At 67.3% G+C, this 908,588-nt stretch carries 841 protein-coding genes, 25 tRNA genes, 3 rRNA genes, 1 other RNA gene, 19 pseudogenes, 2 riboswitches and 2 other annotated features (1 of these 893 running past the window's edge); of the genes and pseudogenes, 533 read left to right on the plus strand and 356 right to left on the minus strand.

Going from position 1 to position 908,588, the window contains the following annotated elements; all coding sequences use genetic code 11:
- The first annotated feature begins 107 nt into the window (after positions 1-107).
- From BLT81_RS13305 to BLT81_RS00015, 5 genes and pseudogenes are all read left to right on the plus strand, one after another.
- Positions 108-494: a transposase gene (locus BLT81_RS13305; protein ID WP_414835979.1), complete on the plus strand. Its 387-nt coding sequence runs from the start codon at positions 108-110 to the stop codon at positions 492-494.
- A 34-nt stretch (positions 495-528) separates the two neighbouring features.
- Positions 529-1,184: pseudogene (locus BLT81_RS13310) on the plus strand (IS256 family transposase).
- On the plus strand, positions 1,165-1,425 hold the full coding sequence (locus BLT81_RS13315) for a transposase (RefSeq protein WP_414835980.1): 261 nt from the start codon (positions 1,165-1,167) through the stop codon (positions 1,423-1,425). Before BLT81_RS13310 ends, BLT81_RS13315 begins: the two are co-directional and overlap by 20 nt.
- A 62-nt stretch (positions 1,426-1,487) precedes the next feature.
- A pseudogene (locus tag BLT81_RS00010) lies at positions 1,488-2,225 on the plus strand (IS3 family transposase); the annotation flags it as partial.
- Between the two features lie 179 nt (positions 2,226-2,404).
- Positions 2,405-3,202: a hypothetical protein gene (locus tag BLT81_RS00015; RefSeq protein ID WP_019195193.1), complete on the plus strand. Its 798-nt coding sequence runs from the start codon at positions 2,405-2,407 to the stop codon at positions 3,200-3,202.
- Here the strand turns inward: BLT81_RS00015 and BLT81_RS00020 are convergent.
- The 3 genes from BLT81_RS00020 to BLT81_RS00030 are packed head-to-tail and all read right to left on the minus strand — an operon-like array spanning position 3,151 to position 8,064.
- Positions 3,151-5,565: a serine/threonine protein kinase gene (locus BLT81_RS00020; RefSeq protein ID WP_019195192.1), complete on the minus strand. Its 2,415-nt coding sequence runs from the start codon at positions 5,563-5,565 to the stop codon at positions 3,151-3,153. The genes BLT81_RS00015 and BLT81_RS00020 overlap by 52 nt on opposite strands.
- Entirely contained in the window at positions 5,558-6,556 is a 999-nt protein-coding gene (locus tag BLT81_RS00025) for a transporter substrate-binding domain-containing protein (protein ID WP_019195191.1), read from the minus strand. The genes BLT81_RS00020 and BLT81_RS00025 overlap by 8 nt, the downstream gene beginning before the upstream one ends.
- On the minus strand, positions 6,556-8,064 hold the full coding sequence (locus BLT81_RS00030; protein WP_019195190.1) for a hypothetical protein: 1,509 nt from the start codon (positions 8,062-8,064) through the stop codon (positions 6,556-6,558). Before BLT81_RS00030 ends, BLT81_RS00025 begins: the two co-directional genes overlap by 1 nt.
- Positions 8,065-8,123: 59 nt before the next feature.
- On the opposite strand from BLT81_RS00030, the gene BLT81_RS00035 reads away from it, so the two are divergent.
- The 5 genes and pseudogenes from BLT81_RS00035 (at position 8,124) to BLT81_RS00060 (ending at position 13,766) form a co-directional block, all read left to right on the plus strand.
- Entirely contained in the window at positions 8,124-8,591 is a 468-nt protein-coding gene (locus BLT81_RS00035) for an NUDIX domain-containing protein (protein ID WP_040421940.1), read from the plus strand.
- Complete coding sequence (locus tag BLT81_RS00040; protein ID WP_019195188.1) at positions 8,584-9,513, plus strand: ABC transporter ATP-binding protein; 930 nt, start codon at positions 8,584-8,586, stop codon at positions 9,511-9,513. Before BLT81_RS00035 ends, BLT81_RS00040 begins: the two co-directional genes overlap by 8 nt.
- The gene (locus BLT81_RS00045) at positions 9,506-10,237 is read left to right on the plus strand and encodes an ABC transporter permease (protein WP_019195187.1); all 732 of its coding nucleotides are present in this window, start codon (positions 9,506-9,508) and stop codon (positions 10,235-10,237) included. The genes BLT81_RS00040 and BLT81_RS00045 overlap by 8 nt, the downstream gene beginning before the upstream one ends.
- 782 nt (positions 10,238-11,019) lie before the next feature.
- Positions 11,020-12,307, plus strand: a pseudogene (locus BLT81_RS00055) (IS3 family transposase).
- Positions 12,308-12,359: 52 nt separating this feature from the next.
- A complete protein-coding gene (locus BLT81_RS00060) occupies positions 12,360-13,766 on the plus strand; it encodes an MCP four helix bundle domain-containing protein (protein WP_019195186.1) in 1,407 nt (468 codons plus the stop codon).
- A gap of 137 nt (positions 13,767-13,903) precedes the next feature.
- On the opposite strand, the gene cls is transcribed toward BLT81_RS00060, so the two are convergent.
- Genes cls through BLT81_RS00080 form a run of 4 tightly spaced genes read right to left on the minus strand, consistent with a single transcriptional unit; the run spans position 13,904 to position 17,713 of the window.
- Positions 13,904-15,379, minus strand: coding sequence for a cardiolipin synthase (gene cls, locus BLT81_RS00065; RefSeq protein ID WP_019195185.1), 1,476 nt, complete (start codon positions 15,377-15,379; stop codon positions 13,904-13,906).
- Positions 15,376-16,167 carry an exodeoxyribonuclease III gene (locus BLT81_RS00070; RefSeq protein ID WP_019195184.1) on the minus strand — a complete coding sequence of 264 codons (792 nt, stop codon included), beginning with the start codon at positions 16,165-16,167 and terminating at the stop codon, positions 15,376-15,378. The genes cls and BLT81_RS00070 overlap by 4 nt, the downstream gene beginning before the upstream one ends.
- A gap of 10 nt (positions 16,168-16,177) precedes the next feature.
- Complete coding sequence (locus tag BLT81_RS00075; protein WP_019195183.1) at positions 16,178-17,140, minus strand: N-acetylglutamate synthase, CG3035 family; 963 nt, start codon at positions 17,138-17,140, stop codon at positions 16,178-16,180.
- Positions 17,141-17,713 carry a peptide deformylase gene (locus BLT81_RS00080; protein ID WP_019195182.1) on the minus strand — a complete coding sequence of 191 codons (573 nt, stop codon included), beginning with the start codon at positions 17,711-17,713 and terminating at the stop codon, positions 17,141-17,143. It abuts the gene before it with no gap.
- A gap of 16 nt (positions 17,714-17,729) precedes the next feature.
- Here BLT81_RS00080 and BLT81_RS00085 point away from each other — a divergent pair, with 16 nt between their 5' ends.
- On the plus strand, positions 17,730-17,945 hold the full coding sequence (locus BLT81_RS00085; RefSeq protein WP_019195181.1) for a DUF3263 domain-containing protein: 216 nt from the start codon (positions 17,730-17,732) through the stop codon (positions 17,943-17,945).
- 213 nt (positions 17,946-18,158) lie between these two features.
- Here BLT81_RS00085 and BLT81_RS00090 read toward each other — a convergent pair whose 3' ends face one another.
- Positions 18,159-18,443 (minus strand): hypothetical protein, encoded by a 285-nt coding sequence (locus BLT81_RS00090; RefSeq protein WP_156784079.1) that lies wholly within the window; start codon positions 18,441-18,443, stop codon positions 18,159-18,161.
- On the opposite strand from BLT81_RS00090, the gene BLT81_RS00095 reads away from it, so the two are divergent.
- Positions 18,436-18,744, plus strand: a complete 309-nt coding sequence (locus BLT81_RS00095) for a hypothetical protein (protein ID WP_019195180.1) — start codon at positions 18,436-18,438, stop codon at positions 18,742-18,744. The genes BLT81_RS00090 and BLT81_RS00095 overlap by 8 nt on opposite strands.
- 841 nt (positions 18,745-19,585) lie before the next feature.
- Complete coding sequence (locus tag BLT81_RS00100; RefSeq protein ID WP_019195179.1) at positions 19,586-20,719, plus strand: glutamate--cysteine ligase; 1,134 nt, start codon at positions 19,586-19,588, stop codon at positions 20,717-20,719.
- A 27-nt stretch (positions 20,720-20,746) separates the two neighbouring features.
- On the opposite strand, the gene BLT81_RS00105 is transcribed toward BLT81_RS00100, so the two are convergent.
- The 8 genes from BLT81_RS00105 to BLT81_RS00145 all read right to left on the minus strand — a co-directional run bounded on the left by BLT81_RS00105 (position 20,747) and on the right by BLT81_RS00145 (position 30,249).
- Positions 20,747-21,124, minus strand: a complete 378-nt coding sequence (locus tag BLT81_RS00105) for a monovalent cation/H(+) antiporter subunit G (protein ID WP_019195178.1) — start codon at positions 21,122-21,124, stop codon at positions 20,747-20,749.
- Positions 21,121-21,399 (minus strand): monovalent cation/H+ antiporter complex subunit F, encoded by a 279-nt coding sequence (locus BLT81_RS00110; RefSeq protein WP_019195177.1) that lies wholly within the window; start codon positions 21,397-21,399, stop codon positions 21,121-21,123. The genes BLT81_RS00105 and BLT81_RS00110 overlap by 4 nt, the downstream gene beginning before the upstream one ends.
- A 4-nt stretch (positions 21,400-21,403) precedes the next feature.
- Positions 21,404-21,913 (minus strand): Na+/H+ antiporter subunit E, encoded by a 510-nt coding sequence (locus BLT81_RS00115; protein ID WP_019195176.1) that lies wholly within the window; start codon positions 21,911-21,913, stop codon positions 21,404-21,406.
- 2 nt (positions 21,914-21,915) lie between these two features.
- Positions 21,916-23,700: a Na+/H+ antiporter subunit D gene (locus BLT81_RS00120; RefSeq protein WP_019195175.1), complete on the minus strand. Its 1,785-nt coding sequence runs from the start codon at positions 23,698-23,700 to the stop codon at positions 21,916-21,918.
- Positions 23,693-24,184, minus strand: a complete 492-nt coding sequence (locus BLT81_RS00125) for a Na(+)/H(+) antiporter subunit C (RefSeq protein WP_019195174.1) — start codon at positions 24,182-24,184, stop codon at positions 23,693-23,695. Before BLT81_RS00125 ends, BLT81_RS00120 begins: the two co-directional genes overlap by 8 nt.
- Entirely contained in the window at positions 24,185-27,175 is a 2,991-nt protein-coding gene (locus BLT81_RS00130; protein ID WP_019195173.1) for a Na+/H+ antiporter subunit A, read from the minus strand. It lies immediately after the preceding gene.
- A gap of 206 nt (positions 27,176-27,381) precedes the next feature.
- Positions 27,382-27,936, minus strand: a complete 555-nt coding sequence (locus BLT81_RS00135) for a hypothetical protein (RefSeq protein WP_019195172.1) — start codon at positions 27,934-27,936, stop codon at positions 27,382-27,384.
- 975 nt (positions 27,937-28,911) lie between these two features.
- Entirely contained in the window at positions 28,912-30,249 is a 1,338-nt protein-coding gene (locus BLT81_RS00145) for a dipeptidase (protein ID WP_019195170.1), read from the minus strand.
- 124 nt (positions 30,250-30,373) lie between these two features.
- Here BLT81_RS00145 and BLT81_RS00150 point away from each other — a divergent pair, with 124 nt between their 5' ends.
- Positions 30,374-32,329, plus strand: coding sequence for an OPT family oligopeptide transporter (locus BLT81_RS00150; RefSeq protein WP_019195169.1), 1,956 nt, complete (start codon positions 30,374-30,376; stop codon positions 32,327-32,329).
- 246 nt (positions 32,330-32,575) lie between these two features.
- The gene (gene groL / locus BLT81_RS00155) at positions 32,576-34,213 is read left to right on the plus strand and encodes a chaperonin GroEL (protein WP_019195168.1); all 1,638 of its coding nucleotides are present in this window, start codon (positions 32,576-32,578) and stop codon (positions 34,211-34,213) included.
- A 73-nt stretch (positions 34,214-34,286) separates the two neighbouring features.
- On the opposite strand, the gene BLT81_RS00160 is transcribed toward groL, so the two are convergent.
- A complete protein-coding gene (locus tag BLT81_RS00160) occupies positions 34,287-35,327 on the minus strand; it encodes an alpha/beta hydrolase family protein (protein WP_019195167.1) in 1,041 nt (346 codons plus the stop codon).
- 455 nt (positions 35,328-35,782) lie between these two features.
- Between BLT81_RS00160 and BLT81_RS00165 the strand changes: the two genes are divergently transcribed.
- The 8 genes from BLT81_RS00165 to BLT81_RS00205 all read left to right on the plus strand — a co-directional run bounded on the left by BLT81_RS00165 (position 35,783) and on the right by BLT81_RS00205 (position 47,885).
- Positions 35,783-35,983: a hypothetical protein gene (locus BLT81_RS00165; protein WP_019195166.1), complete on the plus strand. Its 201-nt coding sequence runs from the start codon at positions 35,783-35,785 to the stop codon at positions 35,981-35,983.
- A 37-nt stretch (positions 35,984-36,020) separates the two neighbouring features.
- Complete coding sequence (locus tag BLT81_RS00170) at positions 36,021-36,221, plus strand: hypothetical protein (RefSeq protein WP_019195165.1); 201 nt, start codon at positions 36,021-36,023, stop codon at positions 36,219-36,221.
- Positions 36,222-36,364: 143 nt separating this feature from the next.
- Positions 36,365-37,264 (plus strand): polyphosphate kinase 2, encoded by a 900-nt coding sequence (gene ppk2, locus BLT81_RS00175; protein WP_019195164.1) that lies wholly within the window; start codon positions 36,365-36,367, stop codon positions 37,262-37,264.
- Positions 37,265-37,987: an enoyl-CoA hydratase-related protein gene (locus BLT81_RS00180; protein ID WP_019195163.1), complete on the plus strand. Its 723-nt coding sequence runs from the start codon at positions 37,265-37,267 to the stop codon at positions 37,985-37,987.
- A 768-nt stretch (positions 37,988-38,755) separates the two neighbouring features.
- Positions 38,756-43,999: a DUF5979 domain-containing protein gene (locus BLT81_RS00190; protein WP_083337230.1), complete on the plus strand. Its 5,244-nt coding sequence runs from the start codon at positions 38,756-38,758 to the stop codon at positions 43,997-43,999.
- 129 nt (positions 44,000-44,128) lie between these two features.
- Entirely contained in the window at positions 44,129-45,631 is a 1,503-nt protein-coding gene (locus BLT81_RS00195; protein WP_019195161.1) for a SpaH/EbpB family LPXTG-anchored major pilin, read from the plus strand.
- A gap of 26 nt (positions 45,632-45,657) precedes the next feature.
- Positions 45,658-47,040 carry an isopeptide-forming domain-containing protein gene (locus tag BLT81_RS00200; protein WP_083337231.1) on the plus strand — a complete coding sequence of 461 codons (1,383 nt, stop codon included), beginning with the start codon at positions 45,658-45,660 and terminating at the stop codon, positions 47,038-47,040.
- Positions 47,037-47,885 (plus strand): class C sortase, encoded by an 849-nt coding sequence (locus BLT81_RS00205; protein WP_019195159.1) that lies wholly within the window; start codon positions 47,037-47,039, stop codon positions 47,883-47,885. The genes BLT81_RS00200 and BLT81_RS00205 overlap by 4 nt, the downstream gene beginning before the upstream one ends.
- Here BLT81_RS00205 and BLT81_RS00210 read toward each other — a convergent pair.
- The 5 genes from BLT81_RS00210 to BLT81_RS00230 form a co-directional block, all read right to left on the minus strand.
- Complete coding sequence (locus BLT81_RS00210) at positions 47,882-48,574, minus strand: potassium channel family protein (RefSeq protein WP_019195158.1); 693 nt, start codon at positions 48,572-48,574, stop codon at positions 47,882-47,884. The genes BLT81_RS00205 and BLT81_RS00210 overlap by 4 nt on opposite strands.
- On the minus strand, positions 48,567-49,910 hold the full coding sequence (locus BLT81_RS00215; RefSeq protein WP_040421881.1) for a TrkH family potassium uptake protein: 1,344 nt from the start codon (positions 49,908-49,910) through the stop codon (positions 48,567-48,569). The genes BLT81_RS00210 and BLT81_RS00215 overlap by 8 nt, the downstream gene beginning before the upstream one ends.
- A gap of 52 nt (positions 49,911-49,962) precedes the next feature.
- A complete protein-coding gene (locus BLT81_RS00220; RefSeq protein ID WP_019195156.1) occupies positions 49,963-53,739 on the minus strand; it encodes a Pls/PosA family non-ribosomal peptide synthetase in 3,777 nt (1,258 codons plus the stop codon).
- Positions 53,740-53,799: 60 nt separating this feature from the next.
- On the minus strand, positions 53,800-54,246 hold the full coding sequence (locus BLT81_RS00225; RefSeq protein ID WP_019195155.1) for a MarR family winged helix-turn-helix transcriptional regulator: 447 nt from the start codon (positions 54,244-54,246) through the stop codon (positions 53,800-53,802).
- A 67-nt stretch (positions 54,247-54,313) separates the two neighbouring features.
- On the minus strand, positions 54,314-54,607 hold the full coding sequence (locus tag BLT81_RS00230) for a rhodanese-like domain-containing protein (protein ID WP_083337232.1): 294 nt from the start codon (positions 54,605-54,607) through the stop codon (positions 54,314-54,316).
- A 142-nt stretch (positions 54,608-54,749) separates the two neighbouring features.
- On the opposite strand from BLT81_RS00230, the gene BLT81_RS00235 reads away from it, so the two are divergent.
- From BLT81_RS00235 to BLT81_RS12885, 4 genes and pseudogenes are all read left to right on the plus strand, one after another.
- The gene (locus tag BLT81_RS00235; RefSeq protein WP_019195153.1) at positions 54,750-55,457 is read left to right on the plus strand and encodes a hypothetical protein; all 708 of its coding nucleotides are present in this window, start codon (positions 54,750-54,752) and stop codon (positions 55,455-55,457) included.
- A 4-nt stretch (positions 55,458-55,461) separates the two neighbouring features.
- On the plus strand, positions 55,462-56,223 hold the full coding sequence (locus BLT81_RS00240) for a sortase family protein (protein WP_019195152.1): 762 nt from the start codon (positions 55,462-55,464) through the stop codon (positions 56,221-56,223).
- A gap of 144 nt (positions 56,224-56,367) precedes the next feature.
- A pseudogene (locus tag BLT81_RS00245) lies at positions 56,368-57,151 on the plus strand (integrase core domain-containing protein); the annotation flags it as partial.
- 22 nt (positions 57,152-57,173) lie between these two features.
- A complete protein-coding gene (locus BLT81_RS12885) occupies positions 57,174-57,365 on the plus strand; it encodes a hypothetical protein (RefSeq protein ID WP_019195151.1) in 192 nt (63 codons plus the stop codon).
- Here the strand turns inward: BLT81_RS12885 and BLT81_RS00255 are convergent.
- Complete coding sequence (locus BLT81_RS00255) at positions 57,362-58,606, minus strand: HNH endonuclease signature motif containing protein (RefSeq protein WP_040421880.1); 1,245 nt, start codon at positions 58,604-58,606, stop codon at positions 57,362-57,364. The genes BLT81_RS12885 and BLT81_RS00255 overlap by 4 nt on opposite strands.
- Before the next feature lie 1,533 nt (positions 58,607-60,139).
- On the opposite strand from BLT81_RS00255, the gene BLT81_RS00260 reads away from it, so the two are divergent.
- A complete protein-coding gene (locus BLT81_RS00260) occupies positions 60,140-61,240 on the plus strand; it encodes a hypothetical protein (protein WP_019195150.1) in 1,101 nt (366 codons plus the stop codon).
- Between the two features lie 10 nt (positions 61,241-61,250).
- Here BLT81_RS00260 and BLT81_RS00265 read toward each other — a convergent pair whose 3' ends face one another.
- On the minus strand, positions 61,251-61,736 hold the full coding sequence (locus BLT81_RS00265; protein WP_019195149.1) for an inorganic diphosphatase: 486 nt from the start codon (positions 61,734-61,736) through the stop codon (positions 61,251-61,253).
- A 71-nt stretch (positions 61,737-61,807) separates the two neighbouring features.
- On the opposite strand from BLT81_RS00265, the gene dacB reads away from it, so the two are divergent.
- The 16 genes from dacB to BLT81_RS00350 all read left to right on the plus strand — a co-directional run bounded on the left by dacB (position 61,808) and on the right by BLT81_RS00350 (position 77,083).
- Positions 61,808-63,058 (plus strand): D-alanyl-D-alanine carboxypeptidase/D-alanyl-D-alanine endopeptidase, encoded by a 1,251-nt coding sequence (gene dacB / locus BLT81_RS00270; RefSeq protein ID WP_040421879.1) that lies wholly within the window; start codon positions 61,808-61,810, stop codon positions 63,056-63,058.
- Positions 63,059-63,943 carry a tRNA lysidine(34) synthetase TilS gene (gene tilS / locus BLT81_RS00275; RefSeq protein WP_019195147.1) on the plus strand — a complete coding sequence of 295 codons (885 nt, stop codon included), beginning with the start codon at positions 63,059-63,061 and terminating at the stop codon, positions 63,941-63,943.
- A 114-nt stretch (positions 63,944-64,057) separates the two neighbouring features.
- Positions 64,058-64,687: a hypoxanthine phosphoribosyltransferase gene (gene hpt / locus BLT81_RS00280; RefSeq protein WP_051011603.1), complete on the plus strand. Its 630-nt coding sequence runs from the start codon at positions 64,058-64,060 to the stop codon at positions 64,685-64,687.
- Positions 64,688-64,714: 27 nt separating this feature from the next.
- Entirely contained in the window at positions 64,715-67,162 is a 2,448-nt protein-coding gene (ftsH, locus tag BLT81_RS00285; protein WP_019195145.1) for an ATP-dependent zinc metalloprotease FtsH, read from the plus strand.
- Positions 67,159-67,734, plus strand: a complete 576-nt coding sequence (gene folE / locus BLT81_RS00290; RefSeq protein WP_019195144.1) for a GTP cyclohydrolase I FolE — start codon at positions 67,159-67,161, stop codon at positions 67,732-67,734. Before ftsH ends, folE begins: the two co-directional genes overlap by 4 nt.
- A gap of 47 nt (positions 67,735-67,781) precedes the next feature.
- On the plus strand, positions 67,782-68,585 hold the full coding sequence (gene folP / locus BLT81_RS00295) for a dihydropteroate synthase (RefSeq protein ID WP_051011601.1): 804 nt from the start codon (positions 67,782-67,784) through the stop codon (positions 68,583-68,585).
- On the plus strand, positions 68,586-68,963 hold the full coding sequence (gene folB / locus BLT81_RS00300; protein WP_019195142.1) for a dihydroneopterin aldolase: 378 nt from the start codon (positions 68,586-68,588) through the stop codon (positions 68,961-68,963).
- Positions 68,960-69,418, plus strand: coding sequence for a 2-amino-4-hydroxy-6-hydroxymethyldihydropteridine diphosphokinase (folK, locus tag BLT81_RS00305; RefSeq protein WP_019195141.1), 459 nt, complete (start codon positions 68,960-68,962; stop codon positions 69,416-69,418). The genes folB and folK overlap by 4 nt, the downstream gene beginning before the upstream one ends.
- On the plus strand, positions 69,415-69,882 hold the full coding sequence (locus tag BLT81_RS00310; protein ID WP_019195140.1) for a DUF3180 domain-containing protein: 468 nt from the start codon (positions 69,415-69,417) through the stop codon (positions 69,880-69,882). The genes folK and BLT81_RS00310 overlap by 4 nt, the downstream gene beginning before the upstream one ends.
- A 10-nt stretch (positions 69,883-69,892) precedes the next feature.
- Entirely contained in the window at positions 69,893-70,843 is a 951-nt protein-coding gene (locus tag BLT81_RS00315) for a DUF6779 domain-containing protein (RefSeq protein WP_019195139.1), read from the plus strand.
- A complete protein-coding gene (locus BLT81_RS00320) occupies positions 70,844-71,488 on the plus strand; it encodes a hypothetical protein (RefSeq protein WP_019195138.1) in 645 nt (214 codons plus the stop codon).
- Positions 71,481-72,269, plus strand: a complete 789-nt coding sequence (locus BLT81_RS00325; RefSeq protein ID WP_019195137.1) for a pantoate--beta-alanine ligase — start codon at positions 71,481-71,483, stop codon at positions 72,267-72,269. Before BLT81_RS00320 ends, BLT81_RS00325 begins: the two co-directional genes overlap by 8 nt.
- 858 nt (positions 72,270-73,127) lie before the next feature.
- On the plus strand, positions 73,128-74,444 hold the full coding sequence (locus tag BLT81_RS00335; protein WP_040421878.1) for a Na/Pi symporter: 1,317 nt from the start codon (positions 73,128-73,130) through the stop codon (positions 74,442-74,444).
- Positions 74,445-74,454: 10 nt separating this feature from the next.
- Positions 74,455-74,826 carry a hypothetical protein gene (locus BLT81_RS00340; RefSeq protein ID WP_019195134.1) on the plus strand — a complete coding sequence of 124 codons (372 nt, stop codon included), beginning with the start codon at positions 74,455-74,457 and terminating at the stop codon, positions 74,824-74,826.
- Positions 74,819-75,763, plus strand: coding sequence for a substrate-binding domain-containing protein (locus BLT81_RS00345; protein WP_019195133.1), 945 nt, complete (start codon positions 74,819-74,821; stop codon positions 75,761-75,763). The genes BLT81_RS00340 and BLT81_RS00345 overlap by 8 nt, the downstream gene beginning before the upstream one ends.
- Before the next feature lie 147 nt (positions 75,764-75,910).
- Entirely contained in the window at positions 75,911-77,083 is a 1,173-nt protein-coding gene (locus tag BLT81_RS00350) for a hypothetical protein (RefSeq protein ID WP_019195132.1), read from the plus strand.
- On the opposite strand, the gene BLT81_RS00355 is transcribed toward BLT81_RS00350, so the two are convergent.
- Entirely contained in the window at positions 77,080-77,616 is a 537-nt protein-coding gene (locus BLT81_RS00355) for a CAP domain-containing protein (RefSeq protein WP_019195131.1), read from the minus strand. The genes BLT81_RS00350 and BLT81_RS00355 overlap by 4 nt on opposite strands.
- A 94-nt stretch (positions 77,617-77,710) precedes the next feature.
- Here BLT81_RS00355 and lysS point away from each other — a divergent pair, with 94 nt between their 5' ends.
- Together lysS and BLT81_RS13185 are read left to right on the plus strand one after the other, a co-directional pair.
- Complete coding sequence (lysS, locus tag BLT81_RS00360; RefSeq protein ID WP_040421924.1) at positions 77,711-79,261, plus strand: lysine--tRNA ligase; 1,551 nt, start codon at positions 77,711-77,713, stop codon at positions 79,259-79,261.
- A gap of 97 nt (positions 79,262-79,358) precedes the next feature.
- Positions 79,359-79,889, plus strand: coding sequence for an NINE protein (locus tag BLT81_RS13185; RefSeq protein WP_051011594.1), 531 nt, complete (start codon positions 79,359-79,361; stop codon positions 79,887-79,889).
- A gap of 184 nt (positions 79,890-80,073) precedes the next feature.
- Here the strand turns inward: BLT81_RS13185 and BLT81_RS00370 are convergent, their stop codons facing one another.
- The 3 genes from BLT81_RS00370 to BLT81_RS00380 are packed head-to-tail and all read right to left on the minus strand — an operon-like array spanning position 80,074 to position 82,467.
- The gene (locus tag BLT81_RS00370) at positions 80,074-80,922 is read right to left on the minus strand and encodes an NAD(P)/FAD-dependent oxidoreductase (protein WP_019195128.1); all 849 of its coding nucleotides are present in this window, start codon (positions 80,920-80,922) and stop codon (positions 80,074-80,076) included.
- An 18-nt stretch (positions 80,923-80,940) separates the two neighbouring features.
- Positions 80,941-81,609, minus strand: coding sequence for a flavin-containing monooxygenase (locus BLT81_RS00375; protein WP_019195127.1), 669 nt, complete (start codon positions 81,607-81,609; stop codon positions 80,941-80,943).
- 9 nt (positions 81,610-81,618) lie between these two features.
- Positions 81,619-82,467, minus strand: coding sequence for an alpha/beta fold hydrolase (locus BLT81_RS00380; protein WP_019195126.1), 849 nt, complete (start codon positions 82,465-82,467; stop codon positions 81,619-81,621).
- A 195-nt stretch (positions 82,468-82,662) separates the two neighbouring features.
- Here BLT81_RS00380 and BLT81_RS00385 point away from each other — a divergent pair, with 195 nt between their 5' ends.
- The 3 genes from BLT81_RS00385 (at position 82,663) to BLT81_RS00395 (ending at position 87,619) form a co-directional block, all read left to right on the plus strand.
- A complete protein-coding gene (locus BLT81_RS00385) occupies positions 82,663-83,424 on the plus strand; it encodes a helix-turn-helix domain-containing protein (RefSeq protein ID WP_019195125.1) in 762 nt (253 codons plus the stop codon).
- 10 nt (positions 83,425-83,434) lie between these two features.
- On the plus strand, positions 83,435-84,703 hold the full coding sequence (locus tag BLT81_RS00390; RefSeq protein ID WP_081583016.1) for a glycosyltransferase family 87 protein: 1,269 nt from the start codon (positions 83,435-83,437) through the stop codon (positions 84,701-84,703).
- A 135-nt stretch (positions 84,704-84,838) separates the two neighbouring features.
- Positions 84,839-87,619: an ATP-dependent Clp protease ATP-binding subunit gene (locus tag BLT81_RS00395; protein ID WP_019195123.1), complete on the plus strand. Its 2,781-nt coding sequence runs from the start codon at positions 84,839-84,841 to the stop codon at positions 87,617-87,619.
- A 66-nt stretch (positions 87,620-87,685) separates the two neighbouring features.
- On the opposite strand, the gene BLT81_RS00400 is transcribed toward BLT81_RS00395, so the two are convergent.
- The gene (locus BLT81_RS00400; protein ID WP_019195122.1) at positions 87,686-89,008 is read right to left on the minus strand and encodes a lipase family protein; all 1,323 of its coding nucleotides are present in this window, start codon (positions 89,006-89,008) and stop codon (positions 87,686-87,688) included.
- A gap of 48 nt (positions 89,009-89,056) precedes the next feature.
- On the minus strand, positions 89,057-89,836 hold the full coding sequence (gene zupT / locus BLT81_RS00405; protein WP_019195121.1) for a zinc transporter ZupT: 780 nt from the start codon (positions 89,834-89,836) through the stop codon (positions 89,057-89,059).
- 45 nt (positions 89,837-89,881) lie between these two features.
- Here zupT and BLT81_RS00410 point away from each other — a divergent pair, with 45 nt between their 5' ends.
- The gene (locus BLT81_RS00410) at positions 89,882-90,052 is read left to right on the plus strand and encodes a DUF4236 domain-containing protein (protein WP_019195120.1); all 171 of its coding nucleotides are present in this window, start codon (positions 89,882-89,884) and stop codon (positions 90,050-90,052) included.
- On the opposite strand, the gene BLT81_RS00415 is transcribed toward BLT81_RS00410, so the two are convergent.
- Positions 90,031-90,918, minus strand: coding sequence for an HhH-GPD family protein (locus BLT81_RS00415; protein ID WP_019195119.1), 888 nt, complete (start codon positions 90,916-90,918; stop codon positions 90,031-90,033). The genes BLT81_RS00410 and BLT81_RS00415 overlap by 22 nt on opposite strands.
- On the opposite strand from BLT81_RS00415, the gene BLT81_RS00420 reads away from it, so the two are divergent.
- Together BLT81_RS00420 and BLT81_RS00425 are read left to right on the plus strand one after the other, a co-directional pair.
- The gene (locus BLT81_RS00420; protein WP_019195118.1) at positions 90,917-91,525 is read left to right on the plus strand and encodes a carbonic anhydrase; all 609 of its coding nucleotides are present in this window, start codon (positions 90,917-90,919) and stop codon (positions 91,523-91,525) included. The two genes, BLT81_RS00415 and BLT81_RS00420, sit on opposite strands and share 2 nt — an antisense overlap.
- Before the next feature lie 17 nt (positions 91,526-91,542).
- The gene (locus tag BLT81_RS00425) at positions 91,543-92,262 is read left to right on the plus strand and encodes a hypothetical protein (protein WP_019195117.1); all 720 of its coding nucleotides are present in this window, start codon (positions 91,543-91,545) and stop codon (positions 92,260-92,262) included.
- Between the two features lie 10 nt (positions 92,263-92,272).
- On the opposite strand, the gene disA is transcribed toward BLT81_RS00425, so the two are convergent.
- From disA to BLT81_RS00440, 3 genes are read right to left on the minus strand one after another with little or no spacing between them, the layout of a single operon-like run.
- Positions 92,273-93,334: a DNA integrity scanning diadenylate cyclase DisA gene (gene disA, locus BLT81_RS00430; RefSeq protein WP_019195116.1), complete on the minus strand. Its 1,062-nt coding sequence runs from the start codon at positions 93,332-93,334 to the stop codon at positions 92,273-92,275.
- An 11-nt stretch (positions 93,335-93,345) separates the two neighbouring features.
- The gene (gene radA, locus BLT81_RS00435) at positions 93,346-94,722 is read right to left on the minus strand and encodes a DNA repair protein RadA (RefSeq protein WP_019195115.1); all 1,377 of its coding nucleotides are present in this window, start codon (positions 94,720-94,722) and stop codon (positions 93,346-93,348) included.
- A gap of 37 nt (positions 94,723-94,759) precedes the next feature.
- Positions 94,760-95,320 carry a hypothetical protein gene (locus BLT81_RS00440; protein ID WP_019195114.1) on the minus strand — a complete coding sequence of 187 codons (561 nt, stop codon included), beginning with the start codon at positions 95,318-95,320 and terminating at the stop codon, positions 94,760-94,762.
- Between the two features lie 202 nt (positions 95,321-95,522).
- Between BLT81_RS00440 and BLT81_RS00445 the strand changes: the two genes are divergently transcribed.
- The 5 genes from BLT81_RS00445 to rlmB are packed head-to-tail and all read left to right on the plus strand — an operon-like array spanning position 95,523 to position 99,680.
- On the plus strand, positions 95,523-96,140 hold the full coding sequence (locus BLT81_RS00445) for a CarD family transcriptional regulator (RefSeq protein WP_019195113.1): 618 nt from the start codon (positions 95,523-95,525) through the stop codon (positions 96,138-96,140).
- A gap of 8 nt (positions 96,141-96,148) precedes the next feature.
- The gene (gene ispD / locus BLT81_RS00450) at positions 96,149-96,835 is read left to right on the plus strand and encodes a 2-C-methyl-D-erythritol 4-phosphate cytidylyltransferase (protein ID WP_019195112.1); all 687 of its coding nucleotides are present in this window, start codon (positions 96,149-96,151) and stop codon (positions 96,833-96,835) included.
- 5 nt (positions 96,836-96,840) lie between these two features.
- On the plus strand, positions 96,841-97,314 hold the full coding sequence (gene ispF, locus BLT81_RS00455) for a 2-C-methyl-D-erythritol 2,4-cyclodiphosphate synthase (RefSeq protein ID WP_019195111.1): 474 nt from the start codon (positions 96,841-96,843) through the stop codon (positions 97,312-97,314).
- Positions 97,314-98,738 (plus strand): cysteine--tRNA ligase, encoded by a 1,425-nt coding sequence (gene cysS, locus BLT81_RS00460; RefSeq protein ID WP_019195110.1) that lies wholly within the window; start codon positions 97,314-97,316, stop codon positions 98,736-98,738. The genes ispF and cysS overlap by 1 nt, the downstream gene beginning before the upstream one ends.
- A 3-nt stretch (positions 98,739-98,741) precedes the next feature.
- Positions 98,742-99,680 (plus strand): 23S rRNA (guanosine(2251)-2'-O)-methyltransferase RlmB, encoded by a 939-nt coding sequence (rlmB, locus tag BLT81_RS00465; protein WP_019195109.1) that lies wholly within the window; start codon positions 98,742-98,744, stop codon positions 99,678-99,680.
- Here the strand turns inward: rlmB and BLT81_RS00470 are convergent.
- From BLT81_RS00470 to BLT81_RS00490, 5 genes are read right to left on the minus strand one after another with little or no spacing between them, the layout of a single operon-like run.
- On the minus strand, positions 99,646-100,518 hold the full coding sequence (locus tag BLT81_RS00470) for a 3-hydroxyacyl-CoA dehydrogenase NAD-binding domain-containing protein (RefSeq protein ID WP_019195108.1): 873 nt from the start codon (positions 100,516-100,518) through the stop codon (positions 99,646-99,648). The genes rlmB and BLT81_RS00470 overlap by 35 nt on opposite strands.
- A 10-nt stretch (positions 100,519-100,528) precedes the next feature.
- The gene (locus BLT81_RS00475; RefSeq protein WP_019195107.1) at positions 100,529-101,332 is read right to left on the minus strand and encodes a CE1 family esterase; all 804 of its coding nucleotides are present in this window, start codon (positions 101,330-101,332) and stop codon (positions 100,529-100,531) included.
- 18 nt (positions 101,333-101,350) lie between these two features.
- Positions 101,351-102,202, minus strand: a complete 852-nt coding sequence (locus BLT81_RS00480) for a metal ABC transporter permease (protein ID WP_019195106.1) — start codon at positions 102,200-102,202, stop codon at positions 101,351-101,353.
- Positions 102,199-102,888 carry a metal ABC transporter ATP-binding protein gene (locus BLT81_RS00485; RefSeq protein ID WP_019195105.1) on the minus strand — a complete coding sequence of 230 codons (690 nt, stop codon included), beginning with the start codon at positions 102,886-102,888 and terminating at the stop codon, positions 102,199-102,201. The genes BLT81_RS00480 and BLT81_RS00485 overlap by 4 nt, the downstream gene beginning before the upstream one ends.
- On the minus strand, positions 102,885-103,844 hold the full coding sequence (locus BLT81_RS00490; protein WP_051011592.1) for a metal ABC transporter solute-binding protein, Zn/Mn family: 960 nt from the start codon (positions 103,842-103,844) through the stop codon (positions 102,885-102,887). The genes BLT81_RS00485 and BLT81_RS00490 overlap by 4 nt, the downstream gene beginning before the upstream one ends.
- 77 nt (positions 103,845-103,921) lie before the next feature.
- Between BLT81_RS00490 and BLT81_RS00495 the strand changes: the two genes are divergently transcribed.
- Entirely contained in the window at positions 103,922-105,052 is a 1,131-nt protein-coding gene (locus BLT81_RS00495) for a LacI family DNA-binding transcriptional regulator (RefSeq protein WP_019195103.1), read from the plus strand.
- Here BLT81_RS00495 and BLT81_RS00500 read toward each other — a convergent pair.
- The 5 genes and pseudogenes from BLT81_RS00500 to thrE all read right to left on the minus strand — a co-directional run bounded on the left by BLT81_RS00500 (position 105,018) and on the right by thrE (position 109,517).
- The gene (locus BLT81_RS00500) at positions 105,018-105,758 is read right to left on the minus strand and encodes a trehalose-phosphatase (protein WP_019195102.1); all 741 of its coding nucleotides are present in this window, start codon (positions 105,756-105,758) and stop codon (positions 105,018-105,020) included. The two genes, BLT81_RS00495 and BLT81_RS00500, sit on opposite strands and share 35 nt — an antisense overlap.
- A complete protein-coding gene (locus tag BLT81_RS00505; RefSeq protein WP_019195101.1) occupies positions 105,755-106,225 on the minus strand; it encodes a hypothetical protein in 471 nt (156 codons plus the stop codon). Before BLT81_RS00505 ends, BLT81_RS00500 begins: the two co-directional genes overlap by 4 nt.
- Positions 106,222-107,514, minus strand: coding sequence for an alpha,alpha-trehalose-phosphate synthase (UDP-forming) (locus BLT81_RS00510; RefSeq protein ID WP_019195100.1), 1,293 nt, complete (start codon positions 107,512-107,514; stop codon positions 106,222-106,224). Before BLT81_RS00510 ends, BLT81_RS00505 begins: the two co-directional genes overlap by 4 nt.
- A gap of 6 nt (positions 107,515-107,520) precedes the next feature.
- Positions 107,521-107,922: a hypothetical protein gene (locus BLT81_RS00515; protein WP_019195099.1), complete on the minus strand. Its 402-nt coding sequence runs from the start codon at positions 107,920-107,922 to the stop codon at positions 107,521-107,523.
- A gap of 60 nt (positions 107,923-107,982) precedes the next feature.
- Positions 107,983-109,517: pseudogene (gene thrE / locus BLT81_RS00520) on the minus strand (threonine/serine exporter ThrE).
- 140 nt (positions 109,518-109,657) lie between these two features.
- On the opposite strand from thrE, the gene BLT81_RS00525 reads away from it, so the two are divergent.
- The 6 genes and pseudogenes from BLT81_RS00525 to BLT81_RS13025 form a co-directional block, all read left to right on the plus strand.
- A tRNA-Thr gene (locus tag BLT81_RS00525) sits at positions 109,658-109,733 on the plus strand.
- A 160-nt stretch (positions 109,734-109,893) separates the two neighbouring features.
- Positions 109,894-110,601 (plus strand): response regulator transcription factor, encoded by a 708-nt coding sequence (locus tag BLT81_RS00530; protein WP_019195097.1) that lies wholly within the window; start codon positions 109,894-109,896, stop codon positions 110,599-110,601.
- Positions 110,601-112,001 (plus strand): sensor histidine kinase, encoded by a 1,401-nt coding sequence (locus BLT81_RS00535; protein ID WP_019195096.1) that lies wholly within the window; start codon positions 110,601-110,603, stop codon positions 111,999-112,001. Before BLT81_RS00530 ends, BLT81_RS00535 begins: the two co-directional genes overlap by 1 nt.
- Positions 112,002-112,035: 34 nt before the next feature.
- Complete coding sequence (locus tag BLT81_RS00540) at positions 112,036-112,779, plus strand: MerR family transcriptional regulator (protein WP_019195095.1); 744 nt, start codon at positions 112,036-112,038, stop codon at positions 112,777-112,779.
- Positions 112,780-113,246: 467 nt separating this feature from the next.
- Positions 113,247-114,453, plus strand: a pseudogene (locus tag BLT81_RS00550) (IS3 family transposase).
- 39 nt (positions 114,454-114,492) lie between these two features.
- Positions 114,493-114,689: pseudogene (locus BLT81_RS13025) on the plus strand (IS256 family transposase); the annotation flags it as partial.
- Between the two features lie 113 nt (positions 114,690-114,802).
- Here BLT81_RS13025 and BLT81_RS12455 read toward each other — a convergent pair.
- From BLT81_RS12455 to BLT81_RS00560, 3 genes and pseudogenes are all read right to left on the minus strand, one after another.
- Positions 114,803-115,183 carry a hypothetical protein gene (locus BLT81_RS12455; protein WP_155860898.1) on the minus strand — a complete coding sequence of 127 codons (381 nt, stop codon included), beginning with the start codon at positions 115,181-115,183 and terminating at the stop codon, positions 114,803-114,805.
- Positions 115,184-115,374: 191 nt separating this feature from the next.
- Positions 115,375-115,920, minus strand: a pseudogene (locus BLT81_RS00555) (recombinase family protein); the annotation flags it as partial.
- 529 nt (positions 115,921-116,449) lie between these two features.
- Positions 116,450-116,872, minus strand: coding sequence for an HIT family protein (locus BLT81_RS00560; protein WP_040421901.1), 423 nt, complete (start codon positions 116,870-116,872; stop codon positions 116,450-116,452).
- Between the two features lie 31 nt (positions 116,873-116,903).
- On the opposite strand from BLT81_RS00560, the gene purD reads away from it, so the two are divergent.
- Together purD and purB are read left to right on the plus strand one after the other, a co-directional pair.
- Complete coding sequence (purD, locus tag BLT81_RS00565; protein ID WP_040421871.1) at positions 116,904-118,157, plus strand: phosphoribosylamine--glycine ligase; 1,254 nt, start codon at positions 116,904-116,906, stop codon at positions 118,155-118,157.
- Between the two features lie 52 nt (positions 118,158-118,209).
- Positions 118,210-119,625 carry an adenylosuccinate lyase gene (gene purB, locus BLT81_RS00570; RefSeq protein WP_019195089.1) on the plus strand — a complete coding sequence of 472 codons (1,416 nt, stop codon included), beginning with the start codon at positions 118,210-118,212 and terminating at the stop codon, positions 119,623-119,625.
- Here purB and BLT81_RS00575 read toward each other — a convergent pair.
- Positions 119,622-120,308: a hypothetical protein gene (locus tag BLT81_RS00575; RefSeq protein WP_019195088.1), complete on the minus strand. Its 687-nt coding sequence runs from the start codon at positions 120,306-120,308 to the stop codon at positions 119,622-119,624. The genes purB and BLT81_RS00575 overlap by 4 nt on opposite strands.
- Before the next feature lie 65 nt (positions 120,309-120,373).
- Here BLT81_RS00575 and BLT81_RS00580 point away from each other — a divergent pair, with 65 nt between their 5' ends.
- Together BLT81_RS00580 and BLT81_RS00585 are read left to right on the plus strand one after the other, a co-directional pair.
- On the plus strand, positions 120,374-121,270 hold the full coding sequence (locus tag BLT81_RS00580; RefSeq protein ID WP_019195087.1) for a phosphoribosylaminoimidazolesuccinocarboxamide synthase: 897 nt from the start codon (positions 120,374-120,376) through the stop codon (positions 121,268-121,270).
- Between the two features lie 70 nt (positions 121,271-121,340).
- A complete protein-coding gene (locus BLT81_RS00585) occupies positions 121,341-123,488 on the plus strand; it encodes a S9 family peptidase (RefSeq protein ID WP_019195086.1) in 2,148 nt (715 codons plus the stop codon).
- Between the two features lie 75 nt (positions 123,489-123,563).
- On the opposite strand, the gene BLT81_RS00590 is transcribed toward BLT81_RS00585, so the two are convergent.
- Both BLT81_RS00590 and BLT81_RS00595 read right to left on the minus strand, forming a co-directional pair.
- Positions 123,564-123,833, minus strand: a complete 270-nt coding sequence (locus BLT81_RS00590) for a hypothetical protein (protein ID WP_019195085.1) — start codon at positions 123,831-123,833, stop codon at positions 123,564-123,566.
- A gap of 17 nt (positions 123,834-123,850) precedes the next feature.
- Positions 123,851-124,195 (minus strand): helix-turn-helix transcriptional regulator, encoded by a 345-nt coding sequence (locus BLT81_RS00595; protein WP_019195084.1) that lies wholly within the window; start codon positions 124,193-124,195, stop codon positions 123,851-123,853.
- Positions 124,196-124,710: 515 nt separating this feature from the next.
- Here BLT81_RS00595 and BLT81_RS00600 point away from each other — a divergent pair.
- On the plus strand, positions 124,711-125,397 hold the full coding sequence (locus tag BLT81_RS00600) for a DUF2334 domain-containing protein (RefSeq protein ID WP_019195083.1): 687 nt from the start codon (positions 124,711-124,713) through the stop codon (positions 125,395-125,397).
- A 14-nt stretch (positions 125,398-125,411) separates the two neighbouring features.
- Positions 125,412-125,909, plus strand: a complete 498-nt coding sequence (locus BLT81_RS00605; protein WP_019195082.1) for a glutathione peroxidase — start codon at positions 125,412-125,414, stop codon at positions 125,907-125,909.
- Positions 125,910-125,912: 3 nt separating this feature from the next.
- Here BLT81_RS00605 and BLT81_RS00610 read toward each other — a convergent pair whose 3' ends face one another.
- Positions 125,913-128,483, minus strand: a complete 2,571-nt coding sequence (locus tag BLT81_RS00610; RefSeq protein WP_019195081.1) for an ExeM/NucH family extracellular endonuclease — start codon at positions 128,481-128,483, stop codon at positions 125,913-125,915.
- Positions 128,484-128,672: 189 nt separating this feature from the next.
- Here BLT81_RS00610 and purS point away from each other — a divergent pair, with 189 nt between their 5' ends.
- From purS to purL, 3 genes are read left to right on the plus strand one after another with little or no spacing between them, the layout of a single operon-like run.
- Positions 128,673-128,915 (plus strand): phosphoribosylformylglycinamidine synthase subunit PurS, encoded by a 243-nt coding sequence (purS, locus tag BLT81_RS00615; protein WP_019195080.1) that lies wholly within the window; start codon positions 128,673-128,675, stop codon positions 128,913-128,915.
- Complete coding sequence (gene purQ / locus BLT81_RS00620; protein ID WP_019195079.1) at positions 128,912-129,583, plus strand: phosphoribosylformylglycinamidine synthase subunit PurQ; 672 nt, start codon at positions 128,912-128,914, stop codon at positions 129,581-129,583. The genes purS and purQ overlap by 4 nt, the downstream gene beginning before the upstream one ends.
- 16 nt (positions 129,584-129,599) lie before the next feature.
- Entirely contained in the window at positions 129,600-131,873 is a 2,274-nt protein-coding gene (gene purL, locus BLT81_RS00625; RefSeq protein ID WP_040421897.1) for a phosphoribosylformylglycinamidine synthase subunit PurL, read from the plus strand.
- 21 nt (positions 131,874-131,894) lie between these two features.
- Here purL and BLT81_RS00630 read toward each other — a convergent pair whose 3' ends face one another.
- Entirely contained in the window at positions 131,895-132,911 is a 1,017-nt protein-coding gene (locus tag BLT81_RS00630) for an acyl-CoA thioesterase (RefSeq protein ID WP_083337234.1), read from the minus strand.
- A 38-nt stretch (positions 132,912-132,949) separates the two neighbouring features.
- Between BLT81_RS00630 and BLT81_RS00635 the strand changes: the two genes are divergently transcribed.
- From BLT81_RS00635 to purM, 3 genes are read left to right on the plus strand one after another with little or no spacing between them, the layout of a single operon-like run.
- Positions 132,950-133,339 (plus strand): sterol carrier family protein, encoded by a 390-nt coding sequence (locus BLT81_RS00635; protein ID WP_019195076.1) that lies wholly within the window; start codon positions 132,950-132,952, stop codon positions 133,337-133,339.
- 24 nt (positions 133,340-133,363) lie between these two features.
- The gene (purF, locus tag BLT81_RS00640) at positions 133,364-134,890 is read left to right on the plus strand and encodes an amidophosphoribosyltransferase (protein ID WP_040421895.1); all 1,527 of its coding nucleotides are present in this window, start codon (positions 133,364-133,366) and stop codon (positions 134,888-134,890) included.
- Between the two features lie 3 nt (positions 134,891-134,893).
- Positions 134,894-135,970: a phosphoribosylformylglycinamidine cyclo-ligase gene (purM, locus tag BLT81_RS00645; protein WP_019195074.1), complete on the plus strand. Its 1,077-nt coding sequence runs from the start codon at positions 134,894-134,896 to the stop codon at positions 135,968-135,970.
- Positions 135,971-136,037: 67 nt separating this feature from the next.
- On the opposite strand, the gene BLT81_RS00650 is transcribed toward purM, so the two are convergent.
- Both BLT81_RS00650 and ygfZ read right to left on the minus strand, forming a co-directional pair.
- Positions 136,038-136,223, minus strand: a complete 186-nt coding sequence (locus BLT81_RS00650; RefSeq protein WP_019195073.1) for a DUF3073 domain-containing protein — start codon at positions 136,221-136,223, stop codon at positions 136,038-136,040.
- Between the two features lie 164 nt (positions 136,224-136,387).
- Entirely contained in the window at positions 136,388-137,509 is a 1,122-nt protein-coding gene (gene ygfZ, locus BLT81_RS00655) for a CAF17-like 4Fe-4S cluster assembly/insertion protein YgfZ (RefSeq protein WP_019195072.1), read from the minus strand.
- 31 nt (positions 137,510-137,540) lie between these two features.
- On the opposite strand from ygfZ, the gene BLT81_RS00660 reads away from it, so the two are divergent.
- Positions 137,541-138,476, plus strand: coding sequence for an aminodeoxychorismate lyase (locus tag BLT81_RS00660; RefSeq protein WP_019195071.1), 936 nt, complete (start codon positions 137,541-137,543; stop codon positions 138,474-138,476).
- Here the strand turns inward: BLT81_RS00660 and BLT81_RS00665 are convergent.
- From BLT81_RS00665 to BLT81_RS12465, 3 genes are read right to left on the minus strand one after another with little or no spacing between them, the layout of a single operon-like run.
- Positions 138,473-139,141, minus strand: coding sequence for a heme-binding beta-barrel domain-containing protein (locus tag BLT81_RS00665; RefSeq protein WP_019195070.1), 669 nt, complete (start codon positions 139,139-139,141; stop codon positions 138,473-138,475). The genes BLT81_RS00660 and BLT81_RS00665 overlap by 4 nt on opposite strands.
- 10 nt (positions 139,142-139,151) lie before the next feature.
- Positions 139,152-139,433 carry a hypothetical protein gene (locus tag BLT81_RS12460; RefSeq protein WP_172812356.1) on the minus strand — a complete coding sequence of 94 codons (282 nt, stop codon included), beginning with the start codon at positions 139,431-139,433 and terminating at the stop codon, positions 139,152-139,154.
- Between the two features lie 17 nt (positions 139,434-139,450).
- The gene (locus BLT81_RS12465) at positions 139,451-139,909 is read right to left on the minus strand and encodes an LmeA family phospholipid-binding protein (protein ID WP_172812357.1); all 459 of its coding nucleotides are present in this window, start codon (positions 139,907-139,909) and stop codon (positions 139,451-139,453) included.
- A gap of 29 nt (positions 139,910-139,938) precedes the next feature.
- On the opposite strand from BLT81_RS12465, the gene mshD reads away from it, so the two are divergent.
- The 5 genes from mshD to pstB all read left to right on the plus strand — a co-directional run bounded on the left by mshD (position 139,939) and on the right by pstB (position 145,254).
- Entirely contained in the window at positions 139,939-140,874 is a 936-nt protein-coding gene (mshD, locus tag BLT81_RS00675) for a mycothiol synthase (RefSeq protein WP_019195068.1), read from the plus strand.
- Positions 140,875-141,084: 210 nt separating this feature from the next.
- Positions 141,085-142,218 (plus strand): phosphate ABC transporter substrate-binding protein PstS, encoded by a 1,134-nt coding sequence (gene pstS, locus BLT81_RS00680; protein WP_019195067.1) that lies wholly within the window; start codon positions 141,085-141,087, stop codon positions 142,216-142,218.
- A 169-nt stretch (positions 142,219-142,387) separates the two neighbouring features.
- Entirely contained in the window at positions 142,388-143,467 is a 1,080-nt protein-coding gene (gene pstC / locus BLT81_RS00685; protein WP_019195066.1) for a phosphate ABC transporter permease subunit PstC, read from the plus strand.
- 16 nt (positions 143,468-143,483) lie between these two features.
- The gene (gene pstA / locus BLT81_RS00690; RefSeq protein WP_019195065.1) at positions 143,484-144,437 is read left to right on the plus strand and encodes a phosphate ABC transporter permease PstA; all 954 of its coding nucleotides are present in this window, start codon (positions 143,484-143,486) and stop codon (positions 144,435-144,437) included.
- A 43-nt stretch (positions 144,438-144,480) separates the two neighbouring features.
- A complete protein-coding gene (gene pstB, locus BLT81_RS00695) occupies positions 144,481-145,254 on the plus strand; it encodes a phosphate ABC transporter ATP-binding protein PstB (protein WP_019195064.1) in 774 nt (257 codons plus the stop codon).
- Between the two features lie 28 nt (positions 145,255-145,282).
- Here the strand turns inward: pstB and BLT81_RS00700 are convergent, their stop codons facing one another.
- A complete protein-coding gene (locus BLT81_RS00700; RefSeq protein ID WP_040421889.1) occupies positions 145,283-146,032 on the minus strand; it encodes a phosphate signaling complex PhoU family protein in 750 nt (249 codons plus the stop codon).
- A gap of 29 nt (positions 146,033-146,061) precedes the next feature.
- Positions 146,062-147,243 carry a tRNA dihydrouridine synthase DusB gene (gene dusB, locus BLT81_RS00705; protein WP_019195062.1) on the minus strand — a complete coding sequence of 394 codons (1,182 nt, stop codon included), beginning with the start codon at positions 147,241-147,243 and terminating at the stop codon, positions 146,062-146,064.
- Positions 147,244-147,433: 190 nt separating this feature from the next.
- Here dusB and BLT81_RS00710 point away from each other — a divergent pair, with 190 nt between their 5' ends.
- A complete protein-coding gene (locus BLT81_RS00710) occupies positions 147,434-148,936 on the plus strand; it encodes an acetyl-CoA hydrolase/transferase family protein (RefSeq protein WP_019195061.1) in 1,503 nt (500 codons plus the stop codon).
- Positions 148,937-148,987: 51 nt separating this feature from the next.
- Here the strand turns inward: BLT81_RS00710 and BLT81_RS00715 are convergent, their stop codons facing one another.
- From BLT81_RS00715 to BLT81_RS00725, 3 genes are read right to left on the minus strand one after another with little or no spacing between them, the layout of a single operon-like run.
- Positions 148,988-149,941, minus strand: a complete 954-nt coding sequence (locus tag BLT81_RS00715) for an ABC transporter substrate-binding protein (protein WP_019195060.1) — start codon at positions 149,939-149,941, stop codon at positions 148,988-148,990.
- Between the two features lie 15 nt (positions 149,942-149,956).
- Positions 149,957-150,715, minus strand: a complete 759-nt coding sequence (locus BLT81_RS00720) for an ABC transporter ATP-binding protein (protein ID WP_040421866.1) — start codon at positions 150,713-150,715, stop codon at positions 149,957-149,959.
- Positions 150,712-151,761, minus strand: a complete 1,050-nt coding sequence (locus BLT81_RS00725) for a FecCD family ABC transporter permease (RefSeq protein WP_040421864.1) — start codon at positions 151,759-151,761, stop codon at positions 150,712-150,714. The genes BLT81_RS00720 and BLT81_RS00725 overlap by 4 nt, the downstream gene beginning before the upstream one ends.
- Positions 151,762-151,878: 117 nt before the next feature.
- On the opposite strand from BLT81_RS00725, the gene BLT81_RS00730 reads away from it, so the two are divergent.
- Positions 151,879-151,951, plus strand: a tRNA-Lys gene (locus BLT81_RS00730).
- Positions 151,952-152,000: 49 nt separating this feature from the next.
- Here the strand turns inward: BLT81_RS00730 and BLT81_RS00735 are convergent.
- Both BLT81_RS00735 and BLT81_RS00740 read right to left on the minus strand, forming a co-directional pair.
- Positions 152,001-152,582, minus strand: coding sequence for a CG0192 family protein (locus BLT81_RS00735; RefSeq protein WP_019195057.1), 582 nt, complete (start codon positions 152,580-152,582; stop codon positions 152,001-152,003).
- Positions 152,582-152,887, minus strand: coding sequence for a metal-sensitive transcriptional regulator (locus tag BLT81_RS00740; RefSeq protein ID WP_019195056.1), 306 nt, complete (start codon positions 152,885-152,887; stop codon positions 152,582-152,584). The genes BLT81_RS00735 and BLT81_RS00740 overlap by 1 nt, the downstream gene beginning before the upstream one ends.
- A 156-nt stretch (positions 152,888-153,043) precedes the next feature.
- On the opposite strand from BLT81_RS00740, the gene BLT81_RS00745 reads away from it, so the two are divergent.
- The 5 genes from BLT81_RS00745 to BLT81_RS00765 all read left to right on the plus strand — a co-directional run bounded on the left by BLT81_RS00745 (position 153,044) and on the right by BLT81_RS00765 (position 154,011).
- Positions 153,044-153,116, plus strand: a tRNA-Glu gene (locus BLT81_RS00745).
- A gap of 42 nt (positions 153,117-153,158) precedes the next feature.
- A tRNA-Asp gene (locus tag BLT81_RS00750) sits at positions 153,159-153,232 on the plus strand.
- A 194-nt stretch (positions 153,233-153,426) separates the two neighbouring features.
- Positions 153,427-153,500 (plus strand) — tRNA-Asp (locus tag BLT81_RS00755).
- Positions 153,501-153,525: 25 nt separating this feature from the next.
- Positions 153,526-153,598: transfer RNA gene (locus BLT81_RS00760), tRNA-Phe, on the plus strand.
- 92 nt (positions 153,599-153,690) lie between these two features.
- The gene (locus BLT81_RS00765) at positions 153,691-154,011 is read left to right on the plus strand and encodes a GNAT family N-acetyltransferase (protein ID WP_019195055.1); all 321 of its coding nucleotides are present in this window, start codon (positions 153,691-153,693) and stop codon (positions 154,009-154,011) included.
- Here the strand turns inward: BLT81_RS00765 and epsC are convergent.
- Together epsC and cysK are read right to left on the minus strand one after the other, a co-directional pair.
- Positions 154,008-154,595, minus strand: coding sequence for a serine O-acetyltransferase EpsC (gene epsC, locus BLT81_RS00770; protein ID WP_019195054.1), 588 nt, complete (start codon positions 154,593-154,595; stop codon positions 154,008-154,010). The genes BLT81_RS00765 and epsC overlap by 4 nt on opposite strands.
- A 52-nt stretch (positions 154,596-154,647) precedes the next feature.
- The gene (gene cysK / locus BLT81_RS00775; protein WP_019195053.1) at positions 154,648-155,595 is read right to left on the minus strand and encodes a cysteine synthase A; all 948 of its coding nucleotides are present in this window, start codon (positions 155,593-155,595) and stop codon (positions 154,648-154,650) included.
- 298 nt (positions 155,596-155,893) lie between these two features.
- Here cysK and ramA point away from each other — a divergent pair, with 298 nt between their 5' ends.
- From ramA to BLT81_RS00825, 10 genes are all read left to right on the plus strand, one after another.
- Positions 155,894-156,733 carry an acetate metabolism transcriptional regulator RamA gene (gene ramA / locus BLT81_RS00780; protein WP_019195052.1) on the plus strand — a complete coding sequence of 280 codons (840 nt, stop codon included), beginning with the start codon at positions 155,894-155,896 and terminating at the stop codon, positions 156,731-156,733.
- A 26-nt stretch (positions 156,734-156,759) separates the two neighbouring features.
- Positions 156,760-158,010: a UDP-N-acetylglucosamine 1-carboxyvinyltransferase gene (murA, locus tag BLT81_RS00785; RefSeq protein ID WP_019195051.1), complete on the plus strand. Its 1,251-nt coding sequence runs from the start codon at positions 156,760-156,762 to the stop codon at positions 158,008-158,010.
- 565 nt (positions 158,011-158,575) lie between these two features.
- Positions 158,576-160,088: ribosomal RNA gene (locus BLT81_RS00790) — 16S ribosomal RNA — on the plus strand.
- 336 nt (positions 160,089-160,424) lie between these two features.
- A 23S ribosomal RNA gene (locus BLT81_RS00795) occupies positions 160,425-163,513 on the plus strand.
- Between the two features lie 153 nt (positions 163,514-163,666).
- Positions 163,667-163,784, plus strand: a 5S ribosomal RNA gene (rrf, locus tag BLT81_RS00800).
- The 16S, 23S and 5S rRNA genes sit together here, the layout of an rRNA operon.
- A 698-nt stretch (positions 163,785-164,482) precedes the next feature.
- A complete protein-coding gene (locus BLT81_RS00805) occupies positions 164,483-165,247 on the plus strand; it encodes an ABC transporter ATP-binding protein (protein ID WP_019193464.1) in 765 nt (254 codons plus the stop codon).
- 13 nt (positions 165,248-165,260) lie between these two features.
- The gene (locus BLT81_RS00810) at positions 165,261-167,795 is read left to right on the plus strand and encodes an ABC transporter permease (RefSeq protein WP_019193463.1); all 2,535 of its coding nucleotides are present in this window, start codon (positions 165,261-165,263) and stop codon (positions 167,793-167,795) included.
- Positions 167,796-167,937: 142 nt separating this feature from the next.
- Positions 167,938-168,684 (plus strand): ABC transporter ATP-binding protein, encoded by a 747-nt coding sequence (locus BLT81_RS00815; RefSeq protein WP_040420714.1) that lies wholly within the window; start codon positions 167,938-167,940, stop codon positions 168,682-168,684.
- Between the two features lie 2 nt (positions 168,685-168,686).
- Entirely contained in the window at positions 168,687-171,218 is a 2,532-nt protein-coding gene (locus BLT81_RS00820; protein WP_019193461.1) for an ABC transporter permease, read from the plus strand.
- Between the two features lie 136 nt (positions 171,219-171,354).
- Positions 171,355-172,911, plus strand: a complete 1,557-nt coding sequence (locus BLT81_RS00825) for an MFS transporter (RefSeq protein ID WP_019193460.1) — start codon at positions 171,355-171,357, stop codon at positions 172,909-172,911.
- A gap of 42 nt (positions 172,912-172,953) precedes the next feature.
- On the opposite strand, the gene BLT81_RS00830 is transcribed toward BLT81_RS00825, so the two are convergent.
- Positions 172,954-173,355: a FluC/FEX family fluoride channel gene (locus BLT81_RS00830; RefSeq protein ID WP_083337235.1), complete on the minus strand. Its 402-nt coding sequence runs from the start codon at positions 173,353-173,355 to the stop codon at positions 172,954-172,956.
- Complete coding sequence (locus tag BLT81_RS00835) at positions 173,310-173,636, minus strand: CrcB family protein (protein ID WP_019193458.1); 327 nt, start codon at positions 173,634-173,636, stop codon at positions 173,310-173,312. The genes BLT81_RS00830 and BLT81_RS00835 overlap by 46 nt, the downstream gene beginning before the upstream one ends.
- A gap of 96 nt (positions 173,637-173,732) precedes the next feature.
- Between BLT81_RS00835 and pgm the strand changes: the two genes are divergently transcribed.
- From pgm to BLT81_RS00860, 5 genes are all read left to right on the plus strand, one after another.
- Positions 173,733-175,373 carry a phosphoglucomutase (alpha-D-glucose-1,6-bisphosphate-dependent) gene (gene pgm / locus BLT81_RS00840; RefSeq protein WP_019193457.1) on the plus strand — a complete coding sequence of 547 codons (1,641 nt, stop codon included), beginning with the start codon at positions 173,733-173,735 and terminating at the stop codon, positions 175,371-175,373.
- A 91-nt stretch (positions 175,374-175,464) separates the two neighbouring features.
- A complete protein-coding gene (locus BLT81_RS00845; protein WP_051011413.1) occupies positions 175,465-175,938 on the plus strand; it encodes a MauE/DoxX family redox-associated membrane protein in 474 nt (157 codons plus the stop codon).
- 45 nt (positions 175,939-175,983) lie between these two features.
- Positions 175,984-176,730, plus strand: coding sequence for a thioredoxin domain-containing protein (locus tag BLT81_RS00850; protein ID WP_019193455.1), 747 nt, complete (start codon positions 175,984-175,986; stop codon positions 176,728-176,730).
- Positions 176,731-176,805: 75 nt separating this feature from the next.
- Positions 176,806-176,878: transfer RNA gene (locus tag BLT81_RS00855), tRNA-Ala, on the plus strand.
- 28 nt (positions 176,879-176,906) lie between these two features.
- Positions 176,907-176,979 (plus strand) — tRNA-Ala (locus BLT81_RS00860).
- A 272-nt stretch (positions 176,980-177,251) separates the two neighbouring features.
- Here the strand turns inward: BLT81_RS00860 and BLT81_RS13320 are convergent.
- The 4 genes from BLT81_RS13320 to BLT81_RS00885 form a co-directional block, all read right to left on the minus strand.
- Positions 177,252-177,464: an integrase core domain-containing protein gene (locus tag BLT81_RS13320; protein WP_081582834.1), complete on the minus strand. Its 213-nt coding sequence runs from the start codon at positions 177,462-177,464 to the stop codon at positions 177,252-177,254.
- Between the two features lie 125 nt (positions 177,465-177,589).
- Entirely contained in the window at positions 177,590-177,928 is a 339-nt protein-coding gene (locus BLT81_RS00875; protein WP_019193454.1) for a DDE-type integrase/transposase/recombinase, read from the minus strand.
- A gap of 6 nt (positions 177,929-177,934) precedes the next feature.
- Positions 177,935-178,225 (minus strand): IS3 family transposase, encoded by a 291-nt coding sequence (locus BLT81_RS00880; protein WP_172812358.1) that lies wholly within the window; start codon positions 178,223-178,225, stop codon positions 177,935-177,937.
- Positions 178,115-178,243: a sequence feature (AL1L pseudoknot), on the minus strand. Its footprint overlaps the gene before it by 111 nt.
- A gap of 358 nt (positions 178,244-178,601) precedes the next feature.
- Positions 178,602-179,681, minus strand: coding sequence for a GNAT family N-acetyltransferase (locus BLT81_RS00885; RefSeq protein ID WP_019193453.1), 1,080 nt, complete (start codon positions 179,679-179,681; stop codon positions 178,602-178,604).
- Positions 179,682-179,767: 86 nt separating this feature from the next.
- Between BLT81_RS00885 and BLT81_RS00890 the strand changes: the two genes are divergently transcribed.
- The gene (locus BLT81_RS00890) at positions 179,768-180,337 is read left to right on the plus strand and encodes a TetR/AcrR family transcriptional regulator (protein ID WP_019193452.1); all 570 of its coding nucleotides are present in this window, start codon (positions 179,768-179,770) and stop codon (positions 180,335-180,337) included.
- A 7-nt stretch (positions 180,338-180,344) separates the two neighbouring features.
- On the opposite strand, the gene BLT81_RS13325 is transcribed toward BLT81_RS00890, so the two are convergent.
- The 3 genes from BLT81_RS13325 to BLT81_RS00905 form a co-directional block, all read right to left on the minus strand.
- Positions 180,345-180,692, minus strand: a complete 348-nt coding sequence (locus BLT81_RS13325; protein ID WP_081582832.1) for a helix-turn-helix domain-containing protein — start codon at positions 180,690-180,692, stop codon at positions 180,345-180,347.
- A gap of 193 nt (positions 180,693-180,885) precedes the next feature.
- A complete protein-coding gene (locus BLT81_RS00900) occupies positions 180,886-182,217 on the minus strand; it encodes an MFS transporter (protein ID WP_172812360.1) in 1,332 nt (443 codons plus the stop codon).
- A gap of 41 nt (positions 182,218-182,258) precedes the next feature.
- On the minus strand, positions 182,259-183,152 hold the full coding sequence (locus BLT81_RS00905; protein ID WP_019193450.1) for an EamA family transporter: 894 nt from the start codon (positions 183,150-183,152) through the stop codon (positions 182,259-182,261).
- 40 nt (positions 183,153-183,192) lie between these two features.
- Here BLT81_RS00905 and BLT81_RS00910 point away from each other — a divergent pair, with 40 nt between their 5' ends.
- Positions 183,193-184,143, plus strand: a complete 951-nt coding sequence (locus tag BLT81_RS00910) for a LysR substrate-binding domain-containing protein (RefSeq protein WP_231286563.1) — start codon at positions 183,193-183,195, stop codon at positions 184,141-184,143.
- Here BLT81_RS00910 and BLT81_RS00915 read toward each other — a convergent pair.
- Together BLT81_RS00915 and BLT81_RS00920 are read right to left on the minus strand one after the other, a co-directional pair.
- Positions 184,098-185,306 carry an MFS transporter gene (locus BLT81_RS00915; protein WP_019193448.1) on the minus strand — a complete coding sequence of 403 codons (1,209 nt, stop codon included), beginning with the start codon at positions 185,304-185,306 and terminating at the stop codon, positions 184,098-184,100. The two genes, BLT81_RS00910 and BLT81_RS00915, sit on opposite strands and share 46 nt — an antisense overlap.
- Entirely contained in the window at positions 185,303-186,187 is an 885-nt protein-coding gene (locus BLT81_RS00920; RefSeq protein WP_019193447.1) for an NAD(P)-dependent oxidoreductase, read from the minus strand. The genes BLT81_RS00915 and BLT81_RS00920 overlap by 4 nt, the downstream gene beginning before the upstream one ends.
- A gap of 198 nt (positions 186,188-186,385) precedes the next feature.
- Between BLT81_RS00920 and BLT81_RS13030 the strand changes: the two genes are divergently transcribed.
- Complete coding sequence (locus BLT81_RS13030) at positions 186,386-186,571, plus strand: WYL domain-containing protein (protein WP_019193446.1); 186 nt, start codon at positions 186,386-186,388, stop codon at positions 186,569-186,571.
- 279 nt (positions 186,572-186,850) lie between these two features.
- Here the strand turns inward: BLT81_RS13030 and BLT81_RS13330 are convergent, their stop codons facing one another.
- The 8 genes from BLT81_RS13330 to BLT81_RS12470 all read right to left on the minus strand — a co-directional run bounded on the left by BLT81_RS13330 (position 186,851) and on the right by BLT81_RS12470 (position 191,648).
- Complete coding sequence (locus tag BLT81_RS13330; protein WP_083337236.1) at positions 186,851-187,132, minus strand: helix-turn-helix transcriptional regulator; 282 nt, start codon at positions 187,130-187,132, stop codon at positions 186,851-186,853.
- Positions 187,133-187,407: 275 nt separating this feature from the next.
- Positions 187,408-188,463, minus strand: coding sequence for an MFS transporter (locus tag BLT81_RS00935; RefSeq protein ID WP_081582829.1), 1,056 nt, complete (start codon positions 188,461-188,463; stop codon positions 187,408-187,410).
- On the minus strand, positions 188,460-188,858 hold the full coding sequence (locus BLT81_RS00940; RefSeq protein WP_019193444.1) for a DMT family transporter: 399 nt from the start codon (positions 188,856-188,858) through the stop codon (positions 188,460-188,462). Before BLT81_RS00940 ends, BLT81_RS00935 begins: the two co-directional genes overlap by 4 nt.
- Positions 188,859-188,888: 30 nt before the next feature.
- Positions 188,889-189,209: a DMT family transporter gene (locus BLT81_RS00945; protein WP_019193443.1), complete on the minus strand. Its 321-nt coding sequence runs from the start codon at positions 189,207-189,209 to the stop codon at positions 188,889-188,891.
- Positions 189,210-189,231: 22 nt separating this feature from the next.
- Positions 189,232-189,699 carry a nucleoside deaminase gene (locus BLT81_RS00950; RefSeq protein ID WP_019193442.1) on the minus strand — a complete coding sequence of 156 codons (468 nt, stop codon included), beginning with the start codon at positions 189,697-189,699 and terminating at the stop codon, positions 189,232-189,234.
- 18 nt (positions 189,700-189,717) lie between these two features.
- Complete coding sequence (locus BLT81_RS00955) at positions 189,718-190,305, minus strand: DsbA family oxidoreductase (protein WP_019193441.1); 588 nt, start codon at positions 190,303-190,305, stop codon at positions 189,718-189,720.
- A 71-nt stretch (positions 190,306-190,376) separates the two neighbouring features.
- On the minus strand, positions 190,377-190,802 hold the full coding sequence (locus BLT81_RS00960; protein ID WP_019193440.1) for a MarR family winged helix-turn-helix transcriptional regulator: 426 nt from the start codon (positions 190,800-190,802) through the stop codon (positions 190,377-190,379).
- 600 nt (positions 190,803-191,402) lie between these two features.
- Entirely contained in the window at positions 191,403-191,648 is a 246-nt protein-coding gene (locus tag BLT81_RS12470; protein WP_155860778.1) for a hypothetical protein, read from the minus strand.
- A gap of 334 nt (positions 191,649-191,982) precedes the next feature.
- Between BLT81_RS12470 and BLT81_RS00965 the strand changes: the two genes are divergently transcribed.
- The 3 genes from BLT81_RS00965 to BLT81_RS13190 all read left to right on the plus strand — a co-directional run bounded on the left by BLT81_RS00965 (position 191,983) and on the right by BLT81_RS13190 (position 199,371).
- Positions 191,983-193,077: a helicase C-terminal domain-containing protein gene (locus BLT81_RS00965; RefSeq protein WP_196794456.1), complete on the plus strand. Its 1,095-nt coding sequence runs from the start codon at positions 191,983-191,985 to the stop codon at positions 193,075-193,077.
- Between the two features lie 248 nt (positions 193,078-193,325).
- Complete coding sequence (locus tag BLT81_RS00970) at positions 193,326-198,374, plus strand: ATP-binding protein (protein WP_019193438.1); 5,049 nt, start codon at positions 193,326-193,328, stop codon at positions 198,372-198,374.
- Between the two features lie 868 nt (positions 198,375-199,242).
- Positions 199,243-199,371, plus strand: coding sequence for a hypothetical protein (locus tag BLT81_RS13190; protein ID WP_269457057.1), 129 nt, complete (start codon positions 199,243-199,245; stop codon positions 199,369-199,371).
- Between the two features lie 7 nt (positions 199,372-199,378).
- On the opposite strand, the gene BLT81_RS13335 is transcribed toward BLT81_RS13190, so the two are convergent.
- The 3 genes from BLT81_RS13335 to BLT81_RS00995 form a co-directional block, all read right to left on the minus strand.
- Positions 199,379-199,918: a helix-turn-helix transcriptional regulator gene (locus BLT81_RS13335; RefSeq protein WP_081582828.1), complete on the minus strand. Its 540-nt coding sequence runs from the start codon at positions 199,916-199,918 to the stop codon at positions 199,379-199,381.
- Complete coding sequence (erm, locus tag BLT81_RS00990; RefSeq protein WP_019193435.1) at positions 199,828-200,655, minus strand: 23S ribosomal RNA methyltransferase Erm; 828 nt, start codon at positions 200,653-200,655, stop codon at positions 199,828-199,830. The genes BLT81_RS13335 and erm overlap by 91 nt, the downstream gene beginning before the upstream one ends.
- A gap of 244 nt (positions 200,656-200,899) precedes the next feature.
- On the minus strand, positions 200,900-201,472 hold the full coding sequence (locus tag BLT81_RS00995) for a hypothetical protein (RefSeq protein ID WP_019193434.1): 573 nt from the start codon (positions 201,470-201,472) through the stop codon (positions 200,900-200,902).
- A gap of 609 nt (positions 201,473-202,081) precedes the next feature.
- On the opposite strand from BLT81_RS00995, the gene BLT81_RS01000 reads away from it, so the two are divergent.
- From BLT81_RS01000 to BLT81_RS01020, 5 genes are read left to right on the plus strand one after another with little or no spacing between them, the layout of a single operon-like run.
- The gene (locus tag BLT81_RS01000) at positions 202,082-203,374 is read left to right on the plus strand and encodes an adenosylmethionine--8-amino-7-oxononanoate transaminase (RefSeq protein WP_040420710.1); all 1,293 of its coding nucleotides are present in this window, start codon (positions 202,082-202,084) and stop codon (positions 203,372-203,374) included.
- Between the two features lie 4 nt (positions 203,375-203,378).
- Complete coding sequence (locus tag BLT81_RS01005) at positions 203,379-204,536, plus strand: 8-amino-7-oxononanoate synthase (protein ID WP_019193432.1); 1,158 nt, start codon at positions 203,379-203,381, stop codon at positions 204,534-204,536.
- A gap of 9 nt (positions 204,537-204,545) precedes the next feature.
- The gene (gene bioD, locus BLT81_RS01010) at positions 204,546-205,265 is read left to right on the plus strand and encodes a dethiobiotin synthase (RefSeq protein WP_019193431.1); all 720 of its coding nucleotides are present in this window, start codon (positions 204,546-204,548) and stop codon (positions 205,263-205,265) included.
- A gap of 42 nt (positions 205,266-205,307) precedes the next feature.
- Positions 205,308-205,796, plus strand: coding sequence for a methylated-DNA--[protein]-cysteine S-methyltransferase (locus tag BLT81_RS01015; RefSeq protein WP_040420708.1), 489 nt, complete (start codon positions 205,308-205,310; stop codon positions 205,794-205,796).
- Between the two features lie 6 nt (positions 205,797-205,802).
- Entirely contained in the window at positions 205,803-206,552 is a 750-nt protein-coding gene (locus tag BLT81_RS01020) for a fructosamine kinase family protein (protein ID WP_040420706.1), read from the plus strand.
- A gap of 7 nt (positions 206,553-206,559) precedes the next feature.
- Here the strand turns inward: BLT81_RS01020 and nadE are convergent, their stop codons facing one another.
- Positions 206,560-207,396 (minus strand): ammonia-dependent NAD(+) synthetase, encoded by an 837-nt coding sequence (nadE, locus tag BLT81_RS01025; protein WP_019193428.1) that lies wholly within the window; start codon positions 207,394-207,396, stop codon positions 206,560-206,562.
- A 149-nt stretch (positions 207,397-207,545) separates the two neighbouring features.
- Here nadE and ykgO point away from each other — a divergent pair, with 149 nt between their 5' ends.
- The 4 genes from ykgO to nrdE all read left to right on the plus strand — a co-directional run bounded on the left by ykgO (position 207,546) and on the right by nrdE (position 210,995).
- Entirely contained in the window at positions 207,546-207,668 is a 123-nt protein-coding gene (ykgO, locus tag BLT81_RS01030; protein WP_012732041.1) for a type B 50S ribosomal protein L36, read from the plus strand.
- Positions 207,669-207,986: 318 nt separating this feature from the next.
- Positions 207,987-208,217, plus strand: coding sequence for a glutaredoxin-like protein NrdH (gene nrdH / locus BLT81_RS01035; protein ID WP_019193427.1), 231 nt, complete (start codon positions 207,987-207,989; stop codon positions 208,215-208,217).
- Positions 208,218-208,279: 62 nt separating this feature from the next.
- Positions 208,280-208,816 carry a class Ib ribonucleoside-diphosphate reductase assembly flavoprotein NrdI gene (gene nrdI / locus BLT81_RS01040; RefSeq protein WP_019193426.1) on the plus strand — a complete coding sequence of 179 codons (537 nt, stop codon included), beginning with the start codon at positions 208,280-208,282 and terminating at the stop codon, positions 208,814-208,816.
- 13 nt (positions 208,817-208,829) lie between these two features.
- Positions 208,830-210,995 carry a class 1b ribonucleoside-diphosphate reductase subunit alpha gene (nrdE, locus tag BLT81_RS01045; RefSeq protein ID WP_019193425.1) on the plus strand — a complete coding sequence of 722 codons (2,166 nt, stop codon included), beginning with the start codon at positions 208,830-208,832 and terminating at the stop codon, positions 210,993-210,995.
- A 7-nt stretch (positions 210,996-211,002) separates the two neighbouring features.
- Here the strand turns inward: nrdE and BLT81_RS01050 are convergent, their stop codons facing one another.
- A complete protein-coding gene (locus BLT81_RS01050) occupies positions 211,003-211,701 on the minus strand; it encodes a FadR/GntR family transcriptional regulator (RefSeq protein ID WP_019193424.1) in 699 nt (232 codons plus the stop codon).
- A 194-nt stretch (positions 211,702-211,895) separates the two neighbouring features.
- On the opposite strand from BLT81_RS01050, the gene nrdF reads away from it, so the two are divergent.
- The 4 genes and pseudogenes from nrdF to BLT81_RS01070 all read left to right on the plus strand — a co-directional run bounded on the left by nrdF (position 211,896) and on the right by BLT81_RS01070 (position 217,052).
- Positions 211,896-212,894 (plus strand): class 1b ribonucleoside-diphosphate reductase subunit beta, encoded by a 999-nt coding sequence (gene nrdF, locus BLT81_RS01055; RefSeq protein ID WP_407918947.1) that lies wholly within the window; start codon positions 211,896-211,898, stop codon positions 212,892-212,894.
- A gap of 275 nt (positions 212,895-213,169) precedes the next feature.
- Positions 213,170-214,960 (plus strand): aa3-type cytochrome oxidase subunit I, encoded by a 1,791-nt coding sequence (ctaD, locus tag BLT81_RS01060; protein WP_040420700.1) that lies wholly within the window; start codon positions 213,170-213,172, stop codon positions 214,958-214,960.
- Between the two features lie 83 nt (positions 214,961-215,043).
- Positions 215,044-216,297 (plus strand): annotated as a pseudogene (gene serB / locus BLT81_RS01065) (phosphoserine phosphatase SerB).
- Positions 216,297-217,052, plus strand: coding sequence for an aminoacyl-tRNA hydrolase (locus tag BLT81_RS01070; protein ID WP_019193419.1), 756 nt, complete (start codon positions 216,297-216,299; stop codon positions 217,050-217,052). The pseudogene serB and the gene BLT81_RS01070 overlap by 1 nt, the downstream one beginning before the upstream one ends.
- Here BLT81_RS01070 and BLT81_RS01075 read toward each other — a convergent pair.
- On the minus strand, positions 217,012-218,973 hold the full coding sequence (locus tag BLT81_RS01075; RefSeq protein WP_019193418.1) for an ATP-dependent DNA helicase: 1,962 nt from the start codon (positions 218,971-218,973) through the stop codon (positions 217,012-217,014). The genes BLT81_RS01070 and BLT81_RS01075 overlap by 41 nt on opposite strands.
- Before the next feature lie 18 nt (positions 218,974-218,991).
- The gene (locus BLT81_RS01080) at positions 218,992-220,329 is read right to left on the minus strand and encodes a nicotinate phosphoribosyltransferase (protein WP_019193417.1); all 1,338 of its coding nucleotides are present in this window, start codon (positions 220,327-220,329) and stop codon (positions 218,992-218,994) included.
- Positions 220,330-220,480: 151 nt separating this feature from the next.
- Between BLT81_RS01080 and clpS the strand changes: the two genes are divergently transcribed.
- The 10 genes from clpS (at position 220,481) to rdgB (ending at position 227,012) form a co-directional block, all read left to right on the plus strand.
- The gene (gene clpS / locus BLT81_RS01085; protein WP_040420898.1) at positions 220,481-220,780 is read left to right on the plus strand and encodes an ATP-dependent Clp protease adapter ClpS; all 300 of its coding nucleotides are present in this window, start codon (positions 220,481-220,483) and stop codon (positions 220,778-220,780) included.
- Positions 220,781-220,822: 42 nt separating this feature from the next.
- Positions 220,823-221,362, plus strand: coding sequence for a DUF2017 domain-containing protein (locus BLT81_RS01090; protein ID WP_040420698.1), 540 nt, complete (start codon positions 220,823-220,825; stop codon positions 221,360-221,362).
- A 235-nt stretch (positions 221,363-221,597) separates the two neighbouring features.
- On the plus strand, positions 221,598-221,876 hold the full coding sequence (locus BLT81_RS01095; RefSeq protein WP_231908958.1) for a TetR/AcrR family transcriptional regulator: 279 nt from the start codon (positions 221,598-221,600) through the stop codon (positions 221,874-221,876).
- Positions 221,873-222,235 carry a hypothetical protein gene (locus BLT81_RS01100; RefSeq protein ID WP_019193413.1) on the plus strand — a complete coding sequence of 121 codons (363 nt, stop codon included), beginning with the start codon at positions 221,873-221,875 and terminating at the stop codon, positions 222,233-222,235. Before BLT81_RS01095 ends, BLT81_RS01100 begins: the two co-directional genes overlap by 4 nt.
- Before the next feature lie 30 nt (positions 222,236-222,265).
- A complete protein-coding gene (locus tag BLT81_RS01105; RefSeq protein ID WP_019193412.1) occupies positions 222,266-223,234 on the plus strand; it encodes a P1 family peptidase in 969 nt (322 codons plus the stop codon).
- 70 nt (positions 223,235-223,304) lie between these two features.
- Positions 223,305-223,925, plus strand: coding sequence for a rhomboid family intramembrane serine protease (locus BLT81_RS01110; RefSeq protein ID WP_019193411.1), 621 nt, complete (start codon positions 223,305-223,307; stop codon positions 223,923-223,925).
- Between the two features lie 123 nt (positions 223,926-224,048).
- Complete coding sequence (gene murI, locus BLT81_RS01115; RefSeq protein ID WP_019193410.1) at positions 224,049-224,825, plus strand: glutamate racemase; 777 nt, start codon at positions 224,049-224,051, stop codon at positions 224,823-224,825.
- 52 nt (positions 224,826-224,877) lie between these two features.
- Positions 224,878-225,657, plus strand: coding sequence for an MBL fold metallo-hydrolase (locus BLT81_RS01120; protein ID WP_040420696.1), 780 nt, complete (start codon positions 224,878-224,880; stop codon positions 225,655-225,657).
- 15 nt (positions 225,658-225,672) lie between these two features.
- Complete coding sequence (rph, locus tag BLT81_RS01125; protein WP_019193408.1) at positions 225,673-226,407, plus strand: ribonuclease PH; 735 nt, start codon at positions 225,673-225,675, stop codon at positions 226,405-226,407.
- Positions 226,401-227,012: an RdgB/HAM1 family non-canonical purine NTP pyrophosphatase gene (gene rdgB, locus BLT81_RS01130; protein ID WP_019193407.1), complete on the plus strand. Its 612-nt coding sequence runs from the start codon at positions 226,401-226,403 to the stop codon at positions 227,010-227,012. The genes rph and rdgB overlap by 7 nt, the downstream gene beginning before the upstream one ends.
- Here the strand turns inward: rdgB and BLT81_RS01135 are convergent.
- Positions 227,009-227,389, minus strand: coding sequence for a DUF3817 domain-containing protein (locus tag BLT81_RS01135; RefSeq protein WP_019193406.1), 381 nt, complete (start codon positions 227,387-227,389; stop codon positions 227,009-227,011). The genes rdgB and BLT81_RS01135 overlap by 4 nt on opposite strands.
- Complete coding sequence (locus BLT81_RS01140; protein WP_331271094.1) at positions 227,386-227,865, minus strand: hypothetical protein; 480 nt, start codon at positions 227,863-227,865, stop codon at positions 227,386-227,388. The genes BLT81_RS01135 and BLT81_RS01140 overlap by 4 nt, the downstream gene beginning before the upstream one ends.
- Positions 227,866-228,001: 136 nt before the next feature.
- Between BLT81_RS01140 and BLT81_RS01145 the strand changes: the two genes are divergently transcribed.
- Positions 228,002-228,083 (plus strand) — tRNA-Leu (locus BLT81_RS01145).
- A 45-nt stretch (positions 228,084-228,128) separates the two neighbouring features.
- Here BLT81_RS01145 and bcp read toward each other — a convergent pair.
- The gene (gene bcp / locus BLT81_RS01150) at positions 228,129-228,608 is read right to left on the minus strand and encodes a thioredoxin-dependent thiol peroxidase (RefSeq protein WP_019193404.1); all 480 of its coding nucleotides are present in this window, start codon (positions 228,606-228,608) and stop codon (positions 228,129-228,131) included.
- A 69-nt stretch (positions 228,609-228,677) separates the two neighbouring features.
- On the opposite strand from bcp, the gene BLT81_RS01155 reads away from it, so the two are divergent.
- Positions 228,678-228,953 (plus strand): DUF3618 domain-containing protein, encoded by a 276-nt coding sequence (locus tag BLT81_RS01155; RefSeq protein ID WP_019193403.1) that lies wholly within the window; start codon positions 228,678-228,680, stop codon positions 228,951-228,953.
- Between the two features lie 51 nt (positions 228,954-229,004).
- Here BLT81_RS01155 and BLT81_RS01160 read toward each other — a convergent pair whose 3' ends face one another.
- Both BLT81_RS01160 and BLT81_RS01165 read right to left on the minus strand, forming a co-directional pair.
- Positions 229,005-229,568: a nicotinamidase gene (locus BLT81_RS01160; RefSeq protein WP_040420694.1), complete on the minus strand. Its 564-nt coding sequence runs from the start codon at positions 229,566-229,568 to the stop codon at positions 229,005-229,007.
- 85 nt (positions 229,569-229,653) lie between these two features.
- A tRNA-Lys gene (locus tag BLT81_RS01165) sits at positions 229,654-229,726 on the minus strand.
- Positions 229,727-229,943: 217 nt separating this feature from the next.
- Between BLT81_RS01165 and BLT81_RS01170 the strand changes: the two genes are divergently transcribed.
- From BLT81_RS01170 to BLT81_RS01195, 6 genes are all read left to right on the plus strand, one after another.
- The gene (locus BLT81_RS01170) at positions 229,944-231,149 is read left to right on the plus strand and encodes a L,D-transpeptidase (protein WP_040420692.1); all 1,206 of its coding nucleotides are present in this window, start codon (positions 229,944-229,946) and stop codon (positions 231,147-231,149) included.
- Positions 231,150-231,333: 184 nt separating this feature from the next.
- Positions 231,334-232,425 (plus strand): metal ABC transporter substrate-binding protein, encoded by a 1,092-nt coding sequence (locus BLT81_RS01175; RefSeq protein WP_040420893.1) that lies wholly within the window; start codon positions 231,334-231,336, stop codon positions 232,423-232,425.
- Between the two features lie 3 nt (positions 232,426-232,428).
- Positions 232,429-233,052, plus strand: a complete 624-nt coding sequence (locus tag BLT81_RS01180; protein WP_019193399.1) for a metal ABC transporter ATP-binding protein — start codon at positions 232,429-232,431, stop codon at positions 233,050-233,052.
- Entirely contained in the window at positions 233,049-233,897 is an 849-nt protein-coding gene (locus BLT81_RS01185) for a metal ABC transporter permease (RefSeq protein WP_019193398.1), read from the plus strand. Before BLT81_RS01180 ends, BLT81_RS01185 begins: the two co-directional genes overlap by 4 nt.
- Positions 233,861-234,712, plus strand: coding sequence for a metal ABC transporter permease (locus BLT81_RS01190; protein ID WP_019193397.1), 852 nt, complete (start codon positions 233,861-233,863; stop codon positions 234,710-234,712). The genes BLT81_RS01185 and BLT81_RS01190 overlap by 37 nt, the downstream gene beginning before the upstream one ends.
- 10 nt (positions 234,713-234,722) lie before the next feature.
- Positions 234,723-235,391, plus strand: a complete 669-nt coding sequence (locus BLT81_RS01195; RefSeq protein ID WP_019193396.1) for a metal-dependent transcriptional regulator — start codon at positions 234,723-234,725, stop codon at positions 235,389-235,391.
- A 1,030-nt stretch (positions 235,392-236,421) separates the two neighbouring features.
- Here BLT81_RS01195 and BLT81_RS01200 read toward each other — a convergent pair.
- The 10 genes from BLT81_RS01200 to BLT81_RS01235 form a co-directional block, all read right to left on the minus strand.
- The gene (locus BLT81_RS01200; protein WP_019193395.1) at positions 236,422-236,868 is read right to left on the minus strand and encodes a hypothetical protein; all 447 of its coding nucleotides are present in this window, start codon (positions 236,866-236,868) and stop codon (positions 236,422-236,424) included.
- A gap of 833 nt (positions 236,869-237,701) precedes the next feature.
- A tRNA-His gene (locus BLT81_RS01205) sits at positions 237,702-237,774 on the minus strand.
- A 49-nt stretch (positions 237,775-237,823) separates the two neighbouring features.
- Entirely contained in the window at positions 237,824-238,453 is a 630-nt protein-coding gene (orn, locus tag BLT81_RS01210) for an oligoribonuclease (RefSeq protein ID WP_019193394.1), read from the minus strand.
- The gene (gene cmrA, locus BLT81_RS01215) at positions 238,454-239,260 is read right to left on the minus strand and encodes a mycolate reductase (RefSeq protein ID WP_019193393.1); all 807 of its coding nucleotides are present in this window, start codon (positions 239,258-239,260) and stop codon (positions 238,454-238,456) included.
- Positions 239,261-239,336: 76 nt separating this feature from the next.
- Positions 239,337-240,398: an alcohol dehydrogenase catalytic domain-containing protein gene (locus BLT81_RS01220; RefSeq protein WP_019193392.1), complete on the minus strand. Its 1,062-nt coding sequence runs from the start codon at positions 240,396-240,398 to the stop codon at positions 239,337-239,339.
- A gap of 194 nt (positions 240,399-240,592) precedes the next feature.
- Positions 240,593-241,999: an MFS transporter gene (locus BLT81_RS01225; RefSeq protein WP_081582827.1), complete on the minus strand. Its 1,407-nt coding sequence runs from the start codon at positions 241,997-241,999 to the stop codon at positions 240,593-240,595.
- 109 nt (positions 242,000-242,108) lie between these two features.
- Positions 242,109-242,246: a hypothetical protein gene (locus BLT81_RS12475; RefSeq protein ID WP_019193390.1), complete on the minus strand. Its 138-nt coding sequence runs from the start codon at positions 242,244-242,246 to the stop codon at positions 242,109-242,111.
- Positions 242,243-242,401: a hypothetical protein gene (locus BLT81_RS12480; protein ID WP_019193389.1), complete on the minus strand. Its 159-nt coding sequence runs from the start codon at positions 242,399-242,401 to the stop codon at positions 242,243-242,245. Before BLT81_RS12480 ends, BLT81_RS12475 begins: the two co-directional genes overlap by 4 nt.
- 85 nt (positions 242,402-242,486) lie before the next feature.
- Positions 242,487-242,963 (minus strand): hypothetical protein, encoded by a 477-nt coding sequence (locus BLT81_RS01230; protein ID WP_019193388.1) that lies wholly within the window; start codon positions 242,961-242,963, stop codon positions 242,487-242,489.
- A 147-nt stretch (positions 242,964-243,110) separates the two neighbouring features.
- Positions 243,111-243,184, minus strand: a tRNA-Arg gene (locus tag BLT81_RS01235).
- 111 nt (positions 243,185-243,295) lie between these two features.
- Here BLT81_RS01235 and BLT81_RS01240 point away from each other — a divergent pair.
- The 5 genes from BLT81_RS01240 (at position 243,296) to BLT81_RS01260 (ending at position 248,931) form a co-directional block, all read left to right on the plus strand.
- Positions 243,296-245,317: a cytochrome c oxidase assembly protein gene (locus BLT81_RS01240; protein ID WP_040420690.1), complete on the plus strand. Its 2,022-nt coding sequence runs from the start codon at positions 243,296-243,298 to the stop codon at positions 245,315-245,317.
- 162 nt (positions 245,318-245,479) lie between these two features.
- Positions 245,480-246,052, plus strand: coding sequence for a single-stranded DNA-binding protein (locus tag BLT81_RS01245; protein ID WP_019193386.1), 573 nt, complete (start codon positions 245,480-245,482; stop codon positions 246,050-246,052).
- A gap of 66 nt (positions 246,053-246,118) precedes the next feature.
- Positions 246,119-247,789: an energy-dependent translational throttle protein EttA gene (ettA, locus tag BLT81_RS01250; RefSeq protein WP_019193385.1), complete on the plus strand. Its 1,671-nt coding sequence runs from the start codon at positions 246,119-246,121 to the stop codon at positions 247,787-247,789.
- An 81-nt stretch (positions 247,790-247,870) separates the two neighbouring features.
- Positions 247,871-248,302, plus strand: coding sequence for an acyl-CoA thioesterase (locus tag BLT81_RS01255; RefSeq protein WP_019193384.1), 432 nt, complete (start codon positions 247,871-247,873; stop codon positions 248,300-248,302).
- A complete protein-coding gene (locus tag BLT81_RS01260; protein WP_019193383.1) occupies positions 248,299-248,931 on the plus strand; it encodes a hypothetical protein in 633 nt (210 codons plus the stop codon). The genes BLT81_RS01255 and BLT81_RS01260 overlap by 4 nt, the downstream gene beginning before the upstream one ends.
- Here BLT81_RS01260 and BLT81_RS01265 read toward each other — a convergent pair.
- The 4 genes from BLT81_RS01265 to pepN all read right to left on the minus strand — a co-directional run bounded on the left by BLT81_RS01265 (position 248,928) and on the right by pepN (position 254,400).
- Positions 248,928-250,235 (minus strand): D-arabinono-1,4-lactone oxidase, encoded by a 1,308-nt coding sequence (locus tag BLT81_RS01265; RefSeq protein WP_019193382.1) that lies wholly within the window; start codon positions 250,233-250,235, stop codon positions 248,928-248,930. The two genes, BLT81_RS01260 and BLT81_RS01265, sit on opposite strands and share 4 nt — an antisense overlap.
- Positions 250,232-251,440, minus strand: a complete 1,209-nt coding sequence (locus BLT81_RS01270) for an alanine racemase (protein WP_040420688.1) — start codon at positions 251,438-251,440, stop codon at positions 250,232-250,234. Before BLT81_RS01270 ends, BLT81_RS01265 begins: the two co-directional genes overlap by 4 nt.
- A gap of 189 nt (positions 251,441-251,629) precedes the next feature.
- Positions 251,630-252,013: a globin gene (locus tag BLT81_RS01275; protein ID WP_019193380.1), complete on the minus strand. Its 384-nt coding sequence runs from the start codon at positions 252,011-252,013 to the stop codon at positions 251,630-251,632.
- Positions 252,010-254,400, minus strand: a complete 2,391-nt coding sequence (pepN, locus tag BLT81_RS01280) for an aminopeptidase N (protein ID WP_019193379.1) — start codon at positions 254,398-254,400, stop codon at positions 252,010-252,012. The genes BLT81_RS01275 and pepN overlap by 4 nt, the downstream gene beginning before the upstream one ends.
- Positions 254,401-254,446: 46 nt before the next feature.
- Here pepN and BLT81_RS01285 point away from each other — a divergent pair, with 46 nt between their 5' ends.
- Together BLT81_RS01285 and BLT81_RS01290 are read left to right on the plus strand one after the other, a co-directional pair.
- Complete coding sequence (locus BLT81_RS01285; RefSeq protein ID WP_040420687.1) at positions 254,447-255,061, plus strand: mycothiol-dependent nitroreductase Rv2466c family protein; 615 nt, start codon at positions 254,447-254,449, stop codon at positions 255,059-255,061.
- A 35-nt stretch (positions 255,062-255,096) separates the two neighbouring features.
- Positions 255,097-255,570, plus strand: coding sequence for a ribose-5-phosphate isomerase (locus BLT81_RS01290; RefSeq protein ID WP_019193377.1), 474 nt, complete (start codon positions 255,097-255,099; stop codon positions 255,568-255,570).
- A 21-nt stretch (positions 255,571-255,591) separates the two neighbouring features.
- Here BLT81_RS01290 and BLT81_RS01295 read toward each other — a convergent pair whose 3' ends face one another.
- Genes BLT81_RS01295 through BLT81_RS01305 form a run of 3 tightly spaced genes read right to left on the minus strand, consistent with a single transcriptional unit; the run spans position 255,592 to position 258,406 of the window.
- Entirely contained in the window at positions 255,592-256,713 is a 1,122-nt protein-coding gene (locus BLT81_RS01295; protein ID WP_231286562.1) for a glycosyltransferase, read from the minus strand.
- Positions 256,677-257,564 (minus strand): glycosyltransferase family protein, encoded by an 888-nt coding sequence (locus tag BLT81_RS01300; protein ID WP_019193375.1) that lies wholly within the window; start codon positions 257,562-257,564, stop codon positions 256,677-256,679. Before BLT81_RS01300 ends, BLT81_RS01295 begins: the two co-directional genes overlap by 37 nt.
- On the minus strand, positions 257,561-258,406 hold the full coding sequence (locus BLT81_RS01305; RefSeq protein WP_019193374.1) for a WcbI family polysaccharide biosynthesis putative acetyltransferase: 846 nt from the start codon (positions 258,404-258,406) through the stop codon (positions 257,561-257,563). The genes BLT81_RS01300 and BLT81_RS01305 overlap by 4 nt, the downstream gene beginning before the upstream one ends.
- Before the next feature lie 66 nt (positions 258,407-258,472).
- On the opposite strand from BLT81_RS01305, the gene BLT81_RS01310 reads away from it, so the two are divergent.
- The 3 genes from BLT81_RS01310 to BLT81_RS13245 are packed head-to-tail and all read left to right on the plus strand — an operon-like array spanning position 258,473 to position 262,310.
- Complete coding sequence (locus BLT81_RS01310; RefSeq protein WP_231286561.1) at positions 258,473-259,438, plus strand: glycosyltransferase; 966 nt, start codon at positions 258,473-258,475, stop codon at positions 259,436-259,438.
- A complete protein-coding gene (locus BLT81_RS01315) occupies positions 259,435-260,538 on the plus strand; it encodes a glycosyltransferase (RefSeq protein WP_019193372.1) in 1,104 nt (367 codons plus the stop codon). Before BLT81_RS01310 ends, BLT81_RS01315 begins: the two co-directional genes overlap by 4 nt.
- Entirely contained in the window at positions 260,535-262,310 is a 1,776-nt protein-coding gene (locus BLT81_RS13245) for a glycosyltransferase (protein WP_019193371.1), read from the plus strand. Before BLT81_RS01315 ends, BLT81_RS13245 begins: the two co-directional genes overlap by 4 nt.
- Here the strand turns inward: BLT81_RS13245 and BLT81_RS01325 are convergent.
- The 7 genes from BLT81_RS01325 to BLT81_RS01355 form a co-directional block, all read right to left on the minus strand.
- A complete protein-coding gene (locus tag BLT81_RS01325) occupies positions 262,295-263,125 on the minus strand; it encodes an aldo/keto reductase (protein ID WP_019193370.1) in 831 nt (276 codons plus the stop codon). The two genes, BLT81_RS13245 and BLT81_RS01325, sit on opposite strands and share 16 nt — an antisense overlap.
- A gap of 9 nt (positions 263,126-263,134) precedes the next feature.
- Positions 263,135-264,724: a cytochrome b/b6 domain-containing protein gene (locus BLT81_RS01330; RefSeq protein ID WP_083337237.1), complete on the minus strand. Its 1,590-nt coding sequence runs from the start codon at positions 264,722-264,724 to the stop codon at positions 263,135-263,137.
- A gap of 36 nt (positions 264,725-264,760) precedes the next feature.
- The gene (locus tag BLT81_RS01335; RefSeq protein ID WP_019193368.1) at positions 264,761-265,699 is read right to left on the minus strand and encodes an electron transfer flavoprotein subunit alpha/FixB family protein; all 939 of its coding nucleotides are present in this window, start codon (positions 265,697-265,699) and stop codon (positions 264,761-264,763) included.
- Between the two features lie 13 nt (positions 265,700-265,712).
- The gene (locus BLT81_RS01340; RefSeq protein WP_019193367.1) at positions 265,713-266,486 is read right to left on the minus strand and encodes an electron transfer flavoprotein subunit beta/FixA family protein; all 774 of its coding nucleotides are present in this window, start codon (positions 266,484-266,486) and stop codon (positions 265,713-265,715) included.
- Between the two features lie 104 nt (positions 266,487-266,590).
- A complete protein-coding gene (locus BLT81_RS01345; protein WP_019193366.1) occupies positions 266,591-267,388 on the minus strand; it encodes an enoyl-CoA hydratase-related protein in 798 nt (265 codons plus the stop codon).
- Between the two features lie 2 nt (positions 267,389-267,390).
- Entirely contained in the window at positions 267,391-268,371 is a 981-nt protein-coding gene (locus BLT81_RS01350) for an NAD(P)H-dependent flavin oxidoreductase (RefSeq protein WP_019193365.1), read from the minus strand.
- Positions 268,372-268,512: 141 nt separating this feature from the next.
- A complete protein-coding gene (locus tag BLT81_RS01355) occupies positions 268,513-269,298 on the minus strand; it encodes a hypothetical protein (protein ID WP_019193364.1) in 786 nt (261 codons plus the stop codon).
- Positions 269,299-269,425: 127 nt separating this feature from the next.
- Between BLT81_RS01355 and BLT81_RS01360 the strand changes: the two genes are divergently transcribed.
- Positions 269,426-269,500, plus strand: a tRNA-Gly gene (locus tag BLT81_RS01360).
- A 153-nt stretch (positions 269,501-269,653) separates the two neighbouring features.
- Positions 269,654-269,971, plus strand: a complete 318-nt coding sequence (locus tag BLT81_RS01365) for a hypothetical protein (RefSeq protein ID WP_155860776.1) — start codon at positions 269,654-269,656, stop codon at positions 269,969-269,971.
- Between the two features lie 89 nt (positions 269,972-270,060).
- Here the strand turns inward: BLT81_RS01365 and BLT81_RS01370 are convergent, their stop codons facing one another.
- From BLT81_RS01370 to BLT81_RS01385, 4 genes are read right to left on the minus strand one after another with little or no spacing between them, the layout of a single operon-like run.
- Positions 270,061-271,149, minus strand: a complete 1,089-nt coding sequence (locus tag BLT81_RS01370) for a hypothetical protein (RefSeq protein WP_040420686.1) — start codon at positions 271,147-271,149, stop codon at positions 270,061-270,063.
- Between the two features lie 8 nt (positions 271,150-271,157).
- Positions 271,158-272,636 (minus strand): hypothetical protein, encoded by a 1,479-nt coding sequence (locus BLT81_RS01375; protein WP_019193362.1) that lies wholly within the window; start codon positions 272,634-272,636, stop codon positions 271,158-271,160.
- A gap of 53 nt (positions 272,637-272,689) precedes the next feature.
- A complete protein-coding gene (locus BLT81_RS01380; RefSeq protein ID WP_019193361.1) occupies positions 272,690-273,424 on the minus strand; it encodes a hypothetical protein in 735 nt (244 codons plus the stop codon).
- A gap of 9 nt (positions 273,425-273,433) precedes the next feature.
- Complete coding sequence (locus BLT81_RS01385; protein ID WP_019193360.1) at positions 273,434-274,507, minus strand: hypothetical protein; 1,074 nt, start codon at positions 274,505-274,507, stop codon at positions 273,434-273,436.
- A 399-nt stretch (positions 274,508-274,906) separates the two neighbouring features.
- Here BLT81_RS01385 and BLT81_RS01390 point away from each other — a divergent pair, with 399 nt between their 5' ends.
- The 4 genes from BLT81_RS01390 (at position 274,907) to BLT81_RS01405 (ending at position 277,503) form a co-directional block, all read left to right on the plus strand.
- Entirely contained in the window at positions 274,907-275,290 is a 384-nt protein-coding gene (locus BLT81_RS01390; RefSeq protein WP_019193359.1) for a hypothetical protein, read from the plus strand.
- Positions 275,291-275,357: 67 nt separating this feature from the next.
- Positions 275,358-275,762 carry a hypothetical protein gene (locus BLT81_RS01395; protein ID WP_019193358.1) on the plus strand — a complete coding sequence of 135 codons (405 nt, stop codon included), beginning with the start codon at positions 275,358-275,360 and terminating at the stop codon, positions 275,760-275,762.
- Positions 275,759-276,631, plus strand: a complete 873-nt coding sequence (locus BLT81_RS01400; RefSeq protein WP_019193357.1) for a hypothetical protein — start codon at positions 275,759-275,761, stop codon at positions 276,629-276,631. The genes BLT81_RS01395 and BLT81_RS01400 overlap by 4 nt, the downstream gene beginning before the upstream one ends.
- A complete protein-coding gene (locus BLT81_RS01405; protein WP_019193356.1) occupies positions 276,619-277,503 on the plus strand; it encodes a tyrosine-type recombinase/integrase in 885 nt (294 codons plus the stop codon). The genes BLT81_RS01400 and BLT81_RS01405 overlap by 13 nt, the downstream gene beginning before the upstream one ends.
- Before the next feature lie 27 nt (positions 277,504-277,530).
- Here BLT81_RS01405 and BLT81_RS01410 read toward each other — a convergent pair whose 3' ends face one another.
- From BLT81_RS01410 to BLT81_RS01485, 16 genes are all read right to left on the minus strand, one after another.
- Positions 277,531-277,857, minus strand: a complete 327-nt coding sequence (locus BLT81_RS01410) for a hypothetical protein (RefSeq protein ID WP_019193355.1) — start codon at positions 277,855-277,857, stop codon at positions 277,531-277,533.
- On the minus strand, positions 277,838-278,305 hold the full coding sequence (locus BLT81_RS01415; protein ID WP_019193354.1) for a hypothetical protein: 468 nt from the start codon (positions 278,303-278,305) through the stop codon (positions 277,838-277,840). Before BLT81_RS01415 ends, BLT81_RS01410 begins: the two co-directional genes overlap by 20 nt.
- A gap of 9 nt (positions 278,306-278,314) precedes the next feature.
- Positions 278,315-278,671: a holin gene (locus BLT81_RS01420; protein WP_019193353.1), complete on the minus strand. Its 357-nt coding sequence runs from the start codon at positions 278,669-278,671 to the stop codon at positions 278,315-278,317.
- Positions 278,672-278,673: 2 nt separating this feature from the next.
- On the minus strand, positions 278,674-279,960 hold the full coding sequence (locus BLT81_RS13040; protein ID WP_019193352.1) for a peptidoglycan DD-metalloendopeptidase family protein: 1,287 nt from the start codon (positions 279,958-279,960) through the stop codon (positions 278,674-278,676).
- Between the two features lie 67 nt (positions 279,961-280,027).
- Positions 280,028-281,590 carry a Gp37-like protein gene (locus BLT81_RS01430; protein ID WP_019193351.1) on the minus strand — a complete coding sequence of 521 codons (1,563 nt, stop codon included), beginning with the start codon at positions 281,588-281,590 and terminating at the stop codon, positions 280,028-280,030.
- Positions 281,584-282,507: a hypothetical protein gene (locus tag BLT81_RS01435; RefSeq protein WP_231286560.1), complete on the minus strand. Its 924-nt coding sequence runs from the start codon at positions 282,505-282,507 to the stop codon at positions 281,584-281,586. Before BLT81_RS01435 ends, BLT81_RS01430 begins: the two co-directional genes overlap by 7 nt.
- Positions 282,508-282,512: 5 nt before the next feature.
- Complete coding sequence (locus tag BLT81_RS01440) at positions 282,513-288,011, minus strand: phage tail tape measure protein (protein WP_019193349.1); 5,499 nt, start codon at positions 288,009-288,011, stop codon at positions 282,513-282,515.
- Positions 288,001-288,267 carry a hypothetical protein gene (locus BLT81_RS01445; RefSeq protein WP_019193348.1) on the minus strand — a complete coding sequence of 89 codons (267 nt, stop codon included), beginning with the start codon at positions 288,265-288,267 and terminating at the stop codon, positions 288,001-288,003. The genes BLT81_RS01440 and BLT81_RS01445 overlap by 11 nt, the downstream gene beginning before the upstream one ends.
- Positions 288,268-288,353: 86 nt before the next feature.
- Positions 288,354-288,824, minus strand: a complete 471-nt coding sequence (locus BLT81_RS01450) for a DUF7426 family protein (protein ID WP_019193347.1) — start codon at positions 288,822-288,824, stop codon at positions 288,354-288,356.
- Positions 288,825-288,907: 83 nt separating this feature from the next.
- On the minus strand, positions 288,908-289,453 hold the full coding sequence (locus BLT81_RS01455) for a phage tail tube protein (RefSeq protein ID WP_019193346.1): 546 nt from the start codon (positions 289,451-289,453) through the stop codon (positions 288,908-288,910).
- A gap of 3 nt (positions 289,454-289,456) precedes the next feature.
- A complete protein-coding gene (locus tag BLT81_RS01460) occupies positions 289,457-289,897 on the minus strand; it encodes a phage tail terminator protein (RefSeq protein ID WP_019193345.1) in 441 nt (146 codons plus the stop codon).
- A complete protein-coding gene (locus BLT81_RS01465) occupies positions 289,894-290,232 on the minus strand; it encodes an HK97 gp10 family phage protein (protein ID WP_019193344.1) in 339 nt (112 codons plus the stop codon). The genes BLT81_RS01460 and BLT81_RS01465 overlap by 4 nt, the downstream gene beginning before the upstream one ends.
- Positions 290,225-290,599 (minus strand): hypothetical protein, encoded by a 375-nt coding sequence (locus tag BLT81_RS01470; RefSeq protein ID WP_019193343.1) that lies wholly within the window; start codon positions 290,597-290,599, stop codon positions 290,225-290,227. Before BLT81_RS01470 ends, BLT81_RS01465 begins: the two co-directional genes overlap by 8 nt.
- The gene (locus BLT81_RS01475; RefSeq protein WP_019193342.1) at positions 290,587-290,994 is read right to left on the minus strand and encodes a head-tail connector protein; all 408 of its coding nucleotides are present in this window, start codon (positions 290,992-290,994) and stop codon (positions 290,587-290,589) included. Before BLT81_RS01475 ends, BLT81_RS01470 begins: the two co-directional genes overlap by 13 nt.
- A 74-nt stretch (positions 290,995-291,068) precedes the next feature.
- Entirely contained in the window at positions 291,069-291,956 is an 888-nt protein-coding gene (locus BLT81_RS01480; protein WP_019193341.1) for a major capsid protein, read from the minus strand.
- Positions 291,957-291,965: 9 nt separating this feature from the next.
- Positions 291,966-292,808, minus strand: coding sequence for a hypothetical protein (locus tag BLT81_RS01485; RefSeq protein WP_019193340.1), 843 nt, complete (start codon positions 292,806-292,808; stop codon positions 291,966-291,968).
- Between the two features lie 77 nt (positions 292,809-292,885).
- On the opposite strand from BLT81_RS01485, the gene BLT81_RS01490 reads away from it, so the two are divergent.
- Complete coding sequence (locus BLT81_RS01490; protein ID WP_019193339.1) at positions 292,886-293,332, plus strand: hypothetical protein; 447 nt, start codon at positions 292,886-292,888, stop codon at positions 293,330-293,332.
- A gap of 10 nt (positions 293,333-293,342) precedes the next feature.
- Here the strand turns inward: BLT81_RS01490 and BLT81_RS01495 are convergent, their stop codons facing one another.
- The 25 genes from BLT81_RS01495 to BLT81_RS01590 form a co-directional block, all read right to left on the minus strand.
- Positions 293,343-294,509 (minus strand): phage minor capsid protein, encoded by a 1,167-nt coding sequence (locus BLT81_RS01495; protein WP_019193338.1) that lies wholly within the window; start codon positions 294,507-294,509, stop codon positions 293,343-293,345.
- Positions 294,510-294,520: 11 nt separating this feature from the next.
- Positions 294,521-295,972 (minus strand): phage portal protein, encoded by a 1,452-nt coding sequence (locus tag BLT81_RS01500; RefSeq protein ID WP_019193337.1) that lies wholly within the window; start codon positions 295,970-295,972, stop codon positions 294,521-294,523.
- A gap of 59 nt (positions 295,973-296,031) precedes the next feature.
- Positions 296,032-297,327 (minus strand): PBSX family phage terminase large subunit, encoded by a 1,296-nt coding sequence (locus tag BLT81_RS01505; protein ID WP_019193336.1) that lies wholly within the window; start codon positions 297,325-297,327, stop codon positions 296,032-296,034.
- Positions 297,327-297,734 carry an RNA polymerase sigma factor sigma-70 region 4 domain-containing protein gene (locus BLT81_RS01510; RefSeq protein WP_155860775.1) on the minus strand — a complete coding sequence of 136 codons (408 nt, stop codon included), beginning with the start codon at positions 297,732-297,734 and terminating at the stop codon, positions 297,327-297,329. Before BLT81_RS01510 ends, BLT81_RS01505 begins: the two co-directional genes overlap by 1 nt.
- 79 nt (positions 297,735-297,813) lie before the next feature.
- Positions 297,814-298,356 (minus strand): ParB N-terminal domain-containing protein, encoded by a 543-nt coding sequence (locus BLT81_RS01515; RefSeq protein ID WP_019193334.1) that lies wholly within the window; start codon positions 298,354-298,356, stop codon positions 297,814-297,816.
- Between the two features lie 139 nt (positions 298,357-298,495).
- Positions 298,496-298,576 (minus strand) — tRNA-Ser (locus BLT81_RS12490).
- A gap of 208 nt (positions 298,577-298,784) precedes the next feature.
- Entirely contained in the window at positions 298,785-299,183 is a 399-nt protein-coding gene (locus BLT81_RS01520; protein WP_051011410.1) for a hypothetical protein, read from the minus strand.
- Between the two features lie 155 nt (positions 299,184-299,338).
- The gene (locus BLT81_RS01525; RefSeq protein WP_019193331.1) at positions 299,339-299,524 is read right to left on the minus strand and encodes a hypothetical protein; all 186 of its coding nucleotides are present in this window, start codon (positions 299,522-299,524) and stop codon (positions 299,339-299,341) included.
- Between the two features lie 150 nt (positions 299,525-299,674).
- A complete protein-coding gene (locus tag BLT81_RS12495; RefSeq protein ID WP_019193330.1) occupies positions 299,675-299,833 on the minus strand; it encodes a hypothetical protein in 159 nt (52 codons plus the stop codon).
- The gene (dut, locus tag BLT81_RS01530; protein WP_019193329.1) at positions 299,830-300,261 is read right to left on the minus strand and encodes a dUTP diphosphatase; all 432 of its coding nucleotides are present in this window, start codon (positions 300,259-300,261) and stop codon (positions 299,830-299,832) included. The genes BLT81_RS12495 and dut (BLT81_RS01530) overlap by 4 nt, the downstream gene beginning before the upstream one ends.
- The gene (locus BLT81_RS12500) at positions 300,258-300,419 is read right to left on the minus strand and encodes a MerR family transcriptional regulator (RefSeq protein WP_155860774.1); all 162 of its coding nucleotides are present in this window, start codon (positions 300,417-300,419) and stop codon (positions 300,258-300,260) included. The genes dut (BLT81_RS01530) and BLT81_RS12500 overlap by 4 nt, the downstream gene beginning before the upstream one ends.
- A gap of 360 nt (positions 300,420-300,779) precedes the next feature.
- Positions 300,780-301,190, minus strand: coding sequence for a RusA family crossover junction endodeoxyribonuclease (locus BLT81_RS01535; RefSeq protein ID WP_081582824.1), 411 nt, complete (start codon positions 301,188-301,190; stop codon positions 300,780-300,782).
- The gene (locus BLT81_RS01540; protein ID WP_019193326.1) at positions 301,187-301,420 is read right to left on the minus strand and encodes a hypothetical protein; all 234 of its coding nucleotides are present in this window, start codon (positions 301,418-301,420) and stop codon (positions 301,187-301,189) included. Before BLT81_RS01540 ends, BLT81_RS01535 begins: the two co-directional genes overlap by 4 nt.
- A gap of 175 nt (positions 301,421-301,595) precedes the next feature.
- On the minus strand, positions 301,596-301,820 hold the full coding sequence (locus tag BLT81_RS12505) for a hypothetical protein (RefSeq protein WP_155860773.1): 225 nt from the start codon (positions 301,818-301,820) through the stop codon (positions 301,596-301,598).
- Positions 301,801-302,277, minus strand: coding sequence for a single-stranded DNA-binding protein (locus tag BLT81_RS01545; RefSeq protein WP_019193323.1), 477 nt, complete (start codon positions 302,275-302,277; stop codon positions 301,801-301,803). The genes BLT81_RS12505 and BLT81_RS01545 overlap by 20 nt, the downstream gene beginning before the upstream one ends.
- Positions 302,278-302,840: 563 nt before the next feature.
- A complete protein-coding gene (locus BLT81_RS01550; RefSeq protein WP_019193322.1) occupies positions 302,841-303,032 on the minus strand; it encodes a hypothetical protein in 192 nt (63 codons plus the stop codon).
- Positions 303,025-303,285 (minus strand): hypothetical protein, encoded by a 261-nt coding sequence (locus BLT81_RS01555; protein ID WP_019193321.1) that lies wholly within the window; start codon positions 303,283-303,285, stop codon positions 303,025-303,027. The genes BLT81_RS01550 and BLT81_RS01555 overlap by 8 nt, the downstream gene beginning before the upstream one ends.
- An 11-nt stretch (positions 303,286-303,296) precedes the next feature.
- On the minus strand, positions 303,297-303,680 hold the full coding sequence (locus tag BLT81_RS01560; RefSeq protein WP_019193320.1) for a hypothetical protein: 384 nt from the start codon (positions 303,678-303,680) through the stop codon (positions 303,297-303,299).
- A 130-nt stretch (positions 303,681-303,810) separates the two neighbouring features.
- On the minus strand, positions 303,811-304,899 hold the full coding sequence (locus BLT81_RS12510) for a hypothetical protein (RefSeq protein ID WP_155860772.1): 1,089 nt from the start codon (positions 304,897-304,899) through the stop codon (positions 303,811-303,813).
- A 67-nt stretch (positions 304,900-304,966) separates the two neighbouring features.
- Positions 304,967-305,305 (minus strand): hypothetical protein, encoded by a 339-nt coding sequence (locus BLT81_RS01565; RefSeq protein ID WP_019193318.1) that lies wholly within the window; start codon positions 305,303-305,305, stop codon positions 304,967-304,969.
- Complete coding sequence (locus BLT81_RS01570) at positions 305,292-305,996, minus strand: helix-turn-helix domain-containing protein (RefSeq protein ID WP_019193317.1); 705 nt, start codon at positions 305,994-305,996, stop codon at positions 305,292-305,294. The genes BLT81_RS01565 and BLT81_RS01570 overlap by 14 nt, the downstream gene beginning before the upstream one ends.
- A gap of 154 nt (positions 305,997-306,150) precedes the next feature.
- Positions 306,151-306,978: a recombination protein RecT gene (gene recT / locus BLT81_RS01575; RefSeq protein ID WP_019193316.1), complete on the minus strand. Its 828-nt coding sequence runs from the start codon at positions 306,976-306,978 to the stop codon at positions 306,151-306,153.
- A gap of 32 nt (positions 306,979-307,010) precedes the next feature.
- Positions 307,011-307,988 (minus strand): YqaJ viral recombinase family nuclease, encoded by a 978-nt coding sequence (locus BLT81_RS01580; RefSeq protein ID WP_231286559.1) that lies wholly within the window; start codon positions 307,986-307,988, stop codon positions 307,011-307,013.
- Positions 307,989-308,115: 127 nt separating this feature from the next.
- Positions 308,116-308,298 carry a helix-turn-helix domain-containing protein gene (locus BLT81_RS01585; protein ID WP_019193314.1) on the minus strand — a complete coding sequence of 61 codons (183 nt, stop codon included), beginning with the start codon at positions 308,296-308,298 and terminating at the stop codon, positions 308,116-308,118.
- Positions 308,299-308,390: 92 nt separating this feature from the next.
- Complete coding sequence (locus BLT81_RS01590) at positions 308,391-308,612, minus strand: hypothetical protein (protein ID WP_019193313.1); 222 nt, start codon at positions 308,610-308,612, stop codon at positions 308,391-308,393.
- A gap of 223 nt (positions 308,613-308,835) precedes the next feature.
- Between BLT81_RS01590 and BLT81_RS01595 the strand changes: the two genes are divergently transcribed.
- Positions 308,836-309,222 (plus strand): helix-turn-helix transcriptional regulator, encoded by a 387-nt coding sequence (locus tag BLT81_RS01595; RefSeq protein ID WP_019193312.1) that lies wholly within the window; start codon positions 308,836-308,838, stop codon positions 309,220-309,222.
- Between the two features lie 197 nt (positions 309,223-309,419).
- On the opposite strand, the gene BLT81_RS01600 is transcribed toward BLT81_RS01595, so the two are convergent.
- Positions 309,420-310,610 carry a tyrosine-type recombinase/integrase gene (locus BLT81_RS01600; protein ID WP_019193311.1) on the minus strand — a complete coding sequence of 397 codons (1,191 nt, stop codon included), beginning with the start codon at positions 310,608-310,610 and terminating at the stop codon, positions 309,420-309,422.
- A 450-nt stretch (positions 310,611-311,060) separates the two neighbouring features.
- Between BLT81_RS01600 and BLT81_RS01605 the strand changes: the two genes are divergently transcribed.
- From BLT81_RS01605 to BLT81_RS01635, 8 genes are all read left to right on the plus strand, one after another.
- Positions 311,061-311,438, plus strand: a complete 378-nt coding sequence (locus BLT81_RS01605; RefSeq protein WP_019193310.1) for an HNH endonuclease — start codon at positions 311,061-311,063, stop codon at positions 311,436-311,438.
- A gap of 98 nt (positions 311,439-311,536) precedes the next feature.
- Complete coding sequence (locus tag BLT81_RS12515) at positions 311,537-312,145, plus strand: DUF6973 domain-containing protein (protein WP_155860771.1); 609 nt, start codon at positions 311,537-311,539, stop codon at positions 312,143-312,145.
- 296 nt (positions 312,146-312,441) lie between these two features.
- Positions 312,442-313,209 carry an endonuclease/exonuclease/phosphatase family protein gene (locus tag BLT81_RS01610; protein WP_172812361.1) on the plus strand — a complete coding sequence of 256 codons (768 nt, stop codon included), beginning with the start codon at positions 312,442-312,444 and terminating at the stop codon, positions 313,207-313,209.
- A gap of 498 nt (positions 313,210-313,707) precedes the next feature.
- Positions 313,708-313,781 (plus strand) — tRNA-Pro (locus tag BLT81_RS01615).
- A 77-nt stretch (positions 313,782-313,858) separates the two neighbouring features.
- Positions 313,859-315,283, plus strand: a complete 1,425-nt coding sequence (gene tig, locus BLT81_RS01620) for a trigger factor (protein ID WP_019193309.1) — start codon at positions 313,859-313,861, stop codon at positions 315,281-315,283.
- Between the two features lie 180 nt (positions 315,284-315,463).
- Complete coding sequence (locus tag BLT81_RS01625; RefSeq protein ID WP_019193308.1) at positions 315,464-316,048, plus strand: ATP-dependent Clp protease proteolytic subunit; 585 nt, start codon at positions 315,464-315,466, stop codon at positions 316,046-316,048.
- Positions 316,049-316,075: 27 nt separating this feature from the next.
- A complete protein-coding gene (locus BLT81_RS01630; protein WP_040420683.1) occupies positions 316,076-316,696 on the plus strand; it encodes an ATP-dependent Clp protease proteolytic subunit in 621 nt (206 codons plus the stop codon).
- Between the two features lie 68 nt (positions 316,697-316,764).
- On the plus strand, positions 316,765-318,000 hold the full coding sequence (locus tag BLT81_RS01635; protein ID WP_019193306.1) for a YibE/F family protein: 1,236 nt from the start codon (positions 316,765-316,767) through the stop codon (positions 317,998-318,000).
- Between the two features lie 88 nt (positions 318,001-318,088).
- On the opposite strand, the gene BLT81_RS01640 is transcribed toward BLT81_RS01635, so the two are convergent.
- Entirely contained in the window at positions 318,089-318,868 is a 780-nt protein-coding gene (locus BLT81_RS01640) for an alpha/beta fold hydrolase (RefSeq protein ID WP_019193305.1), read from the minus strand.
- 196 nt (positions 318,869-319,064) lie between these two features.
- Between BLT81_RS01640 and clpX the strand changes: the two genes are divergently transcribed.
- Positions 319,065-320,339, plus strand: a complete 1,275-nt coding sequence (gene clpX / locus BLT81_RS01645) for an ATP-dependent Clp protease ATP-binding subunit ClpX (RefSeq protein WP_019193304.1) — start codon at positions 319,065-319,067, stop codon at positions 320,337-320,339.
- A 15-nt stretch (positions 320,340-320,354) separates the two neighbouring features.
- On the opposite strand, the gene BLT81_RS01650 is transcribed toward clpX, so the two are convergent.
- The gene (locus tag BLT81_RS01650; protein ID WP_083337238.1) at positions 320,355-321,080 is read right to left on the minus strand and encodes a TetR/AcrR family transcriptional regulator; all 726 of its coding nucleotides are present in this window, start codon (positions 321,078-321,080) and stop codon (positions 320,355-320,357) included.
- A gap of 292 nt (positions 321,081-321,372) precedes the next feature.
- On the opposite strand from BLT81_RS01650, the gene BLT81_RS01655 reads away from it, so the two are divergent.
- From BLT81_RS01655 to BLT81_RS01690, 8 genes are all read left to right on the plus strand, one after another.
- Positions 321,373-322,377, plus strand: a complete 1,005-nt coding sequence (locus tag BLT81_RS01655; protein ID WP_019193302.1) for a malate dehydrogenase — start codon at positions 321,373-321,375, stop codon at positions 322,375-322,377.
- Between the two features lie 51 nt (positions 322,378-322,428).
- A complete protein-coding gene (locus BLT81_RS01660; protein WP_040420681.1) occupies positions 322,429-325,140 on the plus strand; it encodes a valine--tRNA ligase in 2,712 nt (903 codons plus the stop codon).
- Positions 325,141-326,598, plus strand: a complete 1,458-nt coding sequence (gene folC, locus BLT81_RS01665; protein ID WP_019193300.1) for a bifunctional tetrahydrofolate synthase/dihydrofolate synthase — start codon at positions 325,141-325,143, stop codon at positions 326,596-326,598.
- The gene (locus BLT81_RS01670; RefSeq protein WP_019193299.1) at positions 326,595-327,032 is read left to right on the plus strand and encodes a DUF4233 domain-containing protein; all 438 of its coding nucleotides are present in this window, start codon (positions 326,595-326,597) and stop codon (positions 327,030-327,032) included. The genes folC and BLT81_RS01670 overlap by 4 nt, the downstream gene beginning before the upstream one ends.
- Positions 327,033-327,289: 257 nt before the next feature.
- Positions 327,290-328,441 carry an acetyl-CoA C-acyltransferase gene (locus BLT81_RS01675; RefSeq protein WP_019193298.1) on the plus strand — a complete coding sequence of 384 codons (1,152 nt, stop codon included), beginning with the start codon at positions 327,290-327,292 and terminating at the stop codon, positions 328,439-328,441.
- Positions 328,442-328,447: 6 nt separating this feature from the next.
- Positions 328,448-330,628, plus strand: a complete 2,181-nt coding sequence (locus BLT81_RS01680; RefSeq protein ID WP_019193297.1) for a 3-hydroxyacyl-CoA dehydrogenase/enoyl-CoA hydratase family protein — start codon at positions 328,448-328,450, stop codon at positions 330,626-330,628.
- 1,078 nt (positions 330,629-331,706) lie between these two features.
- A complete protein-coding gene (locus tag BLT81_RS01685) occupies positions 331,707-332,540 on the plus strand; it encodes an ATP-binding cassette domain-containing protein (protein WP_172812362.1) in 834 nt (277 codons plus the stop codon).
- 5 nt (positions 332,541-332,545) lie between these two features.
- Entirely contained in the window at positions 332,546-333,322 is a 777-nt protein-coding gene (locus tag BLT81_RS01690; RefSeq protein ID WP_019193295.1) for a hypothetical protein, read from the plus strand.
- Between the two features lie 194 nt (positions 333,323-333,516).
- Here the strand turns inward: BLT81_RS01690 and BLT81_RS01695 are convergent, their stop codons facing one another.
- The 3 genes from BLT81_RS01695 to BLT81_RS01705 form a co-directional block, all read right to left on the minus strand.
- Complete coding sequence (locus tag BLT81_RS01695) at positions 333,517-334,701, minus strand: acyl-CoA dehydrogenase family protein (protein ID WP_019193293.1); 1,185 nt, start codon at positions 334,699-334,701, stop codon at positions 333,517-333,519.
- Between the two features lie 23 nt (positions 334,702-334,724).
- Positions 334,725-335,930, minus strand: coding sequence for an acyl-CoA dehydrogenase family protein (locus BLT81_RS01700; RefSeq protein ID WP_019193292.1), 1,206 nt, complete (start codon positions 335,928-335,930; stop codon positions 334,725-334,727).
- A 95-nt stretch (positions 335,931-336,025) separates the two neighbouring features.
- Complete coding sequence (locus BLT81_RS01705) at positions 336,026-337,531, minus strand: AMP-binding protein (RefSeq protein ID WP_019193291.1); 1,506 nt, start codon at positions 337,529-337,531, stop codon at positions 336,026-336,028.
- Between the two features lie 170 nt (positions 337,532-337,701).
- Here BLT81_RS01705 and ndk point away from each other — a divergent pair, with 170 nt between their 5' ends.
- The 9 genes from ndk to proB all read left to right on the plus strand — a co-directional run bounded on the left by ndk (position 337,702) and on the right by proB (position 347,278).
- Positions 337,702-338,112, plus strand: a complete 411-nt coding sequence (gene ndk, locus BLT81_RS01710; protein WP_019193290.1) for a nucleoside-diphosphate kinase — start codon at positions 337,702-337,704, stop codon at positions 338,110-338,112.
- A 127-nt stretch (positions 338,113-338,239) separates the two neighbouring features.
- Positions 338,240-339,943, plus strand: a complete 1,704-nt coding sequence (locus BLT81_RS01715) for an alkaline phosphatase D family protein (RefSeq protein ID WP_019193289.1) — start codon at positions 338,240-338,242, stop codon at positions 339,941-339,943.
- A 112-nt stretch (positions 339,944-340,055) separates the two neighbouring features.
- On the plus strand, positions 340,056-340,640 hold the full coding sequence (locus BLT81_RS01720) for a TetR/AcrR family transcriptional regulator (protein WP_019193288.1): 585 nt from the start codon (positions 340,056-340,058) through the stop codon (positions 340,638-340,640).
- Positions 340,641-340,875: 235 nt separating this feature from the next.
- Entirely contained in the window at positions 340,876-341,430 is a 555-nt protein-coding gene (locus BLT81_RS13465; RefSeq protein WP_331712315.1) for a translation initiation factor IF-2 N-terminal domain-containing protein, read from the plus strand.
- Positions 341,427-343,619 (plus strand): Rne/Rng family ribonuclease, encoded by a 2,193-nt coding sequence (locus BLT81_RS01730; protein ID WP_331712316.1) that lies wholly within the window; start codon positions 341,427-341,429, stop codon positions 343,617-343,619. Before BLT81_RS13465 ends, BLT81_RS01730 begins: the two co-directional genes overlap by 4 nt.
- 204 nt (positions 343,620-343,823) lie before the next feature.
- Complete coding sequence (rplU, locus tag BLT81_RS01735; RefSeq protein ID WP_019193286.1) at positions 343,824-344,129, plus strand: 50S ribosomal protein L21; 306 nt, start codon at positions 343,824-343,826, stop codon at positions 344,127-344,129.
- 25 nt (positions 344,130-344,154) lie between these two features.
- Complete coding sequence (gene rpmA, locus BLT81_RS01740; RefSeq protein ID WP_019193285.1) at positions 344,155-344,478, plus strand: 50S ribosomal protein L27; 324 nt, start codon at positions 344,155-344,157, stop codon at positions 344,476-344,478.
- Positions 344,479-344,593: 115 nt separating this feature from the next.
- Positions 344,594-346,099 carry a GTPase ObgE gene (gene obgE / locus BLT81_RS01745; protein ID WP_019193284.1) on the plus strand — a complete coding sequence of 502 codons (1,506 nt, stop codon included), beginning with the start codon at positions 344,594-344,596 and terminating at the stop codon, positions 346,097-346,099.
- A gap of 45 nt (positions 346,100-346,144) precedes the next feature.
- Complete coding sequence (gene proB, locus BLT81_RS01750; RefSeq protein ID WP_019193283.1) at positions 346,145-347,278, plus strand: glutamate 5-kinase; 1,134 nt, start codon at positions 346,145-346,147, stop codon at positions 347,276-347,278.
- A gap of 18 nt (positions 347,279-347,296) precedes the next feature.
- Here proB and BLT81_RS01755 read toward each other — a convergent pair whose 3' ends face one another.
- Entirely contained in the window at positions 347,297-347,875 is a 579-nt protein-coding gene (locus BLT81_RS01755; RefSeq protein ID WP_019193282.1) for an FcoT family thioesterase, read from the minus strand.
- Between the two features lie 79 nt (positions 347,876-347,954).
- Here BLT81_RS01755 and BLT81_RS01760 point away from each other — a divergent pair, with 79 nt between their 5' ends.
- The 10 genes from BLT81_RS01760 to holA all read left to right on the plus strand — a co-directional run bounded on the left by BLT81_RS01760 (position 347,955) and on the right by holA (position 357,523).
- On the plus strand, positions 347,955-348,872 hold the full coding sequence (locus BLT81_RS01760) for a D-isomer specific 2-hydroxyacid dehydrogenase family protein (RefSeq protein WP_019193281.1): 918 nt from the start codon (positions 347,955-347,957) through the stop codon (positions 348,870-348,872).
- A 203-nt stretch (positions 348,873-349,075) separates the two neighbouring features.
- Positions 349,076-350,368, plus strand: coding sequence for a glutamate-5-semialdehyde dehydrogenase (locus tag BLT81_RS01765; RefSeq protein WP_019193280.1), 1,293 nt, complete (start codon positions 349,076-349,078; stop codon positions 350,366-350,368).
- Positions 350,369-350,455: 87 nt separating this feature from the next.
- Positions 350,456-351,409, plus strand: coding sequence for an alpha/beta hydrolase (locus BLT81_RS01770; RefSeq protein ID WP_231286557.1), 954 nt, complete (start codon positions 350,456-350,458; stop codon positions 351,407-351,409).
- A gap of 51 nt (positions 351,410-351,460) precedes the next feature.
- Entirely contained in the window at positions 351,461-352,078 is a 618-nt protein-coding gene (gene nadD, locus BLT81_RS01775; RefSeq protein WP_081582820.1) for a nicotinate-nucleotide adenylyltransferase, read from the plus strand.
- Between the two features lie 74 nt (positions 352,079-352,152).
- Positions 352,153-352,641, plus strand: coding sequence for a ribosome silencing factor (gene rsfS / locus BLT81_RS01780; RefSeq protein WP_040420680.1), 489 nt, complete (start codon positions 352,153-352,155; stop codon positions 352,639-352,641).
- A gap of 64 nt (positions 352,642-352,705) precedes the next feature.
- On the plus strand, positions 352,706-353,383 hold the full coding sequence (locus tag BLT81_RS01785; RefSeq protein WP_040420679.1) for a histidine phosphatase family protein: 678 nt from the start codon (positions 352,706-352,708) through the stop codon (positions 353,381-353,383).
- A complete protein-coding gene (locus BLT81_RS01790; RefSeq protein WP_019193275.1) occupies positions 353,380-354,231 on the plus strand; it encodes a DegV family protein in 852 nt (283 codons plus the stop codon). Before BLT81_RS01785 ends, BLT81_RS01790 begins: the two co-directional genes overlap by 4 nt.
- Before the next feature lie 123 nt (positions 354,232-354,354).
- Positions 354,355-355,029, plus strand: coding sequence for a helix-hairpin-helix domain-containing protein (locus BLT81_RS01795; RefSeq protein ID WP_040420677.1), 675 nt, complete (start codon positions 354,355-354,357; stop codon positions 355,027-355,029).
- Positions 355,030-355,051: 22 nt separating this feature from the next.
- Positions 355,052-356,575 carry a ComEC/Rec2 family competence protein gene (locus tag BLT81_RS13195; protein WP_081582819.1) on the plus strand — a complete coding sequence of 508 codons (1,524 nt, stop codon included), beginning with the start codon at positions 355,052-355,054 and terminating at the stop codon, positions 356,573-356,575.
- A gap of 18 nt (positions 356,576-356,593) precedes the next feature.
- On the plus strand, positions 356,594-357,523 hold the full coding sequence (gene holA / locus BLT81_RS01805) for a DNA polymerase III subunit delta (protein WP_019193272.1): 930 nt from the start codon (positions 356,594-356,596) through the stop codon (positions 357,521-357,523).
- On the opposite strand, the pseudogene BLT81_RS13050 reads toward holA, so the two are convergent.
- Positions 357,520-357,988 (minus strand): annotated as a pseudogene (locus tag BLT81_RS13050) (integrase core domain-containing protein); the annotation flags it as partial. The gene holA and the pseudogene BLT81_RS13050 sit on opposite strands and share 4 nt — an antisense overlap.
- Before the next feature lie 123 nt (positions 357,989-358,111).
- Here BLT81_RS13050 and BLT81_RS01820 point away from each other — a divergent pair.
- The 3 genes and pseudogenes from BLT81_RS01820 to BLT81_RS12520 all read left to right on the plus strand — a co-directional run.
- A pseudogene (locus tag BLT81_RS01820) lies at positions 358,112-358,297 on the plus strand (IS256 family transposase); the annotation flags it as partial.
- Positions 358,297-358,638 carry a hypothetical protein gene (locus BLT81_RS01825; protein WP_019193270.1) on the plus strand — a complete coding sequence of 114 codons (342 nt, stop codon included), beginning with the start codon at positions 358,297-358,299 and terminating at the stop codon, positions 358,636-358,638. The pseudogene BLT81_RS01820 and the gene BLT81_RS01825, both read left to right, overlap by 1 nt.
- Positions 358,639-359,068: 430 nt before the next feature.
- Entirely contained in the window at positions 359,069-359,266 is a 198-nt protein-coding gene (locus BLT81_RS12520; RefSeq protein WP_155860770.1) for a hypothetical protein, read from the plus strand.
- A 31-nt stretch (positions 359,267-359,297) separates the two neighbouring features.
- On the opposite strand, the pseudogene BLT81_RS01835 reads toward BLT81_RS12520, so the two are convergent.
- The 3 genes and pseudogenes from BLT81_RS01835 to BLT81_RS01845 all read right to left on the minus strand — a co-directional run bounded on the left by BLT81_RS01835 (position 359,298) and on the right by BLT81_RS01845 (position 361,073).
- Positions 359,298-359,868: pseudogene (locus BLT81_RS01835) on the minus strand (recombinase family protein).
- A gap of 10 nt (positions 359,869-359,878) precedes the next feature.
- Positions 359,879-360,682, minus strand: a complete 804-nt coding sequence (locus tag BLT81_RS01840) for a nucleotidyl transferase AbiEii/AbiGii toxin family protein (protein WP_019193266.1) — start codon at positions 360,680-360,682, stop codon at positions 359,879-359,881.
- Positions 360,675-361,073 (minus strand): transcriptional regulator, encoded by a 399-nt coding sequence (locus BLT81_RS01845; protein ID WP_155860769.1) that lies wholly within the window; start codon positions 361,071-361,073, stop codon positions 360,675-360,677. The genes BLT81_RS01840 and BLT81_RS01845 overlap by 8 nt, the downstream gene beginning before the upstream one ends.
- A 441-nt stretch (positions 361,074-361,514) precedes the next feature.
- Here BLT81_RS01845 and BLT81_RS13340 point away from each other — a divergent pair, with 441 nt between their 5' ends.
- Both BLT81_RS13340 and BLT81_RS01855 read left to right on the plus strand, forming a co-directional pair.
- Positions 361,515-361,892 carry a DUF4258 domain-containing protein gene (locus BLT81_RS13340; RefSeq protein ID WP_172812365.1) on the plus strand — a complete coding sequence of 126 codons (378 nt, stop codon included), beginning with the start codon at positions 361,515-361,517 and terminating at the stop codon, positions 361,890-361,892.
- A gap of 1 nt (position 361,893) precedes the next feature.
- Positions 361,894-362,100 (plus strand): hypothetical protein, encoded by a 207-nt coding sequence (locus BLT81_RS01855; RefSeq protein WP_083337240.1) that lies wholly within the window; start codon positions 361,894-361,896, stop codon positions 362,098-362,100.
- Between the two features lie 159 nt (positions 362,101-362,259).
- On the opposite strand, the gene BLT81_RS01860 is transcribed toward BLT81_RS01855, so the two are convergent.
- Positions 362,260-362,415, minus strand: a complete 156-nt coding sequence (locus BLT81_RS01860; RefSeq protein WP_156784082.1) for a hypothetical protein — start codon at positions 362,413-362,415, stop codon at positions 362,260-362,262.
- Positions 362,416-362,769: 354 nt separating this feature from the next.
- Between BLT81_RS01860 and BLT81_RS01865 the strand changes: the two genes are divergently transcribed.
- Together BLT81_RS01865 and BLT81_RS01870 are read left to right on the plus strand one after the other, a co-directional pair.
- A complete protein-coding gene (locus tag BLT81_RS01865) occupies positions 362,770-363,198 on the plus strand; it encodes an ankyrin repeat domain-containing protein (RefSeq protein WP_019193262.1) in 429 nt (142 codons plus the stop codon).
- Positions 363,195-363,842, plus strand: a complete 648-nt coding sequence (locus tag BLT81_RS01870) for a LysE family translocator (protein WP_019193261.1) — start codon at positions 363,195-363,197, stop codon at positions 363,840-363,842. Before BLT81_RS01865 ends, BLT81_RS01870 begins: the two co-directional genes overlap by 4 nt.
- 72 nt (positions 363,843-363,914) lie before the next feature.
- On the opposite strand, the gene rpsT is transcribed toward BLT81_RS01870, so the two are convergent.
- Both rpsT and BLT81_RS01880 read right to left on the minus strand, forming a co-directional pair.
- Positions 363,915-364,178: a 30S ribosomal protein S20 gene (gene rpsT / locus BLT81_RS01875; RefSeq protein ID WP_019193260.1), complete on the minus strand. Its 264-nt coding sequence runs from the start codon at positions 364,176-364,178 to the stop codon at positions 363,915-363,917.
- 197 nt (positions 364,179-364,375) lie between these two features.
- Entirely contained in the window at positions 364,376-364,900 is a 525-nt protein-coding gene (locus tag BLT81_RS01880) for a type II toxin-antitoxin system PemK/MazF family toxin (RefSeq protein WP_019193259.1), read from the minus strand.
- Between the two features lie 156 nt (positions 364,901-365,056).
- Here BLT81_RS01880 and lepA point away from each other — a divergent pair, with 156 nt between their 5' ends.
- The 3 genes from lepA to BLT81_RS01895 all read left to right on the plus strand — a co-directional run bounded on the left by lepA (position 365,057) and on the right by BLT81_RS01895 (position 369,592).
- A complete protein-coding gene (gene lepA, locus BLT81_RS01885) occupies positions 365,057-366,913 on the plus strand; it encodes a translation elongation factor 4 (protein ID WP_019193258.1) in 1,857 nt (618 codons plus the stop codon).
- A gap of 4 nt (positions 366,914-366,917) precedes the next feature.
- Positions 366,918-368,087 carry an alpha/beta fold hydrolase gene (locus BLT81_RS01890; RefSeq protein ID WP_019193257.1) on the plus strand — a complete coding sequence of 390 codons (1,170 nt, stop codon included), beginning with the start codon at positions 366,918-366,920 and terminating at the stop codon, positions 368,085-368,087.
- Positions 368,088-368,317: 230 nt separating this feature from the next.
- A complete protein-coding gene (locus BLT81_RS01895) occupies positions 368,318-369,592 on the plus strand; it encodes an acid phosphatase (RefSeq protein ID WP_019193255.1) in 1,275 nt (424 codons plus the stop codon).
- 13 nt (positions 369,593-369,605) lie between these two features.
- Here the strand turns inward: BLT81_RS01895 and BLT81_RS01900 are convergent, their stop codons facing one another.
- The 11 genes from BLT81_RS01900 to BLT81_RS13055 all read right to left on the minus strand — a co-directional run bounded on the left by BLT81_RS01900 (position 369,606) and on the right by BLT81_RS13055 (position 382,895).
- Positions 369,606-370,988, minus strand: a complete 1,383-nt coding sequence (locus tag BLT81_RS01900; RefSeq protein WP_019193254.1) for an ATP-binding cassette domain-containing protein — start codon at positions 370,986-370,988, stop codon at positions 369,606-369,608.
- A complete protein-coding gene (locus tag BLT81_RS01905) occupies positions 370,981-371,757 on the minus strand; it encodes an ABC transporter permease (RefSeq protein ID WP_019193253.1) in 777 nt (258 codons plus the stop codon). Before BLT81_RS01905 ends, BLT81_RS01900 begins: the two co-directional genes overlap by 8 nt.
- Positions 371,754-372,677 (minus strand): ABC transporter permease, encoded by a 924-nt coding sequence (locus tag BLT81_RS01910; protein WP_019193252.1) that lies wholly within the window; start codon positions 372,675-372,677, stop codon positions 371,754-371,756. The genes BLT81_RS01905 and BLT81_RS01910 overlap by 4 nt, the downstream gene beginning before the upstream one ends.
- Positions 372,674-374,155, minus strand: a complete 1,482-nt coding sequence (locus tag BLT81_RS01915; RefSeq protein WP_019193251.1) for an ABC transporter substrate-binding protein — start codon at positions 374,153-374,155, stop codon at positions 372,674-372,676. Before BLT81_RS01915 ends, BLT81_RS01910 begins: the two co-directional genes overlap by 4 nt.
- 29 nt (positions 374,156-374,184) lie before the next feature.
- Positions 374,185-375,171 carry an LLM class flavin-dependent oxidoreductase gene (locus BLT81_RS01920; protein WP_019193250.1) on the minus strand — a complete coding sequence of 329 codons (987 nt, stop codon included), beginning with the start codon at positions 375,169-375,171 and terminating at the stop codon, positions 374,185-374,187.
- Between the two features lie 20 nt (positions 375,172-375,191).
- Positions 375,192-376,601, minus strand: coding sequence for a branched-chain amino acid transport system II carrier protein (brnQ, locus tag BLT81_RS01925; protein ID WP_019193249.1), 1,410 nt, complete (start codon positions 376,599-376,601; stop codon positions 375,192-375,194).
- A 77-nt stretch (positions 376,602-376,678) separates the two neighbouring features.
- Entirely contained in the window at positions 376,679-377,788 is a 1,110-nt protein-coding gene (locus BLT81_RS01930; RefSeq protein WP_019193248.1) for a hypothetical protein, read from the minus strand.
- Complete coding sequence (treS, locus tag BLT81_RS01935; protein ID WP_083337241.1) at positions 377,781-379,505, minus strand: maltose alpha-D-glucosyltransferase; 1,725 nt, start codon at positions 379,503-379,505, stop codon at positions 377,781-377,783. Before treS ends, BLT81_RS01930 begins: the two co-directional genes overlap by 8 nt.
- 11 nt (positions 379,506-379,516) lie before the next feature.
- On the minus strand, positions 379,517-380,644 hold the full coding sequence (locus BLT81_RS01940; protein WP_019193246.1) for a MalY/PatB family protein: 1,128 nt from the start codon (positions 380,642-380,644) through the stop codon (positions 379,517-379,519).
- A gap of 69 nt (positions 380,645-380,713) precedes the next feature.
- Complete coding sequence (locus tag BLT81_RS01945) at positions 380,714-382,570, minus strand: ABC transporter ATP-binding protein (protein ID WP_019193245.1); 1,857 nt, start codon at positions 382,568-382,570, stop codon at positions 380,714-380,716.
- Positions 382,571-382,637: 67 nt separating this feature from the next.
- On the minus strand, positions 382,638-382,895 hold the full coding sequence (locus tag BLT81_RS13055; protein ID WP_231908960.1) for a hypothetical protein: 258 nt from the start codon (positions 382,893-382,895) through the stop codon (positions 382,638-382,640).
- A gap of 15 nt (positions 382,896-382,910) precedes the next feature.
- Between BLT81_RS13055 and BLT81_RS13060 the strand changes: the two genes are divergently transcribed.
- Entirely contained in the window at positions 382,911-383,225 is a 315-nt protein-coding gene (locus BLT81_RS13060) for a hypothetical protein (RefSeq protein ID WP_231908962.1), read from the plus strand.
- Here the strand turns inward: BLT81_RS13060 and BLT81_RS01955 are convergent.
- The 3 genes and pseudogenes from BLT81_RS01955 to BLT81_RS01965 form a co-directional block, all read right to left on the minus strand.
- Positions 383,222-384,502: a carboxylesterase family protein gene (locus BLT81_RS01955; protein ID WP_019193243.1), complete on the minus strand. Its 1,281-nt coding sequence runs from the start codon at positions 384,500-384,502 to the stop codon at positions 383,222-383,224. The two genes, BLT81_RS13060 and BLT81_RS01955, sit on opposite strands and share 4 nt — an antisense overlap.
- A gap of 27 nt (positions 384,503-384,529) precedes the next feature.
- Positions 384,530-385,487 (minus strand): annotated as a pseudogene (locus tag BLT81_RS01960) (IS481 family transposase); the annotation flags it as partial.
- 105 nt (positions 385,488-385,592) lie between these two features.
- Positions 385,593-385,934 (minus strand): hypothetical protein, encoded by a 342-nt coding sequence (locus BLT81_RS01965; RefSeq protein ID WP_155860767.1) that lies wholly within the window; start codon positions 385,932-385,934, stop codon positions 385,593-385,595.
- 108 nt (positions 385,935-386,042) lie between these two features.
- On the opposite strand from BLT81_RS01965, the gene BLT81_RS12525 reads away from it, so the two are divergent.
- The 5 genes from BLT81_RS12525 to BLT81_RS12900 all read left to right on the plus strand — a co-directional run bounded on the left by BLT81_RS12525 (position 386,043) and on the right by BLT81_RS12900 (position 390,795).
- Positions 386,043-386,375, plus strand: a complete 333-nt coding sequence (locus BLT81_RS12525) for a hypothetical protein (protein WP_155860766.1) — start codon at positions 386,043-386,045, stop codon at positions 386,373-386,375.
- Positions 386,376-388,114: 1,739 nt separating this feature from the next.
- On the plus strand, positions 388,115-388,243 hold the full coding sequence (locus BLT81_RS13200; RefSeq protein ID WP_269208312.1) for a hypothetical protein: 129 nt from the start codon (positions 388,115-388,117) through the stop codon (positions 388,241-388,243).
- A 308-nt stretch (positions 388,244-388,551) separates the two neighbouring features.
- Positions 388,552-390,507 carry a M3 family metallopeptidase gene (locus BLT81_RS01975; RefSeq protein WP_019193238.1) on the plus strand — a complete coding sequence of 652 codons (1,956 nt, stop codon included), beginning with the start codon at positions 388,552-388,554 and terminating at the stop codon, positions 390,505-390,507.
- 5 nt (positions 390,508-390,512) lie between these two features.
- Positions 390,513-390,662 carry a hypothetical protein gene (locus BLT81_RS12530; protein ID WP_019193237.1) on the plus strand — a complete coding sequence of 50 codons (150 nt, stop codon included), beginning with the start codon at positions 390,513-390,515 and terminating at the stop codon, positions 390,660-390,662.
- Positions 390,655-390,795 carry a hypothetical protein gene (locus tag BLT81_RS12900; RefSeq protein ID WP_019193236.1) on the plus strand — a complete coding sequence of 47 codons (141 nt, stop codon included), beginning with the start codon at positions 390,655-390,657 and terminating at the stop codon, positions 390,793-390,795. Before BLT81_RS12530 ends, BLT81_RS12900 begins: the two co-directional genes overlap by 8 nt.
- Before the next feature lie 767 nt (positions 390,796-391,562).
- On the opposite strand, the gene malQ is transcribed toward BLT81_RS12900, so the two are convergent.
- Positions 391,563-393,662: a 4-alpha-glucanotransferase gene (gene malQ, locus BLT81_RS01980; protein ID WP_019193235.1), complete on the minus strand. Its 2,100-nt coding sequence runs from the start codon at positions 393,660-393,662 to the stop codon at positions 391,563-391,565.
- A 70-nt stretch (positions 393,663-393,732) separates the two neighbouring features.
- Here malQ and BLT81_RS01985 point away from each other — a divergent pair, with 70 nt between their 5' ends.
- The 21 genes from BLT81_RS01985 to BLT81_RS02085 all read left to right on the plus strand — a co-directional run bounded on the left by BLT81_RS01985 (position 393,733) and on the right by BLT81_RS02085 (position 416,242).
- The gene (locus BLT81_RS01985) at positions 393,733-395,571 is read left to right on the plus strand and encodes an AMP-dependent synthetase/ligase (protein ID WP_019193234.1); all 1,839 of its coding nucleotides are present in this window, start codon (positions 393,733-393,735) and stop codon (positions 395,569-395,571) included.
- Positions 395,572-395,674: 103 nt separating this feature from the next.
- Entirely contained in the window at positions 395,675-396,343 is a 669-nt protein-coding gene (locus BLT81_RS01990; protein ID WP_019193233.1) for a hypothetical protein, read from the plus strand.
- Between the two features lie 37 nt (positions 396,344-396,380).
- Positions 396,381-397,493: a radical SAM family heme chaperone HemW gene (gene hemW, locus BLT81_RS01995; RefSeq protein WP_019193232.1), complete on the plus strand. Its 1,113-nt coding sequence runs from the start codon at positions 396,381-396,383 to the stop codon at positions 397,491-397,493.
- A 43-nt stretch (positions 397,494-397,536) separates the two neighbouring features.
- Positions 397,537-398,550 (plus strand): heat-inducible transcriptional repressor HrcA, encoded by a 1,014-nt coding sequence (gene hrcA, locus BLT81_RS02000; RefSeq protein ID WP_019193231.1) that lies wholly within the window; start codon positions 397,537-397,539, stop codon positions 398,548-398,550.
- Between the two features lie 28 nt (positions 398,551-398,578).
- Positions 398,579-399,721, plus strand: a complete 1,143-nt coding sequence (gene dnaJ, locus BLT81_RS02005; RefSeq protein ID WP_019193230.1) for a molecular chaperone DnaJ — start codon at positions 398,579-398,581, stop codon at positions 399,719-399,721.
- Positions 399,718-400,422, plus strand: coding sequence for a 16S rRNA (uracil(1498)-N(3))-methyltransferase (locus tag BLT81_RS02010; protein WP_019193229.1), 705 nt, complete (start codon positions 399,718-399,720; stop codon positions 400,420-400,422). The genes dnaJ and BLT81_RS02010 overlap by 4 nt, the downstream gene beginning before the upstream one ends.
- 11 nt (positions 400,423-400,433) lie before the next feature.
- Positions 400,434-401,444, plus strand: coding sequence for a PhoH family protein (locus tag BLT81_RS02015; protein WP_019193228.1), 1,011 nt, complete (start codon positions 400,434-400,436; stop codon positions 401,442-401,444).
- Positions 401,441-402,007: an rRNA maturation RNase YbeY gene (ybeY, locus tag BLT81_RS02020; protein ID WP_019193227.1), complete on the plus strand. Its 567-nt coding sequence runs from the start codon at positions 401,441-401,443 to the stop codon at positions 402,005-402,007. The genes BLT81_RS02015 and ybeY overlap by 4 nt, the downstream gene beginning before the upstream one ends.
- The gene (locus BLT81_RS02025; protein ID WP_019193226.1) at positions 402,008-403,327 is read left to right on the plus strand and encodes a hemolysin family protein; all 1,320 of its coding nucleotides are present in this window, start codon (positions 402,008-402,010) and stop codon (positions 403,325-403,327) included. It begins immediately after the preceding gene.
- Positions 403,328-403,390: 63 nt separating this feature from the next.
- Positions 403,391-404,242 (plus strand): pyridoxal kinase PdxY, encoded by an 852-nt coding sequence (pdxY, locus tag BLT81_RS02030; protein WP_019193225.1) that lies wholly within the window; start codon positions 403,391-403,393, stop codon positions 404,240-404,242.
- A gap of 159 nt (positions 404,243-404,401) precedes the next feature.
- Positions 404,402-405,439 carry an ABC transporter permease gene (locus BLT81_RS02035; protein ID WP_019193224.1) on the plus strand — a complete coding sequence of 346 codons (1,038 nt, stop codon included), beginning with the start codon at positions 404,402-404,404 and terminating at the stop codon, positions 405,437-405,439.
- A 90-nt stretch (positions 405,440-405,529) separates the two neighbouring features.
- Positions 405,530-406,297, plus strand: a complete 768-nt coding sequence (locus BLT81_RS02040) for an ABC transporter permease (protein ID WP_196794454.1) — start codon at positions 405,530-405,532, stop codon at positions 406,295-406,297.
- A 15-nt stretch (positions 406,298-406,312) separates the two neighbouring features.
- Positions 406,313-407,959, plus strand: a complete 1,647-nt coding sequence (locus tag BLT81_RS02045; RefSeq protein WP_040420667.1) for a dipeptide ABC transporter ATP-binding protein — start codon at positions 406,313-406,315, stop codon at positions 407,957-407,959.
- Positions 407,952-409,259 (plus strand): ABC transporter substrate-binding protein, encoded by a 1,308-nt coding sequence (locus tag BLT81_RS02050; RefSeq protein WP_083337242.1) that lies wholly within the window; start codon positions 407,952-407,954, stop codon positions 409,257-409,259. Before BLT81_RS02045 ends, BLT81_RS02050 begins: the two co-directional genes overlap by 8 nt.
- The gene (locus tag BLT81_RS02055; protein WP_083337243.1) at positions 409,256-409,579 is read left to right on the plus strand and encodes a hypothetical protein; all 324 of its coding nucleotides are present in this window, start codon (positions 409,256-409,258) and stop codon (positions 409,577-409,579) included. Before BLT81_RS02050 ends, BLT81_RS02055 begins: the two co-directional genes overlap by 4 nt.
- 48 nt (positions 409,580-409,627) lie before the next feature.
- Complete coding sequence (locus BLT81_RS02060; protein ID WP_019193220.1) at positions 409,628-410,962, plus strand: LLM class flavin-dependent oxidoreductase; 1,335 nt, start codon at positions 409,628-409,630, stop codon at positions 410,960-410,962.
- Between the two features lie 19 nt (positions 410,963-410,981).
- Positions 410,982-411,917: an LLM class flavin-dependent oxidoreductase gene (locus BLT81_RS02065; RefSeq protein ID WP_019193219.1), complete on the plus strand. Its 936-nt coding sequence runs from the start codon at positions 410,982-410,984 to the stop codon at positions 411,915-411,917.
- A gap of 12 nt (positions 411,918-411,929) precedes the next feature.
- Positions 411,930-413,825 (plus strand): FAD/NAD(P)-binding protein, encoded by a 1,896-nt coding sequence (locus BLT81_RS02070; protein ID WP_051011408.1) that lies wholly within the window; start codon positions 411,930-411,932, stop codon positions 413,823-413,825.
- Positions 413,826-413,835: 10 nt separating this feature from the next.
- Complete coding sequence (gene era / locus BLT81_RS02075; protein WP_081582816.1) at positions 413,836-414,774, plus strand: GTPase Era; 939 nt, start codon at positions 413,836-413,838, stop codon at positions 414,772-414,774.
- 9 nt (positions 414,775-414,783) lie between these two features.
- Positions 414,784-415,503 carry a DNA repair protein RecO gene (recO, locus tag BLT81_RS02080; RefSeq protein WP_019193216.1) on the plus strand — a complete coding sequence of 240 codons (720 nt, stop codon included), beginning with the start codon at positions 414,784-414,786 and terminating at the stop codon, positions 415,501-415,503.
- 7 nt (positions 415,504-415,510) lie between these two features.
- Positions 415,511-416,242: an isoprenyl transferase gene (locus BLT81_RS02085; protein WP_019193215.1), complete on the plus strand. Its 732-nt coding sequence runs from the start codon at positions 415,511-415,513 to the stop codon at positions 416,240-416,242.
- 787 nt (positions 416,243-417,029) lie between these two features.
- Here BLT81_RS02085 and BLT81_RS02090 read toward each other — a convergent pair.
- Positions 417,030-417,461, minus strand: coding sequence for a Fur family transcriptional regulator (locus tag BLT81_RS02090; protein ID WP_040420665.1), 432 nt, complete (start codon positions 417,459-417,461; stop codon positions 417,030-417,032).
- Positions 417,462-417,472: 11 nt separating this feature from the next.
- Positions 417,473-417,928: an ArsR/SmtB family transcription factor gene (locus tag BLT81_RS02095; protein WP_019193212.1), complete on the minus strand. Its 456-nt coding sequence runs from the start codon at positions 417,926-417,928 to the stop codon at positions 417,473-417,475.
- A gap of 244 nt (positions 417,929-418,172) precedes the next feature.
- On the opposite strand from BLT81_RS02095, the gene BLT81_RS02100 reads away from it, so the two are divergent.
- Genes BLT81_RS02100 through BLT81_RS02110 form a run of 3 tightly spaced genes read left to right on the plus strand, consistent with a single transcriptional unit; the run spans position 418,173 to position 420,463 of the window.
- A complete protein-coding gene (locus BLT81_RS02100; RefSeq protein ID WP_019193211.1) occupies positions 418,173-419,552 on the plus strand; it encodes a glycine--tRNA ligase in 1,380 nt (459 codons plus the stop codon).
- A gap of 3 nt (positions 419,553-419,555) precedes the next feature.
- Positions 419,556-420,065: a hypothetical protein gene (locus BLT81_RS02105; RefSeq protein WP_019193210.1), complete on the plus strand. Its 510-nt coding sequence runs from the start codon at positions 419,556-419,558 to the stop codon at positions 420,063-420,065.
- Entirely contained in the window at positions 420,062-420,463 is a 402-nt protein-coding gene (locus BLT81_RS02110; protein ID WP_019193209.1) for a hypothetical protein, read from the plus strand. Before BLT81_RS02105 ends, BLT81_RS02110 begins: the two co-directional genes overlap by 4 nt.
- Before the next feature lie 10 nt (positions 420,464-420,473).
- Here BLT81_RS02110 and BLT81_RS02115 read toward each other — a convergent pair whose 3' ends face one another.
- Positions 420,474-422,486 (minus strand): TPM domain-containing protein, encoded by a 2,013-nt coding sequence (locus tag BLT81_RS02115; protein WP_019193208.1) that lies wholly within the window; start codon positions 422,484-422,486, stop codon positions 420,474-420,476.
- A 56-nt stretch (positions 422,487-422,542) separates the two neighbouring features.
- On the opposite strand from BLT81_RS02115, the gene BLT81_RS02120 reads away from it, so the two are divergent.
- The gene (locus BLT81_RS02120) at positions 422,543-423,841 is read left to right on the plus strand and encodes a deoxyguanosinetriphosphate triphosphohydrolase (RefSeq protein ID WP_019193207.1); all 1,299 of its coding nucleotides are present in this window, start codon (positions 422,543-422,545) and stop codon (positions 423,839-423,841) included.
- 43 nt (positions 423,842-423,884) lie between these two features.
- Here the strand turns inward: BLT81_RS02120 and BLT81_RS02125 are convergent, their stop codons facing one another.
- Positions 423,885-424,277 carry a guanyl-specific ribonuclease gene (locus tag BLT81_RS02125; protein WP_081582815.1) on the minus strand — a complete coding sequence of 131 codons (393 nt, stop codon included), beginning with the start codon at positions 424,275-424,277 and terminating at the stop codon, positions 423,885-423,887.
- Between the two features lie 53 nt (positions 424,278-424,330).
- Here BLT81_RS02125 and dnaG point away from each other — a divergent pair, with 53 nt between their 5' ends.
- Entirely contained in the window at positions 424,331-426,220 is a 1,890-nt protein-coding gene (dnaG, locus tag BLT81_RS02130; RefSeq protein WP_019193205.1) for a DNA primase, read from the plus strand.
- 21 nt (positions 426,221-426,241) lie between these two features.
- On the opposite strand, the gene BLT81_RS02135 is transcribed toward dnaG, so the two are convergent.
- Positions 426,242-426,877, minus strand: a complete 636-nt coding sequence (locus tag BLT81_RS02135) for an 8-oxoguanine DNA glycosylase OGG fold protein (RefSeq protein ID WP_019193204.1) — start codon at positions 426,875-426,877, stop codon at positions 426,242-426,244.
- A gap of 46 nt (positions 426,878-426,923) precedes the next feature.
- On the opposite strand from BLT81_RS02135, the gene BLT81_RS02140 reads away from it, so the two are divergent.
- Entirely contained in the window at positions 426,924-427,535 is a 612-nt protein-coding gene (locus BLT81_RS02140; protein ID WP_019193203.1) for a MazG nucleotide pyrophosphohydrolase domain-containing protein, read from the plus strand.
- On the opposite strand, the gene BLT81_RS02145 is transcribed toward BLT81_RS02140, so the two are convergent.
- The 4 genes from BLT81_RS02145 to BLT81_RS02160 form a co-directional block, all read right to left on the minus strand.
- Complete coding sequence (locus BLT81_RS02145; RefSeq protein WP_019193202.1) at positions 427,532-427,948, minus strand: hypothetical protein; 417 nt, start codon at positions 427,946-427,948, stop codon at positions 427,532-427,534. The two genes, BLT81_RS02140 and BLT81_RS02145, sit on opposite strands and share 4 nt — an antisense overlap.
- Before the next feature lie 103 nt (positions 427,949-428,051).
- Positions 428,052-429,254 carry an acetyl-CoA C-acyltransferase gene (locus BLT81_RS02150; protein ID WP_019193201.1) on the minus strand — a complete coding sequence of 401 codons (1,203 nt, stop codon included), beginning with the start codon at positions 429,252-429,254 and terminating at the stop codon, positions 428,052-428,054.
- 12 nt (positions 429,255-429,266) lie between these two features.
- Positions 429,267-430,508: an acyl-CoA dehydrogenase family protein gene (locus tag BLT81_RS02155; protein ID WP_019193200.1), complete on the minus strand. Its 1,242-nt coding sequence runs from the start codon at positions 430,506-430,508 to the stop codon at positions 429,267-429,269.
- Between the two features lie 49 nt (positions 430,509-430,557).
- On the minus strand, positions 430,558-431,724 hold the full coding sequence (locus tag BLT81_RS02160) for a CaiB/BaiF CoA transferase family protein (RefSeq protein ID WP_019193199.1): 1,167 nt from the start codon (positions 431,722-431,724) through the stop codon (positions 430,558-430,560).
- A gap of 146 nt (positions 431,725-431,870) precedes the next feature.
- Between BLT81_RS02160 and BLT81_RS02165 the strand changes: the two genes are divergently transcribed.
- From BLT81_RS02165 to BLT81_RS02175, 3 genes are all read left to right on the plus strand, one after another.
- Complete coding sequence (locus BLT81_RS02165) at positions 431,871-432,782, plus strand: LysR family transcriptional regulator (RefSeq protein ID WP_019193198.1); 912 nt, start codon at positions 431,871-431,873, stop codon at positions 432,780-432,782.
- A 118-nt stretch (positions 432,783-432,900) separates the two neighbouring features.
- Positions 432,901-433,689 carry an enoyl-CoA hydratase/isomerase family protein gene (locus BLT81_RS02170; RefSeq protein ID WP_019193197.1) on the plus strand — a complete coding sequence of 263 codons (789 nt, stop codon included), beginning with the start codon at positions 432,901-432,903 and terminating at the stop codon, positions 433,687-433,689.
- Positions 433,690-433,719: 30 nt separating this feature from the next.
- The gene (locus BLT81_RS02175) at positions 433,720-434,616 is read left to right on the plus strand and encodes a 3-hydroxyacyl-CoA dehydrogenase family protein (protein WP_019193196.1); all 897 of its coding nucleotides are present in this window, start codon (positions 433,720-433,722) and stop codon (positions 434,614-434,616) included.
- Between the two features lie 60 nt (positions 434,617-434,676).
- On the opposite strand, the gene BLT81_RS02180 is transcribed toward BLT81_RS02175, so the two are convergent.
- Both BLT81_RS02180 and BLT81_RS02185 read right to left on the minus strand, forming a co-directional pair.
- A complete protein-coding gene (locus tag BLT81_RS02180) occupies positions 434,677-436,491 on the minus strand; it encodes a flavin-containing monooxygenase (protein WP_019193195.1) in 1,815 nt (604 codons plus the stop codon).
- A gap of 51 nt (positions 436,492-436,542) precedes the next feature.
- On the minus strand, positions 436,543-438,027 hold the full coding sequence (locus BLT81_RS02185) for a carboxylesterase/lipase family protein (protein ID WP_019193194.1): 1,485 nt from the start codon (positions 438,025-438,027) through the stop codon (positions 436,543-436,545).
- A gap of 915 nt (positions 438,028-438,942) precedes the next feature.
- Here BLT81_RS02185 and BLT81_RS02190 point away from each other — a divergent pair.
- The 3 genes from BLT81_RS02190 to BLT81_RS02200 all read left to right on the plus strand — a co-directional run bounded on the left by BLT81_RS02190 (position 438,943) and on the right by BLT81_RS02200 (position 441,766).
- Positions 438,943-439,686, plus strand: a complete 744-nt coding sequence (locus BLT81_RS02190; RefSeq protein ID WP_040420828.1) for a lytic transglycosylase domain-containing protein — start codon at positions 438,943-438,945, stop codon at positions 439,684-439,686.
- Positions 439,687-439,769: 83 nt separating this feature from the next.
- Positions 439,770-441,047, plus strand: a complete 1,278-nt coding sequence (gene eno, locus BLT81_RS02195) for a phosphopyruvate hydratase (RefSeq protein WP_019193192.1) — start codon at positions 439,770-439,772, stop codon at positions 441,045-441,047.
- Between the two features lie 227 nt (positions 441,048-441,274).
- Positions 441,275-441,766, plus strand: coding sequence for a septum formation initiator family protein (locus tag BLT81_RS02200; RefSeq protein WP_051011407.1), 492 nt, complete (start codon positions 441,275-441,277; stop codon positions 441,764-441,766).
- 23 nt (positions 441,767-441,789) lie between these two features.
- Here BLT81_RS02200 and BLT81_RS02205 read toward each other — a convergent pair whose 3' ends face one another.
- Both BLT81_RS02205 and BLT81_RS02210 read right to left on the minus strand, forming a co-directional pair.
- Entirely contained in the window at positions 441,790-442,374 is a 585-nt protein-coding gene (locus BLT81_RS02205; RefSeq protein WP_019193190.1) for a PIN domain-containing protein, read from the minus strand.
- Positions 442,367-442,891, minus strand: a complete 525-nt coding sequence (locus tag BLT81_RS02210; protein WP_019193189.1) for an excisionase family DNA-binding protein — start codon at positions 442,889-442,891, stop codon at positions 442,367-442,369. The genes BLT81_RS02205 and BLT81_RS02210 overlap by 8 nt, the downstream gene beginning before the upstream one ends.
- A 107-nt stretch (positions 442,892-442,998) precedes the next feature.
- Between BLT81_RS02210 and BLT81_RS02215 the strand changes: the two genes are divergently transcribed.
- Together BLT81_RS02215 and BLT81_RS02220 are read left to right on the plus strand one after the other, a co-directional pair.
- Positions 442,999-443,544, plus strand: a complete 546-nt coding sequence (locus BLT81_RS02215) for a DUF501 domain-containing protein (RefSeq protein WP_040420826.1) — start codon at positions 442,999-443,001, stop codon at positions 443,542-443,544.
- The gene (locus tag BLT81_RS02220; RefSeq protein WP_019193187.1) at positions 443,541-444,473 is read left to right on the plus strand and encodes a Ppx/GppA phosphatase family protein; all 933 of its coding nucleotides are present in this window, start codon (positions 443,541-443,543) and stop codon (positions 444,471-444,473) included. Before BLT81_RS02215 ends, BLT81_RS02220 begins: the two co-directional genes overlap by 4 nt.
- 10 nt (positions 444,474-444,483) lie before the next feature.
- On the opposite strand, the gene BLT81_RS02225 is transcribed toward BLT81_RS02220, so the two are convergent.
- Positions 444,484-444,729, minus strand: a complete 246-nt coding sequence (locus BLT81_RS02225) for a hypothetical protein (RefSeq protein ID WP_019193186.1) — start codon at positions 444,727-444,729, stop codon at positions 444,484-444,486.
- 52 nt (positions 444,730-444,781) lie between these two features.
- A tRNA-Ile gene (locus BLT81_RS02230) sits at positions 444,782-444,855 on the minus strand.
- Between the two features lie 173 nt (positions 444,856-445,028).
- Between BLT81_RS02230 and BLT81_RS02235 the strand changes: the two genes are divergently transcribed.
- Positions 445,029-445,101 (plus strand) — tRNA-Asn (locus BLT81_RS02235).
- 154 nt (positions 445,102-445,255) lie between these two features.
- Positions 445,256-446,032 carry an FtsX-like permease family protein gene (locus BLT81_RS02240; RefSeq protein ID WP_019193185.1) on the plus strand — a complete coding sequence of 259 codons (777 nt, stop codon included), beginning with the start codon at positions 445,256-445,258 and terminating at the stop codon, positions 446,030-446,032.
- Positions 446,033-446,069: 37 nt separating this feature from the next.
- On the opposite strand, the gene BLT81_RS02245 is transcribed toward BLT81_RS02240, so the two are convergent.
- The 3 genes from BLT81_RS02245 to BLT81_RS12535 all read right to left on the minus strand — a co-directional run bounded on the left by BLT81_RS02245 (position 446,070) and on the right by BLT81_RS12535 (position 447,474).
- Positions 446,070-446,270, minus strand: coding sequence for a hypothetical protein (locus BLT81_RS02245; protein ID WP_019193184.1), 201 nt, complete (start codon positions 446,268-446,270; stop codon positions 446,070-446,072).
- A gap of 8 nt (positions 446,271-446,278) precedes the next feature.
- On the minus strand, positions 446,279-447,109 hold the full coding sequence (locus BLT81_RS02250) for a hypothetical protein (protein ID WP_019193183.1): 831 nt from the start codon (positions 447,107-447,109) through the stop codon (positions 446,279-446,281).
- A 191-nt stretch (positions 447,110-447,300) separates the two neighbouring features.
- Complete coding sequence (locus BLT81_RS12535) at positions 447,301-447,474, minus strand: hypothetical protein (RefSeq protein ID WP_019193182.1); 174 nt, start codon at positions 447,472-447,474, stop codon at positions 447,301-447,303.
- A 313-nt stretch (positions 447,475-447,787) separates the two neighbouring features.
- On the opposite strand from BLT81_RS12535, the gene BLT81_RS02255 reads away from it, so the two are divergent.
- Together BLT81_RS02255 and BLT81_RS02260 are read left to right on the plus strand one after the other, a co-directional pair.
- Entirely contained in the window at positions 447,788-448,690 is a 903-nt protein-coding gene (locus BLT81_RS02255) for an ornithine cyclodeaminase family protein (protein ID WP_019193180.1), read from the plus strand.
- A gap of 85 nt (positions 448,691-448,775) precedes the next feature.
- Entirely contained in the window at positions 448,776-449,360 is a 585-nt protein-coding gene (locus tag BLT81_RS02260; protein ID WP_019193179.1) for a hypothetical protein, read from the plus strand.
- Positions 449,361-449,723: 363 nt separating this feature from the next.
- Here BLT81_RS02260 and BLT81_RS02265 read toward each other — a convergent pair whose 3' ends face one another.
- Positions 449,724-450,158 (minus strand): hypothetical protein, encoded by a 435-nt coding sequence (locus BLT81_RS02265; RefSeq protein ID WP_019193178.1) that lies wholly within the window; start codon positions 450,156-450,158, stop codon positions 449,724-449,726.
- Positions 450,159-450,471: 313 nt separating this feature from the next.
- Positions 450,472-452,079, minus strand: a complete 1,608-nt coding sequence (locus tag BLT81_RS02270; protein WP_019193177.1) for an AbgT family transporter — start codon at positions 452,077-452,079, stop codon at positions 450,472-450,474.
- 203 nt (positions 452,080-452,282) lie between these two features.
- Between BLT81_RS02270 and BLT81_RS02275 the strand changes: the two genes are divergently transcribed.
- The 8 genes from BLT81_RS02275 to BLT81_RS02310 all read left to right on the plus strand — a co-directional run bounded on the left by BLT81_RS02275 (position 452,283) and on the right by BLT81_RS02310 (position 459,820).
- Positions 452,283-452,915, plus strand: coding sequence for a DUF4230 domain-containing protein (locus tag BLT81_RS02275; protein ID WP_019193176.1), 633 nt, complete (start codon positions 452,283-452,285; stop codon positions 452,913-452,915).
- Positions 452,916-452,961: 46 nt separating this feature from the next.
- Positions 452,962-453,738: a TRIC cation channel family protein gene (locus BLT81_RS02280; protein WP_019193175.1), complete on the plus strand. Its 777-nt coding sequence runs from the start codon at positions 452,962-452,964 to the stop codon at positions 453,736-453,738.
- A 10-nt stretch (positions 453,739-453,748) separates the two neighbouring features.
- A complete protein-coding gene (locus tag BLT81_RS02285) occupies positions 453,749-454,567 on the plus strand; it encodes a serine hydrolase domain-containing protein (protein ID WP_019193174.1) in 819 nt (272 codons plus the stop codon).
- A 26-nt stretch (positions 454,568-454,593) separates the two neighbouring features.
- Positions 454,594-456,021, plus strand: coding sequence for a uridine transporter UriT (gene uriT, locus BLT81_RS02290; protein WP_019193173.1), 1,428 nt, complete (start codon positions 454,594-454,596; stop codon positions 456,019-456,021).
- A 4-nt stretch (positions 456,022-456,025) separates the two neighbouring features.
- Positions 456,026-456,967, plus strand: coding sequence for a uridine-preferring nucleoside hydrolase UriH (gene uriH, locus BLT81_RS02295; RefSeq protein WP_019193172.1), 942 nt, complete (start codon positions 456,026-456,028; stop codon positions 456,965-456,967).
- Between the two features lie 10 nt (positions 456,968-456,977).
- On the plus strand, positions 456,978-457,895 hold the full coding sequence (locus BLT81_RS02300; protein WP_019193171.1) for a DMT family transporter: 918 nt from the start codon (positions 456,978-456,980) through the stop codon (positions 457,893-457,895).
- A gap of 238 nt (positions 457,896-458,133) precedes the next feature.
- Complete coding sequence (locus BLT81_RS02305) at positions 458,134-458,454, plus strand: hypothetical protein (RefSeq protein ID WP_019193170.1); 321 nt, start codon at positions 458,134-458,136, stop codon at positions 458,452-458,454.
- Entirely contained in the window at positions 458,447-459,820 is a 1,374-nt protein-coding gene (locus BLT81_RS02310) for an NAD-dependent succinate-semialdehyde dehydrogenase (protein ID WP_040420815.1), read from the plus strand. The genes BLT81_RS02305 and BLT81_RS02310 overlap by 8 nt, the downstream gene beginning before the upstream one ends.
- 9 nt (positions 459,821-459,829) lie before the next feature.
- On the opposite strand, the gene BLT81_RS02315 is transcribed toward BLT81_RS02310, so the two are convergent.
- Positions 459,830-460,120, minus strand: coding sequence for an acyl carrier protein (locus BLT81_RS02315; RefSeq protein WP_019193168.1), 291 nt, complete (start codon positions 460,118-460,120; stop codon positions 459,830-459,832).
- A 25-nt stretch (positions 460,121-460,145) separates the two neighbouring features.
- On the opposite strand from BLT81_RS02315, the gene BLT81_RS02320 reads away from it, so the two are divergent.
- The 3 genes and pseudogenes from BLT81_RS02320 (at position 460,146) to BLT81_RS02330 (ending at position 463,975) form a co-directional block, all read left to right on the plus strand.
- The gene (locus BLT81_RS02320) at positions 460,146-461,075 is read left to right on the plus strand and encodes an alpha/beta fold hydrolase (protein ID WP_019193167.1); all 930 of its coding nucleotides are present in this window, start codon (positions 460,146-460,148) and stop codon (positions 461,073-461,075) included.
- Complete coding sequence (locus tag BLT81_RS02325; RefSeq protein WP_051011406.1) at positions 461,036-461,890, plus strand: hypothetical protein; 855 nt, start codon at positions 461,036-461,038, stop codon at positions 461,888-461,890. Before BLT81_RS02320 ends, BLT81_RS02325 begins: the two co-directional genes overlap by 40 nt.
- A gap of 830 nt (positions 461,891-462,720) precedes the next feature.
- Positions 462,721-463,975: pseudogene (locus BLT81_RS02330) on the plus strand (IS3 family transposase).
- 64 nt (positions 463,976-464,039) lie between these two features.
- On the opposite strand, the gene aceE reads toward BLT81_RS02330, so the two are convergent.
- Entirely contained in the window at positions 464,040-466,817 is a 2,778-nt protein-coding gene (gene aceE / locus BLT81_RS02335) for a pyruvate dehydrogenase (acetyl-transferring), homodimeric type (protein ID WP_019193165.1), read from the minus strand.
- Between the two features lie 99 nt (positions 466,818-466,916).
- Between aceE and BLT81_RS02340 the strand changes: the two genes are divergently transcribed.
- A complete protein-coding gene (locus BLT81_RS02340) occupies positions 466,917-467,351 on the plus strand; it encodes a DUF3052 domain-containing protein (protein WP_019193164.1) in 435 nt (144 codons plus the stop codon).
- Between the two features lie 47 nt (positions 467,352-467,398).
- A tRNA-Val gene (locus BLT81_RS02345) sits at positions 467,399-467,471 on the plus strand.
- On the opposite strand, the gene BLT81_RS02350 is transcribed toward BLT81_RS02345, so the two are convergent.
- The 3 genes from BLT81_RS02350 to BLT81_RS02360 are packed head-to-tail and all read right to left on the minus strand — an operon-like array spanning position 467,462 to position 469,282.
- Complete coding sequence (locus BLT81_RS02350) at positions 467,462-467,872, minus strand: hypothetical protein (RefSeq protein WP_081582813.1); 411 nt, start codon at positions 467,870-467,872, stop codon at positions 467,462-467,464. The genes BLT81_RS02345 and BLT81_RS02350 overlap by 10 nt on opposite strands.
- 21 nt (positions 467,873-467,893) lie before the next feature.
- Positions 467,894-468,793, minus strand: a complete 900-nt coding sequence (locus BLT81_RS02355; protein WP_019193163.1) for an SURF1 family cytochrome oxidase biogenesis protein — start codon at positions 468,791-468,793, stop codon at positions 467,894-467,896.
- A gap of 9 nt (positions 468,794-468,802) precedes the next feature.
- Positions 468,803-469,282, minus strand: a complete 480-nt coding sequence (locus BLT81_RS02360) for a low molecular weight protein-tyrosine-phosphatase (protein ID WP_019193162.1) — start codon at positions 469,280-469,282, stop codon at positions 468,803-468,805.
- 62 nt (positions 469,283-469,344) lie between these two features.
- Between BLT81_RS02360 and BLT81_RS02365 the strand changes: the two genes are divergently transcribed.
- The 5 genes from BLT81_RS02365 (at position 469,345) to BLT81_RS02385 (ending at position 474,236) form a co-directional block, all read left to right on the plus strand.
- A complete protein-coding gene (locus BLT81_RS02365) occupies positions 469,345-470,499 on the plus strand; it encodes a Nif3-like dinuclear metal center hexameric protein (protein WP_019193161.1) in 1,155 nt (384 codons plus the stop codon).
- Positions 470,500-470,509: 10 nt separating this feature from the next.
- The gene (locus tag BLT81_RS02370; RefSeq protein WP_019193160.1) at positions 470,510-471,196 is read left to right on the plus strand and encodes a zinc ribbon domain-containing protein; all 687 of its coding nucleotides are present in this window, start codon (positions 470,510-470,512) and stop codon (positions 471,194-471,196) included.
- Positions 471,197-471,203: 7 nt separating this feature from the next.
- The gene (locus tag BLT81_RS02375) at positions 471,204-472,346 is read left to right on the plus strand and encodes a bifunctional RNase H/acid phosphatase (RefSeq protein ID WP_019193159.1); all 1,143 of its coding nucleotides are present in this window, start codon (positions 471,204-471,206) and stop codon (positions 472,344-472,346) included.
- 42 nt (positions 472,347-472,388) lie between these two features.
- An RNA gene (rnpB, locus tag BLT81_RS02380) (RNase P RNA component class A) lies at positions 472,389-472,791 on the plus strand.
- A 53-nt stretch (positions 472,792-472,844) separates the two neighbouring features.
- Positions 472,845-474,236: an RNB domain-containing ribonuclease gene (locus BLT81_RS02385; RefSeq protein WP_019193158.1), complete on the plus strand. Its 1,392-nt coding sequence runs from the start codon at positions 472,845-472,847 to the stop codon at positions 474,234-474,236.
- Between the two features lie 78 nt (positions 474,237-474,314).
- On the opposite strand, the gene BLT81_RS02390 is transcribed toward BLT81_RS02385, so the two are convergent.
- The gene (locus BLT81_RS02390; RefSeq protein WP_040420809.1) at positions 474,315-475,526 is read right to left on the minus strand and encodes a galactokinase family protein; all 1,212 of its coding nucleotides are present in this window, start codon (positions 475,524-475,526) and stop codon (positions 474,315-474,317) included.
- Between the two features lie 142 nt (positions 475,527-475,668).
- Here BLT81_RS02390 and BLT81_RS02395 point away from each other — a divergent pair, with 142 nt between their 5' ends.
- Positions 475,669-475,881, plus strand: a complete 213-nt coding sequence (locus BLT81_RS02395) for a hypothetical protein (protein ID WP_019193156.1) — start codon at positions 475,669-475,671, stop codon at positions 475,879-475,881.
- Between the two features lie 7 nt (positions 475,882-475,888).
- On the opposite strand, the gene BLT81_RS02400 is transcribed toward BLT81_RS02395, so the two are convergent.
- Positions 475,889-477,520: a CYTH and CHAD domain-containing protein gene (locus BLT81_RS02400; protein ID WP_019193155.1), complete on the minus strand. Its 1,632-nt coding sequence runs from the start codon at positions 477,518-477,520 to the stop codon at positions 475,889-475,891.
- Positions 477,521-477,719: 199 nt separating this feature from the next.
- On the opposite strand from BLT81_RS02400, the gene BLT81_RS02405 reads away from it, so the two are divergent.
- Genes BLT81_RS02405 through BLT81_RS02415 form a run of 3 tightly spaced genes read left to right on the plus strand, consistent with a single transcriptional unit; the run spans position 477,720 to position 482,421 of the window.
- The gene (locus tag BLT81_RS02405) at positions 477,720-479,054 is read left to right on the plus strand and encodes a glutamine synthetase family protein (protein ID WP_019193154.1); all 1,335 of its coding nucleotides are present in this window, start codon (positions 477,720-477,722) and stop codon (positions 479,052-479,054) included.
- 1 nt (position 479,055) lies between these two features.
- Positions 479,056-482,109: a bifunctional [glutamine synthetase] adenylyltransferase/[glutamine synthetase]-adenylyl-L-tyrosine phosphorylase gene (locus BLT81_RS02410; protein WP_019193153.1), complete on the plus strand. Its 3,054-nt coding sequence runs from the start codon at positions 479,056-479,058 to the stop codon at positions 482,107-482,109.
- A 39-nt stretch (positions 482,110-482,148) separates the two neighbouring features.
- Positions 482,149-482,421 carry a hypothetical protein gene (locus tag BLT81_RS02415; RefSeq protein WP_040420658.1) on the plus strand — a complete coding sequence of 91 codons (273 nt, stop codon included), beginning with the start codon at positions 482,149-482,151 and terminating at the stop codon, positions 482,419-482,421.
- A 12-nt stretch (positions 482,422-482,433) separates the two neighbouring features.
- On the opposite strand, the gene BLT81_RS02420 is transcribed toward BLT81_RS02415, so the two are convergent.
- Positions 482,434-483,738, minus strand: a complete 1,305-nt coding sequence (locus BLT81_RS02420) for an MFS transporter (protein WP_019193151.1) — start codon at positions 483,736-483,738, stop codon at positions 482,434-482,436.
- A gap of 59 nt (positions 483,739-483,797) precedes the next feature.
- Here BLT81_RS02420 and thrC point away from each other — a divergent pair, with 59 nt between their 5' ends.
- From thrC to BLT81_RS02430, 3 genes are read left to right on the plus strand one after another with little or no spacing between them, the layout of a single operon-like run.
- Entirely contained in the window at positions 483,798-485,261 is a 1,464-nt protein-coding gene (gene thrC, locus BLT81_RS02425; protein ID WP_019193150.1) for a threonine synthase, read from the plus strand.
- Positions 485,262-485,267: 6 nt separating this feature from the next.
- Positions 485,268-485,423 carry a hypothetical protein gene (locus tag BLT81_RS12905; protein ID WP_019193149.1) on the plus strand — a complete coding sequence of 52 codons (156 nt, stop codon included), beginning with the start codon at positions 485,268-485,270 and terminating at the stop codon, positions 485,421-485,423.
- Positions 485,407-486,333 (plus strand): trypsin-like serine protease, encoded by a 927-nt coding sequence (locus BLT81_RS02430; RefSeq protein WP_019193148.1) that lies wholly within the window; start codon positions 485,407-485,409, stop codon positions 486,331-486,333. Before BLT81_RS12905 ends, BLT81_RS02430 begins: the two co-directional genes overlap by 17 nt.
- A 2-nt stretch (positions 486,334-486,335) precedes the next feature.
- Here the strand turns inward: BLT81_RS02430 and BLT81_RS02435 are convergent, their stop codons facing one another.
- Positions 486,336-487,136: a hypothetical protein gene (locus BLT81_RS02435; protein ID WP_019193147.1), complete on the minus strand. Its 801-nt coding sequence runs from the start codon at positions 487,134-487,136 to the stop codon at positions 486,336-486,338.
- Positions 487,137-487,216: 80 nt separating this feature from the next.
- On the opposite strand from BLT81_RS02435, the gene BLT81_RS02440 reads away from it, so the two are divergent.
- Positions 487,217-487,741, plus strand: coding sequence for an NUDIX hydrolase (locus BLT81_RS02440; protein WP_019193146.1), 525 nt, complete (start codon positions 487,217-487,219; stop codon positions 487,739-487,741).
- On the plus strand, positions 487,742-488,326 hold the full coding sequence (locus BLT81_RS02445; RefSeq protein WP_019193145.1) for a glycoside hydrolase family 25 protein: 585 nt from the start codon (positions 487,742-487,744) through the stop codon (positions 488,324-488,326). It begins immediately after the preceding gene.
- A gap of 96 nt (positions 488,327-488,422) precedes the next feature.
- Here BLT81_RS02445 and BLT81_RS02450 read toward each other — a convergent pair whose 3' ends face one another.
- Positions 488,423-489,445, minus strand: coding sequence for an ABC transporter substrate-binding protein (locus tag BLT81_RS02450; protein WP_019193144.1), 1,023 nt, complete (start codon positions 489,443-489,445; stop codon positions 488,423-488,425).
- Positions 489,446-489,493: 48 nt separating this feature from the next.
- Here BLT81_RS02450 and BLT81_RS02455 point away from each other — a divergent pair, with 48 nt between their 5' ends.
- Genes BLT81_RS02455 through BLT81_RS02465 form a run of 3 tightly spaced genes read left to right on the plus strand, consistent with a single transcriptional unit; the run spans position 489,494 to position 492,278 of the window.
- On the plus strand, positions 489,494-490,498 hold the full coding sequence (locus tag BLT81_RS02455) for an iron chelate uptake ABC transporter family permease subunit (RefSeq protein ID WP_081582844.1): 1,005 nt from the start codon (positions 489,494-489,496) through the stop codon (positions 490,496-490,498).
- Positions 490,498-491,478 (plus strand): FecCD family ABC transporter permease, encoded by a 981-nt coding sequence (locus BLT81_RS02460; RefSeq protein WP_019193142.1) that lies wholly within the window; start codon positions 490,498-490,500, stop codon positions 491,476-491,478. Before BLT81_RS02455 ends, BLT81_RS02460 begins: the two co-directional genes overlap by 1 nt.
- Positions 491,475-492,278, plus strand: a complete 804-nt coding sequence (locus BLT81_RS02465; protein WP_019193141.1) for an ABC transporter ATP-binding protein — start codon at positions 491,475-491,477, stop codon at positions 492,276-492,278. Before BLT81_RS02460 ends, BLT81_RS02465 begins: the two co-directional genes overlap by 4 nt.
- 78 nt (positions 492,279-492,356) lie before the next feature.
- On the opposite strand, the gene glnA is transcribed toward BLT81_RS02465, so the two are convergent.
- On the minus strand, positions 492,357-493,838 hold the full coding sequence (gene glnA, locus BLT81_RS02470) for a type I glutamate--ammonia ligase (RefSeq protein ID WP_196794453.1): 1,482 nt from the start codon (positions 493,836-493,838) through the stop codon (positions 492,357-492,359).
- A 145-nt stretch (positions 493,839-493,983) separates the two neighbouring features.
- Between glnA and BLT81_RS02475 the strand changes: the two genes are divergently transcribed.
- Positions 493,984-494,427, plus strand: a complete 444-nt coding sequence (locus BLT81_RS02475; RefSeq protein WP_231286569.1) for an RDD family protein — start codon at positions 493,984-493,986, stop codon at positions 494,425-494,427.
- A 16-nt stretch (positions 494,428-494,443) separates the two neighbouring features.
- Here BLT81_RS02475 and BLT81_RS02480 read toward each other — a convergent pair whose 3' ends face one another.
- Genes BLT81_RS02480 through BLT81_RS02495 form a run of 4 tightly spaced genes read right to left on the minus strand, consistent with a single transcriptional unit; the run spans position 494,444 to position 498,767 of the window.
- On the minus strand, positions 494,444-495,229 hold the full coding sequence (locus BLT81_RS02480; protein WP_083337297.1) for a DUF4191 domain-containing protein: 786 nt from the start codon (positions 495,227-495,229) through the stop codon (positions 494,444-494,446).
- Between the two features lie 10 nt (positions 495,230-495,239).
- Positions 495,240-496,439 (minus strand): alpha/beta hydrolase-fold protein, encoded by a 1,200-nt coding sequence (locus BLT81_RS02485; RefSeq protein ID WP_019193137.1) that lies wholly within the window; start codon positions 496,437-496,439, stop codon positions 495,240-495,242.
- 56 nt (positions 496,440-496,495) lie between these two features.
- Positions 496,496-497,428 (minus strand): MaoC family dehydratase, encoded by a 933-nt coding sequence (locus tag BLT81_RS02490; protein ID WP_019193136.1) that lies wholly within the window; start codon positions 497,426-497,428, stop codon positions 496,496-496,498.
- A gap of 4 nt (positions 497,429-497,432) precedes the next feature.
- Positions 497,433-498,767 carry a 3-oxoacyl-ACP reductase gene (locus tag BLT81_RS02495; protein WP_019193135.1) on the minus strand — a complete coding sequence of 445 codons (1,335 nt, stop codon included), beginning with the start codon at positions 498,765-498,767 and terminating at the stop codon, positions 497,433-497,435.
- Between the two features lie 229 nt (positions 498,768-498,996).
- On the opposite strand from BLT81_RS02495, the gene BLT81_RS02500 reads away from it, so the two are divergent.
- Both BLT81_RS02500 and BLT81_RS02505 read left to right on the plus strand, forming a co-directional pair.
- A complete protein-coding gene (locus BLT81_RS02500; RefSeq protein ID WP_019193134.1) occupies positions 498,997-500,292 on the plus strand; it encodes an acetyl-CoA C-acetyltransferase in 1,296 nt (431 codons plus the stop codon).
- A 42-nt stretch (positions 500,293-500,334) separates the two neighbouring features.
- Positions 500,335-502,431, plus strand: a complete 2,097-nt coding sequence (locus tag BLT81_RS02505) for an acyl-CoA dehydrogenase family protein (protein WP_019193133.1) — start codon at positions 500,335-500,337, stop codon at positions 502,429-502,431.
- Positions 502,432-502,507: 76 nt separating this feature from the next.
- Here BLT81_RS02505 and lipA read toward each other — a convergent pair whose 3' ends face one another.
- The 6 genes from lipA to sucB all read right to left on the minus strand — a co-directional run bounded on the left by lipA (position 502,508) and on the right by sucB (position 510,988).
- Entirely contained in the window at positions 502,508-503,551 is a 1,044-nt protein-coding gene (gene lipA, locus BLT81_RS02510; protein WP_040420654.1) for a lipoyl synthase, read from the minus strand.
- 42 nt (positions 503,552-503,593) lie between these two features.
- The gene (lipB, locus tag BLT81_RS02515; protein ID WP_019193131.1) at positions 503,594-504,373 is read right to left on the minus strand and encodes a lipoyl(octanoyl) transferase LipB; all 780 of its coding nucleotides are present in this window, start codon (positions 504,371-504,373) and stop codon (positions 503,594-503,596) included.
- Between the two features lie 22 nt (positions 504,374-504,395).
- The gene (gene gcvH, locus BLT81_RS02520; protein ID WP_019193130.1) at positions 504,396-504,782 is read right to left on the minus strand and encodes a glycine cleavage system protein GcvH; all 387 of its coding nucleotides are present in this window, start codon (positions 504,780-504,782) and stop codon (positions 504,396-504,398) included.
- A gap of 3 nt (positions 504,783-504,785) precedes the next feature.
- Positions 504,786-505,853, minus strand: coding sequence for a glycine cleavage system aminomethyltransferase GcvT (gene gcvT, locus BLT81_RS02525; RefSeq protein WP_019193129.1), 1,068 nt, complete (start codon positions 505,851-505,853; stop codon positions 504,786-504,788).
- Positions 505,854-505,863: 10 nt separating this feature from the next.
- Positions 505,864-508,743, minus strand: a complete 2,880-nt coding sequence (gcvP, locus tag BLT81_RS02530) for an aminomethyl-transferring glycine dehydrogenase (RefSeq protein WP_019193128.1) — start codon at positions 508,741-508,743, stop codon at positions 505,864-505,866.
- A gap of 127 nt (positions 508,744-508,870) precedes the next feature.
- A complete protein-coding gene (gene sucB / locus BLT81_RS02535) occupies positions 508,871-510,988 on the minus strand; it encodes a 2-oxoglutarate dehydrogenase, E2 component, dihydrolipoamide succinyltransferase (protein WP_040420651.1) in 2,118 nt (705 codons plus the stop codon).
- Positions 510,989-511,175: 187 nt separating this feature from the next.
- Between sucB and BLT81_RS02540 the strand changes: the two genes are divergently transcribed.
- Positions 511,176-511,574, plus strand: coding sequence for a hypothetical protein (locus BLT81_RS02540; protein ID WP_040420806.1), 399 nt, complete (start codon positions 511,176-511,178; stop codon positions 511,572-511,574).
- Positions 511,575-511,583: 9 nt separating this feature from the next.
- Here BLT81_RS02540 and BLT81_RS02545 read toward each other — a convergent pair whose 3' ends face one another.
- Positions 511,584-513,056, minus strand: a complete 1,473-nt coding sequence (locus tag BLT81_RS02545; RefSeq protein WP_019193125.1) for a leucyl aminopeptidase — start codon at positions 513,054-513,056, stop codon at positions 511,584-511,586.
- A 190-nt stretch (positions 513,057-513,246) separates the two neighbouring features.
- Between BLT81_RS02545 and BLT81_RS02550 the strand changes: the two genes are divergently transcribed.
- Positions 513,247-514,353: a branched-chain amino acid aminotransferase gene (locus BLT81_RS02550; RefSeq protein ID WP_019193124.1), complete on the plus strand. Its 1,107-nt coding sequence runs from the start codon at positions 513,247-513,249 to the stop codon at positions 514,351-514,353.
- Positions 514,354-514,362: 9 nt separating this feature from the next.
- On the opposite strand, the gene BLT81_RS02555 is transcribed toward BLT81_RS02550, so the two are convergent.
- Entirely contained in the window at positions 514,363-515,346 is a 984-nt protein-coding gene (locus BLT81_RS02555; protein ID WP_019193123.1) for a nicotinate-nucleotide--dimethylbenzimidazole phosphoribosyltransferase, read from the minus strand.
- Positions 515,347-515,372: 26 nt separating this feature from the next.
- Entirely contained in the window at positions 515,373-516,065 is a 693-nt protein-coding gene (locus BLT81_RS02560) for a DUF3043 domain-containing protein (RefSeq protein WP_019193122.1), read from the minus strand.
- Positions 516,066-516,277: 212 nt separating this feature from the next.
- On the opposite strand from BLT81_RS02560, the gene BLT81_RS02565 reads away from it, so the two are divergent.
- The gene (locus BLT81_RS02565; RefSeq protein ID WP_040420649.1) at positions 516,278-516,622 is read left to right on the plus strand and encodes a HesB/IscA family protein; all 345 of its coding nucleotides are present in this window, start codon (positions 516,278-516,280) and stop codon (positions 516,620-516,622) included.
- A gap of 71 nt (positions 516,623-516,693) precedes the next feature.
- Here BLT81_RS02565 and asnB read toward each other — a convergent pair whose 3' ends face one another.
- The gene (asnB, locus tag BLT81_RS02570) at positions 516,694-518,616 is read right to left on the minus strand and encodes an asparagine synthase (glutamine-hydrolyzing) (RefSeq protein WP_081582811.1); all 1,923 of its coding nucleotides are present in this window, start codon (positions 518,614-518,616) and stop codon (positions 516,694-516,696) included.
- Between the two features lie 387 nt (positions 518,617-519,003).
- Here asnB and ctaC point away from each other — a divergent pair, with 387 nt between their 5' ends.
- The 14 genes from ctaC (at position 519,004) to BLT81_RS02645 (ending at position 532,899) form a co-directional block, all read left to right on the plus strand.
- Positions 519,004-520,098 carry an aa3-type cytochrome oxidase subunit II gene (ctaC, locus tag BLT81_RS02575; RefSeq protein WP_019193119.1) on the plus strand — a complete coding sequence of 365 codons (1,095 nt, stop codon included), beginning with the start codon at positions 519,004-519,006 and terminating at the stop codon, positions 520,096-520,098.
- An 18-nt stretch (positions 520,099-520,116) separates the two neighbouring features.
- Complete coding sequence (gene ctaF, locus BLT81_RS02580) at positions 520,117-520,548, plus strand: aa3-type cytochrome oxidase subunit IV (protein WP_019193118.1); 432 nt, start codon at positions 520,117-520,119, stop codon at positions 520,546-520,548.
- Between the two features lie 494 nt (positions 520,549-521,042).
- On the plus strand, positions 521,043-521,663 hold the full coding sequence (ctaE, locus tag BLT81_RS02590; protein ID WP_172812368.1) for an aa3-type cytochrome oxidase subunit III: 621 nt from the start codon (positions 521,043-521,045) through the stop codon (positions 521,661-521,663).
- A 79-nt stretch (positions 521,664-521,742) separates the two neighbouring features.
- Complete coding sequence (gene qcrC / locus BLT81_RS02595) at positions 521,743-522,591, plus strand: cytochrome bc1 complex diheme cytochrome c subunit (protein ID WP_019193116.1); 849 nt, start codon at positions 521,743-521,745, stop codon at positions 522,589-522,591.
- Positions 522,588-523,811 carry a cytochrome bc1 complex Rieske iron-sulfur subunit gene (gene qcrA / locus BLT81_RS02600; RefSeq protein WP_019193115.1) on the plus strand — a complete coding sequence of 408 codons (1,224 nt, stop codon included), beginning with the start codon at positions 522,588-522,590 and terminating at the stop codon, positions 523,809-523,811. Before qcrC ends, qcrA begins: the two co-directional genes overlap by 4 nt.
- Positions 523,811-525,427: a cytochrome bc1 complex cytochrome b subunit gene (gene qcrB, locus BLT81_RS02605; RefSeq protein ID WP_019193114.1), complete on the plus strand. Its 1,617-nt coding sequence runs from the start codon at positions 523,811-523,813 to the stop codon at positions 525,425-525,427. Before qcrA ends, qcrB begins: the two co-directional genes overlap by 1 nt.
- Positions 525,428-525,771: 344 nt before the next feature.
- Positions 525,772-525,948: riboswitch (cyclic di-AMP (ydaO/yuaA leader) on the plus strand.
- 9 nt (positions 525,949-525,957) lie between these two features.
- Positions 525,958-526,575 carry a C40 family peptidase gene (locus tag BLT81_RS02610; RefSeq protein WP_019193113.1) on the plus strand — a complete coding sequence of 206 codons (618 nt, stop codon included), beginning with the start codon at positions 525,958-525,960 and terminating at the stop codon, positions 526,573-526,575.
- A 218-nt stretch (positions 526,576-526,793) separates the two neighbouring features.
- Positions 526,794-527,825 carry a C40 family peptidase gene (locus BLT81_RS02615; protein ID WP_019193112.1) on the plus strand — a complete coding sequence of 344 codons (1,032 nt, stop codon included), beginning with the start codon at positions 526,794-526,796 and terminating at the stop codon, positions 527,823-527,825.
- Entirely contained in the window at positions 527,825-528,976 is a 1,152-nt protein-coding gene (locus BLT81_RS02620; RefSeq protein WP_019193111.1) for a glycosyltransferase family 4 protein, read from the plus strand. Before BLT81_RS02615 ends, BLT81_RS02620 begins: the two co-directional genes overlap by 1 nt.
- 11 nt (positions 528,977-528,987) lie before the next feature.
- A complete protein-coding gene (locus BLT81_RS02625) occupies positions 528,988-529,971 on the plus strand; it encodes an ROK family protein (protein WP_019193110.1) in 984 nt (327 codons plus the stop codon).
- Positions 529,968-530,705 (plus strand): lysophospholipid acyltransferase family protein, encoded by a 738-nt coding sequence (locus tag BLT81_RS02630; protein ID WP_019193109.1) that lies wholly within the window; start codon positions 529,968-529,970, stop codon positions 530,703-530,705. Before BLT81_RS02625 ends, BLT81_RS02630 begins: the two co-directional genes overlap by 4 nt.
- Positions 530,706-530,720: 15 nt before the next feature.
- Positions 530,721-530,918 carry a hypothetical protein gene (locus BLT81_RS02635; RefSeq protein WP_019193108.1) on the plus strand — a complete coding sequence of 66 codons (198 nt, stop codon included), beginning with the start codon at positions 530,721-530,723 and terminating at the stop codon, positions 530,916-530,918.
- A 1-nt stretch (position 530,919) separates the two neighbouring features.
- A complete protein-coding gene (locus tag BLT81_RS02640) occupies positions 530,920-531,438 on the plus strand; it encodes a polyadenylate-specific 3'-exoribonuclease AS (RefSeq protein ID WP_019193107.1) in 519 nt (172 codons plus the stop codon).
- A gap of 72 nt (positions 531,439-531,510) precedes the next feature.
- Positions 531,511-532,899 carry a class II 3-deoxy-7-phosphoheptulonate synthase gene (locus tag BLT81_RS02645; RefSeq protein ID WP_019193106.1) on the plus strand — a complete coding sequence of 463 codons (1,389 nt, stop codon included), beginning with the start codon at positions 531,511-531,513 and terminating at the stop codon, positions 532,897-532,899.
- Positions 532,900-532,971: 72 nt separating this feature from the next.
- On the opposite strand, the gene BLT81_RS02650 is transcribed toward BLT81_RS02645, so the two are convergent.
- Positions 532,972-534,255: a protein kinase domain-containing protein gene (locus BLT81_RS02650; protein ID WP_019193105.1), complete on the minus strand. Its 1,284-nt coding sequence runs from the start codon at positions 534,253-534,255 to the stop codon at positions 532,972-532,974.
- Between the two features lie 56 nt (positions 534,256-534,311).
- On the opposite strand from BLT81_RS02650, the gene BLT81_RS02655 reads away from it, so the two are divergent.
- Positions 534,312-534,701, plus strand: coding sequence for an Rv2175c family DNA-binding protein (locus BLT81_RS02655; RefSeq protein WP_019193104.1), 390 nt, complete (start codon positions 534,312-534,314; stop codon positions 534,699-534,701).
- Here the strand turns inward: BLT81_RS02655 and BLT81_RS02660 are convergent.
- Genes BLT81_RS02660 through BLT81_RS02670 form a run of 3 tightly spaced genes read right to left on the minus strand, consistent with a single transcriptional unit; the run spans position 534,604 to position 537,868 of the window.
- Positions 534,604-536,139 (minus strand): alpha-(1->6)-mannopyranosyltransferase A, encoded by a 1,536-nt coding sequence (locus BLT81_RS02660; RefSeq protein WP_019193103.1) that lies wholly within the window; start codon positions 536,137-536,139, stop codon positions 534,604-534,606. The genes BLT81_RS02655 and BLT81_RS02660 overlap by 98 nt on opposite strands.
- On the minus strand, positions 536,132-537,241 hold the full coding sequence (locus BLT81_RS02665; protein WP_019193102.1) for a polyprenyl synthetase family protein: 1,110 nt from the start codon (positions 537,239-537,241) through the stop codon (positions 536,132-536,134). The genes BLT81_RS02660 and BLT81_RS02665 overlap by 8 nt, the downstream gene beginning before the upstream one ends.
- A gap of 48 nt (positions 537,242-537,289) precedes the next feature.
- On the minus strand, positions 537,290-537,868 hold the full coding sequence (locus BLT81_RS02670) for a GNAT family N-acetyltransferase (protein WP_040420798.1): 579 nt from the start codon (positions 537,866-537,868) through the stop codon (positions 537,290-537,292).
- A gap of 167 nt (positions 537,869-538,035) precedes the next feature.
- Here BLT81_RS02670 and BLT81_RS02675 point away from each other — a divergent pair, with 167 nt between their 5' ends.
- The 24 genes from BLT81_RS02675 to BLT81_RS02790 all read left to right on the plus strand — a co-directional run bounded on the left by BLT81_RS02675 (position 538,036) and on the right by BLT81_RS02790 (position 567,362).
- Complete coding sequence (locus BLT81_RS02675; RefSeq protein WP_019193100.1) at positions 538,036-538,449, plus strand: SAV_6107 family HEPN domain-containing protein; 414 nt, start codon at positions 538,036-538,038, stop codon at positions 538,447-538,449.
- Positions 538,450-538,538: 89 nt separating this feature from the next.
- Positions 538,539-538,922 (plus strand): DUF3040 domain-containing protein, encoded by a 384-nt coding sequence (locus BLT81_RS02680; RefSeq protein ID WP_019193099.1) that lies wholly within the window; start codon positions 538,539-538,541, stop codon positions 538,920-538,922.
- 495 nt (positions 538,923-539,417) lie between these two features.
- On the plus strand, positions 539,418-539,855 hold the full coding sequence (gene mraZ / locus BLT81_RS02685) for a division/cell wall cluster transcriptional repressor MraZ (RefSeq protein WP_019193098.1): 438 nt from the start codon (positions 539,418-539,420) through the stop codon (positions 539,853-539,855).
- 244 nt (positions 539,856-540,099) lie between these two features.
- A complete protein-coding gene (rsmH, locus tag BLT81_RS02690; RefSeq protein ID WP_040420797.1) occupies positions 540,100-541,101 on the plus strand; it encodes a 16S rRNA (cytosine(1402)-N(4))-methyltransferase RsmH in 1,002 nt (333 codons plus the stop codon).
- A gap of 38 nt (positions 541,102-541,139) precedes the next feature.
- A complete protein-coding gene (gene ftsL, locus BLT81_RS02695) occupies positions 541,140-541,973 on the plus strand; it encodes a cell division protein FtsL (RefSeq protein ID WP_040420647.1) in 834 nt (277 codons plus the stop codon).
- A gap of 91 nt (positions 541,974-542,064) precedes the next feature.
- Positions 542,065-544,167, plus strand: a complete 2,103-nt coding sequence (locus BLT81_RS02700) for a peptidoglycan D,D-transpeptidase FtsI family protein (RefSeq protein ID WP_081582843.1) — start codon at positions 542,065-542,067, stop codon at positions 544,165-544,167.
- Between the two features lie 21 nt (positions 544,168-544,188).
- Positions 544,189-545,772 (plus strand): UDP-N-acetylmuramoyl-L-alanyl-D-glutamate--2,6-diaminopimelate ligase, encoded by a 1,584-nt coding sequence (locus BLT81_RS02705; RefSeq protein ID WP_019193094.1) that lies wholly within the window; start codon positions 544,189-544,191, stop codon positions 545,770-545,772.
- Positions 545,769-547,316 carry a UDP-N-acetylmuramoyl-tripeptide--D-alanyl-D-alanine ligase gene (locus BLT81_RS02710; protein ID WP_019193093.1) on the plus strand — a complete coding sequence of 516 codons (1,548 nt, stop codon included), beginning with the start codon at positions 545,769-545,771 and terminating at the stop codon, positions 547,314-547,316. The genes BLT81_RS02705 and BLT81_RS02710 overlap by 4 nt, the downstream gene beginning before the upstream one ends.
- Positions 547,317-547,435: 119 nt before the next feature.
- On the plus strand, positions 547,436-548,542 hold the full coding sequence (gene mraY / locus BLT81_RS02715; protein WP_019193092.1) for a phospho-N-acetylmuramoyl-pentapeptide-transferase: 1,107 nt from the start codon (positions 547,436-547,438) through the stop codon (positions 548,540-548,542).
- The gene (murD, locus tag BLT81_RS02720; protein ID WP_019193091.1) at positions 548,542-549,963 is read left to right on the plus strand and encodes a UDP-N-acetylmuramoyl-L-alanine--D-glutamate ligase; all 1,422 of its coding nucleotides are present in this window, start codon (positions 548,542-548,544) and stop codon (positions 549,961-549,963) included. The genes mraY and murD overlap by 1 nt, the downstream gene beginning before the upstream one ends.
- 103 nt (positions 549,964-550,066) lie before the next feature.
- Positions 550,067-551,662 (plus strand): FtsW/RodA/SpoVE family cell cycle protein, encoded by a 1,596-nt coding sequence (locus tag BLT81_RS02725; protein WP_019193090.1) that lies wholly within the window; start codon positions 550,067-550,069, stop codon positions 551,660-551,662.
- Between the two features lie 27 nt (positions 551,663-551,689).
- Positions 551,690-552,796, plus strand: a complete 1,107-nt coding sequence (locus tag BLT81_RS02730) for a UDP-N-acetylglucosamine--N-acetylmuramyl-(pentapeptide) pyrophosphoryl-undecaprenol N-acetylglucosamine transferase (RefSeq protein WP_019193089.1) — start codon at positions 551,690-551,692, stop codon at positions 552,794-552,796.
- Positions 552,797-552,848: 52 nt separating this feature from the next.
- Complete coding sequence (gene murC / locus BLT81_RS02735; protein WP_019193088.1) at positions 552,849-554,324, plus strand: UDP-N-acetylmuramate--L-alanine ligase; 1,476 nt, start codon at positions 552,849-552,851, stop codon at positions 554,322-554,324.
- Positions 554,325-554,328: 4 nt separating this feature from the next.
- Entirely contained in the window at positions 554,329-555,015 is a 687-nt protein-coding gene (locus tag BLT81_RS02740; protein WP_019193087.1) for a cell division protein FtsQ/DivIB, read from the plus strand.
- Between the two features lie 168 nt (positions 555,016-555,183).
- Positions 555,184-556,401: a cell division protein FtsZ gene (gene ftsZ / locus BLT81_RS02745; RefSeq protein WP_019193086.1), complete on the plus strand. Its 1,218-nt coding sequence runs from the start codon at positions 555,184-555,186 to the stop codon at positions 556,399-556,401.
- Positions 556,402-556,438: 37 nt separating this feature from the next.
- Positions 556,439-557,215: a peptidoglycan editing factor PgeF gene (gene pgeF, locus BLT81_RS02750; RefSeq protein ID WP_019193085.1), complete on the plus strand. Its 777-nt coding sequence runs from the start codon at positions 556,439-556,441 to the stop codon at positions 557,213-557,215.
- Positions 557,208-557,924 (plus strand): YggS family pyridoxal phosphate-dependent enzyme, encoded by a 717-nt coding sequence (locus BLT81_RS02755; RefSeq protein ID WP_019193084.1) that lies wholly within the window; start codon positions 557,208-557,210, stop codon positions 557,922-557,924. Before pgeF ends, BLT81_RS02755 begins: the two co-directional genes overlap by 8 nt.
- Before the next feature lie 80 nt (positions 557,925-558,004).
- Positions 558,005-558,469, plus strand: coding sequence for a cell division protein SepF (locus BLT81_RS02760; RefSeq protein WP_019193083.1), 465 nt, complete (start codon positions 558,005-558,007; stop codon positions 558,467-558,469).
- A gap of 163 nt (positions 558,470-558,632) precedes the next feature.
- On the plus strand, positions 558,633-558,938 hold the full coding sequence (locus BLT81_RS02765; RefSeq protein ID WP_019193082.1) for a YggT family protein: 306 nt from the start codon (positions 558,633-558,635) through the stop codon (positions 558,936-558,938).
- Positions 558,939-559,154: 216 nt separating this feature from the next.
- Complete coding sequence (locus tag BLT81_RS02770) at positions 559,155-560,138, plus strand: DivIVA domain-containing protein (protein WP_019193081.1); 984 nt, start codon at positions 559,155-559,157, stop codon at positions 560,136-560,138.
- Between the two features lie 90 nt (positions 560,139-560,228).
- Positions 560,229-561,571, plus strand: a protein-coding gene (locus BLT81_RS02775; RefSeq protein WP_231908963.1) for an IS3 family transposase whose coding sequence is annotated in 2 segments (ribosomal slippage) — positions 560,229-560,679 and positions 560,679-561,571 — 1,344 coding nt in all. Because the reading frame shifts where the segments join, the coding sequence is not laid out codon by codon here.
- A 334-nt stretch (positions 561,572-561,905) separates the two neighbouring features.
- Positions 561,906-565,094: an isoleucine--tRNA ligase gene (ileS, locus tag BLT81_RS02780; protein ID WP_019193078.1), complete on the plus strand. Its 3,189-nt coding sequence runs from the start codon at positions 561,906-561,908 to the stop codon at positions 565,092-565,094.
- A 13-nt stretch (positions 565,095-565,107) separates the two neighbouring features.
- Positions 565,108-565,941: an EamA family transporter gene (locus BLT81_RS02785; protein WP_019193077.1), complete on the plus strand. Its 834-nt coding sequence runs from the start codon at positions 565,108-565,110 to the stop codon at positions 565,939-565,941.
- A gap of 29 nt (positions 565,942-565,970) precedes the next feature.
- The gene (locus tag BLT81_RS02790) at positions 565,971-567,362 is read left to right on the plus strand and encodes a DNA polymerase IV (protein ID WP_019193076.1); all 1,392 of its coding nucleotides are present in this window, start codon (positions 565,971-565,973) and stop codon (positions 567,360-567,362) included.
- On the opposite strand, the gene BLT81_RS02795 is transcribed toward BLT81_RS02790, so the two are convergent.
- Entirely contained in the window at positions 567,345-568,283 is a 939-nt protein-coding gene (locus BLT81_RS02795; protein WP_019193075.1) for an asparaginase, read from the minus strand. The genes BLT81_RS02790 and BLT81_RS02795 overlap by 18 nt on opposite strands.
- Before the next feature lie 102 nt (positions 568,284-568,385).
- Between BLT81_RS02795 and BLT81_RS02800 the strand changes: the two genes are divergently transcribed.
- Complete coding sequence (locus BLT81_RS02800) at positions 568,386-568,994, plus strand: WKL family lipoprotein (RefSeq protein ID WP_019193074.1); 609 nt, start codon at positions 568,386-568,388, stop codon at positions 568,992-568,994.
- A 246-nt stretch (positions 568,995-569,240) separates the two neighbouring features.
- Here BLT81_RS02800 and BLT81_RS02805 read toward each other — a convergent pair whose 3' ends face one another.
- Positions 569,241-570,926: an ABC-F family ATP-binding cassette domain-containing protein gene (locus BLT81_RS02805; protein WP_019193073.1), complete on the minus strand. Its 1,686-nt coding sequence runs from the start codon at positions 570,924-570,926 to the stop codon at positions 569,241-569,243.
- 9 nt (positions 570,927-570,935) lie between these two features.
- Positions 570,936-571,877 (minus strand): hypothetical protein, encoded by a 942-nt coding sequence (locus BLT81_RS02810; protein ID WP_019193072.1) that lies wholly within the window; start codon positions 571,875-571,877, stop codon positions 570,936-570,938.
- A 51-nt stretch (positions 571,878-571,928) separates the two neighbouring features.
- Between BLT81_RS02810 and lspA the strand changes: the two genes are divergently transcribed.
- From lspA to ilvA, 9 genes are all read left to right on the plus strand, one after another.
- Positions 571,929-572,441: a signal peptidase II gene (lspA, locus tag BLT81_RS02815; RefSeq protein WP_051011405.1), complete on the plus strand. Its 513-nt coding sequence runs from the start codon at positions 571,929-571,931 to the stop codon at positions 572,439-572,441.
- Positions 572,431-573,357, plus strand: a complete 927-nt coding sequence (locus BLT81_RS02820) for an RluA family pseudouridine synthase (protein ID WP_019193070.1) — start codon at positions 572,431-572,433, stop codon at positions 573,355-573,357. The genes lspA and BLT81_RS02820 overlap by 11 nt, the downstream gene beginning before the upstream one ends.
- Positions 573,354-573,878 carry a hypothetical protein gene (locus tag BLT81_RS02825; protein ID WP_019193069.1) on the plus strand — a complete coding sequence of 175 codons (525 nt, stop codon included), beginning with the start codon at positions 573,354-573,356 and terminating at the stop codon, positions 573,876-573,878. The genes BLT81_RS02820 and BLT81_RS02825 overlap by 4 nt, the downstream gene beginning before the upstream one ends.
- A 96-nt stretch (positions 573,879-573,974) precedes the next feature.
- Positions 573,975-575,507 (plus strand): efflux RND transporter periplasmic adaptor subunit, encoded by a 1,533-nt coding sequence (locus BLT81_RS02830; protein ID WP_155860764.1) that lies wholly within the window; start codon positions 573,975-573,977, stop codon positions 575,505-575,507.
- A 45-nt stretch (positions 575,508-575,552) separates the two neighbouring features.
- On the plus strand, positions 575,553-576,284 hold the full coding sequence (locus BLT81_RS02835) for an ABC transporter ATP-binding protein (RefSeq protein WP_040420785.1): 732 nt from the start codon (positions 575,553-575,555) through the stop codon (positions 576,282-576,284).
- Positions 576,281-577,549, plus strand: a complete 1,269-nt coding sequence (locus BLT81_RS02840) for an ABC transporter permease (RefSeq protein ID WP_019193066.1) — start codon at positions 576,281-576,283, stop codon at positions 577,547-577,549. The genes BLT81_RS02835 and BLT81_RS02840 overlap by 4 nt, the downstream gene beginning before the upstream one ends.
- A 45-nt stretch (positions 577,550-577,594) precedes the next feature.
- Complete coding sequence (gene dnaE, locus BLT81_RS02845; RefSeq protein ID WP_019193065.1) at positions 577,595-581,155, plus strand: DNA polymerase III subunit alpha; 3,561 nt, start codon at positions 577,595-577,597, stop codon at positions 581,153-581,155.
- A 10-nt stretch (positions 581,156-581,165) separates the two neighbouring features.
- Positions 581,166-581,888 carry a hypothetical protein gene (locus BLT81_RS02850; RefSeq protein WP_040420642.1) on the plus strand — a complete coding sequence of 241 codons (723 nt, stop codon included), beginning with the start codon at positions 581,166-581,168 and terminating at the stop codon, positions 581,886-581,888.
- A 6-nt stretch (positions 581,889-581,894) separates the two neighbouring features.
- Positions 581,895-583,211, plus strand: a complete 1,317-nt coding sequence (gene ilvA / locus BLT81_RS02855; RefSeq protein WP_019193063.1) for a threonine ammonia-lyase IlvA — start codon at positions 581,895-581,897, stop codon at positions 583,209-583,211.
- Here ilvA and treZ read toward each other — a convergent pair.
- Positions 583,208-584,962, minus strand: a complete 1,755-nt coding sequence (gene treZ, locus BLT81_RS02860; RefSeq protein ID WP_019193062.1) for a malto-oligosyltrehalose trehalohydrolase — start codon at positions 584,960-584,962, stop codon at positions 583,208-583,210. The genes ilvA and treZ overlap by 4 nt on opposite strands.
- Before the next feature lie 42 nt (positions 584,963-585,004).
- On the opposite strand from treZ, the gene BLT81_RS02865 reads away from it, so the two are divergent.
- Genes BLT81_RS02865 through BLT81_RS02875 form a run of 3 tightly spaced genes read left to right on the plus strand, consistent with a single transcriptional unit; the run spans position 585,005 to position 586,300 of the window.
- Positions 585,005-585,661 carry a YigZ family protein gene (locus BLT81_RS02865; protein WP_040420640.1) on the plus strand — a complete coding sequence of 219 codons (657 nt, stop codon included), beginning with the start codon at positions 585,005-585,007 and terminating at the stop codon, positions 585,659-585,661.
- A gap of 18 nt (positions 585,662-585,679) precedes the next feature.
- Positions 585,680-585,913 carry a hypothetical protein gene (locus BLT81_RS02870; RefSeq protein WP_040420781.1) on the plus strand — a complete coding sequence of 78 codons (234 nt, stop codon included), beginning with the start codon at positions 585,680-585,682 and terminating at the stop codon, positions 585,911-585,913.
- 6 nt (positions 585,914-585,919) lie between these two features.
- The gene (locus BLT81_RS02875) at positions 585,920-586,300 is read left to right on the plus strand and encodes an RNA-binding S4 domain-containing protein (RefSeq protein WP_019193059.1); all 381 of its coding nucleotides are present in this window, start codon (positions 585,920-585,922) and stop codon (positions 586,298-586,300) included.
- 17 nt (positions 586,301-586,317) lie between these two features.
- Here BLT81_RS02875 and BLT81_RS02880 read toward each other — a convergent pair whose 3' ends face one another.
- The 6 genes from BLT81_RS02880 to BLT81_RS02905 are packed head-to-tail and all read right to left on the minus strand — an operon-like array spanning position 586,318 to position 594,734.
- Positions 586,318-587,343: a GTP pyrophosphokinase gene (locus tag BLT81_RS02880; protein WP_019193058.1), complete on the minus strand. Its 1,026-nt coding sequence runs from the start codon at positions 587,341-587,343 to the stop codon at positions 586,318-586,320.
- Between the two features lie 12 nt (positions 587,344-587,355).
- Entirely contained in the window at positions 587,356-589,794 is a 2,439-nt protein-coding gene (gene treY / locus BLT81_RS02885) for a malto-oligosyltrehalose synthase (protein ID WP_019193057.1), read from the minus strand.
- 39 nt (positions 589,795-589,833) lie between these two features.
- A complete protein-coding gene (locus BLT81_RS02890) occupies positions 589,834-590,439 on the minus strand; it encodes a hypothetical protein (protein ID WP_019193056.1) in 606 nt (201 codons plus the stop codon).
- 50 nt (positions 590,440-590,489) lie between these two features.
- Entirely contained in the window at positions 590,490-591,884 is a 1,395-nt protein-coding gene (locus tag BLT81_RS02895) for an exonuclease domain-containing protein (protein WP_019193055.1), read from the minus strand.
- Positions 591,885-591,940: 56 nt separating this feature from the next.
- Positions 591,941-594,142, minus strand: coding sequence for a glycogen debranching protein GlgX (glgX, locus tag BLT81_RS02900; RefSeq protein ID WP_019193054.1), 2,202 nt, complete (start codon positions 594,140-594,142; stop codon positions 591,941-591,943).
- Positions 594,135-594,734 carry a TetR family transcriptional regulator gene (locus BLT81_RS02905; RefSeq protein ID WP_019193053.1) on the minus strand — a complete coding sequence of 200 codons (600 nt, stop codon included), beginning with the start codon at positions 594,732-594,734 and terminating at the stop codon, positions 594,135-594,137. Before BLT81_RS02905 ends, glgX begins: the two co-directional genes overlap by 8 nt.
- A gap of 176 nt (positions 594,735-594,910) precedes the next feature.
- Here BLT81_RS02905 and BLT81_RS02910 point away from each other — a divergent pair, with 176 nt between their 5' ends.
- Together BLT81_RS02910 and BLT81_RS02915 are read left to right on the plus strand one after the other, a co-directional pair.
- Complete coding sequence (locus tag BLT81_RS02910) at positions 594,911-595,621, plus strand: hypothetical protein (protein WP_019193052.1); 711 nt, start codon at positions 594,911-594,913, stop codon at positions 595,619-595,621.
- Positions 595,612-596,181 carry a hypothetical protein gene (locus BLT81_RS02915; RefSeq protein WP_155860763.1) on the plus strand — a complete coding sequence of 190 codons (570 nt, stop codon included), beginning with the start codon at positions 595,612-595,614 and terminating at the stop codon, positions 596,179-596,181. Before BLT81_RS02910 ends, BLT81_RS02915 begins: the two co-directional genes overlap by 10 nt.
- Before the next feature lie 43 nt (positions 596,182-596,224).
- On the opposite strand, the gene BLT81_RS02920 is transcribed toward BLT81_RS02915, so the two are convergent.
- On the minus strand, positions 596,225-597,277 hold the full coding sequence (locus BLT81_RS02920) for a YbjN domain-containing protein (protein ID WP_019193050.1): 1,053 nt from the start codon (positions 597,275-597,277) through the stop codon (positions 596,225-596,227).
- Between the two features lie 335 nt (positions 597,278-597,612).
- On the opposite strand from BLT81_RS02920, the gene hisD reads away from it, so the two are divergent.
- The 13 genes from hisD (at position 597,613) to pyk (ending at position 609,659) form a co-directional block, all read left to right on the plus strand.
- The gene (hisD, locus tag BLT81_RS02925) at positions 597,613-598,944 is read left to right on the plus strand and encodes a histidinol dehydrogenase (protein WP_019193049.1); all 1,332 of its coding nucleotides are present in this window, start codon (positions 597,613-597,615) and stop codon (positions 598,942-598,944) included.
- Positions 598,945-600,081 carry a histidinol-phosphate transaminase gene (locus BLT81_RS02930; protein WP_019193048.1) on the plus strand — a complete coding sequence of 379 codons (1,137 nt, stop codon included), beginning with the start codon at positions 598,945-598,947 and terminating at the stop codon, positions 600,079-600,081.
- Positions 600,074-600,676 (plus strand): imidazoleglycerol-phosphate dehydratase HisB, encoded by a 603-nt coding sequence (gene hisB / locus BLT81_RS02935; RefSeq protein WP_019193047.1) that lies wholly within the window; start codon positions 600,074-600,076, stop codon positions 600,674-600,676. The genes BLT81_RS02930 and hisB overlap by 8 nt, the downstream gene beginning before the upstream one ends.
- 180 nt (positions 600,677-600,856) lie before the next feature.
- Positions 600,857-602,122: an MFS transporter gene (locus BLT81_RS02940; RefSeq protein WP_231286554.1), complete on the plus strand. Its 1,266-nt coding sequence runs from the start codon at positions 600,857-600,859 to the stop codon at positions 602,120-602,122.
- A gap of 11 nt (positions 602,123-602,133) precedes the next feature.
- Positions 602,134-602,793, plus strand: coding sequence for an imidazole glycerol phosphate synthase subunit HisH (hisH, locus tag BLT81_RS02945; protein WP_019193045.1), 660 nt, complete (start codon positions 602,134-602,136; stop codon positions 602,791-602,793).
- A gap of 9 nt (positions 602,794-602,802) precedes the next feature.
- Positions 602,803-603,558, plus strand: coding sequence for a bifunctional 1-(5-phosphoribosyl)-5-((5-phosphoribosylamino)methylideneamino)imidazole-4-carboxamide isomerase/phosphoribosylanthranilate isomerase PriA (gene priA / locus BLT81_RS02950; protein ID WP_019193044.1), 756 nt, complete (start codon positions 602,803-602,805; stop codon positions 603,556-603,558).
- Between the two features lie 40 nt (positions 603,559-603,598).
- Positions 603,599-604,390, plus strand: a complete 792-nt coding sequence (locus BLT81_RS02955) for an inositol monophosphatase family protein (RefSeq protein WP_019193043.1) — start codon at positions 603,599-603,601, stop codon at positions 604,388-604,390.
- Positions 604,391-604,444: 54 nt separating this feature from the next.
- The gene (hisF, locus tag BLT81_RS02960; RefSeq protein WP_040420773.1) at positions 604,445-605,227 is read left to right on the plus strand and encodes an imidazole glycerol phosphate synthase subunit HisF; all 783 of its coding nucleotides are present in this window, start codon (positions 604,445-604,447) and stop codon (positions 605,225-605,227) included.
- Between the two features lie 8 nt (positions 605,228-605,235).
- Positions 605,236-605,610: a phosphoribosyl-AMP cyclohydrolase gene (gene hisI / locus BLT81_RS02965; RefSeq protein ID WP_040420771.1), complete on the plus strand. Its 375-nt coding sequence runs from the start codon at positions 605,236-605,238 to the stop codon at positions 605,608-605,610.
- A complete protein-coding gene (locus tag BLT81_RS02970; RefSeq protein ID WP_019193040.1) occupies positions 605,603-606,286 on the plus strand; it encodes a TIGR02234 family membrane protein in 684 nt (227 codons plus the stop codon). Before hisI ends, BLT81_RS02970 begins: the two co-directional genes overlap by 8 nt.
- Positions 606,287-606,394: 108 nt before the next feature.
- Positions 606,395-607,222, plus strand: a complete 828-nt coding sequence (locus BLT81_RS02975) for an indole-3-glycerol phosphate synthase TrpC (protein ID WP_019193039.1) — start codon at positions 606,395-606,397, stop codon at positions 607,220-607,222.
- Between the two features lie 59 nt (positions 607,223-607,281).
- Positions 607,282-608,166 carry a prolipoprotein diacylglyceryl transferase gene (gene lgt, locus BLT81_RS02980; RefSeq protein WP_040420636.1) on the plus strand — a complete coding sequence of 295 codons (885 nt, stop codon included), beginning with the start codon at positions 607,282-607,284 and terminating at the stop codon, positions 608,164-608,166.
- Positions 608,167-608,231: 65 nt separating this feature from the next.
- On the plus strand, positions 608,232-609,659 hold the full coding sequence (gene pyk / locus BLT81_RS02985; RefSeq protein WP_040420635.1) for a pyruvate kinase: 1,428 nt from the start codon (positions 608,232-608,234) through the stop codon (positions 609,657-609,659).
- On the opposite strand, the gene BLT81_RS02990 is transcribed toward pyk, so the two are convergent.
- The 5 genes from BLT81_RS02990 to BLT81_RS03010 form a co-directional block, all read right to left on the minus strand.
- Positions 609,643-610,353 (minus strand): aminotransferase class IV, encoded by a 711-nt coding sequence (locus BLT81_RS02990; RefSeq protein WP_019193036.1) that lies wholly within the window; start codon positions 610,351-610,353, stop codon positions 609,643-609,645. The two genes, pyk and BLT81_RS02990, sit on opposite strands and share 17 nt — an antisense overlap.
- Positions 610,350-612,254: an aminodeoxychorismate synthase component I gene (pabB, locus tag BLT81_RS02995; RefSeq protein ID WP_019193035.1), complete on the minus strand. Its 1,905-nt coding sequence runs from the start codon at positions 612,252-612,254 to the stop codon at positions 610,350-610,352. Before pabB (BLT81_RS02995) ends, BLT81_RS02990 begins: the two co-directional genes overlap by 4 nt.
- 37 nt (positions 612,255-612,291) lie before the next feature.
- Positions 612,292-614,688, minus strand: coding sequence for a glycogen/starch/alpha-glucan phosphorylase (locus BLT81_RS03000; protein ID WP_155860762.1), 2,397 nt, complete (start codon positions 614,686-614,688; stop codon positions 612,292-612,294).
- A gap of 120 nt (positions 614,689-614,808) precedes the next feature.
- Positions 614,809-616,083 carry an amidohydrolase gene (locus BLT81_RS03005; RefSeq protein WP_019193033.1) on the minus strand — a complete coding sequence of 425 codons (1,275 nt, stop codon included), beginning with the start codon at positions 616,081-616,083 and terminating at the stop codon, positions 614,809-614,811.
- Between the two features lie 18 nt (positions 616,084-616,101).
- Positions 616,102-617,490 carry a DUF4921 family protein gene (locus BLT81_RS03010; RefSeq protein WP_019193032.1) on the minus strand — a complete coding sequence of 463 codons (1,389 nt, stop codon included), beginning with the start codon at positions 617,488-617,490 and terminating at the stop codon, positions 616,102-616,104.
- Between the two features lie 31 nt (positions 617,491-617,521).
- Between BLT81_RS03010 and BLT81_RS03015 the strand changes: the two genes are divergently transcribed.
- Positions 617,522-617,920, plus strand: a complete 399-nt coding sequence (locus BLT81_RS03015; protein WP_019193031.1) for a hypothetical protein — start codon at positions 617,522-617,524, stop codon at positions 617,918-617,920.
- Here BLT81_RS03015 and BLT81_RS03020 read toward each other — a convergent pair.
- Entirely contained in the window at positions 617,890-619,023 is a 1,134-nt protein-coding gene (locus BLT81_RS03020) for a glycerate kinase (protein WP_019193030.1), read from the minus strand. The two genes, BLT81_RS03015 and BLT81_RS03020, sit on opposite strands and share 31 nt — an antisense overlap.
- A gap of 229 nt (positions 619,024-619,252) precedes the next feature.
- On the opposite strand from BLT81_RS03020, the gene gdhA reads away from it, so the two are divergent.
- The 13 genes and pseudogenes from gdhA (at position 619,253) to ffh (ending at position 636,537) form a co-directional block, all read left to right on the plus strand.
- Positions 619,253-620,599 carry an NADP-specific glutamate dehydrogenase gene (gene gdhA, locus BLT81_RS03025; protein ID WP_019193029.1) on the plus strand — a complete coding sequence of 449 codons (1,347 nt, stop codon included), beginning with the start codon at positions 619,253-619,255 and terminating at the stop codon, positions 620,597-620,599.
- 49 nt (positions 620,600-620,648) lie between these two features.
- On the plus strand, positions 620,649-621,419 hold the full coding sequence (locus BLT81_RS03030; RefSeq protein WP_019193028.1) for a DivIVA domain-containing protein: 771 nt from the start codon (positions 620,649-620,651) through the stop codon (positions 621,417-621,419).
- A gap of 68 nt (positions 621,420-621,487) precedes the next feature.
- Positions 621,488-622,021: a YceD family protein gene (locus BLT81_RS03035; protein WP_019193027.1), complete on the plus strand. Its 534-nt coding sequence runs from the start codon at positions 621,488-621,490 to the stop codon at positions 622,019-622,021.
- Entirely contained in the window at positions 622,018-622,791 is a 774-nt protein-coding gene (rnc, locus tag BLT81_RS03040; RefSeq protein WP_019193026.1) for a ribonuclease III, read from the plus strand. The genes BLT81_RS03035 and rnc overlap by 4 nt, the downstream gene beginning before the upstream one ends.
- 3 nt (positions 622,792-622,794) lie before the next feature.
- Positions 622,795-623,640: a bifunctional DNA-formamidopyrimidine glycosylase/DNA-(apurinic or apyrimidinic site) lyase gene (mutM, locus tag BLT81_RS03045; protein ID WP_019193025.1), complete on the plus strand. Its 846-nt coding sequence runs from the start codon at positions 622,795-622,797 to the stop codon at positions 623,638-623,640.
- A 53-nt stretch (positions 623,641-623,693) separates the two neighbouring features.
- A complete protein-coding gene (locus tag BLT81_RS03050) occupies positions 623,694-625,190 on the plus strand; it encodes an alanine/glycine:cation symporter family protein (protein ID WP_019193024.1) in 1,497 nt (498 codons plus the stop codon).
- Between the two features lie 36 nt (positions 625,191-625,226).
- Positions 625,227-625,511 (plus strand): acylphosphatase, encoded by a 285-nt coding sequence (locus BLT81_RS03055; protein ID WP_019193023.1) that lies wholly within the window; start codon positions 625,227-625,229, stop codon positions 625,509-625,511.
- Positions 625,512-625,613: 102 nt separating this feature from the next.
- Positions 625,614-627,449, plus strand: coding sequence for a hypothetical protein (locus BLT81_RS03060; RefSeq protein WP_019193022.1), 1,836 nt, complete (start codon positions 625,614-625,616; stop codon positions 627,447-627,449).
- A gap of 145 nt (positions 627,450-627,594) precedes the next feature.
- Positions 627,595-631,053 (plus strand): chromosome segregation protein SMC, encoded by a 3,459-nt coding sequence (gene smc, locus BLT81_RS03065; RefSeq protein ID WP_019193021.1) that lies wholly within the window; start codon positions 627,595-627,597, stop codon positions 631,051-631,053.
- A 36-nt stretch (positions 631,054-631,089) separates the two neighbouring features.
- Positions 631,090-632,742, plus strand: coding sequence for a signal recognition particle-docking protein FtsY (gene ftsY / locus BLT81_RS03070; protein WP_040420763.1), 1,653 nt, complete (start codon positions 631,090-631,092; stop codon positions 632,740-632,742).
- A gap of 215 nt (positions 632,743-632,957) precedes the next feature.
- Complete coding sequence (locus tag BLT81_RS03075; protein ID WP_081582807.1) at positions 632,958-634,394, plus strand: ammonium transporter; 1,437 nt, start codon at positions 632,958-632,960, stop codon at positions 634,392-634,394.
- A gap of 79 nt (positions 634,395-634,473) precedes the next feature.
- A complete protein-coding gene (locus BLT81_RS03080; protein WP_019193018.1) occupies positions 634,474-634,812 on the plus strand; it encodes a P-II family nitrogen regulator in 339 nt (112 codons plus the stop codon).
- 127 nt (positions 634,813-634,939) lie between these two features.
- A pseudogene (gene ffh, locus BLT81_RS03085) lies at positions 634,940-636,537 on the plus strand (signal recognition particle protein).
- 6 nt (positions 636,538-636,543) lie between these two features.
- Here the strand turns inward: ffh and BLT81_RS03090 are convergent.
- The gene (locus BLT81_RS03090; protein ID WP_019193016.1) at positions 636,544-638,676 is read right to left on the minus strand and encodes an acyltransferase family protein; all 2,133 of its coding nucleotides are present in this window, start codon (positions 638,674-638,676) and stop codon (positions 636,544-636,546) included.
- Positions 638,677-639,049: 373 nt separating this feature from the next.
- On the opposite strand from BLT81_RS03090, the gene rpsP reads away from it, so the two are divergent.
- The 11 genes from rpsP (at position 639,050) to BLT81_RS03150 (ending at position 650,907) form a co-directional block, all read left to right on the plus strand.
- On the plus strand, positions 639,050-639,553 hold the full coding sequence (rpsP, locus tag BLT81_RS03095; protein ID WP_019193015.1) for a 30S ribosomal protein S16: 504 nt from the start codon (positions 639,050-639,052) through the stop codon (positions 639,551-639,553).
- A 2,031-nt stretch (positions 639,554-641,584) separates the two neighbouring features.
- Entirely contained in the window at positions 641,585-642,091 is a 507-nt protein-coding gene (rimM, locus tag BLT81_RS03105) for a ribosome maturation factor RimM (RefSeq protein WP_172812369.1), read from the plus strand.
- Positions 642,084-643,172, plus strand: coding sequence for a tRNA (guanosine(37)-N1)-methyltransferase TrmD (trmD, locus tag BLT81_RS03110; RefSeq protein WP_040420632.1), 1,089 nt, complete (start codon positions 642,084-642,086; stop codon positions 643,170-643,172). The genes rimM and trmD overlap by 8 nt, the downstream gene beginning before the upstream one ends.
- A 10-nt stretch (positions 643,173-643,182) precedes the next feature.
- Positions 643,183-645,462, plus strand: a complete 2,280-nt coding sequence (locus tag BLT81_RS03115) for a Tex family protein (RefSeq protein ID WP_019193011.1) — start codon at positions 643,183-643,185, stop codon at positions 645,460-645,462.
- Between the two features lie 114 nt (positions 645,463-645,576).
- Positions 645,577-645,924 carry a 50S ribosomal protein L19 gene (gene rplS, locus BLT81_RS03120; protein ID WP_019193010.1) on the plus strand — a complete coding sequence of 116 codons (348 nt, stop codon included), beginning with the start codon at positions 645,577-645,579 and terminating at the stop codon, positions 645,922-645,924.
- Between the two features lie 146 nt (positions 645,925-646,070).
- Positions 646,071-646,805 (plus strand): signal peptidase I, encoded by a 735-nt coding sequence (gene lepB, locus BLT81_RS03125; protein WP_040420757.1) that lies wholly within the window; start codon positions 646,071-646,073, stop codon positions 646,803-646,805.
- Between the two features lie 12 nt (positions 646,806-646,817).
- A complete protein-coding gene (locus BLT81_RS03130; protein WP_040420755.1) occupies positions 646,818-647,441 on the plus strand; it encodes a ribonuclease HII in 624 nt (207 codons plus the stop codon).
- Positions 647,438-647,746 carry a DUF2469 domain-containing protein gene (locus tag BLT81_RS03135; RefSeq protein WP_019193007.1) on the plus strand — a complete coding sequence of 103 codons (309 nt, stop codon included), beginning with the start codon at positions 647,438-647,440 and terminating at the stop codon, positions 647,744-647,746. Before BLT81_RS03130 ends, BLT81_RS03135 begins: the two co-directional genes overlap by 4 nt.
- A gap of 101 nt (positions 647,747-647,847) precedes the next feature.
- Entirely contained in the window at positions 647,848-648,234 is a 387-nt protein-coding gene (locus BLT81_RS03140) for a YraN family protein (RefSeq protein WP_019193006.1), read from the plus strand.
- Positions 648,221-649,735 carry a YifB family Mg chelatase-like AAA ATPase gene (locus BLT81_RS03145; protein WP_019193005.1) on the plus strand — a complete coding sequence of 505 codons (1,515 nt, stop codon included), beginning with the start codon at positions 648,221-648,223 and terminating at the stop codon, positions 649,733-649,735. The genes BLT81_RS03140 and BLT81_RS03145 overlap by 14 nt, the downstream gene beginning before the upstream one ends.
- Positions 649,732-650,907 carry a DNA-processing protein DprA gene (locus tag BLT81_RS03150; protein WP_019193004.1) on the plus strand — a complete coding sequence of 392 codons (1,176 nt, stop codon included), beginning with the start codon at positions 649,732-649,734 and terminating at the stop codon, positions 650,905-650,907. Before BLT81_RS03145 ends, BLT81_RS03150 begins: the two co-directional genes overlap by 4 nt.
- A gap of 84 nt (positions 650,908-650,991) precedes the next feature.
- Here the strand turns inward: BLT81_RS03150 and BLT81_RS03155 are convergent, their stop codons facing one another.
- Together BLT81_RS03155 and BLT81_RS12540 are read right to left on the minus strand one after the other, a co-directional pair.
- A complete protein-coding gene (locus BLT81_RS03155) occupies positions 650,992-651,324 on the minus strand; it encodes an IS21 family transposase (protein ID WP_019193003.1) in 333 nt (110 codons plus the stop codon).
- A 15-nt stretch (positions 651,325-651,339) separates the two neighbouring features.
- Entirely contained in the window at positions 651,340-651,645 is a 306-nt protein-coding gene (locus BLT81_RS12540; RefSeq protein WP_172812370.1) for a helix-turn-helix domain-containing protein, read from the minus strand.
- 364 nt (positions 651,646-652,009) lie between these two features.
- Here BLT81_RS12540 and BLT81_RS03160 point away from each other — a divergent pair, with 364 nt between their 5' ends.
- On the plus strand, positions 652,010-652,837 hold the full coding sequence (locus BLT81_RS03160) for a CPBP family glutamic-type intramembrane protease (protein WP_019193002.1): 828 nt from the start codon (positions 652,010-652,012) through the stop codon (positions 652,835-652,837).
- 76 nt (positions 652,838-652,913) lie between these two features.
- Here the strand turns inward: BLT81_RS03160 and BLT81_RS03165 are convergent, their stop codons facing one another.
- Positions 652,914-653,999, minus strand: a complete 1,086-nt coding sequence (locus BLT81_RS03165; RefSeq protein WP_019193001.1) for a DUF1648 domain-containing protein — start codon at positions 653,997-653,999, stop codon at positions 652,914-652,916.
- A gap of 667 nt (positions 654,000-654,666) precedes the next feature.
- Between BLT81_RS03165 and BLT81_RS12545 the strand changes: the two genes are divergently transcribed.
- Positions 654,667-654,840, plus strand: a complete 174-nt coding sequence (locus tag BLT81_RS12545) for a hypothetical protein (protein ID WP_019192999.1) — start codon at positions 654,667-654,669, stop codon at positions 654,838-654,840.
- A gap of 23 nt (positions 654,841-654,863) precedes the next feature.
- Positions 654,864-655,766 carry a tyrosine recombinase XerC gene (locus BLT81_RS03170; protein WP_019192998.1) on the plus strand — a complete coding sequence of 301 codons (903 nt, stop codon included), beginning with the start codon at positions 654,864-654,866 and terminating at the stop codon, positions 655,764-655,766.
- A 6-nt stretch (positions 655,767-655,772) separates the two neighbouring features.
- Here the strand turns inward: BLT81_RS03170 and BLT81_RS03175 are convergent, their stop codons facing one another.
- Positions 655,773-656,228 (minus strand): M23 family metallopeptidase, encoded by a 456-nt coding sequence (locus tag BLT81_RS03175; protein ID WP_019192997.1) that lies wholly within the window; start codon positions 656,226-656,228, stop codon positions 655,773-655,775.
- A 312-nt stretch (positions 656,229-656,540) separates the two neighbouring features.
- On the opposite strand from BLT81_RS03175, the gene rpsB reads away from it, so the two are divergent.
- The 6 genes from rpsB to rlmN all read left to right on the plus strand — a co-directional run bounded on the left by rpsB (position 656,541) and on the right by rlmN (position 662,173).
- A complete protein-coding gene (rpsB, locus tag BLT81_RS03180; RefSeq protein WP_040420629.1) occupies positions 656,541-657,404 on the plus strand; it encodes a 30S ribosomal protein S2 in 864 nt (287 codons plus the stop codon).
- Between the two features lie 304 nt (positions 657,405-657,708).
- Positions 657,709-658,530, plus strand: a complete 822-nt coding sequence (gene tsf, locus BLT81_RS03185; protein ID WP_019192995.1) for a translation elongation factor Ts — start codon at positions 657,709-657,711, stop codon at positions 658,528-658,530.
- 213 nt (positions 658,531-658,743) lie between these two features.
- Positions 658,744-659,427 carry a UMP kinase gene (pyrH, locus tag BLT81_RS03190; protein ID WP_019192994.1) on the plus strand — a complete coding sequence of 228 codons (684 nt, stop codon included), beginning with the start codon at positions 658,744-658,746 and terminating at the stop codon, positions 659,425-659,427.
- A 104-nt stretch (positions 659,428-659,531) separates the two neighbouring features.
- Positions 659,532-660,089: a ribosome recycling factor gene (gene frr, locus BLT81_RS03195; RefSeq protein ID WP_019192993.1), complete on the plus strand. Its 558-nt coding sequence runs from the start codon at positions 659,532-659,534 to the stop codon at positions 660,087-660,089.
- Between the two features lie 23 nt (positions 660,090-660,112).
- Positions 660,113-661,015 carry a phosphatidate cytidylyltransferase gene (locus BLT81_RS03200; protein WP_040420626.1) on the plus strand — a complete coding sequence of 301 codons (903 nt, stop codon included), beginning with the start codon at positions 660,113-660,115 and terminating at the stop codon, positions 661,013-661,015.
- Between the two features lie 54 nt (positions 661,016-661,069).
- Complete coding sequence (gene rlmN, locus BLT81_RS03205; RefSeq protein WP_040420625.1) at positions 661,070-662,173, plus strand: dual-specificity RNA methyltransferase RlmN; 1,104 nt, start codon at positions 661,070-661,072, stop codon at positions 662,171-662,173.
- Positions 662,174-662,248: 75 nt separating this feature from the next.
- Here the strand turns inward: rlmN and BLT81_RS03210 are convergent, their stop codons facing one another.
- Positions 662,249-662,683, minus strand: coding sequence for a DUF2631 domain-containing protein (locus BLT81_RS03210; RefSeq protein ID WP_019192990.1), 435 nt, complete (start codon positions 662,681-662,683; stop codon positions 662,249-662,251).
- 193 nt (positions 662,684-662,876) lie between these two features.
- On the opposite strand from BLT81_RS03210, the gene dxr reads away from it, so the two are divergent.
- From dxr to map, 5 genes are all read left to right on the plus strand, one after another.
- Positions 662,877-664,031, plus strand: coding sequence for a 1-deoxy-D-xylulose-5-phosphate reductoisomerase (gene dxr / locus BLT81_RS03215; RefSeq protein WP_019192989.1), 1,155 nt, complete (start codon positions 662,877-662,879; stop codon positions 664,029-664,031).
- 12 nt (positions 664,032-664,043) lie between these two features.
- Complete coding sequence (locus BLT81_RS03220) at positions 664,044-665,255, plus strand: M50 family metallopeptidase (RefSeq protein WP_019192988.1); 1,212 nt, start codon at positions 664,044-664,046, stop codon at positions 665,253-665,255.
- Between the two features lie 20 nt (positions 665,256-665,275).
- The gene (gene ispG, locus BLT81_RS03225; protein WP_040420623.1) at positions 665,276-666,439 is read left to right on the plus strand and encodes a flavodoxin-dependent (E)-4-hydroxy-3-methylbut-2-enyl-diphosphate synthase; all 1,164 of its coding nucleotides are present in this window, start codon (positions 665,276-665,278) and stop codon (positions 666,437-666,439) included.
- A gap of 62 nt (positions 666,440-666,501) precedes the next feature.
- Positions 666,502-668,328 (plus strand): penicillin-binding transpeptidase domain-containing protein, encoded by a 1,827-nt coding sequence (locus tag BLT81_RS03230; RefSeq protein WP_019192986.1) that lies wholly within the window; start codon positions 666,502-666,504, stop codon positions 668,326-668,328.
- A gap of 33 nt (positions 668,329-668,361) precedes the next feature.
- Positions 668,362-669,264, plus strand: coding sequence for a type I methionyl aminopeptidase (gene map / locus BLT81_RS03235; protein ID WP_081582806.1), 903 nt, complete (start codon positions 668,362-668,364; stop codon positions 669,262-669,264).
- Between the two features lie 54 nt (positions 669,265-669,318).
- Here map and BLT81_RS03240 read toward each other — a convergent pair whose 3' ends face one another.
- From BLT81_RS03240 to BLT81_RS03255, 4 genes are all read right to left on the minus strand, one after another.
- Positions 669,319-669,765, minus strand: a complete 447-nt coding sequence (locus BLT81_RS03240) for a hypothetical protein (RefSeq protein WP_019192984.1) — start codon at positions 669,763-669,765, stop codon at positions 669,319-669,321.
- Between the two features lie 49 nt (positions 669,766-669,814).
- Entirely contained in the window at positions 669,815-670,147 is a 333-nt protein-coding gene (locus BLT81_RS03245) for a hypothetical protein (RefSeq protein ID WP_019192983.1), read from the minus strand.
- A gap of 220 nt (positions 670,148-670,367) precedes the next feature.
- The gene (gene mtr, locus BLT81_RS03250) at positions 670,368-671,783 is read right to left on the minus strand and encodes a mycothione reductase (protein ID WP_019192982.1); all 1,416 of its coding nucleotides are present in this window, start codon (positions 671,781-671,783) and stop codon (positions 670,368-670,370) included.
- Between the two features lie 37 nt (positions 671,784-671,820).
- Complete coding sequence (locus tag BLT81_RS03255) at positions 671,821-672,834, minus strand: alpha/beta hydrolase (RefSeq protein ID WP_019192981.1); 1,014 nt, start codon at positions 672,832-672,834, stop codon at positions 671,821-671,823.
- 225 nt (positions 672,835-673,059) lie between these two features.
- On the opposite strand from BLT81_RS03255, the gene mqo reads away from it, so the two are divergent.
- The gene (gene mqo, locus BLT81_RS03260; protein WP_019192980.1) at positions 673,060-674,589 is read left to right on the plus strand and encodes a malate dehydrogenase (quinone); all 1,530 of its coding nucleotides are present in this window, start codon (positions 673,060-673,062) and stop codon (positions 674,587-674,589) included.
- On the opposite strand, the gene BLT81_RS03265 is transcribed toward mqo, so the two are convergent.
- Entirely contained in the window at positions 674,586-675,785 is a 1,200-nt protein-coding gene (locus BLT81_RS03265) for a protein adenylyltransferase SelO family protein (RefSeq protein ID WP_019192979.1), read from the minus strand. The two genes, mqo and BLT81_RS03265, sit on opposite strands and share 4 nt — an antisense overlap.
- A gap of 24 nt (positions 675,786-675,809) precedes the next feature.
- On the opposite strand from BLT81_RS03265, the gene cobA reads away from it, so the two are divergent.
- Complete coding sequence (cobA, locus tag BLT81_RS03270; RefSeq protein WP_019192978.1) at positions 675,810-676,547, plus strand: uroporphyrinogen-III C-methyltransferase; 738 nt, start codon at positions 675,810-675,812, stop codon at positions 676,545-676,547.
- Positions 676,534-677,484 (plus strand): class I SAM-dependent methyltransferase, encoded by a 951-nt coding sequence (locus tag BLT81_RS03275; protein ID WP_019192977.1) that lies wholly within the window; start codon positions 676,534-676,536, stop codon positions 677,482-677,484. Before cobA ends, BLT81_RS03275 begins: the two co-directional genes overlap by 14 nt.
- On the opposite strand, the gene BLT81_RS03280 is transcribed toward BLT81_RS03275, so the two are convergent.
- The gene (locus tag BLT81_RS03280) at positions 677,477-678,577 is read right to left on the minus strand and encodes an ATP-binding protein (protein ID WP_019192976.1); all 1,101 of its coding nucleotides are present in this window, start codon (positions 678,575-678,577) and stop codon (positions 677,477-677,479) included. The two genes, BLT81_RS03275 and BLT81_RS03280, sit on opposite strands and share 8 nt — an antisense overlap.
- 526 nt (positions 678,578-679,103) lie before the next feature.
- Here BLT81_RS03280 and BLT81_RS03285 point away from each other — a divergent pair.
- Complete coding sequence (locus BLT81_RS03285; RefSeq protein WP_051011404.1) at positions 679,104-680,006, plus strand: endonuclease domain-containing protein; 903 nt, start codon at positions 679,104-679,106, stop codon at positions 680,004-680,006.
- Here the strand turns inward: BLT81_RS03285 and yaaA are convergent.
- The gene (yaaA, locus tag BLT81_RS03290) at positions 679,977-680,687 is read right to left on the minus strand and encodes a peroxide stress protein YaaA (RefSeq protein ID WP_040420749.1); all 711 of its coding nucleotides are present in this window, start codon (positions 680,685-680,687) and stop codon (positions 679,977-679,979) included. The two genes, BLT81_RS03285 and yaaA, sit on opposite strands and share 30 nt — an antisense overlap.
- 30 nt (positions 680,688-680,717) lie before the next feature.
- On the opposite strand from yaaA, the gene BLT81_RS03295 reads away from it, so the two are divergent.
- On the plus strand, positions 680,718-682,502 hold the full coding sequence (locus BLT81_RS03295) for a proline--tRNA ligase (RefSeq protein ID WP_040420621.1): 1,785 nt from the start codon (positions 680,718-680,720) through the stop codon (positions 682,500-682,502).
- Here the strand turns inward: BLT81_RS03295 and BLT81_RS03300 are convergent.
- A complete protein-coding gene (locus tag BLT81_RS03300; RefSeq protein ID WP_019192972.1) occupies positions 682,499-683,293 on the minus strand; it encodes a DUF4439 domain-containing protein in 795 nt (264 codons plus the stop codon). The two genes, BLT81_RS03295 and BLT81_RS03300, sit on opposite strands and share 4 nt — an antisense overlap.
- A gap of 31 nt (positions 683,294-683,324) precedes the next feature.
- On the opposite strand from BLT81_RS03300, the gene rimP reads away from it, so the two are divergent.
- The 9 genes from rimP to BLT81_RS03345 all read left to right on the plus strand — a co-directional run bounded on the left by rimP (position 683,325) and on the right by BLT81_RS03345 (position 692,673).
- Complete coding sequence (gene rimP / locus BLT81_RS03305; RefSeq protein WP_019192971.1) at positions 683,325-683,873, plus strand: ribosome maturation factor RimP; 549 nt, start codon at positions 683,325-683,327, stop codon at positions 683,871-683,873.
- Positions 683,874-684,875: a transcription termination factor NusA gene (gene nusA, locus BLT81_RS03310; protein ID WP_019192970.1), complete on the plus strand. Its 1,002-nt coding sequence runs from the start codon at positions 683,874-683,876 to the stop codon at positions 684,873-684,875.
- 175 nt (positions 684,876-685,050) lie between these two features.
- Positions 685,051-685,383 (plus strand): YlxR family protein, encoded by a 333-nt coding sequence (locus tag BLT81_RS03315; protein ID WP_019192969.1) that lies wholly within the window; start codon positions 685,051-685,053, stop codon positions 685,381-685,383.
- Positions 685,384-685,491: 108 nt separating this feature from the next.
- Positions 685,492-688,296, plus strand: a complete 2,805-nt coding sequence (gene infB / locus BLT81_RS03320; protein WP_083337244.1) for a translation initiation factor IF-2 — start codon at positions 685,492-685,494, stop codon at positions 688,294-688,296.
- Between the two features lie 146 nt (positions 688,297-688,442).
- Entirely contained in the window at positions 688,443-688,877 is a 435-nt protein-coding gene (rbfA, locus tag BLT81_RS03325) for a 30S ribosome-binding factor RbfA (protein WP_040420619.1), read from the plus strand.
- Position 688,878: 1 nt separating this feature from the next.
- Positions 688,879-689,859, plus strand: coding sequence for a DHH family phosphoesterase (locus BLT81_RS03330; protein ID WP_231286553.1), 981 nt, complete (start codon positions 688,879-688,881; stop codon positions 689,857-689,859).
- Positions 689,859-691,154, plus strand: a complete 1,296-nt coding sequence (locus BLT81_RS03335; RefSeq protein WP_019192965.1) for an MATE family efflux transporter — start codon at positions 689,859-689,861, stop codon at positions 691,152-691,154. Before BLT81_RS03330 ends, BLT81_RS03335 begins: the two co-directional genes overlap by 1 nt.
- 38 nt (positions 691,155-691,192) lie before the next feature.
- Positions 691,193-691,993, plus strand: coding sequence for a metallophosphoesterase family protein (locus tag BLT81_RS03340; protein WP_019192964.1), 801 nt, complete (start codon positions 691,193-691,195; stop codon positions 691,991-691,993).
- Positions 691,993-692,673, plus strand: a complete 681-nt coding sequence (locus BLT81_RS03345) for a 4'-phosphopantetheinyl transferase family protein (protein ID WP_019192963.1) — start codon at positions 691,993-691,995, stop codon at positions 692,671-692,673. Before BLT81_RS03340 ends, BLT81_RS03345 begins: the two co-directional genes overlap by 1 nt.
- Here the strand turns inward: BLT81_RS03345 and truB are convergent.
- A complete protein-coding gene (gene truB / locus BLT81_RS03350) occupies positions 692,670-693,563 on the minus strand; it encodes a tRNA pseudouridine(55) synthase TruB (RefSeq protein ID WP_019192962.1) in 894 nt (297 codons plus the stop codon). The genes BLT81_RS03345 and truB overlap by 4 nt on opposite strands.
- A 30-nt stretch (positions 693,564-693,593) precedes the next feature.
- Between truB and BLT81_RS03355 the strand changes: the two genes are divergently transcribed.
- From BLT81_RS03355 to rpsO, 3 genes are all read left to right on the plus strand, one after another.
- The gene (locus BLT81_RS03355; RefSeq protein WP_040420618.1) at positions 693,594-694,571 is read left to right on the plus strand and encodes a bifunctional riboflavin kinase/FAD synthetase; all 978 of its coding nucleotides are present in this window, start codon (positions 693,594-693,596) and stop codon (positions 694,569-694,571) included.
- 41 nt (positions 694,572-694,612) lie between these two features.
- A complete protein-coding gene (locus tag BLT81_RS03360; protein ID WP_019192960.1) occupies positions 694,613-695,569 on the plus strand; it encodes a nucleoside hydrolase in 957 nt (318 codons plus the stop codon).
- Between the two features lie 144 nt (positions 695,570-695,713).
- Complete coding sequence (rpsO, locus tag BLT81_RS03365; protein WP_019192959.1) at positions 695,714-695,983, plus strand: 30S ribosomal protein S15; 270 nt, start codon at positions 695,714-695,716, stop codon at positions 695,981-695,983.
- A gap of 59 nt (positions 695,984-696,042) precedes the next feature.
- Here rpsO and BLT81_RS03370 read toward each other — a convergent pair whose 3' ends face one another.
- The gene (locus BLT81_RS03370) at positions 696,043-697,308 is read right to left on the minus strand and encodes an Nramp family divalent metal transporter (protein ID WP_019192958.1); all 1,266 of its coding nucleotides are present in this window, start codon (positions 697,306-697,308) and stop codon (positions 696,043-696,045) included.
- A 231-nt stretch (positions 697,309-697,539) separates the two neighbouring features.
- On the opposite strand from BLT81_RS03370, the gene BLT81_RS03375 reads away from it, so the two are divergent.
- Complete coding sequence (locus BLT81_RS03375) at positions 697,540-699,810, plus strand: polyribonucleotide nucleotidyltransferase (RefSeq protein WP_019192957.1); 2,271 nt, start codon at positions 697,540-697,542, stop codon at positions 699,808-699,810.
- Positions 699,811-699,876: 66 nt separating this feature from the next.
- Here the strand turns inward: BLT81_RS03375 and BLT81_RS03380 are convergent, their stop codons facing one another.
- Positions 699,877-700,536: an AMIN-like domain-containing (lipo)protein gene (locus BLT81_RS03380; protein WP_019192956.1), complete on the minus strand. Its 660-nt coding sequence runs from the start codon at positions 700,534-700,536 to the stop codon at positions 699,877-699,879.
- Positions 700,537-700,731: 195 nt separating this feature from the next.
- On the opposite strand from BLT81_RS03380, the gene dapB reads away from it, so the two are divergent.
- The 11 genes from dapB to BLT81_RS03435 all read left to right on the plus strand — a co-directional run bounded on the left by dapB (position 700,732) and on the right by BLT81_RS03435 (position 712,846).
- Positions 700,732-701,478, plus strand: coding sequence for a 4-hydroxy-tetrahydrodipicolinate reductase (gene dapB / locus BLT81_RS03385; RefSeq protein WP_019192955.1), 747 nt, complete (start codon positions 700,732-700,734; stop codon positions 701,476-701,478).
- Between the two features lie 3 nt (positions 701,479-701,481).
- Positions 701,482-702,234: an FAD-dependent thymidylate synthase gene (gene thyX, locus BLT81_RS03390; protein WP_019192954.1), complete on the plus strand. Its 753-nt coding sequence runs from the start codon at positions 701,482-701,484 to the stop codon at positions 702,232-702,234.
- A gap of 57 nt (positions 702,235-702,291) precedes the next feature.
- Entirely contained in the window at positions 702,292-703,200 is a 909-nt protein-coding gene (gene dapA, locus BLT81_RS03395; RefSeq protein WP_019192953.1) for a 4-hydroxy-tetrahydrodipicolinate synthase, read from the plus strand.
- 2 nt (positions 703,201-703,202) lie between these two features.
- Positions 703,203-705,221: a ribonuclease J gene (locus tag BLT81_RS03400; protein WP_019192952.1), complete on the plus strand. Its 2,019-nt coding sequence runs from the start codon at positions 703,203-703,205 to the stop codon at positions 705,219-705,221.
- A 46-nt stretch (positions 705,222-705,267) separates the two neighbouring features.
- Positions 705,268-705,900, plus strand: coding sequence for a TIGR03085 family metal-binding protein (locus BLT81_RS03405; protein ID WP_040420742.1), 633 nt, complete (start codon positions 705,268-705,270; stop codon positions 705,898-705,900).
- A 60-nt stretch (positions 705,901-705,960) separates the two neighbouring features.
- The gene (locus BLT81_RS03410; RefSeq protein WP_081582803.1) at positions 705,961-708,939 is read left to right on the plus strand and encodes a DNA translocase FtsK; all 2,979 of its coding nucleotides are present in this window, start codon (positions 705,961-705,963) and stop codon (positions 708,937-708,939) included.
- A 229-nt stretch (positions 708,940-709,168) separates the two neighbouring features.
- Positions 709,169-710,344 carry a TerC family protein gene (locus BLT81_RS03415; protein ID WP_040420617.1) on the plus strand — a complete coding sequence of 392 codons (1,176 nt, stop codon included), beginning with the start codon at positions 709,169-709,171 and terminating at the stop codon, positions 710,342-710,344.
- 101 nt (positions 710,345-710,445) lie between these two features.
- On the plus strand, positions 710,446-711,006 hold the full coding sequence (pgsA, locus tag BLT81_RS03420; protein ID WP_040420739.1) for a CDP-diacylglycerol--glycerol-3-phosphate 3-phosphatidyltransferase: 561 nt from the start codon (positions 710,446-710,448) through the stop codon (positions 711,004-711,006).
- On the plus strand, positions 710,999-711,556 hold the full coding sequence (locus BLT81_RS03425) for a CinA family protein (protein WP_019192947.1): 558 nt from the start codon (positions 710,999-711,001) through the stop codon (positions 711,554-711,556). Before pgsA (BLT81_RS03420) ends, BLT81_RS03425 begins: the two co-directional genes overlap by 8 nt.
- Positions 711,557-711,564: 8 nt before the next feature.
- Complete coding sequence (locus BLT81_RS03430; RefSeq protein ID WP_019192946.1) at positions 711,565-711,945, plus strand: helix-turn-helix domain-containing protein; 381 nt, start codon at positions 711,565-711,567, stop codon at positions 711,943-711,945.
- A gap of 61 nt (positions 711,946-712,006) precedes the next feature.
- Positions 712,007-712,846 (plus strand): PspA/IM30 family protein, encoded by an 840-nt coding sequence (locus BLT81_RS03435; protein WP_019192945.1) that lies wholly within the window; start codon positions 712,007-712,009, stop codon positions 712,844-712,846.
- A 63-nt stretch (positions 712,847-712,909) separates the two neighbouring features.
- Here the strand turns inward: BLT81_RS03435 and BLT81_RS03440 are convergent, their stop codons facing one another.
- The 3 genes from BLT81_RS03440 to BLT81_RS03450 are packed head-to-tail and all read right to left on the minus strand — an operon-like array spanning position 712,910 to position 714,811.
- Entirely contained in the window at positions 712,910-713,524 is a 615-nt protein-coding gene (locus tag BLT81_RS03440; protein ID WP_019192944.1) for an energy-coupling factor transporter transmembrane component T family protein, read from the minus strand.
- On the minus strand, positions 713,521-714,213 hold the full coding sequence (locus BLT81_RS03445; protein ID WP_019192943.1) for an energy-coupling factor ABC transporter ATP-binding protein: 693 nt from the start codon (positions 714,211-714,213) through the stop codon (positions 713,521-713,523). Before BLT81_RS03445 ends, BLT81_RS03440 begins: the two co-directional genes overlap by 4 nt.
- 1 nt (position 714,214) lies before the next feature.
- Entirely contained in the window at positions 714,215-714,811 is a 597-nt protein-coding gene (locus tag BLT81_RS03450) for a biotin transporter BioY (protein ID WP_019192942.1), read from the minus strand.
- Between the two features lie 88 nt (positions 714,812-714,899).
- Between BLT81_RS03450 and BLT81_RS03455 the strand changes: the two genes are divergently transcribed.
- From BLT81_RS03455 to BLT81_RS03470, 4 genes are all read left to right on the plus strand, one after another.
- Positions 714,900-715,115, plus strand: coding sequence for a DUF3046 domain-containing protein (locus tag BLT81_RS03455; RefSeq protein ID WP_040420738.1), 216 nt, complete (start codon positions 714,900-714,902; stop codon positions 715,113-715,115).
- A 188-nt stretch (positions 715,116-715,303) separates the two neighbouring features.
- Positions 715,304-716,440 (plus strand): recombinase RecA, encoded by a 1,137-nt coding sequence (gene recA / locus BLT81_RS03460; protein WP_019192940.1) that lies wholly within the window; start codon positions 715,304-715,306, stop codon positions 716,438-716,440.
- A 5-nt stretch (positions 716,441-716,445) separates the two neighbouring features.
- Entirely contained in the window at positions 716,446-717,048 is a 603-nt protein-coding gene (gene recX / locus BLT81_RS03465; protein ID WP_019192939.1) for a recombination regulator RecX, read from the plus strand.
- Positions 717,049-717,464: 416 nt separating this feature from the next.
- A complete protein-coding gene (locus tag BLT81_RS03470) occupies positions 717,465-718,316 on the plus strand; it encodes a lysoplasmalogenase family protein (RefSeq protein WP_019192938.1) in 852 nt (283 codons plus the stop codon).
- On the opposite strand, the gene BLT81_RS03475 is transcribed toward BLT81_RS03470, so the two are convergent.
- The 4 genes from BLT81_RS03475 to gluA form a co-directional block, all read right to left on the minus strand.
- Entirely contained in the window at positions 718,271-719,227 is a 957-nt protein-coding gene (locus BLT81_RS03475) for an amino acid ABC transporter permease (RefSeq protein WP_019192937.1), read from the minus strand. The genes BLT81_RS03470 and BLT81_RS03475 overlap by 46 nt on opposite strands.
- Positions 719,227-719,913 (minus strand): amino acid ABC transporter permease, encoded by a 687-nt coding sequence (locus BLT81_RS03480; protein ID WP_019192936.1) that lies wholly within the window; start codon positions 719,911-719,913, stop codon positions 719,227-719,229. The genes BLT81_RS03475 and BLT81_RS03480 overlap by 1 nt, the downstream gene beginning before the upstream one ends.
- A gap of 83 nt (positions 719,914-719,996) precedes the next feature.
- On the minus strand, positions 719,997-720,866 hold the full coding sequence (locus BLT81_RS03485; protein ID WP_019192935.1) for a glutamate ABC transporter substrate-binding protein: 870 nt from the start codon (positions 720,864-720,866) through the stop codon (positions 719,997-719,999).
- A 56-nt stretch (positions 720,867-720,922) separates the two neighbouring features.
- The gene (gene gluA / locus BLT81_RS03490) at positions 720,923-721,651 is read right to left on the minus strand and encodes a glutamate ABC transporter ATP-binding protein GluA (protein WP_019192934.1); all 729 of its coding nucleotides are present in this window, start codon (positions 721,649-721,651) and stop codon (positions 720,923-720,925) included.
- Between the two features lie 201 nt (positions 721,652-721,852).
- Between gluA and miaB the strand changes: the two genes are divergently transcribed.
- From miaB to BLT81_RS03505, 3 genes are all read left to right on the plus strand, one after another.
- Complete coding sequence (miaB, locus tag BLT81_RS03495) at positions 721,853-723,397, plus strand: tRNA (N6-isopentenyl adenosine(37)-C2)-methylthiotransferase MiaB (protein WP_019192933.1); 1,545 nt, start codon at positions 721,853-721,855, stop codon at positions 723,395-723,397.
- Between the two features lie 81 nt (positions 723,398-723,478).
- Positions 723,479-724,114, plus strand: a complete 636-nt coding sequence (locus BLT81_RS03500; RefSeq protein ID WP_040420733.1) for an Rv2732c family membrane protein — start codon at positions 723,479-723,481, stop codon at positions 724,112-724,114.
- A gap of 116 nt (positions 724,115-724,230) precedes the next feature.
- Positions 724,231-725,517, plus strand: a complete 1,287-nt coding sequence (locus tag BLT81_RS03505; RefSeq protein ID WP_019192931.1) for a metallophosphoesterase family protein — start codon at positions 724,231-724,233, stop codon at positions 725,515-725,517.
- A gap of 18 nt (positions 725,518-725,535) precedes the next feature.
- On the opposite strand, the gene BLT81_RS03510 is transcribed toward BLT81_RS03505, so the two are convergent.
- Both BLT81_RS03510 and BLT81_RS03515 read right to left on the minus strand, forming a co-directional pair.
- Positions 725,536-726,564: a GNAT family N-acetyltransferase gene (locus BLT81_RS03510; RefSeq protein ID WP_019192930.1), complete on the minus strand. Its 1,029-nt coding sequence runs from the start codon at positions 726,562-726,564 to the stop codon at positions 725,536-725,538.
- Between the two features lies 1 nt (position 726,565).
- Complete coding sequence (locus BLT81_RS03515) at positions 726,566-727,924, minus strand: DUF349 domain-containing protein (protein WP_019192929.1); 1,359 nt, start codon at positions 727,922-727,924, stop codon at positions 726,566-726,568.
- Between the two features lie 170 nt (positions 727,925-728,094).
- Between BLT81_RS03515 and BLT81_RS03520 the strand changes: the two genes are divergently transcribed.
- From BLT81_RS03520 to dapF, 3 genes are read left to right on the plus strand one after another with little or no spacing between them, the layout of a single operon-like run.
- A complete protein-coding gene (locus BLT81_RS03520; RefSeq protein WP_019192928.1) occupies positions 728,095-728,703 on the plus strand; it encodes a hypothetical protein in 609 nt (202 codons plus the stop codon).
- Positions 728,700-729,602, plus strand: a complete 903-nt coding sequence (gene miaA / locus BLT81_RS03525) for a tRNA (adenosine(37)-N6)-dimethylallyltransferase MiaA (protein ID WP_019192927.1) — start codon at positions 728,700-728,702, stop codon at positions 729,600-729,602. The genes BLT81_RS03520 and miaA overlap by 4 nt, the downstream gene beginning before the upstream one ends.
- Positions 729,599-730,438 (plus strand): diaminopimelate epimerase, encoded by an 840-nt coding sequence (gene dapF / locus BLT81_RS03530; protein WP_019192926.1) that lies wholly within the window; start codon positions 729,599-729,601, stop codon positions 730,436-730,438. Before miaA ends, dapF begins: the two co-directional genes overlap by 4 nt.
- Here dapF and BLT81_RS03535 read toward each other — a convergent pair.
- Positions 730,435-730,950, minus strand: coding sequence for a hypothetical protein (locus BLT81_RS03535; protein ID WP_081582801.1), 516 nt, complete (start codon positions 730,948-730,950; stop codon positions 730,435-730,437). The genes dapF and BLT81_RS03535 overlap by 4 nt on opposite strands.
- Positions 730,951-730,973: 23 nt before the next feature.
- Positions 730,974-731,723, minus strand: a complete 750-nt coding sequence (locus BLT81_RS03540; RefSeq protein ID WP_083337245.1) for a hypothetical protein — start codon at positions 731,721-731,723, stop codon at positions 730,974-730,976.
- 147 nt (positions 731,724-731,870) lie between these two features.
- Between BLT81_RS03540 and hflX the strand changes: the two genes are divergently transcribed.
- Positions 731,871-733,424, plus strand: a complete 1,554-nt coding sequence (gene hflX, locus BLT81_RS03545) for a GTPase HflX (RefSeq protein ID WP_019192925.1) — start codon at positions 731,871-731,873, stop codon at positions 733,422-733,424.
- A gap of 5 nt (positions 733,425-733,429) precedes the next feature.
- On the opposite strand, the gene nagB is transcribed toward hflX, so the two are convergent.
- Both nagB and BLT81_RS03555 read right to left on the minus strand, forming a co-directional pair.
- A complete protein-coding gene (gene nagB, locus BLT81_RS03550; protein ID WP_019192924.1) occupies positions 733,430-734,194 on the minus strand; it encodes a glucosamine-6-phosphate deaminase in 765 nt (254 codons plus the stop codon).
- An 18-nt stretch (positions 734,195-734,212) separates the two neighbouring features.
- Positions 734,213-735,364: an N-acetylglucosamine-6-phosphate deacetylase gene (locus BLT81_RS03555; protein WP_019192923.1), complete on the minus strand. Its 1,152-nt coding sequence runs from the start codon at positions 735,362-735,364 to the stop codon at positions 734,213-734,215.
- Between the two features lie 213 nt (positions 735,365-735,577).
- Here BLT81_RS03555 and BLT81_RS03560 point away from each other — a divergent pair, with 213 nt between their 5' ends.
- Together BLT81_RS03560 and BLT81_RS03565 are read left to right on the plus strand one after the other, a co-directional pair.
- The gene (locus BLT81_RS03560; RefSeq protein WP_019192922.1) at positions 735,578-736,558 is read left to right on the plus strand and encodes an ROK family protein; all 981 of its coding nucleotides are present in this window, start codon (positions 735,578-735,580) and stop codon (positions 736,556-736,558) included.
- Positions 736,555-737,277 (plus strand): N-acetylmannosamine-6-phosphate 2-epimerase, encoded by a 723-nt coding sequence (locus BLT81_RS03565; protein ID WP_019192921.1) that lies wholly within the window; start codon positions 736,555-736,557, stop codon positions 737,275-737,277. The genes BLT81_RS03560 and BLT81_RS03565 overlap by 4 nt, the downstream gene beginning before the upstream one ends.
- Here the strand turns inward: BLT81_RS03565 and BLT81_RS03570 are convergent.
- Entirely contained in the window at positions 737,274-737,975 is a 702-nt protein-coding gene (locus BLT81_RS03570) for a FadR/GntR family transcriptional regulator (protein ID WP_019192920.1), read from the minus strand. The two genes, BLT81_RS03565 and BLT81_RS03570, sit on opposite strands and share 4 nt — an antisense overlap.
- 192 nt (positions 737,976-738,167) lie before the next feature.
- Between BLT81_RS03570 and BLT81_RS03575 the strand changes: the two genes are divergently transcribed.
- The 6 genes from BLT81_RS03575 to BLT81_RS03600 are packed head-to-tail and all read left to right on the plus strand — an operon-like array spanning position 738,168 to position 745,939.
- Entirely contained in the window at positions 738,168-739,724 is a 1,557-nt protein-coding gene (locus BLT81_RS03575) for an ABC transporter substrate-binding protein (RefSeq protein ID WP_019192919.1), read from the plus strand.
- 51 nt (positions 739,725-739,775) lie between these two features.
- Entirely contained in the window at positions 739,776-740,723 is a 948-nt protein-coding gene (locus BLT81_RS03580) for an ABC transporter permease (protein ID WP_019192918.1), read from the plus strand.
- A gap of 5 nt (positions 740,724-740,728) precedes the next feature.
- On the plus strand, positions 740,729-742,828 hold the full coding sequence (locus tag BLT81_RS03585) for a dipeptide/oligopeptide/nickel ABC transporter permease/ATP-binding protein (protein WP_051011403.1): 2,100 nt from the start codon (positions 740,729-740,731) through the stop codon (positions 742,826-742,828).
- Positions 742,825-743,634 (plus strand): ABC transporter ATP-binding protein, encoded by an 810-nt coding sequence (locus tag BLT81_RS03590; RefSeq protein ID WP_019192916.1) that lies wholly within the window; start codon positions 742,825-742,827, stop codon positions 743,632-743,634. The genes BLT81_RS03585 and BLT81_RS03590 overlap by 4 nt, the downstream gene beginning before the upstream one ends.
- A 48-nt stretch (positions 743,635-743,682) precedes the next feature.
- Positions 743,683-744,603 carry a dihydrodipicolinate synthase family protein gene (locus BLT81_RS03595; protein ID WP_196794459.1) on the plus strand — a complete coding sequence of 307 codons (921 nt, stop codon included), beginning with the start codon at positions 743,683-743,685 and terminating at the stop codon, positions 744,601-744,603.
- A gap of 28 nt (positions 744,604-744,631) precedes the next feature.
- On the plus strand, positions 744,632-745,939 hold the full coding sequence (locus tag BLT81_RS03600) for a uracil-xanthine permease family protein (protein ID WP_040420614.1): 1,308 nt from the start codon (positions 744,632-744,634) through the stop codon (positions 745,937-745,939).
- Here the strand turns inward: BLT81_RS03600 and BLT81_RS03605 are convergent.
- From BLT81_RS03605 to BLT81_RS12910, 4 genes are all read right to left on the minus strand, one after another.
- On the minus strand, positions 745,926-746,714 hold the full coding sequence (locus BLT81_RS03605) for a DeoR/GlpR family DNA-binding transcription regulator (RefSeq protein WP_019192913.1): 789 nt from the start codon (positions 746,712-746,714) through the stop codon (positions 745,926-745,928). The two genes, BLT81_RS03600 and BLT81_RS03605, sit on opposite strands and share 14 nt — an antisense overlap.
- Positions 746,715-746,843: 129 nt before the next feature.
- A complete protein-coding gene (locus tag BLT81_RS03610) occupies positions 746,844-747,110 on the minus strand; it encodes an HPr family phosphocarrier protein (protein WP_019192912.1) in 267 nt (88 codons plus the stop codon).
- A gap of 65 nt (positions 747,111-747,175) precedes the next feature.
- Positions 747,176-747,862 carry a transcriptional repressor LexA gene (lexA, locus tag BLT81_RS03615; RefSeq protein WP_019192911.1) on the minus strand — a complete coding sequence of 229 codons (687 nt, stop codon included), beginning with the start codon at positions 747,860-747,862 and terminating at the stop codon, positions 747,176-747,178.
- Between the two features lie 508 nt (positions 747,863-748,370).
- Positions 748,371-748,520, minus strand: a complete 150-nt coding sequence (locus BLT81_RS12910; protein ID WP_155860760.1) for a hypothetical protein — start codon at positions 748,518-748,520, stop codon at positions 748,371-748,373.
- 61 nt (positions 748,521-748,581) lie between these two features.
- Here BLT81_RS12910 and nrdR point away from each other — a divergent pair, with 61 nt between their 5' ends.
- Positions 748,582-749,040 (plus strand): transcriptional regulator NrdR, encoded by a 459-nt coding sequence (nrdR, locus tag BLT81_RS03625; protein WP_040420613.1) that lies wholly within the window; start codon positions 748,582-748,584, stop codon positions 749,038-749,040.
- Positions 749,041-749,048: 8 nt separating this feature from the next.
- Here nrdR and hrpA read toward each other — a convergent pair whose 3' ends face one another.
- The 5 genes from hrpA to BLT81_RS03650 all read right to left on the minus strand — a co-directional run bounded on the left by hrpA (position 749,049) and on the right by BLT81_RS03650 (position 759,341).
- On the minus strand, positions 749,049-752,951 hold the full coding sequence (gene hrpA, locus BLT81_RS03630; RefSeq protein WP_019192908.1) for an ATP-dependent RNA helicase HrpA: 3,903 nt from the start codon (positions 752,949-752,951) through the stop codon (positions 749,049-749,051).
- 15 nt (positions 752,952-752,966) lie between these two features.
- Positions 752,967-753,923, minus strand: coding sequence for a hydrogen peroxide-inducible genes activator (locus tag BLT81_RS03635; protein ID WP_019192907.1), 957 nt, complete (start codon positions 753,921-753,923; stop codon positions 752,967-752,969).
- Positions 753,924-754,007: 84 nt separating this feature from the next.
- Positions 754,008-755,237 (minus strand): NAD(P)/FAD-dependent oxidoreductase, encoded by a 1,230-nt coding sequence (locus tag BLT81_RS03640; RefSeq protein ID WP_019192906.1) that lies wholly within the window; start codon positions 755,235-755,237, stop codon positions 754,008-754,010.
- A 477-nt stretch (positions 755,238-755,714) separates the two neighbouring features.
- The gene (locus tag BLT81_RS03645) at positions 755,715-758,243 is read right to left on the minus strand and encodes a DEAD/DEAH box helicase (RefSeq protein ID WP_040420725.1); all 2,529 of its coding nucleotides are present in this window, start codon (positions 758,241-758,243) and stop codon (positions 755,715-755,717) included.
- Positions 758,244-758,294: 51 nt separating this feature from the next.
- Entirely contained in the window at positions 758,295-759,341 is a 1,047-nt protein-coding gene (locus tag BLT81_RS03650) for a PAC2 family protein (RefSeq protein ID WP_019192904.1), read from the minus strand.
- Positions 759,342-759,555: 214 nt separating this feature from the next.
- Between BLT81_RS03650 and BLT81_RS03655 the strand changes: the two genes are divergently transcribed.
- Positions 759,556-760,695, plus strand: a complete 1,140-nt coding sequence (locus BLT81_RS03655) for a DUF4192 domain-containing protein (RefSeq protein WP_019192903.1) — start codon at positions 759,556-759,558, stop codon at positions 760,693-760,695.
- A 70-nt stretch (positions 760,696-760,765) separates the two neighbouring features.
- Here BLT81_RS03655 and galE read toward each other — a convergent pair whose 3' ends face one another.
- The 6 genes from galE to BLT81_RS03685 all read right to left on the minus strand — a co-directional run bounded on the left by galE (position 760,766) and on the right by BLT81_RS03685 (position 766,275).
- On the minus strand, positions 760,766-761,767 hold the full coding sequence (galE, locus tag BLT81_RS03660; protein ID WP_019192902.1) for a UDP-glucose 4-epimerase GalE: 1,002 nt from the start codon (positions 761,765-761,767) through the stop codon (positions 760,766-760,768).
- Positions 761,768-761,791: 24 nt separating this feature from the next.
- A complete protein-coding gene (locus BLT81_RS03665) occupies positions 761,792-762,484 on the minus strand; it encodes a metal-dependent transcriptional regulator (protein WP_019192901.1) in 693 nt (230 codons plus the stop codon).
- 198 nt (positions 762,485-762,682) lie between these two features.
- Complete coding sequence (locus BLT81_RS03670; RefSeq protein ID WP_019192900.1) at positions 762,683-763,678, minus strand: sigma-70 family RNA polymerase sigma factor; 996 nt, start codon at positions 763,676-763,678, stop codon at positions 762,683-762,685.
- A gap of 87 nt (positions 763,679-763,765) precedes the next feature.
- A complete protein-coding gene (dtd, locus tag BLT81_RS03675) occupies positions 763,766-764,200 on the minus strand; it encodes a D-aminoacyl-tRNA deacylase (protein WP_019192899.1) in 435 nt (144 codons plus the stop codon).
- A 22-nt stretch (positions 764,201-764,222) separates the two neighbouring features.
- Positions 764,223-765,752 carry a DUF7782 domain-containing protein gene (locus BLT81_RS03680; RefSeq protein ID WP_019192898.1) on the minus strand — a complete coding sequence of 510 codons (1,530 nt, stop codon included), beginning with the start codon at positions 765,750-765,752 and terminating at the stop codon, positions 764,223-764,225.
- Positions 765,745-766,275 carry a DUF3099 domain-containing protein gene (locus tag BLT81_RS03685; protein WP_081582800.1) on the minus strand — a complete coding sequence of 177 codons (531 nt, stop codon included), beginning with the start codon at positions 766,273-766,275 and terminating at the stop codon, positions 765,745-765,747. The genes BLT81_RS03680 and BLT81_RS03685 overlap by 8 nt, the downstream gene beginning before the upstream one ends.
- Before the next feature lie 70 nt (positions 766,276-766,345).
- On the opposite strand from BLT81_RS03685, the gene BLT81_RS03690 reads away from it, so the two are divergent.
- Together BLT81_RS03690 and BLT81_RS03695 are read left to right on the plus strand one after the other, a co-directional pair.
- Positions 766,346-766,597, plus strand: a complete 252-nt coding sequence (locus tag BLT81_RS03690; RefSeq protein WP_019192896.1) for a DUF3039 domain-containing protein — start codon at positions 766,346-766,348, stop codon at positions 766,595-766,597.
- 59 nt (positions 766,598-766,656) lie between these two features.
- Positions 766,657-768,345 carry a DEAD/DEAH box helicase gene (locus BLT81_RS03695; RefSeq protein ID WP_019192895.1) on the plus strand — a complete coding sequence of 563 codons (1,689 nt, stop codon included), beginning with the start codon at positions 766,657-766,659 and terminating at the stop codon, positions 768,343-768,345.
- A gap of 13 nt (positions 768,346-768,358) precedes the next feature.
- On the opposite strand, the gene BLT81_RS03700 is transcribed toward BLT81_RS03695, so the two are convergent.
- Positions 768,359-769,876 (minus strand): RNA polymerase sigma factor, encoded by a 1,518-nt coding sequence (locus BLT81_RS03700; protein WP_081582838.1) that lies wholly within the window; start codon positions 769,874-769,876, stop codon positions 768,359-768,361.
- Positions 769,877-770,124: 248 nt separating this feature from the next.
- The gene (ppgK, locus tag BLT81_RS03705; RefSeq protein ID WP_040420720.1) at positions 770,125-770,886 is read right to left on the minus strand and encodes a polyphosphate--glucose phosphotransferase; all 762 of its coding nucleotides are present in this window, start codon (positions 770,884-770,886) and stop codon (positions 770,125-770,127) included.
- 66 nt (positions 770,887-770,952) lie between these two features.
- Between ppgK and BLT81_RS03710 the strand changes: the two genes are divergently transcribed.
- Both BLT81_RS03710 and BLT81_RS03715 read left to right on the plus strand, forming a co-directional pair.
- Entirely contained in the window at positions 770,953-771,801 is an 849-nt protein-coding gene (locus BLT81_RS03710) for an inositol monophosphatase family protein (protein ID WP_040420718.1), read from the plus strand.
- A gap of 236 nt (positions 771,802-772,037) precedes the next feature.
- Positions 772,038-772,331: a DUF4193 domain-containing protein gene (locus tag BLT81_RS03715; RefSeq protein ID WP_019192891.1), complete on the plus strand. Its 294-nt coding sequence runs from the start codon at positions 772,038-772,040 to the stop codon at positions 772,329-772,331.
- 42 nt (positions 772,332-772,373) lie between these two features.
- Here BLT81_RS03715 and BLT81_RS03720 read toward each other — a convergent pair whose 3' ends face one another.
- Complete coding sequence (locus tag BLT81_RS03720; RefSeq protein ID WP_040420609.1) at positions 772,374-772,901, minus strand: DUF3093 domain-containing protein; 528 nt, start codon at positions 772,899-772,901, stop codon at positions 772,374-772,376.
- A 53-nt stretch (positions 772,902-772,954) separates the two neighbouring features.
- Between BLT81_RS03720 and dut (BLT81_RS03725) the strand changes: the two genes are divergently transcribed.
- The 4 genes from dut (BLT81_RS03725) (at position 772,955) to dxs (ending at position 777,833) form a co-directional block, all read left to right on the plus strand.
- The gene (gene dut / locus BLT81_RS03725; protein WP_196794458.1) at positions 772,955-773,404 is read left to right on the plus strand and encodes a dUTP diphosphatase; all 450 of its coding nucleotides are present in this window, start codon (positions 772,955-772,957) and stop codon (positions 773,402-773,404) included.
- Between the two features lie 201 nt (positions 773,405-773,605).
- On the plus strand, positions 773,606-774,565 hold the full coding sequence (locus BLT81_RS03730; protein ID WP_019192888.1) for a DUF3710 domain-containing protein: 960 nt from the start codon (positions 773,606-773,608) through the stop codon (positions 774,563-774,565).
- A gap of 38 nt (positions 774,566-774,603) precedes the next feature.
- Positions 774,604-775,806, plus strand: coding sequence for a class I SAM-dependent RNA methyltransferase (locus BLT81_RS03735; RefSeq protein ID WP_051011414.1), 1,203 nt, complete (start codon positions 774,604-774,606; stop codon positions 775,804-775,806).
- Positions 775,807-775,895: 89 nt separating this feature from the next.
- Positions 775,896-777,833 carry a 1-deoxy-D-xylulose-5-phosphate synthase gene (gene dxs / locus BLT81_RS03740; protein ID WP_019192886.1) on the plus strand — a complete coding sequence of 646 codons (1,938 nt, stop codon included), beginning with the start codon at positions 775,896-775,898 and terminating at the stop codon, positions 777,831-777,833.
- Here the strand turns inward: dxs and BLT81_RS03745 are convergent.
- Positions 777,830-779,011 carry an HRDC domain-containing protein gene (locus BLT81_RS03745; RefSeq protein ID WP_019192885.1) on the minus strand — a complete coding sequence of 394 codons (1,182 nt, stop codon included), beginning with the start codon at positions 779,009-779,011 and terminating at the stop codon, positions 777,830-777,832. The two genes, dxs and BLT81_RS03745, sit on opposite strands and share 4 nt — an antisense overlap.
- A gap of 4 nt (positions 779,012-779,015) precedes the next feature.
- Positions 779,016-779,651: a DUF3000 domain-containing protein gene (locus BLT81_RS03750; RefSeq protein WP_172812371.1), complete on the minus strand. Its 636-nt coding sequence runs from the start codon at positions 779,649-779,651 to the stop codon at positions 779,016-779,018.
- Between the two features lie 132 nt (positions 779,652-779,783).
- On the opposite strand from BLT81_RS03750, the gene hemQ reads away from it, so the two are divergent.
- Positions 779,784-780,515 (plus strand): hydrogen peroxide-dependent heme synthase, encoded by a 732-nt coding sequence (gene hemQ, locus BLT81_RS03755; RefSeq protein WP_019192883.1) that lies wholly within the window; start codon positions 779,784-779,786, stop codon positions 780,513-780,515.
- 45 nt (positions 780,516-780,560) lie between these two features.
- Here the strand turns inward: hemQ and msrB are convergent, their stop codons facing one another.
- The 9 genes from msrB to BLT81_RS03800 all read right to left on the minus strand — a co-directional run bounded on the left by msrB (position 780,561) and on the right by BLT81_RS03800 (position 783,535).
- The gene (gene msrB / locus BLT81_RS03760) at positions 780,561-780,983 is read right to left on the minus strand and encodes a peptide-methionine (R)-S-oxide reductase MsrB (protein WP_019192882.1); all 423 of its coding nucleotides are present in this window, start codon (positions 780,981-780,983) and stop codon (positions 780,561-780,563) included.
- Entirely contained in the window at positions 780,961-782,223 is a 1,263-nt protein-coding gene (locus BLT81_RS03765) for a glycosyltransferase family 87 protein (RefSeq protein WP_019192881.1), read from the minus strand. Before BLT81_RS03765 ends, msrB begins: the two co-directional genes overlap by 23 nt.
- A gap of 4 nt (positions 782,224-782,227) precedes the next feature.
- Complete coding sequence (locus BLT81_RS03770) at positions 782,228-782,878, minus strand: dihydrofolate reductase family protein (RefSeq protein WP_019192880.1); 651 nt, start codon at positions 782,876-782,878, stop codon at positions 782,228-782,230.
- 50 nt (positions 782,879-782,928) lie between these two features.
- Positions 782,929-783,004 (minus strand) — tRNA-Gly (locus BLT81_RS03775).
- 34 nt (positions 783,005-783,038) lie between these two features.
- Positions 783,039-783,110, minus strand: a tRNA-Val gene (locus BLT81_RS03780).
- 16 nt (positions 783,111-783,126) lie between these two features.
- Positions 783,127-783,200: transfer RNA gene (locus tag BLT81_RS03785), tRNA-Cys, on the minus strand.
- 56 nt (positions 783,201-783,256) lie between these two features.
- Positions 783,257-783,332, minus strand: a tRNA-Gly gene (locus BLT81_RS03790).
- A gap of 36 nt (positions 783,333-783,368) precedes the next feature.
- Positions 783,369-783,440, minus strand: a tRNA-Val gene (locus tag BLT81_RS03795).
- 19 nt (positions 783,441-783,459) lie between these two features.
- A tRNA-Gly gene (locus tag BLT81_RS03800) sits at positions 783,460-783,535 on the minus strand.
- Positions 783,536-783,786: 251 nt separating this feature from the next.
- Between BLT81_RS03800 and BLT81_RS03805 the strand changes: the two genes are divergently transcribed.
- A tRNA-Val gene (locus BLT81_RS03805) sits at positions 783,787-783,858 on the plus strand.
- 122 nt (positions 783,859-783,980) lie between these two features.
- On the opposite strand, the pseudogene BLT81_RS03810 reads toward BLT81_RS03805, so the two are convergent.
- Positions 783,981-784,937, minus strand: a pseudogene (locus tag BLT81_RS03810) (IS1249 family transposase); the annotation flags it as partial.
- 390 nt (positions 784,938-785,327) lie between these two features.
- Between BLT81_RS03810 and BLT81_RS03815 the strand changes: the two are divergent.
- Positions 785,328-786,566: an IS256 family transposase gene (locus BLT81_RS03815; protein ID WP_083337246.1), complete on the plus strand. Its 1,239-nt coding sequence runs from the start codon at positions 785,328-785,330 to the stop codon at positions 786,564-786,566.
- 220 nt (positions 786,567-786,786) lie between these two features.
- Here the strand turns inward: BLT81_RS03815 and BLT81_RS03820 are convergent, their stop codons facing one another.
- Positions 786,787-787,713 carry an IS3 family transposase gene (locus BLT81_RS03820; RefSeq protein ID WP_040421551.1) on the minus strand — a complete coding sequence of 309 codons (927 nt, stop codon included), beginning with the start codon at positions 787,711-787,713 and terminating at the stop codon, positions 786,787-786,789.
- Positions 787,603-787,731 (minus strand) — a sequence feature (AL1L pseudoknot). (Overlaps the previous gene by 111 nt.)
- A 115-nt stretch (positions 787,732-787,846) precedes the next feature.
- Positions 787,847-788,005: a hypothetical protein gene (locus BLT81_RS12555; protein ID WP_155860854.1), complete on the minus strand. Its 159-nt coding sequence runs from the start codon at positions 788,003-788,005 to the stop codon at positions 787,847-787,849.
- 53 nt (positions 788,006-788,058) lie between these two features.
- Here BLT81_RS12555 and BLT81_RS03825 point away from each other — a divergent pair, with 53 nt between their 5' ends.
- A complete protein-coding gene (locus BLT81_RS03825; protein WP_083337247.1) occupies positions 788,059-788,622 on the plus strand; it encodes an ATP-binding protein in 564 nt (187 codons plus the stop codon).
- Between the two features lie 152 nt (positions 788,623-788,774).
- On the opposite strand, the pseudogene BLT81_RS12560 reads toward BLT81_RS03825, so the two are convergent.
- Positions 788,775-788,946 (minus strand): annotated as a pseudogene (locus BLT81_RS12560) (transposase-like zinc-binding domain-containing protein); the annotation flags it as partial.
- A 286-nt stretch (positions 788,947-789,232) separates the two neighbouring features.
- On the opposite strand from BLT81_RS12560, the gene BLT81_RS03830 reads away from it, so the two are divergent.
- The 20 genes from BLT81_RS03830 to BLT81_RS03925 all read left to right on the plus strand — a co-directional run bounded on the left by BLT81_RS03830 (position 789,233) and on the right by BLT81_RS03925 (position 809,890).
- Positions 789,233-789,883, plus strand: coding sequence for a copper resistance CopC family protein (locus BLT81_RS03830; protein ID WP_019194504.1), 651 nt, complete (start codon positions 789,233-789,235; stop codon positions 789,881-789,883).
- Positions 789,884-789,976: 93 nt separating this feature from the next.
- A complete protein-coding gene (locus BLT81_RS03835) occupies positions 789,977-790,600 on the plus strand; it encodes a copper chaperone PCu(A)C (RefSeq protein WP_172812372.1) in 624 nt (207 codons plus the stop codon).
- Between the two features lie 33 nt (positions 790,601-790,633).
- Positions 790,634-791,923: a Dyp-type peroxidase gene (locus BLT81_RS03840; RefSeq protein WP_019194506.1), complete on the plus strand. Its 1,290-nt coding sequence runs from the start codon at positions 790,634-790,636 to the stop codon at positions 791,921-791,923.
- Between the two features lie 112 nt (positions 791,924-792,035).
- Entirely contained in the window at positions 792,036-794,105 is a 2,070-nt protein-coding gene (gene thrS, locus BLT81_RS03845) for a threonine--tRNA ligase (protein ID WP_019194507.1), read from the plus strand.
- On the plus strand, positions 794,074-794,676 hold the full coding sequence (locus BLT81_RS03850; RefSeq protein ID WP_231286647.1) for an ATP adenylyltransferase: 603 nt from the start codon (positions 794,074-794,076) through the stop codon (positions 794,674-794,676). The genes thrS and BLT81_RS03850 overlap by 32 nt, the downstream gene beginning before the upstream one ends.
- Positions 794,669-795,304 carry a phosphatidylinositol phosphate synthase gene (gene pgsA / locus BLT81_RS03855; RefSeq protein ID WP_019194509.1) on the plus strand — a complete coding sequence of 212 codons (636 nt, stop codon included), beginning with the start codon at positions 794,669-794,671 and terminating at the stop codon, positions 795,302-795,304. Before BLT81_RS03850 ends, pgsA (BLT81_RS03855) begins: the two co-directional genes overlap by 8 nt.
- A 16-nt stretch (positions 795,305-795,320) precedes the next feature.
- Positions 795,321-796,235 (plus strand): phosphatidylinositol mannoside acyltransferase, encoded by a 915-nt coding sequence (locus BLT81_RS03860; RefSeq protein WP_019194510.1) that lies wholly within the window; start codon positions 795,321-795,323, stop codon positions 796,233-796,235.
- Between the two features lie 7 nt (positions 796,236-796,242).
- Positions 796,243-797,334 (plus strand): glycosyltransferase family 4 protein, encoded by a 1,092-nt coding sequence (locus BLT81_RS03865; RefSeq protein ID WP_019194511.1) that lies wholly within the window; start codon positions 796,243-796,245, stop codon positions 797,332-797,334.
- On the plus strand, positions 797,331-797,804 hold the full coding sequence (locus tag BLT81_RS03870) for a hypothetical protein (RefSeq protein WP_019194512.1): 474 nt from the start codon (positions 797,331-797,333) through the stop codon (positions 797,802-797,804). The genes BLT81_RS03865 and BLT81_RS03870 overlap by 4 nt, the downstream gene beginning before the upstream one ends.
- Before the next feature lie 81 nt (positions 797,805-797,885).
- The gene (locus BLT81_RS03875) at positions 797,886-798,752 is read left to right on the plus strand and encodes an acyl-CoA thioesterase (protein WP_019194513.1); all 867 of its coding nucleotides are present in this window, start codon (positions 797,886-797,888) and stop codon (positions 798,750-798,752) included.
- A 126-nt stretch (positions 798,753-798,878) separates the two neighbouring features.
- On the plus strand, positions 798,879-799,634 hold the full coding sequence (locus BLT81_RS03880) for a YebC/PmpR family DNA-binding transcriptional regulator (RefSeq protein ID WP_019194514.1): 756 nt from the start codon (positions 798,879-798,881) through the stop codon (positions 799,632-799,634).
- Positions 799,635-799,706: 72 nt separating this feature from the next.
- A complete protein-coding gene (ruvC, locus tag BLT81_RS03885; RefSeq protein WP_019194515.1) occupies positions 799,707-800,255 on the plus strand; it encodes a crossover junction endodeoxyribonuclease RuvC in 549 nt (182 codons plus the stop codon).
- A complete protein-coding gene (gene ruvA, locus BLT81_RS03890) occupies positions 800,252-800,857 on the plus strand; it encodes a Holliday junction branch migration protein RuvA (RefSeq protein ID WP_019194516.1) in 606 nt (201 codons plus the stop codon). The genes ruvC and ruvA overlap by 4 nt, the downstream gene beginning before the upstream one ends.
- 10 nt (positions 800,858-800,867) lie before the next feature.
- Positions 800,868-801,935 (plus strand): Holliday junction branch migration DNA helicase RuvB, encoded by a 1,068-nt coding sequence (gene ruvB, locus BLT81_RS03895; protein WP_019194517.1) that lies wholly within the window; start codon positions 800,868-800,870, stop codon positions 801,933-801,935.
- A 21-nt stretch (positions 801,936-801,956) separates the two neighbouring features.
- Positions 801,957-802,226, plus strand: coding sequence for a preprotein translocase subunit YajC (gene yajC / locus BLT81_RS03900; protein WP_019194518.1), 270 nt, complete (start codon positions 801,957-801,959; stop codon positions 802,224-802,226).
- 195 nt (positions 802,227-802,421) lie between these two features.
- Complete coding sequence (gene secD / locus BLT81_RS03905) at positions 802,422-804,176, plus strand: protein translocase subunit SecD (protein ID WP_019194519.1); 1,755 nt, start codon at positions 802,422-802,424, stop codon at positions 804,174-804,176.
- A gap of 2 nt (positions 804,177-804,178) precedes the next feature.
- Positions 804,179-805,321 (plus strand): protein translocase subunit SecF, encoded by a 1,143-nt coding sequence (secF, locus tag BLT81_RS03910; protein ID WP_019194520.1) that lies wholly within the window; start codon positions 804,179-804,181, stop codon positions 805,319-805,321.
- 63 nt (positions 805,322-805,384) lie between these two features.
- Positions 805,385-806,989 carry an ABC transporter substrate-binding protein gene (locus BLT81_RS03915; RefSeq protein ID WP_019194521.1) on the plus strand — a complete coding sequence of 535 codons (1,605 nt, stop codon included), beginning with the start codon at positions 805,385-805,387 and terminating at the stop codon, positions 806,987-806,989.
- Positions 806,990-807,014: 25 nt separating this feature from the next.
- Entirely contained in the window at positions 807,015-807,578 is a 564-nt protein-coding gene (locus tag BLT81_RS03920; protein WP_019194522.1) for an adenine phosphoribosyltransferase, read from the plus strand.
- A 35-nt stretch (positions 807,579-807,613) separates the two neighbouring features.
- Entirely contained in the window at positions 807,614-809,890 is a 2,277-nt protein-coding gene (locus BLT81_RS03925; RefSeq protein WP_040421554.1) for a RelA/SpoT family protein, read from the plus strand.
- Positions 809,891-809,945: 55 nt separating this feature from the next.
- Here BLT81_RS03925 and BLT81_RS03930 read toward each other — a convergent pair whose 3' ends face one another.
- Positions 809,946-810,275 (minus strand): hypothetical protein, encoded by a 330-nt coding sequence (locus BLT81_RS03930; RefSeq protein WP_019194524.1) that lies wholly within the window; start codon positions 810,273-810,275, stop codon positions 809,946-809,948.
- A gap of 123 nt (positions 810,276-810,398) precedes the next feature.
- Positions 810,399-811,325, minus strand: coding sequence for a peptidylprolyl isomerase (locus BLT81_RS03935; protein ID WP_040421613.1), 927 nt, complete (start codon positions 811,323-811,325; stop codon positions 810,399-810,401).
- A gap of 146 nt (positions 811,326-811,471) precedes the next feature.
- On the opposite strand from BLT81_RS03935, the gene BLT81_RS03940 reads away from it, so the two are divergent.
- Positions 811,472-812,134, plus strand: coding sequence for an MBL fold metallo-hydrolase (locus BLT81_RS03940; protein ID WP_019194526.1), 663 nt, complete (start codon positions 811,472-811,474; stop codon positions 812,132-812,134).
- 6 nt (positions 812,135-812,140) lie between these two features.
- Positions 812,141-813,430: a histidine--tRNA ligase gene (gene hisS / locus BLT81_RS03945; RefSeq protein ID WP_019194527.1), complete on the plus strand. Its 1,290-nt coding sequence runs from the start codon at positions 812,141-812,143 to the stop codon at positions 813,428-813,430.
- Here the strand turns inward: hisS and BLT81_RS03950 are convergent.
- The 5 genes and pseudogenes from BLT81_RS03950 to BLT81_RS03970 all read right to left on the minus strand — a co-directional run bounded on the left by BLT81_RS03950 (position 813,427) and on the right by BLT81_RS03970 (position 819,216).
- On the minus strand, positions 813,427-814,422 hold the full coding sequence (locus BLT81_RS03950; RefSeq protein ID WP_081582962.1) for a magnesium transporter: 996 nt from the start codon (positions 814,420-814,422) through the stop codon (positions 813,427-813,429). The genes hisS and BLT81_RS03950 overlap by 4 nt on opposite strands.
- 246 nt (positions 814,423-814,668) lie before the next feature.
- Positions 814,669-814,836, minus strand: a riboswitch (M-box (ykoK) riboswitch).
- A gap of 105 nt (positions 814,837-814,941) precedes the next feature.
- Positions 814,942-815,891, minus strand: a pseudogene (locus BLT81_RS03955) (IS481 family transposase).
- 133 nt (positions 815,892-816,024) lie between these two features.
- Entirely contained in the window at positions 816,025-817,419 is a 1,395-nt protein-coding gene (locus tag BLT81_RS03960; RefSeq protein WP_019194529.1) for an L-serine ammonia-lyase, read from the minus strand.
- 34 nt (positions 817,420-817,453) lie between these two features.
- The gene (locus tag BLT81_RS03965) at positions 817,454-818,092 is read right to left on the minus strand and encodes a CE1759 family FMN reductase (protein WP_019194530.1); all 639 of its coding nucleotides are present in this window, start codon (positions 818,090-818,092) and stop codon (positions 817,454-817,456) included.
- The gene (locus tag BLT81_RS03970) at positions 818,089-819,216 is read right to left on the minus strand and encodes an LLM class flavin-dependent oxidoreductase (RefSeq protein ID WP_019194531.1); all 1,128 of its coding nucleotides are present in this window, start codon (positions 819,214-819,216) and stop codon (positions 818,089-818,091) included. Before BLT81_RS03970 ends, BLT81_RS03965 begins: the two co-directional genes overlap by 4 nt.
- 171 nt (positions 819,217-819,387) lie before the next feature.
- Here BLT81_RS03970 and aspS point away from each other — a divergent pair, with 171 nt between their 5' ends.
- The 19 genes and pseudogenes from aspS to BLT81_RS04065 all read left to right on the plus strand — a co-directional run bounded on the left by aspS (position 819,388) and on the right by BLT81_RS04065 (position 838,920).
- Positions 819,388-821,184, plus strand: a complete 1,797-nt coding sequence (gene aspS / locus BLT81_RS03975) for an aspartate--tRNA ligase (protein ID WP_040421619.1) — start codon at positions 819,388-819,390, stop codon at positions 821,182-821,184.
- Between the two features lie 38 nt (positions 821,185-821,222).
- Positions 821,223-822,458 carry a phosphotransferase family protein gene (locus BLT81_RS03980; protein ID WP_019194533.1) on the plus strand — a complete coding sequence of 412 codons (1,236 nt, stop codon included), beginning with the start codon at positions 821,223-821,225 and terminating at the stop codon, positions 822,456-822,458.
- Between the two features lie 3 nt (positions 822,459-822,461).
- The gene (locus BLT81_RS03985) at positions 822,462-823,814 is read left to right on the plus strand and encodes a replication-associated recombination protein A (protein WP_019194534.1); all 1,353 of its coding nucleotides are present in this window, start codon (positions 822,462-822,464) and stop codon (positions 823,812-823,814) included.
- A gap of 81 nt (positions 823,815-823,895) precedes the next feature.
- On the plus strand, positions 823,896-826,565 hold the full coding sequence (gene alaS / locus BLT81_RS03990) for an alanine--tRNA ligase (RefSeq protein WP_019194535.1): 2,670 nt from the start codon (positions 823,896-823,898) through the stop codon (positions 826,563-826,565).
- A 119-nt stretch (positions 826,566-826,684) separates the two neighbouring features.
- Positions 826,685-827,173 (plus strand): Holliday junction resolvase RuvX, encoded by a 489-nt coding sequence (gene ruvX, locus BLT81_RS03995; protein WP_019194536.1) that lies wholly within the window; start codon positions 826,685-826,687, stop codon positions 827,171-827,173.
- 5 nt (positions 827,174-827,178) lie between these two features.
- Positions 827,179-828,330: an endolytic transglycosylase MltG gene (mltG, locus tag BLT81_RS04000; protein WP_040421556.1), complete on the plus strand. Its 1,152-nt coding sequence runs from the start codon at positions 827,179-827,181 to the stop codon at positions 828,328-828,330.
- Positions 828,327-829,151: a shikimate dehydrogenase gene (locus BLT81_RS04005; RefSeq protein ID WP_019194538.1), complete on the plus strand. Its 825-nt coding sequence runs from the start codon at positions 828,327-828,329 to the stop codon at positions 829,149-829,151. Before mltG ends, BLT81_RS04005 begins: the two co-directional genes overlap by 4 nt.
- A 33-nt stretch (positions 829,152-829,184) precedes the next feature.
- Positions 829,185-829,616, plus strand: coding sequence for a prepilin peptidase (locus tag BLT81_RS04010; RefSeq protein ID WP_019194539.1), 432 nt, complete (start codon positions 829,185-829,187; stop codon positions 829,614-829,616).
- Positions 829,617-829,629: 13 nt separating this feature from the next.
- Complete coding sequence (aroC, locus tag BLT81_RS04015) at positions 829,630-830,853, plus strand: chorismate synthase (protein ID WP_019194540.1); 1,224 nt, start codon at positions 829,630-829,632, stop codon at positions 830,851-830,853.
- Complete coding sequence (locus BLT81_RS04020) at positions 830,846-831,406, plus strand: shikimate kinase (protein ID WP_019194541.1); 561 nt, start codon at positions 830,846-830,848, stop codon at positions 831,404-831,406. The genes aroC and BLT81_RS04020 overlap by 8 nt, the downstream gene beginning before the upstream one ends.
- A 25-nt stretch (positions 831,407-831,431) precedes the next feature.
- Positions 831,432-832,505 (plus strand): 3-dehydroquinate synthase, encoded by a 1,074-nt coding sequence (aroB, locus tag BLT81_RS04025; protein ID WP_019194542.1) that lies wholly within the window; start codon positions 831,432-831,434, stop codon positions 832,503-832,505.
- A complete protein-coding gene (gene aroQ / locus BLT81_RS04030; protein ID WP_019194543.1) occupies positions 832,502-832,948 on the plus strand; it encodes a type II 3-dehydroquinate dehydratase in 447 nt (148 codons plus the stop codon). The genes aroB and aroQ overlap by 4 nt, the downstream gene beginning before the upstream one ends.
- Positions 832,935-834,026 (plus strand): M24 family metallopeptidase, encoded by a 1,092-nt coding sequence (locus BLT81_RS04035; RefSeq protein ID WP_040421558.1) that lies wholly within the window; start codon positions 832,935-832,937, stop codon positions 834,024-834,026. Before aroQ ends, BLT81_RS04035 begins: the two co-directional genes overlap by 14 nt.
- 51 nt (positions 834,027-834,077) lie before the next feature.
- Positions 834,078-834,641 carry an elongation factor P gene (efp, locus tag BLT81_RS04040; protein WP_019194545.1) on the plus strand — a complete coding sequence of 188 codons (564 nt, stop codon included), beginning with the start codon at positions 834,078-834,080 and terminating at the stop codon, positions 834,639-834,641.
- Positions 834,641-835,108, plus strand: coding sequence for a transcription antitermination factor NusB (nusB, locus tag BLT81_RS04045; RefSeq protein WP_019194546.1), 468 nt, complete (start codon positions 834,641-834,643; stop codon positions 835,106-835,108). The genes efp and nusB overlap by 1 nt, the downstream gene beginning before the upstream one ends.
- Before the next feature lie 63 nt (positions 835,109-835,171).
- A complete protein-coding gene (locus tag BLT81_RS04050) occupies positions 835,172-836,020 on the plus strand; it encodes a PPK2 family polyphosphate kinase (protein WP_040421559.1) in 849 nt (282 codons plus the stop codon).
- Between the two features lie 115 nt (positions 836,021-836,135).
- Positions 836,136-837,124 (plus strand): annotated as a pseudogene (locus BLT81_RS04055) (substrate-binding domain-containing protein).
- Positions 837,121-838,155 (plus strand): ABC transporter permease, encoded by a 1,035-nt coding sequence (locus BLT81_RS04060; protein ID WP_019194549.1) that lies wholly within the window; start codon positions 837,121-837,123, stop codon positions 838,153-838,155. Before BLT81_RS04055 ends, BLT81_RS04060 begins: the two are co-directional and overlap by 4 nt.
- Before the next feature lie 3 nt (positions 838,156-838,158).
- The gene (locus BLT81_RS04065) at positions 838,159-838,920 is read left to right on the plus strand and encodes an ATP-binding cassette domain-containing protein (protein WP_019194550.1); all 762 of its coding nucleotides are present in this window, start codon (positions 838,159-838,161) and stop codon (positions 838,918-838,920) included.
- Between the two features lie 408 nt (positions 838,921-839,328).
- Here the strand turns inward: BLT81_RS04065 and BLT81_RS04070 are convergent, their stop codons facing one another.
- Both BLT81_RS04070 and BLT81_RS04075 read right to left on the minus strand, forming a co-directional pair.
- Positions 839,329-839,784 (minus strand): YbjN domain-containing protein, encoded by a 456-nt coding sequence (locus BLT81_RS04070; protein WP_019194551.1) that lies wholly within the window; start codon positions 839,782-839,784, stop codon positions 839,329-839,331.
- Positions 839,774-840,244, minus strand: a complete 471-nt coding sequence (locus BLT81_RS04075; protein ID WP_019194552.1) for a type III secretion system chaperone family protein — start codon at positions 840,242-840,244, stop codon at positions 839,774-839,776. Before BLT81_RS04075 ends, BLT81_RS04070 begins: the two co-directional genes overlap by 11 nt.
- Before the next feature lie 142 nt (positions 840,245-840,386).
- On the opposite strand from BLT81_RS04075, the gene pyrR reads away from it, so the two are divergent.
- The 29 genes from pyrR (at position 840,387) to secG (ending at position 870,654) form a co-directional block, all read left to right on the plus strand.
- Positions 840,387-840,950 carry a bifunctional pyr operon transcriptional regulator/uracil phosphoribosyltransferase PyrR gene (gene pyrR / locus BLT81_RS04080; RefSeq protein WP_019194553.1) on the plus strand — a complete coding sequence of 188 codons (564 nt, stop codon included), beginning with the start codon at positions 840,387-840,389 and terminating at the stop codon, positions 840,948-840,950.
- A complete protein-coding gene (locus tag BLT81_RS04085) occupies positions 840,951-841,871 on the plus strand; it encodes an aspartate carbamoyltransferase catalytic subunit (protein ID WP_019194554.1) in 921 nt (306 codons plus the stop codon).
- The gene (locus BLT81_RS04090) at positions 841,872-843,146 is read left to right on the plus strand and encodes a dihydroorotase (RefSeq protein ID WP_019194555.1); all 1,275 of its coding nucleotides are present in this window, start codon (positions 841,872-841,874) and stop codon (positions 843,144-843,146) included.
- Positions 843,147-843,159: 13 nt separating this feature from the next.
- A complete protein-coding gene (gene carA, locus BLT81_RS04095) occupies positions 843,160-844,308 on the plus strand; it encodes a glutamine-hydrolyzing carbamoyl-phosphate synthase small subunit (RefSeq protein ID WP_019194556.1) in 1,149 nt (382 codons plus the stop codon).
- Positions 844,309-844,344: 36 nt separating this feature from the next.
- Entirely contained in the window at positions 844,345-847,683 is a 3,339-nt protein-coding gene (carB, locus tag BLT81_RS04100; RefSeq protein WP_019194557.1) for a carbamoyl-phosphate synthase large subunit, read from the plus strand.
- Positions 847,683-848,486, plus strand: coding sequence for an orotidine-5'-phosphate decarboxylase (gene pyrF / locus BLT81_RS04105; RefSeq protein ID WP_019194558.1), 804 nt, complete (start codon positions 847,683-847,685; stop codon positions 848,484-848,486). The genes carB and pyrF overlap by 1 nt, the downstream gene beginning before the upstream one ends.
- Positions 848,487-848,698: 212 nt before the next feature.
- The gene (mihF, locus tag BLT81_RS04110; RefSeq protein ID WP_040421560.1) at positions 848,699-849,019 is read left to right on the plus strand and encodes an integration host factor, actinobacterial type; all 321 of its coding nucleotides are present in this window, start codon (positions 848,699-848,701) and stop codon (positions 849,017-849,019) included.
- A gap of 4 nt (positions 849,020-849,023) precedes the next feature.
- The gene (gene gmk / locus BLT81_RS04115) at positions 849,024-849,611 is read left to right on the plus strand and encodes a guanylate kinase (protein ID WP_019194560.1); all 588 of its coding nucleotides are present in this window, start codon (positions 849,024-849,026) and stop codon (positions 849,609-849,611) included.
- Positions 849,612-849,657: 46 nt separating this feature from the next.
- Positions 849,658-849,912 carry a DNA-directed RNA polymerase subunit omega gene (gene rpoZ / locus BLT81_RS04120; protein WP_019194561.1) on the plus strand — a complete coding sequence of 85 codons (255 nt, stop codon included), beginning with the start codon at positions 849,658-849,660 and terminating at the stop codon, positions 849,910-849,912.
- Positions 849,913-850,032: 120 nt separating this feature from the next.
- Positions 850,033-851,256, plus strand: a complete 1,224-nt coding sequence (coaBC, locus tag BLT81_RS04125; protein ID WP_040421563.1) for a bifunctional phosphopantothenoylcysteine decarboxylase/phosphopantothenate--cysteine ligase CoaBC — start codon at positions 850,033-850,035, stop codon at positions 851,254-851,256.
- Between the two features lie 113 nt (positions 851,257-851,369).
- Entirely contained in the window at positions 851,370-852,566 is a 1,197-nt protein-coding gene (gene metK / locus BLT81_RS04130; RefSeq protein WP_019194563.1) for a methionine adenosyltransferase, read from the plus strand.
- 15 nt (positions 852,567-852,581) lie between these two features.
- On the plus strand, positions 852,582-854,606 hold the full coding sequence (locus BLT81_RS04135; RefSeq protein ID WP_019194564.1) for a primosomal protein N': 2,025 nt from the start codon (positions 852,582-852,584) through the stop codon (positions 854,604-854,606).
- 28 nt (positions 854,607-854,634) lie between these two features.
- The gene (gene def, locus BLT81_RS04140) at positions 854,635-855,135 is read left to right on the plus strand and encodes a peptide deformylase (RefSeq protein ID WP_040421564.1); all 501 of its coding nucleotides are present in this window, start codon (positions 854,635-854,637) and stop codon (positions 855,133-855,135) included.
- Positions 855,136-856,065, plus strand: coding sequence for a methionyl-tRNA formyltransferase (fmt, locus tag BLT81_RS04145; protein WP_019194566.1), 930 nt, complete (start codon positions 855,136-855,138; stop codon positions 856,063-856,065). It begins immediately after the preceding gene.
- Positions 856,062-857,489, plus strand: coding sequence for an RsmB/NOP family class I SAM-dependent RNA methyltransferase (locus tag BLT81_RS04150; protein WP_040421566.1), 1,428 nt, complete (start codon positions 856,062-856,064; stop codon positions 857,487-857,489). Before fmt ends, BLT81_RS04150 begins: the two co-directional genes overlap by 4 nt.
- A gap of 5 nt (positions 857,490-857,494) precedes the next feature.
- Entirely contained in the window at positions 857,495-858,178 is a 684-nt protein-coding gene (gene rpe, locus BLT81_RS04155; RefSeq protein ID WP_019194568.1) for a ribulose-phosphate 3-epimerase, read from the plus strand.
- Positions 858,178-859,146: a bifunctional diaminohydroxyphosphoribosylaminopyrimidine deaminase/5-amino-6-(5-phosphoribosylamino)uracil reductase RibD gene (ribD, locus tag BLT81_RS04160; protein WP_155860861.1), complete on the plus strand. Its 969-nt coding sequence runs from the start codon at positions 858,178-858,180 to the stop codon at positions 859,144-859,146. The genes rpe and ribD overlap by 1 nt, the downstream gene beginning before the upstream one ends.
- On the plus strand, positions 859,147-859,770 hold the full coding sequence (locus BLT81_RS04165; protein WP_019194570.1) for a riboflavin synthase: 624 nt from the start codon (positions 859,147-859,149) through the stop codon (positions 859,768-859,770). It abuts the gene before it with no gap.
- 11 nt (positions 859,771-859,781) lie between these two features.
- Positions 859,782-861,038: a bifunctional 3,4-dihydroxy-2-butanone-4-phosphate synthase/GTP cyclohydrolase II gene (locus tag BLT81_RS04170; protein WP_019194571.1), complete on the plus strand. Its 1,257-nt coding sequence runs from the start codon at positions 859,782-859,784 to the stop codon at positions 861,036-861,038.
- An 11-nt stretch (positions 861,039-861,049) separates the two neighbouring features.
- Positions 861,050-861,535, plus strand: coding sequence for a 6,7-dimethyl-8-ribityllumazine synthase (gene ribH / locus BLT81_RS04175; RefSeq protein WP_019194572.1), 486 nt, complete (start codon positions 861,050-861,052; stop codon positions 861,533-861,535).
- 76 nt (positions 861,536-861,611) lie between these two features.
- On the plus strand, positions 861,612-862,151 hold the full coding sequence (locus BLT81_RS04180) for a PH domain-containing protein (RefSeq protein ID WP_040421568.1): 540 nt from the start codon (positions 861,612-861,614) through the stop codon (positions 862,149-862,151).
- A 7-nt stretch (positions 862,152-862,158) separates the two neighbouring features.
- Positions 862,159-864,213 (plus strand): excinuclease ABC subunit UvrC, encoded by a 2,055-nt coding sequence (gene uvrC / locus BLT81_RS04185; protein WP_019194574.1) that lies wholly within the window; start codon positions 862,159-862,161, stop codon positions 864,211-864,213.
- A gap of 51 nt (positions 864,214-864,264) precedes the next feature.
- Positions 864,265-865,134, plus strand: a complete 870-nt coding sequence (gene rapZ / locus BLT81_RS04190; RefSeq protein WP_019194575.1) for an RNase adapter RapZ — start codon at positions 864,265-864,267, stop codon at positions 865,132-865,134.
- Between the two features lie 27 nt (positions 865,135-865,161).
- Entirely contained in the window at positions 865,162-866,124 is a 963-nt protein-coding gene (locus tag BLT81_RS04195; protein ID WP_019194576.1) for a gluconeogenesis factor YvcK family protein, read from the plus strand.
- A 51-nt stretch (positions 866,125-866,175) separates the two neighbouring features.
- On the plus strand, positions 866,176-867,150 hold the full coding sequence (whiA, locus tag BLT81_RS04200; protein WP_019194577.1) for a DNA-binding protein WhiA: 975 nt from the start codon (positions 866,176-866,178) through the stop codon (positions 867,148-867,150).
- A 108-nt stretch (positions 867,151-867,258) separates the two neighbouring features.
- Complete coding sequence (gene gap, locus BLT81_RS04205) at positions 867,259-868,272, plus strand: type I glyceraldehyde-3-phosphate dehydrogenase (protein WP_019194578.1); 1,014 nt, start codon at positions 867,259-867,261, stop codon at positions 868,270-868,272.
- 56 nt (positions 868,273-868,328) lie between these two features.
- A complete protein-coding gene (locus BLT81_RS04210) occupies positions 868,329-869,546 on the plus strand; it encodes a phosphoglycerate kinase (RefSeq protein ID WP_019194579.1) in 1,218 nt (405 codons plus the stop codon).
- A 17-nt stretch (positions 869,547-869,563) separates the two neighbouring features.
- Positions 869,564-870,346, plus strand: coding sequence for a triose-phosphate isomerase (tpiA, locus tag BLT81_RS04215; protein ID WP_019194580.1), 783 nt, complete (start codon positions 869,564-869,566; stop codon positions 870,344-870,346).
- 71 nt (positions 870,347-870,417) lie between these two features.
- Complete coding sequence (gene secG / locus BLT81_RS04220) at positions 870,418-870,654, plus strand: preprotein translocase subunit SecG (protein WP_019194581.1); 237 nt, start codon at positions 870,418-870,420, stop codon at positions 870,652-870,654.
- A gap of 704 nt (positions 870,655-871,358) precedes the next feature.
- Here secG and metK (BLT81_RS04225) read toward each other — a convergent pair.
- The 6 genes from metK (BLT81_RS04225) to BLT81_RS04250 all read right to left on the minus strand — a co-directional run bounded on the left by metK (BLT81_RS04225) (position 871,359) and on the right by BLT81_RS04250 (position 880,625).
- Positions 871,359-872,546 carry a methionine adenosyltransferase gene (gene metK, locus BLT81_RS04225; protein WP_019194582.1) on the minus strand — a complete coding sequence of 396 codons (1,188 nt, stop codon included), beginning with the start codon at positions 872,544-872,546 and terminating at the stop codon, positions 871,359-871,361.
- 81 nt (positions 872,547-872,627) lie between these two features.
- Positions 872,628-874,076, minus strand: a complete 1,449-nt coding sequence (locus tag BLT81_RS04230; protein ID WP_019194583.1) for an MFS transporter — start codon at positions 874,074-874,076, stop codon at positions 872,628-872,630.
- Entirely contained in the window at positions 874,073-874,636 is a 564-nt protein-coding gene (locus BLT81_RS04235; protein ID WP_019194584.1) for a GNAT family N-acetyltransferase, read from the minus strand. The genes BLT81_RS04230 and BLT81_RS04235 overlap by 4 nt, the downstream gene beginning before the upstream one ends.
- Positions 874,636-877,668: an amidohydrolase family protein gene (locus BLT81_RS04240; RefSeq protein ID WP_019194585.1), complete on the minus strand. Its 3,033-nt coding sequence runs from the start codon at positions 877,666-877,668 to the stop codon at positions 874,636-874,638. The genes BLT81_RS04235 and BLT81_RS04240 overlap by 1 nt, the downstream gene beginning before the upstream one ends.
- A complete protein-coding gene (locus BLT81_RS04245) occupies positions 877,668-879,980 on the minus strand; it encodes a HemK family protein methyltransferase (protein ID WP_019194586.1) in 2,313 nt (770 codons plus the stop codon). Before BLT81_RS04245 ends, BLT81_RS04240 begins: the two co-directional genes overlap by 1 nt.
- 18 nt (positions 879,981-879,998) lie before the next feature.
- Positions 879,999-880,625, minus strand: coding sequence for an aminotransferase class I/II-fold pyridoxal phosphate-dependent enzyme (locus BLT81_RS04250; RefSeq protein WP_051011515.1), 627 nt, complete (start codon positions 880,623-880,625; stop codon positions 879,999-880,001).
- Between the two features lie 129 nt (positions 880,626-880,754).
- Here BLT81_RS04250 and BLT81_RS04255 point away from each other — a divergent pair, with 129 nt between their 5' ends.
- Positions 880,755-881,993, plus strand: a complete 1,239-nt coding sequence (locus BLT81_RS04255; RefSeq protein WP_083337246.1) for an IS256 family transposase — start codon at positions 880,755-880,757, stop codon at positions 881,991-881,993.
- A 53-nt stretch (positions 881,994-882,046) separates the two neighbouring features.
- On the opposite strand, the gene BLT81_RS04260 is transcribed toward BLT81_RS04255, so the two are convergent.
- The 10 genes from BLT81_RS04260 to tkt form a co-directional block, all read right to left on the minus strand.
- Entirely contained in the window at positions 882,047-882,697 is a 651-nt protein-coding gene (locus tag BLT81_RS04260; RefSeq protein ID WP_083337248.1) for a PLP-dependent aminotransferase family protein, read from the minus strand.
- The gene (locus BLT81_RS04265) at positions 882,678-883,691 is read right to left on the minus strand and encodes a 2-dehydropantoate 2-reductase N-terminal domain-containing protein (RefSeq protein ID WP_019194587.1); all 1,014 of its coding nucleotides are present in this window, start codon (positions 883,689-883,691) and stop codon (positions 882,678-882,680) included. The genes BLT81_RS04260 and BLT81_RS04265 overlap by 20 nt, the downstream gene beginning before the upstream one ends.
- Positions 883,688-885,769 carry an aminodeoxychorismate synthase component I gene (pabB, locus tag BLT81_RS04270; protein WP_019194588.1) on the minus strand — a complete coding sequence of 694 codons (2,082 nt, stop codon included), beginning with the start codon at positions 885,767-885,769 and terminating at the stop codon, positions 883,688-883,690. The genes BLT81_RS04265 and pabB (BLT81_RS04270) overlap by 4 nt, the downstream gene beginning before the upstream one ends.
- Positions 885,770-885,776: 7 nt before the next feature.
- Complete coding sequence (locus BLT81_RS04275) at positions 885,777-886,109, minus strand: chorismate mutase family protein (protein ID WP_019194589.1); 333 nt, start codon at positions 886,107-886,109, stop codon at positions 885,777-885,779.
- 297 nt (positions 886,110-886,406) lie between these two features.
- Positions 886,407-887,399 carry a helix-turn-helix domain-containing protein gene (locus tag BLT81_RS04280; protein WP_019194590.1) on the minus strand — a complete coding sequence of 331 codons (993 nt, stop codon included), beginning with the start codon at positions 887,397-887,399 and terminating at the stop codon, positions 886,407-886,409.
- A 590-nt stretch (positions 887,400-887,989) separates the two neighbouring features.
- A complete protein-coding gene (gene pgl, locus BLT81_RS04285) occupies positions 887,990-888,721 on the minus strand; it encodes a 6-phosphogluconolactonase (RefSeq protein WP_019194591.1) in 732 nt (243 codons plus the stop codon).
- 10 nt (positions 888,722-888,731) lie between these two features.
- Positions 888,732-889,664: a glucose-6-phosphate dehydrogenase assembly protein OpcA gene (locus BLT81_RS04290; protein WP_019194592.1), complete on the minus strand. Its 933-nt coding sequence runs from the start codon at positions 889,662-889,664 to the stop codon at positions 888,732-888,734.
- A gap of 14 nt (positions 889,665-889,678) precedes the next feature.
- The gene (zwf, locus tag BLT81_RS04295) at positions 889,679-891,226 is read right to left on the minus strand and encodes a glucose-6-phosphate dehydrogenase (RefSeq protein ID WP_019194593.1); all 1,548 of its coding nucleotides are present in this window, start codon (positions 891,224-891,226) and stop codon (positions 889,679-889,681) included.
- Between the two features lie 25 nt (positions 891,227-891,251).
- A complete protein-coding gene (gene tal, locus BLT81_RS04300; protein WP_019194594.1) occupies positions 891,252-892,337 on the minus strand; it encodes a transaldolase in 1,086 nt (361 codons plus the stop codon).
- Between the two features lie 19 nt (positions 892,338-892,356).
- Positions 892,357-894,435, minus strand: a complete 2,079-nt coding sequence (gene tkt, locus BLT81_RS04305) for a transketolase (RefSeq protein WP_051011538.1) — start codon at positions 894,433-894,435, stop codon at positions 892,357-892,359.
- Positions 894,436-894,732: 297 nt separating this feature from the next.
- Between tkt and BLT81_RS04310 the strand changes: the two genes are divergently transcribed.
- Positions 894,733-895,662: a heme o synthase gene (locus BLT81_RS04310; protein ID WP_081582973.1), complete on the plus strand. Its 930-nt coding sequence runs from the start codon at positions 894,733-894,735 to the stop codon at positions 895,660-895,662.
- A gap of 54 nt (positions 895,663-895,716) precedes the next feature.
- On the opposite strand, the gene BLT81_RS04315 is transcribed toward BLT81_RS04310, so the two are convergent.
- The 4 genes from BLT81_RS04315 to mptB form a co-directional block, all read right to left on the minus strand.
- Positions 895,717-896,631 carry a COX15/CtaA family protein gene (locus BLT81_RS04315; RefSeq protein ID WP_040421638.1) on the minus strand — a complete coding sequence of 305 codons (915 nt, stop codon included), beginning with the start codon at positions 896,629-896,631 and terminating at the stop codon, positions 895,717-895,719.
- Positions 896,632-896,751: 120 nt separating this feature from the next.
- Positions 896,752-897,456: an ABC transporter permease gene (locus BLT81_RS04320; RefSeq protein ID WP_051011541.1), complete on the minus strand. Its 705-nt coding sequence runs from the start codon at positions 897,454-897,456 to the stop codon at positions 896,752-896,754.
- A gap of 62 nt (positions 897,457-897,518) precedes the next feature.
- Positions 897,519-898,469, minus strand: coding sequence for an ABC transporter ATP-binding protein (locus BLT81_RS04325; protein ID WP_051011517.1), 951 nt, complete (start codon positions 898,467-898,469; stop codon positions 897,519-897,521).
- 11 nt (positions 898,470-898,480) lie between these two features.
- Complete coding sequence (mptB, locus tag BLT81_RS04330) at positions 898,481-900,121, minus strand: polyprenol phosphomannose-dependent alpha 1,6 mannosyltransferase MptB (RefSeq protein WP_231286655.1); 1,641 nt, start codon at positions 900,119-900,121, stop codon at positions 898,481-898,483.
- A gap of 185 nt (positions 900,122-900,306) precedes the next feature.
- On the opposite strand from mptB, the gene BLT81_RS04335 reads away from it, so the two are divergent.
- Genes BLT81_RS04335 through BLT81_RS04365 form a run of 7 tightly spaced genes read left to right on the plus strand, consistent with a single transcriptional unit; the run spans position 900,307 to position 906,535 of the window.
- Positions 900,307-901,005 carry a helix-turn-helix transcriptional regulator gene (locus BLT81_RS04335; RefSeq protein WP_019194601.1) on the plus strand — a complete coding sequence of 233 codons (699 nt, stop codon included), beginning with the start codon at positions 900,307-900,309 and terminating at the stop codon, positions 901,003-901,005.
- 31 nt (positions 901,006-901,036) lie between these two features.
- The gene (sufB, locus tag BLT81_RS04340) at positions 901,037-902,443 is read left to right on the plus strand and encodes a Fe-S cluster assembly protein SufB (RefSeq protein ID WP_019194602.1); all 1,407 of its coding nucleotides are present in this window, start codon (positions 901,037-901,039) and stop codon (positions 902,441-902,443) included.
- 3 nt (positions 902,444-902,446) lie between these two features.
- The gene (gene sufD, locus BLT81_RS04345) at positions 902,447-903,622 is read left to right on the plus strand and encodes a Fe-S cluster assembly protein SufD (protein WP_019194603.1); all 1,176 of its coding nucleotides are present in this window, start codon (positions 902,447-902,449) and stop codon (positions 903,620-903,622) included.
- Between the two features lie 43 nt (positions 903,623-903,665).
- Positions 903,666-904,424 carry a Fe-S cluster assembly ATPase SufC gene (sufC, locus tag BLT81_RS04350; protein ID WP_019194604.1) on the plus strand — a complete coding sequence of 253 codons (759 nt, stop codon included), beginning with the start codon at positions 903,666-903,668 and terminating at the stop codon, positions 904,422-904,424.
- On the plus strand, positions 904,421-905,680 hold the full coding sequence (locus tag BLT81_RS04355; RefSeq protein ID WP_040421575.1) for a cysteine desulfurase: 1,260 nt from the start codon (positions 904,421-904,423) through the stop codon (positions 905,678-905,680). Before sufC ends, BLT81_RS04355 begins: the two co-directional genes overlap by 4 nt.
- 3 nt (positions 905,681-905,683) lie before the next feature.
- Complete coding sequence (gene sufU / locus BLT81_RS04360; protein WP_019194606.1) at positions 905,684-906,133, plus strand: Fe-S cluster assembly sulfur transfer protein SufU; 450 nt, start codon at positions 905,684-905,686, stop codon at positions 906,131-906,133.
- Between the two features lie 21 nt (positions 906,134-906,154).
- Positions 906,155-906,535, plus strand: a complete 381-nt coding sequence (locus BLT81_RS04365; protein ID WP_019194607.1) for a metal-sulfur cluster assembly factor — start codon at positions 906,155-906,157, stop codon at positions 906,533-906,535.
- A 46-nt stretch (positions 906,536-906,581) separates the two neighbouring features.
- Here the strand turns inward: BLT81_RS04365 and BLT81_RS12565 are convergent, their stop codons facing one another.
- Together BLT81_RS12565 and BLT81_RS04375 are read right to left on the minus strand one after the other, a co-directional pair.
- Positions 906,582-906,785 carry a hypothetical protein gene (locus tag BLT81_RS12565; protein ID WP_155860856.1) on the minus strand — a complete coding sequence of 68 codons (204 nt, stop codon included), beginning with the start codon at positions 906,783-906,785 and terminating at the stop codon, positions 906,582-906,584.
- Between the two features lie 1,115 nt (positions 906,786-907,900).
- Positions 907,901-908,588, minus strand: partial view of an IS481 family transposase gene (locus BLT81_RS04375; RefSeq protein ID WP_040421577.1) — the 3' portion only. The gene runs 110 nt beyond the window's last position; only the last 688 of its 798 coding nucleotides appear in the window; the start codon falls outside the window, past its right edge; the stop codon is at positions 907,901-907,903.

Raw genomic sequence — 908,588 nt, forward strand, 5'->3', positions numbered from 1 at the left:
TACCACCAGAAACGACTCACCGCACCGGATAAACATGCCGAGCTCAAACAGGTTGCGTCCGCTAGCGTGGTGTACCTGTGACTGTCGGTGAGGGACCTCATGAACGTGTGAGGCGGCCACCGCAGTACCTTTCGAATCAATTCCAACATCTCCTCGAAAGGAACCAACGCGATGACCGCTGGACCAATCATATCGACCCGACCGCCTACCTTGATGAGCTGCTCGCCCAAGCATCCCCGGATCTGATGCGTCAGATGCTGCAGGACTTCATCAACCAGATCCTCTCCACCCAAGCAGACAGCATCTGCGGGGCCGACTACGCCACAGTCAGCGACACCCGCACCAACCACCGAAACGGCTACCGCCACCGCGACCTGGACACACGCGTGGGCACCATCGACGTGAGAATCCCGAAACTTCGCCACGGATCATTCTTCCCCGACTGGTTGTTGGAGCGCGCTCACGAGCAGAACGCGCCCTGGCCACCGTCGTAGCACCTGCTACCTCAAGGGGGTCTCCACCCGCCGCATGAACGACCTTGTCGCCACCCTCGGGATCACCAACCTGTCGAAGTCACAGGTGTCTACCATGGCCAAAGAACTCGACGTGATGGTCGAAGACTTCCGCACCCGCCCGTTGGACACCGGCCCTACCTCTATGTTTCCTGCGACGCGCTGACGATGAAGGTGCGTGAAGGCGGGCGCGTCGTCAAAACCAGCGTGCTGCTGGCCACCGGGGTTAACGCCGACGGGTACCGGGAGTTGCTTGGTATGCAGGTCGCCACCGCCGAATCGGCCGCGTCGTGGACCGGGTTCTTCCGCGACCTGAAAGCCCGGGCCTGGATCAGGTGTACCTGGTCACCAGCGACGCCCACCTAGGATCCAAGCCGCTGTGGGTGACTGCCTACCAACGCATCCTGGCAGCGGTGCCGCACCCATTTCGCGAAGAATCTGTCATCGATGGTGCCGAAAACCCAGTGGCCGACATTGTCGGCGATGTTTCACACGATCTTCCAACAACCCGACGCCCAGGCCGTGTGGGACCAGGCCCGAGACGTCATTGAGTTTTGCCAGCAGAAGTTCCCCCATGTGGCGGATTACCTGGAGGAATCCTTGGACGACCTGCTGGCGTTTACGAACGCGCCGAAGCGGTGTGGACGAAGGTGTGGTCAAACAACCCACTGAAAGGCTCAACCGGGAGATCAGACGTCGCACCGACGTCGTGGGGATCTTCCCCAACCGCGACGCCGTCGTGCGTCTGGTCGGGGCGGTACTCGCCGAGCAACACGATGATTGGATCCAGCAGAAACGCTACATGTCGCTAACCAGCCTGGAACAGACCAAGACGATGATGACAGCCACCGTCATTGATGCCGGCGAATCCACTCAGGAGTTGCATGAGCCCACGCCAGCACCGAGCTCGTGACGGCCCTGACACCGTCATCCTGCTTGTTCATATCGGAAGGCAGATACACCACCACCGTGGACTTGACCCTCAAACAGGCGATCCGGGACAGTTTTAAGCGCAACAAACACCGCTACGGCTACCGGCGGGTACTGCTCGACCTTCGTAACCAAGGTTGGATAGTCAACCACAAACTTGTCTTAAAGCTCATGCGTGAGATGGGCTTGAAAGCCAAGATCCGCCAGCGCAGGCCCTACATCTCCTACACAGGCACAACCAGTCACATCGCCGAGAACACACTCGAGCGCAACTTCACCCCGGATAAACCCAACTCTGTTTTCGTCAGCGACGTCACCGAGTTCAAGGTCGCCGGCCGCAAGGTGTATCTCTCACCGGTGATGGACCTGTTCGACCGCGCAATCGTCGCCCACACAGTGGCCACATCGCCAACCACAGCCTTGACCTCGGCCTCGTTGGCGCAGGCGATCGAAGCGTGTGCTCCAAAGCCGGGCTGGATGATCCACACCGATCAAGGATTCCAATACCAGCACTCATCCTGGCGCACCCTGATTAGCCAGCACCATGGAGTCCAGTCAATGTCACGCAAAGGCAATTGCTACGACAACGCAGTCATGGAGAACTTCTTCGGCCACCTGAAAACCGAAATGTTCCACGGAGAAGTCTTCGACACCATCGAGCAATTCACCGCCGCGGTCGACGAGTACATCCAGTGGTACAACACGCAACGACTCCAACAACGACTCAAGGGCCTGACCCCGATGCAATACCGGAATCAGACCCTTGAAACCCTAACCGCCTAGAATTAAACCAGTCCAACTTTCGGGGGCCAGTTCAAACCCGCCCCACCGAAACTGTGGATAACAGCACTACGTGAACAGCGTTATCCACAGTGCAGTGAGCATTTCGCGCGCGCACCCCACGGGGGCTGCTAGACAGAGTGCATGAGAGTGAACTCGGGGAAAAAGAATTCGAGAGGATCATGTACCTCTACACCAGGTACAGGCGCAAAGCGGTGCTTACAGGGCCGGCGGCGTTGCGGTTGATGGGGGTGAAGACGTTGTCGTGGGTTGACAGCATCGACCTCGTGCTGGAGGGGACAACACGAGCGAAGTCCCGCGCGTTGTGGCCGCAGGGGGTGGTGTATCGCAGCGGTATGCTGACGCCGCAGCACGTCAGGGAGCGTGGCTCGGTGATGATGACGTCGCTGGCGATGGCGCTGTTTGATACGTACCGCTACTACGGCCGGGCGGAGGCGTTGGTGGCGGTGGAGTCGGCGCTGCAGATCAACGGGGTGGAAAAGGACGAGCTGCTGAGGTGGGTGGCTGTGTTGCCCAGGGCGAAAACAATTAAGGAGTTCCGGGAGTTGGTGGAGTACGCCAGCCCGTTGAGCGAGAGCCCGCTGGAGACGCAAGCACGCGACAACATCCTAGTGGCGGAGATCCCGGGGTTGGTGAAGCTTGAGCAGCAGGTTCCGTTCCGGTACGTCACGTCGTGGGGGGAGCCAAAGGTGGGCAGGCACGACATGGTGATCAACGATGTCATCGCGGTGGGGGCCGACGGGAAGTGCAAATGGGCCGACGACTGGAAGGGCGTGACGCGCGAGGAACGCGAGCGCGAGCGTTGGGCGATGCACGGTGACAAGGTGCTCATCCGCGCCAGCTGGGAGGATGTGAGCAACGGCGATCTGGTGCGGTGGGTGCGTGAGGCGATCGCGCTGACGCAGGGTCAGAACCAGGTGGAGGGGCGCACCTTGTTGGCCATGTCCACGAGCGCGTAGCGGTGGTGGGCGTAGGGGGCAACGCGGGCTTGTTCGCGCAGTGTGGTGGCGATGCCGCTGCGCAGCCCGTGGACGGTGAAGGGGTATTCGAAGAGGTTGTGGTCCGACGCTGCTTTTTCCACGTCGGCGTCGCGCAGGAAGGTCAGCCCGGCGCGCAGGACGTACACCTTGATCTGCAGGAAGCGCGGTTCGTTGCTCGGGATCTCTTCGAGGCGGCGGGCGGCGCGGCGGATGCGGGATTCGGTGAGGGAGGCGGAGACGAGGTCGAGGATGGTGGTCAGCCGTGCCATGCGGTGGTGGCGGGAGGACTGGGGGACGCGGTCGAGGGCGGCGACGGCGAGCTCGACTTCGGATTCGGCCATGAGCAGGCGCGCGAGCCCGAAGGCGGCGGAGACGGTGGCCGGGTTGGTTTGCCAGACGAGGGCGTAGAGGCGCAGGGAGTTGTAGCGCAGGATGGCGGGGTCGTCGGTGATGAGCAGCCACTCGGGGGTGAGCATACCGCGTTCTTCCCAGTCTTCGAAGACGCTGTTGGGCAGGTCGGCGAGGTTGGTGCGGATGCCGGTGCTGGCGCGGGCGATGTCGTCGAGAAGCAAGTCCGTGCCGCGCGGGGCGATCTGCTGGCAGATGAGCTCGTCGACGGCGGCGATGGCGAGCTTGGGGGCGGCCTCGCCGGGGACGTGGGACAAGACGGTGGTGAAGTCGCGTTGGGCCTCGGCGTAGTCGCCGAGCAGCATGTTGATCACGCCGGAGTACCAGGCGTAGCGCCAGTTGGCGGTGAGTTTGTCGCTGAGCGAGGCGAGCCAGCTGCGAGCCTGGTAGGTCAGGCCCATGTCGAGCATGGCGCGCACGACGCCGAAGGGGATCTCCGTCGACTCTTCGTACTGCGGTGTCTGCATGGCCTGGCGCAGGTTTTCCAGGGTTTCCTGGGGCTCCTGGTAGGAGGTGCCTTGGATCATGGAGGCGCCGACGTCGGCGCGGTCAATGAGCGGGGAAGGCAGCGCGGAAAAGACCTCTTGGGGGGTGATTTCGACGGTGCGGGAGATGCCGTCGATCAGCTGGTCGGTGCGAAAGACCAGGTGCTTGGTGCCAAAGGTCGTGCGCTGCGGGGAGAACAGGGAGTGCTGCGCTGGGTACGTCACGCCGTCGCGGATGGCCAGGCATTCGCGCAGCACGCCGAGGAGTTGGCCCTCGAGCTCGGTGACGTTGGCGAAGCGCTTCGCGGGGTCGGGGTGGCAGCAGCGCAGCAGCAGGCGGTACAGCGACAGGTAGCGGCGGAACGTCGGCTCGCGGGTGGGGGAGGGGATGCCGGGCGCGTAGACGCCGTCCTCGCGCGGCAGGTCGACGACGAGGGAGGCCAGCGTGCGGCCGACGGTATAGATATCGCTGCTTATCGACGGCCCCTCGGACGCCACCTCCGGTGCCTGAAAGCCCTTGGTGCCGTAGATGTAGCCGAAGGCGCCGATGCCGGAGACGGCGCCGAGGTCGATGAGCTTGACCTGGTCCTCGGTGACGATGATGTTGTCGGGCTTGAGGTCGTTGTAGACCACGCCGCGCGAGTGCAGGTAGCCCAGCGCGGGCAGGACCTCGAGGATGTAGGCGATGGCCACGTCGATGGGCAGGAGGTGTTGTGCTTCGGCGTTGCGGCGCTCGCGCAGCGAGGGGCCGCCGACGTACTCCATGACGATGAAGCCGCCGGGCACGCGCGGGTCGTCGATGAAGTTGAAGATCTTGACAATGCCGGGGTGGGTGATGTCGGCGAGGAACTCGCGCTCGGCGGCCGCGGCGGCGGTCTCGTCGGCGTTCTTGGTGGAGTGCAGGCCCTTGAGCACGACGACGCGGCCGGCCACGTGGTGGTCGTGGGCGAGGTAGATCCACCCCATGCCGCCGTGGGCGATGACGCCCATCACCTCGTACTGGCTGGCCACGATGTCGCCGGGGTGGAGCTGCGGCAGAGGCACGCCCTTGGTGGAGTGGGCGTGCAGCGGGTCGATGAGCGCGTCGCGCGGCTCGCCCGGGGCGACCCACGGCAGCTCGACCATGCCGTCGGCGACGGTGCGGGAGGCGCGCTTGGCGCCGCGCAGCTCGCGGAAGGTGTCCAGCGCCTTGCGGCGGGAGCGCTGCGAGGAGTTCTCGTTCGCGGAGCCTTCGCGCAGCTTGTCCAGGTCCTTGAGCAGGCCGGCGATGTCGCCGAGCCCGGCGTACTCCTCGCTGGGGCCGCTGTCGACGGGGTGCGCGTCGGTGTCGTCTGTGTCGTCGTCGGCGAAGGGGTCGAACTCGACGGCCTCGGTGTCGTCTGTGTCGTCGTCGGCGAAGGGGTCGAACTCGACGGCTTCGGTGGGTTCGGGGTGGTGTGCGTCAGCCATTGCTTTCCTCCACGGGGTCCTGCACGGGCTCCTCCCGGTAGCGCGCCGGGGGCGGCGCTGGGCTGGTCAGGGCGTCGGCGAGCCAGTCCGCCCGCATGCGCTGCCAGGTGCCGTCGTGTTCGATGCGTTCGATGGTCTCGTTGACCTGGCGCACGAGCCCGTCGCGGCCGCGGCGGACGCCGACGGCGTAGTTCTGCATGCCGTAGGTCTCGTCGAGCACGCGTGTATGGGGGTCTTGGGCGGTCATGCCGGCGAGGATGGCGTCGTCCGACAGCACGGCGTCAGCCTGGTACTGCTGGGTGGCCATGAGGCAGTCCGCCCAGGAGCGTGTGCGCAGGATCCCAGATTCGGGGGCGACTGTGCGGGCGAGCTCGAGGAGGTTCGAGCCGTCGACGACGCAGATGGTGTTCTCGGCGGCGTCGGCGATGGTGGTGATCTCGCTGTTGAGGGGGGTGAGCAGGCGCACGGCGCTGGCGAGGTAGGGCACGGAAAAGTCGGAGTTTTTCGCGCGCTCCGGGGTGATCGACATGGTGCGCACGATGATGTCCACGTCGCCCTCTTCGAGGGCGGCGACGCGCCGGCCCGATTCCACGAAGCGGAAGTCCACCCGGTCGGGGTCGCCGAAGATGTCGCGGGCGATTTCGTGCGCCAGGTCGATTTCGAAGCCACGCAGGTCGCCGACGGCTGTGTCGCGGTAGGACAGCAGGTACTGGGACTGGTCCACGCCGACGACGATGCGCCCGCGCTGCAGGATCTCGGGGATGCGCTCCTCGGGGGTGGCGTCGTCGGGGCGCAGCGAGCCCTCCCAGAAGGAGTCGTCGACGAAGGGGCTGGCCGGGTCGACGCCGGCCGGGTCGAGTTGCGCCCCGACGGGCAGCGGCAGGCCCGAGTACACCAGCGGCGGGTCGGCGGGCGGAATCGGCGGGGCTGTGGGAGCGCAGGCGGCGAGCGCGAGGGAGCCGGCGCACGCGAGGGCGGCGAGTCGCTTCATCACAGGTACTCCCTCAGCCGGCGGCGGATGCCCAGCCAGATGGCCAGGATGGACAGGAAGGTCAGCACGGCCACCGCGCCGGAGACGGCGCGGGTGGCGTCGAGCGAGGCGCCGATGTACTCGCGCATGTCGGCGCGCGTCTGCTGGATCAGCTCGGAAAACACCGAGTCCAGCTGCGCGTAGGCCAGCGCGGAGGAGGTGGTGTCGGCCGTGCGGGAGGTGTCGGTGAGGATGTCGATGGCGTGGTCGAAGCGGCCCTCGTTGAGGGTGTCCACGAGGTCGCGGTGGGCGTCGCGCCACGCGTCGAGCGCGTCGCGGCCGGACTGGACGAGGTAGGGGTCGGCGTTTTCGGAGGCCGCGTCGAGGGCGCTGGAGACCGAGGCGTAGGTGGCGGAGAAGGAGGTTTCGGACTCGTCGACGCTTTGGCGGCGCAGGAGCGCGAAGATTTCGTCGGTGCGGGTCTCTTGGGCGTCGATACGCGCGGCCGTGAGCTCCTGCCAGGGGTTCGAGGCCATCTCGAAGCCGACGGAGCCGGAGCGCCACGCGGCGTAGTTGGAGCCGCCGACCCACGCGATGGCGACGACCATGAGCGCGCTGGCCACGAGGAAGCCCTTGTTCAGGCGGCGGCGGAACACGCGCCACAGATAATATTGCGCGAGCACGAGGAAGATGAGGGCGGCGGCAAGCCCGGACAGCGGCACCCACTGGGGCGAGGAGAGCCGGTCCATCTGGGTGGCCACCTGCTCGCGGCTGATGCGAAAGAGCGTGGAGGCGTCGTCGAGCATGCGCTCGCGCATGAGGCCCGAGGCCTGGGACATGTAGGCCACGCCGACGGGGTTGCCCATCCGCTGGTTGGTTTTCGCGCGCTCCATGATGCCGGCGTAGAGCGGCACGTCGCGCTGTATCTGGGTGACCAAGTCGCGCACGTCGTCGCGGGTGTCGCCGGAGCTGGCGTCGACGGCGCCCTCGAGGATCTCGTTGGCGGCGACGATCGCGCGGTCGAGGGAGGCGAGGTAGAGGTGCATGTCCTGCTGGGCCACCATCCCCGGGGAGATGAACCCGGTGGTGGAGACGGTGTCCGCCTGCGACAACGAGGTGTAGAGCACGTGCGCCGAGTTGCTCATCGGCTCGGTGGCGTCGACGACGACGTTGAGAGCCTGCTGGCGCTGCGCCATGGAGTAGCTCATGGCCCAGCCGGCGGCGACGAGGGCGAGGGTGAGCACGAGCATCATCGCGATGATGCGGCCCGGGGTGGTGGCGGCGAAGTCGAGCACGCGGCGCACCCAGCGCAGCGGGCCGGTAAACGTGTCGGCGACGAAGGAGCGGGCCCCGCGGTTTTCGGGCCGCTCCTCGAAGCTGTCGAGCCACTCGTCCCCGCCCGCCGCAGAACCCGCCTCCGAAGCAAAACCCGCGGAGCCCGGAGCAGAACCCGAGGCGGAGTCCGGGGCGGGGCGCGCCGCGGATGTCGCGGTGCCGCGGCCGCGTTGGGTGGTCCTCGCCTCGCGCATAACAGCCAAGAATATCGTGGGTTCCCGGCCGCCGGAGGGTTTTGCCTATTGTGGGGGATATGGAAGGAGACGGAAACGGCTGGGTCGACGGACCGAACGGGCTGAGGCTGTGGGGGCGCTTCGGCGCCGCGGGGCTGTTTTTGCAGGCAGGCGACTCTGTCTTGCTGCAGCACCGGGCTCCGTGGACGGCGCAGGGCAATACGTGGGGTCTGCCGGGCGGCGCGCGCGATTCACACGAGACGGTTGCGGAGGCCGCGCTGCGCGAGGCGGTGGAGGAGTGCGACATTGACACCAGCCTGGTGCGGGTGCGCGACGCGCTCGTGACGGCGGGGCCGTTCGAGTCGGGGTGGACCTACACGACGGTCCTCGCCGCGACGACGACGGGGCAGCCGATCGAGGTCACTCCGAACGCCGAGAGCGAGGATTTGCGGTGGGTGCCCATTGATGATGTGCGTTCGTTGCCCCTGCACCCGGGATTCGAAGCCTCTCTGGGCAGGTTGCTCGTGCATACTAAGACGCATGATTGAAGTGCGCGACCTGACAAAAGTCTACGGTGAGGTCCGGGCAGTTGACGGCCTCACCTTTACCGTTAACCCCGGAGTGGTCACCGGATTTTTGGGCCCCAACGGCTCCGGCAAATCCACCACGATGCGCATGATGCTCGGCCTGGACAGGCCAACCTCGGGCACTGCGCTTATCGACGGCTCCCCCTACCGCGACCTCTCACAGCCCGCGCGCCGGGTCGGCGCCCTCCTCGACGCGAAGGGCGTGCACCCGAACCGCACGGCGCGCAACACGCTGCTGTGGCAGGCGCGCGCGGCGGGGCTGCCCGCCTCCCGCGTCGACGAGGTCCTCGAGCTGGTGGGCCTGAGCGATGTCGCGGGCAAGAAGGTCGGTGGGTTCTCCTTGGGCATGGGCCAGCGCCTGGGCATCGCCTCGGCGATGCTGGGCGATCCGGAGGTGCTCATCCTCGACGAGCCGATCAACGGCCTCGACCCCGAGGGCATCCGGTGGGTGCGCTCGCTGCTGCGCAGGCTGGCCGAGGAAGGCCGCACGATCCTCGTGTCCTCCCACCTGCTGGCGGAGATGGCGCAGACCGCCGATCGCCTCGTGGTCATCGGACGCGGCAAGCTCGTGGCCGATACGAGCGTCGACGAGTTCATCGCGTCGAACTCGGCGGTCGCCGCTGTCGTGCGCCCTACCTCCACGGACGCGCTCGAGGCGGCGCTGTCCGCCGAGGGCATCGCCTTTACCCGCGGCGCGGACCACGCGGGGCGCCCCAAGGTCACCATCGAGGGCCGCACGAGCGACGAGATCGGCGCCGTGGCCTACCGCCACGGTGTCCAGCTTGCCGAGCTCAGCGAGCGCCGCGGCTCCCTCGAGGACGCCTACCTGCACTCCACCGAAGGCCACGCCCAGTACTCTGCCCTGGAGGACAACAATGCTTAACCTTTTCGCCTCCGAATGGACCAAGCTGCGCACCACCGCCTCTCTGTGGTGGACAAGCGGGCTGATCATCGCCGTTCCCGCCGCGATCACCGCCATGATGGCCTCCGCCGACTCGGAATTCGGGCTGGTCTACGTGCCGCTGAGCGTTGTCATGACGGTGACGCTCATCGCCGTGGTCATCCTCACCGTCCAGGCGGCCATGACGGTGACCACCGAGTACCGCTTCGGCGTCCCCGCCACGACGTACCGCCTCACGCCCACGCGGTGGGCCGTCGGCGCGACGAAGCTCGTGCTGTATGCGCTCATCGCGGCGCTGCTGGCGGTGGTGACACTCGTGGTGTCCTTCACTATCGGCGACGCGTTGGCGTTTAACGCCGCCGACTGGACGAATAACCCCGCCACTACGCGCGCGCTGTGGGCGCTGCCGCTGACGGCCGCCGTGCTTGTCCTTATGGTCCAAGGCCTCGGCTGGATCGTGCGCAACACCGCCGGCGCCGTCACGCTCGCCTTCGGTCTGCAGTTCGTCCTCGAGGCGCTCGTCAGCCTCATCCCCCGCGTCGGAGACGCGCTGTCGCCGTACATGCCCTTTGCCAACCTCTACGCCTTTGCCTTCAACGCCCCTCACGCTGACTTCACCGTGTGGCAGTCCTTCGGAGTGTTCGCCGCCTGGGCGGCGGCGCTGTGGGTGATCGGCATCGTGCTGCTGGAAAGGCGCGACGTGTAGGGCGCCCTCCCGCCACCCTGTGTAGGCCACGCTAGCGAAACCGCTGGCGTGGCCTTTTTCTGTGGCGCGGCGGCGTCGTCGGGGCTGCGTCGGCCCGTGGGTCCGATGTGAGGCCCCCGAGCGTCCGGTTCGGGGTGGGTGTCTCCCGCCTCCACGTTGCTATGCCATCGGCCTGTACGGGTTCGGTATAACGCCGTTGGAGGGCCCGCCAGAGCAGTTATTTTCGCAGAGATCGAGGAAAATATCACGTGAACCTAATGTTACGCATGCGTAGGTATTGATACCTGGGACGCGTGTATAAGAAATGACTTAAAAATAGTTATTTATCGACGGCGAACACGCAGGTGAAAGAACCGCTGCTACAGATTGCGTGGACCGCGCCGGGTCTTTAGTGCGTACAAAACGGGCCGATCGGTCACGGACGCGACGGGGTGAACGTGTCCCGCGGGGCGGGGAATCGGTAAATGCCCAGGTTAACTAATAGTTAAGTGCTTCCATTTGGATACGAAAAGACTTGCAGCAACATTGGAGCGCTCGTAACGTACTGGCCAACGGAGCTGATAAAGAGATTGAGAACTACCAAAGAGCCAATCTCGGATCGTCGTAGTTCCGGTTAAGTTTTGGTCAAGACGACCTGTCTGGGCCAGATGCCCCCTTCTACTCTGAACTGCTCCCCATTAGTTGGACTGAGAAATCAGTTGCTAACAACTAGTGGGGAGCATGTTCTTTGAGAGCACGTAGTTCGCTGAGTGAAGTTCAGCGTGAGCAGTTAGTCGACCTTTTTGAGCAGGGAATGGGTTCCCACGCCGCTTCTCGTGTTGTCGGTGTCTCGAGGGATGCAGCGCGCTGCCTCTATCGCCGTTTCCAACTGCGTGGCAGGCTATGTCTCGTGGAGAAACCGAACAAGCAGCGCTACTCCTTCGAGACGAAGAAGGAGGTTGTGGAACGTCATCTGGCCGGTGAGTCGAAGATGGATCTTGCCCGAGAGTTCAATCTTTCATCCGATCAACTCGTCAAGGACTGGGTGATTAAGTGGCGCAAAGGCGGCGACGAGGCTCTGCGCCCGAAGCCGAAGGGCAGGCCGAAAGGTTCAGGCAAACCGAAGGTGCTTTCTGAGGAAGAAAAGCTTCGCTGCCAGGTTGAACGGCTGGAAGCGGAAATCGCCTACTTAAAAAAATTGCGGGACTTGAGGAACCAGGGACACGCCTAAAAGCCCAGGCGATCGTCATCCTCAAGTCACACCACCGCTTGGAGTACCTCCTGGATGCGGCCGGCATGGCACGCTCGACATTCTTCTACCACCAGAAACGACTCACCGCACCGGATAAACATGCCGAGCTCAAACAGGCGATCCGGGACAGTTTCGAGCGCAACAAACACCGCTACGGCTACCGGCGGGTACTGCTCGACCTTCGTAACCAGGGCTGGATAGTTAACCACAAACTTGTCTTAAAGCTCATGCGTGAGATGGGCTTGAAGGCCAAGATCCGCCAGCGCAGGCCCTACATCTCCTACACAGGCACAACCAGTCACATCGCCGAGAACACACTCGAGCGCAACTTCACCCCGGATAAGCCCAACTCTGTTTTCGTCAGCGACGTCACCGAGTTCAAGGTCGCCGGCCGCAAGGTGTATCTCTCACCGGTGATGGACCTGTTCGACCGCGCAATCGTCGCCCACACAGTGGCCACATCGCCAACCACAGCGTTGACCTCGGCCTCGTTGGCGCAGGCGATCGAAGCGTGTGCTCCAGAGCCGGGCTGGATGATCCACACCGATCAAGGATTCCAGTACCAGCACTCATCCTGGCGCACCCTGATTAGCCAGCACCATGGAGTCCAGTCAATGTCACGCAAAGGCAATTGCTACGACAACGCAGTCATGGAGAACTTCTTCGGCCACCTGAAAACCGAAATGTTCCACGGAGAAGTCTTCGACACCATTGAGCAATTCACCGCCGCGCTCGACGAGTACATCCAGTGGTACAACACGCAACGACTCCAACAACGACTCAAGGGCCTGACCCCGATGCAATACCGGAATCAGACCCTGGAAACCCTAACCGCCTAGAATTAAACCAGTCCAACTTTCGGGGGCTAGTTCACTCTCCAGGAGTGTTCACATGTTCAAGAACCGTGTTCGCACCGCCGCTCTCGCCGGTGCAATCGCAGTAGCAACCGGTGTTTCTGGTCTCGCTGTCCCGGCCTACGCTCAGCAGGGCGGCACTGGCCACAACGTCGAGGACGGCTCCAAGCCGGGTGCTGGCGAGAACCAGCAGAACCAGCCGCCGGTGGGCGAGGTCCTCGCGGCTAACAAGCTGCGCGACGACGCTAACAAGAACGAGGCCGCCATCAAGGCCCACGTGTTCCTTCCCGTCCGTCCGTTCGCAGAGAGCCTTCCGATCGAGGCCGAGACCAAGGCCAAGTTCGACGCCAAGGAGCAGCAAGCCACCGCGCTGCTCACCGCTTCCGTGAAGAACCTCAACGACATCAACGTCACGCTGAAGGACATTGAGGAGCAGATCAAGAAGGCCAACGATGCATGGAGGGCGTACGCCGATGCCACCACCCTCACCGCGGCAGAGCGCCAGGAGCTCCGCGACCTCGCCGTTCGTGTGAAGGCTCCGGCGGACATCATCGAGAAGATTGACGCCCTCGATGTCGTTACCGCGAAGCCGGGCGACGAGAACTACATCGAGCAGATCTTCGACATCTCGACCAGCCCCGACTCCCGCCAGAAGGTCTACGAACTGGTCGACACTGTGACTGGCTACCAGCGCACCGACGAGGGCACCGAGGAGGAGCTGGACCAGTCCAAGGCCGTGTCCCAGGTTGCTAAGCAGCTCTTCACCTTCCTCGACGGCTGGGATGACCGCAACAAGCTGTGGAAGCGCGCGAACGAGCTGACCGCCGATGCCAACGACCGCAACGTCGCTGTGGTCCGCGAAGCGTTTACGAATGCTCAGGAGAACGTCCGCGCCGCACGCCTCCTCGTGGCCTACTACAGCACCGCCGCTCGCTGGGTCGACCTGTACAACAAGGACACCCTGCTGAGCAACGAGGAGCGCACCCTCCGCACCGAGTACTTCAACCTGCTGTTCAACTCCAACAACGGCTCGACCGTGGGCAACCAGAACAGGTGGAACCTCGACCTCGAGGCTGCTGCGCAGGCTGCGGTCACGAACGCCGACGCCGGCCAGGAGTGGGTGAACCCCGTCGAGACCGTCCGCCTGCTGGACAAGAAGTACCGCACCGACTACCCGGATCGTTGGGGTGCTGCTAAGCCGGACTACAACGCTCCGAGCGATGCCGACCGCCTGATCGACGCTCTGGACAAGATCACCGACGACAACGGCAAGCCTGGCAACCCTCCGGCGGGCGAGAACCCGACCCCTCCCGGCAGCTCCGTTCCCGGCAGCTCCAACCCGGGCCTGGGCACCGCTGGCATCATCGTCGGTGTCCTCGCGGTCATCGGCGGCATCATCGCTGCCATCTTCCCGCACATCCAGCAGTTCCTGCCCAAGTTCTAAGGCAGTAACCGCCTAGCGGAACACAGAAAACAGCCACCCGGCAACCCCGGGTGGCTTTTTCGTGCCTCGGGCGCGGCCAGGACCCACCGCGTCGTCGCGGCCGTGTTGCGCGCCCGCTTGCTGCCGCTTGCTGCCGCTTACTGCAGCGCCGAGGTCAGCTTCATCACGTTGTCAATGTAGCGCCGGTACCAGGGCCGCTTTCCCCACCGCTCGAGCGTCAGCGGGCGGGAGACGGCCAAGTAGGCCTGGGCGAGCTCGTCGATCTGCCCCAACAGCGGCCCGTGCGCGATGAACAGGGAGCTTTCGTAGTTCAGCGTGAACGAGCGCATGTCCATGTTCGAGGACCCGATGACGCCGACGGAGGTCTCCCGGCCCGGGTCCGCGAGGACGAACTTGGTGTGCAGGATGTAGGGGGCGGGAAACTCCCAGATACGCACGCCGGCCTCGAGGAGCTGCTCGTAGTAGGAGGACTGCGCGTGGTGCACCATGAACTGGTCGGCGCGCTCGCCGACGAGGAGGTCCACGCGGACGCCTCGGTGGCAGGCGGTGCTCACGGCGTCGAGAAGCGTGTCGTCGGGGACGAAGTAGGGCGAGCACAAGATGAGGCGCTCGCGGGCGCGGTGGATGAGGGTGGTGAACATGCGCAGGTTCGGCTCGGCGTGGTAGCCGGGCCCGGACGGCACGAGCTGCACCACATGGAGCTCGGCGGCGCTCGCGCTTTTCTCGGCCGGCGGCTCGAGCGCGATGATCTCACCGGACTCGGTGTACCAGTCCACGGCGAACATGGATTCCAGCGACGTGATGATGGGCCCCTCGAGCTCGACGAAGGCGTCGATCCATTGGCGGCCGGCGCGCACGTGGTTGCGCTTGAGGTAGGAGCGGTCGATGAGGTTGAAGCTACCGATCATGCCCACGCGGCCGTCGACGACGATGATTTTGCGGTGGTTGCGCAGGTCGGGGCGGCGCCAGCGCCCGCGCAGCGGATCGAGGGGCAGCATGCGGTAATGGTCCACGCCGATCGCGTCGAGGCGGCGCATGAAGCGGCGGTAGCCGGGGTACTTGCGGGAGCCGATGTGGTCGTACAGCAGGCGCACGTGGACCCCGCGCTCGATGGCGCGCTCGATGGCCTCGAACACGCGGGTGGTGGTGTCGTCCCAGGCCACGGCGTAGATTTCGATGTTGACGTAGTGCTCGGAGGACTCGATAAGCTCGGCGATGCGCGTCATCGTCATCTCGTAGTCCGTCCACAGGCGCCGCACGTGGGCGTGGAGGGCGGGGAAGCCGGTGAGCGTGCGGTTGAGCCGCACCATCGTCTCAATCTCGTCGGCGTGCAGTGCCCCGGGAGGGAAGTCGGGCACGCGGGAATGCACGTTGTCCACCTCCGCCTTCGCCCGCTGCTGGATGCCGTGGCGGCGCCGCGACACAAAGGTCGAGCCCATGAGCAGGTACAGCGGCAGGCCCACGACGGGCAGCAGCAGGATGAGCAGCAGCCACGCGTTCGCGCTGGAGGGGCGCCGGTTGGACGGCACGACGCCGATCATGACGAACTTGATGCCGTAGTCCAGCACCATCATCGCAAGCTGCAGATAGGAAAAGTCGAGGTCGAGGCTCATCGGACGTCGTCAAGCGAAAGCGAGCGGGTGTCGTAGTCGGCGATGACGGGCGCGTGGTCGCTGGCGCCGGTGCCGCGGCGCTCCTCGACATCCACCCACGCCTTTGCTACTCGACGCCCCATCGGCGCCGTCACCAGCTGAAAATCGATCAACATGCCCTCGTTCTTCTGAAAGCGCATGGCCTTGTAGTCCCAGAACGAGTAGGGGTCCGGGTGCGTCACCTGGGTCAGCCCGGCCTCGAGCAGCATCTGGAAGGCGGCGCGCTCCGGCTCCGTGACGTGCGTCTTGCCCTCGAACCAGGAGATATCCCAGACATCGCTATCCGTCGGCGCGATGTTGTAGTCGCCGCAGTACACCGCGGGCGCCGCGGCGTCGACGGCGTCGCGCAGGCTGTAGAGAAACTCCAGCTTGTAGTCGTAGTGCGGGTCGCCGATCGCGCGGCCGTTGGGCACGTACAGGCTCCACACGTCGACGCCGCCGCACGTCGCGCCGATCGCGCGGGCCTCGACCTCCGGCCGGCCGTTCTTGGCAAAGCCGGGCTGGCGGGCGAAGGAATCACGCACGTCGTCGAGGCCCACGCGCGAGGCGATGGCCACCCCGTTCCACTGCGAGTACCCCACGTGCGCCACCTCGTAGCCCGCCGACTGGAACACCGAGGCGGGGAACTTATCGTCGACGACCTTGGTTTCCTGCATGGCCAGGACATCGACATCCTGGCGTTCGAGGAAGGCCGCGACGCGCTCGGCGCGGGTGCGTACCGAGTTGACGTTCCAGGTGGCAATATGCATGCCCTATACCCTAACCCAGCTGCGCGTACCGGTGCCGGTGGTGCTCGACGAAGCCCGTCGCGTGGTACAGGTTCACCGCCGCGACGTTGCTCGCGCGGGTCTGCAGGTAGGCGGCGTCCGCGCCCGCGGCGGCGCCCCAGCCCAGCAGGCCGGAAACCAGCTCGGTGCCCAGACCCCGGCGGCGCAGGTCGGGGGCGACCTCCACCGCCGAGTAGCCCAGCCAGCGCCGCCCGTCCGTGGACTCCGTAATGGTCGCGCGCGTCACCGCCACCGTTCGACCCTCCACGACGAGGCGGGCGAACGCCATGCGGCCCTCGATCGCCGCGTCCACCGCCCGCAGCGCCTCCGCCGGCAGAGGCTGGCCGCGGAAGTGGTAGAGCGCGAGCCAGTCCGCGTCCGGGGTGTCGTCGACGCGAAAGCGCGCGGAGGGGGCGTCGGTTCTGGTCAGCGGGTGCGTCATCACGAGGATCTCCTCACCCAGGCTCCACCCGCCCGACTCCACCAGCGTGAGCGCTGGCTTACCAATGCGCTCCGGGATGAGCAGCCGCACCGGCTGGTTGTGGCGGGCGTAGAACGCGCGCAGCTTCTCCAGCGGCACCGGGGCGAACCCCGCGCTGTGGCCCAGGGGCACCGCGGAGTTGGAGCGCTCCGCGATGTCGGCGCCGGTGCGGGCCAGCCAGCCGTCGATAAGCTCATGCTCGAGCCCCGGAAAAGCCTTCGCGTACGCCGTCTCAATCGCGCGAATGTCCGAGTTGCGCACGGTGCGCGGCGGGAGCTTCTTCACCACGTGCACGTCGTGGATTTCGATCGCGTTTTTCGACGAGGGGAAGCCCCCGACCGCCTGCGGCCGCACGCGCAGCGGGTCGAGGCCCACCACGTGCCCCACAACGTCACTGGAGTGCTCCCCGCGGCGCTGGCGCACCACCACCCGATCGCCCACCGCCACCTCGTCGGAGCGGAAAAACCTGCTCATCTAGTGCCCGAACGGGTCCTCGTCCACGCCCGGCAGCCACGTGTTGCCCGGCTCCGTCCAACCGTTCGCCTTAATCACGCGCTTCGCCTCACGCTTGTAGCGGCCCGTGAGCACGTCCGTGTACACGTACCCGTCGAGGTGGCCCACCTCGTGCTGCAGGCAACGCGCGAAAAAGCCCTCGCCCTCGACCTCGATCTCCTTGCCGTTCTCGTCCAAGCCCGTCACCTTCGCCCAGCTCGCGCGGCCCGTGGGCCAGCCCTCGCCCGGCACCGACAAACACCCCTCCTCGTCCTCGCCGTTATCCCGCGGCATCGTCTTGGGGATCTCGCTGGTTTCCAACACCGGGTTAATCACCGTGCCCCGGCGCATCGTGTCGCCGTCGGGGCAGTGGTAGACGAAGAGGCGCAGTGGCACGCCCACCTGGTTCGCGGCCAAACCGACGCCATTGGCGGCGTCCATGGTCTCGTGCATGTCCGCGATGAGCTCCGCCAGCTCCTCGACCGGTTGCTCCACCAGCTTGGTGGGGGTGTGCAGGACAGGGTCGCCATGAATGACGATGGGTCGAATTGTCATGCCTAATATATTAGGCATGCTCACCCCGGACGACGTAGCCATCCTCGACTTCGAGGCCGCCGCGCCGCGCAGCCTCGGCGCCAAGGAGGAAGCCATCCGGCGCACCCTCGGGCTCAGCCCCGTGCGTTACTACCAAAGGCTCAACGTCCTCATCGACTCCGCCGACGCCCTCGCCGCCCGGCCCCAGCTCGTGCGGCGCCTTCAACGCGTCCGCGACCAGCGCTCGCTATAGTTCACGGTGTGACTAACGAGAACCCCGGGAACAACCACCTGCCCGCCGAGCCCTCCGGCGAGTCCTTAGGCGAGGAGTACCGCGGTGCCCACCGCCGCGATGACGACGCCGCCGGCTCCACCGCGGCCGCCGCGGGTGGCCTGCCCGCCCGCGGCCTCGGCATGATCCTCATCGCCGTCGCCGCCATCCTGCTCCTGTGGGGCATCTACGCTCTCACTCAGCAGGACCCGGAAGCCTCCGAATCGGCGTCCTCTTCGTCTGCTGCTCCTTCTTCTGCTGCTCCTTCTTCTGCTGCTCCTGCTTCGTCTGCTTCTGGTGCGCCTTCTTCTTCTGGTGCGCCTGCTTCGTCTGCTTCTGCGTCTTCTTCTTCTGGTGCGCCTTCTTCTTCCGGTGCTCCTTCTGCTCCGGGCGCGGCGGGGGCCGGTTCGGGGGCTGAGGCTGGTGGCGCTGCCGGGGGCCGCAGCTGACCGCGGACAACGCCGAGGTCCTCGTGTTCAACAACTCCCCAACCCCCGACCGTGCCGCACAAACCGCAGGCCAGCTCGAGCCGGACTACACCGTGGCCAACCGCTCCGCCGACGCAGCCCAGATGAACCTGCCCGAGCAGAACTTCGGAATCTTCCCCGACACCTACGTGTTCTTCGACCCGAACGTCGCAGGTGCCGAGGGCGTGGCCGCCGACATCGCTGGCCGCGTTGGCGGCACCCCGCGCTCCGTCCGCGATCTGCCCCAGGGCACATCGCTGCCGCCGGAGGCCACGCGCAACGGCAACGCCGTTACCGTCGTGCTGGCCGGTTAGCTGCGCGTTGAGGTCGACCTCAAGGGTTTGGCGTGTGCAAAACCCCTGGTCGCGTAGCCCTGGATTGCGTTGAGGTCGACCACGGTCGACCTCAAGGGTTGTCCGGGTGTAAAACCCCAGGTCGCCGAACCCCGGATTACGCTGACGTCGACCACGGTCGACCTCAAGGGTTTAGCGGGTGTAAAACCCCAGGTCGCCGAACCCCGGATTACGCTGACGTCGACCACGGTCGACCTCAAGGGTTTAGCGGGTGTAAAACCCCTGGTCGCCAAACCCCCATAACGGCTGACGTCGACCACGGTCGACCTCAAGGATTTTCCGGGTGTAAAACCCCAGGACGCGTAACCCTGGATTGCGTTGACGTCGACCACGGTCGACCTCAAGGAAAACCCGCACATAAAACCCCAGGTCGCGTAACCCCCATAAACGCTGACGTCGACCACGGTCGACCTCAAGGGTTGTCCGGGAGTAAATTCCCTGGTCGACAAACCCCCATAAACGCTGACGTCGACCACGGTCGACCTCAAGGGTTGTCCGGGTGTAAATTCCCAGGTCGCCGAACCCCCATAAATGCTGACGTCGACCACGGTCGACCTCAAGGGTTGTCCGGGTGTAAAACCCCTGGTCGCGTAACCCCGAATCACGCTGACGTCGACCTCAAGGAGAACCCGCACATAAAACCCCAGGACGCGTAACCCCGAATCACGCTGACGTCGACCTCAAAGAAAACCCGCACACAAAACCCACACATAAAACCCGCACAGAAAACACCACATCGAACCCAACGCGCCGTGAATGCAAAAAGCGGATGTTGTGGGCGTCGACAGCTAAGCTTTTCCGCATGGATCCGTTCCGCGATTTCGCGCGCTCACCTCGCCCGACGCTCGGGGTCGAATGGGAGATTGGCCTTGTTGATCCGCAGACGCGGGACCTGATGCCCCGCGCTGCTGAGGTGATTGATGAGGTCCACGCGCGCTACCCGGGTACGCACCTGGAGAAGGAGTTCCTGCAGAACACCGTCGAGCTGGTCACCCCGGTGTGCACGAACACGCGCGAGGCGGTGGGCGCGCTGGCGGAGTCGCTGGGGCGCGTGCGCGAGGTTGCGGACGAGAAGGGCCTGAAGCTGTGGGCCGGGGGCGGGCACCCGTTCTCGAATTTTCGCACGCAGCCGCTGAGCCCGAAGATTACGTACCAGGAGATCATCAACCGCACCCGCTACTGGGGCCAGCAGATGTTGCTGTGGGGGATTCACTGCCATGTGGGCGTGCGCCACGAGGACCGGGTGTGGCCGATCATTAACGCGCTGATGACGAAGTACCCGCACTTGCTGGCCATTTCGGCGTCGAGTCCGGGGTGGGATGGTATTGATACCGGGTATGCGTCGAATAGGACGATGCTTTACCAGCAGCTTCCCACGGCGGGCATGCCGTACCAGTTTAAGAATTGGGACGAGTGGGTGCAGTTCATGTACGACCAGCAGACGTCGGGCGTGATTAACCACACGGGTTCGATGCATTTTGATATCCGCCCCGCGGCGAAGTGGGGGACGATCGAGGTGCGCATTTCGGACGCCACCTCGAACCTGCGCGAGCTCGCCGGGGTTGTCGCGCTCACGCACTGCCTGGTCGTGCACTACGACCGCATGCTCGACGAGGGCAAGGAGCTGCCCACGCTGCAGCCCTGGCACCTGGCGGAGAACAAGTGGCGCGGCGCGCGCTACGGGCTCGAGGCGCTCGTGATTACCTCGCGCGCGACGGACGAGCGGTGGGTGAGCCAGGAGCTCACCGAGCTCGTGGATGAGCTTGAACCGGTCGCCACGGAGCTCGGCTGCGTGGAGGAGCTCGCCCTCGTCCTCGAGATCCTCGAGCGCGGCGCCGGCTACCAGCGTCAGCGCCGCATTTACGAGGTCGAGCGCGATTGGAAGCCCGTCGTCGACGCGACCTGCCAGGAGATGCTCGACCTCACCTGGGGCTAGCTCGCTTATCGACGCCCCACCCGGCGCCTAGGGCTTCGGCTGGCGCTGTGCCGGACGTTCGTTGACGGACAGGGCGTCATCACCGCCGTAGAGGCCCTCGCGCCGGGCGATGCGGCCGAGGCGCTGCGCGGTGACCGGGCTGGTCATCAGGGCGTACACGATGAGAAGCGCGAGGACGGCGAGCTCGCCGCGCTCGTGGGGTCCGAAGTCCGGGTGGCCGATGACACGGATGATGGTGCCCGCGACCATGAGGACAAGGCCCGTCGTTTGAGGCTTGGAGATGGCGTGGATGCGCGCCATGGTGGAGTGGAAGCGCACGAAGCCGATGGCGGCGGAGAACACCATGAGCGCGCCGGGGAGGATGAGGAACAGCGAGACGATGTCAGCGACGAGGTGCCAGTTCACAGGGCATCATCCTTCTTGCGGAAGCGGGCCACGGCGATCGAGGAGATGAAGCCGAGGAGGGCGACGACCATCATGACGCTGACCACGGTGGTGTCCATGGTCCACGCGATGTAGACGGCGAGGGCGCACTGCAGGGAGGCGGTGACGGCGTCGTTGCCGAGCACCCGGTCCATGGAGTTGGGGCCGACGATGATGCGCCAGCACAGGACGAAAAAGCCCGCCGTGAGCAGCGCGGCCGCGATTGCCAGGAAGATGGAGTAGAGGGTGGGGTCCACGGTGCTACCTCCTGCTTTCGAAGATGTCGATCATTTGGCGTTCCAGTTGGGCCACGTTGTTGATCTCGACTTTGATGGCCTCGGGCGAGCCGGCGTCGAGCACGTGGATGGTCCACTCGCGGTTGGCGATGTCGATGTCGGTCACCGACCCGCCGGGCTGCAGGTTGTAGGCGCAGGTGGCGAGGTAGAGGACCAGCTCGTTGGAGACACGCATGGGCACGCGGAGGATCGCGTTTTGCGGCGGGGCCTCGCGGCGCAGCGCCAGCCACGCCACCTTCGCGGACGCGACGAGCAGGTCCCAGAACCAGATGATGATGAACGTCAGCAGCTTGCCCCAGTGCACCTTGTTGTGGCTGCGCGGCACGCGCGGGAGAGGCAGCACGACCACGACGAGCGTGGACAGAAGAAAACCGGCGATGACGTTGCCCCAGGTGATCTGCCCCTGGAGGAAGACCCACATGACGGTGAGGAAGGCGACGAACGTCGGGTGGAAGCGGTTACGGAATCCTTGCATGGCTACTTCCCGTCCTTGTCCGTGGCGGCAGAGTCAACCGGCGTGGGCACCGGGGAGGTGGCCACCCCGGTGGAGACGGGGCCGGGGGTCTCCTCGTTGACGTCGGCGTAGTCGTCGCGCCCGCCCGCGTTCGGCCCGGGCTCGGGCCGGTCGAGGCGGCGCGTTGGCTCGCCCAGCTCCGGCTGCAGCACAGCGTTGCGGTAAATTGTCTGGTCGGAGGCGGATTCCGCGGCGCGGTCCGTCACCGAGGAGATGGGCCCGGCCAGCACGGTGATGGACAGGGAGGCGGCGACGAGGGTCGCCGTGGACAGGAACATGCCGACGGGCAGGCGTCCGACGTCGTCACGCTCTTCGACGTGGACCGTCTCTCCGACGTCGGAAAGAGCCGACGGGCGAGCCGTGGCGACGTCGCCCTCGGGCGCGTCGGCGCGGTCGCGGAGGAAGCCCTTGGACCACACGAGGACCATGACGTAGAGGGTGAGCAGCGAGGTGACCACCGCGCCCGCGATGAGCACCCAGGCCAGCCAGGAGCCCTCCTCGGCACCCGCCTCAAGGAGCATGATCTTGCCCAAAAAGCCCGAGAACGGCGGGATGCCGCCGAGGTTAAGCGCGGGGATGAAGTAGAGCACCGCGATCACCGGCGCCGTGTACACCAGCGAGCCCATGCGGCGCAGCTGCGAGGTGCCCGCCTGGCGCTCGATGAGGCCGACGACGAGGAAGAGCGTCGTCTGCACCAGAACGTGGTGCACCGCGTAGAAGATCGCGCCCGACAGGCCCTGCAGCGTGCCCAGGGCGACGCCGAAGATCATGTAGCCGATGTGGCTGACCAGCGTAAACGACAGCAGACGTTTGATGTCGTTTTGGGCGAGCGCGCCCATGATGCCCACGATCATGGTCGCCAGCGCCACCCACATGAGCATGGCGTCCAACGAGCCGTCGACGAACACCGTCGAGCGCATGCGGATGATGGCGTAGACGCCCACCTTGGTCAGAAGGCCCGCGAACACGGCCGTGACCAGCGAGGCCGCGGTGGGGTAGGAGTCCGGCAGCCACGCGTCGAGCGGGAAGACCGCCGCCTTGATGCCGAAGGCGACGAGCAGCGTGGCAAAGATCGCGGCGCGGGTGCCCTCCGGGATCGCCTCCATGCGCAGGCCCGCATGCGCCATGTTGACCGTGCCCACCGCCGCGTACACCATCGCGATGGCGAAGAGGAAGATCATCGACGACGCCATGGACACCATGACGTAGGAGATGCCCGAGCGCACGCGCCCCGGGGACGCGCCCAGGGTGAGCAGGATGTAGGAGGCGACGAGGAAGATCTCGAAACCGACGTACAGGTTGAACAGGTCACCGGCCAAGAACGCGAGGTTCACGCCCATCGACAGCAGCATGTAGGTGGGCAGGAAGACGGCGACCGGATCGTCCTCGTCGCCGTCGCGAAGCCCCTGCGAAATGCCGTACCACATAACGGCAAAAAGCACGATGGCGGAGACGAGCAGCATCGCCGAGGACAGCCTGTCGGCGACGAGGGTGATGCCGATCGGGGCGTCCCACCCGCCCATCTGCACCGTCTGAATGCCGTAGATGTCCGAGATAACAAGCAGCGTCGCCGCCCCGACCGCCAGCGTCAGCAGGGCGAAAAACGCGATCGTGCGCTGCAAGCGCAGGTGGCGCCCCGCCACGAGGATGAGCGCGGCGGCGATCGCGGGGAGGAGCACCATCAACGGGATGATGACGTGCGTGGCCGGCAGCGCCCACTCGGCGTACGTCGCGAGAGGATTACTCATCGTCGGCCTCCTTGACGGGATCCTCGAAGGACCGCGGACCGAAGTTATCGCCGGAGGAGCGCGAGCGCCCCGTGCGCGGGTCGTCCGAGGCGTCGTGGTCGGGCGCGGCCGACGGGGTGGCAGGCCGCGCGGCGATGACCTTGTCCTCCGGGTCGCGCTCCACCACGTCGTCCGTGCGGTAGCGGTACTGGCGGTAGGCCAGGGCCAGCATAAACGCGACCATCGCCAGAGAAATCACGATGGCGGTGAGGATCATAGCCTGGGCGAGCGGGTCGGCGGTGCGCTCGCCGTAGAGCTCGCTTTCCCGGCCGATGATCGGCGGGGAGCCAGCCTGCCCGCCCGCTTGGAGGATGAGCAGGTTCGCGCCGTTGCCCAGCAGGATGACGCCCATGACCATGCGCGTCATGGCGCGGTCCAGCATGAGGTAGACCCCGCACGCGATGAGCACGCCCGAGCCGATGAGCAGGAAGAGATTCGCTTCCATTTAGCTGTCCTTCCTTTCGTCGTTGCGCACGCCCACTGAGGTAGAGCTCGAGCCGCCCTGCGAAATCGCGGCCCGCTCGGCGGCGCGTTCCTTGCGCCGTTTTTCCTGGTCCTGGCGGCGCGCCTGGTTCTTCTCCTGGAGGCTGCGGGCGCGCTCGCGGGCGCGCTCCTTGCGCACTTCCTCCTCGTAGTCGAGGTGGCCACCGACGGAGGTGAGCACGTGCATGATGAGGCCGATGACGATGGCGTACACTCCGGCGTCGAAAAGCAATGCCGAGGTGATGGTGACCTCGCCGATGAGCGGCAGCTCCACCTCGACGTAACCGCTGGTCAGCGGCGGGTAGCCGAGGAACATCGGGCCCACGGCGGCGAGGGCAGAGAAGATGAGGCCCGTGCCCAGCAGCTTGGCGGGGTCGACGGGCAGCGCCTCCTCGATCTCGCGGCGCCCGCCCGCGAGGTAACGCAGCGCGAACGCGAGCGCGGCGACAAGGCCGCCGGCGAAACCGCCGCCGGGGGCGTTGTGGCCGCCGAAGAAGAAGTACAGCGAGAGCATGATCATCGCCGGGAAGAGCAGGCGGGTGGCCACGTCGACCATGATGGAGCGGTTCTGCACCGTCTCGGAGTCGACGTTGGCGGCCAGCCAGCGGGGCTTGTTGGTCAGCAGCACGGGGCGCCGCGACGAACGCGTGAACGTCGTCGTGCCAAAGATGAGGCTAGCCACGCCCGTAGCAGCGATGACCAGCACCGTGATCTCGCCGAAGGTATCCGCCGCACGCAGGTCCACCAGCAGCACGTTGACCGTGTTGCGGCCGTGGCCAATCTCGTAGGCCAGCTCCGGCATCAGGGTGGAGATCGGCTCAGCCACACGGGCGGACATGGCGGTCATGGCCACGATGACCACGGACACGCCCGCCGCAATGGACAGCCAGGCGCGCAGGCGGACGTCGCCGTGGCGTTCGCCGACTTCCGTGGGCATCTTGCGCAGTACCAGCATGAACACGACCACAGAGATCGTCTCCACCAGCACCTGCGTCAGCGCCAGGTCGGGCGCGCCGTGCAGCGCAAAGATCAGCGCGGCGGCGAAGCCGGTCAGCCCGACGAGGATGACGCCGGACAGGCGGTTCTTCTGCATCGTCGCGGCGATGGCCACGAACACCATGAAGACGACCGTGGCGGCCTGCAGCGGGGAATCCCAGGCGATCATGCGGATCGCGTTCGAGTCCCCGAGCACGAGCGCGCCGAGCGGCACGAGCGCGAGAACGAGGAAGATCACCGCGAGGTTGATCGTCAGCGAACCGCGCTGCGTCGAGGCCGTCAGGCGCAGCGACCACACCCGCAGGCGGCCAAGGAGGGAGTCCCAGACGCGGTCGGCGTCGCCAAGCGCCGGCGGGTCGAACTGGGCCCTCTTCACGAGCTTGCGCTGCCAGAACATGAGCGAACCCGCGGCGATGATGATGACCGTGAGCAGCAGCGGCAGCGTGAAGCCGTGCCACAGCGCGAGGTCCTCGCCCGGGGTGTTCGGGAAGCGGACGTCGAGGTACTCGTTAAAGGGGTCGGACAAAAGCCTGGGGAAGAGACCGAACACAACGCTCGCCACCGCGAGGACAGCGGGGGAGACCCACAGCTTCGGGCCGATCGAGTGCATCTCCTCCACCGCCTCGGAGACGACGCCGTCGCCCTTGGTGGCGAAGGCACCGTAGAGGAAGTACAGGGAGTAGGCCATGGTCAGCGTGGAGCCGACCACGAGGCCGACGAGCATGAGGCCGCCCGGCATGCCCACCAGCAGCTCCTCGTGGAGGATGGTGTCCAGCGCCGTTTCTTTGGCCACGAAGCCGAACAGCGGCGGAAGGCCCGCCATCGAGGCGGCCGCGACGATCGCGATGCCCGCGATGAGCGGCTCCTTGCGCCCCAGGCCGGAGAGCTCCCGGATGTCGCGCGTGCCGGAGGAATGGTCGATGGCGCCGACGATCATAAACAGCGCCGCCTTAAACATGGCGTGCCCGAAGGTCAGCGCCAGCCCGGCGAGTGTGGCCTCGCGCGAACCCACGCCGATGACGGCGGTGATCATGCCCAGCTGGGAGACGGTGCCGTAGGCGAGGATGAGCTTCAGGTCGTGCTGCTTCAGGGCCAACCAGCCGCCCAGCAGCATGGTGAAGATGCCGGTGCCGACGACGATGATGTGCCAGGTGGTCACCTCGACGAAGTCGGGGGCGAGGCGGGCCACCAAGTAGATGCCCGCCTTGACCATCGCCGCCGCGTGCAGGTACGCAGAGACCGGCGTCGGCGCCGCCATCGCGCCCGGCAGCCAGAAGTGCCAGGGAGCCAACGCCGACTTGGTCAGCGCGCCGAGCATGATGAGGATAATCGCCGCGGAGATCGCCGGGGTCGTCGCAATGTTTGCAAACAGCGGCAGCTCGGACAGGCGCCAGATGCCGGTCTGGCGGCCCAGCAGGATGATGCCCACCAGCATGGCCAAGCCGCCGAAGGTTGTGACCAAGAGCGCCTGGATAGCGGCGCGTCGCGAGGAGGCGCGCTCACCGTAGTAGCCGACCAGCAGGAAGGACAGCACCGACGTGAGCTCCCAGAACACGTACATGAGCAGGAGGTTGTCGGAGATGACCAGCCCGTACATGATCGTGGCAAAGGCGGTCAGCTCGCCGCCGAAGATGGCCAGGCGGCGGGGGTTGGAATCGAAGTAGCCCCAGCAATACAGCAACACCAACGCCCCGACGCCGAGGATGATCAGGCTGAACAGCCCAGCCAGGGCGTCGAGGCGGAACTCAAGGTTGAGGTTCGTGCTGGGCATCCAGCTGTAGGTGGCCAGAATTTCGCCGCCGTCGGCGAAAACCCCACCGTGGAACAAGGACACCATCCACACGAAGCCGGCGAGCGGGACAATTGCGAGGATGGCGAAGGCGCTGCGCCCGAGCGTGCGAATGAGCAGTGGTGCGGCAATCGTTGCTATTGTGAGCGCGGCCAGCAGCGTCAGCACAGTGGTGCCCTCCTGGGATGTCGGGACTCGGGACGAGGCCAAGCGCGGTGCGACAAACTCCCGCGGTGGGGGCAAAAAACTACACCAAAATAACTTGCAAACGTATGCAACAAGATAAAAAGGCGCGTCTCGTCGTGGCGCGGCCAACGTTGCTAACTCTAGCCGCTTTCCTTGAGCACTGCCACGGCCGGCCCCGTCCCCAGCGGTTACAGGTTGCCGTAGATGCGTTGCGCGCCCGAGGACAACGCCGCGGCGACGGAGTGTGTGGGCGTCGCGCCGAAGCCGATAGCCCAGGCACGGCGATTGTGGTTGACCTGGTGGCAGACCTCGACACAGGTGACGGTGGCCGAGTACAGCTCGATCTGGTGGAACGAAAGTATTTCGACGTAGCGGTCGTGCTCCGCCAAGACCTGGCTCGCGGCCGCGGCGGGGCCGGCGGCGGTGAGCTCACTGGTGGCGGTGTGCGGGCGCTGCGTCTTGGTCGCCGCGGTGACGGTCGCGCTGTAGCGCGTCCCCGCCCACAGCGAGTGCCCGGTCGCCGTCAGCGCGACGTGCAAGGTGGCGGCGGGGGCGTAGGTGGCCATGAACAGGCCCCAGTCCATGCCAGCAGCTTCCTCGCGCAGGCGACGCGGCAGCTTCGCGTCGATGTCGTAGCGCGCCTGCAGGGGGTCGCGGGTGTCGCGGAAGGTGGTGGTGTTGGGTGCGGGGTCGGTTGCGGTCTTGGGTGCGGTCTTGGGTGCAAATGCGGGCAGGGCAGCCATGGTCAAAAAAGATCCTTCTGTGGCGAAAGGCGGGAGGTGGATGACCGGTCCTGGAGTCCTGTGTTGCTTACCGACTACTTCCCCGCGCCACACGAACCGGCTAGCTGCGGCTGGGGTGCGTAGCCCGAAGTACCTGAATTCGGCTACGCGAGCCCGCTAGTACGGCTAGCACCTGGCTCGGAGGAAGGATCGCGGATGTCATGCAGATCACACTAGCGCGCCCGTCCAAGGCCCGCAACACTTTCGCTGTGCTTATCGACGTCTCGGGTTCCGCGTTTCCGTGTGGGGTGGCGTTGAGGTCGACCGTGGTCGGCGTCAGCGCAATTCAAACAAACGCGACTTGGGGTTTTGTGCCTGGGAAACTCTTGAGGTCGACCGTGGTCGACGTCAGCGCATTTCAATCAAACGCGACTTGGGGTTTTGTGCTCGGGAAACCCTTGAGGTCGACCATGGTCGACGTCAACGTATTCGGGGGTTAGGCGACCTGGGGATTTGCATCCAGAAAACCCTTGAGGTCGACTGTGGTCGACGTCAGCGTTTCCAGGGTTAGTCGACCTGGGGTTTTGCACCCGGAAAACCCTTGAGGTCGACTGTGGTCGACGTCAGCGTTTCCAGGGTTAGTCGACCTGGGGTTTTGCACCCGGAAAACCCTTGAGGTCGACCGTGGTCGACGTCAGCGTATTCGGGGGTCACGTGAACTGGGGTTTTGTGCTCGCGAAACCCTTGAGGTCGACCGTGGTCGACGTCAGCGCATCCGGGGGTTAGGCGACCTGGGGATTTGCATTCAGAAAACCCTTGAGGTCGACCGTGGTCGACGTCAGCGGAATTCAAGCAAGCGCGTCCTGGGGTTTTGTGCCCGGGAAGCCCCTGAGGTCGACCTCAACGCACTTCAAACAAACACGACCTGGAGTTCCACCCCCAGAACACCCTTGACCTCAACGTGAGGGGCGCACCCCACGCACGACCAGCCATTGCCTACGCCCCGTAGCGCTGCAGGAACAGTGCCTCGGCGACGGCGATGCGCTCGATTTCGGCCGGGTCGACGGATTCGTCGACGCCGTGGATGCCGCACAGGGGTTCTTCGACGCCGAAGAGCGCGATTTCTGCGTCGGGGAACTGCTCCTGGAGCGTGATGGTCAGCGGGATGGAGCCGCCGGAGCCGACGTGGGCGAGGTCTGCGCCGCCGTAGGCCTCGCGCAGGCAGTCGCCGAGGAGCGAGACGGCGGGGCGGGCGGGGTCGGTGGCGAAGGGCTGGTTGATGGCGTCGACGTCGACGGAGACTTTGGCGCCCCAGGGGGTGTGGGCGAGGATGTGTTCTTTGGTCTTTTCGGCGACGAAGGCGGCGTCCATGCCGGCGGGGACGCGCAGGTTGAACTGGGCTTGGGCGTGTGCGCTGATGGCGTTGACTGCCTGGTCGACGGGGGTGGAGGTGAAGCCGATCATGGTGATGGCGGGGCGGGCCCAGACCATGTCGGCGGGCTCGTCGTCGACGGTGCCGAGCAGCTGCACGCCTTCGAGGACGCCGGCGTCGGTGCGGAAGACGTCGCGGGGGTAGGGGTCGCCGTCCCAGGTGGCCAGGCAGTCGACGCCGTCGATGGAGGTGCGGCCGTGGGCGTCGAAAAGCGAACTGGCGATGCGGACGAGGGCGTGGGAGGCGTCGGGGGCGGCGCCGCCGTAGCTGCCGGAGTGGACGGCGCCGTCGAGGGTGTCCACCGTGACGGTGATTTGCGCGCCGCCGCGCAGCGAGCTGACGAGGGTGGGCACGCCGGCGGCGACGTTGCCGGAGTCGGCGATGAGGATGGCGTCGGCGTTGAAGAGGCCGGGGTCGGCCTCGATGAGGCGCACGAGCCCGTCGAGCCCGCCGAGCTCTTCGGAGCCTTCGACGACGACCTTGATGCCGAGGTTGGTGCCGCCGTGCTCCTCGAGAAGGCGCAGCGCCTCGAGGTGCATGGCCAGGTTGCCTTTGCAGTCGGCGGCGCCGCGGCCGTACCAGCGGCCGTCGCGTTCGGTGAGCGTGAAGGGGTTGCTTGTCCAGGCGGCGGGGTCGCCTGCGGGGACGACGTCGTAGTGCGAGTAGAGCAGGACGGTCGGGGCGTCGCCCACGGGGTCCTTGACGCCGATGACGGTGTCGGCGTTGTCCACGGTGGGGTGGCGGGTGACGTTCAGGCCGCGCTCGGCAAGAGCGGCGGCGACCCAGGCGCAGGCGGCCTCGTGCTCCTCGGCGAGGGCGGGGGTGGAGTGCGGGGAGTTAAACGAGACAAGGGCGGAGAGGTCGCGGAAGATGCGCGAGCGCTGGGGGGCTAGTTCAGTCATGCGCCCGAAGGTACCACCCAGAGTGGGCGGCACATCCGCGCCGAGGGTTATGCTCTTTCAATTACTGTGCGCGGCGCTGCGCGAACTTCTGCGCGCGCTGCCAACGATGAGAAAGGCTACCGCCATGGCAGAGTCCACTGCCTTGCCGTCTCCGACCCTGCGCGAGCTGACGCTGCGCAGCGTCGCCATCGGCGGGGTGATTACCCTCGTGTTCACCGCCGCGAACGTGTACCTGGGGCTGAAGGTGGGCCTCACGTTTGCCACCTCCATCCCCGCCGCCGTGATTTCGATGGCGGTGCTGCGTCGCTTCGCCGGGCATAACGTGCGCGAGAACAATATCGTGCAGACGATCGCGTCGGCGGCGGGCACCCTGTCGGCGATCATCTTCGTCCTGCCCGGCCTGGTCATGGTGGGCTATTGGTCGGGGTTCCCGTTCTGGGTGACGTCGCTAGTGTGCGCGATTGGCGGCGTGCTCGGCGTGATGTACTCCATCCCCCTGCGCCGCGCCCTGGTCACGGGCTCGGATCTGCCCTACCCGGAGGGCGTCGCGGCTGCTGAGGTGCTGCGGGTCGGGGACACGGAAAGCGCCGCCAACTCGCAGGGGCTTCGCGTCATCGTCGCCGGCGGGCTCGCGGCGGCGGGGTACTCGCTGCTGGCGGCGATGAAAGCCGTGGCCAGCGAAGTAACCGCGTTCTTCCGCGTGGGCTCAGGCGCGACGATGCTGGGCGGTTCGCTCTCCCTGGCGCTGATCGGGGTGGGCCACCTGGTGGGTCTGACGGTGGGGATCGCCATGCTCGTCGGCGTGTTCCTCTCCTTCATCGTGTTGCTGCCGCTGCGCACGGCGGGGGACGTCGGCGCGGGCGTGGAGCTCGCGGACGTGGTCTCGACGACGTTTTCGTCGGAGATCCGCTTCATCGGCGTCGGCGCCATGGCGGTGGCGGCGCTGTGGACGCTGCTGAAAATCGCCCGCCCGGTGGTGGCCGGGGTGGCGGCCTCGCTCGCCTCGTCGCGGGCACGGAAGAAGGGCTCGCTTGTCGACGTCACAGAGCGCGACATCCCCTTCCCCATCGTCGCCGGCGTGATCGTCGCGTCGCTGCTTCCGATCGGCCTTCTGCTGTGGGACTTCCTCCGCGGCACGGACATTCAGGGGCAGGCGGGCCGACTTGTCGCGGTGTCGGTGGTCTTCATCCTCGTCGTCGGCCTCGTCATCGCGTCGGTGTGCGGCTACATGGCGGGGCTGATCGGGGCGTCGAACTCGCCGATCTCGTCCGTGGGCATCATCGCGGTCTTGGCAAGCTCCTTGCTCATCGCGGCGGTGACGGCCGGTAGTGGCGCGAATCCTGCCTCGCTCATCGCGTACACCTTATTTAGTGCCGCCATCGTGTTCGGTATTGCCACGATCTCGAACGATAACCTGCAGGACCTCAAGACGGGCCAGCTGGTGGGCGCGACGCCGTGGAAGCAGCAGGTGGCGCTCATCATCGGCGTGGCCTTCGGCTCGGTGGTGATCCCGCCGATCCTCCAGCTCATGCTCACGGCCTTCGGCTTCCAGGGGATGGAGGGCGCAGGCCCGGACGCGCTGGCGGCGCCGCAGGCGGCGCTGATGTCCTCGGTGGCCAGCGGGATTTTCTCCAATTCGTTGAACTGGAACCTGATCTTTGTGGGGGCGGGCATCGGCGCGGTGGTCATCGCCGTTGACGAGGTGCTCACCCGCACGACGGACACGTACTCCCTGCCGCCGCTGGCAGTCGGGATGGGCATGTACCTGCCCGTGGCCCTGACGGTGATTATTCCCCTCGGCGGCTTCGTCGGCTGGTGGTACAACCGGTGGGCCGCGCGCCGGGAGGACCCGGAGCGGGCGCAGCGCATGGGCACGTTGGCCGCCACGGGGCTCATCGTGGGCGAGTCACTGTTCGGCGTGCTCAACGCGGGCATCATCGCGGCGACCGGCGGGGAGAATCCGCTGGGTATCTTCGGCGGCGGGGCGTGGGCAAACGTGCTCGGCGTGGTCGTGTTCGCCGCGCTGATCGCGGCGACGTACCGCTTTACGGCGCGGCGCGCCGTGGGCGGGGAGCGCTGAGCGCCGTTGCACTCGCGGCGGGGGAGTGCTAAAAATGGGTCCTAGCACTTGCTGGCACTCGCTGCCCGAGAGTGCTAAAACCTGAATACTGTAAGCGGGTGAGGCTGACGCCACTCATCAGCCGTGCCGTCGCGGGCGCCTGCTTAGCCGCTGACGGTCGCCCCTTGTGGGCCGCAAGGCTTAGGGGCGATGGAGTGTCGTCGCTCAACGAGAACTCTCACTAGCTAAGAGGAGCAGCAAACTCACATGGCAAAGATGATCGCATTCGACGAGGAAGCACGCCGCAGCCTCGAAAACGGCCTGAACACCCTCGCGGACGCAGTGAAGGTCACCCTCGGCCCGAAGGGCCGCAACGTTGTCCTGGAGAAGTCCTGGGGTGCCCCCACCATTACTAACGACGGCGTGACCATCGCCAAGGAGATCGAACTCGAGGACCCCTACGAGAAGATCGGCGCCGAGCTGGTCAAGGAAGTAGCGAAGAAGACTGACGACGTCGCGGGCGACGGCACCACCACCGCTACCGTGCTGGCCCAGGCGCTGGTCCGCGAGGGCCTGCGCAACGTCGCCGCCGGCTCGAACCCGATGGGTATCAAGCGCGGCATCCAGGCTGCCACCGAGAAGGTCTCCGCCGCCCTGCTCGCCGCCGCCAAGGAGGTGGAGACGCAGGAGCAGATCGCCTCCACCGCCGGCATTTCCGCCTCCGACCCGGAGATTGGCAAGAAGATCGCCGAGGCGATGTACGCCGTGGGCAACGGCGCGGTGAACAAGGAGTCCGTCATCACCGTCGAGGAGTCCAACACCTTCGGCGTCGACCTCGAGGTCACCGAGGGCATGCGCTTTGACAAGGGCTTCATCTCCGCCTACTTCGCCACCGACATGGAGCGCGGCGAGGCCGTGCTGGAGGACCCGTACATCCTGCTCGTCTCCGCGAAGATCTCCAACGTCAAGGAGCTCGTGCCCGTCCTCGAGCAGGTCATGCAGTCCGGCAAGCCGCTGCTCATCATCGCCGAGGACGTCGAGGGCGAGGCCCTGTCCACCCTCGTGGTGAACAAGATCCGCGGCACCTTCAAGTCCGTCGCCGTCAAGGCCCCGGGCTTCGGCGACCGCCGCAAGGCCATGCTCCAGGACCTGGCCATCCTCACCGGCGGCCAGGTCATCTCCGAGGAGGTCGGCCTCTCGCTCGAGACCGCTGGCATCGAGCTGCTCGGCCAGGCGCGCAAGGTTGTGGTGACCAAGGACGAGACCACCATCGTCCAGGGCGCCGGCGACCAGGCGCAGATCGACGGCCGCGTCAAGCAGATCCGCGCCGAGATCGAGCACTCCGACTCCGACTACGACCGCGAGAAGCTGCAGGAGCGCCTGGCCAAGCTCGCCGGCGGCGTCGCCGTGATCAAGGTCGGCGCGGCCACCGAGGTCGAGCTCAAGGAGCAGAAGCTGCGCATCGAGGACGCCGTGCGCAACGCCAAGGCTGCCGTCGAGGAGGGCATCGTCGCCGGCGGCGGCGTGGCCCTGCTGCAGGCCGCGAAGGAGCTCGAGGGCGACCTCGGCCTGACCGGCGACGAGGCGACCGGCGTGAAGATCGTCCGCGAGTCCCTGTCCGCCCCCCTCAAGCAGATCGCGCTCAACGCCGGCTTCGAGCCCGGCGTGGTGGCCGACAAGGTGGCCAACCTCCCGGTCGGCGAGGGCCTTAACGCCGCGACCGGCGAGTACGTGGACATGATGGCCGCGGGCATCAACGACCCGGCCAAGGTCACCCGCTCCGCGCTGCAGAACGCGGCCTCCATCGCCGCGCTCTTCCTCACCACCGAGGCCGTCGTGGCGGACAAGCCCGAGCCGGCCTCCGCCGGTGCGGGCATGGACCCCGAGGCCATGGGCATGATGTAAGACGCGCCGCGTAGCGACGTTGAAAAAGGGGCGCCCCTCCACACGGGGGCGCCCCGTTTTTCTTGTGCGCGGGCTACAGCCCGGCGAGCCACTCCTTTTGCACGTCGTAGCTCAGCGGCACGGTGTCGCTGTGGGTGGCGTCCGGGATCTCCCGGTACACCGCGGTGACCCCCTTCGACTCCCAGACCTTGAGCACCGATTTCAGCGACTCGCGGTTGATGGTCACGTCGCTGTCACCGGCGACGACGAAGATGGGCCCCTGCGGGTGCATGAGCTCGAGGCGCTGCTCGTCGAGGAGGTCCTGCATGGGCTTCGTGTTCGCCTTGGAGATGAACAGCTCGCCGCCGGAGGTGTCCGCGACCTCGTCGCGCAGCTCGGGCAGCGTGAGCTTCTCGGCCTTTTCTACGAGCTCGGCGCCGCGCTCGCTGAGGAAGTCGTCGGCGCGGACGGTGTCGAAGGCGTTGAGAGCGCCGGCGATGACGATGGGGAAGAAGCGCACGGCGGTGCCCTTGAGCATCCGGGCGACGTCGACGGGCCGCACGCCCATGATGCGTAGGTTCTTGTTCACCAGCTCCGTGTCGCCGGGAGCGATGGCGATGGTGGCCGCGAGGCCGCCGGTGGGGGAGTCCGCGGCGGCGAGGGCCGCGTAGCCGCCCTGGCTGAAGCCCACGTTGAGCCAGCTCTCGCCCGCCCCGAACTTCTCCCGGGCCTCCTCAACGAGGCGGTTGATGGAGTGCGACAGTGAGGCGCGGTGCATGTAGGTCGCGCCGACCTCGTCGACGCCGAGGCCCTCGTAGTCGGGTTGGGTGACCACGTAGCCCTCGTCCACCCAGCGCTGCAGGTACGCGGTCCACGGGGTGATGTAGCGCTCGATGCGGTCGCCCGCGACGTGGCGCGAGGGCGCACTGTTGGTGGAGATACCGGTCGTGCCGTGGGCCCAGCTGAAGATCGCCCCGTCCGGGCGGCGGGTGGCGGGGACGGTCACCAGGCCCGTCATGGGCACCGGCCCGCGCGCGCCCTCGGCGATGTAGCGGACGTGGTAGGTCTCGGCGCCGCGGGGGGCGGCCGGGGTGTCCTCGGCCGCGACCGGGGTCCATTCGCTGCGTGCGGTCATAGCTCTCCTTCAACGTTGACACGCGCGCCGCGGCGCGCGGAAGTGATGTGCGTGCCACCTAATGTAAGCAGAGAGCACGCGGCCCTCGCGGCGGGGTCAGTCCCCGCGGGGGACGCCTACCCCCGGAATAGGGCAAGAAGTGCGGGCGGCAGCGCCGCTGGGCAGGCGCCTTACATCGTCCGCCATGGTGGCGGCGTTACGCGTCGCGCGGCGGTTTACGGGGAGTTCACCGCAGGTGTGAAAATAATCGCTGGTAACACGAATTTTCATGAATAAATGAACGCCACAAAAACACGGTCCGATAACGTTCTCGTCTCAACGCCTTCAAAAAACCCGTGAAGAACGTATTGACACCTTCGAGTGTTGTGGCAATATATCCCCTGTGACGCCCGCCGGGTGTCAGACACTGTCAAGGCCAGGCACATACTGGCACCTAACTTTCTAAGGGGAAAAACATGGACCTCGGTACCATTGCAACCCAGCTCGGCGACTTCAAGAAGATCGCCGCAGGCTTCGTCGACTTCGCCCAGAACCTCCCGAAGCTGTTCGAGAGGATCGGTGATTGGATCAAGCCCAACACCCTGGCCTCCGACACCTCCTCCGCACTCTTCGGCATCAACCGCTCGGAAACCCCGCTTCCCAAGCAGGACTCCTAGGATCTTCCGTCTTCCCCCATCCTGAAAGGAAATGAACATGTCTTCCCTCTCTTCGAACAACGACGCCGCACCGAAGGATGCCGAGAACATCGCAAACTTCGACAAGGCAATCCAAGACTGGACCGCTCTGTCGTCGGGCGACACGATCACCGGCGAGTTTTTCAACTTCGTCAAGTCCCTCGCTAACCTCGCGGGCAACCTCGGCGACGTCCTCTCCGTGGTGAACAAGTACCTCTAAGTACCGCGCGGGCCGACGCCTGCACACCCCGAAACCCTGCCCTGAGGGCGGGGTTTTTTCGTGCCCCGCCCCTGCACGTACGCCCGCCGGGCGATGGGTTCTTCGCCGCGCGATGGTGAGACAACCCCGGTACGATGACGCCTATGGCTGACCACACTGACGACGATATGCCGATGCTGGACCTCGCGGAGATCGAGGGTTACTGGGTGGACGACTCGGACGAGGACGACCCGGTCCTCCTCCAGCCGGACGGGACCCCGATTGAGACGTGGCGGGAGAACTACCCCTACGACGAGCGTTTGAAGCGCGACGAGTACGAGAAGATCAAGCGCGCCCTGCAGATTGAGCTGCTGAAGTGGCAGAACTGGACCAAGGACACGGGCCAGCGCCACATTATTATTTTCGAAGGCCGCGACGCCGCCGGGAAGGGCGGCACCATCAAGCGCTTCAATGAGCACCTCAATCCGCGTGGGGCGCGGACGGTGGCGCTGGAAAAGCCGTCGCCACGCGAAAGCACCTCCTGGTACTTCCAGCGCTACATCGAGCACTTCCCGGCGGGGGGAGAGATCGTCTTCTTCGACCGCTCCTGGTACAACCGCTCCGGCGTGGAGCGCGTGATGGGCTTTTGCACCGAATCGCAGCACGCGGAGTTTTTGCGCGAGGTGCCCATGCTGGAGAACATGATCCTCGGCTCCGGCATCTCGTTGACCAAGTTCTGGTTCTCGGTGACCCAGAAGGAGCAGCGCACGCGCTTTGCTATCCGCCAGGTCGACCCGGTGCGCCAGTGGAAGCTTTCCCCGATGGATCTAGCCTCCCTGGACAAGTGGGACGACTACACCCGCGCCAAGGAGGAGCAGTTCCGCTACACGGATACTGACGAATCGCCCTGGATCACCATCAAGTCCAACGACAAAAAGCGCGCCCGCATCAACGCGATGCGCTACATCTTGAGCAAGTTCGAGTACACGAACAAGGACCACGATGTTGTCGGTGAGCCCGACCCGCTGATCGTCAAGCGCGGGCGCGACCAGATCGGCGACTAAATGCTGGTCTCCGTCGAGCAGCGCGGCGCTCTCGCCGTTCTCACCCTCACCCGGCACGAAAAGCGCAACGCCATCAGCGTGAGCCTCGCGGCGGAGCTGGTCCGCGCGCTGCGGGCGCTTGGCCCCGACACCCGCGCCGTGCTGCTCACCGGCGCCGGCACCTGCTTCAGCGCCGGCGCCGACCTCAGCGAGAAGACACTCGGCGGCGGCTTCTTTGAGGCCTTCGACGAGCTCGTCACCACCTTGCGCGCCCTGTCCGTGCCCGTCGTCGCCTACGTCAACGGCCCCGCCATCGGCGCGGGCATGATGCTCACCATGGCGTGCGACCTGCGCGTCGTCTCCAGTGCGGCGTCGTTCCGCATCCCGGTCGGCGACATGGCCATCGGGGTCAACGAGTGGGTGGTCACCAGCCTCGCGGACCTCGTCGGTGGGTCGCGGGCCCGCGTGATGCTGTATACCGGCGGGGCGCTCGACGCTGCGGCGGCCGCGGACTGCGGCTACGGCATCCCCGGCGAGAGCATCGACGACGCCGTGCGCCTCGCCGAGACCGTAGCGGCGAAGGCGCCGCTGACGCAGCGCAACATCAAGATGCGCTTCGCCCCCGACCTGCACACACCCGAGGAGCTCGACGCCGCCACCGAGGCGCCGTTTCGTTCCTCCGACATCGTCGAGTCGGGGCGGGCGCGGGCGGAGAAGCGTCAGCCGCGGTTCACGGGGGCGTAGAGTTTTGTAGCACGACCTATTGCCAAATGCTGGCCTGTGTGAAAGGATACGTAAAGCCTGTACGCTCGTCTCATAGAGTCCGGGGGAAACCGGCAGCATTCAAACAGCGTACTCCACGATTTCCCTTACTGAGAGGTCCTCCGGGTCGGCCATGGTTGTACAAGCCCAGAAAGGCGCACTCACGCGTGCGCGTAAGCTGTCGGCTCTCGCCGCGGCCTTTATTGTCGCATTGGCGGTGGTCGCGCTGCCCATCCCCCCGCCGCGTGCCCAGGCGCAGACGTCGGTACCGAACGCGACGAACTGGAACTTCGGCGACTGCTCCTTCCGTCAGGCGGACCTGGCACGCGACTACGCGAACAACACGTGCTGGATCAGCTTTACGGCCTCCGAGCTGAGCGAGGACAGCAAGCGCGTCACCAAAACCATCGGGCCGTACACGCTGTCGATGCAGGTGTACCAAACCAATACAGACGACGCGGACGGCAACTTCGGCACCTCGGGAGCCCGGATGAACTCGGACTCCGCGTTCGGCGACACGACGCCGGGCCAGCGCGTCTTCGCCCCCTACGCCGGGGACCCGAAAACGCCCATCGTGCGCAAACAGCAAACGGACTACATCGAAGTTGACATCAGCAACATCAGCCTGACCCGTGGCGGGGTGCCGCAGGACTTTCGCGTGATTCTTGCGGACGCGGAGGGCACCCGACGCAACGGGACCGTCGGCGAGATGATTTCCGTGGTGGCCACAGGGGGAGCAACGGCCCCTACATGCGCATCACCCCGAACGGGTACCAGGAGGCGTGCTCCTCCAGAAATCCCCACAGCGACACGATGTTCGGGCCGGGCAATTTTAGAAGCGCCATCCAATGGTATTACGCCACCAGTAACTTCCGGGATTTCGTGTGCCGCATCCCGGGCGCGATCGTGGGCGACCCGCCGGCGCGCCCCGGTACCTGGGTGTACGAGCGGCTCAACCCCACAGGCCTCCGCATCGCCTTGGCCGGTAGCCGCGGAGAGCCGCAGGCCTTCGCCATGGGCATCAACTTGTCCCGCGCTTCTGTCCCGTCCGCGCCGGTGTCGGTGGACTCGCAGGTCTTTGAGCAGCGTCAGACCGGGCAGGTCACAGCGTTTCGGCCCAGCGACTTCCAGGTGTTCGCCAGGCAAGGAGGAACCGACACGCGCATCGACGCCGCGCCCGGCACGACCGGCGCCTACATCCGCGGCCGCAACGCCGACGGCAGTTACGCGGGGTCTGTGGTCTACCGGTCGACAGCCACCGGCCCCCAGGCGGGCCTGGCAACGCGGCGCTATGAACCCACGTGGACATGCACGCTTGCCGACGCCAACTCGACCGCCCTCACCCGCACCTTCACCGCTGGAACCGAGCCGGGCGATATGCCGGTCAAGGTAAACAACAGTGCTAACGGGACGAGCAGCGAGGTCGTGGTCACCGACCCGTCCGGACGCGTCCCCTCGTGCACGGTGCAGTGGAAAACCCGATTCCAGCCGTCCACCCTGAACCTGCGGAAAACGGTCACGGGCAACGCGGAAAACTTCAACGAGCTCCAGCGCCGCACCTTCACGCTGTCCTACGCGTGCGCCGACCTGGCCGTGAGCGGCGTTGCCGTGACCCAGGCTTACCCGGGCATTGCACTGACCGGCTCCGTTCAGGTCGAGCGGGGCACGACGAGGACGGTGATCACCCTGCCGAAGGGCGCGAACTGCACCGTGCGGGAGGACACCGCGTCGGCGCGGCCGCCGGCGGGGACGACACTCGACGTGCAGTGGAACCAACCGCCGACGGCGCCGGCGGAGGCGCCGAACGGCGGCAGCGCGACCCACCAGGTGCAGCTCCAAGACACCAACACGGCGCACGCCTACAACCAATACACCTACGGCACTGGCACGCTGGTGCTGAGCAAGGAGATCCTGGGCCAGCCCGTCGAGGACGGCTTCCAGCTCAGCTCCTACAGTTTTGAGATCATCTGCGCGGCCACCAACGCCGCGCCCTGGCGCGCCACCATCTCGATGACACGTTCCGGATCGCGCGTGTCAGGCAGCACAGAGGTGAGCGGCATCCCCGTCGGGCAAGATTGCACCGTCCGTCCGCTGACGGACCTTGAGGGCGCCCAGCGCACCCAGATCGCATTCGCGGGGCGCGAGGTTACTGTCGACGGCGCACCTGTCCCCGTCGACCCGAGTGCTAACTACTCGTACCATTTCACCCTGCCGGTCAGGGAGGCGTCGAGAAGCGAAATGCACTTCCGCACGCGCTACCAGTACGTCGTCCGCGACGTGTCCGTGACCAAAGTGATTGATGGGCCGGCCTCAGGTAGCGGCGACCTGGCCGGGAAGACGTACGCGGTGCACTACCGTTGCGAAGCGCCGACCGGCAGGATCGTCGAGGGGACGGTGCACGTCGGCGGGGAGAGCGCCGACGCGGTGATCCAAGAAGTGCCGGTGGGATCGCAGTGCGCGATGTGGGAAGACAACCCCGGCGACACCCAGAACACAGTGTTTGCGGGCGCGCAGCTGCGCGCCACCGACGCGAACGACGTGTTGACCGTCGTCGACAACGCCGACGGGCGCACGACTCCCGTGCTCACCGTGTGGCCGAGCCAGCAGGGCGAGCGCAACCTTGTCACCGTCGTGAACACCTACGACTACAAGCTCGGCACCGTCGCGGTGGCCAAGGTTGTTCGCAACAGCGCGAGCACACCCGCCCCCAATTCCTACACCATCAGGTTCAACTGCGGCGTGCGCAACATCGGTTCCCAGGTCGTTGTGCTGGAAGGCTCCGCGCAGGTGAGCGCGGGCGGACGGGTCGTTCTCTCCGCCTCGACCCCGGCGGCCAACGACCAATCCGGGGCGATGGGCGTGCCCTACGGCAACACCTGCACCTTCACCGAGGACCCGCCGCAGTACGGCGCCGCGCTGGTGATGTCGACCGACGTGGCCGAAAAGAATCTCACCGTTGCCGCCCCCGAGTCAACGGTGACGGTGACCAACGTGTTCACCCCGGCTGGCGAAGGGCTCACCGTGGTGCAAAGCCTCGGCGGCGTGGGCGCCCTCATCCCGGAAAACGGCATGTCCTACCGCCTGACGTGCCGGGCTGCCGCGACCCCCGAATCACCTCTACCGCAGAGCAAGACGTACACTTTCTCGCTGACGAACACGCAAACGTATCACGTCCCTGCGGAAGAGCTCTCCCTCGGCAGCGAATGCGTGCTCACTGAGGAGCCGGTGGACGACCTGCACCGGGTGAACTACAACGGCACCACCTACGAGATCAACCGCGAGGTCACCCTCGCGTCCGCGGACTCGGACAACATCGCGCTTGGGGTGCCGTTTACCGTGGGGGAGAGCACCGTGTTGGGCGTGTCGGCGGTATATAGCTACAAGCTCTCGACGGTGACCACCATCAAATCGGTGACCTTTGACCAGGCAACGGAGCAGTACATCTCCGAGGAACGCAAACAGGTGAAGCGGGAGCGCCAGTTTCCCATCACCCTGGCCTGCACCAACCCCGACGGCTCAGACGGGGTGAGGATTAGCACCACCATCATGAACGGCCAGCGGCTCAGCCAGGGTGGTATCCCGGAGGGCGCGGAATGCGTCGGATCCGAGGGCGCAACGACCACGGCGGTGGGCATCGAGCTGCGCACACGCATTGGTCTGAACACGGACGAGGGAGCCACCGTAAGTGAAGGCAACAGCATCACTTTCACAGCCCGGGCCGGAGACGACCTCATCCAGCTGGAAAACAACTACGCCCGCCGACTGACAGACATCACGCTGGAAAAGATCGCGGTCCTGCCCGGCGACGTGCGTGGCCACTACGCCGACTCGGGGCAGGACCTGCAGCAGCAGCTTCACGAGCATTCGTTCGACCTTGTGTGCAGGGACCCATATACGGGTGACACTGCGGACTTGCACACCGCGACCCAGCCCATCAAAGGCGAGGGCACGACGACCTTCACCGGGGTGCCCGTGGGGGCCGACTGCTTCCTCAGCGGCGACAAGTTCGGCCCTCTCCACCTCACCATGAAAGAAGGCGATCAGAACCTCGAGGCGTACCTGCGCCCCGAGGAGGTCGATTGGGTGGTTGACCGCGCCGGCGGCAATGTCACGCGCGACGTCGATCTGGATGACGGTATCACGCAGTCCCCGCTCATCCAGACCACCGACCGCGCAGCCGACAACCACGTCACACTGACCAACCGATACGGCTACGAATACTCCACGGTGCGGCTTGACAAGACGGTCAAGGCCAGCGAGGAAGACCTCGCGTTGCTGAGCCAGGACTCCCGGTTCTACTTCGCGGCGCAGTGCAGGGCGATCGGCTACCGCACGGACACCATCGGCGTCGGCGACGCCGTCATCCCCGGCTCGCTTGGCCGTGGCGACTTCGACGCCTCAGGGAGGTACTCGAGCCCGGCCGCCGAGGTTCCGGCCGGTTCGCTGTGTACGTTCCAGGAGGCCACCGTCGTGGGGCTACCGCCGGAGCTGAAACTGACGGTGACCTCGGGCTCCAACGAGGACGTCGAGCCGAAGCGCCCGAGGGTGGCCACCGGCCGCGCGCCCGCCCCAGGAGCGTCGGAGCCGACGGTCTTCACGTTCACCAACACCTTTGAGCGCCGCACGAGCCCCGTCGGCCTCATCCTGCGCCAAAGCGGATACCTCGTGGGCGCCGCGCCGGAAGGCTACACCGCCGCAGTCACCTGCGGTGCGGAGGAGACGCGCAGGACCTACCCGCTGGAATCCGTCATCGAGGGCGTGTTGCCCACCACCGACGGCACCGTCCTCGCCGACACAACCCTCGCCTTGCCCGTCGGCGTCGAATGCCACATCACCTTCGAGAACAGCCCCGCGCTCGCCGCGCGCGGCGAAGTGGAAGTGGTGCGCGGGGATCGCCGTCCGTACTTGCGATTCGCCTCGTGGAACGGCACCACGTACTCGGGCTCCTCCACGCCGCTTGTCGACGTCCCAATCGACGACGTCCCCGCCAAAACCTACGACACCACGTTCACTGTCCCCGGGGACGCCCCGAGCACAAGCACCACCTTTGTCGTGGGAGCCGAGTTCCATCACCCGCGAGCGACCTACGACGTGCGCTTTACCAAGGAGTCCGTCGGCGCGGAAGGCGAGGGCATGACATTCGCGTTCCGCCACGCCTGTGACGCCGAGGAGGAGGAGTTCACGCTCAAGGCGGGCCGCAGCTTCCTCATCAGGGATGTGCCCGTCAACCGGCCCTGCGTCGTGACGGAGGTGGACAACGGAAACCACAACGTCGACCCTGCGCTCAGCATCGACGACATGGGGGCCCGGATTGGCGGGAGTAGCGCCGACCCCGAGAACCGGCGTGTCGTGTTCACGCCGCTGGCCGCGAATGCCAACGACACGTCGCGCGCCGGCGCCGACTGGGCGGTGTCCGTGCTCAACAGCTTCCCCGGTATCGCGGTGACCAAAAAGATCCCGGGCACTCCTGTCAGCGCCGTCACAGGAGCGGTCGCTGACCGGGCGATCCTCGCCGACGACGCCACCAGCTTCACGGTGACCTACACCGTGGCCAACACGGGCGTCTTCGACGCCGAGCTGGCCGCCATCGCAGACCCCTCCCTCGCGGGCTACACCGTGGCTTCTGACACAGGGTCCGCGCTCGTCGGCGCAGAGGGCGCCATCCCGGCCGAGGTGTGCCCGTTGACGACCATCGCGCCGAACGAGACCTATACCTGCACGTTCAGCGTGGACATATCCGCCGAGCCAACAGATAGGACATTTTCCTACTACGGCGAGGTCGGCGTCGCCGCGTACTCGAACGGGCAGAAGGTCGTGGCCACCGACGGTTACGGCGCGTTGCGCTTGACGGGCATCCTCGGCGGCCTCCTCCCTGATACGGGCATGCAGACCCTCGCCTGGCTGCTGGGTATCGGCCTGCTCCTCTTTGGCTACGGCGCCTGGCGCTTCCTGCGCCGCGACGAGGTGAAAGGAGGCTCCCATGCGATGCGTTAAGCTGGCCCGCTACCTGCGCCGACTGTACGGGGTCTCGTAACACACCGCCATGACACCCCGACAGATAAACGTCCCCGCCCGCCCTCCCCGCCCCGCCGCTTTCAGCGCCTTCCAGAAAAGGAACCACACATGTCCCGCATGACCCAGAAGACCCTGGCCCTCGCGGCCGCGGCCGCCGTGGCCACTGCCGCCCCGCTCGCCATCGCCCAGGAGACCACCCCCGCCCCGTCGCAGGTCGCGCCGGGCGTGAACCCCAACGCCGATGTCAGCCTGACCATTGACAAGCGCCTCGGCGAGGTCGGCTCAACTACGCCGCTCGAAGGCTCCTCGTTCCGCGTCGAGCGCGTCCAGATGAACAACCCGCTCACCACCGCAGCAGGCTGGCAGGAAGCCTCCGAGATCGCTGCTGCTGGTGCCGCGAATGCCCCCGTCACCGGTGACGAGGTGACCAAGCAAACCGGCCAAGACGGCAGGGCCGTGTTCGACGAGCTCACCGTGGGCCTGTACCGCGTCACCGAACTACAAAACGGCAACTACACCGTCGCCGCCCCCTTCCTGGTCACCCTGCCGCTGCTGGAAAACGGCACGCTCAATTACACGCCGACGATCTCGCCGAAGAACCAGCTCCTCGAGCCCACTAAATCCGCGGAGGACACCAATGTCACCGTCGGCGAGGACATCGTCTACACCATCCACGCCCCCGTGCCCGCCGGCGACGTCCTGCGCGACGGCACCCGCACGATCAACCAGTTCCGCATCGAAGACACCCTCCAGGCGGAACTGACGTACAACGCGATCCAGCCGGCGCGCGTGACCGTCACCGGCGGCCCCGACGGCGCCACCCTGGAACCCGCGCACTACACCGTCACGTGGGATGACGCGGCCAACACGCTGACGGTTAACTTCACCGCCGAGGGGCGCCAGCAGCTCGCTACATGGCGCGCGACTCACCCAGGCCTCGCCGTGGAAGTCGAGTTCAACGCCACCGTGACCCAGATCCCCGCCAACGGCCGTGTGAGCAACACGGCGCAGGTGTACATCCCCAACGCCGAGGACCCGCTGGACACGACACCGGCGACGGAGGACGACGGCCAGGGCAGCGAGGTGATCACCCAGTACGTCAACGTCGCTGTGAGCAAGACCGTCAACGGCGAAAATGTCGATGGCGAGGCGACCGGTGCGGGCGCGGTGTTCAACGTCTACGAGTGCACCAGCCAGGACAACGGTGGTTACGTCGTTGCCGAAGGCGCGCAGCCGCTGGTGGGCACCAACCAGGAAGGCACCGCACCGGCCAGCGCGGACCTCGAGGCCGCCGGCGGCAGTGCTGCGGCGCCGGCTGTGGCCGCCGGATACGCCCTGCAGTTCGACCCGGAGAAGCAGTACTGCGCGGTCGAGACCACTCCGCCTAGCGGCTACCTGCTCAACCCGGATCCCACCCCGCTTAACCTCAACCCGGCGCCCACGCCGGAAGGTCAGCGCCCCCTGTACACCGCCACCGTCAACAACGTGCGCGACACCATCATCGGCCGCCTCCCGGCGACCGGTGAACGCACCATGATCATCCTGCTCGCCCTCGGCCTCGTGCTCTTCGTCGCCGGCGCCGCGTACCAGCTGCGCCGCAAGAACAACTAGGCCACGAACGACTGAGGACACCCCCGATGAACCCACGCGGACACCTGCTGAGCGCGGCAGCGGCGATGCTCGTCGCGCTCGCCGCGCCCGTTGCGCTGCCCGCCACGGTGCCGACCCCGGTGCCGGCCGCGTACACGCAGGAATCTGGAACGGTCGTGATCGACCTCGTGGAGTCTGTGGGGGCGGACTGGTTCGAGCGGATCGGCGACAGGGAGGTTGTCCTGCGCCGCGTCGAGGGCATCGACCCCACGACGGCCGCCGGGCAGGAGCAGCTCAGCCAGCTTGATATCCCCGCCCGTGTGCGTGCTGGTGAGACGTTCCCCGAGGTCGCGCGCGCCACCACCTCGGATGGCCGGGCCCGGTTCACTGGAGTGGGACATGGGGTGTATCTCGTCGAGGTGCGAGACAACCCCGGCACGCGCGACGCGCGGGTGTCGTACTCGCCCGCGGTCGTCGTCCTCGCCCCGGGGGCGCAATCGCGCACGGTGGTGCCGAAGGCGCAGGTTCTCGGAGCCGTGTCCACCCCGCGGACACGGTGTACGACCCCCGCGTGGTTCGACGCGGCCGCGCCGGATACCCCCGTCGAGTACACCTACGTTTTCAACGCTCCGAACCCGAGCACCGACGGCACCCTTGCGACCTACGAGGTGACCCTGGAGTTCTCCGTCGGCCACACGCTGCGGTGGTTGAACTCTACCGACCCCGACGTCTTCGCCGCCGCCTCCCAGCGCCAGGGCGCGCCGGCCGCGTTGACTCGCCCGGAGCTTCGGATGCTCGGCGCTGGCGTGGAACGGACGCTCGATGAGGGCACGGACTACACGGTCGAACGCGGCGGTGACGGCACCGTGACGTTTACTCTGACGGAGTCCGCTCGCCGCGCTCTCGCGCAGGCACGCCAGGCTGACACCGCGACACGCATTGAGGTTCGCGTGCCAACGCGCGTCAACGCGAAAGGCCCGTGGGGCACCGTGAAGCGGGGCGAGGTCCTGGGAACCCTGGAGACGACGGCGACGTTGCGTACCGACGGCATGGACGCTCTGCGCAGCCCCGTCGAGGTCGCGCACACCAGCCACGTGAACGTGGTCAGCCGCGCCGCGTGCTTTGGCCGCGACGGCGATGGCTCCACTGGCGACGGTTCCCCGGGCGCTGAGCCGGGTCAGGAGCCGGGTCAGGGGCCCGGCGCCGGTTCTGGGCCCGGTGCCGGTTCCGGGGAGGCGCCCGGGCGTGGCGCGAACGACAGCGGGGGAGCAACCGCTGGTGAGCAGCCCGGCGCGGGGCAGGGCAGGCGCGCTGGGTTGGCGTCGACAGGCGCGGGCGTGCTCGGCGTCGTCGCGCTCACCGTCGCGCTGATTGCGGCGGGCCTCGTGCTGCGCCGCCGCGGCAGCGGAAACGGGGTTGGCGAGGAGTGAAAACGTCTGAAAAGCGCGGCAATGTTGTCTCGCTCATCGTCCTGCTGCTCGGGGCGGCGCTGCTGCTGTACCCGGTGGTGTCGACGCTGGCGAACCACTACAGCATGATCCGCCAGAACGAGGCGTACTCGGGCGCTATGACCTCCCTCAGCGACGAAGCGCGCGCCGAACAGCTTCGCCGAGCGCACGAGTACAATGAGTGGCTGCTGGCCACCGGCCCCCACGCCCGCGCCCCGATCCCGGGAGACGACGGCTTTGACTACTACATGTCGCAGTTGACCCTGCCCGAGAACTTCTCCACCATCGCGCGCGTGCGCATTCCCGCGATCAACGTCGATCTGTCCGTTGTGCACACCACGGATCCGAAGGTGCTCTACGACTCGGCGGGCCACATGTACGGCTCGACCCTCCCCGTCGGTGGCGATGGCACCAACGCCGTCATCTCCGCGCACACCGGCATGGTCAACGCCGCGATGTTTGACCAGCTGCCCCTCCTCAAAGAGGGCGAGGACATCTACATTGACGTCATGGGCGAGCGTCTGCGCTACCGCATGGTGGGGCGCGAGGTGGTCAAACCGGAAAACTACGAGGCCGTCACCTACGAGCCCGGCAAAGATAAACTCACCCTCATCACGTGTACCCCCTACGGGCTCAACACCGACAGGCTCCTCGTCCACGCCGAGCGCGCCCCGCTCGACCCGGGGGCGGCCGAGCCCGCTGTAAGCGGGTGGGCGTGGTCGTGGTGGATGGTCGCCGTGTGCGTGCTGGTATTTACCGTCCTGGGGCTCATCCTGTGGCGCGAGCTGCGCAGGCGGCAGCGCGCAACGAAGGTTGCTGCGAGCTAGAGCCGCGAGAAGCGCTCCAAATCATCCGGCGCGCCCGCCAGCACCACCAGGTCCGTGGGGGTAAGGCGCGCGCCCGGGTACACCGGCTGCCACGCGCCGGCGGAGGTGCGCGCCGAGACGACCTGGATGTGGTGTGTGCGCCAGAGGGCGGTGGGGTCGAGGGGGGCGTCGAGAAGCGTGCGCGGCGGCACCATCTTGATCACGCCGTAGTTGTCCGCGAGCTCCGCGAAGTCCTGGAAGCGGCCGCCGAGCAGATGCGCGACGCGCCGGCCCGTGTCGTGCTCCGGGCGCACGACGTGGTGGACCCCGAGCTGGCGCAGGATGCGGGCGTGGGACTCCGAGTCCGCCTTCGCCCAGATGTCGGCGACGCCCAGCTCGACGAGGTTAGAGGCGGTGAGGATGGACGCCTCGAGCGCCGAGCCGATGCCCAGGACCACGCGGCCCATCTCCGGGATGCCCAGCTGGCGCAGCGCCTCGGCGTCGGTGGTGTCGGCGACGAGGGCGTCGCTTAGCCCCTGCGAGTACTCGCGCGCGACCCGCTCGTCGGCGTCGATGCCTAAGACCTCCACCCCGCAGCGGGTGAGCTCGTAGGCGAGGGAGCCGCCGAAGCGGCCGAGCCCGATGACGACAACCGGGGGAATATCAATTTTCTGCCTGCCGCGCAGGAGCGCGCCGGGGAAGTTAGCCAATGAACGGCCTTTCTTTCGGATAGTCGAACCTGCGGGCCACGTTATGCGCGGCGAGCGCCGCGACGAGCGTGAACGGCCCGACGCGCCCGAGAAACATCAACACGCACAGTACACACTGCGAGGCGGCGCTGAGCTGCGCCGTGATCCCGGTGGACAACCCCACCGTGGCAAAGGCCGACACCACCTCGAACGCGACCTGGTCGGCGGTGAACTCCGGGTCGAACACCCGCAGCGCAGCCACCCCAAGGGCCACGGCAGCTAGGCCCGCGGCGGCCACCGTCAGCGCCTGCCGCACGGCGGACGCGGGCACGCTCCGCTTAGCGACGACAGTCTCGCCCCTGCCCCGGAACTCCGCGAACATCGCCCCCAGCAGCACAATCGCTGTGGTGATCTTGATACCGCCCGCCGTGCCCGCCGACCCGCCGCCGATAAACATGTAGATGTCCGTGAGCATCAGCGTGATCGGGTGCGCCTGCCCGTAGTCCACAGAGTTGAACCCCGCGGTGCGCGGCGTGACGCCGCTGAAGAACGCGTTGAGCAGCTTCACGCCCAGCGGCATGTCGGCCAGCACCCCGCGCCACTCGCTCAGCGCCACCAGCGCCGTCGCCGACACGACGAGCACGAGGGTGCCCACGAGCGTGATCCGGGTGGTCACCGACAGCCGCCGAGGCCCGTGGACGGCGCGGGAATACAGCTCCGACAACACCGGGAAACCCAGGCCGCCGATCATGAGCGCGCCCGCCAGCGGCAGCAGCACCCAGGCGTCCGTGTTGTACGACACCAGGCTGTCGGACCGCAGGCCAAATCCCGCGTTATTGAACGCCGACACGGCGTGGAAAACGCCCTCCCACGCCGCGCGCAGGGCGGGCATGTCGTAGGTGATGGCAAAGCGCAGCCCGAGGGTCACCGCCACCACGGCTTCGCACGCGGCGGTCAGGACCAACGTGGCCACCAGCGTCGCGCGCACCCCCTCCCCGGAGATCGGCCGGCCTTCCGCCGCCGTCGAGCGCCGCGACCGCAGGCTCACCCGGCCGGTGATGAGCATGCCGGTGAGCGTGGCCACGCTCATAATGCCGAAGCCGCCCACCTGAATCAGGCACAGCACAATCAGCTGGCCCCACACACTCCAGTGGCTGCCCGTGTCCACCACGACGAGGCCGGTCAGCGTCGTCGCCGACGTCGCCGTAAACAGCGCCGGCAGCGGCGCCGTCGCCTGCCCATCCGCCGAAGAAAAGGGCAGGCACAGCAGCACCGTGCCCACCAGAATCAACGCGAGGAACCCCGCCGTCGTCAACCGCGCCGGGCCCAGCCTGCGCGGAAAGGATTTCTGTTCCACCGGCGGGATATTAGCGCAGGGGAGAGGATGTGGGGAGTGGGTGGTTCTGCGCCTACACCGGCTCGATGGGGTTGCCCTGCCACTGCGTGCCCGCGGGGACCTGGTCGCCGCGCATGAGCAGGGAGCCGGGGCGCACGGTGGCGCCGGCGCCGATCGTGGAGGCGGGCAGGGCGACGGAGTGCGCCGCGAGCGTGGCGCCCTCGGCGACGGTGACGGTGTCGAGGCTCATGACGCGGTCCTGGAACAGGTGCGTCTGCACGACGGTGCCGGGGCCGACGCTGGCGCCGGCACCGACGCTGCAGAGGTCGGTTTCCGGGAACCAGTAGGACTCGATCCACGCGCCGCGGCCGACGCGGACGCCGAGGGCGCGCAGGGCCATGTTCATCTCGCCGGTGCCGTAGGCGTGGTTGAAAAACCACGGCGCGGCGACGAGCTCAATGAACTGGTCTTGGAGCTCGTTGAGCCAGACGAACCAGCTGTAGAGGGGGTGATCGCCGGGCCGGTGCGCGCCCACGCACACCCACTTGGCCACGCACGCCATGGCGACGGCGGCGGCGCCGCACGCCATGAAGATGAGGCCGCCGAGGGCGTACGCCCAGAAACCGAGGTGGACCAGCGCGTAGTACACTCCGACGAGGAAGGCCGCGACGATCATGGCGTGGCCCATGGGGGCGAGCAGGCGCATCGTCTCCACGACGCCGCGCTTGCGTTTCACGCTCGCGCTCGGCCGGTACGTCAGCGCCTCGCCGCCGTCGGCTTCGACCTCGACGCGGCGCATCCGCTCGGGCGGAGAGCCCCACCAGTTCGAGCCGGCCTTTGACTTCTTCGGTGCCGACGACAGCACCGCCACCAGCGAGTTCTTGGCCAGTTTGCGGCCCGGGCCGGTGATGCCGGAGTTGCCCACGAAGGCGCGCTTGCCCACGGTGGTTTCGGCGGTGCGCACCCAGCCGTGGCCGAGCTCGTAGGTGCCCACGAGGGTGTCGTCGGCGAGGAAGGCGCCGTCCTTCACAGTGGTCAGGACGGGCACCATGACGGCGGTGGAGATCTCTACGTCGCGCCCGACCGTGGCGCCGAGGGAGCGCAGCCACGCGGGCGTCAGGGCGCCGGCGTAGAGGGGGAAGAGGCGCGTTCGGGCGTCGTCAAGCAAGCGCGTGATGGTCCACAGCTTCCAACCCTGGACGGAGCGCACGGGGGCGACGCCGGGGTGGATGCCGCGCGAGAGCACGCGCACGCCACACCACGTGAATACTATCGACGCCCCGAGGCAGACCACCCCTCCCACCGGCGCGAACAGGAGCGCACCGACGGCCGGGTGCCCGCCCGTGACGGCGATGAGCGCGAGCACGGCCGCGACGCCGAGGGCGCCGGCGGCGACGGGCAGCAGCGCCAAGCCGAGCGCCGTGAGGCCGTAGGCCCACACCCACCAGGGGCGCCGCGAGGGCCGGTGGTCGGGGAAGCGGTGCTTCGAGCGGCCCACCTTGCGCGCGGGCGAGCCGGCCCAACGCGCGTTCTTCTTCACCGGCTTGTCGCCGGTGACGGTCGAGGCGGCCTCGACGTGCGCGCCGACGTGGATGCGCGTGCCCGGCAGCAGCGTCGAGCGCGCCCCGACGCGCGCGTCGGCGCCGATGGAGATCGCCCCGACGCGCAGGGTGTCGCCGTCGAGCCAGTAGCCGGACAGGTCCACCTCCGGCTCGATGGCCGCCCCCGCGCCGAGGGTGAGCAGGCCGGTCGTCGGCGGCAGCGTGTGCACGTCGACGCCCCGGCCCACGGTCGCGCCGAGCAGGCGCGCCACGTACGCCACCCACGTCGAGCCCGAAATGCTGAGCGCGCCGGAGGCCTGGATCCAGCGCTCGGCGGCCCACAGGCGCATGTGCGTCACGCCGCCGCGCGGGTAGTCTCCCGGGGCGATGCGCCCGCGGATCAGCCTCGCGCCGAGCGGGCCGATGTGCAGGCGCCCCAGCGGGGTGCACAGCACGACGAAGGCCACGGCGAGGGCAACCCAATCGAGGCGGAGCCACCCCAGCGCCGTGGCCACGATCGCCCACCACGTGACGTAGGTGGCGGCCTGCAGCGTCATCACCGGCACCTGGATGAGGGTCTGCGCGAGGCGGGTGCCCGCGCCGACGGGGGCGACGCGGCGCTCCCGGGCGGTCTGCGCCGGGGCGCCGAGCGAATCGATGAAGGTGGCCAGCGCCTCGAGGCGGGGGTGGTCGTAGAGGTCGCGCACCGCGATGGTGGGTACGCGCTCGCGCAGCCGCGCCACCAGCGTGGCGGCGGCGAGCGAGGAACCGCCGAGGGCGAAGAAGTCGGCGTCGCGCGACTCCACCGGCATGCCCAGCACGTCGAGCCACACCCCGGCCAGCCAGGCCTCGGTCTCCGTCATGCCGGCGACCTCGGCGGAGGCGGGCAGCGGCCACGGCAGGGCCTTCTTGTCCACCTTGCCGGAGGTGCGGACGGGCAGCTCCTCCATCACGTGCAGGCGCGGCACGAGGGCCGCGGGCATGAGCTCGGCCAAGCGCTCGCGGGCGGCGGCGACGTCCCACGCGCGGGCGGGGTCGTCGAGGCTGACGTAGCCCACGAGGACCTTGTCGCCGGCGCCGGTGGTCTGCACCGCCACGGCGGAGTTGTACACGCCGTCGAGGGCGGCCACGTTGGCCTCCACCTCGCCGAGCTCGATGCGCCGCCCGCCGATTTTCACCTGGTCGTCGGCGCGGCCGATGAAGGCCAGGCCGGCCTCGGTGACGCGGACGTTGTCGCCGGTGCGGTAAGCGCGCTCCCAGTCGCCCAGCGGGGCGTACTTCTCGGCGTCCTTCGCCGGGTCAAGGTAGCGGGCCAGGCCGACGCCGCCGATGACCAGCTCGGTGCCGTCGACGGCGAGGTCCCAGCCGTCTAGCGCCCAGCCGATGGTGACGGGCTCGCCCGGACGCAGCCGCGCCGCCGAGGCCACGACGGTCGCCTCGGTCGGCCCGTAGGTGTTCCACATCTCGCGCTCCGGGGTGGCCAGGCGGTCCACCAGCTCCTGCGAGCAGGCCTCGCCGCCGACGATGAGCAGGCGCACGTTGTCCAGCGCCTCCGCGGGCCACAGCCCCGCGAGGGTGGGCACCGTGGACACGACGGAGATGTCGCGGCGGATCAGCCACGGGCCGAGGTCCTGCCCGGAGCGCACGAGCGAGCGCGGCGCGGGCACGAGGCAGGCGCCGTGGCCCCAGGCCAGCCACATCTCCTCGCAGTAGGCGTCGAAGGCGACGGAGAGCCCGGCGAGCACGCGGTCCTCAGGCCCGAGCGGGTCGTCCTGGCAGAACAGTCGGGCCTCGGCGTCGACGAAGGCCGCGGCGCTGCGGTGGGTCACGGCCACGCCCTTCGGGGTGCCGGTGGAGCCGGAGGTGAAGATGATCCAGCAGTCGTCGTCGATCGCGGGTGGCTCCGTGTCGCCCGCGTGCGGCGGGGTGAGCGCGCGGAAGCCCTCGTCGGTGAAGATGCCGTCGATGCCCGCCTCGCCGAAGACCATCTCGGCGCGCTCGTCGGGGTCGTCCGCGTCGACGGGCACGTACGCGCAGCCGGCCCACAGGGTGCCCAGGATGGCGAGGTAGAGGTCGGCGGTGCCGGAGGTCATGCGCACGCCGATGCGGTCCCCGCGGCGGATGCCCGCCCGGTGCAGCTGCGCCGCGACGTCGCGCACGCGCTCGACCAGCTCGGCGTAGGTGATGACCTCGCCGTCGTCGATCGCGGCGGCTTCGGGGTGGGCTGTGGCGGTGGCGACGAGGACGTCGATAAGCGTGCGCGGGGGAGGGGCGAGGTGGCTTCGAAGCAGCTTATCGACGTCAGACATGCGCCCAGAATAATATTCTATAGTGGATGGTCAAAATGATTGGTCAAAAACCAGTAATGCCTACTCGGCGTCCTGGTCCTGAAGGATCGCCTTCGACAGCTTCTTCAGGCTCTTGAGCTGCTTGTGCGTGCTCGCGTCGAGCGCGCGGTCCTCGGCGTCGGCTACCTGGGCGGCGAGCTCCGCCTGCGCCTTCGTGCCCTTTTTCGTCGGGGTGATGATCTGCCGGCGCCGGTCCTTGGGGTCCCGGTCGCGCGTGACCCAGCCGTGGCCTTCCAGCGAGTCGATGAGGCGGACCATGTCCGAGGCGTCAATGGCGAGCAGCTCCGACAGCTGCGTCTGCGAGTAGGGCTGCTCGTTGACGCAGGTGAGGATCCAGAACTCGCGCATCGTGGAGTCGTGCGCCGCCAGCGCGCGTTCCACCTCGTCCTTCGTGTGGCGGCGGACCCTCTCGATTTGGAAGGACGGGGACTTGGTCAGCGCGGAGGGGAGCTCGACAAAAGAGGCCATGGAAACAATGTAGCGCGCGGCCGTGGTGGGGTAAAACTTTTGGCTGTAACCAATATTTACGCGGTTGCTATGCCGTCGGCAGGTGTGCCTCCTGCCACGCGATCGTGCCGCCCTCGACGTTGATGGGCTCCTCCCAACCGAGCGCGCGCTCGAAGTACTCGCAGGCCTGCGCGGAGCGGCCGCCCGAGCGGCAGATGACGTAGATCTCGCGGTCCGGGTTGATCTCCTGGTAGCGGGTGGTCAGCTCGCTCAGCGGGATGTTCACCGCGTTCGCAGCGTGGACCTCGGCGTACTCTTCGGGCTCCCGGACGTCGATGAGCTGGGCGTCGGAGGGGACTTCGTTCACTGTGACGGTTCGCATGCAGGCGATGGTACAGGGGATGGTACAGGCGTGACACGTGTCGATGTAGTGGAAAAGGTGGCTATTCAAGGCTAAAGTTGCAATTGAGACTTTACTGTCGACGCTGACCGGGCTTGCCCGGCTGACCCGAGGAGACGAGACCATGAAGCGCACCCGTACGTTCATCGCCGCGGCAACCCTCGCCGGGGCGGTCGCGATCGCCCCCGGCGCGCACGCCCTTCCCGCAGAGACCACCGCCGCCACCGGCGAGACCTACTACCTCAACACGGAAGGCACGCACTACGTGCCCAGCAAGGAGGCCGCGGACACCCCCTTCGAGCAGCTCGACAAGGGCACCCGCGAGAGCTCCGTCCCCGTCGACGGCGCCGCCGATGCGGGGCTTGTCGACGCCCCCGCTCCCGCCCCGGCCGGCGCCCCCGCGGAAACTCCGCTCTCGCCGGAGGACGTCAACCCCGAGTCCGGGGCCCCCGTCGCCGCCGGCCTGATCTCGCTGCCCTCGGTCTTCACCGTCGAGGGCACGACCTACTACCTCAACCAGGACGGGAAGACCTACGTCACGGACATGGCGCGCATTGACGCCGAGCCGACGCCCGAGGAGGTCGAGGCGTCCAACGCCCTCCTGGAGCAGCACGGCGCCGAGGCTGGCCGCCAGGGCATCGCCGAGGCCCGCGCCGGTGGAGAGGCGCCCGCCGTCGAGGTCACCCGCACCGCCGCCGCTGCCGATCCTGCGCCCCGTGGCATCGGCGCCGAGACCGGCGAGAACGCCGTGGCCGCGGGCCTCGCCGCCTTCCTCGTCGCGTCCGTCATCGGCGCCGCCGTCTTCGCCTACGGTCGCCGCCGCCTGATCTAGCCAGATGGCCTCGACCGCCACCAGGGGCCCGGCCCCCTGGGTGTTCTGGGTGCGACGCGTCGGCGCCGTGGCGATCGCGGTGCTGCTGATCGCCCTCGTCGTGCGCGCCTGCTCCGGCGGCGACGACGAACCCGCGCCCAGCGCGGCGCGCACGGCCGTGGACGCCCCCGCCGACGCACCGGCTCCCACCCCGACGCGCCCGGCGCCCATCGCCGCGCCGACGCGCACGCAGATCCCGCCGAGCCGCCCCGTGGAGCTCGCCATCCCCGCCATCGGCCTGCGCGCGAGCTTCGAAAAAGACGACTGCCGCGTCGTCGACGACGTCATCGACCCCGTCACCCTCGACGAGGCGTGCGCCTACACCGCTCCCGACCGCCCTTACTCCCTGCCCGGCACCTCCGCCCCAGACGTCGTCGTCACCGCAGGGCACACGGGCGTCGGCGTCTCCGCCGTCTTTGACGCGCTTTACGACGGCAAGAACGACCGCCACAACGTCGCCGTCGGCGACGTCCTGTATATTCGCACCGAGGCCTCCGGGCCCGACTGGCTGACCTACGTCGCCAGCGACCTCCACGCCCCTAAGAAGGACGGGCTCGCCGAGGACCCCACCATCTGGGGCGACGGCGCCACGCCCGGGCGCCTGTTGACCATCAGCTGTATCCAGCCCGCCAACCCCCTCGCGCAATCCGTGCAGAACGCGGTTGTTGGCTGGCAGTACGACCGCGTCGTCAGCGAGCAGCAAGTCGCCGCGAACATGGGGGACTAGCTGTACTTCCCTGGGAGGTTGTGAACGGTGTGAGCGGATGGGGGGAAGCTTCCGGTGGTGGTGCAGGTACCGACTCGAACATCCACAACGGAGGCTTTCATGCCAGACCGTAACGCGCCTTTGATCCTGGCCGGTAGGTAGAAGATCGTGGATTTGGTTCTTGTCGACGGTTACTCCCAGCGCCGGGTGGCCAAGCGGCTGCAGAGTTCTCCGGCTACGGTCAACCGGAGGGTCACACGCGCCCGTAACGGAGAGGATCTCACCGGCCGCTCCAGTCGGCCCCACACGTGCCCGCACCAGCTGCCGGTGCGCACCCAGCGCCACCAGTGCGCTACGAGCGCAGCCAGCCTGGGGACATGTTCCGTGTCGAGATCAGAAAGCGTGGTCGTATCCCCGATGGCGGCGGCTGGCGGGTGCCCATGGGCGTGGCTTTGTACAGGATCGCCGTGCAGGGCGCCAGCGCAGCAAAGCGCACCGTTGCGGTGCGACCGCCGGACGCGGGTACTCCTATCTGCATCACGCCGTGAATGACTACTCACGGATGGTGTACTCGGAGATCCTGGCCGACGAGAAGAAGCACACCGCGGCCGGGTTTATGCAGTGTGCGAGTGCGTTCTTTTCCGCCTACGGCGCCGAGGTCACATGGGTGATGATAGATATACGGAGCCTGCTACCGTTCCACGGCGTTCAACGCTGCCCTGGGTGCGGTTAAGTATGTTGACACCAAGCCGTACCGGCCGCAGACCAACGGCACGGTCGAGCGGTTTAACCGCACCCTGATGCAGGAATGGGCCTACGCGCGCCCCGACAGCAGCGAAAGGCCCGGCAGCAGACGTACGCGGAGTTTATCCACGACTACAACGACCATCGTGCCCACACCGCTATCGGTGGCCTCACCCCCGCACAACGCGTTCACAACGTCACGGGGACGGACAGCCAGGCTTCCTGTTATGTTGCACAAGCCCTACGCCATCGCTGCCTTCGCCCTCCTCGCCCGCGCCGCTGACCAGACTGAAGAGATGCCGTTGACGTTTCTTGGTTGGCTCGAGGCGTTTGTTCCTTTCGGCGTCGGTGCTACCTCCGTCTTGTTCATGCTCGGTTGGCGTGGCATCGCGAGGCTCGTGCTGTCGAGGCGCCGCTAGACCCAGCTGAGCTCGTTGAACTCTTCCAGCGTCCGGGCGTCGTCGTTGCGCACGGGCAGCCCGCGGTCTGTGCTGACGTAGCGCACCCCACCCGGGCCCAGGAAATGAAAGTCCCCACCGTCGCGCAAAATGGTGATGTGGTTGTCGCTGACGAGGCTGTGGCACGCCGAACACAACGGCAGCAAGTTGTCCAGGTCTGTCGGCCCGCCGTCCGCCCAGTCACGGACGTGGTGCATTTCTATAAAGCGCGTGTGACTACACCCGGGCATCGCGCACTGGTGACGCCACATGAGCATCAGCGCGTTGACCTGGGCGTCGGAGGCAAGCCGAAATGCGCGCCCACTGTTGAGCACCAGCCCTGTGTCGTCGACCCTGTTGAGCCGGTAGTGGGCGTTGGCGAGGAAGTTTTTCACCGCCTTTGAGGGCGCACCAGGGTTGTAGGGCAGGTAGGCTTTGCCGTCGGTGGTCATGACGACGTTGACGTGCGCCCCCGGTGCGCGCAACGGGTTACGCGGCCGCGACAACGTCATATTCACCATGCCCATAAACGCGCTAACCAACACCTCCCCGATGGGCAGGCCGAAACCGGAACAGCCGCGTGTTTTCTTATCCTGGCGGTCTATTTCAGCGTCGATACGCTCCGGATCCACCGTCGCGTCGTTGCCCGCCAAGGATGCCCAGTTGACGTCGTGCCAGGCGAGTTCCCCGACCTTCATCGCCGCCATCACACGCGCGCCTTCCGCCGCGTTGAAGTCCGCCCACAGCTTTATACGCCCATCCGGCGCGGCTTTCAGACGCACGTAGGACGTCCTCGTCGCTTTCTGCGCCGGCTGGCGGAATTGCAGCAGCGCGATCTCCAACTCGTGGAACGTCATGGTGCAGGCCAGCTCTACCAACTCGGCCTCGTTGTCCTTGGTGAGCGGCGGCAGTATCAGTCTGACCTTGGAGTAGTTTGTTCGCCCTTCCAAGAATGCTTGTGCCATCACCTCGAAGCGCAGCATTGCGCGGGCAACCCTGACGTATTCGTGGGCGGTGGAGTTCGGTACCGCGATGCTCCGGACCAGCCACAGTGCGGTAGTTTGTGCGCCGAACTGGGGTGCGAGCCCGAGGACGTCGAAAAGTGCGATGGCGTAGAGTATCTGCGCCTTGCGGCGCGAGAATACGCCGAACCCTTTTTCGATGGTGTGCGCGATATGTGCGGGTGCGCTGTCCCTGCTGACGGTGGTCGGTGGTGTGTCCATTGCTCCCCCAAGCGTGTCGATCGTGTGTTTGATTGACAGTATAGCAACGGGTCGGACATGTGGGTTGAGCTGGCTAAAGGCAGATTTTCGACGTTTACATAGCGCGCGTGTTTGAGTGGGGTGGACTATGCAATGCATACATCCCAGCCCCGAAGCGGACGGGCCCGCAACTATGCAATGCATACCGATCAGCGCCCGACCACCAAGCGCACCGACTATGCAATGCATACCGATCAACGCCCGCGCGCCGAGCGCCGCGACTATGCAATGCATACCGATCACCCCCCCGGCCACCAAGCGCCGCGACTATGCAATGCATACCGATCACCCCCCCGGCCACCAAGCGCCGCGACTATGCAATGCATACGGATCAGCCCCCGAGCGCCAAAACTATGCAATGCATACGGATTAGCCCCCGACCGTCGAGCGCACCGACTATGCAATGCATGCACCCCAACCCCAACCGCCGAGCGCCGTGCCTATGCAACGCATACGGATCAGCCCCCGAGCGCCGCGACTATGCAATGCATACACCCCCGGCCCCGAAGCGGACGGGCCCGAAACTATGCAATGCATACGGATCAGCCCCCGACCGTCGAGCGCCGCGACTATGCACTGCATACGGACCGACCTCTGTTAGCGACGGTCGAAAAGTAGCCCACCCGGAAAAGATTGGATGGGCGATTTCATTGAAGGAATGGGCGTAGACCCGGTACCTGCCCGGGCAGGGTCTGTCATTGAGGAAGATCGCGGCCGAAGTCGGCTGTGCGAAGAAGGCGGTGGAGAAGGCTCTGGCTTCAGATTCGCCGCCTTGTTACAAGCCACGGGACGCCAAAGGCACGGGTTCCGTTCCGTTTGAGCCGCAGGTGAGGCAACTTCTTGCGGAGGCACCGCAGCTTAATGCCACGGTGTTGGCCCAGCGGGTGGGTTGGACAGGTTCGGAGTCATGGTTTCGCAACCACGTTGCCAGGATCCGGCCTGAGTATATGTGCGCCGACCCAGTCGATACCCTTACTCACGCCCCGGGGCGAACCACTTCGGTGGCGTCACCTTCGCCAGCGCCATGGTCGACCGTATAGTTCGCCATGCGAAAATCGTCCAACACCGAGGAGTAAGGCACCGCATCAAAGGGCGCAAAGTGCCCGCAACAATAACCCCCGAACCAAGGCACCGCCAGGCACAATAACAACGACCACACTGGGCTACTTTTCGAAGAGCGTCAGTGGGCTACATGTCGAGGCACGCTCACACGTCCACAACCTTGCCGAGGAAGTACAACTAGTGGCCGCCCGCGACTGCGGCGCGACCCGGAACACGCACGTGTGGCGTCGAGTAGCGCGGGCGACCTTCCTGATTCCCGAGCAGTGGCACTGGCATATCGTTTTCACCCCCAAAAAGGGGAGGCGTCAGTGATGTGACTCGTGTTGCGCATGTGACTTATGTGAAAACAGGGCTACAGTGAACTTGACCCTAAACCCTCACTTGAGACTTGAAAGACGGTGGGGGCCGCCCCACACAGCCCTGGAGGTTCCCGTGAAGAAGATTGCTTCGAGCATTCCCGCCCTGGCGCTCGCTGGCGCCCTGTCCCTGTCCCTCGTCCCCGCCGCCCACGCCGAGCCCGCCGGATCTGCCGTGGGCAGCAGCGGAAGCAGCGCGAACGCCGCGAGCAGCGGCCTAACCATTGAGGAAGGCAAGCCGCTCAACACGTGGGAAGCTGGCGGTGTCGCGGGCACCTGGGACGGCGTCGAGTGGTTCTACCACGAGGACGGGAAGCACGTCGTGGTCAATCGCGACCACGTCAAGGCGGACCTCAAGGGCCTGACCGAGGGCTACCTCACCATCGCGGAGTTCGCGCAGAAGGCCGGCTACGCACAGCCGAAGAACGGCAGCCAGGAGACGGGCAGCAGCGCGGCCTTCGAGGCCGCGAGCCAGCTGCTTCCCTTCGCCACCATCGGCGGCCTGGCCGGGGAGTGGGAGGGCCAGCAGTGGTTCTACAACCAGGACATCAACTACGTGGTGAACTCCCGCGAGCTGGTGAACAAGACGGTCGCCGAGGGGCAGGCCGGCGTGATGCTCACCCTCGACTTCGCGCGCAAGCTGCAGCGCGAGCTGCCCATCAACGTCACGCTCTTGCAGGGTTCCAGCGCGCAGGGCTCCGGTACGCAGGGCCTCAGCCTGCCTGGGTCCTCCGTGTTCGTGGAGAACACCGCCGAGCGCGAGGCGCGCACAGGCCAGCAGGCCAACGGCGGCTCGAGCTTCGAGGCTCTCAACGGCGGCGGCTTCGAGGCGAGCGTCGAGCTGCAGCGCCTCGCGCTCATCGCGCTGCCGGCGATCCTCTTCCTCGGCGGCGCCTACTACTACCTCAACGACGACGGCCGCACCTACGTCACCAGCTCGGGCCGCACCAGCTCCACGCCGACGGCGGAGGAGCGCTCCTCGTCCGAGAGCCTGCTGAGCAGCAACCGCGCCGAGGTGCAGCGCCAAGCGCTGGAGGTTACGCCGACGGCCGAGCAGGCGCGCGGCATCAGCGCCGAGACCGGCGTCAACGGCGTGTCCAAGGGCCTGATCGGCCTCGTGATCGCCTCGCTCGTCGGCGCGGCGGCATTCCTGGTGGGCCGCCGCCAGCTGGTCTAAGAGCTACGAGCTACTTCGTGTAGTTTTCCTGGGACTCGCGGAGGATGCGCTCAGCCTCCTCGCGGTTGCCCCAGCCGGAGCCGGACACCTCCTTGTTCGGCTCCAAGTCCTTGTAGTGGACGAAGAAGTGCTCGATCTCGTCCTTGGTGAAGTCGCTGATGTCGTCGATGTCCTGGATGGACTCGTAGCGCACATCGTCGAGGACGCAGAGGAGCTTGTCGTCGCCGCCGGCCTCGTCGGTCATCTTGAACACGCCGATGGGGCGCGCGATGACGGTCACGCCCGGGAAGACGGGCTCAGGCGTGATGACGAGGGCGTCGAGGGGGTCGCCGTCGTCGGCAAGCGTGTGCTCGATGAAGCCGTAGTCGGCCGGGTAGGCCATCGGGGTGAACAGGTAACGGTCGAGGTAGACGCGGCCCGTTTCGTGGTCGACCTCGTACTTGTTGCGGGAGCCCTTCGGGATCTCGATGATGACTTCGATGGCCTTGTCGCTCATGTGCGCTCCTTCATGCCGTCTGGTGGGTGGAAAGTACGCCAAATATCATACGTGGGCTACCCTTTAGCCCGATGAAGGTATGGACATGGGCAGTCGGCGCCGCCGCCGTGATCAGCGTCGGCGCGGTCGCAGGGATTGGGGTTTCCGCGCAGCAGCAGCGCGCCGAGCTCACGCACGCGCCCGCGTTCGAGCTCACGGCCCCCGCCCCCATCGTCGAGCCCGCGAGCCCGTCGCCTATCGACGCCACCACCCGCGCCGCGGAGATCGCCCGCCTCGCCGCCGACCCCGCGCTGGGCACCTTCCACGCGAGGATCTCCTCCGCGGATACCGGCGAGGTCATCTTTGACCAGCTCTCCGCCGACCCCCTGCGCCCAGCGTCGACGACGAAGGTGCTCACCGCCGCCGCCGCGCTGCTGGAGCTGGGCCCCGCCGACACCATCACCACGGACGTCGTCGCGGGTAAAACCCCCGGCCAGGTCGTGATCAAGGCGGCCGGCGACGTGTGGTTCGATGAGGAAACACTCGATCGGCTCGCCGCCGAGATCGGCAGCGCCGACGCCGTCTACGTGGACACCTCCGCCTGGCCGGGGGAGACGCTGCTGCCGGGGTGGGACCCCGTCGACATCGACGCCGGGTTCGTCGCCCCGCTCGAGCCGATCATGCTCCACGGCGGGCGCATCGGCGCCACCGAGGGAGACGTCCCGCGCTCGCACACCCCCGCCCTCGACGTCGCGCGCGCGCTCGCCGAGCGCCTCGGCGCCGACGTCGCCGACTACGGCGCCGCACCCGCGGGGGCACAGGTCCTCGCCAGCGCCGAATCGCCCGACCTGACCGCCCGCCTGAAGGCCATGATGAAAGACTCGGACAACGTCATGGCCGAGGCCATCGGCCGCGAAGTCGCCGCCCACCGCGGCGCGGCCAGCCCGCAGGCCACCCTCGACGCGCTCGCCGAGCGCGGCTACGACACCACCGCCGTCACGCTCGCCGACGGCTCCGGCCTGTCCACCTTCAACCTCATCCCGCCGCGGCTGCTCGATGAGCTGCTTGTCGACGCCGCACGGGCCGAACCCCTCCGCCCCCTGCTGTCCACCCTGCCCGTCGCCCACGGCGAAGGAACGCTCGCCGAGCGCTACGCCGACCTGCCCGGGCGCGGCTGGGTGCGCGCCAAGACGGGCACCCTCGACTCCACCTCCGCGCTGGCCGGCACCGTGACCAGCCGCGAAGGCAACGTGTACACCTTCGCCTTCATCTCCAACGGCAGCGACATCCTCGCCGCGCGCCGCGCCCTCGACGAGCTGGCCTCCGTGCTGCGGGAGTTCTAAATGCGCCCGTTCTGGCCGCGCCGCTCGCCGCACTTCGCGGCGTGCCGGCACGCCGTGCGCCCCTTCGACGGGCCCGCCGTCATCGGCCTGTCCGGCGGGCCGGACTCCCTGGCGCTCGCCGCGGCCGCCGCCGCGGAGGCGAAAGACGCCGTGGCGGTCGTCGTCGACCACGGCCTGCAGCCCGGCTCCGCCGATATCGCCCAGCGCGCCGCCGAGCAGGCCCGCGCCTGGGGGCTCGAGGCGCAGGTCGTGCGCGTCGACGTCGCGCCGGGCAACCTCGAGGCGCAGGCCCGGCGGGCCCGCTACGCCGCGCTGCGCGCCGCCGGCCGGGAGGTGTGGGTCGCCCACACCGCCGAGGACCAGGCCGAAACGCTCCTGCTCGGGGCCCTACGCGGCAACCCCTCCGGCATGGCGCCGCGCGAGGGTGGCGTCGCGCGGCCCTTCCTTACGCTGCGCCGCGCCGACACGCTCGGCGCATGCGCGGAGCTCGGGGTCGAGCCCTGGCACGACCCCATGAACGCCGACGCCTCCTTTCGCCGGGTGCGCGTGCGGCGCGAGGTGATCCCGCAGCTGTGCGAACTGATCGGCGGCGATGCGGTGCCCGCGCTGGCGACAACAGCCGCGCGGATTGCGCAGGGGCGGGAGCTTGTGGCGTCGATAAGCGAGGGTGCCCCAACCGACGACTGCGCCGAGCTCGCGCGCGACCCGGCGCCGGTGCGGCGGCGCCGCCTCGTCGCGTGGCTGGCCGGGCACGGCGTGGCTCCGGGCGGGGCGCAGCTCGAAGACATTGACGCGCTCGTCGTGCGGTGGAAGGGTCAAGGGCCGGTCACCCTGGCCGGCGGGCGCAGCGTGCGCAGGGTCGCGGGCAGGCTCGTGGTCACCTGAACCCAACCTGCAAAACCGCTGGTGGTTGTTCCCCGCGCGGGGAAGGTGGCAAGATGAGGGAGTTACGCGATGCGCTAGGGCTTGCGAGAAAGGGCACCGATGACAGGACACGAGCTGCACGATACGAAGAACTTCGACGTCCCCGCCAACCCGTACGGCGAGGACGTGGAGGCGATCCTCATCAGCGAGGAGGAGCTGCAGACACGGATCCAGCAGTTGGCGGACATGGTCTCTGAGAAGTACCGCGGCGCTGAGCAGGAACTCATCCTCGTCTGCGTGCTCAAGGGCGCTGTGTTCTTCCTGACGGATTTCGCGCGCCGCCTCGACATCCCGTGCCAGCTGGAGTTCATGGCGGTGTCCTCGTACGGCAACTCCACCACCAGCTCGGGCATCGTGCGCATCCTCAAGGACCTCGACCGGGATATCCAGGGCCGCGACGTGCTCATCGTGGAGGACATCATCGACTCTGGGTTGACGCTGTCCTGGTTGATGAAGAACCTGCGCGGGCGCCAACCCCGCTCTCTTAATGTGATCACCCTGCTGCGCAAGCCCGAGGTGCAGACAGCGCAGATTGATCTGCTGGACATCGGCTTTAACATCCCGAACGAGTTCGTCGTTGGCTACGGCCTGGACTACGCGGAGCGCTACCGCGACCTGCCGTACGTGGGCACGCTCCACCCGCGCGTCTACGGCGGGGTGGTCGAAGACGCCGTCGAGGCGGACGTGCGGGCCAGCGAGATCTAGACCTTTCCCACAACAACATAGGACTACATGGACAACAAGAAAGTACTGCGGTGGGGCCTCATCGGCGCCGTCGTTCTCATCGTTCTCTACCTGTTCACCCTGATCGGGGACGAGACTCGCGCGTACCAAAACGTCGATACCTCCGTGGCCCTGCAGCAGCTGCAGGACAACAACGCCGAGGAAGTGCAGATCGACGACCGGGAGCAGCGCATCCGCATTGACCTGCGCGAACCCATCACCGTGGACGAGCGCGAGGGCGTCGAGGCCGTCATGGCGCAGTACCCGGCCCGCACCGCGCCCGACATCTTCAACGCCGTGCGCGAATCGGGGGCGGATTCCTACAAGACGAACGTCACGCAGGATTCTTTCCTGCTGTCCATGCTCGGTTTCATGCTGCCGATGCTGCTCATCTTCGGCCTGCTGTCGTTCTTCCTCTACCGCATGCAGGCCGGCGGCGGCATGTTTGGCCTCGGCGGTTCCAAGGCCAAGCAGCTGACTAAGGACCACCCGACGAACACGTTTGCCGACGTCGCGGGTGCCGACGAGGCCGTCGACGAGCTGCAGGAGGTCGTCGACTTCCTGCAGGACCCGCAGATCTACGAGAAGCTCGGCGCGAAGATCCCGCGCGGCGTGCTGCTCTACGGCCCTCCCGGTACGGGTAAGACGCTTATCGCCCGCGCCGTCGCGGGCGAGGCCGGCGTGGCGTTTTTCACCATCTCCGGTTCCGACTTCGTCGAAATGTTCGTCGGCGTCGGCGCCTCCCGCGTGCGCGACCTGTTCAAGCAGGCCCGCGAGAACGCGCCCTGCATCATCTTCGTCGACGAGATCGACGCGGTGGGCCGCCAGCGCGGCTCCGGCACGGGTGGGGGCCACGACGAGCGCGAGCAGACGCTTAACCAGCTGCTCGTGGAGATGGACGGCTTCGGCGACCGCGAAGGCGTCATCCTCATCGCGGCGACCAACCGCCCCGACATCCTCGACCCGGCGCTGCTGCGCCCGGGCCGCTTCGACCGCCAGATCCCGGTGACTAACCCGGATTTGGCGGGCCGCCAGCAGATCCTCAAAGTCCACGCCAAGGACAAGCCGCTCGGCCCCGACGCCGACCTGGACGCCTTGGCCAAGCGCACCGCCGGTATGTCGGGCGCGGACCTGGCCAACGTGCTCAACGAGGCCGCTTTGCTCACCGCCCGCATTGGCGGCAACGTCATCACCGCCGACGCGCTGGAGGAGGCCACCGACCGCGTCATCGGCGGCCCGCGCCGCAGCTCCAAGATCATCTCCGAGAAGGAAAAGAAGGTCACCGCCTACCACGAGGGCGGGCACACGCTGTCGGCGTGGGCGCTCAAAGACATCGAGCGCGTGTACAAGGTGACCATCCTCGCCCGCGGCCGCACGGGTGGCCACGCCATGACGGCGCAGGAGGACGATAAGGGCATGTACAACCGCGACGAGCTCTTCGCCCGCCTGGTCTTCGCCATGGGCGGGCGCGCCGCCGAGGAGCTCGTCTTCGGCGAGCCCACGACCGGCGCCAGCAACGACATCGAGCAGGCGACGAAGATCGCCCGCGCGATGGTCACCGAGTACGGCATGTCCAGCGTGCTCGGCACCGTCAAGTACGGCTCCGAGGACGGCGACCCCTTCTCCGGCCGCGGCGGCGGAGGCAGCCTCGACTATTCGCCCGCGGTCGCCGAAACCATCGACCGCGAGGTGCACGAGCTTATCGACGCCGCACATGAGCGCGCTTACTCCATCCTCGCCCGCAACCGCGACTACCTGGACACCCTCGCGTCGCGCTTGCTGGAGAAGGAAACCCTGCGCCGGCCGGACCTGGAGGACATCTTCACCGGCATCGAGCCGGAGGGCTCCGGCCTGCCCGCCGTGGACGAGCGCTTCGTGGCCCAGCCCGGCCGCACCCCGGTGCTCACCCCCATCGAGGAGGCGAAGGCGCTCGGCGTGGAGCTGCCGAAGAAGGAGACGCTGCTGGACATGTCGCGCCGGGCGCGCAAGCGTCGCGTCGAGCAGCGCGCCAAGGAGCAGCCGCAGCCGACGGGCTCGACCGCGTGGCGCGGGGGCCGCTCCTCCACGCCGCGGACTGTCGAGTACCAGGGGCCGAAGCCCCCTCCGGGCTGGCACTACACCGGCGCGCCGGGTCAGGGGCCGGCTGAGGGCGAGGCTGCGACCCAAACCATCCCGCGCGAGCCCGCGAAGCACCGGCCGGGGGAGCACCCGGGGGTGCGCAACTACGGCGCGCCGGAGCCCCAGCCGCAGCAGCCCTCGACGGACCAGCCCCAGGAGCGGGAGGAACCGCTGATTGGCTTCCAGCTGCCGGAGAACGAACGGCCCACCAGGAAGGACAGGAAGGACAGCCCGTCCGACGCTCCGACGTCGGAGATCCCGAAGGTGGATGCCGGGGACGTCGCGCTGCCCGACGCCGAGGAAGAGACCCTGCCGAAGCGCGAAGGAGGACAGGAATGACGAGCTCTGGTGTTGACCGCGCCCGCGCCGAGGCGGCGGTGCGCGAGCTGCTGCTGGCGGTGGGGGAGGACCCCGACAGGCCCGGGTTGGAGGAGACGCCGGCGCGCGTCGCGCGCGCCTACGAGGAGGTCTTCGCCGGGCTGCACACGGACCCGACCGAGGTTCTGAACAAGAGCTTCGCCGAGGACCACAACGAGCTCGTGCTCGTGCGCGACATTCCCATCTACTCGATGTGCGAGCACCACCTGGTGCCCTTCTACGGCAAGGCGCACATCGGCTACATCCCAGGGGCGGAGGGCAAGGTCACCGGCCTGTCCAAGCTGGCGCGGCTGGCGGACCTCTACGCCAAGCGCCCCCAGGTGCAGGAGCGTTTGACGAGCCAGATCGCTGACGCGCTCGTCGATAAGCTTGGTGCTCAGGCCGTCATCGTCGTCATCGAGTGCGAGCACCTGTGCATGGCCATGCGCGGGATCCGCAAGCCCGGCTCCACGACGACGACGTCGGCGGTGCGCGGCGGGTTTAAGACGAACGCGGCCTCCCGCGCCGAGGTGCTCAGCCTCATTAGGAGCTAGCCGTGACCACCGTGCAGGACCTGACCGTTCCCGGGCGCACGAGCGTCATGGGCATCCTCAACGTCACCGAGGACTCCTTTTCCGACGGCGGGCGCTGGCTGCGTACCGACGACGCCCTCGCACACGCCCGCGAGCTCGTGCGCGCGGGCGCCGACATCATCGACGTCGGCGGGGAGTCGACCCGCCCCGGTGCGACCCGCGTGCCCGCCGAGGTAGAGGCCGCCCGCGTGCGCCCCGTCATCGAGGCGCTGCACGCCGAGGGCATCCGCACCTCGGTGGACACGATGCGCGCTGCGACCGCGGCCGCGGCCGTCGAGGCCGGCGTGGACCTCATCAACGACGTGTCCGGCGGGCTCGCGGACCCCGACATGTACCGCGTGATGGCGCAGGCGGGCGTGCCGGTGTGCCTCATGCACTGGCGCGCTGACTCCTACGGCGACGCCGCCGGCGCCGCCGACCACGGCGGCGACGTGGTCAGCGACGTACACGCGGTGCTGCGCGAACTCGCCGACAACGCCATCGCGGCGGGAGTCGACCCGGAGCGGATCACCGTCGACCCGGGCCTGGGCTTTGCCAAGACGGCCGCGGACAACTGGGCGCTGCTCGCCGCGCTCGAAACCTTCGTGGCCGGGCCGTTCCCGGTGCTGGTGGGGGCGTCGCGCAAGCGCTTCCTCACGAGCATCCGCAAGCAGCGCGGCCTGGAGCATACGCCCGTCGACGCGGATCCGGCCACAGCGGCGGTCTCCGCGCTGTCCGCGCGGGCCGGGGCGTGGTGCGTGCGCGTGCACGAGGTGGCCGTCACCCGCGACGCCGTCGACGTCGTCGCCGCCTGGCGGGAAGGGGGAGCGTAAGTGGCGGACCGGATCGAACTGAAGGGGCTGCGCGTCTACGCCCACCACGGCGTGCTCGCGCACGAGACGGAGCACGGCCAGGCCTTCAGCGTGGACATCACCTGTTGGCTGGATTTCACCGGCGCCGCGGCGACAGACGACCTCGACGCGACGATCAACTACGCGGAGCTGGCGCAGCTCGCATACGACATTGCGGGCGGGACGCCCCGCAAGCTCATCGAGACGGTCGCGGCGCAGATCGCGGACATCGCCATCGCGCGCTACCCGGCGCTGCACGCGGTGGAGGTCACCCTGCACAAGCCGCACGCCCCGATCCCGCTGGTCATCGACGACGTCGCCGTCGTCGCCCGCCGCAGCGCCCCGAAGGCGCGCCGATGAGGGCGGTGCTGTCCATCGGCTCCAACATGGAGGACTCGCGCGCCCACCTCGCCGCCGCCGTCGAGGAGTTCGCCCCCGACCTCGTCGCCGCGAGCTCCGTCTACGCCACCGCGCCCTGGGGCGGGGTCGAGCAGCCCGACTTCCTCAACCAAACGCTGCTTATCGACGCCCCCGAAACGCCCCACCAGCTCCTTCGCCGCTGCCAGGACCTCGAGCGCGCCGCCCGCCGCGTGCGCGACGTGCGCTGGGGACCGCGCACCCTCGACGTCGACATCGTCGACATCGAGGGCTACACCTCCTCCGACCCGGACTTGACGGTGCCGCACCCGCGCGCCGCCGAGCGCGCCTTCGTGCTCGCGCCCTGGCTGGAGGTGGATCCGGGCGCCCGGCTCGGCGGCGAGGCGGTGTCCGACCTGCTGGCTAGGCTGGGCGAGCAGGAGGTGAGAAAGCTATGACGCGGACCCCCATCGCCGGGCTCGTCGCCGTGGCGGGCTTCTGCGCAGCCGCGGCCTTCATCCTGGTGCGCCGCTTCTACGGCGCGCTGTCGGGCGTGGAGTTGCTGTGGTCCATGCCGCTGTGGATCGTGGCCGCGGTGTGCTTGTTCGCCGCGGCCATGGTGAAAAAGCGTCGCGAGGAGGGCAAGGTGGGCTTGGACCGTTCGCAGCTCAACCCGATGATGGCGGCGAACTTCATGTTGCTGGGGAAGGCGTCGGCCTGGGCCGGGGCGATTTGCGGCGGGGTGTTCGCGGGCCTGGCCGTCTACGTCCTGCCGCGGGCGGGCAGCCTCGCTGCTGCGGAGACGGACCTGCCGGGCGTGCTCTCCGGGGCGCTCGGCGGGCTGGCGCTCGCCGTGGCGGGGGTCGTGCTGGAGCGCGCCTGCGAGGTGTCGCCGCCCGGTGACGGCGAGGCCGTTCAGTAAGGTGTGGGACATGAGTGGCGAGAACTCTTTGCGTGACAGCGGGAACTTGTGGGTCGTCGTCCCCTTCGTGCTGGCGGTGGTGGGCACCGTCATCATGCTGTTCACCAACTCGGCGAACGTGCTCAAGGTCTCGCTCATTCTCGCGCTGTGGGCCGCCGCCGCTGGGATCATCGTCATCGCCAAGGCCCGCCGTGACCGCGACGAGGCGCGCCTAGCCCTGGAGGAGAGCGACAAGCGCCACGAGGCCGAGCTCGACGCCGTGCGCGCCCGCGGCGAGGCCGACCGCGCCGCGCTCGCGCTGGCGCGCAGCGACGACGACATCCCCGTCGGCGTCGACGTCGAGGTGCTGCACGAGATCCAGCAGGAGCTCAAAGCGCTGCGCGCCCAGTTGGAGCAGATGGCGGGCCGCGAGTTTGAGTACGAACCGGCCGCCCTGCGCGCCGAGGCGCGCCGCATCGCGGAGCTGGACGCGATGCCGTCTCGCGCCCCGAAGCCTGAGGCCGAGGCGGAGCCCGCCACCGTGGAGCCCGCCACCGTGGAGCCTGAGTCAGAGGCCGGCAAGCCGACGGCCCCCTCGGAGGAGGACACGGCGACACTGCGCGCGGTGCCCGACGCCCCGAAAACCTCCGGCACCAGCACCAGCACCGCCAGCACCACGAGTGCCACCGGCCGCCCGGCCGGAGCCCCGAGCTCCGAGGCGATTTCCGGGCGGCTGGGCACCCAGCCCAGCTCCCGCGCGGCGCAGCGCAACCCGCTGTCCCAGCTCATCAGCGAGCGGCAGGCGGGCTCGTCTCTGTGGGATTCGTGGGAGTCGCCCCGCGAGGACAAGCCCGCCGAGGAACCCGCCCCGCCCGCGCCCGCACAGGAACGTCGCGGCGGACGGCGCCGGCGCGACGAGCGCGGCAGCGGCGCCGTTTCCGTCGCTGAGCTGCTGGCGCGACGCGGCAAGGACGCCGAGTAGATGGGGCCGCGTCTTCGCGGCGGCGTCCTCCACGGGCCGGGGCGGCAGTCCGGCCTCGCCGAGGCGCTGCAGCGCACCGGGCACGCCATGACGAGCGTCACTGCGTTTCACGCGGGCGCGCCCTTCGACTTGGTCATCCTCGACGCGCAGGACCCCGAGTGGGTGCGCGCGCAGGCGGAGGAGCTTGCGCCGCGCGCCCGGCAGCGGCAGATGTTCCTGCACACCTGCCTCATCGAGGGCGTTCAGGCCTTCGATCCCGTGGAGCTGCGCGGGGCGGTGACGATGGCGGCCCACGAGATCCAGCCCGGCTATTGGGTTACCTCCGCCGCCGACGACGTCGGCGAGGCCGTCGTGTCGTTGCTCGTGGCGCAGGCGGGCGGGGTGAACGTGCCGATTACCGACGCGCAGCGCCCGAGGCTTGCGGCGGCGGCTCGGCTGGGGCGGCTTGGGGACGTCGCAAAGCGAGATGCCCTCGAGCTCATACGCGAAGAGTTGCCCGGCATCGCGGCGACGGTGGAGGAGCCGGAGGCCATCGCGCCCGCGCGCCAGGAGCAGTTGCGCGCCGCGCTCGGTGGGCACCCGGCCGGGGACCTGTACGAGCAGCTGGAGCGACGAGTTACGGAGAGGAACAGCACCGATGTTTGAGCCCGGGACAGCCGTCGAGGTCACCGATCCCGCGAGCCTGGCCACGTACGGGCGTGCGTTTCGCAAGGTGGGCAAGTCCGTCGTGCTCGTCCCGCTCGGGGCGGGCCTGCACGCGGGGCACATCCAGCTCATCCGCGCGGCGCGCTCTCTGCTCGGCTCGGTCGTCATGGTCACCTACACCGGTGAGGACAGCCCGGAGGTCTTCGCGCGCGAGCAGGTCGACGTGGTCTACCGTGGCCGCCTCGACGCCGACGCATGCGTATCGACGCCCCTCCACCACCTTGAAGACCCCACCGCCATCGCCCGCGGCGTGGCGCGCATCCTGGCGGCCGCCCACGCCTGCCACGCCACCGACGTGGTGCTCGGCGAAAAGGACTTCGAGTTGCTCGTCGCCGTCCAGCGGGCCGTGAGCGCGCTGCGCATGGAGGTCCGGCTGCACAGCGTGCCCACCGTGCGTACCGCGGACGGCGTGGCGATGTCGCTGCGCAACGCCGACGTGCCGGAACAGTATCGCGAGCCCGCCCTGGCGCTGCCCGCCGCCCTGACCGCCGGGGCGCACGTCGCTGAGCGTGGTGCCACGGCCGTTCTGGAGGCGGCGCGTTCCGTCCTCGACGCGGCCGGCGTCGAGCCCGCCTACCTGGAACTGCGCAGCCTGTCCTTCGGCCCTGCGCCCGAGGAGGGCGACGCACGCCTCCTCGGTGCGGTCGACCTCGGCGGCGTCCACCTCACCGACAACGTCGGCGTGCCCGTGGGCATCGGGTTCACGAACCTGCCGGTGTAGGCGCTGCGCGTGCCTGGGGGGCTCGGTGGCAATGGTGTGTGGTGGGGTCGACTGAGGCTGGGGTCTCCTGGTCGACCTCAGCGAGATCCAGGCGGTAAAACCCCAGGTCGCGTTGAGGCGGAATGTGTTGAGGTCGACTAGCTGGGGTGTTGTGGTCGACCTCAGCGAGATCCAGGCGGTAAAACCCCAGGTCGCGTTGTGGTGAAATGTGTTGAGGTCGACTAGCTGGGGTGTTGTGGTCGACCTCAGCGAAATTCAGGCAGTGAAAGCCCAGGTCGCGTCACGCTGAAATATGTTGAGGTCGACTAGCTGGGGTGTTGTGGTCGACCTCAGCGAGATCCAGGCGGTAAAACCCCAGTTCGCGTTGGGGCGAAATGTGTTGAGGTCGACTAGCCGGGGCGCCTTGGTCGACCTCAGCGAGATCCAGGCGGTAAAACCCCAGGTCGCGTTGAGGCGGAATGTGTTGAGGTCGACTAGCCGGGGCGCCCTGGTCGACCTCAGCGAAATCTAGGCTGTAAAACCCCAGTTCGCGCCACGCTGAAATGTGTCAGGGCGCCCCCGCAACCCGCGAACACACTCGGTACACGGGAAAGAGATGGTCTGTTTTTCACAGGGCCCCACCCTTTCGGGGTGCACGTCACTCTACGTCGGCGCGCAGCGCGCACGGGCTAGCGCGGAAGAATGCGCTCTGAACAGCACAAACGCGCAGAAGCGCCCCGTGCGAACTGCTCCTACTCTCGTCGGGGCGCGCACGCGAGACAGTTAAACAGGTGTTCATCTTTTGTTGCTTGCCTGTCAAGATCGTGGAATTACGCTGACATGAGCCCAATGTTTACCCCCGTATGTAAGTGAGCGCTTATGAGTAGCAAGGGACGTCCCTCTGATCCCGCCGGCGAGCACGAGCTCCTGGAGGATTCTGGCACGCGTGTCGTGTCCCGGTCTGCGACGGAAACGATGACCGCCGACGCCGAGAACATCGGTAGCGATGTTGAAGAGGAAGCGGAAGGCAAAGACCCGCTCGGCTTCCTCGGCCTCGACGGCACCGCGAAGCAGGTAGCGAACTGGATCGCCGTTGTGCTCGGCATCTGGATCCTGCTCAACGGTGTCGGAATGATCGGTGACGGCTTCAAGCTCGCCGTCGGCGACCAGGCGCAGGAGCTGTTCTCCTTCGCGGAGAACCCCTTCGTCGGCCTGGCTATCGGTATTGTCACCACGGCAATTATCCAGTCGTCGTCGTCGACCACCGCCATCGTGGTGGGCATGGTCGCCGGCGGCCTGCCGCTGACCATCGCTATCCCGATGCTCTTCGGCGCCAACATGGGCACGTCGGTGACGTCGACCCTCGTGGCCCTGGGCCTGGCCGGCAACAAGAAGCAGTTCAAGAACGGTTTCTCCATGGCGACCGTGCACGACTTCTTCAACATTATCGCCATCCTGGTCTTCTTCCCCCTCGAGCTGCTAACCGGCTTCCTCGGCAAGACCGCGACGGCGATCGCGCCCTCGCTGGCGGGCCAGGGCGACAGCATCTTCTCGCGCGCCTTCGAGGCCCTCGGCGACTTCATCGACCTGATCACCGAGCCGCTCGTCGGCCTCGCAACGAGCATGGTTGACCCGCTTGACGACGTCTGGGCTGGCGTCATCCTCGCCGTCCTCGGTATCGCTCTGATCCTGCTGTCCATCAGCTTCATCGGCAAGATCCTCAACGCGCTGCTGGTGGGCAAGGCGCAGGACATCCTCTACGCAGCGCTGGGCCGCAACTCCTTCATCGGCGTTCTCTCCGGCGCTCTGATCACCGCGCTGGTGCAGTCCTCTTCCACCACGACGGCTCTGACGGTTCCGCTGGCTGCGTCCGGCAAGTTTTCGGTGCGCACGCTGTTCCCGTTCGTGGTGGGCGCCAACATCGGTACCACGGTGACCGGCCTCATCGCCGCGTTCTCCGCGTCGGGCGCGGAGGCGGATGCCGCAATGGCCGGTGCCTTGGTGCACACGCTGTTCAACCTCTTCGCGGCGATCCTCATCCTGGGCCTGCCGTTCCTGCGCGACATCCCGCCGCGCTGCTCGGACTGGCTGGCTGGCCTGGCGGAGAAGAACAAGCTGTACGTCTTTATCTATGTTGGCGGTGTGTTCTTCGCCATCCCGCTGCTGGCCGTGTTTATTTCCAACGCCGTGATGTAAGGAGCTTTCGATGACGAACCCGAACGAGACCCCCGACCTGGGGCCCATGGCAGAAAACCTGATCCGTAACGAGGCCCCGAACGAGGCGCTGGAGGCTCTGCTCGCCGAGCTCGAGGAGACCGCGGAGGAGCTGCGCGGCGAGCTGGCGGCGCGCGGCCATAGCACCGAAGCGCTCGCTGGGTCCAACGCTGCTGCCGCCGAGCAGGACGGGGCCGGCAAGCCGAAGAAGATGGTCAACCCGAACGTCACTCCGGAGCAGCAGGCGGAGCTGGACGAGAACTTCGCCCGCTACTGGTCCAACTCGCAGGGCTCGTGGAAGAACCTCTTCCGCCTGCTGCGCGAGTTCCGCGCCGAGATGAAGGAGGGCAAGAAGGATGATTAAAGCCCGCGCTACTCTCACCGCCGCCGGCGTGGCCGCTGTCGCGCTGCTCGCCGCCGGGTGCGGCTCCGAGGCCCCGAGCGAGGGGGCCATCCAGGCGACGGGTTCCGCGACCGTGGAGCCGATCACCTCCTACATGGCCAACCGCTACGACTTCGACGTCAACGTCGAGGCGATTGGTTCGAACGACGGCTTCGAGAAGTTCTGCAACGGCGAGGCCGACATCAACAACGCGTCGATCTCTATCCCCGGCGCGGGCGACGAGGTGGACTTCCAGAAGCAGTGCGCCGACAACAACGTCGAATACATCGAGCTGCCGATTGGGCTGGACGCCATCACCATCGTGAAGCACCGCGACAACGATTGGGCGACGGACTTGAGCATTCAGCAGATCCACGACATTTGGTCGGTCGATTCCCCGGTGACGCGTTGGTCCGACATCGACCCGTCCTGGCCGGACGAGGAGATCGCGCTCTACGGCCGCCCGCAGGGCTCCGGTACTCTCGACGTGTTCAAGCAGCTTGTGCTCGATGGTGACGAGATCCGCGAGGACTACCAGGCCACCGACGACATCCAGGAGCTGTCCGAGTGGGTCGCCGACGACGTCAACGCCTTGTCCTTCATGGGTATCGGCAATTACCTCGAAACGGATGAGGAGGCGCGCGACGTCATCGACAACGTGCGCGTCGACGGCATTGAGCCCACCGCGGAGGAGACGCAGAGCGGCAACTACCCGCTGGCGCGCCCGCTGTTCATCTACGTCAACGAGGAGTCCGCGAACCGTGAGGACGTGGACGAGTTCGTGACCACCTACCTGGATAACGCCGAGGCGGTCATGCCCCGCCTGTTCTTCTACCAGCTGCCGGAAGACGAGTACGGCAGGGTGAAGGAGCGCTACGCGGAGCGCACGACCGGCCCCGATGACCAGTGGCACATCTAAAAGCGTAGGGGCTTAATCCCGCTCGCACCGCTCGCGAGCATAAGGGCCTGATTCCGGTGGTGCATCGGAGTCAGGCCCTTGAGCCATTCCGATAAGATTTCATGTAATTACGCGCCGACCGCCCGACCCCGAACTGAGGTACTACCCGTGGACAACAACTCTCTCACCGCCGCACTCGACGCCGCCGGCTACTCCGGCCTCGAGGAGACGTCCCGTACGGAGTCCTCCACGATCTACACGGCGCGGACGGCGCGGGGCACCGCAGAAGTCGAGGTGTTCAATATCCCGCTGTCGCCCGCGGCGGCACAGGACGTCACTCGCGGCGGCGCGGACCTCTCCGGCGCGGACCTGCCCGGCGTCTTCGCGCCGCGCGATATCGGGGTCACAAATGAGGGCCGCCTCTACGTGGCCCGCGACGCCGCCGAGGGCGTGCCGCTGCGCACGATGGCGCGCGAGCACTTCGCCTCTGAGGGCCACTTCAGCGTCGCCGAGGCGCGTACCCTGCTCGAGCCGGTCGCCGAGGCGATCGACGCGTACGCCGCGCACGGGCGCGCCGGGTTCGTCGCCCGCTCGATCACGCTCGATAACCTGCTGGCCCAGCCGGCGTGGGCAGCGGCGCCCGTAAAGCTGTCGCTCGTGGGCCCGACGCCGAACTCCTCGGGAGTGAGCGCCGAGCGCAACCGCGACGCCTTCATCAGCATCGTCTCGGATGTGACGGGCTCGCCTATCGACGCCTCCATGGTCAACGCCTCCCAGACCTGCGCGGGCTACCTGCGGGCGCTCGCCGGGGAGCCTGCGGCGCCGGAGCAGCCCACGGGGGCGTCGCATCGTGCAGCGAAAAGCGGGCGTTCCGCGTGGCCGTGGGTGGCCGTGGCCGTGGTGCTCGCACTGGTCGCCGCGGCGGCTGTGTGGTGGTTTTACGGGGGCCGCGGCGAGGAGTGGCAGGGCGCGGAGGCCGACATCCAGCAGGCGTACCCGGGCATCGTGTCCGAGCAGCAGGGGGGCCGTGGCTGGCAGGACCTGACGTGCGAGCCGGGCGAGCCGGATGCGGGGCAGACCGCGAAGATCCGGTGCGCCGACCGCCAGCTCGGCGTGAGCGTGGCTGTGTATCCGTCCGCGGCCGAGCGCGACGCCGCACTGCCGGCCCGCGACCAGGCGGTCACGCTCGGCGACGGCGCCTGCACGGTTGACTCCTACCAGGTGCCGGACGTCACCCCGCCGGCGTTCGTCATGGCGCCGGCGGACAAGCCGGAATACTGGGTGCTCATCAACGGCGAGGACGCGGAGGAGAAGCGGCTCGACCTGCCGCTGTGCGGTTAGAAGCGGGCGAAGTTAGCCACGGCCACCTTGGAGCCGTCCGCGCGCGGCGCGACCCCAGCGCCCGCGTGGGTGAAGGCCGGGTCGAGCACGGTCGCGCGGTGGGAGGGGGAGTCGAGCCAGCGCTGCACCAGCGCGTCGGCGGAGTCGGGCGCGGCGCCGCCCGTGATGACCTCACCGGCGCGAGTCCACCCTGCGGGGTAGCCGGCGGTGAAGTTCGGGCGGTGGCTGAGGTTCGTGCGCGAGCCGTGTGCTGCCTGCTGCTGCGCCCAGTCCTGGGCAATGGCGCCGAGCTCCGGGTGCGGGGCGACCGCGGGGAGGCTGTGGGCGGCCCGGGCGCGGTTGAGGGCGTCGATAAGCTCCTGCTGCCCGACGGCGGTGCTCGCGGTGGCGGCGGGGAGCGCGGGCAGCGGCAGGGAGGAACCGCCGATGGGGACGTTGACCAGGCTGCCGGCGAGCGCGACGGCGGCCATGAAGCCGGAGACCGCGCGGGAGATAAGGTCGGGCGGGAAAGGCAGGGGCAGGTTCGGCAGCATGGGGTTCCTTCGGAAGGGGACAATCGCGCGCTATTGTAGCGTGGCGCCGCGCCCGGTTCCTGCAACCTGGGGGTACCGACTACTCTAAGTGGGCGTGACTACCCAGGACCTTTCAGAACAGCAACAGTTCCGCCGCGCGAAGCGCCAGAAGCTCATCGACTCCGGCCGCGAGGCCTACCCGGTTGTTGTCGACCGCACGGATGCGCTCAGCGAGATCCGCTCCCGCTACGTCGTCGTCGCCGAGGGGGAGGACGCGCCGGAGGGTGTCACCGCTCTTGCGGCGGGGGAGGAGACCCAGGACGTCATCGCGGTCGCCGGGCGCGTGATGTTCAAGCGCGACACGGGCAAGCTGTGCTTCGCCACCCTGCAGGAGGGTGCGGGGGCGCAGCTGCAGGTCATGCTCTCGCTCGCCGAGGTCGGCGAGGAGGCGCTGGCCAGCTGGAAGGAGGACGTCGACCTGGGCGACATCGTCTCCGTGCGCGGTCGCGTGATTGCGTCGCGACGCGGCGAGCTCTCCGTCATGGCGCAGTCCTGGCACATGGCGTCGAAGGCGCTGCGCCCGCTGCCGGTGGCGTTCGCGGACATGAACGAGGAGCAGCGGGTGCGCCACCGCTACACGGACCTCATCATGCGCCAGGAGGCGCGCGACAACGCGATGACCCGCATCAAGGTCATCGCGGCGGTGCGCAGGTACCTCACCGGCCTGGACTTCGTCGAGGTGGAAACCCCGATGCTGCAGACGCTGCACGGCGGCGCGGCGGCGCGGCCCTTTGTCACCCACTCCAACGCCCTCGACATCGACCTTTACCTGCGCATCGCGCCGGAGCTGTACCTGAAGCGCTGCGTGGTCGGCGGCATCGAGCGCGTCTTTGAAATCAACCGCAACTTCCGCAACGAGGGCGTCGACTCCTCCCACTCGCCGGAGTTCACCATGCTGGAGACCTACCAGGCGTGGGGCACGTACAAGGACTGCGCCGAGATGATCAAGGGGCTCGTCCAGTTCGCGGCCCGCGAGGTCTTCGGCTCGACCGAGGTCACGCTTGCCGACGGCACAACGTACGACTTCGGCGGCGAGTGGCAGGTACTGGAGATGTACCCCTCCCTCAACGAGGCGCTGCAGCGCACACACCCCGGACAGCCGGAGGTGACGATCGACTCGACCGTGGAAGAGCTCACCGCCATCGCCGGGGAGATCGGCCTGAAGGTGCCCGAGAACGCGGGCTGGCTGCACGGCAAGCTCGTCGAGGAGATCTGGGAGCACCTGTGCTCCGACCAGCTTTACCGGCCCACCTTTGTCACCAACTTCCCGGTCGAGACGTCGCCGTTGACCCGCGACCACCGCGACAAGCCCGGCGTGACGGAGAAGTGGGACCTGTACGTGCGCGGTTTCGAGCTGGCCACCGGCTACTCCGAGCTGGTCGACCCGGTGATCCAGCGCGCCCGCTTCGAGGACCAGGCCCGCCTGGCCGCCCACGGCGACGACGAGGCGATGGCGCTCGACGAGGACTTCCTCGCCGCGATGGAGCAGGGGATGCCCCCGACAGCCGGCACTGGAATGGGTATCGACCGTCTGCTCATGGCGCTGACCGGCCTGGGGATCCGTGAGACGGTGCTCTTCCCGATGGTGCGCCCTGAGGCGAACTAGTTGGGTGATGATCAGCACCAAGGTGCTGTACGCGGGCCCGTGCGTCGAGTAGGATGACAAAAGCATTCCGCCCGTCCTGACAAGGAGGCAAACGCCCGTGAGCAGCATCTACCCTAGCCCTAGCTACGACGAATACGACGAAGACGGACTGCCTCTCAAGAAACCGCGCTTTCACGGTGGTCACGCCCCACGTCAGTCGTGGACCGCGCACCCGCAGCAGCAGCCGCCGTCGTCGACGAGTGGGTACCCGGCAACGTATTCACAGGCGCCATATTCTCAGTCGCCGTATTCCCAGGCGCCGTATTCCCAGTCGCCGTATTCCCAGGCGCCGTACGCCCCGGCACCGTATCCTCAGGTTGCCTACCAGCCCGCTCCGAAGAGCAAGGTCGTGGCAGCATTGTTGTTCTTCTTCTTCGGTTCGTTTGGCTTGGGCAACTTCTACCTCCACCAGAACACGCGCGGCGCTGCCAAGCTGATCATGGTGTTCGTGGGCTTTATTACGGCGATTTTCCTCGTCGGTTTCCTCCTCTTGGCGGCGGTCAGCATGTGGTCCTTCATCGAGATGATTCTCGTCCTCGTCGGCGCGGGCGGATACGACCGCGACGGCAGGGGAGTCCCAGTGGACTAAGCAGCCCTGGGGTGCGCCGTATGCACATCACCCCTCGGTGTTAACCGCAGCGGCGGCTACAACGAGACACGTGCTCGCACGGAGCGCTCAGACGCGCGCCGGGCCCGATAGATGGGGCTCGGCGCGCGTCTGTTTGTATTCGTAGCGCCGTTGCGTTCGACTTGGCCTGCGTCTAGACGTAGGTCTAGGCGTACGTCACCTCGAAGCGGTCGGGGCTAAACGGCTCCACGCGCGAGCGGAAGTCGTAGGAAAACCCAGGCCACAGCGCCGTGAGCGTGCCGGTGCGGCGGTCGAGGTACCAAGCGCCACAGCCACCGTCGGCGACCCAGACGGTGCCCTCCGTGATCTCCTTGATCTGCCGGGTCCACTCGTCCTGGGCGGCGTCGGTGACGTCGATCGTGGCGACGTTGTTGTTCACCGCCCAGGTGAGTAGCTCCGCGGCGTTCGCGCATTGGGATTCGATGACGTAGATGATCGTGTTGTGGCCCAGCCCCGTGTTGCGCGCGTTCAGCGCGATGAAGTTGGGGAAGCCCTGCTCGTGCATAGTCAGGGTGGGCACGCCGCCCTCTCCCCATACCTCGGAGAGGGTGCGCCCGTCGGTGCCGGTGACGCGGCGGGCGTACAGCGGCTCGGAGACGTCGAAGCCGGTGCAGAAGATGATGACGTCGACATCGTAGCTGCGGCCCTCCGCGCTGGTGAGCGTGCTGCCGTCCACGGAGGCGAGGGCGGAAGGCTCGAGCGTGACGTGGTCGAGGTTCATCGCCTCGTAGAAGTTGTCGCTGAAAAGGATGCGCTTGCAGCCAATGCCGTAGTCGGGGGTGAGCGCCTCCCGGGTGGTGGGGTCCTTCACGGTGCTGCGGTGTTTGTCCATCTCGGCGGCGGCGAGCGAGATCATGTCCGGGTCCTGGCGCATGATGGCGTAGCCGCGCTCGGCGTCCCAGAACAGAGAGTCGCGCTCGCGGCGCAGCGCCTCCGGGGAGCGGCGCAGGGTGCGCTTTTCCGCCTCGGTGAACTCGCGGTTGTTCTTCGGCATGATCCAGGCGGGGGTGCGCTAGAAGATGGTGACCTCGGAGGCGACCTTCGCCACCTCCGGGGCCACCTGGATGGCGGAGGCGCCGGTGCCGATCACAGCGACGCGCTTGCCCTCGAGGGCGACGGAGTCGTCCCACTTCGCGGAGTGCAGGATCTCGCCCGTGAAGGTGTCCACGCCGTCGATGTCCGGGACTTGGGGGTCGACGAGGTGGCCGGTGGCGGTGACCAGGAAGGTGCAACGGTAGGTGCCGTTGTTGGTCTCCACGGTCCATGCTGAGCCGTCGAAACGCGCGGACTCCATGTCCGTCGTGCCACGGAAGTGCTGCTGTAGGCCCTCCTGGGTGGCGGTGTCCTGCAGGTACTCGCGGATCTCCTCGCCGGGGCTGTACTCGTGGGACCAGTCCGGGTTAGGCCGGAAGCCCAGCGAGTAGATGTGGCTGGGCAGGTCGCAGGCGACGCCGGGGTAGAGGTTGGTGAGCCAGCAGCCGCCGAAGTCGGCCTCGCGGTCGATGATGAGGAAGTCGTGGAAGCCGCGGGCTTTGAGCATCGCGGCCATAGCGACGCCCGAGAAGCCGGCGCCCACGACGAGCACGGTCGCCTCGTTGCCGGTGGGCGGGGTCTGCTCCTCGCGCACGGTGTTGCGCACGAGGTAGGGGTCGGGCGTGAAGGTATCGGTAGCGGTGGTCATAGCGGGTGTTTAGCCTTTCGTCTCGGGAACGACGCTGCCGGCGGGGTAGCGCTGCGGCTCGCGGAGGAACAGGTCGATGAGCTGGACAATCTCAGCGGGGCGCTCGAGCACCACCATGTGGCCGGAGCTCACCTCGGTGTAGCGGGAATCCTCGATGAGCCCGAAGAGCTGCTGGGAGTGGTGGCGCGGGACCATGAAGTCGTCGTGGTTGGCGATGATCAGCGTGGTCGCGGCAACTTTCTCGGCCGCGTCGCGGATGTCCACGCGCGCGTTGAGGTCCATTTGCTTGGCCACGAAGTCGTCGACGGTCAGGGCCTCGACGCCGGCGGAGAAGTCGGCGGCGTCGGTCTTGGCCACGTAGACGGGGGAGAAGGCGCACAGACCCATGAAGCGGCGCACGGTGGCGGGGTTGTCCTCGTAGAGGGTCCTCCACAGGCCGTTGCGCAGGCGCTGCTGGTTGTCGGTGGCGGCCCAGCCCGCGACTGGGATGAGGTTTTTCACGCGGCCCTTCTCGGCGGCGGCGACGGCGACAGCGACGACGGCGCCGAGGGAGAAACCGGCGACGTCGAACTCGGCGTCGGGGCCGATGGCCTCGTTGGTCGTGGCGACGACCTGGCGGACCAGCTCGTCGAGCTCGAGCTGCTCGCCGGGGGTATCGGCCCAGTCGGCGGCGATGACGCGGCGCTGGCGGGCCAGGTGGGGAATGATCTGCCCGAAGTGGCTGGCGGCGGTGCCGCCCGTGCCGTGGACGAGAACGAGGGGGCGCTCGCCGTTGCGGGTCTCCACGGTGTCGTGGAGCGTGACCTGGACGCCGTCGACGTCCACGGAGCTCGTTGATGTGGTCTCGGGAAGTGCCATGGTGCCTCCTTGTGTGCACAGCACGCGTCCGCAGAATCGCCTGCGAGCTGCTGCGAAATACGCTACTGTCCGAATAGTGGAATTAGTTCCGGCATTTAAGGTGCCGCGAGTGTGACTCACGTCTCCCTTGCGGGACAAATGTAGTCAATGTGGGCCGTATGGGCCAGAAATATGTGAAACGGGGTTGACCGCATAGTGGACAAAGCAGTGGGTGTTCTTCAGCGCAGCCGCCTGATCGTGCAGGAGGTCCTCGCGTCCATGCCGGCGGGAATGAGCGTCGCGGGCTGCGCCGCGGCGACCGGCTTGCCCCGCACCACGGTGCACAGGTTGGTCACCGACCTCGAGGCGGTGGGCATCCTCGCTCGCGCGGGGGGAGCATGGGTCCTCGGCCCCGGCGCGCGCACGCTGGCCGCCCACGCCCCGATGGAGTTTCCCGCCGTCGCCCGCCTGCGCCGCCCCGCCCAGCAGCTTGCGGACCTGTCGAGCTTTTCCGTCTACGTCACCGTGATGAGCTTCGGCCGCTGCTATTACCTGCTGCGCACCGACGGGGACACGCCGATCCGCATCTTCAACGTCGAGGTCGGCGAGTACAAGCGCTTCGGCGAATCCTTCGCCGGCGTCGCCCTGCTGTCGACACTCTCGCGTGCCCGCCAGGACAACGAGATCGCCGACATGGGTGCCAGCCCGCCGCCCTTCCTCGACGCCACCCCCGAACAGCACGCCGCGAGCATCCGCGACATGCTCGCCCAGCTGGACGCGCACGGGTGGTGCGGGGGCAGCGGCTGGGTCCAGGGGGTCGCCGGCATGGCGTGCGTCGTGCCCGGCCCCGACCCGCGCTTCGCCGTCACCATCTCGGGAGGAGAGGGGCTTCTCGACGCCGCTCGCCGCCGCGCACTCGCCCCAGCGATGCTCGAGTGCGCGCAGCAGCTTGCCGACGTCATCGGGCTCGTCCGATAACCTAACGCGCATGCACAACGTACGCGCCCGATTTCTCGACGCCACCGCCGCGGCGGCTGGCGGCCTTTCACCGGTTGCGGGGGCGAGGGGGCGTCGATTAGCGATGTGCGCGCTCGTGTTCGTCGCCGTCGTCGGCGTCCTGCGGGCGTGCCTGATTGCCCCCCTGTCCAACGAGGGCACGGACTTTCGCCCGATCTGGGACGCCGTGCAGCGCTACGTCGACGGGGTGCCCGTGTACAACGAGGACTACAGCACCCACGACCCGCACTACCTGTACTCGCCGGGCGGCACCGTCGTGCTTGCCCCGCTGGCGCTGCTGGGCACCTTCGAGGTGGCGCGCGTCGCGATGATCGCCGTGAACGCGGTGGCCATCGTCGCGGCGCTGTGGATCGTCGCGCGCCTGGCCGCCGGGCCGTGGGCGGCGGCGCTCACCCTGGCCGCGGTGGGAGTGTTCTTCAACGCCGCGGAGCCCGTCGCCTCGACACTGACGTACACCAACATCAACGGCCTGCTCCTTCTGGTCATGGTGGTCGTCGTGTGGGCCTGCCTGGTGCTGGACACGCGCGCGCACAGGCACCACCGCCAGTTCCTGCGCCCCGAGACCTACCTCGCCGGGGTGCTCGTGGCGTACGCGCTGACGCTGAAGCCGCAGTTCGTGGTGCTTGCCGCCGTGCCCTTCCTCCTCGGGCAGTGGCCGGTGCTCGTCGTCGCGGCGGCGTCCTACGCGGCGGTGTTCGCCGTCGGCTGGGCGACGACGGTGAACGCGCACTGGTACGTCGAGCGGCTCCTGCCGTACCTGGCCGAGCCGCGCAGCTACGATAACGGGTCGCTGAGCCCGGTGCTCGAGCAGATCGGCCTCGGCGAGACGGCGAGAACGGTCGTGATCGTGCTCCTGCTCGCGCTCGTCGGCGCCGCGGTGGCGGCCATGTTCCCGCTGCGCAGGCGTGACCCCGTGGTCTGGTCCTTCGCCATGCTCGCCGTCCTTTTTTCCGGGGTGTTCCTCGCGGGCGGGCTGCTGCAGGGCTACTACACCATCTGGCTCATCCCGCTCGCGATGACCGTGTTGCGCCCCGCGACCCCCATGCACTCGGTGGGGATGTGGGTGGCGCTGCTCATGGCGCACGGCGGGTTGTCCCGGTTCTTCCTCGATGGGCCTCTCGGCGACTGGCCCGACAGCACCGCGCCCACCCTGGGCTGGGTCCTCGTCGCAGTCGTCGGGTTCGCGTGGGCGGTCTCGCAGGTGCGGGCGCGCCGGCAAGGGGGCGTTCGCCACGGGTGAACACGGCGGGTGAGCTGGGCAGATGACAGTGGAAGGCTGTCGTGCGAAAGAAACCGGGAAGGGATGTCGGCCCCGCGCGTTATGGTGGGTGACAACTTTTAGCGAACGGCAGTTTTTTGGAGAGAGGGTAGCCACATGTTCGAACGGTTTACCGACCGCGCCCGCCGCGTCATCGTCCTGGCACAGGAAGAGGCGCGTGCGCTCAACCACAACTACATGGGCACCGAGCACATCCTGCTCGGCCTGATTAAGGAGGGCGAGGGCGTCGCGGCGAAGGCGCTCGAGTCCATGGGCATTAACTTGGAGGACGTGCGCCGCGAGGTCGAGGAGATCATCGGCCACGGCACCCAGCCCGTCACCGGGCACATCCCCTTTACCCCGCGCGCCAAGAAGGTCCTCGAGCTCTCCCTGCGCGAGGGCCTGCAGATGGGCCACAAGTACATCGGCACGGAGTTCCTGCTGCTCGGCCTCATCCGCGAGGGCGAGGGCGTCGCGGCGCAGGTGCTGATCAAGCTCGGCGCCGACCTGCCGCGCGTGCGCCAGCAGGTGATCCAGCTGCTCTCCGGGTACGAGGGCGGCGAGGGCCAGAACCCCGAGGGTGCCCAGCAGGGCGGCGGCTTCGCCGGCGCGGGCACCGGCGGCGGCCCCATGGGCGGGGGCGGCCCCCGCGGGGGCGGCCAGCAGGGCGAGCGCTCGAACTCACTGGTGCTGGACCAGTTTGGCCGCAACCTCACCGCCGCGGCCCGCGAGGGCAAGCTCGACCCCGTCGTGGGCCGTGAGAAGGAAATCGAGCGCATCATGCAGGTGCTGTCCCGGCGCACCAAGAACAACCCGGTGCTCATCGGCGAGCCCGGCGTGGGCAAGACCGCCGTGGTCGAAGGCCTCGCGCTCGACATCGCCAACGGCAAGGTGCCTGAGACGCTGAAGGACAAGCAGGTCTACTCGCTCGACTTGGGCTCCCTGGTCGCCGGCTCGCGCTACCGCGGCGACTTTGAGGAGCGCCTGAAGAAGGTGCTCAAGGAGATCAACCAGCGCGGCGACATCATCCTGTTCATCGACGAGATCCACACTCTCGTCGGCGCGGGCGCCGCCGAGGGCGCGATCGACGCCGCCTCGCTGCTCAAGCCCAAGCTTGCCCGCGGCGAGCTGCAGACCATCGGCGCGACCACGTTGGACGAGTACCGCAAGCACATTGAGAAGGACGCCGCCCTCGAGCGCCGCTTCCAGCCCGTGCAGGTGGACGAGCCCTCGGTGGAAAACACCATCACCATCCTCAAGGGCCTGCGCGACCGATACGAGGCGCACCACCGCGTCTCCTATACCGACGACGCGCTGCGCGCGGCCGCCAACCTGTCGGACCGCTACATCAACGACCGCTTCTTGCCGGACAAGGCTGTTGACCTGCTCGACGAGGCCGGCGCGCGCATGCGCATCAAGCGCATGACCGCACCGGAGGGCCTGCGCGAGGTGGACGACCGCATCGCTGAGGTGCGCCGCGAGAAGGAAGCGGCGATCGACGCCCAGGATTTCGAGAAGGCCGCTGGCCTGCGCGACGTCGAGCGCCGCCTCGGCGAGGAGCGCTCGGAGAAGGAAAAGCAGTGGCGCGACGGCGACCTCGAGGAGATCGCTGAGGTCGGCGAGGAGCAGATCGCGGACGTGCTGGCGAACTGGACCGGTATCCCCGTGTTCAAGCTCACCGAGTCCGAGTCCTCGCGCCTGCTCAACATGGAGTCCGAGCTGCACAAGCGCATCATCGGCCAGGACGAGGCGGTGCGCGCCGTCTCGCGCTCCATCCGCCGCACCCGCGCCGGCCTGAAGGACCCGAAGCGCCCCTCCGGTTCCTTCATCTTCGCCGGCCCCTCCGGTGTGGGTAAGACGGAGCTGTCGAAGGCTCTCGCCGAGTTCCTCTTCGGCGACGACGACGCGCTGATCCAGATCGACATGGGCGAGTTCCACGACCGCTTCACCGCCTCCCGCCTGTTCGGTGCGCCTCCCGGCTACGTCGGTTACGAGGAGGGCGGCCAGCTCACCGAGAAGGTGCGCCGCAAGCCGTTCTCGGTGGTGCTTTTCGACGAGATCGAGAAGGCGCACAAGGAGATCTACAACACGCTGCTCCAGGTGCTCGAGGAGGGCCACGTCACCGACGGCCAGGGCCGCGTCGTGGACTTCAAGAACACCGTGCTCATCTTCACCTCGAACCTGGGCACCGGCGACATCTCCAAGGCCGTGGGACTCGGCTTCACCGGTAACACCGCCACGGACGCCGACGCGCAGTACGACCGCATGAAGAGCAAGGTGAACGACGAGCTGAAGAAGCACTTCCGCCCCGAGTTCCTCAACCGCATCGATGAGATCGTGGTCTTCCGCCAGCTCTCCCAGGAGGAGATCGTCCAGATGGTCGACCTGCTGATCGGCCGCGTGGACAAGAACCTTGCTGCGCAGGACATGGGCATCGAGCTGAGCGAGAAGGCGAAGAACCTCCTCGCTGTGCGCGGCTTCGACCCGGTGCTCGGCGCGCGCCCGCTGCGCCGCACCATCCAGCGCGAGATCGAGGACGTGCTGTCCGAGAAGATCCTCTTCGGCGAGATCGGCGCCGGCGAGATCATCTCGGTCGACGTGGAGAACTGGGACGGCGACGTGGAGACGGCGCGCCAGGCGCGCGGCAAGGCCGCGGAGGGCGCGCGCTTCACCTTCAGCCCGCGCACGAAGCCGCTGCCGGCGGACGCTTTCGACGACGACTTCGACGACGCCGAGGTGCGCGACTCGGACGGGAGCAACGCCCCGGCGACCGTAACCGCGGATGTCCCGGCAACGGGGTCCGGCACGGACCCGGACGCCGGGTACGGTGACGGTTCCGGCGGCGGCGAGGCCGGCGGCCCGACCCCGCCGCCGGCCGGCGCAGGCCAGCCCCTCTAACGCACGAAGGCCCGAAGGCCCCAGCCGACGAGGCTGGGGCCTTCGCGCGCTGTGCGGTCACTACACCTAGAACTGGCCGCAGTTGGAGGCCATGGGCGCGCCAGAGAAGCGCTCGGCGACCCACGTCATGGAGGGCAGCGCCTGGGTGGCGATGCCGAGGGCGTGGTTGACGCCGAGTTTCAGCCCCGGCGTCAACGGCGGGATGTCCTCGTTGAGCAGCGCCGCGGGTGCGCCGGCCGCGCAGTAATCGCGGGCCAGCTGGACGGCCTGCGGGGTGGGCACGAGATCGTCGTGGCCGCCCGTGGTCACCAGGATCGGGGTCGCCGGGGCGCGCCGGCCCAGGTTCTGGGCGGCGAAGATATCCCGCACCCGCGGCTCGCGGGCGGCGATCTCGCCGAGGGTCTCGCCGGTGGCGCTGAGCTGCCGAGTGCTCGTCATGCCCCAGCGCAGGGCGCCGTCGACGATGCAGGAGTCCGCGGTGTCGGCCAGGAAGGCGCGGCCGCGGTCGTTGAGGTACGGCCCGACGACCTCGCTCAGCACGGGGTAGCGCGACTGCCACCCGGCGAGCGCGTAGCCCAAGACGGCGACGATGGCGGAGTTGTCCACGCCCTCGATCGTGGCGATGAGATCGGCGGGCGGAGCCCCGGCGACGGTGCCGCGCAGGTTGATCTCCGGCGCGTAGGTGGGGTGCAGCTCGGCGGCGGCCCCGACGGCGCCGCCGCCCTGGGAGTAGCCGTAGAAGGCGACAGGGTCGCCGGCGGGGACGACGGCGCGCGCCGCGTCGAGGACAGCGTGGCCCTCCTCGTCGTGGAGCACGTAGGTGTGGGCGCCGGGGGTGCCCAGCCCGATGTAGTCCACGACCACCACGCGCGCGCCCATGAGCGCCGCGGCCTGGTACGCGGCGAGTTCGTAGTTTATGCCCACGGACGGGCCCGCGGGGTCCACCTGGCCGGTCAGCCACGGGCCGCGCGAGGGGGCGCAGGCGTCGCCCGAGCCGCGGGTGCCGGGGGCGAAGACGACCGTCGGGGTCGGGCCCGGCCCGCGCCACGCGGTGGCGGGCTGGATGACAAAGCCGGAGGTGGCCACCGGGTCGCCGTGGACCGTGGTGGAGGTGTAGAGGATCTTCTCTGCGTAGCCCGGGAAGTCAGGGCCGAGGATGTTGAGCAGGTGCGGCGCAGGCTGGGTGCGCAGCAGCGTGCCCAGGGCGCCGAGGTCGGCGACGGGGTCGTCGTAGAAGGGGTCGTAGCCGGCGATCGGGGAGCCTGCGGGGGTGGCCTGGGCGTGCTGGAGGCCGTCGATAAGCGGCTGTGTGTGGGCGTGGGCGGGGGCGGGGCACAGCGCGAGGGCGAGCGCCGCGGCGAGGGCGGAAAGGCGGATTCTTCTCAGCATGTCCGAAGAGTACTAAGGAAACGCGCATGTTTCAGGCGTTTCGCAGGATCAGGGCAGCAGCAGGAGGCTGACCGCCATGACCGCCATGCCGCCCACGACGCCGTAGACGCAATGGTGGTGGTGGCCGGTGTGGATCGCGCTGGGCAGCAGTTTGTCGAAGCTGATGAACACCATGATCCCGGCGACGGCCGCATACGCCAGGCCCAGGGTGGAGGGGCCGAGGAAGGGCAGCAGCAGGAGGAAACCGATGAGCGCGCCGGCGGGCTCCGCGAGGCCGGACAGGGTGGCCCAGCCTGCGGCGCGCCATTTCTTCCCCGTCGCCTCGCGCAGCGGGGCGGCCACGGCGACGCCCTCGGGGACGTTGTGGATCGCAATCGCCAGCGCAATCGGCGCCGCGAGGACCGGGTCGGCGAGCGCGGACATGAAGCTGGCGAAGCCCTCCGGGAAGTTATGCAGCGCGATAGCCAGGCCCGTCATCGTCCCGGCGCGCGCGAGGGCGGGGGAGGAGGCGGCCACGTGCTCCTCGTGCGGGTTGACCTCCTCGGGCACGAGCCGGTCAATGAGCGCGATGAGGCCCACCCCGGCGAAGAAGGCGGCGACGGCGCTCGGTCCCCCGACCTCCTCGGCGGCCTCGGGCAGCATCTCCACGAGCGAAATGTAGACCATGACGCCCGTGGAAAAGCCGAGCGCGCCCGCCAGGAACGTGTTCGAGGGCGTGGACTTGAGGGCGACGATGAGCCCGCCCACGCCGGTGGAAATGCCGGCGAGCAGCGAGATACCGAACGCCACCGCGATGGCGTCCCACCCGTATCCCGCGAGTCCCTCCATGGGATGCAACCTTAGTCGCCGTCAGCGCGGCTACTGTGGGTGCCTATGGGTATCCAGTACAGGAAGCGCAAAAAGCTGGGCAAGAACTCGTGGCTCAACCTGTCCGGGTCGGGCGGCTCCGTGTCCACGAAGATCGGGCCGGTGACCCTCAACTCGCGCGGCGGCGTGTGGGTCAACCTGCCGGGCGGGTTGAACTACCGCGGCAGGTGGAAGTAGCCGCGCTCGTCCTGCACCGCCAGGTTGTCCTCCAGCAGCGAGTACAGCGCGCGCGACAGTTGGGCCGTGTCGTCCCAGAGGGCGTCGATTGCCGATGAGTCGACCGGCGCGTCCGCCTCGCGCAGCAGCTTCATGATCTTGCCGCGCACCTGTCGGTCGGTGCCGGCGAACTTCTGCACCTTCTTTTTCTTCAGCTCCTCGGCGCTCGGCGCGGGCTTTCCCGCGGCGACCCAGGCGCAGCCAGCCTCGAGGGGGCACTGCCCACAGCGCGGGTTCGCCGCGGTGCATACGAGGGCGCCGAGTTCCATCAGCCCGGCGGAAAAGACGGGGCCGTCGGTGTCGGGGAGCAGCGCTGCGACCTCGTCGAGTTCGCGCGTGCGCGGCCGCGCTAAAAAGGTGCCGTTGACAGCTCGCGCGTAGACGCGGCGCACGTTCGTATCCACCACGGCCACGTTCCGGCCGTAGGCGAAACACGCGACCGCCCGCGCCGTGTAGTCGCCCACCCCCGGAAGCGCGAGCAGCTCCTCGACGCTATCGGGCACGGCGCCAGCATGCTTATCGACGATCACCCGGGCGCACTCCTGCAACCTCAGCGCCCTGCGCGGGTACCCGAGCGTCCCCCACGCGCGCAGCACCTCGTCCGTGCCCGCCGCGGCGAAAGCGGCCGGCGTGGGCCAGCGCTCGATCCATTCCTCCCACACGGGCGCCACCCGCGCCACCGGCGTCTGGTGGCTCATGACCTCGGACAACAGCACGCCCCACGGGCTCGTGCCGGGCGCGCGCCACGGCAGCGCGCGGGCGTTGCCGCGGTAGTAGTCGATCACTAGTTCCTGCTCAATCACGATGGGTGCAACAATAGTGCCCATGATCGCAGCAACCTCACCCGCCGCCGTGTGGCAGCAGCTTCTCGACGGCAACGCCCGCTTCGCCGACGACTCAGTCGAACGCCCCCACTCCGACCGCAACCGCCGCGAGGAGCTGCGCGGCGGCCAGGCCCCCGTCGCGGCCGTGCTCTCCTGCTCCGATTCCCGGGTGCCCGTCGAGATGCTTTTCGACGCCGGGCTCGGCGACATCTTTGTCATCCGCACCGCCGGCGGCTGCGTCGACGCCGCGGTGTCCGGCTCGCTCGACTTTGCCGTCGAGACCCTGGGCGTCAGCCTCGTGATCGTGCTCAGCCACGAGGCGTGCGGGGCGGTCGGGGCGGCCATCGATGCCGTCGATAAGGCAGACATCCCCATCGGTCTGCAGCGCGTCTTCGTGGAAAAGATCGCCCCCAGCGTCATCGCCGCGAAGGCGCGCGGCCGGGGCGCGCGCGCCGAGGTGGAAAAAGAGCACGCCGGGATCACCGCCGAGCACCTCATCGACCGCATCCCCGCGATCCAGACCGGCGTCGCCGACGGCACCCTCGGCGTCGTCGCCGCCCGCTACCGGCTCGAAGACGGCCGCGTCGAGACCGTATCCCAGCGCCTCTAGCGGTTAAGGTTGCAGGTGTGACGTACCGCCCTTCAGACCCTCGACACGACAACCGGCCCCTGCCTCCCGAGATCTACCAGCGCCGCCGCATCGCCGCGCTCGTGATTCTGCTGGTGGTCGTGGGCCTCGTTATCTGGGGACTGACGGCCTTCGCCCGCTCCGGCTCCGGGCCCGACGATTCCGAGGAAGCCCCCGCGCAGACCACCGAGAACATCACGACCGAACCGACGGTGCAGGCACCGGCTGACGCCACCGGCAACGATGAGCCCGTGCAGGACGAGCCCGCGGCCACCACCGCGGCCGAGCCTGGGGAGGAACCCGCCAACAACGCGGGGGCGAAAGACACCTGCGTGCTCGAGGACCTGCGCATCACGGCGCGCACCAACTCCCCGAGCTACGGCCCCGGCGAGCAGCCGGCCTTCTACATGACGGTGGACAACCCCACCGCCGCCGACTGCGTCATCGACCTCACCGAGGAGCAGCTGCGCTTCGAGGTCTACGACATGGCCACCAACCAGCGCATCTGGTCCGACACCGACTGTCACCCGCCGGTGGTGACGGGCGAGGAGACCTTCGCCCCGGGCGAGCCGCGCGACTTCGAAGCCGTCTGGTCGCGCAAGGACTCCCGCCCCGGAGAGTGCGCGGACCGCCAGGACGTGCCGGACGGCTCCTACTACCTGCACGCCGTCATCGGCGCCCACGCCTCCGACCCGGTGGACTTCACGCTGCGCCCGTAGGGCGGCGTTGTCAGGCGAATCGCCGCAGCCCGTCGTAGATGTGGCGGGCCCACAGGGGCGAGACGCTGTCGGCGGCGACGATGTCGTCGAGGCTAGCGGACAGGAGGGCGGGCAGCTCGCCGAAGGCGCCGACGATGCGGTCCATGAGGAACGTGGGAACCCGGGGGATGCGCGAGAGGGCGCGGTAGCCGCGCGGGGTGACGTCCTGCATGAGGTTTTCCTCCGTGGCCGGCAGCCCGAGCGCGCGGGCGAGCGTGGCGGAGTTGAGCAGCTGCGAGTCCGGTAGCTCGGACAGGGTGCGCAGGACCTGGGCGAGGTGCTCCTCGTCGGGGATCGTGGGGGCGGCGATGTAGTCGCGCACCAGCATCTCGATCTCGTTGACGGAGCCACGCAGTTCGCTGAGCTGCAGGGTGAGCTGGCGGGCGTCGACGCCGAGCTCGACGATGTGGGAGTCCATGTCGTTCGCGGCGCGCTCCAGCATGATCTGGCGCTGCAGAACGTTGAGGACGTCGCTGACGGTGGCGTAGTTGTTCATCTCGGCGACGAACAGACGCTGGTTGGCCAGGTCGAGGCGGCTGCGGTAGCGCTCGACCGTGGACAGGGCTTGGTTGGCGCGTTGGGTGAGCACCGTGGGCTCCTCCATGAGGTGGCGCTGCCCCTCGGCGTACAGGGTGAGCGTGTTCATGGACGCGGACACGGAGACGACCGGCACCCCGGTTTGCAGGGCGGTGCGCTCGGCGGCGCGGTGGCGCGTGCCGGATTCGGCGGTGGGGTAGGTGGGGGAGGGCACCAGCTGGACGTTGGCGCGCAGGATGCGGGAGGCGTCGGCGGAGAGGATGACGGCGCCGTCCATCTTGCACAGCTCGCGCAGCAAGGTGGGCTGGAAGGGGACGTCGAAGGCGATGCCGCCGTCGCAGAGCTCGACGACCTCGGGGCCGTCGCCGATGACGATGAGACCGCCGGTGTGTCCGCGCTGGATGCGCTCGAGCCCCTCGCGAAGCGGGGTGCCGGGGGCGAGGCGCTTGAGGGCGCCCAGGAGGGTGGTGCCGGGGTGAGGCGCAGACTCAGTCATAAGGCGCCAGTCTAGTGGTCGATCGCGGCGATGGCCTCGCGCAGCGTGGCGGCGGCGACGATGCGCATGCCGGGTACGCTAATCGTCTCCCCGGCGGGGATGATGGCGCCGGTGTAGCCGAGGCGGGCGGCCTCGTGGAGGCGCCGGCCGAGGTTGGGGACGCGGCGCAGCTCCCCGGCCAAGCCCACTTCGCCCACCGTCACCGTCGTCGGCGGCAGGGGGCGTTCGTGCAGGCTGGACCAGGTGGCCAGCGCGACCGCGAGGTCCGTCGCGGTTTCGGTGATGCGCATGCCGCCGACGGTGGCCACGTAGGCGTCCTTGTCGTTGGTGCGCTCCCCGCAGCGCGCCTGCAGGACCGCGAGCACCATGGGCACGCGGTTGGAGTCGAGGCCGGTGACCACGCGCTTCGGGCTCTTGTTCACGGGGTCGACAGTGAGCGCCTGCACCTCGGCGAGCATGGGGCGCACCCCGTCCATGGCCACGGTCACGGCGGAGCCGTCGGGGGTCTGCCCGCGGTGGGAGAGGAACAGGCCGGAGGGGTCGGGTACCTCGCGGATGCCGTCCGCGGTCTGCTCGAAGCACCCCACCTCGTCGGTGGCCCCGAAGCGGTTTTTCATGCCGCGAAGCATGCGCAGGCTGGACTGGCGGTCGCCCTCGAAGTTGAGCACGACGTCGACGAGGTGCTCGAGCACGCGCGGTCCGGCGACGTTGCCGTCCTTGGTCACGTGGCCGACCAAGAGGATGGTCAGGTTGGTCGTCTTCGCCAGGGTGGTCAGCGCGGCGGTGACGGCGCGGGACTGCGCCACCCCGCCCGGCACGCCTTCGACGCCGGAGGCGTGCATGGTCTGCACCGAGTCGACGATGAGCAGGGAGGGCCGGATCTGCTCGACGTGGCCGAACACGACGTCGAGGTTGGATTCGGCGGCGAGGTAGAGCGTCTCGCACAGCGCGCCGGTGCGCTCGGCGCGGGCGCGGACCTGGCCCGCGGATTCTTCGGCGGTGACGTACAGGGCGCGGCGCCCGCCCAGCTGGGCCCAGCGGGACGCGACCTCCAGCAGCAGGGTGGACTTGCCCACCCCCGGCTCGCCGGCCATGAGGACAACGGAGCCGGGGACGACGCCGGAGCCGAGCACGCGGTCGAGCTCGCCGATGCCGGAGGGGGTGGTCGCGGTGGCCGTGGCGTCGACGGCGGTGATCGGGGCGGCGGGGGAGGTCGGCGTCAGGGCCTGCACCGGGGCAGGGCCGGCGCTCGCGCGAGCCGCGGCCGCGGGCGGGGTCTGCTCCTGCAGGGTGCCCCACGAGCCGCATTCGGGGCAGCGGCCGAGCCACTTGGGGGAGGAGTAGCCGCATTCCGTGCAGGTATGCAGCGTGCGTTGTTTCTTCGCCATGAACGCGCTGACGGGGGCGTCGATACGCGAAGAACTCTTAGTGCCCGGCGTGCTGGCCCTCGTCGCGCATGGACGCGCCCGAGGGGAGGGTGGGGGCGGAGACGGTCGCGGTGACGTCGATGGTGGCGGTGTCGAACCGGAAGGTGACGTCGACGTTGCCGCCGTATGCGAAGTCGTCGTTGAACACCGAGGTGGTCACGTACTGGATGCAGTCGCTGGTGGAGCGGGGGATCGAGGCGATCGCGGGCTGGGAATCGGCCACGAGGACGCACTGGGCCGGGATCTCCGTCGGGCCGTCGAGGACAACGTCGTTGCCGTTGACGCTGGCGGACAGCAGGGTGTGCGGCTGGCGCGCGTCGTTCTGGTTAATCGCCGTGAACTTGAGGGCGGCGGTGCCGTTTTCTTCGAGCACGAGGGTGACGTCCTGGACGGCAATCTCCTGGTTCTCGCTGGTGGTGCTGGCGCCGTCGACGGCCGCGACCTGGTTGGAGGTCTGGGTGATCTGACCGGCGGAGCAGCCGGCGATCAGCAGTGCAGACGCGGCGATGGCGGAGACGGCGGCGGCCGGCTTCAGGGACTTCACGTGAGTGTCCTCCATACTTTGTTTTCCCTTTTTCTCTCCGTTTACCTTAGCCCGTCGCCGCGCCCTTTTCCCAGTTTCCGCCCAGGGGAGGGGGAGGCGCGGCCGCAGCGTGGGGTCATTCGGGGGTAAACCTTCCGGGCCCGCCGCGCGTCGGCCGCGGGTGGTAAACTAGCCGGGTTGTAAAGGTGAGTACGGCCGCAAAGAGTCTGGAGAATCCATGGAGTTTAACGTCGGAGAAGTTGTCGTCTACCCCCACCACGGCGCGGCACGCATCGCCGACATCGAGCAGCGCGAGATGGGAGGGGAGACGCTCGATTTTCTCGTGCTCAAGATTCTCCAGTCGGACCTTGAGGTCCGCGTGCCGGTGAAAAACACCGAGCTGGTCGGCGTGCGCGACGTGGTCAACGAGGAAGGCCTGCAGAAGGTCTTTTCGGTGCTGCGCGAGACGGACGTCGAGGAGGCCGGCAACTGGTCGCGGCGCTACAAGGCCAACCAGGAGCGCCTCGCCTCCGGCGATATCAACAAGGTCGCCGAGGTCGTGCGCGACCTGTGGCGCCGGGACCAGGGCAAGGGCCTGTCCGCCGGCGAGAAGCGCATGCTGGGCAAGGCGCGCCAGGTGCTCGTCGGCGAGCTCGCGCTCGCGGAGCCGGTGGACGAGAAGAAGGCGGACGAGATGGAGGCGGAGATCTCCAGGATCATCGACGCCCAGGTCAAGGCCGGCATCTCGATTGCCCCGCGCCCGGACGAGGACGACGAGGACGACGTGGACCTCGACGACCTGAGTTTCGACGACGACCACGATGAGCGCGACGACCACGACGAGGACGACGAGTAGGGCGCGCCGTGCGCGCTGTCACCGCGATCGTTGCGGCCGCTGGGCGCGGCACGCGCCTCGGCGCCGAGCTGCCCAAGGCGTTCGTCGAGCTGGGCGGGATCACGCTGCTTGAGCGTTCTGTCGCCGCGCTCGAGGCCTCCGGGGTGGTCGACGACACCATCGTCGTGGTCAGCCCCGACATGGAAGACACGGCCCGTCGGGTGCTGGCGGGCCGCGGCGTGAGCTTCGTGCACGGCGGCGCGGAGCGGGCGGATTCGATGTACAACGGCCTGCGCGCCATCGACGCCGAGGACGGCGTGGTGCTCATCCACGACGCCGCCCGCTGCCTCACGCCCCCGGGGATGATCGCGCGCGTCGCCGGGGCGGTCGTGGGCGGCGAGGTCGCCGCGGTGCCGGTCGTCGCGGTGGCGGACACGATCAAGGAGGTCGACGCGGCCGGCGCCGTGGTTGTGTCCACGCCCTCGCGTGCGCGGCTGCGCGCCGTGCAAACCCCCCAGGCATTCGACCTGCGCGAGCTGCGCCGAGCCAACGAGGCCTATTTTTCCGAGCGCCCCGAGTTCGTCGCCACCGACGACGCCAGCCTGATGGAATGGTTCGGCGCGCGCGTGGCCACGGTGGAGGGCGACGCGCTGGCTTTCAAAATCACCACCCCGCTGGACATGCGCCTGGCGCAGGCCCTGATCCACGTACGGTAAAAGCCATGAGCAACATTCGCGTGGGCACAGCCTTCGACGCACACCAGATTCAGCCCGGCAAGGACTGTTGGATCGCCGGGATCCTCCACGAGGGCGCCGACGGCTGCGAGGGCCATTCCGACGGCGACGTGGTCAGCCACGCCGTCGTCGACGCGGTCTTATCCGCCGCCGGCCTCGGCGACCTCGGCTCCTTCGTCGGAGTGGGCCGCCCGGAGTACGAGGGGGTCACCGGGGTCCGCCTGCTGGTCGAGCTCAAGGAGCTTCTCGACGCCCACGGGGTCACCGTCATCAACGTCTCCGCCCAGCTGGTGGCCCAGACGCCGCGGATGGGCCCGGTGCGCGAGGAGGCGGAGCGCGTGCTCTCGCAGGCGCTGGGCGCCCCGGTGTCCGTCGGTGCGACCACGACCGACCACATGGGCTTCACCGGCGCGGGGGAGGGCAGGGCAGCGATTGCCACCGCGCTGGTTGAACTAAGCTGATGGCCGTGACTTCCGGTACTCCTTCACAGCAGATCTTCGACACCGCGACCCGCTCGCTGCGCCCCTTCGAGCCACTGCGCGAAGGCCACGTCTCGATCTACCTGTGCGGGGCGACCCCGCAGTCCCACCCCCACATCGGGCACCTGCGCTCCGGCGTCGCCTTCGACATCGTGCGCCGCTGGTTTATCGCCCAGGGCTACGACGTCGCCTTCGTGCGCAACGTCACCGACATCGACGACAAGATTCTCACCAAGGCCGCCGAGAACAATCGGCCCTGGTGGGAGTGGGTGTCCACCCACGAGCGCGCGTTCACCCGGGCCTACGACACGCTCGGCGTGCTCCCGCCGTCGGTGGAGCCGCGGGCGACGGGGCACGTGACCCAGATGGTGGATTACATGCGGCGTCTCATCGACCGCGGTGTCGCTTACGCCGCCGAGGGCTCCGTCTACTTCGACGTCGACGCCTGGGTGCGCGCGGAGGGTTCGGACTACGGCTCGCTGTCCGGCAACCGCGTTGAGGAGATGGAGCAAGGCGAGCCCGATAACCGCGGCAAGCGCGGGGCCCACGACTTCGCCCTGTGGAAGGCGGCGAAGCCCGGCGAGCCGAGCTGGCCCACCCCGTGGGGAGACGGCCGGCCGGGCTGGCACCTCGAGTGCTCCGCGATGTCCACCTGGTACCTCGGCCCTGAGTTTGACATCCACGGCGGCGGCCTCGACCTGCAGTTCCCCCACCACGAGAACGAGCAGGCGCAGTCGCACGCCGCCGGCGACGGCTTTGCCCGCTTCTGGATGCACAACCACTGGGTCACCATGGCCGGGGCGAAGATGTCGAAGTCCCTGGGCAACGTCCTGTCCATCGACGCCATGCTCGAGGCGGTGCGCCCGGTGGAGCTGCGTTACTACCTCGGCTCCGCGCACTACCGCAGCGTCCTCGAGTACTCGCCCGAGGCGCTGAGCGAGGCCGCCGCGGGCTACCGGCGCATCGAGGACTTCGTCGCCCGCGCCGGCACGCCCGAGCCGTCGACGTGGACGGATGGCTTCGCCGCCGCGCTTTTCGACGACTTCGGGGTGCCCCGGGCCCTCGCCGAGATCCACAACGCAGTGCGGGAGGGCAACAAGGCCCTGGCGCAGGGCGACGCCGGCGCCGCCCGGGAGATCGCGGCGGGCGTGCGCGCCATGGCGGCGGTGCTCGGCGTGGATCCGGGGGAGTGGGCCGATGAGGCGTCGACACGCGGGGCGGCGGAGGCCGCCCTCGACGTGCTGGTGCGCGCCGAGCTCGAGCGCCGCGCCGAGGCGCGCGCCGCGAAGGACTGGGCCGTGGCCGACGAGGTGCGCGACCGCCTCGCCGCCGCCGGCATCGAGGTCACCGACACCCCCGACGGCCCGCAGTGGGCCCTCAACACCGCAGGCGAGAAAGGCGTTTAAGAGATGGCGAAACCGTACCAGCGCCCCGACAAGCAGAAAACCTCGAAGAAGGGCGCCTCGAAGGGCTCCGGCGGGCAGCGCCGCCGCGGGCTGAAGGGCAAGGGGGCAACCCCGAAGGCGGAGGACCGCGTCTACCACTCCGCGCACAAGCGCAAGCTCGAGCGCGAGCGGCGCAACTCCGGGCGCCACGAGCGCGAAAGCGTCGACCTCGTCGTGGGGCGCAACCCCGTCATCGAGTGCCTGCACGCGAAGGTGCCCTCCGAGGCTCTCTACGTCGCGCAGGGGACGGGCCACGACGACCGCCTCAGCGAGGCCGTCACCCTCGCGAACTCTCGTGGCCTGCCCGTGCACGAAGTGCCGCGCCGGGACCTGGACGCGATGACCGGAAACGGCCTGCACCAGGGCGTCGGCCTACGCATCCAGCCCTACAAGTACGCCGACGTCTTCGACCTCATCGCCGGGGTCGCCGAGCGCGGGGAGACCGGAATGTTCGTCGTGCTGGACAACATCACGGACCCGCGCAACCTCGGCGCCGTCATCCGCTCCACGGCTGCGTTCGGCGGCCACGGGGTGATCATCCCGGAGCGCCGCTCCGCGCAGGTCACGGGCGTGGCGTGGCGCACTTCGGCGGGCACCGCCGCGCGGCTGCCGGTGGCGAAGGCCACCAACATCACCCGCACCGTCAAGCAGTTCAAGGACAACGGCTACATGGTCGTCGGCCTCGACGCGGGCGGCGAGCACACCCTAGACACCTTCGACGGGGCGACCGACCCAGTCGTCATCGTCGTCGGCTCGGAGGGCAAGGGCATCTCGCGGCTCGTGCGCGAGAACTGCGACGTCATCATGTCCATCCCCACCGAAGGCTGGGTGGAATCCCTCAACGCCTCGGTGGCGGCGGGCGTGGTGCTTAGCGAGTGCGCCCGTCAGCGCCGCCAGAAATAACCGCGTTGAAGCCGCGCAGCTTCTCGTCGCGGGCCGCCGAGCGGCGCTTGAAGGACTCCTTGTCGTTGCCGTAGGCGTCGTCGACCTGGGAGAAGAGCTCGTCGAGGTTGTCGAGGTCCGGCTCGCCGACCGGCATGGTGTCGGCCCACTGGGAGGCGATGTTGCCGAAGATGGCCGAGACGCCCTCCGGCCCGCCGCCGAGGCGGTTGGCCTCGAAGGGCCCGACCGCCGCGTAGCGCAGCCCGAGCGAGTTGCGCACGATGGAGTCCACCTCCTCTGGGCTGACGATCCCCTCCTGCACCAGGTAGATCGCCTCCCACATGATCGCCTTCTGGATCCGGTTGCCCACAAAGCCCGCGATCTCCTTGCGCAGCGTCGTCGGCTCGAAGCCCAGCTCGGAGTACACCTCCTCCGCCCGCCGAGTCGTCTCGGGGCTCGTGTCGGGCCCCGGCACGATCTCGAGCACGGGCATGAGGTGCGCGGGCGTGAAGGGGTGGCCGACAATGATGCGCTCGGCCGCCGCGTTGTCGCGGGCGATGACCGAGGGCAGGATCGCCGAGCTTGACGACGCCAGAACGACGCCCTCCCCGGTCAGCTCCGCGAGCCGGGAGAACATGCCCTGCTTGAACTCGGGGTCCTCCGGCCCGGCCTCCTGGACAAAGTCCACGCCCTCGACGGCGTCTTCGAGCTCGCTGTAGAACGTCGCTCCCGCCTTTTCTACCTCGTCGGCGACGCCGGAGTCGATGTCGTAGACGTTGACCTCCCACCCCGCGTCGGTGAAGCGTGTGATGAAGGATTGACCGATCAGGCCGCTACCAATAATTAGTGCTCTGCTCATAGCCCCCAGGCTAGAGAGAAAAGTAGTCGCTGACCAGGTCCGCTCCCACCACCGCGTCGGTGCCCGGGCCGAGGCGCTCGTCGAGGCGCGCCGGGGAGGGGACGAGGTGGCCCACGCCGTCGAGCGACCACAGTTCCACGGGGGCGCCGCCGGACCAGGTGTCCACCGTCACCGTGGGTGTCGGGCGCGAGCGCTCGTGTTGTTCGGAGCCGTTGAGGAAGGCGAGGTAGCGCGCGGAGTCGAGGGCGGAGCGGGCGGTGCCCCGGTTGGCGGGGCCGATGCCCGCCTCGCCGCCCTCGTAGGGCACGATCGGGTCGGCCGTACCCTGCACCGCGAGGATCGGGGTGGGCACCCAGCCGGCGGGGGCGCGCAGCATGTTGTCGTCCGTGGGGGCGGGGGCGCCGAAGAGGGCGACGCCGTGGAGGGCGCCGGGGGCGTCGACAAGCATGCGAAGGAGCATCTGGCCGCCGTTGGAAAAGCCGCAGCCGATGACCCGGCGCGCGCCGTAGAGCGCGATGAGCTCGCGGAGGAAACCGACGTCGTCGACGTTGAGCGTGCGCGCGGTCTCGTTGAAGCTGCGGCGCAGGTCGTTGAAGTGGTGGTCGACGCCGTCGGGGTAGACCACCGCGCACCCGCGCGAGGCGAACGCGTCGAAGGTGCGGCCCGTGAAGGTGCGCGCGACGCTGCCCGACTGGAGGGAGCCGTGCAAAAACATAACGAGGGTGTCGGCGGTGCCGTCGGCCGCGGTGATCTCCAGCCAGGTCCTGTCCCGGCCGTCGTGGTGCAGGTGTCGTCGGGTGCGGGTGGGCGTCACCCGGCCCACTCTAGCCGCTTAGCCCGTTGCCTGGATGCGTCGTGCCCTGCGCCCGCCGACCAGGCGGCACACGAGGTAGATGGCGAAGGAGATGAAGGAGACCATGACGCTCACGGGCAGGCCCGGGGCGAGCGAGAGGAGGATGCCGCCCACGGCGGCGACCTCGGCGAACAGCACCGACCATGCCACGGCCGCGAGCGGGTTCGCGGTGATGGCCACGGCGCTCGCTCCGGGGGCGATGAGCAGGGACATCACCAAAAGCGCGCCGACGATCTGCACGGTCTCGGCCGCGGCGATTCCCAGCAGCACGGCGAAGGCCGCGGCGACGAGGCGCACGCGCACCCCGGCGGCGGCCGCGACGTCCGGGTCGGCGGAGGCGAACACGAGGGGGCGCCACATGATGGCGACCGCCACCACCACGAACACGGTCGCGATGGCCAACGAGCGCACGCCCGCCCCGGTCACGCCGACGATCTGCCCGGTGAGCAGGGACATCGCGATCGTCGAGTTGCCGGGGTAGAGGTAGAGGAAGAGCACCGAGATACCCATTCCGAAGGCCATGACCACGCCGACGGCGGCGTCGTTGCCGCCGCGCATGCCGAAGGCGACGAGAAGTAGCGCAGCGGCGACGGAGCCGGCCACGGCCCCGAGCGGCAGGCTCACGCCGAAAAACAGCGCGATGGCCGCGCCCATCAGCGCCAGCTCCGAGGTCGCGTGGACGCCGAAGGACATCTTGCGCAGGATCACGAGCGGGGCGATCACGCCGGAGAGGACGCCGAGGAGGGCGGAGGCGATCAGCGAGTCGTGGACGAAATCGAAGGTGAGCAGGTAGCGCGTCTGCTCCAGGGCGTCGGAGAGAAGCTCGGTCACACGATCACCGTCTTGCCGCGCACCGTGACCACGTCGACGGGGGCGCCGTAGAGGTCGCTGAGCACGGAGGAATCCAGCACGTCCTCGACGGGGCCGAGGACGTGGCCCTGCGGGCCGATGTACAGGATGCGGTCGACCACGTCGACGACGGGGTCAATGGAGTGCGTCACCATGAGCACCGCCGCGTCGAGCGCGCGGAAGCGCTCCACGGTCTCGCGCTGGCGGGCGACGTCGAGGGAGAGGAAGGGCTCGTCGGCGAGCAGGATCTCCGGGTTCTTCGCCAGGGCTTGCGCCTGGCGCACCAGCTGCTGCTGCCCGCCCGACAGAGCCCCCACCCGCGCGTCGGCGAGGTGGCCCGCGCCGACGGAGGCGAGAAGCTCGTCGACCGCGTCGCGGTTGACCCGCCGGTTGCGCAACACGCCGTGCCCGAGCGCGAGGGAGACGAGGTCGCCGGCGCGCAGGGGAAGGTCGCGGTCGAACATGCGTTGCTGCGGGATCAGCCCGAGGCGGCCGTTGACCTCGACGCGCCCCGATTGTAGGCGGCGGATCCCGGCGAGGCAGTTGAGCAGGGTCGACTTCCCCGAGCCGTTGGGCCCGAGGACGGCGATCATTTCCCCCGCGGCGATGTCGAGGGTGATGTTGCTCCAGAGCGGCTCGACTGTGGCGTCGATAAGCCGCGCTATCACGAAACGGCCTGCTCGATGTCGCCGACGACGGCGGCGAAGTAGTCGAGGAAGTTCTCACCGTTCGGCGGGGTCTCGTAGACCTCGACGATGGGCACGTTGTTTTCTTGGGCGGCGTCGACGATGAGCTGGGCGGAGGCGTTGACGCTCTGCGGGCTGAAGATGACGACGTCGATCTCGCCGGCCTCGATGAGGTCGATGAACTCCGCGACCGCGGCCGTCGGCGGCTCCGTGTGGTTCAGCGTGGCGCTGCGGTAGGACTCGGGCGTGACCAGCTGGAGGGAGGATTCCTCGATGAGCGCGTCGGCGATGGGGTGGACCTGGGCGACGCGGGCGTCGGGCAGGTCCTCGATGTCGCCCTTGATGGCGTCGAGCTGGGCGTCGAGCTCGGAGGTGTCGCCGCCGGCGGTCTCGGCAATCTCGTGGCCCACCGAGCGCACGGCCTCGGTGGAGTACCAGATGTGCTCGTTTTCGTCGTGCGCGTGATCGTGCCCGTGCTCGTGGCCGTGATCGTGCTCGCCCTCGGCCTCGCCCTCGTGGTCGTGCTCATGATCGTGCTCATGATCGTGGTCGTGGCCATGGCCGTCGTCCTCGACGAGCGGGAGCGCGGAGATAATGTTCGCGGGGTCGGCGGCCGTGTAGAGGCCGACATCGTAGGAGCCGCCGTTGGCGATGACCAGGTCAGCGGACTCGATGCGGGCGTGATCCGCGGCGGTCGGCTCGTAGTCGTGGGGGTCGATGGAGGGGTTGTCAATCACCGCGCCGACCTCGCGGTCGAGGACGGAGCTGGCGACGTCCGCCCACACCTGCGTGGTGGCGATTGTGTCCTCCGTCTGCTGCTCCTCGGCGGGAGCGGCGCTGTCCTGCTCGTTGTCGGGGGAGCAGGCCACGAGGGTGGCCGCTGCCGTTGCTGCTGCGAGAGCGCCCGCGAAGGGGCGCTTTAAGCTAAACTTTGTCATGGTAACCATCAAACCATTAGTGAAAACATCTTTCAATAATTAGTGGGCAGGGCACCTGCGCGCACTACGATGGCCCCATGTCACGCCGCCCCGCGCCCGGCGAGTACCCCCGGGCCACGCCGCGAGCTCCCGCGAAAACGCACCCGAGAGCAACGCTGGACTCCATCGCCCGCGAGCTCGGGGTGTCGCGCACGACGGTGTCCAACGCCTACAACCGGCCCGACCAGCTCTCGCCCGAGCTGCGCCAGCTCATCCTCGGCACGGCCCGCGAGCTGGGCTACCCGGGGCCGAACCCCACGGCGCGCTCGCTGCGGACCGCCCGCTCGGGGGCGGTCGGCGTCATCTTGACCGAGCGCCTCGCCTACGCCTTCGAGGACCACGCCTCCGTCGACTTCCTCGCCGGCCTCGCGGCGGCGAACGACGTCTCCCTCACGCTGATCCCCGTCGGCCCGGGGGAGGGGCCCTCGCCCAACCGGGACTCCGTCGCCAACGCCATCGTGGACGGCTTCGTCGTCTACTCGGTGCCCGCGGGCGACCCGCACCTGAAGGCGGCGCGGGAGCGCGGCCTCCCGGTCGTCGTCTGCGACCAGCCCGCGACTCTCAGCGGCGTGCCCTACGTGGGCATCGACGACGCGGCCGCGATCGAGCCGGCGGCGCGTTCGCTCGTGAGCGCCGGCCACCGGCGCATCGGCATCCTGACCAAGCGCCTGTTCAGCCGCCCCCGCGACGGGGCCGTCACCCGAGCGGAGCTCGAGACCTCCGACATGCACGTTCAGCGCAACCGCGTCCGCGGGGCCCTCGAGGTTTTCCGCGCCGCGGGGATCGCGGAGGTGCCCATCGTGAATAGGCACTTCAACGACGTGGCCTCCGCCGCCGACGGCGCGCGCGAGCTGATCGGCGCCCACCCGGACCTCACCGCCGTGCTGTGTACCACCGACTCGATGGCGCTCGGCGTCCTCGAGGCCTTCGGCGACCGCGTCCCCCGCGACCTGTCGGTGACCGGCTTCGACGGCATCGCCGCCGCGCGCTACCTCGGCCTGACCACCGTGGAGCAGCCCAACACGCGCAAGGGCCGCGAGGTGGGCCGCGTGCTCCGCCAGCTTATCGACGCCCCCGCCGCGCCCCCCGCCCCCCGCACGATCCTGCCCACCCAGTTCGTGCCGGGCCGCACCGTCAGCGCCCCGCGCGAGCGGCCGCGAGGTCTGTGAGAACGCCGGCCATCTCGGCCACGGTGCTCACACGCAGCGGCGCGACGGAGGGCTTCGGGCCGACTTTGATGCCCACGTCGCCCTGCCCAAGCACGGCCAGGGCCGTCTCGTCCGTGGTGTCGTCGCCGGCCATGAGGGTAGCGCTAAAGCCCTGTTTGTAGCCTGCGAGCCAGCTGCCCTTGGTGGTTTCGAGCGCGGAGAACTCCACGACGTTGCGCCCGGCGATCACCGGCCGGCCGCCCGCGTCGATAGCCAAGGCGCGGCGCAGCAAGGACTCGGCGCGCCCCGGGTCCGTCTCTGCGAGCGCGGCGACGTGGAGGACGCGCTGGTACGGCTTGACTTCCACGGAGGCGGGCGGCTCGGCGATATCGGCGAGGGTGGCTTCGATGCGGTGCAAAAAGGCCCGATCATCGGGGGTGAGCTGTGGCCCGCCCGCGGTGGTCTCGGCGCCGTGGGAGCCGACGAGGACGACCGGGTCGCCGAGCGGGAAGACGCTGCGCAGCCCGTCGAGGTGGCGCCCGCTGAGCACCGCCACCTGGGTGCGCGGCAGCGCGCTGAGGTCGCGGATCGCGGCGAGTGCCGCGGGGTGGGCGCGCGCTGCGGCGGGGTCGGGGACGATCTCCGAGATCGTGCCGTCGAAGTCGAGGCAGACGAGGAGAGATTCCGCCTCGGCGAGCGTGCGAAGGGCCAGATCGAGTGTCGTCATAGTGCCATCACCCTGATCGAGGGAGCCTCGACCCCCTCAGAGGCCTCGAGTGCGGTCAACAGCGCCTCCCTGGGGCCGAGGTGGCGCACCCGGAACGTCGCGCCCGGGGCGAGCAGACCTGTCAGCTGGTCGTGGACGTAGCGCGCCCCGCCGATGCAGTCGCCGGGGTCGGCGACCTCCACCTCGTCGAGGCGCAGTTGGTCGCCCTCGGTCGTGGTGGTGGCGCGCAGCGGGGCGCAGCCGGTGAGCCCCTTCATAGAGCTCGCGCCGAAATCGAGGGTGGCCTTTCCGGCCGCGTCCTGCGGCAGCCCGCCCGGGGTGTTCGGGTCGGTGTAGACCGCGACGATCTGCCAGTGCGGGCCCACCAGCCCCGGGGCGCCCGCTTTCTCCGGCTCGTCGGCGCCCGAGCAGCTGGCTAACCCCGCGGAGACAGCGACTAGGGCCGCGGCGCGGCGGGCCTTTGTCACAGGGCCTCCAGAAAGTCCGCTGCCCAGCGCTGGACGTCGTGCTCGGTGACCCATGCGTGCATGGCGCGCATCGCGTCCTCATCGCCCGCGGCTGCGGCGCGGATGGCATCTTCCACCGAGGTGAGGTCGAAGGGGTTGCACAAGAAGGCCTGGTGCAGCTCGACGGCGGCCCCGGCGAACTCGGAGAGCACGAGCGCGCCCGAACCGTCCGGGTGGCAGGAGACGTACTCCTTGGCCACCAGGTTCATGCCGTCCTTGTAGGGGGTGACCAGCATGATGTCGGCCGCGGCGTAGAACACGCCGAGGCGCTCCTTGGGCACGGCGCGGTGAATGTAGTGCACCACGGGCCGGCCGACGTCGCCGAAGCGCCCGTTGATCCGGCCCACGGTTTCCTCGACCTCGCGGCGCGTCTGCCGGTAGTGGTCGATCCTCTCGCGCGAGGGGGTGGCCACTTGCACCACGACGGCGTCGTCAAGCACACCCTGCTCAAGCAGGTTCTCGAAGGCAAGCAGCCGCTGCACGATCCCCTTGGTGTAGTCGAGGCGGTCCACCCCGAGAAGCAGGGTCCGCGGGTGGCCCAGGCTCGCGCGCAGCGTATCGACGTCCCCCGGACCGCCCCGGGAGACCGAGGACGGGTCGATGGAGATCGGGAACGTGCCGGTGCGCGGCGCATCCTCGCCCATGAGGGTGCGGAAGTTCTCCTCGTCTTCGGCGCGCTGGAAGCCGATAAGGTCGCAGCCGCTCAGGCCGCGGGTGATCTCCTCGCGCCACGGCAGCTGGCGGAAGATGTCGGGGCCGGGGAAAGGGATGTGCAGGAAGAACCCGATGGTGAGGTCGGGGCGCAGCGCGCGCAGCAGACCGGGCACGAGCTGGAGCTGGTAGTCCTGCACCCACACCACGGCGTCCGGCGCGGCGACGGCAGCCGCGGCCTCGGCGAAGCGGCGGTTGACGTCGCAGTATGACTCCCACCACTCGGCCTCGTAGCGCGGCGTGACAATCAGGTCGTGGTAGAGCGGCCACAAGGAGGAGTTGGAAAAGCCCTCGTAGAAGTTCTCAAAGTCGTGGGCGCTGAGGGAGACCGGGTGGAGCCGGATGCCGTCGAACTCGAAGGGCTCGACCTGCGTGTCGGCCTCCCCGGGCCAGCCGACCCAGCAGCCGTCGTGGTGGCGCAGCACGGGGGCCAGCGCAGCGACGAGCCCGCCGGGGGAGATTTCCCAGCCGGAGCCCGTGTCTGCGCGGTCGACGGGGAGCCGGTTGGCGACGATGACGAAGCTGTTGTCCCCGGTCATGGTGCGCTACTTTTCGCCGGCGGTCTTTGTGGCGGTCTTTTTCTTCGTGGCCTTCTTCGCGGTGGCCTTCTTCGCGGTGGATTTCTTGGTGGTGGTCTTCTTCTTCGTCGCCTTCTTCTTGGCGGCCTTCTTTGTGGCCTTCTTCTTCGTCGCCTTCTTTGTGGCGGTCTTCTTCGCGGTGGTGCTCGTGGCAGAGGCGTCCTCTTCCGCCAAGGCCTCCTGTTCCTCGGCGTACTTGCTGTAGACAAAGCCCTTGGGCTCCACGCCGAGCATGGACATCAAGGTGACGCCGTCGAAGAAGTCCTCAGCGTAGGTGGCCACGATCCGCCGCGCGCCGGAGGCGGTCTGCTCCTCGACCGTGTGGGCAGCGTCGGGAGCGGGGCGGGAATCGGTGATCTTGGGTGGCACTGAAGCGTCTCCTTCTACACAGCCATGGTCAATACAGCTTGAAAAGCGGGCCTACCAAGTCTACGCCAAAGGCGGGGGCGCTGCCCCAGGCGCTGGTCCAGAGCCCGGCTCGCGTCCGGGGCCCTGCCCGGCGCGGGCGGCGGGTTTGCGGCGCCGGCGGCTGCGCGCAGCCTGCTCGGCGCGGCGGATCTGCTGGAAGGTGACCCGGCCGGCGCGGCGGAACGCGGGGTAGGGGTTGAAGATGCGCGGGCGGCGGATGCGGCGCGCACCCCACTCGCCGAGCACCACGCCGCTGGCGAGCGCCATGCACGTGCCCACGGCCAGCGCGATGCTCGTCGCGCCGAGGACCATTTGCTCGTTGAGCATCGCGTACATGCCGCGGTAGATGCCGGCGCCCGGAAGGAAGGGGGTCACGCCAGCGACGGCGGTGATGACCGGGTTGATGAGGAGGCGGCGGGCGATGAGGCCGCCGCCGAGGCCGATCATGGTGGCGCACGCGAAGGTGGCCAACAGGGTGCCCGCGCCGAGCGGCAACAGGAAGATGTAGTACATCGCGGAGCCGGCGAAGGCCGCGATGGCGGAGACGAGGATCGCAGGGCGCTCGGCGAAGCAGGTGACGGTGAAGGCCGCAGCCGCCAGCGTGCCGCCGATGATGCGCGCGACGGCGGAGCCGAACGTGGGGGTGCCCAGCATGGTCTCCAAGGGCGGCAGGCCGACACCGAGCATCTCGGACACCGAGATGCCCGTGGCCACGCCGGCGACGATGCCGCCCGTGAAGAGCATCGTTTGGAAGAAGCGGGCGCTGGCGGTGACCGGGGAGCCCGTGATGCCGTCGAGAAGCGATTGCACCAGCGTGAGGCCGGCGAGCAGGACGATGATGCCCGTGGCGATGACTTGGGTGGGCACCACCGTGTAGCCGAAGGTCGCGGAGAACTGGTAGAAGATCACGGCCGGGACGGTGGCGAGGAAGCCGCCGATGGCGCAGTGGAAGAAATAGGGTAGGTCGTTGCGCGAGATGACTTTGCCGATGCCCATGATGAGGAAGGCGGTGAGGCCGCCGAACAGCGCCATGAGCAGGTCGCCGCCGAGCAGGATCGAAATCGCGCCGCCCATGACCGCCCAGCCCGCGAGGAAGCGGAGGTTGCGGTGCGGGATGTACTCGCGCTCGATGTCGTCGAGGATCTTTTCCGCCATCTCCGGCGGGGTGGCGCCCGAACGGATCGAGCGGATCAGGCGGTCGACTTCCTGCAGCTTGTGGTAGTTGTACGACGAGTCGTCGACGACGCGGAACACGTTGACCGGCTGGCGGCGCTCCACACCAATGATGGTGTGGATGTTCATGGTGTTCACCGTGATGTCCACGTGACAGTAGTGCAGGCCGTACGAGGACGTCACGGCGTGAATGTGTGCCTTGACGTCCGAGCTTGTCGTGCCGTTGGTGATCAGGATCGAGCCGATCCGCGCCGCGATGTGCATGACGGCGGCCACCTGGGCCGGGTCGGTCAGGTCCACCGGCGCGAGGACGGAGGGCGGGGCGAGGTGCGGGCTTCGTCGATCGTCGCCACCGCGCGTGACCGCGTGCGGAAAACTCCCATCAGCGCGCTGAATCCGTTGCTCAACCCGCTCTCAGACCCGCTCTCAGACCCGCTGCTCACCCTAGATTCCACACGGCACAGACTATCGCCATAGGCGGTGTCACGCAGGGCTGGGGTGCCCGTGTACACTTTTGCTCACTGCTGGAGTGGCGCAATCGGTAGCGCAACGCACTTGTAATGCGTAGGTTGCGAGTTCAAGTCTCGTCTCCAGCTCCATTTTTTCCCGCTGCAGGTTCCTTCCGCGTCGGCCACGCGGCGCCACCGCGCCGACGCGGTCGCCCGCAAAGTGGGACCCCATGCCCAGTCGGCGTTCAGTAAATGTTCAGGTTGGGGGTGTTTACTCTGCCCGAGACACTTTCGGAAAGGGAGCCAACAGATGGCAGATAACAACCAGGGCGTGAAGGTCCTCGTCGTCGACGACGAGCCCAACATCGTCGAACTTCTCACCGTGTCCCTCAAGTTCCAGGGATTCGAGGTGGAAAGCGCCGAATCCGGCCAGGAGGCGCTGAAGATCGCGCGCGAGTTCCGGCCCGACGCCTACATTCTCGACGTCATGATGCCGGGCATGGACGGCTTCGAGCTGCTGGGCAAGCTGCGCTCGGAAGGCCTCGACGGCCCCATCCTCTTCCTCACCGCGAAGGATGCGGTGGAAGACCGCATCCACGGCCTGACCATCGGCGCCGACGACTACGTGACCAAACCCTTCTCCCTCGAAGAGGTGATCACCCGCCTGCGCGTGATCCTGCGCCGCGGCAACGTCACGGCCGGCGAGGAGGAGGACGCGACGCTGCGCTACGCCGACCTGACGCTCAACGACGACACCCACGAGGTGACCAAGGGCGGCGAGATCATTGATCTGTCCCCCACGGAGTTCAACCTTCTGCGCTACCTCATGCTCAACTCCGAAGTCGTGCTGTCGAAGGCGAAGATCCTGGACAACGTGTGGCACTACGATTTCGGCGGCGACGGCAACGTGGTGGAGTCCTACATCTCCTACCTGCGCCGCAAGATCGACACCGGCGACGTGCCGTTGATCCACACGGTCCGCGGCGTGGGCTACGTCCTGCGCACCCCGCGCCAGTAATGGCCGCGCGGAACCTCACTCCCGGTCAGGGGGCCAGCCGGATCCCCCTGCAGAAGAGCCTCGTCGGGGTCGTCCTCCTGGTGTCGGTGCTGAGCATGGCGCTCAGCTTCACCGCCGTGTATTTCCTCATGCGCGGCCTGCTGTATCAGCGCGCCGACGACGCTTTGGCGACCGGCATGGACACGTGGGTGGGGCAGCCCGCTCCGTGGCCGAACCTCGGTGCGCCGAGCGAGTTCACGCAGGCGCTGTACGAGCCCGCCCTGGACACTACGTTCAACTACTCCATCAGCTCCGACCCGCCGGACTATTCGCAGATGAAGGGGGAGGGTCCGCAGACGATCACCTCGATCAAAGGGCGGGAGCCGGAGCGCTACTACCGCGCTTTGGCCAGGCGCAACGACGACGGAAGTGTGCAGTTTGTGGCCAAGTCCCTCGACTCCGAGCGACGGCTGCTCACCTCGCTGGCCATCGTGGAGCTCAGCATCGGCGGCATCGCGCTGATCTTCGCGGCCTTCGCGGGCAACTACTCCGTTCGCCGGGCTCTCGCCCCGCTTCGCGACGTCGAGAATACCGCCCTGGCCATCGCCGACGGCGACATCTCGCGCCGCGTGCCGTCGTGGCCGCGCGAGACGGAGGTGGGCAAGATCTCGTACGCGGTGAACACGATGGTGACCCAGCTGCAGGGCTCGGTGGAGGCGTCCCAGGCGAAGGAGGAGCAGATGCGCCGCTTCGTCGGCGACGCCTCCCACGAGCTGCGCACGCCGCTAACCAGCATCCGCGGGTTCGCTGAGCTCTACCACTCCGGCATGGTCACGGACGCCGACATGGTGCTCAGCAAGATCGACCAGGAATCCGGGCGGATGAAGCTGCTCGTCGAAGACCTCCTCGCGCTCACGCGCGCCGAGGGGGCGCGGTTGGACAAGCGCAGCGTGGATATGCTTGAGCTGTGCTCGTCGGCGGTCGACTCCGCGCGCGCGGCCTTCCCGGAACGGCAGGTCAGCGTGACCAACGACAGCCTGTCGTCCCCCATGGTCGAGGGGGACCCGGACCGTCTGCACCAGGTGATGCTCAACCTCATCACTAACGCCTTCAAACACGCCGGGTCCGAGGCCTCGGTGGCGATTACGCTGCGTAAGAACCTGGACAAGGTGTTCATCGATGTCGCCGACGACGGCGTCGGCATGGCACCGGAGGACGCCGACCACATCTTCGACCGCTTTTACCGTGCGGATACCTCGCGCAACCGCGCCAGCGGCGGCGGCTCCGGGCTGGGACTTGCCATCACGAAGTCGCTCGTGGAGCAGCACGGCGGTGCCATCTCCGTGCGTACCGCCCCGGGCCAGGGCTCCACCTTCACCATCTCCCTGCCGATGCTCCACGAAAACTCCCCGCGGGCTTGACCTTTCCCCCGCGGCAGGCGGTCCACTGTCCACCATGCACCTGATCAGCGAAGCAGCGGAGGCCATCGGGGTCTCGCCGAAAGCGTTGCGGCACTGGGACGCGGTGGGGCTTCTCGTCCCGCGCCGCGAGGGGGCCTACCGCGTCTATACGGACGACGACATCAAGCGCGGGGCCTCCATCGCCCTGTTCCAGACGGCGGGGCTCCCCCTCGCGGAGATCGCACCGCTTCTCGACGCCCCGCCGGCCGAGCTCCTCACCGCCGCGCTGCGGCGCCACCGCCGCGCCCTGCAAGAAAAGGCGCGGCTGCTGAAAAACCAGGTGCAGACAGTGGATCAACTCATCAAGGAGGCAAACATGGACAAGGTAAGCGAGTACCTCGGCGAGCACATGAGCGAGTACCAGCGCGAGGCCGAAGAGAGGTGGGGCGGCACGAGGGAGTGGGCCCGATCACAGAATAATCTCGCCGCGATGGGCGGCGGGGACATCCGGGCACTCCAAGAGGAACAGGAGGAGTTCGCGGCCGCGCTGACCCGCGCCCGCGAGAGCGGCGTCGCGCCCGGCTCCGAGGAGGCGGACGCCCTGGTCCTGCGCCACCGCGAGGCGCTCAGTGCCTGGTACCCCGTCACCGCGGCGCGGCAGCTCATCCTGGCCCGGATGTACGTCGCGGACGATCGCTTCCACGCCGCGTTCGCGGGGGAGCAGGACTACCTGCTGCGGCTCGTCGAAAAGCGGGCGGAGCAGGAGGGCGTTGACCTCGCCGATCCGGTCTGGGAGTGAGATCCCGCTGGCCCTATTCGGTCTTTCGGCGAGGGTGCCTGGCCTTCTCAGCTGACGGGGCGGCGACATTTCCTCCGTGTCGTGGTGTGTGGTGGGTTGTGTTTGAAGGCTGTGTGCAGCATTTTTCGCATTCGCCGCACAGTTTCCCTTCGGGACGCCAATATTGCTGTTTCGTAATAGAAATCAGAGCACGGCATGGCCATTGACTAGGTGAAGGCGTTGAGGGTCATGGGGAAGTATCGAAGGTTGTCGGCGCTTCTGTCTGCGGCGCTTGTGTGCGGCTCACTGGGCACCGCTGCGGCGGGCGGGGCCGTTTTTCACGGTTACTGGATCGGCGGGAAGATCGAACAGATCTACCATCGTCTCGGCGGGTGGGGCAGGTTCGGTAACGCGACCACGGACCTGACCCCTTGTTGGTGGACATAGGCTAGCCCCGGTTGATAGCCGGAGGAAGGTAGTCTCTGTTCATGCCTCGTAAGTCCTATTCTGAGGAGTTCAAGCGCGACGCGGTCGCGATGTATGAAGACACAGACGGTGTGTCTTGTAACTCGGTTGCTCATGATCTCGGTGTTAACCGTGGCAGTCTCGCTGCCTGGGTTACGCGCTATGGCACGGGCAAAAAAGCCCGCGCGATTGATGCTGCAGCTCGAGCGCGAAAGGCATCGGATTCAGAGCGGATCCGACAGCTCGAGAAGCACAACCGGCTTCTTCAACAAGAGCGAGATATCCTTCGCAAGGCGGCGCAGTATTTTGCGAAAGAGATGGGCTTGTGATCCGCTTCAAGTTCATCTGGGACCATCGCACCGAGTTTTCGGTCACACGGATGTGCGACGTGCTGAAGGTGCGGCGATCTTCCTATTACAAGTGGAAAAACACGCAGGCCGCGCGCCGTCAAAAGGTTGTTGACGATGCTGTTCTTGGTGCTCGTATCCGCACTGTGTTCACCGACGAACACGGACTCTACGGAGCCAAACGCATCGCCGCGGCGTTGAACGACTCTGATTCGGGGGCGCATGAAGTGGTCAATCACAAACGCGTTGCACGCATCATGAAGGCCATGGGCATCCAGGGGTTTCACGAAGAAACGCCGCGTGCGCACCACCGTGGCAGATACTGGCCGCAGTGTCTTTTTCGGATCTTGTTCGCAGGCAGTTTCATGCCCCGGCGCCGAACCGCGTGCTCGTCGGCGACATTACCTACCTGCCGGTATCCGGTGGCGGCAATATGTATCTTGCCACCGTGATCGATTGTTATTCCCGCAGGCTGGTGGGATTTTCTATTGCTGACCACATGCGCGTCGATCTGGTTATCGATGCGTTGGACTCAGCGCGGCGCGCCCGGGGCAGTCTGAAAGGAGCGATTTTTCATTCCGATCACGGCAGTGTCTATACCTCGAAGGCATTTCGCTCACGATGCACGATGCTAGGGGTGACCCAATCGATGGGGGCGGTGGGAACCAGCGCAGACAACGCGCTGGCGGAGTCGTTCAACGCGACATTGAAACGCGAGGTGCTGCACAACCGGAAATGCTTCGACTCGATGCTGCACGCCAGACGGGACGTCTTCGCCTGGTGTGTGCGCTACAACCAGAAACGCAGACACTCATGGTGCGATTATCTCTCGCCCATCGAGTACGAAAACCGCACCTGCGGTAAACTCACCCTGACCGCATAAGTTCAATTCCCTGTGTCCACTTTCCAGGGGTCGGGCCCTCGGGACGCTGTCGTGCGCCTGGTCGGAGCTGTCCTGGCGGAACAACATGCGTGAGAAGGATCCAGCAGAAGCGCTACATGTCGTTGACCAGCTTGAAACAGACCAGGGTGATGATCACGGCTAACATCGTCGATGCCGGTGAAACCAGACCTGCTATTGACCAGCAGGAGACAGCATCAATCAGCATCGGTTCCTAACACGAGATAGTCCGTAAGGTCGCTACCCTGCTAGTTTTCTCGAAAGGGCAGATACACCACTTCCGCGGACTTGACCGGCTATTACAGTATTTAATGACACTGTGCCGTCAGGATCACTCCCCGTTAGAGCATTCACTCAGCATACTGAAGTAGGCTATTTTCCTTCTACGACTAAGTTCCCTAATCGTAGAGTAGATGGCTTCACCAATGTGCTCGATTTCTTCGTGGGTAGATGCGGCCATAAAAGAGACCTTCACTCTATTTAGGTTTAGCACTTCTGGATTTACGGGAGTACCGAAATCATCGATCCATTGACGTTCTAGATCAAATTCATCTACCGCAAGTGCGGTAGACTCTACGGTCGGTTCACCCACTAAGGGGATTTTAGATCGTATCGCCTTGACGACCTGCTCTGTAACATATTCCAAATCGTGGTCTGTCGCGTAGAGGAAGACCTCTTCAGTCAGAGGCATATATGAGCGTTTAGTCACCATGGACTCATCCTAGCTGGCGCCGGATATGGAATAGCGCCTCAGATCCTCTCCAAAAATACCTACCCTAGAGGGCCTGGTACCCCTTTTATTAGGGGACGCAGGATGGGGTTTTAGACTTTCCCGGAGGAGTTGGAGCAGGTGGACCCCGGTAAGTGGGGGTGCCGTGGATATAATCAGCTAAAAGCTGTAGTTCAACAGCTCCCCTCCGTCAAGTATTTATAGAGCGTGGTCCGCCTGATCCCGAGCCGGCGGGCCACCTCCGCTTTGGGTACACTATCGGAAATCCACTGTCGAGCCTGAGCGACCTGGACATCGGTAAGCGCCTTCACCCGACCCTTGTACACCCCGCGGGCCTTCGCGTGGGCAATCCCCTCGGCCTGGCGCTCCTTAATGATGGAGCGCTCAAACTCCGCCACAGAACCCATCAAACCCAGCATGAGCTTTGCGATCGGATCAGCCTTCGCGGAATAGGTCTGCCTCTCACGCAAGAACCTCACCGACACGCCGCGCCCGACGAGGTCCTCGACGAGCGTGTGGAGGTCGACAAGTGAGCGCGCGAGCCGATCCATGTTCGTGACAATGAGCTGATCCCCTTTCCGCAGATACCTCAGCACCTCCTCCAGCTGGGGACGGTGACGAGTCGATCCACTGAGCTTCTCCTTATATATCTGCGACGCCCCAGCCGCCTGGAGCTGCTCGAGCTGACGGTCTAAATTCTGCTCCAGGGAACTCACCCGGGCGTAACCGACTTTTTATCCCACGACAACATCCTGGTGTTCGTTAATCGCTAGAGGTAGCGACGGTTCTGTTCCGTTAGACATGATCCAACCCTACCGAACAGGGAAAAGTTGTAATTCAAAACCGTTCACTTAGGGGGTGCCAGGCACACTAGTGCTGCCGGTATCAAGCGGGCGTCTGCAAGGAGCTGGACCGGCAATGCGATGTCAGAACCTACTTCGCCCTCGCTGGAAAAAACTTTTTTCACCGACGCAGGCCGAGCCAAGATGCGGCGAAAAGGGAGACGCTCGGTGGATCGAAGTTGTCTGCAACCGCAGGGGTCGGCAATCTTTGCTCGCGATGCTCAGCCTGGTCGTCGTGGAGGAGAGCCTCGTTCCAACCCCAGAAACGCCAACCATCCACAACGTTCGGACAGCCCGACAGTAAGCCAGGCGGCCAGGGTGTTGAGCGCGTCGGTTTTTGGCCGTCCGAATATTCCGAGCGTAATCGGCTAGCCGGGCGCGCTCCAACCCCGTACAACGGGTACCACTAGCGCCGCCCCGCCTCGTTGGTGCCCAGCTTCTCGCGCAGCAGCTCCGCGGCCTCGTCCATCTTCGCCTGGTCTGTCTGCTCCGGGGGAATGACGTTAGCGAGGTTGTATCCCGACATGTCGTTGGCGGGGAAGACGTGAATGTGGGCGTGCGGGACCTCGAAGCCGGCGATGAGGTAGCCGGCGCGCTCGGAGCCAAAGGCCTCGATGACAGCCTGCCCGATCTCCTTGGCAATCTCGTTCATGTGCGTCCACAGGGCGGGGGAGAGGTCGGTCCACTTGTCCACCTCCTCGACGGGGACGACGAGGGTATGGCCGTAGGCAATGGGGGCGATGGACAAAAACGCGGCGACAGTCTCGTCGCGGTAGATGAAGCGGCCGGGCAGGTCGCCGTCCAGGATCTTGGTGAATACGGTGCTCATGCCGCCCCAGGCTACCGGTAAGTTGGGGGCCATGCGCATCCTTGTTATCGGTTCGGGCGGCCGTGAACACGCCCTTCTGGCTGGGTTGAGGGGCAACGAGCTGCACGTGGCGCCGGGCAACGCCGGTATGGCCTCGCTTGCCGAGGTCCACTCGGTGGACGTGGCCTCGCCGGAGGCGATCGTGGCGCTCGCCCGCGACGTCGGCGCGGAGCTCGTGGTCATCGGCCCGGAGATCCCGCTCGTCGCCGGGGCGGCGGACGCGCTCGCCGAGGCCGGCATCGACGTCTTCGGCCCGACGAAGGCCGCTGCGCAGCTCGAGGGCTCTAAGGCCTTTGCCAAGGAGGTCATGGCCGCGGCGGGAGTGCGCACGGCGTCGGCGACGCGCGTGACGGAGCTGGCGGAGATCGACGCTGCGCTCGACGAGTACGGCCCGAACTACGTGGTCAAGGATGACGGGCTGGCCGGCGGCAAGGGCGTCGTGGTCACCCAGGACCGCGCCGCCGCCGAGGCGCACGCCCGCGCCGTGATCGAGGCCGGCAACCCGGTCCTGTTCGAGTCCTTCCTCGAAGGCCCCGAGATCTCCCTGTTCTGCCTCGTCGACGGCGACACGGTCGTGCCGCTGCTTCCCGCCCAGGATCACAAGCGCGCCCACGACAACGACGCTGGCCCCAACACCGGCGGCATGGGCGCCTACACGCCGCTGCCGTGGCTGCCCGACAACGGCGTCGAGCGCATCGTCGCCGAGATCGCCGAGCCCGTCGCCCGCGAGATGGTCGCCCGCGGTATCCCCTACCAGGGCATTCTCTACGTCGGTGCGGCCTGGGGCCCGGAGGGCCCGGCTGTGGTCGAGTTCAACGCCCGCTTCGGCGACCCCGAGACCCAGCCCGTGCTCTCGCTGCTGAAAACGCCGCTTGTCCGCGCCCTCACCGCCGTCGCCACCGGCACCCTCGCCGAGCTGGCCCCGCTCGAGTGGGAGGACGGCTACGCTGCCACCGTCGTGCTCTCCGCCGAGGACTACCCGGCCGCACCCCGCACCGGCGACGCGATCACCGGCGAGGGCCTCGACGACCCGACTACGATCCTCCACGCCGGCACCGCGCTGCAGGACGGGGTGCTCGTCTCCTCCGGCGGCCGCGTGCTCAACGCGCTGGGCAAGGGGGCCACGCTTGAGCAGGCCGTCGATAAGGCGTACGAGGCCGTGGAGAAGATCACGCTGCAGGGCTCGTTCTACCGCCGCGACATCGCGCGCAAGGCGATCGAGGGCGACATCCGCGTGGGCAGCTAAGCTCCGCTGGTCAGCGCCGCGTGCGATAATAAGCGGCGTGGCTGAAAAACCGATGAACGCGAACGTCCTGTCCCACCGCTACGCCTCGCCCGAGATGGCGACGCTGTGGAGCGCCGAGCACAAGATCATCCTGGAGCGCCAGCTCTGGGTCGCGGTGATGAAGGCGCAGCAGGGGCTGGGGGTGGACATCCCAGACGAGGCCATCGCGGCCTACGAAAGCGTCATTGAGCGGGTAGACTTGGCCTCGATCGCCGAGCGGGAGAAGGTCACCCGCCACGACGTGAAGGCGCGCATCGAGGAGTTCAACGCGCTGGCCGGCCACGAGCACATCCACAAGGGGATGACCAGCCGTGACCTCACCGAGAACGTCGAGCAGCTGCAGATCGTCCGCGCGCTTGAGCTGACGCGCGACAAGTCGGTGGCCCTGCTCAAGGCGGTGGGCAACCGCGCCGAGCAGTACACGTCCCTGGTCATGGCGGGCCGCTCTCACAACGTCGCGGCGCAGGCCACCACGCTGGGCAAGCGCTTCGCCTCGGCGGCGGACGAGATCCTCCTCGCCGTCGAGCGCATCGAACAGCTGCTGGCCGCCTACCCGCTGCGCGGCATCAAGGGGCCGATGGGCACCGCCCAGGACATGCTCGACCTCATGGGCGGCGACGAGGCGAAGCTTACGCAGCTCGAGGGCCAGATCGCCCGCCACCTCGGCTTCGCCCGCACCTTCGACTCGGTGGGCCAGGTCTACCCGCGCAGCCTCGACTTTGACGCGATTTCCGCCCTGGTGCAGCTGGGCGCCGGGCCGTCGTCGCTCGCCACCACGATCCGCCTCATGGCCGGCAACGAGACGGTCACCGAGGGCTTCAAGGAGGGCCAGGTCGGATCGTCGGCGATGCCGCACAAGATGAACGCGCGCTCCTGCGAGCGCGTCGGCGGCTTCCAGGTCATCCTGCGCGGTTACCTCACGATGGTCGCGGACCTTGCCGGCCAGCAGTGGAACGAGGGCGACGTGTTCTGCTCAGTCGTGCGCCGCGTCGCGCTGCCAGACGCCTTCTTCGCCATCGACGGCCAGCTGGAGACCTTCCTGACGGTGCTCGACGAGTTCGGAGTCTTCCCGGCCATGATCAACCGGGAGCTTGACCGCTACCTGCCGTTCTTGGCCACCACCCGGATCCTCATGGCGGCGGTGCGCGCCGGGGTCGGCCGCGAGACCGCCCACGAGGTGATCAAGGAGCACGCCGTCGCGATGGCGCTCGATATGCGCGAGAAGGGGGCGGAGCAAAACCTCGTCGAGAGGCTGGCCGAAGACGAGCGCCTGCCCCTGGACCGCGCCGCCCTCGACGCCGCGCTCGCCGACCGCCACGCCTTCATCGGCGCCGCCGAGTCCCAGGTCGACGCCGTGCTCGCGCGCATCCAGGCGCTTGTCGACGCCCACCCCGACGCCGCCGGTTACACCCCGGGCGAGATCCTCTAAGGAGCGCCCGGCCCCCACGTCAGCGCCTGGGGAGGCTGCCCCGGGTTGCGCGGGCTGACCAGTGTGTTCAGGCGCACGCCGGTGCCGACGATGCCGGGGTCGCGCTGCCCCTCCCAGGTGACCACCGCGGTGGTGTAGCTGCGCCCGGTGACCATGTCTCCCGTGTAGGAGGGAACCGTGTCGGTCTCCTCGGTGTCGAGGCCACAGTAGCTTTCGGCCCCGACCCCGACGTAATTGGCGTTGGTGCCGTAGCCGTCAACGGGGGTGAGCGACGGAAGCTCGACGGAGACGGGGGCGTCGTCGCGCCCCAGCCCCTGGCCCAGCGAGGTGAAGGTGACGGGGAAGCAGGAGAAGGTCCGCACGGCGACGGGCGGGGCGTCGCCAATGCGCTGCGGGTCCTGGCCAATGTTGTCCTTCACCTGCTGCAGCGTGAGCCGCGTCGGCGCGTGCACCGTGACCTCCCAGTAGACGGGCATCCCCGTGGAGAAGTGTGTGGTGACCACCTCGGCGGGCTCGTCGAAGCGGAGGTGGGTGCCGTCCGCGGTGGGGCGAAAGCCCTCCGGTTCGTTGACCAAACCGGTCACGGGCGCGTTGTCCTGGGGGTCCACGGACCCGCAGGCTGCGAGCGCCGCGGCGAGCGCGACGGCGGCGGGGGGTGCGGAAAGGCGGCGCAAGGCGTGCATGGCCTTTACCTTAAGCGATCGCCAGCGATTTCCCGTCCGCGGAACCCGGGCTAGACTTACGTGCCATGCGTCCAGAGCTCTCTGATTACGACCACCTTTCTGGCGGCAAGGTCCGCGAAATCTACGAGGTGGATGCCGCGACCCTGTTGATGGTGGCCACCGACAGGATCTCTGCCTTCGACTTCTCGCTTGACCCGGAGATCCCGGACAAGGGGCGAGTGCTCACAGCCACCTCGATGTTCTTCTTCGACCTGCTCGACGGGGTGCCGAATCACCTCGCCGGGCCGATTGACGACGAACGCATCCCCGAGGAAGTCCTCGGCCGCGCCCAGGTGGTCACACGCCTGCAGATGATCCCCTTCGAGTGCGTCGCCCGCGGCTACCTCACGGGTTCCGGGAAGAAGGAGTACGACGCGACGGGCACGGTGTGCGGCGTCGAGCTGCCCGAGGGCCTGACAGAGGCGTCCCGGTTGCCGGAGCCGATCTTCACCCCGGCAACGAAGGCGGAGCAGGGCGAGCATGACGAGAACGTTTCCTTCGCGTACGTCGCCAGCGCGCTCGGCGAGGACCTGGCCACCCGGCTGCGCGAGGCCACCCTGGACATTTACGCGCGCGCCGCCGCCTACGCCGAGACACGCGGCATCATCCTCGCCGACACCAAGCTCGAGTTCGGCCTCGACGAGGACGGCACGCTGGTGCTTGCGGACGAAGTGCTCACCCCCGACTCCTCCCGCTACTGGCCTGCTGACTCCTACGAGGAGGGGCGCGTGCAACCCAGCTTTGACAAGCAGTACGTGCGCAACTGGCTCACCGGCCCGAAGTCCGATTGGGACCCCGCCGACGGCACCCCGCCCCCGGAGCTGCCCGGCTCTGTCGTCGAGGCCACCCGTGACCGCTACGTGGAGGCCTACGAGCGCCTCAGCGGCACAAAGTTCGGCGACTGGCCGGGGGCGATGGCCTAGCTTTTCTGACCGGGGGCGCCGGGACGGCGGTGCGGCGGGCCGGGAATGCCGGGGCGTAGACTCGGGCGCCATGACGGACAATCCCACGACGAGCACCAGCACCAGCGGCGTCCCGGCCCCGGTGGCAACAAAGCACCCCATTACCCGCTCCTTTCACGGGCGCGATTTCGTGGACAACTACGAGTGGCTGCGCGACAAGGACAACCCCGAGACCATCGCCTACCTCGAGGCGGAAAATGCCTACACGCAGGCGCGCACGGAGGGGCTGGACGAGCTGACCGAGGCGGTCTACGGCGAGATCAAATCGCGCATCAAGGAAACGGACATGACCGTCCCGCAGCGCCGCGGCGGCTGGTGGTACTACGCGCGCACCGTCGAGGGCAAAAGCTACGGCCTGAGCTGCCGCGTCGCCGCCGACCCGGCTTCCCCCTGGACCCCGCCGACACTGCCGGAGGACGGCTCGGCCCTGCCGGGCGAGCAGGTGGTTCTGGATGTCAACGAGCTCGCCGAGGGCCACGAGTTCTTCTCGCTCGGCGCCTCAACCGTGACCACCTCGGGCCGGCTCCTGGCGTACTCCGCTGACACCTCGGGCGACGAGCGCTTCCAGCTGCGCGTCAAAGACCTCCAGACGGGCGAGCTTCTCGCCGACACGCTTGACGACGTCTTCTACGGCGCCACCTGGGCAGGGGAGGAGTACCTCTTTTACACCCGCGTCGACGAGGCGTGGCGCCCCCACCAGGTGTGGCGCCACCGGCTGGGTACCCCGGCCGAGCTGGATGTGCTGGTCTACGAGGAGCCCGACGAGCGCTTCAACGTCTCCGTCGGCATAGACCGCGCGGAGAAGTACCTCTACATCGCCTCCAGTTCCAAGCTCACCAGCGAGTGGCGGGTGTGCCCGCTCGCCGAGCCGGAGGGCGAGTTTGAGGTGCTGTGGCCGCGCGAGCAGGGCGTCGAGTACGACGTTGACTACGCCGAGGTGGCAGGGGAACCCCTGTGGGTGGTCACGCACAACGCGGCGGGACCGAATTTTGAGGTGGGCACGTGTGGCGTCGATAAGCGCGTGCCCCTGACCGAGCTTGAGGTGCGCGTGCCGCACGACGACGCGGTGCGCATTGAGGGCGTGGATGTCTACCGCGACTTCTGGTTCTGCGGGTATCGCTCGGGCGGGATCAGCCGCCTCGCCGTCGCCGAGGTCGGCGAGAGCGGGGTGGCCGCGTTCCGCGAGCTGGAGTTCGACGAGGAGCTCTACACCGCGGGCCTAGGCGGCAACCCCGAGTGGGACGCGCCGGTGGTGCGCCTGAGCTACGCCTCGTACACCCAACCCGCGCAGCTGTTCGACTACACGGTGGCCACCCGCGAGCTGAGACTGCTCAAGCAGCAGGAGGTGCTCGGCGGCTACGACCCGCACGAGTACACCGCGACCCGCATGTGGGCGAGCGCCCCCGACGGAACCCAGGTGCCCATGTCCGTGGTGCACCGCGCCGACCTCGATCTCAGCCAGCCGCGCCCCACCCTGCTGTACGGGTACGGCTCCTACGAGGCCTCCAACGACCCTGGTTTTTCCATCGCGCGCTTGTCGCTGCTAGACCGCGGCATGGTATGGGTGTGCGCCCACGTGCGCGGCGGCGGCGAGATGGGGCGCGGATGGTACGACCACGGGAAGGGGCTTGAGAAGGTCAACACGTTTACGGACTTCATCGCGTGCGCGGACGCTTTGGTGGAGCAGGGGATCACCACCCACGGCCAGCTCGTCGCCGAGGGAGGCTCCGCGGGCGGGCTCCTCATGGGCGCGGTGGCGAACATGGCGCCGGAGAAGTTCGCCGGCATCCAGGCGATCGTGCCCTTCGTCGACCCGCTGACCAGCGTCCTCATGCCGGAGCTGCCGTTGACGGTCACGGAATGGGAGGAGTGGGGTGACCCCTACCACGACCCGGAAGTCTACGACTATATGGCAGCCTACGCGCCCTACGAGAACGTGGAGGCGAAGCACTACCCGGATATCCTCGCGGTGACCAGTCTCAACGATACGCGCGTACTCTACGTCGAGCCCGCCAAGTGGGTGGCTAAGCTGCGCGAGTGCGCGACCGGTGGTGAGATTTTGTTGAAGACGGAGATGAGCGCCGGGCACGGCGGCGTGTCCGGACGCTACGAAAAGTGGAGGCAGACCGCGTTTGAGTACGCCTGGACCTTGGTGCATAGTGGGGCTGTGTCGAAGTAGCAAAGTAGCGGTGTAACAAAAAGGTGCGCCCCGCTCAGAAAAAGCGGGGCGCGCCTGCAATAGCGGAGCCGGGGATTAGGGTGTGTGAGAAGTCGTCCCGGCCTCGGCCTTTTCTTTTTCCAAGAGCTGGTCGAGCTGACGGTCGCGTATAAAAACGTAGTACGCGATGCGGAAGGCCACGTAAAAAGCGACGAATCCGATGACGGCGAAGATGATGAAGTCCACGGCCCACGCCCAGTCGGAGAACGTCTCCGCAGGCGTGCGGTCATGTGCAACCCATTCGCGAATCATTTGCAGTGCAATGCCGCAGACCGCCGCTAGTAGAGCGGTGAGAGATTTAGACATCGAGGTTCCTCCTCTCTTTAGATGTGGCCGTTGGACCGGCAGAAGTCGTCAAAAGCTCCTGAAAACCCGTTGAGGTTCTGGCATGCGGTCGCGACGCCCCAGTTTGCTACCTGGCCGATGATCTCACTGCCGAGCGCGCCGCCGACGAATCCGGCGATGGCGGCGATAACGGCTGGTATGGCCCGCTGCTGTTTGATAGCTTCAACGTCGAGCCCGATGACAGTGGCAAGCTGCCGAGATTCGTCCGGCGACAGTTCTGCGAGGTTACGCTCGAAAGCGCGGATTTGCTCGGCGCTGTATCCCAAGCTTTGTGCTGCTTCATGAAAAATTCCGAAGCGGTCCTCGCGGAGATCGTAGTACACTGCACGCGCGATAGCTGAATCCTGATCCGTGGTGGCGGAGGACTGTGCAACAGACGGTGCGTTGGGCGCTTGAGCGTGAGCCGCTTGGGCGTGAGCAGGGGCAAGCGAGCTGGCCGCTAGTGTGAGAATGGTCGTAATCGAAACTAATGTAGAGCGCATTTGTTCTCCCTTCTTTAGTAACCTGCGCTTGTGTACAACCGTACATGGGCAGCGTGGCGTCCACCCCCAGATGGGGGTAATTCGCCTCAGTTTGGTCTGACGAAACATTCGCTAAGGCGTGCGAAAATGTCTCCGTCAGCGCTGTTCACGGGCGTTTTGCCGATTATTCTGTGCGTTTCAATCTGACTGGCCCCTTGTAGCACCCGCGTGTGGAAGGCGCGCCCCTGAGTGTCCGTGGGGTAATTTCTCTCCGCTCGCGTTCTCGGTTCGCTCACCATCGCCTCAGGTTCGGTTACGGATCGCGGGCGCCGAACCCCGGCGGGCGCGGCAGGTAGCGCTGTGCGATAATGCGGCCTATGTCAGGCCGCGTCCTCGTATCGGTGTCCTCTATCTTTGACGCCACCCTCGACGGGGTCGCCCGCCTTGTAGCGGAGCTTGACCGCAACGACGTACCGATATCGCTTTTGGTTGCGCCGCACATCGATAAGACGTGGCACCTGGCCAAGGACCCGCGCACACTCGGGTGGCTCGGCGAGCAGCGCGAAGCAGGGCGCGCGCTTATCCTCAACGGCTTCGACCAGCCGGCCCAGGGCCGACGCTCCGAGTTCGCCACCCTGGGAGCCCACGAGGCGCGCCTGCGGCTCAAAGGAGCGACCCGCCAGATGATGTCGTTGGGCTACGAGTTCGATATCTTCGCCCCGCCGCGCTGGCGCCTGTCGGAGGGCACCCTCGCGGTCGTCGGCGAGTTCGGCTTCGGCCTCGTCGCCTCCACGAAGGGGCTGCACATCGTGGGCGACAACCAATTCCACCGCTGCCGCAACCTCTCCGTGGGCGAGGGTTTCGGCGCGGCGACGTGGTGGCGGCGCAACGTCATCCGCGCCGCCGAACGGGGCGCTGCCAGGGGAAACACCATCCGCCTGTCCGTCTCGGGCCGCGAGCTGGGGGACAAAAAGGTCCTGCGGGACTTCGTCGCCGCGGCGCTCGCCGCCGCAGAGGCCGGGGGCAGTCCCGCCGATTACCGCTCCTTCCTGCCCGCCGCGTAGCTACCCTGGGCCCCATGACTGAGAACCTTCGCGATATCGAGCTCACGCTTAACGACGGCACACCCACCACCCTCAACACCCTCGCCGGATCCGACGCGGTCCTGCTGGTCAACACGGCCTCCAAGTGCGGTCTGACCGTGCAGTACGAGGGCCTGCAGGCACTCGCCGACGAATACGCGGGCAAGGGCCTGACCGTCGTCGGCGCCCCCTGCAACCAGTCCAACGGGCAGGAACCCGGCACGGACGAGGAGATCAGGGACTTCGCCTGCACCCGCTACAACGTCAGCTTCCCGCTGCTGTCCAAGCTGGAGGTCAACGGGCCCGGCGCGCACCCGCTGTACAAGGAGCTGACCACCGTCCCCGACTCCGACGGCGAGGCCGGGGACGTGGCCTGGAACTTCGAGAAGTTCCTCATCACCCCCGACGGCGCAGTGGCCGCCCGGATCCGCCCCAAGACCGAGCCCCAGGACCCTGCCGTGACGGAGGCAATTGAGACCGTGCTGGCCCCGTAACTCTTAGCGGCCCCGGGAGGATGAGCTCAGCCCGGGCACGGCGCGCCAGAGGAGGGCCAGGGCACCGACGGCGGCGGCGACGAGGGCGGCGGCGATGCCCACCCGCGCCGCCGACGAGCCCTGCTCCCGTGGGCCGTCGAGGTCAAAGCCGACCTTCACCGGGTCGTGGTCGGAGGAGCGGAAGGGATTGCCGTAGCCATAGAGCGGGTCGGCCCCGTCGCCGAAGAAGTCCTGGGCGTTGTAGTTGCGGCGCGAGTACTCGAAGGCGACGGGCTCGTCGGCGTTGATGTTCCACACCGCCGCATCGCGCACGAGAGCCCGCGCGGCGCCGTTGGCGAGGACGTGGTCGAGCGAACCGAGCTCGCCGCCGAACTGGTATGAGGCCTGGTCGCTGTCCCGTTCCGGGCGGATCACCTCGAAGCCGCCACGGGCCAGCTCGGTGATGGCGTCCTCGCGGGTGTAGGCGTTGAAGTCACCGATGAGGAAGGTGGGCAGCTGCGCCCAATCGCTCTGCTCACCCAGGTGCTCGAGCAGCGCCTTCGACTGCGCCACGCGCACGTTCGCGTTGTTGCCCTGGCCATCGCCGGTGTCGGAGTCGTTGTGAGCGACGGAGCCCTTGGACTTGAAGTGGTTGACCACTGCGACGAAGCGCTGGCCGCCGGCCGCGGGCTCGAAGGCCTGGGCGAGGGGCTGGCGGGCGGTGCCGGTGAAAGCGCCGTCGTCGAAGATGCGGGACTCGCCCACGGGGCGTACCGTCGCCGGGTCGTAGAGGAAGGCCAGCCGGATGACGTCCTCGCTGCCCGGAAGGGAGGCCGGGGAGGGGGCGTAGGCCCAGCGCTCGTGGCCGGCAGCGTCGTTGAGGGCGCCGACGAGCGCGCGAAGTGCCTCGTCGCGCCTGGAAGCGTCTTTCGTGAGCGCCGCGGTGTTCTCGATCTCGGACAAGCCCAAGACGTCCGTGTCCAGGCGGTTGATGGCGGTGACGAGCTTCGCCTGCTGGTCCTCGAAGGCCTGGCGGGAGTACGCGCCGCGCACCCGGCACGAGTTGGCGCCAACCGGCGCGCCGTTTTTGTCGGTGAAGGGCTCGCAGCCCTCCTCGTCCTCGCCGAGGCTAGTGAAGTAGTTGAGCACGTTGAAAAACCCGAGGGAGAGCTCGCCTGCGACCGAGCCGGGGACGTCAAGGGTGGCGCCGCGCGAATCTGCCCACGCGATCGGCAGGTCCGCGGCCTCGCTCTTTCCGGTGATGGGCTGCAGGGGCTGGAAGCGCCAGCGGTCGAAGGAGTAGTCCACCACCACATCGTTCTGAAAGCGCACGGCGTCCCCCGTGCGCAGCGACGTGACCCCGCCGTCCGCGGTGACGAGGTAGGGCAGCGGCGTCTCCTTGTCGGTGCGGAAGTAGTCGCGGGTGCGCCCGTCGTCGAGGTAGACCACCTCGGCGTCATTCGCCACGGCCAGCGACTGCGCCTGCGCGCCGGGCTCAACCACGTCGGTGGGGGTGCGGTGGGCGCGGGGACCGGGGGCGAGGCCGACGTCGCCGGTGGTGTTTAGCGTGTAGTTGTCGGTCACGGTGTGCGCGCCCGTCGGGCGCACGAGCATGCCCTCGTAGGGCTCGCGGGCGGCGTCGCCAGCGGGAAGTGACTCGATCTCGAGGGCAACCGGCGCCTCAAGCGCGGCGGGCAAAGCTTGGACGGCCGAGGCCGCGATCTGCGTCTGGGCGTAATACTCGCCGACGGTTCCCGTGACGCGCACGGAGGCCCCGCGTCGTGGGTAATCGGTGCGCCTGCCCATGTAGACGAACACGGCCTCGGAGGCCTCGCCCGCCTGTGTGCCGGAGCCGGCGGCCTGCAGGAAGAAGCCGTTTTTGCCGCCCTCGTCGTAAACCGCCGTGACCACGCCCTCGGTGGTCACGGTGTGGTTGAGAAGCGGCGAGGAGTCGCCGGTGCCCTGGATCTCGCGGATGGGGGTGATCCCCGGCGCGGCGCCGGAATCCGTCGGGGCGGCCGAGGGCGTCGGCGCGGCGGCGAGAAAATCCGCGGCGTTGTTGTCGGTGTCTTGGGCCGAGTCGGCGCGCTGAACGGAGGTGGAATTGTCCGTCGCCGGGGCGGGCGAGCCCTCGTAGCGGGCCGCCGCACCCCAGCCGAGGAGGTCGACGCGGGCGGAGGTGGCGTCGTAAAGCTCTGCGATGGCCTCCGTGGCGGAAAAGTTGAAGCTCGCCTCGATATCCGCCGCTGGCAGCTGCCCCGACGGGTTCCTCCCCGCGGAGCCGCGGATGAGGAAGTGGGAACCGGCGGGCACGATACCGCTCAGTGCCACCGTGGCGCCGAGGCCGTCTTTCGCCGAGCGCTGCTCCAGGCGCCAGCCGGTGATGTCGATGTCGGAGGCGGTGGGGTTGTACAACTCCACGAAGTCGTGGGAGAACACGGAACCGGAGTTTCCTCCACCGCCGTAGACCTCGGAGATGACCACGTTGGAGCCGTCGGCTGCGGCGCGCGCCGGCACGGGGGAGGCGGCTACGGCGCCCGCCACGAGAGCGAAGCTCAGCGCGGCAGACCACGAGGCGCGGTAGGTGCGAAACATGGGGCGTCCTTCACAGAAAAACAATGACGGGGAATAAGCGGGCACGTGGGCCCGGCTCAACGCTACGGCAGCGCGCGGGTGCGCGCCGGTTACGGCGGCTGTGCACCCCGTCGGCGCGGTAGGGGCGGGCAAAACCCGTCCTATATAATCAGCCCTGTCTTTTGGCGTCCAAGCAGAGAAGGAACCTTCATGGCACGTGTCGTGGTAAATGTCATGCCGAAGGCGGAGATCCTTGACCCCCAGGGCCAGGCTGTGCTCCGCGCACTCGGGCGGATCGGCGTCGGCGGAGTGGGGGACGTCCGCCAGGGCAAGCGCTTCGAAATCGAGGTCGATGACTCGGTGCCCGACGCCGAGCTCGAGCGCGTGGCGGCCACCCTGCTGGCCAATACCGTGATCGAGGACTTCGAGGTCGTCCGCGAGGCCACTCGATGACGGCGACGATCGGCGTCATCACCTTCCCCGGCACGCTTGACGACGTCGACGCGTTGCGCGCCGTCCGCCTCGCCGGCGCCGAGCCGCAGCAACTGTGGCACGCCGACGAGGACCTGACCGGCGTCGACGCCGTCGTCGTCCCCGGCGGCTTCTCCTACGGCGACTACCTGCGCTCCGGCGCGATCGCGGCCCAGGCTCCCATGACGAAGGCTGTCGTCGAGGCCGCCGGGCGCGGCATGCCCGTGCTGGGCATCTGCAACGGCTTCCAGATCCTCACCGAGGCGGGCCTTCTGCCGGGCGTGCTGACGCGCAACCAGGGGCTCAACTTCCATTGCGTGGACACGTACCTCGAGGTGGCCAGGGCCGACACCGCCTGGACCAGCCAGTTCGAGCAGGGGCAGAGGATCCTCGTGCCCGCCAAGCACGGCGAAGGGCGCTTCCAGGCGTCCGCGGAAACGATCGAGGAGCTGGAGAAGGAGGGGCGCGTGGTGTTTCGCTACACCGACAACTTCAACGGCTCCCTCAACGGCATCGCCGGGGTGACCAACGCAACCGGCCGCGTCGTCGGCCTCATGCCGCACCCGGAGCACGCCGTCGATCTGCTGACCGGCCCGTCCACCGACGGGCTGGGCCTGTTCCTGTCCGCTATCTCTTCGATCGGAGCCTAACGCAGTGTCTGAAAAAGTGACTGTTGTAAACGACACCGTCGACAACGCCAAGGCCACCCCGGACCAGGCGCAGCCCTACGCCGAGCTGGGCCTCAAAGACGACGAGTACCAGCGCATCTGCAGTATCCTCGGGCGCCGCCCGACGGACGCCGAACTCACCGTCTACTCCGTGATGTGGTCGGAGCACTGCTCCTACAAGTCCTCCAAGGTGCACCTGCGCTACTTCGGCGAGACGATGACGTCGGAAATGGCCGCCAAGATCCTCGCCGGCATCGGCGAGAACGCCGGCGTGGTGGATATCGGGGGCGGAGACGCGGTGACCTTCCGCGTCGAAAGCCACAACCATCCGTCCTTCGTCGAGCCCTACCAGGGCGCGGCCACCGGGGTGGGCGGCATCGTCCGCGACATCATGGCCATGGGTGCGCGCCCGATCGCCGTCATGGACCAGCTGCGCTTCGGCCCGGCCGACGCCGAGGACACGAAGCGTGTCCTGCCGGGCGTCGTCCACGGCATCGGCGGCTACGGCAACTCCCTCGGCCTGCCCAACATCGGCGGCGAGACCGTCTTCGACGCCGCCTACGCGGGCAACCCGCTGGTCAACGCCCTGTGCGTGGGCACGCTCAAGGTCGAGGACCTCAAGCTCGCCTTCGCCTCGGGTACCGGTAACAAGGTGGTGCTCTTCGGCTCGCGGACCGGCCTCGACGGCATCGGCGGCGTCTCCGTCCTCGGCTCCGCCACCTTCGAGGAGGGCGAGGAGCGCAAGCTCCCCGCCGTGCAGGTCGGCGACCCCTTCGCCGAGAAGGTGCTCATCGAGTGCTGCCTCGAGCTCTACCAGGCCGGGGTGGTCGTGGGCATCCAGGACCTCGGCGGCGGCGGCCTTGCCTGCGCGACCTCCGAGCTCGCGGCGGCCGGCGACGGCGGGATGCGCGTCGACCTCGACGCCGTGCCCCTGCGCGCCGAAAACATGTCCGCCGCCGAGATCCTCGCCTCCGAGTCCCAGGAGCGCATGTGCGCCGTGGTCACGCCCGACAACGTCGAGCGCTTCATGGACATCTGCGCCAAGTGGGACGTCAACGCCGCCGTCATCGGCGAGGTCACCGACGAAAAGGACCGCTACCTCGTCTACCACGGCGGAGAGCTCGTGCTCGACGCACCGCCCTCCTCCATCGACGAGGGCCCCGTTTACCAGCGCCCCTTCGCCCGGCCCGCGTGGCAGGACGAGGTGCAGGCTGGCGGGGACGTCGACAAGCACGGCTCTTTGGCGCAGACCTGGCTGAAGATGGTGGCCTCCCCGGCGCTGTGCTCGCGCGACTTCATCACCGAGCAGTACGACCGCTACGTGCGCGGCAACACCGTGCAGGCCAAGCACGCCAACGCCGGCGTGCTGCGCATCAACGAGGAGACCTCCCGCGGCGTCGCCGTGTCGGCCGACGCCTCCGGGCGCTACACGTACCTCGACCCGAACATGGGCGCGCGGCTCGCGCTCGCCGAGGCCTACCGCAACGTCGCGGTCACCGGGGCCCGCCCCGTCGCGGTGACCAACTGCCTCAACTTCGGCTCCCCCGAAAACCCGGACGTCATGTGGCAGTTCCGCGAAGCCGTCCACGGCCTCGCCGACGGCGCCCGCGAGCTGGGAATCCCCGTCTCCGGCGGCAACGTGTCCTTCTACAACCAGACGGGCGAGACCCCGATCCTGCCCACCCCGGTCGTGGGCGTCCTCGGCGTCATCGAGGACGTCAGCACCACCGTGCGCAACCGCATTTTCGCCGGCGACGAGGAGTACAAGCTCGTGCTGCTCGGCGAGACGCGCGACGAGTTCGGCGGCTCCGTCTGGCAGGACATCTCCGGGGCGGGCCTTCGCGGCCTGCCCCCGCAGGTGAACCTGGCCAACGAGGCACGCCTGGCGGAGTTCTTTATCGGCCACGGCGGCATCAACGCCGCGCACGACCTATCGGAGGGCGGCCTGGCGCAGGCGCTCTTCGAGCTCATCCAGGGCTCGGGCAAGGGCGTCGAGCTCGACGTCAGCGCCGTGCACCACGACGCCTTTACCGCGCTGTTTTCCGAGTCCGCCTCGCGCGTCCTCGTCGCCGTCACCGCCGACCGCGTCGACGGCGTCCTCGAGCGCGCAGCGCAGCTGGGCGTCCCCGCCGCGCTGGTCGGCTCCACGAACGACACCGGTGAGATCGCCGTCGCGGGCGAGTCGGTTGCCGTCGCCGAGCTCGAAGCGGCGTGGGCAGGCACCCTGCCGCAGCTGTTCGGCCACTCCACCGCACCCAACGCGGCGGTCTAACGTGCCAGCCGGCGGCGCCGGCTAGAGCAGCTGGCGCGCCGGGTTCGGTGCGACCAGCGGCATCGGCTCGTACTCCGCGCGCAGGTCCTTCAGCTTCTGGGTGTGCTCCCACAGCCGCAGGTCCTCGGTGGTCCGTGGCTTGAACTGGCGGGCGGGCAGAGGCTGGCCGTCGATGTCGATGCCGATGTAGGTGAAGCTGGCGTGGATGGCTGTGCTCAGCGTGTCCTCGCCCCCGCGCGGGTCGCCCGAGCGCACGTGGACGGCCACGTGCATGGATCGGGCGTCGGTACGCGTAATGCGGGCGTCGACCTCGATGAGGTCGCCGATGGAGATGGGCGTGTAAAAGCGGATGCCGCCCGCGTAGACCGCGACGGTGCGCTCGCCCGACCACTCCATCGTGCACGCGATACCGGCCTCGTCGATCCATTCCATCGCCGTGCCGCCGTGCACCTTGCCGCCCCAGTTGATGTCGGTCGGCTTGGCCAGGAAGCGGTGCACCACGCGCGGCGCCGTCGACTCAGTGGTGTATGTCTGCTTGAGCATCTCCTGCTCGATCTGGCGGCGCAGGTCAACGCGCGAGAGCGCGGCCTGCTGCACGCGCGTCTCCTCCTCCGTGGAGGGGACGAAGCTGTCGACTGGCATCGGCTTGCCGGTGGTGGGGTCCTTGGCCACGAAGATGACGAGGCAGTCGCAGGCCCGGGTGAGCACGCCGTCGCGCGGGTCGGCGGAAAGCACCTCGGTGACGATGTGCATGGAGGAGCGCCCCGTCATGGCGATGCGGGCGCGCACCTCGACGATGTGGCCCGAGGGGATGGGGCGAGTGAAATGGATGTGGCCCACGTACGCGGTGACGCAGTACGTTCCCGACCACTGGGCGGCGCACGCGTAGGCGGCCTTGTCAATCCATTCGAGGACGCGGCCGCCGGACACACCCTGTGCGCCGGCGAGCAGGACGTCCGTGGGGGCGGCCATAAAACGGAGGGTGACGTGCGGGTCTTTAGCCGACGAGGGGGATTCGGGCGTGGCTGTGGTGGACATGGGACCTTACCTTAGCGGCACCGTCTTACCATGGGCCCATGGCACCGAAGAACGACCCCCATGAAACCCGCCGCGCCGTCGACGCCGTCGCGCCGTGGCTGCGTGGCCAGTCCGCGGCCGCGCCCGGGCGGGCAGAGCTTGCCGACGCCTGCCGCCGCACCGCCCGCGCCCTGGCGGAAGAACTGCCCGGCTCCACGGTGGAGCTGCGCGTCCCGCCCTTCGTGGCGGTCCAGTGCGTCGAGGGGCCGCGGCATACGCGCGGCACGCCTCCCAACGTGGTGGAGTGCTCCCCGCAGACGTGGCTGCGCCTGGCCACCGGCGTGCTCTCCTTCGACGACGCCCTGGAGGAGGGGCTGGTCGAGGCGAGCGGGTCGCGCGCCGGCGAGGTGGCGGCCGGGCTGCCGGTGATTGCCATCGGGCGTGCCTAATCCGTTAGAGTGGGCCACGTGCACATGGTGAACACCGGGGCCGCCGCAGAGCCTGCGGGCCCCGCGCAAGATGAGGTAACTGGCCAGCCCAGCGACGAACCCAGGGAGGAGTGCGGCGTGTTCGGCGTCTGGGCGCCGGGCGAGGATGTCGCCAAACTGTCCTACTTCGGGCTGTTCGCCCTCCAGCACCGCGGCCAGGAGGGCGCGGGCATTGCGGTGGGCGACGACGACAACATCGTGGTGTTCAAGGACACCGGCTTGGTCTCCCAGGTCTTCGACGAGTCCGTGCTCAACGCCCTGCAGGGCGACGTGGCCATCGGCCACACGCGCTACTCCACCGCGGGCGGTAACAGCTGGGACAACGTCCAGCCGATGTTTCGCACCTCGCCGAACGGCACGGACGTGGCGTTGGCCCACAACGGCAACCTGACCAACTACCAGGCGCTGCAGGAAGAGGCCATCGCCAAGCGCCTCATCCCCGCGGAGGGCGTCGAGGGGCAGGGCTCCTCCTCCGATACCGCGGTCGTCTCCGCGCTGCTCGCCGACGGGATCCGCGAGGGGGCATCGCTTATCGACGCCGCCCGTGAGCTCCTCCCCCGCATCGAGGGCGCTTTCTGCTTCATGGTCACCGACGGCCGCACCCTGTACGCGGCGCGCGACCCGCACGGCGTACGCCCCTTGGTTCTCGGGCGCCTGGAAAACGGCTGGGTTGTCGCCTCCGAGACGTGCGCCCTCGACATCGTTGGGGCCACCTTCGTGCGCGACATCGAGCCGGGCGAGCTCATCGCTATCGACGGCTCGGGCGTGCGCACCGAGCGCTTCGCCTCCACGCCCCGCGCGCACTGCGTCTTCGAGTACGTCTACGTGGCGCGTCCCGACTCGGTCATCGAGGGCCGCTCGGTGCACGCCTCCCGCATCGACATCGGCAAACGCCTCGCGAGCGTGCGACCCGTCGACGCCGACTTGGTCATGCCGGTCCCGGAGTCGGGCACGCCGGCGGCCATCGGGTACGCCGAGGAGTCCGGCATCCCCTTCAAGCAGGGGCTGATGAAGAACGCCTACGTCGGGCGCACCTTCATCCAGCCCTCGGACACGCTGCGCCAGCTAGGCCTGCGGCTCAAGCTCAACCCGGTGCGCGAGATCATCGACGGCAAGAAGCTCGTCGTTGTGGACGACTCGATCGTGCGCGGCAACACCCAGCGCAAGCTCATCACGATGCTGCGCGAGGCCGGCGCCGCCGAGGTGCACGTGCGCATCGCCTCGCCGCCGGTGAAGTGGCCGTGCTTCTACGGCATCGACTTCGCCAGCCCGGGCGAGCTGATTGCCAACAACGGCGGCGGCGGGGACGACACCGCCGTGAGCGAGTCGATCCGCACCGTCATCGGCGCCGACTCCCTGGCCTTCGTGTCCACAGACGACATGATTGCCGCCACGCGCCAGCCGGCCGACACCCTGTGCGCGGCCTGCTTCACCGGAACATACCCCCTCGGCCTCCCGGAGGGTAACCCCAACGCCGACCTCGTCCGCCGCATCCAGAAAGGTGAGTACTAGCCGATGAGCACGCTTAACGACGACCACATTCCCGTCTCCTACGAGGCCGCCGGCGTGTCCATCGAGGCCGGCGACAAGGCCGTGGAGCTGTTCGCGCCCCTGGCCAAGCGCGCCAGCCGCCCCGAAGTGCGCGGCGGGCTCGGCGGCTTCGCCGGCCTGTTCGCACTGGGCAAGTACCGTGAGCCGCTCCTCGCCGCCGGCTCCGACGGCGTGGGCACGAAGCTTGCCGTCGCGCGGGCGATGGGCAAGCACGACACGATCGGCATCGATCTCGTGGCCATGTGCGTCGACGACCTCGTCGTCTGCGGCGCCGAGCCGCTGTTCCTTCAGGACTACATCGCCATCGGCAAAGTCGTGCCGGAGAAGGTCGCGGAGATCGTCTCCGGTATCGCCGAGGGCTGCGTCCGCGCCGGCTGCGCCCTTCTGGGCGGGGAGACCGCGGAGCACCCGGGCGTGATGGGCCCGGACGACTACGACGTCTCCGCCACCGCCGTCGGCGTCGTCGAGGCGGACGAGCTGCTCGGCCCGGACCGCGTGCGCGACGGGGACGTCATTATCGGCATGGCCTCCTCCGGCCTGCACTCGAACGGCTACTCCTTGGCCCGCCACGTCCTCCTCGAGCGCGCGGGCCTGCCGCTCGACGGGCACATCGACGAGCTGGGCCGGACCCTCGGCGAGGAGCTGCTCGAGCCGACGCGCATCTACGCGCTCGACTGCCTCGAGCTGGCGAGCGAGTGCTCGGTGCGCACCTTCTGCCACGTCACCGGCGGCGGCCTGGTGGGCAACATGGAGCGCATTATCCCCGAGGGCAAGGTCGCCGAGATGCAGCGCGGCTCGTGGACGCCGGGCGAGATCTTCCGCACGATCCGCTCGATCGGGCAGGTGCCGGACGAGGAGATGGAAAAGACCTTCAACATGGGCGTCGGCATGGTCGCCATCGTCGCGCCCGAGGATCGGGACCGCGCCTTGGCTATCCTCGCAGCCCGCCACGTGGAGAGCTGGGTGCTCGGCGAGGTCCGCGCCGCGGAGGAGGGCGAGACCGCCCGCGCCGTCCTCGCGGGCACGCACCCCCACTACTAAAAGGCCCGCTCACGACCGAGATAAGCAAAAGCACCCGGGGCAACCCGGGTGCGTGAGTGCAGGACGACTAGTTGTTGTTCTTCCAGTCAGCGTAGTCGGCGTAGGGGTCGTCCTGATCGTCGTCGTCCCACTCGCGCGACTGCGTCTGCCCCGAGAGTTCGCGCTGCAGCGACTCGAGGTCCATGTCCGGCGTGTGGTACTTGAGTTGGCGAGCAACCTTGGTCTGCTTTGCTTTGGCGCGTCCGCGGCCCATGGCGTGACCCCCTTGAGGTGGTTGAAGACGGCCCATTCATTGATGGGCGGCCTCTATAAATCGTGTCTGAATTGTCCTGCCCAATATAATAGCCTGTTGCTCAAAAAAATTCCGCAACACTGTCTGACCTGCGCGAACGCCCGCTTCCGGGGGCGGCGGGTGCCCTACTGCTGCCCGCGCAGCTTTTCGACGGCCCGGCGCCCCGCTTTCTCCCCCTCGTCGGTGGGCAAGGAGTCGGGGTCGATGCTCGCGGCAACAGGAGTGTCGCCCTCGGCGGTGAGATCGCCGTGACCGATGGCCGTGCGCTTGACCAGCGCGAGGGCGATCGGCCCGTAGTCGGCGTCGTGCACCACGGTGCCGAGCCGGCCCACCGTGCGCCCGCCGAGGGTGAGCTCCGCGCCTGGGACGGGGTCGACGGGCGCGGACCCGTCGAGGTGAACAAGGACCAGTAGGCGCGGGGGGCGCCCGAGGTTTTCCACGCGCGCGACGGTCTCCTGCCCGCGGTAGCACCCCTTGGCCAGGTGGACGGCGCCGATGTGCTCGCCGCGGTTGATCAGGCGCGGCGCCTCGTGGGGGATGGACTTGTCGTCCAGGTCCACGCCCAACTCTGGCTCGCCGGCGCGGACGCGCTCGGCGGTAAACGCCATGAGCCCGGCGAGCGCGCCGCCCGCGCGGGTGAACTCTTCGACGGCGCGGGAGATGTCGCTGCGCTCGACGGCGACGTCCCACCGCTGCGGGGAGCTCCACCCCGGGACGCGGCGGGTAAACACGCTGGTGATCGCGGGGGACTCGGAAGCGCCAGCGGGGGCGAGCACGGTGAGGATGCCCAGGTCCGTCTCCTCGATGGTGACGTCGGACCAAAAGACCATGCGGCGCAGGAAGTCGACGAACGTGGAGCGCTGCCGGCTCGGCATATCGAGGTAGTAGGTGGCGCCGTCGGTGCCGGAGTCGAGGTAGACGTCGGCGTGGTGGAGGATGTGGCCGCGGATGTCCAGGTCGAGGGCGGAGCCGGAGAAGGCCGGAGGGGCGTCGTCAAGCTTTTGCGACAGGATGTTGTTCAGAAAGGCGGGCGCGTCGGGGCCGGTGACGGCGATAACGGCGCGGTGCGAGCGGTCGACGAGCACCGGTCCGGTGGACAGGACACGCTGCTCGCCCAAAGGGTCGCCGTAGTGCCAGGCGACGCCCGCGGCGTCGAGGGGCGAGGTCGCAGCGTCGGGGAGTTCCGCTGCCCCAGGGCGCGCGAGGAGCGGGGAACGGTACGGGTTGTCCTCGGTCACAGCAGTCATGCCGTCGATCGTACGTGCATAATGGGGCGGCATGGCGCAATCGTCTTCTTTCCCCCACCTTGCCCCGCAACCCGTGATCTACCTCGTGGAACCATTCGGCGGCTCGGTGCGCAGGCAAAACGCGAACATGCCGCACATCTTCTGGGACGACGCCGTGGCTACCCGCGGCGACGGCATCTTTGAGACGATCCTGGTGAACAACGCGCGCCCCGTGAACCTGGAGAGGCACCTTGAGCGCTTCCGCCGGTCGGCCGCGCAGCTCGACCTGCCCGAGCCGAACCCCGAGCAGTGGCGCGCCGCCACGCGCGAGGCCATCGCGGACTACGTGCGCGAGCGCGGGGGAGAGGACAGCGCCGAGAGCGCCGAGGCCTCGTGCGTGTGGACGATGTCGCGCGGCCGCGCCACCACGGGCGTGCCCACCGCGTGGCTAACCGTGCGCCCGACCGACCCCGAGGACGCCAGGCTGCGCGCCGAAGGAGTCAGGGTGGCCACGGCGGGCCGCGGCTACACCGTCGACAGCGACGCGTCCGCCCCGTGGCTCGCCCTCGGCGCCAAGACGCTCAACTACACCGCCACGATGGCGGCGCTGCGCTGGGCGCGCGAGCACGGCTACGACGACATCATCTACATCGACCCGCGCACCGAGCGCGTGCTCGAGGGAACGCGGTCGACGGTGCTCGTGGTCAAACGCGGCAACCGGATGCGCACGCCGAAGGCCGGCCCCGACGTCATGGCGGGCACCACCATCCAGGCTGTCTTCGAGTACGCGACCTCGCAGGGGTGGCGCTGCGCGTCGAAGAACCTCTACGCCGACGACCTCCGCTCGGCGCAGTCCGTCTGGCTGGTCAGCTCCGTGCGCGGGCCCGTGCGCGTCACGCACCTCGACGGCGCCGCGCTGCCTGAGCCCGACAACGCGTCGGAGATCGCCCAGCTTATCGACGCCTCACTCGCCGCCCAGGACACCTAACCGGCGACGCGTGCGAGCTCCGCCGACATGTAGGGCACGAGCTCGCCGTCGACGACGCGTTCGTCGACCCAGCCGAGGTTGTTGTTGGGCATGAGGCCGTACATGCGTTTGCCGGGACCGTGGTTGGCCGGCCCGGTCGCCGTGACCATCGTGGAGGCGCTCTGGACCTGCCACGCGCGGTCGTTGTATGGCTCGCCATACATGATTTCGACCAAACCGCGCGAGTTGGTCAGGGTGAGCTCGATCTCGTCAGAGGCGGAGATGCGCCAAAAGCCCACCTCGCGCTGGTCGGGGCCGGCGGCCGTGCCGTCGGCGGTGAGCCGCCACGTGCGCGACTCGAAGCGCAGGTAGTTCTCCCCGTCGTGCGAGACCACAAGCTGCTGGCCGAAGGCGTATTCGTCGCCGTTGTCGTTGGCCTGGCCCGAGCCCGACCAGACGCCGACGAGGGGGAGTAGCGCCAAAAGGCCGTCGTGAAGCGAGGGGCCCTGGCGCAAGTTCGCGGTGTCGTCCGGCAGGGGCAGGTCGTCGAAGCCAAGCCCCGGGATGTTGCGGTGGGCCGTCTTCTTCGACTGCTCCGCGGCGAGGGTGACGGCCTCGTTGCCGTCGAGGCCGCGGGGCCGGGCGGGGGAGGGGCTCTGTTCGGGCTGGTGGCTGTTGTCGCTCATGCCCGCAACACTACCCAGCCGCCCGGACACCTGGTGCGAGCGGGGAGAGGTCCTCGGGCTCAAGCGTGACGTTGATGCGGTCGCGGGAAAATTCGATGGAGCCGCCCGAGACCTGGACGAGGTCGGCGGGCCCGCCGAGAGTGAAATCCCGGGTGTCGCGGGTGAGCGTGAAGGCGCGCACGACGGCGTCCGTATCGGCGTCGCTCGGGGCGTGGTCGATGACACTCGGGCGCAGATGGAAGACGCCGTCGACGAGACGGAGCGTGGCCACGACGCTCACCTGCTCATCCATACCGGGCGGGGTTCCCGTCAGGCGTACTTCGCTGGCGGGGCCTCCCCGGGGGAGATGTCGTAGGGGTTCGCGATGTCGAGGTCGGTCATGCCGAGCAGCTCGCCGAAGGCCACGCCGTCGAGGCGGACCTGGCGGCGCAGGGTCGCGGCCTTCGCGCCCGCGAAGTCGCCGCGGATGGCCTTGGCCCCGGCAACGCTCACGTCGACGGCCTCGGAGGTGGCGTTGGCGATCCCGATGCCCTCGACGGGCGCGTCGAGCGCCGTGACGCTGACGCGGGGGATGGAACCAAGGAGGAGCGATGTGGTGAAGGGGAAGCTGGCGATGTACACCTCTGTTCCGCTGTAGCGCTGCGCGACGCGGTGTTCGGCGCGCGACGCCAGCACCGTATCCGCAGCGACCACGATCAGGGCCAGGCCAGCGGCGAGGGCCAGCGCCACCCAGTGGCGCCTGTCCAGCGTTAACCGTCGTGAGCTCACAGTATTTATTAGTACCGTAGCCTGGTCGCATGACGAACACTGAGAGGACACCGGAGAGGACACCGGAGAGGACACCGGAGCGGACCACGGCGCGGACCACGGAGCGCGCGCGGCTGATCGCCGCGGCCGACCACCACGATGGGGTGGAGCCTTTTTCGGAGGCCTTCGTCCGCGGTTTACACGAGGACCTGGGGCACCGGCACGTCGAGCGCCGCGAGGGCGACGAGCTCGTGGGTCTCGCTGCTGTCGCTCCCGACGGCAGCGCCGAGCTCGTCGTGCACCCGCGGGCGCGCCGGCGCGGGCATGGCAGGGCGCTGCTCGACGAGGTGTTCGCCCACAACGCGCAGGCGGGCGTGTGGGCCCACGGCAACCTCCCCGCGGCGCAGGAGGTAGCGCGCTCGCTGTCGTTGCAGGTCACCCGCGAGCTGCTGGTGATGGGAATCGACGGTGACGCCCTCGAGACGGCCGCGCACCCGAAGGTGCCAGCGGGGTACACGGCCCTTGCCTACCCGGAGGCGGTCGAGACGTATGGCCGTGAGCGCGTGGAGCAGCAGTGGCTCGACGTGAACAACGACGCCTTCTCGTGGCACCCGGAGCAAGGGGGCTGGGACCTGGGGAGGCTGCACCAGGGCATGGAGACGGACTGGTTCGACCCGGACGGCGTCTGGTTTCTTTTCGACGGCGAGACGATGGCTGGATTCCATTGGACGAAGGTCCACCCCGACTCAACGGGTGAGGTGTATGTGGTTGGTGTGGCTACTGAATATCGGGGGAAAGGACTGGGGGAGCCGCTGCTGTCCGTCGGGCTGGAACACCTGGTGAAGCAAGGATCGTCGCGGGTCATCCTCTATGTCGAAGCGGACAACGCGCCCGCGGTGAAGCGGTACAAGCAGATGGGTTTCGCCGTGCGGGAATCCCATGTGGTCTACGCAAACACCGCGAACACCTCGAACACCGCACAATAGGGCAGTCTACCTGCGAGATGTGCAAAGTTTACGGACTGTTAACCTAACGGGTTACTTTAGGTTTACCTGGCTTTCGTAGGTTGTCCTGTGTGAGTAATCGGAAGATTGCCCTAGTCGGGTGCGCTCGGCGTGTGGGCAATCTGGAGGGCACTGTTTCCTCTCCATTCCGATGCTCGGAGATCATCGACAAATGGACCCGAAAGGTAACCTGTGATTCGCAACTTTAAGCGCACCGCTGCTGTGGCCAGCGTGCTTGCTCTCTCCTCCGTGTCCCTCGTGGCCTGTGGCGAAGAGGAGCAGCCGGAGGACAACGCTAACAACGAAGCGGCCGAGACCGCTGAGCCCGCCGAGGAGACCAACGAGGACGCTGCGGAGGGTCTGAGCGGCCAGACCGGCCAGCTCGTCGCCGAGGGTGCTACCTCCCAGCAGAACGCGATGGACTACTTCGGCTCCCGCTACTCGGAGGAAGTGCCGGGCGCGAACCTCGCGTACAACGCCACCGGTTCCGGTAACGGCATCAAGAACTTCATCGCTGACCAGGCTGTTTTTGCCGGGTCCGACTCCGCACTGAAGGAGGACGAGGTCGAGCAGGCCGCAGAGCGTTGCGGCGGCAACGAGGCGTGGCACCTGCCGCTCGTGATCGGCCCCGTCGCTATCGCCTACAACCTCGAGGGCGTGGACGAGCTCAACCTGACCGTCGACAACATCGTCGAGATCTTCCAGGGTGTCATCACCAAGTGGAACGACCCGAAGATCGCCGAGGCTAACCCGGGCGCCGAGCTGCCGGACGAGGACATCTCCGTTATCTACCGCTCCGACGAATCCGGTACCACCGATAACTTCCAGCGCTTCCTCGCTGCCGCTTCCGACGGCAAGTGGGAGGGCTCCGGTAAGGCCTTCCCGGCCGCCGTGGGCGCTGGCGCGAACGGCTCCACCGGTGTCGCGGATCAGGTCAACTCCACCCCGGGCGCCATCACCTACGTCGAGGCCGGCTTCGCCGAGAACATCGCCAACATCGACTTCGGCAACGGCCCGGTCGAGCTCAACGAGGAGACCGTGGGTAACGCCCTCGATAACCTCACCTTCGAGACCGAGGGCCACAACATGGTCGTCGACTCCGAGGCCCTGTTTACCTCCAACGAGGCTGACAACTACCCGTTGGTTCTGACCACCTACGAGATTGTCTGCTCCGCTGGCTACGACGAGGCGACCTCCAACATGGTCAAGGACTTCCTGACCGTCGCTCTGGACTCCCAGGACGACGAGCTCGCAGCCGAAGGCTTCATTCCGGTCCAGGGTGCTCACCTCGAGCGCCTGCGTGACGCTGTCGAAGCGATCGGCTAAGCGTAACGAGCCACCCCGCCCGCCGGAAGTGCGGGCACGAGAATGCCCCCCGTCTGATTCTGTGGACCTGGGGGGCGTTCTTATGCACCGGCCCGTCGGTGACGGCGCCACGGTCCCTGTGTTTCCGCGGTTCTACCGCTCAAGCAATTCACTATAAGGATTCGAGACTATGGCTGATAACGACCTGCCTTCTTCGAACGATGGCCTCCGCGCCGGGTCGGACGCGGCTGACAACGCCGTCTTCCCGAGCTCCACCGGCGCTCCGACTCTCTCCCCCGAGGCTCCGAAAGAGAACGTGAGCGCGTCCACACCCCAGGGCGTGAAGCGCCCCGGTGACCGCGTGTTCGAGTTTTTCTCCACCGCATCGTCGGTTCTCATCACCATCATCATCGCCGCTATCGGCCTCTTCCTGCTCATCCAGGCGGTGCCCCCGCTGCTGCGCAACGAGGGCGGCCTGATCGGCTTCTTCACCTACACCGGCCAGTGGCAGACCGCGAACCTTGACCAGATGCAGTTCGGTATCCCGAACCTATTCTTCTTCACGGTCATGATCTCGCTGATCGCACTCATTCTCGCGATGCCTGTCGCGCTCGGTATCGCGCTGTTCCTGTCCAACTACGCACCGAAGCAGCTCGTCCGCCCGCTGGGAACCCTGGTGGACATGCTCGCGGCGGTTCCGTCGATTGTGTACGGCCTGTGGGGTGCTCAGGTGCTTGGCCCGGCCCTCGGTGGCTTCTACGAGTGGGTGAACTCGTGGGGCGGCGACTTCTTCCTCTTCGCGCACTACCAGAACTCCCCCTCCTTCGCCACGGGCCGCAACATCCTGACCGGTGGCATCGTCTTGGCCGTTATGATTCTTCCCGTGATCGCGGCGACGGCGCGCGAGGTCTTCGTGCAGACGCCGCCCGGCCAGATCGAGGCCGCGCTCGCCCTCGGCGCAACCCGCTGGGAAGTTATCCGGCTCACCGTCATTCCCTTCGGCCTTTCCGGCTACATCGCGGGCTCCATGCTGGGCCTCGGCCGCGCTCTCGGTGAGACCATGGCCCTCTACATGGTCGTCTCCCCGGGCCTCGAGTTCCGAGCGTCGCTTTTCGACGGCGGATCGACCTTCGCAACCCACATCGCGAACGCCTCCGCGGAGTTCAACAACCCCACGAGCGCCGGCGCGTACATCGCCGCGGGCCTCGTGCTGTTCATCCTGACCTTTATCGTCAACTCGATCGCCCGCGCGATCGTCAACAAGAAGTAAGGGGAGACGCGACACAATGAGCACCGCACTTCCGAACAACTCCGGCTCTGGCGGCGCAACTGCCACCGAGACCGCCCCAGCCGCGGCGGGGGGCAGCCCGTTCACCGACATCTCCGGCGGACGTAAGACCACCAACACGGTGATGAGCGCCCTCATGTGGGCCTGCATGATCATCGCGCTGATCCCGCTTCTGTGGCTCCTGATCACCGTGGTCGGCCGCGGCTGGTCCGCGATTGTCGACCCCGCCTGGTGGACCCAGGACATGATCGGCGTCCGCGCGCGTTCCGAGGGCGGCGGCGCCCTCCACGCCATCGCCGGTACGCTGATGCAGACCCTGGTCGCCTCCCTCATCTCTATCCCGATCGGCGTCTTCACCGCCATCTACCTCGTGGAGTACGCGAACGGTAACCGCCTCGGCCGCGTGACCACCTTCATGGTGGACATCCTCTCCGGCGTCCCCTCCATCGTCGCGGCCCTGTTCATCTACGCCCTGTGGATCACCATCCTGGGCCAGCAGCGCTCGGGCTTCGCCGTGGCCCTGTCCCTGATCCTGCTCATGGTCCCCATCGTCGTGCGCAACACCGAGGAAATGCTGCGCGTGGTGCCCATGGATCTGCGCGAGGCTTCCTACGCCCTCGGCGTGCCTAAATGGAAAACGATCGTGCGCATCGTCTTGCCCACCGCCCTGTCCGGCATCGTCACCGGCATCATGCTCGCCGTGGCGCGCGTCATGGGTGAGTCTGCGCCGGTGCTGATCTTGGTCGGCTCCACCCCGGCCCTCAACTGGTTCGGCCTCTTCAGCGAGCCGCAGTCCTCGCTGCCGCTGTTCATGCTCGACATGTGGAAGGCAGGCTCGACCGAACCCACCCTCGAGAGGCTGTGGGGCGCTGCCCTCACCCTCGTGATCATCGTCGTCGCCCTGAACCTGCTGGCCCGACTCATCGCCGCACGCTTCTCGGTGAAGAAGTAACCGCCCGCAGCTACCCCACTACCCACTCCTGAGGAGAAACTCGATGTCCAAGCTCGAACTGAACGACGTCAACATTTACTACGGCGACTTCCACGCCGTGCAGAACGTCAACATGAAGATCCCGGCTCAGGCCGTCACCGCGTTCATCGGCCCGTCCGGCTGCGGCAAGTCCACCGTGCTGCGCACCATCAACCGCATGCACGAGGTCATCCCCAACGCCTCCGTCAAGGGCGAGATCCTGCTCGACGGCAACGACATCTACGGCCCGAAGGTCGACCCGGTGGGCGTGCGCAACACCATCGGCATGGTGTTCCAGAAGGCGAACCCCTTCCCCACGATGTCCATCGAGGACAACGTCGTCGCGGGCCTCGCCCTCGCCGGTGAGAAGAACAAGAAGAAGCTCAAGGAGGTCGCGGAGGAGTCGCTGCGCGGCGCCAACCTCTGGGAAGAGGTGAAGGATCGCCTGGATAAGCCCGGCGGCGGCCTCTCCGGTGGTCAGCAGCAGCGTCTCTGCATCGCCCGCGCCATTGCGGTGCGCCCCGAGGTGCTCCTCATGGATGAGCCCTGCTCGGCGCTCGACCCGATCTCTACCCTCGCGGTCGAGGACCTGATCCACGAGCTGAAGAACGATTACACCATCGTCATCGTGACCCACAACATGCAGCAGGCGGCCCGCGTCTCCGACAAGACCGCCTTCTTCTCCCTCGAGGCCACCGGTAAGCCGGGCCACCTGGTGGAGTTCAACGACACCACCACGATCTTCGAGAACCCGGAGAAGAAGGAGACCGAGGACTACATCGCCGGCCGCTTCGGCTAAACGGCCCCTCGGCTTTCTGCCCTGACGCTTACGCCCCCGGCTGCTCACCGCGGCGGGGGCGAAAACGTTCCTCAATAGCGGCGATCTTCTCTTCCATTTCGAAGCCGTCGCGCGCGCGCTGCTGCTCAAGGTAGGCGTCGGGCTTGAGCCCCGTGATGAGGAAGACGGTGCGCGCCGCAACGTTGACGCAGTGGTCCGAATAGCGCTCGTAGTAGCGGCAGATGAGAGCGAGGTCGACGGCCTCGCGCACTGAGTGCGGCCATTCCTGCTGGGTCAGCGCGTGCAGGATGTAGTTTTCCATCACGTCGACGTCGTCGTCATCGTCGCGCAAGCCCAAGGCGACACCAGTGTCCGGGTCCTCGAGCAGCGCGTGTGTCTTGCTTCCCAGGTCTTCCGCGAGGCGGGCGAGCTCGGCGACGCACGGCTCCATCGTGTCGGGCACAACGGGGGAGGGGTGGCGCAGCCGGGCTGTGGTGGCGATGTGGGCGGCCAGCACGCCCATCCGTTGGAAGTCCTCCACGATGTATATGGAGGACAGCACTTGCCGCAGGTCGGAGGCGACCGGGTTTTCCAAGGCGAGCAGCTGCATGCTGCGCTCCTCGCAGCGCTGGGCCATCTCGGTGAGGGCGTCGGCGCTCGACAACGCCTCCTCGGCGTTCTCGAGCGATTGGTTGAGCAGGGCGGCCGAGGCGTTCGACATCACGTGCCGGACGGTGTCGCACATATCCAGCAGGTCGTTGGCGAAAGCCTCTAGGTGCTCCCGGTAGACGGTGCGCAGCGGCGCGTTCTGCGGCTCTTCCCCCATAGCTATCCTCCGTTGTTCTCCATCTCGGCCCCGACCGGTACCGTGTCGTCTTCGGGGTCGTCGAGCCAGCCCTCTGGGAGCGCGACCTTGGAGGCGGAGCCCTGCCGGCCGCGGGCGTCGTCGGCGTGTTCGGCGCGGACGGTGGAATCGGCGATGGTGTCCAGCAGTGCGCGCAGCTCGGCCAGGGATTCCACCCGCGCGAGGTCGCGGCGGAACTCGCCGCCGACGGGAAAGCCGCGCAGGTACCATCCCGTGTGTTTGCGGATGTCCCGGCACGCGTGCTCTTCGCCGTCGTGAAGCGAAAGAAGCTCTGCGTGCCGGTAGATGATGGCGGAGACCTCCCCGAGCGTGGGCTCGGGCGGGACGTCTTCGCCGCGCAGCTGCGCACCGATCTGCGCGAAAATCCAGGGCCGGCCGAGGCACCCGCGGCCGATCTCCACGCCGTGGCAGCCGGTCTCGCGCAGCATGGCCTCGGCGTCGTCGGCGGAGAAGATGTCGCCGTTGCCGATGACGGGAAGGCCGGTGCCCTCCATGTGCTCGACAAGCCGGGTGATCTCGGACCAGTCGGCGGAGCCGGAGTAGCGCTGGCTCGCGGTGCGCGCGTGCAGCGCGACGGCGGCGGCGCCCTCCTCGGCCGCGATGCGGCCTGCGTCGAGGTGGGTGTGGTGCTGCGCGTCGATGCCGATGCGGAACTTCACGGTGACGGGTATGCCGCTGCCCTCGGCAGCCTTGACGGCGGCTCCGACGATGTTGCCGTAGAGGCGGCGCTTGAAGGGGATGGCCGCGCCGCCGCCGCGGCGCGTCACCTTGGGCACGGGGCAGCCGAAGTTCATGTCGATGTGGTCGGCGATGTCTTCCTCAACGATCATGCGCACGGCGTCGTAGGTGAACTGTGGGTCGACCGTATAGAGCTGCATGGACCGGGGGCGCTCGCTCGGGGCGAAGGCCGTCATGTGCAGCGTTTTCGGGTTGCGAGCGACGAGGGCGCGGGCGGTGATCATTTCGCAGACGTACAGCCCGGAGGTGGTGCCGGTGAGCTGCTGCTCAATCTCGCGGCACAGCACGCGAAACGGCATGTTGGTCACGCCCGCCATGGGGGCGAGGAGTACCGGGGAGCTCAGGTCGTAGCCCCCGATGCGCAGCGGCGCGGCAGGGTGTGCGGAGGGAGCTAGGGTTTTCGTCATAATGAGTCCATTGTTCCTGCTGCGCGCCTTACAGTCCAATTCCTCGGGGCGCGGTCGACGGGTGTGTCCGATGGTGGGGCGTGGGTGCGGCGCAACGCCCGCGCCACAGTGGGGCGGGGTCGACGCGCGAGAATGAAACGTCTGTCACAATAGAGTGAAAGTGTTACCCACTACCGTAAGGAGGACATCCATGAGTGACCGTATTGCTCACGCGCAGCTGCGTGACAAGGTCATGACCGCCGAGGAAGCCGTCCAGTTTGTCAACCACGGCGACAAGGTCGGTATCTCCGGCTTCACCGGCGCCGGCTACCCGAAGGCCATGCCGGGCGTGATCGCTGAGAAGGCCAAGGCCGAGCACGAGAAGGGCCGCGACTTCAGCATCGACCTGTTCACCGGCGCGTCTACCGCCCCGGAGTGCGACGGCGTCCTCGCCGAGGCAAACGCCCTGCGCTACCGAATGCCCTACCAGTCCGACCCGACGATGCGCGGCAAGATCAACGCGGGCGAACTGAAGTTCCAAGACATCCACCTTTCTCACTCCGGCATGATGGTGGAGCAGGGCTTCTTCGGCGACCTCGACCTCGCGATCGTGGAGGCGGTGCGCATCACCGAAGAGGGCAACATCGTCCCGACGTCCTCGGTGGGTAACTCCGTTGAGTTCCTCAACGCGGCGAAGAAGATCATCATCGAGGTCAACGAGTGGCAGTCGCCCGAGCTCGAGGGCATGCACGACATCTGGCTCGTCCCGCCGCTGCCGAACCGCATCCCGGTCCCGATCACCAGCTGCGGCGATCGCATCGGCACGACCTACATCGAGATCGACCCGGAGAAGGTCGTCGCTGTGGTGAAGACCGATGACGCCGACCGCAACGCCGCCTTTAAGGCGCCGGACGCCATCTCCGAGCAGATCGCAGGCCACTTCCTCGACTTCCTCGAGTACGAGGTCAAGGCGGGGCGCCTCACCTACGACGGGTACATCATGCAGTCTGGCGTGGGTAACGTGCCGAACGCCGTGATGGCTGGCCTCATGGACTCCAAGTTCGAGAACATCCAGGCCTACACCGAGGTCATCCAGGACGGCATGGTCGACCTGATCGACGCCGGCAAGATGACCGTCGCCTCCGCCACCTCCTTCTCCCTGTCGCCCGAGTACGCGGAGAAGATGAACAACGAGGCCTCGCGCTACCGCGAGTCCATCGTCCTGCGCCCGCAGTCGATCTCGAACCACCCCGAGGTCATCCGCCGGATGGGCACGATCGCCTCCAACGGGATGATTGAGGCTGACATCTACGGCAACGCCAACTCCACGCACATCAACGGCTCCCGCCTGATGAACGCTCTCGGCGGCTCCGGCGACTTCACCCGCAACGCCTACATCTCCTCCTTCATCTCCCCGTCGGTGGCGAAGGACGGCGCGATTTCCGCGATCGTGCCGATGGTCTCGCACGTCGACCACACCGAGCACGACGCGATGGTGTTCATCACCGAGTACGGCGTCGCTGACCTGCGCGGCCTCGCGGCGCGCGACCGTGTGGAGAAGATGATCTCCATCGCCCACCCGAGCTACCGCCCGCTGCTGCAGGAGTACGTTGAGCTCGCGTCGAAGTCGCAGTTCCAGGCCACCCCGCACGACCTGAAGCACGCGTTCGACTTCCACAACCGCATCCTCGAGACTGGGACGATGCAGAAGTAACACCCCGCTGAGCGACTCCCCCTACGAACGCCCCCGCGCTACGCGGGGGCGTTAGCGTCGGTGGTAGATGGCGTCGACGACAGCGGCGAGCCCGTCGCCCACGTCCGCAGCCCCGGCGACGGTGACGAGATCGCTGGGCAAGAAGTGGACACGCCCAGTGGCGACGGCAGGAACGTGGCTCAGCGCCGGGTTCGACAGGATTTCTGCGAAGTCCTGCGTGCCGCGTCCTTGGAAGTCCTCGATGACAATGACGTCGGGGTTAAGTGCGGCGATGAGCTCGGGGTCTGCGGGGGCGGGACCGCGCCCTCCGGAGGTACCAGTTAGTGCTTCGGCCCCGGCTTCGGCGACGAGGCCGTGCAGGAGCGCCGACGGGGGGACCACCATACGCTGCTCGCCGCGGGCCATGAGGGGTAAAACGCGCGGCGCTTGCCCTTCCGGGATCTGCTCGTGCACGCGTGCGCGGGTCTCCTCGATGTCGCTGCGTAGCTGCGCGGCTCGTTCTTCCTCCCCGAGGAGGGACCCGAGCTCGTCGATGTTGGCCAGGATGGCATCGATGCTGGACCAGGTGTCCCCGCCGTCGAACTGGACAACGGGGATAGCGCTCTGCTCGATCAGCGCGGCGGCGTCCTGCTCCTGCCCGTGACGCGAGGTGAGCAGCACGAGGTCGGGTTCTGCGCTGAGGATCTGCTCCGGGTCGACGTTGTGGTCGCCGCGGAGCACCTGCGGCCCCTCTGGGGTCCGCTCGCCGATGTCGGCGATGAGGGCGATGTTCTCCGGCTCTGCGATCGCGGCGACGAGGGAAGCGACGTCGCTGGAGAGAGCCGCGATGCGCTGGGGCTTGTGCGTGGGTACGTCGCTGCTGGCAGTCGCCGTGCCCGACTCGGTCGCGGTAGCTGGGGGCTGCGGTGCATGCTGGGGCTCGCCCTGCGAGGAGCAGGCGGTGAGGCTGACTACGAGCGCGGCGCAGCAGACAAGGACTGCTGTGGGGGTGGAGTGCACGTTCATGGTGGGTCCTTTCTGTTAGGTCACAACAGTGACGACGGGGGAGTGCGTGAAGGGGTCCGTGTGGATGCGCACGGGCACGTCGTAGGCCTGCGCGATGAGTTCCTCGGTGATCGTCTCCTCGACGCTCCCGGCCGCGAGCACCTGTCCCCGCGCGAGCAGGGTGACGGTATCGCTCATTCGCGCGGCCAGCCCCAGATCGTGGACGACGGCGACGACGGCGCGGCCTTCACTGCGCGCCGAGCGCAGGAGCTTTTCGACGTCCGCCTGATGTTTCAGGTCGAGGGCGCTAGTGGGCTCGTCGAGAAGCATGTAGGGCGCGTTCTGCGCGAGGGCCCGGGCAATATGAACGCGCTGGCGTTCGCCGCCGGATAACGAGCTGACTGTTCGCCCAGCTAGGTGGCCAGTCGCAGTAAGCGTGAGGGCGTGGGCGATTCTGAGTCGGTCGTCGTCGGTGGCGGTGTCGAAGCGACCGATGTGCGGGTGGCGGCCGGTTTCAACGAGCTGCTCCACGCGCATGTCGGCGCCGACTGTTGTGTCCTGGGCGACGAGGGAGATGGCGCGGGCACGCTCGCGCGAGCTCAGCGCGGCAAGGGGGGAGCCGTCGAGGAGCACATCGCCGACGGTGGGGCGGGCGATGCCCGCGAGGTAGGCGAGCAGCGTGGACTTGCCCGCCCCGTTGGGGCCGATGATGGTGGTAATCTCGCCTCGGCGCGCCGCAAAGTTCACGTCGTGGAGGATGCCGTCACGGCATAACCCGACCGTTTGAAGTGTCACAGCGCGCCCCTCCCGTTGGGGCCGATGGTGCGTAACAGCAACCACAGGAACAGTGGCGAGCCGATGAAGGCGACGACGGAGCCCGTCTGCAAGACGACCGGGTCGAAGATCGTGCGGGCGAGCGTATCCGCGGCGACGACGAAGGTGGCCCCGGCCACGGCTGCGAGCGGCAGAAGCGCTCGGTGATCGGTGCCGACTGTTAGGCGCACGAGGTGGGGAACGACAAGCCCGACAAAGCCGATGATCCCGGACACCGCCACCGCGCACGCGGCGAGCAACGCGGCCAGCGAGAGTACGGCGGGGCGCATGACGGCTGTGTTGACGCCGAGGCTGCGGGCCGTCGAGTCGCCTAACGTGAGTATGTTGAGGTCGCGCCCCACCGCGATGACGGCGATCGTGCCGAAAAGGATCGGGGCCGCCGCGATGCCCACGTGGGCCCACGTGCGGGCGACGAGGTCGCCGTTGAGCCAAAACGCGATGCCGCGAATGTCGCTGTCTTGGGGCGCGTTAGCAACCGCCGCGGAGGTGACGGCGCCGAGGAACGCACTGGCGGCAATGCCCACGAGCACCAGTGTGACCGGCCCGCCGCCGCGCCACTGGGCGATGGATTGGACGACAGCCACGGTGCCCAGCGCCCCGATGAAGGCTGCCGCGGGAAGCACCCAGGCGCCGACGGCAGTGAGCCCGAACACGATGGCGAGCACGGCCGCGGTCGCCGCACCGGCAGAAACACCGATGATTCCCGGGTCTGCCAACGGATTGCGGAACACCGCCTGCATGACGGCTCCGGAGACTGCGAGCGCCGCGCCGACAAGAGCGCCGACGATGATACGGGGGAGGCGGATGTTGTACACCACGGACGCGGCGGGAGAGGAGTGGTCGTCCAGGGTGGCGTCGCGAAGCGCGGCGAATGCCTCCCCCGGATTCAGCGTGACAGGCCCGATCGCTATGGCAAGGAGCGCTACGGCGGTGAAGCCCGTGCCCGCGACAAGAAAAGCGAGCGCCAATCGGGGTCGTTTAGGTGCAGCTTCCACGGGCTTCACCATAGTAGGGAAAAGCCCGTCATGAAAATAGTTATCAATAAGGGGGCCGGTTTTTCTCAGCTGCGTCAAGGGCGCTAGACTACTCGGCAGGCTGGCGCGAACCAGCGCCCGTCTGAGGTAGGGCCTTTAGCTCAGTTGGTAGAGCTACGGACTTTTAATCCGCAGGTCCCGGGTTCGAGCCCCGGAGGGCCCACGACGAAGCCGCCCCGCAGGGGCGGCTTTTCGCGTTGGCAGGGGCGCTCCTAGTCCCAGACCTCGAGGCGGATGAGCGTGGCGTCGGCGTCGGTGACGAGGGCGAGCTCGTCGGCGGCGGCCGCTTGATCCTGGATGAAGCGCTGGATGCGGAGCTGGAATTGGCGCTGCTCGCCGTCGAAAAGCGCGGTGCCGATCGAGGTCCACCCGTTGCAGTCCTGGATCTCAACCTCGGTCACCTCCATCTCGGGGGAGTGACCGTTGCCGCGGACGGCGAAGATCGGCTCGCCGTTGTCGAAGTCCGCGCCGGGCGCGCCGCGCATGATCGTGGTGATAATCTCGCGCACGGCCACGGGGTCGTCGGTGAGGTACGCCACGGAGCGCTCGCCAAGCTCGGAGTGCTGCATGCGCAGCAGCTCGCTGTCGAGGGCCCGGTCGGCCGGGCGGTACGTCAGCGCAAGCTGGGCGAGGTTGCCGTCGGCGTCTTTGCCAACGAGGACCTCGATGCCGACGACGTCGTCGGGGTCGACAACCCGGTAGGTACCGGAAAGCTCGACGATCCGCGAGTGCTCGGCGGCTACTTCTTCCTTGGTGGGGTTGAGTTCGGCGTCATAGATCTCCGCGGTTGCCATTAGCTTTTCACCATCCGTTTGATCGCTTGCATTGCTTCCTTGATTCTAGCCTCGACGGCGTCGTGGCCGCCGTCTTCAATCGCGCCCGCGACGCAGTGCGAGAGGTGCTCGTCGAGGAGGGCCAGGCCCACGTTTTCGAGGGCGGAGGTGATGGCGGAGATCTGGGTGAGGATGTCGACGCAGTACTTGTTATCTTCGATCATGCGCTCCACGCCGCGAACCTGTCCCTCGATCCGCTTGAGGCGGGCGATGTAGCGGGCCTTGTCGGCCGAGTAGCCGTAGTTGTCTCCGGTGGCGGTATCCATGGCAGAAACCTTACTCGCGCGACGCAGCTGCGCGGCGGTGGACGTTGCCGCAGGTAAACGTAAGGAAAATCCCGGTAGCCAGCAGGTTTGGCGTGGGAAAAGGCGCTGGTTTATGATAATCGGGCTGCACGGGCCAGTCCGGCCCGGATGCGGTGGGCCCCCATCGTCTAGTGGCCTAGGACTCCGCCCTTTCACGGCGGCAACACGGGTTCGAATCCCGTTGGGGGTACTCGGGCCCGGGTGTGAGCGGGGTCCGGAGACAAAAGGATACGGCCCTGTGGCGCAGTTGGTTAGCGCGCCGCCCTGTCACGGCGGAGGTCGCGGGTTCAAGTCCCGTCAGGGTCGCAGCAGGCGGTCGGTGCTCTTCGGGGCGCCGGCCGCTTTTTTCTGTCATGCGGCGCTGGCCCTCGCCGCGGAAACGCGCGTTCACCTCGCGATTTGTAGTGTATCCGGGCCTCTGTGTAGAGTATCAACTCGTGCACGCGACAGTGTGACGCTGTGAAAAGCGGACGCTAGAGCGGGCAGAAACAACAGAATACGGCCCTGTGGCGCAGTTGGTTAGCGCGCCGCCCTGTCACGGCGGAGGTCGCGGGTTCAAGTCCCGTCAGGGTCGCAGAACAGCTCCGCGGAGCGGTTCCGGCCAGATAGCTCAGTCGGTAGAGCACACGCCTGAAAAGTGTGGGGTCGCCAGTTCGATCCTGGCTCTGGCCACACCACGCGCCCCTTCCTGCTCACGCAGGAGGGGGCATTTTTCGTTGCGCGTGGCTAGGCTGGCCACACAACGTGCACTGAAAGGAGCCATGATGCCTGAGAACACAACGCCCGAGAACACAACGCCCGAGCTGCGGGTGAACGAGCGCGAGGGGCAGTACGAGATCTACGTCGGCGACACACTCGCCGGTTACGCCACCTACGTCGACCGCGGCGCCGCACGCGTGCTCCCGCACACGGTGGTCTTCGACGCCTTCCAAGGCCAAGGCTTGTCGAAGGCGCTCATTGCATTCGCGCTTGACGACGTCGCAGCGGCCGGCCGCACCGTCGTCCCGCAGTGCTCCGCGGTCGCGCACTTCATTGAGAAGAACCCGGAGTACGCCGACCTCGTGGATACGGGTGGCGCGTCCTAAATGATGTAGCTGCCGGGGTCGAAGTACTTGTCCGGGTCGACGAGGTGCTTGGTCTCCTCCTCGCGGCGCTCGCGCACTTTGGCGGGGATGCCCACGGCGATGGAGTTCGGCGGGACCGATTTGGTCACCACGGCATTGGCGCCGATGGCGGAGTTCGCCCCGATGGTGATGGGGCCGAGCACCTTGGCACCGGCACCGATGGTGACGTTGTCGCCGATGGTGGGGTGGCGCTTCGTCTGGGTGAGCACCTGGCCGCCCAGGGTGACACCGTGGTAGAGCATGACGCCGTCACCGATCTCTGCGGTCTCACCGATGACGATGCCCATGCCGTGGTCAATAAAGAAGCGGCGCCCGATGGTGGCGCCGGGGTGGATCTCCACGCCGGTGAGGAAGCGCGCGAACTGAGCGAGGATGCGCGCCGGCCCCCGAACACCGCGCGTCCACAGTGCGTGGCTCACGCGGTGGATCCAAATGGCGTGGAGCCCGGAGTAGACAATGGCGTTTTCGATATCGCCTCGGGCGGCCGGGTCGTGAGCTCGCGCATTGCGCAGGTCTTCCCGGATCATGTTCACGGCCTTCCACATGTGTGCCGAGTGTAACACTGCCCGGGGCGTCGCCACGCGCGCCTGCGTCGAACTAGTCGCGGATGTCCTCGTAGAGGATGGTCGAAATGTAGCGCTCGCCGAAGTCGGGGATGATGACCACGATGGTCTTGCCTTCGTTCTCCGGGCGGGCGGCCACGTCGAGGGCAGCCTTCAGGTTGGCGCCGGTGGAAATACCGCCGAGGATGCCCTCCGTGCGGGCGAGCTCGCGGGAGACGGACACCGCGTCCTCGTGGGGCACGGCGATGACCTCGTCGACGAGGTCGCGGTCGAGGGTGCCCGGGATGAAGTTCGCGCCGAGGCCCTGGATCTTGTGCGGACCGGCCTCGCCCTTCGTCAACAGGGGCGAGGCGGCGGGCTCGACGGCGACGAGCTTGACGTCCGGCTTCTGCTCCTTGAGGTACTTGCCGGCGCCCGAAATGGTGCCGCCGGTGCCGACGCCCGCGACGAGGATGTCCACGTCGCCGTCGGTGTCGTTCCAGATTTCAGGGCCGGTCGTGGCGTAGTGGATCTTCGGGTTGGCCTCGTTGTCGAACTGGCGGGCCAGGATGGCGTTATCGGTGGAGCTGACGATCTCGTTGGCCTTCTCCACGGCGCCCTTCATGCCCGCGGAGCCTGGGGTGAGCACGATCTCGGCGCCCAGGGCGCGCAGGACCACGCGGCGCTCGGTGGACATGGTCTCCGGCATGGTCAATACGACGCGGTAACCCTTGGCGGCGCCGACGAGGGCGAGCGCGATGCCAGTGTTGCCGGAGGTGGCCTCCACGATGGTGCCGCCGGGTGTGAGCTCGCCGGAGGCTTCGGCGGCCTCGACGATGGCCTTGCCGATGCGGTCCTTAACGGAATTGGCGGGGTTGTAAAACTCCAGCTTCGCGAGGACGCGGGCCTTGACGTCGCCGGTGACGTCGTGAAGCTCGACGAGCGGCGTGTTGCCGATGAGTTCGAGGACGTTGTTCGCGATCTTGGGCTGAGACTGAGGCATGATGACTTCCTTTTGTGCTCGGGTTCAGTTACTACGCGCGAGTGTACACCGAAAGCCTAGACAGACACGTCCCCGCAAAATAGACTATACGGTCTATCGCGGTGTGGCAGCTGCTACCCCCGCTTCGGGCAAAGAGATTCAGGACACAATGCATGCGGGCTGGGCGGGTGCAATTTGGCTACCCCCGAAAGGCGGTTATGATGTTGCTCATTGTGGTCACAAATGTGTGAAGCACCGACCGCACGCGAACGCTGAACCGAACGCTGAAAGCTGCAGATTAGCCTCCGAAGGATCGATGATGGACGCCCAGAGAATCAGGGATGACGACGACGCCATCCGAGCAGCGCTCACCGCGCTGAAGACCGCCACGGCAATCCCGGTAGCGATGTACGGCACCCTGCTCAACGACAACCGCCTGCAGATCACCCAGTGGATCGGCCTTCGCACCCCCGCGCTGCAGAACCTCCTCATCGAACCCGGGGCCGGCGTCGGCGGTCGCGTCGTTGCCACCCGCCGCGCCGTCGGCGTCTCCGACTACGCGCGCGCGAGCGTCATTTCCCACGAGTACGACCGCCAGATCCAGGACGAGGGCCTGCACTCCGTCGTCGCGGTGCCCGTCATCGTGCAGCGCGAGATCCGCGGTGTCCTCTACGTCGGCGTCCACTCGCCGGTGCGCCTCGGCGACAAGGTCATCGAGGAAGTCACCATGACAGCGCGCACCCTCGAGCAGGACCTCGCCATCAACGCCGCTTTGCGACGTTCCGAGGGCGCCACCGGCAGCCCGAAACCCGGCCGGATCATGAACGGCGCCGAGTGGGAACAGGTCCGCTCCACCCACTCCAAGCTGCGCATGCTGGCCAACCGCGTCCAGGACGACACGCTGCGCAAAGAGCTCGAGCAACTGTGCGATCAGATGGTCTCTCCCGTGCGCGTGAAGCAGTCGACGAAGTTGTCCGCGCGCGAACTTGACGTGCTGTCCTGCGTCGCGCTTGGCCACACGAACGTCGAGGCGGCCGAGGAAATGGGCATCGGCGCGGAGACGGTGAAGTCCTATCTGCGCAGCGTGATGCGCAAGCTCGGGGCCCACACCCGCTACGAGGCCGTCAACGCAGCCCGGCGCATCGGGGCACTGCCCTAAGCCCCGGTTTCTGTAGGGTGGACCGCGTGAAAGAACGATTTCTAGTTCAGGGCGGCACCCGCCTCGAGGGTTCCGTCCGTGTCGATGGGGCCAAAAATAGCGTGCTCAAGCTCATGGCGGCCACCCTCCTCACGGAGGGGACGACCACGCTGCACAACTGCCCGCAGATTCTCGACGTCCCCCTCATGCGCGACGTCCTCGTCGGCCTCGGCTGCGAGGTGGAGATCGACGGATCAGTCGTGCGCATCACCACCCCCGCCGACGTCTCCCCGCACGCCGACTTCGACGCGGTGCGCCAGTTCCGCGCGTCGGTCGCCGTCCTCGGCCCACTCGCCGCGCGCTGTGGCGAGGCCTACGTCGCCCTTCCTGGCGGCGATGCCATCGGCTCCCGTCCGCTGGACATGCACCAGTCCGGGCTGGAAAAGCTGGGTGCGACGACCCACATCGAGCACGGTGCCGTCGTAGCCAAAGCCGGGAAGCTGACTGGCGCGGCGATCAAGCTTGATTTCCCGTCCGTCGGCGCGACGGAGAACATCGTCACGGCTGCCGTGCTCGCGGAGGGGCGGACCGTGCTGGACAACGCCGCCCGCGAACCGGAGATCGTGGACCTGTGCGACATGCTCAACGCGATGGGAGCACGGATCGCCGGTGCCGGCACCTCGATCATCACCGTCGATGGCGTAGACGCGCTGCGCCCCACCGAACACACCGTGGTTGGCGACCGTATCGTCGCCGGAACCTGGGCCTACGCGGCAGCAATGACACGCGGCGACATCACGGTCACCGGCATCGCGCCGCGCCACCTGCACCTCGCGCTGGAAAAGCTCAAAATCTCCGGAGCCACGGTGGAAAGCTACGACAGCGGGTTCCGCGTGCGCATGCAGAACCGGCCCCGGGCGGTGGACTACCAAACGCTGCCCTTCCCGGGCTTTCCCACGGACCTGCAGCCGATGGCGATCGGCATCTCCGCCATCGCTGACGGGGCGTCGGTGATCACAGAGAACGTCTTCGAGGCCCGTTTCCGCTTTGTTGACGAGATGCTCCGGCTCGGCGCCGACGCCACCGTCGACGGGCACCATGTCGTGCTGCGCGGCGTTGACAAGCTTTCCTCGACCGACGTGTGGGCCTCCGACATCCGTGCCGGCGCCGGCCTCGTGCTCGCGGGACTTGTCGCCGACGACGTGACGACGGTCCACGACGTCGCCCACATCGACCGCGGCTACCCGAACTTCGTGGAAAACCTGACGGCGTTGGGTGCGGATATTCGGCGCGTATAACGCCCCATAACGACACGCATTTTGGCGGGTTGTGCTGGGGGTTTGTGTTTGGTTGTGGGTGTGTGTAGTTTTATGTGAGTCAGCGAGACCGACAGCGCCCCGCCGCAGTGAGTGTGGTGAGTTGGCGGTGAGGAAAACGTGTGCTGGCTAGCCGCTTTGATTGCCTGGTGTTGTGCTGGGTGGTTGGGGTGTGCGTGTGTTGTGTGAGAACTCGATAGTGTGCCAATGCATTTTTTGTTTGTGGGTTGGTTGTGTGCTGCGTGTGCTGGCTGCTGCTGTTGTTTGTGATGGTGGTGGTTGGTGTGTGCCGGTGGGTGGTGTCTGAACCTTTGATGGGATGCTGCTTGTTGGTGTTTGTGGTGCGTGATTGATTCGCGGATTGTGGATGCTGTTTTTTGGTTGCCCCCCTTTTTTTGCCCTCGTCGGGTGGGGGGGTGGCTGTTTTGTAATTTGAGGATTGGCCAGTTCACCGTGTCGTGCTGCATGTTTTTGTGTGGTGTGGTGTGGTGGTTGGTTTGTTTTTGGTTGGGTTTGGGCTTTTCACGGCCTGTTTCTGCTGAAACTTTTTGTGGAGAGTTTGATCCTGGCTCAGGATGAACGCTGGCGGCGTGCTTAACACATGCAAGTCGAACGGAAAGGCTCCTGCTTGCAGGAGTACTCGAGTGGCGAACGGGTGAGTAACACGTGGGTGATCTGCCCTGTACTTCGGGATAAGCTTGGGAAACTGGGTCTAATACTGGATAGGACCATCGTTTAGTGTCGGTGGTGGAAAGCTTTTGCGGTATGGGATGAGCTCGCGGCCTATCAGCTTGTTGGTGGGGTAATGGCCTACCAAGGCGTCGACGGGTAGCCGGCCTGAGAGGGTGTACGGCCACATTGGGACTGAGATACGGCCCAGACTCCTACGGGAGGCAGCAGTGGGGAATATTGCACAATGGGCGCAAGCCTGATGCAGCGACGCCGCGTGGGGGATGAAGGCCTTCGGGTTGTAAACTCCTTTCGCCAGGGACGAAGCTTTTGTGACGGTACCTGGATAAGAAGCACCGGCTAACTACGTGCCAGCAGCCGCGGTAATACGTAGGGTGCGAGCGTTGTCCGGAATTACTGGGCGTAAAGAGCTCGTAGGTGGTTTGTCGCGTCGTTTGTGTAAGTCCATGGCTTAACTGTGGGACTGCAGGCGATACGGGCATAACTTGAGTGCTGTAGGGGAGACTGGAATTCCTGGTGTAGCGGTGAAATGCGCAGATATCAGGAGGAACACCGATGGCGAAGGCAGGTCTCTGGGCAGTAACTGACGCTGAGGAGCGAAAGCATGGGTAGCGAACAGGATTAGATACCCTGGTAGTCCATGCCGTAAACGGTGGGCGCTAGGTGTGAGTCCCTTCCACGGGGTTCGTGCCGTAGCTAACGCATTAAGCGCCCCGCCTGGGGAGTACGGCCGCAAGGCTAAAACTCAAAGGAATTGACGGGGGCCCGCACAAGCGGCGGAGCATGTGGATTAATTCGATGCAACGCGAAGAACCTTACCTGGGCTTGACATGCATCAGATCGCTGCAGAGATGTAGTTTCCCTTGTGGCTGGTGTACAGGTGGTGCATGGTTGTCGTCAGCTCGTATCGTGAGATGTTGGGTTAAGTCCCGCAACGAGCGCAACCCTTGTCTTATGTTGCCAGCATTTGGTTGGGGACTCATGAGAGACTGCCGGGGTTAACTCGGAGGAAGGTGGGGATGACGTCAAATCATCATGCCCCTTATGTCCAGGGCTTCACACATGCTACAATGGTCGGTACAGCGCGTGTGCGATACTGTGAGGTGGAGCTAATCGCTGAAAGCCGGTCGTAGTTCGGATTGGGGTCTGCAACTCGACCCCATGAAGTCGGAGTCGCTAGTAATCGCAGATCAGCAACGCTGCGGTGAATACGTTCCCGGGCCTTGTACACACCGCCCGTCACGTCATGAAAGTTGGTAACACCCGAAGCCGGTGGCCTTAAGTGGGAGCCGTCGAAGGTGGGATCGGCGATTGGGACGAAGTCGTAACAAGGTAGCCGTACCGGAAGGTGCGGCTGGATCACCTCCTTTCTAAGGAGCTTTTGTTTTGTGTGCCTGCGGTTGCAGGTGTGGTGGTTGAGTGCCCGTGTGTGGTGCTGCCACTGTGTTGTTTAAAATCCGGGTGGATGCATGCCGGCATGACGTGTGGTTGTTGTGCTTTGTGCGTGTGGTATGTGGCCTTTTTCCTGCGAGCAAATGTTGTGTTGGTGCGCTGTTGGGTGTCTGGGATGGCACATGTGTGTTGTTCTGTGGCTTGCATGCTTGCTGCTGCTGCTTTGTTGTGGTGGTGGTTGGGTGTGTGGGTGTGGTGTGTGAGAACTGTATAGTGGACGCGAGCATCTTTATTCTTGTGTGTTTTTTGTGTTGTGTTTTTTGGTCAAGGGCGTACGGTGGATGCCTTGGCATGCTGAGCCGATGAAGGACGTGTGAGGCTGCGTTAAGCCTCGGGGAGTTGCCAACTAAGCGTTGATCCGAGGATGTCCGAATGGGGAAACCTGGCACCGGTTGTGTGGTGTTACCTGCAGGTGAATTCATAGTCTGTGTGGGGGTTGACGCGGGGAAGTGAAACATCTCAGTACCCGTAGGAGAAGAAAACAAGTGTGATTCCGTGAGTAGTGGCGAGCGAAAGTGGATGAGGCTAAACCATGTGTGTGTGATACTTGGCAGAGGTTGCGCATGTGGGGTTGTGGGGATGCATTGTTCAGGCACTGTCATGTCTGTGCGTTTGTGTGTGTGTTAGCGGAAGTTGCCTGGGATGGTGCGCCGTAGTGGGTGAGAGCCCCTGTACGTGAAGGCATATGCATGAATGTTGGTGTGTTTCCCGAGTAGCAGCGGGCTCGTGGAATCTGTTGTGAATCTGCCGGGACCACCCGGTAAGCCTAAATACTCAGTGTGACCGATAGTGGATAGTACCGTGAGGGAATGGTGAAAAGTACCCCGGGAGGGGAGTGAAATAGTTCCTGAAACCGTGCGCTTACAATCCGTCAGAGCACCTTCGTGTGTGTGATGGCGTGCCTTTTGAAGAATGAGCCTGCGAGTTAGCGGCATGTCGCGAGGTTAACCCGTTGGTGGGGTAGTCGTAGCGAAAGCGAATCCTAATTGGGTGTTGTTAGTGGCATGTCCTAGACCCGAAGCGGGGTGATCTACCCATGGCCAGTGTGAAGCAGCTGTAAGAGGTTGTGGAGGCGCGAACCCACTTAGGTTGAAAACTGAGGGGATGAGTTGTGGGTAGGGGTGAAAGGCCAATCAAACTCCGTGATAGCTGGTTCTCCCCGAAATGCATTTAGGTGCAGCGTCATGTTAGCTTGCCGGAGGTAGAGCTACTGGTTGGTTGAGCGGGACTATCATCTTAGCAATGTCAGCCAAACTCCGAATGCCGGTGAAGTGGTGCATGGCAGTGAGACTGTGGGGGATAAGCTTCATAGTCGAGAGGGAAACAGCCCAGATCGCCGGTTAAGGCCCCTAAGGGTGTACTAAGTGGAAAAGGATGTGGGATCGCGAAGACAGCCAGGAGGTTGGCTTAGAAGCAGCCATCCTTGAAAGAGTGCGTAATAGCTCACTGGTCGAGTGGTTCCGCGCCGACAATTTAGTGGGGCTCAAGTACACCGCCGAAGCCGCGGCAAGCACACTGAGTGTGTGTTTGGGTAGGGGAGCGTCGTGCATGGGGTGAAGCAGTACCGTAAGGGGTTGTGGACTGTGTGCGAGTGAGAATGCAGGCATGAGTAACGAGTGGTAAGTGAGAATCTTATCCGCCGGATGACTAAGGGTTCCTGGGTCAAGTTCGTCTTCCCAGGGTGAGTCGGGTCCTAAGGCGAGGCCGACAGGCGTAGTCGATGGTTAACGGGTTGATATTCCCGTACCCGTGTACATGCGCCCAGGTGCGAGGCGGTGATACTAACCGCCCTTTATGCCGCTACTGTTGTGGTCTTTGGGCCACTGGTGGTGGTGTGTGGGGTGGGGCCTGATCCGTAGTAGTGCAGTGATGGGGTGACGCAGGAAGGTAGCCACGCCGTTTAATGGATTGCGGTGTAAGCGTGTGGCACGGGTTGGTGTGAAATGCATCGGCCCTTGTGTGTGAGGCGTGATGCGTAGCCCTTTTGTGGGTGATGGTGGTGATCCTATGCTGTCGAGAAAAGCCTCTAGCGAGTGTGTACACGGCCCGTACCCGAAACCGACACAGGTAGTCAGGTAGAGAATACTAAGGCGGTCGGGTGAACTGTGGTTAAGGAACTCGGCAAATTGCCCCCGTAACTTCGGGAGAAGGGGGACCTTACATGGTGCGCCACCCTTTTGCGGTGGTTGTTGCTGTGTGGGGTCGCAGAGAATAGAGGGGAGCGACTGTTTATCAAAAACACAGGTCCGTGCGAAGACTTTTACGTTGATGTATACGGACTGACGCCTGCCCGGTGCTGGAAGGTTAAGAGGACCTGTTAGACCCTTTGGGTCGAAGCGGAGAATTTAAGCCCCAGTAAACGGCGGTGGTAACTATAACCATCCTAAGGTAGCGAAATTCCTTGTCGGGTAAGTTCCGACCTGCACGAATGGCGTAACGACTCCCCTGCTGTCTCAACCACAGGCCCGGTGAAATTGCAGTACGAGTAAAGATGCTCGTTTCGCGCGGCAGGACGAAAAGACCCCGGGACCTTCACTATAGCTTGGTATTGGTGTTCGGTGCGGTTTGTGTAGGATAGGTGGGAGACGTTGATGCGGCCACGCTAGTGGTTGTGGAGTCGTTGTTGAAATACCACTCTGACCGTAGTGGATACCTTAACCTTGGCCCATGATCTGGGTTGGGGACAGTGCCTGGTGGGTAGTTTAACTGGGGCGGTTGCCTCCCAAAGAGTAACGGAGGCGCCCAAAGGTTCCCTCAGCCTGGTTGGCAATCAGGTGGCGAGTGTAAGTGCACAAGGGAGCTTGACTGTGAGACTTACTAGTCGAGCAGGGACGAAAGTCGGGACTAGTGATCCGGCACCTACTTGTGGATGTGGTGTCGCTCAACGGATAAAAGGTACCCCGGGGATAACAGGCTGATCTTCCCCAAGAGTCCATATCGACGGGATGGTTTGGCACCTCGATGTCGGCTCGTCGCATCCTGGGGCTGGAGTAGGTCCCAAGGGTTGGGCTGTTCGCCCATTAAAGCGGCACGCGAGCTGGGTTCAGAACGTCGTGAGACAGTTCGGTCTCTATCCGCCGCGCGCGTTGAAACTTGAAGAAGGCTGTCCCTAGTACGAGAGGACCGGGACGGACGTACCTCTGGTGTGCCAGTTGTTCCGCCAGGAGCATCGCTGGTTGGCTACGTACGGGAGGGATAACCGCTGAAAGCATCTAAGCGGGAAGCCTGTTTTAAGATGAGGTTTCATTCGAGGTTCCCTACAGACGATAGGGTTGATAGGCCGGATCTGGAAGCGTAGCAATACGTGAAGGTGACCGGTACTAATACACCAACAAAAAACAAAACAAACCAACAAGAAACACCGTAAAGACCGTGTGTTCGCGTCCACTATGCAGTATCTGACACACCACACCACCCCCCGCTTTATTCATGGTGTGTGAGCCAGTACCAGAATTGAATACAGTACACAGTTTGTGCTGCCTGTCCCGATGAATGTGTCGGTGGTTGATGGCGGCGGGGAAACGCCCGGTCCCATTCCGAACCCGGAAGCTAAGCCCGCCCGCGCTGATGGTACTGCCCCCGGGAGGGGGTGGGAGAGTAAGTTACCGCCGACCCAACAACTCAACAACAACAACAACATAAAACCCCTAAAGGGGGTGACCAGCCCCACCACCACACCCACCCCAAGCGGGCAGGGAACAAGGTGGAACGGCTGGCCACCCCCCCTTGTTTTTTGTGTGTGCCCCCGGACACTACTGTCCGGGCGCGCCCGTGTGTGCGGGTGATCACCCGCGAAAACTCCGCAACGCGGACTCGACCGCCCGGCCGCGACCCCACACACCGCGGACTTTTTCGGGGCGTGAGCGAAGCAACCACAACAAACCACGGGCCACGTTTCAACGCTGGGCCAGCCGGCCGAAAACTCCGCACTGCGGACCACTGTCCCCTAGAAAACTATGCACTGCATACCGCAATCCTCCGACCCCGGGGACACCGCACCAACCGCTTGTCGAAAACTCCGCACTGCGGACTTTCCAGCCGCAGCCCGCCTACGCAACGCGCAACCACAAGCTTGAAACCCCACACACCGCAGACGTCACGGCCCACACCGACTCCGCACTGCGGACTTTTTACACCAACGCCGATTACTCTCGCCTTATCGCGCCACGCACGGGGTGACACCGCAAGACCGCTTACGGGCGCGGGACGCCTCGGTAGCGGTCGGCGGGCTCGTCGTGGCGTGCGGGGTATCCTCGTCACGAAGACTCAACGAAGACTTCACGAGGACACACCGGCAGCGGGAAGGAAGAGTATGGGGCGGCACTCTCGTGGGGAGGCGCCGGTTGGGCGTCGAGAAGCGGCGGCGCGGGCCGTCGACCTTGTGAAGACCTACGGGGAGGGGGAGACCGAGGTCGTGGCGCTGGACGCGCTGAGCGTCGAGTTCGCGGCCGGGGAGTTTACTGCCATCATGGGGCCGTCGGGATCGGGCAAGTCAACGCTGATGCATACGATGGCGGGGCTTGACTCGTTTACCTCGGGGTCTGCTTACATCGGCGGCACGGATTTGGCGGGCTTGGGGGACAAAGAGCTGACCTCGCTGCGCCGGGACCGTCTGGGGTTTATTTTTCAGTCGTTTAATCTCGTGCCCACCCTGACCGCGGCGGAAAACATCACGCTGCCCACGGACATCGCCGGCCGGAAGGTCGACCAGGAGTGGTTCGACGAGGTGACGAATCGGCTGGGGTTGGCCCAGCGCTTGAGACACCGGCCGAGCGAGCTGTCGGGCGGGCAGCAGCAGCGCGTCGCGTGCGCGCGGGCGCTGGTGAGCCGTCCCGAGATTATTTTCGGCGACGAGCCGACCGGCAACCTCGACTCCAACGCGAGCAGGGAGGTGCTGGAGATCCTGCGGCACGCGGTGGACGGGGACGGGCAAACCGTGGTCATAGTCACGCACGACGCGCGGGCGGCGTCGTACGCGGACAGGGTGGTGTTTTTGCGGGACGGTCGTATCGTCGACGAGCTGCGTGAGCCGGGCATCGACGCCATCCTGCAGGTGATGTCGGGGATCGAGGGGTAGCGGCGTGTCCACAATGATGCGGGTGTCGGTGCGCAACGTCGCCGCTCACAAGCTTCGCTTGGCGCTGACGGTCCTCGCGGTCGTGCTGGGTACGGCCTTCATCGCGGGCTCGCTCATGTTCACCACGATGCTCGAGCGGACCTTCGACCAGGCCGTCGGCTCGCGTTACGACGGGGTCGACGCGGTCGTCCGGCCGGGGGAGGGCCAGTCCGGCGTGGAGCTTGAGTCGCTGAGTGAGGCACCGGAGGCTGACGCCGTGAACGCGAGTGGCACGACCGTGGTTGTTGCGGCGCGCGCGGACGAGACGCCGATCCAGACGGGGCAGGGCGTGTCCACGGTGCGCGTCTACTACGGGCCGGGCGAGGCGGTCGGGGCCGCCCCAGAGATCGTCGAGGGGGCCGCGCCCGCCGCCGTCGGCGAGGCCGCAGTCAACGCCAACGCCGCGGGCAGGTATGGCATCGGGATCGGGGAGGAGCTCATCGTCGTCGACCCGAACTCCCGCCGTGACTACACCATCGTCGGTTTTTACGACGACGAGCTCACCCCCTCCTCCTCGGTGGCGCTTGTGACCACGCCGGAAACCTACGGTGAGTTCTACCGCGAGGACGCGACGGTGCCCGAGGCGCTCGTCTCCGCCGCGGAGGGGGTCAGCGCCGAGTCGCTTGTCGACGCCCTGAGGGCCGCCCACCCTAGCTACGCGATCGATACCGGCGACGCCATCGCGCAGGACGCGGAGGAGGCGATTCGGGAAGGCCTGAACTTTGTCAGCTACTTCCTCGTCGCCTTCGGCCTCGTCGGCCTGCTCGTGGGCACCTTCCTCATCGCCAACACGTTCTCCATGATCGTCGCGCAGCGGACGAAGGAGTTCGCGCTGTTGCGCGCCCTCGGCGCGTCGCGCGGGCAGATTACCCGGTCTGTGTCGGCGGAGGCGCTGATCGTCGGGCTGCTCGGCTCGGCGGTCGGCGTGGTGCTCGGCACCGGCCTCGTCGCCGTGATCAAGGCCATCATGGGGGCCACCGGGATGGAGCTGCCGCCGGGCGGGCTGGGCCTGTCCGTCGACGCCGTCCTCGTCCCGCTCGTGGTGGGCACGGTCGTGACCATGCTGTCGGCGTGGGCGCCGGCGCGGCGGGCCGGGCGGGTCCTCCCCGTCGAGGCGATGCGCTCCGGGGAATCGGCGTCGCCGCAACCTCTTGCGGTGCGCACGTGGATCGGAGTCGCGCTCATCGTCGCGGGCGTGGCGGCAGCGGCCGCGGGCGTGGCGTGGGAGGATGGGACGGCGCGCAACCGCGCCATCCTCGTCGGCGTCGCGGCGGTGGGTGGCGTGGCGGGCCTGTTCCTGGCCGGCCCGGCGTTCAGCCTCCCCGTCGTTCCCCCGTTTGGGCGGGTGATCGGGGCGCCTTTTGGGAGCGTCGGAAAGCTTGCGGCGACGAACACGCGGCGCAACCCCCGCCGCACCAGCGCCACCGCATTCGCCCTCATGCTCGGCATCGCGCTCGTGGCCATCATCGGGATGCTGGGCGCATCGATGCGGGCATCTGTGGCGGAGATAACCCGCAGCGAGGTCACCGCCGACTTCGTGCTCACCGGGCCGTTGAACGCGCCGTTCCCGCTGCCCGCGCCACTGCCCGCCGAGGTGGAGGACACAGCCGGGGTCGCCGCGGTGGTTTCCTACAGCGAGGCGCCGGTGACCGTCGACGGGGAGTACAGCTACGCGTTCGGCCCTTACGGGGCAACCCCGGTGTTTTCGGCCAACCCGGCCGATATCTTCGCCCTCGACGCCGCGGAGGGGGAGATCGCGGTGGATGAGGACACCTTCATCGCGCCGCGCGACTACGCGCAGGAGCGTGGCTGGTCGGTGGGCGACACGGTGAGCGTGGCGGCGCCGGGGCTGTCCGGGGAATCCACCGAGGTGACCCTCGGCGGGACATTCGAGCCGTCCACCGTGATCCAGGGCGCGGCCATCAGCCGCGACACGGCGCTGAGGCTCGTGCCCGACACCGCGCTGACCATCCAGATGCTCGGCGTCGGTAGCGACGGCAGCCGTGACGCAGAGGAGCTGCGCGCCGCGCTCGAAGAGACGGCGCGGCCGTACATCGTGGCCCAGGTGCGCTCCCCGGAGGAGATGAGCGGGGAGATCGGCGAGCTCATCGACCACATGCTGTTCATCTTGTACGCGCTGCTCTCGCTCGCGGTCGTCATCGCGGTCCTGGGCATCGTGAACACGCTGACGCTTTCGGTCATCGAGCGCCGCCGGGAGATCGGCATGCTGCGCGCCGTGGGTACGCAGCGCGTTCAGGTGCGCACCATGGTCATCCTCGAATCCGTGCAGATGGCCGTCTTCGGAGCGCTCGCCGGAATCGTGCTCGGGCTCGGCCTCGGGTGGGCCTTCCTCACCGTGCTGCGCGAGCAAGGGCTGGAAACGCTTGTGGTGCCGTGGCCGCTGGTGGCCATCATGCTCGGCGGCTCCCTCGTCGTCGGAGTGCTCGCCGCGCTGTGGCCGGCGCAGCGGGCGGCAACGACCCCGCCGCTGGAGGCGATCGCCGACTGAGAGAAGTCGGGGACAACCCTGAGCAAAAAAATGGGGGCGAGCTTCAGGGCCTTCACCGATGTGTGGGAAGCCATGCGTGAGCGAGGCTAACAGTGCATGCGAAGAAGCAGCATGTTCCGCCTTCTCACAGAAAGGGATTCTCATGCCGTCTCCAGTGTCGGCCGCGCCGCGCTGCGCCGCCCGCGCCGTTAACCTTCAGAAAACCTACGGATCCGGCGACACCGCCGTCCGCGCGCTCGGCGGGGTCTCCGTCGAGTTCGAGGTCGGCAAGTTTACCGCGATTATGGGCCCGTCCGGCTCCGGGAAGTCCACCCTCATGCACTGCATGGCCGGGCTCGACCAGCCCAGCGGCGGCCATGCCTTCTTGGGCGAGACGGACGTGTCCACCCTCGACGACGCACAGCTCACAGCGCTGCGGCGTGACCGCGTCGGCTTCATCTTCCAGTCGTTCAACCTCGTGCCCACGCTCACCGCGGCGGAGAACATCATGCTGCCCGCGAGGATCGCAGGGCGCATGGTCGACCACGAGTGGTTCGGTGAAGTCGCACGGCGCTTCGGCATCGAGCACCGCCTGGACCACCGGCCCGCGGAGCTATCGGGCGGGCAGCAACAGCGCGTCGCGTGCGCGCGGGCCGTCGTGGGCAGGCCCGACATTATCTTCGGCGACGAGCCCACGGGCAACCTCGACTCCAACTCCTCGGCGGAGGTCCTCGGCCTGCTGCGCACAGCCGCCGACACGTACGAGCAGACGGTGGTGATTGTCACCCACGACGCACGAGCCGCAAGTTACGCCGACCGCGTCATCTTCCTCGTCGACGGTCAGCTTGTCGACGAGCTCAACGCGCCCACCGCGGAAGGCATCCTGACCATCATGGCGGGGATTGAGTAGCCATGAACTCCACACTCTTCCTCCTTAGCTGGCGCACCATCCGCGCCAACCTGACGCGTTTCATCCTTTCGCTCATCGCCGTCGTCCTCGGCACCGGCTTTGTCGCCGGCGGCTTCATACTTTCTGGGACGATGGCCTCCAGCTTCGACGACATCATCACCTCCCAGTTCCGCGGCGCCGACGTCGTCGTCCGCGCAGGGGAGGGCGCGCCCGTCGGCCGCGACGATTCTGCGTCGGTGCGCGGGCTCGCCGGAGTCAGCCGTGTCGAGGTTGTCGACGAGCAGCTCATCGCGCTGCTTGTCGACGACACCCCGGTGCGTACCGGCGGCGCCGGGGCGCACCTGTTTCCCTACACGCCCCAGGACCAGCGCGTCGTCGACAGCGGCGAAACGCTCGCCGAGGGACGCGCGCCGAGCGCGCCGGGCCACGCGGTTCTTAACTCCACGACCGCGGAGGACAACGGCGTGGAGGTCGGTGACGAGATCGTTGTCATCGATGACAACGGCCGCCACACGTTCACCATCGACGGGATCACTGACGTCGGCTTTGCTGTCGGCGGCTTCGCCGGGGTGGCCATCCCGCAGGAGCAGTATTGGGAGGAGTTTGCGACCGGCGAGAACGTCGGGATGCTCGCGGTCGACGTCGAGGACGGGGCCTCGGTTGACGACGTCATGCGGGAGATCGAGCGGGCCTTGCCCGGGGTGGAGGTCCTCACCGGGGAGCGCGCCGCCGAGAAAGACTCGAAGGATCTCCGGGAGGACCTGTCCTTTCTCACCTACGTCATCGGTGCTTTCGGCGTGATCGCGCTGCTCGTGGGCGCCTTCATCATCGCCAACACGTTCTCCATGACCGTCGCGCAGCGCATCAAGGAGCTGGCGCTACTGCGGGCGCTGGGCCTGTCGCGCCGCCAACTCACCGCGTCTGTCGTCACCGAAGCCGTTGTCATCGGCCTGGCTGGCTCCCTGCTGGGCGTCGCCTTCGGAGCGGGCCTGGTGGTGGCCGCCATGTGGGGCCTCGACGCCGCCGGGTTCGGCCTGCCCAGCGGCGGTCTGGCGGTGACGTGGCAGGCTGCCGTGGTGGCCCTGGGTGTCGGGGTGCTGGTGACGGTCCTCGCAGCGTGGGCTCCCGCCCGACGAGCAGGGGCGGTGCCGCCCGTGCAGGCGATGCGCTCGGGCGAGGCATCGTCGGACCAGCCCCTCCGCGCGCGTACCGTCATTGGCCTCGTCGCCCTAGTCACGGGTGTGGCCGCGACGGTGGCGGCCGTGGCCATCGACGCGGAGTCCTCCGTCCGGTTCGGTCTGCTGGGCGGCGGCGCCGTCGGCCTCATCCTCGGCTGGCTGCTGAGCTCGGCGTGGCTGACGCGCGCCCTGCTGAGCCGCGCCCCGAAGCGCGGCAACGTACTGGTCGCCCTGGCCGGGACGAACCTCGCGCGCAACCCGCGCCGCACCGCCTCGACGACCTTCGCCCTCACCCTGGGCGTGACCCTCGTGGCCGCGGTGAGCATCCTCGGCGCCACGATGAAGGACTCGGTGTACGGCGCGGTGGACGAAGGGCTGCGCGCCGACGCTGTGGTCAGTGCCGGGATGGTCTCCCCGTCCGGGGTCCCCGCCGCCCTCGTGGAGGAGATCGAGAGGCTCGACGTGGTCGCCGGTACCACGAGTTCGTTGTTCGCGCCCATCGGCATCGAAAACGTCGGTCCCGCCGAGGACCCGGTGACGGCCGTGGCGGCGGACGACCCATCCGTCGGGCTCAATATCGAGGTCATCGACGGCGACGTCGACCGGTTGCTGCGCGAGCCGGGTGTGGGGCTGCGCCACGGTCGGGCCGAGGACCTTAACCTGCGCGTCGGTGACATCGTTGAGGTGGCCTCGCCGCTCGCGCCGGAGCCCGTGCGCGTCCCGGTGCTCGCCACGTGGGACGACAACGAGGTCTATACCCAGGCGGCCGTCTCAGCGGTGACCGCGCGCGAGCTCGTGCCGGAATCGGAGTGGTTCCGCCAGCAGACGTGGGTGGCGTTCGAGGAAGGGGTGGACGGCCCCGAGGGCGTCGAAAAGCTGCGAGAGGTGGTCGACCCCTACGCGGTGTTTCAGGTCATGGACCGCGAAGAGTTCAAGGAAGCTAACGCAGGCGCGGTTAATCAGCTGCTCACGATCGTCTACGCGCTCCTGGCGCTGTCGGTGATCGTGGCGATCCTCGGGATCGTGAACACGCTGGCGCTGTCGATCACGGAGCGGCGCCGCGAGTTCGGCATGTTGCGCGCCGTGGGGATGCAGCGCGGGCAGGTGCGGGCGATGATCGTCCTGGAGTCGGTCGTCATCGCCCTGGCCGGGGCCCTGTCGGGCACGGTTGTGGGCGTGTGGCTGGGCTACGGTTTTTCCCAGGTCATGGCCGACGATGCCGCGCTGGACCGGTTCGTGATCCCCTACGCGCACCTCGCCGCGCTCATCGTCGGGGCGGTGCTGGTCGGGCTGGTCGCCGCGGTGATCCCGGCCCGCGCGGCGGCGCGGACGGCACCCTTACAGGCTCTCGGCTAACGGCGCAATACCAGGTGCGCATAAAAGGGGAGTTTAAAGGAATGAATAAACGGAGTGGGCCCTAGTCAGGTCCGTTACGCTCCGAATTACGACCGCCTTGGTTGCCACCAGGCCAATGCCCTGAAGGAGGCCCCCCTTGAGCACCACCAATGATAACCGCCCCCGCGCGGGCACCCACACTGGGCGCCCCGATCCAGCCACCTACCGCGGCGACGATATCCTACTCCTCGGCCTCGTGCTGAGTGTCTCGACCTTCTGGCTGTTCGCCCAGACGGCAAACATCAACGGCCCACGCATCCTCGCGGACCTCGGCCTGAACGAGACGGTCCTCAGCTCCGGTGTCGCCGCCTCCGGCGTGGTGTGTGGCATGATCATCGCCCTTGCGGGAAGCATCGCCGACCGCAACGGCCACGTGCGCATGGTCGTCGCCGGCAACATCGTCAACATCGTCGGCTCGCTCCTGGTGGCGCTGGCTCCCACCGGCGCGCTTGCCACCCCGTTCTTCCTCTCCGGACGTATTCTGCAGGGTGCCGCCGCCGCGCTCATCATGCCCGCGACTCTGACATTGGTGCGGACGTACTGGGAGGGCACGGACCGCCACCGCGCGATCTCGATGTGGTCGCTGGGCAGCTTCGGCGCCTCCGGTGTGACCAGCCTCTTCGGTGGCCTGCTGGAGCAGACCTTCGTCGGGTGGCGCGGCATCTTCCTCATCGGTGTGCTGGTCAGCGTCGCCGGCATCATCCTGGTGCGCCGCGCCCCCGAGACCCAGACCCCGCGCAGCGGCGTCCGCGGCCTCGACTGGGCGGGTGCGATTACCTTCGCGCTCGGCATCGCCGCCGTGTTCATCCTGGTAACCCAGGCCAGCAAGCTGGACTTTTCCACCGCGATTCCGTGGGTTCTCCTCGTCGGCGCCATTGTCATCTTCGTCATCTTCGGCGTCGTGGAGAAATCCAAGGGCAGCAAGGCCTTCCTCGATTTCGCGTTGTTCAAGAACCGCCAGTACAGCAGCGTGGTCACCACCAACTTCCTGCTCAACTCGATGGGTGGCTCCTTGGTCGTCTCGTTGTGGGTGCTGCAGAGCGGCTACGGCCTCGAGCCCGGTACCGTGGGCCTGCTCACCCTCGGCTTCGCGGCCGGTATCTTCACCTTCCTGCGCGTCGGCGAGAAGCTCTTGGGCGCCAAGGGGGCGAAGTTCCCGATCCTCATCGCCGCCGTCACGGTGCCGCTGTCGATGGTCTTCTTCGCCTTCACCTTCCTCCCGCGCACCGAGTACATGATCCTCAACGTCGTGGCGTCCTTCGCCATCGGCGCGGGTCTGGCGCTGTTCGCGACCCCGGGCACCGACGCCGCGCTGAGCGCGCTGCCCGCCGACAAGGTCGGCGTCGGTTCCGGCTTCTACAAGATGGCCTCCGCGCTGGGCAACGGCTTCGGTATCGCGATCTTCGCGGCGCTGTTCACCTCCCAGACCAACGGTGGCCCGCTGGCGGACTTCGTCGGGCAGCTCGTGCCGTTCGCCGCCGACGGCGAAGTGGTCGTGCGCCAGGCAGCCGCGGTCGCCCTGGGCTTTGGTGCGATCTACGGCCTCGTCGCGTTCATCTTCATCGCCCTGTGGGTGCCCGGACGGCCCGCAGCCTCCCAGGATAAAGAGGTTCCGCAGAAGGTCGAGGACGAAGTCGAGGCCAGCAACCCCTAAACGCCCGCTCATGCGGGCGCGAGCGCGGGCGGCGGCGAGACGTTAGCCGAACACCCGCTGGCCGTACACCACCCCCCAATAGGCCGCGACGACGCTGACGGCGGCGGTGAGCGCGACGGAGCGGGCGGCATCGCCCCACCGTCGCGCTTTCAGGTGCTCGCCGAGTTCCTTCGCCAACATCGGCCACGTGGACGCGGCGCCCGCGAACCCGGCGCCCGCCGCGAGCGCCCACAGCCCGGGCATGGCGCACGAAAACCCGAGTACAGCCGAGCCGATGACGTTCGAGGCCCACGTCCCAGGGTGGAAGGTATCCGCGTTGAGGTGCGACAACGCCCAGCGCGTCACCCCGCCGAGAAACCCGCCGGCCGCCACCGCGGCCAGAGACACGATAAGCGAGGTCATCGCCGCCCCCGCGCGGCCGACCGGGCGGCGTCGCCCGCGCACCACGCCGCAACGCAGGTGGAGAAGCTCAGGGCGAGCGTCAACGCTGCACCCCCGGCGCTCGACTGCGCCGCGGCGACGGAAATGGCGGAGAACGTGGAAAAACCGCCGAACACGCCCATGCCCCAGAACTTTCCAGGGGCGAGCGCGCCGAGCGCGAAGCACGCCGCGGCGTTGAGGAGGTGTGTCTCGACCCCGCCGAGCGGCGCGCCCGCGAGAAGGAGGTAGCGCACCGCCGAACCAAGGGCGGCTCCCAAGCCCACGAGCACGGCGTCTTTGAACACGCCTCCTCACCCTAGGCGCCCGCAGCGTGGCGGAAAAGCCGCGGCGCGGGGAAGATGGGGGAGGCGAGACCGTCACAACCCCCAAAGGAGTGCCCCATGGCTCACGAACGCGCAGGCAAGCCTGCCCGCCCCGAAGACCTCATCGACATCGCCGAAGTTGTCACCGCGTACTACACGCGCGAGATCGACCCCTCCGATCCCGCGCAGCAGGTGTCCTTCGGCACCTCGGGCCACCGGGGGAGCTCGCTCGACAGCGCCTTCAACGAGCAGCACATCTGGGCCACTACGCAGGCGATCGTGGACTACCGCCGCGCCAACGGAACCACCGGCCCGCTCTACCTCGGGCGCGACACCCACGCGTTGTCCGAGCCCGCGATGATCTCCGCGCTTGAGGTGCTCATTGCCAACGACGTCCCCGTGCGCGTCGACGCCGCCGGGCGCTACACCCCGACCCCCGCGGTCTCCCACGCGATCTTGGGACACAACCGCGGCGCGTCGTCGACAAGCACAGCCGACGGCATCGTGGTCACGCCGTCGCACAACCCGCCCCGCGACGGCGGCTTCAAGTACAACCCGCCGACCGGCGGACCCGCCGACGCCGAGGCGACGGACTGGATCGCCGAACGCGCCAACGCCTACATGTCCGACGGGCTGAGCGGCGTGAAGCGGGTGCCCGTTACCGGCGTCCTCGATGAGCGCGCCGAGCGCTACGAGTACCTGGCCACCTACGTGGCGGACCTGCCGAGCGTGGTCGACTTGGCGGCGGTGCGGGACGCCGGCCTGAGCATCGGCGCCGACCCGATGGGCGGGGCCAGCGTGGACTACTGGGGCGCGATCGCCGAGACCCACGGCCTGAACCTGGAGGTGGTCAACCCCGAGGTCGACGCCACCTGGCGTTTCATGACGCTCGACACCGACGGCCAGATCCGCATGGACTGCTCCTCGCCGAACTCCATGGCCTCGCTGGTGCGCAACCGCGACAAGTACGACGTGGCCACGGGCAACGACGCCGACTCCGACCGGCATGGCATTGTCACCCCCGACGCCGGCCTGATGAACCCGAACCACTACCTCGCCGTGGCCATTGACTACCTCTTCGCCCACCGCCCAGGCTGGGCGCGATCCACGGCCGTGGGCAAGACCTTGGTGTCCTCCTCGATGATTGACCGCGTCGTCGCCGACCTTGAACGCGAGCTCGTCGAGGTGCCCGTCGGGTTCAAGTGGTTCGTTCCCGGGCTTCTCGACGGCACCATCGGCTTCGGTGGGGAAGAGTCCGCGGGAGCCTCGTTCTTGCGCACCGACGGCACGGTCTGGTCCACCGACAAGGACGGCCTGATCCTGGACCTTTTGGCTGCCGAGATCACCGCGGTGACCGGTGTGACCCCCTCGCAGCGCTACGCGCAGCTGGAGGAGAAGTTCGGCGCCCCCGCTTACGCGCGCACCGACGCGCCGGCCACCCGGGAGCAGAAGGCGGTGCTGAAGAAGCTCTCGCCGGAGCAGGTGAGCGCCACCGAACTCGCCGGTGAGAAGATCACCGCGAAGCTGACGGAGGCGCCGGGCAATGGGGCGTCGATAGGCGGGCTGAAGGTGACCACTGAGAGCGCGTGGTTCGCGGCGCGCCCCTCGGGCACAGAGGATAAGTACAAGATTTACGCCGAGAGCTTCCGCGGCGCCGAGCACCTCACACAGGTTCAGGCCGAGGCGCAGGCGCTGGTCGCGGGTGTGCTGGGGGAGTAGGAGGTTACCGCCAGCAAGTGGCCACCCGATCCACAGGTGACGCAGATATGCTGCTGGTTCGTCGTGGGCTAAAGTCGCGTATGTGACAACGATGGAACGACCCGCACCGACCTCCCCGGCGACCCGGGAGGTGGTGCTCGACATACTCTCCGCGGCGGCCCGCTTTTTCATGGCCTACATTTGGCTATCCGCGGGGGTGTCGAAGATCGGCGTGCACATGGATGTCACGCAGACGATCATGGCCTACGAGATCTTCACCCCGGCGTGGTCGGACCTGCTGGCCCACCTCATCGGGCCGCTCGAGATCGGTGGGGGGCTCCTGTTGCTCCTGGGTATTAAGCTGCGGCCCGCCGGGTGGGTGTCCATCGGTGTGCTCACCCTGTTCATCATCGGGCTGGCCTCGGCGTGGTCGCGCGGCCTCGTCATCGACTGCGGCTGCTTCAGCCCGAGCCCGGAGGACACCGGCACGAACTTGCTGGTCACCATCGGCCGTGACGTGTGCTACATCCTGATCACGCTGTTTATGATCTACCGCCCCTACAAGAAGTTTGCGCTCTACCCCTAGAATCGGTACGTTCGGCTGATTCCCGAGAAGAAGAGGTACTCACACGTGACCACACGCAAGGTAACCAACCCCAACGAGAAGAAGGGCGGAGGCTTCATCTGGGCGATTGTCGCCGTAGTGGCGATCGCCGTGCTCGTCATCGGCTTGGTCGTCTACAACGGGCGCAATCAGCGCGACGAGGCGATGGCCGAGAGGATGATCCCGGTGGACGGGCTCGAGGTGGGATACACCGAGGGGGACGAAACGCTGGTGCTTTCCGGAGGCCAGAACACCGACGCCCCAGTGGTCGACCTGTTCGAGGATTTCTCCTGCCCGCACTGCGCGGACCTGGCGAAGGAGACCGACGAGGAGATGCTGGAGAAGATCCGGGCGGGCGAGCTTGAGGTCCACCTGCGCCCCATGACCTTCCTCGACGGGCAGGGGGAGAACTACCAGGTGGGCCACTCCACCCGCGCGCTCGCGGCGGAGCTCGCGCTCGCCGGGCACAACGACGTCGCGGCGATGTGGAACCTGCGCGTCTACCTCCTGGAGAACCAGCAGTCCGCGTTTAACAGCCTCGACGCCGACGGTTTCGCTGACCTGGCCCGCGACTACGGCGCCAGCGACGAGGCCGTCCAGGACATCCGCGACGAGGCGTTCCTGTCCACCGCCGAGGAGATGGGCAAGGCCAACCTGGACTACCAGAACGAGCAGACCGGAGAGGCGTACAGCCCCCGCGTGATGAAGGACGGCCAGGATCTCGAGATCCCCAGCGGCGACATCAACGACTGGGTTGACGCCGCGACCGCCTAACGAGGCGATTTGGTCGCCCCGCCGAAGCGCAGGTATATTAACCGAAGTTGCCTGGGCCTCGCCGCCCGGCGCGGCGGGGCTATGGCGCAGCTGGTAGCGCACCACACTGGCAGTGTGGGGGTCACGGGTTCGAATCCCGTTAGCTCCACTCCCACAACTTCATATCGTTTGCATACGGGGCTATGGCGCAGCTGGTAGCGCACCACACTGGCAGTGTGGGGGTCACGGGTTCGAATCCCGTTAGCTCCACCGCACGCACAAGGCTCGAACCCTTGCCATCTTCGATGGTTTCGGTTCGGGCCTTGTTGCTGTCTTGGGCCCAGGCGAGGCCGTTCGAGTTGATCTGGAGAAAAGGCATTTCGAAGGGTTTGTTGTTCTCCACGTAGAGTCGGTCGTCTTCGTCGGTGTAGATTGTTCAGAAGACCGAAATGGTAGCGGTGTGGTGAGTATCTGGTAGCGCCTGAGTGAGTACCCGGTAGCGGTATCTCACTCAGGCGCTACCGGTTGTTATGCGTTGGTTGTCAAGCCCCGGGTTTTGTAGAGGGTCCTATTGTTGTTGATGAGGCCGTTTGGGTGTTCGCGGTGGTGTATTCCTGATGGGCCTCGCAGGGTGAGCGGTACCCCAGCGCCGAGTGCACACGACGGTTGTTGTACCAGCCGACCCATGTCGACGTCGCGACGAGAACATCTCGCAGCCCCGGCCAGGGGCCGGGTCCTATGGTCGATGAGTTCAGCTTTGAACACTGAGTTCAGCGCTTCTGCCATCGCGTTGCCGTAGGAGTCTCCCCGCGAGCCAACCGAAGCGATAACCTGCGACTGAGCCAAGGTCTCTCCGTAGACAACCGACCTGTACTGCACGCTACTGTCTAAAGTGATGGATCAGACCGGAGACATCTTCACCGGCGCGCAAGCGCGCTGACAAGGCCATCTCGAGTGCGTCTTTAGCCAGTGACGTGCGCATGTGGTTGGTGATCTGCCAGCCAACAATCTCCCGGGTATACGCGTCGAGGACGAACGAGGCGTACACCCATCCGGCACGCGTGGGGATGTATGTGATATCCGCGACCCACAGCCGGTTCGGCGCATCGACACAAAAGTCGCGCTCGACCAAGTCGACTGGGCAGTTATCGGGGGCAGCGCTGCGGGTGGAGGGCTTTTTCTTCCTGCGCCGGATACCACGGATGCCTTCGAGTGCCATGAGGCGCTAGGCGGTGCACCGGGCGAGGTGACCGACATCGCCTCGGCGGTTGATCTCGGCCCATAGTTTGCGCGCTCCATAGCAGGAGTAGTTGTCGTCATAGATGGCACGCAAAGTGTTGCGTAGTTGTCGGTCGCGGATAGATCGAGATGATTCAGGCCGGGATTTGTAGGCGTAGTAGGTGCTCAGGGCGATTGTCGCGTTGGTTGCTGAAAGGGCGCGAATAATCGGTTCGACCCCGAACTCCTCCCGGTTGTCGTCGATGAACCGGACGACTACGTGTGTGGGCGCTCGCACTCCGCCGCGAAAAAAGCTGATGCTCTTTTCAAAATCTCGTTGGCGCGCTTCGCTTCAATCAGTTCAGCTCGCAGTCTGCGGTTTTCTGCTGCACAATCCACCGATTCCGCCCGGGGTTGCCGCACTGGATTGTTTATGAGCGCGGACCCAGCCGCGCAGAGTTTCCTTGACTGATTCCGAGTTCGACAGCGATGCGGGATATCGCACCACGAGACGTAGCAGGGTCAGCTTGCGCGTGCAGCACCAGTTCGATGGCGCGCTGCCTCAACTCAGGCGTGTACTTCGAGGGCATGTGTAGGGCTCCTTTTCCAAATTCCTACCCTCTATTAAACCCGGGGCGAACCACGTACAGGGAGCATGAAAGTCAGACTCCCGATCATTGGCGCATGTTCTCGGAGGCAAGTCGCGCGTAGATGAGGGTGTCGGTCCATTCGCCCTTGCTGAACCAGTCCTGGACGTGATGCGCTTCGAGCCGGAACCCGACACGACGAGCGAGTGCTGCCGAGGCGCTGTTGCGGGCATCCATCTGCGCGGTGACGCGGTGGAGCTTATAGTGGTCAAACCCGAGGGCGAGTACTGCTCGGACGGCTTCACTGGCGAAACCTTGCCCACCGTGCGCCGGGTCGAGAACCCACCCGATCTCGCCTTGACGGTGCTCCTGATCGGTGAGCCAGAGGGCGACGTCTCCGATCGCGTCGCCACCATGCTCGATGACCAGAGCAAGCGCACCAGTCTCGCCATCGAGGCTGGTCTTCGCTAGCCGCTCGGCGAGCTTTTCGCGGGTGACTTCCGCTGTCCATGGCTCGTCCAACAGGTAGCGGGCAACGTCGGGTCGCGAGTACAGCTCGTAAAGCCATTCGGCATCGTCAGCGTTATGTGGACGGAGATGGAGTCGCTCCGTCACCAACGGCCACTGGGCGCTGGGTATGAGATCGCGCCGGTAGTGGATCAACTCCTCGTGCTGTCCTGCGGGTGTGGTCCCGACGGATCGCTCGACCTCATTAAACCCTGCGGTCGTCAAGCATCGCTGGGAGGGCTTGTTCTCCGGGAGTGTGCGTGCCGTCAAGGTTCGAAGTCCACTGTTGTGCGCGAAGCGCGATGCCAGCTCCAGGCCGCGGCGAGCATGCCCCTCTCCGCGTGCATCGGGATGAATCCAGAACCCGACCTCGGCAGCCTCGGAGCTGACGTCGAAGAGTGCCAAGGTGCCCACGAACCGGTCCGTCTCGGCGTCGGCAAGGGCGAGGACTGCCAGCGTGCCTGACGACATACCCGCCGCGACCTCTTCGCGGATCATCCGTCGCACGGACTCGGGGGTGTAGTCGGGCTCGGGCAGGTGACCGAAGCGCCGCACGGCCTCATCTCTGGTGCCGGCCGCATACGCGTCTGCGTCTAGCTCGTACAGGGGACGTAGGCGAGTGTTCTCCAGCGTGATCGGAAGGGTGGTGGCATCCAGCATGCGCTAAACCTAACATAGAATGGATAGCTAACACAAGCGTGTTTGGTTAAGCTGGTGGGGTGAGCTACTGGGAACACCGCAAACCTGTGCAACGCTTCCGTGCTGTGGACATCGTGGAGGTTGCGAGGGCATCGGTGAGGCTGCTGGACGAAGGCGGGTTGAGGGCCCTCACCCTGCGGTCCGTGGCGCAACAGGTGGGTGTCGCTCCAGCCAGCCTGTACTCCCGCGTGGAATCCGTCGACGATCTGTTCGACCTCGCCCTCGACACAGCGCTTGCAGACGATCCCGTGATGTCCGAGTCGATACGCAACGCTGATCTGCCTGCCCTGATGCAAGCATTCTTCGCGCACCTCATGACCCACCGGTGGGCCGGCCAGGTCATCGGCATGCGCGCACCCAGGGGCCCCGCCTACCTGGCTCTTTCCGAGCGGATGTGCGTCTTGCTCGAACAAGCGGGTACCCCGGATCCGCTGGGGAGTGCCTACCGCTTGTCCAACCTGGTGATCGGCGCCTCCCTGACCGCTCCCATGGCGCCAGACGAGAAGCGCATCGCCATCGACCCTGAGCGAGCCCCCACTTATGCGCGACTCCACGCGACGCACCACATCAGTCCGCACGAGATCCTCGCCGACGGCATCGCGGCACTCCTGTCTTGAGGGGACCTTATGATTCGGGGCTGCCCTGTGCTGCTGATGGCCATTGGCTAGTGCCTGTGAGAGATCGCGCAATCGCAGTGCGCCGATAATTGGAAGGGCTCATCCCGACGGTGGCCTTGAACTGCCGAGTTGCGTGGCCTCGATTCTTCCACCCCACCTGCCGTCCGATGGTCTCCACTGATCCATCCGACTCCCGGAGTAGCCGCGCCATCTCAGCAGTCCGCGCTCGACCTAGCCAAGTGAACGGAGACATTCCGACATCCTGGGTGAACGCCCTATGCAATGCTGAAGGAGAGAGACTCACCATCGCTGCGAGCTCGGAGATCCTCCATCTTCGGCTCGGATCCCTACGTATCGCGCTGGTGAGCTGGGAAACCTCTCACCGAGTGGTCCGAGAGTTATCCGACGAGCCGAGGTCTGCCCCGCACGGCGCAAGCCTTGTGACGTCGTTCATGCGCTGTATTCGCTGACTATTGGATGGCAGGTGAGCCCCATGCGAGACGAAGCGCAGTCCCCTTGCGAGCCCAGCACCTGGTGCTGGAGCGAGGTCATTTGGTTGCGATGCGGCGGCTGAGGGGAATTGTCACGAGCGCAAAAGCCACTGTTGTGGCGAGAATCCAGGTGACGCCTTCTGTGAGTCCACCCTCGTGTGGCTGGGCTGTGGCGATGATGGCGGTGCCGATGCCTGCGATCAGCGCGGTGGCGAGGGTCTGGGCCATCTGGATGGTGCCGCTCATGGCTCCGGCGAGGGCTGGATTGGTCTCGGCAAAGGTCTGGGCTGTTGTGGCGTTGTAGGCCAGGCCCATTCCGAATCCGCCAATGGCCCAACCCGCTGCGGCAACGGTGATCGGAACGTCGGAGATGAGCAGGGTGGTTGTGATGGTCGCGATGCCTGCCGTCAACAGGACCAGCCCTGTTGCAGTGTCTCCTTGCCGGGCGTGAGTTCCGGCCTTCTTCTCGTGGTGGCTTTGGACCAGAGATCCTGCCGCCCATACGAGCGCACCGGCTGCCAGAGTCATGCCTACCATCGTCAGGCTTGCGTCTCGCAGCTCGGTCATGGCCAGGGGGAGGAAGACCTCGATACCGAAGAACGACAACGACAAGGTGGCGCGGGTGGCGATCCCAGCAGGGACCCCACGTCGCGCGGTCAGCGTTCCCGGCGGGGTGACCCGCTGCAGAGCAACGATCAGCCCGACGCCACCAGTGATAGTCACCAGGCTGGTCCAGAGTCGGTCGCGCATCTCCAGCCCGATAAGGAACACCCCCGACGACACAGCAAGAAGCAGGCTGAAAGCCACCTGGCGTGCAACACCTCCCGCCGGTTCATGAGTGAAAGTGGTCGCGCTGGTGGCGTGCATTCCGGCAAGGAGCATCACGATCCCGACCAAGACAAGGGGGACCAGGAGCCAGAACAACCATCGCCAATGTGCAGCCTCAGCGAGAGCGCTTGCCACTAGCGGCCCCACCAACGCTGGTACAGTCCAAGCACCTGACAGGAGCGCGAGCGCCCGTGACTTGAGCTCGTCGGGGTACGCCAGAGCGATGAGCAGGTACGCCATCGACAAGATGGCACCTACTCCAAGCCCTTGTACGATGCGGCCGACTAGAAAGAGCGTCCAGGTGGTGGCAAGCGCCGACATCACCAATCCAGCGATAAACACGGCGAAGCCAGTCAAGATCGGGATACGCGGACCGTTGGCATCTGCCAGATAGCCGGCGATCACGGTGCCAGCCACGCTCGCCAACATCAGTGCAGAAACGGCCCAGCCGTAGGTGGACATCCCGCCCAGCTCAGCAGCGATGCGCGGCAGCGCGGTGGTAACGCCAAGGCCATCGAACGCAACGACTCCCACCGACACGAGGAGTGCGGTCGTGAGCACTCGCAAAGCAGGGGAGAACACCCCCGAAGCGTGGACCGTTATCATGCAGCTTCCCTTCGGCTGGGAGCGGGCAACTGGCCTGCCACAAGTGCGGTGAGTGCGACAGCAAATCCACCCAGTTGCAGGAGGGTGAGAGACTCCCCCGCGATGAGCGCGCCCAGCAGTGCAGCCATCAGCGGCGAAAGCAGCCCCAGGAGCGCGGTGGGCGTGACGGACAGACGACGGATGCCGGCGAACCAGATCGTGTATGTGAGCAGAGCGCCGATTAGCCCGAGCCAGGCGTACCCGGCCCAGGCACCGACGTCGACCCTCTCGGGAATGCCATCTAGGACGAGCGCGGGGATCGCGAGAAGGAGGCCTGCCGAGGTGAGTTGCCAGCCGGCCAGGCCGATAGCGCTCACGTGTTCGGGGCGTCCCCACTTCTTCGTGAGGACGACGCCGGTCCCCATCGAGGCGGCGCCAGCCAGCCCGGCAAGGACACCGAGCGGGTCGAGTGCCGCGTCGGGGCCCAGCACGACCATGCCGATCCCGATCATGCCGGTGATACCCCACCCCAGGCGCCAACCAGATAGTCGCTCGTGAAGGATCACCACAGCCAGGAAAGCGATCACGATGGGCTGGACAGCTCCCAGCGTCGCGGCAACTCCTCCAGGTAGCCGCTGTGCAGCGATGAACAGCAGAGGAAAGAACGCCGCCATGTTCAACCCACCGAGTACGAGGCTCTTCCACCACCAGCATCCGCGTGGCAGTTGGCGAGACAGGGCAAACGCGATGAGTCCCGGTGGGAGAGTGCGCATGAGAGCGGCGAAGACCGGGTGCCCGTGAGGCAGGAGGTGCGTGGTGACGATGTAGGTCGTTCCCCACACCATCGGCGCCACCGCAGTCAGGGCAACCCACCCCGTCTGCTGTCTGCCGGACTGGTTGGTTGCTGTCATGCCCTCAAGTCTGCTGCTGAATCGAGTATGAGTCCAACACATGCTTGTCATTGAAGCCATGCATGGGCATCATGATTGTATGGAATTGCAGCAGATGCGGTATGCGGTCGCCGTCGCGGAAGAACGCAGTTTCACCAAGGCGGCGGAACGATGCTTCGTGGTGCAGTCGGCGCTGAGTCATCAGATCAAGGCGCTGGAACGCGAGCTTGGCGTGCAGTTGTTCGCGCGTACATCGCGTCGTGTCGAACTCACTGCGGCGGGAGAAGTCTTCGTGGCCGCTGCGCGGGACGCGTTGCAGGCGACTGAGCGGGCCATGGCGGATGCTGCGGCTGCCGACGGGCAGGTCCGTGGAACCCTCTCCATCGGCGTGATTCCGACCATCACGGCTGTTGACGTTCCGCGCGTGCTGGCGTGCTTCCACAACGCGCACCCCGCAGTCCAGGTACGCCTTCGGGGCGGGGGCAGTGAACAGTTCATCAGCGACATTCGTGCGGGGCGACTTGATGTGGCCTTCCTCGGCCTCGCCGAATGTACGCCGCCCAACGGGGTTTCCTTCCGGGAGTTGTCCCACGAGGCACTTGTTGCAGCGCTACCTGTGAGTCATTGCCTGGCGCGTCGGAAGCGCCTGAAGCTCGCCGATCTTGCCGGTGAGGTTTTTGTTGACTTCCCGAGTGGATCCGCCGGGCGTGCCCAGGGCGATCTTGCCTTCCAAGCGGCGGGGCTACACCGCGAGGTCGCCTTTGAAGCCATGACCACCGACTTGATCGTTGGTCTCATCCGCAGCGAGCTTGCAGTCGGAATGCTCTCTGCCGATGTCGTTCCGCATGACTCAGGCGTGCTCGTCGTCCCACTCGATGATGGCCCCCGGAGGATCGAGTACCTGGCCTGGAACGAGTTCAACCCCAGCCCCGCCACCCGAGCCTTCCTGGACGCCATCCCACACGATCACGCGGACGCCGCGACCGACTCCTCGGACACACCCGCTTTGTGACGGGGCCCCGACGGGAACGCACCTCGGCACAGCATCACCGCCACAAGAGCCGCAAGTGTCACAATGCCGGCTGCGACGGCGATCCCTAACGTTCCCGTTCTGGCAAGCAACACTCCGCCTGCCACTCCGCCGCCCGCGACGCCCAGATTGAACACCGTCACGAACACCGACTGAGCGGCATCGGTATGTTCCCCGGCGCGATCAGCTAGGGCTGTCTGGAGCAGGACGGGCGCTCCGCCGAAGGCAAGACCCCAGACCATTACCGCTGCCACCGGCAGCACGAGACCAGGATCGCTGACCGCCCACGCACAGCCAGAGCCGATCATCGCAACCAGGCTCAGGAGAGTGGTGGTCCGCAACGCATGATCGATCACCGTGCCCACCAGGGCAATCCCCGCCATGGAGGCGAGACCGAACAGCGCCAGGCCAATGTCCAGGCGCAGGGGGGAACCCGCCAGTAGCGGGGCCGCGTAGGTATAGGGCATGTTGTGCGCCAAGATCCATGCCGCGGTCACCCCCAGAATGATCCCGATCCCCTGGAGCCGGATCACCCGTGTCAGTGGCGTGCGCTGGCCAGATCGCAACCCGGCCACGTCGGGAACCTCTACACCGATCCACAGGGCGAGGCCGAGGGCCGCCGCAGAAATCACCACGAAGACCCAACGCCAATCCATCACCGACGCGGCGAAGGCTCCCAGCGGAACCCCACCAGCTAATGCGACCGGCTGGCCGACTCCGGTCACTGCCAGCGCGCGCCCCTGCAAGGCGGGTGCCACCAGCCCACGGGCATAGCCTGCGAGCACACCCCAGACCAGTGCCGCAGCCGCGCCAGCCACCAAGCGCGCTACCAGAATCACGGGATACCACGGGGTGATCGCCGTGATGAAGTTGAAGATTCCCAGCGTCACCACCGCCATCACCAGGACGCGCTTGCGACTCATGGACCTCGTGGCTGACACCAACGGAATCGCCGCCACGACCGATCCCAACGCGTACAACGTCACAAGCTGACCCGCGGCCGACTCCGAGACCCCCAAGCCTGCAGACAGCTCCGGCAGCAAGCCCGCCGGAATAGTCTCGGTGAAAATCGCTAAGAAGCCTGATGCCGACAATGCGAGGAGAGCACCCCACGGCAACCGATCACGTACGTCGGTCCCGCTCATGCCTGCCCCGAGAGCTTGCGGTGCCGCTGCGCCTCGGCCAGCACTGACCAGTCCTTCTCGCGCAGACCGGACTCCAACACCTCACCCAAGAGATCCGACAGCAGGTCGGCCACTGGGAGCTGGAGGCCATTGGTTCGTGCCAGTCTACGAGCCAAGTCCACATCCTTGCGGCCCAGCGCTGGCGTAAATCGGGCCGGCTCGAAACGTGACTCCGCAATCATCGCGCCATACATCGCATGCACCGGCCCCGACATGATCGTGCAGGTGTAGATCTCCATCGCACGGCGCCCATCGCCACCGGCGCGCTCCACCAAGCTGGCAGCCTCGGACAGTGACTGAATCGCCGCCGCAATCAACACCTGACCCGCAACCTTGACCACATTCGCCTGGAACGCGTCCTCACCAACCGGCCACAATCCGGCACTGATCGCGTCGAGGAACGGGGACACCCGCTCAAGATCCTCAGTCCGGCCCGCCGTGACCAGATTCAACTTCCCCGCCTCAGCCACCGGCACACCACCGAACATCGGTGCTGCCACGTAACCCACCTGACGCGCCGCGTGAGCATCAGCCGCCTCCCGAGCCAACACAGGGCTGATCGTCGCCAGATTGACGTGGACGCTCCTCGCTACTCCCATCGAGCTCAGAGTCGATTCAGCCAGGAACACCTCTCGGACCGCGTTGTCATCGGACAACACCGACAACACAACGGGAGCGCCGCAACCATCCCTTGGATCCATGGCCCGAGCCGCACCTGCGTCGAGCAACGGTTGCAGGCGCGCCGGGTTACGATTCCACACGCCCACCGTGAAACCCTGGTTCAGCAAGTTCAACGCAATCGGTGCACCCATCGACCCGGTGCCTGCAACCACTACATCCATGCCGAGTTCCCCTTCAAGATCGTCAGTGGCCCGCGACGTTCAGGCCTTTGCCTTCAAGAGTGGTGGCCAACACATCGGTGAGTCCAACACATGCTTCTCATCGCAGCTATGAACCACCGTCATGAATGCAGATGCTCCGCCCTTCGAGAGCTGAGGCAGCTACGGCCTGGCCGGAAATCTCCGCCCACAGGAACGTGTATGGATCGGCTCCGTCGAACTCCAGGGCACTACAGTGACTCCAACGGCACAACGACCAGCAGGCGCGTCAACCCGCATCACGTTGTCTCCTTCGGCCAGCGGCTCTACCTCATCGCCCACGACCTGGCCCGGGCCGACTGGCGCATCTTCCGCATCGAGGGCGCCAGCAACCCACAACGAACCTGACAAACCTTCACACCAAGGCCCTTGCCCGTGGAGGACCCGGCCGAGTATGTCCGCAGCCGACTCTACGAAGCATGGACCATCTACGAGGTCACCGCCACCGTGCAGGCATCCGCAGAACGCGTGCAAGAGAAGCTCGGTGGCTGGGGCGAGGCAACGCCGGTCAATGAGCACTCTTGCGCCGTCCGGGTTCCCGCCAGCGACAGAGACTGGACAACCTTCGCCCTCGCCACACTCCAGGGGCTGGCCGCAAAGGAGGCATATGTGTCCTCCTGTTCGGTTTTACTTCTTGCGATACTCGGAGGGCGTTATCGCTGTTCGTGCTTTGAACTGCCGAGAGGCGTGGGTTCGGTTCTTCCATCCCGCGCGCCTTCCGAACACTACTAGCGCGTCGATTGTTTCCTGTAAGAGGCGCGCCATTTTCGCTACTCGAATCTGATTTAGCCAAGCGATGGGTGTCGCTCCAACGTCATTCGCGAATGCCCAATGCAATGCTGATGGGGACAAACACAACATTTCTGCCAGCTGGGCGATTATCAACCGTTGACTCGGATCATTGGACATTGCCGTGAGTGCAGCCTCGATCTCCGGCCTCGCCCTGCGGGGGCGGCCAGGGATTTCGCGCTTTTGGAGTAGGGTCACGGCGGATTGCAGGCTTTTCGAGCGCAGCAGTGTGTATGTTTTGGATGAGAGCAATGTAGGTTCTCGATAAGGTCAGGTCCGTGAGAACCCGGCAGCTCGACATTGGTCGCGCTCGACCGATCATTGGCGAGAGCATGTATACGCACATCCAGGGCTGCATTCAATGGAGGTTGCGGAGTCCCTTGAATGCCGCCGCGCTAGGCGGAGAAATCGGTCCAGATTGTCGCAAGTGCGCCGAGCCCGAGCCCAATGTCAAAGCACATATTCCAGGCTGCGCTTGCCCTAGAGATAGCGGCCGTGGTGCCTGCCCGGTTCATCAGGATCGTGAGAGCAATGGTTTGTATGGCTCCTGAGGTGATCCCAACGACGATACTGAACGCAAGCTTCTGCCACGGCGCAGTGAAGGAGGCGAATGCGGCAGCTGCACCGACGAGCAGGGCGAGCATGGGGGCCCCTATATGAAATGGCGCCCATGTGTTCGTGGCCCATCCTCCGGTAAGGCGGCCGAATGCAAGAGAGACTTGGATTCCCAAGGTTGCGAGGACGAGTAGCCAGCTAGGTAGGCTCGTTCCGCCGGAGGATAGGCTGGTCAGCGCCGAGGCATACACCGTGACGGCAAGGAGGTTCCCACTGAGCGCGACGAGGGTCGTCCCGCTCTGGAAACCAAGTTTTGTTGACTCGGGGTCCTCGCTGAGCGTAACGCCGCCGGGGGTCTCGGGCACGGTCTGCGTCGGTGGTGCGGCAAAGACGGACCCGAACGCAAGTATGCCGCCTGCAACAGCGGTGCCCAAGACGCCGACTGACTGCGCGAGCCAGAGGCCGATGGGTGCACCAACCGCTCCGCCAATTGTCGCTCCGAAGCCGTACACACCTAGTGCCGTCCCCTGCAGTTCCGGTCTGGCGGTCTCTTTGGCCCAAGCGGTGCTCGCTACGACGAAGACGCCAAACCCAAGACCAAGCAGCGCCATTCCTAGCCAATGCCCAGCAGCGGGCAAGGCGAGGCTCCCTGCACCCATCGCTGCAAGTGCCGCTTTGACTATCCGTCCTCGCGTCGAGGCATACCGACTGAGAAGTGGCACGAACGGTTGTACGACAACGACGATAAGCATGACGATCCCTACACGCAGCTCGGCGCTGGGAGTGCTGGCTGCGAGGCTTGTAGGAGCGCTGGTGTAGAAGATATAGAAGGATGCGAACGCTCCTCCCGCCGCAGCGGCGACACGACGGGAGGAGCGCATCGGATGCGTGGTCATGGCTCGGCGTGGGTCGCTGCGTCAGTATCGGTCTTAAGCTTTGCGCTGTCGGCAAGTTTGAGCCACACGACTCCGGCGATGATGACTGCGAGCCAGATGGCCTTGGTGGTGGTGAAGGTCTCTTCGAAGAAGACGGGCCCGAGAACGGCTGATCCGACGGCTCCGATTCCGGCCCACACGGCGTAGCCGATGCCGACATCGATGCGCTTGAGTGCAACGCTGAGAAAGAACAGCGTGCACAGGAAGAAGACGAGCGCGACGAGAGACCACGTCAGGTTGGTGAAGCCCTGGCTGCCATTGACGCTGAGGGCGTAGCCGACCTCGAAGGCGCCTGCGAGCAGGAGCGCAGCCCAGGGCCCGGCGTTGCTAGTTTTGTCGGTGCTGGTGGTAGTCATGACGGATTCCCTTTCCAGTGATTGGGTGGATTAGGCGGTGCCGGCGAGGTTGAGGCCGACGACGCCGACGATGACGATCGCGATGCCGAGGAGCTTCTTCCAGGTGAGTCGCTGGTTGAGAAAGAGGGCACCGACGAGGACGATTCCGACCCCGGCGAGGGAGGTCCATAGGGCGTAGCCGACGCCGACGTCGAAGGTGAGCAGGGCGAGACTGAGGAAGAAGGTGGCGATGGCGCCGCTGATTAGGGTGGCGATCGTCCAGGGGACATTGCGGAAGCCCTGGGCCTTTCCGGCCGCGATGCCGACCGTGACTTCGAAGACGACGGCGATTGCTAGGTAGAGCCACTGCATGGCAAGGGTCCTTTCCGTTGGGTCAGATGCTGTGGAGAGTCAGGAAGCGGGTAAAAGGATCGGTGTCACCAGGAGCTCGCAGCGGGCGCATGTGGGTCTCACGGATCGTGTCGGTGATGCCGAACGCTGGATAGCTGCTGCGGTAGTCGAAGCCGAGTGCCGCGACCTCGTCGCGGGTGACGGCCACCCGAATGTCGGTGATTCCGGCGTCGAGGGCGTATCGGTAGCACATGCCGCACGGCTCACCGGTGGCCAGGAGGGTCGCCCCGCGAAGGTGGGAGCGCCCAGAAACGGTGAGGGCGTCACGGATAGCCACGATCTCGGCGTGAGCCGTTGGATCGCCCGTTTCATGGACGCGGTTGACGCCAAACTCCGAGATCACCCGGTCGCCGTCAACCACCACTCCCACGAACGGAATGCCGCCACTCTCGACATGGGCCAGCGCCGCAGCGACGGCCTGGGTCAGTACATCCTCCAGGTAGTCAGTCATCCGAGCCCCCGGATGTACTCACTGCGCAACGGCCTTCTTCAGTCGGGTTGCGCTAGGGACTCCTTGGAGGAGGGTGCCGTTGACCACGATGCCGGGCACCGCAGTTACGCCGACGGCTTTGGTGGCATGAGCTAGATCGGCGCGATGCTGTCGGAGCCGCTCCGGGCTGCTCATGGCGTTGCGGACCGAAGCGGCGTCCATGCACAGGGTTTCGGCGATGTCGACGATCACGTCCTCGTCGCCGATGTCGCGATCGTCCTGGAAGAAGGCTGCGAAAATGGCCCGCGAGTAGACCTCAGCAAGGCCTTGCTCCTGCGCGAGCTGCAGCACAAGGAACGCTTTTTCCGTACGAGGCTGCGGCGAGACACTGGGCAGTCGCACCGGGACCCCGACGCGCTCGGCCATCGGGTAGACAGCATCGCGCCACACGCGGGGTAGGTACTCATCCTCTGGGCGCAGCGTGGGGACCGGGTCCGGGCGCAGCTCGAACGGTCGCACCCGTACCTGCACATCGCGGTCACGCTTCAGTTCCTCGATGGCCGGTTCGACAAGGAAACAGAACGGGCAGACATAGTCGAGGTACACATCAATGGTGGGGGTAGACACGAATCTCTCCTTACTGTATGTGCATGCATCGAAATGGGTGGGGCCTGGGTTTGCTCGGGCAGGGGTTCGGGTCAGGAGGAGAAGTTGATGATCGCGCTGAAAGCGTGGCTTCTCGCGGTGTCGGTGGCAATTGTGCTGGCGAGCAGCGCCCCGAGGCGTTCGTTATAGGTTTCGGTAAGGTCGCGCACGAGTGCAAGGCCGGGCTCTGTGAGAACCGCATAAATGCCGCGGCCATCGTCGGGGCAGGTGTCGCGCACCACGAACCCCTTTGCTTCGAGGCGTGCTACAAGCCTGGTGGTGGAGCTCTGATTGAGCCCGACCTGTGTGGCCAGTTCGGTGATCCGCAGCTCATGATCTGGCGCCTCGCTGAGCAGCGACAGGGCGCGATAGTCGGTCAGCCCCAATCCGTGGCGCTGTGACAACCACTTGTTGAGTGTGGCCTCGATCTCGCCAACGGTGGTGACAACTGTGGCCCACGAAGCGCCTGGTTCCTGCATCGGCTCACCTCCTCCGCTGGTTTACATTCCTGCGCATGCATCTAGATTAGGCGGTTCCTCGCGCCGTGTCAACAGGCTGCGATGAATTTGGGGCGTGGTGGGGTCTAACGTGCCGCCTCGGCCTCACTGGTTCGCTCGGGACGGTCAGCCCGGAGGCATCGCGTGTCGTGGTCACCCATGCCTCATTTGGTCATGTCACCGTCACTGGTGTGTGAGGCCCGATCCGGCCTAGGGCCTTCATGTCTGTGGCAGGAGCGTGCAGGATGCGGCCGGCACCGGGTGGCTGATTAGCAACGCGATACTCCTGTTCGATAGGCAACCGTCGGCCGTAAGCTCCCGATCCAGACACATGTCGTGAGGGCGGCAGCCCCTGTGCTTGGAGTCAATCCTGCGCGCTCGCTGTCCCGCCGCGTCTCGGCTCTGGTGTATTGCGTCGAAGCCCCCGTCAGTATCAAGATCAAGCCCCTATACCACAACGACCAGAAAACCATCTTTTGTCGGCCCAGACCCAGCTCCATGAAGTCACCTCCGGGCACCAGGATCGCGTCATCTTCCGGAGCTGCCACGCCTCTTGCCGATCGAAGTCGGGAGGCTACCGACTCACCTGTGTGACGGCCAGGGGTCGGGCCCGGGGGTGTACGCGTCGAGGACGAACGAGGCGTACACCCATCCGACACGCGCGGGGATGTATGTGATATCCGCGACCTGCAGTCGGTTCGGCGCATCGACACAAAAGTCGCGCTTGACCACGTCGAATGGCCAGTTATCGGAGGCAGCGCTGCGGGTGGAAGGCTTTTTCTTCCGGCGCCGGATACCACGGATGCCGTGGATGCTGTCGAGTGCCATGAGGCGTGTTAGCGGTGCACCGGGCGAGGCGGCCCACATCGCCTCGGCGATTGACCTCGGCCCATAGTGTGCGCGCTCCAAAGCAGGAGTAGTTGTCGGTCGCGGATAGATCGAGATGATTCAGGCCAGGGGTGTGTAGGCGTAGTAGGTGCTCGGGGCGATTTTCGTGATGGGTTGCCGCCAAGGGAGCGAATAATCGGCTCGACGGGCCCGACCCCTGTCCGACGGATCGGCAGTGGGCGTGGGCGACACGATCATCACCTGTCACAATGACCGGCGGCTGCGGAACCGGCACGGTTGGGTCCGCAACGGCCAAACCTGCACCATCACCGCCGTGCGCGGCGATAGGTCGGTCACGATTCGTCCACCCGGGGCCCGGTTCGGCAACAGCATCGTCCTGCCCGCCGACTACGTGGCCGAGTACGTCGGCCTCGGCTACGCCGTCACCGCCCACCGCGCCCAAGGCATCACCACCGACACCGCCCACGTCCTCGCCGAACCCACCACCACGCGGGAGAACCTGTATGTGGCGATGACGCGCGGACGGGAATCGAACCGTGCCTACGTCATCCTTGACCGCCCTGACGATCACGCCACCGCGCATCCGGGCGACAATCCCGACGCCACCGCCCGCACGGTCCTCTACGGCGTGCTCCAGCACAGCGGTGCTGAGCTGTCGGCGCACGAGACCATCACCGCCGAGCAGGAGCGGTGGGGCTCGATCGCCCAACTTGCCGCCGAATACGAAACCATCGCCGCCGCAGCTCAACACGACCGCTGGGCTGCTCTCATCAAGAGCAGCGGCCTCACCACGGACCAGGCAGAAGCGGTCATCGACTCCGACGCCTTCGGCGCCCTCACGGCCGAGCTGCGGCGGGCCGAAGCCAACCACCACAACGTCGGGGCCCTCCTGCCACGCCTCATCCGGGCTCGCGGGTTCGCTGACGCCGACGACATCGCCTCGGTCATCCACCACCGAGTCGTTAACGCCACCGCCCGCCCTGCCACCTCTGGTCGGACGCGGCAGCGCCCTCGGCTCATCGCCGGCCTGATCCCCGAAGCCACCGGCCCCATGACCCCCGACATGCAACGGGCTCTGACCGAACGCCGACACCTCATCGAAACCCGAGCAGAAGCCGTCCTCGACACCGCCCTCCATACCCACGAACCATGGGTTACAGCACTCGGCCCGACACCCGCCAGCGGGCGGGAGCGGCAGCAATGGCGACGCCGCGCGCTCGTCGTCGCCGCCTACCGAGACCGCTACCAGATCACCGACTCGGCCCCGCTCGGCGCCCAGCCCGAAGGCACAGCGCAGAGGATCGACCGCGCCCGCGCAGAAACCGCGCTCCGAACGCTGACCCGCCCGACCTTCGACGACGAGCGCCGGCGGCCCGCCAATCAGGCGACGCAGCACCTCGACCTGTAATCACGAGGCATTTGAAGTGGGGGTCTCTCAGGCGCCAAGGCGGCGACCGTGCGTGAACGTCGAGGCTGGACAGCACGGCTTGGGATTGCTTGCGGCGGGCTCGTCAGATGGCCAGGGCCGGGCCGCCCAACGCGGCGACTGCGCTTCTCAACCGCACCTACGCCGTCACTCCAGTTCTTCCCAGAGGCCAGTCGCAGACTGCCTCGTCGGCGGCTGGCGTTTGTATCCGGCAGAAATATCCTTGAGTCATGACGACAGATCGTGCGGCGAGTTCCTACTCCACGGGTGGTGGAGGCGTCGTCCTGGAGCACCGCTACGCTGCGACGCTCCTCGCGCGATTGCTCGTCGGAGCCCCTTGCGCAGAGATCGGCGACAACATCGAACTGATCAAGGTACGCCTTCAGGCGAGTGACGTCAGCGCCGTTGACGACATCGTCCTCGATGGTAAAGCGCCCGACGGGGCGCTCCATCGAGCCTCTATCGGAGTTCGTCGTGATCCAGCCCTCAACTCCAGCGACACAGCCTCAGTTCCTCTCATTCGCGCCTTCTTGGCGGTTGTCACGGAGCACTGGGACGAAGTGTCAGCTGGGCGATGGTCGCTGGTGCTGGCGGTGGCCGGGTCGAGACAGGCGTTCGGGCAGGTAGCGGCGCTCTCGGTGATTGCCCGGTCGGTTTCCAACGCCGACGACTTCGACGCCGCCGTGAATCGCACCGGAGCCGCCAACGCTGGTACACGGCAACGCCTGGCGCACCTGAAGGAGCTGGTTGTCGCCGCCGCAGCCGAGGGCATCGACCGAGCCGACCTCGGCGCGGACGAGCTCGTTTGGAGACTGCTGTCGAGCCTGTCCGTTCGCACCTTGAGGCTTGAAGGAACCGACACATCTGACCGATCGTCTGCTGTCGCAGTCCTCCAGGGGGCCGTCCTTAATGGAACGTCGGCAACGGCGGAGGCCGTACTGCACCGGCTTGCTGAACTCGTCGACGAGTACGCCCCGTCTGGCGCGCAGGTGACGGGTGCGATGTTGCGCCGCCGCCTTACTACCTATCCGCTGAAGCAGTTCGGGCCTCACCAACGCGCCTGGGCGATCGTCGAACGACTCGATGGTCTCCTACGCCAGCAGACCCGTTCGACCATTTCTGCTGGGACCGAGTCGGTTCATCTTCAGCGCGACGAAGCTGTCGAAGCGCTCCGGCGGTCGATGGAGGCCTGCGCCGATGCAGGCGGGCTGCTCATAGTGACGGGCGAGCCAGACGTCGGCAAGTCTGCGCTCTCGGTCGCAGTCGGGGACTTGCTGCGCGCCAACGGAGCGTTCGTCGCGGGTATGAGCCTCCGAGACGTTCGCGGCAGTGTCCTTGAGTTCGAGGGTCAACTCGGCGGAGTGGCTCTGGCCGACCTTTTCGGCGGCGCGCCGACCGCCACGGCGCGGCTGCTCGTGGTCGACGGGTGCGAAGCAGTCTTGGAGGGCCACGAGTCGCTCTTCACGGAGCTGGCTGCGTCCGCAATGAAACAATCCATCGGCGTCGTGGCAGTGACGCGGTCCGACGGGGCGAAGTTCGTGGAGGCTGTATTGCAGCGGGTGGCCGATACGGTGGATCCCCTGCAGAAGGTGCAGACCCATGTGGTCCAGGAACTCACCCAGGCAGAACGCGCGCTCCTCGCCGAACGCATCCCCGGGCTAACCCGAGTCAACGAAAACGCCAAATCCAACTGGTTGCTTGGGCGCCCGGGGCTGGTTGACGCCTTACTGCGTTCCGGCCGGCCCATCGAGCCCGATCGTCTCCTCTGCGAGGCGGACGTCTACGTCGCCGTTTGGAACGGCCTCGTGCTCCGCGATGGGACGCATAGACCGGGTACTGCGCCGCCCGAGGAGCGCGAAGACGCAACCCTCACGGTCGCTCGGCGGCGTCTCGGCGCGCAGGAGGCAAATCCTACTTCCGCCGCCGTCAGGGAGCTGCGTTCCGACGGGGTCTTCCGTGCCGACGCAAACCCTGCCCTCTCTCAAGGGCCTGACTTCTCGACAGACCTGTACCGCGACTTCGCGTTATGCAGACTCTTCCTGAAAGTCGGGTGGACGCCACTCACCGAGAACGCGGCTCCCCGCTGGACCATTCGGGCAGCGAGGTTGGCGTGCGAAGCGCGCCTGGCGAACCTAGGTGATCGAACACGCCGTCAGGTCTGGGATGAGCTGGCCGAGGAGTTCAACGCCATAGCCGCTGGCGAAGGGATCCGATGGAGAGAGGTCCCCGTCGAAGCCCTCCTAACCGTCGGCGATGCACGCCAAGCGATCGGGGAGCTCTGGGACGTACTCCAACGAGGAGAGGATCTCGACGCGCTGTTGCGCCTCGCGGCTTCGCGATATGGAGGCGTGTTCGGTGACCGGTTCGCATTGGCTCCCATTGTTGAGGTTGCCTTCTGCGAAGGTAGAGACCTCGGGCGGCCGCAGGCTGGCACGCGCGACACTCAGCACAAACGTGTCCAGGAACTGGTACTCGCGTGGTTGCGCGGCATGGCTCACGCCGGCACAGGTCCTGACCCTCTCCGTCAGCGAGTGCGTGAAACGATCCTCGGACAGGACCGGCCCCTGTATGACGAGTTCGCAATCCAAGCTCTAGCCGCACTGGGTGAAGATCTCAACGATGCCGCTGCCTCGTGGCTGCGCACAGTCGCGCGCGAGCGGCCGAATTCACTTCACGAGATCCCCGAGTCACCGTCCTCGGCGCTCGCTTTGGCGTCAATCGACCCCGACCTCCTCCTTGAACTCACCGAGGCCTACTACATCGAGCAGCCCCAACCAGAAGACACTGAACTCGGGTGGGCCGGTCTGAGGGGCCGCAGCCATCTCGACGACGGGATCCGCGACTTCGGACATGGCAACAAATTCGGGTTCGGGCCGCCTAGCGCCGCCTGGTACTTCGGGCCCTTCTTCAGGCTGCTGAACCTAAGGCCGCTCAAGACCATCGCGTTCATAAACCGGATGCTCAACCAGGCGGCTTTCTATCGCGTCACAGACGAGACTCAGACTCTGACCTCCGGCGTTGACTGGAGCAGCTATCCGGGCGCGTCGCTGCATCTGACTGCCAAGAGCGGGCAGCGGCATTACGTCGGAGACTCCCACGTGTGGAGTTGGTACCGCGGCACCAGTGTCGGTCCCTACTCGTGCATGAGCGCCCTCCTTGCGCTCGAACGCTTCATCGACCACTTGCACAGCGAAGCTGAGATCCCGTTGGCCACCATCGTCGATCTCCTCCTGGAGGACTGCCACAATCTCGCGATTCCCGGGCTGCTCCACGGGTTCTTGACCCGACACCTCGACGAGGTGGGAGACCTCCTCGACCCGTTTCTCGCCGACGTGACCGTCTGGCACTTGGAGATTGGGCGCGTGACGACTGAAGGGGCGTTCACCGTGCGAGACCGTGACGCCGACATGCTGGTAGGCCAAGACAAGCGCAGATACTCGCCTCACGAAACTGTCGGCTGGATGGTCGTCAACGCACGCGCGGCCGGCAACCAGGCACGTCTCGACCAACTTCGCGCAGTCGGCTCAAGACTACTGGAGTCGGCTCAACGGAATGTTGACGCCGAACAAACAGTGGCATCGGAACCAGACCCTGCCGAGGCAGCTCTGACGAGAGAAGGACCGGAGCAGTACCTGGCAATGATCGGCAGCTGGGCTGCGGAGTTCAGCGCCGAGAACTACGAGGCATCGGTCGTCGACGGCGGCGTCGTCGTTCAGTTCGGGCGTCCGGCAGAACTCGAAGCTGCACTAGCGCCAAGCAACGCCGAGATCAAGGCTACGCAGGCGTTCTTGCGGCTGCAGGTCGCATACGCGTTGAAGAACGAGACACCTGAGGCATGGCCGGTTGACTCGATCACTGCGGACATTGCCGAGGCGAGACGTCTCATGGATGAGAGCTCGTCCGCGATGCTTAACCGGCACGAAAACCCCGTCGTGGCGGTCGCGGCCGCAGGCCTGCGCGCGCACGCTCTGGGCCTCGCGACACTAGAACTGACCGAGTTGGACTGGGCGGTCGACATAGTTCTCACTGCAGCTGAAGAGCCATGGATAGATAGTTTCAGCTCCTCCTCCAGTCTCTTCTCCATGGGAGCCGACCGTGCCGCGGCCATCGCGGTGCCGCTTCTACTCCTGCCGGTCTTCGAGCACCTGGACGTGGACGCCGGTCGCCTTCAACGAGCCTTAGTCTCGTTGGCGACAAGCGTCTACGACGAGGTTCGCACCGCCTTCGCGAAAGGGACAGCGCCTGTCTGGGCAGCAGACTGCGCCACCAGCGAGGGGACGGTTTGCACGAGACACGAGCCGCTATGGGAGGCCATCCAGGCCTGCGTTTCGACCGTTCGCCTAGGGCCGTGGGAGTACGAAACGCAACGCCGACAACCTATTCCACTTGAGGGTCCCTTTGAGCAGACACTACTGACAGTCCCCGGCGACGAACTCTTGGTTAACCGTCTCCGCATGCCAGTGGTCTGCAACCACGCCGCGCTTTCGTCCCAATGCACGGCTGCACGCGCGGAACTCCTCGCTAACCCGCTTTGGGACGCTCACCTGCGAGCCCTTGATCACGCCTGGCGCGGGAACTGCGACCACCTGGGCGAACGCCATCACGAGCTCGTCGCACGCCTGTTCATCCAGCTTGCAACCGAAGGAGACAGGGAAGCGCTGAACGCGCACCTCCGCCTTTTCGCGTCGAACGCACACGCTCTTCATCTGTTGCTTCACAGCTTCGCAACCGCGTTCAGCTACGACGACGAACTGCGCCCCCTGCTCGCCGAGTTCTGGCCGCCATTAATGGCGACGGTTCTCGACGAGATCGACTCAGACACGAGCCTGATCGACGACTCCACCTCGTGGCACGACTACGCGATCTCCGCACTACTTCCTGTACCGCAGATCAAGCCGGAAGACCTTGACCCCGATGCAACGCTGAACAGCTGCAGAGCTTCTTGGGCACCGCCCGACGCCTTCGAAGGGGTGGTCGATCGATGGCTGGCCATTGGGAAGGGCGAGCCGAAGTGCGCCGAGGCCGTGGCGCAGTTCGCCCGGACGGCCCCGACCAGTTGGCAGGCAACAACCGGACTCGTCTGGTTGGAGAGCGTGCTTCACGGAAGGTTCGGCGCGTTCGCAAACCGCATATGGTTCGTGACCAACTGGCTAGAGGAGCTACGCGCCTCCGCAGCTGTGGTGGGCCCGCCGCTCGCCCGCTACCGCCGTATCGTGGACGGACTCGCCGCGGCTGGCGATTCGGCGTCGGTAGTGCTCCAACAGCTTGAAGAGAGTTAGTCGCTTATCCGGTGGCGGCGCCTCATCCCGACTGAAAAGGCCGTGGGAGCTGAGCCATCCCGCTGCGCGTCAATGATGGCCTTGCTGGGCCTTCGAGCCTGTTCCACGGCAGTGCGTGTGGCGCATTGTGACGTCAGCGATGATCAAGTGTTTGCGGACTGTCCCCGCCGTGTAACCGAACCTGTCGCCCACGCGTTCCAGTGAAGCCCCTTGCTCATACATGGCACGCATCAGCCGAATCTTGCTGGTCGATGGTGAGTGGTTGCGGAGGATGACACCGCGTTCTCGCAGGAGGCGAGCGAGTCGCTCGTGTCCAAGGCCGACCTCTCGGGCCACGGCTTTGAGGGACCCGCCGGCAGCGTAGGCGGCTTCCGCTCGTTGAAGAAGGCCTTCGGATGCCCGCGGTGACCGCCGCGGTTGGCGTCTCCGGCGCTGCGGTCCGTGCCGTCGAGCGCGGATCGACTGGTGTACTCGCACCATCTGTATCACCGGCGGGGCAAGTTTCGACAAGCCTCCCGCCAGGTCCACGTAAGATGGGAGAAACACACCTGCCCCGCCTGATGGCGGGGCAGGTGTGTTTCTGCGGTGATTTTGGTTGGGGCGCCGATGCAGGGGTGGGCGGTGGTGGCGTTGTGTTCGTAGGTTCCGTTATGCGTGGATGTCGAGTGGGAACGTGTCGCCGTGGGGGGACCCGGACGAGTTTGAGGTGTTCGGCTTCGAACCAGCCTCGACGGCTGGTCAGGAGGTCGCGTTCGTCCTTGGTCGACCTTCTTGATGAAACGTATGGGGGAGGACCTTCGGTGCCTACTCGGCGATCGACACCTATCGGCTGTCCTACCTAGTGATCGGCGCCTCCCTGACCGCTCCGATGGCGCCTGATGAGAAGCGCGTCGCCATCGCCCCTGAGCGAGCCCTGACATATGCGCCGCTCCACGCGACGCACCGCATCATGCCGCACGAGATCCTCGCCGACGGCATCGCGGCGCTCCTGTCGTGAGGGGACCTTATGATTCGGGGCTGCCCTGTGCTGCTGATGGCCGTCGGCTTGTACGCGTGAGAGATCGCCCAATCGCAGTGCGCCGATAATTGGAAGGACTCATCCCGACGATGTTGTTGAACTGCCGTGCGGCATGACCACGGCTATGCCACCCGACGCGTGTCATGGCGACATTGACTGGGAGGTCGGTCTCGACCAAGAGCTCGGCCAGCCGGTGGGCCCGAACATGAGCGAGGTACCGCATGGGCGGCATCCCGAATCTCTGTGTGAACGCCCTGCCCAGCTGTGACACGGACAGATGGACCAGCGCGGCAAGGTCGCGGAGCATCCAATCCTGTTCTGGAGCTTCCACGAGTAGTCGTGCTGCCAGTTCTGTCGCTGTTTCACCGCAACGTTGCTTCGCGCCACGACTAACTACTGGCGTATAGGAGCAGCCACTGTGCGGCGCTGGGATGTTCATCGACTGCGCCTCCTCGACGTCGTCCGCTGCGTCTGCGCACGGCGTGGCGGCGGCGAAGAACCGGTGGTTTTGAACAAGTCCACCCATGCCTCGACGGGCATGTCCTTCGGCAGCCCGGCAGCCGACACGCCGTGGCGTGTCAGCCACGCTTGTGCGGTCGGTGGTGACCCGAGTGAGGTGGTGCGCGCGAGGATCTGGGCGAGCCCGCGGCCGGGGCCGGTGTAGACGCGGTGCACCAAGGCGCGGAACCGGCGTTGCTGTGCCGGGGACAGCAGCGGCTGTTCGCGACGGTGAATGGTGAGGATTCCGCCGTCGACCCCCGGCCGTGGGGTAAACGCACGAGCGGGAACGCGACTGTGCAAAGCAAACTCGAACCAGGGTGACCATTGCGCGGTCATCATCGTTGTGCCGCCAACGCCAGCTCTGCGCCTCGCAACCTCCCACTGCACCAGCACGATCGCATCAGTCCATGCCGGGGCGTGCAGGATGCGTCGAAGAATGGCCGTGGTCTGGTGAAATGGCAGGTTGCCGACGATCACATGGGGAGAGGAGGGGAGCCGATAGGTCAGGAAGTCGTCGGCGACGACCTCCACATGCGACGGAAGACGCTGGGCCAAGCGCCGGGCGAGCCGGGTGTCGATTTCGACGGCTGTCACCGGTCGCCCAAGCTTGACCAGCGGGGTGGTGAGTGCTCCGTCGCCAGGACCGATCTCGATGATCGGGCCATCGGTGACGGTCACGAGCCGTGTGATTGTGGCGATGGCGGATGGGTCTGTCAGGAAGTTCTGGCCGTGCTCATGACGGCCACCTCGATAGGTAGGCACTGTTTGCTCCTTAGTTGTTGCGGAGCCGGGCACGCTGAGAGGGCCGCCCGGCCGTGATTACCGGGGGCGGGAGCAACAACCTGTCGAGAGTGCTCGCCGCCGTTAGCGGCTGCGCAGACGCAGCGAAGCAGTGCCATAAAATAACATGTAGATCAGCGTAGGCGGCCCCGTTGCCGATCGGCAAGCGAACACTCGGCTACGCGTTAAGAATGCGCAGATCCGTATCATCACAGGCGCAACTGGTTTAGCGCGTAGCGGCGATCCGCTTCTCCCAGTACCTCTCCGCGTCCTCGATCTGTGCCTTCAGCTCCGGATAGTCCGGGTGCTCGGGGCGGTTCGGCAGTTGCAGGCCGAGAAACAGCCTCCGCTCGAACAGCGCGTCCGCCAGCATCAGGAACCTGGGGGACTCGTCCTCCCACAGCTCCCACACCGCGTCCTGGGCCTCCTGGCTCGCCTGAATGTTCTCCGGGGCCTTCCACCACCCGTCCGGGTCGCGCAGCGCCTGAAAGTGAGGACTGTCCTCCTCGTCCTGTTCCGCCTGCCGTGCGACGATCTCCTGCGTCAGCGGCACCAGGTACGCGCCCATGATCTGGTCAGTCGCCAGCTGTTTCGACTGGGCGATGATGCTGCCGCGCTGCGGCCCGTCCGGCCACTCTCCCGTTTTCTCCTTGTAGGCGTAGATTGCCGCCGTCTCGATCTCCGAGGCGCGGTCCTCCCACGCCTGCGTCATCTGCTCGTACAGCTGGTCGATCTGCTCCTCGGTCGTCTCCGGTTCGTAGGCCGTCAGCGTCGCTTCCACGTCCGCTCGATGAATCATCTGCTTCTCCTCGCAGGTCAAAAATGCTGAGTTGATTGGTGTCCGGTATCGGACGTTGTGGGCGATCTTCTGATTGAAGCTTAGTGCGGACTCCGGGCTTTGTGCCTGAATGCGGTTAGAGGGGTGGGATTGTTCGGAAGGCTACTTCTCTGGTTCGGGCCGCGTTACGCACGCCTGGGCCGTGAAAGGCGAGAGGTTTCCACTGATCGCCACGGGCTCGTTCGCACTCGAGACCTGACGCGCCCATGGCGTCCTCGCAATGGCGTGGGGTGTTTCCCCGTGGCGTTGCGTTTGCCCGGTGAATCAGAGAGAGACGTCGTTAACACCAGCAAAAAAGTACCCCCGGCTCCGCCGGCGAGCAGGACGGCATCTCGTCGATGTCTGGTTTCGTTCGTGGGGAGGGGTCGAGCCGGTACATCGATAGGGCGACAGCGATTGTCCTGTCGATGAGCAGGGGTTCGCCAGCGCCGCAGAGATCGTGGTGCGGGATTACCGATCTCGGCGGTCAAAGTGGGCAGAAGCACGAGTGAGAACGCCGTTTTTCGTCGGTGCCGCCGTGAGATGTCGGCCAGGCCCGGCGACCGCGCCGCGGCCGGTAGACTACACGGAATGTCCGACACCCCGATGAGCACGAACGACCTGCTCGACGCTGACGTGCGGCACGTGTGGCACCCCTACGGGGGCTTCCCGGCTTCGACGCGCCCGCTGCCCGTCGCCTCAGCCGAGGGGGTTCGCCTCACGCTCGAGACAGGGCAGGAGCTTATCGACGGCATGAGCTCGTGGTGGTCAGCCATCCACGGCTACCGCCACCCCCACCTCGACGCTGCAGCCCACGCGCAGATCGACTCCTTCAGCCATGTCATGTTCGGCGGGCTTACCCACCGCCCCGCCGTGGAGCTGGCGCAGCGGCTCGCGGCGATGGCCCCCGGCGACCTGGACAAGGTGTTCTTTGCGGACTCGGGCTCGGTCGGCGTCGAGGTGGCGATGAAGATGGCGCTTCAGTACCAGCGCTCCCGCGGGTGGACGCGGCGGACGCGGCTGGCCACGTGGCGCGGCGGCTACCACGGCGACACGCTCAACCCGATGAGCGTGTGCGACCCGGAGGGCGGCATGCACGCGATGTGGTGCGGGGTGGTCCCGGCCCAGGTGTTCGCCGGAGAGCCGCCGGCCCAGTGGGACGAGCGGTACGCGGCCGGGCTCGCCGACCTGGTGCGCAGCCGCAGCGACGACCTGGCCGCCGTGATCGTGGAGCCGGTCGTGCAGGGCGCCGGCGGGATGCGCTTCCACGATCCCGCTTACCTGCGCGTCCTGCGCCAGGTGTGCGACGAGACCGGTGTGCTGCTCATCTTCGACGAGATCGCGACGGGCTTCGGCCGGACGGGCACGCTGTTCGCCGCCGATCACGCGGGTGTTGTGCCCGACATCATGTGCGTGGGCAAGGCCCTGACCGGCGGGTACGTCACGCTCGCGGCGACGCTGACCACCGCGCACATCGCCGAGGTCATCAGCGCGGGGGAGGCCGGCGGGCTGGCGCACGGCCCGACGTTCATGGCCAACCCGCTCGCCTGCGCGATCGCCGGCGCGTCGCTGGACCTCATCGAGGAGGGGGCATGGCGCACCCAGGTCCCGCGCATCGAAAGCGCTCTGCGCCGCGGGCTCGCGCCTGCGGCGGAGCTGCCCACCGTCGCGGAGGTGCGGGTGCTGGGCGCGATAGGGGTGATTGCGCTTGAGTCGGACGTCGATATGCAAGCCGCGACGGACGCGATCACGGGGGAGGGGGTGTGGCTGCGGCCCTTCCGCAACCTCATCTACACCATGCCGCCCTACGTCTCCTCCGACGAGGACATCGCCGCGATCTGCCGCGGTGCGGTGGCGGGGGCGCGGGCTCACGTATCGTCCTAAGGCTATGGAAAACATGGAGAACACCGTGTACGCCCGCGCCGCGTCCCTCGACTGGCTCGACGCGGCGGCTGAGGCGCGCGAGCGCGCGGGCCTGACACGCACGTTGCGCCCGCGCGGTGCGCGCGGCAGCCTGCTCGACCTCGCCTCCAACGACTACCTGGGCCTGGCGGGCCACCCCGAAGTGCGGGCGGGGGCGCGTGCCGCCGTGGAGGCATGGGGCGCGGGGGCCACCGGGTCGCGCCTGGTCACGGGCACGACAGAGGAGCACGAGCTGCTGGAAACGGAGCTCGCGGGCTTCCTCGGCCACGAGTCGGCGGTGGTGTTTTCCTCCGGCTACCTGGCCAACCTGGGTGCGGTGGGCGCGCTCGGCGGGCGGGGCACGCTCATCGTCTCCGACGGTGGGGCGCACGCCTCGCTGATCGACGCCTGCCGCCTCTCCCGCTCCCGCATCGTGGTCACTCCCCGCGGCGATGTCGCCGCTGTCGAGGCCGCGCTCGCGCAACGCAGCGAGAAGAGGGCGCTCGTGCTCACGGATTCGGTCTATTCTGCTGACGGCGCGCTCGCCCCGGTTGCGCAGCTTTACGCGGTGGCGCGCGCGGCGGGGGCCGTCTTGCTTGTCGACGAGGCCCACGGCCTCGGGGTGCGCGGGGAGTCGGGCCGTGGCTGCGTGGCCGAGCTCGGCCTGGCGGGGCGCGAGGACCTCGTGGTCACAGCGACGCTGTCGAAGGCGCTGGGGGCCCAGGGCGGCGTGGTCCTGGGCTCACGCAGGCTGCGCGCACACCTCATCAACACCGCGCGTCCCTTCATCTTCGACACGGCGCTGGCCCCCGCGGCGGTGGGGGCGGCGCGGGCGGCGCTCGCGGTCGTGCGCCGCGAGCCCGAGCGGGTGGGCCGCCTCCACGAGGTGGCTGGGGCGCTCGCGCGGGCCGCCGGGGCCGAGGCTTCCGGCTCGGCCGTCGTCTCCGTCGTCTTCGGCGACCCGGAGAAGGCCACCGCGGCCCGCGACGCGGCTTTCGCACGAGGCGTGGCCGTCGGCTGCTTCAGGCCGCCCTCGGTGCCCGAGGGGACGTCCCGCCTGCGCCTGACGGCGCGCGCCGACCTGAGCGCCAAGGAGATCGCGCTGGCCAGCCGGGTGCTCCGCGAGGTCACGGCCGGGGTTTAGGCTGAGGGGATGACGCAACCGACCTACATCGTGGTGTCCGGCACGGGCACGGAGATTGGAAAGACAATGGTTACGGCCGCGCTCGCGGCGCTGGTCCGCTCTGCGGGGGCCCGCGTCGGCGTGGCCAAACCCATCCAGACCGGGCTGCTGCCGGGGGAGGAGGGCGATTGCCAGCTCGCCGCCCGCATGGCTGGTGCGGACGCGGCGTTTGAGCACCGGCGCCTTATCGAGGCGCTCGCCCCCGAGACCGCGGCGCGCCGGGCGGGCGAGGCGCAGGCCACCGTCGCGGAGCTCGCCGACGCGGTGCGCGCGTGGGCCGAGGCGCCAGGCGCCGGCCTCGACGTCGTCGTTGTCGAGGGGGCAGGTGGTATCCTGGCCCGGCTTGGCACGGACACGACCATCCTCGACGTGGCGCGTGTGCTGGCTGCCCCGGTTGTCCTCGTGACCACGCCGGACCTGGGCACGCTGTCGACGACGGAGCTGGCCACGCGGTACCTGCGTGACGCCGGGCTGGAGTGCCTCGGGCTGGTGCTGGGCACGTGGCCCGCGGCGCCCGCCGAACCCACCTTGGCGCAGCGCTGTAACCGCGAGGACCTCCCGCGCCTGACGGGCACCCCGCTCGTCGGAGCGCTGCCGGACGGAGCTGGGCGGCTCGCGCCGGACGAGTTCACTACCCGCGCGCCGGAGTGGTTCGCGCCGGGCTTTCGCGACTCGTTGGTAGCACCCTAAAGAGGTTCCCTCTGACTCTGGGCGCGCCTATACTTTTGCACCATGAAAATGCATTCATGGACGGTCGTACATACGCCCCTCGGGGACCTCATGTTGGTCCGTTCCGAGACCGGCTTGGCCCGCGTGTTTTTCGAGTCCGAGGACTTCGAGCTCCGGCGCGCCGAGCTCGGTCTCGACGGCCCGGCCACCGCGTACCCGGAGGCAGAAGAACAGCTCGGCGAGTACTTCGCGGGCGAGCGGCGCGCCTTCGACCTCCCCCTCGACTGGGGCGAGGGGGACGGGTTCCACCGCCAGGCCCAACGGGCCCTTGCGGACATCCCCTACGGCGAGACCCGCAGCTACGCGGAGTTCGCCACGTATCTGGGCAACCCGGCCGCGGTGCGCGCCGTCGGGGCCGCCTGCGCCGCCAACCCCCTGCCCGTCGTCTCGCCGTGCCACCGCGTGCTGCGCAGCGACGGGTCGCTCGGCGGCTACCGCGGCGGCCTGGAGATCAAGCGCGCGCTCCTCGACGTGGAGGCTGGCGTACGGTAGCGGGGTATGACCCGAGGATTCACCAAAACTGCAAGCGCACCAGGCGCCGCCGCAGCGGAAGCCGCCGGTTTGCGGTGGCTGCGCGAGGGCAGCGAGGCGGTCGTCGAGGTGTACGCGCTCGACGAGGACGCCAACACGCTCACCATCGAGCGGGTGGACTCCGCTCGGCCGACGCCCGAGGACGCGCGGCGCGCCGGTCGTGAGCTCGCGGCCATCCACGCGCGCGGCGCCGCCGCCTTCGGGGCGCCGCCGGAAGGCTGGGAGGGGCCGAACTTCATCGGGCGGGCCCAGCAGGAATGCACGCCGACGGCCAGGTGGGCCGAGTTCTACGTCCACCAGAGGGTGTTGCCCTTCGTGGAGAAGGCGGAGCGGACGCACGGGGCCACGTTGGACCTGGTCAAACGCGCGTGTGAGGCGCTGGAGGCGGAAGACGAGGATGCCCCGCTGGCGCGCATCCACGGCGACCTGTGGGCGGGCAACCTGCTGTTTTCGCCGAGCGGGCCGCGGTTCATCGACCCCGCGGCGCACGGCGGGCACCCGTTGACGGACATCGCGATGCTGGAGCTGTTCAGCGCCCCGTTTGTCGAGGAGATCTGCGCCGGCTACCTCGAGGTCGGCGACCTCGGGCCGCGGTGGCGCGAGCGCATCCCCATCCACCAGCTGCACCCGCTCGCGGTGCACGCGTACACCCACGGGCCGTCCTATAACGCCCCGCTCGTGGAGGCGGCGCGGCGCTGCCTCGAGATCGTGGGGTAGGCCCGCGCTAGCGCCACCAAGAGTCGCGGGGGCCGGGGGGAAGGTGGCGCTTGTGCTGGCCTGAGGCCCAGAGCTGCTCCAGGCGCTCGCGCGCCTCATCGGGGACGCGCCCGCCCTCGAGGTAGTCGTCGATGTGGGCGTACGTGACGCCGAGGGCGTCCTCGTCGGGTAGCGCGGGGCGATCCTCCTCGAGGTCGGCGGTGGGCACCTTCTCCCACAGCGCGGGGTCGGCGCCGAGGTAGGCCAGCAGCGCCGCGCCCTGGCGCTTGTTCAGCCCGGCGAGCGGGACGAGGTCGGCGGCGCCGTCGCCGAACTTGGTGAAGAACCCGGTGACGTTCTCCGCCGCGTGGTCGGTGCCCACGACGAGCAGCCCGCGCTCGCCGGCGATGGCGTACTGCGCGGCCATGCGCAGCCTCGCCTTGATGTTGCCCTTGTTAAAGTCGCCGAGTGCGCCTACCCCGAGGGCGTCCGCGACCGCTGAGGACAGGGCGGTCGTGGCGGCCTCGATGTTGACGGTGATGCGCTCGTCGGGCTGGATGAACTCCAGCGCCGCCTGCGCGTCCGCCTCGTCGGCCTGCTCCCCGTGGGGCAGTCGCACTGCGACGAACGTCGCATCCGTGCCCTGCGCGCGCCGCTTCTCGACGGCCATCTGGGCGAGCCGGCCCGCCAGCGTCGAGTCCTGGCCGCCCGAGATGCCCAGGACAAACCCCGATGCTCCGGTCGCATCCAGGTAGTCGAGGAGGAAGCCAACGCGGGCGTCGATCTCCGCTGCCGGGTCGATCGTGGGGGAGACGCCGAGGGCGTCGATGATCTGTGTCTGCAGGTTCTCGCCGTGGGAGGACATGGGGCCATCCTAGCGCGGGCGCGTGCGCGGCATTTTGAGCGTAAGGGCCCATCGGGTAATATGGCCTGCCGTGTCGCGACTCGACCCCGGCGGCGGGGTCGGGCCGCCTGCCAAGATGGAACCTGACCAAGACAAGAAAGGAGCGCCCGATGAAGGTCCGCAAGTCGCTTCGGTCGCTGAAGAACAAGCCGGGCGCCCAGGTTGTGCGCCGCCACGGCAAGGTCTTTGTGATCAACAAGAAGGATCCGCGTTTCAAGGCTCGCCAGGGCTAGTCTCGCCGGCTTCCGCGCCCCGCTTCTCCGCTGTGGAGGGGCGGGGTTTTGCGTTTCGGCGCACGCGAGAACACGAGAACACGGCGCAGAGATACTACAATTCCGGGCTCAGGAGGGTGTGCGCAGGCGGCGGTGGTTATAGCGAACTACATGTGGGTGATTCCGGGGTGCTGTCCTGGGAATATCACGGTTGTAACTACTACATATAGTGCCTGTTGCTAAGTTGGGGCACAAAGTATAGTGTCGAGGGGGTACAACGCCGACGGGTTCGGCGGGGAGAAACGACAGTCCGCTTCGCAGAGAAAGAGCCAACAGGTTATGTCCATCACCGTTTACACCAAGCCCGCATGCGTCCAGTGCACCGCTACGAAGAAGGCCTTGGACAAGGCCGGTCTCGAGTACACCCTCGTGGACCTTTCCATCGACGACGAGGCCCGCGATTACGTCATGGCCCTGGGCTACCTGCAGGCTCCGGTTGTTGAGGTGAACGGCGAGCACTGGTCGGGCTTCCGCCCGGACCGTATCCGCGGTCTCGAGGCGGCCGCCTAACCTCCCGCCACCCGCGAAGCCGTCACGCCTGGGGCGGCTTTTTTATATGAGGGAGCCCGCGCATGCTTATCGTCTACTTTTCCTCGGCCACGGAGAACACAAAGCGCTTCGTGGACAAGGTGGGCCTGCCCGCAGCGCGCATCCCGCTGCGCCGCGCCGACGACGAGCTTCGGGTCACTGAGCCCTACGTGCTCATCTGCCCGACGTACGGCGGGGGAGCGTCGATCAGCCGCGGCAACACGCGGCCCGTGCCGAAGCAGGTGATCCGGTTCCTCAACGACGAGCACAACCGCAGCCTCCTGCGCGGTGTGATCGCGGCGGGTAACTCGAACTTCGGGCCGGACTTCTGTCTGGCCGGGGATGTAATATCGGCCAAGTGTAAGGTCCCCTACCTTTTCCGTTTCGAGCTCATGGGGGCGGAGGGCGACGCGGCGCACGTGCGCGAGCAGCTCATCGCCCACACAGAGCGGTTGGGGTTGGAGCCGTTGGCCGCTGGGGACGTCGACAAGCTTCAGGCGAAAGACGACGTCGCCACTACCGAAAGCGCGCGGCGCCTCGAGCGGCTGCGCGAGAAGTACAGCACGACACGAACAGCATAGGAGCGTCACCACAGTGTCCACCCCAACCACTGAGCAGCACGGCAAGGCCGTTCCAGAGCCCGCGGACCAGCTGGACTACCACGCCCTCAACGCCCTGTTGAACCTCTACGACGAGAACGGGCAGATCCAGTTTGACAAGGACCGCGAGGCGGCGAACCAGTACTTCCTCCAGCACGTCAACCAGAACACCGTCTACTTCCACGACCTGGAAGAAAAGATGCGCTACCTGGTGGACAACAACTACTACGAGTCCCACGTCATCGAGGCCTACGAGTGGAGCTTTGTCAAGGACACGTTCAAGCGCGCCTACTCTTACAAGTTCCGCTTCCAATCCTTCCTGGGCGCGTACAAGTACTACACCTCCTACACGCTGAAGACCTTTGACGGGCGGCGCTACCTCGAGCGCTTCGAAGATCGCGTGGCCATGACCGCACTCTTCCTCGCTCGAGGCAACGAGGGCCTCGCCACCGCGCTTGTCGACGAGATCATGACCGGGCGCTTCCAGCCCGCCACCCCGACCTTCCTCAACGCGGGCAAGGCACAGCGCGGCGAGCTCGTCTCCTGCTTCCTGCTGCGCATCGAAGACAACATGGAGTCCATCGGCCGCGCCATCAACTCCTCGCTGCAGCTGTCTAAGCGCGGCGGCGGCGTGGCCCTGTTGCTGTCCAACATCCGCGAGTCGGGCGCGCCGATTAAGCACATCGAGAACCAGTCCTCCGGCGTGATCCCGGTGATGAAGCTGCTCGAGGACTCCTTCTCTTACGCCAACCAGCTCGGCGCGCGGCAGGGCGCGGGCGCGGTCTACCTCAACGCCCACCACCCGGACATCCTGAGCTTCCTAGATACCAAGCGCGAGAACGCGGATGAAAAGATCCGCATCAAGACGCTCTCGCTCGGCGTTGTCATCCCGGACATCACCTTTGAGCTGGCCAAGCGCAACGACGACATGTACCTGTTCTCGCCCTACGACGTCGAGCGGGTGTACGGCGTGCCCTTCGCGGACCTGTCCATCACCGAGAAGTACGAGGAGATGGTGGAGGACCCGCGCATCCGCAAGTCCAAGATCAACGCGCGCCAGTTCTTCCAGACCATCGCGGAGATCCAGTTCGAGTCCGGCTACCCCTACATCATGTTCGAGGACACAGCGAACCGGGCCAACCCGGTGAAAACAGGCCGCATCAACATGTCCAACCTGTGCTCGGAGATCCTGCAGGTCAACTCCCCGTCCGTGCTCAACGAGGACCTGAGCTACGCCGAGATCGGCCACGACATTTCGTGCAACCTTGGCTCGCTGAACATCGCCATGGCGATGGACTCGGACAACTTCTCCCGCACCGTCGACACCGCGATCCGCGGCCTGACGGCCGTCGCCGATTCCACCTCGATCGACTCCGTGCCGCCCGTGCGCGAGGGCAACGACGCCTCGCACGCGATCGGCCTGGGCCAGATGAACCTGCACGGCTACCTCGGCCGCGAGCACATCGAGTACGGCTCAGAGGAGGGCCTCGACTTCACCAACGCCTACTTCGCGGCCGTGATGTACGAGGCGATCAAGGCCTCCCACGCCATCGCCGTGGAAAAGGGGGAGGCCTTCGAGGACTTCGCGGCCTCTGAGTACGCCTCCGGCGAGTTCTTCGACCGCTACGACCCGGCGGACTTCCAGCCGAAGACGGAGAAGGTCAAGGCGCTGTTTGAGAAGTCTTCGGCGGCCGTGCCGACGGCGCAGGAGTGGGAGCAGCTGAAAGCCGACGTCGCCCGCGACGGCATCTACAACCGGTACCTCCAGGCCGTGCCGCCGACCGGTTCGATCTCGTACATCAACAACTCGACCTCCTCGATCCACCCGATCGCCTCAAAGATCGAGATCCGCAAGGAGGGCAAGATCGGCCGCGTCTACTACCCGGCGCCCCACATGGACAACGAGAACATCGACTACTTCAAGGACGCCTACGAGATCGGCTACGAGAAGATCATCGATACCTACGCTGTGGCCACGAAGTACGTCGACCAGGGCCTGTCGCTGACGCTGTTCTTCAAGGACACCGTGACCACCCGCGACATCAACCGGGCCCAGATCTACGCGTGGCGCAACGGCATCAAGTCGCTGTACTACATCCGCCTGCGCCAGATGGCCCTCGAGGGCACGGAGATCGAAGGCTGCGTCTCCTGCATGCTCTAGGGCATGCTTAGCGACGCCCCGCGGGCCATCCCCCGAAGATCGTGTCTTCGAAGTCGTGCATGACCGTGCGCGACGCCCGCTCCGCAGCTTCGCGGTCGCCGGCGACAATCGCGTGGGCGACCTCGGCGTGTGCCTCGCGAGAGGCGTGGGAGGGGATCACCGGTAGGTCCCCGTAGACGGTGCGCGCTTCGAGCTGGGTCAGGACCGACGCCGCCAGCGCGGCGAACATCCGGTTGCCTGAGGCCTCGAGGACGAGCGTGTGGAAGCGCTTGTCGAGGTCAAGGTACATGGAGCGGACGAGGTCGGTGTCGGAGTCCGGGCGGGCAGCCAGCTCCTCCATCTTCTCCGCAAGCTCCGTCAGCTCCCGGGACTGCTCCACCGTGGCGTTGCGGGTCGCGATGCCCGCCGCCAGCGGTTCGACTGCGTACCGTAGCTGATTGAGCTCGAACAGCTGGCGCGAACGCTGGTTGCTCGCCGACCAGCGCCATTTGATCACCGCCTGGTCGAACACAGCCCACTCGCTTTCCGGCAGCACCCGGATACCCACGCGGCGCGAGGAAGTGACGAGACCGAGCTGCTCCAGGGCCCGCATGACCTCCCGCGCCACCGTGCGGGAGATGTTAAAGCGAGTGGACAGGTCGAGGAGAGTGAACGTTTCGTCCTCCCCAATCCGGCCGGAGACAATTTCCTGCCCAAGCTGGTCCAAAACAGTATCTAGCAGGGGCGGTACGCCGCCCCGGGGAGCACGCGACAGGGCCACGGGTACACCTCGTTTCTTCTATTCAAGCGTTTGGTTGTCTTTAAGGTTAACCCGGGTTCTGTTAAAAAGTTGCGTAAGTATCCCTTTTGCTCACTTTCGAGGGAGGGCGCCTCGCGGCGCGTACTAAGATGGGCCGCGTGATTGAGCACGAAGAGCACGAATACGACCCCTTCCTCGCCTCCCACCCTGGCCCCGCCAGGGCTATCAATTGGAACGATATCCCTGATGAGAAGGACCTCGAGGTCTGGGACAGGCTGACCGGCAATTTCTGGTTGCCCGAGAAAATCCCAGTGTCGAACGACATCCCGAGCTGGAAGACGCTCACCGCGGACGAGAAGCTCTCGACCATGCGTGTCTTTGCCAACCTCACGCTCTTGGACACGATTCAGGGCACCGTGGGTGCGGTGTCGCTGCTGCCGGACGCGATGACCCTGCACGAGGAGGCCGTGTACACCAACATCGCTTTCATGGAGTCCGTGCACGCGAAGAGCTACTCCAACATCTTCATGACGCTCGCCTCGACGCCCGAGATTAACGACGCCTTCCGCTGGACCGAAGAAAACGCGGAGGTGCAGCGCAAGGCGAAGATCATCGAGAGCTACTACCGTGGCGACGACCCGCTGAAGAAGAAGGTCGCGTCCACACTGTTGGAGTCGTTCCTCTTCTACTCCGGCTTTTACTTGCCTCTGAACTGGGCCGTGCGTTCCAAGCTCACCAACACCGCCGACATTATTCGGCTGATCATCCGCGACGAGGCGGTGCACGGCTACTACATCGGGTACAAGTACCAGGTGAACCTTCGCCGCGAGACGCAGCAGCGCAAGGACGAGCTGAAGGAATACACCTTCGACCTGCTCTACGACCTGTACGAGAACGAGATTCAGTACACCGAGGACATCTACGACCCGCTCGGCTGGACGGAGGACGTGAAGCGCTTCCTGCGCTACAACGCCAACAAGGCGCTCAACAACCTCGGCTACGAAGGTCTCTTCCCGGCCGACGAGACGAGGGTGTCGCCCGCGATCCTGGCGTCCCTGTCGCCGAACGCGGACGAAAACCACGACTTCTTTTCCGGGTCGGGCTCCTCCTACGTCATCGGCAAGGCCGAGGACACCCAGGACGACGACTGGGATTTCTAGATCCCCGCTCGCGTCCGCGCCTGGCGGACGGTCGACCACGAAGGGGGTAAACCGGCGCCGCGGGCGCCGCAGCTAGCCGGGGCAGCCAGCGCGCGCGCCGGGCACGGCCCCCCGTTTGTTGCCCCCGGGGTCTACACTCATGTCTGGAGCTCGCCTGTAAAGGCTGGCAATTCAATGTGCCGATCGCTTATGATGAGTCGGTATCAGTTGGGGCGCGCCCTCCTTCGCCGCCGCTAGGTGCCGGAGGCTGACGTGCCGTTAGTCAGGAGGAACACATGACCGCTGTGGCGCCTAGGTTGGACAATTACGTCCCGCCGACACGTCCGGAGCCGACGGGCAACGCCCGCAAAGGCTCCAAACTTTACAATCTGCTGACCACGACTGACCACAAGACGCTGGGCATTTACTACATCATCATGTCCTTCGTCTGGTTCTTCGTTGGTGGCCTGATGGCCCTGCTGATCCGCGCCGAGCTGTTCAGCCCGGGCCTGCAATTTTTGTCCAACGAGCAGTTCAACCAGCTGTTCACCTTGCACGGCACCGTCATGCTGCTGGCGTTCGGCACGCCAGTGGTGTGGGGCTACGCCAACTTCGTCCTGCCGCTGCAGATCGGCGCGCCCGATGTGTCCTTCCCCCGCCTGAACGCCTTTGGCTTCTGGATCACCCAGGTGGGCGTGCTCGCGATGCTCGCCGGCTTCCTCACCCCGGGTGGTGCCGCCGACTTCGGGTGGACGATGTACATGCCGCTGGCGGACGCCACGCACACGCCGTCCGTCTCGGCGAACCTGTGGATCATCGGTGTGGGTGCGACCGGTATCGGCACCGTCGCCTCCGCGATCAACATGATCACCACCGTGCTGACGCTGCGCGCCCCAGGCATGACCATGTTCCGCATGCCGGTGTTCACGTGGACCGTCTTCGTCACGTCGATCATCGCCCTGATGATCTTCCCGCTGCTGCTCGCCGCGGCGCTCGGCGTCCTCTACGACCGCCTGCTCGGCGCCCACATCTACGACACCGCGAACGGCGGCGCGATCCTGTGGCAGCACCTGTTCTGGTTCTTTGGCCACCCTGAGGTCTACGTCCTCGCACTGCCGTTCTTTGGCATGATCTCGGAGATCATCCCGGTGTTCTCCCGCAAGCCGATCTTCGGCTACATCGGCCTCGTCTTCGCCACCCTGGCGATCGCCGGCCTGTCCATGGCGGTGTGGGCGCACCACATGTTCGCCACCGGCGCAGTCCTGCTGCCGTTCTTCTCCTTCATGACCTTCCTTATCTCCGTGCCGACCGGCGTGAAGTTCTTCAACTGGGTGGGCACGATGTGGAACGGCCACCTCACCTTCGAGACCCCGATGCTGTGGGCGATGGGCTTCCTGTTCACCTTCCTCTTCGGCGGCCTCACCGGCATCATGCTGGCCGCCCCGCCGCTGGACTTCCACCTGCACGACTCCTACTTCGTGGTCGCGCACTTCCACTACACGCTCTTCGGCACCGTGGTGTTCTCCGCAATCGCCGGCGTGTACTTCTGGTTCCCGAAGATGACGGGCCGCATGCTCGACGAGCGCCTAGGCAAGATCCACTTCTGGTTCACGTTTATCGGCTTTAACGTCACCTTCTTGGTCCAGCACTGGCTGGGCAACATGGGCATGCCGCGCCGCTACGCCGACTACCTCGACAGCGACGGCTTCACCCTGCTCAACCAGGTGTCCACCGTCGGGTCGTTCATCCTGGCCGTCGGCATGCTGCCGTTCATCTGGAACGTGTTCAAGTCCTGGCGCTACGGCGAGATCGTCACCGTCGACGACCCCTGGGGCTACGGCAACTCCCTCGAGTGGGCGACCTCCTGCCCGCCGCCGCGCCACAACTTCACGTCGCTGCCCCGCATCCGGTCCGAGCGCCCGGCCTTCGAGCTGCACTACCCGCACATGGTCGAGCGCCTGCGCCGCGAGGCGCACGCCGGTCACTCGGCGGACACCCCGGCGACGTGGAAGGGCGAGTCCCATGAGTTCGACTCCTCCGGCAACCGCACGGAGGCCGAGAGCAACGCGCAGGACCTGCGCGGCTAGCCCAGCTGTGTTTTCCTGACGCGCACGACGCCCCCCACCGCAGCGGTGGGGGGCGTCGTGCGCGTGGGGTAGGATTCCCACACATGACCGCGTTCGAAGTCGAGCTGCAGGACGGGCTGAAACATGCCGTCGTCTCCACCACGGGGCCGGACCGGCCCGGCGTCTCCGCGGCGTTTTTCCGAGTACTTGCGCGCCACGGCGTCCAACTCCTCGACGTGTCGCAGGTCGACTTCCGCGGCCGCCTCATGCTCGCCGCCTTCGTCGGTATGGACCCGCTGACGCTGACGGACGTCGAGCGTGAGCTGCGTGCCGCGCTGTGGGAGTACGGCCAGCGGGTGACCATCGAGACGGGGGCGGAGCTACGCTCCGTGTCCCGGCCCCGCTCCACCCACGTCCTCGTCGCGCTGGGCAACCCCGTCACGGCCGGGCAAGTCTCGCGCGTTGGGCAGGCACTCGCTGGCTACGGCGCGAACATCGACCGGATCCGCGGGATCTCGGACTACCCGGTGACAGGCCTGGAGTTCCGCGTCACCGTGCCCGACTACCGGCCGGGCGACGGTAAGCAGATCCGCGAGACCCTCGCCGAGCTGTCCGCCGAGGAAGGCATCGATTTGGCCATCGAGCACTCCGGTCTGCACCGCCGCGCGAAGCGCCTCGTCTGCTTCGACTGTGACTCGACGTTGATCACTGGCGAGGTCATCGAGATGCTCGCGGCGCACGCCGGCAAGGAAGCGGAGGTCGCGGCGGTGACCGAACGCGCCATGCGCGGGGAGCTCGACTTCGAGCAGTCGCTGCGCGAGCGCGTGGCCACGCTCGCGGGCCTCGACGCTTCGGTGATCAACGCGGTCGCCGCCGACATCATGCTCACCCCGGGGGCGCGCACGACGATTCGCACGCTGAACTCCCTGGGCTACCGCACGGCGGTGGTCTCCGGCGGGTTCATCCAGGTGCTCGAGGGTTTGGCCGAGGAGCTCGAGCTCGACTACGTGCAGGCCAACACGCTGGAGATCGTGGACGGTAGGCTCACGGGCCGGGTGGTCGGGGAGGTCGTCGATAGGCAGGCAAAGGCGCGGCTGTTGGAGTAATTCGCCGGAGATTCGGGGCTCACGATGGCCCAGACGGTGGCCGTCGGCGACGGCGCGAACGACATCGACATGCTGTCCGTCGCCGGGCTCGGCATCGCGTTCAACGCCAAGCCCGCGCTCAAGGAGGTGGCGGACGCCTCGGTCAACCACCCGTTCTTGGACTCGGTGCTCTACATGCTGGGCATCCCGCGCGAGGAGATCGACGAGGCTGAGGAAGCCGCCGGCCGCGCCGGCCGGGTGCCGCTGCGCTGATGGATACGCTTGCCGCGGCCCACGAGCTTCTGGTCACGCGCCTTTCCGCCGAGCGCAGCGGGCCCAGAGAAGACCCGGCGGACCCCTCGACGGTGCAGGCGATGCAGCTGGTGATCAACCTGCCCAAACAGGACCCGCCGACGCGGTCGGCGGTGCTGGGTGACGCCGCGGTGGGCGTCGTCACGCTGTGCCTCGACCCGCGGGCGGGCGAGGAGGGCTTCTGGCGCGACGCGCTCGAGCGCTGGTACTCGCACCGCATCCGCAAGGTCGCGCGGCGCGGCCGCAATAAGGCGTGGGCTGACGTGCAGTCGCTGCCCGGGGTGACCGTGGGCAGCGTGCGCGCCTTCGTGCCCTCGGCGGTGGGCGAGGTGCCGAAGGAACTGAGAAAGCTGCAGGTCAAGGGCACGGAGCTTGAGCCTTCGGGGCCGTTGCGCGTCAGCGCCGCCCTGCCCACCCTCTACATGAACGCCGACCTGCACATGAGCGCCGGCAAGGCGGCCGCGCAGGCTGGCCACGCCTCGATGCTGATGGCGGCGGCACTTCCGCTGGAGCGGGTGCGCGACTGGCAGGGGAGCGGCTACGGCGTCAACGTCGTCGAGGCGCCCGCCGCGGAGCTGGAACGCCGGAGCGAGCAGGCGGGGGCCGTGGTGGTGCGCGACGCGGGGTTTACCGAGGTCGCGCCCGGGTCGGTGACCGCGGTGGCGGTGCCGGGCGCTAGCGCGGAGCCACGAGGCGCCGCAGCGCCCCGCGGATGACTTCGGGGTCGGTGGTCTGCCAGAAGTCGGGCAGTGAGCGGCGCAGGAAGGAGCCGTAGCGCTTGGTCACCAGCCTGTTGTCGAGCACGGCGACGACGCCCTTGTCGTCGACGGAGCGCAGCAGGCGGCCGGCGCCCTGCGCCATGAGCAGGGCTGCGTGGGTGGCGGAGACCTCCATGAAGCCGCTCCGCCCAGCTGCGTCGGCGGCCGCGGCGCGCGCCTGCAAGAGCGGGTCGTCGGGGCGGGGGAACGGGATCCTGTCGATGATGACGAGCGAGAGCGAGGGCCCCGGCACGTCGACCCCTTGCCAGAGCGTGAGGGTGCCAAAAAGGCAGACGTTCTCGCTGGCGGCGAACTTATCCACGAGGGCGCCGGTGGAGTCTTCGCCCTGGACCAAGACCGTAAACGGCAGGCGCTTCTTCATCGCCTCGGCGGCCTCCTCGGCGGCGCGGCGCGAGGAAAACAGGCCGAGGGTGCGCCCGCCGGCGGCGGTGATGAGCTCGGCGATTTCGTCGAGCGTCTGCGCAGCCAGCCCGTCGCGGCCGGGGGCGGGCAGGTGGCGGGCGGTGTAGAGGATGCCGGAGCGGCGCGGGTTGAAAGGTGTGCCGGCATCAAGGGAATCCCAGGTGCCGTCGGGGAGGCCCCATGCGGCGGCCATGGCGTTGAAGTTGCCGCCGATGCTCAACGTGGCGGAGGTGAGCACGACGGTCTGCTCGGAAAAGAGGCGCTCGCGCAGCAGCGCGGCGACTGACAGAGGGGCCACGGCCACGGAGTCGCCGTGGCGCTCTGAGCGCGTCAGCCACACCACGTCGGTGTGTTTGGCGGGGTCCTCCTCGTCGAAAACCTCGAGAATGCGCACGACGGCGTCGTGCAGGTCTTCGAGGTGGTTCTTCAGGTTTTCGCGCTCGGCGAAGGCTTCTGGGTGGTCGGTGGCCTCGCCGTCGGGGCCGGTCGCGATGGCGTCGCGGGTGCGCCACAGCGCGTCGCGCACGGCGACGAATCCGGTGCGCGCGGAGTCCGAGATGTTTTCCCAGCGCCCCGGCTCTTCGAGGTCGATTGCGGCGGTGAAGTCGTCGATGACGCCCTCGAGCGCGCCCTTCGTGGCCCCGAGCTTGTCTGCGCGTCTCGACGCCAGAGTCAGCGCTCGCGCCGAAATCTCGCTGGTTGCCACCGAGGTGATGCGGCCGTCGAGCTCGTGCGCCTCGTCGATGACGGTGACGGAGTGGGAGGGAAGGACGTCGGTGTCGGACAGGGCGTCGATGGCAAGTAGCGCGTGGTTGGTCACCACGATGTCCACGCCGCGGGTGCGCTCGCGGGCGAGCTCGGCGAAGCACTCCTCGCCGTGCGGGCAGCGCGTGGCGCCGAGGCACTCGGTGGAGGTGACAGAGACCTGCCGCCAGGCCAGGTCGGGCACCCCGGGGTCGAGGTCGTCGCGGTCGCCCGTCGCGGTCTCCTGCGCCCACTCGTTGACGCGTGCGACGTGGCGGCCGAGCCACGAGATGTCGTCCTCCTCGATGAGCGCCTCCGGGGTATCCTCCGGCGCGGAGATTTTGTGCAGGCAGACGTAGTTGTTGCGTCCCTTTTGGATGGCAAACGTCGGGCGGCGCTCGAGGAGCGGCTCGAGGGCGTCGGCAAGCCGCGGCAGGTCGCGCTCGACGAGCTGGCGCTGCAGCGCGATCGTGGCCGTGGACACGACGACGGGGGAGTCGGTGGCCTGGGCGTGGCGGATGGCGGGGACGAGGTAGGCGAGGGATTTGCCGGTGCCGGTGCCCGCCTGGACCGCGAGGTGCCGCTCCGCGTCCATCGCCTCCGTGACCGCGTTGGCCATGGCCACCTGGCCCGGGCGTTCGGTGCCGCCGAGGGAGTCGACGGCGGCCGCCAAGAGGTCGGACGTGCTGATGCTGAGGGGCTGCTCACTCACAGGCCCATCCTAGAGGGCTTAGTCCTCCGGCTCCGGGAAGCCCACGAAATGGGTGGCGATGGCCGGTTCGTCGCGCGAGAGCGCCAGACCCTCCCATGGCAGCGTGGTGCGCGCCTCGGCGAGGTGCTCGCGAGCGGCGTCGAGGCCGCCGAGGCCCTCGACGACCGCGCCGTCGCGCATGAGGGGGATGTCCATTCGCCGGTACTCGAGGCCGGGCCGCTGCGTGATCTGAGAATCGAACGGGCAGACGAGCTCGCTGACGGCCACGCCCGAGCTGCGGTACGCGCGCAGCGCGCTCTTCGTGCCGCCGTAGGTGATTTTGCCGCTTGAGCGCTTAGCGACGGGGTGCCCCTCCACCTCGACGAGCTTGTACACCATCCCCGCGGTCGGCGAGCCGGAGCCGGTCACCACCGAGGTGCCGACGCCGAAGCCGTCGACGGGGTCGCCGCGCAGCCCCGCGATGGCGAACTCGTCGAGGTCGGAGGAGACGATGATCTTGGTGTTGTAGGCGCCCGCCTGGTCGAGCTGGCTGCGCACCCGTCGGGAGACGATGCCGAGGTCGCCTGAGTCGATGCGCACGGCGCCGAGCTCGGTTCCTGCGGCCTCGAGGGCGTTGGCCACCCCCTGGGTGATGTCGAAGGTGTCCACCAGCAGCGTCGTGCCCGGGCCGAGGGAGTCAACCTGGGCGCGGAAGGCGGCCTTCTCGTCGGGCGTCCCGTCCTCGTCGACGTGGAGGAGCATCCAGGCGTGCGCCGCCGTGCCGGCGGGCGGGATGCCGTAGCGCGTCGCCGCCTCCATGTTGGAGGTGGTGTCGAAGCCGGCGATGTAGGCCGCTCGGGCGGCGGAAACCGCGGCGCTTTCGTTGGTGCGGCGCGAGCCCATCTCCATGATCGGGCGCCCGTCCGCGGCGGTGACCATGCGCGAGGCGGCGGAGGCGACCGCGGAGTCGGAGTTAAGGATCGACAGGATGATCGTTTCCAGGATCACGCATTCGGCGAAGGTGCCGCGCACCGTCATGATCGGGGAGTAGGGGAAATACAGCTCGCCCTCCCGGTAGCCGTCGATGTGCCCGGAAAACGAGTAGTTGGAAAGGTAATCCTTCGCCGTGTCGGAGAGGAAGTCGGCGGCCTCGAGCTGCTCCCGGGTAAAGCGGAAGCGTGAGAGCGCCTCGAGGATGCGCGCGGTACCCGCGACAACGCCGTAGCGCCGCTCGCCGGGCAGTTTGCGCGAAAACACTTCAAAGGAGCACTGGCGCTGCGCGGTGCCGTCCTGCAACGCCGCGTCGAGCATGGTCAGCTCGTACATATCTGTGAGGAAGGCGGTGGAGGCGTGCGAGTGTGAGGTGGGATTCGTCATGGCATCCCACGTTACTCGCAGCATGGCCGGCACGGCGCCCGCCGTTATCGGTGCGTAAATCCCGTGCTGCGGCCGAAGAGTGCCTGTGGGTAGGGTGGACACCATGATTCCTTCACTCGCTTCCGGCTCCCACCCGGCGGCTGCGCGCGCCATGGGCTCCTCGACGGCGACGCCTGACCTCGACGAACAGATCGAGGTCGACGTCGCTGTCGCTGAGAACCTGCCGTGGATGTGCATCGTGTGGGACGACCCCGTCAACCTCATGAGCTACGTCGCCTACGTTTTCCAAACCGTGCTGGGCTACGACCGCAAGCGCGCCAACGAGCTCATGATGCAGGTCCACACCGAGGGCAAGGCCGTCGTCTCCTCGGGCGAGAAGGACAAGGTCGAGGGCGACGTGAAAAAGCTGCACACGGCTGGATTGTGGGCCACGATGCAGCAGGCAGGCTAAAAACCGGGGGAACCCGGGTAACGAGAGGGGACGTGGCAACACATGCAACCGTGGCGCCGTAAGAAAGGCCTCATGCGCTCGAACGCAAAGTTCTCGACGCGCTTCGACCCGCTCGAGCGGGAGGTGATTGGCAACCTCACCGCGACCGTCTCGGAGGCGCTGATCGGCCGCGCCCAGTCCGCGCCGAAAGACGAGCTCGCCGAGATGGTGGGCCTCACCTCCGGCCACTCCGAGGCGCCCGCGGATCCGAAGCTGCGCCGCCTTCTCCCCGACTTCCAACGCGAGGGCGACGAGGAGTTCGACGGTGACGCGGGCCTACTGCGCAGCCTGCACGAAAACGACATCATCAAGGCGAAGTTGATGAACCTGCAGGTGGTCAACGAGGCACTCGGCCCCACGGGCGGCGTCGACGTGACGATCGAGGAGGACGACGCGCACTGCTTCCTCGCCGCCATCAACGATATGCGCCTGTACGTCTCCGAGGACGACGAGGGCGGAGAGGCCGCGCAGCAGGACCGCGAGCAGTTGATCGAGTGGCTCGCCTTCTGCCAGGAGTCCCTACTGGAGGCGATGATGGGCTGATCGGTGAGGGTCGGCCCTGTTCGTGGACGAAAGTTCCCCAGCGGGCTTTCGTTTTTTTGTGTGCCGATTATGGACACAACGTTCCGGAACGTTTCGTATGAAACGCATGGGGAGGCCACGGACGTTCAACGAAGCAGAGGTTCTCGCGGACGCTGCCCGATTGTTCGGCCAGTGCGGGTTCGCCGGGGTGTAGGTGGACACCGTCCTGTCCCGGCTCGGGCTTAACCGGTCCAGCTTGTACACGATTTTCGGCTCGAAGCACGGGCTGCTGCGGAAAACGCTGGAGGCGGTGTGCCGCAACGCCGAGGAGGGTGCTGTCACGGAGGATGCGAAAAACCTCGTGGTGGTCGCGCTCGTCGAGGGTGCGCCGGACAGTCAGGATCTGCGCGGGCTCACCCTGCGGGCGCACGCGTTGTGTTGTGGCGGCGATGCGCACGCCCTTGGGAGGCACGTGCTTGCGCGGGCGCACGGACGTGCACCTTCGTCCGGGAGTCATAACGAGGAGGAATCATGAGCAGGAACACCATCATCTCTACGGACACCGCCCTCGTGGTAAAGCCGCGCGGGCTGGACAAGCTGTGGTCATTCAAGCGGAAAGTGGAAGTCCCGTGGGAGCACGTGCGCGGGGCGACGCACGACCCCGGCATGAAGCACGAACCGAAGGGCTGGCGCGGGCCCGGCTTGCGCGCCGGCAGCAAGCCGGCGGGCACGTTCCACCGGGGAGGCGAACACCAGTTGTGGAACGTGAGCGGTTTCGAAAACGCGGTGGTCATCGAGCTCGTCAACGAGCACTTCAGCCGGCTCATTGTCTCGTTGAGCAACCCCGCCATGTGGGCTGCGAAGATTAACGAGCGCCTCGCCGCCCACCGGTAGCGCCCTACAATCCGGGTCTACAATCCGGGTATGGCGAAAAGCGAAAAAGGGCTGGCGCGCGTCCCGGGGGTCCTCCTCGGCCACCGCAGCATGGGAGACACGGGCGTCACCGCCGTCGTCGCGAGCGACCCGGCCGGCATGCTCGCCGCCGTCGACGTTCGCGGCGGCGGGCCCGGGACGAGGGAGACGGACCTGCTCGCCCCGCATAACACGGTACAGCGCGTGCACGCCGTGCTGCTCGCCGGCGGATCGGCCTTCGGGTTGGCCGCTGCCGACGGCGCGATGCGCGAGCTCGAGCGCCTCGGGCGGGGGTTTCCCGTCTTCGGCGAGGACGCCCCGGGCCCGAGGGTGCCCATCGTCCCCGCGGCCGTCATTTTCGATCTTGTCGTCGGCTCGCCCGCGCACCGCCCCGGCGTCGAGGACGGGGCGGCCGCCGTGGCGGCGGCGTTTGCGGCGGAGGAGCACCACCACGAATCCGGAAACGTGGGAGCGGGTTGCGGGGCGACCGCGGGCGTGTTGCGCGGCGGCTACGGCGAGGCGGCGCGCGAGGTCGACGGCCACGTCGTTGCCGCGGGCGTGGTGGCGAACCCCGTGGGCAACGTCGTCGACGAGGGCACGGGCCTGCTCTACGGCGATAGCACGCGCCCGGCTGTCGACCGCGCGGAGTTCGCCCGCCTGGAGTACCTCGCGCCGCAGCTCAACACCACCATCGGGGTGATCGCTACCGACGCTGCGCTGCCGCCGGCGCAGCTGCAACGCCTCGCCGTGTCCGGCCACGACGGGATCGCGCGCGCCGTCAAGCCGGCGCACGGGCCCCTCGACGGGGACACGCTGTTCGCCGTATCGACGGCCGGTGAGGTGGGCGCTGGGGTGGGCGTCGAAAAGCTAGCTGCGCTGTGCCATGCGGCGGCTGAGGTCGTCGAGGAAGCGATCGTCGACGCGGTCGTGAGCGCCCAGTCGGGCTACGGGCTGACGACGTGGAGTGAGCTCGCCCACTAAACTGCACGATGTGTCTTACTACCAAACTCCAGCGCACTACAGCGGCCTGCAGCCCGTGTCCGCGGGACAGATGAACAAGACGCCCGCCCAGAAGCGGGCGACGGGCGTGCGCTACGCCCTCGGTTTCCTCGCGGTGATCTGGGCGGTGTTCCTCGTCAACACCATCTTCTTCGGGAGAAAGCTCAACTACTTCGGCATTCATCCGCTGGACCCGTCGGGGTTGACCGGCATCTTCTTCGCCCCGCTGCTGCACGCCGATCTCAGCCACATCATGTCCAACAGCGTGCCCGGCGCGATCTTCTGCTTCCTCATCGGCTATTCGGGTTCGAGGGTGTTCTGGGAGGTCACGGGGTTTACGTGGATCATCGCCGGCGTGGGCACGTGGATCTTCGGCGGGGTGGGCACCAACCACATCGGCGCCTCCAGCCTCGTCTACGGCTGGCTGACGTACCTGATCATCCGCGGTATCTTCAACCGGTCGATGAAACAGATCCTGCTCGGTGTCATCCTCGGCTTCTTTTACTCGGGCCTGATCTGGGGCGTGCTGCCGATCAACCCCGGGGTGAGTTGGCAGGGCCACCTCTTCGGCGCGATCGGCGGCCTCGTCGCGGGCATGGTGATCACCTCCGACGACCCGCCCGAGCTGGCGGCGCGCCGCGAGCAGCGCAAGCTGCAAGGGCGCAGGCCCTAGACCGCGCCCGACGGGTCGCGGCGGGGGAGTAGCATCAGGGCCGTGCGTATACCGAGCCTCGACCCCCGCGACAGTGATAGTGAGACCACTCAGCCCGGCGCGGGCGACCCCCGCCCGATTGGCATGTTCGACTCCGGCGTGGGCGGGCTGACGGTCGCCCGCGCGGTGATGGAGCAGCTCGGCAACGAATCCATCATCTACATCGGCGACACCGCCAACGGCCCCTACGGCCCGCAGCCCATCGCCGAGGTGCGTCGGCACGCCACGCGGATCGCCGACGACCTTGTCGAACGCGGCTGCAAGATGCTCGTCATCGCGTGCAACACCGCCTCGGCGGCGTTCCTGCACGACGCGCGCGAGCGCTACAGCATCCCCGTGGTCGAGGTGATCAAGCCGGCGGTGCGCCGCGCCATCGCGACCACCCGCAACAACCGCGTCGGGGTGATCGGCACGACAGGCACCATCACCTCCGGCGCCTACCAGGACCTGTTTAACCTTGCGCCGGGTGTCGAGGTGACGGCGGCGGCGTGCCCGGCGTTCGTGGAGTTCGTCGAGCGCGGCGTGACGTCCGGGCGCCAGATCCTCGGGGTGGCGCAGGGCTACCTCGAGCCGCTGCAGGCCGCGGGCGTGGACACCCTCGTGCTCGGGTGCACCCACTACCCGCTGCTGTCGGGCGTGCTGCAGCTGGCCATCGGCGACCACGTCACGCTCGTCTCCTCGGCGGAGGAGACCGCGAAGGACGTGCTCCGCGTGCTCACGGAGAACGACATGCTCGCTCCCGCAGGCGCAGCGCCCGCCCACGTTGTCGAATCGACGGGCAACCCGGACGCGTTCAACGCCCTTGCCGCGCGCTTCCTCGGCCCCCAAGTGACGGCCGTGGGCAGCGCGTCCGCGGGTTAGCGCCCAGGCGAGTTGGTTAGATTTCAGGCGTGTTTCATGGCACAGTTGACCCATGAGGTTGACCATTCTCGGGTGTTCCGGGAGCCTGGGCGCGCCGGGCAATCCCGGGTCTTCCTACCTGATTTCGTCCCCTGAGCGCCCCGACGCGCCCGGTGTTGTGATGGACTTCGGCCCCGGGGCGCTTGCCGCGCTGCAGTCGGTGCACGACCCGGCGAACGCGCACGTCATCTTCTCCCACCTGCACGCCGACCACTGCTCGGACCTGCCCTCGCTTTTGGTGTGGCGCCGCTTCCACCCGACGGCGCCGTCGCCGAGGCGCCACGTTTTGGCTGGCCCCTCCTACGCGGCCGAGCACTTCGGGCGCATGAGCGCGGACGGACCGGCGGATATCGACGACATCTCCGACACCTTCGATGTCCGCCCCTGGCAGTCGTGGAGCCCGCTCGAACTCGAAGGCCTCGAGATCACGCCGATCCCGGTGCTCCACCCCGCGGCCGAGTCGCACGCGCTGCGCGTCGTGTGCTCGCACACGGGCAGGGTGCTCGCGTTTTCCGGGGATTCGGGCATGACGCCCTCGCTTCTCGACGTCGCACGCGACGCCGATCTCTTTCTGTGCGAGGCCGCGTGGGGGCCGAGCTCCGAGGGCAAGGCGCCCGGGATGCACCTGTCGGGGCAGGAAGCCGGATGGCTCGCCCGCGAGGCGGGGGTGGACACCCTCGTCCTAGTCCACATCCAACCGTGGACGGACCCGGAGGAGACGGCCGCCGCCGCGCGCCGCGAGTTCGACGGGCCCGTCGTTGTCGGTCGGCCGGGGGACGTGTTCGACCTTTAAGTTACGCTGGACGGCATGACTGAAACTGCTTTCCAGCGCGCCGACGGGCGCGCCCTCGACGAGTTGCGTCCCGTCCGTATCACCCGCGGCTTCACCTCCAACCCGGCGGGCAGCGTGCTCGTCGAGTTCGGCAACACCCGCGTGATGTGCACCGCCTCGGTGGAGGTGGGGGTGCCCCGTTTTAAGAAGGACTCCGGCGAGGGGTGGCTCACCGCCGAGTACGCGATGCTACCCTCCGCCACGCACGAGCGCATGCCGCGCGAGTCGATGAAGGGCAAGGTCAAGGGCCGCACTCACGAAATCTCGCGTCTGGTGGGGCGCTCCCTGCGCGCGGCGGTGGACCTGAGGCAGCTGGGGGAGAACACGATCCAGCTCGACTGTGACGTGCTCCAGGCAGACGGCGGCACCCGCACCGCTTCCATCACGGGCGCCTACGTGGCGCTGGCCGACGCCATCGCGGTGCTGCGCGAGCGCGGCGTGGTCCCCGGCGAGCCGCTCCTGCCGCCGGTGGCCGCGGTGTCCGTCGGCCTGCTCGAGGGCAACGTCGCCCTCGACCTGCCCTACGAGGAAGACTCCCGCGCCGAGGTCGACCTGAACGTGGTGATGCAGGAGGGCGGCAAGTTCGTGGAGATCCAGGGCACCGGCGAGCACGGCCTGTTCGGGCGCACTGAGCTCGACGCGATGCTCGACGTGGCCGAGACGGGCTGCGCCCAGCTCATCGAGGCGCAGAAGGCGGCGCTGGAATGGTAAAGGTCCTCGTCGCCTCCAACAACGCGAAGAAGCAGCGCGAGCTCGAGGCCGTGCTCGCCGAGCTGGGGATTGAGGGGGTCGAGGTGGTCTCGCTCGCCGAGGTCGACTCCTACCCGGAGCCCCGCGAGGACGGCCTGACCTTCGAGGATAACGCCCTGATCAAGGCACGCGCCGGGGTGGCGGCGACGGGCCTGCCGTGCGTGGCTGACGACTCCGGGCTTTCCGTCACCGCCCTCAACGGCATGCCGGGCGTGCTCTCGGCGCGCTGGTCCGGCAGCCACGGCGACGACGAGGCGAACAATCGGCTGCTGCTTGCGCAGATGAGCGATATCGCCGTGCGCGACGCCGCGTTCGTGTCCTGCTGCGCTCTGGTGACCCCGATGGGGGACGAGTTCACGGCGACGGGGCGGTGGGAGGGTACGCTCCTGCGCGCCCCGCGCGGGAAGGGGGGCTTTGGCTACGATCCCCTCTTCGAGCCGGCCGATACCCCGGGCCGCTCCTCTGCCGAGCTGTCGCCGGAGGAGAAGAACGCGCGCTCGCACCGCGGGGCGGCGCTGCGCGAGCTAGCGCCGCTCATCGCCCAGCTGGAGGCGGGGGCCTCTTAGCCCAGCTGGAACTGCTGGGTCACCTCGCGGCGGCGCTTCGCCTCCACCCAGAAGGAGAGGAAGGGCACGACGCCGGAGATCGCGGTGACCACCCAGGTCGCCGCGGGCCAGCGGGCCTTCAGACCGAGGTTCATCGAGGTGACCAGGAACGCCATGTACGCCAGGCCGTGGACGCGGCCGACCCAGAGGAGGGCGGAGACGTCCATGTCAAAGCCGTACTGCATGATCATGCGCAGGCAGAGCAGGAGGAGCAGGACGCCGGTGACCCACGCCGCGATGGAAAACAGCGTCAGCGCCGTCTTGACGCGCCGCTGCCGTTCGGGGTGAATCTTCGGTGCGACTTGCGTGGAGGTGTTCTCGGTGGAGGGGGTGCTCATTGCCTGCTCTCTTCGGGTCCGTCGCCCTGCCCGCGGCGCTGGACGTTGAGGGCGTTGAACTCCTCGACGTCGAGCGTGGGGCGGGCGGGGAGGAAATCGTCGTCGATGGATGTGGTAGTTTCTGCGCCGCCGAAGCGGGCCTGGTCTGCCTCGTACAGCTCCTGCATGGAGGCCCCGGAGTTGTGCGCGTCGATCTTCTCGTTTTCCATCCTGATGCCCATGCGGTAGGCGTAGACGAAGAACGCGCCGAAGATGGGCCATTGCAGGGCGTATCCGAGGTTCTGGAACGTGCCGCTGCCGGACTGGAACCGGGTCCACTGCCACCAGGCGAGGAGGAAGGTACAGATGACCGCGAGGACCAGCAGCACAATATGCCACGCGCGCACGCGGATGCGCTGGCGCTGCGGCGGGTGCGTGGCGGTGCCAGCCGCAGAGCCCGGTTTGGTGCCCGGCTGGGCGTCCATCGGCTCACTCACAGTCCGGGAGTCTACCAACTCGCCCACCTCAAACAAAAGGTTGATTCGCGCGCGGGGTATGCGGTGTCGTGGTGCGCGGGGCCGCGCGTGTAAAGTGTGAACGTGCTTTGGCCTACTCTCCTGTGGCGCAAAGCGGGCGCCCGTGGCGGAATTGGCAGACGCGCTGGATTTAGGTTCCAGTGTCTACGGACGTGCGAGTTCAAGTCTCGCCGGGCGCACACCGTGTCCTCGAGGGAGACAGAGTTCTCGAGAGCCCAGAAAAGCTAGCCCCCGATAGGCCAGTCGCGGAGGATACGGCCAACGTGGCCGGAGGCACGCACGTTGTACTGCGCCTGCTCGATGATCCCGTCTGCGCCCACGAGGAAGGTCGAGCGGATGACGCCGTGGACGACCTTGCCGTAGTTCTTCTTCTCACCGAACGCGCCCCACTGCTGCATGACCTCCTTCGAGGGATCCGACAGCAGGGTGATGGCGAGGTCGTGGTCGGCGCGGAACTTCGCCAGCTTCTCGGGAGAGTCGGGGCTGATGCCGATGACGTCGATGTCGGCGTCGTTGAACTGCGAGAGGTTGTCAGAGAAGTCGCACGCCTCGGTCGTGCACCCCGGCGTGTTGGCGCGAGGGTAGAAGTACACGATGACTTTCTTTCCCGCGTAGTCCTCCAACGAGACGGTCTCGCCGGTGTCGCTGGGCAGGGTGAAGGTGGGGGCGGTATCGCCGGAATCCAAGCGAATGTTCTCAGTCATACTTGCCCGTTTTACACTACTGTTGGCAAGGACACGTTCTAGAAAAAGTCAACGTAGGAGTTCATTACCGTGGCACGAGACATCAATGACATCGAGCGCGACATCAAGCGCACCCGCGGCCAGCTGGCCAGCACGCTCGACGAGATCGCGTTTCGCACCAACCCCTCCACCCTCGCCGATAACGCGAAGGACCAGGCGACGAGCCTGATCAAGCAGGACGGTGTGCAAAAGGCCCTGATCGGCGTCGGCGTGGGTATCGCGGCGCTGGTGGCTATTAAGTTCTTCAACGGCCGCAAGCGCAAGAAGGAGCTCAAGGAGCTGCAGGACCTGCTCGCCCGCCGCTAGCTTATCGACGCCCCCATATCGCCCCCGCCCGGAGCCCTCCGGACCGGGGGCTTACGTCAATTCGGCGCCGGACTGCGCCATCTCTTCGAGGGCGCGGACTCCGTTGTGGTCGTCGACGGGCGAGCACATGTTGCGCAGCACCCGCACGTTAAAGCCCTCTTTCAGCGCGTCGAGGACGGTGGCGCGCACGCAGTGGTCGGTGGCAATACCGCAGATGTCGAGCGTATCGACGTCATGCTGGCGCAGCCATTCGGCGAGCGGGGTGCCGTCCGCGGCGCCCTCGAAGCCGGAGTACGCGGCGGAGTATTCGCCTTTGCGGAAGAAGACGTCGATAAGCGATGTGTCAATCGTCCCCTTGATCTCGGCGCCGGGCGACTCGGCGACGCAGTGGACGGGCCACGTGTCCTCGAAATCGGGGGCGTCGGAGAAGTGCGAGCCCGGGTCGATGTGCCAATCCTGGGTGGCCAGGATGTGGGAGTATTCACGCGAGCGGCTATCCGCGGTGGAGATAAGCTCGGCGATCTTGGTGGCGACCTCATCGCCGCGGTCGGTGGCGAGAGCCCCGCCGGGGCAAAAGTCGTTCTGGACGTCAACGATAAGCAATGCTGTAGTCATGACGTTCCAGTCTAATGAAACCCGCGGGGGGTATGTCGACCAGCGAAAAACCCCCGCCGAGCAAAAGCCCGACGGGGGTGAAGTGTGCGCCACCAGGGACTCGAACCCCGAACCCACTGATTAAGAGTCAGTTGCTCTACCACTTGAGCTAGTAGCGCATATGTTGTTTTTGTCGTGTCTGCCGTGCTGGCAACGAAGGAGAATATAACACCACTCTCGCCGGCCCGTGAAATCCGCTGGTTGTAGCGCGTTTTCTGAGAACGCGCCGACGGGCCGTCGGGAATGTGCCTTTAGCGCGCGGGGCGATAGAATAGGAGGGATTGGCTAGCGAGTGGCCGAACACGGTCCGGTGAGGGTGCAGTGAGGGTAGTGAAAATGAGGAAGTCGCGAGGGGTGCGCCGTTCGATGGCCGCGGTCGTTGTCGCTGCGGGTCTGGTGCTGGCGGGCTGCTCGATTGGGGCCGCGGCGGGGCTCGGCGGGGAGGGGACGCGGGCCTCGGAGACCGCAGACGAGCGCAGCCGCGAGGAGGCGGCGCGGGCGGCAGCGCCGACGGTGTCGGTCGGGGACGGCGACGCTGACGTTGCGCCGCTCGACCCAGTGGAGGTGACGGCGGAGGCGGGTCTGAGCTCGCTGATGCTGACGAACGACGCGGGAAAGCGCGTCCAGGGCGAGTTTAATGACGACATGACCGAGTGGCGTGCCACGGAGGAACTCGGCTACGGGCGCACCTACACCCTTGAGGGGATGGACCGGGCGGGTAACGCCATTGAGTCGTCGTTTAGCACGGTCGTGCCCGCGGTTCAGGCGTACGCCTCGGTCGGACCGCTGGATGGTGCCACCGTCGGGGTGGGGCAGGCGGTGACGTTCCGTTTCTCTGCGGCCCCCGAGGACCGCGACGCCGTAGAGGAACAGATTACGGTGGAGACCTCGAACGACACCGAGGGCGATTTCTACTGGCTCGACCCCTATGAGTTGCGGTGGCGCCCGAAGGACTACTGGGAGCCGGGCACCTCCGTCAGCGTGAAGGCGGACCTGTATGGCGCCGACCTCGGCGGCGGTGTCTACGGCGCCGAGGACACGGAGACGAACTTCACCATCGGCGACGAGGTGATCACGCGGGTGGATAACGCCACGAAGACCTTGACGCTCTCGCGCAACGGCGAGGTAGTCCGCTCCTTCCCGATTTCGATGGGCACCGACGGCATGTGGGACACCCCCAACGGCACCTACGTGGTCGGCGACCAGCACGAGGCGCTGGTGATGGACTCGCGAACCTTCGGACTGGGACTGGACTCCGGCGGCTACGTCACCCCGGTCGATAGTGCGACGCAGCTGTCGTACTCGGGCATCTACGTTCATTCGGCGCCGTGGGCGATGTGGGCGTTGGGCTCGACGAACCAGTCGCACGGGTGCATCAACGCGAGCCCCGCCGACGCGGCCTGGTTCCTGCAGAACGTCAAGCGCGGGGACCCTGTCGAGGTGGTGAACACCTACGGCGGCACCCTCAGCGGCTGGGACGGCCTGGGCTACTGGAACATCCCGTGGGAGACGTGGGAGGCGGGGAACCCCGAGCTGCAGTAGGACTTAACCGCGGGGCGGGCCTTCCCGCCCGCCCATAATTGTTCACTGACTTGAAGAGCGTAATTCAATCTAACCCGGCTTACATGTTAGTGTGCGTGGTACATATCCATCGGCACTATGCCCCGGCTTGACAAGGACAACCATGCGCTTGAGAACTGTGTTCACTGCTGTCGCCCTCACGGGCATGCTCGGAGCGTGCTCCGCGCCGAACGACGACGCCTCCGCCGCCAACACCCCTGCCGCCAACGCGTCTGCCGACGACGGCACGCTCAAGGTCGTGGCCACCACGACGCAGATCTGCGACTACGTCACCCGCATTGCTGAGGACGGTGGCGGCGCGCAGCTGGTGAAAACCGACGCTCAGGGCACGACGACGACCACCGGAGAAGGGGACGACACCCTCGAGCTGACGTGCCTGCTTGCCCCGAACGCCTCGGCTCACGACCACGAGATGACCAGCCGCCAGATGAACGCGCTCGGCGAGGCCGACATCCTGTTCGTCAACGGCGTCGATCTCGAGCACTTCCTGGACCAGGCAGTGGAGTCCTCCGGCTTTGCGGGCACGATGGCCGTGACCTCTGGCTTTCTCGGGGCGGGCGACGCGCCGAGCGGCACCGCCTTCACGGTGGATGAGGGCGAACACACGGCGGACGTCGCCCCGTGGCCGTTCGAGCCGGAACCCGGCGAAGAGGAAGAGTTCGCCTACGACCCCCACGTATGGACGAGCCCGCGCGGCGCGACCGTGCAGGTGCGCAACATCGCAAACAGCCTGGACACGGCCGCCGGCGGCGACGGCACGTGGGTGGAGCGCGCCGAGGCCTACCTGGAGCAGCTCAAGGACCTCGACGTCTGGGTGAGCCAAAGCATCTCCACCGTCCCGCGCGAGGACCGCGTGCTGTTTACCTCCCACGACGCCTTCGGGTACTTCGCCCGCGACTACGACGTCGACTTCATCGGCTCCGCGTTGTCGGACTTCAACGCGCAGCAGGACGCCACCGCCGAGCACATCCGCCAGGGCGTCGAGCAGGTGCGCGACTCCAACGCGAAGGTGATCTTCGCGGAGAACTCCAACAACGCAAAATCCATCGAGGCCATCGCGCGCGCGGCGGGCGTGCGCGTGATCACCGGGGAGGACGCCCTGTACGGCGACTCGCTCGGCCCCGCCGGGACGGCCGGGGAGAGCTACATCGGCTCCATCGTGCACAACGTGTCCACCCTCGTCACCGCGTGGGGCGGCGAACCCGCCCCGCTGCCGGACACACTGGAAGGCGCGTAAGCAGTGACACTGGCCTACGTGGACGCGACGGTGGGCTACGGGCGCGCGCCCGTGGTCCGCGGCGCGACGTTTGCCGTCAGCCCCGGTGAGGCCGTGGGGCTGCTCGGCAGTAACGGCGCGGGCAAGTCCACGCTGCTCAAGGCGGCTCTCGGACTGTCGGACGTGCTGAGCGGCCGGGTCAGGGTGGACGGCTCCGTGGGCTACGTCCCGCAGCACTCGGACGCCGCGCCCGAATTCCCCATCACCGCCGAGGCCGTGGTGGGCCTCGGCCTCGTGCCTCAACTTCGGCCCTTCCGGCGCATCGGCCGCGAGGGCAGGCGCCTGAGCCGAGAGGCGCTCGAGCGGGTGGGCCTCGCCGACCGCGCCCGCACGCGCTTCGGCGACATGAGCGGCGGGCAGCGCCAGCGCGTCCTGCTGGCCCGCGCCCTCGTGGCGCGCCCGCGAGCGCTGCTTCTCGACGAACCCTTCAACGGCCTCGACCGCGCCAGCCGCGACCGGCTCGTGGAGACCATCCTCGACCTCAAGGCGCAGGGGATGGCCGTGCTGCTGACCACCCACGACCTGCGCCTGTCCGAGGACACGTGCGAGCGCACCCTCACCGTTGTCGACGGAGGGGTGCGCAGGTGAGCCTCGTCGACACCCCCTACCTTCTACGCCCGCTGATCATGCTGCTCGCCCTAGGCATCAGCGCCGGCGCCGTGGGCACCCTGGTCAACTTGCGCCGCGCTGAGTTCTCGGCGGAGGCGATCTCGCACGCCGTGTTCCCCGGCATCGTCGTCGGCTTCATCGTCTCCGGCCTCGACGGCATTGTGCCCGGCGGCGCCGTCGTCGGGGCGGCGGCCGCGGCGGTGCTGACAGTCGTGGCGCGCCGGGGTGGCGAGCTCGAGGAGGCCGGCACCGCCATCGTGCTGGCCAGTTTCTACGCCGCAGGCATGGTGATCTCGCTGGCGCACTCGGATAAGTCCGGCCAGCTTGAGGCGCTCATGTTCGGCAGGCTGCTGGAGCTTACCGGCCCCCGCCTTACTCAGGGGCTCGTCGCCTGCGCGGTGGCGCTCGCTGTGGTGTGGGCGGCGTGGCCACAGCAGGTGGCGGTCGCGTTCGACCGGGCCGCCGCCCGCGCCGCCGGGATCCGGGTGGTGCGCCACGACGCGCTGCTCAACGCCGCCGTCGCTGCGACGGTGGTGGCGGGCTCTGCGGCCGTCGGCGTGCTGCTCGTGGTGGGCTTCATTGTCATCCCGGCCGCGGCCGCCCGCCTCGTGGCCGGGTCACCGGAAACGATGGCGGCGCTGGCCTGTGCCTTCGGCGTCGCTGCCGGGGCGGTTGGCATGTGCGTGGTCGCGCAGCCCATCGCCCGCCCGGTCTCGCCGCAGGCGTGCGTGGTCATGGTCCTGCTCGGCGGGTTCGTCCTCGTCGCTGCGCTGAGGGGAGGTGCGCGGTGGATCACGCGACAGCCAACGCAACCGGCGCGGTGACCTGGTGGCAGCTCAACCAGCTCGCCGTGTGGGAGGTCGTGCTCGTCGGCGCGGCGACCGGCCTGATCGGTGCCCTGGCGCTCATGCACCGGAGGATCTTTTTCGCCGAGGCCGTCTCGCACGCCGCTTTTCCGGGCGCCGTGCTGGGCGTTGTCGCGGGCGCCGCGCTCGCGCCCGGCCGCATCACCGAGCTGATCTTCGCCGGGGCGCTTATCGGCTGCCTCGTGCTGGCCGGGGTGATGGCGGTGCTCGTACGTCTGCCGGGCATTTCCAGCCAGGCGGCGGCTGGGATCGTGCTGTCCTCGGGCTTCGGGCTGGGCTACTTCGCGGCGACGTGGTTCGCGCCGCTGCCGGTGCGCGTCGAGTCGTTTCTCACCGGGTCGGTGCTGACCGCCAACGCCGTCGACGTCGCCGCCGCGGGGGTCGTCCTCGCGCTCGCCGTGGTGGCGTGGTGGGGGGTGGGCCCACGCCTGGTGTCGCTGGGGTTTTCCGAGGCGCTGTTCCGGGCGTCGATAGGCACTCACAGGCTGTACGACGCCCTCGTGCTCGTCCTCGTCTGCCTGGGCATCGTGGTGGCGATCCCCGCCGTGGGAACCATCGTCTCCATCGCTCTTATCGCCGCGCCCCCGGCGATCCTGCGGCCCTGGGTGCGCACCCCGGGCGCGCTGCTGGCGGGCTCACCCCTCGTCGGCATCGCCATCGGCCTCGTGGGGCTGGCCAGCGCCCAATGGTGGGGCCTGTCCGCCGGCGGGATGATCGCGCTGTGGTCCGGCGTTATCTACGCGGCCTCGGTGGGAGGGCGGCAGCTGACCTAGGATTTCACCTATGGATGTCTCCGCGCTGCCGTTCAAGACCCAGGACTACCTCAAGGTCGTCTTCGACCTCACCGAGCGCTCGGGCGCGCCCGCCACGATGGGCGTGATCGCGCAGCGCATGGGGCAACGCGCCTCCACGACGACCGAGGGTGTCAAGCGGCTTGCGGAAAAAGGCCTGCTCAGCCACGAACCCTACTCCGGGATCACCTTGACGCCCGACGGGCGTGAGGCGGCGCTCGTCATGGTTCGCCGGCACCGGCTCATCGAGACCTACCTGGTCGAGCAGCTCGGATACACCTGGGACGAGGTGCACGAGGAGGCGGACAACCTCGAGCATGCCGTCTCCGAAACGTTCGTCGCGCGTATCGACGCCCTCCTCGGCCACCCCGTCCGCGACCCCCACGGCGACCCCATCCCCACCGCCACGGGCGAGATTGAGGCGCTCCAGGTCCAAACCCTCGCCTCCCTCCCTGAAGGCGCCACCGGCACCGTCGAACGCATCAACGACTCCGACGCAGAGCTCCTGCGCTACCTCGCTGACGTGGGCATACGCCCCGGTATCCACGTCACCATGACGGGCACCCGCTTCGCGGGGATGAGCCTCGTGCGCGCGGGGGAGCGCGAGGTCGCGCTCGCGGACGCGGCGCTCGAGGCCGTCGACGTCAGCACAGGGGCGTAGGTTTCGGGGGCAAAGGATTCTATGGGGGTACGTCCCCAGGTTGCGCGGGCTTGATGTGCGTTGAGGTCGACTACGGGTTAAACGACAAAAACACAGAATTTGTCGTTTAACCCTAGAAATAGCCAGCGCCCGGGTTGCGTCCGTTAGCGTGGTGTATCTGTGACTGCCGGTGAGGGGCCTCATGAATGTGTGAGGCGGCCACCGCAGTACCTTTCGAATCAACTCCAACATCTCCTCGAAAGGAACCACCGCGACGGCCGTGGCTTATACACACCCATAGATGTGAGATCGCTGGCGACCACGCGGTGCTGATGCACCTGTAGGTGCCCATCATCAGCGTGCTTAGAGCTACACCCTGTTGGGCATGATGGGGCATGATGTCCCTCATCGAGACTTCAGCGCCTGTAGGGGTGGCCCAAAAAGAACGTATAGTGCATCTTTGTGCCGATAAGGGAGCGGAAGCGGCGGAGGTGGTGGGAGATCTGGCTTCTCACAGCAGCGTAGCCTGGTCACCACCCCGCAGGCCACGGCCTGCGGGGCTGGCGCTTTGACGGGAGCTCATGGCCGCCGAGCGCATCGGCGATCTACATCTCGCCGCAGAGGCGGTGGTCTCGCGCACGACCGCCGCGCGGAGATGTGGGGGATCGGGGATTTGTGGCCGGGCGGGGCGTATTTCACGGTGCGGTCACGACGCCGCAGCCGATAGTCGGACGTCCGATTCCGCTGCGCCGATCTGGGGGACGACGACTGGGTGATTCACTCCGTTTCGGGCCTGCCGGTCACGACTGCGTCCCGCACCATTGGCGATCTCACCAATGATGCATTTGCCCAGCCTAGGAGAGGCGGAAGGGGGATCGATGAGAGTCCCGTTTTTCGAGGCAGCCGCCGAGCTATTAGACGTAAACTCTATTCAGCTCGACAGCCTTGAATCGGTTGCTACCTGCACATGGCAGTGGAGCTTGTGCCAGAGCTTCCCACAGCTCCCGCAAAGCGAGACGTGTAACTAGGTTTGCGATACCGATTCGCCAGCTTAGAGGGGTGAATTCCTTCCGATGACTCTCAGATTGGCTTGAAGTATCGACTCGACGAAATCGAGATCCTCGCCATCTCTGATGTCCTTAGCTGCCTCGGCGGCGTTCCACATAGCTCCGTCCGTTTCCACGCCTATTCCAAACTGGAGATAGAGGCTGGGGGGCTCGATTGGCATGGGGACGTACGCCCAGCGCCCCTCTGAGTGATCGATATACCACGACCCAATGAGATAGCAAATAAGTTTTTGCTTCTCTGCAGAGTCTAAATCCGAATCGCGGATTGATTCTATTAGCCGTCTGGGGAACGGGGCGGAGCTTAAGTCATCAAGATCTAATGGCGCGTCGACTACTGAATCATGTTCAGATTGGAAGCTTGATATGGCGGATTTCGCCTCATTTTCCATCTCTTTGACGCGCATTCGGTAATCGCTGCTGTGCAATGTCATCTTGGGATCCTTATGTTTCTTTCGACCCTTAGTGGATGTACCACATACCGTGTTCACCGAGTTCGGGATGCCAATGGCAGTCTACATTCATCGCCCAGGGGTCGGGCCCGTTTCCTCATCCACATTCTCAAATACTTCGTGAGAGGCGTCCCGCTTTTAATCGCGATAACACAGCCAAAAGTGAGTATAAATGGGGTCTGAGGCCCCTTACGGGGTACTTACGTGAAAACAACCGATGATTGCAGCTGCGAGGACACCCCCGATCGTTGAAGTGACTTAAAGCTTTTCTTGGTCCGCTGAGTTCTTGTGCATTCTTCCGCCGACTATTCACGTTCGCATTCAGTGAGCTATGTTCGGCGCGCAACCAAATGCGTTCTTGATGCAGGGTTTCGGTTTCAACCAACCGAGCAAGGACCAATACTTTGGCTGCGGGATATCCTGACTATTCCCTGCCTATGTGTGGTTCTCGGCATCCTGCTAATGTTTCTGAGCCGTAGCGCTATGTGAAGTATGGCCAGCGTTTCTTTTGGCTACGCTGGATGAGGTGGTGCTTCTTCTTGGAAGAGAGGGCAAGGTCCCTTGCCGCAAGTAGAAGAGGTCTACAGGACAATTTTGCCCCTTAGGCCACAGCATGGCCGCTTGGCGCGCGTCTCGCGGTTATTCGTTAGATACGCAACATCGTCATTAGAGATCGCCGCCCGTAGCCTAAGGGTGATGGGGGGTAAGCGACAAAAGGTGTGTGTGGATCCGTCGTTTCATGGGCCTTGAACTGCGGTAACGCGGAAAGCGCGATGCCCCTCACCGAACGAGGTCGGTGAGGGGCGTGCCGTCGGGGTGGCTGACGGGGCTCGAACCCGCGACACCCAGGATCACAACCTGGTGCTCTACCAGCTGAACTACAGCCACCATCGCTGCTTTTTGGCAGCGGACTCTACCTTAGTACGGCGGTGTAATTTTACAAAAACCGCTGGTAGGCGTCGGTCGCCTCCGCGGCGAAACACCCGGCCTCCTCGGTGGAGGGGCCAGGCGCGGCGACAAAGACGGAACGCCGGTAGTAGTCGAGCTCGCGGATGGATTCGACGATGTCCGCCAGCGCCCGGTGGGCGAGGCCTTTCTTGGGCTGCTGGTAGTAAGCCTTGGGGAACCAGCGGCGCGCGAGCTCCTTGACGGTGGAGACGTCGATCATGCGGTAGTGCAGCGCCGCGTCGAGTGTCGGCATCTGGGCGCGGATGAAGGCGCGGTCGGTGGCGATCGAGTTGCCGGCCAGCGGCGCGGGGTGAGCGGGGTCGCAGTGCTTCTCGACGAGCCCGAGCACCGCCTCCTCCGCCTCGGCGATCGAGACGCTCGATGCCGTGATGTCGTCCAGCAGCCCGTTTTCGGAGTGCATGGCGGTGACGACTTCGTCCATCTCGGCCAGCTCCGCCTCGCTGGCGTGGACGACGAGGTCGACGCCCTCGTCGAGGATGTTCAGCTCGGCGTCGGTGACGAGCGCTGCGACCTCGACGATGACGTGGCGCGCCGGGTCGAGTCCGGTCATTTCCAGGTCGACCCAGACGATGCGGTCGTTCTTTGCGGGCACGTCCATTTATTCTTCTCCCATCTGCGCGTAGAACGTGCCCACGAGCGGGGCGATCACGCCGCGCGGGCCGTAGGTGGAGATGACATCCATGGCCTTGGACAGGGGGCCGGGGACGACGCGGCGCTTGTTGCGTCGTAAAGCAGCGAGCGTGTCGCGCGAGCAGGACTCGTAGGTGGTCCAGAGGATATCGGGGACCACCTTGTCCACGATGGTCTGATCCTCCTCGGGCACGTGCGCCTCGCGCACCGGGCCGGGCGCGAGGAGGGTGACATGCACGCCGGTGTCCTTCAGCTCGTAGTGGAGGGCTTCGGTGAAGGCGTTCACGCCCGCCTTGGTGAAGACGTAGGTGGCGTTGTTGGGGATGGGGATGTTGCCGGCGGCCGACCCGACATTGCACAGCGCCCCCTCGCCGCGCGGCACCATCTGGTCGAGTACCGCCTTGGTGATGCGGAAGACCGCGGTGGCGTTGAGGTGGTACTGGCTCGTCTCGTAGTCCCAGTCCTGCTTCATGAAGGGGCCGAAGGAGGCGATGCCCGCCGAGTTAATGCAGATGGAGATGGTGCGACGGGAGATGTGCTCGAGGAGCGCGGTGACGTCGTTCTCCTTCGACAGGTCAGCGGCGAAGACCTCGACGTCGACGCCGTGGCGGGAGCTGAGCTCCTCGGCGAGGGCCATGAGCACGCCTTCACGACGAGCGACCACGATCAGGTTATGCCCGGCGGCGGCGAGGTCACGGGCGATGGCCTCGCCGATGCCTTGCGAGGCACCCGTGACCAGCGCGAAGGAATCAATATGGGGGGAGGGAAAACTCATGGCACCAGACTACTCGGCGGCTCGGACACGCTCGACGGTGAACGGGTCGCCGGGCCGGAAGCCTGTGCCGCCCCGGCTACTCCCCGTGCGGAACGATCACGGCGCGGCCGCTGACTTTGCCGTCGAGAAGCAGCTGATAGGCCTCGAGCCCCTTCTCCAACGGGTAGGTGGTGTAGAGCGGTTCGATCTGGCCGCGGCGCAACATCTCCACCAGCTCAAAGAGCTCGTCGCGCGAGCCCCAGTACGTGCTGTACAGGCGCGCCTCGTAGGGGGAGGCGCGGAAGGACCAGTCGGCCGCGCTGCCGTCGCCCAAGCCCACGATGGCGATGTCGGCGCCGACCCCGGCGCTGCGCAGGGCGGTGGTGACGGTGGCGCCGATGCCGACGAAGTCGAACACGGCGTCGACGCCGCGCCCGCCGGTCAACTCGCGTATCTGCTCCACCTGCTTGTCGCCCACCGGCACCGTGGTGGCACCGAGGTCGGCGGCGGAGGAAAGCGCCTCCTCCTTCGCGTCGGTGGCGATGATGGTGGCCCCGGTGAGAGCCTTGAGGATCTGCACGGCGATGAGGCCCAAGCCACCAAGCCCGATGACAAGGGCGGTCTTTCCGCCGCCGTTGAGGGCGGGCAGCGCCTTCTTGATGGCGTGGTAGGGGGTCAGCCCCGCGTCGGCGAGGGCCGAAGCGGCGATCGGATCGGCGTCGCCCAGTGGGATGAGGTTTCCGGCGGGGACCACCACGTACTCGGCCATCCCGCCGTCGCGGCCGAGGCCCAGGCCGTTCGCCCCGGCCTCCTCGGGGTAGCGGCAGTAGGTTTCGGCGCCGCGGGCACACATGTCGCAGCGGCCGCACCCGGTGGGGCCGTAGACAAGGTAGGCGTCACCCTTGTCCAGACCAGCGACGCCGTCGCCGACCTCCTCGACCCAGCCGGAGATCTCGTGGCCCAGCGTGTACTCCGGGTCGAGGGCAGGAACGAGGCCCTCGTCGAACTCGTTGAAGATGGCCACGTCCGAGTGGCAGGCGCCCGATCCTGCCACCTTCAGCAGGACCTCCCCGGGGCCGGGAGAGGGTTTGGGCACATCCTTCAGCTCGGGGAAGGTGTGGTAGCCCACGTGCCTGATTGCTTTCATGGTTTCCGTCATGGTGCGCTTCCTTTCGTCGCTTCTCCAGGTGAGGCCAGGCGGGTCATGTACCCCTAGGGGGTACACCCCCGAGTGTACGGAAAAAGCGCAGCGTGCTTCGGGGCCGGAAAGAACGCGGCCCCGAGCGCCACCGGTATAGCGTCAACCTCGTGGCGTATCGGGACGCTGTCCATAGCGGGAAGCGCCCGCCCGACCTACTCCCCGTGCATCTCCGTGTGCTTCGTCTCCGGCGACCAGAGGATGGCCACCAGCGAGACCACGGTGACGGCGGCCAAGTAGGTGCCGACGGCCTGCGGGCCGTAGCTCGCGTTCAGCGCAGTAGCGATGAAGGGGGCGATGGCGGCGCCGAGGATGGAGGAGACGTTGTAGGAGACTCCCGAGCCGGTGTAGCGGACGTTCGACGGGAACAGCTCCGGCAGGATCGCCGCCATGGGGCCAAAGATGAGGCCCATGAGAACCATGCCGATGAAAAGGAACACGCCGAGCGAGACCATGGTGAAGCTCTCCGGGTTGAGCAGCCAGCGGAAGGCCACGCCGTAGACGATGATGGCGGCCGACGTCAGGGCGAGGACGGGGCGGCGGCCGTAGGCGTCGGCAAGCCTGCATGCGACAGGAATGCCAGCGATGAAGCCGAAAATGCAGACCAGCTGAAGCTTCAAAAAGTCAACGTAGGGGATACCCAGGCCGACGCCCTCCTCGGCGCTGCCGATGCCGTAGGAAAGGAACCATGTGGTCACGATGTAAAATAGCGTGTAGCAGCCGACCATGATGAAGGTGCCCTGGATGAGCGGGCGCCACGCCTTGGCGACGACCTCGGACAGCGGCAGGGACACCTGCTCGTTCTTGTCCAGCACCTCTTGAAACGCCGGGGTCTCCTCGATCTGGAGGCGCACCCACAGGCCGACGATGACCATCACGGCGGACATGAGGAAGGGGATGCGCCAGCCCCAGGACATGAACGCGCCCTCGGGGTCGCCACTGGAGTGGCCCAGCCACGTGACCAGGACGAGGAACAGGCCGTTGGCCAGCAGGAACCCGAAGGGCGCGCCGAGCTGCGGCCACATCGCGGCCCAGGCGCGGCGGCCCTTCGCCGCGGTTTCCGTGGACAACAGGGCAGCCCCGGACCACTCGCCGCCGAGGCCGAGGCCCTGGCAGAAGCGCATGAGCGCCAGCAGTGCGGGCGCCCAGATCCCGACCTGGGCGTAGGTGGGCAGGAGGCCGATGATGAAGGTCGCAATGCCCATGGTCAGCAGCGCGCCGACAAGGGTGGCCTTGCGGCCGACGCGGTCGCCGAAGTGGCCGAAGAGCACCGAGCCCAGCGGGCGGGCGACGAAGGCGAGGCCGAAGGTGGCAAACGACTGCAGCAGGGCGACGGTCGAGTTCTCCGTCTCGGGGAAGAACAGAAAGGGAAAGACCGCGACCGCCGCGGTGGCGTAGGCGTAGAAGTCGTAGAACTCGATCGTCGTGCCGATCGTCGAGGCGAAGCGCACGCGGCGCCGCTCCTCCGCGGAGGCGTACGTCCTCGCCCCGCGCTGGTCGGCGACTCGCGCCGTCACTGATGTAGACACCGTGTCAGGTCCTCTCTCCGGGAAGTGTTTCATCGTACGGGACATTATTCTTGCATAGTGGGATGCAGCGCGTGTAGGAGGGGCCCCGAAACGCCAAAAAACCCGCCGCCGACGGGTGTCGGGGCGGGCGCCGAGGCGGGAGCTACTTTCCGCCGGCCTCGGGGCTGGGGGTGTCGTCATCGTCCTCAGTCAGCGGGTTCGACTCGCCCGGCTCCTCGCCGATGCGCGTCGTGCTGGCGTCGAGAAGTTTGTCCAGCTCCCCGTTGGTCTCGTCGCTCATTCTTCGTCCTCTCCTTCGTTCTCGCTGCCCTTCTTATCGCCCTGGCCGTCGCCGGAGGCCTTGATCTGGAAATCGCCGTCGGCGTCGGGGTCGCCCAGGTTATTAATGCTGTCGTCGCGGACGGGGGAGCTGCGCTTCTTGTTCGGGTTCGTCATCGTGGATACCTCCTTGAATGTGAATATGGCCCGATTCTCCGCCCGCCAGCTTAGCGACGTTTCGCTTCCCGCCTCGGGGCCCGAATCAGCGAGGAAAATCAGCCCAGGCGAGCTGGGCCCCGGCGTGGCCGACGAGCACGACCGACACGAGCGCGGCGACCGCCGCCACGGCGACACCACCGCGTACCACCGGGACGGCGGGGGCGGGCACCCGGCCCGCGAAGCGCTCGGTCCCCGCTGCGAAGAACAGTGCGGCCGCGGCGAGCAGGCCGAGGGCGGCGACCGCGGAGAAAGTGGCGTACTGGGCGTGGCGGGCCACGACCCCCAAAGCGGACTCGCTGAGCCCCAGAGGGGCAAGAAGATCTTCGCCCGTCCACCGGGCGAGCATGATCGACACTGCGCCTACAACAGTGGTGCCCAGCGTGGCCACGCGCCACGACGGGGTCAACCGCGCCGGGAACAGCACCCAGGCGAGGCACATGAGGGCGGCGAGAGGGACGGATACGGCGGCCAGGTGGACGACGAGCGGGTGGGCGGGCACGCCGCCGATGGTCAATGTCATGCGCGCTATCGTCGCGCACGCGGCAGGCAGGATGCTGGCAGGACGCCGCGAACAATCCCCGAGTGTGGTACCGGAATGCTGCGCCAGGATAGGGTGTCCTACCTGCGCAAACGTGGTGTTCCCCCGGGTGCCGGTAAAACCGAAAAGCGCCCCCGGCAGGATTCGAACCCGCGACCAGCCGGGTAGAAACCGGATGCTCTCATCCACTGAGCTACGGAGGCACGCCGCCCGAGGCTATGCCGGGGGCAGCGGCAACAGTGTAACGCACGGACGAGGGCGCACCTGCTTCGCGCCGGTTATGCCGCCGTGGGCAGCGAAAGTAGTGTGAAGGCATGTCAGAAACGGTGACCAGTACCCGCCCGGCTCGGTCTGTCCGCACCTCGTGGCCCATCTACGTCACATCGTTTGTGATTGCCGCCGTCGTTGCGGGTTCGATTTCGGAGGTGTTCCTCTCCGAGTCGCTCGCCGCCTTAGGCATCCCGGACCCGGGTGTGGTGACCACCTTCGGGCTGCCCGCCCTCCGCGGCGTCGTGTGGGTGCTCACGGCGCTGGCCGCCGGCTCGTTTATGTTCTCGGCCTTTCTCATCCCGCCGCGCCATGACGGGGAGAACGATGGAGAGGACCTCAACGGGGCGCGCCTGACCGTCGACGGGCATATTGCGGCGCGGACGGCAGCGTGGGCGTCGATAAGCGTTGCGTGCGCTGCGCTTGTCATGATTCCGCTTGTGCTGTCCGACGTCTCCGGCACGCCCTTCAGCCAGGTCGTGCTGCAGCCGGAGTCGTGGCGCATCGCGCTGAGCCAGGTCGCCGACGCGAGAATCTGGCTCACGGTCGCCGCCTTCGCCCTGGTCGTGGGGGTCGCGGGGCTCGTGTGCCATTCCTGGTGGTCGCAGGTGGCGCTGTTCATCGGCTCCGTGATCGTGGTGCTGCCGCTGGGGTTGAGCGGGCACTCCGCGTCGGGAGGCAACCACGACCTGGGCACGAACTCCTACCTGTGGCACCTCGTGTTCATGCTCATCTGGGTCGGAGCGCTCATGGCGCTCGTCGCGCACGGGCGCAGGCTGGGGCCCGACCTGCCGCCAGCCGTGGAGCGCTACTCGCGCATCGCCCTGTTCGCCTTCATCGCCATGGCCGCCTCCGGCGTGCTCAACGGCGCGCTGCGCGTGCGCCCCGAGGACCTGACTTCCACCAGCTACGGCTGGGTGCTCGTGGCCAAGTTCGTGGGCCTCGTCGGCCTCGGCGTGTTCGGGTTTGTCCACCGCCAGCGCACCATCCCCCGCCTGCGGCGCGACCCGAAGGCCTTTACCCGCTTAGCGACGTCCGAAGTCCTGCTCATGGCAGCCATCGCCGGCCTGGCCGTCACGCTCGGGCGCACCCCGCCGCCGCCTCCGCTCGACCCGAACCTGACCCAGATGCAGGTGCAGATGGGCTACAACCTCACCGAGCCGCTCACGGTGTGGAACTGGATGGGGCAGTGGCGACTCGAACTGATCTACAGCGTCGTCGCGATCCTGCTCGCCGTCTACTACCTGCACCTGAAGCGCCGGGTGGCAGACTGGCCGCTGCGCCGCACCCTCTGGTGGCTCCTCGGCTGCGCCCTCGTGGTGGTCACGTTGTCCTCGGGGATCGGGATGCACATGCCCGCGTCCTACTCGGCGCACATGGTGGTGCACATGCTCCTGTCCATGGGCGCGCCGGTCGCGCTCGTTCTCGGAGCGCCGTTGACGCTGGTGAAAAACGCGTACCCGGCGGGCGAGTTCAACCCCCGGCTGTGGGTGGAGTCCTTCGAGCGCTCCCGCTTCCTCCGAGTGGTCACCTACCCGCCGGTCTCGCTCGCGCAGTTCGTGTTCTTCTTCTACATCATGTACATGATCATCCCGCTCTACGAGCTGCTCATCTCCGAGCACGCCGGGCACGTGATCATGAACGGGATCTTCCTCGTCTCGGGCTACTTCTACTTCTGGGAGCTCATCGGGCCCGACCATATCCCGGGGCGCGCCGAGGCGAAGATCCGCCTCGCATGGCTGTGGGTGTCCATGCCGATCCACCTGTTTATGGGCGTCTACCTCATGCAGCTCAACGTGGTGATGGGGGAGGACTTCTACCGTTCGCTGGCGCTGCCCTGGGACCCGGACCTTTTGGAGGACCAGAAGGTGGGCGGCGGCATCGCCTGGGCCGCGGGCTCGTTCCCCCTCGTGATCGTTTTCGGTTTTCTGTTCTGGGACTGGCTGGCGGAAGACCGCGAGGAGACCCGCGAGAGCGATCGCCGTGCCGAAGAAACGGACGACGAGGAGTGGCGCCGCTATAACGAGATGCTCGCCCTCTACAGCCGCGCGGGGGGCAACGACGCATAAAAAAGTTTCGCCTGTGGACAATTCTCGGGGTTGTCCACAGGCTGATCGCGCGTCCCTTCCGTTTCGCGGCGTTTCGGGCCACGCTGGTGGTGTCGCGGGAAGACACCCCGCGGCCACCGCCAACCACGCATGGAAGCTAGAGAAAAAAAGGGGGGCTTTTCCATGACCCAAATGCCGATCACTATCTGCGGCAACCTCACCACCGACCCGGAGTTTCGCCGCTTTGACAACTCCGGGGCGCAACTGTGCAAGCTCCGGGTGGCCACGTCGCGGCGCTACCCGACGGGGGAGACGGACGACAAGAACAAACCCATCTGGCAGGACACCGACAACCTCTACATCGATGTGGAATGCTGGGGCCAGCTCGCCGTCAACGCCAAGGCCTCGTTGTGCAAGGGCTTTCCCGTCGTGGTCACCGGCTACCTGGTCACCGACGTGTGGGACAGGGAGGTCGCCGACCCGACCGGGGAGGCGTCCGGAGGCACGCGCTACCACTACAAGATCAAGGCGGGCAAGGTCGCCTTCGAGCTGAGCAACTTCCAGGTGTCCTCGGTGCGCACCACCGCAGCGGGCAACACGCTCGAGGGGCAGCAGCCCGTGCGCCCCAAGACCGCGGAGGACTTCGCTGACGCGTCCGCAGAACAGCGCCTCAGCGCCGAGGACGGCGCCCTGGCGGGCAGCAACACCGCAGCTCACGGGCGTGCCGGGGCGCAGGAGGAGGCGGCGCCGTTCTAGGAATCACACCCGGGGTAGGTGATGTACCCTAAGTGGAGAATTCTTTCGACACAAAGGGGAATACACGTGGCTGAGTTCATCTACACGATGAAAAACGTACGCAGGGCCATCGGCGACAAGGTCATCTTGGACAACGTCACCATGGCCTTCTACCCCGGCGCCAAGATCGGTGTCGTGGGCCCCAACGGCGCCGGTAAGTCGTCGTTGCTCAAGATCATGGCGGGCATCGACCAGCCCAACAACGGCGAGGCCTTCCTCGACCCAGGCGCGTCCGTCGGCATCCTGCTGCAGGAGCCGCCGCTCAACGAGGACAAGACCGTCCGCCAGAACGTTGAGGAGGGCCTCGGCGACATCTTTGAGAAGAAGCAGCGCTTCGAGCAGATCGCCGAGGAGATGGCCACCAACTACTCGGACGAGCTGATGGAAGAGATGGGCAAGCTCCAGGAGGCGCTCGACGCCGCCGACGCCTGGGAGGTTGACTCCAAGATCGAGCAGGCGATGGACGCGCTGCGCTGCCCGCCCGCCGACGAGCCGGTCACCCACCTGTCCGGTGGTGAGCGGCGCCGCGTCGCGCTGGCAAAGCTGCTGCTGCAGGAGCCGGACCTGCTGCTTCTCGACGAGCCCACGAACCACCTCGACGCCGAGTCGGTCCTTTGGCTGGAACGCCACCTGCAGGACTACAAGGGCGCCGTCTTGGCCATCACCCACGACCGCTACTTCCTCGACAACGTGGCCGAGTGGATCTGCGAGGTCGACCGCGGCAAGCTCTACCCCTACGAGGGCAACTACTCCACCTACCTGGAGAAGAAGGCGGAGCGCCTCGAGGTCGCCGGCAAGAAGGACCAGAAGCTGCAGAAGCGCCTGAAGAACGAGCTCGAGTGGGTCCGCTCCTCGCCGAAGGCCCGCCAGGCGAAGAACAAGGCCCGCCTGGAGCGCTACGAGGAGATGGCCGCCGAGGCCGAGCAGTACCGCAAGCTCGACTTCGAGGAGATCCAGATCCCCACCCCGCCGCGCCTGGGCAACAAGGTCGTCGAGGTGGACAACCTGCACAAGGGCTTCGACGAGCGCGTCTTGATCAAGGACCTCTCCTTCACCCTGCCGCGCAACGGCATCGTCGGCGTCATCGGCCCGAACGGTGTGGGCAAGTCCACGCTGTTTAAGACGATCGTCGGCCTGGAGGAGCCGGACGCCGGCGACGTGACCATCGGCGAGACCGTGCAGCTGAGCTACGTGGACCAAAACCGCGAGAACATCGACCCGGAGAAGACCGTGTGGGAGGTCGTCTCCGACGGCCTGGACTACATCCACGTCGGCCAGAACGAGATGCCCTCGCGCGCCTACCTGTCCGCCTTCGGTTTCAAGGGTCCGGACCAGCAGAAGCCCTCGAAGGTGCTCTCTGGCGGTGAGCGTAACCGCCTCAACCTTGCGTTGACGCTGAAGCAGGGCGGCAACCTGATCCTGCTCGACGAGCCGACCAACGACCTTGACGTGGAGACGCTCGGCTCGCTGGAAAACGCCCTGCAGAAGTTCCCCGGCTGCGCTGTCGTGATTTCCCACGACCGCTGGTTCCTCGACCGCACCTGCACCCACATCCTCGCCTGGGAAGGCAACGTGGAAGAAGGCAAGTGGTTCTGGTTCGAGGGCAACTTCGGCGACTACGAAAAGAACAAGGTTGAGCGCCTCGGCGAGGAGGCGGCGAAGCCCTCGCGCGTCACCCACCGCAGGCTGACCCGCTAGGCTGACCCGCCCGGGCCAGCCTGCAGGTCGACACCCTGCAGGTTTACACCCTGCAGGTCTACACAAGGAGTAAGCACACCTATGAGCGATACCGCCGCTTCGGCGAACCTGACCGACGAAGTCACCATCCCGGTGCGCTGGAACGACGTCGACAGGTTCGGCCATATCAATAACATCACCTACATCGAGTACACGCAGGAAGCGCGCATCGCCTTCAGCCAGAAGAACTTCGGCGCCGGCCGGGGCCTGCCCGTGTTCGTGCGCCACATCGAGGCCGACTACCTGCGCCCAGTCATGCCCGACACCACCGAGGTGAGGGTGCGCACCGAGGTCGTCTCGGTGGGCAACACCTCCTTCACCACCCGCCAGGACATCATTGACCGCCACGGCAGCGTCTGCTGCAGCGTGACCAGTGTCCTCGTCGTGGTGGACACGGCGACGGCCACGCCGCGCGCGATCACGCAGCGCGAGCTGGGCATCCTCACTCGCTCCGGGGGTGGGGACACCGAGTGAGGAACGAAACCCTCCGCGTCTACCGCGGCGGGGCGGGGCTGACCGCGCTGGTCGGACGGGCCACGGGCCTCGACGCCGCCGCCTCAGCCCGTTTCTCAGTGCTCGACGACATGCGTGTCGACGTCTTTGTCACCACCCCTTTCGACTGCCTCGCGTCCCGGCGCGTCGAGGCGATCGCCTCCCGCGACGGCGCGGTCGTCGCTGCCACCGATCTCGTGGAGGCGCTCACCGCCAACAGCGAGAACGTGGGCGCCCCGCGCGACCCGAACTGGCCCGGCGCCCTGCCGCCGAAGGAAGGCTTCGTGGAACGCGACACCGTTCCGGTCCACGTGGTGCGCCGACTCGCCGACGAGGGCCGCGCCCTGGCGCGCCAGTTCTCCGGGCCCCTCGGCCCGCCCCCGTCGCTGCTCAACCAGATCGTGCTCACGGCGGACGCCGAGTCCGCGCAGCCCGTGGAGATCCCCATGCGCATGATCTTCACCTGCACGTCGCTCGGTCTCATCCCCGGCTTCGCCGCGCCCGTCGACGTGCCCCGCCACCTGCGCGTGGCCACGGCGGGGCGTTGGGTGCGTGTCGACGCCCCCTTCGGCAGCGTCTACCACTCCACCGGGCTATCCCTGTTCACCTAACCAAACAGGCGGTGCAGGTAGGGCGAGCCGAAGCGACGTTGCGGGTCCATCGCCTCGCGCAGGGCGCAGAACTCGTCGAAGCGCGGGTAGAGCTCGGTAAAGTCCTCCCGGCCCAGCGTGTGCATCTTGCCCCAGTGCGGCCGGCCACCCGCCGCGCGGAAGATCGGCTCGAGGGCGGGGAAGTAGTCTGCCGGGTTCATTGCCTTGGGCACGTGGAACGCGATGTACATGGACTCGCGCCCGGTGGATGTTGATAAGGCGACGTCGTCGGCGGCCGTCGAGCGCAGCTCAAGGGGGAAGGGGATGCGCCAGTCGCGGCGGTCGATCTCCTCGCGGATCTCGCGCACAACGTCGGGGCCCGCCTCGAGCGCAACGGCATACTCCATCTCGTGGAAGCGCACCCGCCGCGGAGTGGCAAAGACCTCGTGGGCAGGGGAGCGGTAGCTCGACGCGCCCATCGCGCCGACGGCGATGCCGTTGAGGACAGGCGTGGTGCGCGGGGCCACCCGCGCGATGAACAGCGACGCGGCGAACGCGGCGTTGCCCACGAGCTCCTCCTCGACGAAGCGGGTGACGCGGCCGCGGCCCTTCTGCGTCCGGTCCGGCTCGAGGCGGGTGTTCTTCTTCACCATCGCGCGGTCGGTGTGAGGGAACCAGAACGCCTCGACGTGGTCGGTCTCCCGGGCGCGCTCCTCCCACGAATCCAGCAGCTCGTCGAGGTCGGCGGTGCCCTCCACGGCGTGGAGGTCGAAGGCGTCGACGCACTGCATCTCTACCTCGACGACGATGCCCAGGGCGCCGAGGGAGACCGTCACCAGGCGCAGCGCGTCGGGGTCGGCGTCGAGGGAGTACTCCTGGAGGTCGCCGTTGGCGTCGATAAGCGAAAGAGCGGTGACGGTCCCGGCGAAGCCCGGCCACTCGACGCCCGTGCCATGGGTGGACGTGGAGATCACGCCCGCGATCGACTGCACATCGATGTCGCCCTGGTTGGCCAGCGCCAAGCCGAAGGGCGCGAGCAAGCGGGGGACGCTGCGTAGGCGCGTGCCCGCGAGGAAGCGCACGCGCTTCGTGGCGCGATCGACGCTGACCAGGCCCGAGAGCTTGTCCAGGCTGACCATGTTCTGCTCGCCGGCAGCGCAGGGGGTGAAGGAGTGGCCCCCGCCGACGGGGCGGATACTCTGCCCCGCGGGGAGGGAACGCACCAGCTCAGCGACCTCCGCGATGGTGGCGGGGCGGTGGAACGCGGTGGGGGTCGCGGACACGGAGCCCGACCAGTTGGTGAAAGTAGCGCGCGTGCGGCTCATCGCAGTGTCCATCCTTTTCCTCGGTAGGTGTCCCAGCGCTCGTGCGAGCCGTCAGCGTGGACCGCGACGAGGCTGTCGACGTGTTCAGTCATCTCCCCGGCCTTCGCGTGGCGGAACCAGACGAGGTCCTCGACCTTCAGTTGCGGCGCGCCCGACGGCAGCTTCAGCGGGGTCTGCACCTCGCCGGCGCCCTCCATCGGGGAATAGCTCAGCCCAGGCGGGTAGACGGGGGAGGGCACGCGGTCAGGGGCGGGCGGGCCGGAGGCGATCCAGCCGCCCGAGTTCACCGTCGCCCAGCCCGGCGCCGGGACGCGCGACACCTGGCAGACGAAAAACGCGGCGGGGACGTGGTCGATGTCCGTAAACTGGTCAAAAATGACGGGGGTGTAGAAGCCGGAGCCGGCGGCGAGCTCCGTGAGCGAGTCGTCGCGGGCGCTGACGTCGAGGGACCCGGTGCCGCCGCCGTTGACGAACTCCAGGTCCGCGACCTCACGGGCCGCGGCCACGCACTCCGAGCGACGCGGCGTGAGCTGCTTCATCGAACGCCGTCGGATGAGGCGCTTCGCCGCGCCCACGACGCCGGATTCGCCGTCGGCGACGGAGGCGACCTGCCCCTCGTACCCCATCACGCCCACGAGCCTGAGCTGCGGGCGCCGGGCGATCTCGAGCGCCAGCGCGCGGGTCTGCTCCGGCGTGCGGATCGGGGAGCGGCGCGACCCGATCACCGCGCCGGGCAGGTGCAGCGAGCAATCGATGTCGATGGCGACGCGCACCGGGGCGGACGCGTCCGCGACAGAACCGATCAGGTCGAGGTGGTCGGTCGAATCGACCATGAGCGTGATCTCGGTGCGCAGGCGTTCATCGCCAGCGATCCGGGCGATGGCGGGTGTGTTCACGCTCGGGTACGCGACGAGGATGTCACTGAAACCCTCGCCGACCAGCAAGATCGCCTCCGGGGCGCTGTACGACAAAACGCCCCGGTAGCCCTCGTGGCCCAGCGCACGCCGCAGCGCGTCCGTGCTCCGCAGCGATTTCGACGCCACACGAATGGGCAGCCCCAGAGTGCGCGCCCTCATCCGGCGCGCGTTGTGATCGAAGGCAGCGACGTCAAGCACTCCGCACGGTGCGGTGAGCTCCCCCGCGGCGATGAGCCGCGGGATCGTTTGCACAAGAACGTTGGATGGGGTCGTCCGAGCAGTAGACATGGGGTACAGGTTAGTAGCGATGAACTACGCTGTGGGCGTTTTCGGGATCGAGATGTGCCGCAGGAAGCGTAGGTCGTGCGTTGTCCTCGGCTAGCCCGGACCACCTGGTCGACCTCAGCGACAACCGGGGCGCACCCCTGGAACGCGTTGAGGTCGACGAGCCCCGGCTGGGGGGCGGACGTCAGGCGGCTACTGCGTGTTGATCATCATGTACGCCACGCGCTGCATGTGGTTCCACAGCTGCCCGCGCTGCGCCGGGGAGAGCTCGGACTCGTCGAACTGGTCGAGCGACCGGCTCATGAGTTCAAGCCAGCGCTCCGCCTCGGCCATCCCGATGGCGAAAGGGAAGTGCCGTTTGCGCAGCATGGGGCGCCCGCGCCGGTCCTGGAAGGTGTGCGGGCCGCCCCAGTACTGCACGAGGAACCAGCGCAGGCGGTCTTCGGCACCGTCCCAGTCGTCGTCCGGGTACATGGGCCCGATCAGGTCGTCGGTTCTGACCTGTTCGTAGAACCCGTGGACGAGGCGGCGGAAGAAGTCCTCGCCGAGCTGGTCGTAGAGGGTGGGCTCGGTCATGCCGTCTCCGCGGCGGCGTCGACGCCCCGGTTGCGCAGGGCACGCGACACGCGGTCCTGGCCTTCGGAGACGATACGCCGCAGGCCGCTGGGGATGTTGCGCGCGAGCAGGGCGTCCGCCTGGTCGAGGGCGGATTGTTGGACGTCCCACGTGGGGTAGAGGCCCTCGAGCGTGCGCTGCGCCATCTCGTTGGTGAGCTTGTCCCACAGCTCCTCGGCCACGGCGAAGTACTGCCCGGTGAACTCACGCAACCCGGCGTCCGTGAAGGTGAGCCCGTCCATGAGGTGGCGCGCCTCGAGGTTGGAGCGCTCGCCGCCCACGACTTCGTCCCACGCCCATTGCTTATCGACGCTCGCCCGCGCGCGCAGCCGGTACAACGCCGCCTCGGCGGAGGTGTCCTCGACAGCGTCGGCGGCGGCAAGCTCCTCCGCGCCCGAGGCGATGAGGCTGGTCAGTGCGAGCCAGCGCACCTCCTTGTTGTCGGTGTCCTTCACCAGCTGGCGCAGGTAGGCGGTGGTTTTTTCGTCCGGGGTGAGGCGGGCGAGCGCGCGGTCGAAGATGACGGCGGGGGCGGTGCCGCGGAAGGCCTCGTTGAGCAGCGCCATGCCCTCGGCCTGCCAGGCGGGGTCGACGTACTGCTTGACCGCCAGCGTGGCCTGGGACAGCAGGCGCTCCTGCACGGACGGCTGGTCCTCGACGGAGCCGAAGCGGGCGACGAGGCGCACGAACTCGCGGGCGGGCAGCTCGCCGGAGCGCACGGACTCCCAGATGCTGGACCAGCACAGGGTGCGGGCCAGGGGGTCCTCGATCGCGCCGAGGTTGTCCAGCACGAAGCGCTGGTGCTCGGGCGTGAGCCCCATGAGGCAGTAGGTAAGGTCCTGGTCGTTGACGAGGGCCAGGTCGTGGTCGACACCGGCGAGTTCGGGGATGTCGGTGCGCTCGCCGTCGATGTCGACCTCGACGGAGTGGGTGCGCGTGAGGGTGCCGTCGATAAGCGAGTAAAGCCCGATGCCCACGCGGTGCGTGCGCAGGACCGCGGAGTCCTGGACCACAGTGAAGCTGTCGGGGGTGATCTCCGGGTAGAGGCGCGAGACTCCCGTGGTGCGCAGCCACTGCTCGGACCAGCTGGACAGGTCGCGGCCCGAGGACGTCTCCAGGGCGGAGAGCAGGTCGTCGAACGTCGCGTTGGCGAAGGCGTGGTTGCGGAAGTGCTCGCGCACCCCTGCGAAGAACTCGTCGCGGCCCACGTAGGCCTGCAGCTGCTTGAGCACGGAGGCGCCCTTGGCGTAGGTGATGCCGTCGAAGTTCTGCTCCGCCGTCTCGATGTCCGGCGCGTCGGCCGCGATGGGGTGCGTCGAGGGCAGCTGGTCCTGGGAGTATGCCCATGCCTTCTCTACGGCCGCGAAGGTGACCCACGCGTTGGCGTACTCGCCGATTTCGGTCTGCGCGATCGCGGCGGACCAGGTGGCGAAGGACTCGTTGAGCCACAGGTCGTCCCACCACTGCATGGTCACCAGGTCGCCGAACCACATGTGGGCCATCTCGTGCAGGATGGTGTCGTTGCGGCGCTCGATGCGGTGCGGGGTGGGCTCGGACGTGAACACGTACTCGTCGCGGAAGGTCACCGCACCGGCGTTTTCCATCGCGCCCATGTTGTACTCGGGGCAGAAGATCTGGTCGTACTTGCCAAAGGGGTAGGGCAGGCCGAAGTTGGAGTGGTAGTAGGCGAAGCCCTCCTTCGTCTGGCGGAACAGGCGCTCGGCGTCGAGGTGCTCGATGAGCGAGGCGCGGGCGTACAGGCCCAGCTCGATGCGCTTCTCGTCGTCCTCATAGACGTCGGTGACGTGCTCGTACTCTCCGGCGCAGATGGCGATGAGGTACGTCGACAGGGGGTAGTCAATCTCGCACGACCACGTGGTGCCCTCGCGGGTGGCCTTCTCGTTGAGCACCACCACGTAGTTCTCCGGCGCCGTGACCGACACCGAGTACGTGGCCTTGATGTCCGGCTGGTCGAAGCAGGCGTACACCTTCATCGCCATCGCAGGCTCGAACTGGGTGTACAGGTACTCCTTGTTGTCCGCAGGGTCGACGAAGCGGTGCAGGCCCTCGCCCGTGCGGCTGTAGGTCACCGTCGCGTTGACCACCAGCTCGTGCTCGCCTTCGGCGAGGTCCAAGGTGCGGTCCGCCAGCGCCTCGCCGTCGAGGGTGGCGTCGAAGCTGTCGGCGACGAGGTCAAAGAAGGTGCGCCCCTTCTTCGATGTGAAGGTCACCGTGGTGCGGGAGGCAAAGGTCTCGGACCCGGTGACGTCCACCTCGATGGCGTAGTGGACGTTGCTGATGAGGCTCGCGCGTTCACGCGCGTCAGTGCGCTTTAAATTCGTCTTCATGCCCACCCAATCTACTCGTTTCAAAATTCGTTTAGGGTGGGGAGGCATGAGTGAAAAAGTTACTTTTTGGTTTGATGCTGCATGCCCCTTCTGCTGGCAGACGTCCCGGTGGATTAAAGAGGTAGAGAAGGTCCGTGACATCGAGGTCGAGTGGGTCCCCATGTCCCTGTCCGTCCTCAACGAGGGCGCTGACGTCCCAGAGGACTACGCCGAGGCGATGGAGGCCAACTGGGGCCCCGCCCGCGTGTTTGCCAAGGTGAAGCAGGAAAAGCCCGAGGCCGTGGACAACCTCTACACCATCATGGGCACCGCCATTCACCCTGGCCACAACGGCGCGCGCAAGGGCTACGGCGCGTACGACGACATCATCGCGGCGAGCCTCGAGGAGGCCGGCCTGCCGGCCACCTACGCTGAAGTGGCCAACAGCGAAGAGGCCGACGACCTGCTGCGCGGCTACCACGCCACGGCGATGGACGCGGTGGGCGACGACGTGGGCACCCCGGTGCTCAAGCTCGGTGACACCGCATTCTTCGGCCCCGTCATCACGCGCGTGCTCACCGGCGAGGAGGCAGGCAAGCTTTTCGACGCCTCCGTGGGCGTCGCCAGCTACCCCTACTTCTTCGAGCTGAAGCGCTCCCGCACCGAAGCCCCGCAGGTCTAGCGGGCGGCGCATGACGGGCCGCTAGAGTGGGGCGCATGCGTATTTACCTTGGAGCAGACCACGCCGGATTCGAGCGGAAAAACCAGATCGCTGACCACCTGAAGGCCCAGGGCCACGAGGTCATCGACTGCGGCGCCTTTGAGTACGACGCCGCCGACGACTATCCGGCGTTTTGCATCGCCGCGGCGGAGCGCACCGTCGCCGACCCGGGCTCGCTCGGCATCGTGCTGGGCGGATCCGGCAACGGCGAGCAGATCGCGGCGAACAAGGTCACCGGCGCTCGTTGCGCGCTGGCGTGGTCGGAAGAGACCGCGCGCCTGGCCCGCGAGCACAACAACGCCCAGCTCATCGGCATCGGCGGGCGCATGCACACCGAGGAGGAGGCGCTGCGCATCGTCGACGCCTTCGTGGCACAGCCGTGGAGCGAGGAGGAGCGCCACCAGCGCCGCATTGACATCCTGTCGCGCTACGAGGACACCGGCGTCGCGCCGGAGGTCCCCGGAGCCTAGGGGGCTCACAGCACAGCCCGGCTACCAGTCGGCGAAAAGCCGCTCGAGGCGCTGGGGGGCGTCGAGAAGCGATAGCCCCAGCTGCTCTCCGCTGGTGCGCGCGGCGGGCGCGGAGAGGGCCCTCGCCCGCGCCGTGAGCACGCGGGTGCCGTCGGCACAGACGAGGTGGCTGTCGGTCGCGCGGGCGTAGAACGTCTCCGGAGAGGCCAGCGCCCACGGCTGGCGCAGCTCGACGCACATGCGCTCCCCGCGGGGAGCGCCGACGCTGACGCGACGGTCGGCGCTGAAAAGCGGGGGGACCGACGCGGCGTACACGTGGGCGTCGATGCGCAGCCACGAGGCGATAACGGCCTCCACGACCCCCGCGCCCGCGGCGTCGGGCACGACGACGGCGACGTCGGCGGAGGCAAACGTGACGCCGGCGGGGCGGGCGATCGGGTGCGTGATGCGGTGAGCGAGGGCCACTGTCTCAGCGTTTTTGGCCGCTTCCACGTCGCCGCCGCGCTCGCCGAAGTCCGGTTCTGGGTGCACCGCGACGGCCGCGGGCTCGTGGACGAACTCCGCGCCCGCGTTCCACGCCCGCCACCCGAACTCCCAGTCCTCCCCGCCGTAGCCGACCATGCTGGCGTCGAAGCCGCCGAGCAGGCGAAAGAAATCCGCCGAGCAGGTCAGCGCCGCAGAGATGATGAAGCGCCACGACGTCGAGTCCGCGCGGGAGAGGTGCCCGGTGCGCTCCCAGGCCTGGGCAAGCCACTCTGGCTCTGTGCGCTCCGGGCCCGTAAGACGGCTGCCGACCACAACGGCGCGGCTGTTGCGCCGGATATGCGGCACCACCGCCCGCAGGTAGCCCGGCTCGGGCAGGGTGTCGCCGTCGACAAAGGCGACGACCTCGCCCGTCGCCGCGCTCGCCCCGAGGTTGCGGGCCGCGGCGGCGCGGAAACCCCGGTCCTCCTGCACAAGCACGGTGACGCCCGCGATCTCGGGCGGCGTCCGGGAGCCGTCGTCGGCGACGATGATTTCCACTTCGCCCTCGTAGTCCTGGGCGCGCACCGCGGCGACAACCCGCGCGAGCATCGCGTGGTTGTTGTAGTGCGGGATGATCACGCTCACACGAGGCCACACGCCGCCCACTCCCTCTGCCACGCCGCCGCGACCTCCGCCCACCCGTAGCGCGGCGGCTCCACGACGCGCGGCTCGAACCCGTCGATGGCCTCGCGCCAGGCGCCGTCGGGCACGAGTGTGATCCGCCCCGGCAGCCACCGGTCGATCTCGCGCGTGTACGCGGTGTCGCTGGCAAGCACGGTGCGCCCGGCGCCCAGCCACGTCATCAGCGACCCGGAGGCGGAAAAGTGCCGGTGGGCGCACACCGGCACCTGAGTGCGCCCCATCTCGCGGGCGAGGTCTGCCTCGCTGAGCCAACCGGTGATCTCGGCGTGGAGCTCCAGCTCCCGCGCCCACGCCTCGTGGCCGCTCGAGACCGAGCCCAAGAAGCGCAGCCGGTAGCCGGTGCCGCTCAGCGCGGCGACGAGGTCTTCGTGGCCCTTGCCCGGGTACAGGTAGCCGAGGATGCCGACGGTCCCCGGCTCGGGGTCGAAGGGCGAGCGGACCGTGGGGATGGGCAGGCGGATCACGGAGACGGGGGTGTCCGGGGTGTCAAAGAAGCGCGCCTCGTGCTCCGAGTTGACGGCGGCGAGGGTGGCGGCGGCCGCGAGGCGTCGATACGCGGGCGCACGCCGCGCGAAGCGAGCCGCGCCTTCCTCGGGCTGGGGGATGTCGTGCAAGCTGAGCGAAAAGTCGCGGCCGGCGAGGCACTCGAGCAGCGCGTCGGCGGCGGCGTTAGGGGTCGGGCCGAAGAGGTGGTCGGTGAAGGTGACGTGGACGGGGCCCTCCGGCAGGTCCCCGACCGAGCACGTCTCGGCACCCACAGCGCGGGCGAGGGAGAGCGCGTAGGAGGTCACCCCGTGCTCGGGCGGCCCGACGATGAGGTGCTTCATACGGCAAGCCCCAAGGTGGAGAGCCGGTCGGCGTGGCGCGCGAGCCCGTGCGCGACGAGGCGGGGGCGTGCGCGGTAGAACTCCAGCTGGCGCTGGGCGATGTCGTCCGCAGGCAACGGGTCCCACTCCGCGCGCCCGGCCACGGTCACCCCGAGCGCGGCGGCGGCGTCGGCGTCGATGGGCGCGTCGAGGCCGCCGAGCATTTCGTAACTGGGAGCCTCGACGGGCTCGCGAAGGCCGAGCTCGGCGGCGACGGCCTCGGCGGCCGCGACCAACGTGGCGTTATCCGGGTGGTTGATGGTGTGCCACACCGGGACGGCCTCGAGGTGGGAGGAGACGACGACCGTGCCGTGCCGGTGTTCGCGCGAGCGCATCTGCTCGATCGACATCGCAGCGGTCAGGCGCAGGGCGGCTGGCCCCGGGGCCGCGGCCACGGGCGCATCGAGGCCCCGCGCCGCCGCGGCGAGGACGCGCAGGTCGTGGTAGGGCACCACCGGGGGGTTCAGGGAGGGATCGTCCGGGTCGCGGATGATGGCCTGGTAGGGCATGAGGCCGTCGTAGCGCAGCACGGGCACGAGCACGAGGCGCGCGCCGCGCGGAAGGAGCGAGCGCATCTGACTCACACCCACGGGCAGGCCCCGGTAGTTGTCGCGGATCGGCTGGCTGACCAGGACGTCCGTGCGCGCGAGAAGCTCGGTGAACCAGCCCATGTCCGAGGCGGCGAGCTCGTGCACAGGCGGGATGCGGTCGGAGTCGAAGCTCCCGGTGGACATCAGCAGCTTGCGCATCGACTCGGCCTGACAGTTGCCCACGACGGTCAGTCGGGGCAGGGCGGTGGTCATGGGGACAATCTAGCAACCGCCCGCCGTCCGCGAACCATGAGATGCGTAATTGTTTATATTGGTGTGGTGCTTTCCCAGGACTCGACCTTGCGGGTGCTCTCTATCCCAGCAGAGCACCCCTACACGCGCGCGGTTCGCCCGGCCGGGGTGGCATACCTGCCGGACCCCGACATCGACGGCCACTGGTGGCCCCACCCGGCCCTCGAGGCGCGCTTCTGGGACACCCCCGTCGACGCCGACATCCTGCACATCCATTTCGGCTTCGAGCACCGCAGCCCGGAACAGATCGCCCAGCTCGTGCGCGCGCTGCCGATCCCGCTGGTCCTCACCGTCCACGACCTGGACAATCCGCACCTGACCTCCGCGCGCGAGCACGCCGAGCACCGCGAGCGCCTGAGCATTCTTATCGACGCCGCAGCTGCCGTCATCACCCTCACCGACTGCGCCGCCCAGCAGCTGCGCGAGGACTACGGCGCCGCCGCCGTGCGCGTGATCGCGCACCCGCGCCTCGTGCCCGCCTCGACCCGCGCGGCCCACGGCGGGGGAGCCGGAGTGTTTCTGAAATCCCTGCGCGCCAACGTCGTCGCGGACCCGGAGTTCTACCGCGGCATCGCGCGCCGCGTGCCGTTGACCGTCTACGCCCACAACGTCGACGGCACGCGCGCGCTTCGCGACGCCCTCTCCGGCGCCCCCGGCATCACCCTCGTCACCCACGACCGGATGGACGACGCGACCCTCCACGAGACCATCGGCCGCCTCGACGCCTGCCTGCTGCCCTACACGCGCGGGACCCATTCCGGCTGGCTGGAGATGTGCCGCGGCCTGGGCACGAGCGTCGCCGCGCCGGCGATCGGCTGCTACGCCGCGCAGGCGGACGACCCCGCGGCGGTGGAAACCTACCCGGTTGCGGACGCGGAGGCGGCGGCCGCGGCCCTCGAGGTGCTGCTCCGGCGCGGCGCGGTGCCCTACGCCGGTGCCCCAGGCGGGGTTGCCGCCGCCCACGCCGAGGTCTACCGCGAGGTGCTGCGATGACCGCGACCCTCGCCGCCGACGCCTTCACCGCACGCGGGGCGGGAATGCGCATCGCCTTCGTCGCCCCGGCCCGCTACCCCGTGCGCGAGCCCTACGCGGGCGGGCTGGAAGCGTTCTGCCACACCCTCGTCGGCGCGCTGCGCGCGGAGGGCCACCACGTGGACTTCTATGCCGCGGAAGGCTCTGACGGCAACGTCCACGACTTCCAGCTCCCGGGGGTGGACTGGGGCGAGGACGCCGACGCGGCCACGGATACGACGTACCCGCCGGGGGCGAAGGAGCGCGAGGACGCCGCGTTTGCGCGGCTGCGCGCGCACCTCGTCGAGGCAGGCTACGACGTGGTGCACAACAACAGCCTCAACCCGTTCATGTTCGCCGGCGCGCACAGCCCGGAGCCGCTGCCCATGGTGACCACGCTGCACACGCCCGCGCTGCCCGAGCTCACCGCGGCGATCCGCGGGGCTGGGGATCTCGCCGGACGGTTCGCGGCCGTCAGCCCACGCACCGCGCGGTCGTGGACGATCCCGCATCCCGTGCACGTCATCCCGAACGGCGTGGACGTCTCGGCGTGGCGCCCCGGCCCCGGCGGCGCCAGCGCGGTGTGGTTCGGGCGGCTCGTGCCCGAAAAGGGCGCGCACCTAGCCATCGACGCGTGCCGCCTCGTCGGTATTCCGCTGCTGCTCGCCGGGCGCATGGGCGACCGCGAGTACTTTCGGGGTGAGATCGAGCCGCGCCTCGACGCGACGCAGGCGCGGTGGCTCGGGGAGCTCTCCCACGCCGAGCTGCGTTCCCTCGTCGGGCACTGCGCGGTCAGCGTGGTCACGCCGCGCTGGGAGGAACCGTTCGGGCTCGTCGCTTTCGAGTCGATGGCCTGCGGCACCCCCGTCGCGGCCTTCGACAGGGGAGGCATGGGTGAGCTGCTGCGCTTCGCGCCGGCCGCTCTCGCCGAGCCTGACGACGTCGAATCGCTCGCGCGCGCGATCAGCGCCGCGCTGGGGCTGAGCCGCGGCCACGTCCGCGAGTGGGTGGCGCGCCGCTACAGCCTGGCGCGGACCGCGCGCCGCTACACCGCCCTGTACAAAGAGGTCGCGCTGAGATGACCCGCACGGTTGGCATCTACGCTCACCATCACGGCTCCGGGCACATGCTGCGCTGCCGGGAGATCAAGCGCGAGCTGGCAGGGCTGGGCTATCAGGCCGTGATCCTGTCGACCCGCCCAGACGCCGACGTCGTGCTGCCCGACGACGCCCTCCCCGACGGGGCCGTGGGAGGGGCCGACATCACGGCGGGCGGCACCCTCCACTTCGCGCCGGTGGGCGGCCGGGGGCTGCGCGAGCGCGCCGCGGCCGTCTCCCGCTGGGTGGCCGAGAGCGACCCGGTGGCTTTCTACGTCGATGTTTCGGTCGAGGTCGCGCTGCAGGTGCGGCTGGCCGGGGTGCCCGTGGTCACCCTCGCCATGCCCGGGGTGCGCGACGACGCGGCACACCAGCTCGGCTACAGCCAGGCCGCGGCCATCGTCGCCGCGTGGCCCTCGTGGGTGCCCCTCCCACCCCACCTGGAGGCCCACGCCTCGCGGGTGCACCGCGTCGGCGGCATCTCGCGGTTGCGCCCCCTGCCAGGGGTGGACAGGGACCCGCGCCACGTGGTCGTCATGGCGGGCGAGGGCGGCTCGACGTGGCAGGCCGACACGTGGCGGGCCGTGGAACGCGCCTGCCCGGAGTACCGCTTCACCTTCCTCACCGGGAAGAACCGCGTCGCCGACCCGACCGAGGCGCTGGCCGGGGCGGGCGTCGCCGTCATCGCGGGCGGGCAGAATTCCGTCGCTGACGTGGCTGCCGTGGGAACGCCCGCGGTGGTGCTGCCCCAGCCGCGCCCCTTCGCCGAGCAGGCCGCGACCGCCCGCGTGCTTAGCGACGCCGCACTCGCCGTCGTCCCCGACTCCTTCCCCGCCCCGTCGCGGTGGCCGCGTCTGCTGGAGAGCGCAGCGGCTCGCCGCCCCGACTGGGCGCGCTGGGAGACGGACGGCGCCGCGCGCCGGGCGGCGGAGGTGATCGCCGGGGTCGCCGAGGCGCGCCCACGGGGCAGGAGCGCGGTGCTCACGCTGGCTGACGCCTCCCGCGCCGGGCACCTGAACAACCAGATCAGCCTCTTCCCGCAGGGCCCCGACCACGTCACCGCCGCCCTGTCCGACCCGGTAGAACTCGCCCGGGCTGTGCCGGGGACCCACGTCGTGGACGCCCCGGCGGGCAACCTCGCCGCTGCGCGCAACCGGGCGGCGCGCGCCGCCGTCGAGCGCGACGCCGACACCTTGTTCTTCCTCGACGCCGACTGCGTCGCCTCAACCGAGTTGACCTCGTTGTACGCCGAGGCGTTGCGGCGCCACCCCGACGCCGTCGTCGCCGGGCCCGTGACCTACATGAAGCCCGGCGAGCTGCGCACCACCCGGCCGGACCCGCACCCCGCGCGCCCCGCCCCGCCGCCGGGGGAGACGACGCTCGCGCGGGACTACGACCTCTTCTGGTCCTTGTCGTTCGCCATGACGGCCGCGACGTGGCGGCGCATCGAGGCACTGTTCGGTGGCTTCGACGAGGCGTTCACCGGGTACGGCGGGGAGGACACGGACTTCGCCCGAAACCTAAAAGCCCACGGCATCGCGTTGTACTGGGTGGGAGGGGCGCACGCCTTCCACCAGTGGCACCCCGTGTCGTCGCCGCCGTGGGAGCACCTCGACGACATCCTCGCCAACGGCGCCCACTTCCGCTCCAAGTGGGGTCACTGGCCCATGGAGGGGTGGCTGCGCGCCTTCGAGCGGGCGGGTGCCGTCGAATGCGTCGACGGAGAGTGGCGGCGGACCGGTCAGTCCTCCTCGTAGTGCGCCGGGTGCGGCCCCTTGCGCCCGGCTTCTCCCTGATCGAGCGCGTCGAGGCGCGCCATCTCCTGTTCGGTGAGCTCAAAGCTGGTCGTCGCGAGGTTTTCCCGCATCCGCTGCGCTGTGGAGGTCTTGGGGAAGACAACGACGCCGTTTTGCAGGTGCCAGCGCAGCACCACCTGCGCCGGGCTCACGCCGCGCGCGCGGGCGATGTCGACGACATCCGGCAGGTCCGCGGGGCTGTAGTAGCCCCCGCCGAGCGGGCCCCAGCCCTCGATGACGATGCCGCGGGCGCGCATAGCCTCGCGTACGGGCCGGTTCTGGAACAGCGGGTGCAGCTCCACCTGGTTTACCGCCGGGGTGACGCCCGTTTCAGCGTCCAGCCTGTCTAGGTGCTCCGGGCCGAAGTTGGACACGCCGATGGAGGTGGCCAGCCCGTCGGCGCGCAGCTCGATCAGCGTTTCCCAGGCGGTGACGTACAGGTCCTGGGCGGGCCGCGGCCAGTGGATGAGGTACAGGTCCACCCTGTCCAGCTGGAGCGTGTCCAAGGAACGCGCGAGCGCGGCGCGGGCGTCGTCGTGGCTGTCGTTCCACAGCTTCGTCGTGATGTAGAGCTCCTCGCGCGGGACGCCCGTGGCGGCGAGGGCGCGGCCGACGCCCTCCTCGTTGTGGTAGATGTGCGCGGTGTCGAAGTGCCGGTAGCCGGCCTCGAGGGCGGCTTCCACGGTGCGTTGCGCCTCGGCGGGGTCGACCCGGCACAGTCCGTAGCCGAGTTGGGGGATGGATGTGGCGTCGTTAAGCGAGATGCGAGGGATCATGCGACCACGTTAGCGGTTGGAGACCGTACCCGTGAGCCGTGCGAGCGGGGCGGCGACGGCGGGCCGGGCCCCCCACAGCGCCAGACCGATCAACGCGGCGGCGAAGAGGAAGAACACCGTGCCGGTCCAGTCGGTGGCGTACACGCTCGGGTCGACGTCGCCGCGCGCGGCGAACATCGCGTTGAGGTTGCGGCGCAGGCCTGTCGACGCCACGAGCAGCACGTGGACGATGATGAAGCCCACGAAGAACAGCATGGTGGGGAAGTGCAGCGCGCGAGCGGTACGGCGCGAAAAGAACGTCCAGCCCGCGGGCCACCACGGGCTCATGCGCAGGCCCGAGACCGCCGCGATGGGGCTGGCGATGAAGATGACGGCGAAGTACGTCAGCTCCTGTAGCGCGTTGTAGTGCACCCACGCGTTGTCCGTCGGCCACTCCAGGGAGAGGAACTGTAGGCCAGCGGAGACGGCGTTGGGGATGGCCTCCCAGCTGGTGGGCACCACACGCATCCATTGGCCCGTGGTAAACAGCAGGATGTAGAACACCGCGCCGAGGGCAAGCCAGAGCAGGTCGAGCATGAGGTGCATCCACAGCGTCAGCGAGATCTTCGCGCGCGGGTTGCCCGTGGGAGCCCAGTACGCGGCGGGCCGGCGTTCGCGCCGCACCCGCAGGCCGGTGGAGATGATAAGGGCCATGAGGAACATGTTGAAAAAGTGCGCCCAGTTCAGCCACGCCGGCAGGCCCACGGGGGCGTCGTCGGGTAGGGGCTGCACCCCGTCGTAGCGCGCGATGAACTCCCCGCCCGCGTCCGAGGCAAGGAGGAACCGCGCCGCCAGCACACCCAGGCCGAGCACGAAGAGGGCGAGCGCAACGCCGCCGATCCAACGCGCGGCGCGCGAGCCGCGGCGAAAAGCAGCTCGCTGAGCGACGCCCTCAGAGCGCGCCGGGGTCGCCACCGGCTGCTCGGCGGCAGCCTCGCGCGCGGGTTCCTCGCCGCGCGCCCAGGCTGAGCCCTCGGGGGCGGCCTGCTCCTCGGCGCCCACCGGGGTGCTCTCGGCGACCGGCGCGGTCTCGGCCGGTGGTGCCTCGGCCGGTGGTGCCTCGGTCGGCGCTGCCTCGGCCGGTGCTGACTCGACCAGCGCCTCGCCCTGAGGCGGGAAGGGCTCACCGCCTGGCACGCGCGGCAAACCGCGGCGCAGGGGGACAGCGACGAGGTCCTGGGCCGCGCCGTCCGCTGTGGTATCCGGCAGCGCCGGTGCTGCCTCGACCAGCGCCTCGCCCTCCGGCGGGAAGGGCTCACCGCCTGGCACGCGCGGCAAACCGCGGCGCAGGGGGACAGCGACGAGGTCCTGGGCCGCGCCGTCCGCTGTGGTATCCGGCAGCGCCGGTGCTGCCTCGACCAGCGCCTCGCCCTCCGGCGGGAAGGGCTCACCGCCCGGCACGCGCGGCAAACCGCGGCGCAGGGGGACAGCGACCAGCTCACCGGAGTCGCGCTCGGTGGGGTGAAGCGCGGGGTCGTCGAGGTCGGCGGTTGTGCCAGCTGGGGGCCAGGCCTCCCCGCCTACGAGGCGGGGAAGGCCGCGACGGAGGGTGACCTGCACTGCGGAAAGTCCTTTACTTGACGTGCGTGATGAGCGTTACTTGCGGGAATCCAGCTCGGCAATGAGCTGGGGGACGACATCGAAGATGTCGCCGACGATGCCGAAGTCTGCGATCTCGAAGATCGGGGCGTCCGGGTCGTTGTTCACGGCCACGATCGTGTCGGAGGTCTGCATGCCCACCAGGTGCTGCACGGCCCCCGAGATGCCGAGGCCGATGTAGAGCTTGGGGCTGATCAGTACTCCGGTCTGGCCGATCTGCGCCTCGTAGGGCACCTGGTCCTCGTCCACCGCGGAGCGGGTGGCGCCGACCGCCGCGCCAAGGGCGTCGGCGAGGCCGCCGACGAGCTCTTCGAAGGTGTCCGCGTCGCCGAGGGAGACGCCGCCGGCGACGACTTTGTCGGCCGTGGCGAGGTCGGGGCGCGGGGAGGTGCGCTCGATTGGCGTCACCTTTGTCACCGTGGCGCTGCGGCGCCCGCTCGCCTGGACATCGAGGTTCTCGACGGTCAGGAGCGAGGGGTCGACGGCCTCCGAGCGCGCGTCGATCGAGCCGGGGCGGATGGTCACCACAGGCGCCGAGTGCGTCGCGGCGGCGACGCTGGTGTAGGCACCGCCGTAGTTGGAGTGGTCGGTGACCACGCCTTCGGCGTCGCGGCGCAGGCCGACGGCGTCGGTGAGCAGCGCCTTGCGGCGGCGCACCGCGAAGCGGGCGGCGGCGTCGCGGCCGGTCACCGTGTGCGACAGGACGACGGCGGCGGGAAAGGTGAGGTCGAAGGCGGCCTCGATGGCGTCGACAAGCGAGTGCTCGTGATCGACGACGAGGACGCGCGCTGCGCCGAGCTGGCCGAGCTCGGTGGCGCTGCCCGCCGAGGTGGTGAGCGCGACGGGCGTGCCGATGGTGCTGGCCGCGCCGATCAGCTCAGCGGCGGTGGCCGCCGGCTCGGCGACGACGAGGACGTACGTGCTGGGGGTGGTCATGCGCCGCTCCTTTCTAGATGAGGCCCTTGGCCTGCAGGAAGTCCGCGAGCTTAGCCGCAGCCTCGGAATTTCCGTTGATGATCTCGCCGCGCTCGCGGGCTGGGCGGCGCTCGATGCTCACCATGATGGAACGGGCCCGCGACCAGTCCTCGGCGTCGACGCCGAGGTCGGCCAGCGACAGTGTGGCCAGCTCCTTCTTCTTCGCGGCCATGAGCCCCTTGAAGTTGGGGAAGCGGGCATCGGGGAATTCGTCGGAGACGGCGACGACCGCGGGGAGCTCGGCCTCGAGCTCAACGATGGCGCCGTCTCCCGCCTGGGTGGCGCGCACCGTGGAGCCCTCGACAGTGAGGTCCGTGAGGTTGGTCAGCGCGGGGTAGTCGAGCAGCTCCCCGACAAGCGAGGCCATCACGCCCCCGCCCCCGTCGGAGGAGATGCTGCCCGCGACGACGAGGTCGTAGTCGTTCGCGCGGATCGCCGCGGCCAGGGCCTCGGCGGTCAGCGTCGCGTCGGCGCCGACGAGCGCGTCGTCGGAGATGATGTGGGCGTCCGCGGCGCCCATCGCGATGGCTTTGCGCACGCTGCCCGCCACGGACTCCGCGCCGACGCTTATGATCTCGACGCTCGAGCCTTCGTTGCTCTCTGCGATGCGCAGCGCGGCTTCGACGGCGCGCTCGCCGACCTCGTCCGCGACGACGTCCCCGGAGCGCTCGGTGAGCCCCGTCTCCAGGTTCATCTCGCGGTCGCTGTAGGTATCCGGGACTTCCTTCAGCAGCACGGCTATGCGCATCGCGGCTCCTTTCGCATTCGCTTCACGACGCCGACGAGTCTACCGCCACCCCCGGACACCTCCCTCATCCGGCTCAGCCGGGTTTAGCCGGTTCGAACCGGGATTCAGCCTGGGAAGCGCGGCGCGCGGCGCTCGCGGAACGCGGAGACCCCTTCCCGGTGCTCGGCGGTTCCCCGCAGCCGCGTCTGGATCTGCGCCTCTGTGGCCAGCGACTGCGATAACCCGGCCAGACTCGCCTGGTTAACGGCGGCTTTCGCACGCCCGAGCGCTTCGCGCGGCGAGCCGACGAGGCTGTCGGCGATCTCGCGGGCGCGGGCGAGGGCGTCTGGGGCGACCTCGGCGACAAGCCCATACTCGTGCGCCTCCGCGGCCGGGATGCGTGAATGTAAAAGCGCCATCGCCATCGCGCGGTGGCGCCCGACCGACGCCGCGAGGGTGACGGCGGCGCCGCCGTCGGGGATGAGCCCGATCTTGGTGAAGGGGATCGTAAAGAAGGCGTTCTCGCCGGCGATGATGATGTCGGCGAGGAAGGCCACCGAGGCGCCGATGCCGGCGCAGGCGCCCTCGACGGCCGCGATGACTGGCAACGGCGAGCGCGTGAGTACGCCCGCCATGTATTCGATGTCGTAGAGCGTGTCGGCGACGCCCATCTCGGGCGGCGAGTCTGCGGCCGCGCCCGCGAAGGCGTCGACGTCCATGCCGGAGCTAAATGCCGTGGAGTCGCCGGTGATGATGACGGCGCGGATGGAGGCGTCGTTGCTGGCCGAGCGGACGAGGTCCCCGATGGCGCGGTAGGAGTCGGGCTGGAGCGCGCCCCGCTTGGCGGGGTTGTCGATGGTGATGGTCAGCGTCGACCCCTCGACGGCGGCGGAGATGACGCCGCGGGCGAACGAGGTATCCATGGTTACTGCCCCACGAAGCTGGTGAGACGGTTCTGGATGATCTCTACGGCCTCGTCGACAATGCGCGGCACAAGCTCCGCGCAGGTCGGGATGTCGTTGATGAGCCCTTGGCACTGTCCGACGGTCCAAATGCCGGCCTCGACGTCGCCCGTCTCGTACACGGTGCGGCCGCGGGCGCCGGCGACAAGATCGCGGATCTCGGGGAAGGCGGCCCCCTCGTTGAGCTTGGCCACGACCTCGCGCGAGACGCCGTTGGTGGCCACGCGGGAGGTGTTGTTGAGGGTGCGCAGGATGAGTTCGGTGTCGCGCTCGGAGCGCGCCACGATCTCCTCCTTCACCTTCTGGTGCACCGGGGCTTCCTGGGTGCACAGGAAGCGGGTGCCCATGTTTACGCCCTCGGCGCCGAGGGCGAGGGCGGCAGCGAGGCCTCGGCCGTCGGCGATGCCGCCCGAGGCGACGAAGGGGACCGTCAGGTGGTCGGCCGCGGCGGGCATGAGCACGAGGCCAGGAACGTCGTCCTCGCCGGGGTGGCCCGCGCACTCGAAGCCGTCGATCGACAGGATGTCCACGCCCTTGTTCTGGGCGCTGATGGCGTGGCGCACGGAGGTGCACTTGTGGATGACGGTCACGCCCGCGTCTTTCAGCGTGGGCACGAAGTCCGCGGGGTTCGCGCCCGCGGTTTCCACGATGGTGATGCCCTTTTCAATGGCGACACGCAGGTACTCGGCGTAGGGCGGCGGGGTGATCGTCGGCAGAATGGTCAGGTTCACGCCGAAGGGCTTGTCCGTGAGCTCGCGGGTGCGGTCAATCTCCTTGCCCAAGTCTTCCGGGGTCGGCTGGGTCAGCGAGGTGAGGATGCCGAGACCGCCGGCGTTGGAGACGGCGGAGGCGAGCTCCGCCTTGCCAACCCATTGCATGCCGCCTTGGATGATGGGGTGCTCGATGCCGAGCATCTCGGTGATACGCGTCGTGAGGTGTGCCATGGGGAGCCTTTCGGGTGGGGTGCGAGGACCTAACGAAACCTCAGAGTATCCCCGTCGGTGTGACGCGCGCAACTACTGACGGACGGTGAGTTCTCCGTTACACGTAACGCATCCCGTGGTTCCCCGGCGGCAAGACGGGGATTAGAAGTCGAAGCCGCCGAAGTCGAAGCCGTCGCCGCCGAAGAAGCCGCCGTCATCTCCCATGTCGCCGCCCATGTCCCCCATGTCGCCGCCGTCCGCGTCTGCCGCGGCATCGGCGCCCGCGTCGCCCATGTCGCCGCCCGCGTCACCGGCGGCGAACTCCTCGGCCGACGGGGTCCCCGCCATGCCTGCAAACAGCGCGGAGTAAAACATCATGGAGCTAGCGGCCCACATGCCGGTCATCATGGCTGGGGCCCACCACGCGGCGGAGTACCAGCCGGCGGGCACGGGGCGGCCCGCGACGTTGCCGCCGGGGTAGTAGTGCGGGGTCTGCTCGCTGGCGTGCGGGGAGGCGGTGATCGTCGTGCCGTCCTCCTGGCGCACCGTGCGCTCCTCCGTCACGCGGCCAGCGCGGCGCTGCCCCTCGAGCTCGGGCAGGGCCGGGCCGGTGGGCATACCCATGTGCTCGCGGGCGGCGTTGACGTAGTGCAGGCCCTCCAGCGCGGCCTCGCGCGCGAGCTGGGCCTGGCGCGGGGTGCGTGCGTCGGAAAGCGCGGAGGAGGCGGCGTTGAAGCGCTCGCTCGCGTCGGCCATCGCCTGCGAGGAGACGGTGTCGTTGCCGCTGAGGGAGAGGACCTGCGAGCCGAGGCGGTCGGTCCAGTGCTTGGCCTCCGCGAGGGCGTCGTCAAGACTGCGCTGTTCGAGCTGGTTGGTGGAATTGGAGCGGTCGCGCACCAGGAACCAGATGAGAAGGGCTACGGCGATGAGCAGGAGGAGAGTGGCCACGAACGAACTACGCACCTTTCGTATCTATGGGATCTTATTGGCACAACGCGTCAGTGAGAAGCATAGTTCCAGGAGCGGAAAGGTTTTGGTCGTTGTGGGCTGGTGCGCTAAGCTCGGTTGAGCGCATGGGAACGTCGTATAGTGGCTAATACCTCAGCCTTCCAAGCTGAAGACGCGGGTTCGATTCCCGTCGTTCCCTCCAGGTAGGCCCATGTTTTCGGGTCGGGTTCCAGCGCTGGTCATGCCGTCAGTCATGACACTCTTGCAGGAGCGACAGTAACGCCCCACCCTCACCGGCAAAAGGCGGGGGTAGGGCGTGTTGTGTTTTGCTGCCCTGCCGCTTCGCCTCGCCGGTATGATCTCCATCGTGGAAGAAAAATCGATCACCGTCCGCACGGTTGACGGAGCAGTAATCACAGAGGATCTTCACGCGGCCTTGGTCGAGTTGGGCGCACCCGTCGCAGCAGCGTTCGGTAGAGCGACGCAGGAGGCCATGGACGCAGTCCCCTCCGGGACGGTGGAAGTGGGTGACGCTGTCCGCTCGTTGCTTGAAGCGCTCGGGAAGTTCCAGTGGGAGATCATCCTTGCGCTTGCAAAGCTGGAGACCCAGAGCGGGTCTGGGACCGTAGTGAAACTCATCCGTGAGGAAGTGGGTAGCGGCCACCTCGATTAGGGGGAAACTTCCTAGATGTAAGCGTGAGAAAACCCTGCCCGCGTGTGCGGTCGGGGGCTAGTTGGGTGTCTCCGTCGCCGTCGGTGGTGTTACCAGCGGCGGGCGATGATGAGGCCGCCGGGGTAGCCGCTCCAGCCGCTGTTGCCTCTGGACGTGTTGCCTTCGTCGTCTACCGAACCGGAACTGCCACCATTGCCGCCCTTCCCGGGCAAATCCAGGGGGCATGTGCTTCCCCACGCGACTGGTGTGGGGCGTGTAGTGGCCGTTGCGGTGGAAAACCCGCCAATCGTGGTCGGTTTTCCCGACCCTCCGTAGTTGTATTTCCGTCTTTCAGTGCCGCCTCCGCCATCCCCTCCCTTGCCGATGGACAGTGACGGCACCATATCAAGCGTAAATCCCGGTACCTGCGCCCCATAGCCTGCACGGCCGTAGGGACCACCGCTGTATGGCGTGCCGCCAGCGCCGCCGTCGCCGCCGGAGTATGCCCACGCGAGGGCGCTACCACCCGGAACCCGAAAAATTGTGTTGGGCGTGACGCTGCGCCACGACACCGCCCCCTCGGCAAGGTTATTTTTGATCCACCCCACCTCGGTGCTCGCGTTTCGGAGGGCGGATGATGCCCCGAACGCCCACGCCACGCAATTCGAGGCCGTTACCGTGGCGCTCCCGCTCACGAGCACGTTTTCCGACAGGGTGAACGCGCCACCATTCGTCGCGGTTTCCACTTGCTCACCATCCACCAAAAGTTTCAACCGGTAGCCGTACCAGTCGATATCGGTGGACATTGACACGATGTGTTTGCCGCCGGGCCACGGCGCGCTGAACGCAAGATTATTCTTACCCCGGTCACCGTTCGACACGACATTTATCGTCGAGCCGCTCACACTCATGTGCAACGCGGTCCGGCTGTCCTGCTTCACCGTCAGCGACCCGGGCCCTTCCACAAGCATGTGCACCTGCGTGGACCTGGTGCTCGACACCATGAAATCCTTCGACGCATCCGGCTCCGTAATGCTCATCGCATCCGCCACGGAATCAATCTGGTCAAGCGCCACCTCGAAACCAGTGATCGGGGTGCGAGCCGTATACACGAGCTTCCCCTGATGCCACACCTCTTTCACCCTCCGGCCCTGGTGCCAGACTTCCTTGACCTTGCGGCCCTGATGATAAATCGGCATACCTATTCCTATTCGTAGACGATGTGCAGGTTGCCATCAGTGGCGCTGGTGTTCCCCACCACCACCAACCCGGAGACCGCCCCATCCACATAGGATTTAGTAGTGGCGTGCGCCGCCGACGTCGGTGCGGACACCGTCAACCGGCCCGCTGAATCCCGCTGCGCCAGACTGCTGCCCGCCGCCGACTGCGACACCGTGGGCAGGTCAGTCACCTGCGACATAGTGTGCGTGTGACTGGTGGGGGCTGTTGTGTCACTCAAATGCTGCAGGATGATCGAAAACTCCTGAAACAGTTGGGTTAGTGTCCTCTGCTCGAAGCCGTCATCTGGCGGCTCCACAATCTGATCAAAAGTGTGCGTGTGCTGCTTGTCCGCTTTCGTGGCGATGGCCCGTGTCAACGCCGCTTCCGCCGTCTGGCCGCGCTCCAACTCGCGAGCAATCTCGAGCAGCGTGTCGTACGCTTCAGGCGCACCCGCGAGCAGCGTATTCACCCGGTCGTTGACGGCTTTCACAGACGACTCCGCCGCCGCCTGCGCCGCCCTATCCGCCTCCGTCTTTGACCTGTCTGCTTCCACCTTCGACCTGTCGGCCTGCGTCCTCGCCGTCGCAGCGCTCCCAGCCGCGTTCGCCTCCGACTCCTTCGCGATCGCCTCACTGGTTTTGGCGGCTGTGGCCGACTCCACCACGTGATCCACCACCATGTTCGCGTTCGTCTCGCTGATTTTCGCGGCCGCGGCCGATCCGGCTGCTTTCGACTCGCTACCCTTCGCGGCCTGCTCCGAGGTTTTCGCCGCCGCCGCAGACCCGGCCGCCTTCGCCTCCGAGTCCCTAGCCTTCTCCTCGCTGGTCTTCGCCGCAGACGCGGACGAGGCGGCAGCGTCACGAGAAGCACGAACCGCAGCATCCACACCCGCGGCAGCATCCGCCGCCGCTTTCCGAGCAGCTTCAGACGTCAGCTCCGACAATGACACCACCGACAACTTGCTGACACCTGCCTCGGACTTCCCCCACACGATGAGGTCTCCGCCTTCGACAGTGAGCTCGGCGATGGAGGTTCCCTGGGGCCCCCGCACGATCGGCTCGGGTTTGGTGGCGAGGGGGGCGACGGCGGTGAGGTCGACTTCCCCGTCGGGGATGGCGTCGAACACCACGTCGCGGAGAGTGAGGGGCACACCCTGGGCCTGGAGGTTGGAGAAGGAGGCGCGCCAGCGGATGAGCGGCGGGTTGGAGCCTTCACCGCCTGCGAACAACTGGACCCCGACGGCCCCGCGGTGCATGACCACACCGTCCGAGATTCGCACCGTGATGGGGGACAACACCACAGTTACGGGCCCGTCGGCGGTTTGGACTTGGACGCTGTCACCCTCCGCCATGACGGGGGTGAACGTGACCTGCCCCTGCACCTGACGGGTTTCCGGGGTGGCGTCGGGGTCATCCCCGTCGAGCAGCACCGCACTTATCGCCCGCTTAACCGTTGTGAATCGCACATGAACCTCCTAATCAGAGGTCACAATCACACCCCCGTGCAGTTGTCCGTCCGTCACGTCGGGGAATCCGACGGGGCATCCACCGGCTTGTCCGACGGTCCGGACCCATCACCCCACTGGCCAGAGCTTGCGCGGGAAATGTGTTGCGCCACCAAACGCGACCAAGCGGGCCCAGAATAGATACCCCGGGCTCCAGCCGATGAAGTGATAAGAACTTCCGCGTAATACCCAGGCTCCGGTATCACAACAGAGGACACGATCGAGACCGTATGTTCATCGCTGTCAGTGAACTTGGCGCGCTGCTCCGCGAACACCGCCCCGCTTGGCGTGTAAACCATCAGCGCGACCTCCCCCTTCCCCGTCGCAAACCGAATCCACGACAAGGTGGCCTGGGCCCGGATGTCCCACAAACCCTTGTCTAGCAGGCGGATGCCTTTGCGGTACGGTTCGCAACCGCGCATGGGGCCGAGCTGAGCGGTGAACGGTAGAGTGCCTTCCCCCTTGAGCTCTTTGCCTGCGGGGACGTACAGTGACCCGTAATCCTGGAGGGGGGAAAGGAGGTCTAGTCGGTTGTTTAGATTCTTTTCGGAGGCGGCGGCACCCTTAGCCAAGGCGTCGATTTCTGGGCGGGTGGGCACAGTCTCCGCTAGTTGCACAAACAGGTCCGGGCGGATGCCGAACGTGTCCGCACGGGTCATCGAGTTGTGCGGGTTCGGCTGCGTGCCGTCACCCGCGGGGGCAGGGAACCACGGCACCTGGTCCGAGGGAAGGAAATCGTCGTTAGCCATGCTCGCCCCCTAGAATCCGGTGTTGACGGGCATCGCCATGAACGTCAAACCAGCGTTGTTGCGGGAAAACTCCCACCCACCAATCGTGCCCATCACCTTCTTCAGCACCACGTAGATGGTGGTCGCGGTGTTCGCCTTCACCACTCCATAAGTGGACCCCGGGGTGACCTGCCCCGTCGACCACGGGTGCAGTGACATTGCCTCCTCCTTGCGTTGGAAAGGTTTGCCCACGCCGTGGCCCACAATGTCGCCCTTCTGGGCGTTGCCCACCCGCACCTCCGCGTTGAACGCCACGCCCAGCGGGGTCTCCACTGTGAGGTTGCCGCCCACCACCAGGGGCCGCCAGTCGAACGGTAGACCTGGCACCGTCATCGACCCGATCAGCTTCTCCTTCACCTCACCCGAGCCGATAAGGCCCTGGCTGAAAGACTGGAAATCGTTCGGGCCCATCATGAACGGGCCGATGGGGGAGAGGATGTTGCGCGGTGCCCACTTCGACCCGTTCCACGTCAGGGCCTCACCAGCCGCGGGGGTGCGGGACATGTCCACGTCGGGGGAACTCGACAAGTTCGAGGCGGTGCCGGTGTCGCCCTTGTCGCCGGGTGGGCCGACAGGCCCCTGGGGTAGGACGAAGTCGAGGACGAAGGTGTCCTCCGTGCTGGCGGCCTGGTTGACGCTCACGCTTGCGTCGCCGCCCGGGGTGACGGAGCCGATCTGCACCCGCGGGGTCACACCCGGTTCACCACGGAGCCCGATGAAGTTCGGAATCTCGAAATAGTCTTTGCCGTCCCACACCCACAAGGACTTGCTCACCGTATCGGGGTAGGCCGCGCCTCGGTCGACGTCGCGCAGGTTGGTGGGGAGTTGGCGCTTGTCGGTGATGAGGCTGCGGAACCAGAAGCCGGGGCCGGGGTCGCCCGGTTCGCCCTTCTCGCCGCGGCGGCCGCGGGGCAGTTCGAGGTAGGCGGCGTCAGGGGTGACTTCGATGGTGGCTCGCTGGGTCGCGAAATAGTCCTCCGTGTCTACCCACCGGAGGATGAGCTTCGTTTCGAGATCGCGGAGGGTGGGCACGCTATCGGCCATGAGTGCTCCTTGAGTTGGGGGTGTCTGGCCGTCATCGTGATCCGGGCGCGCCGTTGTCCCTTGTGGGGCGCGGGCACGGTATCGCATGGCCGTCTAGGTTGCGCTCGGTGAACAAATTATCAATTTACTTGTTGCTGGGGTTCCCGATCTGGGGGTTTTGTGTTTGCGCTGGTCATGGCCGTGCGCAGTGTGCGTGTTGTGCGTTGCGTGCTGCATGGCTTAGGGCTGGATCGGGATTTTTCGAGATCCGCGGTCGGCGGGGCGGGGCGGGTTATCGGTTTATCAACCCCCGCTACCCCCATCGGTTACCCCCACATGTTAGCCCTCTTGCGCGGCGGAGGTTAGGTGACTAACATGAACAGTGTCAGCGAGACAGGAACACAACCGAAAGGACCGGCCATGACCACCACCACCCAGGACTACATCACCGCCAACCTCGACGCCTTCGCGCAGATCGAGCGCGAGACCGGCCGCGAGTTCACCGACGAGCAGCGCACCGAAATCGCCCAGCTCGCCCTCGACGGCACCGATTTCTACGCCGCCTTCGACCAGGTCACCTCGCTGACAGCCGAGGTCACCCTCGCCGAGCAGGGCCACCACAGCGACCTTGTGCAGCTGCGCACCCACACCGGCGACCTGCTCGAAACGCCCGCCTCCGACGGCATCGGCACCGAGGATGGCTTCTACGTCGAGCCGTCCGAGGACAGCGCCCCCTATGAGCTGGCCGCCGAGGAGTGGCTCCGGGGTCTGCCCGGCATCTGGACCATCACCGAGTGGGCATAGCCCCCACGCACCAGCCCCGCCCGCCACGGCGGGGCTTCCCCTCATCCCCCACCCGAAAGGACCCCCCATGGCCACCCTGACTGACCTGGCCGCCCAGACCGCCGCCACCCTCGACATCGACGAGGCCGCCGCCCGCGACGCCCTCACCACCTACCTCCGCCAGGTGGAGGCGCTCGACTCTCGCACCATCGACCCCGACGACATCAACCCGGACGACGCAGCATTCCTCACCGAGTCGGTGCGGCAAGCGCAGCGCGCCGGCGACCTCGGCACCCGCGAACTCGACCACCTCGCGGACGCAGTAGAGGCTCACCACGACGCTGTCGACTCGGCGAAATTCCACGCCGACAAGCGCGACAGGCACATTATCGCCGCCCTGCGCGCCGGGGCACGCATGAAAGAAGTCACGGAGATCACCGGCCTGTCCCGCGCCCGCATCCAGCAGATCACCCGGAAGCAGGAGCAGCTGTGAGGCCCACGCCAGCTTGGAAACTTCCCGAAATCCGCGACGCTATCGTCGCCCACGAGAAATTCATCCCGGAGGAGGAGCGCGGCACTGCCATCACGCGGCGCCACATCCCAACGCTGCGCCGCGCTGAACTTTTCTGGGCGTCGTCCGACATGACCACTCTTGCTTTGCAGGCGGCGGCGACGCTGCCCGAGTGGACGCCGGAGATCGCGGCCCCGGCGACGGCCGGGTTCATGCTGTGGCAGCAGCCAATCGGACGATTCGACGGTGTCGCCCCTGGTTTCACAGATGAAGGTGTGGCGGAGCGCATCATCAGTGATTCGCAAGCTGTGGCTGCTCATTGGTCTTTTGACGCGGAATATTTGACGCTGACGCTCTACGGGCTTGTGTCGTCGGCTGCGGAGCGTGGGCGCACCGCCCCTGTGAGCGGCGACCTCTACGAAATTGGTGTGTTCACCACCCTTGGTGGGCATGCTTTCCACCCCGACAAGGTCGAGCTGCAGGACCAGACCATGCACGAGGTGTTGCATGTGATTGGGGCGTCGTGGCTTTTGATGCAGCAGCCCACCGTTTCGACGGTGCGCAGGCAAAAGCCGCAGCGCACTGGTGGGAAGCCGAAAAAGAAACCCGCCAAACGGGACATGGTGCAGATCATTGACTTGCGGCGCTTGGCGAAGAAGAACGAACCTAACGCTGCCCCTGGCACGGGGCGGCGTGAGTATTCGCGCAGGTGGTTTGTGCGGGGGCATTGGCGGCAGCAGGCTTGCGGTCCTGGCCGCACGCAGCGCAAGCCTGTGTTTGTGGCGCCGCACATTCGGGGGCCGGAGGATGCGCCGCTGAAGCAGGGGCGGGTGAACGCGTGGAGGCGCTGAATCCGGTGCCGCCGGGGCGTGAGCATTGGGTGGTGTCGCCGCAGCGGGCGGCCGCCGAGTGGGTGGGCGGCTACCGGGGTTCCACCCGCGCATCTTATGGCCGGGCGTTGCGGGCGTGGTTGTGGTGGTGCGAGGATTCCCACCTCGACCCGTGGAGTGTGTCGCGCATCCACATTGAGCGCTACTTGGCGACGATGCCTCCGAAAGCAGCGCAGGCGGCGGCGACCGCGATTTGTGGGTTTTACCGCGACGCCCACGGGCGCGGCCTCACACGCACGGACTTGGCGTGGGGGGTGCGGCGGCCGCGTGTTGGGCGTGGACCATCCGGCACGTTTGCCACCCCCGACGAGCTGCGCCGCATCCTCGCCACCGCTCGCACGGTGGAGGACGTGGATGTGCGCGCCCTGGTCTCCACTCTCATTGTGACGGGGTTTCGCCTCGGGGAAACGCTCGCCCTTGACGTCGATGATTGTGACACAACGGATGGTGTGCGCGTCACACTGCTGCGCAAGCACGGCCACACCGATATTCTGCCGCTGCCCTCCCCGGCACGCGAGGATGTCGCCGCGCTGTTGTCGCGGCGCTCCACCGGGCCTGTGTTTCGCCATCGGGGGCGGCGCATGGACTCCCAGACAGCACGCCGCTGGGTCACGGCGATTGCGGAGGAAGCGGGGTGTGAGCAGCGGATCACCCCGCACTCGCTGCGCAGGTCTTTCGTCACCCTGGCCCGCGACCTTGGCCTTGAGGATGCGGAGATCATGGCGATGACTGGGCATGTGGACGCGTCGATGATCGATTTCTATGATCGCGGGCGGCGGCAGCGCGACGGTGCCGCGGGGCGTGAGGTGGCGGCGTGGCTTGAGCAGGCATGAAAAAAGACCCCCACCTGGTGGTGGGGGCTAGTCGTCGTTTTCGGTGGGGTTTTGTAGCACCCATTCGTCGAACCCGAGGAACGGGGGCCTGGGCAAGCCGAGTGTGATAAGCCAGCGGTCGTAGGCGTCGCGGCGGGCGGCGCGCTGTTCGAGGGCGTCAATCCGCTTGTCGCGTTCCTCAAGCTGCCGATCGAAAAATTCTTTGATCTCTTGTGTCAGCAACTGCCAACCGGCGGGCGCGGCCGCTTCGCGGTCGCTTTTGGCTTTCACCCGCACACCAAAAAAGGTCAGCACAGCACCGATGACGCCGATGATTAGGGTGACGAGTTCGCCACTAGGATTTCCGAAGCTCATTGGCAACAGCTCCCTCCGGGATGACATCGCGGGACCCGCGCCACACCGCCCACACCACAAGCAGGGCAACGCTGGCGTAGCCGACGGCGGGGAGCCAGGCGCGTGGCGACTGGTCGATGATTGCGTCGGCGATGAAGCTCATCGCCCACACGGCATGCAGGCCCACTCCCAGGCCGAGGCTGATGGGGGCGAGCCTGCACACGGCCAGCGACACGAGGCATAGTGCGCCGACGGTGATCCAGATGGCTGCCCACCACCCGATGGGTAGCAAAAGTTCGGCGGGGTGTGATCCTGCCCCCGGGCCGCCGAAGTAGATCGGCAGGTAGGTCACGCCGCGCAGGAGAAGCCCCGCCCCGACGATGACTAGTGCGGGGGCGTCGGTGAGAAGCCACGCCCGCACCCGTAGTGCCGCGGGTTGGATGCGTGCTGGTAGGTGCTCGATGGGCATGACTCTCCCCTATTCGTGGTCGAGACGATGCGAACCGCCCGCCACGTCATCGAGGGGCGGATCGTGCGGGTTGGCGGTAGGGATGCCGGCGAGCTCGGCTGCGGCGGCGCCGGCGACCAGGGCATCAGTGTCACGGGGCTCGGTGGTCGTGACGAGGCTCGGGGTGCCCGGTTCTGCGGCCCCTGCGGAGGCGATGGAGGTCAGGACGGACAGGACGGTGGCGGTGGCGGCGATGCCGAGCATCTCCTCCCAGCCGAGCTCCCAGACGGGCACGGCGGTGCCGACGCCGATTGCGGCGACAAGGGACTGGGCGAAAGTCTTGACGGCGCGCTCCGCGGCGCCCTTCCAAAAGGTGGTGGCGAACATGGTTATCGTCCTTCCTTGATGTTCTTGAGTTCGGCGAGCTCGGCCTTGAGTTCGTCTTGACGGGTGAGAACGAGTGCCAGCATTTCCGGCACGGTCGCGTAGTCACCGGGTTTGGAGCTCGCGTTGTCAACGAGCTGGGAGACGGACCAACCGCCGTACTGCCCAGCGTCGCGGCCGCCGGTGAGCTGCTGGCGGATGTCCTTCGCGTCGGAGATGAGGGGGCCGATGAAGCCTTTGATGAAGTCGGTGAAGAAGTTGGGGGTGAGCACGTTGGGGGTCTCCTTAGGTGGGTTGAGGTTGTCGCGGACGTAACCGAGGTAGACGTCCCACGGGAAGCCAATGCCGGGGTCGACGTGGTCGGTGCCGCCCCACGCCTGGCCGGTTTCCAAGTGGCCGGCGAATCCTTTCTTCCCGGCGCGTAGGTCAGCGGCTGAGAGTTTGATTGGGGGGATGTTGTACTTTCGGCACCATTCGGCGTCGCGTTTCGCGGCTTCGCGCAGCATCCGGTCGTATTGGAGCCATTGGACGCGGGTTTCGGTGCCCCACAGGACGAAGGAACGGTGCAGGCCAATGTTGTTGCCGTAGTTGCCGCTGGACCAGGTGAGCCAGTCGTCGGTGTTCTCGATGAGGTGCTTGATCGTCGTGTCCGACAATTCGTGGTAGGAGCCGGACTGCGAGCGGATTTGGTAGTTGGCTACGTTCTCCGCCGGTGTGCCGGGGGCATTCACGGTGACGTGGATGATGATGTTCTTAATCTGGTGTGTGGGGCGGGGTTTGCCGAAGCTGAAGCGCGGCGACCAATCGAGGACGTTCATGGCGGGGGCTTTCCGTTGTGGTGGTGCAGGTGCCTGTGGGGCGGGGTCGCCTGGCCAGCTGGCTCCGCGGAGCATGGTCATGGGGTCGAGGCGGTTAGGCCCCGGGGGAGACCACGAGTAGCGGTGCCACTCCAGGTGGAGGTGCGGGGCGACCCCGCCGTTGGTGCGGGAGTCGGGGTTGATGCGGGCGATGCGCTGCCCCTCGCGCACCTTCTGGCCGACGCGCACCTCGGGGATGACGTGACCGTAGACGGTTTCCCCTCCCCCGTTGGCCGCTGGGTGGTCGACCGTCACCCACTGGCCGAAGCCACTGGCGGCCCCGGCCCTGGTGACGGTGCCGTCCTTCACCGCGAAAACCGGTTTCCCGCCCGACCCGCCTGTGAGCCCGAAGTCGGTACCCCAGTGGGTGGTGCCCCACCTCGGGCCGAATGGGCTTGTGACTTCGAAGCCGCGCTGAACCGGCATCGTGACCATCGCGGCCCCCCTTTTACATGGCAGTTGCTTTTACTACCGCAAATGGTGGCCCGCTAGGGGAGTTGTCCTACGTCGCCAGCCCCAGGTCGCGGATCGTGGAGAAGATGTCGTTCATCCCCTCCACCATCTTCAAGTAGGGGTTCGTGAGGTTGCGTCTCTTCCCGACCCGCGGGGTCACCCTCACCCGCGAACCCACCTCGTCGACGATCTCTACCCCCGTGATGATGTCCGTCAGCGTCGCTCCCGACAGGTGCTCGTGCAGCTGCACCCGGTCGCCCACCCGGTAGCCGTGGATCGGCTTGCCGTTGTCGGCGGTGGAATCGTCGCCGAGAATCTTGGAGCAGCCGTCTACCATCTTCATCTCGATGGTTTGCCCGCCCTGCGCCTCCAGGAGAGCTCGCTCCGCGAGGGCGGAGGTGTCGTACGTGAACACACCCGCGCTGGAGCTGGTGAAACTCTCGCGCAGGTGGAACGGTCCCTCCGCAGCGCGACGCCGCACATCCACCCGGTCGGTGAACGCAAACACCGTGTCCTCCGTCTGGTTCTTCAGCACGGAGCCGATCATCCCGCCGACGATGCCGCCGATGGCCGTTCCGCCCGGGCCCAACACAGACCCCAGAGCACCACCAATCGCGGTGATGATGCCCTGCACCGCGAAGTCGATGCCGAGGCCCATGAGCTCGTTGACCCAATCGTCGGATTTGCCGCCCACGACGGCGCGCACAGGGCCGGTGCCCTTCCCCGACAGGGTAATCGACTCGACCTCGCCCGAGCCGGTGGAGAAGCGCACATGCTCCCTCTCGCGGATGGGAGTGACCTGGATGATGATGCCGGGGCTCGTCGGTTTGAACAGGGACCCGCCGGTGGGGTTCATGGCGTTGTCGGCTTCGGCGCGCCTGGCCCGCGCTGAGTTCTCGCCCACCTCCAGTGTCTGATTGAGGACGTCGCCGACAGGGGTGAGGCGGGAGACCTCCAGCATCGACTGGCCTTGCACACCCAGCGGCACCATTTTGCCCGTCGGGAAGGGCTGCCCCGGCCACCACATACGCACCGTCAACCCGTAGTCGTGCTCGTCGAGGACGTCGCGCAGCAGATCGGGCATGTAGGTCATGCGGGCCGACACATCCACCTTCGGGGACTTATCCAGGTGGCGCGGCGGCGGCATGAACAGGTAGGTCGGCAGGTCAGTGCGCGCCAGGTTCTCCAGCAGGTAGTGGTGCACCACCTGGAGCAGCGGCCCGTTCTGGTAGTCCCGCTTTTTCTGAAGCGCGAGCGGCAGTCTCGGCGAAGACATGGCCAGCAGGTGTGCCAGCTGAATCTCGTCCGATACCAGCGTGCAGGTCACAACTTCACGGCCGGGTTTGCCGGACGCCTCGTAGGACTGGACGCGTCCTGTCCACCGCCACCCGTTGTACTCGCAGGTGATCGGCACAACATCCTTGTCGGCCTGCATGAGACGCCCCGCCAGTGGGTGCGACGCTTCCACGACTAGCTCGCCCGTTCCGGCGGTGAACCCGAATTCCTCGGTGAACTTCGCGCTGATGTAGTGGCCGATGCGGCGGGCGTCGGTGTAGTCGTTGTTGTGGACGGTGATATTCAGGGGGTTCGTGCCGAACCGTGGTTCTACCATGCCTGCTCCGTCCTCGGGGTGTACGCGACCTCAACGCGAAAATCCGGGCCGGGGTTGCGTGGGGAAATGGTGAGCTTCGTGGCACGCCCACGGTCCACACCCCGCGGCGGCAGCGGCTTCGACCACCACACCCGGGGGAACAAGGGTCGAAGGTCCTCGCCACTGGTTGACATGAGCGCCGGCCACGTCTCATCAGTGTCGACAACGTAGCCGTAGACGGGATCTTTCCCCGCAAGGAGGTCGGCTTCGGTGCGCAGGGTGCGCGGGTCGGGCAGGAAGTGCACGTCATCACCCACCCCAACCTCGACGCCGGAGTGGGTGCCGGTAATCGCCCACCGCAGCCACGCCTCCTGGTCGCCGAGGTTGCGCATCTCCGCGGCAAACCCGGTGGCGGGGGTGAAGATGCGGGTTTCCTCGAAACGAGTCCAGAACGACTTGTCCGTGGTGAACGTGACCACCTCCCCGAGCTCACCGACAAGGCCCGGGGTGGCGTCGGCCATGTAGTCCACCTCTGCAATGGACTCGGGGCGCACGTCAATCCACCAGTAGCCGGACTCCTTCGACACGGCATAGAGGCGGGAGGGGGTCTTCCCGCGGCCCAAAGACTCGCGCCACAGGGCGTGCTGGCGGCGCGCCCACGCCGAAGACCGGGGGTCAGCCACCCACACCTTCAGAGTGATGCTGCCGCGCTCATCGACCGTGCCGCGGTACAGGCCACCCTCCACCCCGACGAACTCCTGGTAGTCGTGCTTGAACGGTGCGCCCTGCAACCCCGTGGGGACAGTAGCGAGGCGGACGGGAGAGTCGGGAGCGTCAAACGCCCACCGGGTCTGGTGGTCCGCCCCGATGAGGAAGAACCGCAGGAAGTCCGCATCCTGGTAGGCGTCGCGGCGTTTCCACTCGCGCCCAGTGGTCATCAGGCTCATTTCAGCATCACACTCCCAATGGCCTGGTTTAGCTGGCGGGCCGCGTTGTCGAGCTGGCCTTTCAAATACTGGCGTGGGTCGTTGATCTGCACCGGCCCGTTGAACACCGCACCCACCGCGTTCGTCGCCGCCTGCTGGGCACCCATCTTCGTGCGGTAGGACGCGGCATCCATGTTCAACCCGAGGGAGCCGAGGGACGTGGACGCGCCGGTGGAGAAGTCCAACTTGCCCTCAATCAGGCCCGGGAGTGCCGCACCAACCAGGTTAAGCATGCTCATCACGTCCACGCCCAGCCGTTTTCCGGTCTCCGCCCAAATCTCCAGGGAGCGGGCCTTCTTGTTCGACGACAAGGGGATGTATGCCTCCGGGCCCGCCTCAGCCCAAAGCACCGCGGAACCCTCGTTGATGGATGCCTGGCGGGCGTTGCCGAGGATGCCGCCGTTCGCCATCGCCGTGACCTGCATGGGCGTGCCGGTCGAACTGTACTGCTGGAGGAGGCGTTCCGCCTCCGCCATGCGTTCGGCGTAGCGGCCGGGGAACGCGGAACGCTGCACACGCTGGGCGTGCGCGCCCGGGTCGCCGACGTTGTAGTTCTCCTTGACGAGTGCGTCGTAGAACATTCCGGCGGAACGCTCCGGGCTCATCCGGTCCGCAGTCGTGCCCCACGCACCATTCGCCCGCTGCTGGAACAGACCCACACTGTCGTGGTCGTAGCCCACAGCATCGTGCGGCATCTGCATCGACGCTGGATCAGCCGGGTTGGCGTACACCTTCAGGTCGGACTCCACCAGGGCAGTCGCCAACGCAATCTTGATGCCCCTATCGGTGATGCCTCGCCGGCGTCCCTCTTGGATGATGGCGTCGGCGTACGTGTTGCCGGTGGTGCCGGACACGCGCTCTAGCCCTTCAGTGGGGACGAGGACGTCGGCGTCGAGGGCGTTGAGTGCTGTTTCCTGCTCGGCAACTTCGCGCTCCAGTGCTTCGATTTCGCGCTGGAGTTTGGCGACCCTGTCTTCTGCTTTGGCGACACGTTGGTCGGCCGCGGCTTTCTGCGAGTCGGTGGCCTTAGAGTTGCTGCGGGTCTCGTCGCGTTTCATCTTGGCGATGCGCAGGTCCTCTTCGGCCAGGGGCAGGGTGTCGCGTTTGTCGTCGAGGGATTCGGATTTCGATGCGATGCTGCGGGCGAGCTTGTCAGCGTCCTTCCCTGTCCTCTGCCCGGATTTTTCGGACAGCTCAGAGTACAAGCCGATGGCCTGGCCCCACGAGACGATATCGTCGTCCATGACGGTGCCGGTCTGCTTGGCGTAGATCGCTGCCGCGAGCTCCAGGACGCTCCCATCCTTGATGAGGGTTCCGGCCCCGTCGTTCAGTTCGCGCTGCGGGTCTGTGTCGGGGGTGGTGGCAAGCGATGCGCCGTACGCCTCGGATCGGGTAGGTGTGGCCGGGGAGAAGGCGGCGGGGCGGGGGCCGGTTTGGCCGACAGCGCCGTCGAGGGCGTCGAAGTAGTCCAGCCCCTCCCCCGGTGCCAGCGGGTGCGCACCAGGCAAGTAGTACCAGTCGGTGAAGCCGCGGCCCTCCAACGGGCCAGCCTTCCCGCCGATGGTGAACCCGCCGCCGGTGTTGCCGCCGGACTCGATGTAGGTGCCGTTGTCGAGCTGCATAGCGGTGTGGCCACCACCAGGCCCACCGTTGAGGAACGCGACACGGGTGTCGCCGCTGGCGCCGCGCCCGCGCCGGAAGTTCTTCCGCGACAGCCACGAACCCTCGGATGCGGTGGCGGTGCGCGAATCCCACTCGTCTAGACCGAGGATCGCGTTCACGCCGAGGGAGATAGCGCCGGAGCAGTCCACCCCAGCCTTTGACCAGCCGCCGAAAATGTAGGGGGTGCCATGCATGTAGGCGAGCTTCTTCTCCACGGCCGCGCCGGGCACGATCCCGCCGTCTGCGAGGGCGATGGCCTGCCCGTCGTTGGTGACCAGGTTGTAGCCGAAGCGGGTGGCGACGGCATTGAGGATGCGGGTGGAGCGGTCACGCTTCGACTCCGCGAGCGGGATGTACGCCTCGCCGCCGGTCTCGGACTCGCCGTGGACTCGGTAGGTGCCGGAGGTGGTGATGGTGGCGCGGTGCGCCGGCTCCTTGCGCGGGCCCGCCATCGCCTGGTCCAGGGCGCGGGTTGTGCCGCCGTCCGCGAATGCCACCGCCTCCTGTCGGCCGTTGTACACGCCACCCTCGGCGTCGCCGCGGCTGAAGATGTCGGTGATCCGGCGGGTGATGTTCACGACGTGCTCGGAGAACGTGTTGACCGCCTGCGGGGCCAAAACGTTGCGGATGTGGTTCGCGGTCTCGTTCGCGTTGTCCGTGACGATGACCTGCCCGTTCGGCAAGGTTGTGGTCTTGATGCCGAGTTCCTTCAGGCGCGCCATGTTCTCCGGGGACGTGTCCGAAATCGCCACATGGCCAGGGGGGAGCGCCTGCGTGGCAACCCCAAGGCTTGCCAGGTTCGCCAGGTTCTCCCCGGTCGTGTCAGTGATAGCGACATGCCCGCCAGGCAAAGTCACGGTCTGAATGCCGAGCTGTTGCAGCGCGGAGCGCACTTTCGGTGTGTCATCGGCGATACGCACCGACCCGGACGGCAGCGTCTGGGTCTGGATGCCAAGCTCGGTTAGTGCAGTGCGCACGAAACTGACGTTGTCGTTGACGTGCAGCTGGCCAGTGATCGGGTTCTGCACCGCCGCTTTAAGGTCGAGCTGCTTGTTCAGGAGCTCGGACAGGTTGTCCTTCAATGTGACCTCACCCGTCACTGGGTTCTGGGTTGCCAACCCCAGGTCGATGAGTCGCTGCTTGACCTCCGGGGTGTTATCGGACAAGTTCACACGACCATCCGGCATCCTGGTCGCTTTCGCCCCGATTTCGTCGAGCATAGCCATGATGTTCATGCCGTCCGGGAAGGTCAGCTTCACCTGACCATTAGCGCCTTCCTCCACTTCTGCGCCGAGTTCGCGGAACTGCTCACGCACCGCCGGGGCCATGGAATCAACCATGATCGTCTTGTCGTCCGGCACGCTCTTGATGGAGTCTCCGAGCTGGTTGAACGCGACGCGGGTCTGGTCGATGACCTTGTCGATGCCAGCGAGTTGGTCGGCCCGGATTTTGCCCTGCGCGTTCTCCATCTCCCCGGCGGCACCGGCCACACCGTCTTTCAGGCCACGGGCTTTCTCCGTGGCCTTCTCCACCTTCTCCGTCCACATGTTGAGCTCACCGTCGCCGCCCATGATGTCGGACAGTTTCCGCTGCGCTTCTTGGTTGCCGTTGACAGCGTCGGTGAGCAGGTCAAGGGACACACCGGCTTCGGCGTACCGCCCGGCGTGTTTCTGCCAGGTGTCGCTGCCTTCAATCGCTGCGCGGGTCGCGGCACCAGTGGCATCGGCGACCTGTTGCATGGCTGTTTTGTTGCCGTTCATCGCGGCCACAACCGTCTCGGAGGACACTCCCAGCTGGTTGGCTGTTTCAATCCAGCCAGATTCCTCTGCTCGCTTGCGTTGCAGTTCGTTCGTCTGCGACGTGATAGCACCCGTGGTTTGGTCGAGGGAGTCCTTCAACTGTGCCTGCTGCTGTTGGTGCTGTTCCTCAGCCTGCTTTGCCTCCATGTGCTTGTTGGCGAGGAAAGACACTGCCCCAGCTGCTGCGGTGAACGCCAAGCCCCACGGCCCACCCAAAAACCCCATAAGCCCACCGGCTGCTGTTTTAATGCCGTTGAAACCGACTTCCATCATGCCGCGTGTGGTGCCTGCGAAGCCTGCGGCTGTGGCTTGCATGCCGACGAGTCTGCCCTTCCACTCGGCGTCCATGGCGCGGCTGGTGGCCATGGTGGACAGGTGGGCGGATTGTATGCTGGCGGCGTAGGCGCGTTCTGCTGCTGCGGTGGCGGCGAGGTCAGCACGTCGTTGACGCAGAAGAGATGATGCGTCAGCGCCAGATACCCTGGCTGTCGCCCACGCCGAAGCCAGTTGAGTGCGCACAGTGGTGGCGTAGTTGCGGACGCTGCCAGCCCCGGACGCCATTTTCGTGTTCAGGTCTAGGGTGTGCGTTGCCATGGCAGCCAGCCCCGCGATGAGCATGGGGGTGGGCACGGCTCGGATAGCGCCGCCGACGCCTTCAATGGCGGGGCCGAGGAGGTCAAGACCGCCGGCGACTGCACCCAACGTGGATTCGAGGGGGCCGGAAAACTGGTCGTAGAGGGTGATGGCGAGTTCTTCGGCGCTGTTTTCCACGGCTTCGATCGCGCCGGGCAGGCCGTGGGTTTTCGCCGCTGCAACGTCTGCTGCTGCGCCGGTGCGCTCCACAGCGGCGCGCATCTGGTCGAACCCGGAGGAGCCGTCTGTGGCGGCAATACCAGCAAGACGCATAGCGTCGTACCCGAAGAGGGTGGCGGTGGCGGCCTGGTACTGCGCATCCGACATGCGGCCCGCCGCGTCCCCCAGCTGCTCCATGAGAGAGTGCATGCCAACGAACTTGCCGTTAGCGTCGTAGACGGTCAGGCCCAGTTCCTGGATGGCGGCTTGGGCGGGCCCGCCCTGGTCCGTCAGGGACAGCAGCGCGGACTTCAGCAGGGTACCGGCATCCGAGCCAGTGATGCCCGCGTTCGCGAACATGCCCAAGGCGGCGGCGGTGTCCTCAAGCGATAGTCCGAATTGGTGGGCGACGGCACCGGACTGCTGTAGACCGGCCGCGATGTCGGTCATTTCCGCCGTCGACGCGTTCGCCGCGTTCGCTAGGATGTCAGCTGCCTTAGCGGCGTAGTCTGCTTGCAGCCCGAAGCTGTTGAGTGCCTGGGCCTGAATCGTCGCCGCCGTTCCAGCATCTACCTGGGCGGCGGCCGCTAGTTGCAGTGTCCCCTTCGCCGCTTGCATCGCCTGGTCAACGTCGAAACCGCCCTTCGCCAGCTCGGACATGGCCAGAGCGGCGTCGGATGCGGAGGTGGCGGCGAGGGAGTTGTCGTTACCCAGTTCGCGGGCGCGCTGGGACACCGCCGCGAGCTGGGTTTCCGTCGCCCCCGACACGGCGCGCACCGTGTTGATCTGATTCGTGAACTCGTTGCCGAGATTCATGGCCTCCTGGAAAGCGGCGGCGACTCCGGCACCAGCGGCCGCCAGGCCGACGAGCGGGGCGACGTTGCCCAAACCGGACAGCACCCCGGACAGTTTCTGCCCGCTGCCCGCGGCGTTCTCCAGCTCCTCCGCGGGCTGACCCGACACACGCAGGCCCCCACCGGCCCGGCCCGCCTCCTGCATGTCCCGCCCCAACTGCTGGGCGGACTTCGACGCGGAGCGCAACTTCTCCTCACCCTCCGGGGTGATGCTCATCTTCGTGGAGGAAACCCGGTCGGCTTCCTTCTTCACGTCGTTGAGGTCACGCTTAACCTTGTTGAGCTCGCCCGCGACACCAGCCGCGTCGACGCGAACTTTCGCGTGCAGGGTACCGACGTCAAGCGACATTCTTATCCTCCGTGGTGTAGTGGTGGATCACAGCCCTGTGCAGGCGTGACGGCTGGGTAATCAGGTCATTGATGCGGGTGCGCAGCCACCGCCACGAGCGATGCTCCAACACCCCCGACTCGACGTCGATGTTGAACTTTTCGTGGAGGTCGCACTCGATGTCGGCCCACTGGTCGAGGATGAACGTCCACTCCACCCGCACCGGCTCCTCCGCCTCGTCGGGTTTCGTGGCTGGGGCGGCGTACCAGTCGCGCACCCCTGTGTCCGGGTTGTAGGGGCCTCCGCCCGGGTCGCGGGGCCCGTACGCGCCCGGCCGCGGATCGTATGGGCCGTATGGGCCGTCTAGGAGGCCCGCTTCTTCGGCATCGCCGCCGGTGTCGGGGCCGCCTGCTGTTCCTCCTGCTCCGCCGTGTGCTGAATCCAGCCCATCGTCGCCTCCGGCACGAGGGGCTCCAGCTCTTTTCCCAGGCGGTTTTCCCACCAGTACTCGCCGAACGTCTCACCAACCGCGTAGTGGGCGATTGCGGTGTTCGCCACGTGGTACACCTCGTCGAGGGGAACCCCGTCGCCGGTGAGTTCGTCCCACAGGCCGCCCGACATGGTGTCCGTCGCCTCGTCATAGGTGGAGCCGAGGACCATCGCGATCATCTCGATGTTGGCGCGGCCCGACACGGTCATGTTCGCTGAATCGGGGGAGAGGACGTACGCCTTCAGCCGCAGGCCGTCCTTCGCGTTGGGGGCCTTGACCGTGTAGGTTTTCCCGCCGATCGGGAGGTGCAGGTGGGGGTCGTGGAACTCTCGAAGGTCTTTCACGCGGGTCTCCAGAGATGAGTGAGGGCGGGCCTTAACACCCGTGAAGGTGTCACCGCCCGCCCGTTGTCCGGCCTGCCTACTGGCTAGCCGGTGCTGATGGTGGAACCGCCCGGGGCCGCCTTCGGGACGGACGCCGCGTTCGGCGACTCCACCGGCTTGATGTCGAGCGGCTTACCGCGGGACATCAACGTAAAGGAGAACTGGTCAAGGTCCTCGTTACCGCCGTCGTTGTCCTCCCACTCGACGGAGAACGCGGACTCGTAGCCCTCGTCGACACCGTCGGTGCGCCATGCGCGGGCCTTGACCACGTTACGCAGGCCCATCTGACGGCCCACCTCGCGGAGGATTTCCTGGCCCTTGTCCTGGGTGAACTTGTCGCCGGCGAGCTCGCCCTTGCGGAATCCCTCACCCTCGAACGTGAGCTGGAGGGCGGTGGCGATCTGGGACTTGAAACCCTCCGAGTTGATGTCGGAGTCGTCCTTCATCGTGGCGGAGGTCTTGGGGGAGAACTTGGACAGGCCGCGGACGAAGACCCAGTCTTCGGAGTTGGGGGCCTGGACCTGGAGGGCCCAGTCGCGTGCGAGGGTGGATGCGAGGTCTGCGGCGGGTGCCTTGGCTACGGTTGCCATTGGTTAATCTCCTTGCGGATTGAGGGTGAAGGTGTAGGAGTCGGCCCGCGTCCAGCGGCCCTGGGTGTCCTGTTCCTCCGGTCCTCGGAGGTGACGGGTGCAGGCTAGGACCGTGGTGGAGTTGTCCAGGTCGAAATGGGTTTGGCCGTGGAAGTCCTTGTAGATGCGGTCGAGGATGCGCCCGGGAGTGTGGGGGTGCTTGTCGCCGCGGGCCCGGAATTGGACGAGGAGGGCGGGGGTTTCGGTGGTGCGGTCGAGGGTGTCGCGCTGGCCGTACTGGTTGACGGTGATGGCGTAGCCAGCTTCGTCGGGGATGAGGCCGAAGTAGATGGCGGGTGGGGTGTAGGTCTTGTAGACGCCGCGGATGTTGAACTGGCCGATGCCGAGGTTGGCGAGTTCGTTGGCGAGGTCGGGAAGGAAGTCGGGGAATGTTGGGGGTGTCACTTCATGGCCTTCCTGATTTCGTCGACGAGCACACTCCGGACTTGTGCGGCGGTGGCGTTGACGGCGTTTTCGAGGAACTTCGCCTCACCACCCCCGGGGTGCTGCCAGCCGATCTCTTCGTGTTGGCGGGCGGCGTAGGGGGTGTTGTAAGACACGGCGGCCGTGCCGCGGTTGTCGGAGGTGACCTTCATGCTTGCGCGCAGGGTGCCGGTGTCGACGGGGGTTCGCTGCACCGCTTCATCACCCAGGATTTCTGCCCCGGCGATGGCGGCGTTCGCGGCGGCGCGTTCGATACTGCGGGCGATCGCGTCACCCTTCCAGTCCAGTTCAGCCATAGGGCCCGGCACCTCCTGTCGGCGTGGTGGGGACGTCGCAGACGAAGCGTTGGTGGTTGGGTAGGTTGAGCTCCGCACCGTGGTGGACGCTTTTCGCGATGATTTGCCACGGGCCCTGTTCGAACGGTTCCGGCAGGGTGAGGGTGTCCCCGCGTTCCGCCACGACACGCAGCGGGGCGTACACCACCGTCTCCGTCGTGGTCACCTGCCCCTGCGGGGTGTCGTCGCGGCGCACGTTCTGCCGCACGTGGCACTTCACCGGCACACCCTCCCCGGCACTATCACCGTAGGGGGACGCTCCGGAGCCGACGTTGAAGACCACCTCGTGGTGGAACCACTCGTCCGCCAGGTCGTCTACAACACCCACGGTTGCCACCCCACCAGGTCGGCGCCCTCCAGGATGGTCAGCGCGGTCGGGCACAGCTCGGTCGCCGCCACAGCCCGTGACTCCACCACCGACGCCGTCTCGTAGGACACGCTCGCGTCCCCGATGGATGAGGAGGACACGGGACCGCGTGTGTCGTGCTTGCCGGGCTCCACTCCGTTCTGCACCCACACCAGCACCTGCTCACATGTGGCGTCACGCAGCGCGTCCGCAACGTCAGGGTCGGTGGGAAGGCCCGCGGGGGACACGTCGAACTGGGCGCGGCGTACCGCCTCCTTCACCCACGACGACGCCAGCATGAGAAGCCGGTCCACGTTGTCGGGGGCGGTCATGTCGGCATAACGCTCGAACTCATCCTCGGTGGCGAAAAGCAGCACTCGTTTTCTCCTGCTAGTGCGACGAAAGAGGGGCCGGGGCTGTTAAACCACCAGCCCCCTCACGTGTCATCCGACTAGGCTGCCGTGGCAGCCTTCGGGGCGGTGATCTTCACCTCTGCGGTGGCGATACCCTCCGGGCGCGTAACCGCGGCGCCGTAGACGTTCAGGCCACGCACAATGTCACCGAAGTGCGACGGGTCGCGCAGCGCCTCCGTCTCCACAAGCTGGGAAGCGAACGCGAACGCATCCGGCACACCAGCGATGGCGACCTCGCGGCCCGACACGACCGGCACGTTGTTGGACACCAGCACGTCGAAACCGACGGCGCGGCCCACGATGCCGTTGCGCAGACCCTCCGCATCACCGGACGCGTCCACACGGGTGAAGCGCGGGTCCATCAACAGCGCGGAGTAGGTGCCCGGGCCGACCACAACGTAGCGGCCGGTGGTCGGCACGGACTGGCGGTTAAGCTTCTCGGACAGCTTCACCAGCACCTTAAACGCGGAATGCTCCGCTCCAGCCTTCGCCGGGTCATCATCGATGACCTCGACGGTGCCGAGCTTGTTCGCCGCGAGCACGCCGTCCTTCAGCAGGCCAGACAGGTAGGTGTCGGCGTTGTCGCGCAGCTCGATACCGGCGGAGCGGGTCGCCGGGCCCTGGAGGTCACCCGACGCCTGCACCTTGTCGACGTCGTGGACACGGAACGCGAAGTACTTGCCCTGGTCGATGTTGAGCTTCGTGGAGGTGGTGGACAGTTCCTCCACCTCGATCGGGGTGCCCTTGGTGTAGTCACGCACGGTGGGGGCAGACAGATAGTTGATGTGGACGGTGTCACCGATGCCGGTGATCTGGCCCATCCATGCGTTGGAGGCGATGGAGGGCTGGCCGAAGATGAGGTTCTTTTCGTACGGCTCCTGGATGGCCGCGTTCCAAATCTCGGGGATGAAGGTCTTGACAGACATGGTGCTCCTTTAGCTTTGCATGAGGTGGTCGAGACGTCCCTCGCGGACGGCCTTGTTGATGTCTTCGGCGGACATCGTCTTGAGGTCGTCGCGGGTGAGGGGGTCACTGCCGTTGCGGGTTGTGTTGGAGTCGACACCGGACTTCCCGCGGGTCACCTGGACAAGCTCGGGATTAGCGTCGAGAACACGGTTGACTGCTTCGGACACCTGGTCGGTGAAGTTGTCACTGGTTACGTCTATGTCCTTGTAGCCGTTGTCCAGGTGGAGGGCGGCTTTGAGGAGGTTGTGGTTGACGCGGCGGTCCCCGATGGCGTCGGCGATGGCGGCGTCTCGCTTGTAGGAGTGGAGCTGCTCGGTGAGCTCGGTGATCTGCTTTTGCTGTTCGGTGGTCTTGTTGTTGGCGGCTTCGAGGAGTTGCTGGGGGTTGGGTTCCTCGTCGGCGAGGCCGAGGGCCTTGGCGATGTTGTGGACGAGTTCGTTGCGGGCGGCTTCGGCCTGCTGCTGTTCGCGTTGGGTTGCTTCTTCGGCGGCGGTTTTGGCTTTGTTGCGGTGCTTGGCGTTTTCGTCGCGGAGGTCGCGCACCATGTTTTGCGCCCACTCGGGGAGGGCGTCGACACTGTTCGGGGCGTCGGTGGCCTGTCCCTGGTTCTGCTGGGGGGGCATGTTGGCGGGGGTGGGGGTGGCGGTGGCTGCCTGGGTGGCGTTGACGGCCGCGTTCTGCGCGGCGTCGGCGGCGGTGGCGGCCGCGTTCTGCGCGGCGTCGGCGGCGGTGGCGGCCGCGTTCTGCGCGGCGTCGGCGGCGGTGGCGGCGGCTTGTGCTGTGTCGGTTGTCGCCTGGACGTTGTCGGACACGGGTTCTCCTTGACGTGGGGGTCGGGTTCTCCTGAACAGTCACCGACAAGGCCCGTTGTCCAGTACGATTAGCGCCCATGAAACGTGTGGCCGTCGCGCTCGCCGCCATCCTTGCCGTTCCGCTGGCTGGGTGCTCGGATGACCCGCAAGGAAAGCAGTACGTGGACGTTGACGCGCTCACGAAGGACGCTGGCAAGCAGGGGGTGGAGTGGTCGTGCGAGACCCGCGAGCACACCCTCGTTGGCGACAGCGCGGCGGATTGCACGGATGAGTCAGGGGGAAGGCACCTGGTGGCCATCTTCAAGGACACCGATGAGCGGACCAAACGACTAGAGGAGTTGCGCGGCACCTATGCCTGGCACTCGCAGGTTCCCGCGATGGTGCTGGGCAAAAACTGGCACGTGCAGTGCGCCAGCGAGGAGGCGTGCCGGGGGTTCGCCGACAAAATGGGCGGCTACTTCGTGACCGCGCCCGACTACAGGTCGGAGGAAGCGGCTAAGGAACTCCCCAACTACGGGAAGTAAACAGGGCATTCTATCGCTCGGTGATTGCGATGACCTCCGCGTTCCTCACGGGCGTGAGGTCGGCTGATACGAGCCCGCCGGGTTTTGCTACCCGTTCGCGGTTGCGTTTGCGTGGCAGGTCGTGTTCGGCGATGTGGTCGCGGAGTTTCGCCTGGTACGCCCGCGTGCGCTGGCGTGCCTCCAGCTTCGCCGGTTCCGTCAGTGCGGCTTCCTCCATGCGTTTCGACGCTCTGATTTCCCGCTCCAAGTAGCGCTGCTTCTGGGTGGCTTTGTAGCCTGCGTTGCCGGGGTCTGGTTCCGGTGGGGTCAAATCGGTGTAGCCGGGCACGTAGGCAGAATGCCTGTGTTTGCAATTGACGTGATGCAGTCCAGCGCGTTCCGCCTGCGCCATTGTTGCTTTCACACGGACGATGCTGTCCCCAATGCGGTGGGTGCCGGGCGCGTGCTTCCCGGTGAGTGACAGTACTTGGCGCTCGTATGGGGCGCACACTGGCGCGGGGCGTGGGTGGGAGGACACCACCACCAGGTCAATGCCGCGGTCGATCATGGTGTCGGTGTGCCCGGCGAGAAGTGCCCTGGTGGTGGCGGTGCGCACAGCCATGCTGGCGTAGGTGTCGAGACCCCACTTGCGGCCGCGGCTGTCGACGTAGAACCCCATGCCTTCGCGTGCCATGCGTGTGAACGCCCGCTGGGTGGCCTGCTGGATGGTCATGGCCCCTGTGGTGGTGTAGCCGGTGGCCTCGGAGACTATGCGCCGCCATGCGTCCTCCGTCCGGCGGAGAATACCAGCGTTGACCTGGCGGGTCGCGACGATGCCCTCCATCGCGAGGGCGGTGACGGCGGCGTCGTTGACGGGGGTGGTGCCAGGGGCGGACTCGAAGAACCCGGCCCGCTCAATCTCCCCGAGCTCACGCTCCGCCTGGGCGACACCTGCCAGGTAGGCGGCGTCGACCACCTCAGGCCATGCCTCCGTCACCTGCCGGTCCAGAACAGCCCGCAGCGACTGAATACGCCGCCGCTCCTGCCGGATCGCGAGAAGTTGATCCATCGCCCATTCCGGCTCGTCACCCGTGCGCAGCAGGGCATCGCGGATAACACGGATCAGGTACAGCTCGGCGCGCTCATAGATGCCGGTGATGGAGTCACCGATCTTGTCGAGTACATCCGGGTCATACATGAACGCTCATCCTACATGTCGATAGGCTCGTCAGCCTGGGCGAACAAGGCAGGGTCGACGGTGCCGGCCTGCTCCTGGAGGATGCGGGCGGTTTCCACGTCGCGGCGTTCGTCATCCCACTCCGGCCACAGCATCGCCACCTTCTGCTCGGTCGACACGGCACGCGCCGCGTCGAGGGACTGGACGGTCTGCGCCACATCGTTGCGGGTCTCCTGCACGGGGCGGGCCATCTCGACACGCACCGGCTCCACGTCTGGGTGCTTGCCGTGGAGGTCACGGTCCTTCATGAGCAGGGCGGTAGCGGCGTCCTTCAGCCCGGCCCGCCAGTAGGAGGACTTCGCGGACCAGGTTTTCAGGCTGGCATCGTAGCGGGCGTCAACTTCGCGGGCGGTCATTGCCCCACCGTCTGAGTCCATGCCGAAGGAGGCGGGGGAGTAGTTGGCGCGGCGGATGATCTGCGTCGCCCACGCCTCCGCGGCGGACAGCATCGCATCGATGCGCAACGGCGGCGAGTACGGTTCCGGGGTCATGTTGGAGTCGGGGTGGCCCTTGACTGGGGAGAACACCTCCTGGTCGTGGTCGAACGAGGCGCCCATGCCAAGGCCACGGTTCTTCAGCATCCAGTCGGGGACAATAATCTTCTTCCGCGACAGGCGCATCTCTGCCCGCACCTCCGTCCACGTCTCATCCAGGGAGTCGAACAGGGGGAACAGGTCGGGGGTGAGGTCGGGGCGACCAATGTGTCGCAGTTTACCGTCACGCCGGAACCCCACCACGGGGCGGGCGTTCGGAATATAGCCGGCCGCCATGACCGGGATGTTTGTGGTCTGGGAGGAGGACTCGTCAACCCAGTCCGCCAGGTCGACGGTGTTGGGGTGTTCGGGCAGGGGGCGCACCATGCCGACGGACTGCTCATTACCCTCCATGAGCCTGTAGGTGATGCGGCCTGCGGTGTGTTCGGAGAACAACCGCCACACGTGCTTCTCATCGATGGGGGGCAGGGTTTCGACGAACATGACGGAGGCGAGCCGACCGTAGGAAAAGGAGGGGAACACGGCGTCCGCGTCGACCCACTCGATCCATGGGTGTTCGGAGACGTCGGAGTCCCACATGATGCGCCACCCGACCGCACCGAGGGCGGCGCAGGTTTCCCCGGCGACCATGAGCTCGGCGGGGAATGCGTCTGGGTTGAGGATGTTGTCGAGGGCGCCCTTTACCTCCTGGTCTGGGTGGGTGAAAACCGGGGCCCGGTCGAAGAGGAGGGTGGCGGAGGTGGCGACGATGTCGGCGGGCAGTGGCAGGTGGACGCGCCGGTTCTGCTGGGTTTCGGGCGCTCCCCAGAACCAGCGGGAGACGCTGCCGGTGATGCCGCCGGAGAATTGGGAGGGGCGGTATTGGCCGTGGTAGCGGGAGGCGAGGGTGCTGGTGTCGCCTTCCCACCACATGGCGGCTTCGTTGACCATGTGTCGCACCTTTTCCCATTCGGGCATGGGCCACGGGGTGTGGGGTGTGGGGAACGGCATCAGGCTGGCTCCAATACGCGGTCGAGGAGGTGTGCCCACTCCCATCGGGACGAGAATACAGCGTATCTGAGACTATCGACCGCGTCGTCAAGCTCTTTCACGGGTGCTTCGACGCCACGGTTCGCGGCTTTCTCGTCCCAGCGGTAGCCGGGCAGTTCTCGGATGAGTTCTGTGCAGTCCTTGGATACGAGAAGTTGGTCATTGTCCAGGAGGGAGGCGACGGTTCTGATTCCGTCGAGGACGGCGTTGTCGGCCTTCGCGAGGTCGGGGTGATTGTCCTCCCACAACTGGATGGAGAAGGATTTCGCGGCGGGGTCGGTGTAGGTCCATTCCGGTTCAGGCCATTTCTCCCGCCATTCGTCGCGTTTGCGCTTCAGGTCGGCGGAGAGTTTCGCGTCGGTTGTGCCGGTTGGTGGGGCCCACTCGTCGAGGACGATGAGCTTGGTTTCGCCGTCGACTTCCCCTGCCCCGAGGAGCATGCCGCGGGTGGGGTGGGTCGTGCCGTAGTCGATGCCCAGTGCGATGGTGCGGGTGATCGTGGGAATGCGGTCGGGGTGGATGGTGTGGCGGTCCTCATCCCACATGGGGTAGATCGCACCCTCGGCGGACACCCACAGGCCGAGGATGAACCGCTTGTGCCACAGGCCGGTGTACTCGCGGGCGAGGGCGTCACGATACTCGTCGGTGAGGGACGGGTTGTCGTCCATCGTGAAGTGCCAGTACGACCAGTTGGTGAGCTCGTCACCGGGTGGGGTGTCCTCGTCGAAGTGCATCGACCCGGGAATCTTGTTCAAGTAGTCCGTTTTCAACCAGTGGGCGGGGCTGTCGGGGTTGGTGGTGCCCCACAGTTTCGCCCCGGCGACGGACATGCGCGCCAGCATCTGCTTGAAGAAGGACTTGTTGAGGACGGTGATTTCGTCGCCGAAGGCCCGCCCGATAGTCATACCTCGGATGCGGGATTCGGAGCCTTCGTCATTAGCGCCGATGACGTGGACTCGACTGCCGAAGATGGTGGCGGTGGCCGCACCCTGCCGGTAGCGGATGAAGGGGCGGAAGGGGGCGAACACGTCGACGTTCTCGATGGGCTCAAAGACGTTGCGGTAGATGCTGTCGCGGTTCTTGCCGAAGATGACGATGCTGCCGGAACCTGTGTAGTCGGCGCATTCACTGATGATGATCCACAGCCAGCCGAAGGTTTTGCCGGCGCGGACGGACCCATCGAAGATGTTGACGCGGCACTGGGAGTGCTTGACGGATCGGCGCTGCATGGCGGACATGCCGGGGGTGGAGGCCATTAGTCGACGCTTCCTTTGATGGCGGCCATCATTTCATTGAGGGCGTCGCGGGCTCCCTGCTCGCCGGTGTTGTCTTCGGCGGGTTGGTAGGTGCCGGTGAGTTTCATGAGCCGGTCGACGCCTTTGTACCAGAGGTCGATTGCCTTGGGTTCGCCCTTGTTGACGCGGGGTGCGAGTTTCCGCATGGCCATCTCGATCTGCTCGATCTGGTACTGGCGGTATTCTTCGGCGTGTTCGCGGGGGTAGGTGTCCATGTAGCGCTTGATGTCTTTGCGGACGGTGGCGACGGATACCCCGAGGTGGTCGCTGATTTGGTCGTAGGTGTAGCCCAGGACGCGCATGTCTTTTGCTTTGCGTGAGCGGTCGGCGATGTGGAGGGTTTGTTGGTCGCGGTGTCGACTGGGCATGGTGACCTCCCGGGTCTGTGTTTCGGGCGGTCAGGTTAGGCGCGTGGGGGTGTTGTCCTGGCTCGGTGTTTCGCCACATTTACGCTATCCCGGCTGTGTAGCCTTCGGCTGTGAGCCGTCCCTTCAACGTGCGGGCGTCGGCTTCGGTGTCGCACTCGACGAGAACGTTCCACTGGGTGGGTTCCGGGTCGTCGGGCAGGCCGGGCACGTCCGAATCGTCGTCGGTGTCGCCGATGGTTTCGAGGAGGGCGTCCACGTCGTCGCGGGTGAAGCCTGTGCCGTCGAGGTCGGGGTAGTCGGTGAGGAGGTCGACCAGGGCGTCCACATCGTAGGTGGCGGCGTCGTTGGCCTTGTTGTCGATGAGGACGATGTCGCGGGCTTGCTTCTTGTCGACGTCGATGAAGTGCACGTCGATGTTCTCCCACCCGAGTTCTTGCGCCGCCTGCCACGTGTGGTTCCCGGCGACGATCACCCCGGCGAGCTCCGGTTCCTTCTCGCCTGTGACGGCGACGATGGGCTTGTACTGGCCGTGGGTTTCGAGGGAGTGGGCGATCATTCCGACGTCACCGCGCCGGGCGTTACCGGGGTAGGGGCGCAGCTCATTGATGGGGGTGAGGGTCATGGGTTGAGAGTGCCCTGCCGCTTTCGTTGTGCATGGTGTGCTGCACCCCAACAAAGGAGTTCTCAGACTCACGGGTGGTGGCTTGTAGGCCAGTTCCGGTCGCCTTACTCCCATCCGGGAACACAGATGGGGCGCTGCGCGGAAAGCGGAGGAGTCGAACCCCACGGCTTGCGCCGCCACCGGCTTTCGAGACCAGCTCCGCACCATGCGGTCGCTTTCCTTAACAGGGCCACCGTGAGGCTCATCGTGGGGAGGCGTCGGCGGTGCTGTTGTCGCTCACCCTACCACAAGGTGTTGCCTACAGGCAGCAGTGTGTTAGCGGTGCCAGAGGATGCCTTTGTAGCGGGGTTTGCGGCGCTCCGGGCGCTTCTTCCGCCGCGGCGGGGGTGTCTCCTCGGTCGGCGGGGCGGGCTGTTTCGGACGAATGGTCATGAGTCGTTTCCTTTCCTGGTGGTGCGTTTCTCCCGCCACCCCAACGCCGCCTGATGCTTCGGGTGCAGGGTGGCCAGCTCACCCCGACGCTTCAACGCGGCGTAACAAATGCGGCAGTAACCACGGGCCGCATGGGTCAAGGTGTCGGGGGTGAGGTGCACCTTCTTGTCGCGGGGCACCATCGGTTTCTTGCAGTTCAAGCAGCACTTCGGGGTGGGTTTGCGGCGCTGCCGCTCGGCGGGTGTCATGCCGACCTGTCGGTAAAGGTCGGCGGTTTTCTCCGCGCTGCCCTTCAGCCACACACCCGCCTGGATGACGTCCAGGGCGGGGGAGGGGTGTTCACCGTCGAGGGTGTCGCCAGCGCGGATGGCTTGGCGGGCGCACCACACTTTCATGGGGCAGTGGTGGCACATCTCGATCGCTTCGGCCCGCTGCTCGGGGCTCGCGTGGGATGGGTTGGTGAAGATGGAATGTCCCTCGCATGGTGGCCGCACACGGCAAAGCCTAGCGGAGGGTGTTGCCTACAGGCAACAGATGAGCAGGGGTGTTTCTAGTCGTCGTCTTCGGAGAGTTCGTCTAGGGAGTGTTTCGCCGCCTCCAGCAGTCCGAGGGCTTGGACGTAGGGGATGTTGCCTTCCACGCCGACGTCGAACAGGATGTCCCCGTCGGCGTCAAACCCTGTAGTGATGGTGATGCGGCCAACTTCCACTTTGATCGGCGGCTCAATCAGACTCATACCGGGCAGTGTCGCGGGGCAGGCGGGTTGTCCGGGCTTTGCGGGGTGTGAGTTGGTATCGGCTTGTCCCCGGGCGCCAGCCGTAGGTGCCGCAGTCGGGACAGCGGGTTTCTACCCCTGCCTCCCCACCACACGCATGGACGAAGGTGGTCATTTGGGGTCTCCTTGTGCGTGTCGGGCGGCGTAGGTGAGGGCTTCTTTGTGGTCGGTGAACACCTGCATGGTGCGCAGCGGGTCGTGGGGGCGGTAGACGATCCAGGACCACCCGTACTGGTAGCGTCGGCCGGTGACTTTCCACCGCCGGTTCATGCCGCACCCGTACTTCCGAAACCAGCCGCACCACGGGCCGTGGCCGGGGTGGTGGCGACCGTAGTGAATGTGGGCAACTCCACCGCCTGCACGACGAGCTGGGCGATGCGATCCCCCTGGGTGATGATGACGTTCTCCCGGCCCGTGTTGTGCAGCAGCACCTTGACCTCGCCGGTGTATCCGTGGTCGATGGTGCCAGGCGAGTTCAGGACGGTCACACCGTGTTTAGCGGCCAGACCCGAGCGGGGGTGGATCAGTCCCACAAACCCGTAGGGAATGTGGATAGCCAGGCCTGTGCCGACGAGGGCGCGCTCCCCCGGGCGAATAATCGTGTCCCCCACGGCACTAAGGTCGGCCCCCGCGTCACCGTCATGCTGCCGCGCCGGGGACTTCGCATGCGGGGAAAGAAGCTGGCAATTGATGTTCATGCGTCTCCAAACTCGAAGTTGTCGGTAATCCACTTGTCGATGTCGCCCTTGAACCACTCCTTGCGGCGCGGCGGGGCGACCGGCGGAAGTTTCCCAGCCCTGTCCCAGTGGCGGATCGCCGCCGTGGTGTAGCCGGTGCGCTCCGCGATATAGTCCACGCCCACACGCTGTCGGGCCCTCCAGTTCCTGCCGCTCACTCAACGAACTCCACCGACCGCTTAACCTCGTCAGGAGTACCCGCCCATCGCCCGGAACCATCGCGGTATCGGATGCAGGAATCATCCCGGTTGCGGTGACACTTCTTGCAGTGGCGGTAGGGGGTTCCTGTTTTGGCGATCCGCTGCCGGTGTTTCGAGCAGTAGCGGCCGTTCCCGCTCGATGTGGTCCGGTCACATTCTGGGATCGCGCAGAGGGTACACTTCGGCACAGCCCTCACACTCCTTGTCAGTGTCTGGGTTAGGCCCGGGCAGTGTTGGCGCACTGGTTCCGGGCCGCTTCTTTCAATACATTTTAGCACGTCAGGCAGCATTTTTCACCGTCACGTGGGCACCTGTCATGTGACTGTCGGGCGCGTATTCCTTCCGGGCATCCCAGTGCACAATCCGCGCATCATCCTTAAGAACCACACCCGTCAACCCATCGCCCAGAGCTCGCATGTACTTGTCGAGATCGCCGGGTGTCGCGGGCCGGTCGAACTTCGGGCGCTTGGGGCGGTCCAGGTAGAACGTGACGGACACGAAGACGGGCGCGTCGATCGGCTCGCCCTTGTACTTGGTGCGGCAGATGAGCCGAATCGTTTCACGCCAGGTGGGGAGTTTCTTGTCCATCTCGACGAGCCGTCCGTTACCGACGTGGCGTTTCGACCCTTGTGTCGCGGGTACGCCGGGGATGAAGCAGTCCAGCAGTGGGGTGGTAGTTGGTGCTGTCATGGGCGGACCCGTGCGTAGAGGTAGCCGTCGTGGATTCGGCCTTCGAATCCGGTGCCGAGGAGTTCGCCGTTGTTGATGCGGTTGCGGTAGGTGCGGCGGGTGCCTGGGGTGAGGCGTTTCTGGTTGGGGAAGGGGAGCCAGGATTCGTTGGGGTCGTCGGCGGTGGTGGCGGTGGCTTGGAGTTGTTGGGCGAAGGCAGTGTATTTGGTGGTGCGGTCGGGTATTCGCATGGTGGTCTCCTAGCTGGTGAGCAGGTCGATGAGGGTGATTTCCAGCTTCGCCAGCCACTGCATCGCCGCGGCGTAATGCGATCGCTTGTACGCTGGTGGGTGGTTGTTCATAGGTCTAGTTCCTTTCAATGTCGTGGGGTGTGTGGCAGTGCGGCGTCGCGCCCAGTGCCAGGGGTTAGAGGCGGATGTTGATGTCCAAGTCCGGGGGCCAGGTGCGCCCCCCTCCAGCGGTGTACTGAATGCGCCAGCCGCCGCCGGGCAAACTGTTGATTTCGCGGATGGTGCGATCCTCACCGTGTTCGGGTGACCACATGACCATGCCGGGGGCCGCCTTGCCAGCCGGGATGCTGGCACGGAGTTTCAGGCCGGGCTGCTGGCTGTCAGAAGGGAGGGTCGTCATCGTTGGTTCCGCCGTCGAATTCGCCGCGGCTGTCTTGGGCGATCCAGCCGCTGGCCTGAGTCTGCTGAGGTGCGCCGCTATTGCTCTGGCCAGTTTGGGTGCGTGCGACCTGGGCAGTCGCATACTTCAGGGACGGGCCGACCTCGTCGACCTTGACCTCGAATACGGTGCGGTTCTCGCCCTCGCGGGTTTGGTAGGTGCGCTGCTTCAGGCGTCCGTTGACGATGACGCGCATGCCCTTCGAGAGGGATTCGGCGACGTTCTCGGCGGCTTGCTTCCAGATGTTGCACGTGAGGAAGAGGGCGTCGCCGTCTTCCCACTGTTTCGTGTCCCGGTTGAACGTCCTGGGGGTGGACGCGATGCGGAAGTTGCACACCGCGGCGCCGTTGGGGACAAAGCGCAGTTCCGGTTCGGCCACGAGGTTGCCGATAAGGGTGATGGGGGTGTCGTTAGCCATTGGTGGATCCGATCTGGTTGGTGGTTGGTGGTTGGTGGTTGTGTGGGGGTGCAGGGCGGCAGTGCCGGGCGGGTGACGGAGAAACCTGCCCGGGTGTGCCCTTGCGCCGGCGAGGGGGAAACCGGCTCACACCTCCTGGTTCCCGCACCCGGTTGTGAGCCGGCTGGTTTGGCCACCCGAGGGAGGGTGCCAATGTGCGGGATGGTGCCGACAGGCCGCGAAAAGTGGTGTCGGTGTCGGCATCCTGTTGCTCATTCCGGTGCTGCCTCCCCGCGAAGGTGGCGGGGGTTCCAACGCCCCCACGCGGCTAGCACGAGTGGGGTAAGTACATCCGGTTGAGCCTATGCCGCCGTCCGGGAGTCGAACCCGGCTGTGCCCACCCGCATGGGACGGGGCATATGCAGTTAGTCCCACCCAGCGTGCAAACGAAACGCAGTGGTCGGGTGGGGTATCTGTTTCCGCTATTGAGTTGTCAGAGATCGGGGCCACACTCTGTGGTGGGCCGTGGTGCGCTCCCCGGACTTGCACGCGGGGTGTCTGCTGGCAGCGCTAAGCAGTGGGGGTTAGCGGATGCGGCGCGAGCCGCCGAGCACGTCAACCCAAATGTCGCGGGCAACCCACGCGGCACACCCGGCGACCAGGGGGATACCGGCGGCGGCGTCGGCGTGCCACAGCAGCCAGCAGAACGCGGCGACCGCTACGAGGGCGGTCAACGCCAGGGCGACGGCGATGAGGGTGTAAATGGTGTCACGCACGGCGGATCACCTTCCTGCCGATGTAGTTCTCCACCCCGAACCGCTGCTCCATCCGTTCGCGCAGTCCGGAGCGGAACTCCCAATCACACTCGGGGGACTGAGCGATGAACCCATCGATGATGGTGTCGAACACGGCGTCGGCGTGGTCGTCGCCGAGGTAGGCCGACAGGGCGCCGTGGGCGTAGGCGAGGGCGTTGCGGGTGTCGTTCGAGTTGGAGGACACGATGCGGTTGTGCAGGTCTTTGTGGCTCATGGTGGTTTCTCCTAGAGGGTGATCGTGGCGATGAGGTCGAGGCTGTCGGAGAAGATGGACCAGGTCACGCCGAGGGCGGGGGTCACATCCTTGATCTGGTCGATGACCTGGCTGTCGTCGGCGTGGTCGTCGCCGAGGTCGACGCTGGTTTCGAGGGTGTAGGCGTAGTGGGTGCCGCTGGGGGTGCCGCTGGGGGTGGCGTCGGTGACGAGGTTGAGGGCGGTGAGGCCGTAGCGGGCGGCGAGGGTGGCGTCGCACTCGTTTTCGGTGTCGCCGGGGATGAGGAGGACGGTGGTGGCGATGATGAGGCCGGTGTGGGTGCCGTTGTCGTAGACACCGGCGTTGCGTTCCGCGGTGCGGATGCGGTCGCGGGTCATGGCGGGGGTGGTGGTCATTGTGTTCTCTTTTCGGTTGGTGGTTTCCGGTGGCAGCCGGTGTGACACTCATGATGTTATCTGGGTTGCTGCCTGTAGGCAACATATGAGGCAACATTAGTTTGCATGGGGGTAGTGAGCGGGGGTGGGGCTAGCTCGCGGCCTGGATGTGGGTTTCCCCGTCCGAATCGGGGCGCAAACCGTGACCGCAACGAGCAAACGCGCCAGAAGCCCGTTTAACGAGTCCATCCGGCCCACATAGGGTACAGGCACCAATCTCACGTTTCCGGCGCTCTACGGCCCCCTCACGCGCCGATTTCAGCCTATCCTCCGCCAACCGACGAGCAGCCCCACACGCCCCACACGCCGGCACCTCCAAACGCGGCAACCCCGCATGCTCACGACACCGCGCATCCGACGAATCCCCCACAACCCACGGATGCCCCGACCACACATCCGCGGCGGGCGCGACAGCGCCCAAGCCGCCCCCACCCCCCGAAGAATCAAAAGGGGGCTCTACGGCCTCACGCGCACGCGCCCCGTAACTATCACTGCTTACAGTTACCCCCTGATTATCTATCTTCAGATTACTTATTATGGGGCTACCCTCTCCGCTACCCTCTCGGGAACCCTTTCTGGAACCCTTCGGTAATGCCTTTCCCGAACCCTTTCCCGAACCCTTTCCCGAACCCTTTTCGGATGGGTTTGTGGAACCCTTTCCCGAACCCTTTTCGCTTGGGTTTCCGCTTGGGTTTCCTCCCCCTGTTTCGGTCGTCTCGGGGGCGGGGTGGGTGTCGATGTAGTGGCGGGCTTCTTCGACCTGGAGTCCCCCGAGGGGTGGGTTTTCGGCGTCGAGGCGGCGCACTTCGTGGCTGATCGCCTCGTGGAGGGTGGGGGAGGCGACGGCGAGGAGTGTTTTGAAGGCGTTGCGCGCCATGTTGGGTTGTTTTAGGACGAGGGTGTTGCGGAACCAGGAGCGGATGGCGGCTTCTTCGGTGTCGCGGTCGATGATGAGGAACCCTGCTTCTTCGAGCTCTTGGGCTGCGGTTTCGACGGTGTCGCGGGTGAGGGTGGGTGAGAGCGCGGCGAGGCGGTTGGGCCTGTAGTCGAGGACTCCTGCGGTGCTGGTGGTGGGGTGGGACAGTGCCAGGAGGTAGAGGTGTTGGGCGTGGTGGGAGAGGGCGGTGAAGTCGGGGTTGGACCAGATGTCGACGAAGATGGGGGCGAATTGGCGGGCCATTGTTTGTCCTCACTGGAGTTGCAGAGCGGTAATTACACGTGCGGTAGCCGCGTGTCTAGGCAGCACTTTAGGCAGCATCTTCGCCGCTGGGAATGGTGGTTTTGGGCACGCCTACCCATTCGTGGATGAGGGCCCCGCGGCGGCTGGGGGCGGTGGAGCGTCGGCTGTTTTCGGTGGTGGTGATGAGTCCTTCGGTTTTGCAGGTGCGGAAGAACGAGCCGATGGTGTTTGGGTGGTGTGGGGTGGGGGCGTCGGCCATGAGGCGGCGGAAGTCGTCGGCGGTGAAGGGGCGGCCACTGTTGGCGAGGTCGTTCATGGCTGCGCGGGCTGCGGTGTGCCAGTTGTGGTGGGCGGCGAGTTCGGTGTAGTAGGCGACGTCGCGGATGTCGATCTCAAGCTGCTGCATGGCGGCGGTTCCTTTCCTGGTCGTAGAGGCGTTTGTGGTGTTTTTTGCAGCGTCCGCGGGTGTGGACGGGTTGGTCGCATTCGATGCAGTGGGTGACGCCGGGGTGGGTGTCTGGGTCGTCAATGTCGTCCCATGCGGCTGGTGGTGCCCACCCGTTCTTGCGGGCGGTGGGGGTGGGTGGGCCGATGACGGGGGCGTCGTGTTGGTCTTCCCAGATTGTTGTGTTGATGCGGTTGGCGAGCTCGCGGGTGATGAGGGTGGGATTGCGTGTGCTGGTGCGGGAGACGGTCTGTTGTTTCGCCCCGATGTAGGCGGCGATTTGTTGTTGGCTCCACCCGGCGGCTTGGAGGGCGTGGAGGCGGCGGATGTAGGGCCAGGCGGGGATGCGTTCGGTGTTGCCGGTGGGGCGCGCCGGGTTGATGCGGGCGATGGATTTGGCGGTGGAGGTGCGAACTTTGGTGTTGCTGCCGCGGCGGAGGATGCGGATGGTGTGGGTGGACAATCCGGTTTCGTCGGCGATGGCGGCGAGGGTCCATCCGTTTTCGGTGAGGTGGCGGACTTTGTTGATGGTGGGGGCGGCGTCGACGTGGGGGTCGGTGAACCCGTGGTGCTTGGCGTGGATGTAGCAGTAGCGGTGGCGTGCTCCGCGGAGTGCGGTGCGGGTGCAGTTGGGTTTGATGCAGGTTGTCACGGGGTTGGTGGCTTTCGGTTGTTCTTGCGCGCTATCTTTGACCTGCTGTTTTACTGATGTGCTGTCGTGTTTCCGCAGGTCGCTGTTCGAGTGTGCGCGGCGGGTGAAAAGGGGGGTGTGATTGCCGGATGCCCCGCCCCGGAAGGTGGTGCGACTAGGCGCTGGCTTCCTCCGGCTGATCGTCGACGAGTTCGCCGTCGATGTGCTCCGGGGCGTCACCGTCGCCCTGCGGGTGTTCGCCGTAGTTGATCGCGTCCGGGGCCAGGTCTACGCGGACCGTTTCGTCGGCGGCGATAGCCGTCGCCAGCTCCGTGGACTTCGGCATCCACTTCGACAGCTGGCGCACACACGTCTTGTGGGCCATGGCCTCGAAGTTGTCGACCCACGGGCCGAACTTCTTCGACTTGGCGTAGCGGTCGCGGTACTCCAGCATCTCCGGGTGCGACATGACGTAGAACGCGTGCCCGCCGGTGGTGAACTTCGCCACGGCGTAGTAGGCGACCGGCCGGCCCTTATCCCCGCCCATGTAGGGCTTGTGGACGAGCTTGTCCTCCAATCCGTAGTCGACGTCGAAGACGTCGTTTTCGTGCACGGTGCGGGCGATGAGGGATTGGATTTGTCCAGAGCGGTGCGCCAGCTCGATCAGGCCCTGGTAGCCGATTACCAGCTGGGCGACGTCACCTCCGGCGCGGCGGTCGTAGAACGGAAGCAGGTAGGCGTGGCCGAGCACGCCGGGGCGCAGGCCGAGCTGCGCGCAGGTCATGAGAGAGCCGAGGACGGACTGCGGGGTGCACTGGGCCAGCTTCGGGGTCTGGCGCAGTGCGGTGAGCGCGTCGCGGACGAGCTGGGTGGCTTCCAGGCCCTTGGGTGCCGCCATTTGGAACTGCTGCTCCATCGATTTGATTTGGTCGGCGAGGGTTGCGGGGCGCTGCTGGGCGGGAGCGGTGTTTGCGGCCATGCGTGCTTCGAGGTCTTTAGCCATGAGGGTTCTTCTCCTTGAGTGGTGTTGTGTAGTTAGGCGATCTTTTGCGGGTTGACGCTGATGGTCTGGTAGGTGGCGTACACGTCTGGGTGGTCTGCTTTGAGCCGGTCGGTGTCGAGCTTCGGCACTTGGTGGGTGTAGCTGTCGAACATGTCTGGTTTCTCGGCCTGGAGTCGTTTCTCGTCGAGCCTGCCGCGCCGTGTTTTCGCCCAGATGGTGTCGCCGGTGGCGATTTGGTCGTGGCCCGCCATGAGCTTGAGCAGGTTGTTCGATGCTTCCGTTTTGCGTTTTTTCGCTGCTTGCTCATCGGCGTGTGCGGCGTGGTATTGCTCGACCCACTTGCGGGCGTCGGCTTCTGCGACTTCGTGGGTGCCCTTGTTGCGGGTCTGGCGCCATTCGGCGACCAGCGCGTCTTTGGTGCGTTGGTGCCAGTCCACGTCGGGGGCGGTGTAGGTCTCCACGAGACGCCAGAACTTCTGCTCGGCTTCCCACATCATTTCCAGGATGTTCGGGTTCAGGGTGATGTGGTGGATTGACAGGTGGTTGCCACCGACGAGGCCGGCGACGACGGCGTCTGTCCAGCCTGTGACTAGCCCGGTGTGATGCACCTGAATCTCGGCGTGGTCGGGGATTTGGTCGTCCCACTGGGCGCGGTTGAATGCGCTGGTGTTCTTGAACTCGAAGATGGTCTCTTGGCTTTCGACGATGCCGTCGAGGTTGGCGCGCAGCCATGGGTGCTCCGTGTTGGCCCATGCGTCGTCGGTTTTGACGATGTTCAGGTTGAGTTCGTCGGCGACGGCTTCGCGGATGACTGGTTCTAGGCGGTTGCCCCACTCGCGGAGCTCGGCGGTGGCGGGGTCGACGGGTAGGTCGAGGGGGGCGCGGCCGGTTTTTTGTTCCCAGAGGGTGTAGGGGGATTCCCAGGCGGATAGGCCCATGATGATGCTGGCGTCGGAGGAGCCGATGCCGTGGCGGCGTTGTTCGAGCCATTCGGCTCTGTTAGCTGTCACTGGGAGTGGGGTGACTGTGGTAGGGTGCTGCTGCATTGTGTTTCCATCTGGTTGGTGGTGCATGTGCATGGCGATCACTTGGTGCGATCGATGGGCTGGCAGGCCCACGTGCTGGTGGTCGCCTTTCCTATGCGCTCATGTCGGCGAGATTGTCCATGAAGTTGTCGACCTCGGTTCGGCGGATGCGGTAGGTGCGGCCGATTTGGAGGGCTGCGAGGTTGCCGGCGCGGATGTGGTTGTAGATGTAGCGGTCGGAGAAGCCGGTGGTGTATGCGACTTCCTCGACGGTGAGGTAGTCCTTGTCTGGCATGGCAGTGCCTTCTTTCGTGTGGTCGGTGGTCTTCGGGCTGTGTGGCCCTGGTGCCCGTGGCGGGGCTTGAACCCGCCTGCCTGCCAGTCGGGCTACTTGATTTTCAGGTAGTACCCCTGGCCGAAGTGGCGGAAGTCTGGGTTATTGCAGGCCCACACATCTACGCTGGTGGTGTCCATGCGTTTCACGGTCGCGTGGCGGTATTTCTCGCGGGCGTGGGCGAGGGTGGCTTCCACTGCTTCCGCAAGGTTGTCGTGGGGCAGTGTTTCGGTGATCGGGGTTACGCCGTCGAAGTGGGTGCGGGTGATGGTCATGGTGTTCTCGTTTTCTGGTGTTGCCCTGCCGTGGCAGCGGCGGGGTGTGGTTGGTGGGCAGGTTCCGCCGGGTTCCTGTCGGTTCCGCTCGGTTCCTGTTGGTTCCTATGCTACCTAGGGCAGCATATAAAGGCAACATAAGGCAACAAAGTGGGGTGTGTTCACCCCCGAATTACACGCTTGTAGTGCGGTTTTACTGCTGCCTGTAGGTAACATTCAGGGCATGACAGCGGAGCCCAACACTCAACTCGCGAACCTCGTCTCGATGGCCCGTCGTGGCCTGGGCATTAGCCAGGCGGACCTGGGGGAGGCAGTGGGGAAGTCTCGCCACTGGGTGACCCAGCTGGAGAAGGGGTCGTGGTACCGCACGGGGGAGCCGTTTACCCTGGAGTCGGATGGGGCGATCAAGCTGGCGGGCGTGCTGGGTCTTTCGGTGGTGGATGTGTTGCGGGCGGGGCGGGTCCCGGAGATTAAATGGCCGGATTTATCGAACTACCGTTCGAACGATGCTAATGTTGCCGTCGTAGACATCACTAAGCTCACCCCTGCACAACAAGAACTCGTCGAAGGTATCGTGAATGAATTCATCCGACACAACCACCAGGAATAGGCCACCTGACCTGCTTGTAATCCCCCAGGTCCGCGCAGTCATCCCCAATGACCAACTCACCCCGCTCGAACAAAACCTAGCCCGCGAAGCATGGGCAGCGTTCGGCAACGCGCCCGCGTGTTCGAACACTCGGGCGACGTGGACGGTGGCGATCTGCCACATCCGCCACGCCACCCCCCACATCGTCACCACACTGACTATCCCCAAGCGGTCAAAGCAGCCCGAGCCGCATCCTGCGACACATGCAGATAATGCCGCGTCGACACCAACGTCGAATGCCCCACAATCTGCCTGATGATCTCCGGGTCAACCCCAGCCTCCAGCAGGCCCGTCACCATCGTGTGACGCGCCGAATGCAGATCAACCGGCCGCACCCCAGCCCGCACACACAACTCCCTCCACGCCGCGGTGTCATCCCGCGCCAGAATCGGCTTCCCATTCACGCGGAACACCAGACCTTCGGCCCCCGACTCTTCGCGCCACACACGCAACGCCGCCGCCAAATCAGGCGTCATGGGCGCCCGCCGGATCGACGCCGCCGTCTTCGGCCGCTGAAACCACAGCCCCTTGTAGCAGGGACGAATCTCGAACCCCTCCGGGGCCGCCGGCTCCCGCTGCGGGCAGCGCGCCGGGCTGACCCCCTCCCGGCACGGGCACCCCGCCCCATGACGCCACGGCACCCGCTGAAGCTGCCACGACACATCGGCCGACTCCTGGCCGGGGGAGAGGTCGACGCGCTCCCACTCCATCCCTAGGCACTCGCCCTGGCGCGCCCCAAGGCGCAGCGCCATGAGCCATCGGGCCCGCCACATCGGCGGCTCCGCCTCGATGACGTTGACCAGGGCTCGCACCTCCGCCGCCGATAGGGCCTCACGCTCCCTGGAGGATGCCCGCGGCTTGTCCATGCGGTCGCACACGTTGAACGGCACCTTGCCCTCCCGCAGCGCGTCGGTGAGGACGCGGTGGAGGGTGTTGTGGACGGCCTGGACAGTTCGCGACGACGCCCCGCCGTCGCGCATGGTGGAGTGGAGGAACCGGACGTGGTCGACGGTGAGCGCGTCCAGCTTCTGCCGGCCGATCGCGGGGATGACGTGGACGCGCCCGTAGGAGCGGTAGTTCGCCAGGACGTTGGGTCGCACCCGCGGGGCGGCGATGGTGTCGCACCAGTGGGTCCACCAGGCGGCGACGGTGGGGGAGGTGCCGGTGATGTAGGTGCCGTCGAGGACGTCTTTCATGGCCTTGCGGCGTTTCTCGACGAGTTTGTCCTTGCGCTTGGCGGTGATTTCGCGGCGGTGGCGTTTTCCGTCGGGGGTGACGCCGAGGTCGATGGTGAAGGCCCACAGGCCGGTGGACTTTTTGCGGTAGATGTTGCCTACTGTTGCGCTCATCGGGGGTGGTTCTCCTGCTGGTTGGTGGTGGGCGGCAGGTCATGCCAAAAGTCATGCCACGCCGGTTCCTGCCCGTTCCGCTCGCTGCCTGTGGGCAACAATGGTGGCTACATTGCGACCTGCGGGTATGGGCCGGTATGTTGCCTTAGGGTAGCAGAATGGGTAGCCTTCCAAGCTGAAGACGCGGGTTCGATTCCCGTCGTTCCCTCCATAAGAACGTCACTCTGGATACAAAGAATCCTGGCCCGGCCGGGACGTATCTGGGGTGGCGTTTTCGCTGTTCTGGCGGGGTTTTTGCCGGTTCAGGATGGCCGGTGGTGGGGACCTGACCCCCTGTTGGTGGACATAGGCTAGCCCCGGTTGATAGCCGGAGGAAGGTTGTCTCAGTCCAACTAATGGGGAGCAGTTCACTGTTGAGGGCTTTGCCATGCATGCGAAGGGTGGTGAACAATGCCGAAGTGTCCAGCAAAGCCGTGCCGGTATCCCGGCTGCCCGCAGCTCACCCACGAGCGCTACTACTCGGTGCACGCGAAGGTTGAGGCTGCACGCTATCGCAAGTACCAGCGCGACCCAAAGATTAACCGCCGCTACGACAAGGTGTGGAAACAGGTACGCAAGCGGTATTTCGCGGCCCACCCGTTGTGTGAGGACTGCCAGAAAGCAGGGCGGGTCACGCCAGCGGCCGAGGTGCATCACATCCAACCACTCTCGAAGGGTGGTACGCATGATGAGAGCAACCTTAGAGCGTTGTGTACGCCCTGCCACGCTAGGCAGTCCGCGTTGGATGGTGACCGGTGGCGGCAAGCCCCACGCGTCTACACGTATTAGCAAAGTGTGGCTCGCCACACATTATCAATAGGGTTGCGATCTGACAGACACTCTCTTAATGTTTTGTCATGGTCTAACCTGAAACATAGGGGCCTACGTTGGAACGCACACTCCGAACTTCAATTGTCATCACCGCCTTGGCCCTCACGTTCGGCCTCGGCACAACACCAGCATGGGCTGAAGAAACACAAGATGCCAACACGCAACCCACTTCAGCAAGTCACTACTTGACCACAGACCAGCTTCAGAGGTTCAGCCTTGACGCTCTTGACGTCGGCGAGTCGCAACCTGCCCGACCGGATGATTTCAACACTTACGGATACTATCCTGGTGGGCTGAACCCTGCAGAAGCTAGGTTCTGCGCGCAACCCTGGAACTCGGGTAAATGCGCATCCGCTAAATCGGCAGCAGATGATGCACTTGCAAGATCCCAGGCCAAGTTCGACAGGGATTCTCTGAATCAGGGTAAGGGTGACGCTTACCGCCACTGCTATTGGAGTGCCAGAATGACCATCGACATGGGCGCGGGAGAAGCTCAGGGGTTCGGTGATCGCCATGAAGCTGAATCTTCTGGCCGTGATAAGGAGATGGATCTCGCTAACAACGCAACTGGTCGATCAGTTGGTCAAAGCTATCGCACCTATGATAGCGCCTCCAACCGTTGTGAATGGCTTGCACGCAACAACCGGTTGGTGACGTTACGGTAGCTGACCAGAGTCCCATGAGTCGTGACAATTGGGAAGCCTTGCACCAGAGTGGTTCTAAGGGATTACTCTGGCGTAAGGCTATGTTTGTTTGCGGGATTGTGTTGGGCTGCTTTTCCTGTATTGTGGGGCTATTCCCACAGTTTGGGGTTGCCAGATCGTTGAGCGTCTACCTTCCCTTCGCTCAGGTGTTAGCCTTCCCGCAAGCACTGGGGCTGGTGATACTACTCCTTGGCGGGTGTGCTACCGGTGTCGGTTGGTGGAGGCGATGGTCAAGACTTGCCCTAACTTCGTGTTTAGTGTGGATTGTCGCGGGAGCAGGATTTTTGTTCGCGCCGAATGGTATCCCACATCAGGTCAGCGGCCAACAACATTCCACCGTTACAGAGAGGAACCTGACGGTCGTTACGTTTAATACGGGATCAATGCTGACCACCAGCGATTTCCAACAACTTGTCAGTACATGGGATCCCGACATCATTGTTTTGCCCGAAACGTCCGGCTATGAGCTTCGTGAAGCGATAGAAACGTCAAACTATGACGGCCAGCTCTTTGAAACTCGTAATGATGGTCTTCCGAACACTTATACAGGGCAAATCGCCCCCACGTCAGTCGTAGTACATAAAAGGCTTGGAGCAGCGCACTTTACACGAGGCCCGGTAACATCATTCGGAACAGTTGCCATCGAGTTTGACGATGCTCGGCTTCCTGTGATTCTAGGGCTACATACAGCACCACCGTTGCCTAGACTTATGAATCAGTGGCGGGATGACATCAATCGTGTCGTTGAGTTTGGTAACTCGATACAAAAACCGCTTATAATCGGGGGCGACTTTAACGCCACTCTTCGCCACGGTCCTCTTGCCACTAGAGGCAAGCTTATTGATTCGCAAGAGCTCTGTTCAACCACCCCCACTGGTACGTGGCCAGCTGGTGCGCCCACCCTCTTAAGATCACCCATCGACCATATCTTCGTAACACAAGGAATAACAGCCCACTCCTGTCAAGTGCAGCAGATTGGTTACTCCGATCACCTCGCTTACACAACTCAAGTAGCTGTTCAATGAGTGTTTTAGCACTGCTTAGAGTTGATGCCTCTAATCATTTTCGCAGCATAAAACGCGCTGTAAGCGATTCTGAGCGCCTTATATTCTCGGTGGCGGTGTGAGTCGTTTTTCTTCCGTTCGACCGTATAAAACCCACACGCCTGGACCAGCCTCAGGAACCGCACACCTGGGGCTTTTTCTATGCTCGCATCATCGGGCACCGTCTGCACCCACCCGGGCTCTCCACTGCACCCACCATGCCCGGTGTTGTACCCACCCCAGCCTTTGTATCCACCGTGACCACCTTTGGTCCACGACCATCCTGGGCCATCCTGGATGGAAACAGGTGAATATACGGCCCCGCCAGCACAGATCGCGTTGTCCGTGCCGGCGGGGTCGTCGGCGTTGACGGGGTGAGGAAGGGCGGGGGCGGGGCAATGCGACCCCGTGAAATCGCGCGGGATTAGCCCACGCTACAATCGTTTCCCGGTACGTCACAAGGCCGTACCACCCGGTCACCGGGGCGTGGCGCAGCTTGGTAGCGCACCTGCTTTGGGAGCAGGGGGTCGCAGGTTCAAATCCTGTCGCCCCGACAAGGGGCGGGCCGCTCACGAGAGCGAGCCCGCTGCTAGGACAGACCTCAATACACCGACGACTACAGGAGCTATCTGTGAAGACTTCCGTCGATAAGCTCAGCGAAACCCGCGTGAAGCTTACCGTCAACGTTCCGTTCGACGAGCTTGGCAAGGAGATCGACCAGGCGTACGCGGCCATCGCACAGCAGGTCACCATCCCTGGTTTCCGCCGCGGCAAGGCACCTCGCCAGCTTATCGACGCCCGATTCGGCCGTGGCCCCATCCTCGAGCAGGTGGTCAACGACATGCTGCCGTCGCGCTACGAGCAGGCCGTGATCGACAACGAGCTGAACCCGATCGGCCAGCCCGAGGTCGACGTCACCACGATCGAGGACAACGACTTCGTCGAGTTCACCGCCGAGGTCGACGTGCGCCCCGAGATCGAGGTGCCCGACTTCTCCTCCATCTCCGTGACCGTCCCCGCGATCTCCGTTACCGACGAGGACGTCGACGCTGACCTCGAGGACCTGCGCTCCCGCTTCGTGGAGCTGCAGGAGACCGAGCGTGAGCTCAAGGACGACGACGTCGCCGTCATCGACGCCGCGGTTGAGGTCAACGGCGAGAAGGTCGAGGAGGCCTCCTTCGAGTCCCTGTCCTACACCGTCGGTTCCGACGACCTGATCCCGGGCCTCGACGAGGCCATCACTGGCCTGAAGGCGGGCGCCGACGCGGAGTTCACGACCACCCTTGCGCAGGGCGAGCACAAGGACGAGGAGGCCACCGTGAAGGTCCACGTCCAGCAAACCAAGGAACGCGTCCTGCCGGAGCTCGACGACGAATTCGCACAGATGGCCTCCGAGTTCGACACCATCGACGAGCTGCGCGACTCCTCCCGCGAGCAGATCGAGGAAACCAAGAAGACCCAGCAGGCCGCGGACATCCGCGACGAGGTGCTCAAGGCCGCCCTGGCCACCGCCGAGTTCGCCCTGCCGGAGTCCGTTGTGGAGGAGCAGGTGCACAACCGCCTCCACCAGCTGCTGGGCCAGCTCGCTCACGACGAGGCCACCCTGGCTCGCTTCCTGGAGATGCAGGGCACCACCCGCGAGGAGTTCGACAAGGAGTCCCGCGAGCAGGCTGAGGAGTCCGTGCGCACCCAGCTGTTCCTCGACGCCCTCGCCGAGCAGGAGAAGGTCGAGGTGTCCCAGCAGGAGCTCACCGACCACATCCTGTTCACCGCCCAGTCCTACGGCATGGACCCGAACCAGTTCGTCGCCCAGCTGCAGCAGTCCGGGCAGATCGCCAACCTCTTCGCGGACGTGCGCCGCGGCAAGGCCCTCGCCGCTGCCATCTCGCGCACCTCGGTGACGGACGACAACGGCACCGAGATCGACCCGAACGAGTACTTCGGTGAGATCGACGACGACGCGGACAACGCTGAGGCCGAAGGCGCTCAATCCGAAGGTTCTCAGTCCGAAGGTTCTCAGTCCGAAGGTTCTCAGGACGGTAACTCCGAGAGCTAACCGCCACAACGAGGCCCGCCCGGGTGTGTCCTGGGCGGGCCTTTTTGGCGTCGAAAAGCGAGTTGTCGCACCTAAGTACGCTGCTAGCGAACACGGGCCATCGTGTCGGTGGGGCCGAGTAGGGTGGTGGCATTGGCCAGAAACCGATTCACCGAAACCGATTCACCGAAGGAGCCCATTATGACTTCCCCGCAGGCCGGATTTAATCTCGGCGACTCCGTCTACGAGCGCCTCCTGCGCGAGCGCATCATCTTCTTGGGCCAGCAGGTCGACGACGAAATTGCGAACAAGCTGTGCGCCCAGATCCTGCTGCTGTCCGCGGAGGACCCGAACCGCGATATCGCCCTCTACATCAACTCGCCCGGCGGCTCCGTGACTGCGGGCATGGCGATCTACGACACGATGAAGTACTCACCGTGCGACATCGCCACCTACGGCATGGGCCTGGCCGCCTCGATGGGCCAATTCCTGCTGTCCGGCGGCACGAAGGGCAAGCGCTTCGCGCTGCCGCACGCGCGCATCATGATGCACCAGCCCTCCGCCGGTGTCGGCGGTACCGCCGCGGACATCGCCATCCAGGCCGAGCAGTTCGCGCAAACCAAGAGGGAAATGGCGGAGCTGATCGCCGAGCACACTGGCCAGAGCTTCGAGCAGATCACCAAGGACTCCGACCGCGACCGCTGGTTCACCGCCCAGGAGGCCAAGGAGTACGGCATCGTCGACCACGTCATCGAGCGCGCGCAGGGCGCGATCTCTAACCAGTAACCACCGAGAAGAGGAGAAAACCAGCACATGTCTTCTAACATGCCCACCTCCCGATACGTCCTGCCGCAGTTTCTGGAGGAGACCTCCTTCGGCACCAAGCAGATCGACCCCTACGGAAAGCTCTTTGAGGAGCGCATCGTCTTCCTCGGCACCCAGGTCGACGACACGTCGGCGAACGACGTGATGGCGCAGCTTCTCGTCCTGGAGTCGCAGGACCCGGACCGCGACATCACGATGTACATCAACTCGCCCGGCGGCTCCTTCACCGCGCTGATGGCCATCTACGACACGATGCAGTACGTCCGCCCCGACGTGCAGACCGTCTGCCTCGGCCAGGCGGCGTCGGCCGCCGCCGTCATCCTCGCCGCCGGCGCCCCCGGCAAGCGCGCCATGCTGCCGAACTCCCGCGTGCTCATCCACCAGCCCGCCACCCAGGGCACCCAGGGGCAGGTCTCCGACCTGGAGATTCAGGCCGCGGAGATCGAGCGCATGCGCCGGCTCATGGAGACCACGCTGGCGCACCACACCGGGCGCACCGCGGAGCAGATCCGCATCGACACCGACCGCGACAAGATCCTCACCGCCTCCGAGGCCGTTGACTACGGCATGGTCGACCAGGTCTTCGACTACCGCAAGCTCAACGCCTAGGGCCCTCCCCGCCTCGGCTACTATTGCACCTTGTTATCAATAGCAGGATGTAGAAGCGAGGAGTGAGGATGGGCCGCCACCATGCGAGCAGCACTCGTGAACCGGGGGACAACACCGCGGCCCGCATGACACTGGCGGGCGCGCTCGCCGCGGCGCTGATCCTCACCATCGTCGGCCTCGTTCTGTTGTGGCCGCGCGGGGAGGCGCCGGACCCCGAACCGGGTTTCCGGGAGTCCCAGGCGGTGGCGGCGACCGCGTATGAGGCCGAGGTCACGTCGGTCTTTGAGACGGGCTGCGACGCGTCGGTCGCCGGCCGTGTCTTCGGCGACACCTCCGCCCCCGGTACACCGTCGGGCACCGAGTGCACCACCTCCGTCGTGCGTATCCTCGAGGGCCCCGACGCCTCGATGAACACGATGCTGCAGACCGCGGGTCGGCCCGACGAGCCCGACCTGGAGGAGGGCCAGCGCGTTTTGCTCACCCGCGGCGAGCACGCGGACGGGGGCGCCCACTACACCTTCCTGGATATGGAGCGCACCGTCCCGCTCGCCGCCTGGCTCGCCGCGGCCGCACTGGCCGTCATCATCATCGGCGGGTGGCGCGGCGTGCGCGCGCTCGTCGGCCTGGGCTTCACGCTGCTGCTCTTGTTCGTGTTCCTCGTCCCAGCGCTGCTGCGCGGCGGCCCGCCGGTCACCCTCGCGGTGGTCTCCGGCGCGGCGATCCTTTTCCCTGTGCTCTTCCTCGTCCACGGCTGGAACTGGAAGGCCGCCTCGGCGCTCGGCGGGACGCTCGTCGCCCTCGTCGCGGCCGCGGGCTTGGCGCGCGCGGCGATCGGCACGACGCAGGTGCGCGGCCTCGGCGAGGACTCCAACTTGCTCATCCAGCTTTACCTCCCCGGCGTGAGCGTCGCCGGGCTCATGCTCGCTGGATTCATCATCGGCACGCTCGGCGCGCTTAACGACGCCACCGTGGCGCAATCCTCCACCGTCGCCGAATTGGCTGAGGCGAACCCCGCTGCGCGCCCCCTCGAGCTGTTCACCGCCGCCATGCGCGTCGGCCGCGACCACATCGCCTCGATGGTGTACACCCTCGTGCTCGCCTACATCGGCGCCGCGCTGCCTATGACGCTGCTGCTCGCCGTCGTGGACCGGCCCCTGGGGCAGATCCTCACCTCCGACGTCGTCGCCACCGAGCTGCTGCGCTCCGTCGCCGGCGCGTTGGGTCTCGCGCTGGCAGTCCCGGTGACCACGCTGTTCGCGGCGTTCACCGCGCGGGGGCGGGCAGGCGCCGCCGCTTCACCCTAAAAACAGAACTCTCACAATCCGCGAAGGGGGCTCGTTTTCGAGGTTTTTTAGGGGTGTGTTTTTAGAGTTGTGCCGGCGCGCGCCGGTCCTAGCGCGTGAGGAACGACAGCAACGCCGTGGTGACGGCCTCCGGGTTTTCCAGACCGACTTGGTGCGAGCCGGGGGTGACAACGACGGACTCGGCGGGCCCGGAGACCCCGGCGGCGATCTCGGCCAGCTGATCGGGGCCGGTCGAGGGGTCGTCGGCGCCGGCGATGGTGAGGACGGGGCAGCGGATCTCGCCGAGGCGGGAGCCGAAGTCCCAGTGCGCCAGGGCGTCGCCGTTGAGGGCGTATCCCTCGGGGTCGACGCCTTCGATGATGCTGCGCACGAAGTCGACGACGTCGGGGTGCTCGGAGTGGAAGGGTGGGGTGAACCAGTTGGTGAGCATGCCGTCGGCAAGCGCGTGCATGCCCTCCGTCCGAGCGACGCTGGTGCGTTCTGCCCACCGCTCCTCGCCGCCAAGGTAGGTGGCGGTGGAGCAGAAGACGGCGCGGTCGACGCGGCCGGAGGTGGCGGCGAGGTACTGGGCGAGCACGCCGCCGAGGGAGAGCCCGACGACGCTGAAGCGGCCGACGCCGAGCTGGTCGAGGGTGGCTAGGACGTTGGCGGCGAGGTCGGCGACCGTTGTCGTGCCCGGCTCGGCGTCGGGGCGGGGCGAGCCGCCGTGGCCGAGGTGGTCGATGGCGATGACGTGGAAGCGCTCGGCGAGGGCGGGGATCTGGTTTTTCCAGGTGGCCTGCGTGGTGGCGATGGAGCTCAGCAGCACCACGGTCTCGTCGGCGGCGGGGTCGCCGTGGTGGGTGGCGTGCAAGATGGTGGGGGTCATGTCGCTTCTCCTTCGTTGTTCCGGTTTGTTGGTCAGATGAAGTACTCTGGGCATCTATACCCGCACGCTCCATTGTGGCGCTCAAGCCGCTGGGGCGTGGGGAATGCGCGATACGGGCGCGACGTTGTGGGTGCCGGGCCCTGGGAGAATCCCGGATGAGAAGTCGAGATCGTAGAAGCGGGAGTACAACACTTTCATGGCAGTTACTCAAGACACCTCTGACCTGCTCAAGTGCTCTTTCTGCGGGAAGAGCCAGAAGCAGGTGCGCAAGCTCATCGCCGGCGGCGGTGTCTACATCTGCGACGAGTGCATTGAGCTGTGCAACGAGATCATCGAGGAGGAGCTCGCCGGTTCCGAGGGTGCGAACTCCGCCGCGGAGGACCGCCTGCCGCGCCCCTCCGAGATCACCGCGTTTTTGGACCAGTACGTCATTGGCCAGGATTCGGCGAAGCGGACGCTCGCGGTGGCTGTGTACAACCACTACAAGCGCATCAGGGCGGAGTCGCCGGCGGCGGGCCGGAAGCGCGAGGAGGAGGTCGAGATTGCGAAGTCGAACATCCTCCTGCTCGGCCCGACGGGCTCCGGCAAGACGTACCTCGCGCAGTCGCTGGCGCGCATGCTGAACGTGCCGTTCGCCATCGCCGACGCCACGAGCCTCACGGAGGCCGGCTACGTCGGCGAGGACGTGGAGAACATCCTGCTCAAGTTGCTGCAGGCGGCGGATTTTGACGTCAACCGCGCGCAGCACGGCATCATCTACGTCGACGAGGTGGACAAGATCTCCCGCAAGTCGGAGAACCCCTCGATCACCCGCGACGTCTCCGGCGAGGGCGTCCAGCAGGCGCTGTTGAAGATCGTGGAGGGCACCGTCGCCTCCGTGCCGCCGCAGGGCGGCCGCAAGCACCCCAACCAGGAGTTCATTCAGCTCGACACCACGAACATCTTGTTCATCGTCGCGGGCGCCTTCGCCGGCCTGGACAAGGTCGTCGCCGAGCGCGTGGGCAAGAAGGGCATCGGTTTCGGCGCGGAGATCGACTCCAAGGCCAAGCGCGACGAGGCCAAGTTGCTTGCCGACGTCCAACCGGGCGACCTGGTGAAGTTCGGCCTCATCCCCGAGTTCATCGGCCGCCTGCCCATCATCGCGACGGTGGAGGACCTCGACCAGGAGGCACTCGTGCGCGTGCTCAAGGAGCCGAAGAACTCCCTGCTCAAGCAGTACGGGCGTTTGTTCGCCATGGACGGGGTGCAGCTGACCATGACCGACGAGGCCCTGGGCGTCGTCGCGGACAAGGCCGCCGAGCGCAAGACGGGTGCGCGTGGCCTGCGCGCCATCATGGAGGAGCTGCTCGTTCCCATCATGTACGACCTGCCTGACCGCGAGGACGTGGCCGAAGTGGTGGTCACGGACGCCGTTGTGCGCGGCGAGGCGGAGCCGGAGTACGTGGAGAAGAAGGAGCCGAAGTCGGCGTAGCCCGCCCCGTTTCTCCTAGTAGATGCCCCCGTCGAGGTCGTAGACGTCCCCGGCGGGGTTTTCTCCGGTGTCAGGGGTGTCAGCGGGCTCGACGTAGCTGCCGTAACCGGAGTCGGGCAGGTTCGAGGTGAGGAACGCCAGGACAGTGTCGATAGCCATGCGGCGCAGGCCTTCTGTGTTGCGCTGGGTGGACAGGTCGAGGCGGAGGAGGCCGCGCATCGTGTCGCCGTTGCTTTCGCGGAACATGCTCAGCGAGCACACGAGGACGAGGACGTCGTCGGCGGAGACGCCGGGGCGGAACGCGCCCGAGTCTTGGCCGAGGAGCAGGATGCGTTCGACGTGGAGGAGGACGTCGGAAAGCTCGCGTAGCCCGGGGTCGTCGCCGTGCTCGAGCACGTGGTCGGTGTTTTCGCGCAGCACGAGGCGGACGCAGGCGGGGCTGCGTTGGAATCGGTGGAACAGGGCGTCGACGAAGCGGCGCATCCCCTCCGCTGGGATGGTGTAGGGGCGGGAGAGAATCTCCTGCGGCGGGGTGAGCTCGCCGATGGCGTGGCGGTAGGCCGCCTCGTAGAGTCCGCGTTTGTCTCCGAAGTGGTAGTGGAGCATGCGCTTCGACATCCCGGTGGCGTCGGCGAGGTCGCTGAGCGTCGCGGCGGCGAAGCCGTCGCGGGCAAAAACCTCCAGTGCGGCGGTGACGGCGGAACGATCCGCGAGCATGTCACCGGGGGGCGTGTCTGCCACGTTGGCTCCTTCGTGCAGTGTGGGGGGGCGCCACGGCGGCGCAGTACCTCACCAATGGTGCACGAAACCGAAAGCGGGCACGGATGAACAGCCCTCCTTGCCCACGATCAGGGGTGAAGAATGTCCGGGCTGGCCCGACCGCGCGTGGGCTCAGCCCTGGTTCGGGGGTGGGATGGGCACACTTGGGGTGCGATTGTGACGGACCCCACTCGTGTGGCGCGGCGAAATGTCTATACTGCGATAGAAAAGCGCTGTCGAGGCGAGAAAACACGGGAACACGGAGGTATTTGCTATGGAAAGCCTGGATGCTGCACCCACGAGGCCGGTCAAGGTCGCGGTCAGCGGAGCCGCCGGAAACATCGCGTATTCCCTGCTCTGGCGCCTCGCCGCGGGGGACGTCTTCGGCGTCGAACGCCAGATTGACCTGCGGCTTTTGGAAGTCCCGGAGCGCGTGCGCGCCGCGGAGGGCGTGGCCATGGAGCTCGCGGATTCCGCTTTCCCGCTGCTGGCCACGGTCACCGTCACCGACGAGGACACCCGCGCCTTCGACGGCGTCGACGCGGCCTTCCTCGTCGGCTCCCGCCCGCGCACGAAGGGCCAGTCGCGTGCCGATATGCTCGAGGCCAACGGCCGGATCTTCATCGGGCAGGGCCGCGCGCTCAACGACGGCGCCGCCGAGGGCGTGCGCGTGCTCGTGGTGGGCAACCCCGCCAACACCAACGCCTACATCGCGGCGAAGGCGGCGCCGGACATCCCCCGCTCCAGCTTCAACGCCCTCATGCGCCTCGACCACAACCGCGCCCTGTCCATGCTCTCGGCCAAGCTCGCCGTGCCCGCCGCGCAGATCGAGGGGCTCGTGGTGTGGGGCAACCATTCCGACACGCAGTTCCCCGACATCGAGTTCCTCACCGTCGGCGGCAAGTCGGTCGCCGGGGACATTGACCGCGACTGGTACGAAAACGAGCTCATTCCCCGCGTGGCCAAGCGCGGCGGGGAGATCATCGAGGTGCGCGGCCAGTCCTCTGCGGCCTCGGCCGCGTCGGCAGCCGTTGACCACATGCGCGACTGGGTGGCGGGCACGAACGGGCGGTGGGTGACGGTGGCCCAGCCGTCGACAGGCGAGTACGGCGTGGACGAGGGCCTGGTCTTCGGCTTTCCCACCACCGGGTTGAACGGGCGCGCCTCCATCGTCCCGGGGCTTGACCTCAACGACTTCCAGCGCGAGCGCATCGCCGCGAACGTGGAGGCGCTGCGCGAGGAGGCCGCGATCGCGGACCAGCTTTTTACCTCGATATAGCGGGCCGCTGAGCCCCGCCCGGGGCGGGGCGTGTCTGACCTCGGCGCTATGATGAGGCGAGTGACTGACCAGACCGAGGGGAAGATTGTGACAGGTACAAACCGGGCAGACGCGCTGCCGAAGTCTTGGGAGCCGCAGACCGTGGAGGCCGAGCTGTACCAGCGCTGGGTGGACGCGGGCTACTTCACGGCCGATCCCACCAGCGCAAAACCGGCGTACTCGATCGTTCTGCCGCCCCCCAACGTGACGGGCCAGCTGCACATGGGCCATGCGCTCGACCACACCCTCATGGATTCCATCGTGCGGCGCAAGCGCATGCAGGGCTACGAGGTCCTGTGGCTGCCGGGCATGGACCACGCGGGTATCGCCACACAGACCAAGGTCGAGGCGCAGCTCAAGGCTGAGGAGGGCAAAGACCGCTACGACTACGGCCGCGACGAGTTCATCGACCGGGTCTGGGAGTGGAAGGAAAACTACGGCGGCACCATCACGGGCCAGATGCGCGCCATCGGCGATTCCGTCGATTGGTCGCGCGAGCGCTTCACCCTCGACGAGGGGCTCTCGCGCGCGGTGCAGACGATCTTTAAGCAGCTTTTCGACGCCGGACTGATCTACCGCGACTACCGGCTGGTGAACTGGTCGCCCGTGCTGGAGACGGCAGTGTCCGACATCGAGGTCGTGTACAAGGACGTCGAGGGCGAATTCGTCTCCCTCCGCTACGGCTCGCTGAACGACGACGAGCCGCACCTCGTCGTCGCCACCACCCGTGTGGAGACCATGCTTGGCGACGTCGCCATTGCCGTCCACCCCGACGACGAGCGCTACGCGCACCTGGTTGGCCAGACCTTCGAGCACCCGCTGCGCCCCGACCTGACGCTTGAGGTCATCGCCGACGACTACGTCGACATGGAGCTGGGCACCGGCGCGGTGAAGATCACCCCGGCGCACGACCCCAACGACTACGAGATGGGCCTGCGCCACGACCTCGACATGCCCATCATCATGGATGAGAAGGGCCGCATCGCCGACACCGGCACCCGCTTCGACGGCATGAGCCGCGAGGATGCGCGGGTGGCCGTGCGCGAGGCGCTGGCGGAGCAGGGGCGCATTGTGAAAGAGGTGCGTCCGTACGTCCACTCGGTGGGGCACTCCGAGCGCTCGGGCGAAGCGATCGAGCCGCGCCTGTCGCTGCAGTGGTTTGTCAAGGTCGACGAGCTCGCGCGCATGTCCGCCGAGGCGGTGCGCAACGGCGACACGGTCATCCACCCGCAGTCGATGGAGAAGCGCTACTTCGATTGGGTGGACAACATGCACGACTGGACCATCTCGCGCCAGCTGTGGTGGGGCCACCGCATCCCTATTTGGTACGGCCCGAACGACGAGGTCGTCTGCGTCGGCCCCGACGACGAGCCCCCGGCCGGCTATACCCAGGACCCCGATGTGCTGGACACGTGGTTCTCCTCGGCCCTGTGGCCTTTTTCCACGATGGGCTGGCCCGAAAAAACCCCCGAGCTGGAGAAGTTCTATCCCACCTCGGTGCTGGTGACCGCCTACGACATCCTGTTCTTCTGGGTGGCGCGCATGATGATGTTTGGCACCTTCGCTGGTGCCCAGACCCCCGAGGTGCTGGGGCGCGGCAGCGGCGGCCGCCCGCAGGTCCCGTTCACGGACCTCTACCTGCACGGCCTTGTGCGCGACGAGAAGGGCCGGAAGATGTCGAAGTCGCTGGGCAACGGCATCGACCCGATGGACTGGGTGGAGCGCTTCGGCGCAGACGCGCTTCGCTTCGCGCTCGCCCGCGGCGCGAACCCGGGCGTTGACCTGCCCATCGGCGAGGACCACGCCCAGTCTGCGCGCAACTTCGCCACCAAGCTCTACAACGCGACCAAGTTCGCGCTGCTCAACGGCGCGCGCGTGGGCGAGCTGCCCGCCCGCGAGACGCTGACGGACGCGGACCGCTGGATCCTCGACCGCCTGGAAGAGGTCCGCGCCGACGTGGACGCCTTCCTGGACGACTACCAGTTTGCCAAAGCCAACGAGGAGCTCTACCACTTCGCCTGGGACGAGCTGTGCGACTGGTACCTCGAGATCGCCAAGACCCAGATCCCCGGCGAGGGCGCCGAGGCGACCCAGCTGGTGCTCGGCCGCGTCATCGACGTCGTTCTGCGACTGTTGCACCCCACCATGCCCTTCGTCACCGAGGTGCTGTGGACCGCGCTGACGGAGCAAGAAACGGTGACGCTCGCCGCATGGCCGAGCGCGGAGGACACCAACGGCGGCGCCGGGGTCGACCGCGACGCGCGTCGGCGCATCGAGGACTCCATCAAGCTCATCACCGAGCTGCGCCGCTTCCGCTCCGACCAGGGCGTCAAGCCCAGCCAGAAGGTTCCGGGCCGGCTCGACTTCGCGGCCGCCGACCTTGCTGGGCAGGAGGCACTCATTCGCTCGATCGCGCGGGTGGAGGAGCCCGGGGCGGACTTTGGGGCGTCGGCAAGCGTCGAAGTGCGCCTGTGTGCGGCGACGGTCGACGTCGCGCTGGATACCTCGGGCACCGTCGACGTCGCCGCAGAACGCAAGCGCCTGGAGAAGGAGCTCGCCGCGGCGAACAAGGAGCTGGAGACGACCGGAAAGAAGCTCGGCAACGACTCCTTCCTGGCCAAGGCGCCGGAGGCCGTCGTGGAGAAGATCCGCACCCGGCAAAGGGTCGCGCAGGAGGAGATCGAGCGCGTTACCGCCCGCCTCGAGGCCCTGCCGGAGGCGTAGATGGACAACGACAGCTACGACATTTCCCTCGAGGAGACGGGCCTGCGCCTCAACCTCGGATCCGAGGGCGGCGAGGAGGACGCACGACAGCGGCCGGTGAGCGACGCCGACCGCGCGGCCCTCGACCGCGTGGAGCGCGAGCTCAACGAGCGCTGGCCCGAGACGGACATCGACCCGACCCTGGAGCGCGTGGCCATGGTCATGGACGTGCTCGGTGAACCGCAGAAAACGTATAAGGTCATCCACGTCGCCGGCACCAACGGCAAAACCTCGGCCGTGCGCATGACCGAGTCACTCCTGCGCGCGCTCGGCCACCGCGTGGGCCGCACGACCAGCCCGCACCTGCAGACCATCACCGAGCGCATCGCGGTCGACGGCGTACCGCTGCACCCGGCTGACTTCGTGCGCATCTACAACGAAATCGCGCCCGCCATGGAGATGGTCGACGAGCGCTGCGGGCAGAAGCTGAGCTACTTCGAGGCCATCACCTGCATGGCGTTCGCGGCTTTCGCTGACGCGCCTATCGACGTCGCAGTGGTCGAAGTCGGCATGGGCGGGCGCTGGGACGCGACCAACGTCGTCGACGCCGACGTCGACGTGATTATGCCGATCGGCCTCGACCACACCGACTACCTCGGCGACACGCTCGCCGAGATCGCGGGGGAGAAAGCCGGGATTATCCGCAACGCCGACGCCGTCACCATCGTCGGCGAGCAGGAGCCGGAGGCGATGCACGTCATCCTCGAGCGCAGCGTCGAGGTCGGCAGCGCCGTAGCCCGCTACGGCTCCGAGTTCGGCGTCGACGCCGCGGGCGTGGCCGTCGGCGGACAGACGCTGACCCTGCGCGGCCTGTCCGGCGAGTACGACGAGATTTTCCTGCCCCTGTCCGGCCCACACCAGGCGCACAACGCCGCCGTCGCCCTCGCGGCCGTCGAGGCGTTTTCCGGGGCCGGGCGCGAGCGCAGCCTCGACGCCGACAGCGTGCGCCGCGGCTTCGCCGCCACCTCCTCTCCGGGACGCCTCGAACGCGTGCGCGCCACACCGACCACGTTCATCGACGCCACCCACAACCCGCACGGCGCCCGCGCGCTCGCGCGCGCACTCGACAACGACTTCAATTTCACCCGCCTCATCGGCGTGCTCGGGGTGCTGGGGGACAAGGACGCCCGCGGTATCTTCGAGGCGCTCGAACCCGCGCTCACCGAGGTCGTGATCACCCAGAACTCCTCCCCGCGCGCCCTCGACGCCTACGAGCTGGCGGAGCTCGCCCGCGAGGTGTTCGGCGACGAGCGCGTCCACGTCGTGGGCAACCTCCCCGGCGCCTACGAGCTGGCCGTCGAGCTCGCGGAGGAGGCGCTCGCCGAGGTCGGGGTGCAGTCCGGCTCCGGTATCCTCATCACAGGTTCCGTCGTCACAGCGGGTCAAGCCCGCGCGATGTTTGGAAAGGAGCCCGCGTGAGCACCAAACGCGAGCAGCCCATCAGCCCCCTTGGCATGGGCAACAAGCCCGTCAAAGACCCCATCGCCTCACTGGCCGGGGTGCTCTCCGGCACCCTGATCATGGAGGCGATCACGGTGTTCCTCATCCTCCTTGTCGTGCTCAAGGTGGACGGCGGTGAGCACTGGACCACGTTCAACTGGGTCTACATCACCGTGATCGGTTGTGCGCACGTCGCCCTGGCGTTCGTGCAGAAGAAGCCGTGGGCGTTGTGGGCTGCTGTCGCGCTGCAACTGCCGCTCATTGTCGGTTTCTTCGTCCACTGGTCCGTGACCGTCGTGGGCGTCGTGTTCGGCATCGTGTGGTTTTTCATCCTGAAGATGCGTGCGGAGATGATCGAGCGCATGCGCCACGGTTACCTGGTCACGCAGCACCTCGGCGCCGACGAAGGATAGGGCAGCGCTTGTGGTCGCGGCCCCGGGGCTGGGCGTCGGGCGGGGGTTGGGGTGCGTCGCGGCCGACGACGCCGGGCGCCCCGTAAAACACGCAACGCACAACCCCACCACGCCAGCGCCCAGCGCCCATTACCCTTGCTTAGGCGGGGTGAAGTGTTTGTCCTGTTCAGGTAATTAATTCAATCCTTCCATGCGGTATGTGATCCGCGTTATACTCGGTGGGACTTGTTGTTCTACACCACTGGCAAAGGGGTTACATGTCTGAACAGATCTACATCACGCAGGCCAAGCGCACGCCGATCGGCACGTTCGGCGGGTCGCTGTCGAAGATCTCGACGGTCGACCTCGGCGCGCACATCGCCCGGGCCGTGATCGCCGAATCCGGCGTCTCCGCGGACGAGTACGACTCATCGGTGTGGGCAAACGTGGTCACCACCGGCCCGCGTGACCTCTACACCTCGCGCGCTGTGGCGCTGGAGGCGGGGCTGCCGCAAGGCTCCCACGCCTACGGCGTCAACCGCCTGTGCGGCTCCGGCATTCAGGCAGCCGTGAGCGCTGCGCAGCAGCTCATGACGGGCGACGCGAACCTGTCGCTCGTCGGCGGTGTTGAGGTGATGAGCCAGGCCCCGTACTCGGTTGAAGGTATGCGCCAGGGCCGCAAGATGGGCGACGGCAAGCTCGTCGACTGGCTCTCGGGCGCGCTGACGGACCCGATGGGCCACGGCATCATGGGCATCACAGCAGAAAACGTCGCGGAGCGCTTCGGCATTTCGCGCGAGCGCCAAGACGAGTTCGCGCTGCAGTCGCAGGAGCGCGCGGCGGCGGCGATCGCGGGCGGGAAGTTCGACGAGCAGGTTGTTCCGGTGGGGGACTTCACCACGGATGAGCACCCGCGGCAGACGAGTCTGGAAAAGTTGGCGGGACTGCGGCCGTCGTTTAGCAAGGAAGGCTCCGTGACGCCGGGTAACGCCTCGGGCATCAACGACGCGTCGGCGGCGCTGGTGATGACGCACGAGGACGGGCTGAAGCGCTACGGGCAGGAGCCGCTGGCGAAGGTCGTGTCGTGGGGCGTGGCCGGCTGCGACCCGAAGTACATGGGACTTGGCCCGACCGTCGCGGTCCCGCGCGCGCTGGACAAGGCCGGGCTGAAGCTGGACGACATCGCGCTCATCGAGTCCAACGAGGCCTTCGCGGCCCAGGCGATCGCCGTCAGCGACGAGCTCGGCTTCGACAACGAGAAGACGAACATCCACGGCGGCGCGATCGCGCTGGGCCACCCGATTGGCGCGACCGGTGTCATCCTCATCACCAAACTCATCCACGCCCTGCGCGACGCCGGCGGCGACCTCGGCCTCGTCACCGCCTGCATCGGCGGCGGCCAGGGTATCGCTCTCGTTCTGGAGGTTTAAGCACGAATGGCTACAGAGATCACGACCGCAGCAGTCCTCGGCGCAGGCTCGATGGGCGCGGGGATCGCCGCGCTCATGGCCAACGCCGGCATCCGGGTCCACCTGCTTGACCTGCCCTCCGACGGCGAGGACCGCGACGAGCGCGCGCGCCGGGGCATCGAAACCCAGGTCAAGCGCCGCGGGTTCCAGCGCCCCGAGTACGCCGAGCGCGTCACCCCGGGTAACACGGAGGATCACCTCGACCGGCTCGCGGAGGCCGACTGGATCGTCGAGGCCGTCTTCGAGGACATCAACGTCAAGCGCGACACCTTCGCGAAGGTCGACGCCCACCGCCGGCCGGGCACCCCGGTCAGCTCGAACACCTCCACCATCCCGCTGGAGACACTCCTCGCTGAGGCCAGCGAGGACTTCCGGGGCGACTTCGCCATCACCCACTTCTTCAACCCGCCGCGCGTCATGCGCCTTGTTGAGCTGGTCCAGGGCCCGGACACCCGCCCCGAGGTGGGCAAAAAGCTGCGCCAGGTGCTCGAGCGTGACCTGGGCAAGGTCGTCGTGGACTGCCGCGACACCCCCGGCTTCATCGCCAACCGCATCGGCTCCTTCTGGATGGGCGTCGGCGCGCAGGTCGCCTTCGACCAGGGCATCGCCCCGGAGCAGGCGGACGTCGCCTTCGGCCGTCCCTTCGGCGTGCCGCGCACCGGTATCTTCGGCCTTTTCGACTACGTGGGCCTGCAGGTCGCGCCGCACATCTGGGGATCGCTCCTGGGCGCCCTGCCGGAGGACGACGCGATGCAAAACTACGGGGTGACGGAGTCCCCGCAGTTCAAGGAGCTGCTGGAGAAGGGCTTTACCGGGCGCACCGCCGAGTCCGGCTTCTACCGCGGCCGCGACGAGGTCTACGACTTCGAGGCGCACGACTACCGCCCGAAGCGCAGCTACGAGGTGCCCAAGTCCGCCCGCGAGCTCGTCGAGTCCGGCACCCCCGAGGGCAACTATGCGCGCGAGGTCTTCCGCATCACCTTGCAGTACTGCTGCGACACCGCCGCCGAGATCGCCGCGACGGTCGACCAGATCGACATCGCCATGGAGCTCGGCTACGGCTGGAAGAAGGGCCCCTTCGCGCTCGCGGACTCGCTCGGCCTCGATGTCGTCGCATCGCTGTACGACGCCCCGCCAGCCCTCCTCGACGCAGCCCGCGCCGCCGGCGGCTTCTACGCCGGGGGCAAGGTGCTAGGCACGGACGGCCAGCTCACCGACCGCCCCGCGCGCGAGGGCGTGGTCCGGGTCGCCGACCTCGTCGACAACGCCGTCATTGTGGCCGAGAACTCCGGCGCCACCGTGTACAAGCTCGCCGACGGCGTGGGCGTGTTCACGTACCGCACCCCGATGAACTCCTCGACGGACGACGTCACCGAGCTGTTCACCCACGCGGGTGAGTGGGACCTGAAGGCGCTCGTCATCGCCAACGACGAGGAACGCGCGTTCTCCGCGGGCGCGAACCTGCCGCGGCTCGCGGAGCTGTCCGGCCCCGACGGGGACGAGCAGGCGCGCAAGACCACCATCCGCCAAGGCATCGACGGGCTGCACGCCCTGCGCCGTGCCCCCTATCCGGTGGTCGGCGCCGTGCGTGGCGTGGCGCTCGGCGGTGGCCTTGAGCTGTTGCTGCACACCGACGCCTCCGTCATCCACGCCGAGACCCGCGTGGGCTTCCCGGAACGCTCGGTGGGCCTTTTCCCCGCCTGGTCGGGACCGGTGCGCCTGCTTGAGCGCCTTGTGGCGCTCGGCGTGCCCGACGCCCACAAGGTCGCCTACGACGCCCTGCTCAACGTCCGCCCCGTCCCGGCCGTCAACGTCGACTTCTGGCGTGACGGTGACCGGCTGATCATGAGCCCGGACCACGTCGTCGAGCAGGCCCTCGAGCTGGCCCGTGAGCTGGCGCCCGGCTACACCGCCCCAGAGGACGCCGAGCTGCCTTTGACCTCGCAGGCCCTGGAATACACCGAGGGCTCGGAGACGGACAAGGCGATCGGCGCGGCGCTAGCCGCCGTGCTCACCGGCGAGGGGACCGCCACGGAGGCCGAGCTGGCCGAGCGCCAGGTCAACGCCGCCTCAGACGTGCTGGCCCGCCAGGAGAACGCGGACCGCGCCGCACACATGGCGAAGACCCGCAAGCCGCTGAACAACTAGCGCGCGACGCACAAGGGCCCGGGCGGTGCTGGGTCGTCGTCGCCGCTGGCCTTGGCGGGACACCGCGCCAGGATGAGTGCACCTTGATTGCATCCGCCCGGGTTCAGGCGTGCAAGCCGCAATCGCTTTGGCCAAAGAACCGGCGGTCAACGGTCAAGACTGTCGGCGGCGATGGAGCCACGGTGCGGGCGAGGACCGAGCGGTCGAACTTACCCATCAGCACCGACCCTGAACTCGGCGGTGTCTGGCCTGTCCGGGGTGACGTTGCGCTCACACATGTGGTCCGCACCATGGCTCAGCGCTGCGGCGGATCGCGGCCCAAAGATCCGTTTTGCACACGTGGTTGAAAATGCGCCTGGGGTTGACCACTCGGCCTTGGTGCCGCAGTTCAACGCAGGATTCGCCGATAGTCGTAGGGATGCTTGTCGCGCTCGCCAAGCCGTTTCTGGTCGTAGGAGAATGTCGGCTGGGCATGCCCGCCGCGTCCACGCGGTCCTCTGGGCGGTGCTGCGACATGGGGATGGCGCTCGTCTGGCTATCTAGGCGCGTCCATGATTCTTCACGTCCCGCAACTTTCTTGGGTACGCGTTTTCCGCTTCCCGGCGGCGCAGCGTCCTCCTCCGTGAGCACCTTCGGTTTTCACGCGTCATCTACACTTCTGCGCCCCGCGCGAGAGTCCGACCCTGCTCGCACTGATGCTGATGAGAGATCCGTGCTCACCATGAAAAATGCTCCCCACTAGCCGGTAACTGATTTTTCGGCCAACTAACGGGAGCAGTTTAATCCTTTACAAGCCTATATAGGCTGGGCCGTTCTGGCCGGCCTACGGGTATGTGCCGGCTCGTTCCATGCTTTTAACGATTATTGGAAAGAGTGCACTGAGTATCTGCGTGGGCAAGGTCAAGTTGGTATCGTGACGGACCTCGTCTTTCAATCGAATCTGAAGAAGGCGACCGGTATTCTGATCGCAAACGAAGATGAACTAATGCAGCGCCTTCACTCTACAGCACGCTCAGGAAGTAGTTGTCGGAGTGGGGTAGAAAAAGAATAGGGGCGATTAGTCATGAACGGGAGAATAGTGACTTCAGATCTCAGCGTCGGGTGGTCGAGTGATTCAACGGTGTTGAGAGACATCTCGCTCGATATGGGCGTCGGGGTTCACTGCGTCGTCGGCCCAAACGGGAGTGGAAAGACGACGCTCATGCGGACACTGGCGGGGATCATTCCGGCTTTGGGCGGGGATCTTCAGGTCACGGGGACCGTCGGCTATATGTCGCATCGGCCGGGAATCTACTCCCAGCTATCCGTCGAGGAGAACCTACGTCAATGGGCGGGAATCCTGAGCCCGTCAGACCCGTCGAGTTTCGACGTTCTTATTGAGGAATTCCGTCTCGATGACATCCGTGGACGATCGGCTTCCGAGCTGTCCCAAGGGCAACGTCAGAGATTAGGGCTGGCCCGTGCATTTCTGGGCGATCCCGATGTCATTTTCATTGACGAGCCGACGGCCGGTATGGATCCGAGCATGAAGCATGTTGCCCACAATGTAATTGAGTCAGCCGGAGAGCACTCGTGCGTGGTTATGAGTTCGCACGATGTACTGGAGGTTTCGGGCATCGCGACAGATATCGTGCACATTTCCGCCTCCGCACAGGTTACGCAGGATTCCGCCGCGAACGTGGCTGCCTCGCAGCGGCGGGCCATCCGCCTCGCCGTAGACGCGTCGCAGTCGAGTACCGCAATGGATCTTCTCGCTGGCGCCAACCCGTCTCTGGGCTCGTCGGGGTGGATTACTGTCGAACTGTCACCTGAGTTTTCACTTTCTAAAATTGTCGCCCAGCTGGAGTCGAATGACGTATCGATCAAAGCTATCGATGACCTCGAAGTCCTCCGAGGATATTACAAGGAGTAAAGCGCGTGCTGACGTATTTCTACCTCGATAAGTCGTGGCGGGAGCAGAAGAAACCTTTGATTATTGTTCCGCTCATCGCCTTTTCTGTTGCGATCGCGCTGGCTGCGACTGTGTATATTTTCCCTGACGCGCTCACGGGGCCGACCCTGAGCGCAATCCGCGAGGAAGCGCAATCGGCAGGGTCTGGAGCTGACCCCGAAAGTGCGCTGATAATCGGGGCGATAGTCAGTCAGGCTCCGCTCCTGGCGGCCCTGTTCGCCGCGCTAGTGGGCGCAAACATATCGATTGGCATGACGGACATTGAAGTGCGCTCGGGTGCATTGGAGGTCGTTCTAAGCCGCGGCTACCGCATGGCGGGAATTGTCCGGTCCCTCGCGATAGTGGCGGGGTTGCTGGGGTTGTTGTCCACAGCGGTTATCGTGGTCGGACTGTTCGCAGCTTCGTGGGGGGCTCTCTCGCAGCTCGACTTTTCGGGACAGCTTCCCTGGCGCGTTCTCGTCTTGCCATGGCCCTGCCTGGCCATGGGTATCGCGTGTGGCTTGGCAATTCAGCTACTGCTTCCGAATCTGTCCCGGGTGAGGGCTGGAACGAGTGGCAACATCGCCCAGCTCCTAGCGCTGTTGCCAACGCTGATCATCTTTCTCCTGTTCACGTTTTCTGCCGAAGCGGCGTCTAATCCGGCAGTCACCTGGATAGTTTCAATCGCCTTCACCGTCATCGCATTGGTTCTCATGTTTTTCGTTGCCCGCGCAGTGGACATCGCCAAGCTTCTGAAGCAGTAGTGAGCGCGCCCGCCAGGCAGGCGTCGTCGCTCGTTGTACTGATCGGGGAAGTTGGTGAACCGGGTGATCGGCGCGGCGCTGGCCGAGCGCCAGGCCAGGGCCGCTTCCGGCGAGCTGGCCCGCCAGGAGAGCGCGGACCCCGCAGCACGCATGGATTGAGAGCCGCAAGCCGCTGAAACTACTAGCGGGCCCCTTTAGCGGTAGGCGCTGACCCCGGTGATCGTCTTGCCCACGATGAGGGACTGGATCGTGTCGGTGCCTTCGTAGGTGTGCAGGGACTCAAGGTCGACCATGTGGCGCATCACGTCGTTTTCCAGCAGGATGCCCACGCCGCCGAACATGTCGCGGGCGTTGGCGGCGACGCGGCGGGCGGCGCGGGTGGAGTACACCTTGGCCAAAGCCGCCTGCTTCTCGGACAGCTCGCCGGACTCCTCGAGCTCGAGCAGGCGCCTGCAGTGCAGGGCCACGGAGGTGACGTCCATGAGCATGTCGGCGAGGCGCTGCTGGATGATCTGGTTCTTGATCAGGGGCCGGCCGAACTGGACGCGCTCGGAGGCGTACGCCAGGGCCTTTTCGTAGCAGTCGATGGCGATGCCCAGGGCGGTCCAGGCAACGCCGATGCGGGTGCCGCCCAAGATGCGGGCGGTGTCGCGGAAGGAGTTCGCGCCGGGCAGGCGGCGGGAGTCGGGCACGCGGACGTCGCGAAGCCTGATGTGAGCCTGCGGGATGCCGCGCAGCGAGGCCTTGCCTGTGATGGTCTCGGCGTCGTAGCCGGGGGAGTCCTGATCGACGATGAAGCCGCCGACCTCGCCGTCGTCCATGCGCGCCCAGACGATCGCGATGTGGCCGACGGAGCCGTGGCCGATCCATTTCTTCTCGCCGTTGATGACCCACTCGTCGCCCTCGCGGGTAGCGGAGGTTTCCAGCCCGATGGAGTCGGAGCCATGGTCCGGTTCGGTGAGGGCGAAGGCGCCGCGGATCTCCATGCGCGACATGGGGCCGAGGAACTCCTTCTTCTGCTCCTCGGAGCCGCACAGGTTGATCGACTGCATGGCTAGGCCCGCCTGCACGATGACCGCGGTGGCGGTGGAGGCGTCGCAGCGGGCGAACTCCATGGCCATGAGGCGGTTGGCGCGGATCGACATCGCTGGCTCGCCCTCGATGTCGATGCCGTCGCGGACGAGGCCGCGGCGGGCCGCTTCCTCGACCGCCGCGATGTTGTACTCCGCCTTCTCCCAGGCGTCGTTGATGTGGGGGCGGGCCCATGCGCAGAAGTCGCGGGTCCGCGCCCACCACTCGAGGTCAGCGCCGTCAACGTCGGCGAAGACCTGGTAGTAGTCCGTCCGGGGGGCGAGGAGGTCCGAGGCGGTCTCGGTCATGGAGTTCCTTTCGGGGTGGGGTACTAGCTGGTGAAGGCGCCGACGCCGGTGATGGACTTGCCCACGATGAGGGACTGCATCGTGTCGGTGCCCTCGTAGGTGTGCAGGGTCTCGGCGTCGGCGAAGTGGCGGATGACGTCGTTTTCCAGCAGGATGCCCACGCCGCCGAACATGTCGCGGGCGTTGGCGGCGACGCGGCGGGCGGCGCGGGTGGAAAAGACCTTGGCCAGGGCGGCCTGCTGCTCGGTCACGGTTCCGGCCTCCTCCAGCTCGAGCAGGCGCTTGCAGTACAGTCCCACCGAGGTGACGTCCATGAGCATGTCGGCGAGGCGCTGCTGGATGATCTGGTTCTTGATCAACGGTCGGCCGAACTGGACGCGCTCGGAGGCGTACTTCAGGGCCTTCTCGTAGCAGTCCGCGGCAAGGCCGAAGGCGCTCCAGGCGACGCCGATGCGGGTGGACATGAGCACCTTCGCGGTGTCGCGGAAGGAGGCGCAGCCCGGCAGGCGGCGGTCCTCGCCGACGCGGACGTTGGTGAGGGTGATGTGCGCCTGCGGGATGCCGCGCAGCGCCGCCTTGCCGGTGATCGTCTCGGCGGAGTAGCCCTCCTGGTCTTGGTCGACGATGAAGGCGCCGACCTTGCCGTCGTCCATGCGGGCGTAGACCACGGCGATGTGGCCGACGGAGCCGTGGCCGATCCATTTCTTCTCGCCGTTGATGACCCACTCGTCGCCTTCGCGGGTGGCGGAGGTTTCGAGCCCGATGGAGTCGGAGCCGTGGTCCGGCTCGGTGAGGGCGAAGGCGCCGCGGATCTCCAGGGTGGACATGGGCTTGAGGTACGCCTTCTTTTGCTCCTCGGAGCCGAGCGAGGCGATGGACTGCATGGCCAGGCCGGCCTGCACGCCGAGAGCGGTGGCGGTGGAGGCGTCCAGGCGCGACAGCTCGAGCCCGATGAGGCGCTTGGCGCGGATGGACATCGCAGGCTCGCCCTCGATGTCGATGCCGTCGCGGACGAGGCCGCGGCGCGCGGCCTCCTCGATGCCGGGCAGGTTGTACTCGGCCTTCTCCCACGCGTCGTTGACCTGGGGGCGGATCCACTCGGCGAAGTCGCGGGCCTTCGTCCACCACTCGAGGTCCTCGCCGTCGACGTCGGCGAACAGGCCGTAGTAGTCGGTGCGGGGGTCGAGCGGGATGCCCTGGAATTCCTTGAACTCGGGTGTGTCGGCCATGGTGTCCCTCCAAAGGTGTTAGATGAGCCGTTTCCTACAGTTATTGTGACGCAAGCCCCATTTAAACGCAACGAATTCGTAGCGTTTGGTGGGTGCTAGGGGATCTCCCGCAGCTCGCGGCGCAGGATCTTGCCAGTCGGGTTCTTCGGAATCTCGGGCAAGAACTCCACCGCGCGGACCTTCTTGTACGGGGTGACGCGCTCGGCGACCCAGTCGATGAGGTCCTCGGCGCTGACCTCGGCGCCCTCGCGCTTGACCACGAAGGCGCGGGGGATCTCCAAGCCGTCGCGCTCTTTGCCCACGACGCCGACGTCGGCAACGTCGGGGTGGGTGAGCAGCAGCGCCTCGAGCTCCGCCGGGGCGACCTGGTAGCCCTTGTACTTGATTACTTCCTTCGCGCGGTCGATGATGCGCAGGCCGCCGTCGTCGAGGACGCGCGCGATGTCGCCGGTGCGCAGCCAGCCGCCCTCGATGAGCGTTTTCGCCGTGGCCTCCTCGTTGTTGAGGTAGCCCTTCATCACCTGCGGGCCGCGGACGAGCACTTCGCCCTCCTCGCCCTCCGGGACGTCCTCGAGGGTGTCGATGTTGACGATGCGCAGCTCGGTGTCCGATACAGGCTTGCCGACGGTCGAGTGGTCCGCATCCCCGTGGAGGTTGAGCGTGACCAGCGGGGACGCTTCGGTCATGCCCCAGCCCTGCACCATCTTGGTGCCCAGGCGGTCTTCGACGGCGCGCATGATGGGGGCGTCGATAGGCGCGGCCGCCGTGACCATGAGCTTGGAGGCGGCGAACCAGGCCGGGTCGATGGAGGGGGTCTTGGCCATGGCGATGGCCATGGGCGGGGCGATGAAGGTGAGCTCGATGTCATGCTCGCCGTGGGCGCGCAGGAAGAGCTCGAGGTCGAACTTCGGCATGGTGAACAGGTGCTGGCGGCGGCACAGTGGCGCGAGCATGAGCACGGTGAGGCCGTAGATGTGGGAAAACGGCAGGACGGAAAGCGTCGGCGCTTTCTCGGCGATGCCGCAGCGCTCGAGCATGTCGACGACCTGGACCATGTTCGACGTCAGGTTCCGGTGGGTCAGCTGCACGCCCTTGGGCAGGCCCGTGGTGCCGGAGGAAAAGGGCACGGCGGCGACCGCGTCGGGGTCGACGGTGATGTCGGGGGCGGCGAGGGCCCGCTTCTGGATGGCGTTGAGCTCCATGGAGAAGATCTGGGGGATGTCCTCCAGGTTGGTCGGGCCGATGAAAAGCTTCGAGTCGGAGGCCTCGACGATGTGCTCGACGTCCGCCTGGTTCATGAGCATGCCGACGGGGTTGACGGTCGCGCCGGCGCGCCAGATGCCGAAGAGGCCAGCGACGAAGTTGATAGAGTTGGGCACCTGCAGCGTGACCACATCGCCCGCGCCGATGCCGCGGGAGGCGAGCTCGCCGGCGATGGACTCCGCGTACTCCTTGAGCTCCCCATAGGTAGCGGTGACGCCGGTGGTCAACTCTGTGATGGCGGGCAGGGCGGCGTCGGCCTCGGAAAGGTCGCCGAACGCCAGGCTGAACACGTCGGTGCTGGGGTAGTTCAGGCCGGGGTAGGGGCTGGAATAGATCATGGTGTCCTTTCGGGTAAAGTACAAAAGTGTGGTGCGCGTCGCATATGGGTGACGTGTGTATCACACGTTACTCGCGAGGGTGGGGGCGCGTGGCCATCTCGTATTTTCTCCCGGTGTCTCCCGGTGTCTCGGTCGGCTAAGGCGGGGCCAGTCACGTACCATGGGCGACCATGACTGAACGCACTTTGATCCTCATCAAGCCGGACGGCGTGGCCAACGGGCACGTCGGCGAGATCATCTCCCGCATCGAGCGCAAGGGCCTGCGCCTCGTGGAGCTGGACCTGCGCACCGCGGACCGCGAGACCGCCGAGGCGCACTACGCCGAGCACAAGGACAAGCCCTTCTTCGGTGAGCTCGTCGAGTTCATCACCTCCGCGCCGCTCATCGCGGGCATCGTCGAGGGCGAGTCCGCCATCGCCGCGTGGCGCCAGCTCGCCGGCGGCACCCACCCGGTGGAGAAGGCCACCCCGGGCACGATCCGCGGCGACTTCGCCCTGACCGTCAACGAGAACGTCGTCCACGGCTCCGACTCGCCCGAGTCCGCCGAACGCGAGATCGGCATCTGGTTCCCGAACAAGTAGCACCGGCGCGGTCCCCGCACCGCCGCCGTGCGCCGTCTATGAACCCGGAGTGAAACTCGCGTGAATACTTGAGGCGCCGCGCGCGGAGCGGTTGCGACGGCCGGGGAAGCGCGAAGAATAAGGTTTCGTGTCGTCTTCCAATATTTCCCGGTTCTCGCTTCCTCGTCGCAATTTCCTCGTCGGCTCTGGCGTCGCCGCGGCCAGTGTGGCCGTCGGCCCGAGCGCCGCAGCCCAGTCCTCCTTGTCGTCTGCGCCGATTACGGGGGCGCGCCCGCTGCCCGGCGCCCCCGAATCCCCGTACTCCCATTTCATGCACGGCGTCGCCTCGGGCGACCCGACCCCCGAATCCGTCATTTTGTGGACCCGCGTCACCGTGGGCCCCGAGGCGATGCCGGGGTCGGGGGTTGGTGAGGACGCGCGCGTGGCCTGGGAGGTAGCCACGACCCCGAAGTTCACGGAGATCGTCCGCGCCGGCGAGGTCGTCGCGTCGGCCGGTTCGGACCATACCGTCCACGTCGACCCACATGGCCTCGCGCCCGCGACGGTGTACTACTACCGCTTTAGCTTCAACGGCGTGTACTCGCCGACGGGTCGCACGAAGACGGCCCCCGCCTACGACGCGCAGCTGGACCAGCTTTCCTTCGCTGTGGCCTCGTGCGCGAACTGGGAGTCGGGGTACTTCGCCGCCTACCGGGACATGGCCGAGCGCGGCGAGCGCGACGAGTTCGACGCGGTGGTCTTCCTCGGCGACTACATCTACGAGTATCCCGTCGGCGAGTACGCCGGCAAAAGCGGCGTGGCGCGCCCGCACTCCCCGGAGCACGAGACCATCACTCTGGCGGATTACCGCATCCGTCACGGCCGCTACCGCCAGGACCTGAACCTGCAGCGCGCCCACGCCGCGGCGCCCTGGATCGTGGTGTGGGACGACCACGAGACCGCCAACGACTCGTGGCGCGAGGGCGCCGAGAATCACACGGAGGGCGCGGAGGGGAGCTTCATCGCGCGCCGCGACGCCGGCCAGCGCGCCTACTTCGAGTGGCTGCCGGTGCGCGCGACGCTGCCCTCGGAGGGGGGCCACATCTACCGCAGCCTGCAGTTCGGCAACCTGGTCAACCTGACGATGATGGACCTGCGCACCTACCGCGATGAGCCGCCGTCACGCGTCGACGCGTACGCGGAGGGGCGCACGATGCTGGGCTCTGAGCAGTTCGAGTGGCTGACCGCCGCGGTGCGCACCTCGACGGCGAAGTGGAACGTCATGGGCAACTCGGTCATGGTCGCGCCGATGGTGCTGGGCCGGATGCCGGAGACGAGCTCGAACGCCATCATTGCCAACCAAATGCTGGGGCGCTTTTCCACGCTGGTCACCGGGGTGCCGGTCAACACCGACCAGTGGGACGGCTTCGCCTCCGCTCGGGCGCAGCTTTTCGACGTCCTCGCCGCCGACGACGCCCATGTCCTCTTCCTCACCGGCGACATCCACACCGAGTGGGCGAACTCGGTGGTCCACAACGGGCGCGAGCTGGGGTGTGAGCTGGTGACGGCGTCGATTAGCGCGCCCAACGTCGATGAGTGGGTGACGGAGACGGTGCGCGTGTACACGCCGCAGCACAGCCCGATCACGCGCCTGGCGCAGGATTTCGTGCGCGGGCAGAACCCCTGGGTCAACCACGTGGACCTCGACGCGCACGGCTACTCCGTCGCCCGGATCCGGCCGGACGAGGTGGCGATGGAGTACTACCGCGTCTCCGACGTCGAGCACCCGGAGGCCCCGGTGGGCCTCGCCGTGAGCAAGCTGTGGCGCGTGGGCGCGGGCTTCGTCTCGTAACCCCGAGCGCTCTCATCCCGACGCCGACCCCCTTGTAGGTGTGGTAGCTCACTCCGATTCGTCTATTGTGCGCAAAACGTATAAGTTTGAGCGCATAAGAAAGGGGTTGGATGTGAGCAACGAGATCCGTGGTGCGGAACAGGCGCGTGCAACGAGTAAGCGCAAGGCCATCCTTGACGCGGCCACGTCGCTGATGGTGGCTGGGGGGCTGCGTCGCGTGACGCACCGGCAGGTCGCGGCGGAAGCTGGCGTCCCCGTGGGATCCGTTGGCTACTACTACTCCAGCCGCGAACAGCTCATCGATGTCTGCTTCAGCGAGATCCACATGCGCCGTCGCGCCGTCGCGGAGACGGTGCTTGCCCAGGCGACACGCGGGCGCAGCAAGCGGGAGGTCGCCGAGGACGTCATCGCCATCGCCACGGCCGGCCACCCCGAGGGCGTGCCCGGGCTCGTGTACTCCATCGTGGACGCCAAGCGCGAGCTCGAGGACCCCATCCGGGCCCGGGTGAACGAGCAGATTTCGCAAGCATTCGAGCTTATCGACGCCCTCCTTGAACGCTCCGGCTACTCCAACCTCACTGCCCGCGGAGCCGCACATGCCCTCATCGGGGCGGGCGCTTTGGCGGACCCGCAGCACGAAAACTCCCACGATTGCGCCCGCGCCGCGCTCGTTGCGGCTCTTGAGGCCACGCGCTAGAAGCGCAGCGGCACAGGCTGTGCCACAATGAAAGTCACGTTTCGCGTGTCGGCGCCCACGGAGGGCACCCCCGCGACGCGCACAAGCTTTCATATGTACGCTCCCGCGGCGGGCGGGTACCGCGCGGCGGCGGCGAGAACGGCCACACGGCACCGAGCCACATCGCACTCGGCCACATGGCGCTCGGCCTGCGCCCGGTCCTGTCCCCCGCGGGCGATCACACAGGAGAATGTTCGTGGCATCCAAGGACAACTCACGCCCGGATCGGTCCGCCGCAGCGCGTGACTTCGACCGCACCCAGCTCGGCGAGAAGACCCGCGTGTTCCAGCTGGCCAAGCAGCTCGGCCTGCCGTCGAAAGACCTCGTCGTCGCGCTCAACGAGCTCGGCCTCGTCAAAGTCGCTCAATCCACCCTGACGAAGGCCGAAGCCGAGCAGCTTCTCGACGCCCTCGCGGCCGCCCCCGCCGATGACGGCGACGAAAAGATCCGCCGCCGCGTGCGCAAGGACGTCGAAAACGAGATCAACCAGATCGAGGAGAAGGTCGACGCCGAGCTGGCCAACGAGGAACCGCTCGCCACCGAGGAGCCGCTCACCAACGTTGAGCCCGAGGTCACGCCCGCGCCGCAGACGCGCGGGTCCTCCTCCCACGCCCCGCTGTTCAAGCCGCCGGCCCGCGCCGAGCGCCGGCGCGCGAGCCGCCCGGCGGACGGCAGCTCCCAGGAGGCGACGCGGGAGGGGGCGTCGACACGCAGGGCGAGGACACCGACGACACCGACGACATCGAGGTGATCGACGAGCCGCGCGGCATCAAGGGCTCGGCGCGCCTCGAGGCGCAGCGGCGCCGCCGCTCCGAGCGCCGCGAGGAGGGGCGCAAGCGCAGCCGCATCGTCTCGCAGGCGGAGTTCCTGGCGCGGCGCGAGTCCGTCACCCGCACGATGGTCGTGCGTGAGCGCGACCGCCACGACGGCCACGGGCGCATCACCCAGGTCGGCGTCCTCGAGGACGGGCTGCTCGTCGAGCACTTTGTCACCTCCGAGCAGCACGCCTCGCTGATCGGCAACATTTATCTCGGGCGTGTGCAGAATGTCCTGCCGAGCATGGAGGCAGCCTTCATCGACATCGGGCAGGGGCGCAACGGCGTGCTCTACGCTGGCGAGGTGGACTGGAAGGCCGCCGGCCTCGGCGGGCGCTCGCGTCGCATCGAGCAGGCGCTGAAGTCGGGCGACCAGGTCGTGGTCCAGGTGACCAAGGACCCGGTCGGGCACAAGGGCGCGCGGCTGAGCACCCAGATTTCCCTCGCCGGGCGCTACCTCGTCTACGTTCCGGGCGGGCGCAGCGCCGGCATTTCCCGCAAGCTGCCCGCGCCCGAGCGCAAGCGCCTCAAGGAAATCCTCGGCCGTGTTGTGCCGGGCAAGGGCGGGGCGATCATCCGCACCGCCGCCGAGAACGTCCCCGAAGACGCGATCGCCGCCGACGTCAACCGCTTGCACGCGCAGTGGGAGGCGATCCAGGAGAAGGCGGAGCAGGAAAAGAGCTCCAAGGGGGCTAAGCCGGTCACCCTCTACGAGGAGCCGAACCTTCTGGTCAAGGTCATCCGCGACCTGTTCAACGATGACTTCACCGAGCTGGTCGTCGACGGCAAGCGCCCCTGGAATGTCGTTCACGCCTACGTCAGCAACGTCGCCGCCGACCTGGAGGACAGGCTGGTCAAGTACGACCGCAGCGAGCACGGGGGCGCCGACGCCTTCGAGACCTACCGCATCGACGAGCAGATCCAGAAGGCCCTGTCACGCACGGTGTGGCTGCCCTCGGGCGGCACGCTTGTGATTGACAAGACCGAGGCCATGACCGTCATCGACGTCAACACCGGCAAGTTCACCGGCTCCGGCGGCTCACTCGAAGAGACCGTCACCCGCAACAACCTCGAGGCCGCCGAGGAGATCGTCCGTCAGATGCGGCTGCGCGACCTCGGCGGGATGATCATCGTCGACTTCATCGACATGATCCTGCCCGAAAACCAGGAGCTTGTGCTGCGCCGCCTGAAAGAGGCGCTGGGCCGCGACCGCACCCGCCACCAGGTCTCCGAGGTGACCTCCCTCGGCCTCGTGCAGATGACCCGCAAGCGGCTGGGCACCGGCCTGCTGGAGACGTTCTCCACCCCGTGCGAGACCTGCGGCGGCCGCGGGATCCTGCTCAGCGAGGACCCCGTCGACGACGAGCAGCAGGCGGAGGAAGTCCGAGAAAAGGCGCACGCGGGGCAGGAAGAGCCGAAGGGCACCAACGACAACGACAACGACGGTGCGAGCACCAACGCGCGCGAGCGTCGCGACATCGCCGTCGACGACGACGCCCTGCGCAAGCTCGCCGACTCCGTCGTTGGCGGGGTCGTATCGGACGACGAGGCCGAGGAAGAGTCGCCCTCCCGGGGCCGGCGCCGTGGGCGCCGGGGCGGCTCGCGCGGCCGCGGGCGCGGGCGCGGCGAGGACGCCGAACAGCCGACGAAGGGCGAGCAGGCGGACCAGAAGCCAGCGACCCCCGCGACGAAACCCGCCGCCAAGAGCTACGAGGAGGCGGTGAAGGAGTTCGAGTCCTCCCCGCGCCGCAAGCGCAGCACCCGCGGCAACTCGCGCTCGGACCATGCGCCGCGCCGCGAGGACTTCGAGGGCGACGGCGGCAGCGCAGAAGGCACAGACAGCGGGGCGAGCGGAAAGGACGCCGCACCCGCCCACGCGCGCGGCTCCGCGGAGGCGCCGCGCCGCGGCCGGCGGCGCGCCGTGCGCCGCTCGCGCAGCACCGCCACCGAGCAGCAGCCTGCCCAGCAGGAGAAGCAAGAGAAGCCCGAGGAACGCGAGCCGGCGTCCCAGGGGGCGCCGGCCGGCGGTGGGGCGGCAAAGAAGAAGCAGCAGCAGCGCGCGGGCGGCTCGTCGGGGCCCCGGGGCAGGGGCCGGAGGAGGGCGACGCGGAAGCGGACGTCGTAAAGCGAAAGCCGCAGGCGCTATTTGGAGTTCACGGCGGCGACGTAGTAGTCTTTGACAGTCGCTGTTTCGAGGTGAGGGTGCCTCGTTGCCCACGCATGCGGGCACGGTGCCGGAAGGGTGCCTCGGAACGCTTGAAATACACTGTTCCACACGCTTTCCGTAGCATGCCGGAGGCGTACGAGTAGAGATAAGGGGTAACCCTCTATGTACGCGATCGTCAAGACCGGCGGCAAGCAGTACAAGGTTGCCGAGGGCGACCTGGTCAAGGTCGAGAAGCTCGAGGGTGAAGCTGGCGCGAAGGTTGCGCTCACCCCGATCCTTCTCGTCGATGGCGCAGATGTCACCTCCGGTCAGGATGCACTGTCCAAGGTCAACGTTGAGGCTGAGATCGTCGAGCACGGCAAGGGCAAGAAGATCGACATCCTCAAGTACAAGAACAAGACCGGCTACAAGGTTCGCCAGGGCCACCGCCAGCCGCTGACCACCATCAAGATCACCGGAATCAACTAAGACGTCCCACTAAGGAGAGAAAGACATGGCACACAAGAAGGGCGCATCCAGCTCCTCCAACGGTCGTGACTCTGAGTCCAAGCGCCTCGGCGTGAAGCGCTTCGGTGGCCAGCAGGTCAAGGCCGGCGAGATCCTCGTCCGCCAGCGCGGCACCAAGTTCCACCCGGGCGAGAACGTCGGCCGCGGCGGCGACGACACCCTGTTCGCTCTCGCGGCAGGCTCCGTCCAGTTCGGCATCAAGCGCAACCGTCGCATCGTCAACATCGTCCCCGCCGACGGCGCGGGCGTGTCCTCCGAGGTCCTCGAGGCCGCTGAGGCTGCCGGTGTTGTCGAAGGGGCGACTGCCTAAGCGCACCGCCTCGCAGGCGCCGCGGACCGACGGAGGTCCCCGGCGCCTTTGTCATGTTCCCGCCCCGCCCCGGTAGGGTGGGAGGCCACGAACAAGCAAGAGAAAGGCGTGCACCATGGCCCAATTCGTCGACCGCGCCGTCCTGCACCTGCAGGCCGGCGACGGCGGGCACGGCTGCGTGTCCGTCCACAGGGAAAAGTTCAAGCCCCTCGGCGGGCCCGACGGCGGCAACGGCGGCCACGGAGGCGACATCGTCTTCGAGGTCTCGCCCCAGGTGCACACGCTGCTCGACTTCCAGTTCCACCCCCACCTCAAAGCCAAGCGCGGCAACAACGGCGAGGGCGACCACCGCAACGGCGCCCGCGGGGACGACCTCGTCCTCCAGGTGCCCGTCGGCACCGTCGTGCGCTCGGCGGACGGGGAGATCCTCGCCGACCTCACCGTGCCCGGCACCCGCTTCGTCGCCGCCGAGGGCGGCTTCGGCGGCCTAGGCAACGCGGCGCTGGCCACCGCGAAGCGCAAAGCCCCCGGCTTCGCCCTCAAGGGCGAGCCCGGCGAGGCGCACGACCTGATCCTCGAGCTGAAGTCGATGGCGGACGTCGGCCTCGTCGGCTTCCCGTCGGCGGGCAAGTCCTCGCTCATCTCGGTGCTCTCGGCGGCGAAGCCGAAGATCGCTGACTACCCCTTCACCACACTCCAGCCAAACCTGGGCGTGGTCAACGTCGAGCACGACACCTTCACCATCGCCGACGTGCCGGGCCTCATCCCCGGCGCGAGCCAGGGCAAGGGCCTCGGCCTGGACTTTTTACGCCACATCGAGCGCACCTCCGTGCTCGCCCACGTGGTGGACGTGGCCACCATGGAGCCGGGCCGCGACCCGCTGAGTGACATCGACGCCATGGAAGCCGAGCTGGGGGAGTACGCCGCCGCGCTCGACGCGGACACCGGCCTGGGTGACCTGCGAGAGCGCCCCCGCATTATCGTGCTCAACAAGATGGACGTGCCCGAGGCGCGCGAGCTGGCGGACTTCCTTGAGCAGGACATCGCCGAAAAGTACGGCTGGCCCGTCTACACCATCTCTACCGTCACCCGCGAGGGGCTCAACGAGCTGAAATGGGCCCTGTGGGAGATCGTGCGGCGCGCCCGGAGGGCGCGCCCGCGCTCCGAGGTGGCGCCGGCGCCGCAGGTCATCCGCCCGCGCGCCGTGGACGCCGGGCGCTCGGGCGGCGTCGAGGTCGCGCCCGACCCGGAGTTCGAGGGCGCGTGGCTTGTCACCGGCGAGAAGGTCGAGCGCTGGATCCGTCAGACCGACTTCGAGAACGACGAGGCCGTCGGCTACCTGTCCGACCGCCTGAACAAGGCCGGGGTGGAATATCAGCTGCGCAAGCTGGGCGCGAACGAGGGAGACACCGTCACCATCGGGGAGATCTCCTTCGACTGGGAGCCCTCGATCGGCGGCGACCCGACGCTCGCCGGGCGCGGCCAAGACGCGCGCCTGGGCGGCACGTCTCGGCCCTCCGCGGCGGAGCGCAAGCGCGCGTCCCAGGCCCGCCGCGGCCTCATCGACGAGTACGACTACGGCGACGGCCAGGAAGCGGACCGCGAGCGCTGGCAGGGCTAGCGGTGTGAGGAAGCTCGGCGGGGCTCCGGGCTAGACTTACACCCCATGACGCAGGAGATGACCCAGGAGACGCTTCGCTCGCACATCGCCACCGCCCGCCGAGTGGTGGTCAAGATCGGAACGTCCTCCCTGGTCAACCCGGATTCCTCGGTCAGCCGCGAGAAGATCGACAGCATCGTCGACGCGCTCGAGGCGCGCATGGGTGCGGGCAGCGACGTCATCGTGGTCTCCTCGGGCGCGATCGCCGCCGGTGTCGCCCCGCTCGGGCTCAAGGCGCGCCCCCGCGACCTGGCTACCAAGCAGGCGGCGGCCGCGGTGGGGCAGGTGTACCTGGCGCAGACGTGGGGGGCGTCCTTCGCCCGCTACGGCCGCACCATCGGCCAGGTGCTTCTCACCCAGGCGGACGCGGGCCGGCGTGAGCGGGCGCGCAACGCCCAGCGCACTATCGACCGGCTGCGCCAGCTGGGCACCGTGCCCATCGTCAACGAGAACGACACGGTGGCCACCTCCGAGATGCGCTTCGGCGACAACGACCGTCTGTCCGCGATCGTCTCCACCCTCGTCGGCGCGGACGCTCTCGTGCTGCTTTCCGACGTCGACGGCCTCTACGACCGCCCGCCCGCCGACCCCTCCGCGCGCTTCATCCCCGAGGTGCGCACCGGCAACGACCTCGCGGACATCGCCGCGGGCGACGGCGGCCGCTTCGGCACCGGCGGGATGGCGGCGAAGGTCTCCGCCGCGCGCCTGGCCACCCGCGGGGGAGTGCCCGTCCTGCTTACCTCGGCCGAGCGGATCTCCGAGGCGCTGACGAGCGCGGAGGTGGGCACCGTCTTTCACACCCGGCCCTCGTCGCAGCTCTCCGCCTGGAAGTTCTGGGCGCTCTACGCCGCCGACGCGGAGGGCGTGCTGCGCCTCGACGCGGGCGCCGTGCGCGCCGTGACCAGCGGGGGGACGTCGCTCCTCGCGGTCGGCATCACCGAGATCGAGGGCGACTTCCAACGCGGCGACATCGTCGAGATCCTCGGGCCCAACGGGGAGGCGGTCGGCCGCGGCGAGGTGGCCTATGACGCCACCGAGCTCCAGCGCATGCTGGGAAAGCAGACCTCGGAGCTCGACGTGAGCCAGCGCCGCGCCGTGGTCCACGCTGACTACTTGTCCAACTTCGCGTCGCGCCTGTAGCGGCGCGGCGCGCTCGCGCTACTGTGCGGCGAGGTGGTCGAGGCTGGCCTGTGGGACGTCGACAAGCGCGAGGCGGACCTCGCCGGACGCCGCGCCGCCGTTGGGGTCCTCGAAGGCGATGGCGGTGTGGAGTTTGACGATGCCCTTGTGCAGGCGCGACAGGTCGGTGCCCACGATCTCGAACACGGCGGAAAAGTCGGTGGGGTCGATGGGGCGCGAGTAGTGGCCGTTGTTGTCCTGGATGAGGATGCTGGGCAGCTGGCGCTCGAGGTAGTCCTGCATGGTCCAGCCGCGGAACAGCCCGACCTCGCCGCTGCGCACGGCTGCCGCGAGCGCCAGGTACATGAGCTGGTTGTAGCAGATCTGGAACTCGACGGCGTTGAAATGGCCCGTCGCGTCGATGTAGCAGGGCTCGGGGATGCTAAACGACGCCCGAGCGCGCACCCTCTCGCCCTCGGCGTACTCGCTGGGGACGGCGTCTCCCGTGGGCAGCTCGACGGTCGCGTCGCCGAGGTAGACGGTGTTGGTGCCCTTGTAGGGGTCCAGGATGGTGGAGTGCAGGTCGTCCCCAGCCTTGATGGTGACGGTCGTGGTCATGGTTTTAGCCTTTCTCTTATACGTCGCGTATAAGGCAATGATAGGTGTGCCCGCGCGCCCGCCGCTAGATTGGGAAAGCATGAAGTTCGCTTTCCTGCCGAAACCTTGGGACCAGCCCGTCGCCGAACTCGAGGCGGCCGGCCACACGCATGTCGCCCTCGAGGACAACCCCGACCTGCTGCTGTTCCGCGGCGGCCCCGAACATTTCCCGGAGCGTCTGCCGGAAAGCGTAAAGGTGGTGCAGGTGTGCTATGCGGGCGTCGAAGCGCTCGTCGAGGCGGGCACCCTCGCCGCCCACGACGTCCGCTGGGCCAACGCAGCCGGGCTGTACGACGACACCGTCGCGGAATCCACCCTCGCGCTGCTTTTGGCCGTCCTGCACCGGCACAAGGCGGTGAGCCGGGAGTGGAACAACCTCGAGCTGTTTACGAGCACCCGGTACCTCTTCGACTCCACCAGGCTCGCCCTCATCGGCGCCGGCGGCATCGGGGCCACGCTGATCTCGTACCTCGCGCCCTTCGGGGTCGAGGTCACGGCGGTGAACCGTTCCGGTCGCCCCGTCGAAGGCGCGGCACGCACCCTCGCCATGTCCGACCCGGAGTTTCCCGCCCTGTGGGGCGAGGCCGACGTCTTCGTCCTGCTCGCGCCGCTGACCGAGGAGACGCGCCACATCGTCGGCGCGGACGCGCTGGCCCAGATGAGGAGCAACGCCGTGGTCATCAACGTCGGGCGCGGCCCGCTCGTGGACACCGAGGCGCTCGCCGACGCGCTGGAGGAGGGAAGGATCGCCGGCGCGGGCCTCGACGTCACAGAGCCCGAGCCGTTGCCCGCCGACCACAGGCTGTGGGACCTGGACACCTGCGTGATCACCCCGCACACCGCCAACATCCCGCGCTACATGAAGGCCCGCATCGGCGGCCTCGCGCTGGAGAACTGGGAGCTCTTCGCCGCCGGCGAGCGGATGCGCACCGAGGTCGAGGTGGAGCGCGGATACTAGGCAGGGCCGGGTCGCCTTGCCCCTCACACCAGAACCCCAAAAACGGAACCCTAAAAATCCACGAAAACTGGCCCCCGGGGCGGATATTGGGTGTTCTGTTTTTAGAGTTTCGCTGCGGCGTCCGTGCTGCGGCGCCCGTACAGCGCGCGCCAGCGGAGCAAACCACGGAACATCCCCGCGCCTGCCCCGGTTAAGCTGTCACCATGACTGATGCGACTGTGACTCCGGACCGGGCCGCGGAGCGCGAGGAGGTGCTGGCCATGGCGCGCGCCGCGAAAGAGGTGGCGCCGGTGGTGGCGGCGCTTGGCGCGCCGGCGAAAAACGCTCTGCTTCTGGCGGCGGCGGGCGCTCTGGTGGAGCGCGCGGCGGAGATCCTCGCGGCGAACGCGGGTGACGTCGAGGCGGGCAGGGCCGCGGGGATGGGCGGCGCGCTCGTCGATAGGCTTCTGCTCGACGAGTCCCGCCTGGCCGGCATCGCGGGCGGCCTGCGCCTGGTGGCAGGGCTGGCGGACCCGGTGGGCCAGGTGCTGCGCGGGCACACGATGGATAACGGCATCCGGATGCGCCAGGTGCGCGTCCCGCTGGGGGTGATGGGCATGGTCTACGAGGCGCGCCCCAACGTCACCGTCGACGCCTTCGGCCTCGCGCTGAAGTCGGGCAACGTGGCGCTTTTGCGCGGCTCGAGTTCGGCGCGGCGCTCGAACGAGGCGCTGGTCACGGTGCTGCAGGACGTCGCCGAGCAGCACGGGTTGCCGCGCGAAATCGTGCAGCTGGTGCCGTCTGCCAGCCACGATTCGGTCCAGGACCTCATCACGGCACGCGGGCTTGTCGACGTCATCATCCCGCGCGGCAGCTCCCGCCTCATCGAGTCGGTGGTCACGGGCGCGACGGTGCCCGCCATCGAGACGGGAAGCGGCAACTGCCACTTCTACGTCGACGCGGCCGCCGACCTCGACAGCGCGATCGCGATGCTCATCAACGGCAAGACGCGGCGCTGCTCGGTGTGCAACGCGACGGAGACGGCGCTTCTCGACGCCGCCTTGCCCGCCCCCGACAAGCTGCGCGTGGTCCGCGCGCTGCAGGAGGCGGGGGTGACGGTGCACGGGGACGTCGATACGCTCGCTGCGTTCGGGGCTGAGGGCGTCGTGCCGGCGACGGAGGAGGATTGGGCCGAGGAGTACCTCTCGCTCGACATCGCGGTGGCGGAGGTTGACGGCGTCGAGGGCGCGATCGACCACATCGCGCGGTACTCGACGGGCCACACTGAGGCGATTGCCTCGCGCGACGCGGAGACGCTGGCGCGCTTTGCCAACGCCGTGGACTCCGCGGCGGTCATGCTGAACGCGTCCACTGCGTTTACCGACGGCGAGCAGTACGGTTTCGGCGCCGAGATCGGCATTTCGACGCAGAAGCTGCACGCGCGCGGGCCGATGGGCCTGCCCGAGCTGACGAGCACGAAGTGGATCCTGGAAGGGCAGGGGCAGACGCGGCCCTAAAACGAGCCTGGAGCCTGGCTGCGCGGAAACTGTGCATGGGCTTTATGATGTGGAGGTCACACCCGCCTAGTCATTGAGGATACGACCGTGACCTCACTTCGCCGCATGTTTTCTGTCCGCTCGTGGCGCCTGCGCGCTGCTGCCGCCGTCACCGCCGCTGCCGCCTGCGTGACCGCGACGCTTGTCCCGCTCGGCCCCGCCCCCGAGGCGCAGGCTCAGCAGCACTGCCCGGCGGCCGCCGTCATCGCCGCGCGCGGCTCGAGGCAGAACAACGCTGTTGTCCGCACAAGCTACTCCCGCCAGGCGGGCTGGGTATCCAACGGCTGGGAGGGCGAGACCATCCGGGCGTTTTTGCGCCACGCGGAGGGGCGCTACGCCGCCACGCACGGCGGCGCGTCGCTGATGCGCGACGTTGAGGTCCTTGGACTGGAGCCGAAGTACTACCCGGCGACGTTCCCGGAGTACGACACGCCAGCGGTGGCGGTTCCCGCGACGATCCTCCAGGCTCTCGGCCTGGCGGTCCAGTACGCCAACCCCGTCCTCATGACGGCGCGCCGGGCGGGCACCGAGTTCCTCGATTCCGTCAATGCGGGCCGCACGGGCGTGATGCAGCTGATCAACGACTACGAGGCCTCCACCGGCTGCCGCCCCAGCTACGTGCTGGTCGGCTTTTCCCAGGGCGCGATGATCCTGCTCGAGCACGAGCGAGAGCTCGCCCGCCGCGGCCAGCTCGCCGGCGTGGTCTACTTCGGTAACCCCAACACCGCCGCCGGCGACCCCTCCACGGTGGGAGTTCCGGGCGGCGGCGCCGGAGGAATGCTCGGCTTTCTGCCCTTCAACACCCGCACCGCGGCCGCGACGCCGAACCGCGTGAACTACTGCCTGCCGCTGGACGGCGTGTGCGATCTCTCGCCGCAGACGCTGGCGGGCTCCCGCGGCAACGGCGGAAACCACGGCCGCTACTTCCTCGCGCCCTCGCCGTGGGATAACCAGGTGTCGGACTCCTTCGGCCGCTTCATCGACCAGGTGCGCTACCACTAGACTCTGAATGTTACCTGGATTGTGGGACACGGCCCGATACACTAAAGGCCCATGACGCAGACAGGCTCCCCCCGCCGACGCCGGATTGGCGTGATGGGCGGCACCTTCGACCCGATTCACCACGGCCACCTTGTCGCGGCGAGCGAGGTCGCGGACCGTTATGGCCTCGAGGAGGTCCTCTTCGTCCCGACGGGTCAGCCGTGGCAGAAGGAGGACCGGAAGGTGAGTGATTCCGAGGACCGCTACCTTATGACGGTCATCGCGACGGCCTCGAACCCGCGTTTCAACGTCTCGCGCGTCGACATCGACAGGCAGGGGCGCACCTACACCATCGACACCCTGACCGATCTGCGCGGCCAGTACCCGGACGCCGAGCTGTTCTTCATCACGGGCGCCGACGCGCTCGGCTCGATCATGTCGTGGCACCACTGGGACAAAATGTTCGAGCTGGCCGAATTCGTCGGGGTGACCCGCCCGGGCTATGAGCTGCGCGAGGACATGCTGCCCAACGAGCACCAGGAACGGGTGCACCTCATGGAGATCCCGGCCCTGGCTATTTCCTCCACGGACTGCCGCGAGCGCGCCCGCGAGGGCCGACCGGTGTGGTACCTGGTGCCCGATGGGGTGGTGCAATATATTGCGAAAAACAACCTCTACACCGGCCCATAAGTGGCAGGGGAGGGGGCCGACATGCGAGAATGACCGCAGCGACGGACCACTTCGGAGATAAGGAACTTCTACATTTGACTGCTTTGCACACCTCCCGTGACCAGGCTGCCGTGGCCGCGCGTGCCGCTGACGAGAAGCTCGGACGCAACATCGGGGTCATCGACGTCTCCGATGTCCTGGCTATCACCGACATCTTCGTCATCGTCTCCGCGGACAACGAGCGCCAGGTTGCCGCGATCACGGAAGAGGTCGAAGATGAGATGACCGCGGCGGGCTTCGAACCGAAGCGCCGCGAGGGCAACCGCGAGATGCGGTGGGTGCTGCTGGATTACGGCTCCATCGTCGTCCACATCCAGCGCGACGCGGAGCGCGAGTTCTACGGCCTCGACCGCCTCTACGCCGATTGCCCCGTTATCGAGGTCGAGGGCGTCGAACCCTACCAGCGGCCCGATTTCTTCGACGAGGGCGCAGACGGGTCCGCCGTGCGTAGGGTCGACGACATCGACGACCTCCCGCTCGCCGGTGAGGGCCCCGGCAACGGCGACGACGAGTACCTGTACTAGGGGCTCGGAGCCAGGGCTAGGGCCAGAGCTAGGGCCAGGCAGGCCAGCGAGAAGGAGAGGGACAATGAGCAGACGACTCATCATGCTGCGTCACGGACAGACGGAGTACAACGCCGTGCGCCGGATGCAGGGGCAGCTGGACACGGTGCTCTCGGAGAGGGGCGTCGAGCAGGCCCGCGCCGCGGCACGCCAGCTCACGGGGGCGGGCGTGACCCGCATCGTCTCCTCCGACCTCGCCCGGGCGCGCCGCACCGCGGAGATCGTCGCCGAGGCGCTCGGCGTCGAGGTCACCGAGGATTCTCGTCTGCGCGAGACCCACCTGGGCGAGTGGCAGGGGCTCACCCACGAGCAGGTCGATAGCGTGCACAAAGGTGCGCGCGCCCACTGGCGCAACAACTCCTCGTGGGCGCCGCCGGGCGGGGAGAGCCGACTAGAGGTGGCGCAGCGCGCTCGTCCGGTCGTCGATGAGCTCATTGCGTCGTACCCGCAGTGGGAGGACAACGCGGTGCTGATCGTGGCCCACGGCGGCACGATTTCCGCGCTGACGTCGAACCTGCTGGGCTTCGGCGACGACCAGTACCCGCTGCTCAAGGGGCTGGATAACGTGGCCACCTCGCGGGTGCGCGCCCTGCCGCGCTACACGGGCTTTCCGGAGGGCGGCGACCCGGACTATAACCCCGCCGACCCGGCACAGGTGGCGTGGTACCTCGACGCGTGGAACCAGGGGCTCAGCGACTCATGACCGTGCGTATTGTTGTTGATTCTGCCGCGGGCATCCCCCAGCGAATCGCAGAGCAGCTGGATATCACCGTCGCGCCGCTGCACGTGACCGAGGAGGACGAGGGCGCCGTGACCAGCGCCTTGTCCGCCATCGAGCTCGCCGCGGTGTACGCGCGCCAGCTCGAGCGGGGCGGCGACGACGGGGTGGTGGCGCTGCACATCTCGAAGAACCTCTCGTCGACGTGGTCGGCGGCCGTGTCCGCCTCCGCCGTGTTCCCGGGGACGGTGCGCGTTGTGGAGACGGGCACCGCGGGAATGGCGATCGCCGCGGCGGCGATGGCCGCGGCCTCGATCGCGCGCAACGGGGCCAGCCTCGACGAGTGCGAGGAGATGGCGAAGGCGACGATCGCGCGCTCGCAGACGTGGCTGTACCTGCACCAGCTCGAGGGGCTGCGCAAGAGCGGCCGCTTGTCGACGGGCACGGCGATGCTCTCGGCAGCACTCCTGGCCACGAAGCCGATCCTGCGCGTCAATGAGGGAAAGCTGGAACTCGCTGGCAAGACTCGCACGCAGACGAAGGCCTTTTCCAAGCTCACCGAGCTGGTGCTCGAGCGGGCTGACGGTGCGCCCGTCTTCGCGGCGATCCAGCACAGCGAGGCCGAAGAGGCGGCCGAGGCGCTGGCGCACACGCTGAGCGAGGTGCTTCCCCAGGGTTCGAAGATCATGGTCGAGCCGCTCGTCGAGGTCATCGGCGTGCACACCGGCCCCGGCGCGGTGGGGCTGTCGGTGGTGTTCTCGGAGGACGACACCCCCGACGATGCTGCTGACGCCGACGACGCTTCGGGCGCCGATACCACGGACGCCTCGTAACCGTCGCCCCGCCGCGGTGCGCTGTGGATAACACCGCGCGGTCGGTGACGGGTCAACGCACGTATCCACAGGCGCAGCGCGGGCCGTCGCCCTGCGGGGCCGGGGCGCTTAACGTTCGGTGGCATGAGCGTTCCAGCTGCTTCGCGGGCCATCGCCCGCCTCACAGACCTCACCCGGCCGACGGGGGAGGAGGACGTCATGCACGTCGATTACCCCTCGCCACGCCTGGAGGTCGAGCCACGCCAGGCGCTCATCCTTATCGCCGTTGTGCTCGCCGCGGTCATCGCGTGGCTGGCGCTGCGCCCGGCCCCGCCGGAGGCCGAGGCCGCGTGGGAAGAGATCCCGGCGGCCCCGACATCCCCGACGGTCACAGCGCCGCAGCAGGTCGTGGTCTCCGTCGTCGGCGCCGTAGATACGCCCGGCCTGGTCACCCTGGAGCAGGGGGCACGCGTCGCCGACGCCCTCGCCGCAGCCTCTCCGAGGCCCGAGGCCGACCTCGTGAGCCTCAACCAGGCGCAACTGCTTGTCGACGGCCAACAGATCCACGTCCTGGCCGTCGGCGAGGCCGCGCCGGCCCCGGCGCCAGCGCCGGCCGCTGCAGCCGGCGGGCTCGTGTCGCTCAACACCGCTGCGGCGGCTGAGCTCGAGGCACTGCCCGGAATCGGCGCCGCCACCGCCGCGGCGATCATCGCCCACAGGGAGGCGAACGGCCCGTTTTCCAGCGTGGATGCGCTGCTGGACGTGAAGGGGATCGGCCCGGCGAAGTTTGAGGCGCTGAAGGACCTGGTGTCGGTGTAGAGCGCGTGGGGGAGGGACGGTCGTGCAGGAGCTGCGGTTACTCCCGGCGGCGGCGGTGGTGTGGGCGGCGGCCCTGGTGGCGTTGTGTGTTGCCGGATGGGCGGGGGCACTCGTGGCGGCGGGGGCGGCAGGCGCGGCGCTGGCGGTGCGTGCGTGGGGCCAGGCGGTGCTCGTCGGCGGGCTCGGGGCGACCTCAGCCGCGGTGGCGTGGGCGCGTGTGCACGCTGCGCGCAGCGCAGAGTTCGCCGGCGAACTCACCGGGCGCGTCGCCGAGGCCCCGCGCGGGCTGTCCACGGGCGGCTACCTCGTGCGAGTACACGTGCGCGGCTATCCCGGCCCAGTCCCGGTGTTCGCCCGCGACGTGCCGGAGGACCTCGTGGCGGGTACCACGGTGCGCGCCGTGGGCGACGTCGGCGAGAACACGTGGCCCGGCACCGTCGCCCACACCCTCAGCGGGCGCGTCGAAGTGCTCGCCCCGCCGCAGGGGATGGCGGCGCTCGCAGCGCACGTGCGCGCCACATTCGTCGAGTCCGTCGCCGCGCACGTGGTGCCCGGCGCGGACGGCGTGATCCCCGGGATGGTGCTGGGTGAGACGTCGCTGCAGACCCCGGCCGACACGCAAGCCTACATCGACAGCGGGCTGTCGCACCTGAGCGTGGTCTCCGGCAGCAACGTCGCCATCGTCACCACTGCGGCCGTCGTGTGCGCGGCGGCGCTGCGCTGCGGCCTGCGCGCCCGGATCGCGCTCGCGGGGGTGGCGCTGCTGAGCTTCGCGGCGCTCGTTGGCCCGGAACCGAGCGTGCTGAGGGCGTCGGTCACCGGCCTCGTGGGCCTCGTCGCTGTGGTGTCCTCGTCTGTCGCCGAACCGGTCCACGCGCTCAGTCTTGCGGTCGTGGGGCTCGTCCTCGTGGATTCGAACCTGGCCGTCAGCTACGGCTTCGCGCTTTCGGTGGGGGCCACCGCGGGGATTGTTGTGCTCAGCCCGTTCGTCTACCGGGCGCTGGCACCGCTCGGGTGGCCAGACATCCTGACCCGGGCGCTCGCGGTGGCGATTGCCGCGGACGCGGTGACCGCGCCGCTCGTCGCGCTCATGGCGGGGCGGGTCTCGCTTGTGGCGGTGGCGGCGAACCTCCTTGTCGCGCCCGTCGTCGCCCCGGTGACGGTGCTCGGACTCGCCGCGGCGCTGCTCAGCCTCCTTCCGGGCGGGCTGGAGGTGCCGCTGCTGCTTGCCATCGAGCCGCTCGCGTGGTGGGTGCACGCCGTGGCGACGGCGGCCGCCAGCGTGCCCGGTGCCACGGCGGTTGCCTCGCCCCTTCTCGTGCTCGTCGCCTACGGGTGGGTCGGTGCCGGCCTGTATGCGGGGCGACCCGCGGCGACCCTCGCCACCGCCGCCGCCCTGCTCGCAGCCGCCGTCCTCGGGGCCTGCGTCGCCGCCCCCGCCCCGCTCCTTTCAGACCCGGCGCGGGTGCGCCCCTACGTGGTCAGCACCGAGGACGCTGTTGAGCTGGAGACGGGCACACCGCCAGCACGGGGCGGGACGGGGTGAGCCGATATGATAGGCCGCATGCTCAACCCCGTTCACCTCGTCCTCGGCGAGGACCAGTTCCTCGCCGAGCGTGCCACCGCCGCCATCATCGATGCCGCCAACCCGGCTGCGGAACTGACCAAGCTGCGGGCCGGCGATGTCACCGAGGGCGAGCTCATCATGGCGACGAGCCCCTCGCTGTTTTCGGAGGACCGCATCGTCGTGGTGGAGCACGCGGAGCAGGCGGGCAAGGAGTCGGCGCAGCTTTTGCTGCAGGCGGCGGCGGACCCCGCGCCTGGGATTGTCCTCATCATCGAGCACACCGGCGGGGGGCGGCAGAAGGCGATGGTGCCCAAGTTCTCGAAAGTCGCCGAGGTGCACGCGGTGGACCCGCTGCGCGACAGGGAGCGCCACACGTGGGTGACCAACGAGTTCCGCCGCCACGGGGTGCGCCCCACCCCCGACGTTGTCGCTGCTCTTCTCGAATCGGTGGGCTCGGACCTGCGCGAGCTCGCCTCAGCGGTGGATCAGCTCGTCGCGGACACGGAGGGCGAGCTCACCGTGGCCAGCGTGCGTGCCTACTACACGGGGGTGGCGGAGGTCTCCGGCTTTGATATCGCGGAGCAGGCGGTGGCGGGCCGCGTGGGCAAGGCCTTGGCGTCGACGCGCCGGGCGCTGCAGATCGGGGTGAGCCCAGTGGCCATTGCGGCGGCGCTGGCGCTCAAAGTTGGCGATATCGCCCGGCTGTACAACACACGCGGCAACCCGAACGAGCTCGCGCGCACGCTGGGGATGCATCCCTTCGCGGCGAAGAAGGCGATGCAGGCGGCGCGCGGCTGGTCGGGTGAGGCGGTGTCCGAGGCGGTGATTCTCATCGCGGACCTCGACGCGGAGGTGAAAGGCCAGGGCGGTGACGAGTACTTCGCTCTCGAGAACGCGGTGCGTAGGATCGCTGAGCTTGCCCGCTAGGTGTACTTCCCCTTGAGGTTGTGAACGCGTTGTGCGGGGGTGAGGCCGTCGATGGCGGTGTGGGCTCGATGGTCGTTGTAGTCGTGGATGAATTCCGTATACGTCTGCTGCCGGGCCTTTTCGCTGGGGTATGGGCGGATGTAGGCCCATTCCTTTATGAGTGTGCGGTTAAACCGCTTGACCTTGTCGTTGGTCTGCGGCCGGTACGGCTTGGTATAGACATGCTTGATCGCACCTAGGGCAGCGTTGAACGCCGTGGAACGGTAGCAGGCTCCGCATATCTGTCATCACCCGTGTGATCTCGACGCTGTGAGCGGAAAAGAACGCGCAGGCACGCTGCATAAACCCGGCGGCGGTGTGCTTCTTTTCGTCAGGAAGGATCTCCGAGTACACCATCCGTGAGTAGTCATCCACGGCGTGATGCAGGTAGGAATATCCCCCGCCCCGCGGGCGCACCAGCCTGCCTTTGTGCGGTGTGGGCGCGACCCGCCCGGCGATGCTGTTCAGAGCCACGCCCGTGCACGCGCCAGCCGAGGGTGTCAGGAGTTTTGTGTGTGAGGCTCTGATCCAGAAGGAGTTTCACTGATAATGACTACTGTGTCACCGAAGAAAGGCTATGACCCGAGCAGGGTCAATGAGATCAGCGCGAAGCTGATGGAAAACCCGGAAATCGCCGAGCTGATCGGCGAGCTATCAACCTCCGTCGACGATGCCAGCGACCTGGTCAGCTCCGTGTGTTGTGTAAGGTTCGAGGTCGGCTTAGCGTCGAAGATATGACGGAAACTGGGAAGAAAAAACCAACACGGGCGACGATTGCCAGGCAGCGGGCGCGTGAAGCCATGCGGGTGGAGGCAGCCCGCCAGAAGCGCATGGAAGTCGCCCTCGTGTCGGCGTTTTCCGCCGTCGACGCCCACGAGGAAGCGATGATCAAGCTGGGGGAGGCGGTCGTGGAGCTGAAGGATTTGGGTGAGTCGCTTCCGTCGATCGCCGACCGGCTGCACGTCGACAGGAAGGTCGTGACGGACGCCTGGCCGTTGTGCCGACCTGAGCCGGCGGTGGATGCCGCCAACGATGACGCCGTCGATGAGTCCCCCGATGAGGCCGCGGAGAGCTAGTGGGATGAGCTGTGACGCATGAGGGCCAGGAGCGGTGCAGCGGACCCGGGTAGGGGTTGTGTTGAGGTAGTGCTTCCGGGACTGGAGGTCCATCGGACTGAGGTGCCGACCGGGCGCCACGCTGCCGTCGACTCGACCTTGCCGATTGATGACCGCGCCATTGCGGCGTTCGAGTCGAGAGTCATCCGATCACCGGGTTGCTGGATTTGGGTGGGGGCCGTATCTTCCCCCGACGGGTACGGGCGGTTCACATGGCAGCGCGCTGGACGACGACGGACCTTATCCGCTCACTGCTTTGCCTTGGAAATGAGCATCGGTCATGAAGCGATGGCATCAGTGTCGGCATGCGAGCATGTGTGCAACGAACCACTGTGTGTCCGCGTTGATACCCGTCATGTTGTCGCTGGCAACCAAGCAGACAATCTCGCCCATGCGATCGCCACCGGCCGCCGGTCAAGTCCACAATGGAGACCAGCTCACCGTTGACTCGGCGCGCCGGGTGGAACGTTCCCTGCATGTGCGCGCGGCATTGGAAGACGGGTGGGACGCCAGGGCCTACGCGGTGGTCACGTCAATGTCGGCGCCGGATCCGAACCAGCTGGATCTCTTTCTCGACGGCACCGTGTAAGAGACCAACGTCGAGAGGGGGCAGACGGGGGCTACGCTGTGTCGCACCGGTCGAGTAGTCGACCGATGGTGCGGCGTGAGACGCCGTAAAGCGCGGCGATGTCGGCGCGCGTGTGGCGGGCGTCGGCGGCGAGCTCGCGGACGTGGCGTTGTTGGGCGGCGGTGAGTTTTGGCTGCCGCCCCTTTAGCTTCCCTTGGGCACACGCAATGGCTATGCCCTCTCTTGTGCGCGCCGAAATGAGATCCGCCTCGAACTCCGCAACCATGGCAAGGGTCGTGAACATGAGCTTGCCGACAGGGCCCGGTGGGATCATAGACGGAACCGCCGAGGTTCAACGCGATTTGTTGAATGGCCAGGCCCGCTGCGATGGCGGCGGCGTCGGGCACCGAACGGGCGAGGCTGTCGAGTTTGGTGACGACGAGTGTGTCGCCGGCACGGCAGGCGGCAATGGCTTGATCCAGGCCGGAGCGGTCACGGGTGCGCCCACTGAGTCCATGGTCTGTGTAGATCCGATCCTCGGCGACGCCGAGGCGCCGTAGGTGCTCGCGCTGAGCTGTGAGGTCTTGGTCGTCCGTCGAAACTCGTGCATAACCAATGAGCATCGAAACAACCTCACTCAAGTTCGCGGGACGAGTCGACGACAGGTGGCCCGGGCTCCGCTCTGGGGGCGGCGGACGAAGAATCTTTGAAGCGCTCGGGTTGCTGTGCCAGGTGGTGCATGTCGTCGATGATCTGATGAAAGGTGGATGATTGGGAGTTCGGCTCAGGTGGTGTTTCGATGTCGTCGGCCCATTGGGTGAGGCGTTCCTGTATCAGTGCAAGGTCTGCGGCGGAAACCCTGTAGGCGGCAACCGTCTCGCTGGAGAGAACGCGAACTTGGCGCAGCTGGAGCGCGAACGTAGCTCGGTCAAAACCCGGATCAGTATTCTCCGCGATCTGAAGCAGCTCCTCGTCCGTAAAGCTGCCAGCGCGGCGGATTGCATCGACGTCGAGAAAGTCACGTGGATAGCCGCGCGAGTATAGTGCCGTGATCTTGCTTCCCATCGCGTCAGTGGGAGCTAGTACCGGCCCGACGTCGAGGAACACGGGTGACGCAGATCGCCAGTCAATCCCAAGATCAACGTCGATAACGTCGCCGTCGGCACTGGCGACCTGGATGCGTCGAAAGCCCGGATTGGAGGTCAAAACTTCGACGCTGAAGCCGCGCTCCCGAAGGTGAGCGATGGCGCTGTCGACGGACTCTTCGAACTCGTCGGCGTGTTCCATGACCGTGAACACGTCGATGTCTTCAGTCGGACGGTCAACGATTCCGTGTTCGCGGAGAGCACCGGCTCCTGCAAGCGCGAAACCAGCGTCGGCCGTGACTGACAGAAGCAGCTTGGCGATCCTGCGCTGAACCGCGGCGTGGTTACGCATGGCCGGCGGCCAGCTCGGGGAACTTGTTTTCCCAGAGGGCGCGGACGCGCGCGGGAAGAATCAGATGGGGCCAGTCGTTGATCAAGTGGTCACGGTTCAAAAGCGCGATCTGCTGCTCTACATTGCCTTCGTTGAGCACTTCCTTGTACGCCTCCCGGCGAAGGGGCGCGTTGCCCAACGGGACACGGCGCGCAGGTTCAGGCAGCCAGCGAATCGAGTGCGGCAGTGCAAGCGTGCCCGTCGCGGGGCCGCTAATGGAGTCGAACGTGTCTGGTACTGCGTAGGGCTTCAGGTCTGCGAAGCGGATACGCTGCGAAGACCCCGACGGCATTGACCGGGCCATGATGAATTTCTCCTCCCAGCGTTCAGTGGCTACTTCATTCTCACACACTGTGGGCGCATAGGGTACCTAAGCGCCCAGTCGTATCCTCAAGTCGAGTTGTCGATGACGGTGGTCGGTTGATGGGCGGTGAGGGATGGCTATCTGCCCGACTGTTCGGCGGCAGTCCGGCTCTCAATGTCAGGCGGCGGTGATTTCAGAAGGCCGATTCGTTAGGTAGGACGAAGTTGTCTCCCCCCGATCGTGTCTAGGTACTTGCGTGAGTAGCGCAATTCTGCCTCGGCGAGTCTAGGCCTTGAGGTCAGCGTTTTCCCTGGTTAAGCGATGTGGGCCTGTCTTTGGCGGGTAAGAGCTGGGCATGGGGTCATCCACGGGGGGCTGTATCACCCCCGCCAGTAAGGACATCATAGACCAGTGGAATTACTTATGACACGCTCGGTGCCAAGGTAGTGCTCATTCAAACCTATGGAGGAAGCTATGAGAATGCGCCGGATGATCTCCGCCGTGGTTTGTGCTTTCGTGATCGGATCGCTGGTCTCGCCCATTGCGAGTGCGAGACCTGTATCGGAGCTTGCAGCTGCGGCGCCTTCCGTGCAGTCGGCCCTTGGAGGGGGTGACGTTCAAGTCACTCCTTTTCATGGAGCACGGCCGCCGAACTACATTGCCGGCTACACGCCGCACGCGTTGGACCGGATGCGGAAGAGGGGCGTTTCGAAGTCGATGGTCGAGGACGCGGTCTCTAATCCGAAGCGTTATGGTTGGGACAAAAGGCACAACACGTGGCAGATCACGGATCAAAAGAGTCGAATCATTGTCTCCTTGAATGATAATGCCTGGGTTGTGACTATCCTTGTAATCAAGAGGGCGTGATATGAAGACTGAATTTCTCGCGAAGGTGGTCATGCAGGATGGCTGCGTTTCGGTGACGTTCGATGGATTGGGGGGGGACCCTGAGTTTTCCCATAATATTCAGCTATGCTGGGAGGACGGGGAAATGGCCGGCGCTATTGATGTGTCGACCGACGGTCGCCTGATGGGTATTGAACTCATTGGCCTTGATGTTGAGCTAGAGGAATAGCTCGTTTTCCGTCTCGCTCTATCTCGCCTTTTTAGGTGGAGGCAAGCCGTCGAGCGGTTATTAACCAACCTCATGTAAAGATCAGAACTCCCGGTAGAGTGATCGGAGCCCGACTGGCGATGGGCAACTAGCCTCCACGCAGTAGCCTAACAGCCGCCTTCATGCCAGCAGCGTGGCCACGGCGAAACCGATCGCTCCGACGACGAGCATGGCTACCGCCGCGGCGTGAGTGAGTTGTCGAGGCGACCCCTGGAGGAGTTTTGCGGAGTTCCACAGAAAACCGCCTCCGATGAAGACGATGGCCGAGGGGGTCATGAGCATTAGCACGATCTGACTGGTCATCCCGGCATCGTCGCATGAAGGTGTTCCCCGGCCGGTTCCGTCGTGGGATGCCCCAGTTCCGACGTGATGAACGTGTGCGATGTGAGGGCATGAAAGGAACAAGGCGGCGTAGCCGCCGCGTTAGCGCGGCCCCTCGTCTCTTCGCTTGCCCTAGATGTATTTCCCCGTGACGTTGTGAGCGCGCTGTGCGGGGGTGGGGCCCGCCGGGGGCGACCTTGCCGTGACCTTGCCGTCGGTCTGTGACCGCTGCGGTGTGGTGCGGTGCGGACATGCGTGATGGAACCATCGCACGGGAAGCCGGCGAGAGTGCGTGATAGATTGTCATGCGTGAATGAGCAGCGCGACAACCACGAGCACACCGGTGACACCTCCTCCGAGGTTCCCTCGGACGTGCAGGAGTTTGCGACGAAGCTGTTCAACCTCGCGCGCACCGGGGGCATGTCGCTTTTGGAGTACGTCGACCATGGCGTCGCCGTCGATATGGCCAACCAGGACGGCAACACGTTGCTCATGCTCGCCGCCTACGCGGGGCACGAGGAGCTCGTGCGCGGGCTGGTGGAGCGCGGGGCGAACGTCGATAAGCTCAATGGGCACGGGCTGTCGCCGCTGTCGGGGGTGATTTTCAAGAAGGAGGACGCGATCGTCGAGCTGCTGCTTGAGGCGGGCGCGGACCCGAGGGCGGGGAGCCCGGACGCGATTGCCACCGCGCGGACGTTTGGGCGCGACGACCTCGCGGAAAAGATGGAAGCGCGGTGATCGCACCCGGCGACCTCGCCGCCATCGTCGGCCTCAACCTCGTCGGGGCGGCCGCGCCGGGCCCCGACATCGTGCTGCTGACTCGGACGGCGACCCGCTCGCGCAAGCACGCGTGGGCGACGCTGGCGGGCACGCAGACCGGTGTGCTGATGTGGGTGAGCCTCACCGTGGTCGGGGCCGCCGCCGTGCTCACCGCGTTCCCGCGCGCCCTCAACGTCGTGCAGATGGTGGGCGGGGCCTTTTTGATCTTCATGGGTATCAGCAACGCCCTGCAGGGCTGGCGCGAACGCAACGACCCGCCGAAGGGACTGGAGGAGGCCGCGGGGAAGCTCGGCTCACTGCCCGGAAGCTACCTGCGGGGGCTGTCGACGAACCTGGCGAACCCGAAGATCGTTCTCGCTCTCTCCGCGATGATCGCGCCCCTTCTGCCACCGAACCCCTCCACGCTGAGCGCGGTGGTGGTTATCGCGTCGTTGTGGCTGAGCTCCATGGCCCTTATGGCCGTGGTGGCGCAGGTGGTGTCGACGGAGAAGGTGCGGCGGAAGCTGTTAGCGGCGGGCCCGCGCATCGACATGGGCGCAGGGGCGTTCTTCCTCGTCGTCGGTATCGTCTTTGCGGCGCGCGGCGCGGGCGGGATGGCCTAACGCCTAACACGGCCCGGACACGCGCATGAAAAAACCCGCCTCCCGGGAGGGAAGCGGGGATGTGCCCGGCTCTTAGGCCATCTTGTTCAGCGCGCGAGCCATGTTGGACTTCTTGTTCGCCGCGTTGTTGCGGTGGAAGACGCCCTTGCTCACGGACTTGTCCAGCTTGCGGGACGCAACGCGCAGCTGGGCCTCGGCGGCGGACTTGTCGCCGGACTCCACGGCCTCGCGGAACTTACGGATCTCCGTGCGCACGGAGGAGCGGATGGACTTGTTGCGCTGGCGGCGCTTCTCGTTGGTAAGAACGCGCTTCTTCTGCTGCTTGATATTTGCCATGTGGTACACCTCTTGGTTCGGTCGAATCTGATGTGCAGTCGACCCGGGAGGGAGTTCACGCGCCGGTCTTTGAAAACGCGGGCCCAAGGTCCTGCTCGCGTAGCTCGGCGCACCCTGAAATCCCGGATGCGGACAACCCACGCAGGATAACAGGAGCTACCGCGCGCGACCAAAACGCCGCGAGATCACAGTGAACGCTACACCCAATCGAAGCGGTCGCGCAGCCGGTTGGCAATGCGCTCGAAGCGCCGTGGCGGGATGTAGGTGCCGCGGCGCTGCACCTCCGACTCGGGCACCATGAGCGTCTTGTCCAAGCGCACCCAACAGGGCTCGCCGGTGTCTTCCCACTCGCCGGAGCCGATGCCGAGCCAGTGCTCGTCGTCGCGGTGCTGCTCCTCGGGGGAGATGAGCAGTCCGAGCACGTCGCGGTGCTCGCGGCCGATGACCACCAGGGAGCGCTCCTGCGGGGGGCTCGAGGGCACGGTCACCCAGACGATCTCTCCGGGCTCGGCCTGGCCGTCCATGTCGGGCGCGTAGTAGATACTGCGGGCGACCTTGGCGGTGGGTGTGACGAGAAGGTGCGAGGCGATCTTCCTCGCGCCTTCCCGGGGGGACGAGCCCAGCCGCTCGTTGAGCAGGGCTAACCCCTGGTCAAGGCCCTGGTCGAGCGCATTCGAGGCGGGGCGCTTCGAGGCGGCGCGCTTCGACCGGCGAAAAATCATGTGGTGTCCTTTGTCTTTGGCCTTTGCTTTTGTTCTTCGCGTCGCGGGGACGGGTATTGGGTCCACACTACGAGGTGGAACGCGTGTTCACAACCAGTTTCGCGGGCCGTCCGCGTGTTTTGTTTGCCCACGTGGGGCGGTAAAGTGGGCGGAACTATGGCTGCGCAGACGAAGAATTTCGCGGAGCAGACGTTCACGGACCCCTCGGCCATCCGGAACTTCTGCATCATCGCCCACATCGACCACGGCAAATCCACTCTCGCCGACCGCATTCTCCAGCTGTCCAACGTGGTGAACGCGCGCGATATGCGCGACCAGTACCTCGACAACATGGACATCGAGCGCGAGCGCGGCATCACCATCAAGGCGCAGAACGTGCGCCTCCCGTGGACGCCGACGAGCGGCCCCTTCGCCGGCGAGCAGACCATCCTGCAGATGATTGACACGCCTGGCCACGTCGACTTTTCCTACGAGGTCTCGCGCGCGCTCGAGGCGTGCGAGGGCGCTATCTTGCTTGTCGACGCAGCGCAGGGCATCGAGGCCCAAACCCTGGCCAACCTGTACATGGCCATGGACAAGGATCTCGAGATCATTCCGGTGCTCAACAAGATCGACCTGCCGGCTGCCGACCCCGACAAGTACGCCCTCGAGCTGGCCAACATCATCGGCGGCGAGCCGGAGGAGGTGCTGCGCGTCTCCGGCAAGACCGGCCAGGGGGTGCCGGAGCTTTTGGACAAGCTCGTCGAGCTCGTCCCGCCGCCCACGTCCGAGTTCGGGGCCGACGCCCCGGCCCGCGCACTCATTTTCGACTCGGTCTACGACACCTACCGCGGCGTGGTCACTTACGTGCGCATGATGGACGGCAAGCTCGAGCCGAACCAGCAGGTGCAGATGATGAACACGGGCGTGCGCCACGAGATCCTCGAGATCGGCGTGGTCTCGCCCACGATGAAGAAGACGAAGGGGCTGGGCCCGGGCGAGGTGGGCTACCTCATCACCGGCGTCAAAGACGTGCGAGAGACGCGAGTGGGCGACACGGTCACGTGGGCGTCGAAAGGCGCGGCGCAGCCCCTCGCGGGCTTCGAGGACGTCAAGCCGATGGTCTACTCGGGCCTGTTCCCCGTCAGCCAGGAGGACTTTCCGGCCCTGCGCGAGTCGCTGGAGAAGCTTCAGCTTAACGACGCCTCCCTGACGTGGGAGCCCGAAACCTCCGTGGCTTTGGGCTTCGGCTTCCGCTGCGGCTTCCTCGGCCTGCTCCACATGGAGATCACCCGCGACCGCCTCGAGCGAGAGTTCGGCCTCGACCTAATCTCCACCGCGCCGTCGGTGACCTACCGCGTCGTGGCGGAGGACGGCACCGAGCAGTACGTGCACAACCCCTCGGACTGGCCGGGCGGGAAGCTGCAGGCGGTCTACGAACCGGTCGTGAACATGACCATCATCGTGCCGCAGGAGTTCGTGGGCGCGACGATGGAGCTGTGCCAGTCCAAGCGCGGCGCGATGAAGAACATGGAGTACCTCTCCGAGGACCGCGTGGAGCTGCGCTACATCATGCCGCTCGGCGAGATCATCTTCGACTTCTTCGACATGCTCAAGTCCCGCACGAAAGGCTACGCCTCGCTGAACTACGAGGAGGCCGGCGAACAGGAGGCCGACCTAGTCAAGGTGGACATCCTGCTGCAGGGCGATCCCGTTGACGCGTTTTCCGCCATCGTGCACAAGGACTCGGCGCAGTGGTACGGCAACAAGATGACGAAGAAGCTCAAAGAGCTCATCCCGCGCCAGCAGTTCGAGGTGCCGGTCCAGGCGGCGATCGGCTCGAAGATCATCGCCCGCGAGAACATCCGCGCGCTGCGCAAGGACGTGCTGTCGAAGTGCTACGGCGGCGACATCTCCCGCAAGCGCAAGCTGCTGGAAAAGCAGAAAGCCGGCAAGAAGCGCATGAAGTCCATCGGCTCGGTCACCGTGCCGCAGGAGGCCTTCGTTGCCGCGCTGTCGACCGATGAGGAGTAGGGGAGTGAAGCTTCAGCGCGACGGCTTCACCGTCTTCGCCCGCGTGCTTGGCGACGCCACCAAGCCCGCCCTCCTGTTCCTCCAAGGCGGCCCCGGCAACCCCGCGCCCCGCGAGCGCTACGAGTGGATCACGCACGCGCTCACCCGCTACCGGGTCGTGCTGCTGGACCAGCGCGGCACCGGCAACTCCACCCGCATCGACCGCGCCGTGCCCTCGCTCATCAGCGCGGAGGTGCTTGCGCGCCTGCGCGCCGACTCCATCGTCGCCGACGCCGAGGCGGTGCGCGCCGAGCTGGGGATCGAGCGCTGGGACGTGCTGGGCCAGTCTTTCGGCGGGTTCTGCCTGGCGCACTACCTCGCCGCGCACCCGGACAGCGTGGGCAATGCGTTTTTCACCGGCGGGCTGCCCACCCTGACGCGCGGGGCGGATGAGGTCTACCGCGCCACCTTCGCCAAGCTCCGCGCGCGCCACGAGCAGTTCTATCGGGACGTTCCCTGGGCAGAGAAGATGGTGCGCGAGGTGTGCCGCCACCTGGACAACTCCGAGGAGTACCTGCCCACCGGCGAGCGGCTGAGCTCGCGGCGCTTCCGCACCATCGGGGTGGCGCTCGGGCAGGAGGGCGGCGCCGACGCGCTCGCCGGGCTGCTCGAGGAGCCCTTCCACCCCGGCGGCCAGCTGCGCACCGACTTTCTCGCCGAGGTGGGCCAGCGCGTCTCCTTCGAAAGCGCGCCCCTCTACGCGGCGGTCCACGAGAGCATCTACGGCGGCACCGTCCCCGGGGCGACGAGCTGGGCGGCGCAGCGCGTCTCGGAGACGCTCGAGGGTTTCGCCCCCGACGCCGGGGAGGGCGACGGCGAGCTCTTCCTCACCGGCGAGCACGTCTTTCCCTTCCAGTTCGACGAGGACCCAGCCCTGGTGCCCTTCAAAGAGGCCGCCTTCGAGCTGGCGGCGAAGGAGGACTGGCCCAACCTCTACGCGCAGGCCGGGCGCGTCGACCGGGCCTACGCGATGGTCTACACCGACGACATCTACGTCCCGCGCGAGCTGTCGATGGAGGCGGCGGAGATCCTCGGCGCGCGCGTCCACGAGACCGACGCCTGGCAGCACGACGGTCTGCGCCGCCACGGGAAAGCGGTGCTGGACATCCTCTTTAGCATGGCTGACCAGGGATGATCCCGATGAATCACATGGTTGTGACAGCGGGGTTAAGATGTCAGGCATGCAGGCACCTTTCCCTCGCGAGCAGGCCCCGCTGAGCCCCGCGGAAGTGAGCGAATTTGACCAGCTGACAAGCGTTTTCGAAAGGGACGAAGAACACCTCCTCAACCCCGCCCTGATGTTGTACGTGACCCGCTAAGCCGCTTGCGCTGCCGGATGGGTGGGGGCGCGGTACGATACCCAGCGTGAAAAAGACCGCCCCCGCCCTTGCCGCCCTGTTCACCACCGCAGCGCTGGCCGCCCCCGCCGCGGCCCAGCCCCTCGCGCACGTCAATATGCAGCTGCCGGATGGCCTGCCCATCTCTTTGCCGCAGCTGCGTAGCGAGGTCAGCGGCTCTTCCACCGGCGCAGTCCCGGTGCAGCACCCCGGCGCCCCGGTGCCCACGCCGTTCACCCCGGACTACATCGCGGGCTACATCTCCGACATCTCGCCCTACAGCCACGGCATTTACTACCAGGTCAACGGCCTGTTCCCGCACGTGCGCGACAACCAGCCGGAAACGATGGCCGCCAACCTGGAGACGGTGGTGCGGATCAACAACACCGCCACCCCGGAGCAGGTCCGCCAGGCGCAGGTCGACGCCGTCGTCTCCGAGGGCGGCCTGGTCTCCGCGCTGTCGTACGCGCTCGGTGACGAGTTCGGCTCCGCGCTGCGCACCTCGCTCGCGGAGGGGCGCTTGCCCAAGACCGCGTTCCTGCTGGACAACGGCTACCTGTCCCGCGCCGGCGGGCTGGCCTCCTCCACGCTCATTGAGAAGCAGATCTTCAACTTCCCGCGCCCCCACGTCGTCGCGCCGGAGCGCATCGTACGCTACAACACGCCGGAGACGGGCGACCTGTACCTCACCTCCAACTCCTTCCCCTCCGGGCACACCAACCAGGCGGCCTGGGTGAGCGCGCTGCTGGCCTACATGGTGCCCGAGCTCGCGCCGCAGCTGCTTTACCGCGGCGCTTCCTCCGGTCACTCCCGCATCGTGCTTGGGGTGCACTACCCGCTCGACGTCATCGGGGGCCGCATGAACGGCTACGCCGCCGCCGCTGACCGCCTCAATGACCCGAAGATGCGCGACGCGCTCAACCAAGCAGCCGCCGAGCTGCGCGCGGAGATCGAGTGGCGCACCGGAAAGCCCATCGCGGACCTCGTGGCCGCCGACGCGTCCGTCGTCAGCACCGCCCAGGCCGTCGCCAGCATGGAGGAGTGGATGGGCTACGGCCTGCCCACCGTTTACGTCCCGGACGCCCCCATGATCGTGCCGCAGGCGGCCCCCGTGCTGCTGGAGGCGCGCTTCCCGGAGCTGAGCTGGGAGCAGCGCGCGGAGGTGCTGCGCCAGACCGCCGCGCCCGCCGGCAACCCGCTCGACTGGCAGGCCGAGGGCGGCTCCTGGCAGCGCATCAACCTCGTCAAGGCGACCGCCGCGCAGGTGACCGTCCACGAGGACGGCACGCTGACGGTGCAGTAAAGAGCGGTAATCATCAGCCCCCACCGGGGCGCTCAAGGATGGCGTCGAGAAGCGAGCGCGTGTACGGGTGCTCGGGGTGCGCCCAGACCTCCTCGGTGGGGCCGTGCTCGACGATGGCGCCGCGGTGCATGACCGCGACGCTGGGGCACAGCTCGCGCACGACGGCGAGGTCGTGGGAGACGACGACGAGGGTGTTGTCGGCGACGACCTCGTCGATGAGGGCGAGCACCTGCGCGCGCAGCGTGACGTCGAGGGCGGAGACGGGCTCGTCGGCAAGCATGATGGCGGGGCGCGGCGCGGCGGCGCGGGCGATGGAGACGCGCTGGCGCTGCCCGCCGGAGAACTCGCGCGGCAGGCGCGATCCCGCGCCGTCGAGCCCGACCTGGGCGAGGACCTCCGCGGCGCGCCGGGCTCCCACCCCCGTCTCAGCGATGGAGGCCGCCACCGGCAGGCGCGGGTCGAGCGAGGAGTAGGGGTCCTGGAAGACCATCTGCAGGTCGCCGTCCACGCGCACGCTTCCGCTGTCGGGGGTGGACAGGCCGGCGATGACGCGCAGCAGCGAGGTCTTGCCGGAGCCGGAGCCTCCCACGATGGCGAGGCGCTCGCCGCGCCGCACCGACAGCGACACCCCGTCGAGCGCCTGGGTGCCGCCGCGCGCCAGGCGCACGCGGTCGAGCGTGACCACCGGCTCGCCGAGCGGGCGGGGACGGGCCGGGGAACCGGGCTCCGCGGCCGCGACGAGCGCGCGGGCGTACGGTGAGTCGGGGGAGACGATGCGCCCGTCCTTGAACACCAGGATCCGGTCGGCCATGTGGCGCACCACGGCGATGTCGTGGGAGATGAACACTAGACCCATCCCGCGCTCGCGGACGAGCCTGTCGATGAGGTCGAGGACCTGGCGCTGCACCGTGACGTCGAGCGCGGTGGTGGGCTCGTCGCAGATGAGCACATCAGGGTCGGAGGCGAGTGCCGCCGCGATGAGCACGCGCTGGCGCTGCCCGCCGGACAGCTCGTGCGGGTAGGCCTCCGGGCGGTCTATGCCCACCTCGGCGAGCAGCCGCCTGGCCTGGGCGCGGTCGCGGCTGACCTGGCGGCCCACACGGGTGAGCGGGTCGAGGGCGCTGAGCGGCTCCTGGAACACCATGGCCACGGTGCCCCCGCGCACCCGGCGGCGCACGCGGTCGGGGGTGCCCACCATCTCGGTGCCGGCGACGGTGACGGACCCCGACGGGGTGAGGGCGATGGGCAGGGAGTCGGCGAGCCCCATGATGGACAGCGCCGTGAGCGATTTGCCGGAGCCGGACTCGCCGATGATGCCCACGCGCTCGCCGGGGGCGACGTCGAAGGAGATCGAATGGAGGAGGCCGGGGATGGTCAGGCCTGTGACCTTAATCACGGCCGCCTCCGATCAGGGTGAAGCCGAGCACCGTCACGGCGATGGCCAGCCCCGGCCACAGCGCCAGGTGCGGGTCGGTGGCCAGGTAGGGCTGGCTGGCCTGCAGCATCCGCCCCCACGAGGCGTAGGGGGCGGGGGTGCCCAGGCCGAGGAAGGACAGCCCCGCCTCGGCGAGGATGGCCAGCGCCAGGGCCACGGAGACCTGCACCGCGACGAGCGGGGCGATGTTGGGCCACACGTGCCGGGCGGCGATGCGCGGCCCGGGCACCCGGGACAGGCGCGCGGCGAGGATGTAGTCCTGGCTCATCACCTGCAGCGTCGCCGCGCGCGCCACGCGCGCGAACGCGGGGATGCCGGCCAGCCCGATCGCGAGCACGACGACGCCGATGCTCGCGCCGAACACCGCGCTGAACACGACGGCGAGCAGCAGAGCGGGAAAAGCCAGGGCGAGGTCGTTGAGCCGCATGACGGCGGTGTCGACGAGGTCGCGGCGCATCCCCGCCCAGATGCCCAGCGGCACCCCGGCAACGGCGGAGGCGGCCACGGCGCCGAGCGACACCACCAGCGTCACCCGCGCGCCCGCCATGATGCGCGAGGCGAGGTCGCGGCCGAACTGGTCGGTGCCCAGCCAGTGCTCCCAGCTGGGGCCCTGCAGGCGCGCGGCCGGGGCGGCCTGGAGGGGGTCGTGGGGTGTCCACACGAGCGAGAGCAGAGCGAGCGCGGCCACGGCGGCGACGATGCAGATGCCGGCGATGCGGTAGCGGGTCATGCGGGCCTCCTCACCCGTGGGTCGATGACCGCAGACAGCAGGTCCACCAGCAGGTTCACCGCGAGGGTGAAGGCGACGAGCAGCATCATCACGGTCTGCACGGTGGTCAGGTCGCGGTTGGCCACGGCGCTGAGCAGCATCGTACCCAGCCCGGGGATGGTGAACACGCGCTCGATCACGACGGCCCCGACGATGAGGTTCGACAGCTGCACGCCGGTCACGGTGACCACGGGCAACGCCGCGTTTTTCACAGCCCTCGTCAGGAGCACGGTGCTTATCGACGCCCCCTTCGCCCGCGCCGTCCGCACATAGTCCTTGCCCATCTCGGCGCGCACGGCACTGCGCACGTACCGGGTGAGGATGGACGCCTGCACCAGCGCGAGCGCCCCCACCGGCAACACCGCGTGCGCCGGGCTGCCCCACCCGTTGGCGGGCAGCCAGCCGAGGCGCACCGACAACACCGCCACAGCGATGATGCCCACGACGAAGCTGGGGGTGACAATGCCCAGCTGCGTCAGCGCCCCGACCACCGCCCCGCCGGGCGTGTCCTGCCGTCGGGCCAAGTACACGCCCGTGGGCACGGCAAGCGTGAGGGACAGCGCCATCGCCAGCAGCGTCAGCGTGAGCGAGACGCCCGCGCGCTTAAGCACCTGGGGCGTGATGTCGGTGGCGCTGGCCATGGAGACGCCGAAGTTGCCGGTGAGTAGCCCGCCGACCCAGTCCAGGTACTGGGTGAGAAGCGGGCGGTCCGTGCCCAGCGTCTCCGACAGCTGTGCTACAGCCTCCTCCGTGGCGGAGATACCGAGCGCGATACGCGCCGGGTCGCCGGGCACCGCCCGCAGGAGCAGGAAGATGAGCACGCTGGCGACGAAGAGCAGCGCTAAAAAGCGCAGCGCGCTGCGCGCGATGCGCGACGTCATTGCCCCTCCTTGGTGATGCGCGCCAGCGGCAGCGAGTCGGTGACCACGTTCGGGTTCACCCCGCCGACCCCGGGGGCCACGAGAACGATGTTCGGGGCGTTCACGAGGGTCAGCGCCGCGGCGTCCGCCATGATCGTGTCCACGGCGGCGCGCATGTTCTCCTCCTGCGCGCCGACCTCGGCGGCGGCGAGGTGCTCGCGGGCGCGCGGCGAATCGTAGCCCAGGTAGTAGTCGGGGTTGCCAAAGAGCAGGGGAACGTCCCGCGGCTCCACGTGCGCGACGAGGGAGGCCTGGTAGTCGTGGCCTCTGAGCACCTGGTTGAGCCACACCGCCGGGAACTCCACGGTCTCGAGGGTGACGTCGAATCCGACGTCGCGAAGCTGCGAGAAGATGAGCTCGGCGGCGGACTGCGCGTAGGGCAGGTTGGGGACCGTGATGGTCACGCTCGGGGTGCGGCCGGCGAGGAGCTCGCGGGCGCGCGCCGGGTCGAAGGGGTAGTAGTCGGCGCCGGTGAACCACGGGTCCGTTGGGGGCACGGGCGCGCCGCCGGTGTCGGTGGCCATGCCGCTGTAGACCACCTCGTTGAGCGCGTCGCGGTCGATGGCGTGGGCGGCGGCGCGCCGCACCGTCGGGTCGTCGAAGGGCGCGGCGCGGTTATTCATGCTGAACAGCACCTCGCCGTTCGTCGTGCCTACCTGGACGCCGATCTCCTCCGGCAGGGCGCCCACAAACTCGGGGGCCTGCATGTTCCACACCACGTCGACGTCGCCCACGCGCAGTGCGTTGACGGCGGAGACGGAGTCGGAGAAGTAGCGGATCGCGGCGTCGCGCACTGCCGCGGCGCCCCAGTAGTCCTCGCGCGCGGCGTAGGTGATGGATTCGCCGGGGGTAAATGAGCTCACGGTGTAGGGGCCGGTGCCCAGCGGGTCGGTGGCCAGCCTGTCGATGGACGCGGGCGTCATCATTGCGCCCGTCAGGGTGCCCATGGACCACAGCCAGTTCGTCGACGGCGCGTGAAGTCGCACTTGGAGGGTGCGCTCGTCGAGGGCCTCGGCGGAGGCCACCGGGTTCATCTGCGCTTTGAGGGCGTTCGCCCAGTGCTCGCGGACGTAGTCGATGCTGAAGGCGGCGTCGGCGGCGGTGAACGGGGTGCCGTCGGAAAACGTCACGCCCTCGCGTAGGTGGAAGGTGTAGACGGTGCCCGCGTCGTCGACCTCCCAACCCGTGGCTAGGTGGGGCTGGAGTTGCCCCGCGCCGTCGACGCGCACGAGGGTCTCGTACACGTTGCCCATGAGCGCCTGCGGGGCCGCGGCCCCGGCGACAGTGGTGAAATCGAGCCCCGCCGGCGGGGCGGAAGCAGCGACGACAAGCTGCTCACGCTGCGCGGCCGGGGTGGGGGCAGCACAGGCGGCGAGCGGCGCGCACGCGGCGGCAACCGCGGCCAGCGCGGCGACTCCGCCGGCTCGGTGGGGTGTCATGGGTGACTAGGCTACACACCCCCGCGGCGCTACAGGCCCCAGGCGTCTGCCAGGATCTCCATGCCGCGCAGCGATTCGGCCGAGCTGCCCGCCTGCACCGAGATCATGAGCTCGTCGGCCTTGGCGTGGTCGGTGAACCAGGTGAGGTAGTCGCGGACCTGCTCGCCGGTGCCGGCGGCGGTGTAGCGCAGCATGCTCGTGATCTGCCGACCCTGCGGCGAGTCGACGACGGCGTCCAGTTGGTCGTCGTTAAGCACCTGCCCCCGACGCCCCATGAGGGCGCGGACGCGGTTGCGGTGCACGATGTGCGTCTGGCGCTGCGCGTCCTCCTCGCTGTCCGCGGCGGTGACGTTGACGGCCGCGATGACGTAGGGCTCCGGGTAGCGCTCGGAGGGGGTGTAGTTCTCGCGGTAGTAGGTGGTGGCCTGCTCGAGGTGCTGCGGGGCGAAGTGCGAGGCGAAGGAGTAGGGCAGGCCCATCTGGGCGGCGAGCGAGGCGCCGAACATGGAGGATCCGAGGATGTAGAGCGGGACGTTCGTGCCCACGCCGGGGAAGGCGGTCACGCCGGGGATTGGGGACTCCGACGACAGCCACGCCTGAAGCTCGGCCACGTCGGAGGGGAAGCGCTCGGCCGACAGGGGGTCGCGGCGCAGGGCGCGCCCGAGGGTCTGCTGGTCGGTGCCGGGGGCGCGGCCCAGGCCCAGGTCAATGCGGCCCGGGTAGAGCTCGGCGAGCATGCCGAACTGCTCGGCGATGATGTAGGGGGAGTGGTTGGGCAGCATGACGCCGCCGGCGCCGAGCCGGATTGTCTCCGTGCGCGCACCGATGTGGGCAATAAGCACGGCGGGCGAGGAGGAGACGATGGTGGTCATGTTGTGGTGTTCGGAGTACCACACGCGCGAAAACCCCAGCTTTTCCGCCTTTTGCGCGAAGGCCACGGAGCGTTCCATGGACTCGGCGGCGGATTCGCCGGGGTAGACAGTGCAAAAATCAAGGAGGGAAAGTGGGGTATTCATACCACCACGCTACGCCTCCCTTAGGACGCGGTGATGACCTCGCCGTCCACGGTCTCGTTCGTGCCAATTTCCATCGGCGCGCGCGGGCGGGCCAGGTCGATGATGAGGCCCACGAGGAAGGTGACGCCGACGGGCACGACCCAGCCCAGGCCCTCCTCCTGCAGCGGCGCCCACTCCACGACCGGGCTCAGCGCCTCGGCGGCCCAGCCCAGGGAGATGAAGGTCTCGATGGCGGACCAGATCACGGCGACCCAGATGGGCAGGAAGAACGCCCACGTGAAGCGGGTCCGGGCGCGGAACAGCGGCTCGACCAGCGTGGCAAAGATGAGCGTGATGGCGGGCGGGTAGAGGAACTCGATGACCGGTGCGGCGATGGAGATGACGAAGTCGAGCCCCTGGGTCGCGATGGCCATGGAGGCCACCGCGAAAATGACGGCCCAGGTGTGGTAGGAGCCCGCGAACTGCTCGGAGAAGTACTCGCCCGTGGCGGTGATCAGGCCGACGGCGGTGGTCAGGCAGGCGAGCAGCACGACGAGCGAGAACACCGCCTGGCCCGCGCCTCCCATGGTCAGGTTGGAGGCGTCGGCGAGCAGCTCCGCGCCGTTTTCGTACTGCGCGGCGTCGGGGATGACGCGGCCGATGGAGCCCAGGCCCAGGTAGATCAGGGCCAGCATGACGCCGGCGCCGACGCCGGCGAGGATGGTTCCGCCGACGACATGCTTGCCCTCGGAGAAACCGCGGTAGCGCAGGGTGGAGATGACCACGATGGAGAAGGCCAGAGCGGCGATGGAGTCCATCGTGAGGTAGCCCTCGAGCAGGCCCGAGGTGAACGCGCCGTCCGCGTAGACCTCCGCGGGCGCAGACGGCTCGGAGTCCCACTGGACCAGGGCGACCGCGATCATGACAACGAGCAGGATGATCAGCGCCGGGGTGAGGAACTTGCCCAGGGTCTGCATGATGGTGTTCGGGTTCCACGACAGCGCCAGGGCGACGCCGAAGAACGCGATGTTGAACACGGCCGAGGCGGCCAAACCCTCGAACCCGAACAGCGGGGTGACGGCCGTTTCGAAGGTCACGGCGCCGGTGCGCGGCAGCGCGTAGAAGGCGCCGATGGACAGGTACGCCAGCACCGGGAAGACGACGCCGAAGACGACGCCCGCGCGCTGCGCGAGGTCGCGGACGTTGCTGCCCGACAGGGCGATGGCGATGACGGCGAGCACGGGCAGCAGGGCGCCGGTGCCCAGGAAGCCCAGGATGGCGGGCCAGAAGTTATCGCCCGCCTGGACAGCAAGGATGGGGGGGAAGATGAGGTTACCCGCGCCGAAGAACATGGAAAACAGCGCTAACGCCGTGACGACGATGGCGGCGGGGGAGCCGCCTTTGGCGCCCGACGCGGTGTTTGCGGCGCTGGTCGCAACCGTGGAAGACATGGACAAACCCTCCTTGAGTGACGTGGAATTCACTTAGAGTAGCGTGCCACAAGGGTAAAAATCCAACTTTTTGGACACTATTGTCCCGTAGCATGGGATACGAGGGTGGCGATCGCCCCCAACGGAATGCCCACCCAGTCCGGCCGGTTGTTCGCCTCGTACACCACCTCGTACGCGGCCTTGTCCGCCACGTAGGCCTCCAGGATTGGCCCCGCCTCAACGCCGTACCCAGCCAGAAGCTTCTCGACGCCCCGCGTCTCCCACTCCGCATCGAACCCGCCCACGGCGGCGGCGTAGCCGAAGGAGCGGACCATCCCGGCGACGTCGCGCAGCGGGTGGTCCGGGGCGCGGCGCTGCTCGAGCGGGCGGGCGGGCTCGCCCTCGAAGTCGATGAGGAACCACCGCTCGTCCGTCTTCAACGTCTGCCCGAGGTGGAGGTCGCCGTGGATACGCTGGATCTGGATCCCGGTGTCCTCGTCGGGGATACGCGCGTAGAGCGCGCGCAGGCCCTGCTCGAAGCGGGCGAGCGGGGCGGCCTGCGGCAGCATCTCGTCGAGGTGCGCGTTGAGCCCCTCCCGCAGCGTGGCACCGGGGACGGTGCGGGTGCCGAAGGCCCCCGCCAGCGCCTCGTGGACGGTGCGCACGGCGGCGCCCAGCTGCGCCGGGTCGCCGAGCGCATCCGCGGTGGCCAGTTCGAAGCCGTCCGTGCCGCCGACGATGAGCTCCTGCTGCAGCGCCAGCGTCGCGCCGTCGCGCACCACGTGGCCGCGCACGCCCGCCACGTTCGGGCAGTGCGCGATGGCGGTGAGCAGCTCGACGTCGGGGTTGACTCCGCGCTCAAGGCGGCGAAACACCTTGAGCACCCACCGCTCGTCGACGACGAGCGAGGTGTTCGACTGCTCCGCCCCCAACGGGCGCGCCGTCGTGCCGCCGATGGTGCCGCGGACCTCGCCGAAGCGAGGCAGGTTGTCTAGGTACGCCTGCGCGCCGCGCTGCGTGGCCAGGGCGTCGCTATCCGCGCGGAGGAACACCTGGTAGGCGTCCGTTACTGGGCCGTGGGTGACGTCGAGGATGCGCCACTCGTACTCGCCGGCCTCCGCCCGCGCGGCCACCTCGACGGAATCGACCGGCTCGGACTTCGCGCCGTAGAAGCGCTCCCGGGCGATATCGAACACGCCATCAGACACGGTCCGCCTCCTGCGAGGAGATATCGAACCAGAAGAAACCGTGCGGGGCGAGGGTGACCAGCCAGGGCAGCTCGCCGATCGCCGGGAACTCCACGCCGCCCGACAGCTCGCGCGGCACCACCCCGTTGTAGGCGCCCAGCTGCATTTCCACCGGCTGCGGGCGCGAGCTCATGTTGTGCACGCACAGGATCCGCTCGTCGCCGTACTCGCGGATGAACGCGAGCACCTGCTCGTTGCCGTGCTCGACCTCGCTGTAGGTGCCGCGGCCGAACGCCTGGTACTGCTTGCGGATGTGCACGCGCTCGCGCACCCAATGCAACAGCGAATTGTCCCGGTTCATCTGCGACTCGACGTTGACGATGTGGAAGCCGTACTGGTCGTTGCGGATCGGGGGCAGGTAGAGCCGCTCCGGGTCGGCCTTGGAAAAGCCGCCGTTGCGGTCGTTCGACCATTGCATCGGGGTGCGCACGCCGTCGCGGTCCGACAGCCAGATGTTGTCGCCCATGCCAATCTCGTCGCCGTAGTACAAAAACGGCGAGCCCGGCAGGGAGAGCAGCAGCGCGTGCGCCAGCTCGAGGCGGTCCCGGTGCCCGCCGAGTAGCGGCGCGAGGCGGCGCCGAATGCCCACGTTGGCGCGCATGCGCGGATCGGTGGCGTAGTTTTTGTACATGTAGTCGCGCTCATCCTCGGTGACCATCTCGAGGGTGAGCTCGTCGTGATTGCGCAGGAAGATGCCCCACTGCGCCGTCGCGGGGATGTTCGGGGTGGTGCGCAAAATGTCGATGATGGGCTGCGCGTTTTCCTGGTGGATGCCCATGAAGATGCGCGGCATGACGGGGAAATGGAACGCCATCTGGCACTCGTCGCCCTCGCCCTCGCCAAAGTAAGCCACCACCTCGTTCGGCAGCTGGTTCGCCTCCGCGAGGAGGAAGCGGCCGGGGTACTCGTCGTCGAAAAGCGCGCGCACCCGTTTGATGAACTGGTGCGTTTCCGGCAGGTTCTCCGAGGTCGTGCCCTCGCGCTCGAAGAGGTAGGGGATGGCGTCGAGGCGGATGCCGTCCATGCCGAGCTCGAGCCAGAAACGGATGATGTCGAGGATTTCCTCCTGCACGGCCGGGTTGTCGTAGTTGAGGTCCGGCTGGTGGGAGAAGAAGCGGTGCCAGAAGTACTGCTTGCGCACCGGGTCGTAGGTCCAGTTGGACTCCTCGGTGTCGATGAAGATGATGCGCGAGCCTTCGTATTTTGTCGGGTCGTCCGACCACACGTAGTAGTCGCCGTAGGGGCCGTCCGGGTCCTGGCGAGACTCGCGGAACCACGCGTGCTGGTCCGAGGTGTGATTGATGGGGAAGTCCGTGATGATGCGGATGCCGCGCCTGTGGGCTGCGTCGACGAGGTTGACAAAGTCCTCGACGGTGCCGAACTCCGGTAGCACCTTGCGGAAGTCCCGGATGTCGTAGCCGCCGTCTTTCAGCGGCGAATCGTAAAACGGCGGCAGCCACAGGCAGTCCACGCCCAACCACTGCAGGTAGTCGAGCTTTTCTTCGACGCCTTTCAGGGTGCCCGAGCCGGTGCCGTTGGGGTCGTAGAAGGCGCGCACGAGGACCTCGTAAAACACGGCGTCCTTGTACCACTCGGGGTCGGGGCGCTGCCAGGGTTCTTCGACGGGGGCGGGGGGTGTGAAATCGGATGCCTGCGGTGTCTCGGTCCTCATCTCCATGCCGACTTATGTTAGTGCGAGATGGAGGCGACTGCCGTGGCGATGCGGTCGACCGCCTCGCGCAGGATCTCGAGGCTCGTGGCGAAGTTCAGCCGCGCCTTGTTCTCGCCGCCGGGGCCGAAGGACGTGCCCTCGTTGAGCGCCACCTTCGCGTGTCTGCGCAGGTAGGCGGCCGGGTGGGAGGTGTCGAGCGCCGTGCCTGAAAAATCGAGGAACATGAGATACGTCGCTGCCGGCACCTCGAAGCTAATGCCGGGGATCTTCTGCGGCAGGGTGTCTATGAGCCAGTCGCGGTTGCGCCGCAGCACTTCCACCTCCTCGTCGAGGAACTCCACGCCGTCGCGGTAGCAGGCCTCGGCTGCGAGGATGCCGAGGGTACCGGTGCCATCCTTCGCCACCCCGGTCAGCCCCGCAAACACCTCGACGTCGGCGTCGTTGGACAAGATCAGCTGCGCGCACTTCAAGCCCGCGACGTTCCACGCCTTGGAGGTGGCGGTGACGGTGATGCACACGTCCGGGTTGTTCTTCGCCGCGCACACGTGGCGGCCATCAAAGACGAGGGGCGCGTGGATTTCGTCGACAAGCACGCGGCCGCCGTAGCGACGGGCGATCGCGCAGATCTGGTCGAGTTCTTCGTCCTCGAAGATCCAGCCGCCGGGGTTGAAGGGGTTGGTGACGATGATCGAGCCGGCCCCGTTCCTGAACGCCGCCTCGACCTCCATCAGGTCAAGACCGCCGGTGCTGCCGACCTCGACGCGGCGCCGCCCCGCCGTCTCCGCGATTTCGAGGAACGGGTGGTAGGCGGGGACGGGGATGATGACATCCCCGTCGGTGAAGTACATGATGGCCAGCAGGAGGCCGCGCACAACGTCGGGGACGGGGAAGATCTTGTCCTCGTCGGGGCGCCACGCGTAGCGCTCCCCGTAGAAATCGGCAAGGGCTTTCGGCAGGCCCTGGGCGTGCGGGGGCGGGGTGTAGCCGAAGGACTCCCGTTCGACCGCGCGCTCGAGGGCGGCCTTGACGGCAGGGGCGGTGGGGAAGTCGCTTTCCGCGACCCACAGCGGAAGGACGTCCTCGTCGAACTGCGTCCATTTGCGGGTGCCGCGGGCTCTCAGTGTGCTCAGATCGGGGAACTCCATGTGCCCCCACGGTAGTCACACGCAGGCGCACGGTGGGCTCCCGCGCCCTGGGTGCGCCGATGTCGGTGGTTACTCGTTGTCCGGCCCGTCGATCCGGAAGCCAAATTCCTTGAGCCGTGCGCGGTCCGCCGCGCTTGACGACGCCGTCAGCTGAAGCAGCTCGGAGTAGATGCCGCCCGAGGCCGCGAGCTGCGCGGGCGAGCCGATCTCGTCGATGCGCCCGTCGGCAAGCGTGATGATGGTGTCCACGTCCGCGATGGTGGACAGCCGGTGGGCGATCATGATGGTGGTGCGGTCTTTCATCAGCTCGTCCAGACCCGCCTGCACGGCCCGCTCGCTCTTGGTGTCGAGTGCAGAGGTGGCCTCATCCAGGATGAGCACGGGGGCGTCTTTGAGCATGGCGCGGGCCACGGCGACACGTTGCTTCTGCCCGCCGGACAGGCGCAGGCCGCGCTCGCCGATGACGGTGTCGTAGCCGTCGGCGAAGTGAGTAATAAAGTCGTGGGCGTTCGCGCGTGTGGCAACCTCCACGATCTCCTCGAAGGTGGCGTCCGGCCTGCCGTAAGCGATGTTGTCGCGCACCGTCCCGGAGAACAGCGCGGGTTCCTGGAACACCACGCCTGTCGACGCCCGGAGGGTCTCCACGCCCAGCTCTGCGACGTCGTGCCCGCACAGGGTCATGGTGCCTTGCTGAATGGGGTAGAGGCCGAGTAGAAGATTGACCAGGGTAGACTTGCCGCCGCCGGATTCTCCGACGAGCGCGATCTTCTCGCCTTCGCGGGCGCTGAAGGTGATGTCCCGGAGCACGGGCTCACCGGGGCTGTACCCGAAGGTGACGTGGTCGAAGGCGATGACCGGTTCGCGCACAGGCAGGGAGACGGGCGCAGTGGGGGTGAGCGTCGGTGCGTCGGAGGCGGAGGCCGCGGCGACGATCTGGCGGTTCGCGGTAGGCTCGGTGGGCTCGTCCATGACGGCGAAGTAGTCCCGCGAGCCCGCGATGGCGCGCTGGGCGGAGTCGACGATCCAGCTCATCATTTGCACGGGCTGGCGGGCCATGGTGACCATCTGCAGCAGCATCACCATCTCGCCGATGGTGAAGTGGCCGGACAGGGTGCGCAGGAAAAGGATGAGGTAGATGCCGAGGAAGATCGCGGTCATGGCCACGCCGCGGATTGAGTCCATGGAGTGCCACCAGCGCGACTGGGGCCGGGTCAGGGCGACGGTGTCCGCGTAGCCGCGGCTGAAGGCGGTGAGCTCGCGCGGTTCCGCCACGAAGGATTTGGTCACCTTGACCTGGCCGACGACCTCGGCGAAGCGCCCGTTCGCCTCATCCACGCGGGCGTTTTTCTCGCTTTCGAAGCCCTGCCAGCGCCGCGAGGTCAGCGCCGTGAGCCAGGTGTAGAGGGGAAACAGGATGGCCAGCAGCACCGTCAGCGGCCAGTAGTAGTAGGCCGTGATGGCGAGGATGGCCACCACCTGCAGCAGCATGGGCAAGAAGCTGTTGGAAAAAGACTGGACGAACTGGGTGACGTTGGCGATGGAGCGGTCGAGGCGCGCGATGATCGTCCCGGTGACCTGCGAGTCAAAGTAGCGCTGCGGCAGCGCGAGGAGCTTGGCAAAGTAGCGCGTGGACAGGATCTGACGCATGCGGGCGACCATGACGTCGCCGAGGTAGCCCGAGCCGTTGCGCAGCAGGGCGGCGCCGGCTTGGGCGGCGAACAGCGCGACGGCCAGCCAGGCGATAGTGCGGGCCGAGGCGGCAGGTGGGGCGTCGGAAAGCGTTGCGACGATGATGTCCGTCGCTTCGCGGATGATGAAGGGGGAAGCCAGTTCGAGCGCGGCGACGGCGCTGGAGAGAAGGACAATAGCGAGGTAGAAGGGCCACAGCGCCGACGCGCTGCGAAGAACACGCGTGAAAGCCTGCATAATTGTCCGATGCTAGTCGGGCTGTACAGTAGAGAAGAATTGCTCGGTGCTCCACGCGCGCGAGCGGCTAGCAGGACGACAGAAATGGGGAAACCTCGGCCATGATTGCACGCCTCACCCGCCACGCCGCGGTGGCCACCGCCGCCGCGCTCGCTGCGCTGACCCTGTCCGCCTGCGGGGCAGAGGACAACACGTCGCCGGCGGCCGACGCGGAAATTGAGGTGACCACACCCACCGCGGACCCGGACAAAGAGTTCGAGGTCAATGACGCCGACCAGGTCACCACCGACGAGATCCAAGGGCAGAAGGTCGCCGATCCCGGCATGGACGTCGCCTTCGCGTGGCAGGGGACGAACGTGGCCACGAACGGCGGCACCATCGTCATCGTCGCGGTCACGAACAACTCGGAGGTGCCCATGCCCCCGAGGCCCTCGGCCAGCCGACGCTGTCCTACGCCACCGACGGGAACAACAAGCAGGAGGCCCGGCCGTTGGACCCGCAGGAATCGGGCGTCAACCAGGTCGGCCTCGACCTGCCGCTGGGCCCGGGCGCGACGACGAACCTGAAGTACCCCTTCGACGTCGCCCCCGGCAACCTCTGGGACGCCGAGTTCAGCATCGGCAACGTCACCTTCGAGGGCAACCTGAACAACTAGCCGGCGCTGAACGCGCGGCGCACGTAGCCCAGCGGGTCCTCGACCACCTCGCAGCCGGGGCCGTCGATCTCCGCGCGCAGCACCGAGCGCCCGGGGCCGTACTGCGGCCACCCCGGCCGCGCCCCGCCGCAGTAGTCCACGAGCCACGAGTTCAGGCGCGTGCCGGGAGTAAACAACGTCTCCAGCTCGCCGGAGTGGCGCAGCGGCCCGTACGCCGAGGTCAACTCCGCCTGCCACAGCGGGCCTGGGGCGCCCTCGGCGACGGCGTCGACCCAGCGGCGGATGAGGCTGTCGCTGAAAAATCGCCCGCTCACGTTGGCCGGGCTGAGCGCGCGCGCCTCGCCGATGTAGGAGCGGTAGCGCGCGAAGGGCAGCCCCATGCGTTTGCCCAACCCGCGCAGCGTCACCACGCCTAACCCCCGCGCGTCGGCGAAGGCCCCGGTCGCGTACATCTCCTCGCGCGTGGAGGTGACCACAATGTCCACCTCGGCGAGCTCCGCAGGCTCCAGCGGGGCGGGGCCGAGGGCCATGTCCGTGAAGTAGAAGGTGCGCAGGCGCCGGTAGGCGCGCTCAAGCCGGGCCGGTGCCGTGCGGGACAGTGCGTTGAGCTTCGACCTGGTCAGCGGCGCGCCGAGCGCCGAGCGCAGGACGGGTTTTCGCGCGTCGTACGACATCCGGGGAAACGCCGGGGACAGGGAGAGCACGCGGCGGAACTCGCCGCGGTAGTGGTCGCGCCGCGACAGCCACAGGGTCAGCGCCGCCCCGGCGGACTGGCCCACCACCGTGACGTTGGTCGGGTCGCCACCGAAAGCCTCGATGTTGCGCTGGATCCATTCCAGCCCGAGCTGGCAGTCGTGGACGGCGCGGAAGTGCGAGGGCGCATCGTCGGGGAAACGGGCCAACCCCGCCAGGCGCAGGCGGTACCCCAGCTGCACCTGGATCACCCCGCGGCGGCACAGGCCGACGGCCCCGGTGCGCGGGTCGGCGTGGGTGCCCTCCTCGAAGCGGCCGCCGTGGATGAAGACCATGACCGGCAGGTCCGCGCCGGGCCGCGCGGTTGCGGGGGTGGTCAGGGACAGGGCGGTGTCGTCGGGGCGGGGCGTTGTGGCGTCGATAAGCGAGCTCGGCTCGGCCGCGAGCGCGTCGTTGAAGGGGGCGGGGATGCGCGAGTACGCGATGGAATGGAAGCGGCGCACGCCCTCGTCCTCGTGCACCACGCCGCGGACGGTGCCGGCGGGGCAGTCGACGTCGACGGTTCGTGTGCTGCTTCGGCTCATGCGCGTCAAGTCTAGCGGCGGCCCCGTGACGTTGTGAACGCGTTGTGCGGAGGTAAAGCCGTCGATGGCGGTGTGGGCTCGATGGTAGCTGTAGTCGTGGATGAATCCCGTGTATGTCTGCTGACAGGGCTTTTTCGCTGCTGTATGGGCGTGTGTAGGCCCATTCCCGCAAATGAACCGTTCTACCTTGTCGTTGGTCTGCGGCCGGTGCGGCTTGGTGTAGACATGCTTAATCGTGCCCAGGGGCGGCGTTGAACGTCGTGGAACGGTAGCAGGCTCCGTTATCGGTCATCACCCGTGTGACCTCGACGCCGTGGGCGGAAAAGAACGCACAGGCACGCTGCATAAACCCGGCTCCGGTGTCTTTCTTCTCGTCGGTCAGGATCTCCGAGTACACCATCCGTGAGTAATCGTCGATGGCGTGATGCAGGTAGGAAGATCCCCGCCCCGCGGGCGCACCAGCCTGTCTTTGTGCGTTGCGGGCGCGACCCGCCCGGCGATCCTGTGCACAGCCACGCCCGTGCACGCGCCAGCCCCCGCCGCCGGGAATGCGACCGAGCTTTGTGGTGTCGATTTGGATCATGTCCCCGGGGTTGGCTGCGTTCATAGCGCGCTGGTGGTGCTGTGCGCACCGGCAAGCCCTGTGGCGTGGTCGATGCAGGCGGGTTTCGGCATGGTGTAGCGCGCGACACCGAGGTGGTAATCGATACGGTGTGGGCCCCACGGGGGGAAACCGCAGTGTGATGATGCGGCGCTGGGTGCGCACCGGCAGCTGGTGTGGGCACCTGCGGGGCCGACTGGACCGGTCGCTGAGCCCTTCGCCGCGGCGGGCCCGGCTCACCCACCTGTTGACGGTGGCTGGGGCGACTTGGAAGCGTTCAGCGGCTCGGCGCTGCGTCCATCCGTGGGGCCATCCGTGGGTGATGACCAGCTCAACCATCCTTGCTCTGCCGGTCGGGATCAAAGGTGCGTTACGGTGTGTCATGGAAGCCTCCGTGGTGGATGTTCGAATTGGTACCTACACCACTACCGGAGGCTCCCCCATCCGCTCACACCGTTCACAACCTCCCGAAGAAGTACAGCTAGCCGTTTAAGCCAGCGCCTGATTTCTCCGGTAGCGGTAAGCGAGAGCTGCTACTCCCCCCACTGTTAGCGCCAGGAAAACCGGCAGATCGGTAATGACGGTAAGAACGACACCGCTGACAATCAAAACGGCGTCCACTACCTGATTTCCCAGGCTGTACTCCTTTCGATCTGAAGTAGCACCCGTTATATTTGGCCAGAAAATAACGGCTACCAGGTCCAACGCGCCTAACGCCAGCATGAGGGCTCCCGGAGTAGTGCTACCGAGCAGGAAAAGCGCGGCACCCAGCACCACAATTAAGGCCCCAACAGCGAATACTCTTCTTTCCATAAAAACATTCTCCGTCACGTGATAGGGCTAGTAGCTCGACCTACTCTTTTCACACTACCGAAAGAATAGTAATGACCCAGAAGAAGTTCTTAGCAAGAATGCTCGCTCTGCCTCACGCTTTCGCCGTTGCCTTTTCAGGCGGAGGAGTTGCCTTGGCTCGCATTCCCGGGAGCAGCGCCCCTATCCACAAGCCAAACCAGCGGCACATCCACTGACCACATCATCACACCTGATGGCACTGCAACCGTCATTGAAGATCTCGAAAACGGAACCATCGCCGTTATTGATGAAACCGGACAAGAGGCAGTCTTTGACCGGGCCGAAATCCTGGACCTGGCCGCCCACATTCCCACGAGCAAGCAGGACGGCCGGATCGCAAAAACTGCCTCTGTAGGTGCGGGAACGCGCGCATATCTGTGCAACCTCTTTGCTGGCGTAGCTGCCGGCGCCCAGAACTGAGCTTGGCAGACCGCCCTTGCGATCGCCAAGGTTCACCCCGGGGTCCGTGCGTTAGTAGCAGGTGGACAGGTCGCGTTCTGGGCTTTCATTACCACTCAGTGCTAAACCCCAACCGAGATATCAACGCGCCCCTGAGATAGAAAACAGGGGCGCGTTTTTGTTCACTATCTATCCTCGCCGCCCGCTCTTCCGCCTTGCCCTCCGCCGCTGAGCACGGTTGGGCCTCACGGTGGGTTGTGTTTCCTGCGGTAGTTCAGTGATGTCCACGAGCTGGCGGGCAGCCCGGATGAGCTCTCCACTCTGGTCGGTCGTACGTGCACGATTGAGAAATCTGACCAGGTCGCCGAGATGATGCGGATGCTCATCGACGAATACTATGACGGTGTTATTGCCCGCTTTTTCTTACTGCTCCCCTCCGCTGCGCCGCGCGGCGTTTTTTGACTCGTCTGCGGTGAAGCGGCCGACGACGGAGGATTGGTCGGGTGCAAGCCCTGGCGCCGCGCGGAGTCCACGAGCGCCTGGGCGGCGATCGGCAAGCGCGGCAGCTGAGCGGGCAGCCCGCCCCGGTCGACGGCCACGCTGATGGCCTCGAGTGTCTTCGCAGCGTCGGCCGGGCGTTGCTCCGGGGTCGGAGTCGCCGGCTCGACTGGCAGGGTCATCTGCGCCCGCGCGGCTTCTAGCTCGTCGGCGTGCTCAGCTTTTGTGCGTGCTCGGTGGGATGCATGACGGTGAACCGGACAACAAAACCGCGACCGCTGACCACGGGAATCCGGCCGCGGCGGAATCGGCCCCCCGCACCACTCACACGTGCCTTGATCGTTCATGCGCCCTGGGCCAGCTGCCGGGCGAGCACGCGGGCATCGCGGGATTCGTGGGTCTCCAGGCCGCTCAATTTAGAGTACGCGCGCTAAAATTTCTGGGGAATCAAAGGGCCGCCACCGGCGCTGGTCACAACGTCGGAAACCGAAAGCCAGATTATCGCCAAAGGGGTAGTGCTGTTGGGCAGTGCTTGGTTGGTAGGACCGTTTATGCGCACGTGTGACGAGGCAGGTGTGAGACGAGGCGGAGCACCGAGCTAGCGCTCGAGCTAAGCACCGCTGAGGACGGCTGGGACGAGCAGTAGCCAGATGGCGCGCGGTCAGAGCACCGGTCAGGAGCAGATCGAGTCCTGAGGGGATCGCGACTAGAAGGTAAAAGCGGGGAAGCAGCGAGGAAGGGTGGCGGTGACGTTCCCGCACTCCCCACACGAACATGGCAGTGATCAACACGCCCAGGGCCCACAGGAACGGGCGTGTCGGATACGCCACCATCGAGACAGAGGCCACATCCCCCAGCGACAGGGCTGCCACGGCGCCCACAACCACCAGGTTCCAGATCGAATACTTCACCCGGCGGCCGGGTTCTCCTCCAGCCATGTCTACACCCTAGAACGCTGCGTGCTCCACGGAGCCACGGAAATCGACGTTACTCAGGACTGACCCCTTCATGCGCACGAGTCACGGAGCAAGACAGCGCGCAGCGGTGCCGCGGCTGGCCGCTCGGCGGTTCGGCGGTGCGGCCACGAGATGCTCGACGCCAGGACCCGCAGTGTGGAGCGGACGGAAGGTACCTCAGCTAGCGTCGAAGACTGGTTACCTCGTCACCAAAAGCGCGTTACCGAGCAAGGATCTGCCTCTTCCCCAGGAACAAACTTTGCTGTTTGCCGTCGTTTTCCTAGCGACCTTCCTGCCCCCGCCCTCGTGCTTCCTGCGCTCTCCGCCGCCCTGGGCGAGGCTGTGGGCATCGTGGCGTTCGTCATCACGGTTGTTGTCGCCGGCGCTCTCGGCATCTGGGTAGGCAGAAAAGCCGCGGCAGCGGCAAAGGTGTAGCGCCCCCGCCCTCAGCTTCGGGCATGTTGACCGCTCTCACGGCCACAGAGAGCCGATCGGCGTCGGCGACGAGCTCCTCCCAACCCTCACCGCTTCTGTTCATCCACCGCGATCCCTTCTCGGCTACCGCGCGAGCGCTGACGCGCTCGCTTACTCACTCAATTATCGGCGACCACCTAGCTGCTTGGCGCCGCCCCTCGCAGCAACACGCCGTTTGCAGATCATCTGACGCCGGTGGAAACCCTCGATCTCTATACTCGTTCCCGAGGAGGTACGTCTAGCGGCGGCCCCGCGTAGGATGGCGCTCCATGAGCACCAACCCCCTGCTGAGCCCGTCCCCCCTGCCGTACAACCTGCCGGATTTCCGCGCGATCCGGCTCGAGCACGTGGAGCCCGCGTTCGACGCGGCCCTTGAGCGCCACCGGGCCGAGCTCGCCGCGATCCTCGCGGAGGACACCCCCACCTGGGAAAACACGGTCGAGGCGCTCGAGCTGTCAGGGGCTGATCTGGAGCGGGTGACCGCGTGGTTTTTCAACCTGCAGGGCACCGACACGACCCCACAGTTCGACGAGGTGGCTGACCGTATCGTCCCGCGGCTGTCGGCGCACATCGACGCGATCTACCAAAGCTCCGCACTCTACGAGCGCGTCGCGGGCCTTGAGGCGCCGCAGGACACCGAGTCGCGGCGCCTGCACGATACGCTGCTGCGCACCTTCGTCCGCCGTGGCGCCGCCCTCGACGAGGAGGGCAAGCAGCGGCTCACGCAGATCAACCAGCGCCTCAGCGAGCTGTCCGAGCTCTTCGGGCGCAACCTGCTCGCCGATACGCGCGCACTCGCGGTGCGTTTCGAGCGCGAGGAGCTCGAGGGGCTCAGCGACGCCCAGCTCGAGTCGCTGCGCACCGACGACGGCTACGTCGTCCCCATCGAGCTTCCCACCACCCAATCGCTGCAAGCCGAGCTGACCAGGCCAGAGTCTCGCCGCACGCTTTTCGACGCCTCCCGCGCCCGCGGCCGGTCATCCAACCCGGCCCTGGTTACCGAGTCCGTGCGCCTGCGCCAGGAGCGCGCGAAACTCCTCGGCTTTGACACCCACGCCGACTACGTCATCGCCGAGGAGACCGCCGGGACGGCGCAGGCGGCGCGCCAGCTCATAGCCGACCTCGCCCCGGCCGCGGCGGCTAACGCGGAGGCCGAGCGCAAGCTCGCCGGCGAGCTCGCGGGCCACGATGTCGACGGCGCCGACTGGCCCTACTGGCAGGCCCGCCGCCGCGCCGACGAGCTCGGCGTCGACGAGGCCGAACTGCGCCCCTACTTCCCGCTCGAGCGCGTGCTCCGCGACGGCGTCTTCTACGCCGCCCACCTCCTCTACGGCATCACCGTGGAACGCCGCGAGGACCTGCACGGCTACCGCGACGACGTCCACGTCTGGGAGGTGCGCGAGGCCGACGGCACCGGCATCGGCCTGCTGCTCACCGACTACGCCGCCCGCCCCTCCAAACGCGGTGGGGCGTGGATGAGCTCCTTCGTCGACCAGTCCCACCTACGCGGCACGAAGCCGGTGGTGGTCAACGTCATGTCGCTGACCTCCACCTTGCTTACTATCGACGAGGTCACCACCGTCTTCCACGAATTCGGCCACGCCCTCCACGGGCTGCTGTCCAACGTGCGCTACCCCTCGCTCTCCGGCACGAACGTGCCCCGCGACTGGGTGGAGTTCCCCTCCCAGATCAACGAGAACTACGCCTTCGCCCCGGAGATCGTGCGCAACTACGCCCGCCACGTCGACACCGGGGAGGTCATCCCGGACTCCCTGCTCGCCGCCGTGCGCGAGGCCCGCCAGTTTGGCCAGGGCTTCGACACCGCCGAGTACCTGGCCGCCAGCGCCATCGACCTCGCCTGGCACAGCCTCGACGGGGAGGTACCCGACGACATCGACGCCTTCGAGGCCGCCACACTCGCCGAGTACGGCCTCGACATCGAGGGCCTCGAACCCCGCTACCGTTCGACCTGGTTCAACCACATCTTCGCCGGCGGTTATTCGGCGGGGTACTACTCCTACCTGTGGGCCGAGGCACTCGACGCCGACGGCTACGAACTCGTCGAAACCGAAGGTATCAACCGCGACACCGGGGCGTCTTTCCGCGACAACATCCTGAGCAAGGGCGCCTCCGTCGACTACGCCGAGGCCTACCGCGCCTTCCGCGGCCGCGACAAAGACACCCGCCCCCTCCTCGTCCGCCGCGGCCTCGCCGGGAGCGTGTAAATACAGTGCCGGACATCTTCTCGCTCAGCCCGTGGATCCAGCTGCCGCTAGTTCTCCTCGTCGCCCTTCCGGTAGCAGGAGTGATCGCCGCGCTGGTTCTCCGCGCGATGGACTGGATCGCCGGGCTGTGGACTAAGGTGAAAGACCATGGCTAACCCCGAGGAGCTGCGCCGGCAGGACCAGCAGTTGCCGCGCGCCAAGCGCAAGTACCCGAAGTCCCGCGTGACCCAGGTGATGTGGGTCATGGTGGCGCTGGTGCTCATCGCCGGGCTGGTCAGCGTGCTGTAGAGCGCCGCCTCCGCTGCGGAAGGCGCAGGCTGCGTTAAGGTCGACTTTTCAGGTGCCCTGGTCGACCTCAGCGAAATCCCGCGGGCAAAACCCCAGGTCGCGCGGCCCGGAAATGCGTTGAGGTCGACTAGTCCGCCTGCTCTGGTCGACGTCAGCGAAATCCCGCGCGTAAAACCCCAGGTCGCGTAACCCGGAAATGCGTTGAGGTCGACTAGCCCCCGCGCCCTGGTCGACCTCAGCGAAATCACGCGTGCAAAACCCCAGGTCGCGTAACCCGGAAATACCTTGAGGTCGACTAGTCCGCCTGCCTTGGTCGACCTCAGCGAAAACCTGCGGGCAAAACCCCAGGTCGCGTAACCCGGAAATACCTTGAGGTCGACTAGGCCTCGCGCTCTGGTCGACCTCAGCGAGAACCCGCATACAAAACCCCAGGTGGCGTGGCCCGAAATACCTTGAGGTCGACTAGCCCCGTGCCCTGGTCGACCTCAGCGAAATCACGCAGGCAAAACCCCAGGTCGCGCGGCCCGGAAATACCTTGAGGTCGACCAGCCCCCGCGCTCTGGTCGACGTCAGCGAAAACGCGCGGGCAAAACCCCAGGTCGCGAAACCCGGAAATGCGTTGAGGTCGACTAGCCCCCGCGCCCTGGTCGACGTCAGCGAAAACGCGCATGCATAACCCCAGGTCGCGTAACCCGCAACACGCTGAGGTCGACCAGCCCGCAGAAAAATGCACGAGAGCACCGCCCGGGCGTGCGCGCAGAAAACAGCTACCCCGCCGGGCGCTGAGATGCGCGCGCGACGCGGCGGAACAGCGGCAGGTCAGCGAGTTCCTCGATGAGGACGGGCGTGCCGGAGGCGTCGCATAGCGGGATTCGCCAGTTCGGGTACTGCTGGGCGTTGGTGCCGGGCTGGTTCTGGATCCGGGTGTCGCCGACCATGTCAACGAGGTTCGTGCAGGTCAGTGCCGACGGTGTGCCGGCGATGAAGCGGGTGAGCCCGACGACGCGGTCCTCGTCGGTGTCACCCTCGAGGGCGCCCGCCTCGCGCGCGGTGTCGAGCACCGCGGCGTGCCAGGCCGCGTCGGAGGCGTTGAGCTCCTCGAGGCTGTCGGCGACGAGGTCTAGCTCCACGCGCAGCTCGTTGTGGGCGCCGCGCAGGTAACCGGCCGTCGGAGGCAGGTCGTGGGTGCCCACGGAGGACAGCGCGAGGTGTCGATACTGGTTTTGTGGCAGGGGCGAATTGTCCGGGGGAGCGGACTCGAACCAGACGACGCTGGTGCCCAAGAGACCCTTGTCGCGGAGCACGTCTTGGACCCAGGGCTCGAAGGTGCCCATGTCCTCGCCGACGACGACGGCGCCAGCGCGCTCCGCTTCGAGGGCGAGGACGCCGAGCATGGCCTCGTGGTCGTAGTTCATGTAGGCGCCGTCGGCGGGTCGGCCGGTGCGGGGGATCCAGAAGAGGCGGAACATGCCCAGGATGTGGTCCACGCGCACCCCGCCGGAGTGGCGCAGGACGGTGCGCAGCAGGTCGCGCCACGGTGCGTAGCCGGCGGCGGCGAGGGCGTGCGGGTTCCACGGCGGCTGGGACCAGTCCTGGCCGGTCTGGGTGAACTGGTCGGGTGGGGCGCCGACGGAGGCGTCGGGGACGAGGACGTCGCGAAGCGTGGCGGCGTCGGCGCCGCCCGGGTGGACCCCGACGGCGAGGTCGGTGACGATGCCGATGCGCATGCCCGCGGCGGTGGCGCGCTCCTGGGCGGCGCGGCGCTGTTCGTCGGCGACGAACTGCAGCCACATGTAGAAGCGCGCGAGGTCATCGGTGTCCTCCTCGCTGGCCTGCTGGCTGTGCGTGGGGGAGCGGTCCGTGCTGGCCAGGCGCGCGCACCACAGGCCGAAGTCGCGCAGGCCCTCGCCCTCGGCGGCGATGTAGGCGTCGAAGGCGTCGCGGCGCTGCGGGTCTTCCTCGGCGCGGAAGTAGAGCTCGTGCAGCGCGGCGAGCTTGGCGGAATAGATCGGGTTGCGCTCGATGGGCTCGGGGCTGCGGTTGGTGGCCTTGAGCGGGGCGGCGAGCTGCGCGATGTCGTCGCGCGTCTCGGGGTCGAGGCCGGACCACTCGGGGACGGATTCGACCGCGATGTAGATGGGGTTGACAAAGCGGCGCGAGCTGGGCAGGTAGGGCGAGTCCTCGACGGGCGGGACGGGCTCGGCGGCGTGAACGGGGTTGATGAGCAAATAGTCGGCGCCTTCGGCGGCGACAACCTCGGAGAGGGCGGCGAGGTCGGCGAAGTCGCCGATGCCCCAGGAGCGTTCGGAGCGCACGGAATACAGCTGCGCCATCACGCCGTAGGCGGGGGTGTCCACGTACTCCTGGTTCGTGCGCAGCGCCGCGGGCACGACGATGAGCGTGCAGTCGGCGTCGAGGTCGTCCGACTCTAGGTGCAGCGTGTGCCAGCCGAGGGGAAGGTCGCCGGGCACGTGGAAGGTGGCCTCGCCCCAGGTGACGCCGTCGACGGTGGCAGGCGGGGTCCAGTTGTCGTCCTGGTAGGCCTCGCGCTGGCCGCCGTCTTCCAGGGTGATCCACACCCGCGCCGGGTGGCCGTCGTGGACGTGGACGGTGAAGCGCTGCTCGTCGCCTTCGGTCGCGACCACGCACGGCGGCAGCGGGGAGGTGGCCCGGTGTTGGTGGCGCGCGTCTATGTGGAACTGCAGCTCTTCGGCGGTGGGGTCCTCACTCAGTGACAGGCCGAGGGCGCGCAGTAGGTAGATCAGAGAGGACTGCGGCGGCTGGGTGAGCTGCCCGTTTGCGGAGCGGTAATGCAGGCCGAAGCCGTAGGAGGTAGCCAGGGTGTTCAGCAGGTCCGCGTTCGTCACAAGACGCCATTGTGCCAAAACCGGCCGCCGTGGGCTGGGCGAGTGCGGTGTGAGGGGTACCCTGTTGTGCATGGCTTCCGAGATCTACACCACACCCGCCGGTTTTACCCTCAGCCCCTCATACACGTGCGTGACCCAGCTGATCGAGCTGTGCACGAGCAGCCCGCACATTGTTCTGTTCGCTCGTCCGCAGAACTACTACTGGGTCAACGTCAGCGCAGGCGAGTTCCTCGAAGAGGTGTACGCCCTGGCGAAGGGCCTGGTGGCGAACGGTCTCGAGCCGGGCGACAGGGTCGCGTTGCTGTCCAACACGCGCTACGAGTGGCAGCTCGCCGACTTCGCCATCTGGGTTGCCGGCGGCGTCACCGTCCCCATTTACCCGTCGAGCTCCCCGCACCAGATCCAGTGGATCCTCGAGGATTCCAGCGCGGAGCTCGCGATCGTGGAAACGGTGGACAACACCAAGGACCTCGCGAATTATATGCTGCAGGAGGACGGCACGCCGCGCTTGGCGGACTCGACCTCGCGGCTGCGCAAGATCTACGAGATCAACTCGGGCGGCCTGTCCAGGCTCCGCAAGGAGGGCACGGACATTGAGCAGTCGCTTATCGACGCCCGAGCGGCCGCCCTCACCCACGACAACCTCGCCTCCATCGTCTACACCTCTGGCACCACCGGCCGCCCCAAGGGCGTCGAGCTAACCCACGGCAACTGGATCCACCAGATCACGGGGTTGGCCACGAACCCCATCGGCGAAGTGGCAAAGCCGGGCAACCGCGTGGTCACCTTCCTGCCGCTGGCGCACGTCCTGCAGCGCGCCGTCGCCGTCGCCCTGACGATCTACGGCACGACGCAGACGCACTGGGCGGACACCTCGACCATCGCCGTCGAGCTGCAGCGCGCCCGGCCGAACGTGGTGCTTGGCGTGCCGCGCGTGTTTGAGAAGGTGCGCAACGCCGCCTACAACAAGGCGGCCGACGGCTCGGCACTGGGCAAGAAGATCTTCCTCGCCGCGGAAAGCGCCGCCATCGAGTACTCGCGGGCGCTGGATACGAAGGAGGGGCCGTCGCGGCTGCAGAAGGCGAAGAACAAGGTCTTCGACCGCCTTGTGTACTCCAAGCTCAAGAAGGCGGTCGGCGGGGCCGTTGAGTACGGCATCACCGGCGGCTCGGCGATGAGCCCCGAGCTGAGCCACTTCTTCCGCGGCGCGGGCATCCCGATTTACGAGGGCTACGGGCTCACCGAGTCCACAGCGGCGGCCTGCGTGAACAACAAAGAAGCGCAGCGCATTGGCACCGTGGGGCGCCCGGTGAACTCGTATGAGGCGCGCGTTAACGACGACGGCGAGATCGAGTTCCGTGGCCCCGGCGTCTTCCGCGCCTACTGGAACAACCCGGAGGCCACCGCGGAGGCGAAGCCGGACGGCTGGTTCAACACCGGCGACTTGGGCGAGATCGACGAGGACGGCTACGTGCGCATCACGGGCCGCAAGAAGGACCTCATCGTCACCGCCGGCGGCAAGAACGTCTCCCCAGGGCCGCTGGAGGAGATCATCCGCCAGGACCCGTTGGTGTCCAACGCGCTCGTCGTCGGCGACGGGAAGCCGTTTATTGGCCTGCTGGTCACCCTCGACCCGGACGAGCTCAAGCGCTGGCTGGCCAAGCGCAACATCCCCGAGTCCACGTCGATGAAGGAGCTGTCGCAGAACGCGGAGCTGCGCGCGGAGATCCAGGACGCGATCAACGTGGCCAACGCGACGGTGAGCCACGCGGAGGCGATCAAGAAGTTCCGCATCCTCGACCGCGACCTCAGCGAGCAAGAGGACGAGATGACCCCGACGCTGAAGGTCAAGCGCAACGTGGTGTTCCAGCGCTTCGCCGACGAGATCAACGCGCTCTACGTGCGTTAGGGGGGGGCGCGCGGCGTGCCGCGCCCCCTAAGGGCTGCCCGTGGCCTAACATCTTTCCCAGTTTCTTAAAAGGCCGGGCGGATTCTCATGAAGGGGGCGTGCAGTGCACAAGACCGCAGCGATGTTGCGCCACCGTGAGTTGACCCAGGAGATCTACAACATCGGCGACGAAGTCGCCGAGTACACCGAGCACATCGCGGAGGCCATCGCCGACTACGACGGCGAGCTCACCGACGATTGCCTGGCTGAGTTCGCCGAGATTGTGGACGACGCCCGCCAGGACGCGCGCCGCATCGTCGGCGAGCTGATCGGCCTGCGCCAGGCGCTCACCACCGGGATGCGTGCCGGGGCGCTGTCCGCCAGCGCGTCCCCCGAGGAGAAGGTCCCGGAGCCGGACATGCTGGACGCGGCGGGTCTGGAGGATATTTTCCCTCTGCAGGCCCCGTTTTCGGTGCGCGCGATGCACGAGGCGCTCACGGGACGCACGGAGCTGGTGGTGCAGCACCTGACGGAGATCGTGGATTTCACCCTTGAGCAGACCGAGATGGTGGCGCGCGAGCTGGGTGCGGTCTCGCTGCCGCACCTCTACGCCCGGGTCGGCGAGCTGGTCGAGGCCGCGGTGGAGGGCTGGATGGAGACCGTGTGCGTTGACCACCCCGCCTTCACGCGGACGATGCGGGGGATGAACCCGCCGGACTTCCTCGCCGAAAGGGCGCGTATCGACGCCATCGTGGCGAAGGTGGCGGCGAAGCGGTCGCGGCGCGGCGCGTAGCGTAGCCGCGGCGGGGCGGCTACTAGGATGGGCGCCTATGGCATTCGGCGTTTACATCCATGTGCCCTTCTGCGCCACCCGCTGCGGGTACTGCGACTTCAACACCTACACCCCGTCCGAAACCTCCAGCTCGTACGCGACCTACCTGGACGCGCTGGAGCAAGAGCTCGCCCTCGCCGCGCCGCGGATGCGCCCGGCGGAGACGGTGTTCATCGGCGGCGGGACCCCCTCCCTGCTGGGCGCCGAGGGGCTGGGCCGGATCCTGGGCATGGTGCGCCGCCACGTCGGGCTGGTGTCGGGGGCGGAGGTGACCACGGAATCGAACCCGGAGTCGACCAGCCCTGCCTACTTCGACGGCCTGCTCGAAGCCGGTTTTACGCGCGTGTCGCTGGGGATGCAGTCTGCCTCCACCCCGGTGCTGCGGGTGCTCGACCGGGTGCACACCCCGGGGCGGGCGGTGGCGGCGGCGCGCGAGGCGCTTGCCGCCGGGTTTGAGCACGTCAACCTGGACATGATCTACGGCACGCCCACCGAGACCGACGACGACGTACGCGCCACCCTCGACGCCGTCCTAGGCGCCGGGGTGGACCACGTCTCGGCGTACTCGCTCATCGTGGAGGACGGAACGGCGATGTCCCGCAAGATCAGGCGGGGCGAGCTGCCGGCGCCCAGCGAGGACGCCTACGCGGACCGCTACGAGATGATCGCCGCGGCGCTCGAGGAGGCGGGTTACGGCTGGTACGAGGTGTCCAACTGGGCCAGGCCCGGCGGGGAGTGCCGCCACAACTTGATCTACTGGACGGGCGGGCAGTGGTGGGGCGCCGGCCCGGGCGCCCACGGCTTCGTCGACGGGGAGCGCTCGTACAACGTGAAGCGCCCGGAGCGCTACGCGGACATGCTGGCGGCGGGCGAGCTGCCCGTGGAGGGGAGCGAGAAGATCGGGGCGGAGGAGCAGCATGTTGAGAAGATCATGCTGGGCCTTCGGCTGCGCGAGGGGATCCCGCGCGAGTGGATTCGCCCGGGGGGCTGGGGGGCCGTCGACAAGCATGCGAAGGCCGGGCTTGTGCGCGTGGGCGAGCGGGTGGCCGTGACCGAGCGCGGCAGGCTGCTTGCGGACGGCATCATCACGGATATTCTGGCGGCGGAGTAAGCGGGGGTAGAGTCTTCTAGCAGACGAGGAAGGAGAGTGCCAGATGGGTGGTGCGGATGATCGCAGGCAGGCGGTGCTGCGCGCCATCGTTGCGGACTACGTCGCGCTGCAGGAACCCGTCGGGTCGAAAACCCTCGTGGAGCGGCACGGCATTCCCGTCAGCCCGGCCACGATCCGCAACGACATGGCGGTGCTGGAGCGGCAGGGGCTCATCGCGCAGCCGCACTCCAGCTCGGGGCGGGTGCCCACGGAAAAGGGCTACCGCGCGTTCGTCGACGCGCTTCACGACGTCAAGCCGCTGTCCACCCCCGAACGGCACGCCATCCTCGACTTTCTGGAAAACGGCGTCAACCTCGAGGACGTGCTGCGCCGCTCCGTGCAGTTGCTGGCCCGGGTGACCAACCAGGCCGCCGTCGTGCAGCTGCCCACCCTCGACGTCACGCGCGTGAAGCACTGCGAGGTCGTCGCGCTGACCCCGACGCGGCTTCTGCTCGTGGTCATCTCGGACTCGGGGCGCGTGGACCAGCGCAACGTCGAGCTGGCGGCGCCGATGGGGGAGGGCGAGGTGCACCGTCTGCGCGACACGCTCAACGGTGTGCTCGTGGGCGAGACGATGGCGGACGCTGCGTCTTCTCTGTCCACGCTGGCCGAGAGCGCGCCGGCGGACATCGCGGACGGGGTAGAGCGGGCGACCGCCGTGCTCATTGACACGCTGGTGGACTCCTCGTCGGACCGGCTACTCATCGCGGGCGCGTCGAATCTGACCCACGTCTCCGGCGACCTGCAGGGGGTGATCAGCGCGCTCGAGGAGCAGGTGGTGGTGCTCAAGCTGCTCGCCAGCGCTCAGGAGCTCGAGCGGGTCTCGGTGCGTATCGGCCGGGAGAACGAGGACGAGGAATTTTCCCGGGCCGCAATTGTTACTACAGCGTACGGCTCCGACGGCGAGGCGCTCGGCGGTCTGGGAGTGGTCGGTCCGACCCACATGGACTACCCAGGTACGATTCAGAAGGTTGCCACCGTTGCGCGCTACATCAGCCGCGTCCTGCGGGGCGAATAGTTTTTAGTGAAAGGATCTGGACTCAACAGTGGCTCGTGACTACTACGGCATTCTCGGCGTCGACCGCGAGGCAACCGAGCAGGAGATTAAGAAGGCCTACCGCAAGCTCGCTCGCAAGTACCACCCAGACGTCAATCCGTCGGAGGAGGCCGCCGAGAAGTTCGCCGAGATCTCGCTCGCCCAGGAGGTCCTCCTCGACCCGTCGAAGCGCCGCATCGTCGACCGCGGCGGCGACCCGATGGAGCAGGGCGGCGGCGCAGGGGCCCAGGGCGGCTTCGGCGGCTTTGGCGACATTTTCGAGGCCTTCTTCGGCGGGGCACCAGGCGGCGGCCGCGAGCCCCGCTCGCGCGTACAGCCGGGCAACGACGCGCTACTGCGCACCGCCATCACCCTCGAGGAGGCGTTCTCCGGGGCGCAGAAAGAGGTCACCGTCGACACCGCCGTGCTGTGCGACGCCTGCGAGGGGACCGGCTCCGAGTCCAAGTCCGCCCCCGTCACGTGCGATCACTGCCAGGGCACGGGCGTGGTGCAGGAGGTCCAGCAGTCCTTCCTGGGCAACGTGATGACCACGCGCGACTGCCCCAAGTGCCGCGGCTTCGGCGAGATCATCTCCGACCCCTGCCGCCAGTGTGCCGGTGACGGCAGGGTGCGCGCCGCGCGCGACCTCACGGTGAACATCCCGGCGGGCATCGCCTCCGGCATGCGCATCCGCATGGCGGGCCAGGGCGAGGTCGGCCACGGCGGCGGCCCCGCCGGCGACCTCTACGTGGAGGTCCAGACCACCCCGCACCCCGTCTTCGTGCGCGAGGGCGACGACCTCCACCTGCGCGTTACCGTGCCCATGTACGACGCAGCGTTGGGGACGTCCGTGGCTGTGGACAACTTGGCCGGCGGGCAGACCACCGTGGACGTTCCCGCTGGCACGCAGCCGGAGGAGCGCATCGTCCTCGACGGTGAGGGCATGCCGCGCCTGCGCGCCCAGGGCGCCGGCAACATGATCGCGCACGTGCGCGTGGCCGTGCCCACCGAGCTCAGCCAGGACGAGCGCGAGCGCCTCGAGGCGCTGCGCGATGGCCATGACGCCTCTCCGGCCGTCGCTTCGAGCTCTGCGGGCCAGGGCTCCGGCGAGGAGGGCTTCTTCTCCCGCGTCCGCGACCGCTTCCGCCGATGAGCCTGCCGTATTTTCTCGCGCCCGACCCCACCGCTGGCCGCCTCGACGGGCCGGAGGGGCGCCACGCGGTGACCGTCACGCGCATCCAGCCGGGCGAGCGCATCGTGCTTATCGACGGCCACGGTACCGCCGCCACCGTCGAGGTCACCTCGGTCAGCGGCAAGGACACGCTCGTCGGCGACGTCCTCTCGGTCGACCGGGCGGAGCCGCCCACCCCGCGCGTGACCGTCATCCAGGCCATCCCCAAGGGGGAGCGCGCCGAGATGGCCGTCGACCTCGCCGTGCAGGGCGGCGCAGACGCGATCGTGCCGTGGATCTCGCACCGCACCGTTTCGCGCTGGCCGGCCGCCAAGCAGGCGAAGCAGGTGGAGAAGTGGCGCTCGGCGGCGCTGGCGGCGGCGAAGCAGTCGCGCCGGGCGTGGGTGCCCGAGGTTGCGGAGCCCGTCACCACGAACCAGCTCGCCGGGGTGTGCGAGGGCAAGCAGGTGCTGGTGCTGCACGAATCCGCCACGACGTCGCTGCGCGACATCAGCTTTGAATCCGAGGTCGCGCTCGTGGTCGGCCCCGAGGGCGGTATCGGCGAGGACGAGCTCGCGCTCATCGGCGGCACCGCGGTCACGCTCGGCCCGGAGGTGCTGCGCACGGCGACGGCGGCGCTGTCGGCGCTGAGCGCCATCGGCGTGCTCACAGCTCGCTGGTAGGGTGAGGGGCCATGGAAGAACTGCTGACGCGCAGGGTCGACCTCGACTCCGCGTACGCTCAATCGGTCCTCGGCGTCAACGATGACAACCTGCGCGTGCTCAACCAGCAGCTCGGGGCGAGCCTGCACGCGCGCGGTTCGCGGGTGACCATCAGGGGCATGGCGTCCGACGTGGCCCACGCCACCCGCGCGCTCGAGGAGCTGGAGTCGATGGCGCGGCGCGGCGTGCCCATCGGCCCGGACACCGTGGTCCACGCCACGCGGATTATGGAGACGGAGGCGCCGGAGTCCGTCGCCGAGATGCTCGGCGCGGAGATCGTCGCCCGCCGCGGCAAGGTCATCCGCCCGAAGACGGCTGGACAGCGCCGCTACGTTGACGCGATCGACGAGAACACGATCACTTTCGGCATCGGCCCGGCCGGCTCCGGCAAGACCTACCTCGCGGTGGCGAAGGCGGTGCAGGCGCTACAGGCGAAGGAGATCAAGCGCATCATCCTCACCCGCCCGGCGGTCGAGGCGGGGGAGAAGCTGGGCTTTTTGCCCGGCACCCTGAACGACAAGATCGACCCCTATCTGCGCCCGCTCTACGACGCGCTGCGGGACATGCTGGACCCCGAGATGATCCCCAAGCTCATGGACGCCGGGATCATCGAGGTCGCCCCGCTCGCCTACATGCGCGGGCGCACGCTCAACGACGCCTTCGTCATCCTCGACGAGGCGCAAAACACCACCGGCAGCCAGATGAAGATGTTCCTCACCCGCCTCGGCTTCGGTTCGAAGATGGTGGTCACGGGCGATATTTCCCAGGTGGACCTGCCCAGCGGGACCGTCTCCGGCCTGCGCGTCGCGCGCCGCATCTTAGGGTCCATCGAGGGCATCCATTTTGAGGAGCTGCGCGCCGAGGACGTCGTGCGCCACCACCTCATCTCGGCGATCGTCGCGGCCTACGACAAGCACGACGCGCAGAACGCGGCCCGCTACGAACGAAAGCAGAAGCAACGCGAGGAAGGCGTGTACGAATGAGCATCGAGGTCTTAAACGAGTCGGGCGAGGGCGACGTCAATGAGCAGATGCTTGTCGACGTCTGCTCTTTCGCCCTCACGGCCATGGACGTCCACCCCGACACCGAGGCCACGATCACGCTCGTCGACGAGCCGACCATGGCCGACCTCCACGTGCGGTGGATGGATCTGGAGGGCCCCACCGACGTCATGAGCTTCCCCATGGACGAGCTCACCCCCGGCAGCGGCCGCCCCGACGCGGCCGCCCCAGGCGCGGCCCTGCTCGGCGACATCGTGCTGTGCCCGGCCTTCGACCGCAAGCAGGCGGAGATGGCGGGCCACGACCTCGGCCACGAGCTTGCCCTGCTGACCGTCCACGGCGTGCTGCACCTTCTGGGCTACGACCACGTCGCACCCGACGACGAGCGCGAGATGTTCGCCCTGCAGAACGAGATCCTCGCCGACTGGTACGACAACCTCGCCGCGCGCGGGGTGGAGTACCAGCCGAAGCCGACGGGTGCCCACGCTTTCCCCTCCGCGGCGGACCGCGAGGAGCTGGACAGGAAGATGAGGGAGCAGCGCTAAGTGGAAGGCACTATTGCCTATGGCGTCGTGACGGTCGTCGCGCTGCTGCTGTCCGGCCTGCTGGGTTCGATTGAGGCGGCGCTGACACCGATCTCGCGCGCTCGCGTGGAGACGATGGACAAGGAGGACGTCTCGGGCGCGAAGGCGCTGCTGCGCGTGCTCGAGCACCGCGCGAGCCACATCAACATGCTGGTGATGCTCGCGACCATCCTCGACGTCACCGCCGCGGTCTTCGCCGCGATGCTGGCGATGGACGTGATCTCCTCCGACGCGTGGGCGATCACGGCGGCCGTGCTCGCGGTGACCCTGCTGCAGTTCAGCATCATCGGCGTGTTCGCGCGCACGGCGGGCCGGCGCAACCCCTACCAGATCTCCCTGCGCTCGGCCCAGTGGCTCGTGGTGTTCAATCGGGTCTTCGGGCCGGTGGCGCGCCTGTTGATCTGGGTGGGCAACATCTTCCACCCGGGCCGGGACTTCCGCGACGGACCGTACAGCGCCGACGTGGAGCTGCGCGAAATGGTCGACATCGCCCAGGAGCAGGGCGTGGTGGAAACCACCGAGCACCGCATGATCCAGAACATCTTTGACCTCGCGGAGACCTACGCCCGCCAAGTCATGGTCCCGCGCCCCGAGATGATCTGGATCGAGGGCGAGAAGACCGTGCGCCAGACCGTGCGCCTCATGGTGCGCTCCGGCCACTCCCGCGTGCCCGTCATCGGCGAAAACGTCGACGAAATCATCGGCGTGGCCTACCTGAAGGACATGTTCGCCGAAAGCGGCGACCCCATCGACCCCACCGCCCGAGCCTCCACGGTCATGCGCGAGCCGCTGTTCATCCCCGACTCCAAGCCGCTCGACGTGTTGCTGCAGGAAATGCAGCGCATCAACACGCACATTGCGGTGCTTATCGACGAATACGGTGCCGTCGCAGGTTTGCTCACCATGGAGGACTTGCTCGAAGAGATCGTCGGAGAAATCACCGACGAGTACGACGAGGACGAGGAAGCCCCCATCGAGGCCGTGGGGCCGCGCCTCTACCGCGCCCAGGCGCGCCTGCCGCTCGACGACCTCGTCGACCACCTCGCCGACGACGTGGGCTACGACCTGGAGTTCGACGAGGAGGTCACCGACTCCGTCGACACCGTCGCCGGCCTGCTGTCCTACGAGCTCGGCCGCGTGCCGCTGCCCGGGTCCACGGTGTGGCTGTCCGACCTGCGCTTTACCGCCGAGGGCGGGAGGGACCGCCGCGGCCGCGTCAAGGTACGCACCGTGCTCGTCGAGCTGCCCGACGTCATCGATGAGTACCAGGCGGAGGACTAGGTCCCTCCGGTTGGGCCCCCTCGTGGTTGGGAAGTGTGGGGTCGAGGGGCACAATGGGTGACTATGAACATTCTCTCAATCCAGTCAGCGGTCGCCTACGGTCACGTCGGTAACTCGGCCGCGGTCTTTCCCCTCCAGCGCATCGGCCACGAGGTGTGGCCGGTGTACACCGTGAACTTTTCCAACCACACCGGCTACGGCAGGTGGAAGGGCCCGCTCATCCCGGCGGACCAGGTGGCGGCGATCATCGACGGCATGGATGACCTCGGCGTCCTCGGCCGCGTCGACGCTGTGCTGTCCGGCTACCAGGGCGGCGACGACATCGGCGACGTCATCGTCGAAACGGTGGCGCGCGTCAAAGCTGCGAACCCGGATGCGGTCTACGCCTGCGACCCGGTCATGGGGAACGCGAAGTCGCAGTGCTACGTCTCCGATAACATCCCGCCCCTGCTGCGGGACAAGGTGGTTCCGGCGGCGGACATCATCACCCCCAACCAGTTCGAGCTCGGCTACCTCACAGGGGTGGAGGCGACGGACCTCTCGTCCACGCTGAAGGCGGTGGACGCGGCGAAGGAGATGGGGCCGACGACGGTGTTGGTCACCTCGGTGGAGCGCCCGGAGGCGGATACGGAGCAAAGCATCGAGATGATCGCCTCGGATGAGAAGGGGTCGTGGATTGTGCAGACCCCGCGCCTGCCGTTGAAGTGCAACGGTTCCGGGGACGTGGCGGCCGCGCTGTTCACGGGCCACTACGTGCGCTCGGGCGACGCCAAAGACGCGCTCGAGCGCACCGCGTCGTCGGTGTTCGGCCTGCTGGATCAGACCTTCCGCGCCGATTCGCGCGAGCTGTTGGTGGTGGAAGCGCAGGAGCACTTCGCCCACCCCGCACTCGAGTTCACCGCCGAGCGGCTCTAACGCTGAACGCTGCGAATGGACAGCACTGTCTATACCGTAGCGGTACCTAGTCCACAACCAGCGTTGATTCCATTGATTCACGCCGCATAAAAGGGTAGGGAAAACAAAACCGATCTGTCTACTATCTCGTGGAAACATGACACGTAAACGAGGTAGACGATGACAACGCTGGAGTTAGGAAACGACGCGGCCCGGCAAGCGCACACAACCGGGGCGCGGCCCACCGCACAGTACTCGCCCGGCCGGCGGATCCTCAGCCGGGTCCTGCAGGCGATCTTCGTGGTGTGGGCGGCGTATACCGCGGCGTTCTTTTTGCTCAACGCGCTGCCGGGCGACCCGGTGCTGCTTATCCTGGGCCCCGACGCCACGACGCTGCCGCAGGAGGAGATTGACGCCTTCGCGGCCGAGCGCGGCCTCGACCGGCCCCTGATCGTGCAGTACGTCGTCGCCTTGGGCGGCCTGCTTACGGGGGACCTGGGGCTCTCCTACCAGATGGGCCAGGAGGTCACCACGATCATCGGCGAGGCGATCGTGCCCACCCTGCAGCTGGCCGCGGTCGCCGTCGTGTTCTCCCTCGTCGGTGGCGTCGCCTTGGCCTTTGCCGCGAGCTACTGGCGCGTCCCGTGGATCCGCCAGCCGCTTTTGGCGCTGCCCTCCCTGGCGTATTCCATCCCTTCCTTCTGGCTCGGCCTGGTGTTCATCCAGGTTTTCGCCTTCGAGCTGCAGGTCCTCCCCGCGTTTTCGGAAGGCGACCTGCGGTCCCTCATCTTGCCGGCGCTGCCGCTGGCCGTGTCCACGGGCGCGATGATCGCCCAGGTGTTCACGCTGAGCCTCGACGAGGAGCTGGCCTCCCCGTACGCGACCACCGCCCGGGCGAAGGGGGCGAGCAGGGGGAGGATCCTCTTCCTACACACGACACGCAACGCCGCCGCCCCGGTGCTGACGATGGCGGGCCTGCTTCTGGGCAACCTTGTCACCGGCGCGGTGATCACCGAGACGGTGTTCTCCCGCGCGGGATTCGGCCGCCTCATCGTCACCGCCGTGACCAATCAGGACATCCCCGTCGTGCTCGGCGCGGTGCTCGTGGTCTCCCTCGCGTACTCGGTGATCAACGCCCTCGTGGACACGGCGTACCCGCTCATCGACCCGCGGCAGCGCACTGTGCGCTCCGTCCGAACCCAGCAGGAAGGGAACTAGACAATGGCGACGAACGTGGCCTCGACAGGGGCTTCGACGGCAGCGCGGACACGGCGCGTCGTTACGCGAATTGAACTCGAACCCACGGCCGTGCTGGCCATAGTCTGGGTGGCCCTCATGGTTGCGTGGGCGATCGCCCCCGGGCTTTTTGCCACCGCCGACCCGCTGGAGGGCGACGTGTTCGAGCGCCTCCAGCCGCCGAGCGCCGAGTACTGGTTCGGCACCGACCAGCTGGGCCGGGACGTGTACTCCCGCGTCGTGCACGGCACGCAGCTCACGCTGCAGTCCGTCGGGCTCGCGCTGCTTCTGGCGCTCGTCGTGGGCGTCGCCATCGGCGCTGTCGCGGGCTACGCCGGGGGAAGGACGGACTCGGTGTTCATGCGCGTCATCGACGCCGTCTTGTCCATCCCCTCGCTGCTGCTGTCGCTCACCGTCATCGTGGCCGTCGGCTTCGGCACGGCGAACGTCGCGCTGGCTATCGGGATCGGGTGCATCGCGCCGATCGCGCGTGTGACGCGAGCGGAGGTGAAAAGCATCCGCAACCGCGCCTACATCGAAGCCGCTCGCGCGGCCGGCAACAGTGAGTTCGACATCGTCCTGCGCCACGTCGTGCCGAACGCCGTGGGGCCCGTGTTCGCGCTGGCCGTCCTCGAGTGCGGCACCGCGATCCTCATGATCAGCACCTTCAGCTTCCTCGGCTACGGCACCCCGCCCCCGGCCCCGGAGTGGGGAGCGCTGGTCGCGGAGGGGCGAGACTTTCTCGCGGGCTACCCGTGGATCTCCACCATCCCCGGCCTGATCATCGCCATCACCGTCATCGCCGTCAACCGCATTTCACAGCTACTGCGCAGCCGATAAAAGGAGCCGAACACCATGAGTACTACACCTTTGTTGCAGGTCAGCGGGTTATCCATCGCATACCTCGGCCGCAAGGAAGCGGTCAACGCCGTCAACGACGTCTCCTTCGAAATCCACGCGGGCGAGACCGTCGCGCTGGTCGGGGAGTCCGGCTCGGGAAAGTCCACCATCGCGCGGGCGCTCGTCGGGCTGCTGGAAGGGCGCGGCAGGACGCGCGTGGCAGCGTCCGGCTCCATCACCGTCGCCCGCGACGGCGCGCCGATCGACATCGCGAATGTCAGCGACAAAAAGCTGCGCGAGGTCCGCGGCCGCCACATCGGCTACGTTCCGCAGGACCCCGGCGTCTCGCTCAACCCGTCTCACCGCATTGGTGCCCAGATCGCGGAGGCGATCACCCTGCACGAGGACGCTCCGGGCAACGACGACGTTCACGCCCGCGTTCTCGAGTTGCTCGCGGCCGTCGGAATCCAGGACCCCGCCGGTGCTGCCGAGGCCTACCCGCACGAACTGTCGGGCGGGCAGCGCCAGCGCGTGCTCGTCGCCATCGGCATCGCGGCGGGCCCGCGCGTGCTCGTCGCCGACGAGCCGACCAGCGCGCTCGACGTCACTGTGCAAAAGCGCGTGTTGGACACGATGGACACACTCGCCCGCGACAACCAGCTGGGCACGCTGATGATCACCCACGACCTCGCCGTCGCCGCCGAGCGCGCCCAGCGCATCCTGGTCATGTCGGAAGGGCGCATTGTCGAGGAGGGGCCCACGTCCGAGATCATCGCCGCCCCGCGCCACCCGTACACTCAGACTCTGCTGGCAAGCGTGGTGGGCACGAGCGGCGCCCGCCGGGCGCAGGTGCGCGAGGAGCACGACGGAGGCACCGCCGCGCTGGAGCTCGACGGCATTATCAAGGCCTTCGGCTCGAACTCCGCCCCGGTGGTCACCGGCATTTCCCTGCGCATCCCGCGGGGCCAAACCTACGGCCTGATCGGGGAGTCGGGTTCGGGCAAGACCACCCTCGGCCGTATCGCTTTGCGCCTCGAGGAGCCCACCGAGGGCAGAGTCTTGCTCGGCGGTGAGGATATAACGACCCTGCGCGGTAAGGCGCTGCGGACAAAGCGTCGCCAGCTGCAGTACGTGCAGCAAAACCCCTACGGCAGCTTCAACCCCAAGCTCACCATCGCCGACGCGATCGCAGACCCACTGCGCGCCCACGGCATCGGCAGCACAAAGGAGCGCCGAGAGAAGGTGCGTCGCGCCCTCGAGCAGGTGCGGCTGCCGCAGCGCACCGCCACGGCACGCGTCACCGAGCTCAGCGGCGGCCAGCTGCAGCGCGCGGCCATCGCTCGCGCGCTCATCGTCGACCCGACCGTGATCGTCGCTGACGAGCCGGTGAGCGCCCTCGACGTGTCGGTGCAGGCGACGGTGCTTGACCTGCTGATGGAGCTGCAGGCCGAGACGGGGGTGGCCATGTTGTTCATCTCCCACGATCTGGCCGTGGTGCGCGACATCGCGCACACCGTCGGTGTCATCGACAGCGGCAGGATCGTCGAAGAGAACGAGACGACCGACCTGTTTTCCCGCCCCCAGCACGAGGTGACCCAGACGCTGCTTCACGCCACCCCCTCCCTCGCGCGCCTGGACACGGAGGTGACCGTCAATGCGTAAACGACCAGTCCTGACAACGCTCGCCGCCCTCATCGTCGGCATTGTCGCCGCCTCGAGCCTGACGGCGTGCGGCGGCAACGCGGCGTCAAGTGAACCGGACAAACCATTTGTTATTGCGTTGGGCAATGACCCAGTGAGCTTGAGCCCTGGTGGGCGCGGCGCAGGTAACGACATGTGGAACCTTACCCGCCAGATGTACGACTCGTTGGTGTACACCAACCCAGAGACCGGCGAGATCGAACCGTGGCTCGCGGAATCCTGGAGTGTGAGCGACGACGCCACTGCGTACACCTTCCATCTGCGCGACGACGTCACCTTCTCCGATGGCACGCCTCTCAACGCCGAAGTGCTCAAAGCCAACTTCGATGACATCAAGGAAGCGGGACCCGCTGCGAACGCGGTGGCGGAGATGGGCAACTACGCGGGAACCGATGTGGTTGATGAGTACACCGCCGTCGTGCGCTTCCACAATCCCCAGGTTGGTTTTCTTCCTTTCGTCTCGGGAGTCACGATGGGCTTGGTGTCGGCGGAGACCCTGAAGATCCCCTTCGAGCAGCGCTCCACGGGAGAAGGAGTCTACGGCTCGGGCGCCTGGGTCCTGGAAGAGCACAAGACGGACTCGCACGTGCTTATGCGTCGAAGGGAAGATTACAACTGGGCGCCGGAGCACCTGAAGCGAGCGGAGGTACCTGAACACCGTGCTCAGAAGCTCATGTTTGCGGTCGTGCCCGAGGCGGGAAACCGTGTTGGCGGGATTGTCAGCGGTGAGTTCAACGCGGCGTCGGTCGTGCCTCATGACGAAGTCGTGATCGAGGAAGAAGGCAATTACCTTGTCTCGCGCACGAACCCAGGGATCGCATACGGCGTGTACCCCAACAGCTACAGCGAATTCCTCCAAGACCCCGCGGTGCGCTTGGCGGTGGCGCATACTGTGGACCGCCCGCAAATCCTCGAAGGAGCATTGAGCCCGCGCTTCAATGCCGCCACGGGACCTCTGTCCGCGACGACTCCTAGCTACGTCAACGTCACAGATAGCCTTCCGTCCCACGACCCTGAAAAGGCCAAGCAGCTTCTCGACGATGCCGGATGGGTGCCCGGACCCGACGGCATCCGCGAAAAGGATGGGAAACGTCTTGTCCTCCGCATCGCGTACCCACCGATCTTCCCGCCCACACGAGCGGTGGTGACGCTGCTGCAGCAGCAGCTCGCCGAGGTGGGCATCGGCGCGGAACTCACCTCCGGGGGACGGCCGAGTTCATTGCCATCATTTCTTCGAACAGCTTTGACCTCTCGCTCGTGAACTACTCCTACATGGACGGCGGGGTCATGCGCGTCTTCTTCGGCGAGACGGGCTCGAAAGGAAATTACCCCGTCCCGGATGCCGAACTGCAAGAAAAGCTCGTTCAGCAGGGCTTTATTACTGACCCCGTCGAGCGAGACAAAGCGCTGCTCGAGTTGCAGCGCGAGCTCGTGGAAAGCGGCTGGGTTATCCCAATTTTCGAGCTCACCACGACGTTTGGCGTCCGGGACGATTCTTACGGTGTCACGATGGCCGCCGACTCGCGTCTCGACGTCTTGCTGAACGCCGGATGGGACAGCAGCTGGACCGCCGGCGGATAACCCCCCGGGGGCCACGCACCACATACAACGTTTAAGGAGAGAAACACAATGACCGAAGACACCACCCGCAGGGTTCACCTGGCGGCGCACTTCCCGGGCGTGAACAACACGACGGTGTGGGCGCACCCGGATTCGGGCAGCCACATCGAGTTCGATTCCTTCCGCCGGTTCGCCCAGACCGCGGAGCGCGGCCTGTTCGACTTCTTCTTCCTAGCCGAGGGCCTGCGCCTGCGCGAGGACAAGGGCCAGGTCGATGTTCTCGACGTCGCCGGGCGCCCCAACACGCTGACCGCGCTCGCCGCACTCGCGGCGGTGACCCGGCGCATCGGCCTCGTGGGCACGCTGAGCACCACGTTCAACGAGCCCTACGAGCTGGCGCGACAGATCGCGAGCGTGGACGTGCTCTCCGGTGGGCGCGCCGCGTGGAACGCGGTGACCACGCCCGACTCGTTCACCGGGGCGAACTTCCGCCGCGGGGGCTTCCTCGATTACGCGGACCGCTACCACCGCGCGGTCGACTTCATCGCCTCGGCGCGCGAGCTCTGGGACGCCGGCCCTCACGGCGAGGTGCGGCACAGCACGGACTTCTTCACGTTTTCCTCTCCCGGCGGGATCCCCACGCCCGTCCAGGGGCACCCGGTGGTGTTCCAGGCGGGCAACTCGCCCGCGGGGCGCGACTTCGCGGCAGGTTCCGCCGACGTCATCTTCACCCTGAACAACGGCCTGGAGGACGGGCAGAAGTTCTACGCGGACGTCCACGAGCGGCTGCGCCGCTTCGGCCGCAGCGACGATTCGCTGAAGATCTATCCGGGTATTTCTTTCTTCATCGGCGACACCCCCGAGCAGGCGCAGGAGCACCGCCTCGACATCGAGTACCAGCAGGTCAGCGGGGCCGGCGCCATCGCCTTTGTGGAAAGGGTGTGGAACCGCGACCTGAGCAGCTACGACCCGGACGGCCCGCTGCCGGAGGTCGACCCGGTGGTGGAGGACCCGAACAAGCCGGCCTCCCAGGGCCGTGAGGTGCGCTACAACCAGGACGCCCCTGCGACCGTCGCGAAGTGGCGCGCGCTCGCTGAGGCGGAGAACCTGAGTATCCGCGACCTCGTGGTGCGCGTGAGCCGACGTGCCGCGCTCGTGGGCACGCCGGCGCAGATCGCTGAGGACCTCATCCACCGCGTGCAGAACTTCGCTGCTGACGGCTACATCCTCGTTCCGCCGATCACGCCGGGCGGCCTCGACGAGTTCGTCGACCGCGTCGTGCCCGAGCTGCAGGAGCGCGGCGCCTACCCGGAGCGCTACGAGGGCACCACCCTGCGCGACCACCTTGGCCTGCCCGCCGCCCGACCCGCGGCCGACTGGGCCGCCGCACGCGCGAACGCCTAACACAGACAAGGAGCACACCATGACGCACACCACCACCGCCCGCCCCTCCGACTTCATCATCTCGGTGGGGTTGTCCGTGGGCGCCCCCGAGGACGTCGAAAAGCGAGTACGGCTTCTCGACGCCTCCGGGATCGACCTGGTCACCCTCGCCGACAGCTTCGTCAACGCCGCCCCCGACGTGCCCGTCGACGCCTCCACGCTGGCGCCTTACCTGGGCGCGCGGACCCGGCAGATCGGCATCGTGCCGGAGATCTCCACGACCCACACCGAGCCTTTCCACGTGTCCACGGCGACGGCGTCGCTGGACTACGTGGCCCGTGCCCGCGGCGAGTGGCTGGCGGCGCCCTCGCTGAGCGAGGAAGACGCGGCCGCCACCGGACGGCGCCCCGCCGCGCCGAGCGAGGCCGCCTGGGCGGAAACCGTGCAGGTCATCGACGTTGTGCGGAAGCTGTGGACCTCGTGGGACGCCGACGCCGAGATCCGCGACGCGCGCACCGGCCGCTTCCTCGACCTCGACCGGGTGAACTACGTCGACGCCACGCTGACGGACAGCGTGGGCAAGGAATACACCATCAAGGGGCCCTCGATCACCCCGCAGCCGCCGCAGGGCACCCCGCCGGTGTTCGTGCGCTCGGAGTCCGCGCAGACCCCGGCCGCTGCCGCCGCCGACGTCGTCCTGCTCACCGGCCCCGACGCCCTCGAGCGGGCGCGAGCGGAGCAGGGGGCCGTGCTGCCGGCCCTGGAGGCGCCCGCGGGCGCGGCTGAGATCGGCGCGTGGTTCGACGAGCAGCTCACCGCCGCCCGCGAGGGGGGCCTGCGCGGGGTGCACCTGGAGATCGCCGACAACGACGCCGCGGCCGTCCGGGCTCTGGCCACGCTCGTGCGCGACAGCAACGGCCGCTTTGGCCACCACGCGGGCTCGCGGTCGCTGCGCGCGCGCCTGGGGCTGGCGTAGATGGGGGACGCGATGAGAGTCGTCTTCGTCGGCGGCGGCCCGCGCACGACGGGGATCCTGCTGCGTCTCGCCGCCGCCGTGACCGAGGCCGGCGCGAACGCGCCGACGCTGGATATCCACGTCGTCGACCCGTACCCCGCCGGGGGCGGGCGCATCTGGCGCCGCGACCAGTCGCCGCTTCTGTGGATGAACTCGGAGGCCCAGGACGTGACCATCTACGCCGACGAGTCGGTGGAGATGGACGGCCCCGTGGTGCCCGGCCCCACCCTGGAGGAGTTCGTCGTCCGGGCGGGGCAGGCTGAGGACACGAAGGCCAACGGCAAGGTCTTCGCCAGCCGCCGCGTCATGTCGGCCTACCTGGAGGAGGCCTTCCACCGCGCCGAGCGCGACCTTGCGCGCGCGGGTTCGCGGGTGACGGTGCATCGCGCGGAGGCGGTCGACGCCACCGGCGCAGGCTCCGACCAGGCCGTGGAGCTTTCCGACGGCTCCCGCCTCACCGACATCGACTACCTCGTGCTTTGCCTCGGCCACGTGGACGTCGAGTCCGAGGCGGGCCCGCAGTCGCTCGCCGCCCAGGCGAGGGCGCGAGGCCTGACCTACGTCGCCCCGGGCTTTACCGCGGACATTGACCTCTCCGTCGTCGCGCCGGGCGAGCCCGCGATCGTGCGCGGATTCGGCCTGGCTTTCATCGACGCGATGGTGCTGCTCACCGAGGAGCGCGGGGGCCGCTACGTCGCGGATCCGGGCGCGCCCGGCGGTCTCGCCTACGAGCCCAGCGGACGGGAACCTATCCTGTGGGTCGGCTCGGGCCGCGGCACGACCCACCTGCCGAAGCTGACGTACTCCTACGAGGGTGAGCTCCCGAAGGCCCGCTACCTCGACGCGGAATCGCTCCACGCGGTGCGCGGGGACCGGGCGCTGGACTACCACGCCGACGTCGTGCCGCTCATCGAGTGGAACCTGCGCTACGCCTTCGACCGCCACCTGTTCGAGGCACACCCCGAGCGCGTCACGGTGCCGTGGGAGGTCCACGAGAAGCAGCTGGCCACGCTGCTGCCGCGTTCCCTCGGCGGGCAGGGCGCCGCGGAACTTGACGCCGACTACCTCGAGCGGGCCTTCCCGGACCCGGCGCACCGCTGGGACTTTGCTGGCCTCGTCGACCCGCTCGACCGGGACTTTGCGGACCGCGCGGAGGTCGAGGGGGCGGTGGAGGAGACGATCGCTAACCGCCTCGAGCGCGTCTTCGACAGCGCGAACTCCGAGGACGCGGCGGTGCTCTCCATGATCTTGCAGATCTACGTGCGCGCCTACGAGCTCGAGGCGGCCGGCGAGTTCACCTCGCCACAAAACCGGGAGAGCCTGCGCCGCCACCTGTTCCGGCTGTTTTCCTACGTCGCCAGCGGGCCGCCGCCGCAGCGCGTGGCGCAGCTGCTCGCGCTGCACCGCGCGGGCATCGTGCGCTTCCTCGGCCCCCGGCTGCGCGTCAGCGTCGGGGCCGCGGGCTTCGAGGCCTCCTCGCCGCGCGTCGGCGAGCCGCCCGTTGTCGCCAGCACGCTTGTCGACGCCTTCCTCGCCGACGCCTCCCCCCGCCGCGCCGCCGCCCCGCTCCTGCAGCGCCTGCTGAGCCGCGGCGAGCTCACGGTGACGAAGCCGCACGAGGTCTCCTTCGCCGTCGACGCCCACGGGCACCCGATCCCGGAAGCGCCCGCCGCGCCGGACCAGCAGCGCTTCCTGCTCGGCCCGCTCGTGGTCGGTGGCGGCGCGGAAACGCCGTTCGCGCGTCCGGGGGTCAACGCGCTGGGTTTCCGCAAGGCGGACGCTGTCGCCCGTGAGATTCTCGGGCGTGGTGGGGCGCTGTTGGGGGCGTCGATACGCGGCGGTGCCCGCGTGGCAGGGGGCGGCCAGTAGAATCTCCCGCATGAGTATGCTTCCCGGCCCGAGCGAGTTCACGGCGACGCCCGAGGGCTTTCGCAGCGGTTTCGTCAGCTTCGTCGGCCGGCCCAACACCGGCAAGTCCACGCTGACGAACGCGCTGGTGGGGGAGAAGATCGCGATCATGGCGGACCAGCCGGAGACGACCCGGCACCCGATCCGCGGGATCGTGAACACGCAGGAGGCGCAGCTCGTCCTCGTGGACACCCCCGGCATTCACCGGCCGCGCACGCTGCTGGGAGAGCGCCTCAACGACGTGGTCAAGGACACCTTCCAGGACGTCGACCTCATCGGCCTGACCGTGCCCGCCGACGAGAAGATCGGCCCCGGTGACCGCTTCATCCTCGAGCAGATCCGCGAGACCAAGCCGGGCACGCCCATCGTGGGCATCGTGACCAAGCTGGACAAGGCCACGAAGGACCAGGTCGGCGAGCGCCTCCTGGAGCTGCACGAGCTCCTCGGCCCCGACAGCGAGGTTGTGCCCGTCTCCGCCACCGAGCGCGTCCAGCTCGACGTGCTTATCGACGTCCTCACCAGCCTCCTCCCACCCGGCCCGCGCTTCTATCCGGTGGGGCATACCACCGACGAGGACACCGAAACCCGCATCGCCGAGCTCATCCGGGAAGAGGCCCTGCGCGGGCTGCGCGACGAGCTGCCCCACTCCGTCGCCGTCCAGATCGACGAGATGTACCCCGACCCCGAGCGCGACAACCGCACCATGATCTACGCGGTGATGTACCTCGAGCGCCCGGGCCAAAAGCGCATCATCGAGGGCCCGGGCGGGCGCCGCCTGAGCGGCATCGTGCACCGCGCGCGCCAACAGATCATCGACCTCGTCGGCCACAATGTCTTCCTCGACCTGCGCATCAAGGTGCTGAAGAACTGGCAGCAGGACCCGAAGCACCTCGGTCGGCTGGGCTTTTAGGGGGTGCCGGTGGCCCGCACGCCCAGCTTCCGCGACCGCGCCTTCGTGGTGCGGACCTACGACTTCGGCGAGGCAGACCGCGTCGTCGTGCTGCTCACCCGCGACCACGGCCTTGTGCGTTCGGTGGCGAAGGGGGTGCGCAAGACGCGGTCGCGCTTCGGCTCGCGCATCCAGCCCTTCGTCAACATCGACGTCCAGCTGTACCCGGGCCGCAACCTGGCCACGATCACGCAGGCGGACACCGTCACCTACTACGGCGCGGGCATCATCGACGACTTCGAGCGCTACACCGCCGCCTGCGCGGTCCTCGAGACGGCAGAAAAGCTCAGCTACGCCGACCTCCCCGACGCCTCGCTTTTCGACGCCACAGCCGCCGCCCTCCACACCCTCCAAGATGCCGAGTACCCCACACTCGCCCTCGACGCGTTTATCCTTCGCGCTACCGAGAACGCCGGCTGGGGCCTGTCGCTGTACAACTGCGCCAACTGTGGCGCCCCCGGCCCGCACTCCGCGTTCAGCCCGCAGCTCGGCGGGGCCGTGTGCACCGCGTGCCGCCCCCCGGGCGCGATGAACGTCGACCCCGAAGTGCTCCACACGATGTGGCTGATCCAGCACGGCCACCCCGCCAGCGCCGAGCACGCCGAAAAGGTCCACCGCGCAACCTCCGCCCACCTGCAGTGGCACCTTGAGACGGGGGTGCGCAGTTTGAAGATCATGGAGCAGGCATAATAAGGCAATGGTCGACATCAGCCCCGAGTTCATTCCCCGCCACATCGCCCTCGTGATGGACGGCAACGGACGCTGGGCCGCCGAGCGCGGCATGAAGCGCACGGAGGGCCACAAGCGGGGCGAAAAGGTCCTCATGGACTGCGTCAACGCCTGCCTCGAGCTCGGCAGCGTCGAGTGGTTGTCCGCCTACGGCTTCTCGACGGAAAACTGGCGCCGCGAGGCCGACGAAGTGCGCTTCCTCATGGGCTTTTCCCGCGACGTCATGCGCCGCCGCCGCGAAGAGCTCCACGAGAAAAACGTCCGCATCGTGTGGGCCGGCCGCCGCCCCCGCCTCTGGCGCAGCGTCATCCGCGAACTGGAGGCCGCCGAGGAGCTCACCCGCAACAACACCGGCCTGACCCTGGCCATGTGCGTCAACTACGGTGGCCGCGCCGAGATCGTCGACGGCGTCCGCCAGATCGTCGCGGCTGCCCGCGACGGCCGCCTCGACCCCCGCGACATCACCGAGGACACCCTGCCCCAGTGGCTGTACCGCCCAGACATGCCCGACGTGGACCTCTTCCTACGCCCCAGCGGCGAGCAGCGCACCTCCAACTTCCTGCTCTGGCAGTCGGCCTACGCCGAGATGGTTTACCAGGACAAACTCTTCCCCGACCTGACGCCGCAGGATCTTTTCGACGCCGTCCTCGAATACGCCAAGCGCGACCGCCGCTTCGGGGGAGCGGTGGAAAAGAACTAGGCCTGGTGCCCTGGTCGACCTCAGCGACCTGGAGGCAAAACCCCAGCTCGCGTGACCCGCAGATGCGTTGAGGTCGACTAGGCCTGGTGTGCTGGTCGACCTCAGCGACAACGCGCGCGCAAAACCTCAGGTCGCGCGACCCGGAAATGCGTTGAGGTCGACTAGCCCGGCGCTCTGGTCGACCTCAAGGAAAACTCGTGCACAAAACCCCAGGTGGCGCACACCGGAATTACGTTGAGGTCGACTAGCCCGGCGCTCTGGTCGACGTCAGCGAAAACGCGCATGCAAAACCCCAGGTCGCGCGACCCGGAAATGCGTTGAGGTCGACTAGGCCGCCTGCCCTGGTCGACCTCAAGGAAAACTCGTGCACAAAACCCCAGGTGGCGCACACCGGAATTACGTTGAGGTCGACTAGGCCGCCTGCCCTGGTCGATCTCGGCGAAAACGCGCAGACAAAACCCCTGGTCGCGGAACCCGGAAACACGTTGAGGTCGACTAGGCCGCCTGCCCTGGTCGACCTCAAGGAAAACTCGTGCACAAAACCCCAGGTCGCGCAACCCGCAGATGCGTTGAGGTCGACTAGCCCGGCGCTCTGGTCGACCTCAGCGAAAACGCGCAGACAAAACCCCAGGTCGCGCAACCCGCAGATGCGTTGAGGTCGACTAGCCCGGCGCTCTGGTCGACCTCAGCGAAAACGCGCGGGCAAAACCCCAGGTCGCGCAACCCGCACATGCGTTGAGGTCGACCAGCCCCAAAACCCGGTCGACCTCAGCGGGAACGACCCGTGTCACCTGTTCTGCTGGCAGGCGCGGCACACGCCGTACACTTCGGCGTCGTGCCCGATGAGCTCGTAGCCGAACCGGTCGGCGACGAGCTGGGCCCACTTTTCCACCGGGCCGCCCTCGATTTCCTCGCTGCGCCCGCAGATGGTGCACACGAGGTGGTGGTGATGGTCGTCGGTAAGGCAGTGGCGGTAGAGGGTTTCGCCGTCCGCGTTGTGGAGGACGTCGACGGCGCCGACGTCGTTGAGTGATTGGAGGGTGCGGTACACGGTGGTGAGGCCGACCTTGTCTCCGCGGGAGAGGAGCTCGTCGTGGATGAAGCGAGCGGAGATAAACTTGTCGACATCCTGCAGGACGCGCACCACGGCTTCACGCTGGCGCGTGTTGCGCACGCCGAGCTTGGGTTGCTTGGGCTGAGTTGCGCGTTGTGTGGGCATAGGGCCCTAGTCTAGTCGCGTTTGGGTTTCGGGGTGCTCGGTACAAGGCCGGGGTCAGCTGAGGGGCGGTTCGCCGATGGGGGTTCGATGATCGCGGCCGCGGCGGCGGCGCCCGAGGAGTCGCTGTCGGGCAGGGGCTCGCTGGAGGGGCGTCGAGAAGCAAGCTCGACGACGTCGGCCTGGGTGGCCATACGCATGAGGCAGTGGACGCCCTGTGCGACCTCGGGGTAGGCGAGGGAGTACAGGACCTCGCGGCCGCGGCGCGCTGAGGTGACCAGGTTGGCACGCTTGAGCACGCGAAGGTGCTGGCTGATGAGGGGCTGGGATTTACCGAGTTCGCTAACGAGCTCATGGACAACGTGCTCGCCGCTGGTCAACAGTAACAGGATCTGCAGGCGGAGGGGGGAGTCCATGGCGTTGGCGACCCGGGCGGCGGTTTCGACGTCGCCAAGCGAGTAGCTGTGCATGCTTGCCTACCTCCTTACAGGGGTGTTGTACGTGTGTCTGCTCGAAAACGCAGGGTTTTCTTAGGATCGGCACCCATGATACCGCGCTTCTCAGCCACATTATACGCGTGTCCTAACTTGATGACTCTTAGGTGTCCCGTACACAACATTACGGGCCCCTGCGGGCCGCCCCCGAGGCGAAACCGGCTAGACTGGGCGGGCACTGTTTCGTGTCCAGTATTCGAGCACCCAATGAGGAGTAAAAGTGGCCTCCACCATTGATACTGTCGTCAACCTGTGCAAGCGCCGTGGCTTGGTTTACCCCGCAGGCGAGATTTATGGCGGTACGCGCTCCGCGTGGGACTACGGCCCGCTCGGGGTGGAGCTGAAGGAAAACCTCAAGCGCCAGTGGTGGCGTCACATGGTGCAGATCCGCAGGGACACCGTCGGTGTGGACACGTCCATCATTCTTCCGCGCCAGGTGTGGGTCGCCTCCGGCCACGTCGAGGTCTTCACCGACCCGCTCGTTGAGTCGCTCTACACCCATAAGCGCTACCGAGCCGACCACCTCATCGAGGCGTACGAGGAAAAGCACGGCCACCCGCCGGCCAACGGCCTCGCCGATATCAACGACCCGGAAACCGGCCAGCCGGGTAAGTGGACCGAGCCGCGCGCCTTCTCCGGCCTGATGAAGACCTTCCTCGGCCCCGTCGACGACGAAGAAGGCCTGCACTACATGCGCCCGGAGACCGCGCAGGGGATCTTCGTCAACTTCAAAAACGTCATGACGTCCGCGCGGATGAAGCCGCCCTTCGGTATCGCGAACATCGGCAAGTCCTTCCGCAACGAGATCACCCCGGGCAACTTCATCTTCCGCACCCGCGAGTTCGAGCAGATGGAGATGGAGTTCTTTGTCAAGCCCGGCGAGGACGAAAAGTGGCACCAGTACTGGATTGACAACCGCTACCAGTGGTACGTGGACCTGGGCATCAACCCGGACAACCTGCGCCTCTACGAGCACCCGCAGGAGAAGCTGTCGCACTACTCCAAGCGCACCGTCGACGTCGAGTACGCGTTCAACTTCCACGGCTCGACGTGGGGCGAGCTCGAGGGCGTGGCCAACCGCACCGACTACGACCTCAAGACCCACGCGGAGGCCTCCGGCGAGGACCTGTCCTACTTTGACCAAGAGACCAACGAACGCTGGATCCCGTACTGCATCGAGCCCGCGGCAGGCCTCGGCCGCGCGATGATGGCCTTCCTCATCGACGCCTACACCGAGGAGGAGGCGCCCAACGCCAAGGGCGGCACCGACACCCGCGTTGTGCTCAAGTTGGATCGCCGCCTCGCCCCGGTGAAGGTCGCTGTCCTGCCGCTGTCGAAGAAGCCGGAACTGTCCGGCCCGGCCGAGGAGCTCGCGGCCACGCTGAGCCAGCACTGGAACACCGACTTTGACACCTCCGGCGCGATCGGCCGCCGCTACCGCCGCCAGGATGAGATCGGCACCCCGTTCTGCGTAACCTACGACTTCGACTCCCTCGCGGACGGCGCCGTCACCGTCCGCGAACGCGACACGATGGAGCAGGAGCGCGTGAAGATCGACGAGCTCGAGGCCTACCTCGCGGCCCGTCTTATTGGGGCGTAGCCGATGCACTACGTCAGCTGGGACCGCAGCGACCGCGACAACCTCAAGCTCCTCGCAGAGGAGGGCCCGGAGGTCCTCGCGGTGTTCACGGACGAGCGCGCCGCCGTCGGCGACGAGACGTGGCAGCTCGTCGCCTCCGCGGAGTCGGGGGCGGTGGCTAACCGCGAGGGCACGGACATCGTCCAGGCGAAAGGCTCACTCAAGCGCGACAAACAGATCCCCGTGAGCGTCGAGGGCCGCGGCTACACCCTCGTCGCCGAGACCTCGAAGAACTGGATCATCGACGACGCCGCGGGCGACAAGGTGGGCCAATTCACCCAGGATCACAACGGCGTGCGCAAGGCGATCTTGGAGTTCGAGGGCGAAACGACCTTGCCGCCCACGGACATCGTCGCCCTCGCGTGGCTGTCGCGCGAGGTGCTGGAGGCGCGGAAGATGATCAGCTCGAACGTGCTGATCGCCTCGCTCGTCTTCCTGTCGGTGTTCGTGGTCGTCGTCTTCCTGATGCAATGATGCGCTGGCAGGGCACGACGCTTGTCGACGCCCCCACCCCCGCCTCCGTCACCGACGGGGTGCTGGAGTTCGGGCGCCACCGGCTGCGATTCGTCTCGGAGGACCCGACCGACGTGCGCGCCGTCGACCCTGAGGGGCGCGCCTTCCGGCTGCGCGCAACCGGCCTCACCGTCGCTCGCTATGAGGCGCAGTGCGATACCCGCACCTACACCGCCCGCCGCACGTCCGGCAAGCGCCGCGAGATCGCGCGCGCGGACGGGACCATCGCCGCGACGACGCACGGGCGCCCCGACGGCTCCCTCGACGTCACGCCCCGGGGCGAGCTCACGCTCGATCTCGTGTTCATCTCTTGGGCGCTGACCTACGTGGACACCCCGACGCGGCGGATGCGCTACTAGGACGGCGCGCCTAGAACATCCCGCCGCGGGCGGAGGGGCCGCCGCCGGAAAACCCCCCGCCGCCGCCAAAGCCGCCGCCACCGCCGCCGCTATTGTTCCCGCCGCCGAAGAGGAGGGAGCCCCAGATGACGGCGCTGGCGACGTCGCCCGCCGTCGATTGGGCCCGCTGCCGGCGGTAGTGGCTGATGTCCTCGTTAGCCGCGGCGGAGGCGCGGCGCGCGGTGTCGGTGGCCTGGCGCGCCAGCCCGATCGCGGAGCGGGTGTCCTTGATACGTAGGTTGCGCGCCTCGTTGAACTGGCGTTTCGCCTCGGCCAGCAGGGTGCGGGCGTGGGGGCCGATGATCCGGCCGCGGGATTTGATGAGATCCTCCGCGCTCTGGATCTGCGCCGCAGCGGCGCGGAGCTGTTGATCCACGATCTGCAGCTGGCGCTTCTGGTCGGAGGCGGCGCCGCGGGCGCGGTCGATCTCGTCGTCGATGCGCGAGTCCAGGTCGGTCAGCTCGGTGTAGAGAGACAGCGGGTCGGTGTGGGCGCGGTCGCCGACGGCACCGAGCTGGGTGCGCGCCTCGGCGGCGATGGCATCGAGGGCGGCGACGTCGACCTTCGCGCCGTGCTGCTGGGTGCTCTTGAGCTGCTCGATCTCCCGCAGCTCCTCCTCGATCTCAGTGATGATGGCCGGGATGTTCGCCTCGGCGCTGCGGATGTTGTCCTCGGCGTGCTCGATGGCGGCGAGGTTCGTGTCGGAGACCTCGACGGCGTGGGACGCGGAGGCCAGCAGGTCCACCAGCCCGCCCTGGCGGCCGGCGGGCTGCGCGGCTGTGGCGCGGGCCTTGTTGAGCAGGCGTTCCGCCTCGTCGAGGGAGGCCGCGGCGACCTCGACGTTGTCCTCGATGGACTGCAGGACCTGCTCGGAGTGGCGCTGGCGGAGGGCGTCGAGAAGCGACTGCGCGGGCTCGAGACGGGCGCGGATGTCCACCGTGCGTTGGGTGATCTTGTCAACCTCAGCGGTGGCGTTCATGAGCACGCCGCGCATCTCGTTGAACTCCGTGCTGCGCGAGCGCAGCGCCTCCGTGGCCTGGCCGCAGGAGGAGATGATGTCGATGAGCATGGCGCGCTGCTCGGGCTCGTCCTGCGGCAGGGCGTTGTTGAGGCGCTGGTGGGTGGCGAAGGCGCGCTCGAGCGTCGACGTGGCGGTGTTCATGGCGGAGGTGAACGGGCGCACGCGCTCCGCGCCGAACTCGGCGGTGGCGATCGCGAGCTCCTCCTTGCCCTGGCGGATGGACTCGTCGGCCTGGACCAGCGCGTCGTGGGAAAGCTGCCGCAGCGTCGGCGTGGGCAGCTGGGACAGCGCGTCGGTGTCTCCGGGGTCGAGCGCCCGGGCCGACTCCAGCTGCTTCGCCTGCGTCTTCTTGGTGTTGCGCCGCGTGGCGGCCCACAGTCCGCCGCCGGCGAGGGCGGCCACGCCGACGCCGCCGACCGCCCAGCCGATGTTCGCGGCGCTGGAGGAGCCGGCCGCCGCCTCAACTGCAGCGAGCGCGGCGCCCGCCCAGTTCTCGCTGGTCAGCTCCGCGTAGGCGGCGTCGTACATGTCGTCGATGTCGCCCTGGCCCCACATGCTTCCGCCCGCGACGGCGAATCTACGTTCGGTCGGCGAGATCGCCACCACCGCGACGTTCGAGCCGGAGGCGTCGACGCTGGCCTGCGCCCATTCCTCCGCGGTCATCCCGCCGAAGGAGTCGAGGAAAGCCACGCGCACGGCCAGCTGCCTGTTCTGCGCAACCCCGTCAATGGCGCTTTCGATCTCCGCGACGTCGCCCCCGGAGAGCACGCCGGCCTCGTCGGTGACTGGCTCCGACAGCCGGCCCGGCGCGGTCGCCGTGGCCTGGGCCACCACGTGCGCCTGAGCGCGCACCTGCACGGGCGCCTGTGCTGGCGCGGCCGCGGCGGCGGCGGGGGAGGCGATCAGGGCGCAGCCCGCGACGAGCGGGGCGGCGGAGAGGATGCGAAGGGAGCGCTTTTTCATGGTGACTAGGGTAGTCGCTTCCCCGACACGGGGACTGCGCCATCTACGCTGGGTGTGTGTTCACGTATTCCACGTTCGATTCCGAGCGGCGCGCGCCGGAGGGGCCGAAGGGCTCGCAGATAGTCGAGAGCTTCGAAGAGCGTGGGGCGTTTTCCCGCGACAGGGCCCGCGTGTTGCACTCGGCCGCCCTGCGCCGACTCGCCGACAAAACTCAGGTGGTGGGCCCCCGCGACGGAGACACCCCACGCACGCGCCTGACGCACTCGCTCGAGGTCGCGCAGATTTCGCGCGGCATCGGCGAGGCCCTGGGACTCGACCCCGACCTGTGCGAGATGGCCGGGCTCACCCACGACATCGGCCACCCGCCCTACGGCCATAACGGCGAGAAAGCGCTGAACGACGTCTCCGCGAGCGGCTTCGAGGGCAACGCCCAGACGCTGCGCATCCTCGCCCGCCTCGAACCGAAGTCGCTGGTGGGGGAGACCTCCTACGGGCTGAACCTGACCCGCGCCTCCCTCGACGCGGCCTGCAAGTACCCGCTGACGCGCACCAACCCGGACGGCTCGACGAACCGCAAATACGGGGCCTACGACGAGGACGCCGACGTTCTCGAGTGGCTGCGCCAGGGCCACACGGACGCGGCCCCGCCGATGGAGGCGCAGGTGATGGACTGCTCGGACGACATCGCCTACTCGGTGCACGACGTGGAGGACGGCATCGTCTCCGGGCGCGTCACGCTCAAGGTGCTGTGGGACTTGGTCGAGCTGGCCGCGCTGGCGGAGAAGGGGGCGAAGGCCTTTGGCGGCACGGCCGACGAGCTCATCGAGGCGGCCGCCCGGCTGCGGGCGCTGCCCTCGATCGCCGCGGCCGCCGACTTCGACTACACCTTGTCCTCCTGGACCCGGCTCAAGCAGCTGACCTCCGAGCTCGTGGGCCGCTACGTCGGCGCGGTGGCCACCGCCACCCGCGGCGACGAGGCGAACCACCCCGACGCCCTGGCGTGCGAGGCGAACCCGTCGGGCGCGCTGGGCCGCCAGTACGGGCGCCTGGTCATCCCCGCGGAGGCGGAGGCGGAGGTCCGGCTGCTCAAGACCGTGGCGGTGCTCTACGTCATGGACATGCCCGCCCACGTGCGCCGCCAGGACAGGCAGCGCGACCGGATCTTTCGGGTCTACGACTACATGCTCGCCGGCGCCCCCGGCACGCTGGACACGGTGTTCCAGCAGTGGTGGGCCGCGGCCGCCACCGACGCCGAGCGCGAGCGCGTGGTGGTGGACCAGATCGCGTCCATGACGGAGTCGCGCCTGGAGCGGGCGGCGAAGAAGTCTGCGGGGGTCGCGGGCTTCATGGCCTAAAACCGCGAGCACTCTTCGCGGCATGCACTAGTGCTAGTACTTGCTAGTACTGCACCTCGCAGAAGCTTTCGTAGTGGTCGCCGGTGTAGTACCACTCGTCGACGTCGCCGTCGGCGCCGCCCCCGGTGACAATGCGGCGCTGCCCGCGGTGGTTCAGGCCGGGCGTGTCCACGGTGTATTCGCGGTAGTAGCCCAGGTCCTCGTCGGGGAGGACGTTTTCGTAGTTGCCGAAGCGACGGTCGTCGTGTTCGGGGTACGGGAAGGGCCCGCCGTCCTCGACGGCGCGGATGGTGTCCCACGCTTCGTCGGGAAGCGAGCCGCACGCAGAAACGCCGGCGGAGCCGCTGGCGGGGGCCAGCCCCTCGGGCCCGCAGGCGACGAGGCAGACGGGCACGCAGGCGAGGGCGATGAGGGCGGGAAGGCGCATGGGCAGCATCTTCCCACAGCGACTGGCGCCGGCGGAATTGACCGCGGGGCTACGATGTAGCCATGGCTAGGGGCAGAATTCCGGATAGTGACATTCAGGCTATCCGCGAGCGGGCGCCGATCGACGAGATCGTCGGCGAGTACGTGCAGCTCAAACCCGCAGGCCACGACTCGCTGAAGGGCTTGAGCCCCTTCAAGGACGAAAAGACCCCCTCGTTTCACGTCCGCCCCGCGCGCGGCTACTACCACTGCTTTTCGACGGGTAAAGGCGGCGACGTCTTCTCCTTCCTCATGGAGATGGAGCAGCTGAGTTTCCCCGAGGCGGTGGAGGCGGTCGCCGAGCAGATCGGCTACCACATCAACTATCAGGGCGGGTCGACCGGCGCGCGCGACGTCAAACCCGGTACCCGCGCCCGGCTGTTGGCGGCGAACAAGGCGGCGCACGAGTTCTACCGCGAGCAGCTGGAGACCTCGGAGGCGGAGCCGGCCCGCGCCTTCCTTCTCGGCCGCGGCTTCGACAAAGACACCATCTACCACTTCGAGTGCGGCTACGCCCCCGACGGCTGGGACACCCTGACCAAGCACCTGCTGCGTACAGGCTTTAGCGTCGAGGAGCTGCAGGACGCGGGGCTGAGCAGCATGGGCAGGCGCGGGCCCATTGACAAGTTCCGCCGCCGCCTGCTGTGGCCCATCAAGGACGTGGCGGGCAACGTCATCGGCTTCGGCGCCCGCAAGCTGTTTGAGGACGACCCGATGGGCAAGTACATGAACACCCAGGACACGATGCTCTACCACAAGAGCAAGGTCCTGTTCGGCCTGGACCTGGCGAAAAAGCACATCGCCGAGGGGCACCAGGCGGTGATCGTGGAGGGCTACACCGACGTCATGGCGATGCACGCGGCCGGGGTGAAAACGGCCGTCGCCTCGTGCGGCACCGCCTTCGGCGCGGAGCACCTGGCCATCATCCGACGCCTCATGCTCGACGACAACTTCTTCCGCGGCGAGCTCATCTACACCTTCGACGGCGACGAGGCGGGGCAGAAGGCCGCGCTGCGCGCCTTCGAGGGGGACCAGCAGTTCACGGGCCAGTCCTTCGTCGCCGTCGCCCCCGACGGCATGGACCCGTGCGACCTGCGTCTGGCCAAGGGCGACACCGCGGTGCGCGACCTCGTGGCGTCCCGGGTGCCCATGCTCGAGTTCGTCATCGAGTCCCTCCTGAGCGCCTACCCGCTCGACACGGCGGAGGGGCGCCTGCAAGCGTTGCGACGCACCGTCCCCGTCGTCGCCGGAATCTCCGACAGGGTCCTACAGACCGAGTACGCGCGCCGCCTCGCCGGCTGGGTCGGCTGGCCGAACCCGGACGAGGTCCTCGAGCAGGTGCGCGCGGAGGCGAAGCGCCCGAAGAAGCAGAAACGCGCGCTGCGCCGCGCGGCAGCGGAGGAGCCGGTCAACGCGAACGAGCCGGTGCTCATCCTGCCCGACCCGAACGACCCGCTGCTGTGGCCCCAGCGCGAGGCCCTGAAGCTCGCCCTGCAGTACCCGGACGCGGCGGGGGACTACTTCGACGGCATCAACCCGGATGCCTTCACCAACCCGGCGTACCGCCAGGTGCGCGATGCGATCACCGCCGCGGGAGGGGCGGCGGGGGCCAGCGAGGGCGCGTCGTGGCTGCCGCAGGTGGCCGGTGAGATGGCCACGGTGGCGGGGCGCAACTTCGTCTCGGAGCTGGCGCTGGAAGAAATCCACGCCGACGGCGTGGACGCCTACGCGGACTCGGTGCTCTCGCGGCTGCAGGAGACGCGGGTGGGAGATCAGATCGCGCAGCTCAAGGCGCAGCTGCAGCGCATGCGCCCGAGCGACGACGAGCAGTCCTACAACGCCCTGTTCTCCGACCTCATTGCCCTCGAGCAGGCGCGCCGCGAACTCAACGACAGGGCGTTCCGGGGGGCGTAGGCCCGCCGGGCCCCGGGCGTCCTAGTCGGCGAACTGACGCGCCGCGAACTCCACGGCGTCGACGGCGAGCCCGGAATCGTACTCGTCGCGCGCGGCGCGCAGGCGCGTGAGGTACTCGCCGTACTCCTCGCCGCTCCAGTCGTGGTCGGCGGGCAGGCCGGCAACGGCGGCGCGCTTCGAGCAGATGATCACCGGCTTGTCGTCGCCCGCCTCCTGCGGGCCGGCGAGGAAGTAGGCCACGAGCGAGGCGTACTTCGGGCGCAGGCCGGTCCCCGTGAGGGCGGCGTACTGCTCGGCGGGTTCTGCGCCCTCGAGGCCGCGGATGGCCTGGAGCAGCGCGGTGGCCTTGCCCTTGTTGCGCAGGAACTGCTGCAGGAGCAGCACGTCCGGGGACTGGCCCGCCCCATAGGCGAGGGTGGCGCCGAGGAAATCGATGATCTGCTCGCGCTGGAAGCCGGAGTCGACGACGGCGCCGGCGAAGAGGAAGACCTCGGCCCGGGTGAGTGTGGCGGTGGCGTCGTCGCGGAAGGGCGGGACGCGGCGCAGGTGGTGCGGCCAGCCGGTCTTCCAGCGGCGGGGGGAGAAGGTCACCGAGTGGTTCATGACGTCGCTGGCGGTGGGGGCGGTCGCCTTCAGGGCGTCGAGGATCTGGTTCATACGGTCCATTGTGGCAGACGGGCCCGGCCCCAATAGGATTGGGCGCATGACCATCCTTGTCCTCGATCCGCGCTGGCCCGACATGATCCCGCTGGGGGTGGCCTCACGCATCACCGGGCCGGTGGAGTACACCTCCGAGGTCCCGGTGTCTGTGCGGTGGGCGCTGGCCGATGTCACCCCGGGCGGGGCTGGGGGGTGGCTGGTGACGACGGACGCGGGCGATCCTGACGTCGTGAAGCGAGCGGAGTCCGAGGACACGATCGTGGTGCCGAGCCTTGCGGACCCGCTCGCGCAGGCGGAGGAGACGATGCGCCGCGCGCGTGAGCGGGGAGAATGGGAGCGTTCGATGACGCACGAGTCGCTGCTTGCCTACCTCGAGGAAGAGGCCCGCGAGTTCGCGGCGGCCGTGCGCGGCGGGGACGACGCGCAGATGCGCGCGGAGCTTAGCGACGTCTTCCTGCAGGTGCTTTTCCACGCCGAGCTCGCCCGGGAGCGCGGCGCCTTCGACCTCGCGGACGTCGCGGCGGCCTTCGTGGACAAGATGAAGTCCCGCGCCCCCTATCTTTTCGACGGGAGCACGGGACTCGTGGGCCTCGAGGAGCAGGACCGCCTCTGGGCCGAGGGCAAGCGCCGGGAAGGCGCGCCCGGGGCGACCTAGCGCAGGGTGGGCACGAGGTCGCGGATCTGCGGCAGCCCCGCCTGGGAGGACAGCTGCGAGCTGAGCTTGAGGGCCTGGTCGACGGGCGTCTCAGGGTCCGGCTTGACCACGCCGCACTCGAGTGCGCGGTCGCCCACGGCGCTGATGGTGCCGGAGGCGACGAGGCGCAGGGCGGCGTCGTCGCCGATGGCCTTGTTCAGGCTGGTGACCAGGCCGGAGCGGGTGGTCTGGTCGGTGACAAAGCCGGTGGCCCGAAGGGCCGTGCCCACGAGGCCACAGTCGGCGGTGGCGACGTTGCCGTTGACGATCTTCAGCAGCTCGAGGTAGTTGGGCTGGGTCTGTGCCTGAGCGGGGGCGGCGAGGGCCGCCGCGGCGATCAGGCCCGCGGTCAGGGCGGGGGCGATGCGGCGCATAGAGAGTTCCTTTTCCGAATCAAACGACTGGGTCGGATGAAACTCTAGCGCATTTGTGTGACGCATGGTGCGTATCGACGCCCATCTTCCGCGCGACCGACGTTTAGACCGCCTCCACCGCCAGCGACTGCCCCTGCCCGACGCCGATGCACAGCGTGGACAGGCCGCGTGTTGCCCCCTCCTTTTCCATCCGGTTGAGCAGGGTGATGGTAATGCGGCAGCCCGAGGAACCCAACGGGTGGCCGAGGGCGATGGCGCCGCCCCAGGCGTTGACGCGCTCCTGGTCGAGGCCGAGGTCGCGGATGCACGCCAGCGACTGCGAGGCGAAGGCCTCGTTGAGCTCGATCGCGTCGACGTCGTCGACGCTCCAGCCGATCTTGTCAAACAGCTTTTGGGTCGCCGGGACCGGTCCCAGCCCCATGATGTGGGGCGCCAGGCCCGCCGTCGCGGAGCCGACCACGCGGGCGCGCGGGGTCAGGCCGTACTTCTTCAGGGCCGCCTCAGAGCAGACGATGATGGCGGAGGCGCCGTCGTTGAGCGCGGAGGAGTTGCCGGCGGTGACCACGGTGCCGCCCTCTACGACGGGGCGCAGCGTGGCCAGCACCTCGGGGGTGGTGTTCGGGCGGATGCCCTCGTCGCGGGTGACCACGATGTCCTCGGCCTTGCGCTGCGGCACGGTGATCGGGATGATCTCCGAGGCAAACAGCCCCGCCTCGGTGGCCTCGTGCGCGCGGCGCTGGGACTGCACGGCGAAGGCGTCGGCGTCTTCGCGCGAGATGTTCTTCACGCGGGCGACCTCCTCGGCGGTCTCCGGCATGGAGTAGGTGAGCTTCTCCTGCGCGGCGAAGACCGGGTTGGTGAAGCGCCAGCCGATCGAGGTGTCGAAGATCGCGCCGGGGGAGGCGAAGGCCTTCTTCGGCTTCTCCATCACCCAGGGGGCGCGCGACATGGACTCGACGCCGCCGGCGACGATGATGTCGGCGTCGCCCGCTTTGACCAGGGACGCCGCTACCGTGATGGCGTTGAGGCCGGAGGCGCACAGGCGGTTGACGGTGAAGCCGGGGACGGTGTCGGGAAAGCCGGCGAGCAGCCAGGCCATGCGGGCGACGTTGCGGTTGTCCTCGCCGGCGCCGTTCGCGTTGCCCAGGATGACGTCGTCGACGTCGGCGGGGTCGATGCCAGCGTCCTCCACCACCGCCTTGATGGCGGTGGCAGCGAGGTCGTCGGCGCGGATGTCGGAGAGGATCCCGCCGTACTTACCCACGGGGGTGCGCAGGCCGGAGACGAGGTAGGCGTCGTTGGTCATGGTTGTTTTCCTTTACTTGTCGCTCGTGCGGGACTTCTTGGCGGTGAAGGCGGAGATGCCGGTGATTTCGCGGCCGACGATGAGCGCCTGTACGGAGTCGGTGCCCTCGTAGGTGGACACAACTTCCATGTCGGTGAGGTGGCGCGCGACGTGGTTGTCCAGCAGGAGGCCGTTGCCGCCCATCATGTCGCGGGCCTCGCGGCAGATCGCGAGCGCTTTGCGGGAGGTGGTCATCTTGATCAGGGAGGCCATCGGGCCGGTGAAGGCGCCTTCCTCCTGCAGCTGCGCCATGCGGTGCGCGAGGAGCTGCAGGTGGGTGACGTCGGAAAGCATAGTGGCGAGCTTTTCCTGGACCAGCTGGAAGGCGGCGAGGGGGGAGCCGAACTGCTCGCGCTGCAGGGCGTAGGAGCGGGCGATCTCGAAGGCCGCCATGGCGTGGCCGACCGCTTCATAGGACGCGCCGCCGCGAGTGGCGGCCAGGACCTTGTTCACGTCCTTGAAGGAGGAGCAGTTTTTCAGGCGGTTCTCCTCGGGGACGCGGACGTCGGTGATGACGATGTCGCCCTGCAGGATGGCGCGCTTGCCAATCTTGCCGGTGATCACCTCCGGCACGTAGCCCGCCGGGTACTCGCCGTCGACCTTTTCCACCACGAACGCCTTGACCTCGCCGTCGCCTTCGTCGCGGGCGTAGACCACGATGACGTCGCCCGCGTGCCCGTTGCCGATCCACCGCTTGTGCCCGTTGAGCACCCAGGTGTCGCCCTCGCGGCGGGCGGAGGTCTCCAGCGAGACGGAGTCGGAGCCGTGGTTCGGCTCGGTCAGGGCGAACGCGCCCGTCTTTTCCAGACGGGCCATCGCGGGCAGCCACCGCTCGCGCTGCTCCTCGCTGCCGAGGATGTAGATCGAGCCCATGCACAGGTTCGAGTGCACGCCGAAGAAGGTGTTCACAGAGCCGTCGATGCGCCCCATCTCCCGCGCGACCAGGCCGGCTTGGCGGCGCGTCAGGCCGGGACAGCCGTAGCCTTCGATGAAGGTGCCCACGACGCCGAGCTCCGCGAGCGCCGGAAGGATCTCCTCGGGGAACTCCGCGCGCTCCCAGTATTCGTTGATGATGGGCAGGACGTGCTTTTCGCCGAAGTCGCGGATGCGGTCGCGGATGGCCACGTCCTCGGCGGACAGGGTGGAGTCGAGGCCGAGGAAGTCGGAGCGCTCGAGGCCGGACGTGGTGTAGGCGGAGGGGTTCGTGTCGGTCATAGTGCAGGTTCCTTTCTGGGGCGTCGGTGGCGGGGGTGTGTTCATCGGTCTAGGGGGCGGCGCCGTCCAGCCACCGCCGCACGTAGTCCTCGTCGGCGTTGAGCTCCGGGGGAGCCGTCCTGCACGTGGCGGGGGTGCGGCTGAGCGTGATCGGGTTGGCCACGGTGGGGTAGCGCTCGTCGTCGGCGGCGACCCAGATGGGGTCGAGGCCGAGCTGTTCGGCGTAGCGCACGCCGCCGCCGACGGTGAGGATGGGCGCGCAGCACACTCCGGCGGCGCTGAGCACCTCGAGCCAAGCGTCGACGCCGCGCTCGGCGAGGCGGCCCTCGATGGCGGCGCGCAGCGGCGTGCGGTGCTTGTTGCGCAGCTCCATGGAGGCAAAGCGCTGGTCGGCGACGAGCTCCGGCAGGCCGATCGTTGTCATGAGCGTGGCAAACTGGTCGTCGTTACCGCAGCAGATGACCACCTGCCCGTCGCCGGCCCGGAAGGGGCCGTAGGGGAAGAGGCTGGGGTGCTCGTTGCCCATGCGGTAAGGCTCGTGGCCGCCGGCGGTGAACGCGACGGTCTGGTTCACCATCGCCGACAGCGCCGAGGACAGCAGGTTGACCTCGACGGTCTGCGCGGTGCCGGTGGCGGAGCGCTCCTGCAGCGCCGCGAGGATGCCCACGGCGGCGTGGAGGCCGGTGAAAATGTCAAAAAGCGCGAAGCCCCCGCGCTGCGGATTCCCGTCCGCGTCGCCAGTGACGTGCATGAACCCGCTGAGCGCCTGGACGAGCAGGTCGTAGCCGGGAAGGCTCGCCCCGCCCTTGGTGCCAAAGCCCGTGATGGAGGCGTGGATGAGGTCCGGCCAGCGCTCGGCCGTTTGGGAGCGGTCGAGCCCGAAGCGCAGCAGGCCACCGGGCTTAAAGTTCTCCACGAGGACGTCGGCCCGGTCGACGATGCGGTACGCGGTGCGCAGGTCGTCGTCGTTTTTCAGGTCGAGCGCGATGGAGCGCTTGTTGCGGTTGATCGAGAGGAAGTAGGTGCTGTGCCCGTCGATGGAGGGCGGCAGCCACTGGCGGGTGTCGTCGCCGCGCGGCGCTTCGATCTTGATCACGGTGGCGCCGAGGTCGGCGAGCAGCATCGTGCAATAGGGGCCGGCGAGGACCCGCGAGAAGTCGGCGACAACGACGCCGCTGAGCGGGCCGCGTGTGTCCTCGAGTTCGGTATGGTCCATGTCACTATCCTTGTGCTTGTGTTGTTTTGGTAATAAAATCACGGTTGATTCGTACAGTCCAATACTTAATTACGTGCTTATTCATGCTCGACGGTGATTAATAGGGATTACTTGCGCGGGCCAAGTGGTGAAGGGAGGCCAGTGGCATGGAGGTACAGGAGGCCAAGGCGTTCCTTGTGCTGGCAGAGGAGCTTCATTTCGGCCGCGCCGCCGATCGGCTCAACATGGCGCAACCGCCCCTGAGCAGGGCCATCCGCCAGCTGGAGCGCCGCCTGAAGGTGAAGCTGTTCGACCGCAGCACCAGGCGCGTCGAGCTCACCACCGCCGGCGCCGCGCTCGTCGAGCCGGCCCGCAAGCTCGTGGAGGCCTCCGCCGTCGCGGTGCGCACCGCCCGCGACGCGGCCTCGGGCACGACCGGCGTGGTCCGCCTCGGCTTCGCCAGCGCCTCGGTGCGCGGGGTCGTCTCCCAGCTCGTGCGCTCCACGCAGGACCGCCTGCCCAGCGTCACCCTCGAGCTGCATTCCGCGCTACTGTCGGCCAACGGCCTGGACAAGGTCCTCTCCGGTGAGATCGACTGCATGATCGGGCGCTGGAACACCCTCCCGGCGGAGGTCGAGTCCAAGGAGCTTTTCCGCGAAGAAATTGTCGCCGTGGTTTCCGAGACCCATCCCCTCGCGCGGGAGGGGAGGGCGCAGATCAGCATGGCTGACCTGGCCCACGAGGAGTGGATCATGCTGCAGGGCGGGCCGGGGGCGGCGCTGCAGACGCGCGTGTCCACCCTGGCACGCCGGGCGGGGTTTGTGCCCTCGGTGCGCTCCACCGTGCCGGACTCGTGGACCCAGCTCGTGCTCGTCGCCTCTGGCGTCGGCGTGGCGCTGACGCTCGACAGCGTGCGCGACAACACGAACCGCGAGTTTCTGCACTACATGACGCTCAAGGACGAGGACCGCCACGTCGACGTGCAGCTGGTGTGGAAGAAGCACAACGATAACCCAGCCTTCCACAACCTCATGGTCTGCCTCGAGGGCATCTTCCCGCTTACCTACAGCGCGAACTAGCGCGTATCGACGCCCCATTGATACGCACCTGGTAACAGTCGCCCGAGTTGGCGCGGCATGTGTGATATGAAACCTAGGCTGGTCACATTGCATGTCACACCACAGAAGGGGATTGCACGTGGAGTACTCAACAGTTCTGCGACACGACGACGAGGCCGTGGCCACCCTGACGGTGAACCGGCCGGAGAAGATGAACGCCGCGAGCCGGCAGGTGCTCGACGAGCTCAATAGCCACCTCGACGAGATCGAGGGCGACGCGGGGGTCGAGGTCATCATCATCACCGGCGCCGGCGAGACGTCCTTCGTCGCCGGCGCGGACATCAACGAGCTCGCCCTGCGCCGCCCGCTCGACGGCCTCGAGGCCTACATGCAGCGCACCTACGGGCGCATCGCGCACTTTCCCAAACCTGTCATCGCCGCCGTCAACGGCTATGCGCTCGGCGGCGGCTGCGAGCTCGCCCTCGCCTGCGACATCCGCGTCGCCTCCGACACCGCGGTCTTCGGCCTGCCCGAGACCGGCCTGGGCATCCTCCCCGGCGCCGGCGGCACCCAGCGCCTCGTCGAGGCGGTGGGGCGCGGCCCCGCGATCGACATGATCATCACCGGCCGGCGCATCAGCGCCGCCGAGGCGCTCCAGTGGGGGCTGGTGACCTACGTGACGGACGCCGAGTCGCTGCTCGAGCAGGCCGCCACGATCGCCACCCGGATTCGCCGCAAGGGCCCCACCGCCGTTGCGCTCGTGCGCCAGGTCGTCGCCCACAGCGCCGCCGCGAGCGAGGAGACGGGCATGTTCGTCGAGCGCCTCGCGCAGTCGCTGCTCTACGCCACGGCCGAAAAGCGCGAGGGCGTCGAGGCTTCCCTGTCCAAGCGCCACCCCGACTTCGCCGCGGTCAAGGGCGAAAGCTGACCCCACACACCACGTTTACAAGGAGCACACATGGCAGACATCTCTCACGTCACTGTTATCGGGTCCGGCACGATGGGCTCGCAGATCGGCATGGTGGCCGCCCTCTCGGGCTTTCGCACCACCGTCGTCGACCTTTCTGAGGACGCGCTCGCCGCGGCCGAGAAGCAGCTGCGTAGCCGCATGGAACGCGACGTAGAAAAAGGCCGCCGCACCCAGGGCGACGTCGACGCCGCCTTCGACCGCCTCGACTTCACCACCGACCAGGCCGCGGCCGTCGCCGAGACCGACATCGTCATCGAGGCGGCGGTGGAAAACATCGAGATCAAGCGATCCATCCTCGCCGAGCTGGACGCGCAGGCCCCCGAGGGAGCCATTCTGGCTACGAACTCCTCCAACATCGTCTCCTCCCGCCTGGCGGACGCCACCAACCGGCCCGAGAAGGTGTGCAACATGCACTTTTTCAACCCGGTGCTGGTGATGAAGGCCTGCGAGATCGTCGGGCACGAGGGCACGAGCGAGGAGACGCTGGCGGCGGTGGACACGCTCGCACGGGCGATGGGCCGCGACGTGATCCGCGTGCGCCGCGAGATCCCCGGCTTCGTTGCCAACCGCCTGCTCAACGCGCTGCGCACCGAGGCACTCAAGCTCTACGAGGAGGGCTACGCCTCGTTCGAGGACATCGACACGGCGGCGCGCTCCGCGCTGCGCCACCCGATGGGCCCCTTCGAGCTCATGGACCTCGTCGGCATCGACGTCGCCTACCTTATCCGCAAGGCCGAGTACGAGCAGACCGGCGACGAGTCCTCCCTGCCCGCCGCAGCGATGGAGCGCATGTACAACACCGGCAACTACGGCAAGAAGACCGGCAAAGGCTGGTACGAGTACGACGACCAGGGGCGCAAGGGCCGCCCGAACCCCGACTTCTAAGCAGTAACGCCCAACGCCCCGCTCCGGTGAGAACCGGGCGGGGCGTTCCGCGTGGCGTCGTTACGCGAAGTTCAGGCCGGTGAACCTGCCGTCGGCGCGCCATTGACGCACGTGGTTGAAGAAGGCCTTCTTGCCGGCGGGGAAGCCCACCGAGCGGCGCTCCGCCATGCCGATCTCCCGCTTGCCCTCGCCGTTGAGGTAGCCGGGGGTGCACTCGGGGTCGTCGGCGACCGTGCCGTTTTCCACGAGGTGGTCGACCCACGCGTCCTCCGCTTCCTGCGTCGGCTCGAAGACCTCCGCGCCGGAATCCAGCGTGTGGTCAATGACGGCGCGCAGCACGCGAGCGCCGTCCGCGAAGTTCTGCGGCACGTTGGAGACCAGGAACGCCGCCTGCACGGACTGCTGGAAGAACATGTTGGGGAAGTCGTGGGTGAAGTAGCCCATGTAGGTGAGCATCCCGTCGTTCCACTTGTCGCGCAGCTTCAGGCCGTTGCGGCCGATGACGTCGAAGAAGGCGTCCTTGGAGGCGTTGCGGTTGTAGAGGAACCCCGTGGAGTAGATGATCATGTCCACCGGGTACTCCACGCCCTGGATGACCACGCCGTTTTCGGTGATGCGCTCGACGCCCTTACCGTCGGTGTCCACGAGCTCCACGTTGTCGCGGTTGAAGGTCTGCAGGTACTCGTCGTGGAAGCCGGGGCGCTTGCACCACGCGCGGTACCAGGCCTTGAGGCCGTCCGCGGTCGCCTTGTCCTCGACCTCCACGTCCGTCCTATCACGGATGGACTGCTGCACCTCGTCGTCCCACTGGTAGAGCACCGACCGGAACTTCTCGGGGGTCATGTCGCCCTCAATGGCCTCCAGGCGGTGCGCGAGCTTGCGCCCGTTCATGGTCCAGCCGTCGCTGAGCAGGTCGACGGTGTCACTGGAGGGGTAGTTGCCCACCTTGTACTCCTCGACGAAGTCGAGGAAGTTGTCGTAGACCTTCTGCTGCCAGCCCTCCTGGGAGGTCAGCTCGTCCCACCACTCGTAGTCCGTCGGGCCGTTGCCGCGCACGTCCACCGAGGTCGGGGTACGCTGGATCACGAGCAGCTTCTTGGCGGTCTTCGCCAGCTCGGGAACAACCTGGATGGCCGTGGCGCCGGTGCCGATGATGGCCACCGTCTTGTCGCTCAGCTTGTCCATCTCGGCGCCGTCGGGGGAGCCGCCGGTGGCGTTGTAATCCCAACGCGCGGTGTGGAACCACTCGCCCTTGTAGTCCATCGTGCCCGGGAAGGAGGGCAGGCGCGGGACGTTGAGCGAGCCGATTCCGAGGCTGACAAACTGCGAGGTGAAGTTGTCGCCGCGGTTGGTGGTGATGCGCCAGCGCTTGATGTCCTCCTCCCACGACAGGCCGGTGACGCGGGTGTGGAAGTACGCGTCCTTGTACAGGTCGAAGTGGCGGCCGATGCGCTGCGCGTGGGCGTAGATCTCGGGGCCGTGGGCGTAGCGCTCAGTCGGCTTGTGGCCGGTCTCCTCCAGCAGAGGCATGTACACCACGGAGGCGGTGTCGCACATGACGCCGGGGTAGCGGTTCCAGTACCACACGCCGCCGAAGTCGCCGGCTTGGTCGAGGATGCGCAACTGGCGGTCGGATTTGCGCAGCTCAGCGGCGGTCATGAGGCCCGCCCAGCCGCCGCCGAGGAGGGTGACCTCGACGTCGTCGTGGAGCGGCTCGCGCGGGGTGACCTCCTTGTAGGGGTCCAGCTCGTCGGGGTTGATGATGGTCTCGATGCGGACGAAGTCCTCGTCCTTCGACTTGCGGGCGGCGAGGCGCTTGTCGCGCTCCTCGTCGTACTTGCGCTGCAGATCCTTGTTGGGCACGGTCGTGGTCATTGTGTTGTCCTGCTTTCTGGCTTTCTGGGTTTCTGGGTTTTAGCTGGCGTTTTAGCGCTGGTCCTGCCACGCGGTGAAGGTGGCTTCGTCGAGGTCGTTGACGATGCGGAGGCCGTCGGCGTCGAAAACGCCCGTTGTCGTCGTTCCGTCCCCGAAGTAGGGCTCCCAGCCCGGGTTCAGCGTGGTGATGAAGGACACCCACGCGCCGTGCGCGGCGTCCGCGAGCGCGCCGGGGAGGTCCTCGCCGGCGGTGGCGCGCGCCGCGTCCGTGTCCACGGTGTTGAACACGAAGGGCAGCTCGAGCATGTGGTACGAGCCCAACGCGCCGCCGAACGAAGGGGAGGGCCACACGAACTTGTAGCGGAATGTCGGGGCCGAGCTCGCTTGTCGACGCCTGACGAACTCCCGCAACGGGAGTTGGAACTTCCACAGGTCCATAAACGTGGTCAGGCTGCGTCCCGGGTGCGGGTCCGCCTCGTCGGTGACCAGGCGGATCACAGTCTCCGGGTCGCGGGCTCCGCCCGCGCGCACCGCGGCCTCGAGCTGCTCGGGGGTGGCCGAGTCGTAGAGCCCCAGGCCGGTGACGAACATGGATCCCTCGTCCTGGTTGGTGCCGATGAGCACTGGGACGTCGGCGCCCTCGCCGCGGGCGAGCACGTCGAGCGGGTGCTCCGGCAGCACGTCGCCGTCGATGCTGGGCTGCCACGCCATGCTGCTTCCCGCCAGGTCGGCGAAGGTCTGCGTGTCCGTGGATGCGGCCACCTCCGCCTCGATCGCGGCCGAGGCCTGGAGGATTGTCTCTTCCGGCAGCGCGCCGAGCGCCTCCGCGGTGGGCTCGGCGCCGACGTGCTCCGCGAAGCGCCGGCCAACGGCCAGCGCTCCCTCCTGGGCAACGACGTTGTGCGCCGCGCCCGATTCGAGGATCGCCCCGTGAAATAGGCCGCGCGCCTTCGGGGAAGCGAGCAGCGCCGCGACGCTCATCGCGCCGGCGGATTCGCCGCCGATGACGACATGGTCGGGGTTTCCGCCGAACTGCGAGATGTTGTCGCGGACCCAGGTCAGAGCCGCAATTTGGTCGCGGAGCATGTTGTTCGACGTGCCGTCGTCAAGCTGGATCCCGCCCTCGGCGCCGAGCCTGTAGTTCAGCGTCACGGCGACGATGCCGTTCGCGGCAAAGGACGCGCCGTCGAGCACTTCGGTGGCACCCGAACCGTTGCGGTAGGCCCCGCCGTGGATGAACACGTAGACCGGCGCCTGCCCCTGGGGGTCCGGCGTCCAGACGTTCAGGTTGAGCCTGTCCTCGCCCATGTACAGCGGGTTATCAATCAAAGCCAGCGCGGCCTGCGGGTACTGGTTTTGCGCCGCGGTCGGCCCGTACGTGCGGGCGTCAAACCCCTCCGGAAGCGCAACAGCCTCCGGAGGGCGGAAGCGTCGCGCGCCGACGGGCGGCTTCGCGTACGAGATTCCGTAAAAAGCAGTGACGGTCCGGCCCGACGTGCGGGGCCCGGTGACGTCAACGCCGCTGATGGTTACCATTGCTTTCTTCTCTACTTCTCCGAACGTGGTGGGTACTTCACCCCGGCGAGGCCGGTTGCCTCCGCTGTGGGTTACTCCGCACCGTAATGGTTTATGTGATGCACGTCTCTCACTGCGAGAAAATTAGTGCGATTCATTCCAAGTTCGGCACCCGCTTTTTCGTTTGGTGAATGAAACAAGAGAGTTTCGTTTGGGGCGTCCTATTGGCGCTGGATCGCGACGTTGGGCCTGCTCGTAGGGGGCGCTCGATAACGCCTGGGGTCTGTCGGGTTTCGTGGAGGCGGAATGGGTTTTGCTTGATGCCCTGGTCGTCCCCGGGGAGGCCCCGGGTCGCGTGCCTTGGAATGCGTTGAGGTCGACGTGTTGTGGTGCCCTGGTCGACGTCAGCGACAACCCGCACGCAAAACCCCTGGTCGCGTGCCTTGGAATGTGTTGAGGTTGACTAGGTCGGGCACCCTCCTCGACCTTAGCGAGGTCCCGCTCGTAAAACCCCAGGTGGCGTGAGCCTGGATTGCGTTGAGGTCGAGTGGGCCCGGCGCCCTCCTCGACCTCAGCGACATCCCGCGCGTAAAACCCAAGGTCGCGCAGCCCCTCAACACCGTGAGGTCGAGTAGGCCCGGCGCCCTGGTCGACCTCAGCGACATCCCGTACACAAAACCCCAGGTCGCGCAACCCCACAACACCTTGAGGTCGACTAGCCCCAGCGTCCTAAAGGCACAACGGCGACAACCCACACACAAAACCCCAGGTTGACCTCAGCGAAAACCAGGAGCGCAACGCCACAGGAACCTCAACCGAAACCGTTTCGTGGGCGGGCAGCGGGAACCGGTAGACTACGCCCCCATGGCTTCACCCCGACACGGACACAACTCTGTTGCCGCTGGCTGCGGTTGTGTGGGTGTGGTCGGTGTGGTGATGGCGGTTGTGCTGATTATCGCCTTGACTGGCTGGTTGTTTTCCATCTTCGATACCCCCACCCCGGGGGCGCACCGCCAGCCGATCCCTACTGATATTCCTCCGGCTGCCGCGCAGGCGCCGCCGCCTATCGACGTCCACGCGCCCGGCCGCACCGCCGACCAGCTCGCTGACTGGGCGGCGCCTATTTCCGAGGCCACCGGAGTGGACCCCCAAGCGATCCGCGCCTACGGCAATGCGGCGCTCATCGCGGCGGAGGCGTGGCCGGCGTGCAACCTGAGCTGGAACACACTGGCCGGCATCGGGTGGGTGGAAACCCGTCACGGCACGTACACGGGGCGTACCTTCGACCCGGGCCGGCTCGACGACAACGGCTACGCCACCCCACCGATCATCGGCCCTGCGTTGGACGGCTCGACTGGTTTTGCACGTATCGAGGACACCGACGGGGGAGCGCTCGACGGCGACACGGAGTTCGATCGGGCTGTCGGGCCGATGCAGTTCATCCCGGGGTCGTGGGGGATCCACGGGCGCGACGCGAACGGCGACGGCTACTCGGACCCGCAGCAGATTGACGACGCCGCACTGAGCGCGGCGAGCCTCGTTTGCGCGCATGGGCGCGACGTGTCAACGCCCGAGGGATGGCAGGAGGCGGTCCTGTCGTACAACAACTCCCATGACTACGTAAGAAAGGTGCGCGACGCCGCGGCGAACTACGCGGTGAACCAGCCGGCGACCCGTTAAGGGGCGACGCACGCGGGGTGTTTCTGGAACAATGGGGCGCTGGACAAGTCCTTTGTTACCCGAGCTCCGAAGGAGTGTGCCCAGTGGCCGACATCATTCACGTTTTCGCCCGCGAGATCATGGATTCGCGCGGCAACCCCACGGTCGAAGCGGAGGTTTTTCTTGACGACGGCTCCCACGGCCGCGCAGGCGTCCCGTCCGGCGCGTCGACGGGGCAGCACGAGGCGCACGAGCTTCGCGACGACGACGAGCGCTACAACGGCAAGGGCGTGCTCAAGGCGGTGAACAACGTCAACGAGGAGATCGCTGACGCGCTCGTCGGCATCGAGGCGGATGACCAGCGCCTCGTCGACCTGGCCCTGATCGAGCTCGACGGCACCGACAACAAGTCCCGCTTGGGCGCCAACGCCATCCTCGGCGTGTCCATGGCGGTCGCCCACGCCGCGGCCGAGGCCGCGGACCTGCCCCTCTACCGCTACATTGGCGGCCCGAACGCCCACGTGCTGCCAGTGCCAATGATGAACATCCTCAACGGCGGCGTCCACGCGGACTCGGGCGTCGACGTCCAGGAGTTCATGATCGCCCCGCTTGGCGCCGAGACCTTTGCGGAGGCCCTGCGCATGGGCGCTGAGGTGTACCACGCCCTGAAGTCCGTGATTAAGGCGAAGGGCCTGTCCACTGGGCTTGGCGACGAGGGCGGCTTCGCCCCCTCGGTCGCCTCCACCGCGGACGCTCTGGACCTCATCGTTGAGGCGGTGGAGAAGGCCGGCTATTCCCTCGGCTCCGACATCGCTCTCGCGCTCGACGTCGCCTCCTCCGAGTTCTACGACAACGGCACCTACAGCTTCGAGGGCGGCCTGCACACTTCCGAGGAGATGATCCAGGTTTATGCCGACCTGGTGGAGAAGTACCCGATCGTCTCCATCGAGGACCCGTTGGATGAGGACGACTGGGACGGCTACGTCGCCCTCACCGAGAAGCTCGGCGACAAGGTGCAGATCGTCGGCGACGACTTCTTTGTCACCAACCCGCAGCGCCTTGCACAGGGCATCGAGAAGGGCGCGGCCAACGCGCTGCTGGTCAAGGTCAACCAGATCGGCACCCTGTCCGAGACCTTCGACGCCGTCGACCTCGCGCACCGCAACGGCTACCGCACCATGATGTCCCACCGCTCCGGCGAGACCGAGGACACCACCATCGCTGATCTCGCGGTGGCGCTGGGCTGCGGCCAGATCAAGACCGGCGCGCCCGCCCGCTCGGAGCGCGTGGCCAAGTACAACCAGCTCCTGCGCATCGAGCAGCAGCTTGGTGACGCCGCCGTGTACGCCGGGCGTTCCGCCTTCCCGAGGTTTAACGGCTAAGCCCCTGGGATTCCGCGGCCCGCCGTTTTCCCGCGCTCAAGGCCGCATCCCCACCCAAACCCCGACTTCCAAACCCCGACTTATCGCCGTCGCCCCCGAGGCCCCCAAACCGGCCCGGCGAACAGTCGGGGTTTGAAAGTCGGGGTTTTCGGTGTCGGGCGAACCGCCGCATTAGCAAGAGTGGCGCCCCGCCGCGGTCTCGACACCGGCTAGACTCAACACTCACTATGACCTCACGCGCCACACAACCCCAGCCCAGCCGCCGGCCTCGTCGCAAAGCGACGGAGGTGCCGGTGGCCTCGCGTGACCGGGAGCGTGCGGAGCGGAAGAAAAAGAAGCGCACCGTGCCCTTCGAGGGGGACATCGTGAGCTTGGCTGTGATCATCGCGGTCGTGCTCCTGGTGCTCGTTGCCGTGGCCGTGCCGCTGCGCAACTACTACGAGGGGCGGAGTGAGATTGCGCGGCTTGAGGCGTCGATCCAGGAGCTGGAGCAGCGCAAGGCTGACCTGGAGGGGGACATCGCGAAGCACAGGGACGAGGAGTTCATCAAGCAGGAGGCGCGCCGGCGCCTGGGGATGATCGAGCCGGGGGAGACCGCGTGGCGGATCATTGACCCGCGGATGACGCACGGCGAGTCGATCACGACCGACGAGATCCCCGATACCCGGCCGTGGCCGCAGGTTATGCTCGACAGCCTGCGCGAAGTGCCGGAGTCCTGAGCGCTACTGCCCAATCAACGGTCCTAGCAACCGTCATGGAGGCGCCACAGCTGGCTGTGCGCAGCGCGCACAAATTGCTCCGCACCCGTCTGTTCTAATCTGCCTAGGACTTCCTTGACGGATAGGGCGGGGTTGCGCGTGGCTTCTGATTGGCGTTGGAGAGCCTGGATGACCAGGCGGGGGGCCAGGTCGAGTTGATTGGGGAGGAACTCGTCTCCGCTTTGAACGGAAAGCCCAAGTGCTGAGAGCCTGGATCGTGGAAAGTCCTTTATGTTGTCGGTCACTATGACGTCCGCGCGCCCACGAATGGCCGCGGCTACCACGTGGCGGTCGTTACCGTCGGGCAGGTCGACACACGCGATCAATTCCTGCCAGTCTGCCACCAGCGCGTCCTCGAAAGCCTCGTTCATCATGGTTGCTCTGTGCCGAGCTTTGTTATCTGCTTTCAACGACGGATGAATTTTTTCAATCGCGAAGGTAACTTCGTCGAGGATTCTGTCGCTCCAGAGCGGCCGATAGAGGCCGGCCTCAGCGAGCCGAAGTAGAGTATCGGCTTTCGTGATCGGGACAAGGACGCACGCGTCACGCAGTGCGCTGAACTTAGTCACGGTTGTTCTCGCTCAGCTGCTGGCGTGCCTCGCGTAGCGCGTCGTTGTATCTCAGCCCGTCAGTGTCGTACAGGCCGCTTTCCGAGGCTTCTGCAGTGAGGGCGTCGAGCGTCCTACGGCGCTCGTCCTGCTTTGCGGTTTGGTAGGCGACGATATCGCACAGCCGAATCCGCCGATGCCTTCCAGTCGGTGTACGCTCGAATGGGATTCTCTCACGTTCCAGCAGTTTGATTAGCGTTGGACGGCTAATCCCCAAAAAATTCGCGGCTTCTTGTGTGGTGAGGAGTTGGTCGACCGGAGCGACGGTGATCGCCTTGCCTAGACGCATCGCCTCGACTACGTCGCGGAGGACCGTGAACGCCTCTTCTGGGATTGGAACGTGCTGCCCGTCTGGGCCTAGTAAGACAGCGGGAGAGGGGTGCCGTTCAAGGAAAAGGCTGAGGTCAAGCATCGGTTCTAGGTCCGCCGAGGATAATACCGTGGTCTGCTCGAGGGGAGTGGCTTTGCGCGTCGTCATGGCATAACTATAGTCTCCAAAATCGAAAAAATCGAAAGAGAGAGAGATGTATACCACAGATTCTCGGGCAGGGTACGGGGAGCGTGTTCGCGGGTAACATCGCCACCATGACCGTCTCCCAGGAAGACCTCGACACCGTTGCGCAGCAGCTGGGCCGCGTCCCGCGCGGGGCGCTCGCCATCGCCTACCGCACGCCCGACGGGCAACCCGCGGTGGTCACGACCGCGCCCCGGCTTGACGACGGCACACCCTTTCCCACCCTCTACTACCTCACGGACCCCCGGCTGACCGCGGAGGCGAGCCGCCTGGAGGTCGCGCAGGTGATGAAATGGATGGAGTCCCGCTTGGCCACGGACGAGGCCCTGCAGGAGGATTACCGCGCAGCCCACGAGCACTACTTGGCCACGCGTAACGCGATCGGGGACTTGGGCACCGACTTCTCGGGCGGCGGCATGCCTGATCGGGTGAAGTGCCTGCACGTGCTCATCGCCTACGCGCTGGCGGAGGGGCCGCAGCGCGTTCGCCTCGGCACGGAGGCGGTGGCCTTGGCTGCCGGCCACGGCGGTCTGCGGGGCACGGCGCTGCCTCAGGACTGGCCGACACTGGACCAGCTTGGCATTACTCTCGACGAAGCAGGGGAGGGGTTGGCATGACAACGCCGTTGAGGGTCGCGGGCGTGGACTGCGGCACGAATTCCATCCGCCTGCTCATCAGCGAGGTGGCCCCGGACGGGTCGCTGCGCGAGATCACGCGCACGAACACGATCGTCCGGCTGGGGCAGGGCGTCGACGAGACCGGCAGGCTGCACCCGGACGCCATCGAGCGCACGCGCGTCGCGCTCGCCGACTACGTCCACGACATGCTCGACGCGGGGGTCACCCGGGTCCGCATGGTGGCCACCTCCGCCACGCGCGACGCTGCCAACAAAGAGGACTTCTTCGGCATGACGCGCGCCCTGCTCGGCCACGTTGAACTGGGTAAACACGCCGACGTGATCAGCGGCGAGGAGGAAGCGGCCCTGTCGTACGCGGGCGCAACGGCAGACCTCGGCGCCGACAAGGGGCCGTTCTGTGTCATCGACCTGGGAGGAGGATCCACGGAGTTTGTCACCCCCTCGGGCGCGGCGTCCACCCAGATGGGCTGCGTGCGCCTGACCGAGCGCTTCATGCGCTCCGACCCGCCCACGGCCGAGGAAACGGATCGAGCCCGCGCGTACGTCCGCGACACACTGGACGGTGTGGCCCCGCTGTTCGAGAACGTACGAACCTTCGTCGGCTGCGCCGGCACCTTCACAACGCTCTCCGCGCTCACCCAGAACCTGCCCAGCTACGACCCCGCGAGGATCCACCTGTCGCAGCTGCTTGTCGACGACCTCCTAGCCACCACCACAACCCTGCGCGCCCAGACTGCCGAGCAGCGCCGCGAAAGCCCAGTCATGCACCCCGGCCGCGCGGACGTCATCGCTGCGGGCGCCGTGGTGGTGGAGGAGGTGCTCGCGCTCGCCCGGGAACGCGCGGGGATAGACAGCATCGTTGTCAGCGAGAAGGACATCCTCGACGGGATCGTCACCAGCCTGCTGTAGGGGCCGCGGTCTAGTCTTCGTCGGGCTCTAAAATCTGATCCTGGCCCGCGCCGCGCTTGAGGTCCTTCACCTCGCGCATGCGCGGCTCGGGGTCGAGTTTGTTGGCGATGGCTTTGCGCCCGGAGCGCACAACTTGCTGGGTGACGGGGGAATTGACCACGGCGCGGGTGGCGTCGACGATCTGGTGGTAGCGCTTCCTACCCGCCTTCGTGCCGAACACGTACCCGGCGGCTGCGCCGACAACGAACTGAATCATGCGGACAATACTACCTAACGCCGCACGATACGGCCTCGCGGACAGTGTGGAGTGGGGCCAGCGGGGCTCGAACCCGCGACCAGCGGATTATGAGTCCGCGGCTCTAACCGACTGAGCTATAGCCCCCAATCAAAGCAAGCCGATTCTAGCGCGTGCGCGCGGCGGCGAGGAAACTGGGGCGGGAATCCTTCAGTCACGCGCCTAAACCACGTCAAAAATGCTGGTGAACCGACGATTTGGAGGTTGGTAGATAGCCTCGCTATAGTTACTCAACGTTGCAAGGGATTGCTTCACGACATTCCTCCATAGCTCAGTTGGCAGAGCATTCGACTGTTAATCGAAGGGTCACTGGTTCGAGCCCAGTTGGAGGAGCCGCCTGAAACCCCGCTTCGGTCAGAAGCGGGGTTTCGTGCTTGAACGGGTTTGCTTGTTTTGGTGGTCCTCTGAGGCTGATCGGGTCTTTTGAGCGCTGATTGTTAGATGTAATCGGTGACGATGGCGTTGTTTTGTTGGCGCGCCGGCTACGGTGACCGTCGCGCTCGTCGCGGCGGTTCTGACTGGGTCCGAACAGCTGCGCTCCCACTTCGTTGGCGTGGCCAGTAAGCAGGGGCTTATCGACGCCACCGTGACCTCCCTCACCGGCGCCATCGACCCCGCCCTCGCCGACGCGCTGGCCGCGGCCCCGGGCGTCGCGGTGAGCGAGTTGCCACCGCGCGTGCCGGAGGGCTTCGCCGTCGACCCCGGCTCGCCGGTGTTGCGGCGGGGCGTTCAGGCGGGCGTCGTCAGCCTGGCGAAGGGCTCCACTCTGGACACCGAGCTGCCCACGGTGAAAACCTCGAACCTGGTCAGCGTCGTCGACCCCGCGCTCGTCGCCGACGCCGTCGACGCCGCGCCGCGCCCCACGGTCATGCTGCGGATGGAGGGCGCGCCGGTGCAGGACCCGGCCGTGCTCGACGGGGTGCGAGCCGCGGCGGCCGCCGCCGACGTGCCGGTGGCGATGACCGAGCCCTTCAGCCGTCGCGCCGACACCGTGGCCATGGTGGAGCGGCTGCTCGCGAACACCCGGATGATGAGCCTCGTCGCGCTGGTCATCGCGCTGGTGGGCATCGCCAACACCGTCTTCCTGTCCTGGCGAGAGCGCCGCCGAGACCGCGCGTTGCTGAACACGCTCGGGTTGACGCCCCTGGGGAGCGCGGTTGTGATGGCAGTTGAGCTGCTGCTGCTGGCCGTGCCGGCGGCGGGCGTCGGGTGGCTCGTGGGGGAGTGGGCCGGTGGGTTTATTGTCGGGGTTGCGGTGGGGTGACGGGTTGACGGGCGTCCTGTTGTGGCGAAAAGCCTATCTACACCGCCGAGAAATAGCGCGAATGAGACTTTCGCAGGTGCCTTTCGCTCTCGCTGGCGACGGCGACGATTTCAGTGTCGGGGTCGTCATTCTCACGGTCGAGGCGGAGGCGCTCCGAAGTAGCTTTCCGGAACGAGTCGAAGGCAGTAACTTTGACGGTGCCGGTGCGACGCTGGTACTTGATCAAATAGGAGGTCATTTTATTGCCTACCTTTCCTGACTGATCCTCAAACGAGCTTGTCTTAACTCCGTATGCAGTGTACCCAGATTGTTACTCACGGTTGACTTCATTAGCTCAATTTCGTCGAAAGACGTGCCCGAAGCTAGATCGGCCGCAGTTTCGAATCGGTTGATCAGCGAAGACAGGGCGTGGAGCGATTGGATCACGTGTTCAGCCCCAGAAGGAACGGTTGCGCCCTCATGGAGGTATCGGATGTCCCTTCCGTAGATGTCCGCCGCTTCTTCGTACAGGTTGGCCCATTGTGATTGCAATGCCGTGCGAATTTGCATCTCTGCCCGCCCGGCAGCAGCCCTTATATGGAGGTGGATTGCTCGGTATCCAGAATGCGGAGAGGTGCGCAGGTCCCGGATATCAACACGACTGGCACCCGCGTTGGAAAACTCTTGGACAAATATTTCGGCGATTTTTGTTTGTTGGCTTAGGCTCACATCGCAGTCGAAGCGCAGGCCTGCGACATCTTGGATGTTAAGGAGCGGTGTGGTCTCCATCCGCACCAATTTTTGACGAAGCGTATCGGTTGTCTTGACGCGGGCGGTCAAAAGATAATTCTGAGTGTCAGGTGCAACCCCCTGCGCCGTTCCGGGAGTCAATGGAAGGATAAGGCTCTTTATCGTCTGATGCGCAAGCTGTAGTAGCTGGTCCAAGTACTCCGAATTGTACTCGAGGAACGATTCGATAAGATCGAGGTCACAATCGCCGCCGTCGCGCCAATTCTTTCCCTGCCTATTGACCGCATTTTTGGAAAATGGGGGACGCGCTTCTAGGAAGTGGCTGTTTAGCTCGGGACTGTCCATCATTTGCCTCGAAAAGTCTGCTTGTTCGGGGAGGAAGTTTTCGGAAGCGTTTTTCTGCTGTGCTTCTCACACTAATGCAAGCCGCACGGTGCCTCGTTCGATCTTCCTCGAAGAGTTGAGCGGCTGCCATACAGAGGCGGCTGCGGCTCGCGGGGCATCCTGTCGGGGCGACCACGCGCTTCGCTACCGCAGCGCTAGAACCCCGGAAAGATCACCTGATTCGTAGAACCGGCCTTGACCAGGGCGAGCTTCCTCGTGTCGAAGACGTAGACGTCGCCACCCGGCGCTGCGAAGCCGACGGCCTGCCCGTACTGGCGCCCGGTCAGCGGCGGGAGGTTTTTCCCGCGGCCGTCGGCCCCTTCCAGCACTTGATTCCCACCCAGTTTCGCTCGATGGCTACGGCTAGGGCGCTGGCTTCAGGCGGGGCGCATTCGGGCCGCGCAGCCCACGGAATTGTCATCGTTGTTGAAGGCGCTGTCGGCGTACGCGACGGGGGCGGATATCGCGGCCAATGAGACCAGGCTGGCAGAAAGTAGGGTGGTTTTTCGCATGGAGTGCTCCTGAATCATCGGTGTGAGCGTGTCTCTCCGCGATGCTAGGACAGGCCGCGCGCAGTGTCGCGCCACCTACGAGCCAGGGGAACGGCCGGGCGGCCTCGTCCACCCACGTACCCTGGCCCCCATGCGCATCCTCACCCACGACGACGTCCATGCTGCATTGACCCCGGCGGAGGCGGTCGACGCCCTCCGCCAGGCGCTGCGCGACGGCTACGACCCCGCCACCGACCAACCGCGCACGAAGGTGCCGTTGCACCGCGGCGAGATGCAGCTCCTGCCGTCGACGCTCCCGCGCGTCAGCGGCGTGAAGATCCTCGCGGTCCAACCGGAGGATCACGACCCAGCCCTGCCGCTCATCCAGGGCCAGTACCTGCTCATTGACGGCACCACGCTCACGCCGCTTTCGCTTCTTGACGGCACCGCCCTGACCACCCTGCGCACCCCCGCCGTCTCCCTCGCTGGGGTCACGGACTTCCTCCCGGGCGCCGTCTCGCCGCTCAAGGTGGTCATCATCGGCACCGGTGCGCAGGGGCGCGGGCACGCAGTGGCGGTGGAGTCTGTGGTGGGGGCTGAGGGGGCGTCGATAAGCTTTGTCAGCCGCACGGAAGCGGACCTCGGGCACCCCTGGCTGCGGGCGGGCTCGGCGGAGGCGGCTGCGGCGCTCAAGGCTGCGGACCTCGTCGTCTGCGCGACCACCGCGACCTCACTGATCCTTGCGCGTGACGACGTCCGCCCCGACGCCATCATCATCGCCGTCGGCTCCCACACCACCGACGCCCGCGAGCTCGCCTCCGACCTGATGGGCGCGGCGCACGTGATCGTCGAGGACGTGGACGCGGCGCTGCGTGAAGCGGGCGACGTCACCCTCGCCATCGGCGAGGGCGCGCTGGCTGCCTCCGACCTGATCCCCATGAAGGATGTGGTCACGGGCGCCGTTGAGCTCGGACGAGACCGGCCGATCGTGTTCAAGACCGTCGGCATGCCCTGGGAGGACCTAGTGGTGGCGGACGCGGTGTATCGCGCCTGAGAAACTTTCCGAACCCCCTTGTCGCACCCCTGGAGGGTGCGGTAAATTTCAGGGGCTACTCCCAGCCGCGCCGAGAAGAGGACCGATGACCAGCCAGCCGTTCCCGCCCGTTCCCCAGGAGTCGAACGAGCCCAACACTTTCCCGCCATCGGCGGGCGGCAGCTCGCGGGTGAACTTCGGTACGGAAAATCACTCCTACGTGGTGAACAACTACTACGCGGCTCCCCAGCCCTCCGCGATCCCGCCGCTGCAACCGCAGGTGTGGGCCGTGCCGCCGGTGGAGCGTGACTACAAAGGGCGCACGCGCGCGGCGGTGCGCAAGCGCCGGACGTGGGCTTGGGTGGGCCTGATCATCGGCGGGATGGTCATTTTCGGTTCGATCGTTGACTTTCGCGGAGTGCTGGAGACTCTCAGCGGACTCATGATCGGCGCCGCGATGGTCGTGCCGGGGGCGTGGTGGCTGCGCTGCGAGCGCCAGGATCGGCGGGCGCTCGCGGAGTGGGAGGAGCGCGTGGCGCGCAACCGGGAGCTCAAGCAGATGCTCGGCGGCGAGTATGACGCTGTCGTGCGCGGGATGGGCGAGGACCGTCGCCCGGCGCCGATGGACCGCAAGTGGCCGATCGTAGCCGCGCTCGCGGTGGCCCTGCTCATCGTCGGCGGGCTTGTGTAGGCTGCACGCAGCAGCGACGGGCAGTGTGCCGGAGCGGGACACCGGTGGGCCCCCGCTGAAAATGGAGGAGCCGCTTTCCCGGAACCGGCAACAGTGTTTGAACTCGGCGTGAGGGCGGCCGGCGGCGGCCGTCGAGGATCTCGAGGAGAGGGCGACGTCCGGCGGCCTTCGCAGTATCCTCATTCTCCTCGGCGGGGGCGCCGTGAGTGTCGAGGAGTCGGCTGGGCCCGTTAGCGTGGCGGGTGGATTACATGCAGACCGGGTTGGTATAAAACGCTTGGCCTTATACCAACCGGTTGATGCCCGCTGACCAGGAACAGGGCTGGTCATCAGGCACGTATTCTGCTACCGGGCCCTCGATTTCTAGAACAGGTTGCCCGACAGGCCCGGGAAGAGCACCTTGTTGGTGGCCCCCGCCTGGACGAGCGCGAGGCGCTTGGTGTCAAAGACGAAAATGTCACCGCCCGGGGCGGCGAAGACGACGATCTGGCCGTACTGGCGGACCGTGAACGGGCGGAGGTTCTCGGGGACGCCCTGCTGGCCCTGGTTCCAGCACTTCGCGCCGATGAAGTCGCGGGAGATGGTCACGGCGGGTTCGTTGGCGCCGGGTGGGGTGCATTCGGGCTGGGCGGCCCGTGCGCGCTCGTTGACACAGATGGTCACGCCGTCCTCGACGGTGTAGTGCTCGCAGCGCACCGAGGCGTCCTGGTTGTTGAAGGCGTGGCTGGCGTGGGCGGCAGGCGCGGCCGCCGCGGCGGCAGCGAGAAGGGTGGCGGGGATGACGGTGGATCGGCGCATGATGTCCTCCTGCGTAGACGTGGTGAGTCGGGTGCGCTGGCCAGTGTAATAAGTTGAGCGATGAATATGAGGAAACTATCAGTTAGTCGTTCCTTTTGGCGCGGCCGGTGGCGCGAACGGCCGCGAGCCGGCGCGACACGCGAGCTCGGAAACGTCAGGGGACACGTGCCGCGCTTAGGCGGAGCGAAACGGGGGCTGTGCCACCGAGTCACACAGAGGCGCACAGAGACGCGAAAAGGCGCACGGGCGAGAACGCCCGGGGCGGGGAATGCCCGGATGTTCTCGCCCGCGCGCCCTTTGGGGCGTCGCCAAGCTAGACCTCGTAATGCATGGGGGAGCCGGGCCCGAGCGGGATACCCAGGAAGTACCAGATGACAAAGAAGATGAACCAGCCGATGACCATGGTCAGCGAGTACGGCAGGGCGAGCGACATGAGGGTGCCCACGCCCGCCTTCTTGTAGTAGCGCTGCAGGAACGTCAGGGCCACAGCAAAGTAGGGCGACATCGGGGTGATGATGTTAGTGGGGGAGTCACCGATGCGGAAGAGCATCTGGGTGACCTCAGGGGCGATGCCGACGTACATCATCATGGGCACGACCACCGGCGCCATGAGCGCCCACTGGGCGGAGCCCGAGGTCAGGAACAGGTTGATCAGCGCAACCATGAGTACGAAGCCGGCGAAGAGCAGGACAACCGGCAAGTCCCAACGCTGGAGAAGCTCCGAGCCGCGGATCGCAATCCACGTGCCCAGGTTCGACCACTCGAACCAGGCAAGGAACTGGGAGACGGCGAAAAAGAGCACCAGCATGGGCAGCAGGGTCTTCAGGCCGGTCGCCATCATGTCCGGGATGTCGCCGGCGCTCGAGATCGTCTTGGTAATAAGGCCGTAGGTCAGGCCGCACAGGAAGAAGCCCAGCGCGATGGGCACAGCGATGTCCGTGATCAGCGGGGACTCCATGAAGCCCTCCTCCGGCGTCGACAGCGGCGAGGCCGGGACGAACAAGAGCAGGAAGAACACCGCGAGGAAAGCGAGGAACACCAGGCCGGTGGCTTTGAGCGCCTTGGACTCGGTGGGGGAGAGCTCGAGCTGGTCGTCGTCGGCGTCGTCTGGGCTATCGCTCTCGGTGGCGTTGGAGAAGGAGAGCTCGTCTTCGTCGATCGCGTCGTGGTCGACGATCTGGCGGGCCTTCTTATCCACGAAGAACTCGGTGATCGCGGTGATCAGCAGAGACAAAACGATCGCCGAGGGGATGACGAAGAAGATGTTCGCCAGGGGGGAGACGGTGTATTCCTCGTCGACAAGCTGGGCGGCGGAGGTGGAGATGCCGGCGAGCAGCAGGTCCGTGATGTTGAGGATCAGGGAGGCGTTGAAGCCCGCCGAGCTGGCGGCGAAGGCGACCATCGCGCCGACGATGGGGGAGCGGCCGACGGCGTAAAAGGCCATCGCACCCAGCGGGATGATGATGACGTAGATGGCGTCGGAGGCCACGGAGCCGGTCACGCCGGCCAGGGCGACCATGAAGGTGAGAATTTTCGGGCTGACCTTTGCCACCATGGCGCGGACCAGCGCCGACAGCATCCCGGTTTGCTCGGCGACTGCGACGCCGAGCATGACGGAGAGGATGACGCCGAGCGGCGGGAAGGAGATGAAGTTCTCCACCGCGTCCGTCACCATGCGGGAGATGTTGTCGGCGGTGAGCAGGGATTCGACCTCGACGGTCTCGCCCGAGCTCGGGTCTTCAGCGGACATGCCGGCGAGCGAGCCGATCCAGGAAACGACCGCGACGACGGCCGCGAGGATGACGAAGAGCCAGAACGGGTTCGGTAGTTTGTTGCCGATCTTTTCAACGGCCCCGAGGAAACCCGTGGAGTTGTTCTGCTCCTCTGTGCTGTTCTCTTTCAGGGACGTAGATTTTGCCATGGGTGTGCTTCCTGGTCGGGGTCAACGGGGCAAGCGCGGCCGCGGCGCGCGTTTGTTGCCCTCCACACTAAATGCCCGCGCGCGGAAAGTGTGACACCGGGCACCTTTTGGGGGCTGGGTAGTAAAGAAACGCTAGCGCAGCCGTAACATGTGCTGCTGAAAACCTGTAAGGCACCGTATTTCAGCGACCCCTAGGAGACCCCATGACCCTCGCCCGCCCCGGACGAATCCTCGGTTTCGCCCTCGCGCTGCTGGCCGTCGTCGCCCTCCTCTTCGCTGCGCTCTTCGTCGTCTGGCCGAAGCTGTTCGGAACGGGGGAGACCTCAATGAGCTCGGAGAGCCTCGGGGCCTCCTTCAACGACATCGCCGAGCTGAGCACCGAGGAGTACGTCTACTCCCGCGTGGGCAGCTTCGACCAGCAGGGCTTCCAGATAGCCGGGCGCACCGTCCCCTTCACGGGCCGCAACTTCCTGGTCACCTACGACGGCACCGTCAAGGCTGGCATCCGCAACGCCGAGCTCATCCAGGTCCGCGTGGATGACAACGCCCGCACCCTCAGCGTCATGACCCCGCACGCGGAGGTGCTCAGCTCGGCCATCTCCCCGGAAAGCATCGAGGTCTACGACCAGTCGATGAACCCGCTCAACCAGGTCCGCGTCCAAGACGTCTCCGCTTTCCTCGCCGAGCAGGAGCGCAACGCCGAGAACACCGCCGTCGAGCAGGGCCTTCTCGAGCGCGCCGACCGGCGCGTGGAGGAGCTGCTGCGCAGCCACGGCAAGGCGCTCACCGAGGGCACCGCGATGGCGGACTACACAGTCGAGGTGAATTGGAGGTAGGCCCGGTGGGGCGTCGATAAGCGCGGCCCTGGGTACACTCGCCGCGGTGGAGACGACCGAGATGACCTACCGCGTACTTGAGCTTATCGGTGTGTACCTGACCAGCCTTGTGGCGGGCGCCGTCGCGCGGAGGATGAATTTCGACATAGTCGGTTTCGCCCTTCTGGCCCTCATTTCTTCGCTTGCGGGAGGGGCGGTGCGCGACGTTCTCATCGATACTGGCCAGGTCGCAGCGCTGGCGAACCCCGCGTACATCTGGGTGGCGCTGGCGGGCGCCGCTACGGCCTTTGTCACCCGGTTCCACGGGCTGGCCTGGACGATGTTTCAGTACCACGCGGATATGGCCACCGTCGGCGTGTGGGCCGTGACGGGCTCCTCCAAAGCGCTGCTCGCCGGGGTCTCCCCGCTGGGATGCGTGCTCATGGGTCTGCTCACGGCGACGGGCGGGACCGTGGTTCGCGACATCATGATCGGGCGGGTCCCAGCCCTGTTGAAGAACCAGCAGGTCATGGCCATCCCCGCAGTCATCGCTTCCGTGCTAACTGTGGTCGGGTTCCGGCTCGGCCAGTACGACCTCGCGATGATCGGCAGCCCGATCGTCGCGTTCGCCATCGCCCTCGTCATCTACTGGGCGGGCTGGTACGTCCCCACTCGCCAGGACTTCGCCCCCGTCAACAATCTCGCGCGGCGCGTGCGGAGTTCGTTCAGTGGCACAGAGAACGCCGCGCACCGCGTCGCCCGTGACATCGAACCGGGCCGGGTCCGGAGGTGGCGCCACAACAAAATGCGCCAGGCCGAGGAAGACGACGACGGCGGCCGCTAGCATCGGGCGCATGGACCTGACCCCGTACCTTGAGAGCTGGCCCGCCGACAACGTCTCCGCCGCCCTCGTCGGCCGCACCGAGGCGAGCTACGGCGACGAGTCCCGCGTCTACGAACTCGCCAGCGTGACCAAGCTGCTCTCCACCTACGCCGTCCTCCTCGCCGTCGAGGAGGGGGCATTTTCGCTTGACGACGCCCTCGGCCCCCGCCCCTCCACCATCCGGCACCTGCTGGCCCACACGAGCGGCATCGGCTTTGACACCCGCGAGCCCCAGAAGCCGGTCGGGGAACGACGCATCTACTCCTCGGCGGGCTTCGAGATGCTCGCGGAGCACCTGGAGCAGGAGGCCGGCATGGCGTTCGGCGACTACGTGCGCGAGGGGGTCTTCGAGCCGCTGGGGATGGGCACCGCCGAGATCTACGGCTCGGCGGGGCACGGCGGGAGGGCGTCGCTCAGCGATATGCGCGCTTTCGCCGCAGAGCTCGTGCACCCGAGGCTGCTGGCAGAGGAGACCCTGCGCGAGGCGATGAGCCCGCAGTTCGGCGACGTGCGCGGCGTGGTCCCCGGCTACGGCATGCAGAAACCCTGCCCCTGGGGGCTCGGGTTTGAGATCAGGGGCTCGAAGGAGCCCCACTGGACGGGCGAGAACATGCCCGCCGAGACCGCCGGGCACTTCGGCATGGCCGGAGCCTTCGTCTGGGTGGTGCCGGCGTGGGTGGACGGCCCGCGCGCGGGGACTGCCATGGTCGTGCTGACCGACCGCGACTTCGGCGAGTGGGCGAAACCGCTGTGGCAGGAGACGAATACGGCACTCTTCGACGCTTTGTGAGTCAGCCCCGGGGGTACCATGACCGCATGACAACGATCCCCGCCGCCGGCGAGAAGCTCCCGCAGCGCCAGGTCTGGCCCCTCATGCTGGCCCTGCTCTCCGCAGTCTTCGCCTTCCAGCTCAATGCCTCCATGCTCGCGCCCGCCCTGGCCACTATGGAGGTGGAGCTGAACGCCACCACCGCCGAAATCGGGCTGACCCAGACGGCCTTTTTCACCTCGGCAGCCCTGTTCTCCCTGTTCATGCCGCGCTGGGGCGACCTCGTTGGCCGGCGCAAGGTGCTCGTGGGCATGATGCTGCTCACCGCCGTGGGCTCGGTCGTGGCGGCGCTGGCGCCGAACGTGACGGTGTTGTTCATCGGCCGCGTCATCCAGGGAGTGTCCGGCCCGACCGTCGCCCTGACCTCCGTCATGCTGCGCCAGGCGGTGCGCGAGGAGAAGCAGTTCGCCTTGCTCATCGGGGTGCTTACCTCGATCAACGGCGGCATCGCGGGCGTCGACGCCCTGCTCGGCGGCTGGCTCACCGACAGCTTCGGCTTCCGCGCGGTGTTCTGGTTCATCGGCGCCGTGGCCCTTCTTGCCGCGGTGTGCACGCGCTTCGGCCTGGCCGAAAACGCCGCGCTGACCACGCACCCGATGGACTGGAAGGGCGTCGTGCCGCTCGTCGTGGCCGTCGGCGTCATTCTCACGGCGCTCAACGAGGCTGGCCAGCTCGAAGCCGCCAACTGGTTCCTCGTCGCGGTGCTCATCCTCGTCGGCGTGGTGGCGCTCGTGGTGTTCTGGCGGTTCGAGGACTCTAGCGCCCACCCGCTCGTCTCCACCGACCTGTTGCGACAGCGCCGCACCTGGGGCCTGTTGGCCACCACGACGCTCACCATGACCGGCATCTTCGCCGTGATGAACGGCCTCGTGCCCAACCTCGCGCAAGACGACGTCAACGGGCCCGGACTGTCCGCCGCCGAGGTGTCCTGGTGGACGCTGACCCCGTACGCCATCGCCGGCCTGATCTTCGGCCCAATCTCCGGCTACATCGCGGGGCGCATCGGGTACAAGGCCATGCTGCAGATCGGCATCGCCGGCGCGGTCGCCTCCGTCGTGTTCGGCATTGTGGTCGTGGACAACCCGACCCCGGCGCTGCTGCTTGCGGTCTCCATCGCGGCGGGTATTACCTACGCGGGTATCGCCAACATCATGCTCGGCTCTCTCGGCGTCGTGCTTGCCCCGAAGAGCAACCAGGGTTACCTGCCCGGCATGAACGCCGGGGCGTTCAACCTGGGCGCGGGGATCTCCTTCACCGTCATCTTTGCCGCCGCGACGACCTTCCAGGCCGCCGAGGGCGGCTACAAGGCGGGCATGATCACCGGTCTCGTGCTGCTCGTGTTCGCCCTCGCGGCCTCCTTCCTCATCCCGCGCCCGGAGACCATCCCCGACACCCTCGCCGCCGAGGGGCGCTAAGCCCATGCACCACGTCATCATTGACTGCGACCCCGGCCACGACGACGCCGTCGCTCTTCTGCTCGCCGCGGGCCACCCGGCCATCGACCTGCTCGGGGTGACCACCGTCGGGGGCAACCACACCCTGGGCAACGTCACGCGCAACGCCCGCCAGGTGCTCACGCTCGCTGGGCGTAGCGACGTCCCCCTCCACGCCGGCGCCTCCCGCCCGCTGCTGCGCGCACCCGAGACCGCCGCCGCGATCCACGGTGACACCGGCATGACGTTGCACGGCTACGAGCTTCCCGAGCCCGCCGTCCCCGTACGCGAGGGGCACGCGGTGCACTACATCATCGACACAATCATGGGCCGCGAGCCGGGAACCGTCACCCTCGTAGCCATCGGCCCGCTGACGAACATCGCGCTGGCCGTGCGGCTGGAGCCGCGCATCGTCGGCCGGGTGCGCGAGATAGTCCTCATGGGCGGCGCGTACGGCACCGGCAACCGAACGGCCTCGGCTGAGTTCAACATCGCCGCCGACCCCGAGGCCGCGCAGATTGTTTTCCGCGAGCGCTGGTCAGTGACGATGGTCGGGCTCGATCTGACCCACCAGGCGCTGGCCACGCCCGAGGTGGAAAAGCGCTTCGCCGCACTCGGTACCTCCGCGGGGGACTTCCTCGTCGCGCTCATCGGGGCGTTTCGGGCCAACTACCGCGACGCGCAGGGGTTCCCCGACCCGCCGGTGCACGACCCGTGCGCGTTGGCGTACCTCATCGACCCCGCCGTCGTGGGGACGGTGCGGGTTCCTGTGGACGTCGAAACGCGCGGCGACCTCACCGCGGGCCGCACCGTCGCCGACTTCCGCGCACCCGCGCCCGCGGACTGCCACACACAGGTGGCCACGACGCTGAACCCGGAGCGCTTCTGGGACCTCGTCGTTGAGGCCGTTCGCGCGCTGGGGGAGTAACCTCCGCTGCATGCTCGCCCTGCTCGTCGCCATCACCGTCGGCGCTATCATCCCCATCCAGTCCGCCGCGAACACGCGGCTGAGGCTGAGCGTAGGCGACAAGCCGCTGGTCTCCGCGTTGATTTCCTTCAGCCTGGCGCTGGCCGTGAGCATCGTGGCCACGACGGCGCTGCAGGGCAACCCCATCCCGGATCTCGCCGCGGCCTCCGGCGCCGGCTGGTGGGTCTGGCTCGGCGGCGTGATGGGGGTGTGCTTCATCGTGGGCAACATCCTGCTCTTCCCGCGCATCGGCGCCGTGCAGACGATGGTTTTGCCCATCCTCGGCCAGCTCGTGATGGGGCTCCTCGTGGACCGGCTCGGCCTGTTCGGCGCCCCGGTGCACAGCGTCACCCCGGGCCGCCTGATCGGTGCCCTCGTCGTCCTCGGCGGTATCGCGCTCGTGCTCAACATCGGGCGCGCCGCGGGCCCCGCCCAGGCGGCGGGCCCGCAGGTGTGGGCGTGGCGCGCTCTCGGCGTGGCCATCGGGATGGGCTCGGCGACGCAGACCACGGTCAACGGAGTGCTGGGCACGATGGTCGGCTCCTCGCTGCACGCCGCGGAGGTCAACCTCTTCGTCGGCGCGGTGCTGTTGCTGGTTCTGGTGTGCGCGTCCAGCCCGCGCCAGCTCGGTCGGGCCCCGCAGCCCGGCCCGTGGTGGATGTGGCTCGGCGGCGTCGTCGGCGCGACGTTCGTCATTGCGGGGGCGACGCTCGCGCCGGTTCTGGGGACGGCGACGACCGTCATCGCCTTCAACGCGGGCACGATCCTCGGCGGGCAAGTCATGGAGTCCGTCGGGGCGTTCGGGGCGCGGAAGCGCCCGCTCGACGCGCGGCGCGTGGCGGGCCTCGTGCTCGTGTTCGCGGGCGTGCTCATGGTGCGGCTGCTGTAGCGCGAAGAGTCAATCTCAACCCCAGCTTGAGTAAATAGGGGGATCAACCAGCGCTTGAGGGTTGTCGGTGGTGCGGGAGTGAAGCAAGATCGTCTGCGAGCCAAGCAACGCTCACTGAGGTCGTAGGGGAAGACGAACCTCGTCTCGTACCGCGCTCGCCCGATCCGCTCGGCTCGTCACCGAGGCCGGGCAGGGTTGCGTGGTGCGCCGCTTACTGAACGATCAGGAAGGTCCCCGCATGACAATCACTCTGGCTGCCCCTGCCACCGTCACGGCCGTGTTCAGCATCGATGGGATGCCGAGGGGCGCGCGGTGGGACGTCGAGAAGCTCCTATGCTCCCTGCCCCCGGCCCCTGTGGTGGAACCACTCGTCGACGAATGGGACACCGCGTGGTTCACCCGCTGGCAGCGCACGCCCGAGGGCTACTCCTGCCGCGAGATCCTCCACGCGCCGCTGGCAGATGTGCGTGATTTCGAGCACGCCCTCGATGTATTAGCAGGTGAGCATGGGTTCGTGGCGAGGGTCGACATACGCTCCTACCATGGGCGACATGTCTGATGCATATCGCGTACAAAACCCGGTAAACAACAAGGTCATCGAGTCCTTCGACTTCATCACAGACGAGCAGCTAGACAAGGCCCTCGCCGACGCCGACGAGGCGTTTCGCTCCTGGCGCGAGACCAGCTACGAGCAGCGCGGTGAGCTACTGCGCACGGTCGCCTCGCTTTTCGACGCCAACCGCGACCGCCTCGCCAGCATCATCACCGAAGAGATGGGCAAGCCGCTCAACCAGAGCAACAGCGAGATCGACGACGTGGTAGACATCTTCACCTACTACGCCGACCACGGCGCCGAGCTGGGCGCCGACGAGCCCATCGAGCACGAGGGCGGCACGGCCGTCCTGCGCCGCGTGCCACTGGGCGTGCTCGTGGGCGTGATGCCGTGGAACTTCCCCTACTACCAGGTCGCACGCTTCGCCGGGCCGAACATCATGGCGGGCAATACCGTGCTGCTCAAGCACGCGGAGATCTGCCCGCGTTCCTCCCAGGCCATCCAGGACATCTTCGAGGAAGCCGGCGCGCCGACGGGCGTGTTCACCAACATTTACGCTGACCACGACCAAATTTCTACCCTCATCGCCGACAAGCGCGTGCAGGGGGTGAGCCTCACCGGATCCGAGCGCGCCGGCCGCGCCGTCGCGGCCACCGCGGGCGAGAACCTGAAGAAGGCGGTGCTCGAGCTCGGCGGCACCGACGCCTACATCGTCCTCGACGCCGAGGACATCGACGAGGCCGCTCAGACCGCCTGGAAGAAGCGCATCGCCAACACCGGCCAGGCGTGCACCTCCAACAAGCGCATCATCGTCATGGACGACATCTACGATGACTTCGTTGCCGCCATGGTGCGCATCGCCGAGTCCTTTACCGAGGGCGACCCGGCCAACCCGGGCAAGGGCGAGTACTACCCGCTGTCCTCCCGCGGCGCCGCGGAGAAGCTGCACGAGCAGGTCCAGGACGCCGTCAAGGCTGGGGCTACCCTCCACACCGGCGGGGAGCTCACCGGCGAGGGCGCCTACTTCACCCCGGCCGTGCTCACCGACGTGCCGGTCGGCTCCGAGTCCTACTACGAGGAGTTCTTCGGCCCCGTCGCCGAGATCTACAAAGTCAGCTCCGACGACGAGGCCATCGAGCTGGCGAACGACTCCAACTACGGCCTGGGCGGCGCCGTCTTCTCCTCCGACGTCGAGCGCGCCCGCCGCGTGGCCAACCGCGTCGAGACCGGCATGATCCACATCAACATCCCGCAGGCGGGCGGCGCCGAGCTGCCGTTCGGCGGCGTGAAGAACTCCGGCTTCGGCCGCGAGCTCGGCCCGCTGGGTATGGATGAGTTCGTGAACAAGCAGCGCTTCTACGTGGCGGAGTAGCCACTGCGGCTAGGCGGGTTCGTTGTCGGCGAGCCACTCCACGAGCTCGCCCACCGTCGTCCCGGGGGTGTAGGCGGATTCGTCTGCGCGTACGCCGAACTCCTCCTCGGCGCGGACGGCGAGCTCGATCCGGTCCAGCGAGGACACCCCAAGCTCGTCGAGAGTCGCGTCGGGGGTGACCTCCGCGTCGGTGAATCGCCCGATGAGCTCCGCGAGACGCCCAGCGACCGAGGTGTCCGCCGCCGGCTCCTCGTGTGTGAGGTTGAGCGCGTCAAAGTTAAGTCGTTGGGAGAGCTCCATGCGCCCACTATATACACTGGACACCATGCCTCCGCCGCGCTCGCCACTGCGCTACGACCGCACTGGCACCACGCCGCACGACGGCCTCGACATCCGCTGGTACGAGCGCGGCCCAGAAGAGGCCGAGATCACCGTGCTCTACGTTCACGGATTCAACATCTCCTCCGCCGAGTTTGTCCTGCAGGTGGAGGCGCTTTCTGCGCTGCCGGTTCGCCAGCTGCTCGTGGACCTGCGCGGACACGGCGGAACCGGCCCCGCCCCGCCGCACATGTGCCAGGTCGACGACGCCGCCGACGATATCCGGGAGGTGCTGCGCGACCGCGGCGTCGCGGGACCCCTCATCGTCGTGGGGCACTCGCTGGGCGGGCCTGTATCGCTGTCTTTGATGCGTCGCTACGCGCACGAGCTCGACCTCGCGGGCGCCGTGCTCATCTCTGCGGCCGTTGAGCCCTTCGCCGAACAGGGCATGCCCCAGGTTCTTGCGGGGTGGGTCGGCTCCCTGCTCGAGGGGCTGTACGAGGCGTCCCCCCGCCTCATGAAGCGCCTCCTCGCCCTGGGGACCCGGCTGCTCGTGCCCGTTCTCGCCTGTGGCTTCTACTTCCGGCCCGTCGGCTACGCGGTGGTGAAGTTCCACGCCGCTATGATCCAGCGAACGCCCCTGGACACCTATGCCGGCTACTTCGACGACCTCCTCGAGCACTCTGAGCTCGGTGCCGCCGACGTCCTGGCGACGATCCCCGGCTACATTCTCGTCGGCTCCCACGACGCCGTCGCCCCGATCTCGCAGTCCACGAAGCTGCACGAAATCTGGCCCCGCGCCTACCTCCAGATCCTGCCCGAAAGCGGACACATGCCGCCTTTCGACGCCCCCGGCGCCGTCTCCACCGCCATCGAACGCCTGGTAAGAATGACCGCATGCCAGAATCGGGGGAGCGAGCACTCGTCACACGCGTAGCGGCGGTGTGCCGCACCGCCGTCGTCACAGGTCCCGCAGCCGCGCTTGTGCACGGCCTGCCGACCTTGGACCGCGTCAGAAGCGTCGACCTCGTCCTCCCGGGCTCAACGCGGGCGCCCAGCGCGCGCACGTGGCCGGAGCACGTCACGTACCGCAACGGCTTGCTCCGGCCCGACGACATCACCACCGTCGACGGCATCCGCGTCACCAGCACGCTACGCTGCGCCTTTGACACCAGCAGGTACTACAGCCCCCTGTCCGCGCTTGTTGTCCTCGACGCTGCCCGCTTCCGCCGCCCCGACGTGACCACTGAGCAGCTCCTCGAGCTCACGAGCGCCCTTCCGCGCGCCCACGGCCGCGGCGCGTTCCGGCGTGTGGTTGAGCAGTCGACTGTGACGTCGCAAAGCGTGCTCGAAACCCTTGGCCGCCACGCCATCATCGAGGCGCGCCTGCCTGGCGTGCGCTCCATCGTCGGCCAAGCTCCGTTCGAGTACTACGACCTGGCGACCAGGCCGCTCATCGGCAAGGTCGACCTGCTCATCAACGGCTTCATCTGCGTCGAGCTCGACGGCCGCGCCAAATACACCAGCGACTACGTCACCGCCGAGGAGCGCTTCCGCGAGAAACAGCTTCTGAACAGGGGCTACCTCCTCCTCCGCGCCGGTTGGCGAGACGTCTGGAACGGCTTCCTCGTCCGGTGGGTCGCCAACGCCACCTCCCGGATGCGGTACCTGTGCGAGGACCCCAACGACGGCAACGTCCCGCCTCCCATCGGCGACGGCGAGATCCTCACCCGCCGCGGGTTGTACAGCTAGCTTCTCGACGCCACACTGCCCCCGCGTCTTGTCTGCTCGACTGTAAGGAATCGCGTGCTGGGGTTGTGGTGCTTGCGGTGTCGTGGCGTCGAGTAGCCCTGCTCGACCGCGGGGAATGCCGTCCTGGGGCCGTGGCGCGAGCGTCTTGTCTGCTCGACCGTAAGGAATCGCGTGCTGGGGTTGTGGCGGGGACGGCGCCGTAGCGTCGAGTAGCCCTGCTCGACCGTAAGGGATCGCGCGCTGGGGTTGTGGCGGGGACGTCTGGTCTGCTCGACCACAAGGAATCGCGTCCTGGGGCCGTTGCGCGGGCGCCTTGTCTGCTCGACCGCAAGGAATCGCGTGCTGGCGTTGTGGCGCGAGCGTCGTCGTGGCGTCGAGTAGCCCTGCTCGACCGCAAGGAATCGCGTCCTGGGGCCGTTGCGCGGGCGTCTTGTCTGCTCGACCGCAAGGAATCGCGCGCTGGCGTTGTGGCGCGAGCGTCGTCGTGGCGTCGAGTAGCCCTGCTCGACCGCAAGGAATCGCGTCCTGGGGCCGTTGCGCGGGCGTCTTGTCTGCTCGACTACAAGGAATCGCGCGCTGGGGTCGTGGCGCGAGCGTCGTCGTGGCGTCGAGTAACCCCGCTCGACCGCAAGGAATCACGTGCCGCAGGCGGGGCGCACAAAAAGCCCCCGCCGAGAGTGAACTGCTCCCCATTAGTTGGACTGAGAAATCAGTTGCTAACAACTAGTGGGGAGCATGTTCTTTGAGAGCACGTAGTTCGCTGAGTGAAGTTCAGCGTGAGCAGTTAGTCGACCTTTTCGAGCAGGGAATGGGTTCCCACGCCGCTTCTCGTGTTGTCGGTGTCTCGAGGGATGCAGCGCGCTGCCTCTATCGCCGTTTCCAACTACGTGGCAGGCTATGTCTCGTGGAGAAACCGAACAAGCAGCGCTACTCCTTCGAGACGAAGAAGGAGGTTGTGGAACGTCATCTGGCCGGTGAGTCGAAGATGGATCTTGCCCGAAAGTTCAATCTTTCATCCGACCAACTCGTCAAGGACTGGGTGATTAAGTGGCGCAAAGGCGGCGACGAGGCTCTGCGCCCGAAGCCGAAGGGCAGGCCGAAAGGTTCAGGCAAACCGAAGGTGCTTTCTGAGGAAGAAAAGCTTCGCTGCCAGGTTGAACGGCTGGAAGCGGAAATCGCCTACTTAAAAAAATTGCGGGACTTGAGGAACCAGGGACACGCCTAAAAGCCCAGGCGATCGTCATCCTCAAGTCACACCACCGCTTGGAGTACCTCCTGGATGCGGCCGGTATGGCACGCTCGACATTCTTCTACCACCAGAAACGACTCACCGCACCGGATAAACATGCCGAGCTCAAACAGGCGATCCGGGACAGTTTTAAGCGCAACAAACACCGCTACGGCTACCGGCGGGTACTGCTCGACCTTCGTAACCAAGGTTGGATAGTCAACCACAAACTTGTCTTAAAGCTCATGCGTGAGATGGGCTTGAAAGCCAAGATCCGCCAGCGCAGGCCCTACATCTCCTACACAGGCACAACCAGTCACATCGCCGAGAACACACTCGAGCGCAACTTCACCCCGGATAAACCCAACTCTGTTTTCGTCAGCGACGTCACCGAGTTCAAGGTCGCCGGCCGCAAGGTGTATCTCTCACCGGTGATGGACCTGTTCGACCGCGCAATCGTCGCCCACACAGTGGCCACATCGCCAACCACAGCCTTGACCTCGGCCTCGTTGGCGCAGGCGATCGAAGCGTGTGCTCCAAAGCCGGGCTGGATGATCCACACCGATCAAGGATTCCAATACCAGCACTCATCCTGGCGCACCCTGATTAGCCAGCACCATGGAGTCCAGTCAATGTCACGCAAAGGCAATTGCTACGACAACGCAGTCATGGAGAACTTCTTCGGCCACCTGAAAACCGAAATGTTCCACGGAGAAGTCTTCGACACCATCGAGCAATTCACCGCCGCGGTCGACGAGTACATCCAGTGGTACAACACGCAACGACTCCAACAACGACTCAAGGGCCTGACCCCGATGCAATACCGGAATCAGACCCTTGAAACCCTAACCGCCTAGAATTAAACCAGTCCAACTTTCGGGGGCCAGTTCAGAGGGGCGGGGGCACGACGGTGCGCGGGGGCTACTCGCCCGAGCCGCCGTTGGGGTTGGTGGCGGTCGGGTCGTCGATGGCGAGGTCGCGGGCGGCCTGCGCGGCGACGTCCATGTCGATCTTGCCGTCGTTGGCCAGCCCCATAAGGGCGGCGACGACCATGGATTCGGCGTCGATGTTGAAGTAGCGGCGGGCCGCCTCGCGGGTGTCGGAGAAGCCGAAGCCGTCGGCGCCGAGCACGATGTACTGGCCCGGGACGTAGGGGCGGATCTGCTCGTGCAGGTCGGTGGCGAAGTCGGAGGTGGCGACGTACGGGCCGGAGGTCTGCTTGAGCTGGGTGGTGGCGAAGGGCTCGCGGACGTCGGCGCCCGGGTTCTGCAGCTTCTCCTTGTTCAGCGCCGCCCCGTCGCGGGCGAGCTCGACCCAGGAGGTGACGGAGTAGATCGAGGCGCCGACGTTGTAGTCCTCCTCGAGGATCTCCTTGGCGCGCAGCGCGTGGCGCATGCCCGTGCCGGAGGCGAGGAGGGAGACCTGCAGGTCCTTGTCCTCGCCGCGCTGGTAGAGGTAGATGCCGCGGTGCAGGCCCTCGACGTCGAGGTCGGCGGGGCGCTCGGGCTGATGGGTGGGCTCGTTGTAGACGGTGATGTAGTACATCACGTTTTCGCCGCCGTCGGGGCCGTACATGCGCTCGATGCCCTTGGTGATCAGGTAGGGCATCTCGTAGGCGAAAGCCGGGTCGTAGGTGACCACGGCTGGGTTGGTGGAGGCGAGGATCGGCGAGTGGCCGTCCATGTGCTGGAGGCCCTCGCCGAAGAGGGTGGTGCGGCCGGCGGTCGCGCCGATGATGAAGCCTCGGGCCATCTGGTCGCCAGCGGCCCAGAAGTTGTCGCCGGTGCGCTGGAAGCCGAACATCGAGTAGAAGATGTACATCGGGATCATCGGCTCGCCGTGCGTCGCGTAGCTCGTGCCGGCGGCGATGAAGGAGGCGGACGAGCCGTCCTCGCTGATGCCCTCGTGAAGGATCTGCCCGTCGACGGCCTCGCGGTACGACAGCTGCAGGTCGTGGTCCACGGGGGTGTAGTTCTGGCCCACCGGGTTGTAGATCTTCAGGGTGGGGAACCACGAGTCGAGGCCGAAGGTGCGGGCCTCGTCGGGGATGATGGGCACGATGCGTTTGCCAATCTCCTTGTCGCGCATGAGTGCGCGGAAAGCGCGCACGAGCGCCATCGTGGTGGCTACCTCCTGCTTGCCGGAGTCTTTGAAGTTGGCCTTGAAGGTCTTTTCAAAGTCGGGCAGCTCGAGCGGGGTGAAGGACTCGCGGCGCTCGGGGAGGTACCCGCCGAGCTCCTTGCGGCGCTCCTTGAGGTACGTGATCTCCTCCGCGTCCTCGCCGGGGTGGTAGTAGGGCGGGAGGTAGGGGTCGCGCTCGAGCTCTTCGTCGGAGATCGGGATCTCCTGCTTGTCGCGGAAGAGCTTGAGGTCGTCGAGGGTGAGGTTCTTCATCTGGTGGGTCGCGTTGCGGCCCTCGAAGTTGTGGCCGAGGCCATAGCCCTTGACGGTGTGGGCGAGGATGACGGTGGGCTTGCCCTTGGTTTCCAGGGCGCGCTGGTACGCGGCGTAGACCTTGCGGTAGTCGTGGCCGCCGCGGCGCAGGGCCCAAATTTCGTCGTCGCTCATGTCCTCGACGAGCTTGAGGGTGCGCGGGTCGCGCCCGAAGAAGTGCTCGCGGACGTAGGCGCCGTCGTTGGCCTTGAAGGTCTGGTAGTCGCCGTCCTTCGTGGTGTTCATGATGTGGACGAGGGCGCCGTCTTCGTCCTTCTCCAGCAGTGCGTCCCACTCGCGGCCCCACACGACCTTGATGACGTTCCAGCCGGCGCCGATGAAGAAGGCTTCGAGCTCCTGGATGATCTGGCCGTTGCCGCGGACGGGGCCGTCGAGGCGCTGGAGGTTGCAGTTGACCACGAAGGTGAGGTTGTCCAGGCCGTAGAGGGCGGCCATGTGGAGCAGGCCGCGAGACTCCGGCTCGTCCATTTCGCCGTCGCCAAGAAACGCCCAGACGTGCTGCTTGTCCGTGTCCTTGATGCCGCGGTCCTGCAGGTATTTGTTGAAGCGCGCCTGGTAGATCGCGTTCATCGGGCCGAGGCCCATGGACACGGTGGGGAACTCCCAGAAGGCGGGCATGCCGTGCGGGTGCGGGTAGGAGGGCAGGCCACCCTGCGGGCGGGAGTGCTCCTGGCGGAAGCCGTCGAGGTCGTCCTCGCTCAGGCGGCCCTCGAGGAAGGCGCGGGCGTACATGCCGGGGGAGGCGTGGCCCTGGAAGAAGATCTGGTCTCCGCCCTGCTCGGCGTTCTTGCCGTGGAAGAAGTGGTTGAAGCCGACCTCGTAGAGGGCGGCGGCGGACGCGTAGGTGGAGATGTGGCCGCCGACCTTGACGCCGGGGCGCTGCGCGCGGTGGACCATGATGGCGGCGTTCCAGCGCATCCAGCGGCGGTAGCGCTTCTCGATCTTCTCGTCGCCCGGGAAGTCGGGCTCCATCGTCGTGGGGATGGTGTTGACGAAGTCGGTGGACGACAGCGCGGGCAGCGGGACGCGCTTCGCGGAGGCGCGTTCGATGAGGCGGAGCATGAGGTAGCGTGCGCGCTCGGGGGAGGAGGAGTCGAGCAGCCCGTCGAAGGAGTCCATCCATTCCCGGGTCTCTTCGGGGTCCTGATCGTGCAGGTAGGAGGCCACACCCTCCCGAATCGAAGGGATGTTGGATTCCCGGTCGTTGCCGTAGGGATCCTTCTCGCCGAGGTCGTAATCAGCCACGTTGAAACCTCCGTACTTAGGGCTTTTTACATGTCACTGCCGAGAATACCCGCGCGCGGCGCGCTCGGCGGGTTATCATCTTCGGGTATCAAGTACCTGATGTTCATCAAGGAGGACAAACACGTGGGCGCCGCGGGTGTCGACAGCTACGTAGACCGTCTGGGAATTCGCCGGGACAGCATCGTTCAGGAGATCGGCTGGGATGAGGATGCGGATTCCACCATTTCAGAGGCCATCGAGGACGTCATCGGGCAGCCGCTTCTCGACGAAGACACGGACGAGCTTTGCGACGTCGTCCTCCTGTGGTTCCGCACCGACGACGGCGACCTCGTGGACGCGCTGATGGACGCCGGCCGCAACCTCGGCGATGGCGGGCGCATCTGGCTGCTCACCCCCTCGGCCACCAAGCCGGACGCTGTCCACCCCGGCGACATCTCTGAGTCCGCGCAGCTAGCGGGGCTTGTCCAGACGAGGGCAGACCGCCTTGGCGAGTGGCAGGGCTCCTGCCTCACCGCGGCGGGAACCAAAAAGTAGAGGGGTGTGGTGCTACGCCCCCGCACCGTGGTAGGGTTTCGGGGCGCGCGCCGTTAGCTCAGCTGGAAGAGCAACTGGTTTACACCCAGTAGGTCGGCGGTTCGAGCCCGTCATGGCGCACAAAGTTTTTGTACACGGGCCTCGACCCCATCATTGCCGGGAGCAGCGGCGAGGTCGTAGGAGACGTCGATGACGTCCCACGGCCCGATGCGCAGCCGCGCCGAACCGGCGCGGCGCGAGCCGGGGTCGGGAAACACCACGAACTCGGTGAGCGTCGTTCCGTAGAAGGCACAGATGGCGGCGGCGAGCGCCTCGGGGGCGACGCCGACGAGGAGGGGCTCACCGTCCGGGTCGGTAGCTGCGGCTAGGGCGCTCAGTGGCGCGGCGCGGAAGGGGGCAGGGTCGTCGCTGAGCGCGTCCTCGACGTCCCCGATTTCGACGTCGGGGGCGGGGGTGATGCCGGCCCCGCGCAAAGCGGCCAGGCCGGACTCGAGAAGAGAGTGGTCGGAGGGGGAAAACATGGGCACCTCGTGGCGGGTGGGCTAGCGTTCTTCCTGCCTATCGTAGGACGCAGCCCATGGGTTGCGCTTGCCGGAGCCGTAGCGGGGCCTCGGGGCGGGGGCAACGTGCGAGGCAGGCTCCGGCGCGGGGGCGTTAGGGATCGGGGTGGCGGCGAGTGGGGCGTCGGCAAGCAATGCCTCCTGCTCCTCGCGGAAGCGGCGCCGCTCGCGGGTCTCCGCCCAGATGAAATAGATGAGCCCGCCGGGGGCGAGGATGCCGAAGGCGATCCATTGCAAGCCGTAGGACAGGTGGTTGCCCGTGTCGAGCTGGGGCAGCGGGATCGCCTGGAGTTCTCCCGGCTCCCCGGCGGCGAGTTGGACGTAAGGGGTGGCCAGGTTTAGCCCGCTGAGCTCGGAGACCTGCTCGGTGCTGATGGAATAGACCATGTCGTGGCCCTGATCGTGCATCGGCGGGGTGGGGTGGACGCCTTCGTCGGCGCGCAGGAAGCCGGTGGCGGTGACGCGGCCGGTGGGCGCGGGCTCGATCGCGGGGACCTGGGTGCCGCCGTCCTCGGCGGGGACCCACCCGCGGTTGACCAGCACGGTGTCGCCGCTGTCGAGGGCGAAGGGGGTGAGCACCTGGAAGGCCGGGGTCCGGTCCACCGGGCGCAGGCGCAGCAGGACCTCGCCGTCGGGCACGTATCGGCCGGTGAGGGAGACGCGGGACCATTCCTCGGCGCTCGGGTCGAAGGGGATCGGGTCGCTGTCGAAGGCGCGCTCGATGTGCTCGTTGCGCTCCACCAAGGCCTCGTTTTTACCCAGCTGCCAGGGCGCGAGGAAGGTGAAGGCGAAGTAGGAAAACGCCGCGATGAGCAGGGCGGCGATGACCCAGCCGGGGGTGAGGAACGTCTTCCACCAAGGTTTGTTGTTCGTCGTCGCCATCACAGGCTTCTACTCTACGCGGGAGCGCACCCACGAGATAATGCCGTCCGCGGCGGCTTCGATCTGCTCGCGCGCGGCGGAAAACCCAGCCTGGCCGCCGTAGTAGGGGTCCTCGACGCCGGCTCCGTCCGGGGCGTCGGGGTCGAAGGAGCGCAGCAGGCGGATCTTGTCCTCCGGCACGCCTCGGGCAACGAGCTCGGAGACGTGGCGCTGCTCGAGGGCAACGATGAGGTCGGCGTCTTGTTGCGTCACTCCGAACTGCTGGGCGCGATGGCGGGAGCCGTCGTAGCCGTGCTCGGCAAGCTCGTAGAGCGCCCGCTCGTCGGCCCGCTGACCCACGTGCCAGGAGCCGGTGCCGGAGGACGTCACCACGGTCTCGCTGCCCAGGCCCGCCTCCGTGAGTTTGGCGCGGATGATCACCTCCGCCATCGGCGAGCGGCAGATGTTGCCCGTACAGACAAAATCGATGTGCAGCGGGGCGGCGCCCATGAATAACCTCCTCGTGTCGTCTCCCCACAACACTAGTCGGGCGCCTTTGTAGGGTAGAAGCCATGAGCCCTCAGCCCGTCACCGTTGCCGATGTCGTCGCCGAGCTCGACATCGCCTACCCGCCCGCCCTTGCCGAAAGTTGGGACAAGGTGGGCCTGATCTGCGGCGACCCGGACGCCCCGGTGTCCACAGTCGCGTTCGCCCTCGACTGCACCATGGATGTTGCGCGCCGCGCGGTCGAGGTCGGCGCGGACATGCTGGTCGTCCACCACCCGCTGCTCCTGCGCGGGGTGTCCTCGGTCGCCGCGGACACGCCCAAAGGCCGCGTCCTGCACCACCTGATCACCAACGGCTGCGCGCTGTTTGCCGCGCACACCAACGCGGATTCGGCGCGCCCGGGGGTCTCCGACAAGCTCGCCGAGCTCGTGGGCATCACGCCGGGGCGCCCCATCAAGCCGGTCTCGCTCGGCGGGATGGACGCGTGGGGTGTCCACGTCCCGCCGGCCCACGCGCACGAGGTGAAAGACGCCCTCTTCGCGGCGGGGGCGGGGCGCATTGGCAACTACGCTGAGTGCTCCTTCGAGTGGGGCGGCACCGGCGGGTTCACCCCCCTCGAGGGCGCCGACCCCACCGACGGTACCGTCGGCGAGTACTACTCCGCGCCCGAGACCCGCGTCGAGTTCGTCGCCCCCACGCGCCTTCGCCGCGCGCTTATCGACGCCCTCCGGGCCGCCCACCCCTACGAGGAGCCCGCCTTCGACGTGGTGTCCATGGAGGACACGAGCGACCTGTCCACGGCACCGGGCCTCGGCCGCATCGGCGAGCTCCCGGAGCCGATGACGCTGCGGGAGTTCACCCAACAGGTCGCCGACGCCCTTCCCGAGACCGCGTGGGGGGTGCGCGCCGCGGGGGACCCGGAGCGCCTCGTGCAGAAGGTCGCTGTGTCCTCGGGGTCCGGGGACGGGTTCCTTGGGGACGTCGCAAAGCTCGGCGTCGATGTGTACGTGACCTCGGACCTGCGCCACCACCCGGTCGACGAGCACCTGGCCGCAGGCGGGCCCGCGGTCGTGGATACGGCCCACTGGGCCAGCGAGTTCCCGTGGACGGAGCAGGCGGAAGGTATCGTGAAACGATTGAACGTGAACACCGAAATCCTGCGCCTGCGCACGGACCCCTGGACCGTTTCCGCACATCCCCGACGCGCAACCACCAACTGAAGGAGCCAACGTGAACCTCTCTCCCGAGCTGCAGCCGGTGCTTCTTGAACTCGCCGCCGCTGAGCGCCAGGCCGCGCACCCGGCGGCGACCTCGCCGGAACAGAAGGAGCTGGACGCGCTGCTGGCGGAGCGCGAGCGCCTCGCATCCGCCGCCGCGGCCGCCCAGCTCGCCGTCGACGACATGGAGCTGGAAATCCTGCGCATCCAAGAGGATGAGCGCAAGCTGAAAAAGCGCGAGCTCGACGACAAGCGCCAGCTTGGGGCCGAGACGGACCCGTCGCGCCGCCGCGACCTCGAGCACGACCGCTACGCCGCAAAGTCGCGCATCGCCGACCTGCTGTCCGAGCTGAAGGAGGCGCACAACGAGATCGCGGCACTGCGCAACAACCGCGACAACCACGGCGCCCGCCTCGACGAGGCCGACCGCAAGGTCGCCGCCGCCCGCCGCGCCGTCGAGGCGCTGCCCGACCCGACCGTGATCGATGCCGATTCCCTGCGCGCCCAGCTCCCCGGGGACGTGCTCGCGCTCTACGACGACGTCGGGGCCGCCTCCTTCAACGGGCGCACGTGCCACTCCTGCTACCTGCAGCTGCCTCCCGCCGAGCGTAGCGAGGTCATGGCCGTTCCCGCCGACGAGCTGCCCACCTGCCCCAACTGCGGCGCCCTGCTCGTGCGCGTCGCCCCGGACGCGGGGTAGGCGCGCCATGAAAGTCACGGTCTACACCGACGGCGGCGCGCGCGGGAACCCCGGCGTCGCCGGCTCCGGGTCCGTCGTCTACGGCCCGCAGGGCGACACCCTTGCGGAGATCGCGTACGTGGTGGGACAGGAATCCACCAACAACGTCGCCGAGTACACGGGCCTCGTGCGCGGGCTGGAGGCCGCCGCCGAGGCTGGCGCCAGCGAGGTCGACGTCTACCTGGACTCCAAACTCGTCGTCGAGCAGATGAACGGGCGCTGGAAGATCAAGCACCCCGATATGAAAAAGCTTGCGCGCGAGGCGAACGCGATCGCCTCGCGCTTCGACGCCGTCACCTATACCTGGGTGCCGCGCGCGAAGAACAAGAAGGCGGACGAGCTGTCCAACGTCGCCATGGACGCCGCGGAGAAAGGGGCGCCGGTCGGCGTCGTCGGGGGGTCGCCCGAGGCGCAGTCCGCGTCCGCGCCCGCGGCCTCCCCCGGTGACGCCGATGGGCACGTCGTGGCGGGGCCCGCGCACTGGTCCGGCTGCGATCAGCCGCGCACGCGCTTCGTGCTCCTGCGCCATGGGCAAACCGAGCACTCGGCGAACCACTGCTACAGCGGGTCCTCTGACCCCCAGCTCACCGACGCGGGACGCGAGCAGGCGCGCCGGGCGGCCGCGGCCGTGGCCCGCCTCGGCGCCATCGACGTGGTCGTGTCATCGCCCTCGTCACGGGCACTCGATACCGCGCACGCCTGCGCCGAAGCCCTCGGCATCAACGACGTCGAGGTCGCCGACGGTTTCCGCGAGATGGACTTCGGCGCCTTCGAGGGGCTCACCCGCGAGCAGGCGATGCAGCGCCACGGCGAGGACTTCGCCGCGTGGGAGGCGTCGGCGACCGCCGCGCCACCGGGCGGGGAGTCCCTGGCCCAGCTCCACCGCCGCGTCACCCGAGCCCGGCTGAAGCTGCAGGAGGAGCACGCCGGAAAGACGATCCTCGTGGTCACGCACATGGCCCCGATTAAGTCGGTAGTCCGCCAGGCGATGGGCGCCGGCGTGGAGGTCTTCCGCCACGTGTTCCTGGACCTAGCCTCCATCTCTGTCGCCGAGTTCTACGGGGATTTCGGCGTGGTTCGCTGCGTCAACGACGTCTCCCATCACCGCTAATTTTCTTCCGCGGGTCGCGCGCGTAAGCTGAGTGCCAGCGAACGAGCCGGCCGGGTGACCGCGGCCTCCCGCACCGCCGCCCCGTGCGGGTCTGGCGGGGGTCGAGGAAAGTCCGGACTCCACAGGGCACGGTGGTTGCTAACAGCAACCCGGAGCGATCCGCGGGAAAGTGCAACAGAAAGTAGACCGCCAGCCCGTGCGGGTTGGTAAGGGTGAAAGGGTGCGGTAAGAGCGCACCGGCGTGCGTGGTGACACGCGCGGCCAGGTAAACCCCACCGGGAGCAAGGCAAGAGCCCCCGCCGTGTGCGCGGGGGTCGTCGGACGTGCCGAGAGGCTGCCCGCCCAGTCCGAAGGTAGCTGCTTGAGGCGCCCAGCGATGGGTGGCCCAGATGGATGGTCGCCGCCCCACGGGGTACAGAATCCGGCTTACAGGCCGGCTCGTTCGCCCTGCGCTTTTTGTGCGGCGGGGCGGGGGGAAGTCTGTCACAATGGCTGGTTATGAAGCTGTATGCCGCCCCGCTGAACTTCCGCCCCGTTGCCCGTGAGTTCGGTGTTCCCACGGAGTTCGCGCCCGAGGTCCACGCCGAGGCGGCCCGGCTCACCGACCGCTTCGCCAACCAGCGCCGGGACGCGCGAAACATCCCCCTCGTCACCATCGACCCGGCCGGGTCGAAGGACCTCGATCAGGCGGTGTGCATCGAAAGGTCGGGGTCGGGCTACACGGTGTATTACGCCATCGCGGACGTCGCCGCGTTTGTCGAGCCCTCCAGCGCGATCAAGGAGGAGTCCTTCGAGCGCGGCCAGACGGTGTACCTGCCGGACGAACCAGCGCGCCTGCATCCGGAGGAGCTCAGCGAGGATGCAGCGTCGCTGCTTCCCGACGTCGATAGGCCTGCCGCCCTATGGACCTTCCGCCTCGACGACAGGGGCGAGGTAGCCGACGCGTACGTCGAACGCGCGCTGGTCCACAGCGTGGCGCGCCTCGACTACGACGGCGTGCAGGCGGATGTCGACCGGGGCGAGCCCCACCCTTCGATTGCGCTTCTGCCGGAGGTGGGAAAACTGCGCCAGGCCAGCTCGTTGCGCCGGCAGGCGATCAACCTGCGCGTGCCCTCGGTGCGTGTGGTGGAAAACGAGGAGGGCCATTTCGAGCTCGTCATCGAGCCGCGCCACCCCGTCATGGACTACAACTCCGAGATCTCGCTGCTGACCGGCATGGCGGCGGGGCAGATGATGGTGGAGGCGGGCAAGGGCTTCCTGCGCACCCTGGGGCCCGCGCCGACCGGCGCGGAGGACGACTTCATGCAGGAGATTCGCAACCTCGGCTTCACCCCGGGCCCCGACATTGGGCAGTTCCTCGCAACTGTCGACGCCGACACGCCGCGCGGCATGGCGGCGATGCGCGAAGCGCAGAAGCTGCTGCGCGGCTCCGGCTACGTCAACCTGGAGGAAAAGCAGCCGGAAGTCCACGCCGGGATCGGCGGCTACTACAGCCACGTCACCGCGCCGCTGCGCCGACTCATCGACCGCTACGCTACCGAGGTCTGCCTGTCCATCTGCGCGGGAACGGCGGTCCCCGAGTGGGTGGAGGCGGAGAGCAACCGGGTGGTCAAAACCATGGGGCGCACCTCCCAACTGGCCAACACCGTGGACAAGGCCTGCCTGAACCTCACCGAGGCCACCGTGCTGCGCCCGTGGGTGGGTCACAACTTCGACGCCGTTGTCCTGCACTCCGACCCGGAGGCGGGCCAGGCCCGCATCTTCGTCGTGGACCCGCCCGTGCTCGCCCCGTGCCTGGGCCACCCGGAAGAGGGGAGGGAAACCGCCGTCTCGCTCATCCACGCCGACGTGGGCAACCGCCAGGTGGAGTTCGCCTGGCCCGCGGACTGAGGCCGCTACATCGGGGGAGCCCGCTTAATCGGCGGCGCCCTCTTATTCCGCGGCGCCCTCTTATTCCGCGGCGTCCTCTTATTCGGCGGCGTCTTCCAGCCGCGCAACCTCGCCGGGCAGCACCTCGACGACCTCGTAGTCGGCTGCGGCGGAGCGCAGGAAGGCCTCGGCCTCGCGCAGGGGGACGAACGCGAGCGCCGCCGGGGAGTTGCCCGCCGCGGCGGGCCGGGCGGAGCGCGCACCGCGGCTGAGCAAGTCACTCACGAGCGCGTCGGGGGTATCCAGGTCGTGTTTCTCGGACGCGGAGTTGAGCAGCGTGAACAGCTCGTTGTCGCGGCGCGAGCGCAGCGCCTTCGCTGTGGCCAGGGACCGCATCGTCTCCGTCTCGCAGAAGCGCACCCAGGAGCGGGCGGCCTCCGGGTCAGGGGCGGAATCCGGGCCGTTGACCTGGCGGCGGGCCTCCACCCACTCGACGACGCGCTCAGCGGCGTTGGGCAGCTGCCGCAGCGAATCTACGCCGAAGTTAGCGCAGGCCGCGTCGATGAACGCGCGGCGTTCGGCGATGCGCTGCGTCTGGCGGTCGTAGGGCTCGCCCCAGGACTCAGTCACGGCGAAGATGCGCACCCCCAGCTTGCCCGGGTGGGGGGCCTGGGTGACGGAGCCGTCCGCGTAGTCCACCACCGAGATCGTCCCGCTTGTGCCGCGCAGCGCCGCGGTGTGGCGGGCGCGCAGGACGGCGAGCGGGGAGTTTACGGTGACGTTGTGCGAGCAGATCTCGGCGAGCCGGGCGCGGAAAGGGGCGTCATCGACCTCTGGGTCGCCGCCCGCAAGAGCCAGCGCCAACGCCGCGTCGCCGGCGTAGAGCGAGCCCAGGCCAGCGCCGGGGAGGATGTCGGTAACGAGAGAGATGTCCAGTCCGCGGGTGTCGCGGGAAATCACCTGGCGCGACGCGAGCAGGGACACAAGGCCAACGGCGCGCCGGGTGAGCCGGTCGAGGGAGCCCTCCTCCTGCAGGTCCTCGAGCGTGCCGGTGGAGGAGATGCTGTAGCCGTCGGGCCCGCTCAGTTCGATGCTGATGGTGTCGTCCTCGCGCGGGGAGATGGCGGCGGCGGCGCGCAGCGAGGTCAAACCGAGCAGCGTCACCCCGCCGAAGTGGTCGACGTTTTCGCCGATGAGCACCCAGGTTCCCGGCGCCGAGGCGCACCGGAGCGGGGCGTGGCCGGTGACCTCGCGGTGCAGGTCGGCTGCGCGTGCGGCAGGGGAGGTCTCGTCGGCGGCCCACACGGCCATGATCACCACGTCCTTTCGAAGTGGGGGCTCGGGGAGCTATCGCGCTCTGGACCACCCAGACTACCAACGACGCGGGTAGGGTGGGCGGCACGTCGAACCCGGCTCGAGAGGAAGCTCGAGAACCGAGTACAAGGAGGTCACCATGTCTGAGTCTGACGAACAGTTTTATTTCAACCCCGTGACCGGCGAGATCACCGAGGGAAAGGTCGCGGGCTGGGGCGAGCGCATGGGCCCCTATGCGACGCGCGAGGAAGCCGCCGCTGCGCTGCAGACCGCCGCGCAGCGCAACAAGGAGGCCGACGCCCGCGAGGAGGCGGAGGACAACTGGGGCGAACCCGCCTCGTGGGAAAAGTAGCTAGCTCCTAGGGCTTAATCTTGGAGAAGGCCTTGGCCACCTCCGCGACCGACCTCTCGTAGCCCTCGAGCGCCCGCGCGCCGCGGTCCAACTCACGCTGGTACAGCAGGCCGTAGGCGAAGGTATCCTCCCCGCGTTCGCGAGCACCCGCGGCGAGGCGCTCGATGCGGTCGCGGGAGGTCACGGCGTCCTGGAAGTCGCCGAGCTGCGACTGCAGCGCCTTGCAGGCCTTGGTCAGGCGGCGCGCCTTGAGGCCCGCGCCCTCCGCCGCCACGGAGGCATAGCGCAGCTTCTTCGCGGCCTTACGCACGTCGTGCACGTAGTCCTCGCGCTCGTGGAGGTCGAGGCTGGTGTCATTGTAGTGGTCGAGGACCTTTTCGTGGCGCTTCTTAACCTTCTTAAAGCCGCGCTTGAGGTGCTCGTAGAGGATCTCGCGGGACTCGCCAGGGTCGGCCCCGTCAGCGTCAGCGTCAACGTCAACGTCAGCGCCAGGGTCAACCTCAGCAGAACGCGTTGCGACGGGCGGTTGGGCGAGCAGGGCATCGATCTCGTCGAGGAGGGCGAGGAAGCGCTCGGAGTCGAGCATCTCCACGATGACCTCGTGGGCCTCGCGGTACTCGGCCCGCATGTCGTCTTTGATGTGGGCGGCCGCGGTGGCGTCGATAAGCCCGCTTTCGTCGCTGTCGATGAGGGCGAGCAGGCGCTCCTCGACCACCTCGGCGTCGCGCGCGGTGCCCAGGACCGCGGCGGCTTCCTTCAGCTCGTCCTCGAGGTGCTCGAGCTGCTCGCCTTCGAGGATGCCCTCGAAGGTTTCCAGCAGGGAGCGCATCTCGCGGGTCGACACACGCATCTGGTGCACCGAGTCCCACTCGTCGGCGCGCACGCGCGGCTCCCAGCTCACGATCGCGTCGCGCTGGGTGCGCAGCGCCGACACGACGGCCGCGGCGGGGGAGTCGGGGTCGAGCTCGGGCGTACGCAGGTGCGGCGGCAGGGGGGCCGCATCGACGGAGGAACCGAGGGCTGTGGCCAGCTTGGAGGGGGAATCCGACTTGCGCGCGCCCGCGGCGATGAGGAAGGCCGTGGCCTGTGACAGCAGCTGCGCTCCCTCCTCGGTGCCGGCGGTGAATGCGGAAAGCTCGAGCTCCCACTCGCGCCACGTGGTGCGCTCGCCGCCGGGCAGCAGCGACCACGCGGTGACGTGGTCGTCGCAGAACTCTGCGACCTTCTCGCCGGTGGCGGAGCCGAGATCGCTGACGACGCGGTGGTTGTCCACCTGGGCGATCGGGGAGAGCTCGGCGGTGCGCACGATGGCGCGCACGTTCGATAAAAGCTCCTCGGGGATCTCGGTCGGCTCCTCTAGCGGGGCGCGCAGCTCGCGCCGGGCCGAGCCGGAGGGCAGCTTGAGGTGCCAGCCGTCGTCGGAGCCGCCCGTGCGGCGGCGCAGGGTGATCTTCGCCCGCGTCAGGCGCAGGTCCGGGGTGTCGAAATAAATGGCGGACAGGTGGTGCTCGACCGTGTCGAGGACGCTGTCGACCCCGGGCAGCTCGGTAAGGTCGGGGACAGCGGTTGCCTCGTCGACGGCCAGCTTCGCCTCGACCTCGAGGACCTCACGGGGGGTGTCGTGATTCTTGTCGGACACGTGGTGCTTGCCCTTTCTCGTTGTTCCTTCTCGTTCCGCCGCGCGCATGAGGCGTGTCCATGACGACCCGCGCGGTGGGCGCGTTCACGGTACGGGCAGGCGGCGCGCAAGGGTGCGCCGCGCGTGACCCAGTTTTGCCCGATTCTACCCCTCGTGAACCGCACGGGTGCGCGGTTCCCCGCGGGTAAGGTGTGGTGCTATGAGTAGCCAACAGGAAAACGTTCTGCGCAAGGTCAGCGAGCAGGATATCGCGTTCATCCGGCTGTGGTTTACCGACCTGTTCGGCTCGTTGAAGACAGTGATGATGTCGCCCGCCGAGCTCGAGGCGGCCTTTGCGGAGGGCGTCGGCTTCGACGGCTCCTCCATCGAGGGGTTCTCCCGGGTCTCCGAGTCGGATACGCTCCTGCGCCCCGACCCCTCGACCTACCAGGCGCTGCCCTTCGACGAGGACGAAGGCCTGCAGACCGCGCGGATGTTCTGCGACATCACGATGCCCGACGGCGACCCCTTGTATGCGGATCCACGCCAGATTTTGCGTCGTCAAGTGGAAAAGGCCAAAAACCTCGGCTTCGATTTCGTGGCCAGCCCCGAGATCGAGTTCTACCTGGTCAAAAACGGCGAGGGGATGCAGGACCCGCGGCCCGCGGACAAGGGCGGGTACTTCGACCAGGCGAAGCGCAACGAGGCGCCGAAGTTTCGCCGCCAGACCATCTCGGCGCTGGAGTACATGGGCATTGTCACCGAGTTTTCCCACCACGAGGCCAGCCCCGGCCAGCAGGAGATCGACCTGCGCCACACCAACGCGTTGACCATGGCGGATAACGTGGTCACCTTCAAATACATCGTGAAAACCATCGCGGAGTCCTCCGGCGTGCACGCGACCTTCATGCCCAAGCCCTTCCGCGACATGGACGGCTCGGCGATGCACACCCACTTTTCGCTGTTCGAGGGCGAGACCAACGCCTTCCACGACCCGGACGACGAGATCTCGCTGTCGGCGACCGGCCGGCAGTTCATCGCGGGCATCATCGAACACGCCAACGAGATCTCGGCGGTGACCAACCAGTGGGTCAACTCCTACAAGCGCCTCCAGTTCGGCTCCGAGGCCCCGACGGCCGCGACGTGGGGTATATCCAACCGCTCCGCCATGGTGAGGGTGCCCACCTACCGCCTGCACAAGGCGGATTCGCGCCGCATCGAGGTGCGCTCGCTTGATTCGGCGTGCAACCCCTACCTCGCGTTCGCCGCGGTCCTCGCCGCGGGCCTGAAAGGCATCGAGGAAGGCTACGACCTCGACGAACCCGCGCGCGACGACGTTTGGTCCCTGACCCGCCGCGAGCGCCGCGCGATGGGCTACCGCGACCTGCCAACCTCGCTCGACCAGGCGCTGCGCCACCTCGAGCGCTCCGAGTTCATGGCCGACGTCCTCGGCGAGCAGGTCTTCGATTTCTACCTACGCTCGAAGTGGGACGAGTGGCACAGCTACACCTCCCAGGTGACCGCCTGGGAGGTCGAGAACGGATTGGACTTGTGATATGAGCGCGCGCAGAACCACCCGATCGCTCGCAGCTTTGGGGTTGACGGGCTCGAGGGCGGCCGAGGACATCGCGACACTCGGCTGGGACGACGACGAGCACGCCGTGCTTGTCGACGCCCTCGGCGACGCCGCGGCCCCCACCATGGCCCTCAACAACGCGGTGCGGTTAGCAGAGGCTCTCGACGAGGACTACCCCGAGCTCCGGGACGAACTCCTGCGCGACGCCACCCTGCGTGCCCGGCTCATCGCCCTGTTTGGGGCCTCGACCGCGCTGTCGGACCACCTAGTCGCCCACCCCGACCAGTGGCGCAGCCTGGCCGGCGCCGTCCCCGCCGACGATGAGCTGCGCGCCGCCATGCTCGCCGCGGTGGACGCGCGCGAGGTGCCGGATACGCCCGGGGTCTACCGCGCGGCGGAGGAATACTCCTCGCCCGGCACCGCCCGTACCGCGCTGCGCGACACCTACCGCAGCCTCATCATGCGCATCGCGTCCGCCGACCTCGCCGGAACCTCCCCTGGCGCGGACGGCGGCGAGCACCAGCTCGGCTACGGTCGAGTGACGGCGGCGCTGACCGCCTGCGCGGACGCGGCGCTCACGGCGGCGCTGGCCGTGGCGGTGCGCCGGGTGTACGACGACGACCAGCCGGACGCGCGCGTGGCGGTGATCGCGCTGGGCAAGTGCGGCGCGCGCGAGCTCAACTACATCTCCGACGTCGACGTCATCTTCGTCGCAGAGCCCGCCGACGCCAAGGCGACGCGGCTGGCGAGCGAGCTCATGCGCATCGGCACCGAATGCTTCTTCGAGGTTGACGCGAACCTGCGCCCCGAGGGCAAGTCCGGCGCGCTCGTGCGCACGCTGGACAGCCACCTGACCTACTACAAGCGGTGGGCGGAGACGTGGGAGTTCCAGGCGCTGCTCAAGGCCCGCCCGATGACGGGCGATATGGAGCTGGGCCAGCAGTACGTGGACGCGCTCGAGCCGCTGGTGTGGCAGGCCTCGCAGCGCGAGTCCTTTGTCGAGGACGTTCAGGCGATGCGCCGCCGCGTGCTCGAGAACGTGCCCAAGGAGATGCGCGAACTGGAGCTGAAGCTTGGCCGCGGGGGCCTGCGCGACGTCGAGTTCGCCGTCCAGCTGCTCCAGCTCGTGCACGGGCGCGCCGACAAGGACCTGCGGGCGCGCAACACGGTGGCGGCCCTGGAGGCGCTGTCTGCGGGCGGCTACGTCGGACGCGAGGACGCCCGCCAGCTCATCGACGCCTACGGCTTCCTGCGCCTGCTCGAGCACCGGCTGCAGCTGCAGCGGTTCAAGCGCACCCACACCCTGCCGCCGCGGGAGGAGAAGGAGGCGTGGCGCTGGCTGGCGCGCGCCTCAGGCTTCACCGCGAACGCCCGAGCGACCGCCGCCGAACAGCTGGAAAACACGCTGCGCAAGTACCGCCGCAGCGTGTCCCAGCTGCACGAAAAGCTGTTCTACCGCCCGCTGCTCAACGCCGTCGTCAGCATGAGCGTCGGCGAAGTTGCCCTCTCTGCGGACGCGGTGAAAGACCAGCTCAAGGCGCTCGGTTACCGCCACCCAGCGCGCGCCTACGAGCACCTGGCCTTCCTAGTCAAAGGCTCGTCGCGCAAGGCGAAGCTGCAGGCGATCCTGCTGCCCAGCCTCATGCACTGGCTCGGCGACACCGCCGACCCAGGCGCCGGCCTGCTCAACTACCGCAAGCTCTCCGAGGCAGCGGAGGATAAAAGCTGGTTTTTGCGCATGCTCCGGGACGAAGGCGTGGTGGGCCAGCGCCTCATGCACATCCTGGGCAACTCCCCGTACACCTCCGACCTCATCATCTCCGCCCCCGAGGTGGTGCAGCTGCTTGGCGACGGGGCGTCCGGGCCCAAGCTTCTCGACGTCTCCCCGGACCAAGCCCACAACGCCATCATCGCCGCCACCCGCCGCTACGAGGACCCGGACCGCGCAGTGTCCGTCGCGCGCGGACTGCGCCGCGCCGACCTCGCGCGCATCGCGTCGGCCGACCTGCTCGGCTTCATGGGCGTGCGCGAGGTGTGCGACGAGCTGACGTGGGTGTGGAAGGGCGTGCTCGAGGCGGCCCTGCGCGCCGAGATCCGCGCGGACCTCGCCGCCAGCGGCGAGGAGGAGCCGCGGGCGCGGATCAGCGTCATCGGCATGGGCCGGCTCGGCGGGGCGGAGCTGGGCTACGGCTCCGACGCCGACGTCATGATCGTCGCCGAGCCCGCCGAGGGGGTCGACGAATCCGAGGCCGTCGCCTGGGCGGGCAAGATCATCGATTCCATGCGCGCCCGCCTATCCAAGCCCTCCGGGGACCCGCCGCTGGAGGTTGACCTGGGTCTGCGCCCCGAGGGGCGCTCGGGGGCGGTGGCGCGCACCGTCGCCTCCTACGAGCGCTACTACTCCGAGTGGGGCGAGGTGTGGGAGAAGCAGGCGCTGCAGCGCGCCACCGTTCTCGCCGGCGACAGCGACGTGGGAACGCGCTTCCTCCACGCGATCGACCCCTTCCGCTACCCGAAGGGCGGGGCGAGCGAGAAGGACATCCGGGAGATCCGGCGGATCAAGGCCCGCGTGGACGACGAGCGCCTGCCGCGCGGCGCGGACAAACACACCCACACCAAACTCGGACGCGGCGCGCTCGCGGACATCGAATGGACCGTCCAGCTCATCACGATGATGCACGCCCACACCCTGCCCGGGCTGCATAACACGTCCACTCTTGAGGTGCTCGACTACCTCGAGGACCTGGGGGACGCGGACGTCCTGTCGGCCACGAACGCCCGCATCCTGCGCGAGGCGTGGTTGCGCGCCACCAAGGCGCGCAACGCCCTCGTGCTCGTCACCGGCAAGCGCACGGACCAGCTGCCCGCGCCCGGCCCGCAGCTGGCGCAGGTCGCCGGGTCGGCCGGCTACGACCCGGAGGAGCAACAGGAGTTCCTCGAGGATTACCTGCGCGCCACGCGCCGGGCGCACGAGGTGGTCGAGGAGGTCTTCTGGGGCGAGGTGCCCTCCCGCGAGTACGACGGCACCTTTTAGCCGCCCCGCCCGCGCGCCCGCGCAGCTAGTGTCGGGGGCATGGCTATGACCTTAAGCATTGACCTTGCACACGCGACCTTCGCGGACCTTGAGGCGCTGGTGGAGGCGGCGCGCGTGGCGGGCGTCGATAAGCGAGCCCCCCTCGTGCTCGAGGGCGAGACCGTGCTCCTGACGTTCGCGCCCGCGGCTTCAGCCCCCGCGGCGACAGATGCCGGTTCGGCGGCGCAGCAGTTGCCGCAGCTTGGCGACGCCGCGATCCGCAGCGTCGTCGACATCCTGACGGGGAGGCAGGCACCGCCCCGGCACTCGTGAACCTGGCGCCCGTCAGCTCGCGTGCCGCGTATCCACGATGCGCACCCCTCGCGTGCGCACCCGCACCGCGGCGCGCCGGGCCGAAAGCGCCCCGACGACGAGCACCGCCCAGGCCGCGACGACCGCGAACCACGCGACGCGGAAATCGTCCCACGTGTAGTCGCCCGAGGGGGCGGAGTGGTCGAGGAGCAGGCCGACGACCTGCGACGACACCATCGCGGAGACGAAGCCGCCCATGTTGCCCAAGCCCGTGCCCGTGGCCACCATGGTGCGCGGCATTTCCTCGCGAACGGTGTCGAACCCGAAGTTCGACGTCGGCGTGGCCAGGCCCATGAGCACCATGAGCCCGCAGAGGAAGGCGTAGCTGCGCGGTTCGGGCGAGAGGAAGAACACAACCCACACCACGCAGTGGACCGCGGCGAAGGCCAGCGCCACGAGGTCGCGGCGCGCGCCCGCCCGCGCGGACAGCGGCCCGAGCAGAGGCGCCGCGGCCATGGTGGAGGCGGTGTAGACCGTCAACGCCGCGCCCGCCTGCCCGGGGGACAGGCCCATGCCGAGGGTGGCCAGCGGAACTCCCCACAGCAGCGTGAAGTTGAGCATGAAAATCATGCAAAAGCCGTGGATGCAGAAGGCTTCCCAGCACACCGGGGCGCGCAGCACGGTACGCAGGATGTCGCTGATCGGGGTGCGCGCCGTGCTCGTGCGAGGCGCGTCACGCGGCGCGGCGCTCACGGGTGCGTCGGCAACCGCGATGCCCGCGAGGATGCCCGCGAGGGCGCCGACGGCCCCGAGGGAGACAAAGGCCACGGTCCAGCCCTGCGCGTGCAGCAGCGCGAGGAAGGGCACCGCCGACAGGAATTGGCCGAGCTGGCCTAGCGACGCCGTAAGCTGTGTAAACAGGGGAGTCAGCCGGAGGGGGAACCAGAAGGGAAGGACCCTCAGGGCGGACAGGAAGGCGGTGGAGTCGCCGGCGCCGATGAGGACGCGTGCGGCGATGGCGACGCCGTAGGACTCCGTGACACCGAGCGCGACCTGGCCGGCCGCCATGACGAGCGCGCCGGCGACGAGGAGAACGCGCGGGCCGTAGCGGTCGATGAGGATGCCCACGGGGATCTGCGCCAGGGCGTACACGCCGACTTGGACGGAGGTGAACACGGCGATGCGGGAGGCGTCGACCTCGAAACGCTCGATCGCCTCGACCCCCGCGACGCCGAAGGAGGTGCGACCGAGGACGGCAACGACGTAGACGAGGACGGCTCCCGCCCACACGGTGAGCGCCTTCGCGGTGAGGCGCTCGCGGGGGTCGGGGGAGGTCATACCGTTACACGCTAAACCACGGGTGCCCCCGCCGTGACGCAGCCCGTAAACTGTGTTGGGTGGATTACATTTCGACGCGCGATACGGCCGCTCGACCGGCCACGTTCACCGATATTTTGCTCGGAGGCCTCGCCCCTGACGGGGGGCTCTACCTGCCCGCGGTGTACCCGCGTATCACGCCCGAGCTTCTCGACGCCTGGCGGGCCCTCCTTGCCGAGAAGGGCTACGCCGCCCTCGCCGCCGAGGTGATCAAGCTCTTCGTCGACGACATCCCGGCGGCGCAGATCGAGGAGATCGCCGCCCGCGCCTACCGCACCCCCGCGTTTTCCACCGAGGAGATCGTGCCGGTCGACGCCCTTGGGGACGAGCTCTACCTCGCGCACCTGTCGGAAGGGCCGACGGCGGCGTTCAAGGACATGGCGATGCAGCTGCTCGGCGAGCTCTTCGAGTACGAGCTGGGTCGCCGCGGCGAGGAGATCAACATCCTCGGCGCCACCTCCGGCGACACGGGCTCGTCGGCGGAGTACGCGATGCGCGGGCGCGACAACATCCGCGTGTTCATGCTCACCCCGGCCGGGCGCATGACCCCCTTCCAGCAGGCCCAGATGTTCGGGCTCGACGAGCCGAACGTGTTCAACATCGCCCTCGACGGGGTGTTCGACGACTGCCAGGACGTGGTCAAGGAGGTCAGCGCGGACGCGGCCTTCAAGGCGAAGCACAGCATCGGCGCGGTCAACTCGATCAACTGGGCGCGGCTTCTTGCGCAGGTGGTCTACTACATCTCGACCTACCTGAAGGTCACCGCGGGCAACTCCGAGCGCGTGTCCTTCTGCGTGCCCACAGGAAACTTCGGCGACATCTGCGCGGGCCACGTGGCCAAGCAGATGGGCCTGCCGGTGGACAAGCTCATCGTGGCCACGAACGAAAACGACGTCCTGCACGAGTTCTTCACCACCGGCACCTACCGCCCGCGCAGCGCGGCGGAGACGATGGCCACGTCGTCGCCCTCGATGGATATCTCGCGGGCCTCGAACTTCGAGCGCTTCGTCTTCGACGTGTGTGGCCGCGACGCCCGCCTGACGGCCGAGTTGTTCGCCGTGAAGGCCAAGGAGGGAGGCTTCTGCCTCGACGACGAGGCCGAGCCCGGCACCTTCGGGCGCATCCGCGAGGAGTTCGGGTTCCTGTCCGGCTCGTCCACCCACTCTGACCGCGTGGCCACGATCGCAGACGTCGAGCGCGCCTACGGCGTGGTCATCGATCCCCACACCGCCGACGGCGTGCACGTGGCCCGCTCTGTGGCCCCGCAGGTGGACAGCCCCATCGTCGTGCTGGAGACGGCCCTGCCGGTGAAGTTCGCCGAGACGATCCGCGAGGCGCTGGGGCGCGACCCCGAGGTCCCCGAGCGTTTCGCCGGGGTGCTCGACGCCGAGCGCCACGTCACCGACCTGCCCAACGACGTTGAGGCAGTGAAGGACTTCATTGCCACGACCATCCGGTCCACCACGGTCAAGCCGGGGAGGTGACATACGATGGCGCAGGAGCAGTTCGCGGGCCCCGACTATTACACCGAGTTCGACCCAGAGAAGTTCCTCCGGGACATCGCCGCGCAGAAGGCGCAGCAGGCTGAAGGCGAGCCTCAGACGGGCGCGACCGAGCAAGGCGGTGGCGGTGAGCAGGCCGAGTAGCAGGGCGTCGGGAGCGTGGTACGCCGCCATTGTCGTCGCGGCGCTGTCGGTGGCGCTCATTGTGTGGGGCGCCTTAGTGACCTCCCAGGTGCCCACCGCCACCCAGGAAGAGCGCAACGCCCGGGAGGAAGTGCAGACCCCGGCCCCGGCTGAGCCTGCGCCCCCGGAGCAGTCGGCGAACGTCGTCCGCGTGCCGCAGTTCGCCCTGTGGGCACCGGGCACGCTGATCCAGAGCACGGACCACTACCCGCAGGCGGGCGAATCGTTCACCGCGCAGACGTGCACCGTCGCGTTTAGCTTTTCAAACGCAGAAGGCCGCAACTTCGCCGTCACGGCGGGGCACTGCGGCCGCGAGGGCGACCTCGTGTGGCCGACGAACGCCACCACCGCGCTCGACTACGCCACGGAGGCGGGCCGCTTCATCTACTCGGGCCTCTACAGCCCGGGCGCGCCCAACATCGACGTCGGCATCATCGAGATCACAGACCCGGACCGCTACATGGATCTGGTGGGCGCGCCCATCGAGACCGGCATCGCGGAGGACATCCCCTCGCCGCTGAGCACGGTGTGCAAGACCGGCGGGACCACCGGCTACACGTGCGGGCCTTTCGAGGACGCCGGCCGAGTGCAGATCATCACCACCGACGCCGACGAGGAGCGTGAGACGCGTGGCGATATCGCCGCCGTCTGCGCGCAGAAGGGCGACTCCGGCGGCCCCGTTTTCCGTGACGTCAACGGCCGCGCAACCATCATCGGCGTCGTCTCGGGCACCGAGGCCGGCCGCGCTGAGGAGGAGTGCTACGAGGGCATGGAGAACCCGCGGCGGATGTCCTACTCCAGCGTGGAGCAGACGATGCAGGTCGTCGACAGCGTTGTGCCCGACGGGGCGTGGCTGCGGCAGCAGTGGTAGCTCTAGGACGGTGCGCCTAGCGCCGGGGTGGGCAGGTCATACAATTCCTTGAAGGGCTCCCCGGTCGGGGCGGAGTGCTCCCACACGCCGTTGCGGGTGCGTTCGAAAACCTGCACCGTCTCGGGGCCGTAGCCGATCAGCGTGAGCCGGTCGACGCCCTCGAGGCGTCGGGACTGGCGCCACCGAGAGGCGATGGCGTCCGCCTCTTCCTGGGATGTTTCCGACCAGGTGAACCAGACCGAGTGCTCGTACTTCCGCCCGGGGTGGAAATAGAAGGACAGGTCCTGCGCGCCGTTGCGCAGGCCGTCGTCGACGTAGCTGCGAATCGTCTGCTCGGGAAGCGAGGAGTAGCAAAAGCCCCAAAAATTGATGCGCATGTTGTCCTGGGTGCGCACCGTCATGTTGTCCACGCAGTTCTGCTGCAGCAACCGGGAGACGTGGCCGGCGAAGTCGGCGGTGTCGTCCTGCGCGTGCTCGGTCATGGTGCCGGTGAGCGTGACGCCGGTGGGGGTCCGCGCGGTGGCCGGGTCGGCGATGAGGTAGGTGCGCACGCTGGCGTCGACGTCGTCCTGGCTGGCGGGCGCCGGCAGGATGGGCCGCTGGGGCCGCTCCACCACGGCGGGCGGTTGCTCCGCCTCCGACTCGTAGCTGACCAGGAGAACCCCCATGACCACGACGCCGACGAGCAGCGCGCCGTAGCCTGCGGTAAACAGCGGCCCGGGCACGCGCGCCAGCAGCGGCCGCTGCGTAGCCGCGTCGGGGCCGGCGTTGGCGTCGGGGGAGGGGGTGTGGGCCGTGCTCATGATGCTTAGGAGTCTAGCCCACCTACACTGGGAACCCAGGTAGGCGAGACCCCGCCCGTGAGTTCACAGAAAGGTGCTTCATGCCCATCCCCGAGTTCATCGTCGAAACACGGAAGAAGATCGGAACGGACCTTATGTGGGTGCCCGCCGTCGCAGCGATTGTGCTTCGCGACGCCACCACGAAATCCGACTGGGCCGTCCCCGACGTCCTCCTGGTCAAGCGCGCCGACAATGGGACGTGGACCCCGGTCACGGGCATTGCGGACCCAGGGGAGGAGCCCCACGACGCCGCGGTGCGCGAGGTGCTCGAGGAGACGGGCCTGGCGGCCCGCGCCGCGGCGCTGCTCGGCGTCGGGGTCGTGGGGCCCGTCACCCACGCCAACGGGGACCGCGCCACGTACATGTCGGTGCAGCTGCGCCTCGAGCCGGAGGACCCGAGCGCCGAGCCGCGCGCCGCGGACGACGAAAACACGGACGCGCGCTGGTTCCCGGTCTCCCAGATGCCCGTCGAGGACCCGAAGTGGCGCTTGGCCATCGCCGACGCCGTCGCGCAGCGCCGCCACCCGGGCTCCTACCAGCCGCGCCTCGGGCTGAAGAAGCGCTAGATGCGCTTCGGCATCGACGTCTCCGAGCACCAGGACGGGCTGTCCCTGGTACGCGCGGCGCGCGAAGGCATCGAGTTTGCCATCCTCCGCACGACGGACGGCACCTACCGCGACCGCTGTTTCTCCTCCCACCTTGCCGACGCCCGCGCCGCCGGCCTGGACATCAGCGTCTACCACTACCTGCGTAACCCCTCCGAGGGCACGAGCATCGCCGAACAGGTCGAGGCCAGCCTCGAGGTTATGGGCGGCGCTGCGCTGCCCATGTGGCTCGACTGCGAAACCCCCGCTGGGCTGTCGCGTGACCACATCGCCGAGGCCCACGCCCTCTTCACGCAGCGCGGTGTCCGCGTGGCGGGGATCTATACCTACCCGCACTGGTGGCGCTGGCGCATGTTCGGCGCCGACACGCGCCCCTTCGGCCTACTGTGGCTCGCCGCGCACGGCGCGGACCCAGAGGGGCCGCCGCGCGATGTGTTCCCGGGCGGGTGGCCGCGGGGCGTCGGCAAGCAAAAGCCCGCCGTGTGGCAGTTTTCGTCGCGGGGGTGCGTGGCCGGCTTCTCGGTGGACGTCAACGCGTGGGCGTGACGGGCACTGCCGCCCAGAGCCCGACCGCGACGGCCAGGATATGGGGGCGCCTCCTGTCCCGGCCTGGGGACGTCAGCGTGTGCCCCGCCATGGCTCCTACGTGGTGGCCGGGGTGGGCAGCATCGCGCGAAGGTCGTCGAGGATGCGCATCGCGCCTGTGGGGCCGAGGCCGAGGTACCACACGCCGTCGTCGACCCGCATCGCCCGGCCCTCGGCAACCGCGGGCAGGGCCTTCCAGGCCTCGCTCTCGGTGACCGCGGTCTCGCCCGTCGCGTCCGGCGAGCCGTAGGAGGAGTAGAAGATCACGTCGCCGTCTGCCTGGTCGATGGTTTCGGGGGAGATCTCGACGGCCAGGTCGTCGACGTCCTGGACCGCGGGCCGGGCCAGCCCCACGTCGCGCAGGATCACGCCGATCAGGGACTTGTTGCCGTACAGGCGCAGCTTCTCGGGCATGAAGCGCACGAGCGAGACCGTCGTGTCCTCCGGCACGGAGGCGCGGACTTCCTCGGCCTTGGCGGCGTACGCGTTGAGCGTGGCCTCCGCCTCCTTCTCCATGCCGAGTGCCTCGCCGGCGAGGAGGAAGTTCTCCTTCCAGGGGAACCCGGGGCGGATGGAGAAGACCGTCGGGGCGATCTCGGCGAGCTGGGGGTAGAGCTTGTCGCCGCGCAGCTGGCTGCCCAGGATCAGGTCGGGCTTGAGGGCCGCGATGGCCTCGACGTTGACCTCGTTGACGGTGCCCACGGTGGGGACGTCCTTGACTTTGTCCGCCAGGTAGGACGGGACGGGGTCCTGCCCCTTGGAGGTGGTGATCCCCACCGGCGTGATCCCGAGCGCGAGGACGGAGTCGAGCTCGCCGCTCTCCAACACGACCACGCGCTGCGGCTTGGACGGGATCTCGGTGGTGCCGTTGGCGTGCGTGACGGTCCGGGGGAACTGGCCGGGTTCTGCGTCGCTGCCCAGCTTCGCCGTTTCGGCGTCGGCGGTGCTGAACTTGTTGCCGCCGACGGCAACCTCCGTGTTCACCGTGCCGCCGGAGGAGTCGTTGCTGGGGGTGGCGCAGGCGGTGAGCGTGAGCGCGGACGTGAGGGCAAGTGCTGAAAACGTTCTTGTGAATGACATGAGACGGAAGGTTAGCCTAACCTTGAGGCGGTGCGCTAGTCTGTGGCGGTGCCAAAGTTACGCCGCCGCCCGCCACTGCCCGCGGTGCTCGTTGCCGCCCTGATCGCGCTGGGCTTTGCGACGGCCCTGTCGCTCGCATTGGGAGCCAGACCCATCCCCCTCCCGGAGGTGTGGGCCGCGCTGACGGATCCCACGCCGGGCCCGGTGTCCGCGATCATCTGGGACCGGCGCATCCCCCGCACTCTGGTGGCGGTGATCTGCGGGGCCTCGCTGGGGCTGGCCGGTGCCCTCGCGCAGGCTCTGACCCGAAACCCGCTGGCGGACACCGGCGTGCTGGGGATCAACTCGGGGGCAGCCTTCGCCATCGTGGTCGGCCTGGCCGCGGGCGCGCCGGATTCCTCCTTCGCCCTGTCCGCCCTGGCGGTCGTGGGGGCGGGTGCCGCGGGCGCGGGGATCTACGCGCTGAGCCGCGGGGGAGCGGGAGGCGTGGATCCCCTGCGCCTCGTGCTCGCCGGCGTGGCGCTGAGTGCGATCGTGGGCGGCATCGGCGACGGGCTGGCGCTGGTGAACCCCCAAGCCTTCGACCGGCTGCACGCCTGGATGGTCGGCAGCGTGGACGTCGGCTCCTACAGGCCCGTCTACCTGGCGTTGTCCGGGCTGGCGCTCGGCGGCGTTGCCGCGGCGGCCTCCATTCGGGGGTTGGGCGCGCTCCAGCTGGGCGAGGAAACTGCCGCCGCCCTGGGGGCGCACCTGGCCCGGACCCGGGCGACGGCCCTGGCGGCGATCATCGTGTTGGCCGCCACCGCCACCGCGGCCGCGGGCGTCATCGTGTTCCTGGGACTGCTGGTGCCGCACGTCGCCCGGTGGCTGGTCGGCGCGTCCTTCGGCCGGATCCTGGCGCTGTCCGGCCTGTTCGGGCCGATCGTCCTGCTCAGCGCGGACGTGGTCGGCAGGGTGCTCACCCCGGGTGAGTTCCCGGCCGGGGTGGTCGTTTCCTTCATTGGCGCTCCGTTCCTCATCGCCTATGCGCAGCTGCGCCGGAAGGGGATCTGATGCGGGAGAAAGCCGTGCCGGCCGTGCTGGCCGTCATTCTGCTGGTTGTGGCCGTGGCGGCGGTGACCATGCCGGGGGCGGGGATGACCGCGTCCCAGGCGTGGGGCGCGCTGCTGGGCACGGAGACGGGCCTGGCGCGCACCGTCGTCACGCAGTGGCGCGCCCCGCGTGTCGCCGCTGCGGTGACGGTCGGTGCGGCGCTGGCGCTGAGCGGCTCGCTCTTCCAGGCGCTGACGCGCAATCCGCTCGGCTCCCCGGACATCATCGGCTTCTCCTCGGGCGCCTACACGGGGGTGATCTGCGCGATCGTGCTGGGCTACGCGGGTTTCGGCGGGCAGATCCTCGGCGCCCTCGCGGGCGGCCTGGCAACCGCGGTGATCGTCGCGGCGCTGTCGCTGCGCACGCGCGTCGAGGGCCTGCGCATCGTCCTCGTCGGCCTCGGCATCTCGGCGATGCTCTCCGCGCTCAACCGATGGCTCATCACGCGCGGCGACCTGCAGACGATGTTGTCGGCGGCGAGCTGGGGTGCGGGCAGCCTCAACGGCATCCGCTGGCCGGTGGCCCTGCCGGCCGGCGCGTTCCTGCTTGTGGCCGTGGCGGCGGCGCTGCTGCTGCGCCGCGGCCTGGACGCCCTCGCCCTCGGCGACGACACTGCCCACGGCCTAGGGCTGGGAGTCAACCGATTCAAGGCGCTCCTCCTGCTTGCCGGCGTCGTGCTCATCGCGGCGTCGACCGCCGTCGCGGGGCCGATCGCCTTCATCGCCCTCGCCGCCCCGCATATCGCCCAGGGGCTCACCCGCGCCCAACGCGTCCCGATGGTGTCGACGGCCCTGGTGGGGGCGTGCCTTCTCACCGCCTCCGACATCGTCGCCCAGCGCGCCTTCCACCCCACGGCCCTGCCCGTCGGCCTGGTCACGGTCGTGGTCGGGGGCGTTTACCTGCTGCTGTACATCGCGAGATCTGCAAGGAGATTCTCATGACCGCTTTGCGCGCCGACAACCTCACCCTGGCCTGGGACTCCACCGTCATCTCCCGGGGGCTCGACGTGGACATCCCCGCCGCACAGTTCACCGCGATCATCGGGCCGAACGGCTGCGGCAAGTCCACGCTGCTCAAGGCCTTCGCCCGGATCCTCACCCCCTCCGCCGGGGCGGTGTTCCTCGGCGGGGACGACCTGCGGGACTTCACGGGCAAGCACGCCGCCACCCGGCTGGCTTTTCTGCCCCAGAGCACCGTCACGCCGCCCGACATCACCGTCGCCGAGTTGGTCAAGCGGGGCCGCTACCCGCACCAGAGCCTGCTCAGGCCCTGGTCCAGCGAGGACCGAAGGGCGGTGGAGGACGCCATGAACGCAGCGTCAGTCGCAGAGCTTGCCGACGCCCGAGTATCCGAACTCTCCGGCGGCCAGCGCCAGCGCGCGTGGCTGGCCATGGTGCTGGCGCAGAACACCCCGGCGCTGCTCCTCGATGAGCCGACCACCTACCTTGACATCGCCCACCAGTACGCCCTGCTGGAGCTGGCCAAAGCGCTGGTCACCCAGCTGGGCCGCACGGTGGTGGCCGTGCTCCACGACCTCCAGCAGGCCGTGCGCTACGCCGACCACCTCATCGTGATGAAAGGTGGCGCGGTCGTGGCGGCGGGCGCGCCGGGGGAGATCGTCACCGCCGAGCTGATCCGCGACGTGTTCGGGATCCCCGTGGCCGTGCACAACCTCGGCGGGGAGGTCGTCATCGTGCCGGCGGGGCTGCCCGCGCCGGACGTCAGCGGGCTGAAGGGCTAACCGGGGGAGGAAACGCGAAAGCCCCCGCGGGCGCTGGGGAAAACGCGGCGGGGGCGGGCGTCGTGAAGCTCGAAGCTCCTAGCAGTCGAAGTACATTTCGAACTCAAGCGGCGTCGGGCGCAGGCGCGCCGGGGTGATCTCGTTGTCGCGCTTGAGGCGGATGTAGGTCTCGATGAGGTCGTCGGTGAACACGTCCCCCTCGGTGAGGAACTCGTGGTCGGCCTCCAGCGCCGCCAACGCGGCCTCGAGGGATGTCGGGGCCTGCGGGATGTCCTTGGCCTCCTCCGGCGGCAGCTCGTAGAGGTCCTTGTCCACTGGGGCGTGCGGCTCGATGCGGTTCTTGATGCCGTCGATGCCCGCCATCATCATGGCCGCGAAGCCGAAGTACGGGTTACCCGAGGGGTCCGGCGCGCGGAACTCGATGCGCTTGGCCTTCGGGTTCGTGCCGGTGATCGGGATGCGGATCGCGGCGGAGCGGTTGCGCTGGGAGTACACGAGGTTGATCGGGGCCTCGAAGCCCGGCACGAGGCGGTGGTAGGAGTTCAGGGTCGGGTTGGTGAACGCAAGCACGGCGCCCGCGTGCTCGAGAATGCCGCCGATGTAGTAGCGGGCGATGTCGGACAGCCCGCCGTAGCCGGACTCGTCGTAGAACAGCGGCTCGCCGTCCTTCCACAGGGACTGGTGGGCGTGCATGCCCGAGCCGTTGTCGCCGGCCAGCGGCTTGGGCATGAAGGTTGCGGTCTTGCCGAACTGGGTGGCGGTGTTCTTCACGATGTACTTGAAGTCCTGCAGGTCGTCCGCCGCGTGCAGCAGGGTGTTAAAGCGGTAGTTGATCTCCTGCTGGCCGCCGTTGCCCACCTCGCGGTGGAAACGCTCGACCTCAAAGCCAGCCTTGGCCAAGTTCAGCGCCATGGCGTCGCGCACGTCGACGGTCTTGTCGTACGGCGGGACGGGGAAGTAGCCGCCCTTGGTGCGGTTCTTGTAGCCGAGGTTGGGGGAGCCGTCGAGCTCGGTCTCTCGGCCGCGGCCCCACCAGCCTTCCTCCGCCTCGAGGTCGTAGAAGGCCTTGTGGTCGTCGACCTGGTAGCGGATCGAATCGAAGAGGTAAAACTCCGCCTCGGCGCCGAAAGAGCAGGTGTCGGCGATGCCTGTGGAGGCGAGGTACTCCTCGGCCTTGCGGGCGGTGTTGCGGGGGTCGCGCGAGAAGGGCTCACGGGTGAAGGGGTCGTTGACGAAGAACTTGATGTTCAGCGTCTTTGCCTCGCGGAACAGGTCCAGCTTCGCGGTGGCGAGGTCCGGCAAAAGCGTCATGTCGGATTCCTCGATGGTGGTGAAGCCGCGGATCGAGGAGCCGTCGAAAGCAAGACCTTCCTCCACGGCGTCCGCGTCAAACATCGAGGCCGGGATGGAGAAGTGGTGCTCGACGCCTGGGACGTCGGTGAAGCGAACGTCGACGAACTCTACGTCCTCGTCCTGGATAAATTTCTGAACCTGGTCAATATTGTCAAAGGCCACAGTGCTACTCCCTTGTGTCTGTTGAGCGCTAATGAATGTGACCATTCTACAGACGCTGAAGTGACAACGTCGGGAAAAATGACGCGGGAGGATTCTGGGAGTACGACGCGAACTTCGTGTCTCCGGCGGCAGTGAGTAGGGTAAAGCCATGGCGAACAGCGAGCGGAAGCAGCCCGACGTGACCCCCGAGATGACCGAGATGACCGAGTTGAGCGAGGAGGACTTCTACGGCCGGTACCCGGGAGAAAAGCTCGGCCTGCCCGAGGACGGCCCAGGCGCGCAGGCGTCCGTAGCGCGGCGGATGGGCGCGGTGGCCATCGATTGGGTCATCTGCTGGATCGCCGCCGGCATCATCACGGCCAACACGAGCGCACTCGGGGATATCGCGACGGTGACGCTGCTCCTCTGGGTCGCCCTAGGCATTCTCTCCGGCTGGCTCCTCGCGCGCACGCCGGGCATGGCGGTGCTGGGCATGGGTGTCGCGCGTCTCGACGACCCCACCAAGCGTGTCGGCTTCCTCCGCGCGGTCCTGCGCACGGTTTTCACGATGTTCGTGCTCCCCGCCGCGCTTGTTGACGCCAACGGCCGCGGCATGCACGACCGTGCCACCGGCACGACCGTCATCCGCGCCTAAGCGCCTGAGAGGCGGCCTATTTTCCCTTGCGCTCCTGCATGCGGCGCATGCGCCGGTTCATGCCCGCCATGGACTGCGCACCTTGCGGCAGCGGGCCGCCGGGCAGCCCGGCCGGGCGCCCGCCCGTGTGGTTTTCCATGGCTTCGAGCTTGGCGGACATGGAGTAGACCTCGTCCTTGCGGTAGTTCTTGGGCAGCTTGAGCAGCGTCTTCTGCAGGTCGCGCACCTGGGTCTCGCCCTCGCCGTCGCCGATGTAGAGCTCGTAGACGGGAACGCCGACGAGCAGGCGGTCGACGCGCTTGGACTCGCGCTCCATGAGCTTGCGCAGCCGATTCCGGTTGCCTTCACCGACGAGAACGACACCCGGGTTGCCCACGACGCGGTGCACGACGTCCATCTGCGGGGTTGCGGCGATGGACACCTTGGTCACCCACGCGATGCCGACCGTGCTGCGCAGGTTTTCCAGTGTCCACGCCGCGGCGCCGGGCTGGTTGCCCACCTCGTCGTACATGGACTTCTCCAAGCGGCGGCTGAACACCCACATTGCCACCACGGCGCCCACGAGCAGGCCGAGGACGAGCATGAACCATTGGCCGCCCCAGAGCAGGCCGATAAGGAAGAACACGAGGCCCATGCCCACGACGCTGAGCAGCATGAGGGGGATGAGCTTCTTATCGCGCTTGCGCTGCAGGGTAAACGCCTGCCAGATTTGGCTGCGGGTGTTCTTCCGCTGCGCGCGCTTTGCGGCCCGAGCTTCCTTCTTCGCTGCGCGGGTACTCCCGCTGTCCTTCGCTTTTGCCATGGCCACCACTCTAAGTGAGGGCGGAAGAAGGAACCAAGTGGGTCTGCCTGTTCGCCGAAAGGATGCGCCGCAGTTGGATGAGCAGGTCCCCGCGCCACCACGCGTAGTCGTGGCCGCCGTCCACCACAGTGAGCGAGCTCGTCGCGCCGCGGGCGCGCAGCTCGAGGTCGAGCCCGGCGACGTGGGCGACGCTCGCGGCCTCGCGCGCGCCGACGCTCAGCGCGATCGAGGTGCCAGGGTGGGGCCTGTGGACGTCGATAAGCGAGGGCAGGTAGTCGCGCGTGGTGGAGCCGAGCAGGGCGGGCGATGGTTCGACGCCGGGGGCCCACCACATCGATGGTGACTGCGCAATCACGCCCGCGAGGCGCCCGGGGTGGCGCAACGCTGCGGCCACGGCGGTCACGCCGCCGAGGCTCTGACCAGCGAGGATCGTCGGCCCGCCAAGACCAAGGGCGCGCACCGTGCCGAGCAGCGAGGAGATGAAACCAGGGTTGTCGCCCAGCGTGGTCAGGCGGTCGCGCTTGTCCAGATTTTCCACCCCGATCACCGCGAGCCCCGCGAGCACGTCGGCGGTGCCCACGCTCTCGAGCGCGCCGGGCAGGAAGATGTCACCAAACCACCGTTCGGCGTCCGTCAGCAGCAGCACGGCCCGCGCTCGGCCCGGCGGCCGGTAGACGTGGACCGGTTTGTGTCCCAGCCACTCGTGGCTCAGCGAGCCGCGCACGGCTTTACGACGCCACGCCGCTCCCTCCCACTCCGGCTGAGGCGGGGCCAGGGGGCCCGCGAGGACGGACGTGTAGGGGGTGTCGGACGGGTTGAGCGGATCCGCCGCGGTCGGCGGGACGCCGAAGTTCGGCGGCGGGGTGGTGGTCGGGGCGGGGCCCATGAACGTCGAAAAGCCGTAGCTGGCGCGCAACGTCGGCGCGAGGGTGAGCTCGGCGACGTAGAGGTCCGTGCCCGGGACGCGCCGCATAACGCCACGTGGGGCGTTGTGGTTGTCGGTCACCCGGTTGATCCGCAGGTGGACGCCCATGTGCGCGGGCGCGCCGGGGACGTGGTAGCAAAACGTCACGGCGTTCGTCTCCCGGTCCCACGCGGGCATCGCGCCGGGGGCGAGGGAGTCGAGGAACGCGTTCACGCGCTCGGGCGACGCGTCGGTGAGGTGCGCTTCGATGGAGCGCGCGGTGAGGGTGGGAATGAGGCAGGTCACACCCACAGTATACACATTAGGGCAGGGTAACCTAACCCTAATGTGCTTACCTGGCCCTACGGGCGGCGCTCCACGCGCGCGTTGAGGTGGAGCTTCTCCGGCTTCGACGCGCTCCGCAGCTGGATCGCCGTGGCGCCCTCGCCCTCGCCTATGGCCCAGGCGGCCACGCGGGCCGGAATGACCACGGGCTTGTGAAACTCCACCGCGTACGTCAGCGCGCCGCCGAGCGTGCCCTCGAGCAGCTGCAACACCGACGCGGCCGAGTACATCCCGTGCGCGATGATGGAGGGGAAGCCGAAAGCCTTCGCGCCGAGCTTCGAGGTGTGGATCGGGTTCGCGTCGCCGGACGCCGCGACGTAGGCGCGGACGTTGTCGCGCGTCCACGCCCACTGGGCGTTTGAGGCGACGTCGGGAACCTCGGGGCGGGGCAACATTCGGGCGTCGTCACGCTTGCGCGTGGACACGCTGACGGGCGCGGAACGGTCGAACTTTGCGCCCTGGGCGAGCATCGTCGCGCGCTGGCGCCAGACGGGCTTGTCCTCGTCGCTGCCGTCGACGCTGACCTCGGTCACGATGTCGATGAGGAGCCCCCGGCGGTGCGGGCGCAGGTTCTCGGCGTGGAGGCGGAAGGTGAAGGTCTCGTCGACGCGTAGGGCGCGCTCCTGTTCGATGACGTTGGCCACGTGCACCGCGCCGGTCGGGGCGAAGGGAAAGTCCGGCCGGCTCATCAGCTCCATCGTGATGGGGAAGCCGATGACGAAGGGGTAGGTCGGCGGCAGCTCGTTGCCCAAACGCAGGCCCGTCGCGCGAGTGTAGGAGGCGAGGTCGGAGCGGTCGATGCTGATCCCACGGACCTCGAGGCGCGAGGTGGGGTCGTTGGCGGCGACATGCTTTGTGCCCACGACCGGCAGCGTGCCCACAATGATTGCGCGGGTGAGCGCGCGCAGGTCGGGGATCGATTCAAGGAGCTCGTATTGGTGTGCGGTCACGGCGCTACGCCCCCAAGATGCTCTGGCCGCACACGCGCACCGTGTTGCCGTTGACGGCGGTGGAGGCGGTCGCGGCGAAAAAGGCGACGGTCTCGGCGACGTCGATGGGCAGCCCGCCCTGCTGCATCGAGTTGATGCGGCGGCCCACCTCGCGCGGGCCGGTAGGCATCGCGGCGGTCATGTCGGTCTCGATGAAGCCCGGAGCGACCGCGTTGAGGTTGCCGCCGAGCTCGGCGACGGAGCCGGAGAGCGAGTCGACGAAGCCGATGATGCCGGCCTTCGTCGTGGCGTAGTTGGTCTGGCCGCGGTTGCCAGCGATACCGGAGGTGGAGGACACGCCGATGACGGCGGGGGCGTCGCCTAGCGCGCCCAGTTCGATGAGCTTCTCAGTGATGCGCACCGGGGCGACCAGGTTGATCGACTGGACCATGTTCCAACGCTTGTCGTCCATGTTGGCCAGCAGCTTGTCGCGCGTCACCCCGGCGTTGTGGACCACCACGTCGACCTTGCGCTTGTAGCGCTCCTCGGCGTGGCGGGCAATCTGCTCCGCGGCGGTCGGGTCCGTGACGTCGAGGGGCAAAGCGGTGCCCTTGACCTTGTTCGCGGTCGCCGCGAGACCCTCGCCGGCCTGCGGGATGTCGATGCAGATGACCTTCGCGCCGTCGCGCGCGAGCACCTCAGCGATGACGGCGCCGATGCCGCGGGCCGCGCCCGTGACTACGGCGAGGCGGCCAGCGAGCGGCTGGTCCCAGTCGGCCGGCGCCTCGGCCGTGGCGGCGGTGACGCGGATGACCTGGCCGTCGACGTAGGCGGACTTGCCCGACAGGCAGAAGCGCAGCGTGGACTCAACGCCCTGGAAGTTCGAGGAATCAACGGCGGGGTCGACGTAGACGAGCTGGACGGTAGCGGCCTTGCGCATCTCCTTGGCCAGGGAGCGGGTAAAGCCCTCGAGCGCGCGGGCGGCGATGCGCGCGTCCGTGTCCTCGATGAGCTCCGGGGTGGTACCCAGCACGACGAGGCGGGCGTTGTCCGCCACCTTGCGCATCTGCGGGTGGAAGAACTCGTGCAGCTTGTTGAGCTGCTCCGGGGCGGTGATGCCGGTGGCGTCGAAGACGATGCCGGCGCGCGGGGTGTCGGCTTGCGCCTTGAGCAGCTTGTAGGGCCCCTCCAGGGTGGAGGCGAGGGCCTCGCTCAGGCGGCCGTCGCCGCCGACGACGACCGGGCCGTGCAGGAGAGGTTCGCCCTGCTTGTAGCGGCGCAGGGGGTAGCCCTGCGGGACCCCCGCCTTAGCCGCGAGGGGGGAGTTGATGAGCTTTTCCAGGAGGCCCTGTTTGGACACGTTTTTCTCCTTAGAGTGGGGTTGTGAGAGAGGTCTCGGACAACGTCCTAACGGACGAGACAAAACCCGTAGAATAGTGGCTAACACTACGAATTTGTTTCGTACGTGATGTAGCTTACGGTACAACGATAACTGTAATGTACGGTACTCCCCGTATCCGTCCGTCCCGGTTATCTATCGGTCGGCACAGACCACTCATGACCTGCCCACACAAGTAAGGAACGCGCACGTGAATCAGCCCCGTAAGGTTGCCGTCCTCGGCGGCAACCGCATCCCCTTCGCCCGCTCCAACAAGGAATACGCAGACGCCTCCAACCAGGATATGCTCACCGCCGCGCTCGACGGCCTGGTCGCGCGCTACGGCCTGCAGGACCAGCGCCTCGGCACCGTCGTCGGCGGCGCTGTGCTCAAGCACTCCCGCGACTTCAACCTCGTGCGCGAGTCCGTGCTCGGCTCCGCGCTGGACCCGTCCACGCCGGCCTTCGACCTGCAGCACGCCTGCGGCACCAGCCTGACCTCGGCGATCCAGGTCGCCGACGCCATCGCGCTCGGCCGCATCGAGTCGGGCATCGGCTGCGGCTCCGACACGACCTCGGACGCACCGCTGGCGGTCAACGACGACCTGCGCAAGACGCTCATCAAGGCCTCCCAGGCAAAGAAGCCGTTGGACCAGGTCAAGCTGCTCGGCTCCGTGCGCCCCAGCCAGCTTGCGCCCGTGCAGCCGCGCAACGGCGAGCCGCGCACCGGCCTGTCCATGGGCGAGCACGCGGCGATCACCGCGCGCGAGTTCGAGATCTCCCGCGAGGCCCAGGACGAGCTCGCGGCAGCCTCCCACCAGAATCTGGCCAAGGCCTACGAGGAGGGCTTCTTCACCGACCTGATCACCCCGTACCTCGGCGTGCAGCGCGACACCAACCTGCGCCCCGACTCCACGGTGGAGAAGCTGGCCGCGCTCAAGCCCGTCTTTGGCAAGAAGGACGCCATCCAGCACGGCGGGACCGCGACGATGACCGCGGGCAACTCCACCCCGCTGACCGACGGCGCCGCCGCCGTCCTGCTCGGCTCCGAGGACTACGCCCGTGAGCAGGGCCTGGAGCCCCAGGCGTGGATCGTCGATTCCGAGATCGCCGCCGTCGACTTTGTCAACGGGAACGACGGCCTGCTCATGGCGCCGACCTACGCTGTGCCGCGCCTGCTGGAGCGCAACGGCCTGACCCTGCAGGACTTCGACTTCTACGAGATCCACGAGGCGTTCGCGTCCCAGGTCCTTGCCACCCTCGCCGCGTGGGAGGACGGCACCTACTGCCGCGACCGCCTCGGCCTCGACGCGCCGCTCGGCCCCATCGACCGCGCCAAGCTCAACGTGAAGGGCTCCTCGCTGGCAGCGGGCCACCCCTTCGCGGCCACGGGTGCGCGCATCCTCGCCAGCGCCGCGAAGAACCTCGCGGACAACGGCGGCGGGCGCACCCTCATCTCCGTCTGCGCTGCGGGCGGCCAGGGCGTCGTCGCCATCATCGAGCGCTAAGCGTTTTTCTCAAGCCTCACCCCGAAAGGAGACACAGCCACTATGTCTACCCCCACCAAGGACACCATCCCGGCGACTGAGCCCGCAGAGACCACCGACCACGTCAACGGCGGCAAGGTCGACGACAAAAAGACGGACGCGAAGCCGGAGAAGAACCAGCCGGCAGCCCTGCCGCCCACCCCGGACCCCGCGGCCGTGGCAGACCTCGCGGATCTCCTCGACGGCAACTTCAAGGCGCGCAAGGAATCGATCCGACCGCTGCTGAACAACCCCAACCTGCTGCCAAAGATCGACGGCTCCCTCGAGGAGATCCGGGCGGAGAACCTGAAAAAGGTCCAGGCCATCGCAGACTCGGGCAACATCCAGGGCTCCTTCTCGCCGCTCAACGGTGGCGACGGCGAGGTCGCGGCGGGTGTGTCCTCGCTTGAGCTGATCGCCCAGATCAACGCCTCCGCGTGCATCAAGTCCGGTGTCCAGTTCGGCCTGTGGGGCGGCGCGGTCGACGCGCTGGGCACCGAGCGCCACATCAAGTTTGCGAAGGGCTCCATGGACCTGTCCATGCTGGGGTGCTTCGCCATGACCGAGATCGGCCACGGCTCGAACGTCCAGCACCTCGAGACCACCGCGACCTACGACCCGGAGACCAAGGAGTTCATCGTGAACTCGCCGACCCCGGGATCGAAGAAGGCGTACATCGGCAACGCCGCCCGCGACGGTCGTTGGGCGGCCGTCTTTGCGCAGCTCTACACCCCGGACTCCGAGGAATCCAAGGGCGTGCACTGCCTCATTGTGCGCATCCGGGAGGACGACGGCTCCCCGGTCGAGGGCGTCGAGTGCACCGACCACGGCCACAAGGGCGGCCTGCTCGGCGTGGACAATGGCATGATCACCTTCGATCACGTCCGCGTCCCGCGCGAACACCTCCTCAACCGCTTCGCCGACGTGGCTGAAGACGGCACCTACACCTCGCCGATTGAGTCGAAGAACCGCCGCTTCTTCACCATGCTTGGCACGCTCGTGCGCGGCCGCCTCGGCGTGGGCGCCTCCGCCGCGGGCGCGACCCGCGCGGCGCTTGCCATCGCCGTGAAGTACGCGAACATCCGCCGCCAGTTCGAGGCGGGCGACCAAGACAGCGAGTCCCGCCTCATCGACTACCGCGCGCATCGCCGCCGCCTGCTCATCCCGCTGGCGAAGTCCTACGCCCTCGCGGTGTTCCAGAACAAGCTCCTCGACCGCTACCAGGAGCAGACCGACGCCCAGATCGGCGGCGATTGGAACCCCTCCAAGCCGACCGACGAGCAGGACCGCGCGGGCCGCGAGATGGAGTCACTCGCCGCCATCTTCAAGGCGACGGCCTCCACCCACGCCAACGCGACGATCCAGGAATGCCGCGAGGCGTGCGGCGGCGCCGGCTACATGTCGGAGAACCTCCTGTCGACGTTCCGCGCCGACGTCGACATCTTCACCACCTTCGAGGGCGACGACACGATTCTGCGCCAGCTCGTGGGCAAGAACCTGCTCACCGCCTACGGCCGGGAAGTCTCCGAGCTGTCGCCGTTCGGCATGGCTCGCTTCGTCGCGGCGAACGTCGGCGACATCCTCACCCGCCGCTCCGGCATCGCCGCCAGCGTCCAGTCGCTGCAGGACCGGGTCACGGGCACGGACTCGCTTTTCGACGCCGAAACCCAGCTGCAGGTTGTCCAAACCCGCGAAGAGCAGGTGCTCAACTCCCTGGTCCGCCGCGTCCAGGTTGCCCGCAAGATGGAGCGCTCCGAGGCCGCCAAGGTCATCGACCGCGCCCAGGACCACCTGCTGGCTGCAGCGGTGGCCTACGGTGACCGCATGATGGTCCAGTCCATGATCGAGGCGGAACAGGAGCTGCCGGCCGGCTCCGCGGCCCGTGCCGTCTTCGAACAGGTCCGCCACCTGTTCGTGCTGGACACCATCACCACCTACGCCGACTGGTACCAGGAGCACAACGTCCTGCCGTCCGGGCGCCTGAAGGCCGCGAAGGCGGCGGTCAACGACCTCGTTGACTCGCTCGGCCCCTGGTCCGAGGTTCTCGTGGACGCCTTCAAGATCCCGCAGGTCGTCCTCGACCGCCCGATGATGGTCAACGGCGGCACCGACCTGAGCTAAGCGCTGGAGGCGCAGGAAAAGCGCCCCGCTTCCGGTGAACGTTTCCGGAAGCGGGGCGCTCTGTGTGTTTGAGGTTTTAGCGGGTCATCACCGGGGTGTCCTGGGACGGGCCGTACTTGCTCAGCAGGGTCGAGGCCTCCTGCGCGGTGTCGCCCTCAGACGTCTGGGCGAGGTGCTGCAGGTTCTCCGGCAGCTCGAGGCCACGGTGCTTCATCGCCTCCACGTAGAGCTTGCCGGCGCGGTACGACGAACGCACGAGCGGGCCCGACATGACGGCGCCGAAGCCCATGTCGTAGGCCGCGTCGCGGTACTCGATGAACTCCTCCGGCTTGACCCACCGCTCGATCGGGTGGAACTGCGGGCCGGGGCGCAGGTACTGGGTGATCGTGATGATGTCGGTGCCGGCCTCGACGAGATCCTGGAGCGCCTCGAGGACCTCGTCGCGGGTCTCGCCCATGCCGAGGATGAGGTTCGACTTGGTGATCAGACCGAAGTCCCGCGCCTGGCGGATGACGTCGAGCGAGCGGTCGTAGCGGAACGCCGGGCGGATCCGGCGGAAGATCCGCGGCACCGTCTCCACGTTGTGGGCAAAGACCTCGGGGCGGGCCTCGAAGACCTCCTGGAGCAGGTCCGGCTTGCCCGAGAAGTCCGGGGTGAGATTCTCCACGCCCGTGTGCGGGTTCAGCTCGTGGATCTTGCGCACAACCTCCGCGTAGAGCCACGCGCCCTCGTCCTCGAGGTCATCGCGGGTCACGCCCGTGATGGTGGAGTAGTTGAGGTTCATCTCGCGGACCGACTCGGCCACGCGCTGCGGTTCGCCGCGGTCCAGCGGCTCTGGCTTGGCGGAGTTGATCTGGCAGAAGTCACAGCGCCGAGAGCAATTCGCGCCACCGATGAGGAAGGTGGCCTCGCGGGATTCCCAGCACTCGTGGATGTTGGGGCACCCCGCCTCCTGGCACACCGTGTGGAGGGAGGCCCCCTTCACGCGGTTTTTCATGTCCTCATACTCGGGACCGGTTTTCACCGCGTTGCGGATCCAGCGCGGCTTCTGCTCGATGGGGGTCTGGGCGTTACGCATCTCCACTCGGAGGAGCTTGCGGCCTTCTGGTGCAACAGTCACACCATCCACCGTAGCTGCCATGTCATGAAGAGTCGAGCGCGCCTAGAAATCGCTGCGTCGCAGCCCCTTCGTGGGGTCGGGGGCGGACTTGAACGTGTGGTTTGCCACGGCGAGTTCGCCGGCGAGGGCGCTGTCGAGGGCGTCGATAAGCGGCTTCTTTGCCTCGGAAGTGGGCACGTCGCGGCCGAGCTCGAGGCTCAGCGTGGTCACGTCGGCGTCGTCGATGCCGCAGGCGACGATGTGGTCGTAGGCCTCGAGCGTGTTGTTGCAGTTGAGTGCCAGCCCGTGCATGGTCACGCCGCGGGTGATGCGGATGCCGAGCGCGGCGATCTTGCGGTCCCGCGTCGGGGCGGCGGGGTCCGCAGCGGGGGTCGTGGCGGGCACCCAGACGCCCGAGCGGCCGTCGATACGCCCCGCCGTGGTGACCCCCGCGGCGCGCACGGCCGCGATGATGGCTTCCTCGAGGCGGCGGACGTAGTCGACGACGTCGACGGGCTCGGCGAGCTTGATGATGGGGTAGACCACAAGTTGCCCCTCACCGTGCCAGGTGATGCGCCCGCCGCGGTCGACCTGGACGACGGGGGAGCCGTCGTCCGGCATGTCCGAGGGCAGGGTCCGCTTGCCGGCCGTGTAGGTGTAGGGGTGCTCAACGATGAGGACAGTGTCGCCGATGTCGTCGCGGTCGCGTCGTGCGGCGATGTCCGCCTGCATGTCCCAGGCCTCCTGATAGTCCACGAGCCCCACATCGCGCACGTCGAGCGGCGCCTGTGAGGCTCGGATGGACTTGTCGGCTGGGAAGAAAGGATCGCGTGGGGCAGTCATACCCCACAGCTTAGTCCCGTCCTTAGAGGCCGTTCTGCTCTGCGTACTCGGACGCGGACAGGAGGGGGCCAACCTCGCTGACCTCGACCTCGAAGAGCCAGCCTTCGCCGTAGGGGTCGTTGTTGATGATCTCGAAGTTGCCGTCGATCGCGTCGTTGACGGCGGTCACGGTACCGGAGACGGGGGCGTACAGGTCGGAGACCGACTTGGTGGACTCGATCTCGCCGCAGGTCTCACCGACGGTGATCTCGTCGCCTACCTGGGGCAGGTCAGCGAAGACGACCTCGCCGAGGCGCTCGGCGGCGACGTCGGTGATGCCGATGCGGACGGTGGAGCCCACGGCGGCGTCGGGGGTGGAGTTGATCCACTCGTGGTCCTCGGAGTAGTAGAAATCCTCGTTCAGTGCCATGGCTTAGGCATCCTTTCGGTTGTAGAAGGGGGTCTCACTGATAGTAAACGGGTAGCGGCGTCCGCGGATGTCAATTTCAACATCGGTTCCCACCTCGGCGCGCTCCGGCGCGAGGTGCGCGAGGGCGACGGGGTAACCGAGGGTGGGGGAGGGCTGGCCGGAGGTGACCACGCCGATCTTCTCGTCGCCGATGTACACCTCGGCGCCCTCGCGCGCCGCGCGGCGCTCCGAGGAGGTCAGGCCAGCGATGACCACGGAAGGCTCGCGGCCGGTGAGGGCGGACTTGCCCACAAAGTCGGCCTCCTTCTTGGCAAAGGCGCGGCCCATCCCGGCCTCGACCGGGGTGATGTCGGTGGTCAGCTCCTGGCCGTAGAGCGGCATCGCGGCTTCGAGGCGCAGGGAGTCGCGCGCGGCGAGACCGCAGGGGGTGCCGGCGCCCACGACGGCGTCCCACACAGCCGGGGTATCCGCGAAGCCGGCGTAGAGCTCAAAGCCGTCCTCGCCGGTGTAGCCGGTGCGGGCGACGATAACGTCGACGCCGTTGAGCTTCATCTCGGCGGCGGAGTAGTAGGAGAGGTCGGCGGGGGAGCCGTCGAGCAGCGGCTCGATGACCTCGAGAGCCCGCGGGCCCTGGACCGCGACCATGCCGATCTCGGTGCTGCGGTTGGCCAGCTCGACGTCGAAGTTTTCCGCGCGAGCCTGGAAGGCGAGCCACACGGTCTCGGTGTTAGCGGCGTTGGGCACGACGAGGAAGCTCTCCTCCCCGAGGCGGTAGGAGATGAGGTCGTCGAGGATGCCGCCTTCGTCGTTGACGATCATCGAGTACTTCGCCTTGCCGACCTTCAGCTTCGAGATGGAGGAGATCAGCGTGTAGTCGAGGAACGCGGCGGCATCCGGGCCGCTGACCTCGATCTCGCCCATGTGGGACAGGTCGAAGATTCCGACGTCGTTACGCACAGAGCGGTGCTCGTCGAGCTCGGAGCCGTACTTCAGCGGCATGGTCCAGCCACCGAAGTCGGTGAAGGTGGCACCGAGCTTCTCGTGTGCTTCGTGCAGGGGTGTTTCGGGCATGTGGTTTCCTTTACTTCTTGTTCTCTTCGGTGACGGTCACGTCGACTTCCTCGACCGGCTCGGGGTCGATGTCGAAGGCCTCCGGCGGCGGGCAGGAGCACACCAGGTTGCGGTCGCCGTACGCCTCGTCGATGCGGCGCACCGGCGGGAAGTACTTGCGGTGGATGAGCCCCTCGACTGGATAGGCGGCCTGCTCGCGGCTGAACTCGTACGGCCACTCCGAGCGCGTCACGCTCAGCGCGGTGTACGGCGCGTTGTGCACGACGGACTTCTCGTACTCGATCGTGCCGTCGATGATCTCCTGCGCCTCAGCGCGGATCGCGCGCATCGCCTCGACGAAGCGCTTGAGCTCCGCGAGGTCCTCGGACTCGGTCGGCTCGACCATGAGGGTCCCGGCCACAGGGAAGGCCAGAGTCGGCGCGTGGAAGCCGTAGTCAACGAGGCGCTTCGCGACGTCCGTTGCTGTCACCCCGGACTCCTTGGCAATGCCGTTCAGGTCGAGGATGCACTCGTGGCCGACGAGGCCGTTGTCCCCGGTGTAGAGGATGGGGTAGTAGTCGCGCAGCTCATGGGCCAGGTAGTTCGCGCCGAGCACCGCGTGCTCGGTGGCGCTCTTCTGGCCGGCGGCGCCGCTCATCGCGAGGTACGACCAAGAGATGGGCAGCACGCCCGCGGAGCCGTAGGTGGTTGAGGAAATGGGCACGCCCTCGCCCGTCGGAATCTCCGCGCCCGCCTGCTCGCGCGAGACCTGCGGGTCCGCGGGAAGGAAGGGCACGAGGTGCTTGGCGACGCCAATGGGGCCGACACCCGGGCCGCCGCCGCCGTGGGGGATGGTGAACGTCTTGTGCAGGTTCAGGTGGCTGACATCGCCGCCGAAGTCACCCGGGCGGGCGATGCCGGACAGGGCGTTCATGTTCGCCCCGTCGATGTAGACCTGGCCGCCAGCAGCGTGCACCTTGTCGGCCACGGTTTGGACGGTGTCCTCGTACACGCCGTGGGTTGAGGGGTAGGTGAGCATGATCGCGGCGACGTGGTCGCCGTGCTTCTCCAGCTTCGCGTCGAGGTCCTCGATGTCGATGGAGCCGTCGGAGGCGGTTTTCACCACAGCGACGCGGAGGTTGGCCAGCGTCGCGGAGGCCGCGTTCGTACCGTGGGCGGACGCGGGGATGAGGCAGATGTCGCGCTCGGTGTCGCCGTTGGCGACGTGGTAGCGGCGGATCGCCAGCAGGCCCGCGAGCTCGCCCGTCGCGCCCGAGTTGGGCTGAAGGGAGACCGCGGCATAGCCGGTGAGCTCAACGAGCCAGTCGCTCAGCTCGCCGATGAGCTCGCGCCAGCCTTCTGTGTACTCGTCCGGGGTGAACGGGTGGACGTTGGCGAAGCCCGGCCACGTGATGGCCTCGAGGCCAGCAGTGGGGTTGAGCTTCATCGTGCAGGAGCCGAGCGGGATCATGGTGCGATCCAGCGCGAGGTCCTTGTCACCCAGGTTGCGGATGTAGCGCATCATCTGGGTCTCGGAGTGGATGGTGTTGAACACCTCGTGGGTGAGAAACTCCGTCTCGCGCACCAGCGACTCGGGCAGGCGCGACGCGGCCTCGGCTGAAACTTCGCCGCCGAAAGCCCGGGCGAGCACCTCGAGGTCCTCCTCCGCCGTATCCTCGCCGAAGCTGACCACGATCCTGTCGGCGCCGATGGAGCGCACGAGGTAGCCCTGCTGGGCCAGCGAATCCTTGATCTCGGCGGCGCGGCCGGGCACCTCGACGGTGACGGTGTCGAAGAACTCGGAGTGGGCGACGGTGCCCTCGGCGACGGCGTCCGCGAAGCGGCTCGCGCGGTCGTGGATGGTGCGTGCGATCTTCTTCAGTCCCTCGGGCCCGTGGTACACGGCGTACATCGAGGCGGTGACAGCAAGAAGCGCCTGTGCGGTGCAGATGTTCGAGGTCGCGCGCTCGCGCCGAATGTGCTGTTCGCGGGTCTGCAGCGCGAGGCGGTAGGCGGGGTAGCCCTCCGCATCGACAGAGACGCCGACGAGGCGGCCCGGAAGCTGGCGCTTGAGCTTGTCAGCCACGGCCATGTAGGCGGCGTGCGGGCCACCGTAGAACAGCGGCACGCCGAAGCGCTGGGTGGTGCCCACGGCGATGTCGGCGCCGAGGGCGCCGGGCGCCTCGAGCAGCGTCAGGGCGAGGATGTCGGCGTCGACAGCGACGAGGCCGCCGCGTTCGTGGATCGCCGCGATGACCGGGCGCGGGTCCACAATGTCGCCTTCGGTGCCCGGGTAGGCAAGCACGGCGCCGACGAGGTCCTCGCCGACGACGCCCTCCCCGAGGTTGACTACCTCGACCTCGAGGTCGATGGCGCGGGCGCGCTCCGCTGCGACGGCGATGACCTGGGGGTGCAGTCGGGCGTCGAGAAGCACGCGGCGGCCCTTGCGCACGGCGCGGGACATGAGGCCGACGGCTTCGGCGGTGGCCGAAGCTTCGTCAAGAAGCGAGGCGTTTGCCACATCCAGGCCGGTCAGGTCTTGGACCATGGTCTGGAAGTTGAGCAGCGCCTCGAGGCGGCCTTGGGAGATTTCCGGCTGGTACGGGGTGTACGCCGTGTACCAGCCCGCGTCCTCGACGACGCCGCGGCGGATCACCGGCGGGGTGAGGGTGGAGGAGAAGCCCTGGCCGTAAAACGCCTTCAGAACGGTGTTCTTGCCTGCCAGCTCACGCAGTCGGTCCTGCGCTTCGGCCTCGCTGAGCGGATCAGGCAACGTGATCGGGCTCGTGGCCTTGATCCCGGGGGGCATCGCGGCATCGACCAGTGCCTCCAGACTGTCGTATCCCAGGGCCGCGAGCATCTCCTGCTGCTCGCTGGCGTCGGGCCCGATGTGTCGGGAAATGTAATCCAAGACGTACTCCTTGCGTCGCGGGGATGGATTCACATTCCAGTGTATCGAGCCGTTGGACACCACGGTGGAAAAAAGGTGACCCAGCAGCGAATGCTGCCGGGTCACTGCGGAGGTGGGGAGACGCTACCTACAGATCGAGGTCCGACTCGAAGTCGCCGGCCTCGATGCGGTCCTTGATGGTGGAGACGAAACGCCCAGCATCCGCACCGTCGACCAGCTGGTGGTCGTAGGTGAACGGCAGGTAGCACATCTGGCGGATCGCGATCGAGTCGATGCCGTCCTCGGTGACGATGACGGGGCGCTTCTCAATCGCGGCGGTGCCGAGGATGCCAGCCTGCGGCGGGGTGAGGATCGGGGTGTCCAGGAGGGCGCCCTCGGAGCCAATGTTCGTCACCGTGAAGGTTGCGCCGGTGATGTCGTCCGGGCGCAGCTTCTTGTTGCGGGCACGGTCGGCGAGGTCGGCGATGGCCGTGGCGATCTCGGCCAGGTTGAGGTCCTGGGCTTTCTTGATCACCGGCACGAGCAGGCCCTGCGGCGTATCCACGGCGATGCCGATGTTCACGTCGGAGTGGTAGGTGATCTCCTTTTCCTTCTCGTCAAAGGAGGCGTTGACGTTCGGATGGGACACGAGCGCTTCGGCCGCAGCCTTGACGAAGAACGCCAAGTAGGTGATGTTGACCCCGTGCTTCTCCTGGAAGCGCGGCTTGACCTTCTTGCGCAGTTCGGCCACGCGGGTCACGTCGACTTCCTGAACGTGGGTGAGCTGCGCGGTCGTGCGCAGCGACTCCACCATCGTGGAGGCGGTGATCTCGCGGATGCGGCTCACCTTCTTCGTGGTGCCGATGAGTTCCTCCTTGGAGGGGTCAACCGACTTGGTGGACCAGTTGGCGCGCGGGCCCTTCTTCTCCGCCTGCTCGGAGGAGGCCTGCGCCTCGGAGGACTTCTCTGCGGAGGAGCCGCCCTCTGCTGCCGCGAGAACGTCCTGCTTGCGGATGCGTCCGCCGACGCCGGTGCCCTCGATCGAGTTCAGGTCGACGCCGTGCTTCTCAGCGAGCTTGCGCACGAGCGGGGTCACGTAAGGGACTTTCTCGCTGCTGGCGCTCTTCGAAGCCTTTTTTGGCTCGGCCTTTTCTTCAGCCTTCTCCGCGTCGTTCTTCTCCGGTTCGTTCTTCTCTTCCTCGGCGTCGGTGTCAGCGTCGGAGTCGGAGTCAGTGTCAGCGTCGGTGTCGTCGGGCTCGGACTCGCTGGCTGCCGCGTCGGCATCGCCGACGCGGGCGATGACGGAGCCGACCTCGACGGTGTCGTCTTCCTCCGCGAGGATCTCAATGAGGGTGCCGGCGACGGGGGAGGGGATTTCGGTGTCGACCTTGTCGGTGGAGACCTCGAGCAGCGGCTCGTCGACCTCGACGGTGTCGCCGACGGTCTTCAGCCACGTGGTGATGGTGCCCTCGGTGACGGACTCGCCGAGCTCCGGCATCTCAACGTCGGTGGCAGAGCCGCCGGACTTCTTCTTCGGTTCGTCCTGCTTCTCCTCGGCCTTCTCCTCCTCAGCGTCGGAGTCAGCGGCGGAGTCGGAGTCGGTGTCGGAGTCGGTGTCGGTGCCGTCGGGCTCGGACTCGCTGGCTGCCGCGTCGGCATCGCCGACGCGGGCGATGACGGAGCCGACCTCGACGGTGTCGTCTTCCTCCGCGAGGATCTCAATGAGGGTGCCGGCGACGGGGGAGGGGATTTCGGTGTCGACCTTGTCGGTGGAGACCTCGAGCAGCGGCTCGTCGACCTCGACGGTGTCGCCGACGGACTTCAGCCACGTGGTAATGGTGCCCTCGGTGACGGACTCGCCGAGCTCCGGCATCTCAACGTCGGTGGCAGAGCCGCCGGACTTCTTCTTCGGCGCGGAGGAATCTTCAGAGGAGTCGGCGGACTCGGAGGTCTCGGCCGACTCGGAGGATTCGGACGATTCGGCGTTATCGTCGTCGGATCCCTTGTCGTCGGACGACGGCTCCTCGCCTTCGTCGCCGATGATCGCGATGACCTCGCCGACGTCGACAGTGTCGTCTTCCTCAGCCTTGATCTCCAGGAGAACACCCGAAACCGGGGAGGGAATCTCGGTGTCGACCTTGTCGGTGGAGACCTCGAGCAGGGGCTCGTCGGCCTCGACGGTGTCGCCGACGGACTTCAGCCACGTGGTAATGGTGCCTTCAGTGACCGATTCGCCCAGCTCGGGCATCTCTACAGAGTGAGCCATGTCTTTCTTGTCTCCTCGGTTCGTTTTCACGGGTTCGTTTCCAAGCGGAAGCTACAAAGCATTAGAGTACCCGCTATCCCCGGGCCATGTTGAGGGCGGGGCACAGACGCGTGCGCGGGGGTGAATCCCCAGGCAGACAGCCGGGTGCACCGACCTGTGGGGCACACCGTTCCGTATGATGTGGGAGGTGTTCAACCTTTTCGGCAATCGCAAGAATTCTTCCTCGCTGAAACCCCCGCGCGCCCCAGGCGACACAATCCGCCAGGAAGACGCCGCTTACCTGAAGCAGTGGGCCGCGGGCCGGGCGTTCGTCGAGGGGTTTGTGGAGCCCGAAACGGTGATCAACGAGATGTCGGTGGTCCTCGTCGACGAACACGGCGAGTTCACCCGGCGTCGGATCGGGGGGCCCAAAGGGATCGACGCGGTGGCGAAGCTGTTGGGCATTTCGCTTTACGACGTCGAAGAGACCGGCTACCCCGAGAGGATGCGCAAGCGGATGGAGCGCGACCGCATCCTTCGTCGACGCGCGGAACAAAAGGAACGCCGCGCCCGTTTTGAGCGCGGCGAGAACCCGTACGGCGAGTGATCTGCTGATCTACTCGGCGAGCGCGCTCAGCGTCTCCACGATGGTGCGCACGGGCGCGCCGGTGGCGCGCCTCGGGGTGTAGCCCCACGGCGAGCCGGAGTTCCACGCGGGGCCAGCGACGTCGATGTGGGCCCACTGCGTGTTCTCCGCCACGAAGCGCGACAGGTACAGCCCCGCGTACTGCATGCCGCCGTTGCGGGAATCACCGATGTTGCGGATGTCCGCGACGGGGGATTTCAGCTGCTCCTCGTGCTCCTCCAGCAGCTGCATGGCCCAGCTTGCTTCGCCGACCTCGCGGCCGGTCTCGGCGACGCGGTCGCGGAACTCCTCGGTTCCCATCACGCCAGCGGTGCGTGAGCCGAGCGCGACCATCTGGGCGCCGGTGAGCGTCGCGGTGTCGATGAGGTAGTCGGGGGTGTCCTCGCAGGCGCGGGCGATGGCGTCGGCAAGCACGAGGCGCCCCTCCGCGTCAGTGTTGAGCACTTCGGAGGTGATGCCGCCGTAGTGGGTGATGACGTCGCCCGGGCGGGTGGCGGAGCCGGAGGGCATGTTCTCGGCGAGCGGCAGCCAGGCGTCGATACGCAGCGGGACCTCGAGCCGAGCGGCGGCGCTGATCGCGCCGACGATGGCCGCGGAGCCGCCCATGTCGGAGATCATGTCCCACATTTTGTCGGCGGGCTTGAGCGAGATACCGCCAGTGTCGAAGGTGATGCCCTTGCCCACCAGGGCGACCGTGGTGGTGGCGTGCGCGGGGTGCCACGACAGGTGCACCAGCCGTGGGGGCCGGGCCGAGCCCTGGCCGACCGAGAGGATGCCGCCGAAGCCCTTGTCTGCCAGGTAGGCCTCGTCGAAGACCTCGACCTCAAGCCCGCTGTGGGCCGCGACCTCGGAAATGACCGTCGCGTAGCTGTCCGGGTAGAGCACGTTGGAGGGGGTGTTCACCAGGTCGCGAGTGAGCAGGGTGGACTCGGCGACGATGACGGCGCGGTCGAACGCCTCGCGTGCGGAGTCGTCGCCGACGACGTCGATCCGCGTGGTCGGCTGGTCCTTCTCGGGCCGCGCCTTCACACCAGCGAAGGTGTAGCCGCCGAGGAGGAGCCCCTCCACGATGGGGCGGACGCCGAACTCGGTCGTGATGGTGGCGCGCTCAATGCCGGTGAGGCTCCGAGCGAGCGCGCCCGTCGCGCGACGTACGGCCTCCTCATCGATGTCGTCGGAGTCGCCGAGCCCGAAGGCGACGACGAGGCGCCCGTCGCGGACAACGCGCGTCACTTCCCCCTGCTTGCCAGTGGCACCGACGGCCTCGAGGGTCTCCAGCAGCCCCGTGGCTCCGAGCGCGGTGACGGGGAGCTCCACGCCGTCGACGCCCGCGCTGACGGGGATGAGCGCGGCCCCGGGGTCAGAGGGAACGGAGGTGGCGAATTGAAGCTGCACCGTCGTGCCGCGGGCCGGCAACGACAGGTTGAAGGGGGTGGCACTCACGTTAAAACTCACGCCTTTCTGTGAGGTCTAGGTTGTGGTAAATCTTGGCAGGTCTTGTTAGGGGACCCGTAGTTCTCACCACGCTACCCTGCGTAGCGGACACGGGGGCGAGAACGGGGGAAGGCGGGGGCGAGAACGGGAGGAGTGGGAGCCGTGTCCCACAATCCGGGCACGGAGTATTGTTACCGCCATGACCTCACCACAGTTTTCCGTCACCAAGAACACCGCCCCCCGCACGCAGGAGCAGCGCGAGGAGATCCTCGCTCACCCCGCCTTCGGTCAAGAGTTCACGGACCACATGGTCTCCATCGAGTGGGACGAGGACAACGGGTGGCACAACGCCCAGGTGAGGCCGTACGAGGCCGTGACCCTCGACCCCGCCACCAACGTCTTCCACTACGGCCAAGCGATCTTCGAGGGGCTGAAGGCCTACCGCCACCCCGACGGCTCCATTTCGACGTTCCGTCCCGACAGCAACGCGCGCCGCATGCAGGACTCTGCCCGCCGGCTCGCCATGCCCGAGCTGCCCGAGGAGCTTTTTATCGAGTCGCTGCGCCAGCTCGTGAGCGTCGACCGCGAGTGGGTTCCTGCCGCCGGGGGAGAGGACTCCCTGTACTTGCGCCCCTTCATGATCGGCACCGAAAAGTCGCTCGGTGTCAAGCCGTCGAGCACGTACACCTTCTACGTCATCGCCTCCCCGGCCGGCGCCTACTTCTCGGGCGGAGTGTCCCCGGTGAGCGTCTGGATCTCCGAGGACTACGTCCGCGCGGCGCCCGGCGGCACCGGAGCCGCAAAGTTCGCCGGCAACTACGCGGGTTCCTTGCTCGCCCAGGCGAAGGCGCAGGACGAGGGGTGTGACCAGGTAGTCTGGCTCGACGCGATCGAGCGCACCTACATCGAGGAGATGGGCGGCATGAACCTCATGTTCATCCAGGGCAGCGGTTCGGACGCCACGGTGATCACCCCTTCGCTGTCCGGCTCCCTGCTACCGGGGATCACCCGCGACTCACTTTTGCAGGTCGCGCGCGACCTCGGCTACGACGCGCACGAGCGCCCCATCACCGTCAGCGAGTGGCGCGAGGGAGTCGCATCCGGCGAGATCACGGAGACGCTCGCGTGCGGCACCGCGGCCGTGGTCACCCCAGTCGGCCGTGTCCTGAGCAAGGACGGTGAGTTCACTGTGAACAACAACGAGCCCGGTGAGGTGACCATGCAGCTGCGCGAGCGTCTGCGCGCGATCCAGCAGGGCGAGGCCGAGGATACCCACGGCTGGAACACGACGCTTATCGACGCCTAAGCCCAGCGCTTAAACACTCAACCGCGACACTTCCTCGCCGACCATCTCAGCCGCGGCGTTTACCACGGGCAGCGCCAGCAGCCCGCCCGCCGCTTGGCCGGTCGCGATGTCGAGGGACAAAATCGGGTTGAGGCCGAGCGCCTTATGGCAACCCTGATGGCTGGGTTCGCCGCTGAGCTGCGCCGCGACGAGCCACTCGCGCGTGCCGGGGGCGAGGCGCTCGGCGACGTAGGCGGCCATGGTGACGTAGGGGCCGTCGAGAAGCAGCGGCGTGCGCCGCACCGCCGACTGGGCGATGAGCCCCACCAGCCCCACGAAGTCGGGCGCGGAGATGGCCGTGAGGACGGCCGCGACGTCGTGGCGGAAGCGGCGGACGCGGAACATCGCGTCGCGCACCGCCGCGGTTTTCACCTTCCACACCTCGTCGTTGATACCGCTGCCGCGGCCGACGGCGAGGACCGGCTCGGTGCGGGTGAACACGCCGTAGAGGGCCGCGCTGACGGTGGTGCTGCCCACGCCGATCTCTCCGGGAATGATGAGGTCCGCACCGGAATCGACGGCACTGTCCCCGAGCTCGCGACCGCGGGCGAGGGCGGCGGCGAAGGCCTCATCCGTCATCGCGTCTTCGACGTCGATCGATCCGCAGGGGCGGGCTGACCAGTCGCTCACTAGCGTGACGGAACAGTTCGCTGCCCGCGCGGCGACGTTCGCGGGCCCGCCCCCGGCGGAGATTTCTTCGGCCTGCGCCGCGACGGACTCCGGGGAATGCGCGGAGACGCCGCGGGCGGCGACGCCGTGGTTGCCCGCCACGATGAGCGTGTGGGGGCGGCGGAAGGGGGACGGCGCGTCGGAGCCTTGGCAGGCGGCTACCCACGCCCCGAGCTCGCCGAGCCGGCCGAGGCCACGGCCGCGTACCGTCGTACGCAGCGCGGCGGTGACGCGCGCCGAGACGGCGCCGTCGGGGGAGTCAACGGGGGAGAAGAACTCGGTCACCGGTTGGGCCTTTCCACGTGAGGGGTTTACACGGTGTCCCCGATGGACACCTGGGGCTTCGGGGAACGCCAGTTGCGCGGCTGGGTGGCACGCGAGAACGCGTAGACGCCCAAGCCGAAGCCGGTCTCGGTTGTGGAGGGGAAGCGCTCCCGGACGGCGCGGTTAGCGCGCACACCGATCGTGATGCCTTCGGCGAAGATAGCGATGATGAAGACCATGGTCACCAGAGACAGCACCGCGGAGGCGCGGGGGAAGACGGTGGAGATGAGCAGGATGAGCAACATCACCAGCGTGGCCGGCATGACGTAGTTGTTGGCAAAGCGGCGGGCGTCGACCCAGTTGCGTGCGAAGAGGCGGACCTCGCCCTTGTCGCGGTCGAGGAGGTAGCGCTCATCTCCGGCGTCGATACGCTCCTGCATGTGCTTGTTGGTGGCCCGAGCCTCTTCGCGGCGCTGGCGCTTGTAGGCCTTCCACTCCTCTTTGGGCAGGTTCTTTTTCATCTCCTTCTCGCGCTGTCGGCGCTGTGCCGGGGTGAGGGCGTCGGGGTCGCGGCGAACGCCGCGCTTGATCTCCTGCTCGTTCCTCTTCGGGGTGGGGCGGCCCTTCGGCGGGGTGTAGCCCTTGGGCAGCGCCGGAGCGGGTTCGTCGACCGGCTGCTCCAGGACGACCGGGTCGGCCGCCTCGGCGGACTCATCAGTTTTCTTCCACGGCAGTTTCACGCCCCCAAGGCTACAAGCTGGCCGGTGCCCGGCGGGAATACGGGTATCTGCGCGCGCGTTGCAGTGTGTGGCGCGGCGGGCCGTCGATCTCTTCCCGTGGGAGGAGTAGTCTCGACTTGTACGGTAACGATACGGCCGCGACGCCGCTCGCACGTCGGCCGCATATGCGCATACATATGTCGGCCCACATATTCGTAGGCAAGGAGTTTTTGATGACTGCACCGACTTCCGCAACTGGTGTGACGCTGACCGACGCAGCCGCCGCGAAGGCAAAGGCGCTGCTGGACCAGGAGGGCGCTACCGACCTGTCGCTGCGCATCGCCGTCCAGCCCGGCGGCTGCGCGGGCCTGCGCTACCAGCTCTACTTCGACGACCGTGAGCTCGACGGCGACAAGGCCGATGTCTTCGGCGACGTGCGCCTCGTGGTGGACAAGATGAGCGTGCCCTACCTCATGGGCGCGACGATCGACTTCGCCGACACCATCCAGCAGCAGGGCTTCACCATCGACAACCCGAACGCCGGCGGCTCCTGCGCATGCGGCGATTCGTTTAACTAAAGGCCCGCACTCGGACTCACCACAGAGACACCACCCCCGCGGCGCCCATGAGGCGCGGCGGGGGTGTCGTCTTAGAGCTGGACCGGGTAGTCCTTGTGCTCAATCTGCGGGTCGATGCGCTCTTCCACGAAGATGCCGTGCCAGACCATAAACGCGAGTACCGTCCACAGGCGGCGCGAGTGGTCGCTGGATCCCCGGCGGTGCTCCTGCAGCATCTTCAGCACCTCGGCCTTGTCGAAGATGTCGCCGGTCTCGGACTCATTGATCGTGTCCTGGGCCCAGCCGTGCAGTTCGTCGCCGGCAAGCCAGTGGCGCATCGGGACAGGGAAGCCGAGCTTCTTGCGGTGCAGCACGTGCGCCGGAACGATCTTCTCCATGGCTTTGCGCAGGGCGTACTTCGTCGTGCCGTGGGCGATCTTGAGCTCCGTCGGGATGGTCTGCGCCACCTCAAACACCTCCTTGTCCAGGAAGGGCACGCGCAGTTCGAGGGAGTTGGCCATGTTCATCTTGTCGGCTTTGACCAAAATGTCGCCGCGCATCCAGGTGAACAGGTCGAGGTTCTGCATCCGTGCGACGGGGTCCATGTGGGTCGAGGAGGCGTAGATCGGGGCGGTGACCTCGCGGTGGTCCCACTCTTTCTTCGCCCACGGCAGAACGCGCTGGAGCTGCTCGAAGTTAAAGGAGCGGGCGTTTCCGTAGTAGCGCTCCTCGATCGGGGTGGTGCCGCGCTCGAGGAGGCTCTTGCCCTTCATCCCCTCCGGCAGGGCGCGGCTCAGCGCGCGGAGACCCTTGAGGAGGGGAGAGGGCACCTTGTCAAAGGGTGCGAGGGACAGCGGCTCCTTATAAATGGTGTAGCCGCCAAAGAGCTCGTCCGCGCCCTCGCCGGAGAGCACCACCTTGACGTGCTTTCGCGCCTCTTGGGCGACGAAATACAGCGGGACGAGGGAGGGGTCGGCGACGGGGTCGTCGAGGTACCACATGATCTTCGGGATTGCCTCGGCGTACTCCTCCGGCGAGACAATCTTGACGATGTGCTCGACCCCGATCGCCTCCGCGGACTCCGCGGCGACGTCGACCTCGGAGTACCCCTCCCGCTCGAACCCGGTGGTGAAGGTCAGCAGGTTCGGGTTGTGGCGCTTGGCGAGGGCAGCCACGGCGGTCGAGTCGATCCCGCCCGAGAGGAAGGAGCCCACGGTGACGTCGGCACGCATGTGCTTTGCGACGGAATCCTCAAGCGCCGCGGTGATCCGCTCGTACAGCTCTTCTTCCTGCCCTTCGCGAACGGCGGCCGTGCGGAACTGGGGGGTGAAGTAGCGCTCGGACGTAACCTCGCCGCCGGGGGAGAGGGTCACGGTACTGCCGGACTCCACGCGGCGAATCTGGGAGTGAAGGCTCTCCGGTTCGGGAACGTACTGCAGGTCGGCGTAGTGCTCAATTGCGCGGTGGTCAAGGTCAAGGCCAAGACCGATGTGTGGCGCCATCGCGAGGATCGACTTCTTCTCGGACGCGAACACGGTGCCCGCGGCGGTCGTGGCGTAGTACAACGGCTTGATGCCGAAGGGGTCGCGGGCCGCGAACATGGTCCGCGTCTCCGTGTCCCAAATGACAAAACCGAACATGCCGCGCAGGTGGTTGACCACGTCGGCGCCCCAGTGGTGGTAGCCGACGAGGATCGGCTCGCCGTCGCCGCTGGTGCGGAAGTCGTAGCCCGCCGCGGCGAGCTCTTCACGCAGCTCCACGTAGTTGTAGATCTCGCCGTTGAACGTCAGGGCGTAGCGCTGCGGATTATCCGCCGGGCCCCAGCGCAGGGGTTGGTGGGAGTGCTCGAGATCGATGATCGCCAGCCGGTTAAAGCCAAAGACGGCGTCGTCGTCGTGCCACGTACCTGCGGCGTCGGGGCCGCGGTGGTACATGCAGGGCAGCGCCTGCTCAACGGCGGTGACGTACGCGGTACCGTCGCCGGAAGCGGCGAGCATAGCGAGAAGACCACACATTGCTGAAAAACCTCTCCTCATCTCAAGGGCGCGAGTGATTCCTTAACAATAAGGTTTTCGCCAGCCCGCCCGCGAACCGGGCACCGGCGTTTCCGTTCCACCTTTAGCCCGTCCTCGAAAGGGGGCAAACTTTAGAATGAAGCGCGCGGCGGCGGGGTGTGACCTACCTTACGTTGTCCCGGGCGAGGGGTTCCGAAACGCGGGGAAGACCCCGTTGAGCGCCGCGGGTCCGGGGAAACGCACCGGCGGCCGCACCGCGGGCGAGAGGCGGACGAGAGGAATTCCGACGACGTCGGGGGAATGAACTATTCTGACGGGGAAGGAATGTTCCTGCCATGAGTATGGGCATTCAATGGTTTTTAGGTGTGGACAGGAAGGCAGACACACGTGGACAAGGTGAACAACCGCAGCTTTGCCAAAAAGGCCAGCGCCGCGGGCGCGCTTCTGCTCGGGGGCCTTACCCTCTCGGGCTGTGAAGTCGCCCCGCCGGAGGGCCTGGCACGGGTGCTGGACATGGGCTGGCCGGACCCGGTCACCCCGGAGGGCACCCAGGTGTACAACTTCTGGGTGTGGGTCTGGGTCGCCGCCTGGATCGTCGGCATCATTATGTGGGCGCTGTTCCTGTTTGGCATCTTCAAGTGGAACTCCAAAACGCAGGCGAAGAAGACGAACGACGAGTTCCCGAAGCAGCTGCAATACAACGTGCCGCTCGAGCTGGTGCTCACGATCATTCCGATCGTCATCGTCTTTGTCCTCTTCTTCTTCACCGTCCAGGCGCAGACCGTGGTCACCGCCCGCGACAAGGACCCCGAAGTCACCGTCGACGTCACTGCCTTCCAGTGGAACTGGAAGTTCGGTTACGCCGAGGTTGGCCCCGAGCTCACCCCGAACGGCCAGCCCTACGTCGGTACAGACTCCGAGCGTCAGGCCGTCGCCGAAGAGACCAAGTACGACCCAGAGGGTGTGGAGAACGCCAACCCCATCCACGGTGCCTCCGCGGGTGACCTGTCGTACCTGAACTTCAACGAGATCGAGACCCTCGGTACCACCGAGGAGATCCCGGTGCTGGTTCTGCCGACCGGCACCCCGATCGAGTTCCGCCTTGCCTCCAGCGACGTGAGCCACGCGTTCTGGGTGCCGGAGTTCCTGTTCAAGCGCGACGCGTATGCTCACCCGGAGGCGAACCAGCAGGAGCGCTCGTTCCAGATCGAACAGATCGACCGCGAGGGTGCCTTCGTCGGCCGCTGCGCCGAGATGTGTGGCACCTACCACGCCATGATGAACTTCGAGGTCCGTGCCGTCTCCCAGGATGACTTCCGCGACTACCTCGAGTTCCGCCTGAACAACCCGGAGGCGACCAACGCCGAGGCCCTGCAGTCCATCGGCCAGGAGCCGTACGCAACCTCGACTCGCCCGTTCAATTCCGAGCGCACAGGTACCCGAGACGGCAACAACTTCGTCGACCCGAACGCCAACGTTTAAGAAAGAGAGAAACGGACAATGGGAACCGGATCTAAAGTCTTCTACTCCATTGGCACCTTCCTTCTCTTGATAGGTGTCTTCTACATCATGGCGACGGGGTGGGTCGGCGACGACGCCTACCTCTTCGGCGTGGAATGGGTTGGCGGCGTCGGCCTCGTGCTCGCCACGGCGCTGTCCTTCATGATGGCCGTGTACCTCGACTTCACCGAGCGCCGCATGGACATCGTGCCTGAGGATTGGGAGGAGGCTGAGATTGAGGACGGTGCTGGCGTGCTCGGCTTCTTCTCGCCTCACTCGATCTGGCCGTTTGCGATGGCCGGCGCGATCTTCTTCTTGGGCCTCGGCTTGGCGTTCTGGCAGCTGTGGCTCGCGGCCATCGGCGCAGTGCTGCTGATCTGGACCGCGACGCAGATGAACATGCAATACAGCATTCCGCGCGAGAAGCACTAGGCCGCGACTCCACACCCCGCCACCTCCTTCCGGTGGCGGGGTTTTTGGTGCCCACGCCGAGGCGTCACGCGAGGCGTGCCGACTCATCCCGCGACTACATGAACGGCGCCGGTCGGCGTTGCGGGCGGGGGTAACCGCTGGGCGTTGAGCCCATGCGGAAAGGGGGTCAACCGAAAGTTGGCTCCATGGGAAGTTAGGGCCGATATTGTTGTGACTCTTCTCACAAGAATTCCAGCACTGTAAAGAACGCTGTGAGTGCTGCAAAGCTCTGGGGAACGAGCTTGGAAAAACGCCTCTGAGAAGTTGTGCGGCGAGTATGTCGTGACCTGCACCGATAGGCGTCGTAAAGCGAGTCAAAAAAGTTCCCGGCGTTTTGGAAAAATTTTTGTTCGCTATCTGCTAGTGCCAAAACGGCTGGTTGGCGACGTGAAGCCAGTGCTGCGGCGGGGGGTCTTGAGATGACTTCCACGCAAAAAAAGGCGATACTGACATGCGTGACGACCGCAATTTCTAACCAAGGTATGGCGACACCGCACGGCCGTGTCCCAATGCTGAACCGACCCAACATGGTCAGCGTGGGCACCATCGCGTTCCTCGCCCAAGAGTTGATGTTCTTCGCCGGCTTGTTCGCGATGTACTTCACGTCGCGCGCAAACGGCATGACCGCCGGGGACTGGCAGCACCAGACCGAACACCTCAACGTGGTTTTCGGCCTGGTGATCACCATCGTCCTCATCACCTCCTCCGTGACGTCGCAGTTCGGTGTGTTCGCCGCGGAGCGCGGTGACGTCTTCGGTCTTCGCAAGTGGTTTGGGGTCACGATCCTGCTCGGCGTCGTGTTCCTCGGCCTGGTGGCGTTTGAGTGGACCGAGATGGTCCTGGCGGGGGTCACCCCGCAGGCGAGCGTGTACGGCTCGATGTTCTACATCATCACGGGCTTCCACATGGCGCACGTGACGGCCGGCATCATCGCGTTCTGCGTGGTCCTTCTGCGCATCTCGAAGTCGAAGTTCACCCCGGCGCAGGCGACCGCTGCCATGGCGACGTCCTACTACTGGCACTTTGTCGACGTCATTTGGGTGGGCGTGTTCATCACGCTCTACCTCGTTCAGTAACGGGCGGGCCTCTGACGCTTAACGTGTCACGGTTAGTCGTTGTTTCGCATATTCCTCACGAGTCGCTAAAGGGAAAAAGATGGAAAACACCCCAAAGAAGACGCGGAGCCGCCGCAAGATGCGGCGCACCGTCGCCGGTGCCGCCGCGCTGACGTTCGGCCTCACTGGCGCCGGCTTTTTGGCTACGGCGCTTGCCCCCAACGCTCAGGTGGCCACGGCACAGCGTGACGAGCAGGCACTGATCCAAGAGGGCAAAGACCTCTACGACAGCGCGTGCATCACCTGCCACGGCGCGAACCTGCAGGGCGTGAAGGACCGCGGCCCCTCCCTGATCGGTACCGGCGAAGGCGCGGTCTACTTCCAGGTCAACTCCGGTCGCATGCCGATGATGTCCAACGATGCCCAGGCCGAGCGCAAGCGCCCGCGCTACACCGAGGCGCAGGCGCTCGCCATGGCAGCCTACGTGGCTGCGAACGGCGGCGGCCCCGAGCTCGTGTACGACTCCGACGGCTCGTTGTCCATGGAGTCTCTGCGCGGGAAGAACTACGACGGGCAGATCCAAGAAGCCGACGTCGCCCGCGGCGGCGAGCTGTTCCGGCTCAACTGCGCGTCCTGCCACAACTTCACCGGCCGCGGTGGCGCTCTGTCGTCCGGCAAGTACGCGCCCACCTTGGACCCCGCCAACGAGCAGGAGATCTACCAGGCCATGCTGACTGGGCCGCAGAACATGCCGAAGTTCTCGGACCGCCAGCTCACCGCCGATGAGAAGAAGGACATCATCGCCTTCATCAAGTCGTCCAAGGAGACGCCGAGCCCGGCGGGTTACGCGCTCGGCGGTCTCGGACCGGTCTCCGAAGGCATCGCCATGTGGGTGATCGGCATCACCCTGGTCGCCGCCGCTGCTATCTGGATTGGATCGCGCTCATGAGCAATGAAGTGAAGAAGAACTACACCGACGCTGAGTTGGACAAGATGAACAACGCCGAGCTGGCGGCGCTTGGCACGGAGCTCGACGACGTCACCGTCGCGTTCCGCAAAGAGCGATACCCGGTCGAGGGCGACCCGCGCGAGAATTCGGCCGCCCGTGGCATCGCCACCTGGTTGACCGTCTCCGTCATCTCCGGGATCGCCTTCCTCGGGGTGTACCTGTTCTGGCCCTGGGAGCCGCGTTTCCACGGCGACGAGGGCTTGGCGGTCTACAACCTCTACACCCCGCTGCTCGGCCTGACCGCGATGCTGGGCCTCGGCTCGCTCGGTATCGCGACCGTCCAGTACGTCAAGAAGTTCATCCCGGAAGAGATCTCGGTGCAGCGCCGCCACGATGGGCGCTCCAGCGAGCTTGACCGCCGTACGACGACGGCATTGCTGAACGACGCTTGGCAGACCTCGACGCTGGGGCGCCGCACCGCGCTTAAGGGACTGCTGGGAACCTCGGCGATCCTGAGCGGTCTGATGATTGCGGCCCCGCTCGGCGGCCTGATCAAGGACCCGTGGCGCCCGCGCCACGAGCTCGGCTACGCCGGTGACGGCACGCTGTGGACTCACGGCTGGACCCTCGCGGAGCAGGGGCAGAAGATCTACCTCGGCCGCGACACCGGCGCGATCGCCGAACTTCACGAGGGCACCGGCGGCTCGCACTACACCACCGCCGGCGTGTCCCGCCTCGTGCGCATGCGCCCCGAGGATCTAGCGGCGGCGTCGATGGAGACGGTGTTCCCGCTCTACCCGGACGATGTCAACGACGGCGCGGACTACGACCCGGAACGCGACGTGTACGAAAACCACATGCACTCCATCCACGGCCCGCGCAACTCCGTGATGCTTATCCGCCTGCGTTCCGAAGACGCGCAGAAGGTCATCGAGCGCGAGGGCCAGGAGTCGTTCCACTACGGCGACTACTACGCCTACTCCAAGATCTGCACGCACATCGGTTGCCCCACCTCGCTCTACGAGGCCCAGACCAACCGCATCCTGTGCCCGTGCCACCAGTCGCAGTTCGACGCGCTGCACTACGGCAAGCCGGTGTTCGGCCCCGCCGCCCGCGCTCTGCCGCAGCTGCCTGTGACGATTGATGAAGACGGTTACCTCGTTGCCAACGGAAACTTCATTGAACCCGTCGGCCCGGCATTCTGGGAGCGTAAGTCCTAATGAGCACTAAACTTGCACAAGCCGCGGACAACGTTGACTCGCGGTACACGATCTCCGGGGTCCTCCGGCCCCAGCTGAACAAGGTCTTTCCGACCCACTGGTCCTTCATGCTCGGCGAAGTGGCGCTGTACAGCTTCATCGTGCTGCTGCTGACGGGCATCTACCTCGCCCTGTTCTTCGACCCGTCCATCACCAAGGTCATCTACGACGGTGACTACCTCCCGCTCAACGGCGTGGAGATGTCGCGCGCGTACGCGACCACTCTGGATATTTCCTTCGGCGTGCGCGGCGGCCTGTTTGTCCGCCAGATGCACCACTGGGCGGCGCTGATGTTCATGATGGCGATGTTCGCCCACATGATGCGCATCTTCTTCACCGGTGCCTTCCGCCGCCCCCGCGAGGCCAACTGGATCATTGGCGTCACGCTGATCCTCCTCGGCATGGCCGAGGGCTTCCTCGGCTACTCGCTGCCGGATGACCTCCTCTCCGGTGTGGGCCTGCGCATTATGTCGGCCATCATCGTCGGTCTCCCGATCGTCGGCACGTGGCTGCACTGGGCGATCTTCGGCGGCGACTTCCCGTCGGACCTCATGCTCGACCGCTTCTACATCCTTCACGTGCTGGTGCTGCCGGGCATCATTCTTGCGCTTGTCGCGGCCCACCTTCTGCTCGTGTGGTTCCAGAAGCACACGCAGTTCCCGGGCCCGGGCCGGACCGAGAACAACGTCGTCGGTGTCCGCATCCTTCCGGTGTTTGCCGTCAAGGCGATTGCCTACATGTTCATCGTTTTCGCGGTCCTCGCCGGCATGGCTGGCCTGACCACGATCAACAGCATCTGGACGATTGGCCCCTACAACCCGTCACAGGTCTCCGCCGGCTCCCAGCCTGACGTGTACATGCTGTGGACGGACGGTGCCGCGCGTGTCATGCCCGCGTGGGAGCTCTACCTGGGTAACTACACCATTCCGGGTGCCTTCTGGGTTGCTCTGATGTGTGGCATTATGGTCATCCTCCTGTTCGCTTACCCCTTCATCGAGCAGAAGGTGACCGGCGACAAAGCGCACCACAACCTGCTGCAGCGCCCGCGCGACGTTCCTACTCGCACCGGCCTGGGTGTCATGGGTATCGTCTTCTTCCTGCTGCTGACCATCTCTGGCGGCAATGACCACGTGGCGCACTTCTTCGAAATTTCGCTGAACGCCATGACGTGGTTTGGCCGTATTGGCCTCATCGTGCTGCCGCCGCTCGCGTACTTCATCACCTACCGCATTTGTGTCGGACTCCAGCGCTCCGACCGCGAGGTGCTCGAGCACGGTATCGAGACCGGAGTGATCAAGAAGCTCCCGAACGGCGCCTTTGTGGAGGTACACCAGCCGCTTGGCCCGGTGGACGAGCACGGGCACCCGATCCCGCTCGAGTACGCTGGCGCCCGAGTGCCGAAGCAGCTCAACGAGCTCGGGTACAGCGACTCGGAGACCCTGGGTACGTTCAGCTCGCGAGAGCTGGGCATCAGCGAGCGGGTCCGCGACGCGGAGGACCGCCGGCACCACGAGGAGATCGAGACCATGCGTGCCATCGAGGAGTCCAAGAACGCCTCTGACCGCGATGCCACGTAGCGCTCAGCCCTCTCGGCAGTGAGGCCCTTCCCCTCCGGAGGAGGGGCTTTTTCGTGATCTTTTCGTAATGTGAGTGGAATCACATTCATTTGTTTGGGCGAGGGGTGGCGCTTTATGTGTGACCTGTGATTGCCTTCCCGTGTGCTCTTTTTATGCTGGTAAAGCGGTGTTTGTGGCGTCGGTAAGCGACTGCGTGGTGGGGTAGCAGCCCGGCGGCAGTGGTGCGCCGACGGGATCGAGCGGAAAATAACGGCGCGATAACGGGTGTCGCGTTGGACAAGTCCTGTATCCGTTTCGTAATCTTACCGAGACATTGCGACGACATAGTCGGTCGTGATTCGCACAAGGACATATAGCCGAATCCCGCCGCCCGGCGGGAACCGGGGAACCGCACGGCCCATGTGGCCATCCCCTGGGGTGAATGGGGCACAAGGACGGCGCTGTAGCGCCGCGGAGTGCGCCAAGGCCGTCTCTCAGGCCTAACCCGACAGCTAACCCGGTAGGCGACTGAGATGATATGGAGACAGCACGTGGCAAAACACCGCCGCCCCACCACTACCGTGACCCGCAACCTCGCGACTGCGACCGCCGTCGCCGCGGGTGCGGCCCTGCTGGCACCGGCCGCGAACGCCGCCGAGGTCCGCGTTCCCAACACAAACCTCTCCGTGGACGTCCAGGGCATTGAAAATGTCCCCGGCATCGAAAACATCCCCGGCGTGACCGAGTGGATCCCCTCGCTTGCCCAGCAGGAGACGACCAACTACACCGCGCCAGCGCCGGCTGCCCCGGTGGCCGCCGTCAAGACCACGGGTGAGCGCATTGTTGAGATCGCCCGTACGAAGATCGGCTCCCCGTATGTCTACGGCGCATCTGGCCCCGACGCCTTCGACTGCTCGGGCTTCACCTCGTGGGTGTACGCGCAGGCCGGCAAGTCCATCCCGCGCACCTCGCAGGCGCAGGCCAACGGCGGCACTCCGGTGCCCCTGGACCAGCTGCAGCCGGGCGACATCGTTGCTTACTACGGCGGCGCGTCCCACGTGGCCATCTACGCCGGCAACGGCAAGATCATCGACGCGCTCAACAGCGGCACCCCGGTGGGCGAGCGCCCGCTGCACATGATGCCGGTGCACTCGGCCTTCCGTTTCTAGGGTCGAACCCCGCTGCCCGCCGCTCGTTTTCCGTGCGGCGGGTTTGTGTGTTTTCGCTGCTGGGCAGCGGTCATTCGGGCCACTTGACCCACGCCGAGAATGGACTATATTTAGGTAACGGTTTTGTAAAGATGTGGCCGCATCACCCGCCCGACCCGTAGAGCTGCTCGACACGGCGGGCTGATAACGCTCAACGAGCACAGTGGAAAGAGGATCTAGTGGGCAAGCATTCCCTCCGACCCCACCGCGGCGCGGCACGCGTGACGGTGTCCGCCTTCGCACTCAGCGCTACCGTCGCAGGCGCTCTGGCCGTCCCGGCCCACGCCGACGAGGTCGACGCCCTGATCGAGGAGATGGACACTCTTTCGCAGGAGGCGACGGGTAAGAGCGAAGAGCTCAAGGCCATTGAGGACGAGATCGCCGCTGCGGAAGGGCGCCTCGGCGAGATGCGGGAGCGGGTCGAGCACACCCGCGACGCGGCTGCTCAGGCCGTTGCGGACCGCGAGGCCCAGCGGGAGGCCTTCGACACTGTTGCTGCCTCGGCAAACCGGACGAGCACCGCGGATACCGTCATCACGAGCCTGGGGGCGGAAAACCCGCAGGCGTTGATCGACCGCGCGGCGTACCTCGGCGCCATCTCGCGCAACACCGATCGCGCCCTCGATGAGCTGCGCGCGGCGAACGAGGAGGCCGCCGAGCGCGCAAACGCAGCGAACATTGCCGTTGCGGAAGCGGAGTTCCAGCGCAACCAGCTGGACTCGAAGCGGGCGAAGCTCGAGCGCGAGCGTGGAGAGCTCGATGAAAAGGTGCGCGAGGTCGAGGAGAAGATCAATTCCCTGAGCGCTGATCAGCGCGCGCGCTGGGAGAACAAGTACAACCCGATTGCCAACCCCGTGCTGCTGCCCGGGGCCGGCGAGGGCGTTGTTGGCGCCGCCCTGGCGCAGCTGGGCAAGCCCTACGGCTGGGGTGCTGCTGGCCCCGGCGCCTTCGACTGCTCGGGGCTGATGGTGTGGGCCTACGGGCAGAACGGTAAGTCCATTCCGCGGACTTCTCAGGCGCAGCTCGCGGGGGGCACTCCGGTGCCGGTGTCGCAGCTGCAGCCGGGTGACATCGTCGGCTACTACCCGGGTGTTACGCACGTGGGCATGTACATCGGCAACGGCCAGGTTGTCCACGCCTCCGACTACGGCATCCCAGTCCAGGTTGTGCCGCTGAACTCGATGCCGGTCCAGGGCGCCGTGCGCTACTGATGCCCACCCTGCTGGTCACCAACGACTTCCCGCCCACAGTGGGCGGGATTCAGTCGTATGTGAGGGATTACGTCGCCGAGCTCGTCGACAGGACCGGGCCAGACGAGCTCGTCGTGTTCGCCTCGACCCAGGACGCGGACGCGGCTCGCGCGTGGGACGCGTCGTGCGACTACGAGGTCATCCGCTGGCCCGGCACCGTCATGGTGCCCACGCCTGGCGTGCGCGCTCAGATGCAGCGCATCATCCGTGAGCGCGGCATCAACACCGTCTGGTTCGGCGCCGCGGCGCCGCTGGCCCTGCTGGGCCCCGCGGCCCGCGAGGCGGGGGCGTCGCGGGTGGTGGCCACCACGCACGGCCACGAGGTTGGCTGGTCGATGGTGCCTGGCGCCAGGAGCGCGCTGCGCCGGATCGGTAACACCTCCGACGTCGTGACGTACATTTCCCGCTACACGCTGTCGCGCTTCGGCCGTGCCATCGGCCCGCACCCGCGGTTTGTTGCGCTGCCCTCGGCGGTGGATACCCGCTTCTTCCGCCCCCTGCCCGCCGAGCGAGTCGCCGCCGTGCGCGCTGAGCTCGGAGTGGGGGAGGCCCCGCTCGTCGTGTGCGCGTCTCGCCTGGTCGCGCGCAAGGGCCAGGACCAGCTCATAAGGGCGCTGCCGGGCATTCGCACGCGTATCGACGCCACACGGCTCGTCATCGTGGGATCGGGACCGTACGAGCGCCGGCTGCGACGCCTCGCGGAGCGGCTCAACCCGGCCGACCGGGCGGCGCTGACGTTTACGGGCGCCGTGGGAAGCGAAAAGCTGCGCGACATCATCGCGTCCGCTGACGTGTTTGCCATGCCCGCGCGCACCCGCGGCTGGGGTCTGGACACCGAGGGGCTCGGGATCGTCTACCTCGAGGCGCAAGCCTGCGGCGTGCCGGTCGTGGGCGGAACGTCTGGGGGCGCGCCGGAGGCTGTGGGCCCGGACAGCGGCGTTGTTGTCGATGGGCGTGACACCCAGGCGCTTGTGCGGGAGGTGGCCGCGCTCTTGGGGGACGACGCGCGGCGCGCGGAGATGGGGGAGGCGGGCCCTGGGTTCGTCGAGAAGCACTTCGGGCGGCGGGAGCTTGGGGACCGTCTTGTCCGGGCTCTCCACGGCGAGGGCTAAACTCGGTCCTTATGTCAGCACACCCCGAGCTGCCCGCCAGCGACGCGCCGTTGACCGTGGGCTTCGACATCGGTGGGACGAACGTCCGAGCGGGAGTCGTTGACGCGGCGGGCCGCATCGTCGCGCGGCGCGAGGCCCGGACGGCGCACACCGAGGCAGAGCTGGTGAAAACAATCGCTTGCATCGTGGAGGACCTGCAGGCGGATTACGCGATCGGCGCGGTCGGCGCGGCCGTGGCTGCTTTCCTCGACCCGGAATGCGAGGTGGTGCGCTTTGCCCCGCACCTGCCGTGGCGCGACAACCGCCCGGTCCGCGCGGAGTTGGAGGACGCGACGGGGCTTCCAGTGCGCGTGGAGCACGACGCGAATTCCGCGGCGTGGGGCGAGTACCGCTTCGGGGCGGCTCAGCAGGCGCGGACGTGGGTGTTCTTCGCCGTCGGCACCGGGATCGGCGCGACGCTCATGCACGACGGGGAGATCTACCGCGGGTCGTTCGGCACCGCCCCGGAGTTCGGGCATGTGACGGTCGTGCCCGGCGGGCGCGTGTGCTCGTGCGGCAAGCAGGGCTGCTTGGAGCGCTACGCCTCGGGCACGGCCCTCGTGGACACGGCGCTCGAGGTGGCGGGGCGCGGAGGGTTCAAAAGGAGCGCGCTGTACCGCAGGGTCGTGGACAAGCGAGCGGACGGGCGTGACGTGATGAGGTCGGCGCGCGCCGGCGATCCCCTCGGCCTGGCCGCTGTCGCTGATTTCGCGCGCTGGCTGGGGCAGGGGCTGTCTCTCGTGGCCGACGTGCTCGACCCGGAGCTCATCGTTCTGGGCGGTGGCGTCAGCCGGGACGCGGACCTCTTTTTGGATGCGGCGCGCGAGGAGTTCGAACACGGAATAGTCGGGGCGGGGTACCGCCCGGCGGCCCGTGTCATATGCGCGGACCTCGGCGCCGACGCGGGTATGATCGGGGTCGCTGATTTGGCCCGGGAAAGGGGACTGCAGGGATGACCAACAAGTGGTACGTGTTTTTCAAGGCGACACTTGGCCCGCCGCTGCTCCTGTGGAACCGCCCCACGATCACGGGCAGCGAGAATATCCCTCGTTCCGGGCCGGCGATTGTGGTGTCCAACCACCAGGCGGTCATGGACTCCTTCTACTTGCCCCTCATGGTGTGGAGGCAACTGACGTTCCCCGCTAAGAAGGAGTATTTCACCTCGCCCGGGCTGGGCGGACGCATCCAGCGCTTCTTCTTTTCTTCGGTGGGTCAGATCCCCATCGACCGCTCCGATTCCGGTGCGGGCGAGACCCTCGTGAGCGCCGCGAAGGGCGTGCTTGACGAGGGCAAGCTCTTCGGCATCTATCCCGAGGGGACGCGCTCACCCGATGGCCGCATTTATAAAGGCAAGACGGGGATGGCGCGCATCGCCATGGAAACGGGGGTGCCCGTGCTGCCGGCCGCGATGATTGGCACGCGCAACGCGAACCCGATCGGCACCCTGATCCCGCGCCCGCGCAAGGTGCGCATGGCCATCGGCGATGCTATTGACCCGCACGAGTGGGCGCGCGAGAACGGCTTCGACCCCGGCTCCCGAGACGTGATGCGGCCGTTCACCGACTACGTCATGCGCCAACTGGCGGAGCTGTCCGGCTACGAGTACGTGGACATGTACGCGGCGGATGTGAAGAGGTCTCTCGAGGCGGGGCACGGCTACCCCGCGGGTGCGGAGCCGAAGCAGCACTGATCTAGGATCGGACGTATGGATCGGGATCTCGTCACGCGCATCGCTCTGGCCGCAGCCCTTATCGTGCTGTTCCTCGTCGCATCCCAGACCGGCTTCTACGTCACGGTGGTAGGGCCCCTGACGGTGATCGGTATTGCGGCCATCATGTTCTGGCCCCGCCATGACGACGAGGAGATCGCAGAGGCGCCCGACGAGTCGGCTCGGAGCCGCTAACGTGCGTTATTTCTACGACACCGAGTTCATCGAGGACGGGCGCACCATCGACCTAGTCTCGATCGGCATCGTCGCCGAAGACGGGCGCGAGTATTACGCGGTGTCGACGGACTTCGACGCGCGCCTCGCGAACCAGTGGGTGCGCAAGAACGTCTTGGATAAGCTGCCGAACCCGCAGAGCGGCGCGTGGAAGTCGCCGCGCGCGATCCGGGACGACGTCTTGGAGTTCCTCACGGCGTCTGATTCCGCGCCGGAGCTGTGGGCGTGGGTGGGGGCCTACGACCATATTGTGTTGGCCCAGCTGTGGGGCGACATGACGGGCCTGCCGCGGCAGCTTCCGCGGTTTACGCGCGAGTTAAAGCAGTACTGGGAGATGGCGGGTTGCCCGGCGCTGCCCGCTGTCCCGGAGGGGAGGCACGATGCGCTTGTCGACGCCCGACACAACCGCGCCAAGTTCGACGCGTGCTTCCGCGTCATGCCGCTGGACCGCCGCGGGAAAGTAGCCCACAGATTGAGATAGCGGTTCCGTATTCCGGAAGTTTGCTGGCCCCTCGGGTATCCGGTGCGTTCCGAGCGTGCTAAGAATATAGGCGTGAGTTGGACTATTGATATCCCGAAGAGCGTTCTGCCCGACCTCCCCCCGCTGCCCGGAGACCTGAACGAGAAGTTTCAGGATGTGATCTCCCGCGACGCCAAGCAGCAACCCACGTGGGACGAACACGAAGCGGGTGCTGTCCGCAAGATTCTCGAGTCTGTTCCCCCCGTCGTCCTCGCCCCCGAGGTGGAGGCGATGAAGGAGCAGCTCGCCGACGTCGCGCTCGGCAAGGCTTTCCTGCTGCAGGGCGGGGACTGCGCCGAGACCTTCGAGTCCAACACGGAGCCGCACATCCGCGCTAATGTGCGCACCCTGCTGCAGATGGCGGCCGTGCTCACCTACGGCGCGTCCGTTCCCGTCATCAAGGCGGGGCGAATCGCCGGCCAGTACGCCAAGCCGCGTTCCTCGGACCTAGACGCAAACGGGCTGCCCAACTACCGCGGCGACATCGTCAACGGCGTCGAGCCGACGCCGGAGGCGCGACGCCACGACCCGGCCCGGATGGTCCGCGCCTACGCGAACTCCTCTGCGGCAATGAACCTCGTGCGTGCGCTCGCGGCCTCGGGCACTGCTGACCTGCACAACATCCACGATTGGAACCGCCAGTTCGTTGCCACATCGCCGGCGGGGGCCCGCTACGAGGCGCTGGCCAAGGAGATTTCGCGTTCGCTGGCGTTCATGAGTGCCTGCGGCGTCAACGACGGCCAGCTGCGCACCGCGGAGATCTACGCCACTCACGAGGCTCTGCTTGTCGACTACGAGCGCGCCATGCTGCGCCTCGCGGAGGACGGCAAGGGCGAGACGAAGCTTTATGACCTCTCGGCCCACCAGCTCTGGATCGGAGAGCGTACCCGCGGCCTCGAGGATTTCCACGTCAACTTCGCCGCGCTGATCAACAACCCGGTCGGGATCAAGCTCGGCCCGTCGGCGACGCCGGAGGAGGCTGTCGCGTACGCGGACAAGCTCGACCCGAACTTCGAACCGGGCCGTCTCACCATGGTGATCCGGATGGGCCACGACAACGTGCGCACCGCCCTGCCGCCGCTGATTAGCGCCGTCGAGGCGTCTGGGCACAAGGTCGTGTGGCAGTCCGACCCGATGCACGGCAACACCTTCACGGCGTCGAACGGGTACAAGACCCGGCACTTTGACAAGATCATCGACGAGGTCCAGGGCTTCTTCGAGGTGCACCGTCGCCTGGGCACCCACCCGGGGGGTATCCACATCGAGCTGACCGGCGAGAACGTCACCGAGTGCCTCGGCGGTGCCCAGGACATCACCGACGTCGATCTGCCGGGCCGCTACGAGTCTGCCTGCGACCCGCGCCTGAACACCGAACAGGCGCTCGAGCTGGCGTTCCTCGTCGCTGAGATGCTGCGCTACTAGCCCGCACACTTAACCCAAGAAGGGAGCGCCGTGTGGCGCTCCCTTCGTTGCTGTTCTGGCCGGGAGCTCTTCTTACGAGAGCCCGGCGATAAGCTGCGGAACGTAGCCGTACAGCCCGGACCCGAACCACCAGGCGCCGACGAGGACGGCGCCGATGGCGGCGGCCGAGACGAACAAGAAGGCAGCGAGGACGAACCCGGAGCGGTTGCTCACGGGTTTCGGCGGCCGCGGGGTTTCTGGCGCCGACGGGACCTGCGGCGCGCGCGCACCCGACGGGCCAGCCTGGGCCGGGGGCGTTTGCACGGCGGGGGAGTCGGGGACAGCCGGGGTGACGCGCGTGGAGGCGGCCGCGGGAGAGGCGGGGGAGGTATCCGGCGCGGCCGGCGTCTGGGCGGGGAAGAGGCGCTGCTCGTAGGTGCGGGTGGCAGGGTCCCGGTTGAGCGCGGTCAGTGACGTCGGGTGCGCCGCCGCGCGGTTCGCCGCGGAGTTCGTGGGGGCAGGCACGAGGTAGCGCGGGAGGTTCAGCTCGGTGGCGACGTCGTCGAGGGCGGCGAGGAATTCGCCGGCGTCGAGGAAGCGCTCGCGCGGGTTGCGGGCGGTGGCGGTGGCCACGAGCTCGTCGAAAAGCATGGGGACGCCCTGGATCCGTGTGGAGGGTGCGGGAACGTCGCTGTGAAGCCGCGCGTAGGCGTGCGCTAGCGGGGTGTCGCCCGAGAAGGGAGTGGTGCCGGTGAGCAGCTCGAACAGGACGACCCCCGCCGAGTACACGTCGGAGGCCTGCGTGATCGGGCTTCCGTCGACCTGCTCGGGCGACAAGTAGGAGACCGTGCCGACGATCTGGTCGGTGGAGTGGGTGGAGTCCGCGGCGGCGCGGACGAGGCCGAAGTCCGCGAGCTTCACGGCGTGGTCGTTGTTGATGAGGATGTTGTCCGGCTTGATGTCGCGGTGCACCATCCCCTTGATGTGGGCGGCGGCGAGCCCGGTCAGCATCTCGCGCATCACAGCGGCCGCGGCGTGGGGCGGCATGGGGCCGCGCTCGGCGAGGAGCTCGCGCAGCGTGCCGCCGGTGATGAGCTCCATGATGAGAAAGACCTGGCCCGCGTCGTCTCCCGAGGAGTAGTCGTAGACGGTGACGAGGTTGGGGTGGGTCAGCTGCGCCATAGCCTCGGCCTCGCGGCGGAAGCGGTCGCGAAAGACGCGGTCGCCGACGTAGCGTTCGTCCATGACCTTGGCCGCGACATCGCGGTTGAGGCGGGTGTCCACGCAGCGGTAGACGGTGGACATTCCACCGCGGGCGATCGGCCTGTCGATGGCGTAGCGGTCATCCAGGAGGTCTCCGACTCTGAGCGTGGTCATGGGGTCCAGTATGGTCGAGGCCCAGACGCGCTTGCCAACGTGGGTACGATGGCAGTGTGAGTTACGCAGATTCTTCCGCGTCCTCGGTCGGCCCCGGCCTCGACGCTTTGCTTGCCGACGAACCCCTACTGTCGCTTCCCGAGGTCGCCGACTACCTCGGCGTGCCGGTCACGCGCATCCACGACCTCGTGGGAGCCCACAAGCTGCTCATGTACCGCCGCGACGGCGTCAAGTACGTCCCCCGGATCCTGCTTGGCGAGGGCGGCGAGACGTCGAAGTTTGTCTCGGGCGCCATCACGGTGCTTCACGACGGCGGCTACGACGACGAGGAGATCCTTGCCTACCTCTTTACCGAGGACGAGTCACTTCCGGGCCGCCCGATTGACGCTCTCCACGGGCACGGGGCCCGCGAGGTGATTCGCCGGGCCCAGGCGATGGCCTTCTAACGCCGCCGCGCCGGGCCGGGTAGATCCACTCGGCTGCCAGCCAGCTGGCCACCGCCGCGAGGAGAAGGAACCACGCCTCGTACAGGCGGTGGTTGCCGTCGCCGGTAAACGCCAGCCCCACGAACACGGAGCCGGCAACCAGGACCTTTTTCACCACAACTGGGGGGTGGCATGTCCCGGCCGTGGCCAGCACGGAGGCGTAGTACCAGGGCAGGGTCACCGAGTTGGTGACAAAGGCGACCGCGTAGGCGGCGGTCGTCCCCATGATGGCGCGGCGATTCGTTCCCGCGCCGCGAGGCCGGAAGACCACCCAGGTGGCGACGAGACCGATCAGCATCAGCACCGTTGCGACGCTGCGTGTGTGGGCAAGAACGGTGTTGTAGGCGATGTTGTCGTCGAAAAGCCGGAGGAAGGGCGTGACGAGGTCGGCCACCAGGGTCGGGCCGGCGAGGGGGTTGACCACCTTGGAATTGCCGGAAATTTCCGCCAGCCACCCCCACGACGCCCCCGTGAGCACGGTGACAAGGTTCACCACGAAGCCCGAGAGCACGACCGACCACGCCCCGACGGCGACGAAGATCCCCATTTTCGCCCACGACCCGTGGTCCGGCTTACGATAGCGGTGGTACATCATCCACACGACGAAGGGCAGCGCGATCGCGGCCGTCGCCTTGAGCGAGACAGCGAGAGCGATGAGCGCGATGCCGGGGGTGAAGTAGCGGGCTCCGAGGCAGAGGGAGAGGCCCAGGCAGACTAGGCCGACCATGACGGCTTCGTTGTGCATGCCGCCGAGCATGTGCAGCAGCATGAGGGGGTTGGCCACGCCCAGCCACACGGCGAGGGCGGGGTTGCCGCCGATCCGTGACGCGATACGCGGCACCGAGTACGCAATCAGGGCGAACCCCGCGACGCTTACCAGCTTGTAGGCGACGAGGCCGGCGCTGACATTGTCGCCAACCACTGTCGTGATGAGCGTGCCAATACCCAGGTGCAGCGGCCCGTAGGGCGTGGTGGTGTTGCGCCAATCGTGGGAAACCTCGAGCAGGAGGGGGCCGGGGTTGACGGCGGCGCCTTCGGTGTACGGGTCGAAGCCGTCGCGAAGCATGGCGCCCTGCATGAGGTAGGAGTAGACGTCCCGGGAGAGGATGGGTGCGCAGAACACAAGGGGCGCCGACCATGCAAGGACGGCGCGGCGCACCACACCCATGTGTGCGCGGCCGTGCGTGAGTTCGCGGCCGAGGACAACCCACGCGGCGATGAGTAGAATGATCCCGCCCGTGAGCGCGATGTCGAAGAGAGCGCGGCCGTGCCCGAACGTCAGGTGCCCGAGGCCGAGCTCGCGCATCACCCCGCCGTGGTTGCGCGTCGCGCCCGCCCCGTAGGAGCCGAGCGCGATGAGCGCCGCGGCGGCGGTGCCAAGCAGAAGCGTTCTACGCACGACGGGAGGTGGACTTGATCGCCAGCTCGCGCAGAGTCTCGGCCACAGGGCCGTCGAGCCCCGCCTGCTCGAGGTGGGCCAGGCCCGAGGATGTGAGCTCCGCAATGCGCTTCTCGACGCCCTCCACCGCGCCACTCCTGCGAATAATGACGGCCAGGCGGTCGAGCTCCTCGGGGTCCGTGGCGCAGCCCACGCCAGCGCGCAGCTCGGCGGCGGAGGCGGGGTCAGAGCGGTCCAGCGCTTCGAGGGCGAGGGAGAGAAGGACCGTGCGCTTGCCCTCGCGCAGGTCGTCGCCGGCGGGCTTGCCGGTGACGGCGGAGTCGCCAAAGACGCCGAGGAGGTCGTCGCGAAGCTGGAAGGCGATACCGATGTCGCGGCCGTAGCCGCGGAATGCTGCGACGGTGGAGGCGGGCGCCGCTGCGATCGCCGCGCCGAGGTGGAGCGGGCGTTCGATCGTGTAGGCGGCCGTTTTGAACCGGTTGACCCTGTTCGCGAGCTCGATGGACTCGTCGCCTGTGGCTTCGAGGGAGATGTCGAGCAGCTGGCCGCCGAGGACCTCGGTGCGCATGCCCCGCCACGGGTCCTGCGCGCGGGCGAGTGCGTCTGCGCTGACGCCGGAGTCGCGCCACATGTCGTCGGCCCAGACGAGAGCCAAGTCGCCCGCGAGGATGGCGACGTTGCGGCCGAACTCCGCGGAGTCGCCTGTCATGTTGCGTGTGCGGTGCTCGGCCTCGACCGCCCGGTGGACGGTGGGTCGGCCCCGACGGGTGTCGGACGCGTCGATGATGTCGTCGTGGATGAGTGCGCACGCCTGGATGAGCTCCAGCGCACTCACTGCGCGCACAACGTGGCGCGGGTCCTCCCCGCTGCGCTCATGCCCGCCGCCGCCGACGAAGCCGGCCCAACCGTACAGCGGGCGGATGCGCTTGCCGCCTCCGAGCACGAAATCGCTCAGGTGCAGCGCCGCCTTCACTACCGGCTCACCGATCTCGTCCGCCTCCACGAGGCGGCGTTCGAAGAAAGCGCGCAGCTCCTGCTCGACCGCCCCCGGGACATCCGCGAGAGGCAGGCCGGAATCGGACGGGGTGGAGGAAGTGCTCACCGTGGCTCCTTACATGAGTCGGGGCGCGTACGCGTCACGCCTCACAGGTTACCCTGCGGGGCGGAGGGGGAGTCTGCGGCCTAGGACAGCGAAGGGGCGGGAGTCGCCCGCGTACATGAGATTGCGCACAACATCGACGAAGCCGAGCTTGCGGTAGAGGCCGAAAGCGGCGTTGCGCTCCTGCGGAACCTCGGGTGTGGACAGGAGCGCCCACGCGGAGGGCACGTCTCGGACGAGCTCGCACACGAGCCTGCTGCCGAGCCCGCGGCCTTGGTGGGCGGCCTCGACGTGCACTTCGGCCACCTCGAAGTAGTCGTCGAGCATCGCTGAGGCCTGAGAGGTCAGGGCGCCGGCTTGTTTGAGCCCGCGGATGAGTTGTTGGTCCCACCACCGCCCACGGGCCCCGGTGAAGCCGTAGGCCACCCCGACGACGCGCTCTGGCTCGGCGCTCTCGTCGATGGCGATGACGGCCGTGAACCCGGGGTAGGTGATTTCACCGCGCCACACGTCGATGCGCTGGCGGCGGATGGCAGGGGAGTAACCCATGGCTGCGATATAGATGTCCACCAGCGTGGGGGCCAGCAGTGCGAATTCGTGGCCGGCAAGCTGGCGGATGGAATAGCTCATGAACCCATCGAACCACGTCCGCTCGCGCGTTGTGAGTGTTTCCCCGAACATTTGCTCGAACAAGTGTTCGTACCCGCTGGGGCCATGTCGAACACGAGTTTTAATGTGGGCTCACCGCTTGAATTCGGCGGACGGGCAGGTAGTGGGACAAGGAAACGGAGGAGCTCATGAGTAGCATCATCTCGGCAACAACGCGGTCGAGGGCGGCCACGAGCGATCGCTTCTTCGCCGCCGCGGATGAGCTTCTTCTGCGGGCGCGGGAGGAGGAGGCGCGTGGGGCCGACGACCTCGCTCTCGAGTACAGCTACCGGGCCGCCCTGCGCGTCGCAGGTGCGGTCTGCGCCGAGTCGCCAGTGCTGCGCCGGCGCAAGCGGCTGCCCAGCAGTGCCTGGGAAAAACTCGCTCTGACCGGAGAGTTCGGAGAAGCCTGGGCGCGGCGCTTTTCGGCGTTTTCCTCCCTGCGTGCTCGGGTGGCGTCCGGGATCGCGGACGCCCCGCCATCGGACGTTGTGCGCGGGTTCATGGACGCGGTGGAAGAATTCTTCGCGGCGGCGCAGCCTGGCTCAACGCTCGTTGCGTAGCCGCGCCCGCGCGGGGAACATTCGGTGAGTCTCGGGCGTTGAAGAAGTAGTCTGGGAAGTAATCACCATTGAGAGCAGGAGAGTAAAGAATGTCTCTTTCGGAGCAGGAACAGCGCGCGTTGCAAGAGATTGAGCGTTCCCTCCTTGCCGAGGATCCCTCGTTTGCCACCAAGATGCCCGACGTTGGCTCGTCCTCCGTCGGTGGCGGCACGGGCAGGCTTACAATGCGCAGCGTCGCTATCATCGTCCTCGGGCTTGTTCTGCTCATCGGTGGTGTGGCGCTGGCGACCGTGAGCATGTGGCTGATCGCCCTTAGTGTGGTTGGCTTTATTGTCATGCTCCTCGGCGGGATTATGGCCCTGCGTGCCCCGGCGCAGGGGCTCGCGGAACGGGCGGGGGCACAGAAATCCAAGAAATCCTCCCCGCGCGTGACCTCCATGGAGGAAAACTTCCGCCGCCGCTTCGAGTCCTAACGCCGAACCGCCTGCTGCGCAGCCCGAATGGGCTGCGTTTTTTTATGCCCGCACCCTGCCCGATCTGGGGCGGCGCCTCGTCTCCCACTTTGCCCCACCCCCGCGCCCCACTGCGCCCCCCGGCGACTCCTCGCGGCGGCTTCCGGTGAGGGGAGGGGCCCTGCGGGAAGGGGGAAGAGCTTCAAGGTATCCGAAACCGCTGTTCAAGTGCGATGGGGTGGTGCGTGCTGATTCTGCTGGGGAAAGGATTCGTGAGTCTCGCTGCGGGGGGACTGCTGCCGTTCGGGAAAGTGCCCCACCTTATTTATGGCTGTGACCTGCGGCGTTTCTGGCATCTATGAGAAATAACGTGTCAGGTGTGGCCAATGTGGGGGAGAGTGGGTTAAAGTGGGGTATAGCGGCGAGCGAGGTGGCATTCTGACGACGTGTCACAGCGTTTCGGCGCCGGAAAATTGAACAACCGAAGTCGGTGAGTGGAAGGAAGGTGGGCTCCGGATGTTTCTGGGAACCTACACTCCCAAGCTCGACGACAAGGGGCGCCTGACACTGCCCGCCAAGTTCCGCGAGGAGCTGGCGGACGGGTTGATGGTGACAAAGGGGCAGGACCACTCGCTCGCGGTGTACCCGCGCGAGGAGTTCGCGGCTCGCGCCCGCAAGGCCGCAGCCGTGTCCCGAACGAACCCCAAGGCGCGCGCCTTCATCCGCAACCTGGCTGCCAGCGCGGATGAGCAAACGCTTGACGGGTCCGGCCGCATCACGTTGTCCCCGGCGCACCGCGAGTACGCGCACCTGAGCAAGGAGTGCGTAGTCATCGGTTCGGTCGATTTTCTCGAAATCTGGGACGCCGAGTCCTGGAACACATATCAGGAAGAGACGGAGGCCGCGTTCGCGGCCGCTGACGACGACGACGACATTCTCTCCGGTCTGCTCTAGGGCTGACTACCCACGGAGCGGGCGGCTGACTACTGACGGAGAGCGTGTACGGACTCTGTCCGGGGCGAGAAGCGTTCTGGTGTACTTCCCCGACATCAGAACAGCCGCTCCGGGCAGGGCTCTATGCGCTCCCCCGGCCACGCGCTGGTGATAAGGACAACGCAATTGAAACGGTGACGGACGCAAGGCGGAGGGAGTGGATGACATGACCGGACCGGACAGCAACGGCGCACAGCCCGCCGACATGGACTACGACATCGACTCCAACCGCGGCCACGTTCCCGTCATGCGCGATCGCATGGCGCACCTGCTGGAGCCGGCGGTCACGGCGTTCGGTCCTCGTGCCGTGATTGTTGACGGAACTCTTGGCGCCGGCGGGCACACCGAGCACTTTCTCACCGTCTTTCCCGACGCGCGGGTGATCGGGGTCGACCGGGACCCGGACGCCCTGCGTGAAGCGGGGGACAGACTCGCCCGGTTCGGCGAGCGCTTCGTTGCGGTCCACGCCCGCTTCGACGAGATCGGGCGCATTATCAAATCCGCGGAGGGGCCCGCCTTCGACGCCGCGCGCGAGCACGGGGTCGCGGGGGCACTCTTCGACCTTGGTGTCTCCTCGATGCAGCTAGACCGAGAGGACCGTGGCTTCGCCTACCGCGCCGACGCGCCCCTGGACATGCGCATGGACCCGACGCAGGGGCAGACCGCGGCCGACGTGCTCAACACCTACAGCCACGGCGAGCTCGCGCGGGTGCTCAAGACGTACGGCGACGAGCGTTTCGCCGGCAAGATCTCCGCGGCGGTTTTGCGGGAACGCGACAAAGAACCTTTCGAGCGCAGCGGTCGGCTCGTCGACCTGCTCTACGAGACGATCCCGGCGGCGACCCGCCGCACGGGCGGCCACCCTGCCAAGCGCACCTTCCAAGCTCTGCGCGTTGAAGTCAACCGGGAGCTCGAGGCAGTCGAGAACGTCATCCCCGTGATCGCCGAGCTGCTCGGGCCCGGCGGGCGGGCGGTGTTCATGAGCTACCAGTCGCTGGAAGACAAGCTCGTGAAATCCGCGTTCGCCCAGTTGACCACGTCCACGACCCCACCGGGCTTGCCCGTCGATTTGCCGGGCACCGAGGCGCGGTTCACCGCGATCACCCACGGCGCCGAGAAGGCCTCCGAAGCGGAGATTGCCCGGAACCCGCGGGCTGCGTCGGTGCGCGTGCGGGGCGTCGAAAAGCGTGCGGAGGCAGAGCAATGAGAACACACAACGACCATGGTGAAGAAAGAGGCACGTATATGGGAGCCAGCCGCGACTACACCGCAGGCGCACGGGCAGGCACGGCGACGCTGACGCGGCCCGCGCCGACGCGACGCAGGCCGCGTATGTACGCGCCTGCTAGCGCGCCTCACCCCACGCCAGGCCGTACTGCGAGCGCCCCACGGGTTGCGCCCCACGTCCCGCGCGGAGCGCGCGGCGGCCGGCTGGGCTCGCAGCAGGTTGTTTCCGTGCGCGGGCGGCGCGTCAGCGTTCCGGAAAACACGAAGAAGAGGTTCTCCTCGGTCACCATCGTGGCCGTGCCTCTGCTCGTCGCGGGCGTGGTGTTCGCGATGATGCTCTCGGGAATGTCGACCAACCAGTCTTTTACAATCCAGCAGTTGCAGTCGCGCGAGCGCGCGCTTAAGGCCGAGGTCGAGTCACTCAATCGCGACCTCGGCGACGTGCGGTCGACCGGGCAGATCGCCCAGCGGGCTGCCGAGGCCGGGATGGTCGTGCCCGGCCACCCCGGCATCCTTGTCGTCGACGAGGTGGGTGAGGTTCACGAGCAGCGTGCGGCCGACCCGGAGACCACCTCGACGATCATCGACGTCAACGGCGCACCCACGCGTGCCAACGGCGCGACCAGCGACCGCAACGCCACAGACGAACTCGGCGACAGCCTGACATCGGTGCCCGGCGGCAACGTGCTGGGGCGTAACGGCGCGCGGGGTACCAGCGCCCCGGAGAATACGACCCCCGAGGACGTCCCGGCGCCCGCCGAGCGGGCCCCGATCAACCCGGCGCCCGCCGAGCGGGCCCCGATCAACCTGGCGCCGTACGCGCCGAACGCACCGAGCGCGCCGAGCGAGTAGGTGTGCTGAGAACGCCCACACGAGCGCGTGGGCACGGAGATGTGCTTTTCAGCGTGTGGCGCTCACCTCGGCACGGGCGGGGCCGGGCACAATGAGGGGGCGAAAGTGGCGGAAAAAGCCTGACAATGAGAACGACCAAGAAGGTGAGAACAGGGCCGTGAGCAGCACGAGACAACCGCGCGGGCCGGTCGCGGCCGCTGCGGGGCCTGCGCCGCAGAAGAAGGTGACGCACCGTCGCGCCAGCTTCATTGCGTCAATCTTCGTCGTCGCGGCGGTCCTTCTCGTCGCTCGCCTCGCCTGGGTCCAGGTGGTGTGGGCGCCGGAGCTGCAGCAGCAAGCGCAAGCGCAGCGGGAGCGCATCTACGTCGAGCCGGCGCGCCGCGGCGAGATCCTCGACCGCTCAGGCAACGAGCTGGCCTATACCATGCAGGCCCGCTCGCTGACCGTCTCGCCGGTGCTGCTGCGCCGGGAGCTTCGCGAACAGCAGGACCTGAAAATGCGCATGGAGGGCGTGTCCCAGGAGGCGATCGACGCGCAAATTGACGCCCGCGTCGAAGACGTCCTGCGCACCATGGCCAACGAGATCCCGGTGATGATCGCCGACGCGGACACGGCGAAACACAAGGTCGGGGGGGTGACGGCCCGCACCGAGGACAGGACCGGCGGCAACGACAGTGCCAGTGCTAGTGCTGAAGCCCCGGCGGACGCGGCTCCGGCCGACAGCGGCGCCGGTGTCGTCAGTGCGAAGGACATCCTGGATAAGCTCCACGCGGACACCGAGTACGAAGTACTCGTGCGCAACGTCGACCCGGACGTCGCCGCCGACGTGGCGGAGCGCTTCCATGGGGTCGCTGCGGACCACCAGGACATCCGCCAGTACCCGAACGGGGCCATCGGCGAGAACATCGTGGGCAAGGTCTCCATGGACGGCCAGGGCCAGTTCGGGCTGGAAGCGTCGAGCGACGCTGTGCTCACGGGGATCAACGGCCGCTCCACGGAGGACGTCTCGGCCGACGGGCAATCCATCCCGGGCACGCTGCGGGATTCCGCCCCCGCCGTCGACGGCGCGACCGTCCAGCTCACCATCGACCTGGAGCTGCAGACGTACGTCCAGCAGGTCATCCAGCAGGCGAAGGAGAACTCGCTGGCGAAGAACGGGGAGGCCGTCGTCCTCGATGCCCGCACCGGTGAAGTTCTGGCGATGGCGAACACCGACACCATCGACCCCAACGGCAACGTAGATAAGCAGCTCGCGCAGGGCCGCGACTTCGAAAACGATGCCGTGTCCGCGCCCTACGAGCCGGGCTCGGTGGCCAAGGTCATCGCCGCGGCCGCCGCCATCGAGGAGGGGGTGACGGACCCGTACGAGGTGCACCAGGTACCCGGCTCCATCGACATGGCGGGCGTGACCGTGAACGACGCCTGGCAGCACGACGTGGCGCCCTACACCACCGCGGGCATCTTCGGTAAGTCCTCGAACGTGGGCACGCTGCAGATCGCGCAGCGCCTCGGGGAGGAGAAGTACTGGGATTACCTGCAGCGCTTCGGCATCGGCCAGGCAACCGGCGTGGAGCTGCCGAATGAGTCCTCCGGCCTCGTGCCCGTGCTTGAGCAATGGTCGGGTGGTACCTTCGCCAACCTGCCCATCGGGCAGGGCATGAGCTGGACGACGCTGCAGATGGCCAGCGTGTACCAGACCCTCGCCAACGGAGGCGAGCGCATCGAGCCGCGCATTATCTCGAAGGTGACTGACGCCTCCGGCCAGGACGTTCCGCAGGAGGAACCCGCGCGCACGCGCGTGGTCAGCGACGAGACGGCGCGCACCGTCGTCGACATGTTCCGCTCGACCTTCCAGGAGGACCCCGCTGGGCTGAATTCGGGCACCGCCCAGGGCAGCGACCTCGAGGGCTACCAGCTGTCGGGCAAAACTGGCACGGCCCAGAAGGTTAACCCGGAGACGGGGGCGTACTCTCAAAGCCAGTTTTGGATTACCTTTGCGGGTATCGCCCCGGCGGATGACCCGCGGTTCGTCGTCGCTGTCATGCTCGACGAACCGCAGCGCGGGCCCCTCCCCGGCGGAGGGGGCGGCCAGACCACCGCGCCGGTGTTCCGCGAGATCGCGGGATGGCTCATCAACAGGGAAAACCTGCCCCAGAGCCCGCCCGCAGAGCCCTACGTGTTGCAGGAACAATAGCCTGCGGAAAGAGAGTGGAACGTGACGTCGATTCCTAGCGCCGCACCCACGACGCTCGGCGAGCTTGCCCGAGAGGCGGGAACGACCCTGAGCGGCGCCGCCGCCGAGACGGAGGTTTCCTCGGTGAGTCTCGACTCCACCGCGGTCGCCCCGGGCGGGCTGTTCGCAGCGTTGCCGGGGACGCGGGTCCACGGCGCGACGTACGCGGCGGAGTCCGCGGCGGGCGCGATCCTGACGGACGCCGAGGGGCGCGCAATCCTCGAGCAGGCGGGCGAAACGCGCCCGGTTCTCGTTGTTGATGACGTCCGCGCGGTGCTCGGCCGGGTGTCGGCGCGCGTGTATGGTCAGCCGTCGCAAAGCATGAAGGTGCTGGGCGTCACGGGGACCTCGGGCAAGACGACGACCACCTATCTTCTGGAGCAGGGGCTGATCGCCGCTGGCTGCCAAGTCGGGCTGATTGGGACCACGGGCACCCGCATCCGCGGGCGCGACGTGCCGACGAGCCTGACCACGCCCGAGGCGCCGACCTTGCAGGCGCTGTTCGCGCAGATGCTCGCCGAGGGCGTGACGCACGTGGTCATGGAGGTCTCCTCCCACGCCTTGAGCCTCGGCCGCGTCGACGGCACGGACTTCGACGTCGCGGGTTTTACCAACCTGAGCCAGGACCACCTTGACTTCCATCCGACGATGGAGGACTACTTCGAGGCCAAGGCGCGCTTTTTCGACCCCTCCTCGCCTGTCCGCGCCGCGCGCAGCGTCGTCTGCGTCGACGACGAGTGGGGGCGACGTATGCTCGACAGGGCAGGTACGGGCTATGCCGTGGGCACGCGGGGACAGGAGGGGCTCGACTGCGCGGCCTCGCTTGTCGACGTCACGCCAGCCGGCTCCCAACACATCGGCCTGACACTCGCGGGCGAGACCTACGAGCTGACTCTGCCGCTGCCGGGAGCGTTCAACGTGGCCAACGCCGCGCTCGCCGCGGCGATGGCGCACGCGGCGGGCGTAGACGTGGCCCGCTTCGTCGCGGGGCTCGAGAACGCGGCCGTGCCCGGGCGCATGGAACGCATCGACGCCGGGCAGGACTTCGTCGCGGTGGTCGATTACGCCCACAAGCCCGCCGCTGTGGCCGCCGCGCTGGAGACGTTGCGCGGCCAGGTCGACGGGCGCGTCGGAGTGGCCATCGGCGCGGGCGGGGACCGCGATGCGTCGAAGCGCCCGCTCATGGGGAAGGAGGCGGCGCTGCGGGCCGACCTCGTGATTGTCACCGACGACAACCCGCGCACGGAGGATCCGGCGGCGATCCGTGCGGCCGTAATCGACGGCGCGGTATCGGCAGGCACCGATGCGCAGATCCGCGAGGCCGGGTCGCGCGCCGACGCGATCGGCGAGCTGGTCGCGTGGGCTCGCCCGGGCGACGCGGTGATCGTGGTGGGCAAGGGCCACGAGGTGGGCCAGATCGTGGGCACCACCACGCACCCTTTCGACGACAGGGAGGAAATGCGCCGCGCCCTGGAACGCTCCGGTTACGGTGGACATGCCGTTTCCGGCCAGCAGGGAGAGAATAGGGGACAGACACACGAGGCCAGCGAAGGACAGCGACCATGATTCCACTTCAGCTCCGTGAGATCGCGGAGGTCACCGGCGGCACGCTCAACGAGCACGCAGATCCGGGCGCCGTCGTTGGTGGCTACGTCGAGTTCGATTCGCGCAAGGTCGCCGAGGGCGGCCTCTTCGTTGCCTTAAGCGGTGCGCGAGCCGATGGCCACGACTTCGCGTCCGCCGCGGTGGACCAGGGGGCGGTCGCGGTGCTTGCCGCGCGGGACGTGGACGCGCCCGCCATCATCGCCCCGGCTGCACAGACCCGCGCCGACGACAACTCTGACCTAGCGGCCAACGACAAGGACGGCAGCGTCGCCGCCGTCGTGGGAGCGATGTCGCGCCTCGCCGCGCACGTGGCCCGCGAGCTGACGAGCCACCACGGGCTGTCCATCACGGGCGTGACCGGTTCTGCGGGAAAGACCTCGACGAAAGACCTCATCGCCGCGGTGCTGTCCACCGCCGGAGAAACGGTCGCGCCCCCGGGATCGTTCAACAACGAGATCGGCCACCCCTACACGGTGCTGCGCTGCTCGCCCTCCACGGACTTCCTCGTCGCGGAGATGTCCGCGCGCGGAATCGGCCACATCGCACACCTTGCGGAGATAGCTCCGCCGCGCATCGGCGTCGTGCTGAACGTGGGCTCGGCCCACTTGGGCGAGTTTGGCTCGCGGGAGAACATCGCGGTGGCGAAAGGGGAGCTCGTCGAGGCGCTTCCTGAGGCGGACCGCGGCGGCGTCGCCATCCTCAACGCCGACGACGACCTCGTCGCGGGGATGGCCGTGCGCACGAATGCACGGGTGGTGACCTTTTCCACCCGCTCCAAGAACGCGGACTACTACGCCACGGACGTCGAGCTTGATGACGTCGCACGGGCCAGCTTCACTCTCCATTCGCCGGGCAACCAGCCGCAGCGCGTCCGCCTGAACGTCTTTGGCGCGCACCAAGTCTCCAACGCGCTGGCCGCGGCCGCCGTCGGGGTCGAGTCGGGTGTGCCCGCCGAGACGGTGGCCTCCGCCCTCAGCGGAGCCCACGGCGTGTCGGTCAACCGCATGGACGTAAACACGCGCGCTGACGGGGTGACCGTCATCAACGACGCGTACAACGCGAACCCGGACTCGATGCGCGCCGGGATCGCCGCGCTGGGATTCACCGCGGCGGCGCGCCCGGGGGTGCGCTCGATCGCCGTGCTGGGCGAGATGAACGAGCTGGGCAGCAACACCGTCGACACCCACCGTGAACTGGGCGACGAGCTCGCGCGTTACGACGTCACGCACCTCGTCGCGGTGGGGCAGACGCCGCCTATGCGTGCGCTTGTCGGGCAGGCCCGCGCCCGCGGGATCGCCACGGTGACCGCCCACGGGGTCGACGACGCCGCGGCGGAGGTCCAGAACATCCTCTCCGCCCCACCCGCCGGGGCCGAAGGGTGGTACGAGCGCTCCGTGCGCGATGTCGTGCTCGTCAAAGCCTCGAACTCCGCCGGGCTGTGGGGCGTTGCCGAGCGGCTGCTGGCAGGACATACCCTGAAGGACGGCCGCAATGACCACGCTTGAAACGGGTATCTGCGCCGCCCGCCCGTGGCAGGCCAGCCGGGGCACGACGCACTACGGGCCGCACACACGCTAAGAACGCACGGTAATAACGCACTGTAATAACGCACGGTATAACGCATATGGTTCAAATCATCATCGCCGCGATAGTCAGCTTCCTCGTCGCTATCTTCCTCACCCCCGTCCTCATCCGGTACTTCAACCACCGCGCCCTCGGCCAGGAGATCCGCGAGGACGGCCCGGCTTCCCACGCCCGCAAGCGCGGCACACCGACGATGGGCGGCATCGCCATCCTCGCCGGCATCACCGCGGGCTACGTCGTCGCCGGGCTGTGGGCGTTGAGCTCCGGCCACGCGGCCTTTACCGCCTCGGGCTGGATCGTGCTCGGTCTCACGTTGGCGCTCGGCGCGGTGGGCTTTGCCGATGACGGCATCAAGCTGTTTATGAAGCGCAACCTCGGGCTGAACAAGACGGCGAAGCTCGTTGCGCAGCTGGCCATCGCGCTCCTCTTTGGTCTGCTCGTGCTGCAGTTTCCAAACGCACAGGGGCTGACGCCGGGTTCGACGTCGCTTAGCTTCGTGCGCGACATGGAGATCGTCGACTTCGCCGCGGTCGGTGGGGTGATTGGCACCATCGTCTTCCTCGTCTTCATCTACATCCTGCTGGCCGCCTGGTCGAACGCGGTGAACTTGACTGACGGTCTCGACGGGCTGGCCTCGGGCGCGACGGCCTTTGTCATGGCGGCCTACACGGCGATCACGTTCTGGCAGTTCCGCCAGTCCTGCTCGGCCGCGCCCGGGCCGGGCTGCTACGACGTGCGCGACCCGCTGGATCTGGCCACGCTCGCCGCCGCCGGCTTCGGCGCGACAATCGGCTTTTTGTGGTGGAACGCCTCCCCGGCCAAGATTTTTATGGGGGATACCGGTTCGCTGGCGCTCGGTGGCCTCGTGGCCGGGCTGTCCGTGACCAGCAAGACCGAGCTGCTCATGGTGATCATCGGCGCGCTGTTCGTGCTTGAGGCGGCCTCGGTGGTGATCCAGGTGGTCTCCTTCCGCGCCACCGGCAAACGCGTGTTCCGCATGGCGCCCATCCACCATCACTTTGAAAACGGCGGCTGGCCGGAGACGACAGTGGTGATCCGTTTCTGGATCCTCTCCGCCATGGCAGGCGCGCTTGGCGTCGCGGTCTTTTACGGCGAGTGGCTGTCTCTGATGGGAGCCGCGGTCTAATGGGCGCGGGTGCGAGCGTCGTGCCAGGCAACGTTCCCCCCGAGCTGCGCAATGGGGTTCTGCTCGTCGGCGCCGGGGTCTCCGGCCGGGGCGCCGCGCGCTTGTTGTCGGCGCTCGGCGTCGGGTTCACCGTCGCCGACGACAACGCCGAGAACCGGGCGGCGCTGGGGGAGGAGACCGGCGCACCCACCCTGGGAACAGCGGAGGCGGCGAGCGCGATCGGCGAGTACACCACCGTGGTGACCTCCCCGGGGTGGCGCCCCGATACGCCGCTTCTCGTCGCGGCGGCGCGGGCCGGGCTGGACGTCCTCGGCGACGTGGAGCTGTGCTTCCGTCTCGACCGCGCTGGCGTCTTCGGCGCTCCGCGGACGTGGCTGGCGGTGACGGGGACGAACGGCAAGACCACGACGACGGGGATGCTTGCCGCGATCATGGCGGAGTCGACCCACGACACCGGTCTCGAGGCGGTGGCCTGCGGCAATATCGGGCTGTCGGTCAGCGACGCGTTGCTGGCGCCGACGCGGGCGGACGTGCTCGTGGCGGAGCTGTCGAGCTTCCAGCTGCACTGGTCGAGCCAGCTGCGCCCGGCGGCCGGGGTGCTGCTCAACCTGGCCGAAGACCACATCGACTGGCACGGCTCCTTCGCCGCGTACGCGCGGGACAAGGCCGCGGTGCTGCGAGCGGAGACCGCCGTCGCGGGGGTCGACGACCCTGAGGTCGCGCGTCTCGTGCGCGACAGCGGGCGCGAGGACGTCATCGGCTTTACCCTCTCGACGCCGGACGATGGTCAGGTCGGTGTGGTCGGCGAGGCCATCGTGGCTCGGTTCGGTGGGGATGCCGTGGAGCTCGCGAGTGCGGTGGGCATCGAACCGGCCGGGGTGGCGGGCGTCTACGACGCTCTCGCGGCGGCCGCGGTGGCGGCGAGCCAGGGGGTCCGCCCGGAGCGGATCGCCGCCGGGCTGGCCGGCTACCGCGTGGCGGGCCACCGCGGGGCGGTTGTGCACGCGGCCGGCGGCGTTGAGTGGGTGGATAACTCCAAGGCCACGAACCCACACGCCGCGCACTCGGCGCTGGAGGGCGCGGGCACCGTCGTGTGGGTCGCCGGGGGGCAGCTCAAGGGCGCCGAGGTCGGCGAGCTCGTGCGCGCCCACGCCCACCAGTTCCGGGCGGTGGCCCTCCTCGGGGCGGATAGGGCGATCCTGCGCGAGGCGCTCGCACGCATCGCGCCTGAGGTGCCGGTCTGTGTGTGCGAGGAGACGGATCCCGCGCGCGCCATGGAGCAGGTCGTCGACTTTGCGGCGCGCCACGCCCGCCCGGGCGACACGGTGGTGCTGGCGCCGGCCGCCGCCAGCCTCGATATGTTTTCGGGGATGGCCCAGCGTGGCGAGCTCTTCGCGGCGGCGGCCGTGAGACACTCGTAATCGGTGCCGTGTTGGTCCGCCCGTCGCTACCGTTTCGCAGTCTATTGTGGCTACTGTGTCTCTAGTGACCACTGGGGCGAAACGACAAGAAAGGGCGGTGGCCATGACAGTGACGCGCAGCGCGCGGGAGAACGCAGCACCCCGCAGAAGCGGCACCACCGCGCCCCGTCCCGCCGGCAGCCGGCCCGGGACCTTCTCATCCTTGCGCCGCCGCTTCCACGACGGCATGGACGCGCGCCCGCTGCTGGACTACACCGTCATCCGCACCGTGGTGGTGGTGCTCGCGGGCCTCGGCCTCGTCATGGTGACGAGCTCCTCGATGGCGGCGTCCTTTGCGGCGTCGTCAAGCGTCTGGTCAACCACCCTGCGCCAAGCCCTCATGGTCAGCCTGGGCCTGGTCCTCTTCTGGGTCATGCTCCGGATCTCGCCAGAACGGGTGCGCGCCCTCGCCAACGCGGTCATGATCGTCGCGATCGCCCTCCTTATTCTCGTGCTCATTCCGGGCATCGGCACCGGCCGCGACGAGGTGGGATCGCAGTCGTGGCTCGTGGTCGGCCCGCTACGCCTGCAGCCCTCCGAGTTCGCCCGCGCGGCGATCGCCGTGTGGGGGGCGAAGCTTTTGGCAAACAAGGACTACCGCGAGCCCTCGCGGCTCGCGAACGGCTTTGTGGGCTTCACCATGGTGGCGGGGCTATGCCTGCTGCTCATCACCGCTCAGGGCGACCTCGGGATGGCAGTTAACTTCGCTATCGTCGTGGCCTTCATCCTGCTCTTCGCCGGGATTTCCACGGGATTCATCGCCTTCGCCGCCATCGCCGGTTTCATCGGCCTCATCGTGGTGTTTTTCGCCGGCGGCTACCGCTCGGACCGCTTCCACGTCTACTTCGACGCGCTCTTCGGCCATTTTGACGACACGCGCGGCATCGCGTTCCAGTCGCACCAGGGCTTCCTCTCGCTTGCCGACGGCTCCCTGTTCGGCGTCGGCCTCGGGCAGTCCCGCGCGAAGTGGTTCTACCTGCCAGAGGCGCGCAACGACTTTATCTTTGCCGTTATCGGCGAGGAGCTCGGCCTGTGGGGCGGGGCGCTCGTGATTGGGTTGTTCGCCCTGCTCGGATACTTCGGGCTGCGCGCGGCGCGTCGCGCGCAGAACCAGTTCCAGACGCTCATGGCGGCCTCGCTCGCCGCCGGGGTGGTCTCCCAGGCCTTCATCAACATCGGCTACGTCGTCGGGCTCTTGCCTGTCACCGGTATCCAGCTGCCCATGGTCTCCGCCGGCGGTACCTCCGCGGTGATCACGCTGGCCTCGATGGGCATCCTGGCCTCCATTGCGCGGCACGAGCCCGACGCGGTGTCCGCGATGCAGAACTACGGCCGCCCCGCTTTCGACCGCATGCTCGGCATCGGCGAACCCACCACCCCGGGCCAGACCCGCGCGGCGCGCAGGGAGCAGGACGCGCGCAACGCGCGCTCGCGCCGCGAAGCCCGCTTCGGCACCCCCGTCACCGCCCGTTCCGGGTCGGCGCTGCGACGCCCCGCCGGGGCCCCGCAGCGGGATATGCAAAAGGACCCGCAGCGCTACCCGCACCGCGGCGCGCCCACGCGCAGCGCCGCGCGGGCGGTCAGGGGGACGGCCGTGCCCCAGCCGCGATCCTGGGAGTCCACTGCCAGCACGACGCGTACGACCCGCCGCGCGGGATAGTAGCCAACACGAAGGAGCAATCCGACCATGGTTGAGATGGTTGAGAAGGTGCAGCGCGGCTCCGGCCCGCTCAACGTCGTCCTCGCCGGTGGAGGCACGGCTGGCCACATCGAGCCGGCCTTGGCGGTCGGCGAGGTCCTGCGCGACGAGTTCGGCGCGACGGTCACCGCGCTGGGAACCGAGAAGGGGTTGGAGACCACAATTGTCCCGGCCCGCAGCTTTACGCTTTCTTTGATTGACCCGGTGCCCATCCCGCGCAAGGCCCCGTGGAAGCTCGCCGGCGTGCCGTTCAAGGTGGCGCGCGCGGTGCGCCAGGCGCGCCGCGCGCTGCGGGAAACCGAGGCGCAGGTTGTTTTCGGCACCGGCGGCTACGTCGCCGCACCGGCGTACATTGCCGCCGCGTCGCTCAAGCTGCCGTTCTTCGTGCTGGAAACGAACGCGCTGGCGGGCATGGCGAACAAACTAGGAGTGCGCCTCGGCGGCGTGGGGCTGAACGCTGTCGCCGGGTCCGGTATGCCGGGGGAAATCGTGGGTATCCCCGTGCGCCCCGGCGTCGGCGTCGACGAGGACGGGGAAAAAGCGCGCCGCGGCTACCGCATGTGGGGGCTCGACCCGGAACGGACGACCGTGCTGGTCACCGGCGGATCCCAGGGCGCGGTGAGCATCAACAACGCCGTGGCAGGCGCGGTGGAGTCCATCACGGCGGACGGCGCGCAGGTGCTGCACGCCTACGGCCGCAAAAACGACGCCCCGGCACCGCACGAGTACTACACGGCAGTGCCCTACATCGACGATATGGAGGCGGCCTACGCCGTCGCCGACCTCGTGGTGTGCCGTTCGGGGGCGATGACGGTGGCGGAGAACTCCGCCGCCGGGGTCCCCGCGATCTACGTTCCGCTGCCGCACGGCAACGGCGAGCAGGGGCTCAACTCCGCCCACCTCGTCGACCTTGGGGCGGCGGTGCGTATCGACGACGCCGACCTGACGCCGGAATCGTTGACGCAGGCAGTCCGCGCGATCGTGGGCGAGCCCGGAAGGCTCGCGCAGATGCAGCAGGCGCTGGATAGCTCGGGCGCGGGCAGCGTCGCCCACGAGCTGGCTACCCGCGTCGTGCGGGCCGCCCGCGCTCACTAGACTTACGCTTCACACGACCCTGGCCCGCCGCGCGAAGGAGCACCCTGCAGACATGACCACCCCCGGTACCGACGTCGACCTCTCCCGCGTTCACCTCATCGGAATCGGCGGCTCCGGAATGTCCGGCGTGGCGCACATCCTGCTGGACCGCGGCGCTGTGGTGACCGGCTCGGACGTCAAGGATTCGCTGCCGGTGCGTGCGCTGCGGGCGCGCGGGGCGCAGATCGCCGTGGGGCACGCCGCCGAGAACCTCAACCTCGCGGGGGAGGCGCCGACGGCTGTGGTGACCAGCTTCGCCGCGATCCCGCAGGACAACCCCGAGCTGGCGCGCGCCCGCGCGGAGTCCATCCCCGTGTTGCGCCGCTCCGACGTGCTGGCGGAGCTCATGGAAGGCTATACGCAGGTGCTCTTCGCGGGCACCCACGGGAAGACCTCGACGACCTCGATGGCCGTGGTGGCTCTGCAAGCGGCGGGGGAGGAGCCGAGCTTCGCCATCGGCGGCCAGCTCAACCGCGCCGGTACGAACGCACACCACGGGCAGGGCCGCGTCTTCGCCGCGGAGGCCGACGAATCCGACGCGTCGCTGTTGCGCTACGCGCCGGATGTCGCCGTGGTCACGAACATCGAACCCGACCACCTGGACTACTTCGGCGACGCGGAGTCCTATTTTCAAGTTTTCGACGACTTCGCTGATCGCGTCGCGGACACGGGCACCTTCGTGGTGTGCCTCGACGACGACAACGCGGTCGAGTGCGGGCGGCGCGCGGCGCAGCGCGGAGTCGCGGTGCTTGGCTACGGCACCGCCGCCGCGGCCGCGGCCCACCCCGACGTCCCCGCGGGCGCGGTGATCGCGCAGGAGTCCCAGCGCGGAGGCCCCGCGTCGGTGCGGGTGGCGCTGGCGGTTGCTGGCGCGGAGGGCGACGTGGAGTACACGATGTCGGTGCCCGGCCACCACATGGTGCTCAACTCGGTGGCCGCGCTGCTTGCCGGCGCGCTGGCGGGTGCGGATCCGCAGCGCCTTGCGGCCGGGCTCAGCGAGTACACGGGCGTGCGGCGCCGCTTCGAGTTCACCGGCGAGGTCGCCGAGGGCGAGCGCGCGGGTGCCCGCGTCTACGACGACTACGCGCACCACCCGACCGAGGTCGCCGCCGTGCTCGGCGCGGCGCGCGAAAAGGTCGACGCCGAGGGCAACGACGCGCGGGTGATCGTGTGCTTCCAGCCGCACCTGTACTCGCGCACCCAGGAGTTCGCCGCGGAGTTCGCCGCTGCGCTCTCGCTCGCCGACGCCGCCGTGGTCCTCGACATCTTTGGCGCGCGGGAGACCCCGGTGGAGGGCGTTGATTCGCGCATCATCACCGACCGCATCGAACGGGAAACCACCGAGGTGCGCTACGAGCCGGACTTCTCCGCGGCACCGGCAACGGTGCGCGAGCTGACGCGCGCGGGCGATATCGTGCTCACGATGGGCGCTGGCACGGTCACCATGCTCGCCGGCGAGATCCTGAGCGCTCTGGCACAGGAGGGCTAGCGCAATGCCCGAGAACACGCAGGCGACGCGCCGCCGCCCGCCCGCCCGGGGTGTCGTCGCCGTCCTTGCCGTCGTTGCGCTCGTGGCCATCGCCGTCGCTGTTCCGTTCACCCCGGCGATGCCTGTGCGCACGATCGAGGTTGAGGGCGAGCGCCAGCTCAGCAGCGACGAGATTATTGCGGCGACGAGCATCGAGGAAGGCACGCCGATCGCGCGTGTCGACGTCCAGCAGGCCGCCTCCGACGTCGCCGGACTGCCCTGGGTCAAAAGCGCGACGGTGGGGCGCTCGTGGCCGTCGACGATCGCGGTGACCGTGGAGGAACACGTGGCCGTCGCCTACGCCGACACGCCCGAGGGGTCGCGGCTTATCGATACGCGCGGCGAGGAATTCGTCGTGGCCGACCCGCCGGAAGGAGCGGTTCAGCTCGCCGGTTCGGCGCTCGAAAACGAGCGCGTGAGGCGGGACGCGGTGGCGATTGTGACGTCGATAAGCGAGGAGATGCGCGGCCGCGTCGCGTCGATTGAGGCGTCGAGCCCGTCCACCTTTGTCCTTCGGCTTGACGACGACCGCAGGGTCGTCTGGGGGGCTAGCAAGGACAACGACAATAAGGCGCGCGCCCTCGAGACGGTCGTGCACCGGGAGGGCGCGGAGTTCAACATCTCGAACCCCGAGCTGGTGACCGTGCGTTAGTGAAAACCCCAGGTCACAACCCTAAAGTCAAGGTTTAGGGTTGCAACACGCCGAGGTAAAAACCGGGCTTTCGCGCTTTTGTGCCCCATGATGGGGAGCGTTCCATGCGCAGCATGACCGACCCAAAAACCCCAAAAATCTACGTATCTGAAAGGCGAGAATCATTCCATGACCTCTCCAGCCAACTACCTCGCCATGATCCGCGTTGTCGGTGTTGGCGGCGGCGGCGTCAACGCCGTCAACCGCATGATCGAAGAAGGGCTCAAAGGCGTTGAATTCGTCGCGGTTAACACCGACTCCCAGGCGCTGCTGTTTACCGACGCCGACACGAAGCTCGACATCGGACGTGAAGCCACCCGCGGCCTGGGTGCCGGCGCGAACCCGGAGGTTGGCCGCACCTCTGCGGAGGACCACAAGCAGGAGATCGAGGAGTCGCTCAAGGGCTCCGACATGGTCTTTGTCACCGCAGGCGAGGGCGGCGGCACCGGCACAGGCGCGGCGCCGGTCGTGGCGGGCATCGCGAAGAAGATGGGCGCTCTGACCATCGGCGTGGTCACCCGCCCGTTCTCCTTCGAGGGCAAGCGCCGCCTCCGCCAGGCCCTGGAGGGCATTGAGGCGCTCAAGGAGGTCTGCGACACCGTCATCGTCATCCCGAACGACCGCCTGCTGCAGCTCGGCGACTCCGACCTGTCCATGATGGAGGCCTTCCGCGCGGCGGACGAGGTGCTCTACAACGGCGTCCAGGGCATCACGAACCTCATCACCATCCCCGGCATGATCAACGTGGACTTCGCCGACGTGCGCTCCGTCATGGCGGACGCCGGCTCCGCGCTCATGGGCGTGGGTTCGGCCCGCGGCGACAACCGCGTGCTCGTGGCCACTGAGCAGGCGATCAATTCGCCGCTTTTGGAGACGACGATGGAAGGCGCCAAGGGCGTGCTCATCTCCGTCGCCGGCGGCTCCGACCTGGGCCTCCAGGAGGTTTACGAGGCGGGTTCCATTGTCGAGGAGAAGGCCGACGACGACGCCAACATCATCTTCGGCACCATCATCGACGACAACCTCGGCGACGAGGTGCGCGTGACCATCATCGCGACCGGCTTCGACGAGAAGGCCAACGCCCGCCCCGACGCCTCCGTGGAGCAGAAGGTCACTCCGGCCCCGGCGGCGGAGCCCGCGTCCGAGTCCGCCACCCCGGCGCCGGCCCGCGGCTCGCTTTTCGACGACCGCGCCGCCGCCCCGGCCGAGGAGCAGCGCCGCGAGGAGTACCAGCCGCGCCACCGCTACGAGGAGCGCGACTCCGGCCTGTTCACCCGCTCCGGGCGCGACGGTTCGAGCCGGCCCCGCGAGGACGACGACGTCGACGTCCCCGACTTCCTGCGCTAACGCTGCTGCACCGGGCGGGCTCGCTAGGGTGGAGGTCATGGCACCCGACAGCGAGCGCACCCCCGCCCACGACCGTCCCGTCCGCATGGTGTTTACCACCCGTGCGGGCGGGACGTCGTCGTCTCCCTACGACTCCTTCAACCTGGGAGCCCACGTCGGCGACGACCCGGAGGCCGTCGCGGCGAACCGCCGCCGCCTCGCCGAGGTGCTCGGCCTCGCGTCCGAGAACTTCGTGTGGATGGAGCAGTTGCACACCAACACAGTCACGCGCGTCGACGCGCCCCAGGACGGGCCTGTCCCCGCGACCGACGCGCTGGTGACCACGACCCCGGGGCTGGCCCTGTGCGTCCTCGTCGCCGACTGCACCCCGGTTCTGCTCGCGGACCACACCGCGGGTGTCGCGGCCGCCGTGCACGCCGGCAGAATGGGGGCGCGCAACGGGATCGTGGCCCGCACCGTCGAGGCGATGGTGGAGTGCGGTGCGACGCCGGGGGCGATCACGGCGCTGCTGGGGCCCGCGGCGGCGGGGAGGAGCTATGAGGTGCCCGAGGCGATGGCCCGGGACGTCGATAAGCATCTGCCTGGCTCGCTGACGCGCACGGCGGCAGGGACCTGGGGCCTTGACGTGCGGGCGGGCATCGTGCGGCAGCTGTTCGAGCGGGGCGTGACCCACGTCGACGCGGACCCGCGCGACACTATCACTGACAAGGACTTCTTCTCCCACCGGCGAGAGGGCACGACGGGGCGCCAGGCGGGTGTGATTTGGTTGACCGGAAACGCAGGAGACCACAGGAAGGGGCATGCACATGGGTAGGACCGAGGAGATCACGGCGAACCTCGCGGCGCTGCGCGAGCGGATTGCCGCAGCAGAAGAAAAGGCGGGGCGCGAGCCGGGCAGCGTCCGGCTTTTGCCCGTGAGCAAATTCCACCCGGTCGAGGACATTGAGATCCTCGCGGGTCTGGGCATCGACCTCGTCGGCGAGAACCGCGAGCAGGAAGCGCGCGCGAAAGCCGAGCACCTCGCGGAGACGGGCGCCGCGGTGGGTATCGCCATGATCGGGCAGATCCAATCGAAGAAGGCGAACTCCGTGGCGCGCTGGGCGCGGGAGGTCCACTCCGTCGACTCCGTCAAGCTCGCCCACGGGCTGGACCGGGGCATGGGGCTCGCGCTGGAGCGCGGCGACCGCGACAGCGAGTCCCTGTCGTGTCTGGTGCAGCTGTCCGCAGACGGCGACCAAGCCCGCGGCGGGGTGCCGGAAGGTGAGATCGACGAGGTCGTGGCCGCCGTCGTGGAGGCGGAGCATCTCACGTTCGCGGGCTTCATGGTCGTGCCGCCTCTCGACGCCGACCCCGAGCCCGTCTTCACCCGCGCCCGCGAACTCACCGACGCCCGCGCCGCCTCCCTCGGCTGCCGCCTGGTCCTCTCGGCCGGGATGTCCGGCGATTTCGAGCACGCCATCGCGTGCGGTTCCGATATCGTGCGTGTCGGAACCGGGGTGCTGGGCGAGCGGCCCGTAGGCTAACGGCTAACACTGACGTAATTCACCGTGGCGCTGGTGACAGCGGCCGCACCCCGACAACGACCCCCAGGAGCAGCGACAACATGTCCATCTTTGGCACCGCAAAGGAATTTTTCGGCCTCGGCCCCTACAACGAGGATGCGGCCTACTACGACGACGCTGACTACACCGACGGCGGCTCCACCGCCTACGACCGCGCTCCGGCGCGCCCCTACTCCGAGGCCGCCCCGCGCGCCGACTACCGCGGTGACTACCCGCGCACCCTCGAGCCGGCGATTGTTACCGCGACGCCGCGCAACTACAACGACGCCAAAGAGATCGGTGAGCCCTTCCGCGACGGCGACGCCGTGATCATGGACCTCAGTGACCTCGACGCCGCCGACGCGAAGCGCCTTGTCGACTTCGCCGCGGGCCTGTGCTTCGCCCTGCGCGGCCGGATGCACAACCTGACCCGCGGCATGGATACCCCGCGCCGCGTCTTCGCCATCACCCCCGAGAATGCGCCGTTCACTGCCTCCGAGCTGCAGCGCGCTGCGCGCCTGCGCTAGGGGCCCGCTCCGGTTTTCTCGTCGGGCGGCACACGCACGGCCGTGCTTCCAGGTGCGCCTGGGGGCGCGGCCGTGCGCGTTGCACAGCGTGTCGGCGCGCCCCGCGCCGCGCCGGCCAGCACGCGGTTGTTCCGCTGGGGTCGTGGGGCGGTAGGCTGGCCGCGTGGCATTGTTTGGAGCAGCTATCTGCGCACTTATCGGCTTGTACACCACGGTGGTGGTGATCCGAATTATCGTCGAGATGATCCAGTCCTTCTCGAAGCAGTTTGCGCCGCCGCGCTGGTTCATGGTGGTGGCGGAGGCGATGTTCGTGGTCACCGACCCACCGGTCATGGCGCTGCGGCGCCTCATCCCTCCGCTGCGCCTGAGCGGGGGAGTGGGCCTCGACGTCAGCGTCATCGTGCTGTTTCTTATCCTGGCTATTGCCCAAGTGTTGGCGCAGGCATTATTGGTGGTGCCCTTCCTGTAGGCGGAAGGAAAACGCCGGTTTGGTTGCGTTGGGCTCACCCTCCGGTCGATAGTGAGGGTATAAATACACATAGCGCGGGGATGACTCGGCTACACTGTCTGTTCACTACGCTCTGTTCAATAAGGAAAATACAACGAACTGTCTGGGCGCACCCCACACACTGGGTTTCGCCCGCACACCCGTGGCAACGGGTGGGACAACATGAAGGGATCGCTCATGCCGCTCACACCAGCAGACGTGCACAATGTCGCTTTTAGCAAGCCGCCCATCGGCAAGCGCGGTTACAACGAGGACGAGGTCGACCAGTTCCTCGACCTCGTTGAAGACACGCTTGCACAGCTGCAGGACGAGAACGACGAGCTGCGCGCTCGTGTAGAGGAGCTGGGGAAGGGCGGTCAACCGGCCGCGGCAGCCCCAGTGCGCGACAGCGGCGTGAACGAGGCCGCGATCCGCAAGGAGATCGAGCAGGAGCTGCGTTCCACCTACGAGCAGAAGCTACGCGCCGCGGAGGAGGCGAAAACCCGCGCGGAGAACGAGGCACGCTCTGCGAAGGACGACGCCACCCGCGCCCGCAAGGAGGCCTCGGAGGCTGCGGAGAAGGCCCGCGCACAGCAGGCCCAGCCCGCCGCCGAGGCGCAGCCCGCCACACAGAAGGCGGATGGCGACGCCACGGCCGACACCCACGTCCAGGCCGCGAAGGTCCTCGGCATGGCCCAGGAGATGGCGGACCGCCTCACCTCTGAGGCGCAGGAAGAGGCCCGCTCCATGCTCGACGAGGCTCGCGGCGCCGCCCAGCGCCAGATCCAGGACGCAGAAAACCGCTCCCGCACCCAGCTCGAGGAGGCGGACAAGAAGGCCAAGCAGACCACCGAGCAGGCGGAGTCCCGCGCCCAGCAGCTCGTCAGCGATGCCGAGCGCACGGCCACCGAGACCACGAACGAGGCCAACTCCCGCGCCGAGGCTCAGATCCGCCAGGCGGAGGAGCAGGCGGCGAAGCTGCGCAGCGACGCCGAGCGCAAGCACACCGAGATCATGAACACGGTGAAGCAGCAGCAGAGCGCGCTGGAAAACCGCATCGGCGAGCTGCGCACCTTCGAGCGCGAGTACCGCACGCGCCTGAAGACCCTCCTGCAGTCGCAGCTCGAGGAGCTGGAAACCCGCGGCACATTTGCCCCCGGCAACTCCAACGACGATAAGTAGTGCGCCGCGCCGAAACTCCCCCGGACTGAACTGCTCCCCATTAGTTGGACTGAGAAATCAGTTGCTAACAACTAGTGGGGAGCATGTTCTTTGAGAGCACGTAGTTCGCTGAGTGAAGTTCAGCGTGAGCAGTTAGTCGACCTTTTCGAGCAGGGAATGGGTTCCCACGCCGCTTCTCGTGTTGTCGGTGTCTCGAGGGATACAGCGCGGACACTCTATCGCCGTTTCCAACTGCGTGGCAGGCTATGTCTCGTGGAGAAACCGAACAAGCAGCGCTACTCCTTCGAGACGAAGAAGGAGGTTGTGGAACGTCATCTTGCCGGTGAGTCGAAGATGGATCTTGCCCGAGAGTTCAATCTTTCATCCGACCAACTCGTCAAGGACTGGGTGATTAAGTGGCGCAAAGGCGGCGACGAGGCTCTGCGCCCGAAGCCGAAGGGCAGGCCGAAAGGTTCAGGCAAACCGAAGGTGCTTTCTGAGGAAGAAAAGCTTCGCCGCCAGGTTGAACGGCTGGAAGCGGAAATCGCCTACTTAAAAAAACTGCGGGACTTGAGGAACCAGGGACACGCCTAAAAGCCCAGGCGATCGTCATCCTCAAGTCACACCACCGCTTGGAGTACCTCCTGGATGCGGCCGGCATGGCACGCTCGACATCCTTCTACCACCAGAAACGACTCACCGCACCGGATAAACATGCCGAGCTCAAACAGGCGATCCGGGACAGTTTTAAGCGCAACAAACACCGCTACGGCTACCGGCGGGTACTGCTCGACCTTCGGAACCAAGGTTGGATAGTCAACCACAAACTTGTCTTAAAGCTCATGCGTGAGATGGGCTTGAAAGCCAAGATCCGCCAGCGCAGGCCCTACGTCTCCTACACAGGCACAACCAGTCACATCGCCGAGAACACACTCGAGCGCAACTTCACCCCGGATAAACCCAACTCTGTTTTCGTCAGCGACGTCACCGAGTTCAAGGTCGCCGGCCGCAAGGTGTATCTCTCACCGGTGATGGACCTGTTCGACCGCGCAATCGTCGCCCACACAGTGGCCACATCGCCAACCACAGCGTTGACCTCGGCCTCGTTGGCGCAGGCGATCGAAGCGTGTGCTCCAGAGCCGGGCTGGATGATCCACACCGATCAAGGATTCCAATACCAGCACTCATCCTGGCGCACCCTGATTAGCCAGCACCATGGAGTCCAGTCAATGTCACGCAAAGGCAATTGCTACGACAACGCGGTCATGGAGAACTTCTTCGGCCACCTGAAAACCGAAATGTTCCACGGAGAAGTCTTCGACACCATTGAGCAATTCATCGCCGCGGTCGACGAGTACATCCAGTGGTACAACACGCAACGACTCCAACAACGACTCAAGGGCCTGACCCCGATGCAATACCGGAATCAGACCCTTGAAACCCTAACCGCCTAGAATTAAACCAGTCCAACTTTCGGGGGCCAGTTCAGACCCCCGCGGCCGGGGGAGTTTTGTATGCGCCTGTGGCCGCCCGCGCGCCCGAGTGGGCTACACTAAACACCGCATCCTTTGAGCACGCGTCGATCCGGCCATCACCGGGGAGCGTTTCCGGAAGAACAGCCGCGCTGTCGTAGGCGGCCCAGTAGAACCGGACGTCACGGGGAGACGTCACTTCCTTCACCACAAATGAAGCGGGGGCCCGGTACGGGCCCCAAGCAGGGTGGTACCGCGCGGCGCCTGCTGCGTCCCTGCACGAGTGCGGATACGTCTGTGAGTGAAGGAGAAGAATATGTCGGACGTCGGCGGCGTGTACCCCAAGGTGGATATGACGGGCGGCAGCTCGAAGTTTCCCGAGATGGAGCGCGAGGTGCTCGCGTACTGGGGAAAGGACGGGACGTTTGAGGCGTCGTTACGCAACCGCGAAGGCGGCGACGAGTACGTCTTCAACGACGGCCCGCCGTTTGCCAACGGCCTGCCGCACTACGGCCACCTGCTGACGGGCTACGTCAAGGACATTGTCCCGCGCTACCGCACGATGTCCGGCTACCACGTCCCGCGCGTGTTCGGTTGGGACTGCCACGGCCTGCCCGCCGAGCTCGAGGCGGAAAAGCAGCTGGGCATCACGGACAAGGGCGAGATCGAGTCCATGGGCTTGGACAAATTCAACGAGTACTGCGCCACTTCCGTCCTGCAGTACGCCGGTGAGTGGGAGGACTACGTCACCCGCCAGGCCCGCTGGGTCGACTTCGACAACGGCTACAAGACGATGGACCTGGACTACATGGAGTCCGTCATGTGGGCGTTCAAGGAGCTCTACGACAAGGGGCTGATCTACCAGGGCTTCCGCGTCCTGCCGTACTCCTGGGCGGAGCACACCCCGCTGTCGAACCAAGAGACGCGCCTCGACGACTCGTACCGCGACCGCCAAGACCCGACCGTCACGGTCACCCTGCCGCTAACCGGTCCGCGCGAGGGTTTCCCGGCGCACAAGACGTGGGCTGAGCACCCGGAGCTCGACGGCGCCGCCGCCATCGCCTGGACCACGACGCCGTGGACCCTCCCGTCGAACCTCGCCCTCGCCGTCGGCCCGGAGATCGAGTACTCCCTCGTCGAGGTCGGCGAGGACGGCGCGGAGGGTTTCGTCGGCGCGAAACTGTTGCTGGCCACCAACCTGCTCGGCGCCTACGCAAAGGAGCTGGGGGAGGAGCCCGCCGTGCTGGCCACCTTTACGGGCTCCGAGCTGGAGGGCCTGGAGTACACACCGGTGTTTGACTACTTCGCCGACCACGACAACGCCTTCATGGTGCTCGTTGCCGATTACGTCTCCACCGAGGACGGCACCGGCATTGTGCACCAAGCGCCCGCCTTCGGTGAGGACGATATGGCCACGACGCAGCAGTACGGCATCGACCTTGTCATCCCCGTCGACGCCGACGGAAAGTTCACTTCGCTCGTGCCCGAGTACGCCGGAAAGCTCGTCTTTGACGCCAACCGCGACATCATCCGCGACCTCAAGGCCAAAAACCGGGTCCTGCGCGACCAGACGATCGTGCACTCCTACCCGCACTCCTGGCGCTCGGGCGAACCGCTCATCTACATGGCGCTGCCCGCCTGGTTTGTCAAGGTCACCGACGTGCGCGACCGCATGGTCGAGCTGAACCAGCAGATCGAATGGATCCCTGGCCACATCCGCGACGGCCAGTTTGGCAAGTGGCTCGAGGGCGCGCGCGACTGGAACATCTCTCGCACCCGCTACTGGGGCTCGCCGGTTCCGGCCTGGGTCTCCGACAACCCGGAGTACCCGCGCGTGGACGTCTACGGCTCGCTCGACGAGCTGGAGCGGGACTTCGGCGAGCGCCCCGCCTCGCTGCACCGGCCCTACATCGACGAACTCGTGCGCCCGAACCCGGACGACCCGACCGGGCGGTCCATGATGCGGCGCGTGCCCGACGTGCTCGACTGCTGGTTCGAGTCCGGCTCCATGCCGTTCGCGCAGTACCACTACCCCTTCGACAACGCCGAGGAGCACGACGCGCGCCAGCCCGCGGACTTCATCGTCGAGTACTCGGGCCAGACCCGCGGCTGGTTCTACGTCCAACACGTGCTGGCCACGGCGTTGTTCGACCGCCCGGCGTTTAAGAAGGTCGTCGCCCACGGCATTGTGCTGGGCAACGACGGGCTGAAGATGTCGAAGTCCAAGGGCAACTACCCGGACGTCAACGAGGTGTTTGACCGCGACGGCTCGGACGCCATGCGCTGGTTTCTCATGTCCTCGCCCATCCTGCGCGGCGGCAACCTCATCGTCACCGAGCAGGGCATCCGCGAGGGTGTGCGCCAGGCGCTGCTGCCGCTGTGGAACGCCTACAGCTTCCTGCAGCTGTACTCCTCCACGGAGGCGCGCTGGTCCACCGACTCCACCCACGTGCTCGACCGCTACATCCTGGCCAAGACCCACGACCTCGTCGCAGGCGTCGACGCCGCGCTGGCGGATACCCGCATCGCCGACGCCTGCGACGAGGTGCGCCAGTTCGCCGACACCCTGACCAACTGGTACGTGCGCCGCTCCCGCGACCGCTTCTGGGAGGGCCAGGAGGCGCACCCGGAGGCCTTTGACACCCTGTACACGGTGCTCGAAATCGTCGCGCGCGTGGTGGCCCCGCTGCTGCCGTACATCTCCGAGGTGATCTGGCGCGGCCTGACCGGCGAGCGCTCCGTGCACCTCGCCGACTACCCCCAGGCCAGCGAGATCCCGGCCGACGACGACTTGGTCGCGGCCATGGACGCCACCCGTGCGGTGTGCTCCGCGGCCAGCTCGGTGCGCAAGGCGAACAAGCTGCGCAACCGCCTGCCGCTGCCGAAGCTCACGGTGGCGCTGCCGAACTCAGCGTCCCTCGCGGAGTTCGCGGCCACCATCCGCGACGAGGTCAACGTCAAGGACGTCGAGCTCACCGACGACGTGGACTCCGCGGGTTCCTTCGAGGTGGTCGTCAACGCGAAGGTCGCGGGACCGCAGCTCGGCCGCGACGTACAGCGCGCGATCAAGAACGTCAAGGCGGGCAACTACGTCCGTGAGGGCCACAACGTCGTGGTCGACGGCGACATCGTGCTCACCCCGGAGCTCTACACCGAGCGGCTGGTTGCGGAGAACCCGGAGTCTACCGCCCGCGTGAGCGGCGAGGGCGGGGTCGACGGATTGGTCGTCCTCGACACCACGGTGACCCCCGAGCTCGAGGCGGAGGGCTGGGCGGCGGACGTGATCCGTGGCCTGCAGGACGCCCGCAAGAGCGAGGATTTCGCGGTGTCCGACCGGATCTCGGTGGTGCTGAGCGTGCCGGACTCCAAACAGGAGTGGGCACGCGGGCATGCGCGGCACATCGCCGCAGAAACGCTGGCGACGTCCTTCGACGTGGTTGTCGGCGACACGCTCGAACACGAGATCGTGGAGGGCGTGACGGCCACCGTGGTGAAAAACGCGTAGCACCCGTAGCACCATGGCAGCGTGGGCGCCCGCGGGCGTGATGGTCCTTTCCGGCGCGTCGCTCTACGCCGGGGCGGCCATCGCCGTCGGGCTTTTCGACGCCTTCCCGCCCGCGCTCGTCGCATGGCTGCGCATCAGCGCCGCCGCGCTGATGCTTGTGGTGCTGCGCCGGCCCGCCCTGCGCGCGTTTATCGGGAGCGCCGGGGCGCGCGCCGCCGTGTTTGGCGCGTTCACGCTGGGCATGAACATGGCCTTCTACATGGCCATTTCGTCCATCCCGCTCGGCACCGCGGTGGCGGTGGAGTTCCTCGGTCCGGTGGCCGTGGCCGCTCTCGGGTCGCGGACGCTGCGGGACTGGTGTGCGCTCCTTGCGGCCGCGGCGGGCGTCTCCGTCATCTCCGGGGCAACGTGGACCGATCACGCTTCCGGCATCGCGTGGGCGCTCGCGGCGGGGGCGCTGTGGGCGGGATACATCGTGACGGGGACGAAGATCGCCGCGCGTGGGTCGTCGACGGACAGCATCGCCGTGGGTTTTACCTGGGCGGCTATCCTTGCCGCTCCCGCGGCCGCGCTCCTGTGGCCGGCCGGAGCCATCGGCCACGACATCGAGCCGCTGAGCTTTCTGGGGCTGTGGTTGGGGCTGGGCCTGCTGTCTGCGGCGGTGCCATACACGCTAGACCAAGTGGTGATGCGCCTGGCCGGGGCGTCGTATTTTGCGCTCCTGCAGGCGATCCTGCCGCTGGTCGCCGCGCTCATCGGCGCGGTGGCGCTGGGGCAGGTGCTCTCGCCGGGGGAGATGGTGGGCGTGGTGCTCATCGTGGCGGCGGTGGTGCTGCGGCGGCCGTGAGCCACAACTGCCGCGATATTCTCATGACTATGACTCGCTGGGTGCTGCACATCGACATGGACGCGTTCTACGCCTCCTGCGAGCAGCTCACCCGGCCGACTCTCAAGGGCCGCCCGGTGCTGGTCGCGGGCGTTTCCGGCAGGGGAGTGGTCGCCGGTGCGAGCTACGAGGCGCGCGCGTACGGGGCGCGCTCGGCCATGCCGACCCACCGCGCCGCCCGCCTCGTGGGGCCGAAGGCCGTGCTCGTGGAGCCCCGCCGCGCGGTCTACTCCACGGCCTCGCGCCGCGTGTTCGAGGTCATCGCTCGCCACGTCGACGGCGAGTCGGTGGAGCAGCTGTCCATCGACGAGGCGTACATGGAGCCGCGGGAGCTCGTCGACGCCGACCCGGAGGGGGTGCGGGCGTGGGCGAACGCCCTACGCGCAGCGATTAAGGAGGAGACGGGGCTGCCGTCGTCGATAGGCGCGGGCTCCGGGAAGCAGTACGCGAAGATCGGCTCCGGGCTGGCCAAGCCCGACGGGGTGTTTATCATCCCGCACGAGCGCCAGTTGGAGATCCTGCACCCGCTGCCCGTCGGCGAGCTGTGGGGCGCCGGCCCCGTCACGCAGGCGAAGCTGGCCACGGCGGGCGTGGAGACGATCGGGGACTTGGCGCGCCTGACGGAAAAAGAGCTCGAGATCGCGCTCGGCGGTGTCGTGGGTCGGCACCTGTGGCAGCTCGCCCGCGGCATCGACGATCGCCCCGTCGCCCCGCGCGCCGACGCGAAACAGATCTCCGCCGAGCACACCTACCCGCGCGATCTTGCTACCCCGGCCGAGGTCGACGCCGCGCTTGAGCGTGCCGCGGCCGAGGCGCATCGCCGTTTGCGTCGCGACGGCCGCGGGGCGCGCACCGTCAGCGTCAAACTGCGCATGGCAGACTTCCGCATCGAGTCCCGCTCCGCCACGCTGCCCTACGCCACCGACGACGCCGACACGCTGCGCGCCACCGCGTTCAACCTGGTGCGCTACCCGGGCGAGGTCGGCCCGATCCGCCTCGTGGGGGTGTCCTACTCCGGGCTGGAGGAGTCGCTGCAGGACGTCCTCTTCCCGGAGCTGGACAGGCAGGTCGCCGTGCGCGAGGCCGCCAACGCAGACTACGAAAGCGGCGTGAGCGACCACGCGGAGGAGACCGCCGTCGATGTCGATCCCGCCCCGTTGCGAGCGCCGGGCGTGTGGCGGCCCACCCAGGACGTGTACCACCCCGACCACGGGCACGGTTGGGTCCAGGGCTCAGGGCACGGGCGGGTGACGGTGCGTTTTGAAACGCGCGCCACCGGGCCGGGGCGCACCGTCACCCTGCCCGCGGACGACCCAGACCTCACGGCGGGCGACCCGCTCGACTCGCTGGCCTGGGACGACTGGCTACACGCCGAGGAGTAGGCGTGGGTCCGTGCCCGTCGCCAGCGCGGTGACCAGCGCGATGCGCGCCTGGCCCGCGCGCAGCCAGCCGCCCGGCAGTGCCCCGCGCGCGCCGAGGCTCGACCCGCCGCCGACGCCGCCGTAGTCGAAGGAGACTTCGCCGAAGGGCACCGACGTGGCCACGACCACGGGGATCCCGGCGTCGAGGGCGCGCCCGAGGGCCTCGCCCATCTGCTCGGACACGTTGCCCGAGCCGAGCGCCTCCACCACGATCCCGTCGGGGGTGGCCGCTACGACCCGGTCAACGAGGTCGCCCTCCGCGCCGGGCCAGGCGCGAAGGATGGGCACGTCCACCCCGGCCAGCGCGGCGGGGGAGACCGGGGCGGGGCGCGGCAGCGAGAGCGGGGCGGACAGCGCGAAGGCGCGCCGCTCGGCGGTGTCGCGCTTGATCAGGCCGCGGGCGGCGAGAGTGTCCCCGCCGAAGGCCACCATGACGCCCTGGCCGCGCGCGAGGGGGTCGGCGGCCAGCGCGATCGCCCGGTTCAAGTTGTCGGGGCCGTCCGCGTGGGGGTGGTCGGCGGGGAGCTGGGAGCCGGTGAGGACGACGGGGCGCGGGTCGTCGTGGACCAGGTCGAGCGCAAGCGCGGTCTCCGCCAGCGAGTCTGTGCCGTGGGTGATCACGATGCCGGCGACGTTGGCGTCGGAAAGCGCCCGGCGCGACAGCTCGATAAGAGTGTCGAGCTCGCCGAGGCTTATCGACGACGAATCGAGCCGCGCCGCGTCATACACCCGCACCTCCTCCGTGGTTCCGCACGCGCGGACGAGGTCTTCGGCAGACAGCGTCGGCGTGCGCGCTCCCGTGCCCGGGTCGGTGGTACAGGCGATCGTGCCACCCGTAGAGATCACGAGGACAAAGTTTCCGAGTTGCTGAGCAATAGTCATGAATACGCGAGTGTTGGTTGGGGTTTGTCTTTCTCCATCGGTAACCTTAGCCGGGGCACAAACGGGTCGCCGGTGCCGCTTCAACGAGATCAAGGAGAAACCGTGAAAAACGCGAAAGCACAGAAGCTTACTGCTGCGCTCGCCGCGCTCGGAGCCGCAGTGACGCTCGCCGCCTGCTCGAATGATGAGGGCGACGACGCCGCCGACTCCACCCCCACCACCTCCGGCTCCAGCAGCGCCGCCGAGGCGCCGGCCGCCCAGCTGCCCAGCGCCGCCGAGCTCAACGCCGTCCTCGCGCGCGCGACCGACCCCAACCTGCCCATCGAGGAGCGCGTAACCACGGTCCAGGGCGGCGAGACCGCGCCTGAGCTTTTCGACGTCATGGCCCAATCCCAGCAGGAATCCGGCGCAAACTTCCAGGTCGTCGACCCGGTCTTGCCCGGGTATTCCCCGAACACGGCGCTGGCCACTGTCAACTTCACCGCCCCCGACCAGCAAGCACAGCTTGCCGAGAACGTGGAGTTCATCTACGAAGACGGCGCCTGGAAGCTTTCCCAGTCGTGGGCCTGCACCCTGGTGACCAACACGGTCCCGGCCGAGCAGGTGCCCGAGATGTGCCGCACGCAGGCCCCCGCCGGTGAGGCGCCGGCCGAGGGCGCGCCGGCAGGGGGCGCGCCCGCGGAGGGTGCGCCCGCTGCTCCGCAGCTCTAGGTCGCGGGCGGTCGTCGCACCTTGGTCGACCTCAACGAAATCCTGCGGGTAAAACTCCTGGTCGCGTGACCCCGGTTTGCGTTGAGGTCGACTAGGCGGGGTGTGCTGGTCGACCTCAGCGAAATCTGGAGCGTAAAACCCCTGGTCGCGCGCCACGGAAATACCTTGAGGTCGACTAGGCCTGGCGCCCTGGTCGACCTCAGCGAAATCTGGAGCGTAAAACCCCCGCCCCAGCGCAGAGCGCCCTTAACTGTCGTCGCGCCAGACCTCGTCGGTCCACAGGGTGGACAGGGTGAGAATCCGGGCGCGGGAGTCGCCAGAATCGACACGCGCGCGCCATTGGCGGCGCAGCCAGCGGTCGTGGCTGGTGATGACGACGGTGCCGGGGAAGTCCACGAGCGCCGATTCGAGTTCCTCGGCGAGGGCGAGGGAGAGGTGGTTCGTGGGCTCGTCGAGAAGCAGCAGGTCTGGCGGGGAGCACAGGATGATGCCGAGGGACACGCGGCGGCGTTGGCCGAAAGACAGTGCCTCGAGCGGCCGGGCGGCCTGCTCCTCGGTCATGAGGCCGAGCTCGACGAGGTCGGGCGCGCCCTCAGGGGTGCGCTGCGCGAAGGCCTCGGCGGCGGTGAGGCGAAGGTCCTCCCACGAATCGTCCTGCTCGAGGCGGGCGACGGTCATCTCTTCCGGCATGACCAGCTCTCCCTCGTAGCCGCGAAGGGTCCCGTCGAGGATTTTCAGCAAGGTCGACTTTCCGGCCCCGTTCGGCCCTTCCACGAGCAGCTGCTGGCCGGGCTGGATCTTTATGGTGAGCGGCTCGAGCCGGCCGCCAACGGCGAGCTCGCGAGCGACGACCGCGGGGACCCCGAGGCTCGTCACGACACTCGGGGGCAGGCCCTGAAACTCGAGGCGCTTCGGCGGGGCGGGCAGCTCGCGTCGCTCCAGCTCGGCGAGGCGGTTTTCGGCGGAGCGGCGCCGGTTGCCCACGGTTTTGGCGGCGCGGTCCGCGTAGAATTTCGCCGCCTTGCGCGTTTCCGTCTTATTCTCCTGGGAGTGGAAAATATCCCCCGCGCCGACGTCGGCGGCCTTTTCTAGGCGTGCGCGCTCGTGCTCTTGGGCGGCGTAGTCGGTCTCCCACCGGCGTCGGCGGGCCTCGCGGGCGGCGAGGTAGTCCGTGAAAGAGCCGGTGAAGCGGGCGCCCTGCCGGGTGTCCTCGCCGAAGCCTCCCTCGGCCCCGAGACCCGGGTCGAGGTCGACGAGGCCGTCACAGGCGGCGTCGAGGAAAAAGCGGTCGTGGCTGGCGGCAAGCACCGAGCCGGTGAAGGCATTGAGCTCGGTGACGAGGAAGTCCACGGCGGCGTCGTCGAGGTGGTTGGTCGGCTCGTCGAGCACCATCGCGTCCACGGGGCGCAGCAGCAGGGTGGCCAGGGCGAAGCGGCGGCGCTGCCCGCCAGACATCTCGCCGAGCGGGGTGGATAGCGCGACGTTGGAGAGGCCAAGGCCCGCGAGGACGGTGGCGATGCGCGCGTCGAGTTCCCATACCCCGTTGTTTTGCGCGAGGGCGAGGGTGCGGTCGAACTCGTCGGCAGCGTCTGGGTCAGTCGCCATGCGGTCGGACAGCTCGGTGATGCGGGCTTCAATGTGCCGCAGCTGCTCCACGGCGCCTTCGATGAGCTGGGAGGCGGGGGCCGTGAAGGGCAGATCGGTCTCCTGGGGGATGAACCCGGTCACCGGAGGGGTGATGATGCTGCCGGCGTCCGGGCTCAGCGCCCCGGAAACCAGCGCGAGCAGGGTGGACTTGCCCGCGCCGTTTTCGCCGATGAGGCCGGTCACCGAGTCGGAGGGCACGGCGAAGGAGATGTCGGTGAGAACCCGCCGGCCCCCCGGGTACGAGAAGGAGACACCGTCGAGGCCGATGTGCAGCGGAGCAACCATATGGAGAGTTTACGTCCCGTACTCGATGGCGGTCGTGATGTCTTGGACAACGCGGGTGACGGGGTCGGGCCCGGCGTAGACCACGCGGGTGGTGGCCTCGACGGTCCCGGACACGGGGAGCGGGGCCGCCCGCGACACCACGATCTGGCCCTGGGAGGTGGTCTCCGAGCTGTCGACGGTCAGCGTCTGGCCGTCGAGCTCCCCGGCGATGTCGTTGTCGATGGAGACGCTGTCGCGCGCCGGGCGCTCGTGCACCTGCACGTCGAGGGTGATCCGGTCGCCCTCGATGTTGGCGACGGTGTAGATGGTGGTGCGCCGCATCGCGTCGGCGCCGGTGACGCGGGTGTCGACGCTCCACGACCCGCCCACGCCGACCGGCTGCTCGGGGACAACGACGTTGGTGGCCAGCACGGTGAGCAGCGCGCGTTCCACGGCTTGGCGGTCCTGTTCGGTCGAGTCGTCGGGGGCGAGGAGCTTGACCGTCGAGACGGCCCCGGTGGCGGAGGCGCGCCAGGCCATCTCGAAGCCTGCGGCGCTCGCGACGTCCGGGTGCTCACCCACGGTGACGTGCACGAGACGTTGCGCCGCCTCCTCGTCTGCGCCCGGGGCGGGGGCCTCGCCGGAGCTCACGCTCAGCGGCAGGGTCGTGGTGTCGGCGGGGGCGTCCTGGGGTGCGTGCGTGTCGACGGCGTCGGCGGGAACCACCTGCTGTGCAAAGCCCTGGGAGACCGCGACGGTGATGTCCCATTGCGCGGTGTCGCCGGCGTCGCCGGCGGCGAGGTCGAGCTGCTGCGGGTCGGCGCCCGCGTCGATGAGCGTGACGGAGGGGTGGTCGACGGCGAAGGCGGGCACTCCCTCGAGCGGGTCCTGCGGCCCAGCGCAGGAGGCGAGGGCACACACGGGGGCGAGCACAAGGGCGGCGCTGAGTGCGCTGAGTACACGGATAGTCACACGACGAACTTACCGTGCCCTCGTGAGGGTTGCGGCTACAGTTAACAGGCGATGGATATACAGAAAGAACGCAGCGCCACGCGCGGTGTGAAGGGACGCAGGCTTGCGGTTCTCGCGGGTGTGATGGCCGCGATCGCGGCCATTGACCAGCTTATCAAGCAGATCGCGGTGACCACGCTCGAGCCAGGCGAGCCCGTCAACGTCATCGGCGACTGGTTCCGCCTTGTGCTTCTGTTCAACCCGGGCGCGGCCTTTTCCATGGGGCAGAACTCGACCTGGTTGTTCACCACGATCCAGCTCGCCTTCGTCGTCGGTGCCCTCGTCGCGGCACCCCACGTCAGCCACCGTGTCGAGCTCGCGGGGCTTGCTCTCATCGCAGGAGGGGCGCTGGGTAACCTCATCGACAGGCTGACCCGCCCGCCGGGGTTCTGGTTCGGCCACGTGATCGACTACATCTCGGTGGGTGGATTCGCGGTGTTTAACTTCGCCGACGCCGCGATCACCGTCGGTGTGGCCGTCTTCATCATCGCCTTGTTCGTGGGGGAGCTCGACAATGGCCGGTGAGTTCCGCGCCCTTCCCGTCCCCGAGGGGCTCGACGGTATGCGTGTCGACGCCGCCGTGGCCAAGATCTTCGGCATCTCGCGCGCGCTCGCCGCCGAGATCATCGCCGACGGCGACGTGCTTGTCGACGCCACAGCGGTCCAAAAATCCGAGCGCGTGCGCGCCGGGTCGATGCTGGAGGCCACGCTGCCGGCGCCGAAAGCGCCCCCGCGCCCCAAGGCGGAGCACGTCGAGGGCATGAGCATCATTTACTCCGACGCGGATGTTATTGCCGTCGATAAGCCTGTCGGCGTGGCCGCGCACCCGACCCTGGGCTGGGAGGGGCCGACCGTCGTTGGAGGGCTGGAGGCGATGGGCTTCGAGCTTCCCGACGCCGGCCCCCCCGAGCGCAAAGGCATTGTCCAACGCCTTGATGTGGGCACCTCCGGGGTGATGATCGTGGCCGCGAGCGTGCACGGCTACTCCGTGCTCAAACGGGCGTTTCGCGAGCGCACCGTGGAAAAGACCTACCACGCCGTGGTGCAGGGGCTACCCGACCCGATCGTGGGCACGATCGACGCGCCCATCGGGCGCCACCCCTCCGCTGGCTGGAAGTTCGCCGTGACAGGCGACGGGCGCAACTCGGTGACCCACTACGAGGTGATTGAGGCGTTCCGCGAGGCCTCGTTGCTCGAGGTCCGCCTGGAAACGGGGCGCACCCACCAGATCCGCGTCCACATGTCTGCCACCGGCCACCCCTGCGTCGGCGACCCGATGTACGGCTCGGACCCGACACTGACCGCCCGCCTGGGCCTGACCCGCCAATGGCTGCATGCAACGAAGCTGGGGTTCACACACCCGCGCTCGGCGTCGTGGATGGAGGTGGAGTCGCCGTACCCGGCTGACCTCGCCCACGCCGTGGAGGTGCTGCGAGGGTGAAGGGCGCCGTGCTGGCCGCGGTCACGGCGGGTGTGATCGCCGTCGCCGGGCTCGTGGCGCTCGGGGAAAGCGTGCAGGTCGCGCCCGTCCCCGCTGGCGACCAGCTCGGCGCGGAGGCGGGGGAGAGCTGGGAGGCCTACGCGCAGCGGGCCGCCGAGTCGCTCGCGCAGGCGCCGGCTGAGGAGCCGGTCTTCGCCCTGGTCACCTTCCTGCCGGGGGCGGGGCCCGCCGAGGCCGCCGCGGAGCTGGAGGGGATCGGTCGAGTCAACGCCGCCGTCTTTGCCGGAAAGGCCGCGCAGCCCGTGCCCGAGCCCACCGGGGGTGACGGGCGCGCCGAGGTGTTCACCCGCGCCGCCGAGCGAGCCGGGGTCGACCCGGGGAGCCTGCTCGGCGTCGTGATCTATGCCCCAGGGGGCCAGTTGCGCGAGGTCGCAGGGCGCGCAGGAGTCGCCGCTGTGGAAGCGCTGCCTCCCGACGCGGTGTGGGGGGCCTTCGCCATCGTGCCCACGCCCGCCAGCTAGGCAGGGGTAAATATTCAACGGGACGGGGTATACTTCCGCCCGTTATGTCCACGCGCCGCCTGTGGGTTCGGCGCATCACTCTTGGAGGAAGAAGCGGTGCACCCTTCTGTTGAGACACTCGCCGTCACTCGCTCGCGCAGCGTGGGGGCGCAGGGCGTGAAGTTACGAGTGAAGAAGGCCTGCGCCGCGGCGGTGGCCGCGACCGCACTGTTCGTGGCCGGCTGCGGCGTCGGCGGCGGCGACGCGGCTGACGGGCTGGGAGCCGGCGACTACACAGTGGCCGAGGTCGGCAACGTGACCAACAGCATCGTGGTCAACGGCAACATCGCCCCGATCCGCTCGACCAGCATCACCTCGCCCCTGCAGTCCGAGGTGGTCCAGCTGGCCGTCGCCGCCGGTGATCGCGTTGAGCAGGGGCAGTTCCTCGCTGAGATGGACACGGAGGCGATCGAACGCCAGCTCGCGGAGCAGCGCAAGCAGGCCGAGGCCGCCCAGGCGCAGGCGGCGCAGGGCTACGAGCAGGCGCGCGCACAGCTAGCGGCGCACACACAGCAGGTGCAGAGCGGGACGCACCCCGCCATCAGCGCGGCCCGCGCCCAGGCCGCGGAGGCCGCCGAGGCGGACGCGGCGGCAGGCGCCCCGACCCAGATGATCCTCGCCGCCAACGAGCAGGGCCAGACCGTGGGCATCGCCCCGATCGAGGAAGACCAGGCGGGCCAGGCGCAGGCGGGACAGGCGCAGGCGGGCCAGGCGCAGGCCCAGGCGGCGCTCCAGGCCGCCCAGGCGCAGGTAGCCGAGGAAAGCCAGCAGCTCCAGGCGCAGGCGGAAAGCGCGCGCCAGCAGGCCCAAGCCGCCAACAACATGGGCACCGACAGCTCCCTGGAGTACCAGGTGCAGCAGAGCACCATCTACGCCCCGATGTCGGGCGTCGTCGCCACCGTCGACGTGCAGGTCGGCGACGTGCCGCAGGGCCGCATCCTCAGCATCGCCGACGACTCCCGGCTGCTGATTACCTCCGAGGTGCGTGAAGCTGACGTCGCAAACGTCAAGGTGGGTGACGCGGTGCGTTTTACCTCCACGGCGACGGGCGATAAGGAGTACCAGGGCAAAGTCCGGCGCATCGCCCCCGTCGGCTCGCAGGGCGCGGCGAACCCCGAGCAGCAGCAAAACGGGGGTGCAGGCGCTAAGGCGGGCCGCGGCGGCGTGAGCTTCCCCATCGAGATCGAGGTCGAGGGCGACAAAGAAGGCCTGCTGCTGGGTGGCTCCGTGCGCGCGGAGATTATTACGGACGAGACGCCCGAGGCGCTCATGGTGCCGCTCGACGCGATCTACGACGACAACAAGATCCTCGTCCTGGCCACGGGCTCCGGCGAGGAGGACGGCAGGCAGGGCACCGTCGAGGAGCGCACCGTGACCACGGGCACGGCCAACGAAGTCGATATCGCGGTCACCGGGGGCGACCTCGAGCCCGGCGACATCGTCATCAACTGGCCCGACCGCTTCCGCGACCGGCTGGGCGAGACTGTCGAGATCACCGACCCGAACTTTGATCCGGCCCAGGTGGACGGCGGCGGCGAGCCCGACGAGTCCGGTCAGGCAGGCGACGACAACGCCGACCAGGGCGCGTAAGGGGGCCTTGTGAAGCATTCGCTCAGCGCCTCTGCAGAGGGAAACATGGCGAACACCGGCCTGCTCATTGACATGCGCGGCATCGTCAAAACCTACAACCCAGGCGAGCCGAGCGAGGTCAAGGTCTTGCACGGCATCGACTTCCACACCGAGCAAGGCGAGTTCGTCTCTATCGTCGGCCCCTCGGGCTGCGGCAAGTCGACGCTCATGAACCTCATCGGCATGCTGGATCGCCCCACCGACGGCGCCTACGCCTTCAACGGCGAGCCCGTGTACGCCAAGGAAGACAACGAGCTCGCCTCCTACCGCAGCAACAACATCGGGTTCATCTTCCAAAACTTCAACCTCATCGGGCGTATCGACGCCCTCCAGAACGTGGCCATGCCCATGATGTACGCGGGGGTGGACAAGAAGTCCCGCGAGGCGCGCGCCGCCGAGCTGCTCGAACGCGTGGGCATGGGCGACCGCCTGCACCACAACCCCAACGAGCTCTCGGGTGGGCAGAAGCAGCGCGTCGCCATCGCGCGCAGCCTCGCCAACGATCCCGATCTTTTGCTTGCCGACGAGCCCACCGGCGCCCTGGACTCCACCACGGGCCGGCTGGTCATGGACCTGTTCCACGAGCTGAACAAGGACTTGGGCAAGGCCATCGTGTTCATCACCCACAACCCGGACCTGGCCGAGGAGACCGGCCGCGTTGTGGAGATGATGGACGGGCGCGTCAGTAACGTCCGCACCCCCGCAGCAGCCGCGGCGAAGGCGGGTGAGCGCGAGTGAACCTGCGCGAATCCATCAAGCTCGCCGCCGCAAGCCTGAACGCCAACAAGATGCGTTCCTTGCTAACACTGTTGGGCATCATCATCGGCATCATGGCGGTGATCATCATCATGACGCTCGGCTCGGGCCTGCAAAAGCAGGTTCTGAGCAGCCTCGAGGGGGTGGGCGCGATGAGCCACATCGCCACCGTCCACCCCCGCGACAACGGGTCGGAGGCCGATCCCTTCGGCGCGGTCGGCCCCGACGTTGAGCTCGAGGAACAGGACATGGTGAGCCTGGACGATCTGCAGGAGCTGCGCGACTACTTCGGCCCGCGCGTCTCCGGCGTCGATGTGCCGAACGCGCTGAGCCTCACCGCGGCGGCATTGAACGGGCAGAAGGAGACGAGCGCGACGGTTTACCCGGTCCTCGAGGACTCCTTCCGCATGCGCAACCTCCAGGTCGAGTACGGCAGGCCGATCGGCGCCGAGGACGTCACCGGTGAGCGCCCGCTGACGGTGGTTAGCCCGGCGCTTGTCGACGATCTGTTCGACGGTGACCCCCAAGGTGCGCTGGGGCAAAGGATCGACCTCAACGTGGGAAGCCAGACAGCCGTGTTCACCATCGTCGGCGTGCTCGAGGAGCGCAACGACTCCGCTCAATTCATCGGAGGGCAGCCCCTCGACGCCTACGTTCCGTTGACGGCGACGGACCGGCTCGGGGAGACGATGGAGTACGTCGACTCCTTCGCCGTCCAGTCCACAGGAGGGGAGGATCCCGCGTCCTTCCAGCAGGAGCTGCAGGCGTACCTCGACCGGTGGTACCAGCGCAACGAGAATTTCGAGATCACCGTGCTCGACCTGTCGGCCGGGCTGGAGGAGCTCACCAATGTCTTCGGCATTATCGCCCAGGTGCTCGCCTCCATCGGCGGTATCTCGCTGCTCGTCGGCGGCATCGGTGTGATGAACATCATGCTCATCACCGTCACCGAGCGCACCCGCGAGATCGGCGTGCGCAAGGCGCTCGGCGCGACAAACACGGACATCCGGACGCAGTTTATCGTCGAGGCGATGCTCGTCTGCCTCGTCGGCGGCATCATCGGCGTCGTCCTCGGTGGGGCGATCGGCATGATCGCCACCGCCTCCTTCGACGCGTTCGTCTACCCGCCGATCGGTGCGGTGCTCTTTTCGCTCGCCTTCTCGCTCATCACCGGCGTGTTCTTCGGCGCCTACCCGGCGTCGAAAGCCGCGAAGATGCAGCCTATCGACGCCCTGCGGTACGAGTAACCACAGGTCGGGGCGAGGGTTGACGGCGGCGATAAGATGAGCCGCATGGCCAAAAATTCCTCCTTCGTCCACCTCCACAACCACACAGAGTTTTCCATGCTCGACGGCATGGCAAAGGTGGATCTGCTCGCGGAGGAGGTCGTGCGCCAGGGCATGCCGGCCGTGGGCATGACCGACCACGGCAACATGTTCGGCTCCAACGCGTTCTACCGCCGGATGGTCGATGCCGGCGTCAAGCCGATCATCGGCATTGAGGCCTACATGGCGCCCGGCTCGCGCTTTAACAAAAAGCGCGTGCTCTGGGGCACACCGGACCAGAAGCCGGACGACGTCTCCGCCTCCGGCGCCTACCTGCACCAGACGATGCTCGCGGAAAACGCCACGGGCCTGCGCAACCTCTTTAAGCTGTCGTCCTTGGCGTCCTACGAGGGCCAGCTGGGCAAGTGGCCGCGCATGGACGCCGAACTCATCGCTGAGCACGCCGACGGCATCATCGCCACCACCGGCTGCCCCTCGGGCGACGTGCAGACGCGCCTGCGCCTCGGCCAGTTCGACGAGGCGCTCGAGGCCGCCGCGATGTGGCAGGACATCTACGGCAAGGACAACTACTTCCTCGAGCTCATGGACCACGGCCTGCACATCGAACGCCGCGTGCGCGACGACCTGCTGCGCATCGGCGAGGCGCTCGACCTGCCCCCGCTGGTGACCAACGACTGCCACTACGTGCTCGAGTCCCAGGCCCCGTCGCACGAGGCGATGCTGTGCGTGCAGACCGGCAAGACCCTCATGGATCCGGACCGCTTCAAATTCGACGGCACCGGCTACTACATCAAGTCCGCCGCCCAGATGCGCGAGCTGTGGGACTCGATGGTTCCCGACGGCTGCGACAACACGCTGTGGATCGCTGAGCGCGTCGGCGACTACGGGGAGCTGTGGGAGGAGCACCCGCACGACCGCATGCCCATCGCCGACGTGCCCGAGGGGGAGACCCCGACGACGTGGCTGCGCAAGGAGGTGCACGCAGGCCTGCGCGAGCGTTTCGAGGGCGGTGAGGTGCCCGCCGAGTACGCCGAGCGCGCGGACTACGAGATCGACGTCATCGATATGAAGGGCTACCCCTCCTACTTCCTCATCGTCGCCGAGCTGATCAAGCACGCCCGCGAGGTCGGCATCCGCGTCGGGCCGGGCCGTGGGTCGGCGGCAGGCTCGCTCGTGGCCTACGCCCTGACCATCACCAACATCGACCCGATGGAGCACGGGCTGCTGTTCGAGCGCTTCCTCAACCCGGAGCGCCCGTCCGCGCCCGATATCGACATCGACTTCGACGACCGCCGCCGCGGCGAGATGATCACCTACGCCGCCGAGCGCTGGGGCGAGGACAAGATCGCCCAGGTGATTACCTTCGGCACCGTGAAGACCAAGCAAGCCATCAAGGACTCGGCGCGCGTGCACTTCGGCCAGCCCGGCTTCCAGATGGCCGACCGCATCAACGGCGCGCTGCCGCCGGCCATTATGGCCAAGGACATCCCGCTGTCCGGCATCACGGACCCGGAGCACGAGCGCTACGCGGAGGCCACCGAGGTGCGCTCGCTCATTGAGACGGACCCGGACGTGGCCAAAATCTACGAAACCGCCCGTGGCCTCGAAGGCGTCGTGCGCCAGGCGGGCGTCCACGCCTGCGCGGTGATCATGGCCTCGGTGCCGCTCATGGACCACATCCCGATGTGGAAACGCTCCGCCGACGGCGCCATCATCACCGGGTGGGACTACCCGGCCTGCGAGGCTATCGGCCTGCTGAAGATGGACTTTTTGGGGCTGCGCAACCTCACGGTGCTTGGCGACGCCCTGGAGAACGTGAAGAAAAACCGCGGCGAGATCCTCGACCTGGAGGCCCTGGACACCGACGACGCCGCCGTCTACGAGCTGCTCTCGCGCGGCGACACCCTGGGGGTGTTCCAGCTGGACTCGGGCGGCATGCAGGACCTGCTCAAGCGCATGCGCCCGACGGGCTTCAACGACATCGTCGCTTCGCTGGCCCTGTACCGCCCGGGCCCGATGGGTGTGAAGGCGCACGAGGCATACGCGGACCGCAAGAACGGGCGCAAACCGATCACCCCGATCCACCCGGAGCTCGAGGAGCCGCTCGAGGAGATCCTGGACGAGACCTACGGCCTCATCGTCTACCAGGAGCAGATCATGAGGATCTCGCAGAAGGTGGCCAACTACACGGCCGGCGAGGCGGACGGCTTCCGCAAGGCGATGGGCAAGAAGAAGCCGGAGGTCCTGGCCCAGCAGTACGAGAAGTTCTCCGAGGGCATGTTCTCCAACGGTTACTCCAAAGACGCGGTCGACGCCCTGTGGGGCACGATTGAGCCTTTTGCCTCCTACGCGTTTAACAAGTCCCACGCCGCCGGCTACGCCCTCGTGTCTTACTGGACGGCCTACATGAAGGCGAACTACACCGCCGAGTACATGGCGGCGCTTCTCACCTCAGTGGGCGACAAGAAGGACAAGTCCGCCATCTACCTCGCCGACTGCCGCCACCTGGGCATTTCGGTGCTGCAGCCGGACATCAACGAATCCGAGGAGAACTTCATCGCCGTCGGCGAGGACATCCGCTACGGCCTGGCCGCGGTGCGCAACGTGGGCGCAGAGGTCGTGGAGTCCATCAAGGACACCCGCAAAGCGAAGGGCGCGTTCACCAGCTTTTCCGACTACCTCGACAAGATCGACTTGCTGCCGTGCAACAAGCGCATCACGGAGTCGCTCATCAAGGCCGGCGCCTTCGACTCGCTGGGGCACCCGCGCAAGGGCCTCATGCTCATCCAGGAAGACGCCGTGGACTCCGTGCTGACCACGAAGAAGGCGGCCGACAAGGGGCAGTTTGACCTCTTCGCCGGCCTCGGCGGCGGGGAAGGCGAGGCCTCGGCAGCGTTCGCGCTCGAGGTGCCGGAGGACGAATGGGACCGCAAACACAAGCTGGCGCTGGAGCGCGAGATGCTCGGCCTGTACGTCTCGGGCCACCCGCTCGACGGCTTCGGGGAGGCACTCGACGCGCAGACGGACACGCAGCTGACCGACATCCTGTCCGGGGAGATGCGCAACGGCGCGGAGGTGACCATCGGCGGCCTCATTTCGGGCGTCGATAGGCGATTTTCTAAGAAGGACGGCTCGCCGTGGGCCATCGTGACCATCGAGGACCATCACGGTGCGCAGGTGGAGGTCCTGCTGTTTAACAAGGTCTACGCGCTGGTCGCGCCGCAGATTGTGGAGGACAACATCATCCTGGTCAAGGCGCACGTGTCCATCCGCGACGAGCGCATGAGCCTGTTCGGCGACGACGTCAAGGTTCCCGAGCTCGGCCCGGGCAACGGCGCCGGCCTGCCGCTGCGGCTCACGCTGCGCACCGAGCAGTGCACCCTGGACAACGTGCGCAGGCTCAAGGAAGTCCTCGTGGCCAACCCGGGCGACTCGGACGTCTACCTCAACCTCGTCCACGGCGACCAGGAGCAGCTCATGGTGTTGGGCGATCACTTGCGCGTCGAGCGCTCCGCGAACCTAATGGGCGACCTCAAGGCAAACCTGGGCGCGGGGATCCTTGGGTAGGCTACTCCCCGTGGAACGAGAAACTGGTGACCTCGCGCTCACGAGGACGGCCGTAGAAGGCATCGACGACGAGCTGTTCACCCGCTACAAGGGAGGCTGGCCGCACGAAATTGGCATCGCGTTGTGGGATGCCGTCTACAGCATGAGCGCCCGGTACAGTGGGGTGAAAGCTGGCCTTGCGCGCCTGAGGGATGGGCTGCACGAACGCGGCATGAGCACAGACTCCCTCAGCGTCGTGGCGCACCTGGACGAGCGCGTCGTCATCGAGGCCATGGGCGCCGGCCGCGTCGCGCCCGGCAGACCGAGAAGCACCACCAAGGCGGCCGCGGCGCGGGAGGTCGCCCGGCGCTTCCGCGACGTGAATATTGAGACCGCGGCCGACCTTCGCTCCTTCGCCTACCCCACGGGTTCGCGTCGGCCCGACGAGGATCGGGTCGCAGCGCTCATCCGAGCGTACAGCGGCGTCTACGGATGCGGGCCGGTCACCGCCGAGTACTTCCTCATGCTCCTGGGGGTTCCCGGGCTCAAGGCAGACCGGCGCCTGGTGAGTTTCGTCTCCCGGGCCGTCGGCAGGACGGTCAGCAGCCGGGAGGCCCGCCGCCTCCTCGTCGACGTCTACGAGACGCTCGCCGAGGAGGGCGCGTGCAAGGCAACTCTCCTTGAGTTCGACCACGCGATCTGGTTGCACGAGACGTCTCGACACGAAGGGCCGCGGGCGCAGGGGCTACACTGATTCAGCATGAACGCAGCCGTGCCGACACCGCAGAACGAGCCCCACACGCCGCCGTCGACAGCAGAGGTCCACGCGGCCGATATTCAGGCAGCTCAGGCGAAGATTTCGACGGTGATCGAGCCCACTCCGCTGCAGTACTGCCCGCGCCTGTCGCAGCAGTACGGGCTCGAGGTGTACCTCAAGCGCGAGGACCTGCAGGACGTGCGCTCCTACAAGATCCGCGGCGCCTATTACAACGTCGCCTCGCTCACGGACGAGGAAAGGTCCGCGGGCGTCGTCGCGGCCTCGGCCGGCAACCACGCCCAAGGGGTGGCCTACGCCTGCCGCGCCATGGGCATCGCAGGAAAGATCTTCGTGCCCAAGCCCACCCCGAAGCAAAAGCGCGACCGCATCCTCGTCCACGGCGGGGAGAACATCGAGCTCGTCGTCACGGGTAACACCTTCGACGAGGCGGCCGAGGCCGCGCGTGTCGACGCCACCGAGCGCGGCGCCACCATCATCGAGCCGTTCGACGCCCGCGAGACCGTGATCGGTCAGGGCACCGTCGCCGCCGAGATCCTCGCGCAGCTGACCGGCCTGGGCCGCGAGCTCGACAGCGTCATCGTCCCCGTCGGTGGCGGGGGACTGGCCGCCGGCATCGTCTCCTACCTCGCTGATATGTCCCCGCGCACCTCGGTCGTCGCCGTCGAACCGGCGGGCGCGGCGTCCATGGCGGCGGCGGTGAACAACGGCGGCCCGGTCACGCTGAGCGCCATCGACCCCTTCGTCGACGGCGCCGCCGTCAAGCGCGCCGGGGCGTTTCCCTTCGAGATCATCGAGCGCAACCTCGGGCGGATCCACCTCATCGCCAGCGAAGAGGGCGCGGTGTGTACCGAGATGCTCGCGCTCTACCAGAACGAGGGGATCATCGCCGAGCCCGCCGGCGCCCTCTCCGTCGCCGGACTCAATGGGGTGAAACTCGAGCCGGGCAGCACCGTCGTGTGCGTCATCTCAGGCGGCAACAACGACGTGCTGCGCTACGCGGAAGTCATGGAGCGCTCCCTGGTGCACCGCGGCCTGAAGCACTACTTCCTGGTCAACTTCCCCCAGGAGCCGGGGCAGCTCCGCAGCTTCCTCACCGACATCTTGGGTGCGGACGACGACATCGTCCTGTTCGAGTACCTGAAGAAGAACAACCGCGAGACCGGCGTGGCGCTCGTGGGCGTGGAGCTCAGCCGCGCCAGCGACCTCGACCCGTTGCTCGCCCGGATGGAGGGTTCGCCGATCGAGTGCCGGCGCCTCATGCCGGGCACCGACGAGTACGAGTTCATCGTCGCCAGCTAGGTGCGGCGTGGGGCCTGCGGCTCGATGATCGCGAACTCCCAGGGCCCCAGGGCGGTCTCCTCGGGCCCTACCTGGGGGGCGCTGAAGGAGTACACAAGCTCTCCGCCGACGGGCACGCGCACGGGCGCGTCGCTGAAGTTGGCGGCGAGCAAGATGGTGTCGTAGCGCATGGCCAGCCACTGCTCGCCGTGCTCGACGTGCAGGTCGCGCAGGTCGTCGCGGGCCAGACGGTACTGCTCGCGCAGGCCGATGAGCGCCTGGTACGTCTCAAACATCTCGTCCTGGTCCTCGTCGACGTCCCAGACCAGCTGGGCGCTCTCGAAGGTGCGCACGTCCGCGGGGTCGGGCACGTCCTCTGGGCGCCAGCCGAGGCGCGAGAACTCCTCGAAACGCCCGTGGCGTGTCAGGCGGTTGAGCTCGTCGCTGGTGTGGGAGACGAAGAAGGGGAAGGGTGTGCGGGCGGCGAACTCCTCGCCCATGAACAGCATCGGGGTGAACGGGGAGAACAACACGACCGCGGCTTTGAGCGCGAGCTGCGTTGGCGTGAGGTTCTGGGAGGGCCGGTCGCCCTTCGCACGGTTTCCGGTCTGGTCGTGCGTCGTGGTGTAGGCAATCAGGCGCCACGGTGCGACGGCGCCCATATCGAGGGGGCGGCCGTGGTGGCGCCGCCGGTAGATGGAGTAATCGCCGCGAAAGCGGTAGCCGTGGGAGAGGGTGTCGGCGAGGATCTCGATGGTGCCGTAGTCGACGTAGTAGGCGCCGCGTTCCCCGCTGACGAGCGTGTGGATGCTGTGGTGGACGTCGTCGACCCACTGGGCGCTTAAGCCGTAGCCGCCGACGGACTCGTCGTTGATAATCCGCGGGTCGTTGAGGTCCGACTCGCCGATAATGATGCGCGGCACCCCGGTGTCGGCGGCGACGCTGTCGGCGACGGCGCGAATCTCCTCCATGATGGAGTAGGCGAGGCGGTCGTCGTAGGAGTGGATCGCGTCGAGGCGCAGGCCGTCAATGTGGAACTCGTCGAGCCACTGCCGCACGGCGTCGAGGATGTAGGCGCGCACCTCGTCCGAGCCCGGGCCGGAGATGTTGACCACGTCGCCCCAGCCGGTGTTTCCGCTGGTGGTGTACGGTCCGAACAACCCGTTGTAGTTGCCGTCCGGGCCGAAATGGTTGTACACGACGTCGAGAAAAACAGCGAGCCCCGCGTTGTGGGCGGCGTCCACGAGCTTTTTCAGCCCGGTCGGCCCGCCGTAGGAATGCTGCACGGCGAACCAATCGACGCCGTCGTACCCCCAGTTCCGGGTGCCGCCGAAGGGCTGCACCGGCATGATCTCGATGGCCGTGACGCCGAGAGAGACGAGGTAGTCCAGCTTCTCCGCCACCCCGGCGAAGCTCCCGGCTGCGGTGAATGTGCCGACGTGCAGCTCGTAGATCACCTGTCCGCGCAGCTCGCGCCCGCGCCACGCGTCGTCGCTCCATGCGAAGTCGGTCGGCACGACCTCCGAAGGGCCGTGCACACCCTCCGGCTGCGCCCGCGAACGCGGGTCGGGCAAGGGTTTGGTCCAGTTGGTGCCGTCGAAAAGGACGAAGCTGTAGCGCTGGCCGGCCGTCGGCGTGATGTCCGCGGGCTCCGCGTACCACCAACCCTCGCGCGCGTCGTCGCGCACCATGCCGAACTCCGCGCCGTCGACAGTGATGCGCGCCTGATGCGCGTAGGGGGCCCAGATCTCGAATCTCGCGGGGGTAGACATAGCCTCCACGTTACTGCCCCGCCGGTAGAGTTCTTGGACACCATGACAGACACCTTCACGCCCTACGAGCTGCCCCGCCCCGGGCAGGTGGTCGAGCACGAGATCGAGATCAAGCGCTCGCGCTTTATCACCCGCATCGCCCGCGCCCAGAACGAGGACGAGGCCCGCGCCGTCATTGCCTCAGCGCGCGAAGACTACCCCGACGCCAGACACCACTGCAGCGCCTACATCTACCGCGTCGAGGGGGCGCAGCCGGTCGAGCGCTCCTCCGACGACGGGGAGCCCGCCGGAACCGCGGGCATCCCCATGCTCGAGACCCTCCGGGGCTCGGGGCTTTTCGACGTCGCGGCGGTGGTCACCCGCTATTTCGGCGGCACGAAGCTCGGCACGGGAGGGCTGGTCAGCGCCTATTCGACGTCGGTAAGCGAGGCCCTCGACATGGTCGAGCGCGTCACCCGGAGCCCGAAACGTCTCGGGCAGGTCGCGCTGCCGCACGCGGACGCGGGGCGGGTGGAAGGCGAGCTGCGCGCCGTCGGAGTCGACGTGATCGACGTGGAATACGCGACGCTCGCGCGCTACACCCTCGCCTTCGCGCCGGAGGACATCGAGCGCGTACGAGAGAAGATCGCCGCGGCGACCCGTGGTAGCGCGGAGCTGAAAGACCCCGACGGGATCACGTACACGTGGGTGGAAGGCTGAGGGGTTAAAATCATGGCCATGACTATGCAGCCGCGCCCGAACAACCCCATCGAACGCCGTAAACAAGCCGTCCGCCGCTACTCACGCAACGCCGCCATCTGGGTCGGCGGTGGCCTCGCGGGCGGCGTCCTGCTGGGGCTGCTCGCCGGCTCGTGGTTCCTGCTGTTCCTCGGTCTCGTCGCCGCCGTCGCGGGCGGGTGGACGAACTACAGCAAGGTGCAGAAGGTCGTCAACCACCGCGACCAGTACTAAACGCCCATGAGCGACGCTGAAGGCAGCGCGGTTCGCATCGACGTCTGGCTGTGGGCCGTGCGCGTGTACAAGACCCGCTCCCAGTCCGCCGAGGCCGTGCGCGCCGGGCACGTCAAGCTCAACGGCCATCCGCCCAAGCCCGCCGCCCAGGTTGTTCCGGGAGACCAGATCCGGGTGTGGAAGGACCACCGCTACCTCGAGTTCGAGGTCACGGGCACGCCCAAAAAGCGCGTCGGGGCTCCCGTGGCGCGCACGATGTACATCGACCACTCCCCGCCGCCACCGCCGCGTGAAATCCTCGCCTCCCTGCCCACGCGCGACAGGGGTGCCGGGCGCCCGACGAAGAAGGATCGGCGCGCCATCGACCGCCTCCACGGACGCCGCTAAACGCTCCCGGCGGGCGCCTAGTCATGCCGGGACCGCAGCGCCACGAGGCGCGTGGAAAGCCGGTCGCGCCTTTGGTTCGGACGCTTCCCGGCGCTTGCCGTGCGCGCGATGTGATCCTCGCCGAAACGGTTGAGCAGCAGGTCGTCCACGATGCGCACCTGGCCGGGCGCGAACGCGTAGTTCAGGGCGGAACACACGGCGTCGATGTCGGCGTCGTTGGCCACGTCCGCTAGCTGGGCCACGTTGTCCAGGCCGTGCGCGCGCAGCAGCTCGAGAAGGAAGCGGTAGTCCTCCGGGCGGGAGAGGGGAAAACGGGCGCCGACCAGCACCGTGAGCACGCCCGGCAGCGTTTCCGGGGTGAGCTCGGCGTCGACGTCGGTGTCGATCTTGTGCTGCGGATGGGTCACCGCCGAGATCTGGTCGAACTGCTGGTCCGCCAGCTCGATGAGACCAGCGGCGAGGGTGAAGGCGCGGTCGACTTGGGGGTCCGGCGCCGTCCCGCCGGCGCGCTTGTAGCGGATGTCGTGTTCGAACTCGGCCCACGCGTGCTGCAGGACGGTGCGGACTTGCAGCTCGAAAACCGAGCCTTCGTAGGCCCCGAGCCCCTCCGACGTGGAGAGCACCCGCACGACCACATGGTGTGAGCCGTAGCCGAAGCCGCCGGCGATGCGGGTTTCTTGGGCCTTGTCCACGCTGCGCAGCACCTCGAACTGGTCGGCGACGAGGTCGAGGACGGTGGGAATCTCCGTGGAGTGCAGCACGGTGACGCGGGCGCCGATGAGGTCCCGGATGTCGTGCCACGGGTCGGGGTAGGCCGGGGCGCCATCGCGGAGAATACGCGCCTTCGCTTTCATCGAGGGCCACGACTTGATGCGCACGTCGACGCGATCGAAGTTGACCCCGGCGTCGGCGAGCAGCTCAGACAGCGCCTGCTGGAAGGCGAGATCAATCCCGGGGTGGGTGTCCAGCCAGTGAAAATAGGTCGAGCCGAGTCTCGCGATCACCGCGTCGGGGACACCCGTGGGTTTCTGTTTCGCGTTCATACCGGCGGGGCCCTACAGCGAGTTGGAGACGAGCAACGCGGCGGGCAAGGTGGCGAAGATCTCGGCGGCGCGCGCCTCTGCCTCGAAGGTGCGCCCGCTGAGCCGGTCAGTCCACTGTCCGCCCGGCAGCGTGACGGTGGTGTCGCCCCACCCGCCGCGCCGCGCGAGCTGCAGAGGGTAGCGGGTGGCCAAAGCGATGACGCTGACCTCGTCCTCCCCGCGCGCGGTGCCGACGAGGTGGGCCTCGGCGTCCCCGACGGCGAAGACGGGCTGGTGCCCGCCCGCAAGGAACGCGTCTGGGTACTCGCGGCGCAGCGTGAGGGCGTGGTGCACCACGTGTTGCTTCGCCCGGTTGATGTGCTCCGCGAGGTGCGGGTAGGTGCCGTCGCCGGCGGGTTCGCCGAGCTCGAGCGGTTGCTCGAGGCTCTGGGCTCGGTTGGTGAAGTCCACGAAGCGGCGGTTGTCCGGGTCGACGAGGGAGAGATCGAAAAACTCTTGGCCCTGGTAGGTGTCGGGGATGCCCGGGCCGATCAGCTGAAGCAGCTTCCGCCCCAGCGAGACCTGGACCGCGCCGCGGTGCAGGCTGGCAGCGAAGTCCGTGATCAGCCCCGTCGCCGGCCCGTTGAGGAGGGCGTCCACCCAGTCGGTCACGGCCTTTTCGTAGGAGGCGTCCTGGTCAAACCACGTGGTGGTAGTCCCGGCCTCGCGGCTGGCCTTCACCGCGTATCCGTGGAGCCTCTCGCGCAGGGAGGGGGTCACCTCGCCGTCGTGCGGCCACACGCCGAGGAGGTTTTGCAGCAGGAAGTGGCCGGCGCGCGTGTCGGGGGCGGGGACGATCGCCCCCACCTGGCGGACGAGCTCGGCGAACTCGTTCGGCAGCTCCGTGATTTCGATGATGCGCGCGCGTGTGTCCTCGGTGCGTTTCGTGTCGTGCGTTGTCAGCGTCGTCATCGCACGCGGCCACAGCCTCGCGCGCTCCTGTTGCAGCAGGTGGAACTCGGCCGGGGAGACCCCGAAACGTCCGGGCGCCCCGCCGACTTCCTGCAGGGCGACAAGCCGGGCCGCCCGGTAAAACAGCGTGTCCTCTACGCCCTTCGCCATCACGGCGCCGCACACCTGGGCGAAACGCGTCGCCGCCTCGCCGTTGGCGACGAGCGCGGCCGAGATCACGTCGAGGGCATCGCTTCTCGAGGGGAAACGCCGCGCCATCTCCGCCATGACCGTCGAGGTCACCCGCGACATGGACAGGTAATCGGCGCGGTACACCGGGATGGCCGCCACCAGTTCGATGACGACCCACGTGAGCTCCTCGTCGGACACCGTGGACCCGGCGGTGGAGAAGTTGTCGCGCCGGATTGCGCGCGTCAGGCGGCGAATCTCCGCGCCCAGCTCGCTGCGTGCCACGTCGCGCTTGAGCTGGTGCTCCGCCGCGTCGATGGCCCGGTCGTCCCACGTCGAGCCCGTCTGCTGCAGCGACAGCATGCTCAGCGCGTCCTCGGCGGAGCGGTCGACGAAGATGCCGTCGAGTTCGCGCAGCGCGTCGTAGCCCGTCGTTCCGTCGACGGCGAGACGAGGATCCAACGGTTCGTGCACCCCGAGGATCTTTTCCACCACGAGCCAGCGGTTCTCGCCGACGAGGTCGCGCAGGCGGGTGAGGTACGCGAAAGGCTCGGCGAGGCCATCGGGGTGGTCGACGCGGATGCCGTCGATAAGCTCCTCCGCGATGAGCTGGCGGAGCACGCGGTGGGTGTGCTCGAAGACGAGCGGGTCCTCTTGGCGCACCCCGGCGAGCCCGTTGACGGAGAAGAAGCGGCGGTAGGAGATCACGCCGTCGCGCCAGTACATCAGGCGGTAGTGCTGACGCTCGTAGACGGCGCGGGGGTCGTCGTCGAGCCCGTCGTAGGTGCCGGGGGCTAGCGGGAAGTAGTTGTCGTAGTAGGCGAGGACGTCCTCGTCGATCTCGTCGAGGTGGGCCAGCCGGATCTTATCTTCGTCGCCCTCGCTGCCCAGCACCGGCAGCCCGAGCTTGCCGCCGGCGCCGTTGTCCTCGTGCCAGTCGATGTCGAAGTACATCTCGTACTCCGACTCCCGTCCGTTTTTGAGGACGTCCCACCACCACGTGTTCAGGTGGGGGGTGTCCACGCCGAGGTGGTTCGGCACGATGTCGAGGATGATGCCCAGTCCCGCATCGTGGGCGCGCGCCGCGAGCTCGCGTAGCCCCTCGATCCCGCCGAGCTCCGGGTTGACCAGCGTCGGGTCGGTGACGTCGTAGTTGTGGTTCGACTCCTTGACCGCGGTGAAGATCGGGGAGAGGTAGAGGTGCGAGACCCCCAGGTCACCGAGGTAGTCGACGACCTGTGTGGCCTCCGCGAAGCCGAAGCGACGCCCGGCCGGGTCAGCGTGGGGTCCCCGTAGCTGCAGGCGGTAGGTTGAGGTGATCGGGCGGCGCATGGCGGACTCCTCCGTTTCCCTTCGTCGGACGTTCTATACCTATGCAACCCTAGTTAATTGCGGCGCCACCGGTGCCGCCAGCAGTGGGAAGCCCAGTGAGTAGCGGGTACACACGGCAGCCGGGGGAACGGTAGGCAGGTCGAGCAGGCGGCGCAGATCGGCGTCGGCGGCGTCAACAACGAACAGGTCCCGGCAGTCGCGGGTGAGGTACGCCAAACCGTGCTGAGGGCGCAGCACGTGCGTGAAGTGCGCGTCAAGCGGCGCGAACAGCCGGGGGTGTGCTAGCCAGCTCGCGGCGTCGCCGCGGACCTCAACGCCCGGGGGCGCGTCCGGGCCCAGGGTAGCGCGCGCGTCGCGCACCCAGAACCTCAGCGCGTTGCCGCTGATGGCGTCGGAGGTGGCGAGACGGTGCGCGGCGGCGGCGTTCCACGCCTGGTGCACCGTCAGACCCGCCGCCCCGACGTGCTGGTGTGTGGCGGGGGCGCCGGCGGGGTCCTCGCCGCGCGCGAGGACACAGATCAGGCCGGGGGAAAGGGTGATCGAGGCGGTCGACGAGGCAAAGCCCGGGTCCCCGAAGGGGGCGCCGGGGCGCGCGCGGCGCGCCAGCCGCGGGATGAAGCCGGTGGATGTTGTGCAAAGGGCCATACCCGTGTTAGACGTCGCCGCGGGGGCCCTGGTTCCCGGGGCGCGGGAACCTAGTCGAGCCCGAGGGCGTCGAAAAGCTTCGACGCGGGCCAAATGTCGATGTCCTGGCCCTTGTCCTGCAGCTCGCGGGCGCGCTTTTCTTTCGAGGTCATCGTAGTCCACTCGCCGGCGACCAGGATGGTGGTTTTCTTGGTCACGTTTTTTCCCACGCTCGCGCCCTGGGCGGCGATGGACTCCCACAAGGAGCCTTTGTCGTAGGGCTCGAACTCGCCGGTCAGGGTGACGTTGTGGCCGTACAGCGGCGAGGAGGGGTCGGCGTCGGCGTTCGGGTCGGGCACCGTGTCCGGGGTGGCCACGGACTGCCAGGGCGCCGGCTGGCGGCGCCCAGCGTCGCGGGGGCCTCCCGCGTCGGGCTCGCCGGCGTCGCTTTGGTTGCTGCCCCGCGGGCTCGCGGCAGCGGCGGCGACCGCGCTCGGGGAGTTCCCGCGGGCGGCCTCGGCCTGCAAGGAGCGGGCGGCGCCGGAGCGGTCGCGCAGCACGGGCGTGACTCGCTCGGGGGTGACGGCGCCAAGCGCGAAACCGGCATCGTGGACCAGGCTCATCAACGAGCCAGTGTGGCCTGCCTCGCGGGCAAGCTCGACCATGATGCCGGCGCACGCGGCGGCGTCGGCGCAGGCGTCGTGGTGGTCGTCGAGCCGCACCCCGAAGTGCTCCGCGAGTGTGGGCAGCTTGTGGTTGGCAACGTCGAGGCGCGCGGCGCGGCTGTGGGCGAGGGTGCAGGCGAACAGGAGGGTGGGCACCTCGCGCTCGGAGGCCAGGCACGCCTCACGCAGCGCGGTGGCGTCGAACTGCGCGTTGTGGGCGACGACGGGAAGGTCGCCGACGAAGTCAACGAGCTCGTCGACGCGTTGCGCCACCGAGGGCTGGCCGACGACGTCCTCGGCGCTAATGCCGTGGATGGAGACGTTGAAGGGGTCGAACTCGGCGTAGGACTCAGGCGGGGTGCACAGCCAGCTGGCGCGGTCGACCTCCTCGCCGTCGACGATTTTGACGAGGCCGATCTGGCAGATGGAGCCCCACCGCTGGTTCGCCGTCTCCACGTCGAAGCCGACGAAGTCAAGTCCGGGGACGCCAGCCCCGCCCGTCGGCGTTGCGTGCTCGGGGGCCTCGCCTCGGCGCGCGGCACGGAGCAAATCAAGCAGGCTGGTCGGTCCGGCCTCGTCGCCGGGGGAGAAGGCGATGCGCAACGCGCCCGTGGGCAGGGTGAGCTCGACGACGCCGCAGTCCCAGGCATCCGCGTCGCGGGCGACCCCGGCATGTGAGATGTCGCTGATAGGCACGCTGCGTTCCTCGGTGCTGCCCGTAAGCGCCGCCTCAAGCGGGGTGGGTGCGATGACGAGGGCGGAGTTTGTCACCGACAGGGTCGCGCCGTGGGCGGGTATCACGTGTGTTGCTCCTGAACGTTGGAACGGAAAATGGGGGTAATGGGGTGCCTCGTATGCTACTCCTCGGCAGCGTCCTCCCCGTCGTCGAAGATGGGGCCCTCGATCTGCTTGAGCACCACCGTCGAGCGGGCGGGCACGATCTTGCTGCCGCCAGCTGGGAGGTTTTCTTTCTCCGCGGGGTAGCCCAGCGGTTTGGTGGTGTCGATGAGCACCTCCCACATGGCTCCGAGCGTCTGGTCGGGCAGGGTGAACTCGATGTCCTCGAAGTGGGCGTTGAACATGAGGATGAAGGAGTCGTCGGAGATGCGCTGCCCGCGGCGGTCCGCTTCCGTGATGGCTTCGCCGTTGAGGTAGGTCATGAGCGCCTTGCCGAAGGCGAAGTCCCAGTCCTCTTGGGTCATCAGCTTGCCGGAGGGCACCAGCCACGCGATCTCGCGTCCGCGCACGTCGGAGCCGAGCGCGCCGCCCGCGAGGAAGCGGCGGCGGCGGAAGACAGGGTGCTGCTTGCGGATGGCGATGAGCCTGCGGGTGAAGTCGTGCAGCTCATCGGCGACGTCGAGGTGGTCCCAGTTCATCCACGCCAGCTCGTTGTCCTGGCAATAGACGTTGTTGTTGCCGTTTTGGGTACGAGCGAACTCGTCGCCGTGCGCGATCATCGGCGTGCCCTGGGACAGGAGGAGGGTGGTGAGGAAGTTGCGGCGCTGCTGAGCGCGCAGCTGCAGGATCTCCGGATCGTCGGTGGGGCCCTCGACGCCGCAGTTCCACGAGCGGTTGTGGCTCTCGCCGTCGTTGTTGTCTTCTCCGTTGGCCTCGTTGTGCTTGTCGTTGTAGGAAACGAGGTCGTTGAGCGTGAAACCGTCGTGGGCGGTGATGAAGTTGATCGAGGCGGTTGGCCGACGCCCGTTGTGCTGGTAGAGGTCGGAGGACCCGGTCAGGCGGGATGCGAATTCGCCGAGGGTGGAGGGCTCGCCACGCCAGAAGTCGCGGACGGTGTCGCGGTACTTGCCGTTCCATTCGCTCCACAGCGCCGGGAAATTGCCCACCTGGTAGCCGTTCTCGCCGACGTCCCAGGGCTCGGCGATGAGCTTGACTTGGGAGACGACGGGGTCTTGCTGGCACAGGTCGAAAAAGGTGGCGAGGCGGTCGACGTCGGAGAACTCGCGCGCGAGCGTCGAGGCGAGGTCGAAGCGGAAGCCGTCGACGTGCATCTCGGTCACCCAGTACCGTAGAGAGTCCATGATGAGCTGCAGCGAGTGCGGGTCGCGCACGTTGAGGGAGTTTCCGGTGCCGGTGTAGTCCATGTAATGGAACTTGCTGCCCTCGACCAGCCGGTAGTAGGACTCGTTGTCGATGCCGCGGAAGGCGATCGTCGGCCCGAGGTGGTTGCCCTCGGCGGTGTGGTTGTACACGACGTCCAGGATGATCTCGATGCCTGCCTCGTGGTAGGCGCGGACCATCCCCTTGAACTCGGAGACGGCGTCGCCGGGGGTGTTCGACGAGGCGTAGTTGTTCTCCGGGGCGAAGAACCCGAAGGTGTTGTAGCCCCAGTAGTTGCGCAGCCCCAAGTCGCGCAGCCGGTCGTCTTGGAGGAACTGGTGGACGGGTAGGAGCTCGACCGAGGTCACGCCGAGGTCGGTGAGGTAGTCAATCATCGCGGGGTGCGCCATGCCCGCGTAGGTGCCGCGCAGGGACTCCGGGATGTCCGGGTGCGTCTGCGTCATGCCTTTGACGTGGCATTCGTAAATGATCGTTTCCTCGTCCGGGATGTTCGGGTTGCGGTCGTCGCCCCAGTCGAAGAAGGGGTTGATGACCACAGACAGCATCGTGTGGCCGAGGGAGTCGTCCTCGTTGCGGCCGGTGCCGGGTTCGTCGGCGTGGATGTCGTAGGAGAACAGGGAGGGGTGTTGGTCGAACTCCCCGTCAAAGGCGCGCGCGTAGGGGTCGACGAGGAGCTTTGAGGGATCGCAGCGCTTCCCGTTGTGCGGGTCCCACGCGCCGTGGACGCGGTAGCCGTAGCGCTGGCCGGGGGTCACCCCCGGCAGGTAGGCGTGCCAGACGAAGTTGTCCACCTCTTCGAGAGGGACTCGGGTTTCTGCGCCATCGTCGTCGATGAGGCACAGCTCGACCTTCTCCGCGACGGAGGAAAAGAGGGCAAAGTTGGTCCCCGCGCCGTCGTAGGTCGATCCAAGGGGGTAGGAGGACCCGGGCCAGACGGTGTATGTGGACGTCGAATCCGGTGCGGCGTTGAGGTCAGTCATGGGGGTTTATCGTATCGGAAATTTGCTCGGGGGCGACTCTCATGCCGGCGAGCAGCAGCTCGACAGCTCGGTCGACGTCGGCCCCCGCATCGCGGGGCCGCGCCACCTCGGTCCCGCCGGTCGCCTGCGCCAGCTGCTCCGCTGATTGGTGCACGTAGGCAGCGCCCAGCGTCAGGTACAGCAACCCGTCGGCCGCGGCGTGGGCATCGCGTGTCGACGCCCCGCCGGCCGCCGTGTCACCCGAGCCTGCGACCGCCTCCCGTATCAGCCGCGCCAAACGACGTGCCACCGGCGAGTCGGGCTGGGAGACGGCCGTGATGACGACCTCTGCGCCGTCGCGGTGGCGCAGCAGCGCCGCGCGCAGGCGGGCGCAGGCGATGTCGGGCGCGGGTGGTGGGGCGTCGACAAGCGGCGCGATGATGAGGGCTGCGAGGTCGGAGATGAGCTCCTGCTTGTTCTCGATGTGCCAGTACAGAGCACCTGGGGCGACGCCGAGGGAGGAGGCGACGCGGCGCATCGAGACGTCGGCAAGCCCGTACTCGTCGAGGATGGAAAGGGCGGCCGCGCTGATCGCGCCCCGGGAAAGCTGCATGGTGCTCGACCTTAATGCAGCACGGCAGCCGCGGACCGAGGACGCGTCACCCCTTTCCTTACAGGGAATGTCCAGCTGATTAGTAAGCGCAGGTCACGGGCTGGCCAGTTTCGGGATGTTGACTGATCCCGTTATCAACGCCTGTTGCCGACGAAAATCTTCAAAGGAGATGTGCCGTGTTGCTTTCTGTCCCTGCCTCCCGCGCCGCCGCTGCGGTCTCGGTTGCCGCGCTTGCCGTGAGCCTAGCGGCCTGCGGCGCCGAGGAGGACGAGGCTGCGTCTGGTGGTCTGTCCACCGCGGCCGTGCCCGCGGCCGACTCCGCCGCTGAAACCGCTGCCGAGGACGGCGCTGACGCTCCCGACGAGGGGAAGGACGGCGAGAAGGAAAAGAAGGACGGCGAGGGTGCACAGCAGCCGCAGGAAGGCGGCGGGCAGAACGCCGCCGCTGGCGCGCCGCCGACGCTGGAGATCCCCTTCGGGGATGGCACCGTGTCCGTGCCGGTCCACGAACCTCTCGCAGACGGTAACCCCGGCGGTGACGCTGACCGAGAAGACATCGAGCGGACCATGTACGCGGCGTTGAACCCGGAAAGCCCCGACAAGTGGACGCGCGTGCTTTTGGAGAACTCGTGCCGCAAGGTCACCGATCAGGTCAACTCCGAGCTCAACAAGTCGGGCCTGACCCTCGACCAGGTCGAGGCGGCCGCGCGCATGCAGCAGCAGGCGGGAGAGGGCATCCAGCTGCCGAAGTCCGAGGTGTCGGTCAAGGATGTGCGCGTGAACGGGAACCGCGCGTCCGCGGAGGTCACGGCGACAAGCGCCAATGGATCCGAGACCCAGACCCAGATCTTCGAGCGCGAGGACGGGCGCTGGAAGCTGTGCAACTAGCCGCCCGCGCGGCCCGCCCCATGACCGTGGGGGCGGGCCTTCTCGTGTTCGCACTCGTCGTCGGCGCCGTGGTGGGCGCCCTCTGGGGAGTGCTGCGCCCCGCCTACGAGGTGGTGGTGCGAGACGGCGGCGCCCTCGTCGATCAGGCGCTCAGCCCCGCTAACGTCGAGTTTTCCTCATTCGGGTGGTTCGTGATCCTGAGCGCGGTCCTCGGGCTGGTGGTGGCGCTTGTCGCCTACGCCCGCCTGGGCGGAGCGGTCTCACTCGCCATGATGGCGTGGGTGGTCGTGGCGGCCGCCGCAGGAGCTTTCGCGGTGCACACCTTCGGGTCATGGTCCGCGGGACTGTTCTCCGGTATGCCCAGCCACGACGCGCTCGTTGATGGGGCCCGTTTCCAGCTCGTGCCGCCCCTGCACCCCGGGGTCGCGTGGTTGTGTGCGCCCTTCGTCGCGGCGCTGGTGTATTGGCTGCTGGCGCTGGTCACCCCGGTGCCGCGGGCGGCCGAGCCCCCCGCTCCAGCCCCGGCCGCAGAGTCCTCCCCAGCGGCGGCGGCTGGTTAAAACCTCACGCCCCGCGCGATGCCGCCGATGGCACAAGCGGTAGCTAGGGCCAGTCGACGGCGCTCGTGCCGTGGCTCTGCCTGCTGATCACATCAACCGCCCGGAGGATGGACACCAAAGAGGTGCGCACGTAGGTGTGCAGCTGGTCTGAGGTCAGGCCTGCGGTGATGAGGCATGTTGTTTCCACGTGCACGTGCAGATCCGAGCCCGACACGTGGAGGTAGGCCCGCAGCCCGGCGGATTTTTCGTTGATGCCATTGCACATCAGCCACATGGGTAAAAAGTGCATGCGCGCATCCTTGCCGCTGTCCCACATGGCGGTCAGCCGGGCGTAGCTGTTGTCGTCGATGCATGCGCCGAAGGGCACGGCGTTGATGCTGGTGGCCACGATGTCGTCGTCGAGGCGGTCGTAGGTGAAGTTGAGCGAGTCCAACGCCTTCTCGAGTTGGGCGATCCCGACCTCCTGGCAGGTGTGACCGCCGATCGCGCCGCGGGGCGGGGTGTACTCGTCGGGCGCGCTGTCGACGTCGACCTCGCCCCCGCGGGGCAGGTGTCGCGCGGAGGGGTGCTCCCCGACGAGGGCCTCGATGTCCTGGGCGCGCGCGAGCGTCGGGGGCAGCGGGTGGCGGTACTGCTCGGGGAGGAACGTCTCCCGGATGTCGGCGGAAAACGCGAGCATGTCGTCGCGGGCGGCGCAGATGTCGTGGACGAGCTGTTCGTCGCTGAGCCCGTGCTTCACGCGGATCGCTGTGCGCAGATGCGCGGCGAGGTCGCCGGCGTCGGTCAGCCGGTAGGAAGCCGTCGGCCCGAGCCGGTCGTGGTTCCAGGTGTTGATATACCGGGCGAGCGCGGCGCTATGGGCGAAGTCTACCGGAATGCGCTCCTGATAGTCGGCGACGAGCATGAGCGGGGCGGTGTGGCTGACCCAGAGGGTCGCGATGTACGAGCTGGAGGGGACCACGAGACGGTCGGGCTGCTCGAGCGGCTCGAAGCCGAGGCCGCGCAGCGCGTCGGCGACGCGCTCGAGGGTGACTTCGCGGGGGTGTTGTCCGAGGCCGGCGGTGCTGCGGTGAGGGCTGTGACGTCGCCGTGCCATCGATTGCCTCCTTGCTCCGTGCGTTGGAACTCCGTGCGTTTGAGCTCCGTGGATTGGAACTCCGTGCTTTGGAACAGGGCCGAGCCCGCGCTGCCTCCGTGCCAGGACCTGCCGGGGCCAGCCCCCTGAACACGCCCGAGTCTAAGGAAGCCCGCAATAAAGCGCCAAAATTTTCCACTCGGTGTGAGGCCGTGCGGGCCGGTGTGAGGCGCCGCTGGCCCGAACAGCCCCGTGTCGGGCCAGCGGCTTAGAATAGCGACGGGAATGAATAGCAGCCGGAAAGGAAAGCGGCGTGCCGTGACACGACACGACACGACACGCCGTAGGAGGACGCGATGCTGAAAGTGACTGACCTGCGGGGGCGCACCCCGACGACCTCCGAGCTACGCCGTGCGCTGCCGCGCGGCGGCGTCGACGTCGACGCGGTGGTGGGCGACGTCAGGCTGATCGTTGAGGAGGTGCGCCGGAGCGGGGCCGCGGCGGCGCTCGACTACGGGGAGAAGTTCGACGGCGTGCGCCCGTCCTCCGTGCGCGTCCCCGCCGAGGTGGTGGCCCGCGCTGTCGACACGCTCGACGCCGATGTGCGCGCCGCGCTTGACGAGGCGATCACGCGTATCCGCGCGGTGCACGCGGCGCAGAAGCCGCAGTCGCACACGACGACGCTTCGGCCCGGCGCCACCGTCACCGAGGTTTTCGTGCCCGTGCAGCGCGTCGGCCTCTACGTCCCGGGCGGCAAGGCCGTCTACCCCTCGAGTGTGCTCATGAACGTCATCCCGGCGCAGGAGGCGGGGGCTCGTTCGATGGTGGTGTGCTCGCCGCCGCAGGAGGAGTTCGACGGCTGGCCTCACCCCACGACGCTCGCGGCGTGCGCACTGCTGGGCATCGACGAGGTGTGGGCCGTGGGCGGCGCGCAGGCCGTGGCGCTCCTCGCCTACGGCGACGATAGCCACGACCTCGAGCCGGTGGACAAAGTCACGGGCCCGGGCAACATTTTCGTCGCGGCGGCAAAGCGCGTGGTCAACGGGGTCGTGGGCATCGACGCTGAGGCCGGCCCCAGCGAGATCGCGGTGCTTGCCGACGCCACCGCGGACCCCACCCTCATCGCCGCCGACCTCGTCTCCCAGGCCGAGCACGACGAGCAGGCTGCGTCGGTGCTCATCACGGATTCTGCAGAGCTGGCCGATGCAGTCAACGCCGAGGTGGAGCGCGCCGCGGCCGCAACCCTGAACTCGGAGCGTGCCAGCTCCGCCCTCGGCGGGGGGCAGTCGGGCATCGTGCTTGTCGACGACATCCACACCGCCATTGCCGCCGCCAACGCGTACGCCGCGGAGCACCTCGAGATCCACACCCGCAACCCGCGCGATGTGGCGGAGCGCATTACCAACGCCGGCGCCATCTTCGTCGGACCCTACTCGCCGGTGCCCCTGGGGGACTACGCGGCGGGGTCGAACCACGTTCTCCCCACGTCCGGCACGGCCCGCTTCGCGCCCGGGCTGAGCACCCACACCTTCCTCAAACCGGTGAGCGTGATCGAGTACGACCGCGACGCGCTCGAGGAGATCGGACCGCACATCATCACGCTGTCCGCGGCAGAGCAGCTGCCCGCCCACGGCGAGGCGATCAAGGCCCGCGGCATCGGTCAAGCGGCCGCGGGGGAGGAGGAGTAGATGGAATTCCAGCCGGGCACCCTTGCCCCCGACACCGGCCTGAATCAGCTGCCGCTGCGCGAGCAGCTGCGCGGCGCCTCCGCGTACGGGGCCCCGCAGCTGAGCGTCCCGGTGGCGCTGAACACCAACGAAAACCCCTACCCGCCGTCGTCGGAGCTCATCGAGGACCTCCTCAGCGAGGTCGCCGCGCACGCTCCGGGGCTCAACCGCTACCCGGACCGTGATGCCAGCGAGCTCCGCGCGGACCTCGCCGCCTACGTCACGGCGCGGACCGGGGTGGAAGTCACCCGCGACAACCTGTGGGCCGCTAACGGCTCCAACGAGGTCCTCCACCAGCTTTTGCAGGCCTTCGGCGGGCCGGGGCGCTGCGCGATGGGGTTCACCCCGAGCTACTCCATGCACCCGTTGTTGGCGGCGGGCACGCAGACAGAGTTCGTCTCTGTGACGCGGGGCGCGGACTTCCGCATCGACATCGACACGGCCGTCGCCGACATCGAGCGGCTGCGACCAGACGTCGTCTTTGTCACCACCCCCAACAACCCCACCGGGGACGTGACGCCGCTGGAGGGCATCGCACGGATCCTCGACGCCGCGCCCGGCATCGTCATCGTCGACGAGGCCTACGGGGAGTTCTCCGCGGCGCCGTCGGCGGTGACGCTGCTGGGCGAGTACCCGGCGAAGCTTGTCGTTTCGCGCACCATGTCCAAGGCCTTCGACTTCGCGGGTGGGCGGTTGGGGTACTTCGTCGCCGCCCCGGCCTTCGTCGAGGCGGTCATGCTCGTGCGCTTGCCGTACCACCTCGCCTCCCTGACCCAGGCGGCGGCGCGCGTTGCGCTGAGGCATGCGGAGGAGACGCTGGCGACCGTCGATAAGCTTGCTCGCGAGCGTGTGCGCGTTGAGCGTGCCCTGGTCACGATAGGCTACGAGGTGGTGCCGAGCGAATCGAACTTCCTGTTCTTTGGGCGTTTTGAAAGCTCGCATGACGCGTGGCAGGCTTTCTTGGATCGCGGTGTACTCATCCGTGACGTGGGTGTGCCCGGCTACCTGCGGGTGACCATCGGGCTCGACGAGGAAAACGACGCGTTCCTCGCGGCCGCGGCCGAGGTGCGGGCGAAGGAGGAGGCGACGAATGGCTAACAGGATCGGGACAGCAACCCGCACCACCACCGAGTCCGACATCGCGGTGGAGATCAACCTGGACGGCACCGGCGCTTCCGAGATCAGCACCGGGCTGCCCTTCTTCGACCACGTACTCACGGCCTTCGCCACCCACGGGGCGTTCGACCTGACGCTGCGCGCGGAGGGCGACGTCCACATCGACGCCCACCACACCATCGAGGACACCGCGATTACGCTCGGCTGGGCGCTTGCCGACGCCCTCGGGGACAAAAGGGGGATTCGCCGCTTCGGCTCCTGCCTGCTGCCCATGGACGAGGCCCTCGTCGAGGCCGTGGCGGACATCTCTGGGCGCCCCTACTTCGTGATGAACGGCGAGCCCGAGGACATGCGCTGGCAGATCATCGGCGGCCACTACGCCACGGTGATCAACCGCCATTTCTTTGAGACGCTCGCGTTTAACTCGCGGGTCACGCTGCATGTCAACGTGCGTTACGGGCGCGACCCCCACCACATCACTGAGGCCGAGTTCAAGGGCGTGGCGCGTGCGTTGCGCGCCGCCGTCGAACTCGACCCCGAGATTCGGGGTGTACCTTCGACGAAGGGCGCTTTGTAAGGTGTGAAAGAAAGCGGCGGCAGCACCGGCGCGCGACACGCGTCACGCGTCAAAGCACAGGGGTGCGGCGCCGACGCGCTGGGCGCTGCGCAACGTCGACATGTGAAAGGTGAACAACGACCGTAGAAAGGGTGGTACATGCGTCGGGGATGCGCTGCGGGTGTGCTCACTCCCGCGGAAGTGGAATCTGTAACGAGCCCCTGGGAGGCCCGGGGACTGAAACCAACGCTCGCGGCCGTCGCGGCCGCTTTCGGTGCGTGGTCTCTGCTTCTGCCCGTCGTGCCAACGGCGGTCCTTGATTCGGGCGGATCCGAAACCCTCGCGGGGGCGAGCACCGGTCTGTTCATGCTGTCCACGGTGCTCACCCAGATCGTGATGCCGCGCGTGCTGCGCGTCTTCGGATACCGCACGGTGATCGCCGTGGCCTCCGTGCTGCTCGGCCTTCCGGCCTTGGGCTTCCTCGTCGGCATGGATGCCGCCGTTGTCATCGTGGTCAGCCTCATCCGCGGCGTCGGCTTCGGCGCTCTCAGCGTGGCGGAAGCTGCCATTATTGCCCAGCTGGTTCCGCTGCGCCTGCTCGGGCGCACCACGGGGCTCTTCGGTATCTGGGTCGGCGGGTCTCAGATGGTCGCCCTGCCGCTGGGGCTAGCTTTGGCGGAGCGCATCGGTTACTCCCTTGTGTTCGTCACCGCCACTGTCATCGGCATGCTCGGCCTCGTCGTGTGCCTGCTGATCCCGACGATCGAGAACGAGCCCGAGGGCGACGCGGATTTCACAGGCGTTCACGTGCCCACGTGGCGCCTTGTGGCGGTGCCGATGCTCGCCCTCACCTTTGTCACGACAGCGTATGGCGCGGTGACGAACTTTCTGCCGGTCACAGTGCGTGAGATCGACCCCGCGGTCAGCGCAACCTTCGCGGGCGCCTTGTTGTCGGCCGTCAACCTCGCGGCGATGGGGGCGCGCTACTACGCGGGCATGACCTTCGACCGTCGCGGCACGCCCGGCACCGTGATGATCCCCTTCCAGATCATCGCCGCCATCGGAATCGCGCTGATTGCCCTCGTTGCCGTGACCGACCTGTCGGTGTGGTGGCTGGTGCCGGCGGCCCTGTTCTACGGGGCCGGCTTCGGCGCGGTGCAAAACGAGTCGCTGACCCAGCTGTTCTACCGGCTGCCCAAGTCGAAGACTTCCGAGGCCAGCGCCATGTGGAACATTGCCTACGACTCCGGCACGGGGATCGGCTCGTTGTTCTACGGCATGATCCTGGGCGCGGTGACCATGGGCGGCATGTACGCTGTCGCCACGGGCATCATCCTCATCGGCGTGATCATCACCTACTCGGACCGCGTGCTCGGGCGCCACCGCGTGGCGGAGGTGGACAACCTCGCCGTGCGGCTGCGCGCCGTGCAAGCACCGCGCCGCTACGGGCGCCGCGGCGGGCGCTAGACTAGCCAGCCATGATGACAGGCTCGCCCGCTTCCCGCCCCCACGTTGCCCTGCTCGATTACGGGGCCGGTAACCTGCGCTCGGCGCAGCGCGCCCTCGAACACGTCGGCGCCGAGGTCGCCGTCACCCGCGACCCGAAGGAGGCCGTCGAGGCCGACGGCCTCCTCGTGCCCGGGGTGGGCGCCTTCGACGCCTGCATGAGGGGGCTGCGGGCGGTAAACGGGCCGCGCATCGTCGGTCAGCGGCTTGCCGGCTCGCGGCCGGTGCTGGGCATTTGCGTAGGGCTGCAGGTGATGTTCGACCGGGGCACGGAGCACGGGCTGAACGCCGAGGGGATGGGGCAGTGGCCGGGCAGCGTCGAGAAGCTGCGCGCGAGCGTGCTGCCCCACATGGGGTGGAACACGGTCGAGGTCGCGCCGGGGTCGGCGATGTTCGCGGGCCTCGACCCCGCTGAGCGCTACTATTTTGTGCACTCCTACGGGGTGCAGGACTGGCAGATGCAGGAGGACGAGTTTATCGCGGCGCCGAAGGTGTCGTGGTCTGTCCACGGCGAGAGCCGGTTCGTTGCGGCGGTGGAGAACGGGCCGCTGTGGGCAACACAGTTTCACCCCGAGAAGTCGGGGGAGGCCGGCCTAGGGCTGCTCGAAAACTGGGTGCGCACGCTCGGATAAGGTTGGGCCATGGACTTCACTCTCCTTCCCGCGGTCGATGTTGTTGATGGTCAGGCGGTGCGCCTCAGCCAGGGCGAGGCCGGCACTGAGAAGAACTACGGCTCCCCGCTGCAGGCGGCGTTGAACTGGCAGGGGCAGGGCGCCGACTGGATCCATGTCGTGGACCTCGACGCCGCGTTCGGGCGCGGCTCGAACCACGAACTTGTGGCCGAGATCACCCGGGCGGTCGACGTCAACGTCGAGCTCTCGGGCGGCATTCGCGACGACGCCTCACTGGAGCGCGCCCTGGCGACGGGCGCGAAGCGCGTCAACGTGGGCACCGCGGCGCTGCGCAACCCGGAATGGGCCGCGCAGGTGATTCGCCGCTACGGCGAGAAGGTCGCCGTCGACCTCGCTGTGCGCGAGGAACACGGGCAGTGGCGCACGAAGGGCAACGGCTGGACCTCCGACGGCGGGGACCTGTGGGAAGTGCTCGAGTACTTCGACCAGGCGGGCTGCGCGCGGGTTGTCGTCACCGACGTTTCGCGCGACGGCACGTTGAGCGGGCCGAACGTCGAGCTCCTGCGCGAGGTGTCGGCCGCGACGGACGCTCTGGTCACGGCGTCCGGAGGTATCTCGTCGGTCGAGGACATCGCCGAGATCGCGCGCTTTGCGGACGAGGGCATCGACTCCGCCATCGTTGGCAAGGCGCTGTACGAAGAACGCTTCACCCTGCGCGAGGCCCTGCGCCACCTCGAGCAGGTGCGAGACGGCGAAACCACATAAAAGCGCCCTATAGGAAAAGCTGAAAGGGTAGGGTGTCGTTATGGATTCCACGGCCCGCTACCTCGAGATCGCGGAAGACGCCGTCGCGGAAGCGCGCCGTATTTTCGTCTCCCATCTTGGGGCCGCTCCCGCGCTGTTTAAAGGCGACGGCGACTTCGCCACGGAGGCAGATGTGGCGATCGAGACGCTGCTGCACGAGAAGCTGACCTCCGCGACCGGCATCCCCGTCTACGGCGAGGAGCTCGGCGGCGACCTCAACGAGGGCGCCTGCTGGGTGGTCGACCCTATCGACGGCACGTCGAACTACTCCTCCGGCAACCCCAACTGCTCCATCTTGGTGTCACTACTCCACCGCGGCCAGCCCATCGTCGCGGTCACGGAGGTGCCGCTTTTGGACATGCACCTCACCGCCGTCGACGGCGGCCCTGTCTACCTCAACGGCACCGCTCTGCCGAGGGTGAGCGACGACAACAAGGCCGCCGCCCAGGTCGGGGTCGGTTCGGTGCGCTCTCCGGATTCGGAAGACTACCCGGCCGAGGTACGCCTCGGCGTCATGGCCACACTGGCCGAGACGAACCTCCGCCCGCGAATCTCCGGGTCCGTGGGCGTGGACTTCGCCTTTGTGGCGCAGGGCATCTACCAGGCGGCGGTGAGCTTCTCGCCGCACTTGTGGGACAACTGCGCCGGGGTGCTCCTCGCACGCAGCGCGGGCGCTGTGGTCACGAGCCCCGACGGGGGGCCGTGGACCATGCGCTCGGAGGGGGCGATCGCTGGGACGAGGCGGGCCCATCGGATCGCGCTGAGTACGATGAAGTCCGTCGCCTCGAAGTAGCCGCGCAGAACGTGAGGAAAAGTTGGAGTTTCGGAGAAAGGGTCGGTGCCTGCCGTGGGAGTTGCCGTGCGTGTCATCGCGTGCTTGGACGTGGACGAGGGGCGCGTGGTCAAGGGCGTCAACTTCGAGAATCTGCGCGACGCCGGCGACCCCGTCGAGCTGGCCGCCCGCTACGGTGCCGAGGGCGTCGACGAGCTGACCTTCCTCGACGTCTCCGCCTCGAAGCAGGGCCGGGGCACCATGCTGGACGTGGTGCGCCGGACGGCTGACCACGTGTTCATCCCGCTGACGGTCGGTGGCGGGGTGCGCACCGCCGCCGACGTGCGGGAGCTACTACGCGCCGGGGCAGACAAGGTGAGCGTGAACACCGCCGCCATCGCGAACCCCTCCCTGCTGCGCGAGCTGTCCGAAGAGTTCGGCGCGCAGTGCATCGTGTTGTCCATCGACGCCCGCCGCGTCCGCCCTGACGAGCCGGGTGCTCATCCCCAGCCCTCCGGCTTTGAGGTGACCACCCACGGCGGGACCCGCTCGGCCGGCATCGACGCGATCGAGTGGGCCCGCACCGGCGAGGAGCTGGGTGTGGGGGAGATCCTGCTGAACTCGATGGACGGCGACGGCACCAAGGAGGGCTTCGACATCGAGCTGATCGAGGCGGTCCGCGCCGCGGTGAGTGTGCCCATCATCGCCTCGGGTGGCGCGGGCGCGGCCGAGCATTTTCCCCCGGCGGCGCGCGCCGGCGCGGACGCAGTCCTCGCCGCCTCGATTTTCCATTTCGGGGAGGTCCCGATCGCCGACGTGAAAAAGGCACTGCGCGAGGCGGGGGAGGACGTGCGATGACACGCCCGCTGAGCGACGACCCGGCCGTCTACGAGCTCGACCCGGCCATCGCGGACAGGCTCACACGCAACAACGCGGGCCTTGTGCCCGCGATCGTGCAGGAGGAGGGCACGGGCGACGTCCTCATGATGGCCTGGATGGACGACCACGCCTTGGCCTACACGCTGGCGACGCGCCGGGGCACCTATTACTCCCGCTCGCGCGGCGAGTACTGGATTAAGGGCGCGACGAGCGGGCACACCCAGGAGGTCACGGGGGTCCGCCTCGACTGCGACGGGGACACGCTCCTCGTGCGCGTGCGCCAGGTCGGCGGGGCCTGCCACACCGGCGACCACACGTGCTTCGACGCCGACGTGCTGTTCGAGGGGGAGGCGCATGACTAACGCGCATACGCGCTCCGACAAGCGCCTGTCGCGGGCGGGGGCGGCCCTGCTCGCGGTGGGCGGGCTGCTCGTCGTCGGCTTCACCCGCCTGAGCTGGATGACGGTCACGTACTTCGACGACAGGGCCGGCGGCGGCGAAGCGGACATCAGCGGCGCCGCGTGGTCGGCGGAGGCCTCCGCAGTGTCGCTGCTGCTTTTCGTCTCCGCGATCGCCGCGCTTGCTTTGCGACGCCTCGGCCGCCGCATCGTCGGAGTCGTCGCCGCTGTCGCCGCCGCCGGCGCGTCGCTGGCCCCCCTCCGCCTGCTGGTGCAGGGCCCCGACCCCGAGCGCGCGCACACGATCCTCACCGCGGGCTACGAGGACCTGCAGTCCCGCTCTGACGCGATCCCCAGCTGGGCCGAGATCACCGGCATCGACGTGCACACCGTCAGTCCCGTGCTCATGCTGCTGGGGTGCGTGCTTGCCCTCGTGGGCGCGGTGATCGTTGTGGCGCGCCCCGGGACGGACACTGCAAAGCTGAACAAGTACGAGCGCGAGACCGTACGCCGGGAGAAGATCACGCAGGATTTGTCCGCCGACCCGGATTCTGGGCGGGTCATGTGGGACGCGCTCGAGGCCGACCTTGACCCCACGGACCTCGGGGACGTGCAGGAGGGGCCGGGGAAGCGCCGCTAGGAAGCGGCGCGATTTCGCCTCCGCGCCGTCGGCAGATACGCTGGCAGTAACCCATGTGCTCGGACCCCGTCGAGCACGCGCAGGTTTTCGCTGATGGGAGGGGTACACATGCCGGCCAGCCAGGCAGTTGACAGCGTCGTCGACGCTGTACTTCGCGACGTCGCTCGCCGCGAGGCCGGCGTGTCCTTCCGCGAGATTAAGGCGCGCTCGCGGGACATGGAACCCACCCGCGACGTCCGCGCCGCGCTGCTGCGCTCCGGCTGCGGCGTGATCGTCGAGATCAAGCGCACCTCCCCGGTGCACGGCCCCACGGCCCCCTTTTCCGCCTCGGGGTTGTCGGTGGAGGACGTCGCCTGCGCGATCGAGGACGGTGGGGCCCACCTCATCGCCTGTCAGACGGAGCGCGTGCGTTTCGACGGCTCACTCGCCGACATGGCGGCCGCCCGCGAGGCGGTGAGCCTTCCCGTGGTGTGCCGCGACGTCATCGTCGACCCCTACCAGATCCACGAGGCGCGCTGCTACGGTGCCGACATGGTCCCGCTGCAGGTGGGCATCCTGGACCAGCACCGCCTCGAGGCACTCATCGACCGCGCCGAGAGCCTCGGTATGGAGGTCATGGCGGAGGTCCGCACTCCAGAGGACGCGGACCGGGCGCTGCGCGCCGGGGCGACGATCGTGGCGGTGAACTCGTGGACCTTCGACACCAACGCGCTCAACCGGCACGCCTTTGCCGACATCGCGCCTGGGCTGCCGACGGAGGTGCTCAAGATCAGCCTTGGCGGGGTGCGCAACGCGCGTGACCTTATCGACGCAGCCGCCGCGGGCGCCGACGCCGTCCTCGCCGCCGAGGCTGTCATGAGCCACGAGGACATCTGCGCGGCCACCCGGCGCCTCGCCGCCGCCGGCCAGCATCCGGCGTGCCCCTCGCGCTCGTAATCCGGGCTGTATGTGCCCCGGCTCGCCCGCAGGCGGGTCCGTGAGGCAGACTATGGGGCGTGGAAACGACGATTCTGGCAAACATTCCTTCCCCGCCACAAGGGGTGTGGTACCTCGGCCGGCTCCCCATCCGCGCCTACGCGCTGTGCATCATCGCCGGGATTATCGTGGCGCTGTGGATTACCCTGCGCCGCTACAAGGCCCGCGGCGGCAACCCCGATGTGGTGTGGGACGCCGTCATCGTCGTCATCCCGGCCGGGATTGTCGGCGGGCGCTTGTACCACGTGATCACCGACTGGGATAAGTACTTTGGGCCCGGTAGAGACCCGTGGCAGGCGTTCAACGTCACCGCCGGCGGCCTCGGCATCTGGGGCGCGGTGGCGGCGGGCGTCCTCGGCGTGTGGGCGCTGTTTCGCGTCAAGAAGCTCCCGCTGGGCCCCTTTCTCGATTCGGCCGCGCCCGGCGTCATCCTCGCGCAGGCCATTGGGCGGTTGGGCAACTGGTTCAACCAGGAGCTCTACGGCCGCCCCACGGACGTGCCGTGGGCGTTGGACATCTACTACCGCGTCGGCCCGGACGGCTCGTACGCCCCGCTGACGGGCCGCTCCACCGGCGAGGTCATCGCGAGTGTGCACCCCACATTCCTCTACGAGATGCTGTGGAACATCCTGCTCTTTTGCTTCCTGCTGTGGGCGGACCGTCGCTTCCGCCTCGGCCACGGCCGGGTGTTCGCGCTCTACGTTGCCGGGTACTCCCTGGGCCGCTCGTGCGTCGAGCTCATGCGCGCGGACGAAGCAAACATGATTCTTGGGCTGCGCGTGAACACCTGGGTGAGCGCTATTGTGCTGATCGTCGCTGTGATCGTGTTCTTCCGTCTGCGGAAGGGCCGGGAGACGCCGGAGGAGGTCGACCCGACGTACCACCGCGAGCGCGCCGAGGCGTAGCGGGGTAGCTTGGGCGGCGGAACCGTACACGCCGGCGCCGCCGGAGCTAACTAGGGTGGGAGATCGTGGATAGAAGAACAAAAATCGTGTGTACTCTCGGGCCCGCGGTGGCCAGCGAAGACGCAATTCTCGGACTGGTGCGCGAGGGCATGGACGTCGCTCGCCTGAACTTCTCGCACGGCGACCACGCGGACCACGAGCAGAACTACCGATGGGTGCGCGAGGCGACCGATACAACCGGCCACGCCGTGGGCATCCTCGCCGACCTGCAGGGCCCGAAGATTCGCCTCGGCCGCTTCGAGGAGGGCTCCACGTACTGGGAGACCGGCGAGGAGGTGCGCATCACCGTCGACGACATCCAGGGCACCCACGACCGCGTCTCCACTACCTACAAGCAGCTCGCGCAGGATGCGAAGCCGGGCGATCGCTTGCTTGTCGACGACGGAAAGGTCGCCCTCGTCGTCACCGCCGTCGAGGGCAACGACGTGGTGGCCAAGGTGACCGAGGGCGGCCCAGTGTCCAACAACAAGGGCGTTTCTCTGCCCGGGATGGACATCTCCGTGCCGGCCCTGTCCGAGAAGGACAAGGAGGACCTGCGCTTCGCGCTGCGCCTCGGCGTGGACCTCGTCGCGCTATCGTTCGTGCGCTCCCCGGCGGACATCGACCTCGTCCACGAGATCATGGACGAGGTGGGCCGCCGTGTGCCCGTCATCGCGAAGCTGGAGAAGCCCGAAGCCGTCGAGGCGCTGGAGTCGATCGTCCTCGCCTTCGACGCCGTCATGGTGGCCCGCGGCGACCTGGGCGTCGAGATCCCGCTGGAACAGGTGCCGCTCGTGCAAAAGCGCGTGATCCAGATCGCCCGCGAGAACGCGAAGCCGGTGATCGTGGCCACGCAGATGCTCGACTCGATGATCGAGAACTCCCGACCCACCCGCGCCGAGGCCTCGGACGTGGCCAACGCGGTGCTCGACGGCGCGGACGCCGTCATGCTCTCGGGCGAGACCTCGGTGGGGATCGACCCCCACAACGTGGTGCGCACCATGGCCCGCATCGTGCGCGTCGCGGAGTCGACCGGCTTCGTGCCGCCGCTCAACCACATCCCGCGCACGAAGCGCGGCGTCATCTCCTACTCGGCCAACGACATCGCCAACCGGCTCAACGCGCGCGCGATAGTCACCTTCACCACCTCGGGGGACACCGCACGCCGCGTGGCGCGCCTGCACCCGGAGCTGCCGCTGCTGGTGTTTACCCCGGTGCAGCAAGTGCGCTCCCAGCTCGCCCTGACGTGGGGCGCGGAGACCTTCTTGTGCCCGCCGGTCAGCGGCACTGACGAGATGATCAAGGTCGTCGACGACATCCTTTTGTCCATGGAACAGTACAACGCAGGCGACGCGATGGTCGTCGTGGCCGGCACCCCGCCCGGGGTGGCGGGCACGACGAACACCATTCACGTGCACCAGCTGGGCGACGACACCGCTAACCCCCGCTTCTAAACCCGGCCCACCACCACGCCGCCCAGTCGGCGGCGCCCGGCTGGGCCGGCACGGCACGCGATCCGCCCGGACCCACGATGCGGGTGACGGGGCTGATGCCGTGCAGCGAGTTCACAAACCACAGCGGCATACCTGGGCGCAGCCGTCCGGCGCGAACGCGGTGGCCGAGCTCGCGGGCGCGTTCGGCCACCTGCTCCTGGGTCACGGAGGGAAGCCGCACGCCCGCCGGCACGACGAGTACGTCGCCGTGCCAGCCGACGAGGGCGCCGGTGGTCGTCTCGTCGAAATCGCCGAGGACCACGTCGTCCGCGCCGGGCGGTGCGTAGTTGTCCCGGAAACGGGCTAGGCGGGCGAGATCGGGGCCCTTGACCAGCGGCGCGGTGCGCGGGTCCGGCGCGTCGGCGAGGCCGAGCACCGTGGTGCGCCGCGCGGGCGGGGCGGGGCGCACGTCGAGGCGCAGCTCGCCCTCCGCGAGGGCCACCCGCGGGAAAAAGTGCCCCGCTTCGCCTACGACGCGGAGGGTGGCTTCCCAGAAGCCGGGCGGAAGCGGGCCGGTACAGCGCTCGAAGCGGCGCGCGTGGGAGCCGAGACAGTGGGTGCGGCCGTCCACGTGGCGCCACGAGTCCGCGCACGCGATCTCGCCGACGGGCGCGTCGGTGGGCTGCCACCCGTCGCTCCAGAGGTAGCGCCTCATTCGAGGCCGCCGATCACGGCGCGCGCCTTGAGCAGGAGTTCCGCGTACTCGGCGTGCGCGTCCGAGGCCCACACGATGGCGCCGCCGGCGCCGACGCGCACGGTGTCGCCGTGCGCGACGGCGGTGCGGATGACCACGCTGAGGTCGGCGGAGCCGTCGAAACCGAGGTAGCCCACCACGCCCGAGTACACCCCGCGCGGCCCGGCCTCGAGCTCGTCGATGATCGCGCAGGTGCGCTCCTTCGGCGCGCCCGTCATTGAGCCGGGCGGGAACGCCGCGCGCACAAGGTCCACCAGGCTGGCCCCGGGGCGCAGCTGACCGGTCACGGTAGAGACGAGCTGGTGCACGGTGGCGTAGGTTTCCACGTGCATGAGCTTCGGCACGGAGACGCTGCCGGGGGTGCAGACGCGGGAGAGGTCGTTGCGCAGTAGGTCGACGATCATGAGGTTCTCGGCGCGCGTTTTGGCGTCGTCACGCAGGGCGCTCGGAGGCTGATCGCGCGGGATGGTGCCCTTGATGGGCTTGGCCTCGACCGCGCGGTCGCGGACGCGGAGGAAGCGTTCGGGCGAGCTGGAGAGCACTTCGACGTCGCCGAGGGCGAGGTAGGCGGCGTAGGGCGCCGGGTTGGAGCGCCGCAGCCGCGAGTAGAGGTCGAGGCCGCGGCCTGCGGCGGGTGCCTCGTAGGTGTCGGTCAGACACACCTCGTAGGAGTCCCCGCGCGCCAGCGCCGCTTTGATCGCCGCGATGCGCGCGAGGTACTCCTCCCTGCTCAGCCGCCACGATCCGGGGCCGAGGCCCGCGGGCTCGGTCGCGGCAGGCTGGGCGCGAAGAGCCGCTTTCAGCGTAGCGACGAGCCGCGTCGCCTCCGCCTCCCGTTCTGGCTGGTAGAGCGCCATGAGATGCGCGCGCCGCGCCGCGTGATCGTAGACGAGGAACGACTGCGGGCGCACAAAGCACGCGTCGGGGTAGGAGTTGGCGTGCCGGGGGACGAAGCCGGGGAGGGTCAGGGCGGCGCACTCGTAGGTGAGGTAGCCGACCCAGCCGCCAGTGAAGGGGAGAGGCGGGGCGGTGCTCGTGTCCACGTCCACGGCAAGCTCGGCCTCGAGCTCGGCGAGCACGTCCCCGCCCGAAGTGAGGCTGTAGGCCAAGGTGCGCGTCAACGACCCGGCGCCGCTGGCCATGATGCTGTAGCCCTCGCCCGTGGCGGAGTCGAGCCAGAAGGCGTTGCCTCCCGCGCCGGTGAGCGCACGGAAGGTGGCCTCGGTGTCCAGGTCCACGTCCACCGCCTCGTGCGCAAGGCCCCACCTGCGCGGCGCGTCACCGGCGGGCGCGAGCGCAAGGAAGTTACGCATGAGTGTGTCGCCGTGCTCGGTGAGTACCGACTCGGGGTGGAACTGCACGCCCCAATGCGGGGCGCCGAGCACCTCGAGGGCCTGCACAACGCCGTCCTCGCTGCGAGCGTGGACGCGCACGCCGGGAATGTCCGTGACATGCAGCGAGTGGTAGCGCACGACCCGCATGCCCTGAGGCACGCCGGCGAAGATGCCCTCGCCCGAGTGTCGGAGCGTGCTCACGTGCCCGTGGTGCGGCTCGGCGCGCTCGACGTCCGCGCCCGCTAGGTGGGCCAGGCCCTGATGGCCCAGGCACACCCCGAGCAGCGGGACGCCCGCGGCGGCCTCGATGACGGCGCGGGAGCCCCCAAAGTCCTCGTCGGCGCTCGGAGTGCCCGGCCCAGGGGAAATGACGACGTGGCTGTAGGCACCAGCGCGCACGCGCTCGCAGATGCCCAAGCGGTCGACGTCGTCGGAGCGCACGACCTCGGGTTCCTCGCCCGCCACCGCGGCAATGAGGTGGGCGAGGTTGAAGGTGTAGGAATCGCGGTTGTCGACGAGCAGGATCACGAGCGCCGCCCCGCGAAAGGGCGAGCGCTCAGGGCGGCTAGTCGCGTGCGATCGGGGTCGGCTCGATGTTCCACACCTCGGTAGCGTAGTCGCGGATGGTGCGGTCGGACGAGAAGCGCCCTGACTCACAGATGTTGATCCAGCACATGCGCGCCCAGTGCAGCGGGTCCTCGTAGTACTCGTGGGCCATGCGGTCGCGGGTGTCGCGGTAGGCGGCGAAGTCGCCCAGCACGTAGTAGACGTCCGGGGTGTCCCAGCCATTCGACTCGAGGAGCGAGGCGCGGATGTCGTGGAAGGCGCCTGTTCCAGCGTCGTCAAGCGTGCCGTCGGTGAGCGCGTCGAGCGCGCGCTTGAGGCCCGGGGTCTGCTCGAGGCAGGCCTGCGGGTTGTAGCGCTCGCGCAGCTCGTCCAGTTCGTCGACGGTGGCGCCGAAGATGTAGGCGTTGTCCGCGCCGACGGAGTCGACGATCTCGACGTTGGCACCGTCCATGGTGCCCAGGGTGAGCGCGCCGTTCATCATGAACTTCATGTTGGAGGTGCCCGAGGCCTCCTTGCCCGCGGTGGAGATCTGCTCGGAGACGTCTGTGGCGGGGATGATGTGCTCGGCGGGGGAGACGTTGTAGTTCTCCACGAAGACGACCTGCAGGTAGGTCGATACCTCGGGGTCGTTGTTGACCAGCTCGCCGATCGCGTTGATGAGTTTGATGATGCCCTTCGCGCGCGCGTAGCCCGGCGCCGCCTTCGCGCCGAAGATGAAGGTGCGCTTGGGCACGTCGCGCTCGCCGTCCTCCTTGATGCGGAAGTACAGGTCGAGGATGTAGAGCGCGTTCATGAGCTGGCGCTTGTACTCGTGCAGGCGCTTTATTTGGGTGTCAAAGACGGAGTCTGGATCGACTGTCTCGCCCTGGTGGTCGGACAGCCAGGCGGAGAAGGCCTCCTTGTTGGCCACCTTGATCTCGCGCAGTTCGCGCATGACGTCGTCGTTGTCGGCGAAGTGGCGCAGCTCGCGCAGCGCGTCGAGGTTTGTCACCCACGCGTCGGATCCGGAGAGGCGGTCCAGCAGTGCGGACAGGCGCGGGTTGCACATGCGCAGCCAGCGGCGCGGGGTGACGCCGTTGGTCTTGTTGTTGAACTTCTCCGGGTACAGCCCGTGCCAAAAGCCCAGGGTGTCGCGCTTGATGATGTCGGTGTGCAGAGCCGCCACGCCGTTGATGGAGTAGGAGGCGTAGGCCGCGATCCACGCCATGTGCACCTTGCCGTCGTGGACGGGGGAGTGGCGGTGGGCGGTGTCGGGGTCGATCCCGCGGGACTCCATGTCCAGGCGGTAGCGGCGGTCGATTTCCACGACGATCTCCCAGATACGCCAGAACAGCTGCTTGAAGATGGCCGCGTCCCAGGTCTCCAGCGCCTCCTGCAGCACAGTGTGGTTGGTGTAGGCGAAGGTGTGGGTGGTCACCTCCCAGGCCTCGTCCCAGCCGAGGCCGTGCTCGTCCATGAGCAGGCGCATCAGCTCCGGGATGGCGAGGACGGGGTGCGTGTCGTTGAGCTGAACCGAGTTGTAGTCGTGGAAGCCGCGCACGTCCTCGCCGTGGTGCTCGATGTAGGTGTCCAGCATCTCCTGCAGGGAGGCGGAGACGAAGAAGTACTGCTGGCGCACGCGCAGCACCTTTCCGGCGAAGGAGGAGTCGTTGGGGTAGAGCACGCGTGTCAGGTCGTGCACCGCCTCGCGCTCGAGGATGGCGTCGGTGAAGCGCTGGTGGTTGAACGCGTCGTAGTCAAACTCGTGGACAGGCTTGGCGTCCCACAGGCGCAGCGTGCCGACGTTGCGGGTGCCGTAGCCGGTGATCGGCATGTCGTAGGGCACCGCGCGGACGTTCATGTCGTCGAAACGCACGATGCGCTGCTGCGTGCCGCGGCGCACGATGAAGGGGTAGAAGGTCTCCTTCCAGGCGTCGGGTTGCTCCTTCTGGAAGCCGTCGACGAACTCCTGGCGGAACAGGCCGTAGCGGTAGAGCAGGCCGTAGCCGGTAACGGGGTAGTCCTGGGTCACCGCGGAGTCGAGGAAGCAGGCAGCGAGGCGGCCCAGGCCGCCGTTGCCCAGGGCGGCGTCGTGCTCGGCCTCGAGGACATCGGCCAGCTCGCGGCCGTACTCGGAGGTGACGCGCGCCGCGTCGTCGACAAGGCCCACGTTGGTGAGGTTGTTCAGAAGGGCGCGGCCCTGCAGGAACTCCGCGGAGAAGTACGCCTGGCGGCGGGTGGCGGCGTAGGCCTTGCGGGTCGCGTCCCAGTCGTCGGCCAGCTGCTCCATGACCGCTGCGGACAGGCCGGTCCAGAACTTTTTCACAGTCGAGTTTTCGGGTCGCGCGCCGGAGAAGCTGCGGATGTGCCCGCCGATGGTGGATTCGAAAGCTGGCGTGTGTGCTGGTGTGTTCATGGTCTGCTTCATCTACCTCATCTACCTGGCGAATCGCCGTTGGTGCGTGCTGGTGGGTGTGGTGTGTGCGTGCCGGGGCAGGTTTCCCCGGTGGTGCGGGGCCCGGGACGGTTCCCGAGCCTACCTGGACAGGTACGTCAGCACCGCGGTGATCGCGGCCTTGTTGGCCGACTCGATCGTCGGCTCGTACTCCGGCAGGAAGGTCGCCATGTGGTTGACGGGGACGTCCTCGTTGACGCGGTCGGCGCGCACCGCTGCGTCCCATTGCTCCCGCGGGGTGCAGCCGACTAGCCAGAAGAAGTAGGGCGCGCCGAAGGCCGTCGGAATCGTGGGGAAGTCCTCCGAGACGGTCTTGCGCGGCGCTCGCACCGAGTCGTGCCCGAAGACGGCGTCGAAGTTGGGGCGGACCTTGTTGTACACGACGGCGTCATTGCTCAGCAGCTCCCCGTGGGCGAAGTACTCGATCGCGGGGGCGTCCGTGATGCCGGAGGCGAGCACCTCGGCGTGGACGACGCGCTCGATGGAGGCGTAGACCTTGGCCTTTGTCTTGTCACTGTAGAAGCGGCAGTTGAGGGTGAGCTCCGCGGAGGCCGGGATGATGTTGTTGGCGGAGCCGGCGCGCATGCTGGCGACGGTGACCACGGCGAAGTCGCCGGGGTCGACTTCGCGGCCGACGATGCCCTGCATGCGGGTGATGATCATGGCGGCGGTAAACGTCGGGTCCACCGCGGCGTGCGGCATGGAGCCGTGGGCGCTGCGGCCCGGGATGGTGACGCGGATGGAGTCGCAGGCGGCGAACTGGGGGCCCTCCTTGCTCATCACCTGGCCTGCGCGGCCGGGCATGACGTGCATGCCAAAGCACACGTCGGGCCGGGGCACACGGCTGGTCAGGCCGTCCTCGACCATCGCGTCCGCCCCAGCGGCGATCTCCTCGCCCGGCTGGAACAGCGCGATGAAGGTGCCCGTCCAGTGCTCGCGCGTGTGGTCCATGAAGTCGCACAGGCCGAGCAGAGCCGTGGTGTGCACGTCGTGGCCGCAGGCGTGCATCGTCCCCACAGGCTTGCCGTCGGGGCCCGGCACGACCTTGTGGGAGGCGTAGGACACCCCGGTCGCCTCGGTGACGGGCAAGCCGTCGAAGTCGGCGCGGTAGAGCACGGTCGGTCCCTCGCCGTTGCGGAAGATGGCGACGATGCCGTACTGGCCCAGCGGGGCGACAACCTCGCAGTCGAAGCGGCCCAGCTCGGTGAGGATGCGCCGGTGGGTCTCCTCCTCCTGCATCGACAGCTCGGGGTTCGAGTGCAGGATCTCGTAGAGGCGTCGCTGCCACACCGAGTCGATCTCGTAGGCGGCGAAGATGTCGGCGAAGGGCGTGTCCGCGTCTGGGCCGGTACTCATGGGGTGGTCGATACTCCTTTACGGGTGGTGGTGAAGGTGCACGCGGTCTGTGACGTGCGGGTCCGCCTCCCAACTTAGCGAGGGGTTGTAGCGCAGGCAGTTGCGCACCGGCGTGCACTCGTCCGCGACGCGGATCGTGTCGCTGATACGCCCCTGCTCACGCAGCTCGACGAGGCGCCGGGTGATGCGCTCGCGGATGTTGCTCGGCGAGATGGTGTTGACGTAGATCTTGGTGCCCCCCTCGAAGCCGGCGAGGGTGGACACGCGCCACTTCAGGTTCACGCGCAGCGGCATGGCCACGTCGAGATCGATCGGCTTGTGGTGCCACTCCTCGTTGCACGGCACCTGCGGCCCGGTCGCGGCGTGCGCGGCGTGGAGCAGGTCGGAAAAGCAGCGGGCCTCGTCGGCGCGCATGAGCCACGGCTCTGCGGCGGCCGACTTGGAGTAGACCACCATCGTGGGGTAGCGGTGCCCGACGCCGGCGAGCAGGATGGCGTGTTCGTTCTCCGCAATGACGAGGTTGTGGTAGAAGGCGTGGTTGACGGCCAGCTCGTTGTACATGTTCGCGTTGTGCCGCAGCTTGGCAATTTCCCAGTCGTTGCTCGCCCCGCGCTCGTCGATAGCAACGAGCTGCTTGTGCAGGTGGTCAAAGGAGGCGCCGGCCGGGGAGAGCCAATTCTGGAACACAGCCACGTAAGGCGCGTAGCGGTTGGTGTCGTACAGGTCGCGCATCGCGTCGATGGTGAGGGTGATAAACCCGAAATGTTCGTCGGGCGTCAGCGTGCCCGACGAGGCGAGCTGGGAATCGTCCGTCGCGTCGTCGACGAAGTGGCGCCGGGCGATGATGACGTCGTGGCCGCCGCCGAAGTAGGAGGGTGCGAGCTTAAGAAGCTCCTCTTCCGAGGCGCCGTCGGCCGCCGAGCCGAGGCGGCGGCGCGCGATGTCGAGCAGGTGGGAGCGCCCGGCGGGGTCCGCGAGGTAGGTGTCCATCCACTCGCGCTGGGCGCTGGGCATCTCGTAGCCGTAGTTTTTTGCCCAGTAGTTGTACGAGACGATCTCGAAGAGGTTGGGCACGCGGCGAAACTCCGCGCGTTCCTCCCCGAGCTGGCTGGGGAGCAGGCGCTGGCGCAGGGCCCACCCGTCTCCGTCCCAGTCCCCCTCGCTCGAGCGCACAAGGCGGGACTTTTCCGGCGGCGTGCTCAGCTGGTTGTCCGAACAAAACGCGCACGAGTCGGTGAAGTCCTCCGGGCGCAGCGGCGAGGCGTTGCGCACGGGGGTGGCCAGAGGCCGGTCGCCGCGCCCGGGGACCGTCCACACCTCGGTCCCCGAAAACGGGTTCACCTGTTTGACCGTGCCGTCGGCCATGGTGACGAGGGGATCGGGGGCTGCGGGGGAGAAGAAGGTCATGCCCTCCAAGGATATTGTTTAGCCTTGGCTCATGCCGATCATCCAGTTCGATGTCCTTGTCCCCGACTTCGCCGCGCCCGAGGTGGCCGCCTCGTTTCAGAGCGCCCTCGACATCCTCGTGCGGCGCGAGATGCTCACCTCGGGCGAGGTGGAGCACGCCGAGCCGCCGCGTCTCGACGCCCCCACGACCGACCAACTGAAGGAGGTCTACCGCACCGACCGCGGCGGCGACCCGGACGCCGACGGCGCGCGCGTGCACCGCTTCCTCATCACCGCCGACGGCGCGGATAGCTACAACAAGCTGGCGATGGGGCTGTCGCGTGTGCTCACCCCGAAGGCGACGCTGCCGAAGGACCCAGCGGCGCTCATGCAGCAGGAGCGGTTCGAGGTCGCCTCGATCTACCCCTGGATGGTGGACGTGCGCAGGTAGCGCACCGCGATCTCCGCGCCGGCGCGCGTGAGCTGCTCCCGTGTGTCGTCGAGCGCCTCGAGCTCGACCCCGATCACGTCGTCGGGCAGCTCGTGGTCGATTGTGCCGGCGGCGACGGCGGCGGTGGTCCCTGCGGCCGCGGCGAGGTCCAGCACCGTGGACACCACCTTTCCCTCGGGGCTCTGGTCGTCGAAGCGCCCCTCGCCGGTGACAACGAGCGATGCGCCCGCGATGCGCTCGTCGAGCCCGTGCATCTGCGCCACGAGCCGCGCGCCGGGCACCACCCGCACGTGCCCGTCGGTGCCGTGTAGCGTGCGCGAGAGCCACGTGATACCCACCGCGACCGCGCCCGCGGCGCCGTAGCCTGGGGTGGCGGGGTCGACTCCCGTGACGTCGCAGAGGTGGGCGAGGCCGCGGTCGAGCGTCTCGACGTCCTCGGGGGTGGCGCCCTTCTGCGGTCCGAAGACGTGGGCCGCGCCGCGGCGACCGGTGGCGGGGACGAGGGCGTCGGCAAGCAACAGCCAATCGACGGAGCCCGCGGGGATGTTGACGGTGGCGGTGTCGATATCGGCGAGCCGCTCGAGGTCGCCGCCCCCGGGTTTCAGGTTGTACCCGGCCGCGTCGACAGGCTGCGCGCCGAGGGCGACAAGGATGCCAGTGCCGCCGTCGACGGTGGCGGAGCCGCCCAACCCGAGGACGATGCGCGTCGCGCCGCGGGACTGTGCGTCCGCGATGAGCACGCCGGTGCCGTAGGTGTCCCCGCTTACGGGCACGGGGGCGTCCGCGACGGCGGGGAGGCCGGAGGCCGCGGCGATGTCGATGTAGGCGGTGGTCGTGTCCTCGTCGTAGGTGTAGGTGGCCTCGGTGAGGCGGCCGGCCGCATCGGTGGTGGGGAGGGTGACACGCTCGCCGCGAAAGAGCTCGGACGTGCCCTCGCCGCCGTCGGCCATGGGGACGAGCGTGATCTCGGCGTCCTTGATGATGCTGCGGATACCCTCGCCGAGCCAGTGCGCGGCGTCGGCGGCGCGCGCCGTGCCCTTGAAGGCGTCCGGGGCGATGACGATGCGCGGGGAGGGAGCGGGAGAAGAGGTGATCTGTGTCATAAAAACTTCCGTTGTGTGGGGGAAAACTCAAGCTGAGGGTGATTTTAGTGAGGCGGGTCGGGCGCGCTTGCCACCGGGCGCGGAAGAATTGCGGCAATTTCTGTTGCGCGTTCGGTGGACAGGCGTATTGTTGGTGACGTTGTAAACCTGCCGTTCGTTAGGTATTGGGTTTACAGGCCTCCCGCCGGGAAGGTCCACGTCACGCCGACGCAGTAGAAAGGTGCCCCCTATGTCCTCCATCGAGCAGGAAGTAGCCGGTTACTACGACAAGCTTCTCAAGCGCAACGCCGGTGAGCCCGAGTTTCACCAGGCCGTCGCCGAGGTCCTCGAGTCGCTGAAGATCGTCTTGGAGAAGGATCCGCACTACGCCGATTACGGGCTCATCGAACGTCTCTGCGAACCCGAGCGCCAGATCATCTTCCGCGTGCCGTGGATCGACGACAACAACGAGGTCCGCGTCAACCGCGGCTTCCGCGTCCAGTTCAATTCCGCACTCGGCCCCTACAAGGGCGGCCTGCGCTTCCACCCCTCGGTCAACCTCGGCATCATCAAGTTCCTCGGCTTCGAGCAAATCTTCAAGAACTCCCTGACCGGCCTGCCCATCGGCGGCGGTAAGGGCGGCTCCGACTTCGACCCGAAGGGCAAGTCCAACGCCGAGATCATGCGCTTTTGCCAGTCGTTCATGACGGAACTGTGGCGCCACATCGGCGAGTACCGCGACGTCCCCGCCGGCGACATCGGCGTCGGGGGGCGCGAGGTCGGTTTCCTTTTTGGCCAGTACCGCCGCCTCGCCAACAACCACGAGTCGGGCGTGCTCACCGGCAAAGGCCTGACCTGGGGCGGCTCCCTTGTGCGCACCGAGGCCACCGGCTACGGCTGCGTCTACTTCACCGACGAGATGATGAAGGCGCGCGGCGAGTCCCTCGACGGCGCGAAGGTCATCGTCTCCGGCTCGGGCAACGTGGCCATCTACGCCATCGAGAAGGCGCAGGAGCTGGGCGCGACCGTCGTCGGTTTCTCCGACTCTTCCGGCTGGGTGGAGACCCCGAGCGGTGTCGATGTCGAGCTGCTCAAGGACGTCAAGGAGGTCCGTCGCGAGCGCGTGTCCGCCTACGTCTCCGAGGCGCCGGGGGCAACCTTCCATGAGGACGGCTCCATCTGGAACCTCGAGGCGGACGTGGCCCTGCCGTGCGCCACCCAGAACGAGCTGAGCGGAGAGAACGCCCGCGCCCTCGTGGGCAACGGCGTGAAGTACGTCGCGGAGGGGGCGAACATGCCGTCGACGCCGGAGGCCGTTGAGGTCTTCCGCGAGAACAAGATCAGTTTCGGCCCGGGCAAGGCCGCCAACGCGGGCGGTGTGGCGACCTCCGCGCTGGAGATGCAGCAGAACGCCTCCCGCGACTCCTGGACCTTCGAGTACACGGACCAGCGCCTGCACCAGATCATGTCCAACATCTTCAAGGTGTCGAGCAACACGGCCGAGGAGTACGGCCGCTCGGGCGACTACGTCGTCGGCGCGAACATCGCCGGCTTCAAGAAGGTGGCGGACGCGATGCTGGCGCAGGGCGTGATCTAACGGCCGCGCCGCCACGTTTCGGGGGCGATGAGAACTAGGCTGGAGCACCATGTACCGCGTTTTTGAAGCCCTCGATGAACTCGTCCGCACCGTGGAGCAGGCCTACGGCGTGCCAATGACCTCCAACTGTATGGTCCCGCGCAACGACGTGCTTGCTCTCCTCGACGACATCCGCAACGCCCTGCCCGTTGAGGTCGACGACGCCCAGGACGTGTTGGACCAACAGGACGAGATCCTGCGCGGTGCGCAGGAGCGCGCGGACACCCTCGTTGCTGACGCCGAGGACGAGGCCGAGCGCATTATGCGTGACGTGCACAACCAGACGGAGAGCATGTTGTCCGACGCCCAGTCGCGTGCCGCCCACCTCGTCTCCACTGCGGAGGAGGACGCCGAGCGCACCGTCGCGCGGGCCCGAGAAGAGGCAGATCAGACCGTCGCCTCCGCGCGCGGCGAGGCGGACCGCCTCATCGACAACGGCAACCAGGAGTACGAGCGTGCCGTGGATGCGGGCCTGGCAGAACAGCAGCGCTTGGTCGGCGAGTCCGAGGTCATGCGCCGCGCGGACGAGGAAGCCCGCCGCCTTGTGGAGAACGCGCACGCGGACTCGTCGCGCCTGCGCGCCGAGTGCGACGACTACGTCGACTCCAAGCTCTCGGAGTTCGAGGAGTCGCTCAGCGCCGTTCTGCGCACCGTGTCCTCGGACCGCTCCGCGCTGCGCCGCGGCGCCGGCGCCTCCGGCGAGCGCTACGAGCGCCGCGACTACGGCCGCCGCCCGCGCTCCGGGCAGCCGCAGCGCGACGACAACGATTCTGATTACTAGCCAGATACCTCGCCGTATTACTAGCCGTATTACTAGCAGGCCCGTTTCGTTGTAGGGTAGTGGCTGTTATGGCTACCAATCCCTTTGTTTTCGACGTCGCCGAGGCCTTTGGCGGCGACGGAACGCCGGTCGTTTTTACGCAGGTGGGGCCGTCGCCCTCTCGCATCGGGCCCGAGATGATCGCGATTGCGGAGGGCAGCGACGTCACCGTGGAGGCCGTCGTGGTCCCCCTGGGATCAAGCGTGATGGTGGACGCCTCCGCGTCCGGCACCCTGTCCGGGGAGTGCGCCCGCTGCCTCGCCCCTCTTCACCCCCCGTTTCAGGCGAGCGTCACCGTGGTCTTCGCCGCCGACGGTGACGCCATCACCGGCGACCCGGAGAGCGAGGAGGACAAGGGCTCCGGCGACGAGGTCCCGGTGATGGAGGGCACCACGATCGACCTCGAGCAGGCGTTTGTGGACGAGCTGGGGATGAATCTGCCCTTCAACCCGACGTGCGAGCCCGAGTGCGCCGGAACCGACGTGCCCTCCCCGGACGGGGTCTCCGGCGAGGAGAACGACCTCGTCGACCCGCGCTGGGCTGGCCTGGAGAAGTTCCTGTGAGCCGCGGAACGAAGCGCTCCCGCAAGCGCCGCCCGTCCGGACCCGAGGCGTGGGAGGCGGCGTTCGACGCGGTCGACCACGCCCCGCTGCTCGAACGTCTCGGTGTGGAGCTCGAACCGGACATCCTCAAGCTCGCGCTGACGCACCGCTCGTTCGCCAACGAGCACGACAACCTGCCGAACAACGAGCGCCTCGAGTTCGTCGGCGACGCGGTGCTCGGCCTGTCCGTGGCCAACGAGCTGTTCGAGCGTTTCCCGTCGCGCCCCGAGTCGGACCTGTCGCCCATGCGATCGCGGGTGGTGTCGCGCTACGCGCTCGCCGACGTCGCCCGCGAGATTGACCTCGGCCCGCACCTGCTGTTGGGCAAGGGCGAGGAGACGACCGGGGGGCGCGACAAGGAGTCGATCCTCGCCGACACCACCGAGGCGGTGCTCGGCGCGATCTACCGCCAGCACGGTTTCGAGACCACCCGCGGTGTCATCCTGCGCATGTTCGCCCCCAAGCTGGACGCGGCGCAGCGCAGCCAGGACTGGAAAACGGTGCTGCAAGAACGCGTCGCGGAGCTCGGCGGGGGGCAGCCCGAATATCAGGCCACAGTGGAAGGCCCGGAGCACGAGCAGGTGTTTACCGCCCACGTGCTCATCGGCGGTAGCCCGCGGGGCACCGGCCGCGGGCAGAACAAGAAGACCGCGGAGCAAAACGCCGCGCGTGAGGCCGTGTTCTACCTTCGCGACCACCCCGAGGTCGTTGCCCTGGCGCGGGGGGAGTAGCCGGTGCCGGAGCTTCCCGAGGTCGAGGTCGTTCGCCGCGGCCTCGACGAGCACCTCGTCGGCCGCACCTTCGGCGCCGTCGAGGTCCTGCACCCGCGGGCCGTACGCGGCAACGACGTCGACCTCGCCGGGGTCCTCCCCGGGCTCACGGTCACCGGCACGGGCAGGCGAGGCAAGTTCATGTGGCTTACGCTCTCCGACGGCGCGGCACTCGTTGTCCACCTGCGCATGAGCGGGCAGATGCTCGTCGGCCAGCCGGGGCAGGTGGCGGGGCCGCATGTGCGCATTCGGGCGTCGATAAGCGAGCTCGAGCTCACCTTCGTGGACCAACGCACCTTCGGCTCGTGGCAGTACGCCGAGCTTGTCGACGACCCGCTCACCGCCTCCCCGCACCGCATTCCGGCGACGGTGACGCACGTGGCCCCCGACCCGTTCGAGGACGCCTTTGACCCCGTGGAGGCCGCGCGGCGCGTGCGGCGCAAGAAGTCCGCGATTAAGACGGTGCTGCTCGACCAGTCGGTCGTCAGCGGCATCGGCTCCATCTACGCCGACGAGGCGATGTGGGCCGCCGGGGTGAAGCCGACGCGGCGGGCGGCCTCGCTGCGCCAGCGCGACGCGGTGCGGCTGCTCACGGAGTCTCGCGCAGTGATGGCGCGCGCCCTCGAGCAGGGCGGGACGAGCTTTGATTCCCTCTACGTCAACGTCAACGGGGCGAGCGGGTACTTCTCGCGCTCGCTCAACGCCTATGGGCGGGCCGGTGCACCGTGCCGCGCGTGCGGGACTGAGATGCGCCGCGTGGTGGTCAACGGGCGCTCCAGCCACTACTGCCCAGCGTGCCAAACCGCGTAAGTGGTGCCGCCGCCGGTGTGGCGTTTTTGTGATCCGGGTCTAATATAAGCTAAATGGAACAGGCTACAGAGTTCGTCGATGGAACTCTCAACGGAATCATTTGGACCATCGTGCCGTGGCTCCTCGTCGGGGCGGGCCTTTACTTCGGCCTCCGCACGCTCTTCGTGCAGGTGCGGCTGCTGCCCGACATGTTTCGGTCGGTGACGGAAAAGCCCAAGGTCGTCGACAAAAAGGGACACGAGGTCGACACCGAGCACAAGGGCCTGTCGGCCTTCCAATCCTTCACCATTTCGGCGGCCTCGCGCGTGGGCACGGGCAACATCGCGGGCGTGGCGCTCGCCATCTCCGTCGGCGGGCCGGGCGCGGTGTTCTGGATGTGGATCCTCGCGCTCGTCGGCGGTGCCACCGCGTTCGTGGAATCCACGCTCGCGCAGGTGTGGAAATCGCGCGATCCGGACGGCCACTACTTCGGCGGCCCGGCGTTCTACATGACGCGCGGGCTCGGCTGGAAGCCCTTCGCCGTGATCTTCGCCGTCGCGCTGTCGTTCACCTACGGCTTTGTCTACAACGCCATCCAGACCAACTCCATCGTCGAGGCGGTCAGCGGCTCGCTTGACGACGACTCGAATACCCTCAAGCTCATCGTCGCCGTGGTGATCGCCGGGCTGACCGCCACGATTATCTTCGGCGGCGTCACCCGCATCGCCAGCGCCACCCAGCTCATCGTGCCCTTCATGGCGGGCGCGTACATCATCATCGGCCTCATCGTCGTTGTGCTCAACATCGACGAGGTCCCCGCGATGTTCTCCCTCATCGTCGGCCACGCGCTCGGCCTCAAGGAGGTCGCTGGCGCGACGGTGGGCATGGCTTTTGTGTGGGGCATGCGCCGCGGCCTGTTTTCCAACGAGGCCGGCCAGGGCTCCGCGCCGAACGCGGCCGCGACGGCGACGGTGTCCCACCCGGTGAAGCAGGGCCTCGTGCAGGCGCTCGGCGTCTACTTTGACACCCTGCTCGTGTGCTCGATCACCGCGTTCATCGTCCTGCTTGGCCCCGCGGTTACCTACGGCCGCGAGGACATCCAGGGCGCGGCCCTGACCCAGGCGGCGTTGGCGGATTCCATCGGCTCGTGGGGGGCGCACGTGCTCACCTTCATCCTGTTCTTCCTGGCGTTTTCCTCCGTCATTGGCAACTACTACTTGGCGCAGGCGAACATCGAGTACTTCACCGAGTCGAAGACCGTGATGACGATCTTCCGCTTCGGTGTCCTCGGCTTTGTCTTCTTCGGCGCCTTCGGCTCCGTACCGCTGGTGTGGGCGCTGGGGGACACGATGGCGGGCACCATGGCCATCATCAACATCATCGCCATCGTCCCGCTCGGCGGGGTGGCCATCAAGCTGCTGAAGAACTACAACGAGCAGCGCCGCCAGGGCGTCGACCCGGTCTTTTACCGCGACATGCTGCCCGAGCTGAAGAACGTCGAGGTGTGGGACGGCTCCGACCCCGCCGCGCGCCGCACGTGGCAGGACCGCCGCTCGCTGCGCGAGTTTTAGGGGGCGCACCCGGAGCACGCGGTTAGACTGGCGCCTATGCAGAACACGCGCATGACCGCATTCGTCCACGGGCACGTCCAGGGGGTGGGGTTTCGCTGGTGGACCCGCTCGCGCGCCCTCGAGCTCGGGCTGGCAGGCTACGCCAAGAACCTTGACGACGGCCGCGTGGAGGTCGTCGCCGAGGGTGCGCGGGGCGACGTCGAGAAGCTCCTTGAGCTCCTGCGGGAAGAGCCCTCGACCGCCGAGCGCCCCGGGCGGGTCGACACCGTGATCGAGCAGTACTCGCAGCCGCGCGGCGCGGAGGGCTTTGAGGAGCGGTAGGTCGTACGGGGCCAGCCTTTCCCCGACGAATCTTTCAAGCCGTTCCCCACGTGCCGGCGGAATAATTTGTGATGGTTCTTTGGATCGGACGAGAGGAGCCGCATGGCTGAGAAACCGCACCTCATCTTTCTGCACGGGGTGGGGAAAGGCGACCCGGACGAGAAGTGGCGCCAGGGTTTGCTCCAGGGGCTCGAGGTTGCGGGGTATCCGGGCCTGGAGGGGGTGCGAGTGATCGCCCCGCGCTACGCGCTCGAGCTCAAGGGGGCGGGCCCCAATCAGAAGCTTCCGCCGGTGACCATTCGCACACCGAAGAGTGAGCGCCCACGGCTTCGCCGGGAGTTTGAGGCGCGAACGTCGGCCATGGAAGCGCGGCTGGCGCGCCACCGCGGAGGCCCCGGATTAGCTGCTGCCGAGATGGTCGTCGACTTCGCTGCAGCTTCCCCGTTTTTTCGGCAGGCCAAGAACTACGTCACCGATAGGGATGTGAGAGCCCAAGTGCTCAGCCGCATCTTGGAGCAGATGCCGCACTCGGGGCGAGCGGTTCTCGTAGCCCACAGCCTCGGAACCGTGATTGCAGCGGATCTCATCAGACGACTCCCTCTGGGGCTGGAGGTCGTTGGTGTGGTGACTGCCGGTAGCCCGCTGGCGAGTGGAAGTTTCAAGACCGACTTTCTTCGGGAGGACTTGATTGACCCGCCGCAGAACGCGGGGTGGTGGGTCAATTTATGGAGCAACCGAGATCCGGTAACCGCGTTGCGTGGAGTTTCGTCCGTGTTCCCGTGGCTCCTCGACCTCCATGTTGCAAACCCGATCAATCCTGCAGCGGCCCACGCAGCGAGCGCGTATTTGTCCTCGGAAATAGCCGGGGCGGCAATTGGCTACGGCCTTTTTGGTTCGAGGACCAAGGACATCGTTCTTGCTCAACGCGACGTTGTCGTTCCACTTGATGAGGCTGAAGAGATTGCACTCCAGGGTCTCCGGTACGCGCACCTGATCAAGAACAATTTGGCGGGCGACGTAAGCGAGAGGTTCCGGGCGGCGCTGCGCCACGTACAAGGCGACATTGTGGAGGACTTCAAGCAGCGGGCGCGGATGCAGCCGCGACCTCTGCACCCCTTGATCGCGGCCCTTGATTTCGACGCGGCCGACCCGGAGGCACAGGTTCCACAACCCGATCATGCCCACCACGTCAGTAAAGAGGCCGTTCTGGCTCGTCTTGTCGCGCTCGCACAGCGGAGCCCGATCGAGCCCTTCGAGATTGAGGTGGATCGCGACATTCGCCAGGCTGCGCTGAAAGAGCTCACCGCAGAAATGGGCCTCGGCAGTTTTCTCGGAGAGCAAGTATTCGATGCTCTGAAGACCGCAGAAAGGGCGCTCCCCGGACGGGCACGGACTAATTGGATTAAGTGGAGCGTGCTTGGAGCGGGATTCACCGTCTTCGCTATTGGCACTGCCGGACTCGCGCTTGCCCCAGCTGCCGGTGTCGCAGGCGCAGCGGCTGTGACGAGCGCCCTTGCTTCTTTCGGACCCGGTGGGATGATTGGCGGGTTGGTGAGTGCGGGTTCATTGGTCTCCGCAGGAGTTGGAGGAATCGCGGTCGGAGTGATGAGCCCCGCCAATACCTCCGGATCCGTGGAGACCCTCATCGCGAGCCAGCTGACGTTGCTGATTCTCCGGCAACGCAACGGATTGGACGTCGGCGGGGATATCTGGGCGATGTGGAAGGATTCTGAGATGGCGCTGGTCCGTGAAATCAATCGAGTATCCGAGATCTCCGACGAGAAGGCCGCGTCCGTCGTTGAATTACAGAAAAAGCTTGAGGCGGTTCAAGCGGCAATGACGTACGCGCTCGGCCACGGACTGGCTCCCACGAATCCCATCGACGAAGCGGAGGCGTCACAGCGACCCAAGCGTCGGCTAAAGGTGCTCGAGCGATAGCAAATGAAAGTCTTGGAAGCCACACTCCGGACGGACTCGACAGCCGAGGTGGGAGAACCCGTGGAGTTTTCGGGTGGAGGCACCCGTTGTCCACGCCATCGCCTCATCTCCGGCGGTGTGCGATGAACCCGCTAAAATCACCCCAATGCACCTGAAATCGTTGACGCTCAAGGGCTTCAAGTCCTTTGCCTCGGCGACGACGATGAAGTTCGAACCCGGCATCTGCGCCGTCGTCGGGCCGAACGGCTCGGGCAAATCGAATGTCGTCGACGCGCTTGCCTGGGTGATGGGGGAGCAGGGGGCGAAGAACCTGCGCGGGGGGAAGATGGAGGACGTCATCTTCGCCGGCGCCGGGGGGCGCAAACCGCTGGGGCGCGCCGAGGTGACGCTGACCTTCGACAACTCGGATCAGCACCTGCCGATCGACTACACGGAGGTGGCGATCACCCGCCGGATGTTCCGCGACGGCGCCTCCGAGTACGAGATCAACGGGGCCAAGGCCCGCCTGATGGACATCCAGGAGCTGCTCTCGGACTCCGGTATCGGCCGCGAGATGCACATTATCGTCGGCCAGGGCAAGCTCTCCGAGATCCTCGAATCCCGCCCCGAGGAGCGCCGCGCGTTCATCGAGGAGGCCGCGGGCGTGCTCAAGCATCGCCGCCGCAAGGAGAAGGCGCAGCGCAAGCTGGCGGGCATGCAAGGCAACCTGGACCGCCTCCAGGACCTCACTGAGGAGCTGGGCGCGCAGCTCACACCCCTGGCTCGCCAGGCGGAGGCCGCCACACGCGCGGCGACGGTGCAGGCCACGCTTCGCGACGCCCGCCTCGCCCTCGCCGGGGACCAGGTGGTGGCCCTTCGCGCCTTATGCGAGGACGCCACGCGTGCCGCCGACGCGCTCCAGGAGCAGGTGCGCGCGGTCACGGCCGCGCTGGAGGAGGCCACGGCGGCCCAGGATTCCGTCGAGGAGCAGCTCGGGGCCGTGCAGCCGCAGGCGGAGGAGGCGCAGCAGGTGTGGTTCGAGCTGTCGACGCTGCTCGAGCGCGCCGGCGCGACCGTGCGCGTGGCCGCCGAGCGCGCCAGCAACGCAGGGGCGGACACTGCCTACCACGGCCAGGACCCCGAGGACCTGCTGGCCCGCGCCGCCCACGCCGATGAGCAGTACGCAGCCGCCGTCGAGGAGGCGGAGGAGGCCGCCGAGCGCCTCGAGACGGCCCGCGAGGAGGTCGAGGCGCTGCAGGAGACCTTCGACGACGCGGAGCGCGAGCACATGGCGCAGGTGCGTGCCATCGCGGACCGTCGCGAGGGCGTGGTGCGCCTGCTCGCGCAGGAGGAATCGCAGCAGCGCGCCGTCGCCGCCGCGGAGGAGGAGGCCGCGCGGCTGGGCGAGGCGCTCGCCGAGACCCGCGACCGCGCCCTGACCGCCCGCCGAGAGGAGGCCGAGGTGTCCGGCACGCTCTCCGGAATCGAGGCGGAGCGCGCACCCCTGGAGGAGGAACGCCGTCGCGCCGCGGCGGAGTCCGAGGACGCCGAGACACGCCTGGAGGAGCTGCGGGCCGCCCAGCGTGAGCGCGAGCGGGCCGTGTTTACGCTGGAGTCGCGCATTTCCACCCTGCGGGAACAGGCGCCGAAGACGGCCGCCACGGAGGTCCTGGGGAATGGCTTTGGCCCGCTCGCGGACGCCCTCACCGCGCGCGACGGCACCTCGGTGGCGCTGGCCGCGGCGCTGGGGGCGCACGCCGAGGCCCTCGTCGGTGCGGGCGACGTGGTGGGCAGGCTCGCCGACGCCGAGCGCACCGTTGTTGTGGACCCCGCCGGCGGTGCCTCCTGGCGCCTGGACACTGACCAGCGCGTCGACTGGCTTCTCGACCACGTCGACATCGCGCCCGAGGTCACGGGCGCCGTGACGCGACTGCTTGTCGACGTCGCCCTCGCCGCCACCCCCGCCGACGCGCGCCGCCTCGTCGCCGCCGACCCGCGCCTGCGCGCCGTCACCCGCGAGGGCGTCCTCGTCGGCGAGGGCTGGGTCGCCGCCGGTTCCGGGAGCGCGAGCACCGTCGAGCTCAGCGCCGAGATCGGCCGCGCGGCAGAGGAGCTCGCCGCCGCCCGCGCCGCCCTCGAGGAGCTCGGCGGCACCCTCGAGGGGGCGAGCCTCGCGGCGGACGAAGCGCGCGTGGCCGCCGCGGGAGCGACGTCCGCGCTGCGCGAGCACGACGCGAACCTCGAGGCGTGGCGCCGCGACCACCGGCGCCTCACCGCGCAGGTGGAGGCCAACGAGGCCGAGTACGCCCGCGCCCGCGAGCGAGCCCACCAGGCGGAGTCCCGCCTGGTGGGCCTGCGCGAGGAGCTAGCGCAGACGAGGGACCGGGTTGCGCGCGTCGAGGACGCCGGCAGCCCCCAGGAGCCGTCCACCGCCGCGCGCGACGCAGCCGCGGAGGCGCTCAACCAGGCGAAGGCGATCCAGATGGAGGCCACGCTGGGCCTACGCTCGGCGCAGCAGGCGGCCGACGCGGTCGCCGGGCGGGGCGACGCGCTACGCCGCCAGGCCGACAACGAGCGGCAGGCGAAGGCTCGCCACGATGCCGCGGTGGCGGCCCGGCGCGCTCAGGCGGAGCTCGCCGGGGTGGTCGCCTCCCGCGCCCGCGACGTCGTCGCCCGCGCGGAGTCCGCCCTCGAGCGCGCCGCCCGTGAGCGCGACGCGCTCACCGCCGAGGTGGCCTCCCTGCGCGCGAGAGGGCAGCAGGCCCGGGCTGAGGTCACGTCCACGCGCCAGCAGCTCGAGCGGCTCACCGACCGCGCACACGCCGCCGATATCGCCCGCTCGCAGGCCCAGGTGCGCATCGACGAAGCCGAGGCGAAGATCACCGAATCCCTCGGCATCGCCATCCCCGACCTGCTGGCCGGCTATGCTCCGGCGCCCGACTTCGACCGCGAAGCGGAGACACAGCGCCTGGCCGAGGCTGAAAAGGACCTGCGCTCCTTGGGCAAGGTCAACCCGCTGGCGCTGGAGGAGTACAAGGCCCTCGAGGAGCGCTACAGCTTCCTGTCTACGCAGCTTGACGACGTCCTCCGCGCGCGCCGGGACCTCACCGGCGTGATTGAGGACATCGACGCTCAGATTCTCCAGCTGTTCACCGACGCCTGGCGTGACGTGGAGGCCGAGTTCCCCGCGGTGTTCCACACCCTCTTCCCGGGCGGCGAGGCCCGCCTCGTGCTCACCGAGCCCGACGACATGCTCGCCACGGGCATTGAGATCGAGGCGCGCCCGCCCGGCAAGCGGGTCAAGCGCCTGTCGCTACTGTCGGGCGGGGAAAAGTCGCTCACGGCGCTGGCCTTTCTCGTGGCCATTTTCCGCGCCCGCCCCAGCCCTTTCTACGTGCTCGACGAGGTCGAGGCCGCGCTTGACGACGTCAACCTCCGCCGCCTCATCGCCCTGCTCGAAGAGCTACGCCGCGACTCCCAGCTTCTGGTGATTACGCACCAGAAGCCGACGATGGACGTGGCCAACGTGCTGTACGGCGTGACCATGCGCGGCGACGGCGTCACGCGGGTCATCTCTCAGCGCATGAGTCCCGCTGGCGCGGCACCCGACAGTGCGGGGAAGTAGCCACGGGGCGCGGGCATTGCTGGCACTATGGACGCCATGGATACAACGACCATAGTGTGGATCATCATTGCGGTCGTGGCGATTGTCCTGCTCATCGCGGGACTGGTCGTCGCGGGTAACCGCCGGAAGAAGACGAAGACCGTCTCCTTTGACAAGGTGGAAGAGCCCAAGGAGCTGACCCAGCAGGAGAAGTCCGGCAACTACCAGGCCAAGGGCGGGTTTAATTTTGCTCAGGCCGATGCGCAGCCCGACCTGGTGCGCCGCGATGGCAGCTCCGCCAGCGGTTCGACCGCGGCCGCTGCGGGAGGCGCCGCCGCGGCGAGCCACAGTGACCCGGAGCCCCCGGCTCCCGACGCCCCAGTCGTCGAGGCCGCCGCGCCACCCACCCCGCCCGAGGCCGACCCCGAGACCGACCCGGTCAGCCAGCCCGAGCAGCAGGTGGAGATGACCCACGACACCGTGGATTTTGTCGAGTCGACGGACCCTGAAGCAACTGAGCCTGAAGCCGCTCAACCCGAAGCGCCGGCAGCGCCGGCGGCGGAGCCAGCGGACGAACCCGCTGAGGAGTCCGGAGAGCCGAATGAGCCGGGGGAGACGCTTGAGCAGCTCGTCGATAAGCAGCGCGACGTCGAAAAGGAAGCCGAGGAAGCGGCAGCGGCCGCGGCCGTGACCGCCGAGGTCGCTGAGGAAGCGCGACAGGACGGCGCGGTGGCGTCCGAGGACGCCATCATCACAGATCACGAGCCGAGCGATGAGCTCGACGAGATCGCCCCGGCGGCGGGGCGCATCGGCAAGCTCCGCGGGAGGCTGTCGCGCTCGCAGAACGCGATCGGGCAGGGGCTGCTCGGCATCCTCACCGCCGGTGACCTCGACGAGGACGCCTGGGAGGAGATCGAGGACACGCTCATCATGGCGGACCTTGGCGCGAACCTGACCATGAAGGTCACCGACAGCTTGCGCTCGAAGATCGCCGAGCGGGGCGTGTCCAGCGAGGCCGAAGCCCGCGCCATGCTGCGCGAAACGCTCATTGAGGCGGCGCGGCCCGAGATGGATCGCTCGCTCAAGGCTATGCCTAACGACGGCAAACCCGCCGTCATCGTCATCGTGGGCGTCAACGGCACCGGGAAGACGACCACGACCGGTAAGCTTGCGCGCGTGCTCGTGTCCCTCGGCCACTCCGTCGTTCTCGGCGCGGCCGACACCTTCCGCGCGGCGGCCGCGGACCAGCTGGAGACCTGGGGCCGCCGCGTCGGCGCGACCACGGTGCGCGGCAAGGAGGGCGCCGATCCGGCATCCGTCGCCTACGACGCCGTCGCCACGGGCGTGGACCAGGGCGCCGACGTGGTTCTCGTGGACACCGCGGGCCGCCTGCACACCTCCACTGGTCTGATGGACCAGCTGGGCAAGGTCAAGCGCGTGGTGGAGAAGAAGACTCGCGTTGACGAGGTGCTTCTCGTGCTCGACGCCACGGTCGGCCAAAACGGCATCACACAGGCGCGCGTCTTCCGCGACGTCGTGGATATCACCGGTGTCGTCCTCACGAAGCTTGACGGCACCGCGAAGGGTGGCATCGTCTTCCAGGTGCAGGAGGAACTCGGTGTTCCCGTCAAGCTCGTCGGCCTCGGCGAGGGGGCGGACGACCTCGCCCCGTTCGAGGTGGAGAGCTTCGTCGACGCCCTTTTGGGGTAGGGCGCGCAGGCGCGAAACATGCGCGGCCCCGCGAGTGCGCGGGGCCGCGTTGTCGTGGGTGGGGTCGGGTCAGGACACTGCGCCGACGGCGCGGCAGTACAAGCGGTATGTGAAACGCGTCTCAATAGCACGACAGGTATTCCGTGGGGTTTCCCGTCGCTTTACGATGTGCTTGTCATTTCAATCGAATGACAGGTAGATATCGAAAGAGGGTGATGGATGTGACTGCGGAACATGTCGCAGCGGCATCGGGAAACGCGAGCTGGGTTCTCGTGTCGGCGAGCATGGTATTGCTCATGACTCCGGCGTTGGCGCTGTTCTACGGCGGGATGTCGTCCCGGCGCAGCGTGCTCAACATGATGATGATGTCGTTTACCGCGCTGGGGGTTGTCGCGGTGGTCTACGTGCTCTGGGGGTGGTCCATGTCGTACGGCACCCACTCCTTCGGAGGCGTTGTGGCCAACCCGTTCGAGCACCTCGGGCTGCGCGGCTCCATTACAAACGCGGACGGTAGCTACGTGGAGGGTTCTCACGGTTACGCGGCCGTCATCGACATCTGCTTCCAGCTCACCTTCGCGGCGATCTCGGTGGCGATCATCTCGGGTGCACTTGCCAGCCGCGTCAAGATCGGCTCGTGGATCATCTTCGCCGCGGCGTGGTCGACGCTGGTCTACTTCCCGCTGGCCCACATGGTGTGGGGCGGGGGCCTGCTCAGCCACGCCGAGAGGTCCATCGCAGCATGGATGTACGGTACGCACGGCGGCGAGGCCCGAATCGCCCCCATCGACTTTGCGGGCGGGACCGTCGTCCACATCTCCGCGGGCGTGGCTGCGCTGGTCCTCGCGCTCGTCGTCGGGCGCCGCGAGGGATTCCCCGCATCCAACGCGCGGCCGCACAATCTTCCGCTGGTCATGCTGGGAGCCGCGTTGCTGTGGTTCGGCTGGTTCGGCTTCAATGGCGGTTCCGCCCTCGCAGCCGACGGGCTCGCCGGCCTAGCCTGGCTGAACACCACCGCCGCGGCGGCGGCCGCCATGCTCGGCTGGCTGGGCGTCGAAAAGTGGCGCGACGGCTACGCTACCTCGCTCGGGGCTTCCTCGGGCATCGTCGCAGGGCTGGTGGCTATCACGCCCGCTGCGGGGGCGTTGACCCCGGCGACCTCGCTCCTGCTCGGCGCCGTCGGCGGGGTACTCGCTTGCTGCGGGGTCGGGCTGAAATACAGGCTCAATATCGACGACTCGCTCGACGTCGTCGGAGTCCACCTCGTCGCAGGCGTGTGGGGGACCATCGGCCTGGCATTCTTCTCCCGCGGCACGGGGTTGTTCACAGGCGGGGGTGCCGACGGGTGGCGCCTGCTTGCGGTCCAGACGGTGATCGCACTGGCGGCCATGCTGTTCGCCGGTGTGCTGACCTACTTCATCGCGGTGCTTATCAAGCACACGGTCGGCTGGCGCGTGACCCGCGAGCAGGAGTTCGAAGGTATCGACTACTCCGTCCACCGTGAGACCGGTTACGACGTCGGCGGCTCGGGGATGCGCACCGGGATCGTTTTTCCGGCGGAGTTAACCCCACCAAGCACAGGCCACCCGTCACACGGCAGGGGGGAGAAACCCCGTGCCGAACAGGCCCGTGCCGACAAGGCTGTGACAGCATGAGCCGGCTCGTTGTGACACCCGGAGAACGCACGACGCGGCGTTGTCGGTCGAACACCGTACAGAAAGAAAGGAGCGGGCGATGAAACTCATCACCGCAGTGGTCAAGCCGTTCACTGTCAGCGACATCCGCGAGGCCCTCGCTGCGATCGGGGTACACGGGATCACCGTGACGGATGCCCAGGGGGCGGGGCGCCAGATCGCCGCAGTGGAGTACTACCGCGGCGCAAAATTCTCCTCGGCGTTCGTCGCCAAAGCAAAGGTCGAGGTCCTCGTCGCTGACCGTGACGTCGAAAAGGCGCTCGAGGCCGTTGTCGAAGCGGCCTACACCGGAGAGGTCGGCGACGGAAAAGTGTGGGTCAGCGAGGTCAGCAGAGTCATCCGGGTGCGCACCGGGGAGACGGGTGAGGACGCGATCTGACGGGGCGATCTGAGCGCGCTGCGTCGGGCGCGGATGTGTCTGTCTGTCCACCCACGCGCTAGGCTGTAGCGAGTTCAATAAACGCTTGTTGATCAACCTAGCAACGCAGCAAAGGGGAGTGCCCACCGTGTTCGAGTCTCTGTCCGACCGCCTACAAACAGCCTTGGGGGGCCTGCGCGGCAAGGGCAAGCTCACCGAAGCGGACATCAACGCCACGGCCCGCGAGATCCGCCTCGCGCTGCTCGAGGCCGACGTTTCCCTGCCGGTAGTGCGAGCCTTTATCAAGCGCGTCAAGGAGCGTGCACTCGGCGCCGACGTCTCCGCCGCGCTGAACCCGGCGCAGCAGGTGATCAAGATCGTCGACGAGGAACTCACCGCCATCCTTGGCGGCGAAACCCGCCGCCTCACACTGGCGAAGAACCCGCCGACTGTCATCATGCTCGCCGGCCTCCAGGGTGCGGGTAAGACCACGCTCGCCGGAAAGCTGGCGAACCACCTCTCCAAGCAGGGCCACACGCCGTTGCTCGTGGCCTGCGACCTGCAGCGCCCGGGCGCTGTGCAACAGCTCCAGATCGTGGGCGAGCGCGCCAAGGTCACCACCTTCGCCCCGGACCCCGGCACGTCGACCGACTCGTACGGGCACGAGATGGGCACCTCGCACGGCGACCCGGTGGACGTCGCGAAGCGAGGCGTCGAGTACGCACGCCAGAATAAACACGACGTGGTCATCATCGATACCGCCGGCCGTCTCGGCATTGACGAAACCCTGATGACGCAGGCGCGCAACATTCGCGACGCCGTGGACCCCGACGAGGTCCTGTTCGTCATCGACGCCATGATCGGCCAGGACGCCGTCACCACCGCCCAAGCCTTCGCCGAGGGCGTGGATTTTACGGGCGTCGCGCTGACGAAGCTCGACGGCGACGCGCGCGGCGGCGCCGCCCTGTCCATTCGTGAGGTGACCGGCACGCCAATCCTGTTCGCCTCCACCGGCGAGAAGCTCGACGACTTCGACGTCTTCCACCCCGAGCGCATGTCCAGCCGCATCCTCGGCATGGGCGACCTGCTGACCCTTATCGAGCAGGCAGAGACCGTCTTTGACGAGCAGGAAGCCGAGAAAGCCGCCCAGCGCCTCGGCTCTGGTGAGCTGACCCTCGAGGACTTCCTCAACCATTTGCTGATGATCCGGCGTATGGGCCCAATCGGCAACCTGCTCAAGATGATGCCCGGCGGCAACGCCATGAACGAGATGGCCGACATGGTCGACGAAAAGCAGCTCGACCGCATCCAGGCGATCATCCGCGGCATGACCCCCGCCGAGCGCGACGACCCGAAGATCTTGAACGCCTCGCGCCGCAAGCGCATCGCCAACGGCTCGGGAGTCACCGTCTCCGAGGTGAACCAGCTGGTGGAGCGCTTCTTCGCGGCGAAGAAGATGATGGGGCAAATGGCCAGCCAGTTCGGTATGCCGGGGATGCCCGGTGTGGGAGGCGGGCGTTCCGCAACGAAAAAGAAGCCCAAGGGGCGCAAGACAAAGAGCGGCAAGCGCAAGCCGCCGAAGCGCCGCGGCGGCATGCCGGGCGGGATGCCGGGCATGCCCGGCATGCCCGACCCCAGCGAGCTGAAGAAGCTCCAAGGACAGATGCCCCCGGGATGGAGGGCATCGACCTGAATAACCTGGACTTCGACCAGGCGATGAAGAACCTCGGCAAGAAGCGGAAGTAGCCCGCTCTACTGCGCCGAGGCGCCCTCCTCGTCGTAGTTCACCCCGAGCTCGTCGAAGACGGGCTCGATGGCCATCCACAAAAGCGGCGCCAGAGACAAGGCGTAGGCGTTAGAGATGTGGTTTTGGTCCCGGTAGACGGTGACGTTGCCGATTGCCGGCAGGCACAGGTCCTCGGGGCAGTACCAGTGAGAGGTGTCCACGCTCCACTGGTTGTCGGCGCCGTCGAGGTGCTCCGCGGCGGGGTCGACGTCCTCGTAGGCCGCCTCCCGCGGCATCGAGCACTCCTCAATGCTGCCGCCGCTGGCCAGGCACAGGTTCGGGTCCAGCCGCTCGCCGCTGGGATCGAACATCCAGGGGTTGTCACGCAGCCCCAGGAACGGGATGCCTGCATCGGCCAAGATGCCCCACACTTCGAGGTAGCTGTCGGGCACGTGGTCGACGCTCATCTCCGCGCCGCCGGCGCTACCCTCCGGGCGTGTCGACGTCGAAATGACGAGGTCCGGCTGCATGTCGACGATCTCGGCCATGACGTTTTGGGACCATTCCGTGCACTCGTCGGAGACCACCGCGTCGTCGTAGTCGACCACGATGGGGCACTCCTGCCGGATGAAGGGGACGAACTTGAAGCCATACTCCTTGCCCAAGACATCGAGGGGGATGCCGAGGGGTTCGACGTGCGAGCCGCCGGCGAGGACGATCGTCGTCTCCGCGTCCTCGTCGCCGTAGACGCAATCGGAGTGCGGCATGGCGTCGGGGGCGTCCCCGATGAACAGCATGCACCCGTCATTCGCGATGGGCGGGAAAATGCTGGAGACAATGCTCGGGTCCGGCATCGGTGGGGCCTCCGGCGCCTCCGCGCCGAGGAACACCAGGGCGCCTGGGTAGCGGATGACGTCGAGGGGCTCGTCAGCGTTGTCAATCTGGCTCGCCCAATAGGGCTGGACCGCGAGAACGCCCGCGCTGAGAGCGGCAACGACAACGCCACCGGTGGCGCGCGTCGCCCCGGGGCGTGTGCGCAGCGCCGCCCACCCGGTGCGGAGGCGGTTCTCGTCCGCCTTCGGGCGTTTGGCGTGCTGGCGCAGCGGCTTCTCCACCAGCTGGTGCGTCATGTGAGCAAGGCCCAGGGACACCGCGATGACAATGAGACCGATCCACCACGGCGGGGTGTCGTTGCCGCTGAACACGGTCAGGATGATCAGCAGCGGCCAGTGCCACAGGTACAGTGCGTAGGCGGTTTCGCCGAGCCACCGAGCGGGGCGCGAGGAGAGGACGGACGAAACCGGGTTCGAGCTGTCGCTCAGGATCACCAGGGCTGCGCCCGCCAGCGGAAGCAGTGCCAGCGGGCCCGGGAACGCGAGAGCGTCCGCGATGACCACGCCGGTGATCGCGATAGCTACGACGCCAAGACCAGCCGTGAACCCCGAGACGCGGTGCGGAATCCGCACACTCGGGGGCAGCAGTGCGAGCAACCCGCCCAGGGTGAGCTCCCAGGCGCGGGAGAAGGTGGAGTAGTAGTTGTCGCCAGTACCGAAGAAACCGTGGCGTGATGCCCACGCGAACGAGGCGACCGTAATGACCGACAGCACCGCGACCGCGAGCCAGCGGGTCGCCTCCCGGCTGAGCACGCGGCGCGAACACAGCGCGGCGAGCAGGACGCCGAAGAGGATGGCGGCCAGGTAGAACTGGCCTTGCACGCTCATCGACCACAGGTGCTGCAGCGGCGAGGTGTCTTGGCTGGCGGCGGCGTAGTCCGCTTCCTGCCACGCGAGCTCCCAGTTTTGGTAGTAGAGCAGCGAGGCGGTGAACTGTCGGGCCAGCTCGACGTCCATGAGCCCCGGGGTGAGCGTCAGCACGAGTACCGCCGTCACCGCGATGACCAGCGCCAAGGCGGGAAGGAGACGGCGGATGGTGCGCCAGATCGGCCACCACGGGTTCAGGTTCGGGTTGGGTCGCAGCGCGTAGCGCAGCTGCGAGCCCAGGAAAAAGTACCCTGATAAGAGAAGGAAGACGTCGACACCGCCGGACACGCGGCCCACAAAGATGTGGAAGAGGACAACGAGGGCAATAGCGAAGCCTCGCAGACCGTCGAGGTCGTAGCGGTAGTTCGTGGACCGCTTCTGCGGAGTTGATCCACCCATGAACAATCTCGATTCTGTCTGGTGTGCAGTGCGTGGAGCATGCGTGGGCGCGTCCCTGCAGCGGGGGCCGCAACAGGCAACCTACTGACCATACCCATGCGGCTCCGACGATAGTTAATCCAGCGGCGTGCTCACGCGCCGCGGCGCGGCGGCGATTTGGGCAAACACAGAGGTGCCCGGTACTGTGTAGGCGGTTGTAGGGTCGCGCCGCGGAGTCGGCCCAGCAGCATAAAAATCATACTGCGTCAGCGTCGGACCCGTCCTTGTCTGGTCGGCCGGCCGGTCACGCGCAGGGTAAAGAAGAAGGGTTGAACCGGCCCGTCGACAAGCGGCGGGTGTCTGAACTGCCCGGTGACTGAAAGAAGGAACTTTCATGGCTGTCAAGATCAAGCTTCAGCGTCTCGGCAAGATCCGCAACGCTCAGTACCGCGTCGTCGTCGCCGACGCCCGCACCCGCCGCGATGGCCGGGTCATCGAGAACATCGGCATCTACCACCCGAAGGAAGAGCCCTCGCTGATCCGCATCGACTCCGAGCGCGCCCAGTACTGGCTCGGCGTCGGCGCTCAGCCGACCGAGCCCGTCCTTGCCCTGCTCAAGGTGACCGGCGACTGGCAGAAGCACAAGGGCCTGGAGGGTGCCGAGGGTACCCTGAAGGTGGCCGAGGAGAAGCCGTCCAAGCTTGAGCTGTTCAACAAGGCCCTCGAGGAGGCCAACAACGGCCCGTCTGCCGAGGCCATCACCGAGAAGCGCAAGAAGGCCAAGGAGGAGGCGGAGGCCAAGGCCGCTGCCGAGGCCGAGGCTGCTGCCGCCGCTGAGGCTGCTGAGGCCGAGGCTGAGGCTGAGTCCGGCGACGCCGAGGCGTCCGAGGAGAACTAAGACAAAAGCCTCTCTCAGACGCTGCACCCGCGCACCGTATCGTGCGCGGGTTTTTCTTTGAGGTTTCAGGACGTTGGCGGAGAGTTAACCCTGTCGCTCTACGAAGATGAAAGCCATCCACTCTCTAAGCGGCAATCGTTCGATACCGTTCCCCATACGATGCGTGTGTGCTCGGCGTACACTGCGCCGCAGGTACTGCGACGGGGCCCGAGCCCCGGAAACAGACGCACCCGAGGCTGACGGGCAAGTGACCGGCGCTCGAGAACCCAGTCAACGGCCGTGACGAGTAGACGATGACCGTGGTCAGGTACTTGTTCGCCCCGTGTGCAATGTGAAAATGAGTGATGGCTCCGGCGGAGACCACAGTGGATGCTTATGCTGTGTGCTTCCGTTTCGGCAGGTCAGGGAAGTTTGAGGCCATCGCGTTCGACCATGTTGCCCGTAACCCGAGCCTCGTGGTGTCGCCGAACAAGTCCATTTGACGCATCAGACTCGCTACCCGCTAGTGGCTGACGTGCGCTCCAGAAAATGCGCGTTGGGAATCGTCATCCACAGCGTCGGTAGCGGCGGCGACACGTGTGGCACCGTAGCAGCCGTCTTTTTGTGCGACGAGGATCGTGATCCGTGCGCCGAGAACCGCGTCATCGATGGGGAGCTGCCGGTGGGCAGAAGCGACGTGGCTCCACGCGTCGTGGGAGGATCGATTGATGGTTAGGGCCTCGCACAACCGCCTCACCTCAGAGGAGTCTCGCTGCTCATCAACGCATCGGAAGCGGATCATCGAGTCGTCTCTTCCGCACAATATTCTGCCGTCAGACGCAGACTATCCCGCTGTCACGGGTTTTGACGCTCTCCCAGTCCAAGACTCGAATGCGTTCAAAACCGGTGAGTTTCTCGTGGGTGCGGCGGTGACGGATGGCCGCGAAAACAGGGTCAGCGAACTTTTCGCCGACCGCGGTGGTTTTCGTGCCAGCGCCGGACATGTTTAACCGGGGGCACAACGTGCTGCCGATTGGCCGGGAGATCTTCCGCGATCGAGAAGAGAATCACATACGGGTCGATTCGTAGACGGCCACCGTGCCACGCTTGAGTTTTTGGTGGGGAATAGGTGCTCGAGGGAATCGGTCCTCACTTTCCCTGCGGGATGCTGGTTTCAGCGCGTGTATATCTCATTCACGTGGAGAACTTCTCGAAAGACGCGCGGCCAGGAAAGCGCCGACGCTCAAAAGTGCTAAGACCACAAACCCCGTAACTCGCATTACCGAGGGCGAAACGAACAAACCTGGCACTAGGAGGATTGCCCCGGCGGCAAGGACCATTCCAAGAAAAGTTGAAAGAGCTTTCATTACAGAATCACCTCTTGCGCGAGACTACAACGTGAAGCACTCTACGATGGCACCGATGTCGGCGGACCCGACCACCGCGATTCCGCCTACACATGCGGCACAGATTGTGAAGCCAACAGACTCGGCGGTGCACGCGCCCACGCACGTAGAAGTAATCAGCCCAGCTATTGTGGCGTTAACACCAAGTATTGCCCCAATGCATGCGACTTTACTTCCCCATCCATATAACTCTGGGCTGTTGGGGGCCGCAACAGGCGCGGTCGAATGTGCTTCGAGTATCTCACCATCGACATAGTCGACCTCAGTGGTTTCGTCTTTGACCTTTTTCCCGTTCTGGAAAACCTCGACTTTGAACTTTCCGTCTCTACTCTCGGAGTGCAGCGTCTCCGAGCGCGTTACAGGAGTATCTGTATCCGAGGGTCAAACGCAGCCGTCACTAGCGTGGCTGTTGATTCAACTACACGTTTCATACAACCCTCTCCTCAAAGCTCTCGATGCAGGCTGAGTGCCTGGTAGGGACGCTACAACTCAATCGGCGTGGCCTCAATGCCATGGCCGGAAGTGTGTACGAAAGTAGATTCAACCGGCTTTGTGGGCCGGAGGTTGCACGTCCCGCCTCGCCCGGTCCCATCCATTGATAAAAAGGCGGCGGAGAACTGCGCCACGATGCGCGCCGGTAAGCTCAGTGGCCATGAAGGTGCAAGTGGGCCGTGTCATTAAGTCGCATGGGATTCGGGGCGAAGTTGTTGTGGATGTGATGACGGACGCGCCGGACGTGCGCTACGCGGATGGCGCCGAGCTCAATGGAACCCAGGCTGGCAGGGAACGAAAGCTCACAGTGGAGTCCTCCCGGCCCCACAAGGGTCGCCTTCTGGTGAAGTTCCGCGAGGTCCCTGACCGAAACGAGGCGGACAGTCTCCGCGGTATGCAGTTCTTCGCCGCCCCGCTCGAGCGCGAGGAGGACTCCGAGGAGTACTACGACCACGAGCTGATCGGACTGAAGGTGGTCCACGAGGGCACGCAGGTCGGCGAGGTTACCGGGGTGATGGACGCCCCGAACCGGAAGATCCTTGAGATCGACTACGAGGGCCGCGAGGTGCTCGTCCCCTTTGTCATGGACTTCGTTCCCGAGATCGACCTCGATGCGGGCGCCCTGACCATCACGCCGCCCGAGGGGCTGCTGGATGTCTAGCCCACGGCTGCGCTTGGACGTCATCACCATTTTCCCGGAGTACCTCGAGCCGCTGCGCCACGCGCTGCTCGGCAAGGCGATCGAGCAGGGCATCGTTGAGGTCGGGGTCCACGACTTGCGAGACTGGGCCACCGGCAACCACAAGTCCGTCGACGCGCCACCGCTCGGCGGCGGCCCCGGAATGGTGATGAAGCCCGAGGTGTGGGGGCCCGCGCTTGACGACGTCGCCGCGGGCCGCCCCGGCCGCCACCGTGATCTGGCCTCTGCCGCGCCCCACCGCAACGACCGGCCGCGCCACGACGACGTCGCCGCCGTCGTGCCCCGCCCGTACGCCGCTGCGAACGGAGAGGACCGCGCCACGCCCCTCCTCCTCGTGCCCACCCCGGCCGGCGCGCCGTTCACGCAGGCGGACGCCCGGGCGTGGTCGCGCGAGGAGCACATCGTCGTCGCCTGCGGCCGCTACGAAGGCATCGACCAGCGCGTGTTCGAGGACGCGGAGAAGCGCTATCGGGTGCGCGAGGTCTCCATCGGCGACTACGTGCTCATTGGCGGCGAGGCCGCGGCGCTCGTCATCGCCGAGGCAGTCACCCGGCTCATCCCCGGTGTCCTGGGCAACACGGAAAGCCACGAGGAGGACAGCTTCTCCGACGGGTTGTTGGAAGGCCCCTCGTACACCAGGCCGCGTTCCTGGCGCGGGCTCGACGCCCCGGCGGTTCTCTTCTCCGGAGACCACGTCAAGGTGCGGCGGTGGCGGCGCGACCAGTCGCTGCTGCGTACCCGCCGGGTGCGCCCGGAGCTTCTGGACGCCGTCGAGCTCGACGAGGACGACGTCTTCGCGCTGGACGGCAGGGCGGTGGAAACGACGGTGCGCGGCGAGGTGGCGCGCCAGGGGGGCGTCGAAAAGCGAATGCGGCGCGCGCTGCGCAACGCCGGCTACCGCGACCCCGAGGTCACCCTCGGGGAGGGCGAGGTGACGGTCCGCGGGCGCACGGCGCTCAGCCCCGAGGAGGCGACGCGCGCCGTGGCCCAGGCGGCCGGGCTGCGGGGGCAGTGGGAGGGGCAGACGCGGGAGGTCGGCTAAAGTTACGCCAATGGCATTCATCGCAGAGACCATCGCGACAGAACTTGGGGTAGCGTCGACGCAGGTAAGCGCCGCGCTCGAGCTGCTCGCCGCCGGCAACACCGTCCCCTTCGTCTCCCGCTACCGCAAGGAGGCCACCGGCGGGCTCGACGACGCGCAGTTGCGCCACATCGAGGAGCGCAACGCGTACCTCACCGAGCTCGCGGAGCGCAAGGAGGCGGTGCTCGCGGCGATCGAGGAGCAGGGCGCGCTTACCGACGCGCTGCGTCGCGAGATCACCGAGGCAGAAACGAAGGCCCGCGTCGAGGACCTCTACCTGCCCTTCAAGAAGCGCCGCACAACGAAGGCCGACATCGCGCGCGAGGCCGGGCTCGAGGAGCTCACGCAGTTGCTTGTCGACGACCCCTCCGCCGACCCGGAGGCCCTCGCCAGCCGCTTCACCACCGAGGGCTTCGCCGATGTGAAGGCCGCCCTCGACGGCGCGCGCGCCATCCTCGTCGACCGCTTCACCACGGACGCCGACCTGGTCGGCGAGGTGCGCGAGCGCTTCTACGCCACGGGCACCATGCGCTCCGCGCCGGTCGAGGGCAAGGAAACCGAGGGCGCGAAGTTCCGCGACTACTTCGACTTCTCCGAGCCGTTTGCCACCCTGCCCAGCCACCGCATCCTCGCCCTGCTGCGCGGGGAAGCCGAGGGCGTGCTCACACTGACGCTCGATCCGGGCGAGGACGCGCTCTACGAGGGGATGATTGCGCAGCGCTTCGACCTCGACGTGCACTCCAGCGCCTGGCTGGCCAAGGCGGTGCGCTGGGGCTGGCGCACGAAGCTGCAGGTCTCGTCCACCCTGGACACCCGCACCCGCCTGCGCGACAAGGCCGAGCAGGGCGCGCTCGAGGTGTTTCGCACGAACCTGCGCGACGTGCTGCTCGCGGCGCCGGCGGGGCAGCGGGCCACGCTCGCGCTCGACCCCGGCTACCGCAACGGGGTCAAATGCGCTGTTGTCGACGGCACGGGCAAAGTGCTCGCCACCACCATCGTCTACCCGCACCAGCCGCAGAACCGCTGGTCCGAGGCCGTCTCGGAGCTGTCGACGCTGGCGGCGACCCACGGCGTGGAACTGATCGCGGTGGGCAACGGCACGGCGTCTCGCGAATCCGAGAAGCTCGCGGGCGAGATCGCGGACCTCATCGCCGAGGCGGGCGGGGCTAGGCCGACGCCCGTCGTCGTGTCCGAGTCGGGGGCCTCGGTCTACTCCGCCTCCGAGATCGCGGCCGCCGAGTTTCCCGACATGGACGTCTCGCTGCGCTCCGCGGTCTCCATCGCGCGCCGCCTGCAGGACCCGCTCGCGGAGCTGGTCAAGGTTGACCCGAAGTCGATCGGGGTGGGGCAGTACCAGCACGACGTCAACCAGGCTGCCCTCGCGAGCACCCTCGACAATGTGGTCGAAGACGCCGTGAACTCCGTCGGAGTGGACCTCAACACCGCGTCCGTGCCGCTCCTCGAGCGCGTTTCCGGGGTCACGCCGACCATTGCGAAAAACATCGTGGACTACCGCGACGAGAAGGGCTCGTTCGGCTCCCGCGCGGAGCTGACCAAGGTGGCGCGCCTGGGGCCGAAGGCCTTCGAGCAGGCGGCGGGCTTTTTGCGGATCCGCGGCGGGGACAACCCGCTCGACGCCTCGGCCGTGCATCCCGAGGCCTACCCGGTGGTCGAGCGCATCGCCGCCGCCACCGGCTGCGCGACCGCCGCGCTGATTGGCAACTCCGCCGTTCTCGCGCGGCTGAACCCGCAGCAGTTCGCCGACGACACCTTCGGCGTGCCCACGGTCACCGACATCATCGCCGAGCTGGACAAACCCGGCCGCGATCCGCGCCCCGAGTTCGTGACCGCAACCTTTAAGGAGGGGGTGAACACGGTGGCGGACCTGACCCCGGGCATGATCCTCGAGGGCACCGTCACCAACGTCGCCGCCTTCGGCGCCTTCGTCGACGTGGGCGTGCATCAGGACGGCCTCGTGCACGTCTCCGCGATGAGCAAGCGCTTCGTCGCCGACCCGCACGAGGTGGTGCGCTCCGGGCAGGTGGTCACGGTGAAGGTCCTCGACGTCGACGTCGAGCGCCAGCGCATCGGCCTGAGCCTGCGGCTTGACGACGACCCCTCTGCGCCCCGCCGCTCCAGAGGCGCGGAGAAGAAGAAGCACGGGAAAAATCCGAGGAAGGCGCCCCGGGGGCGCGGTGAAGCAACCGGCTCGATGGCGGAGGCGTTGAAGAAGGCGGGATTTGGTAACTGACCGGCGCTTCTGTAACATTGCTCGGGTTGTTGTAGGAGACATGAACCAGCCGAGCGCCCCGGACGGGGAAACGCCGCTAGGGTCCTCTGTCCTTAAACGAAAAGGAATGCTGATATGAGCAACGGCATCATTGATCTTGTCGACGCAGGCCAGCTGCGCGACGACATCCCCGACTTCCGCCCCGGCGACACCCTGGGTGTCCACGTGAAGGTGATCGAGGGCTCCGTCACCCGTACCCAGCTCTTCGAGGGCTTCGTGCTGCGCCGCCAGGGCGACGGCATTCGTGAGACCTTCACCGTGCGCAAGGTGTCCTTCGGCATCGGCGTCGAGCGCACCTTCCCGGTGCACTCCCCGAACATCGAGAAGATCGAGGTTCTGCGCCGCGGCGACGTTCGCCGCGCGAAGCTGTACTACATGCGCGAGCTGCGCGGCAAGGCCGCCCGCATCAAGGAGCGCCGCTAGTACCGCTAGTATCGCCGCCGATTGCCCCGCTCGCCGCCGCACGCGGAGGGCGGGGTTTTCGCGTGCCGGGGCGAGTGGCACCGAGTGCTAGAGTATTCCGGGTGACCAATCAGAACCACTCGCCGGAGACCGAGCCCCGCGAGGACATCGCCTACTCCGTGGACGCGAGCCGCGACGTCGAAAAGAAGCCGACTCCGTGGTACATCGAGATCCCTGTGGTCATCATCCTGACCCTGTTCTTCATCTTCCTCATCCAGACGTTCATCGGGCGCGTCTACGTCATCCCCTCCGCCTCGATGGAGCCCACCCTGCACGGCTACGACGGCTCGGGGGACCGCATCGCGGTGGAGAAGGTCAGCTACTACTTCACCGACCCCGAGCCCGGCGACGTCGTCGTCTTCGAGGGCACCGACTCGTGGAACGCCCAGTACCAGTCCAACCGCTCGTCAAACCCCTTCATCGCGGGCCTGCAGCAGGTGGGCACCTGGGCGGGGCTCGTGCCGCCTGACGAGAACGACCTCGTCAAAAGGATCATCGCCACTGGGGGACAGACCGTGTCCTGCCAGGCTGGCGACCCGGCGGTCATGGTGGACGGCCAGCCCATCGACCAGTCCTACACGCTGCAGCCGAACTTCTACCCGGTCGACCCCGAAACCGGGTCGGAGGCCTGCGGCGGGGATTACTTCGGCCCCGTCACCGTGCCGGAGGGTACCTACTTCATGATGGGTGACAACCGCACGAACTCCCTTGATTCTCGCTACCACCTCGGCGACGAGTTCCAGGGGGCGATCCCGGCGGACAACATTCGCGGAAAGGTCGCCGCGATCGTCTTCCCCCTCGACCGCATCGGCGGGGTCGACGACCCCGACATCCAGGAGTAAGTGCAGGAGTACATGCGCGCCTTCGAAGAGGCCCTGCAGGGTTCAGGGCTCGGGCCCGTTGCTGGAGTCGACGAGGCCGGGCGCGGCGCCTGCTTCGGCCCCGTCACCGTCGCCGCCTGCGTGTTGCCTCCGCAGCCGGTGGACGCGCTCGCGGGCCTGCGCGATTCCAAGAAGCTCACCCCGAAGCGGCGCGCCGAGCTGTTCGAGGCGATCACGGACACGGCCCTCGCGTACTCGGTGGTGCACGTTCCCGCCGCGGTCATCGACCGCCGGGGGATCCAGGCGGCGAACTTGGACGGTGCCCGGCGGGCTGTCGCTACGCTTGCCCAGGCCCCTGGCTACGTGCTCGTCGACGCCTTCCGCGTTCCCGGGGTCACCGCGCCCCAGCTGCCGATCGTCGGCGGCGACAACGCGGCGCGCTGCGTCGCGGCGGCGAGCGTCTTGGCCAAGGTCAGCCGCGACCGGCTGGTCACGCGGATGGCTGAGCGCTACCCCGAATACGGGGTGGAAGGTCACAAGGGCTATAGCACCGCCGCCCACATGGACGCGGTGCGCCGCCACGGGGCGAGCGCGGAACACCGATATAGTTATGCCAATGTCCGTACCGCCCACGAGCATTTCGAGAGGTCACAATGAGCGCTGAAGATCTGGACAACTACGAGGCCGAGGTCGAGCTGTCGCTGTACCGCGAGTACCGCGACGTCGCGAGCCAGTTCTCCTACGTTGTCGAGACTGACCGGCGCTTCTACCTGGCCAACGCCGTCGAGCTCATCCCGCACACCGAGGGCAAGGACGTCTACTACGAGGTTCGCATGTCCGACTGCTGGGTGTGGGATATGTACCGCGCCGTGCGCTTCGTGCGCTACGTCCGCGTGATCACCTACAAAGACGTCAACATCGAAGAGCTGGATAAGCCCGACCTGACCTTCCCCGACCGTTAGGTCGATCCCCTCCGGGAACCATCGATCCCCCGGGAACCGCAGAGCCGCGGCGTGCGTCCAATAGAAGGACCACGTTTTTCACGTTCCTGGGGGGATCATTCATGGCGCACTCACCGCAGACCGCCACACATCAGCACAAGCAGAATCTCGGGCGAGCAGGCGAGGACTACGCCCGCAGGTTCTACGAGACCCACGGCTACGAGCTTATCGACGCCCGAGTGCGCACCGCGGCCGGCGAGCTCGACCTCATCATGCGCGCGCCCGAGGGCGCGATCGTCGTCGTGGAGGTGAAAACGCGCCGGGGACGAGCCTTCGGCGCGGCGGAGGCCGTCACCGCGAAAAAACTCGCGACGATGCGTCGAGGCGCCGCCGAGTGGCTGCGGGGAAGGCCGTACACGCACGTGCGTTTCGATGTCGCCGAGGTACTCATCGCCGATGGCGCGGCCACCATCCAGATTTACGAGGACGTGGACCATGGCTCTCGCTAGCACGTACTCCGCGACCCTCGAAGGGGTGAACGCCCACCTCGTCACGGTCGAGGCGAACATCGGGCCCGGCCTGCCCGGCACGTACATGGTGGGCCTGGGAGACGCCGCCGTCCGCGAATCCCGCGACCGCATTCGCACCGCGGTGGCCAACTCGCAACTGCCCTGGCCGCGCACCAAGATCATGGTCTCGCTCTCACCGGCGAACCTACCCAAGTCCGGCTCGCACTTCGACCTGCCCATCGCCCTCGCCGTCCTCGCAGCCCTCGACCCTCGAGCGGGCCGTCGCCTGGCCACCACGCTCGTGCTCGGCGAGCTCGGGCTGGGTGGGCGCCTGCGCCGCATCGAGGGGGCGCTGCCGCTGCTGCACGCCGCGCCTAGCGAGGTGACCGCGATCATCGTCCCGGAGGCCAACGCCGCGGAGGCCGCGCTCCTCGGCGACGACCGGATCCGCAGCGCGCGCACGCTCGCCGAGGTGTGGGATTGGCTTGTGAGCGCGCGCGACCTCGCCCGGCCCGAGCCGACCCTCGTGCCGCCTGTGCCGCCCGCCCCGGACTTCCGCGACATCGCGGGCCAGGCCGCTGAGCGCCACGCCCTCGAGGTCGCCGCCGCCGGCGGGCACCACGTCTTGATGATCGGCCCGCCCGGCACCGGGAAGTCGATGTTGGCGCAGCGCCTTCCGTCTATCCTGCCGCCACTGAGCGCCAGCGAGATGATCGAGGCCACCGCCATCCACTCCGTCTCCGGCGCCCCGCACCGCGGCGTGGTCGCGCACCGACCCTTCGTCGCGCCGCACCCCTCGCTCAGCCAAGCAGCCCTCATTGGCGGCGGCTCCGGCGTTGCGCGGCCCGGCGCTGTCAGCCAGGCGCACCGGGGGGTGCTCTTCCTCGACGAGGCCTCGGAGATCTCGCCTGCCGTGCTTGACGCGTTGCGCATTCCGTTGGAGACGGGCATGGTGCGCCTCACACGCGCGCGCCGGGAGGTGACCTACCCGGCCGACGTGCAGCTCGTCCTCGCCGCCAATACGTGCAAGTGCGGGGCGGCCTCGCCCGCGCAGTGCACCTGCCGCGCCCACGAGCGCGCCGCCCACTTGCGCAACATCTCCGGGCCGCTGCGCGACAGGATCGACATCACATTGCTCCTCACCCCCCACAACGCCGTGCTCAACCCCGCCGACGCGGAGCCCTCTGCGCCGATCGCCGAGCGCGTCGCCTGTGCCCGGGAGCGCGCGCAGCACCGGTGGGCCCGGGCGGAGTGCCCCGGCCACCTCAACGCCCGGATCGACCCGACCCTGCTGCGACGCCATTACCCGGCGACAGAGGACGCGATGGCGCTCGTCGCCGCGTACCTTGCCGACGGCACGCTCACCCAGCGCGGCGTCGACAGCATCCTGCGCCTGAGTTGGACACTCGCCGACCTCGGCGCGGCAGCGCGCCCCGACCTCGACCACGTCGCCCGCGCCATCGACCTCCGCCAGGCCCACGCAGCGGGGGTGTTCGTATGAGCCGCCGCGAATCTTGGGCCTACCTCAGCCGCGTCGTCGAAGGCCCCAGCCACGCGCTGCAGGAGCTTCTGCGCGCTGGGCGCGACGCGGACGAGATCACCGCCGGTGTCCGCAGCCGGGCGAGCTGGCTCGGCGGGCTCGCCGCGGAGACCGAGTCGCGCTACAGCTGGGACCGGCCTGAGCTCGACCTGGGGGAAGCGCAGGACAACGGTTTCCGGCTCCTCACGCCCGAGGACCCGGGGTGGCCCGCCCACCAGATCACCGACTCCTTCACCCACGGTGTGGCGGCGAGCACGGCCAACCAGGAACAGTTCCGGGACAGGGGGGTGGCGCCGCACGCGCTGTGGGTGCGCGGAGAGTCGGACCTGCAGACGCTGCTGGCGCGCTCGGTGGCGTTCGTGGGTACGCGTGCCTCCTCCGCCTACGGCCACCATGCGACGGTGGACTTAGTCGCGGGCCTGGCTGCACACCGCTACACGGTGGTCTCCGGTGGGGCTGTCGGCATCGACACCGTCGCCCACGAGACGGCGCTGGCGCGGGGAGTGCCGACCGTCGTCGTCGCCGCCTGCGGGCCGGGTGTGACCTACCCGCGGAAAAATGCCGAGCTTTTTGGTGCGATCGCCGACAACGGCGGCGCGGTGGTCACGGAGTACCCGCCGGGGGTGGCGCCGGACCGCCACCGCTTCCTCACCCGCAACCGGCTCGTCGCCGCGCTCACGCAGGGCACCGTCATCGTCGAGGCAGCGTTTCGCTCCGGAGCTCTAAACACACTGAACTGGGTGAACTACTACGGCCGCCGCGCCATGGCGGTTCCCGGGCCGATCCTCGGTCCGGGGTCGCTGGGCACGAACCTGGCCATCCGTGATGGCAAGGCGGCGATGGCGTTGAACGCCGCGGACGTCCACGAGATGCTTAGCCGTCTCGGCGAGGTCGACGCCGACGGGCAACGTGAGTTGGAGTTTCCGGCGGATCCGGTCCAGGCGCTAGCGCGCAACGAGCTGCGCGTCTACGACGCGTTGCCGGCCTCGCGCGCCTCCGGGGCGAAGGCGGAAGACATCGCGCGCGCGGCGGGGCTGAGCGTCGCGCTGAGCGTGCACCTGCTCGTGGAGCTCAGCCGCCGCGGTCTGGTCGTGCGCGAGGGCACCACGTGGCGGAGGGCGGGCGGCGTGTAGGAGCGCGGGTACACTGCTGGGGCATGAGTGACGTTGGAGCCGGGGGGGGGGGCAGCTCGCGGAGGCGGTCGAGGACTTCGCGGACTACGCCCGCCTTGTGATCCGGGTCCTGAGGATGCCGGCAAAAGACAGCACCGGCTGGGTGAGCGCCTTTTGCCCAATGCCGGTCTCTCGGTCCCACAACAACTGCTCAGGCACGGCCTGAAACGATGTCGACAACAATGCCCACATCCCTGCAACAAGATCTGCGGTCGTGCGTGACGGCAGCACACGCGCGGCCATGAACCTCGAATACGACGCCACCATCACCAGCACCGGAAACGCTACTTTCTTCCCGGTTCCGTCGGGAATCCCGCCGGCGGGGAAAGTCAGGTCACACTGGATTTGCTCACCAGGGCGGTGAATCAGCGTGTCCACCGGGTCCGCCTGCTGTTAGTCAGGGCGGATGCGGCGCACATTGTCGCGAAACCATGTGATCGACCCACACCACCCCACACGCTGCGCGATCACAGTGGCAGGCAACGTCGGGGTCTGTTCCAGCAGGGCACGAACCCGCGGTTCACACGGGGTGAAGCTGGTCCCGGAGCTTGCACGCTTCTTGTACACAGGTGGCGCATCTGAGGCCAACGCCGTTTCCACCGTCTTTTTCGCGCAGCCTATTTCGGCCGCGATTTTTTTGATCGATAGGCCCTGCCGACGCAGATACCTGATCTCGGCCCACTCTTCCACGGAAATCACCCATCCAATTTTGCCGGCAGGCTATCTTTAACACGCCGCTATCATCGTGGTGCGGGTCGTTCGAATGGGTGCGGCACCGGCCGTGAAGGGATGTGGTCCTGAAGGGGAACCGCAGAGAGGCGCTGGTGCGACTCAGGGAAGAGAGAGCAGGTTGGGTGTCAATTTGTGCGGCGCGTGTGTTCGCCCAAGGAACGGCGCGCGGCATGGTGCGCGGCGGGTCATTGTCCAGATTTCTCTCACTTTCTGCGCGACGAAAATTGAAATGCTTCGCGACTGCGGTGGCGCATTCTCGCGCACCGCATGGGGTTCGTTCTCGCGATCGAGAGGGGTTGGCGCGCCTTCCTAAACCATTCTCACAGGTGCCATGAAAGAGCTCGTCCACCGACGTCCTATTCTCGCTTTCGTCATGCTCGCCCACCTCGGGTCCTGGCTCGGATGGTCGTCGTGGTGGCTCTCCGAGAGCGGCATCGGTGTCCTCCCGTTCAGACCGTCGTTCGAGGGCATTACCCTCGTCAACCAGGTGGGTCTCTTCGCAGGCCCCTTCGCTGTAGTGCTCCTCGTCACTCGTGTCCTCGACGGCCGAGGAAGCCCTTGTGCCCTCCTCGCGCGGGCTTTCTCCCTCCGGGGCCGACGCGCCGTGCATCTCGTGGCGCTTCTCGTGCTACCATTCGTCCTGGCAACGCCCTACCTCGTGCTGGGCAGTGGTATTACCGCCGGAGGGCTAACGGCCTCGATGCCCGCGAGCACTCTCGTCACGTACCTCACCTACCTCGCGGGAGGCCCGCTCCAAGAGGAGCCGGGATGGAGCGGCTTCGCGCTGCCTCGAATGCAAAGATCGATGCATCCTCTTGCGGCGTCCGTGGGGCTCGGATTGGTCCACAGGTTCTGGCACGCTCCACTTTCCTTCACGCAAGAGTGGGACACCACGCGTTCGGATGTGGGCCAGCTCGCCGCATATTTGCTGCTAGTCGTGGCGCTTTCGATCGTGCCTTCCTGGGTGTTCAACACATCCGAGGGCAGTTCGATCCCAGCGATATTCGCCCACCACTCTCTCAACTGGGGGTTGCTGTTCGCGGGAAGCACGCTCGGCGTTTTGGTCGAGAACACGTGGCCCGCAACCCTGACAATGTCGGCGCTCGCGGCCGCACTACTAGGCCGCACACGCGGGCGGCTCGGTCACGGCACCCACTGAACCGCGGCGGCACCGCCGGGGGAGAGGACGCCACGCGGAGCCATGCGGGAGACACAGGTTTGTCCGTTGAGTGCGTTCAGAGGGTGAGCACCAAGACGATCGTCATCAGGGTTAACAGGGTGAGCCCACCCATGATCGCGATACCTCCGGGGCGGCCAACGTTGACGGTGAGTCCGAGGCCGTTGCGCTTTTCTACCCATATCCGCGGATCTTCCCGGTTCTCATAGAACATGCCCCACCTCCACAGATGGTCATCGTCGGGCGACTGCCGACCGGAGCCTCCTGGCGCGGCCGTCGGCGCGCGAGAGAGGCGGATGCTTTTAATGACCAGCCAGACGATGGGGAGCGAGCTTGCGGTCACTAGCCCCCAGGCGATCCAAGTGATTCCGGAGGGTACGAGCTGGACGACAGGTGCGACCGACAATATACCCAGAAAAACCGGAGACACGAGTGTGAGCGCGGCCAGCGCACGCTGCAAAGTCTTTTCCCTCCCACCTTGGAACTCTCGAGCTGCCTGGGGCTGCCCGTCCGGAAAGCGAGTGCGCTCGCGTCGGCTCAGAACGACGCACACAACGACGAGCAGCACTGTGCTCCCGAGCGAGACCAAAGGCAGGAAGAGCACGCTACCCCAGTTCTTGGACGCCCAGTCCGTCACGTTCCCCGCATCGTCGTAGCGCGTGGGAATCGGATCTGGCAGCGAGGGATAGTTGATCGCCACCACGGCGACTGTGGCAAGAGAAATCCCCACAGCGAGGACGAGCAGCGGCCACACGGGCTTGATTGGTTGCTCAGGCGTGGCCGACGCCGGTACACGAACTGGCACCGTGTCGTACCAGCCGTGCCTTGCCTTGGCGGCCATGATCGGCCTCCGGCACGCAGCGAACGCCACCACGGTCCAGCCGCTATACCCCAACAGGACCACAACACTCACCTCCGGCATGCTCGAGGCCGCCACCATGACTACCCCAGCCACGACCCCGCCGACCAGAATCCAGACCCTGTAACGCCGGATCGCGCCACGTACGGCAGGGTCACCGACGCGATCGCTGGGAACGCTCACACCGAGCGGTACCGTGGGGCGGGACATCTCCGGTATCGCCGCCGTCACAGCCGTCGTCAAACCCAACGCTGCGAGCATAATAATCATCACCGACGTATTCACTGATCCTCCTCCGGTGGGTCAAGGGATTCCATCACTCGGGTGAATATCTGCCTGAGAGCCTCGTCGGATAGACCCTCGATTTCGACCATCCTCCAACTGGCGTGCCGAGGCCAGCGCATCACCCCGTTGCAACTCGCCGTGGCCGATTGCCTGCACGACGCGATCGCGAACCTGCTGATACAGCGGCACCGTCGAAAGCGGATCCAATGTGACGCCCACTTGTATTCCCGTCTCCGCTGGCGTAGCTGATCCATGCCTAATAATATAGTGAAAAATGTTTATACTTGGTCGCATCGAACATGGCCGCTGGTTCTATTTCTATTTGTGCTATAGCCCAGCGCCACCTGCCTGGCCGTGGTGAACTCACCCTTCCGCTTGAGCATGCCGAGGTCGGCGCAATGTGGTAGGGGACTGTAGTCGCAGGGATGCAGGCGTGAATCGGGAGCGGGGGCGCCCGCACTGAGGTCGAATCGTGTTCTAGTTTGGCGGCGCACCTGGGCCGCTTCCGGCGTGCCGGCACCCGTAAGCCAGGCAGAGGTCAGAGATCGATACCCAGGCCGGCGCGTTGGGTTGAAAACGCTCGTGGGAGACGACGAGCGCTGGAGAGCGTCGGCGGTCATGAGATAGCCGGCGTTGGTGTCAGGAAAATCCGCTAGCGCGCAACGAGGTGCGCGTCTACGACGCGTTGCCGGCCTCGCGCGCCTCGGGGGCGAAGGCGGACGACATCGCACGCGCGGCGCGGCTGAGCGTCGCGCTGACCGTGCACCTGCTCGTGGAGCTCAGCCGCCGCGGTCTGGTCGTGCGCGACGGCACCACGTGGCGGAGGACGGGCGGCGTGTAGGGGCGCGGGTACACTGCTGGGGCATGAGTGACGTTGGAGCCGGGGGGCAGCTCGCGGAGGCGATCGAGGACTTCGCGGACTACGCCCGCCTTGTGCTCGGGCGCAGCGAGGCGACGGTGCGTGCCTACCGCAATGACCTGTCTACTCTCTCCGGCCACATCGCCGACTTCGCCGGGTTTAGCCTGCCCGCCCTGCGCGCGTGGCTGGCGGACGGCGTCGAACGCGGGCTGGCTCGCTCGACGATGGCGCGGCGCACCGCGGCCGTGCGCGCTTTCAGCACGTGGGCGTACAACCAGGGGCACCTCGATTCAGACGTCGCCGCCCGCCTGGCCGCCCCGACCGTCAACCGCCACCTGCCCAAAGTCCTGAGCCCGCAACGCGCCGACGAGCTCGTGGCCGCGGGAGGCCACGGCGCCGAGGACGACCCCCAGGGTCTGCGCGACCGCGCCATCCTCGAGTTGCTCTACGCCACCGGGATCCGCGTCTCCGAGCTCACCGGGCTTGATCTCGGCGACGCCGACCACGCCCGCCGCACCCTCCGCGTGACCGGTAAAGGCAACAAGCAGCGCGTCGTACCCTACGGCGACACGGCAGCGGAGGCGATCGGCGCGTGGCTGAGAGTCGGGCGACCCGAACTGGCAAGGGCCGACACGCAGGCTCTCTTCGTCGGAGCCCGCGGCTGGCGCATCGACCCGCGCCAAGTCCGCCGCATCGTCTCCGCCGCGGCAGCCCGCTCGGGAGCGAGCGATATCACCCCGCACTCGCTGCGTCACAGCGCCGCCACCCACATGCTCGAAGGGGGAGCGGACCTGCGCGTGGTCCAGGAGCTGCTTGGCCATTCCAGCCTGAGCACCACGCAGATCTACACCCACGTGTCCGCGCAGCGTCTCAAGGCGGTCTACGACCGCGCGCACCCGCGCGCCTAGGGCCCGCTAGGGTGCGGGTACAGGCTTGAGTCTGATCGTGGGGGCGCTGAGCAGCGACAGCGGGTTGATGTAGGTGTCGGGCCCGGTCAGCGCGCCCCAGTGCAGCCCCTCGTGGGCGTGCGACGCGGCGAGGGTGCCGATCACTTGGCCTTCGTCGACGGTGTCGCCGACGCGAACTCGGGCGTGGACGGGCTGGTAGGTGGTGCGGATGCCTTCCGGGTGGTCGATGGACACGGTGGGTACCCCGACGACGACGCCGACGTAGGCGACGGTCCCGGCGCCGGCCGCTCGCACCGGCTCGCCGGGGGAGAGCGCAAGGTCGACGCCGCGATGTCCCGGCAGCCAGTTCTTCTCGGGGATCTGCGCGGAGCGGGTCACCCGCGCAGCAGCAGGCGTGCCGCGCGAGGGGTCGATCCACGCGGCCGCGACGGGGGCGGTGGCGAAAAGGACGACGGCCGACATTAGGAGGGCGGAAAGACAGCGCATGGGACAGAAATAACACGGTGGGGCGCTGGTAGGGCGTCGACAAGCTTTGCCCTGTGGATAGGTTCCCGCGCTGTCCACAACTGTGCAGCTCAATTGGTATTTCTTCGCTCGAGGCGCTAATGTTGTTGCGGCAGTCTTTTTGGGCTGACGACGCGCGCCGGAAAATGCCAGCTCAGCAACGGTGCCACAGTACGAGGGTGCGGGGCTTGCACGGTGCTAGGGCGCGGGATAAAAACCCGCGCAGTACGACATCAACCGAACTACTTTTCTCCGAAGGAGACCATTCCCATGGCAGTTGTTACCATGCGCGAACTCCTCGACGCGGGTGTGCACTTTGGCCACCAGACGCGTCGCTGGAACCCGAAGATGCGTCGCTTCATCTTCACCGACCGCAACGGTATCTACATCATCGATCTGCAGCAGACGCTGACCTACATCGACGAGGCTTTCGAGTTTGTGAAGGAAACCGTCGCGCACGGCGGCACCCTCCTCTTCGTCGGCACCAAGAAGCAGGCGCAGGAGCCCATCCAGGAAGAGGCGGAGCGCGTCGGCATGCCGTACGTCACCCACCGCTGGCTCGGTGGCATGCTCACCAACTTCCAGACCGTGTCCAAGCGTATTGCCCGCATGAAGGAGCTCCAGGCGATGGACGCCGCCGAGGACGGCTACGCCGGCCGCGGCAAAAAGGAAGTCCTCATGCTCACCCGCGAGCGCATCAAGCTTGAGCGCGTTCTCGGCGGCATCGCGGACATGTCCAAGGTTCCCTCCGCACTGTGGATCGTGGATACCAACAAGGAGCACATCGCCGTCTCCGAGGCCCAGAAGCTGCGCATCCCCGTCGTGGCCGTGCTGGACACGAACTGCGACCCGGATGTCGTCGACTTCCCGATCCCGGGCAACGACGACGCGATCCGCGCCGTGAAGCTGCTCACCCGCATCGTCGGCGAGGCTGTCGTGGCCGGCAAGCAGCAGCGCGAGGAGCGCCAGCTCGCCGCAGCCCGAGAGGCCGCCGGTGACACTGAGGACAAGCGCGACGCAGACGCGGTCCAGGCCTCTCAGGCGACCGCCGAGGCTGCGGCGGCGAACACCGACGCCCCGCAGGCCGTTACCCCGGTCGAGCAGCCGCAGGACCAGCCCGCCCAGGGCGAGTAGGGCCTGTACTGCATGACCGTCCAGGCGCCGGCGCCCTAAGACCCCACCCCGCTTTCCGCCACGCCCGTCCCCCCGTCGGACGGTGCTCGGAGGCGGGGTGGCGTCGTCTGCGCCCGATACGGGCCGACAGAGGGCGCCGGACATGCCTGGCACACAGATGTCGGCTACTCTGTAAAACCGATCATTAGCTTGAGGCCCGCGCCGCGGTCTACGCGGCGTGTTCCACGCAGTTGTTCCACGCAGTGCCGTGGTCGTCGGCGCGGGTCCAATAAACGTTTTGAGAAACGAGGAGGATCGCCCCACTATGGCGAACTACACCGCTGCAGACGTCAAGAAGCTCCGCGAGACCACCGGCTCCGGCATGCTCGACTGCAAGAAGGCCCTGGAAGAGACCAACGGCGACTTCGAAAAGGCCGTTGAGGTCCTGCGCATCAAGGGCGCGAAGGACGTGGGCAAGCGCCGCGCCGAGCGCAACGCTCTCGAGGGCCTCGTGGCTGTCTCCGGCAACACCATCGTGGAGATCAACTCCGAGACCGACTTCGTGGCTAAGAACCAGGAGTTCAAGGACATCGCCGACAAGATCGCCGCGGCCGCCGCGGCAGCGAAGGCGAACTCCCCGGAGGAGCTCGCCAACGCCGACGTCGACGGCGAGCCCGCGCACGAGGTGCTTGAGCGCCTGTCCGCCAAGATCGGCGAGAAGCTCGAGCTGCGCCGCGCCGCCACCGTTGAGGGTGAGAACCTGGCCAGCTACCTGCACCAGCGCTCCGCCGACCTGCCGCCGGCCGTCGGCGTGCTCGTCGCCTACAGCGGCGATAACGCCGAGGCCGCCCACCAGGTTGCCCTGCAGATCGCAGCCATGAAGGCCCGCTTCCTCAACCAGGATGACATCCCCGCCGAGGTCATCGAGAAGGAGCGCGCCGTCCAGGAGGAGATCACCCGCAACGAGGGCAAGCCCGAGGCCGCCATCTCCAAGATCGTCGAGGGCCGCATGGGCGGATTCTTCAAGGACGTCGTCCTGCTGGACCAGCCGTCGTTGGCCGACTCCAAGAAGACCGTGAAGCAGTTCGCCGACGAGAGCGGCATCGAGATCACCGATTTCGTCCGCTTCGAGGTCGGCCAGGCTTAACGCTCAGCCGCGCCCGAGTGTGCGCCCCGCCGGTTCGCCGGCGGGGCGTTTGCCGTTCACGGGGCAGAAAAGGCGCCGCGCCCGGCCCATGATGGGGTGGCGTGGGTGCGCCCCGCTATGATCGTCGATGGCACATTCAGGGCAACCGACCACGTTTAAGGAGCCAGCCAGGTGACGGAAACACCCCAGGAACACAGCGGATACAAGCGAGTGATGCTCAAACTCGGAGGCGAGATGTTCGGAGCCGGCAAAGTCGGCATCGACCCCGACGTCGTCGAGAGCGTGGCCGCACAGATCGCCGAGGTGGCGCAGGGGGGAACCGAGGTGGCGGTGGTCATCGGCGGTGGCAACTTCTTCCGCGGCGCTCAGCTGCAGCAGCGCGGCATGGACCGGGCGCGCTCGGACTACATGGGGATGCTCGGCACGGTGATGAACTGCCTCGCCCTGCAGGACTTCCTCGAGCAGAAGGGCGTGGACTGCCGCGTGCAGACGGCCATCAACATGGCCCAGATCGCCGAGCCCTACCTGCCGCTGCGCGCGGCTCGCCACCTGGAAAAGGGCCGCGTTGTCATCTTCGGCGCCGGCATGGGCATGCCGTACTTCTCCACGGACACGACTGCCGCTCAGCGCGCTCTCGAGATCGGCTGCGAGGTCCTGCTCATGGCGAAGGCCGTCGACGGCGTCTACGACGACGACCCGCGCGAGAACCCGGATGCGCACCTGTACACCGAGGTCACCCCGCGCGAGGTGATTGAAAAGGGGCTGAAGGTCGCCGACGCCACCGCCTTTTCCCTGTGCATGGATAACGCTATGCCCATCCTTGTGTTCAACCTGCTCAAGGAGGGCAACATCGCCCGTGCTGTCGCCGGGGAGCGGATCGGCACGCTCGTTCGCTAGAGGGCGGCGTTCGGCGGCAGCGCGGCCGGACCTTGCGCTGCTGGTAAATTGTGACGCAACTGTGCGGGGATGCGCCCCGCCCGATGACAGACCGAAGGATCACCATGATTGATGACGTACTTCTCAACGCCGAAGAGCGCATGTCCAGCTCCGTCGAGCACACCCGCGACGAGCTCGCGATCATCCGCACCGGCCGCGCCAACCCCGCCATGTTCAACGGCGTGATGGCGGAGTTCTACGGCGCCCCGACCCCGATCAACCAGATGGCCACCATCTCGGTCCCAGAGCCGCGCATGCTGCTGGTGAAGCCCTACGACATGTCCACGCTCAAGGAGATCGAGGACGCGATCCGGAATTCCGACCTCGGCGTCAACCCGACCGACGACGGTCAGGTCATCCGAGTGACCATCCCGCAGCTGACCGAGGAACGCCGCCGCGAGCTGGTCAAGCAAGCCAAGCAGAAGGGCGAGGACGGCAAGATTGCCATCCGCAACGTTCGCCGCCAGGGAATGGAGGCGCTAAAGAAGATCCAGAAGGACGGCGATGCCGGCGAGGACGAGGTGGTCACCGCCGAGAAGGCCCTGGAAAAGACCACGGGCCAGTACGTCGCGCAGATTGATGAGATCGTCTCCCGCAAAGAAGCGGAGTTGATGGAGGTCTAGATCCTCCGAGAAAGCCAGGTTACGTGTCAGATTCCGGAGCGGAGCAGCGCCAGGGTGGGTCCCGCCGGGTATTTCGCGCCCCACGGCCAAAGAACAAGGCGGGGCGTAATCTCCCCGTCGCCATCGCGACGGGGGTGTTCCTCGGCGCGCTGGTTCTCGCTGCCGCGTTCATCGGCCCCGTAGCCTGGTACCCGTTGGTCGCGGTCGCGGTGGGCCTTGCCATGTGGGAAGTACTCACCCGGCTGCGGGAGGCGGGCTACTACCAGCCCCGCACCTTCCTTCTTGTGCTGGGCCAGGCCATGCTTTGGGTGTCCGCCCCCTTCGGGGTCGAAGGCCTCGTCTCCGGATTCGCGCTGAGCGTGCTGTTTCTCATGTTCTACCGGCTGTTCCACAACGGAAGACACAAGAAGCCGGAGAACTACCTGCGCGACACCGCCGTCGGGATTTTCGTTCTCGCCTGGATCCCGCTGTTCGGCTCTTTCGCCGCGCTCATCTCGCTTGTCGATGAAGGTGGGCCTTCCGGCACCCTGTTCATCCTCACCTTCATGATCGGGGTGGTGGCGTCGGACGTGGGCGGCTACTGCGCCGGAGTCATGTTCGGCTCGCACTCGATGGCGCCGGCGGTAAGCCCGAACAAGAGCTGGGAGGGGTTCGTCGGATCGATCGTCTTCGGCGTTACCGCCGGCATCCTGGTGGTCACGCTGTTGCTGGATAACCCGTGGTGGGTGGGTGTGTTGCTCGGTGTGGCCCTGGTGATCTGCGCGACGATGGGTGACTTGGTAGAAAGCCAGTTCAAGCGCGAGCTGGGTATCAAAGACATGTCGCAGGTTTTACCGGGCCACGGCGGCATTATGGACCGCCTTGACGGGATGCTGCCCGCAGCGGCGGCGACGTGGCTCGTGCTCACGCTGTTGGCGGAGCTGTAGGGCAGCGCCCGGGATTCGTCAAAAAGCCCTCCACGTGCAAAGATGGGGGGCGTTATGAGCGATTTCCCCAGAATTCAGTTGCTGACCCCGAAGCGGGGTATGCCGCCTACGCACTTCGCCGACCTGAGCGCCGAGCAGCGCGTGTCGGCGCTCAACGAGCTTGGCCTGCCAAAGTTCCGCGCGAACCAGATCGCGCGCCACTACTACGGCAAGTTCGAGGCCGATCCGCTCACGATGACCGACCTCCCCGAGGCGCAGCGCCAGCTGGTCAAGGACTCGCTGTTTCCGACGCTGCTCACGCGCGTGCGCGCCGTGGAGACGGACAACGGTGACACCACAAAGACGCTGTGGAAGCTCCACGACGGGATCCTGCTCGAGTCGGTGCTCATGCGCTACCCGGGCCGCGCCACGCTGTGCATCTCCTCGCAGGCGGGCTGCGGCATGGCCTGCCCCTTCTGCGCGACGGGCCAGGGCGGGCTGGACCGCAACCTTTCCACGGCGGAGATCGTCGACCAGGTCCGCGAGGCCGCGGCGACGATGCGCAGCGAGGGTTCGCGCCTGAGCAACATCGTCTTCATGGGCATGGGCGAGCCGCTCGCGAACTATAACCGCGTGGTCTCCGCGGTCCGCCAGATCACTAGCCCGGCACCGGACGGCTTCGGCATCTCGCAGCGCAACGTCACGGTGTCCACGGTGGGTCTCGCGCCGCAGATCCGCAAGCTCGCGGACGAGGGCCTCTCCTGCACGCTCGCCGTCTCTCTGCACACCCCCGACGACGAGTTGCGTGACGAGCTGGTGCCTATGAACAACCGCTTTTCCATCGCCGACGTGCTCGATTCCGCCCGTTACTTCGCGGATACGACGGGGCGCCGCGTGTCCATCGAGTACGCGCTCATCCGCGACATCAACGACCAGAATTTCCGCGCCGACATGCTGGGCAAGAAGCTTCACGACGCCCTCGGCTCCCGCGTCCACGTCAACCTGATCCCGCTTAACCCGACCCCCGGGTCGAAGTGGGACGCCTCCCCGAAGCCGCGCCAGGACGAGTTCGTCCGCCGCATTATCGCGCAGGGCGTCACCTGCACCGTGCGCGACACAAAGGGGCAGGAAATCGCGGCCGCGTGCGGCCAGCTGGCAGCCGACGAAAAAGCTGTCTAGAACTGGCCCGGGCCGAGACCCGTGCGGCCATGAAAAAAGGCCCGCCCGGTCCGGGCGAGCCGTGTGTGGGGCTCGTTAGCCTTCGACAGCATCCTGGCGGCGCAGGTGGGCGACGCGGGCGGGGTCGATGTTGTGGGCGCGCAGGTCGCGCTCGCTGAGCTCCGCGTAGGCGCCGGAGAGCGTGTGCTGGTCGTAGGCCCAGTCGCGTTCGACGTGGCCGAGCGGCTTGTTGTGGGCCGTCACAGTGCGCACCTGGCTCAGCTGCGGGCGAACGGCGAACAGGATGAGGCCGAGCGCGATGAGCACGGTGAGGGCGACCAACCAGACCGTCTCCACGTGGCCTTGGTGGTTACCAAAGTTGTAGGCAATGAGGAACGCGACGGAGATCCACCCCGCGATCTGGATGGCAGCGGGGGAGAACTCGCTCCAGCCGAACTTGGCGGAGGGGACGTCCGCCTCGGAAACTCCGTTGTACACCTGCGGCTCTTTGTCGTGGGAGTGGTCGGCCACTGCTTTCTCCTTGTGTGACGGGTATGACGGGTATGACGGGGTCTGTTCGGGTGCGCCCGCGGTAAGCGGGTGCCTCCATACCTGCTACATATCTTCCCACATCCTCCGGGGAAGTGGTGAGTAGATACCCCCCAATTGCCTCATACTTTCCATTGAGCGATGGTGGCAGGCGCGGGCATGCCAGAATAGCGGGGTGAAAAAGATTGTGATCCTCGGCTCGACAGGCTCGATTGGCACGCAGGCGATCGAGGTCATTGAACGCAACCGCGACGCCTTCGAGGTGGTGGGCATCGCGGCCGGAGGGCGCGATCCGGGCCGCGTTGTCGCGCAGGCGCGCGCGTGCGGCCTGGGCCCGGGGGCGGTCGCGGTGGCAGATCCGGTAGCGGCGCGTGAGGTCTCGGGGGCACTTGGTGGCCCGGTGCTGACCAGCCCGGAGGACCTCGTGCGCGCGCAGCCGGCCGACACGGTGCTCAACGCCATGGTGGGGTCGCAGGGGCTCGCCTCGACGCTGGCGGCGCTGGAGACGGGGGCGAGCCTCGCGCTGGCCAACAAGGAGTCGCTGGTGGCCGGCGGCCGCCTCGTCACCGCCGCGGCGGGCAAGGGCCAGATCATCCCCGTCGACTCCGAGCACTCCGCCATGGCGCAGTGCCTGCGCGCGGGTACGGCCGGGGAGGTCGCGCGCTACGTGCTCACCGCCTCTGGCGGGCCCTTCCGCGGGCAGACGCGCGAGCAGATGTGGGAGGCCACGCCGCAGCAGGCGGCGGCGCACCCTACGTGGTCGATGGGCCAGATGAACACCCTGAACTCCGCCACGCTGGTGAACAAGGGCCTCGAGCTCATCGAGGCCACGCTGCTTTTCGACGTCGAACCCGAGCGCATCGACGTCACCGTCCACCCGCAGTCCATCGTGCATTCGATGGTGACCTTCGTCGATGGCGCGACCATCGCCCAGGCGTCGCCCCCGTCGATGACGCTGCCGATCGCGCACGCGCTGGCCTGGCCGCACCGCGTGCCGGGCGCCCAGCCGGCCCTCGACTTCGCGGGCGCGTCCGAGTGGACCTTCGAGCCGTTGGATGACGAGGCTTTCCCGGCGGTGCGCCTGGCCCGCGAGTCCGCCGCCGCGGGGGCGGGGGCTCCCGCGGTGTACAACGCCGCGAACGAGGAGGCCGCGGCGGCGTTCCTCGCCGGAACGATTCGTTTCCCGCAGATCGTCGACGTCATCGCCGAGGTGCTCGAGAGCGCCGATGGGTTTGCGGCTGAACCCGCGACCTTCGCCGACGTCGTGGCCGTGGAGGACGAGGCTCGGGCCCGCGCCCGGGCGCGGATCCGCGCGATCGCGGGCGCGTAGGGGAGGGGCGCGATGGCTTTCCTCCTGGGCATTATCGTCTTCGCCTTCGGCATCGCCATTTCCGTCGCCTTGCACGAGGCGGGGCACATGGTCACGGCGCGCGCTTTCGGCATGCGGGTGCGCCGCTACTTCATCGGCTTCGGGCCGCCTCTGTGGCAGACGACGCGGGGCCACACCACCTACGGCGTGGCGGCGCTTCCCTTCGGTGGCTTCTGCGACATTGCGGGCCTGACCTCTCAGGATCTGCTCACCGAGGAAGAAAAGCCGTTGGCGATGTACCTGAAGCCGTGGTGGCAGCGCGTTGCGGTGATGAGTGGCGGCATCCTCATGAACCTGCTTCTGGGGCTCGTGATCACCTACCTCGTGGCGGTGTTCGCCGCGATCCCGAACCCCTACGCTGACCGCACGCCAACGGTGGGCGCGGTCAGCTGCACCGCGGACCAGACCGGCCCCGACACTCTCGCCGACTGCACAGGCCCGGGCCCAGCGGGCGAGGCGGGCGTGCACCCCGGCGACAAGGTCCTCGCCGTGGACGGGGCGAGTGTGGCCACCTTTGACGAGCTGCGCTCGTACGTGCTGGTGCGGCCCGGTCAAACCGTGACGCTGACGGTCGGGCGCGACGGGCAGGAGCTGGACATTCCCATCGTCGTCGACGAGGTGGTGCGCCTCAACGCGCAGACGGGCGAGAGTATTCGGGCGGGTGCGATCGGCGTGGCCAGCCAGCCGGTCGAAGACCCGATGGCCTCCTTCGGCCCGGTGGAGGCGGTGCCCGCGACCGTGTCGCTGACCGGCCAGATGCTGCGGGGGACAGTCGAAGGCCTCATCGCCTTCCCCGGCAAAATCCCGGGCGTGGTGGCCTCGATCTTCGGCGCGGAACGCGACGTCGCCGGCCCGGTGAGCGTCATCGGGGCCTCCCGGGCGGGAGGCGAGCTCGTCGAGCGCGACATGTGGGCGGTGTTTTGGATGCTGCTCGCCTCGCTGAACTTCTTCCTCGCCCTGTTCAACATCGTGCCGCTGCCGCCGCTGGACGGCGGGCACATCGCGGTGATCTTCTTCGAAACCCTGCGTGATGCGCTCCGGCGCCTGCGCGGTCTTCCCCCGGGCGGGCCGGTCAACTACGACAGGCTCATGCCGGTGACCTACGCGATGGCGGCGGCCCTGCTTGTCGTGGGCATGTTCGTCATGGTCGCGGACGTGGTCAACCCGGTCAGAATATTTGGGTAGCGGTGCTAGGGTTGGGGGCTATGAATCAGCCTATTGCTTTGGGTATTCCCGATGGTCCGCCCCCGACTCTCGCGCCGCGTCGGAAGACGCGCCAGCTGATGGTGGGCGGGGTCGGTGTCGGCTCGGAGCACCCGATCACGGTCCAGTCGATGACGACGACGAAGACGCACGACATCAACGCTACGCTGCAGCAGATCGCGCAGCTGACCACCGCGGGCTGCGACATCGTCCGCGTGGCGTGCCCGAAGACGGTCGACGCGGAAGCGCTGCCGGCGATCGCGGCGAAGTCGCCGATCCCGGTGATCGCGGATATCCACTTCCAGCCGAAGTACATCTTCGCCGCGATTGACGCGGGCTGCGCGGCAGTGCGCGTCAACCCCGGCAACATCAAGGAGTTCGACGGCCGCGTGAAAGAGGTCGCCAAGGCCGCCGGTGACGCGGGTATCCCGATCCGCATCGGGGTCAACGGCGGCTCCTTGGACAAGCGGCTGCTGGAAAAGTACGGCAAGGCCACCCCGGAGGCGCTGGTGGAGTCCGCGGTGTACGAGGCGGGCCTGTTTGAGGAGCACGGTTTCGGCGACATCGCGATCTCCGTGAAGCACTCGGACCCCGTGCTCATGGTCGAGGCCTACCGCCAGCTGGCGGAGGTCACGGACTACCCGCTGCACTTGGGGGTGACCGAGGCCGGCCCGAAGTTCATGGGCACGATCAAGTCCTCCGTCGCCTTCGGCGCGCTGCTGTCGCAGGGTATCGGGGACACCATCCGGGTGTCGCTGTCGGCGGACCCGGTCGAAGAGATCAAGGTGGGCGACCAGATCCTGCAGTCGCTCAACTTGCGTCCGCGCAAGCTCGAGATTGTCTCCTGCCCGTCGTGCGGCCGCGCCCAGGTGGACGTGTACAAGCTCGCTGAAGAGGTCACCGCTGGCCTCGACGGCATGGAGTTCCCGCTGCGCGTGGCCGTGATGGGCTGCGTGGTCAACGGCCCGGGCGAGGCGCGCGACGCCGACCTCGGCGTCGCCTCGGGCAACGGGAAGGGCCAGATCTTTGTCAAGGGCGAAGTCGTGGAGACGGTGCCGGAGTCGAAGATCGTGGAAACGCTCATCGCCCACGCGCATCGCATCGCGGAGGAAGAAGGTCTCGAGGAGATCGCCGGGGCCAAGGCTGAGGTCAAGGTCACACGCTAGACGTCCGGGGTGCCGCGGGGTGGCGGACACAGCCGACGGCCCCGCGGTGTTACTTTCACGGCATGAAAAAATCCGTCGCCAGCGTCGGCCTTGTGTCCGCACTCGTCGTCTCGCTGTGCGCGTGCACGCCGAAGCCGCGGGACGCGGAGCCTGCCGCGGCGGATTTTCTCACTGCCCTGACCACGCAGGACTACGAGTCCCTCGCATCGCTTGTCGACGCCCCAGCCCCCGCCACCGACATCATTCGCCGCACGTGGGACGGCCTGCAGGCCGAGGGGGCGAGCGCCGAGATCGCGGAGGTGCGCCACCACGACAACGTGGCCACCGTGCGCTACCGGCTGGACTGGGACCTTCCGCGGGGGCGCGACTACGCCTACGACGCCACGATGACGCTCACAAAGACGGGCGAGGAATGGACGGTGCGCTGGCAGCCGTCCATTGTCAACCCTCGCCTGGGGGCGAGCCAGCACCTCGAGCTGCGGGCGAAGCCTGCGGATAAGGCGAGCGTTGTCTCCTCCGACGGCGTCGAGCTGATGGCGCCGGGTGTGGCCTACCGCGTCCTTGTGGACCCTGCTCAGGTGCGCGACGCGCAGGGCACAGCCCGCCGGGTGGTGGCCGCTCTCGACCGCGCGCGAGAGGTCGACCAGTCCGTCCCGCGCCGCGACGCGGAGGATCTGGAGGGGCAGATCCGTGGGGCGTCGGGAAGCTACTCGGTGGCCGTGGTGCCGGCGGCGGCGGTGGATGCCTTCCGCGCCGAGCTGGGGGAGGTGCCCGGGGTGCGGCTCAACGAGGAGGCGGCGATGGTGACCGCCGACCCGGGGTTCGCTCCCGACATCATGGCGCGCGTCGGGGAGCTGGTGCGCGACGACCTCGAGGGCGAACCGGGGTGGAGCATCAGTGTGGTCAACGAGAACGGCGCGGCGCTCGAGGAGCTCGAAGGAGAGGCGCCGAAGCCGTCGCCCGCGATTCGCGTGAGCTTGGATCACGCGGTGCAGCGCGCGGCGGAGCGGGCCCTCGAGCCGCTCGCGGGGCAGCAGGCGATGATTGTGGCGATTCGCCCGTCGACGGGCGGCGTCCTCGCCGTCGCGCAGACCCCGGCGGCGGACAAGGACGGAAACGTGGCGACGATGGGGCAGTACCCGCCGGGATCGACGTTCAAGATCATCACGGCGGCGGCGGGGCTCCAGCTGCAGGGGGTGGGGCCCGAGACCATCGTGCCGTGCCCGGGGACGATGGACATTTACGGCCGCGTGGTCACCAATTACGGCGGCTTTAGCCTCGGCAGCGTGCCGCTCGAGCGAGCGTTCGCGGCCTCCTGCAACACCACCTTCGCCGACATGTCGACGCGGCTTGAGCCGGGGCAGCTGAAAGACGTCGGCAAGCAATTCGGCCTGGGGATCGACCTGAGTATCCCGGGGCTGGAGACGATCACGGGCTCGATCCCCGGGGGAGAGGAGGCGCTCGACCGCACGGAGGCGGGGTACGGGCAGGGCCACGACCTCGCCAGCCCCTTCGGCATGGCGCTCGTCGCCGCGACCGCCGCACACGGGTCGATGCCCGTGCCCTACCTGCTTCCGGGCCAGGAGACCGAGGTGAGCGAGTCGGTCTCCGCCCCGGGTCCGGAGGTGATCGAGCAGCTGCAGCGCATGATGGCGGCGGTGACCGCGCCCGGCGGCACCGCCCCCGGGATGAGCGCGGGCGGCGACATTCGGGGCAAGACGGGCGAGGCGGAGATCGACGGCGGTTCGCACTCCTGGTTCACGGGCTATCGGGTCGACGACGACATCGCCTTTGCCACCCTCATCGTCCTCGGCGGCGGCTCGGACGCGGCGGTGGGCGTGACGGACCGGATGTTGCTCAACCTCGATCAGGCGCGCAACCCGGGCTAAGCGGCCGGGCCCGGCGGGGCTAGCATGTCCTGTATGAGCCACAGAGGATTGCTGGAACCAGGAACACCCACCCCCATCCGCACCGTGCCGAAGGGCATCGAACGCCCCGAGTACGCCTGGAAGGACGACGTCCAGGAAAACGTCGGCGAGCCTTATGTGCAGTCGGCCGAGACGATCGAGCGGATGCGCGCGACCTCGAAGATCGCCGCGAACGCCCTCGCCGTCGCGGGCGCGGCGGTGCGCCCCGGCGTGACCACCGACGAGATCGACCGGGTCGCGCACGAGTACATGCTCGACCACGGCGCGTACCCGTCGACGCTGGGCTACCGGGGTTACCCGAAGTCGTGCTGCGTGTCGCTCAACGAGATCGTCTGCCACGGAATCCCGGATACGACGGTGATTCAGGAAGGCGACATTGTCAACATCGACGTCACCGCCTACAAGGACGGCGTCCACGGGGACACCAACGCCACCTTCTTCGCCGGTGAGGTTGAGCAGCGCCACCGCGACCTCGTCGAGCGCACCTACAAGGCAACCATGCGGGGGATCAAGGCCGCCAAGCCGGGCCGCGAGATCAACGTTATCGGCCGCGTCATTGAGGCCTACGCCAAGCGCTTCGGCTACAACGTGGTCACCGACTTCACCGGCCATGGGGTCGGCCCGACCTTCCACAACGGCCTCGTTGTGCTGCACTTCGACTCGGACACGTACCGTGACGTCCTCGAGCCCGGCATGACGCTCACCGTCGAGCCGATGATTAACCTTGGCGCCCTGCCGTACCGCATCTGGGACGACGGCTGGACCGTGCAGAACCTCGACGGCGAGTACACTGCCCAGTTCGAGCACACCATCCTCATCACCGACACCGGCAACGAGATCCTCACCATCCCCGACGCCGAGCTCGCCGAGGGCATGCTGATGCGTGGCGACGCCTAAAAAACGCCCCCGGCTCCGTCCGATGCACGGGGTCGGGGGCGCGGGTCTGGGGGCTTAGAAGTTCAGGAGCCCGTTGACGTTGGCCCAGTTCAGGCCCGCGATGGTCAGGCCGACGACCGAGCCGATGAGGGCGACGACCGTGTAATCGATCCAGTAGCGCGCCCACTGCGGGACGTTCGCGTGGTGGGTCTGCTTACCGAAGGCGTCGACGCCGTAGAAGAGCTTGTCCGTGTCGTTGAAGAACTGCGACAGGCCCTGGCCGCTGGACAGGCCCTTGAAGCCGTCCTCGACCACGGAGCTGAACGGCTTGTCCTTGGTGCCGTCGGCCTTCTCGATCTCGCCGACGAAGATGGCGGGGCGGTCGTTGATAGCCTGGCCAGGCGTGGTCTTCTCGTTCGCCTCGGTCTGGGTGGGGGTCTCTGCCGAGGCGGTGGCCACGCCGCCGAGGGCGACGGTCAGGGCGGTGGCGCCGGCGGCTGCTGCGGTGCGGACGTTACGCATGGGTTCCTACTTTCGGGAAAAGACTGGAGTGGGGGGACGGGAGGGTCGGCTACCGCGAGAACGGGCCGTGGACGACGAAGTTGTACACCGGGGCGGCGAGGAGGCCCACAACGGAGGTGATGCTGGCAAGAATCGTGGTCGCGTACAGCAGCTGGGCCCACACGGGCTGCGAGGACAGGTCTGTCGAGGAGCCGAAGATCGCACGGCCGTCGGCGCCGGTCGGATTGCCGTCGTCGTCGTAGGCGCCGAGGGCGGCGCCGATCTGGGAGGACAGGGACGGGGAGGCGTCCTGGTCCGCCTCCGCGGAGGCGGCGGGGGCGGACCCGAGTGCCAGAGCGGTTGCGGTGGCGCCAGCGAGCACAGCCTGACGGAAAGTGCGCATGAGTGCGATCCTTACTGTTGAATTCTGAAAACAAGGACCGGGAAGGAATCCGGGTAGTAGCAGGGCACCTACCGTGCAACGGGCAGCGTTGCCGCCACGTTTTTTTTGGTCTGTGAGGCCCCACTAGCTGCCGTTACTATAGCGCAGCCATATAAATCCTGCCACGCACCCTGAATGATAATAGGGATAACCTGTGCTGCAGCTTTCCGTGGGTATCGTTTTACCTTCCCGGCACCTCAACGAAATCGAGGTCGAGGCCGAGGATCGCGTTCTCGGTCACCTCCGCGAGTGCCGGGTGGATCCAGTACTGCTTGCGGGGAAACTCGCGCAGGTCCAGGTCGTAGGCGAGGACGGTGATCATCTGCTGGATCAGCGTGGAGGCCTGCGGGCCCATGTAGTGCGCGCCGAGGAGGCGGCCGGTGCTTCGGTCGGCGACGAGCTTGACAATGCCAGTCGTGTCCTCGAGCGCCCACCCGTAGGCCACGTCGCCGTAGCGCTGCACCGCGACAGTGACGTCGTGGCCGGCGTCGCGCGCCTCGGCCTCGGTCAGGCCCACGGTGGCGATCTGCGGGTGGGTAAACACCGCGTAAGGCACGTTCTCGTGCGGCATGGGCACCATGGAGTCCGGGTGGAGGATGTTGTGGCGCACGGTCCGGGTTTCCGCGTTGGCCACGTGCTTGAGCTGGTAGGGGGAGGAGACGTCGCCCAATGCCCAGACGCCCTGGGCGGTGGTCCGGCCGTAGTCGTCGACGCGGATGCGGCCGTCGTCACGCATCTCGATGCCCGCCGCCTGAAGGTTGAGCTGGTCGCCGTTGGGGCGGCGGCCCATGGCCACGAGGAGAGCCTCGGAGGTGACCTGGGTGCCGTCGTCGAGCGTGAGCGTGACGGAATCCTCGGTGTGCGTCGCGGAGGCGACCGTGCGGCCAAGGTGCAGCTCGTAGGTGGAGGCGGCGATGTCGTTGAGGTGCTCGGAAAGGTCGCGGTCCAGGTGGCGCAGCAGCGGGGAGCGGTTGACAAGGCGCACCGTCGTGCCGAGGGACTGGAAGATGTGCGCGAACTCCATGGCGATGAACCCACCGCCGACGATGGTGAGGGATTCGGGCTGGCGGTCGAGGCGCATGATGTCGTCGCTGGTGTGGAAGGGCACGGCGCGCGCCCAGTCGGGCACGACGGCGCGGGAGCCGGCGGCAATGATGATGGTCTCGCCGGTGATGGTTTTCTCCACGCCGCCCTGCGCCGTGGCCAGGGTTTTCGGGCCGACGAAGGTGGCGTGGCCGTCGTAGACCGTCACGTTGGGGGAGCCGTCGCCGCGGCGGAACTCCTCGCCGCCCTGGGCGATGAGATCGATGCGCCTGTCAAAGACGCGTGTGACGATGCCCGGCCAGTCGGCCCCTGTGTACTCGACGTCGAGGTTGAGGCGGCTGGCGTGCTGGGCCTCGAAGGCGAGGTCGGCCGCCTTGACGTACATCTTGGTCGGGATGCAGCCAACGTTCATGCAGGTGCCACCGAAGCGGTTTTCCTCGATGATCGCGATGGATGCGTCGTCGAAGTCCGGGGTGGGGATGGAGTTGCCGGAGCCGGCGCCGAGGATGATGAGGTCGTAGTGGGCGTCGGCGCGTGCGGTCGAGTCAGTCATGAAAGTCCTGTCCTCCTTAGATAAAGCGTGGGGGGGATTAGTCCTGTGCGGGCAGCTCGCCGAGCCAGGAGTCAACGGCCGCGAAGGCGGCCTCGCGGGCGTGGGGTTCGCTGAGGAAGACGTCGTGAAGCGCGCCGTCGATGGGCACCACCGTGGCGTCGTCCGAGAGCGTGGGCGCCCACCGCTTGATCTGCTCGACGTCGAGGACCGTGTCTGCGGTGTCCGCGGCGGCCGAGTAGGGCTTGCCCAGGTAGGAGTGGGAGGAGCACACCGTCAGCGTGGGCACGCCGGTGTCGACCTCGCCCTTGTGCACGTGGCGCTGGCCCTGCATGACGGCACGCACCCAGCCGAGACGGGCCAGGTGGCCGGTGACGGGCTTTTTGTCAGTGTCGAAGTGCCACTGGCCGTGTTCGGTCGCCGAGACGGATTGCCCGTACGTCCCCGTGCCCGCCTTGGGCAGCCGAAGGGTGGGAACGTGCTTGCCCAGAAACAGGACGGGTGCGCGCAAGATCTTCACCAGAACCGGCGGGAACTGAAGGTCCAGCCACGGGCTATTGAGGATGAGCCCCTGGAGCGCGGAGTGCGCCTCGGGGTCGTTGCGGCGCAGCGCGTCCATCCACAGCGGCACGATCAGCCCTCCCGTCGAGTGGGCGAGAGGAACCACGCTGCCGTGCTTGCCGGCGATCAGGCTGAGCGCGGTGGTGAGTTCGGGAAAGTACTCCGCGAGGTCGGTGGTGTAGTGCCAGTACTCGCCCGCGTGGCGCGAGCGGCCGCAACGGCGCAGGTCGATGGCGTAGAAGGCGTACCCGGCGGCCTGGTAATGCTGGGCCACGTGCTTCTGGAAGAAGTAATCCGACATGCCGTGGACCCAGAGGATCGCCGGTTGCTCCGTCGCCTCGTCCGGGAGCGCGCGCACGAGGGTGGCCCGCTCGGTGCCCGCCTCGGGGTCGTCGACAGGCAGCTCAGCGGACTCGAAGCCCTCGCCGAGGATGTCGTCGTGCCACGGGAGGTTCTCAAGAGTTAAGGACGCGGGCGTAGCATTATCTCTCATGCCGTCGATGGTAGGGCATGTTTGCGTATCGACGCCCACCTAGCGGTCTGTTGCTAGCCGCCTGACCGAGGGGCGTAGAGTGTAATGGCAAGTCGATGTGAGTGAGCGCACTAGTGGCGCCTGCCACACGGCGGGGACGCTCACGAACCGGTCGGCCCCACGAAACTGAGCACAGAGACCGCACTGACACGAATAAGCCACGAATAAGCGAAAAGGGTTGAACGGATGTCTGAAGAACAAGGCAAGAACTTGAACGGCGAGGTTGATGTCCTGCTTATCGGTGCAGGCATCATGAGCGCGACTCTCAGCGCGATGCTCCGGGAGCTGGAACCGGACTGGTCCCAGGCCATCTTCGAGCGCCTCGACAGTGCCGCCGAGGAGTCCAGCTACCCCCTGAACAACGCGGGCACCGGCCACTCCGCACTGTGCGAGCTGAATTACACGCCGGAGAAGAACGGCCGCGTTGACGTCTCCAAGGCGATGGCGATCAACGAAAAGTTCCAACTCGCCCGCCAGTTCTGGTCCCACCAGGTGGAAAGCGGCCTGCTGACGGACCCCCAGGACTTCATCAACCCCGTCCCCCACGTCTCCTTCGGGCAGGGCGACGACCAGATCGATTACCTGCGCCGCCGCTACGAGAAGCTCTCGGCGAACCACATGTTCCCGAACATGAAGTTCACCTCGGACCAGGACGAATTCGCCGAGAAGCTGCCGCTCATGGCCCGGGGCCGCGACTTCGACTCGGAGCCCGTCGCCATCTCCTGGATCGACGAGGGCACCGACATTAACTACGGCGCGCTGACGAAGAAGTTCATCGACACGGCCGAAGAAAAGGGCACCATCGTGCGCTACGGCCACGAGGTGGTCAACATCAAGCGCGACGGCACCAAGTGGAAGGTGACCGTGCGCAACGTCCACACCGGCGACAAGCAGGTTGTCCACGCCTCCTTCGTGTTCGTCGGCGCCGGCGGCTACGCGCTCGACCTGCTGCGCAAGGCGCGCGTGCCCGAGGTGCGCGGCTACGCCGGCTTCCCCATCTCCGGCCTGTGGCTGCGCACTACCAACCAGGAGCTGGTGGAGCAGCACCAGGCGAAGGTCTACGGCAAGGCCAAGGTGGGCGCGCCGCCGATGTCCGTGCCGCACTTGGACCTGCGCGTCATCGACGGTGAGCAGTCACTTCTGTTCGGCCCCTACGGCGGCTGGAGCCCGAAGTTCCTCAAGAAGGGCTCCTACCTTGACCTGTTCACCTCGATCCGCCCGGACAACATCCCCTCCTACCTCGGCGTGGCCGCCACCAACCTCGACTTGGTGAAGTACCTCGTCTCCGAGGTGTTCAAGGACTTCGACGGCCGCCTCGACGCGCTGCGCGAGTACTACCCTGAGGTCAACGGCAAGGACTGGGACACCGTCGTGGCGGGCCAGCGCGTCCAGGTGATCAAGCCGGCTGCCGTGCCTACCTTCGGCACCCTCGAGTTCGGCACCGCCCTGGTCAACGACCAAGACGGCACCATCGCCGGCATCCTCGGCGCCTCCCCGGGCGCCTCGATCACCCCGGCCGCGATGCTCGAGCTGCTCGAGCGCTGCTTCGGCGAGCACATGATTGAGTGGTCCGACAAGCTCCACGAGATGTTCCCCACGTACGGTGTCTCCCTCAAGCGCGACGCCGACGCCTTCCAGAAGCAGTGGGAGTGGACCCAGAAGACCCTCGGCCTTGAGGAGGCCTCCGAAGGTTCCGAGGCCAGCCAGGACGTTTAGGTGCCGCAGTAGGTGGCGAAGGGCTCTTCGTCACCTTCCGGCCGGGCCATCCATTCCGGCCCAGCCTGCGGGTTGAACGGGTCGGTCACCGCCGTGAGGAGTTCGGTGTACGGCCCGTAGTCGCCGTCACGCTCGACCGCCGTGAGGGCGCTGTCGAGCATCCGGTTGCGGGGGATGAAGATGGGCCCGCCGCTTTCCCGGTTGAACGTTGTGATGTCGGCGGCCTCGCCAATGCCCTCCGCACCGGCGAAGTGGCGCTCCCAATAGTGGTCCCAGCGCTGTTGAATCGTGCCCAGCACCGCCTCCGCCTCGCTGCGCTCCATGACCCCGAGCAGCGCCTCGGCGAGGCGCGCCAGGTTCCAGGCGATGATGTTCGGCTGGTTGCCGAACGCATAGCGCCCGCCGGTGTCCACGGAGGAAAAGGACGCCGACCCTGTGAATCGCTCGGTGAAGGCGCACGGGCCGTAGTCGATGGTCTCGCCCGACAGGGCGGTGTTGTCGGTGTTCATCACCCCGTGGACGAAGCCGATGCGCATCCATCGCACCACCAGCTCCAGCTGCCGGTCGAGCACGTCGCGCAGTAACTGCGCCGGGGAATCGGCGCCCGCCGCGCCGACCACTTTGTTCACTAGCTCGGTCGACTGTGTGGCGGCGAATTGCACCGTGCCCACTCGCAGGTGCGAGCGCGCCACCCGCGCCACGATGCCGCCGGGTACTGCGCCTTGGCGCCGGAGCACCGTCGCCCCCGTGTCGAGGACCGCCAGCGAACGCGTCGTCGGCACCCCAATGGCGTGCATGAACTCGCTGACGAGATACTCGCGCAGCATCGGGCCGATCGCCCCCATCCCGTCCGACCCGGGCCGCGAGAACGGGGTCGGGCCCGAGCCTTTCAGCTGGATCTCCCGGCCGGCGATGTCGCCGAGGAGCAGGGCTCGGCCGTCGCCAAGCAGGGGCACGAACTGGCCGAACTGGTGCCCGGCGTACGCAATGGCGTGGCCGCCCCCGGCGCCGGTGAGCCACGCCGTGCCGTCCGGCGTGCGCAGCCAGTCGGGGTCGAGGCCGAGCTCGCGCGCGAGCGGCTCGTTGAGCACGACGAGGCGCGGGTTGGGGAAGTCCGCGCCGCGCGCCTCGCGGACGAGCTCGGGAAGCGCCTCGGCGAAGGCGTGGCTGAGTGTGGGCCGTGCGGAGGTGTTCATGCTGCCACCCTAGACTTGATTCCTATGACTCATGGGAAGGTAACGCTCGTCGGAGGGGGCCCGGGCGACTGGGACCTGCTCACCATTCGGGGGCTGCGCGCGCTCGAGGCCGCCGACGTCATCCTCACCGACCACCTCGGCCCCGCCGCCGAGCTGGGGGAGTTCCTCGACACCTCGGGCACGGTGCTTATCGACGTCTCCAAGCTGCCCTACGGCAAACAAGTCGCGCAGGAGCGCATCAACGAGTTGATCATCGACAACGCCCTGGCTGGCCGCGCGGTCGTGCGCCTCAAGGGCGGCGACCCTTACGTCTTCGGCCGCGGCTTCGAGGAGCTGCAGGCCTGCGCCGCCGCGGGCCTGGAGTGCGAGGTCGTGCCGGGGGTGACCAGCGCCGTCTCCGTCCCGGCGGCCGCCGGGGTGCCGGTGACGCAGCGCGGGGTGACGCACTCGTTCACGGTCGTGTCGGGCCACCTGCCGCCCGGGCACGAAAAGTCGCTGGTGGACTGGACCGCCCTTGCGCGCGCCGGCGGCACGATCGTGGTCATCATGGGCGTGCGCAACGCCCGCGCCATCACCGACGCGCTCGTTGGGGGCGGGCTTGCCGGGGACACCCCGGCGGCCGTGATCCAGGACGGGCACACCCGCCGCCAACGCGCGTTCGTGGCCACGCTCGCCGGCCTCGCCGACACGATGGAGCGCGAGGCCGTGGGCTCCCCGGCCGTCTACGTCATCGGGGAGGTGGCCGGCCTTGCGAGCGCTTGACCGGCTGATTCTGGGCACCGCCGGGGAACTGGCGGGGACCGTCCTCGTGTGCGAGGACCCCACGGGCGAGCTGACCTCCTCGGCCGTCGCGTCGGGGGCGCGGGTTGTTCTGCTCGACGGCGACTACTCCCGGTGCCAGCGGGCGGCGGCGCTCGGCGCCGACGTCGCCGGGGACGCGCGCCTCGACGAGTACCTCGCGGGCTCCTCCGGTTCCGCGGTGGCGGTGGGCGAAATGCCGAAGTCGCTCGCGCGCCTGGACTACCTCGCGCGCTCGATCGCGGGCGCCGGCTTTTCGTCCGTGCGCCTGGTCCTCGGAGCGAACAACAAGCACCTGGCGCGCTCGATGAACGCCGTGCTCGCCGAATCCTTCGCCGCGGTCGCGGCGTCGCGCGGGCGGGGCAAGTTCCGTTGCCTTGTCGCCTCGGGCCCGCGGCCGGTGGCCTACGAACCGGCGCGGGGCGATGGCCTCGTCGCCGTCGGCGGCGTGTTCTCCGGCACCACCCCCGACCACGGCGGTGAACTACTGCGCTCGGCGCTGCCGAACGAGCTGGGGCGCTTCCTCGACCTCGGGTGCGGCAACGGCTCCGTCTCCCGGGGCCTGCCGGGCTCCATCATGGCCACGGACTCCTCCGCCGACGCGGTGCTCTCCGCCCGCGCCATCGGCCTCGACGCCACATGGGACGATGCTGGATCGCGGTTTGCCTCCGGTTCCTTCGACACCATCGCGCTCAACCCCCCGTTCCACGAGGGGACCACCGTCGACGCGACGCTAGCGCTGCCGCTGCTCGACGCCGCCCGCCGCCTCCTCGCCCCCGGAGGTGCGCTCTACATGGTGCACAACTCCCACCTGCGCTACCGCGGCGAGGTGGAGAAGCGTTTCGGCAGCGTCGACGAAATCGCCCGCAACCGCCGCTATACAGTGCTGCGCGCTAGCTGACGCGCCGGGGGCCGCGATGGTTCAAGATGTAGTCGCCCAGGTAGGGCTGGGCAAATGAAACCGCGCCCCAGCCGGCCGGTGTGATCAAGTCTCGTTCGATGAGTTTGGCGCGGGTATCGCTCAGGCTCGTGAGCGGCCGGCCCAGCGCCTCGGCCAGCGCGGCGCCGGCGACGTCGTGTCCGCCGAGGCGCGCCAGCGCGTCGAGGTACTCGCGTTGGCGGGGAGGGACGTCGCGAAGCGAAGGCTGATGCACCTGCGTGCCCAGGCGGTCGATGGCCTCCGGTCGCGCCGCCTCGACCACCTCCGTGGTGATGCTCTCACCCGCGTTCTCCCAGGCCAGGTAGCCGATCAGCTGCACCAGGTACGGGTAGCCGCGCGTGAAGCGAGCGGCGGCCGCGGCGGCGTCCTCGGTGAAGGGTCTCCCGGATTCGGCCGCGGTGAGGGTGAGGGTGCGGGTGGCGTCGTCAAGCGTGAGCGGTCCAAGCTCGTAATGGCGAGCCCGGCGGAGGAAGGTTGCGCCGGGCAGGTCCAGGAGGCGGTTGACGCCGCGGGTGAGGCCGGCCATGGCGAGGGCGATCTCGGCATCGTCGCGCACGAGGTCCTGGTAGGCGACGGCGATCTGGGCAAGGTCGTCCGGGTCCGCGTCCTGCACCTCGTCGAGGGTGATCAGCACCCCGGTCTGGATTTCTCGTAGCAGCTCGCGCAGCCGGGTAATCAGGCGCGGCACCGGGGAGTGATCGGTGAGTTCGGCGCGTATCGAGCCGAGCCCGGCCACCGACACCCCCGTCACCTTCCGATCCGGCTGGGGGTCAAGCCGTTCCAGCGTCTCCGGGATGGTGGAGTTCGTCAGGGTCTCCGCCATGCCCTCGCGCCCCGACGCGCGCAAGACGACCCAGCCGCGGGCGGCGGCGATGTCTTCGAGCTCCGTGAGTAGCACCGTTTTGCCGATGCCCCTGGAACCAGAAACGATGATACTGCGGTGAGGGTCACCCGGGCCGTTGTCGAGGGCGCGGCCGAACTCCACCAGGACGGCCTCGCGGCCGGCCCACACGCGGGGGCTGGCGCCGAAGGTGGGGCGGAAGGGGTTGTTCATGGGGGTAGTGTAGCGCCTTTGTAGCGATGTAGGTTGATAAATTGATAAATCGGTCGGGTTGATAAATTGATAAATCAGGCGGGTGCTGGGGTGGTGCGGTGTGGCAAACCCCGATGTTGGACGCTTCGAGGCTTAAACCCCGACTTTGGGTGCTTGATGCTTAAACCCCGATGTTGGACGCTTTGAGGCCTCAACCCCGACCTTGGGTGCTTGAGGCTTAAACCCCGACTTTGGGTGCCTGAGGGCTTAAACCCCGACTTTCAAACCCCGACCTATCGCCAAACCCTGTTGCCCCCGCGATTCCCGACGGCGATAAGTCGGGGTTTAAAAGTCGGGGTTTGCGCGCCGCTCTCCGCTGACCGCGCCGCTCTCCGCTGACCGCGCCGTACCCGGCTGGCCGCGCCGTATCCGGCTGACCGCGCCATATCCGGCTGACCGCGCCATACCCGGCTGACCGCGCGGGAACCGAACCGCCCCGGCAGCCGTCTAAACCGGTATGGGCATAGATCGGAGGAACCAGGCTGAGGTGGCCCGACAGCGGGCGAGACGGGCAGAACTTTGCGCCGGGATCATCGATACCCGGCAGCTCACCCACGACCGCGCTCGGCACGAGGGAGGGCCGTCGCGTGTCCAGCTGTCGCCACAGCTGTACTACCCGGCGGAACTGTGGGAGGCGCTGCCGGGCCACGAGCGCCGGCTGCTCCTGGCCTGCGCCGCCGGCAGGAACAACAGAAAGACGTCGCTGATCGGGCGCTCCGCTGCCCGCGTGGGGGGAATGTGGGTGGTGGCGCTGACGGAAGAGAGGGTGGAATTGGCGATGCCGGGGGCGAGCCTCGGACCGTCTGTCCGGAAGAACCCCGGGTACAAGGCGTACCACTTCAACCTTCACCAGAGTGAGACGTACGAATCGGATGGCTACCGGGCCACCCGCCTGACCCGGACCGCCATCGATATCGCCCGCCTCCACGGATTCGCCGAGGGGCTGGTCGCCTTCGACTGGCTGCTGCGCTCGGGTGGGACGAAGCGGGACGTCGAGCGCGAAGTTCGTCGGATGGGCCGGTTCAAAGGGGTGCGGACGGTCCGGCGCTGCCTCCGCCACGCCACCGCCCTGTCCGAGTCGCCCTTTGAGTCCCTCGCCCGTGCGCTGCTCATCGAGGCGGGACTGAACCCGCAGCCCCAGTACAGCATCGGCGCCTACAGGGCGGACCTGTGCATCGGTGGGTGGCTGCTGATCGAGATCGACGGCGACAGCAAGTACGAGACGGACACCGCGGAGGTCATCAAGCGCGAAAACGACAGGAAGAAGCGCATCGAGAACCAGGGCTACACAATCATGCGCTACCGGCCGAAGGAGCTGCTCGCACACCCGGCCACGTTCATCGCCGAGGTCACAGCCGCTCTACACCACCAGCGTCAGCTGGGAGCCTGACATCTCCACGGCGAACCCCGCCTCTGAGGCCACTGCAGCGACCTCAGCGGCGGAGGAACAGGACGGCCCCGAGGCCAACGCGCGCGCTAGCTCGCCTTTGTACTGCTTGTTGAAGTGGCTGACCACCTTGCGCGCCCCGCCCACCTCTGTCTCCACGCGCACGGTCGCCGCACCTGGCACGGGGCCCAGTGAGTGGTAGGCCCCGGATCGCATGTCCACGATGAAGCCCAGCTCGGAGAGTACTTCGCTTATCGACGCCCCCCAGCGCGCCTTCATCGTCGGTACCGAACCGTCCCGGGCGGGCAGCTTGGATCCGCCGGACAGGCGGTAGCGGGGAATCAGGTCGGTGGCGCGGACCACGCCGAACAGGGCGGAACCGATGGCGAGGCGGGACAGCGCCGAGGTGTCGAGGGTGGCGGGGGAAAGGGCGTCGTATAGCACGCCCGTGTAGCGATGGATGGCGGGCATCGTCGGGGCCTGACGCAGCGACGTGTTCTCGGCGGCCTCGGCGCGCTTCGACGCCGGGATGTTCAGCGTGGCCATCATGTCGTCGACGGGCAGGGCGACAAGGTCGTCCATGATCTCTTCCCTGATGGGGTTAAGAGAGGGAAACGACAGCGTCATGGGGTCGGCGTCCCCGCCGGCGGCTTTGGTCTCGGAAGGCGGGAGCAGGATGAGCATGTCGTACACCCTAGCGCTAAGATGTCCGCCATGATTACACGCCTTTCCGAGCTGTTCCTGCGCACGTTGCGCGAAGATCCGGCGGACGCCGAAGTGCCCTCCCACAAGCTTCTGGTGCGCGCCGGCTACGTGCGCCGCGCGGCCCCCGGCGTGTATTCCTGGCTGCCGCTGGGCCTGCGTACGCTGCGCAAGATCGAGGGCGTCGTGCGCGAGGAGATGGACCGGATGGGTGCCCAGGAGCTGCTGTTCCCGGCGCTGTTGCCCCGCGAGCCCTACGAAGCCACCAACCGGTGGGCGGAGTACGGCGACGACCTGTTCCGGCTCAAGGACCGCAAGGGCGCCGACATGCTGCTCGGGCCGACGCACGAGGAGATGTTCACGGCGACGGTCAAGGACCTGTACTCCTCGTACAAGGATTTCCCGGTCACGCTGTACCAGATTCAGACGAAGTACCGCGACGAGGCGCGCCCCCGCGCCGGGATCCTGCGCGGGCGTGAGTTTGTGATGAAGGATTCGTACTCTTTCGACATGTCCGACGCCGGGCTCGACGAGTCCTACGCCAAGCACCGCGCCGCCTACCAGCGCATCTTCGACCGCGTGGGTATCCACTACGAGATCTGCAAGGCGACCTCGGGGGCGATGGGCGGCTCCGCCTCCGAGGAGTTCCTCGCGTACTCTGACAACGGCGAGGACACCTTTGTCGTCTCCACCGCGGGGGACTTCGCGGCGAACGTCGAGGCCGTGGTCACGGTCGCCCCGCCGGAGCGTTCCATCGAGGGCCAGCCTGAGGCGCAGGAGTACGTCACGCCGCGCTCCGAGACTATCGAGGCGCTCGTCGAGTGGGCCAACCGCGAGGGCGTGCTTATCGACGACCGGCCTGCCGCCGCCGGAGACACCCTCAAATGCATGGTGATTAAGGTCAACGACCCCCGCGCCCTCACCGAGGACGGCGACCCCGTCGGACCCCAGCTGGCCGCCGTGCTCATCCCGGGCGACAGGGAGCTCGACGAAAAGCGCCTCGAGGCCTCCCTGGAGCCGGCCACGTTCGAGCTGGCGAGCGAGGACGATTTCGCCCGGCACGACTTCCTGGTGAAGGGCTACGTGGGCCCACGCGCGCTGGCGGCGAACGGTGTGAGGATCTACGCCGACCCGCGCGTGGTCACGGGTACCAGCTGGATTACGGGCGCTGACGCGCACGAACGCCACGTTGTGGGCCTGGTCGCCGGGCGTGATTTCGAGGTGGACGGATACATCGAGGCGGCGGAGATCCGCGAGGGTGACCCCTCTCCCAGCGGCAACGGGACCGTCAAGCTCGCGCGCGGCATCGAGCTGGGACACATTTTCCAGCTTGGGCGCAAGTACACCGAGGCGATGGACGTACAGATCCTCGACGAGAACGGCAAGCGTGCCACCCCGACGATGGGTTCCTACGGAATCGGTATCTCGCGCATGATGGCGGTTGTGGCGGAGCAGCGCCACGACGAGAAGGGCCTCGTGTGGCCGGCGGCGATTGCGCCCTTCCATGTGCACGTCGCCGTGGCCAACAAGGACGCCGCCGCGCTGGAGGCGGGCGAGCACCTTGTGGAGGAGCTCAGCGCCGCCGGCGTCGAGGTTCTCTTCGATGACCGCCCGAAGGTCTCCCCGGGCGTGAAATTCAAGGACGCGGAGCTTCTGGGGATGCCCTACATCGTGATCCTGGGTCGCGCTTTCTCCGAGGGGAAGGTGGAGCTGCGCATCCGCGGCGGCGAGACTCTCGAGGTGGCGGCCGCGGAGGTCGTCGAGAAGCTGCGCGGCCTTCTCGCCGAGGACCTCTAGACTCGTTGCGCGTGCGCCGCGAACGCGATCGCGGCCTCGCGCCACGGGGCCGACGTCGCGGCGGCCGCCGTCTCGCGCCAGTGGGAGACGAGGGCGGAGTCGAGGCTGTCGACGAGGGCCGCGGCGCTCGCCGCATCGGTCGGCTGCTCGCCCGCGGGCAGCTCGTAGCCGGGCGCGGCAGCAGGCACCTCGCCCGTCGGGTGCAGCAACCGCACGAGGGCGAAGCGGCGCTGACCGGCGGCCGCGCGCAGCTCGTCAATGCGCGCGCCGGTTGCGTCGTCGCTGAACGCGAGGGCGACGCCGAGCGCGTAATCGAGGGCGTACTCGTGGGCGAGCATGTCGCGCGCAGCGGCGAGGTCGGCCTTGTCTGTGACCTCAGGCGCGAGCAGGTCGACGGGTTCGGTGGCGGTGATGTCGATGGCCTGGGCGACGACGAGGTCGACGGATTCCGCGGGCACCGCTCCCGCCGCTTGCGCGCCCGCGGCGGGAGCGGCGTGGGCAAGGGCCGCGACGTTGGCGACGCCTGCCGCCTCGCCGGCGCCGCGTTCGACGGCGCAGGACTGCGGCGGCGCGCCCACCTCGTCCGTGCCGCACAGCCGGGTGATCTCCCCGTAGAGTTGCTCGGCCTGCTCCGCGCGCAGGCCCGCGGCGGGGGCACCGCCGAGGGCCGCCGCGTCCGCCTCGGCCTGCTGGGCGAGTGTCAGGATCTCCCCGTTCGGGCGCGGGCCCAGCAGCGAGCACGATGCGAGGACCAGGCAGGCAGGCAGCAGCGCAAGGCGGGAGAACTTCACCCGCCACACCGTACACGATAGGCTGTTGCGCATGGCATTTCCCGGAGTCGAGACCCTCACCGAGCTGATCCGCCCCGTCGCAGAGAGAAGGGGCATGGATATCGAAGACATTCGCACGGTCAAGGCCGGCAAGAAGTCCCAGGTCGTGGTCTCCCTCGACTCCGATGCGCGCCCCACGCTCGACGAACTCGAGGCGGCATCGAACGAGATCAGCGAGCTCTTCGACGCCCACGAGGCCGCCGGGGAGATCAACTTCGGCGCCGGCTACACCCTCGAGGTGACCACCCCGGGTGTGGACCTCCCGCTCACGCAGCCGCGACACTGGCGCCGCAACCGGGGACGAAAAGTCCTCGTGGGTGAGTCCGCCTACCGCATCGGTGCGCTCGACGAGGACGAGCGCACCGTGGTTCTCATTGCGTCCGGTGGGAAGGAGCCGACAGTGGAGCTGCGCGCCGTTTCCGATCTCGCGGGAGCGGTGGTAGAAGTTGAATTCAGCAATCCGCCGGCCGGGGAGACTGAGCTGGCGGGCAAGTCGTTCGACGAGGCCGCCCGCGCGGCCTCCCATGGAGAGGGAGAATAAGTGAATATCGACATGCGCGCGCTGCGCACTATCGAGCAGCAGCACGGCATCACGGTCGAGGACCTGCTGACCACGATCGCCGAGGCGCTGCTGTGGGCCTACCGCGACAACCGCGACACCCCGCCCGCGGCGAACGAAAAGGCGCGGATTGACATCGACACCGACACCGGCGACGTCGCTGTCATGCTGAGCACGGTCGATGAGGAAGGCGCCGTCGTTTCCGAGGACGACGTCACCCCCGTCAACTTCTCCCGGGTGGGCGCGCTCGCGGTGCGTGATGCGATCCTGCGTCGCATGAAGCAGGCCGAGGCGGGCCGCGCCTTCTCCGCGTACTCCGACTTTGAAGGCACGGTCGTCTCTGGGGTTGTCCAGCGCGACGTCACCGCCGAGTCGCGCGGCATCATCGTCGTGCAGCTCGGCACCGAGCAGGACCCGCAGGACGGTATTCTGCTGCCGGCCGAGCAGATCCCGGGGGAGCGCCTCCAGCACGGCGATCGCGTCAAGGCCTATGTCGTGGGAGTGAATAAGAGCGACCGGAAGGTCCAGGTCCACCTGTCGCGCACCCACCCCGAGCTCGTGCGCGGCCTGTTCGCCCTCGAGGTACCCGAGGTAGCGGACGGCACGGTCGAGATCGTCTCCATCGCGCGCGAAGCCGGCCACCGCTCGAAGATCGCGGTGCGCAGCACCGTCAAGGGCGTCAATTCGAAGGGGGCGTGCATCGGTCCGCGGGGCGCGCGCGTTTCGTCGGTGATGCGCGAGCTCGGCGGGGAGAAGATTGACATCATCGACTACTCCGACGACCCCGCCCAGTACGTCGGCAATTCTCTGGCGCCCTCGAAGGTCGTGCGCGTCGAGGTGTTGGACCGGCAGGCGCAGCAGGCAAAGGTGACGGTGCCGGACTACCAGCTCTCGCTCGCCATTGGCAGGGAGGGGCAGAACGCCCGGCTCGCAGCGCGGCTGACGGGGTGGAAGATCGACATTCACTCCGACGCGGCGGAGTAGGCGCGGGCGGGGCCCTGGGCGGGGTGCGAGGCGTCGATACGCGCGCTGAGCGGGCAAGTACAAAATCACCGGAAAGTGGCGTAGAGTTTACTATGGCTTAAAACACGCTGACCACGTTGGCGTGGGTGAGTAATCGAGCGGGGCGCTGCGAGGCGCATCCCGGGAAAGGACGCGGATGGGTTCACGCGCACGGCACGACGCGTCGCGCACGACACCTGTTCGGACCCGGACCTGCATTGCCACCCGCCGCGCGGCGCACGACTCGCAGCTTCTGCGCGTCGTCGCGGACCCCGCGGGGTCCAACCGGGTTCTGGCGGACCCGACGCGCTCCCTGCCCGGCAGGGGCGCCTGGATCACTCCGACGTGGGAGGCGTTTGAGCTGGCGGAGAACAAGCGGGCGTTTGCTCGCGCACTCCGCATGTCCACCCCGGTGGACTTAGGTCATGTACGGACGTACCTCGCGGAACACGCGGGAGACCCACACGAAGTAAGGAAGACCGAACACTGATGAGTACGCAACCATGAAGCAGCATCAGCGATGAAAGTCATTGACCATACCTAGGGGTCAGTAGCCTGGACGGGCCGCTGCCTCCTAGCACAAACCAAGAGGAGACACGTGCCCGGAAAGCTACGCGTTCACGAACTGGCAAAACAGCTCGGTGTAACAAGTAAAGAACTGCTCGCCACTCTCAAGGAGCAGGGCGAGTTTGTGAAGACGGCGTCGTCCACCATCGAACCGCCGGTGGTGAAGAAGATGAGGGAGTTCTACGGCGACACGTCGGGCCAGGGCTCCGCGGAAGGCAAGGAGCGCAAGCAGGCCCCAAAGCCCGGTGCGCCGAAACCCGGCGCCGCAGCGCCGAAGCCCGGCGCCCCCGCGCCCAGTGCCGCAGCGCCGAAGACCGGCGCCCCGAAGCCTGGCGCTCCCAAGCCTGGTGCTGCGAAGCCTGGCGCTCCCAAGCCCGGTGCTGCGAAGCCTGGCGCTCCCAAGCCCGGTGCGCCCTCCGCCGGCGCCGCCGCGCCGAAGCCCGGCGCCCCGAAGCCTGGTGTTGCGAAGCCTGGTGCTCCGAAACCCGCAGCAGCGCCGAAGTCTGGCGCCGCTAAGCCTGGCGCTCCGACGCCGGGCTCGATGCCTCGCCCGGTGCCCAAGCCCGGTGGCCGTCCCCGTGTGGCCAACAACCCCTTCTCGTCCAACACCGGTGGCCCGCGCCCCGCACCGCGCCCAGGCGGCGCTAGCGGCGGGCGTGGCCGCGGTGGCCAGGGCGGTTCCCAGGGGGGACCCCGTCCCGGCGGTCAGGGACAGCGCCCAGCGCCGCGGCCGGGTTCGGGTTCGGGCTCGGGGCGTCGCCCCACGCCGGCTGACATGGCGCCGAACCCGGCGCAGATGCCGGCGAAGGCTGCAGGCGCCGGCCGCGGCGGCCGTGGCGGCCAAGGCGGGGGCCGCGGGCGCGGCCCCGGCGGCCCCGGTGGCGGTTTCCGCGGGCGCGGCGGGCGCCGCGGCGGCACCGCTGGAGCGTTTGGTCGTCCCGGTGGCGCGCCCGGTCGCGGCCGCAAGTCGAAGCGGCAGAAGCGGCACGAGTACGAGGAGATGCACGCACCGAACGTCGTGGGCGGCGTGCGTCTTCCCGACGGCGGCGGCAAGACCGTCCGCCTGCGCCAGGGCGCGACGCTGAGCGACTTCGCGGAGAAGATCGGGACTGACGCATCGAACCTCGTCCAGGCGCTGTTCAACCTGGGCGAGATGGTCACCGCAACGCAGTCGGTGCCGGAGGAGACCCTCCAGATCCTGGGTGCGGAGATCAACTACGAAGTCAAGATCGTCTCCCCGGAGGACGAGGACCGCGAGCTGCTCGAGTCCTTCGACCTGCAGTTCGGCGAGGACGAAGGCGGCGACGAGGACCTCGAGTACCGCCCTCCGGTGGTCTCGGTCATGGGCCACGTCGACCACGGTAAGACGCGCCTGCTGGACTCGATCCGCCGCTCCAACGTCGGGTCGGGCGAGGCCGGCGGCATCACCCAGGGGATCGGTGCGTACCAGACCACCGTCGCCCTGGAGGACCAGCCGCGCCGGATTACCTTCCTGGACACCCCGGGCCACGAGGCGTTTACCGCCATGCGTGCCCGCGGTGCGAAGTCGACGGACTTGGCCATCCTCGTGGTCGCCGCCGACGACGGCGTCATGCCCCAGACCGTTGAGGCGATCAACCACGCCAAGGCGGCGGACCTGCCGATCGTGGTCGCCGTGAACAAGGTGGATAAGCCGGAGGCCCAGCCGGACAAGATCCGCGGTCAGCTGACCGAGTACGGGCTCGTGCCGGAGGAGTACGGCGGAGACACCATGTTCATCGACATCTCTGCGAAGCAGGGCACGGGTATCGACGACCTCCTCGAGGCCGTCCTGCTCACCGCGGACGCGGCCCTTGACCTGCGCGCGAACCCGGACATGGACGCCCAGGGCATTGCGATCGAGTCGAACCTCGACCGCGGCCGCGGCCCCGTCTCCACGGTCATCGTGCAGCGCGGCACGCTGCGCGTCGGCGACTCCATCGTCGTCGGCGGCAACTACGGCCGCGTGCGCCGCATGGTCGACGAGTGGGGCAACGACGTCGAGGAGGCGGGCCCGTCCCGCCCGGTCCAGGTGCAGGGCCTCAACGGCGTGCCCGGCCCCGGCGACAACCTGCTCGTCGTCGACGACGACCGCGTCGCTCGCCAGATCGCCGCGCAGCGCGACGCTCGCATGCGCTCGGCGATGCAGGCACGCACGAAGAAGCGCGTCTCCCTGGAGAACCTGGACCAGGCGCTCAAGGAGACGAGCCAGCTCAACCTCATCCTCAAGGGCGACAACGCCGGTTCGGTGGAGGCCCTCGAGGAGGCGCTGCTCAAGATCGAGGTCGACGACGAGGTCGAGGTCAACATCATCGACCGCGGCGTCGGCGCTGTGACGCAGACCAACGTCGTGCTCGCTGCCGCGTCGGATGCCGTCATCGTCGCGTTCAACGTTCGCGCCGAGGGCAAGGCAACCGAGGAAGCGAACAACGAGGGCGTGGAGATCCGCTACTACTCGGTGATCTACAAGGTCATCGAGGACGTCGAGAGCGCGCTGAAGGGCATGCTCAAGCCCATCTACGAGGAGCGCGACCTCGGCACGGCGGAGATCCGCCAGATCTTCAAGGCCTCCGCGGTCGGCCTCATCGCCGGGTGCATGGTCACCGACGGCAAGGTGCGCCGCAACGCGAAATGCCGCCTGGTGCGCGACGGCAACGTCATCACCCCCGACGCGACGATCGACTCGCTGCGGCGGGAGAAGGACGACGTCACCGAAGTGGACAAGGGCTACGAGTGCGGCATGGTGCTGTCCTACCCGGACATCCAGGTCGGCGACGAGATCCAGGTCTACGAGACCGTTGAGGTGCCGCGCACCTAGCGGGCGTCGATAAGCAAGCAGCAAGCATGGCTCCGCCCCCTCGGGAGCTGACACCGAGGGGGCGGAGCCTCGCCTGTGTCGGGGGGCGTGCGGGGTCGCTGTAGGATGACGGGGAACCGAATTCGCCCGTGCAATAAGGAGATGAGATGGCTGAGAACCCTCGTGCACAACGTTTGGCCAAGCGCATCCAGGAGATCGTCGCCCGGGCGATCGAACGCCAGGTCAAGGACCGCCGCCTCGAGCTGGTCACCATCACCGATGCGCGCCTGACGGGCGACCTCCAAGACGCCACCGTGTACTACACCGTGCGGGGCCGCGACATCAACGACGAGCCCGACTACGATCAGGCGGCTGAGGCTTTGCACCGGGCGCGCGGACAGCTGCGCAAGATCGTCGGCGACGAGCTCGGGGTGCGTTTCACTCCGACCCTCGCCTTCGAGCAAGATACGGTGCCCGAAGCCTCGGCCCGGATGGAGGAGCTGTTGAGCCGGGCCCGGGAGCGCGACGCGGAGCTGGCCAAGCTGCGCGCGAACGCCACCCCGGCCGGCGAGGGCAACCCGTACAAGACAACGGACATCTAACGTGGCAGGACATTTGCAGGGGGTGCTCTTCCCAGAGCACACGGCCGAGTTCGCCGAGGTCGCGCAGGTGCTCGGCGGCGCGCGCTCCGTCGCCGTGGTCGGCCACATCCGGCCTGACGCGGACGCGCTCGGTTCCGCGTGCGGCTTGGCCGCAGGCCTGCGCACCCTGGGCACCGACGCGAGCGTTGTCATCGGCCAGCCCTTCCCGCACCAGCCCAACCTGGACTCGGTGCCCGGTGTCGGAGAGGTCACCTACACGGACCGGTTGCCCGAGACGGACCTCGTAGTCACCGTCGACTGCGCCTCCGCCGACCGGACGGGCGCGTTCGCCCCGCAGATTATGGCGGACCCGCACCGGGTGGTTGTCGTTGACCATCACGAGACCAACCCCGGGTTTGGCGGTCACAACCTCGTCGTCATTGGGGAGTCGACGACCATGCTCGTGCGCGAGCTGTTCGTGCACCTCGGCGTCGTGGTGGACACGGCGATGGCGCATTGCCTCTACGCCGGTCTGGTCACCGACACGGGCAACTTCCGGTGGGGCACCCAGCGGATGCACGTCATGGCCGCAGAGCTTCTGGGCTTCGGGCTGGACACGCGCGAGATCGCGCTGCGGCTGATGGACGCGATGAGCGCGCGCGACATGCTGCTGCTCGGCGGTGTGCTCGCGGGAATGGAGCACCACGAGGTGCGCGGCCGCAGGGTTTGTGTGTTCACCATCGGGGTCGAGGTCCTGAGGGAGATGAGCCAGCAGGCGGTCGAAGCGGTCATCGACTACGCCCGGGCGATTGAGCTTTGCGACGTCGGGGTGGTGCTCAAGGAGCAGGCCCCCCGCTATTGGAATGTGTCCCTGCGCTCGAGCACCGTCGACGTCTCGCGGGTCGCGCAGCGCCTCGGCGGGGGAGGGCACGTCCCGGCCGCGGGGCTAAGCGCCTCGGGTGCGCGCGACGACGTGGTGAGGCGGATTCTCAAGGAGGTCTGATGAACAGCGACGTGAGCGCTCGTCGCATCCTCGCGCTCGCGCTGCCGGCGCTCGGCGTCCTCGCCGCGAACCCCCTCTACCTGCAGTTGGACACCGCGGTGGTGGGTCGGCTGGGCACGGACGAGCTGGCGGCGCTGGCCGCCGGCGCGGCGGTCCAGTCGATCGTGACCACGCAGCTGACGTTTTTGTCCTACGGCACGACGGCGCGGGCGGCGCGCCTCTACGGCTCCGGCAACCGGGCAGCAGCCGTTGCCGAAGGCGTGCAGGCCTCGTGGGTGGCCAGCGTCGTGGGCGTGGTGCTCGCGGTGCTCGTCGTCGCCCTGGCGCGCCCGCTCGCGCTGTTTCTCACCAACGACGCAGCGACGGCTGCTCAGGCGGTGCCGTGGATGCGCGTCGCCGCAGTAGGGATCCCTCTGACGCTGCTCATCATGGCAGGCAACGGGTGGCTCCGGGCTGTGCAGAACACCCGTGTGCCCCTCGTGCTCACGTTGTGTGGCGTCGTCCCGGGCGCGGTGCTGCTGCCGCTTCTTGTTGCGCGTTACGGGCTGGTCGGGTCGGCGGTGGCCAACGTGGTCGGCGTGGGCATCACGGCGAGCCTTTTCCTTGCCGCTTTGGTGCGGGAGCACGACGGGCCGTGGGGGCCGCGGTGGACCGTCATCCGCAGCCAGCTCGTGCTCGGGCGCGACCTCATCCTGCGCTCCCTGTCGTTTCAGGTGTCGCTGCTCGCGGCGGCGGTGGTGGCCGCGCGTGTCAGCGTGGCGACGCTCGCCGCGCACCAGGTGTTGCTCCAGCTGTGGAACTTCCTCACCCTCGTCCTCGATTCCCTGGCCATCGCCGCGCAGGCGCTCACGGGGGCGGCACTCGGGGAGGGGAGAGTGGAACGGGCGCGCGAGGTGGGCGCGCGGTGCATCGCTTACTCGCTGCTGTTCGCGTGCGCCCTCGCGGGGGTGTTTGCTCTCTTCGGTGGGCCCATCCGCGGCATCTTTACGCAGGACGGCGCCGTGCTCGGCGAGCTCGTTGTGCCGTGGTGGCTGCTCATCGCCATGATCATCGTTGGCGGCGTGGTGTTCGCGCTCGACGGTGTGCTTTTGGGAGCAGGAGACGCAGCGTTTTTGCGCACGCTCACCATGTCGGCGGTGCTGCTGGGCGCGTTGCCCCTCATCGGTCTGTCCTCCGTCACGGGCTGGGGCCTGGTGGGCATCTGGGTGGGCCAGCTGGCCGCGATTCTCATCCGCCTGGCCGGGGTGGTGCAGCGCTTCCGGTCGATGAAGTGGGCGCGCACCGGCGCCGCCTAAAGGTCTGCGGCGGGAGTGCTGTGGTAGGCATAGAGGGCATGACCACGACGTTGTGGGCCGTGGCGGATCTGCACGCCGCGGTGACGGCGAACGCCCCCAAGATCCGGCAGATCCAGCCGACCGACCCGTCGGACTGGCTCATCGTTGCCGGTGACGTCGCGGAGAGATTCGAGCTGATCGTCGATGTGCTGGCTGACCTCGCCGGGCGCTTCGACACCGTAATCTGGTCCCCGGGCAACCACGAGCTGTTTTCGCGCTCGGCCGACCGCTACCGGGGCCGCGAGAAGTACGCCGCCCTGGTTCAGGCCGCGCGCGAGATCGGGGTGATCACCCCGGAGGATCCGTACCCGGTGTTCCACGGGGTGACCATCGCGCCGCTGTTTACCCTGTACGACTACTCTTTTCGAGGCCCAAACCTGACGGTGCAGGAGGCGGTGTCCGCCGCGCGCGAGAAGAACATCATGATGACCGACGAGTTCGCCATCGCCCCCTTCGTGGACATCCGCGCGTGGTGCTGGGATCGCCTCGCGTACACGACGAAACGCCTGTCGCGTATCGAGGGGCCCACGGTGCTCATCAACCATTGGCCCCTTGTTCAGGAGCCCGTGATGCGCATGAAATGGTCCGAGGTGGCCCTGTGGTGCGGCACCCGCCACACCCGCACCTGGGCGCGACGCTACAATGCCCGCGCCGTGGTCTACGGGCACCTGCACATGCCCGGCGTAACCGTCGTCGACGGAATCGACCATATCGAGGTGTCGCTCGGGTACCCGCGCGAGTGGCAGCACCGTGCCCGCCGCGCCCCCTGGCCTTACCCGGTGATGGAGGTGCGCCGGTGATGCAGGACCTCGACCTTTTCCCACCGCACTCGCGGTACGTGTATATCCGCACGGGCGACGGGCGCGACCTGACGAACTACTGGGAGCTGCACCCAGAAGAGCAGCGCTTGGTCAGCCAGGCGGTGGATGCGCGCAAGGGGGAGTTCGGCGACGCGCGTTGGTGCGCCCACCAGGCGCTGCGCGAGCTGGGGGTGGACTCCGAGGAGGCGATCCTGCGCGGCGAGCGGGGGATGCCGCTGTGGCCGGACGGCTACACGGGTTCGCTGACCCACACCGAGGGCTTCCGGGCGGCGGTGGCGGCTCACACGCGCCATGTGGTCTCCATTGGCCTCGACGTTGAGCCCGCAAAGCCGCTTCCGGAGGAAGTCGTCGGGGAGATCGCCAACGGCAGGGAGCGTGTGCGCATCGACAAGCTGCGCGACTGCGGAATGGACTGGGCTGACCGGCTGACCTTCTGCGCCAAGGAGGCGACGTACAAGTGCTGGTTCCCGATGACCCGGCGCTGGCTCGGGTTTGCTGACGCGGAGATGGATATCCGCCCAGACGGCACCTTCTTGGCCTACATCCTCACTCGGCCCACGCCCGTGCCGTTTTTCGAGGGCAGGTGGGAAAAACGCGGCGGCTACATTATCGCCTCCGCCTTTGTTACGCGTTCGCTGCAGGCTAAGTTCGCCGGCTAGAGCGTCGAGGGGCGCGCGACGAAGACCGTCACCAGCCGCGCGCCTTTCTCCTTCACCAGAGCGACCGCGCGCCCGTCGGGCCCGACGGCCGCGTGGACGCCGGTGAGACCGCGCGGCTCGAGCCATTTGCCCATCGCCAGTGCCTCGTACTCGTCCTGCGTGACGGGCATGACGGGCCACGCGCGGGCGAGGGCCTCGTCGAGTGTGAGGCTGAGCGTGGGCTGCTCGTCGAGGTGGGGCAGCCCGTGGGCGTCGTCAAGCGTGAAGCTGCCGACGGCCTCGCGGCGCAGGGCGGTGAGGTGGCCGCCGACGCCGAGGTCGGCGCCGAGGTCGCGCGCGAGCGAGCGGATATAGGTGCCGGAGGAGCAGTGCACGCGCACGTCGACGTCGAGGTAGGGCGCAGCGCGGCGGATATCGCGCACGTCGAAGGAATAGATGGTGACGGGACGGGCGGGAATGTCGACCTCAAGGCCCGCCCGCGCGAGCTCGTGGGCGCGGCGCCCGCCAATCTTGATCGCGGAGACGGACGCGGGGACCTGCATGATCTCCCCGCTCAGCCGCGCGATGCCGGCGCGGACGGCGGCTTCGCTCACGTCCGCGGCGCCCGCGGTTGAGGTGACCTCGCCCTCGGCGTCGTCGGTGGTCGTGCTGGCGCCGAGGCGGATGGTCGCGGCGTAGACCTTGTCGTGGGCGACAAGGTGGGCGAGGAGCTTCGTGCCGCGCTCGATGCCGAGGACGAGCACGCCCGTGGCCATCGGGTCCAAGGTGCCGGCGTGCCCGACCTTGCGTGTGTGAAAGGAGCGTCGGAGGCGGGCGACCACATCGTGGCTTGTCATGCCGGCGGGTTTGTCGACGACGACGATGCCTGAGCTAGCAAGGGGATCGGTCATGGCACACCAGTATGCCGTAGTCTATCCCCCGTGGATATTTTGCGCGGACTGGACGAGGTACCGGAAGGATTCGGTCGCCCGGACGGCACGGTGGTCACCATCGGTGTCTTTGACGGCGTGCACAGGGGCCACCAGCTGCTCATTTCCCGGGCGGTTGAGGAGGCGCGCCGCCACGGCGTGCCCAGCGTGGTTATGACCTTCGAGCCCCACCCCGTCTCCATCTTCGCCCCCGAGCACGCCCCGGCTGCCTTGGTCAGCCTGGAGGAGCGCGCGCGCCTTATCTCGTCCCTCGGTGTCGATTACCTCCTCGTCATCGACTTCCGCAAGGAGCTGGCCGGGGACAGCCCGCGGGACTACGTCACCGAGACGCTTCTCGGGCGGCTCAACGCACGCCACGTGGTGGTGGGGGAGAACTTCACGTTCGGGCGCGACGCCGCAGGTTCCGCGGAAACCATGGCACAGCTCGGCCGGGAGCATCATTTCGACGTCACCATCGTGGGCTTGCTTGACGACGGCGGCTCCCGCATCTGCTCCACCGCCATCCGCAGCGAGCTTGCGGCGGGCAACATCGACGTTGCCCGCGACTACATGGGCCGGCCCTTCGCCGTGACGGCCACCGTCGAGCGCGGCGCGGGGCGCGGCGGCCGCGAGCTGGGCTACCCCACGACGAACCAGTACGTCGAGGACGTCACCGCGCTGCCCGCCGACGGCGTCTACGCCGGCTGGCTGACCATCCTCGGAGACGAGCCGATCGAGGGCGACATGGAACCCGGCCTGCGCTACCCGGCGGCGATCTCCGTGGGCATGAACCCCACCTTCGGCGACAACCAGCGCAGCGTCGAGTCCTTCATTCTCGACCGGGAGGCCGACCTGTACGGCCGCGTCGCCCGCGTAGAGTTTGTGGGCAAGGTCCGCGACATGCAGAAGTTCGATTCCGTCGGAGAGCTCCTCGAGAATATGGCCCGCGACGTCGCCCGCACGCGCGAGATCTTGAACCTTCAACCCTGAGTACCGCCTGAACTAACACCGCTGAGCTGGAAGGAGCCCTCGTGGCCCGCAAAATCATCCTTGACCTCGACACCGGCATCGACGACGCCCTCGCCCTCGCGTACGCCCTCGGCAGCGAAGAGTGTGAGCTCATCGGCGTGACGGGTACCTACGGCAACGTCACCGTGGAGGACGGCGTGCGCAATTCGCTTGCCATCCTTGAGCTGTTCGGGCGCACGGACGTCCCCGTCTTCGCCGGGCCCGGTCACGCGCGCGAGCGCGATTCCTTCGAGGTCCTCGAGATCTCCGCGTTTATCCACGGTGCCAACGGCGTGGGCGAGGCCACGCTTCCCGACGCTTCCCGGGCGCCCGAGGAGACCTCGGCCGTCGACTTCCTTGTCGAGTCCGTCGAGCGTTACGGCGACGACCTCGTCATCGTTCCCACGGGCCCTTCCACGACGATCGCCGCGGCCATCGACGCCTCCGAGACGTTCGCCGAGAAGGCGCACATCGTCATGATGGGCGGCGCCCTTACCGTGCCCGGCAACGTCTCACCGTGGGCGGAGGCGAACGTGAACCAGGATCCGGAGGCCACGGACCTGCTCTTCCGCCGCGCTGCCGACGTGACCATGATCGGCCTCGACGTCACCCTCCAAACCCTGCTCACCACGGCCGAGACCGCCCGCTGGGAGGCGCTGGGCACGCGGGGCGGTGACTTTTTGGCCGCGGCGACGAACTACTACATCAAGGCCTACGAGACCACCGCGCCGCACTTGGGCGGCTGCGGGCTGCACGACCCTCTGGCCGTCGCCGTCGCCGTCGACCCCTCCCTGGTGACGCTCGTGGATATCAACCTCAAGACTGACACCGCGGGGCCGACCCGCGGGCGCACGATCGGCGACGAGACCCGCCTAAACGACGCGGTCAAGACTGCACACGTGGCCGTGGCCGTGGACACGGAGCGTTTCCTGGGCGAGTTCATGCGCCGGCTCACCGCCGTCGCGGCGGCCACCGACTAACGCGAAGGCGGGATTTTGGCCACGGGTCCCGTTTTGTTACTCTGAACGCTTGGCGCCGGACACACGTACAGCGACTGCGGTTCGCAGCGGTCCCGTCCGGCCGCCGACACATGGAGTGCGAACTGAAAAACCAAGGAGTAACTCATGGCGCTGACCGCTGAGAAGAAGTCCGAGATCCTGAAGAACTACGGCCTGCACGAGACCGACACCGGCTCCCCCGAGGCCCAGGTCGCCCTGCTCACCGAGCGCATCAACGGCCTCACCGAGCACCTGAAGACCCACAAGCACGACCACCACTCCCGCCGCGGCCTGCTGCTGCTGGTCGGCCGCCGCCGTGGTCTGCTGAAGTACCTGCGCGAGAACAACGTTGAGCGTTACCGCGACCTGATCTCCCGCTTGGGCCTGCGCCGTTAGTCCGCGCAGCGCAGCGTCTCACCGCCCCGCCCTCCGGCGTCGGGCGGTTTTTCGTTTCCTTAGAAGGGCAGCATCTTCCACAGCTCGGTGGCGCAGATGTAGACGAACGCCGCCGAGATCAGCGCCATGAGGGCGTTGGCCACCCAGCCGTTGCGCCACGGCTTGGGGGTGTGGCGCGAGTTGAGCAGGAGCAGGAGCGTCAGCCCGAGGAAGGGCATGAACAACGCGCCGAGGACGCCGTAGGCGATGACGAGGGCGGTGGGCTTGCCGAGGAAGAACAGCAGCATCGGCGGGAACGTGAGCCAGAGGAGGTACCAGCGGTAGTAGCGCCCGCCGACGTGGATGTCGGGGTGGTCGGCGGGCAGGCGCTTGGCGTGGCCGACGAAATCGGCGAACATGAGGGAGACCCCGTTCCACACACCGAGGACGGAGGAGAAGGCCGCGGCCCAGAACCCGAGGAGGAAGACCTTGGCCATGGTGGGCCCGTAGCGCTGCTCGAGAACGTTGGCAAGGTCGAGCAGGCCGCGGTCGCCCTGCGAGACGGCGATGTTGGCGGAGTAGAGCAGGTCGGCCCCAATGACGAGCATGGCCGCCACGAAGATGCCGGTGACGATGTAGGCGACGGTGTTGTCCAGTCGCATCACGCGCATCCACGCGGGCCCGCGCCAGTTCTTCTCGGTGAGCCAGTAGCCGTAGGCGGCGAGCGTGATGGTGCCGCCGACGCCGCCGGCCAGCGAGAGCACGTAGACGAAGGAGCCCTCGGGGATCGTGGGCACCAGACCGCGGAGGATCTCCGGCAGGTTCGACAGCGACAGCGTGGCGATGCCGCAGACAGTGAGGAACATGACGCCGACGAGGACGGCGATGATCTTCTCGAAGGTGCGGTACTTTCCCAGCCAGGTGAAGCCGAAGCCGAGCAGGCCGGTGAGCACAGCCCACATCTCCAGGCTGGTGCCGGGGAAGAGCGCCTTCAGGGGCATGGCCGAGGCGCTCATTGCGGCAGCGCCGTAGACGAAGCCCCAGACGATGATGTACGGCACGAAGTACCAGCTGGTCCAGCGCCCGAGCTGGCGCCACCCGTGGAACATGGTGTTGCCGGTGGCCAGGGTGTAGCGCCCGACGCCCTCGACGAGCACGATCTTCATGATCGAGCCCGCGATGCACGCCCAGAGCAGGGCGTAGCCGTACTTCTGGCCGGCGATGAGCGTGGCCACGAGGTCGCCCGAGCCGACCCCGGTGGCGGCGGCGACGAGGCCGGGGCCGATGACGGACCATTTGGTGGCGGGTTCGGCAGGGGCCGGTGGGGTGGGAGCTGCGCTGCTCACGGTTCCTCCTTGCTGGGCATCGTGAATCCGGGAGCACCGGGGGCCGCCCGTGGAAACTATGGTGGGGAAAATTAGTGCTGTCTCATGCTACCGGGCGCGCGGGGTGCAGGCGGGCGAATCGGGCGAGCTGGGCGATGTGCCAAAGCGCCTGGTAAGGTTGGGTGCCGTTGCAAGGACACAGAAACGAGGGGCGGCACCGATGATCGCCCGGACACCACAGAGAGGGATCCTTTGAGCACTTTCACCCCCAAGAACACCTCGGACGTCTATGTCGACGAGGACTACGGCACCACCGAAGCGGTCGCCGTGCTGGACAACGGTGACTTCGGCTCCCGCACCATCCGTTTTGAAACCGGGCAGCTGGCCCGCCAAGCGGGCGGGTCCGTGACCACCTATCTCGACGACGACACGATGATGCTGGCCACCACGACGGCCTCCAACAACCCGCGCGAAGGCTTCGATTTCTTCCCGCTGACCGTTGACGTCGAGGAGCGCATGTACGCCGCCGGCCGCATCCCCGGCTCTTTCTTCCGCCGCGAAGGCCGCCCCTCCACCGAGGCTATTTTGGCATGCCGCCTCATCGATCGCCCGCTGCGCCCCACCTTTGTCAAGGGGTTGCGCAACGAGGTGCAGGTGATTATCACCGTGCTCTCGATGGACCCGCAGGAATACTACGACGTGGTGGCCATCAACGGTGCCTCCGCCGCCACCCAGCTCTCCGGCTTGCCGGTCTCCGGCCCGGTCGGGGGCGTGCGCATGGCGCTCGTGGCCGACGACAAGCACCCGGAGGGGCAGTGGGTGGCCTTCCCGAACCACGCTCAGCACGAGCGCTGCCTGTTTGAGATGGTTGTTGCCGGGCGCATCGTTGAGCGCAAGGGCGCGGCCGACGTGGCGATCATGATGGTTGAGGCGGGCGCCGGGGTCAACGTCGTCACGCAGATTGCACACGGTGCCCCCGCGCCGACGGAGGCGACTGTCGCCGAGGGCTTGGAGGCGGCGAAGCCATACATCCGCACCCTCTGCGAGGCCCAGGCCTCTCTGGCGGAGAAGGCAGCGAAGGAGACGCAGGAGTTCGAGCTCTTCCCGCCCTACAGCGACAAGGTCTACAAGGCCGTGGAGAAGAAGGCCGCGAAGAAGCTGGCGAAGCTGCTCACGATCAAGGGCAAGCAGGAGCGTGACGACGCCACCAATGCGTACATGGCCGACATCGAGGATGACCTGCTCGACGACTTCGACATCGACGACGATGACAAGGACGAAGAGCGCGCCGCGTCGAAGGAAATCCGTGCTGCGTACAACGCCCTGATGAAGGCGATTGTGCGCGAGAAGATTCTGACCGAGGGCTTCCGCATCGACGGACGCGGCGTCACCGACATCCGCGACCTCGAGGTCGAGGTCGAGCTCATCCCGAGGGCCCACGGCTCGGCGCTGTTCGAGCGCGGCGAGACCCAGATCCTCGGGGTGACCACCCTGGACATGCTGAAGATGGAGCAAACGGTGGACTCGTTGTCCCCGGAGACGTCCAAACACTACATCCACCACTACAACTTCCCGCCGTACTCCACCGGCGAGACCGGGCGCGTCGGCTCCCCGAAGCGTCGTGAGATCGGCCACGGAGCGCTCGCCGAGCGCGCGCTCGTGCCGGTGATCCCTTCCAAGGAGGAGTTCCCCTACACCATTCGCCAGGTCTCTGAGGCGCTGGGCTCGAACGGCTCGACGTCCATGGGGTCTGTGTGCGCCTCGACCCTGTCGCTGTACAACGCAGGCGTGCCGCTGGCGGCGCCGGTGGCAGGCATCGCGATGGGCCTCGTTTCCGGCGAGGTTGACGGCGAGACCGAGTACGTCACCCTTACCGACATCCTCGGGGCCGAGGACGCCTTCGGCGACATGGACTTCAAGGTGGCGGGCACCCGAGAGTTCATTACCGCGCTGCAGCTGGATACCAAGCTCGACGGGATCCCCTCTGGCGTCCTTGCCGCCGCGCTTGAGCAGGCGCGCGACGCGCGGGAGGCCATCCTGGACACGATGGCCGAGGTCATCGACGGCCCAGACGAGATGAGCGCCCTGGCCCCAAAGATCACCACCATCAAGGTGCCGGTGAGCAAGATCGGTGAGGTGATCGGCCCGAAGGGCAAGACCATCAACCAGATCACCGAGGAGACCGGAGCCGAGGTCTCCATCGAGGATGACGGCACGATCTACGTCTCGGCCTCCTCCGGGGAGGCTGCCGATAGCGCCATTGAGCGCATCAACGGCATCGCGAACCCGCAGATGCCGAAGGTGGGCGAGCGCTACCTCGGTACCGTTGTGAAGACCGTCGCCTTTGGCGCGTTTGTGTCCATCCTTCCGGGCACCGACGGGCTCATCCACATTTCGAAGCTCGGCGGCAACAAGCGCGTTGAGAATGTCGACGACGTGGTTACCGTGGGCGAGCGCATTGAGGTCGAGATCGCGGACATCGACAACCGCGGCAAGATCTCCCTCGTCCCCGTCGAAGACTAACCCGAGGACTCGCGCCGTCGCGGGTCCGCCCACCCGGCGGCCGGGCGGGGTGCACCCCGAGCGCTGTTAGCGTTGGATGTCCACGACCACGCGCGGCGGATTCTCGAGGGTGTAGGCGTGGAAGGGCCGCTCTTGGTCGAGGCCGATGACGTACTGCGAATCCGCCTCGAAGACCGCCCCGTGGGTGATGCCCTGCACCGTCCCCGCCGCTCGGTTCATCGGGCCGGGTTGGTTCAGCTCATCGTCCGGGCTGAACAGCCCCATCGGCGTGCCCTGGATCATGACCTCGAGGTAGGCGTTGCCGACCACCTCAAGCAGATGGCCCGATGCCTGCTGCCGGGGCTCTGGGGTGTAGCCCACGATGAAGCCGGGAAGGCCAGGGCCCGCGTACTCAAAGACGACGCGGTCGAAGCCGTCGTGGGTGGCCAGACGGATATCGTTGATGACCAGCTCGGGGCCGCCGCGCATCGGTTGTTCGGTGCGGGCAGTGGTGAACTGCTGCGCGGAGGCGGCTTCTTCGTCGGTAGCCGCGACGTGCGTCGTCGTCGCCGGGGCCGCGACGCTCGCCTCCGTGGTCGCGGTGGTGGTGGACGTCTCGGCGGTCGTCTCGGTAACGGTGGCCGCGGGCTCGGCGGAGTTGTCGGCAGGCGAGCATGCGCCGAGACCCAGCGCGGCGGTGGCGATGAGCGCGGCTAGGGGGACGGGGGAGGTGGCGATATGTCTCATAAGCCCTACCTTAATCTCGGTCGAAACCACGCCGTGTGACGTTGCATGTACCGTGAGGCAATTGTGACCGAGCGCGGCTGCGAGAGAAGGGGAATACTGCGGAACCTCGGAACTGGCTACCGTCCCAGCGGCCAACCGCGCGGAGGCCGTAAAGTGGCCGGAGAGACGACACACGAGAGTGGAAGGAGCGCCGGTATGGCTATCAAGGTAGGAGTACTCGGAGCGAAGGGCCGGGTTGGCTCGGCCGTCGTAGCGGGAGTGAAGGACGTTGAGGGGCTCGAGCTCGTAGCAGAGGTTGACCACGGCGATTCCCTCGAGCTTCTCACCGACAACGGCGTCGACGTGGTGGTGGATTTCACGACGCCGGCGGCGGTGATGGACAACCTCAAGTTCTGCATCGGCCACGGCATCCATTGCGTCGTGGGCACGACGGGGTTCGATGATGGCCGGTACGAGCAGGTGCGTGCCTGGTTGGAGGAACAACCAGAGGTCGGCGTTCTCATCGCGCCAAACTTCGCTATTTCGGCCGTGCTGACGATGGCGTTCGCGCGCCAGGCCGCCCCCTACTTTGAATCCGCCGAGGTGGTTGAGTACCACCACCCGAACAAACTGGACGCACCCTCCGGCACGGCGACGAAGACCGCACAGGGCATTGCCGAGGCCCGCCGCGAGGCTGGCCTGGGCACGATCCCGGACGCGACCGAGCAGTCCCTTGACGGGGCCCGCGGCGCCGACGTCGACGGGGTGAAGGTACACGCGGTGCGAATGACCGGCATGGTCGCCCACGAGGAGGTCATCTTTGGAACCCGCGACCAGTCCCTGACCATCCGCCAAGACTCCTACGGGCGCGAGTCCTTCGTCCCGGGAGTCGTGGAGGGCATCCAGAAGGTCGCGGACCACCCCGGCCTGACGGTGGGACTCGACGCCTACCTGGGGCTGTAGGTCATGGCGGTAGCATCGAACCTCGACGTCCAGCTTGTCGCCGCGACGCGATTTACGCCCCCGACCGGCGTCGACTGGGAGCCGGATGAGGCTGCGACGCCGGTGGAAAACGTGGTCGAGTTCGCGGGGCGCGCGTGCTACGAAACCTTCGACCGTCCCAACCCGCACACCGCGGCGAACGACGCGTATGTGCACCACATCATCGAGGTTGGCCACGACGCGCTTCTTGAGCACGCCACGGCCACCCTCTACATCCGCGGGTTGTCGCGGGCCGCGGGCAACGAACTTTTGCGGCACCGCCACCTGTCGTTTTCCCAGCTGAGCCAGCGGTACGTGCCGGCAGCAGAGAGCGAGGTTGTCGTCCCCGCCGCAATCGAGGCGGACCCGCAACTGCGTGATCTGTTCGTCCGCGCGGTCGACGAGACCCGTTTTGTCTACGACGAGCTGCTGAACGCCCTCGAGGAGGACAGCGCAGCGGAGCCAAACGCACTACTGCGCCGAAAGAAGGCCCGCCAGGCGGCGCGGGCGATTCTGCCGAACGCCACCGAGACGCGTTTTGTGGTCACGGGCAACTACCGGGCCTGGCGCGAATTCATCGCGGCTCGGGCCTCGGAGCACGCGGATGCTGAAATCCGCCGCCTCGCCGTGGCGTGCTTAGAGATTCTCCGCGAGACAGCGCCGTCGCTTTTCGACGACTTCCTTGTCAGCGAACTTGCCGACGGAACGAAAATGGCGACGAGCCCGTACGTCCAATAAGGCGCTCCGGCGCGGTAGTGACGCGACCGCGGGGGCGAGCAGGTAACCTAAGCGGTTATGGGCATTTCAACGAAAGCCAGCACCGGTGCTGATGTTTTTGGCGTCGTCTCCGTCGCCATGGTCACCCCCTTTGATCCCCAGGGCGAGCTCGACCTCGACGCGGGTCGAAAGCTGGCAGCCCACCTCGTCGACAACGGGGTTGACTCTCTGGTGCTTGCCGGCACGACCGGCGAGTCACCGACGACGACCCCGGCGGAAAAGGTCGCTCTGCTCAAGGCGGTGCGCGAAGAGGTCGGAGACCGTGCCACGTTGATTGCCGGCGCGGGCACCAACAGCACGCGCACCACGGTGGAGCTGGCTGTCGCCTCCAAGGAGGCGGGCGCCGATGCGCTCCTCGTGGTCACGCCGTATTACTCCAAGCCCTCGCAGGCGGGCCTGGTGGCCCACTACCGCGAGGTCGCGGGGGCAACAGATCTGCCGATCTGCCTCTACGACATTCCGGGGCGGACCGGCTTGGCGTTGGAAGAAGCCACGATCCGTGAACTTGCCGCGATCCCCACGATCCAAGGACTCAAGGACGCCAAGGGCAACTTCTTCCAAGCCGCACCCCTCATTCAGGAGACGGGCCTGGCCTGGTATTCTGGCGACGATCCTCTCAATCTGCCGTGGCTGTCTGTCGGCGCGACCGGTGTCATCTCCGTGATCGGTCACGCTGCCCCGCGTCAGTTGCGAGACATGATACAAAGCTTCGAGGAAGGCGACCTCGCCCGCGCGCGGGAAATCAACGCCACGACCATCGACGTGCTCGCTCGCCAGCAGGCACTCCTCGGTGGCGCAACTTTTGCAAAGGCTGCTCTGCGCTTGCAGGGCATCGACGTAGGAGACCCCCGCCTACCGGTCGCATCCGCGACACAGGAGCAGGTCGAGGGCCTCCGCTCAGACATGGAAAAGGCTGGAGTCCTCTAAGTATGAACGAACCCCGCAACCGGACCCGAAAGGTGACCCGCAAGGCTGGTCCGCCGGAACCCGCTGATCAGCAGCCGGTCTTCCAGGCCCCGGACAGCGAGCCCGCCCGCGACAACGGCAACAACGGCCACAACGGGAAAGGCGCGTCGGGCTCCGATGGAAACTCGGGCGGCAATGGCGCCAACGGCAACCGTTCCCGGAACCGCCGCGGCCGTGGCCGCGGCCGTGGCGGGAGCGGCGGCGGCCGCCGCAACCCGGTGAAGTCCCGCCAGGGTGCGGACCTGACCAAGCGCCTCCCGGCGCCGCCGAAAGCTCCGCAGAACGGCCTGCGCATCTACGCGCTGGGCGGCATCTCCGAAATCGGGCGAAACATGACCGTGTTCGAGTACAACGGGCACCTGCTCATCGTGGACTGCGGCGTGCTCTTCCCCAACTCGAACGAGCCGGGCGTCGACTTGGTGCTCCCGGACTTCGGCCCGATCGAAAACCGGCTAGACAAGGTCGAGGCCCTCGTGGTCACGCACGGCCACGAGGACCACATCGGCGCGATTCCGTGGCTGCTCAAGCTGCGCCCGGACATCCCGATCTACTCGTCCCGCTTTACCAACGCGCTGATCTCGGCGAAGACGCAGGAGCACCGCCAGAAGCCGAAACTGCACGAGGTGAACAAGGACTCCGACATCACCGTCGGCCCCTTCCACGTGCGCTTTTGGCACGTGAACCACTCCATCCCGGAGTGCCTGGGCGTGTCCATCAAGACGCCCGCCGGCCACGTTGTCATGACGGGCGACATCAAGCTCGACCAGACGCCTTTCGACGGCAAGCCGACCGACCTGCCCGCGCTGTCGCGCCTCGGTGACGAGGGCATCGACCTGTTCATGTGTGATTCCACCAACGCGACCGTGCCGGGTATCTCGGTCTCGGAGGCGGGTATCGAGCAGACGCTGACCCGCCTCGTGGCGGGGGCGAAGCAGCGCGTCATCATCGCCTCTTTCGCGTCGAACGTGTCCCGCGTGCAGATGGCCATCAATGCCGCCGTGGCCGACGGCCGCAAGGTGGCGTTCAACGGCCGTTCGATGATCCGCAACATGGAGATTGCGGAGAAGATGAGCTTGCTGAAGGCCCCGAAGGGCACGATTGTGCCCATCGAGGAGGCCGCGAAGATGGCGCCGCACAAGGTTGCGCTTATCACCACCGGCACCCAGGGCGAGCCGATGGCGGCGCTGTCGCGCATGGCGCGGCGCGAGCACCGCCAGATCACGGTGCGCGACGGCGATCTCATCATCCTGTCGTCCTCGCTTATCCCGGGCAACGAAGAGGCTGTCTTCGCCGTGACCAACAACCTGGCCCAGATCGGGGCCGAAGTGGTCACCAGCGCGGACGCGCACGTGCACGCCTCTGGCCACGGCTACGCTGGCGAGCTGCTCTTCCTGTACAACGCCGCCCGCCCGAAGAACGCTATGCCGGTGCACGGCGAGTGGCGCCACATGCGCGCGAACAAGGAGCTCGCAATCTCCACTGGTGTCAAGCCTGAGAACACGGCGCTGGCGCAGAACGGCGTCGTCGTCGACCTCGTCAACGGCAAGATCAACGTCGTCGGCCAGTACCAGGTGGGCCAGCTCTACGTGGACGGCGTGACCATGGGCGACGTCGACCCGGACGTGCTCGCCGACCGCACGAGCCTCGCCTCCGGCGGCGTTGTCTCCATCACCTGTGTCATCGACGACCGCACCGGTCGGCTGTTGGAGACCCCGCGCGTGTCCACGACCGGTTTTTCGGAGGACGACCGGGACTTCAACAAAAAGGTCGTCGAAGGCGTGGAGACGGTCATGGGCGATCTCGCCGCCGAGGGCGAGAACGATCCGTACCGCATGGTGCAGCAGCTGCGCCGCAAGGTCTCGCGCGCCATCGAGCAGAAATACAAGCGCGAGCCGGTGATTCTTCCGACCGTCGTGCCGATGGCCGCGGACAACGCGCCTGTCGACGACGACGACATCGAGGCGACCCGCGAGTCGCTGTAGACACGGGAGAAGCAGCGTGTCTGGGCCCCAGCGTATGCTGGCGCCCATGTCTTTTGCCTCCACCGAACGAGAGTGCCTCGCTGAGCTGCTTATCGACGTCGGACCCGACGCCCCAACCCTTTGCGAGGGGTGGAACACCCGCGACCTCGCCGTCCACCTCTTTATCCGGGAAAATCGGGTCGCGGCCGCACTCGGCATTTTCCTGTCGCCGTTCGCCGGCGCGTTAGAGAAGGAGACCGCGCGGCAGAAGGAGCGCGACTACGAAGAGGTCGTGCGCGAGTGGGCTGCTGGGCCGCCGACGCTGCTACGGGGCGTGGACAAGCAGCTCAATACCGCGGAGCATTTCATTCACCATGAGGATGTGCGCCGTGGGGCGGGGCTGGCCCGCCCAAGGCGGTTCGGGGAGGGCGTCGAGAAGCAACTCTTGGCCAACGCCGTCGCGATGGGAAAGATGGCGTTGAGGGGGGTCGCGGCGCCGGTGGTTTTGACCCCGCCCGCGCTGCCGCAGGAGACCATCGGGGGAAAACGAGGCGTGGCCGACCGCGGCGACGACGTCGTGCGCGTGTTCGGTGCGCCCGGCGAGCTGCTCATGTGGCTTAGCGGACGCACGAGCGTCGAGGTGCGTGTGGAGGGGCCGGAGGCGCTCGTGAACGAGGTTGTCGTCACGTTGGGTGTCTAGACACCCGAGGCCGGTGTGGCGCAGGTGGATAATGAGGCGGAAGGTACTAGAGTTACACCCATGTCTGCCAGAAACTCCACGCATCGCTCCTCGGGGCGCCCGCCGGCGGGCCCGAACAGCCGAATCCGACCTGCGAGGTCGGGTTCGGCACGCGGCGGCGTGCCGTCGTCGATGACGCACGCTCCGACGTCGACCATGGTCGCCGCGGAAACCTCGGAGGAGCGGGTGGGCTCTGCCTACCGGGCTGTGGGCAGCACCATTGGTGCGGCCGCCCGCGGCACGGCCCGCGGAGTGCGTTCGATGGCGGGGAGGTTCGGCAGTGCCCGGAGGCCCGAAGCCTCGGGTGACCACGCCGACCATGACGATTTTTTTGAGGAGGACGTGAGCACGCAGCAGGGGAGCAGCACACCGGCGACCGCCGACACCGAGGAGGACGCGCGCAAGGCGGAGTCCCGTGATGGGGAGAAAGCCGACCTGTGGGGCCTCGTCATCATCGGCCTCGCCGCCGTGATCGGCGCGTCGGTGTGGTTCGACATTGCGGGCCCGGTCGGACGCGTCATTGCCGACGGCGTCCATTGGGTGATTGGCGCCGGCGCGCTCATCCTTCCCGTCGCTCTCGTGGCGGCGGCCATCGCGCTCATGCTCGACGTGCGCCGCGACCCGTCGGTGCGGTCGCGGGTGAGCCTGGGCATTGGCATCATCACCCTGGGCATGCTGGGGCTCGTCCACGTCCTCGCGGGCACCCCGGAGGAGTGGGAGGGGCGCAAAATCGCGGGCGGTGCCCTCGGCGCCGCGCTCGGCGGTGGTCTGGCCGCGGGCTTCTCGCCCTACGTCGCCGTGCCTCTACTGGCGCTGGTGATCATTTTCGGCGCGCTCAAGACGACGGGTATCACTGTGCGCCAGGCGTACGACCACCTCGCAGTGGTGCTGCGATCGGCCTTCGGCCAAGGCGATACCCCCGACCCGGAAGGCGCGGAGGATGACCTCTACGCGGGAGTGGACCGCGACCTCGAGCGCATTGCGTCCGGCCAGCCCCGCTCGCGCCCGCGCCCAACACCGCGGGCGCAGCCGCGGCGTAGCCCCATGGAGAACTACCCGACGAACGAGGCTGCATCGACGCGCAGCCTGCGCGGGAAACGCGACCGCAGCGCCAACGTGTTTGATGACGCCGAGGAGGGCGTCGATATGCGCGATAACGCTGCCCGCGCCGAGCACACCGCGACGATAGAGCGTCGCGACCAGCCGGAGGAGACGAAGGTTGTCGAGCGGCCCACGGCGGAGAACGCATCGGTGGCGACTGCCCCCGAAGCGTCGAAGGAGGATGCCGTCTCGCAGTCCCGCGAGTCCATGAGGCAGGCGATCATCGCGCGTAGCGGCATCGACGCGTCGGCGGTTCCCGCGTCGACCCCGAAGTCCGAGCTTGACACGGCAGCGCCCGCCCCTGCCCCGCGCACCCCGGAGGAGCCCTCCGACTACGACATCCCGTCGACGGAACTCCTCGTTGCCGGCGCGGCTCCGAAGACGCGTACCGAGGCCAACGACCGGATGATCGAGGCCATCACCGATGTCTTCGAGGAGTTCAACGTCGACGCCCAGGTCACCGGGTTCTCCCGCGGGCCGACAGTGACGCGCTACGAGGTGGAGCTGGGCCCGGGCGTGAAGGTCTCTAAAATCACCAACCTCCAGTCCAATCTGGCCTACGCCGTGGCCACGGATAACGTTCGCCTGCTCACCCCGATCCCGGGCAAGTCTGCTGTGGGCATCGAGGTGCCGAACATGGACCGCGAGATGGTGCGGCTTCGCGACGTCCTCGACGCGCCCTCGGTAGCCGCCAACCACGACCCCATGCTTATCGGCCTGGGCAAGGACATCGAGGGAGAGTTCATCGCCTCCAGCGTGCAGAAGATGCCGCACCTGCTCGTTGCCGGCTCCACCGGCTCGGGTAAGTCAGCGTTCGTGAACTCCCTGCTGATCTCGCTGCTCACGCGAGCGACGCCGGAGGAGGTGCGCCTGATCCTCGTCGACCCCAAGATGGTGGAGCTGACTCCGTACGAGGGCATTCCGCACCTGATCACGCCGATCATCACCCAGCCGAAGAAGGCGGCGGCGGCGCTGCAATGGCTCGTGGAGGAGATGGAGCAGCGCTACATGGACATGAAGTCCGCCCGCGTGCGCCACATCAAAGACTTCAACCGGAAGGTCCGCAATGGGGAGCTCACCTCGCCCCCCGGCTCGGAGCGGGAGATGCGCGCCTACCCGTTTATCGTGTGCGTCGTCGACGAGCTCGCCGACCTCATGATGACGGCGCCGAAGGAGATCGAGGATTCGATCGTGCGCATCACCCAGAAGGCCCGCGCGGCCGGTATCCACCTCGTCCTGGCCACCCAGCGCCCGTCGGTCGACGTGGTCACGGGCCTGATCAAGACGAACGTGCCGTCGCGGCTGGCCTTTGCCACGTCGTCGCTGACAGACTCGCGCGTCATTCTCGATCAGGCGGGCGCGGAGAAGCTGATTGGCATGGGCGACGGTCTGTTCATCGCGCAGGGCGCGGGCAAGCCCCAGCGCCTGCAGGGCGCCTTTGTCACGGACGAGGAGATCCAGGCCGTGGTGGACGCCGCGAAGGCGCAGGACGAGCCCGACTACATCGAGGGGGTGACCGAGGAGAAGGCGTCCGAGAGCAAGGTGATCGACGACGACATCGGCAAGGACATGGACGACCTCCTCGAGGCGGTTGAGCTCGTGGTCACCTCGCAGCTCGGCTCGACGTCGATGCTGCAGCGCAAGCTGCGCATCGGTTTCGCCAAGGCCGGCCGGCTCATGGACCTCATGGAGTCGCGCGGGGTCGTCGGCCCCTCCGAGGGGTCGAAGGCGCGCGAGGTGTTGGTCAAGCCGGAGGAGCTCGACACCATCATCTGGATGATCAAGGGCGCCGACCCAGCTGAGGCTCCTAAGGACGTCGACGAGCGCGAGGGCGGCTCGGTGGGCGAGGACACTCGCGTCATCGAGGCCGGGCACAACCCGACGGGCGGGGCCTTCTAGGGCGGCGGTGGACGGGCGTCGCGACGCCCACCCGGCGAGCACAGCGGGCGCGGACGTGGGGGCATGCTGTATGCTTGCATTCGCATTGGAGGGGAGTACCCCGTAAACGTCCCGTACCGTCAACACGGCGCTTGTTCGAGCGAGCCCCGGGCGGGGCTGCCCTGCGAATGAGGGTGGGGGAGACCTCCGGTCACGCTGCTACCTTTCTTTTCCTGACCGGAGGTTTTCTATGGATGTCCCTGTGTGGATTTGGCTTGTCACGGGCGCAGTCATCCTCGGCTTCTTCGCGTTCGACTTCGCCACCCACGTGCGCCAAGCGCACGAGCCCACGATGAAAGAGGCGGGGCTGTGGACGCTGTTTTACATGGCCATGTCCGGCCTGTGCGGCGCGATGATCTGGTGGCTGTGGGACGCCGAACACGGTGTGCAGTACTACACCGGCTACATCACCGAACTCGCGTTGTCCGTCGACAACCTCTTCGTGTTCGCCCTGATCATGGGCTCGTTCCGTATTCCGCGGAAATACCAGCAGAAGGTGCTGCTGCTAGGCATCATCATCGCTCTTGTGATGCGCCTCGTCTTCATCCTCCTTGGCGCGGCAATCATCGAAGCCTGGTCCGACGTCTTCTACATCTTCGCCGCCTTCCTGCTCTACACCGCGGCGAAGCTGCTGTGGGACGAGGCGACCGACCAGCCCGAGACCGACCCGAACGACATGGCGATTGTCAAGGGTCTGCGCCGCGTGATTCCGGTGACGAAGTCCTACCACGGCGACAAGCTGTTCTCCGTCACGGAGGCCGGCAAGCGCGCCGCGACGCCACTGTTCGTGGCCCTTCTCGCGATCGGCTTCATCGACCTGATGTTTGCCTTCGACTCCATCCCGGCGATCTACGGCATCACCGCCGAGCCCTTTATCGTCTTCACGGCCAACGCCTTCGCGCTGATGGGCCTGCGCCAGATGTTTTTCCTGCTGTCCGGTCTGCTCGACCGCTTGGTGTACCTGCCGTACGGCCTCGGCGTCATCCTTGGCTTCATCGGCGTCAAGCTGCTGCTGCACGCGCTGCACGAGAACAATCTGCCCTTCATCAACGACGGCGAGAACGTTGATGTGCCGGAGATTGGCACGGTGACCTCTCTGCTGGTCATCGTCGGCGTCCTCGTGGTCACTGTGATCGCCTCCGTGATCAAGGTCCGCATCGACATCGCAGCCGGCCGCCGGAAGGAGGGCGGGCCGCGCTGGCACATCGACTACGACGACCACGGCAACCGCCGGAAGGTGGACAGCCACGGCAACCACCTCGAGTGGATCGATGACCCTGCCACCTCCGGGCGCGGCGACCACACGGCCACCGGCTCGCGCGACACCGAGCACCTCGACGTCTCGCGGGGAGGCGCGAAGAAGTAGCTACGCCCTAGGGCGTGTGCGCCACACGGGGTGAGGCCACCCGCCGCGCAGTCGGTGCCGGGTGGCTGGCTGGGTCGCGTGGCAACGGTAGTGTGGTTGTCGTGAGCACTCCGACCCCCGCAGCGACGCCATCAACACCGTCGAACTGGAACCTGCCGAATGTTCTGACGTCGCTACGCATTCTATTTGTCCCCGTCTTCGCCTGGCTTGCCCTCTCTCATCACTGGTGGTGGGCTTTTGGCCTGTTTGTTGTGCTGATGGCAACGGACAAGCTCGACGGCGACATCGCTCGGGCGCGGGGGATCGTGACGGACTTCGGCAAAATTGCCGACCCGATCGCAGACAAGGCCCTGATGATCACGGCTCTTGTCACGCTGAACATCGCCTCCACACTGCCGGTGTGGATCACGGTGGTCATCGTCGTGCGCGAGCTGGGCATCACCCTGTGGCGAATGTGGATGCTGCGCCGCGGCCATGTCGTGCCCGCGTCCAAGGGCGGCAAGCTCAAGACGGCGCTGCAGGCCCTCGGCGTCGCTCTCTACCTGTGCCCGCTGCCGGGGTGGATGGACGTGCCCACCTTCATCGTGATGTTGCTCGCGGTCGTTGTTACCGTCGTCACCGGAATCCAGTACCTCCTCGACGCAAGGAAAGCCAATGCGTGACCTCGCCGCTTCGCTTATCGACGCCCTCCGCCAGCGCAACCAGACACTCTGCTTTTGTGAGTCCCTCACGGCTGGTCTGGCCGCAGCGACGCTTGCCGACGTCCCCGGCGCCTCCGACGTCTTGCGCGGAGGGTTAATTACCTACGCGACGGATCTGAAGCAGACCCTCGCGCACGTGCCCGAGGAGGTCCTTGCGCAGCACGGCCCGGTCTCTCCCGTCACGGCCCGCGAGATGGCCCGCGGGGCGAAGCGCGTGTGCGGCGCAGATTGGGCTGTCGCGATGACCGGCGTGGCCGGCCCAGACCCGCAGGACGGGCATCAGGTCGGGGAGGTGTGGGTCGGCCTTGCAGGCCCGCACTGGACGGCGTCTTCTGCGGCCGCCGAGCTGGTCGAGGCCAGCCGCGGACGCTACGCCCTTGTCCCGGGCGCGCCGGAGCCTCTGCGCGTGCTCGCGGGTGAGCGAGCCGACATCCGCCGCGCGGCAGTGGAGGCGGCCCTGCGGGGCGCTTTGACGGCGGTGCGGGAACAAAAGGTCGATCTCGGGAGTTGAATGACGTGATGGCAACGACAACTCTTCTCCTCGACACCCCGACGCAGCAGCTCGCGCAGTCCGCCGCTCCCGAACGCGCTCCGCTTCGTGAATCCTCTCCCCAGCGGGAGCCCCTTCTGCGCGAAGCCCTCGGGATGTCGCTGCGCGCCTACCGGGCCGACAAAGGCATCTCCTTGCGGCAGCTCGCGGCCGAGGCTATGGTGTCTTCTGGGTACCTGTCCGAACTCGAGCGCGGGCGGAAGGAAGTTTCCTCCGAACTTCTGCAGTCTATTTGCGCCGCGCTGGGGGCCAGCGTCGCCGACGTTGTCTTCGATGCCGCCTCGAACCTGTCCTTGCAATCGCTCAATGACGAGCTGGAGCACGCTGCGCCTGCCGCCGCCGAGGCTTAAGATTAACTAGGATTGTCTGGCGGTTATTGGCCAATACACCACGAAAGGTTGCACACTCGACATGGCGAACCCATTTAGCAAGTTCTGGAACTACCTCATGGCGTTCTTCGATAACAAGATCGAGGAAAACGCCGACCCCAAGGTCCAGATTGAGCAGGCGATCGGAGAGGCGCAGCGCCAGCACCAGGCCCTGTCTCAGCAGGCGGCGGCCGTCATCGGCAATCAGCGCCAGCTGGAGATGCAACTGAACCGCCGCCTGGAAGAGGTGGAGAAGCTCCAGGCGAATACGCGCCAGGCCCTGCAGCTCGCCGACAAGGCCCGCAGCGATGGCGATGCGCAGAAGGCTCAGGAGTACGAGAACGCGGCCGAGGCGTTCGCCGCGCAGCTCGTCACGGCGGAGCAGTCCATCGAGGACACCAAGAGCCTGCACGACCAGGCGCTGCAGCAGGCGGCCCAGGCGAAGCAGGCCGTCGAGCGCAACGCGGCGCACTTGCAGCAGCAGGTCGCCGAGCGCTCCAAGCTTCTGTCGCAGCTCGAGCAAGCCAAGATGCAGGAAAAGGTCTCCGAGACCATGCAGTCGATGAACAGCCTGACCTCGAGCACCCCCAACCTCGACCAGGTGCGCGAGAAGATTGAGCGCCGATACGCGAACGCCCTTGGCCAGGCCGAGCTGGCACAGAACTCCGTGCAGGGGCGCATGGCGGAGGTGGAGCAGGCGGGCATCCAGATGGCCGGCCACGGCCGCCTCGAACAGATCCGCGCGGAGATGGCCGGTGAGCTGAGCTCCGGCGCGAAGCCGGCAATCGAGCAGGGCCAGTCCAGCGACGGGCAGTCGGGCGAAGCCGTGCAGGTATCGGACGACGCGGTTGCACAGCGCATGCGCGAGCTGCGTGGCGAGTAAAAACACAGACCACGAGCACAGGGCGCCCCCGTACAAGGGGCGCCTTTTGTGCACGTTGGGGGTCTAGTCGGCGGCGCCGCGCGCCATGAGCGCCTCGCCGATGTCGCGGGCGCGCTTGATGGAGCGGATGACGACGGGTGTGCCAAACGCGGCCAGAGAGAACCCCGCCCCACGCGCCTTCCGGGCGTCAAGGACCTCGCCGACGGTCGCGAACATCAAGGGGATGAGCCTGATCGTGAGGGCGATGGCGAGGCTGATCGTCTCCACGGGGACTCCCACGCGATCGAGGGGCGCGAGGGTCTTCTCCAGCGCCTCGAGAAGCTCCTCCATCCCGGTCGTGAGAGTGAACAGGTTCGCCGCCGCCAGGGTGGCCACGAGCCCCAAGGTGGTCGTCGCGGCAGAGTGCGCGCCGTTTTGCCACCACAGGTACAGGCCGAGGATGAGGAGCAACGGCAGCACGGGGGCGAATTGCCGGAGCGCGATGCGCCACGGGATCCGGGCGAGGCCGTAGAGGAACATGACCGCCGCGAGCGCCGCGGCGGTGTGCCAGGGCTGGCTCGGGAGGATCGTGACGGCGACGATGAAAACGATGAGCGCGAGGAACTTCGCCGCGGGGCTGGCCCTGTGCAGGAGGGTCGTGCCGGGAACGTAGACGCCGAGCGGTACCTCGCGGATCATGGCGTGGCCTCGTCCATGAGTTCGAGGTAGTGGGAGATTGCGGCGTCGGGCGCTCCGTCGAAGGCGAGTGAGCCCGAGTCGAGGCACAAAACGCGGTCGAAACCGCGCAGCATCTCGAGGTCGTGGGTGACCACGATCACCTGCTGGTCGAGCGAGGCCAGCTCGCGGATGATGCGGCGGCGGTTGCGCAGGTCGAGGAGTGTCGTCGGTTCGTCGGCGATGACGGTATCCGGTTCAATCACGAGCACCGCCGCCAGGGCGAGCAGCTGTTTCTCCCCGCCGGAGAGCGTGTGGGGGGAATGCTCGGCGCGGTCGCGCAGGTGAAAGCGGTTAAGCATTGCGTTGACGCGCTTTGACACCTCCGCGCGGGGAAGCTTAAAGCGGCGCAAAGAGAAAGCGATGTCGTCAGCCACCTGGGGCATGACGATCTGGGATTCGGCGTCGGAGAAGACGAACCCCACCCGCCGGCGCACCCGCTTGCCGTCCTGGGCGGGGCTCAAGCCGTCGTAAAGCACTGTGCCCGAAGTGGGCTCGATGAGGCCGTTGATGAGCCGGACAAGGGTAGATTTGCCCGAGCCGTTCGAGCCGATGATGCCGATACGCCGCTCGCTGAGCTCGAGGGTGATGGGGCGGAGGACCTCAACGCCCTCATAGCTCACGCCGGCGCTGTTGAACGTGATCGCAGGCACGCTAACGGGCTTCCGCGCGCAGGAGCTGCGGGAAGGCGGAGTGAACGCCGACGGCAATGGCGACCATGACGATCATCTCGAGGGAGTCGGTGGGGATGAAGATAAGCTGCGCCTGCGCGGCTTCACCGAACCCGAGGCCGGTCTGGACCATGAGGCCGGTTGCTCCCATGACGTACTGGATGAGGAGGCCCACGAACCCGGCGACCGCGAAGAGGGCGGTCGCGACACCCTTCGACGTGCGGGCGCCGCGGGTGGCGATGAACCCCGCGACCGGCACGGCGATGAGGTAGCTGAGGACGTAACCGACCGTCGGGCTGCCGAGGGAGAAAATGGTGGTGCGGCCGCCGGCAAGGACGGGCAGGAACATACCGATGAGCAGGAAGAGGCCGGTGACGTAAAAGCCGCGGCGCGGGCCCAAGATGAGCGCGGCGAGGATGACCGCGGTGTTCTGCAGGAGGATGGGCACGCCAGCAATACCGACGGGGATGGCGACGAAGCCGAGGACGATCACGAGGGCTGTGAAGACGGCCACGTACGCAAGGTCGGCTGTCGCGGAGGAGGCGCGAACGGTGCTGGACGGGGTGTGTTTCGTAGACATGCGGGAAAGATTACCTGAACGCTGTTCAACTGCGATCAACGAGGGAGTGGGGAATGAGTTTTCGCGCAGGCAGCGTATATTGGCGGGCATGCGTTTGACCGAATTCGAGCAACTCGTCGAGGATGAATTCGGCCCCGCGAAAGCGCGCTGGGTCACCGAGTCGCAGGTCCTACCCAAGTACAACGCGACGGCCGCCGAAATCATCGAACGGGGGATCGACCCGCGAGAAGCCTGGATTGAGCTGTGCGAGGCGTTCGATGTCCCAGCGGAGCGCAGGCTTGGGGTGGACCGCCCGGGGTGGTGAATGGACCGCAGCCCGAGCGGTATTCGAACAATTTTGCGTGTCGTGTCGCGTCCGTGTCGGGCAGGGGTATATGTTTGACACCAGTCACTGGCGGGGAACCGTACGGGCGGTGCGATCCGTCTAAGTAAGTAAGCCTGGGCCGCCTGCGATGAAAAGCGCGCCACGAAACCATGCGATAGAGGAGAACTATGGCAACGAAGAAGAAAGCGTCCGCCGCGGGCGGGGACCGCAAGAACGCGCTCGATGCTGCGCTCGCGATGATCGAGAAGGACTTCGGCAAGGGCGCCATCATGCGCCTAGGCGACGACAACCGCCCGCCAATCCAATCGATCTCCTCCGGCAACACCGCCATCGACGTCGCGCTCGGTATCGGCGGATGGCCGCGCGGACGCGTAGTGGAAATCTACGGCCCAGAGTCGTCCGGTAAGACGACCGTGGCCCTGCACGCGATCGCCTCGGCGCAGCGCAACGGAGGCATCGCCGCCTTCATTGACGCCGAGCACGCGCTCGACCCCGATTACGCCCACAAGCTCGGGGTGGACACCGACAACCTGCTCGTGGCGCAGCCGGACACGGGTGAGCAGGCCCTCGAGATCGCCGACATGCTCGTGCGCTCCGGGGCGATTGACATCATCGTCATCGACTCCGTCGCTGCTTTGACCCCGAAGGCCGAGATCGAAGGCGAGATGGGCGATTCGCACGTGGGCCTCCAAGCCCGCCTGATGTCCCAGGCGCTGCGCAAGATGACGGGCGCGCTGTACAACTCGGGAACCACTGCCATCTTCATCAACCAGCTGCGCGAGAAGATCGGCGTCATGTTCGGCTCGCCCGAGACAACCACGGGTGGTAAGGCGCTGAAGTTTTACGCCTCCGTGCGTTGCGACGTCCGCCGGATCCAGACCCTCAAGGACGGCCAGGACTCCATCGGGAACCGCACCCGCATGAAGGTGGTGAAGAACAAGGTCTCGCCCCCATTCAAGGTCGCCGAGTTCGACATCATGTACGGCGAGGGCATCTCGCGCGAGTCCTCGATCATCGACATGGGCGTGGACAACGGCATCGTGAAAAAGTCCGGCTCCTGGATCACCTACGAAGGAGACCAGTTGGGGCAGGGCAAGGAGAAGGCCCGCATCTTCCTCAAGGAAAACCCTGATATTGCGAACGAGATCGAGGACAAGATCTTCCGCAAGCTTCAGGTCGGGGCGTACGCCAGCGCCGGGAAGAACGATGAGCTAAGCGACGACCCGATTGACGTCGTCCCCAACATCGACTTCGACGACGAGGACGACGAGGAACTGGGCCTGAGCGCGGGGAGCGCTGACTAAACGCGGTGGCCCAGCCAGACCCAGACACGCTCGAGAAGCTGCGCGCCGCCGTCGCGGCTTACGAAAACGACGAAGCCTCCGGCACCCTCTTCGACGCCGCGACGGAGGAGGCGCTCGCTCCGGTGCGCAGTCGCGCGCTGCGCCTCCTCGACCAGCGCGCTCGATCCCGAGCGGAGCTGCGGAGCCGGCTTGTGCGCGCCGAGTTTGACGCCGAGGTGGTGGACGCGGTGCTTGACGACTTCGAGCGCACCGGGCTCCTCGACGACGCTGCGTTTGCCCGCGAGTGGGTGCGCCAGCGCGCGGCACGTCGGGGCAAATCCGCCCGCGCGCTGGATATGGAGCTGCGCGAGAAAGGCGTGGCCGAAGCGGTGCGACGGGATGCGCTTTCCCAGATCTCGCCGGCTGACGAGGAAGCGGCTGCCCGCGCCGTCGCGGAGAAGAAGGCGAGGGCCGTGAACACCGCCCCGGTGGATCGCGCGGAGTACGACGCGCAGCTGCGCCGCATTGTTGGCGTGATGGCGCGACGCGGCTACAGCTCGAGCATGAGCCTTTCCCTCGGGCGCGAGGTGTTGGACGCGCGGATCGCGGAGGTGACGGGGCAGGAGTAGCGGCGGGGTTCGTCTGCGCACACGGGTTGTCGCCGTGGGGCGGGAGACAATAAGCATGAGCGCTGCGGCTGGAAGGCTCGTTCACTGGTCCGGGTGACGCCGGCCGCCGCTGGTGATGCCGCAGCCGGGATTGCCCTCGGGTGAGCTCACACCACGGCGATGACGGCACACTCGTTCGCACGTCTGAGCGGCATCACACACGGCTGCCGACGATAAGGGTGGGCGTTTTCGGGTGCGCGATCGCGGAGGACGGGTGGTGTCTGTAGACAGGCGTTGGCGGGGCCCAGGCCGCCGTCGACGTCCCTAGCGCGGCGGGCCTCCCGCGCGGGACTGGAGTGGTCTGGACTGGAAGCGGGCATTGGCCAGGTAGGATGACAGGCTGTTAGAAATGAAAAAAACAGAAGGGAAAGCTGTGTATGGCCATCTCGCTGCCTCATGTGTTCGCTGGGGCGCAGCCGGGGTCGGCGCGCGAGGTCGTCGATAAGCTGAAGGCGGATCTCGTGCGACGCTCGTACGAAGGCGCCGGTGCGCTGGCGGCAATCATGTCGGAGGCGTTCTCTGCCAAGGGGCTCGCCAAGCGGCCCGAGCGCGCCGCGTATGTGTCCGCGGCGGCTGTCAATGTCGTTTCCTCTGCGTGTGGGTGGGAGAAGCCGCGTCGTGCAGCGAAGGCCGTGCTTATGCCGCTGCTTGCGGTGCACGTGCACCGCCGCCGCCATGAGACGTCCCCGCTGACGGCCGGCGCGTTGCTCGTCGGCCTGGCCGGGGGCTGGATCGGGGATGTGGTGCTGATGCCGAAAAAGCCGAACCTGAACCTCGGCGCCATCCCCTTCGCCGTGAACCATGTCGCGTACCAGGTGCTGCTCTGGCGCGCGGGCGCTCGCTTCAACACGCTGCGAAGCGCGCTGCGTTACCCCCTGTGGGCAGGATCGATAGGACTTGTCGGGCTCGTTCAGCCGCGATTCGTGCCCGCTGCCGCGGGCTACGGCCTGTTGGTGGCCACGACCTCGGTGCTGGCCGACGATTCCTCGCTTACCCACGCCTCTCAGCGCGTGACAGTCCACAGCAACGGCCTGCCTAGCGCCGACGCAACGTTCGGGCTAGGCCATGGCGGGAACCTGTTTTTGATCTCGGACGCGTTGCTTGTGCTGCGTACGCTGATCGGCGACGAGGGGCTGCTCGCCCGCGCATTGGATGCCTGCGTGATGGATACCTACACCGTAGCTCAGTTGTTGCTGGTGGAGGGCCTGTTAGCCAGCGACCCGGCCTGACGCTCCGGCTCCTGCCCCGCGGCGCTGATGCCCGGTGCTTGGACCGTCTGCGCTGGGTGCCCAACGGTGCGCCGCGAGCGGGCGCCCCGTGTCGCGCGCCCTGCACGCACGGCCCGTTCCACCCTCGTTGCGAGGGCGGTCAGAGCGTAATTGATCGCGATCATGATCAGGGCGACGACGATGAGGGAGGGAATGTAGTTCTGGTTCGCCGCGGCGGCCTGGGTGCCGGAGCGCACGACCTCGACATAGCCGATTTGGTAGCCCAGAGCCGAGTCCTTCAGTGCGATAACGAGCTGTGCGATGAGGGCCGGAAGCATTGCGGCGACCGATTGGGGTAGCAGGATCTTCCACATTGTCTGCCAGTGGCTAAGCCCCAAAGCCAGCGAGGCCTCGGTTTGGCCGCGGGGCAGGGAACGAATGCCGGCGCGCAGAATCTCGGCGATGACGGAACCGTTGTAGAGAGTCAGCGCCACGACCACAGCCCAGAACGCGAGGCCGCGCGGCGGGACGATGTTGAACACCGCGAAGAACTGGTAGAGGAAGATCATGAGCATGAGCACCGGGATGGCGCGGAAGAACTCGATGATTGCGGCACACAACCAGCGCACCACCCGTGTGTCAGCAAGCCGACCGAGCCCAAAGACCACCCCGTATACGCAGGCGAACAGGATGCTTACGACGGCGGCCTGGAGGGTGCCCGCGAGCCCGGGCAGGATGTAGGTCGTCCACGTCTGCGCCTCGAGGAAGGGAGCCCACTTTTCAGCCGCGAGCTGTCCGTTGGCGGCGAGGCGGCTCAGCACCCACCAGGCCACGAGGGCGAACACGACCACGGTGACCACCGTGTAAATAAGGTTGCGCCGCGTAGCCCTGGGGCCGGGGGCGTCGTAGAGCACTGTTGCGTTCACGGACATTATCGCTTCACCGCCAGTCGTTCAGAAAGCCACCCGAGGAAGAGTCCCATCGGGAGGGTCAGGATGAGAAAGCCCAGCGCGAAGATGCCGAAGATGAGGAAGAGGTGGTTCGCGTGGAATTCGATCGTGGACTTCATCAGCAACGAGGCCTCGGCCACGCCGATGACGGAAGCGATCGTCGTGTTCTTCGTCAGCGCGATGAGCGCGTTGCCCAAGGGCACGATCGCTGCTCGGAGAGCTTGCGGGAAGACAATCTGGGAGAAGATCTGGCCGAAGCTGAGCCCGAGAGAGCGCGCCGCTTCTGCTTGGCCGAAGTGGACGGTGTTGATGCCGCTGCGCAGAGACTCGGCGACGAAACACGAGGTGTAGAGGACGAAGCCGAGCACCGCGAGGCGGAAGTTCTGGTCCGCGATGAACGTGCTGGACTCGCGGCTAGCCAGGTGCAACCCGAGATTTTGGTACAGCCCGAAGGAACAGAAAAGGATCACAAGCGTCAGTGGGGTGTTGCGGACGGTTTCGACGTAGACCGTTGACAGCGCGCGCAAAATTCCCACGGGAGAGACCCGCATCGCGGTGAGGACGGTGCCCACGACCATGGATCCGAGCGCGGCGTAGATGGTCAGGCGGATCGTCGTCCAAAACGCTGGCCAGAGGTTGGGTAAGAGGTCGGCCCAGAGGGCGTCCATCGCGGGTTCTCCTTGTAGTGAGAGAGGAAATGTGCGCGGGGCGCGGGCGCTGGGGCGAGCGCCCAGCCCCCGCGGGGTGTGTTCTAGAGGAAGGACAGGTCACCCGGAGTGTCCTCGGACACGCCGACGCCGCCCTCGATGTTCTTGTCCACGAACTCCTGGAAGGAGCCGTCGGAGTACATGTTCTGAAGAGCCTGGTTGATTGCGTCGACCGCCTCGTTGTCGTCCTTCATCACGCCGATGCCGTAGTGCTCGTTGGTGAAGGGCTGGCCGTCCTGTTCGAGCTCGACGATCTCGAAATCCCCGGGGGACTGGGCTGCGTAGCCGCCAAGGATGGTCGCGTCCGTGGTCAGGGCATCGACGTTGCCGTTGCGCAGGGCTTCCACGCAGGAGGAATAGGTGTCGTACTCCTGCAGCTGAACGCCCGGCAGCGCGTCCTTGACCTTCTGGGCCGGCGTCGAGCCGGTGACGGAGCAGAGGATGCGGCCGTCGAGATCGTCCAGACCCGAGATGTCGGTCTCGTCCGCGCGGACGAGGAGGGCCTGGTGGGTCAGCAGGTAGGGGCCACCAAAGCTGACAGCCTCGGCGCGGGAGGCGTTGATGGAGTAGGTCGCGCCGATCGCGGCGACCTCGCCGTTCTGGATGAGTGTTTCGCGCTGAGCGGATGGGGTCTCGCGCCACGTGATCTCCGGGTGCTCCCAGCCCCTGTCGTCGGCGATGGAATTCACCACGTAGGTCAGCACGTCGACGTCGAGGCCCGTCATTGAGTCGTCGCTTTCGCGCAGGCCGAGACCGGGCTGGTCGTACTTGGTTCCCAGGGTGACCTGCCCGGATTCGATCTGGGCGAGCAGGCCGCCGGACTCGCCGCCGCCGTCGCCGCCGCAGGCGGACAAGGTGGTGGCGGTCAGCGCCGCGGCAGCGGCGGCGGCGGGGGCACGGAAGGTGCGGTTCATGGTCGTCTCCTTTGAGGTGAGAGCCCGCATGGGCTCGGTAGGTTTACTTGGTGGGATTAGTGGGGGAGGATCTTGCCCAGGAAGTCGCGGGCGCGATCCGAGGAGGGGGAGTCGAAGAAGGTTTCCGGGTCGGAGTCTTCGACGAGTTCGCCGTCCGCCATGAAGAGGATCCGGTCGGCGACCTTGCGGGCAAAGCCCATCTCGTGGGTGACCACGAGCATCGTCATGCCGGAACGGGCGAGCTCGGTCATGACGTCGAGGACCTCGCCGACCATTTCTGGGTCGAGGGCGGAGGTGGGCTCGTCGAAAAGCATGACCTTCGGGTTCATCGCCAACGCTCGCGCGATGGCGACACGTTGCTGCTGGCCGCCCGAGAGCTGGGCGGGGTACTTGTCCGCCTGGTTGGCGATGCCGACGCGCTCGAGCAGCTCGCCCGCCCGGGCCGTTGCCTCGCTCTTGCTCATTTTGCGGACTTTGATCGGGCCGAGGGTGATGTTGTCGCGGATGGTCAGGTGGGGAAACAGGTTGAACTGTTGGAACACCATGCCCACGTCGGCGCGCAGCTTCGCCAGCTCTTTGCCCTCTTCGGGGAGGCGCTTGCCGTCGATCTCGATCGTTCCAGTGTCGATGGTTTCGAGCCGGTTGATCGTGCGACACAGGGTGGACTTGCCCGAACCGGAAGGGCCGAGGACGACGACCACCTGGCCACGGGGGATGTCAAGGGAAATGTTTTTCAGCGCGTGGAACTCACCGAAGTACTTGTCCACGCCGTCAATGCGAATCATTGGTTCAGACGCCTGTGTCATAACGGTTACTTCTACACGTGTTTGTGACTCACGTCATGGGTTTTGCGGGATTATTTATAGGCCCCGCTACATGGCCAGGTCAGCTGCTTGACGACGCCAGACAGCACGCCACGGCGACAACCGAGGCGCGTGTGCGCCGCAGTTAGGCGCGCGCCGCACGCAGCGATAGACTGGCCCACCGTGACGCAGCAACTCGCCCCGCAGGAAACCGCAGCCCAACCCCGCACCTACGAGGTGCGCACCTTCGGCTGCCAGATGAACGTCCACGACTCCGAGCGCCTCTCCGGCCTGCTGGAAGAGGCGGGCTACGTCGCCGCCGCGGAGGGCGGGGACCCCGACCTCGTGGTGTTCAACACCTGCGCGGTGCGCGACAACGCCGACCAGCGCCTGTACGGTTCGCTGGGCCAGCTCAAGCACACGAAGGACCGCCACCCGGGCATGCAGATCGCCGTCGGCGGCTGCCTGGCGCAGAAGGACCGCGACAGGGTGGTGGAGAAGGCGCCGTGGGTCGACGCCGTCTTCGGTACCCACAACATCTCGGCGCTTCCCGCCCTGTTGGAGCGCGCCCGCGTCAACGATGAGGCACAGGTGGAGATCGTCGAGTCGCTCGAGGTCTTCCCCTCAGTACTGCCGGCCAAGCGCGAATCCTCCTACGCGGGGTGGGTGTCCATCTCGGTGGGCTGCAACAACACCTGCACGTTCTGCATCGTGCCCTCCCTGCGCGGCAAGGAGCAGGACCGCCGCCCCGGCGACATTCTCGCCGAGGTGAAAGCACTCGTGGACCAGGGCGTCTCGGAGGTCACCCTGCTAGGCCAGAACGTCAACGCGTACGGCGTAAACTTCGTCGACGAGGACCTGGAGCGCGACCGCTCGGCGTTTTCGAAGCTGCTGCGCGCCTGCGGCGACATCGAGGGCCTGGAGCGCGTGCGCTTCACCTCCCCGCACCCGGCGGAGTTCACCTCCGACGTCATCGACGCGATGGCGGAGACCCCGAACGTGTGCCCGCAGCTGCACATGCCGCTGCAGTCCGGTTCTGACAAGGTGCTCAAAGACATGCGCCGGTCCTACCGCTCCAAGAAGTTCCTGGGCATTTTGGAGGAGGTGCGCGAGAAGCTGCCGCACGCGGCGATCACCACCGACATCATCGTGGGCTTCCCTGGCGAGACCGAAGAGGACTTCCAGGCCACCCTCGACGTGGTGGAAAAAGCCCGTTTCACCTCGGCGTTTACTTTCCAGTACTCGCCCCGCCCGGGCACCCCGGCCGCGGAGATGGAGGAGCAGCTGCCGAAGGAGGTCGTGCAGGAGCGCTTCGAGCGTCTGCTCGCCCTGCAGGAGCGCATCAGCGCCGAGGAGAACGCGACGCTGGTGGGCACGGAGCAGGAGCTGCTCGTTCAGGCCGGCGGGGGTCGCAAGAACGACGAGACCAAGCGCATGTCGGGTCGCGCGCGTGACGGCCGCCTGGTGCATTTCCGCGCCGAGGGCGCGATCGATCGCGCGGTGCGGCCGGGCGACGTAGTGACGGTAAGGATTACGGATTCCAAACCGCACTACCTCATCGCGGACGCCGGGGTGCGCGCGCACCGCCGCACGCTCGCCGGCGACAACTCGGAGGCGGGGACGGTACCCACGACCGCGCCGATCGGGGTGGGGTTGGGCCTGCCCGGCATCGGTAAGCCGGCCGCTGCGCCCGCCGCCGATGCGGCCTGCTGCTCCACACGGGGGTAGCTGCGAAAATCTAGGCTCGGAAGGGCTGGTAGGTGGTTCGAATCCCGAGCCGCAGCGCAGCCAACAAAGGAGATGGTCGACATGGCGACGACAGCCGACAACGCGGGGGACCTGGCGACGCAGGAGAAGGATGCCTCGACGCGCCTTGACCTCGGGGCATCGCGCTGGGTCTTGCTGGCCTGCGCCGTGGTCTTTCTTATCGCGCTGTTTTTGCCCTTCGCGGGCGAGGCCAGCGGTTGGCAGTTTCTCGCGGTCACGGACGCCGCGACGCAGGTGCAGGCCACGCTCACGGAGCTGATCTTCGTCTGGCTGGGTGTCCTCGGCGTTGTCGTTCTTACCCCGTTGACGCTGCTCACGCGCCGTTTCGCTATCGCCGCGCCCGGGTGGATGGTGACCACGGTGGCGTTGTTCATCTCGCTGCTGGCGATCTGGCTGCGCCGCACGAGCGCGACCATCGCCGAGGAGTACAGCCACGGCACCGGCATCTACCTCGCCATCGTGGCGGTCGCGGTCGCCGTGTTCGCCTACATCCCAGTGGTCGTGGGCCGCAGCGCCCAGCAGGCCGAGGCCGCCGCCCGTCGCGCAGCGTCCGAGGAGCTCGACGAGGTCGCTGCGGCCCAGCGCGAGGCCGGGGTGTCCACGGGGCGAGAGAACCCGCTGCTTATCGACGACCGCCGGGCGCGCGCCGCCGAACGCCACCGCCGACTGGACGAGTAGCGTCGTCGGCGAGGTCGACCGGCGAAGTTCACGTGGGCGTCGCTTCACGGCAACGTGGGGTCGCTAGCGTCGTTGCGGTGCCGCGCAGGGCACCCTCGCACTCGGAAAGGACCCCTATGACCGCAGATCAACCACGCGACAACAACCGCCGATCCCTGTCGCGCCGCGCCGTGTTGCGCGGCGGCGGGGCGGCGGCAGCGGCCGCCGCCCTGGCGGGTTTCGCTCAGACCGCCTCGGCCCAATCGTCCCTGTCGTCCCAATCGTCGCTGTCGTCGCTGCCCGGGCTGGGCTCCCAGCGTGGGGGAGCAGCCCAGCCCGCCGGCTTCCCACTGTCGTTCAACGCCGACGGCCGGTTCCGAATCGTGCAGTTCAACGACACGCAAGACGATCACCTGACCGATCAGCGGACCATCGCGTTCATGGAAAAGGTGCTTGATCAGGAGACCCCGGATTTCGCGCTGATCAACGGTGACGTGATTACCGGCGGGCCGACGACCCCGGAGCAGGTGTACCAGGCACTCAACAACGTGGTGATGCCCATGGAGACCCGCGGCATCGCGTGGGCGATCACGTTCGGCAACCACGATGAGGACTCCGTGGAGGAGGCGGGAACGGGCGTGTACGAGCGCCACATGGCTGATTTTGTGCGCCAATACCGGCATAACCTCAACCCGCCGGCGGGCGAGCGTCCCTACGGGCACTCGGACGCGCAGCTGCTGATCGCCGGTTCGCGTGAGAAAGACGTCGCAAAGTTCGCGATCTGGCTCCTGGACTCCGGCAACTACCTGCCGGAAGCCGACCCCGTGCAGGGAAACGACGACGTGCCACACTACGACTACATCCGCCCGGCGCAGATCGAGTGGTACCTCGCGGCGTCGCGGGACGCCGAGCAGCGTTTCGGGAGGAAGATCCCGGGATTGATGTACTTCCACATCCCCACCTACGAGCACCGCGACATGTGGTACGGCGGGCCCGCCAACCACGCCGAGATCAACCACATCAAGGCGAGGGACGCTTTCCGGATTGATGGGGTGAAAAACGAGGACGTCTATTACGGCGCGTTCAACTCCGGTATCTACGCGGCCGTGCGCGACCGGGGTGACGTGCTGGGAATCTACTGCGGCCACGACCACATCAACACCTATGCGGGCGACTACTTCGGGGTTGAGCTGGGGTACTGCCCGGGGACGGGGTTCGCCCCGTACGGCCTTGCCGACGGCACCCGGTTGCAGCACACCCTCCGCGGCGCGCGCGTGTTCGACCTGAACGAGGCCTCCGACCGCGTCTATGAGTCGACGCGCCTCGTCTTCGCCAAAGACTTCGGGCTGGACATGCGCCCCGCCAAGATGCCTATCGACGCCCCCGCGGCGCTGCCGGAGTACGTCACGCTACCCCGCGCGTAGGCGTCTCGCCTCGCTGCCTTACTCGAGGCGCTGCCACGCGGTCGTCGAGGACACTTCGCGCGCGCCCAGCGCGCCCGCGAGGGCCTCGGCCGCCGGGTCGTTAGCAGGGTAGGACACGTAGGCCGTGTCCACCGCGGGCCAGCGTTCGCGGGCGGCGGCGAAAGCCGAGCGCAGCATCCGCGCCGCGTGGCCTGTGCGCCGGTGCCCGGGCAGGACGTAGACGAGCCCCAGCTCGCACAGGTGCTCTGAGTCGGAGGAGTAGTGCACGATTTCGGCCATGCCCACGACCTGCCCCTGCGCGTCCCTCGCGAGCGCCGTCACTTGGGCGCCGCCGCGGTCGAGCAGGCGCGCGGCGGCGGAGCCCAGCCGCGCGTCATCCCACGCGACGGTGTCCATGACGAGGCCGCCGCGTGGGTAATCGCGCGACGAGGAGGTGAGTACGTGCTGAAGGCCGTGGCGGTCGGCGGGGGAGACGTCCATGTCGTGGACGACATCGGTCGGGCCCGAGCACGCGGGGACGGCGAGGACCGCTTGGGTTTCTGTGAAGGCGGCGGCGTAACCGCGCTCGGGCAGCGCTGCGGGGGCGGCGCCGGTGACCCACACGTGACGGGTGGGTCGGGACAGGGCGGTCGACAGGGCGTCGACAAGCGAAAGGGCGGAGTGCCACGGCTGGGCCGGGATGGGCTCGCCAGGCAGAGGTGCGATGGAGGCGTCGAGGGTAACGTGCGCTTCGATGATGGAGAGATCTTCGAGCAGCGGCAGCGAGACGAAGACCCAGGCCTCGACATCAAGGGCGTCGTCGGGGCCGACGACGGGGTAGCCGAGCTCGCCGAGCGGGCGCGGGGCGGGGCGCGAACTGAGCGCAAAGAGCATGGACTGCGACTCGGCGGAGCCTTCGAGCCGCTTGGAGACGTGCGGGGCGCTCACCCCGGAGGCGGCGAGCCCCGTGATGTCCTGGATAGCGAGCGTTGCGGAGAAGACGTAGGACGCGATGGCCGCCTCGGCGTCGGGGGTGCCGGGGCGGCCGACGATCAGCGGGTGCAGCACGCTAGCTGTTGACCGCCTTTGCAGCCACGTCCGCGAACTCCTGCCACTGCGCGGCGCTGGCGCGCAGCTCCGCTGCCTTCGCGCTCGCCCCCTGTGCTTCGGCGGCCTCGGCCTGGCGCGTCAGGTCGTCGGCCTTTACCTGGAACTGGTTGACCTTGTCCTGTGCCGCCGGGTCGGAGGCGCGCCACCGAGACTCTTCGGCGTCGGCGACACGCTTTTCCAACGCCCCGATCTTGTCCTCGTACTCGCGTACTTTAGAGCGGGGGACGAAGCCGATCTCGTCCCACTTGTCTTGCAGCTCGCGCAGCTTCGACTTCGCCGCGCCCAGGCCCTTGTCGGGGGTGATCAGGCCGTCGTACTCCGCGATGAGCGCGTCCTTCGCCGCGGCGTTGGCCTCGAACTCGCGGTCGCGCTCGGCGTTGACGGCGTTGCGCGCGGCGAAGAAGTGGTCTTGGGCGGCGCGGAACTGCTCCCACAGCTTGTCGTCCACCTCGCGCGGGGCGCGGCCGGCGGCCTTCCACTCCTTCATCAGGTCGCGGAAGGCGCGGGCGGTGTCGTTCCAGTTGGTGGAATCCTGCAGCGCCTCGGCGCGCGCGACAAGCTCTTCCTTTGTCTTGCGGGCCGCGGCGCGGTTGCGGTCCAGCTCGGCAAAGTGGGAGCCGCGGCGGCGGTTGAAGGCGTCGCGGGCACGGGAGTAGCGCTTCCACAGGACGTCGTCAGTCGCGCGGTCGATGCCACGGATGGTGCGCCATTCGTCAAGGATCGCACGGATGCGGTCGCCCGCCTTCTTCCATTCCGTGGAGTTTTCCGCGAGGTCTTCCGCCTCCGCCGCGAGCTCTTCCTTGCGGGCGATCGCCCGGGCGCGGCGCTGCGCCTTAGCCTCTTTCGCGTGCTCGGCTGCTTCGACAGAATGGTCGATGACCCCGTTCAGGCGCTGCTCGAGCGCGTCGAGGTCCCCGATGACGGCCTGGGTGTCCAGCGAGTCCTTGAGGCCCTGCGCTTGTTCGCGCAACTGGGCGGCGTCCTCCGGGTGCGCCGCCAGACGGGACTCGAGGAGACCGACCTCCGTGGCGAGGTCGTCGAAGCGCTGGGCGTAGTGCGCCACGCCCTCTTCCGGGGTACCCGCTTGCCAGGAGCCGATCTCTCGCTCCACACCGCCGCGGGTGACGTAGACGGTGCCGTCCTCCGCGACGCGCCCGAACGCCGTTGGGTCCGAGGCGGGCGGGGCCGCGGCGGGAACCGGGGACGGGGTGCTGCGCTGCTCATCGACCGAGCCCGGTTTCCCCGGCTTCGCGGCGCGTCGCGCCATCGCCGCCGGGGAGGGCTTCGGGGTGGAACCCGGTTTCGGGGTCTGAGTCATGGTCTGGTTCCTTTCGGGCCTTGCTGGTGCGGTGCCGCGCGACACGGCTGCCTGTCCGGGCGCCCTGATGGACGCCCGCATGTGTGCCAGATATTACCGACCGGCAGCGCCCCGTGTCAGGTATATAGCCCTGTTTTCGGTGGCCCAGCCGGGCCACTAGGGTTAGGGCCGTGACACACCCCCGCCTGCTCATCATGCCCGGCGCGCCCGCCCTCGTGACCGAGCTCGCCCCCGCCCACGAGCCCGGGCGGCGCCTCCTCGGCGCCGTGCGGGCAACCGCGGCCGAGACCGTGCGCGCCTGCGGCCTGACCGCCGCCGAGATCGTGGGCAGCCGCTCCGCGGCGTGGCGCACCGAACACGCGGGTTCCTTCGCCGCATGGGGCGCCCCGCACGTCAGCGTCGGCGCGGGACGCTACTTGCCCGAGCTGGTGGCCCGTTACGCGCTGGGCCCGGGCATCGCCGTCTCTGAGTCCCGCGCGCACATTGCTCCGCTCACCCCCGACGCCCTGACCGTCGTGGTGGTCGACGGTTCCGCTGGCCTCACCCCCCGCGCCCCGCTCTCGCTTGTCCCCGGGGCCCGCGAGCTACACGAGGAGACGCTGGAGTTTCTCGCCGGGGGCGGGAAAATTGACGTCGCCACGAGCGCCGAGCGCGGAGTGGCCGAGCCGGAGCTGTGGGGAGAGCTCGCCGCGCTCGACGTCGTGGAAGCCGAGCTCGTCGACGCGGACGACTCTCTCGGCGTCGGTGCTTACGTGGCCCTGTGGGAGGTGCGCGCGTGATCGCCCCCATCGCCGTCGTCGGCCCCACAGCCTCCGGCAAGTCGGACCTGGGCATTGCGTTGGCGCGCGAGCTCGGCGGGGAGATCGTCAACGTCGACTCCATGCAGCTGTACCGGGGCATGGACATCGGTACAGCGAAGCTCGCCCCCGAGGAGCGCGGCGGCATCCCGCACCACCTCCTCGACATCTGGCCCGTCACGCACACGGCGTCGGTCGCCGAGTACCAGGCCCGCGCGGTCGAGACGGTCGGGGCCATCGCCGCGCGCGGTTCGGTCCCCATCCTCGTCGGCGGCTCGATGCTCTACGTGCAGTCGCTGATCGACGCCTGGAGCTTCCCTCCCACCGACCCAGCCGTTCGCGCCCGCTGGGAGGCGCGGCTGGCGGACATCGGCGTCGACGCCCTCCACGCGCACCTCGCAACGGTCGACCCCCAGGCCGCCGCCGTCATCGAGGACAAGGACCCGCGCCGCACCGTTCGGGCGCTCGAGGTCATCGAGCTGACCGGCAAACCGTTCCAGGCGTCGCAGCCGCCGAAGGATCAGCCGCCGCGCTGGGGAACGCGCATCCTCGGGCTGCGCACCGAGCCCGAGTGGCTCAACCCCCGGATTGAGCGCCGCGCCGAGCTCATGTTCTCCCGCGGCCTGGTCGAAGAGGTCGAGGGGCTGATCGGCGTGGGGCTCACGGCGGATTCGACCGCCGGCCGGGCAATCGGTTACGCCCAGGTCCTCGCGATGTTGCGGGGGGAGATCTCGCGCACCGAAGCGCTCGAGCAGACGGTGTTGGGTACGCGCCGCTACGTGCGCCGCCAGCGGTCCTGGTTCAACCGGGACGGGCGCATCACGTGGCTGCCGGCGGCCGAGCCCGACCTCGTGGGGCGCGCGCTAGAATCGCTGGCGTGATTGACGGAACGACAACAGTTTCATTCCTGAAAGGCCACGGCACCGAAAACGACTTCGTGGTCATTCTCGACCCCGAGGACTCCCTCGATCTGGACGCCGGGGTGGTCGCTGGCTTGTGCGACCGCCGCGCCGGCGTCGGAGGCGACGGCCTGCTGCGTGTCGTGCGCCGCGACGGCCGCTGGTTCATGGATTACCGCAACTCCGACGGCTCGGTCGCCGAGATGTGCGGCAACGGGGTGCGCGTCTTCGCCCACGTACTGCGCGCGCACGGCCTCGTCGACCGCGACGAGTTCGAGGTGGGCACCCGCGCCGGGGTCCGTGCGATCGCGGTGCTCGACCACTCGCCGGGGGCGGCGAACGTGCGCGTCGAGATGGGGCCGGTGAACGTGACGGGCGTGTCCACCGCCCGGATGGGGGCCTTTGACTTCGCCGGCCTTGGCGTCGACGTGGGCAACCCCCACCTCGCCGCCGTCATCCCCGGCCTCGACGCCGCGCAGCTCGCCGAGCTGGAGCTCACCAGCCCCGCCTACGACGCGGATTTCTTCCCCGCTGGAGTCAACGTGGAGATCCTCACTGAGCTGACAGACGGAGATGTGCACATGCGGGTGTGGGAGCGTGGAGTCGGGGAGACACGCTCGTGCGGCACCGGCACCGTCGCCGCCGCGCGCGCCGCGCTTGCCGACGCCGGGATTGAAAACGGCACCGTCAAGGTCCATGTGCCCGGCGGGGCGCTGCGGGTCGACATCAACAACGGCGCGGCGGTGATGACTGGCCCGTCGCGCATCGTCGCGCGCGGCGAGGTCGACCTCGCCGCGTTGACCCCCTCTCGGAGTTAGGAGGGCCCGAGCTCGCGGGCGGCGCGTCGCGCGTCGCGCCACGACGCGGCGAGCTCTAGGACGCGCTCGTCGGCGATGGCGATGAGTCGCTCGAGCTGAGCGCGGTCGAGGTCGCCGGAGGCCAATCGGGCGTCGATACGCGCGATGAATCGCTGGGCCGAGGCGGCGCGGAGCTGGAAATCCTGGATGACCGGGTTCTCGCACCCGGGGTCGGCGAGAGCGGGGAAATAGAAGGTGCGATCGGCGATGGCGTCCGGGGTGGCCCCGTGCAGCAGCGTGTCGTACTGCGCGAGGACGTCCGCGATGTCGTCGCGCGCGATGGTGAGCGAGGCCCGGAGGGAGGCCGCCTCAGGGTCGGACAGCGCCCGCCGCATGTAGACGAGCCCGCCGGTGAGGACCACCACGGACAGAAGGATGCCGGGGCCGCGCAGCGCGATGACGAGGACGAGGCAGACGGCGATGAGAACGCCGATGCCCAGCGCTCGCATCAGGTCTCTCTGGGACGAATCCATCTCACGGCCTCCCGGTGAAGCGGCTAGTGGCCTCCGCAGCCGCAGGCATCCCCGCAGCCGCCGCACCCCCCGCCCGCGGGGGCGGGGATGGACCCGGTGAGCTCGGCGGTTCCGGCGATGACGCTGTTGCGCGCGGGAAGGTCGCCGTCGGGCAGACAGACCTCGAAGGGGAAGGCGCCGTCGACGGAGACGTGGATGAAGCGCTCTCCGGTCAGCTCGCTCGTGCGGTACTCGGCGTCGAGCACGCGCGCGGAGAAGTGCGCGGCGGCGTCGGGGGAGACGGCGGCGCCGGTAGAGACGGCCTCGGCACCGGGGGAGCGGACCTCGCCGAGCGTCTCGCCGGTCTGGGCGAGGTAGTCGTCAACGCTGGGGTACCGGGTCACGTCGAGGCCGAGGGCGGTCACGCCGAGCTCCTGCCAGGTGAGGGTGGGGCCGTCGACAAGCAGCGGACCCTGAGCGAGGTTCACGGTGACGGAGGCGATGGTGTTGCCGTGCGGGTCGATAATGTCGGCGAGGGCAACGACGTCGTTGAGCATGCTGATGTGCGCGTAGGTGCGCGTGTCAGCCGCGAAGCCCGCGAAGGTGGCGAAGGGCTCGACGGCGAGGATGTTCAGCTGGGCGCCGGACGGGTCGGCATATTGGATGAGTTGGCCGCCGCGGACCTCCCCGGTTACCCGAAGGCGGTCCGACGCGATGGCGGCCTCGACCGCGTCCTGCCACCTGCTGAAGCCCAGACCGATGCTGGGCAGGTCGGTGATCACTGTGTCGCTCATGCCCACTCACCTTAGTCGCGGGGGAAGCCGGGACGAAGAATAGGAAGAAGAATGGGAAGAAGTACGGCCCGAAACGCGTTGTACGACACGACTCCGCGGCCCAGCGTCACACTCTCGGGCCGAAAAGAACCGTAAACTAAGGACTTAATGACTCAATCTTCCTTCCCCTCCACGCCCGCCCGTTCTAACTCGGCTGTGTATCGCCCGGCCCCGGATGAGGCGAGCCACGACGAACTGCTGAAGCAGGCCTTCCGCCACAACGCCCCGCAACCCGCCTCCCGCCAGCGTGCGGGCGAGCCGACGGTCGGCGCCCTTGACCTGGAGGAGCGCAACTCGCTGCGCCGGGTTTCGCGCGAGACCGAGGTGCGCTCCGAAGACACCCAAGACGGCTACGAGGTTGAGTACCGAAAGCTCCGCCTCGAGCAGGTCATCCTGGTGGGAGTGTGGACAGAGGGAACCACCGCCGAGGTCGAGGCCACGATGAACGAGCTCGCGGCGCTCGCCGAGACCGCGGGCGCGCGCGTGATCGACCTGCTGTACCAGAAGCGCGACCGGCCCGACCCCGGCACCTACATCGGCTCCGGCAAGGTGAAGGAGCTCAAGGGCATCGTCACCGCCTCGGGCGCTGACACCGTCATCTTCGACGGCGAGCTATCGCCCGGCCAGATGGTGGCTCTCGAGGAAGCGCTGAACACCAAGGTCATCGACCGCACAATGCTTATCCTCGATATTTTCGCCCAGCACGCGAAGAGCCGCGAGGGCAAGGCGCAGGTCAGCCTCGCGCAGATGGAGTACCTCTACACCCGCACCCGCGGCTGGGGTGGCCAGCTGTCGCGCCAGGCTGGCGGCCGCGCCGGCTCCAACGGCGGCGTGGGCCTGCGCGGGCCCGGTGAGACCCGCATCGAGGCGGACCGCCGTCGCCTGCGAACGGACATGGCCAAGTTGCGCCACGAGCTGCGTGACATGAAGACCGCCCGCGAGATTAAGCGCGCGCGTCGCCAGCGCTCGACCACGCCGAAGATCGCCATCGCCGGCTACACCAACGCCGGGAAGTCCTCGCTGATCAACGCGATGACCAACGCCGGCGTGCTCGTCGAGGACGCCCTTTTTGCTACCCTGGACCCCTCGACGCGGCGCGCCCAGCTCGCGGACGGGCGCAGCGTGGTGCTCACCGACACCGTCGGCTTCGTGCGCCACCTGCCGACTCAGCTCGTCGAGGCGTTCAAGTCCACGCTCGAGGAGGTCACCAACGCCGACCTTTTGCTGCACGTCGTCGACGGTTCGGACCCCTTCCCGCTGAAGCAGGTCGAGGCCGTCAACACGGTGCTGGCCGACGTGACCCGCGATACCGGGGAGACCATCCCGCCGGAGATCATCGTGGTGAACAAGGTGGATCAGGCCGATCCGGTGGTGCTGGCGGAGCTGCGCCACACCTTCGACCGTTCCGGCCACGACGTCGTGTTCGTCTCCGCTCTGACCGGCGAGGGTATTTCGGAGCTGGAGGCCAAGATCGAGATGTTCCTCAATTCGGTCGAGGCCCACGTCCAGCTGCGCGTCCCCTTCACCCGCGGCGACATCATCAGCCGCCTCCACGAGCAGGGCACGGTGCGCTCCGAGTCCTACGACTCGACGGGCACGCTTATCGACGTCCGACTCCCGCGCATCATCGCCGACCAGTACGCCGAGTTCGTCGTGCGCTAGCCCGGCTACAGTTCCGGCGCACTCTCGTCGAGGAACCTGTAGTACTCGGCGTTGTCCAGCTGGGCAGCCGCCTCCTCGTCGACGATGACGGTGGCGCGCGGGTGGAGCTGCAGGATGCTGGCCGGGCAGGACGCCGTCACGGGCCCTTCGACGAGGCGCCGCACCGCGTCCGCTTTGGTGCTCCCCGTGGCTAGCAGGACGAGGTGCCCCGCCTCGAGGATCGTCCCGAGTCCCTGCGTGAGCACGTGCCGGGGGACGTCGTCGGCGGAGTCGAAGAAGCGCGCGTTGTCTGTGACCGTCTGTGGGTGAAGCGAGGTCAGGCGGGTGCGCGAGGCAAGAGAGCTGCCGGGCTCGTTGAAGGCAACGTGCCCGTTCGTGCCCACACCAAGCAGTTGAACGTCGATGCCGCCCGCCTGCGCGATACGCTCCTCGTAGTCCGCGGCAGCCGCGACGTAGTCAGAGTTCGTTCCGTCGGGGGAGTCCACGAGGGCGTCATCGATGTCGATGTGTGAGGTCAGCTCGCGGCGGATCGTGGCGTAGTAGGACTGCTCGTGGTCGCGGGGCAGGCCGTAGTATTCGTCGAGCAGGAACGCCCTGCACGCGGCGAAGCTCAGCCCTTCCTCGTGGTGGCGGCGGATGAGCTCGCGGTAGGTCGGGGTGGGGGTGGAGCCGGTGGCGAGGCCCAGGGTGGCCCCCTGCTGAATGTAGTGGGTGATGATGTCGGCGGCGGCGCGCGCCACCTCGGCTGTGGGGCGGATCAGTACGTCCATGGGGAGTTCCTTTCTTACCTAGATCGACAGCTCAACCCCGCCCCGGATGACGCGGACGGGCCGACGGCGCTCGTCGAGGCCGACAAGGTCCGCGCGGGCGCCGGGCACGATATCGCCCCGATCTCCCGGGGTCCCGCGGCCCAAGACGCGCGCGGCGTTGGTCGAGGTAAAGCGTACGGCCTGCGGCCCGCCGTGGCGCCCGGCGAAGCGGGCGAACTGCTCGGCCAAAGTGGAAGTTCCGCCGGCGATGGAGCCAGTGGCGATGCGCGCGACGCCGCCGGAGACCGTCACGTCGAGATGACCGAGGCGGTAGCTCCCGTCGGGCATGCCCGCGGCCTCCATAGCGTCCGAGACGGCGAAAGCGTTGTCGCTGAGGACCGCGTCGACCGTGGCATCGTGCAGGTGGACGCCATCGGCGATGAGCTCGACGGAAACGGCGCCGCGTCGCGACGCGTTCACGAGCGCGCCGACGGGACCAGGGGCGCGGTGGTTCAGCGGCGGCATAGCGTTAAAAAGGTGCGTTGCCGTCACGGTCGCGCCGCGCGAGGACGCGTAGTCGATGGCAGCGCAGGTGGTGTCGTAATCCGCTGACGTGTGGCCGAGGCCGATGATGATGTCCTCGGCGGCACAGATGTCCGTGAGTTCCTCGAAGTTCGCGGTCTCGGGCGCGAGCGTGATTGCAGCGAGGGCGCCGTCCGCGGCGTCGATGACCGCACGCAGATATTCGGGGTCGCCAGGGATAACGCACGCGGGGTCCTGCGCGCCACACTTGGCGGGGGAGACGAAGGGGCCCTCCATGTGAATACCCGCGATGAGGCCGCGGCGCACGAGGCGGGCTAGCACTGCCGATTGGCGGCAGGCTTCGTCGCGCGTGGCCGAGACGAGGCTCGCCAACAGCGTTGTCGTCCCGGCGCGGTGATGAAACTCCGCCGCGGCCACGCATTCCTTGTCGGTCCCGGTAGGGAAGGCGCCCAGGTTCCCGCCGTGGTTATGCAGGTCCACGAAACCTGGCACCCAGGTCAGCCTTGAGTGATCCCGCCGCTCGGCCTCGGTGGGTTCCAGGGGGGTCACCGCGGTGATGTGCGTGTCAAACTCGATGCGGGCGGACGCACGCTCCCCGAAGGGGGTGATGAGTGAGCCGACGACCGCTGTGGGGTGGTGTGCCGTCATGGTGCGCCGAGTGCTGCCTTTCTCCCCTGTTCGTGGGGGTACTGCGTGGGGGTATGATGTATGACTTCACCCCCAACCCTAACCTTTCTACGCACGTCCGGCGGCTTTTCGTGGAGGCGGGGGGAGGCAATCGGGGGCAGGCGCGTGGGGTACTGTGGGTTTCGTTGAACACCTAGAACGCTGCGGCACGCAGCGGCGCGAAGCGGAGGGCATATGACGGCTTCAGCGAGTCTCGCAGTCGACATCGGGGGCACGAAGATTGCCTATGGGGTGGTCGCCGACGACTCCCCGACGGTGGTGCTGGCGGAGGGAAAGGTGGCTTCTCAGCCCGCAGGGCGCACGCTCGCGGAGCAGCTTGACCTCGCGATCGCGCGCGCCGCCGAGGCACTGCCGTTGCCCGTGGCGCGCGTCGGCGTCGGCTCGCCGGGGGTTGTCCTGCCGCCCGAGGGGCAGATTGTCTCAGCTGGGCCGACTGTCCCCGGCTGGGCGGGCACGGATATCGCCGCGATCGTGCACCGCTACCTCGACGTCCCCGTCTACGCCCACAACGATGTGCGTATCTGGGCGTGGGGCGAGCACCACCTCGGCGTGGGGACGCAGTTTCCCGGGCGCGTCCTGTACCTCGCGCTGGGCACCGGCGTCGGTGGCGCGATCGTCGACGAGGGAGAACTGCTGGCCGGGCCGACAGGGACAGCCGGAGAGTTCTCCGAGCTCGTGGCCCCAGACTTCCGCGGACTGGCTGATCGGGTGGAAAACATTGCGTCCGGCCCCTCCCTCGCGCGCTACTACGACGCGTTGAGCCGCCCGAGTGCTGAAAACCACGCGGAGCCCATTCCGTGGGAGGACCCCGCGGCCTCGCGTTTTACCCTGCGCGACGTCATCGCGTTCGCGGAGGAGGGCGACGTCCTCGCTCAATCGATCATCGAGGGCAACCTTGCCGGTTTGGGGCGCTCCATCGGCGGCGTCGTCTCCGCTTTCGACATCTCGGCAGTCGTCCTCGGCGGTGGTGTCTGTGGTATCGGGCCCCTAGTAACAGAGCCCATTCGCCGCGGAATTCGCGCTTTTGCCCTCGCTCCGAACCGCGACGTCCCCGTGGTTACCAGCACCTTCGGGGCGGACGCTCCGCTCGTCTGCGCCGCGGCGTTCGCCCGGTCCCACCACGCCAACTGCAGCACCGGAAAGGAGACCTCATGACATTCGCCTTTACCACCTCAACGGTGGATGAGCGCAGGCGGGAGATCATCACCGCGGTGAGAAAGCGCCTCATCGTTTCGGTGCAGGCGCCCGACGGGCACCCGATGCGCGACACACACACCCTCACCAGGGTCGCCATGGCGTGCGTGGCTGGGGGCTCACCGGCGATCCGCTGCGGCGGCTACGGCGGGATCGAGGACATCCGCTCCATCGCTGAGGCCGTTGACGTGCCCGTGTTCGGGCTGACGAAGGAGGGCTCCGAGGGCGTCTACATCACCCCCACCCGCCGTTCCGTCATCGACGTGATCCGCGCCGGGGCCGCGGTCGTGTGCGCTGACGCGACCGATCGGCCGCGCCCAGACGGCTCGGGCTTCGTGGACCTGGTGGAGGTGGCCCACGGTGAGGGGGCGCCGATCATGGCTGACTGCGCGACGCCGGACGACGTCCGCCGTGCCGTCGATGCCGGGGCGGATATCGTCTCCACCACCCTTGCTGGGTACACCGCCGAGCGACCCGCGACGGCGGGCCCCGACTTCGACATGATTCGGCGGGGCCGCGAGCTCGCGGGGCCGGACGTCTTCCTTATCGGCGAGGGCCGCTTTGCCACCCCGGCAGACGTAGCCCATGGCATCCACGCCGGTGCCGACGCCGTCATTGTTGGCACCGCCGTCACGGACCCGGCATCGATCACGGCGCGGTTTGGGGCGCTCCTGTTTTAGTGCCCCGCGGCGTGCTCGATTGCGCGACGTAGCGGTGCGTAGTGTTCATCCACCGCTGCGCGGTAGGCGGCGGCGTCGCCCTCGCACAGCACGTCGACGATGTTCTCGTGGGTGCGGATCGTGATGTCGATATCCTCCGGCATGGGGATCCCCAGCGTGGGCAGGACCGCCATATGCACATCCCACAACGCGCTGGCTAGCTCGACCACGAGCTGGTTCGAGACTGGGGCCAACAGGGTTCGATGGAAAGTCTGGTCGTGCGTCGCGAAGGACCGCCCCGCCTCGTGCTCGGCGATCATCGCGTTGACGGTCGCGTACAGCTCGGACGGGTCGCGTGCGCTCCAGATCGTGGCCAGCTCGTCGGCGAGGCTGTGGTCGATCGCGCTGCGTAGGTCAACCACGTCGTTGAGAGTAGACACAGAACGCGTGCTGTCGAGGGTCATGCGCAGCACGAGGCCGTGGATAAGCGGGTCGAGTGACATCCCCGAAACGTAGGTGCCGTGGCCATGTCGGACCTCCACGATGTCGAGGGAGGACAGAACTTGGATGGCTTCACGCACAGAGGTGCGCGAAAATCCCAGTTCTTCGCAGAGGGCTGCCTCGCTCGGCAACGCGTCGCCGGGGGAGAGGCGGTGGGAGCGGATGTAGTCCGTGATGCCAGCTTGGGCGCGGGCTGAGGCGCTGTGGGGACGGGGCATGTCATCTCCTTTCCAGTCCTTCACCAGCAAAGCAGACATCGTCCGCCCGCGTACGTGTTGGGGGTGGGGGTAATCGGGGGAGGGGAAAAGCTTAAAACGGAGTAAGTTATGACGTCATACGTCTACGATCAGGTGTAGTTAGCCTACCGGCTCACGGTCCCATCGCACCCACAAAACGGAAGGAAGCGCCCCATGGTCGCCCAACAACGCGCACGCACCTGCCTTGCCGGCCTGCTCGGGTCGGTGGCGCTTGCGCTCGGAGCATGCTCCCCCGGTCCGGATACCCCCGCGGATACCCCCTCCACTGAGATTCGCATGGGGGCAGCTTACGAGACGACGAACTACGATCCCTCGTCGACCTCCTCAGCTCTCGCGCTGGGGACCAACTGGCACGTGGTCGAAGGCCTGTACGAACTGCGCATGGATACCTACGAGCCCTACCCGGCGCTGGCGGCTGGACGTCCACAATGGAGCTCTGACACCGCCTTTACCGTAACCCTGAGGGAGGGGGCCGCGTTCTCTGATGGGACGCCCGTGACCTCGGCGGACGTCGTGTCGTCCTTCGAGCGGGCGATGGCCGACGGCAATGTCTACCAGCCGATGCTCAGCTTTATAGAGGCGATTGAGCAGGTCGACGACACCACGGTGTCTTTCACACTCACCGGTCCTTTCACCCTCGCCGAGGAACGCCTCGCCGTGGCGAAGATCGTGCCCGCGGAGGCGTCGCGAGACGAGATGACGGCCATGCCGCTCGGCACCGGCCCATACAAGTACGAAGACATCGGTGACACGCGCGTCACCGCGGTACCCAACGAGCATTACACCGGCACCTACCCAGCGCAGGCTGAGCGTCTCGTGTGGGACGTGATCAAGGACGACACCGCCCGGACCACCGCCGCCAACTCCGGAACGATCGACGTGATGGAGGCGGTGCCCGCCGACTCCGTCGATATGGTGACGGAGGCGGGCATGGAGACCGCGGAGGTCCACGGTTTCAACCTGCCCTTCATGCTGTTTAACACGAAGAAAGAACCATTCACCGACCCTCGGGTGCGCCAGGCCTTCCTCTACGCCGTGGACACGTCCATGTTGGTGAACAACAACATGGACGGGAAAGCGGAAGCCGCCACGTCTTTCCTTCCGGAAACCCACCCCAACTACAACCGCGCGGTGAACGTTTTCGACCATGACCCCGATCGGGCGCGACAGCTTCTCGACGAGGCCGGGGTGAGCGACCTCAACGTCACCTTGCTCACCACCGACCACCCGTGGGTAAAGGATCTTGGCCCGCAGATCCAAAACGACCTCCAGGCCATCGGGATCGAGGTCTCCCTGCAGACCGAGGCCTCCGCGTCGGTCTACGCAAACCACCTCGACGTCGAGGACGCCACCTTTGACGTCGCCCTCGCCCCCGGCGACCCCTCGGTCTTCGGGAACGACCCCGCCCTGCTGATGAACTGGTGGTACGGCGACAACGTGTGGACGAAGAAGAGAACATTCTGGCAGGAGTCCGACCCGGCTTCCTACCAGCGTCTGCAGGACATCCTGACCGCCGCCACCCAGCTCGATGGTCCCGAGCAACAAGAAAAGTGGAACGAAGCTCTCGACGTGGTGTCCGAGGAAGTTCCCCTGTACCCGCTGTTCCACCGCACGATGATTACCGCATACGACCCTGATGCCCTCGACGGTTTCGCCCCGATCGGGACGACCGGCCTGTGGGCACTGACCACCACCCCCACCGGAAGCTAGCGCGGTGCGCCGCATACCCCTTCCCCGCATGCACACCAGGAGAAAACTGCGATGAATAACCTCATCAGACTGGTCGGCCGCAGGCTCATCGCCCTGCCGATCATGATCATCGGTGTGACGTTCCTCGTGTTCGTCCTCATGTCACTCTCACCCATCGACCCCGCCTACTCCGCGCTTGGCGATTCGGCCACGCCGGAACAGGTGGCGGCCTACCGCGAAGAAAACGGCCTCAACGACCCGTGGCTTGTTCAATTCGGTACGTACCTGTGGGGCGTTGTCCAAGGCGACCTCGGAACCTACGGGCAAAATGCCGCTTCCGTCTCGGACAAGGTGTTCTCGGCCCTGCCGGTGACGCTCCAGCTGACGTTTGTGGGCCTGGTCATCGCGGTGCTTGTCGCGTTTCCGTTGGGCGTTGTCTCCGCACTCTACCGAGGCAAATGGGCGGACCAGCTGATCCGCGTCCTGTCAATCATCTGCATCGCGATGCCCTCGTTCTGGCTGGCGATCCTGCTCGTCCTCGCCTTCATCGGCACGCTCCCGGTCGCTGGCACGCTGCCCTCGCTGACCGAGGACCCCGCCGGCTGGGCGGCACGCTTGGTGCTTCCTGCGATCGCGCTCGCGACGCCTGTGATCGGACAGCTCACCCGCGTCGTGCGCACCTCGATGGTCGAGGAGCTGGACAAAGGCTACGTACGCACCGCAATCGGCTACGGCATCCCGCAGTCGACGGTGATCTCGCGCAACGTGCTGCGCAACGCCTTGATCACCCCGGTGACGGTGCTCGGCCTGCGCATCGGTTACCTCATGGGCGGCGCAGTGGTCATCGAGATCATCTTCGCCCTGCCGGGGATGGGGCGAGTGCTGATCGACGGAATCGCCAACAATTGGGTCCAGGTTGTCCAGGGCGCCACCCTGGCAGTCGCCATCTCCTTCATCATTGTCAACATCATCGTCGATCTGCTCTACATTGCGATCGACCCGCGCATTAGGACGGTGTAGCACACATGCGTGACGCTAAAGCTCGGAAGCTTTCGAACCCCAACGTGACACGACGCCTGGGCGGATGGAGCCGGATGAACCTTGGGTCGAAGATCTCCCTCATCGTCCTGGTTCTCATCGCGTTGGCCGCCTTGTTTGCTCCCCTTCTCGCCCCACATGATCCGACTGCGATCGACTTCAAAGGCCAAGCCCCGAACGCCGACTACTGGTTCGGCACCGATAACCTCGGCCGCGACGTCTTCTCTCGCGTGCTCTACGGCGCCCGCTACTCGCTGGTGGTCGGCCTGCTGGCCACGTTCGCCGCTCTTGTCGTCGGCGTCGTCCTCGGCTCTATCGCTGCGGTCGGGCCGAAATGGCTCTCCGAGGTTATTATGCGCATCCTCGACGTGATCATGTCTGTGCCGGGCATCGCCCTTGTAGCTATCACGGTCGTGGTGTTCCGGGACCCGCAACGCCCCGTCTATATGCTCGGCGTGATCATCCTGTCCATCGCCTTCGTCTACATCCCACAGCTGACCCGCATCGTCCGGGCCAACGTGCTCTCGGAGTACGGCGAGGACTACGTGCGAGCCGCGGTCGTCTCCGGCGCCCGTTCGTCGTGGATCCTGGCCCGGCACGTCGCGCGCAACTGCGCGGCCCCCGTCCTCGTCTTCGCCACCGTCCTCGTCGCCGACGCGATCATCCTGGAGGCTTCCCTGACATTCATTGGCGCCGGCCTGCAAGAGCCGGTGCCCACCTGGGGTAACATCCTGTCCTCGGCACAGCAGGGGGTGCTGCGCGGCGACTGGTGGCAGGCTCTGTTCCCCGGCTTGGCCATCATGGCCACGGTGCTGTGCCTCAACATCCTGTCCGAGGGCATCACGGACGCGATGGTCGCCGCACCGCGGGCATCCGCGGTCCCCGCAACCCAGGCTGACGCCAAGCGTGAGGAGGACCGGCTTCTGGCCAACCCAGTTGAGGCGTACGCCCAGCAGAAGGAGGCGCTCGACAGCCGCCTCGATGCCCTCCGTCGAACGGAGGCCGAGCGAGGCGACCGCTTCTCCCCAGCGCCGGGAACGACTCCGCTTCTTGAGGTTCAGGACCTGTGCATCCGTTTTCCTCGCCACGGCAGCGTCAATGTCGTCGACAGGGTCAACTACGCCGTCGCCGAGGGCGAAACAATGGGCATCGTCGGCGAGTCCGGGTGCGGTAAGTCCATTACCAACCTCGCCGTGATGGGACTGTTGGACGACGAGGCGGAGGTCACCGGCCGCATCATGTACAAAGGCAAGGACCTGCTGGCGATGAGCAAGGCCGAGCACCGCGCGCTGCTCGGCCACGATATCGCGATGATCTACCAGGACGCATTGTCCGCGCTAAACCCATCGATGCTCATCCGCACGCAGCTTAAACAGCTGACGCAGCGCGGCGGTACACGCAGCGCCCGCGAACTTCTCGAGCTCGTTGGCCTCGACCCAGAACGCACCCTGCGCTCCTACCCACACGAGCTGTCGGGTGGTCAGCGCCAGCGCGTGCTCATCGCGATGGCGCTGACGCGCGACCCGGCGCTCGTCATCGCGGACGAGCCGACGACGGCGCTCGACGTCACAGTGCAAAAACAGGTCATTGACCTGTTGAAAGAACTGCAGGAAAAGCTCGGTTTCGCCCTCGTGTTCATCTCGCACGACCTTGCCCTCGTTGCCGAGGTCGCTCACTCGGTGACCGTGATGTACGCCGGCCAAGTCGTGGAACAAGGATCGACGGTGGAGATCTTGACGGACCCGCGCCACGAGTACACGCGCGGGCTCTTGGGCTCGGTGCTGTCGATCGAGGCAGGCGGAGACCGCCTGCACCAGGTTCCCGGGACTGTTCCGTCGCCAGCGGAGTACCCGGCCGGTGACAGGTTCGCCCCGCGGTCCTCTCATCCGTCGGTGGGATTGCAGTCGGCGCCAGTGGTGCGCAACGTGCCGGGGACGCGCCACTACTACGTTGACCTTCCCGACGAGCTCAAGCCAGCCGCCGAGCTGGAGCGGCAGGGCAACCTGGATCAGCCGGGGCTCACGGATACCGACTACGCGGCGTACGCTGCGACGATGGAGAACCATTCCCAGGAGGAAAAACGATGAACGCCGCAGCAACCCCGATCATCGCGCTGGAAAACATTTCGGTGAGGTTCAAGGCCCGCACCGGCCCGATTTTTCGCCCGAACTGGGTCGACGCGGTCACCGACGTCAGCCTGTCCGTGATGCCTGGCGAGACGATCGGCATTGTGGGTGAATCCGGATGCGGGAAGTCGACCACAGCCAATGTCATGTGCGGGTTACAGACCCCCTCGAGCGGAACGGTGCGCTTCAATGGGCGTGACGTTACACGCCGGACCGGCGAGGACCGCCGGACGATGGGGCGTGTCGTCTCGGTCGTGTTCCAGGACCCGTCCACCGCGCTGAACAGCCGCATGACCGTCAAGGAACAGCTTCTCGACCCACTCCGCGTCCACGACGTGGGCACCGCGGACGAGCGCGAGGAGCGGGTGCACGAGTTGCTCCGCCTGGTCGGTCTTCCTGAGGCGGCGCTCGGCGCATTGCCGGGGCAGCTGTCGGGCGGCCAGCGTCAGCGCGTCGCCATCGCGCGGGCCTTGGCGCTCAACCCGGACGTGATCATTGCCGACGAGCCGACGTCGTCTCTGGATGTGTCGGTGCGCGCGCAGATTCTCAACCTCTTTACCGACCTCAAGGCCTCCCTCGGGCTATCGATGGTGTTCATCAGCCACGATATCCAGACCGTACGCTACATTTCTGACCGGATCTGCGTCATGCGCGGCGGCCGCATCATCGAGGAGGGCGAGGCCGCTCAGGTTTTCGCGCACCCGCGCGACCCGTACACCCGGCAGCTGCTATCGGCTTCGCCCTCCCTGCTGCACCCCACTCTCTAAAACCTCCCAGGCTTCGAACCAGGAAAGGCGATACTTTTCATGAATAAATTGACCCGGAGGCTCTCCGGCGTTATTCCTCCCGTCGTTATCGCGCGGCACGAGGATGGCACACTCGACAGCGCCTCCTACCGGCGCAATCTCGAGCGGCTTATCGACGCCAAGGTGCATGGCCTGTTCATCCTCGGCTCGTCCGGTGAGGGGGCGTTTGTTACGGACTCGGAGCGCCTGCAGATCCTGCGGGAGACCGCGGATGTGGTGGCTGGCCGGCTGCCGGTGTTGGTCGGGTGCATCGAAACGCAGACCGCGAAGGTGATCGAGGCCGTTAAGGTCGCCGAAGACAACGGCGCGGACGCCGTCGTCGTCACGGCCCCCTTCTACGCCCTTGGCGGCGAGGCCCAGGTGGAGCAGCACTTCCGCCTCATCCACGCCGCGACGTCGCTGCCCGTCTACGCCTACGACATCCCGGTGTGCGTCCAGGCGAAGCTTGGTGCCGACATGCTGATTAGGCTCGGGCAGGAGGGCGTGCTCGCTGGAGTGAAGGACTCGTCGGGCGACGACGTAGAATTCCGCTTCCTCGCCCAGAAAAATGAGGCCGCCGGCCATCCGCTGCTCCTGTTTACGGGGCACGAAGTGGTGGTCGATGGCGCGTACTTGTCGGGTGCGGACGGGTCGGTGCCCGGTCTGGCCAACGTCGACCCCGATGCCTACGTGCGTCAATGGGATGCGTACCAGGCAGGGGACTGGGAGACGGTGCGCGCGGAGCAGAACCGCCTCGCTGACCTCATGCTCATCGCTTCCCAGGCGACGTCAGTTACCGGGTTCGGCGCGGGGGTCGGCTCCTTCAAGGTCGCGCTGAGGCTTCTCGGCGTTTTCGAATCCGCCACGATGCCGGACCCGGTGCCGCAGCTCACCCCGGAGGAGGTCGACGCGATCCGCGTTGTGCTTGTTGCGGCGGGCCTGCTGGAGTAGCCCGCGCCGGCTCCGTTAGGCTACGCCAGTGAGTAATTTCATTGGCTGGTCCCTGCACGGCGACGGCCGGACGGTGACTGCGGGGGCCGTGGTGGCCCCCGACGAGCGCCTCAACTGGCCGCGCACCATCGGCATCGGAATGCAACACGTCGTGGCCATGTTCGGCGCAACGCTCCTCGTGCCTACTCTGACGGGTTTCCCGGTAAACACGACGTTGCTGTTCTCCGGGGTGGGCACCATCATCTTCTTGCTGCTCACCCGCAACAAGGTGCCCTCCTACCTCGGCTCGTCCTTCGCCTTCATCGCGCCGCTGACCGCGTCACAACAGTACGGCATGGGGGCGCAGCTGGGTGGGGTGCTCCTGACAGGGGTAGCGCTCATCCTCATCGGCGTTATCGTCGACGCGGCGGGGAAGAAGGTCATCGACGCGGTGATGCCGCCGGTGGTCACCGGGGCAATCGTCGCCCTCATCGGCTTTAACCTCGCCCCGACGGCCGTTGCGAACGTCGAAAAGCAACCGCTCATTGCGCTCGTAACCCTTGGAACCGTCCTCGTTGTCACGGTGGCCACGCGCGGGATGATCGCGCGGTTGAGCATCCTCGCCGGCGTCGTGGTCGGCTGGGTGAGCGCCGCGCTGAGCGGCGGCTTAGCGGACGACGCGCGGGAGCAGATCGCGCAGGCGCCGTGGGTCGGCCTGCCGCAGTTCCACACCCCCGAGTTCCACCTTTCCGCCGTTCTGGTTACCCTGCCGGCCGTGGTAGTGCTCGTCGCCGAAAACGTTGGCCACGTCAAAGCGGTCGGGGAGATGACGGGAGCCGACCTGAACGGCTACCAGGGCCGCGCACTTATCGGCGACGGCGTGGCCACCACGCTGGCGGGCGGTTTCGGCGGCTCAGCCACGACGACCTACGCGGAAAACATCGGGGTCATGGCGGCGACCAGGGTGTACTCTACGGCCGCGTACTGGGTCGCCGCGGTGTTCGCGATCGTCTTGGCGTTCATCCCGAAGTTCGGCGCGGTCATCTTCACCATCCCCGCGGGCGTGCTCGGTGGCGCCTGCCTCGTGCTTTATGGGCTGATCGGCATGCTCGGCGTGCGCATCTGGCAGGACAACCGGGTGGATTTTACCCACCCGGCGAACCTCACGGCAGCTGCGGTCGCGTTGATCGTGGGGATTGGCAACCTCTCGCTCACCGTCGGGCCGGTGCAGCTCGAGGGCATCGCCCTCGGATCGGTGGGCATCATCGTCATCTACCCCCTCATGCGCTGGGCATTCCGGACGCTCGGGGAGGGGCGCTACGACGGGTTCGAGAAGCCGGGAGCTACTCGCCGCTGACGACGACGAGCTCGATGCCGTGGTTCTCGAACTCAGCAAGCAAGGAGGCGGGGGCCGCGTCGTCGATGATGAGAACGTCGATGTCTGCCAGCCCGGCGAAGCTAACGAGATAGTCGGTGCCCAGCTTTGTCGAATCGCAGAGCACCACGACCTTACGTGCGTTGGTGATCATCGCGGCTTTGACGGCGGCCTCCTGCGGGTCCGCGGACGACAGGCCGTGATCAACAGTAAGGGCGTTCGTGCCGATGAACGCGACGTCGGCGGTCATGAGCGCCAGAGTGCGCAGAGGGGTGTCACCCACTACCGCCTGAGACAATGCTCGGACCGTCCCACCCAACAGCTGGACGTTGGTCATGCCCTCGCCGGAAAGCTCGAGCGCGACGGGGAGGGACCGGGTGACGATAGGCCAGGACGCTGCGCGAGGGTCGTCGACGAGCAGGGCGGCCAGGCTGCTGATCGTTGAACCAGAGTCGAGAAAGATCCCGTCCGTGGATTCATCCGGGAGGTAGTCGAGGGCGGCGCGCGCGATCGCCGTCTTCGCCCCCGACGAAGAGCGGTAACGCGCGTCCAGGGGCATCTCGGCGGTGAGGAACGACTGGCTAGCCACCGCGCCCCCGTGGACGCGGTGGACACTGCCCTCCTTGCTCAGCGCGGCAAGGTCGCGGCGGATGGTTTCCGCGGTGACGTCGAAACGCTCCGCGAGCGCGCTCACGCTGACCCGGCCTTCGATGGCGGTCAGCGACGCGATCTGGCGTTTACGTTCTTCTGCGTACATGCGTGGCCTCCGCGCGAAAAAATTGGGGCGTCACCGAGTGGAGCGCCGGTCACATTGTTTCAGAACTCGGAGAACACCACCGGAGGTGGGGGCGTCATGCCCGATTCCTACCCCCGAGTGGGGGTTGTGCTACTCGTCGAGATTGGAGGCGATGAGCTCGGCGATCTTCGTCACGGCTTCGGCGTTGTCGGAGGTCACGGTAACCTCGTCGCCGAACTCCGCGCCCATGGCCATGATCATGAGGGAGGAGGCGGCGTCGGCGCCGTCGTCCTCGTCGTCGCCCGCGAGGGTAAGCGTGATGTCTTCGTCATACTCGCCTGCCGCCTCGGCGATCACGGATGCGGGGCGGGCGTGGAGCCCGACGGTCGAGCCAACTTTGACGGTTGTAGAAGCCATGGTGCGGCACCTTTCTGCTGAAAATATGTCGGCGTTGCGTACCCCGCCCAGTGTAAGGGGGCGGGCTACAGCGTGCGGAAAACCGAGACAACGCGCCCCATAATCTGCGCCTCATCTCCGTTGATGGGGGAGAACGCGTCGTTGTGGGGCAGAAGCCACACGCCGGTGGAATCGCGGTGGAACTCCTTGACGGTCGCCTCGCCGTCGAGAAGCGCGGCGACGAACTCGCCTTCCTCGGCGACCGGCTGCGAGCGGACAACCACCCAGTCCCCATCGAGGATGCCAGCGTCGCGCATGGATTCGCCGACGACGCGGAGCATGAACAGCTCGCCGTCGCCGAGCAGCTCATCGGGGAGGGGGAGGTAGCTGTCCACGTTCTGCTCGGCGAGAATCGGCGAGCCCGCAGCAATCTGGCCGACGACCGGGATGTAGCGGGCAGGGGAAACGTCCTCAGGGGTCTCCGTCTGCGGGCTCGTCTTCGGCCCTTTTTTCGGGGCCTCAGGCAGATGGCGCAGGTCCACTGCGCGCGGCTTGTTCGGGTCGCGCCGCAGAAAACCCTTCTTCTCGAGCTCCTTGAGCTGGTACGCCACGGAGGAAGTCGACTGCAGCCCCGCGGCGTCGCCGATCTCACGGATGCTGGGCGGGTAGCCGCGCAGGACCACGGCGTCACGAATGACCTCGAGGATGCGGCGCTGCCGGTCCGACAGAACGCTGGTGTCGAGGGTGGTGGGGTCGTACTTTTTGCGTGCCATGTTCCTTGCCTTGAGGGGTCTGTGAAGTTCGTGTCGTGAGTGCCTGTCCGGGCGCCGCGCGCCGTGCGGGAGGGGTAGTAACCCACCCGGCGCTTGATGCCGTAGCGGCGTCTGCGTCGTGTCCCAAAATAGCAGATGTGGCAAGGGTGTTCGAGATTTATGGCTCATGTCTGGACACGTGCGTGTTCGACTGCTATAAATCGAACATGAGAGCGGAAGTCGAACATCCGAGCGAGGGTGCGGGCGACGTGTCCGCTCGGTTTTTACTCTGAGTGCACGATCCACCGTCGCAAGAAAGTGAGACAGAAATGACCATCATCGCACCTCGTCACACCGCCGTCGCGCCGAACAACGCGCAGCGCTCACGGTGCCCGGTCCCGGCCGCTGTCTGGGACATCCCCGACGTCTCGGTTCGCAACGCGCGCGGCGGCGCCGTGCGCAGCCTCGGGGGCGATGTTCGAACGGGAGATTGTTCGAACGAGGGGCCGGATAGTGTACAGGGGACCGTTCACTTATCCCGCCACGAATCCCGGGCGAGCGCCTTGATGGGCGCCGGGTTCGGGCTTGCGCTGCTGGTGGGGTCGGCGCTTGGTGGGATCCTCGACACGTCGCCGGAGCCCGCTGTCCCGGCGAGCGCACCGAGTACATCGTTTGCCACGTCGGGGCGCTAGGTTGCCACGCTCGTCCGAAAGCGTGAGGGCGAGGTAGACTCACTCCCCGTGTATTGCCCGTTTTGCCACAATGAACAGTCCCGCGTGATGGACTCCCGCGTCGTCGACAGCGGCGCGGCGATCAGGCGGCGCCGCGAATGCACCGAATGCGGCGGGCGTTTTACCACCGTGGAAAAAGCCGTGCTTACCGTAGTGAAGCGCAACGGCGTAAGCGAGCCGTTCGACCGCGACAAACTCATCGTCGGCGTGCGGCGAGCCTGCCAGGGGCGGGACGTCTCGGACGACGCGCTGAAACGGCTCGCGCAGCAGGTCGAGGAGACCGTGCGTAGCCACGGCAGCTCCCAGGTCAATGCCAACGACATCGGATTGGCCGTGCTCGAGCCGTTGCGCGTGCTCGACGAGGTCGCCTACCTACGGTTCGCCTCCGTGTACAAATCCTTCGAATCCGCCGAAGACTTCGAATCCGAAATTCGCCTCATGCGACGTAAGGACCGAGAAGACTTCTAAGCGCGCCCTTACGCTAGCTTCTCGATCATCTTCTCCACGCGCCTTTGGCTCACAGGCTCCGCCGTCCCCAATCGTTGCGCGAAGAGGCTGACCCGGAGCTCCTCGATCCTCCAGACGACGTCCTTGTACGCCGCGGTCTTCTCCCGCCCAGCGGGCAGGCGCGACATTTTCGCTTTCAGCGTTTTCTTCACCGAATCGATCACCGCCTGGCGCTCGGCGTCCCGGTCGGGATCGCGGCCCATGTCCTCCAGTCGAATGCGCATCGCTTCGACGTAGCGCGGCACGTGCTGCAGGCGCTCGACGCCGTGGACCGTGATCGCGTGCGGAGGAAGGTAAAAGTTCAGCTGGGAGCGCATGTCGTCGATCGCCGGCCCCTCCCAGGAGCGCAGCTCATCGCGCATGGAGGACCACTCCACAAGAGCCGGGGCGACAGCGACAACCGCGCGGCGAACGGCACCGGCGACGCCGGGCGTGACGTGTTTGACGAGGGCGTCGAAGTCTTCCGGGGTGCGTACTGGGCCGCCGTGGGCCATCATCAAGTCACGCACGGCGGCAACACGAGCGTCGTCGACGAGCCCCTGAGCACCTCCGTGCGGGTAGTTGTCCACGGCGACCTTCTGCCGCAGCGGCAGACCTTTCATCATCTGATTCGCGTTGACCGTCACCTCACGCAGCAACAATGTCAGCGTGGCGGTGACCATGGACGCGTCGGCCGCTGCCTTCGTCGGGTGGACGGTCACCTTCACGCCTTCCGGCGTGGCCTCAAGGGCGGGGTAGGCGTCGACGGTGTTGCCGTCGATGGTGGCGTGCACCGTCTCGGCGACGTCGCCCAGATTCTCTCGGGTCCACTCCGTCACGACCCCAGACTCGGAGCGGCGGCTCGCTTTGGACACCGAGGACCGGATCTGCCCCGCTTGGCGCTCCTTGAGGGCGGCGAGGTTTTTATCGTGGTCGATCGTCTCGCCGCGCTTGTCAATCGCGGCGAACGTGACCCGCAGGTGAGCAGGCAGCGCATCCGGGCGGAAGTCGGACGCGTTGATGCCGGAGCCCCCGAGTTCTCGCAGCCCGTGCGCGAGCTGATCGAGCAGACCTGACTCGTGGGGCGTGAGCTCGGGGAGCACGCGCGCGGCGAAGTCGGGCGCGGGCACCACGGTGCGGCGCAGCGGTCGCGGCAGGGTGCGGATAAGCTCCGTCACCAGTTCTTCGCGCAGCCCCGGCACGAGCCAGTCGAAGCCCTCGTCGGTGAAGCCCGCGAGCAGCGGGACCGGCACGGCGACGGTGACGCCGTCGAAGTCGTCGCCGGGTTCGAACTTGTAGCGCAGCTCGTAGTCGATGCTGCCTTGGCGCCAGGTGGGCGGGAAGGCGGTGTCGGAGGCGACCGCGGAGGCGTCGACAAGCGATGCCGGATCGAAGTCGAGGTAGGCCGGGTCGTCCTTGCGCTTCTTCTTCCACCAGGAGTCGAAATGGCGCGCGGTGGTGACCTCGGCGGGAAGCTTGGAGTCGTAGAAATCGAACAGAGCGTCCTCGTCGACGACGAGCCCGCGCCGGCGCAGCTTCTCCTCCACGGCGGAGGCTTCCTCGAGCAGGGCCTCGTTGTGGTCGATGAAGGTGTGGTGCCGGTTCCAATCCCCCCCGATGAGCGCGTGGCGGATGAACATGATGCGCGCGCCCTCCGGGTCGACGCGATGGTAGGGCACGAGCCGGTCGCGAACAATGGGAACGCCGTAGAGCAGCGACTTTTGGTGCACCATCGCGGCCGAGCGCTTGCGCGACCACACCGGCTCGGAGTAGCTGTGCTTGAGCAGGTCGCCGGCGGCGCGCTCGACCCACTCGGGTTCAATCTTGGCGACGTCGCGCGCCCACAGCCGCGAGGTTTCGACGAGCTCGGCGGCCATGAGAAACTCCGGCGGGCGCTTGGCCAGCGAGGAGCCGGGGAAAACCATAAACCGCGTGCCGCGCGCGCCGAGGAACTCCTTCGACTGACCGTCGCGCGCCCCGATGTTGGATAGCAGGCCCGTGAGAAGTGACTTGTGGATCGCGGTGGCGTCACGCTCACCCGCGACCGCCTCCGCGGGGGACCAACCGAGCCGCTTTTCGACGTCCCTCAGCTGCCGCACCAAGTCGTACCACTCCCGGATCCGCATGTAGTGCAGGAATTCTTTGACCATGCGCTTGCGAAAGGCGTTGCCGGAAAGCTCGTCCCGGGAGCCGGCGACGTAGTCCCACAGCTTGAGCGAGGACAAAAAGTCCGAGGTAGGGTCCTTGAATCGCGCGTGCGCCTGGTCGGCCTGCGCCTGGTGGTCCAATGGGCGTTCGCGCACGTCCTGGATGGTCATGGACGCGACGATGACGGTGACGTCGTCGAGCACCCCGAGGCGGTTGGCCTCCACAAGCATGCGCGCCATCTTCGGGTCGACGGGGATGCGGGCGATGTCGCGCCCGATGTCGGTCAGTGTTGGTGCGCCGCCACGCTTCTCGTCGGCGAGGGCACCGAGCTCGTGCAGCAGGGTGATGCCGTCGCGGATCGCCTTGGCGTCCGGAGGCTGGATGAACGGGAAGTCGGAGACGTCGCCGAGGCGCAGCGAGATCATGTGCAGGATCACGCTGGCCAGGTTGGTGCGCAGGATCTCAGGGTCGGTGAACTCCGGCCGCTGGGCAAAGTTCTCCTCGGAGTAGAGCCGGATGGCGATGCCGTCGGCGACGCGGCCCGAACGCCCGGAGCGCTGGTTGGCGGAGGCCTGGGAGATCTCTTCGATGGGAAGGCGCTGCACCTTCGTGCGGGTGGAGTAGCGCGAGATGCGGGCGAGCCCGGTATCCACGACGTAATGGATGCCGGGCACCGTCAGCGAGGTCTCCGCGATGTTGGTAGACAGCACGATGCGCCGACCCGAGTGCGGCGAGAAGACGCGGTGCTGCTCGGCGTTGGACAGCCGGCCGAACAGGGGAGTGACGTCGACGCCGCGCCAGTGCTTCTTCTCAATGGCTTCCATGCAGTCACGGATATCGCGCTCGGAGGAAAAGAAGCACAGGATGTCGCCGGGGCCCTCGGCCATGAGTTCCTCGACGGCGGAGACGACACCGTCGATCATGTCCTGGTCGACCTCTTTGCCGTCGACGAGCTCGACGAGGGGCCGATAGCGGATCTCCACCGGGTAGGTGCGCCCAGAGACCTCGATGATCGGCGCCGGGTTTCCGTCCGCGTCTGCGAAGTGGGCGGCGAAACTCTCCGGGTCGATCGTCGCCGAGGTGATGACGACCTTCAGGTCGGGCCGGCGCGGAAGGAGCCGCTTGAGGTAGCCGAGCAGGAAGTCGATGTTCAGGCTGCGTTCGTGGGCCTCGTCGATGATGATCGTGTCGTACGCGTTGAGGAAGCGGTCGCGCTGCATCTCCGCGAGCAGGATACCGTCCGTCATGAGCTTGATGGAGGTCGTCGCGGAGACCCGGTCGTCGAAACGGATGGCGTAGCCCACCGACTCGCCGATCGTTTGCCCTAGCTCGTCGGCGATGCGCTCGGCGACGGTCCGCGCGGCCAAGCGCCGCGGCTGGGTGTGGCCGATGAGCCCGCGCCGGCCGCGGCCGAGCTCGAGCAGCATCTTCGGAATCTGGGTGGTCTTGCCGGAGCCCGTCTCGCCGGCGATGATGACCACCTGGTTGTCGCGCAGCAGCTCCATAATGTCCTCCCGGCGCGCCGAGACCGGGAGTTTTTCTGGGTACGTGATCTCGGGCAGGGCTGCCGCACGGGCCTCGACCCGCGCCGCCGCGGCGTCGATGTCAGCGCCAATCGCCGCCAGGGCCTCGGGCGCGCGCGCCTTCTTCAGGCGGCGCTGGAAACGGCGCACCTCGGCGAGCGGGACCTCGTCGAGGCGGGCCAAGAGGTCGGAGCGGGTGGGGGCAGAGGAAGAATCGTTCATATCTGCCGAACAATTCTAGCCCTTCAGCAGCTGTTCGCCTTTCGCGACCGCCTGCCGGTGCGCCTGCGTGACAAGCTCTCCGAGTTCCTCGTAGGCCGCGGTGCGCGAGGAACTGGAGCGGCACACCAGCCCGATGGTGCGCTGGGCGACGACCCCCTCGTCGAACGTGGCCAGCCCCAGCCCCGGGCGCGCGCACTCCGTCGCGATGGCCGAGGCCGGCACGAGCGTGGAACCGAGGCCCGCGACAACGAGCTGCATGATGGTCGTCAGCGAGGACGCGCGCGTGGCGGAGTCGGCGTCTGCATGCGGGGCGGCGTTGACGAGGCGGCACAGGTCGACGATCTGTTCGCGCAGGCAGTGGCCGTCGTCAAGCAGCAGCAAGTTGAGGTCGTCGAGGACGTCGAGGCTCAGGTCGTCGTGCCCGGCGGCCTCGTGCGATGCGTCGGTAACGACGATGAACGGCTCGTCGAAGAGCGGGCACTCCGTGATGCCGGGCACGTTCGTCGGCAGCGCCAAGATGGCGATGTCGATGTGCCCGTCACGTAGCTGCTGGATGAGCTGCTCCGTCTGGTCCTCGACGATGCGAGGCTTGAGCTCGGGGTACGATTCGCGCGCGAGGCGCAGAAACTCGGGGAGGATATAGGGCGCCAACGTCGGGATGATTCCGATGCTCAGCGGGCCGGCCAGCACCCCGTTGGCCCCCCGCGAGTGCGCGACGAAGTTCTCGGCGGCTTCGAGCGTGGCCTTTGCGAGCGGGAGCAGCCTCTCGCCCGTCGCCGTCACGATCACCTTGCGCGTGGAGCGTTCGATGAGCTGGACACCCAGGCCTGATTCGAGGGCGACGAGCGCCTGGGACAGCGACGGCTGAGAGATGTTCAGCTTGTGCGCGGCCGTGCCGAAGTGGCGGTTTTCGGCGATGGTGACAAAGGTGCGCAGCTGCGCGAGTGTCGGCCGGTATTCCTTATTGCCCATGCCTATGAGGCTACAAGACAGCTATAGGCAATATGTAACAATCGTAGTTTTCGCGCCAAAATAATGTTTAAGCGTATGAGAGTATCAGCGCAGCGGGTCGAACGGAGCAATCGCTGGAGCCGTCTCGCCGGTGGCGATGCGCTGCGCGAGGAGCTTGCCGCTGAGCGGGCCGAGGACCACGCCCCACATCCCGTGCCCGCCGTTGACGTACACGTTTGGCGCCTTCGTCGCCCCCACGAGCGGCAGCCCGTCGGGCGTGACGGGACGCGACCCGACCCACTCGTCCTCGCGGTGGTCCCAGTCGACGCCTTCGAACAGCGGGGCCGTGGCGTGAATGATAGAGCGCACGCGCTGCGGCTGGAACGCCTCGTCCGGGCGGCGGAACTCCATCGTGCCCGCGACCCGTAGACGCCCCTGGTACGGCGTGCACGCCACCTTCGTGTACGGCAAATACACCGGGGACGTGACGGGCTCCCGGGTGGCCACGCTGAAGGAGTAGCCGCGGCCAGCCTGCACCCGCGTAGTCACGCCCAGGCCACGCACCAGCGAAGGGAGCCACGCGCCCGTCGCCACCACGACGACGTCGGCGCTGCGCCATTCTCCCGTCGCCAGTTTGACCGCCGGAGTGCGTGTCGACGTCACCGCCACGACCTCCACGCCCTCGACGACGCTGCCCCCACGCCGCCGCACGTCGGCGGCGAGCGCCTCGCAGAACGCTCCGGGGTCGATGTAGCGCTGACCTCCCATCCGGTAGAGCGTGCTCACACGAGGGGAGAGAACCGGCGCGACGCTGCGCGCCTCCTCCAGATCGATGCGCTCGAAGGGGACGTCCTGTCCGTGGCGCACGGCTCCTTCCACCTCGGCGAGGAAACCCGCGGCCTGCGACTGTTTTTCAAAGCCAACGATGAAATCCACGCTGTGAGTCTGGGCCTCGACGCCCCCAGCGATGAGCTCGTCGAAGGCCGGCAAGGCCCCGAGGTCAGCGGGAGTCAGCCGTGCCATCGTTGCGTCCCAGGCGCGGTCCGTGGCGTGCGCCATGAACCGCGCGACGAAGCCCCACAAGCCGGGATCCGGGCGGGCAGGGACCTGAAGCGCCGCGTGGGCGTCGAAAAGCGCGGTGGGCCCGTATGCCCAGAGGCTCTTGTTGGCGAGGGGGATGGTCTTGCCGGGGGCGAGCCAGCCGGCGTTGCCCCACGACGAGCCCGCCGCGACGCCTATCCGGTCGAGAACCTCGACCTCGTAGCCGTGGTCTTGGAGGTACCACGCCGTGGATAGGCCGACCATCCCGGCCCCAATGACAAGAGCACGCGCCATGTAATTGTCCTCTCCTAAGGGTTTTGTAACCAAACTCAATATAGCGCACGATGACGGCGCCCGCGGCTACTCCGGGCTCATCAAAAAAACTCCGAGCACCCCCGCGGGAGAGCCCGAGGGGTACCGGCCCGTCCGGGGCGAACCGAAACCGCCCCCGCGTCGCACCCTCACCCACGTGGGCACACCTCGCCGCCGTCCTAACTCCACTTCCCGATGACGCCGTGAACGCGTTGCGCGGGGTACGCCGCCGAGAGCGGTGTGGGCTCGAAGGTCGGTGTACCCGCGGAGAGACTCCGCACAACCTTGCTGCGGGGCCTGCTCGCTGGAGTAAAGGGGATATCGACCCACTTGTGCATCAGGATGCGGTTCCACCGCTCGACCTTGCCGTTGGCCAGGCCGTAGCGCACCTCACAGGGGCAGTGGGCGGCCGGGAGAGCGCAACAGGCGGCCAAGAAGCGCGGCGGAGTATGTTCGGGGCTACCGGGCGACGAGCCGCAGAGAGCGTAGCCGCACCTCCCCGGCCTCGTCGGAGGCGTCGAGGTCAACCACGCCGTGCAGCTGGTAGGAGTTGTCGCCCTCGGGGTCCTGGAAAATTTGCTGAACCTCCCACGAGCGGCCCGTGCCGTTGACAAGGCGGAAAAAACCCGGGCCGCGGGCCTCGGGACCGGTGCCCAGGTCGTCGTACTCCGCGAAGTAGTCGTCCATCGCGGCGGGCCAGTCGGGCCGCTCGTCTGGGTCGAGGTAGCCGACCATCTCGTCGAGGCGCTCCTCCTTTTCGAAAGCAAAGAGCTCGACCATACGGAAGAAGTAGTTGCGCACCATGACCCGGAACGCCCGGCGGTTAGCGGTGAGAGCGGTCGGGTCCTCGACGCCGAAGGCCAGCTCGCGCTGGAGGGTTTCCTCGGAGATAGGGGAGTCTTCGTCCGCCATGTGCGCCCACTCGTCGATGAGCGAAGAATCCACCTGCCGGATGAGCTCCCCGAGCCAGGCCACAATGTCCTCGAGCTCGTCGTTGAGGTAGGACTCGGGGATCGAGTGGGACAGCGTGCGCCACGCGTCGGTGAGGTAGCGCAAGATGACGCCCTCTGAGCGCGCCAACCCGTAGGTGGCGATGACATCCGAGAAAGTCATCGCGTGCTCGATCATGTCGCGCACCACGGACTTGGGCGACAGGTCGAACTCGCGCGCCCACGGGTTGCCCGTGGCGAAGGTGTCAAAGGCCTCGTCCAACTCGTCGGCGAGCGGCTTCGGGTAGGTGATCTCCTCCACGATGGCCATACGGTCCGTGTAGTCCACGCCCTCGGCCTTCAACGCGGCAATTTCCTCGCCGCGGGCAGCTGACTGCTGCGCCTGGAGCAGCTGGCGCGGGTCGTCGAGGATGGCCTCGAACGTGGAAATGACGTCCAAGGTGTACGTCTCCGACTCGGGGTCGAGCAGGGTGAGGAATGCGAGAGCGAACGGCGACAGCGGCTGGTTGAGCGCGAAGTCACGATCGAGCTCGGTGGTCAGCGTGTAGGGGCGCATCGCCGGCGAGTCCGGCGTGCGCTCTACCACGCCGGCGTTGATGAGGCCGCGGAAGAGCTCCACGGCGGTAAGGATGTCGCGGTTTTGCTTCGCCCGTGTGTCATGGTTGGTGCGCAGCAGGTGCTTCATGTGCTCGTAGCCGTCACCGGGGCGGGCCACGACGTTGAGAAGCATCGACGTGGAGACACGGAACTGGCTGCTCAGCTCCTCGGGCTCGGCCGTTGTCAGCCGCTGGAAGGTCTTCTCCGACCAGCTGACTTCCCCTTCACGCGCTGACTTGAGACGCTTCTTCTTCGCCTTCTTCGGGTCGTCCCCGACACGCCGACGGAGCTTCGCGTTCTCGATCTCGTGCTCGGGCGCCTCGACAACGACAGAGCCCTCGGTGTCGTAGCCGGCACGCCCGGCGCGGCCCGCGATCTGGTGGAATTCACGCGACTTGAGGATGCGTTGGCGCGTGCCGTCGAACTTGGCCAGGCCTGTCATGAGCACGGTGCGGATGGGCACGTTGATGCCCACGCCGAGCGTGTCCGTGCCGCAGATCACTTTGAGCAGACCCTGCTGGGACAGGCGCTCGACCAAGCGGCGGTACTTCGGCAGCATTCCCGCGTGGTGGATGCCGATACCCCGGCGCAACAGCGTGGACAGAGTTTTCCCGAAGGCGGTGGTGAAACGAAAGTTCCCGATCTCGGCGGCGATTCTTTCCTTCTCCTCGGCCGTGACAATTTTCATGCTGGTCAGCGCCTGCGCGCGCTCGGTAGCCTCGCGCTGGGAAAAGTGAACCACGTAGATGGGAGCCTTGCCATCGGCGAGTAGCTCCTCGAGGGTCTCATGCACCGCGGTGAACACGTAGCTGAAATCCAGCGGGACCGGACGTTGCGAGCCTCCAACGTAGGTGGTGCGCCGGCCCGTGCGAGAGGTCAGGTCTTCTTCCAGCCAGGCGGTGTCGCCGAGGGTGGCGGACATGAGCAAAAACTGCGCCTTCGGCAGCTCGAGCAAGGGTACCTGCCAGGCCCACCCGCGGTCCGGCTCGGAGTAGTAGTGGAACTCGTCCATCACCACCTGATCGATCGAGGCGTTCTTGCCCTCCCGAAGCGCAATGTTCGCCACGATCTCCGCCGTCGCCGCGATGATGGGGGCGTTGCCGTTGACGGTGGCGTCGCCCGTCATCATCCCCACGTTTTCCGCGCCGAATATCTCGCACAGCGCGAAAAACTTCTCGCTCACGAGCGCCTTGATCGGGGCTGTGTAAAAGGAGCGCTGCCCGCGGGCCAGCGCGATGAAGTGGGCGGCGTTGGCCACCATCGACTTGCCGGAGCCCGTCGGGGTGGCCAGGATGACGTTGTCGCCGGTCAACAGCGCCAGAGACGCCTCTTCCTGCGCGGGGTAGAGCGAGATGCCGCGCTCCGCCGTCCACGCGGTGAACGTGTCCCACACGGCTTCGTCGAAAAGCGAGGCGGGGACGTTGTCGAGGTCGGGCAGCATATCGGCGAGAGTCACGCACACCACCGTAGCCGACGCCGCCGACACGGGGTTTTACTCCCGCTCGTCGCCGGGTTCGTCGTCGTCGCCTGGTTCGTCGTCCTCAGGGGAGAGGTCGTAGTAGTCCGACAACCGGGTGTCCTCCGGTTCCCCGTGGGGAAGGCCCCGCTCCCGGTCGCGGTCGTCGATGGCGGCGAGGAAGTTCTCGAAGGCCTCACCGATCTCCTCGCCGCTGGGCGTCTGTGCCTCGCCGGGCATCATCGCGTTGGGGTGGCGCTCGCGGTACGCCTCCATCTCGCGGTCGTAGTGCTGCTCGAGGGCGGTCACGACTTGGGAGATTTCCTCCGACCCTTCCGTCTGCTCCGCCAGTTGGCGGGCGACGCGCTGCATGTCGGCCTCGAGGGCGCGCAGCGGGAACGATAGGCCGGAGGCGTCAGAGACGGACTGCAGCAGCTGGTACGCCGCGTGCGGGTAGGGCGACGCCGAGATGTAGTGCGGCACGTGCGCCGTGTAACCAGCCACGGAGCGCCCGCGGCCGTGCAACACGCGCTCGATCATCGTGGCGGCCGAGCCCGGGACGGAGACCATGCCATCGAAGGTGTACATCGTGCCGACGAGCTCGGGGTCGTTGCCGTGAGCGGACACGACAAGCGGGCGCGTGTGGGGCGCCCCCATCGGGGCTGCATACAGGCAGATCGTCTTATCCACGTCGAAGTGCTCCACCAAGTCGGCTACAGCGTCGCTGAAGGCCTCCCAGCGCAGGTCGGGTTCGGGCCCGGAAAGCAGCAGGAAGGAGGAACCCTCCTCGTCGCGCAGCACCCGGATATCGAGCTGCAGGTCGTCCATACCCGTGATCTCGTGCTGCGCCATGGTGACCGTGGGGCGGCGCGAGCGGTAGTCAATGAGCTCGTCGTTGCTGAAGGTGGCCACCGTGCGCGAGTCGAGTGCCGCCTTCAGATGCTCCGCCGCGCCCTCGACGGCGTGGCCCGCGTCCGCGTAGCCCTGCATGGCAATCACGAGGGTCGGACCGGAGGACGCGTCCCCGCCCACAGCCGGGGCCGGGTACTCCAGTTCGTACATGTGACGGTCGTTCCGCGTCATCTCTAACCTCCTGAACCAGCCTGAAACCATCCCGGGATCAGCCCGGGTTCTCTCTTGCCACAACGGCGCAGCCCCAGGAAACATTCCCGTTAAAGCATTCCATTGTGCACGAACGAGCAGCCTCGCGCTACTAGGCGGGGCGGGCCACGGGCCGACGTGTGGACAACGCCTCCCCATCCACAGAAAGGCACTCCACGACGCGTGCCGGCCACCGATGGAGGGAACCGCCGAGGCCCGCAGCCCGACAAACGTGACCATGGAAAGATCATCGTTTGCTTCAGAAAGCTTGTCCGGCCCCGCCGAAATCATCGCCTCTCTTCCGGGAGTGCTCGGCTTTTACCCGCACGAATCCGTCATCGTCCTCGGCCTCGTCGACAACGACAGGCCCGGCTGCGCCACACTTGGCCCAGTCCTCCGCTCCGATATCACCCACGCCCACGAGCTGGGAGACATCATCGGAGAGCTTCCCATGGACAGGTGCGTGGCGTTTCTCGCTGTCCTCGTCACCCGCATCCCTCATTCTCCGCTCGCCGAGGCCGCCATAAACGCCCTTTTCGCGCTCACCACCGACACCGGGGCCCCGCTTATCGACGCCTGCTGGCACGTCTCGGAAATCGCCACCGGAACCCCGTACAGCCTCGTCTTCGAGCCGGGGAAGGGCTCCGTTGTCGCGGGCTCCTTCGGCAAGGAATGGACGTGCGGCACTGTCTCGTCCGTGGCGGCCTCGCCGGCGATGAAACCGCTGATCACCAACGGTGTCCTCCCCGAGCTTTCCCGGGAAGACACCTACAGCCACTTCGAGTGGTGTCCTCCCGGTGACCACGAGGAAGCCGAGGAACGCGAGGCCCGCCAAAAACTGGCCGCGCGGCGCGGCTCCGAGCTGACAAGGAAAATCAACCGGGGCGACCCCCGGGCGCGCGCCGGGGCCCTCGAGGCCGGCCGCAGCCTCTCCGCGTTTCCCGCCCGGCAGCTGATCGGCGTCGACGCAGACGACCGCAGCGACCAACTGGACGTGAGCGACGACGACCTCGTGGCGCTGGCAACGCTGCTGTCGAGCAGCATCCTGCGCGACGGGTTGATCAACATGGCGCTCGCCGACCCCGCGTGCGCGGGCACAGCAATGATGAGCGTGGCACGCACGTTCACAGGAGTTATCCGTGCCAACGCGTTGTGCGTGTGGGCGATCCTGGCGATCGACAAAGGCCTCACCTCGTGGGCCACCGCCGCCCTCATGACCGCGCTGGAGGAGGTCCCGAGCCACAACCTGTCGGGGCTTATCATCGACCTCATGCGGATCGGCCAGGAAAAGTCCCTGATCCACGCCGCTCGCGACGGGAGCGTCTGCGCGTGGTAAACGAGGGCCCCACACGGCGACCTCGGAGGACATGCACGGCCACCGGATCGCGCAGCCTCGCGGTGAGGGGCTAACGCGAGCGCGTCTCGTCCCGCGCAGCGGCGTGGGTGCGCTCACCCAGCGCGGACGTAAACGCCCAGGCGTCCTCGACGATCGTGCGGAGGTCCGTGCGCTGCGGATCCCACCCAAGCTCGGCGCGAATCTTGTCGGAGGAAGCGACGAGCACCGCCGGGTCGCCCGCCCTGCGCGGCGCTACCTGCGCGGGGATGGGGTGGCCGGTGACCGTCCGGCACATCTCAATAACCTCGCGGACGGAGTAGCCGTCGCCTGAGCCGAGGTTGTAGATGCGGTGAGCGCCTGCCGTGTTGCTTTCCAGCGCGAGCAGGTGAGCGTCTGCCAGGTCGCGGACGTGGATGTAGTCGCGCACGCACGTGCCATCGGGGGTGGGCCAGTCCTCGCCGAAGATCATGATCTTTTCGCGATAGCCCAGCGCCACCTGGAGAACCAGCGGAATGAGGTGCGTTTCGGTGCGGTGGTTCTCCCCGGCCGCGCCATGCGCGCCGGCCACGTTGAAGTAGCGCAGGCTCGTCGCTCCCAGGCTGTACGCCGAGCAGTAGGAAGCGATGGCGTAGTCGATCGAGAGCTTCGTCGCGCCGTAGGTGTTGGTCGGCCGGGTGGGGGCATCTTCCGTGATGGGCACCTGCTCCGGCTCGCCGTAGGTGGCGGCGGTGGAGGAAAAGACGAGGTTGGTGACGTTGTGCGCCCGCATGGCGTCGAGAAGCGTCAGCGTGACCACGAGGTTGTCGCGCCAATACTCGTCGGGCAGCTCCATCGATTCGCCGACGAGGGAACGGGCCGCGAAGTGCACTACGCCGTCGTAGTGATCAGCGGCAAGGACGTCGTCGATGACCTCGCTGATCGTGCCCTCCGCCAGCCGTGCGCGGGGAGGCACAGCGTCGCGGTTGCCCGTAGAAAAGTCGTCAATAATCGTGACCTCGTGGCCCGCGTCAAGCAAAACGGTAGCGCAGACGCTGCCGACGTAGCCTGCGCCGCCCGTGACAAGAATCTTCACAGCGTGGACAACCTCTTGCTCGGACTAGTTCGCAGGGGTCACGCGCAGGGCGTGCGCGAGTTCCTTGCGCAGCAGGACACGGTTGCCGTTGCCTCCGGTCACGGCGACGCAGCCCTTGTCGGGGCCGTTTTCTACGGTCACCACCGAGCCGACGACGATGTCAGCGTCGTGGAGGATCGCGAACTGCTTCTTATCCAGCTGGAGGATCTCGCTCATCTGCACGACCTCGTAACGCTGGGGGGTATCCGTGGCGACATCGCTCGCGCGCTCGCCCGGGTCGAACTCAGGGGTGGAATCGACGCCGAGCTCGTCGAGCGCCGGAATCGGGTTGCCGAAAGGGGAGCGGTAGGGCTTGTCGAGCACGGCGACGACGCGCTCCTCGACGTCCTTGCTCATGACGTGTTCCCACCGGCAGGCTTCCTCGTGGACCTGGGTGAGATCGAGTTTGAGAACATCGCTCAGCAGACGCTCGGCGAGACGGTGCTTACGCATCACCTCGGTGGCGCGCTGCCGCCCGGTGGGGGTCAGGGACAGCGAACGGTCGTCCTCCACAACCATGAGCCCGTCGCGCTCCAAGCGGCCCACGGTCTGGGAGACGGTCGGCCCGGACTGCTCGAGTCGCTCGGCGATGCGCGCCCGGAGCGGGACAATCCCCTCCTCCTCGAGCTCGTATACGGTCCGCAGGTACATTTCTGTGGTGTCTACAAGGTCGCGCACGGTTGGTCATCCTTTTCTAAAACGCAGTGCATCTCACGCGCGGTATCCGGCGTGTCGGGCAGGCAGGGGCTATGTAGATGGGTAGATGGAGAGTTCACCTACCTAAAAACAGAAAAGCACAACCTATTCTATCCCAAGGATGCGACGTAGGCCGTGCTTTCCGAGGCGGGGTGCATGAACACCCCGGGAAAAAGCTGTCTAGAGGGCGTAGTCGCGCAGGCGGGCCGCTCGCTCTCCGACGCGCAGTTTTGACATCACCTCGCGTTCGATCTGGCGCACGCGCTCGCGTGAGAGCCCAAACTGGCGGCCGATCTGGTCCAAGGTGCGGGGCACGCCGTCGTCGAGGCCATAGCGCAACCGGATGACGTCCTGCTCGCGCTCTTCCAAGCCTCCGATGATGTCCTGAATGTCGTCGTGGCGCAGAGTGGACACGACGGCGTCCTCGGCGTCGGTGGCTTCCGCGTCCTCGATGAAGTCGCCCAACGGGGCCTCTTCGTCCGCGCCGACGGGCATGTCCAAGCTCACGGGGTCGCGCGACTGGCGCAGAAGCATCTCGATCTTTGACTCATCGATGCCCGACTCCTCCGAGAGCTCTTCGTTGGTGGGTTCGCGCCCGAGGGACTGGTACATCTCGCGGCGAATGCGCGACAGCTTGTTCACCTGCTCGACGAGGTGGACCGGGAGGCGGATAGTACGAGACTGGTCGGCCATACCGCGGGTGATGGCCTGGCGGATCCACCACGTGGCGTAGGTAGAAAACTTAAAGCCTTTGGCGTAATCGAACTTCTCCATCGCGCGGATCAGGCCCAAGTTGCCTTCCTGGATGAGATCGAGCAGGGGCATCCCCCGGCCGGTATAGCGCTTGGCTAGGGAGACAACAAGACGCAGGTTCGCCTCGAGCAGGTGGGCGCGGGCCTTGCGGCCTTGCTTCGCCAGAATCTTGTAATCACGCTTGCGGGCGCGGGTGAGCTGCACGTCAGGATCGTCCAAAAGGTGCTGGGCGTACAGACCAACCTCGATCTGCTGAGCAAGTTCCACCTCCTGCTCCGCGTCGAGCAGTGCGGTTTTGCCGATGCCGTTGAGGTACACGCGAACCAAGTCGGCCGACGGGTTGTCATTCGTCTGGTTTCGGCGGCTGCCGCGGTCAACGGCTTCCTCACTGTCGACTGCCAGGTCATGATCGGGTTGAGTCATGGGTGCGTGCCTCCTAAAACAGCGGGTATCTATCGTAGCAACGCCGCAGCCGAAGGAATTGTTCCCGCCGACCGTATAAATATTCGCTTATGTCTCCACGAGCAAAGTAAAGGGCCCTTCGTTGACGCTCGCGACGGACATCATCGCCCCGAAGCGCCCTTCTTCGACGTGGATTCCGCGTTCACGAAGCTCCGCCGCGATCTTGCTCAGCACAGGCTCCGCCTGTTCGCCGGGTGCCGCATCGGACCACGAGGGCCGCCGCCCCTTCGCAGTACGTCCCATGAGGGTGAACTGGCTCACCAGCAGCACGCTTCCCCCCACGTCCTGCACCGAGCGCTCTCCGTCGAGCAGGCGCAGCTCCGCGATTTTTCGCGCCATGGTTCGCCATGCGTCCTCGCCGTCGTCGCGGGCGACGCCAACGAGTGCTAGCACGCCACCCGTGTCGGGGCAGTCAATCGAGCCGACAAGCTCGTCGTCGACGGTGACGCTGGCGCTGGACACGCGGGTGAGTACGGCCTTCATGGGGATTCCTTCCGGGCTGGGGTTAGGACACGATTTCTGCGATGTCGGCAGGGATGAGCAGGCCGTGGCGCACGAGATCCACGACCGCCGTCGCCGCAGACCCGAAATAGTCCTCCGACTCCACGCCGTTGGATACGGCCCACAAGTCGATGACGTCGCGAAGCGGCAGGCCCTGCGGGTGCAGGCCAGCGACGATCGCGCGCAGCCCGGCGTCGACCTCGTGGTGAAAGCGCGGCCCGTCGGTGCGGATCAGGCGCGTGACCTGCGGGCGAAAGCCCATGCCGGTGTCCGAATCGGCCACGCTGACCTCCTCGACGGCCACCCCCGGGCGGAGGATGTAGCGGGCGTCGAGGACCGCCTCGGCGTCAGCCTCGCGCAGCCACGCTGCGCGTTCGAAGTACTCGCCGGCCTCGGGGGCTAACGGGGCGCTGAACGGCTGCAGCACCTCCTCGGCGGTGACCTCGGTGGGGGCGTCACCGATCTCACGCAGAAACACCCAGCCGAACCCGATCGCGTGCACGTCGTTAGCGCGGAAGTGCTCCAGCCAGCGCGCGGTTGTGTCGATGCCCTCGCGGGAGCGAGGATCAACCGAGCCGTCTTTGAGCCACGTGGAGACGTACATGCCCGGATCGACCACGTCGCGCTGAATCACCCACGCGGACACCCCCCGGGGCGGTAACCACGAGGCAACACGGCTCTGCCAGCTTTCCTCGGCGGTATGCACCCATGCGCCGAGGATGTGCGCCGTGCCGCCGGTCGTGAGGTGCTCGGGCGCCTGGCTCACGACGAGCTGCGTCGCCCCGTCAAGGTCTAGGCCGGAATCGCGGTAGACGTGGCCCACCTCGGGCGGGCCCACGACGAACGGTGGGTTGATGACAATCCGGTCGAAGCGCTCGCCCGCGACGGGCTCGAACCACGGGCCCTCGCGCAGCTCAACGTTGTCGATCCCGTTCGCAGCGAGGTTCGCATCCGCGAGAGCGAGCGCGCGGGCGCTGACGTCGGTGGCCACGACGCGGGCAGCGCACCCCGCCTGGGCGACGGCCTGCACGCCGGAGCCCGTGCCGAGGTCGAGCACGCTATCGACGGGTTCGCATGACGAGGCGGACAGAAGCGACAGCGAGGCCGCGCCGACACCGAGCACGTGGTCCGGCCCTGGAACGTGGGCGCTGGTGGAGGCATCGAGGTCGGAGACGATGAACCGGTTCTCGCCGGCGAGGACGTGGGGGCGCACGTCGAGGGCGACCTGGATCTCGCCGGAGGGCAGTGGGGCGGCGAGGGAGGCGTCGAGAAGCGAGAGCGTCAGGCGCGACCCAAGAAGATCCGCGAGGTCCTGGCCGGTCCACGCTTCGCGCAGCAGGAAGAATCGAATGAGGCCCGACAGGCGGGAGCCGTCCGCACACGCGGTGAACACAACGCCGGGCTCGCCGCGGTAGAGGGCCTCGGTAGCGTCGGGGCCGAGGTGCGCGGAAATGGCCTCGGTGGTGAAACCGGCGGCGCGCAACTCGCCTGCGAGGGCGGTTACGGCGCTGGTCAGCGGCGTGCGGTCAGTCACGGGGGGTCCTTTTCTCGGGCGGGTTCGTCTCGTCGTGCTCGATGATAGTGGGCGCCTGGCCCGGGTCTGGGGCGCGGTCTGGACCGTCTGGACCGCCGGCCTCGAGCTGGCGGCGTCGCTCGGACTCGAGGCGCTGGTACTCGCGGGCGACGGCGGGTTTATACACGTTGCGGCTCCTCCTGTCGCGCTTTTCGCCCTTGCCGTTGCCAATCATGACCGCGACCCACGGCAGCGGGATAGAGACCACGAACAGGATGCCGGCAAGCCACCAGTTGTCGAGGTACCAGGCGGCGACGATCGCGAGGAGGATAAAGGGCAGCCGCAGCATCTGCAGAATCATGTAGACGCGTTCGCGGCTGCGCAGGTTCTGCTCCGGTGTGCGCGTCGCGTCCGTGATGAGTTGCCGGGGGCGGCGGCGCATCGTGCGGCGGTGCGGTGAAGCATCCGCCTCGACGTCGACAGTCTCTGGATCGGGCCCTCGACGGGGCCCTGGGCCGGAGAAGTTCTCGTCAGCGGTGCTCATGAAAACCGAGGGTAGCCCGCGGCCACCAGCGCGGCTTAACCTCCCGGCTGTCTTGGGGCATGATGGGTGTGTGACTACGACGACGAAAACCCTTGAGCGCACCGGCACCGACGTGCGGGAGGACACCTCGTCAGGCATCGACGATGGAACCCCCAAGTTCTTCCACTACGTCAAGAAAGATCAGATCGTGGATTCGGCAATCTCCGGCAAGATGGTCGTCGCCCTGTGCGGCGAGACCTTCCCGGTGAAAAAGCAGGCCAAACCGGGTTCTCCGGTGTGCCCGAAGTGCGAGGCAATCTACAAGGGGCTGCGTCGTAAGTGACACAGTCCGCCGCTCGGCCTTCGCTGCGTGCATGGCAGCAGGAGGCCTTCACGTCGTATATGGCCACGAAGCCGCGAGATTTTCTCGCGGTGGCCACGCCGGGCGCCGGCAAGACGACCTTCGCGCTGACGCTCGCTAGCTCGCTTCTCGACGACAAAACGGTGCAGCGGGTCATCGTCGTCGTGCCCACGGAGCACCTGAAGCACCAGTGGTCCGACGCCGCGAAACGCTTCGGGCTGTCCCTCGACGCCTCCTTCACCAACTCCTCGGCAGTCAACCCGGCTTTCGACGGCATCGTGGTCACCTACGCTCAGGTGGGCATGCATCCGTTTAAGCACCGAGCCGTCGCTTCCGCGCGGCGCACCCTCGTCATCCTCGACGAGATCCACCACGCCGGCGACGCGAAGAGCTGGGGCGACGGCGTAAGCGAGGCCTACGACGACGTCGAGCACCGCCTCGCTTTGACCGGTACGCCGTTTCGCTCCGACGACTCCGCCATCCCCTTCGTGCGCTACGAGGAGGACGGCGAGGGCCACCTTGTCAGCCAGGCCGACTACACCTACGGCTACGCGCACGCGCTTGCCGACGGCGTCGTCCGCCCCGTCGTCTTCCTCGCCTACTCGGGCGAGGCGCAGTGGAAGGATTCGGCCGGCGAGGAGTACTCGGCCCGGCTCGGAGAGCCGCTCAACGCGGAGCAGACCGCCCGCGCGTGGAAGACGGCGCTCGACCCGAAGGGCGACTGGATCGCCGCCGTGCTCCAGGCGGCCCACACGCGACTGCACAAGCTGCGCGCGCACATCCCGGACGCGGGCGGGCTGGTCATCGCTACCGATAAGACGACGGCCCGCGCCTACGCAAAAATCCTGGAGGCGCTCAGTTCCACGCCGGTGACGGTCGTGCTCTCGGACGAGGCCGGGGCGTCGGAGCGCATCGATGAGTTTTCCGCGTCAACCTCGGAATGGATGGTGGCGGTGCGCATGGTGTCGGAGGGCGTCGACGTGCCGCGCCTCGCGGTGGGAGTGTACGCCACCTCGGCCTCGACGCCGCTGTTTTTCGCCCAGGCGATCGGGCGCTTCGTGCGCTCGCGGCGCCCGGGCGAGTCGGCGTCGGTGTTCTTGCCTTCCGTTCCGGTTCTGCTGCGGCTGGCGGAGGAGATGGAGGTCTCGCGCGACCACGTGCTGGGCAAGCCGCACCGCGAATCGGGCTGGTCGGACGAGCTGCTCGAGCAAGCGAACCAGACGCGCAACGAGCCCGACGAGGTCTCCGGCTACCAGTCCATCGGCGCCTCCGCCGAGTTGGATTCACTCATCTTCGACGGTTCAACCTACGGCACCGGCACCACCGCCGGCTCCCAGGAGGAACAGGACTTTTTGGGCCTGCCGGGCCTGCTCGACGCGGAGCAGGTGAAGCTTCTGCTGCGCAAACGCCAGGCGGACCAATTGGATGCGCGCGAAGCGGAGGAGCGCGCGCAAAGGGCGGCGGACAGGCAAGCGCGGGAGCGCGCCGCCGTGCTGGGCACCACCATCACTCCGCAGCCCGCGTCGCGAGAGGAGGAGAAGGTCGCCGTAGATGAGATCGGCGACCTGCGCCGCGAGCTCAACGCGCGCGTGTCCATCGTGGCGGGTAAAACGGGACGGCCGCACGGCGCGATCCACACTGAGGTGCGCAAGGCGTGCGGGGGCCCGCCGACCGCTCTGTGCAGCGCTCAGCAACTGCGTGACCGCATCGCCTACCTGCGCGACTGGTAGCGCCGGGGCGAGGCTAGTCCAGGTAGTCGCGCAGCACCTGGCTGCGCGAGGGGTGGCGCAGCTTGGACATCGTCTTTGACTCGATCTGGCGGATGCGCTCGCGGGTCACGCCGTAGACCTGGCCGATCTCGTCGAGGGTGCGGGGCATACCGTCGGTCAGCCCGAAGCGCAAGCGCACCACACCAGCCTCGCGCTCGGAGAGGGTGTGCAGCACGTCCTGCAGCTGATCCTGCAGGAGGGTGAAGGAGACGGCGTCGACGGCGACGACGGCCTCGGAATCCTCGATGAAGTCGCCGAGCTGGCTGTCGCCCTCGTCGCCGATGGTCTGATCCAAGGAGATCGGCTCGCGGGCGTACTGCTGGATTTCGAGGACCTTCTCCTCGGTGATATCCATCTCCTTCGCCAGCTCCTGGGGGGTGGGCTCGCGGCCCAAGTCCTGTAGCAGCTCGCGCTGGATGCGGCCGAGCTTGTTGATGACCTCCACCATGTGCACCGGGATGCGGATTGTGCGGGCCTGGTCTGCCATCGCGCGGGTGATGGCCTGGCGGATCCACCACGTGGCGTAGGTAGAGAACTTGTACCCCTTGGAGTAGTCGAACTTTTCCACAGCACGGATGAGGCCGAGGTTGCCTTCCTGGATCAGATCGAGGAAGGCCATGCCGCGCCCGGTGTAGCGCTTGGCCAGGGAGACGACGAGGCGCAGGTTCGCCTCGAGGAGGTGGTTCTTCGCCTTACGCCCGTCGCGGGCCACGGAGCGCAGGTCGCGCTTGACCGCGGGCGTGAGCTTAGCGTCCTTGTCACCTGCCGCGGCCGCGCGTTCCATCTCGTCGAGACGGTGCTGGGCGTAGAGGCCAGCCTCGATACGCTTGGCGAGGGAGACCTCCTGTTCAGCATCGAGCAGGGCGACCTTGCCGATTTGCTTCAGGTAGGCACGCACGGAGTCGGCCGACGCGGTGAGCTGGGCGTCTTTGCGGGCCTGGCGCAGCGCGGCGGATTCTTCGATGTCCCACACGGACGCGCCCTGGTCCTCGTCGTCCTCGTCTTCTTCGTCCTCGTCAGCGGCCTCGTCCTCGTCCTCGTCCTCGAGGCCTTCGTCGTCGTCAAGGTCGCTCTCGAGGTCGAAGGCGTCCTCGTCCTCGTCCTCGTCGTCGGCGAGCAGCGGGTCGAAGTCGTCGTCGGTGTCGTGGGCGTCCTCCGCGGCGTCCTCGCGCAGCGTGAGGTCCTCGTCCTCGTCCTCGTCGTCCACCGCCGCCTCGGCGGCGGGGTGCTTGGAGGTGGCCTTTTTCGCCGCAGTTTTCTTCACGGTCTTTTTCGCGGTCTTCTTAGCCGCGGTTTTCTTCACCGTCTTCTTCGCTGCCGCCGTGCGTGTCGCCTTCCGCGCGGTCTTCTTAGCCGCGGTTTTCTTCACCGCTTTCTTAGTGGCCGTGTGGGTAGCGCCGCCACCTGCGACACCGTCCGCGCTGCTGACGGTGGTGTTCTCGGAAGTTTCGCTAGTTGCCACGTACGCCCTTTCGCCTCGTCGGGTCTTCAGTTCCGCACTCTTAGACACTCCAGAGTACGCAAACAGGATTGCTTCTTCAGGACCGACTCCTATAACGACCGCCGAAGCCCGTCTATTCCGTGCCCTTCCGTGCCGTACAGTCCTTATAGGCCTTATAGGGTGGCTCTCGCACGCCGGGCTCGCGGGAGTCGTCCATGTCAGGCCACCTACCGTACCCGATCATGGATGCGGGGAGGGGGAGGGGTCGCGTGTGCGCGTTGTATACGGGCCGAGTGCGCTTAGGGCGTGACGTGGTGGGCGGCTGCCATCGCCGCTCCGACGACACCCGCGCGGTTGCGGAGGCGGGCCGGCAGGACCGGGGTGCGGATACTCAGGTGAGGGAGCCACTGGCCGGCGTCGGTGGAGATTCCGCCGCCGACGATGAAAGCGGAGGGGTTGAATAACCGCTCGAATTCGGCGAGCACGGTGTCCACCCGAGAGGCCCACGCGGCAAAGCCGAGGCCATCGCGAACCTTGGCCGCCGAGGAGGCAAGGCGCTCGGCCTCTGTGCCGTCGATAAGCAAGTGCCCGAGCTCTGTGTTGGAAAAGAGCGCCCCGTGCGCGAAGAAGGCGGAGCCGATGCCGGTGCCGAAGGTGAGAAAGATCACCGAGCCGCGGCGCGCCTCGTCGACCCCGTGGGCGACCTCAGCGAGGCCGGCGGCATCCGCGTCGTTGAGGATGGCGAGGGGGCGTTCGCCGAGGTGGCGGGTGAGCAAATCGTGGCAGTTGGTGCCAATCCACGCGGGGTCGATGTTGGCAGCAGTGACGGCGACCTGTTCGCGGATGACGGACGGGAGGGCAACGCCGACGGGGCCGTCCCACCCAGCGTCGTCGACGATGCGCGCTACGGTGGCCGCCACGGCGTCCGGGGTGGCGGGCTGAGGAGTGTCGACCACGTAGCGCTGGCCCACGAACTCGCCGGTCATCAGGTCCACCAGCGCCCCTTTGATCCCGGAGCCGCCTACGTCGACCCCGAAGGCGTGTTCGTGCGGGTGTGTCATGGGCGCAAGCATACAAAACTCGCCAGCGTCGGGCGCGCCGCCCAGGCATGGGGCACGATGGGGGACATGGACGAAGGACACCAACCGAGCCCGACCGACCTCCTCGACATCTGCGTGACCGTGGCGGGCGACGCCGCCGCCCTCGTGGCAAACCGCCGCTCCGAGCTTGTGTCGGCCGGTCGGCGCATCCCCGCGGAGACGAAGTCCAGCGCCGTCGACCCCGTGACGGACGTTGACCGGGCTGCGGAGGCGTTCATCGTGGCCAAGTTGCGTCAGCTGCGTCCTCACGACGGCCTGCTCGGCGAGGAAGGAACACAGCGAGCTGGCACATCAGGGGTGGAGTGGATCATCGACCCGATCGACGGCACCGTGAACTTCCTCTATGGCCTGCCCTCCTACGCCGTCTCGCTGGCGGCGGCGGTGGGCGGGCGGGTGGTCGTCGGCTGCGTGAACAACGTGGCGACGGGGGAGAGCTACCGAGCCGTCACCGGCCTCGGTTCGTATGTCGAGCGCGAGGGGCGCTCCGGCCGCCTGAGGGCCGCAGAGACGGAGGACGTCGCGCACGCCTTGGTGGCCACAGGCTTTTCGTACTCGGCGCGGTGGCGTGCGGCCCAGGCCGAGCTCCTCGCCCGGGTGCTGCCCGAGGTGCGCGACATCCGCCGGATGGGGTCCGCCGCGCTCGACCTGTGTGCCGTCGCCGAGGGGCGCGTGGACGCCTACTACGAGCACGGCACCCACCCGTGGGACTGGGCGGCCGGAGCGCTCATCGCCACCGAGGCCGGGGCTGCGGTGCGGCACCCCGGCGTGCGCAGCCAGGGCAGCGATGGCGACCTCGTCGTGGCGGCCGCGCCGGGGATCAGCGAGAGTTTTTATTCGCTTCTCGACGCCGCAGGTGCGCGCAGTGCTTTGGCATGATGAGGAGCATGATGAGGGGCGTGATTCGCCGCCTGCATGAAGGGGATTAATGAAGGCCCTTTTCCCCGCCGCCAACTGCAAAGATGACAGCGCAACCGCGATGCTTTAGTATTCCGCTGAAAAGCGCTGGACAGCGAGCCGGATTGGACGGCCGCGCGGCAGTGGACAGGCAGAAACACGTCACGCGGAGACCCGCATAACTTGCGGTTCCTGTGGCAGGTGCGAAGGAGAGTCAGATGGCCACCGATTACGACGCCCCCCGGCGCCGAGCAGAAGACGAGATCGAGACGGATTCCCTCGAAGGTCTTAAGGCCGCGGAAGCCGCGGGCTCGAGCATGGACGACGACGGCGAGATCGTCGACGCCTTTGATATCCCCGCTTCCGATCTGTCGGGCGAGGAGCTGAACGTCAGCGTCGTTCCCCGTCAAGAAAACGAGTTTACGTGCGCGTCCTGCTTCCTGGTGCAGAAGAAGTCGCGCTTGGCGTACACCGAACCTGACGGCAGCAAGATCTGCCTCGACTGCGAGTAGCGCGCAGCCTGCAGGAGGCAATCGGCGGGGTCAGCGCGAGAGTTAGGCGCGCTGGCCGGGCACGAAGGCGTCTAGGAGGGCCGCGGGGTTTTTCGAGGCGATGAGCCAGTAGGGCGTGGGGTCCTCTGGGTCGTCGAGGACAAGCAGGGCGTGTTCTTGGACCCACCCGTGGGTGACAAGGAAGGCGGCGGGGTCGAGCTGGCGCCCGAGCGCGTTGCGACGCGCCGAGGCAGGCACCGCCATCGATCGGGCGACCACGGTGTGGGGGAGGTTCGCGCCGTCGACAAGCAACCAGCGTGTGCCGTCCGCCTCTTGTTCGACGCGGACAACCGTGCGCGACAGCCACAACAAGAACCAGCCGACGAGGGCCCCCAAAGCTAGCAGCGGGATAACGAACCACCATACGTTGCGGTTGAGGGCGAACTGCCCAGACAAGATGAGCACGAGGACCGCGCCAGCGAGCCACATGTACCACGGCGCCCACTGGCGTTCGCGGTAGAGAACGCTGGGTACGGTGCTTCCGTTGGGGCTCCCGCCGGTGCTTCCACTGGGTTCGGTCGTATCCTTCACGGGTCAAACTTTAGTTCAGTCCCGCGCGGCGGTGCCGTAGGGTGGGCGGGGTGATTGGCGAAGATACTCTCTCCGTGCGCATCATGCGCCTCGACCCAGACCTCCCCCTGCCGCGGCGCGCCCACCCGGGAGACGCCGGGGCCGACCTGTACTCGGCAGAGGACCTCACCCTACAGCCGGGCGAGCGCGCGCTCGTGGGCACGGGGATCGCGCTCGCCCTCCCGATGGGAACGGTCGGGCTGATCCACCCCCGCTCGGGGTTGGCCGCGCGACACGGTTTGAGCATTGTGAACACGCCCGGGACCGTGGACGCGCAGTACCGCGGTGAAATTAAAGTCTGCCTCGTCAACACGGACCGCACCACCCCGATCGAGATCACGCGGGGCATGCGCATCGCGCAGCTGGTGGTCCAGCGCGTTGAACTGGCGGAGTTCGAGGAGGTCGACGCGCTCGACGCCACCGACCGGGGCGCGGGCGGGTACGGCTCGACCGGCACGCACTGATCAAACGGCCGGCGGCTAGGGCAGGCCCGTGGCTGTCCTCTCGCGTGCTCGCTGCTCACAACACGTTAAAGTCGAAGAAGAAGAACGGGCATCGACGTAACGATGCACAGAGACGACAGAGAACAACGCTCAGGGAACAACGCACCGCTATGCGTCTATGCGTCGATTGGCGCGTGCGCGCTGAGGAAGGGGAGTGAAGAGATGGCATTGTGGCCGTTCGGCAAGAAAGCTGCCAAGCAGGACGCTGCCAAACAGGATGCTGCCACGCAGGACGAATCGGCTGAGGCCGGGAACCGGGCAGAAGCGGTTGTCGAGTCCCCCGCGCAAGCCCGGCACGAGGCTGCGGAGCGGGGCGTGGACCAGGGTCTAGAACAGGCATCCGATACCGCTCCGGAGAACGCTGAGCCTGCTGCCGCCGAGCACGCCTCCACGGAACCGGAGGGCGGGCCCATCGTCATACCCCACGACGCAGTGAACGGCTCCACGGGGCCCTTCGACGGCGACTCGGTGAAGATCGAGGACTTCGATTTCAGCGACTTCTCGCAGGCAACCCTGGACCTTGCCTCCGTGCGCATCCCGCTGCCGAAGGAGTCCCAAGTGCAGGTCGAGATGGGAGAGACGGGCCCAAAGATGGTCCACATTGTCACCCGCTTCGGCCGCGCTACCCCGGTCGCCTTTGCCTCGCCGCGCACCGGCGGGCTGTGGGAGACCTCCTCCCAGGAGATTATCGAGGGGATGCGCGCCGAAGGCATGCCCGCCCGCTTTGAAACCGGCCCCTGGGGGCGCGAGATCGTGGGCACCGGCGCCAACGGAATCATCCGCATCATTGGCGTCGAGGGGCCGCGCTGGCTGTACCGCCTGACGCTCGCCGCCCCGAAGGGCAAAGAGGACGAGCTGACCGCGCTCGGCCGAGACATGGCTGCGCGCAGCTTCATCTACCGCGGCAGCGACCCCGTCCTGGCGGGCAACTCGCTGCCCGTCGTGCTGCCGAAGCAGCTGGCCGCGCAGGTGCAGCACGCGGTCCAGCAGCGCGAGACGCAGCAAAGGGCTCAGCAGGAGGGGAACCAGCAGGCGAACCAGCCCGGCGGGACACCGAACCCGAACGCGCTAGCGGACGCGCTGCAGAAGCTCGCGAACAACCACAACAACGACCCCAAGTGACAGACGCTGGAGCTCTCGTCGAGCTTCAGCTCGACAGGATGGCCCACGGCGGGGAGGCCCTTGGTACAGCCGCCGACGGCAAGGTGGTCTTCGTGGCCGGGGCGCTGCCAGGCGAGCGCGTGCGCGCGCGGCTGACGACGGTGAAGAAGCGGTGGGCGCGCGCTGAGCTCGACACCGTGATCGAACCGTCGAGCCAGCGCGTCGAACCCGCCTGTCCCGCGGCAGCGCGCGGTGCGGGGTGCTGCGACTACAGCCACGCCGCGCCGCACGCCCAGGCGGGGTTCAAGCGCGAGGTCCTGCTCGGCCAGCTCGGCGCGTTGGCGCGCCGCTCCGGGGTCCTCGACGGCTTTGACGCCGATGCGGGCACGGGGCAGCGCGCGCTCGAGCCGGCGCTGGGGTGGCGCACCCGCGTGCGTCTCGGAGTGGACGGAAACGGGCGCGCGGGCGTGCGCAAGGCGCGCTCGAACGACCTGGTCACCGAGGTCGCCTGCGCCCAGGTCGCGCCGGGCCTGCTCGAGGGCATCGTCGGCGAGGGTGCGCGCCGTTTTACTCCCGGGGCGGAGGTCGTCGCCGCCGTCGACGCCGAGGGGCAGCGCCACGTGGTGGAAACAACCAAGGCGCAGCGGGGCCGCCGCGTCGAGCGCATCGACACCGTCGTTGAGGGCAGCGGGGTGGTCACCGAACGTGCTGCGGGGCGCGAGTTCCGCTTTCCGGCGACCGCGTTCTGGCAGGCCCACGCTGCGGCGCCCGAGGCGTACGCCGGGGTCGTCGAAACGTGGGGCGCAGGCGACTACGAGCGCCGCGTGGGCTGGGACTTATACGGCGGCGTGGGGCTGTTCGTTCCCGTGATCGCGGGGGCGATCGGCGGCGGGCACGTCGACACCGTCGACTATTCGCCGACGGCGGCCCAGCCCCAGCCGGGGCTGCGCGGGGTGGAGGTGACGCGCCACGCGCGCCGCGTCGACCAGGCGCTGCCAGAGCTTCCGGCGCCGGGCCTCGTCGTGCTCGACCCGCCGCGCGCGGGCGCTGGGGAGCAGGTCGTCGCCGGGATCGCCGCGGCCGCCCCAGAGCGCGTCATCCACGTCGGGTGCGACCCCGCCACCTTGTCCCGCGACCTCGCCGCGTGGGGACACCACGGCTACAGGGTGGCACGCATGGAGCTTATCGACGCCTTCCCCGGCACCCACCACTTCGAAACCGTCGCCTGCCTCGAACCGGCGTCCCAGCCGAATCGTGGCTGAGGGGGCCAGCGTGTAAAATCGCTCGAACTGGGGCTACGGGCACGGTGCGTGCGTCGTCCAGCGAATTGGCAAAGGAGTGCGGAGATACGGTGAGACTGCTAGACACGATAGAGTCGCCGACGGATCTGAAGGCTCTCTCGCTCGACGAGTTGCGGGAGCTGGCCGAAGAGATCCGCGTGCTGCTCATCGAGAAGGTCTCGGCCACCGGTGGGCACCTCGGCCCCAACTTGGGTGTCGTTGAGCTGACGATGGCGCTGCACTACGTGTTCGACTCGCCGAACGAGCCGATCATCTTTGATACATCCCACCAGTCGTACGTGCACAAGATCCTCACGGGTCGCGCAGGCGAGTTTGATACGTTGCGCCAGAAGGGCGGCCTGTCCGGCTACACCAGCCGCGGCGAGTCCGAGCACGACTGGACGGAGTCCTCGCACGCCTCCGCGGCGCTGTCCTACGCCGACGGGTTGTCCAAGGCAAAGCGGCTGGCCGGGTTGGGCCACAACAACGTCGTCGCGGTGGTGGGCGACGGCGCTTTGACGGGCGGGATGTGCTGGGAGGCGCTCAACAACATTGCCGGCGGTGACCGCAACGTCGTCATCGTTGTCAACGACAACGGGCGCTCCTATTCGCCGACGATTGGCGGTATTGCCAACAGCTTGTCCAACCTGCGCAGCCAGCTCGCCGCCATCCGCATCCAACCGGGCTACGACGAGGTGATGGAGTCCGGCAAGCGCACGCTGAAGTCGCTCGGCTGGGTCGGCGAGCGCACCTTCGAGGCGCTGCACGCGCTCAAGGAAGGCGTGAAGCACCAGGTGCTGCCCACCGAGATGTTTGCGGACCTGGGGATGAAGTACGTCGGCCCCGTCGAGGGCCACGACCTCAAGGCGCTGACGAGCGCGCTGAACTACGCCCACGGCTACGAGGGCCCCATCATCGTCCACGTGGTCACGGAGAAGGGCCACGGCTTCGCGCCCGCGGTGAACAACCAGGCGGACCAGATGCATTCCACCGGCGCGATCGACCCGGTCACAGGGGAGGCGCTAACGGCCGCGGCGCCGGGGTGGACCTCGGTGTTTTCGGAGGAACTGCTGCGCGTGGCGCACGAGCGCGATGACATCGTTGCTATCACGGCGGCGATGGCCGGGCCGACGGGGCTGGCGCCCTTCGGGGAGAAGTTCCCCGAGCGTTTCTTCGACGTCGGCATCGCTGAACAGCACGCCCTGACCTCCGCGGCGGGCATGGCGCTGGGGGGACTTCACCCCGTCGTTGCGATCTACTCAACGTTCCTCAACCGGGCGTTCGACCAGCTCCTCATGGACGTCGGCCTGCTCAAGCAGCCGGTCACGCTCGTTCTCGACCGCGCGGGCGTCACCGGGTCCGATGGGGCAAGCCACAACGGCGTGTGGGACCTCGCGCTGACGTCCATCGTTCCGGGCATCCGGGTGGCGGCGCCGCGCGACCCAGCGCGGCTGCGTGAAGAGTTCCGCGAGGCCATTGCGGTCGACGACGGCCCGACCGTCGTCCGCTTCCCCAAAGGCAACGTCGGGGCCGACATCGATGCGGTCGAAAGGACGCCCGGGGGCATGGACGTGCTGTCCACGCCGGTCCAGGCGCGTGACGACGCCCCCACGGACGTCCTTCTCATCGCCGTCGGCAGCTGCGCCGAACCCGCCGTCGCGCTCGCCGAGGACTTCCGCGAGGGTCCGATCGCCCTGACGGTCGTAGACCCGCGGTGGATCGTGCCCGTCAATCCCGAGATCATCGAGCGCGCCGCCGCCGCGGACATGGTGGTCGTCTTCGAGGACGGGGTGGTGCGCGGTGGCGTCGGCTCCGCGGTGGCCGAGGCGCTCAGCGCGGCGGACGTGGATACGCCTCTGCGCCGCCTCGCGTTCCCGGACCTGTTCCCCGCACACGCCTCGCGCAGCGAGGTGCTCGCGGACTACGGCCTCGACGCGGGCTCGGCGAGCCGCTCCATCCGCGCGTGGGCAACGGAGCTGCGCGAGCGCCGCGGTTCGGTGGACAGCTAAGAGCGCAGCGCGCCCGCGAGAGCGGCGGCGGTGAGCTCGACCTGCCAGCTGCGCGCGCCCTGGCGAGAGAGCTCGAGGGCGACCGCGTGGGTGTCGGCCCCGCCGCCGCGGTGGGTGGCCCACACGACCTCGCGCGCCACCGCGGGCTGCAGAAGGGTGTCCGGCTCCGTCCCGAGCGTCGCAGCGACCTCGCTGATAGCGTCGCGGGCGGCGTTGAGCGCCTCCCATGATTCGGGGTAAAACTGCTGCCACGCGCGCTTCCCGGGAGCGCCGTCGGACGCTGGGCGTGCGCGTTCTGGCCACGTGGCGGGGTCGGCGTCGAGCGCGTCGCGGATCACGCGGGACCACGCCTCGGCGGCCCCGCGACGTCGGCGGGGGAAGCCGCTGGTGTGGGCGGTCTCCGCCGCGGAGCGGGGCTGGGTGCGCGCCAGCTCGACGAGGAGGCGGTTGGGGAGCACCCGGCCTGGGGCGGTGTCGGTGTCGCGAGCGTGGGCGTCGCGCGCCCGCCACAGGTGCTTTGCCACCTGGAGTTGCGCGGGAGAACGTAGCGCTGTCACCCCCTTGATGTCACGCCAGGTCTTCGGCGCGGGGGCGGGCCGCGCGCGGTGGCGCCGGACAAGGTCGGCGAACTCCTGCTCGGCGAATCCGAGAAAGCCGCGCGCGTCGAGGTATTCCGCCTGGGCCTCGGCCAGCTCGTTGAGGTAGGCAACGTCGAGCGCCGCGTATTCCTGCCAGGAACGCGGCAGCGGCACCGTCGACCAGTCCTCGCGCCCGTGGCCCTTTTCTAGGGTCACGCCGAGGAACCGCTCGACCATCGCCGCGAGGTTCGGGTGGCTGAAGCCGCCGAGGCGCCCGGCGAGCTCGGTGTCGAAGAGTGAGCCCGGAAACAACCCGAGCGCGGCCAGGCTGGGCAGGTCCTCGCCTGCGGCGTGGAGGATCCATTCTCCGCCGCCGAGGACGGGGGAGAAGATGTCGCGCACGGCCTCGCGGTGGCCCTCCGGCGCGATGAGAAAGGTGCCGGCGTCGCGGCGAAACACCTGGACGAGGAAGGCGCGGTCGTCGTAGCGGTAGGCCGAGGCGCGCTCGGTGTCGATAGCGAATGGGCCGCGTCCGCGGGCCAGGGCGCTGGCGGCGCGTCGATACGCGTGCGGGTCAGCGACGAGCTCGAAGGCGGGCACCCGACTAGCGGGCCCTGAGTTCGGCGACGTTGTCCGGCGGCAAGCCCGCGACGTGCGCGAGCACGTCGGCGAAGGCCTCGACGTGGCTGGTCAAGTCGATTCCCTCGGCGGTCCACGAGGCGCGCATTTCCAGCTGGTAGGCGCGAGGCGGGCCACCGATCTCGCCGTAGCGTACTGACGCGGTCGAGGTGACCGTGCCCCCCAGGTTGGTGTAGCCGGCGCCCGCGTCCGCGAGCGACTCGGTGAGCCACTGCCACGCGACGTCCGGCAGGAGGGGGTCGGAGGCGACGGCGTCGTCCATGTCGGCCTGAATGTAGGCGACGAGGCGCATCGCGCCCTCCCACGCCTCCTCGGAGTCGGGGGAGTGCAGCAGGATGAGGCGGCCGAAGGCGTCACCCTCGGAATCCGTGGGCACGTGCGAGTTGAGGTCTCCCCTTTCAACTTCGAGACCGATCGCGTGGCTGAATGGCGCGGGGCGCTGCGGCGGGCGGATCTCGCCGAGGGTGATCTCGGAGCGCAGCCGCGCCGCGTGCATGGACTCCGCGGCGGCGGTGAACTCCGCCGGGGTGGCGTGACCCGGGCCGCTTTCCCCGGCGGCAGCCAGCCCGGGGTTGGAGGAGGGGGTGTCGGAGTGTGTCACGCCGTTCACGGTAACCCACCCTCCCCGGGGGGCCGGGGAAGGCGCGCCGTGGGGCGAGCACGTGGCTAGGGAGTACAGTAGATTCAGACTTTAGTTTGATACACCCCGCGGGGTGGGAAAGGTTGGTCTGGCATGGCTGAAAACGCGGAGCACGCTGGTAACGCCGGCGACATCGACTACGAGGCACTGAACAAGGTGCAGCGCTACACCCAATGGGTCACCTTCCGCGCAATCCCGGGGGCGCTGGGCACCGAGCGCTCGGAGATCACCGCGCAGGCGCAGCGCTTCTTCGCGGACCTTGAGGCGGCCGGCGAGGTCACCGTGCGCGGCATTTACGACGTGACCGGCACGCGCCCCGAGTCCGACTTCATGATCTGGTGGCACGCGGAGAACTTCGAGCAGATTCAGAAGGCGCTGGCGGATTTCCGCCGGGAGACCACCCTCGGCCAAGTCGTCGAGCTCGGGTGGATCGGCAACGGCCTGCACCGCCCGGCGGAGTTCAACAAGGCGCACCTGCCGGCCTTCATCATGGGCGAGCAGCCCCAGGAGTGGATCACGGTCTACCCGTTCGTGCGCTCCTACGACTGGTACATCCTGCCGCCGGAGGACCGCCGCCGCATCCTCGCCGAGCACGGCCGTGCCGCGGCCGACCACGGCGACGTGCGCGCCAACACCGTCGCCTCTTTCGCCCTCGGCGACTACGAGTGGATGCTCGCCTTCGAGGCCGCAGAGCTTGCCCGCATCGAAGACCTGATGCACAAGATGCGCTACACGGAGGCCCGCCTGCACGTGCGAGAAGAGGTGCCGTTCCAGACCGGCCGCCGCGTGGCGGATATCGGCGACATCATCGCTGTTCTGCCCTAAAGGCGTATCGGCCCCCCGGCACCGCACGGGATCGGTGAGCCTGTGCTACTCCTCGACCGGCTTCTCCTCCAGAGTCAGCGAGATGGAGTTGATGCAATAGCGCAGGTCGGTCGGGGTGTCGTAGCCCTCGCCCGCGAAGACGTGGCCGAGGTGGGAGTGACAGTTCGCGCACAGGACCTCGGTGCGCACCATGCCGTAGGAGTGGTCCTCGCGTTCAATCACGGAGTCGCCGGCGAGCGGGGTGAAAAACGTCGGCCAGCCGCAGTGCGAGGGGAACTTCTCGGTCGAACGGAACAGCTCGGCGTTGCAGGCGCGGCAGCGGTAGATGCCCTCGGTGGTGGTGTTCGTGTACTCGCCAATGCCGGGGCGCTCCGTGCCAGCCTCGCGCAGGACGTGATACTCCTCTGGCGAGAGCTTTTCGCGCCATTGCGTATCGGTATAGTCCTTAAAGTTCGAGGGATCGAGCATGAGCGGCCCTTTCTGTGTCGGTTTCGCGTGCGGGGGCGGTGGCCGCGGTAGCCGCGGTGGCCACGGCCCACGCAGCGACAGAGAGTATGAAAATTGCCCACCCGGCTGTGGGGAGGAACGTCCCCAGCCACACCCCGAGGTCGGGGAATCGCGGGCTCTCCCAGCGCAACGGAGATAGGCACAGAATAATTCCCACCCACGTCGCCGAGAAGTGCATCGGGCTGACTCGGCCCAGCACGGTGAAGATCGCGGGGAACAGCATCATCGAGTAGTAGGCCTGGCCCAGCGAGGACAACAGGCAAACACCCGCGATGAGCAGGCTCGAGCTTGTCGACGCCCACATGAAGCCCTCCGACCATCGGAAGCGAGCCAGGGCGACGAGCGCGGCGACGACGGCGGCGGCACAGAGAATAAAAAGAATGGCGTGCAGCCAACCGGGCGCCCCGAAATAGACGGCGAAGCCGGCGAGCGAGGAGTTGGCGTAGTCGCGCGTCTGCCCGAGGTAGGGCACAAGCCGGTCGACGTAGTCGCCGGTTCCCGGGGTCACGGGCCAGGCGACGACGTTGAACAGAAGAGGCACGGCGACGCCCGCTGCGAGGGCACGCCAGTGCAGCCGCATGAGCGGCAGCACAAGCAGCGGTGCGAACATGGGCTTGATAAGCACACACAGCCCGAGGACGATGCCGGCGATCCACTCCCGCCGGTTTAACAACGCCCAGAGAAACGCCACGAGCCCGAGTAAGAGAATGCCGTTGATGTTGGCAAAGACGAGGGTGTTGGTGACGGCCTCGGTGGCGAAGCCGAGCGCGAGTGCGACCGGAAAGACGGTGTGGCTGAGCGTGAATCCCGCCATCCGCGTCAGCCACGCCAGTGCAAGGATGATGGCGACCGCGTTGGCCAGCACGAACAGGGGGCGCACCGCCTCGGGGGTGGGGGACAGGCCGAGCGGTGACAGCAGCAGCGTGGCGCCGGGGCTGTAGAGGTAATGCGGGTCGACGTGGTGGTAGACCTCGTTGTAGACGGGCACGCGCTCGACGAAGCGGCGGGCGGCGGACCACACGGTGGTGAAATCGTCGGTCACCGAGCCCGCCCAGGCGAGGACCACGAGGCGGTGGGCGATAAGGAGCGCCGCGAGCGGCCAAGCGGCGGCGTTTCCTGCGGCGATGCCGCGCCGCCGCGGGGGCGCGGTGGGAAGCGGGGCCGGGGCGGTCCAGATCGTCTCGAGTCGGCTCGTTGTCACGTGACTAACCGTACCGGTAGCGGCAAAACAGCATGGAATCTCGCTCCCACTCGGCGGCCTCGAGGGTGAAGCGGTGGGTGTCCGTGGAGTCGAGGGACAGCCCCGCCGGGCCATCCTCGCCGCTGAGGGAGGGGTCGACGGTGAGATGGAGGACGTCGACAAGCCCCGCCGAGAAAAGGGCCGCGTACAGGGAAGGCCCGCCCTCGCAGCTGATGCGGGTGTAGCCCAGCGAGCGCACGGCATCGACGACCTCGTGGGCGGAGCCGGAGCCGGTGGGGATCAAGCGGGCGCCGGCGGAGCGGAGGGCCTCGCGGCGGGGCGCGAGGGAGGCGTCGTCAAGCGAGTGCGCGGGCGTGGCGACGGCGACGGTGCCGTTGAAGAGGTCGCTCGACGGGTCGAGGTCGAGGGAGCCACTGACGATAACTGTCGGCGTGTCGGAGGAGCCGTATCCTTCGGCGCGGACGGTGCCGGCGCCGACGAGGACGCAATCTGCCCACTCGCGCACGCCGAGGAGAAGGGCGTGGTCGGTGTCGTTGCCGAGCGCGCCGGAGGTGCCGCGGCGGGTGAACGCGCCGAAGATGGTGGTGGCGGTAACCGCGCGCAGCTCGGGCTGGCCGGCGGGCAGGGTCGGGCCGATGAGCGTGGAAATGTCCATGCCGCAACGCTAACAGCCCCGGACCGTTGAGGGTCCAGGGCTGCGGCCGATGGAGCGGATGACGAGACTCGAACTCGCGACCCTCACCTTGGCAAGGTGATGCGCTACCAACTGCGCTACATCCGCACTCACTGTGTGTGTCGAGGGCAGTGACCCCCTGTGCGCGATACTGGGATTGAACCAGTGACCTCTTCCGTGTCAGGGAAGCGCTCTCCCGCTGAGCTAATCGCGCGGGAAGCCTGATGGCTTGGAGGTGGATACGGGAATCGAACCCGTGTACACGGTTTTGCAGACCGTTGCCTAACCACTCGACCAATCCACCGTGGAGTTACCTCCAAAGTACCCGGCCCGGCCGGCACATACCCGCCGCCATGTACTTGGAGCGGATGACGAGACTCGAACTCGCGACCCTCACCTTGGCAAGGTGATGCGCTACCAACTGCGCTACATCCGCACTCACTATGTTGTTGTACGAGGGAGTGACCCTCTGTGCGCGATACTGGGATTGAACCAGTGACCTCTTCCGTGTCAGGGAAGCGCTCTCCCGCTGAGCTAAACGCGCGAGCAGGTTCCGGAGAACCTGGAGCGGATGACGAGACTCGAACTCGCGACCCTCACCTTGGCAAGGTGATGCGCTACCAACTGCGCTACATCCGCATGCACTCTGTAGGCGCCGCCGCGCGGCTGCGCTGCTTTGTGCGAGACTAAACATTATCCTCTGCCTGCCCACGAGTCCAAATCGGAAGGTCAGGGGCGCAAAATGACCCACGCGGGCACGCTGGGGAGCGCGCTGAATGGCAGCTGTGTTGTTTGTTGCGTCCGCGTGGTTTTTTGCGGGCACTAAAACGGCCGCCTGCCTGCGGATTAGTCGACGGGCACCCCGGCGTGTAAAGTTCCAACACAGCACCGGTCCTATGGCTCAGTGGAAGAGCGTTCCGTTCACACCGGAAAGGTCGCTGGTTCGAACCCAGCTAGGACCACAAAAACGACCCGCCCAGGGCGTGATTGCGGTCACGCTCGTGGGCGGGTTTCGTGTTGTGGGGGCATCTGCGCCACGGGTTAAGGGTCAAAATGTGTGTCTGGTGTCGGCGTGTCGCGGGGGTTAGATGTGGCCTTTTTGGATGCCGATTGAGTGGGTGTAGTTGGTGTCGATAGCGTTGTCGTAGAGGGCTGGTCGTCCTGTTTCGTGGTCGGCGTGGTTCTCGTTGTGGGTCAGGGTTGAAGCTTTGGCGAGTTGGTCCTGACCCCAGTTGGACTGTCTGGCGATCTCGACTGGGTCGTCAGGCAGTTCTGTTTTCAGGTAAAGCCACCAGTCGAGCATCCGGCGTTGATGCTCACCGGATCTGCCGCGGTGGGTGCGGGCAAGCAGTTTCAGCTGGGCGTTGATCCCGCCTTCAAGACTGTTAGTCGTCGGTTTGATCCGCCCGGGGTTGATCACACCAGCGGGTGGGGCGAGGTAGACAAACAACAAGTTGTTGCGCCACAGGTGGTTGAGGCTGTTGTAGGCCTTGCGGGTGCGCTCATGCGTCCACGACCAGGTGCGTTGTTTCGTCAATGGGTCGGTTGTCCACGTTTTCTGGTTCATCCAGTCGCGGTAGATAGTGCCGTATTCGTGGAGCTTGGCACCCCACGCGGCCGCCTCATCAAGATCGGTGATCTTCGTGAGGTTAAGCGCGAGATGGTAGATCGCTCGTCCAGCATCCGTGCGCGGGCGGGAGGTGGTGTAGCGGCGTACCACGCGTTGGGCGTGGACAAGGCAGCGTTGGATCTTGGTGTTAGGCCAGCACTTTTTGATCGCGCTGGCTGCGCCTTGTCCACCGTCGATCACGGCGATCAGGGGCGCGGGGATGCGTTCACACAGTTGCTGGTAGTCGCGGGTGGTTTCGTGTGTGCACCAGTGCCAGGCGATGACGTGATCCAAGGTGGCGGCAACGATGAGACATCCGCCAGCGGTGTAGGTGCCGTCGATGAACACCTGGTCGTATACCCGCCCGGTATGCGCGAGTGTGGGATCGGGCACATCAATGAGCCAGCACCACGAAAACCGCCGTTTCATGGTTGTTGCGACCGGCTATTTGGTAGCAGCGTCGTGACTTTCCGGTAGCGCTTCAGTGAGTATCCGGTAGCAGCTCACAGCGCTCAAGGTGATACTTCCGGTAGCCGCACCACTCGGGTGCGGCTCGTACTGGAAGGAGTCCGCTTATGACGGATTACCGTGCGGTGATGACGCTGCTGATTCGGCAGCGTTCTTACCGCCAGATTGAACACCAGCTCGGATGCTCGCACCGCGCGATTTCACGAGCGAACCAAGCACTGCGAAGCTTGGTCGGTTGCGTCCGCTAGCGTGGTGTACCTGTGACTGTCGGTGAGGGACCTCATGAACGTGTGAGGCGGCCACCGCAGTACCTTTCGAATCAATTCCAACATCTCCTCGAAAGGAACCAACGCGATGACCGCTGGACCCAATCATATCGACCCGACCGCCTACCTTGATGAGCTGCTCGCCCAAGCATCCCCGGATCTGATGCGTCAGATGCTGCAGGACTTCATCAACCAGATCCTCTCCACCCAAGCAGACAGCATCTGCGGGGCCGACTACGCCACAGTCAGCGACACCCGCACCAACCACCGAAACGGCTACCGCCACCGCGACCTGGACACACGCGTGGGCACCATCGACGTGAGAATCCCGAAACTTCGCCACGGATCATTCTTCCCCGACTGGTTGTTGGAGCGCCGCTCACGAGCAGAACGCGCCCTGGCCACCGTCGTAGCCACCTGCTACCTCAAGGGGGTCTCCACCCGCCGCATGAACGACCTTGTCGCCACCCTCGGGATCACCAACCTGTCGAAGTCACAGGTGTCTACCATGGCCAAAGAACTCGACGTGATGGTCGAAGACTTCCGCACCCGCCCGTTGGACACCGGCCCCTACCTCTATGTTTCCTGCGACGCGCTGACGATGAAGGTGCGTGAAGGCGGGCGCGTCGTCAAAACCAGCGTGCTGCTGGCCACCGGGGTTAACGCCGACGGGTACCGGGAGTTGCTTGGTATGCAGGTCGCCACCGCCGAATCGGCCGCGTCGTGGACCGGGTTCTTCCGCGACCTGAAAGCCCGGGGCCTGGATCAGGTGTACCTGGTCACCAGCGACGCCCACCTAGGCATCCAAGCCGCTGTGGGTGACTGCCTACCCAACGCATCCTGGCAGCGGTGCCGCACCCATTTCGCGAAGAATCTGTCATCGATGGTGCCGAAAACCCAGTGGCCGACATTGTCGGCGATGTTTCACACGATCTTCCAACAACCCGACGCCCAGGCCGTGTGGGACCAGGCCCGAGACGTCATTGAGTTTTGCCAGCAGAAGTTCCCCCATGTGGCGGATTACCTGGAGGAATCCTTGGACGACCTGCTGGCGTTTACGAACGCGCCGAAAGCGGTGTGGACGAAGGTGTGGTCAAACAACCCCACTGAAAGGCTCAACCGGGAGATCAGACGTCGCACCGACGTCGTGGGGATCTTCCCCAACCGCGACGCCGTCGTGCGTCTGGTCGGGGCGGTACTCGCCGAGCAACACGATGATTGGATCCAGCAGAAACGCTACATGTCGCTAACCAGCCTGGAACAGACCAAGACGATGATGACAGCCACCGTCATTGATGCCGGCGAATCCACTCAGGAGGTTGCATGAGCCCACGCCAGCACCGAGCTCGTGACGGCCCCTGACACCGTCATCCTGCTTGTTCATATCGGAAGGCAGATACACCACCACCGTGGACTTGACCCCTTGGTCTGACCACTGTTGAACAGGTCGCGGCGTTGACGGATGACGAGTTGGACGAGATATTCGTAGATAGACGCAGTAGCGGGTGTCAAGCCCCGAGTTTTGTAGAGGGTCCTATTGTTGTTGATTAGGCCGCTTGGGTGTTCGCGGCGGTGTATTCCTGATGGACCTGGCGGGGTGGGCGGTACCCTAGCGCCGAGTGCAAGCGGCGGTTGTTGTACCAGCCGACCCATGTCGACGTCGCGACGAGAACATCTCGCAGTGCCGGCCAGGTCCTACGGTCGATGAGTTCAGCTTTGAACACTGAGTTCAGCGCTTCTGCCATCGCGTTGTCGTAGGAGTCTCCCCGCGAGCCAACCGAAGCGATAACCTGCGACTGGGCCAAGGTCTCTCCGTAGACGACCGACCTGTACTGCACGCCCCTGTCTGAGTGATGGATCAGACCGGAGACATCTTCACCGGCACGCAGGCGCGCTGACAAGGCCATGTCAAGTGCGTCTTTAGCCAGTGACGTGCGCATGTGGTTGGTGATCTGCCAGCCAACAATCTCCCGGGTATACGCGTCGAGGACGAACGAGGCGTACACCCACCCGGCACGCGTGGGGATGTATGTGATATCCGCGACCCACAGCCGGTTCGGCGCATCGACACAAAAGTCGCGCTCGACCAAGTCGACTGGGCAGTTATCGGGGGCAGCGCTGCGGGTGGAAGGCTTTTTCTTCCTGCGCCGGATACCACGGATGTTGTCGAGTGCCATGAGACGCTCGACGGTGCACCGGGCGACGTGACAGACATCGCCTCGGCGATTGACCTCGGCCCATAGTGTGCGCGCTCCATAGCAGGAGTAGTTGTCGTCATAGATGGCACGCAAAGCTTTGCGTAGTTGTCGGTCGCGGATAGATCGAGATGATTCAGGCCGGGATTTGTGGGCGTAGTAGGTGCTCAGGGCGATTGTCGCGTCGGTTGCTGAAAGGGCGCGAATAATCGGCTCGACCCCGAATTCCTCCCGGTTGTCGTCGATGAACCGGACGATTACGTGTGTGGGCGCTCGCACTCCGCCGCGAAAAAAGCTGATGCTCTTTTCAAAATCTCGTTGGCGCGCTTCGCTTCAATCAGTTCAGCTCGCAGTCTGCGGTTTTCTGCTGCACAATCCACCGATTCAACCCGGGGTTGCCGCGCCGGATTGTTTATGAGCGCGGACCCAGCCGCGCAGAGTTTCCTTGACTGATTCCGAGCTCGACAGCGATGCGGGATATCGCACCACGAGACGTGTCAGGGTCAGCTTGCGCGTGCAGCACCAGTTCGATGGCGCGCTGCCTCAACTCAGGCGTGTACTTCGAGGGCATGTGTAGGGCTCCTTTTCCAAATTCCTACCCTCTATTAAACCCGGGGCGAACCACTGCTTAAAGCATCCCGATCGCCAAACCTTGATGCTTGCCTTGAAAACGTGGTGTGCACGCCTGACCGCAACATCAACCCCGAGCAAGTCAGCAGACTCGCTCACGGACAATGGTGCCACCTGGGCCAAAACATCGTCATCCTGGGCAAATCCTCAGTTGGTAAAACCTACCTCGCCCAAGCACTCATCACCGCAGCATGCCGCAACGACTACTCCGCACGGTTCTACCGCACCGACATGCTCGCCGCCGAACTGGCAGTCCTCCAACCCGATAACCCCACACGGCTGAAGTTCATCCAGCAACTCCACGACGTCGACGTCCTAGTCCTGGATGACTTTCTCACCACACCTGTTGACGCCGCGACCGCGCACCAACTACTCAATATCCTCGCCGGGCGGGAACGCAAAGTCTCAACCATTGTGACCTCACAGTTCACCCCACACGAGTGGTACAAGTCCATCCCCGACGCCGTGATCTCCGAGTCAATCCTCAACCGACTCGTCTCCGGCGCCGAAATCATCACACTCGAAGGACCAAACATGCGCCTGACCACCAACGCATAACAACCGGCAACGCCTGAGTGAGATACCGCTACCGGGTACCCACTCAGGCGCTACCAGATACTCACCACACCGCTACCATTTCGGTCTTCTGAACATCATGGTGGAGTGGCTGATCCCAGCGTCTCCTGCGATCTGCCTCAGGGCGGTGGTCGATGTGCAGTGCTCGATGAATTGTCGAAACACCGCTTGGTTGGTGATATCGCTGCGGGTTTTGGTGGTTGATGCACCGCAGATTTTGCAGCGCCACCGAGCGGTGCCCTTGGATGTGGTTCCGTTGCGTTTCATTTCCCCACCGCAGTGGCAGCGTGGTCGGTTCTTCGGCATTGAGCCACCACACCACCGGCTCCTACCACATCAACCACGCCACACCGGGGATATACGACCACAACAGCGGGTATATGCCCTTAAGGCATATACTTCCGGAAACCACAAAGGTCAGGCACCGGAAATCACCAATTCCGGACACACATTTTGACCCTTAACCCGCCACGGTTGGCGGGAGGAGCCGCGGGAACTATTCTCTCGTGTTAACCGACTATTCAACCGCTGGTGGCTGCAGCCGCCCGCGGAACCACACTCGACGCGTACCTCTCGCTGCTGAAGGAGCACCATGACGAACCCGACGAACCGCGCCCACGCCCGCACATCGACGACGCAGCTCACCCGCCGTGCGGCGGCAGCGGCGGCAGCGGCAGTGGGAGCGGTGGCTGCGGGGTGGGCTCCGCTGGCCCAGGCCCACGATGCCGTGACAGACGCGTCGCCGGGCGACGGTGAGGTCGTCACCGAGTTCCCCGACGAGCTCCGTCTTACGTTCTCCGGGCAGATCCAGGAGGGCTACAACACCCTCGCGCTGTCGAACGCGGATACGGAGGACGTGATCTACACCGGCGACGCGTCGCGGGACGGTTTTGACGTCACCGTCGACCTGCCCGCCGACCTCGACCCCGAGCCCGGTAACTACCGGATCGGTTTCCAAGTCATTTCCTCGGACGGCCACGCGACGCGCGGCATGACCACCTTCGTTTACCAACCCGAGGGCTCAGCCCCCGTCGCGGCGGCCAGCGACCCCGCGGGTGCCGAGACCACGGACGCCGAGACCACAGACGCCGGGGACGAGGCGGAAGTGACCGAGGACGAGGTCTCCTCCAACAACTGGCAGATCGTGATCGCCGCGCTCGGCGTGCTCGCTATCGGCGGCGCTGCGATCGCGGTTCTGGCCAAGCGCCGCGGACCCCGTGACGGCGGGGCCGCGGAGAGCTAAGACAGGGGCGCCGCGAGCGGTTTCCACCAGCGTTTTCCCAGACCGACAAACGGCGGCGGCCTGACCGAGGCACCGCGGAGAAGGAACACCATGATGAACAAGCGTATTGGCGCGGCTCTCAGCGCCGCCCTGACAGCACTGGCCCTGACGGCATGCTCGGACGATCAGGCCGCTGAAGAGCAGAACACTGCTGAGCAGGCCACCCCGGCGGAAAGCACGCCGACCACGGAGGCGTCGGAAAGCGCCGCGAGCGAGACGGCCGCGAACGCGACCCTGGCGGGCAGCGGAGACATTCAGCTGGAAAACGGCACCGTGCGCGCGAAGACCGAGCCGGATGCGGCGATGACCAGCGTCTTCGGCACTCTCCACAACACGACGGCCGAGGACATCACCATCACGGGCTTCACCACCTCGCTCGGCGAGGCGCACTACGAGCTGCACGAGACCGTCGACGGCGTGATGCGCCCGGTCGACAGCGGCTTCGTCGTTCCGGCCGGCGGCACGCTCGAGCTCGCCCCGGGCGGGCACCACCTGATGATCATGGACTACCAGCCGACCATCGAGGCCGGAGGCACCGTGGACATCACGCTCGAGACTGCCGACGCCAAGAGGATCGAGATCCCGGGTGTGGCGGTGCGCACCATGATCCCGGGCCACGAGGACTACGGCGACCACGCCGGCCACGACCACGCGGGCCATGATCACGAAGGCCACTAGTGGCACGGCGCGGCGGAAAGCAAAGGTCGTAGAATGCACGACTCTGGCGCGCCGCACGTATCGCGGCGCCGGTTTCTGGCGGGGACGGCGGCGGTGGCCGCGACCGGAACCGCGGCCGCCTGCTCTTCGCACACGGCGGGAGGCCGCGGGGCGGAACCGACGCCTCCGAGTCGCCCTCCGAGCAACTCTGAGCCGAACGACGAGCCGCTCACCGGCGCGGTGGTCGCGTTTGACGGCGAGCGCCAGGCGGGGGTGAGCACGCCAACGCAGGCCTACCTCAACCTCCTCGGCTTTAACCTCAAAGACCGGGTCGACGCCGCGGGCGTGGCCAGGCTCATGAAGCTGTGGACGGAAGACGCCCGCGCCCTGTGCGCCGGGCGGCCTCCGTTGGGCGGGCTGGAGCCGGAGATGAGCGAGTGGCCCGCCAACCTCACCATCACGGTCGGATTCGGCGCGCGCATCTTCGACCTCGCCGCGCCCGGGGAAAAACCCTCCTGGCTGCACGACATTCCCGCCTTCAGCCGCGACGCGCTGCGCCCGGAGTGGGGGCAGACGGACCTGGCCCTCCAGGTGTGCGCGGACGATCCTGTCATGGCCGCGTGGGCGATGCGGCACATGACGCGGGCGGGCATGGACTACGTGGACACAGTGTGGGTGCAACAGGGGTTCATGAATGCCTACGGTGCCATCCCAAAGGGGCAGACACCACGCAACCTCTTCGGCCAGGTCGACGGGACGGTCAACCCGCGTACAGACGACGAGTACGACGAGCAGGTGTGGATCGACGGCCCCGAGGGCTTCGCGGGCAGCACCAGCTTGGTGGTGCGTCGCATCGCGATGAACCTCGACACGTGGGAGGAGCTCGACCGCGCCTCGCGCGAGGAATCGGTGGGCAGGACACTCGATACTGGGGCGCCACTGAGCGGCGGGGGCGAATTCGACGATCCCGACATGGAGGCCCGCGACGAGTACGGCCTGCCGGTGATCGACAAAAACTCCCATATGGCCCGCGCCCGGCCACCCGCCGACCACCCGGAGCAGCGTTTCCGGCGTCGTCCCTACAACTACAACCTCCCGCCCGAGCCGGGGTCGGGGCAGCTGTCCAACGCCGGGCTGATCTTCTGCGCCTACCAGAAGGACCCCGACGTCCAGTTCACTCCGGTGCAGGCGCGCCTCGATGAGTCGGACCGGTTGAACACGTGGATCACCCACATCGGTTCCGCCGTGTATTGGCTGCCTCCGGGCACCCAGGAGGGGGCGCAGCCCGGTAGCGGGCGGGACTCCTTTTGGGGTGAGACGGTTTTGCGTCGGGGCGCGGGGTAGGATTGCGCCTGTCTCTGCCCCGGGAGGGGCCGGGGGACACGCAGTGGATCTGAACCGAACTAGGTGGGCGGCCAGGTATGTCGCACACCGCGAGCGCAAAGGAGCGCCCTTCATGGCCAGCGAGGCAGCCGCAGTACCCGTCGTCCAGTACGAACCCTTCGACGTCCCCGCCGGCACCGCGGTCGGGGCGGCGATGCGCGACCTGAACCTTCCCAACAAGGGCCCCGATGCCGTCGTCGCTGTCCAGGATTCCGAGGGCAACCTCAAAGACCTCTCTCACACCCCCGACACTGCCGCGACGTTTCTGCCGGTTGCGGCGTCGAGCGAACTGGGCCGCTCCGTGATCCGCCACTCCTGCGCCCACGTGCTCGCCCAGGCTGTGCAGGCCGAGTTCCCCGGCACGAAGCTCGGTATCGGTCCTGCTATTAACGACGGCTTCTACTACGACTTCGACGTCGCCGAGCCGTTTACCCCAGAGGACCTCAAGGCCCTGGAGAAGCGGATGAAGAAGATCATCAAGCAGGGCCAGAAGTTCGTTCGCGGGGTCTACGATTCCCCCGAACAGGCGGCCGAGGAGCTCAAGGACGAGCCGTACAAGCTCGAGCTCATCCAGGACAAGGGCAACGTCGACCCCAACTCGGACGAGGCGACCGAGGTCGGCGCGGGCGAGCTGACCCACTACGACAACGTCAACCCCCGGACAGGCGAGGTGGAGTGGAGCGACCTGTGCCGCGGCCCGCACGTGCCCACCACCAAGTACATCCCGGCCTTCGCGCTTACCCGCTCGTCGGCAGCCTACTGGCGCGGCGACCAGAACAACGCCGGCCTGCAGCGCATCTACGGCACCGCGTGGGAGTCTGCGGAAAAGCTCGACGAGTACATGACCATGATCGCCGAGGCGGAAAAGCGCGACCACCGCCGCCTCGGCAACGAGCTGGACCTGTTCTCCTTCCCCGACGAGATCGGCTCGGGCCTGCCGGTCTTCCACCCGAACGGGGCGACGGTGCGCATGGCTATGGAGGAGCACTCCCGCGCCCGCCACATCGAGGCCGGCTACTCCTTCGTGTCCACCCCGCACGTCACCAAGGGCGAGCTCTTCGAAAAGTCGGGCCACCTGGACTGGTACGCCGAGGGCATGTTCCCGGCGATGAAGCTCGACGGTGAGGTCGACGACGACGGCCACGTGACCAAACAGGCCGTGGACTACTACGTCAAGCCGATGAACTGCCCGATGCACAACCTCATCTTCGACTCCCGCGGGCGCTCCTACCGTGAGCTACCGTTGCGCCTGTTCGAGTTCGGCACCGTCTACCGCTACGAAAAGTCCGGGGTGGTCCACGGCCTGACCCGCGCCCGCGGCTTCACACAGGACGACGCCCACATTTACTGCACCGAGGACCAGCTGGAAGACGAGCTGACCCGCGTGCTTGAGTTCGTGATCTCGCTGCTGCAGGACTACGGCCTCGACGATTTCTACCTCGAGCTGTCCACGAAGGACCCGGAGAAGTACATCGGCGACGACGAGATCTGGGAGCGCTCCACGAATATCCTGCAGTCCGTGGCGGAGAAGTCGGGCCTCGAGCTCGTCCCCGACCCCGCCGGCGCCGCCTTCTACGGCCCGAAGATCTCTGTGCAGGCGCGCGACGCGATCGGCCGCACGTGGCAGATGTCCACGGTGCAGCTCGACTTCAACTTGCCCGAGCGCTTCGACCTCGAGTACACGGCGCCCGACGGCACGAAGAAGCGCCCGGTGATGATCCACCGCGCGCTCTTCGGCTCCATCGAGCGCTTCTTCGGCGTGCTCCTCGAGCACTACGCCGGCGCCTTCCCAGCGTGGCTCGCCCCGAAGCAGGTTGTGGGCATCCCGGTCGCCGACGACTTCGCCCCGCACCTAGACAAGGTCTGCGCCGAGCTGCGCGCCCGCGGCCTGCGCGCGGAGGTGGACTCGTCGGACGACCGCATGCAGAAGAAGATCCGCACCCACACCACCGGCAAGATCCCCTTCATGCTGCTTGCTGGGGCCCGCGACGTCGAGGCCGACGCGGTGAGTTTCCGTTTCCTCGACGGCTCCCAGATCAACGGGGTGCCCGTCGCCGAGGCCATCGAGCTTATCGACGCCTGGGTGCGCGACAAGGTCAACGATCAGCCAAGTGAGGAAAGCTGTGCAGCCCGCCGCGGATAACGGACGCTACGTCGACAGCGGGGTGGGGGAGCCGGACCGCCTCCAGCGGCTCTGGGCCCCCTACCGGCAGAGCTATATCGCCTCGACGCCGGGTGATGACGTCGATAAGCCAACCGACCCTTTCCTTGAAGCCCCGCAGCGGAGCGACGAGGACGGGCTGATCGTCGCCCGGGGCGAGGTCGTCTACGCCCTGTTGAACCTGTTTCCGTACAACTCGGGCCACCTCATGGTGGTGCCCTACCGAAAGGTCGCGCAGCTCGAGGACCTGACGGAGCCGGAGACGGCGGAGCTCATGGTCTTTGCCAAGCGCGCCGTGAGGACTCTCAAGCGTGTCTCGCGCCCGGAGGCGATCAACGTGGGCCTCAACTTGGGCAAGGCCTCGGGCGGCTCGGTGGGCGACCACCTCCACCTCCACGTCGTGCCGCGGTGGGCGGGTGACTCGAACTTTATGACGGTGCTCGGCGAAACGAAGGTGCTGCCGCAGCTGCTGCGGCAGACCCGGGAGCTTCTGGCGGAGGGCTGGGCCGAGGTCGAGCGGGAGGAGAACAACGAGGTGTCGGGCGATGCTTAGCGTCTACGGCAGGAAGCCGGCCTCCGTCGTCGTCGAACCGGTGGCGAAGGCGTTCCTGCGTATCGGGTTGACGCCGAACATGACCACCCTCATTGGCACGGCCGCGGCGGTGGCGGCCTCGGTGGTGCTCATCCCGCTCGGGCACCTCATCCCGGCGGCGCTCGTGTGCATTTTTTTCGCGGCGTTTGACATGGTGGACGGGACGATGGCGCGCCTGCGCGGTGGGGGAACAGCCTACGGGGCGACCCTCGATGCGAGCTGCGACCGCATCACCGACGGCGCGCTGTTTGGGGCGATCGTCATGTGGATGGTCTACGTCGACGGCGCCGCGTCGCTCAACGTCGCTGTCGCGCTGGCGGTGCTCGTGCTGTCGCAGGTGATCAGCTACATCAAGGCGCGCGGCGAGGCGGGCGGCCTGCGTATCGTCGGCGGGCTCATCGAACGCGCCGAACGGCTCATCGTCGCGGTGGTGGGCCTCATCCTGGAGGGGGCGGGGGTGCCGTACGCGCTCGAGGGGGCGCTGTGGCTTCTCCTAGTAGGCTCGGCGATTACTGTTGTCCAGCGTCTGCGCCTCGCCGCGAACGACGAGGACGCAGCGAAGACGATCGCCGCTCCGGCGGGAACCTAAGGAAGGGGAGAAGCTCGTGGACGTGACAGAACGCGCGGCAACCCTCGGCTACCTCGCTGGGTGGAAGGTTGTCGGTGCCCTCCCGGACTCGCTCACCGTGGGGCTTTTCACTGCCGGAGCCGACCGCGCCTCGGACGACGGGCGCGGGATGGACATGCTGCGGCGCAACCTTAGCAGGGTCGTGGGCCCGGAGAACGTCACGCGCGAGCTGGTGCGTGATTCGATGCGCTCCTATGCGCGCTACTGGCGCGAGGCGTTTCGTCTGCCGCGCCTTGCGGGGGACCCGCAGGTGTTGGAGACGATCACCCGTGGCGTGTCCGGCCGTCCCTTTCTTGATGCGGCCCTCGAGCGCGGCCGCGGAGCCATCCTCGCGCTGCCGCACTCGGGCAACTGGGACATGGCGGGGATGTGGCTGGTGCAGCACTACGGCACTTTCGCCACCGTTGCCGAGCGGCTGCGCCCCGAGGTGCTCTACGAGGCGTTCGTGGACTACCGGGAGTCCCTCGGCTTCGAGGTGCTGCCTCTCACCGGTGGGGACCACCCCTACGCGAGGCTTGCGGAGGTGCTGCGTGGGAACGGCATCGTGTGCCTGATGGGGGAGCGCGATCTGACCCCGCGCGGCGTGCCCGTCACTTTCTTTGGCGAGAGCACCACTATGCCCGCGGGCCCCGCGAAGCTCGCGGTGGACACGGGCGCGGCGCTGTTCGCGGTGCATTCCTGGTTTGAGGGCACGGATGAGCAGCCAGCGTGGGGCCTGAAGGCTGACCCCGAGCTGGAGGTGACCACGGTGGAGGAGACGACGCAGCGGCTCGCCGACAGGTTCGCCGCGAACATCGCCGAGCACCCGGCCGATTGGCACATGTTGCAGCCGATGTGGCCCTCGGACCGTCAGTACCGGCCCTTCCGACGCCCGGTGCCGTGGCGGAGGTGAGCCCTTCGTGCGTATTGGTCTCGTCTGCCCGTATTCCTTCGACGAACCGGGCGGGGTTCAGGTCCACATCCTTGACCTAGCGGGCGTGCTGCGCTCCCGCGGCCACCATGTTGAGGTCCTGGGCCCGGCCTCGGAGGGGGTCGCGCTGCCGGAGTGGGTCACCCGCGGCGGCGCGGCCTTTCCGGTGCGCTACAACGGCTCCGTTGCCCGGCTGTCCATCGGCCCGCGGGTGCGGCAGATCACGCGCCGCTTCATCGCCGACGGCGACTTCGACGTGCTGCACATTCACGAGCCGAACGCCCCAAGCTACTCGCTGGCGGCGCTCATGATGGCCTCGGGCCCGATCGTGGCCACGTACCACGCCTCCGCGTCCTCCTCGCTCGTGCTGCGCGCCGCGTTGCCAACGCTGCGCATCGGGCTGGACAAGATCCGCGGCGGGATTGCGGTCAGCGAAATGGCGCGGCGCTGGCAGGTTGAGCAGGTGGGCACCGACCCCGTGCTCATTCCGAACGGGGTGGACACCCAGCGCTTCGCGCGGGCGCGGGGGCAGCGCAATTCCACCTCGGACGTCGAGATGGTTTTTTTGGGCCGCCTCGACGAGCCCCGCAAAGGCCTCGATATCTTCCTCGCCGCCCTCGCGGCGGTGGGGCGCCCGGTGCGCGTCACGGTCATCGGCGGGGGCAGCCCGCGGGCGGTGCCGGGCGTGGAGTTTGTCGGCCGGGTCTCCGACGACGAGAAGGCCCGCATCCTCGGCCGCGCCGACATCTACGTCGCTCCGAACACGGGCGGCGAGTCCTTCGGCATCGTGCTCGTGGAGGCGATGGCGGCCGGGTGCGCTGTCGTCGCCAGCGACCTCGAGGCTTTCGCCGCGGTCTGTGACGCCGAGGCGGAGCAGCCGGCCGGCGCGCTCTTCCCGGTCGGGGACTCGGCGAGGCTTGCGGAGCAGCTCCGCGTGCTTATCGACGACCCAGCGTTGCGCAACCGGCTTATCGACTCCGGGATCGTCCGCTCCCGCCTCTATGACTGGGAGAGCGTGGCGACTCGGATTGAGACGGTCTACGAGACCGTCTCGTGCGGCGAGAAGGTGACCGCCTCGTGAGTGAACCGGTGTCCCTCGCGCTGTGGGTGCTGGTCGCGGTCGCGGTGACCGCGGCCGTGGTGTGGGCGACGATCACCGCCCAGCGCCTCGACCGCCTGCACATCCGCGTGGACCGCTCGCGCGACGCCCTGCAGGCCGCTCTGGATCGGCGCCTCGCCGTCGTGGTCGCGCACGACCCGCAGCTCGCGCACGAGGCGCGGAGGGTGGAAGCCATCCCGTTGCGCCCTCGGGATTTTTCCGCGCGCATCGACGCGGAGGAGCGCTTCCGTGCGCGGGTGGACGCTACCGCGGGCGGCTATCCCCGCGACGACAGCGACGCGAACACGCGGGTGCTGCTCGCGGTGCGCTTTTACAACGACGCGGTGGCCGATACTCGTGCTTTACGGCTACGTCCCCTCGTGCGTGTGCTGCGCCTGGGGGGGACGGCGCCTCTGCCGGTCTACTGCGACCTGCGCGAGATCTCCGCCTAGTCTCCGAGTCTCCGGCTAGTCTCCGAGTCTCCGCCTAGTCTCGGCTGGCCAGCGCGCCGCGGGGCGCTAATGTTGACGGTTATGAGTACACCGGCGATCCAAGCAGTCCTCGACCTCGAGCGCATTGACAAGAACATCTACCGCGGGAGGGCTATGCACTCGACCGTGTTTGTCCGCACCTTCGGCGGCCACGTCGCGGGCCAGGCCCTCGTGGCGGCGACCCGCACGGTCGACGAAGCCATGCGGGTGCATTCCCTGCATGGGTACTTCCTGCGCGCGGGCGACGCGAACTCGGAGACCATCTATCGGGTCTCTCGTCCCCGCGATGGCCGCAGCTTTGCCACCCGCACCGTCGAGGCGGTGCAGGAGGGCGAGGTGATCTTCTCCATGCAGGCCAGCTTCCACGTCACCACCGACACCGGACCCGACCACCAGGACCCGATGCGCCAGGTGCCGCGGCCGGACGAGGTCGACCCCGAGATTGCCCGCACGGTCCAGCGCTTCCAGGGGCTGTCCTCCGAGTGGTCGGATTGGGACTTCCGCCTTGTTCCCCAAGATCAGTTCGAGCACGATAAGAATGCCTCTGGCCAGCAGCTCGTCTGGTTTAAGTCCAAGGTGCCGCTGCCCGACGACGACACCTTCCACGTGTGCACCCTGGCGTACATGTCGGATATGACGCTGCTCTACACCGCGATGATTCCGCATCCAGACCATAAGGTGCAGCTCGCCTCCCTCGACCACGCCATCTGGTTCTTGCGCCCCTTCCGCGCCGATGACTGGCTTCTTTACGACCAGTCCACGCCCTCGGCTCACCATGGCCGCGGTCTGACGCAGGGCAAGATCTACGACTCCGAGGGCAACCTGGTCGCCGTGTGCATGCAGGAGGGGCTCACCCGTGACCTGCGCGAGGGGGCCAGCTCGGTACCCCGGGCGCAGACGGAGGGCTAACCGCGGCTCGCCTGCCCCACCGCGCGCCACCGCTGCGTCGTCGCTGGTACGGCCATGCGTATACTGGACCACCGTTAATGAGGCCCGTCGGAGGGCGTGAGGTTTGAGGGAAAGGGGAGACAACGTATGGCAGGCCACTCAAAGTGGGCGACCACCAAGCACAAGAAGGCTGCTAACGACGCAAAGCGCGCCAAGATGTTCGCCAAGATGATTAAGGACATCGAGGTCGCGGCTCGCTCGGGTGGCGGTGACCCGGCCGGCAACCCGACCCTGGAGACGATGATCGCGAAGGCGAAGCGCGCCTCCGTGCCCAACGACAACATCGAGCGCGCCCGCAAGCGCGGCTCCGGTGAGGAGGCGGGCGGTGCGAACTGGGAATCGGTGACGTACGAGGGCTATGGCGCCAACGGCGTCGCCGTGCTCATCGAGTGCCTGACCGACAACCGCAACCGCGCCGCCACCGAGGTCCGCACCGCGATGTCGAAAAACGGCGGCAACCTCGGCGAATCTGGCTCCGTTGCCTACATGTTTAGCCGCGTCGGCGTGGTCACCGTGAAGAAGGGCGAGCTGACGGAGGACGACGTCCTCGCGGCCGTTCTCGAAGCAGGGGCCGAGGAGGTCAACGATCGCGGTCAGGAGTTCGAGGTTGTCTGCGCGCCGACCGACCTGCACGCGGTGCGCGACGCGCTGAAGAGCGAGGGGATCGAGGTCGAGGACGCCGACCAGGACTTCCGCGCGTCCGTTGAGGTCGAGCTCGACGTCGACGGCGCGAAGAAGATGGAGCGGCTTATCGACGCCCTCGAGGACTCCGACGACGTTCAGAACGTGTACACGAACATGAGCATCTCCGACGAGGTCGCCGCCCAGCTTGACGAGGACTAGTCCTCCCCAGCGGCACCCTGTGGTAGAACAGGTGTGTCAGAATAATCGGCTGCGGCCAGGAGGGGCATGTGCATGGATCTGGAAGGCTTGCGGGTGATGGGCATTGACCCCGGCCTGACCCGCTGTGGACTGTCTGTTGTCCAGGCGGGCAGGGGGCGCCAGGTCCTCCCCGTCGCGGTCGGCGTCGCTCGCACGCCGGCCGGTTCTGAGCTGGCCGAGCGTCTGCTGCGGCTGTCGCGGGCGGTGAAGGAGTGGATCGATGACTACCAGCCCGATGTCATTGCGATGGAGCGGATCTTCGAGCGCGGCAATGTTTCCACCGTCATGCACACGGCCCACGCCGTGGGCGTCATGATTCTGGCCGCGGCCGAGCGCGACATCCCCGTGCACATGTACACGCCCTCTGAGGTCAAGAAGGCGATCTCCGGCAACGGCCGCGCCGACAAGAAACAGATGACCACCATGATCACCCGCATCCTGGCGCTCGGGGAGCCGCCGAAGCCCGCGGACGCCGCCGACGCGCTCGCGATCGCGGTGTGCCATTGCTGGCGCGCCCCGCTCATCGCGCGCGGCGCCGCGCTCTCGGCACCCACCACTCGGTCAGGAGTGAGCGTCCGATGATTGACTCGCTCAACGGAGAAGTCCTTGACGTCGGCCTCGACCACGCCGTCATCGAATGCGCCGGGGTGGGCTACCGCTTCCTCGCGGCGCCGCCGACGCTCGCGGGGCTCACCCGCGGCGAGTCTCGGAGGGTGCTCACGTCGATGGTGGTCAAGGACGACGGCGTGACCCTCTACGGATTCACCGACACCGCCGCTCGCGAGCTGTTCCACACGTTGCAGGCCGTCAGCGGCCTAGGCCCGAAGCTCGCGCTGGCGTGCCTGTCCGTCTTCGAGCCGGCGGAGCTCGCCCGCCTCATCGCCGGGGGCGAGGCGAAGGCGATCCAGTCGATCCCGGGGGTGGGAAAAAAGATGGCCGAGCGCATGGTCCTCGAGCTGAAGGACAAGGTCGCGGGCTACGCTCCGCAGCCGGATACCCAGGTCGCGGCTCCCGCGGAGGCGGGGTCGAGCGTTGTCGTGGAGCAGGTCGTCGAGGCGCTGGTCGGGCTCGGCTTTACGGAGCGTGCGGCACGGCCGGTCGTGGAGAAGCATGCGGCGGAGGCGCCCGAGACGGCGTCGTCAAGCGTGCTGCGCGCGGCGCTGAGTGAGTTGGGCAAGCGGTAGGGTGTAGCGCATGTCGGACGTCGAGAAGACTGAATTTTCCCTCCCTGAGCCCCGCGAGCATTCGCTTATCGACGCCACAGCGACTGCCGAGGAGCGGGACGTCGAAAAGTCCCTGCGACCGAAGTCGATCACGGAGTTCATCGGGCAGCCGAAGGTGCGCGAGCAGCTCAACCTGGTGCTGGCGGGGGCCCGGCGGCGGCAAGTGACCCCCGACCACATCCTGCTGTCGGGCCCGCCCGGGCTGGGGAAGACGACGATGGCGATGATCATCGCCCAGGAGCTCGGCACGTCGCTGCGCATGACGTCGGGCCCTGCTTTGGAGCGGGCCGGCGACCTGGCGGCGATGCTGTCGAACCTCATGGAGGGCGACGTGCTCTTCATCGACGAGATCCACCGCATCGCCCGGCCCGCCGAAGAAATGCTGTACATGGCGATGGAGGATTTCCGCATCGACGTCATCGTGGGCAAGGGGCCCGGGGCCACGTCGATCCCGCTGGAAATCCCCCCGTTTACCCTCGTCGGCGCGACGACGCGCGCCGGAATGCTGACGGGCCCGCTGCGTGATCGTTTCGGGTTCACCGCGCAGATGGAGTTTTACGAGGTCTCCGACCTCACGCGCGTGATCACGCGCGCCGCGGGCATCCTGGGGGTGTCAATCGACCAGGACGCGGCGGTCGAGATCGCTTCGCGTTCGCGGGGCACTCCGCGCATTGCCAACCGGCTGCTGCGGCGCGTGCGTGACTGGGCGGACGTCAACGGTGACGGGGTCGTCGACCTCGCCGCCGCCCGCGCGGCACTCGAAGTGTTTGACGTCGACGAGCTCGGGCTGGACCGGCTCGACCGGGCCGTGCTCGATTCGCTGATTCGCGGCCATGGCGGCGGGCCGGTGGGGGTGAACACCCTAGCGATTGCCGTGGGGGAGGAACCCGCCACGGTGGAAGAGGTGTGCGAGCCCTACCTCGTGCGCGCGGGGCTGATGTCTCGGACCGGTCGCGGGCGCGTGGCCACGGCGGCGGCGTGGCAGCACGTCGGCCTGGCGCCCCCGCCGGAGGCACCCGGTCAGCTGAACCTGCTCTAACAGCTGCAATAATGAGTAGCCATGAGTGGGCTTCTTATCCTTGTGCTGATCGTGGTTTTTATGTTGCCGTCGCTGTTGCTCATGCGGAAGCAGCGGGCGCAGCAAGCGGAGGTTGCCCAGCTGCGGGCGAGCCTTGCCGAAGGCGACGCGGTCATCACCATCGGCGGTGTGCACGGCACGATCGTCGCGGCGGACGAGTCGGTCCTGGGCCTCGAGGTCGCGCCCGGCACGGTGATCACCGTGGAGCGCACCAGCGTGGCCCAACGCGCAGCCCGTCCTGAGGACGTTTAGCGCGGGCGAAGCGTGTCGGCGGGGTGCGGTACCGTAGCATGACGCGTTGTGTTCACCCGGCCGCTGTCAGCCCACGGGCGGGAATGCATGTATCGACGGCAGGAATGATGTAGAGGAGAGACCTTAGTGTCCGCACGATCTCGGCGCTCCGGTGGGGGCAATGCGAACACGTCACGGACGTGGCCAGCGAAGGCGATGGGCCTATTCGCGCTGATTGTCGTCCTTGTGTATTCGCTCGTGTTTTTCACAGGAGACAACTCAGCCACCCCGAAGCTCGGCATTGACCTGCAGGGCGGGACCCGCGTCACGCTCGTCCCGCAGGGCGAGGAGCCGACGCGGGAGCAGCTGGAAGAGGCCCGAAACATCATCGAAAACCGCGTCAACGGCATGGGTGTGAGCGGCGCCTCCGTCGTCGTCGACGGCAACACGCTGGTGATTGAAGCCGCGGGCGACGACACCTCGGCCGTGCGAACGCTCGGCCAGACCTCGCAGCTGGCCTTCCGGCCGGTGCTTTCGGGGATGGTGCCGGACCCCGCGCGCCTAGGCGATGTCCTTCAGGGCATGGCGAACTCGTGGGTGGAATACGACGTGATCTCCGTGGAGTCCGCGCAGGAGGTGCTCGACCTGGCGAGTAGCCAGCTCGAGGGCGAGAATAATCTGACGGTCACCGCGGAGTCGATCGACGAGCCCGACGGGCCGGTCGAGGCGTCGGACAGGCGCCAGGCGACGACCGAGATGCTGCGCGAGACGCGCCAGTCGGAGGACCCGACGGAACAGGCCGCCGCCATGGCGCTGATGTCCGGCCTGTGCCAGGAGCAGAGCGTCGACCCGCTGGCAGGCACCGACGTGGAGGACAAGCCGCTGGTGGCGTGCGACTCCACAGCCGGCCAGCCGCTGTTGCTGGGCCCGGTGCCGCTGCTGAACGGGCAGAGTGAACCGGACGGCCAGCGCCTGACCGGCGAGCAGATTGATACCTCTCGCCCCATCACCGGCGGCCTGAACCCCCAGACCAGCCAGATGGAGATCAGCTTCGCGTTCAGCCAGGACGGCGAGTCCAACGGTTCCCAGACGTGGGCGCAGCTGACCAGCGAGATGATCGGCCAGCGTATCGCCATCACCCTCGACTCCCAGGTCATCTCGGCGCCGGTGATCCAGGGCGCCACCCCGCCCGGCTCCGCGACCTCGATTACGGGTAACTTCACCCAGGAGGAGGCCGAGAGCCTGGCGAACAACCTGCGCTACGGTGCGCTGCCGCTTTCCTTCGCTGGCGAGGACGGCGAGCCCGGAGGAACCGCGATGACGGTCCCGCCTTCGCTCGGCCTGGCCTCCTTGCAGGCCGGCCTGTACGCCGGCTTGGCCGGGCTCGCGCTCGTGGCCGTCTTCGTTTTCGCCTACTACCGTCTGTTCGGCCTGATCTCGCTGGTGACGCTCGTCGCCGCCGGAGCTCTCGTCTACGGCTCGCTGGTGCTCCTGGGTCGCTGGATCGACTACTCGCTCGACCTGGCCGGCATCGCCGGTTTGATCATCGGTATCGGCACGACCGCCGACTCCTTCGTGGTCATCTACGAGCGCATTAAGGACGAGCTGCGTACGGGCAAGACCTTCCGCTCCGCCACGGCCCGCGGTTGGGAGCGAGCGAAGGAAACGGTGGTCACGGGTAATATGGTGACACTCATCGGTGCCGTTGTCGTGTACATCCTCGCGGTCGGGGAGGTCAAGGGCTTCGCCTTCACGATGGGCCTGACCACGGTCTTCGACCTGGTGGTTACCTTCCTGGTCACGGCCCCGCTCATGATCCTGGCGTCGCGGCGACCGTTCTGGGCGCGTCCCGCGGTCAACGGTATGACGAAGATATACAAGCTTGTCGACGACGAACGCGCCGCGCGGACGTCGGACAGCGCCAACCGCGACGCGGTGGCTGTTGCCTCCGCCGACCCTGAGGAGAAGTAGAGATGAGCACCGCTAACGCAACCCGCACGACCCGCCGCTCCCGCTTCGACAGGCTGTACACCGGAGACGGTGCCATCGACTTCGTTGGCCGTTCCAAGCTGTGGTACACCATCACCCTCGTCCTGCTTGTCATCTCGATCGCCGCGATGCTTCTGCGCGGGTTCAACCTTGGTATCGACTTTGAGGGCGGCACGAAGATCAGCATGCCGGCGGGTGATCTCGTCGCGGAGGAGGTCGAGCAGACCTTCGTCGAGGCGACGGGGGTGACCCCCGAACTGACCCAGATCGTCGGCGCCGGCGACTCGCGCGTGCTGGAGATCAACTCGGAGCACCTGAGCCAGGAGCAGATCGATAACGCGCGCCAGGAGATCTACGACCAGCACCAGCCCGCTGACTCGGAGGGCAACGTGACCCCCGACGCGATTGGTGATTCGACGGTGTCCGAGTCCTGGGGCTCGACGATCACGAACCGCATGCTGCTTGCCATGGGTGTGTTCTTCCTCGCGGCCGCGGTGTACGTGGCCGTCCGCTTGCAGCGCGACATGGCGCTGGCGGCGATGGGCGCGCTCATCGCCGACGGTGTGATCATCCTCGGCATCTACGCGCTGTTTGGGCTCGAGATCACCCCGGCCATGATCATCGGTTTGCTCACGGTGCTCACCTTCTCCCTCTACGACACGGTCATCGTCTTCGACAAGGTGCGCGAGAACACCACGGGCTTGCTCGATTCCCGCCGCTCCACGTACGCCGAGCAGACGAACCTGGCGGTCAACCAGACGCTCATGCGCTCGATTTCCACGTCGGTGATTTCGGCGCTGCCGATTATTGCGCTCATGATCGTCGCCGTGTGGCTGATGGGCGTGGGCACGCTGCGCGACCTCGCACTGATTCAGCTCATTGGCGTCATCGAGGGCGTCATCTCCTCGCTCTTCCTTGCCTCCTCGCTGCTGGTAACTTTTGTGAACCGGCGCCGCGCGTACCGCGAGCACAACCGCGAGGTGGAGGCCTACCGAGCGGGCGAGCTCGACGACGCGGCGGCAGGCGAGGGCGCGGCATCGTCGTCGCGCCGCACGGTGGAGGCCCCGGTCGCCCCGTCGGGGCCGACGAGTCAGCCTACGGCGTCGTGGAGGCCTGGCGCGCGTTAGGGGAGCGGCCGCTCCCCGCACGGAGCACCCCATAACCCCCGACTCGCGGAAAGGACGGTCTCGATGAATCCCATTCGCGCAGTGCTCGCCGCGGTCGCGGTGGGCGCGCTCGTGGCGTCGCTGGGCCAGACTGGAACACGCACCGATGGCGGCGCCGACGCGGCGGCCTTCGGCTACCAGCTCGGCAGCGACGTGACCACCACCAACGCCGGCACCATGGAGGGCGCGTCGCAGCTCGCGCACGCACTGTCGAGCAGGCTGTACCCGGGTGTTTTCGTGCCTGGGCCAAGCGGCCAGATGATTCCCAATACCGATCTGGCGACGACGCAAGTTCTGCCCGGTGCGCAGCGTCAGGTGGTCTACACCCTGGCGGAGGACGCCACGTTTTCCGACGGGACGCCGGTGACGTGCACCGACTACCTGCTTGCTTTTAAGGCGGGCCAGATGCCGGAGCTGTTCGGCTCGCACATGCCGCTGTTTTCTGAGGTGGAGGAGCTCCAGTGCGCGCCCGGGAGCAAGGAGTTTACGGTGGTGTTCGCTGAGGGGGGCGGCGCGCGATGGCGCGGTCTGTTCGGCGCGGGGACCGTCGTGCCGGCGCACGCCGTGGCACAGCGCGCGGGCATCTCCCCCCAGGACCTGGGTGACGTGCTCGCCAGCGACGACGTCGAGCGCCTGCGCCCCGTGGCGAGCGCCTGGCGCGACGGGTTTTCTCTGGATCACTTCGACCCCTCCATGCAGGTGTCGTTCGGCCCCTACATGATCGATTCCGTCGGCCCGTCCGGGGAGGTCGAGCTGGTGGCCAACGACGAGTACCCCGGCGACGCCCCGCGCACCCCGCAGCTCGTGGTGTGGCCCGCCAGCGCGGACCCGCAGGCGATGCAGCAGGCGGGTGTGCTGCGCGTCGCGGAGCTTACGGAACCTGACCCGGAGTGGATCGACGTGGACGCGGAGGGCAACCCCTACGACGTGACCACCCTGCCCGGAGAACTCACGGACTCCCTGACGTTCTCCTCGGCCGGCCCGTGGGCGGAGCTCGGCACCAGGCGGGCGTTCTCAGCGTGCGTGGACCAGCAGGCGGCCGCCCAGGCATCGAGCCAGGCGTCAGGCGTCGAGGTAGCGGCCCACGGGGTGCACCTTGTGTCCGGCAGCGACCCCCTGGCGCGGCGCTTCGGCGATATCGTCGGCCCGCACATGGAGGTGAACTTGGACGCCGCCCGCGCGGCGGACGGCATGGAGGTGCGCGTGGGCTACGCCGGCACCGCCCCGCGTTCTGCGGCGATGATCGACGCGCTGCGCGCCTCGTGCGAGCAGGCGGGGGTGCGCGTCGTGGACGCAGGCGGCGGTAAGACGCTGCGCGACCTGACGCACATGGAGGTCTCAGAGAGCGGCGAGGAGGTCGTCGTCGACGGCAGCATCGACGTGCTGCTGCGCCCTGTCGACTCTTACACCGAGTACCCGGGGGCGGCGCCGCGGGCCCAGGATCTTCCGGCGCTTCGCGGCCAGGAGCGGGCGGCGTGGGACGCGTTGGATTCCCTTCCGCTGGCGGTCCAGCCTCGTGCGTTCGCAGTTGACAGGAATGTCGGTAACGTAGTCGTGTACACGGGCACCGCCGGGCTTGGTTGGAACATGGACCGCTGGCAGGTCGCTGAGGCCGCGAACACCCCGTAAGCTCCAGCTCAAAGTGAGGACCCCCTTGACAGATTCAGCGAAACAGCAGAGGTACGCGTCCGCCGCGCAGGCGCTGGCGGACAAGATCCGGCGTGTGCCGGACTTCCCTGAAGAAGGCGTCGTTTTTGAGGACCTCACGCCGGTGCTGGCGGACGGAGCAGCGCTGTCGGCCGTCATTAAGCAGCTTGCGGACGCGAGCCGCGATCTCGGCGCCGACATGATCGGCGGCCTCGACGCGCGCGGTTTCCTCCTCGGCTCGGCGGTCGCCTACGACCTCGGTGTGGGCATTTTGGCGATCCGCAAGCGCGGTAAGCTCCCGCCGCCGGTGATCACCCAGGAATACACCACCGAGTACAGCTCCGCCGCGCTCGAGATCCCGGCCGAAGGGGTCGAGCTCGCGGGGCGCAAGGTTGTGCTTGTCGACGACGTCCTGGCCACCGGGGGAACGCTCGTCGCGGCAACGGACCTCATCGAGAGGGCAGGTGGTAGCGTCGTGGGATACGTAGTTGTCCTCGAAGTCGACGGGCTCGGGGGGCGCGACCGGCTCGCCGGCGCACCCCTCGTCGTCCTCGCGAACGAAGGGGAGTAGCTGCAGCGGCAACAGGCGAGAAAGAGGTGCACGCTATGGCTAGTGAGAAGGCGCCGAGGCGCACCGGAGCCAGCATGCGCAGCGTGTCAGCTCGCCTTGCGCGCTCGCTGACGGGCGGGCGGGCCAAGACGAACCCGGTGCTCGACCCGCTGCTGGCTATCCACCGCACGTACCACCCCAAGGCGGACGCCGAGCTGCTCGGCCGCGCCTACGCCACGGCCGAGCGCCTCCACGAGGGGGTTTACCGCAAGTCCGGCGACCCCTACATCACCCACCCGTTGGCGGTGGCGACGATCTGCGGGGAGATCGGCATGGACACCACCACGCTCGTGGCGGCGCTGCTGCACGACACGGTAGAGGACACCGAGTATTCGGTCGACGACCTCACGCGCGACTTCGGCCCCGAGGTGGCGCGCCTGGTCAACGGCGTGACCAAGCTGGACAAGGTCGCCCTCGGCGCGGCCGCGGAGGCGGAAACGATCCGCAAGATGATCGTGGCTATGGCCGAGGACCCCCGCGTGCTGGTGATCAAGGTGGCCGACCGCCTCCACAACATGCGCACGATGCGCTTTTTGCCCCCGGAAAAGCAGGCGAAGAAGGCCCGCGAGACCCTCGACGTCATCGCTCCGCTGGCGCACCGCCTGGGCATGGCATCGGTGAAGTGGGAGCTCGAGGACCTCGCGTTCGCCATCTTGTACCCGAAAAAGTACGAGGAGATCGTGCGGCTGGTGGCGGACCACGCCCCCTCGCGTGACCGGGCGCTCAAGGAGATCATGGGCCAGCTCAAGGCGGAGCTGAAGGCCAACAACATTCAGGCCGAGGTGATGGGCCGCCCGAAACACTACTGGTCGATCTACCAGAAGATGGTGGTGCGCGGCCACGAGTTCAACGAAATTTTCGACCTCGTGGGCCTGCGCGTGCTGGTCGACAACGTGCACGACTGCTACGCCGCGATCGGGGTGGTTCACGCGCTGTATTCGGCCCTGCCTGGGCGGTTCAAGGACTACATCTCCAACCCCCGCTTCGGCGTGTACCAGTCGCTGCACACGACGGTGATGACGGAAAGCGGACGCGCCCTCGAGGTGCAGGTGCGCACGCACGAAATGCACTACAACGCCGAGTTTGGCGTCGCTGCGCACTGGCGCTACAAGGAGACGAAGGGCTCGCACAAGGGCGACCAGGCCGAGGTGGACCAGATGGCGTGGATGCGCCAGCTGCTCGACTGGCAAAAAGAGGCGGCCGACCCGAACGAGTTCCTCGACTCCTTGCGCTACGACCTGACAAGCCAGCAGATCTTCGCCTTCACCCCGAAGGGCGGGGTGGTGAACCTCCCGGCGGGCTCCACGCCGGTCGACTTCGCGTACGCCGTCCACACGGAGGTGGGCCACCGCTGCATCGGCGCGAAGGTCAACGGCAAGCTTGTCGCCTTGGAGTCGAAGCTGACGTCCGGCGACAAGGTGGAGATCTTCACCTCGAAGGACGAGAACGCTGGCCCCTCGCGCGATTGGCAAGACTTCGTGGTCTCGCCCAGGGCGCGCACGAAGATCCGCCAGTGGTTTGCTAAGGAGCGCCGCGAGGAGCACCTCGAGGCGGGCCGCGACGCGCTCGCCGCCGAGGTCCAGCGCGGCGGCCTGCCGATGCACCGGCTGTTCACCTCCGAGTCGATGCGCCAGGTGGCCACCCAGCTGCACTACCCAGACGTCGACGCGCTCTACACGGCGATCGGCGCGGGCAACGTCTCCGCGCAGCACGTGGCGAAGCTGCTCACGGACCTCTTCGGCGACGAGGGCGACGCCGTCGACGCGCTGGCGGCGCGCACGCCCCTGTCGAAGCTGGTCACGGCGGTCCCGCGCGATTCCACGACGGGGGTGCTCGTGGAAGGCAGCCCCGACGTCATGGCCAAGCTGGCGAAGTGCTGCCAGCCGGTGCCGGGCGACGAGATCTTCGGCTTTGTCACACGCGGCGGGGGAGTGTCGGTGCACCGCTCCGACTGCACCAACGCGGCCAAGCTGAAGGAGGAGCCCGAGAGGCTTGTCGACGTCTCCTGGGCCAGCTCCACATCCGCCGGCGGCGCCACCATCGCGACGCTGCACGTTGAGGCGCTGGACAGGCAGGGCCTGCTGGCCGAGCTGACGGGCGTTCTGTCCGAGCAGAAGCTGCCGATCGTCTCCTTAAGCTCGCAGATCAGCGACGACTACATCGCGGATATGCGCTTTACCGTGGGGGTGTCAGACACGAAGCAGCTCGGGGCTCTCATGAACCAGGTGCGCAACATCGAGGGCGTCTTCGACGTGTACCGCGTCACGGCCTAGCACACAACGAAAAGGCCGCCGGCTGTGAGCCGGCGGCCAGGACGTTCCCCGCGGGTTAGGCCTTCGGGAAGACGTTCGGCATGTACTTTGCGACGAAGCCGAACAGCGCGCCGAGGACGCTGATGACGGCGGTGGCGACGCCGAGCCACTTCGTGATGGTGTCGGCCTTTTCTTTGGAATTCAGATTCTGGAAGTCTGCGGAGGAGCCGAAGCCGTCGGAGGAGCCGGGCTCCTTCGACGGGGTGGTGGCCGGCGGGGTGGTGGTCGGCGTGGTGCTGGTGGCCGGCGGGGTGGTGCCCTCGTCAGCGTGGGCCGGGGCGACGACGCCGGCGGTGGCGATGGAGGCGGCGGCAGCGGCCGCGAGGAAACCCTTACGAAGTTTCATTGAATTGTCCAATCCTTGGAGGGGCGGTGTGACGGGGGTCAGGATAACCTGAACAGCCGACGATGCGCAATACTTTTCCGGCCGAAAGGTGTCATGGACACTACAGCCGCCGCTCAGGCGCCTCTACGCCACGGTTGCGGAGGTGATCGTGACCTCCTCGGCGGGAGCGCCGTCGGCAGCCCCGTCGGCGACCCCGGCCTCGGCGATCGCGTCGAGGGTCTCCAGCCCAGCCTCGTCGATGGTGCCGAAGTAGGTGTAGACCGGCGGCAGCATGGAATCGCCGTAGTTGAGGAAGAACTGTGATCCGTTGGTGTCCACGCCCGCGTTCGCCATGGCGATCGTGCCGCGCTCGTACAGCACCGGCTCGGACTGCACCATCTGTGCTTTGTAGGCGTCCTGCTGCTCGGCGGGAATATTCTCGGGCACCTCGGCGTCGTCGACCTGGGCGACGGCCTCGTCGGTCGGGTACTCGTTGGCGAACTGGAAGCCCGGGCCGCCCGCGCCGGTGCCGGACGGGTCGCCGCACTGCAGCACCTTCAGCCCCTCGCTCGTGGTGAGGCGGTGGCATACCGTGTCGTCGAAGTAGCCCTCGGAGGCGAGGTACTCGATCGCGTTGACGGTGCAGGGGGAGACGGAGCGGTCGAGCTCCATGCCGATCGGGCCGGCGGAGGTCTCTAGGTTGACCGTGACGGTGCCCGTGGTGGAGATGTCCTCCGTGGGGGGCGTGCCCACGTCCTTGGCCGGGTCCCCGGCATTTTCGTAGCTGCAAGACACGGTCTCGGGCAGGGCCTCGGCGCGCGTGTACGCCAAGGGCTCCGCCTGGGGCGGCTCCTGCGAGGTGGTGGCGGTGGTGGTCTCCTCGGCGGCCTCGGTGGATTCCTCGCTGTCCTGGTTGGCCAGGAAGTAAATCCCGCCGCCGGCTGCGACGAGGACGGCGGCGGAGATCGCCGCGATGGCCCAGGGGCCGGACTTTTCCTTGCGGTCGCGCGCGTTGATTTCACGCTCGAGGTTCTTCAGGGCGTCGCGGCCCCGCTGCTCGTTGTTCGCCACGGTGTTCATCCTCACTGTGTTTTCGTCATGGGGCGTTTTCGTCATGGGGCGCGCGGCTGCGGGCCGCCAGGTTCGGCAGTTCAGCTTATCAGGCGCGCTCCGTCGCCCCGCGCGCGGACGGAACGCGGGCGGATAGGGTAGAGCGCATGAAGATCGCAGGTTTTGCCGCGGGCCCGTTTCAGACGAATTGCTACCTCATGGTCAACGAGGTGGTCGTCGGCGGGGTGCGGCGCACGCAGGCTGTCGTCGTCGATCCCGGCTTGGGTGCCCACGCCCGCGCCGTCGAGCTGGCCGAGGCGGAGGGGGCGGAGCTCGTGGCGGTGCTGCTGACCCACGGCCACATCGACCATGTGCGCGACGCGGCAGCGTTTGGTGTGGAGACTTTTATCCACGCCGCCGACGCCTTCATGCTCGACCCGGCGGAGGAGTCGCTCGCCCGGTTGGCACTCCCCTTCGACGTGGCCACCATGAAAACAACCGAGCACGTCACCCACGTCGCCGATGGCGACGTGCTCACGCTCGCGGGGGTGGAGCTGCGCGCTCGCCACGCGCCCGGCCACTCGCCGGGCAGCACGCTCTTCCTCGGCGCCGATTTTGTGCTCAGCGGCGACGTCTTGTTCCGGGGGTCCATCGGCCGGACGGATTTGCCGTATTCCGCGCCGGAGCAGATGCGCGAGAGCTTGCGGGGGCCGGTGTGGGAGATTCCCGATTCCTTCACAGTCCTGCCGGGCCACGGTCCGACGACCACGATGGCCCACGAGCGGACGACGAACCCGTACCTGCTCGAGGCGAACGCCGCGCTAGACTAGGTCTCCATGACCGATTCCTCCCAGGCCCCCAAGCTCGCGGCCCTGTCGGGGCCGAAGGGTGTTCCCGATTACGTTCCCCCGGCGTCCGCCACCTTCATCACGGTGCGCGACGAGTTCGCGCGCCAGGCCCGGATCGCGGGGTACCAGCACATCGAGCTTCCGGTCTTTGAGGACACGCACCTGTTCGCCCGCGGCGTCGGCGAGTCCACCGACATCGTCTCCAAGGAGATGTACACCTTCGCGGATCGGGGTGACCGGTCGGTGACGCTGCGCCCGGAGGGCACTGCGGGCGTCATGCGCTCGGTTATCGAGCACAACCTCGACCGCGGTTACCTGCCCGTCAAGCTCAACTACTACGGCCCGTTCTTCCGCTACGAGCGCCCGCAGGCGGGCCGCTACCGCCAGCTTCAGCAGGTCGGCGTCGAAGCTATCGGTGTTGACGACCCGCTTCTCGACGCCGAGGTGATCGCCCTGGCCGACCGCTGTTACCGCTCCGTCGGGCTGACGGGCTTCCGTCTCGAGCTGACCAGCTTGGGCGACCACACCTGCCGCCCGCAGTACCGCGAGAAGCTGCAGGACTTCCTGTTCGCGCTGCCGCTGGACGAGGACACCCGCCGCCGCGCCGAGATCAACCCGCTGCGCGTCCTCGACGACAAGCGCCCCGAAATGCAGGAGATGCTTGCCGACGCCCCCCTCATGCTCGACCACCTCTCCGAGGAATCGCGCGCACACTTCGACGCCGTCACCTCCACCCTCGACGATCTCGGCGTGGAGTACGTGATTAACCCGCGGATGGTGCGCGGGCTGGATTACTACACCAAGACGACCTTCGAGTTCGTCCACGACGGACTCGGCGCCCAGTCCGGTATCGGCGGCGGCGGGCGCTACGACGGGCTGATGGCCCAGATCGGCGGCCAGGACCTCTCGGGCATCGGCTTTGGCCTGGGCGTCGACCGCACGGTCCTCGCGCTTGAGGCGGAAGGGGTGCGTCTTGAGGGCGTCGATAAGCGAGTGGAGGTCTTTGGGGTCGCCATCGGCGAGGCGGCCGGCAGGCGCATGAGCCTGCTTGTCGACGCCCTTCGTGCCGCCGGCATCTCCGCCGACATGTCCTACGGCGGGCGCGGGCTCAAGGGCGCGATGAAGGGCGCCGACCGAGCAGGCGCGTCCTACGCCCTCGTGTTGGGTGAGCGCGAACTCGAGGGCGGTGTCGTCGCGGTGAAGAACCTCGCCGAGCACACGCAGGTCGACGTCGCGCTCGACGTCGACGCCGTGATCAAGGCCGTGCGACCCGCCTAAAGCATAATTTGCGATGCGATGAAGAAGTAAACAAGGACGCCGACTCCGTCGCAGATCGAAGTGACCAACGGAGCGGAGGCGTTCGCAGGGTCTAGCCCGATCTTCTGCAGGATGAAGGGCAGGGACATGCCGATTAAGCTGCCGATCATCACAATGACGACCATGGACAGCGCGACTGCGAGCGCGATGTCCGGTCCGCCGCGAAGAATACCGAGGATGGAGACGGCGAGTGCCATTGTGCCGCCAAGCAATGCCGAGATCATTGCTTCTCGGGCGATCAAATGAGCCCAGTCGCGGGGCCGAACCTGGCCGGTCGCAAGCGCGCGGACCATGAGTGTGGCGGACTGGGAACCGGCGTTTCCGCCCGAGTCGATGAGGAGGGGCAGAAAGAACACGAGCGCCACCGACGCGGCGATAAGATCCTCGAAGTAGGCGATGCCGGCGCCGGAGAAGATGTTGCCGAAGACGAGCACGACCAGCCACAGCACGCGGCTGCGGTAGAGTGCCCAGACGCCGGTTTCTTTCAATGACGTCTTCAACAGCCGCGTTGGGGCGATGAGCTGGAAGTCTTCGTCGGTCTCGTTGTCGAGAATGGAGCCGGCTTCGTCCGCGCTCAAGACACCGACAAGTTCACCGCCGGCGGTGATGGGCAGACCGCGCAGATTCTCGTCAAAGATGAGGTGTGCGCACTTTTCGTCGTCGTCCTCCGGCAGCGCGCTATGCGTCACCTCGGAGGCAACGGAGCGAAGGGGGGCATTCTTCTCGGCGCGCACGAGTTCGCGGAAGGAGACTACGCCCGAGAGCTTCCGGTTTCCGTCGTGTAGGTAGATGTAGGAGCTGTCTTGCGTGGTTGCGATCTCCCCGCGCAGGGCGGTGATGGCTTCTCCCGCAGTAAGGGACTCCGGAAGCTGCAGGAAGGTGGTGTTCATTCGTAGGCCCACGGATCCTTCGCGCAGCGTGGACTGGATGAGAGATGTGTAAGTGTGAAACATGGCTAATTTCCCTTTCAGTCATGTGTGATCGACCGTTTATGCGCGGTGGTTGCGGCGCACACGGCGATGAGGGGTGGGAAAGGCGCGTCGACACTGAGATCGGGCGCGGAAACGAGCAGGCTGCTAGAGCGAACTCGGGGGCTGACTATGCATGTAGTCATCACCTCCCGCAGGTCGTGGGCCACCAGTTGCCACAATGGTCAAATGAGAAGGCGCGCCTGAAGCAGCGGGCGGGCCTCGTGTATAGCTACCCCTCCACGTAAGAGCTTTGGCACTGTACGCCGTAACCGAAACGGAGCCACTTTGGATAAACCCTTGCGCCGAGAATATCTGTCCTAAGCTGTCGCTATCTCTCGATGCGCGCTAGCTCAGTGGCCTGTGTGCGTACAGGAGCCTCACCGAACGAGGTGGTGCGTGTTTGGAAGTTTAGTACACGTTTCAGGCAAAGTCCACTCGGAGCAGAGAAATAGCTGGGAATGCGGCATGTGTACGCTATGCACTAGCGTTTGCTCTTCGCTGTCAGTGCTCGTTGTACCCCCCCGTGGCGTTGTGAACGCATTGTGCGGGGGTGAGGCCACCGATGGCGGTGTGGGCTCGATGGTCGTTGTAGTCGTGGATGAACTTCGCGTACGTCTGCTGACAGGGCCTTTTCTCTGGTGTAGGGGCGGATGTGGGCCTATTCCTGCATCAGGGTGCGGTTAACCGTCCTTCTTTGCCGTTGGTCTGCGGGCGGTACGGCTTGGTGTCAACATGCCTAATCGTGCCCAGGGGCGGCGTTGAACGCTTGGGAGCGGTAGCAGGCACGGTATATCGGCCATCACCCGTGCGACCTCGACGCCGTGGGCGGAAAAGAACGCGCAGGCACGCCACATAAACCCGGCCGCGGTGTGCTTCTTTTCGTCGGTCAGGATCTCCGAGTACGCCATCCGTGAGTAATCATCCACGGCGTGATGCAGGTAGGAGTACCCGCGTCCGGCGGGCGCACCATCCTGCCTTTGTGCGTTGCGGGCGCGACCTGTCCGGCGATCCTGTTCAGAGCCTCGCCCGTGGGCACGCGCCAGCCCCCGCCGTCGGGGATGCGGCCGAGCTTTTTGATGTCTGCATGGATCATGTCGCCGGGTTGGCTGTGTGCGTAGCGCACTGGTCGTGCTGTGCGCACCGGCAGGCCTGTGGCGTGGTCGATGCGGGCTAGTTTCGGCATGGTGGAGCGCGCGACACCGAGATGGCAACCGATACGGTGTGGGCCCCACTGGCGGGTAAACCGCAGTGTGATGATGCGGCGCTGGGTGCGCACCGGCAGCTGGTGCGCACACGTGCGTTGGCCGGCTGGAACGGTCGGTGAGCACTTCGCTGCGGCGGGCCCGGCTCACCCACCTGCTGACGGTGGCTGGGCAGAACTGGAAGCGTTCAGCGACCCGGCGCTGCGTCCATCCGTGGGGCCATCCGTGGGTGATGACCAGCTCAACCATCCTTGCTCTGCCGGTCGGGATCAAAGGTGCGATATGGAAGCCCTCGCGACCGGTGCTCGTGTGAATACCTCCACCTCTACCGGAGGCTGCCCCCATCCGCTCACACCGTTCACAACCTCCCGAGGAAGTACAGCTAGCACTCCGTGAGGTTTACGGGCAGGCCCAGCTGGACGGCCAGCCCGCCCATGGAGGTCTCCTTGTACTTCGTCATCATGTCCCGGCCCGTCGCCGCCATCGTCTCGACGACATCATCGAGGGTGACGATGTTTGTGCCGTCGCCAAGCTTGGCTAGGCGTGCGGCGTTGATGGCCTTGACCCCACCGATGGCGTTGCGCTCGATGCAGGGGACCTGCACGAGCCCGCCGACCGGGTCGCAGGTCAGGCCGAGGTTGTGCTCGAGGGCGATCTCGGCGGCGTTCTCGACCTGCTGGGGGGTGCCGCCGAGGATGGCGCACATGCCCGCCGCCGCCATGGAGGAAGCGGAGCCAACCTCGCCCTGGCAGCCGACCTCGGCGCCGGAGATGGAGGCGTTTGTCTTAATAATCACGCCGATAGCGGCCGCCGTGAGCAGGAACTCGCGGGCCCGCTCGTCCGTGAAATCGTCCGTGAAATCGCGGCAGTAGTGCATCACCGCCGGGATGATGCCCGCCGCTCCGTTGGTCGGGGCCGTGACCACCTGGCCGTGCGCGGCGTTTTCCTCGTTTACGGCCAAGGCGTAGAGGTTGACCCATTCCATCGCATCGAGCCCCCGGGAGGTCGAGGCCTCGTACTCCGCGGTGAGAAGGCGGTAGAGCCGGGGCGCGCGCCTGGTCACGTTCAGCCCGCCGGGCAGCGTGCCTTCCGACTTCAGCCCGTGGGAGACGCACTCCTGCATGACGTTCCAGACCGCGTCGAGGTGGTCGCGCACTGCGTCCCAGCCGTGCAGCGCCTCCTCGTTGGCACGCATGATTTCCGCGACCGTCATGCCGTTCTCGGAGCACAGGCGCATGAGCTCGGCGCCGCTGTGGAACTCGAAGGGGATGACGGGGGTGTCGAAGGTCGTGGTGATGCCGGATTCGCTTTCCTTCTCCTCGATGCCCTCGCGGTCGAGGATGAAGCCGCCGCCGACGGAGAAGTACTCCACGCGCTCGGCGATCTGGTTCCCCTCGGCGTCCCACGCGTCGAAAATGAGGCAGTTCGGGTGCTCGGGCACAGGCTCTGGGTCGAAGACGACCTCGTAGTCCACCGAGGCATCCGGACCCTCGATGGTGCCGGTCGCCGGGATTGCCTCGCCGGGGCGGGGAGCGACGTCGGAGGAGGTGGTCAGCGGGGTCCAGCCGACGAGGCCGAGGAGCACCGCTCGGTCGGTTCCGTGACCCACGCCGGTGGCGGCCAACGAGCCGCGCAGTTCAACGCGCACCCGCGACGGCTGAGCCCCGAGGCGCTCGATAAAGGCGTTGGCGGCGCGCATCGGCCCCACCGTATGGGACGACGACGGGCCGATGCCGATGCTGAACAGGTCGATCACGCTCACGGTGTTTTGTGACATGGCCACGATGGTACCGCAGGCACCAGACACACACTTAGCGTTCGGTCTGCCCCCGCAGAAGGTGGGGCATGGGCACGTAGCCTTCCCCGCCATCCGCGGGCGCGGCACCCGAGAATCGCGACGGGCGGGGGGACGCGAGCATAAGATCCGCCAGCTCGCCGGCGGCGCGCTCCACGCGGCGGCTGAAGTCGGCCCCGGCGGGACCGCCGAAATCCGCGGTCGCCGCGAACAGGGAGGTGGGGACCACCACGGCGTGCATGAAGGTCAGCAGAGGGCGCAACGCGTGCTCCGTCACTAGCGTGTGGCGGGTGCTGCCGGCGGTAGCCGCGACGATTGTCGGCATGCCGACGAGGGCATCGACGTCGAGGACGTCGAAGAACATCTTGAACAGGCCGGAGTAGCTGGCCTTGAACACCGGCGTGACGGCAATGAGCCCATCGGCCGCGGCCAGTTGCCGGCTGACCTCGGTGAGCCGTTGGCTCCACGTGCCGCTTGTCGTGGCGTGCGCGAGGTCGGTGGCCAACGTGCGCAGTTCGACGGTACGCACCTGCACCTCGGCGGGCGCAGCGCGGTGCGCGGCGGCGTCGACCACGGCGGCTGCGATGGCGTCGGCGACCTGGCGCGTCGTTGAGGGCGTCGATAAGCCTGCTGTCACGACGAACAGGGTGGTCATGACGGCTCCTTTCCTGGCGAGACCTCGAAATGGGGATGTCGCTCGCCCCGCTGCTGCGCTGCGAGGAGGCTATCAAAGGTGGGCGGGTCGCTGGGCACGTGGTCGGGGCGGCGGGCCTCCATCCGGCGGCGCAGCTCGGGCACAACATCGGTGCCGAGGATCTCGATCTGCTCCAGCACCACCTCGCGAGGCAGGCCGGCGTGGTCGACCAAGAAAAGCTGGCGCTGGTAGTCGCCCACCCAGTCAGCGAACTGCATTGTGCGGTCGATAACCATCTCCGGCGTGCCCACCGTCAACGGCGTCGCCTCGGTGTAGTCCTCCAGGCTGGGCCCGTGCCCGTAGACGGGGGCGTTGTCGAAGTAGGGGCGGAAGACGCGCTTCGCCTCCTGCTCTGTGCCCGCGATGAACACCTGCCCTCCGAGGCCGACGATGGCCTGGTCAGCGCGGCCGTGGCCGTACGCCTCGAAACGGCGCCGGTACAGCCCCACCATCGAGGCGGTGTGTTCCTTGTTCCAGAAGATGTTGTTATGGAAGAAGCCGTCGCCGTAGAACGCGGCCTGCTCCGCGATCTGAGGCGAGCGGATCGAGCCGTGCCAGACGAAGGGAGGCACGCCCGCGAGTGGGGTGGGCGTTGCGGTGAAGCCGGTCAGGGGGGTGCGGAATTGTCCGCTCCAGTTCACCACCGGCTCGCGCCACAGGCGGCGCAGCAGGTGGTAGTTCTCCACAGCGAGCGGCACGCCCTGGTGGATGTCCTTGCCGAACCAGGGGTAGACGGGGCCCGTGTTGCCCCGCCCGAGCATGAGGTCGACCCGCCCGTCGACGAGGTTATGCAGGAAGGAGTAGTCCTCAGCGAGGCGGACCGGGTCGGTGGTGGTGATGAGCGTCGTCGCCGTCGACAGCCGCAGCCGCGAGGTCTGGGCCCCGATGTAGGCCAAGTGGGTGGGAGGGGAGGAGGGCACAAACGGCGGGTTGTGGTGCTGCCCGGTGGCGAACACGTCGAGGCCCACCTCCTCCGCCTTGAGCGCGTACGCCGTCATGGCGTCGATGCGCTCCTTCTCGCTCGGCGCGGCGCCGGTGGTGGGGTCGGGGGTGACGTCACCGACGGTGAAAATTCCAAACTGCATGGTACAGGCCCTTCCGTGGTACTGCGCGCCCGATGGTACCGGGCGGCGGGGCCGCGTCGGTGACGCGTCACGCGGGGATCGCTCTGGGCCGGACCCGGGGCGGTGTCGGACAAGGGGGTAGAATCTGCGACGACAACTTTTGCCCTCACGTGGAAGGACGTGGAAGATACCGTGCTGCGCACTCACCTTGCGGGTCAGCTCCGCAAAGAACTCGATGGTCAGACCGTGACGCTTACCGGGTGGGTGGCGCGGCGGCGCGACCACGGCGGCGTGATCTTCATCGACCTGCGCGACCGCTCCGGCGTGGCGCAGGTCGTGTTCCGCGAGTCCGACGTCGCCGAGGCAGCCCACGACCTGCGCAGCGAGTACTGCATCATGGTCACCGGTGTCGTCGAACCCCGTCCGGAAGGCTCCGCCAACCCCAACCTCGCCTCCGGCGAGATCGAGGTCAACGCCACCGACCTGAAGGTACTCAACGCCGCGGCCGCGCTGCCCTTCCAGGTCGAGGACTACTCCTCGAACGAGGTGGGCGAGGAGACACGCCTGAAGTACCGCTACCTCGACCTGCGCCGCGAGCGTCAGGCGAAGGCCCTGCGCCTGCGCTCGGACGTCAACCGCGCCGCGCGCGAGGTGCTGGCCAAGCACGACTTTGTGGAAATCGAGACCCCGACGCTCACCCGCTCCACCCCGGAGGGCGCCCGCGACTTTCTCGTCCCGGCCCGTCTGCGCCCGGGTTCCTGGTACGCGCTGCCGCAGTCGCCTCAGCTGTTTAAGCAGTTGCTCATGGTGGCGGGCATGGAACGCTACTTCCAGATCGCGCGCTGCTACCGCGACGAGGACTTCCGCGCTGACCGCCAGCCTGAGTTCATCCAGCTCGACGTCGAGGCCAGCTTCGTCGACGAAGACGACGTCATCGCCCTGGCCGAAGAAATCCTCGTCGAGCTGTGGAAGCTGATCGGCTACGAGATCACCACCCCGATACCGCGCATGAGCTACAAGGAGGCGATGGAGAAGTACGGCTCCGACAAGCCGGACCTGCGCTTCGACATCCAGCTCGTTGACTGCACGGAGTTCTTCAAGGACACCACCTTCCGGGTGTTCCAGAACGAGTACGTCGGCGCGGTGGTCATGGAGGGCGGCGCCTCGCAGCCGCGCCGCCAGCTCGATGCGTGGCAGGACTGGGCGAAGCAGCGCGGTGCGAAGGGGCTCGCCTACATCCTCGTGCAGGAAGACGGGGAGCTCGGCGGGCCGGTGGCCAAGAACATCACCGACGAGGAGAAGCAGGGGATCGCCGCCCACGTCGGCGCGAAGCCGGGCGACTGCATCTTCTTCGCCGCAGGTGACGCGAAGAGCTCCCGCGCTCTGCTCGGCGCGGCCCGTGGCGAGATCGCCCGCAAGCTCGACCTCATCAAGGAGGGCGACTGGGCGTTTACGTGGGTCGTCGACGCGCCCCTGTTCGAGCCCGCCGCCGACGCCACCGCCTCCGGAGACGTGGCCCTGGGCAACTCCGCGTGGACGGCTGTGCACCACGCGTTCACCTCGCCGAAGCCGGAGTACGTGGACAGCTTCGACTCCGCCCCGGGCGAAGCGCTGGCCTATGCGTACGACATCGTGTGCAACGGCAACGAGATCGGCGGCGGATCGATCCGCATCCACGAGCGCGACGTGCAGGAGCGCGTGTTCAAGGTGATGGGCATTACCGAGGAGGAGGCGCAGGAGAAGTTCGGCTTCCTTCTCGAGGCCTTCTCCTACGGCGCCCCGCCCCACGGCGGCATCGCTTTCGGCTGGGACCGCATTGTCTCCCTGCTCGGAGGCTTTGACTCCATCCGCGACGTCATCGCCTTCCCGAAGTCCGGCGGCGGCGTCGACCCGCTGACGGAGGCCCCCGCGCCGATTACCAGGGAGCAACGCAAGGAAACCGGCGTTGACGCCACGCCGAAGGCGGCCGCAGAGGCGGCGCAGAGCTAGCGCGGGCCCCTCGTGAGAGGCCCGCAAGGAGTGACCTGATGGATCAGGAAAGCGTCATCGCGGCGGCGGAGGACATCCTCACCCGCCGCTACGGCGGCACGCAGAAGCTTCACGACGTCACACGGCTCACCGGGTCCGGCTTCGCCGGCGTCTACCGCGCCCGCGTGGCTACCAACCCTCTTGTGCAGCACCGTTCGGTCGTGGTCAAACACTCCCCGGAGACGGGCGACGTGCTCGACGACGCCGCCTTTTTGCGCGAGGTGGTCTCCTACCAGTTCACCACCTCCCTCAGCGAAGAGGTGCGTCCCGGGCCGATCCTGCTCGCGCACGACACCGCCCAGCGGATCATCATCATCTCCGACTCGGGCGACGGCGACACGCTGGCGACGATCCTCGCCTCGGCCGACGACGAGACGCGCCTGAAGGTGCTACGCGGCTTGGGCACCGCGCTGGGGCGCATGCACGCTGGTACAGCGGGTAAGGAGGGCGCCTACAACGTCCTGTTCGCCCGCATGGTGCGCGGCAGGAAGGGCCAGCGCCAGGTCCAGGACCTGCGCGAGCGCATCCTGATGCACCGGATCCGTTTGGGGGCGGCGATGCTGGAGGAGTCCGGCATCGCCACCCCCACCGAGGTCTCGGAGACCGCGGAGCGGATCCACGCGCGCCTGCTGCGCGGAGGCAACCGCGCGTTTACCCCATTCGACCTCGCGCCCGACAACATCATCTTCGCCGAGCGCACCCAGTTTCTCGACTACGAGTGGGCGGGCTTCCGCGACGTCACCTTCGACGTCGCCTTCGTGGTCGGGGGTTTCCCCAACTACGTGGCCGCCCGCCCCGTCAACGACGAGGAGGCGCAGGTCTTCGTCGACGCGTGGGTCAGCGAGGTGGAGACGATGTGGCCGAACGTGCTTCACCCTGCGACGCTGCATGCGGCGATCACGGCGGCGTTGATCGGGTGGGCGCTGTCGAGCGTGTCCATCCTCAATGCGAATGCGCTCGAAACTCTCGCGCAGACGGACGACCAGCTGGCGGAGGAGTTCCGCTCGGCGGGCGCCGACCTCGAGGCCGCGGTGAGTGTGGCCGAGGACTTTGAGGTCAGCGGCGACCTTCTGCGTCCTCGTTCGGACGGCCCATTTACCGCGGACGAGCAGCTCGTGCGTCGGGACCTCTTCGAAACCTTCGACGCGGTGGCCCGCTACGCCGGGTTGGGCGCCGGGGCGTACAACCATGCCGTCTCGGAGTGGGCGCGCGGCGTCGCGGAACGGTTGAGGTAGGCCATGCAGGACGGTCTCTTTGGCGACCCGCACGGGCAGCACGACGCCGACACATCGCGCGGCGGCGCGTTCTTCGAGGCCGGCGCCTCGGCGCCGCTGGCCGCGCGGATGCGGCCTCGCTCCCTCGAGGAGATCGAAGGCCAGGGCCACCTGCTCGCCGAGGGAAAACCGCTGCGCAGGCTCATCGAGGGATCCGGGGCGGCCTCCGTGATCCTCTACGGTCCGCCCGGCACCGGCAAAACCACCATCGCCTCGCTCATCGCCTCGGCCATGGGGCAGAGCTTCGTCGCGCTGTCCGCGCTGTCGTCGGGCGTGAAGGAGGTGCGCCAGGTGATCGACCGGGCCCGCCGCGACCTCGCCCGGGGCGAGCGCACGGTCCTGTTTATCGACGAGGTGCACCGCTTTTCCAAGACCCAGCAGGATTCGCTGCTGGCGGCGGTGGAGAACCGGGTTGTGCTGCTTGTCGCGGCGACGACCGAAAACCCGTCGTTTAGCGTCGTGGCCCCTCTCTTGTCCCGCTCGCTGCTGCTCACCCTTGAACCGCTGACCGACGCCAACATCGCCGCCGTCCTCGACAGGGCAGTCGCGGACGAACGCGGCCTCGCCGGCCGGGTCCGGCTCGACCCGGACGCTCGGGCGCAGCTCGTGCTCCTGGCGGGCGGCGACGCGCGGCGAGCGCTGACCTACCTGGAGGCGGCAGCAGAGGCGGTCGACGACGGAGACGCGATCACAGAGGAAGTCGTGCGCGAGAACGTCAACCGCGCTGTCGTACGCTACGACCGCGACGGCGACCAGCACTACGACGTTGTCTCCGCCTTCATCAAATCGATCCGCGGCTCCGATGTCGACGCTGCGCTGCACTACCTAGCGCGCATGATCGAGGCGGGGGAGGACCCCCGGTTCATCGCGAGGCGGCTGGTCATTCACGCCTCGGAGGACGTCGGCATGGCGGACCCGAGCGCGCTGCAGGTGGCGGTGGCGGCCGCGCACGCGGTCAGCTTCATCGGCATGCCCGAGGGAAGGCTCGCGTTGGCGCAGGCGACGATCCACTTAGCCACGGCGCCGAAGTCGCCGTCCGTGATCCAGGCGATCGGGCGGGCGCAGGAGGACGTCCGGCGCGGGAAAACGGGGGCGGTGCCCGCGCACCTGCGCGACGGCCACTACGAGGGCGCGAAAAAGATGGGCAATGCAGTGGGTTACCTGTACCCGCACGACGACCCGCGCGGAGTGGTCACCCAGCGCTATATCCCCGAGGGCCTCGACGGCACCGTGTACTACGAGCCGAGTGAACACGGCAACGAAAAGCGCATCAGAGACTACAGCGACCGCCTGCGCCGGATCGTGCGGGGCAGGTAGGCGGGGGTCGTTCGACCCGTGGGGGCCGGGGGTAGAGTAGGTGCGGACTAATCGGCACTATTTCCCCGGGAGGGCACACCCGTGCACACACACGAGATCCGCCAGCGCTTTACTGATCACTTTGTCAAGGCAGGACACACCGCTGTCCCGAGCGCCTCGCTGATCCTGGATGACCCGACCCTCCTGTTTGTCAACGCCGGCATGGTCCCGTTCAAGCCGTACTTTTTGGGGCAGCAGACGCCCCCGTTCGACAACGGGACGGCCACGTCGATCCAGAAGTGCGTGCGCACGCTGGATATCGAGGAGGTGGGCATCACCACCCGCCACAACACCTTCTTCCAGATGGCCGGGAACTTCTCCTTCGGCCAGTACTTCAAGGAGGGCGCGATCACTCATGCGTGGAGCCTGCTGACCGGCTCCCTCGACGACGGCGGGCTGGGGCTCGACCCGGAGCGGCTGTGGGTGACCGTCTACCTCGACGACGACGAGGCGGAGCAGATCTGGCGCGAGAAGATCGGCGTGCCCGCCGAGCGCATCCAGCGCCTCGGCGTGGAGGACAACTTCTGGTCGATGGGCATTCCTGGCCCGTGCGGGCCGTGCTCCGAGATCTACTACGACCGCGGCCCGGAGTACGGCCGCGACGGCGGGCCGGCCGCCGACGACAACCGCTACATGGAGATCTGGAACCTCGTGTTCATGGAGTCCATCCGCGGTGAGGGCGACAAGAAGGGCAACTTCGACATCGTTGGCGAGCTGCCGAACAAGAACATCGACACCGGCATGGGCGTCGAGCGCGTCGCCTGCCTGTTGCAGGGCGTGGACAACGTGTACGAAACCGACCTGCTGCGCCCGGTGATCGACGCCGCCGTTGAGCTCACGGGCTCGCAGTACGACGCCGGGAACAAGCGTGACGACGTCCGCTTCCGCGTCATCGCCGACCACTCGCGCACCGGCATGATGATCATCCTCGACGGGGTTACGCCCTCCAACGAGGGGCGCGGCTACATCCTGCGTCGCCTGTTGCGCCGCGTGATCCGCTCCGCGCGCCTACTCGGGGCGACCGGCACGGTGCTGGAGACGTTTATGAACACGATCATGGACACGATGACGCCCTCCTTCCCGGAGATCGCCGATAACAGAGAGCGGATCCTGCGCGTCGCGCTGGCGGAGGAGCGGGCCTTCCTGAAGACCCTCGAGTCCGGCACTCACCGCTTCGACGAGGCCGCCGCGGCAGTCCGCTCCTCTGGGGCGACGGTCCTCCCGGGCGCGCAAGCCTTCGAGCTGCACGACACCTACGGGTTCCCCATTGATCTCACACTCGAGATGGCGCGCGAAGCGGGCCTCGAGGTGGACATGGACGCCTTCGACAGCGAGATGCGCGCCCAGCGCGAGCGCGCCAAGGCCGACAACAAGGCAAAAAAGCACCGCAACGTCGACGAGTCGCTCTACCGCGAGTGGGTCGACGGCGCCCCGACCGAGTTCGTCGGATACTCCACGCTCACCCACGACGCCACGGTGCTCGGGCTCGTGCGCGCCGGCGAGAAGGTCACGGAGGCCGGCCAAGGCGACGAGGTGGAGGTCATCCTCGACGTCACGCCGATGTACGCCGAGTCGGGCGGTCAGCTCGCGGACCGCGGCCGGCTGGTGATGGGCGATACCGTTCTCAACGTTTCCGACGTGCAGAAGGTGGGCAAGCGGCTCTGGCTGCACAAGGCCACGGTGCAAAACGGCGGGCTGGACATCGGCTCGACGGTGACCGCCGAGGTCGACGGCGACTGGCGCCACGGCGCCCGCCAGGCGCACACCGCGACCCACCTGATCCACGCGGCGCTGCGGCAGGTGCTCGGGCCGACGGCCGTGCAGGCGGGCTCGCTGAACAAGCCTGGCTACCTGCGCTTTGACTTCAACTACACCGAGCAGCTCACCCCGAGCCAGCTCGAGGAGATCGCCACCGTGACCAACCAGGCGGTCGACGCGGACTTCTCGGTCAACACCGTGGAAACGTCGCTGGAGAAGGCCAAAGCAATGGGGGCGCTGGCCCTGTTCGGGGAGAACTACGGCGACGTCGTGCGCGTCGTCGAGATCGGTGGCCCCTTCTCTATCGAGCTGTGCGGCGGCACCCACGTCGAGCACTCCTCCCAGGTCGGGCCGGTCGCCGTCCTCGGCGAGTCCTCCGTCGGCTCGGGCGCGCGCCGTATTGAGGCGTACTCGGGCCTGGATTCCTTCCGCTACTTCTCCAAGGAGGCGGCGCTTGCCTCCGGCCTGGCCACGGAGCTGAAGACGCCGACCGAGCAGCTGCCGGACCGTATCGCGCAGCTCACCGAACGCCTGCGCGCGGCGGAGAAGGAGATCGAGGCGCTGCACAAGCAACAGCTGCTCAGCCAGACGGCGGGCCTCGCCGACGCGGCTGAGACGGTGGGCTCTTTCCGCCTTGTCGCGGCGCAGCTGCCCGCGGGGGTCAACGCCGGCGACCTGCGCTCGGCTGCTGCGGACCTGCGCGGGCGTTTCGGCGCCGAGGCGGCGGTCGTCGCCCTCGTGTCCGCCGGCGGGGGGAAGGTCCCCTACGCCGTGGCGGCCACGTCGGCTGCCGTCGAGAAGGGCGCGAAGGCCGGTGATCTGGTGAAACTCATCGGCGGTTACGTCGACGGCCGGGGCGGCGGCAAGCCCGACCTCGCGCAGGGGTCGGGCTCGGACACGGGGGGTGTCACGGCGGCGCTGCAGGCAGTCAGGGAGGACCTTGCTGCCCGCTAGGGCGTGGAACGAGTAAGATAACGAATTGGACACGAGGCACCCCGGGTAACTCGGCAGTGTCTCGGCCGTTATCTTTTTGCCCGAGACATTCCACGTAAGGCCACGCAAAGGAAACCGCTATGAAGGTGTATCCGGACACACCCGGAGCCGACGACCCCGGCGAGGGGCGGCGCATGGGGGTCGACGTGGGAACGGTACGCATCGGCGTCGCGGTCTCTGACAGGGACGCCCGGCTTGCCATGCCCGTGGAGACGGTGAAGCGTGTCACCGGGTTCAAGGACAGGGACGGGGCGGACATAGACAGGCTCGTCGAGCTTGTCGATGAGTACGGGATCGCCGAGGTCGTCGTGGGCCTGCCACGCGACCTGCACGGCAACGGCTCGGTGAGCGTGAAGCACGCCAAGGAGATTGCTTTCCGCATCCGTCGCCGCTGTGACGTGCCGGTGCGCTTTGCTGACGAAAGGCTGACCACGGTGGTTGCCAACCAGGCCCTTCGTTCCGCTGGTGTCAGTGAAAGGGCTGGACGCCGGGTGATCGATCAAGCGGCTGCGGCGGAAATCCTGCAGTCGTGGCTCGATGGCCGACTCAACAACCTGAAGGAGAAGTGACAACTGTGAGCTCCAGTGTGAACGGACGTCGGCGGACGGGATCCATCGCGATCCTCGTGGTGTCGATCCTGCTGATTATCGGCCTCATCGCGTGGATCGCCATCATGCGCCTGTCCGACCAAAGCGGGGACTACGAAGGCGCGGGCAACGGCGAGGAAGTCGTCATCGAGGTTCCGGAGGGCTCGAGCGTCTCCGAGCTCGGCCCCGAGCTGGAGGAACGGGGAGTGGTCCGCTCGAACGCCGCCTTCCAGTCCGCAGCGCTGTCGGACGCCCGGACGGACAGTATCCAACCCGGCTTTTACCGCCTGCAAGAGGAAATGAGCGCCGCTGCGGCCGTCGAGGCGCTGCTCAACCCGGACAACAAGATTACCCCGCTGCAGGTCGCGGGCGGGGCTACGCTGATGGATATCGCGGTCCTCGGCGGGCAGACGCGCCTCGGCATCTACTCGATGATCCAGCAGGTCACCTGCGGAGATCAGCCGACTGACGGGTGCGTCCAGGTCCAGGACCTGACCGAGGTGGCAGCTAACGCGGATCCTGCGCAGCTCGGTGTGCCCGAGTGGGCGCTCGAGACCGTCACCAGCCGCGCCGGTGACCCGAAGCGGCTGGAGGGCCTCATTGCCCCCGGGGAGTACATCGTTGACCCGGGCGCGGACGCGGAGACGATCCTCACGGACCTGATTACCCGCTCGGCACAGCAGTACGAGGACACCGACATCGTGGGCCGCTCGCAGGCCGTCGGCCTGTCGCCCTACGAGCTGCTCACGGCCGCCTCCCTCGTCGAACGCGAGGCCCCGGCCGGAGAATACGACAAGGTCGCGCGCGTCATCCTCAACCGCCTGGACGCGCCGATGCGCCTCGAGTTCGATTCCACGGTGAACTACGGCCTGCCGAGCGTCGAGGTGGCCACAACCGACGAGGACCGCGAGCGCGAGACGCCGTGGAACACCTACGCGATGGACGGGTTGCCCGAGACCCCGATCGCCTCCCCGTCCATCGAGGCGATTGGAGCGATGGAGAACCCCGCCGAGGGCGATTGGCTCTTCTTCGTCACCGTCGACACCGACGGCACGACGGTGTTTAACAACACCTTCGAGGAGCACTTGCAGGACGTCCAGCGCGCCCAGGAATCCGGCATCCTGGACTCGCAACGATGACCGGCGTGACGCGCCGCGCCGCCGTCCTCGGAGCACCGGTTGAGCACTCGCTGTCTCCCGTGCTGCACAACGCCGGCTACGCCGCGGCAGGCCTCACCGACTGGGAGTACACGCGCATCGAGTGCACCGCGGAGCAGCTGCCGCGGTTGATCGCCGACGCGGACGAGACGTTTCGCGGGTTCTCGGTCACCATGCCCGCCAAGTTCGCGGCGCTCGAGGCTGCCGACGAGGCCACCGACCGGGCACGCGCGATCGGGTCCGCCAACACGCTGGTCCGCACGCCCCGGGGGTGGCGCGCCGACAACACAGATTGTCTCGGTATCGCCGCCGCGCTCGACGAGCTTCTGGGGGAGACGCCGGTGCGCTCGGCGCTGGTGATCGGCGCGGGCGGGACGGCGCGCCCGGCGCTGTGGGAGTTGGGCCAGCGGGGCGTCGATACGCTCTGTGTGCTCAACCGCAGCGACCGCTCGGCCGAGGTCCTTCCCCTGGTCGGCGACGCGAACGTCAGCTTCGTCGGCTTCGACGCCGACCTGAAAGCCCTGTCGATCGAGGCCGACGTCGTCGTCTCCACCGTGCCCGCCGACGCGGTGACCGAGCACGCTGACGCGTTGGGCCACGCGCCGCTTCTCGACGTCATCTACGAGCCCTGGCCCACACCCCTGGCCACGGCGGCCGCCGCCAACGGGCACATGGTCGTGGGCGGGCTGGTCATGCTCGCGGCCCAGTCCTACTCCCAGTTCGAACAGTTCACCGGAGTCACGGCCCCGCGCGAAAAGATGCGGGAGGCGCTGCAACGCCACGTTTTCGCGCGCGGACAGTAGCGGGCGGGGAAAAAACTGGCGTAGACTACCCCCATGCTGATCGGGGGGTCCGGCTTGTTTTTCCTGTTTTTATGCGCGTGCGCGGTGCTGTGGAGCACAGCGCTTGCGTGCGTTGACGTCACGCAGCGTCGGCTGCCGGACGCGCTCACGCTGCCGGCTGGGGCGCTGGCGCTCGCGTGGTGCGTCGTGCGGCCGGTGGGCCTCTGGGGCCTCGTGTGGCCCGTTTTGTACCTTCTACCTGCGCGGGGGATTGGAGGGGGCGACGTGAAACTTGCGGTGTCGCTGGGGGTGGCGGTCGCGTGCACGGCGGGCCCGGTCTGGGTTCTTGTTGCCGTCGCCGCCGCGAGCGCGCTTACTCTTGCGGCGGCGGCGCTCACACGTTCGGCGGCCGTGGCGCACGGACCAGCGATGCTCGCCGCGGCGTGGGTGTGCGCCCTGATGGGGGGAGTGGCCTCGAACATGTGACAGAATAAGCGCCATGCTTCGTTGGACCACGGCCGGGGAGTCCCACGGCCAAGCGCTTGTCGCGCTCGTTGAGAACATGCCGGCCGGCGTCCCCGTCACCGCAGAGGACATCGCGCACCACTTGGCGCGACGCCGCCTCGGCTACGGACGCGGCGCCCGGATGAAGTTTGAGGCGGACGAGCTGACGCTTCTCACCGGCATCGTGCACGGCCAGACCATCGGCAGCCCTATCGCCATCCAGATCGGCAACACGGAATGGCCGAAGTGGACCACGATCATGTCGCCGCACCCGCTCGACATGGAGGACCCGGAGGTAGCGAAAGCGATGGCCTCGGGCCGGGGGGCCCGCCTGACGCGGCCGCGCCCCGGGCACGCGGACTTCGCGGGCATGGTCAAGTACGGTTTCGACGACGCCCGCAAGGTCCTCGAGCGTTCCTCGGCGCGCGAGACGGCAGCCCGCGTCGCGGCCGCGGCGGTGGCGCGCAGCTTCCTGCGCGAGACACTAGGTGTCGAGGTGCTGTCCCACGTTGTCTCCATCGGGGAGTCGGAGCCGTACGTGGGCCCCGCCCCGGCGTTTTCCGACATCGACGCTATCGACGGGTCCCCGGTCCGCGCGTTCGGCGCGGAGAGCGAGAAAGACATGATCGCCCAGATCGAGGCCGCGAAGAAGGAGGGCGACACCCTCGGCGGTGTCGTGGAGGTGGTCGTGGACGGGCTGCCGATTGGGCTCGGCTCCCACATCTCCGGCGAGCACCGGCTCGACGCGCAGCTCGCGGGGGCGCTCATGGGCATCCAGTCCGTGAAGGGCGTGGAGGTCGGCGATGGCTTCGAGGAGGCGCGCCGCCGCGGCTCCGCAGCGCACGACGAGATCCTGCGCGGCGAAGATGAAGATGGGGTGCGGCGCGCGAGCAACCGCGCGGGCGGCCTCGAAGGCGGCATGACCAACGGCGAACAGCTGCGCCTGCGCGTCGGCTTTAAGCCGATTTCCACGGTTCCGCGAGCGCTGCGCACCGTGGATATGGACACCGGCGCGGCGGCGACCGGCATCCACCAGCGCTCCGACGTGTGCGCGGTGCCCGCCGGCGGGGTCGTCGCGGAGGCGATGGTGGCGCTGGTGCTGGCCCGCGCGGTGCTGGAAAAGTTCGGCGGAGACAGCATCGGGCAGGTTCGCAGCGCGATTTCCTCGTACAATGATTATGTTTCGCAACGGTTGGCCTTCGGAGGAGATCATGCCTAACCCAACCACCTACGCGGGGGCGCGCGACGCCGGCGCTGTCGTGCACTCTCGGCCGCGCGCCGTGCTCGTCGGCCCGCCGGGCGCAGGGAAGACGACCATAGGGCGTCGGCTCGCGAGCTCGCTGAACGTGCCGCTCGTGGACTCCGACCTGCTGCTCGAGGAAGGCGAAGGCAAGGCCTGCGGCGACGTGTACGTCGAACGCGGCGAGGAAGGCTTCCGCGAGATCGAGGCGACGTACGTTGCCCGTGCGCTGGCGACCGGCGGGATTGTCAGTCTCGGCGGCGGCGCCGTCGTCACCGAGACGACCCGTCAGCTGCTCATCCCGCACACCGTCGTGTGGGTCGACGTCAGCGCCGAGGAAGGCATCCGGCGCACGTCCAGTTCGACCACGCGCCCGGTGCTTGCGTCGGCGGATCCGGCGCAGCGCTACCGGGACCTGCTGGAGGAGCGTGCGCCTTTGTACCGGGAGGTCTCCGACTTCCGGGTGCGCACTGACGGGCGCCCGCCGCAGCGCGTTGTCGCAGACGTATTGGGGTTCATCGAGTCCCTGTAGCGGGGGAGAAGGAGCGGGAAAGACCGTGGCAATCGTTGAGGTGACAGGGCCGAGCCCCTACGAAGTCCACATCGGGTACAACATCACCGGCGGGGTTGCCCGCCGCGTAGCGCAGCTGAAGGCGCGCAAGGTGGCCATCGTCCACCAGCGCCCGCTGGCGGCCGTCGCGCGTCATATTGGCCGCGAGCTCGAGAACGAAAACGTCGAGGTCCACCTCCTCCCGGTGCCGGACGCGGAGGCGAGCAAGACGATCGCCGTGCTCGGGGGGCTGTGGGACGCGCTCGGTGAGGTCGGGTTTGCGCGCCAGGACGTCATCATCGGCTTGGGCGGGGGAGCGGCCACGGACCTAGCGGGCTTCGCGGCCGCGACGTGGATGCGTGGGGTCAAGGTCGTCCAGGTGCCCACGACGCTGCTGGCAATGGTCGACGCTGCCGTCGGCGGCAAGACCGGCATCAACACAGCGGCGGGAAAGAACCTTGTCGGCGCGTTCCACGAGCCGGATTCCGTTTTCATCGACCTCGAGCGGCTGCACACGCTGCCCGAGGAGGAGATCGTCGCCGGCTCCGCAGAGTTGATCAAGACGGGTTTCATCGCCGACCCGCGCATCTTGGAGCTCTTCCGGGAAGGCCCCGAGCGCCACTGGGAGGAGCTGGTGCGCCGCTCGGTGACGGTCAAGGCCGGGGTGGTCTCCCAGGACCTGACGGAGTCTGGCCTGCGCGAGATCCTCAACTACGGCCACACCTTCGGCCACGCCATCGAGCGCCGGGAGGACTACACGTGGAGGCACGGCGACGCGGTGGCCGTGGGCATGATGTTCGTCGCCCACCTCGCTTACAATCGCGGGCTTATCGACGCCCCGCTGCTCGCCCTCCACAAGGAGATCCTCGAGCTGGTCGGCCTGCCCACCACCTACGAGGCCGGCGCCTTCGACGAGCTCTACGAGGCGATGACCCGTGACAAGAAGTCCCGCGACGGCGCCATCCGCTTCGTTGTCCTGCGGGAGCTGGGGCAGTGCGCCCGGCTCGAGGACGCAAGCGTGGAGGAGATGCGCGCGGCCTACGACGCGATTTCCGCGCCCGAAGGAGGTCGGGGAAGGTGAAGATCCTGGTTCTCAACGGCCCGAACCTCAACCGGCTGGGCACTCGCCAGCCGGAGGTCTACGGGGCGGTGACGCTGTCGGACGTCGAGATGCAGCTCGCGGAGCACGCCGAGCGCCTCGGCGTCGAGGTGGAGTGCCGCCAGTCGAACCACGAGGGGGACCTGATCGACTGGGCGCACGAGGCGGCCGACGAGGGGTGGCCCGTGGTGATCAACCCCGGCGGGTTGACCCACACCTCGGTGGCGCTGCGCGACGCGCTCGCCGAGGTCGCCGACGGCGCGGGCTTCGTCGAGGTCCACATTTCAAACGTCCACGCGCGGGAGCCCTTCCGCCAGCACTCGTACCTGTCGCCCATTGCGGTGGGCGTCATCGCGGGGCTGGGGACACACGGGTACACGCTCGCGCTCGATTTTTGTGCTAGGAGGAACAATGGGAATGGCTGACACGCGCTTTGATACGCGGCGACGTAGGCTCGCCAGCGAGCTCGCCGCGCAGCGCATCGACGACATGCTGGTGACCAACCTCATCCACGTGCGGTACTTGTCGGGCTTTTCGGGCTCGAACGGGGCGCTGCTCGTGTCCAAGGACCGCACCGCGGCCATCGCCACCGACGGGCGCTACCTGTCCCAGGTGGCGCGCGAGGTCCCCGACATTGAGGCCACCATCACGCGCGAGGTGGCGACCTCCCTCGTGGGAACGGTGACCGAGGGCCACCGCGTCGGCTACGAGGCGGACTATGTCTCTGTCAACCAGCTGCACGCTCTGGAAAAGGCGTGCCCGGAGGGCGTGACCCTCGTGCCGGTCAGCGGGATCATCGAGGACATCCGCCTAGTCAAAGACGAGCTGGAGCTCACCCGGCTGACCAAGGTGGCGCAGCTCGGCGTGCGCGCGCTCGAGGGTCTGGTCGACTCCGGCGAGCTGCGGGCCGGGCGTACCGAGCGCGAGGTCGCCGCGGACCTGGAGTACCGGATGCGCATCCTCGGCTCGGAGCGGGTCAGCTTTGACACCATCGTCGCTTCGGGCCCGAACTCGGCGCTGCCGCACTACGGCGCGGGCGATCGCGTGCTGGCCGACGGCGACCTGGTGACCATCGACTTCGGTGCCCACCGCTTGGGCTTCAACTCCGACATGACCCGCACCTTCGCCATCGGCGAACCCTCCGCGCAGCTGCGCGAGATCTACGACGTGGTGCTCGAGGCGCAGCTCGCGGGAGTCAAGGCGGCGGTGCCGGGGGCGAAGCTCGTCGAGGTGGATAAGGTGTGCCGCGACATCATCGAGCAGGCCGGGTATGGCGAGTACTTCGTCCACTCCACCGGCCACGGCGTCGGCCTCGAGGTCCATGAGGCCCCCTCGGCCGCTCGGACCGGAACCGGCGAGCTGCGCGAAGGCATGACCCTCACCATCGAGCCGGGCATCTACGTCCCCGTCGTCGGCGGGGTCCGCATCGAGGACACGCTCATCATCACCTCGGGTGCCCCGCGGGTGATCACCGAGTGGCCGAAGGATTTGCGCATCCTGTGATGTAGACTTGTTCTGTTTGCACACGTTCGTCTCCCATAAGGAAGGTACCCAGTGGCAACTACCGCTGATTTCAAGAACGGGCTGGTGCTGAAGGTTGATGGCAAGCTTCAGCAGATCGTCGAGTTCCAGCACGTCAAGCCGGGCAAGGGCCCGGCCTTCGTCCGCACAAAGCTCAAGGACGTCGTCTCGGGCAAGACCGTGGACAAGACGTGGAACGCGGGCGTGAAGGTGGAGACCGCGACGGTGGACCGCCGCGACATGACCTACTTGTACAACGACGGCACGAGCTACGTGGTCATGGATGACAAGACCTTCGAGCAGTACGAGCTGTCTGAGGATAAGTTCGGCTCCGCCGCTCGCTTCCTGCTGGAGAACATGCGCGTCCAGGTTTCCTTCCACGACGGCGAGGCCCTCTTCGCCGAACTGCCGATCTCCGTGGACCTGGAGATCTCCCACACCGAGCCGGGCCTGCAGGGCGACCGCTCCACGGGCGGCACGAAGCCGGCCACGCTGGAGACGGGCGCCGAGATCCAGGTCCCGCTGTTTTTGGAGACGGGCAACGTGGTCAAGGTGGACACCCGCACCGGCGATTACCTCTCCCGCGTTAACAACTAATGCCGGACTACAAGCGACACGGCGCCCGATACCGCGCCCGCCGCCGCGCCGTGGACATCCTCTTCGAGGCCGAGACGCGCGACGTGGATCCGGTGGCGGTGGTGGAGGACCGCGCGGCGCTGTCTCAGGACCCCAGCAACGCGGTCGCGCCAGTGGCGGACTACACCCGCGAGATCATCACGAGCGCGGCCGTGCACCTCGACGATATCGACGACGCCATCGAGCGCTTCCTGTCGCAGGACTGGGAGATCGACCGGCTTCCGGCCGTCGAGAGGCAGATTTTGCGCGTCGCAACGTGGGAGATCCTCTTCAACGACGACGTCGAACCGCCCATCTCGATCGCCAACGCGCTCGAGATGGCGACGGAGTACGCGGGCCACACCGCGCCGCCGTACATTCACGCGGTGCTCGATGACATCATCCAGTGGAACTCCGCCGACGCGCCCGAGGCGCCACACGACGACTAGGAAGTACCCGACACGTGCCCACCCGCTAGGTGGGCCTTTTTTGATGGAGAAGGAGCGAGAGACATGGCTACATTAACTGTGGAGGAAGCGAACCAGCACAAGGTGGGGTCTGGTTTCCAGATCGCGGACGTCGACCCCCGGGCCACCCCCGGCGTCAAGGACGGCAACATCGACGAAGCCTTCCACGAGTTCGACGAGGATCTCGAAAGCCTGCAGGAGTGCCTGCACGCTAACGCGACGGTGGGCACCCCGGGTACGGGCTCGGTGCTGCTTGTGCTGCAGGGCATGGACACGTCAGGCAAGGGGGGCATCATCAAGCACGTCGTCAGCGAGGTGATGGACATCCAAGGAGTGCGCGTCAAGGCCTTCGGCCGCCCCACCGAGGAGGAGGCGAAGCACGATTTCCTGTGGCGCATCCGGCCGCACGTGCCACAACCTGGCCAGATTGTCGTCTTCGACCGCTCCCACTACGAGGATGTGCTCGTGCAGCGGGTCAAGCAGATGGCCCCGCCGGAGGAGATTGAGCGCCGCTACGGCGCCATCGTCGATTTCGAACGCGAGCTCGCGGCGCAGGGCACGAAGATTATCAAGGTCATGCCGCATATCTCCCGCGACTTCCAGAAGGAGAACCTGCGCGAGCGCATCGAGAACCCGGAGAAGCACTGGAAGTACAACCCCGGCGACATCGAGGACCGCGCTTTGTGGTCGCAGTATATGGCGGCGTACCAGACGGCGCTGACGAGGACGTCGACAAGCGAGGCCCCGTGGTACTGCATCCCCTCCGACGACAAGAAGTACTGCCGGACCGTGGTGAAGACGCTGCTGTACGACGCTCTGCGGGGCCTTGACCTTACCTGGCCCACGAGAGACTTCGACCCGGAGGAGGAGCTGCGCCGCCTCGAGCAGTCGTAACCGGACGGGGGTAGCTGGCGGGCGCCGAAGGCGCTGCTGAGGGCGTCTGTATCGGTTCAGCCCCGCCGATGGCCGTTTGACGTGCGCAAACGGGCTGCACCAGTATCTGTGTGTGCTGAAACTTACCAAGACGCTAACTTTCGTGGCGCTCGCCGCGACCGCGGCACTGGCCGCCGCCTGCTCGTCGACGGGCGGCGCCCCCCGGGAAAACGACGCCGCCGCCCCGGTCGGAAGCGCGGACACCCCCCGCTACGTCGTCGCCATGGTCACCCACGGCGCCCCCGGGGACACGTACTGGGACCTTGTGCGCAAGGGCGCGGAGGAGGCCGCACGCAAGAGCAACATTGAGTTGCGGTACTCCTCCGACCCGCAGGCGCCGAACCAGGCGAACCTCGTGCGTTCCGCGGTTGACGCGGGCGTGGACGGTATCGCCGTGACCCTTCCGAACCCGGAGGCGATCGGGCCCGCGGCGCGCGACGCCGTCGAGGCGGGCATCCCCACCGTGGGGCTCAACGCTGGCATGGAACAGTACGCGGACTACGGTCTCAGCGGCTTCTTTGGCCAGGACGAGACCGTCGCCGGCACTGCCGCGGGCGAGCGCCTGAAGGAGGATGGCGCATCGAAGGTCCTTTGTGTCATCCACGAGCAAGGCAACTCCTCGCAAGAGGCGCGGTGCGCGGGTGTGGAGAAGGGCCTCGGGGGCGAGGTCGAGCTGCTCTACGTGAACGGTGAGGACCTGACCTCGGTCCAGGCCACGATCTCGTCGAAGGTGGCGCAGGACTCTAGCTTTGACACCGTCTTCGCACTGCAGGCGCCGGTGGCCGTCCGCGCCGCCGAAGCAGTCGGCCAGGCCGGCTCGGAGGCGACGGTGGTCACCTTCGACACCAACGCCGAGCTTGTCGACGCCATTGCCGACGGCCGCGTCGCCTGGGCCGTCGACCAGCAGCCCTACCTGCAGGGCTACCTCGCCGTGGATTCGCTCTGGCTGGCCAAGCGCAACGGCGCGACCCTCGGGGTGGGCGCCCCGTCTACACGGGGCCGAGCTTCCTCGACTCCTCTAACGTCGGCGAGATCGCCGAGGCGGCGAAGGAGGGCCTGCGGTGACGGCTCAGGTGAGCACCACGGAAGACCGCTTGCGCACCCATAGCGGCCTCGGCAGGCTCGTGCGCCGCCCCGAGTTGGCGAGCCTGCTCGGTTTCATCGTCATCTTCGCGCTGTTTTTCGCTGTCGCGCCAGCGTTTCGGTCCCTCGACGCGATGTCGACGATCCTCTATGCCAGCTCCACGCTCGGCATCGTGGCCCTGGCGGTGGGTGTCCTCATGGTCGGCGGGGAGTTCGACCTGTCCTCGGGCGTGGCGGTAACCACCGCGGCGCTGGCGGCGTCGATGCTCAACTACAACCTGCACCTCAACTCCTGGGTGGGTGCGGCGCTCGCGCTCGGGATCTCGCTGGCCATCGGCGCGCTCAACGGCGTGCTCGTGGCTCGCACCGGGATTCCCAGCTTCCTCATCACGCTCGCTGCCTTCCTTATGCTGCAGGGCCTCAACCTCGCGGTGACGAAGCTGGTGACCAACCAGGTGGCCACCCCCTCCATCGCTGACATGGAGGGCTTTCCGTCTGCCCGCGCGTTCTTCGCGGGCACCTTCACCGTGGGAGGGGTCACCGTCAACGTGACGGTGCTGTGGTGGATCGGCTTCGTCGCGCTCGCCTCCTTCGTGCTTTTTCGCACAAAGTTCGGCAACTGGATCACCGCGGTCGGCGGTAACGAGGAGGCAGCCCGAGCCGTGGGCGTGCCGGTGCGCCGGGTGAAGGTCCTCCTGTTCATGTTCGTCGGGTTCGCGGCGTGGTTCGTGGGCATGCACACGCTCTTCGCCTTCGATTCCATCCAGGCCGGCCAGGGCGTGGGCAACGAATTCCTCTACATCATCGCGGCCGTCATCGGCGGTTGTTCTATGACGGGAGGGCGCGGCACCGCGGTGGGCACCATGATCGGCGCCCTCATCTTCGGCATGACCAACCAGGGGATCGTGTACGCAGGCTGGAACCCGGACTGGTTCATGTTCTTCCTCGGCGCGATGCTGCTCTTCGCGGTGTTCGCCAACACGTCCTTCGCCAACTACACGAAGAATAGGTAGCCCATGCCGATCATCGAACTTCGCGACATCACCAAGTCCTACGGCGCCTTCGACGCGCTGCGCGGCGTCAACCTCGCGGTGCGCGCAGGCGAGGTCACCTGCGTCCTCGGCGACAACGGGGCGGGCAAATCCACCCTGATCTCCATCCTCGCGGGCCTGCATGCGCCGACCGGCGGAGACATGCGTGTCGACGGCCAACGCGCCGCCTTCTCCTCGCCGCGCGACGCCCTCGACGCCGGCATCGCCACCGTGTATCAGACGCTCGCCATCGTCGACGAGCTCAGCGTCTGGCGCAACTTCTTCCTCGGGCAGGAGATCACGGGCGTCCTCGGGGCGCTGAAGGACGCGGAGATGCGGCGGATCTGCGAAGAGTACCTCCGCCGCCTGGGCGTCGATATCCCCGATGTGAACGTCGACGCCGGGAACCTCTCCGGCGGCCAGCGCCAGGTGCTCGCCATCGCCCGCGCCGTCTACTTCGGCGCCCGCGTCCTCGTGCTCGACGAGCCAACCGCCGCGCTCGGGGTGAAGCAGTCGAGCGTCGTGCTCAAGATGATCGCCTCGGCGCGCGACGAGGGGATCGCCATCGTCTTAGTCACCCACAACCCGCACCACGCGTACCTCGTCGGCGACCACTTCACCATCCTCACGCTGGGCCGCCAGGAGCTGGACGCCCCGCGTTCCGAGGTCAGCCTCGACGAGCTGACGCGCCAGATGGCGGGGGGCGGAGAGCTCGAAGCGCTGAGCCACGAGCTGCGACCGAACTGACGCGGTTCGCGTGCCCGTCGTCCGTAGTGCGCACGTTTCGTGGGCGGGGCTGGCTAGGCCCGGACCCGAGGTCCTGGCTACCTCGACCGGCGCAGGCTCCGCCCCGCGGGCTCTCTCCGCGACGACATCGAGCCCCAGGGGCGTACGTCCCGCTCGGCGCGTGAAGGTCGCTGTGAAGGGTGCTGTGTGCGGTATCGGCGGCACCGACCTGCGCGAGGTCACGAAGGGTCCGGTCTTCATTCCGCCCGGGCCACGAGATGCTCGGCGTTGATGATCGCACGGTGAGCGGCCATGTCGCCGTCGAGCCGTATCTGACCCACGACCACGTGGACACAGCGGAGAAACGACCGCTTCTACCGCCTGTCGCACGGCATAACGTCATCCCCCTCCGGCGCGTGGCTGTCGCCACTAGGAGCCGTCGCCGGCGCGCTGTTCGGCGATGGACTCGGACAGGGCCGTCATCGCGTCCTGCCCGCGCACCACTCCGTCCACGGCGCGTTTGAGGGCGGCGGCGAGCTGGACGTCGGTAAGCCCCGCCCCGACGGGTAGCTCGGCCTCGGTGCGTACGGTGATGGTCTCGCCGCGGTTGACCACGACGGCGCGCGCGCCGAGGAGCGTGGAGTTGGCCTGGTTGGCGCTGAGGTACAGCGTCGCGTCGGGGGTGTCGGCGGGGATATCGGTGCGGGTGTCCGCGCGGACGATGAGGACGGAATCGAGCAGGACGAAAAGCACGTCGAGCCCGTTGAGGGTGCACCGGGCGACGCGGCCCGAGGGGTCGTCGGAAAGCTCGACCCCGTGGCTCGCCATCGCGGCGATGGCGCGGTCGACGGTGACCTGTGTAGCGGTAGCGGTGTTAGTGCTCATCGTGGGTCTCCTCCCAGGTGACCAGGGTCGGGAACGTGACGGCCAGGTAGTCGAAGGCCTGCAGGGTCGCCTCGATGGAGCTCACCACGAAGGCGCCGAGCTGGTTGAACGACGCCCCCTGGGAGACATCCATCGTTCGGATCGCGCTGGCGGCGAGGTGTCGCGGGCCGTTTTCGAAGAAGCGCAGCGTCGGGGCGAAGTGCGTCTGGTTGTGCTCGTTGCAGGCGAACAACACCTGGGAGGCCATCTCGACTGGGAACTCGCCGCGCCAGACGGCCTCGAAGACGAGAGTATCGCCGTCGAGGGCGACGACGATCGCGGCGTTAATAAAGCCAGAGCGCAGGTACTCGTCGTCGAGGCGGTATTCGAGGTTCTCTTCGTCGAAGATGGCGGCGACCGCGCCGAGGCCCACGGCGGCGGGCGCGTTGGGGTCGTCGGGGTGGGGGCTGTCCTGAGTCACGCGCCCGACTCTACAGGCTCGACAGGGCGTGCCCCGTCCCGAGGTGCTAGTGTCGTGGGAGGTCCCCAACGGTTCGCCCGCGGGGAAGCAGACAATTCGACATCCTTTAAATTCCGCACAGAGAGGCGGGGAAGGAGGTCCGATGAGTACAACGAGCCGCTCGACGGTCGACCTGTTGAAGGCCGACGACGTCGCGCGCACCATTGCACGCATCGCGCACCAAATCATAGAAAAAACGGCGCTGGACTCCGAGGACGCGCCACGAGTGATCCTCCTCGGCATTCCCTCCGGAGGGGTCCCCCTAGCGCAGCGTATCGCCGTCGCCATCAGCGAGTTTTCCGGCCGCGATGTGCCCGTGGGCAGCCTCGACGTCACCCTGTACCGCGATGACCTGCGCGACAAGCCGCACCGCGCGCTTTTGCCCACCCGCATCCCCGAGGACATCGACGGCTCCGTTGTCATCCTCGTCGACGACGTCCTCTTTTCCGGCCGCACCATCCGCGCGGCGCTCGATTCGCTGCGCGACGTCGGCCGCCCCCGGGCCATCCAGCTCGCCGTGCTCGTCGACCGCGGCCACCGCGAGCTGCCGATCCGCGCCGACTATGTGGGGAAGAACATTCCGACGTCGACAAGCGAGGACGTGCGCGTCACGCTCGCCCCGCTGGATTCTGCGGACGCCGTCACGCTGACCCGGGAGGCCCAGTAAATGAAGCACCTCATCGACATCAAGGACCTCTCCCGCGAGGAGATCGTCGGCATCATGGACGAGGCCGACCGCTTCCGCGAGGCGCTCGAGGGCCGCGAGATCAAGAAACTCCCGACGCTGCGCGGGCGCACGATTTTCACCCTCTTTTACGAAAACTCCACCCGCACCCGGGCGTCCTTCGAGACGGCGGGCAAGTGGATGAGCGCCGACGTGATCAACATCTCCGCCTCCTCGTCCTCGGTGACAAAGGGCGAATCGCTCAAAGACACCGCCGCGACCCTCGCCGCGATCGGCGCCGACGCCGTGATTATGCGCCACCCGGCCTCGGGGGCGCCGCAGCTGCTGCGGTCGTGGCTGCCCGAGACTTCCATTATCAACGCGGGCGACGGCCAGCACCAGCACCCCACGCAGGCGCTTCTCGACGCCGTGACGATGCGCCAGAAAATCGGCGACGTCGCCGGGCGAAAGGTCCTCGTCGTCGGCGACGTCCTGCACTCCCGCGTCGCGCGCTCGAACGTGGACCTGCTCCACGCGCTCGGCGCCGAGGTCGTGCTCGTCGCCCCGCCGACGCTCCTGCCGCAGGGCGTGGAGCACTGGCCCGCGCGCTGCAGTGCCGACTTCGACGCCGAGCTGCCCGACGCCGACGTGGTCATGATGCTGCGCGTGCAGGCCGAGCGCATGAACGGCGGTTTCTTCCCCTCGCACCGCGAGTACGCCACGCTCTTTGGGCTGAGCCGCGAGCGCGCCGCGCGGATGAAAGACAGCGCCGTGATCATGCACCCTGGCCCCATGCTGCGCGGCATGGAGATCAACTTCGACGTGGCCGACCACGACAACACCGCCGTGCTGCAGCAGGTGACCAACGGCGTGTATACGCGCATGGCCGTCCTGTTTACCCTGCTGGCGGGAGAGGAGAACTAAATGGCACGCACCCTCATCACCAACGTGCGCCCCTACGGCGAGGAGGCCGTGGACATCCTCGTCGCCGATGGGGTCATCGCGCAGATCGGCAGCGATCTCGATCACGACGGCGCCGAGGTCATCGACGGGCGCGGAATGGTTGCCCTGCCTGGCCTCGTGGACATGCACGTGCACCTGCGCGAGCCCGGCCGGGAGGACACGGAGACCATCGCCACCGGCTCGGACGCTGCGGCCCGCGGCGGCTTTACGGCCGTGTTCACCATGGCGAACACAAGCCCCGTCATCGACCAGCCCTTCCTCGCCGAGGCCGTGTGGGAGAAGGGCCGCGCCTACGGCGCCTGTGACGTCTACCCCGTCGGCTCGATTACGCAGGGGCTCGGCGGCGAGCAGCTCACCGAGATCGGCCTCATGAGCCGCTCGCACGTGCGCATGTTCTCCGACGACGGCCGCTGCGTCAACGACCCGCAGATCATGCGCCGCGCCATCGAGTACGCGAAGGCCTACGACGTCCTGCTTGCCCAGCACGCCGAGGACCACCGCATGACCGAGGGCGCGTGCGCCCACGAGGGCGAGACCGCGGCGCGGCTCGGCCTGCGCGGCTGGCCGCGCGTGGCGGAAGAGTCGATCGTCGCCCGCGACGTCATCATGACCCGCGACTACGGCGGGCGCCTGCATATTTGCCACGCCTCGACCGCCGGCACCGTTGGGCTGCTGCGCTGGGCGAAGGAGCAGGGCATCACCGTCACCGCCGAGGTCACCCCGCACCACCTGCTGCTCACCGACGAGAAGCTCGAGACCTACGACGGCACATACCGCGTCAACCCGCCGCTCCGTGAGAAGACGGACACCGAGGCGCTGCGCGAGGCGCTTCTCGACGGCACGATCGACGTCGTGGCCACCGACCACGCCCCGCACGGTTCCGAAGACAAGTGCGTCGAGTTCGAAAACGCCAAGCCGGGCATGCTGGGGCTGGAGACCTCGCTGGCGGTTGTGGCCCAGGTCTTCGTGGAAAGCGGCCTGGCCGACTGGCGCTTCGTGGCCAAAGTCATGAGCGAACGCCCTGCCGAGATCCTCCGCCTGCCCGACCAGGGCCGCCCCCTGGCCGTCGGCGAGCCCGCTAACCTGGCGCTGGTCAACCCCGACGGCCCCTGGACGGCCGCCGGCGCCGACATGGCGTCGAAGGCCTCCAACACGCCGTACGAAGGAATGGACTTCAACGCGCGGGTCGAGCTGACCATGCTGCGCGGCACCATCACGCACCGGATTGAGAATTAAGGACACCCCAGTTATGAGCACTCAGAAAACACCCGCCCTCCTTGTTCTCGGAGACGGGAAGGTCTTCCCGGGCTACGCGTTCGGCTCCGCCGCAGCTGAGGTCTACGGCGAGGCCGTGTTCACCACCGCGATGACCGGCTACCAGGAAACCATGACAGACCCCTCCTACCACCGCCAGATCGTGGTAATGACGGCCCCGCAGATCGGCAACACCGGCTGGAACGACGAGGACAACGAGTCCCACGACTCCAATATTTGGGTCGCCGGACTCGTCATCCGCGACCTGGCCAAGCGCGTTTCCAACTGGCGCGCCCAGCGCTCCCTGGAGGACGAAATGAAGACCCAGGGCGTCACGGGCATCTACGGCGTGGACACCCGCAGCGTGGTGCGCCACCTGCGCACCTACGGCTCCATCGCCGCGGGGATCTTCACGGGGGAGGCGGCGCGCGAGGACGTCGATACGCTCGTAGCAAAGGTCAACGAGCAGCCTTCGATGGCCGGGGCCGACCTCGCGGGCGAGGTGACCACCTCCGAGCCTTACGTGATCGCGGCGCAGGGGGAGAAGAAGTATACCGTCGTGGCCTACGACATGGGCATCAAGACCGCCACCCCGGGCCATTTCGCGCAGCGCGGCATCGAGACGATCGTCGTCCCCGCCGACACCCCTTTCGAGCAGATCGCGAGCTACAACCCGGACGGAGTGTTCATCTCCAACGGCCCGGGCGACCCCGCCACCGCGGACGCGATGGTGGCCGTGACCCGCGACGTTATCGCGAACAAGGTGCCGCTGTTCGGCATCTGCTTCGGCAACCAGATCCTCGGCCGCGCGCTCGGCATGGAGACCTACAAGCTGAAGTTCGGCCACCGCGGCGTCAACGTGCCGGTGAAAAACCACCTCACCGGAAAGATCGACATCACCAGCCAGAACCACGGCTTCGCCCTGAAGGGCACGGCGGGCGAAAGCTTCGACACCGACTTCGGCCCCGCCGTGGTCACGCACACCTGCCTCAACGACGGCGTCGTCGAGGGCGTCGCGCTGGAAAGCGGGATGGCGTACTCCGTGCAGTACCACCCCGAGTCCGCCGCCGGCCCGCACGACGCGAACCCGCTGTTCGACCAGTTCATCGACCTGATGGACAACCACAGCCCGAACAAGAACTAACCAGGGACGGAACCCAGGGAAGGAACGCAAAAGACTATGAAGCGAGAAGACATCAACCACGTCCTGGTTATCGGTTCTGGGCCCATCGTCATCGGCCAAGCCTGTGAGTTCGACTACTCCGGCACCCAGGCGTGCCGGGTGCTCAAGGAGGAGGGGTTGCGGGTGACGCTGATCAACTCCAACCCGGCCACGATCATGACCGACCCGGAGTTCGCCGACCACACCTACGTGGAGCCGATCGAACCCGCCTACATTGACGCCATCCTCGCCCGCGAGGCTGAACAGGGCCACCCGGTCGACGCGATTCTGGCCACCCTCGGCGGCCAGACCGCGCTCAACGCGGCGATTCAGCTCGACCGCCAGGGCATCCTGGCCAAACACAGCGTCGAGCTCATCGGCGCGAACATCGAGGCCATCGAGCGCGGCGAGGACCGCCAGAAGTTCAAGGACATCGTGGCCGCGATCGGCGGCGAGTCCGCGCGCTCGCGCGTGTGCCACACAATGGAACAGGCCCACGAGGCGGTCGCAGAGCTCGGCCTGCCGGTCGTCGTCAGGCCCTCGTTCACGATGGGCGGGCTCGGCTCCGGCCTCGCCTTCAGCATGGAGGACCTCGAGCGCATCGCGGGCGGCGGGTTGGAGGCCTCGCCGGAGGCGAACGTGCTCATCGAGGAGTCGATCCTTGGCTGGAAGGAGTTCGAGCTCGAGCTCATGCGCGACGGCGACGACAACGTCGTGGTCATCGCGTCCATCGAAAACGTCGACGCGCTTGGCGTGCACACCGGCGACTCCGTCACCGTCGCCCCGGCGCTCACCCTGACCGACCGAGAGTTCCAGACCATGCGCGACCAGGGCATCGCCATCATCCGCGAGGTCGGAGTGGACACCGGCGGCTGCAACATCCAATTCGCGGTGAACCCCGTCGACGGGCGCATCATCACCATCGAGATGAACCCGCGCGTGTCCCGCTCCTCGGCTCTCGCGTCGAAGGCAACCGGCTTCCCCATCGCCAAGATCGCCTCCAAGCTCGCCATCGGCTACACCCTTGACGAGATCACCAACGACATCACGGGCGTCACCCCGGCGGCCTTCGAGCCGACGCTTGACTACGTCATTGTGAAGATGCCGCGCTTCGCCTTCGAGAAGTTCCCCGGCTCGGACGAGACGCTGGGCACGTCCATGAAGGCCGTCGGCGAGGCAATGGGCATCGGCCGCAACTACATCCAGGGCCTGAACAAGGTCATGCGTTCGATGGAGGATTCCCCCAGCGGTTTTTGGACGCGCCCCGACGAGTACGTCGCCGGCGAGCGCGCCACCGACGCCGCGGCGGTCCTCGAGGACCTCGCGACCCCGACCGATAAGCGCATGTACGACGTCGAGCTCGCCCTCCGCCTCGGCGCGAGCATCGAGGACGTCCACGCCGCCTCCGGCATCGACCCGTGGTTCCTCGCAGAGCTCGCCGACCTCGTCGAGTTCCGCGAGGTGCTGCGTTCGGCGCCGGTCCTCGACGGCGCGCTGCTGCGCGAGGCGAAGGGCTACGGGCTTTCCGACGCCCAAATCGCCGCCCTTCGCCCCGAGCTGGCGGGGGAGGACGGCGTGCGCTCCCTGCGCTGGTCGCTGGGCATCCACCCCGTGTTCAAGACGGTGGACACCTGCGCCGGGGAATTCGAGGCGCAGACGCCGTACCACTACTCGGCTTACGAGCTTGACCCGAATGCGGAGAGCGAGATCGAGCAGACCGGCAAGGAGAAGGTGATCATCCTCGGTTCCGGGCCCAACCGCATCGGCCAGGGCATCGAGTTCGACTACTCCTGCGTCCACGCAGCGCTCGAGCTGTCGCGCGTGGGCTACGAGACGGTGATGGTCAACTGCAACCCAGAGACCGTCTCCACCGACTACGACACCGCCGACCGCCTCTACTTCGAGCCGCTCACCTTCGAAGACGTCATGGAGATCTACCGGGCGGAGGCCGCCTCCGGCACCGTCGCGGGCGTGATCGTCCAGCTCGGCGGACAAACGCCCCTGGGCCTAGCGCAGCGGCTTGCCGACGCCGGCGTTCCCGTCGTCGGGACGTCTCCCGAGGCGATCGACCTGGCGGAAGACCGGGGCGCGTTCGGAACCGTGCTCACCGCGGCGGGCCTGCCCGCACCCGCCTACGGCACGGCAACCTCGTTCGCGGAGGCCCGGGAGGTGGCCGCCCGTATCGGCTACCCGGTGCTGGTGCGCCCCTCCTACGTCCTCGGCGGGCGCGGCATGGAGATCGTCTACGACGAGGCGAGCCTCGAGGACTACATCGACCGCGCCACCGAGCTCAGCCCGGACCACCCCGTGTTGGTGGACCGCTTCCTCGACTCCGCGATCGAGATCGACGTTGACGTGCTCAGCGACGGCGAACGCGTCTACCTCGGCGGCGTAATGGAGCACATCGAGGAGGCCGGCATCCACTCGGGCGACTCGGCGTGCGCCCTGCCGCCGATGACCATCGGCCCGGAGGACATCGACACCGTGCGCCGCAGCGCCGCCGCTCTGGCCCACGGCATTGGAGTCAAGGGTCTCATGAACGTCCAGTTCGCCCTCAAGGACGACATCCTCTACGTCATCGAGGCCAACCCGCGCGCCTCCCGCACGGTGCCCTTCGTGTCCAAGGCGACCGGCGTGCACCTGGCCAAGGCGGCCTCGCGCATCATGATGGGCGCGACGATCCCCGAGCTGCAGGCCGAGGGCATGATCCCCGCGGACTACGACGGCGGCTCGCTGCCGCTCGAGCACCCCATCGCGGTGAAGGAGGCGGTGCTGCCGTTCACTCGCTTCCGGACGCCGACGGGAGCGGTGCTGGACACCATCCTCGGCCCGGAAATGAAGTCCACGGGTGAGGTCATGGGCCTGGCGGACTCCTTCGGCGAGGCCTACGCCAAGGCGGAGGCCGCCGCTTTCGGCGAGCTGCCCGCGGCCGGCACGGTGTTCGTGTCCGTGGCCAACCGCGACAAGCGCTCGCTCATTCTGCCCATTCAGCGCCTGTACACGATGGGCTTTTCCATCGTGGCCACGTCGGGCACGGCCTCGATGCTGCGCCGCAACGGCATCGAGTGCGAGCTGGCGGTCAAGGCCTCCGAGGCCCGCGAAGGCGCCGAGGGCGTGTCCATCGTCGAGCGCATCACCAACGGGGAGATCGACTTGATCCTCAACACCCCCGCGGGCTCCTCGGGAGCCCGCCACGACGGCTACGAGATCCGCGCCGCGGCCGCTGCGGCGGGCGTGCCGCTCATCACGACGGTGCAGGGCGTTGTCGCTGCGGTACAGGGCATCGAAGACATGCGCGACAACGAGCTGTCCGTGCGCAGCCTGCAGGAGATTGACCACACGGCGGGCGCGCGCTAATGGGCTTCGGCGAGCGCCTCGTCGAGGCGGGACAGCGTCACGGCAGGCTGTGCGTGGGTATCGACCCGCACGCTGCACTGCTGCAGCAGTGGGGTTTGGGCGACGACGTCGCCGGGCTGCGCACGTTCACGCGCACGTGCGTCGAGGCGTTTGCCGGCCACGTCGCGCTGGTCAAACCGCAGGTGGCCTTCTTCGAGCGCTTCGGTTCCGCGGGTTTCGTGGTCCTGGAGGAGGCGCTGGCGGCGCTGCGCGAGGCGGGCACGCTCGTCGTGGCCGACGCCAAGCGCGGTGACATCGGCTCCACCATGGCCGGTTACGCCCAGGCGTGGCTCGGCGTGGGCTCGCCCCTTGAGGCCGACGCGGTGACTCTCACGCCCTTCTTGGGGGTGGGCTCGCTCACCCCGGCGATCGAGCTGGCCCGCGAGAACGGCAAGGGCGTGTTTGTCATGGCCGCGAACTCCAACCCGGAGGCGGTGGCCTTCCAATCCCAGCAGATCGACGACGTGAGCATCGCCCAGCAGATGGTGAACGCGTGCGCCCAGTACAACCGCGGCCCCGGGGTCGGGGACGTGGGGGTCGTGGTGGGCGCGACCGTCGCGCAGCCGCCCGTCCTAGATACGCTCAACGCCCCGGTGCTTATGCCGGGGGTGGGGGCGCAGGGGGCGAGCTTCGCCGACGCCGACCGCGTGGCGGGAACTCACCGCCACGCGGTGTTCCCCAACGTGTCGCGTGGCGTGCTTTCCGCGGGGCCCCACGTCCGTGACCTGCGACAACGCGCCGCCGAAATGGCGCAGCCAGCGTAAACGGGGGCTTATTCGTCCGCGCCGAAAAACCCTGGTAGTTTAGGTGCGTCCATGCGATGACGTGGCAAAACACCGTCCGCCAGTACCGGCGGGCGGCGACCCAGTGATACACTTAGCCGGTACCAGTGAGTTGCACTGATGGGATTCGGGCAGCTGGCTGATCCGGTTGGGAAACTGGCCCAAGAACTTTACTACGAGACAATGGAGGAAACGTGGCCCTTCCACAGTTGACCGATGAGCAGCGTAAGGAAGCCCTCGCCAAGGCAGCAGAGGCACGCAAGCAGCGCGCGGAACTGAAGGCTTCGCTCAAGCGCGGGGATACCACTCTCAAGGACGTCTTGGACAAGGCGGAGTCTGACGAGATCATCGGCAAGACCAAGGTCTCCGCGCTCCTCGAGGCCATGCCGAAGGTGGGCAAGGTGAAGGCCCGCGAGATCATGGAGGAACTCGAGATCGCCCAGACCCGCCGTCTGCGTGGTCTCGGCGAGCGCCAGCGCCGCGCTCTCCTGGAGCGTTTCGGCTTCGAGGCGTAAGCCCGTGCGGGACGCGACGCAGCGAGGACGGCTGGTCGTCATGGCCGGCCCCTCAGCTGTGGGCAAGTCAACGGTGGTTCACCGCCTGCGCACCGACGTCCCCGACCTGTACTTCTCCGTGTCAATGACGACGCGTCAGCCCCGCCCCGGCGAGGTCGACGGCAAAGACTACTTCTTTGTCACCCCCGAGTATTTCCAGAACCGCATCGACGCCGGCGAGATGCTTGAGTGGGCGGATATTCACGGGGGGCTGCAGCGCTCGGGCACTCCTGCTGGCCCGGTCAAGGAGGCGATGGCCGCTGGCCGTCCCGTGCTCGTCGAGGTGGACCTCGCGGGGGCCCGTACCATCAAACGGCTGATGCCGGACGCTGCCACCGTCTTCCTCGCCCCGCCCTCGTGGGAGGTGCTCGTGGATCGGTTAACAGGCCGCGGCACCGAGCCGGAGGACGTGATTCAGCGCAGGCTGGAGACCGCACGCCGCGAACTTGAGGCGCAGAGCGAGTTCGATGACGTTGTCATCAACGACGACGTTGAGTCGGCAGCTGCCGCCATCGCGGATATACTATTGAGCACACAATCCGAGACTGAGTAGTTGCAAGTACAAGTAGGTGTAAGTGAGCAACGTTAGTGACGACCAGATGGTCTACGATGCCCCCGAGGGCATCACGGCCCCGCCGATCGACGAGCTTTTGACCAAGGTGTCGTCCAAGTACGCTTTGGTGATCTTCGCCGCGAAGCGGGCCCGCCAGATCAACAGCTTCTACCAGGAGCAGGACGAGGGCGTCTTCGAGTTCATCGGCCCCTTGGTCACCCCGGAAGCGGGGGAGAAGCCGCTGTCCATCGCGCTGCGCGAGATCCAGGCGGACCTCCTCGAGCACGAGGAAGGGCACTAATCCGCGTGCCGACGTAAAACGAGGCGCGCCGACTCTCGCCGAGCGGCGCGCCTTTGTCGTGTCCTGTGTCGTGTCCTGGGTGCGAAGCGGTGAGCGGCGGCGGCGCTAGACTGGGCGCCTATGAGCGAAGGCATGAATGTCGTTGTCGGTGTGTCAGGCGGAATCGCCGCGTACAAGGCGTGCCACGTGGTGCGTGACTTTACTGAGCGAGGCGACCACGTCCGCGTCGTGCCCACGGCCAACGCGTTGAATTTCGTCGGCGCGGCGACGTTCGAGGCGCTCTCCGGCAACCCTGTGGAGACGGGTGTGTTCACGCGCGTCGACGAGGTGCAGCACGTGCGGGTGGGGCAGGAGGCAGACCTCATCGTCGTCGCTCCCGCAACCGCCGACCTTATGGCGCGCGTCGCCGCTGGGCGCGCGGACGACCTGCTGACGTCGACGCTCTTGGTGGCCACCTGCCCGGTGGTCGTAGCGCCCGCCATGCACACCGAGATGTGGAGGAACCCCGCGACGCAGGAGAATGTGGCCACCCTGCGGCGGCGCGGCTACACCGTTCTGGAGCCCGCGCATGGGCGGCTGACGGGCACCGACACCGGTCCGGGCAGGATGCTGGAGCCGGGCGTGATCGCGGAGCTTGCCCGCACCGTCGCCGAGCACGGCGCGTTGGGGCGAGGCCTGGAAGGAAAACGCGTGCTCATCAGCGCCGGGGGGACGCAGGAGAACATCGACCCCGTGCGCTACGTGGGCAACCGTTCGTCGGGGCGCCAAGGCTACGCGCTGGCGGACATCGCGGCGCACAAGGGCGCGCAGGTCACGCTCGTGGCCTGCGACACCGCGGAGCTGGAGGCCCCGGCGGGGGCCGAGGTCGTCCGGGCGCGTTCGACCCGCGAGCTGAAGCGCGCGATGGATGAGCGCGCGGCGGAGGCGGACGTGATCATCATGTCGGCGGCGGTATCCGACTACCGCCCGGAACACGAGGCGACGTCGAAGCTGAAGAAGGGGCAGAGCGACGACGCGTTGTCGACGATCCGGTTGGTGGAAAACCCGGACGTGCTGCGCGGGCTCGTCGACAAGCGAGAAGCGGGGGAGACGAACGCCGTCATCGTGGGGTTCGCCGCGGAGACGGATAACCCGTTGGAGTACGGTAAGGCTAAGCTTGCACGCAAGGGCGCGGACCTGCTGATGGTGAACTCGGTGGCCGAGGGCAAAGTCTTCGGTCAGCCCCGCAATAGCGGGTGGCTGATCGGGCGCGACGGCTCGGTCTCTGAGATCGCCGACGGCCCAAAGCACGTGGTGGCGGCGCAGATATGGGACGCCATCGAGGGCTGGACCACCGAGGTTTGACACTTAGACCGCTTGGTCTATATTGGTCAGGAGTGCCTACACGAGTCGACGAAGGAAAGACTTTGATAACACCGTCTACACCGTCTACACCGTCTCCAGCGACGAGCCGCCGCTTGTTTACCAGCGAATCCGTTACGGAGGGCCACCCGGACAAGATCTGCGACGCTATCTCGGACGCGGTCCTCGATGACCTGCTCGCGCAGGACCCGCGGGCCCGGGTGGCGGTGGAAACACTGGTGACGACGGGCCAGGTCCACGTCGTGGGCGAGGTCTCCACCTCCGCGTACTCCAACATCGCCAGGATCGTGCGCGAGAAGCTCGTGGGCATCGGCTTTACCTCCTCCGAGGTCGGCTTCGACGGGCGCACCTGCGGCGTGAACATCGCGATCGGGGAACAGTCCAATGAGATCGCCGAGGGCGTCAACGTCTCGCAGGAACACCGCGAGGGCCACTCCACGGAGGAGAAAGACCAGTCGGGCGCGGGCGACCAAGGCTTGATGTTTGGCTACGCTACCGACGAGACGCCGGAGTATATGCCGCTGCCGATCGCGACGGCGCACCGCCTCGCCCGGCGCCTGACCGCCGTGCGCAAGGCGGGCGAAGTCGTCGGTCTGCGCCCGGACGGCAAAACCCAGGTGACCTTCGCCTACGAGGGGGACCAACCTGTCCGCCTCGACACCATCGTCGTCTCTACGCAGCACGACCCGAACTTCGCCGGCGAGGAACTGTCTGCCGCCGTGCGCGAACACGTCGTCGAGTGGGTCATCAAGGACGCCGGGCTGGAGCGCTACTACGACTCGGAAACAAAGCTTTTGGTCAACCCCTCTGGGTCCTTTGTCTTGGGAGGGCCGATGGGCGACGCCGGGCTGACTGGGCGCAAGATCATCGTCGACACCTACGGCGGAATGGCACGTCACGGCGGCGGCGCCTTCTCCGGAAAGGACCCGTCGAAGGTGGACCGCTCCGGCGCCTATGCCATGCGGTGGGTGGCCAAGAACGTCGTCGCGGCCGGGCTGGCGCGCCGCGTGGAGCTCCAAGTGGCCTACGCGATCGGCCGCGCGACCCCCGTCGGCCTCTACGTTGAGACCTTCGGCACCGCCGCCGAGGGCCAGACGAGCGAGTCCATCCAGCACGCCGTGGAACAGGTCTTTGATCTGCGGCCGAGCGCCATCATCAACGAGCTCGACCTGCTGCGGCCGATTTACGGGCAGACCGCCGCCTACGGTCACTTCGGCCGCACGGACCTCGACCTGCCGTGGGAACGCCTCGACCGCGTCGACGCGCTGCGCGAGGCCGCGGGCCTGAGCTAGCCGCCCTGGAGCGCTATGGCACAACCACCAGCCGCGGCCGCAGCGACGGCGCCCGTCGCCCGGCTTCTGCCGCTCCTCGGTCTCGCGCACCTTGACCGCCCCTTCGACTACCTCGTCACCGAGGCCGACTCGGAGGCGGCGCGGCCGGGGGTCCGGGTGCGCATCCGCTTCGCCGGGCGCCTCGTCGACGCCATCGTCCTGTCGCGCCACGCCACCTCCGAGCACGAGGGCGACCTGCGCTTCATCGAGCGCGTCATCTCCCCCGAGGTTGTGGCGCCTGCGCGCGTGCGCACGCTGGTCGACGCCCTCGCAGAGCGCTACGCGGGGGTCCGCAGCGACATCTATCGCTCCGCCGTGCCCGCCCGCCACGCGAAGGCCGAGGAGACGGACACGGCCACGGCGTGGGAGGAGCTCGGCGAGGCGGGCGAGCCCGACCTGTCCGCCTGGACCGCGTACGAGCACGGCCAGTCCTTTGTCGACGCGGTCGTCGAGGGCAAGCTTGCGCGCGCCGCGTGGCAGGTCGCCCCGGGGGAGAAGTGGCCGGTGGCGGTGGCCGCTCTGGCTACGAAGGTCGCCATCGACGGCGGGGGCGTGCTGATTGTGGTGCCGGACCAGCGGGACGTCGATACGTGCGAGGCGGCCCTGCGCGAGCTCGTGGGGCCGCGACAGATTACGACGCTGACCGCGGCGCAGGGCCCGCAAGCGCGCTACTCGCGCTACCTGTCGGTCCTGCACGGGCAGGGGCGCTTGGTGGTGGGGACGCGCTCAGCGGCGTTCGCCCCGGTAGAGCACCTGCGGCTGATGGTGCTCATGCACGACGGCGACGAGTCGCTCGTCGACCCCCGCGCCCCCTACGTCCATGCTCGCGAAGTGCTTACCACCCGCTCCGCCATCGAGGGCGCCTCACTGGTCATCGGCGGCCACGCCCGCACGGCGGAGACCCAGCTGCTCGTCGAGTCGGGGTGGATGCACGAGCTCGTCGCGCCGCGCGAGCTGCTGCGCCAGCGTGGGCCGCACATCCGAGCGGCGGCAGACAGCGACGTCGCGCTGGAGCGCGACCCCCGCGCCCGCGAGGCGCGTGTGCCGTCGATCGCCTTCCAGGCGGCGGCGCGGGCGCTGGAGAGGGGCGCCCCCGTGCTCTTCCAGGTCCCCCGCACGGGGTACATCCGCTCATTGGCGTGCGGGAACTGTCGCGCCCCGGCGCGCTGTCGCTGGTGCAACGGGCCGCTGGGCCTGCCCGCGAGTAACGCCGAGGCGGCCGCTCCGACGTGCCGCTGGTGCGGTCGCGTCGACACCGCCCACGTCTGCGCCGAGTGCGGCTCGCGCAAGCTGCGGTCTGTGGTGGTGGGCACAGAGCGCACGGCCGAGGAGCTGGGGCGGGCCTTTCCGCGCACGCGGGTGCGCACGTCGTGGGGCGAGCGCATCCTCGCTACCGTGCCGCGCGAGCCAGCGATCGTCGTGGCGACCCCAGGGGCCGAGCCGGCCGTGGACGCCGGCGGCTACGGCGCCGCGGCGCTCCTCGACACGTGGGCGCTTTTGCGCCGCCCCGACCTGCGGGCGGTCGAAGATGCCTTTGCCGCGTGGCTTGCTGCGGCGACCCTTGTGGAGCCGCGCGAGGATGGTGGCGAGGTCGTCGTCGTGGCCGAGCCCTCGCACCCCGCCGTCCAGCACCTCATCCGGTGGGACGCCCCCGGCTTCGCCGCCCTCGAGCTCGCGCAGCGCCGCGAGGCCCGCTTCCCGCCCGCGGTGCACCTCGCGCTTATCGACGCCCCCCGCGCCGCCCTCGAGGACTACTTCGCGCACACCGACCTGCCCGCCCATGCGGAAAAGCTCGGCCCCGTCGACCTGCCGCCCGGCGAGGACCTGCCGGGGCACTGGAATGAGGCGGAGTACGGCCCCGCGCAGCGCGTGCTCGTGCGCAGCCCGCTAGCGGGGCGCGCCGAGCTGGGGCGCGCGCTGCGGGCGGGGTCCGTGAGCCGGGCGACGCGCAAGCAGGACCTGCCGCTGCGCGTGCGGGTCGACCCCATCAATATCGGCTAAACGGGACGCTCACGTAGAATCGGCCAGCATGGCAGTGCGCGAGATCAGGGTGTTGGGAGACCCAGTGCTCAGCGCGACGGCGCAGCCGGTGGAGGCCTTCGGGCAGCCGATCCGGCGGCTGGTCGCGGACATGCTGGAGACCATGGACCATGCTGGCGGCGTTGGGCTCGCGGCGAACCAGATTGGCGTGACCCGCCGCGTTTTCGTCTTCGATTGCCAGGGAATGCGCGGCCACTTGGTCAACCCGGTATGGCGCCCGGTGGGAACCGCGCGGCAGGTGGGCCGCGAAGGCTGCCTGTCCGTGCCGGGGGTGGCGGGCCCGGTGGAGCGCTACAACGACGTCGTGGCCGCGGGCCGCGACGTCGACGGGCGCCCGCTGGCCTTGCGGGCGACGGGGCTGCTTGCGCGCTGTATTCAGCACGAGACAGACCACCTCGACGGGGTGATGTTCATGCGCCGGATGGACCCGGCGGTGCGCGCGGAGGCGATGGCGCTCATCCGCGGCGCGGACTGGTTTAAGGAGAAGTAGATGCGCCTAGTGTTTGCCGGCACGCCCGAACCCGCGGTCGTGTCGTTGGAGAAGCTGATCCGCTCGGACCACGAGGTCGTCGCGGTGCTCACCCGCCCTGACGCGCGGCGCGGCCGAGGGCGGAGCGTGCGCCCCTCTCCAGTGAAGGAGCTCGCCCTCGAGCACAGCATTGAAGTGCTCACGCCGGATACGCTGCGCGATGACGCCACCCGCCGCCGGCTGGAGGAGCTCGCCCCGGAGGCGATACCGGTCGTGGCCTACGGCAACCTTGTGCCCGAGGATCTGCTCGCGCTGCCCACCCACGGCTGGGTGAACCTGCACTTTTCGCTGCTGCCCGCGTGGCGTGGCGCGTCGCCCGTGCAGGCGGCCATCGCACACGGCGACGCCACGACGGGCGCGACCACCTTCCGCATCGACGCCGGCCTCGACACCGGCGACATCTTGGGAACCGTCACCGCGGAGATCGGCCCGCGGGACACGGCCGATGACGTTCTCGCCCGCCTCGCCGAGGTCGGCGGCGACCTCCTCGTGGATACCATGACCGCCCTGGATCACGGCGCCGTCCAGCCCACCGTGCAGCCAGACGAGGGGACGTACGCCGGAAAGATTCACCAGGCGGACGCCCGTGTGGAGTGGACGCAGCCCGCCGAGGTCATCGACCGCCGAATCCGTGCCCACACCCCGGTGCCGGGGGCATGGACGACGTGGGGGCAGACGCGCCTGAAGTTGGGGCCCGTCGAGCTCACCGAAGGAGCCGGCCTTGACCCCGGCGAGGTGCGCCGGGAGAAAAACGCCGTCTACGTGGGCACCGCGACGACGGAGGTGCGGCTGGGGCTCATCCAGCCGCCGGGAAAGAAGATGATGGAGGCCGCGGCGTGGGCTCGCGGGCTCAACGCTGATGTGGTGGAGACGGGAGTGGTGTTCGAGTGAGCGGAGGGTTTCGTTCGCGCTCTGCGGGGCGTAGGCAGCCGAAGGGCGGGCGCGTGGAGGGGAAGCGGGCGGCGCCCGTGGGGGCGTCGATAGGCGACCCGGCCCGAGAAACCGCCTGGGAGGTGGTGCGCCGCGTAGCGGTTGACGGCGCCTACGCCAACCTCACGCTGCCCGCCCTGCTGCGAGAGCGGAAGGTCGGCGGGCGCGACGCGGCCTTCGCCACCGAGCTGACCTACGGCACGCTGCGCGCTCTCGGCGTCGTCGACGCCGTCATCGGGGAGTGCTCCTCGCGGCCCATCGGCGAGATTAGCCCGGAGGTTCTGGCCGCCCTGCGCCTCGGCGCCTACCAGCTGTTGTACATGCGCGTCGAGCAGCACGCGGCGGTGGATACCTCCGTGCGGCTCGTGGAGGCCTCGGGGCAGGTCAAGGCAAAAGGCTTTACCAACGGCGTGCTGCGCACGATCGCGCGGACACCGGCCGAGGAGTGGATGACCACGCTCACCCCGGAGGGCGAGCTCGCCGCCCTCGCGTTTCGTACCGCGCACCCGGAGTGGATTGCCCGCTCCTTCGCCGAGGTGCTCCCGGACGACGAGCTGCCCGCGGCGCTCGAGGCGGACAGCGCGCGCCCCATCGTGCACCTGGTGGCGCGGCCCGGCGAGATGTCGGCCGAGGAGCTCGCGCTGGTGACGGGCGGCGAGGAAGGCACGTACTCCCCGTACGCCGTGTACCTGCCGGAGGGCGATCCCGGCAAGCTCGAGCCAGTGCGCGCGCGCCTCGCCGCGGTCCAGGACGAGGGCTCGCAGCTCATCGCTCGTGCCGTGGCGACCGTCCCCGTCGAGGGTGACGCCGGGCGCTGGCTCGACCTGTGCGCGGGCCCCGGCGGCAAGGCGGCGCTGATCGGCGCGCTTGCGCAGATCGAGGGTGCCCGGGTCGACGCGGTCGAGGTCAGCGAGCACCGCGCGAAGCTCATCCGCTCGGCCGTCGATGACCTCCCCGTGCGCGTGCACGTCGCCGACGGCCGAGACCCGGGCCTCGAGGAGGCGCCAGAGCAGGGCTACGACAGGGTGCTTGTCGACGCCCCCTGCTCCGGCCTCGGCGCCCTGCGGCGTCGCCCCGAGGCGCGGTGGACCAAGACCGAGGCCGACATCGCCGATCTGACCGCCCTCCAGTTTGAGCTGCTCACCTCAGCGATCGGGCTGGCGAGGCCGGGCGGCGTGGTGGTCTACTCCACCTGTTCTCCGGATGCGCGGGAGACCCGAGCGGTGGTTGATCGCGCCCTGGCCGCGGGGGGCGTCGAGGAGCTCGACGCCCGCGTGTTCGTGCCGGGGATGGGCAACGTCGGCCCGGGCCCGAGCGTGCAGATGTGGCCGCACCGCCACGGCACCGACGCGATGTTTTTCTCCGTGCTGCGAAAGATAGGGTAGAACCCATGATCTACATTGCCCCCTCGATCCTTGCCGCGGACTACGCCGCCCTCGGAGACGACGTGCGCAAAGTCGCCGGCGCCGATCTTCTCCACGTGGACATCATGGACGGGCATTTCGTGCCGAACTTGTCCTTCGGCCCGGACGTGACCCGGGCCGTCGACGGCGTGACCGAGCAGTTTCTGGACATGCACCTCATGATCGAGCAGCCGGAGCGGTGGTTTGAGACGTACGCCGCCGCAGGCGGCGACCGGCTGGTCTTCCACGTCGAGGCGACCGCCGACCATCTCGCTGCCGCGCGGCAGATCCGCGAGCTGGGTGTGCAGGCCGGGTTCGCGCTCAAACCGGGCACCCCGCTCGAGCCCTACCTCGACGGGTTGGACAATTTCGCGGAGGTCATGGTGATGAGCGTCGAGCCCGGCTTCGGTGGCCAGAAATTCATGCCGGAGGTCCTGGGCAAGGTGCTGACTCTGCGGCAGCACATCGACGAGCGGGGCCTGGACACCCTCATCGGCATCGACGGGGGCATCGGCGCCGCCACGATCGCGCAGGCCGCCGCAGCCGGTGTGGACGCCTTCGTCGCCGGCTCCGCGGTCTTCGGCGCGGACAGCCCGGCCGAGGCCGTGGAGAACCTGCGCCGCCTGGCCACCGAGGCGCGGGCCACTGTGGGGCGGGTCGGCGAGCCGTGATCCCCGGACTGGAGGCCGCGCTGCGCGCGGGCGAGCAGGTGCGCGGCACGACCTCGCCCAACCCGCCCGTCGGCTGCGCCCTCGTCGCCCCCGACGGAGAGATTATCGCCACCGGGGGCACCTCCCCGGCGGGAGGGCCCCACGCCGAGATCCACGCCTTGCGGCGCGCAGGCGGGCGGGCGCGCGGCGCGAGCGCCGTGGTCACCCTCGAACCGTGCAACCACACCGGCCGCACGGGGCCGTGCACCGACGCGCTCGTCAACGCCGGTGTCGCACGCGTGGTCTACCTCACCGCTGACCCGAACCCGGAGGCCTCCGGCGGCGCCGATTACCTGCGCCGCAGCGGCGTCGAGGTCGAGCACGTGCCCACGCGTGTCGACGCGCTCCAGCCGTGGCTCACCAGCGTGCGGCGCGGCCGTGTGTCCGTGACCGCGAAGTTCGCCGCCACCACCGACGGTTTCACCGCCGCGCCCGACGGGACGAGCCAATGGATCACCGGGGCCGAGGCCCGCCGGCGCGTGCACGAGGACCGGGCGCTGCGCGACGCCATCCTCGTCGGCACCGGCACGGTGTTGGCGGACAACCCCTCGCTCACCGCGCGCCACCCCGACGGCTCACTCATGCGGCGCCAGCCGCGACGGGTGGTCGTGGGCACGCGCGAGGTGCCCGAGGGAAACCTGACGCGCCTCGGCTTCGAGCGCTACGCCAGCCCGCGGGAGGCGATGCAGGCGCTGTGGGACACCGGGGCGCGCGACGTCCTCGTCGAGGGCGGCGCCGGCCTGCTCAGCAGCATGTTCGAGATCGGGGTTGTGGATCGGGTGCAGGCGTACCTGGCTCCGATGCTCCTGGGCGGGGGGAGGGGCGTCGTCACGCGCGCTCTGGCCCCGACCCTCGCGCGCGCCCCGCGGTTCCAGCTGAGCGGGCTGTACCAGCTGGGGCACGACGTACTGATGGAAATGGAGAGGTAGATGTTTACGGGATTGGTCGAAGAGATTGGGGCCGTCAGGGCCGTGGAGGAGCTCGGCGACTCCGTGCGGCTCGTCGTCGCTGCGCCGCTGGTCACGCGGGATGCGCGCCCCGGTGACTCCATCAGCGTCGATGGGGTGTGCCTGACCGTGGTGGACAACGAGGACGGCGCGTTCAGCGCGGACGTGATGCAGGAGACGCTGACGCGCTCGCGCCTGGGCACGTACCGGCCCGGGTCGCGCGTCAACCTCGAGCGGGCGCTCGCCGCGGGTGCGCGCCTCGGTGGCCACATCGTGCAGGGCCACGTCGACGCGGTCGCGCGGGTGCTCAGCCGCACCGTTTCGGAGTACTGGGAGGTGCTGCGCGTCAGCCTGCCGTCCGCGCTCGAGCGCTACGTGGTGGAGAAGGGTTCGATCGCCCTCAACGGGACCTCGCTGACGGTCTCCGGGGTGGGCCGGGCCGGAGAAGGGGACGGGGAAGTGGCCGGGGGAGAAGCGTGGTTCGAGGTCTCGCTCATTCCCACGACCCTCGAGGAGACCACGGCGGGCGAACTTGCCACGGGCGACCCGGTGAACCTCGAGGTGGACATCGTGGCCAAGTACGTTGAGAAAATGGTCGGGGACTAAGCTAAGCACCCATGACAGATCCGATTTCGTTAGACCCGGTTGAGGACGCGATCGCGGCCATCGCCCGCGGCGAGGCCGTAGTTGTCGTCGACAACGAGGACCGGGAGAACGAGGGCGATCTCATTTTCGCCGCGGATCTGGCCACCCCTGAGATCGTCGCTTTTATGGTGCGCTACACCTCCGGCTACATCTGCGTGGCCATGGAGGATGACCGCGCCGACGAACTGCAGCTGCCGCCCATGGTCGCCCGCAACGAGGACGCCCGCGGCACCGCGTACACCGTCACCGTCGACGCTGCCACGGGCACGACAGGGATCTCCGCGCGCTCGCGCTGCGAGACGATCACTCGGCTCGCCGACCCGGCCCGGGGCCCGGCGGACTTCACCCGCCCCGGGCACGTTGTCCCGCTGCGGGCGCGCCGCGGCGGCGTTCTCACGCGCGACGGGCACACCGAGGCCTCCGTCGACCTAGCGCGCCTCGCTGGCCGCGCGCCCGTCGGCGCGTTGTGCGAGATCGTCTCGGAGCAGGACCCGACGGACATGGCGCGCGGCCCGGAGTTGCGCGCCTTCGCCGATTCCCACGGCCTGACGATGATCTCGATTGAGCAGCTCATCGCCTATCGACGCCACCGTGAGCGCCTCGTCGAACGCACCGTCGTCACGCACTTGCCCACCGAGTACGGTGACTTCGACGCCTACGGCTACCGCAACGCCGTGGACGGCACCGAGCACGTCGCCTTGGTCAAGGGCGACATCGAGGGCGCGCGCGACCTCCTCGTCCGCGTGCATTCAGAGTGCTTGACGGGCGATGTCTTCGGCTCGCGCCGCTGCGACTGCGGTCCCCAGCTGCACGAGTCGATGCGCCGGGTGCAGCAGGCCGGGGCCGGCGTCATTGTGTATGTGCGCGGCCACGAAGGCCGCGGCATCGGCCTGCTGGCCAAGCTGGAAGCGTACCGGCTGCAGGACGAGGGCTTGGACACCGTCGACGCCAACCTGGAGCAGGGCTTGCCGATCGACGCCAGGGAGTACTCCGTGGCAGGACAGATCCTCGCCGACCTCGGCGTCGAATCCTTCGAGGTGCTGTCGAACAACCCCGACAAGGTCCTGGCGCTGACGGGCTTCGGCCCCCAGGTCAGCGGGCGGACCCGGATCGAGATCGCCCCGTCCCACGACAACATCCGGTATCTGCGCACCAAGCGCGACCGAATGGGCCACGACCTGCCAGCTGTGGAACACTGGCACGATAGTGCGGACAACCCCCAACGCTAAGGAGCACACCGATGGCCACCCACGCAGCGCCGCAGGGCTATGAGATCAAGGCGGAGGGGCTCACCCTCGCTATCGTGTCGACCCGCTGGAACGAGCGCATTGTGTCCCAGCTGAACTCACGGGCCGTCGCGCGGGCGCGAGAACTCGGCGCGAAGGTCGACCAGTACCTCGTCGCGGGCGCGCTGGAGCTGCCGGTCGTGGTTCAGGAGTGCGCTCGGCGCTACGATGCCGTCGTCGCGCTCGGCTGCGTGATCCGCGGGGAGACGGCTCACTTCACGTACGTATGTGACTCGGTGACGGCGGGCCTGACCCGCATCGCCCTGGACGAGTCGACGCCCGTCGGAAACGGAGTGCTCACCGTCGACGAGGAGGACCAGGCCTGGGACCGCGCGGGAGGGCCGGACACGAAGGAAGACAAGGGGGCCGAGGCCGTCGAGGCTGCGTTGAGCGCTGTTGTGGAGCTCAACCGGGTCCGCGCGCATGCGCCGCGGGTTTAGGAAAAACCCCGCGGGGGACTACTATCGGGCACAAACGTGCGCCGCGCGGACTAGGTGCGGACTAGGCGCGGAAGAGATGGGGAGAGTAGAGGACGTGACGGAGGGCAACAGGCTAAGCGACCGCGAGCTGGAGTACCTGAACGCGGCCGACCCGCACGCGATGGTGTCAACGAAGCCTTGGGAGTTCGAGGTCACCTCGCCCTACCTGCGCAAGATCGCCATCGTCTGGGTGATCGTCGTCATGGCTGTGCATATCTTCATGGCCTTCGTGCTCGACGTCGAGTTCACCGGGTTGACTATCACGCAGATTGACAAGGTCGCGTTCCCCGGGGTCGGGCTGATCATCAGCGTGCTGTCCTGGTTCGCGCTGACCCGCCCGCGGGTGCGCGCCAACGAGGACGGCGTCGAGGTGCGCAACATCATCGGCACCCGGTTCTACCCGTGGCTGGTCATCTACGGCCTGTCCTTCCCGCGCGGGGCGCGGATGGCGCGCCTGGAGCTGCCGGAGTTCGAATACGTGCCCCTGTGGGCGATCCAGGCCGGCGACGGGACGAAAGCGCTGGACGCCGTGAAGCAGTTCCGCCGCCTCGAAGCCCAGTACATGCCGGAGGATTAGCGCGCCAGTGCCACACCCTGACAGCTACCGCCCCGCCCCCGGAACGATTCCGACGGAGCCGGGCGTCTATAAGTTCCGCGACCCGAACGGCCGGGTGATCTACGTGGGCAAGGCGAAGAACCTGCGCGCGCGCCTGAGCAACTACTTCCAGCCGCCACACCAGCTGCACCCGCGCACCCGCCAGATGGTCTTCACGGCCGGCTCGGTGGAATGGACGGTCGTGTCCTCGGAGGTCGAGGCGCTCCAGCTCGAGTACACGTGGATCAAGCGCTTCGACCCGTGGTTCAACGTCATGTACCGCGACGACAAGACGTACCCCATGCTCGCGGTGAGCGTGGGCGAGCGTTTTCCCCGCGCCTTTTTCTACCGCGGGCCGCGGCGCAAGGGGGTGCGGTACTTCGGGCCTTTCTCGCACGCCTGGGCGGTGCGCGAAACCCTCGACCTGCTCACTCGCGTTTTCCCCATCCGCACCTGCTCGAACGGTGTGTTCAAGCGGCACGAGGCGCTGGGGCGGCCGTGCTTGCTCGGCTACATCGATAAATGCTCGGCGCCCTGCGTCGGGCGGGTGGACGACGCCGAGTACGATGAAACCGTCCGCGGCTTCCTCGCCTTCATGTCGGGGCGCACGGACGGGGTGGTGCGCGAGCTGACCCGCCGCATGAACGAGGCCGCGGACAACCTCGAGTTCGAAAGGGCCGCGCGGCTTCGCGACGACCTCGGGGCCGTCAACAAAGTCATGGAGCGCCAGACGGTGGTGCTCGCCGCGGGCACGGACGCCGACGTCATCGCCTTCGATACCGACGAGCTCGAGGCCGCGGTGCAAATCTTCAACATCCGCGACGGGCGCATGCGCGCCCAGCGCGGCTGGGTCGTGGAAAAGACGGGCGACGAGCCGGGCAGCGCAGAGCGCCTCGAGGAGGGCCAGGAGGACCCTGCGCTGCCAACCCTGATGCAGAACTTCCTCGTGCAGTACTACTCCGACGCGGTCGAACGGGTCCGCATTGAGGAAGAGGAAGACCGAGCGCTGCGGGAGAGCAAGATCCGCCGTCGCGGAGTCGACCAGGAGTCCCACACCGCCGTTCGCCCGCCGGTCCCGGTGCCGCGGGAGATCCTCGTGGAGGTCATGCCCGACGAGCCCGAGGAGGTCGCGGAGTTGCTCGCGGAGCTGCGTGGCGGGCCCGTCGATATCCGCGTACCGCAGCGCGGGGACAAGGCGGCGCTCATGGAGACGGTGCACCGCAACGCCGCCGAGGCCCTGCACCAGCACAAGCTGAAGCGCGTCGGCGACCTCACAGCGCGCTCGCAGGCGCTGCAGGACATCCAGGACGCGCTCGGCCTCGAAGAGGCGCCGCTGCGCATCGAGTGCACGGACATCTCCCATATCCAGGGGACGGACGTCGTCGCCTCCTTGGTGGTCTTCGAGGATGGGTTGCCGAAGAAGAGCGATTACCGCCGTTACCGCATCCGCGAGGCGGCCGGGGAGGGGCGCTCCGACGACGTCGGCTCGATCGCCGAGGTGACCCGGCGCCGCTTCCGGCGCTACCACGAGGACAAACTGGTCACCCCCGACGAGGACGTCTTCGACGACGACGCCGACGTGGAGACCACCGGCACCCGCCGCTTCGCCTACCCGCCGCAACTGTTCATTGTTGACGGGGGCAAGCCGCAGGTCGCGGCGGCACAGGCGGTCTTCGACGAGCTCGGCATCGTCGACGTCGCCCTGATCGGCCTGGCCAAGCGCTTGGAGGAGGTATGGGTGCCCGGCGACGACGAGCCGGTGATCCTGCCGCGCACTTCCGAGGGCATGTACCTTCTACAGCAGGTCCGCGATGAGGCGCACCGCTTCGCCATCACCTACCACCGCCAGCAGCGCTCGAAGCGGATGCGCGCGTCCGCTCTCGACGGGGTGCCGGGGTTGGGCCAGGCCCGACGCACGGATCTGGTCAAGCATTTCGGCAGCGTGAAGAAGATCCGCGAGGCCAGCGCTGAGGATATCCAGCAGGTCAAGGGCATCGGCCCGAAGCTCGCAGACGCCATTTATGAGCACCTGCACGAGCAGTGACGCGGCGGTGACGTAGTGTCGTCTCGGGGCCCTTTGGTTAGGATAAGCCGCATGGTGTCCGTCATTCGCCCCGTCATTATCACAGGAATGTCCGGTGGAGGCCTGTCCACGGCGGCCAAGGTGTTCGAGGACAAGGGATTCTTCGTCGCCCAGAACCTGCCCCCGCAGATGATCCTCGAGCTCATCGCGCTCGCCCGCGAGGAGGATTCCCCGGTCACGCGCCTCGCGGTGGTCACCGACGTGCGGGCCCGCATGTTCAACGGCTCGCTGATCGGCACGGTGGAGCAGATCCGGGAGGCGGGCGCCGACCCCTTCGTGCTCTTCCTCGAGGCGCGTGACGACGTCCTGATTCGCCGCTTCGACAGCGTCCGGCGCACCCACCCCCTTCAGGGCGACGAGACGCTGCAGGCGGGGATCCGGCGCGAGCGCGAGGAGCTTGCCCAGGTGCGCGAGGCGGCCGACGTCATCATCGACACGTCGAACCTGTCCGTGCATGACCTGCGGCGCGCCGTGGAGGCGTCGGTAGGCCAGCTGCCCGGCGACCGGCAGCACGTGACGGTGGAGTCCTTCGGCTTTAAGCACGGCTCGCCGCGCGACGCCGACATCGTCCTCGACGTGCGCTTTCTGCCGAACCCGTACTGGGTCCAGGAACTGCGGGACTTCCGCGGCGTCGACGCGCCGGTCGCGGAGTACGTGCTTGCGCAACCGGGCGCGACCGAGTTCGTGGACAACGTAGCCGCGCTGCTGGTCTCCATGCTGGGCGGCTACCGCCACGAGGGCAAGGACTTCATCACCGTCGGTATCGGCTGCACCGGGGGCCACCACCGTTCGGTGGCCATCTCGGAGGCCGTCGCTGCCAAGCTGCGCGAGACGGACACCGTCGAGATCAGCGTGCTACACCGCGACCTCGAGCGCTCCTAAACCACCACGATAATTCTCAGGCACATTATGAGTTCACTATCTTTTACCTGCCTCGGTGGCGGCCACGGTCTCTACCAGACACTGCTGGCCGCCCGCGAGGCTCACGCCGACACCATCAACGCGGTTGTCACCGTCGCGGACGACGGGGGCTCCTCCGGGCGCCTGCGCCGCGAGATGGGCATCATCCCGCCCGGCGATCTGCGTATGGCGCTCGCCGCGCTCGCGCACGACGATGAGGCGGGGCGGCTGTGGCGAGACACGCTCCAACACCGCTTCGGTGGCAACGGTGCGATGGCCGGGCACGCGCTGGGCAACCTGGTGATTGCGGGGCTGACGGAGCGCCTGGGGAGCATTCAAGCGGCCTTGGACACCATTTCCGAGTGGACGCGCTCCGCAGGCCGCGTGCTGCCGGTCTGCAACGAGCCGCTCGACATCGAAGCGGACGTCGCCGGGCTTGACGACGACCCCAGGGTCATCCGCTCCGTCCGCGGCCAGGTCGCGGTAGCCACCACTCCGGGGATCGTCCGCCGCGTGCGCCTGCTGCCCGGCAATCCTCCGGTGAACCCGCTGGTGATCGAGGCGATCCACCGCGCTGACGTCGTCACCATCGGGCCGGGCTCCTGGTTTTCCTCGGTGATCCCACACCTGCTCGTGCCCGACGTCGTCGAGGCGCTCAACGAGACCCACGCCAAGGTCGTCGTGCTGCTCAACCTCACGCCCGAAGCCGGCGAAACCCAAGGTTTTACCACCGAGCGCCACATCCACGTCTTCTCGCAGCACGCGCCCTCGCTCAAGGTGGACTGCTTCCTCGCCGACAACCACATCAGCCCGACGGAGGGCGAGCGCCTACACCTGCAGCGCACGGCGGAGGCCGTGGGCGCCACCATCGCGTACCGCGACGTGCATGCGGAGGCGACCGACGGCGTCGTGAACAGGCACGACCCCGTCAAACTGGCGGCTGCCCTCCTCGACCTCTACGGTGAGCGCTAAACTGAGCGCGGTGTTACGGGACCTCACAGGACAACGAAGGCGGTGGTGCGGATGTCTCTGACCGCGAAGGTGAAAGATGAGCTTCTGCACGTGTCCGTGTCGTCGCTCGACGCCACAGCCGCCGAAGCTGCAGCTCTCGTGCGTTTCGCGGGGGAGTACGACACCACAGCGTTTGGCCCCGTTATCGTCGCGGAGTTCGCCGAGCTCGCCGTGGCGCAGCGCCTCGCCGATTCCCTCGGGGCGCTCGGCATCGGGGGAGTGCGCGTCGGCGCATCACGGCATGGCTCCGCCGGGCGGGAGAAGTCCTACCACGTGCGCGTGGAGCGCGACGTCAAGGAGGCCGTCCGTCGGCTGCGGCTGGTCACGGCATCGGGCCACCCCGTGGTGGGCATGCCCCGGCAGATCATTTCCGGCTCGATGCTCGAGGTGGAGGCCGCGTGGCGCGGCGCTTTCCTCGCCCGCGGCACTTTGACGGAGCCCGGCCGCAGCGCAGCCCTAGAGGTGGCCAGCCCCTGCCAGGAGGCAGCCATGGCGCTCGTCGGGCTGGCGAGGCGCCTGTCGGTGGCGGCGAAGACCAAGGAGTCCCGCGGCGTTGAGCGGGTGCACGTGCGCGACAGCGAGGCCATCGGCGTCCTGCTCAGCCGCATGGGGGCCCCGCGCTCACGCATCCTGTGGGATGAGAAGCGTCACACGAAGCAGCTCCAGGCGACCACGGGGCGGCGGCTGGCAACGTTCGACGACGCGAACACGCGCCGCTCCGCCCAGGCCGCGGCCGCAGCTGCCGTGCGGGTGGAGCGGGCAATGGACATCCTCGGCGATGACGTTCCCGAGCACCTTGCCGAGGCCGGCTACCTGCGCGCGGAGCACCGCCACGCCTCCCTCGAAGAATTGGGCAGGCTCGCAGACCCGCCCATGACGAAGGACGCCGTCGCCGGGCGCATCCGCCGCCTGCTGTCGCTGGCGGATAAACGGGCCGAGGAGCTCGGTATCGCCGACACCCACGGCGACGTCGGCACCGAGCAGTAGGGGCCCTGCGGGGCCGGGGTCGCGTCGCTACACTCGGCAGCGACGGACCGGTTAGCGCTGCGGTTCCTCAATCGTGACACCCGCAAACATCCCCGTGAAGGAGACGACGTGACTACTCGCATCGGAATCAATGGCTTCGGACGAATCGGGCGCGCGAGCCTGCGCGTGATCCTCAGCGAATACCAGGGCGTGCTCGAGGTAGTAAAGATCAACGACCTGACGGACATCGAGACCCTCGCCCACCTGACCAAGTACGACACGGCCTATGGCCCGCTTGGCCGCGAGGTCGAGCACGACGACAACTCCATCACCATCGACGGCACCCGCATCGAGGTGTCCTCCGAGACCGACCCGGCCAAGCTGGCCTGGGGCGACGCTGGGGTGGACATCGTGCTCGAGTGCACCGGGAAGTTCCGCAGCGGCCCCGACGCGAAGGCGCACCTCGACGCGGGCGCGACGAAGGTCATCATCTCCGCGCCCGGCAAGGACGTCGACGGCACCTACGTGTGGGGCGTCAACGACGACGAGTACACCGGCGAGCAGACCATCATCTCCGCCGCGTCGTGTACGACCAACTCGCTCGCGCCGGTGGCGAAGGTCATCGACGACAACTTCGGGATCCGCGACGGCCTCATGACCACGATCCACGCCTACACCGGCGACCAGCGCCTCCAGGACGCGCCGCACAAGGACCTGCGCCGCGCCCGCGCAGCTGCGCAGAACATCGTCCCCACCACCACGGGCGCCGCGAAAGCGGTGGGCCTCGTGCTGCCGAACCTGCAGGGCAAGCTCGACGGCTTCGCCATGCGCGTGCCCACCATCACTGGCTCCGCCACGGACCTGACCGTCCTAGTGGAGAAGTCGACGACGGCGGAGGAGGTCAACGCCGCGCTGAAGCAGGCGGCCGCCGACCCGAAGTTCGGCCAGGCGCTGCGCTACACCGAGGACCCGATCGTCTCGTCCGACATCATCGGCGCGTCCGCCGGCGCCATCTTTGACGCTGGCATGACCAAGGTCATCGACGGCACGCTGCTCAAGGTCGTCTCCTGGTACGACAACGAGTGGAGCTACACCTCCCAGTACATCCGCATGGCCAAGGTCGTCGCGGACAAGCTGCGCTAGCCAGAGCCCCGTCACCCGCCCCCATTTCACCCCCTCACCTGCCAAGGAGATCCAACATGGCCCTGAAGACCCTCCAGCACCTTCTCGACGACGGCGTTGACGGCCGCCACATTCTGGTGCGCTCGGACTTCAACGTCCCCCTCGACGAGGAGGGCTCCATCACAGACGCGGGGCGCATCGACGCCTCGCTGCCAACGCTGAAGGCGCTTCTCGACGGCGGCGCGAAGGTCGTCGTCATGGCCCACCTTGGCAGGCCGAAGGGCGAGGTGAAGCCCGAGTTCTCCCTCCGCCCCGTCGCCGAGGCCCTCTCCGAGCGGCTGGGACAGTTCGTCGCGCTCGCCGGCGACGTCAGCGGGGAGGACGCGCACGAACGCGCTAACGGCCTGACGGAAGGGGAGATCCTTCTGCTCGAGAACGTGCGTTTCGACGCCCGGGAGACCTCAAAGGACGACGCCGAGCGCGCTGAGTTTGCCCGCGAGCTGGCCGCCCTGGCCGCCGACGATGGAGCCTTCGTCTCCGACGGCTTCGGCGTGGTCCACCGCAAGCAGGCCTCCGTCTACGACGTTGCCCAGGAGTTGCCCTCCTACGCTGGCTACCTCGTAGAAAAGGAGGTCGAGGCGCTCGGCAGCGTCAAGAACGAGCCCGCCCACCCCTACGTCGTGGTGCTCGGCGGTTCCAAGGTTTCCGACAAGCTTGGCGTCATCGAAGCGCTGGCGGCAAAGGCGGACAAGGTCATTATCGGCGGCGGCATGTGCTACACCTTTCTTGCCGCCCGCGGCCACAACGTGCAGAACTCGCTGCTGCAGGACGACATGGTGGATACCTGCTCTGACCTTTTGGAGCGCTACGGGGACAAGCTCATTCTGCCCGTCGATGTCGCGGCCGCCCCAGAGTTTGACAAGAACGCCGAGAAGAAGATCGTCGGCCTCGACGACATTCCGGAGGGGTGGATGGCCCTCGACATCGGGCCGGAGACGGCGCGGAACTACGCCGCCGCGATCGCGGATTCTCGCACCGTGTTCTGGAACGGGCCGATGGGTGTTTTCGAGTTCCCCGCGTTTGCGGACGGCACGAAGGCCGTCGCCGAGGCCATGATCGCCGCGACGCGCGACAACAGCTCCTTCACCGTCGTCGGAGGCGGAGACTCCGCCGCCTCCGTGCGCATCCTCGGCCTCGACGAGGAGGGCTTCAGCCACATCTCCACCGGCGGCGGCGCCTCCCTCGAGCTCATCGAGGGCAAGGACCTGCCCGGTGTCTCTGTCGTCAGCGAGTAGGGAAGAAAGGTAGAGCCATGAGCCGTACGCCGCTGATCGCCGGCAACTGGAAGATGAACCACGACCACTTGGAAGCCATCGCGACGGCCCAGCGCCTCGCCTTTGCCTTCCCGAAGGAGGGCTACGAAAGCGTCGACATCGCGCTGCTCGTGCCGTTCACTGACCTGCGTTCGGTGCAATCCCTTGTCGAGGGCGACAAGCTGCAGTTCACCTTCGGCGCCCAGGACGTCTCCGCGCACAATAACGGCGCGTACACCGGCGAGATCTCGGCGGCGATGCTGGAGAAACTGGGGTGCCGGTGGGTCGTCGTGGGGCACTCGGAGCGCCGCGAGCACCATGCCGAGGACAATAAGCTCGTCGCAGCGAAGGCGAAAAAGGCGCTGGATCACGGCATCAGCCCGATCGTGTGCGTCGGCGAGCCCCTCGACGTGCGCGACGCCGGGGACCACGTTGATTACGTGGTGTCGCAGACGCGCGAGTCGCTGGCCGGGCTGAGTGCCGAGGAGCTGTCGCGCACCGTCGTCGCCTACGAGCCCGTCTGGGCGATCGGCACCGGCAAGGTCGCCTCCGCCGAGGACGCCCAGGAAGTGTGCCACGCCATCCGCGGCCTCATCGCCGAGCTAGCGGGCGAGGATGTAGCGTCCGAGGCGCGCGTGCTCTACGGGGGCTCGGTGAAGACCGACACGATCGGCGAGATCGTCGCCCAGCCGGACGTCGACGGCGGGCTTGTCGGCGGGGCCTCGCTCGACGGGCAGGAGTTCGCACGCTTGGCCGCCGCCGCGGCAAACGCGGTGCGTTAACGCGCCCCGCCACCGCGGTGGTGTACGATAGGCGGGGTTACATTCCCAAGGAAAGTGGAGAGAAGCACCGCATGGTTCTGGCCCTAGAGATCGTCCTGGTCATCGCGTCGGTCCTGATGACCATTTTCGTCCTTCTGCACAAGGGCAAGGGCGGCGGCCTGTCCAGCCTCTTCGGCGGCGGCGTGCAGTCCAACCTGTCCGGTTCGACCATCGTGGAGAAGAACTTGGACCGCTACACGGTGGTCATCGCTCTCATTTGGGTCATCTGCATCGTTGGCCTGAACGTCGCGCAGTCCTTCGCCCTGTAGGACTCACAGCGTGAAGGTTGTGGGCCCGTAGGGTGAAACGCTCCCCATTCGCTGGACTGAGGAATCGGGTACCGGCTAGTGGGGAGCATTTTTCGTTGTGAGCACGGTTCTCTCATTCGGCATCAGTGCGAGCAGGGTCGGACTCTCGCGCGGGGCGCAGAAGTGGAGATGACGCGTGAAAACCGAAGGTGCTCACGGAGGGGGGGCGCTGCGCCGCCGGGAAGCGGAAAACGCGTACCCAAGAATGTTGCGGGACGTGAAGAATCATGGACGCGCCTAGATAGCCAGGCGAGCGCCATCCCCATGTCGCGGCACCGCCCGGAGGACCGCGTGGACGCGGCGGGCACGCCCCCAGTCGACATGCTCCTACCACGAGAAACGGCTCCACGAACCGGACTAGGACGCTGCCCTTAAAGAAGCAATCCAGGAAAGCGTCGAGTGCGACAAGCATCTCTACGCCCACCGGCGAATCCTGCGGTGACTTGCGGAAACAGGGCCGAGTGGTCAACCCCGAGCCCGTCTTCCACCTCATGCGCGAAACGGGTCTTCGGGCCAAGATCCGCCGCAGCGCTGAGCCATAGTGCTAGCAGCAAGCGTGAGCGCAGGCGGCGGGCGGTGGCGGCGCCGATGCCTCCCTCGCGCCGGTGATGACGACGGTGCGTCCGTCGAATCGCTTCATGACATCTCCTTCGGTGGTCGTTCGCCTACAGGACGGCGATGCGCAGGTCGTCGGCGCGGTCGGTGCGCTCCCAGGTGAACTCGGGAAGCTCCCGGCCGAAGTGCCCGTAGGCGGAGGTCTGGGCGTAGATCGGGCGCAGCAACTCAAGATCGCGGATGATGGCTCCGGGGCGTAGGTCGAAGACCTCCCGGACAGCACGCGCGATCGCCTGGTCCTCGACGGTGCCGGTCCCGAACATTTCGACGTAGAGGCCGACGGGGTTGGCTTTGCCGATGGCGTAGGCGACCTGGACCTCGGCGCGTTCGGCGAGGTCTGCGGCGACGATGTTCTTCGCCACCCATCGCATCGCGTATGCTGCGGACCGGTCGACCTTGGACGGGTCCTTCCCGCTGAAGGCGCCGCCGCCGTGCCGTGCTGCGCCCCCGTAGGTGTCGATGATGATCTTGCGTCCGGTCAACCCTGCGTCGGCCTTCGGGCCACCCATGACGAAGCTGCCGGAGGGATTCACAAGCAATTTCATGCCCGAGAGGTCCAGCCCGGTCTCCTCGACGACGGGGCGGATGACGGCATCGTCGAGAGCGTCACGAAGCTGGTCCTGCGTCATGTCGGGGTGATGTTGGGTGGAGACGACGACGGTGTCGACGGCGCGGGGCGTAGCCCTGTCGTAGCCGAGCGTGACCTGGGTCTTGCCGTCAGGTCGCAGGAACGGCAACTGGCCTGACTTTGGCGCTGTCGTGAGACGCTCGGCCAATCGGTGGGCAGTCCGGATCGCTAGAGGCATCAGCTCGGGGGTCTCGTTCGTGGCGTAGCCGAACATGAGGCCATGGTCTCCTGCACCCTGCTGGTCGTGGAGATGGGAGGCCGTGCCGTTGCGGGATTCTTCGGAGCTGCTGACGCCGTCGCCGATCTCGGGAGACTGTTCCCCGATCGACACGGTCACGCCACAGGGGTCGCCGTCGAAACCCATCTCGCTGGAGGTATAGCCGATGCCGTTGATGACGCGGCGGGCGATGGCGGCGATGTCGGCGTATCCGCTGGTGCGGATTTCCCGGGCGACATGGACCAAACCGGTAGTGACGAGCGTTTCCACGGCGGTGCGGGAGTGGGCGTCTTGAGTGATGAGTGTGTCAAGGATGTTGTCGCTGATCTGGTCGCAAATCTTGTCGGGGCGGCCGTCGGTCACCGCTTCCGACGTGAAAAGTCGTAGCGTCATGGTTTGTCCTTCTTCTCAGGCGGTATCGCGGTCGGGGGGTGGGGAGCCCCGAGTGTGGTGCTCCTCACCGCTCGTGATCGCTTAGTGGGGTGCGGCGTTCAGCGTGGGCGTCTTGCGCAGGAGCACGGCCAGTCCAGCCAGGGCGGCGGCGCACGCTCCGATGACGATCAGGAGCACGGCGCGGTAACCGTCGGTGCCGGATGTCGAGAGCGCGGTGATGGTGGTGTAGATGCTGCCGAGCACGGTCACCGAGAGGAGGCTGCCGAATTCGTAGGAGACTTCCTCGACGGCGGAGGCCATGCCTGCGCGTTCGGGGGCGACGTTGGTGATGATCGTCGAGGACGCGACGGTGATCAGCACGCCGATGCCTGTGCCGGCGACGAACAGGCTCAGTCCCAGCCAGGTGATGTGGGCGTTGAGGGTGAGTGTGGCCAGGCCGTATCCGAGACCGGCCAGGACGGCCGCGACCAGCAGCAGCGCTCGTGGCCCGATGCGGGTCAGGAGCGAACCGCTGGCCAGGGAGGTGATCGTCGCGCCGACGGCGATGCAGCCTACGAGCAGCCCGGCCTGGAGGGGCGTGTACCCGGCGGTGGTCTGGAAATAGAGCGAGGTCACTGCCCCGATGCCGGCAAAGACGAAGGTGCTTAGCCCGGCGGCGAGGACACCGGCGGACACGGCGGCGTTGCGGAAGATCGTGAAGTCCAGCAGCGGCGTGTCCAGTCGGCGCTGTCGGGTCACGAACAGCGCGAAGCCGACCAGGGCGGCGACCAGCGAGATCCCGGTGATCGTCGCGGACGGCGAGGTGGAGGCGATTTCCTTGATCGCGGCGACGAGCCCTGTCAGGCCCATGAGCGCCCAGATGGAGGAGACCAGGTCCCACGGGACGGCTGATTCTTCGGCGGCTTTCGGGGCGAAGATCGCGGTGAGGATGAACGTCACGATCACGATCGGCACGTTGATCAGGAACACCGACCCCCACCAGAACCACTCGAGCAGGAGCCCGCCGACGAGGGGCCCGAAAGCGATTCCACCGATCGACACGCTCGACCAGACTGCGATGGCGATGTTGCGTTCGCGTTCGTCGTCAAAGGTGATGCGGATGATCGCCAGGGTTGCCGGGAGCATGAGGGCTGCGCCGATGGCGAGCAGGGCGCGGGAGAAGATGAGGATGCCCGGTGTCGGTGAGAACGCCGCGATGAGCGAGGCCAGCCCGAACAGGGCGATCCCGAGGAGGAACACTGGCTTGTGGCCGTAGCGGTCTCCGAGGGTGCCGGTGCCCAGGAGCAGGCCGGTCATGACCAGCGGGTACATGTTGATGATCCACAGGGACTCGCTGGTGCTCGCCCCCAGAGCGTCCTCGAGCACGGGGACGGCGATGTAGAGGATCGAGGTGTCAATCGTGGCCAGCAGGAGGCCGAGGGAAACGGCGGTGAGGACGATCCATCGGCCTCGCTGGGTGCGGGTATCCGCGGGAGCGGGGGTGCCGGCGTCGAAGGTTCCGGGTCGGGTGTTGCCGTTGTCGTGAGTCATCCGGTGTGCTTTCTTTGGTCCCATTCCTTCTTGAGCATGGCGAAGGTGAACTCGTCACCCCATTCGCCCTTGAAGATCTCCAGCTCGCGGAAGTGAGCTTCCTTGCGCAGCCCGAGTCGTTCCATGAGCCGGGCGGAGGCGTCGTTTCTCGGGTCGCATCGCCCGATGATGCGGTGCAGGTTCAGGGTCTCGAATCCCAGTCGGAGCATTTCGACGGCCGCTTCCGAGGCGAGTCCTTTGCCCTGGTATTCGGGGTGGAAGACATATCCGAACTCGCCCTGGGAGTTGTCCCGGCTCAGCAGCGTCAGCAGCACGTAGCCGATGACGGTGCCGTTATAGTCGACGGCCAGCAGGAGGGTGTCCCCGTCGTTTTCGAGTTTGGTCTGGGTCACCCGCTTGGCCAGTTCGTCGGCGTTGTCCGCGCGCGTGCGGGGCTCGTTGAAGAGGTACCTCGCGACGTCGTCGCGGGATTCGAAGTCGAACATGTCGTCTTCGTCTGCGGGTGTGAATGGTCTGATGATCAGGCGGGAGGTAGTGATGGGCTGATCGAGGTGGAACATTACTTTCTCCTTCTGCAGCACGTGTGTGCGGTCATGGTCAGTGCGACGCTGCCGGTGGCGTCCGACGGGTCGCGGTAGGGGTCGAGCAGGTCCGAGATTCGGTGCCGGTGGCCGTCGACGAACACGTCGCGAATCCTGGCGGTATCGGCGATATCGGCCAGGGGGTCGCCGTCAATGATGAGCATGTCGGCATGTGCCCCGACGGTGAGTTGTCCGAGGAGTTCGCTGGCTCCGAGGGCTTTGGCCGCGTTGACCGTTCCGGTCCGCAGTGCGTCCACCGGGGTGAAGCCGTGGCGGACGAGGGCCCGGAGATTGGTGTGAATGCTGACGCCGAGGTCGTCCAAGGGGGCATCGGTACCGAGCACCACGAGGCCGCCGGCTTCGTTCACCGACCGCAACAGGTCCACGTCGCCGCGGGTCCATGCCAGGTTGATGGGGTCGGGGTCCGTGGCAGCTTGATCGGCCTTGTCCTGGAGGCGGCGGTAGTCCCACCAGGGGTAGAGCACCCGGGTGCGTTCATCGTCAACGAGGTCGCGGGAGTCGGCGTGGACTTCCGCTGCGAACAGCAGAGTCGATGACACCCAGAAGTCTCCGCCCGAGAGCAGGGACACGGTGTCGGCCGCGGTGAGTCCTTTCGCGGCGCTGAGGGTGCGGGAATAGCCGAGCCGGTTCCCGCCGCCGGTGTGCTCCATGCCGTGCAGACCCGAGGCGACTGCGGGGTAGACGTAGTGGGAGATCACGGGAATCCCATGGGCGGCGAGCCCGTCGACGAGTCGGCGCTCGAGGGTGACGGGGAGGCGCTGGTAGGACTTCACGCAGCTGTAGCCGAGGGCGAGGATGCGTTCGATCTCCCGGTCGACCTGCTCAGCCGAAGTCACGCACCGCATGAACCCGAACGAGCACCGGTTGCCGTCGAGAGGCTCGCCGTTGTTGAGGAACCGCGGACCGATGCCGGTGCCGGCGTGGGTGGCTTCGCGTGTCTCGCGTGCTTCGTAGGCGAGGTCGCCGGCCGAGCGGCTGGTGGTCACCCCGTAGGCCAGCCAGAGGCGGCCTTGCCGGTTTCCCCAGGCCCGGCCTCGCATGTGCCAGTGGTTGTGCATGTCGATCAGCCCCGGGATCAGCGTGTACGGCGAGGCGTCGAGATCTGCCATCCGGGACTCGTCGGCAGGCCGGATATTGGTGATCGTGCCGTCCTCAATCGTGACGTCGACGTTGCGCTGGTAGTCCTCGTCCACCCCGTTCCAGAGTCGTCCGGCGCGCAGCGTGAACCGCTCGGGTCGTGCCTGCCGGGTGTAATCGAGGGACGGCCGTACGTCGGCAGAGGCGGTGAGCAGATGGAACGTGCCCAAAGACAGGAACGCGACCTCTCCCGATGCGGAGCTGGTGACCCCGTCGGCGATCGCGTCGGAGGCGACGGTGGCCTCGGCGGTGGTCCGTCCGGACTGGTCGACTGGGACGCGGTGCAGCCTGCTTTCGCAGACCGCGTAGAGAGCGGTGCCATCGGCAGCCCAGACGGGGCCGTCGTGGTTGCGTGTCGCGATCGACAGACCCGGTGAGAATGGTTGGGTGAACGTCTCACCGCTGGCGAGGTCGAGGACGAGCATCTCGTTGAGGCCGCTGTCCGAGCGTGGCGAGGCCGGCTGGTGCACGGCCATCGCGATCTTCTGAGAGTCAGGCGACCACGTCGCCTTTCCCGGTGTCTCGTGCCCGGTCAGCAGTTCGGTGACCGTGCCGGAGGCGAGCTCGAGCCGATGCGTGCCGCCGGCTTCATCGTGGAACACCACCGACGCGCCGTCCGGTGACACCGATGGTAGGAGCGCACCGTTCTTCTCGAATGTCAGCTGCGTGTCCGTGCCGTCGGCAAGGACGTGGCGCCACAAGTTGACGATTCCTTTGCGGTCGCTGGTGTAGATGATCGCGGCCCCGTCGGGTTCCCAGGTGGGATCGGCGTTGAAGTAGCCGTCGTCTACGACCACGCTGGTGTCGCCGGAGGCATCGGTCAGCCATAAGGCGTTGAGCGCGCGGAAACAGATCCGGTCACCGTCCGGGGACAGCGCCGCCCCGGTCAGCCCGAGTGCGGGACCATGCGCCTCCAGATCCAGGCGCGGCTTGATCGCCGCAGGGGCGGCCGCCGCCGACAGAGCGACCTCGAACGGCACGGCAGACGTGCTTGTTCCATTGAGCGTGCGCCAGCGGATCTCCCCGCTGGTGGAATACATGAACTCCGTGTCCGATAGCCACGCCGCCGGCAGCGGTGCGGGCTCTTCGTCCTCGGGGTCAGTGAGGCGTTGCCCGTCGTGTTCGAGCCACGCCTGCGGGGTGTGCGAGACGACGTAGATCAACTTGCCCGATGGCGAGTACGACAGTCCCCGGATGGTATGGCCCTCCTCGACCGTGCGCAGTGTTTTCGTGCTGCCGGTCGTGATGTGGAGCTGTTCGATGTGAGTGTCGTCGGCGACATAGACGATGTGCTTGCCGTCGGGATGCCACCGCGGTGAGTGGTAGGACCGTTGGTCGTCGGTCCCGATGAGGACATGCCGGTCTCCGCCTCGCACGCCGATACGACACACGGCACTGGTGCCTCCGGCGTCGGAGATGAACACGATGTCCTTGCCGTGGGGCGAGACGTGCGGGTCCTGGTCGTCCTCGGTACCCGCGGTCAGACGGGTGACGGCGCCGGTGTGCAGGTCGAGGGCGCACAGATCGTAGGTGCCGTGCCGGAATGACTGGAACACGACGGTGCGCCCGTTCGGGGTCAGGCTCGGCCAGGTGGCGTCTTCGACATCGTCGGTGAGGCGGCACGCTTGCCCGCCTCCGGCGGGCAAGCGCCACAGCACATTGCCAACGTCGATGATCGTGACGTCGCTGCCGGGATGCGTGCTCAGCGTGATGTTCGTGGCCGTGCTGACGGTGGTGCCCGCCCCGCCGGCGTGCGCGCGGGGTGCGAAGGTGCCGGGTTCGAGCAGGGCGGCGGTGGCCGCGACGGCGACGCCGCCCTGGACGAATCCTCGTCGGCTGTTGAGTGCGTCCATCAACTCTCCTTGACCGCGAGGATGAATCGCGGAAGTTTGTCATGGTCCCGGTGACTGGTGATCTGCCCGAAGCCGACGTCGGTGAGGATCGTGAGGATCTCGTCGAGGGCTGCGTCGTAGTGCTCGAGGGCGAACGTGCCTCCCGGTCGCAGGGGCCGGTGCGCGGTGCGTGCCACGAGACGGGTGAGGTCGAGGCCGTCCGCGCCCGAGTACAGCGCCGTCTTGGGCTGGTAGACCGCCCATTCGCTGGGTATGTGCAGGTCCGTGGGCACATAGGGCGGGTTCGCGGTGACGAGATCCGTCGTGCCGGTCAGGTCATCGGCGAAGCTCTCGTTGCCTATGTCGGCCTGGAGGAACTCGACCCGTCCGGCATCGACGCTCTCCAGACGGTCGGCGTTCTCTTGGGCGCATGCCACGGCGGATTCGGCCACGTCGGCTCCGATCACGCGTGCCTGGGGCAGCCGGGTCGCGACCGCCAGGGCGATGGCTCCGGTGCCGGTGCACAGATCGACGACCGTCGGCGTGGGCGTGGAGAGGTTCTCGATCGCGGCGGTCACCATGGCCTCGGAGTGCACTCGGGGGATGAACACGCCCGGGCGGACGGTGAGATCGAGTCCGAGAACGTGGACGCGCCCGGTCAGGTACTCCAGGGGCTCCCGGTTGCTGCGCCTCGCCACGAGGTTAAGGAACTGCTCGCGTTCGGCCGTATCCGGTGCCGTTGTGTCGTCGGTGGTGCCGAAGGTGTGCTCGGCCAGCACCTGGGCGTCGGCGGCGGGGGTGGGAACGTTCGCCGTGTGCAGCTGCCGCGTCGCGTTCCGGGTGAGTTCTGCCCGGGTGGGGGCCGGTGCCCGATCCGGTGCGCCGAACTTCTCGCGGGTGGCGTCGTAGTAGTCGCGCAGCCACTGCACCATTTGCGGGTGCAGGCGTGAGGAGGCGACCAGTTCGGGCGGTGGCGTGAAGTCGTCGTCGATCTGATCGGCCCAGTTCTGGTAGATCGGCTGGAGGTCGGCTTCGAGGTATTCCTGCCAGTCGGTGGGGATCGTCCAATGGTGCTCGTAGCCGGTGGCGAGCATGTGCTGGACGGTGGTGTCGATGATGCGGGGCCGGCCGCCGGCCCGCCGGACCGGGGCACGTTCGGGGGTGAACAGCGACAGGTCCGCTTCGCCGCTGCCACCGGTGAGGCGGTCGGCGAATTCCTGGGCGATCAGCGGCGACAGGAACAGGCCGTCGCGGTAGGTGCCGGTGGTCATCCACAGACCCTGGACCGGGGTCTCGCCCAGCAGGGGGAACCCGTCGAGGGAGACAGGCCGGTTGCCAACGTTGATGCGCCGCACACTGCTCGACCAGAGGTTCCGTCGGATCTGACGGTGTGCGCATCCGAGGACGAACTCCAGATCGCGCAGGACGGGTTCGGTCATTACGGACGGGTTAATGATGTTGGTCGCGCCGACGTAGACCTGCCCCAGGCCTCGCGGGACGACATGGAGGCCGCAAGCGAACGCGCGGTTCGGGGTCCGGATCACGGATTGGGGCTGGGTGCCGTCATGGGTGGTCATCACTGCGGAGACCCCGTAGCCGGCGACTAGGCGCGGGATGGTGGCGCCGAGCCCGGGGACGGAGTCGATGAGCGCCTGGGAGCCCACACCGGCGGCGAGCACGACCTGGCCAGCTTCGATCACGTCCCCGTTGTCCAGGACCACGGCGCGGATGCAGCCTTGATCTTCGCGCAGGCTCACGGCCCGTTCGTGGATGAGGGTGCAGCCGCGGGCGGCGGCGGCGCCTTCGAGGCGTGCCAGGAGACGGCCGGAGTCGACGGCGTGCTCGCTGGGGATGTGGATCGCTTCGAGCGGACGGGAGTTCGGGTCGGCGTCGACCCAGCCGATGTCGTCGACGTCGACGGTGTCGAAGGGCTCCTTGTTCTCCTGCAGGGTCTTCTGGATGGCGGAGAAGTTCTCGGTGTCGATCTCGCGGGTACCGACGGTGTTGAGGATGACCGTGGTGCCCGAGGCGGTGAACAGGTCGGTGCCATCCAGGGGTGAGTGGTCGGAGATCTTCTCGACCCAGTCGGGCCAGAGCTCTTTGGCTTTCAGGTCGAGGGCGAACTTCGTCCGTCCTGGATCGTCGCTGATGAGGTCGGCGGTGACCTCACCGAAGCAGCCGAGCATGGCACCGGCGGCGGTCGATGCCGCGTACTGCCGGTTCTCGGGGCCGATCAGCGCGACGGTGAGGCCGCGGTCGGCGAGTTCGACGGCGAGGGAGCTGCCGATGGCTCCGTTTCCGACGACGATGGCGTCGAATGTCTGTGTGGTCATGGGGGCTCTCCTGGTGAGTTAGGGGGTGTCGGTGACAAGGGCGGCGAGGTGGTCGATCTGGGCCGGGGTGTGCCGTGCCGACAGCGCGAATCTCAGCAGCCCGGTGCCGTGGGCGACGATCGGGTAGAACACGGGGAAGCAGAGAACGCCGGCGTCCTTCAACGCGATGCCGGCCTCGAGGGTGGCCTGTTCGCTGTCGAAGGTGACGCCCCGGATCGGAGACCGTGAGCCGGCGTTGACGCCCTGGTGGCCGGTGGCGTTGTCGAAGTGGGCGACGTTGTCCCACAAGGTGGCCTGGAGCTTCTCGACCGACCCGTCCAGGTGCATACGCGCGGATTCGGCGTTGACGGCGGTGTGGGGTGCCATGTTGGCGTGTCCGAATACGAGGGGGTTGGCCTCGCGGCGGATGACCGTGGCGTCGGCGTCGGTGTCGACGAGGGCGAATCCGCCGGAGCCGCCGAAGGCCTTGGAGAGTGACCCGACGAGGAGGACTTCGCCGATGATGTTCCCGGACAGGGCGGTGTAGGCGTATCCCGTTCCGAGGCGCCCGTTGATCGAGATGCCGTGCGCGTCGTCGATGTAGACGTAACCACCGTGTTCCGCGGCCAGGCGTGCCAGGGTGGCAACGTCGATGAGGCCTCCCATCGATCCCAGGTTGCGTCCGCTAGCGTGGTGTACCTGTGACTGTCGGTGAGGGACCTCATGAACGTGTGAGGCGGCCACCGCAGTACCTTTCGAATCAATTCCAACATCTCCTCGAAAGGAACCAACGCGATGACCGCTGGACCCAATCATATCGACCCGACCGCCTACCTTGATGAGCTGCTCGCCCAAGCATCCCCGGATCTGATGCGTCAGATGCTGCAGGACTTCATCAACCAGATCCTCTCCACCCAAGCAGACAGCATCTGCGGGGCCGACTACGCCACAGTCAGCGACACCCGCACCAACCACCGAAACGGCTACCGCCACCGCGACCTGGACACACGCGTGGGCACCATCGACGTGAGAATCCCGAAACTTCGCCACGGATCATTCTTCCCCGACTGGTTGTTGGAGCGCCGCTCACGAGCAGAACGCGCCCTGGCCACCGTCGTAGCCACCTGCTACCTCAAGGGGGTCTCCACCCGCCGCATGAACGACCTTGTCGCCACCCTCGGGATCACCAACCTGTCGAAGTCACAGGTGTCTACCATGGCCAAAGAACTCGACGTGATGGTCGAAGACTTCCGCACCCGCCCGTTGGACACCGGCCCCTACCTCTATGTTTCCTGCGACGCGCTGACGATGAAGGTGCGTGAAGGCGGGCGCGTCGTCAAAACCAGCGTGCTGCTGGCCACCGGGGTTAACGCCGACGGGTACCGGGAGTTGCTTGGTATGCAGGTCGCCACCGCCGAATCGGCCGCGTCGTGGACCGGGTTCTTCCGCGACCTGAAAGCCCGGGGCCTGGATCAGGTGTACCTGGTCACCAGCGACGCCCACCTAGGCATCCAAGCCGCTGTGGGTGACTGCCTACCCAACGCATCCTGGCAGCGGTGCCGCACCCATTTCGCGAAGAATCTGTCATCGATGGTGCCGAAAACCCAGTGGCCGACATTGTCGGCGATGTTTCACACGATCTTCCAACAACCCGACGCCCAGGCCGTGTGGGACCAGGCCCGAGACGTCATTGAGTTTTGCCAGCAGAAGTTCCCCCATGTGGCGGATTACCTGGAGGAATCCTTGGACGACCTGCTGGCGTTTACGAACGCGCCGAAAGCGGTGTGGACGAAGGTGTGGTCAAACAACCCCACTGAAAGGCTCAACCGGGAGATCAGACGTCGCACCGACGTCGTGGGGATCTTCCCCAACCGCGACGCCGTCGTGCGTCTGGTCGGGGCGGTACTCGCCGAGCAACACGATGATTGGATCCAGCAGAAACGCTACATGTCGCTAACCAGCCTGGAACAGACCAAGACGATGATGACAGCCACCGTCATTGATGCCGGCGAATCCACTCAGGAGGTTGCATGAGCCCACGCCAGCACCGAGCTCGTGACGGCCCCTGACACCGTCATCCTGCTTGTTCATATCGGAAGGCAGATACACCACCACCGTGGACTTGACCTCGATCCCACGCCGTCAACGAGAATGATTGGGCTGCGGGAAGCGTTCTTCGCTTCCACCAGCAAGGGTTCCAGAGTGCTCAGATCCGTGCTGTCGAAGCGGTTGGTCGGCCCGATCTGGTCGAGGATGCCGCGCAGGCTCTGCATCGACGCGTGCGCGGTGCGGTCGAAGAGGAACTCCGGGCCGCTGCTGGCGATCGGGTAGCTCGGAAGCAACCCGGTGCCCAGCAGCGGCAGTACGCCCAGGTGCACGCTGCTGACGGAGTTGAACACGATGGCACGGGATCCGCCGTACATCGTCGTCAGCGCTTCCTCGAGGTCGTCGAGGTCGGTGGTGTGCATGCTGTTGCGCGAGGCCGATAGGTGTACTCCGACCTTCCGGATGGAGTTCTGGGCAGCGTGGACCAGGCGTGGGTGGGATTCGAGTCCGAGGTAGGAGCAGGAGACGAACTCGGTGTAGGTCTTGCCGTCGTCGAGGATGACGCCGTCTGACGTGCGCTCGCGCACGCTGTGGTTTGTGATTCCCGCCTGGGCTGCCTGGTCGTACATGTCGGTCGTCCAGGCGGAGCGTCGTTCGTAGACGTTCTTCCGGTTAGTGGTCGTCGTGGACATCGGGATCCTCCTTCGAAGATGGTGTGGCCGGGGTCTGGTCATCGGAGGCCGCCGGCCGCGGCGCGGTCGTGTCGATGGTGTGGCCGAGGGCGGTCTTAGCGAGGTCGGTGAGCGAGGCGAGGCGGGTGCTGAACCAGGACTGGTTCTCCGCCAGGGACTGGGCGAACGATGCCGGCGAGTCCTGTGCGAGGTCGTCGTCGAGTCGAGCCAGTGCGTTGGCCAGAATGTCGCGCGCCGGCGGCTGGCCGAGGGCTGCGCCTTGGATGTCCCAGTAGGTCTCGGGTGAGCCCGATGCCACGCGTGCGGCTAGGGCCATCAGCAGGCGGGTCGGTGGGGGCGCGAACTCCAGGCAGCGGTCGACGTCGGCGACGATGTGCGGCAGGCTGGCCGCGAACGCCAGGAGCGCACTGTGCGTGAGGGCTTGAACGGCGACGAGCTCGTTGTCGTGCTCGCGCGCACTCAGAAAGACCACCCGGGCGCCGGCGTCCTCGATGCAGGACACGACGTCGGTGACTGTGGGATGCGTGACGGGGGCGACGACGGCTATGCGATTGCCGCGGGGTCCGAGCCCGGGATGGAACAGCGGGTTGATGCTCAGCATCGCGTGCTCCGGTACCGCCGCTGCCAGGTGGGCACGGAGGCGGTCCTTGCGGGAGAGCGTCTCGACGATGAGTGCGTCAGCGGGCAGGAGCGGGGCGAGTGCTTCCAGTGTCTCGAGGGCGGACTCCTCGGGCACAGCGAGGACGACCAGCGAGCAGGATGTTAGTGCCGCAGCGGTGGCCGGAGTCGGCTGGCGGGCGTCGACCTCGAGATACTGCTCCAGAGTGCTGAGGGCTTCGGCGCCGTCGAAACTGACACGCGGTCGCGTGTCGAGGGCGTGAATGTGCCAGCCGTGTGGGGCGAGGATGCTCGCGATCATCTGGCCGACGGGCCCGAAACCGACGATGACGGCTTGTTTCGACCGCGATGAGGGCGGGGTGGGTGTCGTGCTCATGCGTTGGTGACTTTCGATTCGAGGGCGGTGAGCAGGGCGCAGGCTTTCACGAGGGTTTCCTCGAATTCGTCAAGGGGGTCCGATTGGGCGACGATCGCTCCGCCGACGCCGAACGTGGTGGAGGTGTGATCGGAGACGAGGGTGCGGATGGTGATGCTCAGGTCGGCTGCGCCGCTGAGGGAGAACCAGCCGATGGCTCCGGAGTAGAAGCCGCGTGCTCGGTGTTCGAGGCTGCTGATGATCTCCATCGTGCGGATCTTGGGTGCGCCGGTCATGGAGCCGCCGGGGAAGGTGGCCTGCACGCAGTCCACGGCGGTTAGCTCCGGCCGCAGAGTGCCGGTGATGGTGCTGACGAGCTGGTGGACGTGGGAGAAGGTCTCGACGGTGAAGATGTCGTCGGCGCGGACGCTGCCGACTGTGCAGACGCGGTTGAGGTCGTTGCGGAGCAGGTCGACGATCATCAGGTTTTCGGCGCGGTCTTTCCCGTTGGTGGATAGGTCTTTGCGCAGTTCCTGGTCATCACCCGGGGTGGTTCCCCGGGGGCGGGTGCCTTTGATGGGTTTCGCTTCGACCTGGTGGTCGACGCCGACGCGGAGGAATCGTTCGGGTGAGGCGCTGAGGATGGCGAGGTCCCCGAGTCGCAGGAAGGCGCCGAACGGTACCGGGCTCGTCTGCCGTAGCGCGCGGTAGGCGGCATACGCATCGGCGATCGGTCCGGCTTCGGCCATGTTCGTCAGGCAGATCTCATAGGATTCGCCGTCGCGGATCTTTTCCAGGCACGTCTGGATGCTCGCCAGGTAGGAGGCACGGTTCTGGTCGAGCTCGAACTCGAGCGCGGTCGGCTCCCTCAGGATCGGGACGTTCGCGGCCTCCGACTGGCGGTCGTCAGCATTAGCGACGGCTTCACGGGCAGTGGCAGATGTCTGTGACAGCCAGTCAGCGGCGGCCGTCCGCGTGGTTGGTTGGCTATCGTCGACGAGGGTGAGCAGGTAGGTGTAGCACTCGCGATGGTCGATGACGATGGCGCGGTCGGCGAAGATCAGTGCCGCATCCGGGTGGGGTGAGCGATGGGCGGGTGTTCCGACGGTCTCGTCTTTGAGCTCGTAGCCGAGAGCGCCGACGTAGCCGAGGTTGAAGTCGAAGGGAAGCTCTTCGACGGCAGGGACTGCGCGCTGGTGTAGCTGGGCTCGGAGGTAGGTATAGAAGTCCTGGTTGATGGTTCGTTCACCGTCGTTGCCGCGAACGCGCCACTGTCTGGCGGTGACGTCGTACTGCAGGGTCTCGGCGAGCGGTCCGGTGGCATCGCCCATGATGGTCAGGCGTTTGGAGACCGGATCCATGGTCGAGCTATCGAGCCAGAAGCTGGTCTCACGAGCAGAGTAGAGGCTTTCGAACAGGCGTTGCGCGTCGGGTTCGCCGTTGATTCGCTGCCATTCCACGCGCAGACGCCGGTGGTGCTGGGGATGCCGGACGAGGGCGAGGTGATCGGTCGTGGGGGTTCGTGGGTGCGTGTGCACGAGAGTCTGGAAGTTCATCAGCATCGCTTCGCCCCACTCGGTCAGCGCCGACTCGGGGTGGAATTGGATGCCCCAGTACGGTCGGGTCTTGTGCCGGACCGCCATGACTACGCCGTCCGGGGTCCACGCGGTCGGTTCGACGTCGGCGGGCAGGTCGGTGACTGCCAGCGAGTGGTAGCACACCGCTCGGAACCCTTGGGGCACGCCTTGGAAGAGGTCGGTGTCGTAGTGGTGCACGCTCGTGACCCTGCCGTGCATGGGCTCGGGCGCCAGATCGACGGTCGCGCCCGAGGCGAATGAGAGTGCCTGATGGCCGAGGCATACGCCCAGCACGGGCAACCGGTTCTGGTCGAAAGCTTGCTGCGAGATTCCCAGGTCCCCGGACCGTTGGGGGCGGCCCGGGCCGGGTGAGACGATGATGCCGTCGAAGTCGTCGAGGGAGATGTCGGCCCAGTTGGCGTCGTTGGTGATGACGACTGGTTCAGTTCCGAACACGCGGTGGGCGAGATCGCGGAGGTTGTAGGTGAACGAGTCGAAGTTGTCGATCAGGAGGGTTTTCATCGGGGTGCTACCTCGACGCAGCGCTGTCGCTGGGCGCGGGAGCCTCATCGATGATGAGGTCTTCGACGCGGCAGGTCTCGGTGATGATCACCTCGTAGAGGCTGCGCAGGAACTCCGTGCTGATGCCGTGCTCCTGGCCGAAGGCTTCGGCTCTCTGGTGGACGACATCCACCCGGCCTGGCTGCATCATGGGGATGTCATGCTCTCGTTTGAGCTGTGCGATACTCACGCAGCACTCGATGCGACGACGCAGGATGTCCAGGAGCTGCGCGTCGAGCGCGTCCAGTTCATCGCGTCGGTCGCCGAGAATGACGTCCGGGTCTGTCGCTTTGGTGTCCATGGTGTGCTCCTGCCGTGTCAGAGGTCTCGCGGCGGGATCGGGCAGGGTCTGCCGCGGTCCTTGTGCCGCTTGTTCCTTACTCTACGAACGGCGGGGAGCCTTCGGCTTGTCATCATGTGCCAGGGACTTGACATCAGGAGTACTGCGCTCATTGAGCATGCAGGCACCGGTCCTTATCGGGCGATCATGATCAGTTCACGACCGACCTCGTTGCAATCATCGTGCTTCATGAGCATGTGATGTTGAGGACCGGATAGGTGTGATTCCTCTCGAAAGGAATGGCACGGGCCTGATGGATCAATCCTCTGAGAGGAAGGTTGTCCGGTAGTCGCGGGGTGGCATTTCGAAACGCGCGCGGAATGCTCGGGAGAAGGCGCTGGGGTCGGGGAAGCCCCAGTTCGCGCCGATCTTGCTTACGGGTATGTGCCGATAGGCGGGATCGATCAGTTGCCGGCTCGCGCTGTCAAGCCGGCGGTTGCGTATCCATTCGCCCAGCGTGGCGTCCTCTTTCTCGAACAGGCGGTGGAGGTAGCGCAGGGAGATGTGATGCGCATCGGCGACGAGTTGCACGGTCAGGTCTGAACGGGAGAGGTTCTTCTCGACGAACCGGTAGATTGACTCCAGAAGCCCGGCTGTATATGTTTCCGGCGGCCGTTCTGTGCTGCCTTGCGCTTCCAGAAGCGCGACCGAGAGCACATCGATGAAGGCGCTGGATAGACGGGCGGAGGACGCGGCGCTGAGCCATCCAGTCTCTAGGTTGGAGGCGATGCCGACCACTATGGACGACAAGAGCTGTCCTGTGCCGGTTTGTCCATCGATGTGGAGGGCGGTGATGTCGCGCAGATGCGGTACCTTCTCGACGAGGAGGCTTCGGGGCATGGACGCGGTGACGGCGCGAGCTGAGGAATCCGGTGGGCAGTACAGGGTCGACGGGATGGAATCGTCGAGTACGCTAAAGTCTCCCGGGCGCTCGATCGTCGACTCCCTGTCGTTCTGGGTGAGCCCGATTTTCCCTCCGCCGAGGTGCAGCTGGAGAAGGAAGTCGTCAGTCTCCTCTTGGCGGACGTGCCGGGAAGTGCGAGTGATCTCGTAGCCGCTGCTGGCCTGGTACTCCGCGAGCGAGAAGGTCACCGGTCCGAGGTGGCCGGTGACCATGCGTCCGTAGGACGTCTCGTCGGTGTTGCTCACGCGGACTGCACAGCGGGCGAAGGACCCGGTGACAACGTCCTGCCAGTACTCGATCCGGCGGTAGAAGGCCACGTCGTCCGTGCTGAAGCTCTCGACCTGCACGTCTGGACCTCCTCTTCGACATGACTACAAGATCACAAAGCCAGTCATCTCATCGTATCCGACGGCACCGCTCCCGGGCGGTGACGTCGTTGCATCTCACACGTCTTCTATCGCCTAAGAGTTCCGCAATACATCTGCCTATCTAGTGACGGCAGACGCCGATACTGATTGCGCCCGCTTGCGGCGTAGAAGCATTGGGGGTGTCCCCCGACCGAAAAAGCGGATCCCTACCACCTATCCGGAAAACCCCTACCAACTACGCGGATTGCCCCTACCAACTACACGGAAACGGCAGCCAACGCCACCGAGTTCAGGGTGGGTACTGATGGATCTGTTCGACTGCTCGATCGCCGACAGTGTTGACCGTTGACCGCCGGTTCTTTGGCTAAAGCGATTGCGGCTTGCACGCCTGAACCCGGGCGGATGCAATCAAGGTGCACTCATCCCGGCGCGGTGTCCCGCCAAGGAGGTCACGAAAAACCCCCTTCCAGCAGCCCAACCAAGCCATCGACGAGCGCATCGTGCGGCACAACACCGAACGCATTCGACAACGACCCAAGGCGGCCCGGGCCCTTGTCGAGTTCGCAGCGCTACTGCCTGGGTAGGCAACCGGCGGCGTCCGCGGCGACGTGCAGCACGGTCTCCGCGCGCCCGGCGGCGCCCGCGGCGGGCCAGTCGAGCGGGTCGGCGCCGGCAGCGACGTGCCCGGCCGCTTCGGCCTTTTCCGAACCGGCGACGAGCAGCCACACGCGCTCGGCGCGTCGGACGGCAGGAAGGGTGAGGCTGGCGCGCTGCGGCGGGGGCTTCGGGGAATCCGTGACGGCCACCACGAGCGCGTCGCGTTCACGGACGGCGGCGGAGTGGGGGAAGAGGGAGTTGATGTGCCCTTCCCCGCCCATGCCGAGCAGGTGCAGGTCGAATCCTTGCGGCGCGTACTCGGCGAGGACCCGCTCGTAGCGCGAAACGGCGGGGCCCATTGCGGATCCGTCCAGCCCGTAGCCGTGGATGTGGGTCTCGGGGATAGCGGCGCGGTCAAGGAGCGCCTCGCGGGCCTGGCCCTCGTTGGAGCCCGGGTGGGTCGGGGAGACGTTGCGCTCGTCGCCGAAGAAGACGTGGACGCGGGACCAGTCGATGTCGCGGGTGGTCAGTTCTTTCAGCAGGCCGATACCTGCGCCGCCACCCGTGAGGACGAGCCGGGCGACGCCGTCGCCGCTTACGCCGCCGTCTGGGCGGGAGTGGATGTCGCGAAGGAGATCGGTGAGGCGGGTGGCGGTGGCGTCGATAAGCGATGCGAGATCCGCGTGGCGGCAAACGGTGACCATAGGTGCTCCTTTAGGGGGCAGTGACGTGGACGAGCCCGCCGAGTGCGCGGGCGTAGGCGGTGTCGGGGTCAAGGTGGCGAAGCTCCTCGGCCAGGCACTCCGCGTCGGTGCGCGCAGTCATGGCCACGTACGAGTCGGGCAAGCCGGGAGAGGAGATGCGCACGCTGCGCTCGTCGACGACTGTGACTGCAATGACGCCGTCCTCGCGCGTGATCTGCAACTCGGTGATGGGTACGTTGCGGATAATCGCGGAGGGTTCCTCGGCGGGAAGGCGCACGACCTCGACGTCGAGGCAGCTTGCGAGCCAGCCCGCGGCGATGTCCACGCTTGGGTTGTCCGCCGCGCCGACAATGCGCACCGCGGTGATGGACGCGGTGGGGTTGCGGTCGAGCGCCGAGGCGACGATGCCGCGCCACAGCGTGATCCGCGACCAGATCATGTCCGAGTCTCCCGGCGTGTAGCCGCTGGAGAGCTTAAGCAGCGTGTTGCCGGAGACCTCGCGGCGTGTGTTGGTGATGCGCCGCTGTGCGAAGACGCCGAGGGGGGACTCTGCCGGCCGCGTCGGCGCAGAGGTGGGCCACCAGGCCACGATGGGGGTGTCGGGGAGGAGCAAGGGCGTGACCACCGCGTCGAGGTGGGACACGAGCTCGCCGCGCAGGTGCATAACCACCATCTCGGAGGCGCCCTCCTCAGCGGTGAGCACGATGTCCGCGTCGAGTGAGGTCGGAGCCGAGGCGCTGCCCCGGATCACCACGAGGACGCGGGCGGGGTGGACCCGGGTGGCCTCGCGGATGGACAGCAGGATGGAGTCGAGGTCGTCGTCCACGCTGGCTTCGACGAGGAGGGTGAGCACGCGGCCGGTGGCGAGGGAATAAAGCTCCTGGCCGTGGACGAGGGACGCGGCGATCTCGGCCGTCGAGGTGTTGGTCAAGGTGATGTGCACGGTGTGTCTCCCTTCTACGGCCTGCGCCAGACGCGGCCCTCGGCGGCGAGCATGCGGTCGGCGGAGGGAGGCCCCCAGGTGCCGGCCTCGTACTCCTCGGGCTGGCCGTTGTCGGCCCAGTAGTTGAGGATCGGGTCGAGGATATCCCAGCTGTACTCGACCTCTTCGTTGGTGGGAAAGAGGCTGGATTCGTCGAGCAGCGCGTCGAGGATGAGCCTCTCGTAGGCCTCCGGCGACTTCTCGGTGAAGGCCTCGGAATAGGAGAAGTTCATGTTGACGTCGCGCACCTCAAGCGTCGAGCCGGGAACCTTGGAGCCGAAGCGCATGAGCACACCCTCGTCGGGCTGGATCCGCAGCACGACGGCGTTGTTCGTCATGGACTGCGTCTGCCGGGCCTGGAAGGGCTGGTAAGGCGGCCGCTTGAGCACGAGGGCGATCTCCGTGACGCGGCGCCCGAGGCGTTTGCCGGTCCGCAGATAGAAGGGCACGCCCGCCCAGCGCCGCGAGTTGATCTGCAGGGTGCAGGCGGCGAAGGTTTCGGTGGTGGAGGCGGGGTCGAAGCCCTCCTCCTCGCGCAGCCCGAGGACCTTCGTGGAACCCTGCCAGCCAGCGGTGTACTGCCCGCGCGCGGTGGTCCGGTCGAAAGGGCCGACCGGGTAGGTCGCGCGCAGAACCTTGATTTTTTCCGCCTTGAGCTGGCGCGGGGAAAACGAGGCGGGCTCCTCCATGGCGATGAGCGCAAGGAGCTGCATCAGGTGGTTCTGGATGACGTCGCGGGCCGCTCCGATGCCGTCGTAGTATCCGGCGCGCCCGCCGAGGCCGATCTCCTCGGCCATGGTGATTTGGACGTGGTCGATGTAGTTGGCGTTCCAGATCGGCTCGAACATCTGGTTGGCGAAGCGCAGCGCCAGGATGTTTTGCACCGTTTCCTTGCCCAGGTAGTGGTCGATGCGGAAGACGGAACTTTCGGGAAAGACCTGGTTGACCACCTCGTTGAGCTCGCGGGCGGAGGCGGCGTCGTGGCCGAAGGGCTTCTCGATGACCACGCGCCGCCACTGGTCCTCGCTCGGGGTGGCCATGCCGGTGCGGTCGAGCTGGTTGACCACGTCGGAGAAGTACTCCGGCGGCACCGACAGGTAGTAGGCCCAGTTGCCGGCGGTGCCGCGCGTGGCGTCCATCTCGCGGGTGAGCTGCGCTAGGGAGTCAAAGGCCTCGTCGTGGTCGAACGCCCCCTGCACGAAGTGCATGCCTTCGGCGAGGCGCTCCCAGACGTTGTCGTTGAAGCGCGTCCGCGCGCTCTTTTCGACGGCCTCACGCACGTACCCCTCAAAGTCCTGCTTGCTCCACTCGCGGCGGCCGAACCCGATGAGCGTAAAGCCGGCGGGCAACAGGCCGCGGTTGGCGAGGTCGTAGAGGGCGGGGAGGAGCTTCTTTCGCGCCAAGTCCCCCGTGACGCCGAAGATGACGAGGCCGGAGGGGCCCGCGATGCGGGGCAGACGCGTGTCGTCGTTGAGGCGCAGCGGGTTGATGGGGGTGTTCTCGTGTGTATCGGGCTGGGCCACGTAGATAGATACCTTTCCGGGAAAGCTAGCGGAGGTTGTCCTGCATGGAGTCGAGGAGCTCCTGCCAGGCGTCCACGAACTTCTCCACGCCCTCCCGCTCGAGGACGCGGACGACGTCGTCGATGTCGATGCCGACGGAAACGAGCTGGTCGAAGACCTCCTGGGCACCGGCTGCGGTGTCCGTGAGAGTGTCGCCGTGGAGGCCGCCGAGCTCGTGGACGGCGTCGAGGGTGGCCTCGGGCATGGTGTTGACGGTGTGCGGGCCCGCGAGCTCCGTCACGTACATGGTGGCCGGGTAGGCGGGGTTCTTCACACCGGTCGATGCCCACAGGGGGCGCTGCAGGTTCGTCCCCGCAGGAAGGTCGCCGAGGTCGTCGAAAGAGTCGCGGAAGAGCTGGTAAGCGAGCCGTGCGTTGGCGATTCCGGCCGTGCCGCGCAGCGCGAGCGCCTCGTCGGTGCCGATGGTCTCCAGGCGGTTGTCTACCTCGGTGTCCATGCGGGAGACGAAGAAGGAGGCGACGGAGTGGATCGTGGACACGTCGTGGCCGGCGTCGGCGGCGCGGCGGATGCCCTCCTTGTAGGCCTCGATGACCTGCCGGTAGCGCTCGACGGAGAAGATCAGGGTGACGTTGACGGAGATCCCCTCTGCGAGGGCGGCAGTGATCGCGGGCAGGGATTCGTCGGTGGCCGGGATCTTGATCATCACGTTGTCGCGGCCAACGAGGTTCCACAGGCTCCGGGCGTGCTCCACCGTGCGTTCCTCGTCCGCGGCGTAACGCGGGTCGACCTCGATGGAGACGCGGCCGTCGCGCCCGCCGGTGCGCTCGAAGACGTCGGAGAAAAGGTCGCAGGCGTCCTGGACGTCTTTGATGCTCATGGCGTAAACGGCCTCGTCGACACCCGCGCCGGCGGCCTTGAGCTCGGCGAGTTGGGCGTCGTACGCCGTGCCCGCGGACATGGCCTTGGCAAAGATGGCGGGGTTCGTGGTCACCCCGACGATGGAACGCGAGGCGCGGATCTCGTCGAGGTTGCCACTGGTGATGCGGTCGCGGGAGAGGTCGTCGAGCCAGGTGGCGGTACCGAGCTCCGCTAGGTCGTCGATGTAAGTCATGGCGTGAAGGGACCTTTCGTTAAGCGTTGCGGACGGAGTCGAGGGAGTCTCGGGCGGCGGCGAGAACGGCGTCGGCGGTGAAGCCGAAACGCTCGAACAGCTCCGCGCCCGGGGCGGAGGCACCGAAGTGCTCCAGCGAGACGGTGCGGCCGTGGTCGCCGGTGAAGCGGTGCCACGGCATGGACACGCCGGCCTCGACGGAGACGCGCGCCTTGACCGCCCGGGGCAGGACGGACTCAATGTAGTCCTCCTCCTGCTCGAGGAACCAGTCGATCGACGGCACGGAGACGACGCGCGCGGCGGTGCCGTCCTGCTCAAGGCGCGCGGCGGCCTCGACCGCGTACTGCACCTCGGAGCCAGAGGCCATGAGGATCACGTCCGGTGTCGGCGCCGATGACTCGACGAGGACGTAGGCGCCGCGAGCGACGCCCTCGACGGCCTTGTCCTTCGTGCCTTCCAGGACGGGCAGGTTCTGGCGGGACAGGGCGAGGATCTTCGGCTGCTCCCGGGCCTCGAGGGCGGCGCGCCATGCTGCGGAGGTCTCGTTGGCATCGGCCGGGCGAATGACGGCGAGGTCGGGGATGGCGCGCAAGGCGGCCAGCGTCTCCACCGGCTGGTGGGTGGGGCCGTCCTCGCCGAGACCGACGGAATCGTGCGTGAACACGTAGTAGCCGTCGATGCCGGACAGCGCCGCGACGCGGAGAGCGGGGTAGAGGTACTCGGAGAAGATGAGGAAGGTGCCGCCGTAGACGCGGGTGCCGCCGTGCAGGGCGATACCGTTCATGATCGCGCCCATGGCGTGCTCGCGGATACCGAAGTGCAGGTTGCGTCCGTAGGGCTCGGCGGTGAACGCGTCGGTGGAGATCGCGGCGGGTCCGAAGGAGGGCGCGCCCTTGATCAGCGTGTTGTTGGAGCCAGCGAGGTCGGCCGAGCCGCCCCACAGCTCGGGCAGCGCGGCCGCCGCGGCTTGGATGGCGGCTTCGGAGGCCTTGCGGGTGGCCAGCCCCTTCGCGTCGGGCTCCCAGGTGGGCATGTCGTCGGCCCAGCCTTCGGGCAGCTGGCGAGCGGTGAGCCGGTCGAGCAGCTCCTTATTTTCCGGGTTGGCCGTTGCCCACGCCGCGAACTTCTCCTCCCAGGCCGCGCGCTTGGCGGCGGAGCGTTCGACGAGGCCGCGGGTGTGGGCGATGACCTCGTCCTCGACGGGGAAGGAGACAGCAGGGTCGAAGCCGAGCGCCTCCTTGACCAGGGCGACCTCCTCCGCGCCGAGGGCGGCTCCGTGGGCGGCGCCGGTGTTTTGCAGGTTCGGGGCGGGGTAGCCGATGACGGTCTTGACCCGGATGATGCTCGGGCGGGCGGTCTCCGCCTGCGCCTCGGCGACGGCGGCCTCGATGGCCACGACGTCCTCGCCGGATTCGACCGTGAGCGTCTGCCAGCCGTAGGCCTCGTAGCGGGCCATGACGTCTTCGGTGAACGCGATTTGCGTGTCGTCCTCGATGGAGATGCGGTTGTCGTCCCAGAAGAGGATGAGGTTGCCCAGCTGCTGCGTACCCGCCAGGGAGCTGGCCTCGGAGGTCACGCCCTCCTGGAGGCAGCCGTCGCCGGCGATGACGTAGATGAAGTGGTCGAAGGGGGACTCGCCCGCCGGGGCCTGCGGGTCGTAGAGGCCGCGCTCGCGGCGCGCGGCCATCGCCATGCCGACAGCCGACGCCAGCCCCTGGCCGAGCGGCCCGGTGGTGATCTCGACATGGGCCGTGTGGTTGTACTCGGGGTGCCCCGGGGTCTTCGAGCCCCAGGTGCGCAGGGCCTTCAGGTCCTCGATCTCGAGCCCGAGACCGCCGAGGTAGAGCTGGATGTATTGGGTCAGCGAAGAGTGCCCGTTCGACAGCACGAAGCGGTCGCGGCCGATCCAGTGCGGGTCGGTGGGGTCGATGTTCATGACACGCTGGTAGAGGGTGTACGCCAACGGCGCGAGCGACATCGCGGTGCCAGGGTGGCCGGAGCCGCAGTTCTCCACGGCGTCGGCGGCCAGCACGCGGACGGTGTCCACGGCCCGGGTGTCGGTGTCGGTCCAGTCGTCCGGGTAGTTGCGGACGGTCATGGCCTCGAGTTCAGAGGGGAGGGAAGGCACGATCGGGTTCCTCACTTTTCAGGGCAGCTTGGCGTTTCAGGCGGCTCTCTGGCGCGCGTACCAGACCAGCCTAATGGTTCGCCGCCACGCGCGTCCCATGGACTGGCGCCCGCGTACCCGGCGCGAGCGCAATTGGTTCCGCGCGACCGTGTGGCGCTACTATCATCCAAAGGGTTGAGGCCGCTGGGAACTTGTGCGCCCTGCCCGACGACTACTTGTTGTGTAACCACACGGACGCGCCCGCGGGAGCGCTGGCCGCATGCTTGTCTGGAGGAGAATTTCTTGGAGACCATCAAGGCCTATTTCGCGTTGACAAAGCCGAGGGTCATTGAGCTCCTACTCGTCGCGGCGATCCCAGCAATGCTGCAGGCGGACCGCGGCAACGTCCACGTGTGGCTGATTCTGGCCACGCTGCTCGGCGGCTGGATGGGTGCGGCCGCGGCCAACACCTTCAACATGGTCGCCGACTACGACATCGACCAGAAGATGGGCCGCACGCGGGCCCGGCCGCTTGTGCGCGAGAAGGTGACCAAGAAGCGCGCCGCGATTTTCGCGTGGGTGCTGCTCATCGTGGGCGTCCTGTGGCTCGGCGTGCTGTGCAACTCGTGGCTGGCGGCGTTTTTCATCGTCTTGACCAACTGGTTCTACATCTTTGTTTACACGAAATGGCTGAAGCGCCGCACGTGGCAGAACGTCATCTGGGGCGGCGCCGCCGGCTGCATGCCGGTGCTCGTTGGCTGGGCGGTCATCCGCGACAACGTCGACGACGGCAGCCCGGACCGCTGGTGGCAGGCCATCGTCATGTTCCTCATCATCTTCTTCTGGACGCCGCCGCACACCTGGGCGCTCGCCCTGAAGTACCGCGAGGATTACGCCCGCGCAGAGGTCCCCATGCTGCCGGTGGTGGCCTCGGCGGAGGAGACGACCCGCCAGATCCTCATCTATTCGTGGATCACCGTCGCTATCTCGCTCGCTCTCGTGCCGGCGACCTCGTGGCCGTACCTCGCCGCCGCTGTGATCGCCGGCGCCGCCTTCCTCGTGCGCGCGACCCAGCTACACAACCAGGTCAAGCGTGGGGAGTCCGTGAAGCCGTTGAAGCTGTTCATTTTGTCAAACAACTACCTGGCCGCGGTCTTCCTCGTGCTCTCCATCGACGCGATCCTCGGCTGGGAGACCATCGCGGAGGTCGTCTTCTAGGCGCACGCGTAAGGCGTCGATAAGCACTGCGCTTATCGACGCCTTTCCTTCTGCCTAGACCAGAGTGGGCATCCTCCGCCTGCCGTGCGCGTAGAGGAAGGCGCAGAACGCGACGACGACCGACGACATCGCGATGTGCATCGGCACGGTCCACCGCGGCACCCCCAAGTAGAACTGGGTTACGCCGATCGCCCATTGGACCAGCAGCGCGCCGACCAGGACGAGCGCCGTGCGGAAGGCGTCCTTCGGGGCGTGATCGCGGCGCAGCAGGTACACGGTGACGAGGGTGGTGAACAGGTAGACGTACATCGCCGCCGCGTGAACGTAAGCGAGCATCCGGGTATCCAGGTCGAGCCGGCCCTCCATGCCCACGCCAGCGTCGCCGGAGTGGGGGCCCGAGCCGGTGACCATCGTGCCCGTGATGAGCACGAGCGACAGGGCCACGGCGGCGACGATGGTGAAGGTCCTCGCGATGGAGGAAAAGCGACGTTGCGGCTGCGCGTCATCGGTTTCGGCGATGCGCATGTAGAGCAGCGCGGCGATCCACACGAGGATCATCGACGGCAGGAAGTGCAGCGCGACTGTCCACCAGTGCAGGTTCATGAGGACGGACATCCCGCCGATGACGGCCTGGACGCCGATGCCCGCGAGCGAAGCGCCGGCGAGCCAGATGATCTCTGAACGCCGCTTGGCGCGGACGACCGCGACGAGAACGGCGACTGCCGCCGCCGAGAGGACAATGGCGAGCAAGCGGTTGCCGAACTCGATGGCCTGGTGGATCCACGGCGCCGCCCCGGCGACGGGGACGAGCGAGCCTTCGTGGCACAGCGGCCACGTGTCGCAGCCGAGGCCGGAGCCGGTGACGCGGACCAGCGAGCCCGTAACGGTGATGCCGCCCTGCCCCAGAAGGAGTAGCAGCGCCAGGATGCGTTGGAGCCGGATGCTGGGTGGGGTCCACGCGGCGCGCAGGCGCGCGAGGACGCCGTCAGTCGAGGTCAGGGACGTCTCGTGTGTGGTACTCACAGTTGAACTGCTGCCTTCCAATACAACTTTCGGACGAATGTCAGCATAACTGACTGGGGGGTAAAACTAGCCATCGAAACGGAACCAGCGGGACGCCGCCGCGATGCCGACGACGGTCCACGCGAGTAGCGACGCCCACGTTGCCGGGGCGAAGGTGAGGTCGAACGCCTGTGCCATCGCGGCGGCGAGCGCCACCGAGGGCGCGAGGTTCCACCAGCCGGCGGCCGTGATGTCGCCGGAGTAGGCCACCCAGCCGAGGACGCCCATGAGCACCAGCCACAGCAGGTTGGCCAGCGCCAGCACGAGCTCGGAGCTCTGGCTGCCGCCCATGAGCAGGCCGAGCGACGTGAAGGCGGCCACCCCGAAAAGGAGGGCGACAAGTCCGGCCGCGGCCTCGTCCGGGTCTACGCGCCAGCCGAGGAGCAGTGCAATGACGCTCAGCACGAGGATCTGAACCGCGACCGTGGAGAGCACCCCGAGGATCTTGCCAACGATAATCGTCGAGGCCGGCACCCCGGAGGCGCCTGTGCGCTTGAGGGCGCCGTAGCGGCGGTCGAAGGCCAGGGCGATGGCCTGCCCGGTAAAGCCCGAGCTGCTGGCGGCGACGGCGAAGACCATCGGCACGATGTGGTCGAGGTTGGGGTCCTCGCCGAGAACGGGCACGGTCGCCCCAATCACGAGCATGACGGCGGGGATGACGATGTTGAGCAGAAGCTGCTCGCCGTGGCGTAACAGCAGCTTGGACTCGATGGCGCCCTGGGCGAGCGCCATGCGCGCGGCGGGCGCGCGCTGCGGGTGCGGGGTGAAGGTGCCGGCGGGAATGTTCACGGTGTCTAGCTCCTGAGGTCGCGTCCGGTGATGTCGAGGAAGACGTCTTCGAGGGTGCGGTGGGTGACCCCCATCTCGCGGATCTGCACGCCCTGGGCGGCGGCCTCGGCCGCCACCGCGGCGATGACCTCCGGGCTGGCGTCGCCCGCCACTTGGTAGCGCAGCGGCCGGTTCGACTGGGCGGTGTGCTGGTACCCACGCAACGCGTCGTTGAGGCGGTCCAGGTCGAAGGGCGCGGCCGTTTCCACGCTGATAAGCGGGGAGCACTCGTGGCGCGTGAGGTCGGCGGGGGTGCCTTCGGCGACGACGCGGCCCTGATCGACGATGACGACTTTGTCCGCCAGCGCCTCGGCCTCGTCCATGAGGTGTGTGGTGAGCAGCACGCTCACCCCGTCGTCACGCATTGCGGAGATGATGTCCCACACGGCCAGGCGCGACTGGGCGTCCATGCCCGCGGTGGGCTCGTCGAGGAAGATGAGCTCGGGGCGGCCGATCATCGCGAGCGCGAAGGAAAGACGCTGCTTCTGCCCGCCGGACAGGCGCCGGTACGTCGTCTTGTGCACCCCCTCGAGGCCGAGCAGGCCGATCAGCCAGTCGACGTCGAGGGGATTTTTGTTGTAGGACGCCGTCAGCTGGAGCATCTCGCGCACCGTGATCCCGGAGTACGAGCCGCCGCCCTGCAGCATGATGCCGACGCGCGCGCGGACTTTCTCCGGCTGCGCCACCGGGTCGAGGCCGAGGACGCGGATCGAGCCGGAGGTCGGGGAGATGAGCCCCTCGCACATCTCCACCGTCGTCGTCTTGCCCGCGCCGTTCGGCCCGAGCAGGGCGAGCACGTCTCCGCGCGCGGCGGTGAAGCTCATCCCCGCCACCGCGGTCGTGGAGCCGTACGTCTTGGTTACGTCCTCCACGACGAGGGCGTCCGCCGACGGCGATCCTCCAAAAGTTGTACTCATGGGGGTGTAGTTTAGACCCTCGCCCCGCGGCGCCGGTACCAGAGCCAGGCCGCCCCGACGAGCACGGCGAAAGCGACGGCAGCCGAGGCGTAGATTGTGACCACCGTCCCGGGCGGGAGCGCGAGCCCGCGCGGAAGCACGAGGAAGCTAAACACCGTCGAGTAGACCCCCACCCCGACGCGGAAGGACAGGCGGTTCGCCCAGGCCGCCAGGGGCACGATCGCCCACAGCGGGTACCAGGGGTGGACGACGGGGAAGAGGATCACCAGCACCAGCGTGGACACCCCCAGCGCGCCGACCGGATGGATGGTGCCGCGGTAGGTGGCCCACAGCATGCGGAACATGAACACCGCCGCCGCGGCGAGCCCGGCGATCCTCGTGACCGCCATCATGGCCTCGGTGTGGTCGCCGAAGCCCAACAGCATGCCGAAAAAGCCGGCGATGACCCCGATGTCGGTGGTCAGCGACAGCCAGCTGCGGATCGCCGCCGCCCCGCCCTGCCCGGTGATCCAGCCGAAGCCGATGCCGGTCACCCACGTGGCCACGAGGACGGCGGCCACCAGCAACACGGTTTGTACGGCAACAGCGGCGACGAGCGCCCACGCGCCTATCCGGGGCTTCCACGCCCGCGCGAGCGCCATGTCCACGAACCCCAGGGCGATAAAGCCGGTCACCTTGACCATCCCGCCGCACGAAATGAGCCCCCCCGAGGCGACGAGGAGCGCGGCGGCGCGGGCGGGGCGAGCGTGAACGGCGTCGACGCCGCGCAGCCCGAGTTCGAGCCCGACGAGGACGAGGCCCAGAAGCAGCGCCTCGTTGTGGATCCCGCCGACGAGGTGGAGGATGGTCAGCGGGTTGAGAATGCCCAGCCACACCGCGGCGGAGCTGGCGACGCCGCAGCGCCGCGACAGCGCGATGACGCCCCAGGCGGCCGCGGCGATGCCGAGCAGGGACACCGTGCGGTGCGCGAGCACGCCGTAGAGGATCGAGTCGTTCGTCAGCCACGAAATCGCGGCGGCCACGCCGAGGGCGACCGGTCCGTAGGGGCTGGGAGAATCCGCCCAGATGAACGGCACAGAGCGCGCGAGGTGGTTCTCCGTGCCGAGGATGTCGACGGGCCCGGCGGCGTACGGGTCGAGCCCGTGCCGGGCGATCGAGCCGTGCGCGAGGTAGGAGTAAATGTCTTGCGTGAACAGCGGGGCGGTGAACAGCAGCGGCGCCACCCAGGCGGCGCAGGTCCGCAGGAGCAGCGCCGGGCGCACCCGCGGTGGCGCCGATCCAGCGCCTACGAACGGGCCCATGAACACCCACGCGACCACGAGGAAGCCCACCCCGATGAGCACGAGCGAGGACGACGCCTGCAGCATTCGGGCCATGACCGAGCCCAGCGGCATCGCGCCGTAGGGGTTATCCACCACCGGCAGCGCACCGCCGCCGAGCCCGCCGAGCCCCATCAGCAGGGTTCCCACGAGGCCCAGCCAACGCAGCAAGGAAAAACGGTTGAGCTCGCTTATCGACGCCCGGACAAAGCGCTCCTCCTGCCGGGATTCCCCGTGCAGCTCCGCGGACCGCGACCCGGGCCGGCCGAGGCGCGGAACGACACTGCGCGGGCTCGGCAGGGAAGGCGGGGTAGGCAGGACGGAGCGTGACACGGGTGAAGATTCTAGCCCGGATGCCCACCATGCCTGCGCGTAGTGAGGTTACCCTTATGGGCGGAATGAATAAAGTGACACTACTGTTGGAAAAAGGTGGAGGCGGAAGAGTGGTGTACGCCACCTACCGCCGCGTTAATCGCCGTGTCACTTAGGGACGAGAAGCAAAGCAAAGAGGTGAACAGATGACGGAGCAGCCCCGCTCGATCAGTGGCGACACCCGGCGCGAAGTCATGTCGCTGCTGCTCAAGCTCGGCCCGGTCACCGCATCCGAGTTAGGGGAGTCCCTCGGGCTCTCTGCAGCGGGTGTGAGGCGCCACCTAGACAAGCTGGTCGACGAGAATTATGCCGAGACCTGCGAACCGCGTGCCGTGGCGGGGGCGGGTGCCTCCCGCGGTCGCCCCGCGAAGCACTACCAGCTGACGGACGACGGCCGAGAGCTCTTCGGCAGCAGCTACGACTCCCTCGCTGTGGAGGCGGTCGAGCTGATCCGCCAGATCGGTGGCCCCGAGGCCGTGCGGGCCTTCGCACGCGGCAGGATCGACAAGATCCTCGCTGGGGTGGCCGAGGCCTCGGACGGGGACGTCGAGGATACTGCCCGCCGCCTCGCGGAGGTGCTCGACGCCCACGGCTACGCAGCGTCCGTGACAAAGGCGGGCGCCGGTATCCAAATCTGCCAGCACCACTGCCCGGTCGCCTCGGTGGCCGCGGAGCACCCGGAGCTGTGCGAGGCGGAGCACGAGGCAATTTCGCACCTCGTCGGCAGCCATGTTCAACCGTTGGCGCTCATCGCCGACGGCAACGGTATCTGCACGACCAACATCCCCCTGGCCCCGATCAACCGGGCCGGGGCTTTACCCGAAAGGAGCGGAGAACGTGACTGATACAACTCCCGCACCCGGCCTGGAAAGGCCGATGAACGACGACGAAATTATCGAGTCTATCGGTGCCTACAACTACGGCTGGCACGATTCCGACGCTGCGGGCGCGGCAGCGCGCCGCGGCCTGAGCGCCGAGGTCGTGAGCGACATTTCGGCGATTAAGCAGGAGCCGGAGTGGATGCTGCAGCAGCGCCTGAAGGCCCTCGATATCTTTGAGAAGAAGCCGCTGCCGACGTGGGGCGCCGACCTGTCGGACATCGACTTCGACAACATTAAGTACTACGTGCGCTCGACCGAGCAGCAGGCTACCTCCTGGGAGGACCTGCCGGAGGACATTAAGAACACCTACGACAAGCTCGGCATCCCGGAGGCGGAGAAGCAGCGCCTCGTCGCCGGCGTCGCAGCGCAGTACGAGTCCGAGGTGGTCTACCACCAGATCCGCGAGGACCTCGAGGCGAAGGGCGTCATCTTCGTCGACACCGACACCGCCCTGCGCGAGCACGAGGACCTGTTCAAGGAGTACTTCGGTTCCGTCATTCCGGCGGGCGACAACAAGTTCTCCGCCCTCAACTCCGCCGTGTGGTCCGGCGGCTCCTTCATCTACGTGCCGCCGGGGGTCCACGTGGACATCCCGCTGCAGGCCTACTTCCGCATTAACACGGAGAACATGGGCCAGTTCGAGCGCACCCTCATCATCGTCGACGAGGACGCGTACGTGCACTACGTCGAGGGCTGCACCGCGCCGATCTACAAGTCGGACTCGCTGCACTCCGCCGTGGTGGAGATCATCGTGAAGAAGGGCGGCCGCTGCCGCTACACCACCATCCAGAACTGGTCGAACAACGTCTACAACCTGGTGACCAAGCGCGCCAAGGCGGAAGAGGGCGCGACCATGGAGTGGGTCGACGGCAATATCGGCTCCAAGGTGACCATGAAGTACCCGGCCGTGTGGATGACCGGCGAGCACGCCCGCGGAGAGGTCCTCTCTGTCGCCTTCGCCGGCGAGGGTCAGTTCCAGGACACTGGCGCGAAGATGACCCACCTCGCGCCCCACACCTCCTCGACGATCGTGTCCAAGTCCGTCGCCCGCGGTGGCGGCCGCGCGGCTTACCGCGGTCTGGTGCAGGTGCACCCGAACGCGCACCACTCTGCCTCCAACGTCGAGTGCGACGCGCTGCTGGTAGACAACATCTCCCGCTCGGACACCTACCCCTACAACGACATCCGCAACGACCACGTGACGCTGGGCCACGAGGCGAAGGTGTCGAAGGTCTCCGAGGAGCAGCTGTTCTACCTCATGTCCCGCGGCATCGAGGAAGAGGAGGCCATGGCGATGATCGTCCGCGGCTTCGTCGAGCCCATCGCGAAGGAGCTCCCGATGGAGTACGCCCTGGAGCTCAACCGTCTTATCGAACTGCAAATGGAAGGATCGGTGGGCTAAATAATGACCCAAGCTGCTGCTGAAACTGTCAACTCCGGCACGCCCCACAACAACAAGGGCGACCTGTTTTCCTCCTTCGATGTCGAGGACTTCCCGGTCCCGGGCGGCCGCGACGAGGTGTGGCGCTTCCTACCGCTGCGTCGCATTCGTGGCCTGCACAACGGCTCTTTCCCCGAGGCCGCGGAGGCGCGGATCACGGTCGAGGGCCCGAGCGAGGTCTCTGTTGAGAAGGTGGCGCAGAACGACGAGCGCCTGAAGGCCGCCGGCGCCCCCGTCGACCGCGTCGCCGCCCAGGCGTGGACGGCCGCGGCGTCCGGCACCATCGTGAGCATCCCGGCAAACGCCGAGCTCTCCGAGCCTGTCGTCATCACCGTCACTGGGGCTGGCCCGGACGTGACCACCTTCGGCACCGTCCTCATCGAGACCGGCGCGAACTCCCAGGCCACCATCCTGGTCAACTACGAGGGCTCCGGCACCCACGCCGACAACGTCAACTGGGTGCTGGGCGACGGCTCCCGCGTTCACGCCGTGGTGGACGCCGAGTGGGCCCACGACACGGTCCACCTCGGCGCCCAGCAGATCGTCGTCGGCCGTGATGCGACCCTGCGCCACACGGTGACCACTTTTGGTGGCGAGGTCGTGCGCATCACCCCGCGCGTGAAGTTCACCGCGCCCGGCGGCGACGTGGAGCTTACCGGCGTGTACTTCGCCGACGACGGCCAGTACATCGAGAACCGCCTGCTCGTCGACCACTCGGTGCCGAACTGCCGCTCCAACGTCCTGTACAAGGGCGCCCTGCAGGGCAAGAAGGGTTCCGACAAGCCGGACGCGCACACCTGCTGGGTGGGCGACGTGCTGATCCGTGCTGAGGCCCAAGGCACCGACACCTACGAAACGAACCGCAACATGGTGCTCACCGACGCTGCCCGCGCCGACGCGATCCCGAACTTGGAGATCGAGACCGGCGAGATCGCCGGTGCCGGCCACGCCGCAACCGTCGGCCGTTTCGACGAGGAGCAGCTGTTTTACCTGCGCGCCCGCGGTATCCCTGAAGAAGAGGCCACCCGCCTGATCATCCGTGGCTTCTTCAACGAGGTGCTCAACCTCATCCCGGTCGAGTCTGTCCGCGACGAGTTGATCGCCCGCGTCTCCGGCGAGCTCGAGCAGGCCAACCTTTAAAGCCACCCCCGACACCGACAGAAAGCAGACGGTACGAAAACCCATGTCTACTCTCGAAATCAAGAACCTCCACGCCAACGTCCTGCCCACCGAGGAAGGCCAGGAGCCGAAGCCCATCCTCAAGGGCGTCAACCTGACCATTAAGTCGGGCGAGACCCACGCCATCATGGGCCCGAACGGGTCCGGCAAGTCCACCCTTGCGTACACGCTCGCCGGCCACCCCAAGTACGAGGTGACCGAGGGTGAGGTGCTTCTCGACGGCGAGAACATCCTCGAAATGGAAGTCGACGAGCGCGCCCGCGCCGGCCTCTTCCTGGCTATGCAGTACCCGGTCGAGGTCCCCGGCGTGTCCTCTTCCAACTTCATGCGCTCGGCCGTCACCGCCGTGCGCGGCGAGGCCCCGAAGCTGCGCGAGTGGGTCCAAGAGCTCAACGACGCCCGCGAGTCCCTCCAAATGGATGCCTCCTTCTCCGAGCGCTCCGTCAACGAGGGCTTCTCCGGCGGCGAGAAGAAGCGCCACGAGGTCATGCAGCTGGCGCTCATGAAGCCCAAGTTTGCCATCATGGACGAGACCGACTCCGGCCTCGACGTCGACGCGCTGCGCATCGTCTCGGACGGCATCAACAAGTACCAGGGCGACACCGACGGCGGCGTGCTGATGATTACGCACTACAAGCGCATCCTCAACTACGTCACCCCGGACTACGTCCACATCTTCGCCGACGGCAAGATCGTCGATACCGGCGACGCATCCCTGGCAGACACCCTCGAGGCGGAAGGCTACGAGAAGTTCATCTCATGACATACACACACTCAGACGGAACGCTCAACGTGGACGCCATCCGCGCGGAGTTTCCGATCCTGTCCCGCACCGTCCGCGACGGCAAGCCGCTGGTTTACCTCGACTCCGGTGCGACCTCGCAGCGACCGGAACGCGTGTGGAACGCCGAGCGCGAGTTTGTGTTGAACACCTTCGCGCCCGTGCACCGCGGCTCGTATCAGCTCGCGGAGGAGGCGACCGACGCCTACGAGACGGCGCGCGATCGCATCGCGGCCTTCGTCGGGGCGGCGGGGCACGAAATCGCGTTTACGAAGAACGCGACGGAGGCCCTCAACCTCGTCGCGTACGCTCTCGGTGACGACCGCGCCGGCGACCACCGCGTCAGCGAGGGCGACACCATTGTGGTCACCGAGCTCGAACACCACGCGAACCTAGTGCCGTGGCAGGAACTCGCGCGCCGCACCGGCGCGCGGCTGAAGTGGTATGAGATGACCCCAGACGGGCGGATCGACCTCGATTCGCTTGAGCTGGACAGCTCGGTGAAGGTGGTTGCCTTTACTCACCAATCCAACGTCACGGGCGCGCACGCGGACGTGGCGGAGATGGTGCGCCGGGCGCAGGAGGTCGGGGCGCTTACGGTCCTCGATGCCTGCCAGTCGGTGCCGCACATGGCGGTCGACTTCCACGCTCTGGATGTTGACTTCGCCGCCTTCTCCGGCCACAAGATGTGCGGCCCCTCGGGCGTCGGCGTCCTCTATGGCAAGGGCTCGCTTCTCGACGCCCTCCCGCCCTTCCTCACCGGCGGCTCGATGATCGAGATGGTCCACATGGACCACTCCACGTACGCCCCGGCACCGCAGCGCTTCGAGGCGGGCACCCAGATGACCAGCCAGGTCGTCGGTCTGGGCGCCGCGGTGGAGTTCCTCTCCGAGATCGGTATGGACGCCATCGCCGCCCACGAGCACGAACTGACCGCGGCGGCGCTGGAGAAGATGCAGGCCATCGACGGCCTGCACATCACCGGACCGAAAACCGCCGAGAAGCGCGGCGGCGCCATCGCCTTCACCGTCGATGGGCTGCACCCGCACGACCTCGGCCAGGTCCTCGATGCCGAGGGCGTGGCCGTGCGCACCGGGCACCACTGCGCGTGGCCAGCCCACCGCGCACTCGATGCTCAGGCGACGGCGCGCGCCAGCTTCTACCTGTACAACACGCACGAGGAGGTCGACGCCCTCGTCGCAGCCATCAACAAAGCCAAGCAGTTCTTCGGGGTGTGATGCATGAACCTTGAATCCATGTACCAGGAAGTGATCCTGGACCACTACAAAAACCCCCAGTACGCCGGGCTGCGCGAGCCCTACGAGTCGGAGGTCCACCACGTCAACCCGTCGTGCGGTGACGAAATCACGCTGCGGGTGCATCTTTCGGAGGACGGGCAGACGGTCGAGGACGTGTCTTACGCTGCGACGGGGTGCTCGATCTCTCAGGCGTCGACAAGCGTGATGGCGGAAGAAATCATCGGCCGGCCGATCGCTGAGGCGATGGACAAGCTGGAGGCCTTCGACGAGATGATCACCTCGCGCGGTGAGCTCGAGGGCGACCCCGAGAAAATCGGCGACGGCGTCGCGTTTGCAGGTGTGGCCAAATTCCCGGCGCGCGTCAAGTGCGCGCTCCTCGGGTGGAAGGCGTTCCAGGCGGCCACCTCCGACGCGCTCGAGGCGCGCGGATAGCCACGAGAAGAAAGGAAGCAGATGAGCCAGAGCACATTCGACGGGCCGCGCGAGCGCCCGACGCAGACCGAAGAGCAAATCCAACTGACCAGCGACGTCGTCGAGTTCCTCCGCGACGTGATCGACCCGGAGCTCGGCATCAACGTCGTCGACCTGGGCCTCGTTTACGACGCGTGGATCGAGGAGGAGGGTGAGGCCACCAAGGCGGTGATCAACATGACGCTGACGTCGCCGGCGTGCCCGCTCACCGACGTTATCGAGGAGCAGGCCTCCCAGGCCGTCGTGGGCAACACCGCGGTCGACGAGCTGGAGCTGAACTGGGTGTGGATGCCGCCGTGGGGCCCCCACATGATCACCGACGAGGGCCGCGAGCAGCTGCGCGCGCTCGGCTTCGCGGTCTAACCAGCATCAAAGCAGCCGCCGGTGTGAATGCTCGGCGGCTGCTTTCTTAGTTTTCGCCGGAGCCGCGCGTGGAGAAGCGCTCGACGAGGTAAACCACGGCGCTCGGGACGGCGAGTAACGCAAACAGCAGCGCGGAAACCCACAGATAGTCGTATGAGCGGGTGGTTTTGGTCGTCAGCATAATGCACAACAACGCGTATCCACCCCAAAATGCGAGGAACGCCAGCGCTCGTCTGAGTGTGGCGATCATGCTACGCACCCCGTGACTGCGTCGCCGACCCGAACCCACCCATCCGCGTCGGACCGGTACCACGCCCAGCCACCACCCACTGCGCACAACACCAGTGCGCCAGGGGCTGTTCTTCTAGCGAATACTTTACCTTTCCCCAGCACCCATTTTGTCCCCGCCCATACCTTTCTTCCAGTTTTGCCATCATGGATTTAATTTCGTCCCACGAAGGGTCTGCGACGATCGGGTACTGATAGTTCGCAGACGTGTGATCTACAACTTGGATCAGGTTTCCTTGACGAATTTCAAAGTGAGTCGGAACATGGCGTCCCGCTGCGTCGACAGCCCACGGAGCATGGGCGATGCCTAGTAATTCAGTTTCGGTACTGGCCGAGCCAGCGTCATATAGCAACACATTGCCTGTTGAGCTATCGAGTTCGATCCGTGTTCCAGCAAGCGGGGAATAGGAAAGCTCTGTCGGTGACTCGGGGGAGGGAATTACCGCCGCGATGGTACCGCCAGTTTCTCTAGAGCTTAGAACATAGCTTGGCGTTGTGCCGTCCTCCCCGTCCACCACTAACCGGCCGTCAGCTAGCGACGAATCGCGCGAGTTGGCGTGTGGTATGGAGAACCCGACCACCCCTCCCTCGTAGCCCCGCACTTTAACGGATGGCTCGTTGTTACCGGCTACGACTTCGACTGTAGTGCCAGTGCCGAAAAAGTGGCAAGGGAATCGCTGCCTTCCAACTCGGTTGTCATGACACCCTGGTGCGCCAGGGCTTGCGACACTACACGTGCCGTTTCGGGTCCGCTGATCGACTGAGCGGTGGCAAGGGGCCACGTGGCTTATCAGCGCAAAACAGAGTGTGGCTGCGGGCGCTAGAGCTTTTCTCATCTTGTCTCGCTTTCGGTTTGGTGGCTGGGGCTTGAAGCAAGCCGAAACTCGCCCGCCGGAGAAATCTCTCCGACTGGGGTCATCCAGATTCGAGCGGCTCTATAGTGGTTGCTCACGGTTATTGTACAAGTGTCTAACCATTCACATGCTCGAGATTGACAAGGTATGGTACCTAAGTCTCCACCAATCCGGGGGTAGTAGGCGCTAAATTTCTACCAGACCCAGCCCGTGCTTTTGTGCTCTAGCTGTACTTCCCCGTGATGTTGTGAACGCGTTGTGCGGGGGTGAGGCCGCCGATGGCGGTGTGGGCTCGATGGTAGTTGTAGTCGTGGATAAACTCCGCGTACGTCTGCTGTCGGGCCTTTTCGCTGGCGTATAGGCGGATGTAGGCCCATTCCTGCATCAGGGTGCGGTTAAACCGCTCGACGTTGCCGTTGGTCTGCGGGCGGTATGGCTTGGTGTAAACATGCTTAATCGTGCCCAGGGCAGCGGGCGCACCAGCCTGTCTTTGCGCGTTGCGGGCGCGACCCGCCCGGCGATCCTGTTCAGAGCCACGCCCGTGCACGCGCCAGCCGCCACCGTTGGGGATGCGACTGAGCTTTTTGATGTCGACATGGATCATGTCCCCGGGTTGGCTGCGTTCATAGCGTACTGGTGGTGCTTTGCGCACCGGCAGGCCGGTGGCCTGGTCGATGCAGGCTAGTTTCGGCAGGTTGTAGCGCGCCAGCACCCGACCAACCGTGGACCGGGGAATTCCCAGGTGGTAGCCAATACGGTGTGGGCCCCACTGGCGAGTCAACCGCAGTGTGATGATGCGGCGCTGGGTGCGCACCGGCAGCTGGTGCGGGCAGCTGCGGGGCTGGCTGGAGCGGTCGGTGAGAGCCTCGCCATTGCGGGCGCGTTTGACCCACCGGTTGATCGGGGCCGTC

Origin of the sequence: Corynebacterium timonense, from assembly GCF_900105305.1 — a bacterium.
Classification (GTDB): Bacteria; Actinomycetota; Actinomycetes; order Mycobacteriales; family Mycobacteriaceae; genus Corynebacterium; species Corynebacterium timonense.

Coding starts and splice junctions, on each gene's coding strand:
- BLT81_RS00470 (WP_019195108.1), bottom strand. CDS start 100,518: ATGAGCAGAGCACTAATTATTGGTAGCGGCCTGATCGGTCAATCCTTC.
- clpS (WP_040420898.1), top strand. CDS start 220,481: ATGGGCTCCTCGACGGCGACGCCTGACCTCGACGAACAGATCGAGGTC.
- BLT81_RS01565 (WP_019193318.1), bottom strand. CDS start 305,305: ATGCAGCAGCTTGAGATCGACATCCGCGACGTCGCCTACTACACCGAA.
- groL (WP_019195168.1), top strand. CDS start 32,576: ATGGCAAAGATGATCGCATTCGACGAGGAAGCACGCCGCAGCCTCGAA.
- msrB (WP_019192882.1), bottom strand. CDS start 780,983: ATGCTCGATCCCTCGAACTTTAAGGACTATACCGATACGCAATGGCGC.
- BLT81_RS00765 (WP_019195055.1), top strand. CDS start 153,691: ATGCCTGAGAACACAACGCCCGAGAACACAACGCCCGAGCTGCGGGTG.
- rlmB (WP_019195109.1), top strand. CDS start 98,742: ATGGCGAAACCGTACCAGCGCCCCGACAAGCAGAAAACCTCGAAGAAG.
- BLT81_RS01630 (WP_040420683.1), top strand. CDS start 316,076: ATGTCTTCTAACATGCCCACCTCCCGATACGTCCTGCCGCAGTTTCTG.
- BLT81_RS01915 (WP_019193251.1), bottom strand. CDS start 374,155: ATGACACCCCACCGAGCCGGCGGAGTCGCCGCGCTGGCCGCGGTTGCC.
- BLT81_RS04230 (WP_019194583.1), bottom strand. CDS start 874,076: ATGACTCACGACAACGGCAACACCCGACCCGGAACCTTCGACGCCGGC.
- BLT81_RS01525 (WP_019193331.1), bottom strand. CDS start 299,524: ATGAGTCTGATTGAGCCGCCGATCAAAGTGGAAGTTGGCCGCATCACC.
- BLT81_RS02245 (WP_019193184.1), bottom strand. CDS start 446,270: ATGACCTCCTATTTGATCAAGTACCAGCGTCGCACCGGCACCGTCAAA.
- BLT81_RS01640 (WP_019193305.1), bottom strand. CDS start 318,868: ATGACCCCCACCATCTTGCACGCCACCCACCACGGCGACCCCGCCGCC.
- BLT81_RS03940 (WP_019194526.1), top strand. CDS start 811,472: ATGAAGATCGCAGGTTTTGCCGCGGGCCCGTTTCAGACGAATTGCTAC.
- BLT81_RS01695 (WP_019193293.1), bottom strand. CDS start 334,701: ATGACCGAGACCGCCTCGGACCTCCTCGCCCCCCGGACGGACTACTAC.
- brnQ (WP_019193249.1), bottom strand. CDS start 376,601: ATGTCTTCCACGGTTGCGACCAGCGCCGCAAACACCGCGTCGGGCGCC.
- ppgK (WP_040420720.1), bottom strand. CDS start 770,886: ATGACACACCCGCACGAACACGCCTTCGGGGTCGACGTAGGCGGCTCC.
- ctaD (WP_040420700.1), top strand. CDS start 213,170: ATGACCGCTGTGGCGCCTAGGTTGGACAATTACGTCCCGCCGACACGT.
- BLT81_RS02155 (WP_019193200.1), bottom strand. CDS start 430,508: ATGACCGACACGAACCCCTCCGCCTACACCACGTCCGGCCTCGAGCGC.
- BLT81_RS01600 (WP_019193311.1), bottom strand. CDS start 310,610: ATGAGCGCAACAGTAGGCAACATCTACCGCAAAAAGTCCACCGGCCTG.
- BLT81_RS02630 (WP_019193109.1), top strand. CDS start 529,968: ATGACCAACAAGTGGTACGTGTTTTTCAAGGCGACACTTGGCCCGCCG.
- BLT81_RS00510 (WP_019195100.1), bottom strand. CDS start 107,514: ATGACCGGGGACAACAGCTTCGTCATCGTCGCCAACCGGCTCCCCGTC.
- BLT81_RS03540 (WP_083337245.1), bottom strand. CDS start 731,723: ATGAGCGACACAGTGATCACCGACCTGCCCAGCATCGGTCTGGGCTTC.
- ftsZ (WP_019193086.1), top strand. CDS start 555,184: ATGACCTCTCCAGCCAACTACCTCGCCATGATCCGCGTTGTCGGTGTT.
- BLT81_RS01420 (WP_019193353.1), bottom strand. CDS start 278,671: ATGTTCGCCACCACCTTTTGGAAGGGCGCCGCGGAGCGCGCCGTCAAG.
- BLT81_RS00665 (WP_019195070.1), bottom strand. CDS start 139,141: ATGAGCGACAACAGCCACCAGCCCGAACAGAGCCCCTCCCCCGCCCGG.
- BLT81_RS01430 (WP_019193351.1), bottom strand. CDS start 281,590: ATGGTAGAACCACGGTTCGGCACGAACCCCCTGAATATCACCGTCCAC.
- BLT81_RS01765 (WP_019193280.1), top strand. CDS start 349,076: ATGACTGATGCGACTGTGACTCCGGACCGGGCCGCGGAGCGCGAGGAG.
- BLT81_RS01080 (WP_019193417.1), bottom strand. CDS start 220,329: ATGACGAATCCCACCTCACACTCGCACGCCTCCACCGCCTTCCTCACA.
- BLT81_RS00920 (WP_019193447.1), bottom strand. CDS start 186,187: ATGGATGTAGTGGTTGCAGGCACCGGGTCGATGGGTGCACCGATTGCG.
- BLT81_RS00135 (WP_019195172.1), bottom strand. CDS start 27,936: ATGGCTGCCCTGCCCGCATTTGCACCCAAGACCGCACCCAAGACCGCA.
- BLT81_RS04070 (WP_019194551.1), bottom strand. CDS start 839,784: ATGAGCACTAACACCGCTACCGCTACACAGGTCACCGTCGACCGCGCC.
- BLT81_RS00030 (WP_019195190.1), bottom strand. CDS start 8,064: ATGCGCGAGGCGAGGACCACCCAACGCGGCCGCGGCACCGCGACATCC.
- pyrR (WP_019194553.1), top strand. CDS start 840,387: ATGAGTACAACGAGCCGCTCGACGGTCGACCTGTTGAAGGCCGACGAC.
- BLT81_RS02440 (WP_019193146.1), top strand. CDS start 487,217: ATGCCCATCCCCGAGTTCATCGTCGAAACACGGAAGAAGATCGGAACG.
- BLT81_RS02015 (WP_019193228.1), top strand. CDS start 400,434: ATGGAAGAACTGCTGACGCGCAGGGTCGACCTCGACTCCGCGTACGCT.
- nagB (WP_019192924.1), bottom strand. CDS start 734,194: ATGGACGTACTGATCCGCCCCACAGCCGAGGTGGCGCGCGCCGCCGCC.
- BLT81_RS00710 (WP_019195061.1), top strand. CDS start 147,434: ATGAGTGACCGTATTGCTCACGCGCAGCTGCGTGACAAGGTCATGACC.
- BLT81_RS01225 (WP_081582827.1), bottom strand. CDS start 241,999: ATGAAACACTTCCCGGAGAGAGGACCTGACACGGTGTCTACATCAGTG.
- BLT81_RS02125 (WP_081582815.1), bottom strand. CDS start 424,277: ATGCTGCCCATGCGCCTTCCCGCCCTCATCGCCCTCGCCTGCGTGCCC.
- clpX (WP_019193304.1), top strand. CDS start 319,065: ATGGCAGTTACTCAAGACACCTCTGACCTGCTCAAGTGCTCTTTCTGC.
- BLT81_RS00200 (WP_083337231.1), top strand. CDS start 45,658: ATGAACCCACGCGGACACCTGCTGAGCGCGGCAGCGGCGATGCTCGTC.
- BLT81_RS01545 (WP_019193323.1), bottom strand. CDS start 302,277: ATGGCTAACGACACCCCCATCACCCTTATCGGCAACCTCGTGGCCGAA.
- hemQ (WP_019192883.1), top strand. CDS start 779,784: ATGGCTGAAAACGCGGAGCACGCTGGTAACGCCGGCGACATCGACTAC.
- BLT81_RS00340 (WP_019195134.1), top strand. CDS start 74,455: ATGACGAACCCGAACGAGACCCCCGACCTGGGGCCCATGGCAGAAAAC.
- ndk (WP_019193290.1), top strand. CDS start 337,702: ATGACTGAACGCACTTTGATCCTCATCAAGCCGGACGGCGTGGCCAAC.
- BLT81_RS00195 (WP_019195161.1), top strand. CDS start 44,129: ATGTCCCGCATGACCCAGAAGACCCTGGCCCTCGCGGCCGCGGCCGCC.
- BLT81_RS00875 (WP_019193454.1), bottom strand. CDS start 177,928: ATGGCACTCGAAGGCATCCGTGGTATCCGGCGCAGGAAGAAAAAGCCC.
- BLT81_RS01515 (WP_019193334.1), bottom strand. CDS start 298,356: ATGACCCTCACCCCCATCAATGAGCTGCGCCCCTACCCCGGTAACGCC.
- BLT81_RS01335 (WP_019193368.1), bottom strand. CDS start 265,699: ATGACCACCCCCAGCACGTACGTCCTCGTCGTCGCCGAGCCGGCGGCC.
- BLT81_RS02300 (WP_019193171.1), top strand. CDS start 456,978: ATGCTCGCCCTGCTCGTCGCCATCACCGTCGGCGCTATCATCCCCATC.
- BLT81_RS00440 (WP_019195114.1), bottom strand. CDS start 95,320: ATGGAGGACACTCACGTGAAGTCCCTGAAGCCGGCCGCCGCCGTCTCC.
- thyX (WP_019192954.1), top strand. CDS start 701,482: ATGGCGGTAGCATCGAACCTCGACGTCCAGCTTGTCGCCGCGACGCGA.
- BLT81_RS02325 (WP_051011406.1), top strand. CDS start 461,036: ATGCCAGAATCGGGGGAGCGAGCACTCGTCACACGCGTAGCGGCGGTG.
- BLT81_RS03505 (WP_019192931.1), top strand. CDS start 724,231: ATGACCGCAGATCAACCACGCGACAACAACCGCCGATCCCTGTCGCGC.
- BLT81_RS03075 (WP_081582807.1), top strand. CDS start 632,958: ATGGATGTGACTGCGGAACATGTCGCAGCGGCATCGGGAAACGCGAGC.
- BLT81_RS03340 (WP_019192964.1), top strand. CDS start 691,193: ATGACCACGACGTTGTGGGCCGTGGCGGATCTGCACGCCGCGGTGACG.
- BLT81_RS02790 (WP_019193076.1), top strand. CDS start 565,971: ATGACTCGCTGGGTGCTGCACATCGACATGGACGCGTTCTACGCCTCC.
- BLT81_RS00345 (WP_019195133.1), top strand. CDS start 74,819: ATGATTAAAGCCCGCGCTACTCTCACCGCCGCCGGCGTGGCCGCTGTC.
- BLT81_RS12475 (WP_019193390.1), bottom strand. CDS start 242,246: ATGAGCGACGAGACCAACGGGGAGCTGGACAAACTTCTCGACGCCAGC.
- BLT81_RS02675 (WP_019193100.1), top strand. CDS start 538,036: ATGAGTAGCATCATCTCGGCAACAACGCGGTCGAGGGCGGCCACGAGC.
- BLT81_RS03650 (WP_019192904.1), bottom strand. CDS start 759,341: ATGACGCGGAACGACCGTCACATGTACGAACTGGAGTACCCGGCCCCG.
- ftsL (WP_040420647.1), top strand. CDS start 541,140: ATGGGAGCCAGCCGCGACTACACCGCAGGCGCACGGGCAGGCACGGCG.
- BLT81_RS02190 (WP_040420828.1), top strand. CDS start 438,943: ATGGCGGTTGTGCTGATTATCGCCTTGACTGGCTGGTTGTTTTCCATC.
- holA (WP_019193272.1), top strand. CDS start 356,594: ATGCTCAACCCCGTTCACCTCGTCCTCGGCGAGGACCAGTTCCTCGCC.
- radA (WP_019195115.1), bottom strand. CDS start 94,722: ATGGCGAAGAAACAACGCACGCTGCATACCTGCACGGAATGCGGCTAC.
- BLT81_RS00960 (WP_019193440.1), bottom strand. CDS start 190,802: ATGCAGGAACCAGGCGCTTCGTGGGCCACAGTTGTCACCACCGTTGGC.
- purQ (WP_019195079.1), top strand. CDS start 128,912: ATGACGGCGACGATCGGCGTCATCACCTTCCCCGGCACGCTTGACGAC.
- BLT81_RS00660 (WP_019195071.1), top strand. CDS start 137,541: ATGGCGCAATCGTCTTCTTTCCCCCACCTTGCCCCGCAACCCGTGATC.
- BLT81_RS12460 (WP_172812356.1), bottom strand. CDS start 139,433: ATGGATGAGCAGGTGAGCGTCGTGGCCACGCTCCGTCTCGTCGACGGC.
- BLT81_RS02160 (WP_019193199.1), bottom strand. CDS start 431,724: ATGGACCATACCGAACTCGAGGACACACGCGGCCCGCTCAGCGGCGTC.
- tpiA (WP_019194580.1), top strand. CDS start 869,564: ATGAGCCGTACGCCGCTGATCGCCGGCAACTGGAAGATGAACCACGAC.
- BLT81_RS02200 (WP_051011407.1), top strand. CDS start 441,275: ATGACCTCACGCGCCACACAACCCCAGCCCAGCCGCCGGCCTCGTCGC.
- BLT81_RS00935 (WP_081582829.1), bottom strand. CDS start 188,463: ATGACCACGCATCCGATGCGCTCCTCCCGTCGTGTCGCCGCTGCGGCG.
- BLT81_RS04170 (WP_019194571.1), top strand. CDS start 859,782: ATGACAGATCCGATTTCGTTAGACCCGGTTGAGGACGCGATCGCGGCC.
- BLT81_RS02435 (WP_019193147.1), bottom strand. CDS start 487,136: ATGAGCACGGCCCACACCCCCTCCCCCGACGCCAACGCCGGCCCCGAC.
- ribH (WP_019194572.1), top strand. CDS start 861,050: ATGGCCACCCACGCAGCGCCGCAGGGCTATGAGATCAAGGCGGAGGGG.
- BLT81_RS03770 (WP_019192880.1), bottom strand. CDS start 782,878: ATGGACATTTCCACGCTCATCGGCCCGACCCTGCCCGCCGGCCAGCCC.
- BLT81_RS02310 (WP_040420815.1), top strand. CDS start 458,447: ATGTCTGATGCATATCGCGTACAAAACCCGGTAAACAACAAGGTCATC.
- ygfZ (WP_019195072.1), bottom strand. CDS start 137,509: ATGACTGCTGTGACCGAGGACAACCCGTACCGTTCCCCGCTCCTCGCG.
- BLT81_RS00390 (WP_081583016.1), top strand. CDS start 83,435: ATGCACAACGTACGCGCCCGATTTCTCGACGCCACCGCCGCGGCGGCT.
- BLT81_RS03575 (WP_019192919.1), top strand. CDS start 738,168: ATGGTCGCCCAACAACGCGCACGCACCTGCCTTGCCGGCCTGCTCGGG.
- BLT81_RS02115 (WP_019193208.1), bottom strand. CDS start 422,486: ATGAAAAAGCGCTCCCTTCGCATCCTCTCCGCCGCCCCGCTCGTCGCG.
- BLT81_RS00085 (WP_019195181.1), top strand. CDS start 17,730: ATGCTCACCCCGGACGACGTAGCCATCCTCGACTTCGAGGCCGCCGCG.
- BLT81_RS00585 (WP_019195086.1), top strand. CDS start 121,341: ATGACGGACAATCCCACGACGAGCACCAGCACCAGCGGCGTCCCGGCC.
- BLT81_RS01265 (WP_019193382.1), bottom strand. CDS start 250,235: ATGAGCCGCACGCGCGCTACTTTCACCAACTGGTCGGGCTCCGTGTCC.
- BLT81_RS02550 (WP_019193124.1), top strand. CDS start 513,247: ATGACCTCACCACAGTTTTCCGTCACCAAGAACACCGCCCCCCGCACG.
- dapA (WP_019192953.1), top strand. CDS start 702,292: ATGGGCATTTCAACGAAAGCCAGCACCGGTGCTGATGTTTTTGGCGTC.
- folK (WP_019195141.1), top strand. CDS start 68,960: ATGAGGGCGGTGCTGTCCATCGGCTCCAACATGGAGGACTCGCGCGCC.
- BLT81_RS03840 (WP_019194506.1), top strand. CDS start 790,634: ATGCACGACTCTGGCGCGCCGCACGTATCGCGGCGCCGGTTTCTGGCG.
- BLT81_RS02680 (WP_019193099.1), top strand. CDS start 538,539: ATGTCTCTTTCGGAGCAGGAACAGCGCGCGTTGCAAGAGATTGAGCGT.
- BLT81_RS00025 (WP_019195191.1), bottom strand. CDS start 6,556: ATGAAGCGACTCGCCGCCCTCGCGTGCGCCGGCTCCCTCGCGCTCGCC.
- BLT81_RS01020 (WP_040420706.1), top strand. CDS start 205,803: ATGACCCGAGGATTCACCAAAACTGCAAGCGCACCAGGCGCCGCCGCA.
- BLT81_RS01920 (WP_019193250.1), bottom strand. CDS start 375,171: ATGAATACCCCACTTTCCCTCCTTGATTTTTGCACTGTCTACCCCGGC.
- recA (WP_019192940.1), top strand. CDS start 715,304: ATGGCAACGAAGAAGAAAGCGTCCGCCGCGGGCGGGGACCGCAAGAAC.
- BLT81_RS00170 (WP_019195165.1), top strand. CDS start 36,021: ATGTCTTCCCTCTCTTCGAACAACGACGCCGCACCGAAGGATGCCGAG.
- ftsH (WP_019195145.1), top strand. CDS start 64,715: ATGGACAACAAGAAAGTACTGCGGTGGGGCCTCATCGGCGCCGTCGTT.
- pgl (WP_019194591.1), bottom strand. CDS start 888,721: ATGGTCACCGTTTGCCGCCACGCGGATCTCGCATCGCTTATCGACGCC.
- BLT81_RS02305 (WP_019193170.1), top strand. CDS start 458,134: ATGACAATCACTCTGGCTGCCCCTGCCACCGTCACGGCCGTGTTCAGC.
- BLT81_RS03145 (WP_019193005.1), top strand. CDS start 648,221: ATGGCTCTCGCTAGCACGTACTCCGCGACCCTCGAAGGGGTGAACGCC.
- BLT81_RS01270 (WP_040420688.1), bottom strand. CDS start 251,440: ATGTCTACTGCTCGGACGACCCCATCCAACGTTCTTGTGCAAACGATC.
- BLT81_RS02090 (WP_040420665.1), bottom strand. CDS start 417,461: ATGCCCACACAACGCGCAACTCAGCCCAAGCAACCCAAGCTCGGCGTG.
- aroC (WP_019194540.1), top strand. CDS start 829,630: ATGCTTCGTTGGACCACGGCCGGGGAGTCCCACGGCCAAGCGCTTGTC.
- BLT81_RS01350 (WP_019193365.1), bottom strand. CDS start 268,371: ATGGCACACCTCACGACGCGTATCACCGAGATGCTCGGCATCGAGCAC.
- BLT81_RS02065 (WP_019193219.1), top strand. CDS start 410,982: ATGACGCACACCACCACCGCCCGCCCCTCCGACTTCATCATCTCGGTG.
- BLT81_RS04165 (WP_019194570.1), top strand. CDS start 859,147: ATGTTTACGGGATTGGTCGAAGAGATTGGGGCCGTCAGGGCCGTGGAG.
- BLT81_RS02565 (WP_040420649.1), top strand. CDS start 516,278: ATGACTGCACCGACTTCCGCAACTGGTGTGACGCTGACCGACGCAGCC.
- nadD (WP_081582820.1), top strand. CDS start 351,461: ATGACGCAGACAGGCTCCCCCCGCCGACGCCGGATTGGCGTGATGGGC.
- BLT81_RS03265 (WP_019192979.1), bottom strand. CDS start 675,785: ATGAACACCTCCGCACGGCCCACACTCAGCCACGCCTTCGCCGAGGCG.
- BLT81_RS03345 (WP_019192963.1), top strand. CDS start 691,993: ATGCAGGACCTCGACCTTTTCCCACCGCACTCGCGGTACGTGTATATC.
- BLT81_RS01325 (WP_019193370.1), bottom strand. CDS start 263,125: ATGATCCCTCGCATCTCGCTTAACGACGCCACATCCATCCCCCAACTC.
- BLT81_RS12900 (WP_019193236.1), top strand. CDS start 390,655: ATGGCTAACCCCGAGGAGCTGCGCCGGCAGGACCAGCAGTTGCCGCGC.
- BLT81_RS03280 (WP_019192976.1), bottom strand. CDS start 678,577: ATGAACAACCCCTTCCGCCCCACCTTCGGCGCCAGCCCCCGCGTGTGG.
- BLT81_RS00715 (WP_019195060.1), bottom strand. CDS start 149,941: ATGAACGTGCACTCCACCCCCACAGCAGTCCTTGTCTGCTGCGCCGCG.
- BLT81_RS01755 (WP_019193282.1), bottom strand. CDS start 347,875: ATGACCACGACCGTCACCATCAAGGCTGGGGACGACCTGCACTCCACC.
- rpoZ (WP_019194561.1), top strand. CDS start 849,658: ATGGTCTACGATGCCCCCGAGGGCATCACGGCCCCGCCGATCGACGAG.
- tal (WP_019194594.1), bottom strand. CDS start 892,337: ATGACTTACATCGACGACCTAGCGGAGCTCGGTACCGCCACCTGGCTC.
- BLT81_RS01510 (WP_155860775.1), bottom strand. CDS start 297,734: ATGCCCAGTCGACACCGCGACCAACAAACCCTCCACATCGCCGACCGC.
- BLT81_RS03585 (WP_051011403.1), top strand. CDS start 740,729: ATGCGTGACGCTAAAGCTCGGAAGCTTTCGAACCCCAACGTGACACGA.
- rbfA (WP_040420619.1), top strand. CDS start 688,443: ATGGCTGAGAACCCTCGTGCACAACGTTTGGCCAAGCGCATCCAGGAG.
- BLT81_RS03815 (WP_083337246.1), top strand. CDS start 785,328: ATGACCGCTGGACCCAATCATATCGACCCGACCGCCTACCTTGATGAG.
- BLT81_RS03400 (WP_019192952.1), top strand. CDS start 703,203: ATGAACGAACCCCGCAACCGGACCCGAAAGGTGACCCGCAAGGCTGGT.
- orn (WP_019193394.1), bottom strand. CDS start 238,453: ATGGACGTGCCCGCAAAGAACGACCGCATCGTCTGGGTCGACCTGGAA.
- purF (WP_040421895.1), top strand. CDS start 133,364: ATGGTGAACACCGGGGCCGCCGCAGAGCCTGCGGGCCCCGCGCAAGAT.
- BLT81_RS01480 (WP_019193341.1), bottom strand. CDS start 291,956: ATGTCTGTCAAGACCTTCATCCCCGAGATTTGGAACGCGGCCATCCAG.
- BLT81_RS01160 (WP_040420694.1), bottom strand. CDS start 229,568: ATGACTACAGCATTGCTTATCGTTGACGTCCAGAACGACTTTTGCCCC.
- BLT81_RS00500 (WP_019195102.1), bottom strand. CDS start 105,758: ATGACGACACTCGATCTGGCCCTTCGCACGCTCGCCGAGGCGGAATCT.
- qcrA (WP_019193115.1), top strand. CDS start 522,588: ATGAGCAATGAAGTGAAGAAGAACTACACCGACGCTGAGTTGGACAAG.
- BLT81_RS00375 (WP_019195127.1), bottom strand. CDS start 81,609: ATGACCACCGCTACCGATACCTTCACGCCCGACCCCTACCTCGTGCGC.
- BLT81_RS01705 (WP_019193291.1), bottom strand. CDS start 337,531: ATGATCTATTCCAGCCCCTACCCCGGCCTGAACTACCCCAGCACCGAC.
- BLT81_RS01795 (WP_040420677.1), top strand. CDS start 354,355: ATGAGCGTTCCAGCTGCTTCGCGGGCCATCGCCCGCCTCACAGACCTC.
- hisB (WP_019193047.1), top strand. CDS start 600,074: ATGGCTAACAGGATCGGGACAGCAACCCGCACCACCACCGAGTCCGAC.
- BLT81_RS00905 (WP_019193450.1), bottom strand. CDS start 183,152: ATGACAGCAACCAACCAGTCCGGCAGACAGCAGACGGGGTGGGTTGCC.
- BLT81_RS03610 (WP_019192912.1), bottom strand. CDS start 747,110: ATGGCTTCTACAACCGTCAAAGTTGGCTCGACCGTCGGGCTCCACGCC.
- BLT81_RS02275 (WP_019193176.1), top strand. CDS start 452,283: ATGACCCTCGCCCGCCCCGGACGAATCCTCGGTTTCGCCCTCGCGCTG.
- BLT81_RS03730 (WP_019192888.1), top strand. CDS start 773,606: ATGGCATTGTGGCCGTTCGGCAAGAAAGCTGCCAAGCAGGACGCTGCC.
- gdhA (WP_019193029.1), top strand. CDS start 619,253: ATGTCCTCCATCGAGCAGGAAGTAGCCGGTTACTACGACAAGCTTCTC.
- BLT81_RS01555 (WP_019193321.1), bottom strand. CDS start 303,285: ATGAGCCACAAAGACCTGCACAACCGCATCGTGTCCTCCAACTCGAAC.
- BLT81_RS03580 (WP_019192918.1), top strand. CDS start 739,776: ATGAATAACCTCATCAGACTGGTCGGCCGCAGGCTCATCGCCCTGCCG.
- BLT81_RS00180 (WP_019195163.1), top strand. CDS start 37,265: ATGCTGGTCTCCGTCGAGCAGCGCGGCGCTCTCGCCGTTCTCACCCTC.
- BLT81_RS12520 (WP_155860770.1), top strand. CDS start 359,069: ATGCGATCGCCACCGGCCGCCGGTCAAGTCCACAATGGAGACCAGCTC.
- BLT81_RS00590 (WP_019195085.1), bottom strand. CDS start 123,833: ATGTCTAAATCTCTCACCGCTCTACTAGCGGCGGTCTGCGGCATTGCA.
- BLT81_RS00040 (WP_019195188.1), top strand. CDS start 8,584: ATGATTGAAGTGCGCGACCTGACAAAAGTCTACGGTGAGGTCCGGGCA.
- BLT81_RS02875 (WP_019193059.1), top strand. CDS start 585,920: ATGAGCGACGCTGAAGGCAGCGCGGTTCGCATCGACGTCTGGCTGTGG.
- pstA (WP_019195065.1), top strand. CDS start 143,484: ATGAGCACCGCACTTCCGAACAACTCCGGCTCTGGCGGCGCAACTGCC.
- proB (WP_019193283.1), top strand. CDS start 346,145: ATGACGCAGGAGATGACCCAGGAGACGCTTCGCTCGCACATCGCCACC.
- BLT81_RS00315 (WP_019195139.1), top strand. CDS start 69,893: ATGAGTGGCGAGAACTCTTTGCGTGACAGCGGGAACTTGTGGGTCGTC.
- BLT81_RS00165 (WP_019195166.1), top strand. CDS start 35,783: ATGGACCTCGGTACCATTGCAACCCAGCTCGGCGACTTCAAGAAGATC.
- BLT81_RS03090 (WP_019193016.1), bottom strand. CDS start 638,676: ATGGGTGGATCAACTCCGCAGAAGCGGTCCACGAACTACCGCTACGAC.
- BLT81_RS00530 (WP_019195097.1), top strand. CDS start 109,894: ATGGCAGATAACAACCAGGGCGTGAAGGTCCTCGTCGTCGACGACGAG.
- BLT81_RS04010 (WP_019194539.1), top strand. CDS start 829,185: ATGCTGATCGGGGGGTCCGGCTTGTTTTTCCTGTTTTTATGCGCGTGC.
- BLT81_RS04035 (WP_040421558.1), top strand. CDS start 832,935: ATGGGAATGGCTGACACGCGCTTTGATACGCGGCGACGTAGGCTCGCC.
- BLT81_RS00395 (WP_019195123.1), top strand. CDS start 84,839: ATGTTCGAACGGTTTACCGACCGCGCCCGCCGCGTCATCGTCCTGGCA.
- BLT81_RS00035 (WP_040421940.1), top strand. CDS start 8,124: ATGGAAGGAGACGGAAACGGCTGGGTCGACGGACCGAACGGGCTGAGG.
- BLT81_RS01370 (WP_040420686.1), bottom strand. CDS start 271,149: ATGCCGATTTATCATCAGGGCCGCAAGGTCAAGGAAGTCTGGCACCAG.
- BLT81_RS01660 (WP_040420681.1), top strand. CDS start 322,429: ATGAGGCGAGTGACTGACCAGACCGAGGGGAAGATTGTGACAGGTACA.
- pyrH (WP_019192994.1), top strand. CDS start 658,744: ATGCTCAAACTCGGAGGCGAGATGTTCGGAGCCGGCAAAGTCGGCATC.
- BLT81_RS03435 (WP_019192945.1), top strand. CDS start 712,007: ATGGCGAACCCATTTAGCAAGTTCTGGAACTACCTCATGGCGTTCTTC.
- bioD (WP_019193431.1), top strand. CDS start 204,546: ATGACGCAACCGACCTACATCGTGGTGTCCGGCACGGGCACGGAGATT.
- BLT81_RS02475 (WP_231286569.1), top strand. CDS start 493,984: ATGACCGAGATGACCGAGTTGAGCGAGGAGGACTTCTACGGCCGGTAC.
- lspA (WP_051011405.1), top strand. CDS start 571,929: ATGGATATACAGAAAGAACGCAGCGCCACGCGCGGTGTGAAGGGACGC.
- BLT81_RS00380 (WP_019195126.1), bottom strand. CDS start 82,467: ATGGCACTTCCCGAGACCACATCAACGAGCTCCGTGGACGTCGACGGC.
- BLT81_RS03000 (WP_155860762.1), bottom strand. CDS start 614,688: ATGAACACACCAGCACACACGCCAGCTTTCGAATCCACCATCGGCGGG.
- BLT81_RS00970 (WP_019193438.1), top strand. CDS start 193,326: ATGACGACAGATCGTGCGGCGAGTTCCTACTCCACGGGTGGTGGAGGC.
- rimP (WP_019192971.1), top strand. CDS start 683,325: ATGGCATTTCCCGGAGTCGAGACCCTCACCGAGCTGATCCGCCCCGTC.
- nusB (WP_019194546.1), top strand. CDS start 834,641: ATGCCGGACTACAAGCGACACGGCGCCCGATACCGCGCCCGCCGCCGC.
- BLT81_RS02225 (WP_019193186.1), bottom strand. CDS start 444,729: ATGATTCAGTTCGTTGTCGGCGCAGCCGCCGGGTACGTGTTCGGCACG.
- BLT81_RS01015 (WP_040420708.1), top strand. CDS start 205,308: ATGAAAATGCATTCATGGACGGTCGTACATACGCCCCTCGGGGACCTC.
- BLT81_RS12495 (WP_019193330.1), bottom strand. CDS start 299,833: ATGAACCGGCGGTGGAAAGTCACCGGCCGACGCTACCAGTACGGGTGG.
- BLT81_RS00490 (WP_051011592.1), bottom strand. CDS start 103,844: ATGACAAAGTTTAGCTTAAAGCGCCCCTTCGCGGGCGCTCTCGCAGCA.
- dacB (WP_040421879.1), top strand. CDS start 61,808: ATGAAGGTATGGACATGGGCAGTCGGCGCCGCCGCCGTGATCAGCGTC.
- BLT81_RS02390 (WP_040420809.1), bottom strand. CDS start 475,526: ATGGCCGTGTGGGCCGCCGACGAGACCTCCCCTGCCGCACGCGCAGCC.
- BLT81_RS04320 (WP_051011541.1), bottom strand. CDS start 897,456: ATGGCGCTCGCCCAGGGCGCCATCGAGTCCAAGCTGCTGTTACGCCAC.
- BLT81_RS04250 (WP_051011515.1), bottom strand. CDS start 880,625: ATGGGAGGCCTCATCGACGTTGCCACCCTGGCACGCCTGGCCGCGGAA.
- ispG (WP_040420623.1), top strand. CDS start 665,276: ATGAATCAGCCTATTGCTTTGGGTATTCCCGATGGTCCGCCCCCGACT.
- murD (WP_019193091.1), top strand. CDS start 548,542: ATGGGCGCGGGTGCGAGCGTCGTGCCAGGCAACGTTCCCCCCGAGCTG.
- pepN (WP_019193379.1), bottom strand. CDS start 254,400: ATGAAGACGAATTTAAAGCGCACTGACGCGCGTGAACGCGCGAGCCTC.
- BLT81_RS03710 (WP_040420718.1), top strand. CDS start 770,953: ATGGACGAAGGACACCAACCGAGCCCGACCGACCTCCTCGACATCTGC.
- BLT81_RS03050 (WP_019193024.1), top strand. CDS start 623,694: ATGGAACAGGCTACAGAGTTCGTCGATGGAACTCTCAACGGAATCATT.
- BLT81_RS03175 (WP_019192997.1), bottom strand. CDS start 656,228: ATGTCGGCCGTCGTCCTTTTCGCCACCGCCCCCGTCGCGGCCGCGTGG.
- murC (WP_019193088.1), top strand. CDS start 552,849: ATGACCACCCCCGGTACCGACGTCGACCTCTCCCGCGTTCACCTCATC.
- asnB (WP_081582811.1), bottom strand. CDS start 518,616: ATGTGTGGTCTTCTCGCTATGCTCGCCGCTTCCGGCGACGGTACCGCG.
- BLT81_RS00220 (WP_019195156.1), bottom strand. CDS start 53,739: ATGTCTGACGTCGATAAGCTGCTTCGAAGCCACCTCGCCCCTCCCCCG.
- zupT (WP_019195121.1), bottom strand. CDS start 89,836: ATGGAGGGACTCGCGGGATACGGGTGGGACGCCATCGCGGTGGCGTTC.
- BLT81_RS01535 (WP_081582824.1), bottom strand. CDS start 301,190: ATGACAGCACCAACTACCACCCCACTGCTGGACTGCTTCATCCCCGGC.
- BLT81_RS03640 (WP_019192906.1), bottom strand. CDS start 755,237: ATGGCGCGTGCTCTTGTCATTGGGGCCGGGATGGTCGGCCTATCCACG.
- BLT81_RS04335 (WP_019194601.1), top strand. CDS start 900,307: ATGACGGAGCAGCCCCGCTCGATCAGTGGCGACACCCGGCGCGAAGTC.
- BLT81_RS03410 (WP_081582803.1), top strand. CDS start 705,961: ATGTCTGCCAGAAACTCCACGCATCGCTCCTCGGGGCGCCCGCCGGCG.
- BLT81_RS01945 (WP_019193245.1), bottom strand. CDS start 382,570: ATGCAGGCTTTCACGCGTGTTCTTCGCAGCGCGTCGGCGCTGTGGCCC.
- pstC (WP_019195066.1), top strand. CDS start 142,388: ATGGCTGATAACGACCTGCCTTCTTCGAACGATGGCCTCCGCGCCGGG.
- BLT81_RS01490 (WP_019193339.1), top strand. CDS start 292,886: ATGAAACGTGTGGCCGTCGCGCTCGCCGCCATCCTTGCCGTTCCGCTG.
- BLT81_RS00540 (WP_019195095.1), top strand. CDS start 112,036: ATGCACCTGATCAGCGAAGCAGCGGAGGCCATCGGGGTCTCGCCGAAA.
- ykgO (WP_012732041.1), top strand. CDS start 207,546: ATGAAGGTCCGCAAGTCGCTTCGGTCGCTGAAGAACAAGCCGGGCGCC.
- BLT81_RS01790 (WP_019193275.1), top strand. CDS start 353,380: ATGACCGTGCGTATTGTTGTTGATTCTGCCGCGGGCATCCCCCAGCGA.
- BLT81_RS01090 (WP_040420698.1), top strand. CDS start 220,823: ATGCAACCGTGGCGCCGTAAGAAAGGCCTCATGCGCTCGAACGCAAAG.
- BLT81_RS00600 (WP_019195083.1), top strand. CDS start 124,711: ATGTCAGGCCGCGTCCTCGTATCGGTGTCCTCTATCTTTGACGCCACC.
- BLT81_RS00265 (WP_019195149.1), bottom strand. CDS start 61,736: ATGAGCGACAAGGCCATCGAAGTCATCATCGAGATCCCGAAGGGCTCC.
- BLT81_RS01390 (WP_019193359.1), top strand. CDS start 274,907: ATGACCACCACCACCCAGGACTACATCACCGCCAACCTCGACGCCTTC.
- rdgB (WP_019193407.1), top strand. CDS start 226,401: ATGGTAAAGGTCCTCGTCGCCTCCAACAACGCGAAGAAGCAGCGCGAG.
- BLT81_RS01760 (WP_019193281.1), top strand. CDS start 347,955: ATGAAGTTCGCTTTCCTGCCGAAACCTTGGGACCAGCCCGTCGCCGAA.
- BLT81_RS00410 (WP_019195120.1), top strand. CDS start 89,882: ATGGGTATCCAGTACAGGAAGCGCAAAAAGCTGGGCAAGAACTCGTGG.
- rph (WP_019193408.1), top strand. CDS start 225,673: ATGACTGAAACTGCTTTCCAGCGCGCCGACGGGCGCGCCCTCGACGAG.
- pgsA (WP_019194509.1), top strand. CDS start 794,669: ATGCTTAGCGTCTACGGCAGGAAGCCGGCCTCCGTCGTCGTCGAACCG.
- smc (WP_019193021.1), top strand. CDS start 627,595: ATGCACCTGAAATCGTTGACGCTCAAGGGCTTCAAGTCCTTTGCCTCG.
- BLT81_RS01385 (WP_019193360.1), bottom strand. CDS start 274,507: ATGGCCGATAGCGTGCCCACCCTCCGCGATCTCGAAACGAAGCTCATC.
- BLT81_RS03925 (WP_040421554.1), top strand. CDS start 807,614: ATGGCTAGTGAGAAGGCGCCGAGGCGCACCGGAGCCAGCATGCGCAGC.
- BLT81_RS00335 (WP_040421878.1), top strand. CDS start 73,128: ATGAGTAGCAAGGGACGTCCCTCTGATCCCGCCGGCGAGCACGAGCTC.
- BLT81_RS00635 (WP_019195076.1), top strand. CDS start 132,950: ATGGCACCGAAGAACGACCCCCATGAAACCCGCCGCGCCGTCGACGCC.
- BLT81_RS03645 (WP_040420725.1), bottom strand. CDS start 758,243: ATGCTGCCCGACCTCGACAACGTCCCCGCCTCGCTTTTCGACGAAGCC.
- BLT81_RS03130 (WP_040420755.1), top strand. CDS start 646,818: ATGCGCGCCTTCGAAGAGGCCCTGCAGGGTTCAGGGCTCGGGCCCGTT.
- BLT81_RS03605 (WP_019192913.1), bottom strand. CDS start 746,714: ATGTACGCAGAAGAACGTAAACGCCAGATCGCGTCGCTGACCGCCATC.
- BLT81_RS13190 (WP_269457057.1), top strand. CDS start 199,243: ATGGCGCCTGATGAGAAGCGCGTCGCCATCGCCCCTGAGCGAGCCCTG.
- BLT81_RS00235 (WP_019195153.1), top strand. CDS start 54,750: ATGAAGCGCACCCGTACGTTCATCGCCGCGGCAACCCTCGCCGGGGCG.
- BLT81_RS01290 (WP_019193377.1), top strand. CDS start 255,097: ATGCGTATTTACCTTGGAGCAGACCACGCCGGATTCGAGCGGAAAAAC.
- BLT81_RS01505 (WP_019193336.1), bottom strand. CDS start 297,327: ATGGCCTCCACCCCCGGCATGTCCGCCATGCAGCGCCGATCCGTCAAG.
- BLT81_RS13030 (WP_019193446.1), top strand. CDS start 186,386: ATGGATCGGCTCCGTCGAACTCCAGGGCACTACAGTGACTCCAACGGC.
- BLT81_RS03440 (WP_019192944.1), bottom strand. CDS start 713,524: ATGATCCGCGAGGTACCGCTCGGCGTCTACGTTCCCGGCACGACCCTC.
- BLT81_RS02990 (WP_019193036.1), bottom strand. CDS start 610,353: ATGAGGCGCTACCTCTGGAGCGACGGGTGGCAGCCCACCGACGCGCCC.
- BLT81_RS03060 (WP_019193022.1), top strand. CDS start 625,614: ATGGCTGAGAAACCGCACCTCATCTTTCTGCACGGGGTGGGGAAAGGC.
- tsf (WP_019192995.1), top strand. CDS start 657,709: ATGGCGAACTACACCGCTGCAGACGTCAAGAAGCTCCGCGAGACCACC.
- BLT81_RS00605 (WP_019195082.1), top strand. CDS start 125,412: ATGACTGAGAACCTTCGCGATATCGAGCTCACGCTTAACGACGGCACA.
- BLT81_RS03670 (WP_019192900.1), bottom strand. CDS start 763,678: ATGACTCAACCCGATCATGACCTGGCAGTCGACAGTGAGGAAGCCGTT.
- BLT81_RS02010 (WP_019193229.1), top strand. CDS start 399,718: ATGAGCCTGCCGTATTTTCTCGCGCCCGACCCCACCGCTGGCCGCCTC.
- BLT81_RS02250 (WP_019193183.1), bottom strand. CDS start 447,109: ATGATGGACAGTCCCGAGCTAAACAGCCACTTCCTAGAAGCGCGTCCC.
- thrS (WP_019194507.1), top strand. CDS start 792,036: ATGGCCAGCGAGGCAGCCGCAGTACCCGTCGTCCAGTACGAACCCTTC.
- BLT81_RS01590 (WP_019193313.1), bottom strand. CDS start 308,612: ATGACCATCACCCGCACCCACTTCGACGGCGTAACCCCGATCACCGAA.
- BLT81_RS03500 (WP_040420733.1), top strand. CDS start 723,479: ATGGCGACGACAGCCGACAACGCGGGGGACCTGGCGACGCAGGAGAAG.
- dtd (WP_019192899.1), bottom strand. CDS start 764,200: ATGAAGGCCGTACTCACCCGCGTGTCCAGCGCCAGCGTCACCGTCGAC.
- BLT81_RS02710 (WP_019193093.1), top strand. CDS start 545,769: ATGATTCCACTTCAGCTCCGTGAGATCGCGGAGGTCACCGGCGGCACG.
- dusB (WP_019195062.1), bottom strand. CDS start 147,243: ATGACGAAAACCCTAGCTCCCTCCGCACACCCTGCCGCGCCGCTGCGC.
- BLT81_RS04265 (WP_019194587.1), bottom strand. CDS start 883,691: ATGAGCACGACACCCACCCCGCCCTCATCGCGGTCGAAACAAGCCGTC.
- BLT81_RS02905 (WP_019193053.1), bottom strand. CDS start 594,734: ATGCAGCTTTCCCGGGGCGCGATCAGCGCGGCCGCCCTTTCCATCCTC.
- BLT81_RS01340 (WP_019193367.1), bottom strand. CDS start 266,486: ATGCGCATAGCCGTGCTGCTGAAGGAAGTCCCGGATACCTACAGCGAC.
- BLT81_RS02140 (WP_019193203.1), top strand. CDS start 426,924: ATGACCATCCTTGTCCTCGATCCGCGCTGGCCCGACATGATCCCGCTG.
- BLT81_RS01005 (WP_019193432.1), top strand. CDS start 203,379: ATGGAAAACATGGAGAACACCGTGTACGCCCGCGCCGCGTCCCTCGAC.
- BLT81_RS01255 (WP_019193384.1), top strand. CDS start 247,871: ATGAGCGATACCGCCGCTTCGGCGAACCTGACCGACGAAGTCACCATC.
- BLT81_RS04085 (WP_019194554.1), top strand. CDS start 840,951: ATGAAGCACCTCATCGACATCAAGGACCTCTCCCGCGAGGAGATCGTC.
- rpe (WP_019194568.1), top strand. CDS start 857,495: ATGATCTACATTGCCCCCTCGATCCTTGCCGCGGACTACGCCGCCCTC.
- BLT81_RS00355 (WP_019195131.1), bottom strand. CDS start 77,616: ATGCTGCCGAACCTGCCCCTGCCTTTCCCGCCCGACCTTATCTCCCGC.
- BLT81_RS00115 (WP_019195176.1), bottom strand. CDS start 21,913: ATGCAAGGATTCCGTAACCGCTTCCACCCGACGTTCGTCGCCTTCCTC.
- BLT81_RS00080 (WP_019195182.1), bottom strand. CDS start 17,713: ATGACAATTCGACCCATCGTCATTCATGGCGACCCTGTCCTGCACACC.
- secG (WP_019194581.1), top strand. CDS start 870,418: ATGGTTCTGGCCCTAGAGATCGTCCTGGTCATCGCGTCGGTCCTGATG.
- BLT81_RS00370 (WP_019195128.1), bottom strand. CDS start 80,922: ATGCCGAAGAACAACCGCGAGTTCACCGAGGCGGAAAAGCGCACCCTG.
- epsC (WP_019195054.1), bottom strand. CDS start 154,595: ATGTGGAAGGCCGTGAACATGATCCGGGAAGACCTGCGCAATGCGCGA.
- BLT81_RS02145 (WP_019193202.1), bottom strand. CDS start 427,948: ATGCGCCGCATCGCCCCCGCCCTGACCGCGGGCCTGATCGCCGCGGCG.
- hrcA (WP_019193231.1), top strand. CDS start 397,537: ATGGGTGGTGCGGATGATCGCAGGCAGGCGGTGCTGCGCGCCATCGTT.
- lepA (WP_019193258.1), top strand. CDS start 365,057: ATGGCTGCGCAGACGAAGAATTTCGCGGAGCAGACGTTCACGGACCCC.
- tilS (WP_019195147.1), top strand. CDS start 63,059: ATGCGCCCGTTCTGGCCGCGCCGCTCGCCGCACTTCGCGGCGTGCCGG.
- BLT81_RS02395 (WP_019193156.1), top strand. CDS start 475,669: ATGTCTGAGTCTGACGAACAGTTTTATTTCAACCCCGTGACCGGCGAG.
- cmrA (WP_019193393.1), bottom strand. CDS start 239,260: ATGAGTTTTCCCTCCCCCCATATTGATTCCTTCGCGCTGGTCACGGGT.
- BLT81_RS01825 (WP_019193270.1), top strand. CDS start 358,297: ATGACGGAAACTGGGAAGAAAAAACCAACACGGGCGACGATTGCCAGG.
- BLT81_RS02150 (WP_019193201.1), bottom strand. CDS start 429,254: ATGACCAACGACGCCTACCTCGTCTCCGGCCTGCGCACCCCCGTGGGT.
- BLT81_RS02920 (WP_019193050.1), bottom strand. CDS start 597,277: ATGGCACGGCGACGTCACAGCCCTCACCGCAGCACCGCCGGCCTCGGA.
- BLT81_RS02620 (WP_019193111.1), top strand. CDS start 527,825: ATGCCCACCCTGCTGGTCACCAACGACTTCCCGCCCACAGTGGGCGGG.
- BLT81_RS02355 (WP_019193163.1), bottom strand. CDS start 468,793: ATGGCGACGACGAACAACAAACCTTGGTGGAAGACGTTCCTCACCCCC.
- BLT81_RS03135 (WP_019193007.1), top strand. CDS start 647,438: ATGAGCGCTGAAGATCTGGACAACTACGAGGCCGAGGTCGAGCTGTCG.
- BLT81_RS04365 (WP_019194607.1), top strand. CDS start 906,155: ATGAGCCAGAGCACATTCGACGGGCCGCGCGAGCGCCCGACGCAGACC.
- BLT81_RS13055 (WP_231908960.1), bottom strand. CDS start 382,895: ATGCCGGGATCGGCGACCTTCTGCCCTTGGATCTCGTCGGTGGTGACC.
- rpmA (WP_019193285.1), top strand. CDS start 344,155: ATGGCACACAAGAAGGGCGCATCCAGCTCCTCCAACGGTCGTGACTCT.
- BLT81_RS01395 (WP_019193358.1), top strand. CDS start 275,358: ATGGCCACCCTGACTGACCTGGCCGCCCAGACCGCCGCCACCCTCGAC.
- BLT81_RS03245 (WP_019192983.1), bottom strand. CDS start 670,147: ATGCGCACTTTCCGTCAGGCTGTGCTCGCTGGCGCCACCGCAACCGCT.
- BLT81_RS02210 (WP_019193189.1), bottom strand. CDS start 442,891: ATGACGACGCGCAAAGCCACTCCCCTCGAGCAGACCACGGTATTATCC.
- folP (WP_051011601.1), top strand. CDS start 67,782: ATGGGCATCCTCAACGTCACCGAGGACTCCTTTTCCGACGGCGGGCGC.
- BLT81_RS01540 (WP_019193326.1), bottom strand. CDS start 301,420: ATGCGAATACCCGACCGCACCACCAAATACACTGCCTTCGCCCAACAA.
- BLT81_RS01985 (WP_019193234.1), top strand. CDS start 393,733: ATGGCTTCCGAGATCTACACCACACCCGCCGGTTTTACCCTCAGCCCC.
- BLT81_RS02165 (WP_019193198.1), top strand. CDS start 431,871: ATGGAGGTACAGGAGGCCAAGGCGTTCCTTGTGCTGGCAGAGGAGCTT.
- BLT81_RS00915 (WP_019193448.1), bottom strand. CDS start 185,306: ATGAGCGGGACCGACGTACGTGATCGGTTGCCGTGGGGTGCTCTCCTC.
- BLT81_RS01500 (WP_019193337.1), bottom strand. CDS start 295,972: ATGGTCAACGAAGCCGCCATGTGGTGGGAAGGCGACACCAGCACCCTC.
- BLT81_RS12565 (WP_155860856.1), bottom strand. CDS start 906,785: ATGATCGCCACACTCAGACGAGCGCTGGCGTTCCTCGCATTTTGGGGT.
- BLT81_RS00045 (WP_019195187.1), top strand. CDS start 9,506: ATGCTTAACCTTTTCGCCTCCGAATGGACCAAGCTGCGCACCACCGCC.
- BLT81_RS00495 (WP_019195103.1), top strand. CDS start 103,922: ATGTCACGCCGCCCCGCGCCCGGCGAGTACCCCCGGGCCACGCCGCGA.
- BLT81_RS02410 (WP_019193153.1), top strand. CDS start 479,056: ATGAGCGCGCGCAGAACCACCCGATCGCTCGCAGCTTTGGGGTTGACG.
- BLT81_RS00415 (WP_019195119.1), bottom strand. CDS start 90,918: ATGGGCACTATTGTTGCACCCATCGTGATTGAGCAGGAACTAGTGATC.
- BLT81_RS01070 (WP_019193419.1), top strand. CDS start 216,297: ATGGATACGCTTGCCGCGGCCCACGAGCTTCTGGTCACGCGCCTTTCC.
- yaaA (WP_040420749.1), bottom strand. CDS start 680,687: ATGCTCATCCTGCTCCCGCCTTCCGAGACCAAAGCCGCCGGCGGGGAC.
- BLT81_RS00535 (WP_019195096.1), top strand. CDS start 110,601: ATGGCCGCGCGGAACCTCACTCCCGGTCAGGGGGCCAGCCGGATCCCC.
- sufU (WP_019194606.1), top strand. CDS start 905,684: ATGAACCTTGAATCCATGTACCAGGAAGTGATCCTGGACCACTACAAA.
- BLT81_RS02270 (WP_019193177.1), bottom strand. CDS start 452,079: ATGGCAAAATCTACGTCCCTGAAAGAGAACAGCACAGAGGAGCAGAAC.
- BLT81_RS01520 (WP_051011410.1), bottom strand. CDS start 299,183: ATGAAAGTGTGGTGCGCCCGCCAAGCCATCCGCGCTGGCGACACCCTC.
- BLT81_RS04065 (WP_019194550.1), top strand. CDS start 838,159: ATGCCGATCATCGAACTTCGCGACATCACCAAGTCCTACGGCGCCTTC.
- BLT81_RS00310 (WP_019195140.1), top strand. CDS start 69,415: ATGACGCGGACCCCCATCGCCGGGCTCGTCGCCGTGGCGGGCTTCTGC.
- BLT81_RS02045 (WP_040420667.1), top strand. CDS start 406,313: ATGAGTACTACACCTTTGTTGCAGGTCAGCGGGTTATCCATCGCATAC.
- BLT81_RS00125 (WP_019195174.1), bottom strand. CDS start 24,184: ATGGAAGCGAATCTCTTCCTGCTCATCGGCTCGGGCGTGCTCATCGCG.
- BLT81_RS03590 (WP_019192916.1), top strand. CDS start 742,825: ATGAACGCCGCAGCAACCCCGATCATCGCGCTGGAAAACATTTCGGTG.
- BLT81_RS02650 (WP_019193105.1), bottom strand. CDS start 534,255: ATGACCACGCTCAGAGTCGGAGACCTCCTGGATGACCGCTACGCCATC.
- BLT81_RS02420 (WP_019193151.1), bottom strand. CDS start 483,738: ATGACCTCCCCCGACCCCCGCGAGCGCCTCACCGCGAAGGCGCTCACC.
- BLT81_RS12480 (WP_019193389.1), bottom strand. CDS start 242,401: ATGACGAACCCGAACAAGAAGCGCAGCTCCCCCGTCCGCGACGACAGC.
- BLT81_RS02110 (WP_019193209.1), top strand. CDS start 420,062: ATGATGCGCTGGCAGGGCACGACGCTTGTCGACGCCCCCACCCCCGCC.
- pgm (WP_019193457.1), top strand. CDS start 173,733: ATGGCTCACGAACGCGCAGGCAAGCCTGCCCGCCCCGAAGACCTCATC.
- ppk2 (WP_019195164.1), top strand. CDS start 36,365: ATGGCTGACCACACTGACGACGATATGCCGATGCTGGACCTCGCGGAG.
- BLT81_RS03635 (WP_019192907.1), bottom strand. CDS start 753,923: ATGGGCAATAAGGAATACCGGCCGACACTCGCGCAGCTGCGCACCTTT.
- hisS (WP_019194527.1), top strand. CDS start 812,141: ATGACCGATTCCTCCCAGGCCCCCAAGCTCGCGGCCCTGTCGGGGCCG.
- BLT81_RS00120 (WP_019195175.1), bottom strand. CDS start 23,700: ATGAGTAATCCTCTCGCGACGTACGCCGAGTGGGCGCTGCCGGCCACG.
- BLT81_RS01635 (WP_019193306.1), top strand. CDS start 316,765: ATGGGCCGCCACCATGCGAGCAGCACTCGTGAACCGGGGGACAACACC.
- BLT81_RS01495 (WP_019193338.1), bottom strand. CDS start 294,509: ATGTATGACCCGGATGTACTCGACAAGATCGGTGACTCCATCACCGGC.
- BLT81_RS00445 (WP_019195113.1), top strand. CDS start 95,523: ATGGAGTTTAACGTCGGAGAAGTTGTCGTCTACCCCCACCACGGCGCG.
- def (WP_040421564.1), top strand. CDS start 854,635: ATGGCAGTGCGCGAGATCAGGGTGTTGGGAGACCCAGTGCTCAGCGCG.
- BLT81_RS04135 (WP_019194564.1), top strand. CDS start 852,582: ATGGCACAACCACCAGCCGCGGCCGCAGCGACGGCGCCCGTCGCCCGG.
- BLT81_RS01560 (WP_019193320.1), bottom strand. CDS start 303,680: ATGACCACCACCCCCGCCATGACCCGCGACCGCATCCGCACCGCGGAA.
- BLT81_RS00910 (WP_231286563.1), top strand. CDS start 183,193: ATGCTTGTCATTGAAGCCATGCATGGGCATCATGATTGTATGGAATTG.
- BLT81_RS12885 (WP_019195151.1), top strand. CDS start 57,174: ATGTTGCACAAGCCCTACGCCATCGCTGCCTTCGCCCTCCTCGCCCGC.
- sucB (WP_040420651.1), bottom strand. CDS start 510,988: ATGGCTCACTCTGTAGAGATGCCCGAGCTGGGCGAATCGGTCACTGAA.
- BLT81_RS00945 (WP_019193443.1), bottom strand. CDS start 189,209: ATGCAGTGGCTCTACCTAGCAATCGCCGTCGTCTTCGAAGTCACGGTC.
- BLT81_RS03830 (WP_019194504.1), top strand. CDS start 789,233: ATGACGAACCCGACGAACCGCGCCCACGCCCGCACATCGACGACGCAG.
- BLT81_RS02465 (WP_019193141.1), top strand. CDS start 491,475: ATGACCGCTTTGCGCGCCGACAACCTCACCCTGGCCTGGGACTCCACC.
- treY (WP_019193057.1), bottom strand. CDS start 589,794: ATGCGCCGCCCGATCACCTCAACCTACCGCCTGCAGCTACGGGGACCC.
- treS (WP_083337241.1), bottom strand. CDS start 379,505: ATGGAGATGAGGACCGAGACACCGCAGGCATCCGATTTCACACCCCCC.
- qcrB (WP_019193114.1), top strand. CDS start 523,811: ATGAGCACTAAACTTGCACAAGCCGCGGACAACGTTGACTCGCGGTAC.
- BLT81_RS04255 (WP_083337246.1), top strand. CDS start 880,755: ATGACCGCTGGACCCAATCATATCGACCCGACCGCCTACCTTGATGAG.
- BLT81_RS01655 (WP_019193302.1), top strand. CDS start 321,373: ATGGAAAGCCTGGATGCTGCACCCACGAGGCCGGTCAAGGTCGCGGTC.
- BLT81_RS02320 (WP_019193167.1), top strand. CDS start 460,146: ATGCCTCCGCCGCGCTCGCCACTGCGCTACGACCGCACTGGCACCACG.
- BLT81_RS00845 (WP_051011413.1), top strand. CDS start 175,465: ATGGAACGACCCGCACCGACCTCCCCGGCGACCCGGGAGGTGGTGCTC.
- BLT81_RS00145 (WP_019195170.1), bottom strand. CDS start 30,249: ATGACTGAACTAGCCCCCCAGCGCTCGCGCATCTTCCGCGACCTCTCC.
- BLT81_RS00805 (WP_019193464.1), top strand. CDS start 164,483: ATGGGGCGGCACTCTCGTGGGGAGGCGCCGGTTGGGCGTCGAGAAGCG.
- BLT81_RS02725 (WP_019193090.1), top strand. CDS start 550,067: ATGACAGTGACGCGCAGCGCGCGGGAGAACGCAGCACCCCGCAGAAGC.
- BLT81_RS02755 (WP_019193084.1), top strand. CDS start 557,208: ATGGGTAGGACCGAGGAGATCACGGCGAACCTCGCGGCGCTGCGCGAG.
- BLT81_RS00100 (WP_019195179.1), top strand. CDS start 19,586: ATGGATCCGTTCCGCGATTTCGCGCGCTCACCTCGCCCGACGCTCGGG.
- BLT81_RS04245 (WP_019194586.1), bottom strand. CDS start 879,980: ATGACCACACAGACATTCGACGCCATCGTCGTCGGAAACGGAGCCATC.
- BLT81_RS04020 (WP_019194541.1), top strand. CDS start 830,846: ATGCCTAACCCAACCACCTACGCGGGGGCGCGCGACGCCGGCGCTGTC.
- BLT81_RS03980 (WP_019194533.1), top strand. CDS start 821,223: ATGGATCAGGAAAGCGTCATCGCGGCGGCGGAGGACATCCTCACCCGC.
- BLT81_RS03485 (WP_019192935.1), bottom strand. CDS start 720,866: ATGAACCGCACCTTCCGTGCCCCCGCCGCCGCCGCTGCCGCGGCGCTG.
- BLT81_RS03405 (WP_040420742.1), top strand. CDS start 705,268: ATGTCTTTTGCCTCCACCGAACGAGAGTGCCTCGCTGAGCTGCTTATC.
- BLT81_RS01700 (WP_019193292.1), bottom strand. CDS start 335,930: ATGGCCGACACACCCGAGTTCAAGGAATTCCAGGGCATCCCGCTCGAC.
- BLT81_RS02175 (WP_019193196.1), top strand. CDS start 433,720: ATGGCAGACATCTCTCACGTCACTGTTATCGGGTCCGGCACGATGGGC.
- BLT81_RS03565 (WP_019192921.1), top strand. CDS start 736,555: ATGACATTCGCCTTTACCACCTCAACGGTGGATGAGCGCAGGCGGGAG.
- BLT81_RS02070 (WP_051011408.1), top strand. CDS start 411,930: ATGAGAGTCGTCTTCGTCGGCGGCGGCCCGCGCACGACGGGGATCCTG.
- ramA (WP_019195052.1), top strand. CDS start 155,894: ATGGACGCCCAGAGAATCAGGGATGACGACGACGCCATCCGAGCAGCG.
- ybeY (WP_019193227.1), top strand. CDS start 401,441: ATGAGCATCGAGGTCTTAAACGAGTCGGGCGAGGGCGACGTCAATGAG.
- BLT81_RS01855 (WP_083337240.1), top strand. CDS start 361,894: ATGAAGACTGAATTTCTCGCGAAGGTGGTCATGCAGGATGGCTGCGTT.
- BLT81_RS02785 (WP_019193077.1), top strand. CDS start 565,108: ATGGCAGCGTGGGCGCCCGCGGGCGTGATGGTCCTTTCCGGCGCGTCG.
- BLT81_RS03470 (WP_019192938.1), top strand. CDS start 717,465: ATGGCCATCTCGCTGCCTCATGTGTTCGCTGGGGCGCAGCCGGGGTCG.
- mtr (WP_019192982.1), bottom strand. CDS start 671,783: ATGACTGACTCGACCGCACGCGCCGACGCCCACTACGACCTCATCATC.
- bcp (WP_019193404.1), bottom strand. CDS start 228,608: ATGACTGAGAACATTCGCTTGGATTCCGGCGATACCGCCCCCACCTTC.
- priA (WP_019193044.1), top strand. CDS start 602,803: ATGGACTTCACTCTCCTTCCCGCGGTCGATGTTGTTGATGGTCAGGCG.
- BLT81_RS03335 (WP_019192965.1), top strand. CDS start 689,859: ATGAACAGCGACGTGAGCGCTCGTCGCATCCTCGCGCTCGCGCTGCCG.
- BLT81_RS00075 (WP_019195183.1), bottom strand. CDS start 17,140: ATGAGCAGGTTTTTCCGCTCCGACGAGGTGGCGGTGGGCGATCGGGTG.
- BLT81_RS03960 (WP_019194529.1), bottom strand. CDS start 817,419: ATGTCACAAAACACCGTGAGCGTGATCGACCTGTTCAGCATCGGCATC.
- ctaF (WP_019193118.1), top strand. CDS start 520,117: ATGGGAACCGGATCTAAAGTCTTCTACTCCATTGGCACCTTCCTTCTC.
- carB (WP_019194557.1), top strand. CDS start 844,345: ATGAAGCGAGAAGACATCAACCACGTCCTGGTTATCGGTTCTGGGCCC.
- BLT81_RS03315 (WP_019192969.1), top strand. CDS start 685,051: ATGGGTTCACGCGCACGGCACGACGCGTCGCGCACGACACCTGTTCGG.
- BLT81_RS00810 (WP_019193463.1), top strand. CDS start 165,261: ATGATGCGGGTGTCGGTGCGCAACGTCGCCGCTCACAAGCTTCGCTTG.
- ruvA (WP_019194516.1), top strand. CDS start 800,252: ATGATTGACTCGCTCAACGGAGAAGTCCTTGACGTCGGCCTCGACCAC.
- BLT81_RS02135 (WP_019193204.1), bottom strand. CDS start 426,877: ATGAACCAGATCCTCGACGCCCTGAAGGCGACCGCCCCCACCGCCAGC.
- BLT81_RS12905 (WP_019193149.1), top strand. CDS start 485,268: ATGGCGCAGGAGCAGTTCGCGGGCCCCGACTATTACACCGAGTTCGAC.
- rpsT (WP_019193260.1), bottom strand. CDS start 364,178: ATGGCAAATATCAAGCAGCAGAAGAAGCGCGTTCTTACCAACGAGAAG.
- BLT81_RS03220 (WP_019192988.1), top strand. CDS start 664,044: ATGGCTTTCCTCCTGGGCATTATCGTCTTCGCCTTCGGCATCGCCATT.
- BLT81_RS00400 (WP_019195122.1), bottom strand. CDS start 89,008: ATGCTGAGAAGAATCCGCCTTTCCGCCCTCGCCGCGGCGCTCGCCCTC.
- BLT81_RS12510 (WP_155860772.1), bottom strand. CDS start 304,899: ATGGCCCGCCAATTCGCCCCCATCTTCGTCGACATCTGGTCCAACCCC.
- BLT81_RS04195 (WP_019194576.1), top strand. CDS start 865,162: ATGAGTTCACTATCTTTTACCTGCCTCGGTGGCGGCCACGGTCTCTAC.
- rlmN (WP_040420625.1), top strand. CDS start 661,070: ATGAGCGATTTCCCCAGAATTCAGTTGCTGACCCCGAAGCGGGGTATG.
- nadE (WP_019193428.1), bottom strand. CDS start 207,396: ATGTCCTCCCACGGCGAGAACCTGCAGACACAGATCATCGACGCCCTC.
- BLT81_RS02060 (WP_019193220.1), top strand. CDS start 409,628: ATGACCGAAGACACCACCCGCAGGGTTCACCTGGCGGCGCACTTCCCG.
- BLT81_RS03005 (WP_019193033.1), bottom strand. CDS start 616,083: ATGAGTACCGGCCCAGACGCGGACACGCCCTTCGCCGACATCTTCGCC.
- BLT81_RS03455 (WP_040420738.1), top strand. CDS start 714,900: ATGCGTTTGACCGAATTCGAGCAACTCGTCGAGGATGAATTCGGCCCC.
- BLT81_RS02740 (WP_019193087.1), top strand. CDS start 554,329: ATGCCCGAGAACACGCAGGCGACGCGCCGCCGCCCGCCCGCCCGGGGT.
- BLT81_RS02890 (WP_019193056.1), bottom strand. CDS start 590,439: ATGGCCCTTTGCACAACATCCACCGGCTTCATCCCGCGGCTGGCGCGC.
- BLT81_RS00420 (WP_019195118.1), top strand. CDS start 90,917: ATGATCGCAGCAACCTCACCCGCCGCCGTGTGGCAGCAGCTTCTCGAC.
- BLT81_RS03150 (WP_019193004.1), top strand. CDS start 649,732: ATGAGCCGCCGCGAATCTTGGGCCTACCTCAGCCGCGTCGTCGAAGGC.
- BLT81_RS02385 (WP_019193158.1), top strand. CDS start 472,845: ATGAAGCTGTATGCCGCCCCGCTGAACTTCCGCCCCGTTGCCCGTGAG.
- BLT81_RS02180 (WP_019193195.1), bottom strand. CDS start 436,491: ATGACCACGACCGTGCCCAACAAGGATCTGCAGCGCAAGTACGACGAG.
- BLT81_RS12505 (WP_155860773.1), bottom strand. CDS start 301,820: ATGACGACCCTCCCTTCTGACAGCCAGCAGCCCGGCCTGAAACTCCGT.
- nrdI (WP_019193426.1), top strand. CDS start 208,280: ATGCTTATCGTCTACTTTTCCTCGGCCACGGAGAACACAAAGCGCTTC.
- disA (WP_019195116.1), bottom strand. CDS start 93,334: ATGACTGAGTCTGCGCCTCACCCCGGCACCACCCTCCTGGGCGCCCTC.
- BLT81_RS01245 (WP_019193386.1), top strand. CDS start 245,480: ATGACCCAAATGCCGATCACTATCTGCGGCAACCTCACCACCGACCCG.
- BLT81_RS00160 (WP_019195167.1), bottom strand. CDS start 35,327: ATGACCGCACGCAGCGAATGGACCCCGGTCGCGGCCGAGGACACCCCG.
- BLT81_RS01465 (WP_019193344.1), bottom strand. CDS start 290,232: ATGGCTGAACTGGACTGGAAGGGTGACGCGATCGCCCGCAGTATCGAA.
- BLT81_RS04005 (WP_019194538.1), top strand. CDS start 828,327: ATGACCGGCGTGACGCGCCGCGCCGCCGTCCTCGGAGCACCGGTTGAG.
- BLT81_RS02220 (WP_019193187.1), top strand. CDS start 443,541: ATGACAACGCCGTTGAGGGTCGCGGGCGTGGACTGCGGCACGAATTCC.
- BLT81_RS02870 (WP_040420781.1), top strand. CDS start 585,680: ATGACTATGCAGCCGCGCCCGAACAACCCCATCGAACGCCGTAAACAA.
- fmt (WP_019194566.1), top strand. CDS start 855,136: ATGCGCCTAGTGTTTGCCGGCACGCCCGAACCCGCGGTCGTGTCGTTG.
- glgX (WP_019193054.1), bottom strand. CDS start 594,142: ATGACTGACCTCAACGCCGCACCGGATTCGACGTCCACATACACCGTC.
- BLT81_RS00995 (WP_019193434.1), bottom strand. CDS start 201,472: ATGATTCATCGAGCGGACGTGGAAGCGACGCTGACGGCCTACGAACCG.
- BLT81_RS00240 (WP_019195152.1), top strand. CDS start 55,462: ATGGCCTCGACCGCCACCAGGGGCCCGGCCCCCTGGGTGTTCTGGGTG.
- nrdH (WP_019193427.1), top strand. CDS start 207,987: ATGTCCATCACCGTTTACACCAAGCCCGCATGCGTCCAGTGCACCGCT.
- hflX (WP_019192925.1), top strand. CDS start 731,871: ATGACTCAATCTTCCTTCCCCTCCACGCCCGCCCGTTCTAACTCGGCT.
- BLT81_RS12455 (WP_155860898.1), bottom strand. CDS start 115,183: ATGGTGACTAAACGCTCATATATGCCTCTGACTGAAGAGGTCTTCCTC.
- truB (WP_019192962.1), bottom strand. CDS start 693,563: ATGACCGATCCCCTTGCTAGCTCAGGCATCGTCGTCGTCGACAAACCC.
- BLT81_RS13330 (WP_083337236.1), bottom strand. CDS start 187,132: ATGTCCAATGATCCGAGTCAACGGTTGATAATCGCCCAGCTGGCAGAA.
- dnaE (WP_019193065.1), top strand. CDS start 577,595: ATGGCCAAAAATTCCTCCTTCGTCCACCTCCACAACCACACAGAGTTT.
- BLT81_RS02445 (WP_019193145.1), top strand. CDS start 487,742: ATGCGCTTCGGCATCGACGTCTCCGAGCACCAGGACGGGCTGTCCCTG.
- BLT81_RS02955 (WP_019193043.1), top strand. CDS start 603,599: ATGGATTCCACGGCCCGCTACCTCGAGATCGCGGAAGACGCCGTCGCG.
- purM (WP_019195074.1), top strand. CDS start 134,894: ATGAGCACGCTTAACGACGACCACATTCCCGTCTCCTACGAGGCCGCC.
- BLT81_RS03880 (WP_019194514.1), top strand. CDS start 798,879: ATGGCAGGCCACTCAAAGTGGGCGACCACCAAGCACAAGAAGGCTGCT.
- BLT81_RS03255 (WP_019192981.1), bottom strand. CDS start 672,834: ATGAGAGATAATGCTACGCCCGCGTCCTTAACTCTTGAGAACCTCCCG.
- BLT81_RS13245 (WP_019193371.1), top strand. CDS start 260,535: ATGACCCGCACGGTTGGCATCTACGCTCACCATCACGGCTCCGGGCAC.
- rplU (WP_019193286.1), top strand. CDS start 343,824: ATGTACGCGATCGTCAAGACCGGCGGCAAGCAGTACAAGGTTGCCGAG.
- BLT81_RS00015 (WP_019195193.1), top strand. CDS start 2,405: ATGTACCTCTACACCAGGTACAGGCGCAAAGCGGTGCTTACAGGGCCG.
- BLT81_RS00225 (WP_019195155.1), bottom strand. CDS start 54,246: ATGGCCTCTTTTGTCGAGCTCCCCTCCGCGCTGACCAAGTCCCCGTCC.
- sufC (WP_019194604.1), top strand. CDS start 903,666: ATGTCTACTCTCGAAATCAAGAACCTCCACGCCAACGTCCTGCCCACC.
- BLT81_RS03930 (WP_019194524.1), bottom strand. CDS start 810,275: ATGAAACTTCGTAAGGGTTTCCTCGCGGCCGCTGCCGCCGCCTCCATC.
- mqo (WP_019192980.1), top strand. CDS start 673,060: ATGTCTGAAGAACAAGGCAAGAACTTGAACGGCGAGGTTGATGTCCTG.
- BLT81_RS03160 (WP_019193002.1), top strand. CDS start 652,010: ATGAAAGAGCTCGTCCACCGACGTCCTATTCTCGCTTTCGTCATGCTC.
- BLT81_RS02185 (WP_019193194.1), bottom strand. CDS start 438,027: ATGGTAACCATCAGCGGCGTTGACGTCACCGGGCCCCGCACGTCGGGC.
- BLT81_RS01860 (WP_156784082.1), bottom strand. CDS start 362,415: ATGACCCCCTCGGCCATCGTCTTCATCGGAGGCGGTTTTCTGTGGAAC.
- ilvA (WP_019193063.1), top strand. CDS start 581,895: ATGAACGCAGCCGTGCCGACACCGCAGAACGAGCCCCACACGCCGCCG.
- BLT81_RS01905 (WP_019193253.1), bottom strand. CDS start 371,757: ATGACCCGCTACCGCATCGCCGGCATCTGCATCGTCGCCGCCGTGGCC.
- BLT81_RS02635 (WP_019193108.1), top strand. CDS start 530,721: ATGGATCGGGATCTCGTCACGCGCATCGCTCTGGCCGCAGCCCTTATC.
- BLT81_RS01595 (WP_019193312.1), top strand. CDS start 308,836: ATGACAGCGGAGCCCAACACTCAACTCGCGAACCTCGTCTCGATGGCC.
- BLT81_RS01880 (WP_019193259.1), bottom strand. CDS start 364,900: ATGATTTTTCGCCGGTCGAAGCGCGCCGCCTCGAAGCGCCCCGCCTCG.
- rplS (WP_019193010.1), top strand. CDS start 645,577: ATGAGCAACGGCATCATTGATCTTGTCGACGCAGGCCAGCTGCGCGAC.
- treZ (WP_019193062.1), bottom strand. CDS start 584,962: ATGTCTACCCCCGCGAGATTCGAGATCTGGGCCCCCTACGCGCATCAG.
- purS (WP_019195080.1), top strand. CDS start 128,673: ATGGCACGTGTCGTGGTAAATGTCATGCCGAAGGCGGAGATCCTTGAC.
- BLT81_RS02975 (WP_019193039.1), top strand. CDS start 606,395: ATGCCGGCCAGCCAGGCAGTTGACAGCGTCGTCGACGCTGTACTTCGC.
- uriH (WP_019193172.1), top strand. CDS start 456,026: ATGCACCACGTCATCATTGACTGCGACCCCGGCCACGACGACGCCGTC.
- BLT81_RS01110 (WP_019193411.1), top strand. CDS start 223,305: ATGAACAAGACGCCCGCCCAGAAGCGGGCGACGGGCGTGCGCTACGCC.
- BLT81_RS01625 (WP_019193308.1), top strand. CDS start 315,464: ATGACTTCCCCGCAGGCCGGATTTAATCTCGGCGACTCCGTCTACGAG.
- hisD (WP_019193049.1), top strand. CDS start 597,613: ATGCTGAAAGTGACTGACCTGCGGGGGCGCACCCCGACGACCTCCGAG.
- BLT81_RS02105 (WP_019193210.1), top strand. CDS start 419,556: ATGCACTACGTCAGCTGGGACCGCAGCGACCGCGACAACCTCAAGCTC.
- BLT81_RS03570 (WP_019192920.1), bottom strand. CDS start 737,975: ATGCCCCGTCCCCACAGCGCCTCAGCCCGCGCCCAAGCTGGCATCACG.
- BLT81_RS03970 (WP_019194531.1), bottom strand. CDS start 819,216: ATGCAGTTTGGAATTTTCACCGTCGGTGACGTCACCCCCGACCCCACC.
- BLT81_RS01455 (WP_019193346.1), bottom strand. CDS start 289,453: ATGGCAACCGTAGCCAAGGCACCCGCCGCAGACCTCGCATCCACCCTC.
- BLT81_RS01230 (WP_019193388.1), bottom strand. CDS start 242,963: ATGACATTGACCATCGGCGGCGTGCCCGCCCACCCGCTCGTCGTCCAC.
- BLT81_RS02670 (WP_040420798.1), bottom strand. CDS start 537,868: ATGAGCTATTCCATCCGCCAGCTTGCCGGCCACGAATTCGCACTGCTG.
- gcvT (WP_019193129.1), bottom strand. CDS start 505,853: ATGCCCGAAACACCCCTGCACGAAGCACACGAGAAGCTCGGTGCCACC.
- BLT81_RS02340 (WP_019193164.1), top strand. CDS start 466,917: ATGTTCATCAAGGAGGACAAACACGTGGGCGCCGCGGGTGTCGACAGC.
- BLT81_RS02360 (WP_019193162.1), bottom strand. CDS start 469,282: ATGGGCGCCGCCCCGCTGCACATCGATTTTGTCTGTACGGGCAACATC.
- ruvC (WP_019194515.1), top strand. CDS start 799,707: ATGGATCTGGAAGGCTTGCGGGTGATGGGCATTGACCCCGGCCTGACC.
- BLT81_RS04355 (WP_040421575.1), top strand. CDS start 904,421: ATGACATACACACACTCAGACGGAACGCTCAACGTGGACGCCATCCGC.
- BLT81_RS00060 (WP_019195186.1), top strand. CDS start 12,360: ATGTTCAAGAACCGTGTTCGCACCGCCGCTCTCGCCGGTGCAATCGCA.
- BLT81_RS01415 (WP_019193354.1), bottom strand. CDS start 278,305: ATGCCCATCGAGCACCTACCAGCACGCATCCAACCCGCGGCACTACGG.
- BLT81_RS00070 (WP_019195184.1), bottom strand. CDS start 16,167: ATGCATATTGCCACCTGGAACGTCAACTCGGTACGCACCCGCGCCGAG.
- BLT81_RS00560 (WP_040421901.1), bottom strand. CDS start 116,872: ATGAGCACCGTATTCACCAAGATCCTGGACGGCGACCTGCCCGGCCGC.
- BLT81_RS00740 (WP_019195056.1), bottom strand. CDS start 152,887: ATGGATACCGCCACCGGAGACAACTACGGCTACTCGGCCGACAAGGCC.
- BLT81_RS12555 (WP_155860854.1), bottom strand. CDS start 788,005: ATGCCCTCGAAGTACACGCCTGAGTTGAGGCAGCGCGCCATCGAACTG.
- ftsY (WP_040420763.1), top strand. CDS start 631,090: ATGGATACAACGACCATAGTGTGGATCATCATTGCGGTCGTGGCGATT.
- dapB (WP_019192955.1), top strand. CDS start 700,732: ATGGCTATCAAGGTAGGAGTACTCGGAGCGAAGGGCCGGGTTGGCTCG.
- BLT81_RS03115 (WP_019193011.1), top strand. CDS start 643,183: ATGGCATTCATCGCAGAGACCATCGCGACAGAACTTGGGGTAGCGTCG.
- mraZ (WP_019193098.1), top strand. CDS start 539,418: ATGTTTCTGGGAACCTACACTCCCAAGCTCGACGACAAGGGGCGCCTG.
- BLT81_RS03985 (WP_019194534.1), top strand. CDS start 822,462: ATGCAGGACGGTCTCTTTGGCGACCCGCACGGGCAGCACGACGCCGAC.
- map (WP_081582806.1), top strand. CDS start 668,362: ATGAGCCACAGAGGATTGCTGGAACCAGGAACACCCACCCCCATCCGC.
- rpsP (WP_019193015.1), top strand. CDS start 639,050: ATGGCTGTCAAGATCAAGCTTCAGCGTCTCGGCAAGATCCGCAACGCT.
- BLT81_RS02315 (WP_019193168.1), bottom strand. CDS start 460,120: ATGGAGCTCTCCCAACGACTTAACTTTGACGCGCTCAACCTCACACAC.
- rsmH (WP_040420797.1), top strand. CDS start 540,100: ATGGACTACGACATCGACTCCAACCGCGGCCACGTTCCCGTCATGCGC.
- BLT81_RS03555 (WP_019192923.1), bottom strand. CDS start 735,364: ATGACGGCACACCACCCCACAGCGGTCGTCGGCTCACTCATCACCCCC.
- BLT81_RS01305 (WP_019193374.1), bottom strand. CDS start 258,406: ATGACCACCGCCCTGCCCCGACTGACCGTCGTGGGCAACTGTCAGGCC.
- BLT81_RS02265 (WP_019193178.1), bottom strand. CDS start 450,158: ATGCGCCGATCCACCGTCATCCCCGCCACCCTTCTCGCTGCCGCCGCG.
- mraY (WP_019193092.1), top strand. CDS start 547,436: ATGGTTCAAATCATCATCGCCGCGATAGTCAGCTTCCTCGTCGCTATC.
- BLT81_RS04235 (WP_019194584.1), bottom strand. CDS start 874,636: ATGTTCCACCTCGATCAGCCCATCACTACCTCCCGCCTGATCATCAGA.
- BLT81_RS02770 (WP_019193081.1), top strand. CDS start 559,155: ATGCCGCTCACACCAGCAGACGTGCACAATGTCGCTTTTAGCAAGCCG.
- purB (WP_019195089.1), top strand. CDS start 118,210: ATGAACGCGAACGTCCTGTCCCACCGCTACGCCTCGCCCGAGATGGCG.
- BLT81_RS03735 (WP_051011414.1), top strand. CDS start 774,604: ATGGCCCACGGCGGGGAGGCCCTTGGTACAGCCGCCGACGGCAAGGTG.
- BLT81_RS03080 (WP_019193018.1), top strand. CDS start 634,474: ATGAAACTCATCACCGCAGTGGTCAAGCCGTTCACTGTCAGCGACATC.
- BLT81_RS01785 (WP_040420679.1), top strand. CDS start 352,706: ATGAGCAGACGACTCATCATGCTGCGTCACGGACAGACGGAGTACAAC.
- BLT81_RS03140 (WP_019193006.1), top strand. CDS start 647,848: ATGGCGCACTCACCGCAGACCGCCACACATCAGCACAAGCAGAATCTC.
- BLT81_RS01000 (WP_040420710.1), top strand. CDS start 202,082: ATGTCCGACACCCCGATGAGCACGAACGACCTGCTCGACGCTGACGTG.
- BLT81_RS02795 (WP_019193075.1), bottom strand. CDS start 568,283: ATGACTATTGCTCAGCAACTCGGAAACTTTGTCCTCGTGATCTCTACG.
- sufD (WP_019194603.1), top strand. CDS start 902,447: ATGACCCAAGCTGCTGCTGAAACTGTCAACTCCGGCACGCCCCACAAC.
- BLT81_RS03010 (WP_019193032.1), bottom strand. CDS start 617,490: ATGACCTTCTTCTCCCCCGCAGCCCCCGATCCCCTCGTCACCATGGCC.
- obgE (WP_019193284.1), top strand. CDS start 344,594: ATGGCCCAATTCGTCGACCGCGCCGTCCTGCACCTGCAGGCCGGCGAC.
- BLT81_RS03535 (WP_081582801.1), bottom strand. CDS start 730,950: ATGGATTCGTCCCAGAGAGACCTGATGCGAGCGCTGGGCATCGGCGTT.
- BLT81_RS01940 (WP_019193246.1), bottom strand. CDS start 380,644: ATGGAGTTCCCCGATCTGAGCACACTGAGAGCCCGCGGCACCCGCAAA.
- coaBC (WP_040421563.1), top strand. CDS start 850,033: ATGAGCGAAGGCATGAATGTCGTTGTCGGTGTGTCAGGCGGAATCGCC.
- hemW (WP_019193232.1), top strand. CDS start 396,381: ATGGCATTCGGCGTTTACATCCATGTGCCCTTCTGCGCCACCCGCTGC.
- BLT81_RS03480 (WP_019192936.1), bottom strand. CDS start 719,913: ATGGACGCCCTCTGGGCCGACCTCTTACCCAACCTCTGGCCAGCGTTT.
- BLT81_RS01975 (WP_019193238.1), top strand. CDS start 388,552: ATGAGCACCAACCCCCTGCTGAGCCCGTCCCCCCTGCCGTACAACCTG.
- gluA (WP_019192934.1), bottom strand. CDS start 721,651: ATGATTCGCATTGACGGCGTGGACAAGTACTTCGGTGAGTTCCACGCG.
- BLT81_RS02460 (WP_019193142.1), top strand. CDS start 490,498: ATGCGGGAGAAAGCCGTGCCGGCCGTGCTGGCCGTCATTCTGCTGGTT.
- BLT81_RS01955 (WP_019193243.1), bottom strand. CDS start 384,502: ATGAGCCGAAGCAGCACACGAACCGTCGACGTCGACTGCCCCGCCGGC.
- BLT81_RS02405 (WP_019193154.1), top strand. CDS start 477,720: ATGAGTAGCCAACAGGAAAACGTTCTGCGCAAGGTCAGCGAGCAGGAT.
- BLT81_RS03170 (WP_019192998.1), top strand. CDS start 654,864: ATGAGTGACGTTGGAGCCGGGGGGCAGCTCGCGGAGGCGATCGAGGAC.
- BLT81_RS01910 (WP_019193252.1), bottom strand. CDS start 372,677: ATGACGTCGCGCATCGCGCGCAGCGCGCTGCGCTTTTTAGCGCTGCTC.
- dut (WP_019193329.1), bottom strand. CDS start 300,261: ATGAACATCAATTGCCAGCTTCTTTCCCCGCATGCGAAGTCCCCGGCG.
- BLT81_RS00575 (WP_019195088.1), bottom strand. CDS start 120,308: ATGCACGCCTTGCGCCGCCTTTCCGCACCCCCCGCCGCCGTCGCGCTC.
- ruvB (WP_019194517.1), top strand. CDS start 800,868: ATGTCGGACGTCGAGAAGACTGAATTTTCCCTCCCTGAGCCCCGCGAG.
- BLT81_RS01120 (WP_040420696.1), top strand. CDS start 224,878: ATGAGGTTGACCATTCTCGGGTGTTCCGGGAGCCTGGGCGCGCCGGGC.
- BLT81_RS12470 (WP_155860778.1), bottom strand. CDS start 191,648: ATGGCACTCGACAGCATCCACGGCATCCGTGGTATCCGGCGCCGGAAG.
- BLT81_RS00650 (WP_019195073.1), bottom strand. CDS start 136,223: ATGGGCCGCGGACGCGCCAAAGCAAAGCAGACCAAGGTTGCTCGCCAA.
- BLT81_RS03450 (WP_019192942.1), bottom strand. CDS start 714,811: ATGTCTACGAAACACACCCCGTCCAGCACCGTTCGCGCCTCCTCCGCG.
- BLT81_RS02035 (WP_019193224.1), top strand. CDS start 404,402: ATGACAACGCTGGAGTTAGGAAACGACGCGGCCCGGCAAGCGCACACA.
- BLT81_RS03380 (WP_019192956.1), bottom strand. CDS start 700,536: ATGAGACATATCGCCACCTCCCCCGTCCCCCTAGCCGCGCTCATCGCC.
- BLT81_RS00320 (WP_019195138.1), top strand. CDS start 70,844: ATGGGGCCGCGTCTTCGCGGCGGCGTCCTCCACGGGCCGGGGCGGCAG.
- BLT81_RS02255 (WP_019193180.1), top strand. CDS start 447,788: ATGCGCATCCTCACCCACGACGACGTCCATGCTGCATTGACCCCGGCG.
- BLT81_RS01200 (WP_019193395.1), bottom strand. CDS start 236,868: ATGACATTGCACAGCAGCGATTACCGAATGCGCGTCAAAGAGATGGAA.
- mshD (WP_019195068.1), top strand. CDS start 139,939: ATGACGAACACTGAGAGGACACCGGAGAGGACACCGGAGAGGACACCG.
- BLT81_RS13335 (WP_081582828.1), bottom strand. CDS start 199,918: ATGGGTGGACTTGTTCAAAACCACCGGTTCTTCGCCGCCGCCACGCCG.
- trmD (WP_040420632.1), top strand. CDS start 642,084: ATGTCTAGCCCACGGCTGCGCTTGGACGTCATCACCATTTTCCCGGAG.
- BLT81_RS03430 (WP_019192946.1), top strand. CDS start 711,565: ATGGCAACGACAACTCTTCTCCTCGACACCCCGACGCAGCAGCTCGCG.
- murI (WP_019193410.1), top strand. CDS start 224,049: ATGTTCGACTCCGGCGTGGGCGGGCTGACGGTCGCCCGCGCGGTGATG.
- BLT81_RS01300 (WP_019193375.1), bottom strand. CDS start 257,564: ATGAAGCACCTCATCGTCGGGCCGCCCGAGCACGGGGTGACCTCCTAC.
- BLT81_RS03020 (WP_019193030.1), bottom strand. CDS start 619,023: ATGACACAGATCACCTCTTCTCCCGCTCCCTCCCCGCGCATCGTCATC.
- BLT81_RS00230 (WP_083337232.1), bottom strand. CDS start 54,607: ATGCGAACCGTCACAGTGAACGAAGTCCCCTCCGACGCCCAGCTCATC.
- BLT81_RS03685 (WP_081582800.1), bottom strand. CDS start 766,275: ATGAGCACCGCTGACGAGAACTTCTCCGGCCCAGGGCCCCGTCGAGGG.
- uriT (WP_019193173.1), top strand. CDS start 454,594: ATGACAACGATCCCCGCCGCCGGCGAGAAGCTCCCGCAGCGCCAGGTC.
- gcvH (WP_019193130.1), bottom strand. CDS start 504,782: ATGGCACTGAACGAGGATTTCTACTACTCCGAGGACCACGAGTGGATC.
- BLT81_RS01275 (WP_019193380.1), bottom strand. CDS start 252,013: ATGACCGAGCCCACCCTCTACGACCAGCTCGGCGAGGACTTCTTCCGC.
- BLT81_RS00820 (WP_019193461.1), top strand. CDS start 168,687: ATGAACTCCACACTCTTCCTCCTTAGCTGGCGCACCATCCGCGCCAAC.
- BLT81_RS01285 (WP_040420687.1), top strand. CDS start 254,447: ATGAGTGAAAAAGTTACTTTTTGGTTTGATGCTGCATGCCCCTTCTGC.
- BLT81_RS04050 (WP_040421559.1), top strand. CDS start 835,172: ATGGCTACATTAACTGTGGAGGAAGCGAACCAGCACAAGGTGGGGTCT.
- BLT81_RS00580 (WP_019195087.1), top strand. CDS start 120,374: ATGCGTCCAGAGCTCTCTGATTACGACCACCTTTCTGGCGGCAAGGTC.
- yajC (WP_019194518.1), top strand. CDS start 801,957: ATGAGTGGGCTTCTTATCCTTGTGCTGATCGTGGTTTTTATGTTGCCG.
- ruvX (WP_019194536.1), top strand. CDS start 826,685: ATGAAGGTGTATCCGGACACACCCGGAGCCGACGACCCCGGCGAGGGG.
- BLT81_RS03030 (WP_019193028.1), top strand. CDS start 620,649: ATGTACCGCGTTTTTGAAGCCCTCGATGAACTCGTCCGCACCGTGGAG.
- rpsO (WP_019192959.1), top strand. CDS start 695,714: ATGGCGCTGACCGCTGAGAAGAAGTCCGAGATCCTGAAGAACTACGGC.
- BLT81_RS01170 (WP_040420692.1), top strand. CDS start 229,944: ATGAGGAAGTCGCGAGGGGTGCGCCGTTCGATGGCCGCGGTCGTTGTC.
- BLT81_RS02760 (WP_019193083.1), top strand. CDS start 558,005: ATGTCCATCTTTGGCACCGCAAAGGAATTTTTCGGCCTCGGCCCCTAC.
- BLT81_RS00020 (WP_019195192.1), bottom strand. CDS start 5,565: ATGGCTGACGCACACCACCCCGAACCCACCGAAGCCGTCGAGTTCGAC.
- BLT81_RS02050 (WP_083337242.1), top strand. CDS start 407,952: ATGCGTAAACGACCAGTCCTGACAACGCTCGCCGCCCTCATCGTCGGC.
- BLT81_RS03425 (WP_019192947.1), top strand. CDS start 710,999: ATGCGTGACCTCGCCGCTTCGCTTATCGACGCCCTCCGCCAGCGCAAC.
- BLT81_RS01680 (WP_019193297.1), top strand. CDS start 328,448: ATGGCTACAGAGATCACGACCGCAGCAGTCCTCGGCGCAGGCTCGATG.
- BLT81_RS01410 (WP_019193355.1), bottom strand. CDS start 277,857: ATGAGCTTCGGAAATCCTAGTGGCGAACTCGTCACCCTAATCATCGGC.
- BLT81_RS04325 (WP_051011517.1), bottom strand. CDS start 898,469: ATGAGTACAACTTTTGGAGGATCGCCGTCGGCGGACGCCCTCGTCGTG.
- purD (WP_040421871.1), top strand. CDS start 116,904: ATGCGCATCCTTGTTATCGGTTCGGGCGGCCGTGAACACGCCCTTCTG.
- folE (WP_019195144.1), top strand. CDS start 67,159: ATGACGAGCTCTGGTGTTGACCGCGCCCGCGCCGAGGCGGCGGTGCGC.
- BLT81_RS02820 (WP_019193070.1), top strand. CDS start 572,431: ATGGCCGGTGAGTTCCGCGCCCTTCCCGTCCCCGAGGGGCTCGACGGT.
- hisH (WP_019193045.1), top strand. CDS start 602,134: ATGATGACAGGCTCGCCCGCTTCCCGCCCCCACGTTGCCCTGCTCGAT.
- BLT81_RS03475 (WP_019192937.1), bottom strand. CDS start 719,227: ATGTCCGTGAACGCAACAGTGCTCTACGACGCCCCCGGCCCCAGGGCT.
- BLT81_RS02930 (WP_019193048.1), top strand. CDS start 598,945: ATGGAATTCCAGCCGGGCACCCTTGCCCCCGACACCGGCCTGAATCAG.
- BLT81_RS00815 (WP_040420714.1), top strand. CDS start 167,938: ATGCCGTCTCCAGTGTCGGCCGCGCCGCGCTGCGCCGCCCGCGCCGTT.
- BLT81_RS03515 (WP_019192929.1), bottom strand. CDS start 727,924: ATGACTCAGACCCCGAAACCGGGTTCCACCCCGAAGCCCTCCCCGGCG.
- lexA (WP_019192911.1), bottom strand. CDS start 747,862: ATGGCACGCAAAAAGTACGACCCCACCACCCTCGACACCAGCGTTCTG.
- BLT81_RS02285 (WP_019193174.1), top strand. CDS start 453,749: ATGGACCTGACCCCGTACCTTGAGAGCTGGCCCGCCGACAACGTCTCC.
- BLT81_RS03655 (WP_019192903.1), top strand. CDS start 759,556: ATGGAGGGAACCGCCGAGGCCCGCAGCCCGACAAACGTGACCATGGAA.
- BLT81_RS03230 (WP_019192986.1), top strand. CDS start 666,502: ATGAAAAAATCCGTCGCCAGCGTCGGCCTTGTGTCCGCACTCGTCGTC.
- BLT81_RS01175 (WP_040420893.1), top strand. CDS start 231,334: ATGCTCGGAGCGTGCTCCGCGCCGAACGACGACGCCTCCGCCGCCAAC.
- BLT81_RS02970 (WP_019193040.1), top strand. CDS start 605,603: ATGACTAACGCGCATACGCGCTCCGACAAGCGCCTGTCGCGGGCGGGG.
- folC (WP_019193300.1), top strand. CDS start 325,141: ATGGACAACGACAGCTACGACATTTCCCTCGAGGAGACGGGCCTGCGC.
- BLT81_RS02365 (WP_019193161.1), top strand. CDS start 469,345: ATGAGCCCTCAGCCCGTCACCGTTGCCGATGTCGTCGCCGAGCTCGAC.
- BLT81_RS02215 (WP_040420826.1), top strand. CDS start 442,999: ATGACCGTCTCCCAGGAAGACCTCGACACCGTTGCGCAGCAGCTGGGC.
- BLT81_RS03950 (WP_081582962.1), bottom strand. CDS start 814,422: ATGTTTCACACTTACACATCTCTCATCCAGTCCACGCTGCGCGAAGGA.
- BLT81_RS01585 (WP_019193314.1), bottom strand. CDS start 308,298: ATGCCAGACAAGGACTACCTCACCGTCGAGGAAGTCGCATACACCACC.
- BLT81_RS01380 (WP_019193361.1), bottom strand. CDS start 273,424: ATGGCTAACGACGATTTCCTTCCCTCGGACCAGGTGCCGTGGTTCCCT.
- qcrC (WP_019193116.1), top strand. CDS start 521,743: ATGGAAAACACCCCAAAGAAGACGCGGAGCCGCCGCAAGATGCGGCGC.
- hrpA (WP_019192908.1), bottom strand. CDS start 752,951: ATGAACGATTCTTCCTCTGCCCCCACCCGCTCCGACCTCTTGGCCCGC.
- BLT81_RS04090 (WP_019194555.1), top strand. CDS start 841,872: ATGGCACGCACCCTCATCACCAACGTGCGCCCCTACGGCGAGGAGGCC.
- BLT81_RS01135 (WP_019193406.1), bottom strand. CDS start 227,389: ATGAGCACCCCCTCCACCGAGAACACCTCCACGCAAGTCGCACCGAAG.
- BLT81_RS01440 (WP_019193349.1), bottom strand. CDS start 288,011: ATGTCGCTTGACGTCGGTACCCTGCACGCGAAAGTTCGCGTCGACGCG.
- BLT81_RS00325 (WP_019195137.1), top strand. CDS start 71,481: ATGTTTGAGCCCGGGACAGCCGTCGAGGTCACCGATCCCGCGAGCCTG.
- BLT81_RS03875 (WP_019194513.1), top strand. CDS start 797,886: ATGAGTACACCGGCGATCCAAGCAGTCCTCGACCTCGAGCGCATTGAC.
- BLT81_RS04180 (WP_040421568.1), top strand. CDS start 861,612: ATGGGGAGAGTAGAGGACGTGACGGAGGGCAACAGGCTAAGCGACCGC.
- BLT81_RS02505 (WP_019193133.1), top strand. CDS start 500,335: ATGTCTACCCCCACCAAGGACACCATCCCGGCGACTGAGCCCGCAGAG.
- lipB (WP_019193131.1), bottom strand. CDS start 504,373: ATGACTGCCCCACGCGATCCTTTCTTCCCAGCCGACAAGTCCATCCGA.
- recT (WP_019193316.1), bottom strand. CDS start 306,978: ATGGCTAAAGACCTCGAAGCACGCATGGCCGCAAACACCGCTCCCGCC.
- BLT81_RS02095 (WP_019193212.1), bottom strand. CDS start 417,928: ATGCACAGCTACTCGCTTGGCGACGTCGAAACCGCCGCCCGGGTCGCC.
- ispF (WP_019195111.1), top strand. CDS start 96,841: ATGAGCAACATTCGCGTGGGCACAGCCTTCGACGCACACCAGATTCAG.
- BLT81_RS00150 (WP_019195169.1), top strand. CDS start 30,374: ATGGCAGAGTCCACTGCCTTGCCGTCTCCGACCCTGCGCGAGCTGACG.
- BLT81_RS04210 (WP_019194579.1), top strand. CDS start 868,329: ATGGCCCTGAAGACCCTCCAGCACCTTCTCGACGACGGCGTTGACGGC.
- BLT81_RS00190 (WP_083337230.1), top strand. CDS start 38,756: ATGCGCATCACCCCGAACGGGTACCAGGAGGCGTGCTCCTCCAGAAAT.
- BLT81_RS01605 (WP_019193310.1), top strand. CDS start 311,061: ATGCCGAAGTGTCCAGCAAAGCCGTGCCGGTATCCCGGCTGCCCGCAG.
- rpsB (WP_040420629.1), top strand. CDS start 656,541: ATGGCAGTTGTTACCATGCGCGAACTCCTCGACGCGGGTGTGCACTTT.
- BLT81_RS01315 (WP_019193372.1), top strand. CDS start 259,435: ATGACCGCGACCCTCGCCGCCGACGCCTTCACCGCACGCGGGGCGGGA.
- BLT81_RS04275 (WP_019194589.1), bottom strand. CDS start 886,109: ATGGACACCAAAGCGACAGACCCGGACGTCATTCTCGGCGACCGACGC.
- BLT81_RS03695 (WP_019192895.1), top strand. CDS start 766,657: ATGGCCACGAAGCCGCGAGATTTTCTCGCGGTGGCCACGCCGGGCGCC.
- dnaG (WP_019193205.1), top strand. CDS start 424,331: ATGGCTAGGGGCAGAATTCCGGATAGTGACATTCAGGCTATCCGCGAG.
- tkt (WP_051011538.1), bottom strand. CDS start 894,435: ATGACCGTCCGCAACTACCCGGACGACTGGACCGACACCGACACCCGG.
- BLT81_RS01435 (WP_231286560.1), bottom strand. CDS start 282,507: ATGACCACTGGGCGCGAGTGGAAACGCCGCGACGCCTACCAGGATGCG.
- BLT81_RS02450 (WP_019193144.1), bottom strand. CDS start 489,445: ATGTCATTCACAAGAACGTTTTCAGCACTTGCCCTCACGTCCGCGCTC.
- BLT81_RS00940 (WP_019193444.1), bottom strand. CDS start 188,858: ATGACTACCACCAGCACCGACAAAACTAGCAACGCCGGGCCCTGGGCT.
- BLT81_RS01105 (WP_019193412.1), top strand. CDS start 222,266: ATGGCGAAAAGCGAAAAAGGGCTGGCGCGCGTCCCGGGGGTCCTCCTC.
- BLT81_RS02805 (WP_019193073.1), bottom strand. CDS start 570,926: ATGGTTGCTCCGCTGCACATCGGCCTCGACGGTGTCTCCTTCTCGTAC.
- secD (WP_019194519.1), top strand. CDS start 802,422: ATGGGCCTATTCGCGCTGATTGTCGTCCTTGTGTATTCGCTCGTGTTT.
- whiA (WP_019194577.1), top strand. CDS start 866,176: ATGTCTCTGACCGCGAAGGTGAAAGATGAGCTTCTGCACGTGTCCGTG.
- BLT81_RS03055 (WP_019193023.1), top strand. CDS start 625,227: ATGCAGAACACGCGCATGACCGCATTCGTCCACGGGCACGTCCAGGGG.
- glnA (WP_196794453.1), bottom strand. CDS start 493,838: ATGGTCACATTCATTAGCGCTCAACAGACACAAGGGAGTAGCACTGTG.
- pabB (WP_019194588.1), bottom strand. CDS start 885,769: ATGAAAACCCTCCTGATCGACAACTTCGACTCGTTCACCTACAACCTC.
- pdxY (WP_019193225.1), top strand. CDS start 403,391: ATGAACATTCTCTCAATCCAGTCAGCGGTCGCCTACGGTCACGTCGGT.
- BLT81_RS02085 (WP_019193215.1), top strand. CDS start 415,511: ATGGTCGACATCAGCCCCGAGTTCATTCCCCGCCACATCGCCCTCGTG.
- rapZ (WP_019194575.1), top strand. CDS start 864,265: ATGGTGTCCGTCATTCGCCCCGTCATTATCACAGGAATGTCCGGTGGA.
- BLT81_RS01345 (WP_019193366.1), bottom strand. CDS start 267,388: ATGGATACCTCGTTCGCCCGCGGCGTCATCTCCGCCGCCGTCGAGGGG.
- BLT81_RS02865 (WP_040420640.1), top strand. CDS start 585,005: ATGACAGACACCTTCACGCCCTACGAGCTGCCCCGCCCCGGGCAGGTG.
- BLT81_RS02260 (WP_019193179.1), top strand. CDS start 448,776: ATGACCAGCCAGCCGTTCCCGCCCGTTCCCCAGGAGTCGAACGAGCCC.
- secF (WP_019194520.1), top strand. CDS start 804,179: ATGAGCACCGCTAACGCAACCCGCACGACCCGCCGCTCCCGCTTCGAC.
- BLT81_RS02880 (WP_019193058.1), bottom strand. CDS start 587,343: ATGAACGCGAAACAGAAACCCACGGGTGTCCCCGACGCGGTGATCGCG.
- era (WP_081582816.1), top strand. CDS start 413,836: ATGAGTATGCTTCCCGGCCCGAGCGAGTTCACGGCGACGCCCGAGGGC.
- BLT81_RS03835 (WP_172812372.1), top strand. CDS start 789,977: ATGAACAAGCGTATTGGCGCGGCTCTCAGCGCCGCCCTGACAGCACTG.
- sufB (WP_019194602.1), top strand. CDS start 901,037: ATGAACGACGACGAAATTATCGAGTCTATCGGTGCCTACAACTACGGC.
- BLT81_RS01675 (WP_019193298.1), top strand. CDS start 327,290: ATGTCTGAACAGATCTACATCACGCAGGCCAAGCGCACGCCGATCGGC.
- cls (WP_019195185.1), bottom strand. CDS start 15,379: ATGAGCCTCGACCTCGACTTTTCCTATCTGCAGCTTGCGATGATGGTG.
- BLT81_RS03915 (WP_019194521.1), top strand. CDS start 805,385: ATGAATCCCATTCGCGCAGTGCTCGCCGCGGTCGCGGTGGGCGCGCTC.
- BLT81_RS02625 (WP_019193110.1), top strand. CDS start 528,988: ATGTCAGCACACCCCGAGCTGCCCGCCAGCGACGCGCCGTTGACCGTG.
- pyrF (WP_019194558.1), top strand. CDS start 847,683: ATGGGCTTCGGCGAGCGCCTCGTCGAGGCGGGACAGCGTCACGGCAGG.
- BLT81_RS03240 (WP_019192984.1), bottom strand. CDS start 669,765: ATGCGTAACGTCCGCACCGCAGCAGCCGCCGGCGCCACCGCCCTGACC.
- BLT81_RS02480 (WP_083337297.1), bottom strand. CDS start 495,229: ATGGCAAAAGCGAAGGACAGCGGGAGTACCCGCGCAGCGAAGAAGGAA.
- BLT81_RS01365 (WP_155860776.1), top strand. CDS start 269,654: ATGATCTCCATCGTGGAAGAAAAATCGATCACCGTCCGCACGGTTGAC.
- BLT81_RS02700 (WP_081582843.1), top strand. CDS start 542,065: ATGAGGGGGCGAAAGTGGCGGAAAAAGCCTGACAATGAGAACGACCAA.
- BLT81_RS03295 (WP_040420621.1), top strand. CDS start 680,718: ATGATTACACGCCTTTCCGAGCTGTTCCTGCGCACGTTGCGCGAAGAT.
- BLT81_RS03015 (WP_019193031.1), top strand. CDS start 617,522: ATGCCGATCATCCAGTTCGATGTCCTTGTCCCCGACTTCGCCGCGCCC.
- cysK (WP_019195053.1), bottom strand. CDS start 155,595: ATGCCTCAGTCTCAGCCCAAGATCGCGAACAACGTCCTCGAACTCATC.
- BLT81_RS03415 (WP_040420617.1), top strand. CDS start 709,169: ATGGATGTCCCTGTGTGGATTTGGCTTGTCACGGGCGCAGTCATCCTC.
- carA (WP_019194556.1), top strand. CDS start 843,160: ATGAGCACTCAGAAAACACCCGCCCTCCTTGTTCTCGGAGACGGGAAG.
- BLT81_RS01100 (WP_019193413.1), top strand. CDS start 221,873: ATGAGCAGGAACACCATCATCTCTACGGACACCGCCCTCGTGGTAAAG.
- BLT81_RS01240 (WP_040420690.1), top strand. CDS start 243,296: ATGTCAGAAACGGTGACCAGTACCCGCCCGGCTCGGTCTGTCCGCACC.
- BLT81_RS13040 (WP_019193352.1), bottom strand. CDS start 279,960: ATGGTCACGATGCCGGTTCAGCGCGGCTTCGAAGTCACAAGCCCATTC.
- BLT81_RS02730 (WP_019193089.1), top strand. CDS start 551,690: ATGGTTGAGATGGTTGAGAAGGTGCAGCGCGGCTCCGGCCCGCTCAAC.
- BLT81_RS01840 (WP_019193266.1), bottom strand. CDS start 360,682: ATGCGTAACCACGCCGCGGTTCAGCGCAGGATCGCCAAGCTGCTTCTG.
- BLT81_RS04260 (WP_083337248.1), bottom strand. CDS start 882,697: ATGTCCACGACGACCACTAACCGGAAGAACGTCTACGAACGACGCTCC.
- frr (WP_019192993.1), top strand. CDS start 659,532: ATGATTGATGACGTACTTCTCAACGCCGAAGAGCGCATGTCCAGCTCC.
- BLT81_RS02375 (WP_019193159.1), top strand. CDS start 471,204: ATGAAAGTCACGGTCTACACCGACGGCGGCGCGCGCGGGAACCCCGGC.
- BLT81_RS01195 (WP_019193396.1), top strand. CDS start 234,723: ATGGATGTCTCCGCGCTGCCGTTCAAGACCCAGGACTACCTCAAGGTC.
- BLT81_RS00725 (WP_040421864.1), bottom strand. CDS start 151,761: ATGGTGAAGCCCGTGGAAGCTGCACCTAAACGACCCCGATTGGCGCTC.
- BLT81_RS00950 (WP_019193442.1), bottom strand. CDS start 189,699: ATGACTGACTACCTGGAGGATGTACTGACCCAGGCCGTCGCTGCGGCG.
- BLT81_RS00255 (WP_040421880.1), bottom strand. CDS start 58,606: ATGGACACACCACCGACCACCGTCAGCAGGGACAGCGCACCCGCACAT.
- BLT81_RS03715 (WP_019192891.1), top strand. CDS start 772,038: ATGGCCACCGATTACGACGCCCCCCGGCGCCGAGCAGAAGACGAGATC.
- BLT81_RS00885 (WP_019193453.1), bottom strand. CDS start 179,681: ATGCTGGATGCCACCACCCTTCCGATCACGCTGGAGAACACTCGCCTA.
- pstB (WP_019195064.1), top strand. CDS start 144,481: ATGTCCAAGCTCGAACTGAACGACGTCAACATTTACTACGGCGACTTC.
- BLT81_RS02415 (WP_040420658.1), top strand. CDS start 482,149: ATGGCTATGACCTTAAGCATTGACCTTGCACACGCGACCTTCGCGGAC.
- BLT81_RS03965 (WP_019194530.1), bottom strand. CDS start 818,092: ATGACCACCCTGTTCGTCGTGACAGCAGGCTTATCGACGCCCTCAACG.
- BLT81_RS04240 (WP_019194585.1), bottom strand. CDS start 877,668: ATGGACGCACTCAACAGCCGACGAGGATTCGTCCAGGGCGGCGTCGCC.
- BLT81_RS03560 (WP_019192922.1), top strand. CDS start 735,578: ATGACGGCTTCAGCGAGTCTCGCAGTCGACATCGGGGGCACGAAGATT.
- BLT81_RS00630 (WP_083337234.1), bottom strand. CDS start 132,911: ATGTCCACCACAGCCACGCCCGAATCCCCCTCGTCGGCTAAAGACCCG.
- pgeF (WP_019193085.1), top strand. CDS start 556,439: ATGGCACCCGACAGCGAGCGCACCCCCGCCCACGACCGTCCCGTCCGC.
- metK (WP_019194582.1), bottom strand. CDS start 872,546: ATGACGCTACGACTTTTCACGTCGGAAGCGGTGACCGACGGCCGCCCC.
- BLT81_RS00610 (WP_019195081.1), bottom strand. CDS start 128,483: ATGTTTCGCACCTACCGCGCCTCGTGGTCTGCCGCGCTGAGCTTCGCT.
- BLT81_RS02835 (WP_040420785.1), top strand. CDS start 575,553: ATGGCGAACACCGGCCTGCTCATTGACATGCGCGGCATCGTCAAAACC.
- cysS (WP_019195110.1), top strand. CDS start 97,314: ATGGCCGTGACTTCCGGTACTCCTTCACAGCAGATCTTCGACACCGCG.
- BLT81_RS02350 (WP_081582813.1), bottom strand. CDS start 467,872: ATGTTTTCCCCCTCCGACCACTCTCTTCTCGAGTCCGGCCTGGCCGCT.
- BLT81_RS01220 (WP_019193392.1), bottom strand. CDS start 240,398: ATGACGGAAACCATGAAAGCAATCAGGCACGTGGGCTACCACACCTTC.
- BLT81_RS13340 (WP_172812365.1), top strand. CDS start 361,515: ATGATCTCCGCCGTGGTTTGTGCTTTCGTGATCGGATCGCTGGTCTCG.
- BLT81_RS03035 (WP_019193027.1), top strand. CDS start 621,488: ATGGCTACCAATCCCTTTGTTTTCGACGTCGCCGAGGCCTTTGGCGGC.
- BLT81_RS00735 (WP_019195057.1), bottom strand. CDS start 152,582: ATGGCAACCGCGGAGATCTATGACGCCGAACTCAACCCCACCAAGGAA.
- cobA (WP_019192978.1), top strand. CDS start 675,810: ATGACTCATGGGAAGGTAACGCTCGTCGGAGGGGGCCCGGGCGACTGG.
- ileS (WP_019193078.1), top strand. CDS start 561,906: ATGTCGGACGTCGGCGGCGTGTACCCCAAGGTGGATATGACGGGCGGC.